Source organism: Muricauda sp. SCSIO 65647, assembly GCF_021534965.1.
Taxonomy (GTDB): domain Bacteria; phylum Bacteroidota; class Bacteroidia; order Flavobacteriales; family Flavobacteriaceae; genus Flagellimonas_A.
On the sequence record NZ_CP091037.1, the window covers coordinates 2599490 to 3522235 of the forward strand.

Below are 922746 nucleotides of genomic sequence, written 5' to 3' on the forward strand. Positions count from 1 at the left end.
TATACTCAACGGATGCAATTATAAAAACATCAACATCGAGTCAAAAGGCCAAATCTATCGAAATACGGTAAAAGCAATTTTCAAATGGCTGCAGGAAGAATCAAAGAAGTACAAGGCAGATTTTTTGGCCCATACAGGAGAAAAAATTATGCAATATGTGGGCAATCGTCCAAAATTCATTGCCTCGAGTGTCGCCCGTTTGACCGAGCAAAAGTTTTACTTCTTCAAACGCTCACCAGAAGCTTTTGAAGAAATATTGCAACGTCTAAAACCCGTTGATGGCATTTTTATTCTGTTGGGCACCGGAGCACCCGAATATGAGAAACTTTTTCGTGAACTGAGTTACAAACATCAAAACTTCATTTTTACCAACGGGCAGTCAGAAAGTCTGATTGATTCTATGTATTTGGAATCTGATCTGTACTTCATGCCCAGTCTTTTTGAGCCTTGTGGCATTAGTCAGATGTTGGCCATGAGAAATGGTACACCCTGTTTAGTACATCATACGGGAGGTCTCAAAGATACGGTAGAGCACATGAAAACAGGTTTCAGTTTCGATGGTAAAACCTTCGACGAAAAAATCACCGATATGTTGGCTGCCTTTGATTTGGCATTGGATGTTTATCAAAACGACCCGACAACTTGGAAAAAAATAAAAGCCAATGCCAAGAGAAAACGTTTCACTTGGAAAAAATCGGTCGACCGATATTATGAAAACCTTTATCAACTGTGAAATTGCAGTATTGGGAACGCCATCTTAAATAATACTTAAAGCACGGTTGAAAATTGTTAAAGCCCTTGCTTTTTCGTAATTTTAGAGTTCGAAAAAATTAACCATTTAAGTCATAAAATGTCAGATAAAGCGATACTCGAATACAATGGGAACAGGTACGAATTTCCCGTGGAAAAAGGCACTGAAAACGAATTGGGGGTCAATGTCAAAACCCTTAGGGGTTTAAGCGGTTTGGTGACCCTTGACCCGGGCTATAAGAACACCGGATCTTGTGAAAGTGCCATTACCTTTTTGGATGGGGAAAAGGGAATTCTGAGGTATAGGGGCTATTCGATCGAAGAGCTTGCTGAAAAAGCTGATTTTCTAGAAGTGGCTTATCTGTTGATTTTTGGGGAGCTTCCCAATAAAGAACAGCTCGAAAAATTCGATGAGGATATTAAGGCCGAATCACATGTCGATGAGGAAATGAAAAAAATCTTGGATGGTTTTCCCAAGTCTGCACATCCTATGGGGGTGTTGTCTTCGTTGACCAGTGCTTTGGTGGCGTTCAATCCATCTTCTGTCGATGTTTCCTCTGAAGAGGCAATGTATAATTCCATCGTTCGCATTTTGGCCAAATTCCCTGTACTGGTCGCATGGACGATGCGCAAGAAAATGGGTCTTCCGTTAGATTATGGCGATGACTCATTGGGTTATGTAGAGAACATTCACAAAATGATGTTCAAAAAGCCCAACAAAGAATACAAAAAGAATAAAATTGTCATCGATGCGCTGGATAAGTTATTGATCTTACATGCCGATCATGAGCAAAACTGCTCTACATCCACTGTACGTATTGTCGGTTCTTCCCATGCTGGGCTTTTTGCATCACTATCTGCGGGCATTTCGGCACTTTGGGGCCCATTGCACGGTGGGGCCAATCAGGCGGTTCTAGAGATGTTGGAAGCTATCAAAGAAGACGGTGGCGATACCAAAAAATATATGGCCAAGGCAAAAGATAAAGACGACCCTTTCAGGTTGATGGGCTTTGGTCACCGTGTTTACAAGAATTTCGATCCTCGTGCGAGAATCATTAAAAAATCGGCTGATGAGGTATTGGGAGATTTGGGCATCGAAGATCCTATACTTGAAATTGCCAAAGGACTTGAAAGAGAAGCGTTGGAAGACGAATATTTCGTTCAACGAAAACTGTATCCCAATGTAGATTTCTATTCAGGAATCATCTATCGGGCCATGGGTATTCCGGTGGACATGTTTACCGTCATGTTCGCACTTGGTCGTCTGCCCGGTTGGATTGCCCAATGGCGCGAAATGCGATTGAGAAAAGAACCTATTGGTAGGCCGAGACAGATTTATATCGGGGAAAACCATAGGCCTTTTGTTTCCCTTAAGAAACGATGAGATAATACTCTAGAATCAACAAGCCCGTTTTCAATGACTGAAAGCGGGCTCTGTTTTTGTAATCGTACTATATTCTATATTTGCCGAAACAATCTGTCACCTATGTTAAAGTTGAATGTCAAGGATGAAACCTCACCGCTAAAAGCGGTGGTCTTGGGTACGGCCGAAAGCAGTGGTCCCGTACCCAAACCAAAAGATGCCTATGACCCAAAATCATTGCAGCATATTTTGGCCGGCACCTATCCGAAAGAAGAAGATATGGTCAGAGAGATGGATGCTTTTGCCCAAGTCTTCGAGAAACATGGCGTGCAGGTTTTTCGCCCCGAAGTACTGAAAGACTGCAACCAAATATTCTCTAGGGATATTGCTTTTGTCATTGAAGATAAACTGATAAAGGCCAATATACTTCCACATAGGGAGGAAGAATTTGAGGCCATTCTACATGTGCTTGAATACATACATCCCGATAATATTTTGTATCCGCCTGAAGAAGTGCATATTGAAGGAGGTGATGTAATGCCTTGGAACGATCATATCTTTATCGGCACCTATACAGGTCACGATTATCCTGATTATATCACTGCAAGAACCAATTGGGAGGGAGTTGAGTATATCAAACAAATGTTTCCGGCCAAAACGGTGAAGTCTTTTGAGCTTCGAAAATCAATCGAGCATCCAAAAGAAAACGCACTGCACTTAGATTGTTGCTTTCAACCTATTGGAAAAGGCAAGGCCATAATACATAAAAATGGTTTTCTGGTAGAAGATGAATACCAATGGTTGGTCGATTATTTCGGAAAAGAAAATGTTTTTGAAATTACCGCTGATGAAATGTACCAGATGTTCAGCAATGTGTTCTCCATTTCCACTGAAGTGGTGGTTTCTGAACGTGGTTTTACCCGTCTCAATAATTGGCTCAGGGATCAAGGCTTTACCGTCGAAGAAATACCCTATGCAGAAATTTCTAAGCAAGGTGGTCTTTTGAGATGCAGCACCATGCCTTTGGTGAGGGAATGACCTTGCTACATGAACAAGGCCATTAATATATCCATTTGAAGGTTTTCAGCTTTTTTACGGATGGGTGATTCCATCATAGTGTTGAAATTGGTTGCGATGAATACGATGGCATCTAGTTCTGGAAGGTAGAGCAACACACAGCCGGCCCCAATGCCACCACCTGAATGTCCGAGGGCATAGGTAACATCCAGATCATAGTACTGTATTCCCAAACCATATCTTTTCTCACCTTCTTCATTAAGCACGAACTCTTGCATTAGTTCCAGTGTTTTTGCCTTTAACAGTTTGCCTGAGACCAAGCCTTTCATGAACAATACTGCATCTTTGGTCGAAGCGACCATGCCATCATCACCCTTCATCGATGATACATTTGCCCTTTGCAGTTTTGAAATGTTTGTTGGTATGCCTTCCTGCAAAACATCCCAATAGGCACCAACCAAGTTGAAATTTTTGTCGATGTTGTTTTTTGATAGGACTTTTGTTGAATCAAGCTTTAGTTTTTTGAATATTTCTTTTTGCATAAAAGCTATATGATCCCCAGTGACCTTATCTGCAATCAGCGATAGCAAAGCATAATTGGTGTTGCGGTATGTATATCTGCTCCCCGGTTCAAAGTCTAGTGTTTTTTTGTCAATATAAGATAGCATTTCAGGTACGCCGAGTACGGTCAATGGATCTTGAATGATTCTCGAAACCAGCAAAGCATCGGTAGTGTACTCTGGAAGACCTGAAGTGTGGTTCAGCAACATTCTTACAGTTATTTTGTCAATGCCGTCTTTTGAGTTGAGCCATTGGTAGTTCACATATTTGGTAATGGGGTCATTCAAGTCGAGTTTTCCCTTTTCGTACAACCGAAGAATGGCTACGGCCATATACGTTTTGGCCACACTCTGCAAATAGAACATATGATCATTGGTCAAAGAAATATTTTCTTCGATATTGGCCACACCTTCGGTATGGGACCAAAATCCGGTCTCTTCACTATAAACTGTAAGGGCAAGGCCGGGAATACCCATATCAATGTATTTTTTGAATACGGTCTTTACCGCTTCCCGTTTCTCACCTGGAAATTCATTTTTCTGCGATTGAAGGGTGCTGGCCATAAGTAATGGTAACATCCAAATACATAATTGTTTCATGATCGGGATTTTTGGTAAATATCGGTTGCATGCCCAATTTTTGAAGGCTTCATCAAGATTCAAAATGATGAAGTGTAGTATTTTTTTGGTTGAATTGTAGCAACTTACGGTTCAGACTTGCTGGACTGTCTTGGCAAACCATTTTTTGAAATCAGGAGCTATGGTACGGCTGACAGTAGATTTTTCCAATTTGCTCCCTATATCGAATTCAACTTCCAATTTTCCGTTGACCTCTTTACGATAACCTTTGATATTCTCTCTTCGAACGATGTATTTTCTATTCAAACGAAAAAATGATTCCTTAGGAAGATGCGGAAGAATTCTGTTCAATGAGCCATCAATAACAAAGTTTTTGCCATTCTTGGTCTGTAAATAAGTGGTTTTATCTTCTACGTAAAAAGTTGAAATATCTTCAAAGGCAATATTTTTTGTGGTATTGCCCAACAGTACTTCAAAACCTGTAGAACGCAGCTTCAACTCTTTTTCACGCAATTTCTGGGCTGTTTTCCATTCATTATGAAAATAAAACCCAATATAGATACCGTTGATCACCAATATCCAGATAAAGAAGATAAACAGATTGTAGGTATAAAATTTAGTTGGCAACGGACCGTCACCAAATAGCCCGTTTATTACTTCTGTTTCTATAATAATGAATCCCTGGGCGACTATATTGGTCACCACTACCTGCCATAGAATTCGTTTGACCAAGGCTTTTTCATAGGGTATTCTTTTGTCCATATATATGATGACCAGACGGATCAAATACCAGGCCACGAACCCGGTAAGGGTGTCGATCGTATAGGTGGTGTAGGTATACCAATCCCATCGAATGGTGGCATAGGTAAGGTGGTAGTTGATGGTATTGATAATGGGGATCAATATCAAAAACAATACAAAATCATTGTATTTGCCAAGATATTTATTGGGCATTATGGCGATTTACCGTTAAAGATACCCCTCTTAATTTTTTGTTACAAAATGACCGGCTTATTACCTACATTTGGACATATTTTTTTGAATTGGAATGCAGATAACCGATAGTATCTTGATGATCAGACCCGTTGGGTTTCGAATGAACGAGCAAACGGCCGTGAACAATTATTTCATGGGGAACATGGATGTTCAAGACCAGACCATAAACACGCGTGCCCAAAAAGAGTTCGATGATTTTGTAGCGGTGCTGAGGGAAAAGGGTGTAAATGTAATAGTCATTGATGATAGAAAGGAAGTCGATACGCCCGATTCGATATTCCCGAACAATTGGGTGTCTTTTCATTCGAATGGAACAGTGGCGATCTATCCCATGTTTGCCAAGAACCGAAGAAAAGAACGTAGAGATGATATCTTCGACATTCTTGAAGAGCAGGGTTTTCGAATCGATACTGTAATGGATTATACTTCTGCTGAAGAAGATGGTGTTTTTTTAGAGGGCACAGGAAGTATTTTGAAAGACCGGGTGAACCAAAAGGCCTATTGTGCCCTTTCTGAACGGGCCGATGAAAAGCTCTTCATTGAGTTTTGCGAAGATTTTGACTGTTTTCCGGTAATTTTTACCGCCAACCAAACGGTCAATGGTGAACGTTTGCCCATTTACCATACCAATGTAATGATGGCCATGGCCGAGACCTTCGTTGTTATCTGTCTTAGCAGCATCGATGATAAGAATGAGCGAAAAAACGTGGTCGACCATATCAAAAAAGACAACAAGGAAATCATTGAGATCACCGAAAAGCAAATGCACCATTTTGCTGGCAACATGTTACAGGTCATCGGTAGTGATGACCAGCGGTTCATGGTCATGAGTTCTGCTGCTTACAATAGTTTACGGCCTGACCAAATCAACGCCATCAAAAAACATTGTGGTATCATTCACAGCCCTCTTGATACTATTGAAACTTGTGGTGGTGGTTCGGCCAGGTGTATGATGGCCGAGGTGTTTTTGCCAAAGCGCTAATTTGTTTCTTCCTTACTGGTGAATTCTCTTATGGCTTGATTGGGCTCCATGATATTATGCCCTTTCCAGAATTCGGGATCATAGTTGGGCATATATGTTGCTTCCACACTTTTGTCTTCGGTAAATGCCTCGAATTGCAATTGGTCGATCAAGGTGTTTTCAAAAACGACAAACTCCCATTTGTTGATGTTCTGCATTCGAAAATCTACATTTAACCGCAATTCGTTCTGCTTTCTGCGACCCTTGACATTTTTGTTCTTTTCAATGACATCAAGTGGTCGATCTAATCGAAACCAGCGGCCAAAGCTGAAATCTGCAAATTTAAGGTCATACCTGCCGTTCGACAGTTTGGCAAAGCGCATGGTGCCCTTATAGAGGGTCTCACGGTAAAAAATGCCCAACAACCTAAAGTTTCGCAGATTTTTTAGGTTTTCAAAGTCGATGCGCATCACTGCAAAATCATCGATATTCACATAAAGCCGGCCTTTAAAATCAGCACCGCCTTTGGGCTTGAAGTCGATGACATACACCCCGGCATCATCGATATCGGTATAACCCATCAGTTCAAATTCGTACTTTCGGGTTTTTTCTATCAAATCGAGTTTACTGTCTTCTTGGTGGTATACCTCTTGCAACAGCTCGTCTAGAATCCATTTTTGGCCGTCGACCAAGCCTGAAATAGTGTCGCGTTGTATTTCTTTTTCGACCACTTCGGCTTCCTCTGATTCGGTTTCCTCCAAAATTTCCTCTACCTGTACCTTTTGGCTGAAAATTCCAGATTTGATTTTTAAATATGAATCTGGTTTTACATTTTTCTTGAACATGGTTTCCATGCGCTTGCCTAAATCTTCAAAAGAGTTGACATCCTTTTTATCATACAATTCGGCGGCTTTCAGCACATTTACCTTAACATCTTTGTTTGTTTTGTAAAAATCGCCCAAGGCCTCTTTATAATGGTACGAATTTCTGGGAATGGCCAACGCGATACTATCGATAAGTTCTTTGTTCAACTCTTCAATGGTCGATTTCTCAAAACCGAAATCTACTTTTTGAATGTTTGCAAATTCTGACTGTCGTAAGAAATACCGCTGTTTTAGGGGCTGATTATTGATGTTTTCAGGAAGTCGCTCCTTCATCTTTTCGATGATTTCGTCAACCTCGAACTGTTTGTCGAATACATAGACCCCACTGAGCTTGATGGCCTTTGGTCTGACCTTAATGATACTGTCTTGAAGTTGGTCAAATGCAAAGCCCATTTTTTCATATCCCATTGATGAAATATAAACGGAGTCCAACGTTTCTGCGGATTCTTCGATGGCAAAACTGAAAAGCCCCTCATCATTGGTTACCACACCTTTGTTCTCACCATACTGTACAGTGGCATAGGGGATGGGCTTTCCTGTTTTTCCATCCACCACTTTTGAAGAAATAATTTGCCCTGAAGCAATACTGCCTATCAGCAAAAAGACTATCGTAGCGAGTTTGAAGTAAGGTGTATACATGCTGGGATTGTATTTAAAAGACGTTTTTCGAAGCTGAACGGTTGCCTGTTTGCCCATGTTTGACGAACGAACAAATCTTTTGTTTCAAAATTTGGACCAAAATTCAATGTTTGGCAATATTTCTGATCATACCACCAAAAATGAAATAGTGAAAAGGCAATATGCTGTACCAGTACAGACGACCTTTCAACCCCCGTGGCCTAAAGGTGGCCACTTGATGTAGTACATTGTCATCATCAATTCGAAATTCTAACCACGCCTCGCCGGGCAACCGCATCTCCGCAAACAGCAAAAGCCGTCTTTTCTTTTTGTCGGCCAGTAAAACCCTCCAAAAGTCAAGTGCATCACCTGGATAAATTCTATCGGGATGGGTACGCCCCCTTCGCAAGCCCACGCCACCGTTCAGCTTATCTAGAAACCCACGAATTTTCCAAAGCCAATTGCCATAATACCATCCGTTTTCACCTCCTATTTTCCAAATGTTCGCAATGGCCCTTTCTGAATCTTCAACCTTCATTTTTTGCTCATCTTTCAACACGCCATATTTTGGTACCTGAATGTATTTTTCAAGGTCATTTTTGATTTGGCCACTTGCAATGCTGTCTTTCCAACTGCTGACCACTAGATTTTGCTCGATTTTTCTGAAGGCCATTGAAATGGCCTCTTGGTAGGTGTGGGTTTTGATATGTAATAACTGTTGAAGTATATCGTCTTTGGCGACCACTTCCATTTTCATACTATCGACTAAGTTCACGGCCAACTTATAAGAGGTAGAGGTCACGAAGTACAACCAGTAAGAAGATAGCTTCGGGGTCATAACGGGTACGGTAACGATCCAGTTTTTGAAGCCACGTACCTTGGCGTATTGCTTCAGCATGTCTTTGTAGGTCAATACATTTGGGCCGCCAATATCGAAAGATTGGTCAAAGGTCTTTTCATTGCCGAGAACACCGGTCAAAAAATTGATGACATCCCTAATGGCAATGGGTTGTGTCTTGGTCAACACCCATTTGGGGGTTATCATCAGGGGAAGCTTTTCACAGAGATCACGAATAATCTCAAACGATGAACTGCCCGATCCCACAATGATACCTGCCCGCAACACGGTGAGGTGAAACGCACCTTGATATAGTATTTCTTCTACGTTTTTTCTTGAAGAAAGGTGCTTCGAAAGCTTTTCATTGTTTACAATTCCGCTCAAATAGATAACCTGTCTTACGTTGGTCTCTTTGAGCAGCGTATTGAATCTTTTTGCTGCTTGGGCTTCCTTCTCATCGAAATCACCGATTGAAGAGGTCATTGAATGAATGAGGTAATAGGCGGCGTCGATGTCTTTGGGAACGGTATTTTCCTTTATATCTTCCAAAAAGTCGATTTCAATGACCTGTATTCTTTTACGGGTTTCCCCATCGATTGAAAATCGTTTTTCGTCACGAACCGCGCAGACTACGTCGTGCCCCTGTTGTAACAATTGGGGCAATAGGCGCATGCCGATATAACCGTTGGCACCTGTCAGTAGAATTTTCATAGATCTTCAATGGAAGTGGGGGCGTTGTCGGCCTTGTGGCCCAACAACTTTTTAAAGAATTTCTGAATGGCCTTTGTATCTGACCGCACCTTGATAAAGTGATTGTCTTTGTAGATGGAATATATGGCAAAATCGCCCTTGTAAAGGCTCAATTTGTAGTAGGGAATGACCAGGGCGTATGATTCCAACAATGATCGAAAGCCGACTATAATGCCTTTGGGGCGCATCTCGATATTGCAACAATCCCGGTTGTTGTCCAATATCAAAAGATTGCGTATTTCTATACTGGCCCCTGTTATTTCGAGTTTTGGTGAACCGATGCCCCCCATTTTTATGCGCTCTTTCAAGGTAAAGGGCTTGCCGACGGCATCATCGATTTTTTGGGTGATTTTTTTATCGGAATATGAAACATTCAGAAGCATGAAATAAAGGTAGTGAAATCACCAAAGCTCTTTCTTAATCCTATCATAAAAGGGTAAAAAAACGTAGTTTTGCTGGCTGAATAAGACATTGATGGATATCCAAAAGGTTTTAGAGGCGAAAGTCAAAGAAGCGGTAAAAGAGCTCTATGGGGCAGCATTACCATCGGTAGAGTTTCAACCTACCCGTAAAGATTTCGAGGGCGATATTACAATAGTGGTTTTCCCCATGCTTCGTGCCATCAAGGGAAACCCTGTGGAGATAGGAACCAATATTGGCAATTATCTTCAAGAAAATGTCGCTGAGGTATCAAAGTTCAACGTGGTCAAAGGTTTTTTGAACCTGGTCATCAGTGATGCCCATTACCTTGAGTTCTTCAATACCATTCAGAATGTGACCGACTTTGGCCATGCCGATCCCGATTCGAAAGATGCCTTGATAGTAGAGTATTCATCACCGAACACGAATAAACCCCTGCACTTGGGCCATATTCGCAATATTCTGTTGGGGTATTCTGTTTCAGAGATTTCTAAAGCTGCTGGCCATAAGGTTTACAAAACGCAGATCATTAACGATAGGGGCATCCATATCTGCAAGAGCATGTTGGCCTGGCAAAAGTTTGGCGATGGTGAAACTCCTGAATCATCTGGATTAAAAGGAGACCATTTGGTCGGGAAATATTATGTGGCCTATGACAAAATCTATAAAGAAGAGGTAGCCGTTTTGATTTCGGAAGGCAAAGACAAGGGAGTAGCCGAAAAGGAAGCCCCTATTTTGCTTGAAGCCCAAGAAATGCTCAGAAAATGGGAAGCGGGCGATGAAGAAACCGTGGCGCTTTGGGAAACAATGAACGGTTGGGTCTACCAAGGCTTTAATGAAACCTATCGAAACCTCGGGGTTGATTTCGATAAGCTATACTACGAGAGCGATACCTACCTTTTGGGCCGCGAGGTGGTCAACGACGGACTCGAAAAAGGGGTTTTCTTCAAAAAAGATGATGGTAGTGTATGGATCGATCTCACCGATGAGGGCCTTGACGAAAAGATCGTGCTTCGCGCAGATGGTACGGCCGTGTATATGACCCAAGATATCGGTACGGCCATTCAACGGGTCAAGGATTTTAATGATATCAACGGTATGGTCTATACCGTGGGCAATGAGCAAGATTACCATTTCAAGGTACTCTTCATCATTTTGAAGAAACTCGGTTATTCATGGGCCGAAAAGCTACACCATTTGAGCTATGGCATGGTCGATTTGCCCTCTGGAAAGATGAAAAGCCGTGAGGGTACGGTGGTCGATGCCGATGATCTTATTGACAATATGGAACAGACCGCCGAAGAAATCTCTGAAGAATTGGGCAAATTGGAGGGCTATTCAGAAGATGAAAAGAGAGGGCTATACCATACCATAGGGCTAGGGGCCTTGAAATACTATATTCTGAAGGTGGATCCCAAAAAGCGGATACTTTTCAACCCAGAAGAATCGGTTGATTTTCAGGGCAATACTGGGCCATTCATTCAATATACCTATGCACGGATCCAATCGATATTACGAAAGGCAGAAAATATCGGCATCTCGACCGTGCTCGACATGACAATAACGCTTCACGAAAAAGAAAAAGAGCTTCTCAAACTTGTGCAACTCTTCCCTGAAAAAATTCAGGAAGCGGCCGATAATTACAGTCCTGCGCTGATTGCCAACTATACCTATGATTTGGTCAAGGAGTTCAATTCGTTCTACCAACAGGTTTCCATCCTTGGAGAAACAGACGAGGAGAAAAGAAACTTTAGGGTTCTACTTTCCAAAAAAGTGGGAGAGGTCATTCAATCGGCTTTCAAATTATTGGGGATCGAGGTACCCGAACGAATGTAGGTTTGTCTATTTATGTAGTTGACATATTCGCTTTTGTATGCATCTTATTCATTATTGGTTATTCGTTATATATCATATACTACGCAATTGGCTTATATGAACTGAACCCCTTTGCAAAGCAGCAAAAGTTGACCCATCGAGATATCGGTTTTCTACAGCAAAATATCCCTCAGATACAAAAACTGTCCCAGTCTGAAAAAGAGAAACTTTTTGTTCGCACAGCTTGGTTCAAGTCAAAAAAGCCATTCGTTTACAAAGGTCAAGTAAGTAGCAAAAACGAAGTTGAGCTTTTAATAAGTGCCTCGGGCATGCTCTTGACGCTGGGTATGAAGAGCTATAAATTCATAAGGGCGGTTCATAGGGTCATTGTATATCCTTCCGATTATTATTCGATACTGAACAAAAAACACCATGTTGGTGAATATAACGTAGGCCTGAAGACTTTGGTCTTTTCTGAAAAAGGCCTAAGAGACGGTTTTGAAGACGATAGGGACAACATCAATTTGGCGATACATGAATTTGCCCATGCGCTCTGTATTGAAACCTCAGGAAAGAATAGTTGGGAAGCAAGAAGATTTCAATTTGGCCTAAAGAAAGTAAAAGAGCTCTTCGAAAATCAATCTTTTCAAGAGCAATATGATGAGTCAGGTTATTTTAGGGGATACGGCCTCACAAGTCTGATAGAGTTTTTTGCTGTTGCCGCTGAGAACTTTTTGGAAACTCCTGAACAATTTGAAAATTTATATCCAGAGCTATATGACCTTTTGAAAAAAATGTTGAATTATTCCTATACCTAACAAGGCCATCGATTTTTTCTAAAAATGTAGCATTTTACCATACGGTCAAGGCAAATGCCACTGGTAAATGATACAGATCATTTATATTGTACTGGCCATTTTGAAACAACCATGCAAGCCCAAGAAACGAAGCTCAAAAAATTCGGAACTTTTGGCGGCGTTTTTACGCCGACCCTGCTGACCATTCTTGGGGTGATCATGTATTTGCGGATGGGCTGGGTCGTTGGCAATGCCGGATTGTTGGGTGCTTGGTTCATCATTATCATTTCTTTTTTGATTACGTTGTGCACGGCCCTTTCGATGTCGGCGATCACCACGAACATACGAATAGGGGCAGGGGGTGCTTACGCCATTATTTCACAGGCTTTGGGCCTTGAGGTAGGCGGTAGTCTCGGAATACCCCGCTATATCTCACAAGGGCTGGCAGTCACCATGTATATATTTGGTTTTCGTGAGGGTTGGTTGGGCATTTTTCCGGGCCACGACCCATTTTTGGTAGATTTGATTGCTTTTGCGCTACTGTTCGCCATTGCCTATATCAGTGCCGATTTGGCTATCAAGACACAGTATATCATCATGGCGATAATTGTATTATCGCTGATTTCCATCGTTATGGCAGCTTATCATGGCTCTATGGTACTTCCAGCGGAAGATGCCCTCAGATGGGGCACTTTTAAGGGATCTGTTGAGAACAATTTTAGTGGTAGCAGTTTCTGGATAGTGTTCGCCGTTTTTTTTCCGGCCGCAACGGGTATCATGGCAGGGGCCAATATGTCAGGTGAGCTTAGAAACCCAAAAAAGAGCATTCCACAGGGAACCTTATGGGCCATTGGGGTAAGTTTTGTGATTTATATGTTGTTGGCTTACTGGTTGGCTCGTTCAGCTTCGGAGGAAGAATTGGTCTCCAATTACAACATAATTATTGAAAAATCGTATTTCGGTCCACTGGTGATCGCGGGTATTCTTGGAGCGACCTTTTCTTCTGCTCTGGCCTCAATAGTAGGGTCTTCGCGCATTCTCTTTGCCATGGGTGAACACAAGGTCTTGCCCTATTCCAAATTTCTTGCCGGAAAAAGTGCCAACGGGCAGCCCAGAAATGCCATGGTGGTTACCGGTATCATGATTTTTGCGACTATGTTGCTTCGTGAACTCAATGCAGTAGCCCCTTTGGTGACCTTGTTTTTCTTGATTACCTATGCCATGATCAATATTGTGGTCATCATTGAGCAACGATTGGGACTAATAAGCTATCGCCCCATTTTCAAAGTGAACAAATGGATTCCGTGGATCGGGCTATTATCATCGGTAATGGCCATGTTCATCATCAACCCAACGGTTAGTCTGGTTTCCATTGTCATTGTTTTCGTGGTGTACTGGTTCTTGTCTCGACAAAATCTGGAAACCCCTTTTGAAGATGTACGATCAGGGTTGTTCGTCTCGTTTGCCGAGTGGGCCGCCAAACACACTTGGGGCATGAAAAGCATGCAGCAAAGGGCATGGAAGCCCAATCTCATGGTGCCTGTTCGTGATATCAACGGCGCAAAGGGCAATTTTCAATTTCTACGTAATATAGCCGCACCAAAAGGGTCGATCAAGTTGTTGGGCATCGAGCCCTTTACCGAGAATGATGCCTTTGTGAATGAGCTTTCCACACTCTCAGAATCTTTTCGCCTAAAAGGGGTGTTCTCATCATGGACAGTGATACACAGTGATGATTTTGCCAAAGGGGTCAATTATGGCAATCAAGCCCTGCGGGGCGCTTTTTTTAGACCGAATATCGTTTTCTTGAATTTGCAGCAGCATGATGACTATGAAATTGAGATTCGGCCTGTGATCAAAGAGTGCATCCGTTTAGAAATAGGAGTGCTTCTGTTTTCGGCACACCCGACCGCTTTGTTGGGGCAGCGCAACTTGATCAATGTTTGGGTGAGTGATCGAAGGGGCAACTGGGAGCTTGGTTGGGATATCGGTAGTCTTGATTTATCCACTTTGATCGCCTATAAACTCAAGAAGAACTGGGATGCACGTATTCGCATCATCACGGTCATCTCTGATCCCAATGAGGAGGAAAATGCCAATACGTTCCTTAAATCTTTGATCAGCCTTGCCAGATTACCAGAGACGCTTATAGAAGTGTATGTGGGTAATTTTAGGGACATTGTGCAGAATGCGCCACGAGCCGATTTGAACATCTTTGGGATGGATGAGAATTTTAAAATTGAGTTCGTTCAAGAAATGACCACCAAGACCAAGAGCTCCTGTCTTTTTGTGAAAGATTCTGGCCATGAAAGTATTCTGGCCTGATAAATCATAGAATTCCCTAGAAAAGAGCTAAAAACGCACCCTAAAACTAACATTGGGGGTAAGACCCAATGAAACGTTGTTTACCTGTTCAACTTCGCCTTCGTCAGAAATTCGATAATAGCGGTTCAATACGTTTTCCCTATTGGTCAGGTTCAACAGCGATATGCCGGCATTGGCCTTGATTCTTCTACTGATATCAAAGTGGTAAGTGCCTGAGGCATCCAATCTGAAATATTCTGGCAAACGGCTGCTGTTGGGCAATTGGTAATTGATTTCATTGGGAAAGGCCGTTGCGTTTAATGGATCATCTTCATCAGGTGCTGTGTAGGGCTTGCCCGTTCGGTAGTTGAGCCCCAGCCCCAGCTTTAAATTGTTGATGTCATAGGTGGTGGCGACCGTCACTGTATGGCGTACATCGAGATTGTTCGGAAATGAGCTTGGGTCAATGTCTTCAAAAGTGTAGTCGTTCTTGTTGTAGGTATAGCTTAGCCATGTACTGTAGTTTTCCCCTTTTTTGTTGACAAGAAATTCAAGTCCTTTCACTTCATAGCTGCCAATTTCCCCATCAAACTGGTTTTCGTTTTGAAAGCCTTGGGTCAAGGTGCTGATGCCATCTACCTGTTTATAAAAAGCTTCAAGGCCCACATAAATGGAATTTTTGGCGTAGTTCAACCCTATAGAGCCCTGTTTGCTTTTGGTGATGGGCAATTGATCTTCATCGGAAAGGATCCAGCGTCGCTTTTCAACTCCTAAAAAATTCTGTTCCAAGTCAATGACTTGATTCGTGTACTGACTTTTGAACTCACCCAAAACCTCAGCTCTCAAATAATTGGCCACTCTAACATTTAGGTTCAAACGGGGCTCGAACAGCAATTCTTCGAATGATTCACCAAATTGGGCCAAATTTATGATGTAGTTTGCCCGCAAACCCGCTGAGGCGATGAACTTGTCTTCGGGAGAGCGGTACAAGACTTCGGTGTAAGGTGCGTGAAGCCTCACCACCCCTTTGATGTTACTGTCAAATGGCGGCAAGGTGACATCGGTAAAGTTTCTAATGCCGGTCTCGATGAACTGATATCCATTTCGCCACTTCAATGTCTCAGCCAGCCTATACTCCGTATCAAATTTTATGGAGCTTTCAATAATTCGGTTTCTTTGCTCAAGTTGTTGTCGCGGCTCGGGAGAAACGCCCAAAGCTTCCAGTTGGTATTGTGTGTAATAGGCGTTGAGGTTCGATGACAGTCTGTCCGTCCATCTACTTTGTAATTGCAGTCCGGCAGAGATATTGGTCTGATCTAAAAAGCTCTGGGAAGTAACATTTGTCTCACGATCGGTCTCTTTGAACAATAAATCATTGTCGATACCGATAAAGCTTAGTCGTAATTTATGGTCATCATTGATGTCGTAGAGAAATTTTCCCGAAACATCCCAGAAAAAAAAGGTAATATCCCTATCGAATTCCCTATCAACCGATTGATTTTGCTGATTGATGACCTCACTATCTTGAAAGGCCCGATCGGTAAAGATGCTATAGGTCGGAGTGTTCAAAAAATCGGTGGTAGAGCGACGGGCCGAGAGCTGAAAGGCCATTCGGTCGTTTAAAGGAAATTGCCCATACACATCACCGCTGATAAGGTTGAAGCCCGCCCCACCGAAAAACTGCCCATCGATCTCATTTTTGGTCCACATACTGATGACACTGCTGACACCATCGCCATATCGTGCTGGGGTACCATTCTTGTAAACCGTCACTTGGTCTGTCAAGTAGGGATTGAAAGCCGAGATCAACCCAAAAAAATGCCCTGACTGGTACATTTTGATACCATTCCATAGTATCAGATTTTGATCATTGGTGCCACCGCGTACATTGATGTCTGACACGGTCTCGTCAATACTTTTGATGCCCGGTAGCGCTTGAATGGTCTGTAGCACATCAGGCTCTATCAGGCCTGGAAGAATGCCCAATTCACCTGTATTCAGGGTAATACTGGCATCTTCTTCTTTAACGATTCCCGAGGTGAGGAATTCGTAGACAATGACCTCTTCAAGCCTTTCATAGTTCTGTGCAAGTAGAATTTCATGGCAATCACCACTTGCTACAAGATTTTCTACGGGCATGTATTTTGTGATATATCCTAGAAAACGAACTTTAAGAGTGGCATTTCTTGGTACTTGGTCAATTCGAAAACGGCCATTTATGTCTGTGACCAGTGCTATGTCACTGTCCATTACTTCAACAGTTGCCCCCGGAACGGTATTTTCGGCAAAATTGTCGAGTACCTTTCCACAAACACTGACCAGCGTGTTTTTGACCAATGAATAATAGCGCTCGTTTATTTTCCGGATTTTTATTTGGGTCTGGGTTTCCAATGCTTCCAGAACAAGATCTAGCGATAGGTCAGCGGGAATAGCGACTTCAACTCCTTCCAAATCCTCGTCAACATATGAAAATTTAATATCATGTTGCTTTTCAAGCTCGATGAGATATGATTTCAGGGACGTTCTTGAAGTCTCTTGGGCATGGATAGTGGCGTGGGGAAAGACAAAAAGCAGTCCCACCCAAACTGCAATAAAGTGATTACGGAGCATTCTCAGCATAGAAAAGCACGTTATCTTTCCCTAATTTATAACTAATCTGGGAAGGAACACTTATACTTTCTAACGCCAAATTGATGTCTGTGTTGCTAAACGTACCTGTAAATAATTGATCGGTATCAACATTTTCGGCCATCACCTCAATATCGAACTGTCTTTCAAGCTCGGCCAATACATATTTCAACGGAATACTTTCGAAGCTGCTCTCGTTGTTCACCCAAGAAGGATGGGCATTACTTATACCATCAGTATTTCGAACGTTACCGTTGATGGCCACAAAAGAGGTGCCTGCGGGTAGTTTTTTCTCTGTACCTTGATAAGAAACGCTCACTAGGCCCTCATAACAGGTCACTTCAAAGAAACCATTACGGTTCTCGACATTGAACTGGGTGCCAAGCACGGTTACGGTACCATTATCTGTTGAAACGGTGAACGTTTTGCCCTTGGCCACCTTGAAAAAAGCTTCGCCCTCAAGTTTTACGTTTCGTTTTTCGTTCCATTTCTTTTCACTGAACGAGACCTTTGAACCGGCGTTCAAAATGATTTCAGAACTATCGGGGAGCGTTATCTCGGTACGTTCTGCCAATTCGGTGCTGAACGATTCATTCAAAGAATTCACATAAAAATAAGAGCCTGCCAAAAGTACGGCCACCACGGCCGCTACACGCAAGAACTGTTTGAACGGGCGCAAGGTAATGACCTTAGGGGCTTCTTGCGAAGTTCTTTCCCTTAAGGTATTCCAAGCTTGGTCAACGTCGAACCCAGGGGCCTGCATCTTATCAGATGCCTCTAGAATTCTCTGGTAAGAAGCATACTCGGCAGACTTTTTGAAAGCTGCCAACTCTTCTTCAGAGAGTTCGTTGTTGAGCCATTTTGCCAAATAATTCTCTTGCATGATTTCTATGCTTTACGAGGGTATAACAACTTACTTTAGAAAAACCCTACCTATAAAGTTTAAAAGTTTCAAGTTTACGGTTTATTTATAGATAAATATATTTCAACCTCAGAATTTTCCCCTTGGTCTGATTTATCGCCATAAACTTCAAAATCGTTACGGTACTTTCTGTTCAACTCGGCATCTTTTTTCCAAATTTCTTTCCAAGTGTCCACAATGGCATCGGGCATTTTTCCTTTAGAAATGAATTTTTGATACGTACACCCGATTATTTCCCTGCCGATCATTCCTTCAGGTATTTTCTCCAAAGATTGAACTTTATGCCCAATTAATGCGGTATATTTTCCTGTGTAATCCGACTCATAATCCATAAAAATCGAATAGATGGCCTCCGATTCTTTATTTGGAATTTTTTTGGAAATCCCTTCCGAATAAAATCTTCCCCATAGCTTGCCCATATCGGCCACTGATTTTTCACCTTCGTTGGTTGATTGAATGGCTATGCCCACTACATAAAAGGAATCAATATGCGTTTCCATTGTGTTTTTAGATTTACAACCAAGAATGGTCAATGCAACCATCAGCATATAGAGTTTGTACTTCACTTTTTCCCAATTTCCATCAGTTCGTCTTTAGTCTTTAGTCGTTAGCCATTAACCAAATAACCATTTCAAATACCGTCTATCTGTTCACGAAGCGCTTTTAGGGCCAAATGCATCCGCTTTTCGATGGCCTTGACACTCACACCTTCCATTTCAGCTATCTCGGCATATTTTTTTCCATCTATTCTGTTCAACAAAAAAGTGGTCCGTTGGTTTTCGGGGAGGCTGTTCAGGGCGTCATCAAGTTTTTTTTTGAATTGCTTTTCCTCCAATACATATTCTGGCGACTCGTTCGATATTGATTTTGAATGCTGGTCGGCATATTTCAACCGAACCTTTTCTGCTTTGATGACATTCAAATATAGGTTGTTGGCAACCGTGTATAAGTATGATTTTGCCTTTTCAGGGGTCACCTTGGCACAATTTTCCCACAATTTCACGAAAGCCTCCTGTACGGCATCATGTGCCTTTTCTTCATTGCCGAACTTATAATATATGTAATTGAATACCGTTTTTGAATTGGCTTTGAACACAGAGCTAAAGACGTGCTCTTCACAAACATTGTCCATGTGTGGCGGCTGGGTTAACAGTTTCCCAAAGATATTTTAAAAAAAATTAAAAATTGGGTAGGGTAATTTACAAGATGGTTGTTTTAGGGTTGTACTAACAATGAAAAAGTCCAAATCGTTATGAAAAAGTTAATTAATAACTTATTGTATGTAAGCCTTTTTATCGTGGCATTGAGTTTTACTTCATGTCAAGAAGAATTTGAAGAAGTAGGCGGGGATCAGCAAGAGACCCTGATGGCAGACTCTAACACTGCCGATTTGATTGTGAAGACATCGTCAAATGACGGTTCTTTTGACAACATTGTCGATGGGGCCAGTTGTATTGCGGTGAAGTTTCCATATACCGTTGATGTTGGCGGTATTCAGATTACCATCGACTCTAGGGAAGACCTTCATTTGATCGAAGAGATTTTCGATGAGTTCGATGATGATGAAGATATTTTAGAGTTTCTCTTTCCGATTACCATTACCCTTGGTGATTTTACCGAGATCGTTATTGAAAACGAAGAACAGTTGTCAGAGTTGGCCGAAGAGTGCCTTGAAGGAGGTGACGATGATGATATCGAGTGTATCGATTTCGTTTATCCGATTACCCTGTATACTTTCGATATCAATGAACAGCAGACCGGTAGCGTTGTTATTGAGAGTGACAAAGATTTGAGAAGGTTCTTTGATGGTCTTGATGATGATGACCTTATCGGTATCGATTTCCCCATTACCTTGAAGAAGTACGATGGCACCGAAGTAGTGGTAGAAAACAATGCCGAATTGGCGCGTGCCCTTGAAGCGGCCGAAGATGAGTGTGATGAAGATGATGATGACGATTACAATGACGATGATTTCGACGAAGAGCGTTTTGATTTCTGCTTGACAGAATGCCCATGGCAAGTACGTGAGGTCGTTCGCGATGAAGTTAACCAAACAGAGCAGTACCTTGAGTATTTGATGATATTCGAAGAAGAAGGAATGGTCACGGTAAAAGATCGAGAAGGCAATGTCTTGAACGGTGAATGGAGCGTTAGGTTTACCGACCATGGTCCGCTTTTGACCCTTGCTTTTGACGTCTTGGTCGACTTTAACCTAGAGTGGTTGGTATATGAGGTTGGTGAGCATACCATCAAGTTATACGCAGAAGGCGGTAACAAGATTATCATGAAGCAACTTTGTGAAGATGACGATGACGATGATGGCGATGATGATGATGATGACCCCAATACATTGAGAGAAATCTTGAAAGAATGTGAGTGGATCATAAAAAAGGTCAAAAACCAAGGTGAGGAAATCGACAGATTACTTGGTTACGAATTTAAGTTCATGGCTGAAGGAGTAGTTACTTTGAGTAACGGAATCACCACTTCTGAAGGTTCATGGGAGATAGGGTTCAATTCTGAACAAGTACTTTCATTGCTGATCACCTTTGGTGATGAGCCTGCAGTGAACTTCGAATGGCCATTGCGTCATCTTGATGACGATAGATTGAAGTTTGAAGTCGAAGAAGTTGACTACGAACTGGTATTGCAACGTGTATGTGATGACAATGCGGGAGATGGCGATGTATCTGAAATCAGGAATATCATGTTAGGCGGTCTTTGGAATGTAGCTCTTTTGGATGATGAAGGTGTTGATGAAACGGATGACTATGCCGGAATGGACTTTGGTTTCTCAACGTTCCATCAAGTAGAGGTCTCTATAGACGATGATCCAATTACGGCCGGTGTTTGGAGGGTTTTGCGAAATGCTGATGGCAATTTGAAGTTCTACTTGAACCTTGGCGATGACGAAACCTTTGAAGATCTGACTGAAGCCTGGTATATCACCGAAGTTTCTTCAGATAGAATTGAATTGGTATATGAAGATGAGGAAATAAACAGCAAAACGTTGGTTTTCGAGAAAAAGCCATAACAATATTTGCCCCTTATTTTTCTGAAAAGGACAGTTTGCCCCAAAACTGTCCTTTTCTTTTTGTTCATGCTTTGTTGAGAATCTCTTTTTCAAAGCCTTTGCGCTTATTTCTAAAGCAGCAATCCACCAGTATTTCTTAAATTTGTGCTCCTTAAAAATGCTGGAAACCTATGTTTGATAATTTAAGTGAAAAACTCGATAAGGCGTTACATGTACTGAAAGGGCGTGGTCAAATCACTGAAATAAACGTGGCCGAGACCATGAAAGAGATACGGCGTGCTTTGCTCGATGCCGATGTCAACTTCAAGATAGCCAAAGAGTTTACCAATAGGGTCAAAGAAAAAGCACTGGGCCAAAATGTGCTGACCACCCTTCAACCTGGCCAACTGATGGTCAAAATCGTCAAAGACGAATTGACAGCGTTGATGGGCGGTGAGGCTGAAGACATTGACCTTTCGGGCAATCCATCAGTCGTTTTGATGTCGGGTCTCCAAGGTTCGGGTAAGACCACTTTTTCTGGAAAACTGGCGAATTATCTAAACAAGAAAAAAAATAAAAAACCATTGCTGGTGGCCTGTGACGTCTATCGTCCAGCGGCTATTGATCAATTGCACATTGTCGGTGATCAGGTAGGTATCGAGGTATATTCTGATAGGGGCAACAGTGATCCGGTGGCCATAGCCAAGGCAGGTATCAAACATGCTAGGGAGAACGGCAAGAATGTGGTCATCATAGATACTGCGGGCCGATTGGCGGTAGATGAACAGATGATGACCGAGATTGCCAATATTCACAAGGCCGTAGACCCTGAAGAGACCTTGTTCGTGGTCGATGCCATGACCGGCCAAGATGCTGTGAACACCGCCAAAGCCTTCAATGACGTTTTGAATTTTGACGGGGTCATTTTGACAAAATTGGATGGCGATACCCGTGGGGGTGCGGCCATATCGATCAAATCAGTGGTTGACAAGCCCATAAAGTTCATAGGTACAGGTGAAAAGATGGAAGCCATAGATGTCTTTCATCCCTCCCGTATGGCCGACCGTATCTTGGGAATGGGCGATGTGGTTTCCTTGGTTGAACGTGCCCAAGAACAGTTTGATGAAGAACAAGCCCGAAAAATTCAAAAGAAGATTGCCAAAAACCGTTTCGGATTTGATGACTTTCTCAGTCAGATACAACAAATCAAGAAAATGGGCAATATGAAAGATTTGATGGGCATGATTCCCGGTATGGGCAAGGCCATGAAAGGTATCGATATCGATGACGATGCCTTCAAGCATATCGAGGCCATGATACATTCTATGACGCCCGATGAGCGTGCCAATCCATCTAAACTGAATTCAAGCCGTAAAAAGCGTATCGCAGTTGGTAGCGGCCGCTCGATACAAGAGGTCAATCAGTTGCTGAAGCAGTTCAACCAAATGAGCAAAATGATGAAGATGATGCAGGGCGGTGGCGGCAAAAAAATGATGCAAATGATGCAAAATATGCGTTAGTATATTTTAGTTCAAGGTTCAAGGTTCAAGGTTCAAGGTTCAAGGTTCAAGGTTTGATAAATTCCCAAATAGGACAATATGGCAAGGGTTGAAATGTTTGAAGACCTTGAAATTTGGCAACGGGCAAGAGAGATTTGCAATGATGTTTACGATTTGATAGAGAATACCCCATTGGGCCGAAATTATGCCCTGAGAGATCAAATGGATAAATCTTCAGGCTCGGTAATGGATAATATAGCTGAAGGCTTTGAGCGTAATGGCAATAGGGAATTCATTCAATTTTTAAGTATTTCAAAAGCATCTTGTGGTGAACTTCGTTCGCAATTGTACAGAACTTTCGATAGAGGGCATATTGATAAGGAAACATTTGATGTTTTAAAGAAAAAAATAATGGTCAATAGTAAAAAGATCGGTGCATTCATGAACTACTTGTCAAAATCTGAATTTAGGGGTTTCAAATACAAAAATAAGTGAGGTGAACCTTTAACATTAAACTTTAGAATCTTATGAACATTCTTGACGGAAAAAAAATATCCAATCAAATCAAAGATGAGATTGCCATAGAGGTCACTGAAATGAAAGAACGGGGTGAAAAGACCCCTCATTTGGCGGCTGTTTTGGTGGGCAATGATGGTGCCAGCCTTACTTATGTGGGCAGTAAGGTACGTTCGTGCAAGAAAATTGGTTTCGAATCGACATTGGTTCATCTTCCAGAAGAAACTACAGAAGAAGAGTTATTGCAACAGGTCAAAAGCTTGAATGAAAACCCTGATATTGATGGATATATCGTACAATTGCCCTTGCCCAGACATATCGATGAGCAAAAGGTGCTGATGGCCGTAGACCCTGACAAAGATGTAGATGGGTTCCATCCCACCAACTTCGGCAAAATGGCATTGGATATGGAGTCTTTTATTCCTGCCACCCCATTCGGAATTATGGAGCTACTTCAACGATATGACATAGATACCGAGGGAAAGCATACCGTTGTGATCGGGCGCAGCCATATCGTCGGACGGCCCATCAGTATTTTGATGAGCCAAAAAGGAAAGGCGGCCAATGCTACGGTGACCATTACGCATAGCCGAACCAAAAATTTAAAAGAGCTGACACTTCAAGCAGATATCATTGTATCGGCTTTAGGCGTTCCGAACTTTCTAAAAGCCGATATGGTCAAAGAAGGCGTTGTCGTCATTGATGTGGGGATCACCCGTGTGCCTGACGATTCGCGAGAAAGAGGCTATTATATCACCGGTGATGTCGATTTTGAAAACGTGGGCAAAAAAGCTTCCTATATTACACCCGTACCGGGTGGAGTTGGTCCCATGACCATCGCAATGCTATTGAAGAATACACTTTTGGCGCGTAAGCGGCACCGAGCGTAAAGCACTTTCACAACAATTACCGACCTTTAGTATCTTTAAGTACATAAAGTATTGGATACAAAAGGTTTAATGAGAATATTGTTGACTTTTCTCCTGTTTTCGGTAGGCGAGCTTTCGGGGCAGCTGTACGAGACGGCCCGTTATGCCGATGACAATGGACTTCCTTCACGTATTGTCAGGGATGTTGCCCAAGATAGCCATGGCTTCATATGGGTGGCGGGCAATAATGGGCTTTTTAAGTTTGATGGTAAAAAGTTCAAACCATTCAAGGCTGCACTGAAAGATACCATTGGCCTAAGGGACAACAAAATAAATACGGTCATTACGGCTTCAGACGACAAGATATGGCTCGGAACGCCCATGGGCCTGCATGTACTTGAAGATGAAACCGTGAAGTACATAAAGCTTTTAGAGAATCCGACAGAGTCACAAGAATACGTTCTTAGTGTTTTTGAAGATGTGCAGAACAGACTGTGGGTAGGCACCTACGGAGGCCTTTTTTTGTTGGAAAAAGATGGCGGGCCCATTCACTTTCTATCAGAAGGAGGCAACAGTGAGGTTGCCCAAGAGACAATTTGGGGCATATCGCAAGACCACGAGGGCAGCATTTGGGTAGCTACCAATGAAGGCCCATACATAATGAAACAAGGCCAGCAGTACGATTTCAGACCCATGGCAATTGAAAGTGAAGAAGACCTTGACCTAAACGACGCAAGCCTTTTTCAGTACAGGCACTACAATGATTCAATCGTGCTCATCGCCTCATCCATAGGGCTGCTAAAGGGCGTTCATAAAAGAGATCGCTTGATGGTCAGTAGGTTCAATGGTCAAGAAGGGGCGGTACCGAATTACCATATTCAAGATCTCGAGATCGATGATGAAGGCAACTTATGGTTGGCCACTTGGAAGAACGGCCTCAAAAAATACGGGTGGATGACAGGTAGATTGATCGAAAAAAAGATAATCACCAAAAATGGGTTTTTAGCAATGTCTGGAGACGTGAAAGCCGTATTCAAAGACCATCAAGGTAATGTGTGGGCAGCCAACACCAATGGCCTGTACAAATTCAGCAAGAGTCAAGATAGGTTATTGACATTTCCACCGAGACACCAAGAAAACTGTCTTCCCAATTTTTATGGTATTTATGCGATTCTTGAAGATAACAGATCAAACCTATGGGTGACCACTTCAACGGCTCTGTATAGGTTCAAAAAAGAGGACCTGCTACAGGGCGCATGCCCAGAGAACTATCTGTACTTTGAAGATGCAAACATGCAACTTTCTCGAGACTTGTTCATCGATACCGAGAATAGATTATGGATAGGTGCCGATGGCGGACTTTTTGTTACTCAATTGGACGATGACCAAAATCCGGGTGAATTCATTAGATATAGTATAGCAGATGGGCTTCCACACAATTGGTCTTTTGAGGTCGAACAGATTGACAAAAACAGCTTTTGGATCGGCAACTATCACGGATTGTTGAAGTTGACCCTGCCCAATGGTAACTTAAAACAACCCAGCATAGAAGTGTTCGCCCATGATAAGGAAAGACCTGAAAGTCTGGTAAACTCGCAGGCCATGAGCATTGAAAGAGACGCCAATGGAGCTTTTTGGATTGGCACCTTCAGTGGGGTCAGTAGGCTTATTGATGATTTTGATCAAGGTGTTTTTAAAGGGTATACCAGTGTTTATGCCAACTTTAAAGGCTTGAGTAACAACTCGATAAAAAAAATCTTCAATGACAGCTCAAACAATCTTTGGGTTGCCACCCAAAGAGGGCTCAACCTCTACTTGCCCGAAGAAGATCGGTTTCTCCAATTTGGTCATGCTGAAGGACTGCCATCAGAGTACGTTTTGGGCATACAAGAAGATTCAAAAGGCCATTTATGGATTTGCACCACCAATGGGGTTCTCAAAACACAATTTGATAGTGCCTCAATGCGCTTTGTTGAAAAAGAATATTTCACGGCGCAAGATGGATTGGTCGATAATATTCCATACCGCAATTCAATTTTAATCGATGATAATGATAACGTGTTTATCGGTAGCCGTGATGGGATCAGTATTTTTTCCCACAGGGCAAATAGTGGCATAAATACCTCAAATTTTCAACTTGCCCTTACCGACCTTGAGAGCATCGGTAAAAAAGAAGAGGGTTTCAATTCGGTATATGATAGACTGGTGGATGGCAAAATAGGGCTTTCCTATCGCGAAAATTCGATAAAGATCAATTATGCGGCCCTTGATTTTTTGAATCCATCGTTCAATAGGTACCGCCATAAATTTTTGCCTTCAAATGAGACTTGGATTGAAACGGGAAACGACTCTGAGCTTACCTATTACAACCTTCCTTCAGGTGACTATGAACTGATTTTAGATGGGGCAAACGGCCTCGGTCAGTGGTCTGGCAATCCCATTCGGTTGCATGTGACCGTTAACCCCCCATTTTGGAAAACGAATTGGGCACTATTTGGTTATGTTCTTCTTCTTACTATGGCTATTGCTGTGGTATATCGCATCAGAATTAGAAAAAAGGAACGCGATTGGGAACAAAAAATAACTATGGAAGCAGCCATAATCAATGAACGGGAGCAATTGCGAAAAGAGAATGCGGCAGATTTTCACGACGAACTGGGTTCCATGCTCACCAAAATATCAATGTTCTTGACCATGGCCGAGCGAAATTTGGAGGGGAATGAAGATCCACGGCCTTTTTTTCAAAAGATAAGGGCCAATACTAAAGGACTTTCTACAGGATTTAGGGATTTACTTTGGGTCATAGATCCGCAAAAAGACAGTTTGGCCGATACTTTTTTAAGGCTTAAGTCATTTGGTGAAGAGCTGTTTGAGCAGAGTGATATCGATTTTACGACCAGTGAATTCCAAGAGGTTTTTACCGAACGCATGTTGAATCCTAAAACCAAAAAACAGGTTGTAATGATTTTTAAAGAGGCCATGAACAATTGTCTTAAATATGCCCAGGCCAAAAAAGCAACCTTGAATTTAAGCGCAAATGGCAGATTCTCGAAAATGGAATTTAGCGATAATGGATCGGGTTTTGATGCCAACAAAAAATCGAAGGGCAGGGGATTAAAAAATATGTCGAACAGGGCCGAAAGCATAGGGGCCAGGTTATCGATTGTTTCTTCAACCAAGGGCACGACCATAGCTCTGGACAGAATACCCCATATGGGTGATGAATTTTCTGATAAGTAAACGTAACTTGTGACGTAATGTCTATACAAGATATTCATATTGCCATAGTTGAAGACGATAATGAGATTCGTCAGACCCTGAACCTTATTATCGATGGATCTTCAGGTTTTACTTGTAAATATGCATTCCCAGATGGAGAATCGGCTTTGGCTTCCATAGGAAACCTTCCTGTTGACATTGTTTTAATGGATATTGACCTTCCTGGCAGGTCGGGAATCGAAGTGACACGCCAGCTCAAGATTGAAAATCCTGAATTGGATATTATTATGCTTACCGTACAATCTGATGACGATTCCATCTTTGAGTCCCTTTGCGCAGGGGCCTCAGGCTATTTGTTGAAAGATACCAGCCCCGCAGAACTGTTGGTTCATATTCGAGAAGTGTTTGAAGGTGGTGCTCCCATGAGTAGCACTATTGCCAGACGTATCATCAATTCGTTTCGGGTGATTGAGAATCCGCTTTCTGAGCGCGAGACCGAAATATTGCGCATGTTGTCTAAAGGGTTGAACTACAAAGAAATTGCTGAAAAAGCATTTTTGAGTCCGCATACCGTAAAAAGCCACATCAAGAATATTTACTCAAAATTGCATGTGGGCAATAGGGCAGAAGCCATATACAAGGCCATTAAGCAGAAACTTATCTAAGCCACTTACCATTAAATACCCCATATGGGTGATTGACGCAAATAGCTCAAAAAGAGACATTTGATAAGTTAATCATAAAATCATCCAAAAATGGGAACACTAAAGACAATCGGTTTTGCGCTCTTGACCATCTTCTGTATGGGCATTGTGCAGGTTCAAGGGCAAAATACACTGTTCAAAAAAGTAAAGAACAAGGTAGAGGACAAGGTAGAGGAAGTGGTAAGTGAAGAGGCTGGCGACGAGGGTGCCGTAAAGACTTCAAACAAAAAGCAAATGAAAGAGTATGTGGTCGACCAAGGTTTCATCAATAGGGCCGATTTACTGTTTCATGATGATTTCAATGGGGAAAGGGCAACAGAATTTCCTTCAAAGTGGACACATATCAAAGGTTCTATTCAGAACAACAGTTTTTCTGAAGCCGGCCAACGCGATGAGGTCATCGAATGGATTTCCAATTATGCGACCATTAAGCCCACAATCGAAGGGGATGATTATTTGGGCGATTCATTCAAAATTGAGATTCAAGTGCATTTTAACCTAGAAGGCGGAAACCAATTCTACAACCTCAATCTTAGGAACTCCAAAGACATATATAAGCACCATGATATTAGAATTGCGAATTCTTTGATTGGCAATGGCAACGATAACCTATCACGCATGCCGGGTCAGCCACCTCGGGGCTGGCACACCATTCAGGTATCATTTAACAAGGGTAATCTAAAGGCTTTCTTTGATGGGGTTCAGTTGGTCAACAACCCAGACATTGGCAAGTATGAATTTACCCATATAGAAATTTATGCGTCTTCGCCAGGTTCATCACGTGTAGGCCAAACAAAATCAATGATCAACCATTTTTCAATAGCCAAAGCGGGCTTGCCCCTTTATGAGCGCCTGGTAACCAAGGGAAGGATTGTCGTTCAGGATATTTACTTTGATAACGATCAGTATGTGATCAAAAAGGAATCCTATCCAGCATTGGAGAAAATCGTGAACATGCTCAAAGAACACGTAGATACTGAAGTGACCATTGAAGGCCATACTGATTCCAACGGTACAGAGGAAGCCAACCAATTGCTTTCAGAGAACAGGGCCATGGCCGTAAAGAAGTACCTGGTGTCCAAAGGTATTAAAAGCTCACGAATGTCAACCGTGGGTTATGGCGAAGAACGGCCTATAGATCGATCTAACAATGAAAAGGCATGGGCCACCAACAGAAGGGTAGAATTTGTAATGCGATGAGCATTTCTAAACTGATACGTTGATTATGAAAAGAGTAGCAGTAGTTATGGTATTGATGCTATACACCGGCTTGACATCGACCCCACTTTTTGGCCAGACCTATCAATATCCGTCCCAAGAAAGGGTGCAGGAGTTGTTGGACGAAATCGAAGATTGTAAACAAAAGTTGAAGAACACCCAAGCAGAGATCAAGAATATGGAAGCTAATCCGTCTGATTATACCCTGGCCGATTACAAGGAAGCTGAAATGCTGGTGGAAAGAATCAAAACCTGCCTTGCCGCGAGAAGGGCCGAACTGGACAGCATTCGAAAGGAATATCCCGGTTGGTTCAATTCACCCAATGCGGTGTTGCCCTATGATCGTCATAACCGAATAACCCCCAGAAGTCTAGAGGAAAGGTTAAAAGACTTGGAAAGGAAAATAAGCCAGGTTCTAAATCGATTCGAAGGTCTGCCAAAACCAAAAGGCCGATAAATAGTTGTATCTTAACGTTTTAAAACCAAAGCAATGAAAAATACGATACTACTGGCCCTTTGCTCCATTTTTCTGTTGGGTATTTCATGTAAAAAGAAATCCAAATCAGGGGAAGTGGTCGAGGACGATTCGGAAATTGTAATTTCAAGCAGTAAAGATGATGAATCTACAGATACTGCCGATTTTGAAAGAGCCAAAGACTGTGATGACTTTATCGACCAGTATGAAGAGTGGTCTGAAGAGTATATCGCCTTTTTATCAAAGTATAAAGATGACCCAATGAAAGCGGTTACCTCTCCCGAATACTCACAGATGATGCAAAAGGCTTCTTCTTGGTCACAACAATGGTTGACACTCTCGGTATCTTGTGCAAAGCATACAAAGTATGAGGAAAGAGTAAAAGAGATATCAGATAATATGGAAAAAAAGATGGAGGAACTGGGTTTTAAATAACCTGGTTTTCAAGTTGCCAAAATAATAAAGCCTTGGTGAAAGCCGAGGCTTTAGTTTTTTTGATCATTATAGCCAGTATCGGTCTCATTGACTGTGGCCTCGTCATCGGTAGGCGTGATGAGATCGATGTCATTGTCACCTTCATCATTGGTGCAACCGGTCACGGCCAGTGAGCCAAAAAAAACAGCGATCAACAGAAATATGGTTTTCATGGATGCGCAATAAGTAGGTTATCTAAAATAAACGCGAAATCATAGGGGTTTCGTATGTTTTTGGGCCAATTTTGGCCGTCAGGTTCTTCAAAATCAGTATCTTTTTTGAAGAAAAAGCCAATCATGAAATTTTCTCTCTTCTCTGTTCTTGTTTTTTCCGCTTTTTTTTGGGGCTGTACAACAGAAAAAAAATCTGATGCTACCATTGAAGTGTCTTTTTCAAAAGAAGTGGCCAATGAAGCAAAAGATGGGCGTTTGTTGCTAATGTTCTCGAACAATGATGAAAAAGAGCCGCGCTTTCAAATCAATGCTGGCCTTAATGGACAAATCATTTTTGGTATTGACGTTGAAAACATGCAACCTGAAGAGGCAAAAGTATTTGATGCTGAGGTATTTGGTTTTCCTTATGCCAGCATGGCTGAAATTCCATCCGGTGAATATCAAGTGCAGGCACTGTTGCACGTGTATGAATCTTTCGATCTTTCGACCGGACATACCGTAAAATTGCCGATGGACAATGGTGAAGGCCAACAATGGAACCGTTCACCGGGAAACCTTTATAGCGAACCCTTTAAGGTGACCATCACTGAAAACGGATTGAAAGACGTTCAGGTAATCATGGATCAAAAGATACCGCCTATCGAAGAGCCCGAAGATACCGAATGGATCAAACACATAAAGATCAAATCTGAAAAGTTGTCTGAGTTTTGGGGCAGGGATATGTATTTGGGTGCCCACGTACTACTGCCAAAAGGATTTGATGAGCACCCCGAAGCCAGATATCCATTGATGATCTTTCACGGGCATTTTCCTGATGATTTCGGCGGTTTTCGTACCGTACCACCTGATCCCGGTCTTGAACCCGATTATTCAGAACGCTTTGGTGTCAAGGGGTACAACATCATGCAACAGCAAGAGGCCCATGATTTTTATAAACGATGGAATGAACCCGATTTCCCTAGGTTCTTGATTATAGAAATACAACACCCAACTCCCTATTATGACGACTCATATGCAGTGAATTCGGCCAGTCAAGGGCCTTATGGTGATGCAATAACCTATGAGTTGATTCCACATATAGAAAAGCAATTCAGGGGTATTGGCGAAGGCTGGGCCCGCTTTCTTTACGGGGGCTCAACAGGTGGTTGGGAAGCATTGGCCGTACAGGTCAAATATCCAGATGAGTACAACGGCTGTTTTGCCGCTTGCCCAGACCCCATTGATTTTAGGGCGTATTGCCTGACCAATATCTATGACGATAAGAACGCATACTATTACGAGGGCGCCCACAAGAAATTTGAAGTGCCCGGGCATCGCGATTATTTGGGCCATGTAGATATTTCTGTCAAAGACTATAATCATTTAGAATTGGTTTTGGGCACCAAGTCACGTTCAGGCCAACAATGGGATATTTGGGAAGCTACCTATTCACCCCAAGGTGATGATGGTTACCCCGTTCGTTTATGGGACAAAATGTCGGGAGACATCGATCATGGTGTTGCCGAATATTGGAAAGAGAACTATGATTTGCGCTACATTCTTGAACGCGATTGGGACAAGTTGGGGAAGAAATTGAGGGGAAAAATACATATCTATTGCGGTGATATGGATAACTATTACCTCAATAATGCCGTATATCTCATGGAAGACTTTCTAGAGCAGACCACAGACCCTTATTATGAAGGTGAGGTGCTTTATGGCGATAGGGCCGAACACTGTTGGAACGGCGACCTAGAACTGCCCAATCATATCAGTCGTTTGCGCTATAACAGCATGTACGTGCCCAAAATAATGAAACGAATAGCCGAGAGTGCCCCCCAAGGGGCCGATTTGACCAGTTGGCGATATCAATAAAAGATGGCAGGGCGCACTACCAATAAAATTGCATGGTTTGTTTTCACCTTTTTGGCGATAGGGGTCGGTCTGTACCCTTTGGGATATATTTTCGGGGGGAAGGAAATGGGCCTTCTATTAAGTAAATCAAAAGAACTTTTATCAGATGACCTTTGGAACATCGGTTTTTACGGCCATATCATTTTTGGGGGTATTGCGCTGCTCACAGGGTGGTCACAGTTCAGCAAAAAGCTACGTACAAAACATCTTTACCTTCACCGTAATTTGGGGAAGATATACGTTGCTGCAGTGCTGATCAGTGGGGTCTGTGCCGTTTATATCGGCTTTTATGCCACGGGCGGATGGGTCACTTCTTTGGGTTTTATACTTCTCGGACTTGTATGGCTCTACACCACGATAGCTGCTTACCGGGCGATTAAGAAAAAAGATTTGCAGCTGCACCAAGGCATGATGATATACAGCTATGCGGCCTGTTTTGCGGCGGTGACCCTTAGGTTGTGGCTGCCTTTGTTGACCTTTGCCTTCGGTGAGTTTTTGATTGCCTATAAAATCGTGGCATGGCTTTGTTGGGTGCCCAACCTGATTTTTGCCCATCTTTGGGTGAGACGAAAAGGGTTGATCTTGGGTTGAGCATTATTTTGCAAACAGCTGGTCCATATCCTTAAAGGCCTTGAATTCAAGGGCATTTCCGGCAGGATCAAGGAAGAACATGGTGGCCTGTTCACCTACTTCACCCTTATAACGTACATAGGGTTCGATGATAAACTCGACTCCTTTTTCCTGTAACTTCTTTGAAAAAGATCCAAAGACCTCCCATGGCAATACCACACCATAATGGGGTACGGGCACATCTTTGCCATCTACGGGATTGGTGTGCAACTTCTCTTCAGTCGCTATCGAAATTGGCTTGTAGTGAATGACCACTTGATGGCCGAACAGGTTGAAATCGACCCAATGGTCGCTGCTACGGCCTTCGTCACAACCTAAGACTTCACGGTAAAAGATACGACATTCATCTAAATTGTGCACGGGAATGGCCACATGAAAGGGTGTTATGCCCATAGTGCTGAAATTTGACATTTAAAAATAAACGATTGAAGTACTTGTTTGCAATTATTCTTCCAAAAATGCCACAATCTGTTCATTTACCTGAGTTTGGTGCATAGAGTGCCCCAATCCCTCGGTCAAGACCAATTTGCTTCCTTTCCAGTGCTCATGAACACGTACCGATTCGGTATAGGGAACCTGCATATCTGATTTATCATGAAAAAGAAGTCCTTTTTTGGTATTGTTCGTGACAAAACGTGCACTTGAGAACTCGTTGAAGTGGTATCCAAACCAATCTTTAAGTCTTTTGTCCATGGCTTTCCAAACCCTTTTGTTGAATTTCAGAATTTCTTGGTAATGGTGCATAAACCGTTCAAATTCACAAGGGGAACCAACGGTAACTATTTTTTCAACAGAAGATTCTGGATTGACAAAGTGATCGTACAAAATGGTCATGCCACCAATAGAATGTGCCACCACTGATTTAGGTTGGTACTTTTTCAAAAAATGCCGCAATGTATGGGCGTACAGAGGAACATGCAACATTTTTCCAGTAGAGTTCCCATGGGCAGGGGCATCGAATGCCAAAATATCAAAATCATGCTCTTGTAGCTTTTTTATGAGGTTGCGCCAACGATGGGTATTGCTCTCCCAGCCATGCAACAAAAGAACGGTGTCTTTGCCGCCAGGCCATCGATAGGCCTGTATTTGCTGTTCTATGACTTCTTCGACCGATAATTTTGCAGCATCCAAAAAGTCTTCTTGCTCGGGCCTGACACGCCCCTTTCGTATCGTGCAAAAAATATCAAATGCAATTTGAGCGGCTTTCTGCTTATCAAAGAGCACGACAAGATTGAGCCATTGGCCATAGAAAAGTGGAATTATTCGGGTCAGTAGTTTTTTCATTTAGGTTACTTTTTGTAACTTACTCTATAAAGGAAACTAAAAATAAACATTCTTTCGCTAAGTAAAAAGAAGTCACTTTATCAAAACCAAGTGGTACTATGGAAACTGTTACTGAAAATCAAGAGATTACAATGGCCAAAAAATTGGAAAAAATGTTCGGCCATTTAGACTATAAAAATCCACCAGAACTTTGCCCTGTACGTGACGTGATGTCGGTGGCCTCCGATCAGTGGAGCATTTTGATCTTACTTTGGTTGGGGTACTTTCCGATATTGCGCTTCAACAAGTTAAAAAAGTATGTGTACGGCATCTCGAACAAGGTGCTGAGCCAGCGACTGAAAGTACTCGAAGCCGATGGCTATATCAGCAGGGAAGCCTATGCCGAAGTACCCATACGTGTTGAGTACAGCTTGACCGAATTTGGTAAAAACTATGTGGAACGCCTATTGAACCTAACGGAATGGATGCAAGAAAATAGTCCTAAGGTATTGGCCAATCGTGAAAAATATGGATTGGTTTAGTCTTTGATACGGTTCCAAATATCTAGGTACATTTTCCAATTATCATTCTCCTTTTTCCAGACAACCACATATTTTCCCTTCCATTCGACAATTGAACCATCTTCTTGTTTGGTCTTGCCTTCGTAATGGCCATAGTCATGTGCGTAATTGCCAAAAAATTGAATATGTTCAGAAGTTATCTTGTGGTGAATCGTTTCTAGTGAGTTTTCATTGGGGGTCCAGTATTTTTTTAAATTTTCACCACTCAAGATTTCAAGATTGTTCGGAAATATTTTTGCATCGCTGGTATAGGTATTGACCATGCCCGTTACATCTTTGGCCATGAACGCTTTTGAGAATTCATTCGATGCAGAGATTATTGCTTCTTTGTCTTGAATATTTCCGCTTTTAATCTTACCGTTTGTACAATCTATTTTCCAAGTGGGGTAAACAATGGTCTCATCGATATTCACCCATTCACCGGCCCATTTGAAACCGTTATCATCTATCTCGCTGAACGTAATACGATAATAACCATCCATACCATTGGGCGCTTTTTGTTCTCTGTACAGTAATATGTCTCCATTCTCTTGCTTGGTACCTTCCCATGCCGGAAGTACTGTAGATAAGCCTTTGTTACTGTAATAATGAACATACCAGCGAGTGCTATCGGGTATGAACTGACGAATACTGCCCGAATATCCACCATCAGGCTTTAGTGTTTCATCTTGAACGGCATGACCGTTCATAATGTATTTGAAACGCCACAACATACTGGTCGTTTCAGCCCAAGTTCCATCTTGGTTTCGCATTTGTGATTTACAATTGCATTCACCAATCAATGGAGCAAAGTCCAATAACTCTTTCGGGGCTTTAGGATTCGGCAATCCATAGGGATGTTCTGCCGAGGGTTCGTATTCATATTGTGCGGTCAAAAAGAGAGGTAAGAGAAAAAGAAAACCAAAGTAGCGTGTTTTCATTTGGTTGATTTTGACTTAAATTATCGAAAACTACTCAGCCTAAACTACCTCTTGTGAATAAATTAACACGAAAGCCCCTCTTTGGTATTCTGGGTATTTAAAAAAGGGCAAGAGTATAGATACTGGCCATTAAGTGACCTATGGTATCACTCCCACCCCATCATCAAATATTTGATTTTGGCCTCATCAGGAATTTGAACCGCTTCTATGTTCGAAGTCGAATATCGCAGGGCTGATGGCAGCTCTTCTTTATCAATGGTAAAATATAGGTCACTTTCTTTTGGAAAGATGACCACACTTTTCAAAGTGGTCACAATCTTTCTAATTTTATATCGGGTTTGAATATCCTTAAAAGTACTTCGTAGCCCGATACCGCTTTCGGTCAAATATCGACTATCAAAAACCTGGATGTTTTCTACCTTGGGGACGCTGTCTTGCGAAGGTTTCAAAGTGAGCAAGTGCTTTCCGCCTTTCTCAAAAACCTTTATTTTCTTGGGTATGCCATCAGATTTCAACCGAAATGTGTCCTTCACAATGGAGTCTTGGGCAAAAATGTTTTCCACATCATCAAAAATCGTGGTTTTTTGCAAGGGTCCTATACTGGTTTCGGTAATCAGAAAAGTGGTGTCTTTTTCAATACAGGCACTTAAAAACATCAAGTTCAAAACTACGACTGCCAAAAAACATTTTTTCATTCTCAATAAAGATTTTAGGGTCCAGAACCTAACGAATCACCTTTTTCAAAACACCCAAAACTCCACGTATAAAAGTGGCACTGGTCAGCACCTTGACCACTGGGTTCATACGGGTACTTCGCCGTCTGGTTGACGTGGTTCGACGAGCAGTGGTTTTTCTTGCCTTTTCTTTTTCGGCCTCTTCTTGGGCCTTCTCGATTTTTTCATTTAAGATTTCATAGGCACTTTCCCTGTCAATGGTATCATTATACTTTTTGATGAGCTTTGATTTGCCAATGGCTTCTTTCAGCTCTGCATTGGTGAGCACATCCATACGGCTCATGGGGGCACGTAGCATGGTAGCTGCAAGGGGGGTAGGGCGACCTTTTTCATCTAAAGCGGAAATCAGCGCCTCACCAATGCCCAATGAGGTCAAAATCTCTTCGGTTTTGTAGAACTCGGAGTCAGGATAGTTCTGCGCCGTAAGCTTAATGGCCTTTCGATCTTTGGCGGTAAAGGCGCGAAGCGCATGTTGCACTTTCAGGCCCAGTTGTGCCAGCACATCATCGGGCACATCGGTAGGGTTTTGTGTTACGAAGAACAGGCCAATACCTTTTGAACGGATCAGTTTGACGATGCTCTCGATTTGGTCGAGCAAGGCCTTTGAGGCATTTTCAAAAATCAAGTGGGCCTCATCGATGAACAATACCAATTCAGGACGGTCACTATCTCCCTGCTCTGGAAAGGTAGAATAGATTTCCGCCAAAAGGCTTAGCATAAAGGTCGAGAATAATTTGGGCTTGTCTTGTATGTCGGTCAATCGTATGATGTTGATATAGCCCCTACCATTTTCATCGATTCTGGTGAGATCATCTACTTCAAAAGACTTTTCACCAAAAAAGAGGTCTGCACCTTGTTGCTCCAACTCGATGATTTTTCTGAGTATAGTGCCCGTCGAACTCGTGGAAATTCGACCATAGTCTTTTTGAAACTCCTTTTTGCCCTCGCCCGTGGCGTATTGCAGTACTTTTTTGAAATCCTTTAGATCCAATAAGGGCAGTTTGTTGTCATCACAGTATTTGAAGACCACTGCCACAATACCTTCTTGGGTGACGGTAAGATCCAAAATCCTGGACAGCAGAACAGGGCCAAATTCAGAAACGGTGGCGCGTAACCGAACACCGTCTTGTTCTGAAAGTGATAGAATTTCAACAGGGAAACCCTTAGGCTCGAAAGGCAGCCCAATTGCCTCATGGCGTTCATCTATTTTCGGGTGTCCCGGACTTGGTTGGGCGATGCCGCTCAAATCACCTTTTAAATCCATCAACAGTATGGGAATTCCCTTTTCAGAAAGGTTTTCAGAGATTACCTGAAGAGTCTTTGTTTTTCCCGTACCCGTGGCCCCGGCAATGAGTCCGTGGCGGTTCAATGTTTTCAGGGGTACTTTGATAAAGGCGCTATTCACCGTATCACCATCGACCATGCCCGCTCCCATGGTAATGTAATCGCCTTTCATGGTATATCCCTTTTCAATGTGTGAAAAGAATTTCTCTTTGTTGCCCATAGTGGTGAGTTTGCGATAAAAATAGGGAAATTCATAGTTAGAAATGCGAATTTGGAATTTAACTTGAACCACCGATCGGAATTCGTGAAAATTTGTGAAATTAGTATCAAACCAAAAAAGTTGACAAAATGAAAGTTATGGGTCTACAAACGATACTGGTCGTTTTTATGGTAGTTGCAATACAGCAAAATATCTTTTCACAAAAGCGCACGGAAATCATTTTTCACAAGTCTCCCGATCCAGAGCGTCAAAAGGCTCCGTTCAGTGAAGCGGTACAGGCCGGGAACCTTTTCTTTTTGGCAGGTCAGATCGGTATGGACCGAGCTGTGGGAAAACTGGCTGAAGGAGGGATTCAAGGCGAGACCGAACAGGCCATCAAGAACATTCAAGGCGTTTTGGCCCGACATGGCCTCACCTTGGACAATGTGGTAAAGTGTACCGTAATTTTAAGTGATATCAACGATTTTAGGGCCTTTAACGAGATATATGTAAAATACTTCACCAAAAAACCTGCCCGTACGACCTATGCCGCGGCCGGGCTGGCCGTTGGGGCCAAGATTGAAATTGATGTGACCGCTGTTAAGTAGAGGCGGGTTTATCCGTTTTGGCACCGGCAATCAGTAACCAAAGGCATGTGCCAATTTCACCAATACTTGCAGGTATGGTAATGTAGCTTGAAATGGCATAATCATAATAGTTCTCTATCATTATCCTTCCCAAAAAATCCAGATAGTAACCAATGCTACCCACCATTAAGAAAACACCTAACAGTTTGGGCAAAATACCGGACTTGTAGACCAAATATCCAAAAGGGAATAGCCATAGGGCCCAAAAATTTTGCCCGATAAGATTGCCATAGTTGAACTGGGTCAAATAAAACATTACCTGTTCTTGTAATTGACCGGTAGGTATATGGTCATTTGAGATGGAACTGAGAATGGCAAACTTGTTCATTAAGTTGGAAAATAGAATTGGAACACTTGGCACGGCAAGGGCCACCATGGTTACGGCAACCGGTTTGTTTACGAAATGAAGTAGTTTGTACAAGACCAGGGGCAACAACAAAAAAGCGGTGAAGCTTATGCTCTCTGCAACTATTCCGAGCCTGAACAAGAAATTTGAACTTTTGATATTTGATAAGGTGGTGGCTGAATCGTTGAAAATAATCAGTTGGGAAGGAACATACAGCAAACTGAAAATTCCGAATACAACGACAAGAAGGTAAAGCAGGCCTGCAAGTCTCGCTGTCTTTTTATTGGCGGTCATTTTTTTTGTTTTTATGTTTGACGAACTTGAATGATGATTGTTACAAACATCAACAAGAACCGAAGTATCTTTGCAGCATGGCGATTCAGCAAATCATGGATTTGGTCGATAAAGGCCTTATGCTTCCTTTGATGGAAGAATTTTATACCATTCAGGGAGAAGGTTTCCATAAGGGTACCGCTGCCTATTTTATTCGAATTGGAGGTTGTGATGTGGGCTGTCATTGGTGCGATGTGAAAGAAAGTTGGAATGCCGAAACCCATCCGCCCACGGCGATAGGGAGCATCGTCGAAAATGCCACAAAATATTCAGATACCATTGTTGTAACGGGAGGCGAGCCCCTGACCTGGGACATGGGGCCATTGACGGCATCGTTGAAAGAAAAAGACCTTAAAATTCATATTGAAACCTCTGGTGCCTATCCGTTGACCGGGGTTTGGGACTGGATCTGCCTTTCCCCCAAAAAAAACAAACTTCCGATGGGCAACATTCATCAAAAGGCTGATGAACTAAAAGTGATCGTGTACAACAAACATGACTTCATATTTGCCGAAGAACAGGCAGAAAAGGTAGGCAAAGACTGTATTTTGTACCTACAGCCTGAATGGAGCGTACGTGAAAAAGTCACTCCCCTTATCGTCGATTATGTCATGCAACACCCCAAATGGAAGGTGTCATTGCAGACACATAAGTACTTGAATATTCCCTAGAAAAACTATCTGCCCCCGTTGTTCTGAAGATCTAACACGCATTCAGCATCCAAATCGGGAACCACTGCCGACTTGTTCACCTCTTGGATCAATAAGTTCAATACGGTATTGCCCGATAGCGAACAGGCTGATTTTAGTTCTTCAGTAGATTTAGCTATGGGAGACATTATTTTTGAAGCGCTGAATTGTAGCTCAGCCCGCATTAAACAGCCTTCAACATTACAGTGGTTTTCAGATTCTGGGTCTTCGTGATCGTTTACGGGAATGGTTCCTAGGTTAACGAGTCCGAATAGATGTCCGAATTCGTGGTTGAGTGTGGCCGTTTCTACATCAGTAACACTAATCAATAAACTTCTGCTGGCAAGCTCACGTATGGTTTGCTCATAAATGACCATCGACGTATTGAAATATACCGCGCCCAGAGTGACAAGACTTGCATCTTCATCATCGCCATCAGCGGGGGCATCGGCAAAATAGATGTAGACGGCCAAGGTTGAACCATCATTGTAGGCGGTTCGGTTTTCGTCTTCTAGATTGGCTATCTCTTGTAGGGTCAAGGTTTCTTCATTTGGTGATGGCAATTCATTGTAAATGATTTCAATATCTTCTTTGAAAGTATGCTGCCTGAGATAATCTTGAAAATTGTCGATGGTTTGTTGTGTGGGCCTAAAACCTGTGACATAGGCGATTTGAATCTGCAACTTGTCAAAGTTGGTGTTTGAGAGAATATCATTGGCAGAGGCACCTGTGGTCAATAGATTGGCAGATTTATCAACCCCGCCTTGACCGTCATCATCGGTGCCTGAACCAGGGCCGTCACCGTTGTCATTGGAACAGGAAAGCGAAAAAATGAACAGAATGCCCAAAAGGGGATAAAAGAACTTTTTCATAACAATTGTTTTCTTCTTCTTAAACGTTAGATGAGGCTATTCTATTATGGTTTAATGGTCAACCTTGCCAAATAGTCGTAGTGTTCGCCCTGGCTTACAAGTTCACAGCTAAAATCATTGGTCTCCGCTATATTGCGTAAGGTATTGTAATCGATGTACAGCCAATCGAATGGGTCGCTTCTTTTGCCCTTATATTCTAGGGTGAATTGTACCTCCCCGTAGTAGTTCAACTCTCCGGGTATCCAGCGACCACCATCTTCGTCTTGATCATACATATATATGATGTCGCTAGAATCCATTAGTATTTGCCCCCCTGGCTTCAATAATTTTTTGAAATGATCCAAATAAAAAGTCAATTTCTCTAACCGGCCTACAATTCCGATACCGTTCATCAATAGCAATAGCGTATCAAAAGTTGTTCCAGAATAGGTCAAAATATCACCATAGATCACTTTGGTCAGACCTCGAAGCCCGCAAGTATCAACGGCACCTTTTGATGAGTCAATGCATGTTACCTCATGGCCTTGCCCTTGAAGATAAAGACTGTGCGAACCTGCTCCACAACCAATATCCAGAATTTTTCCTTGGCAAAGGTGAAGTGCTTTTTGCTCAAGTTTCGGCATTTCAGAATAGTTTCTGAAGAGGTAGGGCAAGGGCATCACGTCTTCCTCATCCAATGAGGAAAAGGTTTTGATGTCTTCGGTATATGCTCCCTTTTGAAAATCGAGCAGGGCCCGACCCAAAATATCGTCCATTTCAAAAATATTGTACCACAAAAGTGAAACTTATTTTCTTATGAAGGGCTAACGCTATTTTATATAATTTTGATTTATGCAGTTGACGTTGGATGATTTACCGAACAAGGCCCATAAAAGACAAACAGAAAACAAAAAATTCTTTGCCAGACTCAAGAAGCGGCCTCCAAAGAACTTAGATTATATAATGCAAGAATTGCATGAAGAAGAGTTTGCAAAAACCGATTGTCTGACCTGTGCCAACTGCTGCAAGACTACAGGGCCATTATTTACCCAGGCCGATATTGAGCGGATCGCCAAACATTTTAAAATGAAATCCTCAACATTTATAGAAACCTATTTAAGGATTGATGAAGACAGCGATTATGTGCTGAAAGCGGTGCCCTGTACTTTTTTGGGTGCCGACAATTACTGCTCGATCTATGAAGTGCGGCCAAAGGCCTGTCGTGAATATCCGCATACCAACCGAAAGAAGTTTCAGCAAATCACTGATTTGACGCTCAAGAACGTGGCCATATGCCCAGCGGCCTTTAATATTGTGGAGGCAATGAAAAGAAAAATCGTTTGAGCAGTACAGTTGGCGGTGACATAGAATCTTGAGACAACGAAAAAGAGAACTTAAAGCCTGGACATGGGATGTGAGGCGTGAGACTTTTCTACATTGGCTGACCATGGTCACCGAACATCCAAGACCCAACATCCGACAATGATTTTTGAACTTGTTCTTGATTCTTGAATTTGTATTTTTAAAAGATGGAACAGCTAATGAACTATTTCGAGACCATTCCCCCGTTGCACCGAACACTCATTTTGGTGGGAGGCATTACCTTTTTCTGGATTTTGGAAGGCATTGTGCCGTTGTTCAGTGTCAAATACAAAAAGTGGCGTCATGCCGTGCCCAATTTCTTTTTTACCCTGACGACCATTTTGGTGAATTTTCCACTGGCGTTTTTGTTGCTAAAGACTTCTGACTGGGCGGTTCAAAACGATTTTGGCATTATCAATTGGCTGCCCGAAATGCCACTTTGGTTATATGTGGTCTTAGGCGTTATGTTGTTGGATCTGATCGGCGCCTATGCTGCCCACTGGGTCGAGCATAAGGTGAAACCGTTTTGGATGATCCACCTTGTACACCATACCGATCATAATGTTGATACCACCACGGCCAACAGGCACCATCCGCTTGAAAGTTTAATCCGTTATTTTTTCACCCTGCTAGGTGTCTTTCTTGTGGGGGCCCCAATAGGCATCATCATGTTGTATCAAAGTCTGTCTGTCGTGTTGTCACAGTTCAATCATGCAAACATTCGGTTGCCCAGAAAAGTAGATGATGCCTTGAGCTGGGTGATTGTCTCACCCGATATGCACAAAGTGCACCATCATTATGTTTTACCCTATACCGATTCAAACTATGGAAATATTTTCTCGATTTGGGACAGACTTTTTGGTACTTATATGAAGCTTGACCCAGAGAAAATTGTATATGGGGTCGATACCTTTCCTGATGAAAAAGAGAATGGCAGTATTTTGGGCTTGTTAAAACAGCCGTTTCATAAATACCGAAAGCCTACGACCGGTCAATCATAGATTATATATTTCCCTTGATCTCGTTAAACGGCGGCTCTAAATTTGCTTGTGAAGTAATCGGGAATTTTTTTGGGTATTTCTAAAGATTTTGCAACTTGATAAAAGTGGAAAAAGCGGCCTAAAAAGGTGAATCAACAAGAATATTGAAAAGAACTATAGTAGAATCCGATATAGAATAGCCCCAATCATCTAGGCAAAGTTGCTAAAAAATAGACGTTTCTAAGAAATATTCTTGGAGGAATAAATTATTTTATCGTAATATTGCAATTAAATAATAAATATGGGACTGGCCAAAACCGAAATATTCACAGACAGGCAAAATCAGATTGCCATTTTTGCCAAGGCCTTTGGTCATCCGGCCCGTGTAGCCATTCTTCAACACCTGTTCAAGATCGAGTCTTGTTTCTGTGGTGATTTGGTAAATGAGATCGGACTTGCCCAGCCCACAATCTCGCAACATTTAAAAGAATTGAAATATTTGGGCCTTATCAAGGGAACTGTAGAGGGAACGAGTGTCTGTTATTGTATCGATCGAGAGAATTGGGCCGCCATGAAGGGGGTGATGGGAGATTTTCTTGATCAAGACCTACCCGAAAACGAAGAATGTTGCTAAAAAATTTGGAACGATTAATTGTTTTATTGCGATAAAAAAATTGAACAAAATCTTTTCTGATGAAAACAAACAAATCCTTAATCATTTTGACGCTGCTGGTTTTCATTCATCACGGCGTGAGAGCACAAAAGCTTGGAAACGAAATCGTAAAATCAGTGGCCAAAATCGAAGATACCTATCTGTTCATTCAAAAAGACAGGGCGATAGTATTAGATCAATTGGCTTCCAAAATTTTCAAATACAAGAAGGTAAATGAAACCGTGAACGTGGTTTTTATAGACAAAGAGAATAAAGAAAAAAGCCAACTTGCCGCCATTTGGCTCAAGACCGGGCTACTTTATTATGGACTGAACGGATATAGTGTCATTTCGGCGGGGTTTGAAACCCCAAATGGGCCGCTTCCAGAACTTGCCCTGCTCGAGCAATATGGTTTTAGGGTTACCGATACAAGCGGAGATAGACGCTCTTCCTATGATATAAATTATGGTTCCAAAAATTGGTCCGTACAGTACAAAACCATTGAATCTATCGACTTAAGTGAAGATGATACCCTCAATGTATTTGTTGAACAAGGAATTGCTTCTGAGCAAGGCTTGACCCAAACAACAATCCCATTATTTTCGCCTGAGCTGATTGCAAGGGAAATGCTTTACGTTGCATCAAGAATCAACTATTTGACCGAACACCAGCAATAAAAACCATTGAGATGAAAGTATCTGGGCTTTCTAATCTCGATGCTAATTCACGGTCATTATTTTTCTAAGGGAAACAGACTTTCCTTCTGGGGTAAACCCTTCTAAGCAGATCTCAAAATCACCACTGATATCTGACGTATAGAAATCGACAAGGGTCAAGTCTTCTTTGATTTCGAGATTGGGTTCCCAGAGCAGCTGGTACCTAAAATCAAATATTCTATCGGTTTCGAGCTTGTTATCCGATTCATATGTTTGCTTGAAATATTCTTTCTTGGGTTGTGGGTTGAACATATCGACCGTAATACGGTGATTTCCGCTAGAAAGTTCGGCATAGTTGCCGTCAAAGGTCTCAACTTCGAGTACTCCTTGAAAGATTTTTGGCCCGACTACATATTTATCCCTTAAAAAAGCAATGCTTCTTACCTCTCTTGCATTATAGGCAATAACACTGCTTTGGTCTTGTACCAGTATTCCATCGACGATTAGTAGTGGTAAAGAAGAAAAATCTTGATGAATATCATGGTCATGGGGTTTGACGTAAAATGCATATTCATTCTTTTCAAGTCTTCTCGACCATACCAAATCGATTACTTCTACCAAGGTTTCCCTTACTGTGGAAAATCGGGTATACTCGTCTAAAACATATTTTTTCATCTTATCCCTGTAAAAGGGCACTGTTGTTGGCGCAGGTCTTAAAGAATCGGATTTTATCGTGAAATAACCATTCTCGATTTGATTGTGCACGCTTCTGTCGATGATCATGGCCTTCATCCCAGGCGCTATTTGAAAATCATAAAATGTTATATCTGGGTAATCTAAAGCCAATTGGTCATGTAATACGATTTCGTACTCCTTTCTTTGCTCACCTAATACCTGTACCACCATTTCGGTGCCGTTGTGCTCTTTTTCGAGGTTTGTACGAAAGCTGCCATCAGCCTTGGTGTTGACAACCTTCAACTGATGCCCCCCTTTTTCTGGAATGGAAATGGCCACGGAAACATTAGCTGTGGGGTTTTGCGGATTCTGGGTGACAATCTTTCCTGAGACAATCTCTCCCCTGAGTTCGGGAAGATATTCAGGTGCCATACCTTGAAGGCTTTGTTGTGTGGCATTCCTCCAATTTTGGACAAAAGTCGATCTGACCGTGGGCCTTTGTGACTTTTTTACCGTATCAACCTTTCTTACAGAGAGCGAGTAAGTGCCTTGGGCAAGAAGCTTGTTCACGTCACGCAATGTCAAAGACACTTTAGACCGATTGTCATAGCTGTTCTTATCGGCCACCATAGTCATGTTTTGATCGTTTATCTCTTGTTGGGCACCCTTGACGGCACTTGTGACAATACCTATATTCAACCCGGTGTGCTCCCCATCTTTAGGAAGGAGATTTTCTTGATTGCCTTGATAGGGATTGATAATGGTCACATCACCTTGAAAAAAAATATCGTACCCGGCGTTTTTCATCCACTGTGTATAGCCCACAAGTTTGTAATTGCCCGATGGAACCTCTGGAGGAATAAAGTAATCGCCCTGACCTGAACCATTGTTCAAAAAGATCTTATGCTTAAATATCGATTTCTTGTCTTCACCTATCAATTCAACATATGCTATCTTGCTAATTGTACTGAGCCTACCTGTTGAACTATCAAGGGTATAAACCTTGTAGTACAGATAATCGCCAACAAAAAGCAAGGTGCTGTTGTAGTGCACAAAAATCTTTTCTTGCGGTATATCTGAATAGGTAATGTTTTGATGACTGTACCTTTCTGGCGATTGGGCGCAGACACCCATCAAACCTATAAAAGTAACGAGCAAAAAATGTAATACCTGCCTTTTCATCATTGTTTTGGTCATTCTATCCAAAAATCAGGAGCCACGTTTGTACCTAATACTGTACAATCGCCGCAAATTCTAGGAACAACTTTGTAATCGCCTTGAGAAGCGTCTTCTGGTTCGTGATGGGCCCAAAACTCAACAATTTCAAATTTCACCAAGTTCAATAATTCAATGGGAATAGGGGTGGTTATCTGACAGTCAAAAGGCCACGCCGGAATCAAATCTTCGGGGAAGAATTCGTCATGGTCAAAAAAGATTCTTCTCGAATCTACGGGAGAGACGTCAAAAAAACCAATAACCTTCTCCCTCGGATTGTTTGAGGCACTGATGTTTCCATTAAAAAAACCAGGTTGGTTTTCAGAAAAGATGCTTTCCAGCCCGGAAAACTCATTCAAGGTTTCATAAAATGTATGTGCTTCCCTTGAGATGACATACTGTTTGACCAAAATGCTGTATCTGTGGCTAATGATATAATCGTCCCGAGCCAAAAAGCGAACCACAAAACGGCTTAATCTATCTTCGATGAATCCACTGGTGTTCGCTAAAATTATATTCACAGAATTTACAGTATTGAAACATACCTGCTCTTCCTGCATTTTTGGAACAAGTCTAAAGAAGAGAGGGACTTCTTGCTGAATGGTCAATTCTTGAGGGTTCCAAAATGGGGCCACGATTTTATAGGTCTCTTCATAATCAAAGCGGTAATATTGTGATTCTCCCTCTGGATCAAAAGTATCTACCAAAATGGCTACTCCTTCCACTTCCTGATCATTGGTTTCCACAGAAGCGTATAAATCGTCAATGGGCGTGTTTTTTGACAGTACCACCGGGGTAGATTCATAAACACCGCCCTCTCTGGTGGTTATTGACAGTTGATAGCTTACATTGGGTTGGGCGGCAAACATGACTTCAGAAACATACTGTCCGGGATTGTTCTCCACAAAAACGTATTCATTTTGCATATCATCCAGCACCCTTACCGTAGCCCCCACTTCACCTCCGGCCTCTTCCTCTTCAAACCGAAAAGTACGGCTTAGGTTTATTTGTTGGTATTTTAATTCATTGGTTATGAGGGCATCTATGACCAATACACTCTCAAAATCTTCGGTGGCGGCCTCAAATGGTTCAACACAGCTCTGTGAGAAAAGTGTGAGCATGAATATTGAAATAATGTAGTGTCTATATCGGGCTATTGGTAAGGCCAAAGTGTCTTAAAATTTAAAATTATAGGTAATTGTGGGTATCGGAATTGTGAAAATAGAACTCTTGTACGCTTGTATATCACCATTTTCGGTAACAAAGAATACAGAGTAGGGGTTATTTCTGCCCAATACATTGTATACCGAAATGTTCCAAAAACTATGAGCCAATTTTTTAAGCTTATGGTTTCCTTCCACATTGAAACTCAAATCGAGACGGTAGTAATCCGGAATCCTGAATTTGTTTCGATCACTGTAAAAGGCATATTCTGCACCTCTAAAGGTATAATTACCGAGAGGATAGGTCACCGGTCTCCCTGTTTGATAGGCAAAATTGGCCGAGAGACTGAAGCGTTTCGTAAACTTATAATTGGCCACTAGGCTAAAATCATGTGGCCGATCAAAATTTGCGGGATAATAGTCTCCATTGTTCACTGTTTCTTCGGCGAATTCACTGTCTAATCTAATGAAGGCCCTTGAGTACGTATACCCGAGCCAACCATTGAGTTTGCCTCGATTTTTTCTCAGCAAGAATTCAACCCCATAGGCTTTGCCTTCACCCTGCAAGACCTCTGTTTCTATGTTCTCGTTCAATATGAGATCTGCGCCAACCTTAAAATCAAGCGTGTTCTTCAATCTTTTGTAGTATCCTTCCAAGCTTAGTTCAAATGCGTCTCCTGAAAAATTCTTATACAACCCCAGTGCATATTGTCGGGCCCTTTGGGGCCGTATGTTCAAATCTGAAAGTTTCCACGTATCTATGGGAGAAACCGTTGTATTGTTCGAGAGTGTGTGAATATACTGGTAAGTGGTGTTATAACCGGCTTTTATGGAAAAATCATCTGTCAAAAAGTACCTGCCAGAAAGCCTGAACTCAGCGCCAGAATAGGTTTCGATAATTTCGTTGTTTCCGTACTGCAGCGTATCTATTGCCGTGCCCTCTTCCCTAGGTACCCCCTGTGCATAAACGCGTTGCTCCGACTCTCCGAGAGCGGCATAAAAAGAGTATCTAAAACCTAAGTCCAACAGCAATCGTTTGTTTACTTCATAAGTGTCAGAAATAAACACTGCCGATTCGAGTGCCTTCTCTTTCGGAATGCTCATTGCCTGTACGATAGACCCGCTTCCTTGTGGCTCAATATCACCCGGATTTACCTGATAAAGCTTGGTCGATATACCGTAATCGAAGCTATGGGCATCATTGTACAGATACCGCATCTTAAATTTCAACAGGGTTTCATTGATCTTGTAACCAAATCTGAAATCTGTATCCGTCTCCCCATCAAAGTCGATGTTAAAGCCATACCCACTATTGGTCAGCAAAAAATCACCGGTATTCTTCTGATTGAACTTATGGGTCCATCTCAAAGAAAACAACCGATTGTTATAGTTGTACAGAGAATCTGAGGTAATGCTAAAGGCATCCCTACTGTAGTAGGCTGATGCCCTCACGTCGTTTTTCTCATCGATCTTATGGTTGTATTTGACGATGAAATCATAAAAAGATGCTTGACTGTTGCGTAACGACTCTTCATCCAACGATCTCAAGATCCAATCAGAATACGTGCCCCTGCCCCCAATCAAAACAGCAGACTTTTCTTTGACCACTGGAATTTCAAGGGCAATATTGTTGGTCACGGGCCCTATGGAGGCTTCTCCGGCAAACTCTTGTGTATTGGCATCTTTATTGACAATTTCAAAAACTGAAGACAATCTTCCGCCATATTCTGGAGGGATACTCCCTTTATATATTTTTAGGTCATCTGCCGTAAAAGGGTTCATTGCCTGAAAAATTCCAAAAAAATGGGTAGGGTTATAGATTACCGCACCATCCATAAGTACCAAATTCTGGTCTGCGCTACCGCCCCTGACATTAAAACCTGTTGCCCCTTCGCCCGCGGTACTGATGCCTGGTAAGGTGGTGGCCACCTTGAAGATATTTCGTTCACCCAATACAACAGGAACATTTTTTGTCTCTTCAGATGAGATTTCAGTGGCCCCCATTGTGGCTTCCTCCACATTTTTGGCAAAATCAGCACTCACAACTACCTCATCTAAACGTTCTATGCTTTCATTAAGTTGAAAGTCAAGTGTTCCGTTACTGTAGATTATTACGTTTTTCTGCATGGATTGGGTGCCCAGAGAACGGGTTTCAATAGTATTGAGCCCTGGTGGCAGTTCAATTTCATAAAATCCCTCGTTGTTCGTTACCGTTCCAATTTTTCCCTTGTTGACCACAATGGAAAGATTTGGCACAGGTTCTCCTGACAATTTGATATAGGCATGACCACTAAGCTTGAAATGCGCCCTTGGTGCACTATGCTCTTTCCCGATCCTTACAATTTCGACCTCGCTCTTTTCTGAAACGTCATCTTTTGAAATAAGTATTGGGTTGTTTACTGCAACTTTTTCCTTTTTCGCAGTTTCAACAGGTTGTTCTAGATTTCCGAAGAAACCATCTGGCAACTCATCATAGATGATTGTATTTCTGTTGAGGGCGATCTTATTACCTTCTAAGATATAGAAGTTGATGACCGTTTCATTAAAAATGCTTTGAAGCAACTCTGTTATGCCGACCTTTTCAAATGCACCCGAAACTGTTTTATCGGTCAGCCAATCTGAGACATAATAAAACCTGTATGCGGTTTTCTCTTCTATTTCATGAATGGCCTCTTCGAGCGGTGTATTTTCAAAAGAAATGGTTATCAATGTAGAATCATTCTGGGCAATGGCCAAATTGAATATGGGTAGGGCTATTATGAAGAAATAATATTTCACGGCCTATTGGGTTTCTGACAATAACAATTCTATTCTTTTGGCAAGTGAGATCAAATACCCGCGTATCTCTGTTCTGGGAGATCTTTTCTTTGAATAAGTCTGGATCTGCTTTTGAAGCTTTGGAAAGATACGTATGAAATCTTTTCTCTTGCGTATGGTGAAATATTCATTATTGTAAAAGAGGTAGTATTGGTTTCTACTTTTGAACTCATAGTAAACCGAATTTTTCCCTTCTCGTTTAAACCTCTTTTTCTGATGTCTTTCCAACAGCATGAGGTCTGATTTTTCAAAAAGAACTTCATAAAAACCAGAAATATCATAGGTTTTTGCCGTGCCGTCGGCAATGTTCACGAACCTATGCCCATCAATGGTAAATTTTTCCACCTTTTTTTTTATGGGCTGCAAGAGTACTTTTCTAAGGCCATTTTTCAGATGTAGCACCACCAAATCTTCATCTAGGTCATATTTCATCTCCAAATTCGGGTAATATTGACCATCATACACCATATCTCCCAACAAAAAATCTGTTGATTCAAAAAACTTGTGATACTTATTTATCACTTTGTATTTTTCTACATACCCAATACCATTGTACAAGGCAGTGTTCTCGATATCAACTAGATCATCGAACCATTGGTAATATTTTTCCCCATGGTTATCTGCTTGGGCCAAAACGAAAAAAGGGGCCAGGATAAAAAGGAAAAACATAGGTATTTGAGTCTTGCCCTTATAGAACAAAACCTGTGGACATTCCATAACAATGGGCCGAACACAAGGGATAAACAAAGCCATACTCTCAAATATAATAATTAAGTAAACACCACGGCGTTAAATAAGACCAACAACTGTTTACAAGACAAGTATGGCCATATCGAACCCACGAACCAGTTGTTCAAATGGTGATTGAAGCGGGTAAAATAGCTACCTTTTTAGAACAAAGAAATCAAGTACCTTTATTTTTATTTTAGAAATAGAATTGGATATGAAAAACAGAACGTTGCTACTATACTCCTCGGTAGATGGTCAAACACTAAAAATCTGTAATAGGCTTATGGATCATCTGGAACAAAAAAACCTGGTAGATTTATTGGCAATTGATGATTTTCATGGAGATATTTCCCTTTATGAAAAGGTTATAATTGGATCGAGTATAAGGTATGGGGTCCATAACAAAAAAATGATCGACTTCATCAACACAAAAAAAGCACAGCTCGATTCTTTAAAAACAGCATTCTTTTCTGTGAATCTAGTGGCCAGAAAACCTGAAAAAAACACCCCCGATACAAACCCCTATGTCATTAAGTTTTTTAAGACCATAGATTGGAAACCCGATCTAGTTACGGTATTTGCGGGAAAATTAGACTATAAAAAATACCCCTTTTTTGATAGAATCATGATTCAATTGATTATGTTGATGACCAAAGGACCGACAAATACCAATGCAGAAATTGAATATACAGATTGGAAAAAAGTGAGTGAATTTGGCAAACAACTGAACATGCTTTAACGATGAATATGTAGTTTATCGATATCAAAATGGCATGAATAAGCATTCTTATAATTACAAATTTCGGGTCGTCTTGAGCCTGACCTGATTGAACTTCATTCTTCATTTTATACAGGGAAACCAGTATTTGAATACACTCAAATGGTACCGGTTCCCTAAGCGCTGTCCATGACAATTATCATTATAATTCAAGGCACTTTTGGCTAGCTTGGGGCTTAGTTCATGCACATATGAAAAAAGTATTTGATGCGATTCTAAAACCTTTGTCTCCCTTTTTTAACACAAAGGCCGCTGCGGTTTATCTATTGGTATTCGCTGCATCTATAGGTGTGGCCACGTTCATTGAAAACGATTATGGAACAAGTGCGGCCCAAAAAATGGTCTACCAAGCTTGGTGGTTTGAGCTTCTTCTCTTGCTTTTTGGCATAACCGTAATCGCAAACATTCGAAAGTTTAGAATGATACAGCAGAAAAAATGGGCATTGCTTATCATACATATTGGCATAATCGTGATTCTGATCGGTGCAGCCTTGACCCGTTATATGGGGTACGAAGGAATGATGCACATTAGGGAAAACGACTCTTCCAGCAGTTTTTTATCATCCAACAATTATTTAAAGTTTCATGTAAAGAAAGCCGGCAAGGATTTTTATTTTGATGACCCTGTGCTATTTGCTTCCTTGGGGAACAACCGTTGGGAGCAATCCTATCTGCTTGATGAAGATCTTATAAAGGCAAAGGTAACACGGTTTGTACCCAACCCAAGACGGGTGTTGGGCGAAGCAGATGATGGGAAACCTACATTGCAAGTGGTGACCAGTGGCCCCAATGGGCGCGAAGATCACTTCATCGCGCAAGACAAGACCGAACGTATTGGAAACATGTTGTTCAACTTTGGGGACAGCCTATTGGCAAGGGCCATAAACATTCGTTACCACCAAGATGCCCTTATGATCAAGCCCATTATGGCCCTGACCCAGACCAATATGACCACCCATCAACGAGATACACTGTTGCCAAACCGCTTTAGCCCCTTATTGCTAAATGTATTGTACTCTGATGGGTTCAATACCTTTGTTTTTTCCGATTTCAAGAAAAAGGGGCAATTACAGATAGAGTCTGAAGATTCAAAGGTCAAAAATGAGAGCATTGTTGCTTTGGCACTCGATATCGCCGTAAACGATGAGATCAAAAAAACCTATATATATGGCAAAAAGGGTAATCCCGGAGGCTCAAAAACATTAGCGTTCAACGACATGGTACTATCAGTTTCTTATGGGGCCAAAGAAATGGCCGTACCCTTTTCCATACGGTTGAATGACTTTATTATGGACAAATACCCCGGTACCAACAGTGCCTCCTCATATGCCAGCGAGGTAACTTTGATAGATACCGAAAACGATGTTGCCCTAGATTACAGAATCTATATGAACAACATTCTCAACTATGGCGGCCACCGGTTCTTTCAGTCTTCTTTTGATACCGATGAAAAAGGCACCTATTTAAGTGTGAACAGTGATTTTTGGGGCACGCTAATATCCTATATAGGCTATGCGTTGTTGACCTTGGGCATGGTAATGGCCCTTTTCAGTAAAAAGACACGATTTCACCAAGTTTCCCAAAAAATCAAAAAGATAAGGGCAAATAGATCTGCCCTTGCCCTTTTGGCCCTTTTGGTCAGTTTCATCGGCAATACACAACCAACGGAAAATACAGAATATGCAGCACATGCGGTGCAAGTGTCCCATGCCGAACAATTCAGCAGATTGATAGTACAAGATTTCAAGGGAAGAATGAAACCGGTCCATACCTTGTCAAGGGAAGTCTTTAGAAAAGTGGCCCGCAAAGAAAGCATGTTCGGATTGACGGCCGATCAATTACTGTTGAGTCTATTCGCAGACAAGGAAACCTGGCAGAAAGCTCCTTTGGTCAAGTTGGGCAAACACGAAGACTTGAGGGAGAAGTTAAAACTTCAAAATGAACACGCTGCGTATGCTGACTTTTTTGATGGAAATGGGAAGTATATTTTACTTGATGAAGTTCGAGAGGCCTATGCCCTGGAACCTGCAGATAGGGGAGTTTATGAAAAGGAACTGCTGAAAGTTGATGAACGGGTGAATGTGCTTAGAATGGCTTTCTCAGGACGTTTGCTGAAGCTGGTTCCCGTGCCGAATGACCCCAATAATATATGGGTTTCCATTACTGCCCATGTCCACGGTCCTGATGATGTGCACGGTTCCTCTGATAGCATAACAGATATGTTTGACGCTTATGGAAATACCCTTAAGGAAGCCATGGCTACCGGTAACTATATAAATGCCGATCTTGTTCTCGACAAACTTTACGCCTATCAACAAGAACATGGCGGTGAGATCATTCCTTCAAAATCAAAGGTCAAGGCGGAAATAGCGCTCAACGAGTCCAAAGTGTTTACCCGTCTGGCCGTATTTTATATTTTGCTCGGCATTTTGCTTTTGGGTTTGCTGTTCGTTTCGGTCTTTAAGCCAAGTCTGAATCTGAAAGGGATATACAAACTACTGTTATTACTTATTTTGCTTGGCTTTTTGTCGCATACCATAGGGCTTGTACTACGCTGGTATGTTTCTGAAAGAGCTCCTTGGAGCAATGGGTATGAATCCATGATCTACATTGCTTGGACCGCTACCTTGGCCGGACTTATTTTTACCCGAAAGTCTTTGGGCGGCCTTGCGGCCACCACTGTATTGGCGGCAATCATCCTTTTTGTGGCCACTTTGAGCTTTTTGGACCCCGAAATAACCCCTTTGGTGCCGGTACTAAAGTCATATTGGCTTACCATTCATGTGTCTTTGGTGGCGGGCAGTTATGGGTTTTTGATGCTCGGTGCCATTATTGGGCTCATCAACCTGGCCTTGATGACATTTATGCGGGAATCAAATGCGGACAGGGTGAAAAGAATTGTCAAGGAAATGTCTTATGTCAGTGAACTCACTTTGATTGGAGGGTTGTTCATGCTTAGCGTGGGCACTTATCTCGGAGGTATCTGGGCCAATGAATCTTGGGGAAGATATTGGGGCTGGGACGCTAAGGAAACTTGGGCCTTGGTTACCATTCTGATTTATGCCTTTATATTGCATATGAGATTGATTCCCAAGTTCAGGGGGCTCTTTGCTTACAATTTGGCCAGTATTTTTGGTCTGGCCTCGGTTATCATGACCTATTATGGTGTGAACTACTATTTGTCTGGTTTACATTCTTATGCCTCGGGAGACCCGGTCCCAATTCCCAATTGGGTCTATATCGTTGTCTTTTCCATTTTCGTTATCAGTAGCTTGGCATTTTTCAAGAATAGAAAGGATCCAATAAAGTATTGAAAATACTAGGTGCGGTTTTTAAATGTGATCATGATTTTTGACCTGCCTACAACTCTTATACACAGTAAGGTTGCCGCTTTTTCAATTTCGAAAATGTATGCTCTCTTTTTAGGGTAGGCACTTACTCTACCAAAGTTCCATTTTCAAGAATAAGCTCATAGCTATATCCCGCACCAAAGTCTTTGTTGAGTGTCACGACGGCACGAACAGTGATTTTCGAACCCTCGGTTACCAATGCGTTTGAGGTGACGACCAAATCATAGTCATCTTTGCTTCCATCACGTAGGTGTAGCCAATTACGGCCCATTATGCCGGGATTTATCTTTACACAGGTGCCGCTAATCTCTACCGAATGCCCCTCGTACTTCTTGGGGTCTTTTAACAATTCGGCTATTGTGGTGTGGCCTTTGAATTCAATTGTTTTTTCGGTATGGGTCTGAATATCTTCTTTTGTCACTTCGCCTTTTTCCATGACCGGATTACTCTTGGGTTCAGCCTTGGCCAAGGTACTATGATCCTTTTCAGACACTAGGTTTGTGACCAGGTAGATTTTTTTGAATATCCTATCGTGTTCTCTGCTTTCAAAATCGGTTTTTAACAATCCGCCCCTATAAAAATAGGTTTCTCCTTTTTTCGCATCCATTTTTCGAGTAGCGATCCAAAATTCTTCTTGGCCTTCTTTGACCCTAAGGTATACATATCTTGTTGCGTGAAGCACCTCTTGTACAATGACTGAATGTAATTTACCATGGGGCGATGCATTTTCATCCATGCCCAGCTGAGTCGATGAATTTGGTGAATCTTTGGTGTTAACGACAGGCTCAATAACTTTTGGACCGTTATGGCAAGCAGACATAATGAGCATGGCCCAGATAATCAATGGTATGTATTTAAATTTTGAAATCATTGTTTTTCTTTTGCTTGAAAGTCTTGATGTTGATTGCAAACCTTGTCTTACGTACCGGCTTAGGGATTTTTCATAGAAAAGAAACCTGTTCGGCTATAACGGTATCCATTTCCTTTACGGAAATCGATGGGTTTGTTCGCCTTTTTACCTTTCGTATGATTCGATCTGTGACCATTTTGACCATCTGGGAATCATATTCTCCAGAATCAGTTTCAAAATAGTGCATTACCTTTTGGTTTACTAGAATCTTATATTCGGCCAAAAATGCTCTTAACGGTGCCTTTTGAAGCCATTCTATATACACTGAAAGCTCTTCGGCAATTATCTCATGTACCTTACCGATGGCAGCCATTCTTTTTCCCTTGGTATTCTCTAGATCCATGGAAATGGTATCCAAATCATAAAGTAAAACGCTTTCATTGCGCGATAGGTCTTTGTTGATGTTGCATGGCACCGCCAAATCTATCAAGAGCATGGGATCTGTTCTGACAATAGGTATATTTTTCACAAGGTCAGCGCAATTGCTGGCCGCACCTACGATAACATCAAAACCGTGAAAATCGTTTCTCAACACTTTGTCCCAGTCATATACTTTGGCATGATGTTTTGTTGCCAAGGCAATTGCCTTTTCTTTGGTACGATTACTAACGTATATGTTTTTGAAGTTGAATTTAGAGTTATACTTGAACAGCTGCATAACAATATCTCCCGCTCCTATGAACAATACCTTCTTTTCTTTTGAGGTTTTGGCGTAGGTATGGTCAATCACTTTCAGGGCCTTATATGCAATTGAGGTCGTGCCGTCTCTAAAAAGGGTTTCGTTACTGATACGCTTATGGCTCTTGAACACTGTTTGCATGGCACGTTCCAACAAAGACCCTTGTAGTTTGAGTTCCATCGAAAAATGATATGCCTTTTTTATTTGATGTACGATCTCTACATCTCCGATAACCGAGGAGGCAAGACCGGATGAAACTTCCAATAGGTGCAGTACCGTTTTTTCTGTTGTATTGCCGCACTTGAACAAGTGTGAAGTCTCCATACCGCTGTTTGGAAACTTTGTATTGATCAAGAGATTGCGTATTGCCACAGCTGGTGTGGTGACTGATTCAAAGTATATTTCAGTTCGGTTACAAGTGACCAAAAGCAATAACCCTGAAATGTCAGGAAAGGTTTCACGGATGTGGGCCACCAAGTCTTTCTTTTCCTCTTTCGGAATATGGAACACCTCCCGTTGTGCGACCGAAGCCGTTTTGTGTGAAATGCTGATATAGCGAAGCGACTTTTCCATAAATGAATACTATTGATCTTTAAACTCAAATGCTATTGATTCTCTTGAACCCCTATTCCATCTTTTCCCTAAAACATTTCGGCACAAAGGGGCAAGGCCATTTACTATTCTTTCATTGTTCTCATATAGTTGACCACCAACCACATATCTTCTTCATCAGGAATTTTCTTTTCATAATTCGGCATATCGTCCCTTCCTATATAGCTCTTATAGAAAATGGCTCCATCGCTTTGTGCATGAAATTCTTCTGAAGAAAAATCCCCCAGATCACCTTCTACTTCATCGGCCTTGGGTCCGTCTCCATAACCTTCCTTGCCATGGCAAGACTTGCAATGTTTGTTGTACAAAGATTTTCCAATGCTCAAATCGACGGTGGGGTCGGTAGGGTTTTTCATTTTTTCATACTTTTCGGGCACTACCCATTCTTCTTGAAACTCATTGGTAAAGGAGTGAAGAGCGAACGATATAATTGCGATAATGATCAAATTCTTGACTGTTTTCATATTTTGACTATTTATTATTCACTTGTTGATATTCAAAAACAATGCCTGTTTATATATTTTTTGAAAATCCAATTTATTGATTCTCTGTTTTTAACTCTAATGCTGTCCCTTCTTTTTTGATCTTATATAAGTTTATGCAGGTATAGACGAAATTTGCCCAGATTCCCAGCAACAATATGGTCAATACCACATACATCCAGATTGGGGCCGCCTCTGACCATAATGTGTTTTTTTCTTCACTGGGCAACTCGTTGAAAACACCCCAATTTTCTGTTTTCTTTTGAACGACATCCCCATAATCGTCGTGATCCTCAATAATGGTGTACACTGTTACATCGCCATTTGCATCTCCGGGCAGGTCTGTGGGCATTTCAAATTCATATTCCCCACTTTCGATGACCCCTTCATCAATGGTCATCTTAGATAACATACCTTCTACCGAAATGATGACATCAGTCTCTTCCAAAGGTATTTGAACCCCCAGACTATCAAGGGTATGGGCTTTTATCGAAACGGTCTTTATACTATCTTTTTCAATTAAATTTAAATTCAGGTGTACATCTTTTATGCTGATTTCCCTCTCTTTACCGCCCAACTCGTCCGTGCCTTCAAAAACTGCCCTGAAATTGATTTTTCCTTCCGAATCCAATAAATAAGACTGGTTTTCAGGAAGTGCAATTTGGGCAATGCCATCTTTGGAGGTATTTGATGAACCCAATTGTACCGTTTCATCTTCCAAAAAATTGAAGAACTCTATTTTGGCACCGTACACGGGAACCCTATCTTTTCGGTCTTTTTTGTTTGCTGCGATGAAACGCACTTCAAGAATTCGGGAATTATCATGTTGTTTAATCGTTTTAAGATTAAACCTTATTCTATAATCGCTTATGTCATGTTCTTGGGCCTTGGCATTGGGGGCAATGAACAGGCCCATTAATACTATAAGCAATGTATATTTAAAAAAACCGGTTCTCATCTTCGCTAAGGTTGGGTTACACTATCGGTGATTCTTTTTTCTTCCCTTTCATAATCTATAATACCTGACATGGGAATGATGGGAACAAGCCTCATGATCAAGATGAAAAATAGGACAAAAGCCGCAATTCCTGCAAAACTCAATGCCCACTCAATCCATGTGGCCGAGTAATGTATAAATTCAGGACGGGTATCTTGTATGGGCAAATAGGGTGTTTCCAAAGTGGGCACAACTATTAAATATCTATTCAACCATAGCCCCAAAACGGCGATCACAGCGGCAAAAGTTATTGATTTTATCGTTCTGAATTTTTTGAAGAACAAGATGACCATGGGTACCAGTACCCCGATATAATTGGCAAAAATAAATTCCCAGAAATATTGGTTGAACAACGTATTCAATAAATTGGCATCATGCGTCTTATGGCTAAACCACCTAGAGAAATATTCGCTAAACGTAAAATACCCGAACAGCAATGAAATAACCAACAAAATTATTCCCGCACCGATAAAATGCACTTTACGTATATAGTGTTCCAATTTAAAGTATTTACGAATCAGATACATCGCAATGATGATAACACCAATGCCCGAATAGAGACCGGCAATAATGAAATATGGGGCAAAAATTGTACTGTTCCACCCAGGTTGTAAGGTCAAACTGAATATCCAAGCCAAAACGGTATAGGCCACAATGGCCAACGCAATGATCATGGCAGACATGATTCGGGTTATTTTTTGTAACCTTTTGCGCTGGGTAGGGGTATCGCGGTATCCGATGGCGAGAAACGTATAGAGCTTTTTCCTCCATTTGGGTACATTTTCACTGTTATCACGGAGGATGGCAAAATCTGGAATAAATGTTAGGTACAAATAAATAAAACACCCGATGAGGTCAGTGATTATGGCTATGATATCCCAAGTAATTGGGGATTGTATACGGGGATAGAGGAACAAATAATGTAACCTGTCCAATCTGCCGATACAAAGCAAGATAAATATAGGACCGATAATCAGTGACACTACGGTAATGATTTCGACTATTCTTGATACCGAGTTTTTCCAAGGCGTTTTAAAGAAATGTAAAATGCCCGAAATGAACGCTCCCGAATAGCTTAAGCAGACAAAGAAGATAAAATTGATGATGTAAATGCCCCAAACTACATTGTCTCTCATTCCCGTGACCTCATGTCCTTTGAGTACTTGAATGATAAAAGCTACCAGCCCCCATACAATAAACCAAACTAAGATACCGATCCATATCTTAGACCATTTGGTGGTTTTCAAAACCATGGGCAAAAACTCTTTGGCCAATTCCTTTTTTCTAATATTTGCATCTATCATAGAGTGCCGTTTACTTTAAATTTTACCTTGTTCTTTCAGGTCTTTGACAAAAGGAACATCTTTATATCTTTCAATGATCTCTTCGTCAACATCAAAGCCTCGTTCTAACGGAAATTGCCTATTGACCGCAGGCAAGTAATACACATTGGGTTTTGTGCCCAAATGTTCTAAATGTCTATATCCTCCCCTATCGTTTATCAATTCTGAAAATCGTACGGTTTCTTCCCCATTGGTGACCATGTCTTCATTTTTGTCACCAAAATAAATGGCCCCCATTGGGCAAGACGATGCACAATGCGGCAGTTTGCCCTGTCTGAGCATATCTGGACAAAAATCACACTTCATCACTGTGCCCTCGGTTCCGGGAACGCTCGTTTCGGGAGAATACGGCTGGCTGGTATCATCGAACTTGGGCTTATGGCTCCAAGTAAACTGGCGAGCGGAATAGGGGCAACTGGTGATACAAAACTTACAACCTATGCACCGATCATTGTCTATCAAAACAATGCCGTCATCCCGTTTGAATGTGGCTCCGGTCGGGCAGACCGTCACACATGGAGGTTCGTCACAATGATAGCAGGGCTTTGGAAACCAATAGGGCGACGCTTCTTCATGGTCTTGAATAAGCTGAATTTTCATGAACTCTTCATGATAGTCAAGATTATGGGCCTTTTGACAGCTTTCGACACAGTTTCTGGCATTTTTACATTTGGCCAGGTCGATTACCATGACAAATTTTCGGTCTGGAATTCCATTTCTTGATTCGGCCGGGGTGATATGTGCCTCGGGGTATTTGTTTATGCTTTCTGCATCTACCTCTACCATTTTACCATCAGGGGTAAGTACCCTGATCTTTTCATTCGATGCCTTTAGTTCTTCCTCTGATGCCAAATTGGCCAGTAAAGTGGCGCCTGCGACAGTGGTTGCACCAGACATTAGCCCCAGCTTTAAGAATTTACGTCTGTTGGTGCCCTCTTTTTTAGTGTTTTCTTTTTCCATATTTGACTTTAATTCTGCAAACCACTATTTAGAAAATAAACCTATTGAATTTGTCTCTCCTAGTTATAAAATAGGTCTAGAAGTTGTAATTCCTTGTGATATTGAATCCGAACAGAATTTGACCCCTGAAAAAATCGTTTGTGTTTTTTATATAGTTCTGTTGTGGCACAATACCGTTCATATTGGTTATAAACAATTGAAAAGCATGGGCAGATGTGGCAAACTCGAATCCCAAACTGATTCCAGGCTCAGGGTCAATAGCCAATCGTTCACCATTTAAATGGTGCGTAAAGGGTTGACTGTAATCCCATAGTATGGAGGTTTGATCGCTTATTTTGTATCGCCCGCCGAAAGCTATACCGATCACATCGTTCCGCATCCTGTCTTCAACAAGGTTGAAATGTGAAATACTTGGTGCCAATTGCATGGAAAGCTTAGGACTGAACCTGCGGGCAATGATCAATTGGTTAAAGTAAGAGTACCGATATTGATCTAAACTGAAATTCTCTTTTTTTCTTGCATCAATGGTGAAATTGCCATAATAGGATACGCTCACCGGAATTCTGCCAGATCGGGTTTGATTTATAATGCCCACCTTCCAGTTAAAGTCTTGCAGACGATCAAATTTAGTGGTTCCGAATCCAAGGGTCAATCTTTCGTGTATGGCATATGCGACGCCAATACGAATGTTCGAAGGTCCCCAAAACCCCAACATATCGTTGTTGCCCCCATCGATGAGTCCAAATCTGTGAGACATCTGAACCTCTAAAGTATTCTTCGAAAAGAGTACATTGTTGGGGTTGTCAATGATAAATGAACTTTCAAACGCAGGGCGTTCAGGTTTATCAATAACGGAATCCTTTGCTTTTTCTTGGGAAAAGATATAAAAGGGAAAGAGCAACAGTGCAAAGTATATTCTTATAGTGTTTTTCATATTTAACGTCTTAATATTTAGTTATTCTCGGCACCCCGATCTATCCAACCCTTTATTAGGGCAATCTCGTCTGTAGTCAACGAAAAACCAGCTTCTACAGGGTGTTCGTTACCAGGTAAATTTTTGAAAAACTCACTATTCTCGCCATCTCCGAGAATTACATATTCGGGTACAATCGCATTGTATGCATTTCCTTCGGTCAAATCTGGATTGGCAATTCTACCATCATGGCAAGTCGTACAATCCCTACCATCAATTGAGAAAAGCGGTAAGATGTCATCCCCAAAAGAAATAGGCTGATCTATCGGTATATCTGGAATCTCTTCTTCTACTATTTGGTCATAGTAACAAGAAAGAAATAGTAAACATAAACTGCTTACCAAGATTATCTGTAATCGTTTTTTCATGTTGTTTGTGGTATTAAATCATTGCTCCTTCCAATTGCTAAGGAATATTTGCCATTCTCATCGCATTGCATATCAACGGTCTTCAAGTGCCAAATACTTATCTCCATGCTAGGTCATATCATAGCCAATCTGCCTGAGCCGATTAGTTTTTAAAGAAAGCATCCTTTGGTAATCAGTCCTGTAATGCTTCGATAGAATTAGTGAGCAGTGCCCTAGAATATCCAGGATTGTGGGTCCCGCTACTCTGATCTTCCAACAAGGTCATGTAGTTCCAGGCAGCTTGAGCCTCTGCTGTTGTAAATATGCCTTCATTGGATCTGTTGGGCCCTGGATCATCAACTATGAGTCCTACTACAGGTACTCCGGTACCCACTGGATTGCCTTCTGTATCATAGACAGGGTTGCCCTCTGCATCAACGGCATATTCTTCTCCTACCACCTCAGACAACAACTGTTTTAAGGTTGCCATGTCTTCGGTAAATCCTGCCAATTCAGAAGGTACGCCATTGGCATGGCAAGTCACACATGAGGTTTCTGTCACATTCCAGGAATGGAGACCTTCATTGATATCTGTAGATTCACCCATATGGCAACTTACACAAGATGCCCCTGTTCTATGTGCGGCAGAACCTACACCGGGATACCCTACCGAACCGGCTATATTGGCTCCCATGATTCCTTCCAATACGGTAGATTGTGGCCCGTGGTGCGGTCCGAAACGTGTGGTAGCCACCACATATTTGCCGGTTCCATCCTCAGCTGGAATCACATAACTGTTTCTTGGTTGGTGACAAATGGTACAGTTGTTACTGGTACCACCAAAATCTACGACCGTGGTTCCATCGATTTCCAGTGTCACGGGATCGATGCTCCTTAGGGCAAAGTCCGTTCCATCGTTCTCAAAATCAAATGTGTCGTGACTGTCGTGACAGGTGGCACAGGTAATCGGTGAAGAATCTGATAGGCTGGCTGGATCGACTTCTCCAAAGGCCAAGAAATCTAAATGTCCTAGCGTAGAATGGCATGAAGCACAGTCTTCCCTGGTGCCCGCAAAACTAAAGACAAAGCCGGCCCCATGAGATGATACTGCAAAAGAACCTTCAACAATGTCACGGGTTGTGTTGGAGTGACAGCTGACACAAGAAGCGGTTCCATCTTGACCATCCATTCCATCAACCCCGTCGATTCCATCAATTCCATCGGCCCCCGGTGGTCCAGGAACTGGATCACTGGTACAATGAACGAATAGTAGGCTTGATACAAGCACTATCAGAAAGCGGATTAATGTTAAATGTTTCATGAATTGATAGTTTTACTATTAAAAAAAGGTGTTTTAGTATTAATTCTGAAATAAACGCAGAATATGATGCATGTAAAACTATCTGTTAAGTACATTCTAAAAAATGATAAACGTCATAAAAACCCCATGATTATTAATATTTAATCAATATAAATAAGATATATAGAGAATATTTCAAAAAAAAGACCTATATGTCTTAAAAAATTGCAGAACCTTTATTTTGAAAAAATGAAACCATTCGGGTGTTTGAAAATGTGAAGAGAGGTCAAGATTTTCTATAAAAGACCTACCCTTACGGTATATTTCAGAACATGGCCTCTATAAAACCTTTGAAAATTAAATTTCAAGAAATATGAAAGAAGGGATGGGCCAGTTGCTGAATCTTTTCCGATTAAAAAATGTCTAACACTCCAAAGGTGGCAAAAATGAACCTTTTTCAAAGCCAACCATGCTATCTTGCGGTTTTAATGAATGTCTTAGGGATAGATGAGATACTTATCCCTAGTCCTCTTAAAACGATTCAAATCCGTTTGCCAGGTCGCTTTGATTTCCTGTTCCGAAAGTCTAGCCTCGATTTGTTGCTGTAGGGCTGAAGTGCCTGCATGTTTAGAGAAACCATTGGTGTTGAATACGTTCGACTCATCCAAAGCGTTTTGATAAGCATCGATGATCCACCTTATCGACACTTCGTTCATCTTAGGGTATTGCGATAAATCCCTTCCATAACAGGTTTTACCTTCCTCTTTGGGGTGTTTCGATCCAAAATTGGGTTTTGGTACATAACTGAAACCATATGCCGTACTATCTAAAAAGGAAGCCCCATACCGTTGAAACTGAAACTCGGTGCCACGGCCCGCATTGATATTGGTGCCTTCGAAAAGGCCAAGGCTAGGGTATAGGTTGATAGCTACATCATTGGGCAGGTTGGGGGAGGGTCTGATGGGTAGGCTATATTCTGTTTCATGGGTCCAGTTTTCAAGTGGGATCACGGTCAAATCTGCTTTTAAACCATTTGCCAACCACCCTTCACCATTGACCATTTGGGCATATTCGCCAATGGTCATGCCATAGACCAAAGGAATTTCGTTCATGCCCAAGAAGCCGGTATATTCAGCCTCCATGGTCGGCCCATCGACATAGTGGCCATTTGGGTTTGGCCTGTCTAGAACGACAATTGGAATGTCTTTTTCGGCGCAGGCCTCCATCGCCAGTTGCAATGTGGCAATATAGGTGTAGAAACGTACGCCCACATCTTGAATGTCGAAAAGTACGATATCTAAACCATCCAACTGTTCTTGCGAGGGTTTTCGGTTTTTTCCGTACAGTGACGTAATGGGCAGTCCTGTCTGGGTGTCGATACCATCTTTGACCGCTTCGCCCGCATCGGCCCGCCCACGAAAACCATGTTCAGGAGCGAATACTTTTTTAATGGTAACATTCAAAGAAAGCAATGAATCTACCAAATGTGTATGCCCGTCTTCCCTAAAAACAACACTTGTCTGGTTGGCAACCACACCGATATTTTTGTCTTTGAGAATAGACAGATAAACCGCCGTTCTGTTGGCGGCCACCATAACTTCTTGAGTGATATCGTTGGCAGTGGCTTGGTTTTGGGTACTGGTTTTACTTTTGCTTTGGCCGCATGCGGCAAACATGAAAACCAACAAGAAAACTGTACTTTTGAAAATGGACAAACTGGTCATTAGTTGAATTTAGAACTTTTTATTACGAAGCGCCTCATCAAAGGGGCATCGCATAAAATTAGCATTTCGGCGCCGATAATTAAAATCGCCATTGCCGCCATTGCCATAGGTATCGTGATGATGCTGATCGCCATTGTTACAAGTTCGGGCCTACAGCGAAAGATTCGGGAAAAGGTGGCCGCTTTCAATGGGCATATCCAGATTTCGAACTATGATAACAACAATTCTGAGGTATCTACGGTGCCCGTTTCGATTGAACAAGATTTCTATCCAGAATTCAGGGATGTTGAAGGTGTCGCCCATGTACAGGCCGTGGCCACCAAACCAGGCATTATTCGAATGGAAGATACGTTTGAAGGTATGATCGCTAAAGGCGTTGGCAATGATTATGATTGGTCGTATTTTGAAGAGTATCTCATCGATGGGCGACTGCCAAATTATGCGGGAGACCTTAATGATGAGGTATTCATGTCGAGGTTGATGACCAACCGTTTGCGGCTCAAGGTCGGAGATTCTTTTCCAGCCATTTTTTTAAGGGATGGCGACCCTTCTAAAATGCCCAATAATCGACGGTTCGAAGTGGTAGGTATTTATGACAGTGGATTTGAGGAGTTTGACGGGCAGTATGTCTTTGTAGATATCCGCCATATTCAACGTATGAACAAGTGGGAGGCCAGCGAAGTGGGCAATTTTGAGGTTTTTTTAGATGATTTTGATGACATCGACCAAAAAAGTGCTGAAATATATGGGAAGACACTTTCCAATCTTGACACCCAGAATATCAAGAGCAAATACTATAAGATTTTTGAATGGATAGGCCTTTTTGACTTCAATGTTGCCCTTATTATCGGCATCATGATTGTTGTGGGAGGCATCAATATGGTCACGGCTTTACTGGTGTTGATCTTAGAACGTACCCAGATGATAGGCATTTTAAAGGCAATCGGCTCACAAAACTGGAGCATCCGTAAAATTTTTCTATACAATGCGGCCTATCTGATCGGCATCGGACTTTTTTGGGGAAATCTTATCGGCTTGGGCATTATTCTGCTGCAACAGAAATTCCGTTTTCTTAAGTTTCCGAATCCGGAGGAATATTATATTGATTACATTCCCGTACATATCAGCGTCACGACCGTTTTGTTGCTCAACTTGGGTGTCATGCTCTTATGTTTGTTGATGTTGTTGTTGCCTTCATATGCCATCACCAAGATCACTCCTGTAAGGGCCATTAAATTTGAGTGATCTTTTTGATGCTTGGCCAGAGGTATTTCGATATTGGTTTTTTGAATATCGGGCACTGAACGGTAAACCTTTTCCATCAAAAAATTCAAGAATTCAACCATCCAAAATCCTACCTTTGCAGCGATTATGGAATATGCAGAAAACATTCTTGAGACCATAGGTAACACGCCGTTGGTCAAACTCAATACGTTGACGGAAGAATTACCTTGTTTGGTACTCGCGAAATATGAAACCTTTAACCCAGGCAATTCGGTCAAAGACCGCATGGCCCTACAGATGATTGAGGATGCGGAAGCCGATGGTAGGCTGAAACCCGGTGGTACCATCATTGAGGGCACTTCGGGCAATACAGGCATGGGGCTGGCTTTGGCGGCCATAGTGAAAGGGTACCGCCTTATCTGCGTCATCAACGACAAGCAATCAAAAGAAAAAATGGATGTGCTCAGGGCGGTCGGCAGTGAAGTGCATGTGTGCCCCGCCGATGTGGCCCCCGATGACCCGCGCAGCTATTATTCTACAGCAAAACGATTGTCAGAAGAAATTCCGAATTCATGGTATGTGAACCAATATGATAACCCCAGCAATACCAAGGCCCATTATTTGACCACAGGCCCCGAAATTTGGCGACAAACCGATGGCAAGGTCACCCATTTTGTAGTTGGGGTAGGTACTGGTGGCACTATTTCAGGTGTTGGAAAATATTTGAAAGAGCAAAACCCCAATATCAAGATATGGGGAGTGGACACCTATGGATCGGTTTTTAAGAAATACCATGAGACGGGCATTTTTGACGAGAATGAAATCTATCCATATGTTACCGAAGGAATTGGTGAGGACATCCTTCCTGAAAATGTCAATTTTGACCTTATAGACGGTTTCACCAAGGTGACCGATAAAGATGCCGCGATCTATACACAACGTCTGGCCAAAGAAGAAGGCATGTTCTTGGGCAATTCTGCAGGGGCTGCCATTAAGGGGGTGTTACAACTAAAAGAACATTTCACCAAAGACGATGTTGTCGTTGTACTTTTTCACGATCATGGCAGCCGTTATGTGGCCAAGGTCTTCAATGATGACTGGATGCGGGAGAAAGGATACATCGAATAGTTTTCGGTATCTTCATGGGCAATCTTAAACCACCGAATATGAGACGTAGCTATTTCACCATGCTTATGGTTTTTATATTGGGATTACCATCTCTCTCTGCCCAAAAACTCTCGAGGGCAGAAAAAAGGATCATCGCTTCTGTCGAAAAAAACAATGCCGGGGCCATTTCTTTTTTAGAAAAGGTGGTGAATATCAATAGCGGTACTTTAAATGCTGCGGGTGTCAAAGAAGTGGGTGCGGTTTTCGGAGAAGCTTTCGAGAATATAGGTTTTGAAACACGATGGATAGATATGCCCGCTGAAATGAACAGGGCAGGCCATCTGTTTGCCGAGACCAGGGGAAGCAAAGGAAAAAGACTATTGCTCATTGGCCATCTTGATACGGTATTTGAAGAAGATAGTCCGTTTCAAAAATTTGAGCGCGTCAATGACAGTATAGCCAAAGCTCCTGGCGGCAATGATATGAAAGGTGGCAATGTCATCGTTCTCTATGCATTGAAAGCCCTTCATGAAAATGGCCTCTTAAAGAATGCCCAAATCATAGTTGCCTTTACCGGAGATGAGGAGAGCACGGGAAAACCACTGAAAATCAGCCGTAAAGATTTGATTGAGGCGGCCAAGCAGAGTGATATTGCCTTGGGCTTTGAGACTTCTACGGGTTTCAACTATGCCACGGTGGCGAGACGGGGTGCTTCAGGCTGGTCGTTGGAAGTTGAGGGCAAGCGTGCCCATTCTTCTGGGGTTTTCAGTGAACGGGTTGGTGCAGGTGCTATTTTTGAAATGTCGAGAATTTTGCATCGATTCTACACCGAAGTGAAGGGCGAAGAGTTGCTTACTTTCAATCCCGGAATTTTGATGGGAGGAACTTTTATAGATTTCGACACAAAAACCAGCAAGGGAGATGTCTTTGGTAAAGGAAACGTGGTCGCACAAAAAGCGATTGCAAGGGGCGGACTACGCTTTATTTCCGAGGAACAAAAAGAGAGGGCTCGAAATAAAATGCGTGAGATTGTGGCTGAAAGCCTACCCAATACCTCGGCCGTTATATCTTTTACAGACAGTTATCCCGCTATGGAGCCTACCGAAGGCAATAAAAGGTTGATGGCACAATTGAACGAGGTCAGTCTCGATTTGGGGCAAGGAGAAGTTTTGCCCTATGACCCCGGTAAAAGAGGTGCCGCCGATGTTTCGTTCGTAGCTGAATATGTCGATTGTCTAGATGGATTGGGCACTATGGGTACCGGGGCACACACCCCAGAAGAAACGGTCAATCTCAGTACTATTGAAGATTTGACAAAGAGAATCGCTATTTTGATTTACAGATTGATCGATCAGTAAGATGGTAGAGTTAAAATTGGGTAAGCAAACAGCCGGTATTGATGCCGGTGAATTGGTAAGTTACCAAGTCGATGGCCATGAATTCATCCACCAAAAGGGGAGTCCCGGTTGGCGAAACGCCGACACCGAAATGTTTCCGATCATTGGCCCGACGAACGAAGCAGGTTTTGTGGTGCAAGTACCGCGTGGCAACTCCATATTGGACCAACACGGCCATTTGCGGGAGATGGACTATGAACTGGTTTCACAATCTGAAACAATCGCATCGTATAGAAAGGAATATGAAGCGGGTACGCCCGTGAAAAATTCCAAATATCCTGAGAAATCAAACCGGCAATGGCTGATGTGGCCGTACAGCTTTGTGTTTGAGAAGACCTTTTCGATCAACGAAAATGGACTTGAGATCGTTTTTACTGTTGAAGGTGAAAGGGATATGCCCTTTATGTTGGGCTACCATCCTGCTTTTAAGATACACGCACAGAATCCAATTATTATGGCCGATGACAGAGAAATCACGTTGAATGAGGTATTGGCCGTTGGAAGTAGGGCACTTCAAGTGGTCGATTGCGAGTCGGTGGTACTAAAAGATGAAAAAGAACTTTTCATCACCACGGAAGGCTTTGGGCATTTCATGTGTTGGACAGAGGTGAAAAACATGGTCTGCATCGAACCCATTACCTTCTACCCCTATGCGGTCGAGCAACGAAAACTGCACGAAGGCTTTGAACATTTGATGGAACCCACACAATTTAAGGTTGTTTTGTCTGTTCGGCCTTAACTGAATTTTTGCTGCAATTCTTTCACAACGGCCTCAGTTTTTGCATCTTTTTGTTTTTGTTCCAATATCAAAGGCGGGGCCATACGTTCGGTACAGTCTAAAATAGGGCAACGTTCACAGGTTACCCCGACATTATAGGTAACGATGGAGGGGTCGTTTAAAAAACGGACCTTTCTTCGTAATTGTTCGTTGATGAGCAAACCGATCCCAACACTTCGGTACCTATTCTTTTTAAAGGGGTCTTTGGTGGCCGAAGCAAAGATCAAATACGAAAGTTGATCATTGGGGTAGTGTGAAATCTGCACTTCCATATGATGCTCGGCCCCTGTTTTTTCAATTTCCTGCAAGACTCGTATAGAGGCCCAGCGGCGACAATATTTTTCATCGGTCTCGTTTCCGTGCGGTGAATGTTGGTGGGTAAGGTGCAATTCTTTGGTGATATCGAAACGTTGGGTTCCTTTTTTATGCGAAAAACGGAGAAAAAACAGATTTTCCATCTGATAGTCGGTAGGCAGAATGTTTGTCAATCGCTGATAGAGCGATTCAGGAGAGGCATTGAACCGTTTCGTCATTTTTGCCAAAAAGGTCTTATCGAATTTTGGTTTCTCTAAAAAACGGTCAAGGTATTGCCCCAAAAGCTTTCTTGGAATGATAAGTGCCCCGGCAAAATAAGATGCGGAAAGGTTGTTGAACACTTGGTCGAAGTTTTCGAATTTGATCCAAGTAAACGTATATAGGCGTTCGGTGATGTTTAGATAGTTATATGCGATCTCTTTGGCATAGATAAAGGCCCGCTGCGCCTCATCAACATAATCGGCAATAAGTAGCGTCTTCGTTTTTGGTACAAAGATGGAACGTAGATTGTCAAGTTCATTATGCTTGATAAGATCTTCGTTGTTAATGGTGTAACCGTACTCTTCGATCAGTATTTCCTCCAATTCTTGCGAGGAGACCGATTTCTCTAAGTTGATTTGATAGGCTTCGGCAAACTTCAGTACCTCGGCTTCCCATTCTGGAAAAAAATTCTGGTTCGCCTCTTGGTATGACCTCAGGGCCGCCAAGTAAAAACTCTCTTTTCCGAAATCATAATGCTTGGCGATCTCTATGATCGTGCTGATGAAGGCATTTACTTTGGTGGGGGCATTGGCCACAATGTCAATAAGGTCGCTTTCCTTGATGCCGAAAAGGTGAAGGGGCAGTTCCTTTAAGATTTTGGACCGCAACAATTCCCCGACGGGTGCCAGATTTTTATCCAACTTCAATGAAACCAGATTGTCGTAGGGCACTTCCAGTTTTTCGGCAAGAAGGGCGATTTTGTCTGTTTTCGGATATTTTTTGCCTTTCTCGATCTCGTTCAGATACGACTTTGAAAGTCCGGTAAGCTTCGAAAGCCCAAAAAGCGAAAGGTTCTTCTTGCCGCGAACCTGCTTGAGTTTCAGTCCAAATATAAGCTTGATGTATTCTTCTTCCATTTTTCGCAATCAAAGATAGCATATTTTGCGAATAGCATAAAAATAGCGTATTTTACATTTTTAGCGAACGTTCGCTTGTTTTTTTGAAAAGTTTAATTTATCCTTGTACCCATAAAATCAATATGTCATGGAAAATACGTTGCTCACACCCACCAATCTTCAGTTTTCAAAAGAAGTGACCGATTACTATCCAGAATTGCTCATTGAGGGGGCACTTGAGTTTGTTATAGAACTGCACCGGAAATTCAATAGGGAACGCCTACTATTGTTGGAAAGGCGCCTGAGGCAACAGGTCCAGTTCGATAGGGGCATTATGCCCAAATTCCCTATTGAGACCGAAGAGACCCGAAAGGCTGAATGGCGCATAAGATATATTCCTGAAGATCTTCTTGACCGCAGGGTCGAGATTACGGGTCCCGTCGAACGTAAAATGGTAATCAATGCGCTGAACTCGGGTGCCAAGACGTTCATGGCCGATTTTGAGGACAGCAATGCCCCGACTTGGCATAATTGTCTTCAGGGACAGCAAAATCTTATCGATGCGAATAGGCGTACCATTTCACACTATGATGCCAAAAAAGATAAATCATATCAACTCAATGATGAAGTGGCCGTTCTTTTGGTAAGGCCTCGTGGACTTCATTTGAACGAGCGCCATGTTTTGATCAATGGGGAGGAAATCTCAGGGAGCCTTTTTGATTTTGCACTCTATGTATTTCATAACACCAGAACATTGATGAGCCGTGGTTCGGCACCCTATTTCTATTTACCCAAATTGGAGCATTATCTCGAGGCCAGATGGTGGGATGAGGTCTTCACTTTTGCAGAAGAATACTTGAGTGTTCCCATAGGCACTTTTAAGGCAACGGTTTTGATCGAGACCATTACGGCAAGTTTTCAATTGGATGAAATCATTTACGAATTGAAGAACCACATTGTAGGGCTGAACTGTGGTCGATGGGATTATATCTTTTCTTATATCAAAAAATTCAGGAACCATCCCGAATTCATTTTGCCCGATCGCGATCAGGTCACTATGACCGTACCGTTTATGGATGCCTACTCCCGATTGGTGATTCAGCGATGTCATAAACGGGGCATTCATGCCATGGGGGGCATGGCGGCCCAGATTCCGATTAAAAACAATCCGGTTGCCAACAAGGTTGCCCTCGAGAAAGTGCGTTTAGATAAAGAAAGGGAGGTCAAAAACGGTCATGACGGTACCTGGGTGGCCCACCCGGGATTGGTTTCGATCGCTAGGGAAGAGTTTGATAAATATATGCCCAAGGCCAACCAAATCGATACCGTGTTGCGTGATGACGACCATATTTCCGAATCGGATTTGATCGCTATCCCAGAGGGAACGATTACAGAAACCGGCATTCGAAAAAACATCAACGTTGGCATTCTTTATCTAGAGGCCTGGTTACGGGGCAATGGTTGTGTAGCGCTCTACAATTTGATGGAAGATGCGGCAACCGCAGAGATTTCCAGAACCCAACTGTGGCAATGGAGAAAATTCAATGCCCAATTGGAGGATGGCCGAAAATTTACCGATGAGCTCTATACCCGAATCTTTGAGGAAGAAATGGAGAAAATCACACATTTGGTAGGCGAGGCCAACATGGGCAATACCCAGTTCAAAAAAGCCTTTGGGCTTTTTGACAGGCTTGTCAAGACCCGGGAGTTCGAAGAGTTTCTTACCCTTAAAGCCTATCGCGAAATCGATTGAACAGTATCATCAACAACTAAAAAAATCCCAAGAATGCGCGAACATTACATGGGATTCATATCAAATTCGAAATTTAAAATTATGGAAAAAAAGGAAAAGATTCAAGCATTGCTTACCGATTGGATGGTAAACCCCAGATGGAAAGGTGTTGAAAGGCCCTATACTGCTGAGGAAGTGATCAAACTTCGGGGCTCGTATGAGATAGACTATTCAATCGCCAAGATAGGAGCTGAAAAACTTTGGGGAAAACTCAACTCCCAAGATTTTGTGGCCGGTTTAGGAGCTTTGACGGGCAATCAGGCCATTCAAGAAGTCGAGGCCGGTCTAGAGGCGATCTACCTCAGTGGATGGCAAGTGGCCGCCGATGCCAATTTGGCGGGCGAGATGTATCCTGACCAATCGCTGTACCCGGCCAACAGTGTTCCGATGGTAGTGAAACGCATAAACAATGCGCTCTTACGTGCCGATCAAATTCAGGTCGTGAACGGCGTCGAACGCAAAAAAGATTATTTGGCGCCCATTGTGGCCGATGCAGAGGCCGGTTTTGGCGGTAATCTTAATGCCTTTGAATTGATGAAGTCCATGATCGAAAGTGGCGCAGCCGGGGTCCACTTTGAAGACCAGCTCAGTTCTGCAAAGAAATGCGGACATTTGGGCGGCAAGGTATTGGTTCCTACCCAAGAAGCGGTCAATAAATTGATAGCAGCCCGACTAGCGGCAGATGTCATGGGCGTGCCAACGCTGATCATTGCCCGTACCGATGCCGATGCAGCCAATCTTTTGACCAGCGATATCGACGAAAGAGACCATAAGTTTATAACAGGTGAACGTTCCCCAGAAGGATTCTTCTATGTGAAAAATGGATTGGAGCAGGGTATTGACCGGGGTTTGAGCTATGCACCTTTTGCTGACTTGATATGGTTGGAAACCTCTACTCCCGATTTGGAACAGGCCCGAAAGTTCGCTGACGGAATCCATGCCCAATATCCTGACAAAATGTTGGCATACAACTGTTCGCCTTCTTTTAACTGGGCGGCCAAACTTAGCAAAAAGCAAATGGAGACCTTTAGGGAAGAATTGGCGGCCATGGGCTACAAATTCCAGTTCATTACCCTTGCCGGATTTCATGCGCTCAATACCAGCATGTTTGAATTGAGCAAGGCCTACAAAGAACGGGGCATGGCCGGATATTCAGAACTACAGGAAAGGGAATTTGCACTGCAGAAGCATGGCTTTAGGGCGGTAAAGCACCAAGGTTTCGTCGGAACAGGATATTTTGATACGGTGCAGAACATTGTTACCTCTGGTACCGCGAGTACCGTGGCTATGAAAGGAAGTACAGAGACTGCCCAATTCTGATGCATCTTGATTTTAGTTGGTTGAAAATGTCCCTGATTTCAGGGACATTTTTTTAGGTGGATAAAAATGTTAATGAAATCACAATATTTTCTTAAATCCTATCGTTATTATTGTTAAATTAGTAGGGATAATATCACAAATTACACTGCGTATTGAAAGAGTTTGTTAAGCGGATAGGGGCCATGAACTGTCTCATGCTCTTGGTGGTGGTGTCGATTATTATCACCGCTGAAGTACTTTTCCTGACAGGGAAAAAGATGGATGCACTATTTGTGGCGTTCTGGGCACCGACCATATTGGGTTTTATGAATTACCTCAAGTACCGTAAGTGATGGATTTTATTTTGTTATACTCCATTGTGGTGACCGTAATTTTTATGGTCTGGCTGTTCTTTGTAATTAGAATGTACCGAAAGATGAAAGACTAATAGAACGCTATTTTTCAATTAGCTTCCGTACATTTTGATTAGCATTGAATGGGCATGGGGCTGTTGGGCAGTACTTGCACGTTTGAAAGTCCTTTCCGAATCAAATATCCAGAAATGATACTCTCGGTTTCCAAGGTATTTTTTTGTTTGACGATATGGGCCTCGAGGTCTTCGATAGAATTGATGGCCGCTTCTTTTTCGATGAAGGCATAGCCTAGGTAGATGCCCTCTTTTACGGCAATGAGCACGTCTTCTTGTGATGTGCGCCCCTTTTCCTTGATAAAATACGAAGCCTTGTTTTGAAGGGCGGTTTCTATGGCCCGGTTCACTTTTTGGTTATAGGTTTCAATGGTTTCCGCTTTAGTACAAGAATCACTGCAATCTGTACAAAGACCATTGCCGGTTTGTAAATGACAGTACTTGGGGCAGAGTGAGAATGCCTCGCACAATTGTTTTAGAAAGGTGCGACAATCGGTTTGGTTGTAGTATACCTGAATGGGGTCATGAACATTTTTAAGGGTATTATAGGCGAGGTGAAGCAGGCCATTTCTATCTTCATAGCTGAAGATGGCGTACGATTTTGCGAACCGCTTTTGTGCGCTATTGTACAGAGGAAAATGTTTTTTTATGGCTGCAGATTCCATTAGCAAGGCCAACAGTTCATTGCCCGAAAGCTCATGGTCTATTGAGGCAATCTCTCGGCACATGCGTATCTCTTTGGTGCTTTTATCGTAAAAATGGCCCAATACCCTTTTTTTAATATTGATGGCCTTGCCCACATAGATAATGGTTCCCGACTTGTTCTTGAAATAGTAGACGCCCGGTAGTTGGGGCAGGTCGTTGACCATTTCTTTTGATAGCAAGGGAGGAAGCGTGGCTTCTTGACTTCTGGCATTCAAAAAAGCTATGATATGTTGGTCGGCAGACGGTCTTTGCAAAAGCAACTTGAACAGGGTCACAGTGGCCTTGGCATCACCATGGGCCCTATGCCTATCCACAATAGGGATGTTCATGGAAGAGCAGATCTTGCCCAAGCTGTACGAATGGAGCCCTGGCACCAATTTTCTTGAAAGGCGAACGGTGCACAGTTTTTTTCGTGTAAAATCAACACCGATCTGTCGAAACTCTTCTTTGATGACCCCATAGTCAAAGTTGACCGCATGGGCCACAAAAATACAGTCTTTGGTCATTTCGAGGATTTTATCGGCAATATCCTTGAAAAGGGGCGCATTGCGTACCATATCGTCGTCAATACCTGTCAAACCGGTAATGAAATAGGGTATTTCACACTCAGGGTTCACAAGAGAGGTAAATTCACCGACCACTCTTGTACCGTCGAATTTAAAAATGGCGATTTCGGTGATTTTGTTGCCCTTGATACCATTGCCGGTGGTCTCTATGTCGATGATGGTGTAAAGCACGATGCAAGTTACTCAAAAAACCAAGCCCCCCGCTTCTGCGCGACCGTTGTCTCCCCCAAGACTCGGGCCAACGCTCCACGGAGGGCGGGGAATTTTAAATAGATTCATGGCGTGTTTAGAATATCCATAATTGATAGGGGCAGTTTTTTTCGGTATCGTTGGTTCATTTTTAAAAGAAAAGAGAGCTCTGACTCGGTCAGTTCAAATTGTTTTTTGATGTGTTGTATCCTCCTCTCCCCAAGAGTGGCCAATTCGTTCAGTGTTTGAAACTCTTTTGTTTTCATATCGTTTTTGAAAACCCGATACCATACGCTGTATCGGGTTTGACCTACTAACTAACTCAAATGATGAAGTGGGGTGCTGACCAAAAGATCATGGTCGAATTTAGGTTACGATCTAGATAGGGGGCAATACCCATCAATGGGTATTTTGTTGTATGAAAACCTTAGTTTTTTTAAGGTTTGCGCATAATGTTCTTTGAGGTAAATTATTTAAATTTCAGGGCCTCATTTTTATACTTCGAGTACTTCTTCCTTATGTTTTGGTAAAAATCCCTACGAATGGGGATTACAAAAACTATATTCGAAACTTAACTTGCACCAGTAACCAAAAAAATAGTAATCATGAAATCAATTTACCCATTAGCGGCATGTATGATGTTGATTTTTTCTAGTTGTCAATTTTCTCAGTCAGACGATGCCAAGAACCAATCAACATCTGAAGCATCGGTCGTTTCGAAAAACTCAAATATTGACAAAGAAATTCTGTCCTCAAGTTTTGTTATCAACGAAAAAAAGAGATGGCAATTAATTTCTTCTTCACAGAATTATTCTTGTAACTATGCGATCTATGCGAAATTCTATGTCGAGGAGAGTCAGACAGAAGGAGAAGTGACCGTTACGGGAGCAGATTTTATGCTCTTGAACTATAAAAACATCATTTATCTTGGCTTGGATGATGCATTCTTTGAAGAGAAAGATGATGGATTGTTCGTTACGTTGCATGTGAAAGCTTTTGGCAAGTATCATGGCTACCCCAATGATGAGTTTGGTGTGGCAGCCAATGACCCTGATTCATATATAATGAAAAAAAGAGGTTTGAGCTATACAGTGAACGATGAGGAATCATTAAGAGCAAGGAGAATATTATTGCCCATGCACCACATCTCGAAGAAAGAGTACGACAAGCTACCCGAAGATCATAGATATGAAGGTGAGTATCTAGATTCAAAAGACCCGAGTGGGCTTAAAGTGATTTATGCCAAAAGCAATGACAGAAAGGTTTTTGACAGTGAATTTTTCTATAAAGATGGGGTATATGTGCAAGTCAAGCAAGACTATGATGCCCTTGAAGATAGAAAAATACAAATGATGTCACCAGATACCCGGTGTAGGGATGCACTTTTTGAAATAGTAGTTAGAAACTAATGACGTTGAGGCCTCTAATTCTTCTCTTTCTCTATTTTTTTTTAGGAACTTCTTTTTTCTCAGACGAAAGAGTTCTTCGAGAATACTTTGACGAAATTAAGTTGTTGGAGTTTGAAAATGCCAAAAGGAACATTCAGAAATTACCTGATTCTCGGATCAAGGAAAAAATGGTTCTACTATGTGATGTTCTGGTTGACAAAAATGAAGTTATTATCGATTCAACCAAAATCATTGGTAAAAGTAAGGAGATTGAGAAGGCATTGGGCCATTTGATCATAGGGTATTCAAGAATATATGGGAATGAACAGAATGGATTGGCGGCCTTTAAAAATTTCGTTGAGGTTTTAGAGATCGGTGATAGGTTAGAAAAAAAATATATCAGTAAAGCTGCTTTGATTGCCTTGCTTGAGCTGTTCAAGAAAGAAGTTTTTATTGGATCTGCACAATATCAGTACTATTTAGATAGGTTGAAATTACTTTCCAATGATTTACCAGATGAGGTAATATATGCCCTTTACGAGACTATTTTCATGTCAAAGGGCAAGCAAGATTTAAAAGAAAGTCAAGGGTATTCAGAGAGTTTCTTGAAGCTTGATAAGATCGTTCAAAGACTGCCTTCAAATAACAAGTTGCTGGTGAAGTATTATTATGAGAAAGCAATTTATGGAAAGATCAATAAGGATTATGGTTCAGCTTTGTCGAATTTCAGAAAAGTCCACTCCCTGGCCAATAATGTTGACCAATTTGAAGCTCTTAACTGTGTTGTGAACTGGCAGATATCAGATACCTACTTACTTATTCGAAAACTGGATAGTGCCCTATTTTATATCAAAAAATCAGAAAATTGCGCCAAAAGCGTGAAAGATAATTTCTACGATTTGAGATTGAAGTCAGAGATTATGGCAGCCTATGAAGACTTTGAAGAGGCATATACAAGCTTAAGGGCCAGTTTAGATTTGGAATATTCATTGGAATACAAAAACAATACTTTGGAATCTTCGATCGAGACGGTAAAAAATAAAACCGAAAAACTACAATTAGACAATATAACCTTGGAAAACCAGAAAAACAGAATGTGGTACGCACTGGGCTTTTTAGGTGTTATTTTGGTATTGGGAAGCGGTATCGCCATCCTTCTTCAAAAAAACACCACAAAAAAACGTTTGCTGGCTGAACAAGAGGCTCTGCTTAGGCAACAAAAAGTAGAAAACCTACTGAAAGAGCAAGAGCTGGTCAGTATCGATGCCATGATCGCCGGGCAAGAGAAAGAACGTCAAAAAGTAGCGGGTGAATTACATGATGATCTGGGCAGTTTAATGGCCACCATCAAATTGCATTTCGATAATGCCAAGGTGGGCAAGAAAGACCCGGCACTACAAAATGCACAAAAATTATTGGAAGAAGCCTATATAAAAATCCGTGGCATGGCCCATAGCAAAAACTCGGGGGTGATGAGTGACCAGGGTCTGTTGACCGCTATCAAAAAAATGGCCCAAACCATTACAGAGACCAATGCCCTAGAGGTTAAGGTTGAAGACTTTGGCATGGGAGAGCGATTAGAGAACACTTTAGAACTCTCTATTTTTAGAATGGTACAAGAATTGGTGGCCAATGCCATTAAGCATGCCGATGCGACCAAGGTCAACATACAATTGACCCAACATGAAGATACCCTCAACATAATTGTCGAAGATAACGGCAAGGGCTTTGACCGTTCAAAATTAGATACGAACCATTCTGGCATGGGCCTTACCAATACTGAAAAACGAGTGGAACATTTAGGGGGTGGCTTTACCATAGACAGTATAGTAGGCAAAGGCACCTCAATTTTAATCGATATCCCCATATGATTACCGTTGCCATAGCCGAAGACCACCAAGCGCTGATCGATGGTATTAGATCATATGTAAAATATGAAGATGATATCAAGGTTATCGGCCACGCCAACAATGGGGAAGAACTGCTCAAACTGGTGCGGCTCAAACAGCCCAAGGTGGTGCTTTGTGACATTCGTATGCCCAAACTCGATGGTATTGAGGCCACCAAAACCATTCTCAAAGAATTGCCCCATACCAAAGTAGTGGCATTTACCATGTTCGACCAAGATGAGGCCGTAAGGCAAATGCTGGCTGCCGGAGCCCAAGGATATATCCTTAAAAACAGTAGTTTGGAAGTGGTATTGGAAGCAATACGCGCAGTCGCTTCGGGCAAAACCTATTACGATAAAAGCATAAACCAGCCCCAAACTGAAAAGAATAGTTCAAGAAGCATATTATCTGCCCGTGAGCATGAAATTCTTCAATTGATAGCCAAAGGCCGCACCAGCCACCAAATTGCCGACGAACTTTTTATCGGCAAAAGCACTGTGGACACCCACCGGAAGAATATGATACGAAAATTGGGTCTCAGTGGGGCAGGGGAGCTATTGCGTTATGCTGTTGAGAAGAAGTATGATTTTGATTAAAATACCAATTAATGGGTATATTCAGCCATCGGAATTTATGTTATTTTTAAGAAAAAGGTAACGGATGAAAAAAAAGCTCCTATTTCTCTCGGTTTTAATGGTCATAGCAAGTTGTAGTAAAGATGAATCAAATGGCAATGCAGACAATATTCCCATAGACGCCAATGAAAGGCCTCTGGTTTTGGCCCAATCTTTTGAAATCGATGAGAATTCAAGAAATGGAACATCATTGGGGTTCGTTGATGCAGAAGACCCTGATGGAGATGATATTACTTATAGCTTAGAAAGGTCTGGCAATGTATCTTCAATGGGCATAAATATCAATAGAACCTCGGGCGAATTAAGAGTGATAGATTCTGAAATACTTGATTATGAAACTGCCCAATCGATTTCGTTGCAGGTTTTGGTGGGCGATGGCGTTGCCCAATCTTCTGCAACCATTACAATAGTTGTTTTAGACGTTGAAGATGGTCCTTTGACCAATTATCAAAAAGGTTTTTTGGACGAATATCATTACCTGACATTCAAATTGGCCCCTGATGCTTTTGGAGGTACATTGAGCGAAAAGTGGAGCGAAAATATCAAACTCTTTCTCGATGGAGATTTTCCTCAGGGATTTGACCAAACCGTACAACAATATCTAAATGAGTTCAATACATTTTTCGACGATGGATTTCAAATAGAACTGGTAGCAACTATTGAAGAATCAAATGTTCATTTGATTTTTGGTCCTGCATCCTTGGTGTCTCCCGTTTGGCCTGATATGTACAGCCTCATAAGCGGTAATAATTTTGGGGGCTATGCATTGTACGACACCAATGGCGAATACCATATTTTTAGTGGTAGAATATGGATGGGGTCTGAAAGCGAAGCCCTTTTCAAGCATGAGCTTGGCCATATAATTGGGTTAGGGCATACCAGTCAACGTTTTTGTGGTATCATTCCCGAAAGAAGTGTCATGTGTTCTGGGGCAGCAGCACAGTTCAACCCATTTGATCGCGAAATAATAAAAACGCTTTATCGGCCCGAAATTGAAGTTGGCAAAAACATTACGGAATTGCGTCCCATAATCACTGATTTGATCCTTAATGGTGATATCGTACTGTGATGCCGCTAGTTTCGATAGAGAAAAAAAGTGTTTGGGGTCTTCATAAGAATAAAGTCTGGTAGACCTTTTTAGCACGATATTGCGCAAGCAATGGGCGAGAAGTGCGGAGCTGGAGGGATTTTCTAATTTTTCGTAGTTGTTCTTCTGAAATTCTTTTAAAATTGCTTTTATTTTGAGGAGCAATGAGTTCGCTTCTGATTCTGTAAGCATAACAGGTGGTAAACTAAAACCAGAAATCAAAAAATAACCTTTCCCATTTTCCGAACCAATAGGCACTCTTGCATTTTGAAGAGTTTTAATGTCTCTGTAAACTGTTCTAAGGCTTATTTCAAATCTATTTGCAATTTCTTTAGCAGCAATTATTTTTTTGACTGCGATTGAACTAATATAGATGTCAATCGTGTCAGTCTATCCATTTTTAGTTGATTATTTTGGGCATGTGCCTTATGGTTTTGGCTATGATTTGTGGTGGCACTGGCAGTCGACGGATTTCCTGTCGTGGCAAATCTAGCCGTTGATGGTTTCTTAGTTTCAAATTAACGAATTGTAGCCATAAATTAGGGCCCTTGTTAGCAATTGATTAATGTATAGCCAACTGTCCTGATTTCCATACACTTCCGTCAAAATATTTGTCCTAATGGTGAAATAGCAATTCCTACCATCATACAAGGAATTAATTTCTTTTTTCCAACCCGATTTTTTCTACCTATAAACTGAAACAAAACCCTTTCCATTAAGTCAATTTGCCAAGCATGAGCATTATATAAAAAGAAAACGCTGCTACCAAGGAAATCAACGTCAATATTTGAATCGTCACTTTGTTCCACAAAGCTAGAAAAGCAATATTATGTAGGCTTCATTGCACAATAACGTAGGTTTTTGATCCACGTTCTGACTCTTTTATCGACCACCTTCACATCGAGAAGTGTAGCACCACAGTCTGCAATAATCTGCTCCACTATATGGGGTGAAATTGTATGCACCTGGATTGGTGGACGGCCACGGACAATTTTCCAAAATGGTTTTAACCTTTCCATTTTGAAGTTGTACATCTTTTCTGCAAATGATCCTGGTTTGGGGCTGGAGCCTTTTGGCGTGCGTACCTGAAATAGTGCTGTACCGCCGGGCTTAAGTATGCGGAAAAACTCTTTGATGTATTCCACCTGATAGCGTGGTGCCATATGCTGCAACACAATGTTTGTGTATACAAAATCAAAAGTGTTGCTATTTAAACATTCTAGGTTAGGTTCAGTGTTGGTAATGTAAGTGCATTTTTTATCGAATTTATTGTACCCAAGGGCGCCAGTTATCATGGTGTTGGAAATATCCACTCCAGTAACTTGATCAAAGTGATGACAAAGACCTTGGGTCAATCTTCCTACACCACAGCCGAAATCCAATGCAGTGCCATAGCGGATTTCAACATCAAGGTTTTCCAGATAGGCAAACACAGCGTTGATTTCATTTCGCCCTGTCTCAAAAAATTCTTCTGGATCCCATTTATTTCCACGTTTTTTATCATCTGTGAGAATCGCCCAAAGGGGATCGTCTGCTCCGACTTTCTCATAAGCCTTTTGAACATTTTTGAGTGACATAGGTATTGTTTTGATTAATATTCTTATGGATTAAATCATCTTTAAGTTTATCAACTTGTTGCCAACGCCGTGCTATGTGAAGTTGGGCGAACTTTACGGAAATATAAGAAAACCGTTACCGATGTGGCGGTAATTGTGCTTTATATGTTGGTATTGAACCGGTACATTGGTCATCGATAAGGCCATGTACCGGCCGTGAATCGCGGTTTCGTTATAATGGGGTAAATGGAGCTGTACCAATTTACCCCCTACATATATGGAATAGGTGTTATGGATTGTTCCTAAAGACCTTTCGATAGAAGCTATAGGACAGTGCCAATAGCACCAATGCGATGATAGGGCCAAAGAACTGATCGTCCTTGAGATGGATGTGGGCTTCCAATGCCAATACGAAATCAAAGAACAGTCCGGCATAGGCCCACTCTTTGAGAGTGGGCCATTTATTTCCTAAAATTGCGACTACTGCAAGCAGCTTTGCAATGGCTAGGGGCACCACGATTCGTTCATTGTACCCAAAGGCCACAAAATAATTCTGGAATTGCTCGATATCCATAAAATAGCGTGTGGCGGAGGTTACCATCAATAATGAAAGCAATCCCGTAAAGATCCAATACAGTGTTTTGGTCCTCTTTTTCATTGGTATATCCTTTAAATTAAGTATTCAATGTGTCTTGTAGTTTTCTTGGCGCAATCAATCGATATGGGTCACAAGTTCTTTTAAAGGCAACCTGACCTTTTTTTGGTTGGCCAGAAAATCTTTTTCGGCATCCCTGTACCCAAGTGCCAGCAATAGCACACTTTTTAATCCTTTCTCCCGAAGGTTCAGCAGCCTGTCCAGTTTTTCCGGATTAAACCCTTCCATTGGAGTGGCATCTACTTCGGCATTGGCCGCGGCGATCATCCCCGTTCCCAATGCAATGTAGGCCTGTTGGGAGGACCAAATAAAGTTTTCATGGTCCGTTCTGGCCAAAATATGCTGTTCAAGGGAGCTTTTGTAGGAATCCAAAGTGGTTTCGGGCAGTCCCCTTTCCTTTGCCATGAACGCAATGAATTCTGTAATCTGTTCTTTGGTAATTGTTTCAAAGGCAGCAAATGCAATGAGGTGTGAAGCCTCGGTAATCTGGGCGTTGAAGGAATCTCGTGCCAGTTGCCACCTCACCTGTTCATTGTTGATTACAAAGAGGCGATAGGGCTGTAGGCCTGCCGAGGTAGCGGTAAGGCTTATGGCCTTAAGTATTTGATCTATCTTTTTTTTGGGTACTTTTTGTTCATCGTATTTTTTAACGGCGTACCTCCAATTTAGTGTGTCGATTAAATCCATATTCAAAATTGTTTGTGTAAGTAGGTGAATTTTTGTCAAATTTAAATACTTTTGACACATGGTTACTAAAAGTAACAGTAACGTAGAGGTAACAAGGTGACAGAACATGAAGAGCGATAAACAAAAAATACAGGCCTGTAAACATAAGATTCGAGCCATATCAGATACGATGTACGTACTGGGCGGAAAATGGAAGATGCACATATTGGTGGCCCTTTATTTTGGGACTAAACGTTATTCCGATTTGTTGGAGGATGTTGAGGGGATTTCCGGGAAGATGTTGAGCCGGGAACTCAAGGAAATGGAAACCAATCTGCTCGTAAAACGGACGGTTATGGACACTAGGCCAGTTACCGTTACCTATGAATTGACTGAGTACTGTGAAAAATTGGTCCCCGTCATCAGTAACCTTGCAGATTGGGGAACCGCCCACCGGGCGGAAATCCGGAAAAGGTCCAATACATAATTTGACTCTATTAAGTCTTGATTATTAAGGTTTCCCTTTTAGATAAAACAATTGAGAGAAAGAATGACTCATTTTCGGTATTGCTTTTTATCCAAATAAGGATACAACAGAAAAGAATCAATTTTATAATTAACATATAATCAATAAATTACAAGGAAATCGGTGAGTATTTTTTACTATATCAAATGCTCACCGAATAAGCATCTTGGGGTATGCTATTTTTACCATTCAATGAAAGGGAATAAAACAAAAAAACCTGTAAATCAGTAATTTACAGGTTTAATGATTTGAAATGGTGCCACTTCAGTGGAGCCGGAGGGATTCGAACCCTCGTCCAAACAAGCAATTGCTAGGCTTTCTACATGCTTAGTCTTGGTTCAATTTTCGACATACGACCGACCCAAAACCGCCTATCGTATGCTTAGCTTCTTTAGTTTAGGATCGTTACCGAAGCGCAAACGACCCGGTGTTGACTTTTATGGTGCCCTAAAACGAACCGCCGTCAACAAGGGCTGTTCAAGGACATTTAGCTTTCCTGCCTGGCAGGACTAGGCTTAGACTTACTATAATTCAGTCGATTAAGCAGCTAAAGCGTAGTTAGACTCGCCATTTAAAAGGTTGGGATATTGTATTTACGAGCATCATTCCCATAGCTCGACATGCTTACATAGCCATTGGTCTCGCTGTCAAAACCGGTCGGCCCCATATTTTCAAAGAACAATTTTTAAAGGAACGCAAAGTTAGACAAAAGTTTGCGTACCCTTGGCAATCCCCTTATTTTAGGCAAGAATTATACCAGACTTGATGAAATGAGCATAAACAGATTTTATCATTGTGACACCCTTGGATATGATTAAATTTTTTGTGCGAATTACTGAATGTGAAGAAATTTTTATTTGCTTCATCTTCAATCAAATAAAAATTTTGAATAGATGAAATTCGGAATCATTCGAGAATGCAAGAACCCACCTGACAAAAGGGTGGTCTTGCCTCCAGCACTTTGCCAAACTGTCATTGAAAAATACCCAAAAGCGCAAATAATTGTAAAGCCCTCTTCCGTAAGGGCTTTTGCAGATCAGGAATACCGAGACATAGGTGTCGAAGTGGCCAATAAAATGGCAGAATGTGATGTGCTCTTAGGGGTCAAGGAAGTGCCCATTAAAGACCTGATTCCAAATAAAAAGTACTTTTTCTTTTCACATACGATCAAGAAACAGCCCTATAACCGAGACCTACTGCGGGCCATACTTGAGAAGAACATTGAGCTATATGATCATGAGGTGATCACAAGCCTCAAGGGCATTCGACTGGTCGCTTTTGGCCGCTATGCAGGAATTGTAGGTGCTTATAACGGGGTGCGGGCTTATGGGCTCAAATCTGGCCGCTTTGAATTGCCAAAGGCAGAGACCTTGAAAGATCAACAGGCTTTGATTGCTGAACTTCAAAAGATTAAATTGCCCAATATCAAGGTATTGCTCACCGGTAAGGGTAGGGTCGGTAGCGGTGCAAAAGAAATGCTCGATGGCATGAACCTAAAAAAGGTAACGGTCGATGAGTTTTTGCACCAGACCTTTGATGAACCGGTCTATTGCCAAATCGATGCTTCTGAATACAACAAACGAAAAGATGGGGTTCGGGGCAACAAAGCTGATTTTTTTGCCAATCCAGAAGAATACCGTTCTGATTTCTTCAGGTTTGCCAAAGTGACCGATCTATATATCGCGGGCCATTTCTATGGAGATGGCGCCCCATATCTATACACTAGGGAAGATGTAAAGCATCTTGAGTTCAATATCAAAGTTGTTGCAGATATCAGTTGTGATATTGACGGGCCAGTGGCAACCACCATTAGGGCTTCAACCATAGCAAAACCTATCTATGGGTACCATCCACAAAAAGAAAAAGAAGTTGATTATTTGAAGCCAGAAGCGATTGCGGTGATGGCGGTCGATAATCTGCCCGCTGAATTGCCACGGGATGCCAGCAATGGTTTTGGAGAGGCCTTTTCAAAACATGTGATCCCCGCTTTTTTTAATGGAGACAAGGATGGCATCCTCAAGCGGTCCCAAATGACCAAAAATGGCAAGCTCACCAAAAATTACAAGTACCTTCAAGATTATGTTGATGGCAAGGAGTGAGCCCCTGACTATTCAATCGGTATCTTCCAATCTACGACCTGTTGTTTTTTTGGGGCAGAATAGGCCTTCAGGGCCTTTAACTTCAAATCGATATGTTTCCGTTTTTCAAGCGTTTTGATTTGTAGGGTAATCGTCTCACCACTTTCGATTTCAAAAACAGGTGAATGGTTGTAGAATGAAAAGTCCATGGCATTTTCAAAAATCAATTTGTTGCTTGAGCTATTTTTCAGCTTCACTTCAAGAACTGAGGTGTTTCCGATATACCCAACTTTCATTATTTCGACACTTGCTTTGATCAGCGGATTCAAAAATTCCTCTTTTCCTACCAGGAGATTGTCGTAGGTGGCCACGGTTCTGCCTGCAAAAAGGGCTTCCTTGAGGCTTTCAACGCTTCTTTCTTTGGCAAAGACCAAAGTAACGGGGCGGGCATGGCCTTTTTCATGATAGTCCCAGTCGATAAGTCCGTGAATATCGCTGGTGGCCATAATGGTCAAATTGTGTTCCAGGGCCAAGGCGAGGGCCTCTTCAGAATAATCGACCATGTTGATGACCTCGATACCATGAAGTTCTCCATTTTTCATTCTTTCCTTTTGAAAATCGCTTAAAATCGGATTGCCTGTTTCTGATTGGGGATACCATGCCGGATGGTTCCAAAACACAAAGGCCCCTTGTTCTCTAGCAGCTGAAAAGGCATCTTCGGGCTTGTCGTGCAAGAGTTCATTGGCATCTGTTATAAAAACGGCATTGCTATGCCCAACAGGCGCCGAACGGGTAATCTCAGAACCGTTTATAATCATCAGATCATGCTCTTTTGCCTCTTGAAGGGCCAATTCGTACGAACGGTTCCTGTCAGGATGCGGAATATCCACTTTATGGGGTTGGTATTCTAAATGTTCGGTCAGCGAAATGACATCAAGGCTATCTCGAAGGGCTTCCATAACGCGAATGGTCGGCCAGACATATCCATCAGAAAAAACAGTGTGCTGGTGCAAGTCGGCCTTTAAGGTTTTGTACCCCGGTATATCTGGAAAAAATATGGCCCCAGAGCCAGTATGTGAATGATTCTGGGCACTTAGCGAAAAACAAAGCAACAAAGCCAAAATAAGCGTGGTGTCTTTCATCTGAAATAGATTTTATCAAATGTAAGGATTTGAAGGGCTTATCGCAGTACGGAACTGATTCTTTGAAGTTATCAAATGATTAATTGAACGGGTTTTCCGATTTTTGATCCATGAACCCAGCAGAAGACTACATACTTTCACAAGACGAGCCCTTTAAAAGTATTTTGTTGCAGCTTCAGGTGGTCATCGAAGGGCTGTTTCCTGAAATAGAGTTGAAATATAAATACAGAATACCCTTCTATTATTTCAAAAAGACACCTTTCTGCTACCTCAATGTGCCCAGGGGCAAAAAATATGTCGATGTCGGTTTTTGGGCCTCTGCACATTTGACGAAGCATCTAGGGCATATGGTCACTGAAAAACGTAAGGTGTTGCGGTCATTGCGCTATCGTTCACCTGAAGAAATCGATGAAAAAATCTTGACCGAGATATTGCATGATGCCTATGCTGTAAAAGAAAAGGGGTTTTGGAAGAACTAACTCATTTCGTTCACCACTTTACGTAACGCTACCAAGTCAGTCAACAATTTTTCCAGCAAGCTCAAATCGAGCATATTGGCCCCATCGCTTTTGGCGTTGGCCGGGTCAAAGTGGGTTTCCATAAAAATACCATCCACACCGGTGGCGATACCTGCCCGGGCCATGGTGCCGATAAGTGCCGGGCGACCGCCTGTTACCCCTGAGGCTTGGTTGGGCTGTTGCAATGAATGGGTCACATCGAGTACGACCGGTGCATATTGTTGCATAGTGGGAATTCCGCGAAAATCAACGATCATGTCTTGATACCCGAACATTGACCCTCGCTCGGTGATCATGGCCTGTTCATTGCCAGTTTCAATCACTTTTTTTACGGCATGCTTCATGCTTTCAGGGCTCATGAACTGCCCTTTTTTGAGGTTGACCACTTTGTTCGTTTCGGCGGCTGCGACGACCAAGTCGGTCTGTCGTACCAAAAAGGCGGGTATCTGAAGCACATCGACATATTCGGCCGCCATTTTTGCATCTTCTGGCACATGAATATCGGTGACAGTGGGCACCTTAAAGGTTTCCGATACTTTTCTTAAGATTTTCAGTGCCTTTTCATCGCCAATTCCTGTAAATGAATCCACACGGCTTCGGTTCGCTTTTTTAAAACTTCCTTTGAACACATAGGGAATTCTCAGCTTATCAGTCACCTCGACAATATGCTCGGCGATACGTAGGGCCATTTCTTCGCCCTCAATGGCACAGGGGCCAGAGAGCAAAAAGAAATTGTTGCCATTAGAATGTTTGAGTTGGGGAATATGGGATAAATCCATAAAACATATTTTTACAAAGGTATCTTTTTGGCTTGAAAATTGATGATATCCACAAAATCTTGAAATTTTGACAATGAGAACTGCCCTGACCGTTTTTTCACTACTTTTTCTAAATGCCCTAATGGCCCAAAACCAAAAAAAAATAGAAGACCAGTTTTTGCTGAATGTAGCTTGGCCAGGGGTGTCTTATGAATTTGGTATTGCTACGAATACATCCATAAGACTCGATGCGGCTACTTCATTGGGCGTGATTTCTTTCGATAACAGTGGTTTTGACCTTTACCCCAGATTTGATGCCCAATTGCGCAGGTATTACAATTTTGACAGAAGGGCGAAGAAAGGAAAGCTGGTCAAGGGCAATTCAGGAAATTTTTATGGGATCAACATGTACTATACCTCTGATATTTCTTTGCTCGGTAAGGACTTCGAGCCTGATCTAGCGAATATCATTGTATTCGGCCCAGCTTCTTTTGAAACTTTCTATATCGGGTTGACGTATGGCTTGCAGCGCACCTATACCTCGGGCTTCAATTGGGGACTGCAGTTTGGTATTGGCGCAATTTCAGTGGATTACACCGATACGGGAAGTGCAGTGACGGTGACCGATCAATTTTCGGTTTATCCGAATCTTAGGGTGACCATCGGATGGGTTTTGGGCAAAAAAGACTGACCTATTTATGGTGGTCGTGTCGTCTGTGGATTTTATTGCCTTACCTTTGCATCCTCAAATTTAGGCATGCAAACAATAAAGAATATCGCCATCATAGCCCATGTTGACCATGGCAAGACCACCTTGGTCGATAAGATCATGTACCATTGCCGTCTGTTTCGTGAGAACGAGAACAAGGGTGATCTGATTCTCGACAACAATGACCTTGAACGTGAACGGGGTATCACCATCGTGTCAAAAAACGTATCGGTGGTATACAAAGACACCAAGATCAATATCATCGATACCCCGGGCCACGCCGATTTTGGGGGCGAGGTAGAACGGGTGCTGAACATGGCCGATGGCGTGCTGCTATTGGTCGATGCCTTTGAAGGCCCAATGCCACAGACGCGTTTTGTATTGCAAAAGGCCATTGATTTGGGCCTGAAGCCCTGCGTCGTCATCAATAAGGTAGATAAAGAAAACTGTACCCCTGAAGAAGTGCACGAAAAGGTTTTTGACCTGATGTTCGAATTGGGAGCAGAAGAATGGCAACTTGATTTTCCGGTGGTGTACGGCTCGGCCAAGAACAATTGGATGGGCGAAGATTGGAAAACACCTACCGACTCAATAGCGCCATTGTTGGATATGGTCATAGAGCACATTCCTGAATTCAAGCCAGAAACGGGCAGCACACAAATGCTGATCACTTCCCTTGATTTTTCTTCGTATACGGGGCGTATCGCCATTGGGCGCCTGCAACGGGGAACGTTGAGCGAAGGCCAGAATGTTTCTTTGGTCAAAAGAAATGGGGACATTGTAAAATCTAAAATCAAAGAGCTCTTTGTTTTTGAGGGATTGGGGCGAAAAAAGGTCGAAACCGTTGCCGTAGGTGATATTTGTGCCATAGTGGGTATGGAAGCCTTTGAAATCGGTGATACGGTGGCCGATTTTGAAAATCCCGAAAAATTACGGACGATCGCCATTGACGAACCGACCATGAGTATGCTCTTCACTATCAATGACAGTCCGTTTTTCGGCAAAGATGGCAAGTTTGTTACCTCACGCCATCTAAAAGAACGTTTAGAGCGGGAGCTGGAGAAAAACTTGGCCCTTAGGGTCGAGGAAACCGATAGCGCCGATAAGTTCATGGTATATGGGCGGGGCGTGCTGCATCTCTCGGTATTGATCGAGACCATGCGCCGCGAGGGCTATGAATTACAGATAGGACAACCACAGGTCATCATCAAAGAAATCGACGGGGTAAAATGTGAGCCGTTCGAACAAATGACCATTGATTTACCAGAAGGGGTTTCCGGCAAGGCGGTGGAGATGGTCTCTATCAGAAAAGGAGAAATGGTGAGTATGGAAGCCAAGGGTTCACGAATGCTCTGTGAGTTCATCATTCCGTCAAGGGGTATTATTGGTTTGCGGAACCAATTGTTGACGGCAACTGCTGGCGAGGCCATCATGGCCCATCGATTTTTGGAATACCAACCCATGAAGGGTGAGATTTCGCAGCGGATCAATGGTTCGTTGGTCTCTATGGAAAATGGTACGGCGATACCCTATTCCATAGACAAATTGCAAGAACGTGGCAAATTCTTTATCGATCCCGGTGAGGAAATTTATGAGGGACAAGTAATCGGTGAGAACTCACGTCAAGATGATATGGTGGTCAACGTCACCAAGACAAAAAAACTGACCAATGTTCGGGCCGCTGGCTCAGATGATAAGTCGCGAATCGTACCGGCCATCAAATTTTCATTGGAAGAAGCCTTGGAATATATTCAAAAAGATGAGTTGGTCGAAGTGACTCCCAATCATATTAGGCTGCGAAAAATACAGTTAAAAGAGGTCGATAGAAAACGTAGCAAAGCGGTTTAGACTTCTTGATGGTGGTGTTCCCGTAAACAAGAAACGGCAGCACCGATGATGCCTGCATGGTTCATGAGTTCGGCTTTGACTACATGGGTCTCTACATCGATCAAATGGCTGTACTGATTCCATTTCTTTGAAATTCCCCCGCCGATAATAATCAGATCGGGAGAAACCAAAAGCTCGACGAAGGTCAAAAATTTGTTAAAGCGCTTGCCCCACCTTTCATACGATAGGCCCTCGCGTTCCATTGCAGAACTTGCTGCCCAATCTTCAATCTTTCTATATTTTTTATAGGGGATTTGCCCCAATTCGAAATTCGGGATCAATTTTCCGTTGTAGAAGGCCCCACTGCCCAGACCGGTACCTACGGTGATCATGATGACAAAACCATCTTTTCCTCTTCCCACACCATAGTTCATCGATGCATAGCCCGCGGCATCGGCATCGTTCACAACGGTAAAGGGTTGTCCGGTAGCTTGGCTGAACAGTTCATCAACATTGACCCCTACCCAGCTCTTGTGAAGATTTCCCTTTGAAATACAGACTCCGTTTTTGACGATGGTAGGGAAACCACAACCCACGGGCCCCTTGTAGTCAAAGTGTTCGACAAGTTGTGCCACCACCTCGGCCATGGCCTTGGGTTTTCGTGATTCGGGAGTGGGTATTCTATGTCTTTCGGTAAGAAGTTCACCAGTATCACTGTTTACCAAGGCACCCTTGATTCCTGAGCCACCGATATCGATTCCTAAAAGTTCCATAATGGGGTAAATTATTTATGGTGGCAAAGAAACAAAAAGTTTAACGGATTAAGAAGAAATGAAGGCATGCCATATTGTGGATTTTCTTCAGAATATGATTATTTCTTCTAAAAATTTGATCGTATTGAACAATTGTTTTCTAGGGGCGCGCCAGCTAAAGTATGTTGATATTTGCTTTTCGATACTCTTCAAGATTCTCACATTTGGGATCCAGTTCTGTTACCAAGGTATCGATGGTGTTGATGTCACAGATTTTGTAGCGGTTTGAAGTGTTCAATTTTTCTGATATGGTAAGGGAGACCGTTTTTTTGGAAGCCCGTATCATCGCTTTTTTCATTTGGGCGATTTCCCAATCCACCTCGGTGATACCTTTTTGAATATCGATATAGCCTGTACCCAAAAAGCAAATATCGGCCTTGATTTCTGACAAGATATTTATTGAACTGCCACCGGTGGCCAATTGCGATCTTCTTGAAAGCTTGCCACCGATAAGATATACCTCATAGCGCTCAGAAGTGTTGTTGATCAATTCAATGGCCATGGGCAAACTCGGGGTGAAGAAAGTCAGGTCAAGCTTTTTGGGAAGCAGTTTTACCAATTCAATGTTGGTCGATCCGCCACTTATCAATATAACATCTCCTTTTTTCAATAATGATATGCCCTTTTGGGCTATCGTCGATTTGCTGCCCAGTTCATAGATTTCCCTTGATCGGTCAGAATACACATTGAATCCGTTTGAAATGGCACCCCCATGTACCTTTCTGAGCTTTTTTAAAGAATCGAGCTCTTTGACATCTCTTCGTACCGTATCAACAGAGACATTGAGCATACTCGACAAATCGGTCAATAGCACCCTATTGTGTATATGTACTTCATTGAGAATGATATGATGCCTTTTCTTTTTATCCATGAAAACAAATATAAAAATCTTTTTTGCCATTAAAAACGGCAAAAAGATACTTTTCTGATATCTAATAATGTTAATTTATCCATTTTGCAATAAATTATTGCATTAAAACATTGCAAAAATTGAATTATTATGCTAGGTTTGTTTGCAAAGCTCACTAAAAGAACACGATTATGAAAAAAGCACAGTACCGGCTGCTGTTTCTGTTTATGATTTTATTTGCGCATATATCTTTTGCGCAATCGGTCACGATTTCAGGAACGGTCAGCGACAGTGAAGGCCAGCCATTACCAGGGGCAAGTGTCTTCATCAAGGGCACTTCCATTGGAGGTGTGACCGATTTTGATGGGAATTTCAGTTTTGTGGCAGATGATACGGCCAGCAAAACGCTCGTCATCAGTTATATTGGCTTTAAGAGCCAAGAGATAGCGCTTACCGGGCAAGACCAACAGTTGAATGTAACATTGGCCGAAGATTCCAACAATTTGGATGAGGTAATTGTTGTGGGATCCTCGTTGACCCAAGAGCGCAAGAAATTGGGCAACGCCATTACGACCGTCAAGGCGGTTGAATTGACCAAAGTGGCCCCTCCAAACGTTATTACCTCCTTACAGGGTAAAGTACCCGGCGCACAGATAACACAAAACTCAGGTGATCCTGCCGGGGGATTTTCCATTCGCCTGAGGGGGGTGAGTACCATACAAGGGTCTTCTGAGCCCCTTTACGTAGTTGATGGGGTCGTGGTCAGTAACCTTACGACCAATGTGACCAATCTAAATGTTCCTGCCGGGGATGCCAGTCCGGGGCAAAACAGAATGGTCGACATCAACCCGAACGACATCGATAACATAAACTTGCTCAATGGCGCGGCAGCGGCAGCCATTTACGGTTCGCGGGCGTCAAACGGAGTGGTGATCATTACCACCAAAAAAGGAAGGTATACCGAAGATGGTCCTGAAATGTTTTTTAAGAGTACCTTCAACGTAAATACCGTTCGAAAAAAACTGGATCTTAACTTGAGGGGTGAAGAATTTGAGACCATCGCCAACAGCCCACTTACGGGAAGGCTATGGCCCATCTTTGGTTTTAACCCCGATACGGGCGACCTGACCCCCTTTAGGTTCCTCTCTTCAAACAAGTTCAATACGACCAGGTACGATTATCAAGATGATATCTTTCAAACAGGTTTAGGCACCGACAACTATTTCTCAATTAGCGATGGCAATGAAAAAATGAATTACCATGCTTCCATTGGCTATTTGGCCAACGAGGGAATTATTAGGAACACCAATTACCAACGCCTGTCTGCACGTGTTAATTTTTCTCACAAGATAGCCGACTGGATCTCTTATGACCTTGGCCTTTACTTTGCCAATAGCAATTCAGACGAGAAACCTGACGGCAATGTATTTTGGAGCCCGATAAATTCGGTGAACATTACCAATAATGTTTTTGACCTATCGCAAAGAGATTCCAATGGAAACCTGTTGGCAGTTGAGCAAACCAGGGTAAATCCGTTGAGCATTATTGAAACCTTTGACATCACGCAAAAGGTGAACCACTTCATTCCGAGTCTTCACGTGAGGATCAACCCAATCGAAAACCTTACTATCGATCAGATTTTGGGTGTTGACACCTATAACCAAGAAGGCAATATTTTTATCCCGATATATCCCTACGAAAATGTGAATCCGGCCTATTTCAATTTAGGATATAGGGGAGAGGCCGAAGCCAAGGTGTTCAATTGGAATTATGATATCAATGTTACCTATGACTGGGACATATCTTCAAAACTGAATTCACAGACCACGGCCGGATACAACTTTCAGGCCAGTGAGCTGGAGTTTGACGGAACCCAAGGAAGGGATTTGGACGCTTCTGGCGACCCTACCGTACCTTTGCAAACACAGCCTATTGATTCAAACCTTGATATTTTTGGTGTCTTTTTGCAAGAGACGTTATCATACGATGACAAACTATTCCTAACCTTGGCGGGAAGGATAGATGGTGCGACCAACTTCGATGTTGATAACCGAACAAACTTCTATCCTAAAATATCCGGCTCCTACCTGATATCCAATGAGCCCTTTTGGTCTGAAAACAGCTTTATAAACTCAGCGAGATTAAGGGCCTCATATGGTGAGGCGGGTAACCTGACTGCAATCGGACCGTATGCGAGATTTGGAAGTTATACGTCCATCGACTTTTTGAGCGATATCACCTTACAGCAGAACAACCGCTTGGGCAACGAAGATTTGGTTCCCGAACGCACCAAAGAATTTGAGATAGGTGCGGATCTGAGCTTTTTTGATAATCGGGCAGGATTACTGTTCTCATATTATAGCCAAAACATTGAAGACCTGATTGTCAGTAGGGTGTTGGCGCCATCAATTGGTGGTGCATCGCGTATCGAAAATGTAGGTACCATGGAAAACAAGGGTATAGAGATTTTCGCAAGGGTGACCCCAATAAAAACACAGGATTTGACCTGGAACGTAACGGCCAATTTCAGTAGAAACCGAAACGAGGTCATAGAGACCATCGGAGGCGATATTACTATTGCCAACGTCGCTGGGGCACCGCCGGTAGTGCAAGAAGGACAGCCATTGGGGGTATTCTTCGGAACGTATTTTGCACGGGACGATAGTGGAGATTTGATCTTGACCGATTCTTCAACCGAAGGGGTTCCTGCAGGTGTTCCCCAGGTAGAACGGGGTGATTTGGCTACAGGCCAGCCACAACGTGATGCAAACGGCCAACCTACGGGTGATGTACTGCGAAGGGTGATAGGCGATCCAAATCCTGATTACATTTTAGGGTTTGGCACAGATCTTACCTATAAGAACTTCTCGTTTTCAATGCTTTGGGAGTCAGTACAGGGTGTTGACATTTTCGATGCAGATAAGCGAACCCGACAAGGGGTCGGTCTAGGTAGGCTCGCCGAGCAAGAGCTTACGGGAGAGCTTCCCAGGGGTTATATTGCAAGTATTTACCCCATTGAGGAATTCAGGATGGAAGACGGTTCATTTGTCAAACTCAGGGAACTGGCCTTTACGTACGAGTTTCCATCCTTATTCAATGATAGGTTAAAAAATACAAGGGTTTCCTTGATCGGAAGGAACTTGATTTCATTCGATGATTTCTTCAGCTATGATCCCGAGACCAATGCCGGAGGTCAGTCGAACCTGCTCAGGGCAGTGAATTTTGGTAATGTTCCCATTCCTGCCACTTTTGCCCTATCTGTAAGTACTAACTTTTAAAAAAAGAGCCATGAAAAATATTAAGAATATCATCATACTTGGCATATTGGTCATGTTCGCTTCATCATGTGATAAAGAGTACTTAGATCCGAATTCGACCTTAGAGCCCGATGTAGTCAATAGCACCGATAACTTGGTGGCTTTGATCAATGGTGTACAACAAAGATGGAGTACCGATAGGGCGGGCATCATTTACACCAGCACCCATTTAACCGGATTGAACACAGGTGAACTGAGATTGCTAAACCCAGGTAACCTGGGTGAGAACGAGGTATTGTTGGGAGGTGACGATATCAACGGGGGCAACGAGATCTTGAACAATATCTGGACCAATGCCATGCTCTGTAGAAAAGAGGCCACCACGGTGATCACATCTGCAGATATCGCTACTGACGATGCCACAACCGCCAATTCACTCAAGGCCTATGGATTGTTCTATAGGGCATTGGTGCATGGAACATTGATCCAGTTTTTTGAGAGTATCCCGCTTGAAATCATTGAGGATGCATCGTTTCAAGACCGTTCTACGGTATTGCAAAGTGTAATTACCGATTTGACGGAGGCCAGGGGATATGTGCAAGCCGGACTTTCTTCAGAAATTACCTCTGGGGTGTTCAGCTCTGTGGATATCGGTAACTCAATCGATGCCATGCTGGCTCGGTTCCATTTAATGGCGGGCAATTATACCGAGGCCATTTCGGCCGCCGATGCGGTTGATCTTTCTGTACAATCGACCTGGGAATACGATGCTTCTATTCCCAATCCGTTGGCATTTTGGTTCGGTTCCCAGAACGTAACGCAGGCAAGGGATGCCAATTTTGCCCTGCCAGCAGGTTTGGTACCTGATCCCAGTGATGAAAGAGTGCCTTTTTATGTAACGCTGCCCGACCCGGTCAACGATCCGGCCAACTATCAGCTTATTGGTTTTTGGCCAGATAACTTGATTGAAATTCCCGTATATCTGCCCGGTGAGATGTTGCTGATAAAAGCTGAGGCGTACGCAAGAAGCAATGATCTGACCAATGCTGTGACAGAATTGGATGCCGTATTGACCAAGACAGCGGCCCAAGACGCTTTTGGGGTGGGTGCAAACCTACCCGCATACGCCGGTGCTGTCGAACAGCAGGCCGTGCTCGATGAGATATACAGAAACAGAAGAATAGAGCTCTATTTGACGAGTTTAGGACTTGAAGATAGTAGAAGGTTCGGCAGGCCGGGTCCGTCAGACGCGAATCCTGAGCGAAACAGAAATTTTTATCCTTATCCCAATGCCGAAAGGGATAATAATGACAATACTCCTGCGAACCCATCCCTATAAGGAAAAAGTTCTGTAGGAAATACAGAAATAGTTTGAGTTAATTTGTTGTGCCCAGGGCAAGATATTTTTGGCTTGGGCATATTTTTTCTTAATTGGAAAATATGAAGAACAGAGTAAAGTCAGGGCTCGATGTCCTGTATGGAGACAAGGGCCTGCAAGACTCTTTTAAAGGCAATGTGGCCCTTTTGTGCCACAATGCCTCTGTTGATGGCGAGCTTGTTCATGCAACCTATAGGTTTGAAGACATTTTTGGTGAGCGGTTTGTAAAGATCTTTGGTCCACAGCACGGGTTTTCCACTGATGCCCAAGATAACATGATAGAGACCGACCATACGGTTCACCCGTATTTCAACGTTCCCGTCTATTCACTGTATTCAGAGACCCGGGTGCCCACTGATGAGATGCTTGAAGGTATTGACCACTTGTTTGTCGATATGCAAGATGTGGGTTGTCGTATGTACACTTATATCTACACCTTGACGCTATTGTTGGAAAAATGTGCCTCGAAAGATATTGAGGTCATTGTGCTCGATAGGCCCAATCCACTTAATGGAATTGATTTAGAGGGAAATCTGCTCGATATGAACTTTGCCTCTTTCATAGGGCTTCATCCCATACCGGTAAGGCATGGCATGACCATTGGTGAGGTGGCCGAAATGCACCAGAAATATTGGGTGAGCGAAAAAGCCAATATGAGGGTCATAAAAATGCAGGGATGGAGTCGCGAAATGTACTATGAAGATACAGGTTTACCTTGGTTACTGCCCTCGCCAAACATTCCTAGGATCGATAGTACCTTTACGTTTCCGGCCACTGTAGTGTTCGAAGGTACCGAATTGAGTGAAGGTAGGGGTACGACCCAGTCATTGGAAATTGTAGGAGACCCGAAAATAGAACCTTATTCCTACTATAAAAAGCACCTTTCAAAAGCCATGCGGGATACCGGTCTAAAAGGTTTTGCGTTACGGCCCATAACGTTTCTTCCTACCTTTCAAAAGCATGCCGATAGACCGTGCGGTGGATTTCAGGTTCATGTCATTGATAGAAAAACGTTCACCCCATGGAAGGTAGGGCAAGTACTCATGCGTGAACTGTACCGTCATTTGGGCGATGAATTTCAATGGAAAGAACCACCCTATGAATATGATTATGAAAACATGCCCATCGATATCATCAACGGTTCAGATCGGTTGAGGCATTGGGTTGAAAAGGATGGATCTCTCGAGGCCCTGAAGGAAATGGAACAGTACGAATCGTATATCGATGATTTCGACAGCATAAAACTGTATTGATATAGTAATCCAAGACTTTAGTTGTGAGTCCGTTATTGGTATTCTCGGTCATTATTTTCTATTTCGCCCTTTTGATGGTGATTTCATATTTCACCTCCCGTAATAGAAGTGATGAATCATTCTTTACGGGCGATAGGGAGTCACCTTGGTTTTTGGTGGCTTTTGGTATGATAGGAGCCGGACTTTCTGGGGTTACCTTTGTCTCGGTGCCCGGTATGGTGGGCAATAACTATCTCTATTTTTACCAATTTATTCTTGGTAACGTAGTAGGCTACCTTTTTATCACGTTTGTGCTCATACCTTTATATTACAAGTTGCGATTGGTGTCTATATATGGATATCTCAAAGAACGGTATGGCAAAAGATCGTACAAGACGGGATCGCTTTTTTTCTTGGTGTCGCAATCTTTTGGTGCCGCATTGCGCTTATTGCTGGCGGCCAAAATATTGCAATTTGCATTCTTTGATGCGATGAATGTTCCGTTTTTTGTCACTGTAATCATTATTTTACTACTGGTATGGCTCTATACCAATAAATCTGGGATCAAGACCATCGTTTGGACAGACACTATGCAGACCATCTTCTTGATTTTAGGAGCCATATTGACCATTACGGCCATTATGCAGTCGTTTGGTTTTACCGTTGGCGATGCAGTTCGGGAAGTGACCCAACATCGATATTTTGAGGTGTTCAACTGGGAGGGCAAATCGAGCAACAATTTTTACAAACAGTTCATAGCAGGTATTTTAATAGCCATTGCCATGATGGGTCTCGATCAGAACATGATGCAAAAAACCCTCACCTGTAAAAATCGATGGGATGCCCAAAAGAATACCCTTACCTATAGCCTAATATTGGCATTGACACAGTTTTTGTTTCTTGGGCTGGGGGTATTGCTCTATATCTATGCCGAAAACCATAACATCGTATTGCCCCGTGGTGCCGAGGGCCAATTGCTTGATACCGATACACTGTTTCCAGATCTTGCACTGAACCATTTGGGATTATTGGCAGGAATCAGTTTTTTGCTGGGTATCATAGCTGCATCATTTTCAAGTGTTGATTCTGCCCTGACGGCCCTGACCACATCGTTTACCTATGACTTTCTAGAGATTTCAAAGAAAAGTGGCGAAGAGCGAAAGAAAATAAAGAACAGGGTGTTGTTTGGCTTCTCATGCGTGGTTTTCATCATTATTATGTTGTTTTCAAGCAGTAGGGGCGATGTTATCTCGCTTATCTTCAATGTTGCCGGTTATACCTATGGACCACTCTTGGGACTCTATCTTTTTGGAATGTTCACCAAAATCGAGATTAAAGATAGATGGGTGCCCCTGATCTGTATAATGGCTCCTTCGCTTACCTATTTTATAGGGCTTTACCTAAAAAAAGAATTTGATTTTGACTTTGGGTTTGTCAGCATTGCCGTGAACGGTCTCTTGACGTTCTTGGGCTTATTACTCCTAAAAAGAAAAAAATGAAAAATAGTATTCTAGCGACCGAACAACCCTCTAAATACGATAATCTGGAAAGAATGGGTACCCGAGAACTGCTTGTGGGCATCAATCAAGAAGACCAAGCGGTACCGCTCATTGTTGAAAAGGCCATACCCATAATACAAAGGTTTGTTGATAGTACCGTTTCAAGAATGGAAAAGGGAGGGCGTTTGTTCTACATTGGAGCAGGTACCAGTGGTAGGCTGGGTGTTCTAGATGCCTCTGAATGCCCACCCACGTATGGTGTTTCCGATGATTGGGTAATCGGTCTGATTGCAGGTGGTGACATAGCGTTGAGAAAAGCAGTTGAAAATGCCGAGGATGATGCAGAACAGGCCTGGAAAGATTTGAAACAATACAATATCAACGCTATGGACACCTTGTTGGGCATAGCGGCTTCTGGCACCACCCCCTATGTCATCGGCGGATTGAAAAACGCAAGAAAAAATGGTATTGTCACAGGTTGTATTGTATGCAATGACGATTCTCCCCTTGCCGAGCAGGCAGATTTCCCCATTGAATTGGTAGTCGGTCCCGAGTTCGTGACAGGCAGCACTCGAATGAAAGCTGGTACTGCCCAAAAATTGGTACTGAACATGATTTCGACCACTGTTATGATAAAATTGGGTCGCGTAAAAGGCAATAAAATGGTCGATATGCAATTGTCGAATACCAAGCTCACAAAAAGAGGGGTCAAAATGTTGGTGGAAGAGCTTATGATCGACGAGCAACGCGCCAAACGGCTACTGGCGAAACACAAAAGTGTAAGAAAGATTATTGAGCTCTATCGAAAAGAATGACCCCCTTGGGGGGGTAAAATGCGGTGCTAGACCGCTTTTTGGATGACTTCGAACATTTTGCTACCGTCACATTTTATGGTCTTGTGCGGATATTTCAAAATAAGTGCATAGTCATGGGTGGCCATCATAATGGTACGCCCACTTTCGTTGATTTCCTGTAAGACCTTCATAACCTCGACACTGGTCTGTGGATCCAGGTTTCCCGTAGGTTCGTCGGCCAAAATGAGCTCGGGATCATTTAAGAGCGATCTCGCGATGGCGATACGCTGTTGTTCGCCACCTGAAAGTTCATGTGGAAATTTAAAGCCCTTTGTTTTCATGCCCACTTTATCGAGCACCTCTTCAATTTTTGAGTCCATTTTGACCACATCTTTCCATCCAGTGGCCTTGAGCACAAACTTAAGGTTGTTGTGCACATTACGGTCTGGCAACAGTTTGAAGTCTTGAAACACAATGCCCAATTTTCGACGCAAAAAGGGAATATCCTTTTCTTTGAGGGTCTTCAAATCATACCCTACGATATGCCCATCTCCCTGTTTAAGTGGCAAATCACCATATAAAGTTTTCATAAAGCTACTTTTTCCACTACCGGTTTTGCCGATGACATAGACAAATTCACCTTTTTTTACCTCTAGGGTGATGTTGTTCAGAATCAGGTTTTGATTCTGAAAAACAGCGACATCCTGCAATTTTAAAATGGTTTCGGGCATTTTTTTCTTTTAGGGGGTCTAAAGGTACTAAGTTCTGTTTTTTTATGGATTTTTGTTTGAACAAATCTATCCGATGTTGCCATGAAATATACTTTGGCGCGGATTTTGACGTTATGATTACATCAATCGAGAACAGCGTAGAACACTATGAATCGAAAAGTCATCCCCTTATTGACGCTTTTTTTCAGCGTTATTTTTTTGTGCCGATCCCAAGAGACACAGGTTTATTCCCATCCCAATAAAACGTACCAAGACGCTTTGGCGCTGTACAACAACCAACAGTACCAAGCGGCCCAAGTGCTATTTGAAAAGGTCAAAGCCTCTACCGATGATGGTGAAACAGAGGCCAATAGTGCTTATTACGCCGCCAACGCTGCCATTCGCCTGAACCAAAGAAGGGCTGACAAGCTGATGGAAGATTTTGTCGAGCGTTACCCGACCTCGACCAAAAGAAATTCTGCTTTTATGGATGTTGCCGAATATTATTTTGAGACGGGCAAATATCCCTATGCCTTGAAATGGTACAAAAAAGTAGACCAAACCGCCATGTCAAAAAAAGACAAAGAGCGTTTCGATTTCAACAATGGCTACGCTTACTATGCTTCGAACAATCCGAAAGAAGCGGAACGGTACTTGAGCAGGGTGGCCAATTCACCAAAATATGGCTCACAGGCCAAATACTATATGGGCTACATTGCCTATGAACAAGATGATTATGATGAGGCCAGTGCCCGATTCGACCAGATTACAGACCCAGAGTTGCGCAATGAAAAGCTGAGCTATTATCAGGCAGATCTCAATTTTAAATTGGGCAATTTTGAAGAGGCCATTGCGATGGCCGAAAAGCAACTGCCAAAATCGGACAGAAGGGAAATTTCAGAACTCCATAAGATTATCGGTGAGAGTTACTTCAATTTGGCGCAGTACGATAAGGCAATTCCCCATCTCAAACAGTATAAGGGAAAACGTGGGCGCTGGAGCAATACCGATTTTTACCTGTTGGGCTATAGCCATTACAAGCGGGGCGATTATGAAAGCGCCATTGGGCAGTTCAACAAAATTATTGGCGGGTCGAATGCCGTGGCCCAGAATGCCTACTATCATTTGGCGGAATGCTACATGAAACTCGATAAAAAGCCGGAAGCCCTGAACGCCTTCAGGAATGCCTCACAAATGAATTTCAACGCTGAAATCGAAAAGGATGCGCTTTTGAACTATGCCCGCCTCAGCTACGAAATCGGCAATGCCTATGAACCTGTGCCGCAGGTGATGATGGCCTATTTGGAAAAGTACCCTAGAGACGAACACCAAGAAGAGATTCAAGAGTTGCTTGTCGATTCATACATTACCTCCAAAAATTTTGAGGGGGCCATACAACTACTTGAAGAGAATGAATCGTACGCCAGTAAGGAAACCTATCAAAAAGTAGCATTTTACCGAGGTGTTGAACTGTTCATTGATGGTGATCATGAGCAGGCCTTAGAGCGTTTTTCGAAATCACTGAAAAAGGCGGCAAACCCCACTTTTGAGGCTCGCGCACAGTACTGGAAAGCAGAATCGGCCTATCGCCTGAACCGATTTGATGAAGCGCTTGATGGTTTTGAGAAGTTCAAAAGAAATAGTGCGGCCAGAAATACGGAAGACTACAATAATTTGGATTATAACCTTGGCTATTGTCACTTCAAATTGAAGAATTACAAAAATGCCATTGCCTACTTCAAGAATGCCGCAGAAACAGCTGCCATTGATCAAGAGCGAATAGCCGACAGCTATGTGCGCCTGGGTGACAGCCATTTTGTGACCAGTAATTATGGTCAGGCCATCTCGGCTTATGGCAAGGCTGCCAAAATGAACGGACCAGAGCGCGACTATGCAGCTTTTCAAAAGGCCCTGAGCCAAGGCTTCTTGGGCAAGAATTCAGTCAAAATCGATGAATTCAATTCGTTTTTGGAACGTTATCCAAAATCTTCCTTACGGGATGATGCCCTTTTCGAATTGGCCAACACCTATATTAAGGGTGACAATGAAACCATGGGGCTACAGACCTATGACCGGTTGATTTCCCAATTCAGTAGAAGCAAATTTGCCCCAAGGGCCATGTTACGGCAGGGGCTGGTACACTACAACGCAAATAGGGGTGAGGAAGCACTTCAAAAATTGAAGCAAGTGGTAAGGCAATATCCTGAAACACAAGAAGCCAAACAGGCCGTGGCAACCGCAAAACTGGTGTATGTCGATTTGGGTAGGGTCAGTGAATATGCTGCATGGGCCAAAAACCTTGACTTCGTTGAGGTGACCGATGCCGAGTTGGACAATGCCAGTTTTGAATCAGCTGATCGAAAATATCTTGAAGGCAACACAGAGGCAGCCATTAGGGGGTATGAAGAGTACTTGAAACAGTTCCCGAACGGCATCCAATCCCTGAAGGCCAATTTCAATTTGGCGCAGCTCTATTTTTCAAAAAACCAAAAAGACAAGGCACTTGAAAAGTTCATCAGGGTCGCCGATAGTGATAGTGGCGAATATACTGAGCAAGCATTGACCAGGGTGTCTGAAATTTTTGTGGGCCGAAAAGACTACCAAAGTGCCCTGCCATATCTCGAGCAGTTAGATAGAACGGCCGAAATTGACCAAAACAGAACCTTTGCGCAATCAAACCTGATGAAAGGCTATTATGGGCAAAAAGATTACGAAAAGACCATCGCCTATGCTGAAAAGGTATTGTCGGCTTCCAATATTGACAACCGCATTAAAAGTGATGCCCAAATCATGATCGCGCGTTCGGCCATAGAGACCGGTAACGAGCAATTGGCCGAAGCCGCTTTCTCAGAGGTAAAAAAAATAGCCGCCGGCGAAACCGCAGCGGAAGCATGGTACTATGATGCCTATTTCAAGAACAAGAACCAAGATTTTGAGGCCTCTAACATCTCGGTGCAAAAATTGGCCAAAGACTACTCAGGTTACAAAGAGTGGGGTGGCAAAGGACTCATTATCATGGCCAAAAACTATTATGAGTTGGGCGATGCTTTTCAGGCGACCTACATTTTGGAGAGCGTAATCGAGAATTTCGTCGAATTCGATGATATTATAGCAGAGGCAAGGGGCGAATTGTCCATTATCAAATCACGTGAGACCGAAAGAAATTCATCGATCGATACCAATAACAAATAAGCAATACATGCGAAAGCACATCATATCAATATCATTTATCTTTTTGAGCCTATTGGGGTGGGTTCAGGCCCAAGACACCAATGATATAGGCACCGAAACGGTAACCGTTGTAAAACCATATTCCCCCACCGTTTCGGATGCCTTTAAAATCAAATCGAGCCCGACAATCGGTGATTCTATTGTCTTACAGAAAAAACCGATTACCTATAGTATTTTTTCAGTTCCGGTCGCTTCGACCTTTACGCCTGCCAAGGCCAAGGCATCAAAAGTCAAGAAGACGCCGCCTCCGACCCTGTATAATTCATATGCTTCGATAGGGTTGGGCAATTATAACAACGCGCTGGTCGATTTTTATACCAGTAGAGAGTTCAATCGGGGCGAAAACCTGCTTGATTTTGGTTTGAGCCATTTTTCTTCAAGAGGCGATATAGAAAGCACCCCTTTAGATGCTGATTTTTACAATACTAAATTAGATGCCTCATACACCAAGAAAGATCGTGACCTTGATTGGGGGGCGAGCCTTGGGCTTCACCATCAATTGTACAATTGGTACGGAATTGAAAATGGGGAGTTTGATGAAACTACCGTCGCTTCGATCGATGAACGACAAAATTATTTCAATGCTGAGGCCAAAGCACATCTGAATTTGGAGGATTCCTTTTTCAAGAGTGGAAACATTTTGCTCAGACGTTTTTGGGATGCAGTGGAATCAGGTGAGAACCGCATAGTGGTCGAACCGACGATTGAACTTCCGATTACCGAAGAACTGGTAACCATAAATGCCAAACTCGATTATGTGGGTGGAAGTTTTTCAAATGCCGATCTCAATAACACTGTAAATACCACAGGCATAGATTACGGTCACTTTCAGGTGGGCGTGAACCCCAGCCTATTGGTGTTGCGTGATGACCTGACCCTGAATTTGGGCGCGAACCTGGTCTATGGAACCGATATTGAGAACAGCCAAGGTAATTTTTACATTTATCCGGCAGTGACAGCTTCCTATCGTCTGGTCGATGAGACAGTGATTGCCTATGGCGGAATCGAAGGCGAACTGCACCAAAACTCCTATCACGATTTAGTGGATGAAAATCCGTTTGTTTCCCCTACATTGACCATTCAGCCTACAGACCGTCAATATCAGGGTTATTTGGGATTGAAAGGACAGCTCTTTTCAAATGTAGGGTACAATGTCAAAGGTTCTTACACCGCTGAAAATAGAAAACCATTGTTTTTGTTGAATCCCGAAAACCAATTTAGGAATGATGAAAAAGGCTATTTCTATGGAAATTCTTTTCAAGTGTTCTATGACGATGTCAAAACCCTTGGCATTTTTGGCGAACTGAACATTGATGTGAACCGAAACTTCACACTGGGTATAAACGCAGAAGTGTATGATTATGACACAGAGACCGATAACCCTGCTTGGAACCTGCCCAATTTAAAAGGTTCCCTCTTTATGGATTATCAGATTACCGACCAATGGTTTCTGGGTGCGAACTTGTTCTTTGTGGGTGAACGCGAAGATTTGGTGGCACAGGCAGTCGAGAATGTTGCACCCTCAGAATTTCCTTCGGCCATCGTGACGTTGGATTCGTTTTTTGATGCCAATGCCCATTTGGGCTACCGCTTTAATGAACAGCTTTCGATTTTTGCCAAGGCTTCAAACATTGCCAACAACAACTACCAACGTTGGGCAAATTTTAGGGTACAAGGCTTTCAGGTGTTGGCTGGGGCTTCTTATAAATTCGATTTTTAGAAAAAGGCCGAACAACACCTTTTTTGGTCACTTCATCGTAAAAGACGGGCATTTTTTCACGAACTTGCCCCATAGCTCTATTTTTAAGGTTGCAACAACCTAATAACCAATACAATGGATCTTTTACCCGATATTCTTGCACACGGCGAGCCCATCACTACTTTGACAGACATTGATCCAAAAACCTTTAAAAAAGAATTTTTTAATAAAAAAAAGCCGGTGCTTCTCAAGGGATTTGCCAAAAAATGGCCAGCCTTTCACAAGTGGAATTTCGATTTTTTTGCAAATCTTCAAATTGAAGATCAAATCGATATGGAAGTAGGCAATGTGCTCAACAAAGATACGGTGCTTACCGAGCGAAAAATCAAGGATTTTTTGGAGGACGTAAGGGACAATAAAGACAAAGGGACCGATGATAAAACATACTTGACAGCCTATCAGATTTTTGAGGAGTTTCCAGAGTTGCTCAATGATGTTGATTTTTCATATTTGACCGACAACACCGTTGATGATGTGCCCGCTGTTTGGATCGGCCCTAAAGGAACGATTACAGGGTTGCATTCAGATGACCACAATAATATGCTGGCCCAAATCGTAGGGCGAAAGATAATGATCGTGGCATCGCCTAAATTCAAGCAAAATTTTTATCCAAGCCCAAAATTTGATTATGGAGCTGTTTTGAGCAGAGTAGATCTCAACAATTTTGATGAGGAAAAGTTTCCCGCATTCAGGGAGATAGAGTTTTTCATAGTTGAGCTAGAGCCTGGTGATGTACTCTATAACCCTAAGGGGTGGTGGCACTATGTCAAGTCGTTGGAACCTTCTATCAGTACCAATACCTTTGCATACACAAGAGGTGATATGGTTTTTTTGCGGCCTGTCGAGTGGTTGAAAATAACATTGCACCATCGTGGTCTTTATAAAGCCAACAACTGCACCTGTCACGCTGTTGTCAATGGTGTACGGGTGGCAAAGTGACCGATTTTAGGTAACGTAAGGTCAGTGGCCCATTTCTTATGAGACAGCCTACCTTAAATAGCGCTCTTTTTTTTGTGGTCGGGTTCAGTTTTGCACAGAACCTGGTCAAGAACCCCAGTTTTGAAGATTTTGTTGAATGCCCAAATGCCTTGGGCACATTCAATGAGCATGTTCACCATTGGGGCACACCGACAGCAGGTACTACCGACTACTTCAACAGTTGTAGTAAGGTTATGGGAGCACCTGAAAATTTCAATGGCATACAGCATCCTAAGTTTGGCAACGCTTATGCAGGGCTCTATTTTTTTGCGCCGGCTGACTATCGCGAATATGTGCAAGTAGAGCTATCTAGACCTCTCAGAAAAGACAAGACCTATCATTTGAAATTTCATATCAGTTTGGCCGAGGGCTCTGATTTTGCGGTTAAGGATTTTGGGGTGCTGTTCTCTTACCTTCCCATTGACATTGCAACAAAGAAAAACCTATCAAAGGGACGGCTTTACAAAATGAAGAACAACAAAATGCATTCCTTTGAAATCAATCACCCCGAATTTCACCAAAACAAGACCGATTGGCTTGAGGTCAATGCGCAATTTATTGCCAAAGGTTTTGAACGTTATTTGATTTTAGGCAATCTTCGTGAAAATGCCGCGACCCGTAGGATCAAAACCAAGCGGCGTGAAACAAAAAAAGGCGCCTACTATTATATTGACATGGTTGCCATTTCATCAAGCGAGAATGAAATGGAACGACAAGCTTTTGATATTGATTCAACGTACGCCTTTAAAAACGTACATTTTGAATTTGATAGTTTTCAATTGAACGCAAAGGCAAAAACGGAACTTGACCAAATTTTTGGTTATTTGAACAAAAACCCAGATTTCGAGATCGAAATACGCGCCCATACCGATAGTAGGGGGGGTACAGCATACAATAAAAGACTTTCAGAGAGCAGGGCCAAATCAATAGTCTCTTATTTGTTAGATCTTGGCCTATCAAAGACCCGGGTGTTTTCAAAAGGATTTGGCAGTAGCAAGCCAATTGCCGATAATGCGACCGAAGAAGGCCGTCAAAAGAACCGCAGGGCCGAGTTTGAGTTCAAAAAAGAGCATGATTGATCAGCACCATTTCTTTTTAATGGTTCGCAACAAAAAATTGCTTCTGGGCAATAAATCCGGTAAAAATTTGTTGTTCTGAATAATAACTGACTACAAAAAGCACTTTTAGAACACGAGTGTTTAGTGTCGCATCTAAACATGATGGTTCGGGAAATTCAGATTTTTTCGGTCATTTTATTTTTTATCCAGGTTTTTTGTGCCCATGCACAAAATTTGGTCATCAACGGTGGATTTGAACAGTATATTTCTTGCCCACAAGAGATGAGCAATCTTTCCAAAGATGTTAAGAGCATCACCGCCCCAACCAAAGGTACGACTGACTATTTTAACAAATGTGGCTCATTGGAGATGGGCGTACCCAAGAACTTTAAAGGTGAGCAAAAAGCATTTGAAGGTGATGCCTATGCGGGCCTTCATTTCTATGCACCGAACGAATATCGAGAATATCTACAGTTTGAATTCAAAGAGCCCCTAAAGAAAGGAAAACTGTACCGAGTTTCAATAAGGGTAAGCTTGGCGGAAGAATCTGTGGTGGCCATGCAAGAAATGTCGGCATTGTTTGTATCCGGTTCTTTTAAAGCCGAGATCAACCAGAATTTATCACCCCGAAGAATGGAAAGATTCAATGTAGAAAAATATTCCTATGTCAAACTCGAGACAAAAGATGTGTTGTTTGACAGTGAAAACTGGGCAGAAGTGACCAGTGAGTTTGTTGCCAAAGGCTACGAAAAGTATATGGTCATAGGTAATTTCAAGAACAACAAAACCTCTCGAAAAATTAGGCTCGAGGTAGAAGAGAACAAACCGGTAGAGATGTCATATTACTTCATAGATGAGGTTTCGGTCACCTATCTAAGGGATGCGCAGTATGAACTTGACAAACCATTTGTATTGAACCAACTACTATTCGAATTTGATGAATTTAATTTGACCGAAGAGGGAAAAAGAGATATCAGAAAAATTTACAGCCACTTGAGGAAGCATCCTAAACTTAAACTGACCATCAATGGGCATACTGATGATTTGGGCACTGATCCCTACAACAAGTATCTTTCTTCGCGAAGGGCTTGGACGGTAGCAAAATACCTACATGAACTGGGTCTCGACAAGAAACGCATTTCTTGGGAGGGTCACGGTGAAAACATGCCCGCTATCAAAGATATTACAGAGAAGGGCAGAGAGAAGAACAGAAGGGTCGAGTTTGTGATGACCGAATTTGAAGATGATCATTAATTGAATTTTAATTTTTCATTTTGCGACATATTCATACTTTCGTGGTATTGAAAAAAGTAACCAAACAAATTATCTTGAAAATCTTTGGGCAAACTCAAATCCATTTTGTTGATCGATGACGATGAAGTCACGAACTATGTGAATTCCATCCTTTTTAAAAAAGCAGATTGCTGTGAAAAACTCGAGATTTGTCAAGACGGACAAGCAGCACTGAATTTCCTCAATAATTGTATAGCACAGAGAACCCATTTTCCAGAAATCATTTTATTGGATATCAACATGCCCAAAATGTCGGGTTGGGAGTTTATAGATGAATATATTAAAATCGAAAAAGCCTATAGACAAAATACCGCCGTGGTTATGTTGACCACATCGTTAAACGTAAAAGATGAGGTGTTTTTACAACATTACGAAGAAGTAAGGGCATTTTGCCATAAACCCTTATCTGTCGGGCAGATCAATGGTTTGGTAAGGGCCTACTCGTGATACATTTTATTTCTTGACGACTTTTCTTCGGCAAACCGTTCAAAAGCCTATTTTTATTGGAAATTAGTGTTGCTATGCGAATTCTTGTTTCCCTTTCCCTTGTTTTCTTAATGCTATCGTGCAGTACCCGCGAACCTGTTGAACTTATAGTTCACAATGCCAATGTCTATACGGTCGACAGCGTTTTTTCAAAAGCCACGGCTTTTGCCGTGAACGATGGTACATTTGTGGCGGTTGGGTCAAATGATGCCATTGTAAAAAAATATACTTCGAAAAATATGTTGGATGCCAATGGCAAGACCATTGTACCTGGTTTGATCGATGCACATTGTCACTTTTATGGCCTTGGCCTTAACCAACAGGTGGTTGATTTGGTAGGCACCAAAAGCTTTGATGAGGTCGTACAAAGGGTACTTGATTTTCGCAATGAAAACCCTGACGCAGAAGTCATCAGTGGTCGTGGATGGGATCAAAACGATTGGGAGGTCAAGGAATTCCCCACCAGTCTACAGCTCGACAAATTATTTGCAAATACCCCTGTAGTGCTCGAAAGAGTCGATGGCCACGCCTATTTGGTCAACCAAAAGGCTCTTGATATGGCCGGTATCACCAACGAAACCAAAGTTGAGGGAGGTGAAATCGTAAGGGAAAGCAGTGGCCACGCAACGGGTGTTTTGATTGACGCCCCAATGGCTTTGGTCGATGCCGTACTGCCAAAACCCGATGTGAATACCAGTGCCAGGGCATTAAAGGATGCAGAGCGTATCTGCTTTGATTATGGCTTGACCACCGTTAACGATGCGGGGCTGGGCCGTTCCACAATTGAATTGATCGATAGTTTGCAAAAAATGGGTGAATTGAAAATGCGTGTCTATGCCATGGTGAGCAACTCAGAAGAAAACCTCGATCACTTCTTGAACAAGGGTATAGTCAAGACCGATAAACTCAATGTTCGGTCTGTAAAAGTGTACGGTGATGGGGCATTGGGTTCTCGTGGCGCGGCATTGCGTGCACCGTATAGCGATAAGCCTGGTCATTTTGGGGCCATGGTCACGCCAGTAGAAAAAATTGGGGAGCTTGCAGAACGTATTGCTGCTTCTCAATACCAAATGAATACGCACGCCATAGGCGATTCTGCCAATATTGTCATTTTGAAAGCCTATCGGAACGCTTTGCAGGGAAAGGATGACCGTCGCTGGAAGATTGAACATGCACAAGTCATTTCAATTGAAGACTTTGATTATTTTGAGGGAGGAATCATTCCCTCTGTGCAACCCACACATGCGACCAGTGACATGTACTGGGCCGAAGATCGATTGGGGCCTGAAAGGGTAAAAGGGGCCTATGCCTTCAAGACCTTATTGGACAAAGCGGGAACAGTTGCCCTAGGCACTGATTTTCCGGTGGAGCGGGTGAGTCCATTCTTGACCTTTTATGCCGCAGTGGCGAGAAAAGATTTGGAGCATTATCCCGAAGGTGGATTTCAGATGAAAGACGCCTTATCACGTGAAGAAACCCTGAAGGGCATGACCATTTGGGCCGCATATTCCAATTTTGAGGAACATGAAAAAGGAAGCATTGAAGCGGGCAAGTTTGCAGATTTCGTGATTTTGAGCGATGATATCATGATCGTACCCGAAGGGGAGATTCCGAACCTAAAGGCCGAACAGGTTTTTTTGGGCGGGGAAAAGGTCAAATAAAAAACCGAGGTGTAAGCCTCGGTCCATAGTATTGTTTGATGTGATCTTTTAGAATGCCATAGGAACACTTACCCTGGTTGTGCCCCAACCCATATGTAGGTTTCCGTCATCGTCAAAGGCGATTGAAAAAGCTTCGAGGTTTTCAGAACCACTACTTGCCTTAGCAGAGATACGGGCGACATCGGCATCGCTGTTATATGAATAAGCACCCCATTGGTTCAGGTTTTTATTCAAAATGACGGTCCATTCACCCTCACCGGGTATTGTGAAAAGCGAATACGTTCCGGCTTTTATCTCTTGCCCACCAATTTTTGCGTCTTTGTAAAAAGTGATTTCAGGTGCTTCATTGGCGCCGGTCCTCCAGACCTTGCCCTCTGGAGCCAATTCTGAAAGGCTACGGCCCTTTAACTGGGGCCTGCTGTAAATGATACGAACGTTCTTGTCAGCTACCCTGTAACTTGCAGGATAGGCGGCAATATCAGCAGGGCTTTTATCTAGACCGCTGAATTCTTGGGCATTGATTTCATTACTGCAGACCAGTGCGACGGTCAGCGCAAAAAACAAATAAATCTTTTTCATGATATATGTTTTGGTTAAAAGTCAAAACTAGAATCTATTCTTTTTTAAGTTTTATAAAAAGTAGTTAAAATTTTCACTTTCGATTTGATGTCTTTGAGAGTAAGAACAGAGCTATTTCTTTCAATAAGTATAATATTTTATATTTTTAATTATAAAATGTAATAATTTAATCATTATATATTTTTAATTTATAATTATAGATTCATCTTTGTACAAATATTGTTATAAAGATTAAAATATGTGCGGAATTGTTTGTGCATTTGACCTTAAGCAAGGTACCGAGGTGCTACGGCCACAATTATTGGAAATGTCAAAAAAAGTTAGGCATCGAGGCCCTGACTGGAGTGGCATTTATGCCAACGAGAAGGCCATTTTGGCCCATGAACGTTTGGCCATAGTAGACCCGGCATCGGGCAAGCAACCTTTGGTGAGTCCTGATGAAAAGTTGATTTTGGCGGCCAATGGCGAAATATATAACCATAGAGAGCTGAGAAAGCAATTCGAGGGCAAATATGATTTCAAAACCATGTCAGATTGCGAGGTCATTTTGGCATTGTACCAAGAAAAGGGTCCTGATTTCATCGACGAAATGAACGGCATCTTCGGTTTTGCCATTTACGATACAGAAAAGGACGAGTATTTTATTGCCCGTGACCATAAGGGCATTATTCCCCTGTATATCGGTTGGGACCGCAACGGAACCTTTTATGTAGCTTCAGAATTAAAAGCGCTTGAAGGTGTTTGTTCGAAGATTGAGCTTTTCCCTCCCGGTCACTACCTGCACAGTACCGACGGAGAGTTCAAGCGATGGTACCAAAGAGATTGGATGGAGTATGAGGCGGTAAAAGAGAATGAGACCAGTATTAAAGAGGTGCGAGATGCCCTTGAAGCGGCCGTGCACCGACAATTGATGTCTGATGTGCCCTACGGTGTGCTGCTTTCGGGCGGATTGGATTCTTCGGTTACTTCCGCAATAGCAAAAAAATATTCCCAAAAAAGAATTGAATCAGATGATACCAAAGATGCGTGGTGGCCCCAGTTGCACTCTTTTTCGGTAGGTTTGGAAGGTTCACCTGATCTGGCCGCCGCGCAATTGGTTGCTGACCATATAGGAACGGTTCATCACGAGATCAAGTTCACCATACAAGAAGGCCTTGATGCCATCAGGGATGTTATCTACAATTTAGAAACGTATGACATCACCACGATAAGGGCCTCTACCCCGATGTATTTGATGGCCCGTGTGATTAAGTCAATGGGTATCAAGATGGTGCTTTCGGGTGAAGGCGCTGATGAGTTGTTTGGTGGGTATCTATACTTTCATAAGGCCCCGAGTCCAAAAGATTTTCACGAAGAGACGGTTCGAAAGCTGGGCAAATTGCACATGTATGATTGCTTAAGGGCCAACAAATCCCTTGCAGCATGGGGTATTGAGGGCCGGGTACCGTTTTTGGATAAAGAATTTATCGATGTTGCCATGCGTATCAACCCCAAAGACAAAATGATCAATGGAGAACGTATGGAAAAATGGGTGGTTCGCAAGGCTTTTGAATCATATCTGCCAGAAAGTGTGGCTTGGAGACAAAAAGAACAGTTTTCTGATGGAGTGGGGTACAGTTGGATCGACACCTTGAAAGAATTGGTCGAAAGTGAAATTTCTGATGAACAAATGAAGAATGCCCATTTCAAGTTTCCGATACAGACCCCGGCCACTAAAGAAGAATATTATTATCGATCTATATTCGAAGATCATTTTCCATCAGATGCTGCTGCGCTAAGTGTACCTCAAGAACCATCGGTGGCCTGTAGTACCAAAATAGCATTAGAGTGGGATGAGGCCTTCAAGAACATGAATGACCCATCAGGTAGGGCGGTTGCCAAAGTGCACGAAGACGCCTATGTAAAATAAAGCTTGTTTTCATTTTTAGGGAATAGGCCTGTATTTTTTAATTCATTTGAATTAGTCCGTGACCCCGCCATTTTAGGCGGGGTTTTCGTTTTACAATGTATGTTTTCGCCTGTATAATTTTCCACACTGTTTTGTTGATAACTTAGAGGTATCAAAGTGCCACAAACCCCTAATTTCACTGGGTATTCCTTATATTTGTAGGATTTTTAAATTTGAGAACGAACAAGCGAGATTTATGAGCGAAGAAGTCAAAGAAAAACAATATTCTGCCGATAGTATTCAGGCACTCGAGGGTATGGAACACGTGCGTATGCGTCCCTCGATGTACATTGGCGATATCAGTACCCGGGGCTTGCACCATTTGGTTTATGAAGTGGTCGATAATTCGATTGATGAGGCTTTGGCCGGGCATTGTGATACTATCTCGGTCATCATAAATGAAGACAACTCAATTACTGTTGAAGATAACGGTAGGGGCATCCCAGTCGGTCTGCACAAAAAAGAGGGGGTTTCCGCCCTTGAGGTGGTCATGACCAAGATCGGGGCCGGAGGTAAGTTTGATAAAGACTCCTACAAAGTTTCGGGTGGCTTGCACGGTGTGGGGGTTTCGGTAGTGAATGCACTTTCTGAAAAACTGAAGGCTACGGTCCATCGCGAGGGCAAGGTTTGGGAGCAAGAATATGAAAGGGGCAAGACGTTGTATCCTGTAAAAAGCGTTGGTAACAGCAAAGAAACAGGTACGATCATCACCTTTCATCCAGATAATCAAATTTTCACCCAGACTACAGAATACAGTTATGACACCCTGGCCAACAGAATGCGTGAATTGGCCTATTTGAACAAAGGGGTGACCATTACACTGAGCGATCGGCGAAATAAAGATGAAAAAGGTGAGTTTTTGGGCGAGAAGTTCTATTCTGAGGAAGGTCTAAAAGAATTCATCAAATTTTTAGATGGTAACCGTGAGTCTTTGATACAAAATGTCATAGCCATGGAAGGGGAAAAAAATGGCATTCCCGTTGAGGTGGCCATGGTCTACAACACCGGTTTTACCGAGAACCTCCACTCGTACGTGAACAATATCAACACCCATGAGGGGGGTACGCACCTTTCTGGATTTAGAAGAGGTCTGACCACCACTTTGAAGAAGTACGCCGATAATTCGGGCATGCTTGACAAACTGAAGTTCGAGGTTTCTGGTGATGATTTCCGTGAGGGATTAACGGCAATCGTATCGGTCAAAGTGGCCGAGCCACAATTTGAGGGTCAAACAAAGACGAAATTGGGCAATAGAGAGGTTTCTAGTGCGGTTAGCCAAGCGGTTTCTGAGATGTTGACCAATTATTTGGAAGAACACCCCGATGATGCCAAAAGTGTGGTGCAAAAGGTGATTTTGGCGGCTCAGGCAAGACATGCGGCACAAAAGGCCCGTGAAATGGTACAGCGCAAGAACCCCATGACAGGTGGTGGACTCCCAGGGAAGCTTTCTGACTGTTCAGACCAAGACCCCGAAAACTGCGAATTGTTTTTGGTTGAGGGTGATTCGGCAGGAGGTACCGCCAAACAGGGCCGTGACCGGAATTTTCAGGCCATTTTACCCCTGCGTGGTAAAATTTTGAACGTAGAAAAGGCCATGCAGCACAAGGTCTTTGAAAATGAGGAAATCAGAAATATTTATACCGCTTTGGGGGTGACCATAGGAACAGAAGAAGATAGCAAGGCCTTGAACCTCGAGAAATTGCGCTATTACAAGGTAATCATCATGTGCGATGCCGATGTTGATGGTAGCCATATCGAGACCTTGATACTTACCTTCTTTTTCCGCTATATGCGTGAACTGATCGAAGCTGGTCATGTGTACATTGCCACACCGCCTTTGTACCTTGTCAAAAAGGGAACCAAAAAGCGTTATGCATGGAATGATAAGGAACGTGACGAAATTATCGAATCAATGGGTGGTGGTGCGAGCATTCAACGTTATAAAGGTCTTGGTGAAATGAACGCCGAACAGTTGTGGGATACCACTATGAACCCTGAATTCAGGACTTTGCGCCAAGTCAGTATTGAAAATGCGACCGAATCAGACCGCATTTTCTCAATGTTGATGGGTGATGAAGTGCCACCAAGGCGAGAGTTTATCGAGAAAAATGCCGTTTATGCGAACATTGATGCATAAATAACGATAGTTTCACAACAAAAACCCTGACTGAACCGTCAGGGTTTTTTAGTTTTAAGAAAAATTTTACAAAATGAAGCGAATTATATGGTTGGCTGCTTTATTGTTGGCCACTTTTGGAAGAGGCCAAGATTTAAACGACCTCTTCATTTCTGGTCTTGACGATGCAGAACGTTTTGCGAACGATTATTTGAGGCCTGTTCAGGAGGCCGGAATCTACAGTGTCTCAAATGGATGGTACAATACCGCAGATGCAAAGCCCCTTGGTGGCTTCGAAATATCAATAATCGGTAATCTGACGGGCTTCAAGAACAAAGATGACAAAAAGGCTTTTGTTTTAGACCCAAGTGATTATGACAATTTAGATTTTGTGGATAACCCCGGTACACCTAGACAAGTTTCCACCGCATTGGGTGACATTGAAGATGTTAGAGTCTTTGTTGAAGATGAAAACGGACTTTTGAGGGAAGAATTTGAATTGCCCTCCGGTTTGGCCTCTGAAGACTTCAACTTCGTTCCCTCTGGCTATATTCAGGCGAGTGTGGGCTTGATAAAGGGTCTTGAGGTAAAGGCACGTTTTCTGCCAAAGATAAAATTCGATGATGATGCCGAGATCGGCCTTTTTGGCGCCGGTATTCAATATGAATTCACCAAATTGTTGCCTGCTGATAAATTATTGCCAGTGGCCATATCGGCAGTCATTGGCTATACTGGCATGAATGGCGAATACGATTTTACCGATTCTAACGTAATTGATGGTAGCAATCAGCGCATCGATGCCTCTTTCAATACATGGAATTTTAGTGCCGTAATCTCCACAAGAAAGATTCCGGTCATTAATTTTTATGGCGGAATCGGCTACATTACAGGGAAATCAGATATAGACCTGCTGGGTGAGTATGTGGTATCATCAGGCCCGTTTCAGAACACTTATATAGACCCCTTTACGGTATCAAACGATGCCAGTGGGGTTGCGGCCACCCTGGGCACCAAGATAAAATTGGGCTTTTTCAGAATCAATGTCGATTATAATATAGCAGAATTCAGTACGTTGACAGCCGGTATCCATTTCGGGTTTCGTTAAAAACGTTGAATAACCGACCAAAACAAGAGGCCCCGGCAATACTGCCGGGGCCTCTTCATTCTCGTATAGCGTCTGACCATATTTTTTATTCTCGAGTGGCGAACAAGCTTCCATCTTGCTGGGCAAGTGTTTGTGGCTGTTCTGTCTTTTTCAGGGTTACGTGGGCATCGGGCATATCGGTGCCACGGTATTCAATGGTATAAATGCCATCACTGACACTCCAACCAAAATCGGTATAAAATTCCAATTTGTCGTCAGTGTAGCTATGGTACCTTCCTAAGAAAGCATCGTTGAAAATCCACTCTTGACGTTCTGAAGTGATATTTTGGCCTTTATTATCTTCGGTAAACACTGCCTTTGACCAAATGCCAAGTATTGGGTCATTGTTCTCGGGTACGCGGGTACAGTTACTTATCGCGATGATTACCGCCAAGGCCAGTAATGAAAAGAGCCTTTTCATAGACGTAGGTAAGTTTAGATTTGGGATTGTTATAACGATTTGACAGCTGTGATTATTGTAAAAAATCGTCATACGGTACACCAAAGGAAAATCTTTCGATGAACGACACTTTTCTTTAACAAACAGTAGAGGTTTCTCAGTAGGTGGAATAATGTCAAAATCCTATTATTTATCTGATTAAAGTCATGAAACCAGAGGTAGATTTTCGCTATTTTTGCGCTTTAAAATAAAATTCCAAAAACACAAATATGAAAATCACTGTAGTGGGCGCCGGAGCAGTAGGAGCAAGCTGTGCCGAGTATATCGCCATCAAGAATTTTGCGTCTGAAGTCGTATTGCTTGATATCAAGGAAGGCTATGCTGAGGGCAAGGCCATGGATTTGATGCAAACGGCCTCTTTGAACGGTTTTGATACCAAGATTACCGGAAGCACCAACGATTATTCAAAAACTGCCGACAGTGATATCGCTGTCATTACTTCAGGTATTCCCAGAAAACCTGGAATGACCCGTGAAGAATTGATCGGTATCAATGCCGGAATTGTAAAAACCGTATCATCAAGTCTATTGGAGCACTCGCCAAACGCGATTATCATAGTGGTCAGCAATCCCATGGACACCATGACCTATTTGGTACATAAGACTACCGATTTGCCAAAGCATCGTATAATCGGTATGGGTGGTGCCCTAGATAGTGCTCGTTTCAAGTATCGTTTGGCAGAGGTGTTGGAAGCACCCATTTCTGATGTAGACGGTATGGTTATCGGGGGGCACAGTGATACAGGTATGGTACCTTTGATTGGCCATGCGACCCGAAACAGTGTCAAGGTCTCTGAATTTTTGACCGATGAACAGATGGATCATGTTGTGCAGGAAACCAAGGTTGGTGGTGCCACTTTGACCAAATTGCTGGGTACCAGTGCATGGTATGCTCCAGGTGCTGCTGTCTCCAGTCTGGCACATGCCATTGCCTGTGACCAGAAGAAAATGTTTCCATGCTCTACCCTTTTGGAAGGGGAGTATGGCCTAGATGACATTTGTATCGGTGTTCCGGTTATTTTAGGAAAAAATGGTATCGAACAAATTGTTGAAATAGATCTTTCAGAAGCTGAAAAGACCAAAATGAAAGAAAGCGCCGAAGGGGTCAAAAAGACCAATGGCCTTCTTGATGTCTAGGTTTTAGCAGTATACAACGAATTGTCATTTTGAACCAATAGGCAAGCGCATTTAGGTAGAAATAAAAGTTTCACCACGAGGCATTGCCAATCATTTTTGGTTTGAAATGACAATTTTTTTATTGTGTACACTGGGCACAATTCACTTGATTTCTATTGGCAAATCCTATTTGAAATGATATATTTGCACGCTATTTAAGAAAACTTCTAAAAATTTAATAATCAATGCAAAATAAAGGACTCATTAGGCTTTTTGCGCTCCTTTTTGGTTTGGTGAGCATTTATCAACTGTCGTTCACTTTTATCACGGGCAAGGTTGAGAAAGATGCTGAGGTCTATGCAGCGAGCCAAATTGCTGAGACTGAAGATGACTATGTGGCGAAGCGCGAGGCTCTTGAGGCATCATATCTTGATTCGATCGGCGGCAATCCCATTTTGGGTTACACCACCTACAATGATGCCAAGAAGAAGGAACTGAACAAAGGCCTTGACTTGAAAGGAGGTATCAACGTTACCTTGCAGATATCTGTAAAGGATATTTTGAAAGGATTGGCCAATAATACCAAGAACCCAATTTTCAATAAGGCCTTGGCCGATGCCGATGAGGCCTCTAGAAACAGTGACGAGACGTATCTTGAGCTCTTTTTTGACGCCTTCGACAACATAAAGGGCGATACCAAATTGGCATCTCCAGATATTTTTGCCAATAAGGGGTTGAGTGATGAGATCAATTTTCAGATGACCGATGATGAGGTAAAGCCTATCATCAGAAGAAAGATTGACGAGTCTATCGTTTCTGCGTTTGAGGTATTGCGAGAGCGTATTGACGGTTTCGGGGTTACCCAACCCAATATTCAGCGAGAGGGCAACTCTGGCCGTATTTTGGTCGAATTGCCAGGGGCCCGTGACATTGCACGTGCCCAAGAGCTGCTGTCGAGTACGGCACAATTAGAGTTTTGGGAAACCTATCAACAGAGCAATACTAGCATTGGCCAGTTTTTTGTAGATGCAAATACACGCCTTCGTGATATTTTAGAACCTGTTGAACAAGAGCGGGATACCTTGACCAAACCCGAATCTGAAATTGATTCATTGCTTTCTGATGTCGCCCAAGATTCATTGGATTTTACCGCAGAGACCAACCCGTTGCTGGGTAAATTGATTCCTGCAAGTCCTGGCAGTCATGCCATTGCCAGGGTGGCCATTTCTGATACGGCCGAAGTAGGTTCGTACTTGAGAATGCCTGAAATTCGTAGATTACTGCCTGCCGATGTTCAGTTCACCAAGTTTGCTTGGGAGCGTCCGCCAAAAGACGTTGAAACCGCCGAACTGTTTGCCTTGAAATCAAGTCGTGACAACGTGCCCCGCATTAGTGGAGATGTGGTTTCTGATGCACAGGCCACTTTTGATCAGTTCAACAAGCCTGCGGTGAGCATGACGATGAACACCCGTGGTGCCAAAGAATGGGAGCGCCTTACGGGAGATGCGTACAACAATCAAACCGGTATTGCCATTGTGCTCGATAACAAGGTATATACGGCCCCTGGGGTCTCTTCAGGACCCATTCCCGGTGGCCGCTCTGAGATTACCGGTGTATTCACCGTCAATGAGACCAAAGATATCGCAAACGTATTGCGTGCGGGTAAATTACCGGCTTCGGCAGAGATCATTCAGTCTGAAGTAGTGGGCCCATCATTGGGTCAAGAGGCCATTGATAGTGGCTTTATGTCGTTTATCATCGCCATGGCATTTGTATTGCTGTGGATGATTTTCTATTACGGTAAGGCCGGAATCTTTGCCGACATCGCCTTGATCTTGAATATACTCTTGATCTTTGGTGTCTTGACCAGTCTTGGTGCTGTTTTGACCTTACCGGGTATCGCGGGTATCGTTTTGACCATTGGTATGTCTGTAGACGCGAACGTGCTCATTTTTGAACGTATCAGGGAAGAATTGGCACGTGGCAAGGGCAAAGCCCAAGCAGTTGCCGATGGGTTTAGCAATGCACTTTCTTCAATTTTGGATGCCAATATCACCACGGGTCTTACGGCCATTATCCTTTTTGTATTCGGTTCTGGCCCAATCAAAGGCTTTGCTACCACTCTTTTGATCGGTATCGTAACCTCTTTGTTCACCGCTATTTTCATTACGAGATTATTGGTTGATTGGTATATTTCGAAAAAAGGCAGGAGCCTTGATTTTTCTACGGGCATGACCAAAAACCTGTTCAAGAATATGAAAATCAATTTCTTGGGCAAACGTAGAATAGCCTATGTCATCTCTGTCATTTTGGTAGGGGTAGGCGTCTTTTCCTTGTTCACCAAAGGGCTACAGCAAGGTGTTGATTTTGTTGGGGGTCGTTCGTATCAAATTCGTTTTGAGAGAGAGGTAAATCCCTCAGAAATAGCTTCTGAGCTGAACACGGTATTTGGTAGTGGCACCAATGTGAAGACATTTGGGGAGGCCAATCAGATAAAGGTCACCACACCCTACAAAGTAGATGTTGAGGGTATAGAGGTCGATAATGAGATTCAGAACAAACTCTACACCTCACTTCAAAAATATTTGCCCGATGGTACCTCTTTTGAAGATTTCACCGTTGGAGCTTCAGAAAAATCCATTGGTATTTTACAGTCGGTAAAAGTAGGTCCGACCATTGCAGATGACATCAAAAAGAATGCCGTTTGGGCCATCATTGGTTCTTTGGCCGTGGTCTTCCTGTACATTTTGCTGCGTTTTAGAAAGTGGCAATTCTCATTGGGTGCCGTGGTAGCGGTATTTCATGATGTCATGATCGTTTTGGGTATTTTCTCACTACTGGGAACGGTCATGCCATTCAACATGGAAATTGACCAGGCCTTCATCGCGGCAATTTTGACGGTAATCGGTTATTCACTCAACGATACTGTGGTGGTTTTTGACCGTATTCGTGAGGTAGTGGGTCTTAAGGGCTGGAAGAATGGCGAGCATGTCAATCAAGCCCTGAACAGTACCCTAAGCCGTACATTGAATACCTCATTGACGACGTTGATCGTACTCTTGTCCATTTTTATCTTTGGAGGTGAGAGCCTACGCGGATTCATGTTTGCCATGATAGTGGGTGTGCTTATCGGTACCTACTCATCGGTATTCATTGCGACGCCCATTATGTTTGATTCATTGAAGAAGAAAATCGTAATGGATAAAGAATAAAACCTTTATCAACCAAAATGAAAAGCCGCTTTTTGAGCGGCTTTTTTATGCTTTACCAAGAATTTTGTAAGAAAGTCAAAATTTTGATGGGTGTTCCCTACTAGATCAATTTCTGTTTTGCTTTTGAGAAAACCTCCAACCAAGAAACCAATTGACTGAAGAGGGTAAAGTTTTGAATGACACGCAATTGGCCGTTAAACCCCCATTTATCACGTTCTTTGGTATTGTGCAGCATATAGCTTAGGGTTGCCATAAGTTTACCGATATCGGTAGGGTCATCATTGATTTTTCCCGTTTTGCCATCTTGTACTTGAAACCTTAGGCCAGCAGCACCCGAAACCAAAATGGGTCTTCTTTTCCACATGGCTTCTGTTGCTGTCAATCCAAAGCCCTCTTGAATGGAGTTTTGCACCACTATACTCGAGCAAAGCTGTACGGCATTCACGATCAAGGCATTTTCTTTTGGATTGTCAAGAGGTAAGAGTAGAATTGCAATATCATTTTGCAGTTCTTCATCTATTTCTTGATAGGCTCTTGTAAGTTCATCCAATACGGCCTTTCCTTCTGGATCATCAGAAACAAAAGCAGGATCGGGTCCGCCCATGACCAATAGTGCCATTTCAGTACGTTTGTATTCAAGACTGTTAGGGTCACCCTTTTCACGATTGTCGATTTTCATTTTGATGAATGCCTGCATCAGTTCTTTAAATCCTTTTAGACGATCCCATCGAGAAATCTCGGTGATGATGGGGCGATAGATGAAATCTAATTTGTTATGCTGGTTTACACTACCAAAGCTACCGTCTGGCATTACCCTACGGACCTGATGCTTATAGGGGTGGTACAGAATTCTGATATCTTCATCAATGATGCCCGACTGGTGAAGAATGCCGATGCACTTGTGCAGGTTCAGGGTTCTATTCTTGTGGCTCAACGGATCTATGGCGGGAGGAATAATGCTCGTCTTCTTTTTCAAATTACGCGGAACATACTCGGGCAAACTGAAGATGAAATGATCGTAATAATCTAGATACGGAGCCAAAAAAGTCCATACCGAATCAGTTGTTTCAGTCTCATCATCAAGTCCTATATGACAACGCCAAATCAAGGAAACATCTTTTTCTTCCCTTATCATTTCGGCCAATGGCATTGGTTGTGGGTCATGAATGACAACAATATCCCCATCATTGATTAAGTCTATGGCCATGGGCAGGTTTTCACGATTCACTTTCTCGAAAACCTCGCGGTCTGCATCAGTGAACGCTCCGTTGCCACTGCCGTGAATGGCATTATGGATGCGTTTGGTCAAATTAAAGAAATCGTTGTCACTGGCTTCGATTACGAGCCATTCGATTGAGATGCCCAATTCTCTCAAAATTCGCATTTGGCTGGGCAGCATTTCCGCCACACCACCACCGATTGCAGTAGAATTGATCATCCATATGGTGCAGTCACCGAGATTACCAATGGGCTTTTTTACATTTTCAAGGAAATCTAGAACAGATGAGTACAATGAGCCATAAGCCTTATAATCGTCGATTTTGGCTCCTGGCTTTACTTGGATTTTTTGCATGGTGGAATAATTAATCGGGAAGTTTTCTTCAATATATGAAAACTAATGAACATCTCTAAAAAATCGCATCTATTGATCTATGATAATCAATTTTCCTTTGGAACCGGTATTCGTCATGGTCAGTTCAAGCACCTTTTCAGGATGTAGCCCGGGCTCGGTTCTATGTGAAACAAATAGAATGGCCGAATCACTTTCAGAAGCAATTTTATCGACCAAAGAAACAAAGAGGTTTGCATTGGCATCGTCTAGGCCCGCTGTGGGTTCGTCCAATATCAATAGCAGAGGATGTTTTATCATGGCCCTAGCTGTCATGACCAAACGTTTTTCACCTGTGCCCAAGTCATGAAAATAGGTTTGGCCCTTTGTCTCGAGATGTAATAGCGAAAGCCATTGTCGAGCCAGTCTTTTCTCCGCATCACTGGGCCTCACGTAAAGCCCCACAGAATCGTGCAAGCCTGAAATCAACATATTTTCTAAGGTATGATAACCCCTGAAACGATCGATCATGGCGGGTGTGAAGTAACCGATATGTTTTTTAAGGTCCCAAACGCTTTCACCGGTCCCCTTTTTATGGTCAAAAACGGTCAGGTCTTGCCCATATCCCTTATGGCTGTCACCGGTAATCATGGTGAGCAAAGTGGTCTTGCCACTTCCATTGGGGCCGATAAGCTGCCAGAACTCTCCTTTTTCTATGGTCCAGTTGATGTGCCGTAAGACCTGTTTTTCACCAAAGCTGACTGATACATCATTAAATTTGACAAGGGTTTCCAAGGCTGCGTCTACCTTATGCAAGGGTCTGGGAATTGTTGCTGAAAAATGATGTCGATTTTGACTGTTTTCTTTTCGAAATCGTTCTGCATTGGCATAATGCAGTAATTCATTGCCTTGTAGTCGCGCGAAATGGGTGGTAATGGGTAAAATATCGACAAGCCTACTAACGATTTGAATCAATGAAATAGATGTTGAAACTTCTTCTAGTTTTGCTTTCAACTCTTTTTGAGTGGCCTTATCTAGATTGTCAAACGGATTCACCAGAACCAAAAAATCAGGGGTTTGTTTCAACAAGTACCGTAAGAGCGCTTTTTTCTGTTCGCCACTGCTCATGGTCTTCAATGCCTGCTCCGTTTCGGCGGTCAAGACCTTAAGATCATGCCGCTCTTCTTCATCCATGAAACGGTGGATTTCTGAACGTGAGAAAAGAGCACTTTTTTTTCCAATGAAATGTTCCAGGCCACAGATGGGTCTTCCGGCAATAAGGTCTTTGACCATTGGCCCAACTGCAGATTGGTTGTTGACAAGAATGGCGTAGTGCTGCACGTAACTATTGGGTTTGCCCAAAAATACGGATTTAGCCTTCTTTTTTTCGCACTCGAAAAATATGTACCGGATTGTCTTTGTAAACAGTGGTATTGTCTATTGACATACCATTTTTTTGGGCCACTTTTTGTGAGGGAATATTATCGATATGGATGATCGATATCAGCGAATCGGTAAAATTCTTTTCAAAAGCATATTGTTTGCACTTTTTGGCCGCCTCAAAGGCATAGCCATTTTTCCAATGGTTGGGAAGCACTGAATAACCGATTTCGAGTTCGTTATTGCCATCAACCTTTTGCACCAACAACCCACATATCCCGACCAGTTCTTGGGTTTCTTTGAGTATGAGGGCATTCATACCGCCCAAATCGTTGTCGTATCGTTCAAAAATGCGGTCGAATTGCTGTCGGCAGGCAGTTATGGGATCTTCAGGAAGCCCTTCCCAATATTTTGTGGCAAGCGGATTTTCATAAAAGGGAAGCCAGACCTCAAAATCATCGGAAGTGATCTTTCGAAACAGCAAACGCTCCGTTTCCTGATTTTCGAGTAGATAACGGGCCATTACTATTTGGTATATGAAATACTGTCACCTACTTGCAGTTGCCATTTATCTGAAAGTCCGGCATTGATCTCAAGTACATATTTGACCGGAACACCTGAAGAAAGCCCTCTTTCATCAAGGGGTTGCGCATTCTTTTGAATGGAAGCAACGGTCAGGTGCTCATCGATAAACAAAATGTCTAGCGGAAACTGCGTGTTCTTCATATAAAATGAGTGCATGGCCACGTTCGGAAATATAAACAGCATTGCCTGTCTTTCTTCCATTGATTCACGGTACATCAGCCCTGTTTGGGTCTCGTAATCGGTATCTGCGATTTCAATATCCAAATGAACCAAAAGGGAATCACTTTCTGACCTGAAAACCTGTAGTTCGCCTTCTTTGCTAAAAGCTATGGTTTCAGTCTTGATTTCGGTCTTTGCTTTTTCCTTGCAAGAAGAAAAAACGATAAAGGCCAAAAAGATATAGTAAATCCTTTTCATGATCGTCAACCACTAATTTTTCGTTGCCGTTGGTCTGAACATCAAGTACAATCCTATCAAAACAAAAGGAATGCTCAACCACTGGCCGGTACTAAAAGTGCCCCAGGTATCTTCAAACCCACCTTGGCTCTTTTTGAAAAATTCAAGAATAAAGCGAATAGGTCCCCACATTATGGCCAACCAAAAGCCGAAAAGAAAGCCCTCTTTCTTTTTGAGGTCTGTTTTCCAATACATCCAGAAATACATGATCAAAAACACGATCAGGTAGCCAAAAGCTTCATAGAGCTGTACGGGATGACGGTACGGAATAGACTCAAGTATTGAGGCGAAATCTGGATTGTTTTCAATGGCCTTGTATGCCGCACTGGCCGTTTTTTCTTTGGTTAAACCTATCGCCTTATATGCCGGCATATCATCTGAATCACGGATAAACCGTGTAGCAAATGCGAACGACCCTTCAACTATCTTGCCATTGATCTCAGAGTTGAAAAAATTGCCCAAGCGAACAAAGGCCCCACCAATGGCACAGGTAATGGTTACTCTATCAAGCAGCCAGAGCAGGCTAAGATCTTTGTATTTTCTAGAAAGCAGGTAAAGACCGATAATGCCGCCAATGGCCGCACCATGACTGGCCAGGCCCGTAAAACCTGTGAACTCATAACCATTTATCAGTCCGACTAAAGAACCTTCGGCACTTTCTCGAATGGGTAACAAAATCTCTAGAAGATGGTCTTTGTAATAATCCCAATCGTAGAAAAACACATGGCCCAACCTGGCACCCAACATGATGGATACCACTGCATAGATAAAGAGAGAATCCAGTTTCTGCATGGACTTGTTCTCATGTTTAAAGATACGTTTCATGATGAACCAGCCTACCACAAAGGCCAAAATCCATAGCAGATTGTAGTATTTGATTTGTATGAACCCTATTTTGAACAGGATGTCGTCAGGATTCCAATTAAAACCTAAAAAATACATGTAGTCAATTTTGAAGCGAAGATAGTCAAATAGATGTAAGACATGTGATTTCAGATATAAGACTTAAGCTGTTCGATTTTATGGGTTGAATGTTGTATTTCTAGCTTATGCGGTTTCCGGTTTGGGATATGAATTACACGAAATGGCGCGAAGATACTCGAATTGAGATTTGCCGCTTGTCTCGAACTATCGGTATTGTGTTCGATCATGGTACGGGATCGTAACCACTACCACCCCATGGGTGGCAACTGAAAATACGTTTTATGGATAGCCACCCCCCTTTGAAGAGCCCATGTTTTTGTAACGCTTCCACCGTATAGGCAGAGCAGGTGGGCTCGTAACGGCAAGTTGCGGGCAGATAGGGCGAGATGCCGTTTTGGTAGAGTCGTACCAAAAAAATGAATGGGGCAATGAGAATTTTTTTCACCTACTCAACTATTGATGACAGTAAAGGTCGTGCCTTCTTTTCCATCCTTGAGCTGAATGCCCAAAGCAGCGAGTTGATCCCTGATTTGATCAGAAGTGGCAAAGTCTTTATTGGCCCTGGCTTCATTGCGCATATCGATGAGCAATTGTACCACATCGCCGAGCACTTCAGAATTTCCTTTTGCTTCTTTTTGGTTTTCAAGGCCCAATACACTATTGACAAAACCGTTCATTGTTTCGATGAGAACCTTTTTATCATTCTGGGCAATGGTTTCCTTTCCGTCTTTGATAAGGTTGATCTGTTTGACGGCCTCAAAAAGATAGGCGATGAGTACAGGGGTATTGAAGTCATCGTTCATGGCTTCATAACATTGCTGTTTCCATGAAGCAACGTCAAAGGTCGAGGTTTTTCCCGTGGGCAATCCATCTAAAACGGCCATGGCCTCCATCAAACGGTTATAGCCTTTTTCAGACGCTTGCAAGGCTTCGTCACTTAAATCCAAGATACTGGTATAGTGAGCCTGCATCATAAAAAAGCGCACCACGGCCGGGGCGTATGGTTTGCTTAAAATAGTGTTCTCTCCACTGAAAATCTCATTGGGATAGATATTGTTTCCTGTTGATTTTGACATCTTTTTCCCATTCAGGGTCAACATATTGGCATGTAGCCAATAGTTAACAGGAGTGACCCCATAACGTGCTTCGGCCTGTGCAATTTCACATTCGTGGTGTGGAAATTTCAGGTCCATACCCCCCCCATGTATATCAAAATTTTCACCTAGGTACTTGGTACTCATGGCCGTACATTCTAGATGCCAACCAGGAAAGCCATCGCCCCAAGGCGAGGGCCACCGCATGATATGTTGTGGTTCGGCTTTTTTCCAAAGTGCAAAATCTTGCGGATTTTTCTTTTCGTCTTGTGCGGTCAACTCACGGGTATTGGCGATCATGTCTTCCAATTTTCGGCCGCTGAGTTTACCATATTCGTTTGACTCATTGAACTTCAACACATCGAAATACACCGATCCGTTGATTTCATAGGCGTAGTCCTTTTCAAGTATGTCTTTAATGATTTCTATTTGTTCAATGATGTGTCCGGTTGCCGTGGGCTCAATGCTTGGTGGCAACAAGTTGAACTTTTGCAGTGTCTCATGAAAATCGACCGTATAGCGTTGCACCACTTCCATGGGTTCGATTTGCTCTAATTTGGCCCTCTTGGCGATTTTGTCCTCTCCCTCATCCGCATCGTTCTCTAAATGACCGGCATCGGTGATATTTCGCACATACCTGACTTTGTAGCCAAGATGTTTTAAATAGCGAAAAATCATATCAAATGAGATGAACGTGCGGCAATTGCCCAAATGCACATTACTATAAACAGTGGGGCCGCAGACATACATGCCCACATAACCTTCTTTTAACGGTTTGAAAACCTCTTTTGTGCCTGAAAGTGAATTGGTGACTTTTAAGACTTGACTCTTAAATAGTTGCATTAAAATTCGGTATCTAGATTGATATAATCCAAAAATTCTCTTCTGACGGCCTCTTCTTTGAATTTGCCACCATACTCTGCCGTTACGGTACTGCTATCGACATCACGAATGCCGCGCGAGTTCACACATAAATGTTTGGCATCGATGACGCAGGCCACATCTTCAGTGCCCAGTACGTTTTGCAACTCTTTGACAATCTGTATGTTCATGCGTTCTTGTACTTGAGGCCTTTTGGCGAAATAATCAACGATACGGTTCATCTTTGACAGTCCGACCACTGTACCGTTTGAAATGTAGGCAATATGGGCCCTGCCGACGATGGGCAATAAATGGTGTTCACAGGTTGAATAAACGGTAATGTTCTTTTCAACCAACATCTCGCCGTATTTGTATTTGTTCTTGAAAGTTGATGATTTTGGTCTTCTTTTTGGATGTAGCCCTGCAAAAATTTCCTTTACGTACATTTTGGCAACCCTGCCCGGTGTTCCGTTCAAACTATCATCATCGAGATCTAAACCCAGGGTCAACATAATTTCACGCACATTCTTTTCGATTCGCTCGATTTTTTCATCGTCATCGAGTACGAAGGCATCTTTTCGCATGGGGGTTTCCTCTGACGATCCCAAGTGGTCATCGCCAATATGGTCAAATTGTTCTTCCAAAGTTTCGTGTACTTTCATATTGCTGGCACAAAGGAAGCAAAGATAGACATTAATGGGCTAATGACATCGAATTTCAGAGGTTTGACAACATAAATTATTGTTAAGCATATAAAGGCCATAAATTTATAATCTCCGAATTAACAGCTACTTATGGCTAGGTTTGTTTTGCTTTTCATCATTTTGCTGATGGGCTTTGTAGGTCATGCCCAGATTTCTGCAGATTGTGGTGATGCAGTACCCATTTGCAACAACACCCCAGTGAACGGAGGTACCGACGGTTACGGTAATGATGATTTTGATGGCCGAACGACAAGTGGCTGTCTCGAGGCCACCCAAACAGGGGCCATTGAATCGAATTCGGCTTGGTACCGCTTTCGTACGGGTGCTTCTGGCCAACTTGGATTCAATATTGGCCACGATAGTACGGAAGACTGGGATTTTGCCCTTTACCGTGCTTCTGATTGCAATGATCTTGGTGAGCCCATTCGCTGTAATTTTTTTGATAACAGTGACCAAAAAAATTATACTGGAGTAGGGGTTGACCCCTCTGGTGATAGCGGTTCAGTGCTTTATGAAGATTGGTTGAACGTGAATCCCGGTGAAGATTATTACTTGCTCATCAATAATTTTAGCAATTCAAACTCAGGCTTTTCCATTCAGTTCTCAGGAGAGATTTTTGTAACCAACCCTTACGACGCACTTGATTGCTCAATCGTGAGCAATCTTTTGGGGCCGCCGATCGCCGCCTGTCAAGGTGATCCCGTTATTCTTGATGCCACCACTTCTGGCGCTTTGAATTACAGGTGGTATAGTGATACAGGTACTGGATTTCAACTTATTTCTGGTGAAACCAACGCAACGTTGAACGCTACAGCTGATGCCATTTATCGTGTTGAGGTGGCCACTTCAAGCGGTACTTTGGTGAGCGATGTACAGGTAGCCTATTCTGAAATTCCGATTACCGGCCCCGTAACCGATGAAACGATTTGCCACTCTGAGGAAATGGTCTTTGATTTAGAAGCCAAAGACACAGAGGCCTTGGGCGTGCAAGACCCCAATAGCTTTCAGGTAAGCTACCATGCTTCACAGTCAGATGCTTTGAACGGTATAAATGCATTGACAAAACAGTACTCAAAGCTACCGGGTAGCGAGACGATTTATGTGCGAACGTATGCTATTGAGAACCCAAACTGTTCTGATGTATCGCAATCATTTGAGCTGAATGCTTTGGAAACGCCCAATTTGACCTTTGACGATGAAGTGCCAATATGTGAGAACAATCCATTGGTGACCATTGGCGAGATGATGCCCAATCCACTGTATGATTATGAATGGAGTACAGGTGAGACCACATCGTCCATACAGGTAAGCGCAGCTGACTCATATAGTGTAACCGTGACGAATTCTGCAAATGGGGTAGATTGTTCAAGTACCAGAACCGTAAATGTCAATATTTCTGAGACCCCGCAAATTTCAAGTATAGAGATTGATGATTTAAGGGCCAATAATACAGTTGAGATTGTTTTGGATAATATAAATGCCGATTATTTTGAGTTTCAATTGAATGATGACCCGTTTCAAGACAGCAATATATTTACCAGTGTGCTGCCCGGTACCCATACATTGACCGTTCGCGATCGATTTGGGTGTGGAGAACTGAGTGAAAATATTGTGGTAGTGGGTTTTTCGAACCATTTTTCACCCAATGGCGATGGTCTCAACGAAAACTGGCAAATTGAAGGGCTTTCAAGCCTGAACAGTCCTATTGTGACCATTTATGATAGATATGGCAAATTGCTCAAACAACTTGATGTCAACAATTTTGAATGGGACGGTCAATACAATGGCGCCCCATTGCCCGCGACCGATTATTGGTTCAAGTTGTCATACATCGATGATTCGGGCAATCGAACCTACGCCAAATACATTCAAACACACTTTTCATTGCGCAGATAGTCTGCACTTCATCGATTTACTGCCGTTTTTTTCGATGAAAACATACTAAATGGGGCATTTGGTCAGTTATACTAGCTATAAGCAAGGTAGAAAAAATAGCCCCATACCACCATGCGAACACTATTTATCACGTTATGCAGTCTTTTTTTGTGGATTTTTCAAGTGCAATCCCAGACGGCAAATTCGGCTGATTGTCGTAGCGCCATTCCGGTTTGTGCCGATGGAATGCCCATTATGCCTTCTGTTGATGGGGGAGGAGACATTGATGATTTCGATCCCGATGTCATAAGACAATCGGGATGTTTGGAAAAAGGAAGCATCAGTTCGGCAAATATCGAGAACAATACCTCATGGTACGTTTTTCGTGCTGGTACCGATGGGCAAATAGGTTTTGATATTGAGGCCCTAACGGATACGGCTGAGTGGGATTTTGCCCTCTATGGCCCTTTTGACCAGACCAGTGGTCAAAACTTTTGTGGTAGTATCAGTGACGGCTCTGCCCAGCCCATTCGCTGTAATTATGAGGTGAACACCACTTCGTTTACGGGTGTTGGGGTGAACCCCGAAAATGGGCAGGTGGGCGCCCCTTTTGTGAGGGGCAGCCAGAATACCTATGACGAATGGCTCAACGTGATCGCTGGTGAGATTTATTACTTGCTCATCAACAATTTCAACACGAATTTTGACGGCAATCCCGAACCCTTTTCTTTGACCTTTACAGGAAGTTCTGTAGATGCCGATCAAGACACCGCTTTAGATTGTACTCTTCGGGACGAATTTTTAGGATTGGATATCATTGCTTGTGAGGGCGATCCAGATATTGTATTGAGTGCCTTGAACACAGAATTTGGCTCTGATCTTGCCCAAGTCGATTGGTCGGTCGATTCAGACGGTGATGGAATACTAGAGCCATTGCCCGGTGCAGGTACTGGACCCTTCGGTGCAGAATTGGTGGTCACAAGTCCGAATTCAGGATTATATGCGGTGACCATTACCAATAGTTTTGGCCAGTCTATTTCTGACCAAATACAGATTACTTTTTATGGAGTTCCCCAACTCGACCCCGTTAACGGTATCATGGTCATTGATGATTTGGTCAACAGCAATCAGACAGACCCATACAATGTCGAATTTCAGGTTTCAGGTGATGGAGACTATGAATACTCACTGAATGGCGGAGATTTTCAAGATGACCCCGTGTTCAGGGATGTGCCTCCTGGATTGAATTCGATCGTCATCAATGATAAGAACGGCTGCGGTACAACAGAACCTATCGAATTTTTGGTTGTCGGATATCCAAAATTCTTTACACCCAATGGCGATGGCATTCATGATAATTGGCAAGTGCTTGGCATTGACCAATTGACAGATCCCAGTATATTCATATTTGATCGTTTCGGGAAGCTATTAAAAGAGTTGGACGCTACAACTTTAGGGTGGGACGGTACCTTTAACGGCCGCCCGATGCCGTCATCTGATTATTGGTTCAGATTAGATTACGACCGTGATGATCAGGGTGTTTTGGTTGCCCGTTCTGTACGAAGGCATTTCTCATTGGTAAGATAAAAAAAGGACGGTTTTAAGACCGTCCCTCGTATTTCTTACGATTTTCTTTTTTAGAATTTCATCGTGAACGAAAGTGTTACATTGGTATTGATTCGGTTGACCAATGCGGCATTGTCAAGTCCGGCATCAAAAAACTGCTCACTTGTTTCGCGTTCGGTACGGCTCAGGGCAACATCTAACCGACTGCCCCCAAAATCATAACCGATACCGCCAGAATAACCATTTAAATCAGCTCCTTGGTCATCTTCGAACGGACTGCTTTCATACCGATAGCCACCCCTCAAGCTGACCCTTTCGATTCGGTATTCGCCTCCAATTCGATATGAATTGACTACCCCCAACTGACTTGCGATAAATTCGTTCTCGTTTGAAAAGTTGGGGTCAGAGGTAGGCCTTAGCTCAGCTTCAGACATATCTTGATAGCTATAATCAAAACTCAACAGCCCATCTTTTCCAAAAACAATAGCAGCACTTCCTGTTAGTTTAGAAGGGGTTTTGATACGGTATTCAGGAAACAGGTTGACCAAATTAAAATCGATGAACTGTAAATCAGGATTTGCCACAGGTGAATCTGTTCGAATACTCTGTGAAACATCATCAGTGAGGCGATACCATGTAGGTGATTGGTAGCTACCGCCCACTCTAATGTTATCGTTCAAACGCGCAATGGCACCCAAGCTGAACGAAAATCCATCGCCCTCAGTTCTCAATAAATTGTCAAATGAAGTGGACTGTATCTCAGAATCAGCATCGTAACCGGTTTCATCGAATTGGGTCAATTGTTCATATAAAACGGCATGAAAGTTCAGGGAAGCCCCGATGTATAGATTTTCTTGGTACTGGCCCGCAAAATTTACCGTAAACTTGCTGTTGTAGCCCGTAGTACGCTGAAAATAGCTTTGCTCAAGATTGCTATACTCCGCCAAAGGAAAATAGGCGGTATTGGCGTCATCATCCGTTTCGGGCTCTATCAGGCCCGATTGAAAGCCTAGAAACGCTTGTTGGGCCCCAAAACCCAGACTCGAACCGATGTCTAAATAAGCATCTTCAATAAATTCTCCTTGCTGTACCCTAAGTGGGCCTAAGGTTTGCCCTTGGGCAAAACTCAAGAAATAATTGTCAATGCCCTGCAAAGTGCTTCCTGAGGCAAAGAATTCATTATCGAAATTTTGTACAAGATCATAGTTGAATGCCAATGATAGTTTTTTCCATGGGCTATCAGACGATTTGAAGACAAAAGCTCCACCTGCTTGATTAAGTTCCAATGAATTGATGTCGGTGGTACGGGTTCGGTTTCCGAAAAAAGCTTCATTGTCACGATTGTAATTAGATCCCGAGATCGTGAACTGACTGTAATTGAACACTGCCGATCCTGCTGGGTTCACGTTCAATGAAGACAAATCACCTCCTAAGGCCCCGAAAGCTCCGCCCATTGCCTGAAATCTTGCTGTACCCTGTGTATTTTCTGTGCTGTAACGCAATACATCATTGATGTTTTGGGCACTTATAGCGGTGCATGACAATACCATGATGAAAGCAAAAACTGTTCTCATTTTTTGAAGATTTAGTTTCTATAATGTTAATGGATTAGCGGTTTCTTCTTCCGCCGCTACGACCAGATGAGCTTCTACCTGCTGAAGAACGGCTACCGCCCGAACTTCTATAACTACCTGAACTACGGGAGCTTCTACCCGAACTGCCCCGGTATCCGCTACTGCTTCTGCCTCCCGATGAGCGTCCAAAGCTACCAGAGCTTCTCGAACTTCTACTTGAACTTCTATATCCGCTGCTTCTGGGTGCCGAACGACCTGAAGATTGATAGCTTCTGGTGCTTCTTCCCGATGATCGGTATGTTGAACTTCTATTTGAAGAAGAACTTCGATAGTTGCCGCTTCTTGCCGTAGAACTTCCATATCGCTGGTTACTGCGCGTGATACCACTATATCTTGGTACTGAGCGAGTACTTCTACTGGTACGATAGTTTCTGTTTCGTGCTATGGCGTCAGCACTTACTGTTCGTCGTGCTGTTGTTCTACCATTATATGTTCTGGCACTTCGTGCAGTTCCCACCGTTCTGTTTGAACGCCCTCGTGAGGCATATTGTGAGTTGGATACTGCTCGGTTACTTCTCAAATTTGATCTTCCACGAAGTGAATTGGAGGCAACCCTGTTGTTGAGGTACCCTCTTCTACTTCGATTGAAGGCAAAATTGTTGTTATAATAGCCGCCCCAGCCCCAAGGTCGGTTCCAGCCCCAACCCCAGTTGTTCCAGCCCCAGCCAAAGCCTGCGTTCCAGCCCCAGTTGTTCCAGCCCCAGCCCCAGCCAAAGCCTGCGTTCCAGCCCCAAGGTCGGTTCCAGCCCCAACCCCAGTTGTTCCAGCCCCAGCCCCAACCAAAGCCTGCGTTCCATAGCCAAGGGTCGTTCCAGCCCAGACCCCAGCCCCAATTGTCATAGACATTTATGGTAAGGTTTGTTGGATTGTCGCCCCATCCAGGATTGCCGACATAATTGTTATTATCGGCAAAATAATCGGTTTGCTCACCAATTTGAAGGCTATCGTTTTCAACGCCACTATAATAGCTATCGACATCAGTGAAGATTTCACTGTCCAATATCTGGCCATATAGGTCTGCTTTTTGCCCAAAGTATTCACCGTATTGATTGCTTTCTTGATCCTCTAACGCTACGGCCTCAGCAGATTTTTTCTCTACGCGTACCACGCGACGGCTATCGGCATAGATACCATCATCTTCATAGTACGAAGCCTGCTGGTATGAACCACAAGACACTAGAAATATGGCAGCCATTGTCATAGTGGCTGCAAGTTGAAATCTTTGGCGGGGTAAAGTAAGGCTCATCCTATCAAATTTTATTGTTGAACATACTAAAAATAGTTAGTTTTACCGTTCTATTTTCGTTAATAATGTCACAAGTTTTGTGCCAAAGTACACTAGATGGGTAAAAATTTGACGAGTCGTGCCGAGGATTATTCCAAATGGTACAATGAACTTGTAATCAAAGCAGATTTAGCAGAGAATTCTGGAGTCAGGGGCTGTATGGTCATTAAACCTTATGGATTTGCCATTTGGGAGAAAATGCAGGCCGGTCTTGATAAAATGTTCAAAGATACCGGACATGAGAATGCCTATTTTCCACTCTTTATCCCGAAATCATACTTGAGCAAAGAGGCCAGTCATGTTGAAGGTTTTGCAAAAGAATGCGCAGTGGTCACCCATTACAGGCTCAAGAATGCCGACGATGGTAGCGGAATCATTGTCGATGATGAAGCCAAATTGGAAGAGGAACTTATTGTACGGCCCACTTCAGAGACCATTATTTGGGATACCTATCGCCGCTGGATTCAATCATACCGAGATTTACCTTTGTTGATCAACCAATGGGCCAATGTGGTGCGTTGGGAGATGCGTACCCGACTTTTTCTCCGTACCGCCGAATTTTTATGGCAAGAAGGCCATACGGCCCATGCCACAGAAAAGGAAGCCCTGGAAGAAGCCGAGAAGATATTGCATGTCTATGCCGATTTTGCTGAAAACCATATGGCCATGCCGGTCATCAAAGGCACGAAAACAGAGAGCGAACGTTTTGCCGGTGCTGAAGAAACCTATTGTATCGAGGCATTGATGCAAGATGGCAAGGCTTTACAGGCGGGCACCTCCCACTTTTTGGGTCAAAACTTTGCCAAGGCCTTTGATGTCAAATTCGCCACGAAAGAAGGCAAGCAAGATTATGTTTGGGCCACCTCTTGGGGCGTCTCAACACGTTTAATGGGCGCATTGATCATGACCCACAGTGATGACAATGGTTTGGTATTGCCCCCTAAACTCGCTCCCATTCAAGTGGTCATTGTACCCATTTACAAGGGCATGGAACAGCTGGATGCCATCTCTAAAAAAGTAGAACCTTTGGTAAGGGAACTACGGGCAAAGGGAATTACGGTAAAATATGATGATCGTGATACCCATAAACCGGGATTCAAATTCAACGAGTATGAACTGAAGGGTGTGCCCGTTCGATTGGCCGTAGGCCAACGCGACCTTGAAAGCGGTACGTTTGAAGTCGCCAGAAGAGACACCTTGCAAAAAGAGTCTGTTGCAGCCGAAAACATAGTGGCACATATCGAACAGCTGTTGAAAGATATTCAACAGCATATATATGATAAGGCCTTGCAGCACCAAAAGAACCATATAAGCGAGGTTGATACCTATGAGGAGTTCAAGACCGTTTTGGAAGAAAAAGGAGGTTTCATCTCAGCCCACTGGGACGGTACCACGGAGACCGAAGAAAAAATAAAGGATGAAACCAAGGCAACGATAAGATGTATTCCATTGAATGTTGGTGAAGATGAAGGTAAATGTATGGTTACCGGACAGCCATCACCCTACCGTGTGCTATTTGCCAAGGCCTATTAAAAAAGTGGTGATAGCCTGTTGCAATACTTAAAAATAGTTGTATTTTTGCACCCGCCTGAAAGGTAAATGGTTCCATTTTCTTTTGGGTTTGTTCTTTGAAGTAACATGGCCCGTTCGTCTAGGGGTTAGGACGCCAGGTTTTCATCCTGGTAACAGGGGTTCGATTCCCCTACGGGCTACTAAAAAATGCAGAATTGAGAATGTAGAATGATGAATTTTTAAATTCATACTTCATGTTTCCGACTGCTGGATTTAAACAATGGCCCGTTCGTCTAGGGGTTAGGACGCCAGGTTTTCATCCTGGTAACAGGGGTTCGATTCCCCTACGGGCTACAATTTATAGTACAGAATGCAGTTAAGGGTTTTTGAGTGTTGCTCATGGCTCATAACGTATTAACTTTTAATTAGAAAAATGGCAAATCATAAGTCAGCATTAAAGAGAATCAGAAGAAACGAGGCCGTACGTCTTCGCAATAGGTATCAGCACAAAACCGTGCGAAATGCCATCAAAAAATTGCGCAATGAAGAGAACAAAAAAGAAGCCCAGAAAATGCTTCCAACCGTTGTCGGGATGATAGATAAGCTGGCAAAGCGAAATATTATCCATTCCAACAAAGCATCCAATTTAAAGAGCAAGCTGATGAAAAAGGTGGCAGCGATGTAATTTGTTCACTAAAAAATATAAAAGCCCCACACTTATGGGGCTTTTTTTGTTACCGGAAGGCTTTTCTTTTACTTATGATCAGTCCGATACTGAAAAGGGTGTACATTAATGAGACGAGCACCCATATTACTTTCCTAAAGTGGTATTTGTTCCACATTTCAAAATCTTGATATCCTACGAAGAACAAAATGGGGGCAAAAATATGGAATATTAAAAGCCCCAAACTGACCCAAAACATGAGATTCTCTTTCAATGTTGAAGGTTTTCCCTCATTCATCTTTTCCTTATAGTAAAGCACAATGCAAAAGACCAATGAGTAAGATCCAACAAAGTCTGCATAATAAAGACTGGAATGCAGCGGATTCTCAAAGAACAGATTGATAAGGTAGGCAAGGGCCGTTATGGTAACGACAATTGCCATATATTTTTTATGCTTGGCATTGCGCAGAAGGGTGAAGTAGACCCAATAAAAAAAACATAGCATGATGATTTGGTAAATATTGTAGATGACAATATTGTGCCATGAATATTTTTGTTCGGAAAAAAAGCTGAACTCTTCATAATTCATGATGAAATAGCCCAATAGCTCAGTGAAAATCACATAGGCTATATATATGGGAAAGAACTTCAGGGGTGTGTCAAAATACTTTTTATAGGTTATGACAGAAATCAACCAAGTGATTATGTAAAAAGAGAAAAAGAAGTTGTCAATAAAGATTTCTTTCACGTTGCTGACCTTACCTAAATGCTCTTCTTCGACTTATTACAAAACCGATACAGAAAAAGCCGTACATGACGATAATCAATAACCTCAGAACAGTTCTTAGACGATATTGCTGCCAAATTTCAAATTTTAAAAAGCCGATCAGGTAGAGGATCGGGAACAGAAAGAAAAAAACCACCAGCCCTATGGATATCCAAGTCATAAGGTTGTATTTATCCCGATTCCATTTCCAGTTGGGCAGATTATAGAGATAAATGATGATACAGGAAATCAAAAACCACGAGGCAATTGATATGGCATAAAAAAGGCTAGTGGTCAGGGGATTGTAAAAGAATGAGTTTATAATGAAAGTCAAGAGGGCAATATAGGCCAACCAACGAATCCACCGTTTAAATTTTTTGTCGGCAACCAAGTTCCAATAGACAAAGAAGAAATACCCAAAGAATATCACATAATAAATATTGTAAATGATATCGTTGGCGAACTGCTCTTCCGAAAAGAATGCGAATGTTTCCTTATATCGGATAAAATACCCCAACAATTCGTTGAAGAAGGTATACGCAATGATTATCGGAAAATATCTGAGCGCAGTATCAAAGTACTTCTTGTAGGTGCCAATGGAGAGTATAAAAGATACTCCGTAAATGGCCAAAAAGTAATTTTCCTTAAAAAAATCAACCCATTCTTGAGACATTTTACTAATAATCTCCTGTAGGAGGAGGACCACCGTGTCCACTATTTAAATTAAAACTTTGACCTCCTTGGAACATGATCGGCGATGCCGAAAAACTCGGAGCGAAACCTGCATATGATTTTGTGGTCGGTTCAGAAGCATCGCCCATACCCTGAGCTTTTGCTCCAACCGCATTTTTGATAAGCTCGACTTTGCCATCAGGCCCGATGAAAAAACCATAGTTCTGTCCATCTTCATGCAAAGTCGGCACCAAAAAAACAGTGTTCTGCTTTGGGTGTACCACTTTTTTGCCATCAAACAGTTCCTTGTCGGGGTAATTGGCGAAATAAATGCGGAGCTTGGTCACTTTTTCAACCCCTGCCTTTTCGGCTTCTTGGTCAACAAAGGCGATATACTGTTTAATGGTTGCGTAATCGAAATCTACAAATCGGGCCACTTCGAAATCTGGACTCTGACGGGTTCTGTGCTCATACTCTTTGATGATGCCGGCCCGGTTTTCGGTATAATTGTCGTAAATAGACTTGGCGCTATCTATCGAAATGATTCCGTCAGGGGCCTCAACTTCTTGGGTCTTGGGTTCTTCTTCCCTAGGCTTTTCGTCATTGTTTTCCCTCTCTTTGTCCTTGCAAGAAATGGCTGATAGCAACAAAACGGCAAAAAGCCCGATAAGTAGTTGTTTGGAGTGTTTCATGGTTGTTGATTTTTAGATTTTAGTTAAAAGAAACCTCCTTAAAGATATGGTTTTTATGCCTATATGATGAAGAAGAAACCCCAACTAGAGTATAGTTGGGGTTCAAAATTGTATAGATTGTTATGTTTTATTCATTCATGGTCAATAGAAACTCTTCGTTGTTTTTGGTCTGTTTGATACGTTGTTCCATAAACTCCATTGCCTCAACAGGGTTCATGTCAGCCAAATATTTTCTCATGATCCACATACGCTGAATGGTATTTTCGTCGAGTAACAGGTCGTCACGTCTTGTAGATGAAGAAATCAGGTCGATGGCGGGGAAAATTCTACGGTTACTGATACGACGGTCGAGTTGCAGTTCCATATTGCCCGTACCCTTGAATTCTTCAAAGATAACCTCATCCATTTTTGAGCCGGTCTCGGTCAACGCTGTGGCAATGATCGACAATGAACCGCCATTTTCAATATTTCTCGCCGCACCAAAGAAACGCTTTGGTTTGTGCAAAGCGTTTGCATCCACACCACCACTCAATACTTTACCAGATGCAGGCTGAACCGTATTGTAAGCTCTTGCCAAACGTGTGATGGAGTCTAATAGAATGACCACATCATGGCCGCATTCGACCAATCTTTTTGCCTTTTCGATCACAATATTCGCCACACGCACATGCTCGGTCGCCTCTTTGTCAAAAGTAGAGGCTACCACTTCACCACGTACATTTCGCTGCATATCGGTCACCTCTTCTGGGCGTTCATCGATCAACAGAATAATTTGATATACCTCGGGGTGGTTTGCCGCAATAGCGTTCGCAATATCTTTCAACAACATCGTCTTTCCCGTTTTGGGCTGCGATACAATCATGCCCCGTTGTCCTTTTCCAATAGGTGAGAAAAGGTCCATAATACGGGTCGAAATCGTACTTTGTCTTTCGGCTATATTGAATTTTTCCCTTGGGAAAAGTGGTGTCAAATGCTCGAAAGAGACCCTGTCACGAACAACTTGGGGATCCAACCCATTGATTTTGTTCACTTTAATCAGTGGAAAGTACTTTTCACCTTCTTTTGGTGGCCGAACATTTCCTAGAACCGTATCACCGGTCTTAAGGCCAAATAGTCGAATTTGGGATTGTGAGACATAAATATCATCGGGCGATGAAAGGTAGTTGTAGTCAGAGGATCTCAAAAAACCATAACCATCTTGCATGATGTCAAGTACACCCTCACTTTGAATGATGCTATCAAATTCAAATTCGGGCTCTTTATATCGGTTTTTTAGATCTTTATCAAAATTGCTGTTCTTTTTGTCTTGGCCATTGCGATGGTGTGTGTGACCGCTTTTTCTGCTTTGGTTCTTTTGATGGCCATTTTGTCGATGGTCTTTTTTATGTCTTTGAACCTTTTGATCACCCTCGTTGGTAGCATCGTCCTTTTCTGTCTTTTCAGCTTTTTTTGGGCTCTGCTCAGCAGTTCTCTGCTGGCGCTTTCGTGGCTCTCTTTTCTCTTCTGCCACTACTGATTCTTTTACCGCTTTTGGGTTGGAGGCCTGAACATCTAAAATTTGATAGACGAGATCAAGCTTTTTCATGGTCTTGAACTTGGGTACGTTCAATTCTTTGGCAATTTCCTGCAGTTCAGGAAGCTTTTTTGCCTTTAGATCGGAAATCTCAAACATTAATCAATGAATATATTAGACTTTATTTCGTAATTGAATTATGAAGTAGTTGTTATTTGGGTATTACGGTGGGAAAGTATTCCCTGGGTAAGTATACAAGTCAATAACGGTACAATAATACGAATTATTTTTGAACAATACATGTTTTTGAGCAAATGCACCTATGCACACTGCTTTGATCACCTTCTTTTACCTGATGATTTTGCACCAACATTATGGACAAAAATTTTTAAATGGATAAAAAGACATTTATTTTTGCGGTCTGTAATTTGATTGAACAATGATTCAAAGAGTTCAGACGTTATACATGTTGATGGTGGCCCTTTTAGGCGGGGTCGCTTCTTTTTTTCTGAGCCTTTGGGTCGATGCCGACGGCAAGACCATATTTGTACGCGACGATATTTTTATGGGTATGGCCTTTTATGCTTCGGCATTATTGGCGGTTTTGGCAATTTTCATGTACAAAAAAAGACAAAATCAATTTGTGGTGAACAGATTGAACATCATATTGAACCTTTTTTTACTAGGATTTTTCGTTTACCGATCACTAAACTTATCCGGAGAAAACACCATTTCTGAGAAGGGTATTGGGATGCTGATTCCTGTATTTTCTATCGTTTTTCTGGTCTTGGCGAACAGGGCCATCAAAAAGGATGAAGATCTTGTAAAATCTGTCGATCGATTGCGTTGAACCTAACATCTTAGTAGTATTAGTGCGAAAATCCCGATGGTAACCATCGGGATTTTTTTGTGTTATGGCCTAAAGTTTGCCCACTCTTAGAATTTGGAAGAGGATCGGTGTGGTCGAAGTGGACAATAAGATTTTTTGATTTTTTCTTATAGAAGAATAAGTATTCGCATATTATCTTTTTCCGAGCTCGATAACTTCAAGATCCGTTATACTTTCGCCATCGATCACAAACCGTAACATGGTGCGTATTTTGTGAAAACCTTGCCTGCCACAAGCACCCGGATTCATGTGTAACAGTCCCAATTTTTTGTCGTTCATCACTTTTAATATATGTGAATGCCCAGATATAAATAACCTTGGTGGGTTCTTTCTGATATCTTCCCTGACCCTCATGTTGTAATTTCCTGGATACCCCCCAATGTGTGTGATCCATACCGCTACCTTTTCACAGAAAAACCGGTTGTGCTCAGGAAATTCTTTCTGGATGACATGATTGTCGATGTTACCAAAAACACCGCGCACTGGTTTCAATTGTTTTAACTTGTCGGTAACCGACAAATCGCCGATATCACCTGCATGCCATATTTCATCGGCCTGTTTCGCATACTTCAGAATGGCCTCATCGATGTGACCATGCGTATCAGAGAGCAGCAAAATCTTTGTCATAACGCTAAAAATATGCTAAAAAAAAGGGTTTCTGTCATGCTTGCTCGGGTTTGAAGTATCTTTAAGCCGCTAAAAATAAACGTTTCGTTTGAGATATTTCATCCGTTTCGCCTACTTCGGAAAAGCCTATCATGGCTGGCAAAACCAACCCAATGCCATAACCGTTCAGCAAGTGCTTGAACGGGCACTTTGTACCTTGTCGCGGCAAGAGATTTCGGTTATTGGGGCTGGGCGTACCGATACGGGGGTACATGCCAAAGAGATGTTTGCCCATTTTGATGTGAACACAACACTGAAAGCGGAAGAATTGGTGCAGCGTCTGAACAGTTTCTTGCCAGACGATATTGCTGTTGGTGAAATTTTTCAAGTGACCGAAGAGGCCCATGCCCGTTTCGATGCAAAAGAACGAACCTACGAGTATTGGATAGTCCAGAAAAAAAATCCCTTCTATAAAGATACGGCCCATTTTGTTTGGTCTCCATTGAACCTCGATGACATGAACAAAGCGGCATCTATTATGATGGAGTATGATGATTTCGAGTGTTTTTCAAAATCGAACACCGATGTGAAAACCTTCATATGCCAGATAAAGCAGGCCTTTTGGGAAAAAAGGGAAGAAAAACCCGTATTTACCATTACGGCCGATAGATTTTTGCGAAACATGGTACGTGCCATTGTGGGTACTTTGCTGGAAGTAGGCATGGGTAGAATGGAACCTGAGGGCATAAGGCCCATAATTGAAAGCAGAGACCGTGGAAAAGCAGGTGTATCGGTGCCAGCAAAAGGTTTATATTTGACCAAGATAACATACCCAGAAACCATTTACTTATGAGTGTGGAAGCTGAATTGGGCAAAGCCTTTGATTTTAGACTCTTCAAAAGGGTGTTTCAGCATACCAAACCCTACCGGTTGACATTTGTCGGAGTGGCGTTGGTGGCTATTTTGTTGTCTGCTTTTGCCGTGTTGACCCCCATCATTGTTGGAGATATTGTTGATACCGCCATCACTGACAAAGATTTGGAACGGTTGCAGTTTTTGATCATGGCCATGCTGGGTGTACTGGTAGGTGAAGTGGTTTGCCAATTGCTGTTCAATTATTATGCAAATTGGTTGGGTGAATCGGTCATAAAAGATATTCGTATCAGGCTCTTTGCACATATGACGAAATTCAAGATGGGGTATTTCGACACCTCATCGATCGGAGTTTTGGTCACACGGGCGGTGGCTGATATGCAGCGTATCGGTGAGATTTTCAGCCAAGGTTTTTTTGTGATCGTGGCCGATTTATTGAAGATGTTCGTGGTCGCGGCCATTATGTTGATCATGAACTGGAAACTTGCCCTTATCGTTTTTGGGGTATTGCCCGTTATCTTGTACGCTACCCGTCTTTTTCAACAGGCCATGAAAGTAGCCTTTATAGAGGTGCGCGCCCAAGTGGCCAATCTTAACTCATTCGTCCAAGAGCGTTTGGCAGGTATGAAAATCGTGCATTTGTTCAACCGTGAAAAGATTGAAAAGGAAAAATTCAGGGCGATAAATGAAAAACACCAAAACGCATGGCTGAAAACGGTTTGGTACAATTCGATATTCTTTCCAGTGGCTGAGATTGTCTCTTCCATTACGGTCGGACTCATTGTTTGGTTCGGAGGATTGCAAAATGTATCAAATGTCTCGGCAGAAGAATATGGCACCATCTTTTCGTTCATTTTGCTTTCAAGCATGCTTTTCAGACCACTTCGGCAGATCGCAGATAAGTTTAATACCCTTCAAATGGGTATGGTGGCCGCCAATCGTGTCTTTAAGATTTTGGATACCCAGAGTCATATCGCCGATACCGGCAGTTATGAAATTGAAAAGGTACTTGGCAATATTACCTTTTCTGAGGTGCGTTTTGGATATGTGGAGAATGAAGAAGTACTGCATGGGGTTTCCTTTGAGGCAAAAGCTGGGGAGACCGTGGCCATTGTTGGTGCCACTGGTGCCGGCAAATCGACCATTATCAACCTGCTCAACCGTTTTTATGAAATAAACGCCGGTGCCATATTGGTCGATGGAGTCGATCTACGTGAATATTCATTGAAAGCGTTGCGCTCTAATATTGCTGTGGTGTTACAAGATGTATTTCTTTTTGCCGATACCATTGCCAACAATATTTCGCTTAGGGACGATTCAATAAGTTTGGCCCAGATCGAAGATGCCGCTAAGCAAATTGGGGTGCATGAATTTGTTTCGAGCCTTCCGGGTGGATATGAATACAATGTCAAGGAAAGGGGCACGATGCTTTCAAGTGGCCAACGACAGTTGATAGCCTTTTTGAGGGCCTATGTCAGTAATCCGAGTATTTTGGTACTCGATGAGGCCACTTCCTCAGTTGATACGTATTCAGAACAACTGATACAACAGGCCACTGACAGAATTACCCAAGGCCGCACCAGTATCATCATTGCCCATAGACTGGCGACCATCAAAAGGGCCGATAAGATCTTGGTGATGGATGCTGGCAAGATCGTCGAAATGGGTACCCACAAAGAACTGCTCAAAAGAGGGGGCTATTACCGCGACCTGTACGAAGCCCAGTTTATGGTCGAAGAGGTGGCTTAGTACTATTTTGGCGCAAAATCTTTGATATCGATCTTTCCTGTCAAGATAGCAAGAATACCTATCAAGACACCAACGGTAAGCATTACGATCAATACCATGAATAAATACCCTATTGCCCTTAAAACAATGCTTCCAATACCAATTTGGTGAATCTTTTTAAACACAAAAAACTGATAAGCAACGGAGATAAGTAAAAAGAGCCAATTAAATAGGTCGTATCTAATATCGAAAAGCCCGAAAAGAGGTAAGCAAGCCAATACTTGAACAAATGAGACTTGGGCCGTTATATACGCGTTGGCCACCAAATGTTCGGTATAGTTTAATTTTTTCAGGTCCAGAAATAATATCCATGTCAAGAGTGCATATATGGGCATGATTAAATAGGACAAAAGTCCCTGATAATCAAATATAAAGTCCATATTTGGAGTCTTCGAGTCTGAGAAACTGTTTTGCGTAAGGTTTATATGATATACATTGCGCAAAATGAAAAACAGAATCCCTGAAAGCGTAATGGCAATTGCAAAATAACTAACCGGATTCATATATTTTTTACGGGCTCCGGCAATAAAGCTGTTTATCACCACCTCTGGTCGTGAGAAAAGATGTTTGAATGTTTTGAAAAGTGTATTGTCTAGATTAAAGACCTGGAAGCTTAAATCTTGCCATATATTGCGCAGCGTAAGACGATTGCGGATGATTTTTCCACCACAGGTCGGGCAAAAACTAAAGTCTGTTCTAAGTGAACTCTCACAAGTTTTACACTTCATCAGGCCAAATCTCTTTTGATTTTCTCGGTCAAATCATCCAAACCTTTATATAATACAAACTCACCGTTTTTGATATAAGAGATCAGTCCGGTCTCTTCGCTGACCACTAGGCAAATAGCATCCGTTTTTTCGGTGATGCCGACAGCTGCCCGATGTCGTAGGCCAAAACGAAGTGGAATGTTGCGCTCATTGGAAACGGGCAAAATCACACGGGTGGCCGTTATATAGTTGTCTTGTACAATGGCCGCCCCATCATGCAGTGGACTATTCTTGAAAAAGATACTTTCAATGATGGGTTGGGTAACCTCGATGCTCATTTTGTCACCGCTAGATTTGACAAAATCAAGACTATTGCTGCGCTCAATGACAATAATGGCACCGGTTTTGCTCATGCCCATGTTCTTACAGGCACCTATAATGGCATCGACATTGGTCTCTAAGGATAGCGCATCTTGCTTTAAGAACTTGAAGTGCCTCATAAAGCCTCTTTTTCTGGCAAAATTGGTAGACCCGATCAATAGCAAAAACTTTCTGATCTCTTGCTGAAATACGATGATCAGTGCAATTAGACCGATATTCATAAAACCGCCAACCATGCTGCTGATCATTTTCATTTGCAATAGTTCGGTCAATTTCCAAAGGGCCCAAACGATCACTATACCAATAAAAATGTTGATGGCTACCGTACCTTTGACCAGTTTGTAGATATAATAGAGGAGAACGGCGACAAGAAAGATGTCAATGACATCGGTAATTTTGAATTCTAGAAAATTAAGAAAGTCCAACCGCGGATGTGTTTTTGTAAAATTAACAAAAATGGGTTTAAGGCAACATACTGTTTTGAGCCTTGATCTCTTTTATGATTTTAATACATTCGACCGCTTCTTTCACATCGTGCACCCGTAGTATCTGCGCCCCTTTTAAAAGTGCTGTGGTATGCACAGAAGTGGAACCGTTAAGAGCCTCTCGGGGTTGCGTTTCCAAAAGCTTATAGACCATTGACTTTCTGCTTACCCCTATCAATATAGGGGCTTTTAAATGGTGCAACAACTCTATTTGTGAAAGCAACCGGTAGTTTTGTTGCAAGGTTTTTGAAAAACCGAATCCCGGATCGATAATGACATCGTTGATCTTTTTTGATCGGGCCAGGGCAATCTTTTGAGAAAAATAATGGATTACCTCTTTGACCAAGTTGTCGTACTGGGTATTGTTGAGCATGTTCTGCGGATTACCCCTCATATGCATCAAAATCATGGGCACTTGGTACTTTGCAACCGTATCGAACATCTTGTCATCAAGACTTCCGGCTGAAATATCGTTGATGATGGCCGCCCCGGCTTCCAAGCATTCAGCGGCTACTTTACTTCGAAAGGTGTCGATTGATACCAGTGATTCGGGAAACTCCCGAAGAATTCCTTCGACCGTTGAGACAATCCTTTTTAATTCTTCCCTTTCGGAAACATGCGAAGCATTGGGCCTTGAGCTATAAGCGCCCGCATCGATGAAAGTAGCCCCATCAGACAACATTTTTTCGACTTGTGAGAGAATAGCTTTGTTGGTGGTAAATTTTCCTACGTCATAAAAAGAATCAGGGGTAAGATTGAGAATTCCCATTGCCCTTGGTCGGGAAAGGTCTATAAGTTGGCCTTTACAGTTTATGGTCATCTCGGTAACTTCTTTTACGGGTTTGTTTATCTTTGGCGAGGGTTTTTGAGCCCTTTTGTCAACGAAAATTACACAAATTAAGGTGATATGATGTCGGTTACCTCAGAACAGTACGATAAAGTGATGGGCCAATGCCGTGATCTCTTCAAAAAAAAGGGTCAAGACTATGGTTCGGCATGGCGCATATTACGGTTGCCTTCGTTGACCGATCAGATTTTTATCAAGGCACAGCGCATCAGAAGCCTCCAAGAAAACGAGATTCGCAAGATTGATGAAGATGAGCGTTCAGAATTTATCGGCATTGTCAACTATTCTCTGATGGCATTGATACAATTAGAGAAAGGTGTTGTTGACCAACCCGATCTGAATACTGCTGAAACCTTGAAGCTATATGATAAAATGGCCGCAACGACCAAAAAATTGATGGAGGCCAAGAACCATGACTACGGTGAGGCTTGGCGTGAGCTGCGCATCAGTTCACTGACCGATTTGATTTTGCAAAAGTTACTGAGGATCAAGCAAATCGAGGACAATGAGGGTGAAACATTGGTGAGTGAGGGCATCGATGCGAATTATCAAGACATCATAAACTATGCGATTTTTGCCCTGATTCACCTAATGGAAGCCGAATCATGAGATACTTGGTCATTTTTTCCAGAATCTTTGTGGGCATACTGTTCATCATCAGTGGTCTCATAAAATTGAACGACCCTCTGGGTTTTTCATTCAAGCTCGAAGAATATTTTAGCCAAGGTGTTCTCAACCTACCTTTTCTTGAGCCTTATGCTTTGGCGATTTCAATATTTGTGGTCATTCTCGAGGTGCTATTGGGAGTGATGCTTTTGATAGGGTATAAGCCAAAACTTACGGTATATAACCTGTTGGCCATGATCGTGTTTTTTACCTTTCTGACCTTCTATTCGGCTTATTTCAACAAAGTGACCGATTGTGGTTGCTTTGGTGATGCCATAAAACTGACACCTTGGGAATCATTTGGCAAAGATGTTCTCTTACTGATTTTTATAGTCATTTTGGTCATTGGCGATAAGTATATAAAATCGTTTTTGCCACGAAAGGCCAATATGCTATTGATCGCTTTTTCACTGTTGGCCTGCACCTTGTTTTGTTACTACGTATTGAACCATCTTCCGGCGGTTGATTTCAGGCCCTATAAAATAGGTGCGAACATTCAAGAGGGAATGACCATACCAGAAGATGCTCCAAAGCCTATTTACGAATATGCGTGGAGGTTCAAGGTAGATGGGGTAGAAAAAACCGTGGTGACCAATGGTGATTATCCTTCAGTGGAGGGAGAATTTATAGGAGTGGAAACAACAGAAATTCAAGAAGGCTACGAACCACCGATTCACGATTTCACCATTGAGAAAGGAGGTGTCGATTACGCACCTGAATTGCTGGAAGAAGAAAAGTTGGTGATGGTCATTGCCTACAACCTTGCGAAGAGCGAGCTTGAAGCCTTTCAAGAGGTCAAAATAATGACCGACAAAGCTATTGAAAAGGGATACACGGTAATCGGTATGTCTGCCTCAAACGATGATTTGAAAGCACAGGTCATCAAGGGCTATGATTTGAATTTTGAATTCCACTTTACCGATGAAACGGCCTTGAAGACCATTGTAAGGTCAAATCCTGGGATATTGGTGTTGGGCAAGGGCACCATTTTGCAGAAAGTACATGTTAACGATATCGAAGAACTCAAATTATAAAAAAACACTTATGAGAAGTAAAATAGTCGCCGGCAACTGGAAAATGAACAAGACCCTAAAGGAAACGGAAGCCCTCTTGGCCGAACTATCGGCAAAACGCCCCGATACTGAAGCCGAAATTATTGTGGCCCCAACTTTTGTGAACTTGGCCACAGCCGTGAGTAATTTAGCGTCTTCGGTCATTCAGGTGGCCGCCCAAAACATGCATTTTGCGGAAAATGGTGCCTTCACGGGTGAAATAGCTGCTGATATGTTGCTTGACATCGGCATCGACACGGTAATCTTGGGCCATTCTGAAAGGCGCTCCCTTTTTGGAGAAACCGATGATTTTCTTGCCAAAAAGGTAGATACCGCTATGGCAAAGAACATGAGGATAATCTTTTGTTTTGGCGAAGAGTTGCAAGAACGGCAAGCAGGCAGACATTTTGCCGTGGTCGAGGGCCAGTTGAAGAACGCGCTTTTTCATCTCGATGCCAATGCTTGGCAAAAAATCGTTTTGGCCTACGAGCCGGTTTGGGCGATAGGTACCGGTGAGACCGCAACCCCAGAGCAGGCACAAGAAATGCACGCTTTCATAAGAAAGACCATTGATGAAAAATATGGAGCTTCGGTGGCACAAAATGTCACTGTTCTCTATGGTGGCAGTGTAAAGCCGAGCAACGCCGAGGAGATTTTTTCAAAGCCCGATGTTGATGGCGGACTTATCGGCGGAGCGTCGCTCAAAGCAGATGATTTTATCGAGATCATCAAGGCCATTTAGTTTTTAGATGTAGCTAGTAAGCAGTTGCCATGTCCTTCCAAACGGAAAAAGGCCAAACGTATTTAGAACTTGATTTTGTGGTCGACCCGCTACAGCCTGCCACAGATATACTGGTCGCAGAGCTTTCAGGGATAGGTTTTGAGAGTTTTGTAGAAACGGATCAAGGCCTTTTGGCCTATATACCTAGAGGTGATTTTGAGGCGTCGCGCTTTTCGAGTCTTTATATATTTTCCAATCCTGAATTTGAAATCACCTGGTCAAAAAGGGAAATTGCCCAAAAAAACTGGAATGCCGAATGGGAAAAGGACTTTCACCCCATTTCCATAAACGATACGTGCCATGTACGGGCCCCTTTTCATAAGTCTAAGAATGTACCGTACGAAATCATCATCGAACCCAAAATGAGTTTTGGCACGGGTCACCATGAAACCACCTACATGATGTTGGCGTTTTTGCTGGAACTTGACCTAGAGAACAAAACAGTTTTGGATATGGGCTGTGGTACAGGTGTTTTGGCCATCATGGCCGAAAAAAGAGGGGCCAAGGCCATTGATGCCATCGACATTGATATTTGGAGCTATACCAATACCCAAGAGAACATTCAAAGAAACAATTGTAAGCGAATCAATGCTTTTGAAGGTGATGCTGCCCTTCTGAAAGACCGAAAGTACGACGTGATATTGGCGAATATCAATCGTAATGTTTTATTGGAAGACATTTCGATATATGCAGCGTGCTTAGATTCGGAAGGAATCTTGGTAATGAGTGGATTTTACAACACAGATATGCCGATGATTACAAAAAAGTGCTGTGAATATGCGTTAAACTTCAAAAAAAATCTGGAAAGAAATAATTGGGTTGCGGCAAAATATGTATTTTAGAAATGATAATACATATCTGATGGGCACCAAAGAGAAAATATCAGAAGATATATTATTGGATGAAGAAACGGTCAAGCAAAATGAAATCGTGCTCTTCAATGACGATGTCAATACTTTTGACCATGTTATCAGTACCCTGATAGATGTTTGTGACCATACCCCAGAGCAAGCCGAACAATGTTCGCTTATTGTACATTACAATGGCAAATGCACGGTCAAAACGGGAGCGTATGACGATCTAAAGCCACGTTGCACCAAATTATTACAGGCAGGTCTGAGCGCTGAAATCGTTTAACCTGGGAAAACTGTACCAACCCCTCCCTTTTTTAGGTCTTTTGGGCCATATGTAATAGCCGATGAGGCTATTTTTCACAAAACCCTTCAATTGTTTTGCCAAGGTTTATCAAATTCTTCAATAAACTTAAAAAAATCCTTTTTCTTTTTTATGGTGTCATAATCAATAGGTGATTTCGATTAAATTAGCCAAGAGCTAACTCCCCCGATTTGAAATGAGTGAATTTTTTAAGGCTGAACTGAAGGATAGGTTTTTAGAGTACGCTGCTGATCGTGATGACTACTTTGAGGTACAGTTGCTGTACGATGAGTTCTTACGGCCCAATTATAGCCTTGAATATGTTCATGGGCTCGTTACTGAAATCATTGACTATGATGCTGACTTGTTGGATGTCATGAGCGGCAATGGCGCCAAGATATTTATGCTCGCCTCAACTCCGAGTACAGCAGATTTTATGGAGGAGGGCGGTTTTACCGATCTTTATATCAGGGAGGAGGAAAAGTGGGATACTTTCTTTGAACATCTATCCAACAACCGAAGACTGACCAATAAAGAGAAGGCGGTAATGACAGATTCAAAAAAGGCCTCTTATAAGAAAGAGAGAAGGTTGCTCTTTCTTTTGATTTTTGCGGTAGCTTTCAGTTTTTTGTTTGCGTTGTCCAGCATTCTCAAGAATTCTTTTTTTGAAGATGACTATATCACCAAAGAAGAGTTTGAGAAAAGGCTAAAAGACTTGGAAGAGAACCAAAGTAGGGGAGAGAACCTGACATTGTCAGAAGAAAAACTTGACAGTGCAGACACTGCTTTCAAAAAAGACAGTGTTCCTATGGTCGAATGACCAGACTATGGTTTCTTGTAAGCTAGGTGTTTTGGCAATTCTAACCATTTGATTTTAAGTGGTTTAAAATTCTTTTTCCATAAACTTTGATTCTTGAATGGCATTAGCGATATAATGCTAAAAACCATTCGGGAATATCATTCATTTAATTTCAGCGCATTAAGATTTTGAACATTTCATAATTTTTGGTCTTGCGTTCTGTAAACCCATATTTTTCATAAAATTCTCTTGTTTCACTTGTCGCTACTAAGCCAATATAGGCGTGTCGTGAGGCTATTGTTTCAAAATAGGCTTCAATTTGGCCCATAATCAGTCTGCTCACACTTTTGTTGTTGTAGTTTGGGTGAACTATAATATCCTGTATAGTAAAATAGATGGCCCCATCACCCACAACCCTTCCCATTCCTATCACATTGGGGCCATCTAAAACCACAACACTATACACTTCTTTTCCGAAAGCGGCTTTTGTAAATTGATTTTCAAGGGTATACCAATTGTATTGACTTCTTAAAGATTGGTACTCTTTCTGGGTAGGAGGGCGTTTTTCAATTCGCAACTTTGCACCTTGTTCAATTGTCATTTCCATACCTGATGATTTTTATTCTTATTTTTTTGATATTTCTTTTCTTAATGACCAGGGGGATCTCTAAATCTGCCCCCCGGTCATTGCTCAACCCAACACAAATTCACCATTCTGGCACAGCATAATGTGTAGTGTTGAAGAATAGTTTCATTTTTTAAAAGCTATATCTGAATCTTAGGAATATGCTGTTTCCTAAATTTTTAAATTCATTCTCTTGTTTTCCATAGAAAATTTGACCCGTAACATCGAAGTCCCAGTTTTGGGAAATGTTATAGGCAAATTGCGGTGTCAGGAAGACTGAGTTCAGATCAACGGCATAGATGGAAGCCAATGATCCTGTAATTGCCGGCGTAAAAGTCTTTGAAAACTGACCAAACAAAGACCACTTGTTCGGCATTAAGTTTTTGGCATCTATGGTTGCATTGGCCATCAGTGAACCACCAAAAAAATCATTATCGCCCGTTCCATTGCTATTATAAAGTGTGGATATATTGACGGACATATCGTTAACGAAGTAGTAATCGAATGAAATGGATCCTACAAAAGAATTATTCCCTTCAGAGCGGTCATTCGGTATAAAATAACTCAGCTCGCCCTTGAAGCCCATATCCTTGATAACACCTTCCCAACCCATTCCCAACGTAAAATCATTCAAAAACTTGGCCGCTATGAGTTGAAAGTCGTATTGATGTTTATTGAAATTATACTTCAGGGCCAACGTATTATTTTTCCATGTGTCAGCATAACTGATCGCAAATTCCAGACTGGAATTTCCTGAAGTAAAATACTTCGCCCTTAGGGCATCGGCTCCCGGACGTTCTTCATAATCAAAGTCTAAAAAATTGTAGGCATTGAAAAGATCGTTGGGGTTCCAAACCAAGTTTTTTCCCCAATTTATGCGCTGACGACCTACGACCAATTGCCATTTTCCTTTATGATAGTCCACATACAAGCGGTCTATGGTCGAAAGCATTAAGATTGCCGGCTCATTGAACAATAGGGCATCAAGATCTATATCTTGATTGGGGCTCTTTACAGTTGAGGCAAAGTCGGGCATTGACCTGACCGAGGTGCCCCAGAACAATCTATTGCGCAATTCGAGTGCCAATGTTATATTATCATTGGCGTATACTTTGAAATTCGTTCGGTTATGGATCAGGTTATCGTTGGCGATACTATCCAACGAAGTGAAACTTGACGTATTCAAAAATTTAACGTACCCAGATAGGGCCAAATGGTCTGAAGCCCAACTTTGTTTTTCTTGTGCCACCAACCCAACCAGCGATGCAAAAATCAAAACATAAGATAGTATGTGCCTTTTAGGTATCAATTTGATTGTAAAATATCTTCTATGATTTTTCCGTCTTCCAATGTTACCACTCGACGGGCTCGGTCAATGACCCTTTGGTCATGTGTGGAAAAAATGAAGGTGATCCCCTCTCTTTCATTAAGTTGTTCCATGATATCCAAAAGGGCAGATGTGGATTTTGAATCTAAATTGGCCGTTGGTTCATCGGCCAGGACAAATTTGGGCCGGGATGCCAATGCCCTCGCTACGGCAATACGCTGTTGTTGGCCTCCGCTCATTTCATTGGGGCGCTTTTGTGCCTGGTTTTCCAAGCCAACCGATCTAAGCAATTCTTCGACCCGTTCATCGATTGTTTCTTGTGGTTCATGCTGCAAAAGCATAATGAAACCTATATTCTCTTTGGCGTTGAGCACAGGAATCAAATTGTAAGCCTGAAACACAAAGCCAATATTCTGTAATCTGAAATTGATCCGTTCATTTTCTTCCAATGCCATAATGTCGACTTCATCGACAAATACATTTCCCGAGTCGGGCTTGTCTAGACCACCGATAATATTGAGCAAGGTACTTTTGCCCGATCCAGAGGGGCCAACAATAGCTGTGAACTCACCTTTGCCCACAGTCAATGACAGACTGTTTAATGCGCGCACCTCATTTCCCTTGCCCTCGTTATAGACCTTTTTCAGATTTTCTGTTTTAATAACATCCATTTTGTTTCTCTTTAAGTGATAATTCAGGTTCAAACCTTTATTAAATGGCCTTCACAGCTTCGGCTGGGTTCAATCTCAAAGCCCTTCTTGCCGGCACCACTGCCGCGATAAGGGCCACGACCAGCGTCATCAACGTAATATTCAAATACAGTACGGATGGTAGCTTTGTATATAATCTTGATCCCATTCCGAAGCTCTCCAGCCCTTTGCCAACGGCAGAAAGATCAATGCCGTTGATTCCAAAATATTCAATTGCCCAAATTGATAATAGCATTCCAATGGGGGCCGCTATCAGGGCCAAGAAAAAAGTTTCTAGAATGATCATGGCGAATACCTTTCTTCTATCCATGCCAACTGACAATAACATGCCTAGTTCGCGCTTGCGTTCCAAAACCGCCATGAGCATGGTGTTGACAATCCCAAAAGTCAGTGCCAGTAAAATGATGCCCATAAAGATGTAGATGAAATTGCTCATGGTCTTTTGTGCATAACCCAATTCTGGTGAGATTTCATCCCAGCTTTCCACTTTGTTGTCTGTACCGATGCTATTTTTAACGGGCACCGTTTGCTTTATATCATCGCACAGAATAGCAATCTCATGATAGTTGCCTGTCAAGCCGATCCCGGGGGCCAAATCAGTATACTTTACAAAGACATTTCTCTCGTCAAATGAACTGTTTACGGTTTTGAAGATTCCTTCGACCCTGAAACTGGTCGATATTGTATTATTGCTGGCATCTAGAAAGTTGAGTACGACCTTCGAGTTGATCTTTGCCCCTAATTTATCGGCCAGTTTCTGACCGATAACAATCGGATTTCTCTTTAGTTTGTACAAATAGGATCCTTCTACCAGTTTTTGGGAAATGTCGGTGACATTTCTTTCTTCTTTGGGAAATATACCCATGATCTTGACGCCGTAGTTGCCATGGGCCGTAGATGCCATACCCTGCAGTACCAGACGTTTAGAGTACGCCTTTACGTGCCTCATGGTATCTATTTCGTTCAAAATGGATCTGCTGTCGACAATGGTATCCTTTTTATCAAAATTTTCAAGAAAACCCGGATTGTGCACTTGAATGTGCGACAGATAAGAGTCAATCGAACTTTTTAAGCGCTGTTCGTTCAATCCTGCTGCCATGGCCATGATGAACAGCCCCGACCATATGCCCAAAACTATGGAAGCTATAACGATACTGCTACGGAGCTTGTTTCTCCAAACGTTCCTCCATGCTATGCGTAGTAATGTTTTCATTGTTGTACTGTTTTAGCCCCTCATCGCTTCCAGGGGTCTGAGTTTTTTGATGATTGCGATAGGGTAAAGGGAAACGAGCAGGGCGATGGAAAAAATAAGTGATGTGTGTACCAACGGAAGATCAGGCTGTATGTAAAAGGGGATTTCGGCACTGAAACCAAAGGTTTCCATCATTTCAGCTTCTGTACCGGGTAGTACCAAGGGATCATAGTGTTTCCACAACATGATGGGATAGGCCAGAAGCACGCCTGCCAGTACCCCCAGCAGTGATAAAATAATGGTTTCCATAAACACCATGAGCATCAACTTCCCCTTTTTCATACCTATTGAGACCAACACACCGAATTCATATTTTCGCTCTTGGGTCATCATGAGCACGGTACCAAAGATTCCGAAGATGAGAATCATATAAAGAATGGCCACCATCAACAATCCACCAATACTGTCGGCCAGAATGGTTTGTTGCAGTTCGGGCATCATTTCTTGCCAGTTCATGATTTCGTAGCTGTCGTCCAACTTACTTGAAATAGCTGCTTGCAATGACTTCAGGCGGGCATTGTTCTCTTTGTCTATTACCAGGCTTGTGGCTATTCCGTTAGCACTGAATAGATTTTGGGCATCATTCAAAGACATTAATGCCGTAGTCTTGTTCAGTGTCGGATTTTTAAAATCCAAAATCCCTGAAACTTGAAATTTATCGGCTGCCAACATACCGTGGTACCCCTGTCCCATAAACACCACGGTGTCTCTGACACCTGCTTTAAAATAAGACGCCACTCCTTTTCCTATGATGATGTCTTTTGGTTTTTTGGGAAGTGTGCCCTGTACCAGCTTAGACCCGATATCCTGTAGCTTTTGCTCTTTTTCAAAGTCTAATCCGTTTAGCGCTATTACCTTGGTGAGGTCTCCCACCGATAGTAACCCATAGTTTTCCAAGCGTGGCAACAATGCCTCAACACCTTTGGTGTTTGACACTTTATGCATCAAACTATCGGTCATGACCACCGCCTTATCTATGGAACGTTTGTCCCAATACCCATTTTCGTGTATCTGAATATATCCTGTATACGAACCCACTACATTGTCTATCATGCTTTTATAAGTCCCTAATTGCACAGATCGCATCATTAGGGAGAGGAATACTGCAATCAAGATGGAAGCGGCCGTAATGACACTTCTTTTTTTGTTTCGCCAAATATTTCGCCAGGCAATTTTTAGAATCACTATTCTGCCATTTAAGTATTAGTGGATACGCTTCATGTAATTGGTGGTAAAGTATTCGTCTGGAATATCCATATCAAACTTCCACTGGTTGTAAGTAATCACCGTAGATTGCCCTGGTTTGTCGACGGGCGTGACTGTCAGTTTTGAGGGGAGTAGCTTCCCGTCAAATGTCTTGACCTTTGATCCGACCATCTGATTCACCAAAAACATATCTTCATCATAGTAGTCTATCTGCATTTGCATGTACTCCTTTTTGTCGATCCATATGATAATTTTTCCCCAAACGACAGCGGCATTGGGTTTTGGAGCCAGTTCAATTTTCCAGCAGGGGTAACCCTCTTTCTCTTCTTCATCAATGATTTTCTTGGTGTAATCGGTTACCAAAGAAGATTGTTTGATCAGATCATCATTGGTCAGGTCGGTTCCCATCCAATTTTGTAACATCATGGAGGGTGGAAACTTAACCGTTCTCTCAATGGTAAGAAGGTAATTCCAAACCTCTTTTTCCCGCATTAGAAAAACTGTCCCCTTTTCTTTTGCAGGACTTGTTATAACCGAGACGGAATGGTCTGAACCCCTGGTCCACCCTTTCATTTTCATTTCTTTTGACCATTTTGGCCGAATGATATCGATGGTCAATTCTGTATAAGAAGACGTTCCCCGTAATTTGTCATCGGATTTTTTGACAATTTCATCAGCGGTTTGACCGAATGAATAAGACGCTGCCAAAAAAAGTATAGTCAATATCTTCAGTTTCATTTCTCTCATTTTTTTGGGTTCATATAACCGTTTATGATATTTTCTTTGATTTTGTCCAAAGGATAGCTTTCACCAAAAACCATGTATTGAATACCTATGCCATCGATTAAGGCTCCAAGTTTGAAAGCTTCGTTTTCGGGGTCATGATGGCCCATGCCCGTAAAGAGTTCTTGTAGTTGCAAGGTCAGATCTTTGTACACTGTAGAAATTGTTTGATGCACCGATGGTATGGACCCCACGTGTATGGCCAAAGAAACGATAAGACTCCACAACTCTTTCTTTTCTTCAAACACCTTGAAGAAGCCCTCAATCATCTCCCTGATGATTTCCTTGGGGTCTAGCTCCCTTAATTGGTCTTCGGATAAGTTGAGCTCGGTAGCCTCTTTCAAAGCGAAGTCAATGGCCGCATTCAGCAGTTGTTCTTTATTTTCGAAATAGCTGTAAAGAAGACCTTTTGACATCTTTACCTCTTTCGCGATATCATTGATCGAGGTATTGAAATACCCTCTTGTCGCAAATAAATGCAGTGCTTCAGAAACAATTTGTTCCCGCTTTGCTTTTCTGTGAGCAGCTAATTGCTCGTTTGTTCTAGGACTCATTTTTTAAAATTGAACGATTGGTCAAAATTAAAAAATATTTGTTTGACAAAATGGTTTTGTGAATTATTTAACAAAAAACAAGAAGACTGACCGGTGCCATATTTTGGGTAAAGCGAAGAATGAAAACAGGTTTTAGGGGAGGATATCTTAAAGCCAGTAGCAATAATCTATGTGAAAATTGGTCAGATCATCGATTTCGGCCATCAGTGGTATGGAAGGCCGATAGGGGATGGTGCCGGTCACTTCACTCTATTTTTACCACTTATTGGTTTTACTTTCGATATGATACACCGTATTAAGCAGGTTCAATGTGGTCTATCAACATGTTATCGATCGATATACTTTATTGTTTTTGTAATGGATTCCATCGCATCGGCCCCAATCCAGAACAGGTGTCCCCATTCATTCTGAAGAATTTCAAGTTTTGAGTTTTCAATCATTTTATGAGCGTGTCTGGCATGGGACAAATGGACAGAATTGTCGTTTTCGCTATGGATAACCAGTGTGGGGCATTTGACTTTTGCGAGTACATTATCGGTAAGGTCTTGATCAATATCATTTAAAAAACCCTGTCCAGAATTGTAGTGTTTTAAGGCAGAAACCAATTCTTGAATGTCATCCCTTTTTAATTTTCCCATAGGATGTATGGAAAACTGGACGAAAAAACTCTTGGCCATCGCTTTGGGAAATATCCTTGAAAAGAACCGAATCATTCCCCAGGTCAATTTTTCAATTTTGGGATTGAATATGAAGCGAGCTGTTTTATATATTCTTTCATTTTGATCAAGCCATTTTTTTGAAACTGCAGAAGCCAGAATTAATTTATGTACTTTGTTGGGATATTGGGCAGCCAACTCGATTGCCGTAGGCCCGCCTGCTGAAATACCGTAGACAATTGTCTGTTCGACCGACAAAAAATCCAACAATTCTGCAATCAAAGCCGCTGATTTGCGTGGCGTTTGATTACCCCTCAAGGGAGTCTTTCCGTAACCGGGACGGGAGGGGGTGATCAATCGAAACTTTTTTAAATCAAAACCTTTGTGACAAAGGGTCTCATGGCAGTTAGAATGTCCTCCGTGTACAAATACCACCGGAATACCAGAACCTATTGAACGGTACTCAATATCCCCAAGCTTTGTGCTTGTTACTTTACTCTTCACTTTCGTTTTAGCCATAGGTGAACGATATGTACCGGTGATTTAAGATTATCTTTCTTCCACAGAAAAGAATAAAAACTTCGCAAATCATTTGTTTCGAGAGGTTTTATAATGGTTTGAAATGTTCTGTCAGATACCTGACTGTATTCAAGCGTTTAAAAAATGACCTCCTTAAGATTTCATTCTTTCAGATAATATAGTGGTTTTAGGTGGTTCACAAATACCTCAAAAACCAGTTGACCGATTTGCTGATGGTCAATTTGATGACAAATGGTGCCATTTGACTTTCTAAAGTAAAGATATCAACGGTCTTGAAAACACCTTACTTCCTATTTGGTGTCGAGAGGCGGGGGCTCTACGCTCACCCATTAAGAACCTCAAATTTTTGGGCACAACACAATATATTTCACCCGCCTTACATATGAATGATATCAACTATCATTTTTTGATTTCTAAAGAGTCATAAACATAAAATTAATACAGGTTGCGATTTTTTGGCTTACCGAGAATTACGTTTATTGTTCCAGATATTTTTCTTGATTTTCTTTAAATTCACATGTTAAATGAGTTGGTTATGGGTGAAACTTCTATTACCAGTTTTTTTGAATTCGAATCGGCAAAAGAACCTTTACTAAAAGAAGAAATCCTTAAAGTCGGGAATGTTAAATCGTTCAAGAAAGGTGAATTATTGATTAGAGAGGGCCAATATTTAAAGGTCTTGCCAATTGTTTTAAAGGGTTCAATTCGCGTTTTTCAAACCCACGAAGACCGTGAGATATTGCTGTACTATGTGCAACCCCAAGAAACCTGCATTATGTCTTTGGCGGCTTGCCTATTTAACAATGAGAGCCCTTCTTATGCAATTACGGAGGAAGAGACCGATGTGCTTTTTATCCCATCAAGCTATATCCCCATTTGGCAGAGAAAATATATGTCTTGGAACAAGTTTGTTCTAAAATCTTACCGAAACAGATATGATGAATTGTTGGATTCATTCAATGATGTAGTGTTCAAAAAGATTGATGAACGTGTTATTTCCTATTTTCATGAATATGCTTCAAACCATAATACCAATAAGATTCCCCTTTCCCATCAAGCACTGGCTCATGAGCTCGGTACTACCAGAGTCGTAATATCCAGAATTCTAAAGAATTTCGAGACTCAGGGAAAAGTGGTTTTACATAGAGGTTTTGTCGAATTAAAAAAATAGGGGTATTGTATCTTTTGATACCGTTTTCAAGTATCTACTAGAGCGACATTTGTTGTATTAATTTTAAAATTTTAATACAATGAAATCAAAACTCTTTAAATCAGCATTGACATTTTTTTGCCTAAGTCTATTTTTTTCAGACTTGTCCTTTGGCCAATCGTCCCATCAAAAAAATTCAAACAAAGTTCTATTAATCACTTCAGCACAGGTAGATCTGTTGTCTGAAGAAGGAAAAGCATGGGGGTATACAAAAGATTCAGAAACGAGAAACAAGGTGCGGAAAAACCTCAAAAAAATCATTAAGGAAGCGCGAAAGCAAAATATTCCTATTATCCATTCCCCAGTTGGCTTTGACTACGAATTAATGAAGGGATATAAACCATTAAATGCCATTCAAGGAGTTATCGTTGAGAATAAATTATTGGAAATGAATTCTCCAGGGACCGAGTTTATTGCTGAGGCCTTTCCTTTAGAAAATGAAATTGTACTTCCATATAGACAAGGTTTCACGTCTTTTTGGGCAAATTCCATCCAAGAGCACTTAGAAAGATTTGAAGTTGATACGATTTACATTGCTGGAATGTTAGCTGAAGGTTGCGTGGAATCACATGCCAGAGATGCCGCTGAGAATGGTTATTCCACTATTGTCATTTCAGACGCTATTGGTTCAACCAGCCTTGAACTCTTAGAAGCTTCAGAGAAAACCCTTGCTTTGCATACCAAAGCAATGATTAGCACCAAAGAGTTCGTAAAAAACTAGAACATAATGTTTTATTGAGGCTGCCCAAAAAAAGGGCAGCCTCTTTTTTATCATGTTTAGGAACAAACAATTATGACATGAGTACAATTGACTTTCAATTCAAAGCTATGAGACCCATTCTTTTAAATCGAGTGATGCATGAAAAAGATTGAATTCTCTTCAAATCTTCATTTCATGCTACTTTTCAAAAAATATTTTACACTATTGAATATACTTAGCTGTGCTTAATACTTATTCAAGTCTTTTAAATTTTTAAATCGCTTGACCATTTTTCCAAAATTTTTGTCCTTTTTCCGTTTTTCAGCAACAGTCGATTCAAAATGTTCTTTTTCTCTATTCATTTTTAAATAATTTTCATAGAACGATTTATCTATTTCTCCGCTTTCAACAGCTGCTACAACAGCACAGTCAATTTCTATTGTATGGGTACAATCTTTGAATTTACAATTTTTGGATAGCCCAACTATTTCTTCAAATGTCTTTTCCAATCCTTCAACCGAATCTGCAATACCTACTTCTCTTAGTCCCGGATTGTCAATTACAATTCCACCATTTTCAAGAACTATTAATTCTCGATGGCTTGTAACGTGCCGTCCTTTATTTGTACTTGTGCTAATCGTATTTGTTTTCATGGGTTGTTTACCTGAAAGGTTGTTTAAAAGGCTTGATTTTCCTACTCCTGACGAACCCAACAAACAGTAAGTTTTTCCCTTTACCATGTGGTCTTTCACACTCTCAATCCCTTTTTTGGACTCATTGCTTATCGCAATTATCGGTACTTGCTTTATCCTTTCTTGAACTTTGTACATCAAATTTGTTAATTCGGCATCGTCTATCAAGTCAATTTTATTGAGAATGATAATCGGTTTAACATTGGATGTATTGCAAATTGTCAGATACCTTTCTATTCGATTGATATTAAAGTCCCTGTCAACTGCTTGTACAATAAAAGCAAAGTCAATATTTGCCGCTATGATCTGTTTTTCCCCTTGTTTGCCGACTGCTTGTCTTTCAATGATGGTCTTTCTAGGCAAAATGGAATGTATGAGCACTTTGTCATCATCATATTCAGAAATTGCAACCCAATCCCCTACAGCAGGAAAATCTTCACGGGTACTTGCTGTATATCTTAAGTTTCCTGTAATTTCTGCATCGAATTCTCCTTTTTCTGTTTTAACATCATATCTTTCCTTATGCTCTGAAGTAATTCTTCCAATTTCAAAGCCTTCTAGATTATGTTGAATCCTTAATTTTTCTATTCTGTCGTTATATCCGAAATGTTCTAATTTCATATTCTGGGTATTTAAAAATATTATATATGCTTATGGTATTCATAAATGAACTTGAATACAAAAGCGTTCACAATTGATGTGTTTATTTGTAAAATGTAAATAAGTAGAAATGCTTCAGGGTTTTACCTGAAGTAAAGGATGGTGATAGTCAAAAAAGATTGACTATCTATTTTACAATATCCGAATATGATATTACGGATGTAATGGACATAAAGTTTTATTAGGGGACAAAATTAAAAAAATTCCTTTATAAAGTTCAAACACAAAACCACGTTCCGAAGAATGTGGTTTCCTGCTTTAAGTGACCTCCGCAGGGGGCCGACTGGTCGTCAAAGGTCTGGTAGACCTTTGATAAGGAGGAGCCAGACGGTGCGTTGGCAATCCTGTGACGATTGATGATCCACAGGATTACCTGCGGTGTTCCTTTAAAGTCCCCCTTTGCAAATAGAAAGTCCATGGCCTTGCCATGAATTCTCCCTTTATTCCAAACCTTTGAAACTACGTTTCAGGTTTTTCATGAATGAAAAAATCCATCACTCTAAAGTGTTGGACTTTCTGCTTGTAGTGACCTTCGCAGGATTGTTTCACATCCTTAGCGCTACGCGCTGAAAATAAAAAATCCAGACTTATAAATTCAAGCAAGCTTGATTTAACGCCTGGAAATTTTATTTATTCGTGACCTCCGCAGGATTCAAACCTGCAACCTCTTGAGCCGTAATCAAGTGCTCTATTCAGTTGAGCTAGGAGGCCTTTGCAATAAGGGCTGCAAATATATTTCTTTTTAAATTTACTACAAAACAGATACAAACGGAATCAATGGATTTTGAACCTTTCATTCGTACCATCAACAATTTTCCCAAGCCCGGTGTTTCTTACAAAGACATCACCCCACTTCTCAATGATGCCAATGCGTTCAAGGCCGCGTCATCGGCCCTTTACACATTGGTCAATGGCGCCAGTATTGACAAGGTTGTGGGCGTGGGCAGTAGGGGCTTTATTTTTGCGCCTCTCTTGGCAGATAAACTCAATGCAGGTTTTATACCCGTGCGTAAAAAGGGCAAACTGCCTTTCGGTACGTTGGCGGAATCTTATGATTTGGAGTATGGGACCGATGAGCTTGAAATTCACACCGATGCCATAGGTAGGGGTGAAAGAATCTTGGTACATGATGATGTCTTGGCAACGGGCGGAACCGCAAGGGCGGTCTGCAACCTGGTCGAGAAGCTGGGCGGTGAAGTGGTTCAGTGCAATTTTTTGATACGATTGGACTTTTTGAATGGAGGGGAAAAACTCAACGGCTACACCATTTCATCACTGTTACGCTATTAGTCCAAAGCCCTTATGGTCACGTAATACCGCCATCCGATAAGGGCCAATTGCCATTTAGAGGCCTTAGCAAGATTCAATCCCCTTTTGGTGAATGACGGGAGCAAGACCTTATTGGTTTTGGCCAAGAATTTGAAAAACTGCTTTTTCATCCATTGGTTTTTTCAAAGGTACTCTAAATCAAATAAGGGAAAAGAAATTGTGCCGCCGAACCACTATTGATGATTCTGACGTTTTGAACGGTTCGGCACTATTGAATGAACAGCGCAATGATTTGCACCAAAAGTGTGATTAAGAATTTAATCAGGGTTATCATTTTTGATAAGTTGAAAGGTTGAACAATTAATCGAGAACCGGTTACTTTTTTCAATATATAATGACATTTGTCATATTTCCAAGCAAAGTGAAATAAATTAATGAAATTGAATACGAATATGTAAGTAAATAAACGAGATGTATTACAATTTTAATGTGACTCTCTTGGGTGAAGTTTCGAGATAAAAGAGAAAAAGATTATTTGTGTTCTGAAATGATAGAATTGTAGGGCCTTTTTTGGGCAAAAAAGATTTTGCAAGGGGCTTTTTGTTCGAAAAAACCGCTTTTTTGCCCATTTCGTTTCGCGATTGCAGAAAAAAACCGCCCACACATTTGTGGGCGGCCCTATAAAAAAGAGTCTTTTTTAGGATTATTTTTTGTTTTTGGTGGTGATTTCGACCACACCATTTTTGGCTTTTTTGCCATACTTTTCAATGGCCTTGTCACCTTTGAGAACAGTGATCGATTCGATGTTGTCGGGCGTTAGCGCTTTTACTTCTTTTTTGGTCGCTTTTTTGCCATCGATGTAGTATAATGGAGCATCTTTACCTTCGGTTTCGATGAAGATGGATCCATCATTGCCCACGCTCTCGATTACGGTATCTTCCTCATCTGAATCTCTTATGATCCTAATCTCCTCACCGTCTTTACTCTTGTGTTTTTTTACTTTTACCCTTTTATTGTGGTCGGTATCTGACTGCACGTGTATGTTGACGTCATTGTCATCGTCATGCCCGTCTACATCTACAGTGACATGAAGGTCGATTTCTTGCGTTTCATCCTCTGTCATTTCCCCTCCGTTGATGATCACTTTTTTGACACCATTTTTATTCTCTATGATGATGTCTTCATGTTCGCCTTCATCACTGGATTTGCTCCAGACCATCGTTTTGTTGCCACTCTTATGAATGCTTACCTCTTTGTGCATGCCACTTCCGAAAGAAACCAAATTGGCCTCATCATCATAAAGAACGCTGATGGGTTTGATCGCCCCCTCTGAATTCGATTGGTAAGAACTGCTGAATTTTTCACCTTTACTGCTCTGGCCACTGATTTGCATCGATATGTCGATGATTTCCTTGTCGTCGTTACGCACGGTGGTATAGCTAAAATCGACCCCATCTTTTGCTAGATTTTTTTTGATTTTTTCAAGCTCTTCATTGGTCGTGTTCTTATCGATGATCAGCTCAATTGATTTATTCATATTAGATGTAGCCATTGCCTCGCCATTTGTGACGGGTACCGCCACCTCTTTGGTGTTGAAGCTGACCATGAACAGCACTAGGGCCGGTAATACCAAAAACATTTTTAACATACGCTGTTTTTTTGATTGATTTTTGTTCATCATAACTATTCGTTTTTTGATAAATGAATTAAAAAATGGATTTGAAACGGCAAGCTTATGACCGCCCACCGCTTGTTGTAGGAGTAAATACTGGTAGAATTTTTTGTCTTTGACCAAATCTCTTGTCTGTGCGTCGGCCAAATACTCTAAGTTTTGCTTGACGGCCTTTTTGTAATACCATATGGCCGGGTTGTACCATTGTAAAATGAGCGCTATTTCTGACAATAGAATGTCAAGGGAATGCAGCCCTCTTGCATGTGCTTTTTCATGTACAATGATGGCCTGTAATTCGTTTGGCCTGAATTGTTTCGGATAATAAAAAATATGGTGAAAGAACGAAAAAGGTGAGATTTCTTTGAGCGTTTTCACATGAACGATAGGTTCTTCGATCACTATCTGGCTTTGTTGTTTGATTTTTTTGATGGCCAGTAATTGGTTGATCAATCGAAAGGTAAAAAACGATACGCCCAGTACATAGACCGTGACCAAAAGGTAGAACCATTCAAATGCGCTTGCGGTCTGATCGGTTTCTGATATGACTGAAAATGTGCCATAGTTGATGGTCATTGGCTCAAGCATAACAGTCTTTGTGATGGTCACAAAGGGCAGTATTGAAGAGATGACCAATCCGATGATTAAAAAAAGACGGTTTTCGGCGAAAAAGGTTTCCTTTTTGAGAAAAAGCTGATAAACCACCAGAAACAGTAAAACCAAACAAGATGATTTTAATAAATATTCAAAAAAAACTTCCATGGCCGTTATTTTTTATTTTCGATGAGCTTGATGATTTCTTTGAGCTCATCCACAGAGATTTTTTCTTCTTTTGCAAAGAAAGAGACCAAGCTCTTATATGAATTGTCGTAAAAATTGGCAATCGTGGAATTGACAAACTTTTTGCGGTATTCTTCTTTGCTGATCAGCGGATGGTAACGGTGCGTGTTGCCAAATGCCTCGTGCGATACATACCCTTTTTCCTCTAAATTTCTGACTATGGTAGATAGGGTATTATAATGTGGCTTGTTGTTCTCAAATTCGGCCAAAATATCTTTGACAAAGGCTTTCTTGAGCCTCCAGATGATAATCATCACCTCTTCTTCTTTGTTCGTGAGTTTTTGCATGGGCAGAATTTTGTCCAAACCTACCACGATAAATTTAGTTATACAACTATTTTTATAGTTATTTAACTGTTTTTTTAGTTTTTTTGTTTTCGTCAATGTGGATGATGATACTTCAAATCTTCCCATATATTTGCCGAAACTTCGATTTTTGGAAAACTTGTTCTATATCATTCTCGGACTTGCCCTGTTGATCTTTGGGGGCAATTGGTTATTGAAATCGGCCGTAGCTCTTTCGTTGCGGTTGGCAATTCCGAAAATCGTGATCGGTATGACGATTGTGTCATTTGCGACTTCGGCACCAGAGTTGATCGTGAGCATCAAGGCCGCTTTAGATGGTTTTCCCGACCTATCGTTGGGCAATGTAGTGGGATCCAATATTGCCAACCTTGGTTTGGTCTTGGCGATTACGGTGCTATTGGGCAATATCGATGTACGCAAGAGTTTCTATACTACCGATTGGCCTGTGTTGATGTTCGCCTCTCTGCTCTTTGTGGGCTTCATTTACTTCGATGGCCTTTTGCAAAGGTATGAAGGGGTCATTATGGTGACGCTCCTGTTTTTATTCTTGGTCTACCTGTTGCGATATCAAAAGCCCGCCGTGGTCGACGAAGTGCCCGAAGACGATGTGTTACTGCCCTTGTACAAGGTTGTATTGTATCTGGGCATTGGTGGCACCGCCCTTTGGGGGGGATCGGAACTTTTGATCAGTGGTGCAGTGGGCATGGCGACTACATTGGGGGTCAGTGAGCGGATCATCGGTATTACAGTGGTCTCTGTAGGTACCAGTATTCCAGAATTGGCAGCATCTATTATCGCCATATTGAAAAAAGAAAAGGCCATTTCTGTCGGTAATTTGATAGGGTCGAACATATTCAACCTTTTGGCGGTTTTGGGCATTACCTCAATTATCACCCCGATTCGTGTCATTGATCAAGGGCTGCTGACCAACGATATCTTTTGGATGTTGGGTATCTCGTTTTTGATACTGCCCTTGGTGTTTTTTCCGAAGGGACTTCGTTTGGGATGGCGAGATGGTATAATTCTTGTGGCGGTTTATGCAGTCTTCGTGTACTTCACGGTGGCCTGATCAACTAGCCGATTACATGAAAAACAAGCTGATATTTTTATTTTCAATTCTCTTAGCTGCACCTTTGTTCGCCCAAAGCGATTTTCTACAGGGCAAGTTGATCGATGCCCAAACGATTGAACCCGTCGCTTTTGCCACGGTAAGGGTCAAGGGGCGGGCCATAGGCGTTATATCGAATTTGGATGGAAGTTTCAGAATTCCCCAAAAGTTCAAAAAATATGGCGATACCCTCGAAATATCTTCAATGGGGTACGAAAAACGGCAAATTCTCATATCGACCCTGCCTGCTGATAAAGTACAAAGAATATACCTACAGCCTGGTGTATTTGAGCTTCAGGAAGCAGTAGTGCGGGCAAAACGAAAGAGACGCCTTTCGGCCCGTGCCATTGTAAGACGGGCTATAGAGAACATACCCAAAAATTATCCCACCTCTCCTTTTTCAATTGTTGGATACTATCGTGACTATCAGTTGAAGAAAGGGGAATATATCAATTTGAACGAAGCGATTTTAGAGGTTTATGATTCAGGATTTGATCAAGTAGACAGTGCCACGAGCAAGGTCAGAATATATGAGTATGAACCGAACTTTGATTTTGAACGGGACACCCTGGCCGATAACCCATACAACTATATAAGCCGTGAAAAAATAATAGACGACGCCTATCTTTTTGATTACCACGGAAATGAATTTTCGATTTTAAGGGTTCATGATGCCATTCGAAATTACAACTTGGGTTCGTATTCATTCATTTACCAATTCGACCGGGATTTACTGCCCAACCACTCATTCTCAAAAGAGGGGACCAGCTATTCTGATAAAACCCCATTGCACAAGATTAATTTTCAAAAGAAACTGGCAGACCACCAAGCCTTTGGCACTTTGTATATCTCTCATGGCGATTTCGCAATTCACAAATTGGAGTATTCGGTCTACAGTTTGAAAAATAGAAAATCACGGAAAGTTTCGAATAAACATGACAGTTCTGGTCAACTTCTCTTCGAGGTGTTGACAGAGTACCAAAAAAACTCTGACAAAATGTATCCCCATTACATTTCGTTCCACAATAAATTTCAACTGCTTAAACCCAATGAGTTTAGGGTGGTTGACGTCTTTTGGAACCTCTATAAAAAGCGTTTCGAGATACTCTTTAATAGAGAACCCCTAGGAAAGGATGCTACAAAAAAGGACAATTATTCAATAATATATGAAGGTTATAAGGTAAAGTTCAAAACCGTCGTCAGTTATGGGGATCAGGTCTGGTTATATCCTAAAGTAAGTACACAAGAAGATAAAGAGGCCATGGCCCAAATTGAACAATTGGCAGATAGTGATGAACTCAAGATCGGGGTGTTATCCATTAACATTCAAAATATTAGGGATAAAGCTGGTAATTTGATAAATGCAAGGCGATATGAAGACGTGGATCAATATCGAGAGTTTTTTGTGCAGCAGATAAAACCGGTAGTTTCGTTACCGGCCAATAGCCTATTAATGGATAAACGAAAACCGATTTTTAAAAATCAACCCATTCATCGGCCAGAAAATTTTGATGATTATTGGATGAACACCCCTTTAAAGAATATTCAATAAGAACAAAAAAACCGCCCTTTTATAGAAAAAGGCGGTCTTTGTATCCAACAATTAATTAAGCCTATACCAAAGCCTCTACATCGGCTGACTTCACAGTCTGAATAATTCTGGCTGCCACTTTGTAAGGATCTGCATTTGAGGCGGGTCTTCTGTCTTCCAACCAGCCTTTCCATCCTCTTTCAACAGTTAGAATGGGGATTCTTATGGAAGCGCCCCTGTCTGAGACACCGTAACTGAATTCGTGTATTGACTGTGTCTCGTGCAGACCGGTCAAACGTTGATCGTTGAATTCACCGTAAACGGCAATGTGCTCGTCGGTAACGGGCCTAAAAGCTTCACAAATTTTTTCATAGACCTCTTTTGAACCACAGGTTCTTAAGGTACCGTTAGAGAAGTTGGCGTGCATACCACTACCGTTCCAATCTCCCTTAATGGGTTTTGGGTGGTATTCTATGTAATATCCATAATCTTCGGTCAATCTGTCTAAAAGATAACGGGCCACCCAAATTTGATCACCGGCATTTTTGGCGCCCTTGGCAAAAATCTGGAATTCCCATTGGCCACAGGCCACTTCTTGGTTGATGCCCTCGAAGTTCAATCCGGCTTCTATACATAGATCGGCGTGGCGATCGACCAGTTCCCGTCCATGGGTATTTCTTCCACCTACAGAGCAGTAGTACAATCCTTGTGGGCCAGGATATCCTCCAACCGGGAAGCCCAACGGCAATTGTGTATGGGTATCCATTATGAAATATTCCTGCTCGAATCCAAACCAAAAGTCATCATTCTCATCATCGATGGTAGCACGTGAATTGGATTCGTGGGCCGTTCCATCGGCATTCAATACCTCGGCCATGACCAAATAGCCATTCTTACGGGCTGGGTCAGGAAAAATGGCAACAGGTTTCAATAAACAGTCAGACGATCCGCCCTCTGCTTGTTGGGTAGAACTTCCATCAAAGGCCCAAAGCGGACAATCCTCCAACTTTCCGCTAAAATCGGTTTCGATCTTGGTCTTGCTTCGCATATTGGCGGTAGGCACATAACCATCAAGCCAAATGTACTCTAGTTTTGATTTGCTCATAATTCGGATATTTTCGTTCTCAAATTTTAAGTTGGACAAAAATATACTTTTCAAATAAACAAACCCCATTCTTCAGGGTTAAAAACATAATTTTTTCGATATAATTATCACACCCCCCGAAAAATTAGGGGTAAAATGAACAGAAAATAATATTTATACGTTATATTATTAATTTGTTAATGTTTAGTTTTGCCCCAAAATTGTATTGACCATGTCAAAAATCAGATTTGATGCCCTGGCTGAAAGCCATAAGAGAACCGCCATTACGATAGAGGAAAAAGGAAAGCGTTCAGAGCTTTTTGCAAAGAACGTTTTCAATGACGAAAAGATGTTACAGTTTCTAAGTGGCGAGGCATATATTAAGGTCAAGGATGCCATTTTTTCTGGTAAAAAGATAGACCGAAAAATAGCCGATCAAGTGGCTGAAGGCATGAAGGCATGGGCCCTTTCTTTGGGTGCCACCCATTACACCCATTGGTTTCAGCCCCTGACCGGGGCAACGGCCGAGAAACACGATGCTTTTTTCGATCTTTTGCCCGATGGTCGTGCCATGGAAAAGTTTGGCGGTAGCCAATTGGTGCAGCAAGAGCCCGATGCCTCAAGTTTTCCGAGCGGGGGAATAAGAAATACTTTTGAGGCAAGGGGCTACACGGCGTGGGACCCTACTTCGCCTGCCTTTGTCTATAAGACCACCCTTTGTATACCTACCATTTTTGTGGCCTACACCGGTGAGGCACTTGATAACAAGGCCCCGCTGCTAAGAGCTTTGCATGCCATAGATGATGCGGCCACCGACGTGGCGCAGTTTTTTGATAAAAACGTGCGTAAGGTGCACGCTACGCTAGGATGGGAGCAAGAATACTTTCTCATCGATAAGTCCTTGGCCAAATCAAGGCCCGATATTTTGATGACCGGTCGTACCTTGGTGGGCAATGCAGCTGCCAAAGACCAGCAGCTAGATGACCATTACTTTGGGGTAATTGCCAGTCGTGTGCTAAGTTTTATGAGCGATCTTGAAAAGCAGTGCACACAATTGGGCATACCTGTGAAGACCCGACATAATGAAGTGGCACCCAACCAGTTTGAACTGGCACCCGTGTTTGAAGAAGCCAATCTTTCCATTGACCATAACTTACTGTTGATGGATGTCATGGAAGAGATTGCCGATAAGCATGGCTTTGTGGTGCTCTTTCATGAAAAACCCTTTGCGGGCATCAATGGCTCCGGCAAACATAATAACTGGTCATTGGCAACTGATACGGGAGTCAACTTGTTGAGCCCGGGCACCACCCCGATGAAGAACCTGCAGTTTTTGACGTTTTTTGTGAATACCATCAAAGCGGTCGATACCTATGAGGAACTATTGCGGTCTTCGATAGCTTCTGCAGGCAATGACCATCGCTTAGGGGCCAATGAGGCCCCACCGGCAATACTTTCCATCTTTGTGGGGAAACAGCTGACCGATGTGCTTGACGAATTGGAAGGTGTCTCAAAGGGAAAGCTCTCCCCTGAGGAAAAAACAGAATTGAAATTGAACGTTGTGGGCAAGATTCCTGAAATACTGCTCGACAACACCGACCGAAACCGCACTTCGCCCTTCGCCTTTACCGGAAACAAGTTTGAGATGAGGGGAGTCGGATCTCAGATGAACTGTGCCAAGCCCATGACCGTTTTGAACACCATCGTGGCGAAACAATTGACCGAATTTAAAAAAGAGGTCGATACATTGATAGACAAAAAAAACCTGAAAAAAGATGAAGCTGTTTTCAACGTGCTTCGTGAATACATCAAAACCTCGAAACGCATTCGTTTTGACGGGGACGGTTATAGTGAAGATTGGCAAAAAGAGGCTGAAAAAAGAAAGCTGAGCAATAATAAGAATACCCCAGAGGCCCTCAAAATATTAACATCCAAAGAAGTGATAAAACTTTTTGGCGACATGGGGGTCATGAGTGCGATAGAACTGAATGCCCATCGCGAAGTTGAATTGGGGGCCTATGTCTTCCATATTCAAATTGAAGGTAGAATACTGGGTGAGATGGTCAACAATTACGTACTGCCCACAGTAGTGAAATATCAGAATGTACTGTTGCAGAATGTTCAGGGCTTCAAAGAAGTCTATGGAGCTTCGCATAAAAAGTTTACGGAACACCAATTAAGTATTTTGGAAAAAATGGCAGCGCATTTGGCCGAGGTCAAAAAACAGACCGATGAAATGATCGAGGCCCGAAAACGCGCCAATGGCATGACCGATATCGCAAAAAAAGCCGAGGCATATTGCAATGAGGTCAAGCCTTTCTTTGAATCGATCCGTTACCACGTAGATAGACTCGAACGTTTGGTGGCGGATGAATATTGGCCTTTTACCAAATACCGAGAGCTACTTTTTGTGAAATAGCAAAATCCCCCTAAGTTTTCATGGAGATGCATGATAGGGTCTAAGCAAAAGCAGGAATCCATATTTTTGATTCATGGAGTTGACACTTTCTGACATTGAAGACGCCAACAGGCGTATAGGCCCTTACATCAATCATACCCCGATTCTTTCTTCTTCATTGCTGAACATGTGGTTGGGGCATGACATTTTTTTCAAGTGTGAGAATTTTCAAAAAGTTGGGGCTTTTAAGGCAAGGGGCGGGGTCAACGCTGTTTCTTGGTCATTAGAGAACGGTGAACGCCCAAAACGATTGGTGGCCAACAGTTCGGGCAACCATGCACAGGCCGTCGCCTATGCGGCAAAGCAGTTTGACATTCCCGCAACCATCTTTATGCCGAAATACTCATCAAAAGTGAAGATTCAAGCAACCGAAGGGTATGGGGCAAATGTAGTTTTAAGCGAAACCCGTGATATCACTGATGAACTGGTTCGCGAAGCGGCTATGGAAGAAGGGGTATTTTGGGTGCCTCCCTATAACCATGGGCAAGTCATATGTGGTCAGGGCACTTCAGCTTATGAAGCCTTTTGTGAAGTAAAAGACATCGATGCGGTCTTTGCCCCTTGTGGTGGTGGTGGACTACTTTCGGGCACCTATATTGCCGCTAAAGGGTTATCACCAAAAACCAAGGTAATAGGGGTCGAGCCCTTCAATGCGAACGACGCCGCCGAATCGTTGCGAAAAGGGAGCATTCAGCGATTGTCTGGTGTGCCCAATACCTTGGCCGATGGGGCCATGACCATGGCCGTAGGTGACATTACCTTTGAATATTTAAAAAAATTGGACGATTTCTACGAAATCGAAGAAGAGCATATCGTGTATTGGACACAATGGCTCACCCATCTGTTGAAGTGTCGAATTGAGCCCACCAGTGCCATGACCATGGAGGCCGTTTGCCGTTGGTTAAAGAGCCAAAAAACGAAACAACGGGTATTGGTCATAATTTCAGGTGGAAACATTGATCAGGTGACCACTTCAAGAATTTGGGAAAGGGATCGTTTGCAAAGGCCACCAAAAATCTAGTTTTTAGAGTTCCTTGATCTTCATATTTCTGAACCAAACATCAAAATACCAGTTTTGTAACGCTAGTTGCCCTTGTGTGGCCTTGCCAAAATCAGGATTATCGGCAAAATTGCTATTCGCAACTTTTTGCGTCCATTCAGCAGCTTTCAAGTCTTCTTGGGCCGTCAATTTGCCATTGAGATAAAATTCAATTCTTCCATCTTTTTGAATGATTTTGGAGGTATTCCATTGGCCATTGGGTTTGGCCTCGACTTCATTTTTCTGAACGGATATTCCCCATAGGCAACCGGGTCTTTTTTTCGGGTTGTTCGTGTCCATATGGGCAGGTTCCAATAGTTGATATTCAGGTCCGGTTAGATAGGTCGCTGAAAATTCTGGAGCTTCTTGTACATTGATAAATACACCCCCATTGCCCCTAAGGGCCATTTGCCACTCAAAAACGAGTTCGTAGTTTTCAAATGCCTTGTCGGTGACCAGATCGCCGAACACTTTGGTTTCATCGGTGGCATTGCAGTAAAGCATTCCGTCTGTCACCTCCCAAGCTGAAAAAGCGGTAGAATCGGGTTTATTGTATAGGTGCCAACCATTCAATGACTTGCCGTCGAACAACAAGGCCCAGCCCTGTTCTTTTTCCACATTCAATAGTTGGTTGTGAACCTTATTCTCAATGGCCTTTTTTTTGGTATGCCAATTAGGTATATCCTTTTCAGTTTTTCCCTTACAGCCTATGATTAAGAGGAAAAAAAGGTATAAAACGGTCAATTTGTATTTCATCGTTATTTCTATGAAGATTCAAAGTAAACATTTTTTCGTTGTAAATAAGCTCTGACCAAGAAGCACTAACGATCAACCATTTCACTATTTTTGCGCAAACCGTTCCAAATGTCATCAGATACCAGTAAACGATATGCCCAGCGTGGGGTCTCTGCCTCAAAGGAAGATGTGCACAATGCTATTAAAGACATTGACAAAGGGCTGTTTCCCAAAGCGTTTTGCAAGATAGTGCCTGATTATCTGACGGGCAGCACGGCACATTGTTTGGTGATGCACGCTGATGGAGCGGGCACCAAATCATCATTGGCTTATATGTACTGGAAAGAAACAGGTGATTTGGGTGTATGGAAGGGTATTGCCCAAGATGCACTGATCATGAACATCGATGATTTGATTTGTGTGGGTGCCACCGATGACATCATGTTATCTTCGACCATTGGGCGCAACAAAAATTTGATTCCGGGAGAGGTTATCTCTGCTATTATCAAGGGTACCGAAGAGCTGATTACAGATTTAGGGAAACACGGTATCACGATTCACTCCACAGGGGGTGAAACAGCCGATGTAGGCGATCTTGTGCGTACCATTATCGTTGATTCTACAGTAACTGCACGAATGAAGCGTAGCGATGTTATCGACAATGTGAACATTCAAGCGGGCGATGTGATCGTGGGCTTGGCTTCCTTCGGAAAAGCTATCTACGAATCGGAGTATAATGGCGGTATGGGCAGCAACGGACTTACCTCGGCCCGGCACGATGTGTTCTCGAAATATTTGGCAGAAAAATATCCTGAGAGTTATGACCCTTCCGTTCCTGAGGCGTTGGTGTATTCAGGGCAGATGAAATTGACCGATGCGGTGCCAGATTCCTTGTTAGATGCTGGTAAACTAGTGCTTTCGCCCACTCGAACCTATGCGCCGGTAGTGAAGAAAGTCCTTGAAAAGTATTCGTCAAGGGAAATACACGGTATGGTACATTGTAGTGGCGGGGCACAGACAAAAATTTTGCATTTCATCGAGAATCTTCATGTTGTGAAAGACAACCTCTTTCCGATTCCCCCCTTATTCAAATTGATCCAAGAACAGTCAGGTACTGATTGGAAAGAGATGTATCAGGTCTTCAATTGTGGCCATCGATTGGAACTGTATGTCGATAGGGCAATAGCCGAAGATTTGATCGAAATCTCAAAAGGTTTTGATATCGACGCCCGTGTTATAGGTAGGGTTGAAGAATCGAACACCAAAAAATTGACCATTCAGAGCGAATACGGTACTTTTATGTATTGACCATACGATTGCCCTAAATCGTACGTTCTAAATAATAAACCCTGAATGCTATGGAACGGAAACAATTTTTGCGCAGTATAGGTGCTGGTGCCGCTTTTGCCCTTACTTTTCCTTGTTTGAACGGTTGTTCATCAGATGGTGAAGATCTTGAAACCTTCCCCGAACCCACAGGTATTGATTTTACCATTGACCTTACCTCTTCAGAGGCCGCGCCCTTGGCAAATAATGGTGGGTACATTGCGGTCAAATCAGATCCACAATTGACCTATCTCGACATCGTGGTGGCCCGAAATCTTGAAGGGGACCTGGTCGCGGCAAGTAAGATTTGCAGCCACCAGCAAACTGAAGAGGTGCGTTTTATCACCGAAGATGGCGGAATATTCAACTGTACCACGCATGGATCGCGTTTTGCCCAAGATGGTACACCTCTGAACAGTATCACCAATAACCCCTTAAAGGTTTTCAATACCGAACTCAACGGTGAAATCTTACGAGTTTTTGAATAAATTGAACAGTGCCCTTAAGCTATGAGAAAGAAGTTGCCCATACTGTTCCTTATAGCTTCAGTTTCCCTTTGTGCACAGGATTGGAGCCCTACTTTTTCTGAAGCGGTGATGGTGGCAAAAGAAAAAGACAAGCCCATTATCTTAGTGTTTTCGGGTTCTGATTGGTGTGCTCCATGCATTAAATTGGATAAGAATATTTGGGGCTCACAAGAATTCAAAAACTATGCCGCTGCACACTATGTATTGTACAAAGCTGATTTTCCTAGGAAAAAAAGAAACCGATTGAATGAAATGCAAGCGACCCAAAACCGACAGCTGGCAGAGAAGTACAATCCGGACGGATTCTTTCCTTTGGTGGTCGTACTCAATAAAAACGAAGAGGTGCTGGGCGTAACGGCGTACAAAAAGGTAACGCCGATAGAATATGTGGCCCATTTAAACAGCTTTTTGAAATGAGAAAGGCCTTGATACTGTTTTCGAGCTTTGCCGTTCTTATGGCCTTTGGCCAAGAAAAGCGGTTTGTAAGCGTTAAAAAGGCCATGAAATTGATGGGTACGGCCTTTGAGATAACGGTTGTGGCCCCGTCAGAGGAAATAGGGTATATCAATATCGATGAAGCGGTCTCTGAGATTACCCGTATCGAAGAAATGATTTCTTCTTGGAACATCGATTCAGAAACTTCCCAAATCAATAAGAATGCAGGTGTCAATCCGGTAAAAGTAAGCCAAGAACTTTTTTCACTGATAGAGCGCGCTAATAAGATTTCTGAAATTACCGATGGGGCTTTTGATATCACCTATGCCTCAATGGACAAACTTTGGAGGTTTGATGGCAGTATGCAAAGACCGCCCACCGATCAGCAGATTCGAGAATCGGTAAGCAAGGTTGGATATAAAAGAATCGTAATGGATGTTGAGGCCCAAACGGTCTTTTTGCCCGAAGTGGGCATGAAAATAGGTTTTGGGGCAATTGGCAAAGGCTATGCCGCCGATAGAGCGAAAGAATTTCTGATATCAAAAGGTGTAAAGGGGGGGCTCATAAATGCTTCTGGTGACCTTACGACCTGGGGTACCAAGGCAACAGGTGAAAAATGGATGATCGGCATTGCCAACCCATTGAGCAAAGATAAGGTCTTCAGTTGGCTTCCGGTCATTGAATCTTCGGTGGCCACTTCGGGCAATTATGAAAAATATGTGGTCTTCAAGGGCCAAAAATACTCACATATCATTGACCCTAGAACCGGGTATCCGACCAAGGGTATCAACAGTGTCACGATCTTTGCGAAATATGCAGAACTTTGCGATGCAATGGCCACAGCAGTGTTCGTAATGGGAAAGGATAGCGGTATTCACATGATCAATCAAATCGATGGGGTAGAGGTGGTGGTCATCGATTCAGAAAACAAAATCCATAAAAGCTCTGGAATTTTGTTCAACAATAATCAGTAACTTTAAACATGCGCGGATTTATTTTGATAGTGGTCGTTGTACTTTTTCTAAGCTCTTGCGTGGCGGTCAAAGAATATGATAAGGTCTATCTGAACGATATGGAAATGCAGTTGGGCGCCAAATTTTCTGAACGTTTCGAAACCAACTTCCAGGTATATCGCGAAGCTGCTGCCGGTGCGAACGGCGGCAAGACAGGTGGGGGATGCGGATGTAACTGAATGAATCCCATTTTTGATCATTGAGAACAATAACGGCTATACTTGTTTTTTTTGTGTTCCTGACAGGAAACTCACAACAAACCGGTTCCTCTTACAAGAAAAGGGTACTTGAAACCAGTGAAATTGATTTGCTTTTCAGTTATTATGACCAAGATGGCCAAAATGCTGCGGTTACTGGTGGCGAGGGTACCGAAGAATTGACCGATGCCACATCAGCAATTGTGTTACGGTTGCCCATGAATGAAGATGATATATTGACAGTCGATATCGGTCTGTCTGCTTACACTTCGGCTTCATCGAGCAACGTGAATCCGTTAGATGGCAATAATTTGAATGTAAGCCCATTTGATGCCTCATCGGGCGAGTCGAGAAAAGATCAATTGGTACATATCAACCCCAGTTATCAGCACAGCTCTGACGATCGAAACACCATCTGGAGTGCGAATGCCTATTTTTCAAATGAATATGATTATAATTCTGTGGGATTCGGGGGGAGTTATACCCGGCTTTTCAACGAAAAGAATACCGAAATCTCAATAGGTGCACAGGTTTATTTAGATAATTGGAACCCTCAATACCCCATAGAGCTTCGCGAAGGATTTTTTGATGACCGCATCACGGGAAACGGGGTGTACAACCCAAATTTTCAAGAGTTTGACAACACCAATAGAAACTCTTATGCACTTTCACTTTCATTTTCGCAAATTTTGGGTAAACGGTGGCAAGGGTCTTTATTTGTTGATTTGGTGCGCCAAAATGGGCTTTTGAGTACTCCGTTTCAACGCGTCTATTTTTCGAATATCGAAGACTTTTTTATCGATGACTTTCAGTTGGCCGATGATGTCGAGCGATTGCCAGACAGTAGGTTCAAGATTCCTTTTGGGGGGCGTTTGAACGTATTTATTAGCGATGCCCTGATTTTGAGAACCTACTACCGCTTTTATTGGGATGATTGGGGCATTGTTTCGCATACCGCTAATTTAGAAGTTCCGGTAAAACTGAATGACAAGTTTACACTCTATCCGCTATATCGCTATTATACACAAACAGCTGCGGATTATTTCTATCAAAAAGAGGCCGCACTTTCGACTTTTGAATTTTATACTTCCGATCATGACCTTTCAGCCTACGATGCCCATCAATATGGCCTAGGGTTTCGGTACACCGATATCTTCACAAAGGCCACTATTTTGAGTTTTGGTTTGAAGACGATCGATCTGCGCTTTAACCAGTATGATCGTAGCGATGGCCTTAATGCTTTCATTATCTCATTGGGAACAACTTTTATCAGTAACTGATTTTAGACGTTCGAGCGATTATTGAAGGTTGCGTGCTGCGATTAGATACCCCTCATTTTGTAAGTCTTTTTCTGAGGTCACCATTTTTGAGCAGCCATTTTTGAGAAAGTACATCAGATCACTTACTTCTAAAATGTCGCGATAAAAATGGTCGGTGATGATGATTGCCGAGCTATTCTTTTTTTCATGGATGAGATGTTTGAACTTTTCGACGTAAAGAGGTGCTATAAAAGAAAACGGCTCATCCAATAAAATGATTCCTTTTCTTGAATTTAGTATCAGATAAGTTTCAACCACCCTCAGTTCGCCAGATGAAAGCTCATGTGCTTTTTTGTCGCAATATTTCTTGAATGATTTGAATTTATCGATAAAGTCATCAAACGATATCTTATACCATTTGAAAGCTTTTTGGAGCGTTAAGTTCATAGGAAGTAATTGATGCTGAGGTAGATAGGTAATGTCATTTTTTAGGAATAAGGGTATTTTCAAAAAATCTCCATCAATGCGAAGGCTTTTATGTTTTGGGATTAGACTGCCAAAAATAATGCGCATGAGACATGTTTTTCCACTACCATTTTTGCCCAGAATGCCCGTTACTTTTCCTTTTTCGGCCTTTACGTAGATTCCGTAAAGAATCTGCCTTTCACCAAAACTCAATTCAACGCTGTCTATCTCAAGTATCAAAATGCACTGAGTATTTGAAACAATATTATGGTGATCAAGGTATCGGTAATGAAAGAGTATGCGAAAAGTGAAGTTCTGCTAAGACCAAAATTTCTATAAAAGGTGAGTTTTTGGTCAAGACGTGTTTGGAAATAAGTAAAAAATACCAAGAGGATAAGCACCAACTTCATCATTATAATCACCGGCAATGCGATTTTGCCCCAAAACAGAAAAACGGTCAGCAGTAACCCTATCCAAAAAAATCTTTTATAAAAGTGAAAAACGAGTTGACATTTTCTCAAATATTGGGCTAGAAGCATCGAAATCGGCCAATTTTACTAAATGTACAAATTTATAGTAAATTCGCAGTTTGAGGAGTAAGAATCATGCTTGATAAACTAAACATCATAAAACAACGTTTCGATGAGGTTTCTGACCTGATCATTCAGCCTTATATCATTACCGACCAAAAGCGCTACATCAAGCTCAACAAAGAATATAAAGATTTAAAGGTCTTGGTCGATAAGCGTGAAAAATATATCGAGTTGACCAATAATATTTCCGAAGCTGAAGAAATCATAGCTGATGGTAGTGATGCCGAAATGGTCGAAATGGCCAAACTACAGCTTGAAGAGGCCAAGGAAGCCTTGCCAAATCTTGAAGAGGAAATCAAGTTTCTTTTGATTCCGAAAGACCCAGAAGACGAAAAAGATGTAGTGATGGAGATCCGCGCCGGTACCGGTGGTGATGAGGCCAGTATTTTTGCGGGCGACTTATACCGAATGTATGCCAAATACTGTGAGTCAAGAGGTTGGAGGACGAATATCATCGATTTGAGCGAGGGTACCAGCGGAGGGTACAAAGAGATACAGTTCGAGGTCACGGGTGACGATGTGTATGGCACCCTGAAGTTTGAAGCAGGTGTGCACCGTGTGCAACGTGTGCCACAGACCGAGACCCAAGGTAGGGTGCATACCAGTGCTGCCACAGTGATGGTGCTGCCCGAGGCCGAAGATTTTGATGTGCAGATCGACCCTAAAGATGTACGTATCGATTATTTCTGTTCTTCGGGCCCAGGTGGGCAATCGGTGAACACCACATATTCCGCGGTAAGATTGACCCATATCCCTACCGGGTTGGTGGCACAATGCCAAGACGAAAAATCACAGCATAAGAACAAAGACAAGGCTTTTAGAGTGTTGCGATCTCGCCTGTATGACCTCGAGTTGGCCAAAAGACAAGAAGAAGATGCCGCCAAGAGAAACTCTCAGGTAAGCAGTGGCGATCGATCGGCCAAGATACGTACATATAATTATCCCCAAGGGCGGGTAACCGATCACCGAATAGGGCTTACACTGTACGATTTACAGAATATCATAAACGGTGATCTGCAGAAGATTATCGATGAGTTGATGTTGGTCGAGAATACCGAAAAATTGAAAGAGGCTTCAGAAATATTGTAATTCATTTATCAGTTCTAGGTCAGTCAAGAACCGTATCTTACTATGAAAATTGAACAGTTAGTCGCCCAAATCAAAAAAAAGCAATCCTTCTTATGCGTTGGGTTGGATACAGATCTAGAAAAGATTCCACCCCATTTGCTAAACGACGAAGACCCCCTTTTTTCATTCAACAAGGAAATAATCGATGCTACAAATGAGTTTTGTGTGGCCTACAAACCCAATATGGCATTTTATGAAGCTTATGGACTTTCGGGATGGAAGTCACTGTCAAAGACCATAAGCTACCTCAATGAAAATTATCCTGAAGTTTTTACGATAGCCGATGCCAAAAGAGGAGACATAGGCAATACCGCTACACGCTATGCCAAGGCCTTTTTTGATGAAATGAATTTCGATGCCGTTACGGTGGCCCCATATATGGGAAAAGATTCCATTGAACCTTTTTTGGCCTTTGAGAACAAGCACACTATACTTTTGGCCCTTACCTCGAATGAAGGGGCGTTTGACTTTCAGACCAAAAATATTGACGGAAAAGAATTATATAAAGAAGTATTGGAAAGGTCGAAAACCTACACCAACTCCCAAAATCTGATGTATGTCGTTGGGGCCACAAAAGCTGAATATTTGAAGGAAATTAGGCGATTGGTTCCCAACAGTTTTTTATTGGTACCCGGAGTGGGTGCACAAGGAGGAAGTTTAACGGATGTATGCCGCTACGGACTGAATCAAGATGTTGGATTACTGATCAATTCCTCAAGGGGAATCATCTATGCTTCTCAGAAAGACGATTTCGCCCAAAGGGCAGCAGAAAAAGCTGAAGAGTTACAAAAGGAAATGGAGAAAGTGCTGAGTAGATCGTTTGCTTAAACCAAGCTTTCCAATACTTTTTTCAGGTCTTTTGCTTTTCTTTCGAAAAATTCCGCTAATCTTGAATCCATGGCACCTGCCGCCTTTTCAAGAAAATTTTGATACCTGTATTCGAGAATGGCCACAGCATGGGTACCACTTGTAATGGGTGTGACCGAACCGACCTTGCAATATTGACTGTTCATAATCATAAGATTTGTTCTAACAAAGATACGCAGAAAACAGCCTTTTGGATTTCGTCAAAAGTGGTATACGCCTAAAAATCAGGCAATTTGTCCAATTTTAACGTAAAATTGACAGATTGCCCAACAAATGAGACCATTAAGACCTGGGTTTTAACTTACATTTAGCAGTATGACAGTTTTGACGAAATCAACCTTAAATTCAGAACAATGGAGAGAACGATTTTTTTTCTAATGCTCTTGACAGTTGTAGGTGCATTTTCTCAAACGGCTGACTGTAATTGCTGCTCAGAAGCGCAACAAGCATTTGATTTTTGGGTAGGCGAGTGGATTGTCACCAATGCAGATGGCACTCCTGCTGGAAAAAATAGTATTGTCAAAGAAGAAAATGGATGTGTGCTTAGAGAAAACTGGACAAGTGAAAAAAGCGGGTTTACCGGCACGAGCCTTAATTTTTACAATGCCCCTGAAAAACAGTGGGAACAATTATGGATCGATAATACGGGCAACCATCTAAAACTTATAGGCAACCGTGTTGATAATCGAATGGTAATGACCTCGGTGGAATTGAAGAGGCCCGATGGCCAAAAATATCGAAATCGGATTACCTGGACCTTAAACAAAGATGGGTCTGTACGTCAATTATGGGAAGTTTTGAAGGGTGATGAGGTAACAAGTGTAGCTTTTGATGGCTTATATAAAAAAGTATTGGAGTAAAAAACGACCTTGTGTTTGGTGCTAATTAATCACTATCAAAGAATGAGACGATAAGAAAGTGATTTTCAAACGTGCAAGGTCGTTTTCAGATATCGGTCTTTCATTTTTAATTACTGACTTTTAAACATCATTTTAGTAAAAACCTGTAAACCTTTACCTTTTTGAAAAGCTACATGTTTGCAGCATTTCTTTGATATTCAGTGGGGGTCAGATGGGTATTCTTCTTGAAGGCCTTGTTGAACGTGACCTTGTTATTATAGCCGACCTCATACGCGATGTCAATGATATTGAGCTTTGGGCCATTTTCTTCTTTAAGTATCTTTTTGGCCTCGTCTATCCTGTAGGTATTGACCAATTCATGAAAACTGACATTAAAGTGCTCATTGATGACCTGAGAAGCGTTGTGCCGGGTGGTGTTCAGTTTTTGGGCGACCATTCCCAAACTGATATCATTCTCTCTGTAAATTTTATCGTTCTCAAACAATTTTAGAAGGTTTTCCTTTAGTTCTAGCGAAAGACTGGGGGTGAGTCCCGATTTTTCGTACTTAGGAAAAATTTTGTTGATATAGGTGTACGAACCGGTGAAAACTTGGGGCTGAATATTTGCCGAATAGCCCACATACAGTACCATAAGGGCCATGGCTGCGATAGATAGGTTGTAAAACATACCAGAACTGTAGCCATTCATGATCAATATGCCATAAGTTGTGTAGGTAGCGACGTAAAGAATATGGATGAAATAGATATTTCTCTGCCAAGTTTGACTGGTGCTGTCCATAAGTTTTTTTGATTTGCTCTTGAGGTACACACTTCTAATGAAGTACCCATAAACCACTAAAGAGATGATTTTTAGGATCACGATAAGCATTAGTTTGTTTGACTGATGGGCGGTCAGGCCATTTTTCAGCCGGGTGAGCATCAGTTCTATTTTTTCATCCGTTGACATGATATAAAGATTTGCCATCATGTATGCCAAAAGAATCAAAGTGGGCAAAAGGTGCAATAGGTCAATGGGCTTGAATGAATATTTAAAGGCAATTTTCTTGAAATAGAAATATAGCAGTGGGCCATACAAAAAAGAAGCCCAAGTAGACATTAAAAGTGCATGTGGAAATTCAAATTGATAGCGGGCCTGAATTATTGAAATGTTCAATATGAAAAGTGAGTGTATGAAAATAAAGCTCGAAATCAAAAGTCCGGCAATATGGTTGATGCGTCTATTGAGCAATATGATCGCAATTACATAAAAGCCTATCATGGCCACTACAAAGTAACCTATTGACCAAATATTTATTTCAGGTACAATTGCTTCATAGATGTGTTTGAATTTTGTTGAACCCCTTATAGGGTCAAACCCTTCATGGAAAAGAAAATTTGGGTCATATTCCAATAGTAGATAGTCATTCAAATGCGATGCCGATTCTTCAGGATGTTCTAGGGCGGCCTCACTGAGGGCAAGTTTTTTAAGAATATGTGTTTTTTCCGCTTTCGGATTGGACAAGTTTTTTTCGTATAGCGGAATGGCCTTTTTGTATCTATGGATGTTGTAGTAGTAATCGGCCCAATCCAAAGAGTCTTGCATCGACTCTGATACAATTTCCAAATTATAAGAAGGAACGTCTTTGTGGATCGACGAATAACTCCACTTGAACAATAGGAAAAATAGGATAATAATAAATACCCTCAATCTCATGATTTGATTGATGAATTAGCACCTTTTGAAATTAACAAATTGTTAGGACGAAAACGTTAAAAAAAGCTTAATAAAGTAATCCCCGATAATAATTTACCTTTCGAAACATGCTCTCAATGGCCTGAAAACAAGAGTTTGAACAGACTTTCACCTCGAATCTGACGTAAGGGGATAAAAAAACCGGCGTGATAACGCCGGTTCTAAAACTAACTAACTCAAAAAAATGCTAACTCAGATAACTTGGTACAAAATTCAGTTTAAATGAGAACGACAAGGTTAAACTAACTTTAGGTATTCGTTATGTTTGCACTTGTACATTAGAAGAACGAGGTTTGAATTTTATTATTGTCTCGTTTTCAAAAAATTAGGATTTCTTTTGCGAATCTTATTCTTTTATTAAGAAAGTAAAATGACACTATGAAAAAATGACCGTTTTATTGTTGTAGACCATTGTCTTTCTATGTACATGGAGCAGTACGGCACGGGATAAGACAATTTTTTCAAGGTCTCGGCCCCTTGCCACTAGGTCATCAATGCTATGCGAATGGGTTACCGTTGACACATCTTGCGCTATAATGGGGCCCGCATCAAGCTCTTCGGTTACATAATGGCTGGTCGCACCGATAATCTTTACGCCCCGTTTAAAAGCGGCATGATAGGGTTTGGCTCCTGCAAAGGCCGGTAAAAAAGAATGGTGAATGTTTATGATTTTGTTGGGGAGTGCGGTGATGACTTTTGGTGAGATTATCTGCATATAGCGGGCCAATACCACAAAGTCAACATTATGTTGCTGAAGTAACCTGAGTTGCTCATTATCGGCTTTTGCACGGTCTTCTTTGTTGACCTGAACATGATAAAAAGGGATGTCGAATTGTTTGGCAATAAACCATAAATCTTTATGATTGCTCAAGATAAAAGGTATTTCAACCAATAATTCGCCCGATTGGTAACGGCTCAATATATCATATAGGCAATGTTTGTATTTCGACACAAAAACAGCCATTTTTGGCTTGATATGCTCTTGGTGAATGTACCATTGCATTTGGTATTTATTGGCCAAAAGATTTTCAAAAGACGACTTTAGGGCAAGTTCATCGATAGTTTTTTCAAACTCACATTCTAAACGCATGAAGAACACTTTTGCCTCTTTGTCAACGTGCTGATCAAGATAGATGATATTGCCCCCCTGTTGGTGCAAAAAATTGGTCACCGCACTGATGATTCCCACTTGGTCGGGACAATGTATGAGAAAAGTAAGCTTCAATGTTGTGGTTTGAACCTCCAAAATTAGCGTATTCTAAATCAGGGGCTATATTCTGGATTAATTTTTATAAAATTACAACTACAAACCATTTTTCATTGCATTTTTCGTAAATTGCAGGGGTCGAATTCGCACTTTTTTGAAGATGGAGCAAACTGGGCCCTACCAACCCCAAAACAAAATCAGAGTTGTGACGGCCGCCTCGCTTTTTGATGGCCATGATGCGGCTATCAATATTATGAGGCGCATCATTCAGACAGCTGGTGTCGAAGTCATACATCTTGGCCATGACCGCAGCGTCTCAGAGGTTGTGGAATGTGCTGTTCAAGAAGATGCCAATGCCATAGCCATGACCTCATACCAAGGGGGTCATAACGAGTATTTCAAATATATGTTCGACCTATTGCAAGAAAGAGGTGCCAAGCATATCAAAATCTTTGGTGGCGGGGGCGGTGTGATCTTGCCTGAAGAGATCAAACATTTGATGGATTATGGCATCACTCGAATCTATTCACCTGATGATGGTCGTGAAATGGGCTTACAGGGCATGATCAATGATTTGGTCGAAAAGTCAGATTTCGAAGTTCCCGGGCTGTATGTTCCCAAAGGAAAAAACCTAAAGAAACTGTTTGCCGAAAAAGATGTCAAGACCATTGCCCGTCTGATTTCCTTGGCTGAAAATAGGCGCAGTGAATTTGAAAAGCACTTCTCATCTTTTGAAAAGGCCAATACGAACGTACCTGTCTTGGGTATCACCGGAACTGGCGGAGCGGGCAAGTCAAGTTTGGTCGATGAACTGGTGCGGCGCTTTCTAATGGATTTCCCCGATAAACATATAGGCATTATTTCGGTCGATCCCTCAAAACGAAAAACAGGTGGGGCACTCCTTGGAGACCGCATCCGGATGAACTCAATCAATAACCCCAGGGTGTATATGCGTTCATTGGCTACCCGTCAATCGAACCTCGCACTTTCAAAACATGTGAGTGAGGCGATACAGGTATTGAAAGCCGCGGCCTTTGATCTGGTTATTCTAGAAACTTCGGGCATCGGTCAATCCGATACCGAAATTTTAGAGCATAGCGATATGTCATTATACGTGATGACACCCGAGTTTGGGGCGGCGACCCAGCTTGAAAAAATCGACATGCTCGACTTTGCAGATTTAGTGGCCATCAACAAATTTGATAAAAGGGGGGCACAAGATGCCTTGCGTGATGTAAAAAAGCAATACCAACGCAACAATGGTCTATGGGATGTTGATTTAGATAACCTCCCCATTTTCGGTACCATAGCCTCACAGTTCAACGACCCGGGCATGAACCGCTTGTACGTAAACGTAATAGAAACGCTGAACAGAAAGACATCCGTGGTTTTTGATTCAGACTTTAAAATAGACAACGAGCCAGAGAAAATATTTGTCATACCTCCTGCAAGAGTGCGATATCTGTCTGAGATATCAGAAAACAATAGGGGCTATGATGAAACAGCAACCCAACAATCAAAGCTCGCCCAAAGGCTTTTCGGTATTTTCAAGACCATCATCTCGATTTTAGGTGTGGACGCTTCCCAAGAAAAACAATTTTTGGACAAATCTGGGTTGAATGAAAAGCGTATTCTTTCGAAAGGAAAATCGGATGAAGTTAAGACATTGCTGGCTATGCTGGTCAAGGAATTTGATAGGGTGAAAATGGATTTTGACCCTCGAAATTGGGAAATGCTGCTGAATTGGGAAGAAAAGGTCGATGCGTATAAAAACCCTGTTTATTCTTTTGAAGTTCGCGGTAAAGAAATCAACATCGACACCCATACCGAATCGCTGTCGCACCTACAGATACCAAAAGTGGCTTTGCCGAAATATGGGGCCTGGGGCGATTTGTTGCTTTGGATGTTGCAAGAGAACGTACCTGGAGCTTTTCCTTATACCTCAGGAATCTATCCGTTCAAGAGAACAAATGAAGACCCAACCCGAATGTTTGCCGGCGAGGGTGGCCCAGAGCGTACCAACAGACGGTTTCATTATGTAAGTCTCGATATGCCCGCCAAGCGCCTATCGACTGCGTTCGACTCTGTAACGCTATATGGTCATGACCCTGACCTACGACCTGATATCTATGGCAAAATTGGAAATGCAGGCGTTTCCATTTGCTGTCTCGACGATGCGAAAAAATTGTATTCGGGCTTTGATTTGAGCGACCCCATGACTTCGGTAAGTATGACCATAAATGGTCCGGCACCCATGTTGCTCGGTTTTTTCATGAACGCTGCCATTGATCAGAATTGTGAAAAGTATATCACAAAAGAGGGGCTTGAAAAAGAGGTCAAGAAAAAAATAGAAGCCATATATAACAACAAAAAGGCAAAACGATCCAGTTACCAGGGCAATCTTCCCGAGGGCAATGATGGATTGGGATTAATGCTTTTGGGGGTTACTGGTGACCAAGTGCTTCCGAAAGAAGTTTATGAAAAAATAAAAAGTGAAACTTTGGCACAGGTCAGGGGTACCGTACAGGCAGATATTTTAAAAGAAGACCAAGCACAGAACACTTGTATTTTCTCTACGGAGTTCGCCTTACGTTTGATGGGTGATGTACAAGAGTATTTCATCTCCAACAAGGTCAGAAATTTTTACTCGGTATCCATTTCGGGTTATCACATCGCCGAGGCTGGGGCCAACCCGATCTCGCAATTGGCCTTTACGCTATCAAATGGCTTTACCTATGTCGAGTACTATTTGAGCCGTGGGATGGACATTGACGAATTTGGACCCAACCTTTCCTTTTTCTTTTCGAACGGAATCGATCCCGAATATGCTGTAATCGGGCGCGTGGCAAGAAGAATTTGGTCTAAGGCCATGAAGGAAAAATATGGTGCTGGGCCTAGGGCACAGATGCTGAAGTATCACATTCAGACCTCAGGCAGAAGCCTACATGCCCAAGAAATCGATTTCAACGATATAAGAACTACGTTGCAAGCTCTTTATGCCATCTATGACAACTGCAATTCGCTGCATACAAATGCTTATGACGAGGCCATTACAACACCTACAGAAGAATCGGTACGACGGGCTATGGCCATTCAATTGATCATCAACAAAGAACTGGGCTTGGCGAAGAACGAAAATCCGATGCAGGGCTCGTTCATCATTGAAGAATTGACCGATTTGGTCGAAGAGGCAGTTTTAATGGAGTTTGACCGAATCACTGAACGCGGTGGGGTGCTTGGCGCTATGGAAACCATGTACCAACGTTCAAAGATACAAGAAGAGAGTTTGCACTACGAAACCTTGAAGCATTCAGGAAAATATCCGATTATTGGGGTAAATACCTTTCTTAGTTCAAAAGGCTCCCCGACCATTTTACCGGCAGAAGTGATAAGGGCCACCGAAGATGAGAAGCAGCAACAGATCGATACGCTTAAGGGCCTTCATGACATTCATGCAGAAAAATCAGCGATACTGCTCAAAGAGCTGCAACAAGTAGCGGTCGCCAATGAGAATTTGTTTGAAAAGCTTATGGAAGTGACCAAATACTGTTCCCTGGGTCAAATTACCCATGCCCTGTTTGAAGTTGGAGGACAGTATAGAAGAAATATGTAAGTAGAGAGCATCCCAAACAACGCAGAACCACAGTCAAAGGGTCTCACCTATGGTACATTGCATTCTAGATATACTGAGATTAAAAGGTGTTTTTAAGGAAGGGACTAATATTCGTCATTGCGCAACGAAAGGCGCCATTTTTTGAATGACTTTCTGAAGCTCTTGATTTCTTTGCGCAAAAGATTCAAATATTCCTTTTCTTTTATACCATCTTTTTCAAGACCATTGCAATAGGCAAGTATGTTCCGCGTCATAATATTGATGAACGTAACACTTTTCATACGAACGGCATAAGACTTGCTTTGTGCCGCATGTTCTATTTCTTTGGTGATGAGCGAGGTATCCGTCAATAAAGAATCGTAGAGATTATCCCTAAAACTATTCGATTGCCGAAGCGTGAATATATCTTTGTTGTACGAAAAATAAGAAGCCACGGCATTGCTCAAATCACGTAGATCAAGTGATTTTCTATAAACGGGCAACGAATGTAAAGAGTTGCTTTTCATTCTTTTAGAGCAATTTTTAATCATAATAAAATTACATCAGAATCAAGAAAGTCAACTTTTAAAATGAAAGTAAAAGTATTTATATACCTTTGATTTTAATTTTTTTAAAGAAAGTACTTTGGATTTAAAGGTAGATAAATTGAATATTCACATCCTGAAACAACTCAGGAAAAATGCCAGGGAATCTTTTGCCAAAATCGGACGAAAAGTTGGGCTTACCCCTCCCGCTGTGGCAGAACGAATCAAAAAAATGGAAGATTTGGGTGTCATCACGGGATATCATACAAAACTATCGTATGGTCATTTGGGGTACCAATTGAAGGCCATTATCATGCTCAGGGCGTTCATGGGCAAACTGAAACCTTTTTTAGATAAAGTAAAGTCTTATGATGAGGTCATTAATTGCTATCGTATTACCGGTAATGAAAACATTGTCATGGAAGTAGTGCTGAGCGATCAAGCGCACTTAGAAAGATTCATCGACGAACTTATCGTCTATGGTGAGTGTAGAACACATATTGTACTATCGAACGTGGTTTCGAACGATCCCTTGAACAACATGTAGTTACGAACAATTTTTTGGCCAACTTTAAAAAGTCAAGACGAGTTCATTATCTTTATTGTACCACAAAACAGGTTTGGCCAGATTTTTGTGTTTATACCGCTATGAAGAAGAATTACAGTATAGCTTTTGTCTTTCTATTATTTTTTCAATTACTCATATCACAAGAACTAGTATTAAAAAAAGGTGTCGTACTTGACTCTCTATCGGTTGGTGAAGAGTCTGCCGAAACCTATTCACTTTACTTGCCTTCCAACTTTGTAACGACCAAAAAATGGCCGATCTTATTCGTTTTTGATATGAATGGTAAAGCAAAACAGGCGCTTTCAATGTTCAAGAACGCGGCAGAGCAAGAGGGCTATATTCTAGCATCGCCCAACCATATCAATGATACGATATCGCTTTCTGAAAATATGTTGCGAACCGGTAGAACCATTGAAAGCACTGTGCGAATATTGCCCGTCAACACTAGTAGAATTTATGTGGCGGGCTTTTCAAATGGAGGTCGTTTTGCAAATATTACCCCTTTCTTTCTCAAAAACATAAATGGCATTATTTCTTGTGGGGCCTCGGTAATGAACCCAGAGATGCTCAGTTCGAAAAATCGGTTCCATTTCATCGGGGTAGTCGGCAAGAAAGATTTCAATTATACAGAACTCCTGAAACTACAGAAGATTTTGCACCGACTTAAGTTTCAGAATCAACTCATTGTTTTTGATGGCGGCCAAGAATGGCCCAATAACGACCTATTGCATACCGCCCTAATGCGGTTCAATTTATCAGATATGGCCAAAGGGGCTATCCCTAAAGATTCCGTATACGTTCAAAAAGCATATGATGAAGATTTACGGCGGTTTTCCGTATTGCGTGGCCAGCTGAAATTGTTGATAGCCGAAAAAGTCTTGGATGAAATGCTTTCCGTGTACCGATTGCACCAAAATACCGATTCCCTGAAAGAGTTGAAGAAAAACCTTCGAAAAGAAAGATTATATAGAGCACTAAAGCGTAACGAGAATGCGGCTCTTTTCAAAGAATCGCTGCTAAAGGAAGATTACTTGTACTACCTTGATGAAGACGTGCTCACCTATAATTACAATAACCTTGGATGGTGGAACTATCAAATGTCAGAGCTTGACAAATTCATTCAAGGCGGCAATACCGCTGAAAAAGCCATGGGGCATCGTCTTTTTGGCTTTGTCAATGCGTTGATTGAAGATAATATTGATTTGGTAAGGTCAGAAAAACAGGTAGATGAAGAAGCCTTGTTGTTTCTAAATATGCTCAAGACCATAACCGAGCCCACTGATTTTGACCATTATCTTAAAGTGATTTCACTGGCTGCAAAAAATGAAGATTTCGGCACTGCTATTTTTTATTTGGAAGAGGCTTTAAAAAAGGGGTTTAAAGACAAAGAAAAATTATACGCAGTCGAACATACGGCACTGTTACGTATTACGCCCGAGTTCAACAAAGTAGTGGAAAAGTACTTGAAAGATGCACGTTACGAGGTCATTGAAGAATGAGACTGGGCACTTCCTCCAAGTTCCAATCGATGACCAGGCCGTTGGCCAATGATCGGGCAATTTCTTTTCCATATAACCTTTCACAAAGATAGAGGGCCGCTTCAAAACTTTTGGCACCTCCGGCCGAGGTGATATATTTGCCATCATGAACAAAGAGCACACTGTCTTTAACGTGCAACTGCGGAAACATTTGTTTGTATTTTTCGATATCGCTGGGAAAGGTGGTCGAAACTACATTGTCTAACAGTCCGGCCTTTGCCAGTACAAATGCGCCGTCACAATGCGAAGTCATATATAAGGCTTCTTTGTCGACTCTTTTGACAAAGTTCAGCATAACGGTATCGTTCAAATCGCTATCGAGATGGTGTTCGGCACTGGGTACTACCAAAATGTCAATTTTAGGGATGGAATCTTGGGTATAGTCAAAATCGGGAAGTACCCGAACGCCCTCAAAAGTGGTAATGGCATCTAGGGTATTTGCCACGGTAAAAGTGTTCATCACCTTAATGTTTTTGCGGTATTGGGTATGCTGAAAAATATCAAAAGGTGCCGTGAACTCAGTGTTGTAGGTGCCGTTCATGATCAAAAAGGCAACATTGTAGCCATTTGAATTCAACGCTGGCACTACAGACGCTGATGCTGGCTTGGTTTCGGCCTTCTCTTTACAACTTGAAAAAAGTATGATAAGAAAGCATAGGATCGGGTAGGGCCTCATGTTCTAAATATTATGATTTACGGAGGAAAAATACGTAGGTTGTATTTTTGTGGAAAAGTACGGAAATATGCGCTACATCTTCTTCGCCCTTATTTTTTTTCTTTTGGCATGCAGGCAAGAGAAGCGATACCATGACCAAAAAAATAATGTCGCACCGCCCACCTCAAAAGAAGTTGCTGAAATCATTGCCTTTCAGAAAGGTTTGAATGCCGAATTCAAAAACCCTGAAACATCGCCATTGCCCGATCGGCACCGAAAAGATTTCGAAGGATTGGATTTCTTTGCCCCCGATACCTCTTATGTAATAAAGGCTCGTTTTGAACGTACACCAGATGCCATCCCTTTTTTCATGCCCACAACCACAGAAAGAAAAACGAAAGAAGTGGTCTATGGTATCGCCCATTTTGAATTGAATGGCAAGAAACACCGATTGGAAATCTATCAGTCACTCGATTTGCTGCATGATATAAGATACAGAGGTAATCTGTTCTTGCCCTTTTTAGATGAGACCAATGGCAATGAAACCTATGGTGGAGGGCGATATATCAACCTAAGGATTCCCAAGGGAGACACTTTGGTCATTGATTTCAACAAAGCCTACAACCCCTATTGCGTCTACGACAAAAAATACTCCTGCCCTCTAGTGCCGAGGCAAAATTATTTGAGAACTAATGTGAGAGCAGGAGTGAAAGATTTTAAAAAAGAATGAAAGAACCCCGCATCCAACAACGGTGCGGGGTTCGTTGACAACTATAGAATTTGAATAGGTTCTAAAATGAATAGACGGCCGCTAACACGAAAGAGGCTAGATTGTCAGTTGGATCTAAATCGCCATCCAAGAATACTTCTTCTGAAATACTATCCAAACGAAGCTCTGGCTTGATGACCAGATCACCGATGGTAGCACTTCCGGTAAGGGTAAAGGCCAACGACTCGACATCTGCGCCATAAACAGGTCCGCCATCTTCAAGTTCTTTGAAGTACTCGGCTCTCAAGCCAATCGAAAAGTTTTCAGAAGCGGCTAATTGTGGATAGAGCGCAGCACCATAAAAACCAGCACCATCTGTGTCTTGATAGGTGGCATTTATGCCTAAGTAGAATTTCTCCGTGAGATCGAATCCACCGGTATAGTCAATTTGAAACAATGCTTCGGCATCGGTATCGACCAATTCGGTTCCGTCGAACTGCTCACCAAAATCTTGTTTTCCGTAAAGAATGTTCAAGAATTGGCCAGAATAGCCCAATTGGGCACCGAAAGATAAGTTTCCAAAAGGGTTGATGTCAGTAAAATCGGTCGGATTCAATACCGCCAACATGGCGCTCCAATCATTGCCAAGGTCAAAATCAGCCTTCAGTCCAGCATGTGAAAATGGGCCATACGAAAACATATAGGAAGTGCTATAGTTGAAATTGGCGGCGGGAGAGATGACCTCATACCCCAAAAAGGTGTTGAAATTACCAAAGGTCAGGGTAGTGCTTTCACTGACATTCCAATAGACATATAACTGATTGACAATGTTTGCAGAGCCTATTGGCGAACCAAAAACGGCTTCTTCTCCCCTTGGACCAAAAACCAGGTCAGCCACAAAACCTACTTTTTCACCTTCATAATTAGCGATCAGATTGACCATGCCCAGTGCAAAACCGGGCCTGTTGGCAAATGAGGTTCCCGGGGCCTGAGGGCCTGCGATTATATCTCCGGTCTCGTCTGGTACAAACTTGTTCAAAGCGTTGAAATTTGCTCTGTAATAGGCGTCAACGGTTCCACTGAAAGTAAACTTCTTTTTTTCCTCTTCTTCTTGGGCGATGCCCGTGAATGATACCAAAGACAGTATCAATAAGAGAAAAATTTTCACGTATTTTGTATTGATAATCGTTTTCATAATCATAATGTTTAATCCCCTTCTATTAGGGTGTTAGATGTAGTAATTGATTGAGTTAACTGAAAAGGGTTATTTAACGGAGCGTTTGGCAGAACGCTCCGTTTCTCCTTATTCTTTTTAATGTTGGTTCATCCTAAAGTCTGCATAGGCATCCATGCCATGCTCGTGAATGTCGAGCCCTTCAAGTTCTTCTTGTTCAGAGACCCTAAGCCCCATGGTTTTCTTGATGGCGAAGAGTATGATGAATCCGAAGAAGGAGCAAAACGCTGCTGCCGCTCCGATACCGGCCAACTGCACCAAGAATTGGTCAAGACCGGCCTTATCGCCAAAAATACCCACTGCCAAGGTGCCCCAAATACCACAGATCAAGTGAACGGTGACAGCACCTACGGGATCGTCAAGTTTCAATCTATCAATTAAGGCTATACCGAGCACAACAATAATGCCCGCGAGAATGCCTATGATGACTGCCTCGTTGGGCGACATTAGGTCCGCTCCGGCTGTAATGCCCACAAGACCACCTAGAATTCCGTTCAAGAACATGGTCAGGTCATAGTTTTTGTAAAGTATGGTCGATGTTACAAATGCAGAAACCCCACCTGCTGCTGCTGCCAATGAAGTAGTCACCAAGACCAGTGAAGTACCTGCGGGATCGGCTGATAGCACAGATCCACCATTAAACCCGAACCAGCCTAGCCAAAGAATCAATACTCCCGCTGCTGCCAGGGGTAGGTTGTGACCAGGAATAGCCTTGGCCTTGCCATCTTCACCAAATTTACCGATACGCGCGCCCAATAGATAAATGGCTATCAGGGCCCCCCAACCACCAACGGAGTGCACCAAGGTAGAGCCGGCAAAATCATAGAACCCCTCTGCTTCACCGTAAGCAAGTGATGACAAGAAGCCGCCGCCCCATTGCCATGAACCTACGATAGGGTAAACCAGGCCTACATATAAGATGGTGAAAAGCATAAAGCCACCCAATTTGACCCGTTCCGCTACGGCACCCGATACAATGGTAGCCGCTGTGGCCGCGAACATTCCCTGAAAAAGAAAATCTGTCCAATACGTGTAGCCGCCACCGGCATAGTCTGGTGTCAACCCGTTTTCCGGAATGGGTAGTCCGAATCCGGCAAATTTCAAGAATCCAGAGTCTCCGTCCTCAAAACCTGGATACATAAGATTGAATCCTCCAATGTAGTAGAGCAATAACCCTACACATATAATGAAGACATTTTTGAATAGAATGTTGACGGTATTCTTTTGTCTGGTGAGTCCGATTTCCAAAAAGGAGAATCCGAGGTGCATAAAGAACACAAGCCCCGTACAGACCATCATCCAAACATTGTTAGCTGTAAATAATCCTGCTTCCATAATAATTTCTCTTAGTTAGTTATACTTTTTTTAGTTGATTGCGGCGCTTCCACTTTCTTTGGTTCTGATTCGATACACCTCGGTGACTTCTGACACGAAAATTTTACCGTCACCTACATTGCCAGTTGATGCTGAACTGAAAAGGGTTTCAAGGGTTTTTTCCAAAAAATCATCAGATACCACGATAACCAGATACCTTCTCTGGATATCAGACGTACTGTATGAGATTCCCCGATAGACATGCCCCTGTTTTTCGTTACCCACTCCGGTAACATCCCAATAACTAAAAAAGTTCACCTCGATTTGATGTAGTGCTTTTTTCACTTCATCAAACTTTGATTTTCTAATGATTGCCTCGACTTTTTTCATAATTAAAGTATTAGTAAGTGCCAAATGTATTTTATAAAAGTATTACCCCTAAAAAAAATAGGGTATGTTTTTGAATTTTTATCATTATTGAAATATTACCCCTATTTTTTTAAGGGGTATAAAATATGATATTGTAAATATTATTGTATGCGGAATGCAGAATAGCGGCGGTCGTTACCTTTTGACCAGACAATTTGTGGCTGGGGAAAATTTTTTGTGGGATAATGGCCTAGGCAAATTGACCGATGTGAATGTGCGTTCGGCTAAAGATGGTTCCTTGTTAGCCAAAGGCCAAAGCCGACAGCCAGTATTCCGAAGAGAATACTACAGGCTGCATAGACAAATAAAGAGAGAAAATCACCACCTTTCAACAAGGTATGCTTCTCAAGGGCAAATGCAGAAAAAGTGGTAAAGCCACCACAAAAGCCAGTGGCGAGCAAGAGCATTTGGTTCTGTGAAAGAAAATTTTCTTTTGCCGAAAGACCCAATACAATACCAATGATCAAACAACCAACAATGTTTACAGAGAACGTGCCCCAGTAAAAAGAATCGTGCAAGGGATTTAGAAATTTTGAAATCAAATATCTAAGGGCACTGCCAATACCACCACCCAAAAAAACAAGTAGCAATTGTTTCACACACTAAAGGTATGAACTAAACCGCTTTTTTGTATTCTGATTCGGAATATTCGCGGGGGAGAATTTTTGCAATCGAAGTACCCGAAACTTTACGCAGTGGTTTTTTAAGCATGTCTTTTGCGCCGTTGACACTAAAAATCAAAAGCAAGGCATTGATGGCCAATAAAATAAAAAGTATGCCAAAAAAAGTCATCATGGTTTGATCGTTCACTACAAAAGTACGTCTTTTCTTATATAATGGGAACGAAACGGAAATATTGTTGTGTAATGGCCAATTTTTGTTGTGTAGGCAGGATTTACGTTAATTCTTTAGCAAATATTTAACCGCAAGCAAAAAAAGTATGAAAATGATGAAGTATGTGATGATCCATCGAGCGCCTTTGTAATTTTTTTTATGCAATTTTCTATCTTTTCGATAGGCCCTTATGATAATCAGTACAAAAACGATGAAAAAAAGTACGGCAAAGATTAGTTGCCCGGTGCTGAACATATTTTCTATTTTTATGCAAATCTAACGCAAACGACATATATAATGAAGAGCAAGATCAAAGCCGTTGAGCTATTTCATAATTCTTTCGGACTTGGTGTTTCTGAGGCGCCTCGGGCCAATTTAGGGGAAAGTAAAAATTTGTTGCGCTACAAACTTATGCGCGAAGAAAATGAAGAATATTTAGAGGCGGCCAATAATGGTGATTTGATCGAGGTGGCCGATGCATTGGGCGATATGCTCTACATTCTCTGTGGAACCATTCTTGAGCATGGCATGCAGCATAAGATAGAAGAGGTTTTTGAAGAAATACAAAAAAGTAATATGAGCAAGTTGGGCAGTGATGGCAAACCAATTTACAGAGAAGATGGCAAGGTACTCAAGGGTCCCAACTATTTCAAGCCAGATATCAAAACTATCATAGAGAAATAAAAAAGTGGCGATGCGCCGCTTCTATGTTTGATCAAACAACACGAAATCGCCAACCAAACTTATCTTCTCCGCGATTATATTGTATGTCGGTAATCCTTTTTTTGAGTATTGTGGCATAACTTTTCCCCAGCTCCGGCAAATCATAATCGACTTCTTTATAACCAAAGCTCGAGATCGGTGAAACCACCGCGGCCGTGCCCGCACCGAACATTTCTTTTAAGGAACCATCTTTGGCCGCTTCGATAACTTCGGCCACTGCTATTTTTCTGACCTCTGTCTCAATTCCCATATCAGCGGCAATGTCCAAGATGCTTTTGCGTGTGATGCCATCTAGAATACGATCATTGGTAGGGGCGGTAATGAGGGTATCATTGATGCGTATGAATATGTTCATGGCACCTGCCTCTTCAATATATTCATGGGTATTGTCATCTGTCCAGATGATCTGGTTGTATCCTTTTTCTACTGCAAGTTGGGTCGGATAGAACTGTGCGGCGTAATTTCCTCCAGCTTTTGCAAAACCAACCCCACCGTTCGCGGCACGGGAATACCGCTCTTCTATGAGTACACTTACCTTACCTGAAAAGTATGGGCCCGATGGGGCCAGGGCAATCATGAATCTGAATTCATCGGCAGGGGAAGCGTGAAAACCCTTTCCTGAGGCAAACATAAAAGGGCGCACATAGAGTGAGCTCCCCTCTTTACGTGGCACCCAATCACGGTCGATCTGCAAAAGGGTCACAAGGCCTTCCATGAAAATTTCTTTGGGCAGTTCGGGCATGGCCAATCTTTTGGCGGAAATGTTGAGCCTTCTCTGGTTTTCCTCTGGCCTAAAGAGCCAAACGCCACCCTCGTCATCTTTATAGGCCTTCATTCCTTCAAAAATAGACTGTCCGTAATGGAATATTTTGGCAGATGGGTCCAATTCCATCGATTGATAAGGTGTTATTTTGGGCGCCCCCCATTGACCATTTTTATAATCGCATACCAACATATGATCGGCAAATACACTGCCGAACGCCAAATTATTGAAATCAACCGAATCTATTCTTGAACGCTTTGTGCGTTCAACTGCAATTTTGTTCATTTTTACTTCCATCCCAAATGTCAATTGAAGAAATAAAATTAGCCAATTCTGTCTTTTGTTTGATGATTTCTTAATTTTAAATCCTAAAAATGTTAATACAATATTGATTTTTTAACGAAATGAAATTATTTAACACATTATTTGTTGTTTCTTTAAGTCTGTGCGCCATACACATTTCATATGCGCAAGACAAAAACAAAACGCATTCGCTTTTTGGAAACGCTTTTCAACAATCAGAAAATGGCAAGGGCACTGCTGTATTTGAAAGTTTAAAGGTCAATGACACTTTGAAAACACAGTTTTCTGGGCGAATAGTCGAAGTTTGCCAGGCAAAAGGCTGCTGGATGAAGGTTGATTTGCAAGATGGCAACCAAGTCTTTGTAAGGTTCAAGGATTATGGATTCTTTGTGCCCACCGATGCTGCCGGTAAAAACGTAATGGCCAACGGGAAAGCTTTTTTGGAAGAAATGTCAGTTGATGAACAACGACATTATGCTGAAGATGCCGGTGCTTCTGAAGACGAGTTGGTAAAAATCACTTCACCTAAACGCACCTATCGCTTTGAAGCCGATGGGGTGTTGATAGAGAATTGAGTTGAAAAGAAAGATTGTTCAAACTGGTGACGGTTCAAAGACCATTCAAATAACAGAATGGAACGAGCGGTACCATTCAATACACGGTGCGGTTCAAGAGGCATACCATGTCTTTATCAAACACGGATTTGAGCATGTGGCGAAGCAAAGGGTAGAAATTCTTGAGATGGGCTTTGGTACGGGGCTCAATGCCCTGATCACCTTTTTAGAAGCTCAGAAAAACGATAGGGAAGTAAACTATTGTGGGGTAGAGGCCTTTCCAATTACCATGAAAGAAAGTATTGAACTCAACTACTGTGATGTACTCGATGCTTCCAAATTTGAAAAAGTGTTTGAGCAGATGCATCTTTCCCCATGGGGAACAAAAACAGCCGTTACCCCCAACTTCACCCTCGAAAAAAGAAAACAAGACTTTTTTGATGTCGATGACCGTGAAACTTTTGACTTGGTCTATTTCGATGCTTTTGGTGCCCGTGTGCAGCCCGAGCTTTGGACGGAGAGACTCTTTGAAAAAATGTTTCAGGCCCTCAGAACACAAGGTGTTTTGGTGACCTATTCGGCCAAGGGCAGTGTTAGGCGCGCCATGCAAAACGTGGGTTTCTTAGTTGAACGACTGCCCGGCCCACCGGGGAAGCGTGAAATGCTTCGGGCAACAAAGCCCTGAACATATGGGCAATGCTGTTAAAGGTTCGCAAAGAACCCACCGTTCTCAAATGCTATCCAGTACCTTTGCAAAAAATTTAAAATGAAAGTTTTGGTTACTGGCGCGACCGGATTGATAGGCACGGCAATAGTCGATAGATTGATCAAGAAAGGGCACGTCGTACATTATCTGACCACCAGCAAGAGAAAAATTGAGAGCCGTGATGGTTATAAAGGATTTTATTGGAATCCTTCGCGCTCAGAAATAGATGCCAATGCTTTACAAGATGTGTCTGTCATTATCAACCTGGCCGGATCCACTATCAGCCAACGATGGACATCAAAAAACAAGAAAAAGATTTTGAACAGCAGGTTGCAAAGCCTTGAAACACTTGAAAACGCCCTAACAAAGTCGAAAAATGACAGTGTGAAAATGTTGATAACGGCTTCTGCGATCGGAATCTACCCCAATTCAGAAACCGAATTATATGGCGAGGCCGTTGAAAGTGTCGATGAAAGTTTTTTGGGCGAGGTGACCAAAAAATGGGAGGCAAAGGCCAACAACTTAGAACAGTTGGGCTTGAAAGTGGCCAAAATACGAATCGGGTTGGTGCTCTCTACCGATGGCGGTGCCCTGCCTTCACTGTCAAGGCCTATCAAATATTACGTTGGCGCCCCGTTGGGCTCTGGCGAACAATGGCAATCTTGGATCCATATCGATGACCTTGCAAGAGTGTTCATGTATGTGATGGAGAATGAACTCACGGGTGTATATAACGGGGTAGCGCCCAACCCGGTGACCAACGCAAAACTAACAAAAGAAGTAGCAAACATATTGGGTAGGCCACTATGGCTTCCCAATGTGCCAAAATGGGCATTACAACTGATCTTGGGCGAAATGTCATACCTGCTGTTCGCCAGTCAACGGGTCAGTTCAAAGAAAATAGAGAAAAAGGGTTTTTCTTTCGAACACCCCAATCTAGCGGAAGCATTGCGGCATCTCTTTGACCCATCCCCATCAAATTAAGGCCAAGTTTCCCATTATTTCGCTCTCCGGCCTTTTAATATTGCCTACTTGACGTTTTTTTGATAAAAAACGATGACATTTTGACATTTTTGAACAATTGGCAATACTTTTGCCGCTTCTAATTGACTTATAAAAAGTAGTGCCACCTATGAGCAAAAAGAACAAGGTTCAAGAAATGGAAGAAAATAAGAATCAGCAAAACATAGAAGATACAGTGGTCGAGAACAAGACCATTACGGAAGAAGGAGACCCAAGCGAAGAATTAGTGCAAGAAGAAATCTCGTTAGAACAACAGTTGCATGATGATCTGGCAAAAGAGAAAGATAAATTTCTTCGTTTGTTCGCCGAGTTCGAAAATTTCAAGAAACGCACCTCAAAAGAGCGCATGGAGCTTTTCAAAACAGCAGGTCAAGAAATTATGTTGGCCTTGCTTCCCGTATTGGATGATTTTGACAGGGCACTCAAGGAAATCTCTAAATCTGAGGACAAAGAACTCTTTAAAGGGGTTGACCTCATCAATAACAAACTTCGTGAAACCCTTAAGTCAAAAGGATTGGAAGAATTCAAAGTGAAAGAGGGCGATACCTTTGATGCTGAGGTGCACGATGCGATTACCCAAATACCCGCTCCCAATAAAAAAATGAAGGGCAAAATTATCGATGTGATCGAAAAGGGCTTCAAGTTGGGCGATCGAATCATCCGTCATCCGAAGGTGGTGGTAGGCAATTAAGATAACCATGAAACAAGACTATTACGAAATACTCGGGGTTTCAAAGAACGCTTCTGCCGCAGAGATAAAAAAGGCTTATCGCAAGAAGGCCTTAGAGTTTCATCCTGACAAAAACCCTGGTGATGCCAAGGCTGAGGAAATGTTCAAAAAATCCGCTGAGGCCTATGAGGTGCTCAGTAATCCAGATAAGCGTGCCAAGTACGACCAATTTGGGCATGCCGCATTTGAAGGAGGTGGTTTCGGTGGCGGCGGAATGAACATGGAAGATATCTTCAGCCAGTTCGGGGATATTTTCGGAAGTGCATTCGGTGGTGGTTTTGGCGGTTTTGGCGGTTTCGGTGGCCAACGACGTGTCAAAGGAAGCAATCTTCGCATAAGGGTAAAACTCACTTTGGATGAAGTGGCCAATGGTGTGGAAAAAAAGGTCAAGGTACGACGCAAAGTACAGGCCGAAGGGGTTACCTATAAGACATGCCCCACCTGTAATGGAAGTGGGCAGGTCACAAAAATCACCAATACCATCTTGGGAAGGATGCAGACCGCTACCACCTGTAACACTTGTGGAGGGGCGGGCCAAATCATTGACAAAAGGCCCAGTGATGCCGATATGCAGGGGCTGAAGGCGGTTGAAGAGACCGTTTCAATAAAGATACCTGCCGGTGTAGAAGACGGTATGCAACTAAAGGTTTCGGGCAAAGGCAATGAGGCACCGGGCAACGGTGTGCCAGGAGACCTTTTGGTGGCCATTGAGACAGTTGAGCACAAAACCTTGAAGCGAGAGGGTGACAATCTTCATTACGATCTCTATATCAGTATATCAGATGCCGTTTTAGGCACATCAAAAGAGATTGATACCGTAGGGGGCAAGGTGCGAATCAAATTAGAGCCAGGCATTCAATCGGGAAAAATATTGCGGTTGAGAAACAAGGGTATTTCAAGCCTGAACAGTTATGGAAGCGGTGATTTGCTCGTGCATGTCAATGTTTGGACACCAAAAGAATTGACCCGTGAACAACGTGAATTTTTTGAGCGCATGCAGAATGATGGCAATTTCGAGCCCAAACCTGAAAAATCTGACAAGTCTTTCTTTGAAAAAGTAAAAGATATGTTCTCATAATGTTTAAGAGTTTAGTTTAAATAAAAAACGTATATTTGATTTTATATTGGGCAACCAATATTTAATTTTCTTTTTCATAGCAATTTTTTTCCCATCCTTGAATCTTTTTAAGGGTGGGTTTTTGTTTTTTGGATATCCTTTGAACAATACGTGACAACAATGGCCCAAGACGGCTATCTTTGAAAAAATAACTTTTTGATGGATCACATACTGGTTGCTGATTCGGTAACGAAAAACTATGGCGGTCATAGGGCCTTGAGCCAAATTTCATTGAAAATTCCAGAGAATTCCATTTATGGTCTTTTGGGTCCGAATGGCGCGGGCAAGACCTCATTGATACGTATAATCAACCAAATTACCCACCCCGACAGCGGAACGGTCTTTTTTAATGGAGAAAAACTGGCGCCCCATCATATTGCCATGATAGGATACCTGCCTGAAGAACGCGGGCTCTATAAAAGTATGAAAGTAGGTGAGCAGGCCCTCTATTTGGCACAGTTAAAGGGGTTGCCCAAGACAGAAGCAAAGAAAAGATTGAAATATTGGTTCGATCGGCTTGAAATAGGTGACTGGTGGAATCGAAAAATTCAAGAACTTTCAAAGGGAATGGCCCAAAAGGTGCAATTTATCGTAACCGTGTTGCATGAACCCAAACTATTGATATTTGACGAACCGTTCAGTGGATTCGATCCCATTAATGCCAATGCCATAAAAGATGAGATCTTGCGATTAAGGCAGCAGGGAGCCTCAATTATTTTCTCTACCCATCGTATGGAATCTGTTGAAGAACTCTGCGAATACATTGCTTTGATTCACCAATCTGAGAAAATATTGGATGGTAAGCTTGCCGATATAAAAAATGCCCACAAAAAGAACATCTTTCAAGTTTCTTTGAAAACTGCCGAGAGCTACCGAGAAAAACTGGCCGACCTAAACGGTAAATTTGAACTCACGAAAGATGAATATAATCCGTTGGAAGGGCAGCTGAACATCACTGTACAGTTGCCTACTGATGACACATCGATACTGTTGGGTGAGCTATCGACATGGGGTAATATTGTTCACTTTGAAGAGACCATTCCTACAGCCAACGATATTTTTATTCAAACCGTAAAAGCAAAAGACCAATGGGCAAGTTAAGGCTGATCGTCAAGCGCGAATATTTGGCCAAGGTCAGAAATAGATCATTTATCATTATGACCTTTTTGAGTCCCATATTATTGGTGGCCATGGTACTTTTGATTGTCTATTTGACCAGAATAAATGATAGCGAAAAGCGGGTAATCTCGGTTTTGAACGAAAGTGAACATTTTTCAGAAAGCTTTCCTATCACCGAAAGCTCTTCATATGTGCAATTTGAGCACATAGATTTTGAAACCGCCAAAGACTCTACTATTTCTTTGGGATATTATGGATTGCTCTATATTCCGGCTGGTAAGCATATCGAGGCATCTGCAGATCAAGCATACCTGTACACCAAGGATAATCCTTCCACTTATGTATTGGATGAAATCGAAAACATTATCCAAAGCGAGCTCAGAAAAGAACGGCTTCAAGGCTTGGGTTTCACTTCAGAGCAATTCAAACAGGTAGAGGCAGATTTCAATCTGGGCACTTCTACTTTCGATGGCAAGCAAAACCTAAAGGGAATCAATGAAATCAAGGCTTTCATAGGGGGTGGTTTTGGTTATTTGATCATGATGTTCATCATTATTTATGGTGGATTTGTCATGCGCAGCGTAATCGAAGAAAAGACCAGCCGTATCATAGAGGTCATTATATCATCGGTAAAACCGTTTCAACTGATGTTGGGCAAGATCATCGGAACATCATTGGCCGGGGTCACCCAATTCGCCATTTGGATATTTTCTGCTTCGCTGTTACTGGTCATAGCTGCCCTAATTTTCGATATCGATCTTTCTACGCTCAATGCTGCACCCAATATGGCCCCAAGCGGTATGCCAGATGTTGAAACGTTTTCATCGGGCACCGAAAGCGAGATGCAGCGGTATGCACAAGAACTTTTCAATTTGCCATGGCTGACCATATTGCTCTCATTTGTGCTATATTTCATATTGGGGTATTTGATCTATAGTTCGATATATGCCGCCATTGGGGCTGCGGTCGACAATGAAACCGATACGCAACAGTTTATTTTTCCTATTATTTTGCCATTGATGCTGGCCATTTATGTTGGTTTTTTCTCGGTATTCAGTAATCCACATGGGCCAATTGCGGTCGGTTTTTCAATATTTCCACTGACCTCGCCCATAGTGATGCTGATGCGATTGCCCAGCGGTATCGGAGAGACCGGAGTACCCATTTGGCAGTTGGTTTCTTCCATTGTTTTGTTAATCGTTACTTTTATGGGCATCGTATGGTTGGCGGCCAAGATCTATCGTGTCGGCATTCTTATGTACGGTAAAAAGCCGACCTATCGAGAACTGTTCAAATGGCTCAAATATTAAGCATGGTACAAAATCAAGGTGACGGTTTGGAAAAGGTCATCAAAAAAGACATTTGGGGCTCGATAGAAGAATTTCTTTCATGGGGATTTCACTACGGCGAAGGGGAAAAATCCATCCATATCACTATTGGGCTCTTGCTACTGCTCATCACGGCTTTTTTTGCGACCAGTTTTGTGCTGAAATTGATACGCAAAATTTTTACCAGAAAAATGGAAGTAGACGATAAACTGAAGTTCATCAGTGTCTTCAAGTTTATCAAATATGTGGTCTATGTAGCCGTTATTTTGATCACCATGAGCGCGGCGGGTATAAACATTACCATACTGATTACCGCTTCGGCTGCACTTTTTGTGGGCTTGGGCCTCGCCCTGCAAGAATTGTTTCAAGATATCATTGCGGGGCTGCTGATTATCATTGACAAATCGTTGCGCGTCGGCGATATTGTTGATGTAAATGGTAAAGTGGGTAAGGTCTTTGAAATAAAACTGCGTACCACTAGGGCGATCACACGAGATGATAAGATCATTGTTATTCCCAACCACAAGTTCATAAGCGATATTATCTACAATTACACCCAAAACCACAAAATGACCCGTGAAAGGGTAGATGTGGGGGTAGCCTATGGCAGTGATGTGCAATTGGTGACCAAATTGCTCGAAGAAGTGGCCCATGAACAAAAAGGTGTTTTGAAAACCCCAAAACCGTTTGTGCTCTTTGAAGATTTTGGCGATTCGGCCCTTTTGTTCTCCATACACTTTTTTGTAACGGACAGCTTTGGAGACCCCAAGATCAAAAGTGCTATGCGCTATGGTATCGATGCAAAGTTTAGGCAAAACAACATTACCATTCCTTTCCCTCAAAGAGACGTGCATTTTTATCAGCATATGCCCATAGATATCACTTCAGCAGCAAAGAAAACATGATGCAAAAACGCTTGGTATTAGTGTTGTTTTGCTGTACTTTGATCTGTACGCTAGGGTGGACACAGAGCACTGATTTATTGCGAATCGATTATTTACGAATACCAGAGAACAGTTCGGGTATCGGTACATCGCGGTATAAAATAGTATTGAATGCCCCCATTAAATTGGCCAATGACAATTATTTTGTAATTGGGGGTGAGTACAATCGGTTTGATGTAGATTTTTCACGCCCCCAACCTTTCGATGTAGAGCAATTGACAAGGCTTCATGTTGTCGACATGAACTTGGGATATATCACCAAGTGGAATGAGAACTGGCGGCTGATTGCCATTGCCACCCCACGTTTGGCCTCCAATTTCACCAATGGGGTATTGAAGGATGATTTTTTCATCAATGCCACGGCGACTTTGTGGAAAGAACGTATGGATGCTGACATACCCTTTCGACTCGTTTTGGGGCTCTCTTTCAATAGCACTACCGGGCTTCCCTTTCCTTTGCCCTTGATTAGCTATTACCGAAGATTTCATCCAAACTGGTCCTATACTCTGGGCATTCCACGTTCTAACTTTAAATATCACATCTCAGATCGCCATACGTTGCAAATGGCATTATTATTGGATGGCTATTTCATAAACATACAAGATGACATTTTACTGCCAGATGGCCGTATCGGTTCTAGAATATCACTTTCTACCATTGTAGGTGCTGTGGGCTATCAGTTCAACCTGTCCAAAATAATGTCGTTTTATACGCTGTTGGGCGGATCGATCGAACAAGAGGGCAAGTTGCGCGATGATAAAAGAGTCGATGTTTTCTTGTTGAATAGAGAGGCGAATCTCTATCTTAGAGGGGGATTCAAAATATCATTATTTTAAATAGAATATATGTCAAAAATACTGGTAATCGAAGATGAATCGGCCATACGAAGGGTATTGGTGAAGATACTGTCTGAAGAGAGTGAGTCATATGAAGTACAGGAGGCCGAAGATGGCCTCAAAGGAATCGAAATCATCAAAAAAGAAGATTTCGATTTGGTACTATGCGATATCAAGATGCCCAAAATGGATGGTGTTGAGGTATTGGAAGCCTCTCGAAAGATAAAACCAGAGATACCCTTTATCATGATTTCGGGCCATGGGGATCTCGATACTGCCGTAAATACCATGCGATTAGGGGCCTTTGACTATATTTCAAAACCACCTGATCTGAATCGTCTGCTGACCACGGTACGCAATGCCCTAGACCGTAAAGAGTTGGTGGTAGAGAACAAAATATTGAAGAAGAAGGTCAGCAAGAACTATGAAATGGTAGGTGAGAGCAAAGCCATCACAGCGATAAAAGATATAATTGAAAAAGTGGCACCCACCGATGCCCGGGTACTGATTACCGGCTCGAACGGAACCGGTAAAGAATTGGTAGCCCATTGGATACATGAGAAAAGCCCGCGGTCATCGGCCCCGTTCATAGAAGTGAACTGTGCGGCCATTCCCTCTGAATTGATCGAGAGCGAGCTGTTCGGGCATGTAAAAGGTGCTTTTACCTCAGCCGTAAAAGACAGGGCAGGCAAATTCGAAGCTGCAAACAAGGGAACCATTTTTTTGGATGAAATTGGCGACATGAGCCTTTCTGCACAGGCAAAGGTGTTGAGGGCACTGCAAGAGAACAAAATCTCTAGGGTGGGCTCTGATAAAGATATCAAGGTTGACGTCAGGGTAGTTGCGGCCACCAATAAAGATCTGAAGAAGGAAATCGAAGAGGGCCGTTTTCGTGAAGACCTCTATCACCGTTTGGCCGTTATCTTGATTCAGGTACCTGCCTTGAATGAACGTCGTGATGACATTTCGTTGCTTATTGAACATTTCACCGAAAAAATTGCCCAAGAGCATGGTACGGCCCCCAAGAATTTTTCAAAAGGTGCCGTTGAATTGTTAAAGGGATATGATTGGACAGGAAATATTCGCGAGCTTCGAAACGTAGTTGAACGGCTGATTATTCTAGGAGGTAAAGAAGTGAACGAAGAAGATGTGAAATTGTTTGCCAGCAAATAATTCCGTTTCCATTTTCTTGGATATACCTTTCTCCAGAAGAGCGGTTGAAACTACAAGGGTAGCTTCGATAAGGGGTTAAAACTATGGAAGCTTTTTATCGACAGACCTCTAACTTCGTTAGGGCCTTTTCGGTTATTTCGAACACACGGTTATGGTAGTACTGCTTTTTCTCGGTAAGATCGGGGTTTGCCAACTTTCCGATGGTCTCGTTTTGCATTTGTAATATAAATGGACGGGCCCGTTCACAATCGACGGTCTCCACAATTTTGTTCATGGAGTCTTCAAATTTTGAAAGGCTTTCTTCGATGCGTACCATGGCCTCTGATTTGGGCACTTCTTCGAACATCATGTCATCGACAAAGTTTATTTCATGGGTGTTCAAGCTCAGATACCTATCTCCATATTTGCTGGTGCCACGTTCGCCGAATGTTCTTAAGGCGTTGATACCACTAAGGGTGTTCTGCATGGCGATTTGTAAAAAGACCTTCGTATCTTCTATATTGGAAGCCTTTGTCGCTTCTTTCAGATTTTCTGACGCAAGGGTAATATTGATGATCGCCTCTTCACAACCGCATTCTGAAAAATTCTCCTTTGAATTGAAGATGCCATTTAATGCCCTGTAGGCATAATATTTTGACATTTTCAGGTCAGGTGCCTGTATGGCCTCTTCTGTTCGTTCTTTGACAAACTGTATGTTTGAATTGGCAAATTCACAAGCATTTGTAAAACGGAAAGATACCATGAGCCAAAAGCTCATTAGGGCAGCCACGATAAGTAGTATCCGTTTCTGTTTCATAACGCAAGATTTGGGACAATGCGCATTAATACATCATAAAATTACCATCAAAGTCATGGGCACGGCAAAAAAATCGCCCAAAAACCATATTACGCTTTAAGTTGCATCGAGGTGTCAAAAAAACCGATGAAATGCAGCCTTTGCTGCAAAAAACGATTCAGTTGAAAATGTTTATATTTCCAGAATGGATAAAATCGACATCACACCGTATCGCGTGACAGCCCCTATTACGCTATCGCAAGTGGCTACCCATGAAGATTTTGGCTTATCTGATGATGATTTGAAAAGAGGACTCAAATCTATCAGAAGAGAATTGGCCGAATTTCAAGATACCCTGTATGCCCATGGCAAATACGGCGTTTTGGTCTGCCTTCAAGGTATGGATACCGCCGGTAAAGACAGCCTTGTTCGCGAGGTATTCAAAGATTTAAATGCCCGTGGGGTCGTGGTACACAGTTTTAAGGTACCCACACCTCGTGAGTTGAGGCACGATTATATTTGGCGACACTATATCGCCCTGCCCGAACGTGGCAAGTTTAGTGTCTTCAACCGAACCCACTATGAAAATGTATTGGTGACCAAGGTTCATCCACAATATATCTTGGGTGAGAACATTCCCGGCATCGAAGAACTTTCCGATATTGATGAGGCTTTTTGGGAAAAACGCTACCGGCAGATCAATGATTTTGAACGACATATTGCTGAAAACGGAACCATTATCTTTAAATTTTTCCTAAATCTGTCCAAAGAAGAGCAACGACAGCGATTGCTGAGACGATTGAGATTGAAGCGCAAGAATTGGAAGTTCTCCCCATCAGACCTAAAAGAGCGTGAGATGTGGGATGCGTACCACTCTTGTTATGAGATGGCGATAAATAAAACGTCAAAGCCCTATGCCCCTTGGTTTGTAATTCCGGCTGACAACAAAAAAGCTGCTAGGGTAACGGTAGCCTCCATTATACTGCAAGAGTTAAAAAAATACAAAGATGTTGAAGAGCCTGAGCTCGATGAAGAAATAAAGGCTAATTTAGAAGCCTATAGGCAACAGCTTGAAAAAGAAAGTGAATGAAGAAGACATCTTTGTTACTGTTTTTGTTTGTATTGTGCATTGGGTTTGCCCAGACAGAAGACGAAAAACAGTTTAAGACCATATATGATATGGCCCTTACCGAAGGCAAGGCCTATCATTGGTTGAACCATCTTTCAAATCAAATCGGTGGTCGGCTTTCAGGCTCCGTACAGGCCCAACAAGCGGTCGAATACACTAAAAGCCAATTAGATTCTTTGGGCCTTGACCGTGTTTGGTTGCAACCGGTAATGGTGCCTAAATGGGTTCGGGGGGCACCTGAATTTGCCTATATAGAGACAAAACCCGGCCTGACCACCAATGTACCCATATGTGCTTTGGGCGGTTCTGTGGCCACCCCTGGTATTGGCCTTAAAGCTGAGGTGATCGAGGTGCAGGGCATTGAAGACCTGGCCAAACTTGGGCGAGAAAAAATCGATGGTAAGATAGTATTCTATAACCGCCCGATGGATCCCACCCTTATCAGTACTTTTCAGTCGTATTCTGGCTGTGTGGACCAACGTTATTCAGGTGCTGCCGAAGCAGCAAAATATGGCGCTACCGGGGTTATTGTACGCTCGATGAGCTTACGATTGGACGATTACCCCCACACAGGGGCGATGAGCTATGGTGATACACCCATCGAACAGCGCATACCAGCGGCGGCAATCAGTACCAATGGGGCAGAGTTATTGAGCACAACATTGAAATTGAACCCAAATATCAAGTTCTTCTTCAGACAGAATTGTAGGCAATACCCTGATGTCGAGTCTTACAACGTAATCGGTGAAATTCGCGGCAGCGAACACCCTGAAGAGATTATGATTGTCGGTGGGCATCTAGACTCTTGGGACTTGGGTGACGGGTCACATGACGATGGGGCCGGATGCGTACAGAGTATGGAAGTATTGCACCTTTTCAAAAAAATAGGGTACAAGCCCAAGCGCACGTTGCGCGTAGTGCTTTTCATGAACGAGGAGAATGGCCTTCGAGGTGGAAATAAATACGCTGAGGTGGCCGAACTCAAAAATGAAAAACATGTATTTGCGCTCGAAAGCGATGCAGGGGGCTTTACCCCTCGTGGTTTTTCCTTTGATTGTGATGATGCCAATTTTGAACAAATTTTGGGATGGACAGCACTTTTTGAGCCTTATCTCATTCACATGTTTGTTCGTGGGGGCAGTGGTGCAGATATCAGCCCCTTAAAAGACCAAAGACTCGTATTGTCTGGCCTACGGCCTGATTCGCAGCGTTATTTTGACCACCACCATGCCGAAAACGATACGTTTGAACATGTCAACAAACGCGAACTTGAGTTGGGTGCCGCTACCATGGCAAGCTTGGTGTATCTGATCGACAAATATGGTACAGTACGCCCATCAAAGGTAAAAGGGTGAGTTTTTGGTTATGATCACGTCCGTTAAATCGACAGGGTATTCTATAAATCTTTCACTATCGTTTCTTCAAGCGGAAGGTAACGTGAATCAATAGATGTATTGGCCAAAACTTGGATGATTTAATTTAGTTGGAAGCTTTTTGCATCAGACCAGTGTACACCTTTTTCATCGTTTCTGTTTTACCTTCATCTTCAGCTACGGCGTAAGTTGTGAACATCATCACTCCGGTTGATTTGCCAGCCAGCCCACCTTTTAGAACAATTTCAAATTCTTCACTTGTCACGATACCTGGATTGTTATATGCCTGTACTATGGGCCATATTTTTGGATAGGAACCCTTTTCGGTATTCAGTCGTTTGCCGAACCATAGAATATTTTCCTCTACCCAATCGGGCGCCCTGCCCATCCGCTCGTGATATACCATTGGGGAAAATACATCGATGGTTTCTGTCAATAGATCATAATCGAGCCCCAGTATGCGATATCTAGCATTATTGAACTCTTGATCGTTCCATGGGCAATGATACAGCCCCAATAATGCCTCTGGTTTGATTTCCTTGATGATTCTCTTCACTTCATAGGTCCAATCATAAATCACCTTGCACCGCCAATCGCGCCATATCGTATCATGGTTGTCCAATATCCATGACGCCTTTTCTGGGGTAGTTCCGTCCGGTATTTCAACACCTGAATCTTTTGAAAATGCGTTGAGACAATGATCACAGAAACAGGTTTCGGGCAAGATGGGCTCTGGTTCTTCAAACTGTGCATGCCAATGCACATAGTCCATCCAAACACCATCCAGGTCGTAGGTCAAAAGCAAATCCCGCAGCTGGTCAAAACGGTACTGACGAAAACCGGGTTCTGTAGGGCATACCCCCATAAACCAAGAGGCGGCCTCTACCTTTTCGCCTTTTTCATCAATTGCCCAGGCCTCGGGGTGTGTCTCTACGTAGTTTTTACCGTTCAAGGTGGCGAATTCGGCAAATAGCTTCAAGCCCTCGGATCTGGTCCTGTTGACCATATCATGGTCGATCGATCCACTATGTACAAAAATGGCGTTGACCCCGAGATCGCGGAGATTCAATTCTTTGTCCCAGAAAGGTTTGGGATCTCCATAAATACCTCTGATTTCAGTGGTTTCAACAGATTTTTGCCCACATGACATGAATAATACCGGGCATAAAGCGGTATAAAGCAAGATATATTGAAAGAAGAATTTTGTGCTTGGGTTCATACTAATTATTGTTTCACGGATAAAGGTTTTGACAATTCTGAGTAGGTTCTGTTACGTCCAAATCCACTATAATTATAATCACTTTTTTGCAGGTAATCATTGGTTTGCAAGCAAACTTTTTCTCGATATTATTTCTCCGTGCAGTACAATCGAATCAATATCATTGTATGCTTGAATATCTTCTAATGGGTTTGAGTCCAAAATCAATAGATTGGCAATTTTTCCACTTACAATACTACCATATAAGTAATCTAAATCAAGTGCTTTGGCATTATTGTAAGTCGCCGCTTTAAATATCACTTCTAAGCTGACACCGGCCTCTGCCCAATGATTCATCTCTAGAAAACCACTGTAACCCGGGGGGGAGGTATATATGTTCATGACCCCAAAATCAGTGCCGAACAATAGGTTGGCATCATTGTCGGCCAAATAACGTGTGACCTTATCGATCCTGGTTTTTAAAACCGTATAAATTGAATCTCGCATTGCCGAATCAGAAACGAATTGCGACCTAACTTTCTCGAAGAACTCGGGATTTGTTTTTTTGAGATAATTGGGGCGGTTCAACATTCTCTTTAGAAACCAGTTTCCCTCATCTGTCTTTAACCAATCAATGTAGGGTCTTGGGAGTACATTGACCAAGCTGGTATCTGTTAAGAAGTTTCCGCTTAGCACATCGATTTCAGAGGTAATGGCCCGGTAGGTGGGCTGGTAACCAATTTTGGCTTCTACTATTTCATCTAGCAATTTCTTATGGTCGACAGAAAAATCGGTTTGTGTGATCTTAAGGGGATCTGATGACCAATTCCACATACCGTGGGCAATAATATCCATACCGGCTTTGAGGGCGGCTTGCTGCCCTTCCATGGAAGGAGCATGGATAATGCTGACTATACCAAAAGCTCTTGCTTCACCGGCAATATCACTCAAAATACCAGTACTGGGTTTTTGCCAGGTCTCTTTTAAACCTGATGAAGCATCTTCGTACAAAGCTTTGATACAGATGCCATTCTGGTCTTCAATTATGTTTTTTACTATTGAGGATACGCTGTGGGGTTTTAAATCAATGGAATCGGGAATATGAACATGCTCATTGTAGTGGTCATGGACAAAGGGTAATTTTAACCTTACTTCTTGTGGATATTCTTCCATTTCCATAGTAAAATCGTTCATGACCGAAATCATCTCTCCACACGTATAAATGTCAGGCCTTATCTTTTCTTTTAGGATTTTATCAATTCTCTGAGGGGCATAATTGTTCAGGTCAACAAGAGTTGTGTAACCATGAAAAAGAAAACTTCTGGGCAACTGTTCAAAATAACCTTCCACAAGGTCGGGGTACTTTTTTTGCTGTCTGAAATTCATGCCGGCAACATTGGCCAAATGTACATGACTATCGATCAAACCCGGTATGACATACTTGTTATTACCATTGATTGTAGTGCACTCCCCGTTCACCTTGGGCTTTTCTTCCCCTACATATACAATATCACCTGAATCAATTACAATGTTTCCCCTAAATTCTTTTAAGTTCCCAGAATTATCATAGGTAACAATGGTAGCACCATTTATTTGAATTCCATTTTTTACAGAAATATCCACTCTATTGGAATTGCAACTATATAAGATGGTAAGGATAGAAAGGACAATAAGATTTTTTTTCATGATTCTTTTTTTGATTGATACTGGTTACCGGTAACCAAGATGAATAAGCGATTGTCTAAAAATGGTGAAAATCAGTTGAAAAATCAATCTTTCCAATAGAAAAGAACTATATAAATAGTTGTGGGTGAATACAAATGTTGCATTTCTCTTTTTGGATGATCACAGCTATGCATAACTTTTTTGGCCAAAGTCAAATCGTTACCTTTGCACCCTTAAAAATCAATAAGAATGCAAGAAGGAATCTACGCAAAATTCAATACGACAAAAGGAGAGATTTTGGTCAAACTCACCCATAACAAGACCCCGGGCACGGTCGGAAACTTTGTGGCCTTGGCAGAAGGCAACATGAAAAATTCGGCCAAACCAGAAGGCCAGCCTTATTATGATGGCTTGAAATTTCATCGGGTTATCAATGACTTCATGATTCAGGGTGGGTGTCCGCAAGGCACAGGTACAGGAAGCCCTGGGTATCAATTCGATGATGAATTTCATGATGATCTGAAACACGATGCCCCAGGTGTGCTATCAATGGCCAATGCTGGCCCAGGAACCAATGGCAGTCAATTTTTTATCACCCATGTGGCCACCCCATGGTTAGATAACAAGCACACGGTCTTCGGCCACGTTGAGCATGGCCAAGAGGTGGTCGATGCCATTGCACAGAACGACACCATTGAAAGCCTTGAAATCGTTAGGGTAGGAGACGAGGCAAAAAACTGGAGTGCCGTAGATGCCTTCAAAAACTTTGAAGCCGAAAAAGAAGAACGATTGGCCAAAGAACGTGATAGGGCTGAAGCCGAACTTGAAAAACTGGCTGCCGGTTTTGAAAAGACGGAAAGCGGACTTCGCTATAAGAAAATTCAAGAAGGGTCAGGTGCCAAGGCTGAAAAGGGAAAAATGGTTTCGGTACATTATGAAGGTATGCTTGACAATGGCCAAGTATTTGATTCTTCTTATCAAAGAAAACAACCGATTGATTTTCAATTGGGCATTGGGCAAGTGATTCCCGGTTGGGACGAAGGTATCTCCCTGCTAAAAGTGGGTGATAAGGCCCGTTTTGTGATACCTTCCCATTTGGCCTATGGTAGCCGTGGGGCAGGTGGGGTGATCCCACCAAATGCAACCCTTGTTTTTGATGTGGAGCTAATGAACGTCAAATAGACCATTTCAATAGCCATTTACGATACAGAATGAAAAAAGCCCCATCATAAAGTTGGGGCTTTTGCTTTATAAAAAAGATATATTGTTGCCGTTATACTACTTGTACGTTCACTGCGTTCAATCCTTTTTTACCTTGTTGTAGTTCGAATTCTACAACATCACCTTCGCGAATTTCATCGATTAAACCTGAAACGTGTACAAAGTGATCTGTTTCTGAACCTTCTTCTGTGATAAAGCCGTAGCCTTTTGAATCGTTGAAGAATTTGACTGTTCCTCTATTCATAATAAGATTTAAAAATTAAATATGGGCCAAAGATAGAATTAATTAATTTATTGCCGATTTTTTTCAAGTTATCTTGATGGAGAAGGTCGTTCCCAAAAAAAGTCTGGCAATCGAAGTATTGAAAACTATTTTGCCCGGTTCACGCTAACCACCAATAATAAAAGGTTGAGCAAGAGCAAGAAGGCCAAGATGCTAAAAAAGGTGTCCATGGGGTAAAGAATCAGCTATGTTTCTATAGGTTATAACACATGAACGATTAAAAACCCTACTTCGTATAAAGCACTTTAACGCCATAGACCATTGTTCCCGTTTCAGGTGAAATGTGAATGAACATCGGGCTTAACGTAAATCTTACTTTTTATGACCGCTGTTCACGCTTACCAATAACAGCAAACCGTTTATGGCCAATAAAAGCGAAAGAATACCAAAAAAAGTGGTCATGGTTGTGATTATTTATTGTTGGGGTGTTGAGGTTGTTTGATTTTTAGACGCAAAAAATGAAGAGAGTTGCGTATGTTTTTGACAAAAAAAACCTCCCTGAAAAGGGAGGCTTTAAATTTTTTGACAAGCGTTGTTTACACTTGTGATTGTGCCAGTGGATCTGGGGTAAACCTTAGATACGGTTTGATTTCCTCTACTCCTTCATCAAACAGTTTCATTGCCTCATCTGTTGGTATCGACGGACTAACGACCACATCTTGTCCATTTTCCCAATTTGCTGGGGTGGCTACTTTGTGGTAAGCAGTCAACTGTAACGAATCGATGACCCGTAGCAGTTCATAAAAGTTACGACCAGTAGAGGCCGGATAGGTCAAAGTGAGCTTTACGGTTTTGTCGGGAGCGATGATAAAAACCGAACGAACCGTTAGATTGTCGTTGGCATTGGGGTGAATCATGTCATAGAGTGTGGAGACCTTTTTGTCCTCATCGGCAACAATTGGAAAGTTAACCAATGTGTTCTGCGTTTCGTTGATATCTTTGATCCACTCATGGTGCGAATCCAAAGGATCTACACTCAAGGCCATCATTTTCACGTTGCGTTTATCAAATTCATCCTTGAACTTGGCCGCTGTACCCAGTTCTGTGGTACAGACCGGGGTGAAGTCGGCCGGATGCGAGAAAAGAATACCCCAGCCATCACCTAGGTAGTCATAAAAATTAAGGGTTCCTTGAGAAGTTTCCGCTGTAAAGTCAGGGGCGATATCGCCCAATCGTATTGTTGCCATAGTGTTCTTTTTTAGATTGTCCTGTAAAATTAGTGGATTATGAATGCCTGTGATTTTATGGGAGGTTAAAAATGTATTAAAGTTTCTATTCGAGCACTAATTTCTGTCATTGCCCTAAGCGATCTTTAGTACTTTTATAAGATGGAAGAAATTGCTTTAGAACAGCTCCGCTACCCTATCGGGAAGTATGAAATTCCCAATCCTATCACTGATCACCATATTGAGGAATGGATTCAGGTTTTGGAACATTTGCCCAATCGTTTGGCCGATATGGTCTCATCACTTTCTGACTCGCAATTGGAGACCCCCTACCGCCCTGGGGGATGGACGGTCAGACAGCTCGTTCACCACATAGCCGATAGCCACCACCATAGCTATATTCGCTTCAAATGGGCGTTGACAGAGGAGAATCCGACCATCAAACCTTATTTTGAAAAGGAGTGGTCGAAGCTTTTCGATGCGAAAACTGCCCCAATTCAGTTATCTCTCGATCATCTAAAGGCGGTGCATGCCAAATTGGTCTATCTGCTAAAAGGACTATCTAAGGAGCAATTGCAACGAAAATTTACCCATCCCGAGGGCAACGAGCAAACCACACTTGAAGAAAACATCGGTCGCTATGCATGGCATGGCAATCATCATTTGGCACATATCGAAAATCTGCTCGATAGAGAGGGCTGGTAAGCTATACTTCTCGCGATAATATCCACATGGGTCTTTCAGCGTCTTTGGCGTTCGGAAGCCATAGTTCGGTTTCCTTGACAATCGTGAAACCATGGTTTAAGTAAAAGTCCAGAGCTTTGCCTTTTTTCATGGTATACAGCCAGATGACCTTTTTCATGGCATCTTTGGCAAATTCTTGAACAAAATCAATAGACTTCTTACCGATACCCTTGCCCGAATGGGCCTTCAAAAGATATATTTTGTTCAGCAACACATTTTTTGGTGACAGAAAGTTGCCCTTTTCTTCATCAAGTGTAAGATGCAAAATACCGACAGGGGCTGTTTTTGTATTGATCATGAAAAGCTTTTGATTTGGGTCTTGAAGAGTATTTTCGATTACCTCACGGTCTAGGTTTTCTTCAAAGAAAGGGGTAGGATCCTCATTTTTCCATAGGTGTAGATAGTGCTCTATATAAGAACATTTACCTACGGCGATGTATGTTTCAATGGTCTTTTTGGTAACAGGTTCAAAGGTGATATCCATTTTTAAGGCTTTTCACCTCCTTCTGGGCCATAGAAGAATACCCATGTCGAAAAATCATCGGTAAAGTTCTCAAAGCGGTGCTCGACCCCAGCAGGGACGAACAAAAAATCACCGGCACTGAAGGTCATTCGCTCACCACCGTTGAGAAATTCACCGGTACCCTCAATCACGACATAGATTTCATCACGTGCATGGGGCAGTTGCAAATCGACTTTTTCAGGTTTATAGATTTCAACCTGAAGTGAACCGTGCGAGAATAAATCTAAAAACGGGGAATCGTGTCGGGCCAGTTTTTTAAGTGCTTCTTTTGGATTTAATTTCATGTTTTGATCATTTTGGCATTTTTTGGAAAACCATGATCGAGAAATTGAGATTTCTTGTTTTGACTTCGGCCATGCATATTCCAATAACTCGAAATGGGCATAAAGATCATTGCCGATTATCGGCCCATTTGATGTTGCATCCAATACTGGGCTTTTGATCTTCGTCAATAGGCTTGCCATCAAGCAGTGCATCCATGGCATTGCGTAGGTCATTTCCAGTGACGGGAAGGCCGTTTCCTGGGCGGGAATCATCCAATTGTCCGCGATAGACCAATTTCAAATTTCCATCGAACAGAAAGAAATCAGGTGTGCAGGCCGCATCGTAGGCTTTGGCGACTTCTTGTGTCTCATCGTAAAGATACGGAAAGGTATAGTCTTCTTGCTCGGCCACTTCTTTCATTAAATGGGGCGCATCGTCTGGGTAGTTTACAACATCATTACTTGAAATCGCGATAAAACCAATACCCTTTTTTTGGTATTCCCTTCCCAATCTGGCAAGCTCACTGTTCACATGCTTCACAAAAGGGCAGTGATTGCAGATGAACATCACAAGCGTACCGTTGTCGCCTTTCAGTACTTGAAGGTTCAAGGTTTTATCGGTAGTGGTGTCAACCAAACTGAATTCTGGTGCCAAAGTACCCAGGGGAAGCATATTACTAGGTGTGCGTGCCATTTTTATTGCTGATATTTAATTACTTTTCTACAAAGTTACGTACTATGACCGAGACAATTCAATGGCCTGATTTTGCCAAGGTCGATATGCGGGTGGGCACCATTATTGAAGTGAATGACTTTGAAAAGGCCCATAAACCTGCCTATCGGATAAAAATCGATTTTGGCTCTGAGATGGGCATTAAAAAATCATCTGCTCAAATCACCCAGCGGTATCAAAAAGAAGATTTGCTGGGCAGACAGGTAGTTGCAGTTGTGAACTTTCCTAAAAAGCAAATAGCTGATTTTATGAGCGAATGCCTTATATTGGGTGCCGTTGAGGGTGATGACGTGGTGCTTTTGCACCCTGGTTTCAATGTCCCAAACGGACTCAAAATTTCCTAATTGGAAGAGCTGATAGATAACGTTCATATCAATTTTGATAGCAAATCGCTCTGGGTGCTCAATGTTGCCCTTGCATTTGTTATGTTCGGAGTTGCTTTAGACATTTCACTTAATGATTTCAAGCAACTGCTTCGACACCCGAAATTGGTGTTGGCAGGGGTCTTCAGTCAGTTTCTTTTGCTACCGGCAGTGACTTTTATATTGGTTGTGACGGCCCATCCCATACCCAGTATGGCCCTGGGCATGTTCATGGTGGCTGCATGCCCCGGTGGCAACATTTCTAATTTTATCACCCACCTGGCCAAGGGAAATGCTGCACTTTCGGTCACTTTAACGGCCATTGCGACTTTATTGGCCATTGTCATGACCCCTTTTAACCTACAATTCTGGGGCTCGTTGTACGAACCTACCGAGCATATTTTGCGTGAAGTGGCGATATCGCCCTTTGAAATGGTCAAACTGGTAGCGTTATTATTGGGGGTGCCCCTGGTATTGGGTATGCTGGTGAACCATGTTTGGCCAAATGTCGCAAAACGTTTGGCAAAAGGGTTCAAATTGGGCTCGTTGATTTTTTTTGTATTGCTTATTTTTTTGGCACTTTACAACAACCTCGATATTTTTTTTGAGTATGTGCTCTATGTATTTTGGTTGGTGGCCATGCACAATTTAGTGGCTTTTCTTACGGGTTTCTCATTGGCAAAGGCCTTGGGGTTTTCAAAGGAAAATGTTCGAAGTATCACTATCGAAACGGGCATTCAGAACTCGGGTCTTGGCCTACTTCTGATTTTTACTTTTTTTGATGGTTTGGGCGGAATGGCCCTTTTGACCGCTTTTTGGGGCATTTGGCATTTGGTCTCTGGACTTTTATTGGGCAGTTATTGGGGTTATCGCCCTTTGAAGAAAGAGAAAACAGTGTGAGACGGCTCGGCTATTATTTTTTTAAGTATTGGGTCTCAGTGGGCCTGTTCTTTTACTATAAAAAAATCAGGATAGAGGGCCTAGGGAATATACCGAAAGACAAGCCCGTGCTCTTTGTTTCGAACCACCAAAATGCTTTGATGGATGTTTTGCTTATCGCTACGCATTGTAGTAGGAGACCGTGGTTCTTGACCCGTGCCGATGTGTTCAAGAACTATTTGTTTCGTCATTTGTTTCGATTTTTACAGATGCTGCCCATCTATCGAATGCGAGATGGCAGAAGCTCACTATCAAAGAATGAAGCCATTTTCGATACCTGCGGAATCTTATTGGTTTCTGGTGAAGCATTATTACTATTTCCAGAGGCCAACCATAGCCTTAAGAGGCAAGTGCGGCCTTTGAGCAAGGGGTTCACCCGAATCATAGATAAGGCCCTAGAAAGGCAAAACGATCTAGATGTTCATTTGGTGCCCATTGGGCAGAATTACCAATATCCCATTAGGTGGGGAGATAGCGCGGCAGTTTATTATGGTCGACCGATCAGGGTACAAGAATTTATGGCCTCAAAAGAGTATAAGACCATACTGAAGCAAGAAATTTTTGATCGATTGATACAGCTGACGTCACACATTGCAGATAATAGAGATTATGAAGGTTCGATCAAAAAACTGAAAGCACTTGACATTGATTTTACGCACCCAGAAAAGGTAAATGCCAAATTGAAGACTCTCTCCGCTCTACCACCAGACAGCGGAGAGAAAAACAATTTCTTGCAGACTTTAGGTAGATTTTTGTTCTACATGGCCAATTTGCCCTTGGTTTTTTTGTGGCGGGTCTTGATCAAGCCCACAGTACCAGAGCCAGAGTTCATCTCTACGTTTCGATTTGGTTTTGCCATGTTGGCGTATCCTATATTTTATCTGCTTTCTTTCTTGATTCTAAAAAACCTTTATGAATGGAAAACGGCATGCCTTTTGGTTATGGTGCATGCCGCTTTTAATCTTTTTTTGACCAAAGTGTTGGGGGTCACATCATCTGTCCGAAGAAAATAGCGTTCATCAATAATTTATTGGTACCGTACCAAAAGGCCCTAAAATTGGTATTGTCGGTAAACAATATCACTCTACCCTTCCCCAACCTTTTTATTTTGAAGGGCACGCTATTTTTGATCAATTCTGCATTCTCTTCCGATATATAACCACTTTGCAATGGATTATTGGTGTATTGAATGGGATTGTCATAACTGTTCTTTGCCGGTTTCAAATAAATATTGGTGTTTCTGAAGAGTGAAATTCTGTCGCTGGCATAACCATATCCTACGGGATGTGAACGGTCGAGCTTTGCTTCAAAAATAGCGCCGCCGGTCACTTGGGCCCCCAGATAATCTTGCTTCTGATCATAGGAAATGTCTTTGGCAACCAAGGTATCCTCTTTCATTTCAAGTTTCATGAATTCATTTTTCTTAAACCAATTTGCCACGTTTCGATAGCCGATGACCGTACCCCCAGATTTGACCCAGGCCTTTATTTTTTCAGCGCCTTCCTTATTTAAAATTTGACTGTTCCAGCCACTTGGAATGATCAAATCTGTATACTTGCCCAAATCGACATTTTTGAAATATCGGGTATCGATTTTGGTGATTTTCATATCATAGCGGGTATCGAACAAGTGCCAGATCTCACCAGCATCGTAAGACCTTACCCCATCGCCCACCAAAATGCCCACTTTTTGTTTTTTTATGGGGTCAAAATCATTGCTTCCAAGGTCAATGCCTTTGGTAAGCCCAGTATTCACCGCGGTAATTTGAATTTGTGCTTTTTGGGCCACTTGTTCCAAAAACTGGTGCAAAGCCTGTGAATCCAATACTTGATTTTGAACGGGGACCATTATGGTGCCATAATCGTACTTTTTTCCTTCCAAGGTAAAAGGTGATTTGGCTACTTTGGCACGCAATCCTTTTTGTACGATTTCGTTTAGGGCCTTTGGCGTATAGTAACCATGCCATTCGAAAAGATAGGCGTAGTTGCTTTCACCTGAAATACTCCCTATTATCGGTTTAAAATCGGTGATTTCTTCACCGGCATTGACCAATGAGGTCACCTCGGTATAATCGAGATTGAAGGACAATGGAAATGTCCACGCCGAAACATCGTAGAAAAGGCTATCGATAAAGGTGGTGCGCTTTTCGAACATGGCTTTTAGCAACCGTGGATTTTTCTGTTCGGTGGGTACTACGTAGGCATGCCCCTTTTTATATTGCTTTCCTTTTATGGTCACATCATCGGCCAGTTCATGAAAATCGATTTTGTGACGGTTCAGTATTTCCGCTAGGTGCCAAGCACGGACCGCATCTTTTCCATCGCCAAAAACATAGCCCTTGGTCTTGCTTCTAACCCCCTCATTTTTAACATCTGCATAATATTTGCGTTGGTAGTCGAGTATTTTAGAACGCATGTTTTCGGCTGCTTCTATAGTTGACAATGCAGTGGTAAACTGGTTGCGGATGGTGAACGGAAAGGTAAGGATCCCGTTTTCGCTTTCTTGTATATGGCCACGCGAACTACTTTGCTCAAAAAGGATGCCGATACTCCCGTTCACATCAGGAAACGTAGAGCCTTTTCCGTAGTAATAGTCGTCAAAATTTTCTTCTGAATAGTAGAGCGACCCGATTCTGTCAAGTGCCTTAGCATGATATGAACCTATTTCGGCGGTCAGCTCTTGGTTGATTTTGGGTGTCAATGGATGTACCCTCGAGGGTTCGCCAGGCTGGAAGAAAAAAGTAGAGTTGGTGCCCATTTCATGGTGGTCGGTCAGAATATTGGGCAGCCATTTGTGGAAGGTCTCGATTCTTGCCCGGCTCTCAGGTAGCTGTACGGGCAGCCAATCACGGTTCATGTCAAACCAGTAATGGTTGGTACGCCCACCAGGCCATATCTCATGGTACTCTCTTTCATTGGGATCAGGATTTAGGTTTTGACTGCGGTGAACGTTGGCCCAATAGGCAAACCGCTGTAAACCGTCTGGGTTAAGACATGGATCCAGTAAGATGATCATATCATTTAATTTTTCCGCCATTTCAGGTCCTTGTGCAGCCGCCAAATGATAGGCATATGCCAAGGTAGCATTGGATCCACTGGCTTCATTGCCATGAATAGAGAATCCTTGATAGACCACGATCGGCATTTCATTGGTATTGAGCGAATTGCTGCCGCTTTCCGTCAAGGCGATATGGTCTTGTCGAATTTTTTCAAGGTTTTGGTGATTTTGTGGTGAGGTCACGGTGAGCAATAAGAGGGGCCTGCCTTCATAGGTTTTTCCTCGATTTTCAATGGTGATGCGGTCACTTTTCTCGGCAAGTATGTTCATGTACATCACCAATTTATCATGGGTTACATGCCACTCGCCGACCTCATGGCCGATTATCTCTTTTGGCGTTGGTATATCTGGGTCGTACGAAACATTGTCGGGCAGATAGTAATCAAGGGAAACATCATTTTGTGCAAAGGCAAAAAAACTTGTGAAAACAAGGAGGTGCAGTACTTTTTTCTTCATAAGTGCTTCATTGAATTAGTCCGCATTAAAAATAAAAAACGGCCTGTGAAAACAGACCGTTTTTAGCTTTTTATTTGATTTCAGATGTCGTCAAAGTCCACATCGGTGAAATTTTCGGTCGGAGAGCCATTTTCACCGGCCTTATCATCTTCATCTTCTTTTTTGAAATCTTTTTTATGACGTTCAGATATGACCTCAGTGCCTTTTTCGTCAATGATATAATCCATCATTTCCGACATATTTTCCCTAAATGCGCTGAAGTCTTCTTTATAGAGATAAATCTTATGTTTTTTGTAGTGGAAAGAACCGTCGTCATGGGTGAATTTTTTGCTTTCGGTAATTGTCAGATAATAATCTCCCGCTTTAGTGCTGCGTACATCAAAGAAGTAGGTTCTTCTGCCTGCCCTGAGTACTTTGGAATAGATCTCTTCCTGATCCATCAAATCTTTCTCGTTCATATGGTTTAGTGTTCTGAATGTTAAATTATTCTACCAAAAATGTAAAAAAAAACCTAACCTAGCAACTTTTGACTACTCTTTCTCAGTGAGTTGCTCGAGGTAAAGCTCTTTGTAATAGCCATCTACCATATTCAGTTGCTCGTGAGTGCCTTCTTGTATTATTTTACCATTTTCAAGAATGATAATTTTATCTGCGCTCTTTGCCGAAGAAACCCTATGACTGACAATCAAGGTGGTTTTGTGCTGGGATGCTTCTTTTAAATTGTTGAGTATTTCTTCTTCTGTTTCGGTGTCAACCGCTGAAAGACAATCATCGAACAAAAAAATCTTAGGGTCTTTTATAAGGGCCCTTGCGATCGATACCCTTTGTTTTTGGCCACCGCTAAGGGTAATACCACGCTCTCCCAAAATGGTATCATATTTTTTGGCAAAGCCTAAAATATTACCATGTACGGCGGCCTGATCGGCGACCTTTTCGATTTCTTCTTGTGTGGCGTCCTCTTTTCCAAAACGAATATTATTGGCAATGGTATCTGAAAACAAGAAAGCATCTTGGGGCACTGCACCTATTGAATTTCTGAGTGAATCGAGATTCAAGGTTTTGATGGGGCGATCGTCAATCAAAATTTCACCTGATTCTACGTCATATAAACGGGCGATCAAATCGAGAATGGTCGATTTGCCAGAGCCTGTTTTACCGAGAATGGCCACTGTCTGACCTCTTTCGACAACAAAAGAAACATCTTTCAATGCCGTGATATTGGTGTCTTCATAGGTAAAAGTGACATTCTTGAATTCAATTTTGCCATGAACAGGGGTCGATTCGATCACTTCATTTTTGATGGAGGGCTTTTCGTTCAAGAACTCATTGATTCTTTTTTGCGATGCCTCGGCACGCTGTACAATAGAAGTGAGCCATCCTACCACTGCAACGGGCCAAGTCAACATATTGACATATAGAATAAATTCGGCAATGATACCTATCGATTCAATTTGGCCATCGATATACTGTTTTCCCCCTATATAGATAACAAAGATGTTACTGATGCCGATGAGCAATATCATCAGAGGAAAAAACCAGGCATTCACCTTGGCCAGATCCATACTGGTGTCTTTTCCCTCCACGGCCAATGACCGCAGTTCTTCATTTACCTTTGGCTCTAAATTATATGCTTTGATGACCGAAATGCCCGAAAAGGACTCTTGTGTAAAAGTCGAAAGGGACGATAGAAACTCTTGTACTTTGGTACTTCTTTTGTGTATGACACGACTTATCCAGTAAATCAGTATTGAAAGAATAGGCAAGGGTGTCAGTGTATAAAAGGCAATGGTCGGGGCTTTGATGAACATCAGCGGTATCAAACAAGCGAAGAGCGTGAGCGTTTGAATGCCGTACATGATGGCAGGGCCTGCATACATTCGTACTTGGCCGACATCTTCACTGATGCGATTCATTAAATCACCAATACGGTTGCGCTTGTAGAAATTAAGGTTCAAGAACTGATAATGGTCAAAAACCTCGTTTTTCAAGTCATATTCGATATATCGTGAAACATTGATGATCGTCTGTCGCATCAAAAAGGTGAAAAGTCCTGAGAGTAGCGCCGCCCCTACAATGATCAGAATATATTGCAACAATACTTCTTTGGTCTCAGGCCTTGAAACAGTGCCTGCTATAAAATCTTCAACGGCCTGTATCGATTTGTTAACATAAGAGGGCATGACCAATGAAAATATACGGGCGATAATGGTGATGATGATGCCTATCAACAGTTTGAACCAGTATTTTTTGAAGTACTTGTTTATATAGCGAAGCTCTTTCATGAAAATATCTTGGTCTGTTGTCAGTTTGTCAATAATGGGCAATTCGACAAAGATATGTGATCGACCACAAAACAAATGTTATAAAACTGATAACAAAATAGCAATGGGCAGTCTGAAAGGAAATAAGGTGTACTTTTGCGCCGTTATTTGATTATCGCTAGAAAAGTTCTTTACAAATGCTCACAAGAAGGCATATTAGGGTTAAGGTGATGCAGTGCATTTATGCCTTAATTCAATCGCATGATGAATCATTGGACAAGCAGAAGAAATTTCTAAGATATAGCATTGACAGTATGTTCGTGCTCTATCTTTTGATGTTGGACCTTTTTGTTGAACTGCACAAAATGGCGAAAAAGCATGTTCAGCATGCCCCCAAAAAATACTTGGTCTCAGAAGAAGACAATTATCCGAATCGCGAAAAATTCATCAATAACCAGCTGCTTTTACAAATTACTGAAAATCAATTGCTTAAAAGAGAACTTGTCAAGAGAAAACTACAGGTTTGGCACCTTAACGGTGAATATGTCAAGATTATCTACAAAAATGTCGTTTCGAGTGATTTATACAAAGAATACATGGCTTCGACCGATGGCAGCTATGAAAAAGACAAAGAATTTATCATTTCACTCTTCAAAGAAATCATTGCGCCCAATGATAAGATCTATGAGTTCTTTGAAGATGATAGGCTTACTTGGGTCGACGACTTTCCTATTGTGAACACCTTTTTGGTCAAGCGATTGGGCAAGACCAAGCCGACCGCCAATGAACGCTTCTTTTTACCAAGACTATTGAAAGATGAAGCCGATATGGAATTTGCCGATGAATTGTTGACCAAAACTCTGTTGAACGATGCGGAATGGGAAAAAGAGATTGAGGCGAAAACCCCAAATTGGGACAATGACCGTATTGCAGAAATCGACAGTATTTTATTGAAAATGGCAATTTGTGAGCTGTTGAATTTCTCTTCGATCCCTGAAAAGGTGACCTTAAATGAGTATTTAGAGATTGCCAAAGAGTATTCGACTCCGAAGAGCAGTATTTTCATCAACGGGGTGTTAGACAAGCTGGTCAAAGAGTACAGAGCGACGGGAAAACTCCAAAAAATGGGCCGTGGACTCCTATAATAATAGAATTGGTTATTTTTGTTCAAATTAAAAAACGATACTGTACTATGAAAGCGATGAACATCTTGGGCCTTGCGGCCTTTTTTCTGATTTCATTTTCTTGCAAAGACAAGGCCACCAGCAAAATCAATAATGACAACGTTGAGGTTGCGGCCAATAGAGATGAAGTTCAAAAGAAGCTTCCTGTAATAAGCTTTGAAAAAAATGAGCATGATTTTGGCACTATTGTGCAGGGTACGCCCCAAGAGACCATTTTCAAATTTACCAATACGGGCGATGCCCCCTTGGTGATTACCGATGCCCGCAGTACCTGTGGCTGTACCGTCCCAGAATATCCAAAGAATACCCCCATCGCTCCTGGAGAAAGCGGTGAGCTATTGGTGAAATTCAACGGTTCTGGCAATGGGGCGGTGACCAAGACGGTTACCTTGACAGCCAATACCGAGAAAGGTTCTGAATCACTTCGAATCAAGGCGCATGTAAACCCTAAGAATGGTGAGCAATTGGCCGTTCCGATGAAAAAAGGATAAATTGAATGGAAGGACTTGGACAATTTCTACCGTTAATCTTGATTTTTGCCGTGGCCTATTTCTTCATGATACGGCCGCAGATCAAAAGGCAAAAAGATGAGAAGAAATTTACGGAAGCCTTGAAAAAGGGAGATAGAATCATTACCAAAAGTGGTCTATATGGCAAAGTGGTCGATTTAAATGACAAAGATAATTCCTGCGTCATTGAGACCATGGCCGGGCGCTTGAAGTTTGATCGTTCGGCCATTTCGATGGAAATGAGTAAAAAGTTAGCTGCTCCTGCAAAAAAATAGATGGTAAAATAACATAGTAAAAAGCGCCTTTCAAAGGCGCTTTTTTTATCGATATTTATCATTCAGGCCCAAGCCTTTTTCGATCATGGGCAAAATCTTTTGTAGACGTCTTGCCTTGGTGGCTTCTTGCTTGGCCTCAGTAATATATTCACAGAATTCTTTTTGTTTGTAGGCCGATAGCCCTGTAAAGGCCTTTTTTAAATCAGCATTCTCGTCCAAAGCCGTTTCAAGTGGTACGGGTATTTTGGTTTTTTTCTTCGATCTACTTTTTGAGGGGCTTACTATTTTTCCTTTTTTTTGGTTCAAAATGGCTTCATTCATATAGGCCAGCACTCCTTTTTTATCAATGTTTTCCATAGATGTGAAATTCCAATGGCGCATGGCTTTGGTCTTGCCCTCTTGAGCATTTCTCAGTACTTTTTTCGAGTCGTTCAAAAGGGCCCCATTGAAGAACCAAACCCCAAAAAAACCTTTGAATCGACAGATCCCAAAGACATTTTTATCATTGATGGTGTATACTGGCAGGCTCCATTTGTAGGTTTCTTTAACTTCGGTTTCTAGGGCCAGTTCACGTAAAAGGTTTATTCCCTCTTTGAAAGGATGCTCTTTTTCATAGTACGCCTCTATTTTTTCAGATTTTTCCATTTTTCTTTCTATCCTTTGAACCGTTCTGCCGTAAGTTCGCAAATTTTGACGATTACTTCAACCGTTTTCTTCATGCTCTCTAAAGGAACATATTCGTACTTTCCATGAAAATTATGGCCACCGGCGAAAATATTGGGGCATGGCAGGCCCATAAAACTGAGCTGTGAACCATCGGTGCCGCCCCGTATCGGCTTTATGATGGGCTCAATACCTACTTGCAACATGGCTTCCTTGGCCAGCTCAACAATATGGAACACAGGCTCTATTTTCTCTTTCATGTTTTGGTATTGGTCGGTAATTTCTACAGATACGGTATTTTCATGCTTCATGTTGATCTTATTCCGTATGTCTTTGAGCAGTAGTTTTCTGGCTTCGAACTGCTCTAGGTCATGGTCCCTTATTATGAGTTCAAGTGTCGCCTTTTCAATGTGACCGGTTATGTCGTGGACATGAAAAAACCCTTCTCGATCAGTAGTCCGCTCTGGCACTTCGTTTTTTGGGAGTAGGCTCAAAAACTCATTTGCCAACAAGATGGCATTGACCATTTTATCTTTTGCATAGCCTGGATGCACACTTTTGCCCGAAAAGGTTATGGTGGCCTTGGCTGCGTTGAAGTTTTCATACTCAAGCTCACCTATTTGGCTTCCATCGATGGTATAGGCCCATTCGGCCCCAAACTTTTTCACATCAAAATGGTGGGCGCCCCTGCCGATTTCCTCATCGGGGGTGAAGGCAATACGAATTTTACCGTGCTTGATTTCTGGGTGTTGTACCAGATATTCCATAGCGGTTATGATTTCTGCGACACCCGCCTTATTATCGGCGCCTAGCAGGGTAGTACCATCAGTGGTGATAAGGGTTTGACCCTCGTATTGCAATAAGTCTTCAAAATAATCAGGTGATAGCACCACGTTTTTTTTCTTGTTGAGAACGATATCGCCCCCATCATAGTTTTCGATGAGTTGTGGCTTCACGTTTTTTCCAGAAAAGTCGGGTGAGGTGTCAAAATGGGAGATAAAACCAATAGTGGGTGCCTTTTTTTCTGTATTGGAGGGTAGCGTGGCCATGATATAGGCGCGCTCGTCAATCGATACTTCCTGCATACCGATCTGGTGCAGCTCCAGCACCAGTTTTTTGGCCAAATTCCACTGTTTTTCAGTGCTGGGCGTGGTCTCTGATTTTGGGTCACTCTGGGTATCAATGGCTACAAAATCCAAAAATCTGGGCAATAATTTATCCATGGAGATGTATTTGGTCAAAAATAGGATTTATTCAAACGGATATTTTATAAAAATCAACTTCAAACCCTTACCTTAAGTTTTTAATTGCAGACGGCATGATGAAAAAAGTAACGCTTGCCCCATTTTTTGTATTGACACTTTCCCTGGCGGCACAACAAGATTGCTTTTTGGGTGTTGGAAGTAACAGTGATGACAAAATCATTGAGGTTTTTAAGTTGACCGAAACCCAAATCGAGAAAATGAAAAATTGGGGTGCCGAGCTCCAATATCGCAACAGCCTATTAGAGGATCAGGCAAAACGGCTACTTGGCAGACATGCCCAGAGCTCTCCTGAAGATTTGACCAAAATGTCTTATGAGTACAAACATTTGATGGATAGCATGCAGCAAAACATGCGAATGATCGATCAGCGCATGCTTTCCCTATTTGACGACAGACAGTATAAACTGTACATGAAACTTTGTGAAGAAGTGATCCGCACCCCGATTTTTGTCAATCGACAGGTTAACGAAAATTAGGCATTATGCTACTTATTGGTTGGCAGAGTTTATATTTTTGTTGAAAATCTTTCTGAATGTATAAATTCTTGGTGCGTCCCCTTCTTTTTTTACTGGATGCCGAATCTGCCCACCATTTTTCCTTCTTTACCATTCGGATGTTATCAAAACTTGGTTTTTCCGGTGTTTTCAGAAGAATCTATTGTGTTGACGACCCAAGGCTTCAAAGACAGGTGTTTGGTCTGCAGTTCAAGAATCCGGTAGGGTTGGCCGCAGGTTTTGATAAAGATGCCAGGCTCTATAACGAACTGTCAGATTTTGGTTTTGGCTTTGTTGAAATCGGCACGCTGACCCCAAAGCCGCAGCCTGGCAATCCGAAGAAAAGATTATTTCGGCTTAAAGAAGATAAGGCCATCATCAACCGCATGGGGTTCAATAATGCCGGGGTGTTTGATTCAGTCGAGCGTTTAAAAAAGAAGCATCGGGTGTTGATTGGGGGCAATATTGGCAAGAACAAGGTAACCCCGAACAAAAAGGCAACAAAAGATTACCTTATCTGCTTTGATGCATTGTTCGAGCACGTCGATTATTTTGTGGTCAACGTCAGCTCTCCGAATACCCCCGGTCTACGTGAATTGCAAGAAAAAGAACCTTTGATGCAGTTGCTGAACCAAATGAAGCGTGAGAACGAGAAATATGCGGCGAAATTTGGAACGCTTGAAAAACCTATTCTATTAAAAATAGCTCCAGATCTTTCTGATGAACAATTGATGGATATCATTTACATCATAAAGGCGACCAAAATAGACGGTGTGATCGCCACCAATACGACCATCGACCGTAAAGGGTTGAAATCGCATTTGACCTTGGTAGAGGAAAAAGGTGGGCTGAGTGGCAGGCCATTGGCCAAAAGAAGTACCGAGGTCATTCGTTTTTTGGCAGAAAAGAGCAATAATGCTTTTCCCATTATCGGGGTTGGAGGGATACATTCTGCAGAAGATGCCCTTGAAAAACTTGACGCAGGTGCCGATCTGGTGCAGCTTTACACAGGGTTTGTCTATGAAGGGCCAAGTTTGGTGAAGAAGATCAATAAGGCTATTTTAGACCGGTCATAGCCTTTCTACCTTGAATTACGAGATACTTGCAGCATTTGTAACGGCCTCGGCCGTTTTGGCCATTTCACCTGGTCCCGATAATATCTTTGTGCTGACACAAAGTGTTTCTTATGGAAAAAAGTATGGCCTTGCCACCGTTGCGGGGCTGGTCAGTGGCTGTATCGTACATACCACCTTATTGGCCTTTGGAGTTTCTGCACTTATCAACAAAAGCGATACATTATTTTGGATTATCAAACTCTTTGGTGCGGCCTACCTTCTTTTTTTGGCCTACAAGGTTTTTAGGTCTGAGGGTGAGATTGAGATTTCGAACAACGCTGTTTCCAAAAAAGGGTTGAAGGATCTTTTTGTAAAAGGATTTACGATGAATGTCCTCAATCCGAAAGTGACGATCTTCTTTTTGGCCTTTTTTCCAGGTTTTTTGTTCAGTGATACCTTAAATACTGTTTGGCAGTTCTATATATTGGGGTTGCTTTTTATGGTGGTCACTTTTATCGTTTTTGGAGCCATTGCCATACTGGCAGGCAATATATCAACGTATACCAAGAAAAATCCGAGCACAGTGGTTTTTTTCAAATGGTTGCAAATTGTGGTATTTGTAGGTATTGCCCTGTACCTCTTACTATCTGATAAATAGTGGTAATTTTGAGGCATCCCATGTCAAATGTGAAACTCATAGAATGTCCACGTGATGCCATGCAAGGCATCAAGACCTTTATTCCCACTGAAGAAAAGGCACGGTATATTCAGTCACTCCTGGGTTGTGGTTTTGACACTATCGACTTTGGTAGTTTTGTATCGCCCAGGGCCATTCCGCAAATGGCCGATACTGCTGAAGTATTGCAACGGCTCGATCTTTCAAAGACCAAGAGCAGGTTGTTGGCCATTGTGGCCAATGTGCGGGGCGCAAACGATGCGGTTATGCACAAACCGATTGATTATTTGGGCTATCCCTTTTCGATATCCGAGAACTTTCAAATGCGTAATACGCATAAGACCATAGCCCAATCGGTAGATACCTTAAAAGAGATTTTAGAGATTGCCAATAGGGCCGATAAAGAAGTGGTCACTTATATCTCGATGGGCTTTGGCAACCCATATGGTGATCCGTGGGATGTTGAGATAGTGGGGGAGTGGACAGAGAAACTGGCAGCTATGGGCGTAAAGATACTTTCGTTGTCTGATACCATAGGGAGCTCGACCCCTCAGGTCATCGATTATTTGTTCTCAAATTTGATTCCCAGATATCCCAATATAGAGTTCGGCGCGCATTTGCATACCACGCCCACCAAATGGCACGAGAAGGTCGATGCGGCTTATAAAGCGGGCTGTCGGCGATTTGATGGGGCCGTACAGGGTTTTGGGGGCTGTCCCATGGCCAAAGATGAACTTACGGGCAACATGCCCACTGAAAAGATACTCTCGTATTTTACGGCTGCGAAGGTAGAGACAAATGCAAATTGGATGGCCTTTGAAGCAGCTTATAATAAAGCAACGGAACTATTCAGTGTTTATCACTAAAAAACCCCTGATACAATAGGGCAATCTATTTATTCTAAAAATCAGTATCGCAGTTCCAATCCTGCATAAATCCCGAAAGGATGACCGGGTCGAAGTCCGGCTGGGACCCTTGCCACGGCATAGGTTTCATCGAATAAGTTGATAACATTTGCAGTGATGGCGATATTCTTGCCCAGTCTATATTTTCCAGCCAAGTCAAAGATGAAATTTGAGTCTACCCGTTCATCGGCAGGGATATTTCCCGAACCAGCTTGTGTTCTGAATTCCCCGTTGTATCGGGCACTTAAATTGATTTCATATTTCGAGTGCTCAAGAGAAATTGTAGTGTTGAACTGATGTTTCGCTATATAGGGCAGTTCATCACCGGCATTTACTTCGCCCCAAATGTCGTTTTCGCTACCAAAACTGTTCAAGAATTCAGTATCGGTAAATGTATAACCGAAAGTTACTGGAAGAATGAAGTTTTCTGCATTGGGCAGCAGATTATAGTTTAACAGCACCTCAATTCCCTGAACCTTGACTTCGCCCGCATTGAATTGATCCAAAGAACCAGTACCGCCCGTGGCGGCCAGGTCGCTGCCCAAAAGGTTGCTATAATCATTATAGAAGCCCACTACTTCTCCTGTAAACCCAGCATATGAAAAACGGCTTCCCAATTCGTAATTGACGCTTTGCTCTGGATCTTCATCAGGCTGGTTGCTAGGTGGTGAAAATCCTTTATGAACCCCACCAAAAACTGAAATATTGTCAAAGTTATAATTGAAACCCATACCCGGAATGAAAACATCCACCTTATTTTCCCTCTCAGAAAGGTCGATACCCGTACGGTCAACATCGTTTGTGCCATAATTTTTACGCATAAGGGTCATGTTTTCATAGCGGAGGCCAGGCGTAAGGGTCAAATCGTTGTATTTGATCTTATATTGGGCATAGGCGGCAAAGGCGCGTGCATTGCTGATGCGGTTTGCATTTGTGCCAGGAATACCGGCATTTACCAAAACCATGGTGCCATTGTTCATCGAATAATCATCAATCCATTGAAAACGGTCTTCTTCGTCATAGTGGTAGCGAAACCCTATCTCGATGTCGTGAAATGTTTTTTCACCTGTCCAATGGTAATCGAGTTTGGTCTGCACTCCGGCGGCGTAATATTCCCTGTTGTTGGCACGGGCGTTCAAAAAGTCATCTCCATCACTGTTGACCGCACCGCGAACCAGGTCATAGTACCCATCAAAGGCCACGGGGTCACCCAAAACATTTGAAATACCCTCGCGTTGACCATTTACCGTAATAAAATCAACCTTATACCAGTTTCTCTCGAATTTGTTGTAGTATCCTGTGGTCGTAATCCTGAAATAATCGGAAAACTTCAGGGTGTGCGTACCCATAAACTGCAAATGCTCGTTGTTCATTTGATCGCGTTGTGAACCGGCGTAACGTGCAAACGGGTCGATATCAAAATCTTCTTGGGTCAGCCCTAAATAGGTTTCATTGGAGGTTTCATCTGAATACTGAAACTTTACTTCAAATGCTTGTCCGATTTCAGCTTCCGGATTGGTATTGACCCGAAACTTGGCCATCAAATCATTTTTGTCAAAACCGGTATTGTCAAAACCTTCCAACTCTTTAAATCCGTTAGAGTTGTAGTTCAAATATTCAATGGCATACCCAAAGTTCTTTTTGCTGTCACCTAACAGTGCATGTACCCTGCCGCTTTGAAAACTGCCATAGCTAGAGTTCAATACGGCACTAAAAGTGTCTGGAACCTCTGTGGAAAGCATGTTAATGGCTCCACCCGTGGTATACGGTCCATACTGTATTTGGCTGCTTCCCTTTAAGATTTCAACTGCCTGCATACGTGCAATTGTAGGAAAGTAATAGGCCGAAGGCGCACTATAGGGTGCTGGTGCGATCAATACGCCATCTTCCATAAGGGTGATTTTGGCACTTCGCTCAGGTGAGGTGCCCCTCAAGCTGATATTGGGGCGAAGACCGAATCCGTCTTCTTCATAGACATTTACACCTGGGACACTTCTCAAGGTGCGGTTCACATCGGTATAATTGAATTTCTTTATTTCTTGGGGAGAAATATAATAAGAAGATCCGGTACGGTTTCTGGCCTCGAACTTACTGCCAAAGATTTTCTTGGCTGAAATCACCACCTCGTTCAACCTAATCGAATCTAGCTGTTGTGGTGTTTGTTGTGAAAGTACTGATATTGAAAGAAGCGAAAAGAAAAGAATAAATCTGCCGTTCATCTTATTTAGACTGTTTAAAAATAAAGTGCAAACCTAATTCATAAAATTGAGTTAAAAAAGTTTATTTAGAACTAATAAAAATTACTTGGTGCTACCCTTTCAGTATCAATATATTATGGGGTGTTAAATTTGAAAATTTTTTGGAGGATGAAATTATTGACGTAGCGTTATATTGCATGATAGTGAAAAGTCATAAAACAACCCTTTGGGCAAGGCAATGGCCCATATATGCCTAGGATGGATTAATTGTGGTATATTTGCACGCAATTAATCTGTAATTGCAATGGAAGCCCATCTTCAAAAAATTGTCGGCGAAGGTCTCACTTATGATGATGTTCTTCTTGTGCCGGCCTATTCACAGATCCTTCCCAGAGAGGTCAATATCCAAACAAAGTTTACACGAAACATCACCATCAATGTGCCCATAGCCTCTGCCGCGATGGATACCGTCACCGAATCAAAGATGGCCATAGCCATGGCCCGCGAGGGTGGCATTGGCGTACTGCACAAAAACATGACCGTTGAGCAGCAGGCGATGAAGGTGCGCAGGGTGAAGCGAGCTGAAAGCGGTATGATATTGGATCCAGTGACGCTTCCGTTAAATGCTGTGGTTCGTGATGCCAAAGCCAGTATGAGAGAGCATAGCATTGGCGGCATTCCCATTGTTGCTAAAGACAGAAAACTGCTGGGCATAGTCACCAACCGTGATCTTCGTTTTGAAAAGAATGATGATAGGCCCATCACCGAGGTCATGACCTCAGAAAATCTGGTGACCGCTGTTAGGGGTACCACTTTGACAGAAGCGGAAGATATTCTTCAAGAGAACAAAATCGAAAAACTTCCCGTCGTTGATGATGACTATAATTTAGTCGGACTCATCACTTTTCGAGATATCACCAAACTGACCCAGAAACCCATTGCCAATAAAGACCAGTACGGTCGCCTTCGGGTGGCGGCGGCCATTGGGGTCACCCCAGATGCCGTCAACAGGGCAGGTGCTTTGGTCAAGGCCGGTGTCGATGCCATTGTCATCGATACCGCACACGGACATACCAAAGGAGTGGTCGATACCCTGAAACAAATAAAGGATGCCTTTCCAGAATTGGACGTGGTCGTGGGCAATATCGCCACGGGTGAAGCGGCCAAATATTTGGTTGAGGCAGGGGCCGATGCGGTAAAGGTCGGTATCGGTCCAGGTTCGATCTGTACCACTCGGGTGGTGGCCGGTGTCGGTTTCCCACAATTTTCGGCAGTACTTGAGGTGGCCGCGGCCATAAAGGGAAGTGGTGTTCCCGTAATTGCCGATGGAGGTATCCGTTATACGGGCGATATCCCTAAAGCCATTGCCGCAGGTGCCGATAGTGTTATGTTGGGCTCATTGTTGGCCGGAACAAAAGAATCTCCTGGCGAGACCATCATCTATGAGGGCCGTAAGTTCAAAAGCTATCGTGGCATGGGTTCGGTAGAGGCCATGAAAGAGGGCAGTAAAGATCGCTATTTTCAAGATGTCGAAGACGATATCAAAAAATTGGTGCCCGAGGGTATTGTGGGCCGTGTGCCCTACAAGGGCGAGTTGTATGAAAGTATGCACCAATTTATAGGCGGTCTAAGGGCCGGTATGGGCTATTGCGGCGCCAAAGACATAACTACCTTAAAAGAAACGGGCAAGTTTGTCAAAATCACTTTTAGCGGTATTGGCGAGAGCCACCCACATAATGTGACGATAACCAAAGAGAGCCCAAATTATAGTCGTTAGCCATTTATGGCCACGCAACTTATTTCAAAGATTTCATCTTCAATCAAAACATTGTTTGCATGGGAAAGTCAGTACTGGTACTTGTACTTTTCTTGTTACTACTGGGCTGCGATGAAGATGATAGCCTTAACCGACCCACCGATTTGATCGGTACTTGGTTATTGATCGAACAATATGCCGATCCCGGCGATGGCAGTGGCGATTTTAATCCGGTCAATAGTGACAAAATCATCATATTTTCTGCCGAGGGCACCTATATGGCCAATGGTTCACTATGTTTCATGGGGACTGATAGCGATAGCGATGTAAGTGGCACTTATGAAATAAATGACAGTGATTTATCTGATTATTCATCAGAAAATTTTTTGGTTCCAGAAGACTGTAACTTTGATGATTTGAAAGTATATATCCATTTAGAGGAAAATAGACTTATCCTTTCCTATTTGTGTATTGAGGGCTGTGCCCAGAAATATCGAAAAATTTAGGTAGTTCTACTTACCTATGCCTGAATAGGTCTTCCAATCTTGGGTCTTGTAAATATCTTCACCGAAGTACCGGGCAATCTGTAGAAATGGCTGCACTTTTTGGTAACCGGGCACTGGGGAGAGCATATTGAGGTCCTCATCCAAAAAAACAACGGTCGGATAGCTTAAACGGCCTTGCAACAAGGCAGCCGCCAATTCGTGATAACCTCTTTTGCCTGAGGGTACATATTTAAAAGTTTTACCTTGATATTCTATAGGCTCTTTGCCTTCAGCATCCATTTTGACCATATGGAAGTTTTGTTGCATGTAAGCGGCCACTTCCGGATGCTGAAAAGTATCTTTATCCATTTTCTTGCACCACCCACACCAATCGGTGTAGACATCTATGAACACCTTTTTGGAGTTTCCCTCATTTTTGGTAAGGGCCACGGCTTCTTCCCAAGTAAGCCAATCGATTTCTTGGGCACTGAGCGTTGTGGCAAAAAGTAGGGTCAAAACAAAAGCAATCGTCCGCATCATCATTTATTTGAGGGTTTAGTCTTATGACCGTATCAAAACTAACGAAAATTGTGCCAAAAAAGTATTCAAGTCAAGAGTTGCGAAAAGGCGATCAAAAGGGCGATCAGCAAACACAAAGGGCTATAGTAGCGGGAGTCCATTCTGGCAAACAGGGTGTCCCTGATCGATTTGAAAAACCCTACATACTTGAAATCACCCACAGCACGTATCAAAAAAAGAAAACCCAAGGCAATCTCAGCGTAGACCAATCCATCATATTTTAGATAATTAAGGGTTTTGTTCAAAAATAATAGTGCGGCCATTATTAAAAATAAGCCCACAAAAAAAGTCAAGTTTTTACTTGGGACGGTTGTTTCTTTGTCGGTAACCTTTTTTGGTATAACGGCTTCTGGATTTTTTATTCCATAGAAAGCCCAATAGATGTGTACGGCCCCCAATAAAATGAAAATGATGGATACTATCAGGGCAAAGGGAATCATATCATTTCGTGGATACTTTCTCCTTCTTTGACTCAAACAAGCCTTTCACATCGATTTGTCTATGCAGAATATCATCAAAGTTTTCCCGCTCACGAATCAAATGGGCCTTGCCTTGATACCAAAGTACCTCGGCTGGGCGATAGCGCGAATTATAGTTACTGGCCATGGTGAAGCAATAGGCACCTGCATTTTTGAAACAAAGAATATCGCCCTCAGAAATTTCATTGATTCGGCGATTGCTGCCAAAAGTATCGGTTTCGCAGATGTAACCGACCACAGAATAGTATCGCTCACGGCCGCTTGTATTTGAGATGTTGACAATTTCATGGGAAGCTCCATACAACATGGGTCGTATCAGGTGATTGAAACCAGAATCAACACTGGCAAAAACGGTCGAGGTGGTCTGTTTGACGACATTTACCTTGGCCAGAAAATAACCTGCTTCACTGACCAAAAACTTGCCCGGCTCAAAGGCCAAGGTGAGTTCTTTGCCATACTCTTTACAGAATTCATTGAAACGCTGGGTCAGTTTTTTGCCCAATTCTTCCACATTTGTCTGAATATCCCCCTCTCTGTAAGGCACTTTGAAACCACTGCCAAAATCAATAAACTCAAGATTTTGAAAGTTTTTGGCCGTTTCAAATAAGATTTCCGAAGCGTAAAGAAAAACATCGATATCCAAAATATCGCTTCCCGTGTGCATATGAATGCCGTTGATGTTCATGTTGGTCAACGCTACGATACGCAGTAAATGGGGAATTTGATGGATGCTGATGCCGAATTTAGAGTCGATATGGCCAACAGAGATGTTCGAATTGCCTCCGGCCATCACATGTGGATTTATACGAATGCAAACCGGAATATCGGGATGCTTGCTCCCGAATTGTTCCAGTATCGATAAGTTGTCGATATTGATTTGTACACCTAGGGCCGCAGCCTCTTCAATCTCCTCCAACGAAACACCATTGGGGGTGTAGATGATGGATTCAGGTTTGAATCCGGCCATAAGCCCGAGTTTTACTTCTTGGATGGAAACCGTATCGAGTCCGCTTCCCAAACTGTTCATGAGCCTTAAAACGGAAATATTGGAGAGTGCTTTCGCCGCATAGTTCAGGCGAAGATTTCCAACATCCTTAAAAGCATTTGTCAAACGGTTATACTGCGAGACGATTTTTGCTGAATCGTACACATATAGCGGTGCATCAAATTCATGGGCAACCTTCAATAAATCGGTAGATTTCATATCAACATCCTTTTAGACAAAACTAATCTTTGTTGTGATAGTGGACAAAAAAAACGACCACGAAACAAACAAACACAACAAATTGTTATAAAAATAACATCTTAATCAAAATAAGTAAAAGTTGCCTTTTAAGAGTCTGCTGTTTATTTTTAGAAAAATTCTATAATGAAATTACCCCTGTTTCCCTTACAATCGGTTTTCTTTCCCGGTGAGACCGTTCCGCTGCATATTTTTGAAGAGCGTTATAAACAGCTCATCCGTGACTGTAGGGATGAGGCCATCACTTTCGGCATACCGGTATACGTTGACAATTCGATAGCCTATGGCACCGAAGTGCAACTGGTTGAGGTGGTGACCACCTATGATGGTGGTGAAATGGATGTGGTCTGTGTGGCCAGACAAGTTTTTAAGGTGTTGGCCTTTGAACATGAGATGGAAGGTAAATTATATGCGGGTGGTGAGGTAGAGTTTTTAGAATCGGTGAATGATGCCTCTGAAGAAGAACGTGCCGAGGTGATGGAGAAACTCGAAGAGTTATATGACCTAATGGGGGTTGAATTCCCAAAGACATCATCGAAAAAGTTCAATAGTTTTGCTTTTGCCCATAAGATGGGCCTGTCTTTTGAACAAGAATATGAACTTTTGCAACTGCCCCGTGAATCAGAACGTTTGGGTTATATCAAAGACCATCTTGATACCACTATTAAGATACTTGATCAAATAAATCGTACCAAGGCCTTGATCGATATGAACGGACATTTTAAAAATTTTGATCCTTTGGATTTTAAGGATTTAGAAGCTTAAAAGGGCTTTTGTGATTTCTATGTTTCGTTTACACAAGATCCACTTTCAAATCACCATTATAAATTATTAATTCTATACTTGGTTTCCTATTTTTGTGCCGGAAACAAATAAAGTACCGATATGAACCTTCATGAATATCAAGGAAAAGAGATTTTGGCCAGCTTTGGCGTTCGCGTGCAACGCGGTATTGTCGCACACAATGCCAAAGAAGCTGTTGATGCCGCCAAGCAATTGACGCAAGAAACCGGTACGGGCTGGCATGTGATCAAGGCACAGGTACACGCTGGTGGCCGTGGTAAGGGCGGTGGTGTCAAGTTGGCCAAAAACCTCAAAGAGGTAGAAGAGCTTGCCGGGAGTATCATCGGTATGAATTTAGTGACCCCACAGACTCCGCCCGAAGGCAAAAAAGTACACCAGGTTTTGGTGGCTGAAGATGTGTATTATCCGGGCCCGGGTGAGACAAGTGAATTTTATATGTCGGTCTTGTTGAACCGCTCAAGAGGGCGCAACATGATCATGTATTCTACCGAGGGGGGCATGGACATCGAGGAGGTCGCCGATAAGACCCCACATCTGATTTTCACCGAAGAAATCAATCCCGCTACTGGATTGTTGCCCTTCCAGGCCCGTAAGATAGCCTTCAACCTTGGGCTCTCAGGTACGGCCTTCAAAGAGATGGTCAAATTTGTTTCCGCACTGTATAAAGCATATGAACAGAGTGATGCCAATCTTTTTGAGATAAACCCGGTCTTGAAGACTTCTGACGATAAGATCATGGCCGTCGATGCCAAAGTGTCGATTGATGACAATGCGCTTTTCAGAAGAAAGCAATATGCAGAGATGCGCGACTTGCGTGAAGAGAATGCCATTGAGGTCGAAGCACGTGCTGTGGGTCTCAATTACGTAGATCTTGATGGTAATGTTGGCTGTATGGTCAATGGGGCCGGATTGGCCATGGCCACTATGGATTTGATCAAAATGGCCGGAGGCGAACCCGCCAACTTTTTAGATGTAGGTGGCACGGCTGATGCCAAAAGGGTAGAGGAAGCTTTTAGGATCATTTTGAAAGATGCCAATGTGAAGGCCATTCTTATCAATATCTTTGGGGGCATTGTTCGCTGTGACCGTGTGGCCCAAGGTGTGGTAGATGCCTATAAGAATATGGGCGACGCCATTCAGGTACCCATCATCGTTCGTCTGCAAGGCACCAATGCCGAACTGGCAAAAGAGATAATCGACAACTCAGGCCTAGCGGTACATTCGGCAGTTCAATTCAAGGAAGCTGCCGACAAGGTAAAAGAGGTGCTGGCGTAAATTTGCGCTAAAATCGAAAATTTCCAAAGAGGCTTATTGCCTCTTTTTTTATGTTTGATTTTAATGGGGCTGGTTTTTGAAATTTTCAGTGGTTGATCGTAACAGCGTTGAACGAACATAGTGATGTAACGGCTAGATACGTACAAGGGTGTTAAAATTCGATTTTAGTGTAACATTTTTACTTTCAGGGCGTCTTTTCAGTATATTCATCAATGCATCATCAATCTTAAGGCGAAATCATCATGAGCAAAATCAGTCTAGTTTTGGCGAGGGCCATGCTGCTTCTCTCAGGAAATGTTTTGGCTTCTGATAGCGATGTCAATGAACCAAAGAACCATCTATCCAGATTTTAAAAATATTTGAAGACAGTCAATGCCCAAAATGTGAAGAGGGCAAAATGTACACGGTTGTAGTGCGAATTGCCGCATAAAGACAGTGATTATTTGAATTAGTTGAGAAAATCCCGGGTCAATCCCGGGATTTTTTGTACACTAAACCTATGCACTTGACAGTTATTAATTAGATAAACCGAACAACGCCATGAGTACCTATGAAGAAAAATTGAGCATATTGTCAGAAATGATCGCTTTTGCCAGAGTAGATAACAAGCTTAAGCCATCTGAGTATAGTTTTCTGTTGCAGGTCGCTTCACGGTTGGGTGTTGAGAAAAATGTTCTTGAAGATCTGTTGAAGCGAAAAGCGAAAAAAAAGATATTAAAAAGCCAAGCCGCTAGAATTGTACAATTTCACCGATTGTTGCTGATGATGAACATCGACCAAGAACAGCATGAAGATGAAATTCGAAGACTTCATGAAATCGGCCTGTCCATGGGGCTGCCACCTTCTGCTGTGGCACAGGTGTTAGAGGTCATGCATCAATATCCTGATAAAATCATACCTCCAGAAGTATTGCTACGTATCTTCACGGCCCATTACAATTAATGACATAATGTCATAACAAAATCTTAAAAAACTGCCATAAGGGCAGTATATGTGTAATGGTATATCTTTTGTCTTATTCATGGTGAGCAAAACAAATGTTTAAAAACTAAAGTTTATAGTCATGAGTATAATCAGAAGAAACAACCTATTATTTCCATCATTGATGAACGAGTTCTTCAAACCTGATTGGTTTGGGGGCATGGAAAATTTTGAGAAGAATGTTCCTGCCGTGAACATCAAGGAGAACGAAAAAGATTTTGAGCTGGAATTTGCGATTCCGGGCATGAAGAGAGATGATTTCAACGTCGAGGTCGATGACAACATTTTGACCGTTTCATCTGAGGTCAAGAACGAGAAAGAAACCAAAGATAAAAACTATACCCGTAGGGAGTTTTCATATTCTTCTTTCAAACGTTCGTTTACGTTGCCAGAGACTGTTGATGAAGATAATATCAATGCATCATATGTGGACGGAATCTTGAGATTGGCACTTCCTAAAAAAGAGGAAGCTTTGCCAAAGCCAAAGCGTATGATCGAGATTGGATAAGACAGAACATTACGCCAACTAGTAGGTGTTTCATGATGGTTGGTTTGATTAGTTGGTTAGTTGATGAAAGTGCCGCCCAAAAGGGGCGGCACTTTCTTTTTCAGAACTGCTCCTGTAACATTTTGATTTCATCTCGAAGTTTGGCGGCTTCCATAAAGTTTAATTCCTTGGCTGCCTTTTCCATGGCCTTTCGTTTATCACGAATGAGTTTTTCACGCTGTTCTTTGGTGAGGTATTCCAAATCGGGTTCGGCGGCACGCAGTTCTTCTTTTTCAAAGTGGTAGGTCGATACAGAGTTCTTTGCCAAGGCATTGTCCAAGCTTTTTTTCAATGCTTTTGGCACAATGTTATGTTCGGTATTGTATGCTGTTTGTTTTTCACGGCGGTAATTGGTCTCATCAATGGTCTTTTGCATGCTATCGGTAACAGTGTCAGCATACATAATGGCCTTGCCATTCAGGTTTCGGGCGGCACGGCCCACTGTCTGTATCAATGAGCGGTTACTGCGTAGAAAGCCCTCTTTGTCGGCATCTAAAATGGCAACCAATGAGACTTCGGGCAAATCAAGTCCCTCGCGCAATAGATTGACCCCAATAAGTACATCGAATAGCCCTTTGCGCAAATCTTGCATAATCTCAACGCGTTCCAAAGTATCCACATCGCTGTGTATGTAACGGCACCGTACATCGATTCGGGCCAAATATTTGGTCAGCTCTTCAGCCATTCGTTTGGTGAGGGTCGTTACCAAGACCCTTTCATCCAACTCGACCCGCTTTTGTATTTCTTCGACCAAGTCATCGATTTGATTCAAACTGGGCTTAACCTCGATTTCGGGATCCAACAGACCCGTGGGCCTGATTACCTGTTCGACATAAACTCCTTGGCTCAGTTGCAGTTCATAATCGGCAGGGGTGGCACTGACATAGATGACCTGATTTTGCAAGGCTTCAAATTCTTCAAACTTCAAGGGTCGGTTGTCCAAGGCAGCAGGTAAACGAAAACCATATTCCACTAAATTTTCTTTGCGGGAACGGTCGCCGCCATACATGGCATGTACTTGCGGAACCGTAACGTGGCTCTCATCGATGACCATTAGATAATCTTTTGGAAAATAGTCCAACAAGCAAAAAGGTCGTGTGCCAGGTTCACGCCCATCTAGATACCTTGAGTAGTTTTCGATACCAGAGCAGTAGCCGAGTTCACGAATCATCTCTAAATCAAAATTGGTGCGTTCTTCTAACCGTTTGGCTTCCAAGGGTCTCCCAATTTCCTTGAAATAGTCGACCTGCTTCACCAAATCATCCTGTATCTGGTGGATGGCGTTTTGGAGTATGTCTGGGGAGGTCACGAACATATTGGCCGGATAGATATTCAGGTACTCATAGACTTCGATGACATTGTTGTTGAAAGGGTCGAGCGCCTCGATCTCTTCAATTTCATCCCCAAAGAAATGTATACGAAAGGCATGGTCTGCATATCCTGGAAACACATCTACCACGTCACCTTTCACCCTAAAATTTCCATTCCTAAAATCCGCGGTGGTACGTGAATACAGGCTTTGCACCAACTGATGCAAAAACTTGGTTCTTGAAATGACCTGATCTTTATGTATGGAGATGACATTTTTCTGAAACTCCATCGGGTTACCGATTCCGTACAGACAAGAGACAGAGGCGACGACCAAGACATCCCTTCGTCCTGATAGCAGCGATGAGGTCGTACTCAACCGCATTTTCTCAATATCCTCATTGATCGAAAGGTCTTTTTCTATGTATGTGCCACTTGTGGGTATATAGGCTTCGGGTTGGTAGTAATCGTAGTACGAAACAAAATACTCAATGGCGTTCTCTGGAAAGAATTGCTTGAACTCAGAATACAATTGTGCTGCCAGGGTCTTGTTGTGGGCCAGAACCAATGTTGGCCGTTGCACTTGCTCAATAACATTGGCCACCGTAAATGTCTTGCCAGAACCCGTTACGCCCAAAAGTGTCTGGTGCTCTTCGCTTGCTTCAATGCCCTCGACCAATTGCTTAATCGCATCTGGTTGGTCACCGGTAGGCTTGAAATCTGAAATTACCTTAAACTTCATTGTTTAAAGTTACAATCTGTATACGCAAGGAAAAAGAAATTGTCTAGCGTTTTAAAGAAAAATGTCCTTTGACTTCTCTATTACTCTCATCAATGGCCTGGAACCAGTAATCTGATGAGGGTAAGTCCCTGCCGTTCAAAGTGCCATCCCACCCTTGCGAACTTTGGTCTATTTCTGCCAAGAAAACCCCAAAACGATCAAAAATACGGATACTGGTCAATACAATATTCTGGCCTTCTGGTTGCACAAACTGCCAAAAGTCGTTGATGCCGTCACCGTTTGGTGAAAAGAATTTGGGGAAACCCTCGACCGTCAAATCTTGTTCAAAGCTTTCTTCTGTGATACCACAACCATTTTTGTCCCTAACGTAAACGGTATGATTGCCCCATGGGATATTATTGAACACATTGCTGTCTTGGTAGGGGCCGTCGATATTGTCTATGGCATATTCATAATCACCATTTCCAGAAGCGATTACCTCTACCCTTAGGCCAAGAGCTGAATCGCTTATGTCAAGACGGTCTATGGTAGCAGCTTCTGAAGAGACCACTTCAAAATCGACCAGGGTCGCACATTCAATAACATCGCCAGGTTGTGTGACAAAATCATAGACCTCGAGCTGAAATTGACCTGCTTCGCTTACCGTAAGGTCCCTATCTTCTGATAACAATGATGAATTGCCCAATTGATCAATACCGAACCAGCGATAGCCATCTGCAATGATGGGGGCCGTAAGCACCAAGGGTTCTTCATTTTCACAAAAGGAAAATACTGAAGGAAATTCAAATTCAGGGTGCAAATCGACAAATTCACCAGTAGCTACATCAAGATAGGGGCCGCATCCCAAAAGGGTCGAGAAAGTTTCTTGCCCACAGCCGATCGCTGCACCACTCTCATTAAAAGGGGTTATGGTAATAAAAAAAAGGGTGTTCGGGGTAAAATTGATGACGAAGGTCGCATTTGATATGAAAGTGGCATTATCAAGAATATCGGCCCCGTTGGGGGTTGTGCCAATGGTCACGTAATAGCCCGTGGCATTAGGTACTGGTACCCATTCGATAAAAGGAGTCAAGGGTACGTTGATCGCACCGTTCAACGGATTTACAAGATTGGTACAATCAGGCAAAGGGGCCACCTCTCTTGTGGTGAAGCTTATTTCATCGCAATTGTTGGCTGGTCCATTCTCGTTATAGGGAATAACCCTGACATAAAATGTGGTTTCGGGCGTAAATTCGAAAGGTGGATTAAAGCTCAGTACGTTGCCCACATCGCCATCAAATAAGTCATTTAGGCCAGGTGCAGTGCCGATAGTGATTCGGTAGCCCGTAGCGGTTGGCGCATAACTCCATCTAATATTGGTAAATACACTTACGCCGGTATCACCGTCTTCAATATTTGTTATAGGTGTACAATCGGGTGCGGTAGTAACATCTTCCGTCCTAAAGCTTTCTGTTGCACACACAATATTTGATTGATTGAAAAAGAAGAGCGTAATGGTCACATAAATTTGGGAATTTTCCGGAAGCCCCAATGGAGGTTGAAAAGTGGCATTGCTGCCCACCCCCTGTTCATTGACTATATCCCTGCCGCCAGGGGTCGTACCAATAGATATGAAGTAAGAGGGTACCCCCTCTATGGCATTCCACGACAGGGTCACATCGACCGGTACATCAATATCGCCATCCCTTGGGCTTATCAGATTTGGACAAGCTTGGCCCGATGCTTCAAAGAATATCAAAAGCGATATTGAAAAAAACAGCAATTTTTTTAACATACGACATCCTCAGACATCGTAAGATACTATAAATCACGCTTTTTCAAAAGGGCGTAAGACAAATAGATGAAAATAACCGTCCAAGCGATAACGATCAAGAATTCGTGCCAATGGACATAATAGTTCAGTTCTATAGATTCTCCGACCTGATCGGCTACCGTCTGTACAGCTTCTAAACGGGTAAAGGGCTCTTTGATCAAATTGAACATGGATTGAAGCGGAAAAAAGCCCATGACGGTTTCGGTGGTCGGTCCGTCAAACACTTTCCAGCGAAGAAGGCCCCTAATAATGCCCTCAGATATCTGCCAAAGAATCAAAAACCCCAATGCGAATGCAGAGCGCTTGATCAGAATGCCCAGAAATAGACAAAAGGAGAAAAAACCGACCAGTTTGACAAAGAACGCGAGCAAAAATTCCAAATCAGAAAAAATTATGGAAAGCTCATTGTAATCAGAATAGATTATGCCCAATATCATGGAAACCACAAAGACGAACAATGTAGAAATTGCCGCAAATGAAAGTACCGTCAAAAATTTAGACCAAATGAACTCTTTCTTTGACAGCCCGTCAATCAGGTTTTGTTTGATGGTTTTATTGCTGTACTCATTGGCCATCATCGAAACAATGACTATGGCCAAAAACAGTTTGAAAAAGGCCGTGACAAACGTATTGAAATGCCAGATATAGGGAAAATTAAAAATGCCGATTTCAGCCAGATGGAACTTTACTGGGCCAATATCAAATTTTATTGCTGCAATTAGGGCAATGGAGGTCAAAATGATGAAGTAGGAAATAATCAAGACCTTACTGATCCTATTGTTCCAAAGCTTGATAAATTCTATTTGTAAGAGTCGTACCATGGCCTAGTTGTTTTTTGTCAAGGTGAGGAACTGTTCTTCCAGGCTTTCCCGACGTTTCACCAAATGAGAAAGTACGATGCCCTTTTCGTACAACATCTTGTTCAATTCTTCAGCGTTCATTTCTTCCTTTAAATATGCGGTCAGCGTACCGTTTTCTGCTAAAATCTTGCCGAAACTGGCATGGCTTTCCAGTAAGTTTTGCAATTCTTGCATAGCCGTTGTTCTCAATTCAAAGAACCCATGGCTGGCCAGCATGCTGTCCACAGGGCCTGAATATAATTTTTCCCCTTTTCTAAGAATGACCACATGGGTGCATACCTTTTCGACTTCGTCCAATAGGTGTGAAGCCAAAAGGATCGTCGTGCCCTGCGTGGCAATTTTTTTGATGATTTCCCTTATTTGGTGTATGCCCGCCGGGTCCAGTCCGTTGGTGGGCTCATCCAAAATCAATATTTCCGGGTCGTTCAAGAGGGCCGAAGCGATGGCCAGACGTTGCTTCATACCCAAAGAATAGGTCTTGAACTTGCTGTCACGCCTTTCCCACAAACCGACCAACTCTAGTTTTTCCTGAATCTTATTCTTAGAGACTTCTTTGATCTTGCAGACCAGTTCCAAATTTTTGATTGCCGACATGTACGGATAAAAATTTGGACGTTCGATGATGGCACCCACCTTTTTGAGCGCTTCATGGGTAGAGATGTTGCCATCGAACCAACCGAATTCGCCGCTGGTGCGATTGACGACATTCAAAATGATGCCGAGCGTGGTCGATTTGCCGCTACCGTTAGGGCCCAAGATGCCATATACGTTACCCTTTTCAATCGAAAAGGAAAGGTCTTTTACGGCTGTCAAATAGCCAAATTTCTTGGTCAGGTTCTTTACAGTTAAGATGGTTTCCAAAATTGGAGCTCTTTTTCAGGTTGTTTTATAGTAACTTGACGAAAAATATCAAAATTTGTTACAAAAGAAGCAAGAATGTCTGGTGAGAAATTGATGTCAAAGAAAAAACCGGCCTTTCCGGTCAAAAAAAGGCTGGACAATTATCTGGACCGTTATAGCCGAAAAATTGAGATACCTATTTTTTATGAAGATTTACTTCGGTTTTCTGGCTCAGTGGTGGTCTACGATAATGATGGGGAAGATACACTTTGGATTCGGGTCTATTATTCTGATTTTGAAAGGGAGGAAATCGATCTTAGTTTGAAGAGGGTATATTCTATTCTCCATTCTGATGGAAGCGAAAAGATTTTAGAGTATCTCAACGTTGATGCGGTCGACTACTGCACATTTGGCAACTCAAAACCCTTTCGCATTAAGGTGCGCAACATCCTCAATGACAACTACACCTATTTTTATGTCAAAAAAACGGATGCCTCAAGAATCTATGGCCTCGAGCTTGAGCATATACTTTCGCCCTATAACCTGAACTTTTTGGTTTATAAAGACACCCTTATCGAAGAGCATATTGCTGGTATACCCGGTGATGTCTTCATCAAAGATTTTTTGCCATCGTGTACAGAGATGGAGAAATCACAGTTGGCCAAAGAGTTTGTGAAGTTCAATGAGCGTTGCATGATTCGGCTATTGGGCGATATGCGTTCATACAATTACGTAATCATGCCCGTGCATGACTTTGACCATGTTGTGTACCGCATTCGTGCCATTGATTTTGACCAGCAATGTTTCGAAGGAAACCTGAAGGTGTACCGCCCCCAGTTTTTTAAGGAAAACTTTCAAATGGTCGAACTCGTACGAACCAAGCTGCAAATACATTCTGTAGATCAGTATAAAATTGAGGAAAGGTCCATTATAGCCAAACGAATCTTAAGTTCTGAAAAACGCGTCAGAAGATTGGTAAATGCCGCGAAAACCGATAAGATATCGCTGCCCGAACATATAAAGACCCTAAGATTACAGATCTATGACCTCACCCATGACATGCATTTTAAAAAATGTGAGACTATGGGACAAATTTTAGATCTCGCCCTTGATTTCGTGAGACGAAACTATGAGAATGTCAGCATGCGACAGATTATTGATAAGAAGTTTTGATTTGTTGGGCGCTGGACGCTAGACGCTAGACGCTAGACGCTAGATGTTAGACGTTAGGTGTTTGCTCAGGGATGTTCTTAAATGTTGTCTTGTCAATGAATATGTGCTTGATTTTTTGTCAATGTAATCTAACATGACAATGGTGTTGGCCGCTATTTTGTTTTTTTGGGAAAGTCTAAATGCTCTATCCCTTTTCAATACTTCACAGACCAATTCCACAAGTTTTTCAATATGTGACAGATGTAGTTCTTTTAGTTTTTCTTCAAATGTTTCTTGGTCAAGTATATAGAGGTCATTGAGAGAGAAATTCAATTCTTCTTTCAGTTCCTTTTCCAACTGATCGTATTCAGGTCTGAAGTTTTCATCATTTAAACCTGCCACCCTTCTCAGTAAGGTTTTAAGAAAAAGGGTCATTCTCTCTATTTCTCGTTGTAGATAGTCCTTTTCTTGTTGCATTTTCTTTTTTGGTCTACATCTGAGGTTTTCTAACTCTTTTGCTCTTTGTTGAAATATACCAGATAATAGTACATCTGCCGTTCTTCGTCCCAGCCCTTTTCGACAAATTTTTCTGCAGATTCAGGGTTGATGAAATCCATTTTAATTTGGATGTTGGTGTCGAGGTTGATAACATTCTTTATTTTCTTGCGGGTATCTGAGACCGCTTTGTTGGCGATATCAAAACTAGAAACGTCTTCAATGCTGTATTTGGGACCTTTTTCGACCTTATAGTGCTTAAATTCGGGTATCAGTTCGGGGTTGTCCATCACCTCATTCAAGAAATGGGTTTCTTCAAAATTGTCATTTTTGGCAAAATGGTTTACGGCCCGGTTCATAAAGAGCACTTCTTGTTGTTTGTCTTCGGCGGGCAAGACCACATCTTTTGCAAAATTTTGACAGAACTTCAAATAGTTCTTGGTGTAGAAATTCTCATCTGCAAGGGGGATCAATCCCAAGAAATCTTCCAACCAATATTTGGTATCGTAGCGGTTGCTATCTACTGAAAGCACTTTGAAACCTTCTTCTTTTTTGGTATTGAAGATAAGACAGCCTTTATCCAGTTTATTTATATTGATACCCTGTTTGATAAGGATTTCGAGGTTATCATCCTGTTCTTCAAATTGCAAAAAATCGTGTTTCAATTCGCTTTTGAAAATTCCAACGGCATCGACTTTCCCATTATCCATGACAAGGTTTGAAAAGTACACGACATACACCTCACCACTTTTGATATGTGGATGGTCAGATTCAGCGTAAAGCTGTTTCGCAATTTTTCTTGAGACCCCATGTATTTTGGTAGGCGTCGAGAATATTTCAACTGCCGCGGCATACATCTCATTGAACGTTAAATCGGCTTCATGAAAGAAACGATAGTAATTCTCTTCTTTTTCACGAAAGGGCTTAAAAAAATATTCTTTTAAAAGGCCGGTCACTTCATCGTTCAGAGTGTACGGCTCTTTCGATAAGAACAGTGCTTCATTTTTATGCTTATTGCCTACACGGTGCAATGATAGGCTCTCGATTTGGGCAGAAAATAGGTTGAGCATTGTTTTGTTAAAGGTTAAAGGTTAAAGGTTAAAGGTTAAAGGTTAAAGGTTAAAGGTTAAGGGTTAATGGTTAATGGTTAATAGTTAAAGGATATTGGTTAAAGGTTGAATTGGCTTTGGAATATTAATTCCAATTTTCATCAAAGTCAAAATCGTCGTAATTATCGAGTGTTTCATCAATATCGAAATCTGAATCTGACTTGAACTCTTTTTCTGGAGGGGCGTCTGGCAATTCGCCAAAACTGAAAAGTAGATTGGGATAAGCTTGTCCATCTATTTTATCGACTATGTCGGCCAATTCAACAAAGAACGTCCACATGCTCAGATAGTCGTAAACGTAGATCAACTTGGGTGATGCTTCTGTCAGAACGTCTTCTAAAAGTGTTTCGCTCATCAAACGGGCACCATTGCCCGATTCACCCATGTCGAATAAAGCGATTTCCTCATTTTGGTTCCACTCATCATCACAGGTATAAAAAGAGGCCATTTCATTTCCCATAAATCCGAAAGACTGTGTGATGGTGTTATGAAATTCTTCCAACGAGCTGGATTGTTCGACTTCAATATCCCTGAACACGTCTTCGTCGGCATCCAATATAATTCTGATTTTATAGATCATTCAAATGTTTTTTGATCATTTGCAAAGGTACAATTCCAATAACCTTTGACAACCCACCTACTTGGTATACCTATGCAAGGTAAAGGTCATCGCTGCCAATAGAAAAAAAGCGAATACCTGGTGTACTACACCCAGCCAAACGGGTACCGCATAGAGCAACGTGAGTACACCCGATATAAATTGCACCAATACCAATATCAAAAGGGCATTTATCCCCTTCTTCTGATAAATGGTCACTTCAAATTTACGGGCTTTGTAAGCAATGAAAATAATCAGGCCGACAACTATATAGGCCAAATAACGATGGATGAACTGTACGCCACTTTTTCCTTCGATGAAGTTCTTCAAAAACGGCGTTTGCTCAATATACACCGTTTCGTGTATCAATTTTCCTTCGCTCATCATGGGCCAATGGTTGTGAATGAAGCCCGCATCAAGCCCAGCCACAAAAGCACCCCATATTATTTGCAGCAGCAGTACGGCCAAAACAAACCTGACAAGGTTTCTTAAACCGATATTTGCTTTTTTTCTGTTTGGGAACATTAAATCAAGCGCTACCCAAAGTGTATAGGCGAAAGTGATGAAAGCAGTGGTCAGGTGGGCCGCCAACCGATAGTGGCTTACATCAGGCCGGTCAATGAGCCCACTTTTGACCATATACCAGCCCAAAAACCCTTGAAAAGCTCCCAGAACAAGCAAAATCAATGCTTTTTTTGTGGTAGACTTTGACAATTGCCTTCGTGCCAAAAAATAAACGAAAGGCACTAAGAACACGATACCTATGAACCTGCCGATAACCCTGTGCAGCCATTCCCAGAAATAGATGTCCTTGAAATCAGCCAATGTGAAATGCTGATTGAGCTTTTGATACTCTGGATACTGTTTATAAAGCTCAAAGGCCTCTTGCCACTCAACCTCGTTCATTGGAGGTATTGTACCACTGATCAATCTATAATTCGAAATTGAGAGTCCTGAATGGGTCAAACGTGTGATGCCGCCTACAACTACCATGATGAATATCAATAGACAGCCTATCAACAACCAGGTGATCACTGCTTTGTTGTCTTTTTTTTGGTCTTTATTCACTATTATTTGGGTTTAATCCGATTTCTTTTCCTTTTTTAAGCATGTATTGATGGGCCGCAGTATACTCGTTTGGTATTTCACCTTCAAGAATAGCCTCTTTGATGGCCTCTTTGATGACACCTATTTCTTTCGATGGTTTTAGGTCAAAGGTCTTCATGATCTCTTCACCGCTAATGGGAGGTTGAAAATTTCTTACGCGGTCACGTTCTTCGACCTCAGTGATTTTCTGACGGACTTTTTTGAAATTGTTGAGATACTTTTTTTGCTTTTTTGGATTCTTTGTGGTGATATCGGCCTCGCAAAGGGTCATTAGATCGTCAACATGATCGCCCGCATCGAAGACCAAACGCCTCACCGCCGAATCGGTGACATGGTCTTCGGCCAAAATAACGGGCCTTGAGCTCATCAGCACCATCTTTTGTACAAATTTCATTTTGTCATTGAGCGGAAGCCGTAATCTCTTGAACAATTTATACACCATTTTTGAGCCGACAAATTCGTGGGCATGAAAGGTCCATCCAATTTTTTTATCGAACCGCTTTGTAGGTGCCTTGCCGATATCGTGAAGCAATGCAGCCCAGCGCAACCAAAGATTATCAGTGGTCTGTGCAATATTGTCAACCACCTCTAGCGTATGCCAAAAATTGTCTTTGTGTCTTTGGCCTTCGACTTCTTCGATACCCTGTAAGGCAATCAGCTCTGGCAAAATAAGCGGTAAAAGTCCTGTTTGATGTAAAAGGGTAAAGCCAATTGAGGGCTTATCGGTCATCAAAATTTTGTTCAGTTCGTCAATCGTGCGCTCTTTTGATACAATTTTTAAACGGTCATTGCTCTGGGCGATGGCCTGCAGTGATTTTAACTCGATGGTGAAATTAAGTTGCGAGGCGAACCTGATGGCCCGCATCATTCGCAATGGGTCATCTGAATAGGTAATATCTGGATTGAGCGGAGTGCGAATAAGTTTTCGGTTCAAGTCGCCCAAACCATCGAATGGGTCAAGTAAATCGCCAAAAGTTGTACTATTGAGCGATAGGGCCAGTGCGTTGATGGTAAAATCACGACGTTTTTGATCATCTTCAAGTGTACCGTCTTCAACAATGGGTTTTCTACTGTCGTGGTGGTAGCTTTCTTTTCGGGCACCAACAAACTCGAGTTCAAGGTCTCGGTGTTTGATCATTGCCGTGCCAAAGTTCTTGAAAATGGAAACTTTGGGTTTTCCTTTTAACCGGGAGGCAACCTTTTTGGCAAGCGCTATCCCACTTCCTACAACGACGATGTCAATGTCTTTCGGACTTTTTTTCTCGAGGAAGTAATCCCTCACAAATCCCCCGATGACATAACAGTCCAATGATGCTTCATCGGCAATTGCCCCTATGGTCTTGAAGATGTTATGTTGTAATGCGTGCTTGTGGTTCATGTGAGCGCCGCCATCGATGGGCATCATTTATTCCATCTGCAAATTTACGGCATAGTACACTGCTTTAAAAATAGCTTGCAGACCGGTTTTGAAATTATTTTGAAAGAGGTGTGCGCCTATGCTTCGGTTATAAATTTTTGCCCTTTGGGCACCTTTGGCAGTTCTATGTAGCTTCCTAGTATCTGGTTGTACTTTTGGGGGATAAACTCTTTACGGCCATCAGTGGGGTAAAATGTCATTTCGCCAAAATATATAGTGCCTTCAATGTTATAGAAATCAACCCGTACGAAAGGAAAGTTATCGGCCAGCTTTGCGGCCAGATCCACCATAAGTTCAAAATTCTTCGGTTTCTCCAAACTTCCCTCGAAAAACTTGTTTTGTTGTGTTGTAAAAGGAAGTTTTTGCCAATCAAGGTCATAGTAGCATCTCAAATCTTGAATGCCCCTTTCCATATCGATTTGTACAAATTTGGGTTTTCCCGAAAAACAAAAGAACTTATAATCATTTACGGTTGGCTTACCTATCTCTTCCAAAAACTTTTCTACAATTATTCTTGGTTTGACGTTCTTGTATGCCCATTCCAGTCCGCCGCGATAGTACTGGTTTTTGCCCATCCACTTTCTTAAAAGGTACTTCGCCCGTGTTTTATTTAGCTGCTCTTTATCTTTTACAATAATATTGAAATGAAACCCATGAGTGGCCTTCATCACAAATTTTTTGGGGAGTGCTTCGAAGTCGACTTGGTTTGTTTTTTCATATACGGCAATCAGCTCGTTCAGATATTGTTTTCCAATTTTTTCCTCCACATAAGATCTTACCTCATATTTGTCTACCAATTGGGTAAGAATCGACGGTTTATAGAAAACCTTTAACCAATGTATTTTCTGGTTGAACTCAATCGGATTCTGTAAATCGAGTTTTTTGCCCGAATAATATTCGTAGTAGATTTTAACGTAGTTTTTGGGCGGAAGAAATTTCATTTTCTTGAGTAGGCCCAACCAAATTTTTCTCAACTTAAAGGCAATTTTTAGAAAAACAAAGATATACATTAGACTTTCATATTTTTGGCACAGCAATTTGCGATCATGGAAAAACCGAAAATCTCGATTATTATCAGTACTTACAATGCTGAAGAGTGGCTCGAAAAAGTATTGTGGGGCTTCAATTGCCAAATTTTCAAAGGTTTTGAGGTAGTGGTAGCAGACGATGGCTCCAGGCCATCGACCAGAGAACTCATCGATCGCTTGGGTGAAGAGGTCTTTTATGATATCAAGCATATCTGGCAAGAAGATGATGGTTTTCAAAAATCAAGAATCTTGAACAAGGCCATCTCAGCTTGTAGTGCTGATTACATTATCATGACCGATGGTGACTGTATTCCCCGAGAAGATTTTGTTGAGGTACATTATATCAATAAAGAGGAGGGCTATTTCATTTCGGGGGGGTACTATATGCTGCCCATGAATATCTCTAAGATGATTACCAGAAAAGATATCGAAAAGCAGAATTGTTTTAATATCCATTGGTTGAAAGAAAAAGGTATTCCCAAGACCTTTAAGAACAATAAGTTGCGAGCACGGGGGTTCATTTCAAAGTTGTTGAACACTTTTACCCCTACCAACGCGAGTTGGAACGGTCATAATTCTTCTGGTTGGAAAAAAGACATTCTTAACGTAAATGGTTTTGACGAACGCATGCAATATGGGGGCCAAGACCGTGAATTGGGTGAACGCCTCTTTAATTTCGGTATCAAGTCAAAGCAGTTGCGCTATAGTGCCGTTTGTGTTCACCTTGATCATAAAAGGGGATATAAAACTCCAGAATCGATGGCCAAAAATCATGCGATAAGAAAAGAGACCAGAAAGAAAAAACATGTATGGACGCACTATGGCATTACCAAGTAGTAAGCCAGCTCATTCTTTTTTTCGAGTCTTTTTAATTCTCTGAAACGCTCTAAAACGCCCAAGGCATTGAGGTAGCAAATAATGATACCTTTTTTACCGTCTAAAATGCCCAACCGTAAAAAATAGTGATTGAAGAACTTCCAGCCCGTTTTAACGATCATTGAAAGATAATTGAAGTGCTTTTCCCTGTAAAAGGCTTCTTTTGCCTTCAGCCTTCCATAATGCAACATCTTCGACTTATAGTCTTCGTAGTTTTTATAACAGTAATGGGTAAGCTTTTCATTCAAAATACAAGAAGACCCATCGACTTCCAATGTTTCATGAACCAATTTTTTGTCGGTGAATCGTACCTTACTTTTTCTAAACAGCCGGTGGTTCTTATCGGTCTGCCAACCACTGAAGCGTAGTTTTTCATTTTTGAACATAAAGATGCGATAGAACCAATACGCTTCGCAGGCATCTGGATTATTGATGGTCTCGAGTATTTCATCACGTAGTGAAGGCGAAACTATCTCATCGGCATCAAGAAACAATACCCAGTCATTGCTCGCCTGCTTTAGGGTGAATGATTTTTGGGCCGTGAAATTCTCAAACGCATTTTGTATTACCTTGACCTTTGGGTGATTGATCAAATATTCGTAGGTGCCATCATTGCTATAAGAATCAACGATCAAAATTTCGTCTGCAAATGAAACAGATTCAATGCATTTTTCTATGTAGCCCAGCTCATTGTAGGTAATAATAAGAGCCGAAAGTTTTTGCTTTGGGGCGCTCAAATCAGTCTATTTTTTGGTTTATCGTGTTTGGTCTTGCAAAATTATAACAAAAAATATAGCAGAAAATTGTTTTGCTGATATATTTTCTTACACAGTTTTGCAAGAATCCATTAATTAGATTCATGTCATGGCAAAAGGTTGTTTTGATTTACAGGTTTTGTTTGAAAAAGTTTGATGTGCCCATCAAACCGCTACATCGTGCTCTCGCAGGGCATCGTTCAACGAAGTTTTTTTGTTGGTGCTCTCTTTTCGTTTACCGATGATAAGGGCGCAGGGCACCTGATACTCACCTGCCGAAAACTTTTTGGTGTAACTACCTGGTATAACAACTGAACGCTCGGGAACCCTACTTTTCAACTCCACAGGTTTGTCTCCCGTTACATCGATGATCTTGGTCGAGGCGGTCAGTACTACATTGGCACCCAATACCGCTTCTTTCTCTACACGAACGCCCTCTACAACGATGCAACGCGAACCGATAAAAGCATTGTCTTCAATGATGACAGGGGCTGCCTGTAACGGTTCCAATACACCACCAATACCTACACCGCCACTTAAATGTACGTTTTTGCCGATTTGGGCACAACTGCCAACAGTGGCCCAAGTATCGACCATGGTACCTTCATCAACATAGGCGCCGATATTCACGTAGCTGGGCATCAAAATAGTGCCTGGTGAGATATAGGCTCCGTGACGTGCTACGGCATGGGGTACCACACGTATCCCTTTTTGTTGATACCCTTTTTTGAGCGGAATCTTATCATGGTATTCAAAGATGCCCGCTTCGAGCACTTCCATTTTTTGAATGGGAAAATACAGCACTACGGCTTTTTTGACCCATTCGTTGATCTGCCAGCCGATATCGGTCGGTTCGGCACAGCGCAGGGCACCCTCATCAATCAGGTCGATCACTTCCCGTATTGCCCTTTGGGTGTCATGCTCCTTAAGCAGTTCACGGTTGTCCCAAGCGTTTTCAATCTGTGCCCTCAGTGCTGTCATGATGTAAGAATTTCGTCAAAAATAAGGGTTCGTCCACAATAATCCGCCGAAATTTAAATGAGTAACATTTTTAGGGTTATTTTTGCCAAAAATGTATTTTTTTGGCACGGATAATGGCTTTAGACTATGGCAAAGTGCGGACGGGAATTGCAGTCACCGATGAGTTGCAACTGATCGCCTCAGGTCTGACCACGGTCACTACCGATAAGTTGTTCGATTTCATTGAAAGCTATCTTCATAAAGAGGAAGTTGAACGTATCATTGTCGGGGAACCCAAACAGATGAGCGGTCAGGTTTCAGCATCAGAAACCTTGATTGAAAAATTTTTGAAACAATTCAAGACCCGTTTTCCCAAAATGCCCATTGAACGCCAAGATGAACGTTTCACCTCAAAGATGGCGGTGCAGAGCATGTTGGAAGCAGGAGTAAAGAAAAGGAAGCGCCAAAATAAGGCCTTGGTCGATGAAATCAGCGCGACCTTGATTTTACAGGCCTATCTAGAAAGAAATTGAGCTTATGATTTTACCCATTATCGCCTATGGAGACCCTGTGTTGCGCAAAAAAGCGACAGCTATCACCGATGGGTATCCAAAGTTGACCGAACTCATAGAGAACATGTGGGATACCATGTACAACGCCAGTGGTGTCGGTCTGGCCGCACCACAGATTGGCAAGCCCATTCGCTTGTTCATGGTCGATGCCACACCCTTTGCCGATGATGAAGATTTGAGTGAAGAAGAGCAAAAACAGCTCGATGGTTTCAAAAGGGTCTTTATCAATGCCCAGATACAAGAGGAGACCGGAAAAGAATGGTCTTTTAATGAAGGATGCCTCAGCATACCTGACATTCGTGAAGATGTAAATCGAAAAGATACCATCACCATCACCTATCAAGATGAGGATTTCAATACCCATACCGAAACCTATGATGGATTGGCGGCAAGAATCATACAGCACGAGTACGACCACATCGAGGGCATTCTCTTCACCGATAAACTATCATCGCTCAAAAAACGATTGCTCAAGAGCCGGTTAGACAAAATTTCGAAGGGCAAAATCCAAATCGATTACAAAATGCGCTTTCCAAATCTTAAAAAAGGGCGTTAAAAAATTTGATGGGAGCTATAAAAACCTAATTTTTACACGATAAAACCTGAAAAGAATGACATTGGATAAAATATTATCGATCGGTGGCAAACCTGGTCTCTATAAACTACTGACGCAGACCCGTAGTGGTTTTGTAGGTGAGTCTTTGTTGGATGGCAAAAGGGTTTCGGTAGGTTTGCGAAACAATGTCAGCGTACTTTCAGAAATCGCTATATACACCTTAGAGGAAGAAGTACCGCTGAGGGAAGTATTTCAAAAAATCAAGGACAAGGAAAAAGGAGGTAAAACCGCAATCAGTCACAAAGACGAGAAAATCAAGCTTGAAGAATATTTCTTCGAAGTATTGCCCGATTACGACGAAGACCGTGTTTATGCCAGTGACATCAAAAAGGTGATTCAATGGTACAACATTCTACACGATAACAGTATCACCGATTTTTCAGAACCAGAAGAGGAAACCACCAAAACTGCAGATAAGAAAGACCAAGAGCCTTCTAAGTAGGTTGTTGTTATTTCTCAATAACTCTGAAATTCGCTAGGTTTTTTCGTATAAACCCAATTCAATATTATCTTGGATTAAGAGATTTCCTTTTGATCAATTCACTATTTTGAAATTAGAGTGACCAATACAAATTCAATTTCTGAAAAGGTCAAATAGAATGGGCGACCATGCAAGTACACTAATCCCTTTCAATTTCTTTGTAGGTATGTTTGCTCTCTTTCCAATCTATCAATTTTGAGGGGTAATAGTTTACGTTCATACGGTCGAGGTAGGGAGTCTGTTCGGCCAAACGTTCTTTATAACTCTCCCAATCGTGTTGTTCTTCGGGTGTCCAGGCCAGTTCGGCATATCCGATCGCCCGAGGAAAAGCAAGATACTCCAATTCGGCACTATTGCTAATGGTCTCTGACCAAAGGGGAGCTTCCAGGCCTAAAATACTTTCTTTGGGCAACCCTTCTACATGTGTGGTCGGACTCCAAATATAGGCACTGTCAACGGGTATATAGGCTGCCCAGTGCAGGCCGTATTTTGACAGCGAATCGTATTGCATGTCGAGGTAGGTCTTGGTGGCGGGCGAGAGAATGATTTTCGAACCGTTTTCAGCCGCTTTCAAGGCGTTATGGGGTTCGTTCCATAATTGGGCCACTGTTGAAGGGTCTATTTTGGCTTGGGCGATCTCGTTCCATCCCACCATGCGCTTGCCATGCTTTTTCACGATTTTCTCCACTTTTTCCACAAAGTGTATGTAATCGTTCTTTTTGGTGACATGGCTCTCGTCGCCCCCAATATGAAAATAGGGGCTGGGTGACATGGCCGCTATCTCTCGTACCACATCATCGATAAAGGCATACACGGTATCTTTTCTGGCATCAAAGGTACTGAAACCGACTTGGGTGCCCGTGTAAGCGCTCGGTTTCTTACCATTACCGTTTAAAATGGGATAGCTGAAAGAGGCGGCGTTGGTATGGCCTGGCATATCTATCTCTGGAATGATCTCTATATGGCGCTCGGCCGCATAATCTACCAATTCTTTGAACTCTTCTTGGGTGTAGAAACCACCAGGGCCTCCGCCCACTTCTGTTTGCCCACCCACTTCGGTGAGCTTGGGCCATGATTTGATTTCGATACGCCAGCCTTGATCGTCAGATAGATGCATATGAAAGGCATTGTATTTGTAATAGGCGAGCAGATCGATGAATTTTTTGACCTCCGCCACGGTAAAGAAATGGCGTGCCACATCGAGCATGGCCCCGCGATATTCGAAAATGGGCTCATCAATAATTTTTCCGGAAGGAATCAACCACATGGGCTGCTCAGCTAAAGTGTCGTTGCCGGTCTGGGGAATCAATTGCCTCAACGTCTGAATACCCCGAAAGGCACCTGCCGCGGTCTTGGCATTCAACAGAATGGAGTCGTTCTTGATATACAGTTGATAGGCTTCAGGGTTATCGGTGCCCAAGGTATCGGTCTGATTGATAAAAATGATACGTTCGATGGCTTCGCTTTCGTTGCCATTTACGTACAGATCGAGGTCTATATGATTTTTGATTTTTTGTGCCAGAAAAACACCTACCTCTTCGAAACCGTTTGAAGTTTGCGAGGTATATATAGCCGTATTGACATCTAAACCAAAAGCTGAGTTGGTGGGAATGACCTTTACTGGTCTTGGGATAAGGGCGGCTTCCGTCAAATCGGTTTTCGGATAATTTATCTCCTTTTTCCGTTCGGCGCAAGCCATTAGAAATAGAACAATTGTAAAGACCAAAAGGCCTTTGGCGGCAACTGATTTGAACATGTGGTAATTTTTTATAGGTGATTTGGTCAAATTTACTAAAGACATGGGTGTGATTTCGATATTATTTTTTCAAATGGTGATGATTTCTTTCAAATGATGAACTAATCCATATGGATCTGCAAGGCTTCTTGCCAAATGTCATAGCCTTCTTTGTTCATGTGCAGGCCATCTTCAACGAAAAGACTTTTGTTTACCTTGCGACCCTTTAGCATCGGATCCCATATATTGACAAAGGCCACAGCACTGTCAGTGGCGGCGAGCTGTTTTAGTTGCTCATTCAACTTATGGCATTTTCTTCTCAGTTTCCAGCGGGCAATACTCGGTTTTACCGAGATGATGACGATTTTGGCATTGTGATTCTTTCCCTTGATTTTTTCAATGATGTTCACAAAATTCGAAATAATCTCTTTGGGCTTTCGTCTATAGAACAGGTCATTGTCACCTTCATAAATGAATACTTTGCTCGGATGGTAGTTCAGTACCAATTTGTCTAAATACCCTAAAAGATCGTATGATAGAGACCCGCCAAAACCAGTGTTCAATATTTGGTGTTCGGGGAAACGCTCCTGTAGATCATCCCACAGGCGTATGCTAGAACTTCCTGTAAAAACAAGGGTAGCAATTTTTGGGTTCCAAGTGGTGTCAATCCGCCGCTGTATGGCTACCACTTCCTTTGAAAAATCACGAAACTCTTGGGCGTTTCCAAAAAATAGCCCCAAAAAGAACAGGTAAACCAACTTTTTCATAAATAAAATGCTATTGCTTGGGCTCGGTAATGCCTTGGGCCACTGACCATTCATAAAAACGCTCGATCCACTGGTCAGAGGGTAAATTTTGCTTTTTCATACCGAAACCATGTCCACCTTTGGCATACATATGCAGGGCAACGGGTTTGTTGGCCTTGAGCATTGAATTGTAAAGCTCAACAGAGCCCTTGGCCAGACCAAGGGGGTCATCGGTAGCGCAGATAATTACCATCGGCGGAACATCGCTTTTTGGTGTTTGTACCGCCATGACATCGGTCCAGGCATATACAGGTACCAAGAAGTTGGGTTTGCTCTTTTCGTTATAGTTGTAGGCTACCCCCATGGTGACGGCTCCGCCCGCTGAAAAGCCCATAAACCCTATTTTATTGGGGTTCACGCCATAAGTAGCGGCATTTTCACGCACGTGTGCAATGGCATTCAACCCATCTTGAATTGATATGGGGATGACCTTGGCCACCTCTTCACCAATCTTTTTGGGATCGCTCATCGACAATTGGCTTATCTCACCCACGCCATCTTCACCTGTGGGCACCAAGCGGTATTTCAACACAAATGCAGTAATACCCTTTTCGTTCAGCCATTTGGCGACATCATTGCCCTCACTGTTTATGCTAAGGGCATATAGACCACCCCCTGGGGCCACAATTACGGCCGTGCCATTATTGGTTGCTTCTGAAGGGCGAAAAACCTGTATGGTCGGTACCGAAACATTGGTCACCACCTGGGTCTGCCATATGGTGGAGAAGTATTCTTTTTCGTCGTTTTCCCAAACGATGTCTTCGGTATTTCCATTAGGTAGCTCAATTATTTCTTGCGAAAAGGAAGATAATGCCAAAAACAGACCTATAACAACAGCTAAATACTTCATCACACTTTTTTTATTGATCCACCACAAAACTTCCCGATAGTCCTTCTTGCGAATTGGTACCGACCATCACGTTGAAAGAGCCAGGTTCCACTACCCATTCATACTGTTGATTGTAAAAGCCCAGTTCTTTATCGGTCAAGTTAAACGATACTGTTTTTGAGGTACCTGCTTCGAGCATTATTTTTTCAAAGCCTTTCAATTCCTTTACAGGGCGCACGATACTGGCATAGGGGTCTTGCAAATACAATTGCACTACTTCTTCACCGGCCCTATTTCCCGTATTGGTGACCGATACGGAGACCTTCACATTTTTTGGATCGGTCGCATCGACCTGTAAATCGCTGTATTGAAAGCTTGTGTAGCTTAATCCATGGCCAAAGGGATAAAGCGGACTGTTTTCTTCGTCGGCATAATGTGACCAGAACACATTACCTTCTTTATTCACCGGCCTACCTGTACTGTAGTGGTTATAGTAGATCGGTACTTGCCCCACACTACGTGGAAAGGTCATGGGCAGTTTGCCACTTGGGTTGTAATCACCGAACAGTACTTGGGCGATCGCGTTTCCTGTTTGGCTGCCCAATTGCCATGTTTCTAAGATTGCCGGTATGTTTTCTGCTTCCCAAGTAATAGTCAGCGGTCTTCCGTTCATCAACACCAAAACAATGTTTTTGTTCACCTCATAAACCGCTTTCAATAGCTTTTTTTGAACAACCGGTATGTCAATGGTGGTGCGACTACGCGATTCACCACTCATGAATCCATGTTCACCCAATACCATGATTACTACTTCGGCACTTTTTGCCGCCTCAACGGCTTCTTGAATACCTGAGGTATCGGTCTCATTGACTTTAACATGTTGTAAGAAGCTAGCACTATAAAATGCGGTTGGTCCCTGCACAAAAGTATATTCTTTTGTGTAGGCATCCATCCCCTCTAAAAACGAAACCGCAGAATCATCGTCTGAGGCCAAACGCCAGCTGCCCAGTGGGCTGTTCTTGTCATCGGCAAGATCGCCGATCACGACAATGCCTTTTTGGTCTTTATCGAGTGGCAGCACATTGCCATCGTTTTTTAAGAGTACAATGCTCTTTTTTGCCATCTCTAAGACCCCGGCTTGGTGATCAGGGTGGTATATGCGTTCTTTTTCACGGTCGATATCAGAATATCGGTAAGGGTCCTCAAAAAGGCCCAATTCAAATTTTACCCTTAGAATACGACGTACCGCATCGTCAATTTTGGATTCATCGACTTTTCCTTCTTTGACCAAGCCTGTGAGGTTCTTGAGGTAAGAACCTGAAGCCATATCCATATCAGATCCCGCATTTGCGGCCAATTCAGCGGCATGGGTCGAATCTTTGGCATGACCATGGGCGATCATTTCGGCAACCGACCCCCAGTCAGATACCACAAAACCGTCAAAATTCCATTTTCCCTTTAAAATTTCGCGTTGTAGCATGGCATCTCCCGTAGCAGGTACACCATTTAAGATGTTGAAAGCATTCATAAAGGTTTTTACACCGGCACCCGTGGCTGCTTTAAATGGAGGCAATACCATGTTGTAAAGTGTATAGGTGCCCACATCAACCGTATTGTAGTCCCTTCCGGCCTCTGCAAAACCGTAGGCGGCAAAATGTTTGGCACAGGCCGCAATGGTATTGGGGGCAGATAGGTCCTCACCTTGAAACCCCTTGACCCTTGCAATGGCGATTTTTGAGCCTAGGTAGGTGTCTTCGCCAGCACCTTCCATAACACGGCCCCAACGGGCATCACGTGAAATATCGACCATGGGGGCAAAGGTCCAATGTACACCTTCGGCCGCAGCTTCATCAGCGGCTATCTTCGCTGAATTTTCGATGGCCTGTAAATCCCAACTAGCGGCTTCAGCAAGCGGAATGGGGGCCAAGGTTTTTTGACCGTGTACCACATCGAGGCCAAAAAGCAGAGGTATGCCCAATCGGGTTTCGTTGACCACTATTTCCTGTAATTTTTTGGTCTGTTCGGCGCCCCTTACATTGAGCATGGCACCTACCCAACCTTTTTTCAGGTGTTCGTATTTTTCAACGGCATTGCCTCCTTTCGGGGCAGGACCAGTAGCATCGTAAAAGCCACTATACAGGTTCATTTGACCCACTTTTTCTTCCAACGTCATTAAATTCAATAGCGAATCAATTTGTTTTTCAAAATTTTGTTGGCCCATAAGCGTTGCGTTAAACATAAAAAACGAGATACAAAAAAGCACTGGGAATGAGTTCAGAAAGCGCATGATATTATTTTTGTGATGAAGGTAACAAGATACAAACTGATTGGTTTTTCAAGAAAGAACTTTTCATCATTTTTCTGACCGTTGATAAATAGGGATTTCTTTTTCGTGAATCGACCATAGGTATTGTCAGTGAGTTTGTAGCTTTGAACTTCAATGTTTGAGCATGAGCAACAGAAAAAAACAACTGAAAGCCTTTGACCGTTTGTTGACCATTATGGATGATCTGCGGGAGAAATGCCCATGGGACAAAAAACAGACCATGCAATCGCTTCGCCACCTCACCATTGAGGAAACCTATGAACTTGGTGATGCCATTCTTGACAACGATATGCAAGAAATCAAGAAAGAACTGGGTGATTTGTTGCTGCACATTGTCTTCTATGCAAAAATTGGTTCAGAGACCCAAGATTTTGATATGGCCGATGTTGCCAATGATATTTGTGAGAAGCTCATTAACAGGCACCCGCACATTTATGGAGACATTGAGGTCGAAAATGAAGAGCAGGTCAAGCAAAATTGGGAGAACATCAAGCTAAAAGAAGGCAAAAAAAGTGTGTTGGAAGGGGTGCCGAACAGTCTGCCCGCTTTGGTGAAAGCCAATCGCATTCAAGAAAAAGTGGCAGGTGTAGGGTTCGATTGGGAGCAGCCAGAACAGGTTTTTGAAAAATTGAAGGAAGAATTGGGCGAATTGCAAGAAGAGGTGAAAACGGGCGATACCAAGAATATTGAAAATGAGTTTGGCGATGTACTTTTTTCAATGGTCAACTACGCACGGTTCTTGAATGTAAATCCAGAAAATGCACTGGAGCGCACCAATAAGAAATTCATCAACCGTTTTCAATTTCTAGAAAGCAGGGCCAAGGAAAAGGGCAAGACCCTGAAAGAGATGACCCTTGCCGAAATGGATGTTTTTTGGGAAGAGGCCAAGAATATCGATTTGACCAACTCACAACATTTTAAAATATGAAAACTGCTTGCCATTTTGCACCTGTGCTATATATTTTTTTGGCCACCATACTACTTTTAGGGTGCCAACAAAAAACCCCCGAAGCTGTCTTGGAAAAACCCAACATCCTCTTCATTCTCTCAGATGACCACACCTCGCAGGCCTGGGGTATCTATGGCGGGGTTTTGGAACGTTATGTGCAAAATGGGAACATCAAAAGACTGGCCCGTGAAGGGGCGGTCTTGAACAATGCCTTTTGCACCAATTCGATATGTAGCCCCAGCAGGGCAAGCATCCTCACGGGGCAGTACAGCCACCTGAATCAGGTCTATACGTTGCGCGAGCCGTTGCCAGTGGGGCATCCGAACATAGCCAAGACCTTTTCTGAAAATGGCTACCATACGGCATTGATAGGTAAATGGCACCTCTATCGACAGCCCGAAGGGTTTGATTATTTCAATGTATTGCCCAACCAAGGTGTATATTGGAACCCCGTATTAAAGACCAAAGAGGGATGGAAAGATGGTACCGATGGCAGTGGAGGAAGGGTCTATGAAGGCTTTTCGACCGATGTGATCACAGATTTGACCGTTGAACATCTGAAACAGCGCGATACCACAAAACCCTTTTTGATGTTCTGCCATTTCAAGGCCACCCATGAACCTTTTGATTATCCTGAAAGGTTTGCTTCCTTGTACAAGGATGTGGAGATTCCAGAACCTGAATCACTACTCGATTTTGGTCCGGAGACCACAGGCCGCACCTTTGGGGGACAAATTTTGGAACGTTTGGGAATGCGCTGGGACGAGGCCACGAAAAACCCCGACAAATTCTGGACGGGCTACCCTGGGCTCCCTTATCCGTTGGATGGATTGGACAGTGTTCAAAAACGGAAGAAAATCTACCAAAAACTGGTAAAAGACTTCATGCGGTCAGGGGCTGCCATCGATGACAACATAGGCAAGCTGCTCGATTATTTAGAGGAAGAAGGCTTGGCCGAGAACACCATCGTTATCTACACCGCCGACCAAGGTTACTTTTTGGGCGAGCATGGCTTTTTTGACAAACGCTTGATCTATGAAGAATCAATGCGAATGCCATTTGTTGTCCGGTATCCAAAAAAAATAAAGGGTGGCCAGCGTATCGATGATATCATATTGAACATCGATTTTCCTGCACTGCTTTCCGATTACGCAGGTATTGAAAAACCCAAATATATGCAAGGTGAGAGTTTTCGAGAGGTGCTTGAGGGCAATACCCCTGAAAATTGGCGAAAGCAAATGTATTATCGCTATTGGCTGCACCACCCCCATAGACCGGCACATTTCGGCATTCGCGACAATCGTTACAAGTTGGCATTTTTCTACGGCCAAGGCTTGGGCATGAACGGCGCTTCTGAAGAAACGACCACACCACAGTGGGAGTTCTACGATTTACAGAAAGACCCCAACGAATTGCACAATGCCTATGGTGAGGCCGAATATGCAGATATCATTGCCGATATGAAGAAAGCCCTTTTGGAAGAACGGAAAAGATATGGTGATCTAGATGCTTCCCGTCCTGAAATGACCTCCATCTTAGAGGGATTATTCGAATAGATTGAAAATGTGCAAAAACATTCATCAAAAAGAAAGCGGCAACTGAGGTGAACATTTTATCTTTGTGGGCTTTCAAATTCCGTAGTCGTGTTTCAGCAGTACACCAAAGAGTTCGGTTATAACCTAAAACTTGCCTATCCCGTAATTTTGGGGATGTTGGGGCATACGTTTGTAGCCTTTGCAGACAATATCATGGTGGGGCAATTGGGTACGGCCGAACTGGCGGCGGTATCATTGGGCAATAGTTTTATTTTTATTGCCATGTCATTGGGCATTGGTTTTTCAACCGCCATTACGCCATTGGTTGCCGAAGCCGATGGGGCCGGGAACAAGCAAAATGGCAAAAGCGCCCTTAAGCACGGACTTGTACTTTGTACCATACTCGGTATTTCATTGTTTCTCATTATTTTGATGAGCATACCATTGATGAACCATATGGACCAACCCCCTGAGGTGGTCGAATTGGCTATTCCCTATCTGCAATTGGTGGCCTTTTCATTGGTTCCCCTGATTATGTTTCAAGCGTTCAAGCAGTTTTCTGAAGGGCTCTCCCAAACCAAATATCCTATGTATGCCACTATTTTGGCCAATGTGGTAAACATTGTATTGAACTATCTATTGATTTTTGGTTCTTTCGGCTTTCCGAAGTTGGGTATCGTGGGCGCCGCCATCGGAACGCTTGCCTCACGTTTCATTATGCTGGGGTTTATCTGGATGCTACTGAAGCGAAAGAAAAAATTCAGTTTTTATGTCACGGGCTTCAACTTTGCCAAGATTGAAAAACGGGTCATGAAAAAAATTGTGGAATTGGGCTTTCCTTCTGCACTGCAGATGTTTTTTGAGGTGGCCATTTTTACCGCGGCCATTTGGTTGAGCGGGGTGTTGGGCAAGAATCCACAGGCGGCCAACCAGATCGCCCTTAACCTGAGCAGTATGACCTTTATGGTGGGCATGGGTCTCAGTGTTGCGGCCATGGTGCGGGTAGGCAACCAAAAAGGACTTCAGAACTTTCATGAGCTGCGGAGAATCGCTCGATCGGTGTTCTTTTTGACCTTCTTGGTGGAGATCATTTTTGCCGCTCTTTTTCTATTGGGGAGACATTGGTTTCCGACCATATATCTAGACTTGGACGATGTAACCAATATGGCAGACAATACCGAAGTTGTTGCTTTGGCGGCCCAATTATTGTTGGTGGCGGCCTTTTTTCAGATTTCAGATGGCATTCAAGTAGTGGTACTTGGGGCACTTCGCGGTCTGCAAGACGTGAAGATTCCGACTTTGATCACTTTTTTTGCCTATTGGGTTATCGGTTTTCCCATAAGCTACTACCTTGGTCTGCACACCGATTTAAAGAGCATCGGCATTTGGATAGGCCTGCTCGCCGGCCTCACGGCATCTGCCGTATTGTTGTATCTTCGATTTGATTTTTTGACGAAAAGATTAATTCTAAAAGCATAGAAATATGGAATTGCCAAAATTCTTGCTAGGTGACAATACCGACTATCCCGATGCCATATTTGTGGTGCATACCGACTATCCACGGTTCATCATCAATCTTGAAAACGATGAGGTTGAATGGCTCGAAGAATTCTCTAAGGAAGATGAGCAAGAATTGGAGGCCGAGGCCGAAAACCTCATTGAGGCCGCTACAGCCTTTTACGATAGGGAAGTATCACGCTACGAAGAATAGGCCATGTTAGAGCATTTGGTTCAACTCGATCAAGAAGTCTTTCTTTTTTTGAATGGTCTGGGCACCGAAACCTGGGACGGTTTTTGGATGTTCATGACCAATAGCAAGAGTGCGATTCCACTTTATTTGGTACTTCTCGTATTGGCCTACCGCACTTTCAGACTCAAAAAAACCGTTCTCATCTTGATTGCCGTAGCTCTTCTGATCACCTGTACCGATCAGCTTTCGAATTTTTTCAAGTACGGGGTGCAACGGCTACGACCATGCCATGATCCTGAAATCAGTGAAATCATGCGTTTGGTGAAATCGTACTGTGGGGGCAAGTTCGCTTATTTCTCTGCCCATGCGGCCAATTCATTTGCCGTGGCCTCATTTTTTGCTTTTTTATTTCGAAGAAGGATTAAATATTTAGGGATATTATTGATGATCTGGGCTGGTTTGGTAGCTTACAGCAGAATTTATATCGGGGTTCATTACCCGTTGGATGTGCTAACGGGAATGTTCGTAGGTGTACTCTTCGGCTGGGTGTTCAGCAAGTTGTCTATATTTGCCTTTCACAAAATCGGGGTATGATTTCTTCGGCCAGGTATTGGTTTTTGATCGTATTGATCGTTCTGGTCTATATCGTCGGAATGTTCGCGACACTCTTCGAAAACGACTCGGCCCAATTTGCTGTCATGGCCATGCGAATGGTGCAAGAGAATGATTTTATCAATCTTTTCAAAGGCCCAGAAGAATATCTCGATAAGCCCCATATGCATTATTGGTTGGCGGCACTTTCGTTCAAACTTTTTGGTATTCATGACTGGGCCTATCGCATTCCCGCAATTTTGGCAACGCTTTTAGGGGCCTATAGTTGCTACGGACTTGCAAAGCTCTTTTACAACAAAGATGTGGGCAAGTTTGCCGCATTGATATTTATGACCGCCCAGACCATTGTATTGTCAAACATCGATGTACGTACCGATGCCGTCTTGACCGGATTTACCATTTTCGCCATTTGGCAGCTGGTGGCCTATGTGGAAAAAAATAAACTACAGCACATCGTTCTGGGGGCCTTTGGTGCGGGCATGGCCTTTTCGACCAAAGGCCAGATTGCTCTTTTGGTTATCGGGATCTGTTTGCTCTGCCATCTTGCCTATACCAAAAAATGGAAGGTTTTGCTGAGCTACAAGGTATTTTTGGCTCTTTTGGTATTCATCTTGACCATTACGCCCATGCTCTATGCCTATTACCAACAATTTGATTTACATCCTGAAAAAGTCATTAGGGGCAAAGACAATCGCAGCGGTATTTTCTTTATTTTTTGGGAGCAGAGCTTTGAGCGCTTGAGCGGTGAAGGGGTAGGCAAGAACAGCAATGACTATTTCTTCTTTTTTCACACCTTTTTATGGGTCTTTCTGCCTTGGACAGTCTTGGGCCTAGTCGCCTATTGGAAACAGGCAAAGGCCATTTTTAAGAACACATTTCAATTCAGTGCCAATCATCAATTTTTGATAGTTGGGGGTATTGCGCTTATCTTTTTTATCATCAGCTTTGCCCAGTTTAAACTGCCCCACTATCTCAATGTGGTCATTCCTCTTTTTTCGGTATTGACCGCTCCATACATCCATAGCCTCCATGATCATGAAAAGCGAAAAGAAACCAAGATTATGTTGGGGGTGCAATATTTCATTTTGAGTCTGGTTTTCATCGTGTCACTACTACTTTGCTTTCATGTGTTCAAACTTGAAAGACCTTTGGATTACATCATATTGGTAACGGTTCTGCTGGGCATTGTGTATTTCTGCTTGAAGCGGGAAGACTACTATCTGAGGATCGTTACCCTTTCGGTATATGCCTCATTATTGCTGAACGGTGTATTGAACATGCACTTCTATCCCCAATTATTGAAATACCAGGCAGGATCTACCATGGCACAAAAAGTAAAAGAATTTGATGTTCCTGTGGACAATATCTACAAAATCTCAGAACGCCACACTTGGGCCTTGGATTTCTATAACAAAAACCCCGTGAACATCACAACAATGGGCGGGTTGGTCCAAAAAAAGGACGTCTGGGTCTATGCCAATGAAAAAGAATTGCAAAGTCTTCGGGAAGCAAATTTTGATTGGGACAAACAAATTGCCGTTGATGATTTTAGAATAACGCGTTTGCAATTGAAGTTTTTAGAACCAAACACGAGGTTGAAGACACTTAAAAAAATGTACTTGGTACATATTCATTGAGTAGTTGTGGTTTCCAATTGTGGCTTTCGCAAATGATATATCATTCCGAGTAAAGAAACAAAGGCGGTAATCAAGAAAAAGACCATGCTGATAGCTATCGATGTACCGGCCTCCAATGCCAACCATTTGGCACCATAGAGAAAGGTGACCTCACGGCTTCCGATGCCCCCAATGGTCAAGGGCAATACCGATACTATCGATGAAATCAAGAAAATGAACAGGTAGGCAATGGTATTTCCTTCGATCGATAAAGCGTTTAAAATGAACAAAACGGCCACCAACTGAGCTGCCTGCAATATAGCGGAATAGGCAAACGAACCCCAAAAGACGTTGAGTACGTAGGGAAACATTTTTTTGTTCAGCCACCAAAATACCGCGATACCAATGGGAATGGCCAAGGCGAACAGCCAATACAATCCTTTAAAAACAGTGGCTTTTAAAAACAAGGCCAACAAACAGGCATAGATGAAGATCAACAGCATACCGCTTAAACGGTCGAGCAACAGTACCGATACCACCTTTTTCGTGCCCGGGCGAAACTTTTTTTGAATGAGATACCCCTTGTAGGCATCACCGCCAATGCCCCCTGGCAGAAAGAGGTTGTAGAACATGCCCAACAAGTAGAGCTTTAGATTGCTCTTTTGGGTCAGCGGGGCGTTGATTTCATGGAAATAGAGGTTCAGGCGAAAAGCGTTCAATACTTTTGACAGCGCAAAGAAAAACAAGGCCCAAAAAAGGTATAAGGGTTTTGATCGTTTGATGACCACTAATACCTCTCTGAAATCAATTTTGGTAAAGATGAAGTAGATCAGTGCCGCACTGATGATTATTTTTAGCGCAGTCAGAAGTTTTTTACGCTGCTTTTCCGTCACCAATACTGATTTTTTTGATTCGGTAAGGTCTTTTTTGCTGTGATTCGTAATAGGTTCTGATGAGTAGTTCCATCACAATGCCAATGGTGAACAATTGTATGCCACCCAAAATGAACATCATGCCAAAGATGAGCATTGGGCGATTGCCGATATCTTCACCAAAACCAAATTTCATCACCAATAAATAGATGTTCATCAAAATGCCCAGTAAGATGAGCAAGACCCCAAAAATTCCAAACAGGTGAATGGGTCTTTGAAAATATTTTCTGATGAACAGCAAAAGCATCATATCGGCCACGACCTTGAAGACCCGTTCAAGGCCATATTTTGAAACACCTGCATGTCGCGCATGGTGCTTGACGTTGACCTGTTTGATCTGAGCCCCCTCTAAATGGGCGAGCAACGTAATGAAACGGTGCATTTCACCATAGAGGTTCAGCCCCTTGGCAATATCTTTGGTAAACACTTTCAGTGCACAACCATTGTCTTTGATGTCTAATTTGGTGACCCTGCGCACCAAGAAATTCGCAATTTTTGAAGGTATTTTCTTGATGAGGGAGTCTTTGCGTTTTTGGCGAATGCCCGTAATCAGGTCATATTCGCCGTCTGCGGCATAAGCCAACATCTGTGGGATATCTGACGGGTCATTTTGCAGGTCGCCATCCATGGTAATGATATAATCTCCCGTGGCGTAGTCAATTCCTGCGGCCAGCGCAAGACTCTGGCCATAATTTTTTTTGAGTTCGATGAGGTGTACCCGTTTGTCGTTCATTTTTTTTACCACGCTCCGCGTATCATCCGTTGAGAAATCATCGACATACACGATCTGGTAGTTGTACCCTTGCAGACTTTCATGTATTTTTTCGGTAAGTAGCACCACATTGTCCTGCTCATTGTACAACGGAACTACTATCGATAAAAAAGAGTCGGTGATTATTTTCATAGGTCATCTTCGCGGTAAATTTACCCTTTTTATTTGACTGCCTTTTCATATTCAAAAAACAGCTTGCGTATGGCATGTGAGGGGGCCATTTCACCATTTTCGACCAAAACAAGGTATTTTTTCAATAGCCTTTTAGAGCTTTTGTTACTATAAAAACTTCTTTTCAGGCGTTCATTGACACCTTGTAAGAACCAATTTTTGTTTTGTTCACTTCTTTTTTTTGCAAACGAGTCGTTCTCTTTGGTCAATTTAACAAAATCCCCGATCAGCTGCCATATGTCATCAATGCCTATTTTGTTAAGGGCAGAGCAGGTGAGTACCTTGGGGGTCCATCCATTCTTTTTGGGAGGATAAAGATGCAGGGCCCTGGTGAACTCGGCTTTTGCCCATTTGGCCTGTTTCTCATTTTCGGCATCGGCCTTGTTGATGACAATGGCATCTGCCATTTCGATGATGCCCCTTTTGATGCCCTGTAATTCATCACCACTGCCCGCCAATTTCAACAGCAGGAAAAAATCGACCATGGCATGAACGGCCGTTTCGCTTTGTCCGACCCCCACGGTTTCAACTAGAATGATATCGTAACCTGCAGCCTCGCAAAGTACCATGGCCTCTTTTGTTTTTTGTGCCACGCCACCGAGGGAATCCCCAGCGGGAGAGGGCCGTATAAAGGCATTTTCATCCCTGGCCAAGCTTTGCATACGGGTTTTATCACCCAAAATGCTGCCCTTGCTCAAAGAACTGGATGGATCGACCGCTAAAACGGCCACTTTTTTTCCTTGATCGGTCAACATTTTGCCAAAAACTTCGATGAAAGTGCTTTTACCGACCCCGGGAACGCCCGTAATACCGATACGCACACTTTTGGACTTGACCGCCAGACATTTTTCCAGAATTTTCTCCGCCTTTTCAAGATGTTCATCTACAGAGCTCTCAACCAAGGTAATGGCCCGTGCCAAGGCCGTTTTGTCTCCTTTGGTGATGCCTTCTACCAAATTTTCCGCTGAAAGTGGTTTTTCGCGAAGGCGCTTGATTTTTGAAATGTTCTCTTCAGATGCTATTTGTTGTTCCTTTTTCAAAGAAGTGGTATTTGAGTGACACGAAGGTAACAAGTTTGTAAGAAGTCATATGTCGTTTTCGAACACAAATTGAGATTCGTTTGAGTAAGTTTTGCCCGGTTCGAGTATCGAGGATGGAAAGTGCGGGTAGTTTGGTGCATCAGGATAATTTTGTGTCTCAAAACAAATACCGGCAAACGGCACTGGGGTAAAGACCACTACCGCGGGCTGATTGGTCTTGACTTTCATCGAGATGCCCGATTTTGCCGATTTTAGAATAGCTGCATATTCAGCTTTGTGATCGATTGCAAAAGGTGTGTCTAAAAAAGGGGTTGCAATCGGTCGTTGACCGCGAAAATCATAAGGGGTATTGTCAACAGGCATAATTTCACCCGTGGGCAGCAGATTTTCATGGGTTTTTAGGTAGTACGGGCAATTGAGCTGTAATTCATGCTGGCCGATGGTCGGGGCATCATCCAATCTAAAATAGGAATGATTGGTCAGGTTGACCACGGTTTTTTTATCGGTAATGGCCGTGTAGCCAATATTCAATTTGTTTTGTGTCAATTGGTACGTGACAGAGACCTCAAGATTGCCAGGATAGCCTTCCTCTAAATGTTTGCTCCGGTAAGTGAGTTTTACAAAAGGGTTTTCGTTCTCATTTACCTCGGTAATGGTCCAATATTTTTTATGGAACCCTTCCTTGCCGCCGTGTAGATGAACTCCATCATCGTTGTGCAAAGAATAGGAAGTGCCATCCAATTCAAATTTTCCTTTAGAAATTCTTCCGGCAAATCTTCCTACGGAAGCACCTAGGCAGTACTCATCAGTTAGATAATCGGCCGCATTTTCAAAACCGATCACTACATTACGCTTTTTACCGCTGTTATCCATGACCCATAGTTCTTGTACCAGGGCACCGTAATCGAGCACTTTTAGGGTAATCGCATCATTTTTTAGGGTAACTTGTTTCAAAGAGTACTGTTAAAAGGAACCTAAAAATAAACTTTTTTGCAACGTCGGTTTTTTTTTGCCGTCATTAAAGTGCGATACAACAAAACCAAACCCGAAAACTGACCATGTTACAGGTTGAACTTGTAGAACGATGTAAGGCAAACGATCGTAAGGCCCAGATGGTGCTATATCGAAAATATGCAGAGGGAATGTTCTGTGTGGCCATGCGTTTTCTACGAAATGAACATGATGCCGAAGATGTGCTGCAAGAAGCGTTCATCAAGGCATTTCAGCGTATCGAGCAATATAAGGGTGAAGTTTCGTTCGGAGCGTGGCTCAAACGTATCGTGGTCAATGGAAGCATTGATTTTTTAAAGGCGAAGAAAATCAGAACGATTGAGCTTGACGAAAGTTATATGAGGTTGGCGGAAGAGAAAGAAGATTGGAAGGTCAGCGAAGCAATATCGCTTGAAGAGGCGAGATCGGCCATTGACCAATTGCCCGAAAAGTATAAATATGTGGTGCAGTTGTTTTTGGTGGAAGGTTATGACCACGCCGAGATTTCAGAAATATTGAAAATTACCGAGACCACTTCAAGAACACGATTGCTGCGAGGCAAAGCATTTGTAAAGGAAATGCTCAAAAACAAAAGTTATGGCACAGGATCTTAGAGAATTGTTTGAAAAAGAGCGAAAAAAGCAATCTTTCAAAATGAAGGAAGGCCATGAAGACCGTTTTTTGGCAAAACTGGAAGAAACCATTCCCCAAACCAAAAAATATAATCACTTTTCTTGGTTACGAATTGCGGCGTCTGTTGTCATACTGGTAGGTATTGGGGCTTTCTTATTTCTCAGAAACGATGTTTCAGACCCCAACACGAAGGCCACAGTGGTCGAACAATCTTCCGATAACAAAACCGAGCGTGCCATTTCGTTGGGAGACCTGTCTCCCGATCTACAAAAGGTCGAAGCCTATTATGTCGCCAATATCAATATGGAACTGGCCAATTTGGAAGTATCTGATGACAATAAGGCCCTGGTCGATGGTTTTATGGAACAATTGGCCGAGCTCGATGCTGAATACAAGAAGTTGAACCAAGAGTTGAATGAAGTTGGGCCGAACGACCAGACCATTACCGCGCTGATAAAAAACTTGCAACTGCGGTTGCAATTGTTGCAAAAGTTAAAAACAAAGTTGAATCAATTAAAATCATCAAAAAATGAACAGGAATCGAATCATATCATTTAAATTATTGGCGGCCACCCTCTTGGCCACCATTGGCCTAACGGCCCAAAAACAATCAAAGACCTACAAAGAGACGTTCAATGTGGGTGACGATACTGTGTTGGAAATCAACACTACCCATACCGATATCGAGTTTGAAACATGGGATAAGAACCAGGTTGAGATTACGGCAGTAGTTGAATTGGAGGGAGCCTCAGACGAGGAAGCTGACAAGTATTTTGACCGCCCTCCCATTGAGATCAAGGGTAATAGTAGAGAAATTGAAATTAGTACCCATGGCAGAAATTCATGGGTTACCTCATTTTCAACAGAAGACTTCAATTTTGTTGTTCCCGATGTCGAACCACTTTTTTTAGACCTTCAGATACCAGAATTGCTCGAGTTGCCCGAATTGGCTGTGATTCCAGAGATGCCGCCCATACCGCCCATGCCCCCTATGCCGTTCAGTGACTTTGATTATGAGCAATACAGGAAAGATGGTGATAAATATCTCAAAAAATGGAAAAAGGAGTTTGACAAAAACTTTGATGAAGAATACCGAGCACGTTTTGAAGAATGGGGCGAAGAAATGAAGCATCGTTCTGAAGAGATGAAGCAACAACTTCAAGAGCGGAAAGAAGAGCGTGAAAGAGCTCTGCAAGAAATGAAAGTGGCCAGGGAAGAGCAACGTCAGGTACTGAAAGAACAACGCGCGGCCATGCAAGAGCAAAGGCAGGCCCTTCGTGAAAAAATACGGGAAGAACGGCGCACTTTCACCATTTCGGGAGATGGTGAAGAACCCAATATATTTTACTTCTCTTCTGATGGGGAGCACAAAAAATACAAGGTCAAAAAGACGATCAAGGTAAAAATGCCAAAATCGGTCAAGCTGAAGATGAACGTACGGCATGGCGAAGTGAAACTGGCCTCTACCACTAAAAATATCAACGCAAGCTTGCAGTATGCAAGCTTGCTTGCCTCGACTATTGATGGCGACCAGACCTACATCAAGGCATCGTATACCCCTGTGATGGTCGAAAAATGGCGATTTGGCGACCTGAAGACCGATTATGCAGAACTTGTTAGTCTTAAAGAGGTCGATAACCTTGAGTTGGTCTCCACTTCTTCGAGCATCACCATCGACAAGGTGAACGGTAAAGCGTATATTACCAACAACTTGGGCGATTTGGTCATAAAGTCCATTGCGAACGGTTTTTCAGATGTGAACGTGACGGTCAAAAACGGCGAATTTAGCTGTAACCTGCCCAAAACTGCGGTTTCATTGCATTTAGACGGTACCCTATCAAGTATCAGCTATCCTTCTGAACTGAAAATGAATCGCACCGAAACCTCCAATATGGTGATTCATGAGGGCTATCTGTTGAAACCCAATTCGGACAAAACCATTACCGTAAACTCAAAATACAGCGAAGTGGTCTTAAAAGACTAGAAAGTATAGCACAAGTGCCCCAAGTCAGGCTGCATACTACTTTCCCAAAAAACCTACTAATGTGTTTCTTCCTTTAAAAAAGACCCGAAATTCTTCTTGAAACGATTCAACCTTGGAATCGAAACCGCCCGAATATAGGAGTTATTCGGATTTTTTCGCTCGTAGTCTTGATGATACTCCTCCGCTTTCCAGAATCTATCGAATTTTGTCACTTCGGTGACAATGGGTCGGTCATAGGCATTTTCTTGTCGCAATAGGGCAATATAGTCTTCAATGATTTTCTTTTCCTTCCCATTTTTATAAAAAGCGATGGATCGGTACTGTGTTCCACGGTCTGGTCCTTGCCTATTCAGCGAGGTAGGGTCGTGTGAACCGAAAAATACCTGCACCAATTGCTGAAACGAAATCATTTTCGGATCGTAATAGACTTCAACGGCCTCGGCATGTGTGGTTCTACCATAGGCCACTTCTTCATAAGTGGGATTAGCTTCTGTGCCCCCTGAATACCCTGAAACTACTTCTTTGACACCCTTTACACTCTCAAAAATGGCCTCAACGCACCAAAAACAACCACTGGCAAAGTAAGCGGTCTGATATTCTTGTAATTGCTCTTGTGAAAGTTGTACTTTCTGAACCTTTTGGTTTACGGCCGTTTCTGATTGGGTTTCAGATTTTTTGGGTTGGCAACTGAAAGACATCAAAAGGGTAAAAACCAATAGAATGCTTCGTATCATGGCTAAAGTTTTGTCATTAGTGGTAATGGCAGGTCAATGATTACAGCCAGTTTCGTTAAAAACTGTTAATCCCTATATCAATATAGAATCTCCTATATCGAGCAATAGTAGTTCTTTGCCCTTTGAGGCAAAGTAGGCTTTCGCCTTTACTTTATCAATTTCGATAGGGGGGAAGGTGTCGTAATGGCAGCCCATGACCTTATCACATTTCACAAAATCAGAAGCTAGGGCCGCATCTTCGTAGCCCATCGTGAAATTGTCACCGACAGGAAATATGGCCAGATCGAGCTGATGGCCCATCTCAGGAATCAGCTTCATGTCCATGGTCACTGCGGTATCACCGGCGATGTATATACATTTGCTTCCGGCAGTAACAATAAACCCACCCGGATTGCCTCCATACGCGCCATCGGGGAGTACACTTGAATGTACGGCATTCACATATTTGACCGTTCCAAAGTCAAAAGAAACCTTGCCCCCATGATTTAGTGGATGACCACTCAGGCCCTTTTGACCAAACCACTCAATGATTTCGTAATTCGAGACCAAAGTGGTATCGGGATTGTTCTTTGCGATGGCTTCGACGTCAAGTACATGGTCTTGGTGCCCATGGGTAATCAAAATATAATCAGCCTTCAATGAGTCTATGTTCACATCTTTCGCCAGTTCATTGGCACTGATGAAGGGGTCGACGATCAAGTGTATGCCATCTATTTCAATATGAAAGGACGCATGTCCTAAATATTTGATTTTCATTGTGTTGTATTTTGAGGATTCGACAATCGTATTCTTGGCCCTTAAATTAAGAAGTGATTTGAACTTTTTCAAATTTGTCAAAAACCATTTACTGGTAAGTAGGCGGCCCAGCTAGCTGCCCACTGTGGCGATATTATGGTAAAGGCACAATCCCAGAGGGTCTTTATACGGGCACAAAACCTTATCTCTGGTCTAAATTACATAGGCCCAAGAAGGTTCTACACCATTTTCAATTTATGTAACTTTTATCGCTTTCATTGATTTGTGACCAATACCTGAAGTAGTCTATTTCAAATGTGCCCCCGTTGTCTTCATCAGAGGGCAGCCCCCACCATGTGGGGAAGGCTTCACTGTCGAAATTGATGGTTTCAGGGCTGTGCCAGAAGTCATTTTTGCGTTTTCTTATTTCTTTGCCGTTCAAGTACCAGACAATTTCTTCCCTTGTCCATTTTAATCCGGCTACAATGGTGGTATCGGCCAGTTTATATGTTGTTTTGTGGGCTACATGGTCACTGATTTTTAATTTTTCCGGTTTAACAATATAATGGGTAGTGGCAAAATAGGTGTGTTCATAACTGCTGTCGGTATCATTGCGACCACATATTTCAAAGATGTCTATTTCTTCTTGTTTGACCGAATCTGGAGTGTACAGCCAGAATGCACTGGAGAGGGCAGAGTTCATGGGTTTACATTTGATTTCAAAGTAACCATAAAGTACCTTACGCTTGCTTTGCACTGCGGCCGAAGTGAAGGTATGGTAGCCTTCAGGGGCATTGGGCACATTTTCCCGTTTTCCTGTCAATACCAGCCAACCGTCTTTTAGGGCTACATTTGATGGCCTAAAAAGTGAGGGTGCACGGCCTATCCAAGTGGGGTTGGTATCGTACCATTTGATGGTATCAAATTGAGAACCATTGAACTCATCACTTATCGTTGGTTCATATTTCCAGTTCTTGGTATCTGCCAGGGGAGCAGGTTTAAGCCCTATCAATTTCTCTGTACTTTTGCAGGCCACTAAAAACATGAGCATTATGGTTACAAAGACCATGGGTTTGATTGCCTTCTTCATTTAGAGGGTGTTTTAAGAATTAAATTGAAAAAAGAGTAAGGCAGTTTAAATGATAGCGAAATATTTCTGTTCTTTTTGTTTTCAACCATAAAAACGCGAAGACGCTCAAAAGTATCTCGGTGACCTTACCTACCTCGAAGGCAAGTTATAAAAAATGCCCCACCGATACGATATAATTTGAATTGGTAGCACAATTGCCCACTATGAATATTTCAACAGGCCTTAAAAAACGTAGATATGCCTATATTTTTACCATAACAATCCTATCTTTCAGAAAACATTGTTTACGCAGAACAGATGCCATCGAATGATTCACTTTTTCATGATATTTCCCACGCGGAAGCACCTATTTTGCCTTTAGATTGGGCCATTCCCTTTAAAGCGTATTGTTCATTGGACCTGTCCATAGAAAACAAGGAATTGAACGGTATTGTTATTTCTGACCCGTTAGCTTGTCAACGCTATATCGATTCTGTCTTAGAAAAGAATGGGGCACAGGTAGCGTATGGCGGATATCTCGAAAAACGTGCTCTGTATGCTGATTCAGATAGATTTTCGGAAGGTGGCGCGCGAAATATCCATTTAGGTGTTGATTTTTGGTGCAAAGCGGGTACCAATGTCATTGCCCCGTTGAATGCTACCGTTCATAGTTTCAAAAACAATTCAGACAAGGGAAACTACGGCCCTACGATAATACTGGAGCACAAATCGCCCGTTGGTGCGATGTTTTACACCCTTTATGGACATCTTTCAGTGCAATCCCTTGATGGGCTTTATCGAGGCAAGCCCGTAAAGAGAGGTGATGTCTTGGCCGGTTTGGGCACGCCCGATATCAATGTCAATTACGCCCCACACCTTCATTTTCAGCTGATTGTAGACTTACAAGGATATAATGGGGATTACCCCGGGGTTTGTAGTCAAGAACACGTGGAATTTTATCGGAATAACTGTCCGGATCCCAATTTGTTGTTGGGGTTTCCTGAATAATACATCGATAAACAGCGCGCTATTCCGATATCCTGTAAATAGGCCATAAAACACTCATCGATAGTTTTTTACACTTCATCGCTTTCTGGGTTTTTAATCGATAAATTTCGCACTCAGGCGAGTTAAATCCGCGTCAGGCTGGGGCTGAGAGTACATTTACAATGTAAAAAGAACCCAGAATCATGAAAACAGTCTTGACCATCATCGCAGTACTTTTCTTCGGAGTTTTTACGTATGCACAAGAAGCCAAAGAAGTTAAGGTTGATAGTGTGGCCTCAACTGTGGCTATCGAGAAAGTCGAGACCAAGAAGACTTTCAAAAAACGTCACGAAACCGCTCGACTGTACATGTTCAAAAACTCTAGGGTTAAAAAAGAGCTTTCTTTCAGAACCAAAAGAAACCGTGCCAAATTGGCTTAAATCTTACACTATGGTAATTTTGATGCTTTCGATCTTTTTGATGAGTACTCTCTTTGTGACAACATTTGTTTTTGTCGGATATCGCCTAGCCCAGAAAACCATAGACCAATAATCTGGTCATTTCTTATTGTGATCATCGCTTTTCAAAGCGATATTGCCCTTACAGGTTTCGTTTAAATGCACTTTTGGCCGATGAAGCGAAAAAAGGCCTTGTGCCGTTTATCGAGCATTTTTTTCACTTCATCCATAATTGCGACAGATATCGAAAAATAAGGGTTTTTCAGCGATTCATTCCGTAGTGATAATGCGCCCTCGCGTTTTTATAATAAAGACAAAACAAAACGTCATGAAAGCAATTATCACCATCATCGCAGTAGTTTTCTTCGGAACTTTCGCCTTTGCCCAAGATGCCAAGACCGAGATCAAGGTTGATGCTATTGAAATGGGTGTTGTGCTTACTGATGATGTTTCAGAGAACACTTTTAAAGTTGAAATCAACAACGGTAAAGAAACTGCTCGTCTTTACAAGTTTAAGAACTCTCGAGTAAAGAAAGCTTTGGTTTTTGCCACTAAAAGAAACCGTTCCAAATTGGCTTAATTCTTTTTCGATATGTTGCTCACTCTTTTTTGCCTGGTTGTTTTATTTGGTAGCCCGTTTTTTGTTTTTGCCGTGTTACCTGTTTCTTTACGTCTTGCAGAAGCCCCTTTGCGTCGTAAACGATACCGTCTTTGATGGTGTATTTCACTCCGCCAACGCGCACCACTTCATTGTTGTCGGTCAACTTGATGGCACCGGTACCGTACAAAACCTTTAGATTTTTCAACGGATTTTCTTCCACAACTACGAAATCGGCCAATTTACCCACGGCTATTGTACCTATTTTATTGGCGACGCCCAAGGCTTCGGCCCCATTTAGGGTAGCGGACCTTATGACCTCTAAGGGATGAAAGCCCGCTTCTCGCAACAATTCCATTTCCCTGATGTACGCAAAACCGTAAAGTTGAAAGATGAATCCAGAATCTGATCCCGTGGTCACACGGCCACCACGGTTTTTGTATTCGTTCACAAAGGTCATCCACAGTTTATAGTTTTCTCGCCAAGCAACTTCTTGTTCGGTTCCCCAATCGTGCCAGTACGAACCATGGCTTATTTTACTGGGTTGATAGAACTCCCATAATGACGGCAAGGTATATTCTTCGTGCCATTCTGCCCTACGGGCCCTATGCAGGTCACGACTGGCTTCGTAGATGTTGAGGGTCGGGTCTAGCGTAAAATCGAGGGCAATGAGTTCATTCATGACCTTGTTCCAATGTTCTGAATAGGGTTTTGCAGCCTGTTTCCACAGTTTTCCCGCTTCCTCAAAGCGATGCTGTTCGTTTTGGTAATTGTAATCCAATGGATAATCCTGAACGGTCCTATCCTCGAAAAGTGCTTCCGGTAGGCCATACCAGTGTTCCATTGAGGTGAGTCCGGCCCGTGCAGAGTGCAGCACGTTCCACCGTGCAACATCTAACTGGGCATGGTGGCAGGCAGAACGGAGCCCCAGTTTTTTGTTCTCATCAAGTGCAGCGGCCATAATCTCTGGCGGTGCTCCGAAGAACTTGATTCCATCAGCACCCCTCTCTGCATTGGCACGCACCCATTTTCTAGCCTGCTCTGGTGTACTGATAGGGATATCGTTCAGCGGATTAAAATCTTTTGTATTTTGGCCGAAACCTGTGTAAGCAAAGATTCGTGGGGCGATTATCTCATTCTTTTTGCTTTTTCGTTTAAGATCTAATGTCCAATCGATACCTCTACCACTAGGTTCTCGAACAGTGGTGATACCATGGCCCATCCAGAGTTTAAAGACATAATCGTAGTCCGCACCCTGGGCCACACCCCCGATATGGCCATGCATATCGACAAAGCCCGGTAGTAGATACATACCAGAACAATCCAATTCTTTGCCGCCTTCTTTTAATCGCGGCCTTTTAGATGGGTCAATTGCCACCCCTGGATAGCCAACTACCTGCACTTTTACAATTTTGTTGTTCTCGACCACCACATCGACCGGACCCCGAGGTGGCGCCCCGTTACCGTTGATGAGTGTTACACCACGAATGATCAATTGATCAAATGGCCCTTCGCTTAGCTGTTCTTGCGCGAGCCCGACAGAAGCTAATGATACCACTGAAATGAAAAGAAGAAAGTTCTTTAATCGCATGGTTTTCATGTTTGGTCATATACCTGTTCCAAGACAAGAAAAGGCATTTTTACATTTTGTATTTATTCTGGAACCCTGATTTTGTCACCTAAAAAGAGTGCATTCAAGAATAACCGATTGGTACCGTACCATGAACCCCTAAAATTGGGGTTGTCGGCAAATAGTACGACCCTGCCTTGTCCCACCTTGCTCACAAGCAATGATGCTGCTGGTTTTAGAAAAGTTTCCATGTTTTTTTTGGTGACAAAACCATCGATATGGGGGTCACTTGCATATTTGGCTACCGTTGCATATTCATTTCTGCTGGGAGCCAGCCACACTGAATTGTTTTTGTACACCGGTATGGATTTATCGCGATAGCCAAAGGCCAAGGGATGGGTCATGTCTAGATCTACTTTCAGGATGACACCTCCAACTTCCTCTTTACCAAGGTTTTCAGGGGCATCTACATAAGGTTTTCGTTCTACGGCCTTGGTAGAGTCTTTTTCCTCTTCAATCAATTTCTCTTTGACCAGCTTTTTCTCAACGATCCATTTCGAGGCCCTGCCGATGGTGATCAGGGTATTGCCCTTGCTGACCCAGTCCTTGATTTTTTTCAGTTGGTCTTCGTTAAAAGAATACCGGCCCGATACCATGACCAAAGTGTTATATTTTTTTAGATCGACACGATTGAAGTAGCGCATCGGTATTTTGGTGATGGGCATATGTACCCGGGTATCGAGCAAATGCCAGACTTCGCCCGCCTCATATGAGCTTACCCCGTCACCGATGAGCATGGCGGCTTTTGGTTTGGTTATGGGCCTAACGTAACGGCTGCCCAGATCGATCCCTTTTGCATTATAACCTGTGTCAACGGTATAAATAGGTACTTTAAACTTCTTTTGGGCCTCTTTGACCACTGAAAAAACCTCATCTTCTGTCTTTTTCTGAAGACTTACCGGAATTACTAGGGCCCCGTAATTGAATTTTTTATTTCCTTCTGAAGTCTTTGCCGTGAAAGGCTTGAACGAAGAAGAAACCACTAAGCCTTTCGATTGCAAATGCTGCAAGGTGGCTACTGCGCTATAGTCATCATAATCAATTACATAGGCATAATCACTCTTTTTGGCCGGTGTGATGTCTATCAAACTTTTGAGGTCTGTGATTTTATCACCTAGGTTTAGATTGGTCACTGGCCGATATTTCATATTGTAGAAGTTCGCTACGGACCAAGCGGAAGCATCGTAGTACACACTGTCACGGTATTTGTCATACGTTTCAAAAAAGGTCTGCACCATGCGGTACTGGGGTTGGTTGGTGGGCACTACATAGTCTTCGCCCGAATGATATACATCTACTTTGTGCAACAACAACTTGTCAATGAACGCCTTTACCCGGTTTTGGTCGTATGTATCCTTAAAGGCATAACCTTTAATTCTGCTTTTGGCAGCATTGCCCAGGGCACTTTTAAAAAAGTCTTGTTGGTATTTCCGCATTGTTTCCTTGTTTTCGACCGCTGCTTTGACCGTGGCCATACTGGTGACATATTGGTTTCTGATGGTAAAGGGAAAGGTGATTTCGCCAAAAGCAGTTTTTTGCTTGTGGCCACGTGAGCTGGCCTGCTCGAAGAGCAGAGCGAGTGCACCCTGTAAATCTGGATAAGAAGATCCATAACCAGGATAGGTGCCGTCAAAAACCTCTTTGCTGAAGTAAAAAGAACCGATACTATCCAATGCTTTTGCGAAATAATCTCCAAAAAGATTGTTCAAGTCAATGTAATTCTCTCTGGGCATGATTGGGTTCAACGAGGCGTTATCTTTCATCGGTTCGAAGAAATAGCTGCTTTGGGTGCCCATTTCATGAAAATCGGTCACCACATTCGGATACCATTCATGATACCAGGTCAGTTTACCACGACTTTCAGGATGGATGCCCAAAAGCCAATCGCGATTAAGGTCAAACCAGTAGTGATTGGTACGTCCACGAGGCCAGTATTCATTATGCTCGGCATCCTGTGAATCGGCCACCAAAGGATTGCCTTGGTACATATTGGCCCACTGGGTATGGCGGTCACGACCATCAGGGTTAATGGTCGGGTCGATAAAAACGACCGCATCCCGCAAATAGTTCAGCACCTCGGGGTGGTTCGAAGCTATTAAGGTATAGGCCATGAGCATGGCCGCCTCTGAACTTGATGGCTCATTGCCATGCACATTGTAGCCCAAATTGATGAAAATCGGCACTTCGCCATAATTGGAGACATTTTGGCCCGGATCGGTAAAAGCAAGGTGTTTCTGCTTGATGGAAGCAAGATTTGTCAGATTGTCAGGGTCGCTGACGTTCAATATGACCAATTTTCGCCCCTCATGTGTTTTACCATAGTGCACAATATTGGCACGATCTGAGACTTCTGCCAATTTTGTCAGATAGGCGACTATCAGGTCGTGCCGTGTGTGGTGTTCACCAATTTCATAGCCCAAGAAATCTTCTGGCGATGGAACGTTGGGATTGAAAGGTTGGTATTTTTTGAAATAATAATCTTGTGCAGGTAGTTGGGCAGTGATGAACATCACCGCTAAAAGGAATTTTTTAATCATTTCTTCGGAAGGTTTGTCATAACCTTCTAAAGATAAAAAACAAATTACTCAAGTGAATTGAAGTCTTCAACAATTTCTTCAAAAATTAGGCGGTAATAGGTTCCCTTTTTTTCTGTTTCGCGGGTTACCGAGCCTCTTAATTGACGAGCCAGGTTGTGTATAAGCTTGAGGCCCAGTGATGGTGTGGTTTTTGGTCCCACATTTTTGGGAAATCCTTTGCCATTGTCACCCAAGAACATTTCGTAACGGCCCCCATCAAGTGCTTTGAGCAAAATAGTCAGTTCTCCAGGGTTGTCTCCGACTATGCCATATTTCAAGGCGTTGGTAACGGTTTCGTTAATGACAAGACCCAAGGGAATGACCGTATCGATGCTCAATTTGTAGTCAGGAATGTCAACGTTGAGTGTGATGTTGTTCGTATTGCCCTTGATCGACCTAATTAAATATTCGCAAAGTTCTTGTACATAGGGACGAAGCTCTATTTTGGAAAGGTAATCGTCTCTTTTATATAGCATCTCATGCACCATCGCCATCGAAACGACACGGTTTTGACTGTTCTTGATAATACTGCTTATTTTTTTGTCTTCAACAGCTCTTGACTGCAAGCTGAGCAAACTAGAAACGGTCTGAAGGTTATTTTTTACCCTATGGTGGACTTCTTTGAGCAAGGTTTCCTTTTCTTGGATGCGCTCTTCAATTTCCTGTTTTGACCTATAGAGTTTATGATGGGCCCGAAGTAGGTTTTTGCCGAATACACCCCCTAAGAGGTAAACGGCGAGAATAATGCTCAAAAAGGCAAACCAATCTTTTGATTCTAACGGAACCGTATCAACAGCTATGTTGAAATCGCTCAGATCGTGAAGAAATATAAGGCCGACCATGATGAGGTTGATGGCAAGGTAGATTTTTCCGTAAACGCGAGTGGTGACATACCCTGCAAAAACCACAATTCCCAATACATAGATAAACGGACTCTGTATGCCGCCGCTGAAAAGGGTGATCAATATGGCCGATACCATTGCCAAAATAGAGGTCACGTTGTAGGTTATGGTCAAATTGCCATGGCTTTTCAAAAACAACGTGTTGAGTAGGTTCAAAACGGCAAAACACAAAAAGGTGTAAGGTAAGACCCCTTGAATGTTCAAAAGAAATGAACAGATAAGGCCAAAAAGCAACGCAAACAAAGAGGCGAAATAGTTGACCTTCAATACCAATTGGGTCTTATCTTCTAATCGGTATTTGTCTTTGGTCGGAATCTTCATGTATTTTTGGTCATTTCATGGCAGCTTTTGACACGGTTTTATCCGTGGGCGATTTTCCGCCAGTTTGGTGGGGGGGAATTCGATGTAAATCTAAATATGTTTTGCTACAAAATCAAAAAACGGTGGCCAAAATGACCACCGTCGCTGTATTGAAACCACTTTTGCTTCATTCATCGACCAGTACCCATTCGCCTTTATCTATCAGATGCTCAGCTTGTTTGAACTTCAATGTCTTGCTTTCGCCCGACATGACGTTCTTGATGGTAACCCGCTCATTTCTACCGATTTTTGGTTTTTCCCTTACAATGGTCTCCGTAACCTGCGGACGGCTGCGTTGGGTTTGCCCAGCAGCCCTGTTCTGTGCAGCCAGTTCATCACTATTCGGAATTTCTTCCTTGGTGGTCTTCAGTTTTTCTTTGGGTCTTCTGACCGATCGTGCCTCTTGAATTTGGTTGGGGTCGCCTGTGGGCAACTCTCCCTTGAACAAGAACGAAATGACTTCTTTGTTCACTTTGTCGATCATGGCCTTGAAAAGTTCAAAGGCCTCGAACTTATATATTAAAAGTGGGTCTTTTTGCTCATGAACGGCCAATTGTACAGACTGTTTCAACTCATCCATCTTACGGAGATGCGTTTTCCATGAATCATCGATGATGGCCAAGGAGATGTTCTTTTCAAAATCGTTGATCAGTTGTTTACCGTCACTGGTATAGGCTTCTTCGAGATTGGTGACCACATTGAGTGTTTTGATGCCATCTGTGAAGGGTACTACAATACGCTCAAATTTGTTCGATTGGTCTTCATATACCCTTTTGATGACTTGAAAGGCCACTTCGGCACTTCGCTGCATCTTGTCTCGATAGTAGTCATAGGCATTTTTATAAATGGCATTGGCGATTTCTTGAAAGCTGAGCTTTTTGAACTCTTCTTCTGAGACAGGAGAGGTAATGGAGAAGTATTTGATGAGCTCGAACTCAAAATTCTTGTAATCATCGGCCAATTTGTTCGTCTCTGAGATGACTTCACAGGTGTCATAGACCATATTGGCGATATCAACTTTTAGACGTTCTCCCTGTAGGGCATGTCGTCTTCTCTTGTACACCACCTCACGTTGGGCATTCATGACATCGTCATATTCCAACAGTCGCTTTCGAATACCGAAATTATTTTCCTCTACTTTTTTCTGGGCCCTTTCTATAGATTTTGTCATCATCGAGTGCTGAATGACCTCTCCATCTTCCAAGCCCATACGGTCCATTAATTTGGCCACCCTGTCAGAACCGAAAAGACGCATCAGGTTATCTTCCAAAGAAACATAGAATTGCGAACTACCGGGGTCGCCTTGACGGCCCGAACGTCCTCTCAACTGACGATCTACCCTTCGTGAATCGTGTCGCTCGGTACCAACGATCGCCAGTCCGCCAGCTTTTTTGACCTCATCGGTCAATTTGATATCCGTACCCCGGCCTGCCATGTTGGTGGCAATGGTCACCACCCCGGCGTTACCTGCTTCGGCCACAATATCGGCCTCTTTTTTATGCAGCTTGGCGTTCAAAACGTTGTGTGGAATTTTGCGCACGCTCAACAATTTTGACAATAATTCAGAGATTTCGACCGAAGTGGTTCCGATCAAAATAGGTCTTCCCGCTTTTGAAAGTTGTTCGACCTCTTCGATAATGGCGTTGTACTTCTCGCGCTTTGTTTTGTAGATCAAATCGTTTCGATCATCTCGGGCAATAGGGCGGTTGGTAGGTATCTCAACGACATCCAACTCGTATATTTCCCAGAACTCACCGGCTTCAGTGACCGCAGTACCTGTCATACCCGCCAGCTTTTTGTACATTCTAAAATAGTTCTGTAATGTGATGGTGGCGAAGGTTTGGGTCATGGCTTCGATCTTCACATTTTCTTTTGCCTCAATCGCTTGGTGCAGCCCATCAGAATAGCGACGACCATCCATGATACGGCCCGTCTGCTCGTCAACGATCAATACTTTATTTTCCATCACCACATATTCCACATCTTTTTCGAACAGTGTGTAGGCCTTCAATAGCTGCGTCATTGTGTGGATGCGCTCACTTTTTATGGCAAAATCTTTGAACAGGTCTTCTTTGAGTTCTGCTTCTTTTTCAATATCAAGGTCTTGGTTCTCAATTTTGGCGATTTCACTTCCGATATCAGGCATGACAAAGAAATCCTTGTCTTGTTCCCCAGAGATATATTCTACCCCTTTATCGGTCAGCTCGATTTGGTTGTTCTTTTCATCGATGACAAAGAGCAGCTCTTCATCGACTTTGGGCATTTCGCGGTTGTTGTCTTGCATATAGAAGTTTTCGGTCTTCTGCAAGAGTTGTTTGACGCCTTCTTCGCTCAAAAACTTAATGAGTGCTTTGTTCTTTGGAAGTCCACGGTGCACCCTCAACAACAGAAAGCCCCCTTCTTTACCATCGCCTTCTGTGATTTTCTTTTTGGCCTCGGCGAGCACCCCGGTCAAATACTGCCGCTGTTTTTGCACAATGTCGGCCACTTTTGGCTTTAGTTCGTTGAACTCGTGACGGTCACCTTCTGGCACAGGGCCTGAAATGATCAATGGTGTTCGCGCATCATCGATCAATACCGAGTCGACCTCATCGACAATGGCATAGTGATGGGGCCGTTGCACCAGATCGTTGGGGGTATGGGCCATGTTGTCACGCAAATAGTCAAAACCAAATTCATTATTGGTACCATACGTAATGTCGGCATTGTAGGCGGCCCTTCGCCCTTGTGAATTGGGCTGGTGTTTGTCGATGCAATCGACCGAAAGCCCGTGAAACTCAAAAATAGGAGCCATCCATGTGCTGTCACGTTTGGCGAGGTAATCGTTTACCGTCACCAAATGGGCACCCTTGCCCGGTAGGGCATTCAAGTATAGGGGCAGTGTAGCGACCAAGGTCTTACCTTCACCGGTTTGCATTTCAGCAATTTTGCCTTGATGAAGGGCAATACCGCCGATGAGCTGTACATCGTAATGAACCATGTCCCAGGTAACTTCTTTACCGGCAGCATCCCAAGAGTTTGACCAAACGGCCTTGTCACCATCAAGCGTTACATAGTCTTTGGTGCCCGAGAGCATACGGTCGAATTCGCTGGCTTTTACCGTTATTGTCTCATTATTGGCAAAACGTTTTGTAGTTTCCTTTATTACGGCAAAGGCCTCAGGCAAGATTTCATTGAGTGTCTTTTCTGAAATTTTGTAGGCCTCTTCATCCAGGGCGTCTATTTCAGCGTAGATTTCCTCGTTGCGGTCAATATCGGTTGAGGCCTCGACTTCTGCTTTGAGCTTTGCGATCTGCTCATCGATACTTTTACATTTTTCTTGGATCAAGGCTTTAAAGGTCATTGTCTTTTGCCTTAATTCATCATGCGTGAGTGCCTCAAGCTGTTTCTCAAAAGACTTTATTTCTTCGACCAAAGGTTGCAGGGCCTTTACATCTTTCTTCGATTTATCGCCAACAAAAGCCTTAAGTACGGAATTCAGTAAACTCATGGATTAGATTTTCATATGGTGCGCAAAAGCCATTCCATAGTGAATAATTGTTGAGAATGGCCCATAAAACTGTCAAAATTACATAAAAAAAAGCCTCATAAGAGACTTTTTGATCGTTGTAAAAGTATTATGTTTTAGTACTCATCCTCATTCCAGAGGTAGTCTTCTTCGGTAGGATAATCAGGCCAAATCTCTTCAATCGACTCGTAGATTTCACCACCTTCCTCTTCCATCGATTGAAGATTCTCTACGACTTCAAGTGGGGCACCGGTTCGTATTGCATAATCTATGAGCTCGTCTTTGGTCGCTGGCCAAGGTGCATCGCTTAAATATGATGCCAATTCTAACGTCCAATACATAGTAACGGTTTGGTTTTAAAATTTTTGCAAAAATAATTTTTAAAGGCAAACGGCCAAGTTATTTCTGCTTTATTTGACGTTTTTTTCAAATTATCAAATTGATAACGCAGAAAAAATGGATTTATTAGTCCAATTTCTCAGGAATCCATTTGACTTCATCTGCTTGCAACTGTGCCGACAACTTTCGTGCCAACACAAAAAGAAAGTCAGATAAGCGGTTGATGTACATGAGCAATTTATCAGAAACCGGTTCATTTTCATGAAGCAGGGAAATGACCCGTTCGGCCCTACGACAAACCGTTCTTGCAATATGACAGTATGACACGGTAGCATGCCCCCCAGGCAAGATAAAGTGCGTCATTTCAGGAAGCGACTCGTTCATCATATCGATTTCTTGCTCTAAGTACTCGATATCAGTACTATCGATGCGCGGTATTTTTAATCGTTTGTTTTTTTTGGGCTCGGTGGCCAAAATGGCCCCAATCGTGAAAAGTTTGTCCTGTATGGTCACCAACACCTCTTTTGAGCGTTCATCGATCTCTTGGTCACGAACAAGCCCCAACCATGAATTCAACTCATCGATATTGCCGTAGCTTTCGATTCTGATATGGTGCTTTGAGACCCTTGTGCCCCCAAACAGACTGGTAGTGGCCTTATCTCCTGTTTTGGTATAGATTTTCATTGTGTCCAATGTTTTATGGGCGACCCCATTTCAAAACTCAGTCTTTTTTGTTGTGTCTTCGCTTTCCTTCCATAAACCTTCGGGATCTTCTACGTTTTCTTCCCCTTTTATTCATGACAAAAATCGCGAAATATATGACTGCCAGAACTATAAGAACGATGTAAATGGTATCCATGGTCATAGTCTTTGCTCGATAATCGAAATTTTGACCTGACTGCTGTCAGGCAAGTTGCTTCGATGCCCGCATCGAAATAAATAAGGTTGTTTACCGTAAACGCCCCGTGCCACCTACCGATAGTTATCGGGATTGCTCCAAGGCGCAGCTTACTTAAAAATAGGGGTAAATGTGATAATCTCGAAATAATAAGGGCAATTATCGTTTTTTTTCCCATTGTAACAAAAACCAATAACGAACGCCCAAAGCCAGCATAAGGGGTATAATTACCGGTGAGAACAGCTGAATACTGAATATCCAGACCAATATAAGCAATGCCAATGCACATAAAGCAAACCAAAGATATTTGGTGAACCAGTCGGGTACTCTCTTTGAGAATAAAAGAATAAATCCGACAATCAGATTCAAGGGCATGGCCCACAGCACATTTAAATTGTTGCCGGTACCAGAATGATTGGTAAAAAACCATAAGAATAAGATGAAGAACCCAATGGCACCAGATATGATGAAAAGGGTAATGTCGATCCAAGGGTTTTTGTGGTCATGGCGGTAATCGAGATAGGTGATGGCAGCGACAAACATAAATAGCAATCCGAACCAGAATAGGGGTGAGGTCAAAAAAAAGCTTCGCTTACCATGCTCATCGTAATCAAGTATAACACGCTCTCGCAGTACCAGTGGCTTTCCATCCTTCAAGGTGTTTTGCAATTGGTACATTGCGTAGTAGGGTAAGAACATATGTTCATTGGCAGTGGCTTCTCTATCGACTACCGCACCATAGGCAAGGTTGATTCCGAAGGCCGACCATGTGTTCCAATGCAAGTGCTGCATGATAAGTTCCCTAAAAGTGTACCGCTTATCAAGATGGGTATCTTCAAAGACGATCTTTTCCCCAAAAAGATTCTTCAGTATCGTTGCTACCCTATTCGAACAGTTATCAAATAGCGGGTCATAAAGATAGTCTCGATTCTGAGGGCGATAATTGTTCTCAAGAAAACGTAGAAACTGGTTCTTTTCGGCCCGTGATAGATTGAGGATCTGTTCTTTGATCCATCGCTTATCGGTCTCGTACTCCACCAAGAAATTCGCAAAACGTGTTCTACTTAAAGAGTAGACCATATGGCCTTTGGCAAAATTCAGATAGAAATTGGGACGATTGAAGTCAAAGGTGCCGTAGTTATACACTACGTCAAGGCCTAAAACCGAATCTTGTACCCTGAATGCAGTGTGGCCAAAAGTAGCGTACAACTCATCACCAGAACCACAGGTCAATACACTGATCTGGGCATCTTCAGAAAGTCTGGGTATCTGTGCAATGTTGATTGCCGAAAAAAGCAGACAAACCAGCAAAGAAAGGTTTCTTACCATAACGAAGCCAAATATCTGAATAAATACAATATGCGGTACGGCCATGGGCCACATAGTTCATTTTTTAATTTATTTTTACGAAAAACCGATCCGAGAATGAAACAGCATATACCCAACTTTATCACCCTTCTCAATGTTTTTTCAGGATGTATAGCTACACTTTTTGCCGTATTGAACCAATTAGAGTTCGCTGCACTATTTGTGTTTTTGGGCATTTTCTTTGATTTTTTGGATGGATCTGTGGCCAGAATGCTCAAGGTAAAAAGTGAGCTGGGTGTTCAACTGGACTCATTGGCCGATATGATCACGAGCGGATTGGTACCCGGTATTGTCATGTTTCAACTGCTGACAATGGCTCAAAAGGGTGGGTGGAACCTCGATTTTTTTGGTGTGCACACCGAAATAGGTTTGCTGCCCCTATTTGGATTTTTGATTACACTGGCCTCGGCTTATCGATTGGCAAATTTTAATATTGATGAAGACCAAGCGACCTCTTTTCTGGGCTTGCCCACACCGGCAAATGCAATGCTGGTTTTATCATTTCCCTTGATATTGATTTATCAGAACAATGATGTGTTGAACAGTATCATTTTGAATGAATGGTTTTTAATCGGAGTGACACTGTTGAGCAGTTTTCTACTGAATTCAAAAATCAAACTCTTTGCCTTAAAATTCGAAAATTTCAGTTTTAAGGATAATGCGGTAAAATATCTTTTTTTGATAGGAAGCCTTGTTATGCTATTGACCATGAAGTTTTTGGCCATTCCTTTGATTATCGTGTTCTATATTTTGGCTTCTTTGGCGGCCAAAAGGGCGTGAGGTCATACATCAAGCTTCTTCTTTCGAAGCTCAAAGTTTTGCCCCAGATATACTTTTCTGACCATTTCGTCAACGGCCAAATCTTCGGGAACCCCTGCTTTTAAGATACCGCCTTCGAACATAAGATATGAACGTTCGGTGATGGCCAATGTCTCTTGTACGTTGTGGTCGGTGATCAAGATGCCGATGTTTTTGTTCTTCAGCTGGGCAACGATACGCTGAATATCTTCAACTGCCACCGGGTCAACTCCCGCAAAAGGTTCATCGAGCAAAATGAATTTTGGATCGGTGGCCAGGGCCCGGGCAATTTCAGTACGCCGCCGCTCACCTCCTGAGAGTAAATCACCTCTATTTTTACGAATATGCCCCAGACCGAATTCATCGATGAGCGACTCCATCTTCATGTGCTGCTCTTTTTTGCTCAGTTGGGTAGTTTGCAATACGCTCATGATATTGTCTTCAATACTGAGCTTTCTGAAAACAGATGCTTCTTGTGCCAAGTACCCTATACCATGTTGCGCCCTTTTATACATGGGGAAATCGGTGATTTCCATATCGTCGAGGTATATCCGTCCGCCATTGGGTTTTATCAACCCGACTATCATGTAGAATGAAGTGGTCTTACCAGCACCGTTGGGGCCCAAAAGCCCCACGATTTCTCCTTGGTTCACTTCCAAAGAAATGCCCTTTACCACCTTACGGCCGCGATAGGCTTTCATGATATTTTTTGCAAGTAGTTTCATCAGCGTCTGCCAAAACTACACATATTGTCGAAGTACAGCTTTGGGTTTTTGAATTTTTTAGGCTTTCTGTTCTCGCAATTCTTCCCAATATTCATAGGCCCTCCGCAAATGCGGAATGGTGATGGTGCCTCCGATGAGGGTCGCAATGCTCAAGGTTTCCATGATTTCATCGGTGTTGGCACCTTGTTTTCTACAACTTTCAAGATGATATTTTACGCAATCATCGCACCGAAGTACGGCCGAGGCTACCAAACCCAATAGTTCTTTGGTCTTGGCATCTAGGGCACCGGGCAAAAAAGCATTGGTATCCAAATTAAAAATCCGCTTGATGACTTTATTGTCATCCGCCAATAATTTTTCGTTCATTCTTGAACGGTATGCATTGAACTCTTCTACACTATTGGGCATTTTTTTGTTCTTTTTTGGCCTCTCGTTTGATTACGAGTTTTGAAATGTAAATACTGATTTGATATAGAACAAGCACTGGAACCGCGACCACGATCTGACTTGCGACATCAGGCGGGGTAATGATGGCCGAAAGTACCAAGACCAGCACTAGAGCTATCTTTCTATATTTTTTCAGGATTTCTGGGGTAACCAAGCCAACTTTTGTGAGGAAATAAATCACGATGGGCAATTCAAACATGATACCACAGGCAATTACCGCTGCCCTTACGGTACCTATATAAGAGGCCAAATCTATTTCATTGGTAACCTCTTTACTTACTTGGTATGTTCCCAAAAAATTTATCGATAGGGGGGCCACTACATAATACCCAAAAAGCACTCCGAGAAAGAAAAGAAGTGAGGCCGTAAGAATAAAGCCGCGGGAATATTTTCGTTCTTTCTCATATAACCCAGGACTAATGAACCGCCATAATTCCCAAAGTATGTAGGGAAAACCAATGATGACCCCTGCCCAGATGGAAGTCCAAATATGGGCTGAGAACTGCCCAGCCATTAGACGGCTTTGAATGGTAAAGGGTAATTTATCTCCACAAAACTCAGATTCAATATTGAAAAAAGTGGCAATGTTACAGAAGAATCGATAGGTTGGGAAATCTAGGTTTTTGGGGCCGAATAGTACGGTGTCAAAAATGAACCCCCGCATTACAAAAGCAACACAACCCACAATGACAACAGCTAATGTAGAACGTATCAAGTGCCACCTCAGTTCTTCCAAATGGTCTAGAAATGACATCTCATTGGGATCTTTTTCTACCTTGGCCATTATAGAATTCCTTCGTTGATAAGGTTATGAATGTGTACAACTCCCACATATCGATCACCATCCATTACCAAAAGCTGAGAAATCTCTTTTTCCTGCATACTTTCCAAAGCTTTGATGGCCAGTACATTGGGGGCTACTGTTTTTGGGTTTGAGGTCATGATATCGTTGGCGGTAAGCGTACTGATATTGTCATATTTGTTGAGCATTCTTCGAATGTCACCATCGGTAACGATGCCCACCACTTTATCATTTTGGGTAACCGCGGTGACCCCGAGCATTTTTTCAGAAATCTCGACAATGACCTCTTTCACCTTAGAGTCGATATCGACCTTTGGTTTTAGGTTGTTGCCCACAATATCGGCAACCCTTAGGTAGAGGCGTTTTCCCAAAGAACCCCCTGGGTGGTATTTTGCAAAATCGTCACTGCTGAAGCCCCTAAGTTCCAAGAGACTGATGGCCAGTGCATCGCCCATGACCAATTGTGCCGTTGTACTGGTGGTCGGTGCCAGGTTGTTCGGGCATGCTTCCTTTTCAACATAAGTGTTCAGGGCAAAATCAGCCTGTTTTGCCAAATAAGAATCCATATTGCCGGTAATGGCCACCAATTTGTTGCCCCCTCTTTTCAATAAGGGAATCAACATTTTTATTTCTTCGGTATTGCCACTTTTGGAAATGCAGATGACCACATCATTTTTTTGTACCGTGCCCAAGTCACCATGAATGGCATCTGCAGCGTGCATGAATATGGCGGGAGTGCCCGTAGAGTTGAAAGTGGCCACAATCTTTGAAGCAATGAGCGCACTTTTGCCCACACCCGATATCACTACCCTGCCCTTTGATTGTAAGATGCTTTCAATAGCTCCTGCAAATTGTTCATTCAATAGGTTTACCAAGTTTTTTATGGCCCCTCCCTCGGTTTCTATGGTTCGCTTTGCGATGGATAAAATGGATTGTGTGTCGTTCAAGGTATTTCTTGGGTTTTCTGATGGTTTTCCTGAAAGAATGTCTTATATTTAGTTTACAAAATTAAGTAAACAATCTGTTATAAAATTCAAAAGAACGCTTCTTTGGCATTGAATTTGAAATATTCTCTTACCATAGTAATAAGGCTAACAGAGCATTGACCTACTGTTATTATCAAACTAAATGTATGGCGCTGACAAAGAATGATTTACAGACTGCCCTGAAAAAATACTTTGGTTTTTCCCAGTTTAAAGGATTACAGGAAGGTGTCATAAGCAATGTGCTAAAAGGCGATAACACATTTGTTATCATGCCGACCGGTGGCGGAAAATCACTTTGTTACCAGCTGCCGGCACTCCTGAAAGATGGTACGGCCATTGTGGTCTCACCATTGATTGCCCTAATGAAAAATCAGGTTGATGCGATTCGAGGTATTTCAGCTGAGTATGGTATTGCCCACGTACTGAATTCATCACTGACCAAATCAGAGGTGAAACAGGTGATGAGCGACATCTCTATCGGTACTACAAAACTGTTGTATGTTGCTCCCGAGTCACTTACCAAAGAAGAATATGTCGATTTTCTACAATCGGTACAATTATCATTTGTAGCCGTTGACGAAGCCCATTGTATTTCGGAATGGGGTCATGATTTTAGACCTGAGTACCGCAATCTGAGAAGCATCATCAATCGTCTGGGAGACAACATACCCATTGTGGCGTTAACAGCTACGGCGACCCCAAAGGTACAAGAAGATATCTTGAAGAATTTGGGTATGGGCGATGCACAAGTTTTCAAGGCTTCGTTCAATCGACCGAACCTGTTTTATGAGGTAAGGCCCAAAACAAAGAATGTTGATGCCGATATCATACGGTTTGTAAAGAAAAATGCAGGAAAATCCGGTATTATTTATTGTCTGAGCCGAAAACGTGTTGAAGAACTGGCACAGGTGTTACAGGTCAACGGCATTAGCGCAGTGCCGTATCATGCTGGTTTCGATGCCAAGACCCGCTCGAAGTATCAAGACATGTTTTTGATGGAAGAGGTAGATGTGGTGGTCGCCACCATTGCATTTGGTATGGGTATCGATAAACCCGACGTTAGGTTTGTGATTCATCATGATATTCCAAAAAGTATTGAAAGCTATTATCAAGAGACAGGACGTGCAGGTCGAGATGGCGGCGAGGGGCATTGCTTGGCCTTTTATTCATATAAAGATGTCGAAAAGCTTGAAAAGTTCATGTCGGGCAAGCCAGTGGCAGAACAAGAGATAGGGCATGCCCTATTGCAAGAAATCGTGGCCTATGCTGAAACCTCCATTTCGCGACGAAAATTCATATTGCACTACTTCGGAGAAGAGTTTGATGAGGTGAACGGTGCCGGTGCCGATATGGATGATAATACCCGAAATCCCAAACCTAAGGAAGAGGCCAAAGGCGAGGTGGTCAAACTTTTAAAAGCGGTACAGGGCACCCACGAGAAATTCAAGACCAAAGAAATTGTGAAAACCTTGGTCGGTCAGGTCAATGCCCTCATTTCTTCGCATAAGGCAGATGAAAAAGATTTTTTCGGAATCGGTTCAGATAAAGATGAACACTACTGGAAAGCCCTGATAAGACAAGTATTGGTCGCTGGTTTGCTACGAAAAGATATTGAACAATATGGCATACTTCATGTTACAGACATGGGCAAGGCGTTTTTAGAGAATCCCCAATCGTTTATGATGACCAAAGACCATGTCTATGACCATGATGATGATAATGGCATCATTACGGCCAGTAAATCGGCAGGTGGGGTTGCCGATGAGAAATTATTGGCGGTCTTGAAAGATTTGCGAAAAAGGGAAGCAAAAAAGTTGGAAGTGCCACCTTTTGTGGTATTTCAAGACCCTTCTTTGGATGACATGGCCTTGAAATATCCCATAAGTATTGAAGAACTACAGAATATACATGGGGTGGGTGAGGGCAAGGCCAAGAAGTATGGCCGCCCGTTCGTTGAGCTTATCGCCAAATATGTGGACGAGAATGATGTGATGCGACCTGATGATTTGGTGGTCAAGAGTACAGGGGCCAATTCAGGACTCAAACTGTACATCATTCAGAATGTGGATAGAAAACTGCCCTTAGATGACATTGCCGCGGCCAAGGGTCTTGAAATTCCCGAACTGATCAAAGAGATGGAACAAATTGTGTTCAGCGGTACCAAACTGAACATTAATTATTGGATCGATGAGGTTTTGGACGAAGACCAGCAAGAAGAGATACACGATTATTTTTTAGAGGCCGAGACCGATAGTATTGATGAGGCCATGCAAGAATTCGATGGCGATTACGAAGATGAAGAACTTCGGCTGTACCGTTTGAAGTTCATCAGTGAAGTGGCCAATTAAGGAGCCAGATAGTTGAAAGGCGGCCTATCAATATTTCTGAGGATCGTAAACAATATAAAAACACCCAAGATGATCAAGGGGGCCTTCCTATTTTGTAGGAAGGTCTTTTTTTCTGGATACCACACTTTTACGACCCAGTGAAAAACAATCAGCAAAAGAGAGGGTATCAGCAAGAAGTTGTGTGAGAATGCATCGGCTATTCTGAGATGAAAAAGGTCATGAAGCGCTCGTTGACTTCCACAACCGGTACAATAAATCCCCAATCCCATGTGAACGGGACATTTTGGAAAAAAAGGATCATATTTCTCTGGGCTCAGTACATAATAGACCAGTACCACCAATAGAAGTACTACGAATGCGAAGATATATATATGTTTATTGGACATTTTCACCACCAGCAAATATGGCACCAAAAAACAAGCCCAAAAAGGCCAGCCCCAAGATTATTTCAAGAATGATGTAGAGCATAAAAAAGGCCAAGGGCAAAATGATACCGGCCAATCCCCAAAGTTTTGCGCTCTTTGAGGCTCTTTCGGCTTCTTCATAGGCACCTCTGTAATAGGCATCACTTACTTTGGTCGCATAAATGATGCTTACTATGCCTGTTGGCGGGCAACAAAGAATTGTTGATATGATGGCCAATGCCAGATAATCATTGGGCTTTGGGCGATGGTTATCTCTCTGTTGCATCTTGTGACGTTAAACGCAATACGACCGTTGGTATTGCTTTTAGGAGATTTGGGTCTTGTCAATGAAATAGGAGCATTGTCGCAAGAAACAATGCTCCCAAAAAATAGAAAAAGACTTTTAAAAAGAACTACTGCCCAGCCCTCCCAAAAAGGCCAAACCGAATATGGCTATGTATATTATCCAAAAGACCACGCCGATCAAAGGGCCGGCAATGGCCCAATTCTTAGCTTTTCTAGATGAGTCAAGTGCTTTGTCGTATTCACCCCTTTCATAGGCCTCATTCACTTTTGAGGCGTAGATGATACTGGGTATGCCCGTTACGATACAGCACAGAACAGTGCTCAAAATGGCCCATACCAAATAATTATCTGGTTTTGGTGGTTTGTTGGTGTTGTTTTCCATGAGAAAAAAATTTGTCGGTTATTGCTCTACTCTCCGTATTGTTCCATGATTTGTTTCACCTGTTCCATGTATGCATCGATACCTCCCATTTTCTGGATGGAATAGATAGTCCAGATTAGAGTGATCGCACCAACAACCAATCCGATTATGGCAATGATTTTAGCCGTTTTGAGCTGACTGTAATTGGAATATAGCTCTGGATTGGAAGCATACGTTCTTTCATCCTTTCTCAAGAGAAAAAAAGCGATGCCTGACATTAAAATTCCGCCAATGCCCGAGCTTACGCAACAGCATACAAAAGAGACAATTCCCAAGATAAGACCTGTTGTGACGTTTGGTAATTTTTGTTGTTCCATGGTATGATTTATGATAAAAGTTTGATGATATAACTGACCAATATGGTTGCCACACTTGTTATGCCCAAGGCAATAATGATTTGATTGGCATATTTGATGGAAAATAACTTATTGGCAATCAAAAAAATAGACAATGTCAAAAGAAAATAGATGGCAGGGTACATTTGAAATGCGCCTGAAAAGTCACCTTCCAATAATAAAAAGAACGAACGTTGTAGACCACAGCCCGGACAGTCAAAACCAAGAATCTGTTTGCTCATACAGGGCAGCATCAAATCTTTGCCGGGCAATAAAAGAGCAGTACAGAACGTACACATGGACTTTAGTGGTTTATGGGGATTAAAATACTATTATTTTTGGTACTGTTTAAATAAAAGGATACAAAAATTGGCAGATTTTAGGGTTGGCGACAGTGTTGAACTACTTGATGAACCGCTACGGGCCACGGTAATCGATATTAAAGGATCTATGATAACGGTTGAGATGGAAGATGGCTTTATGATGGAATTTGAGGCTACCCAATTGGTGAAGGTCGATGATTCTATTTCAGTGACCAATTTTGAGATAGCCCAAGTGAAATCACAAAAAGACGCAGCAAAAAAGAAAAGACCTCCCCAAAAAAAGCGAAAAGAACGTAATATTCCCAAGCTTGAGGTCGATTTGCATATTGAAAAATTAGTGCCTTCCACTAAAGGGCTCGACACCTTTGACATTTTAGACTTGCAACTACAGACCGCCAAAAGACAGTTAGAGTTTGCCATCGGAAAACGAATACAAAAAGTGGTGTTTATTCATGGGGTCGGTGAAGGGGTGCTCAAAGAAGAACTCAGTTATCTTTTTAAAAAGTATGGCAACCTAAGGTTCTATGATGCCGATTATCAAAAATATGGTCTCGGGGCCACTGAGGTCTACATTTTTCAGAACCCTTAGTTGATCGGGGTGGCTATTTCACCAAATTCGTTGATAGTCAAATCGGTAATTCGTTCTCCTTGGTCATTGACCAAAGTGATTTCACTTAGCGTTATGGTATGGTTGTATGCCGTACTGTCAGCGTTTACAGTGGTTTCAATGGTGACCAATCCATCTCCAGCCTCTACTTCTTCTGTAACGGTAGGTGTCACAGGTGGTATGTCATCACAGAAATAACCGCTTGATACATTGTCTGAAAAAACGCGGTATACCAGTTTTGATTGATTGGGTATGGAACTCTCAGTCGTTACTGTGCTACCGTCTAGAACACCATTTTTCAAAACATTTGACTGTAAGGTAAGAATGAGGGCTTCGGCATCATTTATTTTAAAGAGAAGTTGGGTGTCTTCGGTCAAATTGTCACAATTACTAACAGCAACATCATCAAAATCTATGGTTTCGATTTGCAGGTCACCATCACTGCATGAAACCAATAGTACAACGAGCAAGGTAAAGGCAAATTTTTTCATGGCTCCAAATTTAAGGCAATTCGAATTGACCTACTTCGATAGAGGTATTCATTTTTGAAGAAATTAACTTTATTTCGGTTACATTTGCCATGCTCTAAAACGTTTGGGTTGACATGGAAAAAGTCTATCTTGATAGTGCGGCCACTACTCGTGTCAGGGATGAAGTAATTCAAAAAATGCAAGAAGCCCTGGTGAATTGCTATGGAAACCCTTCGTCTACGCATAGTTTTGGCCGATCGGCAAAGACAGCCATTGAAAAGGCTAGAAAGACCATTGCCAAGTACCTTAACGCGCAGCCATCAGAAATCATCTTTACTTCGGGCGGTACAGAGGCCGACAATATGATTTTACGTTGTGCTGTACGCGATTTGGGGGTGACGACCATTATTACTTCAAAGATTGAGCACCACGCCGTATTGCATACCGCTGAAGAACTTGAAAAAGAATATGGTACGAAGCAGGTTTTTGTGGATTTGGATACTGATGGTAACCCAGATATCGAACATTTGGCCACTCTTCTTGGGCAAGATGATTCGAAGAAATTGGTCAGCTTGATGCATGTCAACAATGAAATCGGTAATTTGATCGATATTGATCGAGTCGCACAAATCTGCAAAGAAAGCGGTGCTTTGCTACATTCTGATACGGTACAGTCTATTGGTCATTATGAGTGGGATCTCGAAAAGACTCCCATTGATTTTTTGACCGCGGCTGCGCATAAGTTTCATGGACCCAAAGGTGTTGGTTTTGCTTTCATCAGAAGAAATTCTGGCTTGAAACCTTTAATTGTTGGCGGTGCCCAAGAACGAGGGTATCGAGCAGGCACAGAGCCATACCATAACATAGTCGGTTTAGAAGGGGCATTTGTCGCTGCCTATGACCATCTCGGTGAAGAACAGGCCTATGTGTTGGGTTTGAAAAAACACTTCATTGAGAAGATAAAGGCCGAGATACCGGGTATCGAGTTCAACGGGCTCTCTGGCAACTTAGAAAAAAGCACCTATACCTTGACCAATGTACGCCTGCCGTTCGATAGGCAGAAATCGTTGATGCTACTCTTTCATCTCGATTTAAAGGGTATTGCCTGTTCAAAAGGCAGTGCCTGTCAATCTGGAAGTAACGCGGGCTCGCATGTACTTACTGAAATTTTGAACAAAGAAGAACTGGAGAAACCGTCACTACGATTTTCTTTTTCCAAGTATAACACCAAAGAAGAGTTGGATTATGTTGTCAGGGTGTTGAAAGAGTTTGCCGAAAGCTAGCGATCTTTTTTTCTTTTCCGCTTTTTTTCCCGGTCGTACGGAAAGTTTCTAGAAGCCTGTTTCATCATTCTGTCAATAAGTTCGTTGGTATTCTTGCCCGTCTTTTTGGTGATTTCCTTTTCATATTTCCAAAGAAGCTTTTCTGTCTGAGCATCACTGATTTTGATGCCTATTCGCCCGTAGTTGGCATTTCCATTAAAATAATCCAACAGGCTGAAATTGGTGGGCACACCTTCAGAAAGCAATATATTTAGGTTCAGACTGCCACTGATGATGCCATCTACATTCAGTATTTCGCTCAGTTCTTTGATTGTGTAGACGTCAAGATTTTCATAAGTAATGCCCTCTTTGGCTAAAATCGCATTGGTGTCGTCGGTGTTTTGAAAATCGACGTTGAATTTTTTTCTTTTCTTTCGGATTGAAAAATAAGTTTCGAGGGCATTTTGTACCGCATAGCCCTCTTGCTGCGCCAGCTGTTTAAGCTCTTGGCCATCTACCCGCTCTTTCAAATCGAGATTTGTGACAAAAGGAAGTATCGCCAAAAGTTCATGGTCTTGGCTAAGTTCCTCAAATCTCGGACTTTCATAAATGTCTTTCTGTGCCCAGGCGACATGTATCGCCAAAAACAGAAAAAAAAGAATCTTTTTCATTGATTTCATCAAAATCGTGCACTGACCGTTAAGTTCAAAATTCGTGCCGTTAAAAAGTTGGGAACAGCGAACTGCCGTTGACTATCAATATCGCGTACCCATGTATTGGTGATGGAATTTTGGTTGTTGAACAAGTTGAAAATCTCAAAACCGGCACTAAGCGCTTTCAGTTTACGCTCTCCAATTTTGGAAAGCCCCTTGTTCTTGTCGGCAAAAATATAGGAAATTCCCAAATCGACCCTTTTATAATCCCTCAATCTGCTTTGAAATTCATAGGGGTCGGCATAGTTGGGCGAGCCACCGGGCACCCCAGTTTGGTAAACAAGGTTCATGTAGAGTTTCAGGTCAGGAACCGTGGGCACGTAATCTTGAAAAAGGAGCGCAAATTTAAGACGTTGATCTGTGGGCCTAGAAATGTAACCACGATCTTCAATGTTTTCCTCGGTTTTCAAATACCCCACACTTATCCACGATTCGGCACCTGGCACAAAAGTACCGTTGAGCCTGAAATCGATACCATAGGCATAGGCCTCGGCATTATTGGCCGCTGCATACCGTAGGCGCACATCTTCGAGTGTGAACGGATTTACATCGGTCAATGATTTATAATACACTTCGCTATGTAGGTTGAAGGGTCTTCCCCATAATTTGAAACTGTACTCATTGCCCAATACAAAATGCCATGATTTTTGTGCTTTTACCTCTGGATTGATGTTTCCATTTCTATCACGAAGCTCACGGTAAAAGGGCGGTTGCTGATAATTGCCAATGGCCATTCTGAATAGCATATCATTCTGCCAATCAGGCTTTATGGCGAATTGTGCCCTCGGACTCACGAAAAATTGATTGTTGCTCTCGAACCCCTCACCTCTCAAAGTCCAAAATTGGCCTCTCACGCCCAAATTGAAATAAATATCATGACGGCCCCATTTGCCGTGCTGGCCGTACTGCAGAAAACTAGAGATACGATCGGTCTGTGCAAAATTGACGGCCTGTGCACTTTCAAAGGGTACAATATCTGCCGTAAAGGGCACTTCGGGCTGGTTGTTGGTAAAATCGGGCCGGGGCGGCCTGATGAAAAACCCTGCCGAATCGATGAATTCGGCTTCACGTAGTTGATCCCTGATGTCTTCGTGGGTGTATTTGAGCCCCCATTGCACCAGTTTTTCGCCTTTTTTGAATTTCCCTCGATGCGATATGTTAAAAATAAGGGCATCCAACTGGTTTCTTGCCCTATTGATTTGACGACCCAGCCCCCTTGAATTGATGGGCTCTCCTAAATCCTCACTTCCTAGGTCATTGTCAACCTCTGCGAGTTCGTATGATGCGATGATATCTGAAAACTCTTCTTCTATGGTATGGTATACAGAGGTTATCAGTTTCAAATTGACTTTTTCATTTAGCTTAAAATCTGCTTTCAATGCCCCTAAGGCAGTAGTGAAACGATTATCTTCCTGTCCCTCATAAAAAACGACCAATGCCCTAGGCTCGTTGATGGTGCCAAAATTGGTCTGTCTGGTCAACGGACGGTTTTGGTAATCGTTCAGTGATAGGGTTCCCAAGAAATTTAGCTCAAGCTTATTCGAGATGCCATAAGAAAAATAGGTTTGGGCATCAAGGAAAATCGGTCTCACATTGGTTTGGGTCTGTTGACTGTTTATGAAAAGGGCATTCGAACGATAGCGCACCCCAGTGATATTGCTGAGGGTCTTATCTTTAGATAGGGTTTCAAGGGTAATGCCCGCACCGAGCAGGCTTGCATCTGCCTGTAGCGAAAATGAGGTGGGGATTTTATAGGTAATATCGAGAACAGATGATAGTTTGTCACCATATTTTGCCTGAAAACCACCGGCAGAAAAGTCAATATCCTTAGCCATTGAACTGTTGATGAAGCTAAGGCCTTCTTGTTGGGCCGAACGAATCAAAAAAGGTCGGTATACCTCTATTTCATTGACATAGACCAAGTTTTCTTCAAAACTGCCACCCCTCACATTGTACTGGGTGCTCAGTTCATTGTTGAAAGATACCCCTGGTAAAAGCTTCAGCACATTTTCAACACCCTCATTGGCCCCGGGAATGTTTCTGACCACCTCAGGTGAAAGGGTTTCAATGCCCTCAAGCTCTTTTCTTCCCGTGGGCGATATCTCGACCCCATCGATTTGTATTACGTCGACTTTCATCACCGGATTGAACTCAAAAGTCTCATTAGTGTTCAATATCAGGTCTTCGAGCACAATGTTCTCGTGTCCGACATGAGAGAAAGTAATGGTGTTCTCTACGTCAGCGACCACTTGTAAAAGGTAAAAACCGTTTGGGTTTGTGGTAGTGCCCGATGTAGCCGATGAAATGTTCACATCAGAAAGGGGCACATTGTTTTCATCCAATACGATACCGGTAATTGTTGCATTTTGTGAATGGGTGAACCATGTGCCAACAAAAAGAAAAAATATGAATACTGATTTTTTACGACACACGTGCTATTTTCTGAAGAAAGTACGCTCAAAGGTACTTGAATTGCCTACATTATCGGTAACGATGACTTTAAGCTCACATTGTGTCTCTTCGGCTATTTTGTCATCGAAGTTATAGGTGAGTGTCTTGGTTTTGGGTTCGTACTCCATCAAGATCCACTCATCGTTCAAGTAAGCGTCATAGGTATTGATACCGCTAAGATCATCGGTGATTTGAACGCTGAGGTAACGATAATTGTTCAACCATTGGCGGTCTTTGAAATTTCTGGCCTTTATGGTAGGGGCAATGGTGTCTTTGGCCAATGTATAGCGACCCAAGTTGCGTGTTCTGGTGGTAAACGTATTGTTGCGTTTGTACGTTCTCGCATAATTTGGCTTTGATTTTTCATCTAACCGGGCGATGAACAATTGTTTCCTTTCTGCTTCAGAATGCTTTGAAACATCAAAAGTAACAGTGAAGTTACGATGGGCCGCTACGGTATTGTCGTGTATGTTGACCGTGTCTTTTCCCTTTTTTAGGTCCATGTAAAAATCCTCGTAAAAAGTATTTGCGGGAAAATATACTTTGGCGACCCCCAGATCAAAGTTGTTGGGCTTTTGGGCGATGACATAATGTTTGGTCTGTTGTTGGTCTTTTTTGATTTTTGCAATTTCCTTTTTACCCTCGACGGGAATGATCACTTTTATTTCATTGCCCTCAATATCGGCTATGTTCAGCTCAACTTGATATGACAGTCCCTCTTTGACATCGATTTTGCCATCATTATAAACATCTTTGTAGATGCTCAAAAAATTTGAGGGTTCTTTAAAACATTTTTGTACGCGCTGTCGATACTTGCCAAAATGGGCATAATCGATGAGCGTATTGATATACCGTGTTTCACCGAATGAAAACGTCTCGAAATCATAAGAGGAAATGGTACGGCCATTGACTTTCTGCTCCATCGAAAAAATACCGTTCTTGTTTGCGGCCAGATCTTGACGATCAAAAGCATTGAAGCCAAAACCAATGGTACCAGAGGCGGTTACTTTGTCAGCCAAAAAAGAGCCGTCTGGTTGTTTGTTGAAATTCAACTGCATTTTTTTTTCACTTTGGTTGACCAATGCCCCTTCAGATAAAGGATAGGCAAAAAGCCCTATTAAAGTTGGGTTGGTCGCATCGCGTACCGAATAGCCATATAAAAGTGGATTGGTGGGTTTTTCAGAGATGCTACTCCTGATCTCAAAATGCAAGTGGGGTCCTGAAGAGCTCCCCGTGTTTCCAGTAAAGGCAATGACGTTGCCTTTTTCGACTTTCAGCTCCCCATATTCAGGAAATAATTCTATTTCATATGATTTTTTTCGGTATTGTTCTTTTTTTACATAGGCTTCGATTTCTGGCGAGAATTTCTGCAAATGGGCATAAACCGAGGTAAAACCGTTCGGATGTGCCACATACAAGGCCTTTCCGTAGCCCCAGTGTGACACTTTTATTCGTGTAACAGTACCCTCACCAATGGCATAGACCCGTAACCCTTGGCGTAGTTGGGTTTTAATGTCAATGCCTGCATGAAAATGATTTGAGCGCAGCTCACCGAAGGTGCCCGCAAGTATCAAGGGAATACCCATTGGGGACTGAAAAGAATCTTTGGGGTATTTGTATTGTGCCACAAGAGGTAAAGTGTTCAAGGTCAATACAAAAAGAAAAAGCAATCGCATCATATGGGGGCAATTTCCGTACGAAAGTAATCAATGCAGGTGATTTTGAAAAAAGTATGGCGGGCCGATGCTGGTTTTCAATGGCATAAAGGCAATATGCAAGAAAAATATTGTCAGGTTGGCGTAGGTTCGTTAACTTTGTTTGAAACGCATTGAAGTTTGCATATGAGCGAACTTGTAGAGATAGTCGATTCTTTAGAGAACAAAGTAAGCAGGTTGCTGCACAAAATGGAAGTGCTCAATAAGGCAAATACAAAGCTAAAGAATCAGATGGCCGAACTTGAACAGCAACGTGAAGTTGCCACTGCGGCCATCAATGAATGGAAAGAGCGGTATGAATCGCTCAAAATGGCAAGCTCAATGCTGGGTGGTAATACAAATAAAACCGAGGCAAAACTCAAAATAAACACACTGATTCGCGAACTGGACCAATGTATCGCCCATTTAGCGGAATAGTGTCGAAACATGAAAATGGAGGAAAAGCTCAAGATCAAGCTTTCGATTGCCGACAGGGTATATCCATTGACGATAGACCCACGGCAAGAAGAAGGGCTTAGAAAGGCCGCTAAAAACATCGAAAGTCTAGTAAAGAAATTTGAGCAGAACTATGCAGTGCGGGATAAGCAAGATGTTTTGGCCATGTGCGCATTGCAGTTTGCCTCAAAAATAGAGCAGGGTGGCATAGACCGCTCTGAGAATACCAAAGCGGCCCTAGAGCGCTTAAAGGCGCTTGATGAATTGGTGACGTTGCGGTCAGATGCTGTTTCTGAATAAGTTCTTTAAAATATATATTGTTACTGCCCACATTGGTAAATATTTTTTGACAAACTCAACAGAATTATAATTAAAAAGGGTGAGTTTAGATTGTAAAAGCGGGCCCTACTCGTATAGGGATACTTGAGCAATCTGTTAGCCCTAAACCTGTCATTAGGAGTTTGCACAGAACTTCTTCCAATGTGGGCTTTTTTTATAATCAAACGTAAACCAAAATGGACAACTATATCATCATTGCAATAGTGGCAGTGATCGGATTGGCAATAGGGTTTGCCATTGCCAAAGCCCTTGAAAAGGGTAAGGCGACCAAGACCATGACCAATGCCAAAAGGGAAGCTGCCAACATTGTTAAGGAAGCCAAAAAGGAAGGTGAGAACATTAAGAAAGACAAAATATTCCAAGCACGTGAAAAATTCTTGGAACTCAAAGCTGAGCATGAGAAAGTAATCATTAACAAGAACAAGAAAATTGCTGATGCCGAAAAGCGCAGTCGTGATAAAGAATCACAGATCAGCGGCGAATTGGGCAAAAAAAAGCGGTTGAACGAGCAGCTTGAAAAGCAGATCGAAGAGGTAGAGCACAAAAGCGAAATTCTCGAAAGAAAGCAATCTGAGCTCGAAAAACTGCACAAAAGCCAGGTACAACAGTTAGAAGTCATATCTGGGCTTTCGGCCGAGGATGCAAAAGCCCAATTGCTCGAGTCCCTAAAAGAGACTGCCAAGACCGATGCAATGGCTTATCTTCAAAATACGTTGGAAGAAGCCAAACTGGCCGCTCAACAAGAAGCCAAGAAAATAGTCATCAACACCATTCAGCGAATAGGTACCGAAGAAGCGGTTGAAAACTGTGTTTCCGTATTCAATCTTGAATCAGATGATGTCAAAGGTCGGATCATCGGTCGTGAAGGACGTAATATCAGGGCCATAGAAGCAGCCACAGGTGTTGAAATAATTGTTGATGATACCCCAGAGGCCATTATTTTGTCGTGTTTTGATTCAGTGCGAAGAGAAGTGGCTCGGTTGTCATTGCACCGTTTGGTAACCGATGGTCGAATACATCCAGCTCGAATTGAGGAAATTGTCAAAAAGACCGAAAAGCAGATCAATGAGGAAATTGTTGAAATAGGTAAGCGTACCGTCATAGATTTAGGAATTCATGGCCTGCACCCAGAACTGATAAAGGCAGTTGGTCGAATGAAATATCGCTCATCGTACGGGCAGAACCTGCTTCAACATTCACGTGAGGTGGCCAAACTCTGTGGAGTGATGGCGGCCGAACTTGGTCTCAATGCCAAACTTGCCAAACGCGCCGGACTATTACATGACATCGGTAAGGTACCGGTAGCTGAGGTAGAGACCGAAACGCCACACGCCATTCTTGGTATGAAGTGGGCGCAGAAATATGGAGAGAAAAAAGAGGTCTGTAACGCCATCGGTGCCCACCACGATGAAGTTGAAATGACCACCCTGATCTCACCCATTGTACAGGTTTGCGATGCCATTAGTGGTGCGCGCCCTGGTGCCCGTCGACAAGTACTTGACTCGTACATTCAACGATTGAAAGACCTTGAAGACATTGCTTTGGGCTTCAATGGGGTTGATAAGGCCTATGCCATTCAAGCCGGACGCGAACTTAGGGTCATTGTCGAAAGTGAAAAAGTCAGTGATGATAAGGCGGCAGAGCTATCGTTTGAGATTTCACAGAAAATACAGACCGATATGACCTACCCCGGGCAGGTCAAGGTCACCGTGATTCGTGAGACCCGTTCGGTGAATGTCGCGAAGTAACCGCTTGCGAATTGTGATCGATCGCAATTGTGATGACTTTTTAAAAAAGGAAAGAGGGTAGTGTGGCGACGTTTCAAAAACCTCAAGTACATCGACTTTTGTTACCTTTACCGTTAGATGAAAAAAACCATTGCCCTAATAGCGTTTTTGGTCGCCACCAACCTAAGTGCCCAAATAGATCGTGACAAGGCCCTCCATTTTTTGGGTGGTAACCTGTTTGGTCTTGCAGGTGCGGGCATTGCCAAACAGGCTTCTGATGGCAACCGTTATTGGACGTTTGCCGGAGCGGTGGGAGGCAGCTTGGCCATCGGTTTGGCCAAAGAAGCGGTCGATGCAGGGCAACGCGAAAATGGGTGGGACAATGAAGACCTTCTGGCCACCGTTCTAGGGGGCATGACCGTAGGGTTCACCATCGACATCTTTACTGATAGAAAACGCCAACAGAAACGAAAGGCTTTGACGGTCAATTTTTCAGAAGCTACTTTTCAATATGAAGCCCAAATCTCTTCTGCTTTGGACGGTTTTGATGATTTGCCCCCATTGACCCAGTTGGGGTTGTCTGAGATGGCAAAAGCTGGTTTACAATAAGCCTCTTGCCTTAATTTCCAAATACTTGTTTATGGTATTGATGGTCAAGTTTTCAGGTTTGGTCAAGAGGGTCTGGATGCCATGTTTTTGTAATTCGTTGACTATCAATTTCTTTTCATAGACAAATTTTTCTGCGATGGTCTGCTCGAAAATTTGGCGTACGTTCTCAGCCTTTTTCTCGGCAAACGAAGTAAGCTCGGTATTCTCAAAAAAGATGACGACCAGTAAGTGCTGCTTGGCAATGGCTTGAAGATATCCCATTTGGCGGTGCAAGGCATCCAAGGTCTCAAAATTTGTATATAACAACAATAGGCTCCGTTGGCCGATATTTCTTTTGATATCAACATACAGCCTACCAAAATCGCTTTCCACAAAATTGGTCTGTAGATTGTACAGGGTCTCTAGAATCAGATTCATCTGTGAACTGCGCCGTTCGGCCACCACCCGATTTTCAACCTTGTTGCTGAAAGCGAACATACCGGCCTTATCATGTTTTTTGATGGCAATGTTGCTGATGACCAAAGTAGCATTGATGGCGTAGTCGAGCAGGTTGAGGCCCTCGAACGGCATTTTCATCACTCGCCCCTTATCGATGACCGAATAGATGGGCTGCGATTTCTCATCTTGATATTGGTTCACCATCAATTGGTTTTTTTTCGCTGTGGCTTTCCAGTTGATATTACGAATATCATCGCCGGGAATATATTCCTTGATCTGTTCAAACTCCATGGTATGGCCAATACGCCTTATTTTTTTGAGCCCGTATTGAAAAAGACGATTGGTAAAAGCCATCAAATCATACTTTCTAAGTTGCAGGAAGGATGGATATACGGGCACTTCATGGGCATTGTCGAAGGTATATTTTCTAGCAATAAGCCCTATTGGTGAAGAAGCAAAGACATTTAGGTTTCCGAAAGAATAAACCCCTCTTTCAGTGGGCCGCAGTGTATAGGCATATGATTTGCTTTCGGCAGAAACCAAATGACTTTGCAGGCCGAAATCCCTTTTTTGGAATTGAAAGGGAATCTCATCAATGATTTTTACCCCAATGGGAAATAAATATTCATTTGAAAGCTCAATTTCAATTTGGTTTTCGTCTCCGTTCGATAACTTGTCGGGCACCAATCGCTTGCCCACCAACTGTCCTTTTGAGCCATACAGCAACAACAAATCAATGATAAGCAGCAATACAAAAAGGTAAAAGAGAATCTTAAAGGCGCCAAAAACATCTTTTACCATAAAAGATGCCAAAAAACCCAAAACAATGGTGATGAGAACAATGAAGAATCGTTGTCGTAGATAGGTATGTTTAAAAATACGCCTCAATGAAAAAGATATTATCGTGGTACTTCGATGCCTTCAACGATTTGCTGCACCACTTTTTCGGTGGTGATACCCTCCATTTCACGTTCAGGGGTCAAAATGATACGATGGCCCAAAATTGGGTAGGCTACTTTTTTGATATCGTCAGGTGTGACAAAATCACGACCATTTATTGCCGCCATGGCCTTTGAGGCATCCATCAAAGCGATGGAGGCCCTTGGTGAGGCCCCTAGGTATAGATTGGCATTGGTACGGGTATTATTGACAATACTGGCGATGTACTTCATCAGATTGTCTTCAACGATGACCTCTTTAATGGTCTCTTGGTATTCGGCAATTTGTTTTGCGGTCAATACAGACTTTATCAATTCTTCAGGATTTCTGTTTTTTTGTTCGTGCTTTGATTCAAGAATTTGTATTTCTTCTTCTAGGGAGGGGTATTCCACATTGATTTTGAATAGAAAACGGTCAAGCTGTGCTTCGGGCAGGCGATAAGTGCCTTCTTGCTCGACCGGGTTTTGTGTGGCAAACACCAAAAATGGGGGTTCCATATCAAATTCGAGTCCGTCAATGGTAATCTGGCGTTCGGCCATCGCTTCAAAAAGAGCGGCCTGTGTCTTGGCCGGTGCGCGGTTGATTTCATCGATTAGAATAATGTTTGAGAACAGGGGGCCTTTCTTGAACTCAAATTCGATCGTCTTGACATTGAAAATCGATGTGCCCAAAATATCACTGGGCATCAAATCTGGTGTGAACTGTATTCTGCTGAAGCCTACGTTAAGGGTTTTGGCCAATAATTTGGCGGTGATGGTCTTCGCAACGCCAGGTACACCCTCTATAAGTGAATGCCCGTCGGCCAATATTGAAATGATCAACAGCTCGATCATGTTCTGTTGCCCTATGATCACCTTACCGATCTGACCTTTAATTTGGGCCACGGCCTCTTGCAGTTTGCCAAGGTCAATTCTGGGATTGAATTTCAACGATTCCTCTTGTGGGTTTTGTTCTTCCATAATTAATTTTTGAATGCGCTTATTTTTTTGTTGAGCTCGATGCTCTCAACTTCGCTATGCGTGGTTTTATTTTTTAGGTATTGGATATATTCCATCAAGTTTTTGGCCTCTTCAAGACTTTTGCCCGACTTGGCCGCTAACTCATGTACCAACTTTTCTATTTGATGATTGGTGTCGAGGTAATAGTGGCTTCTCAAGTATTCGAAAAAATAGTTGATCTTTTTGTTGATGAGATCTGTAAAATCTTTGTTTTGATGGTAGAGGGCACCTACTGTCTGTGCAAATTCGACAGATGAATTTTTTAATGGCTCGACTACCGGAATGATACGCTGCTCGCGTTTGGCCCTGAAGATGACGAAGAGCAATATACCGATCATGGTTAGGTAATAGGCCCATTTCAAGGCGGCTTGGTTGAGTACGAAGCGCATGGGCGAATCGATAATGACCCTTCCTGATTTTTTATAATCGTCCCAGTATAACGTATGGTCGCCCAAATATGAAAAAGCATTGACCGCATAATCTTGATTACCCCTTAGCATGTAATAATTTGAGAACGCCTCGGGAACCGTGCTTACATAAAAGTTTCCCTTTCCAAAGCTGGTTTTGATGAAGTTCGGAAAACGACGCCGCTCATCTGGTTTTTCGGCCAATGGGTCTTTCCAAGTATAAGTTATATGCCCCAAGATCATGGTGTTCGCAGTGTCAACACTGGTAAACCGCCATTTGTAGATGCCCTTGGCATATTCAAACTTCTTTCCTTTGAGCAGTGCATTGGTAAAATCGAAGGCTATGGTGTCTTCTTTGATAGTATAATCAGTGGCTGTGTAGATGTTCAAAGAATCGGCGAGCACACCATTCAATTGATTGGTGGCGATGAACACATCATTGCCCTTATCGACATAGTTCAACAGCTGATGACTTTCTTGCTGGTCAAAATAAATAAAATCATTTATGAACAGATAATTTGACCGTTCAGTGGTATCACGCCTGACCATGACATCATAGACGCTTTCTTGTACGGTTTTGATTTCACCGTTGTTGAAAAGCCGATTGAGTTCATTATATAGCACATAGCCGCCAAAAGGTATTTTGTCAGAAGCTGTATATGATGGTTGCCAATTGATGGGTTTGGGCCGAACAATTTCGGTAATGACAATGATGACCACGACCATGCAGAAAATACCCAATATGACTTTTGACCGCTTGTCCATCAATCCCTCAAATTATTTGATAAGATAGCAAACAGTGCATCGGCCGTGTGATATTTTTGCCCATCGATTTCTTGTTCACCATACCAGATATAATCATAGATATACGATACTTCCTTAAACCTTGCCTTGATTTCGGGTTTCTCGATTTCTCTTTGATAATCGCTATTGGTCTTTTCGAAATGCCAATCGATCAATCCTTTCTCTGAAAGACGTTTTAAGATTTTCAAATATTGATATCGAATGGCCATACGATATTCTTTTTTTTCAAGGGCTTCATTCAAAAGCGCATCAAGATCTATATTCTCGATATGTTGCTCAGAAAGGTCAATGTCAATAATGGGTTTTGCCTTTTTTATAAAAATGGAATTGAATTTTTCGTTTACGAGAACCCTTATCAATAAAAATATGACCAACAGCCCCATAAGACCGTAAATAATATATTCCATTATTTTAAAGGTTTGCGGTGAGATCTCAATACCAAAGGTGTTCCGTAAAATACGGCCCAACCAGTTCAAGAATCTGCCCAGAAGGTTTTGGGCCTTTCCGGTAGTGATCTCATAATCGAATTCTTCCCCCTGATAGCGTTGGTCAAGGTCATCTGGGAGTTTCCGCTCCACCAATTCTGAGTTGGTGTCTATGGGAATGGAGTCTTGTTTCGTTTGGGAAAATCCAACCGAAAAAAAGCAGAGCAGTATGATATAGGGCAGTAAATTTTTCACTCAGGGGTACTTCCTATTTGTTCAATTTTGCTACGGGCGTTCTGGTTATATGTTTTTTCATGCAGCGCATAATAGAGAATACCGTTCACAAATTGGGTCAGGCACTGGCCATATACCGAAATGACCAGAAAAAGACAGGTTCCCAAGGTATATACCACAGTCGCCACTATTGAAGAAGCGTAATCGACATTGTTCTCGACCACATGAAAAGTATAGATGCCCACCAACACACCCGGTACTACCATGGTCAACATGATCAAAATGCCCAACAGCAATCCCATTACAAAGTTAACACCAATGGCTTTCCAGAAATTGTCAACGACCAAGCGCCAGCCCTCGCTCAAGGCTTCACCGACACCACGATTCTCTTCTAGCATGCTGAAAAAAGAGACCCCGAGCCAAGAAACCATGAAATACTGGATGATATACTGGGCAAAAAGCCCCAACAGAGGAATAAACGCCAAAACGATGGCTACAACCATGAACACAAGAAAAACAAGGATCAACAACAGTACGAAAACAACGATACTGCCAAGGCGGTTCTTGGTATGCTCCCAAACAATTTTCTTCTCAAAACTTTGGCCCTTGTTCTCTTCATAGCAAATCATATAGCTGGTGGCCAAACCGTAATTCAATACCCCGACCATCAAAAAAATGACGAAGAAAATGATTCCGCCAGCAATCATATAGATGACGTACTTTTCATCGAGCCCCACGGTATTATTGAAACCTGCGTTATTTTCATATGCGATCATGCCTATGAATCCTGAGACAAGCAGGTAGCTCGCAATCAACAACCCGACCAAAAAAACACCATTATAGCTGATAAAAACATTGGTGAACTTTTTGATGTTCTGCTTGAAGAAATCAAAATAGGTGGTGATGATATCGCCAAAATCACGGTTAACTCTAAGCTCTATGTATTTTTTCTGCATCTATTTTATTTAATAGTATAGGGTATAGCACATAATAAAATATTATCAAGGTCAACGAAGCCCAAATAATGGTAAAAGCAAGCCAATTGGGCATGTCGGAGTATCGGGTGATGAACCCCTCTATAAACCCTGCTATAATGAAAAAGGGAATGGTGCTGACGACCACTTTAAGCCCATCTTTGGCACCTTTCATGAATGATACCCGTCTTGAAAAGGTCTTGGGAAAAAGAATGCCATTGCCCATGATAAGGCCCGCACAACCTGCTATGATAATGACCGAGATCTCAATGGTTCCATGAAGCCAGATCTGTTTGTTGGCTTCTAAGAATACACCCTTGGTATAGAAGAAAGTGATAAAGGCCCCGAGCATCACCCCATTGCTGAACAAGATGTAGGCTGTTCCGATACTTGTAATGACGCCAAAGGCAAATGCGAGAAATGCCACCCGTATATTGTTGATGGTAATGCCCAAAAAAGTACCGATTTCACTGCCACTTTTGTAAATGGCCGTTGGGTCTCCATTAGCGATGTTGTTCAAGGTTTCGTTCACATAGGCATCACCCAATATCAACCGTACAAAAGTAGAATCGTTCAATGCCGAGATGGCGCCGATGGCGGTGGCCACCGCAAAAATCAAAAAAGAGACCCCCAAGGTGCCATGGTATTGTTTGAAAAACCGGGGAAATTCATATCCCCAGAAATCAATGATTCGATTGCGGTTCTCTTTCTTGTTCTTGTAGATTTTTTGATGTGCCTGCGAAGCAAGGGCGTTCAAATACAATAAAGTCTTGCTTTCAGCGTAATAGGTCTGTGCATAGGCCAAGTCATTGGTGAGTTGAATATACCCATCGGCCAGTTCGTCGGGATCGGTTTTGGAGCCGAGGTTGATGGCCTTTTCAAAAGCTATCCATTTTTCCTTATTTTGCTTGACAAAGGCAGCTTCGCGCATAAAATCGTTTCCTTAAAGTTAAATGTAGTGCTTAATGGGCAACCTTCAAATCAATACAACGCAAAATGTCAATCTAGATTATAAAATCGTCAGCATAGGTGAACGTATAATCTCTTTTTTGGTCGATGCTTTCATTCTATATCTCTATGCCATTTTGGTAAACGTTATCGGTGATGCCATAGGTTATGTTTATGAGGATAGATGGACACAGCGCGGTTTGGTCGGACTGATATTTCTTCCCGCCATGTTCTACAGCCTTATGATGCACAGCATTTTCAATGGCCAGACCGTAGGAAAGATGTTGTTGAAAATGCGGGTGGTTCGCCTTGATGGAACCCCGGTGCATTGGAGCAATTATTTGGTCAGGTGGATGCTTCGTTTGGTCGATATCTGGCTCTTTTTCGGTTCAGTGGGCTTGCTTACCATATTGTTTACCGAAAGGCGACAGCGTTTAGGTGATGCCGCCGCAGGTACCGTGGTGATTTCAACAAAGAACAAGGTGAAGGTCTCACACACCATTTTGGAGGAAGTGGAAGACCAGTATGAACCAATATTTACCAATGTAACGCTATTGACCGATAAAGATGTACGCCTTATCAAGGAGACCTATCGCATCGCAAAAAAGAGCAATGACTTTAAGACTTTGAAGGCATTGAGAATAAAGGTTGACAGCATACTGATGACCAATTCAAACCTGTATGACAAAGACTACCTTGATACCGTTTTGAAAGATTACAACCACTATACCCAAAAAATGTAAATGGCATTCTACCAGGTTATTGATATTTTGGGCACCATTGCCTTTGCTATTTCAGGTGTTTTGGTCGCCATGGAAAAACGACTTGACCTTTTTGGTGTGGTCATCGTAGCTTTCGTGACCGCCATAGGGGGCGGTACACTACGTGATTTCTTGATCGGCAACGCACCGGTTGTCTGGATGCGCGATTTGACCTATGTAATCACCATTATGACAACTGTGGTATTGGCCATCATCTTTGCAAATCAGTTGAAATACCTGAGAAAGTCACTTTTCTTGTTTGACACCATTGGTATTGGACTGTATACCATGGTCGGAATCGAAAAGGGGCTCCAGGCCGAATTATTGCCCATTATCTGTATTGCATTGGGGACCATCACGGCCAGTTTTGGAGGGGTGATCAGAGATATTCTATGTAACGAGATTCCTGTGATTTTTAGAAAGGAGATCTATGCGACGGCCTGTATTTTAGGAGGTGCATTTTACTTTTTCTTGCTGCTTTTTCCCATTCCGGAGGCCTATGCCTATTCAGCGGGCATCATTGTCGTGATCGGCATCCGGTTATTGGCCGTAAGGTTTGGTATCAGACTTCCGAATATTTATAGGGATAAAAAACTATAAGATTTCCGCTTTTAAGATATACACGTTTTGCAAGGGCCAGTCTCCATCGCCCACGGGTACGTTATTGATGGCATCGACTATATCCATCCCCTGAATTACCCTACCAAAAGGTGTGTAAGAACCGTCTAAATGATAAGAGCCAGGTTTGGTCACCACAATAAAAAACTCGTAGGGCGAGGCCAATTTATGTGGATTATCCCGTTCGCTACTGGGCATTGAAATCACGCCCCTATGATGCTTATGGCCTTTCTTACCGTCTGGAGGCAACAAGTAGCGACCAATTTCTCGACGCTTGTTCGCCGTCGGCTTGTCATCTGAGTTTCCTCCCTGAATAATAAAATCTTTTACGATACGGTGAAATTGGGTGTTGTCAAAATACCCCTTTCGCGTTAAGTAGATGAAATTGGCCTTATGGTAAGGCACATTGTCGAAGAGTTGCACCGTAAAACTGCCCATGGTGGTGGTTAGTTTGACCTTGTCTTGTGTCAAGGTATCGGCATAATTGAAAAAGAAGTCGATGGCATTCTCTTCGGTCAGCACAAATCTTTCCTCTTCGGTTTTGCTATCTTCCGTGACATTTTCTACCGGTTTGACGGTATCTTTTTCTACGATCGTTTGTTGTTGTGGCGAAGTGTTCCCTTTAGGATTTTCTTTACAGGAAACCAAAAAAATTAGTGCTATACTTGTAAAAAGCGCGATTCTGTTCAACATGAATTTTGATGATTTTTATCAGCAGGCAGTAAAAATAAAAAATATGCCACTTCCGGGGCCTGATTCACACTATAAAATGGCCCCTGAGGTTAGAAGGAAGTTGTTGAGATCAAACGGGTTCAAGAATCGAAACCCGAAAAAAGCGGGTGTTGTTGCCCTGTTTTACCCTGATCGACTACGAATTACCCACTTACTTTTGATTTTACGCAATGCCTACCCAGGTGTCCACTCAAATCAAATAGGATTTCCAGGGGGAAAAATGGAGAAACATGATGAAAACCTGTTGCAGACCGCCCTTCGGGAAACCCATGAAGAGGTAGGCCTACCTCCTGAACGCGTAGAGATCATTAGAGAATTGAGCGAATTATATATTCCGCCCAGCAACTTCATGGTTACCCCATTTTTGGGTCTTAGCAAAGAGCCCCAAACATTCATTCGAGATGAAAGTGAGGTCGAAGCCTTGGTAGAAGTGGCATTGGATGATTATCTGAACGATGCCAATTTAATTCAACAAAATTTGAGCACTTCGTATGCCCAAAATATCGACGTACCTGCCTTTAAGTTAAATGGTTATGTGGTTTGGGGGGCCACAGCCATGATGCTGAGCGAGATTCGGGAACTCTTGCTGAAAGTGCTTTAGGTGCGATTTTGTAAATTAGCCCTCTTAACAGTATTGCATGGCCTTGTTTAAAAGAAACCCCTTCGGACACATCCTTTTCTTCAAGAAATGGTTGATTCGTATTATGGGGCTGATGACCCATCAGCGATACAAGCAATTCAACAAACTACAGATCGAAGGTTCTGAGATCATTCGAGGCCTGCCCGGCACAAACGTACTTTTTGTAAGTAATCATCAAACTTATTTTGCCGATGTAGTGGCCATGTTTCATGTGTTCAATGCCAGTTTGTCGGGTCGTGAAGACACGCTCAAGAACATAGGTTATCTCTGGAAACCCAAATTGAACATCTACTATGTTGCGGCCAAAGAAACCATGAAGCAAAGTATATTGGCCAAGGTTTTGGCCTATGCCGGCTCGATCAGCATTGAGCGAACATGGCGTGCCGATGGCAAAGATGTGAACCGTCAAGTAAAGATGAGCGATATTACCAATATCGGTACCGCACTGCAAGATGGTTGGGTCATTACTTTTCCGCAGGGTACGACCACCCCATGGAAACCGCTTCGAAAAGGAACCGCCCACATCATAAAACGGTATAAACCCATAGTGGTTCCTGTGGTTATCGACGGTTTTCGACGTTCTTTTGATAAAAAGGGGCTCTATATAAAAAAGAAAGGTATTCTACAGTCAATGCAGATTAAAGAGCCACTTGAGATTGATTACGATAATGAGTCAATAGAAGAAATCATCGAAAAATTGGAATATGCCATTGAACAGCATCCATCATTTCTACATGTGATTCCAGAAGAAGAGTTGGCCGCTTATGAAGCTGACCACCAAAAGCGGCGCTATAGCCATCGCGGTTAGACCTCTAATTTTTTGAGTTCCCTATAATTTTCATTGAGACGCTTTAAAAGGATTCCATAGAGAATTCGATAAAAGAGCCACAAAAGAAAAGCGAAAAAACCAATGGCGACCAATAAGGCGAAACTCACCATTATCCAAAGCAAGATACTGTTATCAGCTTCAGCAATCATGGTCTTCAATTCGACCCTGGGGTCATAATTTACATATTCGATAAAGACGACCACCATCATCACGGCAAACACCCCGAGATTGAACCATACATACTGCATGACGGTCTTTCTTGTAGAAATGATACGCTTCATTAGGGTTCTTGCAGATTCTGTCACGGTGATTTTTTGAAAGTTCTTATAGAACTTAAAAATAAAATATATCAGGGCCGCATATCTGATAATTTCAAGCCCAAGTTCTATGTTTTGATACACCTTGGCGCCATCAGAAGCCAGTTCACCCCCTTGAACGGGAACAAAGAACAAGGCGATCCAGAAAATGAATTCGACAATACTGATGTAAAAAATCCATTTCACGATTGAAGATGACTTGCTTCGAAGCATTTTATAGATTTCATCGTAGGTTAACTTTGGAAGATGACCTTCCTTTTTTTGCCAGTCTTTCTTAAGAAGTTCCAGTTCATCCATCATAGTCTCACGGATTTAATATGGTTCTCAGTTTGTTTTTGATTCGGTTCATCTTCACACGTGCGTTCACTTCTGTGATACCCAAGGTTTCAGAGATTTCAGTATAATCTTTATCCTCCAGATACAGAAAAACAATGGCCTTGTCAATGTCGCCCAATTGCTTGATGGCGTCGTACATGAGTTTCAATTGCCGTTCTTCGGTATCATCGTATTCATTGGCCTTTATTTTAAAGATGACCGAATCGTAATCTTGTGTCAGTACACGTCGTTTTGATTTTCTATAAAGCGTAATGGCCGTGTTCAAGGCCACACGATACATCCAAGTACTGAATTTTGAGTCGCCCCGAAATTTTGGATAGGCCTTCCATAATTGAATGGTGATTTCTTGAAAAAGGTCATTATGAGAATCCCTATCATTGGTGTACAGACTACAGACCTTGTGAACAATATTTTGATTGCTCTCAAGTTCGGTCACAAAGCGATGTTCCAGTTCTTTGGTCACTGATCGGGTTGGTAGTTGTTTTGTCTATTAGTAGTAAAGATCTGGTTTTTGTTACAACAAAGTATTCTTCGATGGTTCAGGCTGACGGTCTATCGACATGCAACGGTTTATGAATGAAATCAGTGCCCCTGTGCCCATCTAATTCATGTTTTGTTTTTTGATGACATCATGCACAGAAAATAGGCCGATGTCAGTCAAGGTCAATGTTTGGCTATTGCCCATTGCGCTTTAAATATACCTAAAACGACGGTGTGCTTTGGTGCCGATGAAAGCGAATGTGTACATTTGCACTTTAATTTTCTCTATGAACATTCCGCAGTCAAGCTATCCTAGAATTGTCATCATCGGTGGTGGTTTTGGCGGTATTTCTTTGGCCAAAAAACTGGCTGGGCAAGAGGTTCAAGTAGTGTTGATGGACAAGCACAACTACCATACCTTTCAACCCTTGTTGTACCAAGTATCGACGGGTGGTCTTGAACCTGATTCCATCGCCTATCCGATTCGTAAGGTACTTCAGGGCTATGATAATTTTTTCTTTAGATTGGCAGAAGTAGATGAAATCAACACCGAAAAACGTTTGGTGATGACCAATATCGGTGAATTGAAGTATGATTATCTGGTCATTGCAATAGGCTCAGAGACCAATTTTTTTGGTAACAAGGCTTTGCAGCAGAACAGTATGGCAATGAAGACCATTCCACAGTCATTGAACCTTCGTAGCCTGATCCTGCAAAATTTTGAGCAAGCGCTACTGACCGACGATTACCATGAGCGAGAGGCCCTGATGAATTTTGTGATTGTCGGTGGGGGTCCCACAGGTGTTGAATTGGCCGGTGCATTGGCTGAAATCAAAAAGGGAATCTTACCAAAAGATTATCCCGATCTTGATACCCGAAGGGCACAGATAAACCTTGTACAGGGAGGCGATAGAATCTTACCTGCCATGAGTGAGATCGCTTCAAAAAAGGCAGAGGATTTTCTTGAAAAACTGGGCGTTCATGTTTGGAAAGATATTCGGGTCATGGGATACGATGGCAAATTGGTCACTACAGATACCGAAACGAGTTTTGAAACCGCCACGTTGATTTGGGCCGCGGGCGTACAAGCAGTTTCCCTAAAAGGGTTGGATGCAGAAGAATTTGTGACTCGGGGCAACCGTTTGAAAGTCAATAGGTTTAACCAAGTTGAAGGATTTGACTCTATTTTTGCTATCGGCGATGTGGCCTATATGGAGACAGAAGCCTTTCCTATGGGGCATCCGATGATGGCACAACCCGCCATTCAGCAAGGTGAACTACTTGGGCGCAATTTGGTTCGTCTGATGCAGAACAAACCCATGAAGCCCTTTGTATATCGTGATAAGGGCAATATGGCCACCATTGGGCGCAACAAGGCAGTGTGTGATCTACCAAGATTTAAATTTCAGGGTGTATTTGCGTGGTTCGTTTGGATGTTCGTGCATCTTTACTTTTTGATCGGTTTCCGAAATAGAGTAGTGGTCTTCATTAATTGGGTGTACAACTATGTGCGTTTTGATCGTGAGGCACGACTGATCATACGCCCCTATAAAAAGCAGCTCAGAACCTGAGGTTTTTGAACTTTGAGATTCCTCCCAAAACAATCAGCAACTGTGCCAAGGCATAGGTGAACATGATTATTACCGATGCCAACCCAAAAGGCTCATAGAACTTGTTTAGGGCCAATAGCGAGTCAGAGACCATAAAAAATAAAGCGCCGAAAAGAAATAACCGATAACTGGCCGTATTGGTATGTGATTTTCTTAAGAAGCCTACCAATACCAGCAACAGTAACACGGTCATGTAAACGATGATATAGGGTAACAGGTCACCCACATTGGGCAAGATGAAATATAAAATCGCGAGGGCATATATGGCCAAAAGACTTGCAATAAAGAATGTTCTTTTGATTTGAAACAAGGCCCTTTTCCAAAAACACGAAAGATACATAAGATGGGCCAGCAAAAAAGACAGCAATCCCCCTATAAAATAAAAGGGTGAATATGTGTCGAACAAAAGCAACATATCGCCAAAGAGGGAAAACAACAGTCCCAAACCCAAAAATGTTCTTGTTTTGGGTACCATTTCTTTTTGAAAGAACAAAAAGACCAACAGTGATAGCGTAATGGAAGGTTTCGAAAAATAGCGGACAGGTTCCATTGATTCGTTAGCGCATGCCCAAAGCTCAACAAGTAGAATGCCCAAAAAGAATATCAAAAAATATCGTGTTCTCATGGTAGCGGTATCAACTCCATAAAACCCTGAGGCTTTGCGATTTTGTTTGTTAAATATATTCTTTCTGATGGGGTGAATACCTTTTCGGTAAAATTTTTTTCTGTTAAAGCCAAGTGAATAACCTGAAAAAATTGGGCTTTTGTTGTTATCTTCAGGTTCAAATGGAGGTTGTGAGATTACTTTTTATAGTGTTGGTGTTTGGGTTGCCGAAATTGACCGCCCAGATCACTGAACCGAAACCGGCCACCGTGACCATTGAAAGCTTTGGCTATCCTGATTTTGGAAAGGGATATGATTTCGGTGATTTTTCGGTTCGGTATTCCTTGACCAATGATGTTGAGGCGATAGTAAAGGCCATGCACCAAAAAACGCCACTTTTTGAGGTCTTTCAAGTTCAACTATTGATGGGGAAACGTTTGACGGAAGACCTTTCTGTTGTGGGTGGGTTATTGACGGAATGGAATTTTTCTCCTGACCAAAACAGTCCGTACGTCCTTGATCTTGCAGGGCATCCGGCAAGGCATGAAGCCCTTTTGGGGTTAGAATATAAGGCGGCCCCGAACATTATGATCAATGCCAATTATAGCTATCTGCTGAACAGGCCAGCGTTTGCTCCAATCGGTTTTAAGAACACAGAAGCAAAAGGAAGGTTTTCGTTGGGCTCTAGATTTAAACTTTAAGGCTTCTTTTATTTGCGTGGGTGGTATTCGTTCACCACTTTGGCCAAGTGGCTTCTATCTACATGCATATACACCTCAGTGGTCGTAATGCTCTCATGGCCCAACATCTGTTGAATTGCCCTTAAGTCAGCGCCGTGCTCTAAAAGATGGGTCGCAAAAGAATGGCGAAAGGTATGTGGGCTGATTTTTTTCTTCAACCCGATTTTCTCGGCCAGTCGTTTGATGATGATAAAAATCATAGCTCGGGTAAGTTGCCTGCCCCTACGGTTCAAAAAAAGAATATTTTCATGGCCCACATGGGGTTTTTGGTGTATTCTGACCTCTTTGCGATAGATGTCGATGTATTTTTTGGTGGTATTGCCGATAGGTACAAAGCGTTGCTTGTCGCCTTTGCCGGTCACTTTGATAAAATCTTCCTCAAAATAAAGGTCTGATAGTTGCAATCCGATCAATTCAGAGACACGAAGTCCACAGCCATAGAGCGTTTCAAGTATGGCACGGTTGCGTTCTCCTTCAGGCTTTGATAAGTCGATGGCAGCAATGAGCCGATCTATTTCTTCGGTGGAAAGGGTATCGGGTAACTTTCGGCCAATTTTTGGTGATTCGATCAGATCCATAGGGTTGTCAGAGCGATAGTTCTCAAACATCAGATAATTAAAAAAACCGCGTAAGCCAGAAACAATTCGGGCCTGTGACCGTGCATTGACCTGATTTGGAAGCTCATAAACAAAGCGTTGAAGGGTTTCTTTTTGAATTTCGATAGGGTTTTCGACAACAGTATTTTCTTCAAGAAAGGCAATGAGTTTTTGAATATCCAAGGCATAATTGCTGATGGAGTTCACAGAAAGTCCACGTTCAATTTTGAGATACTGTCGGTAATCGTCAAGGGCTTGCTGCCATTTCATGTTCTAAAGATACGACAACCAAAGATGGGTTTATCAAGGTCTTTTCACCACTTAGGGCGGCAATGAAGGCAACTTATCTTCAAATATTCCACGGTTTTTTACGTTCATATCTTGATTTACCAAATAACGACCAAACATATGAGAAAAGTAATTACCATTGTTTTTGTTTGCCTGTCAGCTGTTTTTGCGGCACAGGCCCAAGTAGATAGAGATAGCTTTAGGGCTGGTTTTCATGCCGCTTTGCCCATTGGTGATGCCGGTGATGTTTCCAGTTTTGGACTAGGCCTTGATCTGGCCTATCATGTTGGTATAAACAGATTGATTGACCTAGGTGTGGCCACAGGGTTTACCAATGCCTTTGGAAAAACCGAAACCGTCACAGAGGGTCCTATAACCATTGAGGCCGAATTTGACAATGTGCAGTTTCTGCCTTTGGCGGCACTTGCTCGATTGTACCCAACGAAAGGTTTTAACTTTGGGGCCGATGTGGGCTATGCGGTGGGTATCAACTCAGGCAATGAAGGGGGGCTTTACTACCGACCGACGGTTGCAGTGACGGTATCGGGAACGACTGAACTTGCCCTTTCTTATACAGGTGTCGAACTTGATGGCGGTAGTTGGAATACCGTTACCGCTGGTGTTCTTTTCCTTTTTTGAAAAATCATTTTTTGATGATAAAAAGGCCTTTTAAATTGAAATGGATGAGGGCTTGGCTTCCATTTTTTATAGTGGGTGTTTTTTAGTTCAATGGTTAAGTTTTGTACCTTTGACGGCAACCATTAAAAATCTTAAACATGAAAAAAGCATTTCTTACAGGTTTATTGATCTTCACCATGATTTTCACCACTGTTGGCCAAGAGGGTTTTGCGGCAAAGGCAGGATTCAACAATGTTTCGATAAGCGTTGACACCGATGGCTTTTTCGATGCCAGCGATAGTGAATTGGGCTTTTTTATCGGGGGTGGATACAATTTTGAAGCCAGTGATGAATTTGATATAGAGCCTTCTCTATTGTTCAGTTTTGTTGATGACTTGACATCATTGTACATTCCTATTATGGCAAAGTATAAAATATCTGAGCAGTTCAATATTCAAGCAGGTCCCCAGATCAATTACTTATTGGAAGACCTTCCTGATGGCGAATTCGGTCTGGATCTGGCCTTCGGGGGAGGATTTCAGATCGATAGCAATTGGTTCGTCGAGGCGCGCTATGGTATCCAAATTTCACGAGGAGGTGATTTTGGCGATGTTGTAGATATCAACACACTTACTATAGGTGGCGGATATAGGTTTAACTGATTCTCTACTATCCATAAAAATCATGAAAAGGGAGCGTACGCTCCCTTTTCTGTTTTTGCGATTTTATATTGAACCAACTCACCTGTACATCATTTTTTCCATTTTTTGCAACAAACATTGCAAATGAGTGGCAAGTACCATTACATTTGATGCCAATTAAAAAAGCATAAAACGTATAGTATGAAAAAAGTGATTTTGGTAGTGTTGGGTTTATTTGGCACGGCTGTCATGGTAAATGCCCAAAACGGTAATTCAGGTCAAACTTCAGAAGGTTCATGGTTTCTTGAAGTGAATACCGGTTCTTTCTCAACTGGGAATACCTCATTTTCATTGACCTCGAGTGATGGTAACACATCTTGGTCGGCAGGTATTGACGGGGGTTATTTTGTGACCGAAAACTTAGCCGTTAAAGCGGGCATTGGCTACAACGATCCAGGAGATTTTTCAGATGGTATCTTGGTTTACAAAGTAGGGGGCAAGTATTACTTGAACGGTCAAATTCCATTGGGTATGGATTTTACCGGTCTTTCTTTTGATGGTAATGGGGCCAATTGGATAGGCTTTCAAGGAGGCTATGCCGTTTTCTTAGGTGATATGGTAGCCCTTGAACCTGGTCTTCGCTACAACCTGACTTTAGATGAGGCCGATGCAGATAGCATTTTTCAAGCCTTCGTAGGATTTACAATTTTTTTATGATCGTTTAAAGATAACCGATAAAAAGACGGGGCATGCCCCCGTTTTTTTATGCGTTGAAATTATTGGTACATTTAACACCATGAAAATTATCATCATCAACGGACCCAATCTGAACCTTCTGGGCAAACGTGAACCTGAAGTATATGGTGACACCACCTTTGATGACTATTTCTCGAAACTTCAGTTTAAGTTTAAAGAGGTTCAACTTGAGTATTTTCAATCAAATGTTGAGGGCGAGTTGATCGGCAAGTTGCAAGAAGTAGGTTTTTCATATGATGGTATTGTGTTGAACGCAGCTGCATATACCCATACCTCGGTAGGTATCGGCGATGCGGTCAAGGCTATTGAAGCGCCTGTGGTCGAGGTACATATCTCCAATACCTTTTCACGCGAAGATTTTCGTCATATTTCCTATATTTCGCCAGCTGCCAAGGGCGTAATTCTGGGCTTTGGCCTTCAAAGTTATGATCTGGCCATACAGAGTTTTTTAGAGTAAACCAAGCAGGTATTTCATCGAATAGAGGTCGATCAGACCATCTGTAGGGGCAGTTTTTCCGTATTTTTATGAAAATCCCCTGCTATGAAACCTTATTTTGCCCACTTTGCTATATTGATTTTTTTACTGTTTTCTTGTGATGATTCGAATGGTGACAATACGATGACCGATGATGCCCAAGATGATGGCAACGGTGACATAAGTCTCTCATTTATCAGTGCTTTTTCTAATTTAAGTTTTCAGCGCCCCGTTGATTTTCAAATTGCAAATGATGGTAGTGGCCGTGTGTTTGTTGTCGAACAGGCAGGGACGATCAAGGTGTTTCAAAATGATCCAATGGTCACCGAGGCCGGTACCTTTTTGGATATCAGCAACGAAATAAATACAGATGCCAATGAGCAAGGGCTGTTAGGACTTGCTTTTCATCCTGATTTTGCATCAAATGGCTATTTTTATGTGAACTATACACCATCGGAAACCTTATCGGTGACTTCGCGTTTTCAGGTCTCGTTCGCTGATCAAAATAGTGCCGACCCCAATTCAGAATTGGTGTTGTTGGAAACTCAGCAACCCTTCACCAACCATAATGGCGGACAGCTTGCCTTTGGGCCAGATGGTTATCTTTATATAGCCTCTGGTGATGGCGGTTCTGGAGGAGACCCCCAGAACAATGCCCAAACCCGATCAAATCTGTTAGGGGCCATTCTGCGGATTGATGTGGACAACACTTCTGGAGGATTGGATTACGCAATTCCTACGGATAACCCATTTGTGGGTGAGAATGGCATACGTGGAGAAATCTTTGCCTATGGCCTTCGAAACCCTTGGCGGATGAGTTTTGACAGCCAAACCGGAAGCCTATGGACAGGCGATGTTGGGCAAGGAGATCGCGAAGAAATAAACCTCATCGAATCAGGCGGAAACTACGGATGGAAACTTTTTGAAGGTACTTTCTGCTTTTCTGGTGATTGTGATGACACAGGTTTGATACCGCCGGTTTTTGAGTATGGTCACGATGCTGGCGACAGATCGGTTACCGGAGGTTTTGTTTATCGGGGCAATGCCATACCCTCATTACAGGGCAAATACGTCTATGCCGATTTCATCAGTGGCCGTATATGGTCACTTTCCCTAGATGGAAATGACAATGAACTGTTGTTCAATACCGGATTGAACATAGCTTCCTTCGGGGTTGACGCCCAAAATGAACTGTATTTCTGTGCTTTTGATGGTGCCATTTACACCTTTCAAGAAGATTGATCCAGACCTTTGAGGTACTTCTTATACGCATAGAATGTTCCGAATGGTAAGAGCGAGGCGACCAGAAGCACAAACGCTTTTCTGAACCCCCATTTTCGTTCACGCACAAAAACCATGCAGACAACAACATAGGCGATAAAGAGAAAGCCATGTACATAGCCAACAACCTTGTTGGGTTCGGTGATGTCGGCCCAATACTTAAGTGGCATGGTCAGGGCAAATAACAGCAAGTATGAAACTCCTTCAAGAATGGCAGTTGCCCTAAAAAGCTTTAACAAAATCTCGTGGGTTTATAGGTGAATGACTTCGTCATAGGCATCTGCCACGGCTTCCATGACCGCTTCGCTCATGGTAGGGTGGGGGTGAACAGCTTTCAGCACTTCATGGCCCGTAGTTTCCAATTTACGGGCTACCACTGCTTCTGCGATCATATCGGTGACCCCGGCCCCGATCATATGACAACCTAACCATTCACCATATTTGGCATCGAAGATGACCTTTACAAAACCATCAGAGTTGCCCGCCGCCTTGGCTTTTCCGCTTGCAGAAAACGGAAACTTGCCCACTTTGATATCGTAATTCTGTTCTTTCGCTTGTTTTTCTGTCATGCCCACCGAGGCCACTTCGGGCATACAATAGGTACAGCCGGGAATGTTACCATAATCTAAGGGTTCAACGTGCATGCCAGCGATTTTTTCGACACAAAGAATACCTTCGGCTGAAGCAACATGTGCAAGCGCTTGGCCAGGGGTAACATCTCCAATGGCATAATACCCCGGAATATTGGTCTGATAGTAATCATTCACCAATATCTTATCACGGTCAACGGCAATGCCAACGTCTTCCAATCCTATATTTTCGATGTTCGTTTTGATTCCAACGGCAGAAAGAACGACATCGGCTTCCAATACTTTCTCACCTTTTGGGGTTTTGACAGTGGCTTTTACGCCATCGCCCGAAGTATCAACTTTGGTCACCTCTGATGAGGTCATGATTTTGATGCCCGATTTCTTGAAGCTGCGCTCCAATTGTTTTGAAATATCCTCATCCTCTACCGGAACGATGTTCGGAAGAAACTCTACCACGGTTACTTCGGTGCCCATGGTGTGGTAGAAATAGGCAAATTCAACGCCGATGGCCCCACTACCTACCACGATCATTTTTTTGGGTTGATTTTCCAAGGTCATGGCCTCACGGTAACCGATTACCTTTTTTCCATCTTGCGGAAGGCTGGGCAATTCACGGCTTCTTGCGCCTGTGGCAATGATGATATGATCGGCAGAATATTCGGCAGGTTCGCCATGCTCGCCCTTGACCACGACTTTTTTGCCCGGAAGTAACTTGCCAAAGCCGTTCAACACCTCGATTTTGTTCTTTTTCATTAAAAACTGAACACCTTTGCTCATGCCATCGGCAACATTTCGACTACGTTTGACCACTGCATCAAAATCATGCTCGACTTTTTTGGCACTCAGACCATAATCTTCGGCATGTTTCAAATATTCAAAAACCTGTGCCGATTTGAGCAATGCCTTTGTAGGTATACAGCCCCAGTTCAGACATACGCCCCCAAGACTTTCTTTCTCAACAATGGCTGTCTTAAGGCCCAATTGCGAAGCACGTATGGCGGTAACATAACCTCCGGGACCACTTCCCAAAACAATGACATCAAATTTACTCATGGTGTTCGATTTAAGTTGCTACAATGGAAACCTGCCCTTTGTCAGGCAGGTGCAAAAGTACGGAATTCAGATGCCAAATACCAAGTGCGAAACGCGAAGTATGTATGAATTTAGAATGATGAATGCAGAATTATGAACTATAAAAACCTTGAACCCTGAACCTCGAATTTGAAAACTTAGGAAGATGTTTTTCCGAAAAGATTTTTGTTGAAGGCTTCTGATTGACCCTTTGGTATGGATAATGAGGTCCACGCGCTACCTTTTATCATTTTACCCAGCATAACAATTTGTCCGACATGGCTTGCATAGTGTGCCAACTGGCGATTGAAAGCTTGAACGATCGAGTGCTTTTTGCCCCGTATTTTGATGTTCGCATCAAAATTTGATTCGTTGACGGCCTCAATTGCTTGAAAAAGGCATTGCCAGCCTTTCTCCCAAACAAGCATCAGTTCTTCTTTGGTATTGGGAGGGTCTTCAAATTCTGTATCTCGATGGCGCCAAGGTTTTTCGCCATCTTCGGTCAAGAAGTTCGTCCATCGGCTGAGCATGTTGCCTGCCAAATGTTTTGCAATAATCGCTATACTATTGTCATTTTCGCTGGGTCGCCAGTGCAACTCTTGTGGCGAAAGTTGTTTGAATGTCTTCTCGCCCATTGTTTTATAGCGCTCGAACTCAAATCTTACATTTTCAAGATAGTGGCGTGAAAGGCTCATGTGTTCTCTTTTGGGTCAAATTCAATGCTCACTGAATTGATACAGTAACGTTGCCCTGTTGTCTGCTGTGGGCCGTCATCAAAAACATGCCCTAAGTGGCTACCACAGTTGGCGCAGACGGTTTCAGTACGGATCATGCCATGTGAAGTATCTCGAATGTACTCGATTGCCCCCTCGATTGCTTGGTCAAAAGAAGGCCAGCCACAACCACTTTCAAATTTGTGTTCGCTTTCAAAAAGTTTGGCATTACAGGCTTTGCAATGATAATCACCATTCTCAAAATGTAGATTATATTCGCCGGTATGGGGGTATTCGGTCCCTTTTTGCCGCAACACCCTATATTCTTCTGGTGAGAGCTCTTTTCTCCATTCAGCTTCCGTCTTGTTGACGGCATATTTGTTTTTCATTTTCAGGTCAGTATTGTTTTAGGCATTGCCATATTGATTAGTCACTATCCGGTACAAAATCCAAGGCAGCTCCATTGATACAGTGTCGTTTGCCCGTGGGTGCCGGGCCATCATCAAATACGTGTCCTAGATGACCGCCGCAGGTAGCGCAGTGCTCTTCGGTACGGGCATAACCAATTTTATAATCCACATCGTAGGCGACATTGCCTTCAATTTCCTTATAAAAACTGGGCCATCCGGTGCCAGAATCGAATTTGGTTTCGCTTTTGAACAGGGGAGTGCTGCATCCTGCACATACATAGGTGCCTTTTTCTTTGTTATCCAATAAATCACTGGTGAAAGGGTTTTCCGTGGCTGCCCTACGAAGTATATAATACTCCATATCGGTCAGTTCGGTACGCCACTCGGCATCGGTCTTGTTAATGGCAAATGTTTTATTTTCGGCATCGGTCTCTTTTTCTTCTTGGGAAGTTCCCTTGCATCCCGAGAAAACAAGAAGAGCGACTAAAGCAATCTTTTTCAGCATTTCAATATATTTTTCCGTTTAGACGAGAAGAACACAAAATACTTTCGCACCTACCATCATAAAAATCGGTAAAAAAGAAACCCGAAACCAAAGTTGTTTCGGGTTTCTTTTAAGTGATTTGAATACCTAATCCAACTCTATTTGTTGAATCTCATTCGACGAGATTTCCATTCTTCCCATAACCGACTCAAGATTTGAAAGGTCTAACGAAGGGTCAGAAGCAAACTCGGCCGGTACGACCGCGATTCTGAACACCTGATTATCGGTATCGCCCGGTAGCAGGGTAGTAAGGTCAAAATCGGCCTCTAAGAAAATGTTCACGTCCAAAAAGGTATGATCGTAATTGTATTGCAGCAAACCTTGGTCCAATATTCGGGTTTGGGGCAACAAACGCCAAATATCGACTAGTTCGCCATTACTATCTTCGGTCTGGTCAAAAAGCAGATACACCAAAACCACATCTGCTTCAAAGACTTCTACATTTTGGGGAAACTCATATAATATGCTGTAATTGTTTTCGGCCGAAAAAGTACCTTGAATTTCGAGTACTTGGCCAAGAATATTGACACCATCTTGACCGTCAATGCCATCGCGCCCGTCAAAGCCTGGAGGGCCTTGCGGACCTTCACACGAGATTACCAATAAGGCCAAGATGATACCGAAAATAGTTTTTATCGAACTCATAACTTTTGATTTTGATTTGACATGGTTTTACTATAATTTATATTGATAAATCAAAAAGCGTTCCAAAAAAAATATGGGTGTTGAATTATGATCGGTATGTAGGTTTGTGCTATATTCATATTTTTAGGAAAACCATCCAAAATCTATGGAAAGAAAACAAGAAAGGGTAGTTATCGAAAATGTTTCGCCCCAATTGCAATGTGGCGAATTTTTTATCAAAAGGGTCGTCGGTGAATCCGTGACCGTATATGCCGATATCGTACCCGATGGGCACGATGTGGTACAGGCCGAAATTCTGTTTAAGCATGAAAAGGATAAAAAATGGTCAACGGTTCGCATGCAGCACCAAGGACAAGATGTGTATTTCGAGACCTTTACCGTCGACAAACAGGGGCTATATGACTATTGCGTTCGCGGATGGATCGATTACGCCTTGAACTGGCAACACGGTGTCGACGCCAAATTAAAAGATGGGCAACATATCAAGAGTGAATTACTGGATGGCGTTCAATACCTAAAATTTCTTAAGGGGAACGTTACGGCAAAACAAAAAGAGATCATAATGGGCTGGCTATCGCTTTTTGAAGATGAAAGTCGCTATGAAGAAGCTATCTCGGTGGCCAATTCTGAAGAGCTGCATCATCTTTTTTCGCAATATCCCCAACGTATTTTGGCCAATGAGAGCAAAAAGCTTCAAGTGTATGTAGACAGGAAAAAAGCAAACTTCAGTACCTGGTATGAGTTTTTTCCACGTTCATCTTCCTCCGAACCCAATAAACATGGCACCTTTAAAGATTGTGAGCGATTGTTGCCACGTATTGCCAAAATGGGGTTTGACACACTTTATTTTCCGCCGATCCATCCGATCGGTGAGAAAAATCGAAAAGGCAAGAACAATACCGTAAATGCCCATGAGGGTGATTCTGGGGTGCCTTGGGCAATCGGTTCACGGCATGGGGGGCACAAATCGGTACATCCTGAGTTGGGTACCGAGAAAGATTTTGTCGATTTGGTGAAGAAAGCCAAAAAAATGAATATTGAAGTCGCCTTGGATATTGCTTTTCAGGCGGCTCCTGACCATCCATACATCCAAGAACACCCTGAATGGTTCAGAAAGCGCCCCGATGGCACGATACAATATGCTGAAAATCCCCCGAAGAAATATCAAGATATCGTCAATTTTTATTACGAAACGACTGCTTATAAGGCTTTGTGGGATGAATTGTTAGATATCGTACAGTATTGGGTCGATAGAGGAGTATCTATATTTCGGGTCGATAACCCACATACCAAACCGTACTATTTTTGGCACTGGCTCATTGCCCAGATCAAGAAGAACCATCCAGATGTATTGTTTTTGGCAGAGGCTTTTTCGAGGCCAAAAGTGATGCAGCAATTGGCCAAACAAGGCTTTTCACAGTCTTATACCTATTTCACCTGGCGGGTCAGTAAACATGAATTGATCGAGTATGTGGTCGAACTTACCCAAACGGAAATGAAAGAATATTATCGCTCCAATTTTTGGCCAAACACACCTGATATCAATCCCTACCATTTACAGGGGGCCAATGAGGCCATGCATCTAATACGTTATGCACTGGCGGCCACATTGAGCGGCAATATCGGTATTTATGGGCCTGTTTTCGAGTATATGGTCACTGAGCCATTGCCCAACAAAGAAGAATATAAAGATTGCGAAAAATATGAAGTACGCCATTGGGATTGGTCTATCGAGAATAAGGTCACCCATCTTATCTCTCGTATCAATCAAATTCGCAAAGACCACGAATCATTACAGCAGACCAATAATATTCGTTTTTGTCACATCGAAAATGATTATCTTATAGCTTTCTATAAGTGGAACGATGCCAAAACCGATGAGACCCTTATGGTCATCAATCTCGATTCCCACAATACGCAACAGGGTCATCTACAGCTCCCGTTGCACGAACTGGGCATCAATATCGGTCAGGGCGTTCAACTGAAAGATATGATTACGTCTAATGAGTACACATGGTATGATGAATGGAATTTTGTTGAACTGCATACAGACGTTCCATTTCATATTTTCCAAATAAACAGATAGTTATATGGCAAAAAAAGAGAAGGACACTTTATTGCAACCTCCCTATGAATTTGATGTGGTATGGGAAGAACTTATCGAGAACGATGGGTTCATCAAGGTCTTTCTTTCAGATGTATTGGAAAAATATGTGGTACAGCAACGATGGTACGGTGGCAAATCGAGCAAGCTGAAGTACATCGAACTACAAGAGTATTTTAAGATCCAACAGAACGAGGAAGTCTATTACGGACTATTGCTACAGGTAAATTTTGAGGAAGCCTTTTACCAACACTACTTCTTGCCCATTGCCTTTGTTTCAGATGAAAGCTTTGCCGAGAAAGACCGTATTCTGCCCATCTGCATGAAAGGCCAGAACGGTTTCATTATCGATGCATTGAATCTTGAGGCATTCAGAAAATTAGTATTTGAACGGATCATGAGGGCCGATCCGATCGATACCACTAAGGTACAGTACCACAAAAGCTCACATTTCACCGATACCGAGTATAGATCGTCACGTTTTATGGGACTGGAGCAGAGCAACACTTCCATAATCATCAACGACAATTCGGTCATCAAGTTTTTCAGAAGAATTTATGCCGATAAGAACCCCGATTACGAGATGAGCCGCTTTCTATCTGAGGTCAAAGGTTTTCAAAACACACCAGCCTATCTGGGCAGTATAAATGTGGTCGATTCAGATGGCGCCAACATCACGATCGCACTGATGCAAAAATTGGTTGCTAACGAAGGCGATGCCTGGGCCTATTTCAAACAGCAGCTCAAAATGGTCTTCCACAATCTGGAATATAAACGCATAAACATTGCCAGACTGCCCCAAGTGGCAATGTTCGCCCGTTTGGGTATCAAAGATGTACCTCCTGAGATTATTGACTGGGCCGGCCTTCATGTGTTTTTGATGCTGCAACGGTTGGCGCAGCGAACCGCCGAGATGCATATAGCTTTGGGGTCAGAATTTGGCGATACGGCCTTTCATCCCAACCATTTCAACGGTGACTATGAAGTGTGGCTTAAAAACAGGTTGCTCTACCAATTTCAAAACCGCTTGAACGTTGTCGAGAACAATATTCATCGACTTGATGGACTTTCTTTAGAACTGGCAAAAGAGTTTTTAGAGAGAAAGAATGATATCAGAAAGCGTTTTGTAAATTTTGATTGGACGAAATTCAAGGGAGAACGTATTCGCATTCATGGAGATTATCACCTCGGCCAGGTATTGGTAAAAGATGATGACTTCTATCTTTTGGATTTTGAAGGAGAGCCCGAGAGCACGATTCGCGATCGTAAGGTGAAACAGCCCCCATTGAAAGATGTGGCCGGCATGTTCAGGTCGTTTCACTATGCCATCTATTCTACCATTTTCAATGATGGTGACGATTTTCCGTATTCCCAAGAAGACTTGTTCAAGGCAGGCGAAATTTTGTATCGCTATTTCATCGCAGTGTTCTATGATAGCTATTTGAACCTGATTCAAGAAAACAACCTGAACATCGGTTACTCACAAGAGCGAACCTTTATCTTAAAATACTGTATGCTCGAAAAAGCGGTCTATGAACTGGGCTATGAAATGAATTCACGACCATTGTGGGCGGTAATTCCACTTGAGGGCATAATGGGTATAATCAATGAAACCAACTAACAAAAACAATATATATGGCCAACGTAAAACCACATAGTCTTTTTACTGAATTCGATATTGATCTGTTCAAAGGGGGCAAACACTATCGACTATTCGAAAAACTGGGCTCGCACCTTATTGAGGTCGATGGTGAAAAGGGTACTTATTTTGCGGTATGGGCACCAACGGCCAAATCGGTCTCAGTGGTGGGAGATTTCAACTATTGGATCGAGGGTGACCATCAATTGTATGTACGATGGGATGAAAGCGGCATTTGGGAAGGATTTATACCCGGTGTGGGCAAGGGCTCGAAATACAAATACAAGATACATTCGCACAACAACGATATCAAGACAGAAAAGGCCGACCCTTTTGCACGCTATTGTGAACAACCGCCCAAAACGGCTTCCATCGTTTGGGATGATGATTACAAATGGAAGGATAAGGATTGGATGGGGTATCGAAAAGATAAAAATGGATTGGACAAACCCTTCTCGGTCTATGAAGTGCACTTGGGCTCATGGAAGCGCAAGGCTGACAATGAGTTTCTCTCCTATAAAGAATTGGCAAAAGAATTGGTCGATTATGTAAAGGAAATGGGCTTCACCCATGTTGAGTTCATGCCCGTTATGGAATACCCATTTGATCCTTCATGGGGTTATCAATTGACCGGATATTATGCGCCGACATCGCGGTTTGGAGAACCTGAGCATTTTAAGTTGCTGGTCGACAAACTGCACCAAAATGACATTGGGGTCATTCTAGACTGGGTGCCCTCACATTTTCCTGAAGATGCCCATGGGCTTGGTTTTTTTGATGGGTCGCATCTGTACGAGCATCCTGATAGAAGAAGGGGCTATCACCCTGATTGGAAGAGTCTGATTTTCAACTACGGAAGAAACGAGGTACGGGCCTTTTTGATCAGCAATGCCATTTTTTGGTTGGATCGATACCATGTTGACGGGCTGAGGGTCGATGCCGTGGCGTCTATGCTATATTTGGATTATTCGCGTGAAGATGGTGAATGGGAGCCCAATATGTACGGCAATAACGAAAACCTTGAGGCCATGTCATTTTTGAGGGAACTCAACGAGGAAGTGTACAAGCGCTTTGAGGGAATTCAAACCATAGCTGAAGAATCAACAGCTTTCTCAGGTGTTTCAAAACCCGTACATTATGGGGGACTCGGCTTTGGCATGAAATGGATGATGGGCTGGATGCATGATACGCTCGAGTACTTCAAAAAAGAACCAATTTACCGTAGGCACCACCAGAACGATATCACGTTTAGTCTGACCTATGCCTTTACCGAAAACTTCATGCTTCCTTTCTCGCATGATGAAGTGGTGTATGGCAAACAATCGTTGATATACCGCATGCCCGGCGATGAATGGCAGCGTTTCGCCAACCTCCGCCTATTGTTTGGCTATATGTTCACGCATCCTGGTGCCAACCTAATTTTTATGGGTGGTGAATTCGGTCAAACCTCTGAGTGGAATTTTCAGCAGAGCCTTGATTGGCATTTGACCCAATACGATTTCCATTCGGGTATTCAAGAGTTGATGAAAGATTTGAACGCCTTGTACAAAAAGTACCCGGCCCTGCATGAAAAACAGTTCAGCGCCGATGGGTTTCAGTGGATAGATTACGGTGATGGCGGGAATTCGGTCTTGACCTATATCAGAAAAGGCCATGACCCGAAGAACGATCTTATTATCGCTTGTAATTTCACTCCGGTGCCGCGCGAAGATTATAGGGTCGGCACTCCCAAATCAACTCAATTAAAACTTGTTTTCAATAGTGATGACAAAAAGTATGGAGGCAGTGGTATGGGCAAAAAGACGCTTAAGCCTTCTGATACGGCATGGCATGGTCACAAGAAATCTGTTCAAATGACCTTGCCACCTTTGGGGGTATTGGTGTATAAATGATTCTACTACAACGATATAGTGCACAATTTGTGAAAAATATCATTTTTAGTTCTCACGGTAATGTACTTCTTTTGTGGGTCTAATTAGCCAAAAATGATCACCACCACTGAAATTGAAAGGAAAGGCAATCAGTTTCCGAATGAGATTGTTGACTTCAAACAAGAGAACGAGAAGCTTTACTTCACGACCAAAAATGGGGTCATTTTAGAGATTACGGTACTTCGTGATAGCGCCATACGGTTCAGATATGCCACAGAGCACGTGTTCGAACCTGATTTCTCATATGCCATCAGTAATGATGTGAGCATAGGCTACAATGTTTTGGAGGTTGAGGATGAAAAACAGGAATATATCATCACCACTTCAAAAGTCAAGATATATATCGACAAAGGCAATTTAAAGACCCAGATCACCGATTTGGAAGGCTTGGTCATCGCTGAAGACGAGACAGGTTTTCATTGGGAAGAAAACTTTGACTACGGTGGCAACATCGTTAAGATGAGCAAAGTGACCCAATCTTCAGAAAGTTTTTATGGTCTTGGTGACAAGGCATCGCATACCAATCTCAAAGGAAAAAGGGTCAACAACTGGGTAACTGATTCATATGCCTATGGTAAAGATCAAGAACCTTTGTACAAAGCCATACCTTTCTACGTTGGCCTTCACAACGATGTGGCCTATGGTGTCTTTTTCGACAATTCATTCAGCACCTATTTTGATTTTGCCCATGAGCGCAGAAATGTGACCAGTTTTTGGGCAGATGGGGGTGAGATGAACTATTATTTCTTCTACGGCCCTGAAATATCAAAGGTTGTTGGGGCCTATACCGATTTGACCGGCGTGCCAGAACTGCCACCTTTATGGGCATTGGGTTTTCATCAGTCAAAATGGAGCTACTATCCAGAGAAAAAGGTCAAACAGATCACTTCTACCTTTAGAAAGCTAAAGATTCCTTGTGATGCGATTTATTTGGATATCGATTATATGGATGGGTTTCGTTGCTTCACTTGGGATAACCGCCGCTTTCCCAATCCAAAGAAATTGGTCGACGATCTCGAAGAAATAGGGTTCAAGACAGTAACGATGATCGATCCCGGCCTAAAGATCGACCGAGATTATTGGGTCTATCAAGAGGCGATGGAGAACGATTATTTCTGCAAACGGGCCGATGGCCCCCATTTCAAGGGCAAGGTCTGGCCCGGCGAGTGTAAATTCCCTGATTTTACAAAGCCCGAAGTTCGTGAATGGTGGGCAGGTCTATATAAAGAAATGATTGCTGACATTGGGGTGCACGGGGTCTGGAACGATATGAACGAACCTGCCATAATGGATGTGCCCACTAAAACAGCAAATCTAGATGTACGCCATGATTACGATGGGCATCGTTGTAGCCATCGAAAAGCACATAATGTATATGGCATGCAAATGGCCAGGGCGACATTCAAAGGGCTGAAGAAGTTTACTTTTCCGAAGCGCCCATTTGTACTCACACGTGCCGCATACTCGGGCACCCAGCGCTATTGTGCTACCTGGACAGGCGATAATGTCGCAACTTGGGAACACCTTTGGATCGCCAATGTGCAGGCCCAGCGTATGTGTATGAGCGGCTACTCATTTGTGGGCTCTGATATAGGTGGTTTTGCCGAACAACCGAACGGAGAACTTTTTGTTAGGTGGATCCAACTTGGGGTCTTTCACCCTTTTTGTCGTGTGCACTCTAGTGGTGATCATGGTGATCAAGAACCATGGTCGTTCGGTGATGAGATAACCGATATCGTCAGAAAGTTCATCGAATTGCGCTATGAGCTCTTGCCGTACCTCTATACCATGTTCTACAGGTATGTGAACGAAGGACTTCCGATGCTGAAATCGTTGGTGTTCTACGATCAAGAAGATACCCAGACCCATTTCAGGACAGATGAATTTCTATTTGGCGAACAATTACTGGTGTGCCCGATCCAAGAACCCAACGCCCAAGGTAGACGAATGTACATTCCCAAGGGAAAATGGTATAATTATTGGACTGAAGAGATAGTTGAAGGCGGGGTAGAGAAGTGGGTGGCCGCCGGAATAGATAAGATTCCGATGTTTATCAAAGAGGGCGCCATCATTCCGAAGTATCCTGTACAACAGTATGTTGGCGAGAAAGAATTGACGGAATTGAAGCTCGATGTGTACTATAAAGAGGGCGCAGAGAATTCAATCGTGTACGAAGACCAACAAGAAGGTTATGATTATAAAAAGGGTAGGTACAGCTTAAGAAAGTTTAGGCTCAAGGGCAAGCCGAAAGAACTGATCATTCAACAGTTCAAAGATGGCAGTTTTATAACGTCGTATGAGACGTTCAAATTACATTTTCACGGGCTTCCCTTTAAAATTAAGACAATCGAGCTCGACAACGAAAACGTAGATTTAAAATCGGTGAAGTTGAATGGGGGCAATAGTATTGAAATCAGTAAAAATTTTACAGAACTGCATCTTACAGGAGCTTGATTTTTTTGTACTTTTCCCATTATAAACACTGACATTATGAGAAGATTAATTTTGGCGTTGACACTGTTTTTGGCAGTTGTTGCATGTAAGACCAACCCGTTTACAGGCAAAAAAACATTGAATTTTTATCCGAACAGCCAAATTTTCCCCATGGCTTTTGCACAATATGACCAGTTTTTGACCGAGAACAATGTTGTAGAGGGCACTACTGAGGCAAAAATGATCACCAATGTAGGGCAGCGTATCGCAACAGCTGCTGAGCGATGGTTGGATGCCAATGGTTATCCAGGTTATTTGAAAGACTATAAATGGGAATATAACTTGGTAAAAGATGAGACCATCAATGCATGGTGCATGCCCGGTGGAAAGATTGTTTTTTATACGGGTATTTTGCCCATATGCCAAGATGAGACCGGTGTGGCCGTGGTCATGGGGCATGAGGTTGCACACGCCCTTGCCGACCATGGGGCACAACGAATGAGTGCGGGCATGTTACAGCAGCTTGGTGCCGTAGCGGGCAATGTGGCCATCAAAGACCCACAAAAGCGCAATACGTTCAATCAAGCCTATGGCATTGGATCGACCGTAGGTGTAATGCTACCCTTTAGCCGAAGCCATGAAACAGAGGCCGACCGTATCGGTATTCAGATTATGGCCATTGCAGGGTACAATCCTGATGAGGCGGCTGAACTATGGAAACGTATGAAAGCGAATGCAAGCCAGGCACCGCCAGAGTTTTTGAGTACACACCCATCAAGCGATACCAGAATCCAGAATTTGACCGCTTGGGCACCTTTGGCCAAGCAAGAAGCGGCCAAGTTTGGCGTAACAAGCTTCAAATGAGATAAAACACAGATCATTTGAATAAAAGTCGTCTATATCTGACGGCTTTTTATATTTTTAAGACATGGTGAAAGTGCTTGCGATGAAAGGCAACAAAAAATTGTTGAATGCTTGGGCATTCTACGATTGGGCCAACTCGGTTTACAGTTTGGTAATTGCCTCTGCCATATTTCCCATTTTTTATGGTGCCCTGTTCAGGATGGCCGAAATCGAAAAAGTATCGGTTTTTGGGGGCGAGATAGCCCGTGCACCCCTAATCAGCTATGTGACCTCAGCGGCCTTCGTGTTCATCGCCTTGGTCACACCCTTGATATCGGGCATTGCCGATTATTTGGGCAATAAAAAGATATTCTTGAAATTCTTTTGTTATCTGGGCGCAATCTCATGTATCGGACTGTATTGGTTTTCGTTGGAGAACATTTATTTTGGACTCATCTGCTATTTCTTCGGATTGGTGGGCTTCTGGGTCAGTTTTGCCATCAATAACTCTTATTTGCCCGATATTGCCTTTCCCGAACAACAAGACGGTATCAGTGCCAAAGGATTTTCAATGGGATATATCGGAAGTGTCATTCTGTTGTTGTTCAATTTGGCCATGGTCATGAGACCCGAGGTTTTTGGTATAAGTGATAGTGGGGGCGAAGCAGCCGAAATCAAGGCCATGAAATATTCATTTGTTTCGGTAGGTATCTGGTGGATGTTGTTCAGCCAGTACACATTTCATCACTTGCCCAAGGGGTATAAAAGAGAGGGTGAACGAAAAAATATTATCCTAAACGGTTTTTTGGAGTTACAGAGCGTCTGGAGGCAGTTGGGAGAGGAAACCCGGCTGAAACGCTATTTGGGGGCCTTTTTTGTATATAGTATGGCGGTTCAGACCATTATGCTGATCGCTACCTATTTTGGGGAAGAGGAAATCAACTGGGGAACAGACAGCGAACGCACTACAGGGTTGATCATCAGTATCTTGGTGATACAGCTAGTGGCCATTTTTGGGGCTACGGCAACGGCCAGGGCTTCAAAGGCCTTTGGAAACATCAAGACCTTGATCGTTATCAATATATTTTGGTTGTTACTGTGCATCTATGCCTACTTTTTACAAACCCCCATGGATTTTTACATCGCCGCTGGATTGGTGGGGATAGTGATGGGAGGTATTCAGGCCTTATCGCGTTCGACCTATTCGAAGTTTTTGCCAGCTACCACTGATACCACTTCCTTTTTTAGTTTTTACGATGTATCTGAAAAGATAGGCATCGTTATCGGTACCTTTCTATACGGCTTTGTGGCTCAATTCACGGGCAGTATGAGAAATGCGGCCATCTTTTTGGGTGTTTTCTTTTTGATAGGTGCTTTTTTGTTGACAAGGGTCAATAAAAAAAGCCCTGCTGAATAGTGCAGGGCTTCTTCCTTTTTTGATTGATGGTTGTTTTTCTTCTAGTAGCTGTTCACGTCACCTGAACCAGAGGTCTTACTGTCGACTTTTTTAGGGTTGCCTTTATAGCTTATGTCGCCCGAACCCGATACACGGGCTTTTAATGTCTGGTTGGCCGTGACCTTCACATCGGCAGAACCTGATACCTGAACAGTCACAAATTCGGCATTAAGGTCATAGGCCTTAACATCTCCCGAACCCGATACTTGAACATTAAGATCCCTGGCCTGTCCTTCAAGTACGATATCTCCTGAACCTGAAAGTTGGGCCGAAACCTCTTCAGCTTCAATAGCGAGTTCTATATCACCAGAACCAGAGATATTGGTACTGAAATTATCAGACTTCAATGTGGTTTTTCCTATGACGTCTCCTGATCCAGAAAGCGAAACCGCATTGATTTCCTCTACGGGTATGGTGATCAAGATTCCTTCTTTCCAAAGAGAAGGCCTTAAGTTCACGCCTTTTTCAGTTTTTACGACAAGTTTGCCGTCTTTGACTTCGGTCTTGATATATTCTAAAAGGTTCTCTTCACCTTTGAGGGTTAGATCACCTTCGTTGCCGTCGACCAGTTCAACATCGAACCAGCCGGCAACGGCCACCCGGTCATAATCCCCGACTGAGCGTTCAATGGTCACGACATTTCCGTTGCCTTTGACTCTTTTTCCCCATTGGGCAGTGGCGACAAAGGTGAACAATAGTAAACTAAGTGTTAGTGCTCTTTTCATGTTTTCTCGTTTTTTGATGGTTAATTTTTATAGAATGTGATGCCTCCGTAATCACTGGAAATAAACACGGTATTGCCTGAATTTTCCTTTCCGTGGTATCCCTTATAGTAGCGTTCATTTGATTTTTCCTTACTGATATTGAATTCAAAATCATCTTTGCCACTTACCCCAGCATATTCGGTCATGATCTCAAAGCTGAAATGATAGCTTGAGTCGTACCCGATTTTGATGCCAGTATAGTCAGTTTTGATATTGATATCGCCCGCATCGGCGGCCATTTTGCTGATTTTTACCGAGCCATAATCGGCCGTAATGTTTACGTGGCCATGTACCTCGCCCAACTTGATGCCGATATAATCACCATTGCCCTGTACATTTTTGACACTGCCAACCTCCATGGATCCGTAATCTGAAGAGTAATCGAGATTGTCCATTTCATTGATGGCGGCATTGGTATAATCGGCCTTTATGGTTAGGTCACCGGCTTTTTCAATGGTGAACCCAGAATAGTCAGCAATGATTTCGGCGCTGTTCACATATTCAAATGTAGAACGTGAGGTATAATCGAAACGCAACTCATTGTTTCTGCCCCGCAACTCACCAATTTCCATTTTTCCGTAATCGCAGTTGATTTTTGCATGACCATCTACGCGGTCTAAATAAATATTGCCGTAGTCATTATTCAAATGTACACTGTTCTTGACGGGCAATTTTATGGAGTAGTTGACTTGAACGCTGACATTGTTCCTTTTGCCCCAATTCCAACCCCATTTTCTGGTTCTATCACCAAAGCGTGTAATGGCAGAAACCAGACTACTGGTATTCTCAAAATCGACGTCTATTTGATCAAGACGCTGCTTTACCCTATCTTCATTGTTACCATTGGTTTTGATATGTACCTCGATCATTACCTTGTTTTGGTCCCATGAGGTGATGTTGAGGTTTCCGTAACTGTTCTTCACCTTGAAAAGTGCATCGGCATTCACGTTGAATTCTCTCTTTATGGTCTTTTCTTTGGTATATCGCCCCTTCCATCCACCGCCACCATCAGGGGTGTTGGCCGGTACTGCCAAAGGCAGTATAAAAAGCATTAGGCTCAAATATTTAAATAGTATAGTTCGCATCATCGTATGGATTTAAATTTTTAACTTCTTCAATATTGGTCAGTACTTCTTTCAATAAATCGATTCGCGTTTGAAAATTGATGATCATTGCATTCAATATGATTTTGCTATTGCCGCCATTGACCAAATCTTGTTCCAACTGCTTATAATCGGTTTCTAGCCTGTCTAATTGCGCAAGGGTGTCATCTACCATTTTCGCTGTTTCTGGCGACTTGGCATCTTTAAGCTCTTGTACCTGTTCTTCAATTAGGCTGGCAAAATAGAATTGTGTCTCAGAAACTTCTGGGGCAATTTTGACCACTTGCTCTTCCAACGTGGGTTTTTGTACAAATACCTGAATGGCCAACACGGCTATCAGAGCAATCGAAGCGGCTATTGAGAGCGGTTTCCACCATTGAACTGATCTGGTTTCTTTTTTCTCGAGGGTGACCAAGCCTTTTGATCGGTTCAGTTTTTCGAGAAAACGTTCTTGATGGCCTGCTTTAGGTTCTTCAAAGTCAAACTGACCCTGTAGTCTATCGAACAATTCTTGTAATCCATCCTTCTTCATATCAATTCGTATTTGATAACATTTTTTTTCTCAAACTTTCTTTGGCTCTTGAAATAGTGGTTCTGCAATTGGCATAACTGATATTCATGATATCGCTTATCTCTTCATAATCATATCCTTCGATGAGGTGAAGGGTCAAAGAAACTCTGTAATTGTCTTTTAAACTTTTCATGGTCTCCATCACTTTTTGAGCCTTCAGTTCTGTATAACCATCGTGGTTCAAAGCAACTTCATCATTATCCTCGACCCTATATAGTACCTCGTCAAGATCAACAGCTTTTAATTTCTGTTGTTTTCTGTAATGGTAGATACTGTTGTTCACCACAATTCGTTTTAACCAAGCCCCGAAGGTCACATCTCCCTTGAACGTATGCAGCTTCGTAAACGCGTTCAAAAACGATTCTTGCATAACGTCTTCTGCTTCGGCAGTATGTTTTACAATGCGCAGTGCCGTATTGTACAAGGCCTTGTAATAGCGGTTGTAAATCGCTAACTGGGCACTTTGCTTACCTTCTAGACATCCCTTTAGAAGGGCATCAGTATGTTCATTCTGGCGGCTCAAAAAGTTGAATGGTTTGTCTTATAGATTATACAATTTTCCATTTGTTACAGTTTTCAAGGGAAATTTTGGTTTTGATGGCATGAGAATTGCTCCATGTACTGTAAAATAAGAGATTTTTGCCGCGTTATCCCATGATTAATGGTGATTGAAGGAGTTCTTTGAGGGAAACCGGCTAATAAAAGTTCTGTTAATTGGTGACAGAATGACCGAAATTTGGCATATGGCAGAATTGAAATTTACAAACCTTGACAATTTGTCTTTTCAGGGTATTGACGAAAATGCAGAACTGATTCCGTTGTTGACACCGGAAGATGAAGAGGAAATGAACAATGAGGCATTACCTGAGGTATTGCCCATATTGCCCCTGCGCAATACGGTTCTTTTTCCGGGTGTTGTCATTCCGATAACCGCGGGAAGAGACAAATCAATAAACTTGATCAAAGAGGCGAACAAAGGCAATAAGACCATTGGGGTGGTATCACAAAAAGATGAGCAAACCGAAAATCCTGACATCAAAGATATCAACACCTTGGGCACTGTTGCCCGTATTCTTCGGGTTTTGCAAATGCCAGATGGCAATACCACGGTAATCATTCAAGGAAAGAAGCGTTTTGAAATCGCTGAAGTGCTTACCGAAACCCCATATATGACGGCTACGATTCGTGAGGCCAATGAGGTGAGGCCCAATCAGAGCAGCAAAGAGTTTACTGCGATTATCGATTCCATCAAAGAATTGGCCTATAAAATCATAAAAGACAACCCCAACATACCCAGTGAGGCCACATTTGCCATTAGAAACATTCAGAGCAACTCTTTTCTCATCAATTTCGTATCGTCAAACCTTAACTTGACGGTACATGAAAAACAAAAACTTCTTGAAATCGAAGATTTGCAAGAAAGGGCTTTGGCCACCCTCAAGTATATGAATGTTGAGCTGCAGAAGCTTGAGCTGAAAAAAGATATTCAATCGAAGGTGCGCCATGATATGGACCAACAGCAACGCGAGTACTTTTTGCACCAGCAAATGAAAACCATTCAAGAAGAGTTGGGGGGCATTTCATATGAGGAAGAAGTCGATGAGATGGGCAAAAAGGCCAAGAACAAGAAGTGGGGCAAGAAAGTAAAAGCCCATTTTGAGAAAGAATTGGCCAAGATGCAACGCATGAATCCGCAGGTGGCCGAGTACTCCATCCAAAGAAATTATCTGGACCTCTTTTTGGAATTGCCATGGAACGAATACTCAAAAGATAAGTTCGACCTGAAAAGGGCACAGAGAATATTAGATCGTGATCATTACGGCCTGGAAGATGTCAAGAGAAGAATCATCGAATATTTGGCCGTCTTGAAATTGCGCAATGATATGAAATCGCCCATACTTTGTCTGTATGGCCCACCTGGCGTGGGCAAGACTTCGCTGGGCAAATCAGTTGCCGAGGCATTGGGCAGGGAATATGTGCGCATGTCGTTGGGGGGGCTGCGTGATGAGGCAGAAATAAGGGGTCATCGAAAGACCTATATTGGGGCGATGCCCGGGCGTATCATACAGAGCATAAAAAAGGCTGGAACCTCAAATCCGGTGTTTATTTTAGATGAAATCGACAAGCTTGCCTCCAGTCATCAAGGCGACCCTTCTTCAGCAATGTTGGAAGTGCTGGACCCTGAACAGAACAATGATTTTCATGATAATTTCCTGGAAATTGGCTATGACCTTTCCAAAGTGATGTTCATTGCCACGGCCAATAATCTTTCGACCATTCAGCCAGCACTTCGCGACCGAATGGAAATCATCAATGTTACCGGATATACCATTGAAGAAAAGGTAGAGATAGCCAAGAGACATTTGTTGCCCAAACAGCTTAAAGAACACGGTCTCTCCACTAAAGACCTGAAAATCGGCAAACCACAGTTAGAAAAGATCGTAGAGGGCTATACCCGTGAATCTGGTGTGCGAACACTTGAAAAACAGATTGCCAAAATGGTACGCTATGCGGCCAAAAATATTGCCACTGAAGAGCAATACAATGTCAAGGTCAGCAGTGCAGATGTTGAAACGGTCTTAGGGCCACCGAGATTGGAGCGCGACAAATATGAGAACAATGAAGTGGCGGGGGTAGTGACCGGACTTGCGTGGACAAGCGTTGGGGGCGATATTCTGTTCATTGAGTCCATCCTGTCAAAAGGAAAAGGTAACCTGAACATTACCGGAAACCTGGGCAAGGTGATGAAAGAATCGGCTACCATCGCCATGGAATATATCAAATCAAACGCCGAGGTCTTTGAAATAGACCCAAACGTTTTTGATAAGTATAATGTGCACATCCATGTTCCTGAAGGGGCTACACCAAAAGATGGCCCGAGTGCAGGTATTACGATGTTGACCTCGTTGGTGTCGCTCTTTACTCAACGCAAGGTAAAAAAGAGCATTGCGATGACCGGAGAGATTACGTTGCGGGGCAAGGTGCTTCCTGTGGGTGGTATCAAAGAGAAGATTCTTGCGGCCAAAAGAGCCCGAATCAAAGAAATCATCCTATGCGAAGACAATAAAAAAGATATCGATGAAATCAAGCCGCAGTATTTAAAAGGACTGAAGTTTCACTATGTGAGCGATATGAGCGAAGTAATCGAGTTGGCCTTGACGCATCAAAAGGTAAAGAATGCAAAAAAACTCTGAAACCCATTTATCTTTAATTTCTGGCTATTTTTGATCATGCAAAAGATTATCATTGCCATAGATGGGTATTCTTCCACAGGTAAAAGCACTGTTGCCAAACGCCTTGCCAAGGCTTTGGGTTATATCTATGTCGATACAGGGGCCATGTACCGTGCCGTTACCTACCACGCTCTCAAAAATGGGTTCATTGGCACTGATAGTGGAAAGTTGAGAGACTTGATCGAAGACCTACCAAAGATTGAACTGAAATTCATGCCAAACAACGAAACCGGTCAATCAGATATGTATTTGAACGGTGAAAATGTCGAAAAGGCCATACGAACCCTTGGAGTGTCAAAATATGTCAGCAAAGTGGCGACTGTTGATGCTGTACGCCGTAAGTTGGTGGATATGCAAAAGAAGATGGGGTCTGAAAAGGGTATTGTGATGGATGGGCGTGACATAGGCACGGTGGTGTTTCCCAAGGCCGAATTCAAGATTTTCATGACGGCCTCGCCAGAAAAACGGGCACAAAGGCGTTATAAGGAATTATTGGATAGGGGAGAGCAGGTGACCTTTGAAGAAGTGCTCAAGAACGTACGTGAGCGAGACCATATTGATTCGACCCGTGAAATCTCACCGCTCCAAAAAGCTGAAGACGCCATAGTATTCGATAACAGTGATATGGGTTTGCAAGAGCAGTTTGAACGTATTCATGATTTTGCACTTCGTGTAATTGGCAAGCAGCAAAACAAAAAAGACGCCAAATAGGCGTCTTTTCATTTTTTTATTTTCTTTTTCAAAGATTTGGAATGACCAACTCTTGTCCTGGATGAATCAAATCTGGGTTGTTCAAAATAGTTCTATTGGCCTCAAAAATTGCATTGTACTTCATGGCATCACCATAATAGTGCTTGGCGATCTTGCTAAGTGACTCACCACTTTCAACAGTATGGCGGTGATAGACGGAAGTATCGCCTACGCCAATATTCGCTTTGATGTCTGAGGGGCTTTCACCACCTATTTCCTTTATTTTGTCCCAAAGAACATTCTTTTCATACTGGGTAGAAGCCTCTCCTTTGATTTTGAGAACGCCATCTTCTTCGCGAACATCACCATCTTTGATTCCCAATTTTTCGCCCAAATCCAGTACGGGTTGATATTTTGCTTTTACACTCATAATACGCTTTATATTTAATGGTTACTATTATGAAACAAGATAGCCATAAAAGTCACATTGAAGCTTAAATTTTCATCAATTTTTGAAATTCGGTCTCTTCATTGAAATAATGATTTGTAATACAAGTAATTAATTGTATTTTTGCACTCCTTTTTGGCGAAAGCAAGAGAAAAGAGGAAATATATCGTAGTAATTGATAATCGCTTCCACACCATCGCCTGAATCTTGTAAAGCTGTGGAATACAAATCAAATCAGCACATGGCTGAAGAGAAAAAAACTGCTGAGGTGGCAGAGACCACCGAGGCAAAACAAAACGCTGACCAGACAACTTCAACGGTCACTGAAAAACCAGATCAGACAAAAGAAGAAACTCCCAAACAAGATCCTAAGGAATACTTGGAAAATTTCGATTGGGACAAGTATGAAGATGGTATCGAAAGGGTCGATGACAAAAAACTAAAGGAGTTCGAGAAGCTTGTCGAAGAAAATTTTGTTGATACGGCCGATGAGGAGGTAGTCGAAGGCACTGTGGTGCACATGACCGATCGAGAGGCCATTATTGATATCAATGCCAAGTCAGAAGGTGTCATCTCGTTGAATGAGTTCCGCTACAACCCCGATTTGAAGGTCGGTGACAAGGTAGAGGTGCTTATCGATATACGGGAAGATAAGACCGGCCAATTGGTGCTTTCGCACAGAAAGGCCAGAACCATTAAAGCCTGGGACAGAATAAACGATGCCCACGACAAAGAAGAAATTGTACAAGGGTATGTGAAATGCCGTACCAAGGGAGGTATGATCGTTGATGTTTTTGGTATAGAGGCATTCTTGCCCGGTTCACAGATCGATGTAAAGCCGATTCGCGATTATGACCAATATGTTGGCAAGAACATGGAATTCAAAGTGGTCAAGATCAACCACGAGTTCAAGAATGTGGTCGTTTCGCACAAAGCATTGATCGAGGCCGACATAGAAGAACAGAAGAAGGAAATTATCAGCCAATTAGAGAAAGGCCAGGTTCTCGAAGGAGTTGTGAAAAACATCACTTCGTACGGAGTCTTTATCGATTTGGGCGGTGTTGATGGATTGATCCATATTACCGACCTTTCTTGGAGTAGGATCAACCACCCGAATGAGGTTGTTGAATTGGATGAGAAACTTAATGTGGTCATTCTTGACTTTGATGACAACAAATCAAGAATACAGTTAGGTCTCAAGCAACTCGAGAAACATCCATGGGATGCCCTAGGTGATGAAATCAAGGTCGGTGACAAGGTGAAGGGTAAAGTCGTGGTCATTGCCGATTACGGTGCATTCATCGAGGTGGCCGAAGGTGTTGAGGGCTTGATCCACGTTTCTGAAATGTCATGGTCAACCCATTTGAGATCGGCCCAAGACTTTGTGAAAGTAAGTGATGAGGTCGAGGCCGTGGTTTTGACACTTGATAGGGAAGATCGAAAAATGTCTTTGGGCATGAAGCAATTGACCCCAGACCCATGGACTGATATTACATCAAAATACCCGGTCGGTTCACGACACAAGGGCATCATTCGAAACTTTACCAATTTTGGGGTATTTGTCGAGCTTGAAGAAGGTATCGATGGGCTTATCTATATCTCAGACCTTTCTTGGACCAAGAAAATAAAGCATCCTTCAGAGTTTGTGAACGTGGGGGAAAACATTGAGGTCGAGGTACTGGAACTTGATGTGGAAGGAAGAAAATTGAGCCTTGGCCACAAGCAGACCACAGAAAACCCATGGGACAAGTATGCCGAAGAGTTCGCTGAAGGCACGGTACACAAAGCAAAAATTACCGAGATTGTCGACAAAGGTGCGACCATCGACTTCAACGATGACATTACGGCATTCGTACCACAGCGCCATATGGAAAAAGAAGATGGCAAAAAACTGGGCAAAGGCGAAGAGGTAGAATTCAAAATCATCGAATTCAATAAAGACTTCAAGCGTGTTGTCGCCAGTCATACCGCCATTTTTAGGGAGCAAGAAGAGCGTAATATCAAAGCAGCCAAAAAGAAAATGGCCGCTTCGCAAGAAGATGCACCCACCATTGGCGATGCCAATGCCCAATTGCAGAAGTTAAAAGAGAAGATGGAGGCCGAAAACAAAAAATAGGCGGTCCATTGTGAGATACGTAAAGCCCCGGCCCATGGTCGGGGCTTTTTTGTACCCAACGATTTTAAAGAAATGTGTACTTTTGTCAAACAAACGAGCCAGTGCATAGCCCATGAGTCAGAGAGTGCTGCTTTCCTCTAAAGAAATCCACATAATTCTTCACCGTCTGGCTTGCCAATTATTGGAAAACCATCTCGATTTCAGTAATACCGTACTTATCGGCATACAACCACGTGGTGTGTTTTTGGCCGAACGGTTGGCCAAAATTTTGAAGGAGGAGTACGGTGTTGAAAGTATTAAGCTTGGTTCGTTGGATATCACTTTTTATAGGGATGATTTCAGAAGGGGCGACAAAATTCTGGAAGCCAATAAGACCAAGATCGATTTTTTGGTCGAGAACAAAAAGGTGGTCTTCATCGATGATGTGCTTTACACTGGTCGTAGTATCAGGGCCGCACTGACCGCCATTCAATCGTTTGGAAGGCCACAAGAGATAGAATTGTTGACATTGATAGATCGACGGTTCAGTAGACATTTGCCCATACAGCCCAATTATCGGGGTAGGCAGGTCGATGCCATCAATAACGAAAAAGTAAAGGTCATGTGGAAGGAAAACGATGGTAAAGATGTGATTTATCTAGTAAACAAGTAATGAAATGAGCGAGTTGAGCGTCAACCACTTACTGGGGATAAAATATCTGAACGGAAAAGATATCGACCTCATTTTTGAGACCGCTGATCACTTTAAAGAGGTCATCAACCGTTCGATAAAGAAAGTTCCCACGCTTCGTGACATTACCATTGCCAATATTTTTTTCGAGAGCAGTACCCGAACCAAACTTTCATTCGAGTTGGCCGAAAAACGTCTATCGGCAGATGTCATCAATTTCTCGGCTTCGCAATCATCGGTAAAAAAAGGGGAAACCTTGATCGATACCGTAAACAACATTCTTTCCATGAAAGTCGATATGGTGGTCATGCGGCATCCGAATCCGGGGGCAGGTATCTTTTTATCCAAACATGTCAAGGCCTCTATTGTCAATGCCGGTGACGGTGCACACGAACACCCGACGCAGGCATTGTTGGACTCGTATTCCATTCGTGAAAAACTGGGCAGTGTAGCTGGCAAGAACATAGTTATTGTCGGAGATATATTGCATTCACGTGTGGCCCTATCGAACATTTTTGCCCTTAAACTTCAAGGTGCAAATGTTAAGGTGTGTGGCCCAAAAACATTGATTCCAAGGCATATAGAGTCGTTGGGTGTAGAAGTGGAAACCGATCTTCTCAAAGCACTTGAGTGGTGCGATGTAGCCAATATGTTGCGTATACAGAACGAACGCATGGAGGTCAGCTACTTTCCATCAACCAGGGAATACACACAACAATTCGGAGTGAACAAAGCGATTTTAGATCGATTGAACAAACAAATTGTGATCATGCACCCTGGCCCAATCAATAGGGGTGTTGAAATCACAAGTGATGTGGCAGATTCGAACCAATCCATTATTTTAGAACAAGTAGAAAATGGGGTGGCAATTCGTATGGCGGTGATTTATTTGTTGGCCTCTAAAATTAAATGACATGATCTTTGACAAAGATGGCACCACGACTATCGTCTTTCAAGAGAAGATTTCGCTCAAAAAATTCATGGATAACCTCAATAAGGCCTATCCAAGCTTAAAACATGATAATATAATTGTAAACCTTTTTTCTTTTTCAAAACTTACGGCCAATGATATTCTTGAGTTTCTGGAGCTATCGAACAACCATAAGAAGATGAACAAATCATTTGTTTTGGTCACCGGCAAGGTTTCTTATGATGAGGTGCCCGATGAGATCAGTGTGGTACCGACCGTTCAAGAGGCCAAAGATCTTATTGAAATGGAAGAAATTGAGCGTGATTTAGATCTATGAGATTGCACATTCTCGGTTGTTATTCCGCTACTCCCAGAACACTTACCAACCCGACTTCACAGGTACTTGAAATTCGTAACCGTCTCTTTTTGATCGATTGTGGAGAAGGTACCCAAGTACAGCTTAGAAAGAACAAAATCAAGTTTTCCCGTATCGACCATATATTTATCTCACATCTTCATGGAGATCATTTTTTTGGACTTCCAGGGCTGATTTCGACCTATCGCCTTCTAGGTAGAGAGAAAGAACTCCACATCTATGGCCCAAAGGGTATTAAGGAAGCCATCACATTGCTCATGAAGTTAGGGGATTCATGGACCAATTATCCCCTTCATTTTCATGAACTGTCGTCAAAAGACGCTGAATTGATCTTTGAAGATGAAGTTGTTACCGTAGAAACAATTCCGTTAAAACATCGAATCTATGCCAACGGTTTTTTGTTTCGTGAGAAACCCGCACCACGTAAGTTGAATATTGAGGCGGTGCGAGAGCACAAGATTGACAAAAGCCAATTCAACTTGATTAAATCGGGAAGGGACGCCCTTACCATTACCGGAGAAAAAATCGCCAATGAGCTATTGACCTTAGACCCTGAACCACCCAAAAGCTTTGCTTTTTGCAGTGATACCGTTTATGATGAATCTTTGGTCCGCTATATTGAGAACGTCGATTATTTGTACCACGAATCCACTTTTTTGGAATCTGAAGAGCACCTATGCCAAAAAACCAAGCATTCCACGGCCGGCCAAGCAGCAAAAATTGCCAAATTGGCCAAGGTCGACACCTTGATATTGGGTCATTATTCAACCCGCTATAAATCACTTGATCTATTCAAGAAAGAGGCAGAGCGGTTCTTTGATAAGGTCGAACTCGCCGATGATGGCAAAGTATTCGATTTTTCATGATGTATTGGGCAATAAATACCCCACATTCCTTTATCTTCTGCCCTCTTTTACTGAAATTTGTTTGAAACTGATACGGCTATGCAAAAAGATCTGAGCGGTTATCGAAAAGCATACGGAAAAAGTGAATTGGTAGAGACCAATGTACCTGACAATCCCCTGCAATTGTTCCAAACGTGGTTTTATGAGGTTGAGGCCGCTGAAACCGTAGACGAACCCAATGCCATGACGATTTCTACCATTGGGTTTGATGGTTTTCCAAAAGGCCGTGTGGTCTTGATGAAAAAATTCACCTATGAGGGCTTTATTTTTTATACGAATTACAACAGTGAGAAGGGTAGGGCGATAGCGAAAAATCCGGCGGTGTGCCTTTCCTTTTTTTGGCCCAATCTTGAACGTCAGGTCGTTATCAAGGGCTATGCCGAGAAAATTGCCGAAAACCTTTCCGATGGTTATTTTGAAAGCCGCCCACGTGGCAGTCAATTAGGGGCAGTGGTCTCGAACCAGAGCGAGGTGATCGTTTCCCGTGAGGTCTTGGAAAAGGAAATGGCGCAACTTGAACAGAAGTTCGAAGGCAAGGAAATCGAGCGGCCAAAATATTGGGGCGGTTATTTGGTTCGCCCGATATCCATGGAATTCTGGCAGGGTAGGCCCAATAGATTGCACGACAGAATTCGATATGCCCTGCAAGAAGACTATGATTGGAAGATTGAACGCTTGGCGCCATAAATTTTGATCATCAAAGATCACATGCCTATGCGGTGCACAGTTGAAGCATGACCATTGAAAAGCAATAAAAAAGAACACATGAAACGAGTGATATTGGTAAGGCATGGTAAATCGTCGTGGAAATATGATGTAGCAGATAGGGATAGGCCATTGCAAGAACGTGGAATCAACGATGCACATCTGGTTTCCAAAAAGTTTGAAAATGAAAAGTTAAAAATTGACTTTGCCTTTTCGAGCCCTGCAAACAGGGCTTTGCACACGGCCATGATTTTTTTGAGAAACTTGAAATACAATTTGAAGCACTTTCGAGTAGATGAAAACCTTTATGATTTTTCAGGCTCTGGAGTGCAGTCGCATATACAATCCCTTGATGACAACATCAGCACGGTAATGGTCTTTGGCCATAATTATGCCTTTACAAACTTGGCCAATACTTGGGGCGATCAATATATTGAGAACGTGACCACCTCAGGTTTGGTACAGGTTAGATTCGATGAGGGGAACTGGAAATCAATTGCCAAAGGAAAAACGGAGCAAGTGATTTTTCCAAGGCATTTAAAATAGTGGTTATTGTTGGTTTGAACAGCGAACATGGGGCACCGCGCATACAGTATCATTGAACTTGAAACCTGAAACAACAAAAGCACAGAAGCAAAACAATAGCATGGCAAAACCAAAAAACGAGTACGTAAACAGAGAGATCAGTTGGCTGCACTTCAACGAAAGGGTACTTCAAGAAAGTGCCGATGAAAATGTGCCGTTGATCGAAAGATTAAGGTTTTTGGGAATTTTCAGCAATAATCTTGACGAATTCTTCAAAGTGCGCTACGCAACTGTCAAACGTATCGTTGATGCGGGTAAAAAGGGGAAAAGTGTACTTGGGGGCGAGAGAGCTAAGGATCTTTTGGAAGAGATCACCAAAATTGTGATAGCCCAACAGTCAAAAAGCATCAAGATTTTGAAGCAAGTTGAAAAAGAGCTTGAAAATCAAAATATCTTCATTGTTGACGAGAAAGGGGTAACCGAGGATCAGGCAGCCTTCATCAAAGACTACTTTCAGAAAGAGGTGGGACCCGAGTTGATGATCATTATTCTCAATGATGTGACCCAGTTTCCGGTATTAAAGGACACGGCGGCTTATTTGGCCGTGAAAATGGTTTTACAAAGCGAGACCGGGGGCCTTTTGAAAAAACGAAACGAGCTGCAATATGCGCTTATTGAGATTCCGAAAGGAATCGATCGTTTTGTGGTGCTTCCCAAGAAAGATGGCAAAGATTATATCATCATTCTTGATGACCTGATAAGGTTTTGTCTTGACAACATCTTTACGATGTTCGACCATGGGTCGATATCGGCCCATATGATCAAGATTACCCGTGATGCAGAACTCGATATTGACAATGACCTGAGCAAGAGCTTTATTGAAAAGATATCTTCAAGTGTCCGGCACCGAAAGATCAGCGACCCTGTTAGGTTTGTATATGATAAGAGCATAGAAAGGGACACGCTGCGTTATCTCAAAGAGAAAATGGGAATTCAAGAGAATGATAGTGTAATACCCGGGGGGAGGTACCATAACAGAAGAGATTACATGGGCTTTCCGAGTTTGGGACGAACCGATCTTTTATATGAAAAAATAAAAGCACTACCGGTAAAGGGACTGAGTTTTGAAGGAAGCCTCTTTGAAAGTATTGCCAAGAAAGATTATTTGCAATATGCGCCTTATCATACGTTTTTTTACGTCGTAAAATTCTTAAAAGAAGCTGCTCTTGACCCAAAAGTGCGCACGATCAAAATAACGGTGTATCGTCTGGCAAATGACTCACAGGTCGCTGCTGCATTGATCAATGCGGCCAAGAATGGCAAGCAGGTTACCGTACAGATTGAATTACAGGCCCGTTTCGATGAACAGGCCAATATTGAATATGCGAACCAGTTGCAAGAAGAGGGTGTCAATCTGATTTTTGGCATACCTGGCCTGAAAGTGCATAGCAAGACCTGTCTTATCGAGCGCGAAGAAGGTTCGGGCATCAAAAGGTACGGTTTCATCAGTACAGGAAATTTCAACGAGGCAACTGCCCGTATTTATACCGATTACACGCTGTTTACCGCAAACGATGCCATTTTAAAAGAGCTGAACAAAGTGTTCGGTTTCTTTGAGACCTCTTATAAAATAAATAAATACAAACACTTGATCGTTTCGCCCCACTATACAATAAATGTCTTCAACAAACTCATAGACAATGAGATTGCCAATGCACTAGTGGGCAAAGAAGCGTATATCAAGATCAAGATGAACAGCTTTACCTCTTATGAGATGGTCGATAAATTGTATGAGGCCAGTAGGGCCGGAGTGAAGATCCAATTGATCATCAGGGGCATTTGTTGCTTGATACCTGGTGTAGAAGGCATGAGTGAGAATATTGAGGCCATCAGTGTGGTCGATAAGTTTCTAGAGCACCCAAGACTGTTCATTTTTGCCAATGACGGAAATCCCAAAGTTTATATTTCTTCCGCAGATTGGATGACCCGCAATCTCGTTTATCGTGTAGAGGTAGGCTGCCCGATTTATGATGAGGACATCAAGCAAGAACTTATAGACACCTTTGAAATCAGCTGGAGCGATAATGTAAAGGCCAGGGTCTTCTCAAAAGATCAAGACAATGCATATCGAAATGGCGATGGCCCCAAAGTACGGTCTCAATTCGCCCTCTATGATTATTATGTGAAAAAATTGGATTCTTAAATTGACAACACGTGGTCGTTCGTAAACTTGCTGCCATTGATATCGGGTCGAATGCTATTCGATTATTGATTCATAACGTAATCGAAGAAAAGGGAAAAAAGGCCCAGTTTAAAAAAAACGCACTCATTAGGGTGCCCATACGCTTGGGGGAGGACTCTTTTACCATTGGTGAGATTTCCGATAAAAATAGTAACAGACTCATCAAGGCGATGCAAGCGTTCAAGTTGTTAATGGAAGTACATGGGGTAGAAAAGTACATGGCCTGTGCCACCTCGGCCATACGGGAAGCCAACAATGGCCAAGAAGTGGTCGCAAAGGTACTGGCTGAGTCTGATGTCGAAATCGAAGTTATCGACGGTAAAAAAGAAGCATCCATCATTGCTTCGACCGATTTAAAGAACCTGATGCAAGGCGATGCCACCTATTTGTATGTCGATGTGGGGGGAGGTAGTACTGAGTTCACGTTGTTTTCAAGAGGAAAAGTATTGGTCTCGAAATCATTTAAGATCGGAACGGTGCGTTTGCTCAACAACTTGGTCAATGATACCATTTGGATGCAGATCAAAGAATGGGTCATCACCCATACCAGAGAACATCAAAAAGTGGAAATCATCGGTTCAGGGGGCAATATCAACAAATTGCATAAAATGTCAGGCCGAAAACAGGGGCAGCCCTTGTCATATATTTGGCTCAATGCCCAATATCATTTTTTGGAGAGTATGGATTACGATGACCGTGTCTCTGAACTCGGGCTGAATACCGATAGGGCCGATGTCATTGTACCAGCGACACGAATATTTTTATCGGCTGCCAAATGGAGCGGTGCCAAGAAAATACATGTGCCGCAGATAGGTCTTTCTGATGGGATCATCAAAACATTGTACTATCGTGAAAGCTGACACGGCACTAGCCGTGCATGGTTTCCTTTTTTCCAAGGTTTTTCATCAATTCGGCCTCATAATCGAGTAGATCTTGCCATTTTCGGTCAACTTCTTCACGGTCGCCATATTTGCGGGCAAACGTCAAGAACATGGTGTAATGATTGGCCTCACTGACCATTAGTTTTCGGTAAAACTCTGACAGTTCTTCATCTTTGATGTTTTCTGACAACAACCTGAACCGTTCACAACTTCTGGCCTCGATGAGCGCCGCGTACAACAATTTATGTACCAAATGGGTCTCTCTGCTACCTCCCTTGGGGAAGAATTTCATGAGTTCGATGACGTATTCGTCTTTTCGTTCACGGCCCAGCGTCCATCCGCGTTTTAAAATTTTGTCATGAACCAGTTTAAAATGCCCCATTTCTTCACGCGCCAAAGCCGTCATCTCTTTTACCAATTCTGATTTTTCAGGAAAACCTATGATTAAAGAAATGGCCGTACTGGCCGCCTTTTGTTCGCAGTAAGCATGGTCAGTGAGTATTTCTTCGATATTCTTTTCAACAATATTGACCCATCTGGGATCGGTTGGGAGCTTGAGTCCGAGCATGGTATATTTTTAAAAAATGAATTTCACAAAGATATCAATATTGCGTAGTGTTTATAATAAAAACAACCTATGATGGTTATCTTTGTTAAATACTCCAAACAAAACTTTATCACAATTTTTATGCACCACACCGCATCTGGTAGATCGCTCTCTGAACTGGTCGAACAACACCTTCCAGCAGAGACAAAAAACTGGTTTTCACAAAAAATACGACAGGTGGCCAGTGAAAAATCAGCTCGTCAACTTTACTTGGCCTATAGCCTATGCCATACAAAATTTAAGGATGTGCCATTTGATGCCTCAAAATGCAACGATAGTGTCTTGGCAGCATTTTTGATCCAACGGGAGGCAAATCTGGTAGAAGTAGGGCGTCTGGCGTTATTGGTCAATGCGCTTGAGGCAGATGCCGACTTTTTTGTAGATAAAATTGTTCACTTGATACAGATGTCAGATAGCAAAGAATTGGAAACCATTCTAAAATATCTGGTCTTGCTTCCTGAAGCCGAAAAGTTTTGTTGGGCAGCGGTCGATGCCCTGCGAACCAATATCTCGACGGTATTTGATGCCATTTCTCTAAATAATCCCTACCCATCACTTTATTTTAATGACCAGCAATGGAACCAGATGTACTTAAAGGCAGTTTTTATTGGTAGTGACCTGAGCAGAATAAAAGGCGTCGATGAACGGGCTAACGAAGATTTGGCAAGGATCATTTCTGACTATGCCCATGAGCGCTGGGCGGCCTCACGAGATGTTGACCCTTTAATATGGCGGCCAACCCCAAACTACTTGCAAGGTGTTTTGCTCGAGGATATGAAAAGACTTTTGGGCAGTAGTGATATTGCTGAGAACAGAGCAGGCGCATTATGCTGTTATTACAGCCAACTGCAAGATGCAAAGAAGTTGTTGGCCGATCATCAAGATTTGGTAAAGAAAATCGAAAGCGGCGACCTGACTTGGTCAACTATCAATTCTTAGGCTTTTTTCAAATTTCGACGATATCCTATTTGTTCAATGAATTGATCCATGCCGCAATCTTTAGGGCTTCTTCTTTGGGCACTTGTGGCATAGGCGCCATGGGCGTGGCATATTCTGGCCAGTTCTTTGGTTGCGGATTGTAGATAAGCTCCACGATTTTTTCATTGCTATACCCCCTTTCGGCAATGGCCATAAAAGATGGTCCGACCATACGCTTGTCTTTGACATGGCAGGCTATACAGGTATTGTTCGTCAACAGTGGTTGAACTTGGGCATCGGTCAATACCGCAGTTTTTTTGGTAGCCGCTTTTTTCTTCCTGGAAACAACCTTTTTGCCCTTGCTGGTCTTTTTTGTACGTTTTGTGGAGAGCACTGAAAGTGGAAGTTTTTCCCCATCGGGGATGTTGTTCATCGTGTAGAAAAATGTAGGGTGCAACACGGGATGCCCCCCAACTTTTGATTTGATCCCTTGAAGCGTCACTTCATGCACATTGTAGCGGTTGTGTTTTTCAGTGACCAAACGAACTTTTAGGCCATCATCACTTACTTTTACGCCTTTGATGATGATATCTTCGATATTGGTTTGTGGACTTCCATATACTGGATGGTACTTGTACAAATAGGTTTTGACGGAATACGAATCGAGATTTTCCGCAGTCGATTTGTCCACAGGTTTGGTGAACTCGATTTCAAAGCCATCGGGCATGGCCTTTGCGGTCTTCATTTCGAAAGGCATTCTGCCTGTCCATGTCAAAAATTCCAATCCTGAATTGGTCGTGCCTGCCGATCCCCAACCACGATTGGTCTCGCCTGCGAAGAGATTGCCATTACTATCAAAATCCATTCGCATGACCCCAGATTGAAATCCAGACCTGAAATCAAATGCAACACCTTGGTACTCGCCTTTTACCTTTTCGAGAACGACCCTCATGATTTTGCTTTGCCCTTGGTCTCCGATAAACAGTTGGCCGGCAAATGGACCGAATTTACCGTTGGTGTCATCAACAAGTAGCTGTGAATTTGAAATACCCATGATACCATGTGGCAAAATAACCGCTGGCAATTGCAATTCAGAAAAATCTGCCTTTACCTCATACAAGAAATCGGGGTCTTTTTCGTCGATGATGTTCTCGGGCTTCACGTATCGTCCATTTTTTTTGACCTGACGTATATCAATGCGTTCGTAGAACTCGGCTTCTGTAAGTTTGACAGGTGAATTGGGTTCTTGTGTCCATCGTAATCCCGCAGGATGCCCAGTAAAGACACCTTTGGGCAGATGCCAAATACCTCCTGAACCGACCCAATCGCCTTGGTTATCTGCATAGAAAAGTTCTCCGTCGATCAGTCCATATCCAGCTGGTGAGCGCATACCTGTTGCCCAAGGCTCCATTTGCCCATCTTCGGTAATTTTCATTGTCCATCCCCGCCATGGTACTCGACTTTCACCGCGCCACCATTCATCACTGCCAAAAGCCACATTTGTGGTCACGAAAAATGTATTGTCAGGTGCCAAAACGGGCCCAAAAGAATATTCATGGTAATGTGTCGAAAGGGGCCAAGCATAAATGGTACGGTATTCGTCGGCAATGCCGTCCCCGTTTGTATCGGTCAATTTGGTGAGTTCTCCACGCTGGGTCGTGTACAATGACCCATTTTTATGGGCAAGGCCCAAGGGCTCATGAAGGCCACTTGCAAATTTTTTGAATATGGCCCGGTTGCCATTGGCCATAGTGGGGTTTTCGATAATCCACACATCGCCCCTACGAGTGGCAACGGCAAGACTTCCATTGGGCAATGATTGTACCCCACCTCCCTCTAAATGCACTCCCTCAGGTGTAGGGAGTGTTGTCAATGTGTAGTAATCCTGTTCTTTAGGTAGATTCTGACCGTTTGAGGCATGCCATACGAACATGGCCGACAATACGGCGAGCGGTGTGATGACAACTTTTTTCGATAGGAAAGGAATATTCATTACCATGTGATTTTGTATTTGATCGTATTGCCGTTGACGGGCAACAACAATTCGGTTTGGTCATTGATTTTTCTTGTAATGGGTGTGTGCCCACTTTCAATGCTCAGATAGTACTGATGGTCGTTCAGTACATATACCTTTTCTTTTAATTGCTCAACTTTGCCAGTGGCAATCTTATAGTACCAGTTTTGTTCGTTTCCTTCGGAAAAGGAAATTTCATTTATAAGGGAACTGTCATCGTCTGTAGGAATGATTTTGTTCTCGACCTCAACATTTTTGTAGCTGTACCGGAACGATGGTAGTCCTGTGCTTGGGTCGATGACATAGCCCAATGGTTGGTAATCACCGGTGCCATCCATCGGAAATTCTTGCTGCAAATTGTCCAATTCACCCAGCGGATGTCCCAAGAATGTCCACTGTACGTCACCACGGGGTTGAAATGACCCATTGCCCCGATTATGCCACATGGGCGTGGCATCGACAAAATCACCCCGCCAGGCCCCTATCAAATTACCGGCCTTCAGATCATAGACATAGTTGATGCCCCCTGGAATGCCCACCCCCAAAGTATGTGACAATTTTTTATCATTTCCGTTAAAGCTTACAAAACCTCGCAGCAATCTTGGCCGGTTGCCAACATCAACATAAATTGGTGAAACGTAACCTACTGATGGTGGGTACGAATCCAAGGCATGCAGTTTTTTCGGATTTGAGTCTGTCGTACGGATTGAAAACCCCAGTCTTGGTGGTAACCACCCCGCTGCTTTTATATTTTTTAGTTCGAGTTGATGCGTCCCTTTCTTCAAGAAAATGTCTCCCACCTGTTGCCCACGGTCATAACTCGAGTTGGCCCGAACAACACTCTTGTTGTTGACCAACAAGTCAAAACCACCGGTAAAGCCTATCGTGAATATATATTTTGCATCTTTTGGTACATTGAGTTCTCCTTTGAAAACCAATCCGTACTGGTCTTCTTCACCGGTTAAGTTCACATCTATGTTCTGGGTTTGCCCAGTTTGTGCGGGTTCGGCAGAGGAGATGTCTTCCAAATCTTTGAACTCACCCTTATAACTGGTGAACGATAGCTCGTTCAAAGAGACATCTAAATCAGAGAGCAATATATATTTGATGTTGCGAAAGGCCACGGGCCCATGATCACCCTGAATCATCAATGGCCCTGCAGGCGTTTCTTCTTTTGAAATAGGACCTCCCGTAGGTCTAGGGATCTCAACATTATTGTGGATCAACACATCATTGAGATATACACTGACCAAACGTGCATTTTTGATTTTTTTTCCTGAAGCATCAAATTTTGGTGCCTGAAAGTGGATGTTGAGTTTTTGCCATAGCCCTGGTGCTTTTGCGGCATTGGCAAGTGGTGCCACGCCCATGAACACTTTTTCAGGTTCTTTTTCCCAATTACGGTAAAGTCCGCCTATATCGCCATATTTTGGCTGTCTTGTTCCCCAACTGTCCATTATTTGTATCTCATAACGGCCTTGTAGGTAAATTCCAGAATTGGAACCTTTTGGAACCATGACCTCCATTTCAAGTTTAATGTCACCATGTTCCCATTTGGTGAGCAGGTGCTTTTCTTGGCCCGGCTTATAATCGTTGTACAAAATTCCTGTTCCAGGCCTCGTTTTGATCGGGCCAACATCGATGACGCCTTTTTTTCGCCTTCTGCGCTGTTCTTTTTTTGAAAGTGGCTGTGCCTGTGCCTTGGCATATTGCAATGCATTGATATTGGGGTCAACTGAGATATCACCAATGATTTGCCAATTTAAAAAGGGTCCTTGAAAATCATCAAGAACGGTCAGATCGATATTATTTTGGGCTGTGCAAATGAAGCTAAATGCTAAAAAAAGTAGAAAAGTGAAAAATGGCTTCATACAAGAATGTTTGAATTAGTAGATGAAGGTAAAGGCCTAAAAGTAAAAATACAAACCAGTTCCTTTAATAAAATTTGCTGGATGACGTATCGGGGCACATGAACGTATTCTAAATTCGCGAAAAGTACTTATGGCAAGGGTGTTTTGGTACCATTCATATGTTTGGGCATCTTTTATGTCATCGTGCCTTCTTTTTTTGTTTCACCCCATGTTTTTTAAGTTGTCATTGCCTAGCTTTGTTGAAAACAAAAAAAATTGAACAATAGCAGAATATGGAAGAAAAATTGATGTTCATTGATCCACACGTACACATGACATCGCGAACTACCGATGATTATGAGGCAATGGCCGAGGCAGGTGTCGTGGCTGTGATCGAGCCTTCGTTTTGGTTAGGCCAACCCCGCACCCAAGTGGGGTCTTTTCAAGATTATTTTAGTAGTTTGATAGGTTGGGAGCCTTTTCGTGCCAGCCAATTCGGCATCAAGCATTACTGTACCATCGGGCTCAATTCAAAAGAGGCCAATAATGAAGCATTGGCAGAACAGGTGATGGAGTTGTTGCCCCTGTACCTTCATAAAGAAAATGTGTTGGCCGTGGGCGAGATCGGGTACGACGACCAAACCCCCGCAGAGGACAACTATTTTAGACAGCAATTAGAACTGGCCAAAGAATTTGATATGCTGGTTCAGGTACACACGCCCCATAGGGATAAAAAGGCGGGCACCATTCGTAGTATGGAGGTATGTTTAGAACACGGTTTTGACCCAAATAAGGTGATCATTGACCATAATAATGAAGAAACCGTTCAAGAGGTGCTTGACAGAGGCTTCATTGCAGCTTTTACCATTTACCCGAAAACCAAAATGGGCAATGAGCGTATGGTCGAGGTGGTAAGACGTTTTGGTAGCCATAATATCATTGTTGACAGCTCTGCAGATTGGGGTGTAAGTGACCCACTTGCCGTACCCAAGACCGCATCTTTAATGCTAAGGAACGGAATCGCCAAAGAAGATGTGATCAAGACTTGCTACCAAAATGCCCTCGATGTATTTTCGCAATCTGGCAAGATAGATGAAAGCCATTGGTTGGATGCTCCGGGGATCGACCAAAGTGAACTCTTCAACGACAATAGCGTGCTAAGGGGCCAAGAGCCTAGAATCGACAACGGGAAAATTGTTTGATGCGTAAGCTTAAGGCTTATTTACAGCTCTGTAGACCGGCAAATTTACCGACAGCTGCGGCCGACATTATGGCCGGGTTTGCATTGGCCGGATTCTGGGTCGCGAACCAAGAAAATGAGCATGGTTTTGAGGGGGTGTTGATGCCGATGTTTACATTGGTAACGGCCTCCATTCTTCTATATGCTGGCGGGGTGGTGCTGAATGATTTTTTTGATAGGGACATTGATAGGGTAGAGCGCCCCGAGCGCCCTATACCCAAAGGTGTTGTGCGAGCGGGTAATGTTCTGGCTTTTGGTTTGGTACTGCTACTGACGGGCGTACTATTGTCTTTTTTGTGGCATTCAACGAGTGGTTTCGTTTCTTTGGCATTGGCGTTTTCTATCGTGGCCTACGATGCCTTTTCAAAGAAAAGCAAAGTGTTGGGACCTTTGAATATGGGATTGTGCAGGGCATTGAATTTGCTCTTGGGAATATCTGTTTTTGGATATTTCACACATTTAGAATACCTGATCATACCCTTGATTTTCATTGCTGCGGTTACCCTTATCAGTCGTGGTGAAGTGCATGGCAATAACCAAAAATCCATTCTTTTGGCCGGAATTTTATATGTTTTGGTCATTTTTTGCGTTATTTTCTTTCAAGAGTCAAGGTATATGGTCAGTTTGCCATTTATCGTATTGTTTGCTTTGATGGTTTTTCTGCCACTGTTGAAAGCATATCGGGTCAATACGGCCGATAACATAAAAAAAGCGGTAAAAGCAGGTGTGCTGTCCATTATTTTACTCGATGCCGCCATTGTGGCGGGCCATTCTAACGTAGTAATTGCTCTTATGACTTTATTATTGTTGCCATTGTCGGTTTTGTTGTCAAAAGCGTTCGCAGTTACTTAATTTTGCAGAGTATGAAATCGGTTTCGACCATATCACAATCTTTTTCAGTGCAGTACAGCTATCGACTGTATTTTACCGACCACCTTTTTTCTCCAAAAAATACATTGTTTCAAGAGCTTATAAACACACGCACCGATGGCGAAAAGACCAAATTGCTGTTTGTTGTAGATGGGCAGGTAGCCGCAAAGCACCCATCATTGGTTCATGATATTGGTAATTATTGCCAGTGTTTTGACCATTTAGATTGTCTTGAAGTACTATTGGTGCCAGGCGGTGAACAAAGCAAGAATGAACACGAGAACCCAAAGAAGGTGTTAAGGGCCATCAATGAAAAAGGCATTTGCCGACATTCGTACGTGGTGGCCATAGGTGGTGGTGCCGTTATCGATATGGTAGGCTATGCCGCAGCAACTGCCCACAGAGGGGTTAGGCTTATTCGGGTACCAACGACCGTGCTTGCACAGAATGATGCCGCTGTAGGGGTCAAAAACGGAATCAATGAATTCGGAAAGAAGAATTTTTTGGGCACCTTTGCCATTCCAGATGCGATAGTCAACGACTTCACCTTTTTGTCCACTTTAGACCAACGCGATTGGATTTCAGGAATCGCCGAGGCCATAAAAGTGGCCTTGATAAAAGATGCTTCTTTTTTTGATTTCTTGGAAACCAATGCTGTAGCACTTGCCCAAAGGCAAAAAGACCCTATGCAACACTTGATTCATCGATGTGCTGAAATTCATATGCAACATATCGCTACAGGTGGTGACCCGTTCGAAAGCGGTTCTTCAAGACCTTTGGATTTTGGTCATTGGGCCGCGCACAAACTCGAGCAGATGAGTGACTATACATTGCGCCATGGCGAAGCGGTCGCGATGGGCATTGCGCTCGATGTTACCTATGCCAATTTGATTGGTCTGGCAGATGATAATGCTTTGGCACGGGTGTTGAAAGTGTTGGGCGATATTGGCTTTGAACTTCAGATTCCCTTGAAAAGCAAAACGGAAGTCGATGAGTTGTTAAAGGGAATTGAAGAATTCAGGGAACATTTAGGAGGGCAGCTTACCATTACCCTGATCTCTGGAATTGGAAAAAAAGTTGATGTACACCAAATCGATTTGAAGAAAATGCACGAAGCCATTGCTTTGCGAAGCGTGGGCATAGAAGAGCTATCTTACCGATATGATGGTTAGTGGGCATTATCATCTTACCTATTGCACGAATATCCATCCTGGGGAAAACTGGAAGGTAACATTTGAAAACCTAAAAAAATACGTTCCCATTATCAAGCGGGCGTTTTCCGCAAACAACGATTTTGGTCTGGGCCTTAGACTATCGAACCAAGCCAGCATTGAACTGGCCAAGGATGGAAATTTGGAAAAGTTCAAGGAATGGTTGCATGAAAATGGCGTCTATATTTTTACGATGAACGGGTTTCCCTACGGAAATTTTCACCACCAAAGGGTAAAGGACCAAGTACATGCCCCCGATTGGACGACCGATGAACGGTACGACTATACCAGTAGGTTGTTTGACCAATTGACGATACTATTGCCAAAAGGCATGTCTGGCGGCATCTCTACTTCTCCGGTCAGCTACAAACATTGGTTTTCATCAAAAGATGCCATACAAGATGCTTTTGAAAAAGGGGCAAGGAATATGCTCGAGATTGCTCAAAAATTATATCAAATAGAGCAAGAAAAAGGCATTTACCTGCATCTTGATATTGAGCCCGAACCTGACGGACTGCTTGAAAACACTGAAGATGTGTTGATGTTCTTCAACGACTATCTGCTTCCTATTGGGGCAAAATATTTCAAGAAACGAATGGGGCTGAATGCTGTAGAATCCGAAGCATTGATAAAACGTCATTTGACCCTGTGCTACGATGTATGCCACTTTTCGTTGGCCTATGAAGAACCTGGAGACACTTTTGAAAAATTAAGGGAACAGGGCGTACGTATTGGCAAAGTCCAGATAAGTGCGGCATTGAAATTGCTTTTTGATGAAGCGGCCAAAGAAGATATCTGGAACGCTCTGTCAAGATTTGACGAGCCCGTATACCTGCACCAAGTGACCGAAAGAACCGGCGAAAGCGTGAAGACCTATTCAGACCTGCCAGAAGTTTTGGGCAAAAAAAATGATTTTTTAGAACTTCGCGCCCATTTTCATGTCCCGATTTTTTTGGAGCAATTTGCTCCTTTATATTCTACTCAAGACCATATTATCAAAGTTTTGGATTACCTGAAAAAAGATGCTGTTTGTGACCATTTAGAGGTAGAGACCTATACTTGGGAGGTGCTTCCAGAACAGTTGAAAGAAGAACTGCCAACATCGATTGTTCGTGAATTGAATTGGGTAAAACAGAGACTGGGCCGATGAAAACCGTGGTAATCAATGTAGTGGGCCTGACAAAGCGACTGATTGGCGAGCATACACCTTTTATCTCCTCCTTTCTTACGTCAGGCAAGCATTCGGTAATCGAACCTTCCTTTCCGGCGGTGACCTGCACGGCACAATCGAATTATGTGACGGGCAAAAGGCCCAATGAACACGGTATCGTGGGCAATGGGTGGTATTTTAAGGATGAGAACGAAGTGAAGTTTTGGAGACAGTCGAACAAATTGGTACAGGCACCAAAACTATGGGAGAAGATGAAGGCTACCGACCCTAATTTTACCTGCGCCAATCTTTTTTGGTGGTACAATATGTACTCATCGGCCGACTACAGTGTGACGCCCAGACCCAATTATTTGGCAGATGGTCGTAAGATACCTGATGTGTACTCGTATCCGGCAAAGCTTCGCGATGAATTGCAGGCCGAATTGGGCACATTTCCACTTTTCAATTTTTGGGGCCCAAAGACATCAATAAAATCAAGTCAGTGGATTGCAGATGCCGCTATGATCACAGACAAAAAGTACGATCCGACACTTACACTCATCTATCTGCCACACCTTGATTACAACCTGCAGCGATATGGTCACGACTATGATAAAATTTCAAAAGATCTACAGGAAATAGACACGGTGATCGAACAGTTGGCCGGGTATTATTTAGAACAGGGGTGCAACATCGTACTGCTATCAGAATATGGCATAACCGATGTAAACAACCCCATACATTTGAACAGGGCATTGCGCGAAAGCGGATATTTGGTTGTACGGGAAGAACGAGGACTTGAACTGCTCGACGCCGGTGCCAGCAGGGCTTTTGCAGTGGCCGATCACCAAGTGGCCCATATATATTTGAATGATGCCACCATCAAGCAAGAAGTTGTTGAGATTTTACGGCGGCAAAAAGGTGTTGAAAAGGTATTATACGGCGATACCATTTCAGATGCAGGCCTGGAGCATGAACGAACCGGTGATCTAGTTGTCGTGGCAGATGCTGATTCTTGGTTTACCTACTATTTTTGGGAAGATGACCGAAAGGCACCTGATTTTGCCCGAATGGTCGATATTCATAAAAAACCGGGATATGACCCTGTTGAGATGTTCGTAGATCCTAGCGATAGACTTGTCATGGGCAAGGTGCTGCTGAAGTTGCTCAAGAAAAAACTGGGCTTTAGAACAGTCATGGATATTATTCCGCTGAAAGCTGAATTGGTGAAGGGCTCGCATGGGCGAACGCCCGAAAGTGATCTCGATTTTCCTGTTCTGATTTCGAACAATAGCGATCTTTCATTGCCTAAACAGTTACAATCAACCGATGTTTTTACTATTTTGGAAACACATTTAAAAACAACCATACCATGAAAAATTTCTTTAAAATTTTGGCGCTGGTCTTTACCGGACTGTTCATTTGGGCAGCCGCTGTACAACACAACGACCCCGATTCGTTGCATTGGTACCTCCTTTACGGAATGGCGGCTTTGGCCTCTTTATTGTTTATTTTGGGAAACCTCAGATTTCTATGGGCAGTTTTTCTTTTCGGATTTTATATCGGATTTGCCATTTACTATTGGCCTGAAAAATTCGAGGGTGTGACCATAGGCGAAGGTGATATCGTGAACATAGAACGAGGAAGGGAAGCATTGGGTTTGGGCATCACTGCACTTATCATGCTCATTTATGCCGTGCGCATTCGTGTTGCCAAGAGTTCATAGATCCAGATCGAACTCTTTTCGCAATAGCTCGATCGTGGGGTTTTTCTCTTTCAACTTTTGATATTTCTCTTCGGGGGTAAAAGCATATTTCTGTATGGCCTCTTCGTTTACGGCAATCTGTAGTTGAATGGAGTGGTTGTTCAATTTTTCCTTGAGATAGTCTAAAAGAGGTTTTTGCTCACGTTCCACTTCCTTTTTCATCGTGTGGTTGGGCAATTCGATTTTGATGATATGACCGTTCAACAATTTGGGTATATCGGTCTGTAGGCTACTGGCCAAGATTCTTCTACCCTTTTTGATGAGTTTTTTGGTAAAGTCGGCCCAATGTTGCTGCATATCGGCTTCTGTAAAAGGATCCTTTGGCAGGTCGTTTTTATCGACAATGGTTGTCTCTTTAGTGTTTTGATGCTCTTTTTTTGCCTTAATGCTCGATAGTGAAAGGCCTGATACCCTTTTTTGGGGATTTTCCAATGTGATTTTTGGTGGTTCGGGCATTTCTTCTGAAGCAGGCACAACAGGGGGCTCTATTTTTTCCCCAGAAATGATTTCTTCAGATTTCTTTACTGCCGACACTTCATGTACAGGGAGCGAGGTCGACTCGGCGATTTCCCTTTTTTCAGTTGGAGGTGGCGGGGCATATGTCGAGGTCTCGCCATTTTTTTGACCCTTGAAGTACGAGGCAGGTATTATCGCATCATCCTTTTTTTTTTCGCCCTCAAAGGTAAGCGACGCCAATTGCATCAACATTAGTTCGACCAATAATCGCTGGTTTCTACTGGTCTTGTACTTTAGGTCACAGTCATTGGCAATCTCTAAAGCCCGCAGCAGAAAAGCTTTTGATGTTTCTTTTGCTTGGTCTAAATATTCTTTTTTGACGGCCTCACCAACTTCCAACAACTCAATTGTGGCTTCGTTTTTACATACCATCAAATCCCTGAAATGGGTGGCCAGGCCAGTAACAAAATGGTGCCCGTCGAATCCAAGGGCAATGACCTTATTGAAAAGCACCAAAAGACTTGGGATATCATTTTTTAAGATGAGTTCAACAGTCTTGAAATAGGTTTCGAAATCAAGCACGTTGAGATTTTCTGAAACTGCTTTTCGGGTCAACCGTTTGCCTGAAAAACTGACGACCCTATCAAAGATAGAAAGTGCATCACGCATCGCTCCGTCGGCTTTTTGGGCTATGATATGAAGTGCATCCTCATCAGCTTCAACCCCTTGTTCTTTGGCAATGTACTGCAAGTATTTGGCGGTGTCTTTGACCGTTATCCTTTTAAAATCAAATATCTGGCAGCGCGAAAGAATAGTAGGTATGATTTTATGCTTTTCCGTTGTTGCGAGAATGAAAATGGCATGTTTTGGGGGCTCTTCCAAAGTTTTCAGAAACGCATTGAACGCAGACTGCGAAAGCATATGCACCTCGTCGATGATATAGACCTTATACTTGCCGACCTGTGGCGGAATTCTCACTTGGTCAATTAGGTTGCGTATATCATCAACAGAGTTGTTCGAAGCGGCATCGAGTTCAAAAATATTGAAAGCAAAATCTTCATTTTCACCTTCCGTGCCATCTTGGTTGATTTTTTTGGCCAAAATACGCGCACAAGTGGTCTTGCCTACCCCTCTTGGTCCACAGAAAAGTAGGGCTTGTGCCAGATGGTCATGCTCAATGGCATTTTCAAGGGTATTGGTTATGGCTTCTTGCCCCACCACATCCTTGAATGATTGAGGTCTATATTTACGTGCCGATACTACAAAAGGTTCCAAAATGGCATGATTATAGCTAAACACAAATATAGGAATAGGAGTGGTGATTCAATATATTGGATTGTTTGTAGCATTAATTTTTATCAACAATTAAGCTACCTTTGCAATTGCAGGCCACCTTATCGCTTCAACCTTTTTGGTTGGGGAGGAAAGTCCGGACACCAAAGTGCAACATAACGGGTAACGCCCGTCTCCCGATAGCTATCGGGAAGGACCAGTGCAACAGAAAGTATGTACAGTTAGGCTGTAGTGAAATCAGGTAAACTCTATGTGGTGAAACGTCATGTAAACCAGTGTTCCGATAGTTATCGGAAAAGGGTGGCACGCTCGAGCTGGAGGGTAGGCGGATAGAGATTTTGGGCGACCAAGATTTTAGATAAATGATAAGGAATTCTGAATCCCGGTAGCTATCGGGGCAGAACACACAGAATCCGGCTTATGGCCTGCTTTTTACCATTCGAAAAAACTAAAGGTACTTCCCCCATATTTTCTACCCTCTTGAAAATGGTATAATTTGGACAAATCGGTTTGTGAGGCATGCTCGATGATCAGAAGTCCATCTTCATTCAGTAGCTTTTCAGCAAAAACCAATTCGACTATTTTTTGAAAATCGTCTGGCATGAAGCTGTAGGGCGGGTCGGAAAAGATGATGTCAAACTTCAAATCGTTTCCCTTCAAAAATTTATAAACATCTGCCTTGACCGTTTTGATACCAAGTTCAAGTTCTTTCGAAATCTTTGCAATATAGCTCACACAAGCTGAATGGCTATCAACGGCCGTTACATCTCTACAACCTCTTGAAGCAAACTCATAGCTTATGTTTCCTGTACCCGCGAATAGATCTAATACCTTCAGTTCGTCAAAAAAAAACGTGTTGTTGAGAATGTTGAATAGCCCTTCTTTCGCCATATCAGTGGTTGGGCGTACCGGCAACTTTTTGGGGGCGACAAGTCGTTTGCCCCTATATTTTCCTGAAATGATCCGCATTTAAAGGGAACTTAAAAGTGTGAGATCAATTGAATCTTCTTGAAGATGATCAAAAAAATAAGAGGAGTTCGCAAGGGTAAAGACCGAGATATTTTTGATATACCCGTAACAGAGCGTATAAACCGAATCGTTTTCTTCAATTCTTCCGAACAGCTTTAGATGGTGCTTTTCAACATCGAGCCCCAATTGCTCGAACACAAAGAGCACATAGTACAAGAAGTCTTCTTTGGTTTGATAATCGAAGAAGTTGTACAACAAAAGACTTTTTTGGCGAACCACGATTATTTCGAGCGTTCGCTCGGTCACGTGAACATAACAAATGGGTTCAGAACCCGTATTTTGCTGCTCTAGCAGTGTCTGTATCAAAACAGTGCCTGAATGCTTAAACTCAAATTCGCCGTATTGTTCAAAAATATAATTATTTACATTGGTGTACGGCACATATACATTGACCATATCATGATTTTTTATTTCGTCGAAAACGATATGGTCACTGGGCAATATTTTGGTATTGAACTTTAGGTAATTGGGTAGCTCGTCGGCATTAAAGAACACTTTGGGCACAATACTGAACAAGTTGTTTTGGTGCACAACCGTAACATTTGAGATCTGGTGCCGCGCAACATTCTTTTGGGCAAAAAGATTTTTTAATTCCTTTAGTAAAAGGTAAGGTGTAGATTCTGTCTTGAATACGAGTTGATCAGAATCAACTATTTTGTTTCCAATGGTATCGATAATACAAAAAGAAAGTCCATTCAAGCCAACCTGAATGGACAATTTCTTAAAAGGAGTATCAGTTATAGTGTTGTCTATATTATTGGTTTTCACCTTTTCTATCATAAATAGCGGGCCAATTACCACTGGTACTGACCTCAGTGAGCGAGCCTACCTTGATTTCGGTACCATTCACTTCTTCAACACTTATATGGGCATTTTCGCGCTCTAAAAGATCTTGAGGCTGGTCATGTAGCACCACATCTTTTTTGATTTTTGCCTCAAACACCGCAGCTCTGTAACCGCTCTTATCGATGATGTCGGCTTTTAATTCAAATTTCTCATTGTTTTGGCCAAAGGGCACGTTCATCATGGTCTTGTACCGATCACTGTTTTTGAACAATGAATCGCGAACCCCGACAAAGCCCAAAGTGTCGATGATGACCGTATCTTTTTGCAACTCAATTTGATATATCTTGTCATAGCGCATAAAAGAAGAGTCACGTTGTTGGGTGATCGTAAAGTTGGCCGTATCAACAAATTGAACGAGACCATTGAAATCATTTGCATATTTTCCTTTGACCGTCTTATGGGCCTCTTGCGCATTACGAATATCCTTAAGCTTGGCAATAACGGCCGCATAACGCTCTTGTTTCACCTTTTCAAACTGAATTGGGGCCGTGATGGAGTTGTAAATGAGATAACCCATAAAAATACTCAAAATGCCAAACAATAGAATCAAAAAAGGCTTTGCTTTCAGCGGCAAGAATTTATCAATGATATATACCAACAAGAAAGTTACAAGGCATATACCGACTACAATTAGTATCAATTTCAACATAGTGGATAGTCTTTCTGAGTTAATTTAGTGGTTATTCACAAATCTACAATTTTTTTTTAATCACGAAACTTTTTCATCAAAAAACAGGTCTATCTTTAGGGCATCATGAACGACTTGACAACTACGGATTTTTACGGTCTTCTGCTTGAGAAATTTTCTTATGAGCCTACCCAAAAACAGAAGGCCGCATTAAAGAAACTTTCCGAATTCGCCCTATCAAAAAAAAAGGATGAACTCTTCGTTTTAAAAGGTTTTGCCGGTACGGGCAAAACCACTTTAATGGCCTGTTTGGTCAATATGTTATGGAAGGCCAGATTGAAATACGTTTTAATGGCCCCCACAGGTAGGGCGGCCAAGGTCATGAGCGGTTATTCAAGCGCTACGGCAAATACCATCCATAAGAAGATCTACTTTCCAAAGAAGAATACATCAGGGGCGATCAAATTTGTTTTGGCTCCCAACAAACACCGAAATACATTGTTTATTGTCGATGAGGCTTCAATGATTTCTGATGTGGGAGCTGATTCAAAACTATTCGATAACGGGTTGTTAGATGACCTTATGCATTATGTCTATTCAGGTCATCAATGTAAGCTTATCTTGATCGGTGACATGGCACAATTACCCCCTGTTGGCGCTGATCTGAGTCCGGCATTGAACGGCGACCAGCTTTCCCTGGGCTACGATAAAGAAGTAGAGATGCTCGAGCTTGATGAAGTAGTTCGACAGGCCAGTGATTCTGGTATCTTAATGAATGCAACGGGCATTCGAGAACAAATTCAAAGTGGTTTTTTTGAAGGATTTAGATTTCAATTGCATCCTTTTGAAGACATCATCAGACTTGTTGATGGCCATGAAATACAGGAAGCCATAGATTCTTCCTATTCGCAGAACGGAAAAGAAGAAACCGCCATTATCGTTCGGTCAAACAAAAGGGCCAACCTGTACAACCAAAACATTCGTGAACGTATACTGTTTCTTGAAAATGAGATTTCGGTAGGCGACTATATGATGGTTGTAAAAAACAACTATTTCTGGCTTAGGCCCAATTCAGAGGCTGGTTTCATCGCCAATGGCGATATCATTGAAGTACTCGAGATATTTGCCATTAAACAGTTATACGGCTTTTCATTTGCAGAGGTAAAGGCCAGAATGGTCGATTATCCGAACCAAAGGCCATTTGAAACAGTCTTGCTATTAGATACCATAAGTGCCGAATCACCCTCATTGCCTTACGAAGAGAGCAATCGATTATATCAAGAGGTCGCTCAAGATTATGCCCATGAAAAATCGAAGTACAAGCGTTTTTTGGGTGTCAAGAACAACCGTTACTTCAATGCGCTCCAAGTCAAATTTTCATATGCCATTACCTGTCATAAATCACAAGGTGGTCAATGGAACACCGTTTTTGTTGAACAACCATACGTCATAAATGGTGTAGACAAAGAATATTTGAGGTGGCTGTACACTGCCGTGACCAGGGCCAAGAGAAAACTATATCTTATCGGCTTTTCCAATAATTTTTTTCTTGAGGGCGAATGATCTATTTTCGTGAAAAGGCTAGTTAATGACACAAGAGACGATCATCAGTATTTTTTTGGGGATAGGACTGGCCGCCTCGACGGGGTTTCGAGTCTTTTTGCCCCTTTTTGTGCTGAGTCTCGCTGCCCATTTCGGTTTATGGGAGCTTAACGATAATTGGGCATGGATAGGAAGCCTTGCCGCCGTCATCACTCTTGGAGTGGCCACTTTGGTTGAGATATTCGCCTATTTCATTCCTTGGGTCGATAACCTTCTTGATAGCGTCGCCATACCCCTTGCCGCTATTGCCGGCACGGCCGTGATGGTATCGACAGTCGCCAATTTAGATCCTGTGATTACCTGGTCACTGGCCATTATCGCCGGTGGCGGAACCGCAACGGCCATTAAGGGGGCCAACGCAGCAGGAAGGCTTACTTCGACGGCTACTACGGGCGGAGTGGCCAATCCATTGGTTTCAACGGTTGAAACAGGTACTGCCGCTGTGGTCTCGACCGCTTCAATATTTGCCCCAATAGTCGCCACTTTTTTGGTGATCATCATCTTGGCGTTCATCTTTAGTATCTATAGAAAACTACGGCCAAGAAAGAACAGAAAAACATAATTCGTGCCTCAGTGAAGATAATTTCAATGATACCTGCCCGTTATCAGGCATCGAGGTTTCCGGCTAAATTGATGCAAGACCTTGAAGGCAAACCGGTTATTCTACGTACCTATGAGGCTACAAAAAAGACAGGACTCTTTGATGAGGTGTACGTGGTGACCGATAGCGATATCATTTTCGAGTTGGTGGTCAACAATGGTGGCAAGGCCATCATGAGCAAGCACGAGCATGAGAGTGGTAGCGATCGAATAGCAGAGGCCGTTGAAGAATTGGATGTCGATATTGTGGTCAACGTACAAGGTGATGAACCGTTTATCGAAAAAGAAAGTCTTGCCAAGGTGTTGGCCGTTTTTAAAGAAGATGTCAATGAAGAAATCGATTTGGCTTCTTTGATGACACCAATTGTTGATTGGGATGAAATTTCAAATCCGAATACGGTAAAGGTCATTGTCGATGGCCGTAACTTTGCCCTGTATTTTTCGAGATCACCGATCCCCTATCCGAGAGATAAAGGTGCAAATCCAAAATATTATAAGCACAAGGGCATTTATGCCTTTCGCAAGAGGGCTTTGCTTGACTTTCAGCGCTTGCCCATGTTGCCGTTGGAAGCCAGTGAGAAAATCGAGGCCATCAGATTTTTAGAGCATGGCAAAAAAATCAAAATGGTCGAAACCGAAGTCACGGGCATAGAAATCGATACACCTGAAGATCTAGAAAGAGCCAGAAAAGTATGGAGGTAGACTATTCGAACATAAAAGTGATCGGGTTTGATGCCGATGATACCCTATGGGTAAACGAAACCTATTTTCGCGAGGCCGAAGAACGTTTTGCCGAATTGCTCGAAAACTATGAGACAAAGAACAAAATCGACCAAGAATTGTTCAAAATAGAGATGAAGAACCTCGAACTGTATGGGTATGGTATCAAAGGCTTTGTGCTTTCAATGGTCGAGTGTGCACTTGACTTGTCAAATACCAAGATTTCGCAAGAAACCATATCAAAAATCTTGCATCTAGGTAAGGAGATGATAGCAAAACCGGTCGAATTGTTGGATGGTGTAGAGGAGGTGCTGCAAAAATTGGCCGACAAATACCGATTGATCGTTTTGACCAAGGGCGACCTTTTGGATCAAGAACGCAAGCTGAAACGATCTGGCCTTTCAAAATATTTTCATCATGTAGAGGTGCTCAGCGACAAAAAAGAAGAGAATTATAGCAATCTGTTAGAACACTTGAACATAGCACATGAAGAGTTTTTGATGATCGGCAACTCGTTGAAGTCAGATGTTTTGCCGATATTGAACATTGGGGCAAAGGCCGTACATGTTCCTTTTCACACCACTTGGGCGCATGAATTGGTGTCAGAAGAAGAAATAGTGAACGACCATCTAAAATTGAATAGAATAACAGATATTCTGAAATATTTGAAATTATGATGGAAGAATTGAACAAATCGGGCCACGAACCCCTGACGAAAAAAATACAAACGGGGTACCGCAACTTTCCGATGGTGCCAAGGGTCGTTTTTGGTAGGGGAAGTTTTAGCCAACTAGCCGATATTTTGTTGCCTAAACGTAGAAATTCAGATGCCCCGATTATTTTTCTGGTAGATGATTTTTTCGAAGGAAAAGAGTTGCAAGAGCGTATTCCCTGGTTGTTCAACGACCAGATTATTTTCATATCTGCAGACGAAGAGCCGAAGACCGAACAAGTCGATGCACTTGTCTCAAAAATAAGGGAAGAGTTTGATGAGCTTCCCTCTGGTATTGTGGGCATTGGTGGCGGTACCTTACTTGACTTGGCCAAGGCCGTAGCCATTATGCTGACCAATAAAGGCGTTGCAGAGCAATACCAAGGCTGGGACTTGGTCGAAAAACCGGCCATATACCATGTCGGTGTGCCGACCATAAGCGGTACGGGCGCAGAAGTATCCCGTACAACAGTTCTTTTGAGCCCTGACAAGAAGTTGGGCATCAATTCAGATTATACCACATTTGACCAAGTGGTACTTGACCCTGAACTAACGACCACAGTGCCAAAAGACCAATGGTTCTATACGGGTATGGATTGTTTTATACATTGTATCGAATCCCTTAACGGCACCTATTTGAACACCTTTAGCCAAAGTTATGGTGAAGCGGCGCTCAACCTTTGCAAAGAGGTTTTTCTTAACGGTCTTCATGAAGAAGAGGCCCAAGACAAATTGATGATGGCGTCTTGGCATGGGGGCATGAGCATCGCCTATTCGCAGGTGGGCATTGCCCACGCCATGAGCTATGGGCTTTCTTACGCTTTGGGCATCAAACACGGTATTGGCAACTGTTTGGTGTTTCAACATCTTTCTGAGTTTTATCATGATGGGGTAGTGCTCTTTGAACAAATGCTCGAGAAGCAACAGCTTGTGTTGCCCGAGGGTGTTTGTGCCCATCTATCATCTGCCGAATTTGACGCCATGATTTCAGTGGCCCTGCGTATGGAACCCCTTTGGGAAAATGCTTTGGGAAGGGATTGGAAAAAAATGATCACCCCAGAAAAACTCAAATCGATCTACAAAAAGATTTAGGGCTGGGAAGTCTTCCCAAAAAGTACGTCTATGCATAGAATAGCCAAATTTCTCTATTACAGAATAATGGGCTGGAAACTAGTTGGACATTTTCCTGAGATGGAGAAATGTGTGGTCATCGTGGTACCGCACACCCATTGGCATGATTTTTTTCTAGGTCTTGTCGTACGAAAGGTAGTGAATAGAGAAATACATTACATCGGTAAAAAAAGTCTGTTCAAACCCCCTTTTGGATGGTTTTTTCGATGGACGGGCGGTACCCCTGTTGACCGTTCGAAGAACAACAATCTCGTCGATACGGTCGTTCATATTTTTAAGGAACGAAAAGTGTTCAGATTGGCATTGGCCCCAGAGGGCACACGAAAAAAGGTAACGCGTTTGAAAACAGGTTTTTACTATATCGCCAAAGGTGCTGAAGTGCCGATTGTAATGGTCGCCTTTGATTTTGGCAAGAAACAGGTCAAAATTTCAAGACCGTTTCATACGACAGACAATATAGAAAGCGATTTTACAACCATTCACGAATTCTTCAAAGGTGTAAAGGGCAAGGTTCCTGAACTCAGTTTCTAGGTCTTTTTCAGAATCTTTGACTTCGGTTTTTCTTTTTTCTTACTGTTGCCGGGAAACACCAAATTCGTGCTTGAAAATGAATCCCCAAAGGTAAGGGCAGCAGCATATACCTGTTGAATCGCGTCTATGACCTGATATTCAGACAACTCACGTAGCGGATGGGCATACACCGACCAGATAATCTCATCGCTCAAGGCATATTTGACATCGAGTGCAGAGTGAAAATTGGCCACTAGGGCGTTCAGTAAATCTTCTTCTGTCAATTTTTCACGTTCGATAATGGGCGCGATGATGCGCATGCGATTGGCATTTTCATCATGGATACAGATCAAAAGGCTGTTGTTGAACATGAATTGAATGGAATTGTTCTGCACAGAAACGGTATCGACCTCCTGTTCTATGATTGATAACAACCTCTCTACCGTCATTTCTTGGGCAACTGTCATAGTAACATAGAGAAGTGACGCAACAAAGAAAAAGCTGATTTTCATGACAGGAAGTTTTGAATTATGTCGGTGTTGGCATGGGTAAATTACGGCGAAATGACCAATGTTCGACAAATCGTGAATAAAAACGATATGGACATACCATAACCTCTGTACCGGTCAAGATGTTCTTTTCTGATATACGTTTTTTCCAAATATTCCGTCATTGCCCCTAAATAACTATTGATTTGACCTGTTTGATCTGAAATGAACCGGGTACTCCGAATTCCATTCTCTTTACCACCATATCGGTCGCCCACTTTCCGATTTTCATGGTGCACTGATCAATGACCCCGACCTTATCGATCAGAAACCCTTTTTCATGTCCTTAGAATTCTATTTCAATAATTTCCAATGCCATGTTTTACTTGCCTATTATTGTTTAGTGGGTGTTATTTTCAACCAAGTTCAACCAGTCGTAATTTTTTACATGAAATACCTGTAGCCCTGTTTCTTTTGCGTGATTAATATTTTCAAGCGAATCATCAACAAATAGTGTTTTAATAGGAACAATGCCACTATCACTTATTACAAATTGGAAAGTTTTTATATCAGGTTTTCTCATACCAATTTCATGTGAATAGTACGCTTTTTCAAACAGTTCATTAAAATGGAAGCCATATTGTTTTTTGAACTGCGATAAAAACTTACGTTGATGTATGCAATTGGTATTGCTTAGCAGGAAAATACGATACTTGTTCTTTAACCTCATTAAAAAATCGATTCGTTCTTTGGGCATGCCCAATATCATGGCATTCCATGCTTTGCCAATTGCACTTGGTAAAATATCTTGATCGGACATTTTCGTTAGCTCTGATAGAAATTCGGTTTTTGAAATTTTTCCAATTTCAAGATCATAAAAAACTCGATTCGTATAATGATGGCCTGTTTCGTTTATGATATTGGTAATACCCAAGCACCGAAAACCCTCAATGGTCTTACCGACATCCAAATCCATAATGACCCCTCCCAAATCGAAAATGATATTTTTTATATCACCTTTCATACCAACTTCTCTTTTTTTTATGTTTTCTTCCAAGTAAACAATGCAAATACCACAGAGAGCACGGCCGCACCGATCCAAAAGATGGTTATCGATGAAAAATCATATAGGGTCTCCCCATTTACCACTGATTTATTTCCCTCTATGAGAAAACCGCTGGCAATATCCTGTATCCCAGCTGCGGCGTAGCTCATAATGCCCACCATACCGAGTGCGGCCCCTGATGCTTTTTTAGAGGCTATATCGACCGCCATAAGGCCGCCTAGATAACAGATAAGGGCCCCGATGGCCAGACCAAAGATGACCATGCTCAGGGCATCGATCCACCAGAGACCTTTTGGCCCCAGTAGAAAGAGCGATAGGCCCAGAACATTCATCAACCCGTACAAAAGTGCGGGCATGTTTCGATGCCCCTTGAAGAACTTGTCAGAGATAAATCCAGAGGATGCCGTGCCCAATATGCCGCAAACGGCACTAATGGCCACCAATGAATTGGCCTCGGTAAGGGTGTATCCCTTAGCCGCTTCAAAATAATAAGGCCCCCAACTGTTGACTGCATAGCGTGAGATGTACATAAAACCGCTTGAAAGGGCCAACAACCAGATATAGGGGTTTTTCAAGGCAAGTTTCTGTTCGCCCCAGGTAGTGGTCTTTTTGGTGACCGTCTCAGGGTTTACCGGAGAAAGTCCCTTACTTTCGGGACTGTCATGAAAGAACATGAAAATGAGCACTGCGCCAAAGATTCCGATCAATGCCGCTGAACGAAACCCCCATTGCCAACCAAAATAGGAGGCAACGACCGCCGTGAGGATATAGGTGAGTGCCTCACCAATGTTATGGCTGGTGCTCCAAAAACCATAGAAGCTTCCCCGCTCCTTGTCCGTATACCAACGGGAGAGGGAGACGACACTTGACGGTGCCCCCATGGACTGCACCCAACCGTTCACGCCCCAACAGATGGCAAAAAAGAGAAATACCCCTGTAAAACCCATCGCCAAATTCGCCAAAGCCGAAACCAATAGCCCAAATGACATAAACCGCCGTATGTTGCTATGGTCGGCCAAAAAGCCATTGGTGAACTTGCCCACGGCATAGCTGAAGAACAATGCCGAACCCACTATGCCCAATTGCGATTCGGTCAATACCCCACTGTCAACAATAGGCTTTTTGACCACGTTCAAGCTCAAGCGGCATACATAGTACAGCCCGTAGCCTATGGTGGCCGATAAGAATACCTGCCATTTGAGCCGTCTGTACTTCGTCTGTTGCTCTAGCTTTGTGCCTGCGGGAGAGACTGGAGGCGATTTTTTAAAATAACCTAGCATAAAATTTACAATCTTTTACAATAGTTTTAAAAGGGGAAAGAAAAGCGCAGACTTGCTGCGCTTTTCGCTTCAATTAACTCAAAAAAACTAACTAACTCTACTTATTATTGGTCAATGAAGAATCAAAGCGTTCAATTTCTTAACCCCTTAGATTTCAGATATTTCAACAATTCTTCGGGCCGATCGGTCATAATTCCGTCCGCTCCCTGTTCTATAAGCCAGCCCCAAGCCTTTTCCGGACCTTCCAGGAGAGCGACTTCATCGGTTCGGCCCGCACAAAGGTCATCCCATAGGGCAATGGCCAAAAAGCCATCTCCATCTTTTTTCAAATCTTGAATTATGGCAAATGTTTCTGCTCTTTCAGAATCGAAAAGTGTCTCATAATAAAAGGGGTCAATTGTATTTTCGTATGTTTCTCGGTAGGCCCTGACTTCTTTGTTTCCTGGCCATAATTTTGGCATATAGATTATGCTGTCCATCAAGGTTCCGTATTTTTCCTTCATGACCTCAAAATCATCATTGCCCTTAAAAATGGCGTGATCTGTGGTCCCCGTTTTTTTTAGCACTTCGTAAGCTTCTCTTACCCATCGACTTTCTGTCTTATCCAAATTCACCATCACCTTACCCTTGACCAAGTTCATTACTTCCTCTAAAGTTGGCACTTGCTGTCTTGAATGTCTTACCCCACAAGCATTCTTCAATCTTAGCTTTTTGATTTCTTCAAGAGTAAGATCACTGACCCGGCCTTTGCCATTTGTGGTTCGATCTACCGTTTCATCGTGCATGGCCACTAAATAACCATCTTTGGTAAGCCTAAAATCCAACTCGATTACATCTACCCCCAAATCAATACAACGCTGTATCGCTTGAAGACTATTTTCAGGCGCATATCGCCAATCGCCACGATGTGATACTACCACGATGTGGTTCTTGGACGGGTTTTTAAGATGTTGCAAAATTTTAGCCGACCTAGTTGCATCTTGCGGATAAGTACTGCACACTATGCCCAGTAAGAACAGTAGAAGTGTTGGGTATTTATTGAATGTCCTCATTTTTTAAATCAATTATGTAAGTTTCTGCTTCGGAGATACTCTAAAAGGAGTTTCGGACGATCGGTCTGGATGATATCAATATCGTTTTCAACAAACCAGTCATATACAGATGGATTTATAGCTGCTCTCTCATCGTCGTGACCACCATTGTGATGTGGCCAAAGTGCATTGACCCAAACAGATGAACCCTTGGCCCTGATGTCGTCAAAATATTCCACTATCTGAAGCGTATCTTGCGGAACCGTAAACTCAAAGGCTACAGGTTTCAAATACTCCAAATATTCATCTACGATAGCCTGTGAATCTGGGTTTTTTGCCCTTACAATCGGCATGAAATAAACTTTATCAAGATATTCCCCAAATTCATCCTTGACCTGTTGATAAGGTATTGCCCCCTTGATTATTACCTGTTTTTCGGTTCCGGTGTCTTGAACCACTTCATAGCATTTGGCAAAGATGTTGTAGCTCTTATCCAAGTTGACCAAGATTTTCCCTTTGCACAATCTGAGGGCTTCTTCCAAGGTTGGGATTTTGTGTGGTGTTTCGTGCCCGATGCCATCACGTAGCTGCAGCGTTTGCAGATAATCCCAAGTCAGCTCCGTTACTTTTCCAGTGCCCGTTGTTGTTCTATCTATGGTCTCATCATGCATCAATATCAGTTGGCCATCTTTGGTTTGGCGCACATCGATCTCGACCATGTCTACACCCATTTTGATGCAATTTTCAATGGCCTGTAATGAATTTTCTGGAGCGTTTCGCCAGTCACCTCTATGGGCAACCACCATGATTTCCTGGTTTCTGGAGTTCTGAAGATTGTCAATAAGACTTTCAATGGATGTACCTTTTTGAGCATCGGTTGGGGTTGTTGCCGATTCTTTTGAAACAGGAATCGTTTTGACTTCCTGCTTGCATGAAACAAAACAGAACAGCATAAGCACCAACACTGTAAAAAACCTTGAATTCATATCTAGATTATCATGTAAAGGGAAGGCACCATGGCCTTCCCTTTTTATTTATATTAATATCCTGGATTTTGTTCTATAAAGTCTGGATCGGTATCGATTTGGCTCTGCGGAATTGGCAAGACCAAATTATTGTCATTAATGGTTACGCCAGCATTGTTACTTGCGAAAAAGGCGTTCATCACCTCTATTGCCGTACCATAGCGCTTTAGATCGAGCCATCTTTTTCCCTCACCGACCAATTCAAATCTGCGTTCCTGTCTTATTGCAGATCTTACGTCAGCTTGTGATGTTGCAGTTGTGCCAGCCAGACCTGCTCTCGAACGGATACGGTTCAATTGTATGATGGCCTCTGGAGTCTGTCCATTCTCATTCAGTGCCTCTGCGTATTTCAATATGACATCGGCAAAACGTATAATGATGTGGTCGGTGCCCCCGTCATCGGCCCCAGTGGCCGAAACTTCATATTTGGTCAAGAAATAAAAAGGATTGGCATCTGGGTCAATGGCCACATAATCGTCAAGACGTGTGTCACCGGCCTCAAACAAGTCAATAAATGCCTGTGTGGGTAAATTATGGCCTTTGGCATTTGCCGTTGTCCCAGAAGGTCTAAATTGTGACCCTGCTGAACTTCCTTCATCACTTCCATCGGCATCAAAGCCACTTGCATACTGAACTTCAAAGAGGATTTCTGCATTGCCCTCATTGGCCTCCCCGAATATTTCCGAAGTACTGGGCATTAATTCAAACTGTCCTGAATTTACTACAGCCTCTAGATTGGTCAGTGCTCCTGAAAAATTACCCAATGTCAATTGTACATCTGCCAACAGGGCCTGGGCGGTCCCAGAAGCAGGCCTTCCGGGGAGTTTTGCGGCAGGAAGATCTTGGACCGCATCGGTTAAATCTGCAGTTATTTGGGCATATACCTCGGTTGAAGGTGTCCTGCCCAGTCCGAAGAAATCGAAAGGGCTCTCCGTCTCTTCGACTACCAAGGGAACATCACCATACAAACGTACCAGATTGAAGTACAACAAGGCCCTTACAAACTTCATCTCACCAATTCTATTGGTCTTTGTGGAAGCATCTTCAAATTCAATATCATTTATTCGATTCAGCACTACGTTGGTTCTTTGAATGCCCCTGTAAGACTCTCTCCAGATATCGCCGACCAAATCATTTGCCGGATTGGTGGAGAAATCGTCCAATTGTCCAAATCGGCCTCCATCGTTGGCCGCGATCTCCTCAAAAGTATCCTCAGCGGGTATTTCGCCTACACCGATGAGGTCAAGACCATATAGCCCATTGTTTTGCAATTGGGCATAGACACCTATAATGGCACTTTCTATCTCCTGCTCGTTTGAAAAGAAATTGTCGGCTGACTTTTCTGAGATGGGTACGATATCGAGTTCGTCATCACACGAAAAGAACCCGAGCAAGACTATCATGATCAGAAATATGTTCTTTGTATAATTCATTTTATCTTGTTTTATCTTATTAAAATTTTACGTTCAGTCCAAGGGCAATGAAACGTGTTACAGGGCTAGTTGACGTAATCCACCCTCTAGTAAGTGTTTGTCTCTCGTTGGTACGTGTATCTAGTCCGTCAGGATTATAACCTCGGTAATTCGTAATATTGAAGATGTTATTCCCAGTAAGGTAGATTCGCAAGGCTTGCACCCCTAAATGGTCAGTGACTCCATTCTGGAAATTATATCCCAACTGAAGGCTTCTTAACCTAAAATAGTCGGCATCTAGAACTGACAGACTTGATGCCCTGGTAATTCTTCCGGCTGAAGAAAAGCTCGAAAAGTCGGGTCTTCTAAAGAAACCATCAGGGTTTCTATCGTTGAAGTAGTTGTCCACATAATATTGTGAGGGCACAAAAAAACCTTCTCCACTTTCTGCATCATATACCATGTTGTCTGCTGCCTTACGTCCCTCAATGCCTTGAAACTGAGCATTTAAATCAAAACCTTTGTAGTTCATGGAAAAACCAAAACCATAGGTGAAATCAGGATTATAATCCCCAAGTCTTACCCTGTCATCAGGTGTAATCTGACCGTCACCGTCAGCATCTCGAACCACATAATCACCCACTTCGGTTCCTGCAAGAGGGGTAACGGTCTCTGAATCAATTTGTTCTTGCGTTCTATACACTCCAATAATATCGTAGGTATAAAACTGGGCTATATTGCCTCCAACCTCAGTCAAAAAGGGCATCCCCCCATTCGTCTGGATGATTTGTTCCTGACCCTCCCCGAGTGCCAAAACTTCATTTTCATTTGTGGTTATATTGGCATTGAATCCAAAGCGGAAATCACCCAATTCAAAATTGTTTGCGCTTATTTCAAGCTCGAAACCCCGGTTTTCCAACTCTCCGATATTCTGTAAAGATTCTGAAAACCCCGATTGTTGTGGCACAGGAACGTCCAGTAAAAGGTCTTTGGTCTTAGAATTGTAGTATTCAGCCGTAAACAGAATCCTATTTTCCAAAAAGCCCAAATCGATTCCGAGGTTCAATGCTGTGTTCGTTTCCCATGAAAGGTCAGGATTGGGTGACGTTCTTGTGAATGAGCCGGATTCCAATTGTCCATCAATGGTATAATTTTCAGGTGCTACAAGTGCAATGGAAGCAAAGTCACGAATTTGGTTGTTACCCGTTTGTCCCCAACTGGCCCGCAGTTTTGTAAAGCTCAAAAAACCGTCTTTAGGAAAGAAACTCTCGTTACTGAGCGTCCATCCGACAGAAGCCGATGCAAAATCCCCGTATTTTGTATTGGCTCCGAACCGTGATGATCCATCTCTTCGGTAAGAAGCAGATATAGAATATCGGCCATCGAAATCGTACTGCAATCGACTGAAATACGAAACTAGAGCCCATTTGCTTCTTATTATCTGGGCAGCCGGATTGGTCGCCCCTGAAATGTTCCGCAAGTTGTCATCAGCGAAATTAACGCTCTCTAACCTGGTTCTAAAGAAATTTTCCTCTTGAAAGCTAAATCCTAAAAGCGCATCAAAGTTGTGTTTCCCGAACATGTTGTTGAAGGTCAATAGGTTTTCGGTGATATAGTTTTCTCTTCTATCGTTGTTTTCAAAGGCTTGGGTCAAGCTATTGGCGACCGGTGTCCTATAGTTTCCAATACTTGAAGGGGCAAAAAATTCTGAGAAAGTACTGTTGTAATCACCGCCGAAAGAAGTCTTGAACTTTAAGCCGTTCCAAATGTCCACTTCTATATAGGTGCTCCCGAAAACCCTGAACCGACGTTCAAAAAAATCGGTCAGCTCTGCCTTGGCAATAATGTTTTCGGAAATTGGTCCATCCCAATTATCATTATTGTCGTCGATCTGATTGGCAATGGCAAAAGAACCATCTGAGTTGAAGATGGGATAATAAGGATGCATTAAGACAACAGAGTAGGCCGGATCTGGTTGATCAAGGGGATCGGTATCATGGGCTGACCATCCACGCTCGCCAGTCGGATTTGAATTCACTAGAGATATATTGGATGTCACCCCAAATCTGATGCGGTCGCTGATTTGAGTATTCACTTGGATGTTTGAAGTGTACCTCTTGTAATCTGATGAAATGATAATGTTATCTTGGTCTAAATAACCAAATGAAATGGAATAATCGGTTTTTTCAGTTCCACCCCTAAGATTGAGATAGTGGTTCTGTTGTGCAGCTGTTCGAAATACGGCATCCGTCCAATCTGTATTGGTCAGGCCGGGTTGACCATCTAGGTAACCTTGCAAAAACGGCTGTATCCTACTTCGCTTACCGCCCCCATTTGCATCTCTAGTGGCATTATCATCATTTATACTTCTGTTTGGGCCTCCAGAAATATAGCCAAAGTTTCGTGCATCAAAATCAAACTGGGCAGTTGCATAAGCATCTGCCAATTGAAATTTATCTACCCGGTCTTGAAAACCATAATAGGTATCATAAGTGACCTCCATTTTTCCCTGTCTTCCTTTTTTGGTCGTAATCAATATTACCCCGTTCGAAGCCCTAGAACCATAAATAGAGGCAGATGCGGCATCTTTAAGAATATTGACAGATTCAATGTCTTGGGTGCTAATAGAACTAAAGGAAGAACCTTCAGTAAGTGGATTACCGTCTACAACGATTAAGGGATTCGTGCCTGCGGTCAGTGTGCTCAGACCCCGTATTTGAATTACCGAATTCTCTCCGGGGTTCTTTCCATTTCCCACAACCTGAACACCGGCTATATTACCAGACAGGGCCTGTTCAAAGTTGGCTGAGGAAAAGTTATTGAGTTTTTCGGTTTCTACTTTGGAAACCGCCCCATTGAATTTCTCTTTGGTCGTAGTTCCATAACCTATAATTACTACTTCTTCAAGCCGGCTCGTATCGGGTTGTAATTGCACATCTAACCGGGTCTGTCCATTCAATGTCACTTCTTGTGTTGTATATCCTAAATATGAGAATTCAAGAATTGCTTCGGCACCTGATAGTTCGATCGAATAATTGCCATCGAAATCGGTGCTTACCCCGTTTGTGGTTCCCACTTCCACAACGCTTGCCCCCGGTAATGGCCGACCATTTTCGTCAACCACGGTACCGGTTACCGTCAACTGAAGGGCTGGTGTGCTATTGATGACCGGATCGTCATTTTTTTTTGGGGAGGATTTTCGCGCTACAAGATGGATCAATCTATCTGTCTCGTCTGGGTTATCTATTTCCTCTATTGCAAATGCTGTTTTGGTGTTGCCAAAAACTTGTTTTAGAACAGTTGCAATGGACCTCTTTTTCACCTTTACGGTGACCAAACGATCTACATCTACATCCCTGGTCCTGTAAACAAACCTGAAATCTGTGCTGTTCTCTATTTCGTCAATCAGTTGTTTGACAGAAACATTCTCTAAATCAAGTGTTACGCTGTTACCCTGTGAATATGAGTTGGCCTGCATGGTAAAAATGGCCATGAACAGAAGCAGCGTACTGATTTTCATCTTTAAGTCATATTTGAATAAGAATGATGAGCTTCTAGTTCTCCAAAGAAGATTTTTCATACTTTTATAGTGTTTTTACGTGATTAATAAAGTTTCTTTATGATCACATCTTTAAATCGGGAAATGTTCCAGCATTTTCCGATTTTTTTATGGTGATCTTTTGTTGTTAGTTTTTAAGTTTTATTTCATTGACTTTTGGTTTTTGGTTGTTATTTAATAGTTATTGTTCTATCGTTAATTTCATACTCTATTCCATGATAGATACTTAAATTTTTAAAGACCCTTTCAATGCTTACTTTGTTAAAGCTTGCACTAAACCTCTCATCGGATATTTTTTTATTCTCATTGATGATGGTTACATCATAGTGCCGTTCAAGTTTTTTGACCATGTTACCAAACGGCATGTCTCTAAAGACCAATTCCCCTTCCATCCATGAGGTATAGATATCGGTAATTACCTTAGAGGTGGAAATCTCATGATCTTCCTTGGAAAAGCTCCCCATATCACCAGGCACCAAAGTGATACCTTCAGTACCCACATCATTTGCATTCGCTGCATAAAGGCCTACAGAACCCTCAACAAGGACGACTTCAGAGACGGTGTCTTCCGGATAGGCGTGCACATTGAATTGTGTACCCAATACTTTTATGTTCAGTTCATTTGCATTGACCACAAATGGATGTAGTGAATCTTTGGCCACCTCTAAAAATGCCTCTCCTGTTATGAAGGTCTGCCGTTCCATTCCTTCCAGAAACTGAGTTGGGTATTTAATGGATGATCCTGAATTCAAATGAACCTTGGTACCGTCTGATAGCAAAATCTCAAATCTTTTGCCATAGGGTACGGTCAAAGTATTATAAACCAATTCCGTTTTAATACTTGACTTATCATAAATCAATACGTTCTTGTCTTGTCTTCCTAATTTGCCCCCCTTAGAATTCAATATGTCGGCGGTCTCGCCCTCTTCAATAATCTTGATGGTCCCGTCTTCAAGCTCAAGTGTTATGGCATTCTGGGGTATTTCATTCGTTTTTTGATCAGTTGTCAAATAAAACAAACTCATCAACCCCACTGCCCCTATAAATATGGCGGCAACTGAAACTGCCCTCCAATTTATTTTCTTCTTCGGTTTGGGTCCAGTACGATTCTCTATGACCTTCCACATAGACTCGCGCATCTGGGCCTTTCCCTGTTCATTATATATGGGAGGTTCACTCGTCTTACCCAGCTCTTCCTGAAATTTTTGAAGTAATTCCTCTTCTTCCTTGGTAAGGGAACCATTGATGGATTTCTCCATTAATCTTCTGAATTCTTTTTCCTGCATAAACTATTGCACTATATAAATGGGAACCATAACGGAACCGATGTTCACCTAAAAAATAGCATTTTAACATTTTTTTAACAAAATAGGATTTAGGAAATCCGTGAATTTTCAGGTCTAACCGAGTTCAGTTCACACAACTAGACCAAGAAGAACAAAAAAATGGAAAGGGTATGCCGAAGTGATTTTAAAGCTAGGGATATGTTATTTTGGACTGACCGTTTCGATATACCCAAATAATCAGCTATTTCATCATTGCTATATTGCTCGATTCGGCTTAATTCAAAAATTTGTCTACATTTTGGGGGAAGGTTCTCCAATGACCTTTTGATACGATTTTGGGTCTCATCCAAATCAAATTGTTGCAAAATTTCTGGCTGGGAAGGTGGCCGCAGATTTTCAATGATTTCTATTTGGGTTTCATCAAATTTTTTATCCCGATAATATTTAAAACAGCCATTTCGTACCGCTCTGAACAGGTATGCCTCTAAATTCGAAATTTGAATATCTGAACCAAGATGCCACAGATTGATCCATACTTCTTGTACAATGTCTTTGGAAACATTTTTATCCCTTACAATAGCATGGGCTTTGGAGAGCATCGGTTCCCAATAGAGCTCGAATAATCTTCGAAAAGCTCTCTTGTTACCATTTCTTACCTCCGCTATAAGAAGCTTGTTTGTTTGGCTATTGTCTTTGGGCATTGGCCAGACCTTTGATAATAATAAATGTATTCAAATATTGCCAAATATGAAAAATTGATAGGATAAGTTGACGTACTTAACAAAATATTGATGTAAATTTTAAAGAGTATTCCATTACGCCAAAAGTGATTCGATTTCAGTTAAATTGACAGCAGAGCTGAAAGTCATAGTTAGATATTACCCAAAGGAAAAAAGGCCAGCCGAGTTTTTGTTTTTAGCCAACTATGATGGAAGTAATGAAAAGTTCATAGCGTATAATTCCCATTGAAGAAGAGTACATAAACTTTTTAAAAGTCATAGCTAGAGATGCGTGAATTGAATCAAATCTGACACCTGCTCTATACGTCATTCTTGGGCCACAATTGCCAAATATCTAGGTGTTCGGCTACCGGTGATTGGTGAAAGCCACCATTCGTTAAAAACTACAGGGATTTACCTAAAGGACTTTGATGATTCAGTATTAGATGAGGTTAATGATTTAGTCACCCCTTAAGATGTTTTCCCATATACTTTTCGATAATAAAAATAAATCAGGGCAATAAGAAGTATTTGAATCACAGTGGCAAAAATTGAACCCTCGAAACCAAAATCCCCTCCATTTACAAGGTTCGCTTCAATTACCTTAAATTCAATAAGCGAATAAGAATTTTGCCCGCTCACATTATATCCAAACAGAGATTGAAAAAAATTCCAGCTAAAATGAAGTGATATCGGCAACCACAGATTTTTATTGAAAAGATATGATAGTCCAAGCAGCAGTCCGGCTAAAAAAAGATTTAATAACCCTATTAGATTAATATTCGGATTAAAACCATGCATCAAAGCAAACAAGATTGCCGAAACAATTAGTCCAATATATGGGCCAAATGACCATGTCAAGTTGCGAAGAACATAACCTCTAAACAAAGTCTCTTCAGTAATTGCGATAATCAAAAACAAAACTATGGATTGGAGAATTTTCGAACTTGAAAAGTCTATTTGAGTTATTTGTAACTGTTCAAATTCTATACTTATCAAGAGACCAGAAGCGAGGGCAAAAAACCCTAATAAAAGGCCAACAAAAATTGAAGAATATATGTTCTGATTTCGAAACCCCACATCGATAAATGGCCTTCTGTCCACATATTTCATGAAAATGAATAGCACCAAAAAAGTTCCGATAGCGCCCAAAAAGGCCAACACAATAGACTGTAATAAAGAAGGGGCTTTCAGCATATTGTTTTCAACCCCCAATAGGAAAATTCCCAAGTATTGGAAGCTACCCACAAAAAGAAGATAGGGAAGTACGAATAAAATGAGGTGTTTCCAGCCTTTACTGCTTAGTTTCCCTTCCATTTAATAGCAAAGTAAGTTTTAAAATATCGTAAAAAGCTTAAACCCCTTTGTAACTATTTTTAGTAAATAAAAATTCTAACATCTGGGACACTGAAATTCGAATATACTTACTGGAATCTAGAGTTGATTTAAAAGAATTACATAATCATTAATTAATAAAATCTCAAATCTAAAATCAATAAGTAAGTAAAAATCGTCCAGAATATTTTTTCTGGACGATTTTTCTATACTCTGATAGAGAAGGACGAGTTTTATTTAATGCCATTGTTTAATCCATCCTTAAAACCGCCTACAAAATCATTGGCTTCTGCCATAACTATTCGATAAAGATCATATAACCAACCTCCACCATTTAGTTCTACGGCCTCTTTACTGCTTAATTCAATCATATTATTTTCCATGACTAAAATTTTATTTCTGTGCAAAATAGACTATCATATCCGTGTGTGCGGTTATCGCTCCATTAGGTCCTCCGTACCTTACTGCAGCTCCTAAAACCCAACCAATTCCTCTACCTAACCAAGAACCTCCTTCAAGAGATTTTTGGGCTGGATCATTCAATTCTTCAAGTCCAAAATTTTCCATTTAATTTGTTTTAATATTTAACATTGTTCTTTTAACCAAAACCAAGAATTCTCTTGCGCGCTGTTTTGATTTCATGGTAAAGATGTTCAACTACACTCTCATTTTTTGAGAGTTAAGAAATAAAAATGTTAAAATTTCAAAAGCTCATTAATATTTATAAATCCAAAGCCTCCGGATAGGTTTGAAGGCTTCCCCCTTATTTTACTGGTGATTAAGGAAGGATTAACTTTGTTCTTCCTTGGCGCCCGGGGTTGCAAATAAAAAACCACAGAGCAGTGCTCTGTATTTTCACATTTTACCTCGCTTATGAAGGCGGTGGCCTTCAACGCTCCATAAAATGTAAAACCACGCCTTCCGCGTGGTTTTTTGAGTGTTGTGATCGCGGCAGGATTGAGCGAGGTCATCACTGCAACGCTCCGCGTTGAGAACCAACAAAAAGAAACCGTAACCTGCGCAAAACAAAAAAGCAAGCTATTGGTTTCGCTTGCTTTGGTTTCAACCTTTTTGTTGGTTCATTCGTGATCGCGACAGGATTCGAACCTGTGACCGTCTGCTTAGAAGGCAGATGCTCTATCCAGCTGAGCTACGCGACCATAGATATTTAAAAATAAAACAAAAAACCGGACACTTTGTCCGGTTGTTTTTGTCGGGGTGGCAGGATTCGAACCTGCGACCTCCTGCTCCCAAAGCAGGCGCGATAACCGGGCTACGCTACACCCCGTACTGAGCGTTATAAAATGCCTTGTCGACATTTTGGCAAAAGGGCCAGCTGGTCTGTGGGCCTTTCTTAGCTCACTCTGGCGGAGAGACCGGGACTCGAACCCGGGCAGCACTTACGCGCTGACAGATTAGCAATCTGCTCCGTTACCACTCCGGCACCTCTCCAATATTTAAACGAACTCCGCTAAAAAGCGGATGCAAAAATACTTTTTCAATTGTAAGGAAGCAATTATTTTTTTAATTATTTGGCTATAATCTTGATAAAGAACTCAAAGTGCCTCTTTTGCCCTCTGGGGTTATGGTCTTGACATCTAAAAGCACACTTTTGAGATTTTTGGGAACAATGAACTCTAGGGAAGCCTCTCCATTTTCATCTGTTCTTAAAGTGGGGTTCCAATATAAAGTTGAAAGGCTTTTGGTCTTTGATGATTTTCTTTTTTTTGAAGCAAAGTAATCTTCCACGTCAATAGGGGGTTGAAACCCTTCAAAAGTGATCTGTGCTTCATTTCTATTTACAGACTCCGTTGAATAGGCACCTTGGTTGGTGTAGATCATAATCACCCCGCCCGAGCCCCGGGTTCCGTATATGGCGGCGTTGGCCCCAAAAAGCAGTTCAATGCGCTCTACATCAGAAAATGGAACCATGTCCATCACTTCCCTTAACTTGCTCGGCTGCGTGCCTGATGATGCAGAATTATCAATGTCATTTCCAAATGATATAAAATCACTTGCAGATGATGTGGCCGCCCCTAATGGGGGAGCGTAATACGAATCTTGACTTAGGGGAAAACCATCTACTACCCATAACACGGGCCCAGCGCCTGCCATAGCTGGTAGTACCAAAGAGGGGTTTAAATCTCCCAGTCCGGAAACATATACCCCCGGAATGCCCAAGAACAGTTCGGGCAAGGTTTTTGGTCGTTCAGGATTTTGGTAGACCACCCTGCTTGGTTCAATGCCGTACACCGATGCCGAAACTTTGCCCAACTTTCTTTGCCCGATCAAGGTAACGGCTTCCAAAGCAATCAAATTGGAAGGCTTGTCTTCAAAATCAAAGTCTGACAATCGTTTTTGGGGTATCATCTGTCCGCTTTGCTGAACTTGTTCACGGGCCTCAACGACCGCTCCTTTGTCCATTTGTAGCTTGGGTAACTCATATCGATAGGGAATTACCTTTACCAATTGTTCTTTGACGTTTTTACCCTCTCTTCTAAATGTCATGGTCACCTCGCCTTCAAATTGAAGCCCTGTTAGAGTAAACAGGCCTTTTGAATTGGTGTCAACTTCCCTTACTTCAATATCTTTCTTGTCTTTGATAAAAATTTGGATCTTGTCGTTGGCCAACAGGCTATTGTTCAAATCATAGGCCTGACCATAGAATTCCAAACCATTTTGAAAAGAATAGCTGATTTGATCGGGTAACTCGTTTTCGGGGGCCATTGATGTTGTTTCAGGAAAGCGTTGGGCCAAAACCTTGAGATCTTTCAAAAAACTAATACCTCGTTCATCGCTTGCCTGTGCCATCGCATCAGCGATGTTGTCAACATTTTTAATGCTTACCATGACCTCAGAAGAAACAGGATTGCCTTCAACATCGATCAACCGTAATTTATAACGAACCTTTCGCTTGCCTTCTTCTATGGGCCGGGATTCTTCGACAAAGCTAAACCTAAGATTTTTTTCACCGATATAAAAGGGTCTTTCCGCCCATATTTGGTCATATGCATCGACCAAGGTTAGATGTAACAAACCTTCGGGGAGACCTTCTTTTTTGATATCTACCTCGACAAAGTCTTTGTTATTATCAAACTTGATTTCAGATGTTATATACTCCTTGTCTTTATTGGTGCCCTTAAGGTAATATGTTCCATCCTGTAAACCTTCTGTGATACCGACCCTGACCTGTATTTTTTCATCATTAATGTTACTGGCATGAAGTACTGCTCCCTCTTCTAGGGATGGTGCCAACCTGATTTTTTCTCCTTCACGTCTTTCAAAATAATAGGTTTCACCTTCGCCCGGCACAAATGTAAAAGTTGCCAAACCACTGCCATAATCCATCACCTGGGCCACCAACATGCCTTTTTCATCAATAATGGCTCCGTTAATGGCACCTCCGTCACTGTCTGATATAACGACTCTATTTTCAAGGCCGGTCACGAAGTGACCACCTTCTGCGACGATGCTTATCGATCGGTTCTTATAATCTTCCCCTTTTTTTGATTTTGAGACCAAGATTTCTTTTACAGGAAGGCTTTCTTCCCCATAGTTCAACATCCAACGGGTGTAGGCCCTTAGGTAATATTTGCCGTCATCGATTTTTTTGGGGAGCTCGATGATGCCATCCGTAGAACCCTTTTCAATTCTATGGTATTGGTCAATGACCAGATTGCCTTTGGTATCTAAAAGCTCTACACGAAGCACGGTGCTTGCACTTATGCGCAATTGTTTGGGTCCTGTAAGCACATAAGCTTTAAAAAAAAGGGTTTCTTTAGGTTTGTATACTTCTGAATCTGTATGTAAAAGAACCTGTTCACGCCATATGGCGAGCGAATCTTTCTGTGTATTCTGGTAGAACGGTTTAGCTTGGTGAAAAGAACGTGATAATTCAGCTTGGGGACCATGGGCTTGAGATTGTGCAAGAAGAAAAAAGCCAAAAACGAAGCAAGCTGTGAGCAGGAACCTTTTTTTCATAGTTTTACTATTAGTTATAGAAGGAATACTTTTAAGCCTAACTAAAGTTAGCATATTAAACCAGAAAAACCTCCTTGTTTTTCAATTCTTTAACGATCTACTCTGGATATTCTACCCTTAAATGGTAAATATTGGTGAGCTTTTTCTTCAAGACCTTTTTGACCGCTTCAATTTCTTTGAAAGTGATATTGGCGTTTAAGAATTGATTGGCCGCAATTTGGCCTTGCACAATTTTCTCAACAAAATTGTCGATGATGGGATACGTAGGTTCTTTGAGACTTTTTGAAGCTGCTTCAACTGCATCTGACATCATTAATATTGCTGTTTCTTTTGAGAATGGAATGGGGCCGGGATATTTAAAATCAGAATCCTTGGCAGTTTCATCCATTTCTTGCTGCTTTTTATAAAAATAATAGACCAAGGTAGTGCCGTGATGGGTTCTGATAAAATCAATGACCCTATCGGGAATCTTGTTTTTCCGAGCTATTTCTATACCTTCAATCACATGGTCGATTATGATTTTTGCACTTTCTTTAGGCGGCATGTCGTCATGCGGATTTGCATTTGTCGTCTGATTTTCGGTAAAAAAAGTAGGCCGGTTCATTTTGCCAATATCATGGTATAACGCGCCCACCCTGACCAACATGGCATTGGCCCGTATTTCATTGGCGGCGGCTTCGGCAAGATTGGCCACTTGTAGTGAGTGGTGAAAGGTGCCCGGAGCTTTGTTTGCCAATTCTTTCAGAAGTTTTGAATTGGTATCTGAGAGCTCCAATAACGAAACATCTGAAACCAACTTGAAGATTTTTTCATACAGGTATATAAGTGGCATGGCAAATAGGGTGATCATGCCGTTTAACAGAAAGATTCCGAAGGTTATCCATTCAATTCCACTGATATTTCCCTCATGAATGATGTGAAAGGCAAAATATCCCACAATATAAATCAGCGTGATTTGACCGACCGATACAAAAAGATTGGCTCTTTTATATAGTTCCGAAACGGTAAGTATGGTGACAATGCCCGCTATTATTTGCAAAAAGATGTATTCAAAGCTGTTGGGCACCACAAAACCCAATATCAGAATGGTGAGCACATGAACGAAAAGCCCCAATCTTGCATCGAAGAAGTTTTTGAGAATCAACGGCAGAATACAGAGCGGTACCACATAAACATAGGCCTCATTGGTCTTGACCACCAAAGTGGTCACGAAGACCATCAAGATGACATTGAAAAAAATAAAGGTCACCTTGTTATCGTTGGCATATATTTCTGGTCGATATTTCTTCAAGAACAAAAAGAGCATCATCAATACCAAGGCGACCAATACCGCATAGCCGAACATGATATAATAAAAATTGTCGCCTTTCCAGAGCTCTGACTCAAACTCTTCTTTTAAGGAAGTGAGCATTTTTAAATTTTGAGACTCGACCACTTCACCTTTGGCTATGATCAAGGTGCCTTGCGAGACCTCACCCCTGGTAATGGATATCTGTGAAAGTTCTTCTTGCAATGCTTTTTGTGTGAGCTCTTCATTGAGCAGCACATTGGGTCTAAGAACCCCGGTAAGGGCTTGGTACAATATGCCAGATCCCACACCAAGATTTTGGTCATTGATCTCGGCTTGAATGAACGTTTCGGCTTTTTGCACATCTCTAATAAATATGCTGCCCAAAGTCTGGGCTTGGTTGTCTTTGACCAAAGCCACCGTACCGCTAGTGGGAAGTGAAGGAAAAATCCCATTTTCATACACTTGGTCAAGCAGTTCACTGCCGATTGCAAAAAAACGGTTGTATTGGCTATTGGTCAGACTACCTTGATCTTTCGTGTTTCTGAGACCCTTCTCAAAATCTGATAAGACATCTTGAAAGATTTGATCGTCAAAAGAATAATATACCACCTCACTGTCGCGTATGGCTTGCCGTTCTTCCGCTATTTCTTCATCTGTTTTCTTGATGGTAAAGTCGATCGGAGCGTATAGGTTTTCGTATTGCCATGGTTTTCCTTTTTGAAATTCATATTTGAATTTTCCCCCTCTGGGAAAAAAGAAAACGATAAGGGCAGCCGATACGACATAAAGAAAATACTTGTAAATAACCGATTGGTTCTTGTAAAAGCCATCTAAAGTCTTTCCCATCTTTTAGCAGTGTGCTTCAAAAATAGAAAAATATAGGATAGGGTTTTCAAAAGATAAGAATGTCAATCGCCTGACATTAAATTTGTATTTTCGCAGCAGTCAAAACTAGGTTATGAAAGATGTTGTCATCGTATCTGCCGTAAGAACCCCGATTGGAAGTTTTATGGGCGCGCTCTCTAGTGTTCCTGCCCCTAAATTGGGTGCAATTGCCATTAAAGGCGCTCTTGAAAAAGCGGGAATAAAGCCTGAGACGGTAGATGAAGTATTAATGGGCAATGTGGTACAGGCCGGTACGGGCCAAGCCCCGGCACGCCAGGCGGCCCTATATGCCGGAATTCCTGATACAGTACCTTGTACCACGGTCAATAAGGTTTGTGCCTCAGGCATGAAAGCGGTGATGCAAGCTGCCCAATCCATTGCATTGGGCGATACCGATATTGTTGTGGCCGGAGGTATGGAGAGTATGAGCCTAATACCCCACTATGTGCATATGCGGAACGGCCAAAAATTTGGCCCCGCCACTTTGGTCGATGGAATGCAGAGAGACGGTTTGGTCGATGTCTACGATCAACATGCGATGGGTGTATGTGCCGATGCCTGTGCGGTTGAACATAATTTCTCTAGGGAAGAGCAAGATGCTTTTGCGATTCAATCGTATGAGAGGTCTGCAAAGGCTTGGAATGAAGGTAAGTTTGCAGATGAGATCATTCCTGTTGAGGTCCCGCAGCGTAGGGGAGAACCCATTGTCGTTTCGGAGGATGAGGAATACAAGAACGTGAAGATGGATAAGATTCCGAACTTACGCCCAGCTTTTTCAAAAGAAGGCACAGTCACGGCAGCGAATGCTTCTACCATCAATGATGGTGCTGCAGCATTGGTACTCATGAGTGCCGAAAAGGCTGCAGAGCTTTCCATAAAGCCGATGGCCAAGATTGTCAGTTATGCCGATGCGGCCCAAGAACCCAAATGGTTTACCACAGCGCCAGCGAAGGCATTGCCAAAAGCGCTGGCAAAGGCTGACCTAAAGATCGGAGACATAGATTATTTTGAGTTCAATGAGGCTTTTTCGGTAGTGGGTCTCGCCAATATCAAACTTCTTGGGCTAACCGATGAAAATGTCAATGTAAACGGTGGGGCCGTTTCTTTAGGCCACCCACTGGGTTGTTCAGGTGCTCGAATATTGGTCACGTTGTTGAACGTTCTTGAGCAGAAAAATGCCAAAAAAGGTGCAGCGGCGATATGCAATGGTGGAGGTGGCGCTTCTGCAATGGTTATTGAACGATAAATGCAGCGCCAGCTTTCATGAAGTACGGTATCTGTCCTTTAAGTATTGTTCCCGTTAGGGCCGATAAAGAATACATGGCCGAAATGACCTCGCAATTGCTTTATGGGGAAGGCTTTAAAGTTTTGGAACAGCAAAAAAAGTGGTCGAAGATCCGTAACGCCTATGACCACCATGAAGGATGGGTCGAAAACGGGCAATACCGTGAAATTACTGAAGATGAATATAAAGGATTGACCTCTGGGGCGGAAGAACTGTCGCAAGACCTTATAGCGCATATAGCTCTTTCCAATCAAAGCTTGATGCCCATTTTGTTCGGTTCGATTACCAGTGGAAGCCAATTGTTGAAGCACCACTTTGAGGGCAATGCGGTGCAGGGTGCCAAGAAAAAGAAAAACTTGGTCGAAACCGCCTTGCTCTATTTGAATGCGCCGTTTCTCAGTGGTGGCAAGACCCCCTTTGGGGTCGATGCTTCCGGATTTTCACAAATGGTGTACAGAATTAATGGATATCAATTGAAAAGGGATGTTGAAGAACAATCTAGAGAAGGCCAAGCCCTTAGTTTCATTGAGGAGAGTGAGCCGGGCGACCTCGCTTTTTTTGATGATAAGGAAGCCAGGATCGATCATGTCGGGATCATTTTGCCCGACAATTACATCATTCATGTCAACGGTAGGGTGAGAATCGATAGATTGGACCATACAGGCATTTTCAACACCGAAATCAATAGATATACCCATCAACTTAGGGTGATCAAGAAAATAGCATAATAAAAAGGGCCTTGATTTTTGGTCAAGACCCCTTTTTTAAAATAATTAGAGAAAATACTATTCGCCCAACAACTTCTTGACTCTCATGAAGTTTTCAGTGTCGCCCAAGGCGCCATAAATATTCTTTAACTGGGTAAGAATGCTTTCGTTATCGGGATTTGCCTTAAGGGCCTCTTCCAAAACCGTTGCACCTTCTTGGAACAAATCGTCCTTTTTCTGCTTCAATTCTTCATATCGTTCGGTATCGGCCCTTGAAGTACCCAAACTGTTCATCTCATCGATAAGGGCATTGCCTTCGTTTACATAAGTGGTTGAAAGGTTCAACAATGCATTCACATAACTAGGATCGACTGCGAGTGCTTTTTTATAGGCATCACGGGCTTCCTCAATATTTCCTTGCTCCATATTGATGACGCCAATATTATAAAGAAGATCAGGATTGTCAGGAGCCATTGCAGATGCTTCGGCCATCAACTCCTTAAACTTGTCTTTGTCGCCCATGGTGTAATAGAGGTTTGCTTTGTTCAAGACAAGGTTCACGTCATCAGGATTACTTTTGATAGCATCTTCATAAGCCGCCAAGGCTTCTTCATTTTTGCCCTGCTGTTGATAGATCAAGGCAATGTTCTTGACGATTTCCGCTTTTTTTGAAGGAGTCTTTTCTTCCTTGAAATCTTTGTACGCATTCGACTTTTTGTAAAGGTCGTATTCTTGTGCGGCCATCTCAACAGTCTCGCCACTTGCAATCTCGGTTGCAGAATATTTTGTTTCTGAACCGTCATAGTTCAGCTCTTTTAGTTCATTGTAGTAGGCCAACGCCTCGTCATAGTGTGCGCCATTTACCGCACTACTGGCCGCATAATAAAGATAGATGGTGTCAGTAGGGCTAAGCTTAAAGCTCATATAGAGTTTTTCGGCACCTTCTTTGAATTTCTTATTGTTATTGTCAGCAACTGCCGCATTGACCAGATCAGAGGTCATCTGCGAAAGCTTTTGCTTGGCCTCATTTGAATATTTGGCTTTACCGCTTTCTTCTTCTACAGAAATAGTTTTCTGATAAGCTTCAATGGCGGGTTCGAAGGCACCTGTGTCTCCTTTTTGCGCCAAATCGGCATATACATTTCCTTTGACAAAGTAGTAGTGTGCCTGCAATTTGGCATCGGCCCCGTCAACGGTTGAGGCGGCTCCTTCCAAAGCTGCCTTGGCCGTAGCGGCATCACCATTTTTCATGGCTTTTTCAGCAGCTTTTATTTCATCTTTCTGTGCAAAGCCCACTGTAGTTGCCAATACAGTGAGTGCTATTAAAATTCGAGTTTTCATCAGTAATGCAATTTAGTATTTAGTTTGTTTATTTTTCAGTTTCGTCTTTACCTTCATCAAGAGCCATGCCATCTTCGCCTTTTACCTCTATATTGCGCAGTTCGGTATCATCAACCGCATCTTCATCTTTCATCACTTTGGCCACCGCCGCGATAGAATCACTGTCTTTCAGATTTATCAATTTGACCCCTTGGGTCGCACGCCCCATTACCCTAAGATCTTCAACACTCATTCGAATGGCAATGCCCGATTTGTTGATGATCATGAGGTCATCGGAATCACTGACATTTTTTATGGCCACCAAATTACCGGTTTTTTCGGTAATCGATATGGTCTTTACCCCTTTGCCACCTCTATTGGTAATGCGATAATCATCGATGGTCGATCGCTTACCATATCCATTTTCAGATACAACAAGGATGTCATCTTCAAAATTATGCACTGAGATCATGCCTATGACCTCATCATTTTCATGGGCTAGGGAGATACCCCTAACACCCGCCGCGTTACGACCCATGGGCCGTGTTTTGCTTTCCTCAAAGCGAATCGCCTTGCCCGATTTAAGGCCTAAGAGAATTTGGCTGGTACCGGTTGTCAATTTGGCCTCTAACAGTTCATCATCTTCACGAATCGAAATAGCGATGATACCATTTTGTCGTGGACGCGAATACTGCTCTAAAGATGTTTTTTTGACCGTACCTTTTTTGGTGGCCATAATGACGTAATGCGAGTTCACATAATCTTCGTCTTTTAGGTCACGGGTACAGATAAAGGCTTTGACCTTATCGTCTTGGTCAATGTTGATCAGGTTTTGAATGGCCCTTCCCTTTGAAGTTCTACTTCCTTCGGGAATTTCAAAGACGCGCATCCAGAAGCATTTTCCCTTTTGGGTGAAAAAGAGCATATATTGATGATTGGTGCCCACAAAAAGATGCTCTAAGAAATCCTCATTTCGAGTAGAGGAAGCCTTTTGACCGACTCCACCGCGGTTCTGTGTCTTATATTCTGAAAGGGGAGTACGTTTTATGTATCCGGCGTGCGAGATGGTAATGACCACTTGCTCATCGGGAATCATGTCCTCAATGCTGAGATCGCCCCCTGCAAAATTGATTTCAGACCTACGGTCGTCACCATATTTTTCCTTTACCTGAAGAAGTTCTTCTTTGATGATATTCATTCGGCGTTCTTTCTTGGCCAGAATATCCTTGAGGTCTTCTATGGTCTTTAAAAGCTCGTCATATTCTTCGCGAAGCTTATCTTGCTCAAGTCCCGTTAATTGGCGCAATCGCATCTCAACGATGGCCTTGGCCTGAACTTCGGTCAGTTTGAAGCGTTTGATAAGGTTGCTTCTGGCCTCTTCAACATTTGAGGAAGCCTTAATGATCTCGATTACCTCGTCAATATTATCAGAAGCGATGATGAGACCCTGCAAAATATGGGCCCGGTCTTCAGCTTTTTTGAGTTCAAACTGGGTTCTTCTCACAACCACTTCGTGACGATGCTCCACAAAATGGTGTATGATATCCTTTAAGTTCAACAACTGAGGCCTACCCTTCACCAATGCAATATTGTTGACACTGAATGAAGACTGGAGTGCCGTATATTTGTACAGCATGTTGAGCACTATGTTGGGTATTGCGTCACGTTTCAACACGTAGACAATGCGCATACCTTTTCGATCAGACTCATCACGAATGGTCGAAATACCCTCAATTTTCTTATCGTTGACAAGGTCTGCCGTCTTTTTGATCATTTCGGCCTTGTTTACCTGATAAGGTATTTCGGTTACGATGATACATTCTCTTCCTTGAACCTCTTCAAAGGTCGCCTTGGCCCTCATGACCACTCTGCCACGACCGGTATGAAATGCCTCTTTGACACCATCGTAGCCATATATGATTCCCCCAGTAGGGAAATCAGGGGCCTTGATATGCTGAATCAACTCATCGATTTCGATAGTATTGTCGTCGATATAGGCAATGGTGCCATCGACCACTTCAGAAAGGTTATGTGGTGGCATGTTGGTGGCCATGCCCACGGCAATGCCCGAAGCACCGTTTACCAAAAGATTCGGGATTTTGGTGGGAAGCACTGTCGGTTCTTCCAACGAATCATCAAAATTCAACTGGTGATCGACCGTGTCTTTGTCGATATCGGCCAACATCTCATCAGCGATTTTTCGCATCCGGGCCTCGGTGTATCGCATGGCCGCCGGACTATCACCATCGATGGATCCAAAATTGCCCTGGCCATCGATGAGCATGTAGCGTAGGCTCCATTCCTGTGCCATACGAACCATAGTATCATAAACGGAAGTGTCGCCGTGGGGGTGGTACTTACCCAGTACCTCACCTACGATACGCGCCGACTTTTTATGGGAACTGGTTGAACGAACACCCAATTCGTGCATCCCGTAAAGTACCCTTCGATGAACTGGTTTTAGACCATCCCTGACATCTGGCAGGGCACGTGACACAATGACCGACATCGAATAATCGATGTAGGCAGATTTCATCTCATCCTCTATATTGATAGGTATCAATTTTTCTCCTTCAGCCATACTAAAATCCTAATGATTTTTGAGGTTAAAACATCGGGGCAATATACGCAAATTCACCACTTTGACAGAATTCGAAAAACACTTTATTCAAAATTTTATCAACATCAAATGTTATTGATTTTTAGAGTCGTCCACTCGTTAAAAAAACACAAAAAAGCACTTTTTTTCGTCATTTCGACAGAGTTTATCGAATAAGGGTATGGTATTTGACCTAAGTATGGTTACTTTTATTAATTTTAATTGCTGAAAAGAAAATTTATGGATGATAATTTTTCACCAAGGGTAAAAGATGTCATTGCCTATAGCAAAGAAGAGGCATTGAGGCTTGGCCATGATTTTATTGGCACCGAGCATTTGATGTTGGGTCTGTTGCGTGACGGTAATGGCAAGGCCATCAATATTCTTGATGCCCTTGATGTGGACTTGGACCACCTGAGAAGAAAAGTAGAAATATTGAGTCCGGCAAATCCCGGTGCCGGAACCACGCAAAAAGATAAAAAGAACCTGCATTTGACGAGACAGGCCGAGAGAGCGTTGAAAACGACCTTTTTAGAGGCCAAGCTTTTTCAGAGTTCTTCGATTAATACGGCACATTTATTACTATGTATTCTTCGTAACGAAAATGACCCCACTACAAAGTTGTTGCACAAACTAAAGGTCGACTATGACAATGTGAAAGAACAGTTCAAGTCGATGATCACCAGTGAGGATGACTATGTAGATTCACCCAAGTCAGAATCTTTTCCCAGTGATCCTGAAGATTCTGGAGATGCAAGAGATGCAGGTTTTGGCACGGGGAGCTCACAAAAAGGAAGCAAAAAATCGAAAACGCCCGTACTTGACAATTTTGGACGTGATTTGACCAAACTGGCCGAAGAGAACAAATTAGACCCCGTAGTAGGCCGTGAAAAGGAAATCGAGCGGGTTTCGCAGATTTTGAGCAGAAGAAAAAAGAACAATCCGTTGTTGATCGGTGAGCCTGGTGTGGGCAAAAGTGCCATTGCCGAAGGTCTGGCACTGCGAATCATCAACAAAAAGGTATCACGAATACTTTATAATAAGCGGGTGGTCACATTGGATCTCGCCTCTTTAGTGGCAGGAACAAAGTACCGTGGCCAGTTCGAAGAGCGTATGAAAGCGGTCATGAACGAACTGGAAAAGAACGATGACATCATCTTGTTCATAGACGAGATACATACGATTGTCGGTGCAGGGGGTGCCACGGGCAGCCTTGACGCCTCCAATATGTTCAAACCTGCTTTGGCAAGGGGAGAAATTCAGTGTATCGGTGCCACCACACTCGATGAGTACCGGCAGTATATTGAGAAAGATGGGGCATTGGAACGTCGTTTTCAAAAGGTCATGGTCGAACCTACCACCGTTGAGGAGACCATTGAGATTTTGATGAACATTAAGAGCAAGTATGAAGACCATCATAATGTCAATTATACCGATGATGCGGTCATCGCCTGTGTTAAGTTGACCAATCGCTATATGACCGATAGATTTTTGCCAGATAAGGCAATCGACGCCCTTGACGAGGCCGGTTCACGGGTACATATTGTCAATATGGACGTGCCCAAACAAATTCTTGAACTCGAGCAAAAACTTGAAGAGGTTCGTGAATTGAAGAATAGCGTGGTCAAGAAGCAGAAATATGAAGAGGCCGCCAAACTGCGCGATGATGAGAAACGGCTTGAGAAAGATCTGGCACTTGCGCAAGAACGTTGGGAAGAAGAGAGTAAACTTCATCGTGAGACCGTATCTGAAGAAAATGTCGCCGATGTGGTCTCGATGATGAGCGGTGTGCCCGTCAACAGGATCGCACAGACCGAAAGCAATAAACTGGCCGAGTTGCCAAACCTGATCAAAGGGCATGTCATTGGCCAAGATGAGGCCGTGATAAAAGTGGCAAGGGCCATACAGCGCAATAGGGCAGGACTCAAAGATCCGAACAAACCTATTGGCTCTTTTATTTTCTTGGGTCAGACGGGGGTCGGAAAAACCCAATTGGCCAAAATTTTGGCGCAAGAACTGTTCGATTCAGAAGATGCCCTGATCCGTATCGATATGAGCGAGTATATGGAGAAGTTCGCTATCTCTAGATTAGTAGGTGCGCCTCCTGGCTATGTGGGTTATGAAGAAGGCGGTCAATTGACCGAAAAGGTTCGCAGAAAACCCTATTCCGTAATATTGCTCGATGAAGTCGAGAAAGCACACCCCGATGTGTTCAATATGCTCTTACAGGTTTTTGACGACGGTTATTTGACCGACAGCCTTGGCCGTAAGATCGATTTTAGAAACACCATCATCATCATGACCTCGAATATAGGGGCGAGACAGTTGAAAGACTTTGGGCAGGGTGTGGGCTTTGGTACCGCTGCCAAAAAGGCGCAGGCCGATAGCCATCAAAAGAGTGTTATTGAAAATGCGTTGAAAAAGGCATTTGCACCAGAATTCTTGAACAGAATAGATGATGTGATCGTCTTCAATCCCCTTGAAAAGGAAGATATCCACAAAATCATCGATATTGAGCTCGAGAAACTATACAAGCGTATCAAAGATATCGGTTATGACCTTGATCTGACCGACAAGGCCAAAGATTATATTGCCGAGAAAGGCTTTGACAAGCAATATGGGGCAAGGCCATTGAAGCGTGCCATTCAAAAATATATTGAAGATTCTTTAGCGGAAGAGATTGTAAACTCAAACCTTGAAGAAGGCGATAGCATTTTCATGGATCTTGACGAAAAGAAAGATGAGTTGACCATAAAAATCAAAAAGGCAAAAAAGTCCTCGAAAACCGAATAAGGGATTTTTCCAAAGCACAGTAATATAAGCCCCATTTTTATGGGGCTTTTTTGTTTTCTTTTCAATGCTATTTGTAAGAATTGTTTGAGCTGGCAACACTTTTATGACACCATATACGATTTTTTGACTGTTAATCTAAATTATTTTCCTTTACATCTATACCCCTTTACATTCGCAGAGACACTATAGAAGATGGAAATGAAGATTGGGTCTAACAAAAAGGCCATAATAGTAAAGGAATATCAGCTTGATATCGGTACTGTTCAGGTCTACGACAATTATATGGTCTCGAGTTTTGATGAAGGGGCCACTTTGACTTTAGAAAGGGCATATCAAATAATAGGGATTTCAGAAATTCACTTCAGAAACCGACCCTTTGGGTATATCAGCCTTAGAAAAAATTCATACGCCATAGATCCGATTATCTATACTTACCTCAGGGGGCTTGACAATTTGAAGGCTTTTGCCATCGTTTCCAAAAAGGAAATCGATATGCACAACTTCAAAATAGAGAAGCTTTTCTATAAGAAGAACATGGAGTTCTTCATCGAATATGAAAATGCAGTGGTCTGGGTCAAAAAAAGGCTCAAGGCCAAAAAGGGCAAAAGCAAGCTTTAAGACTTTGCCGAAGTTTTCTTTTTGGCATTTTCCATGTCACTATTGAACAATGCCACGAAAGCATCACCGATAGTATCGATTATACCTAAGGCGGTGACTGCTTCATATCCCTTTTTTGAAGCTGTCAGATCACCCGCCAAACCATGCAAAAAAACACCAAAAATGGCAGCATGTGGTGCCGGGTATCCTTGCGCCAATAACCCTGTAAGCATTCCCGCAAGTACATCACCGCTTCCTGCGGTGGCCATACCTGGATTTCCGGTGGAGTTGATATACCCTTTCCCGTCATAGATCACAACGGTATGGGCACCTTTGACCACCATGACACAGTCATGTGCTTTTGAGAATGTCCGTGCTTTTTTCAGCTTATCAAAATCATCTTTCCAATCACCCAACAGACGTCTTAATTCGCCTTCATGAGGGGTTAAGATGGTCTTCGGAGGAAGCTTTTTCAACAAATCTGGATGCTTCGCCAAGATATTGAGTCCATCGGCATCTATGACGAGAGGTTTCTTGTTGTTGCCGAAAAATTTCGCAATGGCACTTACGGTGTTGCTTTTTGTGCCAAGTCCCATTCCCAGACCAATGACCGAAGGTTCAAAGGGAATGATTATATGGTTGATAAAGTCATCTTCACCGTCGGTTACGACCATTGCTTCGGGCACTGCCGTTTGCAGTATTTTGTAACCACATTCGGGTATATAAGTAGTTACCAATCCGCTGCCAATGGCAAGGGCGGCTTTCGCAGCAAGCACAACAGCTCCTATTTTGCCATAGCTACCACCAAGAACGACCGAATGCCCATAGGTGCCTTTATGGGCAAACTTTTCACGGGGTATGTAAAGGGGCATTATTTCAGCTCTTGTAATGAAGTCATAATCGGTTTCGGTTTCCAAAAGGTATTGGCCGTCCATTCCGATATCGATGATTTCCCATTGATTGATGAAAATTCCGGTCTGTGGAAGAAAAAATGACAATTTGGGCGCTTGTATGGTCAACACAAAATTGGCCCGTACAACAGCATCAAAATCATCAGGAACCCTATCTGGAAAAAGTCCGGAGGGTACATCGACCGAGAGCGTAAAAGCTCGCGAAGCATTTAAATGCTTGATCAAGTTGGCGACCCAATCGGTAGGAGGTCTGTTCAGTCCAATACCAAAAATAGCATCGATGATAATATCGTTTTCATCTATTTCTGGCAATACGCTTTTTTCGTTCAGAAATTCAGGCCATAATTTACGGTCTTTTAACCGCTCAAGATTGATCAAAAAGTCTTTTGAGCGTTTTTCACTGTAATTGACCACATGCACCACAGCGTCATAACCGTGCTCATGAAGATGCCGGGCCAGTGCAATGCCATCGCCACCGTTGTTGCCGATGCCGCAGAAGATATGAATTTTGACCGAGGCGCCTTGTAATCGTTCATGTAACCATTCGAATAGCCCAATGGCCGCCCGCTCCATAAGCACATCACTTGTTATCTGCTGATTCTTGATTGTCAACCCATCAGCTTTATAGATCTGTTCTGCGCTAAAAATTTTCATTCGTTAAATTTAGAGGTATATCGGTGCCTAATTCGTAAAAATGCTTTTTGTTGTTTGACAAGGTGGTCAAAAATACTACATTTGAAGCTTCAACATAACCATGCAAGCCGAGTTCATACATACATTTCGTCATTCAGACCAATTGATTTCTACCACTACAGCAGGTTTCACTACCACCCCTTTGGGGTAGCGCTAGTATATTATTCCGTCCAAAAACCTGTTTTTACTATTTCCATTTTAAGAATTGAATCATGAGAGTATTGAAATTTGGGGGCACTTCGGTTGCCAACGCAGAGAACATAAAACGCGTAAAATCAATTGTTGCCAATACCGCGACAGATAAAGTGTTGGTAGTGGTTTCGGCTTTTGGCGGCATTACCGATTTATTGATTGAGACTTTAGAACTTGCTTCAAAGAACGATTCAAAGTATAAAGAGTTGTTCTCAACACTTGAAAAGAAACATTTCGAAACGGTCAAAAAACTGTTCCCACCCAAAGAACAGAGCGCCATTTTGGGCAAGGTCAAGACCGATTTGAATGCATTGGAGTCTATGGTGGAAGGGGCCGCTATGATTGGGGAAATTACACCTAGCCTGTCTGACAAGGTTGTTTCACATGGCGAACTGCTATCATCGTTCATTATTGCCGAATATTTTAAGAGGGAAGGGTTAGATGCTGTTTTCAAAGATAGTCGAGAACTTATCGTGACCGATGAAACAAACGGTAGGGCAGCGGTATTTTTCGATGAGACCCAGAAAAACTGCAAGGATTTTCTTGATGGGATGGAACAACGGGTAGTCATGCTACCGGGATTTATAGCCGCATCAAAATCTGGAAAGACGACCACCTTGGGCCGGGGCGGTTCTGACTATACGGCGGCAATTCTTGCCGGGGCAATAGAGGCCGAAGCATTGGAAATATGGACCGATGTCAGTGGTATGTTCACCGCGAACCCCAAATTGGTCAAGCAGGCAAAGTGCATCGAGCATATTTCTTTTGAAGAGGCCATGGAACTCTCGCACTTTGGGGCCAAGGTACTCTATGCCCCGACCATACAGCCCGTATTGGGCAAGGGCATTCCGATTCATATCAAGAATACGTTTGCTCCTGAAGATGCGGGTACCTTGATATCGAAAAACCAAAACAATGGGGGAAAAACGGTCAAAGGCATCAGTCATGTCGAGAACATCACACTGCTTTCGCTTGAGGGCCCCGGTATGGTGGGTATTCCGGGTATTTCAAAACGATTCTTTGAAACCTTGTTTCTTGAAAACATAAGCGTGGTGTTGATCACCCAAGCCTCATCAGAACATTCGATATGCGTGGGTATTGCCGATAACGATGCTGAAAGGGCCGCCAAGGCCGTCGACGATGCCTTTGAGCTCGAAATCAATACCAAACGCATCAAACCTGTAATTGTTGAAAGCGATTTGGCCATTATCGCCTTGGTGGGTGACAATATGAAAAACCATCAAGGTCTCAGCGGCAAGATGTTCAGTGCGCTTGGCAAGAACAATGTGAACATAAGGGCAATAGCCCAAGGCGCTTCAGAACGGAATGTTTCTGCGGTCATTGCCAAAGAAGATGTCAAAAAAGCCCTCAATACACTTCATGAAGAATTTTTTGAGGAACAGGTCAAACAACTTAATCTTTTTGTCATCGGAGTCGGTAACGTTGGTTCTCGATTGTTGGCGCAATTGCAAAAACAGGGGAAGTACTTAAAAAAAGAGTTGCGCTTAAATGTACGGGTCATCGGTCTGTCAAATTCGCGTACCATGGTTTTTAATGAGGATGGGGTGGACCTAAAAAATTGGCAACAATCCATATCTGAGGGACAAAAAGCAGATCGAGACCTTTTTCTCGAGACGATTAAGAAGCTCAATTATCGAAACAGTATTTTGGTCGACAATACGGCAAGTGAAGAAGTCGCCAATAGTTATGGTAGCTATCTAAAAGAAAGCATTTCAATAGTGACCTGTAATAAGATAGCCTGCTCTTCAGGGTATGGTCACTATGGTGAATTGAAACGGTTATCAAAAGAATTCAATGCACCGTTCTTATTTGAGACCAATGTAGGCGCGGGCTTACCCATTATAGATACACTGAAACATTTAATCGCCTCGGGCGATAGGGTGAATAAAATCCAAGCGGTGCTCTCGGGCAGTCTAAACTTCGTGTTCAACAATTTCAATAATGCCATCACTTTTCACGATGTGGTCAAGCAAGCCCAAGAAAGTGGGTATACAGAACCCGACCCGAAAATCGATTTGAGTGGCATCGATGTGATGCGAAAAATTTTGATCTTGGCCAGGGAAAGTGGATATCAACTTGAAATTGATGATATCGAAAACGAATCGTTCTTGCCCCAAGAAAGTTTGAAGACAGCATCGAATGATGATTTTTTTGCATCCTTGATAAAATATGAAGCACATTTTCAAAAGATTTTCGAGGAGGCGGCTTCAAAAAAGTGCAGATTGAAATATGTAGCGCAGTTTGAAAATGGTAAGGCAAAGGTTGGATTGCAGCACGTTCCGGAGGGGCATGATTTCTACAATCTGGAAGGAAGCGATAACATTGTTTTGTTTTATACTGACAGATATATCGAGCAGCCCTTGATTATCAAAGGAGCAGGGGCAGGGGCCGATGTGACCGCTTCGGGCATTTTTGCCGATATTGTCAGAATAGGAAACTTTTAGGAATGGAAGAAATCAAAATATTCTGTCCGGCCACCATAGCCAACATCTCTTGCGGGTTTGATGTACTTGGCCTCGCCTTAGATGGGGTGGGCGATGAGATGGTGGTGCGAAAGGTAGCACAAGAAGGTGTGAAAATCACGAAGATCATTGGGCAAGAGCTCCCCCTTGAAGCAGAAAAGAATGTGGCCGGTGCGGCCATAATCGCCCTGCTTGAAGACTTCGATACCGAATTTGGTTTTCAAATCGAAATAGACAAGAAAATCAAACCGGGCAGCGGTATCGGTAGTAGTGCAGCCAGTGCGGCAGGGGCTGTTTGGGCTGTCAATGAACTGCTGGGTAGGCCTTTCACAAAACAAGAACTGATCGCATTTGCGATGCAGGGTGAAAAAGTGGCGAGTGGCGTGGCCCATGCCGATAATGTGGCTCCGGCGATTTATGGCGGATTTACATTGGTCAGAAGTTATGATCCTTTGGATGTAGTGCCGCTCCCCACACCCAAAGAATTGTTTGCAACAGTAATCCATCCTCAGATAGAAATCAAAACAGCCGATTCCCGAAAGGTGATAAAGACCAATATTTCCTTGGAAAAAGGAATCAAGCAATGGGGAAACCTAGGGGGTTTGGTGGCAGGGCTCTTTACTGAAGATTATGGGTTGATCGGGCGTTCGCTTGAAGACCATATCATAGAACCCATCAGGTCGATTTTGATTCCGGGGTTTGATGAAATCAAAGAAGCAACAATCATAGCAGGTGCGCTGGGCTGTGGCATATCAGGTTCAGGGCCATCGATTTTTGCGTTGAGCAGGGGAATCGAGACTGCCGAAAAGGTGGCAAGGGCCATGAAAGAGACGTATTTGAAATTAGATGTTGATTTCGACGTACATGTGTCGAAGATCAATTCAGAGGGAATCAAGCGCATCAAAGCACACACATGAGATATTTAAGCCTGAACGACAAAAACCATATGGCTGGTTTCAAAGAAGCCGTCGTAAGGGGTATTGCACCTGATAAAGGACTGTATTTTCCAGAACGCATAGAACCACTACCATCTTCTTTTTTTGATCAAATTGAGAACCGTTCAAAAGACGAGATTGCTTTTCAGGCGATTCAACAATTTGTAGGCGAAGACATTTCAAACAATGCCCTTCAAAACATTATTGCCGCTACTCTTGATTTTGAATTTCCTTTGGTCACCATTGAAGAAGGCATTGCCACTTTAGAACTTTTTCATGGTCCGACCATGGCGTTCAAAGATGTCGGTGCCCGGTTTATGGCAAACTGCCTTGGGCATTTTTCAGAAACCTCAGATGAAGAAGTTACGGTCTTGGTGGCCACATCTGGCGACACGGGTGGTGCCGTGGCCAATGGCTTTTTAGGTGTTGAAGGGGCGAAAGTAGTGATTCTATACCCCAGCGGCAAGGTCAGTGACATTCAAGAACGCCAATTGACCACCTTGGGCCAGAATATAACCGCCATGGAAGTTTCGGGCACTTTTGACGATTGCCAGCGCATGGTCAAAGATGCTTTTTTAGATGTGGATATTACCAAGAAAAGAAAACTGACTTCGGCCAATAGCATCAATGTGGCCCGTTGGTTACCCCAAATGTTCTATTATCTATTCGCGTATCGCGATTCAAAAAAACGGGAAATGGACATTGTGTTTTCGGTGCCGAGCGGAAATTTTGGCAATATCTGTGCAGGTATGGTGGCACATCGATTGGGCATGCCCGTGAAACACTTTGTGGCGGCGACCAATGTCAATGATGTGGTACCCAACTATATGAAGAGTGCCGAATATAGCCCTAAACCCTCCATTGCCACCATCTCAAACGCCATGGATGTTGGTGACCCCAGTAATTTTATACGGATCCAAAACTTATTTGAAAACAGTTTTGAAAAGCTGCAACGATATCTTTCTTCCTTTTCCTTTACGGATGAAGAGACGAAGGCCGCGATGTTCGATGTGTATGGCAAAACAGGCTATATGATGGACCCCCATGGGGCCGTTGGTTATTTGGGATTAAAAAAATACATGGAAAACAATCCAGGTATCTCCGGTATCTTTTTGGAAACCGCCCACCCCATCAAATTTTTAGATGTGGTCAAAGAAACACTAGATGTTTCCCTTGATATTCCACCACAGATCCAAAGGGTCATTGACAAAGAGAAAATCGCGATTCCTATCAAAAAATATGCTGAACTCAAGAGTTTCTTAATGGATTAAAACATTTTGATCAGTTTGTCAAAAAACTTCTAAAACGTAGCGGTTCTCCTCGTGGTTACGACATTATTTCAATACATTTGCGCAGCCAAAAGAAGCATATGAAAACGACCGCATTGACAGGTACACATAAGGCACTTGGGGCCAAAATGGTTGAATTTGCAGGGTATGAGATGCCCGTATCTTACGAGGGGGTAAATGCTGAGCATACAACTGTTCGCGAGGCTGTGGGCGTGTTTGATGTCTCACATATGGGCGAGTTTTTGATCGAGGGCCCAAATGCATTGAACCTGCTCCAAAAGGTGACCTCCAACGATGCCTCAAAGCTCACGGTGGGCAAGGCGCAATACAGCTGCCTGCCCAATGAGACAGGTGGTATCGTTGACGATTTAATCGTGTACAGGGTAAAGGAGGAAACCTATCTGCTGGTGGTCAATGCATCGAACATCAAAAAAGACTGGGAACACATTTCAAAATACAATGGGGCCATCGGTGCGGACATGCGCAATATATCTGACGATTATTCCCTATTGGCCATTCAAGGCCCGAAAGCGGTTGAGGCCATGCAATCATTGTCATCCATAGATTTGTCAAGTATCAAATTCTACAATTTTGTAGTGGGAGACTTTGCCGGCATTGATCATGTCATCATTTCTGCTACGGGCTATACCGGCTCAGGGGGCTTTGAGATTTACTGTAAGAACAACGAGGTCAAACAAGTATGGGACAAGGTCATTGAGGCCGGAGCAGATTTCGGTATCAAGCCCATCGGTTTGGCGGCCCGTGATACCTTGAGACTTGAAATGGGCTATTGTCTCTATGGAAACGATATTGATGACACTACCTCTCCATTTGAGGCAGGTTTGGGCTGGATTACCAAGTTTACCAAAGATTTTGTCAACGCTGAGACCTTGGCAAAGCAAAAAGAAGCAGGCGTTGACCGAAAGCTGATCGGATTCGAAATGAACGAAAAGGCCATTCCCAGACATGGTTACGATATTATCGACGCCGAAGGCAACCCCATAGGTACAGTAACTTCGGGCACCATGTCGCCATCACTTGAAAAAGGTATCGGTCTGGGCTATGTTTCGACAGCCCATATCAAAGAAGGAGGGCAGATCTATGTTGCCATTAGAAAAAAATCGGTCGCTGCCACCATTGTCAAACCCCCGTTTTATAAAGGTTAGTGCCAAATGCCTGAAAAGAAGAAACGATTAGAGCGGGAGAAAGGCAAAAAAGTACTGATTTTGGGAGGAAGTGGCTTTGTAGGCCATGCACTCTACAAAGAGCTGTGCAATTATTTTGATACCTACGGCACGTATTTTTCCAATAAAACCTTCAAAGACAATCAGCAGTTTTTCAAATATGATATGGCCGAAGATGACATATTTCGTATTCTTCAGCAAGTAAGACCCAAATACATTATTTCGGCCCTTAGGGGCGATTTTGCCGCCCAGGTACAAGCGCATCAACATTTGGTCGAGTATATGGCCAACCAACGCTGTAAATTATACTTTCTTTCTTCGGCCAATGTATTCGATGGATATAGCAAGTTTCCCTCTTACGAACATGACAAAACGCTGTCAGAGAGTATTTATGGCAAGCTTAAGATAAAAATTGAGAACATGTTGCTGCGGTTGCCCGAGCATAAGATCGGGATTTTTAGGGTGCCTATGGTATTTGGCAACACCTCACCCCGAGTCAAACAAATAAAAGCAGCTGTAGAAAATAATGAGCCCGTTGAAGTATTTCCGAACTTGATACTGAACGTGACCAATGATGACCGATTGGTGCAACAGATACATTATTTGATCAATCGGGACAAAAGCGGCATTTTTCATTTGGGCAGTAATGATTTGATTCACCATGAAGAATTCGTGAAAGAGATCATCAAGCGCATGGGGAATTTTCACCCGATTCTCAAAAGGGTGTTCACCACCAATGAAGATCGCTACTTGGCCGTACTTCCCAAAGACAACAAGCTGCCCAAAAGCCTACGTATCAGTTGCCAAGAAATCATCGACCACCATCTCATGATCGAATGAATTTGTATTTTTAGGGCACCATGGAAAAATTAAGCGAACAGCAGGTAGATGAGCAATTGGCCAATCTCGGTGGGTGGAGCCAAAAAGATGGTGCCATTACCAAAACATACCGATTCACCGATTTTAAGGAAGCCTTTTCAGTAATGACCCGTATCGCATTTGAATGTGAGGCGATGAATCATCACCCCGACTGGGAGAATGTGTACAACACTTTGACCATTCGTCTGAACACCCATGATGTGGGAGGTATTACTAGAAAAGATATTGAACTGGCCAAAACCATAGAATCGCTCATATCTGGCAATAACTGATTTCAGCACAACTTGTTTTCAATACATTCACTAACATTTTATAGGCAACTCTAAAAATGGGAAGAGCATTTGAGTTCAGAAAAGCACGAAAATTAAAACGATGGGCTGCTATGTCAAAGGCCTTTACCCGAATCGGAAAAGACATCGTTATGGCGGTAAAAGAAGGGGGCCCCGACCCTGATGCCAATGCCAAACTGCGTGCGGTCATACAGAATGCCAAGGCCGTCAACATGCCTAAAGACAATATAGAAAGGGCCATCAAACGCGCCTCTGATAAAAGTCAGGGTGATTACAAAGAAGTGCTGTTCGAAGGATATGGTCCACATGGCATTGCCATTCTGATTGAAACGGCGACGGACAACAACACCAGAACCGTGGCCAACATACGCAGTTATTTCAATAAGTGTGGAGGGAGCTTGGGTACTTCAGGTTCGGTAGAGTTCATGTTTGACCATACGTGCAATTTCAGGATAAATGGTGAAGGGGTCGACCCTGAAGAATTGGAACTTGACATGATTGATTTTGGGGCGGAAGAGGTTTTTCTCGATGATGACGGTATCTTGATCTATGCCCCTTTCGAATGTTTTGGGGCCATTCAAAAAGAATTAGAATCGCGGGGAATGGAGATTTTGTCCTCAGGCTTTGAACGTATCCCACAGGTCACCAAAGAGCTTATTTCCGAACAGGTAGAAGACATTGAAAAGCTTCTTGAAAAGATAGAGGAAGATGATGATGTACAGAACGTCTATCATACGATGAAAGAATAAGAACCTGCATGACGACAAAAAAAGCGGCCCGATCGGGCCGCTTTTTTAATATTGCCGTGCTCTTGTCAGTGTTTGACCACCATCTGTTTCTGGAAGTAGTGGCCCTTTTCGTTCTGTGTTCTTACGAAGTACACGCCCGGGGGCATGTCGCTCACGTCGAGCCCATATTCGGCCCCCTGTGTGTTGGGATCCATGGCATAGGTCTTGACCAATCGCCCCTGCATATCGAAGACCATGATCTTCTGAATTTCGACCGGGGCCTCGAAGCTAGCCGTCACTTGTACATTGGCCGGGTTCGGGTGCAGGCTCAACACGTTCGGTCTGGGAGCTGCCGGTGGTACGACGATGTTGAAGCTGACCGTCAGGCCGGTGCCCGTGGTGCCGCCCAGATTGTCGGCGCTGTAGGGGGTCGCGGTCACGGTGAAGGCGCCCGTGCCAAAGGCTTGGTCAAAATAGTCGCCGCCGCTGTCGCCGAAGAGTGCATAGGGAGCGACGTTCTCAGTTCGGGTATTGGTTAGGCCGCCCGTGATCTGCATCAGTACGCTCTCCACATCCCCCGTTGCCTCTGCCCTGATGTTCAGACTGGGGGGCAGGCTGAAGAAGACCGCCCCATTTGCGATCGGGCCGATGTCAACGTCATTCTCGGCATCGACCAGCACAAAGCCTGTGACCGACAGCACACTGGTATCGGTGACCGTGATGGGCTGTGTGGCGCTGCTCTCACAATTTGTTGTCGGATTGATATATGAATATGTGATATCGTAGGTGCCTGCGCCAACAGTACTTGGGTCGAACATACCACCGCTCACGCCAGGTCCGCTATAATTGCCTCCCGTCGGCGAACCGCCCGTCAAGGTGAGGGCCGGGTCGGTATCAAGCACATCGGCAAAGGGTGCCAGGGTGACCGAGGGCGCATTCGGATCTTCGAGGGTGACCGTTAAGGTCTCGGTACAGCCGTTCGTGTCGGTGACCGTAATGGTGTAATTGCCTGCGGAAAGACCTGAGAAGGTGCCCGTTGACTGAACCACGCTCCCTTCCAGCAACTCATAGCTTATCGGTGGGGCGCCGCCCACTTCGGCCATGGAAATGCTGCCATCACTGCCCCCGCAGGTGGTTGGATCTGACTGGTTCGCCACGAAGGCATCGAAACTTGCACAGATCGGGTTATCGACAAATTCAAAGCTTATGACCAAGGGTGTGCCCATTTCACCTGTGAGGCTATTGCCACTATATGGTGTTGCCGTAATCTCGAACATACCCAATGGGAATACTATGCCGAAATAATCTCCCCCACTGTCACCGAACAAGGCATAGGGTGCGACGTTTTCCGTTCTCGTGCCGATTTGGTCACCAGTGAGCTCTAACAGCACGCTCTCGGTGTCAGCGGTGGCCACGGCCTGTATGTTCAGGTTCATGGTCAAAAAGCCGCTCACATCGATCACGTCACCGTCAATCAAGGGCCGTAGCACAACATCGTTGTCGGCATCGATCAGGTTGAACGAGATGATGGAGAGCACACTGGTGTCGATGACCGTGATGAACTGTGCGGCCATGCCGGTACATCCATTGCCATCGGTATAGGAATAGGTGATCTCATAGGTTCCCGCTCCCACAGCGCTTGGGTCGAACATGCCGCCGCTCACGCCGGGACCGCCATAATCGCCCCCCGCCGGTGAACCGCCCGTTAAGGTAAAGGCGGGGTCGGTGTCGAGCGCATCGGCAAAAGGTGCCAAGGTGACTGTGGGTGCAGCAGGATCTTCAAGGGTGACCGTCAAGGTTTCGGTACAGCCATTGGCATCGGTTACGGTCACGGTATAGGTCCCGGCCATAAGGTTGGTCGCAATATTGGAGTCAAGCCCTCCGTCATGGGCCCATGCAAAGGTTACGGGAGCTGCTGAATCGGAGACACCGATTTCAATGCTACCATCAGCCGCCCCACAGGTGGTAGGGTCTGACTGGTTCGCCACAAAGGTGTCAAAACTTGTACAGGCAGGATTCCCATCGACAAACTCAAAGCCTATCGTCAGCCCCGTGCCCATGGTGCCGCCCAGATTGTCGGCCGAGTAGGGGGTGGCCGTCAGGTCGTAGGGCCCAAGCGGGAATACGTTCGGTGAATAGTCACCCGAGATGTCACCGAAGAGTGCATAGGGATCGATGTTCTCGGTCATGGTCTTGTTCTGCGGCCCTGTGAGCTCTAACAACACGCTCTCGGTGTCAGCGGTGGCCACGGCTTGTATATTCAGGTTCATGGTCAATAAGCCGCCCACATCGATCACGTCACCGTCCATCAAGGTCCGCAGTACCACATCGTTGTCGGCATCGATCAGGTTGAAACCCGTCACTGTCAATGCAGCACAGTTTAAACCTGCATCGTTGATGGTCCACCCATAGGTATCGATGATTTGTTGGCGGGCATCAGCGGCCAAACAGTACTGGTTCTGTGGCGCATCTAACTGTACCCCATTTTGCAACAATGGCAATTGGCTCCAACCAATTAGGGTTTTGTCGTAGTTTTCGTTTGAAAGACCTGAACCGTCGAAAATCCAAGTCATATTTTCCACTTTTCCAACATTCCAAGCTTCAAGGTTATTATTAAATGAAATTGCATTGTTAAACAACAAGCGCATGTCGGTTACATTTTCTACGTTCCATTGGCCAATATCTTGATTAAATTCAGTGGCATTTGCAAACATGCTACTTATATTGGTAACATTTTCAATATCCCAATTTGAAATATCTTGATTGAAGGCGGACGCTGCTATAAACATGGTAGCCATACTGGTGACTTCACTAACAATCCAATCTCCGATGTCTTGGTTAAACGAAGTGGCGTTAGCAAACATTTGTGCCATATTGCCAACATTGCTGACATCCCAATTACCGATTGGCTGATTAAAGTTGGAAGCCCTACTGAACATAGCACCCATGTCTGTAACACTTGATACATCCCAAGTGTTAATATTTTGGTTAAAAGCTGTGGCCTCTGAAAACATTCCAAGCATGTTCTGCACTTTTGAAGTATTCCAACTACTTATATCTTGGTTAAACGAAGTAGCGCTAGAGAACACTTGTGCCATATTATCAACGTTGCCGACATCCCAACTACCGATTGGCTGATCAAAGTTGGAGGCAAGGCTGAACATAGCGCTCATGTCTGTAACACTTGATACATCCCAGGTGCCAATATTTTGATTAAATGACTGAGCGCCGCTGAAGAATCTTGTCATATTTATCGCTTTACCTACATCCCAAGCGCTGATATCTTGGTTAAAAGAGCTTGCTTGAAAAAAGACTCCCGAGAAATCGGTCACATTGCTAACATTCCATGTGTTAAAAGAAGCATTTCCCAATAAGGATCGGCAACTATTGAACATATAATCAAGGCTCGTGACACTTTCCATATTTGGTGCGTCTGATGCGACCACGTCAAGGTTTTGACAACCGCTAAAAGCTCTTGACATAGAGGTCCATTGAATATCTCCCCATTGATTAATGAACAGTATTTTTTCCTTATCGCCTGCATTATTGAAAATGATTCTAGGAAAATCACCCGAAATCGAAACCGTATATGTTCCGGGATTGATATAGGTATGGGTGGCATCACCTGTTTCATCGGTGGGTTGCGATGCATCTCCCCAATCCACTGTATAGTTATAGCCAGCACCGAGCGTGGGTATGGTTATAGTTTCATTGGCGGTGGTGGTCTGCCAAGTGGTGATAAACGGGCGTTGAACGGGTGTGCCCAACAACGAGACATCATTGCCATCGCCACCGACATACGAAATAATGCCTGAAAAAGCACCAAACGAGATAGCCGCACCCTCTGCGAGCCCTACAAAAGTACCCGCTACGGCATCAGTGCCGTCATTCTCGATCAAGATAATCTCATCGGTCGGGGCGTTGGCGTAACCCCCGATAAGGTTCAAGGTTGGTGTGTTCAAGGTTACCGTACCGGTAACGACAATCTGGTCGTGCTCGGTTCCCGGGGTAGGGCCATTGACCTCGGCATCGAAGATACCGCCACTCTCTAAAGTAAAGTCACCTACAATCAAAATGCCAGGACTCACCCCAGGGGCTACGGTCGAGGTGCCATCGATATTGACCGTTCCCGTAATTGAACCAATGCCAATCAGGGTAGAGCCGTTGGTGAAGTTTGCCGAATCAGTGACCACTGTGGTCAAGTCGTTGGTGTCAAAGATACCATTGCTCACGTTCAGCGTATTCAATTCGAGGTCGCCGCTGCCAATAACTTGGGCATCTAAATTGTTTAAGGTCAGTCCATTGTTGGCCCCCAATAGTTGCAAGGGGGTCAAGAGGCTGATGGTATTGGCACCGCCCGCCCCGTCGATGGTGAGGCCATTGGTTATGCTGGCAAGGGGTATCTCGACAGTGTTCGCATCGATTTGTACCACCCCTGTGCCGCTGATGGCGATGAAGTTCACCGTATTGCTGATTCGAAGGTTGCCATCGTTGATGCTCAATGCAAATGCATCGTCAGAGTCACCGCCGTTGGTGTCCATAATATCCAATGAGCCATCGGCATTCAACATGATCTCGGTTTCGGCGACGCCCACGGTAATCAATTGGTCGCAAGAATCAGATATGTTGCCCGCCTCGTCAGTGGCTGTCCAGCTGATGGTGGTGTCGCCGAGGGGGTAGGGGTCTGTCAAGGGCAGTGTGTCTGAACGGTTACCCTCAAAGGTAAAGGTGCTCGATACGTTATCGGTGGCCGTGGGGTCGACCAGCGTAACGGTGGCCGAAATGCCCGATGCAATGACCTCTACGATATCGTCGGGGCAGGTGATGATTGGGGCTTCTGAATCAAGATTGCCCGCATATTCGTAAATGACCACCTTGCCTTCGTCCAATACGTCTCCACTAGTATTGGGATTTCCCAATACTACAATATTCCCTGCTTTGTTGATGGCACAGTCTTGACCTGCTTCGGCATAAATGGGCTGCCCCAATAATTGCCATTGTGCCCCATTGAATTGAAAAATTCTAGCTGGTTGATAAAAATCGCCGATTAAAATGATATCGCCAGCACCATTCATATCTACCTGATAGCCCGGTTGATCTATTTCGTTTACTGCAAAAATGGTTTGCCCCAATTGCACCCAATTGCCATTATCGAATTGAAATACCTTGGCATAATCTCCTGCATTGGCACCGACAACAAGACGGTCACCAATATCATTTAAGTGCACACTTACTCCGAAAAAGTCGTCATCGGCATCTTCATTGCTTACTATGGTATTGCCCAAAAGCTCCCAATCGCCGTTGATCAATTCAAAAACCTGTACATATCCATCTTCTCTTGGCCTTCCAAAACCAGAGGTTTCTACTTGGTAGGCTCCAACTGCCAATCGTGTACCATTAGTATTTAGAGAGACATCTCGACCAAAGGTATCGCCGTCTCCCGTGCCAGAAAGTGTAGACCCCAATTGTGCCCATTGACCATTCTTAAATTCGAATACAGCGGTTTGCCCTTGTCTGTTCGTACCACCACCTGCATATCCGATAGCCAATCGATCGCCACTGGCATCAAAATCGACCTTTTGTATAAAAGTATCACCAACTGCGGCAATTTCAGCACCCAGTTGTGCCCAATTGTTATTGATTAGCTCAAAGACCTTTACATTACCATTGAGTTGACTTACTGCCAATCGGTTGCCCACATCGTTCAAGTCGGTACCACTGAAACCACGGCCTAATGCGCCACCGGGCACAGTGCCTCCCAGTGGGCTCCAAGTAGTGCCATTTCTTTCCAATATGGTAACTTCGCCTAAATTTCCTAAACCGTTTATGTTCGGGTTCACATAAGCCACCCTATCACCGGTAGCATTTATGCTTACACCCGCCCCCAATTGATCACCTGGACTACCCACAATGTTCGGGCCTATATCAAACCAACAGTCTCCGCTTCCGGTTACCGTAATCACTTGCTCACAAGATTCCGAAATATTTCCGGCTTCGTCCTCGGCGGTCCATAGAATGGTGGTCGCACCCACAAAGAAGGGGTCAGTCAATGGCAGCTCATCGTTACGTATACCTTCAAAAGTAAAGTTGGTAGAGGCATTATCTGTTGCCATAGGATTCACAATCGGCACTACTGCCGAACAAGACATTCCGGCATCTTGCACGATATCATCTGGGCAGTTAATCACGGGTACTTCAGCATCAATTGAGGCATCTATACAAAATTGGAAGGACTGTTCAGCAATAAATCTTCCTCCCCTAAAGATTTCAATACCGTTTTTAGAGACCACAAACGAGCCATTGCCCGCAGTGCAACAAATACCGTCTCCAAAAGTATCGAACATGGTAAAGGTATAGGTACCATTAGCGAGACCCGTAAATGTGTCATTTATCGTGGTATTGGATTCAGTGGCTGTGTAGGTCGCTGAATCGACAATGGTTCCATTTTGATCTTTAAGTTCCCAAGAGGTTTCTGCTGCAAATTGATCGAAAATAATCTCTAAATCCACGTCACCAGAAGTACAGGGGGTATCACCAAGGTTTGTGGTAAAATGCCAAGGAAAACCGTCACCAACACCTTGTGTTCCTTCCCATGCATTACCGGCCAGGTCTTCAATTAGCCCCGGCGGAATACTGATGCTCAGCAATTTGTTTGCAGGTAGGTCTTCTGGGGGGTTTATTGTCAGTGTAGAGACACTACCGTCATCGGTCAATGAAAAATCGCCATTGGCCAAGGTAAGCTCTTGAACGGTTCCGAAGCCAAATTCAAATGATAGATCAAAAATAAAAATAGATTCAGGAGTACTTGAAAATTGGACCAGTTCATTGAATACCGCTGTAAAAGTCTGATCAACAGGTACAAGGTTTGCACCGTTAAGTGGGTTTAAAGTCGCTTGTGTAAGTACAACATCTTGCCCGTCGGTTATCGTCCAATTAAAATTATCGATTAAGTTTTGACGTGCCGTTTGACCAGCTCCAGAAGACTGACTGTTGCCTGCGCCAAAAATAATATTGCTCGGAATCTGAGTTTCTCCAGAAGCAGTATCCAAAGTTGACCACCCATTTAAAAGTATGTCATAATTCGCTGTTGACAAACCATCGAACATCTGTTGGGCAGTAACTAAACTTGAAATATCCCAGTTGCCAAGGGGTTGGTCAAAACTTGTTGCCAAGGCGAACATACTGTCCATATCCGCAACGGCACTTACGTCCCAGTTGTCAAGGGGTTGGTCAAAATTTGTGGCCCTGAAGAACATAAACCTCATATCGGTCACTGAACCTACGTTCCAATTACCAATAGGCTGATTAAAATTCGTTGTTCTACCAAACATACCCCCCATATTTGTTATGCTGCTAACGTCCCAATTTCCAAAAGAGCTATTGCCCATCAAATTTGAGCATCCCCTGAACATGTTAAATGCTTGGGTAACCCCAGATAAATCTGGAACATCAGTGGCCATAATATCTAAATTGGAACAACCTTCAAAGGCCGCGCCAAAAGATTGCCAAGCAATAGTTCCCCATTGCTTAACCAATAATAACTTTTCTGAATCGGACACTGGTGGATTTACAAAATTGGCGAACCTTATTGCTGGAAAATTTCCTGTGATCGAAACATCATAGGTTCCTGCTGATGCATAGGTGTGGGTAATACTTCCAGCAACGGAAGCATCGCTAGAACCATCTCCCCAGTCAACGGTATAATTATAGGTGAATGTCGGATCGATGGGTATGGTGATCTGGTTACTGGCCGACACCCCTGGATTGTCGGTTTTCCATGTGGTCACAAAAGCCCCGGGAACAAGTACTTGAAGACCTATTAAACTAACGTCATTGCCATCTCCGCCGGTATAGCTTATAGTACCATTAAAACCCCCAAAGGCTACTGACGCGCCTTCGGCGAGTCCAGTAAAAGTGCCCGTTACGGCATCGGTGCCGTCGTTATCGATTAAGATGATCTCATCGGTCGGGGCATTGGCATAGCCTCCAATTAAGTTAAGAGTTGGCGAGTTTAGGGTTACGGTGCCAGTAACGACAATCTGGTCGTGTTCGGTACCGGGCGTGGGGCCGTTAACTTCGGCATCAAAGGTGCTGCCATTTTCGAGTATCAAATCGCCCGTGTTCATGATACCCGGGCTGGTGCCGGGTGCCACCGTTGAAGTGCCATCAATATTGACCGTGCCTATAATTGACCCTATGCCTACTAAGGTTGAACCGTTTGTGAAATTGGCAGTTTCTGTGATGAGGGTCGTAAGATTATTGGTGTCAAAGATGCCGTTATTGACATTCAGTTCATTTAACTGAAAATCGTCGCTACCTGTCAATTGTACGTCTATGTTGCTTAGGGTCAATCCATTATCTGGCCCCAACAATTGCAATGAGGTATCGAGCATCAGGGTGTTGGCCCCGCCGCCACCGTCTAGCGTAAGACCGTTGGTGATATTGGCCAGTGGTATCTGAACGGTATTCGCATCGACTTGTACCACACCATCGCCTGAAATAGATATGGATGAGGTACTGCCCAGTACAAGATTGCCCCCGCTCACTGAAATAGTGAAGCCATCGTCGCTATCACCACCGTTGGTGTCGTTGATGGTGAGCATACCGTCCGGTTCCAGAACCGCTTCGGTCTCTGGGCAGTTCTTGCCGCCATCGGTGATGGTCCACCCAAAGTTGTCGATAAGGTCTTGCCGTGCCGATTCACCAACACAATATTGGCTATTGCCCGCCCCAAGGGTAATATTGTTGGGTATCTGTACCTCGCCATTGGCGGTATCTAAAGTACTCCAGCCCAAAAGAAGGGCATCGTAATTTTCAAACGAGAGACCAGCATTTTGAAACATATCGGAAGCTGAGGCGATATCTGGTCCGTCTGGATTTCCAAAAGGGTCCAATTGGAATTCGGGAGTCAAGTTACCGATATCCCAAGCATCTAGATTTTGATCAAAAGAGGTGGCATTCTGGAACATTCTGGACATGTTCTGAACCAGGCTTACATTCCAGTCGCCCAAAGGTTGGTTAAAATTTGTTGCCCCACTAAACATGTTTTGCATTCTGGTGACTTGAGAAACATCCCAATTGTTCAATGGTTGGTTGAAAGACCCTGCGCCTGAAAATACCAATTCCATATTTCCAACTTGGTCCACATCCCAAGAATCGACGTTCTGATCAAAAGACGTGGCCCCTTGAAACATACTTCGCATAGATCTTAAAGCAGATGTTGTCCAACTGCCAATAGGCTGATCGAAAGCTTCTGCCCTTGCAAACATTTCGTCCATACTTGTAACATTCGCTACATTCCAGTTAGAAATGTCTTGGTTAAAAAGTACTGCGTCGCTAAACATTCGATACGTAGAAGTAATAGTACTGACATCCCAATTATTGAACGCAGGGGTGCCTACCAATGATCGGCATAATTGAAACATGGCTCCAAGGTTTGTCACTTGAGAAAGATCGGGAGTATCGGTGGCAGTAACATCTAATAATTCACACCCAATAAAAGATCTTTCAAACGAAACCCATTCAATATTCCCCCATTGTTCTATAGTCCTGATATTAAATCGATTAGGGTTAAAAGTTGTCGTGTTGACATGAAACTTGGGAAATGTTCCGACAATAGAAACTGTGTATCTGCCCTGTGTTGCATATGAATGATTGGCATTACCTGTTAGACCAGTTTCAACCGTTCCATCACCCCAATCAATACTATAGTCATAGGTTAGATTATTGTCTGTTGGTATAAAAATGGCCAAAGTTGGCGGTACCTCCCAAGTGGTGATAAAGGCATTGGAGAAATCAACTGTACTGCAATTTGTATCTAATCCTGAATCGTTGATTGTCCATCCGAAATTGTCAATTATGGTCTGTCGTGCTGCCGCCCCATCACAATACGTGCTATTGGCCATATCGAAGACCACATTGGACTGTAGAACGGGAATTGCGGCCCAACCGATCAAGGTAGCATCGTAATTGGCGGTGGATAGACCAGCGTCTAAAAACATCTCAACCATACTAGTGACGGAAGTAACGTTCCAATTCGCCAGACTTTGATCAAAAAATTCATCATCTTTGAACATTTCGGCCATATTGGTCACGTTGCTCACTTGCCAATCACCAATATCTCGATTGAAGTTTGAAGCTAAGAACATATTGCCCATATCGGTCACTGAACTGACATCCCAATTGTTGATGTCTTGATTGAACATGGTGGTCGATACAAACAACCCGTTCATATTGACCACATTTGAGACATCCCAACTTGAAAATGAGGTATTGCCTTGTAAGTTTCTGCAACTGAAAAGCATATTTGACATATCTGTGACATTCGATAGGTCTGGTATATCCGTGGCCACCACGTCGAGATTTGTGCAGCCCATAAAAGCATTTTGCATGGAAGTCCAGCCAATGTCTCCCCACTGCGCTACCGTCACTATTTTATCCTTGTCCCCGGCATTGTTGAAGTAAATTCTCGGAAAAGTGCCACTGATTGAAATGGTATGTGTTCCGGGGTTGGCGTAGGTATGTGCGGCATCGCCCGTTTGGTTGGTTTCCACGGTGCCATCGCCCCAGTCTATGGTGTAGTCATAGGTCTCTCCCGAAAAAGTAGGGATCGTAATACTTTCATTGGCCGTGGTGGTCTGCCAAGTAGTGATAAAGGGATCTTGCCCAAAGGCCTTAAAGCAAAAAATGGTTGTGAGAAAGAAAACAAAGAATAGTAAAACTCTTTTCATAAGGGTCAGTTTGTTGGTTTAACATTTAAAAATTGAGCAAAGGAGAGGCGTTCTCTTTTCGTAACAACATTAACCGATGAAAAGAAATATACCCCCAATACTACAAGGAACAATAACAGAGGCCGAAAGTCAGGTGATGTGGGGCAACTTTGACACTAAACATAGGGGGAGAAATTCTAGAAGACAATACCCACTAATGGGTATTTTAGAACTTTCTATGCGGCTAGTGCTAGAAATATGGCCTTAATATATTGAATTGCCACCCAATACAGACCAGCCTTTTTTAACACTTTCGACAAAAAGTCAAAAAAAAACGTTTAAATGGGCCAAAGATTTGGGTTTTTTGTACAAATGGGCTTGTTGCCCGTGCGAATAGTTTTCTCAAAGCCTTATTTTTATCCAATGGAATATTTCAAGATATTTCTAAAGAATAGTGCTGTTCTTTTGAACATTGTTTTGCTATCAGGTTGCGCTACCCATGGGCAACTAATTGAGGATTCTCTTCAAACCTCCGTCACTGAGAACCTGCGGTATTACCTCTATTTTCCTAAAGACTACGAAGCAGAAACCGAAAAGGAATTCGGACTGCTGCTCTTTCTGCATGGGGGAGGGGAGTCGGGTGCTGATCTCGAAGAGATCAAAAAGAACGGTCCGCCCAAGCTATTGGTCGAGGGCAAACAGTTTCCCTTTTTGGTGCTGGCACCACAAAACCCACATGAAAAAAGATTTTGGAACATTCATGCGGTCAACCAATTGCTCGATTCTGTGGTGGCGGAATATCGTGTGGACAAAAAAAGGATTTATCTAACCGGACTCAGCCGTGGGGGCAGTGCCGTTTGGGACATGGCCGTACAATATCCTGAAAAATTTGCGGCCCTGGCCGTGGTCTGTGGCATGGCACCAATGCCCTATGCCCATTGGCTTGACAAAGACATGCCGATTTGGGTATTTCATGGTGATCAAGACCCTGTGATTCCGGTATCAGAGTCAGACCATATGGTCAAAAAACTTGAAGAAATGGGTCATGATGTACAGTATACCCGCTATGAGGGGGTAGGCCATAACTCATGGGCCAAAGCCTACACTACCGAGGCGCTCTACGAATGGTTGAACCAACAAACAAGAGATGATTGATTTAAGAATGGGGGCAGTATTTCTTCTATGTGCCCTGATAATCGGTTGCAAACAGCAGAAACAGACAGAGATAGAGACAACTGTAAAAGACACGGTTTCCATAAAAATGATGGATACGACAGTATCAAAACCAACACCTTCTTTGCAATCTTTTGAAGGACTGGCCGATACCACCTTTGTACGGCTGGCCGATTTCAGCAATGATTTTGCCTATGATATGCGCTATGCTACCGAAAACAACTTTTTAAAGGCCAAAGTGTATGATTGTGCCGAGTGCTATGTCCGTGTCAAAACGGCAAAAGCACTTATCACTGTGAACAGGAAGTTTTTGGAAGAAGGCTATAAAATTAAGTTTTTTGACTGTTACCGCCCCAATTCTGTACAGTACAAGATGTGGGAGTTGGTGCCTAACCCGCAGTATGTGGCGAACCCGGTGAAAGGTTCTATCCACAACAAAGGTGGAGCGGTCGATATCACTTTGGTCGATATTGATGGAAACGAGCTTGATATGGGTACCGATTTTGATTTTTTTGGACATAAGGCCCATCACGATTATACCGACTTGCCCGAAGAAGTATTGGCCAATCGCAAATTGTTAAAGGAGACAATGGAAAAGCACGGGTTTTGGTCCATTAGAACCGAATGGTGGCACTATAACCTATCTGCCGGCTCAAATGACAAAGTGGCCAATTTTAAATGGGATTGCCCCCTGCCTTAAACTTGCACGCCCTAGTGGATTCCGCGCTGGGGCGGGGAATACGGAAGGGATTGTATTTTTAGCCAGGCCATCGCCTGCGGTACTGCTTTTTCCACCCTTTCCGACCACCGACGCTTCGCTCGGCGCCCACCTTTCCCTGTCTAGAGAAAGGAGCTTTTCGGGTTTTCTTTCAGACATTTGATCACAATCAATTTGCCCTCTAAATCAGTGGTGAAGAAGAGATAGGTGTCACCGCCTTCCCTGATGTTGTGTTTTTTGCGGATGGTGGCTACACTTTCAGGAAAATTACGAACCGTAATATTCGCTTTGCCCAAGCCTAATTGGCGAATAGACTTTTTTCCATAGGGAATGACCGATTCTACCGCGAAACGCCTTCCGGGGAAATCGATCAAAACATCTGAAGTGTAAAGATGTGAGTGTTCATGTAGCTTTTTAAGATTGAAACGAATCCCGACATTTTTGAACGCTCCTGCCTTTAAAATAGCCGCATTCGGCTCGTATAGATAGTTGTTCGGTAGCGCAAAATCGATCGTGGCGCTTTTTTCTTCCGAAGGCAAAAAAGAAAAATGCCCTATAGCATGGCCAACGAGGTTCACAGTCGTGATTCTCGGTTCGTCGGTCTGGCCTTTCCTTAGTATCCAAAGCAATTCCTTAACCTCGTTTTTTACCGCCACCACATGAACTTCTGCAACAAATGACAGTTCTTTGATACCCTGTGAAATATCGAGTAGAGGTGAAGTCTTTAGCATCACATTTTCGGTCTTCCCAAAAATTGTTTCGAGATGTCCCACAACATCGGGTACACAATCTTTCAAAATAAACACACGGCCATTTTTGTCATCTCTTCGGGATGGATCTGCAAAGACCCACTCGACCTTGTCTTCAAGTCCTTTTAAAAATTCAATTCCATCTTGATTGTGGAAAGAAATATTTTCCACCCCCAAAACCTCAAAATTATGTGCAACGATTTCTGCAAGTTCCGTGTTGATTTCGCAATGTGTGATCGAGGTCACCTGCTTTGCAAAAAAGTAACTATCAACACCAAAGCCTCCCGTGATATCGACCAGTGTTTTTGCACCAATCAAACCCGCTTTGTAGGCAGCTGTGGCTTCTGATGATGTTTGCTCAAGATGTAGTTTTTTCGGGTAATATATCCCTGCTGTTTTGAACCAAGTGGGCAGCTTGTCTTTACTCTTTTTCTTGCCTTCAAGTTGCTGTGCCAACTCTTTTTGGGAAATACCATCAAAAAGAGGTTTTTTTAGCAAAACTGACACGATGTCAGTATTCCATTTTTTTTCTATAAAATGTTGTACACCAGTTTTTAAAATGCTTTTATTCAAACTGATACTATAAATTTTTGGTAAACTTTTTCACGAAGCTGTTTTCGGCCAAAAACTCTTTTAAGATGACCTTTATGGCCGTATATCCGGGTACGGCGACGATCATTCCGACGATACCAAAAAGCAGTCCGGCGATGATAATGACCAAAAAGATTTCCAACGGATGTGAACGTACGCTGTTCGAAAAAATGAAGGGCTGTGAAAAGAAATTATCGACCAACTGTCCGATGACCAGACCGATCAGCACATAGCCCGCTTTTGGCAAGATGACCGAGCTGAAATCCATCCCCAGATTACTGGTCATGGTGAGGGTGATCATAATGACGCCCCCTATAATGGGACCGATATACGGAATGATGTTGAAAAGGGCACACAAAAAGGCAATGACAATGGCATTTTCAATACCGACGATCAATAAAGTGATGGTGTAGATGACAAAAAGAATGAACAACTGCAACAGAATTCCAGCAAAATAGCGGGAAAGCAGTCCGTTTATTTTATCGATTGACTTGACTAAGTTGCTCTCGCGATTGTCGGGCACAAATGTCAGTAGCCCGTTCTGCATCAATTTACTGTCTTTTAAAAAGAAGAAAGAGATGAAGAGAACTGAAAAAAGGCCAATGCTCAAGGTGCTGAGCACGTTTACGAACGAATTCAAAAAATCGGGGATAAATTTCAAATCGAGGCCCTCGAGTATGTTTTTTCCCAAGTCAGAATCTTCGATCATTTCATTGACGTTGGCGGCATCGGCACCGAAATAGTCCATGATTTGAAGGTATAGCGTGTTCACATCGGCCTTTAGGGCCTCAATGTCCAACAACGAAAGATTTCTGCCCTGTTCATTGATAAGGGGCACAAATAGGGCAAAGATGCCCACGAAGATTCCCAAGATAAAAAGCATGGTAGCTATGACCGCCAAGGTGTTCGGAAATTTGAGCTTGCGCCTCAGAAAAATCACGATAGGTCGGCCCAAAAGGGCCACCACTGCCGCAATGGCCAGATAGGCCAGTACCGACCTGATCTTATAGAAGAACAAGAGGGCCAGATAAACCGCCGCCAGAAGGGCCACAGCTTTTAAAATTCCGTTCGCGATGGTGTTCGAGGTTGGCTTGTCGTTCATGATGAAAAAGCATATTCGATGATATTGGCGCCCATTTGTAGGGCCTTGGTACGAACCTCTTCAGGGTCGTTGTGAACGGAAGGGTCTTCCCAACCGTCCCCTAGATCACTTTCGAATGTAAACAAAAGCAACAGGCGGCCTTCATGAAAAATGCCCAGCGCTTGGGGACGCTTACCGTCATGTTCGTGTATCTTGGGCAATCCGTCCGGAAATTGAAAAGTCTGATCAAAAATAGGATGGTCCAAACCCAGTTCTTCCAATTCCTTATCTGGGAAAACCTTTTTGATCTCCCTTCTAAAATAGGGTTCCATGCCGTAATTGTCATCAACGTGCAAGAACCCTCCAGAAAGTAGGTAGGTGCGCAAGTTTTCAGCTTCTTCGTTCGAGAAAAAGACATTGCCGTGGCCTGTCATGTGCAAAAACGGAAATTGAAAGATATTGACGCTCCCGACCTCGACCGGTTCTATTTTTGGGTCAATGTCTGTGTCGATGTTTGTATTGCAAAACATAACCAGGTTGGGTAGCGCCGTGGGATTGGAGTACCAATCGCCTCCTCCACCATACTTTAGTACCCCGATCTGTTGTGAGAAGCAGGTTGCCGTCACAAAAAAGGTTAAAAAACCAAACCAATGGGTAAGTTTTTGCATCGAAGTTCGATTAAGAGCATAAATGTACAGTATTCATGTCTAAAAAAATCATAATTCTGGCTGTTGCGGCCGTGGCGTTCACCATAACAACTTCTTACTCCGAAGAAAAAATCAAGAGTGCAGGCGAGAAAAACGTTGAAAACCATGGGGTGGTCGTTCTCGAACTTTTTACCTCACAAGGTTGCTCGAGCTGCCCACCGGCCGATGCACTATTGCAAAGGGTTAAAAAACAATACCCGAAAGAGGTTTTTGCCCTATCGTACCATGTTGACTATTGGAACTATATCGGTTGGGAAGACCCTTTCAGCAAATCGGCCTATACCAAAAAGCAGACGGCCTACAATCGAAAGTTTCGAAATCGAAGCAATTATACACCCCAATTGGTCATCAATGGCAGAGAACATTTTGTGGGCTCAAATGCCCAAAAAATGAACAATAAGATCACTCAGTATAAAAAACTGAAAACTACCGATCGAGTAGATTTGGAAGCGGTTGAGAAAGTTGGGGGCAAAGTGCATTTTGATTTTTCTGTGGAGGGCGGTGTGCATGCTCAACAACTTAGGGCAGTTTTGGTACTGAACGAGCGTACCACCCAAGTCAATCGAGGCGAGAACAGGCACAGAAAACTTACAAACGCAAACATCGTGGTAGCTGAAAAATATCTTCCGATAGATTCAAGTTCAGGATATATTGATATTCCAGCTACAGTGTTCAAAAACGAGCCTTGTACGTTGATGCTACTACTTGAAAATGAGGCCATGGATATTGTTGCTGCGGCCAAAAAACCTTTATAAGCGCTAGGGTTTAGGCGTTTACCATGGCTACGGTGGTGCAGGCCACGATGGCCGCGGTTTCGGTTCTCAAGCGGTTACGACCCAATGATATGGGCACATAGCCATTTTTTTGTGCCAAATTGATTTCCGCACTTGAAAAATCACCTTCGGGACCGATGAGAATGGTGACATCTTTGTCGGCCGACACTCTACGTTTTAACTCCATTTTTTCTCCTTCGGCACAATGGGCGATAAATTTGAGACCGTTCTGGTTTTGTGCCATAAAGGTCTTGAAGTCTGTCAAGGGATTCAGTTTTGGCAGATAGGTCTGCAACGATTGTTTCATGGCCGATTGCAATACTTTCTGCAATCGTTCGGGCTTGATAATCTTTCGCTCAGAGTGCTCGCATAGCACGGGTGTGATCTCGTTCACCCCGATTTCGGTGGCTTTTTCCAAAAACCATTCGTACCGGTCGTTCATTTTGGTGGGGGCGACTACCATATGCAAGGTATGTAGGCGTTGAACGGTCTTTTCTTCGAAAACTAGCTGCGCCCTGCATTTTTTTTGGTCGGCCTGCACGATTTTGGCCTCAAAAAGATAGCCCTTGCCATTGGTAATCTTGACAATGTCGCCCTCCCTTTTGCGCAAAACCTTGATGATGTGCCTGCTCTCCTCGGGTGAGAAATCGAATTGCTTTGAACTGTTGTCGAGACTTGGATCGTAGAAAAGTTGCATGCTTCAATCGTTCAATTTGCCCTTTGCATGTTCAAGCCCAAGTTCGATCCAATAGTGCAGTGCTTCCTCATTTTTGAAACCCTCTGGGGATACGTATACAAATTCTTTCAAGGGACGTTTGGTGAAATCCATGGGGCGTACGTGCTCTTTTTTGAGCTCTTCATCCATCTTATCATTTACAATGCGCACCATCAGATCATCTTTGACGATGCCCACTGTCATTTTTCCCTTGTAGAGATAGGCAATACCACCGAACATTTTCTTTTCTTCAAATTTTTCGGGGAAGCTTTTTAAGGCTGCGCTGATACGAATTGCCAGTTCTTCGCTGTATGCCATAGCTGTTGTTTTTTGTAACCTAAGGCCTTACTGTATCGTATACCGTGCTTTGGCGGCAATGTCCTGGTCACTGAAATCTCCCTCAAGGTATTTTAAATATCCGACAATGCCAATCATGGCGGCATTATCGGTACAGTATTCAAATTTTGGAACATGGGTCTTCCATCCCAGGGTGCGCTCGGCACCTATAAGCCGTTCACGTATGCCCGAATTGGCGGCGACCCCTCCACCGATGGCAACTTCTTTGATGCCCGTTTGTGCTGAGGCGGCCATGAGCTTTTCCATCAAGATCTCTAAAATGGTATATTGTATGGAAGCGCAGATATCATGAAGATTTTTCTTTACAAAATCGGGATGCTTTCGTGTTTCTCGTTGTATGAAATAAAGGATACTCGTCTTTAAGCCACTGAAACTGAAATTAAGTCCGTCGACCTTTGGTTTTGGAAATTCAAACGCCTTTGCATTGCCTTGCTGGGCATGCTTGTCGATCAAGGGCCCTCCAGGATAGGGCAACCCCAATAGTTTGGCACTTTTATCAAAGGCTTCACCGACAGCATCATCAAGGGTTTCGCCTAAAATTTCCATGTCGAAATAATTCTTCACCAATACAATTTGCGTATGGCCACCACTAATGGTCATTGCCAAAAAAGGAAAGTTCGGCTTTTCACGATCGACATCATCTATAAAATGGGCCAGAATATGTGCCTGCATATGATTGACCCCGATTAAGGGAACGTCAAGACCCAGCGCCAAAGATTTAGCAAAAGAAGTACCTACCAAAAGCGACCCCATAAGGCCTGGTCCACGGGTGAAAGCTATGGCCGAAAGCCGTTTTTTGTCGATATTTGCCTTGGCTAGTGCTTGATGCACTACGGGAACAATATGTTGTTGGTGTGCCCTCGATGCCAATTCAGGTACCACCCCACCATACTGCTCATGTATTTCTTGTGCGGCTACCACATTGCTGAGCACTTTGTTATTGCACAAAACAGCGGCTGAAGTGTCATCACAAGACGATTCAATGGCCAGAATATATTTTTTTTCAACGGTCATCTGTATTTGGAACAGAAATTGATCGTACAAAGATAAAACAATGCGCTATCAAAAAGCTGCGTAAAATACTTGTCAGAACAGTGCTGGTCATTCTGCTAATCGCAGTATTGGGATCATTGATATTATCACTACCGATAGTACAGACCAGACTGGCAAAGAATATTACCGATAGGATCAACACCGATTTCGGTACAAATATCAACATTGATAGGGTACAGCTTTCGCTACTTTCATTAAATGCCGGTCTTAAGGGCATCTATGTTGAAGACTATAATAAAGACACGCTTATTTACATTGAAAAACTCTCGACCTCGATATTGAATTTACGCAATATGGCCAACAATAAAATGGAGTTTGGCGATGTTGACATCAATGGTCTTTATCTCAACCTTAAGACCTATGAAGGAAAAGGTTTTACAAACCTTGATGTTTTTGTTGATAAATTAGATGATGGTAAACCCCGCGCCCCCGGCACTCCGCCTTTTTATCTTTCTTCATCTGAAGTGAACATAGCCGATAGCAGGTTTAAGTTGAGCGATGAGAATACTGAACCGGTAGAACAATTGCACTTCAAGCGACTACAGGTGCTGGCCCGTGATTTTCAGATCTTGGGGCCAGATGTTGCCACCGGTATTGAGAAGCTATCATTTTTGAGCAAACGCGATATTGCAGTAGATCATCTTGAGACCGAATTCAAATATACCAAACAACAGATGCGGTTTGATTCGCTATTGATCAAAACCCCAGAATCTTCTCTTCAGGGCGACTTGGTGTTCAATTACAATCGCGAAGACTTTAAAGATTTTCTCGATAAGGTCAGCATTGAGGGTAATTTCACGGAATCGGCAGTGGCATTCAAAGAGATCAATAAATATTTCGATGAGTTTGGCAGCGATAAAACGGCCACTTTTTCTACTCGATTTTCAGGGTTTTTAAATGATTTGAACGTAGAGGGATTGATTCTACAATCAGATAATACGGGCATTCGTGGTGATTTCAAATTTCGTAACATGTTCAATAAACAGGCACCTTTTGTGATGGATGCCACTATGGAAGATGTTACGTCGAGCTATTATGAATTGCGTAGCCTTTTGCCCAATATCATAGGAAAGAGCATTCCCTCGTCTTTTCAAAAGTTCGGACAGTTCACCGTAAGGGGTGAAGCAGAGATCAGCGAAACCTCGGTCGATGCGCAGATCAACCTGCACACGGCCATAGGAAGCACCTACACCAATCTACAAATGACCAATATCAACAATATTGATAATGCTTCATATCTAGGGTTTATATCACTAATGGATTTTGATTTGGGTGAATTCATCGATGATCCAAATTTTGGCAAGACCACCCTTGATGTCAATGTTGAGGGCAAGGGCTTTATTGCCGAATATCTAAATACAGAGGCCATCGGTGAAATCTATTCCCTTGAATTTAACGGTTATGAGTACAATAACATAAATGTTTCGGGGGTACTGAAAGATCAATTGTTTGATGGGTCTTTGCTGGTCAACGATGATAATTTCAGATTCGATTTCAAAGGTCTGGCAGACTTCAGTGAAGAGCGTACCGGATTCAATTTCATTGCAGATGTAGATTATTTGGATCTTAGGGCCTTGAACTTCATTGATGATAGCATCTCTATTTTCAAGGGAAATGTCAATATGGACATTACCGGGAACGACCTTGATAATGTCAGCGGGGATATCCGTTTTTCAAATACTACCTATCAAAATAAGAATGACACCTACTTTTTTGAGGATTTTGCAGTGTCTTCGACCTTTGAGGGAGATTCCATTAGAAATATCCAGATCATTTCACCCGATATCATTACAGGGTATGTAAAGGGAAATTTCAAAGTGCGCGAAATGGATAAGTTATTGCAGAATTCCATAGGCAGTATTTATACCAACTATAGGCCACATGAAGTTTCGAGTGGGCAAAAAGTTTCATTCAACTTGAAGATTTACAACAAGATCGTCGATGTATTTTTCCCTGAGGTGAAATTTGGCCCTGACACGTACATCAGGGGAAATATAATTGCAGATGAGGGTGATTTCAAACTGACTTTCAAATCACCCAATATCGAAGCCTTTCAGAATGAGCTCAAAGATATTGAGCTTAAGATCGATAACAAAAACCCTCTTTTCAATACCTTTCTCTCGGTTGATGAAATGTCAACGGTCTATTACGATGTCAAAGATTTCAATTTGATCAATACCACCTTGAAAGACACCCTTTTCTTTAGAACTGAATTTAAGGGAGGTAGCGAATATAATGATAGCTATAGACTAAATTTTTACCATACGTTCAATGAAAAAAATAAGTCTGTGGTCGGTCTAAAACGTTCTGAGGTGAGCTTCAAAGACAACACCTGGGTGTTGAACAAAGAGAGCAATGACAAGAACAAGGTGATCTTCAACAAAACCTTTGATAGCATCAGAATAGAAGAGGTGGTCATGAACAATGACAATAGGGAGCAGATTCGGTTAAGGGGCGAGCTGGCCGATTCGACGTATAAAGACCTAGAGCTGCAATTCAAGATCGTGTCGTTGCGCAAGATATCCCCGGCGATCGATAGCCTTCGGCTTGACGGCGAGGTAAACGGATCTTTGAATATTCTGCAAAAAGATAGCAAGTACCTTCCGACGACGAACATGTCTATCGGTAATTTCAGTGTCAACGATATCCCCTTGGGTGATTTGGAGATAGGCATTTTTGGAAACAATGACCTTACCGAATTTGGGGTCAACACATGGTTGTCTGACAAAGGCAAAGAGAAGTTGAGTTTAAATGGTAACGTTTTCAACAAGAACAAAAAGGTCTTACTTGACCTGAACGCCACATTCAATAATTTTGACCTACTGCCCTTTAGTCCATTGGGTGAAGATGTGATTTCGAATATCAGGGGACTCGTCAACGGCAGTGCTGCGATTACGGGCGATGCTTCGAATCCTAAAATTGATGGCGAGCTTACTTTAAACGATGCAGGGCTTGGCATACCGTACTTGAATGTCGATTATGATTTTTCACCACTCTCAAAGGTTAGGTTGTTCGACCAAACCTTTTATTTTGAAAATATCGGCTTGACCGATGTGGTCGAGGGCACGAAAGCAAGTTTAGACGGTACTATAAGCCATGAAGGGTTCGATGATTGGCAATTGGACTTGGATTTGGATACCAACAATGGTCGCTTTTTGGTGCTGAACACCGATTTCGATGAAGAGGCACTTTACTATGGCACAGGTTTTATAAGCGGTACGGGGAGTATTTATGGTCCGACCAATGCCCTTAACATTACGATGGACGCGACCACGGCAAGCGGCACCTCACTAAAAATACCTTTGAGTGATGTGACCAGTGTCGGCGATTATTCCTTCATTAATTTTATCGACAAGAATGCAGAAAAGACCATTGAGGCCGAAAGGGTACTTGACGAATACCAGGGCTTGGAAATGGCCTTTGATTTGGTGGTCACTCCAGATGCCGAGGTCGAGATTGTTGTCGATCGCAGTACGGGCAGCTCATTGAGGGGTACGGGCGAAGGTATTCTCTTGATCGAGATCAATACCAACGGCAAGTTCAATATGTATGGCGATTTTGTTGTCGTTACGGGAGAATACAATTTCAAATATGGAGGGGTGATCGATAAAACGTTCAATGTTAGGCCTGGTGGCACCATTTTGTGGGAGCGTGACCCTTTGGCGGCGCTGTTAGATATGGAAGCGGTATATGCCCTCAGTGCCAACCCAGGGCCATTGTTGGACAATACGGGTTACAGGGGCCGTATTCCCACAGAGGTAGTGGTACGATTGAGAGGAGAGCTTGAAAGCCCTAGTATTGACTTTGATATTGAATTTCCTGGTACCAGTTCGGTAGTGCTTTCACAATTGGAATACCGTCTGCAAGACCCCACTGTCGAGGAGCGCAATGCCTTTTTCCTATTGGCCCAGGGTACTTTCGTAAACGAACAGACAGGGCTCAATCAACAGGCGGTAACAGGTAACCTTATTCAAACTGCTTCCGGACTGCTCAATCAGATTCTTGGGGGTAACAATGACAAGTTTAATTTTGGACTTTCCTATGAACAGGGGCTATTGGACACAGAAACTGATTTTCGGGCAGAAGATAGGATCGGTGTGACGGTTTCTACCCAGATTTCCGATCGTATTCTTGTAAATGGTAGGGTCGGGGTACCGGTAGGGGGCGTTTCAGAGACTGTTGTGGCCGGCGATGTGGAAGTGCAGGTAATATTGAACGAAGAGGGAACGTTGAGCGCCAAGATTTTTAACCGTGAAAACCAAGTCCAACAATTTTTCGCGGAACGACAAGGCTATACCCAGGGCGTAGGTCTATCGTATCAGGTCGATTTCAATAGTTTTAGGGACCTTCTTCGAAAAGTCTTTCAAAAAAAAGAGAAAGCCAAAGAAGGTCAACCACCCGAAAGCATTCCTTCAAATGTTATGGGAAAGGATAGCTTGATTCGTTTTTACACAAAGACCAATTCTCCGAAATAGGGTATGAAATCCATAAATTTCCCTATCCACAAAAAAAGGGAATAAAACGAAAACGTTTGAGTTTTTACCTGATTGTAAATAAGGGCCAGATGGTATAAGTTCTTTGCAATAAGTTTGCTAGCTTTGCTATCGCAAAAATTTCAATGGCTTCAGAAATCAAGAAAATAGCGGTATTCACCTCAGGAGGCGATTCTCCGGGAATGAACGCGGCAATTCGTTCAGTGGTACGTACATGTGCCTATATGAAACTCGAGTGCATAGCGATTTACAGGGGGTACCAGGGCATGATAGATGGTGATTTCAAGGAAATGGACGCCCGTAGTGTCAACAACATCATCAATAAAGGGGGCACAGTATTGAAATCTGCCCGGTGTGAAGAGTTCAGGACAAAAGAAGGAAGACAGAAAGCCTATGAGCAACTCAAAAAGAACAATATCGATGCTTTTGTGGTGATCGGGGGCAATGGTAGTTTCTCAGGGGCCCAATTGTTCAATAAAGAGTTTGGTTTTCCGGTAATTGGCATTCCTGGTACCATTGACAATGATATACTGGGTACCTCATATACCATTGGTTTTGATACGGCCATCAATACGGTGGTAGAGGCCATCGACAAGATTCGCGATACCGCTAGCTCGCACAACCGATTGTTCTTCATCGAGGTGATGGGTCGCGATGTGGGCCATATCGCCCTGAATTCAGGTGTCGGGGCGGGCGCTGAAGAGATATTGATTCCTGAGCAGAACTTGGGGCTCGAGCGATTGGTCGATTCTTTGAAGAGAAGTAAAAAATCTGGGAAATCATCGAGTATTGTAATAGTTGCCGAAGGTGATAAGATCGGTAAGAATGTCTTTGAATTGAAAGAGTATGTCGAAGAACATTTGCCCATTTATGATGTGCGGGTCTCTGTTTTGGGCCATATGCAACGTGGTGGCGGCCCTACTTGTTTTGATAGGGTATTGGCGAGTAGAATGGGGGTAAGGGCCGTAGAGGCACTTTTAGAGGGTAAAACGAACTATATGGTAGGTATTCGTGATACGAAACTGGTACTTGTTCCGATTGAAGAGGCCATAAGTGCACACACCGCCATCGATGAAGAACTCATTAGAGTTTCCGATATTATGACAACATAGCGTATAATCATAAAAAACAACAAAATGTCAACATTGAAAATAGGAATTAACGGATTTGGTAGAATAGGTAGATTGGTATTCAGGTCAACGGTAAAACGCGATAACGTTGATGTTGTTGCCATAAACGATTTGTTGGATGTCGAGCACTTGGCCTATTTATTGAAGTACGATTCGGTACACGGAAGATTTGATGGTACCGTAGAGGTCAGGGACGGTAATTTGGTGGTAAACGGAAAGACTGTCCGTATCACGGCAGAAAGGGATCCCAAAAACTTGAAGTGGGATGAAGTAGGTGCCGATATCGTGGCCGAGTGTACCGGAATTTTCACCACTTTGGAAACTGCGCAGTATCATATCGATGGCGGCGCCAAGAAAGTCGTCATTTCCGCACCTTCAAAAGACGCCCCCATGTTTGTTATGGGTGTCAACCATGATCAGATAAAGGCTGACGACAACATAGTTTCGAACGCCTCTTGTACCACCAACTGTTTGGCACCGCTTGCCAAAGTGCTGGATGATGAATTTGGTATTGAAGAAGGGCTGATGACAACCGTACATGCCACAACGGCTACTCAATTAACCGTTGATGGCCCCTCGAGAAAAGATTATAGGGGAGGTAGAAGTGCCATGATCAATATCATTCCTGCGTCTACAGGTGCTGCCAAGGCGGTTACAAAAGTTATTCCGGCATTGGAAGGAAAACTTACCGGTATGGCATTCAGGGTACCAACAGCAGATGTTTCTGTGGTTGATTTGACCGTGCGACTTGAAAAAGAAACATCTTACGACGAAATTAAAAAAGCGTTCAAAAAAGCCTCAGAAGGAAGTTTGAAAGGTATTTTGGGTTACACTGAAGAAGCCGTGGTCTCACAAGACTTTGTCGGTGATGCACGCACCAGTATTTTTGATGCTGGGGCAGGTATCGAATTGAACTCAAAGTTCTTCAAGGTCGTGTCATGGTACGATAACGAGGCGGGTTATTCGCACAAATTGGTTGATTTGGCCGAGCATGTGGCCAACCTCTAGCCTACGGTTGTATCTACCTAACCAAGCATAGCATAGTACATGATATTGATTGTCGACAGTGGGGCGACCAAATCAGATTGGATCGCCCTTGATGAAAAAGGCGAAAAGCTTTTCAATACCCAAACGCTGGGCTTGAGCCCTGAAGTATTGACCAAAGAGGTCATCGAAGATCGGCTGGCCAATAATTTTGAGCTCTCTAAGAACAGGGAAGAGGTCGCCCAATTGTTTTTCTATGGTGCCGGCTGCGGTACCGATCGTATGAAACGTTTTTTAAAAGGCATTTTCAACGATTTTTTTCCCAAGGCAAAGATCGAGGTGAACGAAGATACCTTTGCGGCCATTTATTCGACCACGACAATAGGTAGCCCTGGTATCGTCTGTATTTTGGGCACTGGATCGAATTGCAGCTATTATGATGGCCACCAACTGTTTCAAAAAGTGACCTCATTGGGTTATATTTTGATGGACGATGGTAGTGGTAATTTCTTTGGAAGAAAACTTTTGAGGGATTACTATTACCACAAAATGCCCCAAGACCTCGGAATCAAGTTTGCCAAAGAGTTCGACCTCGATGCCGATGTTATCAAAGAGAACCTATACAAGCAACCAAATCCGAACACGTATCTTGCGAAGTTTGCACGTTTCATTGTTGAGAACAAAGAGCATCCCTATTGCAAAGGGGTAATTCACAAGGGGTTTCAGCAATTTGTGAACAACCATATCATGCAATTTGAACTGGCGACGAAAGTGCCCATTCATTTTGTGGGAAGTATCGCTTATTATCTGCAAGAAGAGTTGAAAACTGTCATTAAGAACAATGATTTGATACAAGGGGCGATTCGCCAAAGACCGATCGATGGTCTGGTCGAGTTTCACAAAAGCACTATTTAATCGCTATCATTGAAATTTCGACATTGACGAATTTGGGCAGATTGGCCACCTCTACTGTCTCTCTCGCAGGGGCAGAGTCAACATTGAAATAAGAACCATACACCTCGTTGATCGCTGCAAATTGGTGCATGTCTTTCAAAAATATTGAGGTCTTTACCGCATTCTCAAAGGTCATTCCGGCTTCCGTCAGAATGGCCTTTATGTTTTCCATGCACTGTTGGGCTTCCATTTTGATGTTGCCCGTTACCAATTCACCGGTTTTTGGGTCAACGGGTATCTGACCCGAGATGTACAATGTTCCGTTTGATAAAACCGCTTGGTTATAGGGCCCTATGGGTGCAGGGGCGTTTGAAGTATTGATTATTTTTTTCACGATGCTTATTTATTGTCAATAGTTTAGTTCATTTACCCTGACCAGCAGCAATTGTTATCGCCTTCCCAGTCTACGCTGGCTGCGTTGCTCCCATTTCACATCTTGTAGTATTGAACTGCTGATACCGATAAAAAAGTCCCATCGTTCATTTGTACCAAAGGGTACCCAATTGAAACGCAGATCAAAGCTACCCAGATTTCGTTGAAACCTGAATTGGGTCAGTGTGAAGCCCTTGTTCTTAAAGTCGTATCCTGACGAAAAGCCTAGACTCCATTTGGGGGTCAACTCAATATTGCCCGAGAACATTAGCGAATTATTGGTGATTTCACTTTGGCGATTACTGTTGTTATAGGTCGTGGCATAGGCCAAACGAAGGTCCCAGGGCAGTTTTGTGTTGTAAATGGGCACCTCTTCGTCATCATCATCATTTTTTCGCTTATCTGCAATTTGGCTGGCCGCTGTATCAAAACCCTGACCAAATAGATCGTCAACTCTACCCCCACTGGTAGCTCGGTAGTACTCATCGCCATCTGGTTCTTCCTCTGTATCCTTTTTATCTTTTTTCTTGAAGGTTTCACTATTCAATGAATACCCTATGTTCAAACTCGCCCGTGTCAAACGAAACAATCCTCCGCCGCTATTGATGTTCAGAGTATTGATTCGACGCCCATTGTTGTCAATGGCGTACGGATCAAGGTTTCCCGTAAAGTTGATGGACATCTTATTGTCGAGTATCGTGGTGCCCCCATTAAAACTAACAGGGGACAGTTTGAGCGAATCTGCCTCAAAATTATAGGAAGTCGCAAAGTTGAGGTTGCTCAACAAGGATATCTTTTTTGGTTCTGTCGCCGTTGAGTCTTTATCCCTGACTTTGGCTTCCAAAGTGTTTTGCAGTGAAAAGCTAACAGAATTCGATTTGTTGAGACTGGGCGCCCCGTTTAAAGTACCTTCAAAACGACTGTACAATACCTCTTCACCATCGAGATCGGTATAAGAATCATAGAATTGTTCGAATGAAGGCGTATAGCCCCAGCCTATCGAGGGCCGCATGACATGGCGAATGGCCTGTATTTTTTTATCCTCCCCAAAATTGAAGGTACCGTAAAGCGTGGTTCCGATGTTGGCACTGAAACCGTAGCGATTATAGCGATCGAAACCACTGATGGTGTCCAATACCACTTCACGGTTGCTATCTGGATCGTCGGGATCAAGACCACGTTCAAAAGTTTCCAAAGTCCATACATCCTCATAATTGGCACCAACGGTCACGCTGAAATATTTGGCCACTTTGAAGTTGGTGCTTAGCGGTATGGTATGGCGGGCACCTACACGGGCGTCATCGAACATTCTAGAAGTGAAAAAGAGCGAATCGGTGGTCGTAATACGGTTCTCGGCCCTAAGATTGTACTGCAGGTTGAGGTTTTGGATGATTCCTTTTTTGAGGCCATCCCTTTTGGCAAAAGGAAAAATACGTTCCATACTGGCCTGTAGGGTCGGGAGTGTCAAATTAATGGCCTCGGTGTTGGTGTTTTGGTTATGTGTAGCGGTCAGGCTCAGATTGACCGATGGATAGGCCGGAAAGGTCTTAGAATATGAAATCGAAGACGACAAGTTGTTATTTTGGGTATTGGCCAGGTTAACCTGGTTGGCCGATTGCCTGAAATAGTTGCTACTGCCCAAATTGACCGAAGCCGAAAACCGGGAATTCGGATTTGCCTTTGGGTCTTGCGAATGGGTGATCTGTAAGTTGTAGATCGTAGTTCTGCTAAAATCTGAAAACCCTTTTTGGCTGGTGACCAAATTCTCAAACCTAAAATTGATATTGCCCCTAAACTGATAGCGTTTTGTATAAATGGACTGTGTTCTGAAACCATAACTTCCATTAGTGAAAAAATCACCCAGAATGCTAAAATCAACATAGTCGCTGATCGGAAAATAATATCCCCCGTTTTGTATGAAATAACCTTGTTGCGGGTTATTTCCAAACGTAGGGAATATAAGTCCTGCGGTCCTTCCAGTGGTCAACGGAAAATAGGCAAAAGGCAACGCAATGGGTGTGGGCACATCAACTATGTACATATTGCTGAACCCAGCGATGATTTTCTTGCCGGGCACAAACTTTGCTTTTCTGACCCTAATGTAATAATCTGGGTCGATGGTATCTTTCGAGGTCGTCAGTTTGCCATCTTTCAAGAAATAGACCGAGTCATTCTCTTTCTTGGTCACTTCTGCCAACACTTTCATGGCATCTGAACCAAACGAACCCAAACCTGCTTGTTGTTCGGTACGCGAATTGAAGATCAAGGCTTTCTGGGTATCAAAGTTGAATCGAATCGAATCAGGAATCACCTCATTGTCGCCCTGTTTGAAATAGGGGAGTTGTGAGTAGGTGCTGTCAGCAGGGTTGAAAATACGACCGGCATAGACCTCGTTCTTGACATAATCCAACACAATGATGCCCGCTTTTAGCTCGGTATCTTGATAATAGATTTCTGCCTCATCATAGAGATAGATTTTCTGCTCCGTTTGGCTAATTCGCACATAATCTTTGGCCTTATACTTTATTTTGTCCAGCAACAGGGCTTTTTTCTTGGGAACGGTATCGGTTTCTGTAGAATCAAGCGGAATGGAATCATTCAAAAAGTTTGGCGGGATCAAAGGGGCTTTAATCGAATCTTTTACCGCTTTGATGGGCAACGGAACAATAGGGTCTTCTTGTGCTGAAGCCACCACACCCATGAACAACAGAAATAGGAGTGGAAAAAAATGTTTGTTTGCTTGCAACGCGATAAATCCTATTTTTGTGATAGCTTGGCTTGGTTTTTGAAGTCCAAACTTACACATATTTTTCATTCTGTTACTTGGACTTCACTTTATTTTAACCTGCCATAACCTTTACAAATCAAGGGCACTTATGACTAAAAACAAGTTGGTTTTTCTGATTTTCCCGGCAACCGCGATTCTTCTCCTTTCCTTTAATAAAAATGATGTCGATGCCGCATTGAATGATGAGTTTGTAGTCGTTTTGGATGCCGGCCATGGTGGCCATGACCCGGGAAATCTGGGTAACGGCTATCTTGAAAAAAATATAGCTCTTAACATAGTTCTAAAAGTTGGTGAACAACTTGAGAAGAATCCGAATGTAAAAGTGATCTATACACGAAAAGACGATTCGTTTGTCGATTTGTACATACGTGGAAAGATAGCCAACGATGCCAATGCGGATCTTTTTGTTTCGATACATTGTGATTCACATAATTCAGATGCACATGGGGCAGGAACATTTGTAATGGGCCTGCACGCCAACAAACAGAATTTTGAGGTGGCCAAAAAGGAAAACTCCGTTATCTATCTCGAAGACAATTATGAGGAAAAGTATGCCCAATACAATATCAACTCGCCCGAATCGGTCATCGGCCTGACCATCATGCAAGAAGAGTTCTTGGACCAAAGCATTCAATTGGCAAAGTTTTTACAAGATAATTTTACGACCAAATTGAGCCGCAAAGACCGAAAGGTCAAACAAGCTGGCTTCATAGTATTGCACCAGACTTTCATGCCCAGCGTGTTGATCGAGGCCGGATTTTTGACCAACAAAAATGAAGGGGCCTATTTGAATTCTAAAAAAGGGCAACAAGAAATGGCCAGAGCCATTGCCGATGCCATACTGACCTATAAGGAAAACATTGACCCCAATATCGAAAAGCTTCAGCCACCAGTCCAAGAGCCGACTGTGGTAGTGGCCGAGAAGACACCTATAACAAAGGTCGAAGAGCCTGAAAAAAAGCAAGAAACCATCAATGTTGAGTCGCCGACAAGTTCGTCAGAAGAGAAAAAGGAGGAAATTGTGGCAGCGGTCAAAAAGAAAGACCCTGTAGAAAAAGAACCCAAAGAAGTGGCCTCTGCAAATATTGTCTTTAAGGTGCAATTGATGGCTAGCTCTAAGGTCATTCCCCTAGATGGTGATTATTTCAACGGCCTCAATACCTTGACAAAAGAACCGTACAAAAACCTCTACCGATATATGTACGGTGAGACCAATTCGTATCTGAAGGCTAAACTGTTGAAGTCAAATGCCGATGCCAAAGGGTACACCACATCATATATTGTGGCCTATAGAGATGGTGCCAGAATACCTATAAGCGAGGCCCTGAAATACGTTCCGGAACAATAGCCGCTTTGAGAAAAATATTCCTAATTTTGTTAGAAACGGAAAAACACAGAGTTTGAAGCTCTCTAGAGAAGTTAAAACGGCCATCATAGTCTTAATCGGAATATTCTTGTTCATATTGGGCTATAGTTATCTTAAATCAAATTCTCTTTTTGATAAATCGAAGACATTTTATGCTGTTTACGATCACGTAGGTGGGCTACAGACAGGCACCCAAGTCTCTGTCAACGGATTAAATGTGGGCAACGTGGTCGATATCAAGTTTAAAGATAAATCGGGCCAATTATTGGTTACTTTCTCAGTGGGCAAAGACTTTGAGTTTTCGAAAAACAGTAAGGCAGAACTATATGACACTGGGATAATCGGGGGCAAAGGAATTCAAATAATTCCAGTTTTTGATGGCGCCCCCCCTGCCCAATCAGGTGATACACTGAAGACCGGTATCAGACCCGGTATTACAGAATTGGTACAAGAAAAATTGACCCCATTACAGATGAAGGTAGAAGGGGCTTTTTCACATGCCGATTCATTATTGATGAACGTGAACACGATGCTTGACGACCCAACAAAGAGAGACCTTCAGCAAAGCATATCAGGGTTGAACCAATTGATCAAAAGTCTTCAGGGAAGCGCTAATAAACTGAATCAATTGTTGGGCAATAATCAGCAGCAGTTAGATAGCTCAATAAAGAATTTCAACACCATGACGGCCAATTTCTCAAAATTATCAGAAGACTTGGCCAACGCTGGTCTTGATAAAACCTTGACCAATCTTCAAACCTCATTGAACAACTTGAACGCAGTGCTGTCAAAAGTTGAAAAAGGAGAGGGGTCATTGGGCAAACTGGTCACCGATGATGAACTGTACAAAAATCTCTCTGAGGCTTCCAGGGAACTCGATTTATTGCTACAAGATTTTAGGTTGAATCCAAAGCGGTACGTGAACGTTTCCGTTTTCGGCAAAAAACAGAAAGAATATACTTTGCCCGAAGATGACCCCGCTGAAAAACCTGACAATAACTAGATGGAGATATTGCCAAACATTCTTTTTGCCGTGGCCTTGGTCGTAGGGATCGGGTTTTTTGCCAGAAACATTAAAAAACTCATTAGAAACATCAAGTTGGGTAGAAAGGTTGAGGTTGATGACAACCCTGCCAAGCGGTTTAAAAATATGGCCATGATCGCCCTTGGACAATCGAAAATGGTGGTCCGGCCCATTGCAGGCCTCATGCACATCATAGTCTATGTAGGTTTCATCATTATCAATATCGAAGTGCTTGAAATCATCATTGATGGGCTTTTTGGCACCCACAGGATTTTTGCTTCATTGGGAGCATTCTATGATTTTTTGATTGCCTCATTTGAGATTTTGGCCCTTTTGGTGATTGTAGCCGTTGTGATTTTTTGGATACGGCGCAACGTCATACGTTTACGGCGATTCATCAAACCAGAGATGAAGGGCTGGCCCAAGACCGATGCCAATTGGATTCTGTACATCGAGTTCATACTCATGGCACTTTTTTTGACCATGAATGCCACTGATGCCAAGTTGCAGCAATTGGGGGCTTTGCATTACCAAGAGGCAGGTACGTTTCCGATAAGCCAATTCTTGTTGCCTTTGTTCGATACGATGAGCATACAGACCTTGATCTTTATTGAGAGAACGGCTTGGTGGTTGCACATTTTGGGCATTTTGTTCTTTTTGAATTATTTGTACTATTCAAAACACCTTCACATTCTTCTTGCTTTTCCGAATACGTATTATGGAAAATTAAGGCCCCAAGGTCAATTTGAAAACCTTGATTCGGTCACCAAAGAGGTGAAACTGATGTTGGACCCCAATGCGGATCCTTTCGCGGCACCTGCAGACGATGCCCCTCCACCAGAAAAATTCGGTGCTTCAGATGTCATGGATTTGACCCGGGTACAGCTATTGAACGCCTACACCTGTACCGAATGTGGCCGTTGTACTTCTGAATGCCCGGCCAATCAAACAGGAAAGAAGCTTTCTCCACGGAAAATAATGATGGATACACGCGACCGACTCGAAGAAGTGGGCCAGAATATCAATAGCAACAAGGGCGAGTTCAAAGCCGATGGAAAACAATTGCTCGATGATTACATCACCCGTGAAGAGCTTTGGGCCTGCACCACGTGCAATGCCTGTGTAGAGGCCTGTCCGGTCAGTATAGATCCCTTATCGATAATCATGTCGATGCGACAGTATTTGGTCATGGAACAATCGGCGGCCCCGACCGAACTGAACAATATGATGGGCAATGTGGAGAACAATGGGGCACCATGGCCCTTTAACCAGATGGACCGCCTAAATTGGACGCAAGAATCTTAAACGCAAAACCAAAGAGCAAATGAACGTACCGACCATGGCCTCGCTTTTCGCTGAAAACAAACAACCTGAAGTATTGTTTTGGGTAGGTTGTGCGGGTAGTTTCGATGATCGAGCAAAAAAAATCACCAAGGCCTTTGTCAAAATTTTGAACAAAGCAGGGGTAAGCTTTGCGGTATTGGGCACTGAAGAAGGTTGTACTGGCGATCCAGCCAAAAGGGCGGGCAACGAATTTCTTTTTCAGATGCAGGCGGTGACCAATATTGAGGTGCTGAACGGATACGGAGTAAAAAAAATCGTAACGGCTTGCCCACATTGCTTCAACACCATCAAAAACGAATATCCTGAACTTGGGGGCAATTACGAGGTGGTGCACCATACCCAGTTTTTAAAGCAATTGCTTGATGAAGGAAAGATTTCTTTGGAAGGAGGCACCTATAAAGGAAAACGCATCACGTATCACGACCCCTGTTATCTGGGTAGGGCCAACAATGTTTTTGAGGCTCCAAGAGAGCTGATCCAAAAGTTGGATGCCGAACTGGTTGAAATGAAAAATTGCCGTAAACGCGGACTTTGTTGTGGGGCAGGGGGCGCCCAAATGTTCAAAGAGCCCGAAAAAGGGGATAAAGACGTCAATATCGAACGAACTGAACAAGCTTTGGAAACACAGCCCGAGATTATAGCCGCTGCCTGTCCTTTTTGTAACACAATGATGACCGATGGGGTGAAGAACAAAGAAAAAGAGGCCTCGATAGCGGTTTTGGATGTGGCCGAACTGATTGCAAACGCTGAAGATTTATAGAAATGTTAGTAGATTTTCAAAAACTTCCGAGCCATTCAAGAATTTGGATCTATCAGGCCAACCGTAGTTTTTCAGATACCGAGCTTGAAGAATTAAAAGCTGAACTGAGCGGGTTTTTACAACAATGGACGGCCCATGGCAGTGAACTGCAGGCGGGGTATGAGATTCCATATAAGCGATTCATCGTTATTGGATTAGATCAGTCACAGGCCAGTGCCTCGGGCTGCTCGATCGATGCTTCAGTACATTTTATTCAGCAACTGGAAAAAAAATATGGGGTCGATTTGCTCGACAAGATGAACGTTTCGTACAAACAGGGCGAGTTTGTGGCACATAAATCCCTAAAAGATTTTAAAAAGATGGCCAAAGAACGGGCAGTTTCAAAAAATACCGTGGTTTTCAACAACTTGGTGGCCACAAAACAAGAGTATCTTGAGAATTGGGAAGTGCCCGCAGCAGAGAGCTGGCATGCCCGTTTTATGTGATTTTAACGATTCTTTAGTGCCGATTGCCCTGATTTTCTTGGTTATCTTCCATGAAATGCAATATTTTTAAGCGCGATAAGTCGATGTCATAGACCATTTATTTATGCGTAAAAACTACTTCTTCCCCTTTTTCTTGTTGCTTTTTATGTTGGTCAATGGTCAGAAACACCCCCTGATGACCCAAGACTCCATTCTTCAGCAGCAATGGGTCGATGGGCACTATGAAACCATGACCCTAGAAGAAAAAATAGGGCAGTTGTTCATGGTCAGCGTGGCCTCCAATGCCAACAGGTCAGCGACCGAACGCATCAAAAAGTTGATCGATCGGCACCACATCGGGGGAGTGATTTTTTTGCGTGGTAGCCCTACAAGACAGGCAAAGTTGACCAACGAATATCAGTCGATGTCAAAAATTCCGCTTTTGATCGGGCAAGATGCCGAATGGGGTCTGGCCATGCGGTTAGATTCTACCTACGCTTTTCCGTGGAATATGACCTTGGGAGCCATTCAAGACAGCACGATTGTTGAAGAAGTGGCATACCAAATGGGAAAACATGCCAAAAGACTCGGGGTACACATCAATTTCGCCCCTGTACTGGACGTCAATATCAATCCGAGAAACCCAATTATCGGTAATCGTTCGTTCGGTGAAAATCCTGAAAACGTTTCTGTAAAGGGAGCAACTTTCATAAGGGGATTTGAAAGGGCGGGCATTCTATCTTGTGGAAAGCATTTTCCCGGTCACGGCGACACGGCTACCGATTCACATCATGACTTACCATTGATCGATTTTTCGAGGCAACGACTAGATAGTGTCGAATTACATCCATATAAAGAACTGATCAAAGATGGCCTTAGCAGTGTGATGGTGGCCCATCTGAACGTTCCTGCACTTGAGAATGTTCCCGAAAGACCATCCTCTTTGTCAAAATCCATTATCACGACATTGTTGAAGAACAAAATGGGCTTCGAAGGCTTGGTTTTTACAGATGCTCTTAATATGAAAGCGGTGACCAAGACCACTGACCCTGGTGATGTAGAGCTATCTGCTTTTCTAGCGGGCAACGATATGCTCTTGATGCCGCAAGAGGTTGATAGTGCCGTGAAAAAGCTGTTGGAAGCCTATAATTATGGAATTATAACCGAAAACAGATTGGCCAGATCGGTCAAGAAGATTTTGATGGCAAAATATAAAGTGGCCCTTTCGGGCAAGCAGCGTGTAGATACAGACAGACTCTATGAAGATTTGAACAATCTTGAGAGCGATATGGTTTATGAAAAGGCCATTGAAAATGCTTTGACCGTGGTAAAAAACAATTTCTCGTTGCTTCCTATCAAAAAATTGAGCAACAAGAAAATTGCCTATGTGAAATTGGGCGACGTAGATGGTGATACTTTTTATGGAACTTTAAAGAAATATGCCGATGTCACCCCAATCGAGGTAAAAGATTTCGGTGAGTACAAGAAAAAGTTGTCTGAGTTCAACTTGGTGATCGTCGGTTATCACAAGAGCAATGATACCCCATGGCGAAACCATAAGTTTTCAAAAGATGAGCTCTTTTGGTTACGTCAGATTGCCCAAATGCGTTCAAACAATATGGTTCTGGTATCTTTTGCCAATCCGTATGCCTTGTCTGATATTGTTGATTTCACAGGAATGGATGCCATTTTAGTGGCGTATCAAAACAGTGTCTTGGCCCAAAGGAAGGCCGCTGAGGTCATCTTTGGCGCCCTGTCGGCAAAAGGAAAACTTCCTGTTTCCATCAATAGTGAATTTCCTGTCAATTCGGGGGTCGAGGTCAAAAGCATAGCACGATTGGGGTATAGCATTCCAGAAAGGGTAGGTCTTAGTTCAAAAAAGTTGTCGATGGTCGACACATTGGTACGGCATGGACTTGATTCTTTGATGTATCCAGGGGCACAGGTTTTGGTCGCCAGAAGGGGAAAGATCATATATAACAAAAGTTTTGGGCATCCTACCTATACATCCAAAGAAAAGATCACTGAAGACCATATCTATGACCTGGCCTCGTTGACCAAGATTTTATCGACCCTGCCGGTCATCATGAAAATGGAGGAAGAAGGAAAAATTCGCCTAAATGATACTTTTCAAGAATTGGTTCCTGAATATGCCGAATCTGAATTGAAAGATGTCACCGTGCTCAAATCGCTCTCACATTACGGACGATTGCCGGCCTGGATTGCCTTTTATGTAGATACGCTGAACAAAGACAGGAAACCTTCAAGTGAGTTTTATAGAAACCATCCTGAGGAAGGGTATTCGATAAAAGTGAGCGAGGGGCTGTATTTATCCAATGCCTATCAAGATTCCATCTATAACCGTATTGGTAGGCAAGAATTGAAATCGAACCGCTATCGCTACAGCGATGTGGCCTACTATGTGTTCAAAAAGTACATTGAAAACACTTATGAAAAGTCTTTGGATAGATTGGCTACTGATTTTTTGTACAGGTCGATAGGGGCAACCAATACAGGGTTCAATGTGGCGGATAAGTTTGATAAATCACGTATTGTACCTTCTGAAGAGGATAATTATTTCAGGTACCAAACCATTCATGGTTATGTACATGATATGGGGGCTGCCATGCAGGGCGGGGTAGGGGGCCACGCAGGGTTGTTCAGCAATGCCAATGACGTGGCCAAAATCATGCAAATGTACCTACAGGGCGGATATTATGGAGGTGAGCGATATCTCGATGAACGAACCATAAAAAAGTTCAATACCTGTTATTTCTGCCATAAAGATGTCAGGCGCGGTGTAGGTTTTGATAAGCCCCAATTGGAAGATAAAGGCCCTACCTGCGGCTGCGTATCACATGAAAGTTTTGGCCATAGCGGGTTTACGGGTACCTATACTTGGGCCGACCCTGAAGCTGAAATTGTCTATGTCTTTTTATCAAATCGTACCTACCCCAGTGCCCACAACAATTTATTGGTAAGATCTGCGCTGCGTACCCGAATACAGCAAGCGATTTATGATTCCATTATAAATTAGGTTCACGATAATGCCCTAGATTTGCCTATATGAAGATAGCTATTGTTTGTTACCCAACGTTTGGAGGAAGTGGTGTGGTAGCCACTGAATTGGGGATTGCTCTGGCAGAAAGGGGCCATGAAATACACTTTGTAACTTATAAACAACCCGTTCGATTGGAATTGTTGGGCAACAACATCCATTTTCATGAGGTTCATGTGCCCGAATACCCATTGTTTCACTATCAACCTTATGAACTGGCCTTATCGAGCAAATTAGTCGATACCATCAGGTTTTATGGTATTGAATTGCTGCATGTACATTATGCCATTCCGCATGCTTATGCGGGCTATATGGCAAAGAAAATGTTACTTGAGAACGATATTTACATACCCATGATCACCACATTACATGGTACGGATATCACTTTAGTGGGGCGTCATCCATTTTACAAACCAGCGGTCACGTTCAGTATAAATAAATCGGATATCGTTACTTCGGTCTCTGAAAATTTGAGGCTAAAAACCCTTAAAATCTTTGAACTTGAAAAGGAAATAGAGGTGATTCCGAATTTCATCGATTTAAAGAAATACAGTTCAGAATTCACCGACTGCCAAAGAACCCTAATGGCCAATGACGATGAGCGGATCATCACCCATATCAGCAATTTTAGAAAGGTGAAGCGCATACCTGACATCATACGGGTTTTTGACAAGGTTCAGAAAGAGATGCCGGCAAAATTGATCATGGTGGGCGAGGGACCCGAAAAAGAATACGCCGAGCAGCTTTGTGCTGAACTTGATATTAAAGAAAAGGTCATTTTCTTGGGCAACAGTACTGAGATTGATCGCATACTTTGTTTCTCAGACCTCTTTTTATTGCCGTCTGAGTCAGAAAGCTTCGGATTGGCCGCTTTAGAGGCCATGGCCAACAAAACGGCTGTGATTTCAAGCAATACCGGTGGTATACCTGAAGTCAACAAACACGGAATCACCGGTTTTTTGAGTAATGTGGGTGATATTGATGAGATGGCCGCCAACGCGATTTATATCTTAAAAGACGACAATGTTCTAGAAGAGTTCAAAAAGAATGCCTTTGAAATTGCCTCCACCTTTGATATCCATCATATTTTACCACTCTATGAAGACCTGTATGAAAGGGCATATAGATCGCGTTTTAAAAATTCATATTGATGGTTAGGCTGGGTTTCTTGATTTTGATATTGGGTATGCTGTCGTGCAAGAGTCAAAAAGGCCGCCAAAGCATTGATGATTCTGATGACGGGTTGACCCTGCTTGTACAAGACGGATATAGCGGTATTGAAGCCTTTGAAAGCATGGTGATTCGTGACCAAAAAACATTGAACGGTTTTTTTGCCAAAATCAACCGAACAAGAAAACCGGGCATTCCCGTTCCCCAGATTGATTTTTCTAAAGAAATGGTCGTAGTGATCTGCGCTGGTGAACAAGAGGGTACTGAAATGCCCAGACTTTCAAAAGTAGATGAGAATGCCGAAGAAATAGTATTGGCGGTTGACAACTTGAACCCTGTGAAAGATGTTGGTACTTCGTTGATTTCCAGTCCTTTTTGTGTGTATAAAATACCCGTAACCGATAGAAAAATCACTTTTCAAAAGTGATTTCTTCCCTTTTTCCATCAGAGTGTTCACCTTTTGTCGAAAAATGCGGCCGTTTAAGGTACTTAATTTAGCATTTTTGCCTTTTCGCCTACCTTTGTGGTTCTAACCCCAAATTAGAAATCATGAGGAGCGTAACCCGATTACTTTCCGTAGTTTTTTTCGTTTTTTGCCTTAATCTGTCCTCGCAAGAGGGTATACAGTTGACCAAAAGGGATAGTATGGTGGTCAGTTCTTGGATATTCGGACTGGGCGTCAATATCGTTGATGATGCAGGTAGTGAGTTTGAAAACTTGCTAAGTGCAGGTGATAATTGGAATATGGTGCCCTTCCCATCGAGGATAAGCATCGGACGTTATTTCAAAAATGGTCTTGGACTGGAGGCCATTGGTACCTATAACCAATACAAAGAGGGAAAAATTATTGACAACGTGGTCAATACCGAAGATATCGACTACTTCGCAATTGATTTCAGGGTGAGCTATGATTTGAACAATATTTTGGGCGAGACCGGTTTTTTTGATCCGTATGTAGGCATTGGAGCGGGCTATACCGACGCCAATAATGAGGGCAGGGGTACTTATAACGCAACTGTCGGTTTTAGAACTTGGTTTTCAGATCGGTGGGGCCTTGATTTTAACTCTACCGGTAAATGGGCAATGAAACTAGAACCGGGGGTATCAAACCATATTCAACACGCAGCAGGCGTTGTTTATCGTTTTGATGTGGAAAAAGATCTGACACCCCGAGGTAAGGAAAAACTGGCCCAACTGCAAGAGCTTGAGAAAGAACAACAAAGAGTGCAAGATTCCATTGCAGCTGCAAAGAGAGCAGAAGAGGAGGCCAAAAGGTTGGCTGATGAGTTGGAAAGACAGAAAGAAGCTGAGCGATTGGCCGCTGAAGAGCGTAATAAGCAACAAGCTGAAGATGCCAGACGAAAATCATTGCAAGAGAAGGTTGAAGGCTTGGGCAAAGTATATTTCACCTTAAATTCTTCTTACCTCGGTGAAGATGATAAAGAACTGCTCGATAAGTTGGTTATTATTTTGCAAGAAAATCCTGGCCTTAAGATTAAGGTGGCCGCACATACCGATGCCAGGGGCGCTGATAAGTACAATCAATGGCTTTCAGAACGCAGAATGGAGCGTACGGTGGCCTATATTCTTTCAAAAGGTATTTCTACAGACAAAATACTGAAGGAAGCATTGGGCGAGACACAATTGACCAATGAGTGCGATGACGGAGTACCCTGTAGTGAAGAAAAACATCGCCAAAACCGTAGATCTGCGTTTACGATTGTCGAGTTTTAGGCATACTTTATGAAATAGGATAAAAAAGGGCACTGTCAAGGGCCCTTTTTACTATTTTTCAAACTCCAAATGTTGGGCCGCTGATTTTCCTTTAAAAATAAAGTTTTTGCTATCTTTTTGTGATTGTAGTACGCTTACATCATCGATGTTCTCCACTTTTGAATACAAAAAATCGTAAAGATACTTCTTTAAAAAGCGGGCTTCTGATTTTAAATTTTTCAACTCATCGTATTCCTTGATTGAAATGGAAGTATCTACAGCTGCAATGTTCACCACATTCAGGTCGGTACCATTTTGTGCTGCTTTCTTTTTCACGATACGATCTTTTACCCTATAGATCAGCTCATTAACATTTTTTGATTTTAGATATTCCTTTAGTTTTACGCGATTGATTTCAATAGAGGCGAACAATTTGGCGAGAGGCCTGTTTTCTGGATAAATGATGTGATGTTGATATTGATAGATAGTATTGCTCCACCTTCTCTTATAGTCCATACCACCTACTCCCATTTCGTAAACACAATGGCCATTCTCGATACACCATTGCAGTTGTTTGTAGATTTCTATATGCCCAAGTCCGAATTTGGCATAATCGATGTCATAGGATGAGATGGCGCTGAATAGGATTTTGTCAAAATGGTAATTGAGTGATATTTGTATCGGATGTTCGCCGTCATAGATTACAAATAAAGAAGCATCTTTATCCAATATCTTTTGATAGGTTTCTTTAACCAAATCTTGCCATCGATGAAATTCTTTGTGGGTCTCTTGTCGTTGCCCAAATCTGTGAACGATCATTTGGCGCAGTGAATCCATTACAAAATAGTAGATGTCTTCATCAATTTCTCCATAGAACAATTCATATCTGATAGGAAAGCAATGTTCCAATCTTTTTACGTAGCGTCTGATGATACTACGGTATTTCGATTTGAACTGTCCTTCTAGATATTCATCAATTGATGCAGTACCATCAAGATGAATAGCATATCCCCAGTTTACTTGTTTTATGATATTTCTTTTGAGAATTGAAGGAAGAACCATTTGCGGTTTCATATACTCTGGAACCAAACGAAGAGAGTAATAGCAATCTATCTTCTTCTTGGGAGCATCTGTGCTGTTGTTCTGTAGCTCATTGCCAAAGTAACGTACGCCTTTAAAAATGGGGAGAACTTCCCCATTTTCCATAATTGAGCTAAAAAAATCCGATGCTATTTTAGAAGGTAATCTCACTTTAAATTGATATGTTCAGAACTTTTATTTATTATTTTTCAACGGGCATACAATAATTTTCAAGACTCAAGTACCGTAAGTTTTTGAGTGGTCTCTTTGCCTACAAAATAGTAATCAAATTCATTTTTGTTTGAACGGTAAACCGAAACGTTTTCACTGACTTCAAAATTGAGAAAGAGAAAGTCATAGAATTGTTCTTTTAAAAAATCGTATTCACGGTCATCAACATTTATTTCTGTCAAACTTTGAGATGATGAAACTTTTTTGCTTTTTTCAATTTTGAACTTTGTATTATGCGCATCTATATTTTCGAATAATGACTCTTTTTTGTTTCTAACATACTTTTGGTGCAATTTGTTGATTTTCAATTTTTTAAATACTGGAAGCAAGACGTAGGTCAGCTTGAGTTTTAATAGAGTCAGATGGGCTTTGAAAGAGATTATCAAGTTGTCTGAATTGTAAAGCAATTGTTTCTTAAAAATATAAGTTCCCGTTCTGAACCTTTCTTTGTAATAAAAATCTCCCTTTGACATATCAACGAGCCTTAGTTTATTTTCGAAAGCCCATTGAATCACCCTTATCAACGAAATGAATCCTAACTTGAATTTTGAATAATCGATATCATAGGCAATAACATCAATATCGAGAATGTGTTTATAGATTGAATTCACATAAATGGCAATAGGTTTTTTACCATGGTAGATAACAAAAATACACGCCCTTTTTTGTACTATCAGTTGGTAAAGACTGTCATGACGTTCTTGCCAGAATTCCAATTCTTCCCAATAGGTTTTTTTTTGTTGGTGCCTTCTTAGAAGCATTTCATGGCAAGAATCAAAGATTTTTTCATATTCATTTTTGTCTATTAGCCCAAAATACATTTTGTAAGTTGGCTTGATGCAGAGTTTAAGCCGATTTTCACATCTGCGAAGTGTAGCTCTTCTTTTTGCGCTGACCACTTTGGCCATATAATCTTCTAGGTTCTTGAACTTTGCGAGGTTGATTAACGATCCTTCATAAGTCTTGACTTCTTTCTTCCTTAATTTGGCAATATCAATCCTCAGAGAGGTGTTGAGGTAACCTGGCACATCATCAATTTGAAATACAGCTTTTGGGCTGAAAGATGTGATATTCTCCTTGGTTTGAAAAAGTTCTTGGTCGGTTTCAGCATCGTAAATGCGATCGTAAAAAAAGGGCAGCCTATTTTTTTCCAATAAATCAGCACCAAAGTGAAGTCTTTTTTCTATATCATTGTTCAATGTTTCCATAACCCATGTCTACAATGGCAAGGTCAGACTTGACAGGCCATTATTCGGCTAAAACTATTTTTTGTTTAGAATTGTTTCCTTTTAAATAATATTCATTGTCATTGACTGTTTTTGCGAACACTTGAATATCTTCGAATTTTGCATGGGCTCTGTAGATGAGATCATTGATAGGCTTTACCAGCCATGAATTTTCGGGTTCTTTAGGGTCAATGACGACAAGGGAACGCCAATCAGGCTCTTCAAACTCATTTATCGTTGTAAACTCTTTGTGCAATTCTACATGAAGGTCTTTTCTAAAATGTATGTAATACAGGCGAAAATACTTTCCCCAAAGATATTGGACCTTTAGCTTTTTGAGAAAATCAATCGTTTTATAGATCAATTGGCCATAGGCTTTTTTTATGCGTGCAGAAATATGATGTCTAAGAATTGTGGCATCATATATCAAGTGTTTATGAAAAACATATTTTTCATCTACCCATTTTCTTTTGTAGAAGTAGTCGCCCCTGCCTAGATCGAGTATTTCAAAGCCTCGATCAAAACACCATTCCACATGCTTGTAGAGATCTATGGTGCCAAGGCTAAAAACTTCATAATCTATGTCGTAGCTACCTATGCTTGTGCCCAAAACATTACCATTTATTACACTTGTCGATATATCAATAGGTTTGTCGCCATGATAGATGACGAATATACCAGCTTGCCTCTTTTTTATCATGGGCAATAGTAAATCTCTATACTCCTCAAGTAACGGCAGGTCAATATTCTCTTCTTTTTTCTGCGCAAATCGCCGCATCATAAATGCCTTGAGATAATCGAATAGTCTATTGAATTCTTTTTCATCTATATCACCATAATAAATTTTGAAAGTCGGTTCTATACAGGTATCGAGTCTTTTTAAGTATCTTCTTATTTTCGATCGACTCGTTTTTCCGAAGTGGTTTTTTAAATAGTCATCTATATCGTCATACTTTGCCAAATTTGCCAAAAAACCATCGTTGACCTTCCAACTTTTTCTAGTAAAGCCCTTAAACTGGGGATGTAGCTCAAACTTTAGGTAATCTGGAACTTCTGTAAAAGAATATAGCCCTTTAAAGTCTTGGGGATTGAACAACTTTTTTCTTTCAAAAAGCACTTTACCGGTCACCAACTCACTTACACGCCAGAATATTTCTGGAACCTCGCCCTTCTCAAAGAAAGATTGTGAAAGGCTAATAGGTTTGTTGTTCTCTTCTTTGTCTGCCATAAGCTTTAGTATATTTTACCGGTGTTAGCTTTGAACATGAATTGTAGTTTGTCATATCTGAAAACGCCCCCTAAGATTCCCAGATCTCTCAGAAACTGTTTCAAACTGAGTTTTGACCACTGCGCAAGCATCAAGATCAATGAAGCAAGGTTTTTTTTATTGTAATGTAAGTGATGGTAGAAATCATAGCTTTGGTTACACCATTTGTTCTTGAAATTTGTTTTGCCCATTGATAGATCGAGTATTCTGACATTGTTCTCAAAGCACCATTGCAAATGCTTCAACATACTGATGTCGCCTAAACCGTAATCTGAATAATCGGTGTCAAAGCCTTCCAATTCGCTGAAAATTACCTTTTTTAAATGAAAATTCAAGGTGATGCAAATGGGTTTTTGAGAATCATAAATGACAAAAAGACTAGCAAGCCCCTGATTGATTTTTTCAAAGGAAAGCTGATTGTAGTAATCCCAACGCTCAAGATATTTGTTGTGGATTTTCTTTTCATCAAAACGCTTTTTCAATAGGTCGTGGAATTTTTTCATCAACTTAGCGTGCAGTTGCCTGTCAATGGCACCGTGATGTACATTGAAGGAAATAGAATGATTTTGTTCTAAATTTCGGACTTTCTTTCTTAGACGTTTTCTACTTCTTTTGCTGAGCTGATGGGCCAAATATTCATCTGCAGAAGCAAATGCGCAAAGATTGATGAGAAAACCTTTATACTGCCTTATCGATTTGGTGGCAAACTTCTTGGGAAGGAATATAGGAGCCGTCAAAATGTATGCAGGAATATCGAAAACTTCGAAAAGGCTAGACTTTTGATCCTTCTCATGGTAATGGGGTACTTGATAAGAACATTGGGTCAGTTCATTATCAACTGAATTATCATAAAAAGGATGCAGTTTTTGCTCATTGAACAAATCAAATACCAAGCGTGCCTTGGTGGGGGCCATTGTCAAAGAAGAGTCAATATTTTTGGGTGCTTGTATCAACCTAATATTTTATGGGTCAGTACAATTCGTTGCTGACCAGGTATTTTTCGTTGCTCTTGCCCTTTATCTTAAAAACCCCGCCTGTATCTGCCTGAAAAATAGAGACATCATTCAGCTTTTCAACGGTCAGGTACAAAAAATCAAAAACCCCTTTTTTTACTTCGCCCTTAACCAGTTTTAGTGGGATGGGGGTCCAAACGGGGTTCATGTCACCCCCCAAGCTATCGCTGAGCATAAAGGGATTTGTACGGTCTGGGTGATTCGATATTTTAAAACTTCTTAAAAAGTACGTGGTCTTGTGTACATACCAATTCACGTTCTTTTTTCTTAGATATGCCTTGAACCGTAAAAACATTGCCCTTGTATGTGCCAACCCAGTTGAGAATGGTGATTTGGGATTGTAGAGCAAATGATATTCGAACTGATATTTTTGCGTACACCACCTTCTTTTATAGTCAAAGTACCCTTTTGAAAAATCAAGCTTTTTATAACCTTTTTCCATGCTCCACTCAATCAATTTCATAATACTGCACGACCCTAGATGAAATTTTGAATAGTCGACATCAAAAACGGTAATGGCATCGATGACAGTGTCATCATCAAAATAAAGAAGAGTGATAGCTATGGGGCATTCTTTTTCAAGAACCACGAACAAGGCCGCCTTCTTCTCATGTATAAGGGGCAAGGTCACCTCGTGGTAAAAGTCCCACTCATGACTTTCGAGATTGTTGTTGTAGACTTTTTTTTCTGCAAAACGCTTTTCAAGCAGTACCCTGAACTGTTGAAATAGTGCATCATAAGCCTCTTTTTGTATTGACCCAAAAAAAACCTTATAAGAGATGTCAAAAGAGGCTTCAAGTCTTTTTTTGTACTTGTTCAGTTTGTACCTGCTACTTTTCTTGAAGTTGATGCGCATATAATCATCAAAATCATCAAAAGCGGCCAAATCTATCAAAAAGCCAGGATATTGTTCAACTTTCAAGACTTTAAGGCCAGGGGGGTATTCTGCTGAACCGGTCTTTATGATCGACGGTATATCCATTATCAAAAGGGCTTTATGGCCAAGGTTGGTAAAGTTGTCCTTTTCGATTGTATAGGTCAAGCCTTTGGTAAGGTTTTTTCCGATGTTCGTATAAAGGGGCAGAACAGTGGTTCGAATAAATCCGATGCCTGATATTCCATTGAAAGAAACGGTTTCTTTGTCTTGGTTGAAGTGTTGGTTCCAGACATGTGCGAAAGTGTTGGAAGTAAAGGGATTTTTACTCATGGATTTGGTTTCGTCACTCATGCAGGGAACATCTATAACATGGAAAAAACTTTTGACAGCTTTTCTTACTGTAACCACATTCAGGATGCCTTATTTCGACCAATTGATCATATATGCGTTGGTCTACGATATATTTCCAAACCTTGAAGGTCTTGAAATCTTTTGAAAAGCCAGACTTGAACCTAAAAAGATTATCTTGGTTATTGCCTACACCTCCACCTAAATTAAAATACTTAAAATTATCATTATTGGCCATAATGCGCATATCGTCGATCAAGACCTTGATCGGATTTAGCTTTAAATATTTTTTTCTTGCACCAGACAAGTGATATTGTACGATGTCATTTACTATTGTGAAGATTGCCCCACCAGCTAATTCGTGGTTAGTTCTATCATAAGCAAGAAGGAATTTTGTTTTGAAATCGGTGCTTTTCCATAAATTGAGGAAATAACTTCCTGGAAAGAAATAACGATCTTTAGCATTGACCCGAAGCATATTTTCATAATAAATGGAGACCAACTTTTTGATTTCTTCCTCACTTTCAGCCTCTTTAATGAAATATTCCTTTCTGCATTTATTGATATAGGTTCTTAATCGGGGATTATATGCCCTGAGTTGATTTTCAGGGTCTTCTGTCAAGTCAATATTAATCAAGTTTCCCAAATTTTCAATGACCCCAGAGTTTTTTAAAATCACTTCTTGGTTTCGTATAAACGGATTCAATCGTGAAAATACAGAAGCCACAGCTTTTTGCATGAAAAACTGTTTTAGTTCACTAGCGAATTCATTAATGTCAAAATGGGGTGTTGTTGTTTTTGAGATTGGCCCACAATAACCATATGCCGAGGTTGCATCATTGTGTGCGGTATCTCTTATTGCCTTAATGATCAAAGGTATCGCAATCAAACAATCTTGGTTCTCATAAGTGACGAGTATAGGTTTTTCGCCATTTTTTTTTGAAATTTGATGGTATTCGTAAGTATGGTAAATATCATAGGTGTCGACCCTTTGTAGAATAGCGTTCCAGTCTTTTTTATTTTCAATAGCAGAAATCATCTGAAGTTGTAGACGGTTGGGTAAAAGTTAATTTGGTCAGTTTGAAGAAATTACTCTACAAAGATAACAGGTAAGGTTTTCTTCATGTTAATTTAACAGATTAATGGTGAAAAACTTCGACAACGGCAAATGTCATCTTAATTTTGTCGTTGATAAAATTAATAGGGGCGATCAAGTATATTCGGCAGTAATTTTTTTATAGTTGATCTTGCCATTGTTGGTAAGCGGTATGGATTCTAAATATTTGACTTTAACTGATGCATGGTGAATTTTAAACCTCTCAAATAATTTTTTCTTAATATCCTCATCTAAAAGATCATCTTCACAGTGCGAAACCAAAATAAACTGATCTTTCACCCCGATACAAGCAACAAGTCCAATATTAAAAGTGGTTTTTAGAAAGCGTTCTAGTTCATCGAGATTTACCCTATTGCCAAAGATTTTTACAAATCTTTTTAATCTTCCCTTGATGAAATAAAAACCATCTTCATCTTGATAGGCCAAATCTCCCGTTCGTAAAGGCTCGATTTTTTCCCAGGTCTTTAGGTCTTCTCTTTTGATACTGTATCCGCCAAAAACATTGGGTCCCGAATAAAGTAACTCCCCAGTTTCAGGATCAAGGCTGAGTTCCCCATTTTTTATAGGTCTGCCAATTGAAGTGATTTTTTTTTCCAACACTTCAGCGGGCACATATGAAATTCTGGCCGAAGCTTCTGTTTGACCGTACATTACATAAAATGCTATATTGTTTTCAATACAATAGTCATTGAAGTTCTTTTTAATATTCTGGCTAAGATTGCCCCCTGCTTGGGAAATATATCGTAATGATGGATATTTTTTCTTTAAAAAACCAATTCTATAAAGCATTTCATAGATAAATGGTACACCGGCCATAGAGGTAAAGCCATGACTGTCCATTTGAATCCAAAAGTCTTTCTGCAGAATGTCAGAAACACCACTAACCACTGTTCCGCCTGCCAAGGCATTGGTATGCAGTATTGAAAGCCCATATGAATAGAAAAGGGAAAGGTTTAAAGGAACCACATCTGTCTTCACTATTGGTAAATAGGCACAGATTGACTTTGCGTTTTCAAGAAGATTTTTTTCAGAGAGTTTTACGAACTTGGGCGACCCCGTTGTACCTGATGTTGACAAAAGTACCTTACAGTTTGCGTGTACCTTGGTTTCTTTCCCGGTATCTATAAAAAGGGCTATTTCTGACCACTCATTGGCCAGTTTTTTTTGTTGATAGCTTTTTATATGGTTTCTGGAAGCATCAAAAATGATGGTCGGTTGGTATTCAGACTCCAAATTTTCTTTCAGAATGGGTTCGAGTGCATCGCTCAGTAATACAGTTGCATGTTGGGTACCGAGAAAACTGAGGTAGGTTGCTGTTGATATGCTATCGCCATTCAGATATAGGAATGCCAATTTCTTGCTCATTTTCCCGATTTCTTCCAAGGGAAAAAGCATTTCTTGTAAGGTTCGTTTTTTGCCTGAAGCGGCATCCAAAAAGACCAAATGATCATTTTTGAACATATGTTCAAGTAGTCCCATCCACTAATTTTGTTTCTCGAAAGAAAGATTGTATTTCTCTAATACTTCTTTGACCCTTACGAAACTATTCATCTCTAAAACATCATCTGCATCAATCTCGATTTGAAATGTGCTTTCCAGTTCGTTGATCAAGAACATATGGGTAATAGAGTCCCATTGGGGTATTCCCTGATATTTCAGTTCATTGTTCACCTGATTTTTGTCAATGTCCAAAGCATTGGCAAAGGCATTTGTAAGTAGTTCTATGTTTTTGTCGTTCATTTTTGGTTTTATTAGACTCACAGCATTCTTCTGGCTGGATTACCAAAATATGTGCCAGATTCCACAATATTTTTGATTACCACGGCCCCTACGCCCAGATGCGTATCATTTACGACTGTCAGACGGGGTGAAACGGTGGCTTTAGTGCCCATGAAGATGTTGTCGCCAATATTGGTTCCGCCGCCAATATCAACATGCGGCATGATTGAACAATTTTTTCCTATGACCGAATCGTGGCCAACTATGGTATCGAGATTTACAAGACCAAACTCCCCAATGGTAACATTTGAACCTATTTTGGCACCAGGACATATAATCGTGCCTTCACCCAGTGTTACATTTTTGCCTATCAGGGTGCCTACAGCCACTAAGGTGAAAAACTTCACCTTTCCTCTAAGGGTTTCGACAATCTTTATCTTCGCATCGATATCGGCAATGGCAACAAGCGCAAAATCGTCTTTTTTGAACCCAAAGTCATCAATGTTGCCAAGTACTTCATAATCTGACCCTTTGCCGTCAAGGGCATTGGGATTGTCATCAATATAGCCTTTCAATTCCCAATCTTTTTTTTGGGAAGGGAGGAGTTCAAGATAGCTTTCAAGCTGTCTCCCAAAACCTCCTGCACCTATAATAAAAAGACGGTTTTTCATTCAGATTTGCGTTTAATTTAATTGCTCTCTTAGGATTTTTAAAAAGAACAAGTTAGTCATTTAACCGATTAATTTTGTAGCTGGCCTATATAAGCCCCTGAAAAAATGCATAAAGGGGTACATCAATTTTTCCTTATTGAAAATTTTTGTCAGTATTCGATAGCCCAGACCATTGAAATCTTTACCTACAAAGTTATTCAATGGATAAGCATTGATCTTTTTGAAACCCTCCAATTTTTCTGGAATGTACTGTATGGGCAACCTAGATTTCATTAACCTAACAAGCAAAAAGAAAACAAATGATTGTTGTCGTGTTTTTATACGGCTCTTACATTTTTTGCTCACAGAATCGTTTTCGGGGATTTGTTTCAAGATACCGTCAAAGACAAACGTAGCATTCTCGATATCTGATATCAATTTGTGATAATGTTCGGGTTCTTTGCTTGTCATGGCCGAATTAGGAGTGATCATGTACCGGTACACATCAAGAGGCAATCGGGCCATTCTCTGTGCCTTCATAAACAGTTGGGGGGTCAGAATCGAATCTTCCATCCATCTTCCTTCGATAAATGACAATCCTGTATTCTCAATGAACTTCCGGTCAATAAGGTACCACCATACCGTGTTCCGGTAATTGTTGTTCGCAATGTATTCGGTGCCCGTGATTACCGGTGCGCCATCAATATTGAGTTCTTCGATATTGGTATTGGTCTCGAACCAATCTGTTCTTTTGGTTTTGGTAAAAATAAATGCGGCAATGTCCAATTCCTTTTCCTCGGCGAAATGTAATAATGTACCATAGACATTTCTAGCTATATAATCGTCAGGGTCAACAAAATGGATATATTTTCCCTTGGCCATTTTTAGACCTGAGTTGCGTGCCGCCCCCGCACCTCCATTTTCTTTGTCGCAGATGACGATATTGTCGTACTTTCTTTGATATTCTTTTGCGATTTGCAGCGTGTTGTCTTTTGATTCATCATTCACGATGATGATTTCATAGTCTCTTTTGGGAATGTCCTGCTCGAGAAGACTGTTTAAACACCTTGGAAGGTATTTTTCCATGTTGTAGGTTGGCAAAATAATGCTTAATCTCATGTCAATGATTTGATTTTATCATACGCTTCCTGTAAATCTTTCCATGGTGACCTCGGCAGTGGCAGAAATACCTTCTGATTTGATAACCTTGAGAAAGGTCAACCATAGTATCTTGAGGTCCAATAAAAAGGAAATATTATCCACATACCAAACATCGAGTTCAAATTTGCGCTCCCATGAAATGGCATTTCTGCCATTGACCTGTGCCCATCCGGTAATTCCAGGACGTACTTCGTGGCGCCTACCTTGTTCTTTGCTGTACAAGGGCAGGTATTCGACCAAAAGTGGCCGAGGACCCATCAAGCTCATGTCACCCTTGATCACATTGAGCAATTGCGGAATTTCGTCCAAAGAAGTCTTGCGTACCACGCTTCCCACTTTGGTGATTCTGTCTTTGTTTGGCAGTAGGTTTCCTTCAGTATCTTTTTTGTCGTTCATGGTCTTGAACTTGATGATGTTGAAAGTCTTTCCATTCTTGCCAGGTCGTTGTTGAAGGAAAAAAGGTCTACCATCATTGACAACAAATAATAACACCATGACAATCAGGAAAATGGGGAGCAGAATCGCAAACCCTATCAAAGCTACTATAAAATCCAAGGTACGCTTTAGAAAATTTCGGTACATGGGTCGTGTTTCGATTAGGCCCGGTAAAATAACGACATATTTTACTCATCATTTCAATTAATGGACAAATCGCTGAAAAAATTGTTCAAAAGGTACAAAAGCACCTATTTGCAATATTTTAATTAGTTCTTCTTGATAATCTTTCCGGCTTCTTCTTTGATGATATTATAGGCGTCTGAGGTCAAAAGGGTTTTTTTGAAATAGTTGTAGCCATTCATGCCCATTTCTTCACAACGACCTCTATTATTGTAGAGGTAGAGAAATTTTTCCTTTAGCTGTTTGTAATTGCCTGCCTCGCCCCAGACCCCAGAATCGTTCTCTTCCAAAATGCTGCCAAAATCGGTATTGGTATCAATCGAGGCAAAAATGGGCTTTTTCGCATTATAATAGGCCAGTGCCTTTGATGGAATATTGGGAATGGTGAAATCTTCGCTTAATGAGATCAAGCCCACATCGGCTATCTGTAAAACTTCGAAATATTCTGCTGCATCCAGTTTTTCGGTTACGAACCTAATGTTTTCAAGCTTTTCTTTTTCGATGATTTCTTTAAGCTGTTCATTTCTAGTGCCATGGCCAATAATCATAAAGAAAATGTCTTTGTACTCTTTAAATTCTTTGGCAAGATGGGCAATATTCTCCACTTTTTGGGGCAAGCCGATATTGCCACCGTAGATGGCCACAAATTTGCCTTGGGTACCATACTTCTTTTTCAGTGCTGCTATTTCTTCAGATTTCAATAAGGGTCTGAGCGGGCCCCAATTGGGTAACAAATGGAATTTTTCACCATTCATTTCAGGATTATGCTTCAAGACATAATCAATATTGCCTTGTGACATACAACCGATGGAATTGAAGACCTGATAGGTCTTTTTCTCTTGCTTTCTGAAATAATTATAGACAAGGCTGCCTTCTCGCATCAGTCCTAGATCTATGGCATTCTGCGGAAAGATGTCGCGCATGACCAGGTACAGTGTGGATCCATATTTCTTCTTGAACCAATGGGCAAGTGAAGTGAGGGTAATTGGGGGCGTGGGCATGATGACCAGATCAAAATTCAGGTCGATTTTATGTTTTTTCAGGGCCCTTTTGTACTGCCAGGGCAATAGTAGGTTCGCCAGTCCTTTGATAATCTTGCCAGAATCAAAAAGTTCAAGGGTCTTTACCCTTATGACTGGTACGCCATTTTCAAGCTCAAGCCCGACATCGTCATCATAATAGGCTGGAGCAATAAGGGTAATGTCATCGCCCCGTTCATGAAATTCGATGATGAGTTCAGAATAAAGATTTTGCGAATAATGCAAATAAGGTACTGCCAAACCTAGAAATAGTACTCTCATATGTTTATTTTAGTGTTTTGACCAAACCACCCGATTCACATAATCAACATACGAAATGATGATACGTACCACTTTTTCGCTCACATTGGGCATGGTATAGTCACTTACTTCCCTGAAGTTTCTATCAGGATTTCTTTTTTGCACTTCCAAAGCTTCCAGTGCCTGTAAGATTCTTTCGGGGCTTAGGCCGACCATCATCACAGAGGCTTCTTCCATCGCTTCAGGTCTTTCATGCGCCTCCCTAATATTTAATGCTCTAAAGTTGAGAATTGAAGATTCTTCAGAAATGGTACCGCTGTCAGAAAGAACGGCAAATGAATGGTACTGCAGCGCATTGTAGTCAGAAAACCCCAACGGTTTTAAAAACTGGATATTCTTGTGCGCCTTTACCTTTTTGGCCTCTAGCATGTTTCGTGTTCGCGGATGTGTAGATACGATTACTGGAAAATCGTACTTTTCAGCAATCTGGTTCAGCGATTCTATGAGCCCTTCAAAATTCTTCGGATTGTTGATGTTTTCTTCGCGATGGGAAGAAACCACAAAATATTTCTGTTTTTCCAGGCCCAAGTCTTTCAATACGGTAGAGGCCTCAATTTTAGACTTGAACTGCCCCAACACTTCGTACATAGGGCTTCCCGTTTTGATTACCCTGTCGGGCGGAAGCCCTTCCCTCAGCAAATACTCGCGGGCAATGTCGCTATAGGTAAGGTTAATATCTGCCACGTGATCGACAATCTTTCTATTGGTCTCTTCAGGTACTCTTTGGTCAAAACAACGGTTGCCGGCCTCCATGTGAAAAACGGGAATCTTGCGCTTTTTAGCCGGAATGGCACAAAGACAAGAATTGGTATCGCCCAAGACCAAAAAGGCATTGGGCTGTATCTCTTCTAAAAGGGGATCGATCTTGATCAAGATTTGCCCTACAGTTTCAGAGGCGTTTTTGCCCGCAGCGTTCAAGAAATGGTCGGGGCGCCGAATGCCCATGTCCTCAAAGAATATTTCATTGAGTTCATAGTCATAGTTTTGGCCCGTGTGCACCAGTGTGTGGTCGATGGCCTTGTTGGCATCCAAAGCCTTTAATACGCAGGCAAGGCGAATGATCTCAGGTCGGGTGCCCACTACGGTAAGTACTTTTAATTTTTTCAAGATTTAGTCTTTTGGTTAATGAATTTCAACATCTTCAAAATAGGTGTCCGCATCTTCAGGATTGTATGGTTCGTTGATCCAGAACAGGGTAATCAACTCGTCATCACCAATATTCGTGATGTTATGGGTATGCCAAATGGGCATATCGACATAGGCAGGTTCTTTACCGCTCAGTTCATAGTTGATTACTTCTTCAGTACCTATTCTACGCAACTGTATTCTTGCCTTACCTTTGATAACCGCAAACCGCTCCGCTTTTCGGGTATGAAAATGGTTGCCACGGGTGATACCCGGCACGGTGGTCGAAAAAGAAAATTGTCCACTGGTCTGGGTACGGGCAATCTCCACAAAGCTTCCTCTTGGGTCGGTATGCTTGGTATATTTTACAGGATAATGGTTTTGGGGCACATAACATCTAAAGGTATTGAACAATGCCTTCTCAAAGGCATTTTCCAAATTGGGAAATATACCGGTATCCATATACTCCCTTCGATATTTTTTTAACAACGCCAAAAGTTCAGAGACCTTGATATGGTGATTGGGCTGTATGGTGATTTCAATACTGTTTTTACCAAGCTTTTGGCCCAATATCCTTTCAAAAATAGCATCGATGAAAACGGCAACCAGTTCATTGATATAGATAAGGCCTACCTCACCATCATTGATAATGGTCGCTTCTTCATCATGGGCCACTTTATGGCAAAATGTGGCCACTACCGAATTATAATTAGGTCTTCCAAAAGGACCAAATACATTGGGAATGGTCAATGATGTGAATTTTCCACCAGTTTTATGCGACCACTCCATAAATTTTGATTTCCCCTCTTTTTTTGACTTTCCATATAGATTGTCACGCAGTTCTTGTGAGGAAGACGAAAACACGATATGTGGTGTCACCTCTTTTGCATTGCAGGCATTGATCAATTTTGTCACTAGGTCGACATTGGTCTGGTAGATGACATTTGGATTTTCGTGACGGTTCATCGCCGCTAGGTGCACTATGGTATCGCATGAAGCCACAAAGGTTTCCAATTGGTCGGGTTCTTCAAAGTAAGACCTTTCGAAATTCACTAACTCGACCTCGTCATCCAATGAGAGGGTAGTGTAGAGGTGGTAGCCAACGAAGCCCGCTTGTCCGGTAATGCCTATTTTATGTTTTTTCACGTGTTTATGTGTTAATCATTGCCATTCGGCTTCCCACATGTTCAACGGGAACCTATGGTCATCATCTTTTGATGCTTCCAGGCTAAAATCAGAGAACACCTGAAGCCTTGAACCTTCTTCAATGGCTTTTATACCAGTGGCATACCCGTTCGAAATGGCCAATACATTGGGCTCATCGGATTTCAATATTAATTTGTGGGGAATCAATGCAGATGAGGGACCATCAAAATTATCAACTTTGACCAGATTGATGACAAATGATCCTGCCAAGCAATGAAACCATTTTTTTTCATATCGGTGTGCTTGCCAAGCCCTTATGATTTTAGTGTTTACCGGTGCAATTTCGTAAAATCGCACAACTTGGCCCATGTTGAAGTCATTAAAAAAACGTAAAGCGCCCCTGTCATCGGTAAATTCGTTTCCTTTGATAAGGTCTATCATGGGTCGTTATAGATTTTCCTTGATAAAATCAAGTTTCAAAAGCGTTTGCTTCAGCTCTTCGTCGGTCAATTGCTTGGTGTTATGTGAGTGATAGTCCTCAATTTTGCTGATATCGGTCTCACCCTCTGAATAATATCGGCTATAGTTCAAATCACGGTTATCTGCAGGTATTCGGTAGAAATCGCCCATATCCTCTGCCTTTTGCATTTCTTCTCGGGTACAAAGTGTCTCGTACAGTTTTTCACCATGCCTTGTGCCGATGACTTTGATGTCACTCTTGGCATTGAAAATATCCCTGATGGCTTCAGCAAGATCGCCAATGGTACTGGCGGGTGCCTTGTTGACAAAAAGATCGCCCTGATGGCCATTCTGAAAGGCAAATATGACAAGGTCAACCGCATCTTCGAGCGACATTAAAAAGCGTGTCATATTCGGGTCGGTAACCGTTAAAGGTTGATTTTCTTGAATCTGTTTCACAAATAGCGGTATGACCGATCCCCTAGAAGCCATCACATTTCCGTACCGTGTGAGGCAGACCGTGGTTTTGTCTTCGTCTACATTTCGAGAGGCGGCTATGGCCACTTTTTCCATCAAGGCCTTGCTAATGCCCATGGCATTGATAGGGTAGGCCGCCTTGTCGGTACTGAGGCAGATAATTTTACCTACACCATTTTCTACAGCGGCATCAATGGTATTCTGGGTGCCAAAAACGTTTGTTCTGGCGGCCTCAATTGGGAAAAACTCACACGAAGGAACCTGTTTTAGGGCAGCTGCATGAAAGACATAATCAACACCGCGCATCGCTCTTGAAATACTATTGTAATCTCGTACATCGCCAATATAAAACTTGACTTTCTTGTTTTTGAGGCGATTACGCATATCGTCTTGCTTTTTTTCATCACGACTGAAAATGCGAATCTCTTTGATATCGGTCTCCAAAAAGCGGTTGAGCACGGCATTGCCAAATGAACCGGTGCCACCTGTTATAAGTAGTGTTTTACCTTCAAACATGGTTATTGGTTTCTAATTGCAAAAGTAACTTCAATATTGTTCGGTTGAATTTTTTTTGGTGCTTTTGTATCGCTTCTTCGGTGAAACGCACAGTCTTTGACGTAATTTTGGTCAATCTTAAAAAAATGGACAAGGACCTTTATTTTTTTCGTTTAAAGAGTTGTATGATCCTAAGTTTCATTTCTATATATTCTTCAAATTTGACAATCTCGTTAAAAACGAAGAAAACGATCAATCCGGTCAAAAGCTGAACTATACCTTGCTTATAAAGATGGTTTTCAGTTGTTTCGGGGACCAAGAGTCCGACGCCGTACATGCTGCCAAAAATAAGCAATGCCATGAAAAAGTAGGGGCAAATATCTTTTAATTGGGCCTTTACCGTGTATCCAATGAGTTTTTTACTGTATGAACTGTTGATAAAATATTCGGTTATCGAAAAAACGATCAGGCCATAGAGCATGACCTCGATACTGAAAAAGGCAGTGATAAAGACCAGTGGAATCAAAATTATTTTTTTGATGATTTCGAGCCGCAAGTATTTGTCAGAAACCCCTTTGACCACCAATAGATCGAGGTTCAATAAATGCAGAGGGTATAACATACCTGGCACACACAACAGTTGCAGATAGAACACAGAGACCCGCCACTTTTCACCGATCAACAGAATGACCACGGGCTCGGCCATGGCGGCCAACATAACCAATGCCGTAAAATTGATAAAGACACTGAATTTCAAGAATTTTGAAAATACCGAACGCAATCTTTCTTCATCACTTTGCAAGGTTGACAAAATGGGGAAGCTGATGTTTGTTATGGTCCCCGTGATATAGCCTGACAAGGGTACTTGAAACTGTTGGGCCTTAGTGTAGAAGCCCAAGGTTCTCGTAGAGAAAAAATACCCGATCAAAAAATAGTAGATGTTGCCATACAAGGCGGTAATCAGCTCAGCGAACAACAATTTGTAGCCAAAATTGAGAAGCTCAAGAAAATTCTTTTTTACGAATTTGAACGAAGGTCTCCATTTGTGAACGAACCAGACCATCAGCGTTTCGGTGAGGGGTTCACTGACCACAAAGGCTACCAGGCTCCAAATACCGAAACCTGCAAAGGCCAGGGCTAGGGCAACGGCACCACTGATGACGGTCGAAAGCACGTTGATGATAGAGGCTGTCTTGAAATCTAGGTGTTTGTCCATCATGGTCAATTGAATGGTCGAAAAAGAGTGAATGATGAGTATTGACCCAGTGACATACATCAATTTTGACAAATTGGGCTGGTCGTAGGCCAGGGCAATCGGCTCGGCCAAAATCACCAATAATAGATAGAGTAGGGCACTAAAGATAAAATTGGAAACAAACACCGAATTGTAGTCATCGTCGGTGGCATTCTCTTTCTGTATGAGGGCACTGCCCAGCCCTCCATCGGCGATAGTATCTGAAATGGACACAATGGCCATGACAATGGCAATGGCACCGAAATCTTCAGGGGTCAATAACCGGGCCAAGATGACATAGACCAAAAATACGGTGCCTTGACTGAAGATATTCTCGAACAGTGACCAACTGAACCCTTTTATGGCTTGTGATTTTAGGGACATTACACCAGAATGGGATTAGATAGAATCACTATTGGAAAAAGATAGGTTGACATTGACCGATCAAGTTACACGATCATCAATTGAAGGCCAAAAATAGCAATGATTCGATTTAACCACTACTTTTATCGAACAAATGTGCTTTATTCTTGTAGAAAGGTATTTTTGTTGCCATATTATCTTTTGCAACTCAGAAGTATTTCACTAGCAACTGAAGAAATGTTCAAAAAAAGCTATAAGTTATCAATTGTGGCGGTCTTAATCATCGTGGTTTTTGTGTTTGCGGTGGGATTCATGCTGGGTGCCAATATTAATAACCTGAGACCGTATTTGGTCACTTTGTTGCTTCATAATGATGATTGGCACAATGAAATTGTAGAAATAAGTATTCCTTCGTCATATGATGGTAATAAGCAAAAAGTGATGGCGTACCACGCCAAAGGTAAAAATAGGCCTCTAATAGTGAGTCTTCATACTTGGGGTGGTGATTATGTTGAATATGACCCTATTTCGGAATATGCAATCAAGAATGACTATTACTACATTCACCCCAATTTTCGTGGGCCTAATAGTAACGAAATATCTTGTTGCAGTGATATGGTCATTGCAGACATAGACGATGCCATCGCCCATATGATTCAAAATGGGGCCTCAGAAAATGCTATATATATAATTGGACTAAGCGGTGGGGGTTACACACTTTTTTGTACTTATTTGAAATCAGAATACAATGCGAAACATTATGCCGCATGGGCGGCAATAGCCGATTTAGAACAATGGGCCCAAGAAACGAGAATCAGGGGATTGTCTTATTATGATGATATCATGGCCTGTACATCGGAAGGAAAGGATTTCAATAGCCGTTCACCTATACAATGGCCTATACCGAATGTCATTGAACAAAAGGGCCTTTTGTCCATTTATGCAGGAATTTATGACGGAATCGACGGAAGCGTTCCCATAACTCATTCCATAAATTTTTACAACAAAATAATCGAGGCAACTGTAAGAGACACAGCGCCTAACAAGGTATCTGTGAACGAAAAACTGAAACTGTTGGAATTTAGGCAACCTTTGGGCCATTATGGTAAAATCGATGACAGAGCTATCTACTTACAAAAAGAGACGCCTTCTGTTAAGCTTATCATTTTTGACGGAGGTCATGAAATGGTACTTCCTTTTGCTTTTGAAGACTTGATGAGAGGGGGAAAATGATTCGTTTATCTGTTTTTGTGGTTTTTTGACAAAAAAATTCCTTTTGGCTAGAGTTTGGTATTTAATTTTGACGAAGAATTGTTTTGTCGATTTGTATCATATCTGCTAACGATTAGACCTTTGCATATAGAGTAGTCGAAAGGTTTGTAAACCTTTTGATTTTATCAAGACAACAAAAAAAGATTATTACCGTTTTCCCGCTACCGTGACCATAGAAAATAGTACACCAACCAAAACCAGTAAATCTATTCCAAGACTCTATCAGATAGATTTGGTACGTTTTTTTGCCGCGCTTTACGTACTATTGTTTCATTATGGGTTTAGGGCACATGTTGCAGAGATAGAAGGCCCATACTTCGATGATGCCACTGGTTTTTTTCAATATGGTTATTTGGGTGTAGATCTCTTTTTCATAGTAAGTGGATTTGTGATTTTGATGTCAGCCCAAAAATCAAATGTGGTCGATTTTGCAATTTCAAGAGTTAGTCGGTTATACCCAGCTTATTGGGTTTGCGTATTGTTGACGGTTTTTGTCATCATTGCATACGGAAATGAATTGTTTGCCATTACCTGGCCTCAGGTCATGGCCAATATGACAATGTTGAATGGTTTCATGCGTATACCCCATGTCGATGGGGTATACTGGTCATTGCTGGTCGAACTTAAATTTTATTTTTTGATGGGGTCGCTTTTGTTTATTCGAAAGATGAAGTACGTAGAGTTATTGGCCTTGGGGTTGTTATCAATTTCAGTACTTCAATTGGCTTGGCCCTATGCCAATGCACCTAGGGTTGTACAGCTTCTTTATGCTCTTACCTTCCCAGATTGGAACTCATACTTTGTTGCGGGCATGTTCATGTTCATCATTTGGCAAAATCGCAAGATTTCGTGGCACATGGTTTTCATACCTGTTTGCTTAGGCTTATCATTAATCTATTCATTGGGTCGCGGTGTGGTCCTAAGTGAACATTATGATACTGAATTTTTACAATGGCCAATTGTCGTTATGGTGACCCTGAGCTACCTGGTAATGTTATTGATAGCCCTTAATAAGCTGGAATTTATCAATAAAAGGTCATTTTTGAAGCTTGGGGTATTGACCTATCCACTTTATTTGATACACCAAAATATTGGGTATATCGCCATGGACATGTTTGGAGGAATCATCAACAAATGGATTTTGTTGGCTATTCTTACCATTATTATGTCACTATTGGCTTATGTTATCAGCAAGTACATTGAGAAACCATTCGGGCTCTACCTCCGCAATACCCTTAAGAGCCACAAGTTATTAAATCGATTGAAAGCTAAAATTGCCTAAGTGAGTCTTTTTCTATTATTAATTATGAAAGCAAAATGGAATATATGGCACTTGGCACTTATCTGTACAAATCTTTTCTGCTTTTGATTAATTTAGCCGGGTTGCCTCCATAGATGCCATAAGGTTCAAGATTTTTTGTAACTACACTGCCCGCTGCAATAATGACACCCTTGCCAATTTTCTTTCCAGGCAGAATGATTACTCTACCGCCAATCCAAACATCATCATCAATGATGGTCTGTAAAGGAGGAGTATGGCCCTGCACCCTCATAGGGCGGTCTAGGTCAGAAAAATTATGGTTTGAAGCATATATGATGCAATCTGGTGCCATCATTACATCATTTCCAATTATGGTATTTGGGGGTAGAAGGGAATTTACCCCGATACCCGAATTGTTGCCAATTTCTATATTTTGTCCAAACCCAAAACGGGCTTTTTGTTCTATATTGACATTTTTACCCATTTTCTTGAAAAGAAAACGACATAAAAAAGCGCGAAAAACTCTGCAGTATTTGCCTATATAGGGACTGCTTGACCTTGGCAGATGCATGGCCAAAAAGCGATAGAGTATAAAGGCCACTATTCTCATAATTGTTCTATCAAGATATAATCGTGTTGATACCTAAGCACATTTAGGTTTTAAACACTCCGGCAAAATCAAGAACCACCTTTGAATTAGTGGGTTGAAGCGCCTTAAATTCATTATGTGCTACCAAAAAAACCACAATATCCGCATTCTTATAAGCTTCCTTGTAATCTGAAAGCTTAAAGACATTATGTTCATTGATATTAGGTTCTACAATATAATACTCTTCGTTATTGGCGTTTTGTAGCACTTTTTGGGCAATATATTTTGCGGGTGATTCCCGTAGATCGTCAATATTGGGTTTAAAGGCCAGCCCCATCAATGCTATTCTAGCTTTTCTTCCGTGTTCCAATTCAAATTTCAGTTTGGCGGTCTGTACTTTTTCGGCACACCAAAATGATTTATAATTGTTGATTTCCCTGGCCGTACCGATGATTTTTGACTCCATCGGATAGTCGGATACAATAAAGTATGGGTCTACGGCAATACAATGGCCCCCAACACCACTACCGGGTTGCAAAATGTTTACTCTAGGATGTTTGTTTGCGAGCTCAATCAGTTCCCATACATTGATGTTGGCCTTGTCGCAGATAAGGGAGAGTTCGTTGGCAAAAGCTATCTGTACGTCCCTAGAAGAGTTCTCCACCAATTTGCACATCTCTGCAGTACGAGCATTAGTTTTGTGCAAGGTACCCTTTACATACTTGGAATAAAAACTGACAGCTTTTTCGGTTGATTTGTCATCAATACCGCCTATCACCCTATCGTTGTGCACCAATTCGTACATCACATTGCCCGGTAATACCCGTTCTGGACAATAGGCCATATATAATTTGTCTTTCAGTTCTGGTCTTTCCCCATAAATTAGATTCATCATTTTTTCTGTTGTGCCAATAGGGGAGGTTGATTCAATTATATACAGGTCACCTTCTTTCAGCAAGGGTATGATGGCTTTGGTTGCAGCTTCTACAAAAGAAATATCAGGCTCGTTTTTGTCTTTGAAGGGTGTGGGTACAACAATGAGATAGCTATCGCCTTTGACGGGTTTGGTATCAGCGGTCAAATTGCCCTTATTGACGGCTTCGGCTACAATATTTTCCAATTCAGGTTCGACAATATGAATCTCTCCCCGATTGATTGTCTCAACCACTTTTGGATTGATGTCAACACCGTGAACCAGAGTGCCTTTTTGGGCAATCAGGGCAGCAGTGGGTAGGCCAATATAACCCAGGCCCATCATGATTACTTTATTTTCCATTATTTTTTTGGTTTTCCATAAATTCTATAATGCGCTGACATGCTTTACCATCTCCATAAGGATTGTGTAACTTGCTCATGGTCTCGTAACGTTTGCTATCGGTGAGCAGCGTCTTGGTTTCAGCGACGATTTTGTTTTTGTCCGTTCCCACCAAAATAACAGTGCCTGCATCGACCGCTTCTGGTCGTTCGGTGGTTTCGCGCATTACCAGCACCGGTTTGCCCAGACTAGGGGCTTCTTCCTGAACTCCGCCGCTATCAGTAATGACCATGTACGATTGGTTCATCAGCCATACAAATTCGGGATAGGCCAAGGGATCGATCAGTTTGATATTGGGCAGATTACCCAAGAGATCATAGACCGGTTTCTGTACTTTAGGATTCAAATGCACCGGATATACAATTTCAACATCTACAAAGGTCTCTGCTATTTCTTTCAGTGCTTGACAGATATTAATAAAGCCCTGCCCATGGTTTTCACGTCGATGACCTGTTACCAAAATCGTTCTTTTATCTTCGTTGATTTGCCCTTTTAGTTTGTTCAGCGCTTCACTTTGAAGCTGTTCTACACGATCAACACTCTCGAGAAGGGCATCAATGACCGTATTGCCCGTGATGGTAACGACTGCTGCCTTAATACCCTCATTGATCAGGTTGTCATACGAGGTTTGGGTAGGAGCAAAATGAAAGTCTGCCACATGGCCTGTAACGGTTCTGTTGATTTCTTCAGGAAAGGGTGCATATTTGTTAAAAGTTCGCAGCCCTGCCTCTACATGGCATACCTTGGCACCCGAATAAAAGCCAGCAATGCTGGCCGCCATAGTGGTAGTGGTATCACCATGAACATAAACGAAATCTGGCTGGTAGTCTTCGAGCACTTCCTTTAGCGAGGTAATGATTAGCGCCGTAAGGTTATAGAGATTCTGACCGGGCCGCATAAGGTCGAGATCATAATAAGGTACGATATCAAAAAAGTCAAGCACTTGGTCAAGCATCTGTCGATGTTGCGCCGTAACACAAACTTTTGTTTCAAATTGTGAGTTTTTTTGAAAAGCCTTGACCAAAGGGGCCATCTTGATGGCTTCAGGTCGGGTTCCGAAAATAATTAGGTTTTTTTGTGCCAAGAGCGTGAGAAATTAAATTCAATAGCCTATTTCATGGTGCAATATTAGAAATTGTAGAGTGAACTTCGAAAGGAAATAAGATGTTATACCTATTTAATCGTCTTGAGGAGGATTTCTGGTATTCGCCAAAAATCAATAAGAGTTGCCCAAAACGTATTCAATAGCTTCCGACATACCTCTTACCATGTGCTTTGGCCTTCTGTACTGATGGTAATGCTCTTTTGCCCTATTGCCCATTTCAATATACTTGGCCTTATTATGGACGGTTTCTAGAATTATTTCTTTCAATTGATCGTGGTTTTCATATAGAATTCCCGAGGCATCATTTTCGATATTAAAAATTTCACCCCCCGTAATGGCAGATTCGCTTGTTATAAAAGGCACACCATATCCCATGCTTTTTAGTACAGACAAACCAGCTTGTCCGGGGGAAATACAGGCCAAAGCTTGACTAAAATAATGTGAGAGTTTTTTTTCATCAAAAATTTTTCCTCTTAGAAAAATCTTATTTGCAAGACCGTTTTCTTTTACCCAACCAAGAATGTTATCATATTCATCACCATCACCAATAATATCTAACTGGGGTATTTTTGAGTTCTCTTTATAGGCCGTTAGGTAGTTTTCAAGCAGAACATATATTTTCTTTTGTTGGTACAAAGTGCCTATGAACAATAGATTTTTTCTTTCCAAATTTTGAATTGGTAATACTTCAACCGTATTGTTGGCCACAAATAGTTTTTCTCTTTCAAAACCTTCATCTAAATAGCGCTTTATGGGGTCGGATGAATAAAAGAGCACGGCATCTGATTTTCTCATGAAGTAAAACCTGACTTTATCCCAGATCGTTTTTTCTCCATAGTTGGTTTTATAGGAAGCCCTTACCCCAATGCCCCAAAAAATCACCTTGAAGTTTCTCTTTCTTTTAGAAGGTAATCTCATGACGCTTAACCAACTAATATTTCCCAACCCTATTACCACATCAAAGTTTTGGCAAAATTCAAATAACGATTTTTTGTGTATGTAGAACCGTGATATTTTATGAAAAGGGAGCCTTTCAACTTTAAAATCGGTTTTAGAATTGAAAGTTTTGCCCAAAGAATAGGCAACGGTAACATCATAATCATTGTTGAGAAGATTGAAGACAGGTATTCTGTAGGGTGATATTATGGTTTGAATTATTAGAATTTTCTTCATATGGAGTAGAGGCTTACTAGTGTTTGGACAAAGCTCGAACATTATTTATCACCAGCAAACTTTCAATGTCCATTTTAAAGTCTTTGAAACCAAATGTTCGGTTTTCTGTCAAGATTAAACTATTAGTAGTGTCAACTGATCAATAATTGATTATAAAGATTGAAATACTCTAGATATTTTTTCTCTTTATCATATAATGATTCTGCCCTTTTTCTACATGCATCGGTGAAATGTTCTTTGCCCAACTCTTTTATCTTTCTGATTTGCAATGCTAGGCTATTGATATCACCTTTTGAAACCACAAAGCCGGTATGCTCATCAATCGCTTCTGGACTACCTCCGGTGTCATATGTGATTATGGGTGTTCCACAAGCCAGAGCTTCAATGTTGGTGGTCGGGAAGTTGTCTTGGTATGTCGGATTTATGAACACATCGGCCAACGAGTACAACTTAGCCAAATCATCAAGGCTTTCTGTTTTTTCTATTCCAATGATATTTTTCGGTAGGCCTTTTGCCTTATCCTTGTCGAGACCGACCATTATTATTTTTTCATCTTCCCCCACTTTTTTGCTGAGTTTTAGCATGTCTGCATATCCCTTTCTTGGGCTCCATGGGTTGGCGACGCCCAATATTACGAATTCGTTGTTTGGTTTGTATTTGTTTTTGAAGTTACCTGATGGTTTGACAGTAAATTTCTTTAAGTCAATACCATTGTGCATAACCTTAGTAGGCAGGTCGCTCAAAAATGAATCCGCCAAAAGAGACTTCAGCCAATACGAAACCGGGGTCAAGGTGAGATTTTCTAAAGAATTGAAAAGCTTCTTTTTTAGATAGTAGTTTTCTTTGGACCTGTCAAAGACAAAACTGGCTGGATAATTGTTTTTTTGCGGACAATCAGAGCATTCAGTTTTCCATTTTTGGCAATTGACCAAATCAAAATACGCGCAATGGCCTGTGAATGACCAGCAATCATGTAAGGTCCAAACTATTGGAATGGGTTTTGTTGCCAAATATTCGAAAAGGGCCTTAACATTTAGATAGTACCCATGTAAATTATGTAAATGAATTATATCAGGTTGTAGTTCCTCAATTTTTCTTATGAACGATTTAGTGGCTAAATCTGCTGAAAAGCCGTGATTGTCAAATATTCTAGTATTTATAACATGAAAATAGTTGTTCAGTTTGTTTCCGATTTTGATTGTAATCGACTCACTTCTGTTGCCATGTCTACCATGCGCAATATGGCTGTGCCACCCATGATTGATAGCTACCTTGCCAATATCTTCAGCTATTCTACCAGTTGAACCAGTATTTACAACCGAATTAATTTGTAAGAGGGTTCTTTTGGTCATTCTAAAAGAGGTTTTTACATTAAGGCTTTATCAAAATGAGATTTGAAATACTTAAAAGGGATTTAGGAAGATTACTGGAAGTCTTTTATTATACCCATCCATCTATTCATAATATGTTCCATTTTAAAATCTTGTATTACTTTCGTATTGGCTTTTGAAAAAGAAATTCGCTTTTTCTTGTCCAAGATTAATTCTTCTATTTTTTTTGCCATGAGGGTAGTATTAAAAGGGGAAATCAAAAAACCATTTTCATTGTTGTTAATGATTTCATTAGGTCCTGTGGGGACATCAAAGCTCACAAGCGGTAACTTTTTGGCCATTCCTTCTAGCAGACTCATTGGAAACCCCTCAAATGATGAGGTCATGACCAAGATGGAATGTTCGGTATAAAGATCATACAAATTGTTGACGTTGCCCTCTAAAATGACCTTATTCTCTAGGCCATATTCTTCAATTTTTGCTTCAATGGCATTTTGCATTTCGCCTTTGCCGTAAATATGCCATGTATATCCTATGTTCTTTTCAAACACTTTGGCAGCGATTTCTAAAAGGTGAGAGTGAAAATTTTTGGATTTTGCCAACCTACCCACACTTACTATTTTAAAGGTATCGGGCTGATATTCCTTATTTGTTTCCAACAACCTGTCGTCAACAGGGTTATAAATTTGCACCACCTTTTTCGCCCATGTTTTCTTTTGATAGTTTTTTTCATCTGTTTTTGTAAGAGGTACCACAACATCGGCGAATAAGGAGGTAAACTGCTCGTTAAAAAATTTGTATTTATTGTCAACACCATAAAAACTGGTGTGCGACCAATAGATAAGATTTGTTTTTGTGCCAAAAGTTGCCAAGACCGCAAGTGGTCCAAAAATGTGCCCGCAGCAAATCAGAATATCGACTTTTTCTTTTTTAAGCAGCTTTCTGAGCTTTGGTACGGCCTTGAAAATACCCGTTGTCATTGATTCTTGTTCTGGAAGTAAATCAAAGAATGAAATTTTATCGTTCCACTCGTAAACCACATCTTCTATGTTCTGTTGTAGGTATCCAATGATTGATAAGTTCTCAAAACCTTTTTTTATAAACTGATTTGCAATAATCGAAGTCACACGGGCTATCCCTCCATTTCCAGAAGCTATCCCTAATAAAAATGCCAGTCTTGGTTGCCTGTCGATTTTCGAGTTCATATGGTCTTTTAACAATCTTTTTTTATTTTAATTCTAGTAGCCTTATTGGGCACCTAATTTTAGATATTGTTTTAGTATTTGAACGAACATAGTTTTCACCTCTTTGTATTCACTGGTCTTAAACAATTCATTTAATATCAAAGTACTTACTATGCCTACCCCTATTTGTAAAACTAGAAGCTCAAACATTGACAAGTTCTCAATAAAAGAAAGAGGAAATACGACTGCAAAATTCATCAACCCGATACCTATAAACGGAGCCACCTGCCTTATTTGACCCAATAAATTCAAATCTATAAGTTTAGTTGTATAAAAGCTGTTAAGATATAGTTCAAAAAATGCAAAAACAATCAGGCCGTAAAGCATGACTTCAATACTGAACAGTACCGTCACAAATACCAAAGGCAGGAGAATCAGTTTTTTTATTACTTCCAATTTTAGATAACGATCCGAATACCCCTTGACCATCAACAAATTTAGATTCAAGGTCTGCAAGGGATACAGTGTTCCGGAAACACATAATAATTGAAGATAAAAAATTGAGGTTTCCCATTTTTCGCCAATCAACAACAAGACCAATGGCTTGGCCATTGCAGCTAACATTAGTAAAAGTGTAAAGTTCAAAAAAGCCGCAAATCTTATGAACTTTATGAAAACACTTCTAAGTCGCGGTTTGTCATTTTGTATTTCAGACATCACAGGCAAACTTATTCTGCCCACGCCCAGCGCAATGTTTGACGAGATTGGGGTCTGAAATTGTTGGGCCCGTGTGAAATAACCCAGTGATTGAGTTGAAAAATATTTACCAATAAGCAAATAGTAGATATTGTTATAAACAGTGTTCAGCAAATCAGCGAACAGTAGCTTATAGCCAAAGTTAAAAAGTTCATTGAAGCTTTTTTTCGAAAATTTCAAAGAAGGTTTCCAGTTACTTTTAATCCAATAGAGCAAAACATTAATCATAGGTCTCAATACGGCATAAAGGACCAAACTCCATATACCGTATCCGGCAAAGGCAAATGCAATTGCTGTGATTCCGCTAGTGGTAATCGCAATTATAGATATGATTCCCTGCGTTTTGAAATCCATTTTTTTGATAAGAAGGGTGTTTTGAATGATGGTCAGCGAGTTAAGAATGAGCACTACTCCGACACAGCGAAACAGTAGTTTTAGACTAGGTTCGCCATAAAAATCGGCTATGAAACCAGAAAAAAGAAAAAGTATGGAATATAATACCATACCCATAACCACATTACAAATGAAAACGGTGCTGTAATCAACCTGACTGACATCAATTTTTCTAATAAGTGCTTTTTTTAATCCTCCATCTATCAAAAAAGCAGAAATGCTCAAAAAGGCGGTGATTATACCGATAAGACCAAAATCCCTGGGATCAAGTAAACGAGCTAAAATAATCCCTACTAAAAACACGGCTCCTTGTCCGAAGACACCTTCAAACATTGACCAACTGAAACCATAAATGGCCTTTTTTTTAAGGGACATTCAGTATTGATTTTTGATTTGCCGAATGTTTTTTCTCTAATCGTTGTTGTATGCCAATCATTAAAAAGAAAAACATCATGGCAGAACTGGCCTTGTAGAATACAAAAACATTATTATAAAACAGAAAGATAAAGAAGAACAAGAAGTTCAACTTTATAAACTGATTTTTAGAGAATCTCCTCAATAATGATGTAGCTTTAAACAAGGGTAGTACAAAAACCAATATGACCACTCCCCCGATAAAAAAGCCATGTTCGGCCAAGGCCTCTACATAGGTATTGTGGGTAAACAAACCTGTTTTAGAATAACGAGGAAACTGCCCGAGCCCTAAACCTAGAAAGGGATGGTCCATAAAAGCTTCCAGACCTAATTCAACCAATGCACCCCTCGCGTCCCTATCTGTTGCCTCGACCCTTCCCCTGATACTCGATTGACTATAAACCCCAATGAATTGAATGGCCAAGAATATGGTAATAATTCCTAGACTCAAAAACCGTAAAACCTTGATATAACTTTTTTGATGAGCCGAGTTTACCACCCAATACCAAAAGATAACATTGATGATTAGAATAAAAAGCAGCCCTGAACGTGATTGGGTGACGAAAGACATGGCCAACATCAGCGGAGGCAATAAAAGTAATCCCAAATAGGTGAACCTATTTTTATAGAGCAGATGCAAACGAAACAATGAAAAATTGGCAAATAAACTGATGTATGAATAATAATTGGCATTGTTTAAAAAATCACCTCTTGAGACAGTGGGGTTTATGAATCCTATTAGGCTAAAGTTGCCAACACGATATTCAAAGAAAATCAAAAGCACAATGCTGGTGATAAATCCAAAATGAAAAAAGCGCTCAAACCTGTCATCTTGGTTAAAGCTTAAGGCAATGAAAGCGCACATAAATGAGGCAATCATTTTTGGGAAGTCATTGGTAAAACTTGTTGCACTATAATTGGGGTAAAAAAACGACAGTAGTGATAAACCTATAAAAAGAGAATATAGGCCTATTTCCGTATTGATTTTTCGAAGATTTTGACGGTACTGTATCAGAGCGATCAAAAAAAGTGCCGGGGTTAACCCATATAGCGCAACATTTTGCAATCCTGTATAAGTGCCCGAAAAAAAGGTGACTACAGTAATGTAAATGAATAAACCCAATAGCCAATCTGATGGGTTTTTACGGTGTTGTCTCCTATTTCTGTTCACTTGTTTGGTCACTTAAATTGCTGAATGGATATAAAGTTAAGTGTATTACCCTCGATTTTTCAAACCTAATGGAGGAAGGTCCAGAAAAAACGACGACCAACTTTAAAATTTACATTTAAAGGCCAAATGTAGCATAAAAAAAATTCCGCCATTTTGATGGCGGAACCTTAACAAGTGTCTTCGGTCTTAAAAGATTGGTTATATCATTTTTTTATTGCTCATAGGCTCCTATACTCCAGCCATTACCAGTTGGTCTTGGATTACCATCATGGTCTTTATCAGAACTCTGTAAATATGACCTAGCATCTCTACCCATATCGGCCAAAGGACTACCGGATGGTATTGTTAAATCATTGTTGAGCTGCGGATTCAATGAAGTAACATTTGTTCCTGATGGGAGAGCGAAGTCTACATTATAAAAATTGACATGGTCAAATACAGCATTCAGGGCAAAACCTTCATTTTCCCTACTACCAGTAAGTGAACCCGTAACATTACTAATAGAGCAATTTATAAGATAAATGGCTTCCATAGGTCGGTCAATTTGAAAAACATGTGCGGCACCATCAAAAGTTCCTCCAATAATGTAGTTGGTTCCTGCTGCACCATTGTCATATTGAAATCCAAAATCGACAAATGCATTATTAAAGGCACCTACATTTCTAATAATAGGATTTATGAAATAGTTATCCGTTCCTGGTCCGGTAGCACGAGTACCACCACATTCTGTATCGCCACCTCTAAAATTAATGCCGCCACTATTCAGCATTTTGATATTGTAAAGCAGATTACGATCTGAGCCTGTTGTAACTGACACCTCAGATTCAAAAGCGCTACCACTTCCTTGTAGTGTGACATCTCTGATAATATTGTCATCACTATCACTATAAATTCTCATTCTCATATTTTCGATATACCCTCCCTCAATAAGGTTATTGGTGGAACCACACTTGATGTCGAAACCTCTACTAGGATGAGAAAGACCAGATACTCGATAGCTTTCAAAATTTCTAACAGTGATATTATGTGATCTATAAATCAATTGATGATAATCAGTGGGATTACCATCCTTAGTTGCATAAACTCTATTATTCTCCATCAAAGAATCGTCAGAGCCGATATACTCGATACCCACGTGACCAGCATCAAAGACAATGCAGTTCTTTATTACTGCATTAGTGGCATTGACAAGCCTTATTCCGTTGCCATTAAGATTACCATTAGGTTCTGGAAGAGTAGTCGGATCCATCCAATCGACGTTTGTAGGATCCCAATTGCCGGTTTCATTACTTACACAGTTAATGAATTGAACACCTGTAGTTGGCTCATCTGAATCAAAGCTATACTGTTGATACTGAGCCATAAAGTTTTCAACGTGAATGTAGCTATGGTCTACATTAAATGCTCTGTCGTCATTATCAGGGTCATTGTCACTTCCCCGATTTGTTTGTATCAGGGGCATTACATCACTGGGCAACACACCACCATCTGCATCAAAATCCTCTTTGGTATAGGTAGAGAAGACCGTTGATATAATATCATTGGGTGAGTTACGATATCCGATGATGCGAATAGGCTTTGAAGCTGTACCACTGCGTCTTGAAAAGAGATTCACATCACCATAATTACCGGCCTTTACCCAAACGATATCACCAGGTTGTGCATAATCGATTGCTTTTTGAATACTGCTAAATGCGGCACCTTCACTGAGGCCATCATTTGAATTATTACCATCAACCCGAACATAATAATTTGTGTCACCAGTTCTGTCTGTAGTATCGTTGTTATTATCATTATTATTGTCATCATTATTTGACTCATCTCCTGACCCTGAACCTTCATCATTATTATTTGAGTCATTGGAATCACTTGAATCGCTTGAATCTTCAGAACTTTCGTCTCCGGTATCATCAGTATTGTCTTCAGCATTTTGGTCACCATTTCCTGGGGTGCCCAAATAGGTCAATGTCAATTTTGGTACAACATCATTTACATTTTCTCTTGAGGCTACGGCTACGTCGTTGCCATCACGCTGCACCAAAACCATGTTTAACTCTTCTGCGGTGATATCATCGGCATTGAGTTCTATTTCAAAAGCTCCTTCACCACTCTCAACAATTACTGATCCCAGTAATAGGGTTTCTTGGGGAGCGTTTGCTGAAGTTAAGTTGTCTTCAGTCCACTCGGTATCATTTCCTTCATGGGCCTCAAAAGTACCATGACCAGCATCTTGCGAAACAGTTAGTGAAAGCTTTGCTTCTTGTAGGGGGCCATTGACCTCACTCAAATCAAAGGTGAGGTAACTTTTACGACGACCATTCTCTATTCGTATGATATCGACATCATAACCTTGGCCGTCTTGAACATAGGCGTCTTGTGTTGGCACAAAGGTCTTGGTCAAAAGTGTTAGACCATCGTTCTCATTTTCAGAAGCATTGTCAATATTGTTCTCAATGTCTTCAGCGACCGCTTCTTTAAAAAGATCGGAATCCTTGCTGCACGAAATGTTTAAAAATAAAAGAAAAACAAAAAGAATCAAGCCAATGAATTTGGTGGGGATAAAATTCATAAGTTAAGTAAATTAAGTTATAAGTGCCATTTGGGAATGTAAAATTAGACTATAAATTTTTACCATCGATAAAAAGCCTAATTTTTTCGATGAAATGCACTACCTCCAACTATTCCCAAAAAAATTTTTCATACATCAGGGGTAATACGTGATGAACCGTACATTTGGATCGTTGAAATACTGTTTTTAACATTGGCTTAAGAGTATCTTCGACGAATGGTCATTTTTTTTAACAACTTCTGCATTTTCAAAAAATATTTTCTTTTGAACATTGTCTTTTTGCTAGTTGGCGTTGTACGAATGAGCACACTTCGGCAGGTCTATTTTTCTAGACTTTCCTTGACTATTTTTGCGATTTCTTCATGCCACTGATCAAGAGGTGCACAAAAGGCAGTTTTATCATCAATAAACTTCTGGTCGTATCCCTCAATACCATATGGTGTGGTTATGAATCTGATATTGTTTTCTAGGTAGGTCTTGATTTTTATTTTAACTCCACCACCAATGATATCCGGATTGATATAAAGACCATTTTTAAGATAGGGCCATCCATTTCCATCGTAAAATCCGTGTCCCCATATTTTATTTTTTTTATCATGGTAACCATTTGATCCATAACCGAATAGGTGGAAATGTAAATTGGGGTAAACCGCTCGAAGTTGTGGCCAAATATGTGATATAAACTGGTCAAGTGACTTTTTTTTATGGGACTCAACACCACCAAAATAGACCAGCCGGGTGATGGGCCATAAGCTTTCTTTGGGCGTTTCTTTTTTATCTACTCCAACACCCCATAATATACTATTGGTACGCCCAGTTTCTGCCACATAAAAAGATTCGTCTTCCGTGCTCAAGAAAATAGGAGTGGTATTGGCGTCTGCGAAAATTTCCTTTTCAAGTCGGGTAAATATTTTTAGTTGCTTTGAGAACTTGTGATCGAGAGATATGTTCAGCTCTTGCCTTCTAATAGCAATGCGATAAAAGCAGTTATGAAACCTGACCTGTAAATGTGCTTTGGGGTATTTCTCCCTTACAGCCCTATAGAAAATGGTATCCCCACAGAAAATGTTGCTATAGCTCTTTGCCAACTCAAGCCTGTCGAGCATCTTTTTTGTAACCTCGGTACCTGGTCTATTTTGAAGAATCATCCTGAACCGATGTGACATCGACACTCTTTTTCTATCTATGAAAAAATGGTTCCCGATAAGGTCGTTGGCGGTTTCATAGCTGTACCAAACAAAGTGATCGATTTCTGAAGCGGGCACGCGTTTATAATCTTCGCTTACCACTATACCATAACCATTGAGCTTTGAAATTTCATGTGGAAACAGGTACAGGTTCATAACGGGAACAAATTACATTCTCTATTTCAAAAACGAGTGGGCGAAGGGCCAAAAAGAACAGGTAAGTCATTGGATCTGATAAGAACATCACTCTGTTAGTTCTTCGAACAGCCGAACCCAACTATCGGATATTTTATCTATCGATAGCTCATTGACGAACTTCTTATTGGCTTCTGAAAGCTCTCGTCTTTTCTCATTGTTTTTTAAGAGAGACACGATTTTTTCAGCCATTTTGTCACAATCGAAAGCGGGTATCAAATAGCCATTTTCATCATTTCTGATTATTTCATTTGGCCCTGTGGGTACATCAAAGCTAAGTAGTGGCAGGTTACTTGCCATCGCTTCGAGCAATACCATCGGAAATCCCTCAAACGAAGAGGTCATTACGAATAGGCTATATTGGGCGTATAAGCTATAGATATCATTTGAATGGCCCTTCAGAACCACTTTTCCATCGAGTTTTTTTTCTGAGATTTTCTCGCGGATATATTCCTTAAAATCACCTGATCCATAGATGTGCCATTCATGGTCTGGGCATTCGTCAAAGATTTTTTGAGCCACATCAAGAGTAAGTGAATGAAAGTTCTTTGATTCATCAAGTCTTCCGACACTGAGTATTTTTTTTGAGTTGATACTGTAACCATTGTCGAGCTTTAAAATGACCCTATCAAGGGGATTATAGATTTGTACCACCTTTTTCGCTTTTGTCTTCTTGAGGTATGTACGCCTATCGGCCTTTGTAAGGGTGACTACGGCATTGGCGAAATAACTTGCCAATTGTTCATTGAGATTTTTAAAGGGTACTCTATACCCCCTAAAGCTTGAGTGCGACCAATAAACCAATTTGGTTTTTTTATATTGAGATGAAAGTACCCCCAATAAACCCATGTTGAAACCACAGACCACAAGAATGTCTAGGGCATGAGTATCGATTTTGTGCCTAAGGCCCTTAAGGGCTTGCGACAATCCACGAGCCATGCTTTTAGGTCTGTCCAACAGGTCATGCACCAAGAGTTGCTCATTCCAATGAAACCCACCATCCATCTTGCTGGGATGAAAGCTGAACAAATGAATCTCATATTGCCCTTTTTGCACCAAAGCATCGCTTACAATTGACGTCACCCGGGGAATACCCCCTGTTTCATCAACCTTGCCGAGCAAAAAACCGATTGTTAACTTTTTCGACATAGTTATTGAATGCAAGCATGATTGAACCAATAAACAGCCTTGTCAAACTTGAACTGACCGGAATAATGGGCAGAGGCATGTTTACAGAATCATTTTCAATTAAAATAGTGCCGATACCAATCGACAAAGTTTTTCACACCTACCTCGATGGGGGTGTTCGGTCTGTACTGATAATCCTCGACCAAATCATCGACGTTGGCCCAAGTGTTTTCAATGTCACCAGGTTGTAGTGGCAGCATTTCCATCTTGGCTTTTTTGCCCAGTTGCTTTTCTATCTCCTTGATAAAATCGATTAGGTTAATCGATTGGGTATTGCCAATGTTATAGATTTTGTAAAGCTGATTGGTTTCTTTGCGTTCGGTGACATCTTGTGTCAGTACTTGTACCACTCCTTCCGCAATATCTTTGACATACGTGAAATCTCTTTTCATGTGGCCATGGTTAAACACCTTAAGGGGTTTGTCATTGGCAATGGCATCAGTGAAGAGAAACATGGCCATATCTGGTCTTCCCCATGGACCATAGACAGTGAAAAAACGGAGTCCAGTAGTGGATAATCCATATAGATGACTATAGGTGTGGGCCATGAGTTCGTTGCTCTTTTTGCTGGCGGCATATATACTTATGGGGTGATCGACATTGTCGTGCACCGAAAACGGAATCTTGTCGTTCAAACCATACACGCTTGAGCTACTGGCATAGACCAAGTGTTTTATCTTATGGTTTTTACAACATTCCAAAATATTTAAAAAACCAACAATATTGCTATCTATATAGGCCCTTGGATTTTCCAAACTGTAACGGACCCCCACTTGGGCGGCCAAGTTGCAGACCACATCAAAGTTCTCTTCCCCAAAAATTTTTGATAGAGAGTTGCTATCATCAAGAGATGATCTGACAAATGTAAAATGTTCACCGTGAGCAGTGCTTTGCACTTTTTTCGAAAACATCTGGGCTTCTTTCTCAGGAATGCCCAATTGGCTCAATCGATCGAGCTTCAATTGTGGATCGTAGTAATCGTTGATGTTGTCAAGACCGACAACCACATACCCTTTGGCCAACAAGAGCTTGCATAAGTGAAGACCAATAAAACCTGCTGCTCCAGTGACCAATATTTTCATTTGCAGCTATATTTCATAAAGTCGAAAATTCCTAAAAATGAGTCGTAAGCTTTTATGATTGTCCAATTTTATAAAAATGAAAGCCCATTTCGGTCATTTCATCTTTGTCCAATAAACGCCTACCATCAAAAACAAAAGCTGGCTTGAGCATGTTGGAATGTACTTTTTTCCAATCGTAGTCCTTGAATTCATCCCATTCTGTCAATATTGCAATGGCATGGGCGTCTTTTGTAGCCTCGATTGGGTTTTTGGCTACTTTTAAAAGCCGTCTGTTCTCTTCGGGGCCACGGGTCTCAAGATAATCTAAATCGGCGTATATGTTTTCTTCAGATACTTTTGGGTCGTACACCACGACATTTGCCTCTTCATCAAGTAGCGCATCGGCCACATATATGGCAGCTGATTCACGGGTATCATTGGTGTCTTTTTTAAAGGCCCAACCATAAAAAACTATTTTCTTACCAGATACGGTATTATAAAGTGTGGTGACAATATTGTCGGCAAATCTGCGCTTCTGGTAATCGTTCATAATGATTACTTGCTCCCAATAATCCGCAACCTCTTGTAGACCAAAGCTTTTGGCAATATAGACAAGGTTCAGAATATCTTTTTGAAAGCAAGAACCACCAAATCCGACAGAAGAGTTCAAAAACCTCGATCCGATTCTGCTGTCAAAACCAATGGCCCGCGAAACCTCGGCCACATTGGCATCAGTCTTTTCACAAAGGGCAGAAATGGAGTTGATCGAAGATACCCGTTGTGCCAAAAAGGCGTTGGCCACTAGTTTTGACAATTCTGATGACCAAACATTGGTTTGAAGAATACGTTCTTTGGGCAACCAATGCTCATAGACCCAACTCAACGTATCTTTTGCTTCCTTTCCTGAAGGAGTTTCATCTCCACCGATAAGTACCCTATCGGCATTAAGTAAATCTTCGATAGCCGTACCTTCTGCCAAAAACTCAGGGTTTGATAAAATTTCAAACCTGACCCCTTTTCCCGTATTGTCTAGAATACTTTTCAAAGCTTCAGCAGTGCGTACGGGAAGTGTTGATTTTTCAACCACTATTTTATCTTCTTGGGCCACTTTGGCAATATTGCGCGCGCAGAGTTCTATGTTTTTAAGATCAGCGGCTTGCCCTTTGCCCTTGCCATATGTTTTTGTGGGTGTATTTACAGAAATAAAAATCATTTCGGCTTCGTCGATACCCTTGTCAACATCAGAAGAAAAGAAAAGATTTTTGCCCCTTGTTTCTGCCACGATTTCTTTTAGGCCAGGTTCATAGATGGGAAGATTGTCTAGGTTCTCATCATTCCACTGAGCAATTCTTTTCGCATTTAAATCTACCACAGTAACCTGTATCTCTGGACATTTATAGGCTATCACAGACATGGTCGGTCCGCCGACATAACCTGCGCCAATGCAACAAATCTTGCTTATTTTCTTCATCATATTGGTTTTGAGAGTGCAAAGATTAAAAAAATATAAGTGGCGGGCACAAGCTTACTGAACAAAATATACAGTCTTACAAACAAATGGTACAAGAAATGTATGCGCACAGAAATTCTTTTCTATCTCCGTTCATTTAATCGATATTTTTAAGGGTTTAACGATTATTGGGTATGCAAGCCGCGTTGATGGTTATTTTTGACCATGATATTTACTAAAGAACCCAAATTTTGATGACCAAGACCCGTATATGGTTATCCTCTCCACATATGGGAGGCACTGAAGAACGCTATGTCAAAGAAGCTTTTGACACCAATTGGGTGGCGCCTCTAGGCCCAAATGTTACTTCGTTTGAAAAATCACTCGAAGACTACATTGACGGTAATCTTCACGTAGCGGCCCTTAGTTCTGGTACAGCTGCCATTCATTTGGCCCTTGAGATTTTAGGAGTTTCCCATGGTGATGAAGTCATCTGCCAGAGCATGACATTCTCGGCATCTGCCAACCCGATTACCTATTTGGGCGCAACCCCAGTTTTTGTCGACAGCGAAAAAGTAACATGGAACATTTCACCAGAACTTCTCGAAAAGGCTATATTGAACAGGATTTCAGCGGGAAAAAAGCCTAAAGCCATTGTTGCGGTACATCTGTATGGAATGCCTTATCAAATTGAGGAAGTGGCTGAAATTTCATGTAAGTACGATATTCCCGTAATAGAGGACAGTGCAGAAGCACTGGGCAGTACCTACTATGGTAAAAAATGTGGGCAATTCGGCAATATCGGTATTCTATCCTTCAACGGAAACAAAATCATCACCACTTCGGGTGGCGGGGCATTACTTGCAAAAGACCCTGTCATAAAACAACGCGCAATTTTTCTGGCTACGCAGGCACGAGATGATGCCCCGCACTATCAGCACTCTTCAATTGGCTATAATTATCGCATGAGTAACGTGTTGGCCGGTATTGGTCGTGGTCAAATGGAAGTCATAGATGATCGCGTTGCAGCAAGAAGGGCAAATTACAACTATTATAAAGCTCATTTAGGAAATTTGAAAGGAATCACATTTTTAGATGAACCTGCCAGATTTCATAGTAATCGCTGGTTGACCTGCATCTTAACCGATGCTTTTGAGACCAGGGAAAAGTTACGCATGGCACTTGCAGAAGAAGATATTGAATCTAGACCATTATGGAAACCGATGCACATGCAACCGGTTTTTGAAAAATGTCCGAACTTTGTCGATGGAACGGCTGAAGATTTGTTTGTTAGGGGATTGTGCCTGCCCAGTGGATCAAATTTACTGGAAGAAGATTTGGAAAGAACGGTTTTCACACTAACCAAAGCGCTACAGCAATGATAAAAAACTACTTGTTGAGACATGCCAACCGTTATGCCTCAAAGTGGCTGGTACTGTTAATCGACGTTCTCATTATTGGACTGGCTTTTGTGATGTCTTATATCATCAGGTTTAATATGACCTTAGACTTTGATGTAGAGAAACTTTTGGTACAACTGCCCACAATCATGGTCATTTCGACCTTGGCTTTTTTGGTTACGGGATCTCACAAAGGATTTGTAAGACATACTGGTATAAAAGACGTTTACAACTTGTTCAACGCCATCTGTCTTTCAAGTATCTTGACCATATTCTTGGTGATTTTCAACAGACAACTAGATGTAATCGAAGGGTTTACAATTCCTCTTTCCATTATCATCATTCATAGCTTGATCAGTTTTATTGCCCTTACCGCTGCTAGGTATGCTTTTAAGACACTGTACGAGAGCATGACCAGAAAAATAAAAACGATTAAAAATGTGTTGATTTATGGTGCTGGCGAGTCGGGTATTATTACCTATAACGCTTTGATAAGCCATACGGCCAGCAATGTAAAGGTGATGGGGTATATCGATGATGATAAAAAGAAAGTCGGTAAGACCATCAATGGTATAAAAGTATATGGAAGAGATATCTTAAGCGAATACTTTTTGGCGAGTAATAATATCAGTGAGATTATCGTCGCTATTCATATTATTGATAATCATAGGCTACGATCAATGGTCGAAGGTCTGGTCGACTTTTCTGTGGAAGTCAAGATAGTACCGCCTGTGCAAGATTGGATCAATGGAGAGTTCAAGGTTTCCCAAATCAAAAATGTTCAAATCGAAGATCTTTTGAATCGAATGCCCATTAACATCAAAAAATCAAAGGTTGCCAATGAGTTGAAGGGGAAAAGTATCATGGTTACCGGCGGAGCGGGATCAATTGGTAGTGAGATAGTTCGCCAAATTGCCAATTATGAATATAAATCATTGATTATTATTGATCAAGCGGAATCTCCACTGTATGATCTGCAACAAGAATTGAAGCAAAACGGTCACCATAATTTTATACCGATAGTGGCAGATATCAGGGACAAAAATCGAATGAACATTTACTTTGAAGAACACAAACCTGATATTCTTTTTCATGCTGCGGCCTACAAGCATGTACCTTTGATGGAGTATAATGCCTATGAGGCTATCAAGATAAACATTGGAGGCACCAAGATAATTGCCGACCTTTCATTGACGCATAATGTGGGCAAGTTTGTTTTTGTGTCAACCGATAAAGCGGTAAACCCTACCAATGTCATGGGTGCTACCAAACGTATTGCAGAGATGTATATCGGCTGTATGCACCTAGAGGGCAAGACCAAGTTTATTACCACACGTTTTGGCAATGTATTGGGGTCTAATGGGTCAGTTATTCCTCTTTTTAAGAAGCAGATAGAAAAGGGAGGACCCTTGACCGTTACCCATAAGGATATCACCCGGTATTTTATGACCATACCAGAAGCCTCACAATTGGTATTGGAGGCAGGCGCCATGGGGCAGGGAGGTGAAATTTTCATCTTCGATATGGGTGAATCAGTCAAAATATTCGATTTGGCAAAGAATATGATCAAGCTTTCAGGTCTTCGATACCCAGAAGACATCGACATAAAGATTACTGGGTTAAGGCCAGGCGAAAAGCTATACGAAGAGCTTTTGGCCAATGGCGAGAATACACTACCAACCTACCATAAAAAAATTATGATCAGCAAAGCCCGTGATCTTGATTATGGTTTGGTCAGGTCAAAAATTGACGAGCTTTGTGTCTCTAATATTTTCTTCAATGAAGATACGGTCAAGATTATGAAGGAAATAGTACCAGAATATGTTTCCAATAACTCCAATCTTAGTAAGTTTGACAAACAAACCAAAGATTCCAAAGAAGAGGGAAAAGAAAAAATATTACAATCTTGACCTTTATCCAGCCAATCACATAACACTATCTATAATGAAAACAAATTCTTTATTTTCAAGATTCTCAATGTTATTGATAATCTTGTTATTGGGCTCGTGCGCTTCAAAAAAGGACATTGTCTACTTTCAAAATGCCGGTAATTTTGAGACCTTGGTCGATAGAAACAGTTTTACACCAAAGTTCAAGGTAGACGATGTAGTGAGCATACATGTTTCTACATTGAACGAAGAGGCCAGTGCGCCCTTTAACTTATTTCGCGGATCAAGAACATCAGGTACGGGAATCACTCCCCAAAGTGTCGACTATTTGGTCGATCAGGCAGGAGAAATAGATTTTCCTGTCATGGGAAAAATAAAGATTGCCGGATTGTCACCTGAAGAGGTCAGGGTTTTATTGAGAGATCGTCTTTCAGAGTATTTGAAAGATCCCATCATCAACATTCGGTTGCAGAATTTCACCGTGACCATATTGGGCGAGGTAAATAGACCTGGCACATACCCGGTAAATGGTGAACGGATTACCATTTTAGAGGCACTTGGTTTAGCAGGTGACCTGACCATCAAGGGTCAGCGTGAGAATGTAATGGTCATTCGCGATTTTGATGGTACGAAGGTCTATAATAGAATCGATTTGAGAAGTAAAGAAGCCATGGATTCACCGGTCTATTATCTCACCCAAAACGATGTGGTCTATGTCGAGCCCAATGAATCAGCTGTCACTTCCTCTCAATTGGATAACCGGGCCAGTATTTGGGTATCGATAGGGTCGGTATTGATAACATCGGCCGTAATCATTTTGACTAGAAACTAAGAGATTTTTTGATTTCGAAATTATTTAATGCCTGATGGGAGAAAACATTGATTTAAAGGATTTAATAAGATCCTACACCAAACATTGGAAATGGTTTGCACTTTCCGTTTTTGTCGCCCTGAGTTTGGCATATCTTTTCTTGAAATATACGACACCGCTGTATTTGGCCGAAGCCAAAATTAAGATTATTGAGGATGAAAGCGCCAGTGGCGGTATAGATCTTTTTAAAGAGCTCGATATTTTCTCTGGATCACAAAATCAGGTCGAAGATGAAATTGAAATCATCAATTCTCGATCAAACATGATTGAAGTGGTCAAAAAACTCGGCCTGAACACACAGGTAATAGCATTGGGCAATATCAGGGATAGTGAGATCTATGTGAATCCACCTGTCAACATTAATTTCATAATGGCCGATTCATTGTTGAACAAAGCTGAATTTGCTTTTTATCTTACGCCCATATCGACCACCACCTTTCAATACAAAGAAGACGAGGGTGAGCCTTCAAAAGCCTATGCCTTCGGCAAAAATGTTCGCACGCCCTTTGGTGATATTGTGTTGACACCAAACCTTGAGAATTTTGAGCGTTTTATCGACAGAGACCTTATGGTTATCGTTTCACCGGTAGGCAATATGGCGCAGTATTATGTAAATCAAATAAATATTGGAGCCGCTGAAGAATACTCAAATATCGTTTTTATTTCTCTTCAAGATCCAATCAAAGAAAAGGCAAGAAACATTCTCGATGAATTGATAAACACTTACAATGCCAATGCGATTAAGGATAAAAAGGAAATAGCTGACCGAACGGCAGACTTTATCAACGAACGAATTGCAGACATTTCTTCAAACCTTACCTCGGTTGATCAGACGGCCGAAGATTTTAAGACCCAAAGTGGGGTGACCGATATTGCCTCAGAGGCGAACATCAACCTGAATGTGGGTGCTGCAAACCGACAAGAACTTGCCAGCGCCCAGACACAGTTGCAAATTGCGGCTTCTATGAAAGATATTGTTGACCAACAAGAAGGGTATGAGGTTTTGCCTTCAAATTTGGGTTTGTCCGATCCAACAATCGCAAATGCTACCGAACAATATAACCAATTGGTTCAACAAAGAAACCGCATGTTGGAAAGCTCAAATGAAAAAAACCCGGTTATTCAAAATCTTGATCAGCAATTGAATGGCTTAAAACGCACTATGCAGGCCAGTTTGAACAGCACTGTCAACAATTTAGGGCTACAGGTTAATACCTTGAGCGGTCAGCAGGCCATTATACAATCAAAAATATATTCTGCACCAGGTAAAGAACGGGCCCTTAGAGATATAACACGACAACAACAAACTACTGAATCACTTTATCTCTATTTGTTGCAGAAAAGGGAAGAGGCGCAAATAGCGGTAGCTTCTACTTCACCCAAGTGCAAAATTATTGATATGGCCCACAACCCTACAGAATTTCCGGTATCGCCTAGAAAGTCATTTGTATATCTAGCATCTTTCATTCTAGGACTTTTGCTGCCTTTTTCTATCATCTACGTCAACAATTTGATAGATAACAAGATTCACAATATGCACGGTCTTGAAAAATTGGTAAAAGGCGTGCCTATTTTGGGCGAGATTCCCAAATTGAGCAAAAAGGAACAAAAACTCATTGTGAAAGATGACCGTTCAATACTGGCTGAGGCACTCCGTATTCTGAGAACCAACCTTGATTATCTCATTAAAACGAGGCAGTCAAAGGGCGGGGGCAAAAATAATGTCGTCTTTATTACCTCAAGTGTTTCTGGCGAAGGAAAAACGTTTATTTCGTCAAACATGGCCATGATTTTGGCAAGTACGCATAAGAAAGTATTGTTGATTGGGGGCGATATCAGGAATCCCAAAATCTATTCTTTTTTTACCGGCGGGCAGGTAGATAAATTATCAGGTCCAAAAAGAGGTAAGGATGTAGGGCTTACTGAATATATCTTAGATCGTGACTTGACGATGCGTGATATCACCAACACCATGTTGGTCTATGAGAATGATATCGATGTCATCTACTCTGGTAGAATACCACCGAACCCTGCCGAACTGCTATTGAGTGAGCGCATGAAATCGCTCATACTGCAAGCATCTGAAAAATATGATTATGTACTTGTTGATACAGCTCCTTTGATGGTGGTGACCGACACCCTTCTAATTAGCACTTACGCAGACCATTTGATTTATGTCACACGTGCAGATGTGACCGAGAGTAGGGCGGTTGAATACCCTATCAAACTTCAAGAAGAGGGAAAAATCAAAGGGCTATGTTTTGTGGTCAATGATGTGAAGACATCAGAGTTGGGCTATGGTGGTAAATATGGCTATGGCTATGGGCGAACTACAAAAAAGTGGTGGAAACTTTAACCACTGGCCCACTAGTAAATCTATCTATTCTTTTTCTTTTTGTCCGTGGCTGTAAAGGAGATTCACAGAACTGTGATTTCTAGCCATAATAATCCGATGGGTTGCAAATAAAATTGTAGGTAAACTCTTGTTTTTTAGGTAAATGACTTCCCCCTTTGAAAAGCCTTAGTCGTTTATCGATAATCTTTCTTAGTTGAACGAATAATAGAGTTGCCTTTCTTTATTTTTTTTGCTAAGGGGTATCTTTGAGACTGGAAAGATTCCCCCATCTTTACTCCAAAAAAAAATTGCTAACAAGCCCTGATTATGAAAAAAAACTACCCCAATTTGCCAAAGTATTTTATCGTATGTTTTGTTATCTCCATTTTGGGTTTTTTCCAAATGGAAATGAGCGCTCAGAGCTTTAACTCGTCTAACCTCACAGGTGAAAGTCTGGTAAACCCAACTTCGTTGGCATTTGGTCCGGATGACAAGTTATACGTGGCTCAACAAGACGGTACCATTCACCAATATACCGTATCAAGAGATGCCGCCCCTCCAGGAAGCGGGACGTATTCTGTAACCGGTAATTTAGTGATCAATGATATCAAGTTAAAGGTCAAGAATCACAACGACAGCGGTGTATTGGATAACATTGACCCAGCCGTCAATCAAAAAAGACAGGTGACAGGTCTAGTAGTTGCCGGTACAACATCCAATCCTATAATATATGTAAGCTCTTCTGACCCGCGTATTGGCGGAGCCAGTAGTAGCAATCCGACGGGTGAATTGGACCGTAATTTGGATACCAATTCAGGAGTGCTCTCGAGGCTAACTTGGAATGGAAGTGGGTGGAATCATGTCGATTTGGTACGAGGCCTGCCTCGATGTGAAGAGAACCATGCCACCAATGGTATGGATATCTTCACTAAAGACGGCAGTACTTATCTACTTTTACAACAAGGAGGCAATACCAACAAAGGGGCACCAAGTAATAATTTTGGGGGCATAGGGGAAACCTATCTAGCTGGGGCCATCTTGATAGTCAACCTGACCCAATTGGAAGGTATGACGGTATACACAGACCCCAGAACAGGATCTGACTATGTGTATGATTTGCCTACACTGAATGACCCAACGAGAACCGATATTGACAATACTGATCCTGAATTTCCCTATCCTTCAGGGCATCCCATGTACAATGCAACCATTGATTTAGGTGATCCCTTTGGCGGAAACAATACCCGCAATCAGGCAATTCCTGAACCGGGGGGGCCAGTACAAATTTTTTCAACAGGCTGGCGAAACGGATATGATGTGGTGGTGACGGAGACCAATTTGGTTTATTCTGTTGACAATGGAGGTAACTCTACCTGGGGTGGATTGCCAGTGATTCGTTTGAATGATGGAACATTCAAGGGAGATGAGTCAACTACCACTTATGACCCAGGAGCGGGTGATTACGTCACCAATGAATTCAATGAATCTGGTAGTGCCACAGTCTGGGATGGCCTGCATTATATTGGAACTATAAATGACCCTAACGGCACCTATTATGCGGGTCATCCGGTACCTATTAGAGCTTTTCCCGGTCAAGCTGAAGTGATAAGTTACACCTACAATGGTTCTTCATGGGTCGAAGCATCCAGACATGATTTTTCTGCTTTGCTCAGCGGGGTATCAGGATATTTCAACAGTTCGTTTACCATGGCGAATTTTCCTGATGACCCAGATCAAGGTGAGTTCTTGAGTGCCGATCAAAACAGTGGGAAAGTGAACATCTTTGATGTGGTGACTTCTTCTACTAATGGTATCTGCGAATATACCGCCGGAAATTTCAACGATGCTATGAAGGGTGATTTGTTGACCGCATCTTTCAATGGAAATATCAACAGATATGAATTGAACGCTTCTGGTACTGGTATTTTGGCTAAAGACAATGGTTTTCTTTCAGGTTTTGGATCTGTTCCACTTGATGTAATTGCGCAAGGCGATCTCGATGTTTTTCCAGGTACCATTTGGGCGGCCACCTACGGCTCGGGCAATATCACGGTTTTTGAGCCTGACGATTTTGGTTCATGCCCGCAACCTGGTGAACAGGGGTACGATCCTTTGGCCGATTCTGATGGAGATGGCTATACCAATGGCGATGAGGTAGATAATGGCACTAACCATTGTTCTGGGGGTAGCAAACCAGAGGACAATGATGGTGATTTTGTGTCAAATCTGAATGATGCTGACGATGATAATGATGGTATTGCAGACGTCAACGATCCCTTTCAATGGGATGCTGATAACGGCACCACTACCAATTTGCCTATCGAATACCCATTTTGGAACAATGATCCAGGTACTGGCTTTGCCGGATTGGGTTTTACAGGATGGATGACCAATGGTAGTACTGATTATCTAGATCAATATGACTTCGATAACCTGTCTTTTGGTGGAGCTGGAGGTAAGGCAACCATAGATTTTGTCTCTGAAGGAAATGCTTTGGGCACTTCGAATAATCAAGACAATGGATTTCAATTCGGAGTCAATGTGGATAGCAACTCCAATCCATTTACAGTATATGCTGTGATTGAAACACCGTTTGGAGGCAATGATCCAGTGGATACGGAGTCTTACGGAATTCAAATCGGTTTGGGAGATCAAGACAACTACTTTAAGCTGGCCATATCAACCGGTACTTCAACAAGCGATAACGAATATGGTTTTGATACGGTTCTCGAAAATGGAGGTACCGTGACCAGTAATAGTTATGATGCAGCTGGGTTTTCTGCTGCAAACAATATTCATTTATATATAAGTGTAAATCCATCTGCCAACACGGCACAGCCCTTTTATTCGTTTGATGGTGGTTCAACTGTGCTTCCATTAGGTAGTACGATTAGCCTACCCACCAGTTTTTTGAATGCTGGCGACAACCAAGGTCTGGCCGTCGGTATTATTTCAACTTCGGTGGGCAGTGGTCCAGAATATACTGCTACTTGGGACTATATAAATGTCACTGAAGATTCCAATGGAGAACTTGCCCTGACCCCTGACCCAGTTGATTTTGGCACATTACCCGTTACTTCCGGCCCAGTAGAATTGAATACTTTTGCCCAGAATATAGGTGGTCCTTCAAGTGGCACTATTTCAATTACTGATGTCTCTTTCACTGGAACAGATTCGAATTTGTTCACAAATGGGTCAAGTTTACCATTAACCGTCGGACCTGGAACGAGTATCGCCGTACCCATCACCTTTGCTCCTGATGGCAACGCTGGTGCCAAATCGGCGAATGTGGTCATTACCCACTCGGGTACCAATAGTCCCCTTACAGTACCGATAACTACCAATCTTAGTGACAACACGTCCATCAGTAGGGTCAATGCTGGGGGTGCCCAAGTGTCCTCCACTGACGGCGGGGTTGATTGGGAAGACAACAGCGCAGGTGGCGCAACAAGTGGAGCTACCTATTCGGTCAACACGGGGAATGTGTTCAGTACGGGGGGCGCTTTTCAATATAATAACAGAGATGCTTCCATTCCAGCCTACATAGATCAAACGACTTTTGATGCAATTTTTGCACAAGAACGCAATGATGAAGCCACAGGTTCAGAAATGGAGTTTACTTTTCCTGTTACCAATGGTAATTATATTGTCAACTTGTTTTTGGGGAACAGTTTTTCTGGAACCAGTCAAATAGGACAGCGGGTTTTCGACATTGAAATTGAAGGCACCATCGTTAGAAATAATTTAGACCTAATAGAAGAATTTGGCCATCAAGTAGCTGGCATGTTATCGTTTTCAGCGCCAATTACTGATGGAGTGCTCAATCTACGATTCTTGCACGAAGTAGAGAATCCCTTGGTAAATGCCATAGAGATTCTTGATGCAGCCGGTCAGTTACCCTTTGATATCGTACCCATTGCCGATCAAGCAAATTATGCCGGTCAACAAGCAAACTTGACCGCTGTTGCTTTTGGTGGTGATGAGGGGCAACCCATCATATATAGTATTTCTGGGCAACCTGATGGGGTAAATATCAATACATCTTCAGGGCTTATATCAGGTACCATTACAGAGAATGCCTTAATTGGCGGACCCAATAATGATGGTATTCACCAAGTTACGGTAACTGCCAGTCGTGCAGGGTCATCGAATGTACAGACCCAGTTCACCTGGACGATTACCAGTATGACCACCTTCCGAATCAATGCGGGTGGTGTGCAGGTAAATGCCACAGATAGCGAGTCGGACTGGTTGGAAAATGCCACTGGAGGTATTTATAACGGGCCCGGATATTCAGTTAACACAGGAGGTATATTCAATTCTAATTTAGATTACGCGAATAGACATAGCTCCATCCCTTCCTATATCGACCAAGCTACCTTTGATGCATTGTTTGCCCAAGAAAGGTTTGACACAAATGGCGGATCTGACATGGATTTCGCCATCCCCATGCTCAATGGAAATTATGCGGTCAACCTGTATATGGGTAACGCTTTTAGCGGTACCAGCCAGCCTGGTGAAAGGGTATATGACATTCTGTTGGAAGGAGGTGTGGTACGACAAAACTTTGACTTGATTGTCGAGTTCGGGCACCAATCGGGCGGTATGCTTTCGTTTCCGGTATCGGTGACCGATGGAGTACTGAACATTGGATTTAGCAATACCGTGCAAAGTGCATTGGTCAACGCTATAGAGATAATTGCCGATAATTCACAATTCCCACCGATAATAATAGATCCCATTGCTGACCAAAACCATCAAGTGGGTGAGAACCCTGATTTGACCATAACGGCCTCGGGTGGCGATCCGCAGGGCAATTTCGAATTCAGTCTATCAGGCCAGCCTGCCGGTATTGATATTGAACCCACAAACGGTTTGGTTTTTGGAACCATTCAATCTTCGGCGGTCTCTGGTGGCCCAAATGGAGATGGGGTTCACAATGTTACCGTTTTGGTCAATAAGCCAGGCTCGGCACCTGCAACGGCAAATTTCACTTGGACGATAGGTCAAGATTGGGTAGAGAAAAATGAGGATGAAAATTACACGGCCCGCCATGAGTGTTCTTTTGTGCAAGCAGGGGATAAATTCTATTTGATGGGTGGTCGTGAAAACGCCACCGCTATCGACGTGTACGATTATACCACAGACAGTTGGGTCGAATTGGCGAACTCTACACCGGTGGTTAACTCCACGCAGTTAGAGTTCAACCATTTTCAAGCTACGGAATATGAGGGCTTGATATGGGTCATAGGGGCATTTAAGACCAATGTGTTCCCCAATGAGGTCCCGGCAGATTATATATGGGCCTTTGACCCGACCACCAATGAATGGATTCAGGGTCCAGAGATTCCGTCTGGAAGAAAAAGAGGTTCAACAGGTCTTGTGATTTATAATGACAAATTCTATATCGTAGGTGGAAATACGGATGGCCATGACGGAGGCTATGTGGCTTGGTTCGATGAATATGACCCAAGAACTGGTATATGGACTCCATTGGCAGACGCTCCTCGGGCAAGAGATCATTTCCATGCTGCTGTAATTGGAGATAAAATGTACGCTGTGGGCGGACGATTATCTGGTGGTCCCGGAGGCGTATTCGCCCCGACTATTGCAGAAGTAGATGTGTATGACTTTACAAATGGTACATGGAGTACTTTGCCAACAGGACAGAATCTTCCTTCAGAAAGGGCAGCACCTGCCGTGGTCAACTTTGAAGATAAATTGGTTGTAATCGGTGGTGAAGGTAACGGCCAGGCCTATGATACCACTGAACAATATAACCCTGCAACTCAATCGTGGAGTACCTTGGCCGATATGAACCATGCTAGACATGGTACCCAGGCCATCGTATCAGGTAATGGAATATATATTTTGGGGGGGTCACCTAATTTGGGTGGTGGTAACCAGAAGAATATGGAATATTTAGGGGCAGACAATGCTACAGGTGTTCCAAGTATATCTAGTACACTTTCGGCCCCTTCCATTGTGGACATTCCCGATGGCGGTAGCCGTGACATTTTGATTTCTACAGAAGACGGTAACGTAGGTATTATGGTGACCTCTATGGAAATTACCGGAGCTGATGCGGCTGACTTTAGCATTACATCGGGAGAACTGAGCCCTGGTCTCATCGGAACTTCTGAAACCCACACGGTCACAGTGGCCCTGAGTGGAACAGGGGCAGGTAGAAATGCTGTGTTGGCCATCAACTATGGCACTTCTTCGACTACAATTGATTTGACAAACAATAACATACCGCCCGTCGTTGAAAATCCGGGCACACAAAACAATGTGGAAGGTGAAAGCGTGTCATTGCAGATTGTGGCCACCGATGCCAGCACCAATCTCGATTATAGTGCCACGGGATTACCACCTGATTTGTCCATTGATCCCAACACAGGACTCATTACAGGTACCATAGCACAAGCCCAATCAGGTGATGGCGTCTTTCAAGAAGAGAATGGTTTGATAATTATTGAAACAGAGTCGGGAACATTGGATCCTACGTGGAGCTTGACCACTCTTGACAACGAAACAGGCATTATTGGAGGATCCAACTATTTTAGTGGTACAACTGCAGGAAATGGAGGTACCATTCCGTACCAAATCAATATCACGACCCCAGGGGTGTATCGTTTTGATTGGAAAAGCTTTTATAGTGGGTCAAACTCAACTGAAGAAAATGATAGTTGGTTACGGTTTCCAAATAATAACGATGTTTGGTTCTTTGGCTTTAGGGGGAATCCTGTGAGTGAGGCCAATTTAATTGATAAAATTCAAAATGATTTTACCAATGTGGTCTTCCCAGGAGGAACCTCTAGATATTTTTCGAATCCGGGAACCGAAAGCGATCCATCAGACGATACGGCACCGGTAGGTCAGACCGGAAATGGTTATTTCAAAATCTTTTTGTCAGGAGCACAATCAGAAGTTTATGAATGGGAATCATTTACCAGTGACAATGGTACGGCGCACGAGATTTATGTGTGGTTTGTGAACCCAGGCACCTATACGATGGAGATTTCAGAACGCTCTTCAGGCCATGCCATTCATAAAGTTGCACTTTACTTAGTGGATGGGCCAAATTATACAGATGCCCAATTGGATGCCTTCCCAGAGTCCAATACAGGTGGAGGGTCTCAAGGAGCAGCAGCTAATAGCCCCTATACAGTTGATGTGACAGTGACCGATGACGGTAACCCTCAAGAATCGACCACTGAGCAATTCATTTGGAATATTGGACCAGCTGGCACCACACCTCCAACAGCGTTGGCAGAAGCTACTCCATTGACCGGTGTGGCTCCCTTACAGGTAACCTTTACGGGAAGCAATTCGACTGACGATTCTAGCATAGTGAGTTATTTCTGGGATTTTAAGAACGGCAATACTTCGACTGAGGCCGACCCCCCAGTCGAGACCTTTGACTCACCCGGCATTTATGAGGTAGAGCTGACCGTGACCGATGATGATGGACTGACCGATACCGATACGGTGACCATTCAAGTTGACGGTGCGAACAATCCACCTACTGCGGTGGCAGAGGCCAGCCCTGAGTCAGGCGCTGCACCTTTACAAGTGACCTTTACGGGGAGCAATTCCACAGACGATATTGGAGTAGTCAGCTATGCTTGGGATTTCAAGGATGGGGGCTCATCGACCGAGGCCGATCCAATTTATACCTTTGATTCAGGTGGTACTTACGAGGTCGAACTGACCGTGACTGATGGTGGTGGACTGACCGATACCGATACGGTGACCATTACAGTGAACGAGTCCCCTGTGGCGTTGGCAGAAGCCACTCCTCTAGAAGGTGATGCACCCTTGCAGGTGACCTTTACAGGAAGCAACTCAACAGATAGTGATGGTACTATAGAAAGCTATGCTTGGGACTTTGGCGATGGTGGCACCTCTACCGAAGCCGACCCCGTATATACCTTCAACACTGCTGGCACCTACGATGTAGAGCTGACCGTGACCGACGATGGCGGACTGACCGATACCGATACGGTTACCATTACGGTCAATGAACCCAACCAGCAACCTACAGCGTTGGCGGAAGCCACTCCTCTAGAAGGTGATGCACCCTTGCAGGTGACCTTTACAGGGAGCAACTCAACAGATAGTGATGGTACTGTAGAAAGCTATGCTTGGGACTTTGGCGATGGTGGCACCTCTACCGAAGCTGATCCTGTGTATACATTCAATACAGTGGGTACCTATGATGTAGAGCTGACGGTGACCGATGATGGCGGGCTGACCAATACCGATTCGGTGACCATTACGGTCAACGAGCCCAACCAACAACCTACAGCGTTGGCGGAAGCCACTCCTCTAGAAGGTGATGCACCCTTGCAGGTGACCTTTACAGGGAGCAACTCAACAGATAGTGATGGCACCATAGAAAGCTATGCTTGGGACTTTGGCGATGGTGGCACCTCTACCGAAGCTGATCCTGTATATACCTTCAATACTGCGGGCACCTATAATGTAGAGCTGACCGTGACTGACGATGGCGGACTTACCGATACCGATACGGTGACTATTGTAGTCTCTGACCCTGCCAATGAACCACCGGTTGCAGTGGCAACGGCAAACCCAACTGAAGGTGATGCACCGTTGCCGGTTATATTTGATGGAAGCGGGTCAACAGATGACGTGGGCATAGTGAGCTATTTCTGGGATTTCAAGGATGGTACAACATCAAACGAAATCAATCCTGTGACTACTTTTGATATCGCAGGCACTTATGAGGTAGAACTGACCGTGACCGATGGTGGCGGACTTATGAATACCACCACGATAACCATAACGGTAAATGAACCTGCTGGTAATGAAGTTCCCGAGGCTGTGGCTTCAGCTACGCCTGATTCCGGCAATGCCCCATTGGAGGTGATGTTTACTGGCAGCAATTCCACAGACGATGTGGGCATTGTAAGCTATGCGTGGGATTTTGGAGATGGCGGCACTTCTGCCGAAGCCGACCCCGTATATACCTTCAACACTGCGGGCACTTATGAAGTTGAGCTGACCGTAACCGATGGTGGCGGACTTACCGATACCGATACGGTGACCATTCAGGTAACCGAACCAGGGGGCAACCAAGCTCCTGAGGCGGTGGTATCGGCCACACCGCTTTCTGGACAAGCACCATTGGAAGTGTCATTCATAGGAAGTAGTTCTACTGATGACGTGGCGGTTGTAAGCTACCTATGGGATTTTGGAGATGGAGAAACTTCTACGGAACCAGACCCGACCCATACATTTGAATTTGCAGGTAGTTTTGAGGTAGTTTTGACGGTCGAAGATGCTGAGGGATTGACCGATACAGCCACAGTTACGATAGAAGTGGAGGAAAATAACCCTAGTGGAATTACTGATTTTGAAGCCATCATTGCGCCTAATCCAGCAGATGAAACTGCTTATTTAAGCATATTGAATATGCCAGAAGGCAGAACGGCTACCATGATTTACTTACATGATTCGACAGGTAGATTATTGGGTGCTTTCGAACCACAGGAAGTATTTAGGGATAATAGATATGAAATTCCTGTTTATCTGTTAAGGGATGAACTGTATTACATCAAAATAGAACTGAACAATGGCGATCCAATTGTTGTACCTTTATTAGTGAAAAATCAATAAGCCATAAAAGGAATATTCTTACGGTAATTATAAAAAGGGGAAGCTTTTTGGCTTCCCCTTTTCTTATACCATAATCTTAACAAATCATTGCTTTGTCATTTGTCGAGATAATGGCCCAATTAGTCGAATATGACATCTCCGTAATATTTCTAATCTTAAAAAAAGATACATTTATATGGTCCCCCATTACTTGTTGATTTCCTAACGCCAACCGAGACACTATGAAAGGTTTTTACAACATTCACTTTAGAGTGATTATTTTCTTAGCTGCAATTTTTTCAGCTGCTTCATTATATGGACAAAGCTTTAATTCAACAGGGCTTTCAGGAGAGAGTCTGGATAATCCGACATCACTTGCCTTTGGTCCTGATGAAAAGCTCTATGTGGCCCAGCAAGATGGAACTATTCATCAATATACCGTAACTAGGGATGGTGCTCCAGCGGGTAGTGGGTCATATTCCGTCACCAACACCGTCGTCATCAATGATATCAAGTCGAGCGTTCTAAACCACAATGATATTGGTGAATTGGACAACAGTGGTAGTGCGGTCAATGGAAAACGTCAGGTTACGGGCATTTTGGCAGCGGGCACGGCCACCAACCCTATTTTATATGTGACCTCTTCAGATCCACGCATAGGCGGCGCCAGTAGCAGCAATCCCACTGGTGAACTTGATAGAAACCTTGACACCAATTCTGGAATACTGTCAAGATTGACTTGGAACGGTAGCGGTTGGGACCATGTCGATTTGGTCCGCGGCTTGCCTCGTTGTGAAGAGAACCATGCTTCCAATGGTTTGGATATCTTCACAAAAAGCGGCAGCACCTATTTGCTTTTGCAACAAGGGGGCAACACTAACAAAGGAGCGCCCAGCAATAATTTTGGAGGCATTGCGGAAACCTATTTGGCAGGGGCTATATTGATAATCAACTTGACCCAATTAGAGGGCATGACAGTCTATACAGACCCCAGAACAGGTTCTGACTATATTTATGACCTGCCCACATTGAATGATCCGACAAGAAGCGACATCACCAATACCCATTCTGAGTTTCCGTATCCTTCAGGGCACCCTATGTACAATGCAACCATTGATATTGGCGATCCTTTTGGGGGAAACAATACCCGAAATCAGGCAATTCCTGAGCCAGGGGGGCCAGTACAGATTTTTTCTTCTGGTTGGCGAAATGGTTATGATGTGGTTATAACCGAGGGCGGATTAGTGTATTCGGTCGATAATGGCGGCAACTCAACGTGGGGTGGAGTACCGCTCATCTATTTGAGCAATGGTACCTTAAAGGGTCATCATTATACCACCACTTATAATCCTGGAGCAGGTGATTATGTGACCAATGATTTTCATGAGAACGGTAGCAGCACGGTTTGGGACGCCCTTCACTATATTGGCTCGATAAATGATGCAAATGGCACTTATTATGCTGGGCATCCAGTACCTATAAGGGCATTTCCCTCTGAGGCAGATGTGATTAGTTACAATTACAATGGCTCTAGTTGGGTAGAAGTGTCAAGACATGATTTCTCTACCTTGCTCAGTGGTGTGTCAGGCTACTTCAACAGTTCATTCAGTATGGCCAATTTTCCTGATGATTCAAGGCAGGGTGAATTTTTAAGCGCAGATCAAAGCAGTAGTAAGGTGAATATCTTTGATGTTGTGACTTCTTCCACAAATGGTATCTGCGAATATACCGCTAGCAATTTCAGCGATGCCATGAAGGGAGATTTGTTAACAGCATCTTTCAATGGTAAGATTAATAGGTATGAATTGAACTCATCGGGCACCATTCTGTTGGCAAAAGACAACAATTTCTTTTCAGGCTTCGGATCGGTTCCTCTAGACATAATTGCACAGGGTGATTCAGATATCTTTCCGGGTACTGTATGGGTGGCTACCTATGGATCTGACAATATCACGGTTTTTGAGCCCACTGACTTTGTAAACTGTCCACAGCCTGGCGAAGGTGGCTACGACCCATTGGCAGATTCTGATGGTGACGGTTTTACCAACGGTGATGAGGTTGACAATGGTACCAATCACTGTTCTGGGGGTAGCAAACCTGAGGATAACGATGGTGATTTTGTGTCTGATTTAAATGATACCGATGATGATAATGATGGTATTTTAGATGTCGACGATGCCTTTCAGTGGGATGCTGATAATGGTACTACGACCAATTTACCTGTTGATCATCCATTTTGGAACAATGATCCCGGAACTGGTTTTGCCGGACTGGGTTTCACAGGCTGGATGACCAATGGTACCACCGACTATCTTGACCAATATGATTTTGACAATCTTTCTTTTGGAGGTGCTGGTGGTAAGGCCACAATAGATTTTACCGGTAATGGCAATGCTCTGGGATCTTCCAATGACCAAGAAAATGGTTTCCAATTCGGTGTGAATGTAGATAGCAATTCAAATCCTTTCACAATACATTCTAAAATAGAGACCCCTTTTGGCGGAAACCTACCTGTAGGCACCCAATCTTATGGGATTCAGATAGGAACGGGAGACCAAGATAATTACCTCAAAATTGCTGCCAGCACGGGCACCTCAACAAATGATAATGAACATGGGTTCGAAGTGGTATTGGAGATAGGAGGATCAGAGACGAGCACCTCTTTTGATGCCCCTGGGTTTTCAGCAGCCAATGCGATTGATTTGTACATAAGCGTAGATCCATTGACAAATACTGCACAACCCTTTTATTCATTTGACTCTGGCACAACAATAAACACTTTGGGAGGCCCATTGGCTCTGCCAACAAGTTTTCTAGATTCAAATGACAATAAGGGACTTGCCGTGGGTATCATATCCACTTCGGGGGCATCGGGTCCTGATTATACCGCTACATGGGACTTTCTCAATGTCACTGAGGGTACGGTTGGCGGCCCATCCTGTTCTTGGAACGACCTGACCGATTCTGGTTTGGCACGTTTCGAGACCCGTAGAGAACATGTAGACGATAAGATATACATCATGGGAGGTTGGGTGAGTGGATTGATTGCATCGAATGCAGTTGAAATTTATGACATGACCAATGATGCTTGGAGCTTTGGAACAAATATGCCCACGAACTTGACCCACATGGGCAGTGCAGTGGTTGGTAATGAAATATGGCTTATTGGTGGTTTTGTTGGTGACCATCCAGGGGTGGCCACCGATGCAGTACATATCTATAATAGCATAACGGATAGCTGGAGCACGGGGCCTAGTCTACCTATGCCCATAGGCTCTGGAGCTGCTTCTTATAATAATGGAAAAATTCACTTTTTTGGCGGATTGCTTCCCGATAGACAGACCGATGTGGGCAATCATTATGTGCTCGATTTGAACAATATTGGTGCGGGCTGGGCCAATGCTGCCCCAATGCCCAATCCTAGAAATCATCATGGGGCGGCAAGTGTCAATGGAATCGTGTATGCCATTGGTGGGCAATTTGGCCATGACTCAAGTCCTCAGTACCAAAATTTGGTGCACGCTTATGACCCGAATACCGATACGTGGACGAGTCGTGCAAGCATGAATCAGAACCGCTCACATATTGAGCCTAGCACCACGGTACATGATGGAAAAATAATAATTGTTGGAGGCAGGGGAGGTCCTACGACCTTTTTTGATGAGGTATCACAGTATGACCCCGCAACCAACACTTGGACAGAGCTCTGTGCACTACCAGAAAAAAATGTTGCGCCTGTTGCCCACTCGTTCGGGGATCGATTGATAGTTTCGAGCGGAAGCGTCAACAGCACCAATAACCTGATCAAAGCAACCCGTTGGCTACAATTGGAATCGGTCAATGCAAACCTCACTTGGACCGATAAAAATGATAATGAGAATTATGTAGGCCGACACGAGTGCGGTTTTATACAGGCTGGTGAGAAATTTTATTTGATTGGCGGTAGAGAATCTGACTTGGTTCAGTACTACGATTATACGAATGATGTATGGAACACCGTCACGGATCCGGCGCCTGAGTTGTTAAACCATTTTCAAGGTATCGAGTATAAAGGTTTGATATGGGTCATTGGAGCTCTTAAAGGAGATAACTTCCCCAATGACACACCAGCAGACTACATATGGATGTTTGACCCAGCAAACGAAGAATGGATACAAGGCCCGGAAATACCAGCGGGCAGAAAAAGAGGCTCTTCCGGTCTAGCTCTTTATAATGACAAATTCTATGTAATAGGCGGAAGCACTAATGGCCATGATGGGGGCTATGTAGCTTGGGCCGATGAGTACGATCCCATTACTGGAAACTGGACAATACTACCAGATGCACCGCATGCACGTGATCATTTTTCAGTTTCCGTGATAGGGAATAAGCTGTATGCCATTGGTGGTAGGTTGTCGGGTGGTCCCGGAGGTTTTTTTTCACCTTACGTGGCAGAAGTTGATGTTTTCAATTTAACCACCCAAACTTGGCAAACATTGCCGGTAAGCTCGAATATCCCTACCCCAAGAGCTAGTGCCATCAACGCAGTATTTAATGAAAATTTGTTGCTGATAGGGGGTTCGGTTCAAAACGAATTGGTTTATGGAACCGTTACCACTGGTGCGTTGCAAATCACAGAAGAGTTCGATCCCGATACTCAAACGTGGACCAGACTTGCAGACACCAATTATCAGCGACGAGCTACTCAGGCTATCGTTAGTGGTGACGGAATATTTATAACGGCCGGTTCTGATCAATTGGGAGGTGCCCAACAGAAAAATATGGAATTTTATGGGCAAGACAATCCTTCAGGAACGGCAATAATGGCCAGTCAATTCTCGGCGCCTTCTTCAATAAATGTTGAATTGGGTTCAAATGCCAACGAATCACTGGTCGTTTCGCAGGGCAACACGGGCATTTTTGTTAAATCAATGGAAATTTCAGGTACTAATGCTTCAGAGTTCAGTCTTGTGACCGGTGGGTTGACCAATAACCTATTGTTACCCAACAGCACTCACAATTTCGGTATCGGATTTGACGGGACCACTAGTGGGGCTTCAGCTATTCTAACTATTGAATATGGGGGTAATTCCCAACAACAAATACAGCTGTTTGGTCCATTGGACGTCAATACAGACTGGGTTGATAAGAATGAAAGTGAGAACTATACAGCGAGGCACGAATGTTCCTTTGTGCAATCTGGTGATAAGTTTTATTTGATGGGTGGGCGAGAGAATGCCACTACCATTGATGTGTATGACTATGGCACCAATACATGGAGTCAATTGTTGAATTCTGCACCCGAAGAATTCAACCATTTTCAGGCAGTGGAGTATCAGGGTTTGATTTGGGTCATTGGGGCTTTTCGAACCAATGTATTTCCGAATGAAATCCCGGCAGATTATGTCTGGGCCTTTGACCCTTCCACCAATGAATGGATACAGGGTCCGGAGATTCCATCGGGCAGAAAAAGGGGTTCTGCAGGTTTGGCCTTGCACAACGGTAAGTTTTATATAGTGGGTGGCAATACCGATGGCCATGATGGGGGGTATGTTGCATGGTTAGATGAATATGACCCAGCGACAGGTATTTGGACCCAGTTGACAGATGCCCCAAGGGCTAGAGACCATTTTCATACTGTGGTAATCAATGGAAAACTTTATGTTGCTGGAGGTAGGTTGTCAGGTGGCCCGGGCGGGGTATTTGCACCGACCATAGCTGAGGTCGATGTCTATGATTTAGCTAGTGGTACTTGGAGCACCCTGCCTAGTGCCCAAAATATTCCCACAGAAAGAGGGGCGCCGAGTGCGGTCAACTATAACGACAGGCTCATAGTCATTGGAGGCGAAGAGTCTACGGCCGGGGCCTTGACCGTGACAGAAGAATACGATCCAATCGGGCAAAGCTGGAGGTCGTTGTCCGATATGAACCATGCTCGTCATGGAACACAGGCCATTGTCTCAGGTGGTGGAATCTTCATATTGGCCGGCTCACCCAACTTAGGGGGGGGCAGTCAAAAAAACATGGAATATTTGGGGACCGATAATCCACAAGGGACAGCTCTTGTGACCAGTACCTTGGTTGCTCCGACGAACGCAGACATCATTGAAAATTCCTCGGCCAACATAGCCTTGGACGTTTCGGGTGGTAATACGGGAATCATAGTGACTTCGATGGATATATCGGGTCCTGATGCCAGTGATTTTTCTATTGTTTCAGGAGCGTTGACCAATGGCCTTTTGGCCTCTGGATCGACACACGATGTAACTATAGCCCTTAGCGGCAGCGGCGCCAACAGAAGCGCGGTACTCAACATAAATTATGGGGCTTCCTCTTCGTTGATGGTTAACCTGTCGTCTGTGCTTCCGCCGAGCGATGGGGTAATCAGTTTCACGATGATGGATGCAGACACTGATGGCGAAATCTTCACCTTGGCTGACGGGCAGGTGATAAATGTATCACAGCTTCCTGCCAGTGGCAATGTCAATATACGGGCGAACACTGTACCATCTGTTGTTGGCAGCGTCTTTTTTCAACTGTCGGGCACGACTTCGAACACACGCAACGAAAATGGTGCTCCGTATGCGCTTTTTGGTGATAGTGGAGGTGATTATTTTCCAAGTAATCTTCCCGAAGGAAACTATAGTTTGACGGCCACGGCCTATAATGGTCCAAATCAATCGGGAGGCATGCTGGGCCAGCCACTTACTATAAACTTCTCGATTAGCCAGTCAGGAGGTGGAAATCTGCCACCTACAGCGATTGCATCAGCGAATCCAGAATCAGGTAATGCTCCCTTATCTGTTGATTTTGTCGGTAGTGGATCTACCGACGATGTAGGTGTTACCTCCTACTTCTGGGACTTTAAGGATGGAAATACTTCTACAGATGCAGATCCGACCCATGAATTTGCTTCTAATGGAACATATATTGTGGAATTCACCGTAACAGATGATGAGGGGCTTACCGATACCACAACGTTACCAATATCTGTTTTCACACCTGGCCAGGGCACGGAGCTTTGGCTCGAGGCGGAGTGCGCTACGGTGGGCGCCAATTGGAGCACCGTCGGCGATGTTTCGGCCTCTAACGGGGAGTACCTGTTGCCACCTTCGGGCAACAACTGGAATGCCCCGTCCTCCAATTCGGATGACTGGGTCACCTTCACCTTTAACGCCTCCCAGGGCACGTACAGCGTATACGGACTGGTGAGTGCTCCCTCGGGCAGTAACGACAGTTTCTGGGTTCGGGCCAACGGCGGTACCTGGGTGAAGTGGAACTCCATTCCGGGAAGCGCTGCATTTTCGTGGCACCAGGTATGGGACAACGACAACGGAGACGCCATCGTCACCTTCGACTTGTTGAACGGGACAAACACGATCGACATCGCCAACCGTGAACAAGGTACAGGTCTTGACAAGCTTTACGTGACCGATACGGCCAACGTGCCCAACGGTTTTGGCGGCACCGACCCGAACTGTACGGTGACCCCCCAGCCCCCGGTCGCCAATGCGGGCCCCGACCAGACCGTGGTACTGCCCACGAGCAGTGTTATGCTGAACGGATCGGGCAGCGATCCCGATGGCGGTGCGATTATCGCCTATCAATGGACCCAAGAGAGCGGCCCCGGCACGGCCACCTTGAGCGGCGATACGACCCCCGACCTTACGGCCAGCGATTTGGTTGAGGGCAGCTATGTGTTCCGCCTGACGGTGACCGACGACGAGAACGACACGGGCTTCGACGAGGCCACGGTGGTGGTCAACGCACCTGGCCAGGGCACGGAGCTTTGGCTCGAGGCGGAGTGCGCTACGGTGGGCGCCAATTGGAGCACCGTCGGCGATGTTTCGGCCTCTAACGGGGAGTACCTGTTGCCGCCTTCGGGCAACAGCTACAGTGTGCCTTCTTCCGATACCGACAATTGGGTCACCTTCACCTTTAACGCCTCCCAGGGCACGTACAGCGTATACGGACTGGTGAGCGCTCCCTCGGGCAGTAACGACAGTTTCTGGGTTCGGGCCAACGGCGGTACCTGGGTGAAGTGGAACTCCATTCCGGGAAGCGCTGCATTTTCGTGGCACCAGGTATGGGACAACGACAACGGCGACGCCATCGTCACCTTCGACTTGTTGAACGGGACAAACACGATCGACATCGCCAACCGTGAACAAGGTACAGGTCTTGACAAGCTTTACGTGACCGATACGGCCAACGTGCCCAACGGTTTTGGCGGCACCGACCCGAACTGTACGGTGACCCCCCAGCCCCCGGTCGCCAATGCGGGCCCCGACCAGACCGTGGTACTGCCCACGAGCAGTGTTGTGCTGAACGGATCGGGCAGCGATCCCGATGGCGGTGCGATTATCGCCTATCAATGGACCCAAGAGAGCGGCCCCGGCACGGCCACCTTGAGCGGCGATACGACCCCCGACCTTACGGCCAGCGGGCTGGTCGAGGGCAGCTATGTGTTCCGCCTGACGGTGACCGACGACGAGAACGACACGGGCTTCGACGAGGCCACGGTGGTGGTCAACGCACCTGGCCAGGGCACGGAGCTTTGGCTCGAGGCGGAGTGCGCTACGGTGGGCGCCAATTGGAGCACCGTCGGCGATGTTTCGGCCTCTAACGGGGAGTACCTGTTGCCTCCTTCGGGCAACAACTGGAATGCCCCGTCCTCCAATTCAGATGACTGGGTCACCTTCACCTTTAACGCCTCCCAGGGCACGTACAGCGTATACGGACTGGTGAGTGCTCCCTCGGGCAGTAACGACAGTTTCTGGGTTCGGGCCAACGGCGGTACCTGGGTGAAGTGGAACTCCATTCCGGGAAGCGCTGCATTTTCGTGGCACCAGGTATGGGACAACGACAACGGAGACGCCATCGTCACCTTCGACTTGTTGAACGGGACAAACACGATCGACATCGCCAACCGTGAACAAGGTACAGGTCTTGACAAGCTTTACGTGACCGATACGGCCAACGTGCCCAACGGTTTTGGCGGCACCGACCCGAACTGTACGGTGACCCCCCAGCCCCCGGTCGCCAATGCGGGCCCCGACCAGACCGTGGTACTGCCCACGAGCAGTGTTATGCTGAACGGATCGGGCAGCGATCCCGATGGCGGTGCGATTATCGCCTATCAATGGACCCAAGAGAGCGGCCCCGGCACGGCCACCTTGAGCGGCGATACGACCCCCGACCTTACGGCCAGCGATTTGGTTGAGGGCAGCTATGTGTTCCGCCTGACGGTGACCGACGACGAGAACGACACGGGCTTCGACGAGGCCACGGTGGTGGTCAACGCGGCGGGGAGTAATCAGCCACCGAATGTGACCAATCCTGGAGACCAGAATGATAATGAAGGAGATGCAATATCATTGCAGATCAATGCTTCTGATGAAAGTACAAACTTGACATATACCGCAAACAATCTGCCACCAAATTTGTCCATTAATAGTAGTACAGGATTGATTTCTGGTACTTTGGCCCAAAGCCAGCCTTCGGGGGCCTTTTTGGAGGAGAATGGTTTGGTAATCATTGAGGCTGAATCAGGCGCATTAGAACCTAATTGGAGTTTGACAAATCTTGATGATGAAACGGGTATCATTGCCGGTTCGAATCATTTCAACGATCAAAATGGAGGTACCATTCAATATGAGATTACTGTTAGTACACCAGGAGTTTACAGATTTATTTGGAACAGCTTTTACAGCGGTGTTTCAGCATCTGATGAAAACGATAATTGGTTGCGGTTTCCCAATAATGATGATGTATGGTTTTTAGGATATAATAATGGTTCCTTTACTGAAAGCGCTATAATTGCAGCTGCACAAAGTGGGGCTTCCAATGTCGTTTTCCCTAAAGGTAGTTCAAGAGAAGGCCAAGGGGGTACATTGAATGGTTCGGGGGGCAATGGCTATTTTAAGGTGTATAAATCAAGCGGTGGCTCTGAAGAATATACGTGGCAGTCATTTACAGGTGATGGCCAAAGTTATGCCATCTTTGTGTGGTTTGTGAATTCAGGCACTTATACCATGGAGATTTCTGAACGTTCGGCAGGTCATGCCATTGATAGGGTGGCCTTGTATAGAGTTACTAATAGCTATACAGATGCCCAATTGGATGCTGCGCCAGAATCGCCTTCTACTGGAGGCTCACAAGGGGCCGCAGCCAATAGTCCATACGATGTTCAAGTAACCGTGACCGATGATGGAAATCCACAAGAATCTTCAAGCACACAGTTTGAGTGGGTAGTTGGGACTGGAGGCGGAAACCCTTCAACCGAAACTGTGGAAAGCTTTACATTGATGAATGCTGATACGGATACCAATTTATTTGAAATTACCGACGGCATGCTGATACAAGAGTCCACAATTCAAGGATTGGGGCTCAATATTAGGGCTAATACCAATCCAAGTGTTGTCGGTAGCGTCTCTTTGTCACTTACAGGCCCTGTAAGCAATAGTAGAACAGAAAACGGGGCTCCGTATGCACTTTTTGGAGATAGTGGAGGGGATTACTTACCGGTGACACTTCCAGCAGGAAATTATACCTTATCGGCCACTCCTTATCCAAATCCATCTTTGGGAGGTACCCCTGGGCAGGCCTTGACCGTTCAGTTCACGATTGTTGCTGGAGGCAGTGCAAGATTGCCAGACCCCGGTGACTTAGGCGAAGATGAAGGTTTTGAGGTGTTGTTGTCACCAAATCCGACTTCAAATGAGGTTCAAGTGGTTTCGAACCCTATGGCACAAATCGAAAAAGTATACATATTTGATATTTCAGGTCGTTTGGTAAGGTCGGTAGACATAGACTCCCAAAATAGTATTGATGGCCAGTTTAGGTTCGATGTATTGGGAATCGAGGATGGAATTTATATTGTGCAAATGTGGTCAGCAAAGACACAAAAGGTGTCAGAGCATAAATTGGTCATTCGAAAATAGTGAAATCGGTTTAAAAGAAATTATCTATAGTATTTGCGATTACGGGCTGGATTTTTTTCAAGATCCTGTGAGATATTGTACTATCTTTTAAAAACTTCAATTGATCTTTATGGTGCACATCTGACCCCAAGAAATCAATCATACCTTTATCTAAAAGTTTTATGGCCATATTTTTCACATTACCGCCATAATATCCCGCTAATGACAAAAGGTTGACTTGAAAGAAAATGCTTTCTCTTTTGAAGGCTTCATATTTCTGGAAGTTTCCATACAAAAAAGCATAGCGTTCAGGATGCGCCAATATAGGGTAATAACCAGCCGAGGTTATTTTTTTGACGGCCCTGTGAAAATTAATGGGCGCTTGAAGAAATGACATTTCTATCAATAGATGATAATTACGTAGGGGCAGTACTTGTTTTTTCTTCAGAATTTCCTCAAAATTATCATCGATCATATGTTCTGCAGCGAAATCGATCGAAACATCGGTGATTCCTTTTTCAGCCATTTCCTTTTTTAGCGTTATGAACGAATCTTTGATGGTCTCTAGAGTATTCTCGTAATAGTTGTGCATGATATGGGGGGTGCACACAAAATCAGTGATGCCGAATTCACCAAAACCTTTGATCAAGGCAAGGGAGTCATCAGTAGTTTTTGCCCCATCATCGATACCAGGAAGAATATGGTTATGGATATCTACAAAACCTTCCAAATAATCAACCAAAAAGTGTTTTTTCTGGAAAAAACTGAACATCGATTATATAGTTTTGGCAAAAGTAGGGTTTCTGGTAATAATGTATAATGAAAACTACTTTCCCGATACATTATTTTAAAATGCCCATAAATAAGGAGTAAGGGCGTTTGAGATGGAAAATAGATGAAAACCTTTGTTTTCCATAAATCCATTCTTGAAGTATACTATCGCGTTCTTTGATCTACTATGATCTTTATGGTCACCAACCCATCGTATACACTCTTTTTATTTTGAACAGAACGATGGCAACTATCCTGTGGTGATTTATTTTTCCTAATTCCATCCAATATCAAAAAATACCTGTTTCGGAGGGGTACAAATTGGTGCTCGCTTTATTGAATTCATAAAGTGTACACCGCTAGGCCATCAAATCTTCTGATTATTGATTTTTCTCAAAAGGTGACCAAATTTTAATGCGGGATCAAGGTTCCATAAAACGTTGGTTTCATTGGTTTTCAACAATGAAATACTGAAATTAATACCCTGCTTTTGTTTATACGCAACAAGACTTACGACAACTTTTCGAGTTCTACCGTAAAGTGCCGCATAATAGGGGCTTCCCATTTAATGTAATAGCCTTTTTTGGCCTCATTACGGGTTTCGTACACTTTCTTGATTGCCACGGCTACATACTCCATATGCGCTTGGGTGTAGGTTCTTCTAGGAATGGCCAAACGGACCAGTTCCAATTTTGGATAGCGGTCTTCTCTGGTTGCGGGATCTCTGTCGGCCAAAATCGTACCGATTTCCACACCCCTGATTCCGGCAACGGTATAAAGTTCAATGGCCAATGCCTGTGCACGATATTCCCCTTTGGGAATGGTGGGCACAAACTTGTCAGCATCCAAATAAATGGCATGTCCTCCAAAAGGTTGTTGCACGGGTACACCAAACTCGACTAGACGTTGGCCCAAATAATGTACTTGGTTTATTCTACTTTCGAGATAATCGAGGGTGACCGCTTCGTTTAACCCCTGGGCCAATGCGCCCATATCACGACCCGACATTCCTCCATAGGTTACGAAGCCCTCGTACATGATATTGTAAGTAATACATTCTCTGTAAATCTCAAGACTTTTCAAGGCAATAAACCCACCCATGTTTACAATACCGTCCTTTTTTGCGCTCATGGTCATTCCGTCACCATAAGAAAACATCTCCCTTACAATTTCGATAATGGATTTATGTTCGTATCCTTTTTCCCTCAATTTTATAAAATATGCGTTTTCGGCAAACCTGGCCGAATCGAAGTACAGTGGAATTTGATATTGTTTGCAAACCGCATGTACATCCCTAATATTTTGCATTGAAACGGGTTGCCCTCCAGAGGAATTACAAGTAACCGTGATCAGGACAAATGGAATTTTTTTCTTGGTATTGGATCGGATTGTATGTTCCAATTTTTGAATGTCCAGATTTCCCTTAAACGGATGATAGACCGATGTGTCAAACGCTTCATCAATTGTGCAGTCGACGGCCGTGGCCTTTCTGAATTCGATATGCCCCTTTGTAGTGTCAAAATGTGAATTGCCCGGTATCAGGTCGCCTTCCTTTACCAAGGCAGAAAATAGTACGTTTTCAGCGGCACGTCCTTGATGGGTGGGGATAAAATATTCAAATCCGGTAAGTTGTTTAACGGTACTTGCCAGTTTTATAAAAGAACTGGATCCCGCATAACTTTCATCACCCAGCATAATCTCGGCCCATTGTTTATCTGACATAGCCCCTGTTCCTGAGTCGGTCAATAAATCAATCATGACCTGATCGCTTGATAGCTTGAACAGATTATAGCCAGCCTCTTCTATCCATGCCTTTCGTTGTTCTACGGTAGATCTATTGATAGATTCTACCATTTTTGTTTTATAAGGCTCTATATAAGGTAATTCCATACCAAAGTCTTTAAAATGTTATTGAAATCGTTTTGAACTGTTCTTTCTGAAAAATGAAGAAGCCCTTATAAGACTAAGCAACCGTAGACCTATCTAAGATGATTTGAGCCTTAAACACAAATGAGGACTTAGTGCACGCTCTTAAGAATAGGGATAGGAATCCCTATTCTTTACATTTTGGAATGGATTGCAAAATGAATATGGTCTAAATTTCATCTATGAAAAATAGTTGTCTAATTTAGAGTGTCAAAGGTATAAAACCGGCCTTGGAGACTACATAAAGAATTGCTATAAAATTTTAATCTTCAACAGTTTGTATTCTTTTTATGTTGTCATTATAAATTCTGTCAATCAATAACATTCTCGGGTCAATGGCTGCTTTTACCGGCAAAGAATCCAATTCAAATTTAAGGCTTGTCTCATTTTTGTTTATTCTGATTCTTTCTTCATGATATAATTGTTCTTCGGCCTCGTCTAAGAAAAAACCTATATCAATCCAATCGTCCATAGGGACTTTGGTCTCATTCCCGATGCTGTCGGCTTTAATTTTGTAAGATTCAATGTCTACGGACACTCGATATTTGTTTTTGCCCTTTTTTTCATAGGTGGCATTTTTTAGACGATTGTCATATAATGTTATCTCTTTAAACCAATCATCGACCAAATATTTTAGGGAATCTGGGATTTGAGGTTCTAAATATTCTAGAAAATCCAAGGAAGTAGGGTAAGGTGGTTTTTTGTAGCTATATTCATTTAAGAAATTACGCAGTGCCAGATTCACTTTGTCCTCACCAATGTAATCCTGAAGGGCATAGAGCACAATGCTTCCCTTACCATAATGTACATATTGTTGGTTCTCTACTTTGTACAAGGGGAGTTCTTTCTTTTTTTCACCGCTTCGACCTCTTAGATAACGGTCGTGATTGTACTTGATGAACTCTCGCATTTGCATTGGGCTTTTAGATGTATTCCTCATGGTCATCAAAGATGAATATTCGGCAAAGCTCTCGCTCAAAAATGTGCCTCCTTGCATATTGGCGCCCACTAACTGATGCGCCCACCATTGATGTGATATTTCGTGTGCTATGACCGCATCTATGATGTTGTTTTTTGTTTTGTCTTCTAAATCAACTACAAACCCGAAAGATTCTGCATAGGGCATGGTGCCAGGATAGGCCTGTGCAAAGGTGCTATAGCGCGGAAATTCAATAATGCGACATTGCCTATGTTGATATGGACCATAGTTTTTGGTATAATAATCCAAGGCGTTCTCTATGGCATTCAACATCATTTCAATATTCTGATTGTGTTTCTTGTCATGATACACCTCGATATCGATTCCATTCCATTTACGTGTGGCCTTTTCATATCTTCCTGAAACAAAAGAGTAGAAGTGTTGCGATGGATAATCTAACTTATAGTGAAAGTAGCTTCTGCCGTTTTCATTCCATTTCCTTATCAGAGATCCAGGTGCTATCGCCGTTTGATCACTGGCAGTGGAGATAACGCTTTCTATAGGGATAAAATCGGAACGCCCTTCACTTAGATAATTCATCATGTGATGTTTGGTGGAATCCTTTGCCAATTGCGGCATTACTTTCTTTACGGGCAAACCATGTTTTTTGCGTTTATTGGGGTCGCTTAATTCCATATTGGGGCTGTAGCCAATAGATGGTGAAAAATTAAAATTGTTAAAGAACGTGCCGTTTTTTATAACTTTTGCGTCGATACCAGCCAAGTTATTTCTAAACCCTTGGGTAACAAAGCTGCCAGCAATCTCTATTGCAATGGTTTCACCAGGATTAACCGGGGTATTTAATTTATAGATTAAGTACCCATAGGTTTCGTCTTCCAATACCAATTCGGCATCCGGAATTTTGAATTCGGTATGCCAATCTTCATTGGTAATGAAATGTAACGAATCAATGGTAACCTTTGTTTCATTGGTAAGCTCCCATAGTGTTTTGGTTTTCACATCCCTTTGATTTGGGAAGATATCGATAAAGTATTTGGCCTTAGTTAGCTTAAGGTGATCCGTATTTTCGTATTTCTTATATTTTTTCTCAAAGGTGACAAGTTGTAGGTCGGATTCATCTTGGGTATCGTACGGATTTAGAATCTGGGTATTGTAATACACGAACCCCGCAATAAGTATCCAAACCAAGAGCGCCGCACCCGCAAAAACGCCATATGGCCTTGAAATTTGTTTTCTGATCACCTTTATTCGCTCCAATAAGGTTTTACCAGTACCCCTATTCCATAGTATTCCTGCCAAAATAAGACAAAGCAGGGCGAACATTATCCAATACAGGTTGAACCACATAGCCCCTAAAAGTCCAGGACCAAAAGAATTCATATCAGAATACAAAAGTGCCGGAGCCCCCCCAACGGCCAACATATTGCTTTCGATGTCAAAAATGGTCAGGGCCAATTCCCAAATAAAAATGACCAATAAGGACACAAAGTATCCCATATATCTATTGTTCAATACCACTTGTACGAGAACCAAAATACCGCTCCAGGTAAGATATTGAGGGAGTTTTGTGTACAAGAAATCCAAGAAATACACATTCAATTCTATTCGTGTATACCCTTGAAACAATTGGTACATAACACCATATACAACAAAAATCGCATGTAGCACAGTTAAGGTAGCCACTAAGGATAGAGTCTTTGCCAAAAGTGAAATAAACGAGGCATGGGGCGTAGCGTCTATGACTTCATTGATCTTATGGGAACGGTCTCGCCAAATGATTTCACCGCTGAAGAAAACCAATATGATCATCATAAACAAAGAAGCATTGTTATCTATGGAATCCAATAACTTATACGTCAGCGGATATGATTGAAGCCCATAATAATCGTAGCCTCCGTATAGACCAACAATGAGCATAATGGCGCTGAAGATGAACAGTATTCTTAGTGTGGTGCTCTTAATTATACTGAGAAAGCTAATCTTGAAGAAACTCTTGAACTGCCTCCAACCGATGTGGCCGGCATATGCTTGACTCGTTTTTGGTTTGACAATGGCAGCCAAGTCCTTCTGCTGCTTTCCGGCCTTCTCAATTTTCACCTTTTTGTTCTTCTCTTTAAACGAAAAGCCTACAAACGATATTGCTAAAATGAGAATGCCCATGGCAATCCAAAAAACTCTATTGACCAAAAGCAATCCTGAAAATCCTGGATTTAAAGTGTTCTTTTCTGCAGCAGTATAATATTTTGCGGAAAGGCCATATGTTCGTGTCCCAAAAATGTCAGTAAGTGCGCCTATAATCTCATTGTCAATATCCGACATCAGCCTCCCCGAAATAACATACGCCATAATTATGATCAGTGTGCCTACGAATGAAATAATCGAGCTTTTCCACTTATTGGCCAAAGCATAAATGATGGCCCCGGCAATGAACATATTCGGTAGAATGAACAAAAAATAATTGTTTATAAAGGTATTTAAATGAAATGCCCCAAAACGTTCTGGAGGAATCCAACCTACAATCGGAGATATAAAGGCACCCATAATGAAGCCTATGAATACACCCAATAAGGGAATGGTGGCCAGTATCAATGCCCCAAAAAAGCGTCCAAAAAAGTATCCCGGTTTACTAATGGGAGTTGAAAAAAGAATTTCGTTGAATTCATTGTTATGGTCGCGTAGGGCGGCATTGTTAAAAAATGCAGTGGCCACCAATAATCCAAAAATTGTCATTACAGTGGTATATATGGTGATGACATGCGGAGCGTTTCTCAAAACATTGCCCACCGAGCCACCAATGGTGATGCTATCACTAGATACGCCCCCAAAAGCAAGTAGGGCAAATAACCCAAAAAAGATATATACCAAAGGCTGTTTTAGCACATATTTTATTTCTGAAAGAAAGAACGTTTTAAGCATAATTGATTGGGATTGGATTTTATACAAGGGTGTTGGCCGTATTTATTCTTGAAAAGAAGACATCTTCAAGATTTGGCGCTACTTCTTCAAAACCGTTTTCTGGATGACTCTCGCTAAAAACATGAATCAAGGGTTGACCACCGACCATTTTGTTTGAGATGATCGAATATTCATGTTCGTATTCCTTCAATTTTTCTCGAGAAACGATTTTTTGGTACACCTTGCCTTGCAATTCGTCGATTGCCTTTTGTGGGGCACCTTGAAACACAATTTCCCCAACATTCATAATTGCCATTTTTGTGCATAGTTCTCGCACGTCATCAACAATGTGTGTTGAAAGGATTACAATTACTTCTCGTCCTACATCAGCCAATAGATTGTAAAAACGATTTCGCTCCCCTGGATCCAAACCGGCTGTTGGCTCGTCCACAATAATGAGTTTGGGGTCGCCTATCAATGCCTGCGCAATTCCAACACGTTGTTTCATTCCTCCAGAAAACCGTTTTACACTCTTATTTCTCTTATCGTATAAATTGACTTTGTTGAGCAGGTATTTTACCAGTTCTTTCCGTTCAGAAGATTTTGTAATTCCCTTCAATATGGCCATATGATCCAGTAATTGCTCTGCGGTTATTCTAGGGTAAACACCAAACTCTTGGGGTAGGTAGCCCAGTACTTTTCGCAATTCTTCGGGTTCATTAAAGATGTCAATATTGTCTAAGGCGGCACTCCCAGTATCGGCGTCTTGTAGCGTGGCCAATGTGCGCATCAACGATGATTTTCCTGCTCCGTTCGGCCCCAATAGGCCAAACATTCCATTTTGCAGTTCCAAATTGATATTGTTCAATGCCTTTACGCCATTGGGGTATGTTTTCGACAGATCTGTTATTTTCAATGTACTCATGAAATCTATTTTTTATAGCTCTCTTAGCTGTTATAATTTTCGGTAAAATCTTCTTTTCAAATGCTTTTGTTGAAGTGGTCTGGCATTAGATTAAAGTGTTGTTGTTGGCTACAGCAACCCTTTTCTATGATCTAATGCCGACCAATAGCTAATTCAAATACTTCAATTTTAAAAAATGGGTTTTTGGGTGTCGGGATTCTTTGATGGCGTCAATAGCCTGGATTTTGTTTTACAAGACCGTTGGAAACCTCGACACTTACCCGTGGTATGGGCCAGATATATTTGTTGGGGTCTGATGCCACGGATTTTTGATCGACCACCTTGAATGCACCGGTTTCATCAAGGTTTTCATATCGAATCATATCAAAAAATTCTTCCCCACCCTCAACGGCCAATTCAATAATCTTTTCAATCCGTACAAGCTCCAATAATTGTTCTTTGGTCACCAAAGGAGGATAAGGAATTGCAAGCCCCCTTAGCCGAATAGTGTTCAAAGACCCGAGTGCTTCTATGATATTTCCCCCTGTTTTACGAGCCTCTGCTTCTGCGTGAATCAAATACACTTCTGCCAATCGCAAATGAAATTGGGTGTCGACCTGATCTCCAAAATTTAGAAATTTTCCGATCTTGTCACCAAAAGCCCCCAAGGGCAGGCGCATATAATTTGTTCGGGCTATGGGCACGGCCAGATTATCATGCGGGAATGGAAATCCGCCAATAACGGTAGCGTTCTCTGCGATCTCAAAAAATGATGGTGATGCCGAAAAGGCAAAGGTGTACTGAACCCCAGTAAGGATGGCCTGGTCGGGGGTTCTTGAAAAAGGAGCGTACAACACTTCTTTGGAGTTAAAATCCTCGACAAATATATTTTGATAGATCTGTTCGAGTTCAAAAATATCGGAGGTGTTATCGATGACTTCTTTGGCCAAATCTGCCGCAGCATCAAAATCACCCATATACAGCAAGACTTTTGCTTTCATTCCCTTTGCCAGAGAGGTACCCACATAGTAAGGATCGGTAGTAGGGGCGACGTTGGCAATGGCATCATCCAAATCGCTTAAAATAAGGTCGTACGATTGCCCTACGGTACTTCGAGGCTCAGCTACGGATTCCAATGATGGCGTTGTTTTTAACACGATGCCATATTCTGAATCCAAATCGTAAAACTGGCCATATCTTCTTAATAGGTAAAAATTGAACAAGGCTCTAAAGAACTTGGCTTCAGCAATGATTTCCATTCGGCGGTTTCCAGTAAATCCGTCGCTATCCGATAATTGGGATACCCTATCTATGACCCAATTACATCGATTGATCACATCATAAGAGATGGTATAGAACTGAGCAACCGTTCCATTGTCTACGGAGGGGTTGTTCACATCAAATTCATCGGGTCCAAAAAGACTGGAAACTGTAATTCCCATTCTTACATTGGCCACAGCCACAGAACTTAATGTAGGTGACCACATCACAGCGTAAATTCCTGTCAATGCGCTTTCTGCAGAATTGGCATCTTTTATGGCATTTTCTGCATCCAAAACAAATTCGGGCTCAAAAGAGTCCAGGTCATTGGCAACTTCACAGGAGAAGGCACAACATAGCATCAAAAGTATCGATATGTGATTATATATATTTTTCATGGGTTATGATTCAAAAATTTAGAATTATGCCGAAAGATGTTGTCCTAGCGAGAGGATATAGGTCATTGTCCTGATTATTGTTGAACGAATCAACACCGGTTGCGGAAGTGGATTCTGGATCTAAGCCCGGATAACTGGTTATCGTAAATACATTGTTCATAGCCATAAACACCCTAACACTTTTTAGATGGGCCTTTTCTATAACAGAAGTAGGTAGGTTATAGGCCAATTGCCAGTTTTTAAAACGTATGAACGATGCATCATAATAAAGGCGGTCCGAATCCCTGAAATTACCCCCTGGATCTTGACTTCCCAATGCCGGGTACTGGGCATCCCTATTGTTTGCTGACCATGTCTGATCAAAAACATCGGCAAATGTATTGGTGTTCACATTGGGCAAAATGTAGAACTGTGCCGCGTTCCATCGTTTATAGTTACCAAAGGAAAATTGAAAAAGAAACGAAAATTCAAAGCTCTTAAAACTCATTCTATTGTTCCATCCACCAAAGACATCAGGTTGTACATTGCCTATTATTTCGGTGTCATCAGCATTTATGACATTATCACCATTGATATCCTTAAACTTATAGTCACCGACCCCAGTGGTGGTATTCTGATAAAAACCGGTTGGGGATGCCGCATTCAGGGCATCCAATTCGGCCTGGTTCTGTATAAACCCTTCAACCTTATGTGCCCGTATACTGCCCAACGCTTCTCCTTCGATGACCCTTGAATTTGGACCATTGATGGTGGGCGTGCCCTCGTTTAGCTTTTCAACCACATTCTTGTATCCTGAGATATTGAAATTGGTATTCCACTTAAAATCCCTATTATCGAAAAGGCGTCCACCAATTTCAACTTCCCATCCTTTGTTGCTTACTTCTCCTACATTGGCATATTGACGTGAAAAACCGAGTTCAGGCGATATGGGAGCGAACAATAGTAAATCTTTTGTGTACTTGGTATAGTAGCCTAGCGTTCCATACAAACGATCGTTGAACAGGCCAAAATCGAGTCCGATATCGAACTGATCTGTGGTTTCCCATTTAATATTGGGATTGGGTACATTGGTAGGTTTTAGACCATTGTCATCAACGTAATTTGTCGTTGGGTCTGAAACGAAGAAAGGTTGATACAAGAACCCTGGAAGATTATCAAGACCAGTTCTTCCTGCACTAATACGTAGCTTGAGTTGATTGATCAACTGGGAATCCTTCAGGAAATTTTCGTTATGAATTTTCCAGGCCAAGGCGCCGGAGGGGAAAAAACCGCGTTGGTTGTTGGGCCCAAATTTAGATGACCCATCGGATCGTGCGGTCAGGGTCAACAAATATTTATCGGCAAAACTATAGTTCAATCTGCCAAAGAGAGAATTAAGACCATAATCGTCTTTGGTTTCGTTACCAGAACTAAAGGTACCACTGCCAATATTGGTAAGATCATTGTCTGTAAATCCCACAAAGCGGGAATTAAAGGTTTCATTGATGATTCTGTTCCAAGAGATTCCGCCCAATACATTCAACGTATGATTTTCACCTAATTTGGCATCATACGTCAAAGTGTTCTCAAAGGTGGTCGTCCTGTTGGAAAAACGACTCAGATCTTTGACTCCACCATTCAAAAAGAGTCCCTCGGTATTAAAGGTCTGTTTAAAGCTTTCGGTATTGTTCGAGAGATCGCTTATACTCAACGAGCTTTTGGCATGCAGGCCTTTGGCCAGTTTTAGATCAATGTAACCGTTTGCCAATAGGTTTCTTGAAAAAGCGGTAATGTCGGCCTGGTTATCGGCTACTGGATTGCCAATGGGAAACCCACCGCCCGTAACGCCACTGACGAAGTTTCCTGTTTCGTCACGTATCGGGATGTCAGGTCTAAATCCAATAACGTCGAACAACTGTATGCCTGCAAGGTCGTTCTCGCTATAATTGTAAGATAGTGTGGCTCCTATTTTAATGGTTCTGTTGAGCAAATCGTTGTCAATGGTACCACGAATACCGTATCGATCAAGGCCCGACCTTTTGATGATGCCATCTTGCCTTAGCAGCGAACCGGAAAGTGCATAATTCGAGGTTGTCGTTCCACCCGAAACCCCTACATTCAGGTTATGCATACCTGCATTGGTATTCAAGATTTCATCGAACCAATCTGTATCGGCTTCCCCTATGGTTATACCGGTATTTGGGTCGATGGCCCTAACATATTGGGCATAGCCTTCAGTATCCAGAACCTCATAGGTATTGACCGGCGTTTGTAGGGCGTAATTATAATCTACGTTCAATTTAGCGTCTTGATTCTTCCGCCCTCGTTTAGTGGTAACGATTACCACACCGTTGGCGGCCCTTGCCCCGTAAATCGCTGCCGAAGAGGCATCCTTGAGGATATCTACACTTTCAATATCACGCGGGGGGATGGCCAGTAGGGGGTTTTCCCGTTCTACGCTCAGCGATCCGGCATCCCTTGGTGTAATAACTATGGGAACCCCATCAATGACATACAGTGGTTGGTTGTCTCCGTTGATGGAACTCAACCCTCTGATATTAATTGTTGCGCCAGCACCGGGAGCACCGGAATTCTGGGTGACAAAAACCCCAGAAAGCCTACCGGACAACATTTCGTCTACAGTAGGTGCACTCACGGCATTGGCAACCAGCTCGCTCCCCTTTATGTTTGATATGCTTCCAGTGAGGTCTTTCTTTTTAACCGCTCCATAACCAACTATGACCACCTCGTTTAATTTACTCAATGATTCCTTTAGTGTAATGGTGTACGTGGTCTGTTCGGTGCTTATTCTTTCTACATGGTTTTCATAACCGATGGCAGTGGCTATTAAGTAGTGGTTCAATTCTGCCTCTATTTCAAAACTACCATCAAAATCTGTAGCAGTGCCTCTTATTAAAAAGTCCTTGGAAGGCGCAGCATTTTTTGTTGGAGGGTATTTACTGATGATAACTGTTATTCCTGGCAAGGGTTGACCGTCTTTATCAATAATCTTCCCTTGAATTTTAAATGTCTGTTGAGCGGGTTCGGATAATACTTGTTTCGATTTTCTTTTTACCACTATGGTATTATTGGAGGTGAAACGAAACTCGAATTCACCTTTCGAAAGGCTTTTTTGCAGTAAATCATCAGCCTCAATGATACCCTTCTTTAAGTGAACTTTCGGATAATTTTCAAAAGCATCAACCTGATAGATAAAAGTATAATCGGTCTGCTCCATGATAAGATCAAAGACTTCATCAACGGTAAACTCTTTATCTGTATCTATTCTGATTTTGGCATTTTGAGATAGAACATGTTTTGGAACAATACTGAAAACCGCAGTACAACACAGAAAAATCAAGGTTTTCATAAAGATGGTTGGCAGTTTCTTTCCAAAATTGAAAAGAACAGGGTTTGACTTAATTTCCATAAATTTGGACGTTATTGGTTGGGTTATACATTTTAATTGATCAATAGCACTAAAAGGGAATGAAGCTTTATACTTTGCAGAGTCTGAACTTTGTTCCCTTTACCTTTGCATTATTTTATTAGAATTTTCTTGTCTTGTATCTCATAGTCTGTTATGAAATTTGTGGTTTTTATTAGCGATAGTATTTCTTCAATGTTTTGATTTTTCCGTAACACTCCCTTGAAAGCAATCTTCTCCAGTTCTTTGTTCACGAAAACCACCTCTACATCATACCATCTAGACAACACTTTCATAATTTCTTTCAATGATTTATTCTTGAAATTAAAAAGCCCTCTTTTCCATGCTATTTCAGAATGAACATCGACCTCGGCGATTTGTATGTCGCGAGTTTCAACATTCAGAACAGACTGTTTTCCAGGATGTAAGATTTCTTTCTTAATAGTATTGTCAACGGTCACTTTTCCCTCTATCAGCGTAGTGTAGATATAATTTTCGTCTTCATAGGCCTTAATGTTGAATTCCGTACCCAAAACCTCGATTTCTTGCATGCCCGTATGTACCTTGAACACAGAGCCTTCGTGTTTGGAACTCGGTGAAACATCAAAGTAAGCCTCTCCATAGAGCAGTTCAACATTTCGAGCTTGCCCATCAACAAAGCCGGTGGGGTACTTTAATCTTGATTCTGAATTGAGCCAAACTTGGGTGCCGTCCGATAGCTGAACAAAAAACTGCCCGCCCCTGGGCACGGTCAAAAAGTTGTACTCCATTTCTGAAACCGACTTTTCCCGTTCCTGTTTGGTGTACATCAATTTTTCATTTTCCACAGTTACATTTGAATCGGAATATGCAGCACCTTTTTTCAACTCAATATTCGAACCGTCCGCTAAAGTCAATATGGCTTTATCCGTGCCAATTTCAATGGTATTGGTTATCGTACTGGGGGCGTCAATAGGGTCGTTATTATTGGTGGTAAGGAAAAAAGAAATGGAAATCAATGCCAAGATTGACGCTGCAATGGCATATTTGAAAATAGCAGGAATTTTTTTGGTTTTCCGGTTATCGATTTCCTCCTTAATTTCTAGTAGTGGCCGTCTGTGATCAAATTTGGTTTTTGAATTTATTAAGTGGTTAATTTCGATAAACTCGTTAAAATAAGTGGCATTGTCTTCATTTTGAAGCCATTCCTTCAAAATATTGGCTTCCTTTTCAGAAATGCTGTTCTCAATAAGTTTGACTATTAGTCCGTCTATTTTGCTATTATCCACCTCGGGTAATTTTCCTCTATGACGCAAAAACTTTGAAAACCCCCTGAAATAATTTAGTTTTTTATAAAATTTTAACAAAATTTGCGTTAAGTGAAGCATTGGTCATTTTGATAAAGAAGCATAGGGAAAAGGATTTGAATATGGTATTGAAGGCCTTAAAAAAAGGGGATCAAAGGGTCTTTGAAACCATATATTGCGATTATTATGAAAGACTGTGTGTGTACTTGCTCAGTTACACTTCTGATAAGGAAAAAATCGAGGATATTGTTCAGGATACATTTATGACCTTATGGTCAAAAAGAAATACGATTCATATTACTTCATCGATCAAGAGTTATTTGTACAGGACGGTTCACAATAAATTGATGGATACCTTTAGGAGTTCTAAAAAGCATGACGAAATGTTGTCTTCCTATCTTCACACAGCACTGGTGCGCGCCATAAACCTTGATCAAGGAGAACAGAATAGACGCCTAAAGAAATTGGACGAATGCATTGAACAACTGCCCACTAGATGTAAAACTGTTTTTATAGCGAAAAAGATAACCGGAAAAAAATATACCCAGATTGCCTCTGATCTAAAAATCTCCGAAAAAACAATCGAAGGGCATATTTCAAGAGCTTATAAGCTAATTAGAAGTTGTATGAGCGTTAACAAAGAGGCGGTTGTACGATAGAACTTCTCCTCTGCCCAAGCGTTCCATTCTTGGTCTCTTCAGTAGTTTCGTTCATAGGCCTTTTTCAAGACACTTTTGACAATAACTTAGGCTCAAGTTTTTTCAGGTTTGTCCGATATCCAATTCAGGGATCACATTGGCAATTTCTTTCATTTTCCTTGCTGTAAGTATAACAAGTTCGCAATATTATTCTTTAAGAATGTACTGGTTTAGTTTTCTGTTTAACCCAAACAGAAGAAACAAAAGCATATCAGTTTTATCTCCTACTTTTTTGCGCAAAATTGAAAAAGCCCTTGTGATGTGACCTTCTACGGTTTTTATGGAAATCTTTAAGTATTCAGATATTTCAATATTGGTGAGGCCTTCCTGTCTGCTCAGTACAAAAACTTGTTTACATTTTGGAGGCAGGGCCTTAATTTCTTCTTTTACTATGCTCACTAGTTGTTCTATGGTTTCAGAATCCTTCTCTTCATTCGCCAATTGAAGGGCTTCTATGTACTTTTTTTCCAAAGCTAAAAGAGATTGGTTCTTTCTGTATTGGTCAATGAATTCATTGTACACAGAACTGGAAAGAAAACTTCTGATATTAAAATCATCAGGTAATCCTTTTCGCTTTCTCCAAAGCCCCAAAAAAACATTTTGTACAATATCCTGTGCCTGATGACTGTCATTGACCAAACTGTTTGCAAAAGTGCAAAGTCTTTGATGATGGGTATCTACCAAATATGTGTAAGCAGTCTCGTCCCCATTTTTAAGTCGTTCAATCAAAAAAATGTTATTGGAAAAAGTCTCTGCCATTTTTATTGAATTGAGAATATAGAATGCAATAATATGTCAATAATAAAAAAATAATATTAAAAATCGGGGGAATCATAAATCAGCTTCGTCCTGTTTATAAATAAGAAACCTAAATAATTGCCGAAAAAAATTGGAAAATCTGATGATTGAATACATGGAAAAATAACTCAATCTGAATGAAATGGAAGACGCACGGTAATAATAGGACAGGGTGTGGAATGGGGTACCTGTAGATGTATTGAAGCAGCATGGCATTTCGTATGATGGGGAATGGTTGGCCAAGAGCATTGACCAAAGCATGCTTAGTACTATTGCCGAATGGGCTGATGAAAAGAACCAGCTTACAGGACATATTTGAACAAATCATTGGACAATTAGGTTTAAACCAAAAAACAGCTAAACACAATTTGTAGTGTATATTATTGAAAATTATTACGTCGCTGTCTTTCTATGTGTAATTACTATGCTTTGTTGGGGGTCTTGGGCGAACACTCAGAAACTTTTAAGTCAAAAATGGCCCTTTCAACTTTTTTACTGGGATTATTCTTTCGGAATTCTAATCATTACACTACTGTTGGCATTTACAATGGGTTCCATTGGCGATGAGGGAAGAAGCTTTTTGATTGATCTTGGGCAAGCTGAAACAAAATACCTAGGTTATGCACTACTGGGCGGTATCATCTTCAACTTTGCCAATTTATTGCTTGTCATAGCTATTGACTTGACCGGTATGGCGGTTGCATTTCCAGTAGGTATCGGTATTGCTTTGGTTTTAGGGGTAATCACAAATTTTATGTACAGCCCTGAAGGGAATCCGTTCATCTTATTTACCGGCGTATTATTCGTCGTGGGGGCTATAATTTTAGATGCATACGCATATAAAAAAACTCTTAAGGAACAGGGAAAGACCACTAGAAAGGGAATTCTAATCTCCCTTCTTGCAGGTATTGCCATGGGCTTTTTTTACAAATATGTAGCTCAATCGATGTCTTTTGATTTTGTGACTCCTGAAATTGGAAAATTAACGCCATATACCGCTTTGGTCATTTTTTCAATAGGTATTTTGATTTCCAATTTTCTATTCAATACCATAAATATGTACAAGCCTATTACTGGTACACCGGTTAGTTATAGGGATTATTTGACCAAAGGGAATTTAAAACTGCATTTTATTGGTGTTTTGGGTGGTATCATTTGGGGTTTGGGAATGTCTTTCAGTATAATCGCTTCCGAACAAGCGGGACCGGCCATAGCTTATGGCCTAGGTCAGGGGGCGACAATGGTAGCTGCCCTTTGGGGAGTTTTTATTTGGAAGGAACTTGAAGACCTGCCCAAATCCAAGAGTTGGTTGATTACGGCTATGTTTATTTGCTTTATTGTAGGTCTAGGTTTAATAATATATGCTAAAGTAGCCTAATATGAAATTAGTTGTAGTAGGAAGCTCAAATATGGACTTGGTGATTTCCGTGCCAAAGATTCCTGAAATTGGTGAAACCGTTTTGGGTGGAAAATCAAGTATGGTGTTTGGAGGCAAGGGAGCCAATCAAGCGGTGGCATCAATCCGTTCTGGAGGTGATGTGTCGTACATAGCCAAAGTGGGCGACGATCTTTTCGGTGAGAATATGAAAACCTACTTTAAAAATGAGGGTTTTCGAACGGAACTTATTTTGACCGATGCTAGCGAACCTACAGGAATTGCCCAAATTTTTGTATCCGAAAAAGGTGAAAATTCAATTGCCGTGGCCTCTGGTGCCAACATGAAGCTTATGCCAAAGGATATAGAACCGTTTACGCATCTTATTAAGAATTCAAAAGTGGTTCTACTGCAATTGGAAACTCCTCTGGAAACCGTCGGATATATCGCGAGTATTGCCTTTCAAAACAATGTAAAACTCATATTGAATCCAGCGCCAGCGCGAAGATTGAATAAAGACCTGTTAAAAAGGGTTTGGCTCATTACACCGAATGAGACGGAAGCAAGTATATTGACCGGGATAAAGGTGGAAGATTTAATATCGGCAGAAAAAGCAGCCAAAGATCTCTTGAAGAAGGGTGTTTCGAACGTAATCGTCACTTTAGGAGAAAATGGCAGTCTTCTGTGCAACAAAAAAAGCATTTGTCATTTCCCCGCTTTTAAGACCAAATCCGTAGATACGACGGCGGCAGGAGATGTATTCAATGGTACATTGGCCGTAGGCATAACCAACGACAAATCGCTACCAGAGTCAATAAGTTTTGCAACTGCGGCCGCAGCACTTTCAGTTACTAAAGAAGGTGCACAACCTTCAATTCCCACAAACGCTGAAATAGACAATTTTCTAAAAGAACGTGAATATTCAAAATAACGAACCTAAAGTAATACCCTAACAATATGAGAACATCAATGAGCTTTTTCCTTATTTCATATGTTTTAATCTCATGTGGTGCTGTTAGCAGTAGGGCCGGGGTTGAACACCAAACTCAAAAGCTGGCAGTTATTTTTGATACCGATGCCAACAATGAGCTTGATGACCAACATGCCTTGGCCTATCTTTTTTCCAATCAGGAGTATTTCGACATCAAAGCCATTACGGTGAATGCGACACGTAATGGTGGGGCCATTGACGGTCATTATGATGAAGCGGAACGCATCATGAAACTTTTCAATGTAGAACAAAAAATACCCTTGATAAAAGGGGCCAACAAATCCTTTTCTGAAATAAAGGACGACTTGAAAAAAGGATCCTTTGATGGATACAAGGCTGTAGATTTTATTATTTCCGAGGCGAAAAAACATACACGGGAGAAATTGGTGGTCTTAGCCGTTGGTAAGTTGACCAACGTTGCTTTGGCTTTAAAGAAAGACCCCTCAATAGTAAATAATATCCGTTTGGTATGGCTTGGTGCAAACTATCCAGATTCAGGAGAATACAATCTGGACAATGATATTGAGTCAATGAACTATGTCCTGAATACTGATATACCGTTCGAGATGGTCACCGTTAGATACGGAAAACCTTCCGGCACAGATGCGGTTCGTGTTACCCAAGAAGAAATAAACACCAAAATGCCGGGACTTGGGCCAAAGGCAAAGACTCCCATTGTAGGTAGGCATGGGGATAGATTTGACAATTTTGGGGATTATTCCGTAAACCTGTTCACCCATATTGATTATCACAGTGACCCGCCTACCAGATCACTTTTTGATATGGCTGCGGTTGCCATTGTCAAGAATCCTGAATGGGCACGCGCTACCGAGATTCCATGTCCGGTCATGGTTGATAAAGTATGGATTGAACGACCGGAAAATTCCAGAAAGATTATAATCTGGGAGGATTTTGACAAAGAAAACATCATTAAGGATTTTTACAACGGGCTAAATAAATTCAATTGATAAAAACACTTTTGGGAGCGTGAAAAGAAGCTTCTCGTTAGGCCGGAGATTGACTTTAAACCTATTCCGCCTCGAAACCGACAAAAACGAAAAATCTTCCTTTCTAACCTCTACACTAAAGTCTTGAAAATTTATTGCAAATAAATACAATGGAAACAATCAAAATATTGAAATGATGAACATGATGAAGAAAATGTCTAACTACTATTTTGCCCCGGTAATTTTTTTGTTGGCTCTAGCATGTAATACACCTCCTTCTTTTGAATGGGACTTTAAATCGTTTTATAAACCAAAAGAGAATCCTATTGTTCGAGCAGATTCCTCCTTTACCTTTACTTGTCCCGTAAAAAAGGAGGTTGTACAGTGGCAAAAAGCGGATGTATTCAATCCGGCTGCCATAGTAAAGGACGATAAAGTATACTTGCTTCTACGATGCGAAGACAATCCTAAAGCCCATCTTGGAGGCCGTACTTCCAGAATTGGTTTGGCCTACAGTGATGATGGAATACATTTCACAAAACATCCAACGCCGGTCCTTTATCCTGATGGTGGTGAATTTATGCAGTATGATTATCCAGGGGGTTGCGAAGACCCGAGGATAGTTGAGACGGACGATGGTTTGTATGTAATGACCTATACTTCATGGAATCATAAAATTGCAAGATTAAGTGTTGCATTTTCCAGAGACCTGATAAACTGGGAAAAAAAAGGACTCGCGTTTGCAAAAGCTTATGGTGGGAAATTTATAGATCATTGGTCAAAATCAGGCTCCATTGTCACAAAAATGGAAGGAGGCAAGCAAACTATTGCAAAAATAAATGGAAAATACTGGATGTACTGGGGTGAACATTTTGTCAATCTTGCATGGTCCGATAACCTGATTGACTGGACACCGCTATTGAATGAAGCCGAAGAACTCAAGGTAATTCTCGGTGCCAGGAAAAATAAATTTGACAGCGCACTGGCAGAATGCGGACCGCCCGCATTGGTAAATGATGAAGGTATCGTACTATTCTACAATGGTAAAAACTCTGATGATAACACACTTCGCGACAAAAATTTACCCGCAGGGACCTATTCGCTTGGAAAGGCAGTTTTTGATGTGAATACACCTGAAAAACTACTTTTTCGTTCTGATACCTGTTTGCTAAAACCAACATTGCCCCATGAAATTACGGGTCAATACAAATCGGGGACGGTATTCGCTGAAGGCCTCGTCCATTTTGGGTCGAAATGGTTTTTATATTATGGAACCGCAGATTCATTTGTTGGTGTGGCAATTTCTGAATGAGTTCAATAAGCCAACTAACTATCTACATCCATTGGATGTTTACTAAATCGAATTAAATACTGAGATAATGCAATTAAAAACAAAACATATTATGAGAGACAGGTTCGCAAATCCATATACCATACACGAAATCATGAAGGGCTTTAAAGTACTGATGTTCATTCTCTGTTCCACTGGTGTTTTTGCACAAGAGGATGTTTATCATGGAACAAAAGAAACCATCCCCAAAATTCCGCCCAAAGATGAAAAAATACGGACCGTCATCGTAAGTGATGCCAAAAATGAGATTGACGATGTTTGGGCCATTGCACTAGCCATTCTCTCTCCCGAAAAATTTCAAATAGAGGGTTTTGTAGGAAGCAATTATGATCATGTTTTTGGCGTTGGCTCAAAAAGCATTAGTGGATCGGTAAGTGTTATCGAGACCATTTTGGACAAAGCAGGCCTAAAGGGGAAATATCCCGTTTATAGGGGCTCACATCCCATGCAGTATCAGTTTGAGCCAAGCCATTCAGAGGGGGTGGATTTTATCATTGAAAAGGCAATGGAGGGTTCTGGGGAAAATCCTCTATGGGTCATTGGCCTGGGCTCTGCCACTGATTTGGCATCAGCCTACCTCAAAGAACCAAAAATTGCAGATCGGGTTATCTTTTTTTGGCATGGTCGTACAGAAAATACATGGCCTTATCGTGCGCACAATTACAATGTGAAAGGAGATATGCATGCGGCACGTATCTTGTTTCATTCCCCCGTTCCATTGGTGCTATTTGATACGGGAACGAATTTATCGGCAGGGACCATGGAAGAATCAAAAGAGCATGTCGAACCCTTTGGAGAGCTTGGTAAATACCTTTATGAGTATCGTTTCAAAAGTGAATATTGGCAAGGCACCAAAAAAGGGTTTTTTGACCTTGGGGACATAGCGGTTTTGGTCGATCCTGAATTGGGCAAATGGGAAGAGACCATTTGCCCTACCGTAACCACATATATGGATTATAATTTCTATAAAACAAATGGCAAATTTCTGCGCTGCAGAAAGGTACAACGTGACGGAACTTTTCAAATGTTGTACAGCAAGTTAAGGGAACATCAGGCAGCAAGGGAATAATCGAATCGAATTGGAAATCAGTCGGGTATTTGATATTTAAACAGTACGGGAGAAGTCATTGAATTTTCCAGTTTGACCGGAACTGATATGATTGAAATTCCACTTTTAGCGGTTCAAAACTACCGGCAATTTGGTATTTTAATTGAGAACCCTTAAGTCACTCCTATGAAGAATTTACTGCTACCTGTTTTACTTGTCCTATTTGCCCAAGCGTTGCCCATAAATGCCCAAATGAGGATACTGAATTTTCAGGGCGACAACGGTTATGAGCATGATTCAAAAGATGAGGCAAATTTCCTGATCGAGTCCCTTGGCACCAAAAATGGTTGGGAGGTGGTTTCTACCCATGATCGCAGCGATTTAAATGCAAAGATGCTTTCTACTATGGATGTTGTCGTCTTCAATAATAATTGTGGTACTGAAGGGGCCATTTTCTCACGATCGCAACAAAGGGCACTACAAAATTTTATAAGACAGGGAGGAGGCTTTGTCGGAGTACATTGCGCTGGCGCAATTTGGAATGAGGAGGTCGAATTTCAAAAATGGTATGAACAACTTATCGGCACGCGTCTGGTAGGACATCCAGAGGTTCAAAAGGCTACTTTGACCATCGAAAATAAAGACCATATCGGTACAAAGCACCTTCCTAATAAATGGCAGGTAAAGGATGAGTGGCACTACTTCTCAAGTAACCCAAGGGGAAGCGTCAATGTTCTGATATCCTTGGAAGAGGATTCCTATCACGCAGAAGCCAACTTAAAAATGGGAGGAGACCATCCCTTTACTTGGTATCAATACTTTGACGGTGGACGTTCATTTTTTACCTCCTTGGGGCATACGGAGGAAATTTATTCAGACAGTAATTTTCAAAAGCTTATCGAAGGGGGAATCGTATGGGCATCTGGAAACGACTCCAAGGAAAATTTTAGTGCCCATGGGCTAATTTTGGACTTGGATGCCGACTCATTGGTGATTACGAACAAAAAACAAGAAGTATTACGGTGGACCAATAAAATATCCACCTTTCCCGCAAAACATTTTGAGCCCAATGATTATGGTGTAAGACTAACAAAACCAGGCTCTGGAAGGCCTAGGATCAAGAAAAACGTCCCTCAGATAAATAATCACAATGTCGTTGTTTTCAGGGAAGATGAATTAATCAATAAAAAAGAAGATGCCTTCGATTACCTGATCAAAGGAAGTGGATATACATGGTTTGCGGTACTAAGGCCCTACAATACCCAAAACAGCAATATAAAGACCGAGTTTGGACAAGGCCGATTAAAGGATGTCAATTCTTTCTTGGGCAATTTAAAAAATGGGGGCAATTATGAAGGTATATGGGGAAGCTTGGAAGATAATCTTACGATTTGGTGTGGTTCAAGAAACGGGATCTCTTTTGGTCGTTTTGACAACAACAACCCCAAAGTTCGTGGCATTAGGCTAAATCCCGATAGCTATTATATTGTCGCTGCGAGGATGGGCGCCGGAGTGGATACCGTAGACATCGAGCTATTTGTCAATGAAGCAGAAGCCATTGCCCAAAAGCCAATTCCAATAAATAGCTATTCCAATTCTTCCAAATTGGCCATTGGAACGGAACGGGATGCCACCAATCATCCCGGTGCTGAATCCTTTGATGGTGAAATTGCCCGTTTGTTGATTTATGAGAGACCCTTAAATGATGCAGAATTAAGAAGGACCATAAGCTATTTGTCGGCTACTTATGATATCAAAGAATAAGTGCTTGAACGGCCCAATTCATTGATAGGTTTTTCCTTTATGATGTGCCCCTTTTTATTGGTCTAGTATGAGAATCAACCCTTGGAGAGATTAAAGGTGACCAACCTTTATTTGAAGATTAATTCTAAAAACAAAAAAATGAGAAAACACTTCATTTTTTGTTAAAAAAAGAAATTTGACCCCAGTATTATGCAATTATTAAAAAAATATTACATAAACAAAGAGGGAATCGTAAATCGGCTTCGTCTTAAGTATATACTAGATTCAGAAAATGTCTACTCAGAAATTTCAAAAACTGATTGTGAAATACCTCACGAGACAGGCCAGAGCAAAAGAAATGGCACGCTTGCTCGAATGGTTGAACAATCCCCAAAACCATTTGTTGTTCAATGAATTTGTAAAGGTTCAATTTGCTATAGATTATGCTATGAAAAAGTACGATGTAGAAAAAACCAAAAAAGAACTATTAAAGGAAATCAAGAGGGACAAGAATATATTTCACAGGCGACCTACAAGGTCATTTTTGAAATATGCGGCCATTGCCTTGATTTTTCTTGGCTTGGGATACTTCTTTAGAAACGATTTGTTTCATGAAGAGGACCATGAACTTCTTGTGCCTGAGGAGCAGTCCATTACATTGGAACTGGAAAATGGTAGTATCCAAATTATTAACCCCTCAGATACAAAAGAAGTCCGTGATCCCAACGGTAACTTAATAGGAAACCAGAACAGGAATACGATTGTTTATGACACAAATTCTGAAATTGATGAACTGGCATACAATACCTTGAAAGTACCTTATGCCAAAAGGTTTGACCTGCAACTGTCTGATGGCACGATAGTCAGTCTCAATGCAGGGTCATCATTAAGATATCCGGTAAAGTTTTTAAGAAACGGTAATAGGCAGGTGTTTTTGACAGGAGAGGCCTATTTTGAGGTAGAAGAAGATGCAGAGCGCCCCTTTATCGTAAATGCTTCCACTCTTAATGTGGAGGTGCTGGGCACGGAATTTAATATAACCGCATACCCTGAAGATAATGCTTCTGATGTCGTACTTGTTGAAGGATCGGTCGCGATGCATTCGGGTACGGTCAATTCCGATAACCCGATCGAGTTAGTTCCAGGAGATAAAGGTTCAATGGATAAAATATCGGCAAATATCATGGTAGAAAAGGTAAATACCAATATCTATACCTCATGGAGAGATGGGGAATTGGTCTTTCGTAAAATGCCTTTGGACAACATTTTGAAAAAACTTGAACGGCATTATAATCTCACCATAGTCAATCAAAACACGGCTTTGGGTAAAGAGGTATTCAACGCAAGTTTTAAAAATCAACCGATAGAAAAAGTACTGGGCTATCTCAATACCCTTTATGGCATTGAGTATCAGATAAAAGAAAACATAATTATAATAAACTAAACGATTTGCCTATGATTAAAAGGAACTATTGAGCAAAACCGGGAAATGTTGGCGCATTTCCCGGAATATAAAGCGATTAATTAGACTAAAATAACCACTTTCTAAGTATATAAAAATATGAAAAAACAACGGAACACGGGGTCGTGGTGTCCACCACTGCCAAAATTCGACCTAAAAATGAAATTGACCGCTCTGTTAGTATTAACTGCTTTATTCGGACTACAGGCCAATAACAGCTATTCACAGAAAACCAAAATCTCGTTGGATGTTAAAAATATGTCGGTTGCCTCAGTTATCGATGAAATTGAAAGCACCACAGATTATCGATTTGTTTATATCACCAAATACGTTGATATAGACCGCAAAGTATCCCTAAAAGTAAGACGTGAACGAATCAAAAAAGTACTGGGCATTTTATTTGACATGACAGATACGGACTATACAGTAGAGGATACCCAAATCCTTCTTACATATAAGGACAAAAGCGAAGAAATTACGACAGAAAAAAAAGAGACAACTATCTTAGGGGCACAACAAGCCGAGATTTCTGGAAAAGTGACGGACAAAGATGGCGTTCCACTACCAGGAGCCAGTATAGTTGAAAAGGGCACCTCTAATGGTACACAAACTGATTTTGATGGAAACTTTTCGTTGGAATTGGTTGGGGAAGACCCTGTTCTAGTTATTTCCTATATAGGTTTTGCCGCAAAGGAGGTTCAAGTGAACGGACAAAACACCATTAACGTTACTTTGCTTGCAGATACCGCTAATTTAGACGAAGTAGTGGTCATAGGATATGGTACCGTCAAAAAGAGCGATCTAACTGGAGCTGTTGCTTCGGTTTCCCAAAAAGAGATTCAAGATGTACCCGTAGCATCCATAGATCAGTCAATACAAGGTAGGGCCGCGGGGGTGACCGTTACGCAGACATCCGGTGCTCCAGGAGCGGGAATAAGTATCCGAATCAGGGGTGGAAACTCGATAAGCGGTGGCAATGAACCATTGTACGTCATAGACGGTATTCCTGTTTACAGTAACAACAACCTATTTCAACCAGGTGATGGATCGTTCAATGTAGGTGAAGGGCAAAATGCATTGGCCACACTCAATCCAGGTGATATCGAGTCCATTGAAATCCTAAAAGATGCCTCTGCAACGGCAATTTATGGATCTAGGGGATCCAATGGTGTGGTCATCATCACCACAAAAAAAGGCGAAGCAGGTAAACCGAAATTTAGCTTCAATACCTATACTGGTTTTCAAGAAGTGTCCAGAACATTGGATTTGTTGGTGGGCTCAGAACATTTGGCATTTAAAAATGAGCAATTGGTAAATCTTGGAATACCTGTTAGATATGGTGTGCCAGATGGAAGATTTCCAATGCCGTTGGATGAATATGGAGCTACCGATTGGCAAGATGAAATTTTTAGAACGGCAGTAATAACCAACCATCAACTTTCGGTTTCTGGAGGAAGCGAGAATTCAAAATATTTCATCAGCGGAAGTTACTTTGACCAAGAGGGTACAATCATCAATTCTGGGTTCAAAAGATATAGTCTCAGAATAAATATGGATAATAAGCTCTCAGATAGAATGACGCTTACCAACAGCCTGTCTTTAAGTAGAAGCCAAAATAACCCTACGATAGATGCAGGAGGAGAGGGAGTGCTCACAAATGCCTTGCGTTTTACACCTGCTCTACCTGTTTTTGACGAAGACGGCAATTATTCGATTAATGTTGGTCCAGGATCTGGACTTTCACAAATGGTCAATCCGGTGCAACTGGCCAGGGAAACCATCAATGAGATTGAAACCGACCGGGTTTTGGCCAATTTTGCTTTGGACTATGAATTGGTGAATAACCTAAAACTAAGAGTAAGTGTTGGAGGTGATATTGTGAGTAGCCAGCGCCGACTCTTCTTCCCGAACAATTTTGAATATGCAACTTTAGCGGTCAATGAAAACGGGTCTGCTGTCTCATCCTTTACGCGTTCCACAAATCTGTTGAACGAAAATACCCTTAGCTACAAGTATGAGATCAACCCTGATAATGTATTTGATTTTCTTGCCGGTATAACGTTCCAGTCGCAAGAAATAGAGATTTCTACCGCACAGACCAATGATTTTGTCACCAATGTGAACGGACCCGACAATCTTTCCGTTGGTGCCTCGCCCCAACCCACAATTACCCAAAGGGAAAAATGGGGTTTAAATTCATATTTGGCACGTGTCAACTATAACCATAAAAACAAGTATTTGCTAACATTGAGCGGAAGGCTTGACGGTTCATCCCGCTTTGGCGAAAACAATAAATATGGTTTCTTTCCATCTGCTGCTTTCGCTTGGAGAGTTTCAGAAGAAAGTTTCTTCGGCGAAAGCGAAACCTTTAGCAGTTTAAAGTTCAGGGCAAGCTACGGTATTACGGGTAACCAAGAAATAGGACTTTATCAGTCATTGGCGCGACTAGGAACGTTGCGCACGGTATTTGATAATGGTGCGAACACCCCTATAGGGGTTTTCCCCCAAAATGTTGCCAATCCCGACTTAAGATGGGAAAAAACGGCACAATTCAATGTAGGGCTGGATATGAGTTTTTTCAAAAATAGAGTTCAGCTTTCAGCCGATTATTATAATAAGAAGACCGAAGATTTATTAGTAGCAATCGAACTTCCGGCAACATCTGGAGCAAGCAGTGCCCTAAGCAATATTGGAAGTCTTAGGAACGAAGGTCTGGAGTTTACTTTGAATACTAGGATATTGGATGGTGAATTTAGTTGGCAAGCCAGTGGCAACCTTGCCTGGAATCGAAACGAAGTTTTGGATATTGGAGTTAACGATGATATCATTTTGAGTGCCGACGGCATAGGTAGTAGCAATATAATTACCAGAGGGGAATCTGTAGCTTCTTTCTATGGATTGGTTTGGGATGGCGTTTGGCAAGACCAAGCTGAGATAGATGCATCGGGTATAGCCCCCAATGCAAACCCAGGTGATTGGAAATTCAAGGATGTAAATGGTGACGGGGTCTTCAATGAAGCTGATGACCGTACAATAATAGGTGATGGTTTACCTGATTTGGTATATGGATTCACTAATGACTTTAGTTGGAAAGGGTTGGATCTATCCATTTTCTTTCAAGGAGTTTCCGGAAACGAAATTCTTAATCTGAACCGCAGAAGTTTGGAAGACGGACAACCAAACTTCAATATGTTGACAACTGTCAGAAATCGCTGGACCGTTGATAATCCAAGTAACACCAACGTTCGAATGGCCGCACGGCATCCTAACACGGCAAGTACCTTCTTGATCGAAGACGGTTCTTTCCTAAGGTTGCGAAATGTCACGCTGGGGTATAACATTCCCATGAAATCAGAAAGATTGAAATCTTTTATAAGTAGTGCTAGAATATATGTCACTGGTCAAAACCTATGGACGATAACCGATTATAGGGGTTTTGATCCAGAGGTTAATTCAGAAGGTCAAGACAACGTATTGTCTGGCATCGACTACGGAACGTATCCGAAAGCCGTATCATACATTCTAGGTATTGATGTTAGTTTTTAACTTAAATAGTAAAATCATGAAAAATATACTTATTCCAATAGTCGCGATTACCCTAATGGTCTCATGTGAAAGTAATCTAGAGGAAGAACCTTTTTCGTTTATTACAAATGATAATTTTTTCAATACCGAAGAAGATGCCATATCGGGGGTCAACGCAGTCTATCAAAACTTAAGGGAAGGTGGTTTTTACGGAAGTACGTACGTCACGTTGTCAGAAGTTGGGGCAGATATTATAGAATATCGAAGTGATGGTGATGCAGAATTCATAGGTTTTGACAAAAATCAATTTGGTTCGGCATTCGGACCTCTGAACAATTTTTGGACCCAGGCTTACAGTACTATTAATCGTGCGAATACAGTAATCGTAAATACAACCTTGGATAGTGAGATAGGAGATAGGGTGGTGGCAGAAGCGACATTCCTAAGGGCACTTACGTATTTTAATCTGGTTCGGGCCTTTGGTGATGTTCCGCTGGTTCTGATACCTCCAGAAGGGATAGACAATCTGGCCATCCCAAGAGTGGAATCTTCTCAAGTTTATGATCAAATAATCACCGATTTGAATCAAATAATTGGTGATGGAGACCTTCCCGAAACATATGGAAATTCTTCTGACATAGGTCGGGCAACATTGGGTGCGGCCCAAGCCTTACTGGCCGAAATTCATCTTACCTTGGGTAATTATTCAGAAGCAAGAGATCTTGCGCAGCAGATAATATCATCGGGCACCTATCAACTCTTTGATACCTATAATGATGTTTTTGACCTTGCCAATGAAAATGGTATAGAGCATATATTTTCCATTCAGTACAGCTGTGTAGAGCCGCAGTTTGGTAGTGGTTATGCACAGTCATTTGCCGTGGATTTTCTATATCCTGGATTCGGTGGATTAATGGTGAACGAAGCTTTTGTAGCATCCTTTGATGCCAACGATGTTCGTTCCGAGCTTATCTATACCGAAAAGATAACGGAATCGGGCGAGATACTGGAGGTGAAACAACTGCCAAGACACGACAAGTTTTTTGACCCCTCACCCTGTGGCAATAGTAGGGCGAAAAACAACTGGATTGTATACAGGTTTGCTGATATTTTATTGTTTTTCGCGGAGGCAGAGAATGAACTGTCCGGACCTAGCGGTGCCGCGTATGATGCAGTGAACCAAATCAGGGAACGGGCAGGAATAGCACCCTTGGAAGCTGGTCTGTCAAAAGAAGCTTTTCAAGAAGCTGTTTTTCAAGAGCGTGCTTGGGAGCTTTATTCAGAAGGGCATCGAAGATGGGATTTGCTTAGAACGGGCCGTTATATACAACAAATGGAAAGTGTTGGCATTCCAACAGAGAGTAGATATGTATTGTTTCCGATTCCTTTGGCAGAGTTGGATGCCAATAAAGAGTTGACCCAAAACGACGGATATTGAGGTTCGGAGAGATTGTGTTCCCTTCAAGATCACGCCCATTTAGGGTTTCGTGTGCATTGGGCCAATGTAACCTTTTTAACGAATTATTTACTTGCTAAAACGTTTCATCTATGCAAAAACGGATAATTTTTTGTTCACTCCTGTCATGTATCCTTTTATCATGTTTATCCCAAGAAAAGGAGTCTTTTGATGTAGTGGTCTATGGAGGTACCCCTGGAGGGGTTATCTCCGCGGTGGCGGCATCAAGGAACGGTGCTAAAGTATTGCTCATAGAACAAACAAACCATGTTGGTGGGCTAAGTACGAGCGGTATCAATACGGCGGAATCTGAACATATGATCAACAAGGCGATTACGGGAATCGCATTGGAATTTTATGTTAGGATGGGAGAGAAATTTCCAGATGGATATTTTGAGACCTTTTTTAATGGAAGAACACTGAATTTTAAGAAGGGCGACCCTGCGTTCTTTTTTGAATCCCACGTTGCGGAAGAGATGTATAATGAGATGCTCGAAGAAGCAGGGGTCAACGTGACCTTTGGCAAATATGTCGACTCCGTTAGTAAAAAGGCAGGAACGATCGATCAAATTATTCTTACCGACGGTACAACTGTTAATGGGGAAATATTCATAGATGCGTCTTATGAAGGTGATTTAATGGCACGTTCCGGTGTCACTTACACCTACGGACGAGAAGGCCGAAGTAAGTACAATGAATCTTACGCAGGAATCCGTTTTATGGATGATACGATTAGTGCGCGCACCGTTGATCACAGCGGTAAAATACTACCATATTTCTCAAAAGATTCTGGCTTAAAGGCAGGTGAAGGCGATGACAGGGTAATGAACTATAATTTTCGCTTATCAACTACAAAGGTTGACAGCAACAAAGTTGAGATTCAAAGACCCGTTGATTACAATCCATCTCAGTTCAGCCTATTGCGGGACTTTCTAAAAAGCTACCCTGAGACTAAGCTCAATAAACTGATTGGCATCTATGATAGAGGTAGTGGCAAGTTTGAGTTCAATAATAAACAAGACGCCATAATATCCTTGGGTCTTTTTGGAGGTAATCGGGAGTATCCGGATGCAGACTATGACAAACGCCAGGAAATATACGATAACCATAAGTCCTATACGCTTGGGTTTCTATATTTCCTCGGTCATGATGGTTCGGTACCGGAGAATTTACGGCAAGAGATGCGTTCTTTTGGGTTTAGCAAGGATGAATTTGTTGACAACGATCATTTTCCGTACTACTTGTATATCAGGGAAGCGCGGAGGATGGTAGGTGATTTTGTTTTAACCCAACACGATATTCTGGATGATAGAAGCAAAGAAGATGCTGTAATGTTGGGTTCCCATTGGATCGACTCACACCATGTGCAAAGGGTACAGGTTTCCGATTCTACTTTTACCAATGAGGGAAGAATTTGGCATAAGGTGACCGAGCCTTATGAAATTCCCTATGGGGTGTTGCTTCCTAAAAAAGACGAAGTCACCAATCTTTTGGTACCTGTTTGTAGCTCGTTGTCCCATGTGGCATTCTGCTCATATCGGCTTGAATCTACGTGGATGCAGATGGGCCATGTGGCAGGTACTGCGGCGGCCCTTTCCTTAAAGAAAAAGACGACCCCCGCCGAATTGGAAATTGATATACTCAGAGAACAACTAGCGAAAGAAGGGGTAATCTATAAAATTGGGAATCTCGGAGACTATGATGATTACGACAACGAATAGAGAATAGCGTTTCAATGATTTCATTTCTTATTTCCATAGGCATCTTGGTCATAGGCTACTTCACTTATGGCAAATTCATGGAAAGGGTTTTCGGTGTTGACAAAAATCGAGATACTCCCGCCATACGGCTTCATGATGATGTTGATTTCGTACCCCTACCTACATGGCGTATTTTTCTGATACAGTTTCTCAACATAGCAGGTTTAGGACCAATTTTTGGAGCTATTGCAGGAGCCATGTTCGGGCCTTCGGCCTTTTTGTGGATAGTGCTGGGAAGCATTTTTGCGGGGGCGGTACATGATTATTTTTCTGGAATGCTGTCTCTTCGAAACGACGGTCTAAGTATAAGTGAGGTTGTGGGCATTTACCTGGGCCCAAAGGTAAAGACCATGATGCGGTTCTTTACTGTAACACTTCTGATTTTTGTAGGTACGGTCTTTTTGGTCGGCCCGGCGAAAATAATTGATGGTATGATGGGCAACCTCTGGGGAGTATGGGCATGGGTAGGCATAATTTTGGTGTATTATGTTTTATCTACGTTACTGCCAATCGATAAACTTATTGGCAAACTCTATCCAATTTTCGGAATCGCTATGTTATTGATGGCCGTGGGTCTTCTTGTTCCGTTGTTCTTTGGAGACTATCAAATTCCTGAGCTCGTCCCGGCAAACATTGGTAATATGACTACCAATACAGAAGAAACCCCTTTGTTCCCAATTTTGTTCGTCACCATTGCCTGTGGGGCCATATCAGGTTTTCATGCCACACAATCCCCTCTAATGGCGCGTTGCATTAAAAATGAAAAATCTGGAAGAAGAATTTTTTATGGCTCCATGATAACCGAAGGTATAGTCGCACTTATATGGGCGGCCGCGGCCATGACATTTTTTGGTGATGTTACCGAGTTGAACAATGCAATGAATGCCAATAATAATAATGCAGCATGGGCCGCCAACGAGATATCACTGAACATGTTGGGTGGTGCCGGGGGTATTTTGGCCTTGTTGGGTATTGTTGCGGCTCCGATTACTTCCGGTGATACTGCATTTCGATCTGCTCGGCTCATTCTATCGGATGTTTTTAAATCGGATCAAAATAAATTACGAAACAGGTTATATGTTGCATTGCCTCTATTCGCAATTGCCTTCGTGCTCACCCAAATCGACTTCGGAGTTATTTGGAGGTACTTTGCATGGAGCAATCAAACTTTAGCGACGGTGGTATTATGGGCCATTACAGCCTATTTAATATTCGAAAATAAACTGTACTGGGTAACCCTTGTACCGGCCTTGTTCATGACCATGGTTTGTAGCACCTATATTTTGATTGCCAAAGAGGGCTTTCAGCTAGAAAACAACACAGCCTATTTAGTCGGGGCTGTAATAACTATTATTATAGCCACCCTCTTTTGGGGATATGTTACAAAAAGAAGGAATTTTAGTATGGTAAGTTAAAAATAGATTCAGTGATTGGTATCTACAAGTATAGAACTGTTTGAGTTAGTTTAGTTGAGTTTTTTTCGAGATTAGGGACGAAAAATCTTCGTCCCTTTTCTATTTGACAATACTACTGATGATTTACAATTATAAAATTGTTGTGATTTCGAAGGAAGAACCTTTCGAAACTGTTCGGAAAAACTGGGTAATCAATAACAGGAATGATTTTGGGAACTAACGTCAAATTGACCAACATAAAGGAAACTTTAAGAACATTGATTTATTTCTAGAACAAAGTAGCTAACCTTAATTAGTACGTTAAGATTTGAAAAACAACATCACTGTCCTTGCCGTAATTGCCGCACTTGGCGGATTTCTATTTGGATATGATACAGCTATAATATCAGGTACTATTGGTTTTGTCAAAGTACAATTTGACTTGAATACGGTGACCGAAGGTTGGTATGTAAGTTCAGCCCTTCTAGGTACTATTTTGGGAGTGGCTTTTGCAGGAGTATTAAGTGATAAATATGGTCGAAAAAATATCTTGATTGCTTCAGGAGCTTTCTTTGCGATATCTGCTATCGGCTGTGCCATATCGGGTACTTTTGACCAATTGGTAATGTATCGAATGTTGGGTGGGATCGGAGTGGGTATCGCTTCAATGTTATCTCCTCTTTATATTTCAGAAATCGCCCCAGCCAAGAATCGTGGCATTTTAGTGGCACTTTATCAACTAGCGATCACTTTGGGCATTTTAGTGGCTTATTTTGCCAACGCCTATTTTCTTTCGGTATCTACATCGGTTGATTTTAGCCAAAGCTCTAAGATGGTTCAAAAGATTTATGTAACTGAATTGTGGAGAGTCATGTTAGGAAGTGAAGCTGTGCCGGCCTTGATCTTTTTGTTTTTGTTGTTCATTTTACCAAGAAGCCCGCGCTGGTTGATAATGAAAGGGAAAACGAAAAAGGCAAAAACAATATTGCTTCGGTTCATGGATGATGATGGGGCGAACTTAGAAATCCATAACGTAAAGCAAGTACTTTCTGAAAAATCAATAAGTATCAAAAAACTCTTTTCAGGGCCATTTAAACAAGCTGTTCTCATTGGTGTATTGTTGGCGGTTTTGAGTCAATTAAGCGGAATAAATGCCATCATATACTATGGGCCAAAGATTTTGGAAGAAGGAGGTTTACTGATAGGGGAGGCACTTGGGGGACAAGTAATTATTGGTGTCATAAACGTACTTTTCACTTTCGTAGCACTATGGAAAATTGATAATCTAGGTAGAAGGCCCCTATTGAAATTTGGTGTACTGGGTATAATGATTTCATTGATTACCGTTGGTCTTTTATTCTATTTTGAGGTAGGGAACACTACTGTTTTAATGATTTTCATCCTAATCTTTATCGCATGCTTTGCTTTTTCATTTGGTCCCGTACTCTGGGTGCTACTCTCTGAAATCTATCCCTTGAAGATGAGGGGTTCTGCAATGTCAATAGGCACAATGGCTGTTTGGATCGGAACTGCTTTTGTAGGGCAAATGACCCCTTGGTTTTTAGAAAACCTCAAAGCACATGGTACGTTCTGGTTCTTTGCGGCGTGTATGGTTCCAGCCTTGTATTTGATAGTTTACGTATTGCCCGAAACTAAAGGTAAGACCTTGGAAGAAATCGAGAACTATTGGCTATCCAAAAAGAATAAGGTAAAATAATATGTTCAGTATGAATCCTTTAGAAAAAAAAATAATAGTGAATTTAAGACAGAAAGCACACATTTTGATGCCTAAGGTATTCGTGTTTTTTCTGGGCATTACATCGAATAATTGTTTTGCATGGGTAGACTTTATGTTGCACCGGGTTGGGGATTTGACCAAAGCAGAGGGTTCCATAAAAATCGTCATTGCACATTGAGAGCGGGGAAAATCAATAATGCTATTGTCAATCATTGAAAACCATGAAACACGGTTTACTTGTTTAAAACGTAACTGAAATGATTAATTAAAATGAATAGTTTATTACATATATTAAAACGAAATTATGTCTCAATTTTCACTTTGGCAATTGGGATACTTAGTATTTCTTGTAAGGAAGAGGTTCAAGAAACAACTTCAAAAAGACTAATCGACTATGTTGACCCATTTATAGGTACTGGAGGTCATGGCCATACGTTTCCTGGAGCCACCGCACCTTTTGGCATGGTACAACCTAGCCCTGATAATGGCACAGAGGGATGGGATTGGTGTTCAGGATACCATATTTCTGATTCCATTATATCAGGTTTTGGTCAACTTCATCTAAGCGGTACTGGAATTGGTGATTTGACGGATATTCTGCTCATGCCGACCAACTCAGAATTGGATGTTGCCTTATTTGGAATGGAGAGGGACAGCTTGCCATATACTTCCCTTTTTTCACATGTGAGCGAAGTTGCATCACCTGGGTACTACAAAGTCGATTTGAAAAAACCTGCCGTTATGGTAGAATTGACCTCAAATGACTATATAGCCTTTCATAGATATACCTTTAAAAAAAGTGAGTTGCCATCTTTCATAGTCGATTTGGGATATGCAGTGAACTGGGATTCCACGACAGATAGTGGATTGGTTTTAGAAAATGAAAATCTTCTGGTAGGCTATCGCCATAGTACAGGTTGGGCTAAGAACCAAAAGGTGTTCTTTGCAGTCGAAACAACCGCGCCAATCACAAATGCCACATTTGTAACGGATAGGAAGGTATTGAGAGATGTCTCAAAAGCCAAAGGTATAAAGACTGGCGGGCAGTTTTTCTTTGATAGGGATACGGTCAGTACTGTTGAACTGAAAGTAGCTGTCTCTTCAGTAAATATTGCCAATGCCAAGGAAAATCTCTTGCTATTTGGAACATCCAACACATTTGATGATGTGCAGAAAGCAACAGCCAAACGATGGGATGCGACACTGTCCAAAATATGGGTTGAAACCCCCATAGATTCTCTTAAGACCATTTTTTATACAGCTTTATATCATTCACAAATCGCCCCAACTTTATTCAGTGATGTAAACGGTGAATTCAGACTTCAGAATGATAGTGTTGCCAAGGCCAAAGGTTGGGAAGTATATTCAACACTTTCCCTATGGGATACTTTTAGAGCTGAAAACCCATTGCTAAATATCCTACAGCCTGAAAGGGTAAATGACATTATAAAATCTATGCTTATGTATTATGACGAACAAGGTAGGCTACCTGTATGGACATTATATGGCAATGAAACCGATACAATGACAGGTAATCACGGGGTTTCGGTTATTGTTGAGGCATTTTTGAAGGGAGCACGGGGATATGATGTCGAAAAGGCATATGAAGCGGTCAAGAATACCATGATGGGTGATATTCGTGGACTAAAGTTCTATAAAGAATATGGTTACCTACCATATACAAAATTGGATGAATCCGTTACCATAAGCCTTGAATTTGCATACAACGATTGGTGCGTAGCGCAAATGGCCAAAGCTTTGGGGAAAAATGATGACTATGATTATTTTATAAATAGATCGGAGGCCTACAAGTACCTATTTGACGCTGAAACGGGTTTTATGCGAGGCAAATCGGAAGACGGCAAAAGTTGGAACGAACCTTTTGACCCCAAATATTCCAATCACCAAGAACATACCGATTATACAGAGGGGAACGCTTGGCAGCATAGCTGGTTTGTACCACATGACGTACAAGGCTTTGTGGAGCTTCATGGAGGAAGAGATAGCTTCACAAAAAAACTGGAACAACTTTTTACGGAAAGTTCAGAAATTTCAGGGGATAATGTTTCTGCTGATATTTCGGGGTTGATAGGACAATATGCCCATGGCAATGAACCCAGCCACCATATTGCCTATATGTTCAATAAGGCAGGATTGCCATGGAAGACGCAATATTGGGTCAGAGAGATTTTGGAAAGCCAATATAGTACCGGATTTGACGGCCTTAGTGGTAATGAAGACTGTGGGCAAATGTCAGCATGGTATGTTTTTAGTGCATTGGGTTTTTACCCAATGAACCCCGCTTCCGGGCAGTACGAAATAGGAAGCCCTATTTTTTCAAAAGCAACAATAGTATTGCCAAATTCTCGAACTTTTAAAATAAGTGCAAAAGAGACATCGTCAACAAATAGATATGTTCAGTCCCTTAAATTGAATGGTAAAATGTCAAATCGCACTTACATCACCCATGAAGAGCTGATGGAGGGCGGAACGTTGGAATTTGAAATGGGTCCATATCCCAATAGGGAGTGGGGAAAATAACTACACATTTCTTCAACAAAAATCACGCACAAAAAAAATCTTTAGTTGAAGCTAAATTATCCTACGAATATCTTTCACAACAAATCGTAAAACGACGTGGTCGCCAATTTCAGCCCCCTAACAAATACAAAACAGAAATTACTATAAACATGTTAATTCAATGAAAATGAAAAAACTCAAAACTATAATCCATGTTGTTGCGATTGTATTTTTATCATGTAATTCGAATCCACCGGAAAAAAACGTGCCTCCCAATGTTATCATTATAATGACCGATGACCAAGGTTATGGTGAGTTTTCATTTAATGGAAACCCGATAACAAATACTCCCAATATAGATAGGTTGGCTAAAGAAGGAATTCAATTTACAGATTTCCATGTGGCTCCCATGTGTACTCCCACAAGAGGACAACTGTTGACCGGAATGGATGCCTTTAGAAATGGCGCCATCAATGTTAGTAGCGGAAGGACTTTACTGCGTCCTGAATTAAAAACAATGGCCAATATATTCCAGGATAACAATTACGCCACCGGTCTTTTCGGAAAATGGCACTTAGGCGACAATTATCCTTTTAGGCCGGAAGACCGTGGTTTTGAAAAAGCCATATGGTTCCCATCTTCCCATATTAACAGTTTGCCCGATTATTGGGATAACGACTATTTTGATGACACGTATATTCACAAAGGGCAAAAGGAATCGTTTAAAGGATATTGTACCGATGTGTTTTTTGATGAAAGTATAAAATGGATGAAGGCCAGGGCCAATTCAGAAAAACCCTTCTTCACCTACATAGCACTCAATGCTGCACACTGGCCCCATTTCGTTCCCAACCGCTATCGGGATCCTATCCGAAAAGCAATGGAAAAGAAACCTGAATTATTTGAAAATCTTGACGAAAAAAAACGAAGAGAGTTGGTTAGTTTTTTAGCTATGGGTGCCAATATTGATGAGAATATGGGTAAGCTTTTAGACTTTTTGGATGAATCGGGTCTTGATGAAAATACTATAGTCGTTTTTCTTACCGACAACGGAAGCACATTCGGGAAAGACTATTTTAACGCTGGTATGAAAGGAGGGAAAACGACTCTCTGGGAAGGTGGACATCGTGTTCCCCTCTTAATGAAAACACCCGAACGCTCGTCGAACCGACCGGAAAAAATTGACGAATTATGTCATGTTCAGGATTTACTACCAACATTGGCGTCAATGTCGGGTATTACTGATATTCCCCAAAAGTTAGATGGCGTGGACCTTTCCCCATTGCTTACAGGTGAAAAAGAAAAGCTAGACGATAGAATGCTAGTAATAAACTATAGTCGAATGCCTATGTTCGAGGTAAACTATACAACTAAAAACCCGGCCATTCCCATGAAAAATGGTGCAGGGGTGTTATGGAAAAACTGGCGATTGCTCGAAAATAGAGAGTTATATGATATTTCAACTGATCCGTATCAAGATGATGATGTAGCAGCAGAAAATCCTGAAGTCGTAGCAAAAATGAGGGCGCATCTCGATAATTGGTGGGATGAAGTAAAAGATGAAGTATATGAACCTCAACGTGTTGTTATCGGAAGTGAACATGAAAACCCTATGCTGATTTCCGCATGCGAGTGGCTCGATGTCTTTGTAGACCAACAAATACAAACCCGTTACGGACCCAAAAAAAATGGAATTTGGCATTTATTCGTTGCTAAAGCTGGAGAATATGAGTTTGAACTACGTCGTTGGCCAAGAGAATCTGGGTTTCGTCTTAGACAAGGAATTCCTGAGAAAAAGGTAACGGACGGCACCTTTATAGAAGGTACCAGCTTTCCAATATTTTCAGCACGAATGAAAGCTGGAAATGAAGAAAAATCCATTAAAACCTCAGGGGGTGATGTTGCCGTCAATTTCACCTTTGAACTGGAAAAAGGAAATATTGAAATTCAAAGTTGGTTTAATGATGAAAATGGAGAATCAATTTTAGGTGCCTATTACATGTATGTAACCAGGAAGTAGTTAGGGTATTGGAACAGGTGAGACAAGAAAGATAATCCCCAAACATACTCGTGAAATGTACTTCCATCCCATTTTTTCCAATAAACCGCCCAATGGAGCATGAGCAGGGATATAGAAATGATACCAAAAAAACCAATCACATTGGCAATTTCTTTCATTTTCCGATGCAGAAATTCGAGAATATATTGCCCAAAAGATCATCGGTGGTGACTTCTCCCGTGATTTCTCCCAAATGAAAGAGCGCTTGGCGAATATCGATGGCCAAAAGGTCGCTGCTCAATTCGTTGGAAATACCCTCTTTGACTTTTTGAATCTCTTCCAGGGCCTTCAAAAGTGCATTATAATGCCTATTATTGGTTACTATGGTGTCGTTGCCACTCAATGAACCTATGTTTACAAATTCGAGCAATGTGTTTTTGAAAGCTTCAAGACCTTCACCTTTTTGAGCGGAGAGTAGCAGTATTTTTGCATCCTTTATGCCTTCAAGGATGGCCACAAGTGCAGATTTTTCTTTTTCTGATAGTTCGTCAACCTTATTGGCGGCCACGACCAAGGCTTTGTCTGGATGTTTTTTTTGAATAGCGGCTATTTCACTCAATGAATGGGGTCCCTTTACATTTTTGGCATCCAAAAGGTAAACGACCACTTTGGCCTGTTCGATTTTTTCGAGTGTACGCCTGATACCGATTTCTTCTACAACATCTACGGTTTTTCTGATACCTGCCGTATCGATGAACCTGAAATTGATTCCACCAATCGATAGTTGGTCTTCAATGGTGTCTCGGGTAGTGCCCGGTATATCGCTTACAATGGCCCTTTCTTCATTCAAAAGGGCGTTCAATAGGGTAGATTTGCCCACATTGGGTTCACCCACAATGGCCACGGGAATGCCATTTTTGATGACATTGCCCAAAGCGAAAGAATCGATCAAGTTTTTGAGTACTTCTGAAATCTCGACCAAGAGATGCTCAAACTTCTCCCTATCGGCGAACTCTACATCCTCGCCAGAAAAATCGAGCTCGAGTTCAATAAGGGAGGCAAAGTTCAAAAGTTCTTCACGCAATCTGTTGATGTCATTGCTAAATCCGCCACGCATTTGTTGCACGGCAATTTGATGTGCGGCTTCACTATCGCTGGCTATCAAATCGGCAACCGCTTCTGCTTGGCTCAGGTCCATTTTACCGTTCAAGAAAGCTCGGAGGGTAAATTCGCCCGCAGTCGCCGTTCGGCAACCGTTTCTCAAAAAAAGTTGTACGATTTGCTGCTGAATGTACGGTGACCCGTGGCATGACACTTCAATGACATCTTCGCCCGTATAAGAATTCGGTGATTTGAAGATAGAAACCAGTACCTTGTCCAAGACCTTGTCACCATCAACAATATGGCCAAGGTGAATGGTATGCGTTTTCTGTTGTGCCAAATCCTTTCCTGAAACCGATTGAAACAATGATGCGGCGATGGCCATGGTATCAGGGCCTGAGATACGGATCAGGGCCACGGCACCGATGCCCGATGGGCTGGCCAAGGCAATAATGTTGTCAGTGTATGGCATACCGACAAAAATACAAAGAAGACATTTGCTGTAACATTTTATGAAAGATTGCTACCAATAAGTGAATCATCAATCAAAATATCATGGAAATAGTTAATCAAAGCGTTTTACGAAAAGACAACACATTGCTGTCGGTCACACACCTGACCCAATTGTTGCATTACATAACCGGTTTTGGCGGTTTCATCGTACCGCTGATCATTTGGTTGACCTCACGAAAAAATGTAGAGGGCATGGATGAGCATGGCAAGGCCATTATCAATTTACAATTGAGCTTGTTGCTCTATATCATTTTGAGCATACCCGCCATTTTATTATTTGGATTGGGCATTTTGACCTTGATCGGGGTCGGAATTGTAGGATTTGTACTGCCCATCATAAATGCAGTCAAGGCAGCCAATGGAGAGCCACCATCTTATGTGTTGACCATACGGTTTTTCTAAAGTGTTGGGCAATGACCGACTTTCTTTTAGACCAAGGATCAGTTGTTCAACATGACCGGCATCACCAGCATAGTGATGTGCTCGCCCTCATCGAGGCCATCGGCGGGCGTCAATATGCCTGCGCGATTGGGAAGGCTCATCTCTAAGCTAACCTCATCAGAAGAAAGGTTGTTCAACATCTCTACCAAAAAGCGGGAGTTAAACCCAATCTGCATGTCATCACCTTGGTAAGAGCACGATAGCCGCTCTTCTGCCTTGTTGCTGTAATCGATATCTTCTGCCGAGATATTGAGTTCTGCCCCAGCAATCTTCAAACGAATTTGATGCGTGGTCTTGTTTGAAAAGATGGATACCCGTTTTACAGAACTCAAAAACTGCCCTCTTGAAATGGATAATTTATTCGGATTCTCTTTCGGAATGACCGCTTCGTAATTTGGATACTTGCCATCTATCAAGCGACAGATAAGCTCAGTATTGTCAAATGTGAACTTGGCATTGCTTTCATTGTAATCTATCGTAACATCTGACTCTGAGCCTGCCAGAATTCCCTTCAAAAGGTTCAAGGGTTTCTTGGGCATGATGAATTCGGCCACCTCAGAGGCACTGACATCGGTTCGTTGGTATTTAACCAATTTGTGGGCATCTGTTGATACGAAAGTCAGATTTTCAGGTGAAAACTGAAAGAATACCCCGCTCATCACAGGCCGTAGGTCATCATTGCCTGCTGCAAAAATGGTCTTATCAATGGCCGTTGCCAAGATATCGCCCAAGATGGTCGTAGAACTCGGATTTGACAATTCAATAGCCTTGGGAAACTCGGCACCATCTGCATAGGCCAGCGCGTATTTCCCGTGGTTGGAACTGATCTCTACCGTATTATTATCCTCGACCACAAAGGTCAAGGGTTGCTCAGGGAAGGTTTTCAACGTTTCCAGCAGTAACCGGGCAGGTACTGCAATGACGCCTTCAGAATCTGACTCCACTTCAAGAACCGAGCTCATGGTGGTCTCAAGGTCAGAGGCCGAAACGCTCAGTTTTTTCTTTTTCAGGTCAAATAGAAAGTTATCCAGAATGGGCAAGGTGTTACTGGTGTTGATAACCCCTCCCAATACCTGCAATTGCTTCAATAAATAGGTGCTCGATACAATGAATTTCATCAAACAGATTTTTGTTGGGTCTCACTTTTCAAAATTGTCGTTTCGCGAAACCGATAAAAACAAAGATATTTTAAAACTACTTTTGAACGAAACTAATTTATTAACACTTATCCTGCATATTTGCGCTTTCTAAAATAGTTGAACAAGAATCCAAAAACAAGGATCAAAACCAACGGAAGCCCAATGGCAATCAACCGCCATTTGTTCTTTTGCGCCATAATTTTCTGTGGGTCGAGCAGCGGAATCGAAACTTCTTTGTTCCGAATGTTTATAAGTCCGGCATCATCCAATAGGTAGTTTATGCAATTTAGCAGAAACTCTTTGTTGCCGTAGGTATTGCTCGTCCATTTGTCATAACCTAGCTCCAAAGGTCGCCCATTTCTCAATTGGTTCTTGATGATATCACCATCGGCGATGACCAACATTTTATTGTCACCACCTTTTTCTGAGGCCCCCTTGATATTAACAGGCTTGATTCTATTGGTAAAGGCTGAATTGAAACCACCTTCGATCAAAACGGCCAATGCAAAATTGCCTTTGCCCTCATAATCGCTGGCGTCAGGTGCTTGGTCGATGCTATTGAGACTGATCTGTTGGGGTACGCCCATGGCGCGCGAAAGGGGAGAAGATCGCAACAAAATGGTCTTCTGGTAAGCGTTTGGCAAGGTGTCGATGCTATTGGCAAACTGTAATCGAAGTGCCTCGATGTTTTTATTGATGGGATGATCATCCTTTGAAAAAATCATGGGATGGTACAGCCATGGCAACGGATTGTATTGTGAGGCATTGCCGTCGCCGGTGGCCAACACAATGGGGGTATTGTACATATCGTTCACCAATTCTGCATTTACCCTCACACCATATCGAAAAAAGAAATCGTCAAGGTTCAATTCACGTTGTAGGGCCACATTACTGCCCTCATCATTGAAAAGACTGTCCAATTCTATGGTCACTTTGTCAACCAACCATATCGATTTGCCACCATTGACCACAAACTGATCCATCACATATTTTTCTTCATCGGTGAAAGGTTCTGTCGGTTTGGCCACCAGTGCCAGATCAAATTCTTTCAATTGGTCAAAAACCTGTTGGGGGTTGCCGGCAATCGAATCGAGGGTAATGGCCCCTATATCGTAATATTCACGTATGGTCGATAAAAAATCAGCTATATAGATATCATCGAGTTCGCCATTGCCCTTGATGACCACCACTTTCTTTCTTTCTTCGATGCCCAGTTTGGTGAAGGCATCGGCAAAGGCATATTCTAATTGCTGTACCGAATTGTTGATGCGCTCTTCGGCAGTGCTGCCCAATTTGTTCTTGAGCAAGGGCACCTTTACCGTTTGGTCGTTATGGTTCACCATGGCCCATGGAAAAACCAACTCTTGTGAAACCTTGCCTTCTTCCTCAATGGTGACCGATGCTGGTGTAAGGCCGATCTGTAGTAAGTCTTGTATCGTCTGTTCCCTACGCGTAACATCTGCCAACGGATCCACTAAATTGTACTTGATGTTTGGGTTTTCGGCGGCAAATTGCTCTAAAAGCAATACCGTTTCGGTTCTTAACCGAGTAAACTCTGGTGGAATGCTCCCATCCAACAAAACATCGACAAGTAAGGGCGATTCAAATTTTTGGGAGGCTGTGACAGCGGGTTCAGACAATGTATAACGCTTGTCTTCAGTCAGGTCAAATCGCTTGTATAAATAAGAGCCCACAAAATTGATGGCCAGCAAAAAAATAATTCCCTTTAAAATGCCCATCCCCAGTTTTTTTGCATTAAGAGAGTATTTTATCACTTGTTGTGTCAGATAAAGAAAGAAGAGCGTCAGGGCTAAAAAATAGAAAACATCCCGTGTATCGATGATGCCCCTTGCGATGCGTTCGAAATGGGCTTTGGCCCCCATAGACTTCAGGGTTTCTTGAAAACTTCCATCTGTCGTCAAAGTGGCCAGCGCCTCAAATCCGTAGAAAACAAAGAAACTCAATGCGATGCCGGTTATAAAGGCGACAATCTGGTTGTCAGATAGCGAAGAGGCAAACAGTCCGATGGCGGTATAGGCAGCCATTAAAAACAACAAGCCAAAATACGAGCCGATAACAATACCCAAATCATAGTTTGCAACGGTGGTGCCCAGGGCTGAAATGGCAAAGACATAAATTAAGGTAGGAATAATGGCAACAAGGCAGACCGTGAACGCCCCCCAAAACTTGCCCAATACCACTTTTGTCGTTGAAATGGGTTTGATGAGCAACAGCTCTAGGGTACCGAGCTTTTTTTCTTCTGAAAACCCCTTCATGGTAATGGCGGGAATCAAAAAGAGAAAGACCCATGGACCCAATAAGAAGAAATTGCCCAAATCTGCAAAACCGTAATCAAAAATATTAAAGGGCCCTTTGAACACCCAAAGAAATAGTCCGCTCAGCAACAAAAAAAGACCGATGACCAAGTATCCGATGGGGGAAGCAAAAAAAGATGAAATCTCTCTTTTGAAAATGGCCAGCATACAGATCAATTAACGGTTGTTATTTGGGTCATACTATAGGCTTCTGGTTTGGCATCGAACAATGGTTTGGTCTTAGACCATACCGTTTTGAAGAATTCAGAATTTCGATAATGCTGTAAAGCTGTATCATCGACCCAATGCGAATGGGTGAAAAAGATGTTCGGGTCTTTGGTATCGCGGTACAGTGCCAAAAATTGACATCCCTCGAAATTTCTGATATATTGTTTGGTCTCTTCAAATATGCGTTCAAAACTAGCGATATTTTCGCTCTTTATGGTAAGCTTGACTATTCGTATGAGCATCATAGAAAATTTATGGTTATGACATCGCGATAGCCCAGGCCCAGTAGGGTCGAAGCACCTCCAACGGTCTTGAGGTCACTTTTAAATATCGCCAATTCGATATAGCCCGATGTGTTGAACAGTGCCAATGCATCACCAGGACCTTTTCGCTGGTTTTTTTCAAGAGTATAATTGATGATGCCATTATAGCTGTATTGAATGGTGGTGAGCTTGTTGGTGCGGGCGATGATCTCAAATTTTCTACCATTGCGATAGGCTTCGAACAATGACTTTTTAATATTGGTGACCACATTGCCATAGCCATCAATATATATGATATTACCTACAATGGTTTTGCCCTCGTTGGTGATCCGCGGCTCGAAATCCTTTAATCTCTTGAGATTTTCAAAAGGTTTGCTCACCACTTCCAGTTTGCCGCCACGGGCCAAATGACAGGCAACGGGAACAAACACGCCCAATGAGGGAAAAGCATTTTTTTCAACGTTCGGCAAGCTGATCTCAACCACTTTCTCGGGTTCGGTCTCTGCTGCTATGAGCGACATGACCCCATTGTTGGCACTTATAAAATAGTGTCCGTCGATCATGACCACCAGATGTTCGTTTTCTGGTGATATCTCTGAATCGAGCCCGACAATATGAATGCTTCCCTTCGGAAAATGATTGTATGAATTTTTCAACACATAAGCACATTCTTGAATATTAAAAGGCGAAATATCATGTGAAATATCAACGATATCCACAACATCGAGCGACTTTAAAATAGTTCCTTTGAGGGCTGCGACAAAATGGTTCTTATAGCCGAAATCGGTGGTCAAAGTTATGATTGGCATGCCGTGGTGTTGATATGTTTTTGCCCGTTGAGAATGATTTTTTGGTTAAGTTTGTGGGGTAAAATTACACAAAAGGGAAGAAGTATTTGCGATTCTCCCCACGAATCCTTAAACAACTATATTTCTTTGAACGAACTTGTCATAGAACTCACCGAAATCAGCCCAAGGGAATTTTTTGGGCATCGCAATGAGAACATAGAACTCCTGAAAAAATACTTTCCGAAACTTAAAATTGTCGCCCGCGGCAACAAAATAAAAGTGTATGGAGATGAAGAAATGCTTGAGGAGTTCGACCGCCGCTTTGATATGCTGACCGAACGTTTCGCTAAGTACAACAAGCTTGATGAAAACATGATAGAACGTGTGTTGACAAGCTCTAGCGAAGAAGAGTACGAGGGCTCGTCGACAAGTGGTGATGTTTTGGTGCATGGTGTCAGTGGTCGATTGATCAAGGCACAGACGGTGAACCAGCGAAAAATGGTCGATGCCTGTATGAAGAACGATATGGTTTTTGCCATTGGCCCAGCGGGTACGGGAAAAACCTACACTGGTGTGGCGCTTGCGGTAAAGGCATTGAAAGAAAAGCAGGTCAGAAGGATAATCTTGACCCGCCCTGCAGTCGAAGCGGGTGAGAATTTAGGATTTCTTCCAGGTGATCTAAAAGAAAAACTAGATCCCTATATGCAGCCCCTGTACGATGCGCTTCGCGATATGATCCCCCATGAAAAGTTGATGAAATTTATAGAGGACGGCACCGTACAGATCGCACCTTTGGCCTTTATGCGGGGCCGTACGCTCGATAATGCCTTTGTGATTTTGGATGAGGCCCAAAACACTACCCATGCCCAAATGAAAATGTTCTTGACACGAATGGGCAAGAACGCCAAATTTTTGCTTACGGGTGACCCTGGCCAGATTGATTTGCCACGACGGGTCATCTCAGGGCTCAAAGAGGCCCTTCTCATTCTGAAGAATGTCAAGGGCATTGAGATCATACATCTTGATGATAAGGATGTCATTCGACATGGTCTTGTCAAAAAGGTGATTTCTGCCTATAAGACTATTGAACACCAAAATTAGGGGGTATGTCAAACACCTTGATGAACACCAATTTTGTTTTTCCGGGGCAACAATCAGTCTACAAGGGAAAGGTGCGGGAAGTGTATCGTCTAAAGAACGATATTTTGGTCATGATCGCCACAGATCGTCTTTCGGCTTTTGATGTGGTGATGCTCAGGGGCATTCCCTATAAGGGGCAGATTTTGAACCAGATCGCTACCAAAATGATGCGAGCCACAGAAGACTTGGTTCCCAATTGGCTGATTGCCTCCCCTGACCCAAATGTGGCCGTGGGCAGAGCTTGTGAACCTTTCAAGGTTGAAATGGTCATACGAGGTTATCTTTCCGGTCATGCCGCACGTGAATATAGAGCGGGCAAACGTGACCTGTGCGGAATGCCGATGCCTGATGGCATGAAAGAAAATGATAAGTTTCCCGAACCCATCATAACACCGGCGACCAAGGCAGAAAAGGGAGACCATGATGAGGATATTTCTAGGGAAGAAATCATTTTGCGCGGCATCGTCTCAGAAGAAGATTATCTGGTTTTAGAAGACTATACACGGAAGCTGTTTCAGCGAGGTACTGAAATAGCGGCAAAGCGTGGTTTGATTCTTGTCGATACCAAGTATGAGTTCGGTAAGACAGCGGCAGGTGAAATTGTATTGATCGATGAGATCCATACTCCAGATTCTTCCCGTTACTTCTACGCCGAGGGATATGAAGAACGGCAAGAGAGCGGAGAGCACCAAAAGCAACTTTCAAAAGAATTCGTGCGCCAATGGTTGATTTCCAATAATTTTCAAGGATTGAAAGGCCAGACGGTTCCCGAAATGAGCGATGATTATATCGATTCGGTCTCTGAACGATATATCGAGCTCTATGAAAGCATCACGGGTGAAACCTTTGAAAAAGCCGATATTTCAAACATTCACGAACGTATTGGCAACAACGTGGCCGAATATCTTAATAGGCTTGCCTAGTAATTAGAACACATTTTTTAAAGCTTTCCAAATACTTCATTGATCGTCTATCTGTTGAACGTCATATTCAATATCATTAGACAATATTGATATATTGTGCTAAATTAATATATTTATGCTAAATAAATATAGTTACATATGGAATCCTGTCCGAATTGCTCGTCGACCAAGTTTACAAAATCAGGAATCATAAAAAATCGACAAAGGTACAAGTGCAAGTCATGTGGCTATTACTTCACTGTTGGAAAATTGGGAAAACAAATTGATGATTACTATGTCAACAAGGCGTTGCAGCTATATTTAGAGGGATTGACATATCGTGAAATAGAGCGAATTTTAGGCGTGTCACATGTTTCGGTAATGAATTGGGTGCGTAAGTACAACATTAAGAGGCCCTATAATTCGAAATACCACCCAACCTATAAGATCCTTAACCGTGATGAGCTACAGAAATATTTTCAAGACGCAGATAACATAACTGGTGCTGGGGTTTTGGTGACCGAACTGGGTGATAAGTTCATGTTAATCAAATGGGAACGTTTCAGAGAATAACTATACTTAATTTACAATAAACTATATTAACTTTTATTTGACATTATTTTTTTTAGATGTTCGCGGTGCATGCAACAAAACCGATAACATCTTAAAAAATGAAAAGAACATTTCTTGTGCCGGTACTTTTGTTGCTGGTCACTACATTGACATTTTCACAGGGAAACACCGAATATACGGGTGGTTATAAAGTAAAATTTAACGAAGATGGCTCAAAGTATCTACGAATAATTGCTTGGGGCCAGTTTTGGGCACAATACAACGATAACGTTTCTGACGAAGAAAGCCAACTGAACCTAAGTGTAAGAAGGGCTCGGCTTTTGACATTTACCCAATTGAACAAAAAGTTTATGATCTTGACCCATTTCGGACTCAACTCATTGAATGGTGAAAATCAAAGTCCGACAGGTACAGGCCCAAATTCACAATTGTTTTTTCATGGTTTTTGGGGAGAATGGTCATATGCAAAAGATCACCAAATGGGGGCGGGCTTACACTATTGGAACGGCATCTCCAGGCTGAATAGTCAGAGTACGCTCAATTTCATGACTTTAGACAACAACAGACAATCATGGGCGGTTTTGGGCCTATCAGATCAATTTGCCAGGCATATTGGCATTTATATCAAGGGCAAGTTTGGCAAGTTCTTCTACAATTTGTCATTAGATGAAGCCGTTGCCGATAATCTACAGGAAAATGTCGATCCCGTACTAAATGGGCCAGCAGTTTATGCCGGTAGACGACTCTTGGGATCGAGGGATGCGGGAAAATTGGTACAAGGTTATTTCTCGTACAATTTCTTGGATCAAGAATCAAACTTTTTACCTTACAAGGTGGGTACCTATTTGGGCAGTAAGACGATATTCAATATCGGTGCGGGATTTTTGGCACATCCAAACGGTTCGGTCATTGCCGATGCAGGAGGAGATCTGCAAGGTGAGGATGTAAACATTTTTGCGGTCGATGCCTTCTATGACGCCCCCTTGGGCCAAGATGGTTCTGCCATTACCGCTTATGCCGTGTATCAGAACAATGATTATGGCGAAGATTTTAATTTCGGACCGTATGCTACGGGAAATATGCTGTACGGCCATGTGGGGTATTTGGTGCCCGGACCAAAAGACAAAACCCGTTTTCAGCCCTACCTGTCTTACAACACAAGAACGATAGATGCCATAGATGACAATGCCACCAGATTTGGGATCGGGGCCAATATTTTCATGACGGGCCACCATTCTAAGCTGAGTTTTGAATATTCCAACTCAAAAGTTGGAGATGGCGATAGTACCGGGGTTTTGACCCTTCAAGCAATGATTTACTTATAAACCAACAAATTATGACAGAAAAACAACAAAAGGCCACGGCCTATTGGAAAGAGAACCTTAAATACTTGGTCATCTTATTGACAATTTGGTTTTTGGTCTCTTATGGTGCCGGCATCATTTTTAAGGATGCTTTGAACAACATTCGCATTGGCGGATTCAAACTCGGATTTTGGTTTGCCCAACAGGGATCCATATACGTATTCGTAGTCTTGATATTCGTTTATGTACGCTTGATGAACAAACTGGATAAAAAATACGGGTACGACGAAGATTAACTAACCGACAAAACTAAAAATCATGGATGTACAACTTTGGACATATATTTTGGTGGGTATCACTTTTGCCATTTACATAGGCATTGCCATTTGGTCAAAAGCGGCCTCTACCAAAGAATTCTACGTCGCCGGCGGTGGTGTTTCGCCATTGGCCAATGGTATGGCGACCGCTGCAGACTGGATGTCAGCGGCCTCATTTATCTCAATGGCGGGTATCATTTCCTTCGCTGGCTACGATGGTGCCGTCTACCTGATGGGTTGGACAGGGGGTTATGTGCTTCTGGCATTGCTTCTGGCGCCCTATCTTCGAAAATTCGGAAAGTTCACCGTACCTGATTTCATTGGGGAAAGATACTATTCAAAGACCGCTAGGGTAGTTGCGGTGGTTTGCGCCTTGATAGTCTCATTCACTTATGTGGCGGGCCAAATGCGGGGCGTGGGCATTGTCTTTTCAAGATTTCTCGAGGTAGATATCAACACCGGCGTGGTCATCGGTATGGTAATCGTTTTGTTCTATGCCGTATTGGGCGGCATGAAGGGCATTACCTATACCCAAGTGGCGCAGTATTGCGTATTGATCTTTGCCTTCATGGTACCGGCGATTTTCATTTCGATTCAGATGACGGGAAATCCGGTTCCACAACTTGGGTTCGGTGGAACTTTGGCCGATGGCACCTATCTTCTTGATAAACTCGACGGACTGTCAACTGAACTCGGTTTTGCTGAATACACGAACGGGTCTAAAAGTTTGATAGATGTATTTGCCATAACATTTGCCTTAATGGTGGGCACAGCGGGTCTTCCCCATGTCATTGTTCGCTTTTTTACGGTGAAACGAGTGCGCGATGCCAGAAAATCAGCAGGTTTGGCCCTCTTGTTCATCGCTATTTTGTACACCACGGCACCTGCCGTTGCCGTATTCGCCAGAACCAATATGATAGAGACGGTCAGTGATCAAGAATATGCAGCTATGCCCCAATGGTTCAAAAACTGGGAAGATACCGGCCTTTTAAAATTTGATGACAAAAATTCCGATGGAAAAATTCAGTATGTCGCAGATGCGACCATCAATGAATTGACCGTTGACCGCGACATCATGGTATTGGCAAATCCTGAAATTGCAAATTTGCCCGCTTGGGTAATTGCCTTGGTGGCCGCAGGTGGTTTGGCAGCGGCCCTATCGACTGCCGCCGGACTTTTACTGGTGATTTCATCTTCAGTTTCACACGATTTGATCAAGAACGTGTTCAATCCCGATCTTTCAGAAAAAGGAGAGCTTTGGGCCGCACGTATTTCAGCCGTTGGCGCTGTAATCATCGCGGGGTACTTCGGTATCAACCCTCCAGGCTTTGTCGCGGCCGTGGTGGCACTGGCCTTCGGTTTGGCAGCGGCATCTTTCTTCCCGGCCATTATCTTGGGTATCTTCTACAAAAAGATGAACAGCAAGGGCGCCATTGCCGGTATGATAGTCGGTATATCGCTGATGTTGTTCTACATGCTCAAGTTCAAGTTCGGCATTTTTGATGGTGGAAAAGAGGCAGTCGCAGGATTGAAAGATGGCTGGTGGTTCGGTATTTCGCCCGAAGGTTTTGGAACCATAGCCATGGTGGTCAACTTCGCAGTGGCCCTTATAGTGAATAAATTCACTGAAGAACCACCGGAAGATGTACAAGATATCGTTGAGAACATCAGAATTCCCAGTGGAGCTGGTGAAGCCACTTCACATTGATTATATTTAGTTGGTTATATAAAGCGGTGTGGTATGTGTATGCCGCACCGTTTTTGTAATTTTAAGTGAACGACCCAACCCATGAAAATGAAAAAAAGGCATCAACAAAAATTGGTGGTGATGGCATTGGTACTTTTCTTTCTTTGGAATGTGCCATTCGTCTCCCTTTTCGATTCTGATTTCCAAGTTTTTGGTTTTCCGGTCTTTTATGTTTTCATTTTTTTGAGTTGGTCGATCGCCATTATCGCTTCATACATCATTCTCAGAAAATTCTATGAGTAATTATGTACTGATACTGATTATCATTGCCTATTTGGCATTTCTCTTTTTCTTGGCCTATTGGTCTGAAAAAAAGAGCCAAAGCCGATGGGTCGACAACCCTTATGTTTATGTGTTGTCTTTGGCGGTTTATTGCACGGCCTGGACCTATTATGGCAGTGTTGGCATTGCATCAAAATCAGGAATAAGCTTTTTGGCCATTTACTTGGGTCCGGTAATCGCTTTACCTCTTTGGATCGTTTTGATGCGTAAAATCATCCGCATATCAAAACAGCACAAAATTTCAAGTATTGCAGACTTCGTTTCGTTGCGTTATGGAAATAACAGATTCTTGGGGGCTTTGGTCACATTGACCTGCCTTTTGGCCATAATCCCATATATTTCCCTGCAGCTAAAAGCGGTCTCTGAAACCTTTGCCCTGGTTTCTAAGGAAGATAGCTATGTCGCAACAGGGGTATTCGATGATTCCACTTTCTATATCGCTCTGTTGATCGCGGTCTTTGTCGCTTTTTTCGGAACACGTTCTACAGATGCGTCCCAGGGCAAAAGGGGCATCATTGCCACAGTGGCCCTAGAGTCTATCATAAAACTTGTTTTTTTTCTTGTCATCGGAGTTTTTGTGGTGTACTTTCTGTTTGATGGAACTACAGATCTATATCAAAAGGCATCGCAAACGGCAAATTTTGAACAATTGACCTCGTTCGGTAATTTAGAAAATGGGTTTAATTGGATGTTCACCATTTTACTCTCTTTTTTCGCCATTTTCTTATTGCCAAGACAATTTCATGTGGCCGTGGTCGAAAATCAAGATGTGAACCATCTAAAAAAAGCCATTTGGATGTTTCCACTGTATTTGCTGCTTTTCAATGTTTTCGTAATTTTTGTTGCTTGGGCGGGAAACCTAAGTTTTTCAGAGTCGGTCAATCACGATTATTACTCCTTGCTTTTACCACTTAAAGAAGGTAATATATTGCTCTCGTTATTGGTTTTTATAGGCGGGTTTTCGGCGGTGATTTCCATGATCGTGGTTTCTACGCTCGCCCTTTCGACCATGGTGAGCAATAACATCATCATTCCCTATGGTTTTATAAAGAAATTGGTTGAGGGCAACCCAGAGGCCAATGCGAAAAGCATCAAGAATATCAGAAGAATCGCCATTTTTCTGTTGATAATCGTATCGTATTTCTTTTACGTTCAGTTTTCGACCCAGCTTTCGCTGTATTCAATTGGGTTGATCTCATTTGTCATTATAGCGCAATTGGCACCATCGTTCTTTTTGGGACTTTTTTGGCGCAGGGGTACGGCAAGGGCGGCCCATGTGGGCATGTTGATCGGAATAGCCGTGGTTGCCTATACCCTTCTGCTTCCCATTATCGTCAACGTGGTTTCCCCAGGTTCAGATCTGATTGAAAATGGCTTGTTCGGCTACGCTTGGCTAAAGCCCTCCCAGCTGTTCGGAATCGACTATTTGACCCCTGAGAGCAATGCTTTTTTATGGAGCATGAGCTTTAACACCTCTGCTTTTGTAGGGCTGTCTTTATTGGCAAAGGGCAACTATAGGGAGCGAAATTACGCTGAGATGTTCGTACATCATGAAAACTATGAGAACCTTCAAGAAGATGCCTTTGTATGGAAAGGGGAGGCCTATGTGGCAGATATCAAAAGATTGTTGACCCGCTTTCTGGGAGAAGACCGCACACAACGCGCCCTTTCAGTTTTCAATAAGCGTTATAACATTTCAGAACAAGAAGAAAAAGCAGATTCTAGATTGATAAACTTTTCTGAAAAACTGCTTACCGGATCTATAGGAAGCGCATCTGCCAAAATTCTGTTGTCATCGGTCTCAAAAGAGACACCTATCGGTTTGATGGAAGTGCTCAATATTTTGGAAGAGAACAAAGAGACCAAGGCGAACAATAGATTGTTGATGGAAAAATCTGAAGAACTGTCCCGTATGGCTACCCAATTGCAATCGGCCAATGAAGAATTGCGCGTTCACGATAGGCTCAAAGATGAGTTTTTGGATACTGTCGCACATGAACTCAAAACGCCCATCACATCCATAAAGGCGGCGTCAGAAGTTCTTGAAGATGAAAACATGCCTTCTGAACTAAGGCAACAGTTCTTGCAAAATATAAGCAAAGATACCGACCGATTGGCTAAATTGATCCATAATATTTTGGATTTGGAAAAGCTGTCCTCCAACAGAACAGAACTCGATCTACAGTCTCGAAAAATTAACGACACCATACGTAAGGCGATCAATGGCATTGAACAGATTGCCGTTAAAAAAGGGGTAGCGGTACACTTTGAGGCAGCTGAGTATTTAGAAGGGCTTTATGACGAAGACCGCATTCTTCAAGTACTCACCAACCTTTTGTCCAATTCCTTGAAATTTACTGAAAAGGAAAAAGGCATTATCAAGATACTATTGGAAGAAAAAGAGCAAGAAATAACCATTTGTGTTGAGGATAACGGGCGCGGTATAGCTTCTGAAGACCATAAGTATATTTTTGAAAAATTTTTTCAATCGAGAAACCAAAACATAAAAAAGCCACAGGGCAGTGGTTTTGGCCTGGCCATTTGCAAAAAAATTGTAGAAGGCCACAGGGGTCGCATATGGGCAGACCAAAAGTTTGATGGAGGTGCTAGATTGATGTTTACAATACCCAAGGCAAGATGAGCAAAAAGATTTTGATCGTAGATGACGAACCCAACATTGTGATGTCTTTGGAATATGCTTTCAAAAAGAAAGATTTTGAGGTCTTTATCGCAAGAGACGGTACGGAAGCATTGGATATCGCGGGCGAAGAACTTCCAAATGTCATTCTTTTGGATATCATGATGCCCAAAATGGACGGCTATGAAACCTTAAAGAAGCTAAGAAAAAACAAAGACTTAAAAGAGGCCAAAGTCATCTTTATTTCGGCCAAAAACAAACTGGATGACATTGAAAAAGGATTTGAACTAGGCGCCGACAGTTATATTACCAAACCATTTTCCATAAAAAAGGTGGTAACCGATGTCGAAAAAATGATTGTTTAATACAGACTGAATATCAAATAAATGAACAAAAACCACTATCATGAGTAATTATCACATAAAACATCTCGAAGAGTATTATCAAGTGTATCGCAAGTCGGTAAGAAACCCGGAAAGCTTTTGGGAAGAAGTGGCCGAAGAGCATTTTGTCTGGCGTAAAAGATGGGACAAGGTACTGGAGTGGGATTTTACCAAGCCTGAGATCAAATGGTTTCAAGGAGCAAAATTGAACATTACCGAGAACTGCCTAGACCGTCATCTGCACATACGTGGCGATAAGACAGCCATACTCTTTGAGCCCAATGATCCGAAAGAAGAGGCACGCCATATCACGTATAGGCAGTTGCATAGGCAGGTTTGTAAAATGGCCAATGTGCTCAAAGACAAAGGGGTGAAGAAAGGTGATAGGGTTTGTATTTACCTTCCCATGATTCCAGAATTGGCGGTTTCTGTATTGGCCTGTGCCCGCATTGGTGCCATACACTCTGTAGTGTTTGCCGGATTTTCATCCACAGCACTGGCCACCCGAATCAACGATTGTGATGCCACCATGGTAATTACCTCTGATGGCTCTTTCCGTGGCAACAAGACCATAGATTTAAAGGGCATAGTTGATGAGGCCTTAGACCAGTGCAAGGGCGTCAAGACAGTACTTGTCGTGAAGCGAACAGGCGATAAAATCGACTTGAAAGATGGGCGTGACCATTGGCTTCAACCTTTGTTGGACAAAGCCTATGCCGATTACACGGCCGAGATTATGGAGGCTGAAGACCCATTGTTCATTCTCTATACATCGGGTTCTACTGGAAAGCCTAAGGGCATGATGCATAGCACGGCAGGATATATGGTCTATACGGCCTATACCTTTAAAAACGTATTTCAGTACCGTGAAGATGACGTGTATTGGTGTACGGCCGATATAGGTTGGATTACGGGGCATTCGTACATTGTGTATGGCCCGTTGGCCAATGGGGCCACTACGGTCATGTTCGAGGGGGTTCCCTCTTTTCCTGATTTTGGGCGATTTTGGGAAATTGTGGAAAAACACAAAATCAACCAATTCTACACCGCTCCGACAGCAATTCGCGCACTGGCCAAAGAGAATCTTGATTTCGTCAACAACTATGACCTTTCGAGCTTAAAGGTCTTGGGTACGGTAGGTGAGCCCATCAATGAAGAGGCATGGCACTGGTACAACGACCATGTCGGCGATAAGAAAAGTCCGATTGTAGATACTTGGTGGCAGACCGAGACAGGAGGAATCCTTATTTCGCCCATTCCATTTTCTACACCGACCAAACCGACCTATGCGACCTTGCCCATGCCAGGGGTACAACCCGCGTTGATGGATGATAATGGCGATGAGATTTCAGGAAACCCGGCTGAGGGGAGACTGTGCATCAAATTTCCATGGCCCTCGATTGCCCGTACCATTTGGGGTGACCACAAGCGGTATAAGGATACTTATTTCTCTGCGTTCGCAAATAATTATTTTACCGGTGATGGCGCCCTTCGAGATGAGGTGGGCTATTACAGAATTACCGGTAGGGTCGATGATGTCATTATCGTTTCGGGCCATAATTTGGGTACGGCACCAATCGAAGATGCCATTAACGAACATCCTGCCGTGGCAGAATCTGCCATTGTCGGTTTTCCCCACGATATTAAGGGTAATGCGCTCTATGGATATGTAATACTCAAAGAAACAGGAGAAACGCGTGACAGGGATAATTTGAGAAAAGAGATCAATCAACAGATTTCTGACAAAATAGGGCCCATTGCCAAGCTGAACAAAATTCAATTCGTACCCGGGCTTCCCAAAACACGTAGTGGAAAGATCATGCGAAGGATATTGAGAAAAATTGCTTCCAAAGATACCGGTAATCTAGGTGACACCTCGACTTTGTTAAACCCAGAAGTAGTAGATCAGATTATGGAAGAGGCGCTTTAGAAGCTGTTCCATAACCACCCAAACCTGTCTTTTTTCAGCAGTTGCTTTAGAGAGACAGGTTTTAATTTTTCCATGATATGAAGGAAGGCGATTGCAGTGATATAGGCATCTCCCAGAGCAGTGTGCCGATCTGTTTTGGGTATATTGAATGTATTGGCAAGTTCATCTAAACTGTAATGGCCTTCTTTTTTCCGTTTGCTTTTAGCAAGACTTTTGTTGTACAGTACCGAAGTATCCAATTCTGGATTCTTCAACCTTGGAAGACCGTTACGTTTTAATGCTTCGTTGAGCATTCTTACATCAAAAGCGACATGATGTGCCACCAAAACCGATCTTTCCAATAATTTTAATGTGGTTTTTAAGGCTTCCAGTTCACCTATCTGCTCGATTTTGGTCTTTTTTAGAATGCCATGTATTTGAACTGTTTTTGAATCGAAGGTTTCTTGTTGCAAAAACAGCTCGAAAGAAGTTTTTGGGCTGATCGTTCCATTGCTGATTTTCAGCGCGCCAATACTCAGAATCCTATCTTTTTTGAAGTCAAATCCGGTGGTTTCCGTATCCAAGACAACAAAATCAACTTCTTCTATCTCGTCTGGCAGTGCCCTTTCGAAGGTGTCGGCATAGGTCTTCCAAAACTTGGGATAGGTATTTTTCTGTTTGGCCATATATTAGAGGGTGTTCACATTAATCCAAAAACTACCTTTTTTGCCCTTCTTCCATTTTTCTTCATTGATTTTCTTAAGCGTGGCCGGGCTTTGTTTTGCTAAAACCGTTTCAAATGGCAAAAAAATAACTAAAAAATGCATGGTTCTCGTCTAATATTGACACTCCGTAGATCAACGAACCCTTGATACCATAAACCTGATGTTCAATAGCTCTTGAATTTCCTTTATGGTCTTGAAAGTCCGTTTAAGTTTCATTTTTTCTTCCTTGCTCAGTTTTTCCAATGAAATGTAGCGGCCAGAATCATTGTGCAGCAAACCTTGTTTCGTTCGAAATTTTAACAATGCCTTGCTGGCATAGCTGCAGGCCATATAAATGTCTTTGTTGCTTAGCTCTACCTCTGCGAGCTTCTCATAACGTTCCCAGGTATTACTGATATCAGGAATGTTGTGTGATAGAATCAAGACCCTGGCCGCATCGACCAAGGGCATCAGGGCTCTTTTTTTCAGATCAAAAAAATCTTTGTGTTCACCATCTTGCTCAATCAAGAACTGTCTAAAAAAACCTGAGGGGGAAGGGTTCATTAAAGCACTACTTGCCAAATGGCTTAAAAAAATAGGGTATTTCTCGACGGTATCAAAGATGAAATGTGAGAGTTCTGAAACCAACTTCTTGTCGCCATAGGCTCTATTGTAGTCAAAGAATATTGAAGAGAGAAGAACCTCTTCGGGTCCTGGTCTTACTATCCATTTTGAAGTCATGTCTTTAAACCCAGAAAGACTGTTGCACCATTTGGGATTTGAGGCCATCATATCGGCAGGGCAATAATCGTAGCCAATGGTATTGAGGCCAAGGGTGATTTTTTTGGCCAAATCCAAAAAATAGGCCCTTGTACTTTCAAACTTGCTTTTTGGCACATCTTCAAAAAGCAGGGCATTGTCTTGGTCGGTATGCAGTAACTGTTCGCTTCTTCCCTGACTTCCCATGGCCAGCCAGGCAAATTTGACAGGAGGCTCTTTTTCCATCTGTGCCAATGAAAGCTCGATGACCTGTTTGATACAGGCGTCATTGAGCTCTGAAATAATCTTGGAAACCAGTGCCATGGGAATATTTTGATCTAGATAGCCCCTTAACAAGTTGACCACCCCTTTTCTCAAGGGCTTTATTTCTTCACAAGAGCGGGCACGTTTAATGGCCTTTACCAGAACCGCTGGATTGTTTCCCAAAGAAAGCATGATGTCATGTTTCGAAAGAATGCCGACGGCCTTTGCGTTTACCGTACCGTCTTCGGTAAGTACCAAATGGCTGATGTTGTTTTTCATCATGGCCATTTGGGCCTGGGTAATCGTTAAATTGGGCGGGTAGGTGATAACAGGTGAAGACATTAGGCTCTTTGCCTTCGCATCGATGGAAAAATCACCTGTTGCTATTTTGTTCCGCAGATCTTTATCGGTCAAAATACCGATGGGCAAATCTTCTTTTTCAATAAGCATGGCCCCGATGCCTTTCTTGGTCATCTTTTGGGCAATGGTCTTTATCGTGGTATCTTCGGTAGCTGAGGTAATCTCACCTGAAAACTCTACGGGCTGTAGATCAAGCAATCGTGAGCCGGTATTGTTCGGATTAAACTGTGCGGTATCTCCCAAAAGCTGCCCTTTATGGTTTTTGTCATAGGGATTTCGGGTGTTTGATGCGAAACTTTCCACCAAAAAATTCATTACCCTTTCATTCTTCTTTATGTACGGCTTAAAGATTTCAATAGGAATGGCGTACAAAATACTCTCTTCCTCAGTTTTTGCCTGCAGTCTATAATTATCTTGGGCTATGAGTGGACGCAATCCGAAAATATCTCCTTCGTCACAAATATCGATGACCACTTTTTCAGCTGTACTCCACAAGGCCACGGCGCCTTTGTGTACCACATAAAAACTATCAAGAGCTTTATCATCAACATTGAAGACAACTGTATTTTTGGCTTTGTACATGACCGTTACCTCAACGGCCAACTCGTGAAGCTGATTTTTGTCAAATACGTTGAATGGAGGAAAATCTTTTAGAAAATCGGCGATTCTTTCTGAAATTACATTGCCCATAACGCAAAGGTACGTCTAATTGAAAAAGGATGTTACCCGTATACAAGGTATAGAAAAGGGTAACATCAAAAAACATTAGTTCAAGACAATCTCATCGATAAAGATAAAACTGTCACCACCAGGATTTTGATGCCAATCAGGATTCTTCAGTTGGTTTCTGACCTGAACCCGTACACTTTTTAAGGTTGTCTTAGGAAAATCAATGTTGAAAAGGTTTAACTGAATGTCAGTAGATGGGGGATTGGGCGGTAGTTCAATAGTTCTGAGGTGTTGGTAGTTTTTGCCGTCAGAAGAGCCCCAGACTTTGTAGCCTACCGGCGAAAATATCCAGTTATCAGCGGCAGAAAGGTGCCCCACGGCTATACTGGAAACTTCGGTGGCCTTTTCAAGCTCGACCGTGGCCAATAAATGAGATCTTTCGTACCCTACCCAATTGCCATCTACAAAATTGGTAGAGCCTCTTTTTTTGTCGATCAATGTTTTGGCACCTGCCGCAATATATTTTTGGTGTGGGGGCGAGGCAAACGAAGCCTTGGTAATCTTGGCGCCACTTTTCAGAAAGATGGCCTTACTGGGTTCACTGGGCTTCCATCCCTCTTTGGCGGTATAGGCGATCAAAGTAGCTGATTCTTTTAGATAAAACGGCTTTTGATATTCAAATTCAATGGAGTCGTTCTGTCTGCCCATTATACGGTACCGAGTCTTTGAATCTTCGAATACATTGCTTATGGTGATCAAAAGTGAATCGTTGAAAATTTCACCATCGGTCAAAATAACCGGCGGAACCAACTCACTTGAAGCAAAAAGGCTGTCGATGTCTTTGCCATATAGGGTAATGCGGTCTGTATCAAGTATCGCCAGATCCGAACTTGATAGGGTAGGGTCTAGGTACAGATCTTTCAAGGACCGAATTTCACTGATTTTTTGTAATGCTTCTGCTGAAATGGACGTTCCGAAAAGATTCAGCGATTCGAGATACTCCAGTTTTTTTAAATGGGCCAAACCCTCGGCTGTAACCTTGGTCTGCCGCAACTGTAATTTCGTCAAGTTTTTGAACTTTTTTAAGAAGGGGGCCAGTGTATCGTTGAAGTTAGAGTGGGCAAGGTTCAGTTCGACAATGTGTTCATCAACCTTGCGCAAAAGTTCAAATTCTTTTTCTGAAAGGTCTTTTCTTCTTGAGAGATTTGCAATCAATAAGGGACTTTCGGCAGCCAAGGGTTGTACATCAATGTTTTGTAGTCGCAACGCTGCCAAGTTTTCTAGTGAAGGCATGTCAAGCTCTTTGGCAATCAAGGCACGAGTTGAACGGTCTACTTCTAAGGAAGCAAGTGCGGCCGAGGTTTTATCATCGGCTTCCAGATTTTCGACAATGCAGTCAAAACAATTGTCATTGTCGACCCACCATTGCAATAACAACTTTTCTTCGTCGGTCAATTGCAATTTTCCCTTTGGGGGCATGTGCTCTTCGTTTTCTAATGGCAATGTGATGCGATGCACCAATAGGGTGTTATTTGCATCAGAAAGGGTATCGAAAAGGCCTCCAGTATCACCGCCGGCAAGTATTTCTTCCTTTGAAGTGAGCATGAGCCCCCCTTTCACCTTGTTCGTGTTGTGGCAACCCACACATTTCGCTTCAAAGATAGGCTGCACGATTTGGGCATATACCCTGGCTTTATCAACATCTTCAATCTCAATGACTGCTCCGCTTCTATCTTTGAACAAAAAATCTTCACCATGTGTGATGTTGCCCCCATAATGGGCGGTGATGAAGAGCAAGGCCACGGTCACCAACAATAGTGGAAAATAGGTTTTTTTGGCCCACTCTTTCTTGCTCCATTTGACGAAGAACAAGGCCGTACAGGTTACCGTGAAGGCCACGGCCATCCATTTGTGATCGTTCAACAGTTCAGGATCATAGCCCCCCGTATCGCCCAGCAACCAGCCTGAGATCAGTGAAAGAATGGAAAACAAAGCGCCCGTGCCCAAAACGAACAGCAACGCATCTCGACTTACGGTAGAGGGTTTCCGAAAATGAAGCAGCTCCATCAAAAAGGCCATAATGATGATACCGATTGGGAGGTGCACCAGTAAGGGGTGTAAATTGCCTATCTGCATAAATCAGGGTTCTATCAGTATTTCATCGACAAAAAGCCAAGGCGGTGTGCCTTTTCCTTCATGCCAACCAGGAATTGACTCCAATGCAAAAATATTGATTATCAAGTTTTTATAATTACCTTTTTCAACTTCAACTTCTATAAATGTAGAATTTGGTTTTTCTCGTTCCAATGGGTAGGGGAGTTCGATACTGCCAATACTGGTCTGACGTGCTTCAACCAGTACTGAGCTGGGCAGAAAAATCCATGAATTATGGTCGGCCAAAACACCTACCAAGACCTTTGACACCGGGGTAGGTTTAGAAAATTGAAGGGAAACAGATACTTTTTTGTCTTGAAAGCCCAACCATTCATCACCCTTTCGAAAGTTGACCGTGCCCTTTGTACTATTGACAAGGGTTGCCGACCCCTTTCCTGGATAATTGATATGTGGTTCTGGAGCAACCACTACATCAGTACTTGAGAGGTCGGTACTTATTTTGGTCAGAATGATTTCTTGAACATCACTGGGGCGGTACAATTCATGTTCTGCCCAAAACTGTATTTTGGTCGTTTTGTCAACGACAATGGGTTTTTCATAGGCTGTCTTTGCCTCAGTGTCTGTCCCCAGAACTTTGTAATAGATGTCGGCTCTATCTTCTTTCAATGCCAAGCTGATCAGGGCTTCTTTTTGGAATATCAAGGAATCGACTTCCACTCTCGGACTGGATAGTTGAATGTCTTTTGTTGAGGTGAACGCTACTTTTTTTTCTTTACAGGAAGAAAGTGCCACCAATAAAAGAATTGACACTGTCAGAACGAAAGATTTTCTTTCCCACCTATTTGACCTCAGAAAACGGTTCACCATCTTTTCCATAGAGATTTACACCCTGTACAGTTTTACGGGATAGGTTTTACCCGAGTTCCATTGTGCAACATATATATTCTCGTCATCATCGATACAGACATCATGTGGATGGTGAAATACTTTCAAAGTCTGGTACACAGGCTGTAGTTCACCACTAACATAATTCGGAGTACAGCCACCCGGAGCCGATACCAGCTCGTTTTTTTCATTCAAAATGGAGATGAAGCCAGTGCCTGCGGCCCCATCACCTGACCAAATAGTGGCCAAATAGACCTGTTTACCATGAATGACCGGCCGACAGATGTAGGCGCCGGGCAAATCGATAGTATCCATGTACTTTCCATCAAGGGAGAAGCGTTTCAGCTTGTTCTGCTGTCGTGCCGTAATAAGAAGTGAAATATTGTCAGAATTCCTATCATCAATACAGATACCGTGGGCATTGTTGAACAAATGGTCTTCATCACCTTTGCCACCAAAAACGTTTAACAGCTTTCCTTTGGCATCGTAATGTAGAATGTACTGTTCACCGTAACCATCGGCCACATATACATCACCATTGGCCGCTATGGCCGTTTCTGTGGGGATGTATTGTTCTTTAGCCTGATATTTTCCTGATTCTTTTGAAAATGGAAATAGCTGTACCACTTTGCCGTCGATGGTCGTTTTTATGACCTCGTGTCTAGCGTTGTCTGAAATGTACAGAAATTCTTCACCGTTTTCATTGTGCAGGGTGAGCCCGTGCGCCCCCGGATATTCGGTTCCCCAGGCATCGAGCAATTTTCCACTTTTATCATAGATGAGAATATTGTTCTTCGTATGGTTGGTCAACAGAAGAATTCTTCCTTTTGAGTCGATGACCATTTCATGGCAATCATTTACGGGGTAGTAATTGCTGTTCAGGGCCCCCCAATTCAGGTCAATTTTATAACGATAGTCACCGTGGCCAATGATGGCATCCTCCAATTCCCATACCCTTTTTGCGGAAACTGGAACAGTTGCAAATGCCATGCCCGCAAGAGCGGAAGTCTTGATGAAATTTCTGCGTTGCATTAGGCCAAAATTGATTTTACGATGTGACCTTCAACATCGGTGAGCCTAAACCGTCGGCCTTGATACTTATAGGTGAGCCTTTCGTGATCGATACCCATCAGATGCAGCAAAGTGGCCTGAAAATCATGTACATGTACGGGGTCTTTGACGATGTTGTACCCGAAATCATCGGTTTCGCCATATACGAACCCTGGTTTCACACCACCGCCGGCCATCCATATAGTGAAGCACCTTGGGTGGTGGTCTCGACCGTAATTGGTATCGGTGAGTATACCTTGTGAGTAGTTGGTACGCCCGAATTCACCTCCCCAAATGACCAAGGTATCTTCAAGCAATCCACGTTGTTTCAAATCGGCCACAAGTGCTGCCGAGGCTTGATCGACATCTTTGGCCTGCTTTTCGATGGCCAAGGGCAAGTTGGCATGTTGGTCCCAACCCATATGGTAGAGCTGTATAAACCGCACATCTTGCTCTGCAAGTCTTCTTGCCAACAGGCAGTTGGCCGCGTAGGTGCCGGGTATTTTGGCATCGGCACCGTACATTTTGTAAATGTAATCTGGTTCATTGGCGGTATCGATGACTTCCGGTACCGAGGTCTGCATACGATAGGCCATTTCATATTGGGCAATGCGGCCCTGTATTTCTGGGTCACCAAACTCATTGTAGTGCTGTTCGTTCAACTGGGCCAGCATGTCGAGCATCTCCCGTTTGCTATTTTTCGAAATGCCTTCGGGATCGTTCAAATAGAGCACGGGATCTTTGGCCGCCCTGAACTGTACCCCTTGGTGCATCGAATGAAGAAATCCGTTGCCCCACAAACGCGTATAAAGGGGTTGCCCGTTGGGCCTGCCACTACCACGTGACAGTAGCACAGTGAATGCTGGCAGATTTTCATTTTCGCTACCAAGGCCATAGCTCAACCAAGACCCAATGCTGGGCCTGCCCGGTTGCTGTGATCCCGTCTGAAAAAAAGTTACTGCTGGATCGTGGTTGATGGCCTCGGTGAACATCGATTTGATGATACAGAGCTCATCGACCATTTTGGCCGTGTAGGGTAGGAGGTCACTTACCCAAGTACCGTTTTTACCGTATTGCTTGAAGCCGAAAAGGGAGCCGACCAACGGAAAACTATCTTGCCCAGAGGTCATACCCGTGAGGCGTTGCCCCTTACGTACTGATTCTGGAAGATCTTCGCCCCGTCTTTTGTTCAATAATGGCTTGTAATCGAAAAGTTCCAATTGTGAGGGGCCACCGCTTTGAAACAGATAAATAACACGTTTTATTTTAGCGGGGTGGTGTAGGGCATCAAGAATTCCTTTTGCACCCAAAGGCATATCTGTTTTTGAAAACAGCCCCGTTTCTTCGTCTTTCGAAAAAAAATTGCAGCCCATTAAAGACGCAAGGGCCATACCCCCGATACCAAAGGCCGATTTTTTGAAAAACGTTCGTCTGTTATAGTGCAACAGGTTTTCTTCAAGTATCTTTTTCTCGCTCATCCTCTTGTGATCGTTTCATCCAAATTAAGAATTGCATGTGCGGTCAGGGCCAAGCCTGCCCATTTTTTTCTTGAACCGATGTCGTCTTTTGAAAATTCGCCTATGGCCAAGTATTCGTCGATATTGATTTCACCTTCTTCGATTTTTGACATCGAATTGGCATAAAACGCTTTAAGGGTCTTCATTTCCTCATCATTGGGAAGCCTTGAGGTCGCCTTTCTGAACAATAGCAAAATTTGTTCATCCACACCATTTTTTTCTTTGCTGGTCTGGTACGCCATTGCACGTGCAGTCTCTATCAATTGAGGATCGTTGAGCAATACCAACGCTTGAAGGGGCGTATTGGTCTCTTCACGTTTTACTGAACACAGGTCACGCGAAGAGGCATCAAAGGTCATCATACTGGGTGGGGGCACTGTGCGTTTCCAAAAGGTATAAAGGCTTTTTCGGTACAGGTTTTTGCCCTCGCTCAATACGTACCTGGCCGTACTGCCTCCACCTCCGCCAGTTGTTTCTTCCCAAATGCCTTCTGGTTGGTAGGGCTTGACGCTGGGGCCACCTATGGTTTTGTTTAGAAGTCCGCTGATTTTCAATGCTTGGTCCCGTATGGTTTCAGCGGGTAGTCGCAATCTCGGTGCCCTTGCCAACCAATTGTTTTCTGGATCTTTTTCGAGCAGTTGATCGGTTGCTTTTGTACTTTGCCGATAGGTGCTCGACATGGCGATATATTTGATAAGCTTTTTGAGATCCCAACCTTCTTCCATGAATTTGACCGCCAAAAAATCGAGCAGCTCAGGATGGGTGGGCAATGAGCCCTGGTTGCCAAAATCATAAGAACTTTCGACCAATCCCTTGCCGAACATCTTTTGCCAAACACGGTTGACGACAACCCTTGCGGTCAAGGGATTGTCTTGATGAAAAAGCCATTTTGCCAGCCCCAATCGATTTTTCGGATACTCTTCAGGGAACGGTAGAATACGTTCTGGTGTAGCGGGCGATACCTGCTCTGTGGGTTGGTCATAGACCCCTCGATCCAAAATAAAGGTGGGTCGCGGTTCTTTCATCTCTTTCATGACCATTACGGGAACTTCTTCTTTGTCATATTCGCCCATGTTCACAAAGTCAAGCACCCCTTGGGCCTCTTCTTTGGTGACCATAACATAAGGCGCGGGAATTTCATCGGCACTCGATAGCAACCCTTTTTCATCAATATTGTTGAAAAAGCCGAATAACTGAAAATGTTCTTTTTGACTGACGGGGTCATACTTATGATCGTGACAGCGGGCACACTCCATCGTCATGCCCAGAAAGGCGGTACCAAAGGTGTTGGTGCGGTCTTCGACATATTCAATACGATATTCTTCAGGAATCACGCCACCTTCTGCGGTAATCTTGTGGTTGCGGTTAAAACCTGTGGCCAGAATGGTCTCTTTGGTCGCATTGGGCAGTAAATCGCCTGCTAATTGCACGGTCACAAATTCATCATATGGCATATTTTCATAAAAAGCTTTGATGACCCAGTCACGCCACGGCCACATGGTACGTTCAAAATCGTCTTGATACCCATGGGTATCGGCATAGCGGGCGACATCCATCCAGCTTGCTGCCATGCTTTCTGCATAATCAATTGAATTCAAGAACGAGTCTATGAGCATTTCATAGGTACTTTCTGAATCATTGGCAATAAAGGTGTCAATCTGCTCCAAATCTGGGGGAAGGCCGGTGATATCAAAAGATATACGTCGAATCAACCGTTCGTTGGAAGCTTTCGGGGAGGGTTCATAGCCCTTGTCGTTAAGTTTTTTTAAGATGAAGGCATCGATTTCATTTGCGCACCATTCATCTTCGATCGTACTGGGAATTCTTGGTTTTGACGGCTTAACAAAAGCCCAGTGCTCTTTATATTCTGCCCCCTGTGCGACCCATTTTTTCAATAGTTCTTTTTCGTGGTCGGAGAGCATTAGGTTTGACTCTGGGGGTGGCATTACCATCCCTTGATCTTCTGAAAAAATACGCTTTACGAGCTCACTTTTCTCAACATCGCCAGGTACAATGGCGTATCGATCACCCTTTTCGCCCAAGGCCTTATAGGCCCTTTCAGCAGCGTGCAGCGAGAGGTCGGCCTCAATGGCATTCTCATCGGGACCGTGACATTTGAAGCAACGATCTGATAAGATAGGCTTGATGTGCAGGGAAAAATCAACGGTATCGGGCAACTTTCCGATTTGTTCAGCAGTTGAAACGGATTGGTATTGCTGCCGTTCTTCTTGTTTGCAGCTTGCCAAAAGAAGCGTCAAACATATAGAAAATGAGGCTACCCCCCTAAATCCTTTGAAAAAAGCGGTTTCTTTTATGGTTAAATACTTTTCAAAAGACATGTTTGAAAACATATTGTTTTAAAATAGGGTATCAAAACAGCTATTTCAAGTAATTTCGACCAGTAACGTTCACTTTAAGCCCAAAAAGGCGTTTCTTTCCGCTGTTGTACAATGGCTTAGAGGTCGTTTTACCTTTAGATGGAAAACAAAATGTCGCTAATTTCCTAAAATAGTGAAACCTTGTAGCTTGTCGTTGTTGTTGGCAATGAGTAGGCTGTTTTTACCACCAACATTGATCTCAATGATTTTTTTGGCATCCTTTCGGGCAAAAAGTCCACTCTCGTATGATGTCACGGTCGAAAAACTTCCCCTGCCATCTCCCAGTAGTAAAATGCCCGTACCCGCATCGTTTCTTGGAGTCTCTATTTCTGAAACGAACAAATTTCCTATGGCCAATACATCAAGGTATCCATCCCCATTAAAATCGTTGACCAGCATATCATTGATATTCGACAGCTGTGCCCTGTTTGGAAGGGCATGTATTTTGAACTTACCACCACCTAGGTTTTCAATATAGGAAGACGCAAACGTGTCCGCTTTGTAATTAAGGGCATTTTCAAGATTTTTACCGCCATAAACTTGCTCTAGCTCCAAGGCAGCGAACACATCATATTTTTTGAACTTTTCTTTTAGCATGGGCACCTGTTCAGATGAACATGAAAACCCTCTGAGGGGGTAGTGTTTATCTTGATTGTAATACCCCAGTACGATGTCGTAGTTGCCATTACCGTCAAAATCGTTATAGTAGATATCGAACGGTTCTTCTTTCGATGTTTTGTATTTATAATTCAGGCCAAGGTTGCCCGCGATGTAATCGACGTCCCCATCATTGTCAAAATCACCTTTTTCAATGCTGAACCACCAACCTGATGATTCTGAAAGTCGGGTTTGCAAATCCTTTACCAATTGCCCGTTTTCATTTTTGAAAAAGGTAATGGGCATCCATTCGCCGACCAGTATCAGATCTTCATCCCCATCACCGTCATAATCGCTCCATACGGCATCGGTGACCATTCCTATGTTCTCTAATTCACTCGCTAAATTCTTTGTGGCATTGACCAACTGCCCATTGTCATTTTGTAAGAGCATGCTACTAGCGGGCAAGGGGTATTGATGGGGCCAATGTCTACCACCTATAAAAAGGTCTAGATCACCATCGCTGTCGTAATCAGAGGCTTTTACGATTGAGCCGCTGTCCCTGCCAATATTGGGTATGGCCGCTTTTGTGAAGCTGCCCTTGCCATCATTGATGTAGAGACGATCTACATAATGATAATCATTTACCGGATATTCATTGCCGCCACTTACCACAAAAAGATCTTGGTGACCATCACCATTGATGTCGGCAAATAATGCATCGATATCTTCATAGCCTCTTTCACCATGCCAAAAGTCTTCATTGTGATTGGTAAAGTTTCCATCGGGTTCTTGGATGAAAAGTGAAGCGCTATAGCTCGATGCCCCACCTATAAAAATGTCTTCTAGCCCATCGGCATTGACATCACCTTTGGCCAAAGCTGGGCCAAATTGAGATAATTTATGGGGAAGCAGCACCTGTTTGGCATAATCATCAAACTCGTTTTCTTGATGTTCAAAGGAAAGGATCGGACTTTCCATATTTTCCTTAAAATATTTCGGTATATCTGAATCGACTGCAATTTCAGTATCTCTATCAGCATCTTCCATTTTTAATTGCAACACTTGGTTCGCTTTCACGTCTTTCAGAATGCTTTTGTCCATATTTGGCCAAACGACCACAATACTGTCGACTTCAGATGCGTTTCCCAATCCGAAGTGGGCCATTGGCTCACTTGTAGAGTAAATGCCCCTGACATTGGTCATTTCACTTACTTGTTTGCCGCCATCATTGTATAACGTGATTCGAGAGCCAAATACGGGTTTCTCGTCAATTGCCGAGAGTGCTATTCTCAAATAATTGGCATTCGGCCTTGATTCGGCATTGTTGCGATATATAAAGGCCTCTCTATTGATATTGTTCACGATCAGATCTAAATCCCCGTCATTATCGAGATCGGCATAAGCTGCCCCATTTGAGAATGACTCATGATCTAGGCCCCAATCTTCAACCATTTTCTTGAATTCTAAATCGCCAAGGTTCTTGTACGCATAATTTTTCAGGGGTTGAGTGGGAATAAGAGAAACCGCACGGTCAAGGTCAATGATGTCAAAAATACTCTCAAACTGGCCCCCGCTCGGATTGTTTTTCACCCAATCAAAACGCGATTTATTGATATATTCGGCCACTTTTTTATCCGCATCTGTATTTCTGATATCACGAAGTAGGCCATTGGTTATAAAGGCATCTTTTTGTCCATCGTTGTCAAAATCGGCAAATAGGTTCGCCCAACTCCAATCCGTGGCCGCCATACCTGTCAGTTGTGCCACATCACTAAAGGAAGTATTGCCATTGTTCAGGTGCAGTGTGTTGTACATGTACTGGTAGTGACCGCCGTCATCGACTACTTTCCAGAAAACTTTAGGATTCATACCGCTCATGTTCGATTTCAATCGAAAATTATCTTCGGCCACCATGTCAAGCACAAAAACATCTAAAAGCCCATCATTGTTGATATCTGCGACATCTACACCCATGCTGTAATACGAAATATGGTTCAATGCCTCTTTCATCATCTCTTTAAATGTTCCATCTTGGTTGTTGATGAAAAGAAAATCGGGGGCTTGAAAATCATTGGCGATATAAAGGTCGGTCCACCCATCATTGTTCAGGTCGCTTGCTGATACGGCATTCGGAAAACCGGTCAATTTGACACCGGCAGCTTCGGTAACCTCAGTGAAATTTCGTTTGCCTGAATTTTTGAACAATTTGATGTGATATTCAGGTTTTAGCAAATCGCTTCCTGACAGTTCTGAGAGACTTCCCGGATTGGGGGGTTGGGTCAATAGAAGTAGATCAAGATATCCATCCTTGTCATAATCAAGAAACGTAGAATGCCTGGTTCTTCCATTATCTGCAATACCATATTCGCCGGCCAATTCTTTAAAGGTGCCATCGCCATTATTGATGTACAAAAGGTTGGTGCGCCATTCGGGTTTTTTGTCGTGCAACTCTCTACTGACATAAATATCTTCATGGCCATCGTTGTTTACATCGGCAACGGTAACGCCTGTTGACCAACCCCCATCGTCTATAATTCCTGAAGCTTTGGTAACGTCTTCAAATTTCAGATTTCCTTTATTGAGGTAGAGTTTGTCGGGCACTAGATTTCCGGCGAAGAACAAATCTTGTAATCCATCATTGTTGAAGTCGCCCACACCCACGCCAGCACCTCCATAGAAATTGGCATACAACAGAATATTCTGCTCTTTGGTGTCTTCTATGGTGTTTTTGAACTTTACGCCGGTATGGGACGGCTTAAGTAGGGTGAACAGTTTGTTTTTGGGATTCCTTACATTTTGTGAATGGCCTCCCATGAAAACAAAGAGCAAGATAAAGGTAAAAAGACTTGAACATTTCATGATTTACCAAGTTACTAAAACAAAGAGAAAAAATAAAGGAGAGTTTCCTCTCCTTTATCCAACTTAAAACTAACTCAACTAATTTAATCAAGATTAGCGCTCAACTAACAGATTAATTTACATCCCACCACACGCGTGTGGTCAATTCATCAGAACCTTGTCTGGCAATGGCTTCAGCATAGTTGGTAGGATTGTTTGTTTGCTCACTTTCTGAGTAAGACATTCTACGGGGTATTGTACCATTGGTAACATTACCAGGGAAATTTATCGGTACCAAAACAGGGAAACCTGTTCTTCTCCAATTCGAAAAAGACTCGTACTCATTCAAAAAGGTCGCTGCCCAGTATTGGGTATTGATTTGTTCAAGGGCATTACCCGCATCGTAAGGATTGTTTGCCAGATAGGTATCTATGTCCGCAGATGCAATAACGCCTGCATCACCATAAAGCGACAACATTTCCATGGCTGCCCTTACCCCATTGTTATAGTGGGTTTCCGCATCGCCTGCAAGACCCCATCGCACATTGGCCTCGGCCAACATAAACTCAACCTCGGCATAGGTTTGGAAAAACATCGGTGCATCTTCACCAGTAATGATACTTCGGTTGGGCTCTGCATAATTATCCATGTTTTCTTCTCCGGTCATATCCAAAAGCATTTGGGCGTTAAGACCGTTCGGGAAACCTATCAGGTCAGCTGGGGCGGTACTGCCATCACTTCTTCTGGCCCCCAATATGGGTAATCTTGGATCATTGCCGGCCTGCATGAAATCTACAAAAGTCTTGCTCAACCTTGGATTTCCATCAACGGTGAAAACCTCACCATTGCCATTTCGGTTGATACCCTCTGGGCCACCGGTATGGGGCACATAGAAGATATCTGCATTTGATTCCATAACGCCACCATTTATGGCCGTTGTCACCCACTGCTGCGAACCTGCTGGGTCAACCTTGATCAGGCGAAACCCTAACCTCATCATCAATGAATAGGCCAATCTTTTCCATTTGGCCTGATCGCCCTGATAGATAATGTCTGCATCACCGAACTGAGAAGTACCAGACCCTAATGCGGCGGCAGCTTCGCTCAACTCGTTGAGCATGTCTGCGTATATCTCGCTTTGTGGGTCATACCTTGGAGTCAAAATACCTTCAATGACCGCTTTACCAGCTTCGCTATAAGGCACGTCTCCATAAAGGTCGGTCAACCTAGAAAATGCAAAAACACGTAGAATTCGGGTAATTGCCTTCATTTCATCAGGAGCTCCTTCTTCATCTAACTGCGCCAACATATCTTCTACTTGCTTGACAACCCCACCATAATATCTGTCCATCAAAGATGAGGCGTATCCCCTGTTCCAGGTGTACTTGTCCCCATCCCAATAGCCTGCCGTAGTGGCGATGTGTTGCATCATTGTAGATTGGTATATCAAGTTTGCCCTCCAGTTATCATAACGTTCACTTGATGCCAGTAACTGGGCAGCGGTCAATTTGGTCGAAACATCTACTTGTGTCGGTTTTGTTGGGTCAACGTTCAATTCCTCAAAACCTTCATCGCAAGCTCCAAGAAGGAGCGCAAACAATAAAATATAAATCGCTTTTTTCATAATTTTTTTTTTAGAACTTAATGTTACAACTAATTCCATAGTTTCTGGCCGAAGGTAGGCCGAAATATTCCAATCCTTGCGAATTGCTGACATTGTAAGCACTTTCAGGATCAACATTGTCAATGCTTCTCTTAAGATAGAAAAGATTTTGACCAATCAAGCTTATTGTAACACTATTTAAGAAAGTCTTATCCAAAAGCTTGCTTGGCAATGTATACCCCAAACTTAATTGTCTAAAGGAAATATAGTCAGAATCTTCGACAAATTCTTCGGCAATGTCGTTTACCCTGCCCCAATATGTTTGCAAGTTTTCTGGTGTAACCGTTGTCGTGAACGAGGTTCCAGAACCTGAATCGGGATCAAAGGTAGATCCATCTACTCCACTTACTGTAAGCCCGCCTTCACGACCTGCCAATGTGTTTTTATGAAGACCTGTTCCGTAAGCGACACTGTTTGTACCTGAGAACAGCTGACCTCCAAATTTCGCATCGATCAAAAAGTACAGATTGAAGTTTTTGTATTGGAACGTGTTTGTGAGACCAACCTGCCACGGCGGTACACCTTCACCCAATATTTTACGTTCTCCCTGTCGGGCAATCGGCACGCCATCACCATCTATATCATAAACGATGTTGCCATTGTTGTCACGTACGTAAGACGTACCAAAAATGACACCATAGGGTTGGCCCACGATATGTTGGATTCTTACATTTCTTGTTCTGGGCTCATCTAAACCAATATCTGCGTTATCGGCATTTGTGGCAGTAACCTTACCTTCATTGAATGCGGCATTGATGCTGGCCGACCATGAAAAATTAGCAGTTCGAATTGGGGTGCCCGACAAGAGTACTTCAACACCTTGGTTTTCAATCTTACCAAGATTTGCCGTAGCAGAACCAAAACCAGAACCTACCGAGGTGGTCACATTCACAATATCATTGGTTGTTTCATTGGAATAATAGGCGAGATCAAGTGACAATCTATTACCAAAGAATCTGGCATCGACACCTATTTCTATCTCACTTTTGTTCCATGGTACCAAATTGGTGTTAGGAACTGTTCCTCCAGAGATTCTTCCAAGTGGTTGTCCTAAATGGCCTTGTCCAAAAATTTCATAGTTGAGTGCCAATTGATAGGCATCTTGAGCACCGCCAGCGGTCTCGCTATAACCACCTCGCAGTTTAAGGAAATCTACAAAGGTTGGCATCTCGAACACATCTGATAGAATCACACTTCCTGTTATTGAGGAGTAGAAGTCGTCATTCGGAGTCTGCTTGCCAGGGAAGGATAGTGTAGAAAACCAGTCATTCCTGCCTGTAAAAGTCAAATAAGCGAAATCATTGTACGAAAGTTCAATGGAACCATAGAGTGAACCGATTTCCCTTTTGTTGTAATTTCTACTTCTATTTTGCTGGGCTAAATTGGCGATATCTTCCAAGCCAGGTACAATGAAATCCCGGCCTCCCAGATTCAACTCTTCAAATTCTATGCTGTTCTTGTTTGCACCGACAAAGGCAGATATTGCGAATTTTTCGGTGATATCTTTATCAGCACCCAGAATCAAATCAGAGTCAACCTGTGTATATCTTCTTTCTTGCTCATTCATTTGGCCCAATGGTATAAATGCCGTACCCCATGGCTCAACACGGGTTTCTTTTCTTGTGTAGTGGTCGGTACCTATTCTACCTCTCACATACAACCAATCTAAAATATCGTATTGTACTGAGGCCGAGGCAATGATCCTATTTCTAGTATCTTCGTTTCTGAAATTGAAAGCGGCCCAATATGGGTTTTGGGAGAACACATTATTGGAATAACCTCTTTCTGTTCCATCCGCATTGGCCCCAGGCTCAAAATCTCGAACATCTACATTGGGAGGAAGCAATCCGACCGTAAAGTTGGCATTACCCGGTGCATCGGAAAGTCTTACCCTATTGTTGGCATTTTCCACAATGTATTGGGCATTGATCTGAGCCGTAAGCTTACTTGCCAAAACCGTACCTGCATTCAAAGAAAACGTTTTTCTGTTCAAGCTTGAGTTGGGCATGATGTCTTCATTGGAAAGATCTGATGCCGAAAACCTAAAATTAGAGTTCTCAGATCCATGCGACAAAGCCACGGTGTTGATAAAAGTAGTACCCGTTCTGTAGAAATGCTTCAAATTGTCACCTACATAAGAATAGGGTCTTTCAACGCCATCCCATTGTACGACTTGAGAACCGTCTAACCTTGGCCCCCAAGAATTTAGCCCCAAATCAAAGGCCTCAGCTTCGTTCGCAGGAATTCTGCCCATGGTACCTTGGCCGTATTCGGTCTGAAAATCCCTAAGTGATGAATTCACTACATCAAATTGCACAGAAGTGCTGTATTCTATACCAAAGCCTTCTTGCTTGCTTCCGCTTTTTGTAGTGATTAGAATTACACCATTACCACCCCTAGAACCGTATAGAGCGGTCGCGGCACCACCTTTCAGTACCGATACGGACTCAATATTGTCAGGGGTCAAACTTGAAATACCGTCACCACCATCGTTACCTCCCCAAATACTTGCTGAACCGTTGTTGTCGTTACCGATAGGAATACCATCTACCACGTAAAGCGGTTGGTTGTTTCCTGTCAACGTACTGTTACCACGAATGATAACCCTACTGGAACCACCGGCACCGGTCGAGTTCTGGGTAATGTTCACACCGGCAATCTTACCTTGAAGCGAATTGATTGCATTTGGCGTCTTTACCGTGGCAATTTCTTCACCACCTACCTCAGAAATAGAGTAACCCAGGGCCTTGGTTTCTTTTTTGATACCCAAAGCGGTTACGACCACTTCATCAAGCAACTCTGTGTCAGGTTGCAGCGTAACATTGATAGTCTGTTGAGACCCCACTGCCACTTCTGTAGAGGTAAAACCCAGCGAAGAAAACTCTAGAACCGCTGAAGAGCCCGAAACGGTTATTGTGTAATTACCATCGAAATCTGTAGAAGTACCATTTGTAGTACCCTTTTCGATAACATTGGCCCCCGGTAATGGAGCGCCACTTTCCCCATCTGTAACAGTACCACTGACCGTCACATTCTGCGCCAATATACTACCTGTAAACAGCACACTGACCAACAATAAAAAAAATCGAAGTTTTTTGTACATAATCTGTAGTTATTTATTAGTTAGTTTCTCGAGAGTATAAGATAAAAAAAATCCTAAAACTTTCTTAATGGCCCAAGGTTTATATATAGGTATGTAAAGCAAAAAAAATTCGACCAGCAACAAGGCTGAAAAGCTAAAGAACAGAATACACAAACTTAATCAAATGGTTTTCTGATCACATTTTGAACCACCAGCTACAACGATTGAGATAAGACCTCGAGCATTTTTAAGGGGATTTTTACCAAAGTAAAAGCTATTGAATTCTGTGTGTTTCTTTGGTAAAAAAAACCCTCGAAAATTCGAGGGTTTTCAGTAGCGAGAGGGAGACTTGAACTCCCGACCTCAGGGTTATGAATCCTGCGCTCTAACCACCTGAGCTACCTCGCCATGACGCTAAAGCGGGTGCAAATATAATCGTTAATTTCGCCCAATCAAAAAACGATATTATTTTATTATTTGCTTTTTATTTTTTTATATTACCGAAACATATATATTGCCGAAAGAAAAAGATAGTGAATGGGCGACAAGACAAAATTTGAAATAGAGTTTGTGATTCAGTCATCACCTCAATTGTTATATCAATATATTTCTACTCCTTCCGGGCTTTCAGAGTGGTTTGCCGATAATGTGAATTCACGCGGTGAAATCTTCAATTTCATTTGGGATGGGGCCGAAGAGAGCGCCAAATTGTTAAAACGAAAGAGTGATGAATTTGTCAGGTTTGCTTGGGAAGAAAATGAAGACGACAGCTATTTCGAAATGCGCATTATTGTTGATGAAATCACCAAAGATGTATCGTTGTTCATCATCGATTTTGCTGAAGAAGACGAACTTGAAGAGGCAAAAATGCTATGGGAGAACCAAATTTCAAGCCTTAAACAAGTATTGGGCTCTACCTAGAAACCATAATTCCCTAAAGTGTATCTTTGGTCCCGTAACAATCGGGACTTTTTTATGGTCAATTTCAACGGTAGGCTACTTTCAGAAAACGACACTTTTTTTAACCACGGAAACAGGGCCTTCAAGTATGGAGACGCACTTTTCGAAACCTTGAAAGTGGTAAATGGCAAGATTTTCTTTTTTGAAGACCATTATTTTCGATTGATGGCCTCTATGCGCATTCTTCGAATGGAAATTCCCATGGAACTTACCATGGAGTTTTTAGGGGAGGAAATCAAAAAGACCCTCGAGGCCAATGGGCTCTTAGATGCCGCAGCCCGAATACGATTGACCGTTTTTAGAAGACAAGGTGGTTTTTATGTTCCTGAAACCAATGATGTCTCTTGGGTAATGGACGTTTCGCCAGTGGCCAATCTCTTTTATCAACTCGATGAGGCAACGTATCGCATTGAGTTGTTCAAAGATTACTTTGTCAATGCCGATATGCTCTCGAACCTAAAGACGACCAATAAGATAATTCATGTGGTTGCCGGCATATTCACTCAAGAAAACGAATACCAAAACTGTTTGCTGCTGAATCAAAAGAAACAGGTTGTAGAGGCCATCAATGGCAATGTTTTTTTGGTTTTTGGCGATGAGGTCATTACACCGCCCCTTGAAGATGGGTGCCTGAACGGAATCATAAGAAGGAAGCTCATTGAAAATTTAGGGCACTCACAAGAATTTAAAATTACGGAAAGATCTATCTCGCCGTTTGAACTGCAAAAGGCTGATGAGGTCTTCATCACCAATGTCATCTCCGGAATCATTCCTGTGACCCACTATAGAAAAAAGAGCTATGGGATTGATTTTACAAAGAAAATGATAGGACGTTTAAACGCCTTGGCAAGACTTACCTAGTTCAAGATGGGATTTTCTGGGGCATTTGACCATATCAGATAATCACCACCAAGTTCAAGCATCTTTTCCTTCCAGAAAGCAGAGGTCGGTTTTTGAATGATGTCACTTTCGTATTTGTTGTTGACCACCACCCAAGACTTTGATGAAAGCTCATGGTCTAATTGCAAAGAGGCCCATCCAGAATATCCCAAAAAGAAACGAATCTCGTTTTCAGTGATCATTTTGTTGTTGATGAGCTCGATGATTCGCTCAAAATCACCTCCCCAATAAATTCCATCGGAAATCTCAATGCTCTCATCGACCAAATGGGGTACTTTGTGAATGAAATAAAGGTTGTCTTGTTCTACCGGGCCCCCATTGAAGACCTTAAAAGGTACCGTTATTTCCGATACCAACTCGGTTATATCGTACTCTAAAGGTTTGTTCAAGATAAACCCGACCGACCCTTCTTCGTTGTGTTCGGCCAAGAGTACAACAGATCTGTTGAATGATACGTCACCCGTAAGTGAGGGCTCTGCTATCAACAATTTTCCCTTTTTTGGTTCTGAATCAACCATATTTCAAGTGTTGAGGCATTTAAATGTAAGATATTATACTATAAATGCAAAACAGTCCAAAACAAAAAAGCACTTCTCTTAGAAGTGCTTTTCAATGTATTTCGTTTACGGTGGATTAATTTACCGAGTTGCTCAATTCAGCACCTGCTTTAAATTTCACAACGTTCTTGGCAGCAATTCTGATCGTTTGCCCAGTTTGGGGGTTTCTACCTTCTCTGGCGTTTCTTCTAGAAACAGACCAAGACCCAAAACCTACCAAAGAAACTCTATTTCCTTTTTTAAGTGACCCTTCTACGTTTCCTAAGAAAGACTCCAATGCTTTCTTGGCAGCTGCCTTAGTGATGCCAGCGTCTGCAGCCATTGCATCGATTAACTCTGTTTTGTTCATAATGGAATCAAATTAATTGTTGTTAAAATATTTTAATGCTGAACAAATTTATAGGGATTTGGTGTCGAAGCAAGTAAAACCAAGGGAAATTGGCTTTTTTGTTAATAACTTGAAACGTTTGTTGATAACAACCGTGATATTTTAACATTTTTCGTAAGGCTAGAACTGGTGGGGCTTTAGCGAACATAGGCGTTTTTTGATACCTCATTGCCGTTCAAAAAATCGGATATATCCATTTTTCGTTTTCCAGGCGCTTGTATCTGTAACAGTCTTATAAAACCATTATCGACGGCTACCTTCATCGTTTTTTGGTCAACTATTATTTTGCCTGTAGGCAGGTCGTGATGTACCCTTTCTCTCACGCATCCATATATCTTTATGACCATCATCTCTTTGTCATTGTGTAAAGTGGTCCAAGCAGTGGGGTAGGGAGAAAGGCCGCGGATATGGTTGTAAATGACATCGATAGGGTTTGACCAATCAATTTCACAGGTTTCCCTAAATATTTTGGGGGCTTGTTTCAATTCAGGGGCCTCTCTCTGTTTGGTTGTCACGAGTGTTCCTTTTTTTATTTGGTTGACGGTCTTGAGTACCAAATCTGCACCTACTACAGCCAATTTATCATGCAGTTCGCCAGCTGTCTCCTTTTCAGTGATTTCAATTCGGTCTTGGAGAATAATCTCGCCCGTATCTATTTTCTCGTCAATAAAGAAAGTGGTGACCCCAGTTTCGGTTTCACCATTGATAATGGCCCAGTTGATAGGTGCGGCCCCCCTATATTCGGGCAATAGCGAGGCGTGCAAATTGAAAGTGCCATATTTGGGAACCTCCCATACTGCCTTGGGAAGCATTCTGAAGGCCACGATTATTTGAAGGTTGCCATTCAAGTTTTTCAACGCTTTCAAAAAATGCTCGTCTTTTAGATTTTTAGGTTGCAAAACGGGCAACTTTTTTTCTTGGGCATATTTTTTTACAGCTGATTCATGCAGTTTTTGACCACGGCCCGAGGGTTTATCGGGTGAGGTGATCACACCGACCACGTTGTGTTCGGTCCTCAAAAGATGATCAAGACTGATTACGGCAAATTCTGGGGTTCCCATGAAAACAATGCGTAGCTCTCTTTGCTTATCGGTTTGGGCCATATTGGTTTTTTTCATTCACGGTTATTTTTTCTTCATCCAAAAGCTCTTGAATTACCCCTATTATAAGACTTTCATCATAAGGTAAGCTATTTATCAATTCTTTTGAGGTCATGTGGTGTTGCTCGAGAAGTTTAAAGACATCGGTTTTTATCTTTTTGAGTTCAGAAAGCGGCCGTTTTCGTTTATTGAGGCACACATCACATCGACCACAAGGCGACTCTATTTTTTCCCCGAAATACTGCAATAAAAATCGACTTCTACATATAGAGGTGTTGTCGATGTAGGCCAGCATGTCTTCAAACTTTCCCTTTTTGACGTTATTGAAATGCGTGACCTTATGACCAAAGGTATTGATGGTCTTATCATCTTCACGAGGAAGTAGAAAAGTCAATTCAATGTCACTCTTTGAGGATTTGTATTCGAGAATGCCATCTTTCTGCAAACGTTCAAACAGGATGTGTATTTCTTTCTCTGGTCTAGCTGTTTTTTTTGCTATCGACAAAGTGTTTATTGGTGTCTCATAGTCAAAAATACCCCCGTAGGTACGGAGTACCGTTTTAATCAAACCCTCAAAGGCCCTATTGTTTTCAATATATTTAAAGAGTTCTTGCTTTTTGGCCACAAATTGAACCGTGGTCTTTTGACCAAAGGCATTTGATAATGAAATGACCGAGTGCTGATCTAAAATTTTCATGGCATTGTATGTCAGCAACGGATTCAACCGATACTGATGGCAGAAGTCATTGAAAAAGAACGAAAAAGTCTGACCTGCGCCTTCACTATAGGGGATTTGAAAATAGGCGTTCAGTTTTTTGTAGCACAATCGTATATATTCCACATCGGGTTGGGTGGCAACGAACTGTTTTTTCGCCTGTAACCTATCTTGTTCATTGGTCAAAAGAATTGCTTTTGCAAATAACCCATCCCGGCCTGCCCTGCCCACTTCTTGAAAATAGCTTTCAAGGCTATCGGGAATGTGGTAGTGAACCACTTTTCGTACATCGGCCTTGTCAACCCCCATGCCGAAGGCACTGGTAGCCGTCATTATGTCTATGTCATTATTGAGCCACGCCTTAAGTTTTTGTTCTTTTTCATAGCTGGCCAGTCCGCCATGAAAAAAATCAGCATTGACTCCCTTGTTTTTTAATTGAGAGGCAATTTCTACCGTTGCCCTTCTGGTGCCGGCATAAACTATGCTGCAGCCACTTTCTTTGCTTATCAGTTGTTGAAGTTGGTATAATTTGTCCTCTGTGTTTTTGACATGAAAAACAATGTTCTTTCTCAACAAAGAATCTTTGAATACCAATGGGTCTTCAAGTTCAAGTTCTGTTATGATATCTTTTGAGACTTCTTTGGTGGTGGTCGCCGTAAGGGCGATCATCGGGGCCTCTGGGGCCAATTTTTTTAAAATGTTGCACTTTAGGTAGGCTGGCCTGAAGTCATGGCCCCATTGAGAGACGCAATGTGCTTCATCGATGGCCACCATATTGATTTGTATTTGCTGTATGCGTTCTTGTACCAAAGACTGTTGCAGTCTTTCGGGCGAGAGGTACAGAAATTTATAGCCGCCAAACTGACAATTGTCAAGAAGGTCTATAAGTTCATCGGCACCAATGCGGCCGGTCAAGGCCATGGCCTTGATGCCCATTTTTTTCAATCGCTGTACTTGATCTTGAATAAGTGAGACTAAGGGAGAGATCACAATACAAAGGCCGTCTTTGGCCAATGCCGGAATTTGATAGCACAATGATTTGCCCCCACCAGTGGGCATCAGTGCCAGTACATCATGGTTTTTGAGCAAGGCATTGATGATTTTTTCTTGTGAGCCCTTGAAGCTTTTGAAGCCCCAATGGTGTTGCAATATGTCGGTGGGATTTCGCTGCACTAGTTTATTTTCAGGGCTTTAGTGACAAAGTATAACCGATTGGCGACCGAGGTTTTTGGCACAATGATAGGGTCATAACCAAATCGTCTATAGGTGTCGAAAAGATGTTTGTGAATGTCTTCAGCTTCCTTATAGCTCTCTAACCTTTCGTTATCAGAGGTATAAATTTCTTTCCATGGGGGCAGTATTAAGATGGCATCATACTTTTTCTTTTCGCAGGCTTTTTCGAATTCTACGGGGTATTCTTGATTGAAAAAATCCATATAGGCCAATACATCCGGAATACCCCTATCAAAGAAACAAACTTTGGTGGGTAACCGGGTTGATGCCTCGAAATGTTCTATCCTTCCATGCAACAGATCCTTATTGAATTTAAGTGGATCTTTCACAAAAACCAATGGGTTTGATACCTGTTCTTTTGAATCTTTGTCATTTCGGGCAGCGGCGGTCATCGAGCGTATGACCTCGTGGAAACAATGAAAGCCTTTTTTTTCCAATCCCTTGATAACGGAGGTCTTGCCCGTACCCGGAGCCCCAGTGACTACAATTTTCCTTTTCCCCACATCGTTTGTTTGCCACAAAGTAATGAAATCGGGATAAGCCAAAAAAATGCCCTATATAGAATATATTTGCACAAAATTAATTTATGGAAAAGGACAAATCAGAAGAGTTCTATGAAAGACTGAAAGTGCAGTTGCAAGAAAATACGGATTGGCCCTCAGATTATCTCTATAAGTTCATCGTGCCCACCGACGAAGCCAAGATCGATAGCATCAACAAAATCTTTGATAATACAGGAGCCGTAATCGAGTCTAAAAAGTCAAAAAAGGGCAATTATACCAGCATATCGGTAATGGTACACCTGAGCGGACCCGACGCGGTTATCGAAAAATATCTAAAAGTTTCTTCGATCGAAGGGGTTATTTCGCTTTGACATCCCATGACTGTCATAATTTTATTATTTTGCAGCCGTTAAGCTTCTAGCAGAAAATTTAAAATCTCTCCAGTTTGAATTTAGTAGAAAACCTAGAGTACAATACCGAAAGACCGAAACTTATTATACCCGAGTACGGGCGCCATTTTCAGAAAATGGTCGATCATTGTGTCTCTATCGAAGATAAGGAAGAGCGCAACAGGGTGGCCAAGGCCATTATTAGTGTGATGGGCAATTTGCAGCCCCATTTAAGGGATGTGCCCGATTTTCAACATAAACTATGGGACCAATTGTTCATCATGGCCGATTTTAGGTTGGATGTCGATTCTCCCTTTCCCATACCATCAAAAGAGGTATTGCAGCAGCGACCTGACCCGCTTGAATACCCACAGAACCATCCGAAGTATCGTTTTTATGGCAATAACATAAAAAGAATGATCGATGTGGCCGTGGGCTGGGAAAAAGGCGATATGCGTGATGGCCTTGAGTATGCCATTGCAAACCACATGAAAAAGTGTTACCTGAATTGGAACAAAGATAGTGTTGAAGATTCAGTCATCTTTGAGCATCTTAAAGAGTTGAGCAATGGCGAGATCGATCTGGCACCAGATGGTGAAAACTTAACGGAAAGCAATCAGTTTCTCAAGAACCGCTCACAGAAATCAAATAGGGGCAATACCAAAAAAGGACAACGCAACAGCCGTAAAAAAAGGCATTAACCGCTTCACTTCATGGGAACTTTTAAAATTGAGGGTGGCCACCAGCTTCATGGAGAGATAATTCCACAAGGAGCCAAAAACGAGGCCCTTCAAATACTTTGCGCCGTTCTATTGACCCCAGAAGAAGTTGTGGTGAACAATATACCCGATATCATCGATGTCAACAAGTTGATCGATCTTCTCAAGAACCTGGGTGTTAAGGTCCAGCACAAGGGCAAGGGTACTTACAGCTTTAAAGCCGATGAGGTCGACCTTGATTATCTACAGACAGAAAAGTTCAAACAAGACGGCCGTGGCCTGCGTGGATCTATTATGCTGGTAGGCCCATTGTTGGCCAGATTTGGAAAAGGATACATACCAAAACCCGGTGGTGATAAAATAGGGAGAAGGCGATTGGATACCCATTTTGAGGGTTTTATCAAGCTCGGCGCACAATTTCGCTATAACCGGGAAGAATATTTCTATGGCGTAGAGGCCGAGAAATTGAAAGGCACCTATATGCTGTTAGATGAGGCCTCGGTAACGGGCACTGCAAATATTGTCATGGCAGCGGTGCTTGCCGAGGGTACCACCACCATCTACAATGCTGCATGTGAACCCTATCTACAACAGCTCTGTAAAATGCTGGTACGCATGGGCGCCAAGATTTCAGGTATTGGATCCAATCTCTTGACCATTGAAGGGGTAGGGCAACTTGCCGGAACCGAGCACACCATGCTCCCCGATATGATAGAAATTGGCAGTTGGATTGGTCTTGCTGCAATGACCCGAAGTGAGTTGACCATCAAAAATGTCAGTTGGGATGATTTGGGCCTGATACCCGATGCCTTTCGAAAATTGGGAATTCAGGTTGAGAAAAAAGGGGATGATATTTTTATACCCAAGCATAACGATGGTTATGCAATCCATAATTACATCGATGGATCAATATTGACCATTGCTGACGCACCATGGCCAGGCCTAACGCCTGACTTGTTGAGCATCATGTTGGTAGTGGCGACCCAAGCGAGGGGCGAGGTGATCATTCACCAAAAAATGTTTGAAAGCCGTCTTTTCTTTGTGGATAAGTTGTTGGATATGGGGGCCAAGATCATTCTTTGCGATCCGCACCGCGCTACGGTTATCGGACACGATTTCAGGTCTACCCTAAAGGCCACCACCATGGTTTCGCCCGACATTCGTGCCGGCGTATCACTTTTGATCGCTGCGCTTTCTGCAAAGGGCACATCGATTATCCACAATATCGAACAGATTGATCGGGGTTATGAAAACATCGAAGAGCGACTTCAAAAAATCGGGGCCAAAATCGAAAGGGTTTAAGATTTTTCAATAGTATGTCCATCAGGATATTTCGCAAATCGCCCTTTGTCCCTCTCGTGGACATTATCGGGGTAGGGCCAAGGCCAACCGCCGAATTGGGTCACCCGATACTCATCCATGGCCTGCTGTATCTCTTCTTCTGTATTCATGACAAAAGGCCCGTATTTGGCAATAGGTTCCTCTATCGGTTTGCCCTGTAGCAAAAGAAAATGTGCTTTTTCACTTCCGATTCGTATTTGGGTTTCTTGGGTGGCGTCTAAAGCGATTCCGAAATTCGGATTGATTTTTTTGTCTCCGATGAAAATTTCCGACCCTTCATAAAAATAAAGTGTTCTTGTGACTTCGGTATCGGCCTTTGGCAATGTATAGGTTACATTGGTATTGACATGAATATTCCAAACAGCGACTTCGTTTTCGGGTTTTACGGCCCATGAATTCGGAGCAGGGTCGTTTGCCTTTGTTCCCCTATAGTTTCCAGCAATGACTTTTATGGTGGCATTTTCCTCTTTTATGATAGGAATATCTTCATGCCAAAGCATTTTGAAGTGTGGCGCTGTAAATTTGTCCCTCTTGGGAAGGTTCAACCAGATTTGAAATAGTTCTAGCGGATTCTCCTTATCGGTGTTCAACAGAGGAAACATTTCAGAATGCTGCACACCACGTCCTGCGGTCATCCACTGTACATCACCTTCACCAAATCGACCAGCTGCCCCAAGTGAATCAGAATGGTCACAAAAACCCTTGTTCACGATCGTAATGGTTTCAAAACCACGATGTGGGTGATAGGGAAATCCAGGTACCGTATGTCCGTGGTACATACGCCAGCCATCCTTTATGGTAAAGTCATTGCCCAAATTTCTACCCTCAAGTAGTTCGGGATCGGGCCCCATGTTCTCATTGCCCTTTGGATAATGGTCGAGATGATACACACAGAATAAAAATGGATCTTGGGTCTGCCACGGAAAACCTAGGGGAAATGTCTGTAAAATAGATTTTTTCATTGCAATAGGGACTCTATCTTTTTTTGAATTTCATCAGCTTCGGCATAAATACGATCGCTGTCGGATCTGTTGATTTTTGATAGCTCAAAAGCTTCTTTCATCAACTTTTTGTACTTCTCCTGTAATTTTTCAACTTCTGATTTCTTCTTGAACAATTTGAACATAGCAACTTTTTTTGTTTGGATTAATTATTACCGATCGGTGGCGGGCCATCGATCATGGGCTCGTATTTTTCGTCACCTTTACGCACTTTGAATTCTTCTTTTACTTTTTCGATCAATTTTGGATTTTCAAAGAGATCGACCATGGTCATTGCCATGGCCTTTGCCGCATGAACCATACCTTTGTGACCTATGCTCATGCCTCCACAGGCCACTACGGCCCATGAGTGCCACGGTGTACCTTTTGGGGCCACGGTAACCCTTAAATTGATGTTCGGTACGTTCCAGCTTACATCGCCCACGTCTGTTGAGCCTCCCCCAGGATTTTCTTCGGTTTCTTTCAACTGATGAATTTTGCTGTCCATACCTATCTCTGGTTTTCCAGTGGCTTTTTGGATTGCCTTGCCAAAAGTGGTTTCCTCTTCGGTATAGGTAATGGGGCCAAGCAATTCTAAATTCTTTTGCATGATTTCACCGCCCGTACGGTTCACCAAGGTCTCATAAATACCTGAGACCAATGAAATCTTATAATCGACATTGGCCATGATAGCCGCACCTTCGGCCATTTTTTTGACATGTTCGTAGGTAGGCAACATCACTTTTCGCTTTGGGTCACGAACGCGCACCCAAATCTTCGCATAATCCGGAACGACATTTACGACTTGTCCGCCATCTTGAATGTGGTAATGTAGGCGTGAAGTAGGTTTGATATGTTCACGATAGTAATTGATGCCCGTGGTATAAAGTTCTAAGGCATCAGAGGCACTGCGGCCATTCCAAGGGTCTGAGGAAGCATGCGCGGCCTGGCCATAGAATTCGACGATGAAATCGATTAAAGACAAACTACTTTGCACATCGGCCTCTATTTCGGCGCCAGGGTGCCAACTGATGTTGACATCGACATCGTTCCATAGCCCGGCCTCGACCATCCAGACCTTGGCAAAATATTTCTCTTCGGCCGGAGTACCCAAAAATTTGACCGTTCCTTTGATTTTACCTTCGGCTATAAGCTCTTTAATGGCAATGGCGGCCCCAAGACTGGCGGCCCCGAACAAGTTATGGCCGCAACCGTGGCCTGCGGCACCCGCTTTCAGCGGTTCTTTGGCGGGCTGTGCCTTTTGCGAAATGCCCGGCAAAGCATCAAACTCTCCCAAAATGCTGATTACGGGCTTTCCCGAACCGTATGTCGCTGTGAAGGCTGTGGGCATATCTGCAACCCCACGAGTAACAGCTAGGCCATTTTCTTCTGCGTAATCTGCCAAAACCTTTGAAGACTTGGACTCATTGAAAGCAGTCTCTGCCAATGCCCAGATTGAATCACTGATCTTGATAAGGTTTTCTTTGTGTTTTTCTACTGATGCGATGACGACTTGTTTGTTTTTACCAAGTTTTTGCGCCCCAATATTGGATGATATGCTGAACAAGAATAAAAGAAGGAATATTTTTTTCATCTATATAGGTTTTAATAGCTTCTAATGTACCAAAAAATGAATTATCCCAATGCTTCTTTAAAAGCCTTCAGACAACGCTCTCGTGCCATCTTATGGTCTACCATTTTTTCGGGATAAGAATCGGCGCCATATTCAGGAATCCATTCTTTGATATACGTTCTTTCTTTGTCAAATTTGTCGACTTGGGTCATCGGATTGAAGATACGGAAGTAAGGGGCCGCATCAACACCACTGCCCGCCGCCCATTGCCAATTGCCCACATTGCTGGCCATTTCATAATCGAGCAGTTTTTGGGCAAAATAGGCTTCGCCCCAGCGCCAATCAACAAGTAAATGCTTGCATAAGAAACTGGCTACCAGCATTCTTACCCGGTTGTGCATGTAACCGGTTTCGTTGAGTTGTCGCATACCGGCATCGACCAGGGCAAAACCGGTCTCGCCTTTTTTCCATCTTTCAAACTCATTTTCGTCGTTGCGCCATTCGATGCGGTCGTATTTTGGTTTAAAGGCATTGCCCACCGTGTTCGGGTAATGCCATAGTATTTGCATGAAGAACTCACGCCAAATCAACTCGTTCCAAAAAACTTCGGCTTTTTCCATAATGGCTTTTTCAACCATTCTTCTTATGGATACAGTGCCAAACCTGAGGTGTGGACCTAATCGGGAAGTACCTTTTTCTTTAGCGGGATAGTCACGGGTATCTTCATATTTTTTTATCAGTTGGGAAGACACATCATGTTTGGGAACCGTGATAGCTGAATTTTTGAATCCGATATCGCTCAACGAAAGGTTGGGCAAACGGTTGTTTTTCACAAAATTTCCCATAAAAGGAACAACTTCATGGTCGGTTAAGTGCATTGTTCGATCAAAAATCTCCTTCCATTTGTTTTTATAAGGCGTATAAACGGTATACGGATGACCATCATTTTTGACCACTTCGTCTTTTTCAAAAATAACATGGTCTTTGTATGTTCTGAACGCAACACCCTTTTTTTCAAGCAATTTTTTTATCGTATCGTCGCGTCGCTTTGCATAGGGTTCGTAGTCGTGGTTGGTGAATACGGTTTGAACATTGTGCCCTGCGATCAGTTTAGAAAAAAGATCCCCAGGTTCTCCGTGATACATCGCTAAACTACTATTGGCCTTTTCTTGCAATGTACGGCGCATATTTTGCAAAGTCTCGAATATGAACGTCACACGGGCGTCATTCTTCGGTAGGTTTTCCAATATTTCCGTGTCAAAAATGAAAATGGGCATGACCGGGTGCCTATCGGTCAATGCACGGTGCAGCCCTACATTGTCGTGAAGCCGCAGATCGCGTCGAAACCAGAAAATATTGATTTTGTCAGCCATCAATCAACGTTCAAAGTAGAAATGCCGCCATCGACCCCTAGAACTTGTCCTGTGATCCAAGTGCCTTTATCGCTCAATAAAAATAGAGCCATTTGGGCAATATCTTCAGGTCGCCCCACTCTTTTTAATGGATGCCTTTGGGCCATCAAACCTTGCTTCTTTTCATTGCTCAGCAATCTTTTGGCCAATGGTGTATCAACAAGCGAGGGCGCAATGCAATTTACCCGAACTTTTGGGGCATACTCGGCAGCCAATGATCTGGCAAACCCCTCAATGGCGCCTTTTGCCGCTGAAACACTGGTATGAAAGGGCATTCCCGTTTCAACGGCCACTGTACTAAAAAAGACCATACTTGACTTTTCGGCCATTTTGGACATTATCGCAGACACTATTTTTACCAAGGAAAAGAAATTGACTTCCATATCTTCCTTAAAAGTATCCAGCGATAACATTTTGAACGGTTTCAAATTGATAGTGCCAGGGCAATAGGCAAATCCGTGAATTTCGTCCGGTAATCGGGAAACGTCGAGTTCATCGTTGGTGGCATCAAATGTGATGTGGGTGATACCTGACCCATTTAGTTCCCCATGGGTTCGAGAGGCTACAAAAACAGAATGGTCTTTGGCAAGTTCTTTTGCCATGGCCAGGCCAATGCCATGTGAACCTCCTATCAATAAAATATTTTTTGACATGTTCAATTCAGTTCAAATTCGTTCTCAAAATGGGGCAGGGTGCCAAACAGCTCGGTCAACTTTTCTTTACGGTACTCAAAAATCTGCTTTAGCTGTTTTTTGACCAACCATGGCTGTGCCCACTGACCAATGATTCCGAACGGAATCTTGTAATCGATGAGATCTTCCATTTCAACACCACCTTCGATTTCCTTTATGAAATGTTTATGGTGCCAAAGCGCATAAGGTCCGAACCGCTGTTCATCGACAAAATATTCTCCCTCTTTCACATGGGTGATCTCAGTGACCCACTTGGTAGAAAAACCTGGAAACGGCTTTACCACATACTGTATGATTTGGCCTTGGTACATGGGTCTATCCGCTCCCGACAGAATATGAAATCCCATATGGTCTGGAGTGATTACTTTAAGGTTTTTTGGATCAGAAAGAAATTGCCAAGCCTCTGTTTTAGATATTGGCAGTGCTTGCTTGGCCCACAGGCGATATAATTTCATAAAAGTGTTTTGACAAAGATAAAAAGCATTTTGTTTAAACTTTAATTAAAAAAGTTAAACAAATTATAAACGACATTGAACCTTCGTTTTCCATTTACCGTGATTCTTGAAGATTCGTCCAATTCTTGTCAAAGTTTGCTGTACCTGTTTGTATCTTTCAGCTGATTTTGGAAGATGAAAGGGCTCATATATATTTTTCTGTTTTTCTTGGGTGGATGGCTCTATGCGCAAAGTGATGTGCAATCAGTGGGGCAATTGCCACAAACCATTTCTGAAACTTCGGGATTGATTTTTTATAACGGAAAATTAATTACCCACAACGATTCGGGCAATACGCCACAGTTGTTCGAAATCGATACCGTTTCATTGGCGATTACCCGAACGGTAACCATAGAAAGCACCATCAATGTTGACTGGGAAGACCTTGCCCAAGACGATGACTATATTTACATAGGGGATTTTGGAAACAATACCGGCGACCGTCAAGATCTGGCCATACTCAGGGTCGCCAAAGCAGCATACGATATCGCTGATACTGTCAGCGCAGAGCGAATTGATTTTTTCTATGAAGATCAAGAAGACTTCACGACCGCCCAAAACAGTGATTGGGATGCCGAGGCCCTGTTTGTGTTGAACGATGACCTGATTATTCTCACCAAACAATGGCAAAGCCAGGGTACGGTTGCATACCGTCTTCCAAAGCTGCCAGGCGCGTTTTTGGCAGAGCGACTAGATACTTATCAAGTGAACGGTCTGGTAACCGGGGCTACTTACGATTCTGCCTCCAATGTATTGTATTTGGTAGGCTATAACCAATTTTTATTGCCTTTTTTTGAAGTCATTGAGGGGGTGACCGACAATGCTATCTTTTCTGGGGAAAAGACACAGACAATGCTAGATATCGGTTTTGCCCAAATAGAGGCCATTGAGCAAGTGGGGGCTACTTTTTATGCCACTTCTGAGGAGTTCAACAATTCCAGCCCACCGGTCAGTTCAGCTTCCCGTTTGTTTCGTTTTTCATTGGATGAAGATGATTTGCCACCAGAAGAAGAGGAAGAGGAGGAGGAAAATCCTTCCGATGGGGGACAACTAAATAATGACCAACTGGTTCTTTATAAACGACTTGACTCAGAACTATTGAACTATCGATTGAACACGTCCCGTGCCATATTTGGCATGGGTATTTTCGATACTAGCGGTAGACAAGTACAATTCGTGCCCCTTGAAGAATTACAGAGCGATTCCATTGATCTTTCCACTCTGGGCCCATCGGTTTACTACTTCACTTTTTTTTTAAAGGGAAAAACGGTTTCGAAACCATATTTCAAGTTTTGAAAATGCTTATTTAGGCTTATTTTAACAAACTTGGCCTGCCTTTATCTTTAGTTTTGTCAGACTAACGATAAAACACTTTCAAAATGAAAAGATTAGCCTTGTTTGCGTTCGTGGGTCTACTCTCAGTAACGCTTTCAGCCCAAATGCAGACCCCCCAGCCAAGTCCGTCCAGTAAGTTAAAACAGACTGTTGGATTGACCGACGTGGTGGTCAAGTATTCACGACCTTCCATGAAAGGAAGAACTATTTTCGGAAACCTTGTTCCCTATGATAAATTGTGGAGAACCGGTGCCAATAAAAATACAACGGTATCGTTCAGCGATGATGTCACCATCGGTGGCAAAGAACTCAAAGCGGGTAACTATGCTATTTTTACCAAACCAGGTGAAACCGTTTGGGAAGTAATTTTTTATTCAGATGCCGAGAATTGGGGTACTCCTAGAAAATGGGACGATGCAAAAGTGGCCGTTACCACCAAGGTTGAGGTAATGCAAATGCCAATGCCCATCGAGACCTTCACGATCACTATTGATGATCTGCACAATAATGGAGCTACTTTAGGGATGCTTTGGGAAAACCAATACGTAGGCGTGAAGTTTGAAGTACCCACTGATAAAAAGGCGACCAAAAGCATAGAAGCTGCAATGTCAGGGCCTTCGGCCAACGACTACTATGCTGCCGCAGCGTATTATATGGACGAGGGAAAAGATCTGGCAAAGGCCAAAGAATGGATTGATAAGGCGGTATCAATGAACGACAAGGCCTTTTGGATGATGCGCAAACAATCGTTGATCTATGCCAAAATGGGCGATAAGCAAGGGGCCATTGCAGCGGCAAAGAAATCATTGGCAGTCGCGGAAGAAGCAGGTAATGCTGACTATGTCAAATTGAACAAAGATTCCCTGAAAGAGTGGGGCGCCCTATAAAGGAAAAGAATATTTATTTCTTGAAAACCCTGACCATATTGCGGTCGGGGTTTTTTATGCTTCAAAGGCAGGGTTCCGCAGCCATCGGTCAAAAGTTTCAAGGATAATCGCAATGAGAATGACCAATGCACAACCAAATGCGTTGAGCCATAGATAAGACATCCAGTCTTGGCTCCACCCGATAATGACGATTATTTGCGTTATGATGGCCGCAATGAAAACGGCATTGCCTTTGACAAACTTAAAAAAGAAAGCAAGAAGAAAAATACCCAGTACGTTGCCGTAGAAAATAGAACCAATAATGTTGACCAATTGTATTAGATTATCAAAAAGATTGGCCACACAAGCTATGACAATCGCAATGACACCCCATAACAAGGTAAAGGCCTTGGTCGCCCTTACATATTGGCTTTGGTTCAACTGGGTCTTTTTGTTGCGTTTATACAGATCAATGGCCGTTATGGTCCCCAGGGCGTTTAATTCTGATGCTGTTGAAGACATGGCCGCCGAAAGGATCACGGCCAATAGAAGACCGACCAGACCTATGGGCAAATTGTTCAATATGAAGTGGATGAACACATAATCTTTGTCATTGGTCTCGACCGTACTGTCTGCTTGGGCAATCAACGTTCTGGCTGCATCACGGTTACTGCTTTCCTTTTTGTTCAAGTCGACCATTTTGATCCGTGCCTCTTCGATGGCATTGTAGTCTTTGACGCCCCATGCCTTTGAGAATTCATTTTGGGCCATTCTCTTTTCGGTTTCCAGCTCTTTATGCCCTTGCTCAAGTTGCCGGTAATCTTCGGCATAAGTAGATGACAAAACGGCTTCGCTGGCCGCAGGATTGAAATTGAGCGGTGAACTATTGTACTGATAGAAAACAAATACCATTACGCCCACCAAAAGAATGAAGAACTGCATGGGTATTTTTAAAATGCCATTGAAGATCAAACCCAATTGACTTTCACGTACTGATTTACCCGAAAGATAACGCTGTACCTGACTTTGATCGGTGCCAAAATAGGCAAGGGCCAGAAAGAAACCACCCGTAATGCCACTCCAGAACGTGTATCGATTCTGGGTATCAAAATCGAAGTTCAGAATATTCAATTTTTCATTGGCCCCCGCAATTTTCAATACCTCCCCAAAGGTGATGTCAATGGGTAGCGACCCCAATATGAAGAAAAAGGCGAAAAACATGCCCACCATGATAATGAACATCTGTTGTTTGTGGGTCACGCTCACTGCCTTGGTGCCACCAGAAACGGTATAGATGATGACAATAATACCAATGATGATGTTTAGCGTTCTCAGGTCCCAGCCCAAAACGGCCGATAAGATAATTGACGGCGCAAAAATCGTGATACCCGCAGCAAGCCCGCGCTGTATCAAAAAAAGAATAGCGGTAAGGGTTCTTGTCTTGAGGTCGAACCGTTTTTCAAGCAGTTCGTAGGCCGTAAATACTTTAAGCTTGTGATAAATCGGTACAAAGATGGCGCAAATGACGATCATGGCCAATGGAAGCCCAAAATAGAATTGCACAAAGCCCATACCATCGTGAAATGCCTGACCCGGGGTCGAGAGAAAAGTAATGGCACTGGCTTGGGTGGCCATCACCGAGAGCCCTATGGTCCACCAACGGGCCTTGTTGCCCCCACGTACGTAGTCGTCAACACTTTTGCTGCCCCTGGTTTTCCAGACACCGTAGCCGGCTATGAACAAAAGTGTTCCGCTAAGAACTACCCAGTCAAGTATCACCATAGGTCAAATATTTCCCCGCATTAAAAAATGGAAAATGATGATATACATTGTATTGAGCAACAGTACTAATGTATATTCCCATTTCCAAACAAACTTTGTGAGTAGTTTATCCTTTGATTTCATCGGTCGATTGAACATTTTCCTTTCCTATCGAAAGCATGTTGGCAAACAATTTGAACGCCCCGGGCACTCCTGCCGGCAGTTCCCTAAAAAAACTAAGCCCAGTGTAGATATAATACCCTTTTCCATAGGGAGCTACCAAAAGGCTCCCTTTCTTGGCATCTTCACCCTCGTCTGCCATCGATAGTATGGGGGTGAACTCATCGCCCCATTCATTCGGGAAGTAAAGGCCCCTTTCTTGTACCCATCCGTCAAAATCACGCTCGGTAATCTGATTGGGGAAGTTGACAAGGGCATGACTTTTGGCGAGTATTTCTACAGGTGCGTTCTCATTGGTGACCCGATCCCTAGAAATTTTCAAGGGGTAGGGAGCAATGTTCTCAAACTGTGTTCGCCAACGATTGGCAGTATTGTACTGTACGATGAGGTTACCACCGTTCTTTACGTAGTCTAATATATGGGGTTGCTTGAATTTTAATTTCTCTATCACATTGTAGGCCCTGATGCCGACCACGATACCATCATATTTATAGAGAACGCCTTCGTCGATGTCATCGACATTTAGGGTGTGCACCTGATAACCGATTTGTTTCAGGCTTTCGGGAACCTTATCGCCAGCGCCCACAATATAACCGATATGCTCGCCTGTTTTTATGATGTTGAGGCGTACTACTTTTGCCTTTGCAGGTAAAAGCACATATTGTTTGGGTATATGGTAATAGGCTATCTCATTCAACTCTTTGTCAAAAACAGTACCCTCAGCCATTATCTTTGGGCTGATGGTACCTTCACTGTCTTGACTAGGTGGAGTAATCAAAAAATCAATGGTTTTTGTCTCTCCCTTTTGAGATAGGGCAAAGGTTGCCCTAGATGGCGAAATCGACCAACCTACGGGGTGTTCTATGGATACCGTGCCCGAAACATTTTCTTTTTCTGCACGAACTATTACAGAGACTGTTTTTGGATCTGCTTTTGGAAAAATGAGCACATCTTCCGCAAAGGAAGCCGTTACTTTCGGAAGTACCACAAACGGCTCATACAGTTCGCCCTTATCAGGTTTTGAGTATCTATGTACGACGGGCTTTTCAAATTCGATTGCTTTATCGTCAAAATTCAGCACAAAAGTGGCCTTGAAGGCTGGTGGCGTTTCGGGTTGGCCGATCAAATCGGTATCTGAAACCTTGTACATGCCCATGCTTCCATTTTCCCGTAACCAATACGGACTCGTATAGTTCTTTTTTTCGGGAACCTGAAAGTTCAACTTCAAGTCTTTCTTCATGTTTTCTTCGAGCACCATATCAGGAGAAAGTTGGGCGTACGTATCTGAAATCGTTATGGATTCAAGTTTCACGTTCATGGCACTACGGTTTAAGACCTCGATGTTGACTTCAACAGAATCGCCCTGAAATGTGGTCGCCGATGTGGCACTGGCCTCTAAATAGAGACCCAAACAGGCCAAGATGATATCTTTCAAATGCCCGGTCTTCAATTTTCGCCAATGATCGTCCTTCACGTTTTGCAATAGTTCAAAGGCTTCCAGTAGCTTGGGTACATGAACGCTTGGGTTTTGAAAATTAAAGGTTCTCTCGATTTCATTTAAAATGGCGCCAACTACCGCACCGCCTTCGATCCTTGACCATGAGGTGTCGATTCCATCAAAAAGATCGGTCTTATCTTTGGGCAGTGAACCCTTGATGAGTTCGACATACTCGTCTTGAGATCCCCTTGTCGACATTCTGCCGAAACCCTGACAAAGGTGTTGACTACTGGCCAGAGAAGCGATTTCATTGTTTGAAACCCCAAGTTCAGGATAATAAACCCCTACATCCAATTTCAACATTTTCGATTTATCGGCCTTTTCAAAATTTTCTTGACTACCGTAAAACCACCATGAGGTATTGAAAAAGATACGCTCGGGCCGCCATGTGTCTAGATGTTCAAGTTGCTCGTCGTAAGCATTGGGGTCGCCCGCGAGCTCAAAGGCTTCTAGACCAAGCATGGCTGATGCGGTATGGTGACCGTGCGTTCTACCGGGTGTTCTATGGTCAAAGCGGTTAATGATGACATCGGGCTTCAATTCGCGTATTGCCCTCACCATATCGCCCAGAACGACTTCTTTGTCCCATATTCTAAAGGTTTCATCAGGACGCTTTGAATAGCCGAAATCGTTGGCCCTGGTAAATCGTTGTTCTCCGCCATCTACTTTTCTGGCCGCTAGTAACTCTTGTGTTCGAAGCACTCCCAAAAGTTCTCGCAATTCCGGACCAATAAGGTTTTGCCCACCGTCGCCCCTGGTGATCGATAAATAGGCGGTTCTGGCATTTACATGATTTGATAAATACGAAATGAGCCGTGTGTTTTCATCATCGGGGTGTGCCGCTACATACAATGCGGTACCCAAAAAATTCAATTTCTGAAGCTCATGGAATATTTCAGAGGAAATTAGCTTTTCAGGTTTTTGGGCATTTGATGATAGAGAGAAAGAGGCTATGATGAAACATACTGCCCAAAACTTCTGCATAGTCTATTGTTTAAGGGTATCGGCCAAATATAGAAATATTAACAACCAAGGGCCTGTTATTTAGAACTTCTTTAACAGCTCAAAACAGCTGTTCAAGATCATCTTCGGTGGCCACCTGTTTTTGAATCAATACGACCCCTTTTTGTAGTAAGAGGTTGTTGGGGTAGGTCAATAGTTCACCGTTGTCTTTGATGAGATTCATATGAAAGGCCTTAATGTCCAAAATGATGGCCTCTTCAGGAAATTCTTTGTCTTGAATGCGAATGCGGTCCCCTATCTTGAAGGGAAAGTAAAAGAATAGAATGATGCCCGAAGTGATATTGCTCAAAATTGACCATGTAGCAAAAAGGGCTACCCCGATAACCGCAAATATTGAGGATAGCATTAGCCCAATTTCTTGAACATTGATACCCCAAACCAACACTAGAACAATGAGTAAGACCATAAACAAACCGAAAGTGACATACTTGACGACCAATCGGGTACGTACACGGTTGATCTCACTGATCCGGCCTACTCTTTTTATGGTCTTGACCGATAGAAATCGTAAGATCGCAAAGGCCAGCAAACAAATCAGGGTGGCCAGCAATTCACTTTGATGGTTAAAGAAAAATTCTCTCATGGTCGGTTACAGTCCAAGTGTATCACGAAGTACGGTATATTTATTTGAATTTTGCCGCCAATAGGGCGTTTTTAGTAGTTTGATCTTTGTTGCCTTGGTAGTCAACAGCGTTGCATTTTTTCCAAATCCACTTTTGAACTCTTCTGACCAATTTTCTATCGTATGCGGAAAATCATTGGCGAACGTAATCGAAAGTGTCCTATCCAATTCAGGATAGTGGAGGGTATAGGTTGAAGTCTCACCATCCTTATCAAGATTGGCCGTAGCCCCATAGCCCTTTACCTCTTTATGCCCCAATCGGATATATTCTAAAGAAGGGACCACATCTAGATCGCCAACTGGCAAATCATCGGGATTGATCCTGATCTTGTTCCAAAGTTCGTTTTCAAGTATTTCTTTTTGCAGTGAAAAGCTTTGATCGGCCTCGCTTTCAAAATAACTGTGCGAAGTAACCTCGAACTGATCACGGTTGTTGATTTGGGCGTAGACCTGACCACACCATTCTTGTGCGCTGAAACTGGTCTTCAGTGCATGTTGGTTGTCATGAACGGGGTAAAAGGTGCTGCTCATTATCGAATAGGGGTAGATGCCCGTCAGATATTTTTTGGTCGCATTGAGTTTTAGCACCGGTACATTGTCTTGATTGCTTCGGTCTGCTTTTACCTGTATCTCCGGTAAAAAGGGCTCGGTCACAAAAATGAGCACTGCCGTGCCCTCACGCATTTCACCGTAACGGGCCTGCTCTAATTGATAACTAGTGATTTCGGCCTCCCCGGCGTACCAATAGTCTTTGAATATTTTGGATACAGGTCTTTTGGCAACTTTTTTCTGCGATGTTTCTATAGCTTCTGTATTCACTGCCAAATCTTGTGTGTCTTTGACCGTGTTTTCCTTACAAGATTTAAACCAAACCGTTACGGTAGCCAACAGTATGATGAAAAGCTCAATACGAATCCATTTTTTCATAATTGGGATTTTTCTTAAAAGTAATGATTACCACTTAGCAAACCATATGCATTAACGTTTCGTAAACCAAATGTGTGGGCAACCCGACCACATTGGTATAGGCCCCCTTGATCTCTTCAATCCCTATAAGGCCGATCCACTCTTGAATGCCATAGGCCCCTGCTTTGTCATAAGGCTCGCATTTTTCGATATAGAAGGCTATTTCGTCTTCTGTAAGGGCCTTGAATTTTACATGTGTGGTATGATTGACGGTTTTCTGCTTGGCATTGGTGGTGAAGCAGACCGAGGTGATTACCTCATGCCAGTCATCTGAAAGGGTTTTTAGCATTTTAAAGGCTTCTTTGGTATCTTTTGCTTTTTCAAGTGAATTTTCTTGATGCCAGACCACGGTATCTGAGGTGATCAAGATGTCATTGTCATCAAGCTCACCTAAAAAGGCCTTTGCCTTTAGTTGGGCCAAGTAATCTGAAATCTCACTGGCCTTTAATTCTTCTGGGTAGTGTTCGTCAATGGGCTTGGGACGAACTTCAAAATCCAAACCAAACTCCTCAAAAAACTTTTTGCGACGCGGCGAGCCCGATGCTAGTATAATCGTGTGGTTTTGAAGCCTTTTGGCAAGTGGATTCTCAATCATTGGCAGCACTGAAATTAGCATTCCAATTGCCGTGAACCTTCATGACCTGTTCGATGATGTCACGTACACAGCCCTCTCCTCCGTTCTTGTGCGAAACGTAGTCGCTTATAGCCTTGACCTCTGCCGCAGCGTTTTGTGGACAAGTAGCCAAGGCCACCCTTTTCATGGCAGGAATGTCAGGTAGGTCATCGCCCATATAAAGAGCGGTCTTTGGTTCAATATTGTAACTATCCAGATACTCTTCCAATGGCTCTTCCTTATGATGGGCCCCCAAATAAATATCGGTAATACCAAGCCCTTTGAGCCTGTCTCGAACCCCTTTGTTGGTTCCTCCTGTGATGATACAAACATTGTACCCCTTCAGAAGAGCAGCTTTCATGGCAAAGCCATCTTTAACGTTCATTGTTCTCAGCAGCTCGCCATCATTGGTGATCAAGACCGAACCATCGGTCAAAACACCATCCACATCAAAGATAAATGTGGTGATATCTTTCAAATACTCCTTATAGTTTTTCTTCATGTGCCTGTCGAATTGATTCGCTCAAAAGTTGGTATATTTTTTTGTGCAACGGATGCTTCAATTCATCGAGATGGCGTTGCATGGTTTCTATATCGTTCCGCCTTGCGGGTCCGGTCTGTGCTGTTTGTGGATCCAAAAATCGGATTTTATTCGCAGTTTCACCAATCAAGGGCTTCAATAAATCAAACGATACATCATGGTCGCGACAAATTGTTGCTGCAATGGTGAACAGGTGATTGGGAAAATTATTGACGAATACAGCCGATAAATGCAATTGCCTTCGCTGTTTTGAAGAAATTTGATAAACGGAATCTGACAAGGTATCTGCTAGCTTCTCGAGTCTGGCAAGTGCAGTTCGGGTATTGGCCTCTACACAGATCGGAATCACGCTGAAATCAACAGGCCTTTCTTTTGAGAAAGTTTGTAGAGGATAAAAAACACCATATGATAGATGATCGTTTAAGGCGTCGATCGAAACGCTCCCGGCAGTATGGGCCACAATACCTTTTTTATTTCTTAACTGTTGTGCAACTTCAAAAATGGCAGTGTCACTGACCGCCAAAAGATAGAAATCGGCCTGCTTGACCTTTTTCAGGTCGGTTTCAATGATGGCTTCATCTTCAAAGGTGGACAGGACATTTTTGTCTCGCCCCACCACTTGAACCACCGAAACCTTATCAGTGGTCTGAAAAGCTTTGAAAAGATGAAAGGCCACATTGCCTGTGCCGATGATGACTACTTTGAGCATGCCCAAAAATACGAACTTGTACCAAACAGGTTTCACACGACGGTCGAGAATTGGATGCCCTGGTGCCTGTATCGAAATGAATAAGGTGGTTGCCCACAAAAACGCGATGGGTTCGCATTGGGGCAGTTTACTGGAAATTAACAATTTTGTTCAACTTTTTCTTTTCAAAGGCTACCCCATAAATTGCCAAAACACCGTACTTTTGCAAGCCAAAGAACAGGTGCATATGCTCGAATTGTTGAAGAAGTCGTTGTTCTCGACCCGATTGATGGCCGTACTTTTTCTTGTCTTTGCACTGGCCATGGCTTTCGGAACCTTTATTGAAAGCTGGTACAGTACTGAAACTGCCCGTATTTATATCTATAATGCCACTTGGTTCGAAGCCATCATGGTGTTCTTTGTCATTAACTTCATCGGTAATATTTTTCGGTATCGATTGCTTCGTTGGGAAAAATGGCCAGTACTCGTCTTGCACTTATCATGGATACTCATCATTATCGGTGCCTTTGTTACCCGCTATATCAGTTTTGAGGGGGTGATGCCCATTCGTGAGGGCAATTCAGAAAAGGTGTTTTATTCAGATAAGACTTTCTTGACTGCCTTTGTCGATGGGGAAATAGATGGGGAGACCAAACGAAAAATCTTGGAAGATGATATATTGGTCACAGCAGAAGGCAAACGAACCAGTTTGCCCTGGAAAGCCGATTTCAACGGTCAACCCTTTACCATTTCGTTCGTCGGTTTCATTGAAGGAGCAAAAGAGGGATTGATTCTCGATGAGAATGGTCAAGAGTACCTAAAAATAGTCGAGGCTGGTGATGGGCAGCGGCACGAACACTATTTGAAAAATGGCCAAGTTGCCAGCATACACAACATATTGTTCGCCTTGAACAAAAAGACCGATGGCGCTATCAATATTTTTACCTCTGACAGCCTGTATACCGTTCAATCGCCCTTTGCTGGCAATTTTATGAGAATGGCCGATCAGCTACAGGGCGAGGTGATTGTTGATAGCCTTCAAACTTTGCAGCTACGGTCGCTTTATAATTTAGGCGGCATGCAGTTTGTGATTCCCGAACCAGTGGTCAAGGGGTCTTATGGGGTGGTCGAGGTGCCAGAAGATGAAGTGAACGACAACACACAAGATGCCCTTGTGGTGGCGATTTCAAGCAATGGGCAAACAGTTGAAAAGAGATTGTTGGGCGGTAAGGGGCCTGCCAATTTTTCTGGGAAGTTTACCGCTGGTGGGCTCGATTTTTCGCTTCGTTATGGTTCAAAAGAACATCAGTTGCCTTTTGGTATCAGGCTCAACGATTTTATTGCCGAGAAATATCCGGGTACCGAAAAAGGGTATGCTTCTTTCATGAGCAAGATCACTGTTGAAGATGAACGACCCTTTGACTATGATATTTACATGAACCATGTGTTGGACCACAAGGGATATCGCTTTTTTCAATCTAGTTTTCACCCCGACGAAAAGGGCACCGTACTTTCGGTAAATCATGACATATGGGGCACATGGATTACCTATATCGGCTATTTTCTGCTCTATCTAGGCCTTATGGGCATTATGTTCTTTGGCAAAACGCGATTTAAATACCTGACCGATAAATTAGATGAACTGAAAGCCAAGCGCGTGGCCCTGACCATGGCACTCTTCTTTATATCCTTTGGTGCGATAGCACAAGAAGGGCATTCGCACAACACCATGCCGACCCAGCAACAGGTCGATTCAATCATAAAGGCCACTATCGTCTCAGAAGATCATGCGGCCAAGTTCGGTGAGCTAGTGGTGCAAGATGATGGGGGGCGCATGAAACCGATCAACACCTTTGCCTCTGAGCTGTTGCGAAAGCTGCGTTTTAAAGACACTTACGAAGACTTGAATGCCGACCAGGTACTATTGTCGATGATGATGAACCCCGCGGTCTGGTACAATACCGAATTTATCGCTCTCGATAAAAAGGGCCAAAACGATAGCATTCGTAAAGTCATCGGTATTGCCAAAGGAAAAAAATATGTCAAGGTTACCGATTTCTTTGATTCACAGGGACGCAATAAGATGGCTCCCCATCTTCAAGAGGCCTACGCCACCAATACACCCAACAAATTTCAACAAGATTTTAAAGACCTTGATCTTCGTCTTGGCTTATTGAACCGAGCGTTGAGTGGTGAGATACTAAAGATATTTCCGCTATTGAACGACGAGAACAATAAATGGATCTCTGCCATAGAATATCGTTCCGGACAATACCAGGTTTCCGATTCGCTTTATGCCAATTTCATTAAAAATGCGATTCCATTTTACCTATCGACATTACAAAATGCCATTAAAACGGGTGACTATTCAGAACCTGACAGGTTGCTGGAAGCCTTTCACCAAAACCAAAAAAACCATGGTTCCGAAGTACTGCCTTCAGAAAGAAAGGTAAAGACCGAAATTTTGTACAATAAGCTTGATATCTTCAATCGGTTGTACAAATACTATGCGTTGGTCGGTGTTCTATTGTTCTTTGTATTGATTTTCAGAATTTTCAAAGACCGTGAAATCTGGAAGGCCGGTACTTATTTCTTCAAAGGATTGGTCTATCTGTTCTTCGTATGGCATACCGCTGGCCTGATTCTACGGTGGTACATATCTGGCCATGCCCCTTGGAGCGATGCCTATGAAAGCATTCTTTATGTTTCGTGGGCCACAATGGGCATGGGGCTGTTGTTGGGTAGAAAAAATGACATGACCTTGGCCGCCAGTGCATTTGTGACCGCACTATTACTTTGGATAGCCCATCAGAATTGGGTGGATCCGGCAATCGCCAATTTGGTGCCCGTACTGGATAGTTATTGGCTGATGATACATGTAGCGGTCATTGTGGGCAGCTATGGGCCATTGGCCGTTGGTATGATCTTGGGTGTGGTTTCATTGCTATTGGTCACCATGACCACCCAAAAGAACAAAAAGCGCATGGATCATAACCTTAATGAGTTGGCCATCATCAACGAACTGGCCCTTACGGTAGGGTTGGTAATGCTGACCATCGGTAATTTTTTGGGGGGTCAGTGGGCAAACGAAAGTTGGGGGCGCTACTGGGGTTGGGATCCCAAAGAAACATGGGCGCTCATCTCTATTATGGTATACGCTTTTGTGCTGCACATGCGTTTGGTGCCCGGTCTTAGGGGGCGTTGGACGTTCAGTTTTGCAAGTATCCTTGCTTTTTCAAGCATCATGATGACCTATTTCGGTGTCAATTTCTATCTAGTGGGGCTGCATAGTTACGCCAGCGGCGACCAAGTGATCACCCCTTCATTTGTCTGGTATACCTTATTTGGTGTTTTGCTTTTGGGCGGAATCAGCTTGTGGCGTTATAGGTTGCACTACAGCAAATAAATCATTTTTCTTTTTTCGGGATCAAAAAAATCATGCATCTTTGCGCCATCATGAAGTTATAAGAATTATGTACGCTATGGATGTCTTTGGCCTGAGGCCAAAAAATTAAGTTCTGTCCACCCGTAGGGCGACGACATCCTTTTTTCCCTTTTTCAACATAATTCTTTTTTACAATGACAACTTCCAATAAAATTTCTTTAAAACAATTTCTCAGCTATTTCTGGATTGCTGTAACCGGTAAGGAAACCGAATTTACCACAGGTAGTATCCGTAGGGCCATATTTATGCTCAGCATTCCCATGATTCTTGAGATGATGATGGAATCGATATTCGCCATCGTCGATATTGCCTATGTCTCACAGGTCAGTGTGAATGCCGTGGCGACCATAGGGTTGACCGAATCGGTTATCACCTTGGTTTACGCGGTCGCCATTGGCTTGAGTATGGCCGCAACGGCAGTAGTGGCCCGTAGGGTTGGTGAGAAAGACATTAAAGGCGCCCGTGAGGCTGCTGTTCAAGCTATTGCCCTGGGCATTTTGGTATCAATTCTTGTGGGTATCATCGGATTTCTGTACGCCAAAGAGATTTTGGCCCTTATGGGTGCCGAACCCGATTTGATCGCTGAGGGCTACGGCTATACCAAATGGCTTATCGGGGGCAATGCCACCATTATGCTGTTATTTTTGATCAATGCGATTTTTAGGGGCGCGGGCAATGCTTCCATTGCCATGTGGACCTTGGTTCTCTCGAATGGACTGAACATTGTTCTAGACCCTTTTTTCATTTTTGGGTGGGGTCCTTTTCCTGAATATGGGGTCATGGGAGCAGCAGTCGCAACCAATATTGGCCGGGGTTCGGCGGTGCTTTTTCAATTGGGTATCCTATTCTTTGGATGGGGCAAGATCAAGCTCATGGCACAAGACCTTGTGTTGAACATCAAGGTTATGGTCAACTTGATCAAAGTATCTTTGGGGGGCATCGCACAATTCTTGATCGGTACCTCTAGCTGGGTCTTTTTGATGCGCATCATGTCAGAGTTCGGAAGTGAAGTATTGGCGGGCTATACCATTGCCATTCGAGTGATTATGTTCACCCTTATGCCTTCTTGGGGCATGAGCAACGCCGCAGCGACCTTAGTAGGGCAAAACCTTGGGGCAAAGCAGCCTGATCGTGCCGAAAAATCTGTTTGGAAAACAGGTAAGTACAACGCTTATTTTATGGGCTTTGTTTCTCTGCTGTACCTGATTTTTGCCAAACAGATCATCAACCTGTTCAACGATACGCCCAACGTGGTCGAAAATGGTGCACTGTGTTTGCAGATCATAGCGGCGGGCTATATTTTCTATGCCTACGGCATGGTCGTGACCCAAGCATTCAATGGTTCTGGCGATACACAGACACCGACAAAGATCAACTTCATATCGTTTTGGTTGTTTCAATTGCCCGTGGCCTATCTGTTGGCAATTGTTTTGGGGTTGGGCTCAAAAGGGGTGTTTATCGCTATTACCACTGCTGAGGTCTTGTTGGCGGTACTGGCCATGATCTGGTTCAAAAAGGGCAATTGGAAGAAGGTACAGGTCTAGAAAGCTATTTACCGTAGGGTCATTGGAGAAAGTTTTCTTAAATGAATTCCATAACTTTAGTGATTCAAAATTTCTGTCGCAATGAATCAAGACCGTAGAGGAATCAACACCATTTGCACCCATGCGGGAGAGCTCGAGGACAAAGAGTACAAAGGATCGGTTTCCCCCTTGTATATGGGCTCTTCATATGCTTTTGAAGAAGTGGATATAAAGCGGTACCCGAGATACTTCAATACCCCCAATCAAGAAGCGTTATGCGAAAAGATAGCGGCCCTTGAACACGCTGGGTCCGCTTTGATTTTCGGTAGCGGTATGGCCGCGATCAGTACAGCCTTGATGGCCTTTTTGCAGGCAGGGGATCATATTGTCTTGCAGCAGACACTTTACGGTGGCACCTACAATTTTGTGGTCACACAATTAGAAAAATATGGAATTTCCTATTCCTTTACCGAAGGTTGGCAGGCAGAGGATTTTGAAAGGGAGCTAAGGCCCAATACCAAGGTCATATATATCGAGACACCCTCAAATCCTTTGTTGACGATAACCGATATGACCGCTGTGGCAAAGCTGGCCCAAAAGCATGATCTTGTTTCGATGATTGACAACACGTTTGCCAGTCCGGTGAACCAGAATCCCATAGATTTTGGCATAGATGTGGTCATTCACAGTGCCACGAAATATATGGGAGGGCACTCTGATATCTGTGCAGGTACCGTGGCGTGTTCTACAGCATATCGAGACCAAATCTGGCAGACGGCGATTTGTTTTGGTGGTAGTTTGAGCGATTACACGGTTTGGCTGCTCGAGCGCAGTATCAAAACAATGGGTGTTCGGGTCAAGGCCCAAAATGAAAATGCCCAGAAGCTTGCCGAGTTTTTGGTAGAAAAAGATGAAGTTGATGAAGTGTATTACCCAGGGCTTCCGACACATCCAAGCCATGCACTTGCCAAAGCGCAGATGAATGGTTTTGGGGGCATGTTGTCTTTTGAATTGAAAGAAGGATTGGATGCTTCCGAATTTATGAAATGCCTGCGGTTGATAAAGCCTTCGATGAGTTTGGCGGGGGTCGAAAGTACAATGCTTTTGCCGGTTAAAACATCGCACGCATTGATGAGTGCCGAAGACCGGGCCAAGCAAGGTATCAAAGATGGGCTCATCCGTTTTTCCGTAGGAATTGAAGAGACCGAAGATTTGATCATTGATATTGAACAGGCCTTAAAGCAGGTGAAATCCAAAACAGTATTGACTTAAATGGAATTAGACATTTTAGTATTTGGCTCCCATCCCGATGATGCAGAACTGGGGGCAGGGGCAACCATTGCAAAAGAAGTGGCGCAGGGCAAAAAGGTAGGTATCATCGATTTGACTAGAGGTGAGCTGGGTACGCGCGGTACAGCAGAAGTAAGGGATAGGGAGGCAGAAGAGGCGTCAAAAATCTTGGGACTCGCCGTGCGCGAAAACCTTTGTTTCGCGGATGGTTTTTTTGTCAACGACAGGCCGCATCAATTGCAAGTGGTCAAGATGATTCGTAAATATCGCCCAAAAATAGTGCTCTGCAATGCGGTTGAGGATCGCCATATCGATCATGCGAGGGGAAGCAAATTGGTCAGCGATGCCTGTTTTTTGAGCGGTCTTGTCAAAATCGACACCAAATTGGAAGATGATGATGAAGAATGGCAAGAGCCCTGGAGACCAAAAGTTGTCTACCACTACATTCAATGGAAAAATTTGGAACCTGATTTTGTCGTGGACGTGTCAGATTATATCGAGGTAAAGAAGAAGGCCATCATGGCCTACGGTTCACAGTTTTATGATCCAAAAAGCAAAGAGCCCGAGACTCCCATTAGCAGCAAAAATTTTATAGACAGCGTTATCTACAGGGCGAGGGATTTAGGGAGATTGATAGGTGTTGGCTATGCCGAGGGTTTTACCGTAGAGCGGAATATCGGAGTACGATATTTGGATGATTTGATTTAGCTGGCCTTTTTGTATTTCTTGTTGGCTTTGGGTACCGTGAAGTAGAAACAAGATCCTTTTTTGACAAAGCTTTCAACCCATATTTCCCCTTTATTTTTGTGCACCATTTCTTTGCAAAGCGAAAGGCCAAGACCAGTACCTTTTTCGTTGTTTGTACCATAGGTGGTAAAATTCGAGTTTTCAGAAAAAATCATGCTCTGTGTGTTGGGATCCATGCCGATACCTGTGTCGCGTACCGTGATTTCCCAATTTTCCTTTTTTTCAACCGCTTTGATATTGATAAGTCCGTTTTCAGGGGTAAATTTTAGAGCATTGCTGATAAGGTTGCGCACGACGATGTCGATTTGGTTTTTGTCGGCCCATGCATAGGCATTATCAGGTAGTTCATTGATTAGGCGTATCGATTTTTTAATGGCGATTTTAGAGAGTAGATTGATATTTTCCTCTACGATGGAATTCAGCGAAATTCGTTTGGGTTTGGTAACGGCCCCGTTCATTTGGGTTTGGCCCCAAGAAAGTAAATTGTTGAGCGTAAACGAGATACTATCCACATCTGATTTCAACTTGGGCATCTGGCCAACAAATTCGTCTTTGGTTAGATCTCCTCCTGAAAAAAGGTCAAGAAGGCTTTGCAGGGCTCCTATAGGACCTCTTAGGTCGTGACCAATAATTGAGAACAGTTTGTCTTTTGTGGTATTGATTTCCTTTAGCTCTATTTCATTTTCCTCCAAAGATTTTGTTTTGTTTTGAAGTTCTTTGTAAAGCTTTTTCTGCATTTTTTGGTTGCGGTATACCAAAAATGTGATGGCCAATAAAATGAAAAAGATGACAAATGCCAATATGGTATAGTTTCGTTGTTTGGCAAGACTGCGATTGTTTTCATCAATAAGTTCTTGTTTCTGTTTTTCATAGCCAAGTTTAACCTTGAGCATCGCCAAACTTTTCTCGGTATCCCTTCGTGATAAGACTTTTGAAAGCCGCTGATAAATTTCGTGATATTTTAAGGCGGTGTCGAAATCAGACCTTTTTTTCCCAATTTCATAAAGCGTTTTTGAGCAATCTTTCTGTCCTTCGAGCGATTTTATTTTTTTTGATACGTCAAACCCTTGCAACGCATAGATTTCGGCAATACTATCGTTCTCTTGCCCTAAATGTGCCTGTGACATGCCATTTAACAGGTCAATTTTTGCTCGGTCATCATCAAGGTCTTCATGCAAAAGTTGACTATGGTCATACCAATAAAGAGCCCATTTATATCTTTTTTGTTTAAGGTAAATTTTTCCCTTTACCTCATATGCATAGGCCAACCAATCCAGTATTTCATATCGCTCAAAAATGCTTATGCTTTGATTGATGTTGAACATTGCATAGTCAAATTTTTCAATGTCGGCATACAAAGAGGCAACATTGCTCATGGTCTCGGCAGAAGGAATCGGTTTGCCTACGCTTTCATTGATATCTTTTACTTTTTCATAAAAATCCAAGGCACTATCGTAGTCGTTTTGGGCGGCATATAGATTTGCAATATTCTCGTTAAGAATCGATAGCATTGGCAAGTCATTCTCTTTTTCGGCCAATTCAATGGTCAAAAGATAGATGTTCAGGGCTTTTGCATTGTCGCCCAAATAGGCATGTTCACCAGCTAGGCTGTTGCGTGCCTTGATGATAAGCTTATTGTTTTTTGTTGAACTTGCCTCATTCAATGCGCTGGTAAAATAGCGAATGGCTTTTTCTGAATTTCCTTGGTCTGAAAAGAAAGCGCCCAATTCTAAAAGCGCCATACATTTTCCTTTTGAATAGTTTGCCCGTTCACTTAGGTTCAATGCGTTTTTTGAAAGCAAAAGCAGGCTATCTGAATTGTAATAGCGATATTTTAGGGCCAAACTGTTCAACAAGTCGATGTAGATGGTATCTTTTTGGTGAGATTCCCTTGCCTTTTCAAGCGACTTAATTTTATGTAGAAGACTGTCCCTGGTACTTTTTTGGGCTGATACAGGAGCAAACGATAAAGCGATCCACAGTAAGAACAGTAAAACTGCTCTACATGGGCTAGGTTGAGGGTTTATGGTTTTATAGTTTAGGCCCATTTGCCGTATTGAACATAAGTAAATATAAAATTAAGAGTGTGATGGATGATAGACCAATTATTGTTGTGAACAAGGGTTTTTTGTGTGTTTGGTCTATGAAACAGTGCAGTTTATCGATAAACATCAGAAAAATACTACAAAAAATGAACATTTTCCCTAAATGCTGTTCAAAGCTTTGATGGGCAAAGAATGTAGGTTTTCAATATCGGTTGCCACAAACCACTTTGTTGTTGTATGGTGCCCATATGGTGAATGGAGTTTGGGAAAATTTATGTGCCCATATTTGGAATGATAGTCGAAAAAAAATTACATTTGCATCCGCTTAAACGGTGGTTGTAGCTCAGCTGGTTAGAGCGCTGGATTGTGGTTCCAGAGGTCGCCGGTTCGAACCCGGTCTTCCACCCTAAATGAGAAAAGCCCCTTGTATCAGGGGCTTTTATTTACTTCGCTACTTTGTCGACTTTGATTTTGCTCTCACGATTGGCTATTTCCCAAGCTGTATGAAACACTAATCGGGTACGTTTTTCGAGCAGATCGTATTCAATCTTGTCAGGAGTATCGCCTGGGCGGTGATAATCTTCGTGCGTACCGTTGAAATAAAAGATGATGGGAATGTTGTTCTTGGCAAAATTATAATGGTCACTACGGTAATAAAATCGATTGGGGTCATTTTCGTCGTTGTAGGTATAATCAAACTCGAGATTTGTATATTTTCGGTTGATGGCTTCTGACAATTCGTGTAGTTCGGTACTCAGCTTGTCTGAACCTATCAAGTAGATATAATTGCTATTGCCTTCCCGTTTAGGGTCGATTCTGCCAATCATATCGATGTTCAAGTTTGCAACTGTTTGTGATAATGGAAATATGGGCTCATAATCGGTATAGTACATTGAGCCAAGCAATCCTTTTTCCTCGCCGGTGACATGCAATAGTACAATGGATCTTTTGGGTGTATGGCCATTTTTTTCAGCTTCTTTGAAGGCCTCTGCTATTTCAAGCAAAGCCACAGTGCCCGAACCATCGTCATCGGCACCATTGTTTATCTGCCCATCGGCGGTAACACCGATATGGTCTAAGTGCGATGAAATGACCACATATTCATCGGGCTTCTCTGAGCCTTTGATATAGGCAACCACATTTTCTGAATCTACCTGTTGATTGGCACTCTTGATATTTAAACCAACTTGTGCCGAAATGACCTTTGGCTTATCATCGGTCTTTATGTTTTTGTGGAGTGCCATAGTCGCGGTCTCGTTCAATAGCAGAAAGAAAAAACTTGAATTGTCGCCCTTAAGCTGCATACGGCCACTTCCATTTGTCTTCATAAATGAAAAATACCCACCATACCTCGCAAAATTCTTTTCATCAAAATAAAGAAATCCCTTTGCCCCTTTTTTTTGGGCGATTTCCATCTTTTTTCCCAATGATTCAGACATGTTGCTCCAGATCGATTTTTCTTCGCTTCCCGAGATGATGTAAGTGCCATCATTGCGCATGGGTTCACCTGACTTCGCCAAGACCAATTTTTCTGACACGTCTAAACCATTGTAATCTGAATAGTCCCCATCTTCAATACCGTAACCCACATAAACCACTTCACCAAAAGAATCATCTGCAGCAGAGAAGGTCAGTATTTCTTCACCCAATTGAAAGGTCGTGTTATTGATGGTCATATCACCTTCAGGTACTTGGCTCAACTCGAGTGGGACCTTTTGAAAATAATCGCCATCTGATTTGGCTGCGGGTATGCCCAAGCTCACATATTTGCCTTTTAGATATTCGACTGCCTTCTTTTGACCTTGTTTACCTGTTTCTCGCCCCTCAAACTCATCTGAGGCATAGATAAACAGCATTTCTTTTAATTCTTCACTGGTAATGGTCTCAGCATATCGGGTCGGTTCGACTATTTGCCCTTGCTCGACCGCCTTTTCCGATATGGTTTTTTGTGACGTGTTGCAGGCCAGTACCAAGGCTGTTGCCAATAAGGCTATTCTTCTCATGGATTCAATTTTGAAGTTCTTCAAAAATAGTCAAACAAGAAGAAACAAACCCATACACTCAAACTGTTCTTACTTTTAAGACTTCATGCCCAAATCGTGCCTACATGAAGAATAGGTTGAGCTTTTTTTGGTATGTGCCAAAAATATCCGATTTATATCTTTTTCTATAATAAAATGGATAATATAGTGCATTATATTGCTAAAATTCATCAATTTTCCTTGTGGCCTATCCATTACTTTTACTTCCAAAATAGATAATATGATGCAGTTTGAATGGAAAGGCGTTATGCCTGCTGTGACTACAAAATTTACCAAAGACGATGGCCTTGATATTGAAATGTTTTCGACCAACATCAAGGCACAATTGAATGCTGGCGTAAGCGCAATAATATTGGGCGGAACTTTAGGAGAGGCGAGTACGCTCACCGACGATGAAAAGAAAGCCTTGGTTGTGCATACCGTAAGTTTGGTAGGTAACCAAGTGCCCGTTGTTTTGAACATTGCGGAGCAATCGACGAAAGATGCCGTTTCAGCTGCAGAAAATGCACAACGGTACGGTGTCAGTGGTTTGATGATGTTACCGCCCATGCGCTACAAAGCGACGGATCATGAAACGGTCACATATTTCAAGACAGTGGCGCAAAGCACTGATTTGCCCATTATGATCTATAACAACCCCGTGGACTATAAAATTGAGGTTACCCTTGATATGTTTGATGAATTGTTGAAACATGACAACATACAAGCCGTAAAAGAATCCACAAGAGATCTGACCAATGTGACACGCATCAAAAATGCCTTTGGTGACCGATTGAAGATTCTTTGCGGGGTCGATACCATTGCCCTTGAAAGCATTCTGATGGGTGCCGAGGGTTGGGTGGCCGGTTTGGTATGTGCGTTTCCTAGAGAAACGGTCGCCATTTATAAACTGGCCATGGCCGGTCGAATTGAAGAAGCAAGGCAAATCTTTAGATGGTTCTTACCTTTGTTGGAGTTGGATATCAATCCACAACTGGTTCAGAACATCAAATTGGCCGAAGTGGCCGCAGGTTTGGGAACTGAAAACGTTCGTGCCCCACGACTACCTTTGCAAGGTGCGGAACGCAAACGTGTCTTGAAGATCATTGAAGAGGGTGTACGGTCACGCCCACAATTGCCTCATTATAAAAATATTTAAATGATTACGGGAAAAAACCACATTGGTAACCGTCTTTCCGCACTAGGGAGCAAAACATACAAAACGTTCAATCCGCAATCGAACATCGAAAATGGACATGTTTTTTCAGAAGCGTCAAAAGATGAAATCGACGAAGCGGTCAATTTGGCCGCTGAAGCCTTTAAAGCGTTCAGAACCATTTCTGGAGTAAAAAAAGCTGTCTTTTTGAGGGCCATTGCCGATGAAATTCTCAATTTGGGAGATGCACTTCTTGATACCTATTGTTCTGAAACCGGACTTCCGAAAGGTCGTGCAGAGGGTGAACGTGGCCGAACGGTCTTTCAGCTGCGCACTTTTGCCGATTTGGTCGAGAAGGGTAGTTGGGTCGAGGCCTCGATTGACACAGCTATTCCTGAAAGAACACCGGTGCCAAAACCAGATTTACGAAAGATGTCCATACCCATTGGCCCAATTGTAGTATTCGGGGCCAGCAATTTTCCACTTGCCTATTCAACGGCAGGAGGCGATACGGCGGCGGCTTTGGCAGCGGGTTGCCCCGTGATTGTAAAATCGCACCCTATGCATGCCGGAACAGGTGAATTGGTCGCTTCGGCCGTTGTCAGGGCAGGCCAAGATACCGATATGCCCAATGGCGTGTTTTCAAACCTCAACAGTTCAGGCATTGAGGTGGGTCAACATTTGGTGCAGCACCCTAAGGTGAAAGGGGTTGGTTTTACAGGTAGCATTCGAGGTGGTCGCGCCCTCTATGATCTGGCTGCCAAACGCCAAGAACCCATACCCGTTTTTGCCGAGATGGGCAGTATCAATCCCGTAGTACTGTTACCAGAAGCCCTAAAAAAAAATATCGATGGGTGGGCCGAGACCTACGCAAAGTCCATTACGTTGGGCACGGGGCAGTTTTGTACCAACCCGGGGTTGTTGTTGGGAATCAAGAGTGATGCTTTGGATGAATTCATTAAAAAGCTGGCCGATGGAATCGTACACATAGAACCCGGTTGTATGCTGCATCCAAACATATTCGGTGCCTATGAAAAAAATAAGTCAAGAGCATTGGCACAATCTGAATTGAGTTTGGTGGCTGATTTCGAAAATCATGTCACAACGAATTATGCACGACAGGCACTGGCCAAGGTCGATGGGGCAGATTTTCTCGAAAACCTGTCTTTACATCAAGAAGTGTTCGGTCCATTTTCGATAGTGGTACAATGTGAGGATGTCAAAGAGTTGGAATTGGTCATCTCAAAGCTTGAAGGCCAGCTGACCGGTACTCTCATTGTAGATAATAAGGAAATGATTGAGTATCAATCAATAATCGAAGCGCTAAAGAATAGGGTAGGCCGTATTATTTTCAACGGGGTGCCCACGGGCGTTGAGGTGTGTCCTTCGATGACACATGGCGGGCCCTATCCTGCATCTACAGATAGTCGTTTTACAGCGGTGGGCATCCATTCCATCAAACGATGGGTACGGCCTTTCAGTTTTCAAGACTGGCCAAACGATTTGCTTCCTGAAGAGCTAAAAAATGAAAATCCGTTGAAAATCAAAAGATTGGTAAATGGAGAGTGGACCAACAATAAAATCTGATTCTTGATGTCCCATATTTTTAAATGTATTGATGCCCACACATGTGGTAATCCGGTACGGGTCATCAAAGAGGGTGCCCCAGAGTTGAAAGGAGCCAGTATGAGCGAAAAACGCCAACATTTTCTAAAAGAATTTGACTGGATCCGCAAGGGGCTCATGTTCGAGCCACGTGGTCATGATATGATGAGCGGTAGTATGTTGTACCCCCCGCATGATCCCAAAAATGATTTTGCCATTTTGTTTATCGAAACCTCTGGCTGTCTACCGATGTGTGGGCATGGCACCATAGGAACCATAACAGTGGCTATTGAAAAAAAATTGATCGATCCCAAGGTTCAAGGCCAAATCAAGATGGAAGCGCCAGCTGGGTTGGTTGAAATCAACTACCACCAGAATGACAGTGGCAAGGTCGAATGGGTAGAACTGACCAATGTAAAAAGCTATTTGGCAGCTACAGACTTGACCGTTGATTGTCCAGAGCTGGGCGAACTGATTTTTGATGTTGCCTATGGCGGAAATTTTTATGCCATTGTAGATTCGCAAGAAAACTATTCTGGCCTGCAAAATTTTTCAATGGATAACATTGTTCGACTTTCGCGGGTATTGAGAAAACGTATCAATGAAAAATATCCTGATAAATTCATTCATCCAGATAACGAGACCATTCGTGATGTGAGCCATATGCTATGGACCGGTAAACCATTGGATGCAAATTCTTCTGGAAGGAACGCTGTATTCTACGGTGACAAGGCGATTGACCGTAGTCCATGCGGTACGGGCACCTCGGCACGTATGGCACAGCTATATTTCAAAGGAAAACTCAGAATAGGGGAAGAATACATTCATGAAAGTTACATCGGTTCAACTTTTGTGGGTACTGTGGCTGAAGAAACCCGTATAGGCGAAATAAAGGCCATTGTACCAAAAATAAGGGGATGGGCAAAGATTTATGGTGAAAATACGATTACCATTGACCCCGATGATGATCCTTATGCGTACGGTTTTCAAGTAATTTGACATGAAAAAAGAAGTGATTGTTATTGGTGGTGGAATAATAGGTCTTTGCACGGCCTATTTTCTTAACAAAGAAGGGCATAAGGTCACGGTCATAGATAAATCTGACATCTCTTTCGGCGCTTCATTTGTGAATGCGGGTTATCTGACCCCCAGCCATATAGTTCCCTTGGCAGCACCGGGCATGATTTTGAAGGGGTTGAAATATATGTTCAATTCGTCTAGTCCTTTTTATGTGAAACCGCGGTTTGATCGTGACTTTCTCAAATGGGCCTGGTACTTCAAAAAATCAGCTACCAAGGCCAAGGTACAGAAGGCCATGCCTATTATAAAAGACATCAATTTGTTGAGCCGTGAATTGTTCGAGACCATGGCGGCATCAAATGAGTTGGGTGATTTTCATTTAGAAAGAAAGGGACTTCTCATGGTCTACCAAACCGAAAAGGAAGGTGCCTATGAACAACGAGTGGCTGAAAGGGCAAAGGCAATGGGATTGCCGGTGAATCATCTGAATTCTTCAGAATTCAAAGACATTGAACCATATGTGGACATCAATGCAATGGGCGCTTTTCATTATCTGTGCGATAGGCATACCACACCACCACAATTCATGAACCGGTTATTGGAGTACTTATCGAAACAAGGCATAGCGATCCGAAAATCTGAAGAAGTGATCGATTTGGAAGTATCCGATAAAAAAGTGAACAAGGTAATCACGAACACCGGCGTGTATATGGCAGACGACATTGTTTTTGCTGCAGGCTCGTGGTCATCGGTGCTTTCGCAAAAGTTGGGCATTAAATTACCATTGCAGGCGGGAAAAGGGTATCGTATCGATGTTCAAAACCCCACGGGCATCACCATGCCGGCAATTTTAATGGAACCCAAAATAGCGGTGACCCCTATGCAGGGCTTTACCCGTTTTACAAGTACCATGGAGTTTTCGGGCATCAACCAGACCATTCGAAAAGAACGGGTACAGGCCATTGCCAAAGGGGCCGCCCGATATTATGAAGGCTTGCAAATTCCAAAAACCGCAATTGATGGGGCCAAAAGTGGGCTTCGCCCTGTTTCACCCGATGGGTTGCCCTATATCGGTCGAAGTACAAAATACAAGAATTTGATTTTTGCCACAGGGCACGCGATGATGGGTTGGAGTTTGGGCCCCGCTACGGCCAAGCTGGTCACTGAATTGGTATCTAACAGGAAAACTACAATGGATATCATGGCTTTTCATCCCGAGCGAAAATTTTAAAGGGTTTACCACATTGTTATTTTCGATATTTGGCATCAAAATTGCGCTTCAAGTTCTGTAAATAGTGGTAATTTTGTATCATGCTAAAAAATTGTTTCACAGTCCTTTTAGGTTTTTTCTCCACCATGGTGATGGCCCAGGCCCCCCGACTCTTTACGGTCGAGGATTTTGATTTGAGGGGAAGCGTCAAAACCTCTCAAGTCGTGACCAATTATGGCAAGGAAATTTTTGAATTTGATGAGGATGGGATTTTGGTGAAGACCACCACCCACTATAACGAACAAGATCAAGACGTTACCCACTATATTATAGAGGATGGTTTTTTAAGTGAAAAACGGATGGAAAGCTTTAAAGATAACGAGCTTGACAGAAGCACTTCAATGGCCAATTTTTATGAAATCGACACAACAGCCAACAAAGTAATCACCGAAAAAATCATTTCGTACGATAAAAATTTTGTCGAAAGCCAAGAATACCGTTTTGATGAAGAAAATCGTTTACAGACCATTATGACCTCGCACCTCGATGCTGTGGATGAGACTACAATAACCCATGAGGATTATAAGAATGAACACACAGAATCACATTTTTTGAACGGAGTGCTCGAAAAGGCGATACGGACTTCAGAGAATGAAAAGGGTAAAACAATTTTGACCAAAGAGCTTGTCGACGGAAGTCCTGATAAGGCGATTGAACGAAAATATGATGTTCAAGGAAAACTGTTGTCTGAAGAATTTTTTAGATATAACGAAACCGAAAAGCAGTTCAAGCCTTACGAAAAACACATTTTTGAGTATGATGATTCAGGTATATTGAAAAAAGAACTGATTATTCGCGGAACGGCCCGATCGACAAAAGAATACATCTTTCAGTTTGATGATAACGAGCTTAAGAACTGGGTCAAAAAAATCGTGTTGCCCGACAATGAATACACCACCCGAAAGATTGAATATTACCCTTCAATAGAAGAGGCGAACAAACCACAATAATTATTTCGGCCCTTTCGTTCGTCAGGTAATATACATGATAACAGGTGTTTCTCTTGAAACCATGTTTAAACAAAAAAAAGGGGGCTTTTGCCCCCTTTTCAGTGTTCTTTTTACCTTAAGAAAACCGTATCAACTTCAATCCGGTATGCCTTCGGTGATTTTTCCAGCTCTCGTGACGGGTAAATAACCTATCGATGATAGCACTGCTCTTATTCATTTTTCTCTTTGTATCTTTCATTTTACTTCTTTTTAAATTGGTCGTGATGGATGCAATGAGCATCCCTGTTTACACGTTGAATTTGACGTAAAAGAGCCCAAAACATTACATTGTTAAGAGAAGTTTAACCTTTCTGCAAGGTCCATACTTGTGAGATGGTGCTATTCTGGTAAGCTTCCTTAAAAAAAGCTTATTGTGAAGAGACCATTAAGAAGTTCAACTTAATGATGGCTCAGGTCAAAATCGTGTTGCCAAACAATGATCATACCACCTAAAAATTGACTATAATCCTTCATGGAAGGCAGCAGACCACAATAGTTGCTTTCAACCCTTCCATTCGTCAGGTAATAGGCCATAACAGCAGGTGTTTCTCTTGAAACCGTCCAATAAGTAAACGTTTTTGCGCAAAACCCCCTCTAGGCTGGCCCCCAATTTTTCAACGGCCTTTCGAGAGCGCAGGTTGCGCTCATCGATCCTGAACTCTACTTTTTCAAACCCCATTTGTTGAAAGGCATGGTCGATCATCAATTTTTTCATGGCCTGATTTAAGCCGGTGCCTTGAAATTCCTTGCCGATCCAAGTAGAGCCGATCTCGATTACTTTATTTTTCCAATCGATGTTCATGTAGCGAGTGCTTCCGGCATGGGCACTGTGCAACTTATCATAGACCAAAAAGGGAATGGCGGCGCTCTTTGTCCTTAAAACGTCGGCCGCTTTTACATAGTCATAAAGTTTTTCAGGCGTTTCTATTGCAGATGGTGAGTACTGTATCAATTTCTTTTGTGAGGCCACGGGAATAAGTAGCCCATAGTTTTCTAGATCCAAGGGCACTAACTTGGCACGTTCGTTTTCTAAGGTGAAATGTAAGTCCATTCAATACAATTTTTCGAGAAGGCCAGACCGTATTTCGTGACCCCCTTCATAAGTGATGACTTCGGCTGAGTCATCAAACAATGTTATGATTTTTTGTCGTTCAAGTTTTAACCGTTCTTCAGTAAGGTAGTGGTCGTTGTCGCCATAGACGACCTTTACCTTTTTCGGGGCAAAATATATTCCGCTCAATTGATCCCTGGTTATTTCATTGGGTATTCCGCCAGCATATAAAATAAGACGGTGACAGTCGATTTGGTTTCTGACGAGCCAGCGCATCGCAATGGATACCCCTTGTGAAAATCCGAAAATGATGAGTTTGAGATTATTTGGTATTGCTTCGTTGGCATAGACCGCATTGGCATAGTTCAAGACATTTTCTATCTCAGACTTGGTATTTTCTTTGGTCAACCAACTCGCTCCCACGTATTTGAACTGATCATTCAAGTAATATTTTGAAGGGGCTTGTGGTGCAATGATATAGTGTTCATCAGCATTCAACTTTTGAAACGATTTTAAAAAGTAACGGCTCAAAAATCCCATACCGTGAAAGGCCATCCAAACATATTTGGTTTTTTTGGTCAGGGAATTCAAAGTGGTATATGAATTACGGGCTTCATAGGCCACCATTTTTTCCTTTGTGTCCATAGTCAAAAAAGTAAGCTGATTTATTGCAAATGCTTTGGTAATTTTACAAAAAATACAGGATGGAAGACTATAAGGCGAAGATTTTGAAGGTATGCAATGAGTTCAGCAAAAATACCCTAATGGAAACCCTTGATATCGAATATGTTGATGTTGGGGAGAATTTTTTGGTTGCTAAAATGCCGGTGAACAGAAGGGTGCACCAACCTGACGGTGTGTTGCATGGTGGGGCGACCGTGGCACTTGCTGAAAGTGTGGGCAGCGCGGCCTCTTACATTTTTTTGGACGCACAGAAGTTTTTTGTGCGTGGTATTGAGATTGCCGCCAATCATGTAAGAAGTATACAAGAAGGTTTTGTATATGCCAGGGCCTCTATCATACACAAGGGAAAGACCACTCAATTGTGGGAAATCAAAGTGACCGACGAAGAAGGCCAATTGGTGTCTAACTGCAAATTGACGACCATTGCTTTACCAAAAAAGTAGTTTTTCATATCTGCTCAAGAAAGCAGCACAACAGTATGGGAGCGGATTGCCATTTGTGCTCTATCGAAAACCAAGGGATAAGCAGATAAGGGCAATTTTTCAGAAAGATGCTGCATTGAACATTGTCGATGATTTTCAGGAATCTGGATTCGTCTTTGCCCCTTTTGATACCAAAAAGCCAACTGTTCTACTGAAACCGGACACACTGTTTTCTGCAATTTTTTCTTCAAACAACTATGCTGGAGAGAATATTCACAATATGGCAAATGAAGATACATCGGCAAAAAAGAAATATCTCGAAGCGGTCAACAATGGTATTGCCGAAATCAAAAAAGGGGCACTTCAAAAAGTGGTCTTTTCGCGACAATTGGAAGTATCTACCCGACAATTGCCATTTTCAATTTTTGAAAGGGCATTGCAAAAGTACCCCTCAGCTTTTTGCTATCTGTTCTATCATGCCAAAGTAGGGATGTGGTTGGGGGCCACCCCAGAGCGGTTGCTCGTTGTTGAAGATGATACCGTGAAAACGGTATCGTTGGCCGGTACATCGGCAGCGCCTGAACCTGTTTGGAGTGATAAAGAGCGTGAAGAACAGCAAATGGTGACCGATTTTATCTTTTCAGCCCTAAATGATATTACCGTTTCATTGACCCGTTCAAGTGTCGAGAATGTTAGGGCGGGCAAGCTCTGGCATTTAAAGACCGATATAATGGGGCACTTGCAAGAAGAGACACCTCTCAAAGAAATTGTTTTGGCATTGCATCCCACACCGGCGGTTTGTGGACTGCCGCGCGATAAGGCCAAACAGGTCATTGAAGGTACCGAACACCATGACAGGGAATACTATACTGGCTATCTTGGCGAGTTGAACATTATAAAGAACAAGACCGCAGACCTGTACGTGAACCTGCGATGTATGCAGTTGAAGCCCGATCGGGCAACACTCTATGTCGGCGGTGGGGTGACCGGCGCTTCAGATCCGGAATCTGAGTGGCAAGAGACCCAGGGCAAAAGCCAAACCATGTTAGGGTTACTTTAGGCATATCAGTTGAGAATTGGCTAATTTTGCATCCAATGAACTATTCTGATATTCCCGCGGCACAAACCATTGTTGCTTATTGCCAGGTTTATGGCATCAAAAATATTGTGATTTCGCCAGGTTCTCGAAATGCGCCACTTACCTTGGGGTTTACCAAAAACACTTTTTTTAATTGTTATAGCATTGTTGATGAACGTTGTGCCGCATTTTTTGCTTTGGGCATGTCGACCCAACTTCAACAACCAACGGCAATTGTCTGTACTTCGGGCAGTGCGGTGTTGAATTATTATCCAGCTGTCGCAGAGGCGTTTTATAGCCATGTTCCGCTTGTGGTGATTTCTGCGGATAGGCCCCGCTATAAAATCGACATTGGTGACGGACAGACGATTCGTCAAGAAAATATATTGGAAAAACATATAGGCTATTCGGCAAATTTAAAGCAAGATGTCTGCCATGCCACTGAGGCTATAAATCGATTGGCTCCCGATCTACGCGCAGACACGCAAGAAGCAGTGCAGCAATTCAACTCAGAGGAAATCGGAAAAGCCCTGACGGTTGCCATTTCCCAAAAACTTCCGGTTCATATCAATGCTCCTTTCGAGGAACCACTTTATGGAACCCAGAAAGGCATGTCCATAGCAACTCCTGAAGTGGATTTTTTTCCGAAGAAAAATGAAGCTTACTTTTCTGAGCTGCTTTCCCTTTGGAACAATACTAAAAGAAAAATGGTATTGGTGGGAGTGAATCGACCAGATGCCATCGAACAAAAGTATATCAATAGGTTAGGGGAAGATGAATCTGTGGTCGTGTTGACCGAAACAACTTCAAACCTGTACCATGAAAATTTTTTCCCGAGCATCGATAGTATTATCGCACCTATCGAGATGCAGCAAAACCGAGAAGAACTATTTGAACGATTACGCCCAGAACTGCTTTTGACCTTTGGCGGTATGATCGTCTCCAAAAAAATCAAGGCATTTTTACGCCGGCACCGACCAAAATATCATTATCATATTGGGCGCGAACAGCACAATGATACTTTTTTTTCATTGACCCAGCGCCTAGAGATGGCTCCCCAAGATTTCTTTGAAGTATTTTTTAAAGACGCAAGACCTTCGAAAAGTAGCTTCAGAAACAGTTGGTCAAGATTCAAGACCCAGTACCATCAAAAACGGCCCGAATATCTGAAGCAGGCCCCATTCTGTGATTTTACGGCTTTTTCAGCTATTGTTGAAAGCATTCCCGAACAATATCAAGTACATTTTGCCAATAGCTCGGCAATTCGGTATTCGCAGTTGTTCGACATTCATCAATCCGTTAAAATGTATTGCAATCGGGGTACCAGCGGTATAGAGGGCTCTACATCTACGGCAGTGGGAGCTGCTGTCCATAATGGCCCCCCGACCCTTTTGGTGACGGGTGACCTGGGTTTTTTCTATGATGGCAATGCACTTTGGAATGATTATATCAGGTCTGATTTTCGCATTATTGTCGTAAACAATTCAGGGGGCGGTATCTTTAGAATTTTGCCGGGCGCTGAAAACACAAAAGAGTTTGCCACTTACTTCGAAACAAGACATTCACTTACCGCCCAACAACTCTGTGATTTATACGGATTTGAATATACGGAGTCGAATGGTCTGGATGAACTGTCCAAAGCGCTGATAGCGTTTTATAAAGAATCTAAAAAACCCAAATTATTGGAAGTTTTTACACCCGCTGAATTGAATGACAAAATTTTGCTTGCATATTTTGATTTTCTATCTTCGAAGCAATTATAAAATCATAAAAAACACTAACTATTATGAGCAGTAGAAGAGATGAATTAATCGCTAAGTACGCCGAAGATATTCAAGGCAAGTTTGGTGAAGATCCAGACATGGATCTGTTGGCCAAAGTGGCCATTGGATTGGGACCGGCAATCTACAATCTGGATGCTTCAAAGGTATCGGGGTCTGATGAAAAAGAATTGGAAACGGTCAAGAACAATTATTTGATCAAAAAATTAGGGCTTTCAGATGGGCCTGGCCTAATGGATGCCGTTACAAGTGTCATAGACCGTTACGGCCAATCAGAAAAGAACAAGCACCGTGCGGTGATTTACTATATGTTGTGCAAACATTTTGGCAAAGAGTCAGTGTACAGCTAAAAGGCAGTCTAAGATTTCAAAAGCCCTTTGTTCTGCAAAGGGCTTTTTTATAGATAAGGTATGATCGAGGTAGGCAATTATAACAAGTTGGAAATTTTAAGAAGCACCAGTGTAGGTCTTTTCTTGGGGGATGGTGAGGGTACAGAAGTGTTGTTGCCGACCAAGTATATGCCCGAAACGTTCTCTATTGGTGATGAAACCATGATTTTTTGCTATCTCGACCATAGCGAACGACCTGTTGCGACTACCCTCACGCCAAAGATTATCAGAAATACATTTGGTTATTTGAAAGCGGAAGATGTCAATGAATATGGTGCTTTTTTGGATTGGGGATTGGAAAAACAATTGATGGTCCCTTTTAGGGAGCAGGCATTACGTATGCAAAAAGGGAAAAGTTACATTGTCTATTGCTATTTGGACGAGGAGACCTTTCGACTGGTTGCCTCTAGTAGATTGAACAAGTTTTTGAACAATACGGATGCAGACTACAATATCAATGATGAAGTGGATCTATTGGTCAGCAGAAAGACAGAACTGGGTTGGGAAGTCATTGTTGACAACAAGCACAGTGGTCTTGTATTTTTCAGTGATGTCTTCAAGAGCATTATGGTCGGTGATCGAATGAAAGGTTACATCAAGAAAATACGAAACGATAAGAAAATCGATGTAGCGCTTCAGCCAATAGGACATAGGCAGCTTGATGCCAATGCCACACGGGTTTATCAAAAATTGTTACAGGCCGAGGGCTTTTTGCCGTTCAATGATAGTTCATCACCAGAAGAAATAAGGAAGCATCTTGAAATGAGCAAAAAGTCATTCAAAAAAGCTATTGGGGTGCTTTACCGTGAAAGGAAAATATCGATTACCGAGCAAGGCATAAGAAGTACACAATCAAATAATTGAAAATAGTGTTTGTCGACCAAACATGAATTTAGTAGACTTATATTTTTTTGTATTGACAAAAATTTTACATTTGTAAAGCTTTCAATTTCAATGAATTGATAAGCGATGATTTCGCAATAAAATCAAATACTCTAGTTATGCCGTTTATTGAAGAGAATGATTTACTTGATTTGCATAAAGATGTGGAGAAAGCCCAAATCATTAATGAAAGGCTTTTAGATCAAATAAAATACAAAAGCAAAGATCTCAAAAGAATAAAAATACAGAGAAATGTGCTTTTGGGTGTGACGGCCCTGTTTCTTGTGGGCACCTTGGCCATTACTTCATTCACCGCGGGCCTTAGTAGTTCCAATAAGTTAGATACCCAAAATAATCTGTTGGTCTCAATCGATAGTCTTGATGCAATCAAAACAAGAATAGACAATCTAAAACAGCAAAACGAAGAGTTGAGCTTGGTCAACGAGTTCTATTTGGCCAAAAAGTTTTTGGAAAAAGAAAAGATATATTCTGTTCAGATAAAATCTTTTGTTGACAACAATGTAACATTGGCATCAGAGGCATTGACCAATACCCTTTTTGTGAAGACCAATCCTTTCTATGCGTACTCTCTCGGTAATTTTGAAACCTTGGATGAAGCACGAAAATTTAGGCAGCAACTGGTGAACATGGGTTTTGAAGACGCATTTGTAGCTTCCTATAAAGATGGTCAGCGAGTAAAAATTGAAGATCCCTACTAATTGAAAAAAATTAAGACCTGGTTGTATGCCGCCAGGGTAAGAACACTTCCTCTTTCCATTTCCGGCATTTTGGTAGGTACGGCTTTAGCCATTGCCGAAGGCCATTTTGACCTTTCCATTTTTGTTCTGGCGCTTTTTACGACCATATCACTTCAGATCACATCGAATTTCGCAAACGATTATGGTGATGGGGTAAAGGGTACTGACGATACCCGTATTGGCCCTAAAAGGGCTTTGCAAAGTGGTATGCTATCGAAATCAGAATTGAAAACAGGTATCGGTGTAATGGTAGTTGTAAGTTTGGTGCTGTCAATTCTTCTCATCTTTAAAGCCTTTGCTCTACAGGCATGGGTATATACGGTGGTTTTTTTGCTTTTGGGGGTTCTCAGTATTTGGGCAGCATTGAAATATACCATGGGGGCATCACCATATGGCTATCACGGTCTCGGTGATGTTTTTGTCTTTGCTTTTTTCGGATTGTTGGCTGTGGTCGGCAGCAAGTTTTTGTTCACAAAGTATATTACCGGAGATGTATTTTTACCGGCCATTACCATTGGCCTCTTAAGTGTGGGAGTATTGAATTTGAACAATATGCGAGACATTGAATCTGATAGGTTGCATGGCAAACATACCATAGCGGCCAGATTGGGTTATGAAAAGGCCAAGGTGTACCACTACCTTATCTTGGGGCTGGCCTTTGTGTCTATGCTGGCCTACTCAATCATAAACTATAATGGACTATTAAGTGCGATATATCTCTTGGCATTTGTACCTATTTTACTTCATATTATCAAAGTGACAAAGACCCAAAATCCGCTACGGTTAGATTCAGAATTGAAGAAACTCGCGTTGAGTACTTTCTTACTGGCCTTACTGTTTTTAATGGCTATTAATTATTTTTTGTAATTTTGAAAGACAACCATTAAAAACCTTTATTGATTTGGAACACCCCATAAAAATACTTATCGTTGAGGACAATGTTATCATCGCCGATGACATGCAGTCCATGTTGGAAGAGATTGGCTATGAGGTAGTTGACAACGTAATAGTCTATGAACAAGCGGTTGAAGTCCTAAAAAATCAGCATGTTGATTTAGTGTTGATCGATATTATTTTAGCCTCAGATAAGACGGGCATCGACCTAGGGAAACATATTCGGGAAGTTTACAATATTCCTTTCATCTTTGTGACTTCAAATTCTGACCGTGCCACTGTTGAGAATGCCAAAACGGTCAAACCTGATGGTTATTTGGTCAAGCCCTTTGAGCAACAAGACCTTTATACCTCTATTGAGATAGCGCTTTCAAATTTCAATTATTCCAAGAAATCTTCTTCTGCTACCATGTCAGCAGAAAAAGATGACGGCGTGGTATCCAACTCTGTGCTCAAAGACTCGATCTTTGTCAAAAAGCAACATTTATACTATAGAATTCAGTTTGGCGATATACAGTTCATCAAGGCAGACAACGTCTATTTAGAGGTGAACACAGTTGATAAAAAGTTTTTGGTGCGGTCTCCTTTAAAAGACTATTTGGAAAAATTGCCTAGAAACAAATTCTACAGGGCCCATAAGTCATACATCGTCAACGTTGATCATATAGATGCCATCAATTCCAAAGACATAATGATCAACAATACGTTGATTCCTATATCCAAGGAGTTTAAAGAATTCATCATTTCGTCCATGAATTCTTGATGAAAAGCTCTAGATTCTTTTCTTTTCAATAAACAATACTATCCTCTTTAGATATTGAAAAGGCCAAGTTTGCAACAACAATTGTGAACTTCACAACATTATTTTCTGTATTTGAACTTACCTTGATACTTTGGTCGTGTAAATCTTAGTAAAAGTAATTTTTTCATTTTCATATAGTGTTCTCGTAAAAGGGTCTTATCAAATAGGGTAAGGCCCTTTGTCTTTCCATCCTTTTGAAACAGTTTCCATGAAGAGCAAAAAAAACCGATAAAATGCGGTTTGGCATACAATTATTCTATTTTCACAACAGAAAATGACACTTTCACAACAAAGTTGAAATCCACAATGGTAATGCCATTATTTTTGAACCGAACCCGAATCCTGATCTTACCAAATCTAATATAAGAGAAGGTCGTGCATTTTTGTATGGCCTTATTTCATAGTGCCAATCAATTCATGATTTTTTGTGAATACCAAGGGTAATTTGGTTTATAACCACATGTTTTGACGGTTTACAACAAAAATTTACCCCTGATATTAGATCATCGTAATTTTGAAGAAAATGGCAACTGACCGAACAATTAGCTCCATGGTGCCACAAAACGGGCATAGTCTATAATGAGAATACATTACTGCATATTGGCCTTTTTGCTATTGTCTTTTCTCTTTTTCGGCAATGTGGCTTTTGCCCAGGTTGAAGATACGGGCAATGATAGGTTGCAAGAGTTTCAACAATTCGCTACACCCAAAGAGAAATTTGATTTCTTTTTTGCGAGTCCTTATCGCTATACTGAAAGTTCAGCTTATGATTGGTTAGAGACCACAAATGTTTACCTGAACAGTGCCCAAAAAACCAATGACACACTTGCTGTTAGGCTGTATAAAGTGATACAAAGCCAACTCTACAACGACCTTGGCGATTACGACAAAAGTGTGGCGACAATCAAAGATCTCCACGACGAGATGGAAAGCCTGGATGTTGAAACAAGAAGAATGGCGTTGAACATTTTGGATGATAACTATGGCAAACTGCAGCTATACGATAAGCAGATTGAAATACGCAAGCAGAAAAGGGAGGCGGGTTTTACAGAGAACATTACCTTTTACGATATCTATGCGAACATTGGCCTTAACCGTGAGGCAATGAATAGATATATTATGGAGGTCAAGCCTACCATTGCAGACAATGAATCTTTCAAATTGGCAAAGTTCTACAACCAGGTGGGTGATTTTCTTCGAAAAGACAACTCTGCTCGTACGGCAATAAACGAATATAAAAAAGCCATGGGCTATTTAGAGGTATTTATAAATGATACCGCCCAACAAAAAACCGAACAAGAGTTGATCGAAAGCGACCTATTGAAGGCCGAAATAGAGGGCAATATCGGCAAATGCCATGTGATGTTGAAAGAGTTCAACGAAGGGGTGCCGCTACTTGAAAGCAGTATTACCGAACTAAAAGATTTTATAGAAAGTGACAAAAAGGAAGAACTGGTCAAAAATAGCCTATACCTTGCCGAGGCCTACCTGAACCTAGAAGAATATTCAAAGGCCAAAGCACATCTTGATATAGATCTAGAAGACACCTCGATCGATTATGAGATGAAGAAAAACAGGTTACTGGCCACATATAATGATCGAACCGAAAATTTTGCCAATGCCACTAGATACTATAAAAGAAACCAGCGGCTAAGGGATTCACTGCAAGAAAATGAATCTTCGATATTGAAGCAACAACTGGTCGCAATAGTGGCCAATGAAGAAATCGAAAACTCACAACGAATGATCGAAGAGCAGAAATCTGCCAATGAACAGATTCGCAGTGAGATACAAGCAAAAGATGAGCGCATCAATTTAGTTTTCATTTCTCTGGTCTTCACTCTTTTGGGTTTTGCCGGTCTGGTCTATGCCTACCTAAAAAGTATCAAGAACCAACGATTGATCGCACAACAGAAACATATCATCGAGAACTCTTTGATAGAGAAAGATTCACTGTTGAAAGAAATACACCATAGGGTCAAGAACAACCTTCAAATGGTATCGAGCTTATTGAGCCTACAGACCAAGAATACTCGCAGCAAGGCCGCTATCGAAGCATTGGAAGAAGGCAAGAGCAGGGTAAAGGCCATGGCATTGATCCACCAAAAATTGTATCAGAACGATGATCTTTCGGTCATTGAGATGCAGGGCTATATCGAAAGTCTTATCAACAGTGTACAGTCGGTCTATAAAAAAGGAGGTCACAATATCAGCATTACCATTGATGCAGAGGGCACTGAATTGGATATCGATCGTGCTATTCCGTTCGGACTGATTCTCAATGAGCTGGTCTCAAATTCATTCAAGTATGCTTTTCCTGAGAGTGATGAGAATGGCAAGATTTACATACATCTACGAAAAAATGGAGAGCAGGGGTATTTTGAATACACCGACAACGGGGTTGGCTTACCAGATGACACAGACGAGCGGGCGAATTCGTCGATGGGCATTCGATTGATGAACCGATTGGTCAACCAGTTGCAGTCAAAACTCAATATTGACAAGACCAACGAGGGCGTTCGTTTTTGGTTCAATTTCAACTAGATCGCTTCTCTAGGCCTTTCAGTCAAGGCACTTCCAATTCTTAGTGGTTATTCTAACGGGTACTTTTGGTGACCGCCCACATCGGTATTGTTCGGCGACATAAAATATACTTAAATTTGAGTGCAATATGAGGGCCAGTTATCGAAAGCATGTACTTAAATTCAAAAGACCGAGCGGTACCTCACGTGGCATCTTAAATGAAAAGGAAACATGGTTTTTGATAGTTTATGCCAATGGTAAACATGGAATAGGGGAGTGTGGAATTCTACGTGGCCTCAGTTTCGATGATGTGCCCGATTACGAAGAAAAACTAGAATGGACATGCAAGAACATCCATTTAGGCAAGGAAGCGTTATTTGCTGAATTGAAAGGGTATCCCTCGATACGGTTTGGATTGGAGCAAGCTTTACTTTCCTTGAAATCTCCCAATCCGTTTGAACTTTTTCCTTCAGATTTCACCAGAAAAGAAGTACCGATACCCATTAATGGCCTCATTTGGATGGGTGATAAAGACTTTATGCTCGAACAAATCAAGAACAAACTAGATGAGGGGTTTGATTGCCTTAAGATGAAGATAGGGGCCATTGATTTTGACACAGAATTGGAAATACTGGCCACCATCCGCAGCAATTTTTCAAAGAATGATGTCGAATTGCGTGTTGATGCAAACGGCGCGTTTACATCGCAAGAAGCGGGTCATAAACTGAACCTTTTGGCGAAATATGAACTGCATTCCATTGAGCAGCCCATAAAACCTGGCAACTTTGGCGCTATGCAACAACTTTGCCGTCATTCACCGGTGCCCATTGCCCTTGATGAAGAATTGATCGGTATTGAAGGAGAAACCAAGAAAGTAGAACTGTTACAGAACATCAACCCCCAATATATCATACTCAAGCCAAGTTTGATCGGGGGGTTCAAAAGCAGCCTGGAATGGATCGGCAACGCCGAAAAGCTCAAGATCGGATGGTGGGTCACCAGTGCCCTAGAGAGCAACATAGGGCTGAATGCCATTTCGCAATGGACCTACACATTGGGCAACAAAATGCCTCAGGGACTTGGTACGGGAGGTCTCTACACCAATAATTTTGAAAGTCCGCTACAAGTGAAAAAGGGCCATCTTTTTTACAGAAAAGGCCTATCTTGGCAACCAGAGTTAATTCAGAAACTATGTACATAGAACAAGGGTATAAAGGGAATATCGGTCTCTGGAAATATTTCGTGATACCATTGGCCTTTTTTGGATTGATGACGCTCAATTATCTACTTATAGAATTGCTGAACCTTGATGTTGAAGCTGTAATACAGTCTGAAATTAAAAGAAAGGGATCGAACAGGTTTTTATTCGAATCACTTCTGCCCTTGGCAATTGGTTTGTTTATAGTGTGGGGATGGACATATCTCGTGCACAGGCAATCTATTTCGTCATTGACCACGGCCCGCAGGAAAGTTGATTGGAAACGTATATTTTTTGCCTTTTTTCTTTGGGGCGGTCTAACGGTGGTATTGACAAGTATCGACATTTACCTTTCCCCCGATGATTATGTGTTCAATTTTGATGCCCCAAAGTTTTTGGTACTGGCCATTATTGCCGTATTGTTGGTTCCGCTCCAGACCAGCTTTGAAGAATATCTCTTCAGGGGGCATATGATGCAGGGGTTGGGCATTCTGGCCAAAAATAAATGGGTGCCCTTGCTAGTGACCTCTGTATTGTTCGGGCTCATGCATATTGCAAATCCTGAGGTTGAAAAATTGGGCTACGGTATTATGGTCTATTATATCGGAACCGGTTTTTTTCTGGCAATCATGACCCTGATGGATGATGGCCTTGAGCTGGCCTTAGGTTTTCATGCTGCAAACAATCTGATTACCGCCCTTTTGGTTACTGCAGATTGGACCGCCTTTCAAACGAACTCGATCTACAAAGATGTATCAGAACCGGCCCTTGGCTGGGATGCCCTGATACCTGTCTTTGTGATATTTCCCTTGATACTGTTGATATTTGCCAAAAAGTATCATTGGAAGAATTGGAAAGAAAAACTATTTGGCAAGGTTTTGACCAAAGAAGAATTTACAACTTTGCAGCATGAAGATGTACACATGGCGTGATGTCCATCCCGATTTCAAATTGAATGGCACGACCTATTCACATGAAGATTTACGTGAGGTAGGCTATAGTCTTGTAAAAGAAGGGGTTGAATTTGAACAGACCATCGGTGATTTTCTTTTGGATTGGCTTTCTGAAAAGCCGACCATGGAGGTTTTTACCTCAGGGTCGACCGGTGAGCCAAAACACATTCATTTGAAGAAAGAACACATGGTAAACTCCGCTTTGGCCACAGGCAGTTTTTTTGGTTTGGAACCCGAACAGACGGCCCTCCACTGTCTACCATCACGTTTCATAGCGGGTAAAATGATGTTGGTGAGATCAATAGTGCTCGGTTTGCACATGGATTATCTCGAACCCACTTCAAGGCCGTTGCAGTTCAGTGACAAGAGATATGATTTTTGTGCAATGGTGCCGTTACAGGTCTCACGTTCTATCGAACGGTTGCACCAAATAGATAAACTGATTGTCGGTGGTGCCCCTGTGACCGGCAAGTTGAAAGAACTTTTGCAAGATCAGCCTACAAAGGTCTACGAAACGTATGGCATGACCGAGACCGTGACCCATATTGCGGTAAAAGAGATTAACGGCCAAAATAACGCTGATTTCTTTGTGACCCTGCCAGATGTAGCTGTTTTGAAAGATGAAAGGGATTGTTTGGTCATCAATGCCCCAAAGGTCGCTGATGAACCGGTGGTGACCAATGATTTGGTAAGTATCTCATCGGAGAACGAGTTTGAATGGTTGGGTCGCCATGATAACATCATCAATTCGGGTGGAGTAAAGTTGATACCCGAACAGATAGAGGCTAAGCTGGCAGAATTATTTGATACCCGTTTTTTTGTGGCGGGCTTACCAGATGACAAACTCGGAGAACGTCTCATTTTGGTGATGGAAGGTGAAGGAGATGTAGATCAAATCAAAAAGCGTATGAAAGCGTCAAAAGAATTGGATAAATATGAACAACCAAAGGAAATCTATTTTCTAATGGCATTCTTGGAAACGGATACCCAAAAAATCCTCAGAAAAGAGAACTTAGAACGGCTTTCATTATGAACACCGCCCATTTAGTTTTTTAAATTGTCATCATTGCATTATGCGAATTATATTACTTCTTTTATTTTTTTCCAGCTTACTTTCAGGTTATTCACAACAAGTCTTGCCCGAATCACAGAGGGCCAAGGTAATCGATGAAATCCTCAATGTGCGTTTTAATGATCTGTTACCAGGACTAATGGACCAAACAGAAATCGATATGTGGATTTTGATTTCAAGGGAATACAACGAAGACCCGGTTTTGAGAACCATGCTTCCGGCTACTTGGCTGAACGCAAGAAGAAGAACCATTTTACTGTTCTATAGAAATAAGGAAAAGAACACCATCGATAAACTGGCAGTTGCCCGGTACAATGTGGGTGAGAACATTGAATCGGCTTGGGACAAGCAAAAAGAACCGAACCAATGGAAACGTCTTGTGCAATTAATCGAAGAACGAAATCCAAAGAAAATAGGGCTGAACTTCTCGAAAGATCATAACATTGCCGATGGCCTTGATAAGACCGACTATGAAGAGTTTATGAAAAACCTTCCAAAAAAACTCCATTCACGGGTCACTTCAGCAGAACAATTGGCAGTACGGTGGATCGAAACCCGTACCGAACGTGAAATGGTCATTTACAATCAATTGGTCGATATTACCCATGATATTATCGCCGAGGCCTTTTCAGAGAAGGTGATCACCCCCGGTGTTACCACCACAACAGAAGTAGAGTGGTGGATGCGCCAAAAGGTCACCGACCTTGGACTGAGAACATGGTTTCACCCTACGGTCGATGTGCAGCGTACCAGTGAAAAATTGGTCGGTCATCTTTACTCTTTTTCGGGAAGGCCCGATAATATGGTCATCTTACCGGGCGATCTACTGCACTGTGATTTCGGAATTACCTATTTGAGACTCAATACAGATTGCCAAGAATTGGCCTACGTATTAAAGCCGAATGAGGTTGAAGCTCCGGTTTTTTTGCGCGAAGCGATGAAAAAAGGAAATCAGGTACAAGACTTCTTGACCGATAACATGATTGCCGGAAAAACGGGCAATGAAATTCTGGCCAAATCGTTGGCCGATGCAAAAGCAGCGGGGCTTCGCCCTGCGATCTATACCCATCCGCTGGGGTCATATGGCCATTCAGCAGGTACCACTATCGGTATGTGGGACGCCCAAGGCGGGGTGATGAAAGATGATGGGGAGAATTATCCTTTGAATCCCAATACGGTTTATGCCATTGAACTAAATACCACGGTCAATATTCCTGAATGGAAGAGGGACATCCGTATCATGCTGGAAGAAGCAGGTTTTTTTGGAGAAGATGGCTTTCGATACGTCAATGGCAGGCAAACCGAGTTGTTGCTCATACCTAGACATAAGGGGTATTTAGAGAGATAGCTTGGTATAATTTTTGTTACCTTGTCTTGATCAAGAATCATGAAACTCACCTTTTTAGTACATATCTGGGCCATTTTTCTATTGGTAATTCCAAAGTTTGGTTTTTCGACTGAAAACTTCAATGTCGTCTCAGGATATATCACCAACTCTGGTAAACCGCTGCCCAAAGCCAGTGTGATTATCAAAAACAGTTCTACAGGGGTGGTATCAGATGAGAATGGCTTCTATACCATTGAAGTAGATCCACGGCAAGTTCTGATATTCAGCTACGTGGGGATGCGGTCAGTTGAAATCGTTGTGGAAGATATAACCTCTGTCTTGAATGTTGAGATGTTTCCAAAAGTCGAAGAATTGGATGAAGTGGTTCTTGTGAAGAAAAAATGGAAGACACAAAAAGATTTAAAAATTGAATATCCACTGAACAAAAATCTGATAAATACATCAATAGGCATATTGGATAAAGAAAGGGCCGGGTTCTCAATGCAAATTATAGATGGCGATGACTTGAATCTGGCTTCCTCAAATTTAGTTCAGGCATTGGCCGGTAAGTTTGGTGGTAGAATTGATTGGTCCGATCCAAATGATCCTGCAATAATAATTAGGGGAAGAAAAGCGGGATGGGAGGTAGACGGAACGCCAACACTTAGGGCGCCAATGTTCATAAATGTTGCACAAATTGATAGAATAGCGATTATTTCAGGTCTGGCTGCCTATGCAAAATTTGGGGGACCTTCTACCGAAGGAGGCGGATTGATCATTATCAACACCAAAGGCACGAATGCAACATATGAACCCAATACGACTGAGCCATATGATTATGCAAGACTTAGAGATAATGAATTTGACGAAAGTACATTGACCAAGTATGTTAGGGCAGCACCTTCATTGATGATTAAAGAATTGATCGAATCTGAAAACGAAGAAGAGGCACTGGCAACACTTGACAAGAATTGGGCATTTTACTCAAAGTCGGCATATAATTTGCTTGATATTTCAACCTATTTCAGGGAAGTTTTAAAAAATGAAGAAAAGGCAGATACTATCTTGGCAAAGATTGAACAGTTGTTTCACGATAATCCAGTTGCCCTTAAAGCCCTGGCTTATAGGTACGAAGAAATAGGCCAAATTGAAAAAGCGAAAGCAACCTATATGTTGATTCTTAAGCTTAGACCTAGATATGCGCAATCATATCGTGATCTAGCGAATATTTATACAAAAAACATTGATGTCAAAAATGCCTATGAGATTTATCTCAGGTATATTATTTCTAGAAGAATGGATACATTGTCCAATCCTTTAGAAGGCATTGATTCAATTATCAGAACAGAGGTGGTGAATTTGAAGGATCGGCCGATCAATACATGGAGGCAAGTCAAAACATTTGAACCAGCTCATACCAAATCTAATTATTGGCCCCTTAGAATAGTGGTGGAATGGAATAATAGCGAAGCGGATTTTGATCTACAGTTTGTACACCCCGAAAACCAATATTTTATTTGGAATCATACCCTTAGGGAAAACGCGGACAGAATTTATAGCGAAAAGCAGAAGGGCTATTCAAGCGAGCAGTTTTTTATGGATGAAAATTCGAAGGGTATTTGGAAAATAAACTTGCACTACTATGGTAACAAGGGCTTTGACCCTACCTATTTCAAGATTACGGCCTACCATGATTATGGCACAAAATTTCAAACAGAGGAAATCAAAATTTTCAAGGCGGTAGAGAAAAATGTAAGGCTTACCATGTGGTCGGTCGAAAACGTCTCTCGGTATAGTCCTGTCAGGTAATTTTATATCTGTAAAACGATATTGGATCATTTTTATGGAAGTGTAATAGATGATCCAACAAATTCTCCCTATTACAGAATTAAGAAATTTTTGGGAAACTAAAATTGTCAATAAACGCTCCTTTGACTAATTTAAGGTGCTTAAGGTCAAGCAATCAGTCAATTATCTAAAAAAAACGTTTATTGCTATGAAAAATAATTGCACACTATTCACACTTCTCTGCTGCTGTTCACTGGTCTTTTCCCAACAACATTCGATTACCGGCACGGTTATGGACGAAGGGGCTCCATTGTCTGATGTCGACATTAAAATAGCAAATCAGGGAATGGTCTCACAATCTGACAATCACGGTAGATATCAGGTTGATGCTTCTGAGGGTGATCTGCTAGTTTATAGCAAACAAGGTATGGAGCCTATTGAAATAAGGGTAGAAGACGTGACCAGAACGTTGAATGTAGAAATGTTTCCCAAAGTCAAAAAGCTAAAAAACGTTACGGTCGCCAAAAAAAAGTGGCACTCCCAGAAAGAACTTGAAAAAGATTACCATAATAATCCAAACATTGTCAAGACCGCATTTGGGTACTTAGACAGAACGAAGGCTACCTATGCCGTGCGCATGATCAACACCAATAACATTTTACCAGGAGAATATGACCTGTCCAACGCCTTAAGGGGAAGATTGGCCGGTGTAAGGGTCAATGGAAGCTTTAGTGGAATAAGCAGTTTTGGAAGAGGGGCACGAAGTGTTTTTACAAGAAGTGGTACGCCTGCCATATATGATATTGATGGCCAGATTTTTACAGAATTCCCAAATTTTCTTGATGTACAGAGCATCGAACGTATAGCCGTGATTTCATCTCTTTTTGGAACAATGCGATATGGCTCATTTGGGCGTGGTGGTGTAGTAGTGATCAATACAAAAGCAGGTGTGCGTCCTCCGACCGACAAAAATGGATTTGTTATCGATAGGGCCAGATTACGAAATAATATATACGAAGGTGATGCGCTCACCCAAGAAAATATGGCAAAAAATGAGCCAGAGTACCTTAAGGCGCTTACGCGCTCAAACTCGTTTGAAGAGGCTAAATCTACATTTGAATCGAACTTTGATAGATATTCGTTTTCACCGTATTTCATTTTGGATTCTTATCGATATTTCTATGATAGATGGGGGAAGGAAGAATTTGCAGATAGCATAATTGAGGATGCATATGCTTCGCTAGATAACCATCCTGTTCATCTTAAATCATTGGCCTATATATACGAGGCGCAAGGAAGGTTTGATAAGGCATACGATACCTATCGAGATGTATTCATTCTTAGACCGCAATACGCACAATCTTATTTAGATTTGGCAAACAGCAACCGCAGTATCAAAAATGTGAAACGCGCCGCAGTCTTGTACGTTCGGTATTTTCATCTTTTGAACCGGGGTTTGATCCAAAGTGACAGCAGCACCTTCTCGGGCATGATCAAAAGGGATTTTGGAAATCTTTTGGCTGTTGAAAATATCGATAAGATCAGCAAATCGATAAAGAAAAAAGATTTTGCCCAAGATGAAAACTTGGAAAATACACGCTTGGTATTTGAATGGAGCAATAGCGAGGCAGAATTTGAGCTGCAATTTGTGAATTCTGACAATAGACATTACACATGGAAACATAATTTAAGGGAAAATCCACTTGTCATTGAGAAAGAAAAAGAGCATGGTTACTCGTCTACAGAATATTTTATTGATGATCTATCTGAAGGGCCATGGCAGGTAAATGTGAATTATCTCGGTAACAAGAGCTTGACGCCGACCTACTTAAAGGCTACCGTTTATTACGATTATGGTACCAAAGCACAGAGAAAAGAGATAAAAGTCTTTAAACTCGGTTTGAAGAATGTCAACCAAGAACTGTTTAGCCTACAAAAAGGCAATTTAATTGCCGCTAGATAGTAAGTCAAAGGCCATTCAAAAAATAGCTGATAATCAATACGGTATAAAGCCTGCAGAATAATTCAAACCTGCAATACCCCCATATTGGATTGTCTTTCAATAAGTACATTTAGCAAAAATGGGTTCATGTACAAAAAAATTGGTTTGATAAATACCAAAAAGAATCACCATGCCAAAAACCGGTTTAGTTGTTTCACTTATTTTATCGTTGTTTTTATACTTTGAATCTTTTGCCCAAACAGAGATCAGGGGTTTTCTGATGGATTCAAAAACCTTTAAGCCCATTGAATATGCCAACATTGGAATCATTGGCACTGACATTGGTACAGTCAGTGATACCGATGGGTCGTTCAATCTATTTTTTAATGATTATGTCCGTGATACAGATAGATTCATTATTTCTGCCATCGGTTACGAAATACAGGATATTTCGATTAGCCAACTGAAAAATCACCTCAAAAAAAATACATTTTTTTACCTGTCACCTGAACCAATAAACTTAGCCGAAGTTGTACTTGTAGGAAATTTTACTGCCAAAAGCTACAAAAGTCGAAACGTAGGCCATTTGATATCTGACAATAAATTTATAGGTTATTGGAAAGATGATAGCTCATTGGGTGGTGAACTGGCTACCAAGATTAAGGTGAAAAAGGGTAAGAGAAGACTTGACAAACTTTTTTTTAGAGTGTTGGAAAATGCCTCAGACAGTTTGCTGGTTCGAGTAAATTTCTATTCAGCTGACACTAAATTTCCCCAAAAAAAACTGAATGCCAAGAATATCAAATATTTGATTCGTGGTGAACAAGAAGACATAACTATCGACCTTGCCCCGTATAGTGTATACGTGCTCGATGATTTCATAGTTAGTTTAGAGTTATTGAAGGTTTATGGAAATCATGTGGGATTTGCTGTTTCGGCTGCAGATGGATATGGTGTTTCTTATACCCGGTTGGCCAGTCAGTCAAATTGGAAAGAACATATTGGATCTACGATTGGGTTTTTTCTAAAAACTTCCTATTTGAAGAAAGATATTGATGAATCAAAAAAAGATTTTGAAACCAAGGAAAGTGATTTGGAGACAGAATTATTGAGTCAACCAACAGCTGAACTCCAAAAGGAAAGAATAGTTTCTGGAATAGTTTACCATGATGGCCAACCATTATCAAAGGCCTCGATTGAAACCTTGGGTAACGATAGCTCTGAGATTGTAAGAACTGATGATTTCGGAAGATACACTTTAGAAGTAGTGCCGAGAGAAGTATTGGCTTTTAGTTATCCAGGAATGCAGACCGTTGAAGTAATCGTTGAAGATGTCACTTCAATTTTGAACATTGATCTTTTTAATAGAATTGAAAAGTTGGATGAGGTGATCGTTACCGACCGCAGAATAAAGAAAACACAGGAAGAACTGAAGTTTGAATACTTTGAGAACAAAAACCTCATTAACACGCCTAGGGGTATAATAGATAAAACAAAATCAGGGTTTTTCATCCAAATAATTAATAATGAAGACTTCAATGCAGGGGCAATAGATTTTATAGGGGCAATACAAGGTAAGTTTGCAGGCAGGGTGGTAAGGCCTTTTAATAACCCTATGGATGCCAAGGTCTATTTTAATAGAGCGAGGTCTTCTCTTAATTTAATTGAATATTTATCTGGCAGTTTTGGCGTTAGTTCGTATTCTGGTGCCATTTTTGACGTCGACGGAAATGTGACCGGTATGGCCCCGATATCGATACCTATTGAGAATATTGAACGAATAGCCCTTATCCCTGGAGTTCACGCAACAAACATATATGGTTCAATAGCTGAAATGGGGGTTGTTATAATAAATACCAAGGGTGCCAATATGGTTCATACTCCCAATTCTAAGGAACCATATGACCACATGAGGTCTCAGAACAACAAGTTTGATGAGGGTTCATTAACAAAGCATGTTCGGTCAGGACCATCGTTAATGATTAAAGAACTTTACAAATCTAAAGATGAGGTAACAGCCCTTGCCACACTTGACAAAAATTGGACATTTTATTCGAGATCGGCACACAACCTATTTGATACCTCTGCTTATTTTAGAGAAGTTCTCGAAAACGATGAAAAAGCAGATGAAATCCTATCAAAAATCGGACACCTATTTAAGAATGACCCGGTTGCCCTTAAGGCACTTGCTTACAAGTATGAGGAATTGAACAAAATTGAAGAAGCAATCGAGACCTACATATCGATTCTTAAATTAAGGCCAAGATATTCGCAATCTTATCGAGATTTGGCGAATATCTACACGAAGAACAATGATACAAGGAACGCTTATGAGATATATCTTAGGTATATTGTTTCTAGAAGAACTGATACCCTTCCCTCCCCTTTAAAAGGAATTGATTCCATTATTAGAACCGAGCTAGTTAATCTAAAACAAAGGCCGATGAACAAATGGAAACGAAGCAAGGTATATGAATTAACCGACTTCGAGCCTGATTATTGGCCCGTGAGGATTTTAGTTGAATGGAATAATAGCGAGGCAGAGTTTGATTTACAGTTTGTTAACCCCTCAAACCATTATACCATTTGGAACCATACCTTTAAAAACAGTCCAGAGAAGATCAAAGATGAAAAACGTAAGGGATATTCAAGCGAACAATTTTTTATAGATGAGAATGCAAAGGGGTTATGGAAAGTAAATCTAAACTATTTTGGCAATAAAGGATTCACCCCTACATATTTCAAGATTACGATTTTTCATCATTATGGCACAAAATATCAAACAGAGGAAATCAGATTTTATAAAATCGATGAGAATAATATAAACATCAACTTATTTTCAGTCATGAACAACCCGAAAAAGGAATTGGTCAAATAGGCTATACCTGCAACACCCCCATATTGAATTTTTTCTCGATCGGGGCATGGTTGGCCGCTTCGATACCCATTGAAATCCATTTTCGCGTTTCGAGCGGATCGATGATGGCATCGGTCCACAGTCTGGCAGCGGCATAGTAGGGCGATATCTGGTTGTCGTAACGCTCTTTGATCTTTTTGAAGAGATCGGTTTCTTTTTCCTCGGTGATTTTCCCGCCCTTTTTCTCAAGCGCGGCCTTTTCGATTTGCAACAGTACCTTGGCGGCAGAATTACCGCTCATAACGGCCAGTTCGGCACTGGGCCAAGCCACAATGAACCTTGGGTCATAAGCCTTGCCGCACATGGCATAGTTTCCGGCACCGTAACTGTTGCCTATGACAACGGTAAACTTAGGCACTACTGAATTGCTCACCGCATTGACCATTTTTGCCCCGTCTTTGATGATACCGCCATGCTCGCTTTTACTGCCGACCATAAAACCGGTTACATCTTGTAAAAAGACCAGCGGAATCTTCTTTTGATTACAATTGGCGATAAAACGGGTGGCCTTGTCAGCAGAATCTGAATAGATGACTCCGCCAAACTGCATTTCGCCCTTGGTGGTCTTGACCACTTTTCGTTGGTTGGCAATGATGCCCACCGCCCAGCCATCAATACGGGCATAACCGGTCAAGAGCGTTTTGCCATAACCTTCTTTATATTGTTTGAAAGCAGAATCATCTACGAGACGCTTAATGATTTCAAGCATATCGTATTGGTCTGAGCGTGAGATGGGCAATAGTCCATGGATGTCTTTGGGATTTTCTTTCGGAAGTCGCGCCCCATCACGATTGAAACCGGCGTTATCGGCATTTCCCATTTTACCCACTATATTTTTTATGGTATCAAGGGCATCTTTATCATCTTTGGCCTTGTAATCGGTCACTCCGCTAATTTCACTGTGCGTAGTGGCACCGCCCAACGTTTCGTTGTCGATGGTTTCACCGATGGCCGCCTTTACGAGATAGCTTCCAGCCAAAAAGATGCTTCCGGTTTTTTCAACGATCAATGCCTCATCGCTCATAATGGGCAAATAGGCCCCACCGGCCACACAGCTGCCCATGACAGCCGCTATTTGGGTGATGCCCATACTGCTCATCACGGCATTGTTCCTAAAAATTCGACCAAAGTGTTCTTTATCGGGAAAAATCTCATCTTGCATGGGTAAATAGACCCCGGCACTATCGACCAAATAGATGATGGGCAGCCGGTTTTCAATGGCAATTTCCTGTGCACGCAAGTTCTTTTTTCCAGTAATTGGGAACCATGCCCCGGCCTTGACCGTGGCATCGTTGGCAACGATAACGCATGGGCGCTTTTGCACGTATCCGATTTTGACCACTACGCCTCCTGATGGGCACCCACCATGTTCTTCGTACATACCCTCACCGGCAAAGGCGCCGATCTCAATGCACTTTTTGTCGTCATCCACTAAATAATCGATGCGCTCACGTGCCGTCATTTTGCCCTTGGCATGGTGTTTTTCGATTCTATCTTTGCCACCACCCAATTTGACAGTGGCCAATTTCTTTCTCAATTCAGAGAGCCGTAATTTGTTATGGTCTTCGTTTTTGTTAAAAGTAAGGTCCATTTACCATTGTTTCAGCAGTGTCTAAAGATACTACGACAAAGTCGAACCCACATAGCAAGTTTCATTCAATTTTTTTACGATATTTGACTTTCTACATAATTTTGCGATATGGCAATGAACAAGAATACGGTACTCGCTTGGGCCACATTTATAATGATATTTGTTGGAGTGGGAATGATAGCCCTCGGGGCATTCAAATATGACGAAGTGGCCGGCTATGGTTTTGGAGCCGTCGGCATTGGCTTTTTTGCAATCGCTTGGGTGTTCAACGCCCTTAAGGGACGTGTTTGATAGATTGCCCCATACTAGGCACATAAACTTCTAACAGATAAACATTTCTTATGTCTGACGATAAAAAGGTCATTTTTTCAATGGCAGGGGTCACCAAGACCTTTAAAACGGCCAATACCCCGGTATTGAAGAATATATATCTCAGTTTTTTCTATGGTGCCAAAATCGGCATTTTAGGGTTGAACGGATCCGGTAAATCGACCTTGCTCAAGATTATTGCCGGGGTCGATAAAAACCATCAGGGCGATGTGGTGTTTTCTCCTGGATACTCAGTTGGCCTACTGGAACAAGAACCCCAATTAGACGACAATAAGACCGTATTGGAAGTCGTCAAAGAAGGTGTTGCCGAAACCGTAGCGGTTTTAGATGAGTACAACAAAATCAACGATATGTTCGCGTTGCCCGAGGTCTATGAAGATGCGGATAAGATGCAGAAACTGATGGATAAACAAGCGGTGTTGCAAGACAAGATCGATGCCTCAAACGCATGGGAGCTGGACACCAAGCTTGAAATCGCCATGGATGCACTGCGAACCCCTGAGCCCGACAAAAAGATAGAAGTACTATCAGGTGGTGAGCGTAGACGGGTCGCCCTATGCCGATTATTGCTAAGAGAACCCGATGTGCTGTTGCTCGATGAGCCCACCAACCATTTAGATGCTGAGTCGGTGCATTGGCTCGAGCACCATTTGGCACAGTACAAGGGCACCGTGATCGCCGTGACCCATGACCGTTATTTCTTGGACAATGTGGCGGGATGGATATTGGAGTTGGATAGGGGAGAGGGCATTCCTTGGAAAGGGAATTATTCAAGCTGGCTCGACCAAAAGGCCAAGCGACTCGCACAAGAGGGCAAACAGGCCTCAAAACGACAAAAAACATTGGAGCGTGAGTTGGAGTGGGTACGTCAAGGAGCCAAAGGGCGACAGGCCAAACAAAAGGCACGTCTCAAAAATTATGACAGATTGCTCAGCCAAGACCAAAAACAGATGGAAGAAAAGTTGGAAATCTATATTCCCAACGGGCCTCGGTTGGGTACCAATGTCATCGAGGCCAAAGGGGTCAGCAAGGCATATGGCGATAGGCTGTTGTATGAAGATTTGAACTTCAATCTACCGCAAGCCGGTATTGTGGGCATTATTGGTCCGAATGGGGCAGGTAAGACCACTATCTTCAGAATGATCATGGGCGAGGAAAAATCCGATAAGGGAGAGTTCATCGTCGGCGATACCGCAAAATTGGCGTATGTAGATCAAAGCCATTCCAATATCGACCCTGAAAAGACGATTTGGGAAAATTTCAGTGATAGCCAAGAACTTATCATGATGGGCGGCAAACAAGTGAACTCAAGGGCTTATTTGAGTCGTTTCAATTTTTCAGGTAGTGAGCAGAACAAAAAGGTGAGCGTTCTTTCGGGGGGTGAACGAAATCGCTTGCATTTGGCCATGACCTTAAAAGAAGAAGGTAATGTGTTGCTACTTGATGAGCCCACCAATGATTTAGATGTCAATACATTACGGGCATTGGAAGAAGGTCTCGAGAACTTTGCGGGCTGTGCCGTTATCATCTCGCACGATCGTTGGTTCTTAGACAGGATATGCACCCATATACTGGCCTTTGAAGGCGATTCTCAGGTCTATTTCTTCGAGGGGTCGTTCTCTGACTATGAAGAGAACAAAAAGAAACGTTTGGGAGCCGATATCATGCCGAAACGAATCAAGTACAAGAAGTTGGTACGTTGACCAATAGTTGTTAAAAAGACAAAAGCCAGTGATTTTCACATCACTGGCTTTTTTATAAAATGCCCAAGATCATCATTGCTTCAAAGGCGCCTTGATGGTTTCCTGTATTTGGTCTTCAATTTTTTGCTTATCGCCGACCACTATCAAGGTCATGTTTTCGGGACGCACATATTTTTGGGTCATCTCTTGTACCTTTTCAGGAGTGACCGCAAACATGTTCTGAACCTTGTTCTTCAAAAATGACTCATCGAGATCGTGAATTTCAAGAAATACCATTTGCCCGATGATGCCATTCGGAGTGGAGTTCTGCAGTACATAAATGCCCGATTCATAATTCAAGATGCCATCCAATTCTTCTTGTGAAGGGGGCTCACTCTGCAGTTTTTCGATTTCTTTCTTGATCTCCATCAACGAGGCACCCGTATGTTCAGTGGTCACATCGGCCGCTTCGTACCAAACCCCTGTTTTGTATTTGGTATCCAATACGCTGTATGGCGAATAGGTATAGCCTTTGTCTTCACGAATGTTGCTGGTAATCCGCGAAGCGAAAGATCCGCCCAAAATAGAGTTGGTAACATCCAGTGCCAGGTAATCTGAATGCGAGGGGTCAGGGGCAGGCAATCCGTAATAAATGGTCGATTGGGGGGCGCCAGGTCTATCGATGATCATGACTTCATTGGAAGTAACGGGTTCTGCCACCGGATACGAAAGTTCATTGCCTGCCCGCCAATCAGATAAATGGCCCTCAACGGCTTGGCGAACCGCTTCTTGGTCAAAATTGCCGGCCACATATACCGTGGTGCGTTTTGCCCCAAGGTTCTCATCATAAAAACGCTTGATATTGTCGACACTGTAAGAGTCGATTTGTTCTTCGGTCGGATATACCCTTCCGTAAGGGTGGTCAGGATATAATGCGGCATAAAAATCCCGATAGGCCTGATTCTGCGGAGTAGAAAGGTCGACTGAAAGATTTCGCTTGAAATCATTCTTCAACCGTTCCATTTCACTTTCGGGCCACTTCGGATTTTTTAGCACATCGGCCATCAGGGCAATGGCATCGGGTGCAAACTCGTATAGTACCGAACTGCTCAGTGAAGTAGTGTGCAGTCCGACCCCGATATTCAGGTTGCCACCCATACCGGCCATTTCATCGGCGATTTGTTTTGAGGTTTTTGACATACTGCCCTCTTCCATAAGATCGACCATCATATCGGCCAACCAGACCTCGTTCTCCTTTTCGTTGATGTTCCCTGTTTTGATGTTAAACTGGATCGTCGCCTTGGGTATGGAACCGTAGGGAACCATGACCAGGGTCAAACCATTATCAAATGTTACCACTTGCTTTTCAGGAAGGGTGAAGTTTTTGGGTTCTCCTCCCTTGGGAGGCATTTCTTTTTCTTGGGCCTTGACCAAGGTCAAGCAGAAAAGGCAAGCTACTAAGTATGCGATATATTTTTTCATGTCATTTCGTTTTTTCATTTTCGGCCAACAACGGATTAACGGTCAGAATACTACGATTGGTCTTTCGCAAGTACTCATCGATTGTTCTTGAAACAACATCAGGGGTTACTTTTTTGAACTCTTCCTCAATATTGTTGATACGCGCAGGGTCATTGTCGAACAGTGCAAAGCAGCAGAGCAGATCGGCTCGGCCCAGTCCGAAGAAACCGCCAATGTCATCATACAGCTGTGACCGTATTTTGACAATGGCCTTGTCGATCATTTCTTGATCAACACTTTGTTTCAAGGCTGTCATGGTCTCATCGACCGACTCTAAAATCTCTTCTTTGGAAGTTTCATTATCATAGGTGAAGTCATACATCCAGAGCATGGGGCCTTTGTAGTTGAACATATTGCCCAAATAGTTGATGCCTCCGTTCACATCTGAGGTAAACCCTTTTTCTTTTTCAAGCTTTTGTACCAATAGTCCGTTGTCGCCCTGTATCAAAATTTGATCGAGCAGTCCCATGGCATAGTATTCGGGCGTGTTGCGCTCAGGCATTTGATAGGCAATGGCTATGGCCGGTTTGTTGGCCAATGGATCGTTTTTGACCGAATCTTTTTCCATTTCTTGACGTGGCTCAGAAATGTCGGGCTGTGAAGGCAATTCAGCGGCAGGAATGTTGCCAAAATACTTTTCTATCCAAGCTTTTGTTTCTTCCATTTCAAAATCGCCAACAACAGACAAAGCTGCATTGTTGGGGGCATAATAGGTATCAAAGAATTGGGCTACGTCTTCTAGGTTGGCAGCATCCAAATCTTCTAGATCTCCATAAAAATTATGGGCGTTGTACCAGTTCGTGTTGGCGAATTGCGGCATGTCTAACCAAGGAAAACCACCATATGGCTGGTTGAGTACGTTAACCTTGACCTCATTTTTGACCACACCTTGCTGGTTGGTCAAATTTTCTTGGGTAATATCCAAACCTCGCATACGGTCCGCTTCTGCCCAGAGCATGGTTTCCAATTTGTGGGAGGGCACTATCTCAAAATAATTGGTAAAGTCGAAACGGGTAGAACCGTTGAGTACACCTCCATTTTGTTGTACCAGTTTGATGAATTCCATTTTGCCCAAATTTTTTGACCCTTGAAACATCATGTGTTCGAAAAGGTGGGCAAATCCAGTTCGGTCTTTGGGTTCGATACGAAAACCGATATTGTAGTATACGGCGACAATGGCCGTCGGTGAGGTCTTGTCTTGTGAAAGAATGACCTTCAGCCCGTTGTCGAGTTTGTAGTACTCAACCGGAACCTTGAATTCAGAGACGATCTTTTCGTCTTCTGTCTTTTCTTTGCAACCGATGGCCAATAGGGCCACTGCCAAAAAGAAAAACTTAAACGACTGTTTCATTTTTGCTTGTATTGAGTTTTTGTTAGAAAATAGATAGAATCTTATATAAGACTCTTTTTTAACGGGAATGTTACACATCAATACCCACTGTTCGGGTACCAATCCAATTGAACGACATCAATAGCAGGATTGCCATCGTTTACCAGTCGTTTGAATTTGTTGACATCGCTGACATCTGGCCGGCCACGGTAGTGGTACGGGTACACTTGCTTAGGCTTGAACTCCAATACGGCATCGGCAGCGCTTTCGACGGGCATGGTATAGGGAAGGTTCATACAGACCAGGGCAATGTCAATATCTTTGAGTCCCCGCATTTCAGGAATGTCTTCTGTATCACCGGAAATATAGATTCTTTTGCCGTTCTTATTGAGAACATAGCCGTTGCCTCGTCCCTTTTGGTGAAACTTCAAAGCTTCTTCCCTTAGATTGTACATGGGAATGGCTTCTACTTTTATTCCATAACGTTCTTTTTCATCGCCGTTGTCGAGCACATCGATCTGAGGCGTAAACGTTTCGGGCATTTTTTCAGCTACCGCTTGCGGCACCATAATTTTGGCTTTATGCGTATCAAGTTCTTGTAGCGTTTCTAGGTCGAAATGATCACCATGTATATCGGTAATCAATATAAGGTCTGGCTTTTGAAAGCCCTCAAAGGCTTCTTTGCCGCCTGTGGGATCAATATAAATGGTGATGTCGTTCCACTTCAAAACGGCCGTGGCATGTTCTATGGGGACAATTTTGATCTCTTCGGAAGATTCACTTACGGAAGACTCTTGTGCAAATACACCGAATAATGACAAAAAAACAAGTGCAAGATTTAAGGTAAGGTATCTTTTCGTTTTCATGGGTATCATTGAATCCTTTAAAAATAGCACTTAGAAGGCATTACTTCCATTTTTTTAACAATTATTGGGTGTGGGATAATCCAAAATGAAATCCCATACGTAAATAAATCGAGCACAATGAAAAACGCTTGGTGCTCAGGGAAGAAATTAATTAAATCAAAAATCATGACAGAAACAAAAAACAACAATGGTCTGAAGGTAATCGCTGGTTTGCTCGGAGTTATTCTTTTGGGTACAATTATTTACACGGTGAGCCTTTACCAAGATAAGAAGAAGACGACCCAACAACTAACTGAAGAAAAAGAGTTGGTCGTTGAAGATCTGAACAGCCTTAAGTCTGAATACGACAAGGCCATTCTTGAAAGCAATGCTACCAACGAAGAATTGGTTGCAGCACGTGACAACATAGCGAAGTATATCGATTCAGTAAAAACTATGAAAGCCGATATATCATCACTTTCACGCTACAGAAGACAAGTAAGTATCTTGAAGGAGGAAAGGGAAAAACTGTTGAAGCAAGTTGACTCTTTGACACAATCGAATACTTTGTTGGCCATGGAAAGGGACAGCACTTACACAGAGCTTGAAAAGCAAACCGTATTCAATGACTCATTGGTGGTACAGAACACCCAATTGGCCGATGCCGTTGAAAGAGGCTCAGCTTTGAACCTTTCTACATTTAGTGTTGATGCCGTTAAAGAAAGAAGCAGCGGTAAATTGGTTTCTACCTCTAGAGCTAAAGCCACTGACAAATTCAAAGTTTGCTTCACGGTTGCTGACAATGTAATTGCTGAAGCTGGTGATAGGGAATTCTTCATCGAGGTGTTGGATCCACAAGGCAATGTTTTGGGCGAGAGCTTTACCAAATCAGACGAAGAAGGTGCTTCCATTACATATAGCAAAGGCACGAACTTCTACTATGAAAACAATAGCTTAGATGTATGTGATTACATCAACAAGCCTTCTGGTGATTTCCAAAAAGGCAACTATATGGTGAATGTTTATGACGATAAATTGAAGTTGTTGGGTACTTCTAAATTCACTTTGAAATAGTAAGCGATAATAAACACTATCCACACTTAATCAAAAAAAGGGCGGCCAATTTGGCCGCCCTTTTCTTTTGTTTCGAAAATGGTTTTATTTTAATGAACCTACCATATCTTCAGGTTTGACCCATTCATCATATTCCGTTTCTGTCACATGGCCGAGTCTAACCGCCTCTTCCCTTAGTGTTGTACCATTCTTATGGGCTTCATTGGCAATCTCGGCAGCTTTGTAATACCCTATTTTGGTATTCAATGCCGTTACCAGCATCAATGAATTGTTCAATAGTTTTTTGATGGTCTCATAATTGGGCTCAATACCCACTGCACAATTTTCATCAAAACTGACACAGGCATCGCCCAATAGTTGGGCTGATTGAAGAATGTTGGCGGCCATAATTGGCTTGAAAACATTGAGCTCATAGTGGCCTTGGGTGCCTCCAACGGTAATGGCCACATCGTTGCCCGCCACTTGCGCACAGACCATGGTCAATGCCTCGCATTGGGTCGGATTCACTTTGCCCGGCATAATCGAACTGCCGGGTTCATTTGCCGGTATGATGATTTCACCAATGCCCGATCTTGGTCCTGAGGCCATCATACGGATATCATTGGCAATTTTGTTCAAAGAAACCGCTAGCTGCTTCAGTGCACCATGGCTCTCAACTATGGCGTCATGGGCGGCCAAGGCCTCAAATTTATTGGGGGCGGTCTTAAATGGAAGTCCGGTAAACTCGGCAATGTATTTGGCGACAACTACGTCATAGTCTTTGGGAGTGTTCAGTCCTGTGCCCACAGCCGTACCGCCCAATGCCAATTCGCTGAGATGGTCCAAAGTGTTTTTCAAGGCCTTGAGGCCATGGTCGAGCTGTGAGACATAGCCAGAAAATTCTTGACCAAGGGTGAGGGGAGTGGCATCCATTAAATGGGTGCGTCCAATTTTTACCACATCTTTAAATGCTTTTGATTTTTTATCAAGAGTATCTCTAAGTTGCTTCACTCCTGGAATGGTCACCTCGACAATTTTTTTGTAGGCAGCGATATGCATTCCTGTGGGGAAAGTGTCGTTCGAAGATTGTGACTTGTTCACATCATCATTTGGCTTTATCGCCTTTTCGCCTTCCCCTATTTTTTTGCCCGTCAGTTCATGGGCGCGATTGGCGATGACCTCGTTCACGTTCATATTGCTCTGCGTTCCCGAACCGGTCTGCCATATTACCAGTGGAAACTGTTCATCGTGCTTGCCTTCGAGTATTTCATCACAGACTTGCGAGATCAAGTCCCTTTTTTCTTTTGAAAGTACCCCTAGTTCATGATTGGCATACGCGGCAGCCTTTTTCAAATAGGCAAACCCACATACTATTTCTAGGGGCATAGAGGCTGCCGGGCCGATTTTAAAATTATTTCTTGAGCGCTCTGTCTGTGCACCCCAATACTTGTCGGCAGGTACTTTGACCTCGCCCATGGTGTCTTTTTCTATTCTAAAATCCATAGTGTTATTCTTTCTACGACAAAGGTAACCCTTACTGTTTTTTCTTTTTCTGATTTTTGTTGGGTTTTATATTTTTTTGAAAGGATTTGCAATTTTTACCTTTTTCAAGGTATCTTTGTACTATAAAATGGATTTCAATGGTAGAGTTTGATCAATATTTGGGGTGGTTGGCATTTTTGACCATCTTTACGATAGGTTTCTGGTTGATGATATTTTTGATCGGTTTTGTCGTGCCCTATTGGTTGACCGGAAATTTCATGGAAATGATGAAAGAAAAACGCGAGGAAAGAAAAACCAGACGTTTAGAAGAATAAAAAAAGAAGCCGAACGGCTTCTTTTTTGTTTATGGGGCTCCGAACTCTTCACCCTCATCATATTCACGTTGTCTGTCGGTATTTCTTTTCTTCTTTTGGTTGAACCTGTAGGTAAAAGCTAAATTATAACTTCTTACACGCCATTGAAATTCACTATCATTCTCAAAGAACGGGGTCACGGTTTCACTGACCCGTCTGCGACTGTTGAACACATCGCTGACAGTAAGGGCAAGCGACGCCTTATCGTTAAACAAATCTTTGCTAAAGGCCAGGTCTAAGGAGAAAATTCCCTGATTTCGGGTCTGGGCATTTTCAGTGGGCCCTCTATAAAATATCCTTGTTTGCCAATCAATTTTTTTGGGCAGCGTAATCTTGTTGTTGAGCCGTACAAACCAACTAAGGTTTTCGGCATCAAAATTTTGATCGTTGAAATCTCCTCTCGTGATGAGATTGAATAAATTAAAGTTGGCATTGAGATTCCATTTTTGGGTTGGGCGATAGTTAGTGGTGATCTCAAACCCGTAGCGGTCATTACGTGCCAAGTTTACCGGTGTTCTTCTCAAAATGCTTACCTGTTCACCGTCAAAGAAAGTATCTTCGCCAGTATCTTCGGTAATAAAGGTGATGACATCAGTAGCCCTTTGAAAATAGATGGAACCATTCAGGGTAAGCTTTTCGAAACGTTTCAAATAGCCCAAATCGACCTGGTTTGAAAACGAAGGCGTTAGATTGGGATTGCCTTGAAATAGGTTGGTCGGACTCGAACGTGAGGGAAAAGGGTTCAAAAAGCGGGACCTAGGCCTTCGAATTCTTCGGTTGTACCCAAACTGAAAACTTTCTTTCTCACTGATTTCGTAGTTTAGGTTGAGGGTAGGAAAAAACCCGTCAAAATTATTACGGTTAAAATCATTTGTTTCCAATTGATTGATAATCAATCGAGTGGCCTCATATCGTAATCCAGCCAAAAAAGAGAACTTTTTGATTTTTGTTCCATATTGGGTATATATTGCATTGATACTTTCTTTATAGTCCAATACGTTGCTCGGGTTGGTTATTCCCAATTCATCAATCGTCGGACTAATAAAGATGACGCCATAATCTGTTTCGAGTGTATTGAAATCTCCCCGGTAACCCAGTTCAAACTGCCCTGATTTTCCAACGGGTAATACGTAATCGGTCTGTAAAAAGAGTCGCCGCTGATCTTCGGCGGTTCGTACACTTTCGCTGTCAAAACCATTCTGTACGATCAATGATTCTTCTACCTCATCACTGGTTTCGTATTGAAAGGCAAAGGTCAATTTGTGTTCAGTGTCTCCATTGAACTGCTTATCAAAATTGAAGGCGTATTGAAAGGTTTGGTCTTTCTCGGTTTCTGGGTCAAAACGGAAACCTGAACTGCTGTTTCCATCTGCATCTTCTTGAAAGAACTCATTGGTCGTTTCACTGCTGTTATCAGAATCTCGAACAAAGATCGATTGGGTTATCGAAGCGGTTTCGTTCACATACCATTCTACCCCAAAGTTGGCATTCAGCCCTTTTCGAATTCTGTCGAACTCACGTTCTTCACGAAGTGAATTCGTGAAATCGCCCAGGGCATCAAAGAAATCGGTGTCGTTCAACGAATTGCCAGGGCGCTCGCGATAGTTGTAACCTGTGTTGGTGAAAATATTGATGTCACCTGATCGATAATTGAGATTTCCGTTGATACCTGCAGTGTAAGGGTAACCGACATTGGTGGTCAATGCCCCGTTGAGACCTTGTAGCTTGCTTCTTCTCAAAATGATATTGATGATACCGCCAGAGCCTTCAGCATCATAGCGGGCTGAGGGCGAGGTAATTACTTCGACTTTTTCGATTGATTCGGCAGGAAGTTGCCTTAGGGCCTCTGTACTGTTCAGTCCCGTAAGCGCTGAAGGTTTGCCATTGATGAGTATCCTGACATCATCATTTCCCCGTAGCTGTACATTTCCTTCTACATCAACAGAAACAGAAGGAACATTGTCAAGAACATCGCTTACCGTACCTCCACGTACAGTGAGGTCTTTACCGACATTGTAGATTTTTTTGTCCAGTCGAAGTTCAACGGTGGTCCGTTCGGCAATCACCTCTACTTCATCAAGTTGTGAAATATCCACTAGAAGGGCAATTTGTCCTAAATCGATGTTTGATCGAAGGGGTTGCCGCTCTTTTCGAAATGTTGTATAGGTAAGATATTCAACGATGATATTAAAAACCCCAGGTAAAGTCTCTACTTCAAACTTTCCGCTGGCATCGGTAATGCCACCGGTAACAGATTCTGCGTTTCGAACCCGTTGAAGAATAACTGTGGCATACTCTAAGGGTTGCCCGGTTTCTTGGTCGATGACTGTTCCTGTGACTTTTATTGGTCTTGAATTGTTGGGTCTTTGTGCAACCGAATAAGTGGTGGTCAAAACCAACAGTACAAAGAACAGTTTCTGCATATCAATCCTTGTTTTTCTTTTTCTTCTCTTTCTTCTCTTTTCTTTTTTTCTTCTTCAATTGGTTCTTTTGTAAGTCTAGGTAAGCTTGGTATTTTTCTTCAGGAAGCCCAGCTTTTATCTCAGCGTTTTGCTGCTCTTGTATTTTTTCGAATTCTTCCCTCATTTTTTTGGGCTCAAGCTTAAGAATATGCAACTCCATACGTTTTTGCACATATTTGGTCAGTGTGGTGCGCACCACGGCCTCTTCAAAAGGGTCTAGCTCAAGGGCCTCGATTATTTTCGGCATGCGCTCATCAACATATTCTTCTGCGGTCATGGGTTCAGGCTCCTTTTGGGGGGTTTGTGCTCGCGGTACCACAGATCCGCCTCTGCGGCCACCCATTTGTCTGTTAAACTGGGCCTCTAAACCTTGGGCAAAAAGTAGCAGTACTAAGGGGACCAAAATTCTTATGGTTTTTTTCATGTCAGTCAGTGTTAAGATTTTAAAAGTATTCGATGGTTTAAGCGTATTCCGTTAATTGTTTGTTAAAAGCAAAATGGACATTGCTGAATGAACAGCTGGGTTTCCATGTTGAACCAATTGGTCGAACACCAAATATCGTGCCTAAACCCTTCAATCTTCTCTTTGTCCCATCATCATCAGATAGGCTTTTAAGAACGGATTGATGTCACCGTCCATAACAGCATCAACATTGCCCGTTTCCTCAGTGGTTCGAACATCTTTGACCAGTTTGTACGGATGCATCACATAATTTCGAATCTGTGAACCCCATTCAATTTTCATTTTTGAGGATTCAATTTCGGCGCGGGCTTCCTGTTTTTTGCGCAGCTCGATTTCGTAAAGCTGCGATTTTAGCATTTTCATGGCTGTGGCCCGGTTGTCATGTTGCGAACGTGAATCAGAGCATGAAATCTGTATGCCCGTTGGTTTGTGTACCAACTGTACCTTAGTCTCGACCTTATTGACGTTTTGTCCTCCGGCACCACTTGAACGGGCGGTGGTTATTTCTACGTCTGATGGGTTGATCTCTATTTCAATTGAGTCGTCGACCAATGGATACACATAGACGGAAGCAAAAGAAGTATGACGTTTCGCATTACTGTCAAAAGGAGAGATTCGCACCAAACGGTGCACCCCGTTTTCCCCTTTCAGCCAGCCAAAGGCATAGTCGCCATCGATTTCCAAGGTTACGGTCTTGATGCCGGCCACATCACCCTCTTGGTAGTTGAGCTCTTTCACCTTATAACCATTCTTGTCGGCCCACATGATGTACATACGCATCAGCATGGCCGCCCAATCACAGCTTTCGGTGCCACCGGCACCCGCTGTTATCTGCAAGATGGCCGTCAGGTCATCACCCTCATCAGAAAGCATATTTTTGAACTCTAGATTTTCTAGTGCATCAAAGGCCCTATCATATTGTTTTTGAACTTCTTCTTCTGAGACTTCACCCTCTTTTTGAAATTCGAACAATACCTCTAGGTCATCGACAAGGGTTTTGGCTTGGTTGAAATCTTCGACCCATTTTTTCTTTGATTTCAACAATTTCATAAGGGCCTGGGCACTGATGGGGTCGTCCCAAAACCCAGGTACCATCGTTTTTTCTTCCTCGTTTTCTATTTCGATGAGCTTGGCATCGATGTCAAAGATACCTCCTTAGCGCACCAAGGCGCTCAATAAGATCTTTCTGTTGATCTGTGGTTACCATATGTAGATTTTGGGCAAAAATAAGGTTTAGCCCTCTTTGAACAATCCATTTTGCATATTTTTAGAGTTCAAATGTGACACTTATGAAAAACCCGCTTTTCCCAATTTTTGCCTTCTGTTTTCTCCCACAGTTATTTTTGGCCCAAGCCTTCGATAAGGCCAAGGATTTTCAAAAATTGAACGGTTATTTTGATTTCTATTATGACGACAAGAATGACAAGGTATATCTTCAGATAGATGATTTGGATACGGATTTTCTTTATGTATATTCATTGAGTAGCGGCATTGGCAGCAATGATATTGGGCTCGATCGTGGACAATTGGGCAATGAACAACTGGTTCATTTCAAAAAGGCAGGGCAAAAGATTTTGTTGATTCAGCCCAACATGACATTTCGGGCACTGACAGATAACAGACTTGAGCGTAAATCGGTCGAACAGGCCTTTGCCAAATCGGTTTTGGGCGCATTTGACATTTTTGAAGAATCTAAGGGAAGCTACCTTATCGATATCTCCGATTTTCTGATGCGTGATGCCCATGGTGTGGCAAGACGCCTAAAACAGACTGACCAAGGAAATTATAGTTTGGACAAAAAACGAAGTGCATGGAATTTTGAGCGCACCAAGGCATTTCCCAAAAATGTGGAGTTCGATGTTTTTCTGACTTTTAGAGGAGAGCCCAAAGGAGGTTATATTCGTTCGGTCACACCTGACCCTACTTCAATAACGGTCGCGCAGCACCATTCGTTTATCGAACTGCCCGATGATGGGTTTGAAATGCGGGAATTTGACCCGCGCTGTGGCACATATCCCTTTACCTATTATGACTATGCCACTCCGGTACAGGAGCCCATATTGAAGCGATTTGTGCCACGTCATCGACTCGAAAAAAAGAATCCCAACGCTGATATCAGTGAGGCATTGGAACCTATCATATATTATTTGGACAATGGTACCCCTGAGCCCGTTCGTTCTGCCCTTTTAGAGGGTGGTCGCTGGTGGAACCAAGCTTTTGAGGCCATAGGCTATCAAGATGCCTTTCAGGTAAAGATATTGCCAGACAATGCCGATCCAATGGATGTTCGCTATAATGTCATTCAGTGGGTACATCGTTCTACTCGGGGGTGGAGCTATGGTAGTAGTGTACGGGATCCCCGTACGGGCGAGATCATCAAGGGACACGTCAGTTTGGGCAGTCTTCGCATTCGTCAAGACTTCATGATTGCCCAGGCATTGGTGAACAAGCCCTTTGCCGAGCGTGACGACAATTACAAGCCGATGCTTGAATTGGCGTTGGCACGCATTCGTCAACTTTCGGCACATGAGATCGGCCATACCTTGGGCTTTGCCCATAACTTTGCGGCCAGTACCAATGATCGTGCCTCGGTAATGGATTATCCCCATCCCCAATTTCGTCTTAAAGATGGAGAAATCGATTTTTCAGATGCTTATGATACAGGAATAGGAAAATGGGACAAAGTGACCGTAGCCTATGCGTATTCAGATTTCCCGAAAGGAACAGATGAGAAAGAGGCATTGAATAAGATTTTGGCAGAGGCACAGACCGATGGACTCCGATATATCTCCGATCAAGATGCACGGCCGATAGGAGGGGCGCATGCATTGGCCCATTTATGGGACAATGGCCGACTTGCCAATGAAGAATTGGAAGAAATTTTGAAGATCAGGGAAATCGCCATCAAAAATTTCTCTGTCGACAACATCAGAAAGGGCGAACCCCTTTCGGTACTGGAAGATGTTTTTGTGCCACTCTACTTTTTGCACCGCTATCAAACCGAAGCAGCAGTCAAGTTGGTGGGTGGATTGGACTATAACTATGCAGTAAAGGGTGATGGGCAGTTAACGGTCAAAACCGTAGAGCGAGAAACCCAAGAAGAGGCGCTGCAGTCGCTGCTAAAGACCCTTAGGCCAGAAGTTTTGGCAATACCCGAAGGTAAACTGTCCCTTTTCCCACCGAGAAGTATAGGATTTGGCCGAACAAGAGAGTCTTTCAAGGGAAAAACTGGGGTGGCTTTTGACCCATTGAGTGCTGCAGAAACGGCAGTGCACCAAACCCTGATGTTATTGTTACATCCACAGCGGGCAAACAGGCTGGTGCAACAAAAGGCGTTGGATAAAGATCAATTGGGGCTTCGTGAAGTCATTTCAAACTTATTCGACAATGCCATGAACATAAAAGTCGAAGAAGGATATTTGGGCGAGATCCAGAAACTGGTGAATTGGCAGGTCTTGCAAGAACTGATGCACCTGGCAAGTGCCAAAGAAAGTTACCCACAGGTGACAGAAGTAATCGTATCGGAAATGGCTGCCATTAAAAAAAATTTAGAAGCAGCAAAAGATAATCCGCACGCTGCCCTTTTACTGATGGAAGTGGAAAAGTTCAATGGCAACCCTAAAGGTTACGAGAAAAAGATAAAAGCACCTAAGATTCCCGATGGTTCACCAATTGGAATGGATTGTTTTCACTGATTTTGAAAAATGAATCGCCCATAAACCCTACAATCGAATGATCTGAATGGAAATTAACTTGATTAGCGATACCGTTACCCGCCCTACCGAAGGCATGCTAAAGGCCATGATGAACGCCAAGGTGGGCGATGATGTCTTCAAAAATGACCCCACGGTCAACGCATTGGAAGAAAAAGTAGCAGCCCTATTCGATATGGAAGCGTCGCTCTTTTTCCCCAGTGGAACGATGGCCAATCAAACGGCCATAAAACTGCATACCAACCCTGGTGACCAGTTGATCTGTGATAAATATGCCCATGTCTATAACTATGAAGGTGGCGGGGTGAGCTTCAATAGTGGGGTCTCGTGCAAGTTGGTCAATGGTCATAGGGGCATGATGACCGTTGAACAAGTAGAGGTGGCCATCAATCCGCCAGACTTTTACCATAGCCCATTGACCTCACTGGTCTGCATTGAAAACACCACTAACAAGGGAGGAGGGGCCTGTTGGGATTTTGATGAACTACAAAAGATAAAAGCCGTTTGTGAAAAACACCAACTTCGATATCATTTGGATGGTGCTCGTTTATGGAACGCATTGGTTGCCAAGCAAGAATCCACAAAACAGTACGGAGAGCTGTTCGATACCATAAGTGTATGTTTGAGCAAGGGGCTCGGGTGCCCCGTTGGTTCCGTTTTGATAGGAAATAAAGAGCTGATTGACAAAGCCCTTAGAATTCGAAAGATACTGGGTGGCGGTATGCGGCAATCAGGGTATTTGGCGGCGGCAGGTATTTACGCCATTGACAACCACATAGAACGATTGGCCGAAGACCACCAAAGGGCCAAAGAAATAGGAGAAGTTCTCGAAAGTATGGCTTTTATCAAAAAAGTAGAGTCTATTGAGACGAACATCATCATCTTCGAGCTTGATGAAGCGAAATGTAAAGAAGCTTCCTTTTTGAAAAAACTAGCTGAAAACCATATCTCCATAATTGGTATGGGGCAAGGCAAGTTGCGTATGGTCACCCATTTAGATTACACTGACGAAATGCACGGGCATTTCTTGAAGGTACTTCAAGGCTTTTAGAGGGCAGCTATAATATTTTTCAGGTTTTTGATGCCGTTTTCCATACCGGGTTCTGAATTATACGGCAGGCTCTGCCCTATAACGATACTATCTTTTAGCCGTAGTTTGAACAAAAATTTTCCATTATGGTTGGTATGTCGCTCAAATAGTAGGTGGTTGCCTTTAGACCGATTGATTGCAGAGACCGTATGTTGAAGTTTTTCCTTTTTGGGAAATTCGATGCTATTGAGCAAGATACCCCCAGAAGGTGATTTTACCTGAAAACGGTAAACATTATCGTTTTCTTTAAACACTTCGATCATTTATCAAAGACTTTTCCTAAAGATAAGAAAATCTTGAACGATGGTTATTTGAAAAAAGAGTCAATTCCTGGAATATTGGGCATGCCTTCCTTAGCGACTGCGGCCAATTCGGTCTCATTGACCTTTGTGGCCTTTTCGATGGCCTTGTTCAAGGTCAATACCAGATAGTCTTCAAGTTGTTCTTTGTCTTCTAAAAGCGAATCATCGATTTCGATTGACTTCAGTTCTCTATTGGCGGTAAGGGTGACTTTTAAGAGCGCGTCAGGTGATTGCTCATCTACCATGACCGAGTTCAACCGTTCTTTGGTGGCCTCTACTTTGGCTTGGGTTTCCTTAAGTTTTCCCATCATGCCCATTAAATCTCCGAACATTGTGTGAATTATTGGTGATCGATGATTCAAAATTACTATTTTGCCTTCAAATTGTTCTATATGAAAGTGTTTCTTTATCGTACTCCCATTTTTATTTTCTGCCTTATTTTTGTCGCCGCTTGCCAAGATTCCAACACACGACAAATGGATACAACACCACCAAAAGCCTCTAAAAAACCCAAGAGACTCGAAACGCACGGCCATCTTCGTATCGATGACTACTATTGGTTGAACGAGCGTGAAAACCCAGAAGTTGTCGATTACTTAGAGGCAGAGAACGCCTATTATGAGACGATGACCGCGCATACCAAAGACTTTCAAAAAGAGCTTTATGGGGAAATGAAAGGCAGAATAAAGGAAGACGATACTTCGGTGCCGTACAAATTGAACGGCTATTGGTATCTCACGCGATACGAGACGGGTAAAGAATACCCAATATATGCTCGAAAGAAAGAAAGTTTGGAGGCCGAAGAAGAAATCATATTCAATTGTAATGAAATGGCAGAAGGCCATGAATTCTTTAATTTGAGGGGTATTTCGGTGAGTCCTGATAACAAATTGGCCGCTTTTGGGCTCGATACAGTGTCAAGGCGGCAATACCATATCCAAATAAAAAACCTGGAGACAGGAGAAATCTATCCCGATAAAATCGATAACACAACGGGCAGTTCAACATGGGCTTCTGACAACAAAACACTGTTCTACACCAAGAAAGACCCGGTAACACTGCGTTCTGATAGAATTTATAGGCACAAATTGGGTACATCGGCAGAAGAAGATGAGTTGGTCTATCATGAAGAAGATGAGACCTTCTCCACATTTGTTTACAAAACCAAGTCACGTAAATATATCGTAATCGGTTCTGTCAGCACACTGACATCTGAATACCGCATTTTGCCTGTTGATGACCCCAATGGCGAATTCAAGGTCTTTTCAGCACGGGAAAGGGGCATTGAATATAGTATTTCACACTACAACGGCAGTTTTTATGTATTGACCAATAAAGACGGCGCCACCAACTTCAAATTGATGAAGGTGGATGAGCTGGACACTTCTAAGGAAAATTGGCAGGAATTTATTCCCCATCGTGAGAATGTTTTATTGGAAGACATCGAAATCTTCAAAAACCATTACGTACTGTCAGAACGTGAAAATGGGCTGAACAAGATGAAAATCATCAGGTGGGATGGTTCAGAAGACTATTATCTGCCCATTGATAGCGAAACCTATGTCATGGGGCCAACCACCAACTTGGATTTTGATACTGACAAACTCCGCTATTTCTACAACGCCATGACCTCACCCTATGCCATTGTCGAATTCGATATGGGCACAAAAGAAAAAACCATTTTAAAAGAGCAAGAAGTATTGGGCGGTAAGTTCGACAAGGAAAATTATCGTTCTGAACGTATTTGGGCCACGGCTCGTGATGGGGTAAAAGTACCCGTTTCGTTGGTGTACCATAAAGACACGCCATTGAATGGAACAAGTCCGTTGTTACAGTATGGCTATGGTTCGTATGGCAATACCGTCGACCCATATTTTTCTTCGGTACGATTGAGCTTGTTGGACCGCGGGTTCATTTACGCCATTGCCCATGTACGGGGCGGTGAATATCTCGGTAGACCATGGTATGAAGATGGCAAGTTGTTGACCAAGATGAATACCTTTACCGATTTTGTCGATGTATCAGAGCACCTTATTGCCGAAAACTATACCGGCCCAGAGCACTTATATGCCATGGGCGGTTCTGCAGGTGGGCTGCTGATGGGCGCGGTGATCAATTTAGCCCCTGAACTTTACAATGGGGTTATTGCGGCAGTACCTTTTGTCGATATCGTAACCACTATGTTGGATGATTCTATTCCGCTGACCACCGGTGAATTCGATGAATGGGGCGATCCGAAAGAGAAAGAATACTACGATTATATGCTTTCGTACTCGCCCTATGATCAAGCAGAGGCGAAAGACTATCCGAATATGTATGTTTCCACCGGTTTGCACGATTCGCAGGTACAATATTGGGAACCTGCCAAATGGGTGGCCAAATTAAGGGATTTGAAGACGGATGACAACCTACTGTTTCTAGATACGAATATGGATGCCGGGCATGGCGGGGCCTCCGGTAGGTTCGAAGCGCTGAAGGAAACAGCCAAGGAGTACGCATTTCTGTTGGATTTGGAGGGAAAAATCCCAAAAAAATAAATTTTGCTATTTTTGCCTCGGAATAATTGATGTGCCAACATCGTTATCCTTACCTAACAAACGATATGGAAAACAATATCAAGGCCTACAATAGTATTCTTGACCTTGTAGGTAATACCCCCCTGATAAAACTCAATAAAATTGCAGATTCCCTCACTGGAAACTTCTACGCCAAGGTAGAGGCTTTCAATCCGGGCCATTCCTCAAAAGACCGTATTGCGGTCTATATTATTGAAGAAGCTGAACGAAAGGGTATTCTCAAGCCGGGCAGTACCGTTATTGAAACTACCTCTGGTAACACGGGCTTCAGCTTGGCAATGGCCTGTATCGTCAAGGGTTATGACTGTATTTTGGCCGTTAGCTCAAAATCATCGAAAGATAAGATTGATATGTTACGCTCGATGGGTGCGACAGTTTATGTGTGCCCTGCCCATGTCAGTGCTGATGATCCACGTTCTTATTATCAGGTGGCCAAACGATTGCACGAAGAAACCAAAGATTCCATTTATATCAACCAATACTTCAATGAGCTCAACATTGAGGCGCACTATAAGACCACGGGGCCTGAAATTTGGGAACAGACCAATGGTCAAATCACCCACTTGGTGGCCTGTAGTGGAACAGGGGGTACAATTTCGGGCATCTCCCGTTTTTTGAAAGAGCAGAACCCTGATGTAAAGGTATTGGGTGTTGATGCCTATGGCTCAGTGCTTCAGAAATATCACGAAACAGGTGAATTTGACCATAACGAGATTTATCCGTATAGAATCGAAGGTTTGGGCAAAAACCTGATTCCTTTGGCCACTGATTTCAACAGCATTGATCGCTACATTAAGGTTACCGATGCCGATAGTGCACATATGACGCGAAAATTGGCCCATACCGAGGGGCTTTTCTTAGGCTATACCAGTGGGGCGGCCATGCAGGCACTTGTACAGTTGAATACCGAAGGCGAGTTTGCAAAAGAAAGTATCGTTGTGGTGGTATTTCCTGACCATGGTTCGCGTTACATGAGCAAGGTGTACAGCAATGAGTGGATGGAAAACCAAGGTTTCTTGGATAGCAAGAATGAAAAAAAGGCACAGAAAATACAATTTATAAAATAACTGACTCAAATCTCTATATGTTGAGGCAACAGTGAAAGCTGTTGCCTTTTTTATGAACAGGGGTTGTTGGGTAATATGCTGGATTTGGTTTGCAGATGCAGGCCAAAATTACCTACTTTTGCAGTTAAATCAATTTTTGGTAGATGAAGGATTTATTTGATAGAATCATTGAAAATAAAGGTCCGTTGGGCAAATGGGCCTCTCAGGCAGAGGGGTATTTCGTGTTTCCAAAGTTGGAAGGACCCATATCAAATAGAATGAAATTTCAAGGCAAGGAGGTCATTACATGGAGTATCAATGACTACTTGGGCCTTGCCAATCTACCTGAAATTAAAAAAGTAGACTCAGAAGCGGCCTTAGAACACGGCGCCGCTTATCCGATGGGTGCCCGTATGATGAGCGGCCATACCGATTACCATGAGCAGTTGGAGCGTGAATTGGCAAAATTCGTCAAAAAAGAGGCTTCCTATCTTTTGAATTTTGGTTATCAGGGTTTTATGTCGGTTATAGACTCGCTGGTGACCAAAGCGGATATCATCGTATATGATGTGGATGCACATGCATGCATCATTGATGGGGTGCGACTGCATATGGGCAAGCGCTTTACTTTTAAACACAATGATGCCGAAAGTTTGGAAAAAAACCTGGAAAGGGCCACAAAATTGGCAGAACAGACCGGTGGCGGTATTTTGGTGATTTCTGAAGGTGTTTTTGGTATGCGCGGTGAGCAGGGTATCTTGAAAGAAATCGTGGCCCTAAAGAAAAAGTACAAGTTTCGGTTATTGGTCGATGATGCCCATGGCTTTGGCACTTTGGGCAAAACGGGAGCCGGTGCTGGTGAAGAGCAGGGCGTTCAAGACGATATAGATGTGTACTTGGCCACTTTTGCCAAATCTATGGCCGGTATTGGGGCTTTTGTTGCCGCAGATAAGGAAATCATCGACTATCTAAAATATAATATGCGTTCGCAAATGTTCGCAAAGTCACTTCCGATGGTTTTTGTAAAGGGCGCCTTGAAACGTTTGGAAATGCTTCGGACCAAGCCAGGGCTCAAAGCAAAATTGTGGGAAAATGTGAATGCGCTCCAGAACGGGCTCAAAGAACGTGGATTCGATATTGGTACTACCTCTAGCTGTGTGACCCCAGTTTATCTAAGCGGAAGTATTCCTGAGGCGATGGCCTTGGTAAAAGATCTTCGAGAAAATTACGGAATATTCTGTTCTATAGTGGTTTACCCTGTTATACCTAGAGGAATGATCCTACTCCGTTTGATACCTACTGCCACCCACACCATGGATGACATCAATGAAACTTTGGATGCTTTTTCAGCCATTCGGGAACGTTTGCACAATGGTACCTACAAGAGGCTTTCAGCTGCGGTGGCCGCTGCGATGGGTGAGTAAAAAGTCTTGTCTTCCCATTCACTTTTGCTCAAAGACTGTTTGCAAATTTTAAGGTTTGTAGCAAGTCTTCTTTTTCGTTGAGCTTTAACTTGTTCTGTTTTACATATGACTTAAGGGCTTCTCTATGGCCGTCATCAAAAAGCTGTATGATTTTTTTATTTGACGAATCAAGTTGTGTGGGCAGACCATCTTTTTTGGCAATTAAATATCCGGTCTTTTCGACAAACTTGTTTTTAGAGGCTGTATGAAATGATGTTTTTGCTTTTTCACCGATTTTAAAAACCTTGGTTTTCCGTTCAAATAGACTGTAATTGCTTCCCTCGTATAGCAAGAAAATATTCCCTTTTTTTGTTTCGCTTTTGCTGTCGATGAAATCTGAAAAGATTATTACTTGGTTCCCCATAACACATGAAATGCCATATCTTTTCAGTACGGCCTGACGCTGGTCCACTTCAGGAAGCGATATTTCGACTTCATCGTTATATGCGTTGTAACGCAATAAAACGGATTTCCCGATTTCCTCATTTTCATAACGTATTTTGCCTTTTTTGAATTCTTCATCGAAATAAGGTGACCCCTCAATATCTGAAAGACTTATTTTATCGTTATTGAGCTTCTTATCCATATTCTGGTAAAGAGTGGCCAATCGTAGGTTGTTCTCGGCAAGACCCATCAACTTTTGACCGTTTGAGAACCCTTGCTGAGCTCTATCTTGTTGCCCAAAAGCCGTGAAAACAAAAATGATCGATATCGAAGTAAAAAAATGTCTGGAAATCCTCATGGAAAGAAATTAAATAGTTGTAAACCTTGAAATTATCACTTGGCAAATTGAAGAGAGCATACAAATGCCAATACACATCAGTAATACTACCTACAAGTTACAAGAATATCTAAACAAACAAAAGTTTTGGGCCAACAAACCCGACTGTACCAAGAAGGTTCACCTATCTAAAAATATTGTTTCAACAATACCAAAACTGAATTCCGATATGAACTTCCAAAGAGGTTGAGATGTACCAACAGATAATATAGCTGATAAACATCGTTACATTGCCGTTGGTTTTGATGTGGAGGAATGACTTCGTGATAGGCCTCGTAAAAAGAAGTCCCAAACCCACCGAACAAACGACTCATGGCCAAATCGACGGCAGAATGCCCTGCATAGACAGCCGGATCGATTAAGTAGGGAGTGCCATTCGATGCAATAAGGTAATTGCCGCCCCATAGATCACCGTGGAGCAGGGAGGGGGTCACTTTACCAAAGAGATTTTGGCACACATCGAGCATCTTTGCGGTCGAAGGAATTTGCTGTTTTGACAGCAAATTTTGCTGCCACCCCATTTTTATTTGAGGTAACAGTCGTTCGCGTACATAAAATGTGGCCCAATCGACATGCTGCTGATTGCATTGCGGCAGACTGCCAATAAAATTATCATGATCGTTTCCAAAGAAGGGAGGCATGGTAGTTCGGTGCAATTCGGCCAGTTTGCTCCCTAATCTTTCAAAGTCTTTTTCTGATGGGCGCTTGCTTTCAACAAACTCCATTACCAAATAAGAAACCCCTTCAAATTGCCCTGTTGTATGGGTTTTGGGTATGGCAATGGTATTTGTGGCCGCCAGTTGCCGCAGCCCTTTAGCCTCGGCTTCATACATGGGAAACGCATTTGGGTCGTTTGAACTTTTCACGAAATACAGGCCATGGGCCGTTTCGACTTTGTGGGCAGTCGAAATATCACCCCCTGAAACGGGGCATATTTTTTTAATGGGTTCGTTTAAAAGGGATTCGAGGTGTTCAAGCAAAGGTTTCAAGGTGAAATATGGATATCATAGTTCTTTTCGGTACGTCCACCGTTTTTTGTGGGTCACGGGATTGAAGTGCTTCCAAAGTTGGCGTATGGCTATATTTTCTTCCAATTCTGGGGTGCGAATACAGTTGACGATCCCTTTTTTCGTAAAAGTATGGTAGTATTCATTAAAAATAACGGCGGTGACCCCTTTGCTTTGGTATTCAGGATGTATTCCTATCAAATAAAAGATAACGTCTTTGCTCTGTTTCTTGGCCCTTAACAGGTGAAAAACCCCAAAAGGAAAAAGTTTTCCGTTCGCTTTTTGCAAGGCCTTTGAAAAAGAGGGCATCACTATGGCAAAGGCTACCAATTCATCGTTCTCATCCACCACAAACTTAATGTATTCGGGATTGATAAAACTTATATACCTCTTTTTGAAATAGGCTTTCTGTACCTCCGTAATTTTTACAAAAGATGAGAGTTTTGCATAAGTGGCATTGAAGAGATCGAACATCTTGTCGACCCAGGGCATAATCTCTTCACTTTTTTTAAAGTTCATGGGCCGCAGGCCATATCGTAATTTGACCAGCTCATTGGCCTTGGTGAAGAGCTTTGGATCGGCAGCGGAAAAAAGAAATTTATTCTCAAGATATCCTTTCTCTTTTACCATGCCAAACTGCTCATAATGCGATTGGTAGTAGGGGTGGTTGTACCAAGTGATCATAGTACCTAGATGGTCAAAACCGTCAATCAACACGCCCACTTTGTCGAGATTTGAGAAACCGACGGGGCCTTCCATATAGGCAAGCCCATTTGCTTTCCCGATTTCAGTGACCTTGTTCAACAATGTCTTTGAGACCTCCTTGTCGTCAACAAAGTCAAACCAACCGAAGCGCATTTTTTTAAGTCCTTGCTCCTTGACTTCGAGCCAATTGATGATGGCGGCGACGCGCCCCACAATTTTTCCATCCCTGTAGGCCAAGAAAAACCAAGCTTCCGCGCTTTTGAATGCTGGATTTTTATCCTTATCAAATGAGCCCAGCTCGTCATTGATAATGGGTGGCACCCAATATTGATTGCCCTTGTAAAGTGAAAAAGGAAATTTTACAAATTGCTTGAGTTCGGGTTTGGTAGTGGCTTCTTTTATAGTGATCATGCTGCTGCTTTACTAAACACAATATTATGAATATTCGCCGCAGCATAAAAGCAGGGGTGCTAAAACTTAGAAGTCGATCTTGTCCTTTTTCTTTCTTTTGCCCTTTTTTCGTTTTTTCATGGCCTTACGGCTAATTTTATCACCGGTATTTTGTTGATCAATGGGTTTCAGCTCGTCTTTGTGAAAGTCCCAACGGTATGAGAAACCGGTTGAAATAAAAATCCGTGAGGGCGTATTTTTAACACTGGCCCCCAGGTTAATATCGGCCTGAAAATTTTCATTGAACAAATGGGCCACCCCTGTACGTAAAAGTAAATCGGCATAACGATCGCTGTCAACACCTTGGTGTTCTATAAAAGCACTCCATTTTGGGTTTCGAAAGGCATGCGAAATGGAAACAAGGTAACTCAGTTCGGGATCGTCTGAAGAAATGCGGTCATAGGCAACGTTTGTGATCAAAACCATTCTTGGGGTCAATCGACTCTGGGTCGCCACCATTCCACGATAGGTGATGGTCGGAATATCTGGATAGAAGGGGTTATCACCCAAATTAAAAGTGGCACCCCCATAAACGGAAACCGAGGGAATCAAATTTTTTAGTTGAAATAAATTGTTCGCCCGCCAACTATAAAGGTTGGGCTTGTTTCTGTCAGGATCTTTATACCGGTCGTAGATCAAATATTTGAGACCGAGTCGATTTCGTGAAAAATCGGTTCGGGTTTCGTCAAAGCCAAAATTGTTGAAGGTGATGTTCTGGTTGATGAAGGTGCCCTCGTATTTGATTTCCAATTGCTCGACCAACAATCCGTAGCGAAGTGCAAAGTCTGCTCCCAAAATATTGGAATCTGTATTCAGGTCGGTATGGTCTTGTTGCTCGTACAATATGCCAAATTCGGTCTGAACTACATTTTTGCCAACGGCATATGCGCTGACCGCCAGCCCTGGCCGATTCGAGTTGATGACATCGGTGTACTGGGCAATACCGAAAAGCGGGAGTAAAAACGAGAAAAAGAAGACGTTTTTGAAAGATGAAAGGTTCATGTAAGCTGTTTTAATACTTTTTTATGAAACTTTGCGGTCGAAAAACTGACCAACAGTGTAATTTTGAACCTATAGTTGACAAGTATGGTTTTACTGAAAACGATATTAATACTCATATTAGTATACTACGGACTCAAATTGCTTTGGCGACTGTTTGCCCCAAGACTGTTCGGTTATGCGGTTAAAAAGGCTGAAGAACGTTTCGGGCAAGAGTTTGGCAATTTTCAAGATTTTTCCGAATCCCCGAAAAGAGAGGGAGAGACCACTATCTCTAAAAGGCCGTTCCGCAAAGCGAACCCATCAAAAAAGGTTGGGGAATACATAGATTTTGAAGAAATTGACTAATATTGAGGCACTCAATGTTTGTTCATGAAGCTTTCCGCAAAGGCAATCTTTACCCATCTTATCGTTATTGCGCTGTTCTTACTGGCCTCGGTGGTTTATTTTTACCCCGTGCTACAGGGCAAGGCCATCTATCAGTCTGATATTGCCCAGTACAAGGGCATGGCCAAAGAACGGGACGATTTCAAAGAAAACACAGGCATCGAATCGTATTGGACGAACAGTGCCTTTGGGGGCATGCCCACGTATCAATTAGGGGCGAACTACCCGCATGATTATGTAAAGAAACTCGATAGGCTCATACGCTTTTTGCCCAGGCCTGCCGACTACTTGTTTTTGTATTTATTGGGTTTCTATGTGCTCATGCTCTGTATGAAGGTGAAGTGGCGTTGGGCCGTTTTGGGGGCATTGGCCTTTGGTTTTTCGACCTATCTCATCATTATTTTGGGGGCAGGCCACAATGCCAAGGCGCATGCATTGGGGTATATTCCCTTTTTGTTGGGCGGCATCATTTTGACCTTTCGAAGAAAGTATGTTCTGGGCTTCTTGCTCACCGCATTGGCCATGGCCTTGGAAGTGAGCGCGAACCACTATCAGATGACCTATTACTTCATGTTGCTGGTCTTGGTCTTGGGACTGGTCTATCTTATTTATGCCATTAGGGAAAAGGAGCTGAAACACTTTTTTATTTCTGTGGGGATTTTGGTCGGTGCCGTTATTTTGGGCATTGCCACCAATGCCACGGGACTCATGGCCACCAAAGAATACGCCGATTGGAGCACCCGTGGAAAGTCAGCCCTCACCATTAGCCCCGATGGAAGCTCAAAGGAGGTGAAGGACGGATTGGATTATGAATACATCACACAATATAGCACCGGGATCGCCGAATCGATGAATATTTTTATCCCTCGCTTTTTTGGAGGCGCTACGATAGAGGCTTTAGGCGAAAAATCCAAGACTTATGATTTTTGGGTTAATCAAGGGGTGCCCAGAAGGCAAGCTTTAGCATTTGCCAATGAACTGCCCCTATATTGGGGGGAGAAGATCATCGAGGCAGGGCCAGCTTATGTGGGAGCTGTTATAATTTTTCTTTTTATACTGGGATTGTTCTTGGTAAAGGGCAAGCACAGATGGTGGTTGCTTGCCGGGTTCATTTTTTCTCTAGTGCTCTCGTGGGGGAAATACTTTCCCGGATTATCGAGGTTTATGATTGACCATTTTCCACTGTACAATAAGTTTAGGGCCGTGTCATCGATACAGGTAGTGTTAGAACTGTGCGTTCCGGTGCTTGGAGTTTTGGCAATAAAAAGAATCACTTCCAAAAAAGTGGATTCTAAAACTAAGTTGAAAGCCATTAAGTATAGTGTTGTCACCGTAATTGCAATAGTCATCGGAGTATTTATAATGAAGGGATTTTTCGATTTTGACAGTTTTCGCGATGAAATTTATCGGCGAAACTATGGTGATGCTCTGGTTTCCACAATCAAAGGTGATCGTGAGGCGGTCTATATCAATGATACCATTCGCAGCTTGGTTTTTGTGCTGTTAACAGCACTCGCCCTTTGGTTTTTTGTCAAAGACAAAATCAACAAAAATATCTTGGCCATTGCGTTGGGGGCGTTGCTGCTCATTGATTTGGTAGGGGTGAACCTTCGCTATGTCAACGAAGATGATTTTGTACGTCAACGAGTGGTAAAATCACCTTTTCAGCCTTCAGAATTAGATCAGGCCCTTATGCAAGACCCTGGAGTCTTCAGGGTATTTGATCCGAGCGAAGGGTTGAATGGCGCCCGCACCTCTTATTTTCACCGATCATTGGGGGGGTACCATGCTGCCAAGCCCCGCGCGATGCAAGACCTGTTCGAGTTCCATCTTTATCAAAACAACCTACAGGTCTTGAACATGTTGAACGTGAAATACATCATTCAGCAAGATGAAGAGGGCAGAAGTTTCCCTGCGGTGAACGATCAGGCCAACGGTAATGCTTGGTTTATTGAGAACATTAAAGTTGTAAAGTCTGCAGATGAGGCAATACAAGCTTTGGGTGCTATAGACACCAAGACAACTGCCGTGGTGAATACCCAAAAATATCCACGGCTTGTCAAGACGAACTATCAAGTCGATTCATTGGCCCATGCTCAATTGAACGATTATCGACCAAATTACTTGAAATACAGTACCCATAATGCCAATGACGGCTTTGTTGTATTCTCAGAAATGCATTATCCCCATGGATGGAATGCCTATTTGGATGGAAATCTTGTCGAGCACTATCGCGTCAATTATGCCTTACGCGGACTGAAAGTACCGGCAGGGGAGCATGAGATCGAGTTCAAGTTTGAACCTGAGGTAGTGGAGATGGGCAGCCAAATAGCCTTGGGAAGCAATATTGCGCTCGGGGTATTGCTGCTGGGCGGACTGGTCTATCTCTTCTGGCCCAAAGGCCGAAAAACGGAAGACTGATGCAAAAGGTTCTCATCATCACGTATTATTGGCCTCCTGCCGGTGGGCCAGGGGTACAACGATGGTTGAAATTTGTCAAATACCTGCCCGAGTTTGGTTTTGAGCCATGGGTGTACATACCCCAGAATCCGCATTACCCCTTAGAGGATGAATCGTTGCTGAAAGAGGTTCCAGAGCGGGTCAAGATCTTGAAGCGACCCATCACAGAGCCCTATCGTTGGGCTTCGGTATTCTCTAAAAAGCAGACCAAAACAATCAGTTCGGGCATCATTCAAGAAGAAAAAAGACAATCCCTTCTCGAAAAAATGCTACTCTGGGTCAGGGGCAACCTGTTTATACCCGATGCCCGAAAGAATTGGGTGAAGCCGTCGGTTCGATATCTGTCCCAAATTCTTTCAAAAGAAAACATCACAACGGTCATTACCTCAGGCCCACCACATAGCTTGCACTTAATAGGAATGGGACTAAAAAAGCGGCATCCCGATTTGCAATGGATCACCGATTTTCGAGATCCATGGACCTCCATAGGCTACCATAAAAAACTACGGTTGACGGCATCCTCCCAGCGAAAACACAAACGGCTTGAAAGCGATGTGCTCAATGGTGCCGATAAAATTGTGGTGACCAGCAATACGACCAAGGAAGAATTTGAACAACTGACCCAAAAACCCATCAAAGTCATTACCAACGGATATGAAAGTGGTGATGTTGCTATGGGGTTGGACCAAAAATTCACGGTTTCGCACATCGGCTCGTTGTTGACCGACCGAAATCCTGAGCTGCTATGGCAGGTACTGTCAACATTGGTCAAAGAGCATGCAGACTTTGCCGAGCATTTGAAAATTCAGTTGGGGGGTACGGTCAGCGAACAGGTATTGCAATCCGTTCGCCAGTATGGTCTTGAAGCTCATATCGAAATACTGGGCTATGTACCGCACGGCCAAGTGCAAAAATTGCAACAGGCCGCGCAAGTATTGTTGTTGCTCGAAATCGATTCAGTGGAAACACGGGGCATCATTCCCGGTAAGTTGTTCGAATACTTGAAGGCAAAGCGTCCGATTTTGGCGATGGGCCCAGAACAATGGGAGGGAGGCCAAATCGTCGAGATGACCAAATCGGGGAGGTACGTCACGTCTAATGGCGCCCAATCATTAAAAGAAGTACTTTTGAAATGGTTCAGGGCCTATCAAGAGGGTAGTTTGACCATCAATCCTACCGGGATAGAGCACTATCACCGTAGGGCACTGACCGAGCAATTGGCCAACTTTATTATATGGGAGTCGTCTTAAGACAGTCACTGGCAAACACGATCATTACCTACATCGGCTTTGGGGTAGGGGCGGTGAACATCCTCTTTTTGTATACCAAGATTCTGCCTGCCGAATATTTCGGACTGGTGACCTTTATCTTGGCGACAGCGGCCATTTTGATGCCATTGATGGCTTTTGGGGTACATAACACCATGGTCAAGTATTTTAATGCGCACCGCTACGCTGAAAAAGACGGTTTTTTGAGCCTGATGTTGCTTTCGCCATTGCTCACTATTGTGCCCTTGGCATTGCTGACCTTTGTTTTTTATGATGCCATTGCAGCTATTTTGGGCCAAGAAAACCCCATTGTCAAAGCGTATATCTGGTATGTTTTCTTGGTAGGATTGGCCCTTGCCTATTTTGAGGTGTTCTATGCATGGAGCAAAGTACACCTGAAATCTGTTTTCGGCAATTTCATGAAAGAGGTTTTTGTTCGTTTGGGGGTTTCGGCACTCTTGGGCTTCTATTATTTCGGGTGGATTGACCTCGATGTCTTTCTAAAGGCGCTGGTAGGCCTTTATTTGCTGCGTACCGTTATCATGAAAATTTATGCCTATTTGCTCTACTTTCCCAAACTGAGTTTTCATTTTCCGAAGGAGACCAAAGAAATACTCACCTATAGCATTTTGATTATTCTGGGCGGTTCGGCAGCACTTATACTCTTGGAAATCGACAAGGTGATGATCAACCAGTTCATCGCCATTGAAAATGTGGCCTATTATAGCGTGGCGGTTTTCATCGCTACGGTCATCATTGTGCCTTCGAGGGCCATGCACCAAATCACCTATCCCCTTACCGCTGAGCTGTTGGATGCCAAAGACCATCAAGAACTTAAAAAGCTGTACCAAAAAACTTCTTTGACATTGTTCATCGCTTCAGGGCTGCTGTTTTTATTGATCATCTTGAACCTTAATGATCTGTACTTGCTCATACCCGAAGAATACCGTGGCGGATTCCAAATTGTTTTTTTGATCGGATTGGCAAGAGTGCTCGATTCCCTTTTAGGAAACAATAATGCTATTCTTTATAATTCAAAATACTACAAAACAGTACTGGTTTTTGGGGTGGGTCTTGCCCTTTTGACTATTTTACTGAATGTATTGCTGATACCCAAAATGGGCATCTTCGGGGCTGCATTGGCCAGTTTTATCGCTATTTCCATTTTCAACATGCTCAAAGTTTGGTATGTAGGTTCGAAGTTTCATATGCTTCCATTTACCAATGGCACGTTCAAAATATTGCTGACTCTATTGTTATTGGGCTTTTTGTTCAGCTACCTACAGTTTCCATTTCATCCTATCATCAACATCCTCTTGAAATCAATATTGATATCGTTAATGTACATGGGTATTCTCTATCGGTTCGATATTTCTGAAGATATCACCGGCATTCTCAAAAAGTGGTTGAAAAGAAACCGATAATGGCGTTCTTTAGGGCATGTGAGTGGGGCGTCGAAGTTCATAGGAGGAAGAGTCGGACACAAGTTAAAAGATCCTTCGACTGCGCTCAGGGTCAATTCAACCATCAAATTTTGAAATCAAAATTTGGGTTTCATTGAAAAACCCCGTAGGGACGTATCCGCTACGGGGTCAAACAACTAACCAACCTAAAAACTATCTTCTCTGAACCCTTGCACTTCTACCTCTAGAGGTACCGGCCGAACTTCTTCTCGATGTAGAAGAGCTTCGCTCGACCGTTCTTCGCTGTGGCGTGCTCTTTCGCTGCACTGTTTTTGTACTTCGGTTCACGGTTCTTTTCTGTGTTGTGCTTCGCTGCACATTTCTAGACCTGTCATTACTGGCGACCGTTCTTCTTGAACTTCTGGCCTCCGGTTTCTTGTACGTTCTCTTGGTCGTACGTTCAACCGTGCGCGTACGTGGTGTGGTGGTCACCTCTCGCTTGGTCACTGTTCGGCCATTGGGCCTCTTTGTGACACTGCGCTGGGTTACCGTGTTCGAACGGTTCGACCTTTTGGCCACATCACTTCTTCGTGCATCACTTCTTCGTGCATCACTTCTTCTTGCTTCATTTCTACGTACATCGCTTCTTCGTGCGTCATTTCGCCTTACGGTCGTACTTCTGTTCGAGGCCACACGATCGCCACGATCGTTTCTGACATTTCTGTTCGACCGGGAAACCGACCTATTGTTGGCAACGGTTCTGTTACTTCGTCCGGCATTGGCACGCCTTGCACGATTATCTTCACGAACCGCTACACGTCTATCATTTCTATAGATGTTGGCCCGACGGTTTCTATTGAATCGGTATTCTCGACCGATATTGGCATAGGCCCTTCTTATATTGTTTCGGTAAGGTCTGTGCCATGTGTACCGAACGGGGTTATACCATCTTCTATAGGGCGTTGTCCAAACGTTACAGAATCCGACTGTGGGTCTTATGAACCACCTGTGCCATGGTCTGAACACGTATCCACGGTTATAGATATTGATGAAACCTGTGGTATGGCTAAATACACCGCGATTCCAGAAAACGTTCAATCCGCCCAAGCGTCTAACAAATCCATTCCTGTACCAGATATCCACTCCACCGATCTGTGACACGCGTCCGTAAAAATCATAAAACACGGGTACGTTCTCTACTTGGATCACAGCTCCATAGTCATCGTACTGAACAAACGGGTTGTAGTTGAATCCTGAATTGAAGGTAACACCGACATTTCCGATTCGTGCCCCAACCCCGATATTCACTCGATTGTCTATGAAGAAATCAAATTCACCATCGGAATATACCGAGAAGGTAATTCCGTCTTCGACAAAGATGAAAGAATTGCCATATCCGCGTACATAGTTGGGAACCAACCGCTCTTCACTAACGTTCGCTGCCTTGGCACCAAAAGCCGTCAAGAACAGCACTGCTAAAAAGGGTACAAACTTTTTCATACTACTAAGATTTAAGGTTCCGAATGCAACTATTTACATCCCGATTAGTGTATAGCAATCAGCGTGCCAAAGTTGATTTCAAGTAATTAAGTGATTGATTGTTAAGTGATTAAAAAATACGTTTGGGTTCAAGCCTCTTCAATCGTTTCGAATCGACCATTGGAAGTATGGGAAATCTCTTGAGATTTCTCGTCGGCTCGTCCCGTCCCGTCTCGTCCCGTCCCGATAGCTATCGGGAGCTATCGGGAGTTATCAAGACTCCATCGGAATGACAAAAAGGACCGGATTGTTATTTCGAATTTCTCTGTTGACGGCTTATCGAGGTAAAGAATATGTGGGCTGGGTTTCCTGATTAACCTATTTTCTGACTCAAATACTTCGCCGTATGTGATCCCTTGTTCTGTACCACCTCTTCAGGGGTACCCTCTACCACCAATTGCCCACCGTTTTCACCACCCCCAGGGCCGAGGTCAATGATATAATCGGCACATTTGATCAATTCGATGTTGTGCTCGATAACGATGATGGAGTGGCCTTTGGCCAACAAAGCATTGAACGAGGCCAACAATTTGTTGATGTCATGAAAGTGTAGCCCTGTAGTGGGTTCATCGAAGATAAAGAGCGCCTTTTCCTTTGTATTGCCCTTTACCAAAAAGGAGGCGAGCTTGATGCGTTGCGCCTCACCGCCCGATAGGGTTGAGGAGCTTTGCCCCAAGGTCACATAGCCCAGGCCCACGTCTTGCAAAGGTTTCAGCTTGGTCACGATCTTGGGCTGTTGGTAGCGTTCAAAATGGGCAATGGCATCGTCGATGGTCATTTCCAATACATCGTGGATGTTCTTGCCCTCGAACTGTACTTCTAGAATGTCTTTTTTAAAGCGTTTGCCGTGGCAGACATCGCACTCTAAGTGCACATCGGCCATAAACTGCATCTCTACCGTGATAACGCCCTCGCCCTTACATTTGTCACAACGGCCCCCATCTACATTGAACGAGAAGTGCTTCGCCTGATAGTTTCTGATCTTGCTCAGTTTTTGTGCGGCGAACAGGGCACGAATGTCGTCATAGGCCTTGATATAGGTCACGGGATTGCTGCGAGACGATCGCCCGATGGGGTTTTGGTCGACAAACTCGACGTTTTTGATATCGCCGTACTTGCCCTTAAGTTTTGTGAATTGCCCTGCCTTTTCGCCATAACCGCCCGCTTCTTTCAATATGGCGGGGTAGAGGATCTTCTTGACCAAGGTACTCTTGCCACTGCCCGAAACGCCCGTGACCACCGTGAGCATGTTCAACGGAAAGGTAACATTGATGTTTTTCAAGTTGTTCTCGCGTGCCCCGATGACCTGAATGTGGTTCTTTGAGTTGCGCCGTTCGGCGGGCACTTCGATTTCTTTATTGCCGTTTAGGTACGAGGCGGTGAGCGAATTTGATTTCAAAATTTCATCCAAAGGGCCCGTGGCTACGATCTCACCGCCCAACGTACCGGCTTCGGGACCGATATCGATGACCTCGTCGGCCGCTTTCATGATGTCTTCATCGTGCTCGACCACAATGACCGTGTTGCCCAAATCACGCAGTGATTTCAATACTTCGATAAGGTTTTCGGTGTCTTTGGGATGCAGGCCGATACTGGGCTCGTCGAGAATGTACATTGAACCGACCAAGCTGCTGCCCAGTGAGGTGGCCAGATTGATGCGCTGGCTCTCGCCACCCGAAAGCGTGTTCGATTTGCGGTTCAGGGTGAGGTAACTGAGACCGACCTTGTTGAGAAAGTCCAAGCGCGTGGTGATTTCCTTCAACAGCCGTTTGGCAATCGTTTGGTCGTGCCGTGAAAGCTGTAAGTCTTCAAAGAACGGCACCAATTTTTTGATGGGCAGCTCGACAAGGTCGACGATAGACTTGCCATTGATCTTGACATAGGTGGCTTCCTTTCGTAGTCGTTTGCCCTTGCAGACGCTGCATTTGGTCTTTCCGCGGTAGCGAGAGAGCATTACACGGTTCTGGATCTTATAGCTTTTTTCCTCCAACATGGAAAAGAAGCCGTGCAGCCCTGTAAAATGTTCGTTGCCGTCCCACACCAACTGTTTTTGCTCTTCGGTAAGCTCATACCAGGGCTTGTGGATGGGAAAATCGAATTTGTAGGCGGCATTCACCAACTGGTCGCGGTACCATGACATGCTCTCGCCCCGCCATGGAAACACCGCATTTTCATAGATCGATAGTGCCGTATTCTGAACCACGAGGTCTTCATCTATACCAATAACATCACCATAGCCCTCACATCTGGGGCAGGCGCCGTAGGGATTGTTGAAACTGAACAGGTGCACATTGGGTTCGAGAAACTTCATGCCATCCAATTCGAACCGATTGCTGAAAAACTGTTGCTCGCCCGTTTGCAATTTCTCGACCAGGCAACGGCCCTTGCCCTCAAAAAAGGCGTTGTCAACCGCATTGCCCAAACGGTTTCTGAAATCTTCATCGTCTTTGACGACAATTCTGTCGACCACCAAATCAAATTCTCGGCCCACGTCTTTTGGCACTTGGTCGATACGCATCACCTCGCCCTTGTATTTGATGCGGGCATACCCCTGTTTTGAGAACAATTGCAGTGATTTCAAGGCATCACGGTCTTCGGGTATGCTGATAGGTGCCAATAGCAACAGTTTGGTGCCTTCTTCAAAAGAAATGACATGCCCGACCACGTCAGAGACCCTATGTTTTTTGACTTCCTTGCCAGAAATGGGTGAAATGGTCTTGCCCACACGCGCAAAGAGCAGTTTTAGGTAATCATAGATTTCTGTGGTCGTGCCCACCGTAGAACGCGGATTGGTACTGTTGACCTTCTGTTCAATGGCAATGGCGGGGGCTATGCCTTTTATATAATCGACCTTGGGCTTGTCCAATTTCCCCAAAAACTGCCGTGCATACGACGAAAGGCTTTCTACATAACGCCTTTGGCCCTCTGCATATAAGGTATCGAACGCCAAACTTGATTTACCAGAACCCGATAGACCGGTGATGACCACCAGCTTGTTTCGGGGTATGACCACGTTGATGTTCTTGAGATTGTGCAGTTTGGCACCCTTTATGATAATATTTTTCTTGGGATCAATATCTTGTAACGAAATCATGTGTCGAAATTATGAAAAGGGCACAAATAAATGGTCGTTACTTGCAGTTAATCACGAGATTATTAACTTTGACATATAAAATACCGCATATCACAACATAAGTTTCCATTCAAGCACCCTAAGTATCTATATTTGAGGTGTAATTAAAAATCTGATAGGCCTATACAGTAATAATTACTTTTTAATTGAACTAATAACTCTTTGATCTTCTTGCTAAGGAGGTCCCTGATTTAACCAAAAAAGTAATTTGTATGGAACTACAGATTGATGACTCGGTATTGGTCAAGAACTACATAGATGGCGACGAAAAAGCACTTGAGGTACTTATCAACCGCCACAACCAACGAATTTCAAGCTTTATTTATTCAAAAGTACTGGATAGGGATATCACCGAAGATATCTTTCAAGATACCTTTATCAAGGTCATCAAGACCCTGAAAAAAGGCTCTTACAGTGAAGAGGGCAAGTTTTTGCCTTGGGTGATGCGCATTGCCCACAATTTGATTATCGACCACTTTAGAAAAAACAAGAGAATGCCGAAATTTGAGGGCAGCGAAGACTTCAATATCTTCTCGGTCATCAAAGATGAGAAGCTGAATGCGGAAAAACAATTGATCAAAAACCAGATCGATAGCGATCTTACTCTGCTGATAGAAGAATTGCCCGAAGACCAAAAGGAGGTTTTGATCATGAGAATCTATAAGGATATGAGCTTCAAGGAAATCTCTGAAAACACTGGGGTAAGTATCAATACTGCCTTGGGCAGAATGCGATATGCATTGATCAACCTGAGAAAGATAGTCAATAAACACAATATCGTTTTAACGAATTAATCTGCACTAGGTCGAAGCAAACAATATTTCATATTCGATGGCGTTATGGATATATAACTATAATGCACGAATATGGAAGAAATTTACTCTGAAGAACAACAGATATGCAAGATCATAAAGGCGAGACCAGAAACGGTCAAGTTTTTGTTAGGATTTTCAAGATCATTTCAAGTTACTAAATATCAGGATATTACGTTTGAAAATCATTTGAATTAATCAAACTGTAGCAAATCAGAAAGCCGCTTTTTAGCGGCTTTTTTTATGTTTTAGATAGTCGGAAACCACACTTTTTCGGCCGATGGTACTGGTGATGACATCTTTATCGAGGTTCCAGCCGCGTGCGGGCGAATATTCACGTCCGTACCAAATAATTTGAAGATGTAATTTGTTCCATTTTTCTTTTGGAAAGAGTCTTTTGGCATCTTTTTCGGTCTGCACCACATTTTTTCCGTTTGACAATCCCCAGCGGTACATCAAACGGTGAATGTGCGTATCGACCGGAAAGGCGGGTATGCCAAATGCCTGTGAAACCACCACACTAGCCGTTTTATGGCCCACGCCCGGCAATTCTTCGAGCAAATCGAGGTCTTTAGGTACTTGACCTTTGTATTTTTCGATCAAAATTTCAGAAAGTCTGTGAATCGCTTTGGCCTTGGTGGGCGAAAGACCGACGGGTTTTATGATTTCACGGATTTCTTCTACCGAAAGCCTGACCATCGAATACGGATTGTCGGCCCTATCAAAAAGTAGTGGAGTAATTTGGTTCACTTTAACATCAGTACTTTGGGCCGAGAGCAGTACTGCAATCAACAACGTATAGGGGTCTTTGTGTTGCAGCGGAATAGGAATGGTCGGATAGATATCTTCCAAAGTGTTGATTACGTAAGAAGCTTTTTCTGATTTGTTCATATTTTGTTTAATTTTGATAAAAAATAATTAAACAACAAAACATATTTTGATGAATACACTCAAAGTGGGTGCCAAAGTACCTGATTTTTCTGCAAAAGACCAAGACGGCAATACCATTAACCTTTCTGACTATAAAGGAAAAAAATTGGTGGTTTTCTTCTATCCTCGGGCCAACACCCCCACCTGTACCACTGAGGCCTGTAACATACGTGACCATTATGCCGAGCTACAAGCGGCAGGTTACGAGATTTTGGGGGTCAGTGAAGATTCGCAGAAAAAGCAATCCAACTTCAAGAACAAATTTAATTTTCCATATCCTTTGTTGGCTGACGAGGATCATGCGGTCATCGATGCTTTTGGTGTTTGGGGGCCAAAAAAATTCATGGGCAGAGAGTTCGATGGTATACATCGTTTTACTTTTGTTGTCGATGAAAATGGGGTGGTAGCGCGCGTCATCGACAAGGTTAAGGCCAAAGAGCACGCTTCGCAGATTTTAGATAGCTAATTCAGCAACTATTTATTGATATGAGTAGGCGAATCAGGGCAAATTGTCTGGTACCGTTGCTTGCCTCGTTTTGAAAAAGAAGATTGTAGGTAAATCGTTACCCTACTTCTTGTTTCTTGGGTACTTTACGGGTAAAGAGGTTTTTTTCCTTTATTACCTCGGCAATGCCCTCGGGCAGCATTTTTTCCCAGCCTTCTTCGTCGTTGGTGATTTTCTTGAGTACATCCCTTGAGAAGATGTGCATGATATCAGGGTCGTAATCAATGATGTCCATGACCTTGCCGTTATACTTGAAGAACTTGTAAAGCTCTTTCATTCTTGGATGGACCCTGAGATTGTTGCTCGTCATGATTTGACCTGTTTCTGGATCTTTCATGGGGTAGAGGTACACTTTCAGGTCTTTGAAGAACAATTTGCCAAATGCCTCTAATATGCCGCCGCTCAAATGGCGGTAGTATTTTTCATCAAAGACATCGATGAGGTTGTTGACCCCCATGGTCAGACCAATTCGATTTTTGGTGTAATTGTTGAAATACTCGACGAGTTTGTAATATTCTTGAAATTTTGAAATCATCACATAATGGCCCAGCGAGCAAAGCAGTTCAGCACGGTCCATAAAATCGCGTTCGTCAATTTCGCCAGAGACCTTTAGGTTAGACAATGTGATTTCAAATACGACAATGGTGTTTTCGTACTCAACGGTCTGTTCACGTATGAAAATGTCATATGACTTTTTGAACATGTCCATATTTACCTTGGTCACCGGTCTAAAGCTGCCCCGAAGTGCCAGAATGTTCTTTTTGTACAACACGGCGGCGGGTAATAGGTTATGGCCATCAGGCCCGAACATCACCGCATCGGTCATATCATTTCTGATCAATTGGAGGCTCATCAAACGGTTATCGACGCCCTTGAAGTTTGGTCCTGTAAAATTGACCATATCGATTTCAATGGTATCCTTATCGATATGGTCATACAGGTATTTCATCAATTTTTTGGGCGTGTCGTACTTGAAGAAAGCCCCATAGATCAGGTTGACCCCCAAGATGCCCAGTGTTTCTTGTTGCAGCCGGGCCTCATTCTGTTTGAAACGTATGTGCAAGACGATTTCGTCGTACTCTTTTTGTTTGGGGTCGAGTTGAAATCGAAGTCCGATCCAACCATGGCCCTTATAGCGTTTTGAAAAATCGATGGTGGCCACCGTATTCGCATAACTGAAAAAGAGCCTATTCGGATTGTCAGAGCGGTCAATACGTTCTTCCATCAGGTTCATTTCGTGCTCTAGCATTCTTTTGAGCCTGCTCTGGGTAACATAGCGGCTATCTTTTTCCGTGCCATATATCGAATCGCTAAAAGCCTTGTCATAGGCGCTCATCGCTTTGGCAATGGTGCCCGAAGCACCACCGGCCCTAAAAAAATGCCTTGCCGTTTCTTGGCCGGCACCGATTTCGGCAAAGGTTCCGTATATATCGGGATTAAGGTTTATTCTCAGGGTTTTCGCCTTTATTGAGGGAATGTTCTCAAATTCACTTTCCCTATTAAGAAGAGGAGCCATATGAAGTCTTTTACGTTGACAAAGTTAAGAAGTTAGCCAACTTTTTTAAATAAATAAGTTATAATTTTGAGTTTTATGGATGACCTGTTAAAAGTTACATTTTTGGGTACCGGAACCTCTCAGGGCATCCCCGTTATTGGTAGTGAACATCCTGTCTGTCTGAGCGATAACCCAAAAGACAAACGGCTAAGGGTCTCGGTATTGCTGCAATTCAATGGCCACAATTATGTCATCGATTGTGGACCCGATTTTCGACAGCAGCTATTGACCAACCCCATAGATCGATTGGATGGGCTGCTCTTTACCCACGAACATGCCGATCATACCGCTGGTATTGACGACATCAGGCCCTTTTTTTTTCGGCAGGGCGATATTCCCATTTATGGCTCGGAAGATACAATGGAAGCTATAAAAAAGCGGTTCTATTACATTTTTGCAGATGGCGAACGTTACCCAGGGGCACCGGCCGTACAAGTGAACCATGTAACGAAAGAAATGCCCTTCACCCTTGGTGGCACCGAAGTAATGCCCATTGAAGTTTGGCACAACCGATTGCCCGTTCTGGGGTACCGCATCAAAGATTTTGCCTACCTCACTGATGTGAAGCGGGTAGAGGACGCCGAAATGAAAAAACTGATGGGCCTAAAAGTATTGGTGGTCAACGCCTTGCGGGTCAAGGCCCATCACTCACATTTCAATTTGGATGAAGCCTTGGCATTTGCAAAACAGGTTCGCGCCGAACGTACTTATTTTACCCATATCAGCCACCTATTGGGCTTTCATGAAGAGGTACAGGCCAAACTGCCCAAAGATGTATTTTTGGCCTATGATAATTTGACACTCACCGTATAGTATGAAAAGTAAAATCTATCTCTATCTGTTTCTATTTACCGCTTTGATTTGCCTTTATCTGGTGGTCAGCGGCAATAAAATGCAAAAGCAATTGGGCGAAAAGAACGAAAAGCTCAAAGCACAGGTCGAACAGTTGCAAGACTCTGTACAGCAGGCTCAAATGCGATTGATGGACATGCAGTATTTTTCTTTGGAGAACAATGATGATGCGCTGGCCTACTATGATCATTTGAATTTAGATAATCCCACTCGTTATATCGAGGATAAATTATTGGAGACCAATGAGCGCAAGGGAAACAATCCGTTGGTGCCTTATGAGGGTATGGAAGGCGATTTCAAGATCAACAAGATCAAAGTGCTGAACCACCGATGGCTACTTGCTGATTTCTCTGATGGAAAATATTGGGGAGACCTGATAATTCGCTATGAACTAAAAGATGACCTTGGCGTTGACTTTGAACTGGTCGATCATTTGCTCTATACCAGAAGTAACTAAAGTTGCTCTACAAGCCACTTTTTAAACGAATAAAAATTCTGGGGTGAGACCCCGTGACCTACTGGAAACTCTTCGTACATATACGCGATGCCCAGATTATCGAGAAATTCAGGGCTTCGTTGTGCCCATTCGAGTGGAATCACCTGATCTACCTGTCCGTGTGAGGTATAGATTTGTAGGTCTGAAAAGTCTTTTTCACCATAACCCTCTTTTAAGATTGCCTCGTTGATATATCCGCTCAGGGCAATGACATTCTTTATTTTCTCAGGATAGGAAAGGGCTATCGAAAAGCTCAAGACGGTACCTTGGCTAAAGCCCAACAATGTGATGTCATTTGGGTCAACAGGGTAAGCTTCACAGGCTTCATTGATGAAATTGACGACCTTTTCCCTCGATTCGATAGCCTGCCCGTCATCGCTCCATTTGCCATATTTGGCATCAAAATTGATCGCATACCAGGCATACCCAAAAAACTCCAAATTGTAAGGTGCCCGAATGGAAATGATGAATAGTTCTTCAGGCAGTTCGTTCGCAAATGAAAAAAGGTCTTCCTCGTTGCTGCCATAACCATGCAACATGAAGAGTACTGGTGCCTTTTCAACATTTTTCGCAGGTCGAACAAGGTGGGTCAACGATAGTGAGGCAGGGGACATCTTGAATTATGAATTTAGAATTATGAATTAAGAATTATGAATTGCATGACTTGGAATCAATCGAATATTTTATCTAATTGTTTAACGCCTAACGCCTAACGCCTAACGCCTAACGCCTAACGCCTAACGCCTACCGTCCACCGTCTACAGCCTACCGTCTACAGCCTACCGTCTAAACCTTTAAGGAATAAAAGTAAACCAATTTTGAAAATGTTTGCCCAACAAAGGCAATGTTGTTTCTTTATTGCCCAAGGCGGCCGTCAAACCAAACACCAATGCCGTGATATAAACTACGTACAAAATTAACCAAGAATAACCTGAGAACGAATAGGTCAACACAATGGCCAGCGCATGAAAAATAAGGTGTATGCCAAAGGCCTGTCGGGCATGAAACCGGGCAAAGGCATGTTTGGGTTCAGCGTTCATGCTGATGGCGATCAGGGCACCCACCAAGGTAATGTAGCTGATAATCGCGGTAGATTTTCCAGCAGGTTTCAATTCAAGACCATTTTGCCATTGTTGATACTGCCATAGACCAAACCTTTGATCTTCTTGTTCAAAAAGATACTGTTTTTTGAAGTGGAACCAATGTGTCCGGTACTGAACACATATTCTTCATCAGGGTCAAAAAGTGTAAGATTGGCGGGTTCTCCCTCTTTTAGTTTGGGTGTTTTGACGTGGAACCTTTCCCGACCTTTTGTAAGTAGTTTAACGGTTTCTTCAGTGTCAAGTAAGGCATTAAGACCGCCGAATGCACTTTCAAGTCCGATGGTACCGAAATCGGCATTATCAAATTCTACCCGTTTTTCTTCAATGTCAATAGGGGTGTGGTCGCTGGTCACAAAATCTATCGTACCGTTCTTCAGGCCTTTCAATAGGGCCTGGGCATCTTGCTTTTGCCGAATAGGGGGCTTTGTTTTGAAATTGGTATCAAAGGTTTCCAGTTCCTTATCCGTAAAAAACAAATTGTGGATGGGTACACTGCAAGTGACATCGAGTCCTTTCTTTTTGGCCTCTGCGATGAGTTTTATTGAACCAATGCTCGATACGGTCGGAATATGTAATTTTCCTCCTGTGTATTCCAGCAAAAACAAATCCCGAGCAATTTGGAGTTCTTCCGCCAATGCCGGAACGCCTTTCAAACCCAGTCGTGTCGATACCTCGCCCTCATGTACATTGCCATGGGCGGCGATTGATGTGTCTTGGGGAAAAGAACAGACCAAACCTCCAAAATTTTGGGCATACAACAATGCTATCTTCATTAGATTGGCATCAGCGATAGACTTTTTGTAATCATAGAAACCCACGGCTCCGGCATTGTGCATATCGTACAGTTCAGCCAAATGTTCACCCTTTCCAGCTTGGGTCAGATTTCCTAGCGGATAGAGGTTGGTGACCTTTCCATTGCCCCTTTCCTTTAAAAACACGATGTCAGAGCTGGTGTCTGGTGTCGGCGATGTGTTGGTGTTCAGCAGAATGTCGGTAAAACCACTTTTTGCAGCCACTTCTAGACCGTTCGTAATCGTCTCGCGTTCTTCAAAACCTGGTTCACCGAAAGCAACACTGCTATCGAACCAACCAACTGATAGATGTAAATTGTGGCGTTCGATAATTTGTGTATTTCTTCCAACAGATATCTTGGCAGCTATTTTTTCAATGGTCCCCTTTTTTACCAGAACATCACGTTTCTTAAGATGCAATGAAGTGTTGCCGGGGTCAATTAAGGTTGCAGACTTGATTAGAATGCTCATGGGATAAGTTTTTGTATGAACACTTCCATAAGGGCGAAAAACAGTGCTAAAATAACAAACCATTTCCAATACGAAGTGATATTATTTTGGGCGTTCAAAGTTTCAAAGGCTTCTTCAAGATTGTCAGTTTTCACCACAGCTGGGGTTTCAGGCAGTTCTTGGTACCTCAAAAGACTTTCTGATCTGGGGTAATTAAAACTTATCATGCCCACATTTTCTTTCCCGTTACGAATGGTATAGGTACCTGCTCTGGTCAGGTTGCCATCAAAGTATAAAGTGGTCTTGTTGGCAAATGAGCGTTGTCTCGGAATGAATTCCTCATCGTCTCGTACCAGTTTTAAGATATTGTCAGATATGGTGCTCACGGGCATATCGATTTGTGATGTTTGGCCCAAGGTTTCATATAGGCTGGGTTCTTTTAAACTGGCAACGGCCATATTGTAAAATATCGGTACGATCAAGGGAGAGCTTTTAAAATTGGTGTTGTCGGCCTGTAAGGGTGTGGTAAAAACGTAGGCACCATCGGTTCCGACCAAAAAGGAATCGTTGCCATCATAACGCAGTATCGATGTGGCCAAACCCTTTGTTCGATAATATCCCATGACCTTCGGATATTGAAAATTGGATACTTCCCTTTCAAAAACGTTTGCTAGTATCGGGTGCTGAAAACTGATGCTTGATATATTTTTTTCGATTGGGACCCATGCTGTGAAACGCATGCTGCCGATACCTAAAAGCAATGGGCCATAACTGTCCATGTCAGCCTCTTTTGGGGGTATTATGACCAAGCTGCCCCCATTGCCCTTAAAACTTTTGAGCACTTGTGAAAGACTTTGGGGAATATCGGTAAGGGCATCCAAAACGATGATATTTTGGCGTTCGATCAAACTGTAGTCCAACTGTTGCAGCGTTGAGATCGTCAAGTTGAACTCATCATCGGTATAGATACGTCTCAGATATTCGGTATCGGTGTTCGAAATGACCAGCACATCGATTTTTTTACGTTTACCAATAGTGAAATAAAAGGTGTTGTCGTATGATAGGTTGGTATCGTTGATCTCAATGCGACCATTGAGGTCTTCACCGGTGGGAATCGAAAATACCACTTCAGAGACAGGATTTTCACCAAATTCGACCGCTGTTTTTGCAATCAGGGTATCGTTGTCAAAAAGGGCTATGGGCAAATTGGCATCGTGTTTTCCCGATAAAAATACGGTGAGATCGGTCTGTGAAAGGCGGTTGTTTTCAGCCACCCTTATCGAATCGATGGAAACGTTCGAAATGCTTTCAGGACGCATATTGACCATGAACTGCCGATGATTTGAAATACTGTCGGAAAACGCCCCTAGGTTATGCTGAAAATCTGAGATGAGCACCAAGTTTTTGCTGTTGCCCCCGTTGTTTGAAAATAGGGTGTTCGCCTTTAACAAAATATCGCTGAACCGAAGCTGTTCAGTGGTTACGTCGATAGATAACAATTCATTTTTATGGTCACCCGTTGAGATATTGGAATAGGTATCGCTATTGGTGAAAAGGCTGAACTGGGTTTTTGCATCAATATTTTTCAGCAGGTCTTGTATGGCCCTTTCCAAGAGGGATGAACCGTTGCTTTGGGCCTGCATGCTGAATGAATTGTCTAAATAAACTATCGTTTCTTTAGGGGACAAAGCCGTTTTTTTGGCAGAAAAAGGTTTTGCAAAGGCAATGACCAGTGCTGCCAATAAACCTAGACGGGCAAGCAGTAACAACCACTTTTTAAGAACGCTGCTCTTTCGTGATTCCGATACCACTTTCTGCAACATGGCCACATTGGTAAAAGGTGTTTTTTTGAACCGGCGTAATTGAAAAAGGTGGACAATGATAGGAATCAGAAGAAGAAGTAGGGCCCAAAGTAGTGCTGGATGTTCGAACTGCATTCCCAATACGATTGGCCAAATATACTAATTTGGCATTAGCGGTTTGCAGGCTTTATGAGTTTATTAAGGGAAAGGTTGACATACTTCCCTTTTTGACCACGGTAATAGTGGCTAACAAAAGAAAAAGTAATCTTTCATCGGTTGTTGTTTCAATTTGTCGAAGTACGTCCGAATTTCTTGCTGCGCTATTTCATTGGCCACGGTAACGATGCTCTGTGGTTTTTTTAGGTCTGTAAGCACTGAAAAGTGTGACAGCTCCTTTCCATATATTTTTTTGTTGATTTTCTTCGGATTGTCACAGAGCCAAGTGAACCCGACCTCTTTTTCCAACAACTTTTTTGCAATGGTTTTTCCTTTGAATCCGGCGCCCCATATGACCAAAGAACAAGTTGGGTCATGGTTCAACTTTAGAAAATAGTGCAGTTTGATATCTAAAAAATAGTTTTGGGCATAGTGTTCATGGGTACGCGAGGTACGGGTATCATAGTCACGCCAAAGGTGCAATACTTCTGAACAGGGAATGATTTTCAACCCCTGTTCATAAAACCGAAAGGTCAGGTCATAGTCTTCGGGGTAACGGTCGGGTCGAAAGGCGCCCGAGGCCTCAAAATTGTCGCGATGCACCATCCAGCAAGGGGAGGGGATCACACACTCTTTATAGATTTCAGAAAAGTTTGTGCCCTGGGCGGTCAATTCGTTCAACCATTTGGCATAACGGTCATAGCCATCACTGATGCCCCGATCTGAAAAATACCTGACCTGCCCCACGGCCACATGGCCCTTTCCACGGTTGTGAAGCGATTCAACCATCATTTGCAATCGATTGGGTACCATGATATCGTCAGAGTCCATACGCGTGATGAATTGCCCTGAACTATGTTGATAAGCGGTACGCAGTGCGGGAATTATGCCATTCCCCTTGTTTTTAAATACCTTGATCCTGTCATCCTTCGAGGCATACGAGGCAACCAATTCATAACTGGCATCAGATGAATGGTCGTCAACGGCCAACACTTCCCAATCACTGTGTGTTTGTGCCAAAATACTGTCTAAACATTCCCGTAAGAAGGGGACCGTATTTTTAAAGGGAATCAAGACACTGACCATGGTTCAGCTCAAAAGGGAATATGAAATGAGCAATTTTTCGTTGTGTTTCCAATGAATCCAACCTTTACCGACCTTTTTGAAATCGTCGTTCCAGAGCTCGACCTGCATCCAATCATCTTTGATCAATATAGGGCGCAGAAAAGAGTAGGGCATCTTGATCTCACTTGCCTGTTCAAAAGGCCGTGCCCTGACTTTTTCTTCGGAATCGGGGGGAAATTCGACCGAATGCACCTTTAGCAAAAACTCGGGCCACAGCATGACCTTGCCATCATACTTATTCACAAAAGCCGTCTGTCGGGTCTGTGTGTTCACGACCACTTCTGCAAATTCCCTCCCTAAAGAAACCATTTGAAAATATAATAGGTCATAATCAAGTTTCATATGCTCGGGCACCAGCCAAGGGGGTGCTTGGGCAATGTCAAAGCCACCGTGCTCCAACGGTTTGAAAACTATACTATCGGTGGGTGAATGTTCCATCACCGACTTTTCGAGGTTTATATTTCCGTAGAAGTACAATACGGGCCTTTGATGCAAATTGGGAGTGAAAAAGCCCAGCCCTGGATCTTTTTTTATGGGCCGCGAAGAGATTTTTGGCACTTTGGCCAGGGCCAATATTTTTTCAGTGTCAACAGGTGCAGTGGGCTTCATTGGCTTTTCTTTCTGCTCAATGGGTTGGGCTTGCTTACGTTTTTGGTATTGGATCCTGAAATACAGAAAACAGGCCACCAGCAACACGCTTAGCACAACGTTGGCCCAGACAATGGCTTTGTGTTTGGCATAATAGGTGATGAAGAAAGAAGCTATGAACGCAATGCCGGCAAATAAAACGCCGTAGCCCAACACAATGGCACCAGCTGCCAACATTTGCCCCTTACCGGCGTCAATCCATTTTGCGAAGAGCAATCCGACCAAAAAAAAGGCCAAGAGCATCAGCAAATTGAAAAGGAGATTGGCCGGTTTGAACAATTTTTTCATCGGTCTGTTTTTAAGGTCTCTTGAATGGCCTTTTCGACCAATTTTTCCATAATGGCGTATCCTTTTTTGGTAGGATGTACTTCATCGCCCGCCAGTTCTTTGGGCAGCCCGTTGCGGTCATCGGCCATGGCCGAGAAATAATCTAAGTACACCACCCCCTTTTCTTGGGCCATTTTCTTCAGCATGCCGTTCAGTTTAGGAATCTTGATATTGGGCTGCAATCCAGGTCGCCACGGATAATCGTAGGCCGGAAGCACAGAAGAGACAATAGGTTTGATACCATTGGCCAATGCCAGTTCGACCATTGAGCATATATTGCCATAGATCTGATCTAAGGTCATCGGCCCCGTATTGCCCGCAATATCGTTGGTGCCTGCCAATAGTACCACAACCTTCGGCCGTAGGTCGATGACATCTTGTCGAAAGCGCAATAGCATCTGTGGGGTCGTTTGCCCACTGATGCCCCGGTTGACGTAGGGCTTTCCTTCGAAAAAATCAGGATTGGCCACAGACCAGCCCTCTGTAATCGAATTGCCCATAAAGACAATTCGGTTTTCATCTTCACCCATTGCTTTCAAGGTGGCGTTCGCTTCTTTATACTTTTCAAGATTGGGCCAGTCTTGTGCCGTGGAGTTCATCATTGGAAAAAATAACAAGATTAACGGGAGTTTTGTCAATAGCGATCGAGTTTTCATATGTTCTTGTATTAGCTACATAGTTAAAAGTAGGTTTAAATAGAGATGAAAACAATTTTCTTTTTTCAAAGCTTTAATTTGAATCCTTTTTTTTCAAACCAACCTGTAAGCCATACCACAGCTAGGGCAAATAAAAAGGAAACCAATAGCCCCAACATGCCGTCATTCAAAAAATTGGGCAAACGTATGTTGCTGATCTGTCTGATCGGATAAACAAAGTAGGGTATAAGATAGCAAGTAAGTGTTGCGGTACCGGCGGCACGTATGGGCAGCGCCCAACGGGTTATCTTTTTTATGTCGGCAATGTAATACAGAAGTGCAAAGGTGAAAAAGCCGATGGCCGAACAGATGGCCAGCCAAGAAGGGGTGGCCCCCAATTTTGAAATGCCCCATTCGGGCCGTGTCATGAAGCCAAAAAGCAGGTTCAAGAGACCAAAAAATGCTAAGGCCAAAAGACCCCAACTGACTTTCTTTTTGGCAAGATGTGAAAAGAGTACCGTGGCCATTACCCCGGCGGCCGTGAAAGCGGGAATGGTACCCGAAAACAGCACGGAAAAATAATGCCATACCGATGGTAACCACAAGGGAGTATCAGAAGAAGCGATAACCGATAAGATATTGAATAACAACCAGATCACAACGACCCATACCCATCTTCCTTTTGTGACCAAAAACAATAGGGCATTGGCCAGATAGGCCCAACCAATCAATCCCAGTATGCCCCACCATGACGTTTGCATCCGTTGTTCACCCTGTGGTCCGCCTTTATACACCAAGGCCAATATCAGCAGTATCAAAACACCCACGGCTTGAAGGGGGCGGTGCCATTTTGGCGGTAACGGACTTCTTTTCCAATCCATCCAAATTAAACATACCCCTAGGGCCATGAAGAAGCACCATCCATATTTTCCAAGCGGTATAGACGGGTCGTGCGCCATTTCGTAGTTGACCATGAACACGCCTATTAGCAGCAAAGAAAAGGAGCGAACCAAGATGTGCCATGCGATGGCCGTTTTTGAATGCCCTTTTTTCAAACGGCTGTTGATGGCATGGGGGATGCTCAAACCAACAATAAAGAGAAACAGCGGAAAAATAATATCCGAAAATCCCAAATAATCTTCACCTGTCTTTGCATGCTCTAGCCACTTGGGCACATTTGTCAGGGTCCAAAAATCATTGACCCAAATCATAAGAAGCATGGTCAGTGCCCTTAGAATATCAATGGATGCTATGCGCATGTTTTTATATTGGTCAGATTGGTTAAAGATGTATTAGCTATTGGGTATTAACGTTTTCCCTTTCTTTTATGGCCGATGTCATGGCCCTGAAGGTCAATACAGGGCTATGGCCCCTTTCATTCAATTTATGGGAGGGATCTTTATATGCCTTCATAAACTGTTCGGCAGAAGACCAGTAGGTGTGCATGACCCCTAAGAACCGATCGGCCATTTTTTTGGTGGAATTCGCCTTGAGATCAGCTATCATTTGAACTTGGTCACTGGCCACTTTGGGCAGTCGCCAAGGGCAGGCGATCACATCAAAACCTTTTGTGGCAAAATAGGCGGGCGTGGGATCTGCCCTTTCATAATGCCAATCGGTGATGACCACATCTTTCGGAATCATATCGATGGCTCGCGCGGTGTTGTTCATACTGGCTTCCCACATACCTATACCTGTTTCTGCGCCATCTATGAGGCGGTCACCCCAAATCCATAAACGAGTATCCGTTTCAGCCAAATGATCGCGAATTTTGCGTACTTCGTCAGCAAAGAGCCTTGCCGGATCAAGCCCTCTGCATCGGGGGCAATCTTCATGGGCAAGGTAAAACACTTCATCCATGCCCGCATGAAAGGTCTTTGCCTCGAATACCGCTACGATCTCATCGACCAAATCAAAGACAACTTCGTGCACTTCTGGATGTAGCGGACAATAACTTTTGCAATACAGCCCATCGTCATTGGGCCATTCATATTTTTCTGGGAGTTTGATATTTGGGGTCTCATCGAATTCGGGATATACTTCCAACAGTTTAGAAGCCTTTGAATGCCAGCTTTGGTGCCCCAATAGGTTTACCTGCGGAATGATTTCAATGCCGACTTCCCTGCACGCATTCACCAATTTCTTGACTTGCTCTTTGCGCAACGGATTTTCACCTATAAGCTCGGGCCGCGATTCATATTCATACCGGTAATCGATACGCAACACCAAAGTATTGATGCCATTAGGGGCCAATTCATTCTTCGCAAAATCGATAAAACCATCGAGCGACTGTGGTTGTGGAGCGGCTATACAGAGACCCTTGACCTGAAAAGGTTCTTGGCCTTGCAAACCGATCGACAGAAAGAAAAAGCACAATAGTGAAATAAGGTTGGATGGAATGGAATTGTTCATGGTTGTCATTGTTTTTTTGGAGGTGTAATCATAATATGTGCGCGATGCGTACCGGGATCCATCAGCCATGCATGGCCCGGTGGGGTGGGGGTGGTGGGCAGCCCCGTACTTTCACCGGTGGCATAGGGAATATAGAACACATACCGTACATAGGGGTTCTCGATTTCTTTTGTCTCGGCATTCACATCTCCCGTGAATACACAAAGTGTTGCCTTGTCGGGCATTTTAAGTTCACCGGCCTTAACCTCGGCTTCCCTGATGTCAAAGATTTCCTTGAATTCTTTGCCCTGCGCTTTCAGTTCACGGCCACGGGCCATAAAAGGCTCTAGATCCTTATGGTATGCGGCGGTCGAGAATTTATCTTTTTTGGGGTCGCCAGCGAGGGCGATGTAGTCATTGGTTCCTTCCCTAAGGGTGGTAAAATCTCCGTTCGAATCATAGCCGTACACTTTTGCCCCATCTTTGTAATCATCGGGCACGGCCATCAGGGCTGTTTTGATTTGCCATTCTTTGGGGGGGATTTCTTGGGAAATCCCCAATTGAACGACCTGAAGAATCAGGAATACTGCGAGAAATTGTTTTTTCATGACGTTTATTGTTTTTAGTATTTGGCACTTTCGCCGATGGCCGTGGTACGCTTTATGAAATCGCGTAGGTCGTCATTGGCCTTTTTCAAATCTTCACGGCGTAAATACATCATGTGGCCTGAACGGTACCCTTTGAAGTCAAAACGGTCTTTCATACGCCCACTTGGATCTACTTGCCACATGGTATATTTGGCGTTGAAATAAGTGGTGGCACCATCATAATAGCCCGACTGTACCAGCACATGCAAATAGGGGTTCTGGGCCATGGCCTGACGGAGGTCGTCACGGGTATTGTCATCTTCATTGTTCCAGGGGCGCACAGGGCCGAACATATTGTATTTGATATCGGTTTTGAATTTCAGTTCTTCTTGCAAATAATAATTGATGGCAGGGGTGAAACTGTGTAACCATGAGGTCAGTTCTGCTGAATAATCGGGGCCTTCACCAAACAATTGCCGATCGATGCCCAAATAACGACTGTCTAATCGGCCAACATTATAACCTCCTTCTTGCTTAAGAAGGTTCTTCCAGAAGAATCGGGTGGGCACGTCGAGGTTGTGGTCAAGAATGTCTTTTTTGTCAAGTCCGGAATAATAGGCCATTTTCGCGGCTACGTTATCCCTTTCGCCAGCTGCGATAAAACCTCCTTTTGCAATGGCGGGAATCAAGGTATTGATCGTATAGTCCTCCACTTCGGGAAGCACTTCCAACAAGTCTTTGCCCTGTAGCGCATCGGGCAATGCCTTATGGTGCCAGGCCGCAGCCGTGTAGTAAGGCAGGTTCAATGCGCTTGAAACGGGCCCACCGACACGTATTACCTTGTAATCGGCCGGACTCACCATGATCACTCCGTTGAGGTACATCCATTGCTGGTTTTGCAAGGCCAATGAAAGGCCCATGACACGGGTGCCGCCGTAGCTTTCGCCAATAATATATTTGGGTGAGCGCCAGCGGTTGTTGCGGGTGACAAAAGTGTTCATCCATTCGGCCAGATATTTGACATCTGCATTGATACCGAAGAACTTGTCTCTATCGACATCGTCTCCCGTTTCGGGAATCGTTCTCGAATAGCCCGTATTGGCAGGATTGATATAGACAATGTCGGTAACATCCAATACCGAATAGGGATTCTCTTTTACGCCATACGGCTGCACGGGGTAGCCTTCATCATCGATTTTCAAGATTCTGGGCCCAGTGTAGGCCAAGTGCATCCATACAGAGCCAGAACCCGGGCCTCCATTGAACGAGAAAAGTATAGGGCGTGCGGCACGGTTTTTTACATTATTGCGGGTATAATAAGTATAATGCAATGAGGCAATGGGCTTTCCCATTTCATCCCAGACCGGCTGGGTACCTGTTGTAGCGGTATAACTTAAAGGTGTACCGTTGATAGCGACATTATGTTGGGTGGTCACCGTTGTATCCAAGGGCAATTTTCGCTCTTGTGAATGAACAAAAAGAAGGCCGGGTATAAGAAAAAAGAGGAGTAGGTTTTTTTTCATTTCCAATTTAGATAGGTTCTGCCCTAAAAATAGGGATTTTGTTTAAGAAATTTTAAAGTGTGTACCACCATTGATAATCTTTGTTACCTTTAAAAGGCAACATCAATCTATCATGAAAAAAGTCTCGAGAAGAACCTTCAACACTACCTTGGCAAAGGGCATCGGAGCCACAGCCTTGGCAACTCATTTGCCTTTGGCTTGCGGCATGGGGCAGAACAATCAGAAAAAGCGTCTGGGCATCGCCTTGGTGGGGCTGGGCAGTTATAGCACTTACCAACTGGCACCTGCGCTTCAAGACACACAACATTGTCATCTGGCGGGCATAGTAACGGGCACCCCCGCTAAGGAAACAAGGTGGGCCAATAGATACAACATACCAAAAGGTAACATATATAATTATGACAATTTTGATACCATCGCCGATAATACGGATATCGATGTGGTGTATGTGGTACTGCCCAATTTTATGCACGCAGAATTTTCGATTCGTGCGGCCCAAGCCGGCAAGCATGTTATTTGCGAAAAACCGATGGCGATGAACGTGGCCGAATGTGATGCCATCATCGAAGCCTGTAAAGAAGCCGGGGTCAAACTGGGCATGGGCTATCGGTTGCATTCTGAACCCTATACCCAAGAGGTGAAGCGATTTGTGCGCGAAAAGACCTTCGGTGATGTCTTGTATGTCTCCGCAGATGCTGCCTATCGCTCTCGGGGCTATCCAGACCAGTGGCGGTTGAAGAAAGAACTGTCGGGTGGCGGTGCCTTGATGAACATGGGGGTGTACTCGATACAGAGCGCCATTTATGCGACGGGTGAAAATCCGATAGCTGTATCCGCTCAAGAGTTCAGCACCGCACCCGAGTATTTCAAGGACACCGATGAGACCATTACCGCACAATTCGAGTTTGCCAGTGGTGCCGTGGCCAACATCATGACCTCGCACAATCTCAATGCCAACAACCTGTTTGCCACCTGTACCAATGGTTGGTTCGAGTTGCGCCCTGCCAATAACTACGGCCCCCTTGCAGGTAAAAGTTCACGTGGCGACATCACTTTTCAGCATGAGAGCCAGCAGAAATTGCAGATGGATGATTTTGCCAAGCATATTCTGTATGGAGACCCAAACTTGGCTCCTGGTGAGATGGGCCGACGCGATATGGTCATTGTCGAGGCCGTTTACAAATCGATTGCCGAAGGTGGAAAGAAAGAGGCCTTGAATTTTAGCTCTGATTATGGCTTCGGTAGGTAAGTTAAAACTTTTCAAAAACGCCCAAGCCAAAAAGGGCAAAGTCATACTTCACAGGATCTTTCGGGTCTAGCTTACGCAGGTTTTCATCGAGTTCTTTTAATGCCTTGGCATCATTTTGCTTTCGTTTCAACAGTTTGAGTTTTCGGGCCACATTGCCCGAATGCACGTCTAGTGGGCAGGAAAGTTGACCGGGTTTCATGTCCTTCCACAGTCCGAAATCGACCCCTTTGGTGTCTGGGCGTACCATCCAGCGCAAAAACATATTGATGCGCTTGGCTGCGGAACCCTTCTCTGGGTCTGACACGTGTTTTGTGGTTCGTCGTGCATGGGGTAGACTGAAGAAAAGTTCTTTGAATCTACTAATGGCCGGTTGTAAACCCGTATCGGACCGATAACGGGAAAAAACGGTTTCCAGTCCCCCATGATGTTGATATATATTTTGCAGGGCCTTTACAAAATAGCTTAGGTCTTCACCATTGAAAGTTCTGTGCACAAAGGGTTTTAGACGGGCTAGGTCATCTTCGGTGTGATCGAGAATGAAATCAAAAGGGGCATTGTCCATCAATTGCATCATCTGTAGTGAATTGTTGATAATGCTCTTGCGATTGCCCCAAGCGATGGTAGCGGTCAAAAAGGCACTGATCTCAATATCTTCTTTCTTCGAAAAACGATGGGGTACCTGCAGTGGGTCACTTTCCAAAAATCGGGGGTGCTCATACTGTTCGGCCTTGGCATCCAAAAAATCTTTCAGTTCAGACTTCGTCATGGATCAAGAAACGATCAAACCATCGACCATGGTGAGTTTGCGGTCTGCCATATCGGCCAACTCTTGGTTATGGGTAACGATGACAAAGGTTTGACCGAATTCTTCCCTGAGCCTAAAGAACAATTTGTGCAGGTTGTCGGCGCTTTCAGAATCGAGGTTTCCGCTGGGTTCGTCGGCAAAAACGACCGAAGGACTATTGATCAATGAACGGGCCACGGCCACGCGCTGCTGCTCACCTCCTGAAAGCTCATTGGGCTTGTGGTCACATCGGTCTGAAAGGCCAAGAAAGTCCAACAATTCTTTGGCGCGTTGTTCGGCCTGTGCCCTTGGGGTCTTTTTTATAAAAGCGGGGATGCACACATTTTCATGCGCGGTGAACTCGGGCAATAGTTGGTGAAACTGAAAGATGAAGCCAACGTGGTCGTTTCGAAAACGGGCCATACCCTTATCATTTAGCTTGAGCACATCGACATCATTGATATGGAGTAGCGATTCTTTTTTGTTGGTAGGAGTGTCTAAAGTACCCAAAATTTGTAGTAGGGTAGTCTTGCCCGCACCTGAAGGCCCCACAATGGAAACAATCTCACTCTTTTGAATGGCTATATTGACACCTTTCAGCACTTCTAGCGTACCAAAACTTTTTTTGATGTTCGATGCTTTGATCATAGGCCTTACATTCAATGCGTGAAAGTAATCAATCCACCGCATTGCAAAAAATCAGTCAGAGAATTAGTTTTGCAGTATCTTTCCGACTGTAAACTTTAACGAATAATTAGGGCCGTTGGGTGCCCTGTTTGTTAAATTTGTTCAATTTTTATAATAAATGGATAAACAAAATAATTCCAATTTGGAAACGGCCATTCTAGCCGGCGGATGTTTTTGGTGTACCGAAGCTGTCTTTCAACGGCTTAAAGGAGTACATGAAATAGTATCTGGGTACACTGGCGGAACCATTAAAAATCCAGCCTATCGGGAAATCTGTACTGGTAGAACCGGTCATGCAGAAGCCATAAAAATTACTTTTGATCCAAAAGAGATCTCGTACCAAGAACTGCTCGAGGTATTCTTTGCCACCCATGACCCGACTACACTGAACCGTCAGGGCAATGATGTCGGTACGCAATACAGAAGCGAAATTTTCTATACTACCCCCGCACAAAAAGATCAGGCACAAAGCTTTATTTCGCTATTGGAAAAAGAGAAGGTTTTCACCGCTCCCATTGTGACGGTGGTTTCTGGGGAAAAACCCTTTTACAAGGCCGAAGAAGACCATCAAAATTATTACAATGAACACGGCAGCCAGCCGTATTGCCAGTTCATCATCGATCCAAAGATCAAGAAATTGACATCAAAATTTGCCGATAAACTTAATACTGTCACCAAATAATATGGCTCCATACCAGAATTTAGAAGAGTATAACATCAATATCACCAATGAGGTGAAAGAACGCTTTTCAAAAATCATTGATGAAATTGGGGAAGATGTCACTCGCGATGGACTTGTAAAGACGCCTGAAAGGGCTGCCAAGGCCATGCTCTTTTTGACACAGGGCTATAAACAAGATGCCACAGCCATTCTCAAGAGCGCCATGTTCAAAGAATCGTACAACGAGATGGTCATTGTAAAAGACATCGAGGTCTATTCGCTTTGTGAACACCATATGTTGCCCTTTTTTGGCAAGGCACACATCGCTTACATACCCAATGGACATATCGTTGGGCTCAGCAAACTGCCCCGCATTGTAGATGTTTTTGCACGAAGGTTGCAAGTACAGGAGCGATTGACCGAGCAGATATTGGAATGTATCAACGATACCTTAAAACCACAGGGGGTGGCCGTCGTCATAGAGGCGGCACATATGTGCATGATGATGCGTGGCGTGCAGAAACAAAACTCGGTAACCACCACTTCGGGCTTTAGAGGGGCTTTCAAGAAAGAAGAGACCCGAAATGAATTCTTGAAGCTGATCAGTTCCGATCTTTCATAGAAATTTTTTTGGTTCACCGCTATTTCCTATTTTTCGATCATGGCTGATAAAAAAGACAACAAATACCAAAAATTGTTGTTGGGACTTTTGCTTGATGGCATCGGCATGCTATCATACATGATTCCGGGAATCGGAGATTTCTCCGACGTGATTTGGGCACCTATTGCCGGATGGTTGATGACCCGATTGTACAAGGGAAAAGTGGGGCAGGCCGCGGGTATCATCACCTTTGTCGAGGAATTGGTTCCGGGATTGGATGTCATTCCCACTTTTACGCTTACATGGATTTATACGTATTTACTTTCCGGTAGATTGAATAAATAAGGTAAGGGGTTTTACGGTTTTTATTGATTAAATATAGAAATAGGTCTATGTCTACTCAATATTGCCGGTATGGCCAATGATTTCAAAAAATTCTTTACGGTACAGAACATCCTCAAAAAGCCCACCGTATTCCATAGTTGTCGTAAAACTTTTTTTGTCCTTGATGCCTCGGGAAGAGACGCAAAGGTGTTTGGCACGAATCACCACAATTACGTCATCGGTGCCAAGTGTCTGCTGAAGCTCCTTCATAATTTGAAGACAAAGCCGCTCTTGAACTTGTGGCCGATGGGCATAATAATCGACCAGGCGATTGATTTTTGATAATCCCACAACTTTGTCTTTGGGGATATAGCCTACATGCGCTTTTCCAATTATAGGTAAAAAAGTGATGCTCGCAAGAGGAGTCGATCGTGATATCTTGCTCTACCAAAATGCGTTGATAGCCATAAATGTTTGGGAAAGTGGAGATCTTTGGTTTATTCTGAGGATCTAGTCCATAGAACAATTCTTTGACATACATTTTGGCAAACCGATAGGGTGTGCCCGATAGGCTTTCATCGGTAAGGTCTAAACCCAATTCCTCCATTATTTTGGAAAAATGAAACCTGATACGCTTTATTTTTTCTTCATCGGTGCGATGAAATGCATCTGATCGCATCGGGGTTTCAACAGATGTGGCCACATGGTGGTCTCCCATGGCCTCTATTTGCGATTTATCCATAACCGAATGTTTGTTATTGAAGATCGGCACAACAATCCCCATCTTTGCAATGACAATAGCGGTGATTGTACAAGTGAAGCAAGACCAGACCCATTGAGGGTAGATAAATAGCTTCTTCGGCCAGATGCCATAGTGCCCATTTCTCGTTTACGACAATCAGTGCCAACATGCCCCATAAACACCAAAAGGCATATCGAACCCATTTTTTTGAGGTGTTTTTGGCCGACCAGTATACTGCAAAAAAAGAGAGCAATAAAAAGACAATGTCGAGAAAACCCCACCAAGAAGGATGGTTCTCTACATGAAGCCCAATATTGGCATGTGCCACAAATAGAAAAGGGGTGGCCAAGCAGTGCACCAAACAAAGGCCACTGGCAAAGACGCCGACCCAATCTGATTTATTGATTACTTTTGTTAGGGCCATGAACCAAGGTTTAAAGTTGCTTTTTAACGTAACAAAATATAGTCACAACTGACCGTTCAAAATTTTTGCCAAAGGTACTGCATTTTTTCAAATGCAACTGAGTTGCATTTGTATTTCTTTTTATTTTTGTAAAAACATTCAGATGGTCAACACATCGAATCTTGCATACGCCTATGAAAATGGACAAGAGCTGGCGTTCCCCGATATTGAACTCACTCCTGGTGAACACTTGCTGGTGATAGGGCCATCAGGTGTGGGCAAGACCACCCTTTTGTATCTTATGGCGGGTCTCTTGCCTCCGTTGCGAGGTGCGGTGTCCATTGCCGGAACGGAGCTCAATTCCCTGAGCCGTTACGAAATGGATATATTTCGGGGAGAGCATATCGGTCTCGTCTTCCAACAATATCATTTTATCAGATCGCTGAACGTTTCCGATAATCTTCGCCTACGGCAGAGTTTCCCCAAAAACTCGAATGACAAGCAAAGAAGACATGGACTTACCGAAAGGTTGGGTCTTACAGAACATATTCATAAGAAAGTCACGGCATTGAGCCAAGGGCAGCAGCAGCGACTGTCTATTGCACTGGGGCTGATTCACAGACCCAAGATCGTGTTTGCCGATGAGCCTACTTCCAATTTAGACGATGCAAACTGTGTAAAGGTCATTGACCTGCTCAAGGAAGAGGCCGAAATCTGCAAGAGCAGCCTGTTGATCATTACACATGACCAGCGGGTAATGTCCCATTTTCAAAATCAAGTCGTGCTATGAAACTGGGTTATCTCGCGTTTAGAAATATGGTGTCAAAACCGCTCAACTTGTTATTGAGCCTGTTGTTGTTGTCGTTGAGTGTATCATTGGTCACCTTTGTGTTGCAACTGAGCCAACAGCTGGGCGGGCAGTTGAACAAGAACATCGCCCCCGTTGATATGGTCGTGGGCGCCAAGGGAAGTCCCTTACAACTCGTGTTGTCTTCCGTACTGCATATAGATGTGCCCACAGGTAATATTAAGTTGAAGGAAACCAGCATGCTGCAAAAGCATCCTTTCGTACAAACGGCCATTCCTGTTTCCTATGGAGACAACTACAAAGGTTTTCGGATTTTGGGCACAGAAATCGGGTATCTCGACCATTACAATGCCCAGTTATCGGAAGGAGAGCTGTATGAAGAGTCTTTTGAAGTGGTTGCCGGAAGCAATGTTGCCCTGCGATTGGGTCTAAAAGTTGGGGACAACTTCATAAGCTCCCACGGCTTGGCCGCTTCAGATAGTGAAGCACATGATGAACATCCTTATACCGTGAAGGGAATTTTGAAGCCTACGGGAACAGTAGTGGATCAGTTATTGATAACCAATCTTGAAAGTATCTGGGAAGCCCATGATCATGGGGAAGAAGATCATCATGAAGAAGACCATGATCACGAGGAAGGGGATGACCACAATGAAGAAGGCCATCATCACGAGGAAGGACACGACCATCATGAAGAGGATGACCACCATGAAGAAGACCATCATCACGAGGAAGGCGACCATCACGAAGGGGATGACCACCATGAAGAAGGCCATCATCACGAGGAAGGAGACGACCATCATGAAGAAGAAGCGGAAACCTCTGAAGAACACGATGGGGAAAAAGAAATTACCTCATTACTGGTCAAGTTCAAGAGTCCTTTGGGTATGGTTCAACTTCCTAGATTCATCAATGAGAACACCTCCATGCAAGCGGCTTTGCCAGGTTTTGAGGTACAACGATTGATGGGGCTGTTAGGTTCGGGAGCACAGACCATAAATGGCATTGCATTGGCTATTCTACTGGTTTCTGGATTGAGCATATTTATCAGTCTTTTAAAGACCATACGGGAAAGAAGACAGGAGCTTGCGCTATTGAGAACCTATGGCCTTCGCACTGGACAACTTCTTCGATTGGCACTTTTGGAAGGAATATTTTTGGCACTTATCGGATTTGTATTGGGATGGCTTTTTGGTCGATTGGGAATATGGGGCGTTTCCCAATACATGCAAACTTCATACGGATATACTTTGCAAATAACTGGCCCTGAAATAGTTGAACTTTATCTATTAGGCCTTATATTGGTTCTGGCAACAATAGCCACTTTGTTGGCATCTCGCTCGATTTTCAAATTAAATGTGGCAAAAACATTATCAGATGCGTAACCTGTTATTTTTTCTCTTGTTTGTACTTTTATATGGGCAAAGTCTTTCTGCCCAAGAACAATTGACGTGGCAAGATTTTGCGGATGTAATTTTTGAACCGGTTTACAACAAAAAGTACGATGTTCATTTTTTGATGCCAAAATTCGGTGAGCATATACAGTCTTACAGAGGGAAACAGGTCAGTATCAAGGGTTTTTTTCTGGATATTTCAGGAAGTGGTGAAGTGTTATTGGTATCCCAAAACCCAATGGCCTCCTGTTTTTTCTGTGGGGCTGCAGGACCTGAAACCATTATCGAGGTCAGCTTTATGGAGAAACCACCCTTTAAGACCGATCAAATTGTCGAGGTCATGGGAATACTTGAATTGAACGCCGACAATGTCGATCATTGCAATTATATCTTAAAAGGGGCCACAGGCCGATTATTGAATTGAAGAAATGAGATTTTTTCTTTTGATAGCATTGTTCTGGATGGGAACAGCGGCCCGTGGGCAGACTGTTCTGCGATGGTCTGATCTAACAGAAGGAATCTCTTGGCAACAGCCTTCATCCAAGGCTGTTTTTCCAGGTTTCCAAAAAGCGACCTTTTCACCCAAAATGAAAGCGTTGCATGGAAAACAAGTCATCATTACCGGGTACATATTGGTCTTGGGCGGTGAACAATCTGTATATATCCTCTCTAAAAACCCCATGGCTTCCTGCTTTTTTTGCGGTAATGGTGGGCCCGAGACCATGATGGATCTCCGGTTCGGGCAAAAGCCATCTTTTGTGATGGATGAACTGCTCTCGGTAGAGGGAACATTTTACCTGAACGGGAATAATCCAAATGCCTGTTATTATAGAATTGAAAATGCAGATGCCTTACGTTTAAAATAGTGCCGTAATCATGAAAAAAGAAGACTACGAACAACTTTTGGAAGAAAAAGGATTGAAAAAAACCAAGGTCCGTATGGCCCTGGCCCGCCACTTTGTCAACATGGAACATGCCCAATCATATAATGACCTGCAAGCGGCATTGGTCAAAGAAGTCGAGAAGTCTACCCTGTACAGAAACTTGACGAGCTTTGAGCAGGCAGGTATTATCCATCGTATAAACGACCATTCTGGAATAGCCAAATATGCATTCGGTGAGGCCCCAACACAAGGCAACGAACATGCCCATTTTGTGTGTGAGTGCTGTGAAACGGTGTATTGCATGGAAGGGTTGGCACCCCTTCAAATAAATATTCCAAAAGGGTTTAGAACAAATAAGGTGCAGACCATAATTAGGGGTATTTGCGCTGACTGTTGAAAAATTGCCCAATCAATATCAATATATCATGAAAAAAAACATCCTTTTATCCTTTTCGTTAACGGTGAACCTCATTGTTGCCCAGAATATAGACATCCCGAAGAGCTATAGCAATATCAAGGAAGACGAAAACGGACTTTATCTTCAAGAGGGCGACCAACGCCACTATGCGGTTAAAAGCAATGCCCGTTACAGCCTTGAACAGTTGTTCGGAAACCCACGAGGGACAAATGAAGGCGTGGAACTGGATTTTGGGGATTTTGAGGGGACCATTACCTATGGACTCATACCTTATGGGAAGGCCCCACACCCATTACCCGTTTTTAGGTTTGTGAAAACGCTGGAATCGGGCAAAGTAGAGATCAACATCAAAAGAGACTTCAGGTACCCTTATGATTTTGTAGATTGGCAAAAGAACCAGATGCTCTCTATAGGATACCGTCTGATGGATGAAACGGGCATGTTGGTTTATGATGGCGAGGTATCCCTTAAGGGGAGTGGTCCCTTTGCCATTGCACCTTCCATTTATGAGGGACCTTTTGTGAATATGCTTACAGATACCGGCGCCACCCTTTGGTTCAACACTACCTTGCCAGTGGCCGTTAGCCTGCAGATCAATGGGGAAACAATTGAAAGCCCTTTGGGAACACACCATGAGATATCGGTTACTAACCTGACCCCTGGAACAAAGTATGCGTATTCGGTCAGCTATGATGGTTTTACGCAGCAATACCACTTGACTACCGCCCCAAGACCGGGAAGCAAGACACCCTTCGTTTTCGCATACACCAGTGATAGTCGACATGCCACTGGAGGCGGTGAACGGAAGATTTATGGGGCCAATGCTTACATCATGAAAAAAATTGCCGCAGTCGCATATGCCAACAATGCGGCATTTATGCAATTTAGCGGTGATCTTATCAATGGTTACCTGGTAACAAATGCCGAGACCCAATTGCAATATACCAACTGGAAAAAAGCAGTGGAACCCTTTTGGCATTATATGCCCTTTCAAGTGGGTATGGGAAATCATGAAGCTTTGGGCTATATCTTTAAAGATAGCACCGGAAGAACAAGAGGGTTTGTCGACAAATTTCCGTTCAGTACCGAATCGGCCGAGATGGCCTTTGCAGAAGCCTTTGTAAATCCGGTATCGACCCTGAAAAGCGAGGATGGAAGTGCCTATGACCCATCTTCTGCGACCATTGACTTTCCATCGTATGCAGAAAATGTATTTCATTATCGATACGATAATGTGGCGGTCGTGGTATTGAACAGTGACTATTGGTATGCGCCAAGCCTCTCAAGAAATACGGCCACGTCTGGCGGGCTGCATGGCTATATCATGGACAATCAATTGAAATGGCTTGAAAAGACCATCACTTCTTTGGAAGCAGATGAGACCATTGATCATATATTCGTGACCCAACATACCCCTGCATTTCCCAATGGGGGTCACAGCAAAGACGACATGTGGTACAGCGGCAACAATGAAAAACGCTCTTTCGTAGCGGGTAAACCACTTGAAAAAGGTATTATACAGCGACGCGACCAGTATCTCGATATTCTTATCAATAAAAGTGAGAAGGTATTGGCCATATTGACCGGAGATGAGCACAATTACAATCGCTTGAAGTTGACCAAAGAAGTCACCATTTATCCCGAGGATTATCCCCATGAAAAATTGAACGTCTCAAGACCCATCTATCAAATCAACAATGGTGCCGCAGGTGCACCATATTATGCGCAAGAGGTATTGCCCTGGAGTGAACATACCAAGGCCTTTAGTGTTGAGAATGCGGTCTGTCTCTTTTATGTGGATGGGCCAACCGTAAAAATGAAGGTGATCAATCCTGATACGTTGAACGTTATCGATGAAATAGTATTGAGGTGATTTAAAAAGAGCACACCCAAAATAGTATCCTTTTAATCAATTGCATACGCCCTGTTTACGGGCCATTCATCTTGATATACCGTCAGCCACTTTTTAGATTCAAGTTCTTTATCTGTGGCCAAACAAGCATTTAGATCAACATTAAAAACGACCTAAAAAAATCAAGGGCACGGGCACCGCACCGCTATTTGCTCAATACCCAGCGGCCTGCCCATCTTTACGGCTCTCAGAGGCACCGTGGTAGACCTTATTTTCATCATCCCACAAAATCGCCTGATACCCGCCATAGATGCCTCGGGCCGTTCCAATCTTATGGCCCTTATCCATCAATCCACGTAGGGTAGAGTAGGGGATACCTGATTCGGTTCGAATCAGTCCTGTATTTTCAGTGATTTTGCCCATGGGACTGGCTCCACCGGTATGGTCCCAACGTGGGGCATCACCAGCTTCCTGTAGGTTCATACCAAAATCGACTAGGTTCATCACAATTTGGGTGTGACCCATGGGCTGGAAGTCGCCCCCCATCACCCCAAAACTGACATAGGGCTTACCCTCTTTGGTAATAAAAGCTGGAATAATGGTGTGAAAGGGCCGCTTGCCAGGTTCGAAGGTATTGGCCTGCCCTCGTTTGAGACTGAACAGTTCACCTCTGTCTTGAAGCATAAAACCTAATTTTGGAGGCGCCATACCGGAGCCCATACCCCTATAATTGCTCTGTATCAATGATATCATAGTTCCTTCGCTGTCAGCTACGGTCATATAAATGGTCTCTCCGGCCGAGATTTCGCCCGCAGCGTATTTTCCTGCCCGGGCACCGATCTGCTTTCTTCGGTTTTCCGCATAATCATCTGAAAGCAATTGTTCGACCGGCACGTTGAAAAAGTCCATATCGGCATAGTATTTCGCACGGTCTTCAAAGGCCAGTTTTTTGGCTTCGGTAAAGAGGTGCAAGTGTTCCGCGCTGCCAAATGCTATATTGGAGAAGTCATAGCCTTCCAATATTTGCAACATTTGAAGCGCAGCTATTCCCTGACCGTTGGGAGGAAGCTCCCAAACATCGTATCCCCTATAATTGATGGATACTGGTTCTACCCATTCCGATTTATGGTCAGCGAGGTCTTTGGCAGAGAGAAAACCACCTTGTTCTTTGATGAATTTTCCTATGGTTTTGGCAATATCACCTCTATAAAAGGCATCGCGTCCGCCTTCAGCGATTTTTCGATAGGTATTTGCCAAATAAGGATTTTTGTAAATCTCTCCTTCATTGGGCAGTTTGCCACCATTTTGTGATTTGTAGGTATCCTCGATATTTGGGAAACCCTTTGATTCAAAAAAAGGAACGGTTCGCTGCATATACCAAGCGATCAGTTCTGTAAGCGGAAAGCCCTTTTCAGCATAATCGATGGCAGGGCCCAGAATTTCTGTCATAGGTCTTGACCCGAATTTATTATGGAGTTCGAACCATCCGTCGACCGCACCCGGTACGCTCACGGGCAATGAACCGTGCGAAGGGATTTTTTCCATACCTTCTTTTTCAAAATACTCCAAGGTAAGTTTTTGGGGCGAACGACCACTGGCATTTAGCCCATAGAGCTTTTTGGTCTTTCCGTCCCAGACAATGGCAAAAAGATCGCCTCCGATACCACATCCTGTAGGTTCCATAAGTCCTAGTGCGGCATTTGCCGCAATGGCTGCATCGATTGCATTACCACCGTTTTTAAGCATATCCAATCCAATTTGGGTGGCTAGGGGATGGCTTGTGGCCACCATTCCATTTTGGCCCAATACGACAGAACGGGTCGCAAAGGGTTCACCGGTAACTCGGTCTTGGGCCGATGAAAATTGAATGAAAAGAATTAGGGAGAGAACGTAACGAAAGGCGTTTTTCATAGTTGTTTTTATTTTTTTCTAAAGTACAAAAAATGAAACTGGAACTAGGTCGATCTGCCATACCAAAAAAAAATAAGAAGACCTTTCCCCAAGTGACGCCAAGTGGCATACCAAGGCTTAGGATGCTTAAGGAAAGTTTTTTTAAAAAAGTTCTTCTATGTGGTTTCATGGATGGTTTTGTCTACTGCTAAAACTGTTTCAAAAAAGTAATCTTGCTGATAAACTGGGTACTGCGCTGTACGGGGTCAAAGATGTCTGTCTGGGTATCGTTAAAGACCAGATAAATAAATGACAGGGGCATATATTCCCAACTAAAGCGCACGTTCCATCGACCTTGCTCATTAAAGCTGTTGTATTGGTAAAATGTCGATAACTGTAACCTGGGGTTCAATGCCAACCTAAGGTTCGCGGTGTACAGATTGGTTTCCAGATCTTCCTCTAGAATTCCAACACCATTGATATCATTGTACTCGTAGTTCAAGGAGAGGGTCGCATGTGGAATGGGTGCGAAGCGAGCGGCAGCGTTGATCGTGGTTCGTGTTCCATTGTAAAAATCCCCGAAATCGACGCCGACATCTCCCGACCATTTTTTCGAAAGGTCGGTATTGTATTGAACCAAATATCTTGTATAGAAGTATCTATCTTGTTCAATTTCAAGCCCTAACGGTGAAAAATCAAAATTGATGTTCTGCCATGTAGGGGTAGTGGAGACTTCTAAAAAACTATTGTCTCTGAACCAGGTGAAGACTGGAAAAATGTATAGGCTGGCCTGTTGAAAACGACTGGGGTCGGTCGCATCATGGTTATAGTTGACAAACATTCCGGGATCCCACCTTCTGATCCAGTCAATTTTTTTTGGCCTCCAAATATAGTACCCCCCTGGATTGTGCCTTATGACATCACTTTGGCGCACAAAACCCATTCTTGGGTTGTAGTTGGCATCAGTGTATTCAGTGACCCACCCATAATAATATTTGTTGGAATCGTTGCCGACAAATATTCTACCCGCAAAACCCGTTTTGCCGGTAAGTTCATCAATTGACGTTGATAGCAAATACTGGATATCCCATTGACTGGTCGGTCGAATTTGGCCATCTAAGGTAACCGTGGTGTTGTTATTGCTCTCCAGGCCCAATTCACTATAGCTGTCATCAAGCCGATGGGTGACCATCAAGCCAATATTGTTCTCACGACCATAGTTTTTCAAGTATCGAAAGACCCCAAAGTTGGCACCGGCCGAATTATCGGTTTCGCGCTGGCGTACGAAAAGGCCGGCCAAAGCACTTTTTTCTGTTCGCTGTGTGAATCTGGCCCCAACATCAATCGGTGCCGGTATGGCATTAAACTCACCCTGAAGGCCGATTCTTCTGCTAAAGAAAGGACGTATCGATTGCTGTAGGCCACCTGCCCAAATGCCCGAGTTTTCCAAAAAAAACTGTCTTCTCTCTGGAAAGAAGATGTTGAACCGCTCTAAGTTGTTCACTGCGAGGTCTACATCGGCCTGCGCAAAATCGGTATTCAACGTTAAATCCAAAACCGTTTTTGGATTTAGGGCCCACTTCGCATCAACACCTACCTTGGGATCGTTCAACTTGTCGACCAGTTGATCACCTTCTATATTTTCGTCGTACTGGTAGAGCGCATAGGGTTCGACCCTAATGTTGGTCGAGGGTGGCGGAGCTTCAATGTCCGTCAATTTTGCCGCATAGGTCATTCGGTATGGGGTGAACGACTGGGGTATGGCCGGAAATGTGGATACCTCGATATCCCTTCTGGCATAGCGAACCAAAGTAAACCCGAGTTCAATGGTATTTCCTGATTCGGGAAGGTTGTACCGCAAGCTTTTGAAGGGAATGGCCATTTCTATCGTATAGCCTTCTTCTGTTCGCTGGGTTCTGACACGCCACAGGGTATTCCACCCCGTATCAAAATTGTTGCCATTAAAATTTTGAAAGTCACGCTGGTTACCGTAGGGAGTGGTCTGGAAACCCTGCGCGTACTGTTTTAGGTTTTGGGGATCAAGGGCGATACCGAAAATATCGTTCTCACCCCAACTGAAGTCCCTTCGTAAATCTTGGATACGAATGCCTTTTATACCTACGGAGTCTTTGCAGAACGCCCCGATATAAAGATTTTTGTCGTCATAAAGAAAACGGACCTCTGTCTTATATTTCACATTTCCACCCTGTCTGGGTTCTCTTCTAAAAAAGTCATCTGTTATTGAAGCCTTTATCCAATCTTCTTCGTCAAGTCTTCCGTCCAACCTTATTTGATTCAAGGCCTTTTCGACACTGATTTCCTTGGCATTGTCAGGTGGTGGAAAGTTGTCCGTTCCCGCTTCTTCTTGTGCACCGATATTGAAACAAAAGAAAAAAAACACTATGGATATGGCGGGGTATTTATATTTCATGAATGCCGTTTTTTGATTTTACTTTTTGCCAATCCGTTTGTATTTGACTTCAAGGATGGTCACAAAACCTTTACCGTCACCATAATCTTGTTTTTCTACCAAATCAAAGGAATCAGATGAGTTAATCTGAAAATAGGTGTATTCTTCAATAATGCCGATGGTCATTCCAGCGCCGTTGGCACCAAGAAGGCAATAGATGTTGCTTTCTTTAACATTGAGGTTCAAATGGTCAAGGGCCATCTGCCCACCATACTTTTTGGTAAGGTTATTGGTTATTATCATGATGAATGAAGTTTGAATTATATGATGAAATGATCACTTTACGATAAATACTGTAAAGTATTTATTTTCAATACTTAAGAGTTTATTCTTAAACGACGCAGCTATTAAAATAAGAGAGAGGGAGGACCCCTGAGAAGATAGAGGGCCTTAGCTATTGGAAGAATGAGTGGTTCGCCAACATTTATTACAGTGATGGCAGCGACAAAGGCGATCAGAAGGGTAGGGCAAACCCATAAAAATAGGGTTTGGCCCAACAATTTTGCGCACAGTTCGCAGCTAATGTTTTTTTCGTGGATTTGGGAGTTGTAGGCAGTTGCTTCAATATGGGCATCTGACATATGGGAAGTGAAGACATGTACGGTATAATAAGACAACTGAAACAAAAGCAAAGTCGCCAATAGTATTCCAAACCATTTATTTGTCTTCTCGCAGCCCACTTTTTAAATTGGAGGCGAAAAACCTTCGCCCCCAATTGATAATATATTAACCTTTTTATTGTACGTCAAAGCTGAACGTAGCGGTTATATCGGTCTCACCACCAGCCCCGGCCAAAGTTCCATCATTGGGCTTGGTCGGCTCGTGCCTTAGGGTTACCGTTAGTGTTGCGGCCCCCGCTGTACTAGTCACCAAATCAAAGCTCAGCCCTACAGGATTACCATCATCATCTTCATCGGTAGCCGTTGCGCTGTCAACTGCACCACTGACTTCAAAAATGAATTGATGTTCGTCATCTTCTTCTTCAACTTCTTCGGTAACGTCTTCAGCAGGATCCTCCGTTTCGTTTAACAATTCTATGGAGCCATTGTAGGTCGTGTTTCCTGCCAAATTAGGGGCAGTAATAACAGGCGGATTAGGACCATCGCCATCTTCGTCCCTGGTCTGAAAGACCACGCTATCGCCTCCCCCAACGGGATCTAAGGTGATGGTCATGGTCGTGATAACCTCTTCTTCGTTTACTTCTTCTGGCGTGTCATCGTCATCTGAACACGATGTGAAAAGCACCCCGGTCAAGGCTAACATGGATAAAAATTTGATTGTTTTCATAACAAAAAATAAAGGATTAAGATTAATAATTGAGTTTTAATTGTAAAATGATGTTTCTGCCCAAATCATCTGCGAAAAAACGCTGGCGATTTAGGTATTCCCTGTAATTAGTGTTCAATAAATTATTTACAGTAAGCGATGTTGTCAATAGTTGTTTCCCTAGGTTAAAAACCAGTTTTGAATTGAAATTCAAGATATGATAGGCATCTGGGGGCGTATTGATCTCCAAAAGGATATCTTGTTGTTGCTCTGGGGAAAAGACCATGATATTCGGGGGAACCTCATTTTGCCTGAACACATATTGACTCTGAAGCGAAAGCTCCAATCCCTTCCACTCTGGTTTTGAAAAAAGCAGTTTGTTCGAAAAATTGGCTGCAGGTATATTGATCAGCGCCAAATCATTGTCGACATCATTGCCCTTGACCAAAGAAAAAACATGTTCAGTGCGCCAATGGGTCGACCAATCGGAGTATGCGAATAGGTCCATTCCTAAAATCCTGGCATCTGTTTGTCGGTAACCCCAAACGGGGAAGGCCCCTCTAATGGTCAATTCAACCCCTGTGGGTTCAAGAAGGATAAAATCATTGATAAAGTTGGCATAGGGCTCAAAGGTGAATCCCCATTTTCTAAAACTCCTATCATAAGAAAGCATCACTTTGTGTGAAGTTTCACTGTCTATTCTAATGTCTCCCAGTTCTATGCGCGCGGCAGAATGATGCAGCCCATCACTAAATAGTTCTGACGGATTAGGTGCCCTTTGAGAAAGCGCATAATTGAATTTTACCTTATGGTCATTGGATGCCATATACTGAAAACCAACAGTGGCCGAAATATTGTTGTAATCAAAGACGGGGTTGGTCAGTAATTGTGTACCGCGGTCATCGATGACCAAATCTGGGAAATCTTGATCATAACCGCGCTCTTCCCACCGGGTGGTTTGATAGAACTTGAGGGCGTCAATACGGGTAAAATCGTAACGGACACCTGCATCCAAAGTCCAATTTTCCCGCAACTTGAATTCTCCGATCAGAAAGCTTCCAAAGTCATATTTTTCATAATCGGGAATCAATCGTCTTACACCTGTATCTGGGTTGGCAAAATTATCTTGGTATCTTCCCATTAGTCCGAAATGGAGTTGAATGAATTCTTTTGAATCCCACTTGAAATCTGTACTTAAGGTATGGGTCATAAGTTCTAGATCCAATGAGGCCCGGTCACCTCTGTCTCCACGTCTCACATCGAATTCAAGTCTTCGATTATTCTGAAAATCATATTGAAGGCTCCATTTGCCCAAACCCTCAAATCGTCTGTAGCCATCTAGTTTCACCAAATGATGCCTTACTTTCTGTCTTGGATTGTTTAAGTCATAGGTGAAATCCTCAATGGTCTCAGGTTGTCCACTATTGATACTTCTGACCAAGTCGTCAACATTGCCGATATGAGATGCCCGTAAAATGGCAATTTCCGCTTCATAGTAAGAATATTTTCCGGCAAAACCCCATTCAAACAAGCGTTTCCCAAATTGAGCTGATGCACCAATTTCCTGTATTCCGGTATTCGAAAGAATATAATCTGGAGCTTCTTGGTCTCCCAATCGCTTAAAAGATCCCTGACCTTTGATAAAAAATCCGCCATCGTAAACCTTGGTCATTTCTGAGGCTATGCTTCCTCCCCGTCCATTGCTTACCCCGTTCAATAAGGTCTTTCCAAACAGCGTATCCTTTGGGGGAAATCGTTGTTGTTCCAAAATAATTGTTCCCCCTATGGCATCTCCACCGTATTGCAATGCCGAAGCTCCTTTGACCACAGAAATCGTTCCTGCCGAATTGATGTCAACATTGGGTGCGTGCTCATCGCCCCATTCCATATCTTGCATACGTACCCCATCGTTCAAAATCAAAACTCGACTGCCGTTCAGACCATGTATGGCAGGTTTCACTATGTTGGCCCCAGTGTTCAGTGTCGAGATTCCGCCCAGTTCCCTTAGTGCATCGCCCAAGCTTGCAGCACTAAACTGCTCTAATGCCTTGGTGTTGAGCGATACTTCTTGTGCAGAATTGGTTTTGTCATAGACTGCATCTCCAACCACTTTTACTTCCTCTAGTTCTTCTAGGTGATGCTCCAATTTGATATCCAAGGTTTTATCACCTTCTATTTGCAGTGGAATGAACTGAGTGGTACATTCAGGATGCGATACTTCCAATTCATAGCTGCCCTCACAAAGTCCTTTGATGACATAGTTGCCGTTATTATCTGATAATACGGAGATATTTTTTCCGGTAACAGTTATTGAGGCTCCCGTCAAGGGGGTCTTGTCATGGTAGTCTATGACCATACCGGTCAAGGTACGGTCACAAGATTGTGCGATGACAAAATATGGAATACCAATGCAGAGCATTGTGAAAAGCAACAATTTCATTAAATACACTAAGGTTTATTCCTTTTTTAAAGGAGTATAGATCAAATGTGGAGTGGAAATGTTCAAATAACCGGCGGTGGCCTAGAAAGAAGGTTTGAACGGCAGGTATTGTTAACGGTAGTGTCGGTTCTAACGTAAAATCTTGGCTCTTTTTTCTCAACGGATTGTTGAAAATCAACAGCTACAGCGAAAACGGGGGTATATTCGATCTGTTGGTTCGCGATGGCCAGGTCACAGTAGGCACAATTTTCGACCTCGTCGTCAGCGTCTTGGTGGGAATAGACATGAAACGCAGATACTTTGATCGACATCAAAGCCAAGAAGATAAAAATCGGCGCTATTCTTTTGAATTCCACCATATGTGGCAAAACTAACCCTTTTGAAAAGAACCAGTATGTTAAGGGAATCATAATTTTAGGGGAACAAAAAGCCGAGCCCCATATGTTTCAACATTTTCTTTTCAAAATTCCAGAAGAACTTGAACTGGCCAAAAAGCCATCCGAAGAAAACCAACAGTACTTGATAAATGGGGAAGATCAAAAGAATTCGAACGGGCCAATAGATCCAACCGCTGATGGCGTCTTTTTGAAGTCCGAGTAAATCAGTGAGTGGCCCGGCGAGCTTTGCAGAAGCACTTCCGGTGATGGCAAAGACGATAAAAATGGCTATCATTTCCCAACGGTACGAGACTTTCCATTTATTTTCCAACTTTTTGAAACACCAAAGAAAAAATCGCAGCATGATGAAATACCCCAAAGCGGCGACCACTAATGTGAATATCCACTCGAAAAGAGTATTGTTAAGTTCAAAAAGATGCAACAATCTTCGTGCAATGGAATAAGCTGTGACAGCAACCAAAGCAGCACCTAGGAACGGAAATAGCAATTGCCAATTTTTGACAATATCCCACCGTTGTTTTATTTTCTCCATCCGATTTAAATCGATGGCAAATATACCCTTTAAATTCTGGGAAGCCAAGGCCCCAAGCGAAGTCCATACTTTCGTTGAAAGTATATGAAATAGTTGTACAATTTATAATTTACCTCGTAGCCATAATCGATTTGCGGGTCGTAATTGATCTGTTGTTCATATAGAAGCGGATCAAATCTCTGGGGCTGAAGTACCCTCCAGTTCCATTCGATAACATACAACTGATTTCGATTTTCTAAGAATTGCTGGGAATAATAGCCTTCAGGGCGAGCTATGCTAAGCAACCAATTATAAAAGCCGGGGTCGATGATAATGATTTGGTAGTTTGACTCTTCATCTGAAATCTCAACCGGTTTCTCTTCGGTCGAGTCAAAGACTTCTTTCTCTTTTTCTGAAATCTCTACGCTATCCCCATTTTTTTCGGCAACCCTGTTGACCTGCTTTTTGGCGGTACAGCTACTGAGACTCAAAAACACGGCCATTAACAAGACTTGGGTACTCAATACGATCTTTTTCATTTTCTTTTTATTTTTTGTGCACAAAATGTATGCCATATAAGATAGCAAAAGCCATTCATTTTGGTGAATGGCTCTGTTAATTTAGGTTATTATTGGTGGATAGCTATTTTCCGAAAAGCCCACCCAGCAAACCACCAATGCCGCTTCGTTTTTGTTTTCCTCCACTCAAGACCATTCCGGCCAAATCATCTAAAACGCTGCCATCACCATCAGAATCCAAGAACGTTTCTATCAATGATTGTTGCTTGTTGGCACTGCTGCCACCGCCTAAAAGTCCACCGAGCAATCCGTTGAGTGCCTGTGGGTCGTTAATGTTCTGTTGTCGGGTCTGTTTTCCCAGAAACCCTAAAAGTATTGGGGCGGCAATTTTCAAAATTTGGGCTACCGATCCCGAATCAATACCGGTTCTGCTGCTCAAGGCATTTTCAACCTGAGGTTGCTTGGCGCCCAAAATGTGCCCCAATATACCTGCACCATCATCAACGACCTCTCTATCAACACCTCCGCCAAAGAGTCCGCCCAAGTTATCTAAAATACTGCCATCATGTTTGTTGTTCAATGCGTTGTACAACCCTTGTGCACCACTTTGTGTTGACGTGTTGCGTTTCATTGCCCCCATGAGAACCGGTAAGGCCATGCTCAGTACCTGTGCCGTTTTGTTTTCTGACTGGCCCGTTTGCTGTGCCGTGCCACTAATTAGCTGTTTGCCCATCGGGCTGTTGATCAAGTCTAGTAATCCTGACATTTTCGTAGTGTTTAGAATGAAGCGACAATGTACAAAAAGTACACATGTCAAATGGGATACAATCTAAAAAAGTACTATTTCAAAAGTTCGATGATCTGAGAGGCCAGTTCAAGGCCAATTCTGTCTTGAGCTTCATTGGTGGCCGCTCCGATATGGGGGGTAAGCGAGACTTTCGGATGCATCAATAATTGCACTTCGGGCCGCGGTTCAGACTCAAAAACATCGAGTCCGGCAAAAGATACCTTTCCTTTTTCCAATGCCTCGACCAAGGCAATTTCATCGACAACGCCGCCGCGCGCCGCATTGATTATGGCGGCCCCTTCTTTAATGATATTGAATTCTTTTTTACCCAATACATAGTCTTTTTGGGCCGGCACATGTACCGTTACAAAATCAGCATTTTTTAGCACAGTTTCCTTGGTTTCGCTCTTGAGGTCAAAACCTACGGACCGTTCATCATAAAATGACAATTTTATGGTAGCTTCTGGCACATACATATCGTGGTACATGACCTTCATGCCGACCCCTAGGGCAATTTTTGCCGTTGCTTGGCCGATACGACCGAAGCCAATGACCCCTAGGGTTTTTCCGCGAAGCTCAACGCCACCACCATAGCTTTTTTTCAGTTCCTTGAATCTGGAATCGCCTTCCAAGGGCATGTTGCGATTGGAGTCGTGCAGAAAGCGTACCCCGCCAAACAAATGTGCGAAAACCAACTCTGCCACCGATTCTGAAGAAGCAGCTGGGGTATTGATGACATGAATTCCTTTTGATTTGGCATAATCGACATCAATATTGTCCATGCCCACTCCGCCACGGCCAACCAGTTTGAGGCTAGGGCAGGCATCTATCAAGTCTTTGCGCACTTTGGTCGCACTGCGCACCAATAGTGCCGCCACACTGTTTTCATTGATATAGTTTTCAAGCTGTTCTTGGGCCACCTTGGTGGTCAATACTTCGAAACCATTTTTTTCAAGGGCACTTTTGCCTGCATTTGAAATGCCATCATTGGCCAATATTTTCATCTGTGTAAAATTTTGTGATAGATTGGTATTAAAGCCATTCCAAAACCTGTTGCTCTAGGAACCGCTTTGCTCCCGCCTGTCTGGTAGGCAGGTTCGATAAATTTATTTTGATTGGGCTCTGTAAGGTATGCTCAAAAAAGTCTATACCCATGTCATTTTTTTCTTTATTGATTGAGATGATCACTTATCATCCCTTTTTTTCAAGATCGCTCATAATATCGACCAAGGTGCCCACACTTTCCAAAGTCATGGCATTGTACATAGAGGCACGGTAGCCCCCAACGGATCGGTGCCCGTTGATACCGCTTATGCCCGCTTCCTTGCACAGTGTATCAAAGGTTTCTTTTAGTGTTTCATCGGTGATATTGAAGGTAGCGTTCATGTTCGAACGGTCTTCTTTGGCCGCAAAGCCTGCAAAAACGGGATTCAAATCAATCTCTGAATAAATGAGGTTTGCCTTTTTTTCGTTGATTTCTTCGATGGCCGGTATTCCGCCCAAATCTTTGAGCCATTGCATGGTAAGCATCGACACATATACCGCAAAAACCGCAGGTGTGTTGAACATGCTATCTTTGGCAATATGAATGTTATAGTCGAGCATCGAAGGAACCTTGCGGCCTACTTTACCCAGAATATCCTCTTTGACCACTACAAGGGTCGTACCTGCCGGGCCCATATTTTTCTGTGCACCCGCGTAGATGAGGTCGAATTGTGAGAAATCAAGTTCGCGTGAGAAGATGTCAGAACTCATATCGCAGACCAATGGCGCATCGGTTTTTGGAAATTCTTTTATCTGTGTGCCAAAAATGGTATTGTTCGAGGTAAGGTGCAGGTAATCTAAGCCTGATGGTATTTTGTAGCCCTTTGGAATGTAATTGAAATTCTGGTCTTGTGAAGAGGCCACCTCGACCACATCACCGAGAAGCTTGGCCTCTTTAATGGCTTTTAGGCTCCAAGTACCTGTATTTACATAACCTGCTTTCTTTTCGAGCAGATTGTAGGCCGTCATTAAAAACTGGGTGCTCGCACCCCCTTGTAAGAATAGGGCAGAATAGCCTTTTCCCTCCAATCCCAAGAGCTCCAAAGCCAATGAACGGGCCTTTTCCATGATGGCCACGAATTCTTTGCTTCGATGCGATATTTCAATCAGTGAAAGACCGATACCATCTAACTCTATGACTGCCTCGGCTGCCTTTTGCATGACTTCTTTGGGCAAAATACAGGGACCTGCGCTAAAATTGTGTTTTTTCATCCTAAAAAATTAAGCGATAAAGGTCTGAATTTTTACTGGAAAGAAAAACGAATAGTGGGGGTAAAACAAGACAATTTCATTTAGCTACTTGGTTACATGCCAAATAAAGCGGGTAATCGGGTTTTCAGGTTCAAGATTGCGGGGTTTGAAAGTAGTCTGTAGTCTGTAGTCTGTAGTCGGTAGTGGCTCGTCTGTTCAAGGTTCAATGTTGTATTTCCTATTCAATCAAAGTTCAAATGCCTTTTACCGCTTTCCGCTTACTGCTTTCCGCTTACTGCTTTCCGCTTATCGCTCACTGCATACTGCTCACCGCTCACTGCATACTGCCTACCATCTACCCACTATCGTCCACCGTCAAGGTTCTTCACTCCAAGCCCTAGTTTCAATAGAAAATCAACAGTATCGATTCCGTCCGCATAATCATCAAGTTTTGGTTTCTGGGTCTGGCCAAAATTGATTTCATTTTCAAGGTTCATCTGAGATACCACACACTGTAAATCATCATTCTTTTCATTGAGTTTTTGCCCAAGGGCTTTTACCGTACCGTACTCCTCATAAAAAAGTGTCGCAATGGGGGAGTGAAGGCCTTGGTCTTTTTTTAAAATGATGAATCCGTTGTCAAAAATCTGAAACTCGCTCATCAGGTAAACGGCCTTGTTATAGTCATAGTTATTGGCGTATTTGTGATGGTTTATCACGGATTTGTATTTGAACATGGCATTGAAAAACGTATCAAGATCGTAACCTTTGGGCACAAATAGCTTTGAGACGTTTCGACAACCGAGTCCGAAATATCGAAAAATGTCCTCACCCAAGGCTTCTAGGTCTTCTTTGGTTTCGTTGCCCGAGAGTACTGCGACGGAAGTTCTATTTTTTCTGATGATATGTGGATGGTCCTTAAAGTAATACTCAAAATAACGTGCGGTATTGTTGCTTCCCGTGGCGATTACGGCATCAAAGTCTTCGATTTTACTAGCTGCGAACAGAATGCGATTTTTTAAAAGGGGCTCTTCTTTCATTAGAAATGCTGATAGTGCCGGTAAAAGATTTTTATCGTTCGATGACAGTTTACAAAGCACTTTGTTGCCAGTGATCAACACCGATAGAAAATCGTGAAAACCGACAAGGGGAATATTGCCGGCCATAACAATGGAAATGGTCTTTGAAGACCTGCCTTGTGGAATGTCATACGTTTCAAGCCAATTTTCAAGGTTCTTGGTCGTCAAGGCCTCTGCCCATTGCCGTAACGCAAATAAGATATTATCTCGTGTGAACCAGCCGTTTTGTCGTTCGGCTTTTGCCACGGCATCATTCAACAGTTCAAAGCCAGTGTTGTTCGAATTGCCATTTTCACAAAAATCACCTAGATAAGTGCCCAGTTTAACAAAAGCGTTCAATATTGTGTTCCGTTCGGTCATTAAATTTGTAATACAGTTGCGCAGGGGTTATTTTTGTGTAAAAATAAGCATGCCGTTGAGAAACCGGCGCTAAGAAAAAGAAAATCATGGCAATCATTATTACTGACGAGTGTATCAATTGTGGGGCGTGTGAGCCCGAGTGCCCCAATACGGCTATTTATGAAGGTGCCGATGAGTGGCGTTATGCAGACGGCACTTCACTAAAAGGTGATGTGGTATTGCCCGATGGCAAGGCCGTAAATGCTGAAGAGGTACAAGAACCCATAAGTGATGAAATCTATTATATCGCTCCCGATAAATGTACAGAGTGCATGGGCTTTCACGAAGAGCCCCAATGCGCTGCCGTTTGCCCGGTTGACTGTTGTGTGCCTGATGAAGACCGTGTCGAGACCGAGGAAGAACTCTTGGGCAAGCAACGTTTCATGCACCCAGATGAATGAATATTGTTTATAATTGGAGTAAATTGGCCGGGTCTTCTTGACTCGGTTTTTTTATGGAAAAGAAAAAAGAATATAGCGGTTTTTGGAAACAGGCGGGATGCATACTATCCGTAATAGCCATATTGGCCTTTCTTACCATTTTGGCGCTGTTCATCTATTTTGCGATCAAGCGGGTTTAGAAACGGTCGCGATGGCCCATTTTCTAAAACTTCAACTTATATTTGCGGCCATTAAATTTTAAGAATGAAAGCTGGAATCGTAGGATTGCCAAATGTCGGAAAATCGACACTTTTCAATTGTCTCTCAAATGCCAAGGCACAAAGTGCCAACTTTCCGTTTTGTACCATTGAGCCGAATATTGGAGTGGTCAACGTACCTGACCTACGTTTAGAAAAATTGGAAGAATTGGTGAATCCGCAAAGAGTGGTGCCGGCTACTGTCGAAATTGTCGATATCGCTGGTTTGGTAAAAGGGGCCAGCAAGGGTGAGGGCCTGGGAAACCAGTTTTTGGGCAATATTCGGGAGACCGATGCCATTCTTCATGTGCTGCGCTGCTTTGACAATGACAATGTGGTGCATGTCGACGGTTCTGTAGATCCTATTCGCGATAAAGAGACCATCGATATCGAACTTCAATTGCGCGATCTCGAGAGCGTTGAAAAAAAATTGGATAAGGTAAACCGTGCGGCCAAGACCGGTAACAAAGAAGCCCAGAAAGAGGCAGCGGTGCTCAATGAACTGAAATCGGGCTTGGAATCTGGAATTTCAGTGCGTGCCATTCAAGTTGCTGATGACGATCGCACCGAATTTGTAAAGCCCTTGCAACTGATCACCGACAAACCTGTCATGTACGTCTGCAATGTCGATGAGGCCGCGGCGGTCGATGGCAATGCCTATGTTGAAAAAGTAAAGAAAGCCGTGGTCGATGAAGATGCAGAAGTCATTTTCTTGGCCGTGGGCACCGAAGCGGATATTACCGAGTTGGATACCTACGAAGAACGCCAGCTCTTCTTGGAAGATTTGGGATTGTCAGAACCCGGTTCAGCAAAACTTATTCGCGGGGCCTATAAATTGTTGAATTTAGAGACGTATTTCACGGCCGGTGAAAAAGAGGTACGTGCCTGGACCATCAAAATAGGATCGACCGCCCCCCAAGCAGCGGGCGTGATCCATACCGATTTTGAGAAGGGCTTTATTCGCGCCGAGGTCATTTCGTACGACGATTATGTGCAATATGGCAGTGAGGCCAAAGTCAAAGAGGCCGGCAAGATGCGGGTCGAGGGCAAAGACTACGTGGTCAAAGACGGTGACGTGATGCACTTTAGGTTCAATGTTTGATTGCCGATCGACCTACGTTTCATATAGCTAGAGTTATTAAAAAGCGCTGTTGATTACTTTCTTGGTACTACATTTTGATATTTGGCCCTAAATTTTATATTAGCTAGGATAAACCCTGAATAAATGGCGCAGGCCCAATATACCGAAGAGAACATACGCTCACTTGACTGGAAAGAGCACATTCGCATGCGTCCCGGTATGTACATCGGTAAATTGGGCGATGGTTCTTCTGCTGATGACGGTATCTACATCTTATTAAAAGAGGTCATCGATAATTGTATCGATGAGTTTGTGATGGGTGCGGGCAAGACCATAGAGATTTCCATTCGTGACAATACCGTTAACGTACGCGACTATGGGCGGGGCATTCCCCTGGGGAAGGTGGTCGATGTGGTCTCAAAGATGAACACTGGGGGCAAGTATGATACCCGGGCCTTTAAGAAGTCAGTGGGTTTGAACGGTGTGGGTACCAAAGCGGTGAATGCGCTTTCCACGTACTTCAAGGTAGAATCGACCCGGGATGGAAAGTCGAAAACGGCCGAGTTTCAAACAGGCGAGCTGGTCAATGAAGAGCTGCTTGAAGAAACCTCACGAAGAAAGGGTACCAAGGTCAGTTTTGTGCCCGACGAATCCATTTTCAAAAAATATAAATACCGTAACGAGTATGTCGAGCGCATGCTCAGAAACTACGTGTACCTCAATCCAGGGTTGACCATTGTATTCAACGGTGAGAAATTCCACTCAGAAAACGGACTTAAAGACCTGCTCGAAGACAATACCAATGCCGATGACATGTTGTACCCCGTTATTCATCTCAGGGGAGACGATATCGAAGTGGCCATGACCCATAGCAAGACACAGTACAGTGAAGAGTACCATTCGTTCGTCAACGGTCAGAATACCACCCAAGGTGGAACGCACCAAGCGGCTTTCAGGGAGGCCGTGGTAAAGACCATTCGCGATTTCTACGGAAAGAACTACGATGCGTCTGACATTCGAAAATCGATCATTTCGGCGATTTCCATCAAGGTGATGGAACCTGTCTTTGAAAGCCAGACCAAGACCAAATTGGGGTCTACCGAAATGGGAGGCGGACTGCCCACCGTGCGCACCTATATCAATGATTTCATCGGAAGGCAACTCGATAACTACCTGCACAAAAATTCCGAAACGGCCGAAACGTTGCAGCGCAAGATCATGCAGGCCGAAAAAGAACGAAAAGAACTTTCGGGCATTCGCAAATTGGCGCGTGAGCGTGCCAAGAAAGCCAGTTTGCACAATAAAAAACTACGGGATTGTCGCGTACACCTTGGCGACATGAAGAGCGACAGGCGGCTAGAGTCCACCCTGTTCATCACCGAGGGTGATTCGGCTTCCGGTTCCATCACCAAATCACGTGATGTCAATACCCAAGCGGTGTTCAGTCTTCGTGGAAAGCCCTTGAATTCTTACGGAATGTCAAAAAAGGTAGTGTATGAAAACGAAGAGTTCAATCTTTTGCAGGCCGCGTTGAACATCGAAGAATCGATGGAAAACCTCAGGTACAACAATATTGTGATCGCCACCGATGCCGATGTTGACGGTATGCACATCCGCTTATTGTTGATCACGTTTTTTCTTCAGTTCTTTCCTGAGTTGATAAAAGAAAACCACCTGTATATCTTACAGACCCCCTTGTTCAGGGTGCGCAATAAAAAAGAAACCATCTACTGCTATAGTGACGAAGAAAAACGGAAGGCCATCGAAAAACTTTCGGGAAAACCTGAAATAACCCGATTTAAGGGATTGGGCGAGATATCACCTGACGAGTTCAAACATTTTATAGGTGATGACATCAGACTAGAACCCGTGATGCTCGACAAGAGCATGAGCATCGATAGCCTACTGAAGTTTTATATGGGCAAAAATACCCCAGACCGTCAAGAATTCATTATAGAAAATCTTAAAGTAGAACTTGATTTGGTCGAAGAAAACCAATTGTAAAACAGTTAGTTGATATTTCTGAATGGAAGAAAATGGTGAATTGAACGGCGAGCCACAGGGATTTCAAGACGAAAGCCAAGAGACCTTGACGAAGGTTACGGGCATGTACAAAGATTGGTTTTTGGATTATGCCTCTTATGTCATTCTCGAGCGGGCCGTGCCCGCCATTGAAGACGGCTTCAAACCGGTACAGCGTCGTATCATGCATGCCCTGAAAGAATTGGATGACGGTCGTTACAACAAAGTTGCCAATGTCGTCGGGCATACCATGCAATACCACCCCCATGGCGATGCCAGTATCGCCGATGCGATGGTGCAATTGGGCCAAAAAGACCTGCTGATCGATACCCAGGGCAACTGGGGCAATATCTTGACCGGTGATAGTGCAGCTGCATCACGGTATATCGAGGCCAGATTGTCAAAGTTTGCCCTAGAGGTGGTTTACAGTCCGAAAATCACCGAATGGCAGCTTTCGTATGATGGCAGAAAGAAAGAACCCGTCAACCTTCCGGTGAAATTCCCTTTGTTGTTGGCACAGGGTGCCGAGGGCATTGCAGTTGGACTTTCCACTAAAATTCTCCCCCACAATTTCAATGAGCTCATCGATGCTTCCATCAAACATCTGAAGGGGCAGCGTTTCAAACTGTTTCCTGATTTTCCTACGGCCGGTATCATCGACGTCACCAATTACAACGACGGTGTGCGGGGGGGCAAGGTCAGGGTGCGTGCCAAAATTTCGCAAAAAGACAAAAACACCTTGGTAATAACCGAGATACCTTATGGCACCAACACTTCTTCTTTGATCGACTCCATCCTAAAAGCAAACGATAAGGGAAAGATCAAAATAAAACGTATCGAAGACAATACTGCTGCCGAGGTCGAAATATTGGTCCACCTGCCAAGTGGCATTTCGCCCGACAAAACGATCGATGCACTTTATGCTTTTACCGCTTGCGAAACATCGATTTCTCCCTTGGCCTGTGTCATAGAAGACAACAAGCCCATCTTTTTGGGAATTAAGGAAATGTTGGAACGTTCTACCGATCATACGGTCGAGCTGCTTAAAAGAGAGCTCGAAATACAACTTTCAGAACTTGAAGAACAATGGCACTTTGCTTCATTGGAACGCATTTTCATCGAAAACAGAATTTACCGCGATATCGAGGAGGAAGAAACCTGGGAGGGCGTGATCCAAGCCATTGACAAGGGCCTTAAGCCCCATATCAAAATGTTGAAAAGGGCAGTGACCGAAGAAGATATAGTCAAGTTGACCGAGATTCGTATCAAACGTATTTCGAAGTTTGATCTAGATAAGGCCCAACAGCACATCGAGAGCCTTGATGAAAAGATTGCAAAGACAAAGCACCATCTTCAACATTTGACCGACTATGCCATTGATTACTTCAAAGAACTGAAGAAAAAGTACGGTGCCGGGCGTGGGCGAAAATCTGAAATCAGGATTTTTGACGATATAGAGGCTACCAAAGTGGTCATACGCAATACAAAACTGTATGTAAACCGTGAAGAGGGCTTTGTGGGCACTTCGATGCGCCGTGATGAATACGTGACCGATTGCAGTGACATCGACGACATCATCGTTTTCACCAAAAAAGGAGAAATGATGGTCACCAAGGTCGATTCCAAAACTTTTGTGGGCAAGAATATCGTTCATGTGGCCGTTTTCAAGAAAAAGGATAAGCGCACCACCTATAACATGATCTATAAGGATGGTAGGGGTGGCCCCAGTTATATCAAGCGGTTCAATGTCACCGGTGTGACCCGAGACAAGCTTTATGACCTCACCAATGGCAAGGCAAGCTCTGACGTCTTGTATTTCACTGCCAACCCTAACGGGGAAGCTGAAGTGGTCACGGTGAACCTTCGCCAAACAGGAAGCATCAAAAAGTTGAAATGGGATCTCGATTTTGCCGATGTGCTTATCAAGGGACGTAACTCGAAGGGTAATTTGGTGACCAAATATGCCGTTAAGCGTATTGAGTTGAAAGAAAAGGGACTCTCGACGTTGAAGCCCAGAAAACTTTGGTTTGATGAAACGGTGCAGCGTTTGAACGTTGATGAAAGGGGAGAGCTATTGGGCGAGTTCACCAGTGCTGACCGTTTGTTGTTGATCAATCAAAAGGGAGTTGCTAAAACGGTGATTCCAGAGCTTACGCTGCGTTTTGATGACGATTTGGTGGTATTGGAAAAATGGGATTCCAAGAAACCCCTTACCGCCATTTATTGGGAAGGGGAAAAAGAGCTCTTTTACGTCAAACGTTTTATGATTGAAAATCCCGATAAGGAGGAAACCATCATCACAGACCATTCTAAATCATATCTTGAAAAAGTATTTATTGACTACCGACCACGGGCTGAGGTCGTGTTCGTGAAAAAGCGTGGCGAAGAACGGAAAGACAACTGGGAAATTGATTTGGAATCGTTCATAGCGGTCAAGGGCATCACCGCAATGGGCAACCAGCTGACCAAAGAAAAAGTGCTCGAAATCAATGAGATGGAACCTTTGCCCTATACGCCACCAGCGCCTAAAAAGGCCGAAGAAATTGAAGTGGTCGATGAAGAAAACATTTCACATGCCACCTCAAGTGAAGACGATATCAAAAGTCAAAAGGGAGATAACGAGCAAACAACATTGTTTTAATCCTTTATTCTCTGTATTTTCAGCAAATACACAGATTAATCTGCTAATTTTTTTTTATGGAATTCACCAACCCACTGGTGTACGGTGTTCCCGTTTTTATCGCTTTTATTTTACTTGAGTTAACCTACAGCAAGACCCATGGTGATGACCATATTTATGAGTGGAAAGACCTGGCAGCTAGTGGCTTCATGGGAATTGGATCTGCACTTTTAGGTCCGCTTTTCAAAGTAATCTTTGCTATTGTTCTTTTTGAGCTGGTTTACGAAACGTTCAATCCTATGGTCGATGGTACACGAACCAATCTTTTAGGTTACGAATCTTTTGGATATGCTTGGTACGTGTGGCTGTTGTGCCAGTTGGCCGATGATTTCACATACTACTGGTTTCATCGCGCAAACCATAAGGTGCGTATCTTGTGGGCCGCCCATATTGTTCATCACTCTTCCGACAATTATAATTTGGGTACTGCAGTGCGCAATGGTTGGTTTACCATTCTTTACAAACCCTTATTTTATATGTGGTTGCCCGCTATCGGTTTTCCGCCTGAAATGGTGGTGGTGTGCTTGGGCATTGAGGCACTATGGCAATTTCAACTGCATTCTGTTTACATACCGAAGCTCGGTGTTTTGGAAAAGATCTTTAACACGCACACCATGCACCAAGTACACCATGCACAGAATGTGGAATATCTGGACAAGAACCATGGCGGATTCTTGAATGTTTTTGATAAACTATTTGGCACTTGGAAGGAACTTGACGATGAAATAGATGTGGAGTATGGGGTCATTCATTCGCCCGGTTCCTATAACCCATTGGTTATTCTAACCCATGAGTTCAAGGATATTTGGAGAGACGTCAAAAAGACAAAAACACTATCGCATAAATTGATGTATGTTTTTGGTCCACCAGGGTGGAGCCATGACAAAAGCACGTTGACCGTCAAGCAACAACAAGACTTGTTTGAAAAACAAAAGCGGGAAAATTTCAAATCGACTGCGTAACCCCTTTATCGATTAGGTAAACCGGACAATATCCATAGCCCTTAAGAAATATCGGTTTTTTCTTCAACGAACTCTTGCTTCTTCCGTAGTTTCATGTTCAAAAACTCGACCAGCAAAGAAAAGGCAATGGCAAAGTAGAGATACCCTTTTGGTATCGCGCCTATTTCTTGGTCAAAGATTTTCGCATGGCTAAGGTGCGCGGCTTCGGCTATCAACATGAATCCGATAAGGATTAAAAAAGCAAGTGCCAATAGCTGCATCGATGGATGCTTGTTGATGAATTTTCGAATACCATTTGCGAAAACCATCATGATGATGATTGAAATAACCACTGCGATGATCATTAGCACCAAGGCGTCTTGAGGTTTGTTGCCAATACCGTTGGTCATGCCAACGGCCGTTAAGATTGAATCGATTGAAAAGATAAAATCGATAATGATGATTTGAACGATGGCTTTTGAAAGTGTATTGATTTTCTTCGCTTTGATTTGATCTTCATCGTGTTCGGGCAGTTCTACTTTTTCATGTATCTCAGAAGTGCTTTTGTAGATGAGGAACAGTCCGCCCAAGAATAGAATCACGGCTTGACCGCTCAAGCCGACATACAGCCATGAGGTCTTCACATAATAGAACGGATTGCTTAAACCGATTAAGAATGACACCGCGAACAACAATATGATACGTTGTGCCATGGCCAATAAGAGCCCTATGTTCGTTGCCTTTCGTTGTTGTTTTGGAGGAAGTTTATTGGCGGCAATCGATATGAACACAATATTGTCAATGCCCAGAACGATTTCAAGAAATGTCAACGTGATCAGCGCTACCCAAGCGTCAGGACTGGCTAGGATTTCAAACATGGTCAGTGTGTTTTTATGGCTTCGCCTTTAAATTTTCGTTTATCGCCAATAGCGTTGTATTCAAAGGTATAAGAACTATCTGAAGTAGTCAAGATTTTAATATGGATGGATTTCTCTTCCAATTGGTTTTTAGGATTCAACTTTTTCAGCACATACTCACAATCATTGATCCATCGAACAGAGGAGGTGTCTTTCTTTTCCTCAAACGCTTCAATCTCAATATGTTCCAATCGGGTGAAAATGGTCGTTTTCTCTAGCCCATCGATTGTAGTGGTAAAAGTGAAAGTACCGATTTTAAATGCTTCGCAATTTCGCTCGGGTGCGGGTTGGCAGCAAACCAACAGTAGAATAATCGACAAAGACAGAAATCTGTACATAGCTGCAAATTAAATACAATAAAAGGTTCTGGATAATGTTGTGCCCTTATTTTTTTGGCTCAAATGACTCGAAAGTGCCATCGTTGTAAAAAACAACAATTTTTGTGGGCCTTTTTTCGGTGTCTGCAAGGGTAATTTTGTTGGAGGGGGTAGATGTTGATGTTTTAGGATTAGCGTTCTCTTTAGGAGTTGGGTCGGGGAAACCGCCTTTTCCATTCAATAGCCAATAGAGATTTACCTCAGGAAAAGTTTTGATGACTTTCATGACAAAGTCCAAGCTAGGGCGGTTCCTTCCATTCAATAAATGGGAGACGCTCGAACGCTGTACCCCAATCTTATCTGCAAATGTGGAAGGAGATAGTTCGTAATGCCCGATTATGGTTTTGAGCCGTGCCACAAAGCTATCATTCACAATGGTAAATTTTTATAATGCGAAATTAATCAAATCTGTAAAAACAAAAACATCACAATAAGTGAATATGAACAATATTTATTAAACTATATGTTCATATATTAAAATATAAATGTATGATTAAAAATATGTTACGATAAAGTGATATTTGTTTGCCAAAAACCCGTTTACACTTGTAACATATCCTGATCTAAGATGGCTTTTTTCATGAATATTTGGTTGACAACTGTAAATTTCATGGTTCTGGGAATCTACTTTTTGTTGTATTTCCACTACATGAAACGTTTATGGAACGACAACACAAAAAAATAACTTCAACGATCAGCCATTTAGCGCTATATTTGTGATTTACTTGTATTATTTTTAAAAAAATACTGTTTCTGTTAAGTTTAATTTCTTAATTTACTATTTTCGTTGAAAATTTTATGGTATGGGCAAAGTGAAACTAGATGAAATAGATCATCAGATTCTGGACATGTTGATAGACAACACCAGAACACCATTTACAGACATTGCAAAAAAGCTTTTGATTTCTGCTGGAACTGTGCATGTTCGGGTCAAAAAAATGGAAGAGGCCGGTATAATCAAAGGATCGTCTCTGACCTTAGATTATGTGAAACTCGGTTATGCTTTCATTGCATACGTGGGTATTTTTTTGGAAAAGACCCATCAAACCAAGTTTGTGCTTGAGCGGCTTACCCAAATACCTTATGTTACGGTTGCCCATATTACCACCGGAAAATTCAATATTTTCTGCAAAATTAGGGCAAGGGATACCACCCATGCCAAAAACATCATCTTCAAAATAGATGATATTGATGGTATCAGCCGTACTGAAACCATGATTTCGTTAGAAGAAAGTATCAACGACAAGAAACGATTGATGCATACCATTTTCAACGAGATTTGATTGAATGGTATATCCTTCCGATTTAGCTAAAAGCGAGTATCATTCCTTTTATGGGCCCTATATAAAGGCTTTGGGCCAGGTTGATTTAATGAAGGAATTGGTGAACGGGAAACAGGAGTTTGCCGATACCCTTCAAAGCATCGCTCTGGAAAAACTCTCTTATAGGTATGAAGAAAACAAGTGGTCGGTTGCTGAAGTGTTAATGCATATCGTTGATGCTGAGCGGGTTTTTCAATACAGGGCTTTACGGTTTGCAAGAAATGATGGTACACCCTTGCCAGGTTTTGATCAAGATGCCTATGTACCCGAGTCGAAGTCTGCGGATAGGGAAAGGGATGCAATCTTTGACGAATACGAAACGGTCAGAAATGCCTCGATTTCGCTGTTCAGATCTTTTGATGCCCAAATACTGGAGCGAGTAGGTGTGGCCAGTGGTTATGAGATGAGTGTTCGCGCTTTGGGCTTTGTCATCTGCGGCCACCAGAAACATCATCTAAAAATACTCAAAGAGCGCTATCTGTAATGGGCTCAGGTGATATTATCTGAATCGGTTTCGGGGTCAGTGTCAAGAGATTCGTTTTCAAAGTCTTGATTCGATGACGTTTCAACTTCTGCAATGGTTTCTTCAACAGCACTATTTTCGAGCTCCCTTTCAATGGTTTCCTCAAAGTTTGAAATGAAGTTTGCAAGACTTTGGCTGATTTTCACCAAATAAATGGTATCATCGGTTTTGACCTCTACCGCTTCAACAATTTCTCCGTTGGGTTTCTTTAAAACGATGAGGTCTTCATCTCCATAGCCATGTGGATAAAGGTCGATGAGCAATGCAGCGACATCGCGGGGCAACTTCTTGTAATCGATAAGCACACGTTTCATAGTAGGCAGTGTTTTTGGTTATGACACCTAATCTATGAATTTTTAATGCCCAAAGGCTCAAAGAGTTGTCAAATGAAAAAAAAAGTATGTGTAGTCAGGCTTCCTTGTAGTAAGTGAATGCCTGGGCAAACAAATTGTCGGGCACTTTGATATCGGTAACGGCCTTTCCGATGGTTTTCAGTAGCACGTAATTGATATTGCCATGGGTGTTTTTTTTGTCGTGCCGCAATAAGGCGTTGATCGTATCAATGTCGTCTTTATCGAAATCAACCTTTTTAAAATATTTGGCAAATGTTTCTTTGATTTCTTTTAGTTCAAGCTTCGACAGACCGGTCAATTGATGGGAAAAATAAGCCTCGATGACCATGCCCACCGCTATTGCCTCGCCGTGCAACAAGGTTTCCTTATCAGGATTTTCCAAAAAATAAGATTCAATGGCATGGCCGGCAGTGTGGCCAAAATTCAATATTTTCCTCAGTCCACGTTCATCAGGGTCTTCTTGCACTACATGGCTTTTTAATAGGGCAGAACGTTCGATCAAATCTTTGGTTTGAAATGAATTACAGTTTTTGAGCACTTTCCAGTAATCACCGTCTTTGATCAGGCCATGCTTCAACATCTCAGCAAAACCACTATTGACCTGCCTTTTGTCCAAAGTGTTAAGAAAGTCTGTGAACACCAATATCATCTCAGGTTGTTTGATAACACCGATTTGATTTTTGAGTGCTCCGAGATCCACGCCCGTTTTGCCGCCGATCGATGCATCGACCATGGCCAAAAGGGTCGTGGGAATATTGATGAAGTCAATGCCCCTTTTAAAGGTCGAAGCCACAAATCCGCCCAAATCGGTGACCACACCTCCACCTAGATTGATAAGAAGACTTTTTCTGTCACCTCCAGCGTTGGAAAGGTCATCCCAAAGTCGGGCGCATGTATTGATGTTTTTGTTTTCTTCGCCGGCATTGATCACAAAAATGCCATCTGGGGAAACTTCAGAAAAAAAAGAGGTGAATACCGGCAGGCAATATTTTTTGGTATTCGTATCGACCAAAATGAACACTTTTGAATAATTCATTTTGCCCAAATGAAGTTTTAGGGCAGCTTGGGCGAGTTCATTATAATAAATATCATTATCGTTCATCGGGCACGGTCACATCATTCTTTCCACGACACTAAATAAAGACTATTTTTGATGATTTTCACAACGAAGTACATCTTATATTTGATCAGTTGCTAAATTCATAATAATGAGGCCCAATTTTGACGATACTTCAATAGCCTTTGACCTTAAAAGCGATTCTGAACTCGAACGCGCCTATTTTCTTTTCAAATTGATCGCAAACGAACCTTTGGTACGCATTGGTACGGCTGTCACCAATTTTGCGGTGAAGGCCCATTTACCCGTAGAGGGATTGATACGTGCCACCGTCTTTGATCATTTTTGCGGGGGGGTCAACGAAGAAGACTGTTTGCCCACTATTGACAAAATGTTTGAGAAAGGAGTTTGTTCGATCCTCGATTATTCGGTCGAGGGAAAAGAGCATGAAGAGCAATTTGATCTTGCACTTGAAAAAACATTGGAAGTCCTCAATTTTGTCAAAGAGAAGGATGCCATTCCGTTTGCAGTGTTCAAGCCCACGGGCATGGGCAGGTTCAAAATTTATGAAAAGGTCAGCAACGGCATGAATTTGAATACTGACGAGCAAGAAGAGTGGGACAGAATTGTGCAGCGGTACGATCAAATATGCAAAAAGGCCCATGACATGGACGTGGCTTTGTTGATCGACGCCGAAGAAAGCTGGATGCAAGATGCTGCCGATGACATTTGCCTGCAGATGATGCGAAAGTACAACCAAAACCGGGCCGTTGTTTTCAATACGGCCCAAACGTATCGCTGGGATCGTCTTGACTACCTTAAAAAGTTGAAGGAGATTGCCAAAAAAGAAGATTTCAAGATCGGCATCAAAGTGGTACGTGGTGCCTATATGGAAAAAGAGAACGACCGTGCCGAAGAAAAAAATTATAAAAGTCCCATTTGTGCATCAAAACAGGCCACTGACGAAAATTTTGATGCAGCGGTTACTTTTATGATCGACAACCTTGATGTTTTTTCACTTTTTGCGGGCACCCACAACGAGTTGAGCACCTACAAGCTCATCGACCTGATGCAAGAACATGGCGTGACCATTGAAGATAAGAGAATTTGGTTTGGCCAATTATACGGCATGAGCGATCACATCACCTATAATTTGGCGGCAAGCGGTTACAATGTAACCAAATATTTGCCTTATGGCCCTGTTCGTGACGTGATGCCCTATTTGATCAGAAGGGCAGAAGAAAATACATCTGTGGCCGGGCAGACGACCAGAGAACTAGCGCTGTTGAAAAAAGAGAAGGAAAGAAGAAAGATATAGTGTTATTCTTTTTTCAGCCCTTGTGCCATGGCCGTTTCTTCGCAACTTTCCACCACAAGGGTATATGGAGTGTCGTTGACCTCTTTGGCTATATAGTAGATTTTGCACGGACTTGATCGGGTATCGCTTCGTTTAAAATCAATGTCCCCATCCTTTAGAAAAGATTGAAGGGCAACTGAATCCAATTCATTGGCCAAAAGCTGTGATTCGACTTCTTCAGAAAGGGTAAAGGTCTTTGAGCGCAAATCTTTGAGCACACGGCAATTCGGCAAATAACAAAAATCTAGACCGGTTTCCTGTGTTTTTTTCTTTAGAAAGAAAACGAGAAATACCATACCGATGGAAAGTCCTACGAGATACCATCCCAAACGTTTCAAGAATGCCATAAGAAGCCTAGAAGATTAAAAAATTGATGTCGCTAAAATTGAGTCCGAACCAATCACCCACAGATTTATTGGTCAAAATACCGTGGTACATGTACAGTCCGTTTCTCAAACCCTTATCAAACCGTAGTGAATTCTCAAGGCCGCCATCCTCACCGAGCTTCAGTAGGTAAGGGGTAAAAATATTACTGATTGAAATAGATGATGTTCTTGGGTAGCGAGCGGGTATGTTGGGCACCCCGTAGTGCAGCACACCGAATTTTTCAATGACAGGTTTGTTGTGCGTAGTGATTTCAGAGGTTTCAAAGCAACCGCCCATGTCGATACTGACATCGATGATGACCGCTCCCTTTTTCATGTTCTCGACCATGCTGCTCGACACGATTGTGGGCGAACGGTCTTTACCACGTACCGCACCGATGGCCACATCACAACGCTTTAGGGCCTTCAATAGGTTTTTGGGCTGTATGGTAGAAGTATAGACCGTCTGTTTAAGGCTTGTCTGTATGTTGCGCAATTTGGTGATGGAGTTATCAAAAATTTTGACATTGCCCCCGAGCCCCAGGGCAGAGCGTGCCGCAAACTCCCCAACGGTGCCCGCTCCTAAAATGACCACTTCCACGGGCGGTACCCCACTGATATTGCCGAACATGAGTCCGTTGCCCTTATTGGTCGCCGCCATCAATTCTGCAGCGATCAGAATGGAAGAGATGCCCGCAATCTCACTGAGCGAACGAACAGCTGGGTATTTGCCGTCATCATCGCGAATATACTCGAATGCAATGGCGGTGATGCGCTTCTTGGCCATGGCCTCAAAATATTCTTTTGACTGTGTCTTTATCTGCAGGGCAGAGATTACGGTCGTCTGTGGGTTCAACAGTTCCACTTCATGCAGGGTAGGGGGCTCAACCTTTAAAATCAACGGGCATGAAAATACTTTTTTGGTATCGCGAACGATTTCTGCCCCGGCATTGGTATACTCTACGTCACTGTAATTGGCCCCATCACCGGCACCTGATTCGATCATGACCCGATGCCCATGGGCGGTAATGGCATTGATCGCATCAGGGGTCAGGCAGATACGTTTTTCTTGATACAGGTTTTCTTTGGGAATGCCGATAAAAAGCTCTCCCTTTTGCTTCATGACCTCTAGGGTTTCTTCTTGCGGCAACAATTGTTGTTTGCTGAATGGCGAGGAAGGTTGGTCCATAGGCTATGTTGTAAAGAAGAAAAGACGTTCTTCCATTGCGTATGGAACGAAGTTACGATTTTTTTAGAGCACCTCTCTATGCCCTTCAAATCGATCAGACTCGTTAGAAGCAGTGGCTGATTTCTTTGAAAGGTTTTCTCTGCGTCTCTCGAGTTTTTCAAGTTCTTTGCGTACAGCTTCTTTTTCTTTGAGAAGCTTCAGTTCAGTGTCCATCGCTTTAAGATCGATACCATGAACATGCTTATCGACCAGTTTGACCCTAATGAAGTAAACTATTGGTACGACTACCATAGTGACGGCAATCACATACATAATTTCGTTCTCATCGATTTTGTTGGATTCGTAGGTCAATACCCTGAGCAGCTGAAAGCTGTACATGGCTATGGGAATCAAAATGGCGTGGTACCACCAATGCTTGCAGGTTACAAACCAAAGAACCAAAAGTAAGAGTGGGACAATTTTGGTGAAATAGTAATAAATGGAATCAGAAACATCAAGAAATCCATTGGCACCAATGGTAATGCCCAAAAACTTCCACTCTTCAATGCCTGCGGGAATATATTTATATCCGTAGAAAAAAAGGGGAGTCACCGTAATTAGAAAAGCCAAAAAACCTTCTATCAGAAGCTTCTTTTTGATTCTATTCTTGTCTTTCATCAATTTGATAACTGCAAAAACGAATGTTTATTGCAAAAAAAAGCCTCCTAAATACTTAGGAGGCAATTTTTAGAAGCCAACAAAGAGTTTATAATTTCTTCATTGTCTTTTTGTCGATGCTCGGTGCATCTTGAGCAGTATCACTAATAGTTGTAGTAGATACTGCAGCCATTGCTAAAAAAGCAACAGCCAATAGACCAAAAAATACTTTTCTAGTGTTCATCGTACATTTTTTTTGGTTACTAATTAGAATGAATTCATCCAGAAACAAATGTAGGAATTTTTTTATTCAAACAAAGCAGTTTATCGATAAATTTTGCATTTCATCCAAAAAAACAACCCTTTCACCGATTCTGGGGGAATACTGTGAATATAACAAAAATCTGGGTCAACAAAAGTTTAAGGGGTCTAAAACTCGATACCACGGGTAATTTCATCGATAAAATGTACGAATATTCGTGTACGTTCGTCAGGAAGTATAGGCTCAATTTTCTCTGGCCATTCGATAAATACCCAGGTACCTGATGCGAGGTAATCTTCAAAACCGATATCGAGCACTTCTTCCATATCATTGATTCGGTAAAAATCAAAATGATAGGCCAATACATCTCCCGAGCTATTGTGATATTCGTTGACCAGTCCGAAAGTTGGGCTGTTGGCGTTGTCAACACCTCCCAGGGTCTTGACCATGGCTTTGATCAACGTGGTCTTGCCTATGCCCATGGGGCCGTAAAGGCAGACAATTTTATGTAAGGGCTCGGCGACTATTTTATCTGCAACGTGATGAATTTCACCAAGCTTATAGATTATCTTCCTCATATTTTGTAGGCTTGGCAGATGAAACTATCAAAATAATTTGGGGCAGAGCTATTCACGGCAATCGTAGTATTCATTTTTGGGCATATTCAAATCATTTTTCATAAAGATACTGTCTTCTATGCACTTTGCCAGATCGGCAACATTTCAGTAAAAGTTTGAAAATAATTTCTGTATATGGAAATTATTCTATATTCGCATTTCAATTGAATGCCGATGTCGCATATTTTTCCAAAAGAAATTGTTGAGTTCACTTCGCAGGCATACATCCCAAAAAATAAGGTCAAAAGCAGGGCCATCTATACCATCATTTTGACTTTCTTCATCTTGGCACTTTTTTCACTGCCTTTTTTGACTGTTAAAATATTTTCCTCGGCACGGGGCGCCATAAGACCCGATACGGAACGAACGACCATTGTAAGCATCAATTCTGGCAAGGTGCTTTTTTCAAAGTTGGTCAATAATAGATACGTTCAAAGAGGTGAAGTGCTTCTTAGGCTTGAAAACCACGCGCTCGATGACAAGATTGCATTGACCGAATATGAGACACAAAATCTTTCTGCCCAAATAAATGACCTCTACCATTTGATCAACGATAAAGGTATTCTTGTTTCACGAATAACATCGGGTAAATACCAAAAAGAGTGGCTATGGTATCAAGAAGAGTTAAATGAACATTTGGCGCGGATCAAAAAATTAAAAGTTGACCACCAAAGAAACAGCATATTGTTACAAAAGGGAGTCATCGCCAAGGCCGAATATGACAATGTCAAATTAGATTATGATTTAGCCCTGAATTCACTGAACCAGTTAAAGAAAAGGCAACTGAACACTTGGCAGGCCACCTTGACAGAATTGGAGAACAGCCTGAGTACTACAAAGAGCAAAAAATCCCAGCTCCAAAAAACCAAAAAAGAATATACGATTGCCGCGCCCATGAGCGGCACTTTGGTCAATGTCTTGGGTATTCAACAAGGGAGTGTGGTATCATCGGGTGTTGCATTGGGTGAGATTTCACCAGACTCCCATTTATTGGCAGACTGCTATGTAAGCCCGGTTGACATAGGGCTCATCAAAAAAGAAAAACCTGTCAATTTTCAGCTCGATGCCTACAACTATAACCAATGGGGGCTGGCCACAGGGCAAATCATCGAAATATCTGAAGATGTTGAACTTATCGATGACCAACCCGTATTCAGGGTCAGGTGCAAAATCAATGAAAAATATCTTGAGTTACGAAATGGGGCGAAAGGCAAGATTAAAAAAGGTATGACCTTCAACGCCCGTTTTGAGTTGACCGAACGCACGCTTTATCAGTTATTGTACGATGAAGTAGACGATTGGGTGAACCCGTCAAGAAAAGAATTGCAGCAAACAGATTTGTCTTTATGATATGGTTGTTAAAAAGAGGGGAACAATTTCGCCAATCGCATAGAATGAAGATACTGGACCAAAAACCGAAGAGTGCACTTTTGTGTTTTTTCAAATCAAAAGCATATGGCAAGGACTACGATTAAACAACATGATATTACCGATTGTGGGGCAGCTTGCCTAGCATCCATTGCTACGCATTTTGATTTTCAGATACCCATTTCGAGAATACGGCAATACGCGGGTACCGATAAAAAGGGAACAAATGTGTACGGTCTCATCAAAGCTGCCGAGAAAATGGGATTTGAGGCAAAAGGGGTCAGAGGTGATTTTGAAAGTCTGTTCAAAATTCCCAAACCGGCTATAGCCCATGTAATTGTCAAAGAGCGCCTACACCATTATGTAGTCATTTATAAAGTGACCAAGAACCATATCGTGGTCATGGATCCTGGAACGGGAAAAATGGAAAAACGTTCGCATGAAGCCTTCAAAAGAGAATGGACAGGAGTGTTGGTGCTTATGTTGCCCCAAGAAGATTTTAAAACGGGCAATGAAAAAATTTCAGTTTTCAAACGCTTTTGGTTTTTGTTGCGGCCCCATGCGGGTGTGTTGTTGCAAGCCTTTATTGGGGCAATTGTCTATACCCTGTTGGGTTTTTCGACCTCGATCTATATTCAAAAAATTACTGATCATGTTTTGGTCGATGGCAATGGCAATCTGTTAAACCTCTTGAGCATCATTATGGTGGTCCTTTTGCTGATACAGTTGATAATAGGTGCTTTCAAAGATGTTTTTCTTATCAGAACAGGACAACAAATCGATGCGCGGTTGATATTGGGCTATTACAAGCACCTATTGAAATTGCCGCAACAATTCTTCGATACAATGCGCGTAGGTGAAATCATCTCAAGAATCAATGATGCGGTCAAGATTCGCAATTTCATCAACGGGGTATCGTTGAACCTGACCGTCAATGTGTTGGTCATCATCTTTTCTTTTGCGATCATGTTTACCTATTATTGGAAGTTGGCCCTTATCATGTGTGCCATCATTCCCCTTTATTTGATTATCTATTGGATTACCGACCGCTTGAACAAAAAGGTTGAGCGCAGGGTCATGGAGAAGGCTGCTGACCTTGAAAGTCAATTGGTCGAATCGTTGAATGCGGTGGGCACCATAAAAAGGTTTGGATTGGAAGACTTTGCCAATGCAAAGACCGAGACAAGGTTCATAAGGCTTTTGAAGACGGGGTACAAATCGGCTTTGAACCATGTGTTTTCAGGTACTGGTTCAAACACTATCGCCCAACTCTTTACCATTATCTTGCTCTGGTCGGGATCTGGTTTTGTTATAGACAGACAGATTACCCCGGGCGAATTATTGTCGTTTTATGCCATCATTGGCTATTTCACCGGGCCATTGACCAGTTTGGTGGGTGCCAACAAAGAAATACAGAATGCCCTTATAGCCTCTGACCGTCTTTTTGAGATTATGGACCTTGAGCGGGAAGAAACCGATCAAAAGGTACAACTGACCAGAAAAAAAATAGGCGATATCAGATTTGAAAAGGTACATTTCAGTTATGGTACAAGGGTCGAGGTGTTCAAAGACTTTGACCTGACCTTAGAGAAAGGGAAGATTACGGCCCTGGTGGGCGAAAGTGGCTCGGGCAAATCAACGCTGATTTCACTTTTACAAAATATCTATCCGATCAGTTCAGGAAAGATAACCATAGGGGATTATGACCTTAGGTACCTTAACAATGAAAGCTTAAGAAACAAGGTGGCAGTGGTGCCGCAAAAAATAGATTTGTTCGCAGGCAACGTTATTGAAAACATCGCTGTTGGCGAATTTGAGCCCGATATGGAGCGCATTCTCAAGATCTGCACTGATATCGGAATTCTAGAGTTCATCGATAGCTTGCCCAATGGCTTTAACACCTATCTGGGTGAGAACGGAGCCACCCTTTCAGGGGGGCAGCGGCAGCGCATCGCCATTGCCCGGGCCTTGTACAAGAGGCCTGAAGTGTTGGTGATGGACGAGGCCACCTCGTCGTTGGACAGTGGCGCCGAGAACTTTGTACAAAAAGCCATCGAACAGTTGCGTGAACAGGGCAAGACCATTGTGTTGATCGCCCATCGGTTGAGCACTGTTGTCAATGCTGATAGAATCATAGTGTTGGAAGAAGGTCAAGTTCTGGAAGAAGGACCACATTGCCAGCTCTACGATAAGAAGGGAACCTATTATAAATTATGGCAGCGGCAATTACCGTCTTTTTTGCCAATACATAAACCTGTCAATCAATAAAATCAACAGAATATGGCAAAACTTACCCAACAAATAGCAATTCTAGAACGTATTGACCAATTGATACGCTTAAAGTCCACAGGAAAGCCAAAACAGTTAGCAGAGCGTTTGGGAGTATCAGAGGCTACAGTATTTAGAATGATAGAGATCATGAAAGAAATGAATGCCCCAATATGTTATGATTTGACACGGCAAAGCTATATATATACGAAGATGACCAGTTTTAAATGTGGGTTTTATGTTGAGGAACTGGATTCAATGACCGAAAGAAACCTTTCAGGTGGATGTGGTTTTGTCAATATGAAACAATTGCTGAATTTTTAACATTTTCTTTTTTCCACTCTTAAAAAATGAGAGTGGTATGTTTCATCTTTACGGCGTAACCAAAACAGCGCGCAATAGGAATTTCTGGTTTTGATTATAAAAAGTAATGTTTAATTAAATAATAGAAAATGGAAGATTTAGAGAATTACGGAGTTCAAGAAATTGGAACTAAAACCCAAGAATCGATTAATGGCGGCTTTTTTGGGCTTTTGCCGTTAATGTTTTATGCTGGAGTAGCAGTAGGTTATTTAGTAAACAAAAAATATTAGGGTGGTGGAAAAAATAAAAATTGAAAACTTAGGATTAAAACCACTTTGCAATCATGAGATGAAACAAACAGGTGGGGGCTTTGGATGGATTGTAATAGCTTCAATTGCAGCTTTTGCCATTGGGTATCAAATTGGAAAAGATTTAGCCGAAAGGTAGTTAGCATGGAGTAAGTGATAATGAAAAACGAGGTAGATAAAAAATTTAACCTAATCGGATTGATTGCTCTAATTTTAATTCTCATATTCTTCATGGGGTATATGATTGGTAAAGACATGGTGGGTGTTTAGAGTGACATTATAAGCCGATTTAGAAGGAACTTGAAAAGAACTATAATGCTTTCAAGTTCACTCGCTGAAGCTAAGTTTAGCTACGATTTAGGAAAGGACTTTTTCCACATAATGAAGTAATATTATGCGATGAAAACTAAAAAAGAGACTGTCCTACCATAAGGGCAGTCTCTTAATGTTTTGCCATAATTCCATAATTATCTAATAAACTTATGAAATGAAATCCAAGGCCCACACTGTATTGATCATTCTTATCATTTCGCTTAGTTGCTTTGGATTGTTTTACAAACCATATGTTATTTCAAACAAAGTTGATGATTTTGGAATATCTGAATTTGGGTCAAGTTTATTCGGAATTAGCATATTTGCCATAATATCATATATAGGCTTATTGCGACTTACCAAGTACCGTATTCTTGATACGTTGATTTTTGGTGTGTTTTTTTTTGTCATGGACTCTTTAGGCCTAATTTGGGATAGAACAGCTAGTCTTAATGTTCTTGGCCCTCTCCTTGGAACATTTTTAGCAATGATAATTTTATTGTTGATAGACAAAAAATTATTTATCAAAGAACTGGCCAAATTTGGAGGTAATTAAATGTTAGCACAATTAGATTTTTGGTAGAAGTTGTTTGACGAAAGTTCAAACAACTTCTATTACTTTTTTAACAGTCACTTATTCAGGGAGATGTCGGTTTGTTTTTTGTCACGGTTCTTTTTTTTATTTGGTTCACTGTTCCTTTACCAATCGGGTTTTTCCCAATTGACCTTTTCCGGAAAGGTGGTTGATGAGATGGGTGACCCATTGCCCTTTTCGCACTTGGTGTTTGAGGGGGTCAATATAGGAACAATCTCAAACGAAGATGGGTTGTTTAAATTGGTATGTAGTTCTGAAACCGCAGAAAGACGACTGGTCATATCCTTAATGGGCTACCATACAAAGAAGATATATTTGTCCAAAGGGTTTACTGAAATCATACTTGCTGAAAATGTCACACAACTGGCTGGGGTGACCCTTACCCCAAAAGATTACGGAAAAGAGCTTATTGAAAGGGCCATTAATGCCATTCCCGATAATTATCCCATGGCCCAAGAACGGCATAGGGGGTTTTTAAGAGAAACAACCGAGTGGGATGATAACTTGGGCAGTCCCATATACATAGCTGAGGCCGTAATAGAATCTATCAAAAAATCATATCAACAGCGGGAGCGTTCCGGTGAGGTAAAGCTTATTGAATTCCGTAAATATGAGAGTGGCTTGTTAGATTCCTTAAAAACAAGAATCCATGCAGGTTCCCATCATGCACACAGATTTGATGTGGTGCATCGTAGAGAAGGGGCTTTGGGTAGGCCAAGCCAATATGCCTATAAAATCATTGATACCCTAAGGCAAGGGGATAAGAGCGTTTACAACGTTTTTTTTGAAAAGAAGGGAAAACTCTCGGGCAATGTCTTTATCCAAGATTCCTCATATGCCATTGTAAAGGCCAATTATAAGTACCGTTCTTTTTTTGATATTCCCGATCAACGAAGGCAGTTTTTAAACTTTGAGGTCAGCTATGAACAAGGAAGTGATGGATTGTGGCGGTATAAATATTCCCATTACGAAACAGGATTTAGAAGACAGAATAAACAACTTCTCCTAACAAGTACCTATGTGACCAGTTCCACCGATAGGAATAATGCCAAGATACCCTATTTGGAAAGGATGCAGTTCAATGATATTTTACTGGAGGACCAAAAAGAATACAAAGCTGATTTTTGGCGCGATTATAACATTATTCTACCTGATGAAAAATTTGAGGCTCTTTTTGCAAAAGCACAAAACAGCAACAATCTAGAGGAGGGAAATGAAGCAGTAGAAGAAGCAGAAGAAAAGGTGCCCAAACTTTACAAGATACTTCGGCGCATCTCACATGAAATAAGCTTTTTCCATACATTGATCCGCAGCAATCCTTACACTTTGAATTACAATACTTCCACATTTGGTTTGGAACGAGCGAATAATGGGGAAAATAGAAGTGGGTGGGGCATACGGTCATCATTGTTGTATGAAGTTGGGCCAAACCTTCATGTCGGATATGTTGTCGAAGGAAAGATTTTCAAAACAGGGGTAACCTCGCACGATTTGGTTATCACAAAGGCCATTAACCTAAACCCAAAAGGCAGGCCAATAATTATTTCTCCAGAACTACGATTGGGACATCAGCAAATGGATTGGTATGTTGATACATTGAATACTTCAGGTGATTTTACGGTCAAGGGTACATCTTTTGATAGTGATAGGGTGGCAATTTTTCTTTCTGAGAGGGTATTCAGGGCAGTACTGGGCATTCAACTTGCGATTGAGAAAAGCAATACACTTCACTTTTTCCTGAATACGGGATTTAATTTCCCCTTTAGTGGAAAAATGGGTGTTCTGCTCAAGGAGAAAGACGGTTTTTTTCTTTTTAGAAAAAAAGCGTTTTTAGAGAACAATAATGAAAACCTTGTGATTAGGCCCAATACTTCATCAGTTTTGGAAAACACATGTATACTGAGCGCAGGGTTACGATTCAGTCTTTGAAGCCTCTAGGTTTAATTAGGCAGGGGAGTTTAATGATTTTTCAATGAACGTGTTTGTTTTGCTTTTTAGTCAATTTCTTTAGTTTTCTTTTTAGGGCATCATGATAGGTTTTTTTTGTCAGGAGATAGATAGGGTTCTAAATGTTAAGTCTTATCCGATATTCATAGCATATTTTTACGGTCTTGCCCTACTTTTTTTTATCCTTCCTTTAATGGGGGTTGAAGAGGTATTTGATTATAATCCAATTCAAAAAAACCCGATTTCTGAAATTAACAATAAATGGGTGTTTTTTATCTTGATTGCGCTAATAGCACCTGTTTTAGAGACGCTAATATTTCAAATTTTCCTAATAAGGGGATGCTTTGTTTTTCTTTATCTTCTTTTTGGAAAACGATTAAGCGAGGTGAAAACATTGTGGGTTTCCATTATCTTTTCGGCAATTGTATTTGGTCTATTTCACTTCTTTGATTTAACATATATAATAATTATGGTATTCCTTGGGCTTTTCTGGGGGATAGTGTATTATTATTCTGAAAAAAGAAGTTTTTCCTCCTTTATCACGATATCAATCCTACACTCTTTATATAACATTACAATAGTTGCAATCGAGGAGTTTAAAAGTGTTTTTAATTTCTTATGAAAAAAAAAGAATATTGGTACTAACTGTTTTTTTTCTGCTTGTTGTATATCTTGGGATACAAGCAGGAATATGGTTGAGTGCAATGGAGTTCTAGTAGTTTGAACCAATATATTTATTGTGTTCTTCTGATTTATTTAAAGAATCATATTACTATTAACTACAATGTGCTTGTAAAAGGTTTCTATCATATAATCAAATAGAATAAAAATGGCAGAAGACAAAAAAAATGTAATAAACTTGGTTTTATGGGGAATATTCATAGCTATTGTTATTGCCTTTGCTGCATTTGAATTTGGAAGGGATTTTTATGCAATTATGTCTTCCTAGTACCCATTGTTTTTGTAAGGTTAAAACTTAGGGAAAATATAAATTCCCTAGGTTTTACTTTTTATATAGGCTGATGCCATTATATGGGCTTTTTTTAAGAAGGCAAAAGTGAGACACCAATTTCAAAACATCTTATTTAGCCTCTAAAACAACAAAAGGCACAATCATTTCTTCTAGAGACACCCCGCCGTGTTGGTAGGTATTGCGATAATAGCCGACGTAATGGTTATAATTGTTCGGGTAGGCAAAAAACAGGTCGTTCTTGGCAAAAATGAACGAACTACTCAAATTGATGTTCGGTAAATGTACTTTGTGCGGATTTTTGGCCGCCAATACATCTTTTTCTTCATACGTAAGGCTTCGGCCTGTTTTATAACGCAGGTTCAAACTGGTCTCACGGTCGCCGATCACCTTTGAAGGGTGTTTCACGTTGATGGTGCCATGATCGGTGGTGATGATCAATTTCATGCCGAGCAATTGGGCTTGCTGTATGATCTCAAGCAAAGGGGAGTTTTTGAACCAGCTAAGGGTCAGTGAACGGTAGGCCTTGTCATTTGACGCCAGTTCTTTGATAACCTCCATCTCGGTCTTGGCATGTGAGAGCATATCGACAAAATTGTAGACGATGACCGTTAGGTCATTGTCTTTCTGTGATTTGAAATTTTGCGCCAACTGCTTGCCTTGTTTCAAACTGCTGATTTTATGGTATTCCCATTTGAGGTCCATGCCCAATCGTTTCAGCTGTGCTCCCAAAAACTTATCTTCAAAAAGATTTTTGCCCCCCTCATCGGTATCGTTCTTCCACCAGTCGGGGTGCCGCTTTTCCATAGCTAAAGGGGCAAGCCCCGAGAAAATGGCATTACGGGCATATTGTGTGGCCGTTGGCAGTATACTGCAATAGGGTACTTCTTTTTTCTTACGATAAAAATTGGTCAGCACATCTTCGAAGGCAAGCCATTGATCATACCGTAAATTGTCAATGACCACCATTAGGGTAGGGGCGTCTGTAAGCTCTGGTCTGACCAATTTTTTGAACAGCGTATGTGACATAACGGGAGCATCGTCATCATCAAACCAATCACCATAGTTTTTATCTACAAACTTTCCGAACTGGTTATTGGCCTCTACTTTCTGCGATTCCAATATTTCGAACATGCTTGAATCTTCGATATCCTCAAGCCGAAGTTCCCAATAGATCAATTTTTTGTAAAGTTCTGTCCACTCTTCCCAAGAATTGACCATAGAAAGGTCCATGGCAATTTTTCGAAACTCTTGTTGGTAATTGGCAGTGGTACGTTCAGAGACCAGACGTGAATTGTCAAGGCTTTTCTTTAAAGAGAGCAGTATTTGATTCGGATTGACGGGTTTGATAAGGTAATCGGCTATTTGTGAGCCTATGGCCTCATCCATGATGTATTCTTCCTCGCTCTTGGTGATCATTACAATGGGCAGTGAAGCGTCGTATTGTTTGATCTCGTTCAAGGTTTCCAATCCTGAGATACCGGGCATGTTCTCATCTAAAAAGACAATATCAAAAGACTTATCGCGTATCTCGACCAAAGCCTCCTGGCCACTTTGGCAAGTCACCACTTGATAGTTCTTGTCTTCCAAAAAAAGTATATGTGGCTTCAAAAGGTCTATTTCGTCATCTACCCAGAGAATGGAAATGTTGTTCATATAGTGTTTATCTTTGTGTGTTAAACTAGTGTTCACTTTGGCGAAAAGCAACAAGCTCAACATCTTTAACGATCCAATTTACGGTTTTATTGGAACTCAGAATGAACTAATTTTAGAGCTGGTCGACCATCGGTATTTTCAGCGATTGCGGCGCATATCACAAATGGGCATGTCATATTTGGTGTTTCCTGGGGCACACCATACCCGATTTCACCATGCCTTGGGCAGTATGCACTTGATGACCCAGGCCATTCAGCTGTTGCGGTTAAAGAATGTTCTTATTTCAGGGGAAGAGGAAAATGGATTGCTCTGCGCGATATTATTACATGATATCGGCCATGGCCCCTTTTCACACGCTTTGGAAGATTCGTTGGTAAGCGGTATCGGTCATGAACAATTGTCGATACGTTTTATGGAACGATTGAACCAAGTTTTTGACGGTCGTTTGCATCTGGCCCTGCAGATTTTCAAGGGCACCTACCCTAGAAAATTCATGAACCAATTGGTCTCAAGCCAGTTAGATATGGATCGTTTAGATTATCTCAAGCGCGACAGCTTTTATACCGGGGTCACCGAAGGCAACATCAACTCTGAGCGATTGATTACCATGCTCAATGTGGTCAACGATGAATTGGTGATCGAAGAGAAAGGGATATATGCCGTTGAAAAATTTCTGATGGCCCGTAGGTTCATGTACTGGCAGGTGTACCTGCACAAGACCAGTTTGATGGCCGAGTTGCTTTTGGTCAAGATTTTAAAGAGGGCCAGGTTTTTGGTCAGTAGGGGCAAAAACCTCGAGGGCAGCGAAGCTTTAAAGTTCTTTTTAAACCATTCAATAACAAACAATGCATTTGATGATGACATTCTAGATGGTTTTGCCAATCTTGATGATATCGACGTACTATCGGCCATAAAGCGCTGGCAGGGCTCAGATGATCTTGTGCTGGCCAGGCTTTGTAAAATGCTGTTGGAACGAAGGCTCCTGAAAATAAAATTGAGAAACAAGCCAATAAACCCACAACGACTTGGCGAAAAATTGGCATGGGTAAAAAAAGAATACCAGTTGGGCGATGAAGAGGCACAATATTTTGTGTTTTCAGGTCTGGTGAAAAACCAGGTATATGACAATGAATACCAAAAAATCAACATCCTTGGAAAAAATGGAAAGCTGAACGACCTTGAAAAGGTTTCCGACCATTTTGGCAGGGGCACTTTTCCAAAGATTACGACCAAATACTATGCCTGCTATCCCAAAGCAAGCGTTTGACAAATTTTCTTACTTTTGCAGCGATGAAATTTACGGCCACCCAAATTGCTGGAATACTAGAGGGAGAGGTTGAGGGAAATCCTCAAACGGCCGTCCACAAATTGTCAAAAATAGAAGAGGGAGAAAAGGGGTCGTTGACATTTTTGGCCAATCCGAAATACACTCCCTATATATACTCGACCAAGGCGTCAATTACCATTGTCAACAAAGATTTCGTGCCCGAACAGGCAATCTCGACCACTTTGATAAAGGTCGAAGATGCCTATAAATCGTTCTCAAAATTATTGGAATACTACAATCAAGTCAAGAACAACAAGATTGGTATTGAGAGTCCATCGTATATTTCTGAGAGCGCGATGTACGGTGAAGGGTTCTATTTTGGGGCTTTTTCATATTTGGGCGATAATGTGAAAATTGGCGACAATGTCAAGGTTTACCCCAATGTATATATAGGTGACAATGTTACCATTGGTAATGATGTCTTGATTTATGCAGGGGCCAAGATCTATTCTGAATCCATAATCGGTAATGATTGCGTCATACATAGTGGTGCCATTATCGGGGCTGATGGTTTTGGTTTTACACCAAATGAAAAAGGTGAGTACAGCAAGGTTCCCCAAACGGGCAATGTGATTTTAGAAGACAATGTAGATGTTGGCGCGGGTACGACCATTGATAGGGCCACCCTTGGGTCGACCATTTTGCGAAAGGGCGTGAAGTTAGACAATCAAATTCAGATCGCCCATAATGTCGAGATTGGTGAACATACCGCCATTGCCGCACAGACCGGGGTCGCGGGATCTACCAAAATCGGCAAGCATTGCTTGATCGGTGGCCAAGTGGGTATTGTTGGGCACATTATCATTGGAGATCGGGTGAAGATACAGGCCCAATCCGGTATTGGACGCAATGTAAAGGACGATGAGGTATTGCAAGGGTCGCCAGCACTCAATTATGGAGACTATAATAAATCATACGTACACTTCAAAAACTTGCCCAAGATTGTAAATCAAATTGCTGACTTAGAAAAAAGGAGTGACAGTGATACAGACGAGCAGTAAGCAAAAAACGATTAAAAAGTCGGTTTCCTTAAAGGGGGTCGGCCTCCATACTGGAGAAAATGTAACCATGACCTTTAACCCTGCAGGGGCCGACCACGGTTATGCCTTTAAGCGGATAGACCTTGAGGGTGAACCCATCATCGAAGCCGATGCCAACTATGTGGTCAACACCCAAAGGGGAACCAACCTTGAGAAAAACGGGGTGAAGATACAGACATCAGAGCATGTTTTGGCCGCTTTGATGGGAATGGACATTGACAATGTCTTGATTGAATTGGATGCGCCAGAACCCCCGATCATGGACGGTTCTTCCAAATTTTTTGTCGAGGCGTTGGAAGAAGCAGGTGTTGAAGAACAAAAGGCCGACCGCGAAGAATATGTGGTCAATGATGTTATTTCATATAAGGATGAAGCCACGGGAAGTGAGATTACGGTAATTCCGGCTGAAGAGTACCAAGTGACCACTATGGTCGATTTTGGAACCAAAGTACTCGGCACCCAGAACGCTACCTTAGAGCACCTTTCAGATTTTAAGGACGAAATCGCCGATGCGCGTACCTTTAGCTTTCTGCACGAACTCGAAATGCTGTTAGAGCACGGGTTGATAAAGGGTGGTGATCTGAACAACGCCATAGTTTACGTTGACAAGGAGATTTCTGGGGCCACCATGAAAAAATTGGAAAAGGCATTCAACAAAAAGAAGCTTTCGGTAAAGCCCAACGGCATACTTGACAATTTGACGCTCCACCAACCGAATGAAGCGGCAAGGCACAAACTACTCGATGTAGTGGGCGACCTTGCACTGGTGGGCACCAGGATCAGGGGAAAAGTCATTGCCAACAAGCCAGGGCATTACGTTAATACCCAGTTTGCCAAAAAACTGCACAAGATCATAAAAATGGAACGCCGAAATTACGTTCCGAAGGTCGATCTACATGCCACCCCTGTAAAAGACGTGAACCAAATAATGGAAATGCTACCCCATCGGCCACCATTTCTGTTGATCGATAAAATACTCGAGCTTTCAGACAAGCATGTCATTGGGGTAAAAAATGTGACCATGAACGAACCTTTTTTTGTCGGCCACTTTCCTGGGGCGCCCGTTATGCCTGGGGTGCTGCAAATTGAGGCCATGGCGCAGACCGGCGGAATTTTGGTGTTGAGCACGGTACCCGACCCTGAAAACTACCTTACTTATCTTTTGAAGATCGATAACGTTCGATATAAGCAGCAAGTTGTGCCGGGCGACACGTTGATATTCAAGCTCGATTTGATTTCACCGATTCGTAGGGGCATTTGCGAAATGCAGGGCCAAGCTTATGCAAACGGAAAATTGGTTTCAGAAGCGCTCATTATGGCACAGATCACTAAAGTAAAAGGAAACTGATATGAACCAACCCCTTGCTTACGTACATCCAGGAGCCAAGATTGCCAAAAATGTGGTCATTGAACCCTTTACGACCATCCATAATAATGTGGTGATAGGAGAGGGAACCTGGATAGGCTCAAACGTGACCATTATGGAAGGTGCCCGAATAGGCAAGAACTGTAATATTTTTCCCGGTGCGATAATTTCTGCGATTCCGCAAGACCTGAAATATAAAGGGGAGGACACTACGGTGCACATTGGCGATAACACCACTATACGGGAATGTGCGACCATAAACAAGGGCACCGAAGATCGAATGAAGACGGTCATCGGTAAAAACTGCCTGATAATGGCCTATTGCCACGTAGCGCATGATTGCTTTATCGGTGACAACTGTATTTTTTCCAACAACTCGACCTTGGCAGGCCATGTGACCATTGGTGATAATGTAGTGCTGGCCGGCATGGTGGCCGTGCACCAATTTGTATCGATAGGCCAGCACGCCTTTGTGACCGGGGGATCTTTGGTGAGAAAAGATGTGCCACCTTTCGTAAAAGCCGCTCGAGAGCCCCTTTCGTATGTGGGGATCAATTCAATTGGGCTGCGAAGAAGGGGATTCGAGGCCGATAAAATACGTGAGATACAGAACATCTATAGAATTCTATACCAAAAACATTACAACAATTCTCAAGCTGCAGAAATCATAGAGGCAGAAATGGAAGCTACCCCTGAAAGGGATGAAATCTTACAGTTTATCAGAGATTCACAGCGCGGCATCATGAAAGGATATTTCAGCACAAATTAAATAGAATGGCAAACACATCAGATATTCGAAAGGGATTGTGCATCAAGTACAACAATGACATATATAAAATAGTCGAATTCTTGCACGTAAAACCAGGTAAGGGTCCAGCATTTGTGCGTACCAAGCTAAAAAGTGTGACAACGGGCAAGGTCATCGACAACACCTTCTCAGCGGGCCATAAGATTGAAGATGTCAGGGTTGAAACACGCTCGTACCAGTTTTTGTATGCCGAGGGGGAGACCTACCACTTCATGAACACAGATGACTACAATCAAATCGCTTTGCAAAAAAACAATTTGGATAGCCCTGAGCTTATAAAAGAAGGCGAGGTGGTCACCATTATTTTCAACGCAGAAGACAACATGCCCTTGTCGGTCGAGATGCCTGCCAGCGTGGTGCTCGAGGTTACCCATACCGAGCCGGGCGTAAAGGGCAACACGGCAACGAACGCCACTAAACCTGCGACCGTTGAGACCGGTGCACGTATCAATGTTCCCCTGTTCATCAATGAAGGGGATAGAATAAAGATCGATACCTCGAACGGTTCTTATCAAGAGAGGGCCAAAGAGTAGTCAATGAAATTTCCTCGAACATATCAATTAAGGGAAATTGCCAAAATCATCAATGCCCAATATGTCGGTGCTGATGATTTTCCGGTTTTGGGCATGAACGAGATCCATGTGGTCGAAGCAGGCGATATTGTGTTTGTAGACCATCCGAAGTACTATGAGAAGGCCTTACAGTCAAAGGCAACGGTCGTATTGATCAATAAAGAAGTGGAATGCCCTGATGGAAAAGCATTGCTCATTTCTGAAGATCCTTTTCGTGATTTCAACAAACTCACCCTTCATTTCAACCCATTTGAGCGTGCCAGTACCAGCATTTCCGATACCGCCCGAATAGGGGAGGGTACTGTTATACAGCCCAACGTATTCATTGGAAACAATGTAAGAATCGGGAAAAATTGTTTGATCCACCCGAACGTGACCATTTACGATGATTGTGTGATCGGTAGCAATGTCACCATCCATTCAGGAACAGTGTTGGGTGCTGATGCCTTTTACTATAAGAATCGTCCTGAGGGGTATGATAAATTGGTTTCTGGAGGCAATGTCGTCATTGAAGATAATGTTGATATTGGCGCAGGATGTACCATTGATCGTGGTGTTACGGGAAGCACTACTATCAAGGAAGGTTCAAAATTGGACAATCAGATTCAAGTGGGCCACGATACCGTTATTGGTAAGAAATGCCTAATCGCCTCGCAAGTGGGCATAGCGGGCTGCGTAGTGGTAGAAGACGAGGTCACCTTTTGGGGTCAGGTTGGTGTCACCAGCGGGGCTACCATAGGCAAGGGTGCCGTGGTGCTCGCGCAGACGGGTATTTCCAAATCATTGAAAGGCGGCAAAACCTATTTTGGAAGTCCTGCGGAAGAGTCCCGTGAAAAACTCAAGCAAATGGCCGGCGTTCGACAGATACCCTACATACTTGAGAAGTTAAAAAAGATTGGGGATTGATGCTGGCGTTTCAGCTTCAACCCATATTTTTGCAAGCAAATTCAAAGTAAGCGATGAGTGTTTTAGTCAATAAAGATTCCAAGATCATTGTTCAGGGTTTTACAGGAAGCGAAGGCACGTTTCATGCCGAACAAATGATTGAGTATGGTACCAATGTCGTAGGAGGGGTGACTCCTGGAAAAGGCGGCCAAGAGCATTTGGGCAAACCTGTGTTCAATACGGTCGAAGAAGCCGTCGAAAAGGTCGGAGCCGATACCAGCATCATTTTTGTGCCGCCTGCTTTTGCTGCCGATGCCATTATGGAAGCGGCCAATGCCGGCATTAAGGTGGTCATCACGATTACTGAGGGCATTCCGGTTGCCGATATGGTTAAAGCCTATGACTACATCAAGAATCTAGACTGTGTTTTGATAGGTCCCAATTGCCCGGGGGTGATAACACCTGAAGAGGCCAAAGTAGGAATAATGCCCGGATTCGTTTTCAAAAAGGGCAATGTGGGAATCGTCTCCAAATCTGGAACGTTGACCTACGAAGCCTCAGACCAAGTGGTAAGACAAGGTTTGGGTATTTCGACTGCCATAGGCATTGGTGGTGACCCCATAATTGGCACAACGACCAAAAACGCAGTTGAAATGCTCATCAATGACCCTGAGACCGAGTGTGTGGTCATGATCGGAGAGATAGGGGGGCAGCTTGAGGCCGAGGCCGCAAGGTGGTACAAAGAAAATGGCAGCAACAAGCCCATTGTGGGTTTCATTGCAGGCGAGACCGCTCCAGCTGGCAGAACCATGGGGCATGCGGGGGCCATCGTAGGAGGTAGCGATGACACTGCACAGGCAAAAAAGAAAATAATGCGCGAATGTGGTATCCATGTGGTCGACTCACCTGCTGATATCGGCCTTAAGGTAAAAGAGGTAATGGCCTGATCATACCGTTAAAACTATTATAAATCCCGAAAGCCTTCGGGATTTTTTAATGCCTTTCTGTGCTACAAGACTTATATTTGAAGAACCACCAAAACAAAACAAATGAAATTACTCGAAGGAAAAAATACCATTATAACAGGTGCCAGTCGTGGAATCGGAAGTGGCATTGCCAAAGTCTTCGCCGAACAGGGTGCCAATGTAGCCTTTACCTATTCATCAAGTGAGGGCCCCGCACTCGAACTGCAAAAAGAACTGCAAGGGTTGGGTGTCAAGGCCAAGGCCTATAAAAGTAATGCGGCCAGTTTTGAAGAATCTGAAAAATTGGTGGCCCAGGTGCTGGAAGATTTTGGTAGTATAGATGTGTTGGTTAACAATGCGGGCATTACCAAAGACAATCTGCTCATGCGCATGGGCGAAGAAGATTTTGATTCGGTCATCGAGGTCAATCTGAAGTCGGTGTTCAATATGACGAAGGCCGTGCAGCGCACCATGTTGAAACAGCGCAAGGGCTCCATCATCAATATGAGCAGTGTGGTGGGTGTAAAGGGCAATGCGGGCCAAGCGAACTATGCGGCCTCCAAGGCCGGAATGATAGGCTTTACCAAATCAATTGCCTTAGAACTGGGTTCGCGTAACATTCGTTGTAATGCCATTGCACCGGGGTTCATCGAAACCGAAATGACCGAAAAATTAGACGAGAAAACGGTGCAGGGCTGGCGTGATGCCATTCCGCTCAAGCGTGGTGGCAGCCCAGAAGATGTCGCCAATGCCTGTCTGTACTTGGCCTCTGATATGTCGGCATATGTCACGGGACAAGTGCTCAATGTTGATGGGGGCATGCTCACATAACCAGTTGGGCCTACAACAGGTCAAAATATGCAGACACAGACCATTTTGTTGATTATTCTTGCCGGGTTCGCCTCTTTGGTTGTGGCATATTGGCAGTATTTACGAAAGGCGAAACGGTCTAATTTGAAAGTAACCCTATTTTTCTTGCGGTTCTTGAGCTTTTTTGTGGCTGCTCTGCTATTGATCAATCCGAAGTTTACCAGACACGAAAATTTTGTCGAGAAGCCCAATTTGGTAATGGCCATAGACAACTCTGAATCAATATCACGATTGGGTGGGGTAGAGGCTTTTCATGAAATTTCAGATAAGATTCAAGGCACAGGTGAACTCGCTGATCGCTTTAATATCTTCCGTTATGGTTTTGACAATACGGTTTCGGTGGGCGACAGTATCGATTTCGGGGGAAAGTACACCAATGTCCACAATGCGCTGCAGCGCATTGAGAAGATACATGATCGACAAAATACGGCCTTGGTGCTGTTGACCGATGGCAATCAGAATCTTGGTTTTGATTATGAATTTCAGAAGTATGGCGATGGGTTGACCATATTTCCTTTGGTATTGGGCGATACCACTCGTTATGAAGATTTTTGGGTAGAGCGGATCAATTTGAATCGTTACGCTTTTTTGAACAATAAGTTTCCAGTTGAGGTGACCGTTATTTATGAAGGTGACGGGCCACGATCCACAGAAATGCAGGTATTCATGGACGGACAACTGGTTCAGAGCGTGCAATTATCTTTTGATTCCGACACGAACAGCACGACCATAGACATGTCTTTACAGGCAGGTACCGTGGGCAATAAAACAATCACGGCATCGATAGGCCGACTGCCCAATGAGCGTAACACGGCCAATAACAGTAAACAGGCTGTAATCGAAGTCATTGACGAAAAGACAAATGTGGCCTTGGTTTCTGATAAATTGCACCCAGACATGGGCGTATTGAAGAAGGCCATTGAATCGAACGCGCAACGACAGGTTGCTTTCAAGAATCCGAATATCGATTTGGAAACGCTTGATGATTTTGATGTATTGATTCTCTACCAACCCAATAGGTCGTTTCAAAAAATCTATGACTATATCAAAAACAGGGGTATAGGGGTATTCACCATTGCCGGCACCAAAACGGACTGGAATTTTCTCAATAGCGTGCAATCAGCCTATACCAAAGAAAGTTTCCGCCAGGCAGAGGACGTTTTCCCCGTAAAAAACGAAACTTTTGGTCTTTTTGATTTGGGCGGATTATCGGTAGAGGGGTTCCCTCCCCTTAAAATAGATCTGGGCGAGATTATGATGAACCAGAACCATGAACCTCTCTTTTTCCAAAGAATAAGGGGCGTTGATATGGAAGCTCCCCTTATGACGGTATTGAACGACCCAAAAGAGATAGTGCTGTTCGGGGAGGATATCTGGAAATGGCGTATCGAGACCTATCGCCAAAATGGTTCATTTGAGGCCTTTGATGCCCTCTTGGGAAGATTGTTGCTCAATATCACTGCCAATGCGGCGAAAAGAAGATTAACGGTCAATTACAATTCTATTTACGATGGAAAAATGGGTGTTGTCATTGGGGCATCCTATTTTGACAAGGCTTTTGTTTTCGACGCGAACGCTTCTTTGGGCATTACCGTTAAGAATACCGAAACCGGGCAATCACGAACCATACCCATGCTTTTAAAGGGTAACCGTTACGATGTGGATTTAGGAGATTTACCGGCAGGGGAGTATGACTTTACCGTTACGGTCGGCGGTGAGAACACTTCACGATCGGGAAGTTTCAAAATACTCGATTTTGACCTTGAGGGCCAGTTTCTATCAGCTAATGATGATAAACTCCAAAGATTGGCCGAAAAATCAAACGGTAGATTATTTTATCCCGACCAAAATGGGGATTTAGTGCAACAACTTTTGACCGATGAACGCTTTGTGCCCATTCAAAAAGGCCGTCAAAATGTTGTATCTTTAATAGATTTTCGCATTTTGTTGGGGCTGTTGGCACTTACACTTGCCGCGGAATGGTTCATTAGAAAATATAACGGATTACTTTAAAACGAGAATAAAATGGATAGATTACCAAAAATTGCCTTACCGACGGTTTTTGTCATTATTTTACTGGTTATTTTAATTTCCAAATCAGCGGTGAACATCGGTGCCGGTGAGGCGGGAGTGCTTTGGAAACGCTTCGGAGGGGGTGTGGTGACCGATAGGCCACCGCTTGAGGAAGGCTTTCACCTTGTTGCCCCATGGAACAAAGTATATATTTACGAAGTACGTAGGCAAGAAATCTTTGAAAAGATGAAAGTACTCTCTTCAAACGGATTGGATATTCAATTAGATGCTTCGGCCTGGTACAAACCTGACTTCACCGATCTGGGCAAACTGCACAAAGAAATCGGTGAGAATTATCTAGACCGGATCATTCTGCCGACGATTCGATCTGCGGCAAGAAGCGTTGTGGGTCGCTACACACCAGAGCAACTCTATTCGAGCAAGCGCGATGCCATTCAGCAAGAGATTTTTGAAGAGACCCAAAAAATAGTGGGAGAGCAATATATCGTGTTGGACGAAGTACTGGTCAGGGATGTCACACTGCCCCCGACCATAAAGGAAGCCATTGAACGAAAATTAAAGCAAGAGCAAGAATCATTGGAGTATGAGTTTAGATTGGAGAAGGCCGAAAAAGAAGCCGAAAGACAGCGTATCGAGGCTCAGGGCAAGGCCGATGCCAATAGAATTTTGAGCGCTTCCCTGACCGATAAGATATTGCAAGACAAGGGAATAGAGGCAACATTGAAATTGTCACAATCACCGAATGCCAAAGTGGTGGTGGTGGGTTCAGGTGATGACGGACTCCCCCTGATTTTGGGAAATAACTAATTTTAGTTTTTTTGTAAAAAAATAAATTCTATTTTTGACCTGAAATGAGAAATAACAACACACATCACCATATCGGTACTTGCGCTCAGGCGAGGTGACGATGTTTTGTGTGTATCGAAATAGCAGACCCGTTTGAGCAATCGAACGGGTTTTTTTATTTCCGCCATGGCGGGATTTCAAAAAATAAAGAACAATGGCCAAAATCAGAATAGCGATTCAAAAGTCGGGAAGGTTAAATGAAGATTCCTTGAAAATATTGAAGGAGTGCGGTATTTCCATTAACAACGGCAAAGACCAATTGAAGGCTACGGCACGCAACTTTCCGTTAGAAGTCTTTTACCTTAGAAACAGCGATATTCCACAGTATTTACAAGATGGGGTGGTCGATATTGCCATCATCGGCGAAAACCTGTTGTATGAAAAAGGGGGCAATATTCGAATAGTTGAGAAATTGGGCTTCTCAAAGTGCCGGGTATCACTGGCGGTACCGAAATCTGTAAAATACTCATCGGTCAAAGATTTTCAGGGCAAGCAGGTGGCCACTTCCTATCCCAATACGGTAAAGAAGTACTTTGATTCCCAGGGCGTCGAGGCCGAACTGCATGTCATCAATGGTTCTGTAGAGATTGCCCCGAATATAGGTTTGGCAGACGCCATCTGTGATATTGTCTCAAGTGGTAGCACTTTGTTCAAGAACAATCTAAAAGAAGTGGAAGTGCTCTTGACCAGCGAGGCGGTCTTGGCCGTATCACCCAAGATCACTGATGAACGGGCGGCCATTCTTGACAGACTGGTATTCAGACTACAATCGGTCTTGCAGGCCAGACAGAACCGTTACGTGCTGATGAATGTGCCAAATGCCAAACTAGATGAGGTGATCACCGTCTTGCCCGGTATGCGCAGCCCAACGGTACTGCCTTTGGCCGAAGAAGGGTGGAGTTCGGTACATACGGTCATCAACAAAGATAAATTTTGGGAGGTCATTGACGAACTGAAATTGGCCGGTGCGGAAGGTATTTTGGTATGTCCGATTGAAAAAATGGTATTGTGATGCAACGAATTGAGAACCCTAATAGAGACATTTGGCCTGGACTTTTAAAAAGGCCCGCGGTATCGTATGACGATATTGAGGATTTGGTCCTTGACATTTTTAAGGAAGTCAAGACCATGGGCGACAATGCCGTCAAAAAATATGCAAAACAATTTGACGGGGCTGATTGTGAAGACTTTAAGGTGGCCGAATCAGAAATCATGGCGGCCAAGGCAGAAGTGCCTGAAGCGCTGAAACAAGCCATTGCCGTGGCCAAAACCAATATCGAGAAATTCCACAATGCCCAAAAAACAGAAAGATTGACCGTTGACACAATGCCAGGGGTTCGCTGTTGGCAAGAAAAGCGGCCCATTGAAAAGGTAGGTCTTTATATACCCGGTGGTACGGCACCGCTGTTCTCAACGATTTTGATGCTGGCCATTCCCGCAAAAATAGCAGGTTGCAAAGAAATTGTGCTTTGCACGCCCCCCGATAAAAAGGGCAACGTGCATCCGGCCATTCTATATACCGCCCAGCTTTGCGGAATCAAAACATTGTTCAAGATAGGGGGCATACAGGCTGTTGCGGCCATGTCATTGGGCACCGAGAGCATTCCGAAAGTCTTTAAGATCTTTGGTCCTGGCAACCAGTACGTGACCGTAGCCAAACAAGTGGCAATGCGGTTCGGTACCGCAATCGATATGCCCGCGGGGCCAAGTGAGCTGTTGGTCTTGGCCGACGATACGGCAAATGCCGGTTTTGTGGCCTCCGATTTATTGAGCCAGGCCGAGCATGGCCCTGATAGCCAAGTGGTACTCGTTTCGCTTTCCAAAGCGTTTATCGACGAGGTCGAAAAAGAAATCAAAAGACAGTTGGTAAAACTTCCTCGAAAAGAAATGGCAGAAAAGGCAATGGGCAACAGTCGATTGATCTTTATGGAAGATGCGCAACAAGCGTTGGACCTTATCAATGAGTATGGTCCTGAACATTTGATAATTTGTACGGCCAATGAGGCTTTCTTTGTCGACAATGTTTCCAATGCCGGTTCGGTCTTCATCGGAAATTACACCCCCGAAAGCGCTGGTGATTATGCTTCGGGCACCAATCACACCCTGCCCACCAATGGCTATGCGAAGCAATACAGCGGGGTCAACCTAGATAGTTTTATGAAAAGTATGACCTTTCAGAAAATTTCAAAAGAGGGCATGAAACAATTGGGGCCTTCCATCGAGATCATGGCCGGGGCAGAGGAGCTGGAGGCGCATAAAAATGCGGTCACGCTTAGGTTGAATGAATTAAAAGGGCAATAGTTTTGAACCTGCCTGCGACAAAGCAGACGCAGTCGAGAAATCTTAATATGATGAAGTTTACATTAGATGGTTTGGTAAGGGAAAATGTCAAGTCTTTGAAACCCTACTCCTCGGCAAGGGATGAATACCTTGCAGACGGTTCGCAAATGGTTTTTTTAGATGCCAACGAGAATCCGTTCGAGAATGGAATGAATCGTTACCCCGACCCACACCAGCGAAGCGTAAAGAATATTTTGGCAGACCTGAAAGGGATACCGGAGTCACAAATTTTGGTGGGCAATGGCAGTGACGAGGTCCTGGACCTGCTCTTCAGGGCTTTTTGCGAACCCAAAGTAGATAATGTGATCATTCTACCGCCCACTTATGGCATGTACAAAGTGCTGGGGGGCATCAATGAAATAAGGGTAAAAGAAGTGTTGTTGACCAACGATTTTCAACCAAATACCGATCAGGTTCTCGATACCGTCGATGGTAGAACGAAACTAATTTTTCTCTGTTCACCCAATAACCCCACTGCGAACAGCTTTGAGACAGCACATATCGAGCAGGTTTTGAAGGGTTTCAATGGTTTGCTGGTCATCGATGAGGCGTATATCGATTTCTCTAAAAAGGAGAGTTGGATTTCTAAATTGGGCACATATCCGAACCTGATCGTCACACAAACATTGTCAAAGGCTTATGGTATGGCGGGTATTCGAATGGGAGTATGCTACGCATCAGAGGCGATCATCGCTATTTTGAAAAAAATCAAGCCACCGTATAACGTCAATGAGCTGACACAGCAACAGGCAAAAAAAGGCCTTTTAGACCAGAAAGGTCTGGAGAAACAAGTGAATGCGATACTCGGGCAACGCGAAGTGGTGCGCCAAACTTTGTACAAGATTGGTTTTGTGAGAGAGGTTTTTCCATCAGATGCAAATTTTTTGTTGACCAGGGTCGATGATGCCGACAGAAGGTACACAGAACTGTTACAAAAGGGAATTGTGGCAAGAAACCGAAGTACACAGCCTTTATGTGAGAATACATTGCGCTTCACCATTGGCACTGCCGAAGAGAACAAACATTTGATTAACGCCCTAAACGAATTGGACAATGAGTAAGAAAGTATTGTTTATTGACAGGGACGGCACTTTGATAAGGGAGCCGGAAGATGAGCAAATCGATTCATTCGAAAAGTTGGAGTTCTATCCCAATGTGTTCTCCTTTTTGGGAAAGATTGCCAGAGAGCTCGATTTTGAATTGGTCATGGTCACCAACCAAGATGGATTGGGCACAGATGCCTTTCCTGAAGAAACGTTCTGGCCCGTGCAACATTTCATCGTTAAATCGTTTGAAAATGAGGGAATTGTATTTGATGAAATCTGTATTGACAAAACGTTTCCAGATGAGGGTGCCGATACCCGTAAGCCAGGTACCGGGTTGTTGAAAAAATATTTTTCCGAAGCATATGACCTTAAAAACTCCTATGTGATCGGCGACAGGATGACCGATATAGAATTGGCCAAAAACTTGGGCGCCAAAGGCATTTTCATTCAGAACAAAACCAATCTCGGACTATCAGAATTGGGTGTTGATGAAAAAGAACTCCAACAATACATTGCCCTTGAAACCAGTGATTGGCAAGACATTTACAGCTTGCTAAAACAAGTAAACCGAAAGGCAAGGGTCGTTAGAAAGACCAACGAGACCGAGGTTCAAATTGAATTGAATCTAGATGGCGGAGGCAAAAGCGACATCAACACGGGACTGGCTTTCTTTGACCATATGCTGGATCAGCTGGCGCGCCATGGGCAAATGGACCTAACAATCAAAACAGATGGGGATCTAGAGGTTGATGAGCACCACACCATTGAAGATACCGCCATCACATTGGGAGAAGCCATTGCAAAAGCCTTGGGCAATAAACTTGGTATTGAACGCTATGGTTTTGCCCTGCCGATGGATGATTGTCTGGCCCAAGTGGCAATCGATTTTGGTGGTAGAAACTGGTTAGAGTGGCATGCCGAATTTAAAAGGGAAAAAATTGGTGATATGCCGACCGAGATGTTCTTGCATTTTTTCAAATCTTTTACCGATGGTGCCAAGGCCAATCTGAACATCAAGGCTGAGGGCATTAACGAACACCACAAAATAGAGGCGATATTCAAAGCATTTGCAAAGGCGATTAAAATGGCTGTTAAGCGTGACCCTGAAAAAATGGTATTGCCCAGTACAAAGGGAATGATATAAGTCGGAAGTAGGAGGTACGAAATTAGAAGAACGAGGTACGAGGTGAGAAGTACGAGGTAAGAAGTACGAGGTACGAAGTAAGAAGTGCGAAGTACGAAATAAAAAGTATTGAAGAAGTGCAAGATTTAAAGTTAAGAACCAAGAGGTTTGCCATTGATTGTTGGCAGTTATGTGCAAAAATTCCCAAATCGAGAGAACATGATTCATGGGTAAGACAACTAATACGATGTTCAGGTTCTGTTGGTGCCAACTACAGAGCTTCACAAAGAGGAAAATCGACGGCAGACTTTATCTACAAGTTAAAAATTGTGGAAGAGGAAGTAGACGAATCAGTGTATTGGCTAGAACTTTTTTTGGAAATAATGGATACTAACCACGATGAAATCAATCGTTTAAGGAAAGAAGGTGACGAACTTTTGGCAATTACAGTTGCGTCTATAAAAACGGCAAGAAAAAACAAAAATTAATTCTAGTGATACTATTTTTTCACTTAACCTCGTATTTCGTACCTCAAACTTCATACTTCTTATGAATTTAGTAATTATCGATTACGGCGCAGGCAACATCCAAAGCATCCAATTCGCTTTTCAACGGTTGGGTGTCCAGGCCATGTTGACCAATGACAGCGAAGAGATCATAAACGCCGACAAGGTCATTTTTCCCGGGGTGGGCGAGGCCAGTAGTGCCATGCAAAAGCTGCGACAGCGTAAACTCGATGCGTTGATTCCACAATTGAAGCAGCCGGTTTTGGGTATTTGTCTCGGCATGCAGTTGATGTGTAATTCATCAGAGGAAGGCCATACGGAAGGATTGGGCATTTTCGATACCGAAGTGATAAAGTTCAACAATGGTCTGAAGGTGCCCCAAATCGGTTGGAACCAAATAGGCTCACTGAAAACCAACTTGTTCAAAGGGTTGAAAGAAAATGGTTATATCTATCTGGTGCACAGCTATTATGCCCCCATCAGTAAAGAAACGGTGGCGGTTTCAAACTATGGATTTGAATATAGTGCGGCACTTGCCAAAGACAATTTTTATGGCGTACAATTTCACCCTGAAAAGTCGGGTAGCTACGGAGCGAAGATTTTAAAAAATTTCCTTGCACTTTAGATTATGGAAGACTTTTATATTTCAACGGAAAAAGAAAGATTGAACATTGCAAAAATTCATCGAGAAATAAAGGATTCCTATTGGGGAGACTATCGCACGTTCGAAATGACCACGGCTACCATAGACCATTCCATATGCTTTGGAGTGTATACCCATCAAGGTGAACAAATAGGGTTCGCAAGACTTTTGACCGATAGGGTCGTTTTTGCATACCTCATGGATGTGATGATTTTTGACCCGTATAAGGGCATGGGAATAGGAAAAAAATTGATGCAACACATTATGTGTCATCCCATGGTAGATGGGGTGCTCACAGTAGCTCTTAAGACTAAGGATGCCCATGGCTTATATGAAGATTTCGGATTTAAGAGTATTGGCGATTCACCGGTATGGATGGCAATAGATAACGCTAAACTTGATTAATGAGAATTATTCCGGCAATAGATATCATCGAAGGTAAATGTGTACGGCTCTCAAAAGGAGACTATGCTACCAAGAAGGTGTACAACGAGAATCCCTTGGAAGTGGCCAAGCAATTTGAGGCACACGGTATCGAGTACCTCCATTTGGTCGATTTGGATGGGGCCAAGTCAAAACATGTCGTGAACCACAAGATCTTGGAACAAATTGCTTCAAAGACTGGCTTGAAGGTCGATTTTGGGGGTGGACTGAAAAGTGACGAGGATGTAAAAATTGCCTTTGAGAGCGGGGCACGACAAATTACGGGAGGCAGTATTGCCGTAAAGAACAAACCCGTTTTTCTGCGGTGGTTGGAAACATTTGGACCCGATAAGATAATTTTGGGCGCTGATGCCAAAGATGGAAAGATTGCCGTTTCGGGTTGGCAAGAAGATTCAGAAGAAGATTTGGTCCCTTTTATCCGATCATATAAGAAGAAAGGGATCAACTATGTGATTTGTACCGATATTTCAAAAGACGGAATGCTACAGGGCCCCGCATTTGATTTATATGCCGAGATCATCACCGCGACCACCGACCATCGAACCGAGATTGGTCCGAGTGGGGTAGAAGATTTCGAGGAAATCGGCATAAGCCTAATTGCCAGTGGCGGTATTTCTACCATTGAAGAATTGCCAAGGTTGAAGAAGATCGGATGTGAAGGGGTTATCATCGGAAAGGCGATCTATGAAGGGAATATTGACTTAAAACAACTGAAAGATTTTGTTTGATATGTTGGCGAAAAGAATAATACCCTGTCTTGATATTAAAGATGGCCGTACGGTCAAAGGGGTGAACTTTGTGAATCTGCGCGATGCGGGCGACCCTGTTGAACTGGGCCGATTCTATGCAGAACAGGGAGCTGATGAATTGGTCTTTTTAGATATTTCGGCCACGGAGGAAAAACGGCGCACCTTGGCCGAATTGGTCTATCACGTGGCCGAAAAGGTTGATATTCCCTTTACCGTGGGCGGGGGCATCTCATCGGTCGAAGATGTCGGAATGCTCTTAAAAAATGGAGCCGACAAGGTGTCCATCAACTCTTCAGCGGTAAAGAATCCTGATTTGATCAATGAGTTGGTGGCCAAATTTGGCTCGCAATGTATCGTGGTAGCCATTGATGCCAAAGAGGTTGACGGGCAATGGAAAGTACATTTGGTAGGGGGCAAGGTGCCCACCGACATTGACCTGTTCGAATGGGCAAAAGAAGTTGAAAAAAGGGGTGCGGGTGAGATACTGTTCACCTCGATGAACCATGACGGTACCAAAAATGGTTTTGCCAATGTAGCCTTGGCGAAACTTTCTGGGTTGGTCAATATACCGATCATCGCTTCAGGCGGAGCGGGCAACGTGCAGCATTTTGCCGATACGTTTATCGAAGGGAAAGCAGATGCGGCATTGGCCGCCAGTGTTTTTCATTTTAAGGAAATAGCGATTAACGATTTAAAGAACGAACTAAAGAAGAAAGGAATTCCGGTTCGATTATCATAAATGTCATTTCAAGCCTGCCTGACGGCAAGGCAGGGGCGGTTGAGAAATCTAGACTTTTCGATTCCGTTCAGGGTGACCCAAGATTTCAAAAATGAATGTAGATTTTACCAAAAATCCAGATGGGCTCATACCGGCAATCATTCAAGATGCCAAAACAAAGAATGTGTTGATGCTCGGTTTTATGAACGATGAAGCCCTCCAAAAAACAAAGGACACAAAGAAGGTCACTTTTTTTAGCCGCAGCAAACAACGTTTGTGGACCAAAGGGGAAGAGAGCGGCAATTTTTTAAAATTGGTCGATATAAAGGTAGACTGTGACAAAGACACACTTCTTGTGGCGGTCAATCCTGTGGGCCCTACCTGCCATACCGGTACCGATACCTGTTGGGGGGAAGAGAATACCCAAGCTTTTGGTTTTTTGAGCCATTTGGAAGACATTATCACTTCCCGAAAAAAGAACCAAGAAGATGAAAAAAGTTATGTGGCTTCCCTGTTTCGAAAGGGGATAAACAAAATCGCTCAAAAGGTTGGGGAGGAAGCTGTAGAAATGGTCATCGAGGCCAAAGATGACAATGACGACCTTTTCTTAAATGAAAGTGCCGACTTGTTGTTCCATCTTTTGATTTTACTTCAAGCGAAAGGTTTTGAATTGAACGATGTGGTTAAGGTATTGGAATCAAGACATGAATAGGCAATGTTCAAACAGTACTTTCCATGCCCATAGACAAACCACGGTGTCACTTCGAGTGTTTTCAATTGAGTGGTAACGAAATTGAAAATGTATCGAGAAGCTTGGTGCTCACATGGGTTCTCGATACGTCCTCCTTCGTCGGACACTCGAACTGACATCCATATCATTTCAAAAGAATGAAAATCTTCCATGTTTATATCCTAGAATGTTCTGACGGTACTTTCTACACCGGAATTACTTCAGACCTAACCAAGCGATTACAGTCCCATAAAGCGGGTAAGTATCGTGACAGTTATACCTATTCCAGAAGACCTGTCAAACTTGTATTTTCCTGTGATTTTACTGAAGCAGCTCAAGCCATAGCAACGGAAAAACAAATCAAGAAATGGTCTAAGGCTAAGAAAGCAGCACTTATTTCAGGCAATTTTGACCAGTTGCCAAACCTTGCTAAAAAGAAGTTCAAAACCAACAAGTAATAAATGGTGTCACTTCGAGTGTTTTCAATTGAGTGGCAACGAAATTGAGAATGTATCGAGAAGCTTGGTGCCGACAGGTGTTCTCGATACATCCTCCTTGGTCGGACACTCGAACTGATATTGGTGCAATGTTCTGACGGCACTTTCCATGCCCATAGACAAACCACGGTGTCACGTCGAGTGTTTTCAATTGAGTGGTAACGAAATTGAGAATGTATCGAGAAGCTTGGTGCCGACAGGGGTTCTCGATACATCCTCCTTCGTCAGACACTCGAACTGACGTTATTGACTAATCCCGCTTTTGAATCTTGGAATCCCCACTCAATCGTTGACGGATTATTTCCGCATCGCCGCGATAGTTCAAAACACTATCACCAGAGGCATCAATATCAATGGTCTGGGACACTGAAAGATAGGCTTCGCTATCGCCGGTGAGTTTTAGAACCAGGTCTTCAACGTACATATCGTAGTCTTTCAATTCACTATCTCCGCTTAAATCGGCATCGAGCCTGGTGGTCGTTCCGAAAATATCGACTTCTGAATCGCCTTTGAGGTCAACAAAAAGGGTATTGGTTTCCATTTCTCCGGTAAAGCGACTGTCCCCTGTGACATCTATCGAAACATTATCGGTTATCAACACATTTTCCAATTCGACATGGGAGTCACCAGAAACCCGGTAGTCAGCAATATTTCGAGTGGTGATGTACGCTTTCATCGTGGCATTACCGCGAACGTTCACATTGTTTTCGAGTCGAATTCTCAAGGTGTTCCCGTCTTTTGAAACGACAATCTTGTCATGTAGGTTGGTATTGGCCTCGATCTCAATGCGTTCTTCAGTATCTGAAAAGCGCACAAAGGCATCAAAATCACCGGAGACCTGAAGTCTTGAATAATCGGTAAGGGAATACTCCCGAATCGAAACTTCGTCTGAAACCCTTATGGTTTCTGTGTCACAGGAAGACACAAGTAGTGCTGTGGCCAAAAGGCCAAAAATTACATTTGATTTCATTTTGATTGATGTTTAAAAGTTATTTATCGGTGAATCGGAATCCAATTAAAGTGTATGGGCATCCAATTTTCTTGTTCGTCCTTGGTAAAAACGGTCTCGTTTTTTGAATAGACTTTGACCGTTGGTATGGGCTCTGGTCTGTTTTTACTTCGCTTTTCCATCAGTCCAGTTGCTTTTTATATCGGTTTCTGCCCATATTGAAAATCCCCAACTTTATTCCGATTTCAGTGCTAAAACCATTGATACGGTCGATCGGACTGTCAACCAGTTCTATTTCACTGGAGAAACGGTATTTTACCCCAGCTTCTATCTGTACAAATCGCGAAATATTGAAAAGGGCGCTTACCCCGGGCTCCAAAACAAAAACGGCATCCAAGTCGTCGTCGTCAAAGTCAAAATCCTCTTCATTATCAATGGTATCACGGTCAACATAACCCACTGCGCCGCCACCTATAAATAGTGGAAACGAAAGGCTAACGGCCGATCTCCCAAAAAGAATGGGTTCTAAATGAAATCCGGCGTAGCCAGCAAACAAATCGTCATTTTCGCCGCTACGCGGATTAAAAATATTCTGTCTTGAATACAGCCCTTTGGCCAAAAACCCGACTTCAAACTGTCGGTTGGCCACATAGGCCACTTTAAAGCTACCGATGTAGGTGTCTTCACCTTCAATTTCACCATAGCCCAGACCAATGCCCAGGTATACGCCGTGTACCACATTTCTACGATCGTTGAAAGTGATGTAGTTGCCATCATCATCTTGTGCTTTGAGCACTAGGGCAGAAAGAAAAAGGAACAGTAGGAAGATTGATTTTTGATGGTTCATCGTACTTGTTTATTTGATTGATTTCTTCTAAAGACAATTAAATTCATAAAAGGTTGCACCTTTACAAAAAATTATTCCCGAAGGGTGACGATTCCCTTGATTCCATTAATACTGATTGTGCCCTCTTTGCTCTCACCATACGTAGCTTGGATTTTTCTTAGCTTTTTTCCCTTATCGAGCATATCAGATTTCACATTTTCAAAAGACTTCGGTAAGCGCACCACGCCCTGTTCCAAGGTGGCATCAAAGCGATGCGAAAAATCGGTGACGGTCAAGTTGATGTCCGACGATTCCTGCTCAATGACTATCTCGGTTTCAGGCCCAATGATCTGTGCTACCCTAAAATCAGCGATTTTCATGGTCAGATCCACATCTTGGGTCAGGCGTTCTAAGTTTAGGGTACTGAATTTTAGGCTCCCATAGATCGTGCCTACTTCGGTTACCACAATGTCATCTTTATTGGAGTAGATTTCCAAGGCGTTTACCGTACCCATTTTCATTTCCATACCATCACTGTTCAATCGTAGGCTCTTGGAATTTTCCATGTCCAATTCCCCATTTTTCAAGTTTAGACTGGCATAGTCCAGATCTCTGGCGCGCACTTTTCCAAATTTTAAGATGATGTCGGCCTTGTTCAAGTCTTCACCTAACCAAAGGTCGCCGTGTTCGATCAAGGTGTTCAATTCACCGCTCCAATCTTCAATGAGCACATCGCCAAAGCGATTGGTCACTTTAAGCCCTGCTTTGTTGGGCATGAACACCTCATAATCTATTTGCACCCGGCTACGGTCAAAGTCAATGGGATTGGTGCGATTGAAGAAATCGGCGAACCAGCCCGTATTTTTATTGGAAATTTCAGAGGTAATGGAAACATAGCCACTACTTGACTTGATTATGGGATCGATACGCCCCAACAAATCTCTGGCGTTATCCCGCTTGCGGTGGTTTACCCTGATATCGATTTTGACGGAAACCCTATCCTGCTCCCATCCGGTCACGGAAATATTTCCATATTTATTTTCCAGTTCAAGTTCACCCGCATTCGTGAGCGGAAAACTTCGTTCCACGGTTTTCGATACCCTTTCCTGGGCGGTACTTACGTGCACCGATAATGACACCAAGGCCATCCACAGGAGTATTTTATAAGGTGTAGCCATAATCTTCATCTGGTTTTTTAGTATCGTTCAGCTGTTGCAATAAATTCTCAATGAGCTCAATTCGCTTCTTGTAATTGGCCACTATGGCCTCTAGCACGCGCTCATTGTCAAGGTTGTTCCGCATTTCTTCGCGAAGGGTCTCATATTCAGCATCTAGTTCGTCCATGAAGGACAAAAACTCGGCTTTATCCATCTCAGAAAGATTGGGACTGTTCCGTACCAATTGCACTTGGTACGAAACCAGGTTTTTGTAGTGCATATCGATTTCCAACAGTTCTTTGGAGACGTATTGGGTATCGGTGGTTCCGCCCCTGTAAACAGACAAGCCGATAAAACTGGCAATGCCCAACAACAGCACTATACTGGCAGCGATACGAAGCATGGGCCGTTTCCAAAGCGGAATCACTTTGGGTTCTGACTGTTCAAGTGCTGCAGAGATATTGGCCCAAAGTTTGGCACGATCTGCTTTGTGCTCATCGAACTGGGCGGTGTTTTCCCTAATATGCTTTTCAAAATTGTCCATTACAATTCGCTTATGATTTTCAATAATTTCTTTTTTGACCGGTGGTACTGCGATTTTGACGTATTGCTCGAGATTCCCAAAATCTCTCCGATTTCCACATGGTCATAGCCTTCGATCAAATACAGATTGATGATCTGCTGATAGCCCTCTGGCAGTTTTGCAATGCCTAACTTCACCTTCTGTACATCAACGGCATCCGCTTCCACTGGTTCCTCATCGGCCAGATAAAACTCGTGTGCTTCCATGGGCACAACGGGCACCCGTTTGGCCTTGAGGTGGTTGATGCTCTTGTTGATGACGATCCGTTTGAGCCATCCCCCAAAACTGCTTTCATACTTAAAGGTGTGCAGCTTTTTAAAGGCATCTACAAAACTGTCTTGCACAATGTCTTCGGCATCTTCTTTGTTCCCCAAAAACCGCATCCCTACGTTGAACATGGCATCTACGTACAGGCTATACAGCTCGTATTGCGAACTGGCATTGCCCATCTTGCATTGCTCGACCAGGTTTTGATGTGTAAAGCGAATGTCGGTTTCCAACGATTAAAGGTTGATGTGCTGTAGTTAAAGACAATCACAAAAGTAAAGGGTTGCACTTAGGGAGGAAAAAGTTGGAAGTTCAAAGTTAAAAGTTCGGAATACGAATTTAAAATTTGACTGTTAATTATATGGAATGGACATAATGGGTCAAAGGAAGGAGTGGTCGAGAGATTTTTAGATATCGTACATTTGTAATAAACGATTCACAATGCGCATACGTACCGAAATTTCGAGCAAGTACATCAATGAAACGGATCAAGAGGTGGCCAAAATCGCCAATGCCCTGGCACATCCCGTACGCGTGGCCTTGGTACGTTACTTGTCTGAAAAGAACAATGGGCGAGGGGTTGACAATGTTACCTGCAACAAGGATCTGGTGAACATGTTCGAGTATTCACAATCGACCATATCACAGCATGTCAAAATTTTAAAGGAAGCGGGACTCTTTCTTACCGAACAGCATGATAAGTTCGTCCATTACGAATTGAACTATCAACTGTTAGAGAAATTTGCGGTCACAGTAGGTGCGTTAAAAGGGTGACCTTTCCAAAGATGTCAATTCGAGTGATTTTGAGTGATTGCTGAGCTTGTCGAAGCGGAGCGAAAGATCGTATCGAGAATGTGTTCTGAGCCAAAATCCTTGTTTTCGATACACCCCGACCTGTGGTCGGGGCACTCAAACTGACGGATTTTGACATGACATGTCTGTCCATTGTGAATTAAACCAACAGCTAAAATGTCAATTCGAGTGATTTTGAGTGATTGCTGAGCTTGTCGAAGCGGAGCGAAAAATCGTATCGAGAATGTGTTCTGGTCCAAAATCCTTGTTTTCGATACACCCCGACCTGTGGTCGGGACACTCAAACTGACGGATTTTAGCGTGAAGGGTATTGAGCTATGGGATCGATACACACAAACGAGCAAGTTTTAAAAAGATTTGTTTTTCTAAACGGATTTACTAAATTCGTATATCGTTAATAGGCGATATATAAATTTATAAAATCCACCTCCCATGAAAAAAGTGCTGCTTCTTCTGCTTCTAGTACCTAGTGTTCGACCCTATGCGCAATCGCTCCATCCGTTAGAGCCCGCCAAGAATCATTATGCAAAATTGCAACAATTGGATGCCCGACCCAATGCGGAGCGCGCTGATATGGACCGAATTTCCTTTACGCCCAATCAGTACCGCTCGTCAGCGCTGTCGTACCTCTTGATGGCCCCAGCTTATTTGAACCAAAATCAGGTAGAAGCACTAAAAAATGCCATGGCCTTTCCGGCCAACAGTTCAGATCAGACCAAAGCCGAACTGGAATTCCTTCTGGAATGGCAAAACAAGCGTACTCCCGCCCAAGTGGAACGTAGCTCACAAGTGTTGGCACCCATCGGCTATTGGCCGCATGTTGACGTGAAAAAAGACCATGAGCGTTACGATAAGAATGTAAAAGACCTCATGTTCGAGGGTAGGGAAGTGCTGGGCGAACACTGCACGGCGGCCAACTACCCGGCCACCTTTAAACTGTTGCAAGGTGTGACCAAAGACATGCGCATCATGGAGTTTACCGTAAAATACCATCTGCTGCGTGCCCGACCCTATGTATTGGAACCCAAACTACAACCCTTGGCCATCATGGGGTCGCCTTCGTTTGCCAGTGGGCATACCCTTTGGGCGTATATCCAAGCTTTTGTATGGAGCGAGTTGGTGCCTGAAAAACGACCACAATTTTTGGCCCTGGCCTATGAGATAGGGGAGTCCCGTGAAATTATGGGCATTCATTACCCCAGTGATGAAGAAGCGGCCCAGGTATTGGCGCATGACATGCTGACTGCTATGTGGACCAACCCCAAGTTTCAGGAAGATTTAAGGGCGGCAAAGGGGGAGTGGGAATAGAACGTCCTTATAAATACAACCAAACCAATTTTCAATAAACAACCTCTAATTCTTCCTTCATGCAACCCTTCCTTTTTTGATTTGTCTCTGGTGGTGTAAAATGTATAACAACCATCAAAAATCAGAAAATGAACAAACGTGTAGTTTTAAGTCCAGCAATCCCGCAAATACCTTGGTTGCTCGGACTTTATTTTTGCGGCTGCCTGTTGGCCTATGGTCAGACCAGCCACACCATTAGCGGTACCATTACCGACAAAAGCAATGGGGAGACCCTCTTTGGGGCTTCCGTATTCCTCACCGGCACCACTATCGGTGGGGTCACCAACGAATATGGGTTTTATTCCATCACCGCCCCAGAGGGGGAATACGTGCTCAATATCTCGTACATGGGCTATACCGATGTGAACCTCAAGATTCAATTGAACGAGGACATCAAGCGAGATGTGGAGATTTCCGAATTTTCCACCGAACTCGATGAAGTGGTGGTCACCGCCGAAGAACCTGAACGGGCCCTATTGCGCAAACCCGAGATGAGCGTGGTAAAGATGAACGTGGGCACCATCAAACAGACCCCCGTCGTCTTGGGCGAAGTGGACGTGCTAAAGAGCCTACAGCTCTTGCCCGGGGTCACCAACAACGGTGAGGGTACGGGCGGCTTTCACGTACGTGGGGGCGCGCAGGACCAAAACCTGGTCTTGCTCGATGAGGCCATTATCTACAACACCTCGCATATGTTCGGGTTCTTTTCGGTCTTTAATGCCGATGCCATCAAAGATGTAAAACTTTACAAAGGGGGCATTCCCGCACGCTTCGGCGGTCGGGTCTCCTCGGTATTGGACATCCGCCAAAAAGACGGCAACAGCAAGAACTTTGCGATGACCGGCGGCATTGGGCTGATATCCAGTCGATTGACGGCCGAGGGTCCCGTTTTTGGGGATAAGGGCTCCTTTTTGATTGCCGGGCGCCGCTCATATGTCGATTTGATCTTGGCCGCAGCAGGGGAAGACAACCGGGTCTCCTTTTACGATTTGAACCTCAAGACGAATTACAGCATCAACCGGAACAACAAACTTTTTTTGAGCGGTTATTTTGGTCGTGATGCCTTTGACTTTGCAGGTATTTTTGAGAACAGCTACGGCAACGGTTCGGGCAACCTGCGCTGGAACCATATTTTTAACGACCGACTGTTCTCTAACCTATCGGCTATCGTGAGTCGGTATGACTATGATCTGAACTTTGACCAAGATGATTTTGAATGGGTATCGTCCATCACCAACTACAACCTGAAATACGATTTAAAATATTATCTGAACGACAAGTTTTCGTTAGATTTTGGACTTAACGGCATCTATTACGATTTTGATCCGGGACAGGTGCAGCCCACTTCGGAAAGCTCTCCCGTGAATCCCTTGCAACTAGACCAAAAGCGGGCCTTGGAAGGCGGGGCCTATATCAATGCCGAGCACAAGTTGACCGATAAATTGACGGCCCAATACGGTCTGCGGTACAGTGCTTTTTCACGCTTGGGCGGACAACCCATTACGGAATATGCCAACGGACAGCCCGTGGTCTATAATGCCACCTTGGGCATTTACGAAAGGGGAGAGGCCATTGGCGAGACCGATTTCGCCCGAAGCGAGTCCATCAAAACCTACGGCAACCTTGAGCCTCGAATATCCGTGGCCTACCTCTTGAACGAGGATGCCTCCATAAAAGTGGGGTTTTCGCGGGCCGCACAGTACATTCATTTGTTGAGCAATACCTCTTCGGTCACGCCCTTGGACGTGTGGACCCCCAGTGGGCCCTTTATCGAGCCACAGTTGTCGAATCAGTACGCTTTGGGCTACTTCCGCAATTTCTTGAACAAGGAATACTCCTTGGAGGTGGAGGCTTATTATAAAACGGTAGACAATCGTATCGACTATATCGATGGGTCTGAACTTATTGGCCAGAATACCATTGAGACCGAAATTTTGAACGGCGAGATGCGGGCCTATGGATTGGAACTCTTGCTTCGCAAAAATGAGGGCGACCTGACGGGTTGGATCGCCTATACGCTTTCCAAATCAGAACAGCGCACTCTAGGGGGCAGCGCCGGTGGCCCGGGCATCAATGAGGGAGATTGGTATAATACCTTCTTTGACCGCACCCACGACCTCTCCGTTTCGGGAAATTATCGTTTGAACGACCAATGGAGCTTTGGCGCCAACATGATCTTTCAGACTGGTAGGCCCGTGACCTATCCAAACGGTCAGTATTTATACGAAGACTTGTCCATCGCCAGCTATGCGCCTAGAAATTCAGACCGCTTGCCCGCGTATCACCGTGTAGATGTTGCCATGACCTATAAACCCAGAAAATACCAAAACAAACGCTTTAAAGGCGAGTGGGTGTTGAGTGTGTACAACCTGTACCATCGAAAGAACGCCGCTGCCATTTCTTTTGGGCAAAATCTCGAAACCGGGGCAAACGAAGCCACCCGTACGGCCATTTTTGGCATTGTACCCTCATTGACCTACAACTTTAAATTTTAAACAGATGAAATCAATCAGAAAATATACTAACCTAGTGACCAAAAATTTGTTTGGTCTAGTGTCGGCCATCCGCAGAAATATCGATAAGCGAATTACAAAGTTTCAAAAATTCGCTTTTCGATACAATTCCGAGTCATCGGAATCACTCGAAGTTACGAATTTTTGCCCCCGTTTGGCAATGGTATTTTTACTACTAGTGACACTGGCTTCCTGTACTGACGTGGTGGATGTGGAAGTGCAAGACGGTCCGGAACGTTTGGTGGTGGAAGCCTCTTTGGATTGGGAAAAGGGAACCACGGGCAATGTACAGACCATCCGATTACGGAAATCCACCCCATTTTTTGATACCAATAGCATTACCGATGTCATGGGCGCTTCGGTGGTGGTCACCAACGATACCAGTGGGGCGCAATTTGTTTTTGCCGACCAGAACAATGGGGAGTATCGAACCAATAGCTTTCAACCGGTTTTGGGACAATCATATTCCCTGCGAATTGAGTACAACGGTGAGGTATTTACCGCACAGGAAACCATGATGCCGGTAACGGAGATCACCGATGTGTTTCAAGCTCGCGAAGAAGGTTTTGATTCCGAAATTCTGGAGGTACACGTGGTGTTCACCGATCCCGAAACCGAGGGAGACCACTACCTTTTCAAATTTCAACGCCAGGGCGATTTACTACCCGATCTCGAAGTGGCCGAAGATGAATTTGTGAACGGTAATGAAATTGATTGGTGGTATGAAATCGAAGATGAAGATGATGTTGACCCATTTGAACCCGGCGATGTGGTCGACATTGAAATGTACGGTATCTCGAGAGCGTATTACGATTACATCAAGATTCTGGCCGACCAATTGGGAGGTGTGGGCATCTTTGAAACTACGCCCGTTGCGGTACGCGGCAATTGTATCAATGAGACCAATTCCGACAACTATGCCTTTGGGTATTTTAGGTTGACCGAAGTGGATAAGACCAGCTACACTTTTGTGGAAGAGCAGTAAAGTGTTAAGTACGAGGTAGGAAGTATGAGGTTGGAAGTATGAGGTTGGAAGTACGTGGTACGAGTTTAGAGGTACGAGGTAGGAAGTATGAAGTTGGAAGTATGAGGTTGGAAGTACGAGGTTGGAAGTACGAGGTTGGAAGTACGAGGTACGAGTTTAGAGGTACGAGGTAGGAAGTATGAAGTTGGAAGTGCGAGGTTGGAAGTGCAAGGTATGAGGAGGAATCCCATCAAAATAGATTTCTCGTCGCTCTCCCAATAGGTATCGAGATCGCACACTCGAAATGACAGTCTTTTAAAATCAAGCTTTGGTTGGTTTGATGTGTGAAAGTGTCGGGTTGCTAGCGCCCGGCACTTTTTTGGTCAAAAACTGAAAGTTACAGGTCAAACGGAAGTTATGGAGCACTATCAGTTCGAGTGTCCTTCGAAGTAGGATGTCATGAGAATTTTTATTACCACCACACCACAAATAGCTTTTCAATTCCCCCAGAAGGGTTCCTTGCCCAAACCATTGGGGCATTTTCCCTGACCATTCGCAAGTTGACCTCTAGTAAGGTTTCATAATGATTTTGCCAAACAACCTCATGGTGTGGCGTGATTACCCATTCCAATTTTTTTGGAATGTAATACTGTGCATTACGAAAATCTGTTGAATCAAAATCGTCAAAGCGTATCCATTTTCCGGAAATGCAGTTGGTGTTCAATGGCCTAATATATGCGGTATCTTCAAGATAAGGAACAAAAAGTTGGGCTTTAAAACAGCATTGTTGTTCAATCTCCAATGAATCGATATTTATGGATGTCCAATACGATGACAAGCTATCATGAAAAAGAAGCGGCAGTTGTCTTTCTTTCAATTTATCAAGCTTGGTATAGAACATATCACGTTTGTTGGGGCCCATTAAACGATAGATGGGCTCTGAAATATCAGGATTGATGATATAGAACTTATAGGCCAACTCTACGTGGATGAACTTTTGTGAGGCCCTATTCTTTAATATGAAATCAAGCTCACCGACCCTTGTTTTGCCTTCTTCGACAAGCAAATTATTGAAAACAACCTCGTATTCTTTTGAAGAGGAAATCAAATGGCCGAAGACATGCTCCATTTGATGTCCCAGCCTAAGATTTTCAGGTAGCTCAAAGTTTGTACGGGACCCCATGTCCAACTTTGGAAATTCAAATTGCCTAAGGCCAAATTGTTGGTTGGTCCAAAGGGGTGGCGTATGGTAAAAACCTTTCAACAACTGTCCATTCATTGCACAAGCTTAAACGAAAGCGTTAAGTTTTCTTAAAAAGAAAAACGGGCAAATTATTATGTCTTATTTTTATATAATGGCTATGAATTTAAGAAAAGGCTTTCGATTTACTTCTTACGAGGCTCCGGATCAAACACCTTTTGAAAAACTTTTCGAGATATTTCAAGAACTCATCACGCATACGTCGGGTGATTTCGATGAGGCTATTGATTGGTTGCGCGAACTTGACAAAGAGTATGAGTTGACCGATGATGATTACACTATCGATGACTTTATTGAAGACCTGAAAAGAAAAGGGTACATCCGTGAAGAGTTTGATCCCGATAGCTATCAAGAGTCGGGGGGCGAAACGGGTGATGGTGAAGAAGGCGAAGATGGTCAAGGCAGGGGAAAAATTTCAATCACCGCAAAATTGGAGCGCATGTTGCGGCAGCGCGCCCTTGATCAGATTTTTGGAAAACTCAAGCGTAGCGGTTCCGGCAACCATAGAACCGGAAAATCAGGAAGGGGAGACGAGCATACCGGTGATTTCAGGGAATATCGTTTTGGCGATACCCTAGAGAACATTTCGATGACCGAAAGCCTTAAAAATGCCCAGATCAATCATGGTATAGGCTCTTTTACACTTAACGAAAATGATTTGGTGGTCGAAGATACCCACCACAAGGCCCAGATGAGCACGGTATTGATGATCGATATCAGTCATAGTATGATCTTATACGGTGAAGACCGTATCACACCCGCCAAAAAAGTGGCCATGGCCCTTGCCGAATTGATTACGACCCGATACCCCAAAGACACGCTCGACATTCTGGTTTTCGGCAACGACGCATGGCCGATACCCATCAAAGACTTGCCGTATCTCAGGGTAGGACCCTACCATACGAATACCGTTGCGGGATTGCAACTGGCGATGGACATGCTTCGCCGCAAACGAAATACCAACAAGCAGATTTTTATGATCACCGATGGTAAACCGAGCTGTCTTCGGCTTCCTAATGGGGACTATTACAAAAATAGTGTGGGGCTTGATGATTATATAGTGGAAAAGTGTTATGCCATGGCACAACAGGCCAGAAAACTCCATATTCCCATCACCACCTTTATGATTGCGCAAGACCCTTATTTGATGCAGTTTGTACGTGAGTTTACCCAAGCGAACAAGGGAAAGGCATTTTATACCGGTCTAAAGGGATTGGGCGAGATGATCTTTGAAGATTACGAAAACAATAGAAGAAAACGAATAAAGGGATGATGTCAGTGAAAAGAATATTCGTCTCTACGCCATACTTTTGGCATATAAAAGACAGGCCAAAGTGAAGAAATCCAACCTTTTATGGACAATCGAGACAGTTGATGCCCTATGCCCGATATGTAGCTAAATACAGATAAAAATTGAAAAAGAAAGACACCTTTAATATGAACGCTAAAAAAATTGCAACCTTGGGAGACCTCAAAAAAATGGGGTACGAGAGCAAAAGCATAAAAGACGAACTTCGTGATAACTTGACCTGTAAGATCAAAAAAAAGGAACAGGTCTTTGAGGGAGTATGGGGATATGAAAACTCTGTCATTCCCGAGTTGGAAAGGGCCATTCTCTCTCGGCACAACATCAATCTTTTGGGTCTTAGGGGCCAGGCAAAAACAAGACTTGCACGTCTGATGGTCAAGTTACTTGATGAATATATTCCAGTTGTGGCAGGTTCTGAAATCAATGACGATCCCTTTAACCCCTTATCACGATATGCGAAAAGTTTGATAGAAGAAAAAGGAGACGATACACCGATCACGTGGTTGCACCGCGATGACCGTTTTTATGAAAAACTGGCCACCCCAGATGTGACCGTAGCCGATTTGATCGGTGATGTGGATCCCATCAAAGCGGCCAATCTAAAATTATCGTATGCAGATGATAGGGTCATTCACTTCGGAATGATTCCCAGGGCAAACCGTTGCATCTTTGTCATCAATGAACTGCCCGATCTTCAGGCGCGCATTCAAGTTTCCCTATTCAACATTCTACAAGAGGGCGATATTCAGATAAGGGGCTTTAAGCTAAGGCTCCCTCTCGATATGCAATTTATCTTTACCGCAAATCCGGAAGACTATACCAATAGGGGAAGTATCGTTACCCCGTTGAAAGACCGCATCGGTTCCCAAATTTTGACGCATTACCCAGAATCCATAGAAATTGCCAAAAAGATCACTATACAAGAGGCGAGGGCTGGGGAGATGCAGCATGAAATGGTATATGTGCCCGATTTGGCCTTTGAACTGTTGGAACAAATCGGTTTCGAGGCCCGGAAAAGCGAATATGTAGACGTAAAAAGCGGGGTCAGTGCACGAATGAGCATTACGGGTTATGAGAACCTATTGAGCACGGCCGAGCGCAGGGCTTTGTTGACAGGTGAAAAGAAAACCATGTTAAGGCTCAGCGACTTCATGGGTATGGTTCCATCTATCACGGGAAAGATAGAGCTCGTCTATGAAGGTGAACAAGAAGGGGCCGCTTTTGTGGCAGAGACCCTGATCGACGAGTCGGTAAAAACCCTCTTCCCCATGTATTTTTCAAGAATTGATAAATTGGAGCGAAAAGATGTTGAATCACCCTATGACGAACTGGTGGGCTGGTTTTTTGAAGAAGCTTCTTTCGAACTGCTCGATGAAGATACAGATGAGGTCTATCATGATAAATTGGATTCGATTGCACCCTTGAACGCACTCATCAAAAAATTCCAACCTGATTTTTCAAAACAAGACAGTTATTTTTTAAAGGAATTGTTGCTTTGGGGATTGGTGGCCCACAAGAAATTGAGTAAACACCGGTTTGAAAAGGGCTATCAACTTAAAGATCTCTACAGCAGCTATATCAAGGATTTATAGGAAAGAACCCCTATCGATTCCATGAGTTGATATCTTCATTGAGATAATCGATTCGATAGCTGCCTATTATCAATCTTCTGATAAGGAATATACCGATTGTCGTAGCAAGCAATAGAAAGTGCACTACCAAGAGGAAGATGCCCAATGGGAGAAAATATGGGGAGATCAAATGCTCGCTATACTCGCCTAGGCTCAACAAAGTGGAACAAGTTTCGATAACCTTATAAAAGTACAATAGGGCCAATGCATAGAGTACATATTCGAGGTTTCGCATGATCGTATCGGGATATTCAGACTCTGTGATTTTGAACCATACCACATAGAGAAAGACGAAGTGCGCCAAAGATATCAAGGCGAACAGATAACCATCCAATCTTAGAAAATAAAACTTGTTGGTGTACAGGCCATAAAAATTAAAAACAACGGTCAGCAGTAAGCATATTGCCGAGATAATTATTAAGGGTCTCCAATACGTTTTTAAAAAAGTGGACATTTCTATAAATGGTAAAATCTGGGTTCAATGCCTAAACGGAATCTGTAATGACATATTTTTGTAGAAAAGGCCATAATTCAATATTTGTTGTAAAAAGGCGTTTTGGCGATGTCATTTTCTTCTCATTGGGTACCATTTCATGAATGTGGCACTTCGCCAGAGCCATTCGAGCGGTCCGTATCGAAACCTCTTTAACCACCATTTGCTGAACCATACCTGAAGGGTAATCACCAGTATCGCCAATAAGAAGACGTAGCTGTTTCGAACTTGTGCCAGATACCCCAATCCCCAACCATAAAAAATGGCCGTGCCCACTATGGTCTGTGCCACATAGTTTGTAAGGGCCATTCTGCCATAGGGGGCAAATTGCTGCAAGAACATATGGGGCTTTCGCTTTTTGTACAGAATGATGAAGACGGCAATGATGATGATGGTCATGGCGACATTGGCAAGGTCAAAAAGGGTAAGCCCGATCATGGCCAACCAATTATCGAACTGGGAATCAGGTCCTAGAGCGGCAAAAACCCCGATCATGCCGCCCACGGCCAAAACAAACATGATGAGGCCCGTAATCCACGATTTTTTGATAAGTGCTGACCGCTCCCGAAAGTTTTTGAACAGCCCTATCCTCCCTACCAGAAGGCCCATCAAGAAAAATGCAAAAGTCAAATACCCCCTTGAAAATATTCCGAATTGCGCTTCCATTTTGACCATGTGCCCTTCAATGGCATTTGACTGAAACACTGCTGGCAAAGAACCATTTTTTAGAAGTTCAAAATATTGCGCGGCTTTCTCACTGTCGGGCATAAAAGGCTCATTGAGAAAAAGAGGGTCTCCGTTCGTAAAAGAAAAAACGATATATCTGCCCAGCCCCAAAAATAACAGTGCCATGACGGCAATGACCCATTTTGACCTGATTTGATAAAACGGGATCAAAAGTACGCCACATAGGGCATAAATGGTCAATATATCACCACGGTAGAAAAGACTGTGTACATATCCGATGACCAGTAGAAGTATCAACCGCCAAAGAAAACGAGCGCTGAATGAGTTTCCTTTTTGGTCTGCATTGTCCATTTGTATGAAGAAGCTCAAACCGAATAAAAAAGAGAACAATGCAAAAAACTTTCCCCGAAAGAAAATGTTCACAAATGCGTTGGCAATTTGGTCTATGAGTCCAGGGTTCATACTTTCAACGGCCTCATTGGGAATTGGAGCGCCCGCAAAGTGTTCCAACATATGTGCAAATACGATTCCTGCCAAAGAAAAGCCCCTAAGGGCATCGATGATAGTGATACGTGGCGATTTAGGGGCAATGGTACCGGTTTCCATTCTTGGTCGTTTTCTGATTGGTTATTTAATTAGACAACCAAAAAAATCAATTGTTACACCGTATATGAGGAATTTGTCAAATTCCCTTACCCTATCATAGGTGAATGGTAATCCATGTTTTTTCGTATTTTGTCAAAAAGCGTTTAGATGCTTGATTGGCCATATATAGTTCTGATCGTAGTTGCTGTGTATATTCTGCTCAGCGTGGCACTTTATTTTCTTCAGGATTATTTTCTGTTCAAGCCAGAAAAGCTACCAAAAGAGTTCCAATTCCATTATGAGAACCAAGAGACCGAAGAATATAATATCGAGACCCGTGATGGGGCCACTATCAATGGGTTACGGTTCAAAGCGCAAAACCCCAAAGGTGTGGTCTTTTATCTTAAGGGAAACTCAAAGAGCATCAAAGGTTGGGGCAAGTTTGCGGTAGATTTTACCCGTCACGGGTATGATGTCATCATGGTCGATTATCGAGGCTTTGGCAAAAGCACGGGTCGCCGTACTCAAAAAGCCGTAAAACGGGATATGCAGGTAATCTATAACAAGCTCAAGGAAAAAGTATCTGAAAAGTACATCATTCTGTATGGTCGCTCACTGGGTTCGGGCTTCGCGACAAAGCTGGCCTCGATGAACAACCCCCGTATGCTGATCTTGGATGCCCCCTATTATAGTCTGAGCAAAGTGGCCAAAAAGTTCATTCCCTTCATGCCCTTGTCCCTACTTATCAAGTTTCCCATGCCCACACATAAATGGCTCAGATATGTTCAGTGCCCCATTCATATCATTCATGGTACCGATGACAGATTGATACCCTACAAAACCAGCGTAAAACTCTCAAAGATAAAATCTGAACAGACAACATTGCACACGGTGATCGGTGGCGGACATAAAGATTTGAACACCTTTGAATCGTATCATAAAATGTTAGGTGACATTATCAATTCGAAACCGAGAAGGGTCAGTTTAAAAGGTACGAGCATCGATGTAGGCGAAACCGCAAAAAAGGCAAATGTCAAAACTTAAAAAGATTGTACTTGGGCTACTCGCCTTTTTTATACTTTTAATGGCCATGTTGACCTACTTTCAAGAGAAACTCATCTTTTTGCCCACGAAACTTCCTCAGGATTTCAACTATGCTTTCGAAGAGGATTTTGAGGAATTTTTTCTCACGAACACAGATGGTGCCAGATTGAACGCATTGCACTTCAAGGCAAAAAACCCTAGGGGATTGATTCTTTACTTTCATGGAAATGCCGGAGATCTATCGCGTTGGGGAGAAATCGCTTCTTACTTTGTCAGCAAACAGTATGATATCATTGTCATGGACTACCGTACGTATGGTAAAAGTACGGGAAAGCTAAGTGAACGCGCACTTTACGGTGATGCACAGCTTTTTTACGACTATGCCAAAAAAAGCCATGACGAAAAAGATATCATTTTGTACGGCCGTTCATTGGGCAGTGCCATGGCAACTTATCTCTGTTCGCAAAACCAGCCCAAGAAACTGATTTTGGAAACCCCCTTTTATAGTTTGGCGGAAGTGGCCAAAGAACGCTTTCCCTTTTTGCCGGTTCAGTCGTTGATGCGCTATGGGTTTCCGTCATATCGATATATGAAAGATGCGAAATGCCCCGTTTTTATTTTTCACGGAACAGATGATGGGGTAGTGCCTTATGAATCTGGCAAAAGACTGTTCGAATACGTTCCGACAGAAACCAAGTACTTCTTTACCATTGAAGGGGGCGGCCACAATAATTTGATCGAGTTTGACGCATACCATGAAGGTATTGATTTCGTATTATTGACCGAAAAGTTCTGAAGAAAGGTAGCGATCACCACGGTCGCACACAATTGATACGATGGTACCCTCTTTGAGTTGTGCGGCCAATCGAAGAGCGATAGTGGCGGCACCACCACTGCTCATACCTGCAAAGATACCCTCTTCTTCAGCCAGTCTTTTGGTCATTTCAATGGCCTCGTCTTCGTTCACGTAGTGAATGTCATCGACCTTATCGGCATTGAAAATGCTCGGTATATATTCGGGTGACCATTTTCGAATACCGGGAATTTTTGAACCTTCCCTTGGTTGCACTCCGACGATTTGTACGGCCGTATTCTTTTCCTTTAGAAAAGTAGAAGTGCCGGTAATGGTACCGGTAGTGCCCATACTGCTGACAAAATGGGAGATCTTGCCATCGGTATCCGTCCAGATTTCAGGTCCGGTAGTATGGTAATGCGCTTTCCAATTGTCAGGGTTTCCAAATTGGTCAAGCATTTGATAACCTTGATTTTTGACCTTTTCTTCTACATAATCCCTTGAACCCTCGATACCTATATCGGCCGCTGTCAACGTAACCTTTGCGCCATAGGCCCGCATAGTCTGTACCCGTTCTTTGGTCGAGTTTTCGGGCATTACCAATTCGATATCCAACCCATAGATACCGGCGATCATGGCCAATGCAATTCCGGTATTGCCACTGGTAGCCTCGATAAGCTTGGTCTTTTGATCAAAATCACCCCTTTCGAGTCCACGTTTGATCATATTGTAAGCGGGACGGTCTTTGACACTCCCACCAGGATTTTGCCCTTCCAACTTAAAGAAAACCTTTACGTTTTTGTTACGGTTCAGCACTTTTGATTCCACCAAAGGCGTGTTGCCGATGAGGTCCAATATAGATTTAGGCATTTGAGGCGGTTTTGATTTTTATTTCAGGGTTATGAAAGACCGTTGAATTGGGCGGTACCGATTTTGTCAACCACGCATTGCCCCCGATGACCGAATTTTCGCCAATTACCGTATCTCCACCCAAAATGGAAGCGTTCGCATAAATGGTCACATTTGATTCAATAGTGGGGTGGCGTTTGGTCTTTTGCAAGTTTTTCGAGACATAGAGTGCGCCCAGGGTAACGCCCTGATATATTTTCACATTGTCTTTGATGACCGCCGTTTCACCAATAACAACACCCGTGGCATGGTCGATGAAGAACGACTTGCCGATTTGCGCACCTGGGTTAATATCGACACCGGTCTGTCGATGCGCATATTCGGTCATCAACCGCGGCACCAAAGGAAAACCCTCTTGGTACAATATATGGGCCAAACGATAGATGGCGATGGCGTAGAAACCGGGGTAGGCCATGTAGACTTCCTCAATCGATAGTGTGGCCGGGTCACCATTGACAATGGCCTCGGCATCCATATTCAGTTTTTCAAGGGTTTCGGGAAGTTGTTGCACATAGCGCTCCCAAATCTTGCTACAGGGCTTTTCGACTTCCCAACAGGCCAAGGTTACCAGTTCGTCGAACATGGTCTCTAAAAGGGGCAGATTTTCTTCTACAGGGGTTTTGATATCGAAAAGCGTGTAGAACAATTTGTCGGTAAACGCTTCCGTTTTTCTTTTTAACCTATAGTCTAAATAGGGTTGCTTTTTGTGCCGCTTCAATTCTGAAATGATTGCTTGCTTGTTCATCGCCGCGAATGTTTGTTTAAAAGTAGCCATATTGGCCACAGTTTCTAAGCAAAATGCTAACTTTAGCTAAAATATAACACATTAGTCGCGCAACGTGGAAAACCAAACGATACAGAAAGAAACTTTTGATTTTTTGAAAGAGCTGGGGCAGAACAATAATCGCGACTGGTTTACGGAACACAAGGATATTTTCAAATCACATGAGAAAAACGTCAAGGCTTTTTATGAATTGCTAAAGGAGCGTATGGGCCAGCATGACGATATTGAAAAGCTCAAGATGTTCAGAATTTATAGGGATGTCCGTTTTTCTTCTGACAAGACACCTTATAAGGCCCATTTTGCGGGTTCATTTTCAAGACTGGGCGCCCATCTACGAGGAGGATATTACCTTCAGTTGAAGCCAGGGGAAACTTTTATTGCAACCGGATTTTGGCAACCCAACAAAGAAGATCTGTTCAGAATCAGAAAAGAACTTGAGATGGATGCGGCACCTTTCAGGAAGGTGATAAACGCAAGCCCCTTCAAGAAAATATGGGGAAGTCTCGAGGGCGAAGAGGTGAAAACGGCCCCAAAAGGTTTTGATAAGGAGCATCCCGATATCGACTTGATCAAAAAGAAACAGTTCATCTTTGTCAAAAACTTTTCTGACAAAGAGGTATTTGCCCCAACATTTTTGGATGAAGTCAATGACTCTTTTCTGGCCATCAGGCCCTATTTCGACCTTATGAGCGAAATTTTGACCACTAATCTCAATGGCGAATCGCTATTGCGCTAGCACTTCTACCTGCAATAGCTGTACCTGATCTTTCAAACGCTCGATGACCATATTCATCATACGCTTGTTCAAGGCCGATGAATTTTTGATGTATTCTAGGTATTCTTCACAGGTGAATTGACCGATGACCATTCCTTTTAGGGAGTTTCTGAATTTGATGTCCCGTTGAATCGAATTCTCTATATAATGAAACCGCTCTTCCCCAGAAAGCTCATAAAAACGGCCCTTATGCTTGTTTATGTAATTCTTGAAAACTTCGACGAAAAGGTTGTTCTGAAACTTGATGATGGGTCTTAAGGTCTCGTTTTGAAAGCGCTCTTCATCACCAATGGTGGTGCGTAGCACTGCGGATTGAACCTCAGGACGGATGCCCTTGAGATTTTTGGTCCGTGGATCCATGATGTAAGGTTTGAATAAAATTACATATTCATCATTTCATGGGTTGGATGGCCATGATTACTTTTCAACGGGGTTATAAACAAAAAAAGTCGCCCAAAACGAGCGACTTTTCAGTAGTTGAGTTAGTGTTTATTTGCTACCTAAAAACTCTTCAAAGCTCTTCAATTCAATGGATTGTTTTTTCAGGTACTTTGATTTCAATTTTGAAAAATCATCTTTGGCTTTTGAAAAGCGTTCAGAAACCACTTTGAGGTTTTGCATATCATCAGGTGTCGGCGCATCATAGCTGGCGGCCACTTTGCTATAAAGATCGGCCATCTTTTCACGTAATTGTGGTTCGGCCGCACCCACGTAATTGTCGCCAGTGGTGATGACCAAAGTTTCTTTCAACGCATTGAGTTTTGAAACCGTTTTTTTGTCACCGCTCTCTTCGGCACTGGCCACAAGTGCATCCAATTCGTACACAAGAAAAGCAAGGTCTTGGGTCATGTCATAAAGCTTCATTGTAGTGACGTTCTTCAATTCCCTTTCTTGATCGTTCAGCCCTGTATTTTCATCGTAAACCAACTCGAAGGTATGCTCAAAAGTTTCTTTTCCTTTGGTCATGACGGCCGTATACGTGCCTGCAGCGACATTGGGTGCCGTGAAGCCACCGAAAGTAAAGGTCTTTCCCGTGGCAATTTTGGGCTGTTTCAATTTATGGTTCCATTCCACAACATTGATGCCCTTTGACTTGCTAGGGGGGATGGTCGCAACCACTCTGCCCTCTGCATTCTTGATCTCCATGGCCATTTTGCCAAAAGTGTGCCTTTTCTTGAGGAAATAGATCAAACGAACGTTCTTCGAGCGATTGGGCCCCACGAATTGCGTCTCATTGCCAAAATTGCCAGAAAAAGTGGTGGTTTCATCGATGACCGTTGAAGGGGTCTCAAAGAAATGTACCGTTTTGTTCAATACGTCATCATTGATTTCCCGTAAGGGGGAGATATCATCGATGATAATGACACCTCGACCATGGGTGCCCATCACGAGGTCACCGGTCTTTTTTTGCAGATCGATGAAGTGAATGGCCACGGCAGGCATATTATTGGTGAACTTTTTCCAGTTTTTACCACCATCTAAAGTAATGTAGAGTCCGAATTCGGTGCCCAAGAACAACAGGTAAGGATTCACATAATCTTCTTGAATGTTGCGCGCAAAGCCCACCACATCATCAGAAATGATATTTGTCCACGTTTTTCCGAAATCAGTGGTCTTATAGGCATAGGGTTTTTTATCGTTCTGTGTATGCCCATCGAACACGGCATAGGCGGTACCCCTGTCGAAAGAACTGGCCTCGATATGATAGCACCATGTGTTTTTTGGCAGGCCTGAGATGTTTTCAATGGTGTTTGTCCATGTTTTGCCACCATCTTGGGTCACCTGTACATTGCCGTCATCTGTGCCCACCCAAATCACATTTTCGTCTAAGGTCGATTCGGCTATCGTAAAGATGGTGGTATGGTTTTCGGCACCTGAATTATCTTTTGAGAGGCCGCCCGAATCTTCTTGATTCTGTTTGGCTGGATCGTTTGTGGTCAAATCTGGTGAGATGATTTCCCAGGTGTCGCCCATATCTTCCGATTTGTGCAAATACTGGCTTCCCATATAGAACCTATCAGGTTGGTGAATGCTGACGGCCATGGGGGTATTCCAATTAAAACGCAATTTCTGGTCATCAGAAGTGGGCAAGGGTTGAATGGTCTTTACCAAATCTTTGTCAACATCGACCCGCCAAACGTTCTCGGCACCCTGCATTTCAGAATAAATGATGTTTTTGGTAGGATGTTTCAATACCCTGAACCCATCTCCGAAGCCTACAGAATTCCAATCTCTTGCCTCAACACCTCCGGGAGAGGAAGAAGGCCCCCACCAAGAACCATTGTCTTGCAGCCCCCCATAGACATTGTAGGGCTCTGCATCATCAACACTTATATGATAGAACTGTGAGAGCGGCAGGTTTTCAACAATTTCCATGGTAGTGCCTCCGTCCCAAGTGCGGTAAACACCACCATCTGTACCCACGTACATGATATCGGAATCATCAATGCTGAACGCAAAATCGTGAATGTCTGCGTGCATATTGCCCAAGTTCTTAAAGGTTTTGCCACCATCACGTGAAATGGAGCCCAACAGACCTCCCTTGACCACAACATCTTCATTTTTTGGGTCAACCACAATTCTCGAGAAATAGAACGGCCGCACCGTGATGCCGAAATCGTTGTTCAACTGTTTCCAAGACGCTCCTGCATCATCACTACGATAGAGTCCCTTGCGCTCGTCTTTTTCTGCTTCAATGACCGTGTAGAGCACTTTCGGATTGGTCTTTGCCACGGCAATGGCCAAACGTCCCAAATTACCCTCTGGGAAACCGTTATGGATTTTATTCCATGTTTTCCCACCGTCTTCGGACTTGTAAAGTGCACTGTTTTCGCCCCCTGATTCAAAAGACCATGCGGTACGCCTAAACTCCCACATCGAAGCATATAGCACATTGGGGTCACCCGGGTCCATGGCCAGATCGGCACAGCCCGTTTTAGGGTTTATGTAGAGTAATTTTTCCCAGGTTTGACCCCCATCGGTCGATTTGAATACACCGCGTTCTTCACTATCGCCCCACAAGGCACCAAGTACCCCTACATAGATTTCTTGTGAGTTTTGGGGATTTACGATGATGTTAGCGATACGTTCTGAATTTTCAAACCCGATTTTTTTCCAGTTCGAACCGCCATCTACCGACTTATAGAGCCCATCACCTACAGAAACACTGTTTCGTGTCCATGTTTCGCCCGTGCCCACATAAATGGTGTTGTCAGGATCGTTCGGGTCTAGTTCAACGGCCCCAATCGATTGGCAATAGTCATCAAATATCGGATTGAAGGTAGTGCCGGCATCTTTTGATTTCCAAACACCGCCACCTGCGGTTCCCGCATAGATGACACGGCTGTTGGTCGGGTGTGCCTCCATATCGTTGATCCGACCACTCATAAGTGCCGGGCCAATATGGCGGGCCTTGAGGTCACCGAATAGTTCTTTTCCCTTGATATCTGCCAAGGTCTGCTGTGCCTGTAGCGATAGCCCCCCGATGAACAGTGTCACCAGGATACTAAAAATCTTTCCTTTCATTATAGGGTTGAGTTGCGTGAATGTTACTTTTTCTCTTCTGCAATTTCTTCGGGAAAGGCAAATTCAGCGTCATCTACCGTTGGGTTGAGTTCAACATTGTCCATTGTCATGCTGAACATCAAGTTTCCGTCTACATATTGTGAAGTCGAGAAAGGAAAGTATAGCCCTTCTACCTCTTGGTAATCGCTCATGATGGTTTTGGCGGTTTTGCCCTTTGCAGGGCCCTCCCTAACAACTGATTCTACTGCAATGGGCACGTAGTTTTCGGTATCAAAGTAATAGAACGAAACATCGTCTTCTTGAACACCATCAACGGTAATGGGCTCTTTTACCAATTTGATCTTAAAGGTTTCGGCACCATCCATGGTTTCGTTGCCCAAGAGCTCAACGGTATAGCCCTTTTCTTTGTAGTCAACAAAAGAATCGGGAAAATCATTGGTGTTCAATTTAAAATTGGCTGTTTGCTCAGCATCGCTTTTCTCGGCTTTCATGGTCATGAAATTGGTGTTCCATAATATCTCACCATCAAAAACACCTTGCTTGATTTTCTTACCTTGAAAGGTGAAAGAGAACATTTGCCTGCCATCTTTAAGCTGCAAGACCGTAAAGGGAAACTCGAACCCTTGCTGACTGGCATTTCCCTCAAGCTTCATGCCCTCGAGCTGTTTGAAGTTTTCAAGACCACCAATATTTTCAAAATATGTACTGATGATTTCATCTGCAGTTTGCGCTTGCGCCGGAGCTGCCAATGCTAACGCAACTACAAAAGTTAAGATTTTGATCGTTTTCATTTTCAGAGATTTAGATTTGAATTAACTTGTTAGTATCAACTATACGAAATATGTTACAAGGTATTTATTAATAATCACTTTTGTCTCAAATTGTGCCCCTTTTTGCGGATATTTTTTCAGTATATTTATTGGATAAAACGCTGCCATGAAATTTGGAAAAGTAGAGCGCCCAGAGCTGGTCGATTTCACTTTACCGCTCGATAATCCGATGACCGATGTGGTTTTGTCAAGAACGGCCAATACCGAACCGTTGAGCACTTATGTAGGCTGTGCAAAATGGAACCGACAAGACCTGAAGAATTTCTATCCAAGGGGAACAAAAGATGAATTGACCTATTACTCGAGCCAATTCAATAGTATCGAGCTTAATGCTACGTTTTACAGAATTTTTCCTGCCGAACAATATGAAAAATGGTATGACAAGACGCCATCGAATTTCAAGTTCTTTCCAAAGATTACCAATGAGATAAGCCATCTGCGAAGGTTGAACGAAAGGGTCTATGAAACGGTTGACCGTTATTTGGAAGTCACTTCATTATTGAAGGAAAAGTTGGGCACTATTTTTCTTCAAATGCACAACAATTTTTCACCAAAAGATTTTGATAGGGTGGTTCGCTTTGTAGACTACTGGCCCAAAGAATTTTCACTTGCCATAGAGTTTAGGCACACCGATTGGTTCAATGATGAAAAAGCGGCCCAAGAGCTTTATCATCTGCTTGAAGAAAACAATATGGCCAATGTGCTTGTCGATACTGCGGGCCGTAGAGACCTGTTGCATATGCGATTGACCAATGATGAGGCATTTGTTCGTTATGTAGGTGCCAACCACGAATCAGATTATGAACGGCTTGATGATTGGGTAGATCGACTTGTTCAATGGAAAGGGCAGGGGCTTCGTAACATTCATTTCTTTGTACACCAGAACCTTGAACTTGAGTCTCCGTTGCTCTCAGCGTATTTTATCGACAACTGTAACAAAATGTTGGGGTCAGACTTACAGATACCCAAAACCCTGGGCGGTGAAAAATCGACGCTTTTCAGTAACTAGCACCGACTTCTACAAACGTATTTTTTTCGTGAAATCGTGGGGCCAGTGGAGCGGCCATACAACAGGTAGAACCCAAGTAAAAAATTGACAGTTCTTGCAGCTTCTCTACGGTACTGCCAACTTTGATGTTCTTGCCCAGTTCAATGGTGCCTACCGCCGGACCACCTACTATCGAAAGATACCATACCCTGCCCATTTCATCGGTGATGTCAATGTTATAGCGTTCATTTCTGAATGCGGGCAGTGATGGATTTTGCTTATAGATCCAAGGTCTTAGTACCACTAAGTCACCGGGCACATGTTGAATACGGCTTATGGTGCCCGAAATAGGTGAATGTATGCGATGATAGTTTTTGTTGTGCAAGAATACATTGGTGAAGACATGCTCTTTGGGAATGAGGTCTTTTTCAACTCCGAATATTACGTCTATTCGCCGTGTATCACTTTTGACTTTTGACTCTTGTAGGCCATCTACATGTCCCATATCGCAGAGCAGTCCCTCGCAGGGCCATACCCACGGACTAGGATTATCGGGCATCACCTTGAACTCACGCGTGAAAAAATCTTGAAAATTATCATAGGCCTCTTTGCCCATGGGCGGTTTGAACTTGTCTAAGTATGTCTTATCAGAATAGTTCAACCACAGATACGGACTGATAATGTATTTCGAAAATCTCTTTTGATAGAGCGTCGTGTATGCGGTAGAAATTTTTCGCTGTAAATGACTGGGTAATGCACCCCAAACATCCACAGATAAAAATCTGTAGAATCTTGCCCTCCAAGAGGGTACTTTAAAAACGGTAAAGGTCGGATCTGAATAATAATTGTTTATAGCTTCCACTTTGGTTAGACAGTTCGTTTTTGTTAATTGACGTTCTCAATTTATTTTTTTATCGAATTAGTGCCCAATCAATTAAGAAAACTTTATTTAAAGCTTAACAAACTTTATAAATAGTGAAATATGTCGTGTTAGGTACTCAGGTTTTTTAATCGGATATGATTTGCCCTTACCTTTGCACCAAAATTGTCAGCAATGAGATTTCACTCCCGAAAATGGGTAAAGCCTGAAGACTTAAATGCCAATGGAACACTTTTTGGCGGCCGGGTACTGTCATGGATCGATGAGCAAGCCGTCATCTATGCCATAATACAGCTTGAAAATAAACGGGTTGTCACCAAATACATGTCAGAGATCAATTTCATGAGCTCTGCCGTTGAGGGCGATATCATCGAACTGGGGATCGAGGTGGTCAAATTCGGAAAATCTTCTTTAAACTTAAACTGTGAGGTACGTAACAAGATGACCTTAGAGACCATTTTGACCGTTGATAACATTATTTTGGTGAATTTGGATGAGAAAGGAAAACCGTCACCCCATGGCAAAACAAAGGTAGAGTACGTCGAAGATCGATTGGCCGGTCAAGAAAACTAGATAGGTTAGCCTGGGTTGGTCTGAATTTCTTTGGCCACTGTTTGTACCTCGTCAAGCACGCGCAAAAGGTTGCCGCCCCATAACTTCGAAATAGCTTCCCTGTTGTAGCCCCTTTTCACCAATTCTATAGTAACATTTTGGGTTTCAGAGGCATCTGACCAGCCTTCGATGCCCCCACCACCATCAAAGTCAGAGCTGATACCCACGTGGTCAATGCCGATCAAATCGACCATATAGTCAATGTGGTCGACAAAGTCTGAAACATCTACGGCTGCAGGGGCATTCGGATTTTTAGCGGCCAAATCTTTTGAAATAGTTACCACCTTGCGGTAATTATCGATAAAGGCCTCTCTCTGGGCCGCGGTCAATTGACTGAATTGTGAACGTTCAAACCATTCGATGTTCAATGAATCGGCAACTTTTTTATAGATCTCTTTCATGTACGCTGAACGTGCTTCATGTTTCTCGGCGTTCAAGTAAGCACCTAAAGCCACGGTCTGTACCACGCCACCATTTTCTTTCATGAGCAATAATTGCTCGTCATCAAGATTTCTACTATGGTCGCAAAGTGCCCTTGCCGAAGAATGTGATGCAATGATCGGGGCTTTTGAAAGGGCGACCATTTGTTTCATCGCTTCTTTTGAAGGATGCGAAACATCAATCATTATTCCTAGTCTATTCAACTCATTTACAGCACTTTCACCCAATTCACTTAAACCATTATGTAACCATTCGCCATTTTCCTCACCCGTATTCGAGTCGCAAAATTGGCTGTGCCCATTATGGGAAAGTGATACATAGCGCGCCCCCATCTCATGGTATTTCTCGAAGTTTGAAAGGTCTTCCCCAGCGGGGTAAGCGTTTTCAACGCCTATCATGGCTACCAACTTGCCCTTGGCATTGATATTATTGACATCTTCTGGGTTCAGGGCCAATTCTATTTGTTCGGGCGCATATTCTTCACAAAGCCTGTGAATGGCTGCGAACTTGGCCATCGCGTTGGCCTCGGCCCTGGCATAGCCCTCGGTGTTTAGCGAATCTTGCCCTGTATAGACGATAAGCCAGACAACATCCAATTCGCCTTCCTTCATTTTGGGCAGGTCGAGCTGGGTTTTCAGTCTTTGGGTGTAGTTGATACTATCGGTAAAGTTTTTCACATTGATGTCGACATGGGTATCAATGGTAATGACTCTTTGATGTATCTCTTTTGCCTTTTTCACCAAATCATCTTCTTGTTTTTTTGGTTTTTCGGCACATGAGGCCAAAAGAAAAAAGGCAATTAAAAAATAGTGAACTCGCAACTTGAAAAATTTTACACCTACAAATAAAGCGAATTGACAACAAAATTGCGAAACCACATAACAAATAATTGTCTGGACTAAGTTAAATGAAGAGTTTTAATGCTGTAATTACCAGTTTTTTAACGCAAGGCCCTTTTACCATTCTTTGATGAAGTATTGAGTGCCGGGCGTTTGAATGCAAGACGAAGATTTTAATGATGAGGCTACTCAACCATTTGGACAGACTAGGGACCGAACTCGAACATTTCTCTTACGAAGAGTTAAAGATTTCAGAAGCGATACAACTTAAACAGCACTACATGGTGCTGCAAGAAAGACTTCACCAAAACATTTTTGGTCTGGCCGAAACTGACTTGGCAGTCGAGCAACTGCCTAAAGAGACAGCTTTCGAATCGACTTTGTTGAAGTCAAAAGTTTCTTTGGATGAACTTCAACAATTGATTGCACAATTAAGGGAATCAGACCTGGACCCGACGCAGCGTATGCTCGTAAAAAGAATACAATTGGTCTCCAATAACATTGGAGATGTGCTCAATACCACTAAAACTCAAAAATAACGGTTCACAAAATAGCATAGTTATGGAAACAAAGATCACCCCCGCAGAAATCGAATCACATTTTAAAGACCTTGAGAAAAGTTATGACTTGCAGGGATTGTTACAAGAATGCATGGGACAAACCGCGTTGTTGGAAGAATTGATTCGGTTGTTCAAACAAAATGTACTCGAATTTGTTGGCAATGTCAAAGTGCATTTGACCAATGATGATATGAAAGCACTTGGTTTTGCTTGCCATAAGATGAAATCTGGATTGAAAATGATGAAGGCCAATGGTCTGTTACAGATTGTGGAGCAATTACACCTCGCGAGTAAAACAGAGAAAGACGAAAAGCATATGAACTTCTTGTACAATCTTTTCATTGAAGAATATACCGTTCTCGAAAAACAGATGGATAGTGAGTACAAGCGAATGCAAAAAGAAGAAATATAGATTGGATTTTGAGAGATAGAAAAATTTTATTGGCCGAAGACGATGAAATGCTTGCCTCTTTACTGCAGTTTTGGTTAGAGAAAGAAGGATATGAAGTGGGTATTGTATCAAACGGATTGGAGGTCAAGCAATCACTTGAAAAGGCATTGCCCGATATCATGATCAGCGATATTATGATGCCCTATTTTTCGGGCATTGAGTTGGTCGGTCATATCAGGAATGATCTGAAAGCCAATATGCCTATCATTCTTATATCATCGGCCTCAAATGATGAGAATATTCTCAACGCCTTTGAATTGGGCGCCAACGATTTTCTTTCAAAACCCATAAGCCCTTCCGAGCTATTGGTAAGGGTCTCACGGGCATTGAAGGCAGTGAATACCAGTTGATAAATTAAATACCAAACCAAACAAACCAAACTACTAAACTACCACTCATCAACCTCCCCCATATACATACCGATCTACTTTGGGATCTCACCATTTTGTTCACGGTGCTGGGTGTCCTATACTTCTTTTTTATCTTCTTTTTCAAAAGAAAGATTTCACTCAACGTTCAAAAACTTTCCACAAAGAAAAAAGAACTGGCCCCGATTATCAGCAATTTTCTCTTTCATGACGATAAGGGACCTGTTGAAGAACAAAAAAGTTACATACAGCTGAAAATCGAGATTAGGGATGCCTTGAAAAATCACGCCTTTAGAAAAATACTTTCAGAGATTTTGTTGGACTTGGAGAAAGATGTATCAGGAGAGACCAGAAAAAAATTGCACAGGTTGTATGATGAACTGGGGCTTCACCTCGATGCCTATCGAAAATTGAAAAGTTGGCGTTGGGAGATCGTTTCACAGGGTATTCTCGAGCTCACCCAAATGCAAAGGGTGGATGCCTATCCGTTTATCACCAAATTTCTGAATGACCGTAGAAGTGTCATACGAAAGCAAGCGGAGATTTCCACAGTTTCATTGAAACCAGAGGGCATCAGTCATTTTTTGGATACCACCCGATATGGCATATCAGAATGGCAACAGTTGAAAATAATGGAAGAATTGAGGGGGATGGAGAATTTTCGTCCGCCCCGATTCGCTACCTGGTTGATTTCCAGAAATCGCGATGTAGTGTTGTTTTCTCTTAGGTTGATGCGCCACTACAACCAAAATAATGCCGAAAAATCGATCATTGAACTGATCAAGCACAAAGACGATTATATAAAGTCTGAAGCTATTTGCTGTATCAAGGAGTTTTGTATGCTAAAGGCCCTTAAACCATTGAAAGCAGTATTTCGAAGTTGTAGTGAAATGGTCAAAATTGAGATTTTGGATGCCATCGCCACACTGGGCAGTGAAAGTGAAATTGAGTTTCTGCTCAAGGCAGAAAAGCATGAACCGTCTTTTATGGTGCGTACCAAGGCCTTGACCGCCATCAATGATCTAGTGCCCGATACCATTATTCCCACCAAAGATATTATGTCAAAATTCAAGAAAGACACCAAAGACCGATTGGATAAAAAACTTAAAGCTTTTGTGAAAAATGCCAAAGATGAAAACGGTACTGTCGAAGATTCTGGGGAGGCGGGAGTTGAAAATATCAATGACGACGAGCTTTCAGTAGATATCGAAGTCTTTGAGATCGATCCTGATACCATCTCGATCAAAGAAGAGGAGCGAGAAGATGATGGTGAAAGAATAATGACGTTTGACCATGACAAGACTGATTTCGAAATAGGCCCGATCGAACAAGGCCTTGATGACGCTATCAATACGCAGCTGGGTTTGGTCAATGCAGAAGCCGAAGAAGAGCAAAAGCCACAGGGTGAAAATGATCTTAAGGAAGAATACCAAAGAATGTCGCCCCCAGAACGAGAAATGCTCATCGATACTTTAGAGGTTTCCAACTCGGATCGAGATATTCCCGTATTGGAAGATTTGATAGAGCAGGAGGAAAGCTCAGAGTCAGGTTTCCGTATATTCAAAATGCTGAAAAACCTCAAGAGCCCATCCAAAGAAATACCACCCGTCGAAGAAGAACCATTTTACGATTCAAAAGAGCTGTTGGTCGGGGCAAACGACAGTATTTTCTATCCGTTGTTTGAATATGCAACCGATCAGGTTTCAAAAATGGCCCTATTGAAAGAAATGGCTTCAGTGGGCGATGAACGCGATTTGGCCATGCTTGAAGAATTGTCTCAAGATGAGGATCCAAAATTGGCCAAGCAGGCCAAAGATGCCAAAGAAAAGCTACTTAAGAAATTGACCTCAGAAGAATCTTTAATTGAAGAAGACCCTGAAAAATCAACGGTCAGACCTGTAACCACCGAAAAAGAACCATTGCATTCTGAAGAATTGGAAGAGGCGATCATGGCTACCGGAGTTGAAAAATCTGGGGAAGACGAAGATGGGTTGATGCCCATGGAGTTGTGTTTTCTGCATGATGAATTTGGTATCGACCCTTCAAGAGAAGAAGATGACGAGCTTAATTTCGAGTTGGCCGATGAATTTTTCTTGCATCAAGACGGTACTTTTTCTGATTAAAACGAGATAAGAAAGAATGGATAGCGGACTGTTCAATATCATTCTTGAGTACATCAACATTGTCTTTTTGATGTTTACCACGGTATTGTTCGTGGCGTTCAGTTTTATGGGCTACCTGTCTACTCGAAATTCCATTCACTATAAAAACAAAAACAGCTTTGGTGACCTGTCAAAGGTAATGGCATCTCCTTTGGCCCCTGGCATTACGATCATCGCGCCCGCCTATAATGAAGAACTGACCATTGTGGAGAGTGTTCGCTCGCTCTTATCGCTCAAATATGTGAACTACGAGGTAATGGTGGTCAATGATGGCAGCAAAGACAACACGTTGCCAAAAATGATCGAAGCCTATGGACTTGAAAGGGTTGAGCGACCCATTGACCCCAATTTGAAAGCCAAGCCGATCAGGGGTATCTATAAATCAAAGCATCGCACGTTCTCAAAACTGACCGTAATAGACAAAGAAAACGGAGGCAAGTCAGATGCGCTCAATATTGGGATGCATCTTTCAGAAAACCGATATGTGGGCTGTATTGATGTAGACTGCCTATTGATGCCCGATGCCTTGTTGCATGTAGTGAAAAACTTCTTTCAGCGCACAAAAAAAAGGGTTATAGCGGTCGGTGGTGTCATTCGGGTGGCCAATTCGTGTAAGATTTCTGGGGGCACTTTAGAAGAAATACGCCTGCCAAAGAGTTGGCTGGCACGGTTTCAGTTGCTTGAGTACACCCGTTCGTTTCTTTTGGGAAGAATGGCATGGGGGCGAATCGACAGCCTTTTGATCATTTCAGGGGCCTTTGGCTTTTTTGATCGTGAAATCGCCTTGGCCGCCGGCGGCTACGATACCGGCACCGTCGGTGAAGATATGGAGATTGTCTTCAAGATGCGCCGCTATATGCACGAACGAAGAGAACCCTATACGATAGAATATATTCCCGATCCGTTATGCTGGACCGAAGTGCCCGAAGATGCAAACATATTGATAAACCAGCGTGACCGTTGGGCCCGTGGCAATCTAGAAACGCTATACAAGCACAAAGACATGTTCTTCAACTCAAAATTTGGTAGGCTGGGGCTGATTAGCTATCCCTACTGGTTTTTCTATGAGTGGTCGGCACCGTTATTAGAGTTTTTTGGCTTTTTCTCCGTCGTAATTTTTTGGTATCTGGGCATCTTGAACTGGGATTTTTTCTTTGCACTGACGGCTACCATATACATGTTTTCGATCATGTTCTCGTTCTATGCCATTCTTTGGGATGTCTATACCTATAACGAGTACAGAAAAACGAAAGACATTCTGATTCTTATGTTTTGCGCGATGATCGAACCGTTCACATTTCATCCACTGGTCGTTTGGGCCTCAGTAAGGGGCAACATGACAAAACTGTTCAGAAGAAAAACGGGCTGGGGTGTACAAGTACGCAAAGGTTTGGTAAGGGCCACTTAAATGTTTTGATATGAATACAAGTAAACTCGATAGATATACCTTAAAGCAGTACACAAGACTGACCATTGCATTCTTTCTGTGCCTGTTGCTGTTATCGGTTTGTCAATATACCATTCTTTATTTCAAAGGGGTGGTAGAGGCTATATTCAGCACCAGTTTTTTCATTGCTGTCGCGCACCAATTGGGTTTCGCCTCTGTTATGGCCGTGATACTGCTATTCCCCTTTAATTTTTGGGAAAACCTAAGACCTAGGTACGGGTTCAACCTCGTTTTTGTACTGCTTGCCCTTTTATTGATCATTGAGGCCATGCTCATTGCCTATTATTGTACGGCCCTTGTCCCGTTGGGGTCTGATTTATTGGGCTATAGCTTTGCCGATATCAAAGAGACGGTATCAAACTCGGGAGGCATTTCCTTTTTGCCCATTTTGGGGCTGGTGGCCATTATTGCGGCATTCTTTGGGCTGTACAAACTGACTTCGAGGTATTACCACCATATCGGTAGAATGTATCCGTTTACCATCATTCTTTTCAGTCTGTTCATCTCTACGCTTTTTTTGGATGGAAAGCCCATCAATCAAAGTAAGACCCAATACTTGGCATTGAACCTTTACCGTTCAACAACAGAAGACACCTCGTACGAAGCCGATGTGGAATATCCCTTGATCAAGTCGCAACATACCGAAAACGTATTGGGTGGGTATTTTGAACTGAAGGAAGAAAAACCCAACATCGTTATGATCATCGTGGAAGGATTGGGTCGCGATTTTGTCGGCGAAGGAGCTGAATTTGGAGGTTTCACGCCCTTCTTGGATTCCCTCAGCCAGCAATCGCTCTATTGGGAAAACTGTTTGAGCACCACTGGTCGTACGTTTGGGGTGTTGCCCGCGATTACGGGTTCGTTGCCCTTTGGGAAGAGTGGTTTTATGGAGCTTGAAAAATATCCGAACAAGCTGACCTTGTTCAGCATCTTGAAGAACAATGGTTATCACACCTCGTTCTATCAAGGCACCAATAGCGCCTTTGATGGGGTAGATCGTTTTCTTCTTAGCGAAAATGTTGACTTTGTTCTCGATAAGTCCGGTTTTGGGGTCGATTACCAAATACAGTCTGAAGATGCCAATGGGTCGTCATGGGGGTACCCTGACAGGGAATTGTTCAGAAAGAGCATGACCTTACCCCGCGATAGCGATAAACCCAGAATGGAGGTCTATATGACCATTAGCAACCATGAGCCCTTCATACCCCCGAACCAAGACCATTATGAAAAGAAAGTGAAAGAGTTACTGCCTGGTAGCGGCCATGACTCAAAAACGAAAAGAGTCATTAAAAAGAACAGCAATATTTTTGCCACACTGCTATATACAGATGATGCGTTAAAGTTCGTAATCGAAGAGTATAAAAAGCTGCCCAATTATGGGAACACCATTTTTGTCATCACGGGCGACCATAGGTTGATACCCATACCCCAACGAAACACGATAAGCAGGTTTCATGTGCCCTTGATAGTGTACAGCCCAATGCTGAAAGAGACCAGAAAGATGAGTTCGGTTTCTTCCCACTTTGATGTGGCGCCCACCCTGTTGGCCCTGCTAGAAAGCCAATACGAAATGAAAATGCCCAAAAAAGTGGCTTGGATGGGCGGTGCCCTTGATACGTATGAAGAGTTCAGAAGCACCAAAGATATACCGTTGATGCGAAATAAAAATGAATTGAAAGAATATGTGAGTGGAGAAAAAGTCTACTCAGATGGTTCGGTATATGAAATTGATGAAGACATGAATTTCAACAGTGCATTGGGAGGTTCTAAAATTGAACAAAAGCTGAATGCGTTCAAATCGATGAACGCCTATGTGACCACCAATGATAGGATCATACCCGATAGTCTTGCCATTTTTACCATCAAAAAAGAAAAATTCACCGACAGTGAGATTGTGTGGATTAACAGCCTTTACAACGGATTCAACTCTGATACCTACTACATGATCGCCAGAGACTTGGCATTTGATGATGAGTATGACAAATCATTGTTGTTATGCCGTTACATTCTTTCAGAGCGTCCGAGCCATATTGACACCAAGGTACTTACGGGCCGGGTGAATGCATGGAGGGGAAATCGGGAAAAAGCAATAGAAATATTGAGAGAATGCATCGATCAGAATCCCAATTACATCGATTCATACGCAGCACTGTTCGACGTCTATTTTTGGGATGCACGGCACAAAGAAGCCTTACAACTCGTAGAACAGGTACAGCGCAATAGCTCAAGTGTCGATGAGATTGCCGATAAGATCGCAAGGGCAAAAAGAGAAGCTAGAAAAGCAGGGGTATCATTGGCAAAGACACGTAAAAAACCAGAAAAACAAGATGTGGTGGCATCTCTAGACCAATAATGGGGAAAGAAAAAACATATATACCATTGTTGTTAATTCTCCTTGGCTATTTGGCATGGGGCCAAGACTTCGCCTATACCGATATGGGCGAGACCTCTTACACAGATGCACATCATTTGGCCTATGAAGGTGACCATGGATCTGCCAAAAAAATACTTCTTAATGTACTTGCCAAAAGTCCTGATAACGTACAAGCACGATCGTTGTTGGCGAGTACCTATAGTTGGGCCGGGCAATATGAAAAAGCCAGGACCGAATTCAACAAAGCGACCTCAAAAGAGCGAAATGACCGCGATATCTGGATTGCCGCCATCAAGAACGAACTCTACGCCAAAGAAGGTGCCACAGCCTTGGGGTTGGCCAACAAGGCCCTGTCTTACCTTAAAAGCGATGATGAAATAGAACGGCTGGCCCTCATGGCCAGGGCGCATATCGAGAACCGCGACTATCCTGAAAAAGGCTGGTACAACCAAGAGTCGACAGTAGTGTCCATCAAGTCGAAAAAAGCAAAAAAGGCTGTCCAAAAAAAGGAAACTTCTGACAAAAAGGCGTTGCGCAATAGAATATCGGTCAACAATGCGCTTACTGTATTCAGCGAACAATTTGAGCCACAGCTCTTATCGAGCGTTTTTTATCGACGGCAGACCTCGGTGGGTAGCATCATGCCCAGAATCAATTATAGCAACCGCTTGGGCAGACAGGGGGTGCAGTACGATATCGATTTCTGGCCCAAGTTCTCAAAACGCTTCTATGCGTATCTGAACTATGGATATTCCAATTCTGATCTATTTCCCAAACATAAGGTGGGTGGCGATCTTTATGTCAACTTACCCTGGGCCCTCGAATTCTCGGCAGGCGGGCGCTATATCGTGACCAATAGTAGTGACATCAAGGCCATTACCAATTCTTTGGGCCATTACCGGGGCAATTACTATTTCTCGTTACGTTCGTTCATCACACCAAGACCGGACGGACTGACCCGTGTTTCGGGCAATCTTTTGGTGCGCAAATATTTAAAGGACGCCCAAAACTTCATGGGCATCAATGTGGGCATGGGTGTCTCGCCCGAACTGCGGCAAATAGTCGCTGATGATCGATTATTGGCCGAAACACTGTTTTTTATAGAGTCGCAACGTCTGAATCTCGAATATCAGTTCACGGGAAAGGATAATCCGAATATCTATCGGGCCAGATTGGGGGTTCGCAGGCAAGAACTGGCCTCTGACTCCGGTAATTTCTTTTGGGGAGTGACCGCGGGCATTGTCTACGAGGTCAACTTCTGATATTTTTTCACCGCTATTTTAAAGACTTGTCCTCAGGTATGTCAAATACCCAATTATCGGCATACATACCGTACACCAGTCCGAGTTCGTTGTCATACACATACCGTTCATCCTTTCCAGGGTCAAAATTTACGTTATATACATAGACCTTGATGCCGGCATCCCGCAATTGCAGCATCAATTTTTTTTGCTGTTGGATGATTCTTCGTGATACCGCTGCATACTCAACATTGTTAATGGCCAAATAGTTCAGTTTATCACCTTTCAATTTTAGCAATGGGGTCTGTGAGATCATGGGCTTGATACCATTTCTCGAGGCTTCTTCAATGGCCATTTCGCTGAAAAGTTCCATAATCAATCGGTCTTTGTCGATAAATTTTTCAGCAAAGGCCATGGGGTCGCTAAGCTTGTCGGTCACCAATATCGCATCGGGATGTGCCTTGAACCAGTCATTGATGCCCTGCATATCTAAAGTGGTATAATCACCATAAATAGTGTGTTTCTTGAATTCTTCAAGGGTAGGGGGCAATGTGCCCGAATAATCGGTAAATCGTGACCACATGTTCCAATCATGGGCGGCCACCATTTTGCCGTCTGTTGTTTTGATGATATCCAATTCAAAAAGACGGAACCCTTTGGCATAGTTCTGGTCAAGGGCCTCTTTGCAATTGGTGTACGCGTGACCATCTATCGCACCACCGGCATGGGCAATGTACCTATCGGCACTGGGTTCGAATTCATAGGTTTCCTTCGGAAAATAGATATGTTCGTCATTTATATCATTGGGAACAGGTATGGACAATGTCACTTTGATATCATCGAGCAGCTCGTACACTTCCCCTTTCAGGTTGTGCATGACATAGGCCTGTCGGCCTTTCAGGGAAGCCAGTTTTGAAAACTCCATTTCAGTGAGCTCTTTCGATTGCTTAAACGCACCTTTGGTGGCCGAATCATGTGCGAGAATGGCAAATAGGGCTCCATTTTTTTTCATGGTGCGCATTGTTTCCAATGCTGCGGTCAGTTCTTCATCGCTTCCGTAGGTATCATAGGTGCGGAATTCAAATGTTGTAGGTGTGCTGAAGTGAAGTAGGGTCAGACCACGCTGTACGGTCTCTTTTTGTCCGGCAACAATGAAATGACTCCTTTGCTTGGCATTGAAGCTGTAGCTGTTGAGTTCTACAGAAGATGGTTGTTGTGCAAGGGCGATCTGTACCGTGCTTTGCAATAGCAAAACTGACAGCAATAGCTTAGCCATGATATTGATAGAGTAGGAGGTCATCGTTTTCAGTGTTGTTGCTTGGTGCGGTAGCATTTCGAAGGATGGTGCCATTCGCCAATAACTACCAAAAACACAACGATTTTGGGGGTTGCTTATTGCTGAAACGGCAATGGTTTTCCCTTTTAATCGAGAAAAATTTCTTTTGGCCGATAATGTAAAGCGGTGGCAAACCACACAAAATTTTAACAAAAAGGGCATTTTTGCCCATTTTAAGACGTTTTACAACAAAAAACATAAAATTCACCACATTTTATTGTGCTCCCACAAGCTTTGCTCTAAGTTTAGCGTTATAGGAATGGCAAAGACCGAATTTTAAATTGACCTACTATGTTGTACGATACCTACGGTGAAGAGTATCTTGCTTTTCTACAAGAACTTAACGAGATTTTGAGTATTAACGAACTGGCTGAATTAGATTACCTATAGCCGACCCAAGTTTTACATGAATCCCTTTGACTATGAGCAATCAAGACAATAATAACGCTGCATATCAGATTTTCATACAAGATTTGAACGAAATCTTGACTGTTTATAACATTGCCCAATTGAACTGCTCTTAGGGCACTGTCTCTGCTTACAAGTACTAGAAGACTAGCCCAAGTACGTCTTTAAGATTTTGCTTTTTGAGTTATGGCGCAGTTTGCGTATGGCCTTTTCACGTATTTGCCGTACCCGTTCCCGTGTCAGATCAAAAGTGCTTCCGATTTCTTCGAGTGTCATCGATTGCTGATCTCCGATGCCATAATACAATCGTACCACATCGGCCTCTCTTGGCGATAGGGTATCGAGCGCACGGTTGATTTCGGTATTCAACGACTGGTGCATCAAATCCCTATCGGGCCTGGGCGATTCACTGGCCCGCATTACATCATAGAGGTTTGAGGTTTCGCCTTCTTTTAAGGGTGCATCCATCGAAACATGCCTTCCCGAGTTTTTGATGGACTGTTTGACCTCCATGACCGTCATATCAAGCTCTTTGGCTATTTCTTCTGCAGATGGCGGCCGTTCATGGGCCTGCTCCAAATACGAAAACGTCTTTTTGATTTTGTTTATGGAACCGATTTTGTTCAACGGAAGCCGTACCACACGTGATTGCTCTGCCAATGCCTGAAGAATGGACTGTCTGATCCACCATACGGCGTACGAGATGAACTTGAAACCACGGGTCTCGTCAAAACGCTTTGCGGCCTTGACCAGCCCGACATTGCCCTCATTGATCAGATCGGGGAGTTTCAATCCCTGGTTTTGGTATTGCTTGGCAACAGAAACCACAAAACGAAGGTTGGCATTGGTCAGCTTTTCAAGTGCCTTCTGATCACCAGCCTTGATCCGCCGGGCCAATTCGACCTCTTCGTCGGCAGTGATCAAGTCTATTTTGCTGATGTCCTGTAGGTATTTGTCAAGTGATTTGGATTCGCGGTTGGTAACCTGCTTGATAATCTTAAGTTGCCTCATTCTTTTCTTTGGTATTCTCTATTATGTACAAGAGCTCATTATACAGTTTTAACATCGAATTTCCAAATGACATTTGTTATTGTTATCAAAAACTTTTCAGTTTACTGTGGTCGGTGGCATAGATGCATTGGTGATAAGTTGTTGATAGTATTTTGACCAAGCATAACGGTATATTTTTCCCGAGGGACAAAAACCGTTAATTTTGCAAGGTTTGATGCTAATGAACTGAAATTGCCCCTGATTTGGAGTTTGAAAAAGAAATTTCTAGAAAAACCCTTTATGATTATCAGCTAGAGGACCTGAACAGAATCTTTACCTCTTTGGCTGAACTGCCTGAAGGTGCCAACCTGTTGTACCAATTGCCCACGGGCGGCGGAAAAACGGTCGTGTTTTCTGAAATCACCAGACGGTATATCGAGCAGACCCAAAAAAAAGTGGTCATCTTGACCCACCGTATCGAGTTGAGCCGTCAGACTTCGAATATGTTGACCGGTTTCGGGGTGGCCAATAAGATCATCAACAGCGAGGTCAAAGAATTGGAAGACCAAGATGAGTACAGTTGTTTTGTCGCGATGGTCGAAACGCTCAATAACCGTCTGCAAGAAGAGAAAATAAGCATCAAGAACATCGGATTGGTCATCATCGACGAGGCCCATTACAATTCGTTCAGAAAGCTGTTCAAGTATTTTGAGGAAGCCAATATTTTAGGTGTCACGGCGACCCCCTTGAGTTCGAACATCAAATTGCCCATGAAAGACCACTACCAGAAACTGATCGTGGGGCGGTCGATAAAATGGTTGATCGAGAACGAGTTTTTGGCCAAGGCCGAGCTGCATACCTATGACGTGACCTTGCGCTCCCTGAAACTGGGTATTCACGGCGATTACACGGTCAAGTCATCCGATGAGTTCTATGGCGCCCAGAACATGCTGGGCAAGCTGTTGACAGCGTACGAAGAAATAGCCAAAGGCACCAAGACACTCATCTTCAACAACGGTATCAATACTTCCCTATATGTCTATCAGACCTTCAAAAAAGCTGGGTATAATATTCGGCATTTGGATAATAGGAACAATGCAACGGAGCGGAAAGAGATTTTAGACTGGTTTGCCAACACACCCGATGCCATTGTGACCTCTGTGAGCATTCTGACCACGGGCTTTGACGAACCGACGGTCGAGACCATAATGCTCAATAGGGCGACCCGTTCGCTGACCCTTTATTTTCAAATGATTGGTCGCGGTTCGCGTATCATTCCCGGTAAGAACCGGTTCAACGTGGTCGATTTGGGGAACAACATCGCCCGTTTCGGCCCTTGGGAAGATCCTGTCGATTGGCAAGAAATCTTTCATTTTCCCGATTTTTATTTGGAGAGCATCAAAAACGACGAAGACATTGAGCGAGAGTTCGTCTATGAAATGCCTGCTGAACTTCGATCGAAGTTCAATAAATCGGAAAATATCGATTTTGATGTCAAGGCAGAATATAAAAAGGTCTTCGCACAAGGACTCAAATCTAAATTGGTGCTCGAAAGAAGCATCGAACAGCACGCCAGAATCTGTGTCGAGAACAGCGAAGATGTCTTCGATGCCCGATTATTGGCCAAAGAGCTCAAAGAAGAAATTGCCTACCGCGTGCGCCAGTATTCGTACTGTATCATGAACAATACCAAAAACTATAAAGAGTGGCTCGAAGAAGATTATGAACGTAAATTGCGCTCGAACATTTCTAAGAAGTTTGCCGAGATGATGTGAACGCTGGGTGAAGGGTTAAAGGTGAAGGGTTAAGGGCAAAATTTAGAATTCAGAATTCAGAATTGAGAATTCAAATTCCAAATTCCAACCATTCAACATCGAGCATCGAACATCAAGCATCAAACATCAAACATCAAACATCGAGCATCAAACATCGAGCATCAAACATCGAGCATCGAACATCGAGCATCAAACATCGAGCAACAAACATCGAGCATCAAACATCGAACATCAAACATCGAGCATCAACCCTTAGCAAATAACAAATTCCAAAACCCAAAATCCAAAACCCAAAATCCAACAATCGAACAATCCAACATCAAACATCAAGCATCAAACCCTTAGCAAATAACAAATTCCAAAACCCAAAACTCAAATTCCAACAATCCAACCATCAACTACTAACTACTAACTAAAGACTACTAACTAACTAACAACCCTTGCCTCCAGAACCCAAAAAAAAGCTCCTTATCATCGGCCACAACTGGCCTGAACCCTCAACCACGGCTGCAGGGCAGCGGATGCTACAATTGTTGACAGCCTTTACGGAAAAGGGGTTTCAAATTTTCTTCGGAAGTACGGCCACCAAAACGGAATACGCTTGTGATCTATCCCTTTTCGATGTTACCGAAGTAGCTATCAGGCTGAACGATTCTGGTTTTGATCTATTGGTCAAACAACTACGGCCCGATTTGGTCATTTTCGACCGGTTCATGGTAGAAGAACAGTTTGGTTGGCGGGTTGCTGAAAATGTACCCAATGCCCTTCGGATACTGAACACCGAAGATTTACATTCCCTACGCCATTACCGCGAAACCGCGATTAAAAAACAAGAACCTTTTGATACGGGCCATTGGTTGGCCTCTGATATGGCCAAACGTGAGATGGCCAGTATTTTTCGTTCAGACCTGACCTTGGTGGTCAGCGATGTGGAGCGACAATTGTTGGTAGATAGGGTAGGAGTGCCCCAGACCCATATACTGCACCTACCGTTTATGCTGCCGCCATTGATTGAAAACGAAATCAATGGTTGGACCCCTTTTGGGGCACGAAGAGGTTTTGTCTGTTTTGGCAATGGCAGGCATGCCCCGAATGTAGATGCCATCGTTCAGTTGAAGACAACGCTCTGGCCCGATATACGGAAGCAATTGCCCCAAGCCACCTTGTCGGTTTATGGGGCCTATTTGCCACAGCACGTTCAACAGTTTCATAATGAAACCGAAGGTTTTCTGGTCAAGGGATGGGTCGATGATTTAGATGCCGTACTTCAAAAAGCCCGAATCAACTTGGCACCTCTCCGTTTTGGGGCGGGCATCAAGGGCAAGTTCATCAATGCGATGCAAAATGGGCTCCCCAGTGTCACCACGCCCATCGGGGCCGAGGGCATGCACGATCAACTGCCTTGGGCCGGGCATATCGCCAAAGACGACGGGGACTTCATAAAAGTAGCGGTGCAGCTTTACAACGACAAACCGCAATGGCAGCTGGCCCAACAAAACGGCGTCGCCATCATCAACAAGCTGTACCCTACGAAAAACCTAAAAGCAGCTCTTTTTGATAAAATCGCGGCCTTGACCCAAGACCTTGCCGAACATCGCGCCCAAAATTTTATCGGGCAGTTATTGCAGCACCAATCACTGGCCGCCACAAAGTTTATGGGTAAATGGATCGAGGAAAAAAACAAAGGGCGCTAACCGACAACAGCATCCGCTTTTCTCAGTGCTTCAATGGTTTCGACGCCCAATTGCACCATGTTGTTCTGTAGGTCGTCCATGAGGATGCTGGCCACATGGTCGCCCCCATATTTGCCTAAAGCGGCCACACCCCAAACAAAAGGCCTGCCCACCAAGACAAAATCGGCACCCAGATAAAGGGCACGCATCACGTCCAACCCTGTGCGGACACCACTGTCGAAAAGTATGGGCACCTTACCGTTGACCTCTTTGGCTATCGCTGGCAATGTGTCTAGGGCGGTCAGGGCACCGTTGAACTGCCGTGCCCCGTGGTTGGAGACATAAATGCCGTCCATGCCGCTGTCGATGGCCTTTGCCGCATCTTGAGGGTGTAAAATGCCTTTCAAGACCACGGGGCCGTCCCAGGCTTCTTTTAATTCTTTGCAGTAGTCCCAATCTAAGGTGCCGCCCAAACGGTTGCCCACAAACCCGCTCACGAACTTCATATCGTTGTTGTTGGTATAGTGTTCTACGGCGCGCAAGCGGGGCAATCCGCGCAAAAGGGTTTGGTAGCTCCAAGTGGGGTGGGTGATGCCCTGCCAAAGCATTCGTGGCGTTATCTTCGGGGGCATGGTCAGCCCCGCCCGTTTACTGCGCTCACGCCTGCTTGCCATGGGCACATCGGCGGTGACCACCAAAGTGTGGAAACCCGCTTCTTTGGCCCGCTGCAAAAGCGAGTTGCGTACGTCTTTATCTTTTGGGGGATATAATTGAAACCAGCCCATATCGCCCACATGCCTGCCGACCGTTTCGGGGGTTTCGGTGGCCACGGTACTCAGGCAAAAGGGGATCTGTAACCGATAGGCCGTGGCGGCCAAATAGTGTTCGACCCTGGGCCAAAGCAATCCGGTCAACCCGATGGGGGCCATACCGATGGGGGCATTGTATGTTTTACCAAAAAGGGTGGTTTGGGTAGTAGCCTCAAGTACCCCCTTGCAAAATCGGGGCAAAAAACGAATGTGCTGAAAGGCGGTTCGGTTATGGTGCAACAGGCTTTCATCGCCCGTACCGGCATCTAGATACTCCCATGCCACATGGGGCACCCTTTTCTTGGCTTTTTGGGCCAGGTCTTCGATGCGGGGGTAGCGATTCGCAAACCGTTGCAATTGTGTTTTGTTGGCCATGGGTTGAAAATACAAGAAAATGGCGACAACTGCCCAAGAAAGGCTTGGGGTAGGTAAATTAAAGGGAACGTTTTGTTATTGGCTTAACCTATACCCGTGACCAACTTTTGTAGGGCATGACCGGTATGTATTGTTGGGGTAGTTGTTTATTCCTTCTTATGTGCAATGCCCAGAAAGAACGTATTCCAGCTATTTGTTTTTGAGTTGTACATCAAAAACTCTTCCCTTATGGTACCATCATCTTGTTTGGCCCAAATTCCACGCACGGGATAACTCTTATTATCCTTATATACAAAAATAGTCCCTTCCAATACCATGGCGCCCTGTTCATCAATGCCACCTGAATAGTCGAGTTGACCCAAAGAACTGACATAAATCTGTCGCCAAAGACCCGTATTTCGATCCACAAAGGTCATACCATGGCCGGGTATTCCACCCATTGTGGTCCACTCTTCCGTGATCAAGCATCCCTCTGCCTCTTTTGCATAGACCTGTTCCCCAAGCTTTTTACCGTCAGGGCTAAAGAGTTCCCAATTGCCCAATACAAAATCGAATTCCTTACTGGTACTATCTTCACATGGTGATTGTGCCACGGAGGCCTGAAATGCCAAAACCGAAATCAGTAGTATAAATCCAAAAAGATTATTATGTTTCATATAGGTCTGTTTTTTACTGGAACACGATTTAAGAGTGTTTTTGTTACAGGGTATTGAAAATTAACATGCTGCTTTTTATGTTTTATAGGCCGTGGGATGAAAATACAAGAAATTTGTAATAACCGTGCAAAAACAATAGGGGAAGGCAAACCAGAGGGGGTAGTTTAGTTACCGGTATCGGCTATGATTTGGGCGGCATTGGAAATAGCTAGATTTTCTGACGCATCCGCTGAGCTTGTCAAAGGGTAGGCGAGAACGGTACCATTACTTATGGCCTCCGTTACCATCTGTTTTTATTTTTTTAAAGTTTAAATTATCAAAATTGAAATCCCCGGAAGCTATTTCCATTCTAAAACCTTCTATATTTCCTTTTTTATCCAATTCGAAAACGATCTCTCCTACGGGCAAAAATTCATCCTTAAGTTTGATTTTAAACGTTGTTTTGTCCACGGGATAAAGAATACCTGAAAAAAGTTCTTCACTTGGAAGAAGTTTGAGTATTCCTCTCCCATTTATGGAACGGATTGATGCTTTTCCATAAACGTTATCTTCGTATAAACCTGTGTATTGGGAAAAATTGCTTGGGAGATTAACGCTCAGGTCAGTATTTTTTGGGTTGTCCCATGAATACCCAAAGTATGAAAAGTATTTTCTGTTTTCTGACCAATCCGTTAATTCTGGTTTAATGATATAGGTGGAAATCATATTTATGAGCCCTTCATTTATCGAGGATATTTTATTGGTGAGAACCACAATACCTAAACGGCTTTCTGGGTAAAGGGCGACCATGGATTTGTACCCCGGCATACCACCGCCATGAAATATGACCTTTTGTTTGTTTTCATAACCGATATACCACCCAAATCCATAACCTTCAGACCCTCTGTCACCTATGATTATTTTAGGGCTGGTGATAGTTTCAAACGTTTCTTTCGAAATTATTTTTTTTTCAAAAATCCCTCCCTCATTAAGGTACATTTGAAGCCATATCAACATGTCATCAATTGTAGAATTGATGGCACCTGCCGGGGCAGCATTGTCAACACTTCTTGGTTGAATGGGTTTGTTTGCAATATGCGGAAGTGCGTGATCGGCACTTTTGGTCAATTCTGATATTGTAGTTGAACTATTTTTCATACCTAAAGGGTCAAAAATTTTAGTTCTTAAGAACTCACTCCAAGCTAGTCCACTTACTTTTTCAATGATTTTTCCTGCAACAACATACATTACATTGTTATAGTTAAAGTCCAACCTAAAAGCCCCCTCAATGGGATAGTATTGAATTTTATCAATTACTTCATCACTTGAATAGTTAGTGCCATACCAAAGTAAATCTCCATCGAATAATCTAAGACCAGACCTATGACTTAACAGATCACTAATCGTTAGTTCTTTGGTTATCCATGGGTCAGAAAGTTTAAAAGCAGGTAAATATTCGATTACCTTGTCATTCCATTTTAATTTTCCCTCGTCTACAAGTATTCCCAAACATGTGGCTGTAAAAGCCTTGGTGCATGACATAATCGGGAACACTGTTTGGGTATTGATGGGTGAACCTTTTTCTGTACTTGTCACACCAAATCCTTTTTTAAAAATTATCGAGTCGTTGTGCACAACACCAATAGCCATACCTGGCATGTTGTATTCTGTCATCAACTTAGAAATATAGTTGTCAAGTGAATCGGTATCTATTGATTGACCCCACAACAAAAAGGGAATTAAGAACAGAATTGACAAGAAAAATTTCATTGTGCTTTTCTAATGGAGGGTTTCGTATGGTTATGGTCTTGTTTTACTATTTCAACTGTGCTCAGCACAGGTTCCGTTATTGCGTTGAATTACAAAATTCGGTGATTTTTTGTAAACCTTCATTTTCATAATCTGTAAGGCGTCAACGAATTATCAACAGCTGTCATTTCGAAATGAGTCCACTTAAGGGTGGACGATTGAGAAATCTAGATTTCTCAGTCGCAAGCTCTTTCGAAATGACTGTCGTATTGATATTTCTCTCCTCAACACCGCTTAAGTTTCAAAATAGTAGTGGAAAATAGCATTCTCACTATCTTTGGGCATACCAGATATACACACCGAAATGAAAACACCACAGTGGCAGACCGCCATCGAATTTGAAGACATCACCTATAAAAAATGTGACGGGGTGGCCCGTATCGCCTTTAACCGCCCCGAGGTGCGCAATGCCTTTCGGCCCAAAACCACCAGCGAACTCTACAGGGCCTTTTATGATGCCCAAGAAGATACCTCGATCGGGGTGGTGCTGCTCTCGGGCGAAGGGCCCTCGCGCAAAGATGGCAAATGGGCCTTCTGCAGTGGGGGCGACCAAAAGGCACGGGGCCACCAGGGCTATGTGGGCGACGATGGCTACCATCGCCTCAATATTTTGGAGGTGCAACGACTCATTCGTTTTATACCCAAGGTGGTCATCGCCGTGGTGCCTGGTTGGGCCGTAGGGGGTGGCCATAGCCTACACGTGGTCTGTGATATGACCCTGGCCAGTAAAGAACATGCCGTTTTTAAACAGACCGATGCCGATGTGACCAGTTTTGATGGGGGGTATGGCTCTGCCTATCTCGCCAAGATGGTCGGACAAAAAAAAGCCCGCGAAATCTTCTTTTTGGGCCGAAGCTATACCGCACAGGCGGCCTATGAAATGGGCATGGTGAATGCCGTGGTGCCCCATGAAGAGCTGGAGGAGACCGCCTATGAATGGGCGCAGGAGGTCTTGGCAAAATCGCCTACCTCGATTAAAATGCTAAAGTTTGCCATGAACCTCACCGATGATGGTATGGTGGGGCAACAGGTGTTTGCCGGCGAGGCCACCCGATTGGCCTATATGACCGATGAGGCCAAAGAAGGCCGTAACGCCTTTCTCGAAAAGCGAAAACCCGATTTCGGCAAGAACAAATGGATCCCATAGAGCAACCTTCAAAGAATGATGCCGATAGCCATTCTTCTTCTGGTCGGAGCCGTACAGGCGGGCTTTTTGGCCTTTGTACTGGCCTTTAACAAAAACAAGGACCTGGCCAGCAAGTGGCTTATCGCTTGGCTGCTGTTCATCACCATACATTTGCTTTTCGTCCATTTCGGATTCAGCGGGGTCTACAAAGAGTACCCGCTGCTGCTAATTTTTGGGTCGGCCCTGATGCTGCTTCAAGGACCCTTTCTTTTTCTTTATACCGCTATTTTGACCAACCGGATCAAAAGCCTAAATGTCTGGCAGCTTCTACATGCCGTACCCTATTTGTTTTATACCTGCTATATCGCCGTGGTGCTCATGGAGGTCGATGCCCCCAATAGGTATGAACATATTTCAGGCATTATTGACGATCCCCAAAATCTAATGATGTTATCACTGGGGCTGTTGAACCACTTGCACATCATGGTTTATTTGGTGCTCAGCATACTGCTGCTAAAAAAACACTCCAAAAGTCTGACCGATACATTTTCTTATTTGGAGGACATTAACCTAAAATGGTTGAAAAATCTGTTGATAGGGATCACCGTCGTCGCCGTTGTCATTCTGTTTGGGCTGTTGACAAGCGATCTTTTTCCTTTTATCTCGCATTATGCAAAAGCTACTTTGATCTATTCGGCCTTAGCCATTTTACCCTTTTACATGTCATTTTATGCGATTCGACAAAAACTGATTTTTCCATTGCATGCCGATTTGTTGAATGTAAAGTACGAAGCCTCACGATTGACCAAAAAAGAGTCGGCAAAAATCGCCGAACAATTGGTCCACCATATGCAATCGAACAAACCGTATCTAAATCCGAAGCTAAGCATAAAAGACCTGTCCGATGACCTGGGTCTGCACCCGAAAGATCTGTCGCGGGTCATCAATGAAAATTTTGAAAAGAACTTTTTCAACTTTATAAACGAATATCGGGTCGATGAATTCATAAGCAAGATAAAAGACCCCAAGCACGATCGTTTCACATTGATCGCCATCGCCTATGACTGTGGATTCAACACAAAGTCTTCTTTCAACAGTATTTTCAAGAAGACCAAGGGAATGACCCCTTCTGCATTCAAGGCACGTTTGACATAGCATTCTTAAAGTTGGACCCATTGGTGTGGTACAACGTCCTGAACTTTGACCCCTGGGCCTGAGATTTGAAATACCTTCACCCTGACAAAACAAAATCTCATGAAACCACTTGTTATTTTCTCAATGGCATTGCTGATCAATAGCTTACCACTCTTGGCACAAAAAGGTACTTCACCACAACTGGAAGTCAGATTTCAACCCGATTCGATCGTTTACGTGTATGAAACTATCGGTCCTGAAATGTCAAAATCACTGTACACCGCCATCGTACAGAACATGGCAATCATCAATCGGTCAGAACTGCCGATCCGTATCGAAAAGATTTCGATAAGGGCGATGAGGGGCGATGAAACCCTACAGCTCAAAAACGTCCATCTCGATAGGGTTCGAAAAAGTGCTTCCAAATTCAGAATGCTTCAAGAGCAGGGTTATTTGGAGTTGTATGATTTTCAGTTTCAAACTTCGCAATATTTAAAAGGATTCTCTTTGGCCGCAAGTGATTCGCTAGGTGCCAAACAGGCCGTCATTCTCAGCCATGAGACCTTTTTGTTTGAGCAATTGCCCGATCATATCCAGGTCACGGTCTTGGGCAAAACCGCTGATGGTGAGCAGGTAACGGCCTCAAAACCCCTAAGAATTGTCAACCATTACAGCCAAAACAACTATATATTGCCAGTCAAGGGCATTTGGACAATTGCCGCCGGGCCTTCTTTGATCGGACACCACCGATGGGGGAGCATACAAGAGTTTGCCTTTGATTTCATCAAAATTGGTGCCCACCAGAAAACCTTCAAAGATGAGGGAACGCGCCTAGAGGACTATTATGCCTATGGAGAACCGGTTTTTGCCGTAGAAGATGGAGTGGTCGTCTCTGCACTGGATGGTATTTCTGAATCTTCTGACAATTTGAAAAAACCTGATGAAACCCAAGAAGAATACCTAAAAAGAATGATTCCCCATCAAAACGAATTGATTTCTAAGGGATTTCAATATGTTTTTGGCAACCACGTCATTATTCGCCACCCCAATAATGAATATTCCAGTTACTTCCATTTAAAGAAAGGAAGTGTAAAGGTGAACGTCGGTGATATGGTCAAAAAAGGTCTCAACATCGGAGAACTAGGGCATAGCGGAAACAGTACCGAACCCCATTTGCATTTTCATCTTTCAGATGGCCTTGATATCATGTATTCCCGTAGTATACCCGTTGAGTTTGGAAACGTCTCGCTGTTTCCTGCCGATAATGGCAACGTTCGCCACATACATTCTGGACAAATAGTAAGTACGACGGAGTAGAGGGATGTAAGGTGAAAGGGATAATGCGCCAGTGCACGGGGTTCCACTTTAGAGACAAGGTGACATAAACTAAAAAGAGCCCTGTCTTTTTGAGATCAGGACCCTTTTACGAGAACACTATATGAAAATGAAAAAATTTACTTTTCTGAATTAATTACATGATAAATGTACGCCCATATCGCCGCTGGGTGAAATTATTGTTGTGAAGTGGCAAAAAACTGTGGTTTGCGCCTTAAAACTTGTTATTTGGGTTGTAAAAACCTGATTTAAAGAATGTTTTGACCGCACAGTGTTTGAAATATTATCGGCCTACTTATCAGTTTCGATCGAAAAAGAAAAAAGATTTCCCTGTTCATTTCTTTTGCTTCGCGAGCCCTTCGACTACGCTCAGGGCCCGCATTCTGAACCCGTATGACATTTTCAACGAATTGCCTTTACCAAAGCGCCCAAAAACCCATTGATATCAAAATCTGGGTCCTCGGCGAGCCCTGTGCGAACCACCACCAACTCTTTTGAAGGAATGATGAACACATATTGCCCCTGATAGCCATTGCACGAATACAGGTCTTTGGGCACATCGGGATAGACACCGCCCGCGTTCAGCCAAAAGTGTGCCCCATAGCGCCCATCTGAATGTTGGGTAGGGGTGCTGACGTACTCCGCCCATTGGGGAGAAAAGAGCTGTTCACCGTTCCACTCGCCCTTGTTCAGGTAGAGTTGCCCAAAGCGGGCCCAGTCTCTCGTGCTGGCCCATGCATACGAAGAACCTACATAATTGCCCGCCAAGTCGGCTTCGATGAGCATAGAGTGCATACCGATCTTATCGATAAGCGATTGATAGGGAAAATCGAGATACTCTTGGTACGACCTGAACTGCATACGCAGAATACCCGACAATAGATTTGAGGTACCTGAGGAATAATTCCAGATTTCCGTGGGTTTGGCGACGGCCTCCTTATTTTTTTGGGCCTCGGTCATATCGCTGTCCAAAAACAACATTTGGGTCACATCGGAAATCTCGGTATAGACCTCTTCCCATGCCAATCCACTTTGCATCCGCAGCAAATGGTCAAGGGTGATGTCTTTGCGCCCGTCGTCTTTCCACTCGGGTATGGGCGCTGGCCAATCCATGTCAACTCTTTTCTGGTGCTCTAAAATACCGAAGAACGTGGCCAGTACGCTTTTGGTCATCGACCAGCCCAAAACCGGGGTATCTTTGGTAAAACCTTCCACATAATGCTCATGTAGCAGATGGCCCTTGTACAGTACCAAGAGCGTTCGTGTTTTCTGTACCGCATTGTTGGTAAAGGGCAATGCGACCGCTTTCTGCAATTGCTCATAGTCGATTTCGGCGAACACCGTGTCGATCGCCGGTAAATGTCCGAACGGGTAGGGGTGCCCAAGGGTCGAAAAATTGCGTTTGGGTTGCAGATACGGCTCCCCTTCGGCATAATCGCCATTGACCAGCACACAGCCCAGCCCCTGACGGTCTATGGCCTTGCGTTCCATAAGTCCGTACACCGTGGCCGAGGCACTCGTCTCTTCGTTGTCGACCTCCGTTTCGGCCAATTCGATTAACGGAAATTGCAAGTCGCTCTCAATTATGGCATTGGGCTGTCTTTCGGCGATATATACCTGTGAGGCCATATACTTTGAGGCATAGCCCGAAATCATGTTCAGCTTCGGATAATTGAGGTATACCACCAGGGCGATGACCACCAAAAGCAATAACAGAATGCGTTTGAACCACTTCATATTTTGGAATTTAGTTTTGTAACTTTCTTGGCGAATATAAACATTTGAGGCATGTCGAACATCGGAATGATCATTGAAGAGCGAAGCCGCGACATCGGTGATTTTTTAGTGGGGCGATTGATTCCCTTTCGTAAAAAGCGTATGATCGGCCCGTTTATTTTTATCGACCATATGGGCCCCACGCAATTGGGTCCGAATACATATATGGATGTTGACCAACACCCCCATATCGGACTTTCAACATTGACCTACATGCTTGAAGGCGAAATCATGCATGAAGATAGCTTGGGTACCCAACAGCTCATCAAACCGGGCTCGGTGAATTGGATGACGGCCGGAAAGGGCGTTTCACACTCAGAACGAACCCCCGAACACCTACGAAACGGCCAGACCTTCACCGCCCATGGTTATCAGATATGGGTCGCACTGCCCAAACATTTAGAGGATATGGCACCTGAATTTTACCATATCGCCGCGGCCGATCTGCCCAAATGGCGTGAGAGCAGTGCCGAATTCACCTTGGTGGCGGGTAGGGGGTATGGGCAAAGCTCACCGGTACCCGTGCACTCACCCTTGTTCATGGTCGAGGTAAAGAATACGGAAGCCTTTGAACTCAACGTCAATGGCGATCTAAAGGGCGAAATTGGCATCTGTATCGTCGAAGGGGCCATTACGGCCTGTGGCGAAACGGTCGAAAAGGGCCATATTTTGGTCTCAAAGGTCGAAGATACCTGTGATATTCTATTACGGCCCCATTCACATCTGTTGCTGTTCGGTGGGGAGCCTTTTGAGGAGGAACGCCATATTTTCTGGAATTTTGTCTCCTCGAGCAAGGAAAAAATCGAAAAGGCCAAGACCGATTGGCAGCGCAAAACGTTTCCCATGATGGAAAATGACAAGACCTATGTACCGCTTCCATGAAAGTGAACGACCTGCTTTTGAAACTTTTGATGACAGTTCTTGTTCCCCTAGGGGCATCAACGGGGTTTTCCTGTCAACGGGAGGTTCCCCTCAAAAGGGTGGAAACACACCATTGGTATGGACTCGAGGTCATTGCCTCGGCCTATAATTCGGTGTCATGGCAGACCGATAGTCTGGCAAATTTGGCGGCATGGGGCGACACGCTCAAACCAGATATGAAGGTAATAGCCGTTTCGCGCGACCTTTTGAAGTATGGGCTTACCCATAACACCATGGTGAAAATCGATACGTTTCCCGATACCTTCTATGTGAAGGACAAAATGCATCGGAAATGGCGGAAACGAATCGATATCTACATGGGCACCGATGTCAAAAAGGCCCGTGAATGGGGAAAAAAGAAGTTGATGATATGCTATGCCGTTCCGAAGTCCGATTCCGTAATACATAATAATGATGAATAAAAGAATAGTGATAGTGTTGTTATGGTGCGCATCGTGCAGCACCCCAGGGGTCGTCATCGACCGACCCATCGAGTTTGACGAACAGCGTATCGAACTCACCCAAGAATATTTGAAACAACGCTATAATCTAGAGCAAGATTCCCCCGAAATAGTGCCCAAAATGATCGTGCTGCACTGGACGGCCATCCCCACTCTCGAAAAATCTTTTGCCGCTTTTGAGAAATCGACACTCCCCAATTGGCGCCCCGATATCAAAAGCGTCAGTGGCCTGAACGTGTCTGCCCATTTCTTGGTCGATCAAGACGGTACCATTTATCGCTTGATGCCCGAGACCACTATGGCCCGACATGTCATCGGACTGAACCACTGCGCCATCGGAATAGAAAATGTAGGGGGCACCAAAGAGACGCCCCTTACCAGAAAACAATTGCGCGCCAATGTTTGGTTGGTCGATTATTTGGCTGAAAAGTATGCTATCGAATATGTGATCGGCCATCATGAATACACCCGGTTTGAAGACCATCCTTTATGGTTGGAGGTTGATTCGACCTACCGTACCAAAAAGACCGATCCCGGTAAGAAATTCATGAAAAGGGTTCGTAAAGCCACCAAAAAGCATAATTTTAAACCCGTTCCGAAAAAGTAATGACATGACCTTATCAAAATGCATATGGGCCGCTTTTGCACTTGTTTTTACCTGCAATGCCCAAAATGACCTGACTTCACAGCTTTACGAAACCTATGAAAATTATAAAGAGCCATCGTTGAACAAGCGACGCATCAAGTATGATCAGATACAGCCCTTGATCGACAGGGCTCGCAACGATTCAAAATACGTGGTAAACAAGGTTGGGGAATCGATCGAAGGTCGCGACCTGACCTTGATCAGCATTGGCGAGGGAGACACCAATATTTTTCTTTGGTCGCAGATGCACGGCGATGAGCCCACAGCGACCTTGGCCACTTTCGATATCTTCAATTTTTTGGACTCTGATGATTTCAAGGAAGAGAAGCAGGTCATCCTTTCGAACTTAAAACTGCATTTTCTGCCCATGGTGAACCCTGATGGGGCCCAGGTCTACCAACGGCGTAATGCCTTGGGCATCGATATCAACCGTGATGCCCTGCGATTGCAATCACCTGAAGGGCAAACCTTGAAGAAAGTGCGTGACAGTCTCGATGCCGCCTTCGGTTTTAATTTACATGACCAGAGTCGTTATTACAATGCTGAACGCACGCCGAAGCCCGCGACCATTTCATATCTGGCAACGGCCTACAATTATGAAAAAGATATCAATGAGGTAAGGGTCAATGCCATGAAGGTCATCGTGTTCATGAACGACATCATTCAAAAATATGCGCCTGGCCAAGTGGGCCGCTATAGCGATGATTTTGAGCCGCGTGCCTTTGGTGACAATATTGCCAAATGGGGCACCAGCTTGATTTTGATTGAATCGGGCGGGTATGCGAATGATAGGGAAAAGCAAGAGATTCGAAAACTGAACTATGTTTCCATTCTTTCGGCGCTATACACCATTGCCACGGAAAGTTACAAGCAAATACCCATTGAAGAATATGAGAAAATTCCAAGGAATGACCGAAACCTGTTTGATCTGAAGATTGAAAACGCCACCTACGAACTGATCGGCAAAGACTATATCATCGATCTGGGCATTAATCGACAGGAAATCGACTTGGAGGGCCATAATGATTTTTACTATAGAAGTATCATCGCCGATCAAGGGGACCTTTCAACCTATTATGGCTATGAGACCTTTGATGCCACCGGATACAAAATTGTGCCGCCCCATATCGCAGATCAATCTTTTGAAAGTCCGACAAAAAAGGAAAAGTTGAATATCAAGGATGAGCTTTTAAACGGCACTGCCTATGTTAGGGTAGACAATTTGGTGGATAAAACCCCATTAACTGAACTTCCCTTGCATATGGTCGAAAAAACCTATCGTTTTCCTAAGGAGTTCAGAATATCTCCAGGCATGAATCCCACCTTCTTTTTGGAGAAAGAAGGTAAGATTACCCACGCAGTGATCAACGGTTTTGTGTTAGATCTCAATAAGCCTCTTGACAAACAGGGGTTTGGCAATGCACTGATTTACCGTTAGCGTACTTTTTTTCAATATCCGTACTGTACATTTTGGGGTATGGTGGCGAACAATAGCACCAACATGATCATCAAGGTGCACACAATCGAGGTAAAAAGGGAGAGTACCAAGCCTTTTGACCAATTTGAATAGGGGCCGATGGCACTGTTTTGAATAATTTCCTTAATAACATCCATAACCTGAGTTTTTTAGCATTAAACTTGTTCTGTCTTTAGGATGTCGGTAGTTGTGGTCTTTGGTAATGAAACAACTTTTGGGCCAAAAACCCTACCCGAGTGTCGTTCAGCGAATTTTTATGGTAAGATACCCTATCAAATGTTTAAATTCACGACAAAATCGAAAAGCAAGAAACGATGAAAATAAAAACAGCTATAAGTACCCTAGCGGTATCGCTCTGCGTGATGGCGATGGGATGGACCCAGGAATATCAGGGAGAATCCCTTTTCAACGGTGAGAATTTAGATGGATGGGAGCAACACGGCGATGAGAAATGGTACGTTGAAGACGGACTGCTCATCTGTGAAAGCGGTCCGAAGGCAGATTACGGATATCTGTCCACCAAAGAGTTCTATGATAATTTTGAGCTGACTTTGGAATTCATGCAGGAAGCCGATGGCAACAGTGGGGTCTTCTTTAAATCCACTTTTGAGGGCACCAAGGTCACCGGTTGGCAGGTTGAGGTGGCACCCCCGGGGAAACATAGTGGGGGCATCTACGAATCGTACGGTAGGGGATGGTTGATCAAGCCGAATCCCGAAAAAGAATCTGCCCTAAAGATGGGCGAATGGAACAAGATGACCATATCAGTAATGGGCCCTACGGTGACGACATGGTTGAACGGCGTTCAGATGGTAGAATTCACCGATGATAAAATCGGAGCGGGCAAGGGCGCTATTGCCCTACAGATCCATGATGGTGGGGGTATCAAAGTGAAATGGCGCAACATCAAGATCAAGACGGTTCAGTAACCGACCAGACTGTCCATATTGGTCACAAAAGAAGCCCATGTCAACAAACATGGGCTTTCTTATACAATCGTGAGCGCTATGCTATTCTTCAGAATATATTGGGGTGATCACAAATGATCTAAATTCAATGGCCCCATGATCCCCTTGTATCATAAAAGGTCCAGCTTCACCTTCTTTGCTATCTAGTGCGCCTCCTGTGATGCCGGGTATGGTTTGGTCGTTTATGACCACCTTTCCATTGGCGATAACGGTCACTCGACGCCCGATCAACGTGATTTCATAATTCTGCCATTCACCGGCATCCCTTGCTGCATTTTCATTGGGTTCTAGAAAGCCGTAGATTCCCCCAAAATAAATATCCATGGGCTCAAGGCCTTTGTTGTCCGCTATCTGAACCTCATAACGGCCGCGTAAATAGATGCCACTGTTACTTCCCTCGGGGTATCTGAACTCGGTCTCCAATTTGAAATCCGTAAATTTTTGATCACTGATAAGATTGGCCCCTTTTTTGGTACTTTTCAAGATACCCTCTTCGACCACCCAATTGATGTTCTCACCATCGGTATGCCAGTTGGTCAAATCTTTTTTATCGAAGAGCTCAATGGGTTCGGACCATATCGGCCGGTAGTTGTATGGAAGATCAGGTGCCGGTGTTCCTGTGAAGGGGTAGGTGTTGCCATCTACATAGGTCAGGGTGCCACTGATGGTTTCATCTGCCAAAACACCTTCGATTGCCAGATCGCTCCCCTCTGGCTCCCATTGTCTGGGAACGGAAAAACTGAATTTGTCACCATTGATTTTGACTTCAGACACAGGTCGGGCACTGCCAGTGAGTGCCAAAAAACGTCCGACCAACGTCGCATGCCCTGAATGCCTTACCTCTAACCAAGAAGGGACGGTCTTGCCCTCAAATTCTATTTCAAGATCCCAACGGCCTTCTAGAGGATGCTGTTTTTGGGCAATTGTGGTACTAAAGGCTAAAAAAAGGAAACAACCGGTGACTACCGTGGAAAGTTTTTTGCGATACTTCATTTTTAATAGGTTCAAGTGAGGCGCCAAGATAATGAATTATGACAAAGAATTTGGTCATTGGCTTTCCGGTAATGCTTCAAATTCCATCCTCTTGCTTTCCATCCATGAAGCCATCGCTTCTGGAGATTTCATAAGTACTTGCATCTCTTCCATCGCTTTTAAATGTGCTGCATCAGCCTTCTGAAACATCTCCATACCGTGCTTCTTGCTCAATTCGGCAATTTCTTCAAAAGTCTCGGCATGAAATGCCATATCACAGGCACCGCCGAGCTGTTTACAGGTCATCGTTTTCAAAATGAAACTTTTTTGGAAGTAAAATATACTAAGAATTATTCACATCCGCCCGTGAATCCATCGGCATTGAACTCGGTCTGTACCGCACCTTGCAGACTGCCATCGGTCAATTGAATGACCAGATTGTTATCACCGCTGCCATCGCGTTTCGGTGTGCAATATTCAAAAAGATAGAAACTGTTGGCCTGCTCAGATACCCTTTGTGATATTTGGTTGAACGTAGCTTCCAATTCTTCTTTGTTATTGGCAAACACACTGGCGGTCTTGCCGATATCTGTCAGAATTTGTGTATCGATTTCCGAACCAAGACCAATGGTGAAAAATGAAACGTTGCCGTTGGCCCCATTCACTGCGCTAAGGGCGCGCTCTTCGGTAAAGCGTGAAGCTTGATCGGTACCATCTGTAAAAATCACTACCGATGCCGCACCGATGATCGCGTTTTGGCTGTTTTCCCGAATCAGATCTTCAGCGATATCGGTTGCTTTAATGACGGCCCCATATAAATCGGTTGATGGATCCGTACTGATATCTTCGGTAATGCCTTCAATGGCCGCTGTCAATTCAGTGGCAGATGGGGTCAGCTCATTGAGCAAATGCAGTTCGTCTTCACCATCGAACCAATAAATGGCCATCTTGAAAGATTCGGTTTCTGGTGAGGGCATTACATTGTTGATGAAGCTGGTCGAAGCTGCCTTGAGCTCCTCCAAACTACTTTCCAAGACCGAGTTGCTCAAATCCAACACCAACAGCGTATTGTTGCTGAATATTTGTGAGTTGGGCGAGATCCGGGCCAAAGACTCAGAAGATGAGATGGTATTGAAACAATCATCGTTTCGGCCTTGTTCATAAATGGTGAATTGATCGGCGGTCAACCCTGAAATCGGATTGCCCTGTTTGTCAGATACCTTGAACAGAATGGACACCTTGCTGGGTAGGGTGGTAAATTGTTCTTGTATGGATAGGAGCAGATCATTTTCGCCAAAGCCCAGACAATCATCGGGTTCCTTGCCTTTGCCGAGTTCACTGTCGTTGAAATCAAAGCTTACATCATCATCGGCATTTCCACAGGAAACAAGAAATAGAATGGTCAAAGCGTAGGGGAATACTTTTGAAAAGACTTTCATTTTCATTTTGTTTAGGGTTCAGCCTTTCAACGCAAAAACCGGGCCGATAGTATAGCCATGCAGAACTTTGTTGGATCCTTGACTTTAAATATGGTTTTTTGAAGAACTTGGGATCGTGTTGTTTAGGGTACTTTATCTTGAAGAAACGCTGGTGATCTAAAGCTTTGTTAAATCACTCGTTGTGCTGTTAAAAAAAAAGAATCCGAAATTTTTTTTGGTACCTTCAACAGGTAATCCAATTCGTAATCAATCTTAAAACTATGCCAACGTATCAAATCAAGGTCAACAGCGAACTAATGACTGTTGACGTAGCTGCTGATACCCCAGTGCTCTGGGTATTGCGCGATCATTTAGACTTGGTGGGGACCAAATATGGCTGTGGGGTCGGTCTATGTGGGTCTTGTACCATACATGTCGACGGTGCGGCCATGCGAAGCTGCTCCTTGACCATGGAACAACTTGAGGGAAAATCAGTGACCACTATTGAAGGACTTTCTGAAGATGGAAGCCATCCGGTACAAATTGCTTGGAAAGAGGTCGATGTGCCGCAATGCGGCTATTGTCAAGCGGGCCAGATCATGACCGCTTCCGCTTTTCTCGAAGACAATCCGAATCCCACGGAAGATGAAATCAAGAGTGCCATGAATGGCAATATCTGTCGTTGCGCTGCTTACAATAGAATCTACAGGGCCGTCGAAAAGGCTGCTGAAAACATGGGCTAACCTCTAAAGAAAAGACAATGGCAACAAATCAAAATATGACAGTTAGCAGAAGGGCCTTCATGAGAACAACAGGTCTTGCAGGAGGCGGTATGCTCATAGGCTTTAACCTTTTTCAGGCCTGTAAGCCAAAGGCGGCACCACCGGTCGACCTTTCGCAATTGAACTACAACGACTTCAATGCCTTCATAGAAATTGCAGACAATGGGGCGGTAACGATATATTCACCAAATCCTGAAATAGGGCAGGGGGTCAAGACCTCTATGCCGATGATCATTGCAGAAGAGTTGGATGTGGCATGGAAGGATGTATATGTGAAACAAGGGGTGTTGGACACTGAGAACTATACCCGTCAAGTGGCTGGCGGCAGTCAGTCTATCCGTTTCGGGTGGGATGCGTTGCGGCAAACCGGTGCCACGGCCAAGCAGATGTTGGTGAATGCAGCCGCTGCACGCTGGGGCGTAGATGCATCAGAATGTACCGTAAGCGAAGGGGTCATTACCAATGCAGCAGGTGAGACCTTGGGCTATGGAGATGTGGTCAACGATGCCGCCAATTTGGAAGTTCCTGAAGAGGTAGTGCTCAAGAAACCTAGTGAGTACAAGATCATCGGAAAAGATGCCCGCAACGTAGACATCGATAAAATCATTACGGGACAACCGCTCTTCGGATTGGATTATAAGGTAGATGGAATGGTCTATGCTGCAGTGGCAAGGCCACCGGCCTTTGGGCAAACACTGGCGTCTTATGACGATACAGAAGCCCGACAAATGCCGGGGGTCATAGATATTGTGACGATTGGCGAAAAAGCCCGCGGGCTATTGGAAAAAGACGAAAGAACGGGCAATATTTTGTCTGGAAGTGATAAGGTGGCGGTCATTGCCGAGACCACATGGCAGGCCATGAAAGCCAAAGAAGCACTCAAGACCGTTTGGGAAGATGTCGATAACTTGGAAAGTACTGCCGATCATGATAAAATCTTGACCGATTTGTTAGACGGCAACACGTTCGAGACCATGCGGTCTGATGGCAATGTCAAAAAGGCCTTTGCAGCGGCCGACCAAGTATTGGAACGTACTTATGAATCGCCGTTTCTTCCCCATAATTGTATGGAGCCCATGAACTTTTTTGCGCATGTGACCGATGAGAAGGTACACTTGGCAGGCCCCATACAGACCCCTGAATGGAAAGCGGGACTGGTCTCGACGATGCTCGATCGCGATCCGAAAGACATTCATTTAGAGATGACCCGAATGGGCGGGGGCTTTGGGCGGAGGCTTTTCGGTGATTTTGTACTCGAAGCCGCCGAACTGTCCGACAAGATCAGAAAGCCTGTAAAAGTGGTGTATTCGCGTGAAGATGATATGAACGATGGCATTTATCGTATGGCCATCAAATATCGTATCAAGGCAGGGGTCAAAGATGGTAAGGTAACGGCCTATCATTTAAAAGAAGCTGCCATTAATTCGAATATGTACGGTCTTATTCCGAACTTCTTTCCAGCAGGGGCCATAGAAAATTATCAAATTGACGCCGCGAATCACAAGAGCCCTATCACAACAGGGGCATGGCGTGCACCTTATACCAATTTCTTGGCCTACGCCGAGCAGAGCTTTTTCGATGAACTTGCCGAAATGATGGAAGTTGACCGTGTACAGCTTCGATTAGACCTTTTGAAAAAGGTAGATGCGGCGGCCGATGAGCGTATTCAGTATTCTCCTGAAAGAATGATCAAGGTGGTAGAGACCGCGGTCGAAAAATCAGGTTGGGGCCTGCAGCCAAAAGGCGTGTACCAAGGCTTTGTAAACTACTACTGCCATAATAGCCATGTTGCCGAGGTGGCCGATGTGGTCATCGAAAACGGTGAGCCTGTGGTGAAAAAGGTGACCTGTGTGGTCGATTGTGGTATTGTGGTCAACCCACTTGGTGCCAAAAACCAAGCCGAAGGCGGTGTCATCGATGGTATCGGACATGCCATGTACGGTGATTTTGGTTTTGAAAACGGAAAGCCTTTGGCCAGTAATTTTGATCGGTATCGATTGATTCGAATGCAAGAGGTTCCCGAGGTCGAGGTGCATTTCATCAAAAACGACCTTTCACCAACGGGATTGGGCGAACCGACGCTTCCACCAGCTGGGGGCGCCATTGCCAATGCTTTCAAGGCGGCCACGGGCAATCGCTTGTACAAGCAGCCTTTTACCAAGACACCTGAATTGTTGAAACCACAAAAACAGGAAATCATAGGATAGATATGACCGTATTGCTATTTGGGGTTACCAAAGACATCATTGGTAGCCCCACCTTATCTATACCGACAGCAAGTATCACAGGTAAAAAAGTACCTAAAACAGTGGGTGAGTTACGTATGTATTTGGGAAAGCTTTATCCAAGATTGAACAAGCTGTCGTCGTTGGCGATCGCCGTCAACAATTCATACGCCAAAGACGAAAAGGAAATCAACTCATACGATGAAATTGCCTTGATCCCACCGGTAAGTGGAGGATGAAACCATGGATTATCTGCAGCACACCACATATTTAGATCACGGGTCAGCGAGTATCCAAAACCTGATTCAAGAATTTAAGAAAGATACGCTCACCAATCTGGAAAAGGCGATTGGCATATATCTGAAAATCAGGGATGGTTGGCGGTACAATCCTTACAACATCAGCCTCGACGAAAAAAAATATGTGGCCAGTGCCATCGCACAAAAAGAGGAAGGGCATTGTGTCGATAAAGCCATTTTGTTGACCGCTTGTCTCAGAGGTCTGGGCATACCCGCCAGAATACGATTGGCAAAGGTCACCAACCATATCGCGGTAGATCGTTTGATGGAACGGTTCGGGTCGAATGTGCTGACCCCGCATGGAATGGTCGATGTTCACTTGAACGGAAAGTGGATCAAGGCCACACCCGCCTTCAACAAAGAGTTGTGCGAGAAATGCAACGTTACACCTTTGGAATTTGATGGAGAGAACGACTCCGTTTTTCAAGAATTCAATTCAGAAGGCGCTATTTTTATGGAGTATATGGAAGACTATGGACATTTTGAGGATGTACCCTTGGCGTTCATGATCCAGAACTTAAAGGATAATTACCCAGACGTGTTCATCGATGAAAACGGAGTGGTCGAATATCGATTTTGATAAACAATATAAATGTTGGTAGACAATCATAATAGAACCATTAACTATTTACGGCTGGCCGTAACAGATCGTTGCAATTTACGCTGCAATTACTGCATGCCTTCAGAAGGCATCGATTTTGCAAAAAATGATAAGTTATTGACCATTGATGAACTGTGTCAGGTCGCTGAAATATTGGTGGACCAGGGAATCGACAAAATCAGGATCACGGGTGGGGAACCTTTTGTGCGCAAAGACCTGATGGTGCTGTTGCAACATCTGACCACCTTGAAAGAATTGAAAGATATCTCGGTCACCACCAATGCCACATTGATCGGGCCGCATATCGATCAGCTGAAACAATTGGGCATTAAAAACATCAACGTAAGTCTTGATGCCATTAACCGAGAAACTTTTGAGCGTATAACAAGGCGCAATCAGTATGATACCGTGCATAACAATTTGATCCGTTTGATTTCTGAAGGGTTCAACGTGCGCATCAATTTTATTGTGTTGGATGGGCAGAACGAACAAGATATCTTGTCCATATTGGAGTTGATGAAACATTATCCGGTTTCCGTGCGGTTTTTGGAGGAAATGCCCTTTAACGGGGGTAGCAAGACCTTCCAGAAAATCAAATGGGACTATAAGGCCATTCTAGCGCACATTGCCGATGCCTATCCAAACCATAGGAAGCTGGAATCACCTGCCACCTCTACCTCCATCAACTATCAAATCGAGGGGCACAGGAGCACCTTCGGGTTGATTCCCTCGTTTAGCCGTACATTTTGTGGTAGCTGCAATCGGTTGCGCATTACGGCCACAGGCGATGTCATTACCTGCCTGTACGGAAAGCCCAAAGCGAACCTTAGGGACATTATCAGGGGTGAAAATGCGAGGGAAAATAGTAAAGCAAAAATTTTGGAAGCGGTCGGAAGCCGTGCCAAAACAGGATTTGATGCACAAAAAGAAAATAAAAAGGTATTTGACAGTTCGATGACCTCGATCGGGGGATAATCGAAAGCAAACGTATCCAATATGCCGAGGTAATTGGGTCATATCAAAAAACGGATCATGAAAAAAACAGTTCTCTTCTTGACTTTTTTACTGTGTTGGCAACTTAATGCACAAAACACCCTTACCAGTGAAAATTGGAAGACTGACCTGCGCTTTCTTCAGAAAACCGTTCATGAAGAGTACCCCTTTCTCTTCAAAAAGATTACTGCCGAAGACTTTGATGCCGCGGTAGAAAAGTTTCATGATGCCATTCCCAATATGCAAGATCATGAGATATTGGTGGGCTTTGCAAAAATTATCGCCCTGTTCAAGTACGGCCATACAAGGGTTGGTTTCAGGGATGGTCCGGTGCCCTATCACCAATTACCCATATACACGCGAGAGTTCCCCGAGGGGACCTATATCACAGGGACACACGAAGATTATGGGACGCTTGTGGGTGCCAAGATCTTGGCCGTTGAAAACAAGCCCATGGCCGATGTCTTGAAGGCCATTTACCCAGTGGTGCCCGCTGAAAACGACCAATTCTTCAAGGCATATGGTGGTCTCTATCTAGTGATACCCGAAGTATTGCATGCCCAGGGCATCACAGAGACGCTTCAGCAAGAAATCGATTTCAGCCTTGAAAAGGATGGCAAAACATTCAGTGCAACCATTCTAGCAAAGGAAGCAGGTGATATTCCGATGGCCTATGGCGAGGTGAAGCCAGGAACGAATTGGGTGAGCGTACGTGATCTTGAGAGCAATCCCCTGTATCTCAAAGACCTCGATAAGATATACTACTATGAGTATCTGCCCCAAGAAAAAGCGCTCTACGTAAGGCACAGCCAGATTCAAGATGACCCTTCAGAAGATATACCCACTTTTTATAAGCGGGTGTTCGATTTTGTCGAGAACAATGAGGTCGAAAAACTGATCATCGATGTGCGGTTGAACGGGGGCGGCAACAATTATAAGAACAAGCCCATTATTACCGGGACCATTGAGCAACAAAAAATCAACCAAAAAGGCAAGTTGTTTGTCATCATTGGCCGACGTACCTTTTCTGCTTGTCAGAACTTGGTCAATGAATTCAGTAATTACACCAATGCCATTTTTGTGGGCGAGCCCACCGCTGAAAACATCAACTTTTATGGTGACAATAGACGTGTAGACCTACCCAACAGTAAACTGCCGATGTATTTGTCATTCGCTTGGTGGCAAGACAAGCCCCAATGGGAGAATGGCCCCTATACGGCCCCACATTTGGCGGTCGAGATGGGGTTTGACGATTACCGTTCAAACCGTGACCCGGTACTTGAGAAAGCACTGGGCTTCAACAGTGCCGATTTCATCATAGACCCCATGGCTTATTTGAGAGGCCTGTTCATGGAGAACAAATTGGATTTGCTGAGAACTGAGGCAATGCGTCTTGTGAAGGACCCGCAGTACAGATTTGTGAAATTCGAAGATGAATTCAACAAGGCAGGTTACAACCTATTGGACTCAAAACAAATAGAGGGGGCCATCTTTGTGCTTCAGGCGAATACTGAATTGTTTCCCGAATCGGCCAATACATGGGACTCTTTGGCAGAGGCCTACTGGAAAGCTGGTGATGCCATCAAGGCTCGGGAGTATTACCAGAAGGCCATTGACCTTGATCCCCAAGGTCCCATAGGTGACAATGCGCGAAACATGTTAAAAAAGATGGACAAAAAATAACGGGTTCGACCAACTGTAAAATATATGTCAAATAATAGCACATCACCATTGTACGGTCTGATTCTCTCAGGAGGTAAAAGTACCCGAATGGGCGAAGACAAAGGCTTATTGGATTATCACGGTATTCCTCAACGAGAATATCTCTATGGGTTATTGGAAAACTTGGGATTGCCTTGCTACCTAAGTATTCGGCTTGATCAAAAAAACAATATCCCCAATAATTTCAAGGTCATTGTTGATAATGACCGTTATCGCGGGCCCTTTAATGGTATGCTGACCGCACATGCTACATATCCCAGAGCGGCTTGGCTGGTATTGGCCTGTGATTTGCCCTTGTTGAACAAGGTGGCGCTCAAGAATCTCGTTTTGAAACGAAACACGAACAAAACGGCCACGGCCTATGCCACCAACGCGAGCAGTCTGCCAGAGCCCTTGGTGGCGATTTGGGAACCGACTGGTCTGCAAAAGGCAAAAGAATACTTGAAGACGGCAGAAAGTAGTTGTCCGAGAAAATATCTTATCAATTCAGATACCGAACTTGTATTTCCCGAGCGCGATGAAGTACTGTATAACGCCAATTCGCTATCAGAGTATCAATTTGCCAAATCAAAGTTGAGGTAATGGCCAACGATCGCTACATAAGACACCAGCAATTGAAGGACTTTGGTTCTGAGGGTCAAGCAAAACTTACGCAAGCCAGCGTATTGGTGGTGGGCCTTGGTGGATTGGGACTGCCGGTCGTGCAATACTTGAATGCGATGGGCGTCGGCACATTGGGTTTGGTCGAACAAGATTTGGTTGAAAAACATAACCTACAGCGGCAGGTACTCTATTCTGAAAACGATGTGGGAAAACCAAAACTCGAAGTGGCGCTTGATAAACTGGCAGGCCAAAATACGACCACCGACCTAGTGCCTTTTGATACTTTTTTGACCAAACATAATGCGCTGCAAATCATTGAAGGGTTTGATGTGGTGGTCGATGCCACCGACAATTTTGCCACTCGATATTTGATAAACGATGTCTGTGTGATGCTTCACAAACCTTTTGTATATGGTGCTTTGCATGGTTTTGAGGGGCAGGTCAGTGTCTTCAACCATAAAGAAGGGCCAACCTATCGTTGCCTTTTTCCTAAAATGCCAAGGGCCGATGAAGTGCCGAACTGCGATGAAAACGGAGTGCTGGGGGTGCTGCCGGGCATCATAGGTACTTTGCAAGCGCTAGAGACCGTAAAGGTCATTACGGGCATAGGTGAGGTACTAGCAGGCAAATTGTTGGTATACGAAGGTCTTACGCAAACGGTGCAAAAAATACGTTTTGCGGTAAATCCCGAGAACAAAAAAATCAACGAACTGCAAGCATCCTACGGCATTGCGTACTGTGAAAGCACATTGTCTTTGAGTGCCAAAGAATTTGCCGAACGGCTGAAAACCAAAAAATTGCAGGTAATCGATGTTCGAAACCCCGATGAGTACAACGATTATCATCTCGATGGGGCAAAGAACATTCCCCTGCATGAACTGCCCACAAGAATTCATGAAATAAATTTTGGTGCAACAGTGTATCTTATCTGTCAATCAGGAAAACGAAGTGCTGCGGCCCTTGAAATAGTGCGAAAAGAAAAACCAAAAGCATCAATTTTGCATATCTTGGGCGGAATGGACAAAACCGCACCTCTATGTCTTTAGCCACCGGAGAATTTGTGGGCCTTATGGCCATCTTTTTTATAATTGCGCTTCTCTATTCAAGTGTGGGTTTTGGAGGTGGGTCAAGCTATTTGGCCATTTTGGCCTTGGTGCTGACCAGCTTTTTTGTGATTCGCAGTACCGCGCTGCTATGCAATCTAGCGGTGGTCTCGGGTAGCTGTTACTTGTATTTTCAAAGAGGGCACTTACAGTTAAAAAAATTTCTTCCCTTTGTCGTGACCAGTGTTCCCATGGCGTTCTTGGGGGCATCTTTTAGACTTAAAGAGAACGTCTTTTTTATCATTTTGGGCATTAGCCTTATCGCTTCTGCCATTGCCTTGGCCATGCAGACGATACAGTTGAAAACTGATTTTGAACCAAAGCGGTACCCATCCTATCTCCTGTATTTGTTGGGAGGTGGCATCGGACTGCTTTCAGGTCTGGTAGGTATAGGGGGTGGTATTTTTTTGGCGCCTGTGTTGAACTATCTTAAGTGGGACAGGCCCTTGGTCATTGCCGCGCTGGCCAGTTTTTTTATTTTGGTAAATTCCGTTTCTGGATTGACCGGATTGGCCCTTGCGGGCACTTTCGAATGGTTTTGGCCCGAGATAGGCATACTGTTGGCCGTGGTCATTATTGGAGGGCAGATAGGTGTGCGGTTGAGCCTGGGCCAGTTTTCGGCTAAGACAATCCGTCTGATTACCGCACTTTTGGTTTTTGTGGTCGGTGTAAGGGTATTGTTGGATAATGGATGGCAATTGAATGTATTCAGATGATTTCATATGAAGAGGCATATCGATCGGTATTGGGCGCCGCAGGGGATTTTGGTAGCGAACAAGTTTCTTTGAATGCTGCCCATGGCCTGATATTGGCAGAAGATATTAGGGCAGACCGTGATTTTCCACCTTTTGACAGGGCGACCAAAGATGGTATTGCCATTGCCCATGAAGCCTATGAAAACGGGGTGCGTTCATTCGAAATTGAAGGTATTGCCGCTGCTGGAAGTCCAAGGCAAATTTTACAAGGTCGCAAAAACTGCATAGAAGTGATGACCGGAGCCATGCTACCTGAAAATACCGATACGGTAGTGATGTACGAGCATATCAATATTGATAAGGGTACCGCATTTTTGGAGAGGGCCGTTTCGAGCGGGCAGAACATCCATAAAAAGGGAAGTGACGAGCCCAAGAACGCATTGGTACTCAAAAAGGGCACTAAGATCGAGGCAGCTGAAATCGGTGTTTTGGCTTCTGTGGGCAAAGCGCAGGTGTTGGTAAAAAAACTTCCTAAAATAACCGTGGTTTCAACAGGGAACGAACTGGTCAATGTTGATGAAAAACCGCTTCCGCATCAAATCAGAAAATCGAACGGCTATTCCTTAGATGCTGTATTAAGAGTTGAAGGTATAAAGTGTAATTTATTGCATATCAATGATTTTGAAGAAGAGATTAAAAAAGAATTGGCTGCCGCTTTGAGAGAAAACAATGTATTGTTGTTGAGCGGGGGCGTTTCAAAGGGAAAATACGATTACCTGCCAAAAATCTTGCAAGAATTAGGTGTTGACAAGGAATTTCATAGGGTCGCCCAACGCCCAGGAAAACCATTTTGGTTTGGTGCCAAGGCAGATGGTAGGGCCACGGTTTTTGCTTTTCCGGGAAACCCTGCCTCGACCTTCGCCAGTTATCATGTTTATTTTTTGCCATGGCTTCGAAGATCCTTGGGTCTTCCGCTTACTGAGCATAGTGTGGTACTTGGTGAAGCTTTTGAGAATGCCACCGGGCTGACACGTTTTATCCGGGCCGAGGCACATTTGAAAGGTGGTCGATTAAAGGCTACCTTGGTCATGGGCAATGGTTCTGGTGATTTGACCAGCTTGGCCCTATCGAACGGTTTTGTACGTTTCAACCCTGAGACAAACTATAACGAAGGTGATCTAGTGCCTTTTTATCCCACAAAAAGAATACTACAATGACGCATGAACTGAAGAGCATAGTGCACGCCCATGAAGCAGCGAAAAAAAAGGGAATAAAGACCGTATTGGTCACTGTGGTCGCTTTAAAGGGATCTTCATATCGGCGCCCCGGCGTTCGTATGTTATTGCTTGAGAATGGTAAAATGGTCGGGGCCGTAAGCGGGGGCTGTGTAGAAAAAGAGGTGCTTCGACAGGCCGAAAGCGTTTTTGCCACGGGTACGCCAAAAGTAATGACCTACGACGGCCGTTATCGCTTGGGCTGTGAGGGCATTCTGTATATTTTATTGGAACCCTTTTCACCAAGTGCAACTTTTTTGGATGTTTTTTGGAAGACCATCCGTTCTCGAAAACCATTCAAGATCATAAGTGCCTTTCAGAAACAGCATGTTGAGCGAGAGGTGTTCGGTTCTCTTTTTCATTTTGACGATAAAGCGGTCGGGGTTCGAAATGGTTTTGAGAAGTTACCAGAGGGTACCGAGTTTTTTGAACAGGCCATGCAGCCCTGTTTCAAGATAGCCATCATTGGGGCCGAACACGATGCGGTACAACTTTGCTCGTATGCGGCCATGACAGGATGGGAAGTCACCATAGTGGTCGACCCGAGAGAAGAGAAAACCATTTCAGATTTTAAGGGTGCTACTGAATTTATACAAGCAGAGGGCGGGTCATTGCTATTGAATGTAGACCATGAAACGGCGATTGTGCTGATGACCCACAGTTTTGCAAAAGACCTACACTATCTAATGGCCTTGAAAGATGCCGATCCAGCCTATTTCGGATTGTTGGGCCCTGCCGATAGGCGCGAAAAATTATTTGATGCGCTACTTGAACGGCACCCCGATATATCGGACGAGTTTCTGGAAGGTATGCATGGCCCCGCAGGTCTTGACATTGGGGCAGAGACCCCCCAAGAAATAGCCATATCTGTACTTTCAGAGATATTGACGGTCATCAATCAAAAAAAACCCATACGCTTAAAAGAAAAAGAAGGGAAAATCCATACTTGAAGAATATGGGCGACAAAAAAATTATGATATTGCTGTTGGCAGCAGGCGCTTCTTCACGCATGGGTGTGCCCAAACAATTGCTCCCCTGGAAACACGGTACCTTGTTGAACCACGCCGTGGCGCAGGCAAAAAAAGTGTCGAATAGGGTAGTGGTCGTACTGGGGGCGCATGCTAAGGAAATCAAAAAGACACTCCCTGAAACTGTTGAGACCATCATCAATGAGAACTGGGAAAAGGGCCTGGGGTGTTCCATTGCTCATGGCGTGCGATATGTGGTCGACAACTTTGATGTTGACGGACTCTTGATCATGCTGGCCGATCAACCCCTGTTGGGCCATGGGCATCTTATCGAATTGACCACCACCTTTAAAAGAGAAAACAAAACAACGGCCACCCAATATGATAAAGGGCTGGGGGTGCCTGCGGTTTTCCACAACTCGTTGTTTGACCAATTATTGGAATTGAATGCCGATTTCGGGGCAAAAAGAATACTTGAAAAAAATGCTGAACAACTTGAAGTAGTGGCCCCAAAAGGAAAGGCCGTAGATATCGATACCCTTGAAACGTACCATAAATTGTATCACGAACATGGCCAGAAAACATAGACACCCATGATGAGATTTACGAAAGAAGTATGCATAACCCTTTTGTTCTGTGCTTTTTCCGCCATGGCACAAGAAATGGGTTTCGAAGAGTATAATCCGACATCCACTTTAGTGGTGCCCGAACACCCAACGTTGAAAGCAAAATATACTTTTATAGATATACACAGCCACCAATTTCGCATGGCAGAACAGAATCTATCTGAGCTCATTGCGGCCATGGATTCATTGAACATGGGTGTTATGGTAAATCTTAGCGGGGGATCTGGAGAGGAGTTAAAGGCCAAACTACAAAATGTCAATGACCATTACCCGAATCGGTTTGTCATTTTTGCCAATGTGGATTTCAGTAGGGTCGGAAATCCCAATTGGGGCAAAGAGGCTGCCGCACAATTGGAAGCAGATGTCAGAGCGGGGGCAAAGGGATTGAAGATCTATAAAAGCCTTGGACTTCGAAATAGAGATATCAATGGAAACCGAGTTGCCGTTGATGACCCGCGACTTGATCCCATATGGGCAAAGTGTGGTGAATTGGGTATTCCAGTATTGATTCATTCAGCAGACCCAAAATCGTTTTGGAACCCGATGGACAATACCAATGAGCGTTGGCTTGAATTGAAGACGCGACCGCGAAGAAAGCGCTCTGATACCAATCCCGCTCCTTGGCAGCAGATTATTGATGAGCAGCATCGCATGTTCAAAAAACATCCGAATACCAAATTCATCAATGCGCATATGGGCTGGTATGCCAATGATCTGCAAAAGTTGGGAGAGTTGCTTGATGAAATGCCCAATATGTATGTGGGCATTGCGGCCGTTATTGCCGAGTTGGGGCGGCAACCAAGGCAGGCAAAGGCTTTTTTCATCAAATATCAAGAGCGTATTCTTTTTGGCAAGGATGCCTGGAACCCCAGCGAGTTTCCCACCTACTTCAGGGTTTTGGAAACTTCGGATGAATACTTCCCCTATTACAAAAAATACCATGCCTTTTGGGCCATGTATGGGCTAGACCTGCCAGATGACGTGCTCAAGAAAGTGTATTATAAGAATGCGTTGAAACTCATTCCGACCCTTGATAAATCATTGTTCAAAGAATAGCTAAGAACGCTCTTTGCCTAAAGACTTGGTTTTTGGAGTGGTGTGGTCATTATATTCTTGAAAGATTCCACATGAAATCTGTTGTCTCACCAATGATTTTTTCGGCTTTTTCGCCAAGGCTTCGATCTGTTTGTTCAAAAATTGCATACCCATGAAACGCAATAACAGCGTTATTGTTGCAAGATATCGTCAAAAAACCATTGAAGCTTGAAGATCAATCAGCTTAGGTATTTTTTTCAACCGTTGACAGCCGTTTTTCCAAATATTGCAAAACGATCATCCAGTTCATTTTTAAGATCAAAGCGGCTGTCGGAATATTGTCTTCTTCAATGGCCTGAACAATGGCCTCCATTTGGTTGTCAACGTTTTCGTAAACCGAAGCATCCCTGATAAAGGCCTGTTCATAAAATAAGATTCGGTGTTTCAGCTTCCTTAAAAGTTGGATCAAGATACGATTGTTGCAGTGCCCAATGAGCAAATCATGAAACCTATAGCGTGCCTGTAGCCTTGCATTATGGGTGTGCGACTGTTGCAACCTTAAAAGGCTTTTTTTTAGATCGCGAATGGCCTTTTCAGTGAAATGCGAGTCCTCAATGGCCATCACCTCAAGCTGTGATACCGTGGCATAAAGGTCTTTGGCCTCTTTCAATTGCAGTTCGGCCACCACAAAACCACGGTTGGGCACGGCTTTTATTATCTGGGATTCCTCAAGTTGGCTGAGGGCTTCCCTGATGGGGGTGACGCTGATGCCCAATTTACGTGAAAGGGCGGCCAAATTGATGGTCTTTCCAACAGAAAGAGCACCTTTTTGCATTTCCATCAAGATGAAATCCTTGACTTTATCGCGCAGTATGGTGGTTTGAAGCATTTCCGAATCGTATACGATTTTAACGTCTAAGGTATGGATTTATTACAGTATCTTAGGACATTAATAAACCTTACTATCGTGAGATTACAAGTTTTTTCCTTATTCCTGTTTTTGTTCTTGTTGTCTGGTTGCAGGCAAGCCGTAGAAATCAAAAAAATTGACAGTCTTTATGAATCGCAACTGTTCAAAGATGTGCAATTGGCAGCGGTCTATGAAGACTCTAAAACATTTGTTGATTTAGTGCCCAAGGGATCCATTGCCGAATTGGAAATCAAATATCTTGAGGCCAAAAAACAGGCTGATTTTGATCTGGAAGTTTTTGTGAAGGAAAATTTTGAAGATCGTTCCATGAAATCTTTGGAAATCAGAACCGATACGACCAAGACCATGTATGAACATATTGAAAATATGTGGGATAAACTCGCCCGGGGCCCCGATACGCTGATTCCCTATTCAAGCCGTATACCGTTGCCACACCGTTACGTGGTGCCCGGCGGCCGTTTTCAGGAAATCTATTATTGGGACAGCTATTTCACGATAGAGGGGCTATTGGCGGCCAATAAGAAACAGTTGGCAAAGAGCATGGTCGACAATTTTGCTTTTTTATTGGACTCTATCGGTTTTATACCGAATGGTACCCGTGATTACTTCCTGACCCGTTCGCAACCGCCATTTTTTGGCGTTATGGTCAGCACATTGGCCCAAGAAGACAAGAATATGCTGGTGCATTACCTACCCGAAATGGCCAAAGAATATAAATTTTTTATGGCGCATGACAGCATTGAGGGCCCTTATGGTGCCGATCAGCATGTGGTGCTAATGACCGGGGGCGGTTTGCTCAATCGGTATTGGGACAAAGGCAATACGGCCCGCCCAGAGGCCTATAAAGAAGATCTTCACCTCGCTTCAGAAAAAAATACTCAAGCAGAAAAAGAGCGGCTCTATAGAGATTTACGTTCCGCTGCCGAAAGTGGTTGGGATTTCAGCTCAAGATGGTACCTCGAAGAAGATTTTGCCAGTACGGGCACCACCTCCATTGTTCCCGTAGACCTAAATTGTTTGCTCTATCATCTCGAAACGCAATTGGCCGCTGCCAGTCGTTTAAAGGGAGATGAAGAAATCGCAGACCATTTCGCAAAGCTTGCCGGTCAACGAAAAAACCTTATCAGAAAACAGCTGTGGAACGAGGAAAAGGGCTTTTTCATGGATTTCAATTTTGAGACTAAGGCACATACACCCCATTTGACATTGGCAGGGGCCTTTCCCTTGTTTTTTGGCATAGCGGACCAAGAGCAAGCTGAAAAGGTCAAAAATATGCTGATGGAAACATTTTTAAAGGATGGTGGACTGGTCTCTACCCTAAACCATTCTGGCCAGCAGTGGGACGCCCCCAATGGTTGGGCGCCCTTGCAGTGGATGGCCGTAAAAGGTCTTTTGGCCTACGGATACGAAGAGGAAGCGCGTGAGATCATGGAACGATGGCTGGCTTTGAATGAAAAGGTATTCAAGAACACGGGCAAGATGATGGAAAAGTACAATGTTGAAGACTTGAGCCTTCTGTCAGGCGGTGGCGAATATGAGACCCAAGATGGTTTCGGATGGACCAATGGTGTGGCCTTGGGCTTCAAGAGAATTTTGGATGAAATGGAGCAGAACTGATGCTAAATGTCCAAGTCGCTACTGTTCATACCTGATATTTCAGGCTACACACAATTCATACAGACCACTGAGGTCGAGCATAGCCAGCATGTTATTGCAGAATTGCTCGAGGTATTGATAGCTGCCAATACCGAAGAATTGAAATTGGCCGAGGTTGAGGGCGATGCCTTATTTTTTTATAAGGAGAACCAAATCCCTTCCCAAGAAAAGTTATTGGCCCAGATAGAATCGATGTATGCCGCATTTTATAGCCACTTGCAGAAGTTCGAAAAGAATAGGGTCTGCCCGTGCAATGCCTGTGCGACCGCACCCAATTTGAAATTGAAGATAATTGCCCATTCGGGTAGGTTACAGCATATAGAAGTTCAAGGAAATCGAAAACCGTTTGGGCAAGAGGTCATTGAGGTGCATCGACTTTTGAAGAATTCTGTTCAACATGATAACTATGTGTTGATCAGTCGCCCATTGGCGCTTGAAATTCAATTATCCTATACCTATAGCAGCAAGGTGTTTCGCTTTCGGCAAGGCACTGACACCTATGATGGCAAACAGATTGAATATCTCTATGCGCTGATCGATACCGAGAGCTTGAATTTACAAGAGGTTGAAGAGTCTTTTTCGGTTTCATTTGATGCCCCTCCGCAACTGACGGCAACAAAGACTTTTACTATAGCGGCCGCACAACTATATGAATATATCTCGAATTATTCATATCGCCACCATTGGGTGAAAGGGGTCGATTCGTTTGAGTATAACCCCAATGAGGTTACCAGATTGGGCACCGAACACCTTTGCGTGATCAACGGAGCCCAACTTGATTTTGTGACGGTCACCAAACCGGCCCAACACAACCAATTGGTGTACGGAGAGTTCACCAAAAGTCTTCGCCCCGTAGATGAACTATATCAGTTTTATATCGTGGAGCCCATTGATGGAGAAAGCTGTGAGGTAACTGCTGAAACCTATTGGAAGGTCAAGTCACCGATCAAAAAGATTTTAATGGCCATTGCGGTAAAAAAGATCTTTCGTTCCAGACTTGAAAAATCATTGAGGTTACTGGAAGAATTTTTGGTTACAGAGGTCAAAGAACGATCGGATAATGATACAAGTGGCTAGAAATTTTTTGAAGCCTGACTAATCATTCGATTTGACCATTATCTTTCCATATAGCTCCAGACAAAGTTAGGGTGGTGCCCATCCCTTCTGACCATTTTCACCCATAGCAGAGTCATATGTTCTAAATGTAATGATTGGTCTAAAGCTCCCGTATCTTTATACATATAACCTGTTTCTTCAATCAAAGGTTTAAGTTGTTCCTTTGCATTTTGGTCATCGCCCGCGACCAACATCACGGGTTTGTTAGGGTAGTTGGGAAAGGAAGCATCCTGTAAATTTTCATATCCATAAATGGTAAAGGCCTTTACCACTTTGGCCGAGGGCGCCCACGCCTGTATTTTTTCCGACCCGGAGATTTCACTGTTAAGCCCATGTGAAATGCCCTGACCAACCGGATTGGTACAGTCCACCAAAGTTTTTCCCTCAAAATCAATTTCGTTTAGCACCATTTCGACAGCCCCGAACGGAACGGCCAAAAAAACGATTTCTGCCCAGGCAACGGCATCTTGTATCGACTTTGCGGTCATATTTTCATTTTTTTTCAACGCTGATGCGACACTTTTAGAATTTGGGTCGTTGGTGGCAATGGTAATTTCATGGCCTTTTTGTTGTAATGTATGGGCAATGGCAAAGCCCACATTTCCGATTCCGATAAATGCTAGTTTCATCTTGTTGATTTGCTGAGTTGTTCAATTACCATTCTTGCTGCGGCTGTACCTGAATTTTGTTGCTGTCCGGTGATAAGGTTTCCATCGGCAATGGCATACGATGAAAAAGGTGCCGCTACTTTGAAAGTAGTGTTTTTAAGTTTTATGGCCTCGTCTTCAATTCGATAAGGCTGTATCTTCTGACCCACGGCCTGATCGGCAAAGTCTTCTTCAGCATTGGCAAAACCTGTCCATGTTTTATCTGTTACCAACAACTCTCCATTCATTTTTCTAGCTTCTAAAAGTAGGGTAGTGGAGTGGCATACAGCGGCACTGGGCTTCTGGGCTTCAAAAAATGAGACAAATAGTTTTTCCAAATCGGTATTGCCTTTAAACGTATACATGGGTCCTTGACCACCCACCAAAAAAATGGCATCGAATCGATCGGGGTCAATATCGGTCAGCTTTGAAGTGTTTTCGAGTAGTTGATCAAACCAATTTAACTGCATAAAGCCTAGCGAAATCACATCATGGGCCGAATAGCCACTTTCATCGGTCGGATCTGAGAATGCATCCATGACCACTTTTCCCCCTTCGGTCGAGGCCAATTCCACTTCATAACCAGCTTCTTGAAAAACATGAAGGGGGTGTGTCAGTTCTGAGGCCCAAAAGCCAATGGGCCATCCTGTTTGTTTAGAAATGGCCGGACTGCTGAGCACCATAAGTATTCTGCCCTTATGGTCTGCCCCATGAAAGTGTACGTAACTGTTTTCTTCTCTTGGTAAATCCATTTGTTTGTTTTTGACCAAATTTCTTTTAAACCGCTATCTTTATGAAGATACTTACCAAAAAGTATGGTACTTACTTTTTTGAAAGTAATTTGAAAATCAATGAATTATGCCAGAGTTTTTGTACAATAACAAGTTGTATTACAATCCGGTGGAGTTTGCAATGGACCGTATTGGGGGCACTTGGAAGATTCCAATCCTGTGGCGATTGCAAAACAGGGTGATGCGGTACGGTGAGCTGAAAAAAGACATTCCGCATATCACTGATAAGATGCTGACCTCGCAATTAAGGGAATTGGAAAAAGAGGGTTTTGTGCATAGGGAAGTGTATGCCGTAGTACCTCCAAAAGTGGAATATTCGATAACGGCAAAAGGCAAACGAACCATTCCTGTTATTGAGACCATTAGAAACTATGGACTCTCACTGATGACAGAGGAAAACATAATCGAATAGTCAATGCCGGCCGGTTATTCAAAGACACCGCTCTTCAAAAAACTGGGTATCAAATCTGGTTTTACCATCCATCTTAAAAACCAGCCCGAACATTACTGGAAACTTTTCGAGTTAGTGCCATCCGATATTGAGGTAGTGAAAAAGCCCAAACCTGGTTCCATAGATTTTGTGCATCTGTTCTGCACCTCACAAAGCGAATTGAAAAAACGGGCAGGGACCTGCAAAGAGTTGCTCAAAAAAACCGGTATGCTATGGGTAAGCTGGCCAAAGGGTAGTTCTGAAATACCTTCTGATATAAAGCGTGATCACATTCGTGACCATTTGTTGGCCATTGGGTTGGTCGATACCAAGGTGGCGGCCATTGATGGTGATTGGAGCGGACTAAAATTCATGTATCGCCTTAAGGACAGATAGCCCGTATTTTAACAATAATCTTCTTAGAAAAAGAGTTGTTTTTGGTTATCTTCAACCACTTTTTTAATTAAAAACCTATCGATTATGAGACTACGTTTGAAAGGCTTGCTCGCCTTTTTCACCTTATGTACAATTGCAACTGGTATTTCACAGGAAAACGAAAAAAAGGAAGCCGACATCCATGCAGGACTAAAGTTCCGAAATCTGGGGCCAGCACTGACCTCGGGCCGTATTGCCGATATTGCCATCCATCCTGAAAATGAGAATGTTTGGTATGTGGCCGTAGGGTCGGGCGGAGTATGGAAAACGGTCAATGCGGGCACGACCTTCAAACCTATTTTTGATAAGGAAAAGAGTTATTCAATAGGTTGCGTGACCATCGATCCCAATAATCCTTCCACGGTTTGGGTGGGCACCGGTGAAAACGTGGGTGGCCGCCATGTTGGTTTTGGCGACGGCATCTACGTCAGCCATGATGAAGGAAAGACCTGGAAGAACAAGGGGTTAAAAGCTTCAGAGCATATTTCGAAAATTATTATTGATCCTGAGAATTCGAACAAAATATATGTGGCCGTACAGGGTCCGTTATGGAGCAAGGGCGGTGAGCGCGGTCTTTATCTTTCAGAGGATGGTGGAAACACATGGACCAAAACACTTGGTGGCAATGAGTGGACGGGCGTTACCGACATGGAAATGGATCCGAACGATTCCAATGTACTTTATGCGGCCACTTGGGACAGGCACCGGACAGTGGCAGCGTACATGGGTGGTGGTCCTGGCACGGGAATTCATAAAAGTACCGACGGGGGCCAAACATGGACTGAATTGAAACAGGGCATTCCAAAGTCAAACTTGGGAAAAATCGGTTTGGCCATCTCACCCTTCGATAGCGATGTCATCTATGCGGCGATTGAATTGGATAGGAAAAAAGGCGGACTGTTCATTTCTCGAAATGGGGGTGCTTCATGGTCTAAACAATCCGATGCCGTTTCTGGGGGTACGGGCCCACATTATTATCAAGAATTGTATGCCTCGCCGCACCAAGAGGGCCGTTTGTATCTGATGAGCAACTACGTGCAGGTATCCGTTGACCATGGCAAGACCTTCAATTTCATGAACGAAAAAAAGAAGCACGTCGATAGCCATGCGATGGCCTTCAAAAAAGACGATCCCTATTATGTACTGTTCGGTACAGATGGTGGTTTATACGAATCGTATGACCTGACCAAAACTTGGCGTTATTTCGATAATTTACCCATCACCCAGTATTACAAGGTTGCCGTCGATGACTCAGAACCCTTCTATAATATTTATGGGGGCACGCAAGATAACGGTTCACATGGCGGGCCATCGAGAACCACAAGTTCGGCCGGTATTCTCAACCATGATTGGTGGATCACCCTTGGGGCCGATGGGCACCAATCGGCAATCGAACCGGGTAATCCTGATATCACCTATGGCGAGTTTCAACAGGGTTGGTTGTGGCGTATCGACCAAACTACGGGTGAAACGGTATTTATACAACCGCAACCCGCTGAAGGTGATCCCCATGAGCGTTTCAACTGGGACGCACCCATTTTGGTGAGTCCGCACAAGCCCACACGTCTCTATTTTGCTTCCTATCGGGTGTGGAAGTCAGAGAATAGGGGAGATTCGTGGACGGCCATTTCCAATGATTTGACCCGTAATGAAGAACGGTTGACACTCCCCATTATGGGCAAACAGCAAAGCTGGGACAACCCCTGGGATGTCGATGCCATGAGCAACTACAATACGATTACCTCTTTGGCCGAGTCGCCCAAGCAAGAGGGGTTGATCTATGCGGGCACAGATGATGGTATTCTTCAAGTAACCGAAGACGGAGGGGCCAATTGGCGCAAGATTGCGCTGGGTAGCATTAAGGGCGTGTCTGATCGAGCTTTTGTCAACGATGTACGGGCCGATCTTTATGATGCCAACACGGTTTATTTGGTACTCGACAACCACAAAGAGGGTGATTTCAAGCCCTATCTGCTCAAGAGTACCGACAAAGGTCGTACTTGGAGCTTCATGAACGGCAACTTACCCAAGCGCCTATTGACTTGGCGTATTGTTCAAGACCATGAAGACAAAGACCTATTGTTCACCGCCACGGAATTCGGGATATATTTCACTAAGGACGGAGGTAAAAACTGGCAACAATTAAAGGGTGGTCTACCCACTATTTCTTTCAGGGACATTACTATTCAACGAAGGGAAAATGATTTGGTGGCCGCTTCTTTCGGAAGGGGATTTTATGTGCTGGACGATATTTCACCCATTCGTGATTTTGACCCTGCAAAAAAGAATGAAGTACAGTTTTTCAATACCCGACCCGCCTATTGGTATGTGCCCAAAGACGGGGTTTATGGGCAAGGAAACAATGAATATGTGGCCGAAAATCCGCCCTTTGGTGCGGTGTTCACCTACTACCTTCCCAAGAAATATGAGTCTATGAAAGATCAACGGGTCAAAAAAGAAAAAGAGCTGACCAAGCAAAAAGCCAATATCCCTTTTCCTGGTTGGGAAGCCCTGGCGGAAGAAAAACAGCAAGAAAAACCTGGACTGTTCTTAATGATAAAAGATGCAGATGGCAATTTGGTCAATACGGTCAAAGCTACTGCCAAAAAAGGGTTCAACCGTGTTGCATGGGACCTTGCCCATGCCAGTAGAAGTGGGGTGTCACTCAAAGCGCCAAAGCCAAGCGATGATGACAACTTTTTTGGTTCGCCCTACATGGCAACACCCGGCACCTATTCGGTGGCCCTTTATGAAAATATCGATGGTACCCTAAAACAATTGGCAGGCCCCATGAATTTTGAGGTCAAAAAGCTTCGTGATGGAGCGCTACCTGCCAAACCCACATCAGAAATCGATGCCTTTAGGGAAGATTTTCAAGCATACCAACAAGACTTGAAGGCCATCAACACCCATCTTGAAAATGGATTGAAAAAGGTAGATGCCATGAAGCGTGCCTTTAAACAAGCGAAACGTCCTTCAGATCAACTGTATTCAAAAATTCACGATGCTAAAGAAAAATTGCTTGGCATGAAAGCGGTGATGCAGGGCAATACTGCCAAAAATGAGATAGGTGAGCGAAATCCCCCAAGTCCGGGTGACGGTGCCTTTGTGGGCTTTGTGGCCTTGAACAACACCTATGGCCCTACCGAAAACCATAAAAAGGCATTCGCAAGAGCACAAAAACAAATGAATGGTGTCAAATCGAATTTACGCAACATGGTTGATACGACCTTGCCTGCTATTGAAGCTGAATTGAAGGCTTCGGGTGCTCCGTGGATCGAAGGGCAGAGGTTCTAGAAAACCCTTAAACAATGCAAAAAAATGGTCGTTTGGGAAAAGATGAAATGGTTTATTGGAATACTATTTACAATGCTTTTGGGGCATAACGGTCTTTCCCAAACCGACTATACCGCCATGCGTCAGACCATGGTCGAAAGTCAACTGAAGGCACGGGGCATTTTTGACAAGAACACGCTTAAGGCAATGTCTAAGGTGCCCCGTCATCTTTTTGTGCCAGAAAACCAACAAATACATGCGTATAGTGATGGCCCGCTGCCAATAGGTATGAAGCAGACCATTTCCCAACCCTATATGGTGGCTTTTATGACCCAGGCCATTAAACCTTGGAAGAACAAAAAAGTACTTGAAATCGGTACGGGTTCGGGCTATCAAGCGGCTATTTTGGCAGAAATAGTCGATTCTGTCTATACCATTGAGATTATTCCAGAGTTGGGTAAAAGGGCAGAAAAATTGCTACAATCGATGCAATACGAAAATGTAAAGGTCAGGGTGGGGGACGGTTACGATGGCTGGCCCGAACAAGCCCCTTTCGATGCCATCATCGTCACGGCAGGGGCCGAGCAGATTCCCGAGCCATTGGTCGAACAATTGAAAGATGGTGGCCGAATGGTGATTCCTGTAGGTCCCCATCACGGGGTACGCGATTTAATATTGCTGACCAAGAAGAACGACAAAATCAAAAAAAAGAGTTTGATGGCCGTTCGGTTCGTGCCCTTCACAAGAAACGATTGAAGTTTTTGATCTATGAAATCGCTTCGGTCTTCAATGAGGTGGGCAGCTCGTAGATTTCCAGTCCGAAATAAGGTACTGCCGCCAAAATATGATCAAAGATATCGGCCATGATGTACTCATAGTTCTGCCAGCGTTTGTCGCTACTGAACGCATAGACCTCTAGGGGGATGCCCTGCGGGGTCGGTTCTAATTGGCGTGTCATTAGGGTCATGTCTTTGTTGACGGCCGAATGCTTTTCAAGATAGGTTTCGATATACTTTCTAAAAACCCCCAGATTGGTGAGGTTTCTTCCGTTTATGAGCGATGATTTATCGACTTCTTTTAAGGTATTATGAGCCTTTATTTTCTCTTGCCGGTCTGTTAGGTAGGGTCTGACCAATTCAATCTTCTTAAGCGAATCAACTTCTTGGTCCGTCAAAAATTTGATGCTCTGTTGCTTCAAGATTACTGCTCTCTTCATGCGCCTTCCGCCAGAAGACTGCATACCTCTCCAGTTCTTGAAACTATCTGAAATCAGCGCATAGGTGGGTATGGTGGTAATGGTCTTATCAAAGTTCTGCACCTTGACCGTGGCAAGGGTGATTTCGATCACATCACCATCGGCACCGTATTTTTCGAAGGTAATCCAGTCACCGATACGTACCATATCGTTGATGCTGACCTGAATGCTGGCCACGAACCCCAAAATAGTATCCCTGAAAATCAAAAGAATAACCGCCGAGGCGGCACCAAGACCAGTGAAAAATTTCCAAAAACTGATATCGGTAATGATCGCGATAATGGTCATAATGCCCGCGATCCAAGCAAAAATCATGAAGACCTGAATGTAACTGGCAATGGGTTTATCTTTAAATTTTGGTAGTGTTTTCAGATAATCTTTGAGCGTATGCAGAAAACTTCTAATGATTCTGAGGATGACGACTACCCAGAGTATGTAGAGTATTTTCATCGCAATGTTTTCAGCGTACGAAAAGTCATAAAACACGAACGGTGTAAGCTCAAAGGCCAGCAAAAGGGGTATAACATGCGCAAGATGCCTTGGCAGGCGGTTTGCGACCATCATGTCGTCAAAATTGGTCTTTGTACTTCTTGCCACACGGGCCGATAGGGATCGAATACTTTTCCAGGCCACATAATCGATCAACAAAACGAGAGCGATCATGAGAATGAACAAAAGCGTTGTGTTCAGATAAGCGGAATTGACTTCTGAAACACCTTTTTCTACTAGATATTCGTATATAAAATGAAACCACCTGTTCTTTTCCATACCCTTAATATTCGAGTGCAAAATTAATGAATGGGCAGAACTTGAACCTTGATTTATGCCAGATTATTCTTTATTCAATTCCTCCAAGAGCATATCATAATCCTTTATCCAAGTGTACAGGTACCCTCCCAAGTTTATGATCGGATTTTGCAGTGAGTCCAATGGTTTTTCCCTTGCCTGTAATGCATTCGACAAGTATTCTTTTATTTTGGGTTTTTCCGAAAGTCTAATGCTTTTGAATATATAATGGTTTCTATTGAGTTTGTCGATGATCGAATCACATGTTGGGCATGTTTCTGTCACATAAATGGTAATGTGCTTTTTGGGCTGTATCATCTTTGGTGGAATTTCAATCGGGGTATATTCCTTTTTCAGGGCACGTCGAGATAAACTGTCATTGACATCAAGTGTATAGTTGTACTGGGGCTTTTTGTTTCGAAGCAGGATAATGGTCTTCAAATGTACCTTCGAGGCCGATGGTATCCTTATCCAGCGAGGTTTGGCCGCACTTTGTCTGAAATTGGTCCCTTTCACTTTAAAAAGCACGTCAAAATCACGGTGATCTTCATTATAGGCGTAAAAGGCCATACGATTGCCCTTGGCTTCTTCAACCACCTTGACCCTTGGTGACTCCTGCCCGAAAAATGATGTGGTAACCAAAAGGAAGAATAAAAATTTGTGCATTTCTATGTGAATTAGCTTTTTTCAAGATAAGAAATTATAGCTTCCCACAAATTGGCAGGCTGGTTTATTAGCTGTAATATTGATATCGTCAAATAAGAGGAGTGTATGGGCAAACATCCGAATCCCACATTGGTGGTTCTATGCTTTTTCTCAATTTATGTTATTTGGGGATCTACCTATTTATGGAATAAGATAGCAGTGACCGAACTACCACCTTTTATGTTGGCAGGTATGCGTTTTGTCGTGGCCGGCCTTCTCATTTTTTTGATAGTGGCCTTGATGCGCAAAAACGTCGGTGTGACCCTTAGGCAACTACTGAACACCTTCATTGCAGGGTTTCTTTTTCTAAGTATTGGCAACGGTTTCGCCGTTTGGGCCCTGCAGTATATAGATAGCAGTTTTGAAGCTTTGATAATTTCGGCCCAGCCCTTGGTGATATTGTTGATGATGTGGTTACTGCAAGGCAGAAAGATACAATTGATGTCAATGGTGGGCGTGGTGTTGGGCTTTTTGGGTATTTACCTGTTGGTGAGCCAAAAAGCGCTGGTGCAACATGAAAACTTTTTCTTGGGTGTCTTTTTGGTTTTTTTGGCGTTACTGGCTTGGGGCTACGGTAGTCTTTTTGTGGGTAGGGCTGATCTGCCCAAGAATTTTTTTGTCAATACGGGCTATCAGATGTTGTTCGGTGGCCTCACCATGTTATTGATAAGCTTCATCATCAAAGAAGAATGGTCAGGTCCGTGGCAATGGAGCACCAAAGTACAGGGAGTCATGGTGCTCCTGATTGTTTTCGGCAGTATTATAGCGTTTACCTCTTTCAATTACCTGCTCAAACATGTTTCGCCCGAAAAGGTGGCCACCAGCACCTATGTGAATCCTATTGTCGCCATGTTCTTGGGTTGGTATTTCTTGAATGAACAGATTACCCTGCAGTCGATCATCGCGGCCATTGTACTGTTTATGGGAGTGTATTTTATCAATTCAAAGAAAAAATGGCAATTGTTCTCTCGCTTTAAGAAAGTACAGTAGCTTTTAAGGTTACCATTGAGCGTTTTGTTCTTATCCCGACCAAAAAGGACAAAAGTAATTGTATTGTGATTAACAAATCACCTATTTGCTTGAACATTTCGCGGTTATCGTACGCTTTTTTTGTACATTTCAAGATAGATACTACTTAGGATGCTCAGAGTTTTTTTATCCATAGTATGCATTGTTTCTGGGTTGGTTTCTTACTGGTTGTTTAGACCTGAAATTTATGCTTTTGAATTGTTGAATATTTCGAGTTCAGCAATTTTTGAAGATGTCAATCCATTGACCTTTTGGATAAAAAACCATTTGGCGGACACTTTATGGTGTATGGCTGCGTACTTGATGGCAATTGAGTTGAAGGTTCAGCGATACCCGAATTTTTACAGTATGCTCTTATGGGTGCTTCCGGTGACCAGTGAAATGCTTCAGGGTATGGGAATGGTCGGTGGAACGTTCGATTGGATAGATCTTTTTATTTATATCTTTTTAGCATTTATTTTTTTACTAACAACCCAACCTATGAAAAAAGTACAATTACACCTTATCGGCATCACAGTGGTTGCCATTGGAATTTTGGGTGTGATAGGCAGCAAGGCCCCCAAGCCCATTCCTATTGAATACACACAGGCAACCTTCGCACTGCAACCCAAGCAAGATGAAATTTTCACCAAACCTTTATTGGCAAAAACACTGAACAGTGCAGAAAACATATCTGTGGTATTGCGGGTTCCGGCCTCTGAGGAAGATAAGATCACCGAGGCCCAAAAACTCATCAACAACACCATTTACAGTACCATTGAAAAAGAATTTGCCAAAGCCAACTATATTGTTCGTGATAGGGCCATGTTCGCCAAAGTATTGGAAGATGACAATGTTTCCGCTGATTATGCCAAGATACACAACAGTACCAAAACAGACCTTATTCTTGAACTGGTCAGTTATGGTGACATTAAGCACAATACCAACAAGTTCACAGATAAAAACGGTATCGAGCAAACGGCAAACGTAAACTTTGCATTTACGGGCACCTCTGCTGAGTTCAAACTGATAAGCGTTAAAGACAATGACCTAGTGGGCTCTTATACCTTTTATTATACACCCTGTACTCTTGGTTGTACATATAGGATCAATGCGACAAGGGCCTCCAATAAACTATATGCTATCGATACCGATAGAGATGCCCCGTACGAATACGTGGCCCCAGACGTATTGGAGAATTTCTTCAAAGAATGTTCAGTGAGACTTATAAAAGAATTGGAGGCAATTAAATAGCCTTATAGTTCAAATGAAAGGCCCCTATTTTTTTACACTATTGGTTTTTGGAGCGTAATCAAAAGGGTGTAGCTCTTTTCAATGGTGAAAATCTAAAGGGTGGCGTTGTAATGTCTCCTTAGGGTATTTTTTACCAGATGCACATAATCCATTTGTAGTGCAAAACCATATGCTGGTGGGTTTGGGTGGACCCAATGCCCCCCTAATGGAATTTTTCCATAATCAACAGAAGTTCGGGTAGAAAACACCGATGCAGGGTACTTTTGTTGCATTGTGTTCACAGACCATTTTTTGACTTTTGTACACTTCACTACGCTGATTGTCCAATTCACGACATTGCTTTTTTTGATGACCCAAATACTGAGCATATTTGCTTCATCATCAATCAAAAAACGAACAATCAATCAATCATCAACCTGCCTGCTAATCAATTTTTAGCGGGCAGTTTTTAAAAATGAACTGACATGAATCTATTGACAAAATTTCTTGCCTCACTGATCCTCAAAATTTTACTGTTGTTTTTTCTTCTTGCCCCGAGTACTACTGAAGCACAACGAAGAAGTACATCTGTCAACGTAAGTGACAATGGCAAGACCACCATCTCTATCAAAAATGGCTTTGGCAACAACTTCCATATCGAATATAAAGGAGACATCACTTTGTCTGATGACGATACCGATGTAATAGGTATTTCCCGTGGGGGCTATATGGAAATCAAGAAATCTGCCTTTGGTAGTAGACGAAGAATATTTATAGAATCAGATGGTTCGGGAAATCTTATCAAGAAATATTATGTCGGAGGTTCGCAACGAAGTTTTGATGCCGAAGGGCGCAAATGGTTATCGGAAATTCTTCTCGAAGTAGTAAGGAGCACGACTTTGGGGGCCGAAAAAAGAGTTGACCGCATGTATGGAAAGGGAGGGTCGTATGCAGTATTGAAAGAGGTTGACAAGATTGAAAGTAACCATGTAAAGGCCAGATACATAAAACTGTTACTTGAAAAAAAACCTAAGAGCACTGATTTGATTTCAATATTGAATGCTGTGGGCGAAATCGACTCTGACCACCATAAGGCAGATATCTTGAAGCGATATAGCAGCACCTTTTTGACAACCGAAAAAGCTACTAGCGCTTATATCACAACGACGGGTAATATAGACTCCGATCACCACAAAGCAGATGTGCTGAAGAAGTCTATTCGTGATGGCAATATTACCGATACCCAAATGAAAGCCCTTTTTGTTATTGCCGAAGACATCAATTCAGATCATCATAAGGCCAGTGTACTTTTAGAGGCCATGCGCAATCGTCAACTTACCCCCAACAACGTTAAGCTGCTGGTCAATACTTCAAAAGATATTGATTCAGACCATCACAAGGCAACGGTATTACGTGAAGCCTTAAAAACCGAAAAACTATCGCAAAGTGCTTACCATACTTTGTTGAATTCGGTTGAAAATATGAGTTCAGACCACCATATCGCCTCGATTTTTGCCGATATGGCCAAAAATGAGCTCGATGATGAAGCTTTGGGGCATTTGTTGAAACTTGTCGAGGAAAACATGGACTCAGACAGCCATCGGGCCAATGTGCTCAAAAAAGTGGTGTACCACCAAAAACTGAAATCCAGTTCTTTGAACGAATTTCTTGAGGCATTGACAGGGATCAACTCTGACCATCACAAGGCAGAAGTTTTTAAGAACCTTGCCAAGCAGAAATTTACAGAAGAACAGTTGATCACGATTTTACGGGCAACCCATTCTATCAACTCTGACTATCACAAAGCAGAATCGTTGCTCCGGTTTTCATCGGTTGTCAATGAGAGCTCAAGTACCGTTAAAGATGCATATCGGTCTGCCTGTATGGACATAGACTCTGATTCTCATTTGGGCAGGGCGATTAAGGCAGTGAATTAACCAACCATTTTTTTAAAGCACCGAAATACTCAATTATTAATGAGTATTTTGGTGTTATGGAATGGCCAGATTTATACCGACCAAACATGTGGAAACATCTTGCAATTGCCACCGTAGGATTTCTTCTTGGCATTTCACTTCATGGTTTTTTGAGTTTCAATACCGACGAAATACTCTTAGAGCACTACTTGAGCGGCGTTTTGGGTATTTTGATCGGTTATGCCATTTTCTATAGCAATTCATTTTTAAACCGCCTCTGGCCTTGGCGAAAACACCCTGGCCTTCGTCTTTTTGTCGGATTGATCTTTGATTTGCTCCTTTCTTTTTTTCTGGTCTTTCTTTCTATTTGGCTCTATATGGCTATCATGAAATCACCGATGGGAACATTCGATTTTCAAAAACTATTGATCAAGATCGGCATTCTGCTCTTCTGCGTTTCATTGGTTTACAACATTTTCTATTTCGCTTTTTACTCCTATAACCATTATGCCGCCGGACAACTGATGGAGTTGAAATTGGAACGCAGACAGGCAGAGCTGCAGTTGACAACCTTGAAATCGCAATTGAGCCCCCATTTTCTTTTCAATAGCATTAATTCGCTCTCATCATTATTTCAAAAAGACGTTGTCAAGGCCGAGTTGTTCATAAGGGCTTTGGCCAAGTCTTATGATTACGTATTGAAAAACCATCGTGCAAGCTTGGTGACGGTAGGTGATGAGCTTCAATTTGTTGAAGCCTATGCCCAACTTATGAAAACACGCTTTGCAGAGGGGTTTGAACTGCAGGTCGACTTATCAGAAAGTGTTCGTAAAAGCAAGATTCCCCCTTTGACCCTGCAAATTTTGGTAGAGAATGCGCTCAAGCACAATGTTATGGACAGTAATCATTCGTTGTCTGTAAAAATCGATGCGGATAAAAATCACATTCAGGTGAAGAACAACAAGACCAGGCCCAAACAACAGCTTCGGTCTACCAAGATAGGATTAAAGAACATTGCATCTCGATATCGACTATTGAACCAAAATGGAATCGAGGTTTTTGATAAAGAACATTTTACGGTCAAACTGCCGATTCTGATATGAGAAGGTTATTTATACACCACCCTCTATTTCGCTTGCTGAGTCCTCTTTTTAGCGGCACCTTGGTCTATCTATTGATTTTATTGATCCACAATAACATTGAACAGCTCAGGGAAACCTTTTTGGGGCAAGAACTGTATGTCTGTATCGGTCTTGCATATTTGATACAAGAGCTGGTCAGGCTATCACTCTTGCTTTTCAAAAAGATGAATGCGGTCAAATCATTCTTGCTGAGGGCGGCCATTCAAATTTTGGTTTCGGTGGGGGCAACCATATTCTTGGTTTCGACAGCGATGTTTCTTTATTTCAAGCTTGTACTGCTGTACACCCCTAATCTTATGGAACTTTACGTTTTCAACGCCCTCTTTTCGTGTATAGCCCTGGTATATGTGGTACTTTACTTCGGTCATTATTTTCTCTATCGCATCAATACCGAAAAACTTAAAAAAGAAGTCGATGCCAAAAATCAGATCGAGGAAGACTTCATAAGGTTCAAAAAGGGAATTAATCCTGACTTGCTTTTCGAGAGCCTGGAAGCGATGCTTGTGTTGATGAAGAAAGAACCCAATAGGGCCGAGCAGCTTTCAGATCACTTTTCCGCGGTATATCGATATATTTTGTCAAGAGGCAATATAGAATTGGTGCCTTTCACCGAAGAACTCAAGATTTTGGATGAATTGGTGGCCCTTCTCAACCACTTGCCCCATCGAAAAATAGTCTTGAAGAAAACGGTTTCATCTGAAAATTGGGTGGTGCCGGCGAGTTTTTTGACCTTGACCGAACACATTGTCAGAAGCAATATCCCCTCTGAAAATGGGCGACTTGAACTGGCCATAGCCGAAGATGAAAATGATATTCTATTGAAATATCGACCAGAAGAGCGTTTACAGATGACCCTTTCCGAAGAACATTTTGCCGATATTGAGAGAAGCTATTCATTTTATACCGATTCAAAAGTAAGGCTTCATCATGTCGACCAAATAAAAACCATTGCACTGCCAAAACTGAACTACCATGAAAGTAGCCATCATTGAAGACGAGCCCCTGGCTGCAGAAAAACTTCAGCGTTATCTTCAAAAGTTCAATGAAGAGATAGAGGTTCTCTGTACACTTGACTCATTGAAGTCAGCTATTCCATGGGTAGCAAAGAACAAAAATGAAGTCGATTTGTTTTTTATGGATGTACAGCTCAGCGATGGGTTGAGCTTTGAGATCTTTTCCCATGAAGAAATCGACAAACCGGTGATTTTCACGACAGCTTTTGATGAATTTGCTGTCGATGCCTTTAAGGTGAACAGTATTGATTATCTCTTGAAACCTATCACTTTCACAGACCTTTCAAAGGCTTTGAAAAAGCTAAAAAGGCTGCAACAACAATTTTCCAGACCGCAAGAGGTCGCCGCCACGATAGAAAAACTATCAAACAAGTCGTACAAAGACCGTTTTTTGGTCAGTATCGGGAATCATATCCGCTCTATACCCGTAAATGATATCATTGCCTTTCAAGCAGAGGGTAGAGATGTCTCGTTGTTCACTTCTGAAGGAAAAGAATATCTCATCGAATACAAGCTTGAGGCCCTAAAAGAGTTGTTGGATCCAAAACATTTTTTTCGCGTAAACAGAAGTTTCATCGTCGCCCTAAATGCCATTAATGATGTGACCGTGTACTCGAATCGTAGACTGAAACTCATTTTAAAACACAGAATGGACGGGGAAATCGTTGTCAGCCGTGAAAAGGTGGGCGACTTTAAAAAGTGGTTTGCCGGTGGCTAATTGTTTTAGAAATTAATACCTTAAACCAAAATACACATCATGAGAATGACAGCGATTTTGGCCGTGTTTGTTTTATTGGCCTCTTGCCAACCAGAAGTTCAATACGATATAGTGCTCAAAAACGGAATCATTTATGACGGTAATGGAGGTAGTCCCTTTTCCGCTGACATAGGCATCAATGGCGATACTATTGCCACGATTGCCGAAACCGGTGCACTTTCAGGTACCGAGGTGGTCGACGTAAACGGATTGGCCGTTGCACCTGGCTTCATCAACATGCTCAGTTGGGCAAATGTTTCTCTTCTGGAAGATGGCCGCTCTCAAAGCGATATTCGACAGGGCGTAACCTTAGAAGTAATGGGCGAGGGTCGATCGATGGGGCCATTGAGCGCCGATATGAAACAAGAAATGTTGAATAACCAGGGCGATATAAAGTTTGATGTTCCATGGATGACCTTGGGCGAATACCTGCAATATCTAGAGGACAAAGGCGTATCGACCAATGTGACCTCGTTCGTTGGCAACGGCACTTTGCGCAGGCACGTTATCGGTTATGAAAATCGCCCTGCCACTGCTGAAGAACTCGAAAAGATGAAGCAATTGACCGCCCAGGCGATGGAAGAAGGGGCTGTGGGCATCAGTAGTTCACTCTTATATGCCCCGAGTATGTATGCCAGTACCGAAGAATTGATCGAACTGGCAAAGGTGTCCGGCGAACATAATGGAATGTATATTTCACACATTCGCAATGAAGGTGACCAATTGCTTGAAAGCCTTGATGAATTGATTCATATTGGCAAAGAAGCCGATGTCAGGGCCGAGGTGTACCATTTAAAAGCTTCTGCAAAGCACAATTGGAACAAACTCGATGTGGCCATTGAAAAGATTGATTCTGCCCGTAACGCCGGGCTTGATATTACCGCTGACATCTATACCTACAATGCCAGTTCTACAGGCTTGCACGTACAATTGCCCGATTGGGCCAGGGAAGGGGGCATTGCCGCTATGTTGGAACGGCTGGCCGACCCTGCCAATCGAAAAAAAGCCATTGGGGAACTGGAATTTAGAAATGCTCCGGAAACCATTCTGTTGGTGGGATTTAGAACAGGGAAATTGAGGAAATATATCGGCAAATACCTTCCTGAAGTAGCACAAGAATTGGGTAAGTCAGTAGAGGAAACCTTGGTCGATTTGATCGTTGAGGACGGCAGTCGCATTCAAGTGGTTTATTTTTCCATGTCAGAAGACAATATCAAGAAAAAGCTCGCCCAGCCTTGGGTCAGTATTTGTTCAGATGCCGGTTCGTATACCAATGAAGGGGTATTTGTCAAGCAGAGCACACATCCGCGGGCATATGGATCCTTCATTAGGGTACTTGGTAAGTTCGCCCGTGATGAAGGCGTGATTTCTTTAGAGGAAGGCATTCGCCGAATGACCTCCCTTCCCGCAGAAAATTTGAAATTGATAGATCGCGGTAGGTTGGCGGAAGGCTATTTTGCCGATATTGTGGTTTTTGACCCCAAGAAAGTGAACGATAAGGCTACTTTCACCGATCCCCATCAATATGCAGAGGGCGTTGTACACGTATTTGTCAATGGTGGCCACGTGCTGAAAGATGGCGAACATACCGGGGCAACTCCCGGAAGGTTTGTTAAAGGTCCGGGTTATATTGAAAAGAAAAATGATAAACCGTAACTTCAATACAAAAACAAATACGCCCCAAAAATGCATGCTTTCAAGTTTTTGTGCAGCAAGATGTTGTTTGCTGTAGCCCCATTTTTTTTAACAACACCCGCAATCGCCCAAAATGGGTTTCATGGAACCTTCATTGAACAAAATGGGGCGGCAACATTGAAACTGAAGCCCATGGATTCGGAAATTCACGGACTCTTGATTTTAGCTGATGGCATGTATGCCGTAAAAGCCAAAAGTGACCAAAACATACTGGACGGGGTGGTTTTTACCGATACCGGAAATTTCAATTTTTCTGGCAAATCTTTTGAGGGCGGAATAAGCATTCAAGCACAAAACCTGAACTATATCTATTACAAGACTTCAAACGAACATGAGCTGGATTTGGTAGACCTGACCCCATATTTTAAAGAAGGTGCCCAACAAACCGAAGAACAGACTGCCGGCAACAAGAAAGAATACTCGAACAAGCAGCAACAACTTCACGACTACATAGCAGGGGGGCAATTGGCCATCTATCAACGTACCTCTTATCTGAATGATTCTAGGGCAAGCTCATTGACCTTCTATAATTTTTGCCATGATGGCAGATTCAGTTATAACCATGATGGCGGATTCAGTGTTGAAAGTGATTATGGCAATGCCCATGGGGCCTCAAAGGTAAAAAACCATGGTACTTGGACGATTGACATGGTTCAAGGAAAACCCGTAATTACCCTATTGTTCACCGATGGTCATAAAGTGGTGAATCCGATTGACGAAGCAGCACTCTACAAAGGAAAGTATAGGGTAGGCAACACAGAATACGCCTTTGCTCGCAACAAAGTTCAATGTCGGTGATCTTTATGTACAACAGCGATCGACCACTTTGCCCCGCCGTATTTTAGTGAAAAAAAATCTTTGCCAGTTTATAGTAGGTAATCGAGGTCATCAGTGACTTCAGTTTATGGGGATTGATCTATAATAATGATGGTTTCCAAACGTTATTGAACCATAAACCCCAAAAACAAAAAAAGTGAAAAAATTCCATGACTTTTTCAAAAAAGCAATGATATTTACCGCTATGGCTGCCATGGTCGTTGCCTGTAGCGATGATGCCGAAGATGTCCCCACCGATGTGTCGATTACAGAGGCAGAACTTAAAACCGTATTGGAAACAGATCAAGCGGCCGGTGCTGCTGACAATGTACTGGCAGAATTGTTCCAAGATAATGGCAATTCCAACAAAGGTACCGCTAAGAATGACGAGTGTTACAGTGCTGAATATACCGAGAATGGTTTTACCGCCACTTTTAACAATTGTGTGTTGAACGGTACCGATAATGTCAATGGAACCTTGACGGTAGCTTATATGGCAAGTGGAGAATCGGCAGGTTTCACGGCTACTTATACTGATTTTTATGTAGGAAACATCAAGGTCAACGGCACCAGAACCTTTGAAATCAATGGCAATGGCGAGGAAAGTGAATTGTCATTCGAAATAACCAGTAATATTACATTGGAAATGGAGGATGAAAGCATCATTTCTGAGAGTGGAACGAAAACAATGACCTTCACTTTTGGTGAAAATTTTGAAGATTTTGGCTTCACCTTGGCAGGAGAATGGACGGTTCAAGCCGATGGAAATACCTACATGGTCGAAACCGTGACTCCATTGGAAATTAGTTTTTCATGCGAATATTTAAGCAAAGGCAGCATGACCTTGGGCAAAAATGGCTTAGCGGTAACTGTCGATTTTGGCGATGGTACTTGTGATGACAAGGCAACCGTTATCTATCCCGACGGAACAGAAGAAGAGTTCACGCTGTAGTTTTATTGCGCTGTGCAAAACAAAAATGCCCCGTTTCGGGGCATTTTTTTATGCGTTTCACACCGGTGAATCATTGATTTAATTGGTCACTGATTGCAGCACAGTAACCTTTTTTACCGCTATCAGGTCAAAATGGCCTAAATCTATGTTCAAGACATCGTTTTGTGAAGATCCCTGTTGGGCCCGTAAATAGTATTCATCGCCTGACGAGGGATTATGATCGATATATGATATGGTATTGCTACTAGAACGATGTGATGTGGCATGCCGCTGATAGCCTGAGGCGCTACGAGCGACCACAGTGCCATTTTTCAACAACTCAAGTACGGGATTGATACGGGCATAAGTGCCGCTTTGAGGTTGGTCCATATAGGCCATGGCATCAATTTCAACATAGTCTGCGGTATCGTTGAAGGTAGCTCTATTTGAATTTATACTCCAACCTGTGTCCGTTCGCAAAGTCGTCAAGGTCAAAATGGTATTGGGTTGGTTTGAATCTCCTGAGACGCTTGCCTTTGCCATAAAAGACTGGTCAACATCTATAGTTGTTGAGCTGATGGTCGTCATGATATCAGTCTCGGTACCCGTCTCATCGGTATAGGTATAAGAGCCATTGCCGTTATCTTCCAAGGTGCTGGTAGCTTCAAGCGATACCCACGTGCTATTGCTGAAAACATAGATTTGCCCAGTATCAGTGGCATATGCAATGGCCCCTTCCTGGGCATTGGTAATGGCCGTTATATTCGCTAAATCGTCTGAGGGAATACCCATCACGGAATTTGCGTCTATTTGTGAATGGGCCATCATGCATACAAAAAGGAATAGGGTTAAAGAACAAATTGACTTTTTCATTTTATGTAGGGATTACTTGTAAACTTCTATATCAATCAATTCTGAGAGCGCATTTCCATCAACCAATTGTCCAGTAGGGAACCAATTGTTTAACGTATTCAAAGATAGGAGAATTTTGACGGAAAAGGCTTACGGTGCCAATTCACAAGTGATGTTATGCCCAAGCATGTGCCACTTTTTCAAGATGCAAGAATAACATTTCATCAGTGGAAGTGCTTGGCGAACCCACTTATGGCCATACGAAAATATGACCGCGCCCGTTCGGAAGAATTCTTATGTAAAATCATCAAAAAAAGTTAAACTCTTTGTGTTCGTCATGGCTGTTATGTACCTTAAGGAAAAGTAAATAAGGCGTATGAAAACACTTCATGTTTTGATGTCATCACTGTTTTTGGTGCTGATGGCAAGCTGTGCGACCACATCAAAGGTTTCAACGGAAGAAATGCAACAACTTGAGGATTTGGCGCAAAGCAGGGCTTTTAGATTCGAGGCAGAATGGGCGATGCCTTTGGTCACAAACAGTTTAAGCCAAATCAATAGTGCACTGTTGTTGCCGCCGGGAAGCACTGTCAATCAAATCAATCTTAACGGCAATAACAATTACATCAAGATTCAAGGTGATAGTGCCTCGGTCTATTTGCCCTATTTTGGTGAACGACAAATGGGTGGAAGCTATGCACCAAGAAACACGGGCATTCACTTTGAAGGAATCGTTGATGAGATGGAAATGGTCAAAAACGAGAAAAAAAATAGTTATGAGATCAGTTTTGACATGGAAGCCGAAGAAAGCGCCGAAGTGTATCAGGTTTATATATTGGTCTTCCCAAACTTGAGCGCGAACGTGAATATCAATAGCAACCAGCGCTTTCCGATCAGGTATAAGGGCAAGGTTTCAAAGTTTATGGAAGAAGAACTGTGATCTTTCACCGATAGCTTTGAGAAGTTGATGCAAGTCCTATATTCCATCTCTTCTATTTGCGGGAAATCCAATTCGACCATAGTGAACAGCATAAGGCCAAAAGGGCCAATGCTATGGTTAGGGAATTTATTAGGCCATTTTCAGGTAACCAGCCCGTGACTTTTTGTACAAGAAAGGCAATGTAACTCGATGGCAGATCGCGTTCACCCAATTTTTCAAGAATTTCATAGTGCCAGTCGGTCAAAAAACAATAACCCCAACCAAACCAGATGCCCAATAAAAACCATGACCCAAATGTGATCGACAAAGTGATCAGGTTCAGCCTGCGTGTCTTTGGGTGAAGCCACCCGAAAAGGTTGAACAGAATAAGTGCTGTGTGGAAAATGTAAAAAAAATAGTTGGCAAGGTGCAAGAACAAGTCTTTCATGTAGAATTGAAATCTCTTTTAAAAGTAAACAACAATCTATTAATGCGGTATATGCAAAAAGACCAAAAAATAAATGAAGTAATGTACAGTTACCATTCAAAGCTCATGGCCCAACGATGTTTAGATTTTTTCTTTTCCGATTTTCCCCTGCACTCTTCTTGAATCATTGTATTTTAGCCAGCAAACAACTACAATGAAGCGACCCTACTTTAGTATTGGCGTTATCTGTCTTACCCTAGCGGTTATTTCTATTTCATGTAAACAAAAAGTAAAGACCGAATCAGCGCCCCAGAAAGAAGAGACCCAAAAAACTATATCCAGTTTACCGATAGACCGACTTAATCTTCCCGAAGGCTTTAGAATTGAAATCTTTGCTGAAGGCATAGATGATGCACGGTCGATGGCATTGGGAGATAAAGGTACCCTTTTCGTGGGCACAAGAAGGGCCAACAAGCTCTATGCCTTGCAAGATACCGATGGCGACTACAGGGTTGACAAAACCATCGTGCTTGATACCGCCATGCAAATGCCCAATGGTGTCGCTTTTCGAAACGGATCCCTATACGTGGCTGAAGTGAACAGACTTTTAAAATATGATGACATAGAATCACAATTGGACAGCTTACCGGAACCCGAGGTTATTTACGATGATTACCCCACAGAATATCACCACGGTTGGAAATATATAGCCTTTGGCCCCGATGATAAATTATATGTACCGGTGGGTGCCCCTTGCAACATCTGTGACAGCACGGTTTCAGATAAACGATATGCGGCCATTACCCGAATGAATGCCGATGGCAGCAATCGTGAAATCTATGCCCATGGCGTTAGAAACACAGTAGGGTTCACTTGGCATCCTGAGACCCACGAGCTTTGGTTTACAGACAATGGCCGCGATATGATGGGTGATGATATACCCCCTTGCGAATTGAACCGTGCCAGTGAGATGGGGCAACATTTTGGTTATCCTTTTTGCCACGGTGATTCTATCAAAGACCCAGAATTTGGTGACCAAAGGCCCTGTTCAGAATTTGAACCACCCGCTCAGAATCTCGGTGCCCATGTGGCGCCCCTCGCAGTCAAGTTTTATAGAGGAGATATGTTTCCTGAGGAGTACAAAAAATATGCGTTCATTGCAGAACATGGTTCATGGAACCGTTCCAAAAAGGTAGGCTATAGAATTGCCTTGGTGGCGTTGCAAGGCAATGAGGCCGTATCGTACTCCACTTTTATCGATGGTTGGCTCGATGACGAAACACAAGAACAATTTGGCCGCCCCGTGGATATGCTATTTTTGAAAGATGGGTCCATGTTGATTTCAGATGATTATGGAGATGCCATTTATCGGGTCAGTTATGCGAACATGGCAGAGGGCAATGCCCAATAACTAAAATCCCATCAAAATATCAATACTGTGAAAATATATAGCAAGGTTGCCTTGATCATCAGTGTATTCTTGGCCATTGTGATCATCACCACTCTATCGTTCGGCCATACCCAAACAACAGGTCTTTGGGTAATATTGTTTTTTCTCAGTCTTGCGTTGGGTTTTCAAGGAGTCAAAAAATTAAGGGGCTTTTCGTTCACGATTTTGATATTTGCGGCAGTGGCAGCCTCACTGTTCTATCCAAACCTCTTTCTTCAAATAAGGGGCTTTAGTCTGAAAAAGTTGATTGTTCCCTTGTTGATCATCATCATGTTTGGTATGGGTACGGCAATGAGTCTCAAAGATTTTGTCGGGGTGGTGAAAATGCCCAAAGGGGTGCTCATCGGTATCATATGCCAGTTTACCATCATGCCCTTTATTGGCCTCGGATTGGCCTACCTTACCGGGTTGCCACCTGAAATTGCCGCAGGAATCATTTTGGTCGGATGTTCGCCCAGTGGCTTGGCCTCTAATGTGATGGCCTATATTTCCGGTGCCAATTTGGCCCTGTCATTGACGCTAACGGCCGTGGCCACATTATTGGCCCCCATTATGACCCCCTTTTTGATGAAACTATTGGCAGACCAGTTGGTACCCATAGATTTTTTGGGAATGCTTTGGAGCATCTTGAAGATTGTGATATTGCCGATCATTGCAGGGCTAATTTTCAACAGGTATGCCCATGGCCGTTTTTCTTGGTTAGACAAGGCCATGCCCAAAATCTCGATGGCTGGCATTGCCATTATCATCACCATCATTACCGCTGCGGGGCGAGATTCATTATTGCAAATCGGGTTGATGCTCATTGTGGCAGTGGTACTGCACAATACTGCTGGATATTTTCTGGGCTATTGGGGCAGCAGATTGACCGGGTTGGATGAAAAATCTGCCCGAACCGTGGCCTTTGAGGTGGGCATGCAAAATGCTGGGTTGGCATCTGGCATCGCTTTAGAAATGGGTAAGTTAGCGACCATGGGATTGGCCTCCGCGGTTTTCGGACCTTGGATGAACATATCGGGGTCGTCGTTGGCCACTTGGTGGAGGGACAAAAAGTAATCCCTAAGATCATCCAGTGAAATAATGTGGAACTTTTGGGTACTTTAAAAACACCAACTTAAAAGTATCACGGATTTTTTTTCCGTTAGAACGTCCAATTATCTCCAAAATCCGTAAAAGGTATAGACAAAATTTAGTTTTTTTGCCGCATGTTTCGAACTGTAACATCATATCTACTTGTCAAGCAGCTTTTTGTGTTATGTACGCTCATATCCTCCACAGCGGTTTTACGTGGGCAGAACCTGAACTATGAAGGCCCTTACAAGGCGGGCATTTACAAGGGAGATGCCAGCTTTGAATATAATTTGGTCGATGGTGATACCCTCTTGAACGGCAAGTTCACCATGCAACGATCAGATTTGGATTCCCTTTTGGAAGGGGCCGATTACGCCTTTTTCTTTGATGGGGCTTTTGAGAAGGGTTACCCTGAAGGGTTTTGGCGTTTTGAACTGGGCAAATACCGATCTGATGGCGAGACTAGGATAGTCGATGGGCAATATCGCGTAAACGTGAACGGTGTCAAGCGTGAAGCCTATGGGATCATAAGAAAGGGGAGACCTGATGGTCAATGGATTTTTATGGTCAACCAGATAAAAAACTCCGCTTTGGACAAAACCCGGTTCCGAAGTGTATTTTCTTTTGAGGATGGGGTGCCCCAAAAGAGTTTTCGCATAGAAAATGACAGCAGTACCTTGGTCGGTCGGTTCTTGCGAAACGGATTCGCCCATGATGTATGGACCCTCTATTCAAAAATGGATGCGAATACTTCAGAAAATTGGCATTTTATTGAGGGTCGCTTGGCAAAAATAGAGATGGAGACCGATGGTCAGGTCGAGACCATTGCGATTTACGATGGGGGGTCAGACCAGTCCAAGGCCGTCACTTTAGACGCACGCTTTATTGCGCTGGTACAACTACGGCTAAAACGAGAGAATAGTAATGGTTTTGTTGGAGGAATGTCTCGGTTGCTCAACGAGAATACAGAGAATTATCAACAAATAGATACTATTCTTTCCGAACTGGGCAAGTCATCTTTTGTGCCACAACTTAAAGTAACGGCACCATACTTTCCCCTAGACTCTTTGGAAACAGCCCGATTGGATTCCATAGTGAACTGGTTCAAAAAATCAGAGGCGATCACTCGGTCATTGCTGAACGATCCGCAGTTGAACATTTTGAAACGTTCTGACGATGAAGTTGACTTTAAGTATGAGGTGGTCAAGACGATTTCTGAAGAGTTTCTGATGCCATTGAAACAATTGGTTGAATATCGCAGGCAAGGTGTTCTTGAGTTTGCAGCCCGCGATGAATTGCTGGCGGGGTTGTGGCCTGTAGGAAAACCTTCGGCGACCATTGAGGTTGAAATAAATACGACTGGTGAAAAACGAACCTACACGGGGCCAGAAGGCACAGATCTTGATTTCGATGATTACAAGGGGTTGGAATCTGTTCATAAGCTTGCCCAGTACGCTTATCTGAGTCTAGAGTCCATAGCGAGCACACTTAAAGATAAATTGGCCAATGAAAAGCGGCAACAAACCTTTATCGCTTTGGAAAAGCAGATGATCGCCCAGGCCGATTCATTGGGCAAACAAGTTGATTCAGTACAGGATAAGATTGCCAAACCGTCATCAGAAGCATTGGTCGCCATTAAAAAACGTGCTGAAGATGAATTGGCCAACTATTCACAAATAGAAGCAACAGATGCCAAATTGGTTTTCGCACAAAATTTAATCAGTTGTCTAACGGCTTTGAACGACCTGGCGAAATCAATAACGGCCCTGCCCATGCGCAATGAGACCATTCAAGAGGTCTATTCAGATGCGGTTTGGAATCCTTTTACGGCGACCATAATGAACGAAGATGTAAAAAAGCGCATTACCGCTGCTTATCGAGACATACTGGTCCCAGATTTTTTGAATCGGGTACAAACAGCGGTAAGCTGTGATAATGCAAGAGAATTACATCTCCTTTTTGAAAATTCATATCAGCGCATATTGGAACTACGTAACGAGGAAACCTCAAAATTAGAACGTAAACTCAAGAGAGAAAAAAATCCCGAGATCATCATACAACTGTTCAATATACCATCTACAACCGAAGAACATTAGAACATGGGGCATCGCTTTAGCACGTTTTTTTTGGTATTGACTGTTTTAGGTTTGGGCCTTACCTCAATGGCTCAAGAGGGGGAAGTACTTCCAGAAGAATCGGAATTCAAGGATCCAAAGACCAGAATATGGTACAATACGTATGGTATCATACGAATTTCAAATCGACTCTATTGGGATGCACAGACCCATTTTCGTTTCGAAGAGACCGAGAACACACCATTTATAGGACAGATAGGGCAGGTTTATAACCGTCATGCCATAGGCTACATTTATTCAAAATACATCAATTTCAGCCTCGGTGGCGTGTTGCGGGTCAACTTTAATACCAACGAAGATTCAGACGATCGAAATGTTGTGCCCGAATGGCGAATCTGGCATCAATACCAGTTTGCGCAACCTGTTTATAGCGCCATGATTTACCATCGCCTTCGTATTGAACACCGATGGAGCCAAGGGTTTGAAGAAAATAGTGAATATATTTTCAGAAACCGTTGGCGTTATATGTTTCGTGTCAAGGTGCCCTTGAACAGCAACAAGTTGGAACCTGGCACGCTCTATGTCTCACCAGAAGCGGAACTGATCATGCAGAGTGGTAAGGCCGTAGTGGGCAGCGTCATGGAAGACCTTCGTATAACCACTACTTTGGGGTATATTATAAACCCAAGGCTGAAAGTGGCCGGGGGCCTCATGTATTCTCAAGGCCAGACTTTGGAAAATGCCGGGGTATTCAAACAAAATTGGACCATGCGCTTTCATGTCTATTTCTCGCCTGATATTCGAAAGGTAAAAAATAAGCTACCTGCGATCCATTTTACCGATTGATACGTATATCAGACAGAGTTACGCGATTTCAATCATGAAGAAACCACATCTGACCAAGGCTACCTTTCTATTTTTGGCATTTTTCCTAGGGATGGCCAGCTTCTATTTTTTTAAGTCCGAAAACCTAAAAAAAGAACTACGGGAAGCTCAAGCACACCAACAAGAACTGGAAAGTTACATCGAAGCACGGCAAGCGCTGCTGCACATTGACTCGATGTTGGTAGATGGCGACGATTACCCCGGGGCACTCAAGGCATATCGCGCGCAATTGAACGATAAAAGCACGAGTAAAGAACTGCGACTGCGCATTTCACTGACCGAAAAATTGACGAGACTGACCGCAACAAAGCCCCATCAAGATTACGCAAAACTTGAACGGCTAAAAGAGCTTGACTCATTACAGGCACTGGCAACGATCAGGCCCAAAGAACTGCAACAATATGACTCATTGAGTTTTGCTCTTGAAAAGACCAAGGTACAGCTGGTGCGCATGAAACGACAGTTGAAGCAGAAATCTTTTGGCGAGTATTTGACCTTTACCAATGCCAAGGGCAGCCAAATGCATTATGTGGGCCAAGTAAAGAATGGTAAGGCCAATGGTTACGGTGTGGCCCTTTTTAATACCGGCAGTCGTTATGAAGGCCAATGGAAAGACAACCAACGTCATGGAAATGGAACTTTTTATTGGAAAGACGGTGAACGCTATGAAGGCGAGTACCAAAACGACAAAAGAAATGGCCAAGGCACCTATTTTTGGGCCAATGGCGAAAGGTTTGTCGGCCTTTGGAAGGGAGACGAACGTACCGGCGAAGGTATTTTCTATGGAAAAGAGGGTGATGTGGTGGCCAGCGGTGTTTGGGAAGACGACGAATTGGTCCAGGCCGATAAGCTATAACCGTTAAAACCGCACATATAATATCACGGGCCACAAGTTTCTTTTTGATGTGACCGGCCTTTTTGGGCAGACACTCCATACCCATAGAACAAGGGTTTCATTTCTCCCCATATTCAATTCGATACGGTTACCTCACGGTTTCTAGTTAGCGCTTTCCCTATCTTATACCGCACTGTTATACACCTTAGGGAAATATTTTTTTGCAAGGATTACATTTTAGGTTAAATTGTAAGATGGTAAAAAGTCATGTTTTAAGAAGATATGGACTGCTACTTTTACGCCTTTACCAAAGAAAATTCGATTAACAAAAAACCATTGGACGTATGAAAGTGTATGATGACAAACATATAAAGAACATAGTATTTGTGGGCGCCCACAACAGCGGCAAGACCACTTTGGCCGAGACCATGCTCTTTGAGGCCGGTCTAATCAATAGACGTGGTAGTGTCGAAAATGGAAATACGGTATCTGACTATCACGAAATTGAACATCAAAGGGGCACCTCGGTTTTTGCTACGCCACTGCACACCGAATGGCGCAATTACAAAATAAATATCATAGATACCCCGGGCCTCGATGACTTTATCGGTGAGATACTTTCTTCCATTCGGGTGGCCGATACCATTGTTACGGTCATTAATGCACGTCATGGGGTCGAGATAGGCACCGAGATTATTTGGAGCCATATCGACAACTATAACAAACCTACCTTGTTTGTGGTGAATCAGATAGACCATATGAATGCCGATTTTGAACATAGCTTCAACAGCATTAAAGCTTTGGTGGGCAATAACGCCGTCAAGATTCAATACCCCTTAAAGGTTGATGGTGCGCAATGTATCATCGATGTGCTGAAAATGAAGATGTACAAGTTTTCTCCACAGGGCGGAAAGCCAGAAAAATTCCCTATTCCCGACGATCAAAAAGAACTGGCAGACCATTTGCACAATGAATTGGTGGAAAAAGCGGCCGAAAATGATGAAGAACTGATGGAATTGTTTTTTGAAAAAGGTACCCTATCAGAAGACGAAATGCGGCAAGGTATCAAGGCAGGTATGCTCAACCATGAACTTTTTCCCGTTTTCTGTGTATCGGCATTGAACGATATGGGCAGTGGAAGGCTTATGGGCTTCATCGATAACGTGGCCCCGGCGGCGGCAGATTTGAAGCCTGAACAGAGCGTTGAAGACAAGACCATTGTGCGCACCAACGAGGCCCCAACGGTCTTGTTTGTCTTTAAAACGGTACACTTGCCCAATGTGGGCCAGATCACTTTTTTTAAGGTGAAATCGGGTGTGATCAAAGCCAATGATAAATTGGTCAATTCAAGAACCGGTGAGACCGAGACCTTGAACCAATTGTTCATCATGGACGGTAAAAAAAGAGAGTCGGTCTCTAAACTGGTCGTGGGTGATATCGGGGCAACCCTAAAATTGAAATATACCGAGACCAACGATACCCTACATGCAGAAAACAACAAGGTAACGATCAAACCTATTGCTTACCCAGAACCGAGAACAAAAAAATCGATATCGGCGGTAAATAAGAATGAAGACGAGAAGTTGAGCGATGCCCTAAAAAAGATACATAGCCAAGACCCTACGGTGGTCGTTTCTTATTCCAAAGAATTGAAACAACAAATCTTGGGCTGCCAAGGCGAGCTACATTTGGCGACCATCAGCTGGACATTGGAAAATATATACGGCATAAAAGCAGCGTTCATACAACCAAAAATCGCTTACAGGGAAACCATAAAGCGCACTTCAACGGCCAATTACCGCCATAAGAAACAATCAGGTGGCGCAGGCCAGTTCGCACAGGTGCACATGAAGATCGAGCCATGGTACGAGGGCATGGCCGAACCCGAGGGATTCAACATTCGTGGCAAAGAGGAGGTAGAGCTCGCATGGGGCGGAAAACTGATTTTTTACAATTGCATCGTCGGTGGGGTGATCGATCTTCGTTATTTGCCCTCTATAAAAAAAGGGATTCTTGAGGTGATGGAGTCAGGACCCCTTACGGGCTCTTACATCAGGGATGTTAGGGTCATGGTCTACGACGGCAAGATGCATTCAGTAGACTCGAACGATATCGCTTTCAAGATTGCAGGGGCACATGCTTTCAAAGCAGCATTTTTAAACGCCAAACCCAAATTACTTGAACCGATTCGAGAGTTGACCGTAAAGGTGCCCGAAGAAATGATCGGCAATGTGATGACCGATCTACAATCAAGACGTTCCGTTATTTTGGGTATCGACAGCAGTGACCACTATCAGATTTTGAAGTGCGCAACACCCGAAGCAGAGTTGTACGGTTATTCTACCGACTTGCGCTCATTGACACAAGGTAAGGCCACTTTTAATTCGGTGTTTTCCTCTTTTGAAGCGGTTCCTGATAGTATTCAGCAAAATTTGGTGCAGCAAAAAGAATAGCAAATAGGGGGTTGGTTGGTTTTCTATAGTATGCTGAAGGCATAGAAGATGATTTTTGTCATATTAAATGTACCGGGTCATCAATATATTCTGAACGCAAAAACTTGACAGATGAAAGCCAACAAAACGATTTATTACCGTTCAATTATGATCAATACCCTGGCTCTTTTCATTCTAGGGCTTACCAGTGTAGGTGCACAGATAAAGAATGAAATTGAATCAGCATTTCAGAAACCCGAAACCGAAGATCAGATTTTGACCTATTGGGATGTCAAAGCCTTTCGGCCCCAGGCAAAGCTTATCGATATCAAGGCCATTGACAAAGAAGGCAACATGCACGATGTCAAGGCCATTCAAGACTCTGATGATACCAGTGTTCTGAACGTGAAGGCCATTGTGAACGGTGAACAATTGCCCATTAAACTGATAGTAAAGAAAGATGATCGCTTTTATCCTGTAAAGGCCATTGACAACGACGGTTATCTTATAGCCATTAAGGCCGTGACCGAAGAGGGGGAAATACTTGATGTCAAGGGAGTGAGCAAATCTGGCAATGTCGTTCACTTACGGGCGATTACCAAAAACCTGCTGTTCTATAACATCATTGCTATATCGCCAGAAGGTAAGGTCAATGATGTAAAAGGTATAAAAATGCTCAATACTACCGTAGAAACCGTAATAAATGGGGTACAGGTGTACGCACATGTCAAATCGCTGGCGCAACAATAAAAATCCCTTTTGTCAAATATGGGGTATGATTTTTATGGAATTTTGACCAATTGGCTAAACGGAGTTCAATGAAAAAAATACTCATTTTGCAAATGCGGCCCGAAGATGAGGCGGCAGACAGTGAGTTCGAGGCGATATTGCGCGTGGGTAGATTGACCCAAGATGAAGTACACCGCATTCGGTTAGAACAAGGTATTCCCACTATTGATATCAATGATTATTCGGCTATCATTGCCGGTGGAAGCCCCTTTGATGTAAGTGCCGTAGAAGAAAACAAGGGCCAAGCCCAAAAAGACATCGAAGCTTTCTATATTCGACTGTTCGATCAAGTAGTTCCGGCAGATTTTCCATTCTTGGGCGCTTGCTCGGGCAATGGACTTTTGGGCAACTATTGTGGGGCCGTGATATCAAAAAAGTATAATGAGCCCATCGGCAGTGTTGAGGTCACGGTGACCAAAGAAGGAATGAAAGATCCACTTCTGAAGGGCTTACCAAGAACATTTTCTGCGTTGGTGGGCCATAAAGAGGCCTGTGATGATGTGCCGCCCGGTACGGTGCTTTTGGTTTTATCACAACCTTGTCCCGTTCAAATGTTCAGGGTCAAGAAGAACATTTATGCCGTGCAATTTCACCCCGAGGCAGATGCCGACGAATTTGTTCTTCGTATAAAGACCTATAAAAACCACGGTTATTTCGCACCCGAAGAAGCCGATGGCTTGATCAAGGCCGTTCGACAAGCCCAGGCCCCGGTACCCAAAGAAATACTCTGGCGTTTTGTGCAACGCTATAAATAGCTAGCGGTAGCCTAACTTGTGCTGCTTCTTGCCAAAGTGTTTTATCAATTCAGGCTTCTATACTCACTAGGGCTCATTCCTGTTTTGGCCTTAAAGATTTTGGAAAAATGCTGTGAATATTCATAACCCAGGCCATAGGCTATTTCGCTTACCGATTCCGTTGAGCGCAACAAACGGTTTTTGGCCTTGTTCATCAGAAAATCATCGATATGGGCCTTGGCACTTTTACCTGTTTCCTTTTTCAAGAGATCGCTCAAATATTTAGGCGACATATGTAGTTCTTCCCCGCAAAAATCAACCGAGGGAATGCCACCGTTCAATTGGTTTTCGTTGGCGTAATACTCTTTCAGCAAATGCTCAAATTTTGTAAGAACATCTTTGTTGAGGTTGGTTCGGGTATAAAATTGGCGGTCGTAGTACCGCGTACAGTAATCCAACAACAATTCAATATTGGCATTGATCAATTTCTGACTGTGGCGATCGATGTTCTGTTGGTATTCTTTTTCTATTTTGGCCACCAGTCCATTGAGCGTCTGTTTTTCCTCGTCAGAAAGGTGCAGGGCCTCCGTGATGTCGTAAGAGAAAAACGAATAGTTGTCAATGGTGCTGCCCAATTCAGATTTTCTGATTAGATCGGGATGGAACAGCAGGGCCCAACCGGGATCTTCAGCGGTAGATTTATGCCCATCATAGCTGAGCACCTGCCCTGGTTTAATGAATACCATTGAACCCTCTTGAAAATCGTAAGAACTACGACCATACCCCATACTGCCCTCGGTTTCGTTCTTTTGGGTGATACAGTACATGCCAAACGAGCAACGTACGTGATGATATTCTGGCCTGATGTCGGTATCTTTAAATCGAATGACCGAGACCAACGGATGCTTGGGCTTGGTCAGTCCGAAGACATCATGCATATCTGAAATGCTCTCTATATGCACTATTTCTTGCATCCGTTTAGATTTGATAGGAGTAAACATACTATTTTTTTAAATCGTATGCTAGAGTATAAATGGTTGACCGGTAAGCTTTTCCGATAATTGCCAAAGTCTTGTCGCCACATCTTCCCTTTTCGAATAGTCACTTCGCTTGGCGACGCCCACTTTTCCTTTGAACTCGTTAAAACCCTGTGGTCCAAAATATTCACCTCCCTGAACGTCTGTACTCAAGGCAGCGAACAGGGAAGGCTTGGCCGCTGAAGCATTGGAATTTAAAATGAACGGCGACAAAATCTTGAACGTATAGTACTTCACTTTTGACATTTCATCAAAAAGTCCTGAGTCTGAACCCCCTGGATGTACGGCAAGTGCGACCATCTTTTTGCCCGACTGTTTTAGCTGTCGGTTCAGTGCATCGGCAAACATCAAATTGGCCAATTTCGATTGCCCATAGACCGCTTCGGCATCATCAATGTTTTCGCCATTCAGATCGTCAAAGTGAATCTTTGCGGTTTTATGGGCGATGCTGCTCAAGGCCACAATGCGCGAGGCCGCATCATCGGGCATCAGGTCGATCAACAGATTGGTCAACAAAAAGTGGCCCAGGTGATTGGTGGCAAATTGCAATTCTATACCGGCCCCGTTCTTTTTGCCAGAGTATATCAGCACTCCGGCATTGTTGATGAGCACGTTCAATTTAGAGTAGTTGTTTTTGAAGTTTTTGGCGAAGGCCCTTACGCTGTTCAAATCACTCAAGTCTAATTGCAAGATGTCTAGATCTGCATCGGGTGATTTTTGCAAAATAGCTGATTTGGCTTTTTCAGCTTTTGCCATATTGCGGCATGCCATCACGACTTTGAACCCGTATTTTGCCATTGCCAAAGTAGTCTCAAAACCAATGCCGTTGTTGGCGCCGGTAACGATGGCAATTCTGCCCTGTTGTGTTGGAATGTTTTTTAGCTTGAAATCCATGATGCTTTTTTTTGACCTATTATTGATTGAATCTTTGTTCTACCTCTGCCTTTAATTTTCGATTGAATGCCGTGTAGCCCTCGGCATACATTTTAGACAGGTTACCGCCCATCAACCAGGTAATTCCCTTCATGATTTCATCGGACTGGACAAACCTGGTTTTTCCATCGCTGGTCGGTTCAACCCTAAAATGATGGTTGTCCCTAATGCCGCCCGGACCTTTTTCGGCCCAGAAAAATTCCTTTCCGTCCGTTACCGAAATAGTGTGCTCAATGGTAGTGCGTTTTTCTTTTTTAGGATTGGTTTGAAATATCGCCGTGATTTTTTCACCATCCTTGATTTCCCCTTGTATGTCCACCAAGAAAGCGGCCCATTTTTTATAGGAGGCGGTGTCGGTAAGAACCGACCAAACCTGTTCTGGGGTTGCATCGATGATAATATCGGTGTAAATGGTGCGGTACGAAGCACTCAGCCTTTCCACCTTTACGGTTTCGTTTTTGGAAGTTTCCATACGGTGTATTGTTTATGATTCGATAACTACTGCAAATTTCCTCCCTTACCAACAGATTACCGTATAGATTTCTCGCAAGCTTGTATATATTTTCCAGTTATGCGGCGGCAAGGGTAGGGTATGGAAATACTGGGCTAGCAGTATGATAGGATAGCTTTGTTCTCCAAAATCTCAGTGTCTGCACCATTCATGCCAACACGAAACATGGCCGTGGCCAATTCGGTGGACTTAATGCTGCTACTGCTTCCCCCTAAACGAATTAGTGGATAAAGGAACCGCATCATACGGTACATCACATTGGGCTCTTTGCGTGGGGTTACGGGATATATGTATCCTGGGCGAAATGCGTGAAATTTCAAGCCCAGTTCAGAAATCCGGTTTTCTGCCATGCCTTTATACCGGGCAAAGGAGGTACGGCTCTTTTCGGTGCGGTCGGCCCCGGCACCACTGAGCAAACATAATCTGGCATTTGGGTTGCCTACTTTTACGGCTTCTGCAAAGGCGACGGCATAATTAACAGTAATCTCCTTGAATTTGGCATCGGGTACCTGTCCGGTATAGACCCCGATGCAAAAGAAGGCGGTATCCACTTGTTTGAATATATCGGCATGCGCCGAATAATCCCCAAAGTCATCGATGATGACCTCTTTTAATTTGTGGTGTTCGTCACCCGTTTTTTTGCGCACCAATGAAGTCACTTGGGCTATTTCAGAGGAGGCCAAGCAGCACTCCACAATCAAGTTGCCTATCATGCCTGATGCTCCCGCTATAATCACTTTTTTCATAAGCTACTGAAAATGTTTAAATCGCGATTTGGACAGCGATGAGAACATAAGAAATGCCGAATGCACGACATAAGACACTATTTCTACAAGATAGGAAGAAAAACTCCATTGTTCAGACATAAAGTCAAATGTCTCGATGGTGCACAAAACGGCTAGATTTGAAAACAGTAGCACCATGACAAAAGGGGTCCATTTCCATTTTGCCAGATAACCCATTAGAAAAGCACTGCCCGCCAAGGTGATCAGCAGCCAATGTACAAACTGGACTCCGCTCGGATAGGCATCGTTCTGTAATTTTAAAAAAGGCTCGATCCCCGTGAAATACTCGAAGAATCCCGCCACGCCCCAAATCAACATTCCTATTGACATTAAGAGCAAAAGAAACATGTAAATTTTTGATAACAGTCGCATATGATTTTTTCTTTCTGCTAAAGTATTGCGCTACCAAAAAATCACTGTATATATTTTGCTGAAGCTTGTATATGTTTTGCTGTTTGTGCCTTGGTGCGGTTTGCCGTTTCGTTTCAAAATCCAAAACCTTACCACCAAACGCGATTTGGTTTTGGCAGTTCATCGATTACAATGGGTTCTCCGATCTGTGGGGTGACCAAGGGTATTTGTAGCTCTTTGGCTTTTTTGGATACCCGTTCTATGGGGTCTGTCCATGAATGCAGGGCCAATTTAAACGCCCCCCAATGTATGGCCATTAGGGCTTTGGCCTGTACATCGACCCCCGCTTGGGCCGTTTCTTCGGGAAACATGTGAATGTCGGGCCACATTTTGTTGTATTGGCCACATTCCATCATGGCAAAATCAAAAGGGCCATATTGTTCCCCAATCTGTTTGAAATGGGGCCCATAACCGCCATCGCCACTGAAGTAAATCGAGGTGCCGTCAGATTTGATCACCCAAGAACTCCATAAGGTGCTTTGGCCGTTGGTAAACTTCCTGCCCGAAAAATGCTGTGCTGGGGTGCAGGCCAATTGTATGTCTTCGAACATGGTCTCTTCCCACCAGTCCATTTCAGTGATTCTGTCACTGCCCACCCCCCAAGCTTCCAAATGCACACCGACACCCAGTGGTACATAATAGGCTTCGACTTTGTCTTTTAGTTTTTTTATGGACCCATAGTCCAAATGGTCATAATGATCATGTGAAATGACCACGGCATCTATCTTTGGCAGTTTTTCAATTTCAATGGGCAATTCTTTGGTAAAGCGGTTGGCGCCAAACCACGGGTGTGGGGCCGGTACTTTGCCAAACATGGGGTCGATGAGAATGTTCTTTCCATTCATCTGCAAGAGAAAGGCAGAATGCCCAAACCAAACAAGCTGAGTGCCACCCCGATGGCCGGCAAGGGCAATGGAATCTATTTTTTGCACCTCCAATTCCTTTTCGGGCCTGCCGTTTTCAACCTTTTGAAAGAAGAACTTTCGGGCAATGGAAAGCATTTCAGAAAAACTGGCATCTTCGGGAATATCCTCTTTGGTATTGACAAAAGCGCCATCTTTGAATTGTTTTGATGATAGGTACAACGCTTTTCGTTCTTTGGAAACGTCACCCCCGAAAGAGGGATAAAAATTTACAAAGGCCAAATAAATGATTACCAACGAGGCAATGAGTATGACTATGGACAGTAGCATTCGTATGAGTATTTTTTTGATTGTTTTCAAGGCGTCAGAATTCTAAAAGAATATATGGTTTTTAATTTTCTTATTTTGATTTGAGAACAAATTTACGGAGCGATTGGTTCAGATCGATGTAGGCCTGTTGCACCCAGTCGACATTCCAAAAGGGTACTATGATTCCCCTAAAATCTTCATGTAGGGTCACCTTGGTATGGTTTCCAAAAGGCTCCAAGATGTAGCGGTGATCAAAGGTGAATACGCCCAGAACGCCCCCTTTTTGGTTCAACAGTTCAAGAGGTACCGATTGTATTACCTCAAACTCAAATTCAATGGTTTCACCCTTGGGGTTGATCAAATGATAGGGCAAGCTGTTTCCCTGTTCAATTTCACCCGCTACGGGGAATAGCACATGGTTCCATTCTTTGTAGCCCTCCTCATCCATCAGAACGTCCCATATTTGTTGCGGACTTGCCTCGATGACCAGCTCGGTATGCACCGATTTTTGCCCGATCAAGTATAAAAACAGCAGTATGCCGATTACGGCCAGTGCTGCCATTGTCCATTTCGATGTTAAACCTGTCATTATTTCGCCATAGTTATGAATGGTAGTACAAAAATAGCCCACTTCGGTTGGGGTGCCGTATACATTTTGCCAAAGCTCGTATACATTTTACAGGCCTACGGTCTCTGACAATTTGTTTTGTGTTAATTTTAAAAACGGCGTCACAATGACCAAAATGCCGTAATTTTATTTGAGAGGTCAACGGGGTCTCGGCCATTAAATCGCTATTCCATGAAACAACTACGTTTACCCATCTTTACTTCTAAAATAAAGTATTACAATCTGAGGATCATACCTCCAGACCCTATTTTTGATGAAGTCACAGCGCTCAAAAAACAATTTGAATCCTCATACGGCAAGCAACCTCTTTCTGGATCGAAACCCCATATTTCCATTGTAAGTTTCAAAATGAATTCAAAGCACCAAGATTTTCTTATAGAGGTCTTTGAACGGTTATCGCAAAAGGAGGCATTCGAATTGACCTTGGACGGATTCGGTGTTTTCGAGAAGTCAAATACGTTGTACCTGAAGGTCTCAAAAAGCAGCGCTATCGAGGCCATACATAGAGAGATCGAATTCTTGCAAGACAACTATCTTAAGGGAAAGCTGAAATCATTCACTATTGTGGATGATCCGCATATGACCATTTCGAAAACTACCGGAAAGAAAATGCTCTATGATAGTTTACAGTATTTTCAAGAAAACGATTTTTCAAAACAAATCGAAATAAACCAGCTGACCCTTGTTTCAAGATCAAAATATAAGACTTGGGACTGGCAGCATGCCATACGACTCTCTTGAACGGTCAAAACACTTTGTATTGTAAGGGGATAGGCTCCTGATTTTTATCATGGTCAGAGTCAGTATTCTATCATAGATTTGAGACAATATGCAAAAAATGAAAACAGCGAAATACCTCTCAAGCGCTTTAAAAAGTTACGGGTTTTTACTTCTTTTGACGTTGACCTTTCCGGTCACAAATGTACAGTCACAAAGCCGTGCAAAAGAAAATGTGATCTATTGGCATATCAAGGCCGTTCTCCCTGAAGCCAAATTATTGGACGTCAAGGCTATTGATAGTGATGGCAACCATCATGATGTAAAGGCCATACAAGACTCCCATGACATCAGTCTTTTAGGTGTCAAGGCTTTGGTGCACGGGCAAACCATACCCGTAAAAATGGTCGTAAAGAAAAACGACAAGTACTATCCCGTCAAAGCCATTGATGATGATGGTAACATACTTGATGTCAAGGCGATCGGTGAAGACGGTGAATTGCTCGATGTCAAAGGAGTAAGCAGAATGGGCAGTATTATAGAGATTAGGGCCATAGACAAGGAAGAACGGCAGCACAATGTGATTTCCATTTCTCCGCAAGAAGGGGTGAACCATGTCAAAGGGCTAAAAATGTTCAATGAAGAAGTGGAAGCTGTCATTCATGGCATAAAAATAGTTGCCCATGTAAAATCACTTAGACAGTATTGATGATTTTGTGGTTGCCCCATTTTTGTATTCCCCGAAATCGGTTGATTTTCTTTTTTCACTAGGTGTCCGTCTCCCAAAGCTTTTATCGAAGGGTGGGGGTGGGGTGCCTTTTACACTACAAAATACTCAACAACTTTTTGTACTTTTAAAGAACACGCTAAGATTTCAGAAAATGGACACTATCACTGTAAGGGCATACGGGACCGAGGCTGCCGATGCCGATTTGAAGCAATTGAACATCCCTAGAAGAGAGGCGACCGAAAAAGATATCGAGATCGACATTTTGTATTGCGGTGTTTGCCATTCCGATCTGCATTTTGCACGCAATGATTGGGGCATGACGCAATATCCTGTCGTGCCAGGCCATGAAATAGTGGGTAAAGTGACCCGAATAGGTGACGGTGTGACCAAACACAGGGTGGGCGATATCGTGGCAGTGGGTTGTTTGGTAGACTCGTGCAGAACGTGTGATAATTGTAAGAACGATTTAGAACAATATTGTCCCGAATGGGTAGGTACCTACGGGGGGTATGATAAGCATTTAGATACGGATACCCATGGGGGGTATTCCGAAAAAATCGTAGTTGACGAAGCGTTTGTCTTGAGCGTTCCCAAAAACTTGGATTTGGCAGGGATTGCTCCCGTATTGTGTGCCGGAATCACCACATGGTCTCCCTTGCGCCATTGGAATGTGGGCAAAGATTCTAAGGTGGCCGTTGTCGGTTTGGGCGGTCTGGGGCATATGGCGATCAAACTGGCCCATGCATTGGGCGCACATGTTACCCTGTTTTCGCGCTCGACCAATAAAATAGATGATGCCAAGGCATTGGGTGCCCATGAGATCATTATCTCGACCGATGAGGATCAAATGGTAAAAGCCGCGGGACGTTTTGATGTGATTATTGACACGGTTCCCTATGAACACGACCTGAATCCCTATGTCGGAACATTGAACACCAATGGCACCCTAGTGGTCGTTGGGTATTTGGGCCCCCTGGATCCCATGTTGGTAACGGTTCCTATGATCATGGGCCGCAAAAGCGTTGCTGGGTCTCTGATCGGTGGTATTGCCGAAACACAAGAGTTGTTGGATTTTTGCGGCGAGCACAATATCACCTCCGATATTGAGGTCATCGATATACAAGATATCAATGCGGCTTATGAACGCATGCTCAAAAGTGATGTGAAGTATCGATTTGTGATCGATATGAAATCATTGAAGAACTAGACCCTGTTCAACAGCACTTTCATTTGCGGGTATGGTACCAAAACCCATTAGGTACTTAAACGCCCTAGTATGTCAGATTTTAGAAATGGTAAGGCCACGATTCACGATTAAGAGGGTGGTGTTCCTTAATGCTGGGCAATCAATGGCCTGATTCAAGGATGGGTTCGCACTAAATACATAAAACATTTATATGCATTGTATAGATAATATTAATATTGTTTAATATATATTCTCATTTACTTTGCAGCAAAATAAAAATATGAAAGATATCACGGTTGCAAAGGGAGATGGCATCGGCCCTGAAATTATGGATGCCACCCTCAAAATATTGTTTGCCGCAGGTGCAAAAATACGAACCGAAGAAATTGAAATTGGTGAGAACGTTTATAAACGTGGACACACGGCAGGCATAGAGCCAGGGGCATGGCAGTCGCTCAAGCGCACACGGGTTTTTCTAAAGGCCCCGATTACCACTCCCCAGGGCGGTGGTTTCAAAAGCTTGAACGTTACCATCAGAAAATCGCTTGGCCTTTACGCCAACGTGCGCCCATGTATCTCTTACCACCCTTTTGTAAGCACCAAGCATCCCGTGATGGATGTGGTCATTATTCGAGAGAATGAAGAAGATCTATATGCCGGTATCGAGCACCGACAAACACAAGAGGTTACACAGTGTTTGAAGCTGATCACCAAACCGGGAACCGAAAAGATCATTCGGTTTGCCTTCGAATATGCCAAGACTTACGGCAGAAAAAAAGTGACCTGTTTCACCAAGGATAACATAATGAAATTGACCGACGGACTCTTTCATAACACCTTTGATGAAATCGCCAAAGAATATCCAGAAATAGAATCAGAACATTGGATCGTCGATATCGGGGCCGCCAAACTTGCCGATACTCCAGAGAATTTTGATGTAGTGGTGATGCCCAACCTTTATGGGGACATCTTGTCTGATGTGGCCGCCCAGATCACGGGTTCTGTCGGACTCGGGGGGTCTGCCAATGTGGGTAGTGGCTATGCCATGTTCGAGGCCATTCATGGCTCCGCGCCCAGAAGAGCGGGCCAAGATCTGGCAAATCCATCGGGATTGTTGCTCGGGGCCATTCAAATGATGGTCTATATCGGGCAGCCTGAGGTGGCCGAAAGGGTACACAACGCTTGGTTGAAGACTTTAGAAGATGGTATTCATACCTACGATCTATATGACGAGGCCAGCAGTAAACAAAAAGTGGGCACACAAGGCTTTGCAGACGCCGTTATCGAAAGACTGGGCCAAACGCCAACTACGTTGCCCGTGGTTTCGTACGCAACGGCAAGTCAGCCCGCATTGTTCGAGTACGCTCCTGAAAAGCCCTCAAAAAAGGAGTTGGTGGGGGTCGATATCTTTCTTGACTGGGACCAAGAGGGCAGAAATGCCGAGAAACTCGGTGATCGACTTTCAGAACACACCGCAGGGCATCTTTCATTGCAGCTGATCACCAATCGGGGCGTGAAGGTATATCCTGGTGGCATGGAGGAGACCTTCTGTACCGATCACTGGAGGTGTCGATATTCATCCAAGAAAATGGACCAAAGTGCGGCCTACAGCGATGTGGTCGCATTGTCAGCATCCCTAAACGAAGCAGGGTTTGATATCATCAAGACAGAGAATTTATATCGCTTTGACGGAGAGCTAGGGTTTTCCCTTGGTCAAGGGCAATAATAACAGTACACCATATAGCGGATGGCCTCTTTAGGGAGGCCATTTTTTTAGGCATAATCAGGCAAAAATTGGTTCTCTACGTTCAAGATCCGTAAGCACAACTTCTGGCAGAGTACGGCAAGCAGGTTGAAAATAGACAGCTGCATCAGTCCTTTTCCTTCCAACATCTCATCTTCACATTTGATTCCGATCCTAACCTGATTTCCTTTTTCAAGCTGTACCGCAACAGCACAATAGACGCCTACTGTGTCTTCGATCACTTTTATGATGGCCGTTTCGTCCAATGGCCGGTTTCCCGCACCCCAAATGACCGTTGATGCCAACTTGGGGCATCTTGAAGTCTTTTTCGCAGACATCGATACGGTTTTCTGGTGCTCCATGGTCTGTACCATTTGTTTTACCGTGAAATTACTGGAATTCAATCATATATTACCATTTATACTTTATATGTAAAACATAAGGGAATGTTATGATTTTCCCATAACGTACCACATTGTGCCTGTCTTGAGTTTTGTATTGAAAGGCACTATTACGCTTGTTCCAACGTTATGAAATGAACAAACACCTAACCTTATGTCTTTTCGTATCAAGTCTCTTGGTCCATGCGTTATTTCTTTTCTTTTTTTGGTTACGCTTCTTTCTTGTGAAGAAGAGGGGACAGCCGAACAAAATCTTCAAAAAATCGCGCTAAAAATAGAGACCTCAAATGGTAGTTCGGGTGTTGCAGACCTTGTCGTGACCAATCAAAATGGTAGCGCTGTTTACACTAATTCCATTCCTGTTGACACCGTCGAAGAAATTGAACTGGACATAAAAGTAGATGCAACCTATGTACTCGAGGTTGACGACTCCACTTTTGGCCGTATTAAAATGTACGCAACAGGCGAAGCACTCCAAACCCATACTTTAGAAAGTCCATTTATTCTTCAATTTGGGCATTATAAAAATCAACAGGTGGCAACCTTTCAGGTACGGTCAGATAACCAACCCCCTTCCCAACTCAGATTTATTGATTTGGCGCTGTTACAATCAAATGAAGCTTCCCTGTATCACATTGATTGGGGTGATGGTAGCGAGTATGTAGCGCAATCTCCCAACGAAATTCGATCACAAAGCGATAGAATTGAACATCGCTATTCAGCTTCAGGGAATTACACCATCACGATCAGTACTACAAGTTTGGAAGAAGTAGAAGGAATAGAACTTCAAGTAACGGGTAACGGCATAGGCGACCATATTCAAACGCTGCAATTGGAAGACCTTCCAAACTTGAATTACCTCAACCTAGGCGATAATGACCTCACCAATATAGATTCGATCATAGCAAACTACCCAAATCTGAACCATTTAAGTATTCGATTTGGTAATCTGACCGCTATTGATTTATCGCAAAATTCTTTGCTAGAGATCTTGATTGTCTCCGATAACTTTGATACTGAGATCAAAGGGTTATCAACCTTGACCCATTTGAAATTTCTTGGACTAACGGGTATAGTTGAAGATCTAAACCTATCAATCTTTACTGAATTAAGCCATTTATCCTTAAAAGGGCACAAAACGAGCACTCTTGATGTTACTCAAAACACTAAATTGACGAGCTTGCTCTTGCAATTGAATGATTTGGAAGAAATACATCTTGATTCAAATGTAAATCTTGAAACGCTTTACATCACCAATAATAAACTTACCCAACTTGATTTGAGTAACAATCCTGAAATCAAGACCTTAAATTTATATGCCAATTACATTGAAGAATTAGATCTTGGCCAACAAGATAAGTTAGAATACCTTAACCTGTCTTCAGTACATCTAAAACAGGTTACGGCTCCAGAAAGTCTTGATAACATTACTTTTATTGATCTATCCGATTCCCGATTTTTAGATGAAGCGGCATTACTCGATGCGGTTTTCAAAGGGCAGGAAAATAACCTCAAAAAAGACGGACAAATTATTTTTAACGAATTGGCCGTTATATTGGATCGACAAATTGAATTGTTACAAGAAATGGTCGATGACCATAACTGGAACATCAATATCCCGTAAAAAAAGGTAATGTATGGCCTGAAGATTGTCCTGAGCATGACTAGGGATATTTTGTTTTGATATCGAAACGGTACACTTCAATCCAAATAACGAGCTCTCCTTTGAATTTTTCTTCTTAAAAGGCCCAACAAGCAATCTTTCGTGATCTTAGCTTTGGCCACTGGCCAAACCTTAAATACAAAATGTAAGAAAATAGAACACTGTTTTACTGGAAGCAGCAAGGCTGTGTGAGTAAAAGCGTATAAATGGCAGAAAAACCCCAGAAAGTCTAAGGTTTTTATGTAGTGGGTTTATACAATCAATGTCTATATTGAAGTACCCCAATCCATTAGCTTACTTCCTTTTGTTTTATCTATTGAAAAAATACCCGTTTATGGGTATTGCTTGCTTAAATTACTGTTGTCAAATTTGGATACGATTAACTTTTTGATAAATGAATAAACAAGTCATTCTTGCCCTTCTGTTATTATGCAGTATTTGCTTTGGACAAAAACAGAAAAGAATTGTAATAAATCTTGATGTTGATGCTCGTGAGTTCAAGTCTGAGGATTTATCAAAAATTCCGTTTGATCAGCACTTTTTCATTTATGGGAAAACCAAAAATGAAAAAATAAAAACAGTTGAAGTAAGATACAAGTTGATTAATTACAAACCTGGAAAACACTACTTCTTTGTACCAAATGAAGACGAACAAGAAGTCATAGATAGTTTAAAAGCAGTTTATAAAAAGAGAAAGGCTGAGAATAAAGATAAGGATGATAAAAAGGAAATTAATGAGAATTATGATTTATACATAAAGGTAGATTCAGCAATTGTCCATAATGGAAGCTTTAAAATTTTTGCACCAAAACTACATCCAAACGAATATTATTCTTTTGAATTTATTTTTAAAGAGAATATAAATCTTCCAGAAGCTGAGAACAAAAAGCTAAGACTTTCATTGCTGACTACTATAGACGGTGCTGTAAGTTATAAGAACACTAATTTTAAAGAATCTGATATCATAAGACTACGTGAAAACATTAGCCAACAGATAGAACAGGCTACAGGTAATGTTCCTCTTTATGATAAAGATGACAAGGTAATAACTGACCTTAGTAAATTATTGATAAAGGATAAATCTTTAAAGAAATCATTTGATGATCTGGCCAACTACAATAAAAAAATAGTAGAAGCACAGAAAAAATTATTTTTTGTCGATTGGAAAGATAATCAATGGTCCAAATTTGAAATAGCATATAAAATCATCAATGAATTAAGCACCAACAAAGAAAGTGCAGTCAATGCGATAGAGTCAATCTTGGCAAGTACATTTCTGTCCGAAGAATTAGATAAACCGGTAAACTCCGTTTTAGACCCTGAAATTACTTTAAAAGGTATGCTTGAGTTTATCTTAAATGATTATTCAAGAAGTGAATATGGTTTTCAAAGAACTAAAACTTCTTTTCCTACAATGTATTTAGATGATGTCCGGGACAAAAGTCAAAGCTATATTCTAGAAATTTTGACCGGAAATGCTAAGATTAAGGGCAATATCATTGAGCAAACTGCTAAATATGATCAACAAAGTGCACAATTACTGCTAGCTACTTTTATTCGCATACAAAACTTAAAGAAAGAAAACGGAGATTCTTTTGTTCCTGCAAAAAAATTCGAAACATTGAACAGTTATTTCCTAAAATGGTTAGAACAGGTAAGAATTATTGAAAGTTTTCAGGCTGATATTGACGCCGAAAAGGAAGTCAATGTGAATATTTTAAAAGATGTTTATACTTCCTTTTCATTTACGGCCGATACCGACACATTTGTAACTATTGACACAAAAGAAACACCCTATGTAGGAATTGACTTTGGCATATTGGTCGCCCCGGAAATAAGCTCCACATTTCTGTTTGAAGGCCTTAATTTTCATATACGTCCCGTAAATAGAAATGCTAAATTCTCTGATTTACAAGGTCTTGACATGTGGTTGAAGAGAACCAGCATATTCTTTGGAGTTGCCCAAAGGGTGGGCAGTTATGATGACAATTACAAAAATCTAATTGGAGTGGGCTCGCCATTTGTTGGACTGGGCTTTCGCATAAATCGAATGATTAGACTGAATGGTGGATTCTTATTTTACAAAACGGAAGAGACACACCCACTGAGTAATGCCACCAATGTCGAGTCCACATATTTTTTGTCGGCCTCTATTGACATTGAATTGAAAGAGGCGCTGAAAATACTAGGAGGCTTTTTATAGTATAGAGGTATAAAACAACTATGATAACCAAAGACTAAATAGATGAAGAAAAAATATACAATCATACTTGGCCTGATTGCTTTAATAATTGTTGCCGCACTTGTTTATTTTAATCTTAAGGGTGCAAAATATGTGACCCTGACCCAAGCATTTACAAATTATAATCAAATAGAATTTGTTAAAATCGATGTGAGTCCATATAAAAGCAAAAGCAAACTTCAAAAATTGCAGTTGGAGGCGCTGCAAGAATTACCGCCTAAATCATCTATAAAGCTGAAAATTGAAAGTCCTAATGGAGTATATTTTGCGAATAAGACCAAAGAAACCGTCAAGGTTTTAGAGACCGAAATCGCTGCGGATGATTCCCTTCCAGTTATTGAATACGAGTTGATTTCAACATGGGAATTGGATAATTTGATAATGACCCATATTAATATTGAGGTATACTTTGGTACGGACGATGAACCTGTAAATTACAACTATGCTACGAATTTTCTATCTACAGTTATTACTCAATAATGGTAAAATAGGTTATTCTTTCCTTTTATTCAGTTTTTTGCTGGCCATATACGCATGCAATGGAATAGATGAGGAAACTATTCTTACCGAGGATGTTATTACTTTGAAGATTTTAAATAATTCAGGTAATGACATTGAAGAGAGCATAGGTAATGGTAGCGACCTAATCAAATTGCAGGCAGAAATTTTTAGAGAGGCAGATAAGGAATTTAGAGAAGTTACTTTTAGGGCCTCAGATGGTAATTTTGAAGGAGTATCAGAAAATTCGGCAACTGTTTTAGCTGATAATATTGGATTTGCGGAGACGATGTTGAGATTGCCACTAGATTCTGGAGAACTATTTCTTTCCGCAGAGGTCAAGGGAAAAGATGGGATAACATATGTCTCAGAAAAAACAATAAATCTGACTTCAATCGATGCGGTCATAGACCTAGATTTCAAATCAATTGATGGACAAAATTTATCTGATGTTCCAAAAGCTGATGGAAGTACTACAATTTTGATTGAAGGAACTGTCTTGGTAGATGTAGAAAACTTGAATTCCCTAACCTTTACTTCAACCAAAGGTAGATTTCAACAAACTGGTAATGGGTTGATATCTCAAAATAGGGGAGAAGACAGTAGTTTGTCTGCAGTTTATGTTGTGCCCCAAGAGGTTGGTCCTACTTTTTTTACTGTAAAGACCGGAGAATCATCGGAATATTCAAAAGATTCTGTTCTGGTTTTTGAAAGGGCTTTTGCAGATGAAATTTTCTTAGAGCCGACAACATTGAATATGAACGCTACATCTTCGAATCTAATTTCTGCTTTTCTAACGAGAAATTCAGGTAAAGTAAGCAAAGAAACGGAAGTAGACTTTGAAGCTTTCCAGACCGTAGGTGGTCTTGAGGTTAAGGTAGGTCGGTTTACTGGTCTTTCCGTCGCCAATACAGATTTAGATGGCAAAGCTACGGCCACTTTTTATGCTGATACAGGAGATATTGACTTCCTTATTCCAGTTACTATTAGAGTTTCAACTCAAACCGACTCTGGCGGCAATAGCATTACAGATGAGATAGATATTAACGTGACTGAATAGACTTTAAAAACAATGTAGACAGAGGAAAACAATATTCTTCAGACATTTTATTTCAAATGGCTCTTGTAAAATCAAATTTTGTGTTGCATCACTAAAAAATTGTAAAACTGCTGTGACATAATATTGAAGTGTTAGTCGTCGTCCCATAATGTACAGCCTTATGCCTGCCCTGAGCTGCCACACCGAGCCTGTCGAAGTGCTGTCGAAGGGGAGCAGTGGAGGCAAAAGTGCATGAGATGGTGTGCTTGAGAAGTTCTAATGTTTTCCAGTACTTTTTTTAATACTTCAAATAGATTTATGAAAAAGCACGAATATGGTAGATGCTCCTGAATGCTTATTTCATTGTTTCTAAAGGACTTGTGGATAAAGTATTCAATAGTGTATTAACCAATTCTTCAGGTTTGTACGGTTTCGGAATATACGCATCCATACCGGCCTCGTAACATCTGTCTATTTGCTCTTTCAACAAGCTTGCGGTCATTGCGATTATTGCAATTGGTTTTTCGGTAGTATTGTTACCCTCAAGACGCCTTATTTCTTTTGTAGCTTGGTAGCCATTCAATACAGGCATCTGTACATCCATTAATATCAAGTCAAAGTTTTTCTCCTGAAACTTTTCCATCGCTTGTTGGCCGTTGTCAACAATAGTTAGATCCACTTTTGGTATATACCATTCCAGGTCGTCTTTCACAACCATGACATTGAACGCATTATCTTCGGCTATCAAGATTGAAATTCCGGCTAGCGTTGCCGCTTTTGATTTGAGTTGTTCTTCGGTGAATACCGTTGTTCTATATTTGCCCTTTTCAGCTATACGCAGCGGCAGCTCGAAGAAAAATCGACTTCCCATACCTATTTGGCTATCGACATCGATTTTTCCATTCTGCAATTCGATAAGCTGCTTCGAAATGGCCAGTCCAAGGCCGGTTCCTCCTTGTTTGCCTTTAGCGATAGTATCACCCTGTTTGAATGATTCAAAAATTAGAATCGTTTCTTCGGGAGCGATTCCTTGGCCGGAATCTTTCACCTCTATCGTATAGTGATTGTCATCACGGAATACATTTATTTCAACACTGCCTTGATCTGTGAATTTTAGGGCATTGCCCACAAGATTCACCAATATCTGATGCAACCTATTGGGGTCTCCCATAATATATTTGGGGAAGTCTTTTGGGATATTGGAGCATAGTACAAGCCCTTTTTCAACGGCCTTATACTGAAATAAGCTAGTGATTTGTTGAATGACCCCGACAACATTCATCGGTTCATGAACAATATCGAGATTTCCAGATTCAATTTTTGACAAATCGAGAACATCATTAAGCAACACCAGCAGATTGTCTGAACTTGTCTTTATGGCGTCTAAATAAGCGGTCTGGGATGCAGGATGCTTTTGTCTTCGCAGGGCATTGGTCATACCAGAAATGGCATGCATGGGGGTGCGTATTTCATGGCTCATGTTGGCCAAGAACTGTTCTTTATAACGTTCTGATTGCTCTGCCCGTTGTTTTTCCCGTGCGATGATGATATTTTGTTTTCGAATGATTTTGAGGCGATTGAAAATGTAGAACAACCCTAACGCAAAAAGTAGGGCCCCAACAGCCAGCACCCATAAAAGCTTTCGTTGATTGGCCAATTTTTGATTGCTCAGGGCAGCCTGCAATGCCGCTTTTTCTTGCTCCCGTTCTTTATCTATAATTCCTATCTTAAAGGCAGTTTGGTTAGATAATAAGTTCGTATTTATCCTTTGAAATTCAGCTAGATGATATAAAGCTTTTTCAAATGCACCGGTTCGCTGATAGGTATTTCCCAAAGCTTTGTGGGCAAACCATGGCGCTACAAATTCTAGATTGGGAAGTAAAAGTGCCCTTTCGCCATAAAAAATAACGGAATCATTTTTGCTAATCGCGTTGTAATTCGCAGCCTGTATTGCATGCGCTTGTGGGTTGATTGGATCAATGTCAATACTCTTGTTGAGCAGTGAAATAGCGGTGCTATAATCTTTAAGATAGTGAAAGGCCAAACCAGCTTCTATGTATATAGACACAGATATGGACTCTGGGAGGGTAGCATCTGATAGCAGTTCTTTTTCTATTTGCTGATAAAAGGCCTCTGTTCTTTGTTTATCGCCCATTCTGCCGTAGAGTTCCAATAGTCTCCCACTAATGGTATAATAATCTTCCTTGTATTTTTCTTTGTGCTTTTTAGCCAATTCATGACCCTTTTTCAAATAGGCCTCACTTTCTTCATATTTTTCTTGATAGTTGAGCAAAAAACCGATGGTGTGATAAAAAGCTAAGGTTTCAGGTGTCTCCTTAAATTTTGGATATTCGTTTAACCTTGCCTCCAATTCCAATAGATCTAAATAGCTCAATTCAACACTTCCTAAGATGAAAAGCTTATGTTGGGCTATTTCCAATCTTGCTTTAAGTTCCTCTGCCACATCATTTGTGGCGATGGCCCTTGTGAGTTGACTTTGAAATTTGGTGAATTGAACTGTGTTATGTTTGGCGATCAGTTTGTCAAAATTCTTCCGATAATGACCAACTTTTTTTAAACTGTCCAGCCGAACGTATGCTTGAATCAAAATCACATGGGAATTCAATTTGACACCCGTATCATAAGCTCTTGAAAGATGTACACTTCTTTTACTATGTTGCAAGGCCGCTACAGGTTGGTCCATTTTTAAATATAGAAGAGAGAGATTATTGACAAGTTGATTTAAGCGACGTTTTCTAAGGTTTTTTGAAATGGCTTTTTTGGCATATATAATGGACTTTTCATTATTCCCTTGTATTCTGTATTGAAATGCAATTGCCGAATATAATCTCGGTAGGGCATTGTATGCCTTATTTTGTTTTATTTCATCTTCTAGCTTTAAGAACTGCTCTATTATTTCTTTGGCTGAATATCCTTTCAGATTACTATCGCGAAATATTTTTGCACGGTAGTACACATACCAATTCTTATCTTCCTTTGCCAATTTTTCGGCTTTTTCAAAATGGGCGACCGCTTTTTTGATCATACCCATGTCTTGAATGCCTTCAATAACATTCTTAGCGAACCGTTGGTTGATGATATGTGTGCCAAGCATGTCATAAAAACCCGCTCTAATTTTTAGAGTTACAGTATTATTGGGGTACTGTTCAATCAGTGCCTCCAAAAGGGCAACTTCTTTATATTCATCATAACGTAGAAGGTTGCCAAAGTCAAAAACCTTAGCGTCCAAGATTTTATAAAGCCCCAACATTTCTGTATCAACATCCTTTTGTTTACGGGCCGTGCCCACTTGTTGTTGCCATTTGTCAATGGAATCCAGTTTTGCTTGTGCTTCGGTATATATGGCAACAGAATCAAGCCAGGCTTCCTGGCCAAAAGAAATAAGACTGCTACAAAAGAGTAGTGCTACGATTGCTTTATTGATCATGGTGGGTTGATTTGTACCATTCCTTAAAGGCATCTTTCTTTCGTCTTGACACGGGAACAGTGGTTTGATTGGAAAGGCTCACGCTAAGTGCTTTTGGTTCGGAAACAATATGCAGTTTGTTTACCAAATGTGATTTATGGCATCTAAAAAAGTCTTTGTCTGCCAAAAGTTCTTCTAAAGTGCTCAAGGTTTTTGAAACCAGTTCACTTCTATTTTGCGTCAGATGGATGCGGCTATAATTACGGTCACCTTCTACACTGATAATGTTTTTTAGGGGCAAGTACAGTTCTCCCTCCTGGGTACGCAGCACAAGGGTCTGGTCTGCACTATTTTTAGACTTTAGATTGGCAAGGGCTCTCTGTATCGTATTGTTGGCCGAATCTTGTCGCTGACTTTCCTTAAAGCGGCGTACCGCATTTTTCAATTCGCCAAGGTCAAAAGGCTTTAAGAGGTAGTCCAGTGCATTGAACCTGATGGCCTTTATGGCATAATGTTTATACGAGGTGATAAAAATGACCTTAAAATCAATTTTCGGCAGTTGTGACAACATTTCAAAGCCTGTCATATCGGTCATCTCCACATCGAGAAAAACAAGATTGGGCTTTAGTTCGGCGATCTTAGCGATTCCTTCTTGGCCATTGTTGCCCACACCCATCACTTCAATTTCATGAAAGTGTTGTTGCAGTTTATCTTGGAGCAATTCTTGTATGAATGGATCGTCATCGATGATTATGCAGGAGATTGGATTGGTCATTCACCAAGTTATTTAGTGTAGGTCGTAATTAATTGGGAAACTTCAGCGAGGGCTTTTTCTAAGATAGCCATAATTTGAACTACATGGTCGTTCAAGTCCTTTATTGGAATTGTTTCATATTCCAATTCCAATTGTTGTACAAGGGGAACAATACTCGAAATGCCGAAAAACTGAATTTGCGGACCCATCTGATGTACTATTTGTCGAATCTTAAGTCGGTTTTGATTGTCAATGGCTCTTTGTAGTTCTATCATGCGTTCGGGTATTAACTGATTGAACTGATCAAGGTATTTCAATATTCGTTCATCATCTCCTCTAGAGATGGATAATACATTACTTAAATCAACATATTTTGTTTTCTGTTTCACTGTAATTCAAGCTTTGAACTAAAGATAGGTCATTATGCTTCAGTATGTTAAAAAAGTAATCCTACGGTCTATCCAATGGGGTCTTGCCGTTAGATCAACCGTTTGATAAGTAGGGAGGCAATAGGGTAAAAGAAGCTGTTCTCGCCAATAAACTTCCTTTATTATTGAACCAAGAACGAACAATTAACATAGAAATCATGAATGCTAGTACACACCAATTGAAGCGCATTGCAAATAAGGGGGCCATTCTCATTACCTGTATTTTCCAGATCACCTTAAGTTGCACTAAACCTGAAGAAGAAGTTGACTTTCTTCTTGATGATCCAAGTCCGCACCTCTATTCCCAATTAATCGATGCCGACTCAAATGAGCGTCATAGCATTTATTCGGACAGTATTTTGCCTAAAAAAAGTGCTCTGAGTCAAAAAAATAATTTGCCGATGCCATGGTTCAAGAATTCCACAAAATGGGCTACTACCGATAGTACTCATGCTACGGATTATGATTTTATTGACCCGGACTATTATCGGTCTCGAAAAATGCAGCATCTTTTAGCCCCTCTTGAGCCTTATCTAAAAAGCCTTAATTCTGGGCTGGCATAAATTGACCATATAAAGTAGCATAGTTGCACAGAAATTCTATTATAACATTATCTGAGTAAAACAAAACACACCCTGAAATTCAGGTCCATCTAAAGATTACCTTTGCAGGAAAGTTGAATTGAAAATTATAATCAAACGTTTTTCCTTTTTTGAAGCCTGACTATCTTGTAGTACGCGGTTCGAATTTTTATATATCAATTTAAGATGAAAATGAACACAAAAAAATTGCTGTTGCCGATTCTGAGCACTGTTGTTTTAATCAGTGGGCAATCAAATGCACAACAAGTCTTTACCCCCGCCGACCCTGAGTATTACGCTATGGACAGAGAGGACATATCGTTTGACGATGAACAGGTTCTTTTGTTCAATCACAGAGGGTTTATATCTCCTCGACAGTACAGTGTGACCCAGTTCACCAACGTATGGTTTTTACCTTTTGGAGCGCCCCGTTATGAATTCAACCTGAACTTTTTCGACAAAGGAACGGGACGTCTTATAGAAGATGATGTGCCCACCAAATGGAAGTCGTGGATAGATGATGGCGAGAGCTACGATCCGCTGGGTTCAAATTTCCGTCCGAATTCTCCATCAATAATGGTGACACAAGATGAAAGATGGCAGCCCAACCAGTATACAAGAACGGCCACCTTTCATAAAGAATATAATGAAAAATGGGTTAGTTTTTCTGCAAAGAGTTGGACCAATGTGTCTTACTATGACGATGAAGTTTTTATAAAACTTACGCTCGCCAATCGAAATTCCAAAAATTTGGAAATGACCATTATTCCAAATCAGGTTGCTGAGATCTTAGAGCGTTATACCAAGAAGGGGGCAGCGGAAGGTTCTAATAAGGCAAAGGCAATAGACACATTTACATTGGGAAGTGATATGGTTCACGTACGTGTATCCTCCTCCATCGAAAAAACAAGTGATGAAGGATTCGAAATCAATATAGGTGCGGGTGCTTCGGAAACCTATTACTTCGCTGTGAAGTTTTACAATCCTGAGGATACTCCTCCGGCAATTACCCAGACCGACATCCAGGAGAGAATGCAAAATGCGGATGAAAAGACACGGAGTATGCTGTCTTGGGCCTATGAAAGACTCCCAAAGTTCTCAAGCAGCAATAAGCAAATGGAAGCATACTATTATCGTTGTATGCTGTCTGTTTTGATGAGTCGTTATGAGAACCCAAGTTACATTTCAGAAGTCTTTTGGGCCGTGGGTACATGGCCCTATACGATAAGCTGGGACACTTCATATGCTTCAGACATCATAGGAATGTTGGATGCAGAGAGCCTTAAGGGCGCCATTTTAACAAATTTTGAGCAAGTACAACTGAAAAAAACCTATGTCGGCTGGAACGGGGCACATTGGGAGATTTTGTATATACAAGAACCTTTTGCACTTCAGATTATGATCGAGGCTTACCTCAGGCATACGGGAGATCATTCCCTTTTTGATGAGAAAGTGGCAGGCGCAACTGTTTGGGAGTGGATGCAGCGCTGGGTAGATGAACTACAGGATAATTACACAAATGAGCTGGGGCTTATAGACGTGGGGTACAACACAGAAAAGATCATCGAAATTCGTACAGATGGTTATAATCATGCCGTTCCCATCACCAATACCTTGACCATAGATTTGTTGTATACCATGTCTGATTGGGCCACCAGACGAGATGAAAAAAAATTGGGCCAGACCTATTACAAAGACGCAGAGAAGCTTAAAGGATTGGTAAATAAATACCTGTGGAATGAAGCATTGGGATGGTTTGACAATTATTATCCAGATGGTACCAAGGGCACGATTTGGACCTATCACTTGTTCGATCTGTTGGGAGCGGATTTTCTTTCATATCATCAAGCTTATAAATTGGTAAGCCACCTGCAAGAAGGTGAGTTTTTGGGTAAATATGGTGTCTATTCCATTGCACGTAGAGATACGGTTCATTGGGATCTGATAGATTCAGACTGGGGTGGTGGAGGCCAGTTTACCGGTATGCCCGGTCGTATTTCA

General features: G+C 42.8%; 802 protein-coding genes, 8 tRNA genes, 3 other RNA genes and 4 pseudogenes (2 of these 817 only partly in view). 429 read left to right on the top strand and 388 right to left on the bottom strand.

All coding sequences use genetic code 11. The annotated features are described in order from the left end of the window. The 3 genes from L0P89_RS11555 to L0P89_RS11565 form a co-directional block, all read left to right on the top strand. A protein-coding gene (locus tag L0P89_RS11555) for a glycogen synthase (protein WP_235265251.1) crosses the window boundary here: on the top strand, positions 1 to 733 show its end. It extends 803 nt beyond the left edge of the window; the window shows 733 of its 1536 coding nt (coding positions 804-1536); its start codon lies beyond the left edge, outside the window; its stop codon occupies positions 731 to 733. Positions 734 to 850: 117 nt separating this feature from the next. Further along, positions 851 to 2134, top strand: coding sequence for a citrate synthase (locus tag L0P89_RS11560; protein ID WP_235265252.1), 1284 nt, complete (start codon positions 851 to 853; stop codon positions 2132 to 2134). Positions 2135 to 2236: 102 nt separating this feature from the next. Then, on the top strand, positions 2237 to 3151 hold the full coding sequence (locus L0P89_RS11565) for a dimethylarginine dimethylaminohydrolase family protein (protein ID WP_235265253.1): 915 nt from the start codon (positions 2237 to 2239) through the stop codon (positions 3149 to 3151). Between the two features lie 5 nt (positions 3152 to 3156). Here the strand turns inward: L0P89_RS11565 and L0P89_RS11570 are convergent, their stop codons facing one another. Together L0P89_RS11570 and L0P89_RS11575 are read right to left on the bottom strand one after the other, a co-directional pair. Beyond that, the gene (locus L0P89_RS11570) at positions 3157 to 4290 is read right to left on the bottom strand and encodes a serine hydrolase domain-containing protein (RefSeq protein WP_235265254.1); all 1134 of its coding nucleotides are present in this window, start codon (positions 4288 to 4290) and stop codon (positions 3157 to 3159) included. Positions 4291 to 4401: 111 nt separating this feature from the next. Beyond that, positions 4402 to 5223 carry a LytTR family DNA-binding domain-containing protein gene (locus L0P89_RS11575; RefSeq protein ID WP_235265255.1) on the bottom strand — a complete coding sequence of 274 codons (822 nt, stop codon included), beginning with the start codon at positions 5221 to 5223 and terminating at the stop codon, positions 4402 to 4404. Between the two features lie 94 nt (positions 5224 to 5317). On the opposite strand from L0P89_RS11575, the gene ctlX reads away from it, so the two are divergent. Further along, positions 5318 to 6247: a citrulline utilization hydrolase CtlX gene (ctlX, locus tag L0P89_RS11580; protein ID WP_235265256.1), complete on the top strand. Its 930-nt coding sequence runs from the start codon at positions 5318 to 5320 to the stop codon at positions 6245 to 6247. Here ctlX and L0P89_RS11585 read toward each other — a convergent pair. Genes L0P89_RS11585 through L0P89_RS11595 form a run of 3 tightly spaced genes read right to left on the bottom strand, consistent with a single transcriptional unit; the run spans position 6244 to position 9699 of the window. Beyond that, positions 6244 to 7806 carry a carboxypeptidase-like regulatory domain-containing protein gene (locus L0P89_RS11585; RefSeq protein ID WP_235265257.1) on the bottom strand — a complete coding sequence of 521 codons (1563 nt, stop codon included), beginning with the start codon at positions 7804 to 7806 and terminating at the stop codon, positions 6244 to 6246. The two genes, ctlX and L0P89_RS11585, sit on opposite strands and share 4 nt — an antisense overlap. A gap of 46 nt (positions 7807 to 7852) precedes the next feature. After that, complete coding sequence (locus L0P89_RS11590; RefSeq protein ID WP_235265258.1) at positions 7853 to 9277, bottom strand: SDR family oxidoreductase; 1425 nt, start codon at positions 9275 to 9277, stop codon at positions 7853 to 7855. After that, positions 9274 to 9699: a hypothetical protein gene (locus tag L0P89_RS11595; protein WP_235265259.1), complete on the bottom strand. Its 426-nt coding sequence runs from the start codon at positions 9697 to 9699 to the stop codon at positions 9274 to 9276. The genes L0P89_RS11590 and L0P89_RS11595 overlap by 4 nt, the downstream gene beginning before the upstream one ends. 91 nt (positions 9700 to 9790) lie before the next feature. On the opposite strand from L0P89_RS11595, the gene argS reads away from it, so the two are divergent. From argS to L0P89_RS11610, 3 genes are all read left to right on the top strand, one after another. Continuing rightward, positions 9791 to 11572, top strand: a complete 1782-nt coding sequence (argS, locus tag L0P89_RS11600) for an arginine--tRNA ligase (protein ID WP_235265260.1) — start codon at positions 9791 to 9793, stop codon at positions 11570 to 11572. A gap of 128 nt (positions 11573 to 11700) precedes the next feature. Then, positions 11701 to 12369 carry a zinc-dependent peptidase gene (locus L0P89_RS11605; RefSeq protein WP_235265261.1) on the top strand — a complete coding sequence of 223 codons (669 nt, stop codon included), beginning with the start codon at positions 11701 to 11703 and terminating at the stop codon, positions 12367 to 12369. A gap of 111 nt (positions 12370 to 12480) precedes the next feature. Then, positions 12481 to 14673 carry an amino acid permease gene (locus tag L0P89_RS11610; RefSeq protein ID WP_235265262.1) on the top strand — a complete coding sequence of 731 codons (2193 nt, stop codon included), beginning with the start codon at positions 12481 to 12483 and terminating at the stop codon, positions 14671 to 14673. Between the two features lie 27 nt (positions 14674 to 14700). Here L0P89_RS11610 and L0P89_RS11615 read toward each other — a convergent pair whose 3' ends face one another. The 4 genes from L0P89_RS11615 to L0P89_RS11630 all read right to left on the bottom strand — a co-directional run bounded on the left by L0P89_RS11615 (position 14701) and on the right by L0P89_RS11630 (position 19334). Next, the gene (locus L0P89_RS11615; protein WP_235265263.1) at positions 14701 to 17271 is read right to left on the bottom strand and encodes a carboxypeptidase-like regulatory domain-containing protein; all 2571 of its coding nucleotides are present in this window, start codon (positions 17269 to 17271) and stop codon (positions 14701 to 14703) included. Further along, entirely contained in the window at positions 17252 to 18163 is a 912-nt protein-coding gene (locus L0P89_RS11620; protein WP_235265264.1) for a FecR family protein, read from the bottom strand. Before L0P89_RS11620 ends, L0P89_RS11615 begins: the two co-directional genes overlap by 20 nt. A gap of 74 nt (positions 18164 to 18237) precedes the next feature. Continuing rightward, on the bottom strand, positions 18238 to 18702 hold the full coding sequence (locus L0P89_RS11625) for a GyrI-like domain-containing protein (RefSeq protein WP_235265265.1): 465 nt from the start codon (positions 18700 to 18702) through the stop codon (positions 18238 to 18240). 131 nt (positions 18703 to 18833) lie between these two features. Next, positions 18834 to 19334: an RNA polymerase sigma factor gene (locus L0P89_RS11630; RefSeq protein WP_235265266.1), complete on the bottom strand. Its 501-nt coding sequence runs from the start codon at positions 19332 to 19334 to the stop codon at positions 18834 to 18836. A gap of 120 nt (positions 19335 to 19454) precedes the next feature. Here L0P89_RS11630 and L0P89_RS11635 point away from each other — a divergent pair, with 120 nt between their 5' ends. The 9 genes from L0P89_RS11635 to L0P89_RS11675 all read left to right on the top strand — a co-directional run bounded on the left by L0P89_RS11635 (position 19455) and on the right by L0P89_RS11675 (position 30150). Beyond that, a complete protein-coding gene (locus L0P89_RS11635) occupies positions 19455 to 21236 on the top strand; it encodes a hypothetical protein (RefSeq protein ID WP_235265267.1) in 1782 nt (593 codons plus the stop codon). Positions 21237 to 21406: 170 nt separating this feature from the next. Then, a complete protein-coding gene (gene ffh / locus L0P89_RS11640) occupies positions 21407 to 22735 on the top strand; it encodes a signal recognition particle protein (RefSeq protein ID WP_235265268.1) in 1329 nt (442 codons plus the stop codon). Between the two features lie 78 nt (positions 22736 to 22813). Next, positions 22814 to 23209, top strand: a complete 396-nt coding sequence (locus L0P89_RS11645; protein ID WP_235265269.1) for a four helix bundle protein — start codon at positions 22814 to 22816, stop codon at positions 23207 to 23209. A 32-nt stretch (positions 23210 to 23241) separates the two neighbouring features. After that, complete coding sequence (gene folD / locus L0P89_RS11650) at positions 23242 to 24120, top strand: bifunctional methylenetetrahydrofolate dehydrogenase/methenyltetrahydrofolate cyclohydrolase FolD (protein WP_235265270.1); 879 nt, start codon at positions 23242 to 23244, stop codon at positions 24118 to 24120. 69 nt (positions 24121 to 24189) lie between these two features. Continuing rightward, the gene (locus tag L0P89_RS11655; protein ID WP_235265271.1) at positions 24190 to 27339 is read left to right on the top strand and encodes a sensor histidine kinase; all 3150 of its coding nucleotides are present in this window, start codon (positions 24190 to 24192) and stop codon (positions 27337 to 27339) included. Positions 27340 to 27356: 17 nt separating this feature from the next. Continuing rightward, positions 27357 to 27983: a response regulator transcription factor gene (locus L0P89_RS11660; protein WP_235265272.1), complete on the top strand. Its 627-nt coding sequence runs from the start codon at positions 27357 to 27359 to the stop codon at positions 27981 to 27983. 90 nt (positions 27984 to 28073) lie between these two features. Then, on the top strand, positions 28074 to 29222 hold the full coding sequence (locus L0P89_RS11665; RefSeq protein WP_235265273.1) for an OmpA family protein: 1149 nt from the start codon (positions 28074 to 28076) through the stop codon (positions 29220 to 29222). Between the two features lie 25 nt (positions 29223 to 29247). After that, on the top strand, positions 29248 to 29697 hold the full coding sequence (locus tag L0P89_RS11670; protein WP_235265274.1) for a hypothetical protein: 450 nt from the start codon (positions 29248 to 29250) through the stop codon (positions 29695 to 29697). A 33-nt stretch (positions 29698 to 29730) separates the two neighbouring features. Further along, entirely contained in the window at positions 29731 to 30150 is a 420-nt protein-coding gene (locus L0P89_RS11675) for a DUF6591 domain-containing protein (protein WP_235265275.1), read from the top strand. 50 nt (positions 30151 to 30200) lie between these two features. On the opposite strand, the gene L0P89_RS11680 is transcribed toward L0P89_RS11675, so the two are convergent. Further along, positions 30201 to 30362: a hypothetical protein gene (locus tag L0P89_RS11680; protein ID WP_235265276.1), complete on the bottom strand. Its 162-nt coding sequence runs from the start codon at positions 30360 to 30362 to the stop codon at positions 30201 to 30203. A 123-nt stretch (positions 30363 to 30485) separates the two neighbouring features. Between L0P89_RS11680 and L0P89_RS11685 the strand changes: the two genes are divergently transcribed. Beyond that, complete coding sequence (locus L0P89_RS11685; protein ID WP_235265277.1) at positions 30486 to 32216, top strand: alpha/beta hydrolase-fold protein; 1731 nt, start codon at positions 30486 to 30488, stop codon at positions 32214 to 32216. A gap of 3 nt (positions 32217 to 32219) precedes the next feature. Beyond that, entirely contained in the window at positions 32220 to 32846 is a 627-nt protein-coding gene (locus tag L0P89_RS11690; RefSeq protein ID WP_235265278.1) for a DUF2306 domain-containing protein, read from the top strand. Between the two features lie 3 nt (positions 32847 to 32849). Here L0P89_RS11690 and L0P89_RS11695 read toward each other — a convergent pair whose 3' ends face one another. Both L0P89_RS11695 and L0P89_RS11700 read right to left on the bottom strand, forming a co-directional pair. Further along, complete coding sequence (locus L0P89_RS11695; RefSeq protein WP_235265279.1) at positions 32850 to 33278, bottom strand: VOC family protein; 429 nt, start codon at positions 33276 to 33278, stop codon at positions 32850 to 32852. A gap of 51 nt (positions 33279 to 33329) precedes the next feature. Further along, positions 33330 to 34169, bottom strand: a complete 840-nt coding sequence (locus L0P89_RS11700) for an alpha/beta fold hydrolase (protein ID WP_235265280.1) — start codon at positions 34167 to 34169, stop codon at positions 33330 to 33332. A gap of 98 nt (positions 34170 to 34267) precedes the next feature. Here L0P89_RS11700 and L0P89_RS11705 point away from each other — a divergent pair, with 98 nt between their 5' ends. Beyond that, positions 34268 to 34690, top strand: a complete 423-nt coding sequence (locus L0P89_RS11705; protein ID WP_235265281.1) for a winged helix-turn-helix transcriptional regulator — start codon at positions 34268 to 34270, stop codon at positions 34688 to 34690. Here the strand turns inward: L0P89_RS11705 and L0P89_RS11710 are convergent. The 3 genes from L0P89_RS11710 to L0P89_RS11720 all read right to left on the bottom strand — a co-directional run bounded on the left by L0P89_RS11710 (position 34687) and on the right by L0P89_RS11720 (position 37887). Further along, on the bottom strand, positions 34687 to 35649 hold the full coding sequence (locus tag L0P89_RS11710) for a DUF4440 domain-containing protein (RefSeq protein ID WP_235265282.1): 963 nt from the start codon (positions 35647 to 35649) through the stop codon (positions 34687 to 34689). The two genes, L0P89_RS11705 and L0P89_RS11710, sit on opposite strands and share 4 nt — an antisense overlap. A gap of 146 nt (positions 35650 to 35795) precedes the next feature. Next, entirely contained in the window at positions 35796 to 36344 is a 549-nt protein-coding gene (locus L0P89_RS11715; protein ID WP_235265283.1) for a hypothetical protein, read from the bottom strand. A 28-nt stretch (positions 36345 to 36372) separates the two neighbouring features. Next, positions 36373 to 37887 (bottom strand): helicase HerA-like domain-containing protein, encoded by a 1515-nt coding sequence (locus L0P89_RS11720; protein ID WP_235265284.1) that lies wholly within the window; start codon positions 37885 to 37887, stop codon positions 36373 to 36375. Positions 37888 to 38015: 128 nt separating this feature from the next. Between L0P89_RS11720 and L0P89_RS11725 the strand changes: the two genes are divergently transcribed. After that, complete coding sequence (locus L0P89_RS11725; protein ID WP_313790928.1) at positions 38016 to 38474, top strand: Rid family detoxifying hydrolase; 459 nt, start codon at positions 38016 to 38018, stop codon at positions 38472 to 38474. Here L0P89_RS11725 and L0P89_RS11730 read toward each other — a convergent pair. Continuing rightward, entirely contained in the window at positions 38467 to 39153 is a 687-nt protein-coding gene (locus tag L0P89_RS11730; protein ID WP_235265285.1) for a DUF4386 domain-containing protein, read from the bottom strand. The genes L0P89_RS11725 and L0P89_RS11730 overlap by 8 nt on opposite strands. A 95-nt stretch (positions 39154 to 39248) precedes the next feature. Between L0P89_RS11730 and L0P89_RS11735 the strand changes: the two genes are divergently transcribed. Further along, a complete protein-coding gene (locus tag L0P89_RS11735; protein ID WP_409557548.1) occupies positions 39249 to 39863 on the top strand; it encodes a 7-carboxy-7-deazaguanine synthase QueE in 615 nt (204 codons plus the stop codon). Between the two features lie 5 nt (positions 39864 to 39868). On the opposite strand, the gene L0P89_RS11740 is transcribed toward L0P89_RS11735, so the two are convergent. Together L0P89_RS11740 and L0P89_RS11745 are read right to left on the bottom strand one after the other, a co-directional pair. Continuing rightward, on the bottom strand, positions 39869 to 40753 hold the full coding sequence (locus tag L0P89_RS11740) for a hypothetical protein (protein WP_235265287.1): 885 nt from the start codon (positions 40751 to 40753) through the stop codon (positions 39869 to 39871). Between the two features lie 44 nt (positions 40754 to 40797). After that, positions 40798 to 41508, bottom strand: coding sequence for a bifunctional 2-polyprenyl-6-hydroxyphenol methylase/3-demethylubiquinol 3-O-methyltransferase UbiG (locus tag L0P89_RS11745; protein ID WP_235265288.1), 711 nt, complete (start codon positions 41506 to 41508; stop codon positions 40798 to 40800). 76 nt (positions 41509 to 41584) lie between these two features. On the opposite strand from L0P89_RS11745, the gene L0P89_RS11750 reads away from it, so the two are divergent. The 4 genes from L0P89_RS11750 to L0P89_RS11765 all read left to right on the top strand — a co-directional run bounded on the left by L0P89_RS11750 (position 41585) and on the right by L0P89_RS11765 (position 44403). Further along, the gene (locus L0P89_RS11750; protein WP_235265289.1) at positions 41585 to 42076 is read left to right on the top strand and encodes a YkgJ family cysteine cluster protein; all 492 of its coding nucleotides are present in this window, start codon (positions 41585 to 41587) and stop codon (positions 42074 to 42076) included. Between the two features lie 185 nt (positions 42077 to 42261). After that, entirely contained in the window at positions 42262 to 43095 is an 834-nt protein-coding gene (locus L0P89_RS11755; protein ID WP_235265290.1) for a sterol desaturase family protein, read from the top strand. A 280-nt stretch (positions 43096 to 43375) separates the two neighbouring features. Further along, positions 43376 to 43708: an ArsR/SmtB family transcription factor gene (locus L0P89_RS11760; RefSeq protein WP_235265291.1), complete on the top strand. Its 333-nt coding sequence runs from the start codon at positions 43376 to 43378 to the stop codon at positions 43706 to 43708. Between the two features lie 59 nt (positions 43709 to 43767). Next, complete coding sequence (locus L0P89_RS11765; RefSeq protein ID WP_235265292.1) at positions 43768 to 44403, top strand: hypothetical protein; 636 nt, start codon at positions 43768 to 43770, stop codon at positions 44401 to 44403. Positions 44404 to 44445: 42 nt separating this feature from the next. Here L0P89_RS11765 and L0P89_RS11770 read toward each other — a convergent pair whose 3' ends face one another. Genes L0P89_RS11770 through L0P89_RS11785 form a run of 4 tightly spaced genes read right to left on the bottom strand, consistent with a single transcriptional unit; the run spans position 44446 to position 50921 of the window. Continuing rightward, a complete protein-coding gene (locus L0P89_RS11770; RefSeq protein ID WP_235265293.1) occupies positions 44446 to 46242 on the bottom strand; it encodes a hypothetical protein in 1797 nt (598 codons plus the stop codon). A gap of 8 nt (positions 46243 to 46250) precedes the next feature. Further along, entirely contained in the window at positions 46251 to 47393 is a 1143-nt protein-coding gene (locus tag L0P89_RS11775; RefSeq protein ID WP_235265294.1) for a DUF4249 domain-containing protein, read from the bottom strand. A gap of 54 nt (positions 47394 to 47447) precedes the next feature. Next, entirely contained in the window at positions 47448 to 50213 is a 2766-nt protein-coding gene (locus tag L0P89_RS11780; protein WP_235265295.1) for a carboxypeptidase-like regulatory domain-containing protein, read from the bottom strand. A 3-nt stretch (positions 50214 to 50216) separates the two neighbouring features. Next, positions 50217 to 50921, bottom strand: a complete 705-nt coding sequence (locus tag L0P89_RS11785; protein ID WP_235265296.1) for a hypothetical protein — start codon at positions 50919 to 50921, stop codon at positions 50217 to 50219. 274 nt (positions 50922 to 51195) lie between these two features. Between L0P89_RS11785 and hemG the strand changes: the two genes are divergently transcribed. Beyond that, on the top strand, positions 51196 to 51720 hold the full coding sequence (gene hemG / locus L0P89_RS11790) for a menaquinone-dependent protoporphyrinogen IX dehydrogenase (protein WP_235265297.1): 525 nt from the start codon (positions 51196 to 51198) through the stop codon (positions 51718 to 51720). 230 nt (positions 51721 to 51950) lie between these two features. Further along, on the top strand, positions 51951 to 55073 hold the full coding sequence (gene ccsA, locus L0P89_RS11795; RefSeq protein WP_235265298.1) for a cytochrome c biogenesis protein: 3123 nt from the start codon (positions 51951 to 51953) through the stop codon (positions 55071 to 55073). A 121-nt stretch (positions 55074 to 55194) separates the two neighbouring features. On the opposite strand, the gene L0P89_RS11800 is transcribed toward ccsA (L0P89_RS11795), so the two are convergent. The 10 genes from L0P89_RS11800 to L0P89_RS11845 all read right to left on the bottom strand — a co-directional run bounded on the left by L0P89_RS11800 (position 55195) and on the right by L0P89_RS11845 (position 65436). Further along, positions 55195 to 55980 (bottom strand): hypothetical protein, encoded by a 786-nt coding sequence (locus L0P89_RS11800; protein ID WP_235265299.1) that lies wholly within the window; start codon positions 55978 to 55980, stop codon positions 55195 to 55197. A gap of 70 nt (positions 55981 to 56050) precedes the next feature. Next, positions 56051 to 57271: a hypothetical protein gene (locus L0P89_RS11805; RefSeq protein WP_235265300.1), complete on the bottom strand. Its 1221-nt coding sequence runs from the start codon at positions 57269 to 57271 to the stop codon at positions 56051 to 56053. Between the two features lie 104 nt (positions 57272 to 57375). Next, the gene (locus L0P89_RS11810) at positions 57376 to 57774 is read right to left on the bottom strand and encodes a c-type cytochrome (protein ID WP_235265301.1); all 399 of its coding nucleotides are present in this window, start codon (positions 57772 to 57774) and stop codon (positions 57376 to 57378) included. A gap of 73 nt (positions 57775 to 57847) precedes the next feature. Beyond that, complete coding sequence (locus tag L0P89_RS11815) at positions 57848 to 58750, bottom strand: hypothetical protein (RefSeq protein ID WP_235265302.1); 903 nt, start codon at positions 58748 to 58750, stop codon at positions 57848 to 57850. Positions 58751 to 58755: 5 nt separating this feature from the next. Beyond that, positions 58756 to 60093: an NrfD/PsrC family molybdoenzyme membrane anchor subunit gene (gene nrfD, locus L0P89_RS11820; RefSeq protein ID WP_235265303.1), complete on the bottom strand. Its 1338-nt coding sequence runs from the start codon at positions 60091 to 60093 to the stop codon at positions 58756 to 58758. A 15-nt stretch (positions 60094 to 60108) separates the two neighbouring features. Next, positions 60109 to 61092 (bottom strand): 4Fe-4S dicluster domain-containing protein, encoded by a 984-nt coding sequence (locus L0P89_RS11825; RefSeq protein WP_235265304.1) that lies wholly within the window; start codon positions 61090 to 61092, stop codon positions 60109 to 60111. A 76-nt stretch (positions 61093 to 61168) separates the two neighbouring features. Then, on the bottom strand, positions 61169 to 62026 hold the full coding sequence (locus L0P89_RS11830) for a DUF5777 family beta-barrel protein (protein WP_235265305.1): 858 nt from the start codon (positions 62024 to 62026) through the stop codon (positions 61169 to 61171). Between the two features lie 17 nt (positions 62027 to 62043). Further along, on the bottom strand, positions 62044 to 62433 hold the full coding sequence (locus L0P89_RS11835) for a hypothetical protein (protein WP_235265306.1): 390 nt from the start codon (positions 62431 to 62433) through the stop codon (positions 62044 to 62046). Between the two features lie 172 nt (positions 62434 to 62605). Beyond that, positions 62606 to 63733, bottom strand: coding sequence for a hypothetical protein (locus L0P89_RS11840; RefSeq protein ID WP_235265307.1), 1128 nt, complete (start codon positions 63731 to 63733; stop codon positions 62606 to 62608). Between the two features lie 476 nt (positions 63734 to 64209). Beyond that, positions 64210 to 65436, bottom strand: a complete 1227-nt coding sequence (locus tag L0P89_RS11845) for an exo-beta-N-acetylmuramidase NamZ domain-containing protein (protein WP_235265308.1) — start codon at positions 65434 to 65436, stop codon at positions 64210 to 64212. 3 nt (positions 65437 to 65439) lie between these two features. On the opposite strand from L0P89_RS11845, the gene L0P89_RS11850 reads away from it, so the two are divergent. The 4 genes from L0P89_RS11850 to L0P89_RS11865 all read left to right on the top strand — a co-directional run bounded on the left by L0P89_RS11850 (position 65440) and on the right by L0P89_RS11865 (position 69903). Beyond that, entirely contained in the window at positions 65440 to 66681 is a 1242-nt protein-coding gene (locus tag L0P89_RS11850) for an ABC transporter permease (RefSeq protein ID WP_235265309.1), read from the top strand. A gap of 126 nt (positions 66682 to 66807) precedes the next feature. Continuing rightward, complete coding sequence (locus tag L0P89_RS11855; protein ID WP_235265310.1) at positions 66808 to 67788, top strand: PLP-dependent cysteine synthase family protein; 981 nt, start codon at positions 66808 to 66810, stop codon at positions 67786 to 67788. A 38-nt stretch (positions 67789 to 67826) separates the two neighbouring features. Further along, entirely contained in the window at positions 67827 to 69125 is a 1299-nt protein-coding gene (locus tag L0P89_RS11860; RefSeq protein ID WP_235265311.1) for a M20/M25/M40 family metallo-hydrolase, read from the top strand. Position 69126: 1 nt separating this feature from the next. Further along, a complete protein-coding gene (locus tag L0P89_RS11865; RefSeq protein WP_235265312.1) occupies positions 69127 to 69903 on the top strand; it encodes an aldose 1-epimerase in 777 nt (258 codons plus the stop codon). Here L0P89_RS11865 and L0P89_RS11870 read toward each other — a convergent pair. After that, positions 69900 to 71375, bottom strand: a complete 1476-nt coding sequence (locus tag L0P89_RS11870; RefSeq protein WP_235265313.1) for a helix-turn-helix domain-containing protein — start codon at positions 71373 to 71375, stop codon at positions 69900 to 69902. The two genes, L0P89_RS11865 and L0P89_RS11870, sit on opposite strands and share 4 nt — an antisense overlap. Before the next feature lie 127 nt (positions 71376 to 71502). On the opposite strand from L0P89_RS11870, the gene aceB reads away from it, so the two are divergent. The 3 genes from aceB to L0P89_RS11885 all read left to right on the top strand — a co-directional run bounded on the left by aceB (position 71503) and on the right by L0P89_RS11885 (position 74798). Beyond that, positions 71503 to 73107 (top strand): malate synthase A, encoded by a 1605-nt coding sequence (gene aceB / locus L0P89_RS11875; RefSeq protein WP_235265314.1) that lies wholly within the window; start codon positions 71503 to 71505, stop codon positions 73105 to 73107. Positions 73108 to 73188: 81 nt separating this feature from the next. Continuing rightward, positions 73189 to 74466 carry an isocitrate lyase gene (gene aceA, locus L0P89_RS11880; protein ID WP_409557549.1) on the top strand — a complete coding sequence of 426 codons (1278 nt, stop codon included), beginning with the start codon at positions 73189 to 73191 and terminating at the stop codon, positions 74464 to 74466. A 152-nt stretch (positions 74467 to 74618) separates the two neighbouring features. After that, a complete protein-coding gene (locus L0P89_RS11885; RefSeq protein ID WP_235265315.1) occupies positions 74619 to 74798 on the top strand; it encodes a hypothetical protein in 180 nt (59 codons plus the stop codon). Between the two features lie 133 nt (positions 74799 to 74931). On the opposite strand, the gene L0P89_RS11890 is transcribed toward L0P89_RS11885, so the two are convergent. Both L0P89_RS11890 and L0P89_RS11895 read right to left on the bottom strand, forming a co-directional pair. Continuing rightward, a complete protein-coding gene (locus tag L0P89_RS11890) occupies positions 74932 to 76314 on the bottom strand; it encodes an exonuclease domain-containing protein (protein WP_235265316.1) in 1383 nt (460 codons plus the stop codon). A 104-nt stretch (positions 76315 to 76418) separates the two neighbouring features. Continuing rightward, positions 76419 to 76598: a hypothetical protein gene (locus L0P89_RS11895; protein WP_235265317.1), complete on the bottom strand. Its 180-nt coding sequence runs from the start codon at positions 76596 to 76598 to the stop codon at positions 76419 to 76421. A gap of 339 nt (positions 76599 to 76937) precedes the next feature. On the opposite strand from L0P89_RS11895, the gene L0P89_RS11900 reads away from it, so the two are divergent. The 4 genes from L0P89_RS11900 to L0P89_RS11915 all read left to right on the top strand — a co-directional run bounded on the left by L0P89_RS11900 (position 76938) and on the right by L0P89_RS11915 (position 81313). Next, positions 76938 to 77741 (top strand): hypothetical protein, encoded by an 804-nt coding sequence (locus tag L0P89_RS11900; RefSeq protein ID WP_235265318.1) that lies wholly within the window; start codon positions 76938 to 76940, stop codon positions 77739 to 77741. A 167-nt stretch (positions 77742 to 77908) separates the two neighbouring features. Continuing rightward, a complete protein-coding gene (locus L0P89_RS11905; protein WP_235265319.1) occupies positions 77909 to 79591 on the top strand; it encodes a sensor histidine kinase in 1683 nt (560 codons plus the stop codon). Continuing rightward, positions 79588 to 80205: a response regulator gene (locus tag L0P89_RS11910; protein WP_235265320.1), complete on the top strand. Its 618-nt coding sequence runs from the start codon at positions 79588 to 79590 to the stop codon at positions 80203 to 80205. Before L0P89_RS11905 ends, L0P89_RS11910 begins: the two co-directional genes overlap by 4 nt. Before the next feature lie 64 nt (positions 80206 to 80269). Further along, the gene (locus tag L0P89_RS11915; RefSeq protein WP_235265321.1) at positions 80270 to 81313 is read left to right on the top strand and encodes a cadherin domain-containing protein; all 1044 of its coding nucleotides are present in this window, start codon (positions 80270 to 80272) and stop codon (positions 81311 to 81313) included. A gap of 297 nt (positions 81314 to 81610) precedes the next feature. Here the strand turns inward: L0P89_RS11915 and L0P89_RS17000 are convergent. The 4 genes and pseudogenes from L0P89_RS17000 to L0P89_RS11935 form a co-directional block, all read right to left on the bottom strand. Next, a pseudogene (locus L0P89_RS17000) lies at positions 81611 to 81712 on the bottom strand (hypothetical protein); the annotation flags it as partial. 446 nt (positions 81713 to 82158) lie between these two features. Next, positions 82159 to 82908: a class I SAM-dependent methyltransferase gene (locus L0P89_RS11925; protein WP_235265322.1), complete on the bottom strand. Its 750-nt coding sequence runs from the start codon at positions 82906 to 82908 to the stop codon at positions 82159 to 82161. A gap of 268 nt (positions 82909 to 83176) precedes the next feature. Then, positions 83177 to 83545 carry a DoxX family protein gene (locus tag L0P89_RS11930; protein WP_235265323.1) on the bottom strand — a complete coding sequence of 123 codons (369 nt, stop codon included), beginning with the start codon at positions 83543 to 83545 and terminating at the stop codon, positions 83177 to 83179. Positions 83546 to 83599: 54 nt separating this feature from the next. After that, positions 83600 to 84229: an NAD(P)H-dependent oxidoreductase gene (locus L0P89_RS11935; protein ID WP_235265324.1), complete on the bottom strand. Its 630-nt coding sequence runs from the start codon at positions 84227 to 84229 to the stop codon at positions 83600 to 83602. A gap of 106 nt (positions 84230 to 84335) precedes the next feature. On the opposite strand from L0P89_RS11935, the gene L0P89_RS11940 reads away from it, so the two are divergent. Continuing rightward, entirely contained in the window at positions 84336 to 84695 is a 360-nt protein-coding gene (locus L0P89_RS11940; protein WP_235265325.1) for a winged helix-turn-helix transcriptional regulator, read from the top strand. A 304-nt stretch (positions 84696 to 84999) separates the two neighbouring features. Here the strand turns inward: L0P89_RS11940 and ssrA are convergent. Continuing rightward, positions 85000 to 85399: a transfer-messenger RNA gene (gene ssrA, locus L0P89_RS11945) on the bottom strand. Between the two features lie 228 nt (positions 85400 to 85627). On the opposite strand from ssrA, the gene L0P89_RS11950 reads away from it, so the two are divergent. Further along, complete coding sequence (locus L0P89_RS11950) at positions 85628 to 86833, top strand: NAD(P)-dependent oxidoreductase (protein ID WP_235265326.1); 1206 nt, start codon at positions 85628 to 85630, stop codon at positions 86831 to 86833. 8 nt (positions 86834 to 86841) lie between these two features. Here the strand turns inward: L0P89_RS11950 and L0P89_RS11955 are convergent, their stop codons facing one another. After that, the gene (locus tag L0P89_RS11955) at positions 86842 to 87954 is read right to left on the bottom strand and encodes an Sb-PDE family phosphodiesterase (protein ID WP_235265327.1); all 1113 of its coding nucleotides are present in this window, start codon (positions 87952 to 87954) and stop codon (positions 86842 to 86844) included. A gap of 110 nt (positions 87955 to 88064) precedes the next feature. Between L0P89_RS11955 and L0P89_RS11960 the strand changes: the two genes are divergently transcribed. Continuing rightward, positions 88065 to 88433 carry a DUF1801 domain-containing protein gene (locus tag L0P89_RS11960; protein ID WP_235265328.1) on the top strand — a complete coding sequence of 123 codons (369 nt, stop codon included), beginning with the start codon at positions 88065 to 88067 and terminating at the stop codon, positions 88431 to 88433. Here L0P89_RS11960 and kdsA read toward each other — a convergent pair. After that, positions 88430 to 89251, bottom strand: a complete 822-nt coding sequence (gene kdsA / locus L0P89_RS11965) for a 3-deoxy-8-phosphooctulonate synthase (RefSeq protein ID WP_235265329.1) — start codon at positions 89249 to 89251, stop codon at positions 88430 to 88432. The genes L0P89_RS11960 and kdsA overlap by 4 nt on opposite strands. Before the next feature lie 73 nt (positions 89252 to 89324). Here kdsA and L0P89_RS11970 point away from each other — a divergent pair, with 73 nt between their 5' ends. Continuing rightward, positions 89325 to 89921, top strand: coding sequence for a hypothetical protein (locus L0P89_RS11970; RefSeq protein ID WP_235265330.1), 597 nt, complete (start codon positions 89325 to 89327; stop codon positions 89919 to 89921). 66 nt (positions 89922 to 89987) lie between these two features. After that, positions 89988 to 91787, top strand: coding sequence for a translational GTPase TypA (gene typA / locus L0P89_RS11975; RefSeq protein ID WP_235265331.1), 1800 nt, complete (start codon positions 89988 to 89990; stop codon positions 91785 to 91787). On the opposite strand, the gene ppgK is transcribed toward typA, so the two are convergent. Next, positions 91784 to 92539 carry a polyphosphate--glucose phosphotransferase gene (ppgK, locus tag L0P89_RS11980; RefSeq protein WP_235265332.1) on the bottom strand — a complete coding sequence of 252 codons (756 nt, stop codon included), beginning with the start codon at positions 92537 to 92539 and terminating at the stop codon, positions 91784 to 91786. The genes typA and ppgK overlap by 4 nt on opposite strands. Before the next feature lie 154 nt (positions 92540 to 92693). Then, a complete protein-coding gene (locus L0P89_RS11985) occupies positions 92694 to 93449 on the bottom strand; it encodes a DeoR/GlpR family DNA-binding transcription regulator (protein WP_235265333.1) in 756 nt (251 codons plus the stop codon). A gap of 170 nt (positions 93450 to 93619) precedes the next feature. Between L0P89_RS11985 and L0P89_RS11990 the strand changes: the two genes are divergently transcribed. The 5 genes from L0P89_RS11990 to murQ all read left to right on the top strand — a co-directional run bounded on the left by L0P89_RS11990 (position 93620) and on the right by murQ (position 101609). Continuing rightward, positions 93620 to 96706, top strand: a complete 3087-nt coding sequence (locus tag L0P89_RS11990) for a SusC/RagA family TonB-linked outer membrane protein (protein ID WP_235265334.1) — start codon at positions 93620 to 93622, stop codon at positions 96704 to 96706. A gap of 10 nt (positions 96707 to 96716) precedes the next feature. After that, positions 96717 to 98024, top strand: a complete 1308-nt coding sequence (locus tag L0P89_RS11995) for a RagB/SusD family nutrient uptake outer membrane protein (protein WP_235265335.1) — start codon at positions 96717 to 96719, stop codon at positions 98022 to 98024. A gap of 101 nt (positions 98025 to 98125) precedes the next feature. Next, positions 98126 to 99316, top strand: coding sequence for an exo-beta-N-acetylmuramidase NamZ domain-containing protein (locus L0P89_RS12000; protein WP_235265336.1), 1191 nt, complete (start codon positions 98126 to 98128; stop codon positions 99314 to 99316). A gap of 23 nt (positions 99317 to 99339) precedes the next feature. After that, entirely contained in the window at positions 99340 to 100794 is a 1455-nt protein-coding gene (locus tag L0P89_RS12005; RefSeq protein WP_235265337.1) for a sodium:solute symporter, read from the top strand. Then, on the top strand, positions 100791 to 101609 hold the full coding sequence (gene murQ / locus L0P89_RS12010) for an N-acetylmuramic acid 6-phosphate etherase (protein ID WP_235265338.1): 819 nt from the start codon (positions 100791 to 100793) through the stop codon (positions 101607 to 101609). The genes L0P89_RS12005 and murQ overlap by 4 nt, the downstream gene beginning before the upstream one ends. Positions 101610 to 101635: 26 nt before the next feature. Here murQ and L0P89_RS12015 read toward each other — a convergent pair whose 3' ends face one another. After that, the gene (locus tag L0P89_RS12015) at positions 101636 to 102319 is read right to left on the bottom strand and encodes a cell division ATP-binding protein FtsE (RefSeq protein WP_235265339.1); all 684 of its coding nucleotides are present in this window, start codon (positions 102317 to 102319) and stop codon (positions 101636 to 101638) included. A 147-nt stretch (positions 102320 to 102466) separates the two neighbouring features. Here L0P89_RS12015 and L0P89_RS12020 point away from each other — a divergent pair, with 147 nt between their 5' ends. From L0P89_RS12020 to L0P89_RS12050, 7 genes are all read left to right on the top strand, one after another. Next, positions 102467 to 105490 (top strand): tetratricopeptide repeat protein, encoded by a 3024-nt coding sequence (locus tag L0P89_RS12020; RefSeq protein WP_235265340.1) that lies wholly within the window; start codon positions 102467 to 102469, stop codon positions 105488 to 105490. A 7-nt stretch (positions 105491 to 105497) separates the two neighbouring features. Further along, complete coding sequence (locus L0P89_RS12025; protein ID WP_235265341.1) at positions 105498 to 107249, top strand: TonB-dependent receptor; 1752 nt, start codon at positions 105498 to 105500, stop codon at positions 107247 to 107249. Positions 107250 to 107363: 114 nt separating this feature from the next. Continuing rightward, positions 107364 to 108227 (top strand): cupin-like domain-containing protein, encoded by an 864-nt coding sequence (locus L0P89_RS12030; RefSeq protein ID WP_235265342.1) that lies wholly within the window; start codon positions 107364 to 107366, stop codon positions 108225 to 108227. 38 nt (positions 108228 to 108265) lie between these two features. Next, a complete protein-coding gene (locus L0P89_RS12035) occupies positions 108266 to 109345 on the top strand; it encodes an OmpA family protein (RefSeq protein WP_235265343.1) in 1080 nt (359 codons plus the stop codon). A gap of 138 nt (positions 109346 to 109483) precedes the next feature. Beyond that, positions 109484 to 110578, top strand: coding sequence for an OmpA family protein (locus L0P89_RS12040; RefSeq protein WP_235265344.1), 1095 nt, complete (start codon positions 109484 to 109486; stop codon positions 110576 to 110578). An 84-nt stretch (positions 110579 to 110662) separates the two neighbouring features. Next, complete coding sequence (locus L0P89_RS12045; protein ID WP_235265345.1) at positions 110663 to 111064, top strand: response regulator; 402 nt, start codon at positions 110663 to 110665, stop codon at positions 111062 to 111064. A gap of 74 nt (positions 111065 to 111138) precedes the next feature. Further along, on the top strand, positions 111139 to 112764 hold the full coding sequence (locus L0P89_RS12050) for an amidohydrolase (protein WP_235265346.1): 1626 nt from the start codon (positions 111139 to 111141) through the stop codon (positions 112762 to 112764). A gap of 48 nt (positions 112765 to 112812) precedes the next feature. On the opposite strand, the gene L0P89_RS12055 is transcribed toward L0P89_RS12050, so the two are convergent. Further along, positions 112813 to 113343: a DUF2911 domain-containing protein gene (locus L0P89_RS12055; protein WP_235265347.1), complete on the bottom strand. Its 531-nt coding sequence runs from the start codon at positions 113341 to 113343 to the stop codon at positions 112813 to 112815. Positions 113344 to 113581: 238 nt separating this feature from the next. Here L0P89_RS12055 and asnB point away from each other — a divergent pair, with 238 nt between their 5' ends. The 3 genes from asnB to L0P89_RS12070 all read left to right on the top strand — a co-directional run bounded on the left by asnB (position 113582) and on the right by L0P89_RS12070 (position 118512). Further along, a complete protein-coding gene (gene asnB, locus L0P89_RS12060; protein WP_235265348.1) occupies positions 113582 to 115252 on the top strand; it encodes an asparagine synthase B in 1671 nt (556 codons plus the stop codon). A gap of 235 nt (positions 115253 to 115487) precedes the next feature. Continuing rightward, positions 115488 to 117428, top strand: coding sequence for a DNA topoisomerase (ATP-hydrolyzing) subunit B (gene gyrB, locus L0P89_RS12065; protein WP_235265349.1), 1941 nt, complete (start codon positions 115488 to 115490; stop codon positions 117426 to 117428). 73 nt (positions 117429 to 117501) lie between these two features. Then, positions 117502 to 118512, top strand: a complete 1011-nt coding sequence (locus tag L0P89_RS12070; RefSeq protein WP_235265350.1) for a DUF6588 family protein — start codon at positions 117502 to 117504, stop codon at positions 118510 to 118512. A gap of 85 nt (positions 118513 to 118597) precedes the next feature. Here the strand turns inward: L0P89_RS12070 and L0P89_RS12075 are convergent, their stop codons facing one another. After that, positions 118598 to 118972, bottom strand: coding sequence for a hypothetical protein (locus L0P89_RS12075; RefSeq protein ID WP_235265351.1), 375 nt, complete (start codon positions 118970 to 118972; stop codon positions 118598 to 118600). Between the two features lie 248 nt (positions 118973 to 119220). Here L0P89_RS12075 and L0P89_RS12080 point away from each other — a divergent pair, with 248 nt between their 5' ends. Together L0P89_RS12080 and secDF are read left to right on the top strand one after the other, a co-directional pair. Next, the gene (locus tag L0P89_RS12080) at positions 119221 to 120147 is read left to right on the top strand and encodes a malate dehydrogenase (protein ID WP_235265352.1); all 927 of its coding nucleotides are present in this window, start codon (positions 119221 to 119223) and stop codon (positions 120145 to 120147) included. A 224-nt stretch (positions 120148 to 120371) separates the two neighbouring features. After that, positions 120372 to 123338 (top strand): protein translocase subunit SecDF, encoded by a 2967-nt coding sequence (gene secDF / locus L0P89_RS12085; protein WP_235265353.1) that lies wholly within the window; start codon positions 120372 to 120374, stop codon positions 123336 to 123338. A gap of 100 nt (positions 123339 to 123438) precedes the next feature. On the opposite strand, the gene L0P89_RS12090 is transcribed toward secDF, so the two are convergent. The 8 genes from L0P89_RS12090 to folE (L0P89_RS12125) all read right to left on the bottom strand — a co-directional run bounded on the left by L0P89_RS12090 (position 123439) and on the right by folE (L0P89_RS12125) (position 130849). After that, positions 123439 to 124911, bottom strand: coding sequence for a glycosyltransferase (locus L0P89_RS12090; protein ID WP_235265354.1), 1473 nt, complete (start codon positions 124909 to 124911; stop codon positions 123439 to 123441). 69 nt (positions 124912 to 124980) lie between these two features. Then, positions 124981 to 126249, bottom strand: a complete 1269-nt coding sequence (locus L0P89_RS12095; RefSeq protein ID WP_235265355.1) for an ATP-binding cassette domain-containing protein — start codon at positions 126247 to 126249, stop codon at positions 124981 to 124983. Positions 126250 to 126259: 10 nt separating this feature from the next. After that, positions 126260 to 126790, bottom strand: coding sequence for a GNAT family N-acetyltransferase (locus L0P89_RS12100; RefSeq protein ID WP_235265356.1), 531 nt, complete (start codon positions 126788 to 126790; stop codon positions 126260 to 126262). Positions 126791 to 126792: 2 nt separating this feature from the next. Continuing rightward, positions 126793 to 127269, bottom strand: coding sequence for a DUF192 domain-containing protein (locus tag L0P89_RS12105; protein ID WP_235265357.1), 477 nt, complete (start codon positions 127267 to 127269; stop codon positions 126793 to 126795). A 12-nt stretch (positions 127270 to 127281) separates the two neighbouring features. Next, a complete protein-coding gene (lgt, locus tag L0P89_RS12110; protein ID WP_235265358.1) occupies positions 127282 to 128250 on the bottom strand; it encodes a prolipoprotein diacylglyceryl transferase in 969 nt (322 codons plus the stop codon). Between the two features lie 205 nt (positions 128251 to 128455). Then, positions 128456 to 128677 (bottom strand): membrane protein insertion efficiency factor YidD, encoded by a 222-nt coding sequence (gene yidD, locus L0P89_RS12115; RefSeq protein ID WP_235265359.1) that lies wholly within the window; start codon positions 128675 to 128677, stop codon positions 128456 to 128458. Positions 128678 to 128681: 4 nt separating this feature from the next. After that, positions 128682 to 130169 (bottom strand): cysteine--tRNA ligase, encoded by a 1488-nt coding sequence (cysS, locus tag L0P89_RS12120; RefSeq protein WP_235265360.1) that lies wholly within the window; start codon positions 130167 to 130169, stop codon positions 128682 to 128684. Then, complete coding sequence (folE, locus tag L0P89_RS12125) at positions 130169 to 130849, bottom strand: GTP cyclohydrolase I FolE (protein WP_235265361.1); 681 nt, start codon at positions 130847 to 130849, stop codon at positions 130169 to 130171. Before folE (L0P89_RS12125) ends, cysS begins: the two co-directional genes overlap by 1 nt. A gap of 132 nt (positions 130850 to 130981) precedes the next feature. Between folE (L0P89_RS12125) and L0P89_RS12130 the strand changes: the two genes are divergently transcribed. Further along, positions 130982 to 132787, top strand: a complete 1806-nt coding sequence (locus tag L0P89_RS12130) for a T9SS type B sorting domain-containing protein (protein WP_235265362.1) — start codon at positions 130982 to 130984, stop codon at positions 132785 to 132787. Positions 132788 to 132898: 111 nt separating this feature from the next. Continuing rightward, positions 132899 to 134353 (top strand): T9SS type B sorting domain-containing protein, encoded by a 1455-nt coding sequence (locus L0P89_RS12135; protein WP_235265363.1) that lies wholly within the window; start codon positions 132899 to 132901, stop codon positions 134351 to 134353. Between the two features lie 50 nt (positions 134354 to 134403). Here the strand turns inward: L0P89_RS12135 and L0P89_RS12140 are convergent, their stop codons facing one another. Further along, on the bottom strand, positions 134404 to 135906 hold the full coding sequence (locus L0P89_RS12140) for an OmpP1/FadL family transporter (RefSeq protein ID WP_235265364.1): 1503 nt from the start codon (positions 135904 to 135906) through the stop codon (positions 134404 to 134406). Between the two features lie 34 nt (positions 135907 to 135940). Continuing rightward, positions 135941 to 137212 carry a hypothetical protein gene (locus tag L0P89_RS12145; RefSeq protein ID WP_235265365.1) on the bottom strand — a complete coding sequence of 424 codons (1272 nt, stop codon included), beginning with the start codon at positions 137210 to 137212 and terminating at the stop codon, positions 135941 to 135943. Between the two features lie 96 nt (positions 137213 to 137308). Here L0P89_RS12145 and proS point away from each other — a divergent pair, with 96 nt between their 5' ends. The 4 genes from proS (at position 137309) to rpsT (ending at position 139448) form a co-directional block, all read left to right on the top strand. Next, positions 137309 to 138784, top strand: a complete 1476-nt coding sequence (gene proS, locus L0P89_RS12150) for a proline--tRNA ligase (protein ID WP_235265366.1) — start codon at positions 137309 to 137311, stop codon at positions 138782 to 138784. A 107-nt stretch (positions 138785 to 138891) separates the two neighbouring features. Beyond that, positions 138892 to 138963, top strand: a tRNA-Glu gene (locus L0P89_RS12155). Between the two features lie 82 nt (positions 138964 to 139045). Further along, positions 139046 to 139117 (top strand) — tRNA-Glu (locus L0P89_RS12160). Between the two features lie 79 nt (positions 139118 to 139196). Beyond that, positions 139197 to 139448 carry a 30S ribosomal protein S20 gene (gene rpsT / locus L0P89_RS12165; RefSeq protein WP_235265367.1) on the top strand — a complete coding sequence of 84 codons (252 nt, stop codon included), beginning with the start codon at positions 139197 to 139199 and terminating at the stop codon, positions 139446 to 139448. A gap of 49 nt (positions 139449 to 139497) precedes the next feature. Here rpsT and L0P89_RS12170 read toward each other — a convergent pair whose 3' ends face one another. The 4 genes from L0P89_RS12170 to rho form a co-directional block, all read right to left on the bottom strand. Next, positions 139498 to 140121 carry a hypothetical protein gene (locus tag L0P89_RS12170; protein ID WP_235265368.1) on the bottom strand — a complete coding sequence of 208 codons (624 nt, stop codon included), beginning with the start codon at positions 140119 to 140121 and terminating at the stop codon, positions 139498 to 139500. 64 nt (positions 140122 to 140185) lie between these two features. Continuing rightward, positions 140186 to 140866 carry a hypothetical protein gene (locus L0P89_RS12175; RefSeq protein WP_235265369.1) on the bottom strand — a complete coding sequence of 227 codons (681 nt, stop codon included), beginning with the start codon at positions 140864 to 140866 and terminating at the stop codon, positions 140186 to 140188. Positions 140867 to 140870: 4 nt separating this feature from the next. After that, complete coding sequence (locus tag L0P89_RS12180; RefSeq protein ID WP_235265370.1) at positions 140871 to 141557, bottom strand: hypothetical protein; 687 nt, start codon at positions 141555 to 141557, stop codon at positions 140871 to 140873. A gap of 127 nt (positions 141558 to 141684) precedes the next feature. Then, positions 141685 to 143229 (bottom strand): transcription termination factor Rho, encoded by a 1545-nt coding sequence (gene rho / locus L0P89_RS12185; RefSeq protein ID WP_235265371.1) that lies wholly within the window; start codon positions 143227 to 143229, stop codon positions 141685 to 141687. Between the two features lie 280 nt (positions 143230 to 143509). On the opposite strand from rho, the gene L0P89_RS12190 reads away from it, so the two are divergent. Next, positions 143510 to 143920: a DUF4293 domain-containing protein gene (locus L0P89_RS12190; RefSeq protein ID WP_235265372.1), complete on the top strand. Its 411-nt coding sequence runs from the start codon at positions 143510 to 143512 to the stop codon at positions 143918 to 143920. A gap of 171 nt (positions 143921 to 144091) precedes the next feature. Here the strand turns inward: L0P89_RS12190 and L0P89_RS12195 are convergent, their stop codons facing one another. Continuing rightward, the gene (locus L0P89_RS12195; RefSeq protein WP_235265373.1) at positions 144092 to 144586 is read right to left on the bottom strand and encodes a metallophosphoesterase family protein; all 495 of its coding nucleotides are present in this window, start codon (positions 144584 to 144586) and stop codon (positions 144092 to 144094) included. Between the two features lie 88 nt (positions 144587 to 144674). Between L0P89_RS12195 and truA the strand changes: the two genes are divergently transcribed. Together truA and L0P89_RS12205 are read left to right on the top strand one after the other, a co-directional pair. Further along, positions 144675 to 145418: a tRNA pseudouridine(38-40) synthase TruA gene (truA, locus tag L0P89_RS12200; RefSeq protein WP_235265374.1), complete on the top strand. Its 744-nt coding sequence runs from the start codon at positions 144675 to 144677 to the stop codon at positions 145416 to 145418. Next, positions 145415 to 147187 carry an ABC transporter ATP-binding protein gene (locus tag L0P89_RS12205; protein WP_235265375.1) on the top strand — a complete coding sequence of 591 codons (1773 nt, stop codon included), beginning with the start codon at positions 145415 to 145417 and terminating at the stop codon, positions 147185 to 147187. The genes truA and L0P89_RS12205 overlap by 4 nt, the downstream gene beginning before the upstream one ends. Positions 147188 to 147189: 2 nt before the next feature. On the opposite strand, the gene L0P89_RS12210 is transcribed toward L0P89_RS12205, so the two are convergent. Genes L0P89_RS12210 through folP form a run of 3 tightly spaced genes read right to left on the bottom strand, consistent with a single transcriptional unit; the run spans position 147190 to position 149619 of the window. Further along, the gene (locus tag L0P89_RS12210; protein WP_235265376.1) at positions 147190 to 147954 is read right to left on the bottom strand and encodes a DUF3667 domain-containing protein; all 765 of its coding nucleotides are present in this window, start codon (positions 147952 to 147954) and stop codon (positions 147190 to 147192) included. Further along, a complete protein-coding gene (locus tag L0P89_RS12215) occupies positions 147954 to 148739 on the bottom strand; it encodes a diadenylate cyclase (protein ID WP_235265377.1) in 786 nt (261 codons plus the stop codon). Before L0P89_RS12215 ends, L0P89_RS12210 begins: the two co-directional genes overlap by 1 nt. A 37-nt stretch (positions 148740 to 148776) precedes the next feature. Further along, on the bottom strand, positions 148777 to 149619 hold the full coding sequence (gene folP, locus L0P89_RS12220; RefSeq protein ID WP_235265378.1) for a dihydropteroate synthase: 843 nt from the start codon (positions 149617 to 149619) through the stop codon (positions 148777 to 148779). 90 nt (positions 149620 to 149709) lie between these two features. Here folP and L0P89_RS12225 point away from each other — a divergent pair, with 90 nt between their 5' ends. The 6 genes from L0P89_RS12225 (at position 149710) to L0P89_RS12250 (ending at position 154120) form a co-directional block, all read left to right on the top strand. Further along, positions 149710 to 150255, top strand: a complete 546-nt coding sequence (locus L0P89_RS12225; protein WP_235268033.1) for a DUF1599 domain-containing protein — start codon at positions 149710 to 149712, stop codon at positions 150253 to 150255. After that, positions 150252 to 151346 (top strand): BT_3928 family protein, encoded by a 1095-nt coding sequence (locus tag L0P89_RS12230; protein ID WP_235265379.1) that lies wholly within the window; start codon positions 150252 to 150254, stop codon positions 151344 to 151346. Before L0P89_RS12225 ends, L0P89_RS12230 begins: the two co-directional genes overlap by 4 nt. Before the next feature lie 10 nt (positions 151347 to 151356). Further along, on the top strand, positions 151357 to 152106 hold the full coding sequence (gene tpiA, locus L0P89_RS12235) for a triose-phosphate isomerase (RefSeq protein ID WP_235265380.1): 750 nt from the start codon (positions 151357 to 151359) through the stop codon (positions 152104 to 152106). Between the two features lie 29 nt (positions 152107 to 152135). Continuing rightward, positions 152136 to 152987 carry a 50S ribosomal protein L11 methyltransferase gene (prmA, locus tag L0P89_RS12240; RefSeq protein WP_235265381.1) on the top strand — a complete coding sequence of 284 codons (852 nt, stop codon included), beginning with the start codon at positions 152136 to 152138 and terminating at the stop codon, positions 152985 to 152987. 19 nt (positions 152988 to 153006) lie between these two features. Then, entirely contained in the window at positions 153007 to 153282 is a 276-nt protein-coding gene (locus L0P89_RS12245; RefSeq protein ID WP_235268034.1) for an ATP-dependent Clp protease adaptor ClpS, read from the top strand. Positions 153283 to 153496: 214 nt separating this feature from the next. Then, the gene (locus L0P89_RS12250; RefSeq protein WP_235265382.1) at positions 153497 to 154120 is read left to right on the top strand and encodes a hypothetical protein; all 624 of its coding nucleotides are present in this window, start codon (positions 153497 to 153499) and stop codon (positions 154118 to 154120) included. A gap of 151 nt (positions 154121 to 154271) precedes the next feature. Here the strand turns inward: L0P89_RS12250 and L0P89_RS12255 are convergent, their stop codons facing one another. From L0P89_RS12255 to L0P89_RS12290, 8 genes are all read right to left on the bottom strand, one after another. Continuing rightward, complete coding sequence (locus L0P89_RS12255; RefSeq protein ID WP_235265383.1) at positions 154272 to 154706, bottom strand: GNAT family N-acetyltransferase; 435 nt, start codon at positions 154704 to 154706, stop codon at positions 154272 to 154274. Between the two features lie 151 nt (positions 154707 to 154857). After that, a complete protein-coding gene (locus L0P89_RS12260) occupies positions 154858 to 155886 on the bottom strand; it encodes a hypothetical protein (protein WP_235265384.1) in 1029 nt (342 codons plus the stop codon). A gap of 143 nt (positions 155887 to 156029) precedes the next feature. Beyond that, positions 156030 to 156722: an ABC transporter ATP-binding protein gene (locus tag L0P89_RS12265; protein WP_235265385.1), complete on the bottom strand. Its 693-nt coding sequence runs from the start codon at positions 156720 to 156722 to the stop codon at positions 156030 to 156032. Between the two features lie 40 nt (positions 156723 to 156762). After that, positions 156763 to 157974 carry an ABC transporter permease gene (locus L0P89_RS12270; RefSeq protein ID WP_235265386.1) on the bottom strand — a complete coding sequence of 404 codons (1212 nt, stop codon included), beginning with the start codon at positions 157972 to 157974 and terminating at the stop codon, positions 156763 to 156765. 12 nt (positions 157975 to 157986) lie between these two features. Then, on the bottom strand, positions 157987 to 159198 hold the full coding sequence (locus L0P89_RS12275; protein ID WP_262911451.1) for an ABC transporter permease: 1212 nt from the start codon (positions 159196 to 159198) through the stop codon (positions 157987 to 157989). An 18-nt stretch (positions 159199 to 159216) separates the two neighbouring features. Beyond that, positions 159217 to 159957, bottom strand: a complete 741-nt coding sequence (locus L0P89_RS12280) for an outer membrane lipoprotein-sorting protein (RefSeq protein ID WP_235265387.1) — start codon at positions 159955 to 159957, stop codon at positions 159217 to 159219. A gap of 5 nt (positions 159958 to 159962) precedes the next feature. Continuing rightward, positions 159963 to 160556 (bottom strand): TetR/AcrR family transcriptional regulator, encoded by a 594-nt coding sequence (locus tag L0P89_RS12285; protein ID WP_235265388.1) that lies wholly within the window; start codon positions 160554 to 160556, stop codon positions 159963 to 159965. 326 nt (positions 160557 to 160882) lie between these two features. Then, positions 160883 to 161716: an alpha/beta fold hydrolase gene (locus L0P89_RS12290; protein WP_235265389.1), complete on the bottom strand. Its 834-nt coding sequence runs from the start codon at positions 161714 to 161716 to the stop codon at positions 160883 to 160885. 571 nt (positions 161717 to 162287) lie between these two features. Between L0P89_RS12290 and L0P89_RS12295 the strand changes: the two genes are divergently transcribed. After that, positions 162288 to 162923 carry a Crp/Fnr family transcriptional regulator gene (locus L0P89_RS12295; RefSeq protein ID WP_235265390.1) on the top strand — a complete coding sequence of 212 codons (636 nt, stop codon included), beginning with the start codon at positions 162288 to 162290 and terminating at the stop codon, positions 162921 to 162923. A 79-nt stretch (positions 162924 to 163002) separates the two neighbouring features. After that, positions 163003 to 163683 carry a cysteine hydrolase family protein gene (locus L0P89_RS12300; protein ID WP_235265391.1) on the top strand — a complete coding sequence of 227 codons (681 nt, stop codon included), beginning with the start codon at positions 163003 to 163005 and terminating at the stop codon, positions 163681 to 163683. A gap of 224 nt (positions 163684 to 163907) precedes the next feature. Here the strand turns inward: L0P89_RS12300 and rsgA are convergent, their stop codons facing one another. Both rsgA and L0P89_RS12310 read right to left on the bottom strand, forming a co-directional pair. Beyond that, positions 163908 to 164975, bottom strand: coding sequence for a ribosome small subunit-dependent GTPase A (gene rsgA / locus L0P89_RS12305; protein ID WP_235265392.1), 1068 nt, complete (start codon positions 164973 to 164975; stop codon positions 163908 to 163910). Positions 164976 to 165651: 676 nt separating this feature from the next. Next, positions 165652 to 165725, bottom strand: a tRNA-Arg gene (locus tag L0P89_RS12310). 66 nt (positions 165726 to 165791) lie between these two features. Here L0P89_RS12310 and L0P89_RS12315 point away from each other — a divergent pair. Beyond that, on the top strand, positions 165792 to 166304 hold the full coding sequence (locus L0P89_RS12315; RefSeq protein ID WP_235265393.1) for an adenine phosphoribosyltransferase: 513 nt from the start codon (positions 165792 to 165794) through the stop codon (positions 166302 to 166304). Here the strand turns inward: L0P89_RS12315 and L0P89_RS12320 are convergent. From L0P89_RS12320 to L0P89_RS12330, 3 genes are all read right to left on the bottom strand, one after another. Beyond that, complete coding sequence (locus L0P89_RS12320) at positions 166301 to 166453, bottom strand: SsrA-binding protein (protein ID WP_235265394.1); 153 nt, start codon at positions 166451 to 166453, stop codon at positions 166301 to 166303. The two genes, L0P89_RS12315 and L0P89_RS12320, sit on opposite strands and share 4 nt — an antisense overlap. A gap of 533 nt (positions 166454 to 166986) precedes the next feature. Beyond that, positions 166987 to 168714: a M56 family metallopeptidase gene (locus tag L0P89_RS12325; RefSeq protein ID WP_235265395.1), complete on the bottom strand. Its 1728-nt coding sequence runs from the start codon at positions 168712 to 168714 to the stop codon at positions 166987 to 166989. Positions 168715 to 168719: 5 nt separating this feature from the next. Then, positions 168720 to 169079: a BlaI/MecI/CopY family transcriptional regulator gene (locus tag L0P89_RS12330; RefSeq protein ID WP_235265396.1), complete on the bottom strand. Its 360-nt coding sequence runs from the start codon at positions 169077 to 169079 to the stop codon at positions 168720 to 168722. Positions 169080 to 169227: 148 nt separating this feature from the next. On the opposite strand from L0P89_RS12330, the gene L0P89_RS12335 reads away from it, so the two are divergent. Both L0P89_RS12335 and L0P89_RS12340 read left to right on the top strand, forming a co-directional pair. Continuing rightward, complete coding sequence (locus L0P89_RS12335) at positions 169228 to 170166, top strand: calcium/sodium antiporter (RefSeq protein ID WP_235265397.1); 939 nt, start codon at positions 169228 to 169230, stop codon at positions 170164 to 170166. A gap of 16 nt (positions 170167 to 170182) precedes the next feature. Continuing rightward, entirely contained in the window at positions 170183 to 171757 is a 1575-nt protein-coding gene (locus L0P89_RS12340; protein ID WP_235265398.1) for a carboxypeptidase-like regulatory domain-containing protein, read from the top strand. Positions 171758 to 171818: 61 nt separating this feature from the next. On the opposite strand, the gene L0P89_RS12345 is transcribed toward L0P89_RS12340, so the two are convergent. Beyond that, entirely contained in the window at positions 171819 to 172841 is a 1023-nt protein-coding gene (locus tag L0P89_RS12345; RefSeq protein ID WP_235265399.1) for a glutamine synthetase beta-grasp domain-containing protein, read from the bottom strand. Positions 172842 to 173052: 211 nt separating this feature from the next. On the opposite strand from L0P89_RS12345, the gene L0P89_RS12350 reads away from it, so the two are divergent. Further along, positions 173053 to 175239, top strand: coding sequence for a glutamine synthetase III (locus tag L0P89_RS12350; RefSeq protein WP_235265400.1), 2187 nt, complete (start codon positions 173053 to 173055; stop codon positions 175237 to 175239). A 73-nt stretch (positions 175240 to 175312) separates the two neighbouring features. Next, positions 175313 to 176299 carry a serine/threonine dehydratase gene (locus tag L0P89_RS12355; RefSeq protein WP_235265401.1) on the top strand — a complete coding sequence of 329 codons (987 nt, stop codon included), beginning with the start codon at positions 175313 to 175315 and terminating at the stop codon, positions 176297 to 176299. A gap of 3 nt (positions 176300 to 176302) precedes the next feature. Here L0P89_RS12355 and L0P89_RS12360 read toward each other — a convergent pair whose 3' ends face one another. Further along, on the bottom strand, positions 176303 to 177073 hold the full coding sequence (locus L0P89_RS12360; RefSeq protein ID WP_235265402.1) for a DUF1080 domain-containing protein: 771 nt from the start codon (positions 177071 to 177073) through the stop codon (positions 176303 to 176305). Between the two features lie 108 nt (positions 177074 to 177181). Between L0P89_RS12360 and L0P89_RS12365 the strand changes: the two genes are divergently transcribed. The 6 genes from L0P89_RS12365 to L0P89_RS12390 are packed head-to-tail and all read left to right on the top strand — an operon-like array spanning position 177182 to position 181830. Continuing rightward, the gene (locus L0P89_RS12365) at positions 177182 to 178360 is read left to right on the top strand and encodes an AIR synthase related protein (protein ID WP_235265403.1); all 1179 of its coding nucleotides are present in this window, start codon (positions 177182 to 177184) and stop codon (positions 178358 to 178360) included. A gap of 50 nt (positions 178361 to 178410) precedes the next feature. Next, positions 178411 to 178866, top strand: a complete 456-nt coding sequence (locus L0P89_RS12370) for a ubiquinol-cytochrome c reductase iron-sulfur subunit (protein ID WP_235265404.1) — start codon at positions 178411 to 178413, stop codon at positions 178864 to 178866. Between the two features lie 21 nt (positions 178867 to 178887). Continuing rightward, positions 178888 to 179322 carry a thioredoxin family protein gene (locus L0P89_RS12375; protein WP_235265405.1) on the top strand — a complete coding sequence of 145 codons (435 nt, stop codon included), beginning with the start codon at positions 178888 to 178890 and terminating at the stop codon, positions 179320 to 179322. Then, entirely contained in the window at positions 179319 to 180314 is a 996-nt protein-coding gene (locus L0P89_RS12380) for an FAD:protein FMN transferase (RefSeq protein ID WP_235265406.1), read from the top strand. The genes L0P89_RS12375 and L0P89_RS12380 overlap by 4 nt, the downstream gene beginning before the upstream one ends. Positions 180315 to 180322: 8 nt before the next feature. Then, the gene (locus L0P89_RS12385) at positions 180323 to 180532 is read left to right on the top strand and encodes a DUF4266 domain-containing protein (protein WP_235265407.1); all 210 of its coding nucleotides are present in this window, start codon (positions 180323 to 180325) and stop codon (positions 180530 to 180532) included. A gap of 20 nt (positions 180533 to 180552) precedes the next feature. Beyond that, entirely contained in the window at positions 180553 to 181830 is a 1278-nt protein-coding gene (locus L0P89_RS12390) for a DUF3570 domain-containing protein (RefSeq protein ID WP_235265408.1), read from the top strand. 18 nt (positions 181831 to 181848) lie between these two features. Here the strand turns inward: L0P89_RS12390 and L0P89_RS12395 are convergent, their stop codons facing one another. Continuing rightward, positions 181849 to 182514 (bottom strand): ATP-binding cassette domain-containing protein, encoded by a 666-nt coding sequence (locus L0P89_RS12395; protein WP_235265409.1) that lies wholly within the window; start codon positions 182512 to 182514, stop codon positions 181849 to 181851. A gap of 365 nt (positions 182515 to 182879) precedes the next feature. On the opposite strand from L0P89_RS12395, the gene prfA reads away from it, so the two are divergent. Further along, positions 182880 to 183956 carry a peptide chain release factor 1 gene (gene prfA / locus L0P89_RS12400; protein ID WP_235265410.1) on the top strand — a complete coding sequence of 359 codons (1077 nt, stop codon included), beginning with the start codon at positions 182880 to 182882 and terminating at the stop codon, positions 183954 to 183956. 42 nt (positions 183957 to 183998) lie between these two features. Further along, a complete protein-coding gene (gene pyrF, locus L0P89_RS12405; protein WP_235265411.1) occupies positions 183999 to 184823 on the top strand; it encodes an orotidine-5'-phosphate decarboxylase in 825 nt (274 codons plus the stop codon). Here the strand turns inward: pyrF and L0P89_RS12410 are convergent. Further along, positions 184820 to 185008: a hypothetical protein gene (locus L0P89_RS12410; RefSeq protein ID WP_235265412.1), complete on the bottom strand. Its 189-nt coding sequence runs from the start codon at positions 185006 to 185008 to the stop codon at positions 184820 to 184822. The genes pyrF and L0P89_RS12410 overlap by 4 nt on opposite strands. A 207-nt stretch (positions 185009 to 185215) precedes the next feature. On the opposite strand from L0P89_RS12410, the gene L0P89_RS12415 reads away from it, so the two are divergent. After that, complete coding sequence (locus L0P89_RS12415; RefSeq protein ID WP_235265413.1) at positions 185216 to 185722, top strand: hypothetical protein; 507 nt, start codon at positions 185216 to 185218, stop codon at positions 185720 to 185722. 169 nt (positions 185723 to 185891) lie between these two features. Here L0P89_RS12415 and L0P89_RS12420 read toward each other — a convergent pair whose 3' ends face one another. Both L0P89_RS12420 and purU read right to left on the bottom strand, forming a co-directional pair. Beyond that, entirely contained in the window at positions 185892 to 187415 is a 1524-nt protein-coding gene (locus tag L0P89_RS12420) for a helix-turn-helix domain-containing protein (protein WP_235265414.1), read from the bottom strand. Positions 187416 to 187830: 415 nt separating this feature from the next. Then, complete coding sequence (purU, locus tag L0P89_RS12425) at positions 187831 to 188679, bottom strand: formyltetrahydrofolate deformylase (protein ID WP_235265415.1); 849 nt, start codon at positions 188677 to 188679, stop codon at positions 187831 to 187833. 142 nt (positions 188680 to 188821) lie between these two features. Here purU and L0P89_RS12430 point away from each other — a divergent pair, with 142 nt between their 5' ends. Then, on the top strand, positions 188822 to 192274 hold the full coding sequence (locus L0P89_RS12430) for a methylmalonyl-CoA mutase family protein (protein ID WP_235265416.1): 3453 nt from the start codon (positions 188822 to 188824) through the stop codon (positions 192272 to 192274). Positions 192275 to 192378: 104 nt separating this feature from the next. Here L0P89_RS12430 and L0P89_RS12435 read toward each other — a convergent pair whose 3' ends face one another. Beyond that, positions 192379 to 192780 carry a hypothetical protein gene (locus L0P89_RS12435; protein WP_235265417.1) on the bottom strand — a complete coding sequence of 134 codons (402 nt, stop codon included), beginning with the start codon at positions 192778 to 192780 and terminating at the stop codon, positions 192379 to 192381. A gap of 118 nt (positions 192781 to 192898) precedes the next feature. On the opposite strand from L0P89_RS12435, the gene L0P89_RS12440 reads away from it, so the two are divergent. Continuing rightward, entirely contained in the window at positions 192899 to 193345 is a 447-nt protein-coding gene (locus L0P89_RS12440; RefSeq protein ID WP_235265418.1) for an Lrp/AsnC family transcriptional regulator, read from the top strand. A 326-nt stretch (positions 193346 to 193671) separates the two neighbouring features. Beyond that, positions 193672 to 194865: an alpha/beta hydrolase gene (locus tag L0P89_RS12445; protein ID WP_235265419.1), complete on the top strand. Its 1194-nt coding sequence runs from the start codon at positions 193672 to 193674 to the stop codon at positions 194863 to 194865. On the opposite strand, the gene L0P89_RS12450 is transcribed toward L0P89_RS12445, so the two are convergent. Beyond that, positions 194852 to 195580, bottom strand: a complete 729-nt coding sequence (locus tag L0P89_RS12450; RefSeq protein ID WP_235265420.1) for a DJ-1/PfpI family protein — start codon at positions 195578 to 195580, stop codon at positions 194852 to 194854. The genes L0P89_RS12445 and L0P89_RS12450 overlap by 14 nt on opposite strands. Positions 195581 to 195647: 67 nt before the next feature. On the opposite strand from L0P89_RS12450, the gene L0P89_RS12455 reads away from it, so the two are divergent. After that, positions 195648 to 196289 carry a DUF1684 domain-containing protein gene (locus tag L0P89_RS12455; protein ID WP_235265421.1) on the top strand — a complete coding sequence of 214 codons (642 nt, stop codon included), beginning with the start codon at positions 195648 to 195650 and terminating at the stop codon, positions 196287 to 196289. Positions 196290 to 196350: 61 nt separating this feature from the next. Here L0P89_RS12455 and L0P89_RS12460 read toward each other — a convergent pair whose 3' ends face one another. The 5 genes from L0P89_RS12460 to L0P89_RS12480 form a co-directional block, all read right to left on the bottom strand. Beyond that, entirely contained in the window at positions 196351 to 197463 is a 1113-nt protein-coding gene (locus L0P89_RS12460) for an outer membrane beta-barrel protein (protein WP_235265422.1), read from the bottom strand. Positions 197464 to 197580: 117 nt separating this feature from the next. Continuing rightward, complete coding sequence (locus L0P89_RS12465) at positions 197581 to 198837, bottom strand: ammonium transporter (protein WP_235265423.1); 1257 nt, start codon at positions 198835 to 198837, stop codon at positions 197581 to 197583. A gap of 30 nt (positions 198838 to 198867) precedes the next feature. Further along, entirely contained in the window at positions 198868 to 199206 is a 339-nt protein-coding gene (locus L0P89_RS12470) for a P-II family nitrogen regulator (protein WP_235265424.1), read from the bottom strand. 263 nt (positions 199207 to 199469) lie between these two features. After that, positions 199470 to 199844, bottom strand: a complete 375-nt coding sequence (gene crcB, locus L0P89_RS12475; RefSeq protein ID WP_235265425.1) for a fluoride efflux transporter CrcB — start codon at positions 199842 to 199844, stop codon at positions 199470 to 199472. A 16-nt stretch (positions 199845 to 199860) separates the two neighbouring features. Beyond that, on the bottom strand, positions 199861 to 200040 hold the full coding sequence (locus L0P89_RS12480) for a hypothetical protein (RefSeq protein WP_235265426.1): 180 nt from the start codon (positions 200038 to 200040) through the stop codon (positions 199861 to 199863). 336 nt (positions 200041 to 200376) lie between these two features. Between L0P89_RS12480 and L0P89_RS12490 the strand changes: the two genes are divergently transcribed. Further along, positions 200377 to 200763, top strand: coding sequence for a nucleoside triphosphate pyrophosphohydrolase family protein (locus L0P89_RS12490; protein ID WP_235265428.1), 387 nt, complete (start codon positions 200377 to 200379; stop codon positions 200761 to 200763). 31 nt (positions 200764 to 200794) lie between these two features. On the opposite strand, the gene L0P89_RS12495 is transcribed toward L0P89_RS12490, so the two are convergent. Then, a complete protein-coding gene (locus tag L0P89_RS12495) occupies positions 200795 to 201850 on the bottom strand; it encodes a branched-chain amino acid aminotransferase (RefSeq protein ID WP_409557550.1) in 1056 nt (351 codons plus the stop codon). A gap of 119 nt (positions 201851 to 201969) precedes the next feature. Between L0P89_RS12495 and L0P89_RS12500 the strand changes: the two genes are divergently transcribed. From L0P89_RS12500 to L0P89_RS12545, 10 genes are all read left to right on the top strand, one after another. Beyond that, positions 201970 to 202443 (top strand): DUF4920 domain-containing protein, encoded by a 474-nt coding sequence (locus L0P89_RS12500; RefSeq protein WP_235265430.1) that lies wholly within the window; start codon positions 201970 to 201972, stop codon positions 202441 to 202443. Position 202444: 1 nt separating this feature from the next. After that, positions 202445 to 203107, top strand: a complete 663-nt coding sequence (gene mnmD / locus L0P89_RS12505; protein ID WP_235265431.1) for a tRNA (5-methylaminomethyl-2-thiouridine)(34)-methyltransferase MnmD — start codon at positions 202445 to 202447, stop codon at positions 203105 to 203107. An 81-nt stretch (positions 203108 to 203188) separates the two neighbouring features. Then, on the top strand, positions 203189 to 204112 hold the full coding sequence (locus tag L0P89_RS12510; RefSeq protein ID WP_235265432.1) for a TIGR01777 family oxidoreductase: 924 nt from the start codon (positions 203189 to 203191) through the stop codon (positions 204110 to 204112). A gap of 148 nt (positions 204113 to 204260) precedes the next feature. Further along, complete coding sequence (locus tag L0P89_RS12515; RefSeq protein ID WP_235265433.1) at positions 204261 to 204842, top strand: nucleotide exchange factor GrpE; 582 nt, start codon at positions 204261 to 204263, stop codon at positions 204840 to 204842. Positions 204843 to 204849: 7 nt separating this feature from the next. Then, a complete protein-coding gene (gene dnaJ, locus L0P89_RS12520; RefSeq protein ID WP_235265434.1) occupies positions 204850 to 205959 on the top strand; it encodes a molecular chaperone DnaJ in 1110 nt (369 codons plus the stop codon). Between the two features lie 198 nt (positions 205960 to 206157). Beyond that, the gene (locus L0P89_RS12525; protein WP_235265435.1) at positions 206158 to 207099 is read left to right on the top strand and encodes an ABC transporter ATP-binding protein; all 942 of its coding nucleotides are present in this window, start codon (positions 206158 to 206160) and stop codon (positions 207097 to 207099) included. After that, positions 207087 to 208427 (top strand): ABC transporter permease, encoded by a 1341-nt coding sequence (locus L0P89_RS12530; RefSeq protein WP_235265436.1) that lies wholly within the window; start codon positions 207087 to 207089, stop codon positions 208425 to 208427. The genes L0P89_RS12525 and L0P89_RS12530 overlap by 13 nt, the downstream gene beginning before the upstream one ends. Before the next feature lie 2 nt (positions 208428 to 208429). Continuing rightward, positions 208430 to 209350, top strand: coding sequence for a mechanosensitive ion channel family protein (locus L0P89_RS12535; protein WP_235265437.1), 921 nt, complete (start codon positions 208430 to 208432; stop codon positions 209348 to 209350). Continuing rightward, on the top strand, positions 209347 to 210225 hold the full coding sequence (locus L0P89_RS12540; protein ID WP_235265438.1) for a DUF6268 family outer membrane beta-barrel protein: 879 nt from the start codon (positions 209347 to 209349) through the stop codon (positions 210223 to 210225). Before L0P89_RS12535 ends, L0P89_RS12540 begins: the two co-directional genes overlap by 4 nt. A 9-nt stretch (positions 210226 to 210234) precedes the next feature. Further along, positions 210235 to 211398, top strand: a complete 1164-nt coding sequence (locus tag L0P89_RS12545) for a sigma-54-dependent transcriptional regulator (protein WP_235265439.1) — start codon at positions 210235 to 210237, stop codon at positions 211396 to 211398. Positions 211399 to 211492: 94 nt separating this feature from the next. Here L0P89_RS12545 and L0P89_RS12550 read toward each other — a convergent pair whose 3' ends face one another. Next, positions 211493 to 212194 (bottom strand): hypothetical protein, encoded by a 702-nt coding sequence (locus L0P89_RS12550; protein ID WP_235265440.1) that lies wholly within the window; start codon positions 212192 to 212194, stop codon positions 211493 to 211495. 184 nt (positions 212195 to 212378) lie between these two features. Here L0P89_RS12550 and L0P89_RS12555 point away from each other — a divergent pair, with 184 nt between their 5' ends. Next, positions 212379 to 213263 carry a PPK2 family polyphosphate kinase gene (locus tag L0P89_RS12555; RefSeq protein WP_235265441.1) on the top strand — a complete coding sequence of 295 codons (885 nt, stop codon included), beginning with the start codon at positions 212379 to 212381 and terminating at the stop codon, positions 213261 to 213263. Beyond that, complete coding sequence (locus L0P89_RS12560) at positions 213260 to 214657, top strand: M28 family peptidase (protein WP_235265442.1); 1398 nt, start codon at positions 213260 to 213262, stop codon at positions 214655 to 214657. The genes L0P89_RS12555 and L0P89_RS12560 overlap by 4 nt, the downstream gene beginning before the upstream one ends. A 124-nt stretch (positions 214658 to 214781) precedes the next feature. On the opposite strand, the gene L0P89_RS12565 is transcribed toward L0P89_RS12560, so the two are convergent. Together L0P89_RS12565 and L0P89_RS12570 are read right to left on the bottom strand one after the other, a co-directional pair. After that, a complete protein-coding gene (locus L0P89_RS12565; protein ID WP_235265443.1) occupies positions 214782 to 215894 on the bottom strand; it encodes a family 10 glycosylhydrolase in 1113 nt (370 codons plus the stop codon). Positions 215895 to 215990: 96 nt separating this feature from the next. After that, entirely contained in the window at positions 215991 to 217559 is a 1569-nt protein-coding gene (locus L0P89_RS12570; RefSeq protein WP_235265444.1) for an amidohydrolase family protein, read from the bottom strand. A 228-nt stretch (positions 217560 to 217787) separates the two neighbouring features. Here L0P89_RS12570 and L0P89_RS12575 point away from each other — a divergent pair, with 228 nt between their 5' ends. Continuing rightward, positions 217788 to 218720: a peptidylprolyl isomerase gene (locus L0P89_RS12575; RefSeq protein WP_235265445.1), complete on the top strand. Its 933-nt coding sequence runs from the start codon at positions 217788 to 217790 to the stop codon at positions 218718 to 218720. A gap of 91 nt (positions 218721 to 218811) precedes the next feature. Here the strand turns inward: L0P89_RS12575 and L0P89_RS12580 are convergent, their stop codons facing one another. Further along, positions 218812 to 219003 (bottom strand): cold-shock protein, encoded by a 192-nt coding sequence (locus L0P89_RS12580; protein WP_235265446.1) that lies wholly within the window; start codon positions 219001 to 219003, stop codon positions 218812 to 218814. A 575-nt stretch (positions 219004 to 219578) separates the two neighbouring features. Continuing rightward, positions 219579 to 220229 carry a peroxiredoxin gene (locus tag L0P89_RS12585; RefSeq protein WP_235265447.1) on the bottom strand — a complete coding sequence of 217 codons (651 nt, stop codon included), beginning with the start codon at positions 220227 to 220229 and terminating at the stop codon, positions 219579 to 219581. A 141-nt stretch (positions 220230 to 220370) separates the two neighbouring features. On the opposite strand from L0P89_RS12585, the gene L0P89_RS12590 reads away from it, so the two are divergent. After that, positions 220371 to 220913, top strand: coding sequence for a YfiT family bacillithiol transferase (locus tag L0P89_RS12590; protein ID WP_235265448.1), 543 nt, complete (start codon positions 220371 to 220373; stop codon positions 220911 to 220913). Between the two features lies 1 nt (position 220914). On the opposite strand, the gene L0P89_RS12595 is transcribed toward L0P89_RS12590, so the two are convergent. From L0P89_RS12595 to L0P89_RS12605, 3 genes are all read right to left on the bottom strand, one after another. Continuing rightward, a complete protein-coding gene (locus L0P89_RS12595) occupies positions 220915 to 221436 on the bottom strand; it encodes a GNAT family N-acetyltransferase (protein ID WP_235265449.1) in 522 nt (173 codons plus the stop codon). Between the two features lie 2 nt (positions 221437 to 221438). Continuing rightward, the gene (locus tag L0P89_RS12600; protein WP_235265450.1) at positions 221439 to 221759 is read right to left on the bottom strand and encodes a cupin domain-containing protein; all 321 of its coding nucleotides are present in this window, start codon (positions 221757 to 221759) and stop codon (positions 221439 to 221441) included. A 106-nt stretch (positions 221760 to 221865) separates the two neighbouring features. Then, positions 221866 to 222432, bottom strand: a complete 567-nt coding sequence (locus tag L0P89_RS12605; protein WP_235265451.1) for a thioredoxin family protein — start codon at positions 222430 to 222432, stop codon at positions 221866 to 221868. Positions 222433 to 222476: 44 nt separating this feature from the next. Between L0P89_RS12605 and L0P89_RS12610 the strand changes: the two genes are divergently transcribed. From L0P89_RS12610 to L0P89_RS12620, 3 genes are read left to right on the top strand one after another with little or no spacing between them, the layout of a single operon-like run. Beyond that, positions 222477 to 222815, top strand: coding sequence for a tRNA-binding protein (locus L0P89_RS12610; protein ID WP_235265452.1), 339 nt, complete (start codon positions 222477 to 222479; stop codon positions 222813 to 222815). Beyond that, entirely contained in the window at positions 222816 to 223733 is a 918-nt protein-coding gene (locus tag L0P89_RS12615) for a bile acid:sodium symporter family protein (RefSeq protein ID WP_235265453.1), read from the top strand. Then, positions 223730 to 224785: a lysophospholipid acyltransferase family protein gene (locus tag L0P89_RS12620; RefSeq protein ID WP_235265454.1), complete on the top strand. Its 1056-nt coding sequence runs from the start codon at positions 223730 to 223732 to the stop codon at positions 224783 to 224785. The genes L0P89_RS12615 and L0P89_RS12620 overlap by 4 nt, the downstream gene beginning before the upstream one ends. Here L0P89_RS12620 and L0P89_RS12625 read toward each other — a convergent pair. The 3 genes from L0P89_RS12625 to L0P89_RS12635 all read right to left on the bottom strand — a co-directional run bounded on the left by L0P89_RS12625 (position 224760) and on the right by L0P89_RS12635 (position 229567). Beyond that, positions 224760 to 227285, bottom strand: coding sequence for a M14 family zinc carboxypeptidase (locus L0P89_RS12625; protein WP_235265455.1), 2526 nt, complete (start codon positions 227283 to 227285; stop codon positions 224760 to 224762). The two genes, L0P89_RS12620 and L0P89_RS12625, sit on opposite strands and share 26 nt — an antisense overlap. An 80-nt stretch (positions 227286 to 227365) precedes the next feature. Continuing rightward, on the bottom strand, positions 227366 to 227743 hold the full coding sequence (locus L0P89_RS12630; protein ID WP_235265456.1) for a PUR family DNA/RNA-binding protein: 378 nt from the start codon (positions 227741 to 227743) through the stop codon (positions 227366 to 227368). Positions 227744 to 227815: 72 nt separating this feature from the next. Beyond that, on the bottom strand, positions 227816 to 229567 hold the full coding sequence (locus L0P89_RS12635) for an ABC transporter ATP-binding protein (RefSeq protein WP_235268036.1): 1752 nt from the start codon (positions 229565 to 229567) through the stop codon (positions 227816 to 227818). A 176-nt stretch (positions 229568 to 229743) separates the two neighbouring features. Between L0P89_RS12635 and nusB the strand changes: the two genes are divergently transcribed. The 3 genes from nusB to yajC are packed head-to-tail and all read left to right on the top strand — an operon-like array spanning position 229744 to position 231514. After that, positions 229744 to 230691: a transcription antitermination factor NusB gene (nusB, locus tag L0P89_RS12640; RefSeq protein ID WP_235265457.1), complete on the top strand. Its 948-nt coding sequence runs from the start codon at positions 229744 to 229746 to the stop codon at positions 230689 to 230691. Between the two features lie 47 nt (positions 230692 to 230738). Continuing rightward, positions 230739 to 231221, top strand: coding sequence for a DUF1573 domain-containing protein (locus tag L0P89_RS12645; RefSeq protein WP_235265458.1), 483 nt, complete (start codon positions 230739 to 230741; stop codon positions 231219 to 231221). 5 nt (positions 231222 to 231226) lie between these two features. Then, complete coding sequence (yajC, locus tag L0P89_RS12650) at positions 231227 to 231514, top strand: preprotein translocase subunit YajC (protein ID WP_235265459.1); 288 nt, start codon at positions 231227 to 231229, stop codon at positions 231512 to 231514. 45 nt (positions 231515 to 231559) lie between these two features. Here yajC and L0P89_RS12655 read toward each other — a convergent pair whose 3' ends face one another. Together L0P89_RS12655 and pepT are read right to left on the bottom strand one after the other, a co-directional pair. After that, positions 231560 to 232159 carry a YdeI/OmpD-associated family protein gene (locus tag L0P89_RS12655; protein WP_235265460.1) on the bottom strand — a complete coding sequence of 200 codons (600 nt, stop codon included), beginning with the start codon at positions 232157 to 232159 and terminating at the stop codon, positions 231560 to 231562. Positions 232160 to 232167: 8 nt separating this feature from the next. Then, positions 232168 to 233400, bottom strand: a complete 1233-nt coding sequence (gene pepT / locus L0P89_RS12660) for a peptidase T (protein ID WP_235265461.1) — start codon at positions 233398 to 233400, stop codon at positions 232168 to 232170. 95 nt (positions 233401 to 233495) lie between these two features. Here pepT and L0P89_RS12665 point away from each other — a divergent pair, with 95 nt between their 5' ends. From L0P89_RS12665 to L0P89_RS12680, 4 genes are read left to right on the top strand one after another with little or no spacing between them, the layout of a single operon-like run. Further along, positions 233496 to 233918: a hypothetical protein gene (locus L0P89_RS12665; protein WP_235265462.1), complete on the top strand. Its 423-nt coding sequence runs from the start codon at positions 233496 to 233498 to the stop codon at positions 233916 to 233918. 56 nt (positions 233919 to 233974) lie between these two features. Beyond that, the gene (locus tag L0P89_RS12670; protein ID WP_235265463.1) at positions 233975 to 235012 is read left to right on the top strand and encodes a quinone-dependent dihydroorotate dehydrogenase; all 1038 of its coding nucleotides are present in this window, start codon (positions 233975 to 233977) and stop codon (positions 235010 to 235012) included. 10 nt (positions 235013 to 235022) lie between these two features. Beyond that, positions 235023 to 235649 carry a LysE family translocator gene (locus tag L0P89_RS12675; RefSeq protein ID WP_235265464.1) on the top strand — a complete coding sequence of 209 codons (627 nt, stop codon included), beginning with the start codon at positions 235023 to 235025 and terminating at the stop codon, positions 235647 to 235649. A gap of 20 nt (positions 235650 to 235669) precedes the next feature. After that, the gene (locus L0P89_RS12680) at positions 235670 to 236533 is read left to right on the top strand and encodes a hydroxymethylglutaryl-CoA lyase (protein ID WP_235265465.1); all 864 of its coding nucleotides are present in this window, start codon (positions 235670 to 235672) and stop codon (positions 236531 to 236533) included. 41 nt (positions 236534 to 236574) lie between these two features. On the opposite strand, the gene L0P89_RS12685 is transcribed toward L0P89_RS12680, so the two are convergent. Beyond that, positions 236575 to 238791, bottom strand: coding sequence for a TonB-dependent receptor family protein (locus L0P89_RS12685; RefSeq protein WP_235265466.1), 2217 nt, complete (start codon positions 238789 to 238791; stop codon positions 236575 to 236577). Between the two features lie 283 nt (positions 238792 to 239074). On the opposite strand from L0P89_RS12685, the gene guaB reads away from it, so the two are divergent. Beyond that, positions 239075 to 240547, top strand: coding sequence for an IMP dehydrogenase (gene guaB / locus L0P89_RS12690; protein WP_235265467.1), 1473 nt, complete (start codon positions 239075 to 239077; stop codon positions 240545 to 240547). A 59-nt stretch (positions 240548 to 240606) separates the two neighbouring features. Beyond that, positions 240607 to 241032 (top strand): hypothetical protein, encoded by a 426-nt coding sequence (locus L0P89_RS12695; protein ID WP_235265468.1) that lies wholly within the window; start codon positions 240607 to 240609, stop codon positions 241030 to 241032. Between the two features lie 6 nt (positions 241033 to 241038). Here L0P89_RS12695 and L0P89_RS12700 read toward each other — a convergent pair whose 3' ends face one another. From L0P89_RS12700 to lysA, 3 genes are all read right to left on the bottom strand, one after another. Beyond that, entirely contained in the window at positions 241039 to 241548 is a 510-nt protein-coding gene (locus tag L0P89_RS12700) for a thioredoxin family protein (protein WP_235268037.1), read from the bottom strand. A 68-nt stretch (positions 241549 to 241616) separates the two neighbouring features. Continuing rightward, a complete protein-coding gene (locus L0P89_RS12705) occupies positions 241617 to 242030 on the bottom strand; it encodes a DUF3995 domain-containing protein (RefSeq protein WP_235265469.1) in 414 nt (137 codons plus the stop codon). A gap of 1 nt (position 242031) precedes the next feature. Further along, positions 242032 to 243273, bottom strand: coding sequence for a diaminopimelate decarboxylase (lysA, locus tag L0P89_RS12710; RefSeq protein WP_235265470.1), 1242 nt, complete (start codon positions 243271 to 243273; stop codon positions 242032 to 242034). A gap of 165 nt (positions 243274 to 243438) precedes the next feature. Between lysA and L0P89_RS12715 the strand changes: the two genes are divergently transcribed. The 4 genes from L0P89_RS12715 to L0P89_RS12730 all read left to right on the top strand — a co-directional run bounded on the left by L0P89_RS12715 (position 243439) and on the right by L0P89_RS12730 (position 246880). Continuing rightward, a complete protein-coding gene (locus L0P89_RS12715) occupies positions 243439 to 244077 on the top strand; it encodes an LON peptidase substrate-binding domain-containing protein (RefSeq protein ID WP_235265471.1) in 639 nt (212 codons plus the stop codon). Positions 244078 to 244197: 120 nt separating this feature from the next. After that, a complete protein-coding gene (sucC, locus tag L0P89_RS12720) occupies positions 244198 to 245391 on the top strand; it encodes an ADP-forming succinate--CoA ligase subunit beta (RefSeq protein ID WP_235265472.1) in 1194 nt (397 codons plus the stop codon). 540 nt (positions 245392 to 245931) lie between these two features. Further along, a complete protein-coding gene (locus L0P89_RS12725; protein ID WP_235265473.1) occupies positions 245932 to 246333 on the top strand; it encodes a TerB family tellurite resistance protein in 402 nt (133 codons plus the stop codon). Between the two features lie 121 nt (positions 246334 to 246454). Next, on the top strand, positions 246455 to 246880 hold the full coding sequence (locus L0P89_RS12730) for an Hsp20/alpha crystallin family protein (RefSeq protein ID WP_235265474.1): 426 nt from the start codon (positions 246455 to 246457) through the stop codon (positions 246878 to 246880). A 100-nt stretch (positions 246881 to 246980) separates the two neighbouring features. On the opposite strand, the gene uvrB is transcribed toward L0P89_RS12730, so the two are convergent. From uvrB to L0P89_RS12750, 4 genes are read right to left on the bottom strand one after another with little or no spacing between them, the layout of a single operon-like run. Then, positions 246981 to 248969, bottom strand: a complete 1989-nt coding sequence (uvrB, locus tag L0P89_RS12735; RefSeq protein WP_235265475.1) for an excinuclease ABC subunit UvrB — start codon at positions 248967 to 248969, stop codon at positions 246981 to 246983. Between the two features lie 43 nt (positions 248970 to 249012). Further along, on the bottom strand, positions 249013 to 250743 hold the full coding sequence (locus tag L0P89_RS12740; RefSeq protein ID WP_235265476.1) for a T9SS type B sorting domain-containing protein: 1731 nt from the start codon (positions 250741 to 250743) through the stop codon (positions 249013 to 249015). Positions 250744 to 250769: 26 nt separating this feature from the next. After that, positions 250770 to 251603 (bottom strand): ABC transporter permease, encoded by an 834-nt coding sequence (locus tag L0P89_RS12745; protein WP_235265477.1) that lies wholly within the window; start codon positions 251601 to 251603, stop codon positions 250770 to 250772. Between the two features lie 3 nt (positions 251604 to 251606). Next, the gene (locus L0P89_RS12750; RefSeq protein WP_235265478.1) at positions 251607 to 252503 is read right to left on the bottom strand and encodes an ABC transporter ATP-binding protein; all 897 of its coding nucleotides are present in this window, start codon (positions 252501 to 252503) and stop codon (positions 251607 to 251609) included. A gap of 75 nt (positions 252504 to 252578) precedes the next feature. Between L0P89_RS12750 and L0P89_RS12755 the strand changes: the two genes are divergently transcribed. Beyond that, on the top strand, positions 252579 to 253655 hold the full coding sequence (locus tag L0P89_RS12755; protein ID WP_235265479.1) for a hypothetical protein: 1077 nt from the start codon (positions 252579 to 252581) through the stop codon (positions 253653 to 253655). Between the two features lie 39 nt (positions 253656 to 253694). On the opposite strand, the gene L0P89_RS12760 is transcribed toward L0P89_RS12755, so the two are convergent. The 6 genes from L0P89_RS12760 to L0P89_RS12785 all read right to left on the bottom strand — a co-directional run bounded on the left by L0P89_RS12760 (position 253695) and on the right by L0P89_RS12785 (position 259334). Then, the gene (locus L0P89_RS12760) at positions 253695 to 254111 is read right to left on the bottom strand and encodes a hypothetical protein (RefSeq protein WP_235265481.1); all 417 of its coding nucleotides are present in this window, start codon (positions 254109 to 254111) and stop codon (positions 253695 to 253697) included. Positions 254112 to 254140: 29 nt separating this feature from the next. Continuing rightward, positions 254141 to 255199, bottom strand: a complete 1059-nt coding sequence (locus L0P89_RS12765; RefSeq protein WP_235265483.1) for a nucleoid-associated protein — start codon at positions 255197 to 255199, stop codon at positions 254141 to 254143. Between the two features lie 124 nt (positions 255200 to 255323). Next, on the bottom strand, positions 255324 to 255818 hold the full coding sequence (locus L0P89_RS12770; protein WP_235265484.1) for a plasmid pRiA4b ORF-3 family protein: 495 nt from the start codon (positions 255816 to 255818) through the stop codon (positions 255324 to 255326). A gap of 57 nt (positions 255819 to 255875) precedes the next feature. Next, positions 255876 to 256904, bottom strand: coding sequence for a COX15/CtaA family protein (locus L0P89_RS12775; protein WP_262911452.1), 1029 nt, complete (start codon positions 256902 to 256904; stop codon positions 255876 to 255878). Beyond that, entirely contained in the window at positions 256897 to 258348 is a 1452-nt protein-coding gene (locus L0P89_RS12780; RefSeq protein ID WP_409557551.1) for a CCA tRNA nucleotidyltransferase, read from the bottom strand. The genes L0P89_RS12775 and L0P89_RS12780 overlap by 8 nt, the downstream gene beginning before the upstream one ends. Before the next feature lie 89 nt (positions 258349 to 258437). Continuing rightward, positions 258438 to 259334 carry an ATP-grasp fold amidoligase family protein gene (locus tag L0P89_RS12785; protein ID WP_235265486.1) on the bottom strand — a complete coding sequence of 299 codons (897 nt, stop codon included), beginning with the start codon at positions 259332 to 259334 and terminating at the stop codon, positions 258438 to 258440. A gap of 72 nt (positions 259335 to 259406) precedes the next feature. Here L0P89_RS12785 and L0P89_RS12790 point away from each other — a divergent pair, with 72 nt between their 5' ends. Beyond that, positions 259407 to 260225: a glycosyltransferase family 2 protein gene (locus L0P89_RS12790; protein WP_235265488.1), complete on the top strand. Its 819-nt coding sequence runs from the start codon at positions 259407 to 259409 to the stop codon at positions 260223 to 260225. Here L0P89_RS12790 and L0P89_RS12795 read toward each other — a convergent pair. Together L0P89_RS12795 and L0P89_RS12800 are read right to left on the bottom strand one after the other, a co-directional pair. Then, the gene (locus tag L0P89_RS12795; protein ID WP_235265490.1) at positions 260207 to 261001 is read right to left on the bottom strand and encodes a glycosyltransferase family 2 protein; all 795 of its coding nucleotides are present in this window, start codon (positions 260999 to 261001) and stop codon (positions 260207 to 260209) included. The genes L0P89_RS12790 and L0P89_RS12795 overlap by 19 nt on opposite strands. Before the next feature lie 183 nt (positions 261002 to 261184). Continuing rightward, positions 261185 to 262000, bottom strand: a complete 816-nt coding sequence (locus tag L0P89_RS12800) for a 2,3,4,5-tetrahydropyridine-2,6-dicarboxylate N-succinyltransferase (protein WP_235265492.1) — start codon at positions 261998 to 262000, stop codon at positions 261185 to 261187. A 101-nt stretch (positions 262001 to 262101) separates the two neighbouring features. On the opposite strand from L0P89_RS12800, the gene ruvX reads away from it, so the two are divergent. The 3 genes from ruvX to L0P89_RS12815 are packed head-to-tail and all read left to right on the top strand — an operon-like array spanning position 262102 to position 263609. Continuing rightward, positions 262102 to 262512 (top strand): Holliday junction resolvase RuvX, encoded by a 411-nt coding sequence (ruvX, locus tag L0P89_RS12805; RefSeq protein WP_235265493.1) that lies wholly within the window; start codon positions 262102 to 262104, stop codon positions 262510 to 262512. Positions 262513 to 262516: 4 nt separating this feature from the next. Beyond that, positions 262517 to 263107 (top strand): peptide deformylase, encoded by a 591-nt coding sequence (gene def / locus L0P89_RS12810; RefSeq protein ID WP_235265495.1) that lies wholly within the window; start codon positions 262517 to 262519, stop codon positions 263105 to 263107. 55 nt (positions 263108 to 263162) lie between these two features. Next, positions 263163 to 263609: a DUF5606 domain-containing protein gene (locus tag L0P89_RS12815; RefSeq protein WP_235265496.1), complete on the top strand. Its 447-nt coding sequence runs from the start codon at positions 263163 to 263165 to the stop codon at positions 263607 to 263609. 178 nt (positions 263610 to 263787) lie between these two features. On the opposite strand, the gene L0P89_RS12820 is transcribed toward L0P89_RS12815, so the two are convergent. The 4 genes from L0P89_RS12820 to bglX all read right to left on the bottom strand — a co-directional run bounded on the left by L0P89_RS12820 (position 263788) and on the right by bglX (position 269239). Beyond that, the gene (locus L0P89_RS12820) at positions 263788 to 265404 is read right to left on the bottom strand and encodes a family 20 glycosylhydrolase (RefSeq protein ID WP_235265498.1); all 1617 of its coding nucleotides are present in this window, start codon (positions 265402 to 265404) and stop codon (positions 263788 to 263790) included. A 101-nt stretch (positions 265405 to 265505) separates the two neighbouring features. Next, a complete protein-coding gene (locus L0P89_RS12825; RefSeq protein ID WP_235265503.1) occupies positions 265506 to 266150 on the bottom strand; it encodes a GDSL-type esterase/lipase family protein in 645 nt (214 codons plus the stop codon). 10 nt (positions 266151 to 266160) lie between these two features. Beyond that, complete coding sequence (locus tag L0P89_RS12830; RefSeq protein WP_235265505.1) at positions 266161 to 267039, bottom strand: alpha/beta hydrolase; 879 nt, start codon at positions 267037 to 267039, stop codon at positions 266161 to 266163. Positions 267040 to 267049: 10 nt separating this feature from the next. Beyond that, positions 267050 to 269239 (bottom strand): beta-glucosidase BglX, encoded by a 2190-nt coding sequence (gene bglX, locus L0P89_RS12835; RefSeq protein ID WP_235265506.1) that lies wholly within the window; start codon positions 269237 to 269239, stop codon positions 267050 to 267052. 229 nt (positions 269240 to 269468) lie between these two features. Here bglX and mazG point away from each other — a divergent pair, with 229 nt between their 5' ends. From mazG to L0P89_RS12865, 6 genes are all read left to right on the top strand, one after another. Next, the gene (gene mazG / locus L0P89_RS12840) at positions 269469 to 270272 is read left to right on the top strand and encodes a nucleoside triphosphate pyrophosphohydrolase (RefSeq protein WP_235265508.1); all 804 of its coding nucleotides are present in this window, start codon (positions 269469 to 269471) and stop codon (positions 270270 to 270272) included. Continuing rightward, entirely contained in the window at positions 270269 to 271849 is a 1581-nt protein-coding gene (locus L0P89_RS12845; RefSeq protein WP_235265509.1) for a sulfatase, read from the top strand. The genes mazG and L0P89_RS12845 overlap by 4 nt, the downstream gene beginning before the upstream one ends. 87 nt (positions 271850 to 271936) lie before the next feature. Beyond that, positions 271937 to 273307 carry an MATE family efflux transporter gene (locus tag L0P89_RS12850; RefSeq protein ID WP_235265511.1) on the top strand — a complete coding sequence of 457 codons (1371 nt, stop codon included), beginning with the start codon at positions 271937 to 271939 and terminating at the stop codon, positions 273305 to 273307. 4 nt (positions 273308 to 273311) lie between these two features. Beyond that, entirely contained in the window at positions 273312 to 273539 is a 228-nt protein-coding gene (locus L0P89_RS12855) for a hypothetical protein (protein ID WP_235265513.1), read from the top strand. A 3-nt stretch (positions 273540 to 273542) separates the two neighbouring features. Beyond that, positions 273543 to 274112, top strand: a complete 570-nt coding sequence (locus tag L0P89_RS12860) for a phosphatase PAP2 family protein (RefSeq protein ID WP_235265515.1) — start codon at positions 273543 to 273545, stop codon at positions 274110 to 274112. Next, a complete protein-coding gene (locus L0P89_RS12865) occupies positions 274109 to 275767 on the top strand; it encodes a glycosyltransferase family 39 protein (protein ID WP_235265517.1) in 1659 nt (552 codons plus the stop codon). Before L0P89_RS12860 ends, L0P89_RS12865 begins: the two co-directional genes overlap by 4 nt. Here the strand turns inward: L0P89_RS12865 and L0P89_RS12870 are convergent. The 4 genes from L0P89_RS12870 to L0P89_RS12885 are packed head-to-tail and all read right to left on the bottom strand — an operon-like array spanning position 275761 to position 279615. Then, on the bottom strand, positions 275761 to 276639 hold the full coding sequence (locus tag L0P89_RS12870) for a lysylphosphatidylglycerol synthase transmembrane domain-containing protein (RefSeq protein ID WP_235268040.1): 879 nt from the start codon (positions 276637 to 276639) through the stop codon (positions 275761 to 275763). The genes L0P89_RS12865 and L0P89_RS12870 overlap by 7 nt on opposite strands. Then, positions 276620 to 277582, bottom strand: a complete 963-nt coding sequence (locus tag L0P89_RS12875) for a glycosyltransferase family 2 protein (RefSeq protein WP_235265519.1) — start codon at positions 277580 to 277582, stop codon at positions 276620 to 276622. The genes L0P89_RS12870 and L0P89_RS12875 overlap by 20 nt, the downstream gene beginning before the upstream one ends. 29 nt (positions 277583 to 277611) lie before the next feature. Next, positions 277612 to 278661: a methylmalonyl Co-A mutase-associated GTPase MeaB gene (gene meaB / locus L0P89_RS12880; protein WP_235265521.1), complete on the bottom strand. Its 1050-nt coding sequence runs from the start codon at positions 278659 to 278661 to the stop codon at positions 277612 to 277614. Between the two features lie 45 nt (positions 278662 to 278706). Next, on the bottom strand, positions 278707 to 279615 hold the full coding sequence (locus tag L0P89_RS12885; protein WP_235265523.1) for an aldose epimerase family protein: 909 nt from the start codon (positions 279613 to 279615) through the stop codon (positions 278707 to 278709). A 104-nt stretch (positions 279616 to 279719) separates the two neighbouring features. On the opposite strand from L0P89_RS12885, the gene L0P89_RS12890 reads away from it, so the two are divergent. The 3 genes from L0P89_RS12890 to L0P89_RS12900 are packed head-to-tail and all read left to right on the top strand — an operon-like array spanning position 279720 to position 282268. Next, positions 279720 to 280265, top strand: coding sequence for an RNA polymerase sigma factor (locus L0P89_RS12890; protein ID WP_235265524.1), 546 nt, complete (start codon positions 279720 to 279722; stop codon positions 280263 to 280265). After that, complete coding sequence (locus tag L0P89_RS12895) at positions 280249 to 280842, top strand: hypothetical protein (protein ID WP_235265526.1); 594 nt, start codon at positions 280249 to 280251, stop codon at positions 280840 to 280842. The genes L0P89_RS12890 and L0P89_RS12895 overlap by 17 nt, the downstream gene beginning before the upstream one ends. Beyond that, positions 280814 to 282268: a trichohyalin-plectin-homology domain domain-containing protein gene (locus tag L0P89_RS12900; protein WP_235265527.1), complete on the top strand. Its 1455-nt coding sequence runs from the start codon at positions 280814 to 280816 to the stop codon at positions 282266 to 282268. The genes L0P89_RS12895 and L0P89_RS12900 overlap by 29 nt, the downstream gene beginning before the upstream one ends. A gap of 56 nt (positions 282269 to 282324) precedes the next feature. Here L0P89_RS12900 and msrA (L0P89_RS12905) read toward each other — a convergent pair whose 3' ends face one another. From msrA (L0P89_RS12905) to L0P89_RS12915, 3 genes are all read right to left on the bottom strand, one after another. Continuing rightward, positions 282325 to 283002: a peptide-methionine (S)-S-oxide reductase MsrA gene (gene msrA / locus L0P89_RS12905; protein ID WP_235265528.1), complete on the bottom strand. Its 678-nt coding sequence runs from the start codon at positions 283000 to 283002 to the stop codon at positions 282325 to 282327. 72 nt (positions 283003 to 283074) lie between these two features. After that, positions 283075 to 283758: a metal-dependent hydrolase gene (locus L0P89_RS12910; RefSeq protein ID WP_235265530.1), complete on the bottom strand. Its 684-nt coding sequence runs from the start codon at positions 283756 to 283758 to the stop codon at positions 283075 to 283077. 229 nt (positions 283759 to 283987) lie between these two features. Then, positions 283988 to 284827 (bottom strand): family 16 glycosylhydrolase, encoded by an 840-nt coding sequence (locus L0P89_RS12915; protein WP_235265531.1) that lies wholly within the window; start codon positions 284825 to 284827, stop codon positions 283988 to 283990. Positions 284828 to 285124: 297 nt separating this feature from the next. Between L0P89_RS12915 and L0P89_RS12920 the strand changes: the two genes are divergently transcribed. The 3 genes from L0P89_RS12920 to L0P89_RS12930 all read left to right on the top strand — a co-directional run bounded on the left by L0P89_RS12920 (position 285125) and on the right by L0P89_RS12930 (position 286831). Then, a complete protein-coding gene (locus L0P89_RS12920; RefSeq protein ID WP_235265533.1) occupies positions 285125 to 285814 on the top strand; it encodes a peptidoglycan DD-metalloendopeptidase family protein in 690 nt (229 codons plus the stop codon). 182 nt (positions 285815 to 285996) lie between these two features. After that, a complete protein-coding gene (locus tag L0P89_RS12925) occupies positions 285997 to 286233 on the top strand; it encodes a hypothetical protein (RefSeq protein ID WP_235265535.1) in 237 nt (78 codons plus the stop codon). 346 nt (positions 286234 to 286579) lie between these two features. After that, on the top strand, positions 286580 to 286831 hold the full coding sequence (locus L0P89_RS12930) for a hypothetical protein (protein ID WP_235265537.1): 252 nt from the start codon (positions 286580 to 286582) through the stop codon (positions 286829 to 286831). 19 nt (positions 286832 to 286850) lie between these two features. Here the strand turns inward: L0P89_RS12930 and L0P89_RS12935 are convergent, their stop codons facing one another. From L0P89_RS12935 to L0P89_RS12965, 7 genes are all read right to left on the bottom strand, one after another. Then, positions 286851 to 288449: an amidohydrolase family protein gene (locus L0P89_RS12935; RefSeq protein ID WP_235265539.1), complete on the bottom strand. Its 1599-nt coding sequence runs from the start codon at positions 288447 to 288449 to the stop codon at positions 286851 to 286853. A 53-nt stretch (positions 288450 to 288502) separates the two neighbouring features. Beyond that, positions 288503 to 291016, bottom strand: coding sequence for a M14 family zinc carboxypeptidase (locus L0P89_RS12940; RefSeq protein ID WP_235265540.1), 2514 nt, complete (start codon positions 291014 to 291016; stop codon positions 288503 to 288505). Positions 291017 to 291060: 44 nt separating this feature from the next. Continuing rightward, positions 291061 to 292278: a sensor histidine kinase gene (locus L0P89_RS12945; RefSeq protein WP_235265541.1), complete on the bottom strand. Its 1218-nt coding sequence runs from the start codon at positions 292276 to 292278 to the stop codon at positions 291061 to 291063. 166 nt (positions 292279 to 292444) lie between these two features. Beyond that, complete coding sequence (gene secA, locus L0P89_RS12950; RefSeq protein ID WP_235265542.1) at positions 292445 to 295807, bottom strand: preprotein translocase subunit SecA; 3363 nt, start codon at positions 295805 to 295807, stop codon at positions 292445 to 292447. A 134-nt stretch (positions 295808 to 295941) separates the two neighbouring features. After that, on the bottom strand, positions 295942 to 296166 hold the full coding sequence (locus tag L0P89_RS12955) for a DUF2795 domain-containing protein (protein ID WP_013551418.1): 225 nt from the start codon (positions 296164 to 296166) through the stop codon (positions 295942 to 295944). Between the two features lie 124 nt (positions 296167 to 296290). Then, a complete protein-coding gene (locus L0P89_RS12960; RefSeq protein WP_235265543.1) occupies positions 296291 to 296848 on the bottom strand; it encodes a cob(I)yrinic acid a,c-diamide adenosyltransferase in 558 nt (185 codons plus the stop codon). A gap of 373 nt (positions 296849 to 297221) precedes the next feature. Beyond that, entirely contained in the window at positions 297222 to 298391 is a 1170-nt protein-coding gene (locus L0P89_RS12965) for a DUF4105 domain-containing protein (RefSeq protein WP_235265544.1), read from the bottom strand. Between the two features lie 96 nt (positions 298392 to 298487). Here L0P89_RS12965 and L0P89_RS12970 point away from each other — a divergent pair, with 96 nt between their 5' ends. Next, on the top strand, positions 298488 to 299210 hold the full coding sequence (locus L0P89_RS12970) for a CDP-alcohol phosphatidyltransferase family protein (RefSeq protein WP_235265545.1): 723 nt from the start codon (positions 298488 to 298490) through the stop codon (positions 299208 to 299210). 2 nt (positions 299211 to 299212) lie between these two features. Here the strand turns inward: L0P89_RS12970 and lptB are convergent, their stop codons facing one another. From lptB to L0P89_RS12990, 4 genes are read right to left on the bottom strand one after another with little or no spacing between them, the layout of a single operon-like run. Beyond that, positions 299213 to 299953 carry an LPS export ABC transporter ATP-binding protein gene (gene lptB, locus L0P89_RS12975; RefSeq protein WP_235265546.1) on the bottom strand — a complete coding sequence of 247 codons (741 nt, stop codon included), beginning with the start codon at positions 299951 to 299953 and terminating at the stop codon, positions 299213 to 299215. A 57-nt stretch (positions 299954 to 300010) separates the two neighbouring features. Then, positions 300011 to 300361 (bottom strand): carboxymuconolactone decarboxylase family protein, encoded by a 351-nt coding sequence (locus L0P89_RS12980; RefSeq protein ID WP_235265547.1) that lies wholly within the window; start codon positions 300359 to 300361, stop codon positions 300011 to 300013. Next, positions 300351 to 301184: a twin-arginine translocase subunit TatC gene (gene tatC, locus L0P89_RS12985; RefSeq protein WP_235265548.1), complete on the bottom strand. Its 834-nt coding sequence runs from the start codon at positions 301182 to 301184 to the stop codon at positions 300351 to 300353. Before tatC ends, L0P89_RS12980 begins: the two co-directional genes overlap by 11 nt. Further along, entirely contained in the window at positions 301184 to 302149 is a 966-nt protein-coding gene (locus L0P89_RS12990; RefSeq protein WP_235265549.1) for an SIS domain-containing protein, read from the bottom strand. Before L0P89_RS12990 ends, tatC begins: the two co-directional genes overlap by 1 nt. Positions 302150 to 302334: 185 nt before the next feature. Here L0P89_RS12990 and recQ point away from each other — a divergent pair, with 185 nt between their 5' ends. Next, positions 302335 to 304536, top strand: coding sequence for a DNA helicase RecQ (recQ, locus tag L0P89_RS12995; protein WP_235265550.1), 2202 nt, complete (start codon positions 302335 to 302337; stop codon positions 304534 to 304536). Here recQ and L0P89_RS17055 read toward each other — a convergent pair. From L0P89_RS17055 to L0P89_RS13015, 5 genes are all read right to left on the bottom strand, one after another. Then, positions 304533 to 304922, bottom strand: coding sequence for a DUF2752 domain-containing protein (locus L0P89_RS17055; protein WP_409557552.1), 390 nt, complete (start codon positions 304920 to 304922; stop codon positions 304533 to 304535). The two genes, recQ and L0P89_RS17055, sit on opposite strands and share 4 nt — an antisense overlap. Then, positions 304912 to 305226, bottom strand: coding sequence for a CD225/dispanin family protein (locus L0P89_RS13000; RefSeq protein ID WP_235265551.1), 315 nt, complete (start codon positions 305224 to 305226; stop codon positions 304912 to 304914). Before L0P89_RS13000 ends, L0P89_RS17055 begins: the two co-directional genes overlap by 11 nt. Positions 305227 to 305343: 117 nt before the next feature. Further along, positions 305344 to 305628, bottom strand: coding sequence for a CD225/dispanin family protein (locus tag L0P89_RS13005; protein WP_235265552.1), 285 nt, complete (start codon positions 305626 to 305628; stop codon positions 305344 to 305346). Positions 305629 to 305654: 26 nt separating this feature from the next. Next, complete coding sequence (locus L0P89_RS13010; RefSeq protein WP_235265553.1) at positions 305655 to 305984, bottom strand: CCC motif membrane protein; 330 nt, start codon at positions 305982 to 305984, stop codon at positions 305655 to 305657. An 8-nt stretch (positions 305985 to 305992) separates the two neighbouring features. Continuing rightward, positions 305993 to 306301: a DUF2752 domain-containing protein gene (locus tag L0P89_RS13015; RefSeq protein ID WP_235265554.1), complete on the bottom strand. Its 309-nt coding sequence runs from the start codon at positions 306299 to 306301 to the stop codon at positions 305993 to 305995. Between the two features lie 70 nt (positions 306302 to 306371). Between L0P89_RS13015 and L0P89_RS13020 the strand changes: the two genes are divergently transcribed. After that, the gene (locus L0P89_RS13020) at positions 306372 to 306914 is read left to right on the top strand and encodes a Smr/MutS family protein (protein ID WP_235265555.1); all 543 of its coding nucleotides are present in this window, start codon (positions 306372 to 306374) and stop codon (positions 306912 to 306914) included. Here L0P89_RS13020 and L0P89_RS13025 read toward each other — a convergent pair. Next, a complete protein-coding gene (locus L0P89_RS13025; RefSeq protein ID WP_235265556.1) occupies positions 306911 to 307423 on the bottom strand; it encodes a hypothetical protein in 513 nt (170 codons plus the stop codon). The genes L0P89_RS13020 and L0P89_RS13025 overlap by 4 nt on opposite strands. 113 nt (positions 307424 to 307536) lie before the next feature. Between L0P89_RS13025 and L0P89_RS13030 the strand changes: the two genes are divergently transcribed. After that, positions 307537 to 308685 carry a cysteine desulfurase family protein gene (locus L0P89_RS13030; RefSeq protein ID WP_235265557.1) on the top strand — a complete coding sequence of 383 codons (1149 nt, stop codon included), beginning with the start codon at positions 307537 to 307539 and terminating at the stop codon, positions 308683 to 308685. Here the strand turns inward: L0P89_RS13030 and L0P89_RS13035 are convergent. The 3 genes from L0P89_RS13035 to L0P89_RS13045 are packed head-to-tail and all read right to left on the bottom strand — an operon-like array spanning position 308682 to position 313507. Beyond that, on the bottom strand, positions 308682 to 309335 hold the full coding sequence (locus tag L0P89_RS13035; RefSeq protein ID WP_235265558.1) for a hypothetical protein: 654 nt from the start codon (positions 309333 to 309335) through the stop codon (positions 308682 to 308684). The two genes, L0P89_RS13030 and L0P89_RS13035, sit on opposite strands and share 4 nt — an antisense overlap. 8 nt (positions 309336 to 309343) lie before the next feature. Continuing rightward, positions 309344 to 311809 carry a TonB-dependent receptor plug domain-containing protein gene (locus L0P89_RS13040; protein WP_235265559.1) on the bottom strand — a complete coding sequence of 822 codons (2466 nt, stop codon included), beginning with the start codon at positions 311807 to 311809 and terminating at the stop codon, positions 309344 to 309346. A gap of 3 nt (positions 311810 to 311812) precedes the next feature. Beyond that, positions 311813 to 313507: a M23 family metallopeptidase gene (locus L0P89_RS13045; RefSeq protein WP_235265560.1), complete on the bottom strand. Its 1695-nt coding sequence runs from the start codon at positions 313505 to 313507 to the stop codon at positions 311813 to 311815. A 162-nt stretch (positions 313508 to 313669) separates the two neighbouring features. On the opposite strand from L0P89_RS13045, the gene L0P89_RS13050 reads away from it, so the two are divergent. The 5 genes from L0P89_RS13050 to L0P89_RS13070 all read left to right on the top strand — a co-directional run bounded on the left by L0P89_RS13050 (position 313670) and on the right by L0P89_RS13070 (position 316653). After that, positions 313670 to 313960: a hypothetical protein gene (locus L0P89_RS13050; RefSeq protein ID WP_235265561.1), complete on the top strand. Its 291-nt coding sequence runs from the start codon at positions 313670 to 313672 to the stop codon at positions 313958 to 313960. Positions 313961 to 313975: 15 nt separating this feature from the next. Beyond that, positions 313976 to 314278: a cell division protein ZapA gene (locus tag L0P89_RS13055; protein ID WP_235268041.1), complete on the top strand. Its 303-nt coding sequence runs from the start codon at positions 313976 to 313978 to the stop codon at positions 314276 to 314278. A gap of 53 nt (positions 314279 to 314331) precedes the next feature. Continuing rightward, a non-coding RNA gene (ssrS, locus tag L0P89_RS13060) (6S RNA) lies at positions 314332 to 314441 on the top strand. 52 nt (positions 314442 to 314493) lie between these two features. Then, positions 314494 to 316065, top strand: coding sequence for a ribonuclease Y (gene rny / locus L0P89_RS13065; RefSeq protein ID WP_235265562.1), 1572 nt, complete (start codon positions 314494 to 314496; stop codon positions 316063 to 316065). A gap of 117 nt (positions 316066 to 316182) precedes the next feature. After that, positions 316183 to 316653, top strand: coding sequence for a hypothetical protein (locus L0P89_RS13070; protein WP_235265563.1), 471 nt, complete (start codon positions 316183 to 316185; stop codon positions 316651 to 316653). Here L0P89_RS13070 and L0P89_RS13075 read toward each other — a convergent pair. From L0P89_RS13075 to L0P89_RS13100, 6 genes are read right to left on the bottom strand one after another with little or no spacing between them, the layout of a single operon-like run. Next, positions 316645 to 317979 (bottom strand): DUF58 domain-containing protein, encoded by a 1335-nt coding sequence (locus L0P89_RS13075; RefSeq protein WP_235265564.1) that lies wholly within the window; start codon positions 317977 to 317979, stop codon positions 316645 to 316647. The genes L0P89_RS13070 and L0P89_RS13075 overlap by 9 nt on opposite strands. 11 nt (positions 317980 to 317990) lie before the next feature. After that, on the bottom strand, positions 317991 to 318989 hold the full coding sequence (locus L0P89_RS13080; RefSeq protein ID WP_235265565.1) for a MoxR family ATPase: 999 nt from the start codon (positions 318987 to 318989) through the stop codon (positions 317991 to 317993). A gap of 2 nt (positions 318990 to 318991) precedes the next feature. After that, positions 318992 to 320200, bottom strand: a complete 1209-nt coding sequence (locus L0P89_RS13085) for a DUF4350 domain-containing protein (RefSeq protein WP_235265566.1) — start codon at positions 320198 to 320200, stop codon at positions 318992 to 318994. Beyond that, positions 320200 to 320919 carry a DUF4129 domain-containing protein gene (locus L0P89_RS13090; protein WP_235265567.1) on the bottom strand — a complete coding sequence of 240 codons (720 nt, stop codon included), beginning with the start codon at positions 320917 to 320919 and terminating at the stop codon, positions 320200 to 320202. Before L0P89_RS13090 ends, L0P89_RS13085 begins: the two co-directional genes overlap by 1 nt. Further along, the gene (locus L0P89_RS13095; protein ID WP_235265568.1) at positions 320916 to 321854 is read right to left on the bottom strand and encodes a hypothetical protein; all 939 of its coding nucleotides are present in this window, start codon (positions 321852 to 321854) and stop codon (positions 320916 to 320918) included. Before L0P89_RS13095 ends, L0P89_RS13090 begins: the two co-directional genes overlap by 4 nt. Further along, a complete protein-coding gene (locus L0P89_RS13100) occupies positions 321829 to 322803 on the bottom strand; it encodes a stage II sporulation protein M (protein ID WP_235265569.1) in 975 nt (324 codons plus the stop codon). Before L0P89_RS13100 ends, L0P89_RS13095 begins: the two co-directional genes overlap by 26 nt. A 34-nt stretch (positions 322804 to 322837) precedes the next feature. Here L0P89_RS13100 and L0P89_RS13105 point away from each other — a divergent pair, with 34 nt between their 5' ends. Both L0P89_RS13105 and L0P89_RS13110 read left to right on the top strand, forming a co-directional pair. Continuing rightward, on the top strand, positions 322838 to 323563 hold the full coding sequence (locus L0P89_RS13105; protein ID WP_235265570.1) for an RDD family protein: 726 nt from the start codon (positions 322838 to 322840) through the stop codon (positions 323561 to 323563). Further along, the gene (locus tag L0P89_RS13110; protein WP_235265571.1) at positions 323564 to 324181 is read left to right on the top strand and encodes a trimeric intracellular cation channel family protein; all 618 of its coding nucleotides are present in this window, start codon (positions 323564 to 323566) and stop codon (positions 324179 to 324181) included. Here the strand turns inward: L0P89_RS13110 and L0P89_RS13115 are convergent. Further along, on the bottom strand, positions 324176 to 324892 hold the full coding sequence (locus L0P89_RS13115) for a peptidylprolyl isomerase (protein WP_235265572.1): 717 nt from the start codon (positions 324890 to 324892) through the stop codon (positions 324176 to 324178). The two genes, L0P89_RS13110 and L0P89_RS13115, sit on opposite strands and share 6 nt — an antisense overlap. On the opposite strand from L0P89_RS13115, the gene L0P89_RS13120 reads away from it, so the two are divergent. Both L0P89_RS13120 and L0P89_RS13125 read left to right on the top strand, forming a co-directional pair. After that, a complete protein-coding gene (locus L0P89_RS13120) occupies positions 324891 to 325532 on the top strand; it encodes a CoA pyrophosphatase (protein WP_235265573.1) in 642 nt (213 codons plus the stop codon). The two genes, L0P89_RS13115 and L0P89_RS13120, sit on opposite strands and share 2 nt — an antisense overlap. 37 nt (positions 325533 to 325569) lie before the next feature. After that, on the top strand, positions 325570 to 326379 hold the full coding sequence (locus L0P89_RS13125) for a 1-acyl-sn-glycerol-3-phosphate acyltransferase (protein ID WP_235265574.1): 810 nt from the start codon (positions 325570 to 325572) through the stop codon (positions 326377 to 326379). Here L0P89_RS13125 and L0P89_RS13130 read toward each other — a convergent pair. Next, positions 326376 to 327017 carry a hypothetical protein gene (locus L0P89_RS13130; protein WP_235265575.1) on the bottom strand — a complete coding sequence of 214 codons (642 nt, stop codon included), beginning with the start codon at positions 327015 to 327017 and terminating at the stop codon, positions 326376 to 326378. The two genes, L0P89_RS13125 and L0P89_RS13130, sit on opposite strands and share 4 nt — an antisense overlap. A gap of 4 nt (positions 327018 to 327021) precedes the next feature. Continuing rightward, positions 327022 to 327516: an RNA polymerase sigma factor gene (locus L0P89_RS13135; RefSeq protein WP_235265576.1), complete on the bottom strand. Its 495-nt coding sequence runs from the start codon at positions 327514 to 327516 to the stop codon at positions 327022 to 327024. A 304-nt stretch (positions 327517 to 327820) separates the two neighbouring features. On the opposite strand from L0P89_RS13135, the gene L0P89_RS13140 reads away from it, so the two are divergent. Continuing rightward, the gene (locus L0P89_RS13140; protein ID WP_235265577.1) at positions 327821 to 329104 is read left to right on the top strand and encodes an NAD(P)/FAD-dependent oxidoreductase; all 1284 of its coding nucleotides are present in this window, start codon (positions 327821 to 327823) and stop codon (positions 329102 to 329104) included. On the opposite strand, the gene L0P89_RS13145 is transcribed toward L0P89_RS13140, so the two are convergent. Further along, complete coding sequence (locus L0P89_RS13145; protein ID WP_235265578.1) at positions 329094 to 329768, bottom strand: lysoplasmalogenase; 675 nt, start codon at positions 329766 to 329768, stop codon at positions 329094 to 329096. The two genes, L0P89_RS13140 and L0P89_RS13145, sit on opposite strands and share 11 nt — an antisense overlap. Positions 329769 to 329938: 170 nt before the next feature. On the opposite strand from L0P89_RS13145, the gene L0P89_RS13150 reads away from it, so the two are divergent. Beyond that, on the top strand, positions 329939 to 330448 hold the full coding sequence (locus tag L0P89_RS13150) for a hypothetical protein (protein ID WP_235265579.1): 510 nt from the start codon (positions 329939 to 329941) through the stop codon (positions 330446 to 330448). An 8-nt stretch (positions 330449 to 330456) separates the two neighbouring features. Here the strand turns inward: L0P89_RS13150 and xerD are convergent, their stop codons facing one another. After that, positions 330457 to 331353, bottom strand: a complete 897-nt coding sequence (xerD, locus tag L0P89_RS13155) for a site-specific tyrosine recombinase XerD (protein ID WP_235265580.1) — start codon at positions 331351 to 331353, stop codon at positions 330457 to 330459. 138 nt (positions 331354 to 331491) lie between these two features. Here xerD and L0P89_RS13160 point away from each other — a divergent pair, with 138 nt between their 5' ends. From L0P89_RS13160 to L0P89_RS13180, 5 genes are all read left to right on the top strand, one after another. After that, positions 331492 to 332010 carry a hypothetical protein gene (locus L0P89_RS13160; protein WP_235265581.1) on the top strand — a complete coding sequence of 173 codons (519 nt, stop codon included), beginning with the start codon at positions 331492 to 331494 and terminating at the stop codon, positions 332008 to 332010. 137 nt (positions 332011 to 332147) lie between these two features. Beyond that, a complete protein-coding gene (locus L0P89_RS13165; RefSeq protein WP_235265582.1) occupies positions 332148 to 332651 on the top strand; it encodes an outer membrane beta-barrel protein in 504 nt (167 codons plus the stop codon). A 180-nt stretch (positions 332652 to 332831) separates the two neighbouring features. After that, on the top strand, positions 332832 to 333347 hold the full coding sequence (locus tag L0P89_RS13170; RefSeq protein ID WP_235265583.1) for a hypothetical protein: 516 nt from the start codon (positions 332832 to 332834) through the stop codon (positions 333345 to 333347). A gap of 79 nt (positions 333348 to 333426) precedes the next feature. Next, positions 333427 to 333843: a type II 3-dehydroquinate dehydratase gene (aroQ, locus tag L0P89_RS13175; protein ID WP_235265584.1), complete on the top strand. Its 417-nt coding sequence runs from the start codon at positions 333427 to 333429 to the stop codon at positions 333841 to 333843. 84 nt (positions 333844 to 333927) lie between these two features. After that, positions 333928 to 335103, top strand: coding sequence for a PQQ-dependent sugar dehydrogenase (locus L0P89_RS13180; protein ID WP_235265585.1), 1176 nt, complete (start codon positions 333928 to 333930; stop codon positions 335101 to 335103). Here L0P89_RS13180 and L0P89_RS13185 read toward each other — a convergent pair. From L0P89_RS13185 to L0P89_RS13210, 6 genes are all read right to left on the bottom strand, one after another. Further along, a complete protein-coding gene (locus L0P89_RS13185) occupies positions 335091 to 335381 on the bottom strand; it encodes a DUF3817 domain-containing protein (RefSeq protein WP_235265586.1) in 291 nt (96 codons plus the stop codon). The two genes, L0P89_RS13180 and L0P89_RS13185, sit on opposite strands and share 13 nt — an antisense overlap. Before the next feature lie 12 nt (positions 335382 to 335393). Beyond that, positions 335394 to 336785, bottom strand: coding sequence for a dihydrolipoyl dehydrogenase (lpdA, locus tag L0P89_RS13190; RefSeq protein WP_235265587.1), 1392 nt, complete (start codon positions 336783 to 336785; stop codon positions 335394 to 335396). A 176-nt stretch (positions 336786 to 336961) separates the two neighbouring features. Beyond that, the gene (locus L0P89_RS13195) at positions 336962 to 337498 is read right to left on the bottom strand and encodes a DUF1572 family protein (protein WP_235265588.1); all 537 of its coding nucleotides are present in this window, start codon (positions 337496 to 337498) and stop codon (positions 336962 to 336964) included. Next, the gene (msrB, locus tag L0P89_RS13200) at positions 337495 to 337905 is read right to left on the bottom strand and encodes a peptide-methionine (R)-S-oxide reductase MsrB (RefSeq protein ID WP_235265589.1); all 411 of its coding nucleotides are present in this window, start codon (positions 337903 to 337905) and stop codon (positions 337495 to 337497) included. The genes L0P89_RS13195 and msrB (L0P89_RS13200) overlap by 4 nt, the downstream gene beginning before the upstream one ends. Before the next feature lie 37 nt (positions 337906 to 337942). After that, on the bottom strand, positions 337943 to 338431 hold the full coding sequence (gene msrB / locus L0P89_RS13205) for a peptide-methionine (R)-S-oxide reductase MsrB (protein WP_235265590.1): 489 nt from the start codon (positions 338429 to 338431) through the stop codon (positions 337943 to 337945). Between the two features lie 126 nt (positions 338432 to 338557). Beyond that, positions 338558 to 339115, bottom strand: coding sequence for a collagen-like protein (locus tag L0P89_RS13210; RefSeq protein ID WP_235265591.1), 558 nt, complete (start codon positions 339113 to 339115; stop codon positions 338558 to 338560). 145 nt (positions 339116 to 339260) lie between these two features. Between L0P89_RS13210 and L0P89_RS13215 the strand changes: the two genes are divergently transcribed. From L0P89_RS13215 to L0P89_RS13240, 6 genes are all read left to right on the top strand, one after another. Then, positions 339261 to 341201, top strand: coding sequence for an alpha-1,4-glucan--maltose-1-phosphate maltosyltransferase (locus L0P89_RS13215; protein WP_235265592.1), 1941 nt, complete (start codon positions 339261 to 339263; stop codon positions 341199 to 341201). Between the two features lie 4 nt (positions 341202 to 341205). Further along, on the top strand, positions 341206 to 342840 hold the full coding sequence (locus L0P89_RS13220; protein ID WP_235265593.1) for a trehalose synthase: 1635 nt from the start codon (positions 341206 to 341208) through the stop codon (positions 342838 to 342840). Between the two features lie 14 nt (positions 342841 to 342854). Continuing rightward, positions 342855 to 344750 (top strand): 1,4-alpha-glucan branching protein GlgB, encoded by a 1896-nt coding sequence (gene glgB, locus L0P89_RS13225; RefSeq protein WP_235265594.1) that lies wholly within the window; start codon positions 342855 to 342857, stop codon positions 344748 to 344750. Positions 344751 to 344843: 93 nt separating this feature from the next. Beyond that, the gene (locus L0P89_RS13230; protein ID WP_235265595.1) at positions 344844 to 347243 is read left to right on the top strand and encodes a glycoside hydrolase family 31 protein; all 2400 of its coding nucleotides are present in this window, start codon (positions 344844 to 344846) and stop codon (positions 347241 to 347243) included. A gap of 36 nt (positions 347244 to 347279) precedes the next feature. Next, positions 347280 to 348086, top strand: a complete 807-nt coding sequence (locus tag L0P89_RS13235; RefSeq protein ID WP_235265596.1) for a M48 family metallopeptidase — start codon at positions 347280 to 347282, stop codon at positions 348084 to 348086. Positions 348087 to 348150: 64 nt separating this feature from the next. Further along, entirely contained in the window at positions 348151 to 349482 is a 1332-nt protein-coding gene (locus L0P89_RS13240) for an MFS transporter (protein ID WP_235265597.1), read from the top strand. Positions 349483 to 349523: 41 nt separating this feature from the next. On the opposite strand, the gene L0P89_RS13245 is transcribed toward L0P89_RS13240, so the two are convergent. From L0P89_RS13245 to L0P89_RS13260, 4 genes are read right to left on the bottom strand one after another with little or no spacing between them, the layout of a single operon-like run. Continuing rightward, positions 349524 to 350246 carry a head GIN domain-containing protein gene (locus L0P89_RS13245; RefSeq protein WP_235265598.1) on the bottom strand — a complete coding sequence of 241 codons (723 nt, stop codon included), beginning with the start codon at positions 350244 to 350246 and terminating at the stop codon, positions 349524 to 349526. A 20-nt stretch (positions 350247 to 350266) separates the two neighbouring features. After that, positions 350267 to 351370: a hypothetical protein gene (locus L0P89_RS13250; protein ID WP_235268042.1), complete on the bottom strand. Its 1104-nt coding sequence runs from the start codon at positions 351368 to 351370 to the stop codon at positions 350267 to 350269. Next, on the bottom strand, positions 351351 to 351920 hold the full coding sequence (locus L0P89_RS13255) for a hypothetical protein (RefSeq protein ID WP_235265599.1): 570 nt from the start codon (positions 351918 to 351920) through the stop codon (positions 351351 to 351353). Before L0P89_RS13255 ends, L0P89_RS13250 begins: the two co-directional genes overlap by 20 nt. Position 351921: 1 nt before the next feature. Further along, the gene (locus L0P89_RS13260) at positions 351922 to 352482 is read right to left on the bottom strand and encodes an RNA polymerase sigma factor (protein WP_235265600.1); all 561 of its coding nucleotides are present in this window, start codon (positions 352480 to 352482) and stop codon (positions 351922 to 351924) included. A gap of 220 nt (positions 352483 to 352702) precedes the next feature. Here L0P89_RS13260 and lon point away from each other — a divergent pair, with 220 nt between their 5' ends. Then, positions 352703 to 355153: an endopeptidase La gene (gene lon, locus L0P89_RS13265; RefSeq protein WP_235265601.1), complete on the top strand. Its 2451-nt coding sequence runs from the start codon at positions 352703 to 352705 to the stop codon at positions 355151 to 355153. Positions 355154 to 355189: 36 nt separating this feature from the next. Then, entirely contained in the window at positions 355190 to 355903 is a 714-nt protein-coding gene (cmk, locus tag L0P89_RS13270; RefSeq protein ID WP_235265602.1) for a (d)CMP kinase, read from the top strand. A 28-nt stretch (positions 355904 to 355931) separates the two neighbouring features. On the opposite strand, the gene L0P89_RS13275 is transcribed toward cmk, so the two are convergent. Further along, a complete protein-coding gene (locus L0P89_RS13275) occupies positions 355932 to 356312 on the bottom strand; it encodes a LysM peptidoglycan-binding domain-containing protein (RefSeq protein WP_235265603.1) in 381 nt (126 codons plus the stop codon). Between the two features lie 259 nt (positions 356313 to 356571). On the opposite strand from L0P89_RS13275, the gene rpsA reads away from it, so the two are divergent. The 9 genes from rpsA (at position 356572) to L0P89_RS13320 (ending at position 365639) form a co-directional block, all read left to right on the top strand. Beyond that, a complete protein-coding gene (gene rpsA / locus L0P89_RS13280) occupies positions 356572 to 358446 on the top strand; it encodes a 30S ribosomal protein S1 (RefSeq protein ID WP_235265604.1) in 1875 nt (624 codons plus the stop codon). A 112-nt stretch (positions 358447 to 358558) separates the two neighbouring features. Further along, positions 358559 to 359098, top strand: a complete 540-nt coding sequence (gene pyrR, locus L0P89_RS13285; protein WP_235265605.1) for a bifunctional pyr operon transcriptional regulator/uracil phosphoribosyltransferase PyrR — start codon at positions 358559 to 358561, stop codon at positions 359096 to 359098. A 4-nt stretch (positions 359099 to 359102) separates the two neighbouring features. After that, positions 359103 to 360029 (top strand): aspartate carbamoyltransferase catalytic subunit, encoded by a 927-nt coding sequence (locus L0P89_RS13290; RefSeq protein WP_235265606.1) that lies wholly within the window; start codon positions 359103 to 359105, stop codon positions 360027 to 360029. Position 360030: 1 nt separating this feature from the next. Further along, complete coding sequence (locus L0P89_RS13295; protein ID WP_235265607.1) at positions 360031 to 360363, top strand: ribonuclease Z; 333 nt, start codon at positions 360031 to 360033, stop codon at positions 360361 to 360363. Then, entirely contained in the window at positions 360360 to 361268 is a 909-nt protein-coding gene (locus L0P89_RS13300) for a ribonuclease Z (protein WP_235265608.1), read from the top strand. Before L0P89_RS13295 ends, L0P89_RS13300 begins: the two co-directional genes overlap by 4 nt. A gap of 78 nt (positions 361269 to 361346) precedes the next feature. Continuing rightward, positions 361347 to 361994 (top strand): pyridoxamine 5'-phosphate oxidase, encoded by a 648-nt coding sequence (gene pdxH, locus L0P89_RS13305; protein WP_235265609.1) that lies wholly within the window; start codon positions 361347 to 361349, stop codon positions 361992 to 361994. 78 nt (positions 361995 to 362072) lie between these two features. Further along, a complete protein-coding gene (locus tag L0P89_RS13310) occupies positions 362073 to 362558 on the top strand; it encodes a histidine phosphatase family protein (protein WP_235265610.1) in 486 nt (161 codons plus the stop codon). A 100-nt stretch (positions 362559 to 362658) separates the two neighbouring features. Continuing rightward, complete coding sequence (gene ppk1 / locus L0P89_RS13315) at positions 362659 to 364740, top strand: polyphosphate kinase 1 (RefSeq protein WP_235265611.1); 2082 nt, start codon at positions 362659 to 362661, stop codon at positions 364738 to 364740. A gap of 11 nt (positions 364741 to 364751) precedes the next feature. Then, positions 364752 to 365639: a Ppx/GppA phosphatase family protein gene (locus L0P89_RS13320; RefSeq protein WP_235265612.1), complete on the top strand. Its 888-nt coding sequence runs from the start codon at positions 364752 to 364754 to the stop codon at positions 365637 to 365639. A gap of 7 nt (positions 365640 to 365646) precedes the next feature. Here L0P89_RS13320 and L0P89_RS13325 read toward each other — a convergent pair whose 3' ends face one another. Further along, a complete protein-coding gene (locus L0P89_RS13325; protein ID WP_235265613.1) occupies positions 365647 to 366228 on the bottom strand; it encodes a tRNA-(ms[2]io[6]A)-hydroxylase in 582 nt (193 codons plus the stop codon). Between the two features lie 120 nt (positions 366229 to 366348). Here L0P89_RS13325 and L0P89_RS13330 point away from each other — a divergent pair, with 120 nt between their 5' ends. Further along, positions 366349 to 367206, top strand: a complete 858-nt coding sequence (locus L0P89_RS13330; protein ID WP_235265614.1) for an EboA domain-containing protein — start codon at positions 366349 to 366351, stop codon at positions 367204 to 367206. 25 nt (positions 367207 to 367231) lie between these two features. On the opposite strand, the gene L0P89_RS13335 is transcribed toward L0P89_RS13330, so the two are convergent. Further along, positions 367232 to 369178: an auracyanin family protein gene (locus L0P89_RS13335; RefSeq protein ID WP_235265615.1), complete on the bottom strand. Its 1947-nt coding sequence runs from the start codon at positions 369176 to 369178 to the stop codon at positions 367232 to 367234. Beyond that, on the bottom strand, positions 369178 to 371070 hold the full coding sequence (locus tag L0P89_RS13340; RefSeq protein ID WP_235265616.1) for a DUF1080 domain-containing protein: 1893 nt from the start codon (positions 371068 to 371070) through the stop codon (positions 369178 to 369180). The genes L0P89_RS13335 and L0P89_RS13340 overlap by 1 nt, the downstream gene beginning before the upstream one ends. Positions 371071 to 371342: 272 nt before the next feature. Here L0P89_RS13340 and L0P89_RS13345 point away from each other — a divergent pair, with 272 nt between their 5' ends. From L0P89_RS13345 to L0P89_RS13370, 6 genes are read left to right on the top strand one after another with little or no spacing between them, the layout of a single operon-like run. Beyond that, positions 371343 to 372251 carry a TatD family hydrolase gene (locus tag L0P89_RS13345; RefSeq protein ID WP_235265617.1) on the top strand — a complete coding sequence of 303 codons (909 nt, stop codon included), beginning with the start codon at positions 371343 to 371345 and terminating at the stop codon, positions 372249 to 372251. Next, the gene (eboC, locus tag L0P89_RS13350) at positions 372251 to 373141 is read left to right on the top strand and encodes a UbiA-like protein EboC (RefSeq protein WP_235265618.1); all 891 of its coding nucleotides are present in this window, start codon (positions 372251 to 372253) and stop codon (positions 373139 to 373141) included. Before L0P89_RS13345 ends, eboC begins: the two co-directional genes overlap by 1 nt. Positions 373142 to 373152: 11 nt before the next feature. Beyond that, the gene (locus tag L0P89_RS13355) at positions 373153 to 374331 is read left to right on the top strand and encodes a 3-dehydroquinate synthase (protein WP_235265619.1); all 1179 of its coding nucleotides are present in this window, start codon (positions 373153 to 373155) and stop codon (positions 374329 to 374331) included. Next, positions 374321 to 375520 (top strand): metabolite traffic protein EboE, encoded by a 1200-nt coding sequence (gene eboE, locus L0P89_RS13360; RefSeq protein ID WP_235265620.1) that lies wholly within the window; start codon positions 374321 to 374323, stop codon positions 375518 to 375520. The genes L0P89_RS13355 and eboE overlap by 11 nt, the downstream gene beginning before the upstream one ends. Further along, positions 375517 to 376896: an alkaline phosphatase family protein gene (locus L0P89_RS13365; RefSeq protein ID WP_235265621.1), complete on the top strand. Its 1380-nt coding sequence runs from the start codon at positions 375517 to 375519 to the stop codon at positions 376894 to 376896. The genes eboE and L0P89_RS13365 overlap by 4 nt, the downstream gene beginning before the upstream one ends. Next, positions 376893 to 377246, top strand: a complete 354-nt coding sequence (locus L0P89_RS13370) for a transmembrane 220 family protein (RefSeq protein WP_235265622.1) — start codon at positions 376893 to 376895, stop codon at positions 377244 to 377246. The genes L0P89_RS13365 and L0P89_RS13370 overlap by 4 nt, the downstream gene beginning before the upstream one ends. On the opposite strand, the gene L0P89_RS13375 is transcribed toward L0P89_RS13370, so the two are convergent. Then, entirely contained in the window at positions 377241 to 379016 is a 1776-nt protein-coding gene (locus tag L0P89_RS13375) for a DNA polymerase III subunit gamma/tau (protein WP_235265623.1), read from the bottom strand. The two genes, L0P89_RS13370 and L0P89_RS13375, sit on opposite strands and share 6 nt — an antisense overlap. A 106-nt stretch (positions 379017 to 379122) precedes the next feature. Between L0P89_RS13375 and rnpB the strand changes: the two genes are divergently transcribed. After that, positions 379123 to 379470, top strand: an RNA gene (rnpB, locus tag L0P89_RS13380) — RNase P RNA component class A. Here rnpB and L0P89_RS13385 read toward each other — a convergent pair. The 3 genes from L0P89_RS13385 to L0P89_RS13395 are packed head-to-tail and all read right to left on the bottom strand — an operon-like array spanning position 379467 to position 381558. Continuing rightward, on the bottom strand, positions 379467 to 380003 hold the full coding sequence (locus L0P89_RS13385) for an RsmD family RNA methyltransferase (RefSeq protein ID WP_235265624.1): 537 nt from the start codon (positions 380001 to 380003) through the stop codon (positions 379467 to 379469). The two genes, rnpB and L0P89_RS13385, sit on opposite strands and share 4 nt — an antisense overlap. Continuing rightward, on the bottom strand, positions 380004 to 380843 hold the full coding sequence (locus L0P89_RS13390; RefSeq protein WP_235265625.1) for a DUF3822 family protein: 840 nt from the start codon (positions 380841 to 380843) through the stop codon (positions 380004 to 380006). After that, the gene (locus L0P89_RS13395; RefSeq protein WP_235265626.1) at positions 380818 to 381558 is read right to left on the bottom strand and encodes a hypothetical protein; all 741 of its coding nucleotides are present in this window, start codon (positions 381556 to 381558) and stop codon (positions 380818 to 380820) included. Before L0P89_RS13395 ends, L0P89_RS13390 begins: the two co-directional genes overlap by 26 nt. A gap of 105 nt (positions 381559 to 381663) precedes the next feature. Here L0P89_RS13395 and L0P89_RS13400 point away from each other — a divergent pair, with 105 nt between their 5' ends. From L0P89_RS13400 to L0P89_RS13425, 6 genes are read left to right on the top strand one after another with little or no spacing between them, the layout of a single operon-like run. Continuing rightward, positions 381664 to 383100 (top strand): ATP-dependent RecD-like DNA helicase, encoded by a 1437-nt coding sequence (locus L0P89_RS13400; RefSeq protein ID WP_235265627.1) that lies wholly within the window; start codon positions 381664 to 381666, stop codon positions 383098 to 383100. A 25-nt stretch (positions 383101 to 383125) separates the two neighbouring features. Beyond that, positions 383126 to 383701, top strand: coding sequence for a DUF4126 domain-containing protein (locus tag L0P89_RS13405; protein WP_235265628.1), 576 nt, complete (start codon positions 383126 to 383128; stop codon positions 383699 to 383701). Positions 383702 to 383727: 26 nt separating this feature from the next. Then, positions 383728 to 384441 (top strand): 3-deoxy-manno-octulosonate cytidylyltransferase, encoded by a 714-nt coding sequence (gene kdsB, locus L0P89_RS13410; RefSeq protein WP_235268043.1) that lies wholly within the window; start codon positions 383728 to 383730, stop codon positions 384439 to 384441. Further along, a complete protein-coding gene (locus L0P89_RS13415; RefSeq protein ID WP_235265629.1) occupies positions 384432 to 385136 on the top strand; it encodes an HAD family hydrolase in 705 nt (234 codons plus the stop codon). Before kdsB ends, L0P89_RS13415 begins: the two co-directional genes overlap by 10 nt. Continuing rightward, positions 385136 to 386263 carry an iron-containing alcohol dehydrogenase family protein gene (locus L0P89_RS13420; RefSeq protein WP_235268044.1) on the top strand — a complete coding sequence of 376 codons (1128 nt, stop codon included), beginning with the start codon at positions 385136 to 385138 and terminating at the stop codon, positions 386261 to 386263. The genes L0P89_RS13415 and L0P89_RS13420 overlap by 1 nt, the downstream gene beginning before the upstream one ends. Positions 386264 to 386293: 30 nt before the next feature. Further along, a complete protein-coding gene (locus L0P89_RS13425) occupies positions 386294 to 386833 on the top strand; it encodes a 1-acyl-sn-glycerol-3-phosphate acyltransferase (protein WP_235265630.1) in 540 nt (179 codons plus the stop codon). On the opposite strand, the gene L0P89_RS13430 is transcribed toward L0P89_RS13425, so the two are convergent. From L0P89_RS13430 to L0P89_RS13515, 17 genes are all read right to left on the bottom strand, one after another. Then, positions 386830 to 387324 carry a hypothetical protein gene (locus L0P89_RS13430; RefSeq protein WP_235265631.1) on the bottom strand — a complete coding sequence of 165 codons (495 nt, stop codon included), beginning with the start codon at positions 387322 to 387324 and terminating at the stop codon, positions 386830 to 386832. The genes L0P89_RS13425 and L0P89_RS13430 overlap by 4 nt on opposite strands. A gap of 376 nt (positions 387325 to 387700) precedes the next feature. Then, entirely contained in the window at positions 387701 to 388357 is a 657-nt protein-coding gene (locus L0P89_RS13435; RefSeq protein ID WP_235265632.1) for an HAD family hydrolase, read from the bottom strand. Beyond that, positions 388342 to 389646 carry an MFS transporter gene (locus tag L0P89_RS13440; RefSeq protein WP_235265633.1) on the bottom strand — a complete coding sequence of 435 codons (1305 nt, stop codon included), beginning with the start codon at positions 389644 to 389646 and terminating at the stop codon, positions 388342 to 388344. The genes L0P89_RS13435 and L0P89_RS13440 overlap by 16 nt, the downstream gene beginning before the upstream one ends. 131 nt (positions 389647 to 389777) lie before the next feature. Beyond that, positions 389778 to 390566, bottom strand: coding sequence for a glycerophosphodiester phosphodiesterase family protein (locus tag L0P89_RS13445; RefSeq protein ID WP_235265634.1), 789 nt, complete (start codon positions 390564 to 390566; stop codon positions 389778 to 389780). 140 nt (positions 390567 to 390706) lie between these two features. Next, positions 390707 to 391663 (bottom strand): glycerophosphodiester phosphodiesterase family protein, encoded by a 957-nt coding sequence (locus tag L0P89_RS13450; protein ID WP_235265635.1) that lies wholly within the window; start codon positions 391661 to 391663, stop codon positions 390707 to 390709. Between the two features lie 53 nt (positions 391664 to 391716). After that, on the bottom strand, positions 391717 to 393135 hold the full coding sequence (locus tag L0P89_RS13455) for a RagB/SusD family nutrient uptake outer membrane protein (protein ID WP_235265636.1): 1419 nt from the start codon (positions 393133 to 393135) through the stop codon (positions 391717 to 391719). Between the two features lie 19 nt (positions 393136 to 393154). Next, the gene (locus L0P89_RS13460) at positions 393155 to 396634 is read right to left on the bottom strand and encodes a TonB-dependent receptor (RefSeq protein ID WP_235265637.1); all 3480 of its coding nucleotides are present in this window, start codon (positions 396632 to 396634) and stop codon (positions 393155 to 393157) included. A gap of 209 nt (positions 396635 to 396843) precedes the next feature. Continuing rightward, positions 396844 to 397959 (bottom strand): FecR family protein, encoded by a 1116-nt coding sequence (locus L0P89_RS13465; protein WP_235265638.1) that lies wholly within the window; start codon positions 397957 to 397959, stop codon positions 396844 to 396846. A 137-nt stretch (positions 397960 to 398096) separates the two neighbouring features. Continuing rightward, positions 398097 to 398660 (bottom strand): RNA polymerase sigma-70 factor, encoded by a 564-nt coding sequence (locus L0P89_RS13470; protein ID WP_235265639.1) that lies wholly within the window; start codon positions 398658 to 398660, stop codon positions 398097 to 398099. Positions 398661 to 399149: 489 nt separating this feature from the next. Further along, the gene (locus L0P89_RS13480) at positions 399150 to 399995 is read right to left on the bottom strand and encodes a CPBP family intramembrane glutamic endopeptidase (RefSeq protein WP_235265640.1); all 846 of its coding nucleotides are present in this window, start codon (positions 399993 to 399995) and stop codon (positions 399150 to 399152) included. 251 nt (positions 399996 to 400246) lie between these two features. After that, complete coding sequence (locus L0P89_RS13485; protein WP_235265641.1) at positions 400247 to 400396, bottom strand: hypothetical protein; 150 nt, start codon at positions 400394 to 400396, stop codon at positions 400247 to 400249. Between the two features lie 10 nt (positions 400397 to 400406). Further along, on the bottom strand, positions 400407 to 400580 hold the full coding sequence (locus L0P89_RS13490; RefSeq protein ID WP_235265642.1) for a hypothetical protein: 174 nt from the start codon (positions 400578 to 400580) through the stop codon (positions 400407 to 400409). Positions 400581 to 401099: 519 nt separating this feature from the next. Beyond that, positions 401100 to 401173, bottom strand: a tRNA-Arg gene (locus L0P89_RS13495). A 53-nt stretch (positions 401174 to 401226) separates the two neighbouring features. Beyond that, positions 401227 to 401301: transfer RNA gene (locus L0P89_RS13500), tRNA-Pro, on the bottom strand. Positions 401302 to 401378: 77 nt separating this feature from the next. Then, positions 401379 to 401465 (bottom strand) — tRNA-Ser (locus tag L0P89_RS13505). An 84-nt stretch (positions 401466 to 401549) separates the two neighbouring features. Further along, on the bottom strand, positions 401550 to 403994 hold the full coding sequence (locus L0P89_RS13510; protein WP_235265643.1) for a Plug domain-containing protein: 2445 nt from the start codon (positions 403992 to 403994) through the stop codon (positions 401550 to 401552). A gap of 97 nt (positions 403995 to 404091) precedes the next feature. Further along, positions 404092 to 406131 carry an HD family phosphohydrolase gene (locus L0P89_RS13515; protein WP_235265644.1) on the bottom strand — a complete coding sequence of 680 codons (2040 nt, stop codon included), beginning with the start codon at positions 406129 to 406131 and terminating at the stop codon, positions 404092 to 404094. Positions 406132 to 406243: 112 nt separating this feature from the next. Here L0P89_RS13515 and L0P89_RS13520 point away from each other — a divergent pair, with 112 nt between their 5' ends. Continuing rightward, positions 406244 to 407416 (top strand): acetyl-CoA C-acyltransferase, encoded by a 1173-nt coding sequence (locus tag L0P89_RS13520; RefSeq protein ID WP_235265645.1) that lies wholly within the window; start codon positions 406244 to 406246, stop codon positions 407414 to 407416. A 17-nt stretch (positions 407417 to 407433) separates the two neighbouring features. After that, on the top strand, positions 407434 to 408183 hold the full coding sequence (locus tag L0P89_RS13525) for an NlpC/P60 family protein (protein ID WP_235265646.1): 750 nt from the start codon (positions 407434 to 407436) through the stop codon (positions 408181 to 408183). Between the two features lie 57 nt (positions 408184 to 408240). On the opposite strand, the gene L0P89_RS13530 is transcribed toward L0P89_RS13525, so the two are convergent. Together L0P89_RS13530 and gyrA are read right to left on the bottom strand one after the other, a co-directional pair. Next, the gene (locus L0P89_RS13530; RefSeq protein WP_235265647.1) at positions 408241 to 409503 is read right to left on the bottom strand and encodes a tetratricopeptide repeat protein; all 1263 of its coding nucleotides are present in this window, start codon (positions 409501 to 409503) and stop codon (positions 408241 to 408243) included. Between the two features lie 28 nt (positions 409504 to 409531). After that, a complete protein-coding gene (gene gyrA / locus L0P89_RS13535; RefSeq protein ID WP_235265648.1) occupies positions 409532 to 412063 on the bottom strand; it encodes a DNA gyrase subunit A in 2532 nt (843 codons plus the stop codon). 258 nt (positions 412064 to 412321) lie between these two features. On the opposite strand from gyrA, the gene L0P89_RS13540 reads away from it, so the two are divergent. Together L0P89_RS13540 and L0P89_RS13545 are read left to right on the top strand one after the other, a co-directional pair. Then, positions 412322 to 414874 carry an ATP-dependent Clp protease ATP-binding subunit gene (locus tag L0P89_RS13540; protein WP_235265649.1) on the top strand — a complete coding sequence of 851 codons (2553 nt, stop codon included), beginning with the start codon at positions 412322 to 412324 and terminating at the stop codon, positions 414872 to 414874. Positions 414875 to 415072: 198 nt separating this feature from the next. Beyond that, a complete protein-coding gene (locus L0P89_RS13545; RefSeq protein WP_235268045.1) occupies positions 415073 to 415492 on the top strand; it encodes an STAS/SEC14 domain-containing protein in 420 nt (139 codons plus the stop codon). Here L0P89_RS13545 and L0P89_RS13550 read toward each other — a convergent pair. Beyond that, complete coding sequence (locus L0P89_RS13550; protein ID WP_235265650.1) at positions 415489 to 417036, bottom strand: NAD(P)H-hydrate dehydratase; 1548 nt, start codon at positions 417034 to 417036, stop codon at positions 415489 to 415491. The two genes, L0P89_RS13545 and L0P89_RS13550, sit on opposite strands and share 4 nt — an antisense overlap. Positions 417037 to 417287: 251 nt before the next feature. On the opposite strand from L0P89_RS13550, the gene thrA reads away from it, so the two are divergent. The 7 genes from thrA to L0P89_RS13585 all read left to right on the top strand — a co-directional run bounded on the left by thrA (position 417288) and on the right by L0P89_RS13585 (position 425076). Next, a complete protein-coding gene (gene thrA, locus L0P89_RS13555; protein ID WP_235265651.1) occupies positions 417288 to 419732 on the top strand; it encodes a bifunctional aspartate kinase/homoserine dehydrogenase I in 2445 nt (814 codons plus the stop codon). A 2-nt stretch (positions 419733 to 419734) separates the two neighbouring features. Then, positions 419735 to 420667 (top strand): homoserine kinase, encoded by a 933-nt coding sequence (locus L0P89_RS13560; RefSeq protein WP_235265652.1) that lies wholly within the window; start codon positions 419735 to 419737, stop codon positions 420665 to 420667. Continuing rightward, complete coding sequence (gene thrC, locus L0P89_RS13565; protein WP_235265653.1) at positions 420664 to 421956, top strand: threonine synthase; 1293 nt, start codon at positions 420664 to 420666, stop codon at positions 421954 to 421956. The genes L0P89_RS13560 and thrC overlap by 4 nt, the downstream gene beginning before the upstream one ends. Before the next feature lie 98 nt (positions 421957 to 422054). Next, the gene (gene gcvT / locus L0P89_RS13570; RefSeq protein ID WP_235265654.1) at positions 422055 to 423140 is read left to right on the top strand and encodes a glycine cleavage system aminomethyltransferase GcvT; all 1086 of its coding nucleotides are present in this window, start codon (positions 422055 to 422057) and stop codon (positions 423138 to 423140) included. A gap of 6 nt (positions 423141 to 423146) precedes the next feature. Further along, entirely contained in the window at positions 423147 to 423998 is an 852-nt protein-coding gene (locus L0P89_RS13575) for a sugar nucleotide-binding protein (protein ID WP_235265655.1), read from the top strand. A 20-nt stretch (positions 423999 to 424018) separates the two neighbouring features. Next, positions 424019 to 424309, top strand: a complete 291-nt coding sequence (locus L0P89_RS13580) for a 4a-hydroxytetrahydrobiopterin dehydratase (protein WP_235265656.1) — start codon at positions 424019 to 424021, stop codon at positions 424307 to 424309. A gap of 56 nt (positions 424310 to 424365) precedes the next feature. Next, positions 424366 to 425076 (top strand): YebC/PmpR family DNA-binding transcriptional regulator, encoded by a 711-nt coding sequence (locus L0P89_RS13585; protein ID WP_235265657.1) that lies wholly within the window; start codon positions 424366 to 424368, stop codon positions 425074 to 425076. A gap of 65 nt (positions 425077 to 425141) precedes the next feature. Here the strand turns inward: L0P89_RS13585 and L0P89_RS13590 are convergent, their stop codons facing one another. Beyond that, positions 425142 to 435785, bottom strand: coding sequence for a BspA family leucine-rich repeat surface protein (locus L0P89_RS13590; RefSeq protein WP_235265658.1), 10644 nt, complete (start codon positions 435783 to 435785; stop codon positions 425142 to 425144). A 321-nt stretch (positions 435786 to 436106) separates the two neighbouring features. Between L0P89_RS13590 and L0P89_RS13595 the strand changes: the two genes are divergently transcribed. Continuing rightward, entirely contained in the window at positions 436107 to 436919 is an 813-nt protein-coding gene (locus tag L0P89_RS13595) for a prolyl oligopeptidase family serine peptidase (protein WP_235265659.1), read from the top strand. After that, entirely contained in the window at positions 436912 to 437637 is a 726-nt protein-coding gene (locus L0P89_RS13600) for a M15 family metallopeptidase (protein ID WP_235265660.1), read from the top strand. The genes L0P89_RS13595 and L0P89_RS13600 overlap by 8 nt, the downstream gene beginning before the upstream one ends. A gap of 140 nt (positions 437638 to 437777) precedes the next feature. Here L0P89_RS13600 and L0P89_RS13605 read toward each other — a convergent pair whose 3' ends face one another. The 3 genes from L0P89_RS13605 to L0P89_RS13615 form a co-directional block, all read right to left on the bottom strand. After that, on the bottom strand, positions 437778 to 438911 hold the full coding sequence (locus L0P89_RS13605; RefSeq protein WP_313790930.1) for a THUMP-like domain-containing protein: 1134 nt from the start codon (positions 438909 to 438911) through the stop codon (positions 437778 to 437780). A 73-nt stretch (positions 438912 to 438984) separates the two neighbouring features. Continuing rightward, positions 438985 to 440097 (bottom strand): AI-2E family transporter, encoded by a 1113-nt coding sequence (locus L0P89_RS13610; protein ID WP_235265662.1) that lies wholly within the window; start codon positions 440095 to 440097, stop codon positions 438985 to 438987. After that, positions 440094 to 440744 carry a DUF4159 domain-containing protein gene (locus L0P89_RS13615; protein ID WP_235265663.1) on the bottom strand — a complete coding sequence of 217 codons (651 nt, stop codon included), beginning with the start codon at positions 440742 to 440744 and terminating at the stop codon, positions 440094 to 440096. The genes L0P89_RS13610 and L0P89_RS13615 overlap by 4 nt, the downstream gene beginning before the upstream one ends. Before the next feature lie 35 nt (positions 440745 to 440779). On the opposite strand from L0P89_RS13615, the gene L0P89_RS13620 reads away from it, so the two are divergent. Then, positions 440780 to 441538 carry a thioredoxin family protein gene (locus tag L0P89_RS13620; protein WP_235265664.1) on the top strand — a complete coding sequence of 253 codons (759 nt, stop codon included), beginning with the start codon at positions 440780 to 440782 and terminating at the stop codon, positions 441536 to 441538. A 10-nt stretch (positions 441539 to 441548) separates the two neighbouring features. Here the strand turns inward: L0P89_RS13620 and L0P89_RS13625 are convergent, their stop codons facing one another. The 3 genes from L0P89_RS13625 to tsaD are packed head-to-tail and all read right to left on the bottom strand — an operon-like array spanning position 441549 to position 443642. Continuing rightward, positions 441549 to 442253, bottom strand: a complete 705-nt coding sequence (locus tag L0P89_RS13625) for a 16S rRNA (uracil(1498)-N(3))-methyltransferase (protein ID WP_235265665.1) — start codon at positions 442251 to 442253, stop codon at positions 441549 to 441551. Between the two features lie 3 nt (positions 442254 to 442256). Beyond that, on the bottom strand, positions 442257 to 442589 hold the full coding sequence (locus L0P89_RS13630) for a TfoX/Sxy family protein (RefSeq protein WP_235265666.1): 333 nt from the start codon (positions 442587 to 442589) through the stop codon (positions 442257 to 442259). A gap of 27 nt (positions 442590 to 442616) precedes the next feature. Further along, positions 442617 to 443642 (bottom strand): tRNA (adenosine(37)-N6)-threonylcarbamoyltransferase complex transferase subunit TsaD, encoded by a 1026-nt coding sequence (tsaD, locus tag L0P89_RS13635; RefSeq protein WP_235265667.1) that lies wholly within the window; start codon positions 443640 to 443642, stop codon positions 442617 to 442619. A gap of 80 nt (positions 443643 to 443722) precedes the next feature. On the opposite strand from tsaD, the gene L0P89_RS13640 reads away from it, so the two are divergent. The 4 genes from L0P89_RS13640 to L0P89_RS13655 all read left to right on the top strand — a co-directional run bounded on the left by L0P89_RS13640 (position 443723) and on the right by L0P89_RS13655 (position 451203). Beyond that, complete coding sequence (locus tag L0P89_RS13640) at positions 443723 to 448156, top strand: translocation/assembly module TamB domain-containing protein (protein ID WP_235265668.1); 4434 nt, start codon at positions 443723 to 443725, stop codon at positions 448154 to 448156. Between the two features lie 143 nt (positions 448157 to 448299). Next, positions 448300 to 449286, top strand: coding sequence for a 6-phosphofructokinase (pfkA, locus tag L0P89_RS13645; protein ID WP_235265669.1), 987 nt, complete (start codon positions 448300 to 448302; stop codon positions 449284 to 449286). A gap of 24 nt (positions 449287 to 449310) precedes the next feature. Further along, positions 449311 to 450312 carry a type I glyceraldehyde-3-phosphate dehydrogenase gene (gap, locus tag L0P89_RS13650; protein ID WP_235265670.1) on the top strand — a complete coding sequence of 334 codons (1002 nt, stop codon included), beginning with the start codon at positions 449311 to 449313 and terminating at the stop codon, positions 450310 to 450312. Between the two features lie 39 nt (positions 450313 to 450351). Beyond that, positions 450352 to 451203, top strand: a complete 852-nt coding sequence (locus L0P89_RS13655) for an N-acetylglucosamine kinase (RefSeq protein ID WP_235265671.1) — start codon at positions 450352 to 450354, stop codon at positions 451201 to 451203. Here the strand turns inward: L0P89_RS13655 and L0P89_RS13660 are convergent. Next, positions 451196 to 451576 (bottom strand): RidA family protein, encoded by a 381-nt coding sequence (locus L0P89_RS13660; protein WP_235265672.1) that lies wholly within the window; start codon positions 451574 to 451576, stop codon positions 451196 to 451198. The two genes, L0P89_RS13655 and L0P89_RS13660, sit on opposite strands and share 8 nt — an antisense overlap. A 54-nt stretch (positions 451577 to 451630) precedes the next feature. Next, complete coding sequence (locus tag L0P89_RS13665) at positions 451631 to 454420, bottom strand: putative LPS assembly protein LptD (protein ID WP_235265673.1); 2790 nt, start codon at positions 454418 to 454420, stop codon at positions 451631 to 451633. 70 nt (positions 454421 to 454490) lie between these two features. Between L0P89_RS13665 and L0P89_RS13670 the strand changes: the two genes are divergently transcribed. From L0P89_RS13670 to L0P89_RS13710, 9 genes are all read left to right on the top strand, one after another. Continuing rightward, positions 454491 to 455750: an N-acetylmuramoyl-L-alanine amidase gene (locus L0P89_RS13670; RefSeq protein WP_235265674.1), complete on the top strand. Its 1260-nt coding sequence runs from the start codon at positions 454491 to 454493 to the stop codon at positions 455748 to 455750. A 52-nt stretch (positions 455751 to 455802) separates the two neighbouring features. Next, positions 455803 to 456771, top strand: coding sequence for an MlaD family protein (locus tag L0P89_RS13675; RefSeq protein WP_235265675.1), 969 nt, complete (start codon positions 455803 to 455805; stop codon positions 456769 to 456771). Then, positions 456772 to 458097, top strand: a complete 1326-nt coding sequence (locus L0P89_RS13680) for a (Fe-S)-binding protein (protein ID WP_235265676.1) — start codon at positions 456772 to 456774, stop codon at positions 458095 to 458097. A 19-nt stretch (positions 458098 to 458116) separates the two neighbouring features. Further along, positions 458117 to 458896, top strand: a complete 780-nt coding sequence (locus tag L0P89_RS13685) for a (Fe-S)-binding protein (protein WP_235265677.1) — start codon at positions 458117 to 458119, stop codon at positions 458894 to 458896. 2 nt (positions 458897 to 458898) lie between these two features. Further along, the gene (locus L0P89_RS13690) at positions 458899 to 459381 is read left to right on the top strand and encodes an ABC transporter ATPase (protein ID WP_235265678.1); all 483 of its coding nucleotides are present in this window, start codon (positions 458899 to 458901) and stop codon (positions 459379 to 459381) included. A 103-nt stretch (positions 459382 to 459484) separates the two neighbouring features. Further along, a complete protein-coding gene (locus L0P89_RS13695; RefSeq protein WP_235265679.1) occupies positions 459485 to 462397 on the top strand; it encodes a glycoside hydrolase family 3 N-terminal domain-containing protein in 2913 nt (970 codons plus the stop codon). Positions 462398 to 462426: 29 nt separating this feature from the next. After that, the gene (gene bshA / locus L0P89_RS13700; protein WP_235265680.1) at positions 462427 to 463569 is read left to right on the top strand and encodes an N-acetyl-alpha-D-glucosaminyl L-malate synthase BshA; all 1143 of its coding nucleotides are present in this window, start codon (positions 462427 to 462429) and stop codon (positions 463567 to 463569) included. Continuing rightward, positions 463569 to 464015 (top strand): hypothetical protein, encoded by a 447-nt coding sequence (locus L0P89_RS13705; RefSeq protein ID WP_235265681.1) that lies wholly within the window; start codon positions 463569 to 463571, stop codon positions 464013 to 464015. The genes bshA and L0P89_RS13705 overlap by 1 nt, the downstream gene beginning before the upstream one ends. A 122-nt stretch (positions 464016 to 464137) precedes the next feature. After that, positions 464138 to 465322 carry an OmpA family protein gene (locus L0P89_RS13710; protein ID WP_235265682.1) on the top strand — a complete coding sequence of 395 codons (1185 nt, stop codon included), beginning with the start codon at positions 464138 to 464140 and terminating at the stop codon, positions 465320 to 465322. 51 nt (positions 465323 to 465373) lie between these two features. Here L0P89_RS13710 and L0P89_RS13715 read toward each other — a convergent pair whose 3' ends face one another. The 17 genes from L0P89_RS13715 to L0P89_RS13795 form a co-directional block, all read right to left on the bottom strand. Further along, complete coding sequence (locus L0P89_RS13715; RefSeq protein WP_235265683.1) at positions 465374 to 466507, bottom strand: GNAT family N-acetyltransferase; 1134 nt, start codon at positions 466505 to 466507, stop codon at positions 465374 to 465376. A gap of 104 nt (positions 466508 to 466611) precedes the next feature. Beyond that, positions 466612 to 467820 carry a GNAT family N-acetyltransferase gene (locus tag L0P89_RS13720; RefSeq protein ID WP_235265684.1) on the bottom strand — a complete coding sequence of 403 codons (1209 nt, stop codon included), beginning with the start codon at positions 467818 to 467820 and terminating at the stop codon, positions 466612 to 466614. A gap of 40 nt (positions 467821 to 467860) precedes the next feature. Beyond that, positions 467861 to 469066 carry a GNAT family N-acetyltransferase gene (locus tag L0P89_RS13725; protein WP_235265685.1) on the bottom strand — a complete coding sequence of 402 codons (1206 nt, stop codon included), beginning with the start codon at positions 469064 to 469066 and terminating at the stop codon, positions 467861 to 467863. Positions 469067 to 469071: 5 nt separating this feature from the next. Further along, entirely contained in the window at positions 469072 to 470058 is a 987-nt protein-coding gene (locus L0P89_RS13730) for a GNAT family N-acetyltransferase (protein WP_235265686.1), read from the bottom strand. A 16-nt stretch (positions 470059 to 470074) separates the two neighbouring features. Beyond that, positions 470075 to 471325: a GNAT family N-acetyltransferase gene (locus tag L0P89_RS13735; RefSeq protein ID WP_235265687.1), complete on the bottom strand. Its 1251-nt coding sequence runs from the start codon at positions 471323 to 471325 to the stop codon at positions 470075 to 470077. A 13-nt stretch (positions 471326 to 471338) separates the two neighbouring features. Then, positions 471339 to 472382 (bottom strand): GNAT family N-acetyltransferase, encoded by a 1044-nt coding sequence (locus L0P89_RS13740; protein WP_235265688.1) that lies wholly within the window; start codon positions 472380 to 472382, stop codon positions 471339 to 471341. Between the two features lie 171 nt (positions 472383 to 472553). Then, positions 472554 to 473939 carry an AMP-binding protein gene (locus L0P89_RS13745; RefSeq protein ID WP_235265689.1) on the bottom strand — a complete coding sequence of 462 codons (1386 nt, stop codon included), beginning with the start codon at positions 473937 to 473939 and terminating at the stop codon, positions 472554 to 472556. Between the two features lie 3 nt (positions 473940 to 473942). After that, entirely contained in the window at positions 473943 to 474200 is a 258-nt protein-coding gene (locus L0P89_RS13750) for an acyl carrier protein (RefSeq protein ID WP_235265690.1), read from the bottom strand. A 17-nt stretch (positions 474201 to 474217) separates the two neighbouring features. Next, positions 474218 to 474850: a NeuD/PglB/VioB family sugar acetyltransferase gene (locus L0P89_RS13755; RefSeq protein ID WP_235265691.1), complete on the bottom strand. Its 633-nt coding sequence runs from the start codon at positions 474848 to 474850 to the stop codon at positions 474218 to 474220. A gap of 60 nt (positions 474851 to 474910) precedes the next feature. Further along, entirely contained in the window at positions 474911 to 475948 is a 1038-nt protein-coding gene (locus L0P89_RS13760; protein WP_235265692.1) for a glycosyltransferase, read from the bottom strand. An 18-nt stretch (positions 475949 to 475966) separates the two neighbouring features. Then, a complete protein-coding gene (locus L0P89_RS13765) occupies positions 475967 to 476572 on the bottom strand; it encodes a sugar transferase (protein WP_235265693.1) in 606 nt (201 codons plus the stop codon). Between the two features lie 122 nt (positions 476573 to 476694). Further along, the gene (locus L0P89_RS13770) at positions 476695 to 477909 is read right to left on the bottom strand and encodes a glycosyltransferase family 4 protein (RefSeq protein ID WP_235265694.1); all 1215 of its coding nucleotides are present in this window, start codon (positions 477907 to 477909) and stop codon (positions 476695 to 476697) included. Positions 477910 to 477918: 9 nt separating this feature from the next. Next, complete coding sequence (wecB, locus tag L0P89_RS13775) at positions 477919 to 479055, bottom strand: non-hydrolyzing UDP-N-acetylglucosamine 2-epimerase (protein ID WP_235265695.1); 1137 nt, start codon at positions 479053 to 479055, stop codon at positions 477919 to 477921. Positions 479056 to 479070: 15 nt separating this feature from the next. Next, complete coding sequence (locus tag L0P89_RS13780) at positions 479071 to 480219, bottom strand: NAD-dependent epimerase/dehydratase family protein (RefSeq protein WP_235265696.1); 1149 nt, start codon at positions 480217 to 480219, stop codon at positions 479071 to 479073. 15 nt (positions 480220 to 480234) lie between these two features. Next, positions 480235 to 480660, bottom strand: a complete 426-nt coding sequence (locus L0P89_RS13785) for a sugar epimerase (RefSeq protein WP_235265697.1) — start codon at positions 480658 to 480660, stop codon at positions 480235 to 480237. A 6-nt stretch (positions 480661 to 480666) separates the two neighbouring features. Further along, complete coding sequence (locus L0P89_RS13790) at positions 480667 to 481671, bottom strand: polysaccharide biosynthesis protein (protein WP_235265698.1); 1005 nt, start codon at positions 481669 to 481671, stop codon at positions 480667 to 480669. Between the two features lie 139 nt (positions 481672 to 481810). Beyond that, complete coding sequence (locus tag L0P89_RS13795) at positions 481811 to 483268, bottom strand: lipopolysaccharide biosynthesis protein (protein ID WP_235265699.1); 1458 nt, start codon at positions 483266 to 483268, stop codon at positions 481811 to 481813. A gap of 216 nt (positions 483269 to 483484) precedes the next feature. On the opposite strand from L0P89_RS13795, the gene L0P89_RS13800 reads away from it, so the two are divergent. Continuing rightward, entirely contained in the window at positions 483485 to 484480 is a 996-nt protein-coding gene (locus L0P89_RS13800) for an alpha/beta hydrolase family protein (RefSeq protein WP_235265700.1), read from the top strand. 271 nt (positions 484481 to 484751) lie between these two features. Continuing rightward, on the top strand, positions 484752 to 485801 hold the full coding sequence (locus L0P89_RS13805; protein ID WP_235265701.1) for an acyltransferase family protein: 1050 nt from the start codon (positions 484752 to 484754) through the stop codon (positions 485799 to 485801). Between the two features lie 76 nt (positions 485802 to 485877). Here L0P89_RS13805 and L0P89_RS17060 read toward each other — a convergent pair. The 13 genes and pseudogenes from L0P89_RS17060 to L0P89_RS13870 all read right to left on the bottom strand — a co-directional run. Then, positions 485878 to 486033, bottom strand: a pseudogene (locus tag L0P89_RS17060) (acyltransferase); the annotation flags it as partial. Positions 486034 to 486433: 400 nt separating this feature from the next. Next, entirely contained in the window at positions 486434 to 487645 is a 1212-nt protein-coding gene (gene wecC / locus L0P89_RS13815) for a UDP-N-acetyl-D-mannosamine dehydrogenase (protein ID WP_235265703.1), read from the bottom strand. Next, positions 487635 to 488768, bottom strand: coding sequence for a non-hydrolyzing UDP-N-acetylglucosamine 2-epimerase (gene wecB, locus L0P89_RS13820; RefSeq protein ID WP_262911453.1), 1134 nt, complete (start codon positions 488766 to 488768; stop codon positions 487635 to 487637). The genes wecC and wecB (L0P89_RS13820) overlap by 11 nt, the downstream gene beginning before the upstream one ends. A gap of 132 nt (positions 488769 to 488900) precedes the next feature. Beyond that, positions 488901 to 489707 carry a glycosyltransferase gene (locus L0P89_RS13825; RefSeq protein ID WP_235265704.1) on the bottom strand — a complete coding sequence of 269 codons (807 nt, stop codon included), beginning with the start codon at positions 489705 to 489707 and terminating at the stop codon, positions 488901 to 488903. A 386-nt stretch (positions 489708 to 490093) separates the two neighbouring features. Then, positions 490094 to 491314: a glycosyltransferase gene (locus L0P89_RS13830; protein ID WP_235265705.1), complete on the bottom strand. Its 1221-nt coding sequence runs from the start codon at positions 491312 to 491314 to the stop codon at positions 490094 to 490096. A 71-nt stretch (positions 491315 to 491385) separates the two neighbouring features. Continuing rightward, positions 491386 to 492498 carry a glycosyltransferase gene (locus L0P89_RS13835; RefSeq protein WP_235265706.1) on the bottom strand — a complete coding sequence of 371 codons (1113 nt, stop codon included), beginning with the start codon at positions 492496 to 492498 and terminating at the stop codon, positions 491386 to 491388. Between the two features lie 42 nt (positions 492499 to 492540). Then, positions 492541 to 494001: a lipopolysaccharide biosynthesis protein gene (locus tag L0P89_RS13840; RefSeq protein ID WP_235265707.1), complete on the bottom strand. Its 1461-nt coding sequence runs from the start codon at positions 493999 to 494001 to the stop codon at positions 492541 to 492543. Beyond that, positions 493991 to 494920 carry an O-antigen ligase gene (locus tag L0P89_RS13845; protein WP_235265708.1) on the bottom strand — a complete coding sequence of 310 codons (930 nt, stop codon included), beginning with the start codon at positions 494918 to 494920 and terminating at the stop codon, positions 493991 to 493993. The genes L0P89_RS13840 and L0P89_RS13845 overlap by 11 nt, the downstream gene beginning before the upstream one ends. Positions 494921 to 495422: 502 nt before the next feature. Then, positions 495423 to 497780 carry a hypothetical protein gene (locus L0P89_RS13850; RefSeq protein ID WP_235265709.1) on the bottom strand — a complete coding sequence of 786 codons (2358 nt, stop codon included), beginning with the start codon at positions 497778 to 497780 and terminating at the stop codon, positions 495423 to 495425. A 320-nt stretch (positions 497781 to 498100) separates the two neighbouring features. After that, a complete protein-coding gene (locus tag L0P89_RS13855) occupies positions 498101 to 499123 on the bottom strand; it encodes a hypothetical protein (RefSeq protein ID WP_235265710.1) in 1023 nt (340 codons plus the stop codon). An 87-nt stretch (positions 499124 to 499210) separates the two neighbouring features. Then, entirely contained in the window at positions 499211 to 500311 is a 1101-nt protein-coding gene (locus tag L0P89_RS13860; protein ID WP_235265711.1) for a glycosyltransferase family 4 protein, read from the bottom strand. Positions 500312 to 500406: 95 nt separating this feature from the next. Further along, positions 500407 to 501432: an NAD-dependent epimerase/dehydratase family protein gene (locus L0P89_RS13865; RefSeq protein ID WP_235265712.1), complete on the bottom strand. Its 1026-nt coding sequence runs from the start codon at positions 501430 to 501432 to the stop codon at positions 500407 to 500409. A gap of 52 nt (positions 501433 to 501484) precedes the next feature. Further along, positions 501485 to 502882 carry a nucleotide sugar dehydrogenase gene (locus L0P89_RS13870; RefSeq protein ID WP_235268047.1) on the bottom strand — a complete coding sequence of 466 codons (1398 nt, stop codon included), beginning with the start codon at positions 502880 to 502882 and terminating at the stop codon, positions 501485 to 501487. A gap of 233 nt (positions 502883 to 503115) precedes the next feature. Between L0P89_RS13870 and L0P89_RS13875 the strand changes: the two genes are divergently transcribed. The 6 genes from L0P89_RS13875 (at position 503116) to L0P89_RS13910 (ending at position 529899) form a co-directional block, all read left to right on the top strand. Beyond that, positions 503116 to 504243, top strand: a complete 1128-nt coding sequence (locus L0P89_RS13875) for a DegT/DnrJ/EryC1/StrS family aminotransferase (RefSeq protein ID WP_235265713.1) — start codon at positions 503116 to 503118, stop codon at positions 504241 to 504243. Then, a complete protein-coding gene (locus tag L0P89_RS13880) occupies positions 504240 to 506171 on the top strand; it encodes a polysaccharide biosynthesis protein (RefSeq protein ID WP_235265714.1) in 1932 nt (643 codons plus the stop codon). The genes L0P89_RS13875 and L0P89_RS13880 overlap by 4 nt, the downstream gene beginning before the upstream one ends. A gap of 34 nt (positions 506172 to 506205) precedes the next feature. Continuing rightward, positions 506206 to 506982, top strand: coding sequence for a polysaccharide biosynthesis/export family protein (locus tag L0P89_RS13885; RefSeq protein ID WP_235265715.1), 777 nt, complete (start codon positions 506206 to 506208; stop codon positions 506980 to 506982). A gap of 34 nt (positions 506983 to 507016) precedes the next feature. Then, positions 507017 to 509377 (top strand): GumC family protein, encoded by a 2361-nt coding sequence (locus L0P89_RS13890; RefSeq protein ID WP_235265716.1) that lies wholly within the window; start codon positions 507017 to 507019, stop codon positions 509375 to 509377. 306 nt (positions 509378 to 509683) lie between these two features. Continuing rightward, positions 509684 to 518998 carry a PKD domain-containing protein gene (locus L0P89_RS17005; RefSeq protein ID WP_313790931.1) on the top strand — a complete coding sequence of 3105 codons (9315 nt, stop codon included), beginning with the start codon at positions 509684 to 509686 and terminating at the stop codon, positions 518996 to 518998. A 221-nt stretch (positions 518999 to 519219) separates the two neighbouring features. Next, entirely contained in the window at positions 519220 to 529899 is a 10680-nt protein-coding gene (locus L0P89_RS13910) for a PKD domain-containing protein (RefSeq protein WP_235265717.1), read from the top strand. A gap of 10 nt (positions 529900 to 529909) precedes the next feature. Here the strand turns inward: L0P89_RS13910 and L0P89_RS13915 are convergent, their stop codons facing one another. The 7 genes from L0P89_RS13915 to L0P89_RS13945 form a co-directional block, all read right to left on the bottom strand. Continuing rightward, on the bottom strand, positions 529910 to 530650 hold the full coding sequence (locus tag L0P89_RS13915; RefSeq protein WP_235265718.1) for a tyrosine-protein phosphatase: 741 nt from the start codon (positions 530648 to 530650) through the stop codon (positions 529910 to 529912). 509 nt (positions 530651 to 531159) lie between these two features. Continuing rightward, a complete protein-coding gene (locus L0P89_RS13920) occupies positions 531160 to 532539 on the bottom strand; it encodes a tryptophanase (protein WP_235265719.1) in 1380 nt (459 codons plus the stop codon). A 298-nt stretch (positions 532540 to 532837) separates the two neighbouring features. After that, positions 532838 to 536431: an ABC transporter permease/M1 family aminopeptidase gene (locus L0P89_RS13925; RefSeq protein WP_235265720.1), complete on the bottom strand. Its 3594-nt coding sequence runs from the start codon at positions 536429 to 536431 to the stop codon at positions 532838 to 532840. A 19-nt stretch (positions 536432 to 536450) separates the two neighbouring features. Further along, complete coding sequence (locus L0P89_RS13930; RefSeq protein WP_235265721.1) at positions 536451 to 537335, bottom strand: ABC transporter ATP-binding protein; 885 nt, start codon at positions 537333 to 537335, stop codon at positions 536451 to 536453. A 209-nt stretch (positions 537336 to 537544) separates the two neighbouring features. Further along, positions 537545 to 538972: a RagB/SusD family nutrient uptake outer membrane protein gene (locus L0P89_RS13935; protein WP_235265722.1), complete on the bottom strand. Its 1428-nt coding sequence runs from the start codon at positions 538970 to 538972 to the stop codon at positions 537545 to 537547. Positions 538973 to 538982: 10 nt separating this feature from the next. Beyond that, positions 538983 to 542321: a TonB-dependent receptor gene (locus L0P89_RS13940; protein ID WP_235265723.1), complete on the bottom strand. Its 3339-nt coding sequence runs from the start codon at positions 542319 to 542321 to the stop codon at positions 538983 to 538985. A 170-nt stretch (positions 542322 to 542491) separates the two neighbouring features. Beyond that, the gene (locus L0P89_RS13945) at positions 542492 to 543646 is read right to left on the bottom strand and encodes a FecR family protein (protein ID WP_235265724.1); all 1155 of its coding nucleotides are present in this window, start codon (positions 543644 to 543646) and stop codon (positions 542492 to 542494) included. A 107-nt stretch (positions 543647 to 543753) separates the two neighbouring features. Between L0P89_RS13945 and L0P89_RS13950 the strand changes: the two genes are divergently transcribed. After that, a complete protein-coding gene (locus L0P89_RS13950) occupies positions 543754 to 544323 on the top strand; it encodes an RNA polymerase sigma factor (protein ID WP_235265725.1) in 570 nt (189 codons plus the stop codon). 186 nt (positions 544324 to 544509) lie between these two features. Here the strand turns inward: L0P89_RS13950 and L0P89_RS13955 are convergent, their stop codons facing one another. Further along, a complete protein-coding gene (locus tag L0P89_RS13955) occupies positions 544510 to 545121 on the bottom strand; it encodes an RNA polymerase sigma factor (protein ID WP_235265726.1) in 612 nt (203 codons plus the stop codon). Between the two features lie 412 nt (positions 545122 to 545533). On the opposite strand from L0P89_RS13955, the gene L0P89_RS13960 reads away from it, so the two are divergent. The 14 genes from L0P89_RS13960 (at position 545534) to L0P89_RS14025 (ending at position 568490) form a co-directional block, all read left to right on the top strand. Next, positions 545534 to 546538 carry a GRP family sugar transporter gene (locus tag L0P89_RS13960; protein ID WP_235265727.1) on the top strand — a complete coding sequence of 335 codons (1005 nt, stop codon included), beginning with the start codon at positions 545534 to 545536 and terminating at the stop codon, positions 546536 to 546538. Position 546539: 1 nt separating this feature from the next. Further along, positions 546540 to 547466, top strand: a complete 927-nt coding sequence (rbsK, locus tag L0P89_RS13965; RefSeq protein ID WP_235265728.1) for a ribokinase — start codon at positions 546540 to 546542, stop codon at positions 547464 to 547466. A gap of 26 nt (positions 547467 to 547492) precedes the next feature. Continuing rightward, positions 547493 to 548494, top strand: coding sequence for a nucleoside hydrolase (locus L0P89_RS13970; RefSeq protein WP_235265729.1), 1002 nt, complete (start codon positions 547493 to 547495; stop codon positions 548492 to 548494). Positions 548495 to 548675: 181 nt separating this feature from the next. Further along, positions 548676 to 549785, top strand: a complete 1110-nt coding sequence (locus tag L0P89_RS13975) for a glycoside hydrolase family 130 protein (RefSeq protein WP_235265730.1) — start codon at positions 548676 to 548678, stop codon at positions 549783 to 549785. Positions 549786 to 549876: 91 nt separating this feature from the next. Continuing rightward, entirely contained in the window at positions 549877 to 550893 is a 1017-nt protein-coding gene (locus tag L0P89_RS13980) for a nucleoside hydrolase (protein ID WP_235265731.1), read from the top strand. A gap of 165 nt (positions 550894 to 551058) precedes the next feature. Beyond that, positions 551059 to 552636, top strand: a complete 1578-nt coding sequence (locus tag L0P89_RS13985) for a ThuA domain-containing protein (RefSeq protein ID WP_235265732.1) — start codon at positions 551059 to 551061, stop codon at positions 552634 to 552636. A gap of 301 nt (positions 552637 to 552937) precedes the next feature. Then, positions 552938 to 554059: a FecR family protein gene (locus tag L0P89_RS13990; protein ID WP_235265733.1), complete on the top strand. Its 1122-nt coding sequence runs from the start codon at positions 552938 to 552940 to the stop codon at positions 554057 to 554059. A 117-nt stretch (positions 554060 to 554176) separates the two neighbouring features. Further along, positions 554177 to 557623 (top strand): TonB-dependent receptor, encoded by a 3447-nt coding sequence (locus L0P89_RS13995; protein ID WP_235265734.1) that lies wholly within the window; start codon positions 554177 to 554179, stop codon positions 557621 to 557623. Positions 557624 to 557639: 16 nt separating this feature from the next. Continuing rightward, on the top strand, positions 557640 to 559040 hold the full coding sequence (locus L0P89_RS14000) for a RagB/SusD family nutrient uptake outer membrane protein (RefSeq protein ID WP_235265735.1): 1401 nt from the start codon (positions 557640 to 557642) through the stop codon (positions 559038 to 559040). Positions 559041 to 559150: 110 nt separating this feature from the next. Continuing rightward, positions 559151 to 560779: an FAD-dependent oxidoreductase gene (locus tag L0P89_RS14005; RefSeq protein WP_235265736.1), complete on the top strand. Its 1629-nt coding sequence runs from the start codon at positions 559151 to 559153 to the stop codon at positions 560777 to 560779. A 14-nt stretch (positions 560780 to 560793) separates the two neighbouring features. Beyond that, positions 560794 to 562233 (top strand): carbon starvation protein A, encoded by a 1440-nt coding sequence (locus tag L0P89_RS14010; protein WP_235265737.1) that lies wholly within the window; start codon positions 560794 to 560796, stop codon positions 562231 to 562233. Positions 562234 to 562540: 307 nt separating this feature from the next. Continuing rightward, positions 562541 to 563929: a sugar porter family MFS transporter gene (locus L0P89_RS14015; protein ID WP_235265738.1), complete on the top strand. Its 1389-nt coding sequence runs from the start codon at positions 562541 to 562543 to the stop codon at positions 563927 to 563929. A 291-nt stretch (positions 563930 to 564220) separates the two neighbouring features. Next, positions 564221 to 566491: a GH92 family glycosyl hydrolase gene (locus L0P89_RS14020; protein ID WP_235265739.1), complete on the top strand. Its 2271-nt coding sequence runs from the start codon at positions 564221 to 564223 to the stop codon at positions 566489 to 566491. A 166-nt stretch (positions 566492 to 566657) separates the two neighbouring features. Beyond that, complete coding sequence (locus L0P89_RS14025) at positions 566658 to 568490, top strand: arylsulfatase (protein WP_235265740.1); 1833 nt, start codon at positions 566658 to 566660, stop codon at positions 568488 to 568490. 154 nt (positions 568491 to 568644) lie between these two features. Here the strand turns inward: L0P89_RS14025 and mnmE are convergent, their stop codons facing one another. Then, a complete protein-coding gene (gene mnmE / locus L0P89_RS14030; protein ID WP_235265741.1) occupies positions 568645 to 570042 on the bottom strand; it encodes a tRNA uridine-5-carboxymethylaminomethyl(34) synthesis GTPase MnmE in 1398 nt (465 codons plus the stop codon). Positions 570043 to 570125: 83 nt separating this feature from the next. Between mnmE and L0P89_RS14035 the strand changes: the two genes are divergently transcribed. Continuing rightward, on the top strand, positions 570126 to 570485 hold the full coding sequence (locus L0P89_RS14035) for a DUF4870 domain-containing protein (protein ID WP_235265742.1): 360 nt from the start codon (positions 570126 to 570128) through the stop codon (positions 570483 to 570485). Positions 570486 to 570523: 38 nt separating this feature from the next. Here L0P89_RS14035 and dnaN read toward each other — a convergent pair whose 3' ends face one another. From dnaN to L0P89_RS14055, 4 genes are all read right to left on the bottom strand, one after another. Next, positions 570524 to 571642: a DNA polymerase III subunit beta gene (gene dnaN, locus L0P89_RS14040; protein WP_235265743.1), complete on the bottom strand. Its 1119-nt coding sequence runs from the start codon at positions 571640 to 571642 to the stop codon at positions 570524 to 570526. Between the two features lie 107 nt (positions 571643 to 571749). After that, positions 571750 to 574146 carry a gliding motility-associated ABC transporter substrate-binding protein GldG gene (gene gldG, locus L0P89_RS14045; protein ID WP_235265744.1) on the bottom strand — a complete coding sequence of 799 codons (2397 nt, stop codon included), beginning with the start codon at positions 574144 to 574146 and terminating at the stop codon, positions 571750 to 571752. A gap of 5 nt (positions 574147 to 574151) precedes the next feature. Further along, entirely contained in the window at positions 574152 to 574451 is a 300-nt protein-coding gene (locus L0P89_RS14050; protein ID WP_313790932.1) for a putative quinol monooxygenase, read from the bottom strand. Continuing rightward, the gene (locus L0P89_RS14055; RefSeq protein ID WP_235265745.1) at positions 574448 to 575278 is read right to left on the bottom strand and encodes an S-adenosyl-l-methionine hydroxide adenosyltransferase family protein; all 831 of its coding nucleotides are present in this window, start codon (positions 575276 to 575278) and stop codon (positions 574448 to 574450) included. Before L0P89_RS14055 ends, L0P89_RS14050 begins: the two co-directional genes overlap by 4 nt. Before the next feature lie 126 nt (positions 575279 to 575404). Between L0P89_RS14055 and L0P89_RS14060 the strand changes: the two genes are divergently transcribed. The 10 genes from L0P89_RS14060 (at position 575405) to acs (ending at position 586473) form a co-directional block, all read left to right on the top strand. Beyond that, positions 575405 to 576358, top strand: a complete 954-nt coding sequence (locus L0P89_RS14060) for a PhoH family protein (protein WP_235265746.1) — start codon at positions 575405 to 575407, stop codon at positions 576356 to 576358. A gap of 5 nt (positions 576359 to 576363) precedes the next feature. Beyond that, positions 576364 to 577320 carry a phosphoribosylaminoimidazolesuccinocarboxamide synthase gene (locus tag L0P89_RS14065; RefSeq protein WP_235265747.1) on the top strand — a complete coding sequence of 319 codons (957 nt, stop codon included), beginning with the start codon at positions 576364 to 576366 and terminating at the stop codon, positions 577318 to 577320. A 249-nt stretch (positions 577321 to 577569) separates the two neighbouring features. Further along, positions 577570 to 577872, top strand: a complete 303-nt coding sequence (locus tag L0P89_RS14070; RefSeq protein ID WP_235265748.1) for a helix-turn-helix domain-containing protein — start codon at positions 577570 to 577572, stop codon at positions 577870 to 577872. A 98-nt stretch (positions 577873 to 577970) separates the two neighbouring features. Then, positions 577971 to 579197, top strand: a complete 1227-nt coding sequence (locus L0P89_RS14075; protein WP_235265749.1) for a hypothetical protein — start codon at positions 577971 to 577973, stop codon at positions 579195 to 579197. Between the two features lie 11 nt (positions 579198 to 579208). Beyond that, positions 579209 to 579472: a DUF4212 domain-containing protein gene (locus L0P89_RS14080; protein WP_235265750.1), complete on the top strand. Its 264-nt coding sequence runs from the start codon at positions 579209 to 579211 to the stop codon at positions 579470 to 579472. A 22-nt stretch (positions 579473 to 579494) separates the two neighbouring features. Continuing rightward, entirely contained in the window at positions 579495 to 581201 is a 1707-nt protein-coding gene (locus L0P89_RS14085) for a sodium:solute symporter family protein (protein WP_235265751.1), read from the top strand. Positions 581202 to 581288: 87 nt separating this feature from the next. Further along, a complete protein-coding gene (locus L0P89_RS14090) occupies positions 581289 to 581483 on the top strand; it encodes a hypothetical protein (RefSeq protein WP_235265752.1) in 195 nt (64 codons plus the stop codon). Beyond that, the gene (locus L0P89_RS14095; RefSeq protein ID WP_235265753.1) at positions 581476 to 584163 is read left to right on the top strand and encodes a sensor histidine kinase; all 2688 of its coding nucleotides are present in this window, start codon (positions 581476 to 581478) and stop codon (positions 584161 to 584163) included. Before L0P89_RS14090 ends, L0P89_RS14095 begins: the two co-directional genes overlap by 8 nt. Beyond that, positions 584160 to 584525 (top strand): response regulator transcription factor, encoded by a 366-nt coding sequence (locus L0P89_RS14100; protein ID WP_235265754.1) that lies wholly within the window; start codon positions 584160 to 584162, stop codon positions 584523 to 584525. The genes L0P89_RS14095 and L0P89_RS14100 overlap by 4 nt, the downstream gene beginning before the upstream one ends. A 40-nt stretch (positions 584526 to 584565) precedes the next feature. Further along, positions 584566 to 586473 carry an acetate--CoA ligase gene (acs, locus tag L0P89_RS14105; RefSeq protein ID WP_235265755.1) on the top strand — a complete coding sequence of 636 codons (1908 nt, stop codon included), beginning with the start codon at positions 584566 to 584568 and terminating at the stop codon, positions 586471 to 586473. Here acs and L0P89_RS14110 read toward each other — a convergent pair. From L0P89_RS14110 to L0P89_RS14160, 11 genes are all read right to left on the bottom strand, one after another. Continuing rightward, positions 586470 to 587138: a PolC-type DNA polymerase III gene (locus tag L0P89_RS14110; protein ID WP_235265756.1), complete on the bottom strand. Its 669-nt coding sequence runs from the start codon at positions 587136 to 587138 to the stop codon at positions 586470 to 586472. The genes acs and L0P89_RS14110 overlap by 4 nt on opposite strands. 171 nt (positions 587139 to 587309) lie before the next feature. After that, complete coding sequence (locus L0P89_RS14115; protein ID WP_235265757.1) at positions 587310 to 589229, bottom strand: DUF294 nucleotidyltransferase-like domain-containing protein; 1920 nt, start codon at positions 589227 to 589229, stop codon at positions 587310 to 587312. 75 nt (positions 589230 to 589304) lie between these two features. After that, the gene (locus L0P89_RS14120; protein WP_235265758.1) at positions 589305 to 591344 is read right to left on the bottom strand and encodes a c-type cytochrome domain-containing protein; all 2040 of its coding nucleotides are present in this window, start codon (positions 591342 to 591344) and stop codon (positions 589305 to 589307) included. A gap of 3 nt (positions 591345 to 591347) precedes the next feature. Then, complete coding sequence (locus tag L0P89_RS14125) at positions 591348 to 592133, bottom strand: chitobiase/beta-hexosaminidase C-terminal domain-containing protein (protein ID WP_235265759.1); 786 nt, start codon at positions 592131 to 592133, stop codon at positions 591348 to 591350. Between the two features lie 72 nt (positions 592134 to 592205). Further along, complete coding sequence (locus L0P89_RS14130) at positions 592206 to 593240, bottom strand: 6-bladed beta-propeller (RefSeq protein WP_235265760.1); 1035 nt, start codon at positions 593238 to 593240, stop codon at positions 592206 to 592208. Then, complete coding sequence (locus L0P89_RS14135; protein ID WP_235265761.1) at positions 593240 to 594736, bottom strand: DUF1501 domain-containing protein; 1497 nt, start codon at positions 594734 to 594736, stop codon at positions 593240 to 593242. Before L0P89_RS14135 ends, L0P89_RS14130 begins: the two co-directional genes overlap by 1 nt. Beyond that, positions 594733 to 597114: a PSD1 and planctomycete cytochrome C domain-containing protein gene (locus L0P89_RS14140; protein ID WP_235265762.1), complete on the bottom strand. Its 2382-nt coding sequence runs from the start codon at positions 597112 to 597114 to the stop codon at positions 594733 to 594735. Before L0P89_RS14140 ends, L0P89_RS14135 begins: the two co-directional genes overlap by 4 nt. 156 nt (positions 597115 to 597270) lie before the next feature. Continuing rightward, positions 597271 to 600612 (bottom strand): VCBS repeat-containing protein, encoded by a 3342-nt coding sequence (locus tag L0P89_RS14145; protein WP_235265763.1) that lies wholly within the window; start codon positions 600610 to 600612, stop codon positions 597271 to 597273. Between the two features lie 112 nt (positions 600613 to 600724). Next, positions 600725 to 602215 (bottom strand): SusD/RagB family nutrient-binding outer membrane lipoprotein, encoded by a 1491-nt coding sequence (locus L0P89_RS14150; protein WP_235265764.1) that lies wholly within the window; start codon positions 602213 to 602215, stop codon positions 600725 to 600727. Positions 602216 to 602225: 10 nt separating this feature from the next. Then, positions 602226 to 605357 (bottom strand): SusC/RagA family TonB-linked outer membrane protein, encoded by a 3132-nt coding sequence (locus L0P89_RS14155; protein WP_235265765.1) that lies wholly within the window; start codon positions 605355 to 605357, stop codon positions 602226 to 602228. A gap of 313 nt (positions 605358 to 605670) precedes the next feature. After that, a tRNA-Met gene (locus L0P89_RS14160) sits at positions 605671 to 605744 on the bottom strand. Positions 605745 to 605873: 129 nt separating this feature from the next. Between L0P89_RS14160 and L0P89_RS14165 the strand changes: the two genes are divergently transcribed. Together L0P89_RS14165 and L0P89_RS14170 are read left to right on the top strand one after the other, a co-directional pair. Beyond that, entirely contained in the window at positions 605874 to 606257 is a 384-nt protein-coding gene (locus tag L0P89_RS14165) for an START-like domain-containing protein (RefSeq protein WP_235265766.1), read from the top strand. A gap of 54 nt (positions 606258 to 606311) precedes the next feature. Further along, positions 606312 to 607157: an aminotransferase class IV gene (locus tag L0P89_RS14170; RefSeq protein WP_235265767.1), complete on the top strand. Its 846-nt coding sequence runs from the start codon at positions 606312 to 606314 to the stop codon at positions 607155 to 607157. On the opposite strand, the gene L0P89_RS14175 is transcribed toward L0P89_RS14170, so the two are convergent. The 5 genes from L0P89_RS14175 to L0P89_RS14195 all read right to left on the bottom strand — a co-directional run bounded on the left by L0P89_RS14175 (position 607154) and on the right by L0P89_RS14195 (position 611692). Further along, on the bottom strand, positions 607154 to 607714 hold the full coding sequence (locus tag L0P89_RS14175; protein WP_235265768.1) for a YqgE/AlgH family protein: 561 nt from the start codon (positions 607712 to 607714) through the stop codon (positions 607154 to 607156). The two genes, L0P89_RS14170 and L0P89_RS14175, sit on opposite strands and share 4 nt — an antisense overlap. 115 nt (positions 607715 to 607829) lie before the next feature. Further along, positions 607830 to 608102, bottom strand: coding sequence for an HU family DNA-binding protein (locus L0P89_RS14180; RefSeq protein WP_235265769.1), 273 nt, complete (start codon positions 608100 to 608102; stop codon positions 607830 to 607832). A gap of 176 nt (positions 608103 to 608278) precedes the next feature. Further along, on the bottom strand, positions 608279 to 609259 hold the full coding sequence (gene fmt, locus L0P89_RS14185; RefSeq protein ID WP_235265770.1) for a methionyl-tRNA formyltransferase: 981 nt from the start codon (positions 609257 to 609259) through the stop codon (positions 608279 to 608281). Further along, positions 609228 to 611129 (bottom strand): ATP-dependent DNA helicase RecQ, encoded by a 1902-nt coding sequence (locus L0P89_RS14190; RefSeq protein ID WP_235265771.1) that lies wholly within the window; start codon positions 611127 to 611129, stop codon positions 609228 to 609230. Before L0P89_RS14190 ends, fmt begins: the two co-directional genes overlap by 32 nt. After that, positions 611129 to 611692, bottom strand: a complete 564-nt coding sequence (locus tag L0P89_RS14195; protein WP_235265772.1) for an AAA family ATPase — start codon at positions 611690 to 611692, stop codon at positions 611129 to 611131. The genes L0P89_RS14190 and L0P89_RS14195 overlap by 1 nt, the downstream gene beginning before the upstream one ends. An 83-nt stretch (positions 611693 to 611775) precedes the next feature. On the opposite strand from L0P89_RS14195, the gene L0P89_RS14200 reads away from it, so the two are divergent. The 3 genes from L0P89_RS14200 (at position 611776) to murA (ending at position 614102) form a co-directional block, all read left to right on the top strand. Continuing rightward, positions 611776 to 612063 (top strand): DUF493 family protein, encoded by a 288-nt coding sequence (locus L0P89_RS14200; protein ID WP_235265773.1) that lies wholly within the window; start codon positions 611776 to 611778, stop codon positions 612061 to 612063. 74 nt (positions 612064 to 612137) lie between these two features. Then, positions 612138 to 612782, top strand: coding sequence for a DUF4290 domain-containing protein (locus tag L0P89_RS14205; protein ID WP_235265774.1), 645 nt, complete (start codon positions 612138 to 612140; stop codon positions 612780 to 612782). 12 nt (positions 612783 to 612794) lie between these two features. Then, on the top strand, positions 612795 to 614102 hold the full coding sequence (gene murA / locus L0P89_RS14210; RefSeq protein ID WP_235265775.1) for a UDP-N-acetylglucosamine 1-carboxyvinyltransferase: 1308 nt from the start codon (positions 612795 to 612797) through the stop codon (positions 614100 to 614102). On the opposite strand, the gene L0P89_RS14215 is transcribed toward murA, so the two are convergent. Genes L0P89_RS14215 through L0P89_RS14240 form a run of 6 tightly spaced genes read right to left on the bottom strand, consistent with a single transcriptional unit; the run spans position 614099 to position 619253 of the window. Then, positions 614099 to 615103, bottom strand: a complete 1005-nt coding sequence (locus tag L0P89_RS14215) for a pirin family protein (RefSeq protein WP_235265776.1) — start codon at positions 615101 to 615103, stop codon at positions 614099 to 614101. The genes murA and L0P89_RS14215 overlap by 4 nt on opposite strands. Continuing rightward, entirely contained in the window at positions 615100 to 615267 is a 168-nt protein-coding gene (locus L0P89_RS14220; protein ID WP_235265777.1) for a Lacal_2735 family protein, read from the bottom strand. The genes L0P89_RS14215 and L0P89_RS14220 overlap by 4 nt, the downstream gene beginning before the upstream one ends. A gap of 20 nt (positions 615268 to 615287) precedes the next feature. Further along, positions 615288 to 616715, bottom strand: coding sequence for an amidohydrolase (locus L0P89_RS14225; RefSeq protein WP_235265778.1), 1428 nt, complete (start codon positions 616713 to 616715; stop codon positions 615288 to 615290). A 41-nt stretch (positions 616716 to 616756) separates the two neighbouring features. Then, positions 616757 to 618067, bottom strand: a complete 1311-nt coding sequence (locus L0P89_RS14230) for a deoxyribodipyrimidine photo-lyase (RefSeq protein ID WP_235265779.1) — start codon at positions 618065 to 618067, stop codon at positions 616757 to 616759. Continuing rightward, on the bottom strand, positions 618067 to 618759 hold the full coding sequence (locus tag L0P89_RS14235) for an SDR family NAD(P)-dependent oxidoreductase (protein WP_235265780.1): 693 nt from the start codon (positions 618757 to 618759) through the stop codon (positions 618067 to 618069). Before L0P89_RS14235 ends, L0P89_RS14230 begins: the two co-directional genes overlap by 1 nt. Before the next feature lie 2 nt (positions 618760 to 618761). Next, positions 618762 to 619253 (bottom strand): SRPBCC family protein, encoded by a 492-nt coding sequence (locus L0P89_RS14240; RefSeq protein ID WP_235265781.1) that lies wholly within the window; start codon positions 619251 to 619253, stop codon positions 618762 to 618764. 174 nt (positions 619254 to 619427) lie between these two features. Here L0P89_RS14240 and L0P89_RS14245 point away from each other — a divergent pair, with 174 nt between their 5' ends. Beyond that, positions 619428 to 620588, top strand: coding sequence for a T9SS C-terminal target domain-containing protein (locus tag L0P89_RS14245; RefSeq protein ID WP_235265782.1), 1161 nt, complete (start codon positions 619428 to 619430; stop codon positions 620586 to 620588). 83 nt (positions 620589 to 620671) lie between these two features. Beyond that, entirely contained in the window at positions 620672 to 621514 is an 843-nt protein-coding gene (locus L0P89_RS14250; protein WP_235265783.1) for a DUF2911 domain-containing protein, read from the top strand. Positions 621515 to 621568: 54 nt separating this feature from the next. On the opposite strand, the gene L0P89_RS14255 is transcribed toward L0P89_RS14250, so the two are convergent. The 7 genes from L0P89_RS14255 to L0P89_RS14285 all read right to left on the bottom strand — a co-directional run bounded on the left by L0P89_RS14255 (position 621569) and on the right by L0P89_RS14285 (position 629442). After that, complete coding sequence (locus L0P89_RS14255) at positions 621569 to 623275, bottom strand: sodium:solute symporter (protein WP_235265784.1); 1707 nt, start codon at positions 623273 to 623275, stop codon at positions 621569 to 621571. Between the two features lie 106 nt (positions 623276 to 623381). Beyond that, complete coding sequence (locus L0P89_RS14260; RefSeq protein ID WP_235265785.1) at positions 623382 to 625916, bottom strand: PIG-L family deacetylase; 2535 nt, start codon at positions 625914 to 625916, stop codon at positions 623382 to 623384. Positions 625917 to 625995: 79 nt separating this feature from the next. Next, positions 625996 to 626538: a mechanosensitive ion channel domain-containing protein gene (locus L0P89_RS14265; RefSeq protein WP_235265786.1), complete on the bottom strand. Its 543-nt coding sequence runs from the start codon at positions 626536 to 626538 to the stop codon at positions 625996 to 625998. A gap of 6 nt (positions 626539 to 626544) precedes the next feature. Then, positions 626545 to 627504, bottom strand: coding sequence for a septum formation inhibitor Maf (locus L0P89_RS14270; RefSeq protein WP_235265787.1), 960 nt, complete (start codon positions 627502 to 627504; stop codon positions 626545 to 626547). Positions 627505 to 627538: 34 nt separating this feature from the next. After that, positions 627539 to 628138 (bottom strand): Maf family nucleotide pyrophosphatase, encoded by a 600-nt coding sequence (locus L0P89_RS14275; protein WP_235265788.1) that lies wholly within the window; start codon positions 628136 to 628138, stop codon positions 627539 to 627541. After that, a complete protein-coding gene (locus L0P89_RS14280) occupies positions 628131 to 628658 on the bottom strand; it encodes a KdsC family phosphatase (protein ID WP_235265789.1) in 528 nt (175 codons plus the stop codon). Before L0P89_RS14280 ends, L0P89_RS14275 begins: the two co-directional genes overlap by 8 nt. Then, positions 628642 to 629442, bottom strand: a complete 801-nt coding sequence (locus tag L0P89_RS14285) for a Rossmann-like and DUF2520 domain-containing protein (RefSeq protein WP_235265790.1) — start codon at positions 629440 to 629442, stop codon at positions 628642 to 628644. Before L0P89_RS14285 ends, L0P89_RS14280 begins: the two co-directional genes overlap by 17 nt. 190 nt (positions 629443 to 629632) lie before the next feature. Between L0P89_RS14285 and ccsA (L0P89_RS14290) the strand changes: the two genes are divergently transcribed. From ccsA (L0P89_RS14290) to bshB1, 4 genes are all read left to right on the top strand, one after another. Beyond that, complete coding sequence (gene ccsA, locus L0P89_RS14290; protein ID WP_235268050.1) at positions 629633 to 632791, top strand: cytochrome c biogenesis protein CcsA; 3159 nt, start codon at positions 629633 to 629635, stop codon at positions 632789 to 632791. Positions 632792 to 632964: 173 nt separating this feature from the next. After that, positions 632965 to 634374, top strand: coding sequence for an MATE family efflux transporter (locus tag L0P89_RS14295; RefSeq protein ID WP_235265791.1), 1410 nt, complete (start codon positions 632965 to 632967; stop codon positions 634372 to 634374). 81 nt (positions 634375 to 634455) lie between these two features. Further along, positions 634456 to 635625 (top strand): PLP-dependent aspartate aminotransferase family protein, encoded by a 1170-nt coding sequence (locus L0P89_RS14300; protein ID WP_235265792.1) that lies wholly within the window; start codon positions 634456 to 634458, stop codon positions 635623 to 635625. Beyond that, entirely contained in the window at positions 635626 to 636351 is a 726-nt protein-coding gene (bshB1, locus tag L0P89_RS14305; protein ID WP_235265793.1) for a bacillithiol biosynthesis deacetylase BshB1, read from the top strand. On the opposite strand, the gene L0P89_RS14310 is transcribed toward bshB1, so the two are convergent. Next, positions 636348 to 638438, bottom strand: coding sequence for a tetratricopeptide repeat-containing sensor histidine kinase (locus L0P89_RS14310; RefSeq protein WP_235265794.1), 2091 nt, complete (start codon positions 638436 to 638438; stop codon positions 636348 to 636350). The two genes, bshB1 and L0P89_RS14310, sit on opposite strands and share 4 nt — an antisense overlap. Positions 638439 to 638766: 328 nt before the next feature. Between L0P89_RS14310 and L0P89_RS14315 the strand changes: the two genes are divergently transcribed. Beyond that, positions 638767 to 638842, top strand: a tRNA-His gene (locus L0P89_RS14315). A 36-nt stretch (positions 638843 to 638878) separates the two neighbouring features. Here the strand turns inward: L0P89_RS14315 and L0P89_RS14320 are convergent. Continuing rightward, positions 638879 to 640438, bottom strand: coding sequence for a M28 family peptidase (locus L0P89_RS14320; RefSeq protein WP_235265795.1), 1560 nt, complete (start codon positions 640436 to 640438; stop codon positions 638879 to 638881). Positions 640439 to 640700: 262 nt separating this feature from the next. On the opposite strand from L0P89_RS14320, the gene L0P89_RS14325 reads away from it, so the two are divergent. From L0P89_RS14325 to L0P89_RS14345, 5 genes are all read left to right on the top strand, one after another. After that, positions 640701 to 641615, top strand: a complete 915-nt coding sequence (locus L0P89_RS14325) for a dihydrodipicolinate synthase family protein (protein WP_235268051.1) — start codon at positions 640701 to 640703, stop codon at positions 641613 to 641615. Then, on the top strand, positions 641616 to 643199 hold the full coding sequence (locus tag L0P89_RS14330) for an aldehyde dehydrogenase (NADP(+)) (RefSeq protein ID WP_235265796.1): 1584 nt from the start codon (positions 641616 to 641618) through the stop codon (positions 643197 to 643199). Between the two features lie 6 nt (positions 643200 to 643205). Further along, the gene (locus tag L0P89_RS14335) at positions 643206 to 644216 is read left to right on the top strand and encodes a 4-hydroxyproline epimerase (protein ID WP_235265797.1); all 1011 of its coding nucleotides are present in this window, start codon (positions 643206 to 643208) and stop codon (positions 644214 to 644216) included. A 1-nt stretch (position 644217) separates the two neighbouring features. Then, positions 644218 to 645468 (top strand): NAD(P)/FAD-dependent oxidoreductase, encoded by a 1251-nt coding sequence (locus L0P89_RS14340; protein WP_235265798.1) that lies wholly within the window; start codon positions 644218 to 644220, stop codon positions 645466 to 645468. A 131-nt stretch (positions 645469 to 645599) separates the two neighbouring features. Then, positions 645600 to 646457: a hypothetical protein gene (locus L0P89_RS14345; RefSeq protein WP_235265799.1), complete on the top strand. Its 858-nt coding sequence runs from the start codon at positions 645600 to 645602 to the stop codon at positions 646455 to 646457. A 115-nt stretch (positions 646458 to 646572) separates the two neighbouring features. Here the strand turns inward: L0P89_RS14345 and L0P89_RS16975 are convergent, their stop codons facing one another. From L0P89_RS16975 to L0P89_RS14355, 3 genes are all read right to left on the bottom strand, one after another. Continuing rightward, a complete protein-coding gene (locus L0P89_RS16975; RefSeq protein ID WP_262911454.1) occupies positions 646573 to 646695 on the bottom strand; it encodes a hypothetical protein in 123 nt (40 codons plus the stop codon). 303 nt (positions 646696 to 646998) lie between these two features. Beyond that, entirely contained in the window at positions 646999 to 647547 is a 549-nt protein-coding gene (locus tag L0P89_RS14350; RefSeq protein WP_235265800.1) for a GNAT family N-acetyltransferase, read from the bottom strand. Beyond that, positions 647548 to 648192 carry an alpha/beta hydrolase gene (locus L0P89_RS14355; protein ID WP_235265801.1) on the bottom strand — a complete coding sequence of 215 codons (645 nt, stop codon included), beginning with the start codon at positions 648190 to 648192 and terminating at the stop codon, positions 647548 to 647550. 59 nt (positions 648193 to 648251) lie between these two features. Between L0P89_RS14355 and L0P89_RS14360 the strand changes: the two genes are divergently transcribed. The 15 genes from L0P89_RS14360 (at position 648252) to L0P89_RS14430 (ending at position 666061) form a co-directional block, all read left to right on the top strand. After that, complete coding sequence (locus L0P89_RS14360; RefSeq protein ID WP_235265802.1) at positions 648252 to 648674, top strand: PaaI family thioesterase; 423 nt, start codon at positions 648252 to 648254, stop codon at positions 648672 to 648674. Then, complete coding sequence (locus L0P89_RS14365; RefSeq protein WP_235265803.1) at positions 648655 to 649713, top strand: chorismate-binding protein; 1059 nt, start codon at positions 648655 to 648657, stop codon at positions 649711 to 649713. The genes L0P89_RS14360 and L0P89_RS14365 overlap by 20 nt, the downstream gene beginning before the upstream one ends. A 35-nt stretch (positions 649714 to 649748) precedes the next feature. After that, complete coding sequence (menD, locus tag L0P89_RS14370) at positions 649749 to 651494, top strand: 2-succinyl-5-enolpyruvyl-6-hydroxy-3-cyclohexene-1-carboxylic-acid synthase (RefSeq protein ID WP_235265804.1); 1746 nt, start codon at positions 649749 to 649751, stop codon at positions 651492 to 651494. Positions 651495 to 651517: 23 nt separating this feature from the next. Then, positions 651518 to 651862: a DUF2853 family protein gene (locus L0P89_RS14375; protein ID WP_235265805.1), complete on the top strand. Its 345-nt coding sequence runs from the start codon at positions 651518 to 651520 to the stop codon at positions 651860 to 651862. Between the two features lie 60 nt (positions 651863 to 651922). After that, entirely contained in the window at positions 651923 to 652765 is an 843-nt protein-coding gene (locus L0P89_RS14380; RefSeq protein WP_235265806.1) for a S1 RNA-binding domain-containing protein, read from the top strand. Positions 652766 to 652902: 137 nt separating this feature from the next. Beyond that, positions 652903 to 653502: an SPOR domain-containing protein gene (locus tag L0P89_RS14385; RefSeq protein WP_235265807.1), complete on the top strand. Its 600-nt coding sequence runs from the start codon at positions 652903 to 652905 to the stop codon at positions 653500 to 653502. Then, a complete protein-coding gene (gene menA / locus L0P89_RS14390; RefSeq protein WP_235265808.1) occupies positions 653503 to 654408 on the top strand; it encodes a 1,4-dihydroxy-2-naphthoate octaprenyltransferase in 906 nt (301 codons plus the stop codon). It begins immediately after the preceding gene. 34 nt (positions 654409 to 654442) lie between these two features. After that, on the top strand, positions 654443 to 655198 hold the full coding sequence (locus L0P89_RS14395) for a LytTR family DNA-binding domain-containing protein (RefSeq protein ID WP_235265809.1): 756 nt from the start codon (positions 654443 to 654445) through the stop codon (positions 655196 to 655198). Between the two features lie 618 nt (positions 655199 to 655816). Beyond that, positions 655817 to 657781, top strand: a complete 1965-nt coding sequence (locus L0P89_RS14400) for a sensor histidine kinase (RefSeq protein WP_235265810.1) — start codon at positions 655817 to 655819, stop codon at positions 657779 to 657781. A 127-nt stretch (positions 657782 to 657908) separates the two neighbouring features. Further along, positions 657909 to 658961: an o-succinylbenzoate synthase gene (locus L0P89_RS14405; RefSeq protein ID WP_235265811.1), complete on the top strand. Its 1053-nt coding sequence runs from the start codon at positions 657909 to 657911 to the stop codon at positions 658959 to 658961. Next, positions 658952 to 659890 carry a CPBP family intramembrane glutamic endopeptidase gene (locus tag L0P89_RS14410; RefSeq protein ID WP_235265813.1) on the top strand — a complete coding sequence of 313 codons (939 nt, stop codon included), beginning with the start codon at positions 658952 to 658954 and terminating at the stop codon, positions 659888 to 659890. Before L0P89_RS14405 ends, L0P89_RS14410 begins: the two co-directional genes overlap by 10 nt. After that, positions 659868 to 660944: an AMP-binding protein gene (locus L0P89_RS14415; protein ID WP_235265814.1), complete on the top strand. Its 1077-nt coding sequence runs from the start codon at positions 659868 to 659870 to the stop codon at positions 660942 to 660944. Before L0P89_RS14410 ends, L0P89_RS14415 begins: the two co-directional genes overlap by 23 nt. A 40-nt stretch (positions 660945 to 660984) precedes the next feature. Further along, on the top strand, positions 660985 to 662331 hold the full coding sequence (locus tag L0P89_RS14420; RefSeq protein WP_235265815.1) for a M24 family metallopeptidase: 1347 nt from the start codon (positions 660985 to 660987) through the stop codon (positions 662329 to 662331). 39 nt (positions 662332 to 662370) lie between these two features. After that, a complete protein-coding gene (locus tag L0P89_RS14425) occupies positions 662371 to 664119 on the top strand; it encodes a carboxypeptidase-like regulatory domain-containing protein (protein ID WP_235265816.1) in 1749 nt (582 codons plus the stop codon). Between the two features lie 187 nt (positions 664120 to 664306). After that, a complete protein-coding gene (locus tag L0P89_RS14430) occupies positions 664307 to 666061 on the top strand; it encodes a DUF2135 domain-containing protein (protein WP_235265817.1) in 1755 nt (584 codons plus the stop codon). A 96-nt stretch (positions 666062 to 666157) separates the two neighbouring features. On the opposite strand, the gene L0P89_RS14435 is transcribed toward L0P89_RS14430, so the two are convergent. Next, positions 666158 to 666415 carry a hypothetical protein gene (locus tag L0P89_RS14435; RefSeq protein ID WP_235265818.1) on the bottom strand — a complete coding sequence of 86 codons (258 nt, stop codon included), beginning with the start codon at positions 666413 to 666415 and terminating at the stop codon, positions 666158 to 666160. On the opposite strand from L0P89_RS14435, the pseudogene L0P89_RS17065 reads away from it, so the two are divergent. Together L0P89_RS17065 and L0P89_RS14440 are read left to right on the top strand one after the other, a co-directional pair. After that, positions 666321 to 666515, top strand: a pseudogene (locus L0P89_RS17065) (carboxypeptidase-like regulatory domain-containing protein); the annotation flags it as partial. The gene L0P89_RS14435 and the pseudogene L0P89_RS17065 sit on opposite strands and share 95 nt — an antisense overlap. 111 nt (positions 666516 to 666626) lie before the next feature. Beyond that, complete coding sequence (locus L0P89_RS14440; RefSeq protein WP_235265819.1) at positions 666627 to 668918, top strand: hypothetical protein; 2292 nt, start codon at positions 666627 to 666629, stop codon at positions 668916 to 668918. A 1-nt stretch (position 668919) separates the two neighbouring features. On the opposite strand, the gene L0P89_RS14445 is transcribed toward L0P89_RS14440, so the two are convergent. Then, positions 668920 to 670548 (bottom strand): acyl-CoA carboxylase subunit beta, encoded by a 1629-nt coding sequence (locus L0P89_RS14445; protein ID WP_235265820.1) that lies wholly within the window; start codon positions 670546 to 670548, stop codon positions 668920 to 668922. A 114-nt stretch (positions 670549 to 670662) separates the two neighbouring features. Between L0P89_RS14445 and L0P89_RS14450 the strand changes: the two genes are divergently transcribed. Together L0P89_RS14450 and ettA are read left to right on the top strand one after the other, a co-directional pair. After that, positions 670663 to 670839, top strand: a complete 177-nt coding sequence (locus L0P89_RS14450; RefSeq protein WP_235268052.1) for a CAL67264 family membrane protein — start codon at positions 670663 to 670665, stop codon at positions 670837 to 670839. Between the two features lie 50 nt (positions 670840 to 670889). Beyond that, the gene (gene ettA, locus L0P89_RS14455; protein WP_235265821.1) at positions 670890 to 672581 is read left to right on the top strand and encodes an energy-dependent translational throttle protein EttA; all 1692 of its coding nucleotides are present in this window, start codon (positions 670890 to 670892) and stop codon (positions 672579 to 672581) included. Between the two features lie 72 nt (positions 672582 to 672653). Here ettA and L0P89_RS14460 read toward each other — a convergent pair whose 3' ends face one another. From L0P89_RS14460 to L0P89_RS14470, 3 genes are all read right to left on the bottom strand, one after another. Further along, complete coding sequence (locus L0P89_RS14460; protein ID WP_235265822.1) at positions 672654 to 674042, bottom strand: M16 family metallopeptidase; 1389 nt, start codon at positions 674040 to 674042, stop codon at positions 672654 to 672656. A gap of 1 nt (position 674043) precedes the next feature. Then, positions 674044 to 675432, bottom strand: a complete 1389-nt coding sequence (locus L0P89_RS14465; protein ID WP_235265823.1) for a M16 family metallopeptidase — start codon at positions 675430 to 675432, stop codon at positions 674044 to 674046. 77 nt (positions 675433 to 675509) lie between these two features. Next, positions 675510 to 676277 carry an MBL fold metallo-hydrolase gene (locus L0P89_RS14470; protein WP_235265824.1) on the bottom strand — a complete coding sequence of 256 codons (768 nt, stop codon included), beginning with the start codon at positions 676275 to 676277 and terminating at the stop codon, positions 675510 to 675512. Between the two features lie 165 nt (positions 676278 to 676442). Between L0P89_RS14470 and L0P89_RS14475 the strand changes: the two genes are divergently transcribed. Beyond that, positions 676443 to 677330: a hypothetical protein gene (locus L0P89_RS14475; RefSeq protein ID WP_235265825.1), complete on the top strand. Its 888-nt coding sequence runs from the start codon at positions 676443 to 676445 to the stop codon at positions 677328 to 677330. A gap of 84 nt (positions 677331 to 677414) precedes the next feature. Here the strand turns inward: L0P89_RS14475 and fumC are convergent, their stop codons facing one another. Beyond that, positions 677415 to 678812, bottom strand: a complete 1398-nt coding sequence (gene fumC / locus L0P89_RS14480) for a class II fumarate hydratase (RefSeq protein ID WP_235265826.1) — start codon at positions 678810 to 678812, stop codon at positions 677415 to 677417. 137 nt (positions 678813 to 678949) lie between these two features. Here fumC and L0P89_RS14485 point away from each other — a divergent pair, with 137 nt between their 5' ends. Further along, positions 678950 to 679126: a hypothetical protein gene (locus L0P89_RS14485; RefSeq protein ID WP_235265827.1), complete on the top strand. Its 177-nt coding sequence runs from the start codon at positions 678950 to 678952 to the stop codon at positions 679124 to 679126. 29 nt (positions 679127 to 679155) lie between these two features. Here the strand turns inward: L0P89_RS14485 and L0P89_RS14490 are convergent, their stop codons facing one another. The 3 genes from L0P89_RS14490 to prfB form a co-directional block, all read right to left on the bottom strand. Next, positions 679156 to 681588: a TonB-dependent receptor domain-containing protein gene (locus L0P89_RS14490; RefSeq protein WP_235265828.1), complete on the bottom strand. Its 2433-nt coding sequence runs from the start codon at positions 681586 to 681588 to the stop codon at positions 679156 to 679158. A gap of 1 nt (position 681589) precedes the next feature. Further along, a complete protein-coding gene (locus tag L0P89_RS14495) occupies positions 681590 to 682051 on the bottom strand; it encodes a hypothetical protein (protein WP_235265829.1) in 462 nt (153 codons plus the stop codon). A 150-nt stretch (positions 682052 to 682201) separates the two neighbouring features. Beyond that, positions 682202 to 683297 (bottom strand): peptide chain release factor 2 gene (gene prfB, locus L0P89_RS14500; protein ID WP_235265830.1). Its coding sequence is split into 2 segments (ribosomal slippage): positions 682202 to 683233 and positions 683235 to 683297, totalling 1095 coding nucleotides; the frame shifts between segments, so codons are not numbered across the junction. 82 nt (positions 683298 to 683379) lie between these two features. On the opposite strand from prfB, the gene L0P89_RS14505 reads away from it, so the two are divergent. After that, positions 683380 to 685785: a zinc-dependent metalloprotease gene (locus L0P89_RS14505; RefSeq protein WP_235265831.1), complete on the top strand. Its 2406-nt coding sequence runs from the start codon at positions 683380 to 683382 to the stop codon at positions 685783 to 685785. Between the two features lie 46 nt (positions 685786 to 685831). Beyond that, positions 685832 to 686854 (top strand): threonine aldolase family protein, encoded by a 1023-nt coding sequence (locus L0P89_RS14510; protein WP_235265832.1) that lies wholly within the window; start codon positions 685832 to 685834, stop codon positions 686852 to 686854. Here the strand turns inward: L0P89_RS14510 and L0P89_RS14515 are convergent. Next, positions 686851 to 687156 carry a YegP family protein gene (locus L0P89_RS14515; protein ID WP_235265833.1) on the bottom strand — a complete coding sequence of 102 codons (306 nt, stop codon included), beginning with the start codon at positions 687154 to 687156 and terminating at the stop codon, positions 686851 to 686853. The two genes, L0P89_RS14510 and L0P89_RS14515, sit on opposite strands and share 4 nt — an antisense overlap. A gap of 44 nt (positions 687157 to 687200) precedes the next feature. Then, positions 687201 to 687527 carry a YbaB/EbfC family nucleoid-associated protein gene (locus L0P89_RS14520; protein WP_235265834.1) on the bottom strand — a complete coding sequence of 109 codons (327 nt, stop codon included), beginning with the start codon at positions 687525 to 687527 and terminating at the stop codon, positions 687201 to 687203. Between the two features lie 144 nt (positions 687528 to 687671). On the opposite strand from L0P89_RS14520, the gene L0P89_RS14525 reads away from it, so the two are divergent. The 3 genes from L0P89_RS14525 to L0P89_RS14535 all read left to right on the top strand — a co-directional run bounded on the left by L0P89_RS14525 (position 687672) and on the right by L0P89_RS14535 (position 692241). Further along, positions 687672 to 689732 carry a S9 family peptidase gene (locus tag L0P89_RS14525; protein ID WP_235265835.1) on the top strand — a complete coding sequence of 687 codons (2061 nt, stop codon included), beginning with the start codon at positions 687672 to 687674 and terminating at the stop codon, positions 689730 to 689732. A 65-nt stretch (positions 689733 to 689797) separates the two neighbouring features. Then, positions 689798 to 690838 (top strand): PLP-dependent cysteine synthase family protein, encoded by a 1041-nt coding sequence (locus L0P89_RS14530; protein WP_235265836.1) that lies wholly within the window; start codon positions 689798 to 689800, stop codon positions 690836 to 690838. A gap of 143 nt (positions 690839 to 690981) precedes the next feature. Beyond that, on the top strand, positions 690982 to 692241 hold the full coding sequence (locus L0P89_RS14535) for an aminotransferase class I/II-fold pyridoxal phosphate-dependent enzyme (protein WP_235265837.1): 1260 nt from the start codon (positions 690982 to 690984) through the stop codon (positions 692239 to 692241). A gap of 28 nt (positions 692242 to 692269) precedes the next feature. Here L0P89_RS14535 and L0P89_RS14540 read toward each other — a convergent pair whose 3' ends face one another. From L0P89_RS14540 to L0P89_RS14555, 4 genes are all read right to left on the bottom strand, one after another. Continuing rightward, on the bottom strand, positions 692270 to 693022 hold the full coding sequence (locus L0P89_RS14540) for a hypothetical protein (RefSeq protein WP_235265838.1): 753 nt from the start codon (positions 693020 to 693022) through the stop codon (positions 692270 to 692272). A 167-nt stretch (positions 693023 to 693189) separates the two neighbouring features. After that, the gene (locus L0P89_RS14545; protein WP_235265839.1) at positions 693190 to 694050 is read right to left on the bottom strand and encodes a fructosamine kinase family protein; all 861 of its coding nucleotides are present in this window, start codon (positions 694048 to 694050) and stop codon (positions 693190 to 693192) included. Positions 694051 to 694065: 15 nt separating this feature from the next. Further along, positions 694066 to 695184 (bottom strand): GTP cyclohydrolase, encoded by a 1119-nt coding sequence (locus L0P89_RS14550; protein ID WP_235265840.1) that lies wholly within the window; start codon positions 695182 to 695184, stop codon positions 694066 to 694068. Between the two features lie 66 nt (positions 695185 to 695250). After that, the gene (locus tag L0P89_RS14555; protein ID WP_235265841.1) at positions 695251 to 696225 is read right to left on the bottom strand and encodes a transporter; all 975 of its coding nucleotides are present in this window, start codon (positions 696223 to 696225) and stop codon (positions 695251 to 695253) included. 84 nt (positions 696226 to 696309) lie between these two features. On the opposite strand from L0P89_RS14555, the gene L0P89_RS14560 reads away from it, so the two are divergent. The 4 genes from L0P89_RS14560 to L0P89_RS14575 are packed head-to-tail and all read left to right on the top strand — an operon-like array spanning position 696310 to position 701761. Next, positions 696310 to 696570, top strand: a complete 261-nt coding sequence (locus L0P89_RS14560) for a DUF4834 family protein (RefSeq protein WP_235265842.1) — start codon at positions 696310 to 696312, stop codon at positions 696568 to 696570. A gap of 24 nt (positions 696571 to 696594) precedes the next feature. Continuing rightward, positions 696595 to 699030: a YfhO family protein gene (locus L0P89_RS14565; protein ID WP_235265843.1), complete on the top strand. Its 2436-nt coding sequence runs from the start codon at positions 696595 to 696597 to the stop codon at positions 699028 to 699030. Continuing rightward, the gene (locus L0P89_RS14570; RefSeq protein ID WP_235265844.1) at positions 699030 to 700319 is read left to right on the top strand and encodes a glycosyltransferase family 4 protein; all 1290 of its coding nucleotides are present in this window, start codon (positions 699030 to 699032) and stop codon (positions 700317 to 700319) included. Before L0P89_RS14565 ends, L0P89_RS14570 begins: the two co-directional genes overlap by 1 nt. Next, the gene (locus L0P89_RS14575) at positions 700304 to 701761 is read left to right on the top strand and encodes a lipopolysaccharide biosynthesis protein (protein WP_235265845.1); all 1458 of its coding nucleotides are present in this window, start codon (positions 700304 to 700306) and stop codon (positions 701759 to 701761) included. Before L0P89_RS14570 ends, L0P89_RS14575 begins: the two co-directional genes overlap by 16 nt. Before the next feature lie 192 nt (positions 701762 to 701953). Here the strand turns inward: L0P89_RS14575 and L0P89_RS14580 are convergent, their stop codons facing one another. Continuing rightward, a complete protein-coding gene (locus tag L0P89_RS14580; protein ID WP_235265846.1) occupies positions 701954 to 703240 on the bottom strand; it encodes a hypothetical protein in 1287 nt (428 codons plus the stop codon). A 352-nt stretch (positions 703241 to 703592) separates the two neighbouring features. Beyond that, a complete protein-coding gene (uvrA, locus tag L0P89_RS14585) occupies positions 703593 to 706373 on the bottom strand; it encodes an excinuclease ABC subunit UvrA (RefSeq protein WP_235265847.1) in 2781 nt (926 codons plus the stop codon). A 251-nt stretch (positions 706374 to 706624) separates the two neighbouring features. On the opposite strand from uvrA, the gene L0P89_RS14590 reads away from it, so the two are divergent. Further along, the gene (locus L0P89_RS14590; RefSeq protein ID WP_235265848.1) at positions 706625 to 707206 is read left to right on the top strand and encodes an RNA polymerase sigma factor; all 582 of its coding nucleotides are present in this window, start codon (positions 706625 to 706627) and stop codon (positions 707204 to 707206) included. 246 nt (positions 707207 to 707452) lie between these two features. Here the strand turns inward: L0P89_RS14590 and nth are convergent, their stop codons facing one another. Beyond that, positions 707453 to 708115 carry an endonuclease III gene (gene nth, locus L0P89_RS14595; protein ID WP_235265849.1) on the bottom strand — a complete coding sequence of 221 codons (663 nt, stop codon included), beginning with the start codon at positions 708113 to 708115 and terminating at the stop codon, positions 707453 to 707455. Between the two features lie 49 nt (positions 708116 to 708164). Between nth and bcp the strand changes: the two genes are divergently transcribed. Next, positions 708165 to 708620: a thioredoxin-dependent thiol peroxidase gene (gene bcp, locus L0P89_RS14600; RefSeq protein ID WP_235265850.1), complete on the top strand. Its 456-nt coding sequence runs from the start codon at positions 708165 to 708167 to the stop codon at positions 708618 to 708620. 97 nt (positions 708621 to 708717) lie between these two features. On the opposite strand, the gene L0P89_RS14605 is transcribed toward bcp, so the two are convergent. Beyond that, a complete protein-coding gene (locus tag L0P89_RS14605; RefSeq protein ID WP_235265851.1) occupies positions 708718 to 710175 on the bottom strand; it encodes a TonB-dependent receptor in 1458 nt (485 codons plus the stop codon). Between the two features lie 75 nt (positions 710176 to 710250). Between L0P89_RS14605 and L0P89_RS14610 the strand changes: the two genes are divergently transcribed. Further along, on the top strand, positions 710251 to 711027 hold the full coding sequence (locus tag L0P89_RS14610; protein ID WP_235265852.1) for an MBL fold metallo-hydrolase: 777 nt from the start codon (positions 710251 to 710253) through the stop codon (positions 711025 to 711027). A gap of 1 nt (position 711028) precedes the next feature. After that, complete coding sequence (locus tag L0P89_RS14615) at positions 711029 to 711523, top strand: hydrolase (RefSeq protein ID WP_235265853.1); 495 nt, start codon at positions 711029 to 711031, stop codon at positions 711521 to 711523. Here the strand turns inward: L0P89_RS14615 and L0P89_RS14620 are convergent. The 11 genes from L0P89_RS14620 to L0P89_RS14670 all read right to left on the bottom strand — a co-directional run bounded on the left by L0P89_RS14620 (position 711520) and on the right by L0P89_RS14670 (position 723100). Further along, entirely contained in the window at positions 711520 to 712176 is a 657-nt protein-coding gene (locus tag L0P89_RS14620) for an alpha/beta hydrolase (protein WP_235265854.1), read from the bottom strand. The two genes, L0P89_RS14615 and L0P89_RS14620, sit on opposite strands and share 4 nt — an antisense overlap. A 180-nt stretch (positions 712177 to 712356) precedes the next feature. Continuing rightward, positions 712357 to 712674, bottom strand: coding sequence for a hypothetical protein (locus tag L0P89_RS14625; RefSeq protein ID WP_235265855.1), 318 nt, complete (start codon positions 712672 to 712674; stop codon positions 712357 to 712359). After that, a complete protein-coding gene (locus L0P89_RS14630; RefSeq protein WP_235265856.1) occupies positions 712671 to 713927 on the bottom strand; it encodes a dihydroorotase in 1257 nt (418 codons plus the stop codon). The genes L0P89_RS14625 and L0P89_RS14630 overlap by 4 nt, the downstream gene beginning before the upstream one ends. Then, positions 713924 to 715843, bottom strand: a complete 1920-nt coding sequence (locus tag L0P89_RS14635) for a BatA domain-containing protein (RefSeq protein ID WP_235265857.1) — start codon at positions 715841 to 715843, stop codon at positions 713924 to 713926. Before L0P89_RS14635 ends, L0P89_RS14630 begins: the two co-directional genes overlap by 4 nt. Positions 715844 to 715954: 111 nt before the next feature. Beyond that, on the bottom strand, positions 715955 to 716950 hold the full coding sequence (locus L0P89_RS14640; protein WP_235265858.1) for a glycosyltransferase family 2 protein: 996 nt from the start codon (positions 716948 to 716950) through the stop codon (positions 715955 to 715957). A gap of 3 nt (positions 716951 to 716953) precedes the next feature. After that, positions 716954 to 717925: a DUF6077 domain-containing protein gene (locus L0P89_RS14645; protein ID WP_235265859.1), complete on the bottom strand. Its 972-nt coding sequence runs from the start codon at positions 717923 to 717925 to the stop codon at positions 716954 to 716956. Further along, entirely contained in the window at positions 717922 to 718620 is a 699-nt protein-coding gene (locus tag L0P89_RS14650; RefSeq protein WP_409557553.1) for an SGNH/GDSL hydrolase family protein, read from the bottom strand. Before L0P89_RS14650 ends, L0P89_RS14645 begins: the two co-directional genes overlap by 4 nt. A 65-nt stretch (positions 718621 to 718685) precedes the next feature. Beyond that, positions 718686 to 719858 (bottom strand): DUF5009 domain-containing protein, encoded by a 1173-nt coding sequence (locus L0P89_RS14655; RefSeq protein ID WP_235265860.1) that lies wholly within the window; start codon positions 719856 to 719858, stop codon positions 718686 to 718688. Between the two features lie 37 nt (positions 719859 to 719895). Next, entirely contained in the window at positions 719896 to 721011 is a 1116-nt protein-coding gene (locus L0P89_RS14660) for a family 20 glycosylhydrolase (protein WP_235265861.1), read from the bottom strand. Between the two features lie 5 nt (positions 721012 to 721016). Further along, on the bottom strand, positions 721017 to 721598 hold the full coding sequence (locus L0P89_RS14665) for a hypothetical protein (RefSeq protein ID WP_235265862.1): 582 nt from the start codon (positions 721596 to 721598) through the stop codon (positions 721017 to 721019). 14 nt (positions 721599 to 721612) lie between these two features. Next, complete coding sequence (locus L0P89_RS14670) at positions 721613 to 723100, bottom strand: S10 family peptidase (RefSeq protein WP_235265863.1); 1488 nt, start codon at positions 723098 to 723100, stop codon at positions 721613 to 721615. A 112-nt stretch (positions 723101 to 723212) separates the two neighbouring features. Here L0P89_RS14670 and L0P89_RS14675 point away from each other — a divergent pair, with 112 nt between their 5' ends. Continuing rightward, the gene (locus tag L0P89_RS14675) at positions 723213 to 724349 is read left to right on the top strand and encodes a Gfo/Idh/MocA family protein (protein WP_235265864.1); all 1137 of its coding nucleotides are present in this window, start codon (positions 723213 to 723215) and stop codon (positions 724347 to 724349) included. A gap of 1 nt (position 724350) precedes the next feature. Here the strand turns inward: L0P89_RS14675 and L0P89_RS14680 are convergent, their stop codons facing one another. Together L0P89_RS14680 and L0P89_RS14685 are read right to left on the bottom strand one after the other, a co-directional pair. After that, a complete protein-coding gene (locus L0P89_RS14680) occupies positions 724351 to 725115 on the bottom strand; it encodes a TIGR02757 family protein (RefSeq protein WP_235265865.1) in 765 nt (254 codons plus the stop codon). Positions 725116 to 725118: 3 nt separating this feature from the next. Next, positions 725119 to 725781, bottom strand: coding sequence for an ABC transporter ATP-binding protein (locus L0P89_RS14685; RefSeq protein WP_235265866.1), 663 nt, complete (start codon positions 725779 to 725781; stop codon positions 725119 to 725121). Positions 725782 to 725938: 157 nt separating this feature from the next. On the opposite strand from L0P89_RS14685, the gene msrA (L0P89_RS14690) reads away from it, so the two are divergent. Genes msrA (L0P89_RS14690) through L0P89_RS14700 form a run of 3 tightly spaced genes read left to right on the top strand, consistent with a single transcriptional unit; the run spans position 725939 to position 727427 of the window. Next, positions 725939 to 726502 (top strand): peptide-methionine (S)-S-oxide reductase MsrA, encoded by a 564-nt coding sequence (gene msrA / locus L0P89_RS14690; protein WP_235265867.1) that lies wholly within the window; start codon positions 725939 to 725941, stop codon positions 726500 to 726502. Position 726503: 1 nt separating this feature from the next. After that, positions 726504 to 727103 carry a GTP cyclohydrolase I FolE gene (gene folE / locus L0P89_RS14695; RefSeq protein WP_235265868.1) on the top strand — a complete coding sequence of 200 codons (600 nt, stop codon included), beginning with the start codon at positions 726504 to 726506 and terminating at the stop codon, positions 727101 to 727103. Positions 727104 to 727142: 39 nt separating this feature from the next. Beyond that, positions 727143 to 727427 carry a hypothetical protein gene (locus L0P89_RS14700; protein ID WP_235265869.1) on the top strand — a complete coding sequence of 95 codons (285 nt, stop codon included), beginning with the start codon at positions 727143 to 727145 and terminating at the stop codon, positions 727425 to 727427. Between the two features lie 51 nt (positions 727428 to 727478). On the opposite strand, the pseudogene folE (L0P89_RS14710) reads toward L0P89_RS14700, so the two are convergent. Then, positions 727479 to 728148: pseudogene (folE, locus tag L0P89_RS14710) on the bottom strand (GTP cyclohydrolase I FolE). A 13-nt stretch (positions 728149 to 728161) separates the two neighbouring features. After that, the gene (locus tag L0P89_RS14715; RefSeq protein ID WP_235265872.1) at positions 728162 to 728572 is read right to left on the bottom strand and encodes a MerC domain-containing protein; all 411 of its coding nucleotides are present in this window, start codon (positions 728570 to 728572) and stop codon (positions 728162 to 728164) included. A 142-nt stretch (positions 728573 to 728714) separates the two neighbouring features. Between L0P89_RS14715 and L0P89_RS14720 the strand changes: the two genes are divergently transcribed. From L0P89_RS14720 to L0P89_RS14745, 6 genes are read left to right on the top strand one after another with little or no spacing between them, the layout of a single operon-like run. Further along, positions 728715 to 729341, top strand: a complete 627-nt coding sequence (locus L0P89_RS14720) for an ABC transporter ATP-binding protein (protein ID WP_235265873.1) — start codon at positions 728715 to 728717, stop codon at positions 729339 to 729341. Continuing rightward, positions 729338 to 730744 (top strand): ABC transporter permease, encoded by a 1407-nt coding sequence (locus L0P89_RS14725; protein ID WP_235265874.1) that lies wholly within the window; start codon positions 729338 to 729340, stop codon positions 730742 to 730744. Before L0P89_RS14720 ends, L0P89_RS14725 begins: the two co-directional genes overlap by 4 nt. Then, positions 730737 to 731177, top strand: a complete 441-nt coding sequence (locus L0P89_RS14730) for a hypothetical protein (protein ID WP_235265875.1) — start codon at positions 730737 to 730739, stop codon at positions 731175 to 731177. The genes L0P89_RS14725 and L0P89_RS14730 overlap by 8 nt, the downstream gene beginning before the upstream one ends. A 4-nt stretch (positions 731178 to 731181) precedes the next feature. Beyond that, complete coding sequence (locus tag L0P89_RS14735) at positions 731182 to 731619, top strand: hypothetical protein (protein ID WP_235265876.1); 438 nt, start codon at positions 731182 to 731184, stop codon at positions 731617 to 731619. A gap of 10 nt (positions 731620 to 731629) precedes the next feature. After that, positions 731630 to 732034 (top strand): Fur family transcriptional regulator, encoded by a 405-nt coding sequence (locus tag L0P89_RS14740; protein WP_235265877.1) that lies wholly within the window; start codon positions 731630 to 731632, stop codon positions 732032 to 732034. Positions 732035 to 732062: 28 nt separating this feature from the next. Further along, a complete protein-coding gene (locus tag L0P89_RS14745) occupies positions 732063 to 733928 on the top strand; it encodes a fibronectin type III domain-containing protein (protein ID WP_235265878.1) in 1866 nt (621 codons plus the stop codon). 192 nt (positions 733929 to 734120) lie between these two features. Here the strand turns inward: L0P89_RS14745 and ggt are convergent, their stop codons facing one another. From ggt to L0P89_RS14805, 12 genes are all read right to left on the bottom strand, one after another. Then, on the bottom strand, positions 734121 to 735818 hold the full coding sequence (gene ggt, locus L0P89_RS14750; protein WP_235265879.1) for a gamma-glutamyltransferase: 1698 nt from the start codon (positions 735816 to 735818) through the stop codon (positions 734121 to 734123). 187 nt (positions 735819 to 736005) lie between these two features. Next, the gene (locus tag L0P89_RS14755; RefSeq protein WP_235265880.1) at positions 736006 to 738228 is read right to left on the bottom strand and encodes a DUF5916 domain-containing protein; all 2223 of its coding nucleotides are present in this window, start codon (positions 738226 to 738228) and stop codon (positions 736006 to 736008) included. A gap of 18 nt (positions 738229 to 738246) precedes the next feature. After that, positions 738247 to 738510, bottom strand: coding sequence for a hypothetical protein (locus L0P89_RS14760; RefSeq protein WP_235265881.1), 264 nt, complete (start codon positions 738508 to 738510; stop codon positions 738247 to 738249). 492 nt (positions 738511 to 739002) lie between these two features. Then, positions 739003 to 739530, bottom strand: a complete 528-nt coding sequence (locus L0P89_RS14765; RefSeq protein WP_313790933.1) for a type 1 periplasmic binding fold superfamily protein — start codon at positions 739528 to 739530, stop codon at positions 739003 to 739005. Positions 739531 to 739576: 46 nt separating this feature from the next. Further along, positions 739577 to 741973, bottom strand: coding sequence for a TonB-dependent receptor domain-containing protein (locus tag L0P89_RS14770; protein ID WP_235265883.1), 2397 nt, complete (start codon positions 741971 to 741973; stop codon positions 739577 to 739579). Between the two features lie 62 nt (positions 741974 to 742035). Then, positions 742036 to 742284, bottom strand: a complete 249-nt coding sequence (locus tag L0P89_RS14775) for a hypothetical protein (RefSeq protein WP_235265884.1) — start codon at positions 742282 to 742284, stop codon at positions 742036 to 742038. 103 nt (positions 742285 to 742387) lie between these two features. Further along, positions 742388 to 742903, bottom strand: a complete 516-nt coding sequence (locus tag L0P89_RS14780; protein WP_235265885.1) for a DUF6787 family protein — start codon at positions 742901 to 742903, stop codon at positions 742388 to 742390. A 29-nt stretch (positions 742904 to 742932) separates the two neighbouring features. Continuing rightward, on the bottom strand, positions 742933 to 743421 hold the full coding sequence (locus tag L0P89_RS14785) for a DUF6146 family protein (RefSeq protein WP_235265886.1): 489 nt from the start codon (positions 743419 to 743421) through the stop codon (positions 742933 to 742935). Positions 743422 to 743524: 103 nt separating this feature from the next. Next, on the bottom strand, positions 743525 to 744166 hold the full coding sequence (locus tag L0P89_RS14790) for a DUF937 domain-containing protein (RefSeq protein ID WP_235265887.1): 642 nt from the start codon (positions 744164 to 744166) through the stop codon (positions 743525 to 743527). A gap of 74 nt (positions 744167 to 744240) precedes the next feature. Then, positions 744241 to 745191: a D-2-hydroxyacid dehydrogenase gene (locus tag L0P89_RS14795; protein WP_235265888.1), complete on the bottom strand. Its 951-nt coding sequence runs from the start codon at positions 745189 to 745191 to the stop codon at positions 744241 to 744243. A 187-nt stretch (positions 745192 to 745378) separates the two neighbouring features. After that, positions 745379 to 746443 (bottom strand): 3-phosphoserine/phosphohydroxythreonine transaminase, encoded by a 1065-nt coding sequence (gene serC, locus L0P89_RS14800; protein WP_235265889.1) that lies wholly within the window; start codon positions 746441 to 746443, stop codon positions 745379 to 745381. Between the two features lie 341 nt (positions 746444 to 746784). Further along, positions 746785 to 747861, bottom strand: a complete 1077-nt coding sequence (locus L0P89_RS14805) for an acyl-CoA reductase (protein WP_235265890.1) — start codon at positions 747859 to 747861, stop codon at positions 746785 to 746787. 86 nt (positions 747862 to 747947) lie between these two features. Here L0P89_RS14805 and L0P89_RS14810 point away from each other — a divergent pair, with 86 nt between their 5' ends. The 6 genes from L0P89_RS14810 to L0P89_RS14830 all read left to right on the top strand — a co-directional run bounded on the left by L0P89_RS14810 (position 747948) and on the right by L0P89_RS14830 (position 755282). Continuing rightward, positions 747948 to 748301 (top strand): 4Fe-4S dicluster domain-containing protein, encoded by a 354-nt coding sequence (locus tag L0P89_RS14810; RefSeq protein ID WP_235265891.1) that lies wholly within the window; start codon positions 747948 to 747950, stop codon positions 748299 to 748301. A 53-nt stretch (positions 748302 to 748354) separates the two neighbouring features. Then, the gene (locus tag L0P89_RS16980; protein ID WP_262911455.1) at positions 748355 to 748480 is read left to right on the top strand and encodes a hypothetical protein; all 126 of its coding nucleotides are present in this window, start codon (positions 748355 to 748357) and stop codon (positions 748478 to 748480) included. Positions 748481 to 748544: 64 nt separating this feature from the next. Next, positions 748545 to 749639: a redox-regulated ATPase YchF gene (gene ychF / locus L0P89_RS14815; protein WP_235265892.1), complete on the top strand. Its 1095-nt coding sequence runs from the start codon at positions 748545 to 748547 to the stop codon at positions 749637 to 749639. Positions 749640 to 749762: 123 nt separating this feature from the next. Further along, on the top strand, positions 749763 to 751622 hold the full coding sequence (locus L0P89_RS14820; protein ID WP_235265893.1) for a DNA topoisomerase IV subunit B: 1860 nt from the start codon (positions 749763 to 749765) through the stop codon (positions 751620 to 751622). Between the two features lie 22 nt (positions 751623 to 751644). Beyond that, a complete protein-coding gene (locus tag L0P89_RS14825) occupies positions 751645 to 754281 on the top strand; it encodes a DNA gyrase/topoisomerase IV subunit A (RefSeq protein ID WP_235265894.1) in 2637 nt (878 codons plus the stop codon). Between the two features lie 56 nt (positions 754282 to 754337). After that, positions 754338 to 755282, top strand: a complete 945-nt coding sequence (locus tag L0P89_RS14830; protein WP_235265895.1) for a sterol desaturase family protein — start codon at positions 754338 to 754340, stop codon at positions 755280 to 755282. Positions 755283 to 755323: 41 nt separating this feature from the next. Here the strand turns inward: L0P89_RS14830 and L0P89_RS14835 are convergent, their stop codons facing one another. The 3 genes from L0P89_RS14835 to L0P89_RS14845 are packed head-to-tail and all read right to left on the bottom strand — an operon-like array spanning position 755324 to position 756928. After that, on the bottom strand, positions 755324 to 756139 hold the full coding sequence (locus L0P89_RS14835; RefSeq protein WP_235265896.1) for a TerC family protein: 816 nt from the start codon (positions 756137 to 756139) through the stop codon (positions 755324 to 755326). Positions 756140 to 756141: 2 nt separating this feature from the next. After that, entirely contained in the window at positions 756142 to 756516 is a 375-nt protein-coding gene (locus L0P89_RS14840) for a DNA topoisomerase IV (protein ID WP_235265897.1), read from the bottom strand. Positions 756517 to 756562: 46 nt separating this feature from the next. Continuing rightward, a complete protein-coding gene (locus L0P89_RS14845) occupies positions 756563 to 756928 on the bottom strand; it encodes a helix-turn-helix transcriptional regulator (protein ID WP_313790934.1) in 366 nt (121 codons plus the stop codon). 430 nt (positions 756929 to 757358) lie between these two features. On the opposite strand from L0P89_RS14845, the gene L0P89_RS14850 reads away from it, so the two are divergent. Together L0P89_RS14850 and L0P89_RS14855 are read left to right on the top strand one after the other, a co-directional pair. Further along, positions 757359 to 757838: an Lrp/AsnC family transcriptional regulator gene (locus tag L0P89_RS14850; protein WP_235265898.1), complete on the top strand. Its 480-nt coding sequence runs from the start codon at positions 757359 to 757361 to the stop codon at positions 757836 to 757838. Positions 757839 to 757842: 4 nt separating this feature from the next. Continuing rightward, positions 757843 to 758361, top strand: a complete 519-nt coding sequence (locus tag L0P89_RS14855; protein ID WP_235265899.1) for a DinB family protein — start codon at positions 757843 to 757845, stop codon at positions 758359 to 758361. 5 nt (positions 758362 to 758366) lie between these two features. Here L0P89_RS14855 and L0P89_RS14860 read toward each other — a convergent pair whose 3' ends face one another. Together L0P89_RS14860 and aroB are read right to left on the bottom strand one after the other, a co-directional pair. After that, complete coding sequence (locus tag L0P89_RS14860; protein ID WP_235265900.1) at positions 758367 to 758714, bottom strand: hypothetical protein; 348 nt, start codon at positions 758712 to 758714, stop codon at positions 758367 to 758369. Positions 758715 to 758808: 94 nt separating this feature from the next. Continuing rightward, positions 758809 to 759855, bottom strand: coding sequence for a 3-dehydroquinate synthase (gene aroB, locus L0P89_RS14865; RefSeq protein WP_235265901.1), 1047 nt, complete (start codon positions 759853 to 759855; stop codon positions 758809 to 758811). Positions 759856 to 759961: 106 nt separating this feature from the next. Here aroB and L0P89_RS14870 point away from each other — a divergent pair, with 106 nt between their 5' ends. Then, positions 759962 to 761128 (top strand): proline dehydrogenase family protein, encoded by a 1167-nt coding sequence (locus L0P89_RS14870; protein ID WP_235265902.1) that lies wholly within the window; start codon positions 759962 to 759964, stop codon positions 761126 to 761128. A gap of 2 nt (positions 761129 to 761130) precedes the next feature. Here the strand turns inward: L0P89_RS14870 and L0P89_RS14875 are convergent, their stop codons facing one another. The 5 genes from L0P89_RS14875 to tsaE form a co-directional block, all read right to left on the bottom strand. Beyond that, positions 761131 to 761514: a DUF4258 domain-containing protein gene (locus L0P89_RS14875; RefSeq protein WP_235265903.1), complete on the bottom strand. Its 384-nt coding sequence runs from the start codon at positions 761512 to 761514 to the stop codon at positions 761131 to 761133. Between the two features lie 7 nt (positions 761515 to 761521). Then, the gene (locus tag L0P89_RS14880) at positions 761522 to 762721 is read right to left on the bottom strand and encodes an alanine dehydrogenase (RefSeq protein WP_235265904.1); all 1200 of its coding nucleotides are present in this window, start codon (positions 762719 to 762721) and stop codon (positions 761522 to 761524) included. Between the two features lie 63 nt (positions 762722 to 762784). Beyond that, positions 762785 to 763378 (bottom strand): hypothetical protein, encoded by a 594-nt coding sequence (locus L0P89_RS14885; RefSeq protein WP_235265905.1) that lies wholly within the window; start codon positions 763376 to 763378, stop codon positions 762785 to 762787. Between the two features lie 88 nt (positions 763379 to 763466). Then, the gene (locus tag L0P89_RS16985; RefSeq protein WP_262911456.1) at positions 763467 to 763601 is read right to left on the bottom strand and encodes a hypothetical protein; all 135 of its coding nucleotides are present in this window, start codon (positions 763599 to 763601) and stop codon (positions 763467 to 763469) included. A 185-nt stretch (positions 763602 to 763786) separates the two neighbouring features. After that, complete coding sequence (gene tsaE, locus L0P89_RS14890; protein ID WP_235265906.1) at positions 763787 to 764197, bottom strand: tRNA (adenosine(37)-N6)-threonylcarbamoyltransferase complex ATPase subunit type 1 TsaE; 411 nt, start codon at positions 764195 to 764197, stop codon at positions 763787 to 763789. A gap of 213 nt (positions 764198 to 764410) precedes the next feature. Here tsaE and L0P89_RS14895 point away from each other — a divergent pair, with 213 nt between their 5' ends. The 8 genes from L0P89_RS14895 to L0P89_RS17070 all read left to right on the top strand — a co-directional run bounded on the left by L0P89_RS14895 (position 764411) and on the right by L0P89_RS17070 (position 771959). Next, a complete protein-coding gene (locus L0P89_RS14895) occupies positions 764411 to 765586 on the top strand; it encodes an HlyD family secretion protein (RefSeq protein ID WP_235265907.1) in 1176 nt (391 codons plus the stop codon). A 105-nt stretch (positions 765587 to 765691) separates the two neighbouring features. Beyond that, the gene (locus L0P89_RS14900; RefSeq protein WP_235265908.1) at positions 765692 to 767872 is read left to right on the top strand and encodes a peptidase domain-containing ABC transporter; all 2181 of its coding nucleotides are present in this window, start codon (positions 765692 to 765694) and stop codon (positions 767870 to 767872) included. Positions 767873 to 767884: 12 nt separating this feature from the next. Then, on the top strand, positions 767885 to 768196 hold the full coding sequence (locus tag L0P89_RS14905) for an HTH domain-containing protein (RefSeq protein WP_235265909.1): 312 nt from the start codon (positions 767885 to 767887) through the stop codon (positions 768194 to 768196). 128 nt (positions 768197 to 768324) lie between these two features. Further along, positions 768325 to 768465, top strand: a complete 141-nt coding sequence (locus L0P89_RS14910) for a hypothetical protein (RefSeq protein ID WP_235265910.1) — start codon at positions 768325 to 768327, stop codon at positions 768463 to 768465. Positions 768466 to 768469: 4 nt separating this feature from the next. After that, positions 768470 to 768622: a hypothetical protein gene (locus L0P89_RS14915; protein WP_235265911.1), complete on the top strand. Its 153-nt coding sequence runs from the start codon at positions 768470 to 768472 to the stop codon at positions 768620 to 768622. 348 nt (positions 768623 to 768970) lie between these two features. After that, the gene (locus tag L0P89_RS14920) at positions 768971 to 769351 is read left to right on the top strand and encodes a hypothetical protein (RefSeq protein WP_235265912.1); all 381 of its coding nucleotides are present in this window, start codon (positions 768971 to 768973) and stop codon (positions 769349 to 769351) included. 165 nt (positions 769352 to 769516) lie between these two features. Then, positions 769517 to 771319 carry a carboxypeptidase-like regulatory domain-containing protein gene (locus tag L0P89_RS14925; protein WP_235265913.1) on the top strand — a complete coding sequence of 601 codons (1803 nt, stop codon included), beginning with the start codon at positions 769517 to 769519 and terminating at the stop codon, positions 771317 to 771319. A gap of 211 nt (positions 771320 to 771530) precedes the next feature. Further along, positions 771531 to 771959, top strand: coding sequence for a CPBP family intramembrane glutamic endopeptidase (locus tag L0P89_RS17070; RefSeq protein ID WP_409557576.1), 429 nt, complete (start codon positions 771531 to 771533; stop codon positions 771957 to 771959). Positions 771960 to 772418: 459 nt separating this feature from the next. Here the strand turns inward: L0P89_RS17070 and L0P89_RS14930 are convergent, their stop codons facing one another. Then, positions 772419 to 773963 carry a PglZ domain-containing protein gene (locus tag L0P89_RS14930; RefSeq protein WP_235265914.1) on the bottom strand — a complete coding sequence of 515 codons (1545 nt, stop codon included), beginning with the start codon at positions 773961 to 773963 and terminating at the stop codon, positions 772419 to 772421. Positions 773964 to 774000: 37 nt separating this feature from the next. Between L0P89_RS14930 and L0P89_RS14935 the strand changes: the two genes are divergently transcribed. The 21 genes from L0P89_RS14935 to L0P89_RS15035 all read left to right on the top strand — a co-directional run bounded on the left by L0P89_RS14935 (position 774001) and on the right by L0P89_RS15035 (position 793433). Next, on the top strand, positions 774001 to 775230 hold the full coding sequence (locus L0P89_RS14935) for an HD domain-containing protein (protein WP_235265915.1): 1230 nt from the start codon (positions 774001 to 774003) through the stop codon (positions 775228 to 775230). Positions 775231 to 775253: 23 nt separating this feature from the next. After that, positions 775254 to 776291, top strand: coding sequence for a UDP-3-O-(3-hydroxymyristoyl)glucosamine N-acyltransferase (gene lpxD, locus L0P89_RS14940; RefSeq protein ID WP_235268055.1), 1038 nt, complete (start codon positions 775254 to 775256; stop codon positions 776289 to 776291). Beyond that, the gene (locus tag L0P89_RS14945; RefSeq protein ID WP_235265916.1) at positions 776266 to 777678 is read left to right on the top strand and encodes a bifunctional UDP-3-O-[3-hydroxymyristoyl] N-acetylglucosamine deacetylase/3-hydroxyacyl-ACP dehydratase; all 1413 of its coding nucleotides are present in this window, start codon (positions 776266 to 776268) and stop codon (positions 777676 to 777678) included. Before lpxD ends, L0P89_RS14945 begins: the two co-directional genes overlap by 26 nt. Position 777679: 1 nt before the next feature. Then, positions 777680 to 778465, top strand: a complete 786-nt coding sequence (lpxA, locus tag L0P89_RS14950) for an acyl-ACP--UDP-N-acetylglucosamine O-acyltransferase (protein ID WP_235265917.1) — start codon at positions 777680 to 777682, stop codon at positions 778463 to 778465. A gap of 5 nt (positions 778466 to 778470) precedes the next feature. After that, a complete protein-coding gene (gene efp / locus L0P89_RS14955) occupies positions 778471 to 779037 on the top strand; it encodes an elongation factor P (RefSeq protein WP_235265918.1) in 567 nt (188 codons plus the stop codon). Positions 779038 to 779040: 3 nt separating this feature from the next. After that, entirely contained in the window at positions 779041 to 779982 is a 942-nt protein-coding gene (locus tag L0P89_RS14960; protein ID WP_235265919.1) for a UDP-3-O-(3-hydroxymyristoyl)glucosamine N-acyltransferase, read from the top strand. Positions 779983 to 780035: 53 nt separating this feature from the next. Continuing rightward, the gene (sucD, locus tag L0P89_RS14965) at positions 780036 to 780908 is read left to right on the top strand and encodes a succinate--CoA ligase subunit alpha (protein WP_235265920.1); all 873 of its coding nucleotides are present in this window, start codon (positions 780036 to 780038) and stop codon (positions 780906 to 780908) included. Between the two features lie 102 nt (positions 780909 to 781010). Further along, a complete protein-coding gene (gene fabG, locus L0P89_RS14970; RefSeq protein ID WP_235265921.1) occupies positions 781011 to 781757 on the top strand; it encodes a 3-oxoacyl-[acyl-carrier-protein] reductase in 747 nt (248 codons plus the stop codon). A 27-nt stretch (positions 781758 to 781784) separates the two neighbouring features. Further along, on the top strand, positions 781785 to 783809 hold the full coding sequence (locus L0P89_RS14975; RefSeq protein WP_235265922.1) for a VWA domain-containing protein: 2025 nt from the start codon (positions 781785 to 781787) through the stop codon (positions 783807 to 783809). Between the two features lie 12 nt (positions 783810 to 783821). Continuing rightward, positions 783822 to 784637 (top strand): prohibitin family protein, encoded by an 816-nt coding sequence (locus L0P89_RS14980; RefSeq protein WP_235265923.1) that lies wholly within the window; start codon positions 783822 to 783824, stop codon positions 784635 to 784637. A gap of 193 nt (positions 784638 to 784830) precedes the next feature. Further along, positions 784831 to 785688, top strand: a complete 858-nt coding sequence (gene hisG / locus L0P89_RS14985; protein ID WP_235265924.1) for an ATP phosphoribosyltransferase — start codon at positions 784831 to 784833, stop codon at positions 785686 to 785688. Next, on the top strand, positions 785688 to 786977 hold the full coding sequence (gene hisD / locus L0P89_RS14990) for a histidinol dehydrogenase (RefSeq protein ID WP_235265925.1): 1290 nt from the start codon (positions 785688 to 785690) through the stop codon (positions 786975 to 786977). The genes hisG and hisD overlap by 1 nt, the downstream gene beginning before the upstream one ends. A 47-nt stretch (positions 786978 to 787024) precedes the next feature. Then, positions 787025 to 788077 carry a histidinol-phosphate transaminase gene (gene hisC, locus L0P89_RS14995; RefSeq protein WP_235265926.1) on the top strand — a complete coding sequence of 351 codons (1053 nt, stop codon included), beginning with the start codon at positions 787025 to 787027 and terminating at the stop codon, positions 788075 to 788077. Beyond that, positions 788070 to 789206, top strand: a complete 1137-nt coding sequence (gene hisB, locus L0P89_RS15000) for a bifunctional histidinol-phosphatase/imidazoleglycerol-phosphate dehydratase HisB (protein ID WP_235265927.1) — start codon at positions 788070 to 788072, stop codon at positions 789204 to 789206. Before hisC ends, hisB begins: the two co-directional genes overlap by 8 nt. A gap of 116 nt (positions 789207 to 789322) precedes the next feature. Beyond that, positions 789323 to 789673, top strand: coding sequence for a four helix bundle protein (locus tag L0P89_RS15005; protein WP_235265928.1), 351 nt, complete (start codon positions 789323 to 789325; stop codon positions 789671 to 789673). A 61-nt stretch (positions 789674 to 789734) separates the two neighbouring features. Next, entirely contained in the window at positions 789735 to 790316 is a 582-nt protein-coding gene (gene hisH / locus L0P89_RS15010; protein ID WP_235265929.1) for an imidazole glycerol phosphate synthase subunit HisH, read from the top strand. 3 nt (positions 790317 to 790319) lie between these two features. Further along, on the top strand, positions 790320 to 790739 hold the full coding sequence (locus tag L0P89_RS15015; protein WP_235265930.1) for a GNAT family N-acetyltransferase: 420 nt from the start codon (positions 790320 to 790322) through the stop codon (positions 790737 to 790739). Continuing rightward, positions 790739 to 791506 (top strand): HisA/HisF-related TIM barrel protein, encoded by a 768-nt coding sequence (locus L0P89_RS15020; protein WP_235265931.1) that lies wholly within the window; start codon positions 790739 to 790741, stop codon positions 791504 to 791506. Before L0P89_RS15015 ends, L0P89_RS15020 begins: the two co-directional genes overlap by 1 nt. 1 nt (position 791507) lies before the next feature. Then, the gene (gene hisF, locus L0P89_RS15025) at positions 791508 to 792266 is read left to right on the top strand and encodes an imidazole glycerol phosphate synthase subunit HisF (RefSeq protein ID WP_235265932.1); all 759 of its coding nucleotides are present in this window, start codon (positions 791508 to 791510) and stop codon (positions 792264 to 792266) included. A gap of 91 nt (positions 792267 to 792357) precedes the next feature. Further along, positions 792358 to 792957, top strand: coding sequence for a bifunctional phosphoribosyl-AMP cyclohydrolase/phosphoribosyl-ATP diphosphatase HisIE (hisIE, locus tag L0P89_RS15030; protein ID WP_235265933.1), 600 nt, complete (start codon positions 792358 to 792360; stop codon positions 792955 to 792957). 176 nt (positions 792958 to 793133) lie between these two features. Beyond that, on the top strand, positions 793134 to 793433 hold the full coding sequence (locus tag L0P89_RS15035) for a GIY-YIG nuclease family protein (protein ID WP_235265934.1): 300 nt from the start codon (positions 793134 to 793136) through the stop codon (positions 793431 to 793433). 289 nt (positions 793434 to 793722) lie between these two features. On the opposite strand, the gene L0P89_RS15040 is transcribed toward L0P89_RS15035, so the two are convergent. The 6 genes from L0P89_RS15040 to L0P89_RS15065 all read right to left on the bottom strand — a co-directional run bounded on the left by L0P89_RS15040 (position 793723) and on the right by L0P89_RS15065 (position 797487). Beyond that, positions 793723 to 794442, bottom strand: a complete 720-nt coding sequence (locus L0P89_RS15040; protein ID WP_235265935.1) for a head GIN domain-containing protein — start codon at positions 794440 to 794442, stop codon at positions 793723 to 793725. A gap of 23 nt (positions 794443 to 794465) precedes the next feature. Continuing rightward, positions 794466 to 794603, bottom strand: a complete 138-nt coding sequence (locus tag L0P89_RS15045) for a hypothetical protein (RefSeq protein WP_235265936.1) — start codon at positions 794601 to 794603, stop codon at positions 794466 to 794468. Beyond that, on the bottom strand, positions 794603 to 795268 hold the full coding sequence (locus L0P89_RS15050) for a hypothetical protein (protein WP_235265937.1): 666 nt from the start codon (positions 795266 to 795268) through the stop codon (positions 794603 to 794605). Before L0P89_RS15050 ends, L0P89_RS15045 begins: the two co-directional genes overlap by 1 nt. A 71-nt stretch (positions 795269 to 795339) precedes the next feature. Continuing rightward, on the bottom strand, positions 795340 to 796425 hold the full coding sequence (locus L0P89_RS15055; protein WP_235265938.1) for a hypothetical protein: 1086 nt from the start codon (positions 796423 to 796425) through the stop codon (positions 795340 to 795342). Continuing rightward, a complete protein-coding gene (locus L0P89_RS15060; protein ID WP_235265939.1) occupies positions 796409 to 796948 on the bottom strand; it encodes a hypothetical protein in 540 nt (179 codons plus the stop codon). The genes L0P89_RS15055 and L0P89_RS15060 overlap by 17 nt, the downstream gene beginning before the upstream one ends. Beyond that, on the bottom strand, positions 796948 to 797487 hold the full coding sequence (locus tag L0P89_RS15065; RefSeq protein WP_235265940.1) for an RNA polymerase sigma factor: 540 nt from the start codon (positions 797485 to 797487) through the stop codon (positions 796948 to 796950). Before L0P89_RS15065 ends, L0P89_RS15060 begins: the two co-directional genes overlap by 1 nt. A gap of 208 nt (positions 797488 to 797695) precedes the next feature. On the opposite strand from L0P89_RS15065, the gene L0P89_RS15070 reads away from it, so the two are divergent. From L0P89_RS15070 to L0P89_RS15085, 4 genes are all read left to right on the top strand, one after another. After that, a complete protein-coding gene (locus L0P89_RS15070; protein WP_235265941.1) occupies positions 797696 to 798028 on the top strand; it encodes an ArsR/SmtB family transcription factor in 333 nt (110 codons plus the stop codon). A 471-nt stretch (positions 798029 to 798499) separates the two neighbouring features. Then, on the top strand, positions 798500 to 799375 hold the full coding sequence (locus L0P89_RS15075) for a phosphatase PAP2 family protein (protein WP_235265942.1): 876 nt from the start codon (positions 798500 to 798502) through the stop codon (positions 799373 to 799375). Between the two features lie 128 nt (positions 799376 to 799503). Next, positions 799504 to 801909: a TonB-dependent receptor gene (locus L0P89_RS15080; protein WP_235265943.1), complete on the top strand. Its 2406-nt coding sequence runs from the start codon at positions 799504 to 799506 to the stop codon at positions 801907 to 801909. 178 nt (positions 801910 to 802087) lie between these two features. Next, complete coding sequence (locus L0P89_RS15085; protein ID WP_235265944.1) at positions 802088 to 802912, top strand: DUF4249 family protein; 825 nt, start codon at positions 802088 to 802090, stop codon at positions 802910 to 802912. A 451-nt stretch (positions 802913 to 803363) separates the two neighbouring features. Here L0P89_RS15085 and L0P89_RS15090 read toward each other — a convergent pair whose 3' ends face one another. Further along, positions 803364 to 804170, bottom strand: coding sequence for a DUF1853 family protein (locus L0P89_RS15090; protein ID WP_235265945.1), 807 nt, complete (start codon positions 804168 to 804170; stop codon positions 803364 to 803366). A gap of 76 nt (positions 804171 to 804246) precedes the next feature. On the opposite strand from L0P89_RS15090, the gene L0P89_RS15095 reads away from it, so the two are divergent. Beyond that, positions 804247 to 805425, top strand: coding sequence for a vWA domain-containing protein (locus tag L0P89_RS15095; RefSeq protein ID WP_235265946.1), 1179 nt, complete (start codon positions 804247 to 804249; stop codon positions 805423 to 805425). A 164-nt stretch (positions 805426 to 805589) separates the two neighbouring features. After that, positions 805590 to 807053, top strand: coding sequence for an AAA family ATPase (locus L0P89_RS15100; RefSeq protein ID WP_235268056.1), 1464 nt, complete (start codon positions 805590 to 805592; stop codon positions 807051 to 807053). Between the two features lie 10 nt (positions 807054 to 807063). On the opposite strand, the gene L0P89_RS15105 is transcribed toward L0P89_RS15100, so the two are convergent. Together L0P89_RS15105 and L0P89_RS15110 are read right to left on the bottom strand one after the other, a co-directional pair. Beyond that, the gene (locus L0P89_RS15105; protein ID WP_235265947.1) at positions 807064 to 807546 is read right to left on the bottom strand and encodes a hypothetical protein; all 483 of its coding nucleotides are present in this window, start codon (positions 807544 to 807546) and stop codon (positions 807064 to 807066) included. Between the two features lie 111 nt (positions 807547 to 807657). Beyond that, positions 807658 to 808878, bottom strand: coding sequence for a DUF418 domain-containing protein (locus tag L0P89_RS15110; RefSeq protein ID WP_235265948.1), 1221 nt, complete (start codon positions 808876 to 808878; stop codon positions 807658 to 807660). A gap of 147 nt (positions 808879 to 809025) precedes the next feature. Here L0P89_RS15110 and L0P89_RS15115 point away from each other — a divergent pair, with 147 nt between their 5' ends. Continuing rightward, positions 809026 to 809901, top strand: a complete 876-nt coding sequence (locus L0P89_RS15115) for an alpha/beta hydrolase (RefSeq protein ID WP_235265949.1) — start codon at positions 809026 to 809028, stop codon at positions 809899 to 809901. After that, complete coding sequence (locus L0P89_RS15120; RefSeq protein WP_235265950.1) at positions 809888 to 810697, top strand: alpha/beta hydrolase; 810 nt, start codon at positions 809888 to 809890, stop codon at positions 810695 to 810697. The genes L0P89_RS15115 and L0P89_RS15120 overlap by 14 nt, the downstream gene beginning before the upstream one ends. Here L0P89_RS15120 and cysM read toward each other — a convergent pair. Continuing rightward, complete coding sequence (gene cysM / locus L0P89_RS15125; protein WP_235265951.1) at positions 810677 to 811564, bottom strand: cysteine synthase CysM; 888 nt, start codon at positions 811562 to 811564, stop codon at positions 810677 to 810679. The genes L0P89_RS15120 and cysM overlap by 21 nt on opposite strands. After that, a complete protein-coding gene (gene epsC / locus L0P89_RS15130) occupies positions 811557 to 812348 on the bottom strand; it encodes a serine O-acetyltransferase EpsC (RefSeq protein ID WP_235265952.1) in 792 nt (263 codons plus the stop codon). The genes cysM and epsC overlap by 8 nt, the downstream gene beginning before the upstream one ends. A 94-nt stretch (positions 812349 to 812442) precedes the next feature. Here epsC and L0P89_RS15135 point away from each other — a divergent pair, with 94 nt between their 5' ends. Next, positions 812443 to 813123: a DUF2461 domain-containing protein gene (locus L0P89_RS15135; RefSeq protein ID WP_235265953.1), complete on the top strand. Its 681-nt coding sequence runs from the start codon at positions 812443 to 812445 to the stop codon at positions 813121 to 813123. Here L0P89_RS15135 and L0P89_RS15140 read toward each other — a convergent pair. The 3 genes from L0P89_RS15140 to L0P89_RS15150 all read right to left on the bottom strand — a co-directional run bounded on the left by L0P89_RS15140 (position 813112) and on the right by L0P89_RS15150 (position 817478). Next, on the bottom strand, positions 813112 to 813522 hold the full coding sequence (locus L0P89_RS15140; protein ID WP_235265954.1) for a glyoxalase: 411 nt from the start codon (positions 813520 to 813522) through the stop codon (positions 813112 to 813114). The genes L0P89_RS15135 and L0P89_RS15140 overlap by 12 nt on opposite strands. A gap of 129 nt (positions 813523 to 813651) precedes the next feature. Further along, positions 813652 to 816687, bottom strand: a complete 3036-nt coding sequence (locus L0P89_RS15145) for a WD40/YVTN/BNR-like repeat-containing protein (protein ID WP_235265955.1) — start codon at positions 816685 to 816687, stop codon at positions 813652 to 813654. A gap of 23 nt (positions 816688 to 816710) precedes the next feature. Next, a complete protein-coding gene (locus L0P89_RS15150; RefSeq protein ID WP_235265956.1) occupies positions 816711 to 817478 on the bottom strand; it encodes an outer membrane lipoprotein-sorting protein in 768 nt (255 codons plus the stop codon). A 145-nt stretch (positions 817479 to 817623) separates the two neighbouring features. On the opposite strand from L0P89_RS15150, the gene L0P89_RS15155 reads away from it, so the two are divergent. Further along, entirely contained in the window at positions 817624 to 818526 is a 903-nt protein-coding gene (locus L0P89_RS15155) for a DUF72 domain-containing protein (protein ID WP_235265957.1), read from the top strand. Here L0P89_RS15155 and L0P89_RS15160 read toward each other — a convergent pair. Further along, entirely contained in the window at positions 818516 to 819367 is an 852-nt protein-coding gene (locus tag L0P89_RS15160) for a phosphatidylserine decarboxylase (protein ID WP_235265958.1), read from the bottom strand. The genes L0P89_RS15155 and L0P89_RS15160 overlap by 11 nt on opposite strands. 192 nt (positions 819368 to 819559) lie before the next feature. Here L0P89_RS15160 and L0P89_RS15165 point away from each other — a divergent pair, with 192 nt between their 5' ends. Beyond that, positions 819560 to 819958 carry an acyl-CoA thioesterase gene (locus tag L0P89_RS15165; protein WP_235265959.1) on the top strand — a complete coding sequence of 133 codons (399 nt, stop codon included), beginning with the start codon at positions 819560 to 819562 and terminating at the stop codon, positions 819956 to 819958. Positions 819959 to 819963: 5 nt separating this feature from the next. On the opposite strand, the gene L0P89_RS15170 is transcribed toward L0P89_RS15165, so the two are convergent. Next, on the bottom strand, positions 819964 to 821259 hold the full coding sequence (locus L0P89_RS15170) for a dipeptidase (protein WP_235265960.1): 1296 nt from the start codon (positions 821257 to 821259) through the stop codon (positions 819964 to 819966). A 194-nt stretch (positions 821260 to 821453) separates the two neighbouring features. Between L0P89_RS15170 and L0P89_RS15175 the strand changes: the two genes are divergently transcribed. From L0P89_RS15175 to L0P89_RS15205, 7 genes are all read left to right on the top strand, one after another. Continuing rightward, positions 821454 to 821816 carry a hypothetical protein gene (locus L0P89_RS15175; RefSeq protein WP_235265961.1) on the top strand — a complete coding sequence of 121 codons (363 nt, stop codon included), beginning with the start codon at positions 821454 to 821456 and terminating at the stop codon, positions 821814 to 821816. Between the two features lie 22 nt (positions 821817 to 821838). Continuing rightward, a complete protein-coding gene (locus L0P89_RS15180) occupies positions 821839 to 822249 on the top strand; it encodes an Hpt domain-containing protein (protein ID WP_235265962.1) in 411 nt (136 codons plus the stop codon). A gap of 8 nt (positions 822250 to 822257) precedes the next feature. Continuing rightward, positions 822258 to 822638 (top strand): response regulator transcription factor, encoded by a 381-nt coding sequence (locus tag L0P89_RS15185; protein ID WP_235265963.1) that lies wholly within the window; start codon positions 822258 to 822260, stop codon positions 822636 to 822638. 104 nt (positions 822639 to 822742) lie between these two features. After that, positions 822743 to 824779 carry a HEAT repeat domain-containing protein gene (locus L0P89_RS15190; protein ID WP_235265964.1) on the top strand — a complete coding sequence of 679 codons (2037 nt, stop codon included), beginning with the start codon at positions 822743 to 822745 and terminating at the stop codon, positions 824777 to 824779. 16 nt (positions 824780 to 824795) lie between these two features. Beyond that, positions 824796 to 826226, top strand: coding sequence for a glycosyltransferase family 2 protein (locus L0P89_RS15195; RefSeq protein WP_235265965.1), 1431 nt, complete (start codon positions 824796 to 824798; stop codon positions 826224 to 826226). Positions 826227 to 826236: 10 nt separating this feature from the next. Continuing rightward, positions 826237 to 828618 carry a sulfatase-like hydrolase/transferase gene (locus tag L0P89_RS15200; RefSeq protein WP_235265966.1) on the top strand — a complete coding sequence of 794 codons (2382 nt, stop codon included), beginning with the start codon at positions 826237 to 826239 and terminating at the stop codon, positions 828616 to 828618. Further along, positions 828618 to 829901 carry a YaiO family outer membrane beta-barrel protein gene (locus L0P89_RS15205; protein WP_235265967.1) on the top strand — a complete coding sequence of 428 codons (1284 nt, stop codon included), beginning with the start codon at positions 828618 to 828620 and terminating at the stop codon, positions 829899 to 829901. Before L0P89_RS15200 ends, L0P89_RS15205 begins: the two co-directional genes overlap by 1 nt. 13 nt (positions 829902 to 829914) lie before the next feature. Here L0P89_RS15205 and L0P89_RS15210 read toward each other — a convergent pair whose 3' ends face one another. After that, positions 829915 to 831180, bottom strand: coding sequence for a hypothetical protein (locus L0P89_RS15210; protein WP_235265968.1), 1266 nt, complete (start codon positions 831178 to 831180; stop codon positions 829915 to 829917). A gap of 591 nt (positions 831181 to 831771) precedes the next feature. Next, entirely contained in the window at positions 831772 to 832635 is an 864-nt protein-coding gene (locus L0P89_RS15215) for an RNA polymerase sigma factor RpoD/SigA (RefSeq protein WP_235265969.1), read from the bottom strand. A 242-nt stretch (positions 832636 to 832877) separates the two neighbouring features. Here L0P89_RS15215 and L0P89_RS15220 point away from each other — a divergent pair, with 242 nt between their 5' ends. Both L0P89_RS15220 and L0P89_RS15225 read left to right on the top strand, forming a co-directional pair. Next, positions 832878 to 834389, top strand: coding sequence for a DEAD/DEAH box helicase (locus L0P89_RS15220; RefSeq protein WP_235265970.1), 1512 nt, complete (start codon positions 832878 to 832880; stop codon positions 834387 to 834389). A 440-nt stretch (positions 834390 to 834829) separates the two neighbouring features. Further along, entirely contained in the window at positions 834830 to 836083 is a 1254-nt protein-coding gene (locus tag L0P89_RS15225; RefSeq protein WP_235265971.1) for a glycosyltransferase, read from the top strand. On the opposite strand, the gene L0P89_RS15230 is transcribed toward L0P89_RS15225, so the two are convergent. The 3 genes from L0P89_RS15230 to L0P89_RS15240 all read right to left on the bottom strand — a co-directional run bounded on the left by L0P89_RS15230 (position 836080) and on the right by L0P89_RS15240 (position 839651). Next, on the bottom strand, positions 836080 to 837246 hold the full coding sequence (locus L0P89_RS15230) for an alpha-hydroxy acid oxidase (RefSeq protein WP_235265972.1): 1167 nt from the start codon (positions 837244 to 837246) through the stop codon (positions 836080 to 836082). The two genes, L0P89_RS15225 and L0P89_RS15230, sit on opposite strands and share 4 nt — an antisense overlap. Positions 837247 to 837392: 146 nt before the next feature. Further along, positions 837393 to 837902 (bottom strand): hypothetical protein, encoded by a 510-nt coding sequence (locus L0P89_RS15235; protein WP_235265973.1) that lies wholly within the window; start codon positions 837900 to 837902, stop codon positions 837393 to 837395. Between the two features lie 264 nt (positions 837903 to 838166). Next, positions 838167 to 839651 (bottom strand): serine hydrolase, encoded by a 1485-nt coding sequence (locus tag L0P89_RS15240; protein ID WP_262911457.1) that lies wholly within the window; start codon positions 839649 to 839651, stop codon positions 838167 to 838169. A gap of 343 nt (positions 839652 to 839994) precedes the next feature. On the opposite strand from L0P89_RS15240, the gene L0P89_RS15245 reads away from it, so the two are divergent. The 3 genes from L0P89_RS15245 to L0P89_RS15255 all read left to right on the top strand — a co-directional run bounded on the left by L0P89_RS15245 (position 839995) and on the right by L0P89_RS15255 (position 843267). Next, entirely contained in the window at positions 839995 to 840837 is an 843-nt protein-coding gene (locus tag L0P89_RS15245) for a 1,4-dihydroxy-2-naphthoyl-CoA synthase (RefSeq protein ID WP_235265975.1), read from the top strand. Positions 840838 to 840852: 15 nt separating this feature from the next. Next, on the top strand, positions 840853 to 841971 hold the full coding sequence (locus L0P89_RS15250) for an AraC family transcriptional regulator (RefSeq protein WP_235265976.1): 1119 nt from the start codon (positions 840853 to 840855) through the stop codon (positions 841969 to 841971). Between the two features lie 99 nt (positions 841972 to 842070). Then, on the top strand, positions 842071 to 843267 hold the full coding sequence (locus L0P89_RS15255) for a M23 family metallopeptidase (protein ID WP_235265977.1): 1197 nt from the start codon (positions 842071 to 842073) through the stop codon (positions 843265 to 843267). A 420-nt stretch (positions 843268 to 843687) separates the two neighbouring features. Here the strand turns inward: L0P89_RS15255 and L0P89_RS15260 are convergent, their stop codons facing one another. Beyond that, positions 843688 to 845022, bottom strand: a complete 1335-nt coding sequence (locus tag L0P89_RS15260) for a serine hydrolase domain-containing protein (protein ID WP_235265978.1) — start codon at positions 845020 to 845022, stop codon at positions 843688 to 843690. Positions 845023 to 845073: 51 nt separating this feature from the next. Here L0P89_RS15260 and L0P89_RS15265 point away from each other — a divergent pair, with 51 nt between their 5' ends. The 4 genes from L0P89_RS15265 to L0P89_RS15280 are packed head-to-tail and all read left to right on the top strand — an operon-like array spanning position 845074 to position 848527. Next, complete coding sequence (locus L0P89_RS15265) at positions 845074 to 845943, top strand: pirin family protein (protein WP_235265979.1); 870 nt, start codon at positions 845074 to 845076, stop codon at positions 845941 to 845943. Between the two features lie 29 nt (positions 845944 to 845972). After that, on the top strand, positions 845973 to 846404 hold the full coding sequence (locus L0P89_RS15270; RefSeq protein WP_235265980.1) for a 3D domain-containing protein: 432 nt from the start codon (positions 845973 to 845975) through the stop codon (positions 846402 to 846404). Beyond that, positions 846394 to 847050 (top strand): peptidoglycan recognition family protein, encoded by a 657-nt coding sequence (locus L0P89_RS15275; RefSeq protein ID WP_409557554.1) that lies wholly within the window; start codon positions 846394 to 846396, stop codon positions 847048 to 847050. The genes L0P89_RS15270 and L0P89_RS15275 overlap by 11 nt, the downstream gene beginning before the upstream one ends. Positions 847051 to 847054: 4 nt before the next feature. Further along, positions 847055 to 848527 carry a M14 family zinc carboxypeptidase gene (locus tag L0P89_RS15280; protein WP_235265981.1) on the top strand — a complete coding sequence of 491 codons (1473 nt, stop codon included), beginning with the start codon at positions 847055 to 847057 and terminating at the stop codon, positions 848525 to 848527. An 11-nt stretch (positions 848528 to 848538) separates the two neighbouring features. On the opposite strand, the gene L0P89_RS15285 is transcribed toward L0P89_RS15280, so the two are convergent. Then, on the bottom strand, positions 848539 to 848703 hold the full coding sequence (locus tag L0P89_RS15285) for a hypothetical protein (protein WP_235265982.1): 165 nt from the start codon (positions 848701 to 848703) through the stop codon (positions 848539 to 848541). 177 nt (positions 848704 to 848880) lie between these two features. Here L0P89_RS15285 and L0P89_RS15290 point away from each other — a divergent pair, with 177 nt between their 5' ends. After that, positions 848881 to 849495, top strand: a complete 615-nt coding sequence (locus L0P89_RS15290; RefSeq protein ID WP_235265983.1) for a DUF1080 domain-containing protein — start codon at positions 848881 to 848883, stop codon at positions 849493 to 849495. 81 nt (positions 849496 to 849576) lie between these two features. On the opposite strand, the gene L0P89_RS15295 is transcribed toward L0P89_RS15290, so the two are convergent. The 3 genes from L0P89_RS15295 to L0P89_RS15305 are packed head-to-tail and all read right to left on the bottom strand — an operon-like array spanning position 849577 to position 851945. Continuing rightward, positions 849577 to 850527 carry a DUF1080 domain-containing protein gene (locus L0P89_RS15295; protein ID WP_235265984.1) on the bottom strand — a complete coding sequence of 317 codons (951 nt, stop codon included), beginning with the start codon at positions 850525 to 850527 and terminating at the stop codon, positions 849577 to 849579. A gap of 54 nt (positions 850528 to 850581) precedes the next feature. Beyond that, the gene (locus L0P89_RS15300; protein WP_235268058.1) at positions 850582 to 850812 is read right to left on the bottom strand and encodes a DUF1059 domain-containing protein; all 231 of its coding nucleotides are present in this window, start codon (positions 850810 to 850812) and stop codon (positions 850582 to 850584) included. A 44-nt stretch (positions 850813 to 850856) separates the two neighbouring features. After that, entirely contained in the window at positions 850857 to 851945 is a 1089-nt protein-coding gene (locus L0P89_RS15305) for a vWA domain-containing protein (protein ID WP_235268059.1), read from the bottom strand. A gap of 260 nt (positions 851946 to 852205) precedes the next feature. Between L0P89_RS15305 and L0P89_RS15310 the strand changes: the two genes are divergently transcribed. The 13 genes from L0P89_RS15310 to L0P89_RS15370 are packed head-to-tail and all read left to right on the top strand — an operon-like array spanning position 852206 to position 864871. After that, entirely contained in the window at positions 852206 to 852667 is a 462-nt protein-coding gene (locus L0P89_RS15310) for a (2Fe-2S)-binding protein (RefSeq protein WP_235265985.1), read from the top strand. A gap of 17 nt (positions 852668 to 852684) precedes the next feature. Beyond that, positions 852685 to 854913: a molybdopterin cofactor-binding domain-containing protein gene (locus L0P89_RS15315; RefSeq protein ID WP_409557555.1), complete on the top strand. Its 2229-nt coding sequence runs from the start codon at positions 852685 to 852687 to the stop codon at positions 854911 to 854913. A 2-nt stretch (positions 854914 to 854915) separates the two neighbouring features. Further along, a complete protein-coding gene (locus L0P89_RS15320) occupies positions 854916 to 855170 on the top strand; it encodes a MoaD/ThiS family protein (RefSeq protein ID WP_235265987.1) in 255 nt (84 codons plus the stop codon). A 4-nt stretch (positions 855171 to 855174) separates the two neighbouring features. Continuing rightward, entirely contained in the window at positions 855175 to 855810 is a 636-nt protein-coding gene (locus tag L0P89_RS15325) for a transglutaminase-like domain-containing protein (protein ID WP_235265988.1), read from the top strand. A 12-nt stretch (positions 855811 to 855822) separates the two neighbouring features. Beyond that, entirely contained in the window at positions 855823 to 856806 is a 984-nt protein-coding gene (moaA, locus tag L0P89_RS15330; protein WP_235265989.1) for a GTP 3',8-cyclase MoaA, read from the top strand. A gap of 57 nt (positions 856807 to 856863) precedes the next feature. Next, on the top strand, positions 856864 to 858507 hold the full coding sequence (locus L0P89_RS15335; protein WP_235265990.1) for a tetratricopeptide repeat protein: 1644 nt from the start codon (positions 856864 to 856866) through the stop codon (positions 858505 to 858507). A gap of 24 nt (positions 858508 to 858531) precedes the next feature. After that, positions 858532 to 859128, top strand: coding sequence for a molybdenum cofactor guanylyltransferase (locus L0P89_RS15340; RefSeq protein ID WP_235265991.1), 597 nt, complete (start codon positions 858532 to 858534; stop codon positions 859126 to 859128). Continuing rightward, a complete protein-coding gene (locus L0P89_RS15345) occupies positions 859128 to 860195 on the top strand; it encodes a HesA/MoeB/ThiF family protein (protein ID WP_235265992.1) in 1068 nt (355 codons plus the stop codon). The genes L0P89_RS15340 and L0P89_RS15345 overlap by 1 nt, the downstream gene beginning before the upstream one ends. Further along, the gene (locus L0P89_RS15350) at positions 860186 to 860968 is read left to right on the top strand and encodes a sulfite exporter TauE/SafE family protein (RefSeq protein WP_235265993.1); all 783 of its coding nucleotides are present in this window, start codon (positions 860186 to 860188) and stop codon (positions 860966 to 860968) included. The genes L0P89_RS15345 and L0P89_RS15350 overlap by 10 nt, the downstream gene beginning before the upstream one ends. Next, positions 860965 to 862164 carry a molybdopterin molybdotransferase MoeA gene (locus tag L0P89_RS15355; RefSeq protein ID WP_235265994.1) on the top strand — a complete coding sequence of 400 codons (1200 nt, stop codon included), beginning with the start codon at positions 860965 to 860967 and terminating at the stop codon, positions 862162 to 862164. Before L0P89_RS15350 ends, L0P89_RS15355 begins: the two co-directional genes overlap by 4 nt. Further along, positions 862161 to 863171: an XdhC family protein gene (locus L0P89_RS15360; protein WP_235265995.1), complete on the top strand. Its 1011-nt coding sequence runs from the start codon at positions 862161 to 862163 to the stop codon at positions 863169 to 863171. Before L0P89_RS15355 ends, L0P89_RS15360 begins: the two co-directional genes overlap by 4 nt. Before the next feature lie 5 nt (positions 863172 to 863176). Continuing rightward, entirely contained in the window at positions 863177 to 863776 is a 600-nt protein-coding gene (locus tag L0P89_RS15365; protein WP_235265996.1) for an NTP transferase domain-containing protein, read from the top strand. Between the two features lie 6 nt (positions 863777 to 863782). Beyond that, positions 863783 to 864871 (top strand): amidohydrolase family protein, encoded by a 1089-nt coding sequence (locus L0P89_RS15370; protein WP_235265997.1) that lies wholly within the window; start codon positions 863783 to 863785, stop codon positions 864869 to 864871. Positions 864872 to 865094: 223 nt separating this feature from the next. On the opposite strand, the gene L0P89_RS15375 is transcribed toward L0P89_RS15370, so the two are convergent. Beyond that, positions 865095 to 865739, bottom strand: coding sequence for a GntR family transcriptional regulator (locus L0P89_RS15375; RefSeq protein ID WP_235265998.1), 645 nt, complete (start codon positions 865737 to 865739; stop codon positions 865095 to 865097). A 78-nt stretch (positions 865740 to 865817) separates the two neighbouring features. Here L0P89_RS15375 and treF point away from each other — a divergent pair, with 78 nt between their 5' ends. Both treF and L0P89_RS15385 read left to right on the top strand, forming a co-directional pair. Then, entirely contained in the window at positions 865818 to 867398 is a 1581-nt protein-coding gene (gene treF, locus L0P89_RS15380; RefSeq protein ID WP_235265999.1) for an alpha,alpha-trehalase TreF, read from the top strand. Positions 867399 to 867404: 6 nt separating this feature from the next. Beyond that, on the top strand, positions 867405 to 868514 hold the full coding sequence (locus L0P89_RS15385) for a DUF2652 domain-containing protein (protein ID WP_235266000.1): 1110 nt from the start codon (positions 867405 to 867407) through the stop codon (positions 868512 to 868514). A 38-nt stretch (positions 868515 to 868552) separates the two neighbouring features. Here the strand turns inward: L0P89_RS15385 and L0P89_RS15390 are convergent, their stop codons facing one another. Together L0P89_RS15390 and L0P89_RS15395 are read right to left on the bottom strand one after the other, a co-directional pair. Beyond that, positions 868553 to 869182 (bottom strand): NADPH-dependent F420 reductase, encoded by a 630-nt coding sequence (locus tag L0P89_RS15390; protein ID WP_235266001.1) that lies wholly within the window; start codon positions 869180 to 869182, stop codon positions 868553 to 868555. Next, on the bottom strand, positions 869179 to 869952 hold the full coding sequence (locus L0P89_RS15395) for a type 1 glutamine amidotransferase domain-containing protein (protein ID WP_235266002.1): 774 nt from the start codon (positions 869950 to 869952) through the stop codon (positions 869179 to 869181). The genes L0P89_RS15390 and L0P89_RS15395 overlap by 4 nt, the downstream gene beginning before the upstream one ends. 106 nt (positions 869953 to 870058) lie before the next feature. Here L0P89_RS15395 and L0P89_RS15400 point away from each other — a divergent pair, with 106 nt between their 5' ends. The 4 genes from L0P89_RS15400 (at position 870059) to L0P89_RS15415 (ending at position 874888) form a co-directional block, all read left to right on the top strand. Further along, positions 870059 to 870403, top strand: coding sequence for a winged helix-turn-helix transcriptional regulator (locus L0P89_RS15400; RefSeq protein WP_235266003.1), 345 nt, complete (start codon positions 870059 to 870061; stop codon positions 870401 to 870403). A 3-nt stretch (positions 870404 to 870406) separates the two neighbouring features. Further along, entirely contained in the window at positions 870407 to 870817 is a 411-nt protein-coding gene (locus L0P89_RS15405; protein ID WP_235266004.1) for a DUF3052 domain-containing protein, read from the top strand. Between the two features lie 84 nt (positions 870818 to 870901). Further along, positions 870902 to 874153, top strand: a complete 3252-nt coding sequence (locus L0P89_RS15410) for a VPS10 domain-containing protein (protein ID WP_235266005.1) — start codon at positions 870902 to 870904, stop codon at positions 874151 to 874153. A 42-nt stretch (positions 874154 to 874195) separates the two neighbouring features. Continuing rightward, on the top strand, positions 874196 to 874888 hold the full coding sequence (locus L0P89_RS15415) for a protein-L-isoaspartate(D-aspartate) O-methyltransferase (RefSeq protein WP_235266006.1): 693 nt from the start codon (positions 874196 to 874198) through the stop codon (positions 874886 to 874888). Between the two features lie 10 nt (positions 874889 to 874898). On the opposite strand, the gene L0P89_RS15420 is transcribed toward L0P89_RS15415, so the two are convergent. Beyond that, positions 874899 to 876155 (bottom strand): mechanosensitive ion channel family protein, encoded by a 1257-nt coding sequence (locus L0P89_RS15420; protein ID WP_235266007.1) that lies wholly within the window; start codon positions 876153 to 876155, stop codon positions 874899 to 874901. A gap of 63 nt (positions 876156 to 876218) precedes the next feature. Continuing rightward, positions 876219 to 876839: a glutaredoxin domain-containing protein gene (locus L0P89_RS15425; RefSeq protein ID WP_235266008.1), complete on the bottom strand. Its 621-nt coding sequence runs from the start codon at positions 876837 to 876839 to the stop codon at positions 876219 to 876221. Between the two features lie 105 nt (positions 876840 to 876944). Between L0P89_RS15425 and L0P89_RS15430 the strand changes: the two genes are divergently transcribed. From L0P89_RS15430 to L0P89_RS15470, 9 genes are all read left to right on the top strand, one after another. Beyond that, positions 876945 to 877868 carry an EamA family transporter gene (locus L0P89_RS15430; protein ID WP_235266009.1) on the top strand — a complete coding sequence of 308 codons (924 nt, stop codon included), beginning with the start codon at positions 876945 to 876947 and terminating at the stop codon, positions 877866 to 877868. Between the two features lie 519 nt (positions 877869 to 878387). Then, positions 878388 to 879140 carry a hypothetical protein gene (locus tag L0P89_RS15435; RefSeq protein ID WP_235266010.1) on the top strand — a complete coding sequence of 251 codons (753 nt, stop codon included), beginning with the start codon at positions 878388 to 878390 and terminating at the stop codon, positions 879138 to 879140. Between the two features lie 464 nt (positions 879141 to 879604). Then, positions 879605 to 881056: a hypothetical protein gene (locus L0P89_RS15440; protein ID WP_235266011.1), complete on the top strand. Its 1452-nt coding sequence runs from the start codon at positions 879605 to 879607 to the stop codon at positions 881054 to 881056. A gap of 86 nt (positions 881057 to 881142) precedes the next feature. Further along, positions 881143 to 882138: a sensor histidine kinase gene (locus L0P89_RS15445; RefSeq protein ID WP_235266012.1), complete on the top strand. Its 996-nt coding sequence runs from the start codon at positions 881143 to 881145 to the stop codon at positions 882136 to 882138. Continuing rightward, positions 882135 to 883169 (top strand): histidine kinase, encoded by a 1035-nt coding sequence (locus L0P89_RS15450; protein ID WP_235266013.1) that lies wholly within the window; start codon positions 882135 to 882137, stop codon positions 883167 to 883169. Before L0P89_RS15445 ends, L0P89_RS15450 begins: the two co-directional genes overlap by 4 nt. Next, positions 883150 to 883908, top strand: a complete 759-nt coding sequence (locus tag L0P89_RS15455) for a LytR/AlgR family response regulator transcription factor (protein ID WP_235266014.1) — start codon at positions 883150 to 883152, stop codon at positions 883906 to 883908. The genes L0P89_RS15450 and L0P89_RS15455 overlap by 20 nt, the downstream gene beginning before the upstream one ends. Positions 883909 to 883947: 39 nt before the next feature. After that, positions 883948 to 885603, top strand: coding sequence for an N-acyl-D-amino-acid deacylase family protein (locus L0P89_RS15460; RefSeq protein ID WP_235266015.1), 1656 nt, complete (start codon positions 883948 to 883950; stop codon positions 885601 to 885603). A 171-nt stretch (positions 885604 to 885774) separates the two neighbouring features. Then, entirely contained in the window at positions 885775 to 886440 is a 666-nt protein-coding gene (locus tag L0P89_RS15465) for a hypothetical protein (protein WP_235266016.1), read from the top strand. Positions 886441 to 886615: 175 nt separating this feature from the next. Continuing rightward, the gene (locus tag L0P89_RS15470) at positions 886616 to 887410 is read left to right on the top strand and encodes a hypothetical protein (protein WP_235266017.1); all 795 of its coding nucleotides are present in this window, start codon (positions 886616 to 886618) and stop codon (positions 887408 to 887410) included. 78 nt (positions 887411 to 887488) lie between these two features. Here the strand turns inward: L0P89_RS15470 and L0P89_RS15475 are convergent, their stop codons facing one another. Further along, a complete protein-coding gene (locus L0P89_RS15475; protein WP_235266018.1) occupies positions 887489 to 888262 on the bottom strand; it encodes a hypothetical protein in 774 nt (257 codons plus the stop codon). A 355-nt stretch (positions 888263 to 888617) separates the two neighbouring features. On the opposite strand from L0P89_RS15475, the gene L0P89_RS15480 reads away from it, so the two are divergent. After that, the gene (locus L0P89_RS15480; protein WP_235266019.1) at positions 888618 to 889181 is read left to right on the top strand and encodes a DUF4251 domain-containing protein; all 564 of its coding nucleotides are present in this window, start codon (positions 888618 to 888620) and stop codon (positions 889179 to 889181) included. Between the two features lie 52 nt (positions 889182 to 889233). Here L0P89_RS15480 and L0P89_RS15485 read toward each other — a convergent pair whose 3' ends face one another. Beyond that, the gene (locus L0P89_RS15485) at positions 889234 to 889608 is read right to left on the bottom strand and encodes a DUF2784 family protein (RefSeq protein WP_235266020.1); all 375 of its coding nucleotides are present in this window, start codon (positions 889606 to 889608) and stop codon (positions 889234 to 889236) included. Between the two features lie 193 nt (positions 889609 to 889801). On the opposite strand from L0P89_RS15485, the gene L0P89_RS15490 reads away from it, so the two are divergent. From L0P89_RS15490 to L0P89_RS15525, 8 genes are all read left to right on the top strand, one after another. After that, the gene (locus L0P89_RS15490; RefSeq protein WP_235266021.1) at positions 889802 to 890998 is read left to right on the top strand and encodes a sorbosone dehydrogenase family protein; all 1197 of its coding nucleotides are present in this window, start codon (positions 889802 to 889804) and stop codon (positions 890996 to 890998) included. A 27-nt stretch (positions 890999 to 891025) separates the two neighbouring features. Next, on the top strand, positions 891026 to 892093 hold the full coding sequence (locus L0P89_RS15495; protein WP_235266022.1) for a bile acid:sodium symporter family protein: 1068 nt from the start codon (positions 891026 to 891028) through the stop codon (positions 892091 to 892093). 149 nt (positions 892094 to 892242) lie between these two features. Continuing rightward, positions 892243 to 894204 (top strand): hypothetical protein, encoded by a 1962-nt coding sequence (locus L0P89_RS15500; RefSeq protein WP_235266023.1) that lies wholly within the window; start codon positions 892243 to 892245, stop codon positions 894202 to 894204. Between the two features lie 3 nt (positions 894205 to 894207). Continuing rightward, the gene (locus tag L0P89_RS15505; RefSeq protein ID WP_235266024.1) at positions 894208 to 895029 is read left to right on the top strand and encodes a DUF2490 domain-containing protein; all 822 of its coding nucleotides are present in this window, start codon (positions 894208 to 894210) and stop codon (positions 895027 to 895029) included. Between the two features lie 34 nt (positions 895030 to 895063). Further along, a complete protein-coding gene (locus L0P89_RS15510) occupies positions 895064 to 895924 on the top strand; it encodes an MORN repeat-containing protein (RefSeq protein WP_235266025.1) in 861 nt (286 codons plus the stop codon). 323 nt (positions 895925 to 896247) lie between these two features. Next, a complete protein-coding gene (locus L0P89_RS15515; RefSeq protein WP_235266026.1) occupies positions 896248 to 898356 on the top strand; it encodes a translation factor GTPase family protein in 2109 nt (702 codons plus the stop codon). Positions 898357 to 898467: 111 nt separating this feature from the next. Beyond that, positions 898468 to 899085, top strand: a complete 618-nt coding sequence (locus L0P89_RS15520) for a hypothetical protein (RefSeq protein ID WP_235266027.1) — start codon at positions 898468 to 898470, stop codon at positions 899083 to 899085. 68 nt (positions 899086 to 899153) lie between these two features. Further along, positions 899154 to 899879 carry a glutamine amidotransferase gene (locus tag L0P89_RS15525; RefSeq protein ID WP_235266028.1) on the top strand — a complete coding sequence of 242 codons (726 nt, stop codon included), beginning with the start codon at positions 899154 to 899156 and terminating at the stop codon, positions 899877 to 899879. A gap of 44 nt (positions 899880 to 899923) precedes the next feature. Here the strand turns inward: L0P89_RS15525 and L0P89_RS15530 are convergent, their stop codons facing one another. The 7 genes from L0P89_RS15530 to L0P89_RS15560 form a co-directional block, all read right to left on the bottom strand. Continuing rightward, positions 899924 to 900832, bottom strand: coding sequence for a helix-turn-helix domain-containing protein (locus L0P89_RS15530; RefSeq protein ID WP_235266029.1), 909 nt, complete (start codon positions 900830 to 900832; stop codon positions 899924 to 899926). 48 nt (positions 900833 to 900880) lie between these two features. Continuing rightward, positions 900881 to 901789 carry an oxidoreductase gene (locus L0P89_RS15535; protein ID WP_235266030.1) on the bottom strand — a complete coding sequence of 303 codons (909 nt, stop codon included), beginning with the start codon at positions 901787 to 901789 and terminating at the stop codon, positions 900881 to 900883. 19 nt (positions 901790 to 901808) lie between these two features. Then, positions 901809 to 902300, bottom strand: coding sequence for an SRPBCC domain-containing protein (locus L0P89_RS15540; RefSeq protein WP_235266031.1), 492 nt, complete (start codon positions 902298 to 902300; stop codon positions 901809 to 901811). Between the two features lie 134 nt (positions 902301 to 902434). Further along, a complete protein-coding gene (locus tag L0P89_RS15545; RefSeq protein WP_235266032.1) occupies positions 902435 to 903085 on the bottom strand; it encodes an NAD(P)H-binding protein in 651 nt (216 codons plus the stop codon). A 3-nt stretch (positions 903086 to 903088) separates the two neighbouring features. Next, positions 903089 to 903472, bottom strand: a complete 384-nt coding sequence (locus L0P89_RS15550) for a hypothetical protein (protein WP_235266033.1) — start codon at positions 903470 to 903472, stop codon at positions 903089 to 903091. A 152-nt stretch (positions 903473 to 903624) separates the two neighbouring features. After that, positions 903625 to 904728, bottom strand: coding sequence for an MBL fold metallo-hydrolase (locus L0P89_RS15555; RefSeq protein ID WP_235266034.1), 1104 nt, complete (start codon positions 904726 to 904728; stop codon positions 903625 to 903627). 70 nt (positions 904729 to 904798) lie between these two features. After that, positions 904799 to 905296, bottom strand: coding sequence for an SRPBCC family protein (locus L0P89_RS15560; RefSeq protein ID WP_235266035.1), 498 nt, complete (start codon positions 905294 to 905296; stop codon positions 904799 to 904801). A 210-nt stretch (positions 905297 to 905506) separates the two neighbouring features. Between L0P89_RS15560 and L0P89_RS15565 the strand changes: the two genes are divergently transcribed. From L0P89_RS15565 to L0P89_RS15580, 4 genes are all read left to right on the top strand, one after another. Beyond that, positions 905507 to 906076, top strand: a complete 570-nt coding sequence (locus L0P89_RS15565) for a 2'-5' RNA ligase family protein (RefSeq protein WP_235266036.1) — start codon at positions 905507 to 905509, stop codon at positions 906074 to 906076. Positions 906077 to 906173: 97 nt separating this feature from the next. After that, positions 906174 to 906761, top strand: coding sequence for a hypothetical protein (locus tag L0P89_RS15570; protein ID WP_235266037.1), 588 nt, complete (start codon positions 906174 to 906176; stop codon positions 906759 to 906761). Between the two features lie 172 nt (positions 906762 to 906933). Beyond that, positions 906934 to 907989: an NAD(P)-dependent alcohol dehydrogenase gene (locus L0P89_RS15575; protein ID WP_235266038.1), complete on the top strand. Its 1056-nt coding sequence runs from the start codon at positions 906934 to 906936 to the stop codon at positions 907987 to 907989. 259 nt (positions 907990 to 908248) lie between these two features. Continuing rightward, positions 908249 to 909694, top strand: a complete 1446-nt coding sequence (locus L0P89_RS15580) for an NADP-dependent isocitrate dehydrogenase (protein ID WP_235266039.1) — start codon at positions 908249 to 908251, stop codon at positions 909692 to 909694. Between the two features lie 47 nt (positions 909695 to 909741). Here L0P89_RS15580 and L0P89_RS15585 read toward each other — a convergent pair whose 3' ends face one another. After that, entirely contained in the window at positions 909742 to 910074 is a 333-nt protein-coding gene (locus L0P89_RS15585) for a hypothetical protein (protein WP_235266040.1), read from the bottom strand. Between the two features lie 193 nt (positions 910075 to 910267). Between L0P89_RS15585 and L0P89_RS15590 the strand changes: the two genes are divergently transcribed. The 4 genes from L0P89_RS15590 to L0P89_RS15605 all read left to right on the top strand — a co-directional run bounded on the left by L0P89_RS15590 (position 910268) and on the right by L0P89_RS15605 (position 915576). Next, positions 910268 to 911737 (top strand): leucine-rich repeat domain-containing protein, encoded by a 1470-nt coding sequence (locus L0P89_RS15590; protein WP_235266041.1) that lies wholly within the window; start codon positions 910268 to 910270, stop codon positions 911735 to 911737. 433 nt (positions 911738 to 912170) lie between these two features. After that, on the top strand, positions 912171 to 913979 hold the full coding sequence (locus L0P89_RS15595) for a hypothetical protein (RefSeq protein WP_235266042.1): 1809 nt from the start codon (positions 912171 to 912173) through the stop codon (positions 913977 to 913979). 42 nt (positions 913980 to 914021) lie between these two features. Further along, positions 914022 to 914498, top strand: coding sequence for a hypothetical protein (locus tag L0P89_RS15600; RefSeq protein WP_235266043.1), 477 nt, complete (start codon positions 914022 to 914024; stop codon positions 914496 to 914498). Then, entirely contained in the window at positions 914461 to 915576 is a 1116-nt protein-coding gene (locus L0P89_RS15605) for a hypothetical protein (protein WP_235266044.1), read from the top strand. Before L0P89_RS15600 ends, L0P89_RS15605 begins: the two co-directional genes overlap by 38 nt. 334 nt (positions 915577 to 915910) lie before the next feature. Here the strand turns inward: L0P89_RS15605 and L0P89_RS15610 are convergent, their stop codons facing one another. The 3 genes from L0P89_RS15610 to L0P89_RS15620 are packed head-to-tail and all read right to left on the bottom strand — an operon-like array spanning position 915911 to position 920125. Then, positions 915911 to 919003, bottom strand: coding sequence for an ATP-binding protein (locus L0P89_RS15610; protein ID WP_235266045.1), 3093 nt, complete (start codon positions 919001 to 919003; stop codon positions 915911 to 915913). After that, positions 918993 to 919757, bottom strand: coding sequence for a LytTR family DNA-binding domain-containing protein (locus L0P89_RS15615; protein ID WP_235266046.1), 765 nt, complete (start codon positions 919755 to 919757; stop codon positions 918993 to 918995). The genes L0P89_RS15610 and L0P89_RS15615 overlap by 11 nt, the downstream gene beginning before the upstream one ends. Positions 919758 to 919765: 8 nt before the next feature. Beyond that, positions 919766 to 920125, bottom strand: a complete 360-nt coding sequence (locus L0P89_RS15620) for a hypothetical protein (protein WP_235266047.1) — start codon at positions 920123 to 920125, stop codon at positions 919766 to 919768. A 197-nt stretch (positions 920126 to 920322) separates the two neighbouring features. On the opposite strand from L0P89_RS15620, the gene L0P89_RS15625 reads away from it, so the two are divergent. Together L0P89_RS15625 and L0P89_RS15630 are read left to right on the top strand one after the other, a co-directional pair. Then, the gene (locus L0P89_RS15625; RefSeq protein WP_235266048.1) at positions 920323 to 920727 is read left to right on the top strand and encodes a hypothetical protein; all 405 of its coding nucleotides are present in this window, start codon (positions 920323 to 920325) and stop codon (positions 920725 to 920727) included. A gap of 210 nt (positions 920728 to 920937) precedes the next feature. Next, positions 920938 to 922746 carry the 5' portion of a hypothetical protein gene (locus L0P89_RS15630; RefSeq protein ID WP_235266049.1) on the top strand. The gene runs 384 nt beyond the window's last position, so the window shows 1809 of its 2193 coding nt (coding positions 1-1809); its start codon is at positions 920938 to 920940; its stop codon lies beyond the right edge, outside the window.

Coding starts and splice junctions, on each gene's coding strand:
- L0P89_RS11560 (WP_235265252.1), top strand. CDS start 851: ATGTCAGATAAAGCGATACTCGAATACAATGGGAACAGGTACGAATTT.
- L0P89_RS11565 (WP_235265253.1), top strand. CDS start 2,237: ATGTTAAAGTTGAATGTCAAGGATGAAACCTCACCGCTAAAAGCGGTG.
- L0P89_RS11570 (WP_235265254.1), bottom strand. CDS start 4,290: ATGAAACAATTATGTATTTGGATGTTACCATTACTTATGGCCAGCACC.
- L0P89_RS11575 (WP_235265255.1), bottom strand. CDS start 5,223: ATGCCCAATAAATATCTTGGCAAATACAATGATTTTGTATTGTTTTTG.
- ctlX (WP_235265256.1), top strand. CDS start 5,318: ATGCAGATAACCGATAGTATCTTGATGATCAGACCCGTTGGGTTTCGA.
- L0P89_RS11585 (WP_235265257.1), bottom strand. CDS start 7,806: ATGGGCAAACAGGCAACCGTTCAGCTTCGAAAAACGTCTTTTAAATAC.
- L0P89_RS11590 (WP_235265258.1), bottom strand. CDS start 9,277: ATGAAAATTCTACTGACAGGTGCCAACGGTTATATCGGCATGCGCCTA.
- L0P89_RS11595 (WP_235265259.1), bottom strand. CDS start 9,699: ATGCTTCTGAATGTTTCATATTCCGATAAAAAAATCACCCAAAAAATC.
- argS (WP_235265260.1), top strand. CDS start 9,791: ATGGATATCCAAAAGGTTTTAGAGGCGAAAGTCAAAGAAGCGGTAAAA.
- L0P89_RS11610 (WP_235265262.1), top strand. CDS start 12,481: ATGCAAGCCCAAGAAACGAAGCTCAAAAAATTCGGAACTTTTGGCGGC.
- L0P89_RS11615 (WP_235265263.1), bottom strand. CDS start 17,271: ATGCTGAGAATGCTCCGTAATCACTTTATTGCAGTTTGGGTGGGACTG.
- L0P89_RS11620 (WP_235265264.1), bottom strand. CDS start 18,163: ATGCAAGAGAATTATTTGGCAAAATGGCTCAACAACGAACTCTCTGAA.
- L0P89_RS11625 (WP_235265265.1), bottom strand. CDS start 18,702: ATGGAAACGCATATTGATTCCTTTTATGTAGTGGGCATAGCCATTCAA.
- L0P89_RS11630 (WP_235265266.1), bottom strand. CDS start 19,334: ATGGACAATGTTTGTGAAGAGCACGTCTTTAGCTCTGTGTTCAAAGCC.
- L0P89_RS11635 (WP_235265267.1), top strand. CDS start 19,455: ATGAAAAAGTTAATTAATAACTTATTGTATGTAAGCCTTTTTATCGTG.
- ffh (WP_235265268.1), top strand. CDS start 21,407: ATGTTTGATAATTTAAGTGAAAAACTCGATAAGGCGTTACATGTACTG.
- L0P89_RS11645 (WP_235265269.1), top strand. CDS start 22,814: ATGGCAAGGGTTGAAATGTTTGAAGACCTTGAAATTTGGCAACGGGCA.
- folD (WP_235265270.1), top strand. CDS start 23,242: ATGAACATTCTTGACGGAAAAAAAATATCCAATCAAATCAAAGATGAG.
- L0P89_RS11655 (WP_235265271.1), top strand. CDS start 24,190: ATGAGAATATTGTTGACTTTTCTCCTGTTTTCGGTAGGCGAGCTTTCG.
- L0P89_RS11660 (WP_235265272.1), top strand. CDS start 27,357: ATGTCTATACAAGATATTCATATTGCCATAGTTGAAGACGATAATGAG.
- L0P89_RS11665 (WP_235265273.1), top strand. CDS start 28,074: ATGGGAACACTAAAGACAATCGGTTTTGCGCTCTTGACCATCTTCTGT.
- L0P89_RS11670 (WP_235265274.1), top strand. CDS start 29,248: ATGAAAAGAGTAGCAGTAGTTATGGTATTGATGCTATACACCGGCTTG.
- L0P89_RS11675 (WP_235265275.1), top strand. CDS start 29,731: ATGAAAAATACGATACTACTGGCCCTTTGCTCCATTTTTCTGTTGGGT.
- L0P89_RS11680 (WP_235265276.1), bottom strand. CDS start 30,362: ATGAAAACCATATTTCTGTTGATCGCTGTTTTTTTTGGCTCACTGGCC.
- L0P89_RS11685 (WP_235265277.1), top strand. CDS start 30,486: ATGAAATTTTCTCTCTTCTCTGTTCTTGTTTTTTCCGCTTTTTTTTGG.
- L0P89_RS11690 (WP_235265278.1), top strand. CDS start 32,220: ATGGCAGGGCGCACTACCAATAAAATTGCATGGTTTGTTTTCACCTTT.
- L0P89_RS11695 (WP_235265279.1), bottom strand. CDS start 33,278: ATGGGCATAACACCCTTTCATGTGGCCATTCCCGTGCACAATTTAGAT.
- L0P89_RS11700 (WP_235265280.1), bottom strand. CDS start 34,169: ATGAAAAAACTACTGACCCGAATAATTCCACTTTTCTATGGCCAATGG.
- L0P89_RS11705 (WP_235265281.1), top strand. CDS start 34,268: ATGGAAACTGTTACTGAAAATCAAGAGATTACAATGGCCAAAAAATTG.
- L0P89_RS11710 (WP_235265282.1), bottom strand. CDS start 35,649: ATGAAAACACGCTACTTTGGTTTTCTTTTTCTCTTACCTCTCTTTTTG.
- L0P89_RS11715 (WP_235265283.1), bottom strand. CDS start 36,344: ATGAAAAAATGTTTTTTGGCAGTCGTAGTTTTGAACTTGATGTTTTTA.
- L0P89_RS11720 (WP_235265284.1), bottom strand. CDS start 37,887: ATGGGCAACAAAGAGAAATTCTTTTCACACATTGAAAAGGGATATACC.
- L0P89_RS11725 (WP_313790928.1), top strand. CDS start 38,016: ATGAAAGTTATGGGTCTACAAACGATACTGGTCGTTTTTATGGTAGTT.
- L0P89_RS11730 (WP_235265285.1), bottom strand. CDS start 39,153: ATGACCGCCAATAAAAAGACAGCGAGACTTGCAGGCCTGCTTTACCTT.
- L0P89_RS11735 (WP_409557548.1), top strand. CDS start 39,249: ATGGATTTGGTCGATAAAGGCCTTATGCTTCCTTTGATGGAAGAATTT.
- L0P89_RS11740 (WP_235265287.1), bottom strand. CDS start 40,753: ATGAAAAAGTTCTTTTATCCCCTTTTGGGCATTCTGTTCATTTTTTCG.
- L0P89_RS11745 (WP_235265288.1), bottom strand. CDS start 41,508: ATGGACGATATTTTGGGTCGGGCCCTGCTCGATTTTCAAAAGGGAGCA.
- L0P89_RS11750 (WP_235265289.1), top strand. CDS start 41,585: ATGCAGTTGACGTTGGATGATTTACCGAACAAGGCCCATAAAAGACAA.
- L0P89_RS11755 (WP_235265290.1), top strand. CDS start 42,262: ATGGAACAGCTAATGAACTATTTCGAGACCATTCCCCCGTTGCACCGA.
- L0P89_RS11760 (WP_235265291.1), top strand. CDS start 43,376: ATGGGACTGGCCAAAACCGAAATATTCACAGACAGGCAAAATCAGATT.
- L0P89_RS11765 (WP_235265292.1), top strand. CDS start 43,768: ATGAAAACAAACAAATCCTTAATCATTTTGACGCTGCTGGTTTTCATT.
- L0P89_RS11770 (WP_235265293.1), bottom strand. CDS start 46,242: ATGATGAAAAGGCAGGTATTACATTTTTTGCTCGTTACTTTTATAGGT.
- L0P89_RS11775 (WP_235265294.1), bottom strand. CDS start 47,393: ATGCTCACACTTTTCTCACAGAGCTGTGTTGAACCATTTGAGGCCGCC.
- L0P89_RS11785 (WP_235265296.1), bottom strand. CDS start 50,921: ATGTTTTTCCTTTTTATCCTGGCCCCTTTTTTCGTTTTGGCCCAAGCA.
- hemG (WP_235265297.1), top strand. CDS start 51,196: ATGAAAAACAGAACGTTGCTACTATACTCCTCGGTAGATGGTCAAACA.
- ccsA (WP_235265298.1), top strand. CDS start 51,951: ATGAAAAAAGTATTTGATGCGATTCTAAAACCTTTGTCTCCCTTTTTT.
- L0P89_RS11800 (WP_235265299.1), bottom strand. CDS start 55,980: ATGATTTCAAAATTTAAATACATACCATTGATTATCTGGGCCATGCTC.
- L0P89_RS11805 (WP_235265300.1), bottom strand. CDS start 57,271: ATGGAAAAGTCGCTTCGCTATATCAGCATTTCACACAAAACGGCTTCG.
- L0P89_RS11810 (WP_235265301.1), bottom strand. CDS start 57,774: ATGAAAACAGTCAAGAATTTGATCATTATCGCAATTATATCGTTCGCT.
- L0P89_RS11815 (WP_235265302.1), bottom strand. CDS start 58,750: ATGAGAACCGGTTTTTTTAAATATACATTGCTTATAGTATTAATGGGC.
- nrfD (WP_235265303.1), bottom strand. CDS start 60,093: ATGATAGATGCAAATATTAGAAAAAAGGAATTGGCCAAAGAGTTTTTG.
- L0P89_RS11825 (WP_235265304.1), bottom strand. CDS start 61,092: ATGGAAAAAGAAAACACTAAAAAAGAGGGCACCAACAGACGTAAATTC.
- L0P89_RS11830 (WP_235265305.1), bottom strand. CDS start 62,026: ATGAAAAACACTATAAGAATATACTTTGCACTGTTGCTCTTTCCCTTT.
- L0P89_RS11835 (WP_235265306.1), bottom strand. CDS start 62,433: ATGAAAAAACGATTACAGATAATCTTGGTAAGCAGTTTATGTTTACTA.
- L0P89_RS11840 (WP_235265307.1), bottom strand. CDS start 63,733: ATGAAACATTTAACATTAATCCGCTTTCTGATAGTGCTTGTATCAAGC.
- L0P89_RS11845 (WP_235265308.1), bottom strand. CDS start 65,436: ATGACCAGTTTGTCCATTTTCAAAAGTACAGTTTTCTTGTTGGTTTTC.
- L0P89_RS11855 (WP_235265310.1), top strand. CDS start 66,808: ATGGAATATGCAGAAAACATTCTTGAGACCATAGGTAACACGCCGTTG.
- L0P89_RS11860 (WP_235265311.1), top strand. CDS start 67,827: ATGAGACGTAGCTATTTCACCATGCTTATGGTTTTTATATTGGGATTA.
- L0P89_RS11865 (WP_235265312.1), top strand. CDS start 69,127: ATGGTAGAGTTAAAATTGGGTAAGCAAACAGCCGGTATTGATGCCGGT.
- L0P89_RS11870 (WP_235265313.1), bottom strand. CDS start 71,375: ATGGAAGAAGAATACATCAAGCTTATATTTGGACTGAAACTCAAGCAG.
- aceB (WP_235265314.1), top strand. CDS start 71,503: ATGGAAAATACGTTGCTCACACCCACCAATCTTCAGTTTTCAAAAGAA.
- aceA (WP_409557549.1), top strand. CDS start 73,189: ATGGAAAAAAAGGAAAAGATTCAAGCATTGCTTACCGATTGGATGGTA.
- L0P89_RS11895 (WP_235265317.1), bottom strand. CDS start 76,598: ATGAAAACAAAAGAGTTTCAAACACTGAACGAATTGGCCACTCTTGGG.
- L0P89_RS11900 (WP_235265318.1), top strand. CDS start 76,938: ATGAAATCAATTTACCCATTAGCGGCATGTATGATGTTGATTTTTTCT.
- L0P89_RS11905 (WP_235265319.1), top strand. CDS start 77,909: ATGGTTCTACTATGTGATGTTCTGGTTGACAAAAATGAAGTTATTATC.
- L0P89_RS11910 (WP_235265320.1), top strand. CDS start 79,588: ATGATTACCGTTGCCATAGCCGAAGACCACCAAGCGCTGATCGATGGT.
- L0P89_RS11915 (WP_235265321.1), top strand. CDS start 80,270: ATGAAAAAAAAGCTCCTATTTCTCTCGGTTTTAATGGTCATAGCAAGT.
- L0P89_RS11925 (WP_235265322.1), bottom strand. CDS start 82,908: ATGTCACTCAAAAATGTTCAAAAGGCTTATGAGAAAGTCGGAGCAGAC.
- L0P89_RS11930 (WP_235265323.1), bottom strand. CDS start 83,545: ATGAAAAAGAGGACCAAAACACTGTATTGGATCTTTACGGGATTGCTT.
- L0P89_RS11935 (WP_235265324.1), bottom strand. CDS start 84,229: ATGGATTTAATCGACACACTAAATTGGAGGTACGCCGTTAAAAAATAC.
- L0P89_RS11940 (WP_235265325.1), top strand. CDS start 84,336: ATGAAGAGCGATAAACAAAAAATACAGGCCTGTAAACATAAGATTCGA.
- L0P89_RS11950 (WP_235265326.1), top strand. CDS start 85,628: ATGAAATTCGGAATCATTCGAGAATGCAAGAACCCACCTGACAAAAGG.
- L0P89_RS11955 (WP_235265327.1), bottom strand. CDS start 87,954: ATGAAAGACACCACGCTTATTTTGGCTTTGTTGCTTTGTTTTTCGCTA.
- L0P89_RS11960 (WP_235265328.1), top strand. CDS start 88,065: ATGAACCCAGCAGAAGACTACATACTTTCACAAGACGAGCCCTTTAAA.
- kdsA (WP_235265329.1), bottom strand. CDS start 89,251: ATGGATTTATCCCATATTCCCCAACTCAAACATTCTAATGGCAACAAT.
- L0P89_RS11970 (WP_235265330.1), top strand. CDS start 89,325: ATGAGAACTGCCCTGACCGTTTTTTCACTACTTTTTCTAAATGCCCTA.
- typA (WP_235265331.1), top strand. CDS start 89,988: ATGCAAACAATAAAGAATATCGCCATCATAGCCCATGTTGACCATGGC.
- ppgK (WP_235265332.1), bottom strand. CDS start 92,539: ATGGAACTTTTAGGAATCGATATCGGTGGCTCAGGAATCAAGGGTGCC.
- L0P89_RS11985 (WP_235265333.1), bottom strand. CDS start 93,449: ATGGATAAAAAGAAAAGGCATCATATCATTCTCAATGAAGTACATATA.
- L0P89_RS11990 (WP_235265334.1), top strand. CDS start 93,620: ATGAAAAAAGCACAGTACCGGCTGCTGTTTCTGTTTATGATTTTATTT.
- L0P89_RS11995 (WP_235265335.1), top strand. CDS start 96,717: ATGAAAAATATTAAGAATATCATCATACTTGGCATATTGGTCATGTTC.
- L0P89_RS12000 (WP_235265336.1), top strand. CDS start 98,126: ATGAAGAACAGAGTAAAGTCAGGGCTCGATGTCCTGTATGGAGACAAG.
- murQ (WP_235265338.1), top strand. CDS start 100,791: ATGAAAAATAGTATTCTAGCGACCGAACAACCCTCTAAATACGATAAT.
- L0P89_RS12015 (WP_235265339.1), bottom strand. CDS start 102,319: ATGCCCGAAACCATTTTAAAATTGCAGGATGTCGCTGTTTTTCAGAAT.
- L0P89_RS12020 (WP_235265340.1), top strand. CDS start 102,467: ATGAATCGAAAAGTCATCCCCTTATTGACGCTTTTTTTCAGCGTTATT.
- L0P89_RS12025 (WP_235265341.1), top strand. CDS start 105,498: ATGCGAAAGCACATCATATCAATATCATTTATCTTTTTGAGCCTATTG.
- L0P89_RS12030 (WP_235265342.1), top strand. CDS start 107,364: ATGGATCTTTTACCCGATATTCTTGCACACGGCGAGCCCATCACTACT.
- L0P89_RS12035 (WP_235265343.1), top strand. CDS start 108,266: ATGAGACAGCCTACCTTAAATAGCGCTCTTTTTTTTGTGGTCGGGTTC.
- L0P89_RS12040 (WP_235265344.1), top strand. CDS start 109,484: ATGATGGTTCGGGAAATTCAGATTTTTTCGGTCATTTTATTTTTTATC.
- L0P89_RS12050 (WP_235265346.1), top strand. CDS start 111,139: ATGCGAATTCTTGTTTCCCTTTCCCTTGTTTTCTTAATGCTATCGTGC.
- L0P89_RS12055 (WP_235265347.1), bottom strand. CDS start 113,343: ATGAAAAAGATTTATTTGTTTTTTGCGCTGACCGTCGCACTGGTCTGC.
- asnB (WP_235265348.1), top strand. CDS start 113,582: ATGTGCGGAATTGTTTGTGCATTTGACCTTAAGCAAGGTACCGAGGTG.
- gyrB (WP_235265349.1), top strand. CDS start 115,488: ATGAGCGAAGAAGTCAAAGAAAAACAATATTCTGCCGATAGTATTCAG.
- L0P89_RS12070 (WP_235265350.1), top strand. CDS start 117,502: ATGAAGCGAATTATATGGTTGGCTGCTTTATTGTTGGCCACTTTTGGA.
- L0P89_RS12075 (WP_235265351.1), bottom strand. CDS start 118,972: ATGAAAAGGCTCTTTTCATTACTGGCCTTGGCGGTAATCATCGCGATA.
- L0P89_RS12080 (WP_235265352.1), top strand. CDS start 119,221: ATGAAAATCACTGTAGTGGGCGCCGGAGCAGTAGGAGCAAGCTGTGCC.
- secDF (WP_235265353.1), top strand. CDS start 120,372: ATGCAAAATAAAGGACTCATTAGGCTTTTTGCGCTCCTTTTTGGTTTG.
- L0P89_RS12090 (WP_235265354.1), bottom strand. CDS start 124,911: ATGCAAAAAATCCAAGTAAAGCCAGGAGCCAAAATCGACGATTATAAG.
- L0P89_RS12100 (WP_235265356.1), bottom strand. CDS start 126,790: ATGGCCCGTTATCTACTCGAAAATCAGGAAACGGAGCGTTTGCTGTTT.
- L0P89_RS12105 (WP_235265357.1), bottom strand. CDS start 127,269: ATGAAAAGGATTTACTATATCTTTTTGGCCTTTATCGTTTTTTCTTCT.
- lgt (WP_235265358.1), bottom strand. CDS start 128,250: ATGTATTTTTTAGGTTTTAATTGGAATCCTGACGACATCCTGTTCAAA.
- cysS (WP_235265360.1), bottom strand. CDS start 130,169: ATGCAACTATTTAAGAGTCAAGTCTTAAAAGTCACCAATTCACTTTCA.
- folE (WP_235265361.1), bottom strand. CDS start 130,849: ATGAAAGTACACGAAACTTTGGAAGAACAATTTGACCATATTGGCGAT.
- L0P89_RS12130 (WP_235265362.1), top strand. CDS start 130,982: ATGGCTAGGTTTGTTTTGCTTTTCATCATTTTGCTGATGGGCTTTGTA.
- L0P89_RS12135 (WP_235265363.1), top strand. CDS start 132,899: ATGCGAACACTATTTATCACGTTATGCAGTCTTTTTTTGTGGATTTTT.
- L0P89_RS12140 (WP_235265364.1), bottom strand. CDS start 135,906: ATGAGAACAGTTTTTGCTTTCATCATGGTATTGTCATGCACCGCTATA.
- L0P89_RS12145 (WP_235265365.1), bottom strand. CDS start 137,212: ATGAGCCTTACTTTACCCCGCCAAAGATTTCAACTTGCAGCCACTATG.
- proS (WP_235265366.1), top strand. CDS start 137,309: ATGGGTAAAAATTTGACGAGTCGTGCCGAGGATTATTCCAAATGGTAC.
- rpsT (WP_235265367.1), top strand. CDS start 139,197: ATGGCAAATCATAAGTCAGCATTAAAGAGAATCAGAAGAAACGAGGCC.
- L0P89_RS12175 (WP_235265369.1), bottom strand. CDS start 140,866: ATGTCTCAAGAATGGGTTGATTTTTTTAAGGAAAATTACTTTTTGGCC.
- L0P89_RS12180 (WP_235265370.1), bottom strand. CDS start 141,557: ATGAAACACTCCAAACAACTACTTATCGGGCTTTTTGCCGTTTTGTTG.
- rho (WP_235265371.1), bottom strand. CDS start 143,229: ATGTTTGAGATTTCCGATCTAAAGGCAAAAAAGCTTCCTGAACTGCAG.
- L0P89_RS12190 (WP_235265372.1), top strand. CDS start 143,510: ATGATTCAAAGAGTTCAGACGTTATACATGTTGATGGTGGCCCTTTTA.
- L0P89_RS12195 (WP_235265373.1), bottom strand. CDS start 144,586: ATGACAAAGATTTTGCTGCTCTCTGATACGCATGGTCACATCGATGAG.
- L0P89_RS12205 (WP_235265375.1), top strand. CDS start 145,415: ATGAGTGTGGAAGCTGAATTGGGCAAAGCCTTTGATTTTAGACTCTTC.
- L0P89_RS12210 (WP_235265376.1), bottom strand. CDS start 147,954: ATGAAGTGTAAAACTTGTGAGAGTTCACTTAGAACAGACTTTAGTTTT.
- folP (WP_235265378.1), bottom strand. CDS start 149,619: ATGACCATAAACTGTAAAGGCCAACTTATAGACCTTTCCCGACCAAGG.
- L0P89_RS12225 (WP_235268033.1), top strand. CDS start 149,710: ATGTCGGTTACCTCAGAACAGTACGATAAAGTGATGGGCCAATGCCGT.
- L0P89_RS12230 (WP_235265379.1), top strand. CDS start 150,252: ATGAGATACTTGGTCATTTTTTCCAGAATCTTTGTGGGCATACTGTTC.
- tpiA (WP_235265380.1), top strand. CDS start 151,357: ATGAGAAGTAAAATAGTCGCCGGCAACTGGAAAATGAACAAGACCCTA.
- prmA (WP_235265381.1), top strand. CDS start 152,136: ATGTCCTTCCAAACGGAAAAAGGCCAAACGTATTTAGAACTTGATTTT.
- L0P89_RS12245 (WP_235268034.1), top strand. CDS start 153,007: ATGGGCACCAAAGAGAAAATATCAGAAGATATATTATTGGATGAAGAA.
- L0P89_RS12250 (WP_235265382.1), top strand. CDS start 153,497: ATGAGTGAATTTTTTAAGGCTGAACTGAAGGATAGGTTTTTAGAGTAC.
- L0P89_RS12255 (WP_235265383.1), bottom strand. CDS start 154,706: ATGGAAATGACAATTGAACAAGGTGCAAAGTTGCGAATTGAAAAACGC.
- L0P89_RS12265 (WP_235265385.1), bottom strand. CDS start 156,722: ATGGATGTTATTAAAACAGAAAATCTGAAAAAGGTCTATAACGAGGGC.
- L0P89_RS12270 (WP_235265386.1), bottom strand. CDS start 157,974: ATGAAAACATTACTACGCATAGCATGGAGGAACGTTTGGAGAAACAAG.
- L0P89_RS12280 (WP_235265387.1), bottom strand. CDS start 159,957: ATGAAACTGAAGATATTGACTATACTTTTTTTGGCAGCGTCTTATTCA.
- L0P89_RS12285 (WP_235265388.1), bottom strand. CDS start 160,556: ATGAGTCCTAGAACAAACGAGCAATTAGCTGCTCACAGAAAAGCAAAG.
- L0P89_RS12295 (WP_235265390.1), top strand. CDS start 162,288: ATGGGTGAAACTTCTATTACCAGTTTTTTTGAATTCGAATCGGCAAAA.
- L0P89_RS12300 (WP_235265391.1), top strand. CDS start 163,003: ATGAAATCAAAACTCTTTAAATCAGCATTGACATTTTTTTGCCTAAGT.
- rsgA (WP_235265392.1), bottom strand. CDS start 164,975: ATGAAATTAGAACATTTCGGATATAACGACAGAATAGAAAAATTAAGG.
- L0P89_RS12315 (WP_235265393.1), top strand. CDS start 165,792: ATGGATTTTGAACCTTTCATTCGTACCATCAACAATTTTCCCAAGCCC.
- L0P89_RS12320 (WP_235265394.1), bottom strand. CDS start 166,453: ATGAAAAAGCAGTTTTTCAAATTCTTGGCCAAAACCAATAAGGTCTTG.
- L0P89_RS12325 (WP_235265395.1), bottom strand. CDS start 168,714: ATGGAAGTTTTTTTTGAATATTTATTAAAATCATCTTGTTTGGTTTTA.
- L0P89_RS12330 (WP_235265396.1), bottom strand. CDS start 169,079: ATGCAAAAACTCACGAACAAAGAAGAAGAGGTGATGATTATCATCTGG.
- L0P89_RS12340 (WP_235265398.1), top strand. CDS start 170,183: ATGAAAAACAAGCTGATATTTTTATTTTCAATTCTCTTAGCTGCACCT.
- L0P89_RS12345 (WP_235265399.1), bottom strand. CDS start 172,841: ATGAGCAAATCAAAACTAGAGTACATTTGGCTTGATGGTTATGTGCCT.
- L0P89_RS12350 (WP_235265400.1), top strand. CDS start 173,053: ATGTCAAAAATCAGATTTGATGCCCTGGCTGAAAGCCATAAGAGAACC.
- L0P89_RS12355 (WP_235265401.1), top strand. CDS start 175,313: ATGGAGTTGACACTTTCTGACATTGAAGACGCCAACAGGCGTATAGGC.
- L0P89_RS12360 (WP_235265402.1), bottom strand. CDS start 177,073: ATGAAATACAAATTGACCGTTTTATACCTTTTTTTCCTCTTAATCATA.
- L0P89_RS12365 (WP_235265403.1), top strand. CDS start 177,182: ATGTCATCAGATACCAGTAAACGATATGCCCAGCGTGGGGTCTCTGCC.
- L0P89_RS12370 (WP_235265404.1), top strand. CDS start 178,411: ATGGAACGGAAACAATTTTTGCGCAGTATAGGTGCTGGTGCCGCTTTT.
- L0P89_RS12375 (WP_235265405.1), top strand. CDS start 178,888: ATGAGAAAGAAGTTGCCCATACTGTTCCTTATAGCTTCAGTTTCCCTT.
- L0P89_RS12380 (WP_235265406.1), top strand. CDS start 179,319: ATGAGAAAGGCCTTGATACTGTTTTCGAGCTTTGCCGTTCTTATGGCC.
- L0P89_RS12385 (WP_235265407.1), top strand. CDS start 180,323: ATGCGCGGATTTATTTTGATAGTGGTCGTTGTACTTTTTCTAAGCTCT.
- prfA (WP_235265410.1), top strand. CDS start 182,880: ATGCTTGATAAACTAAACATCATAAAACAACGTTTCGATGAGGTTTCT.
- pyrF (WP_235265411.1), top strand. CDS start 183,999: ATGAAAATTGAACAGTTAGTCGCCCAAATCAAAAAAAAGCAATCCTTC.
- L0P89_RS12410 (WP_235265412.1), bottom strand. CDS start 185,008: ATGAACAGTCAATATTGCAAGGTCGGTTCGGTCACACCCATTACAAGT.
- L0P89_RS12415 (WP_235265413.1), top strand. CDS start 185,216: ATGGAGAGAACGATTTTTTTTCTAATGCTCTTGACAGTTGTAGGTGCA.
- L0P89_RS12420 (WP_235265414.1), bottom strand. CDS start 187,415: ATGAGATTGAGGGTATTTATTATTATCCTATTTTTCCTATTGTTCAAG.
- L0P89_RS12430 (WP_235265416.1), top strand. CDS start 188,822: ATGGAGCAAACTGGGCCCTACCAACCCCAAAACAAAATCAGAGTTGTG.
- L0P89_RS12435 (WP_235265417.1), bottom strand. CDS start 192,780: ATGAAAAGCAACTCTTTACATTCGTTGCCCGTTTATAGAAAATCACTT.
- L0P89_RS12445 (WP_235265419.1), top strand. CDS start 193,672: ATGTTCAAGAACGCGGCAGAGCAAGAGGGCTATATTCTAGCATCGCCC.
- L0P89_RS12450 (WP_235265420.1), bottom strand. CDS start 195,580: ATGAGGCCCTACCCGATCCTATGCTTTCTTATCATACTTTTTTCAAGT.
- L0P89_RS12455 (WP_235265421.1), top strand. CDS start 195,648: ATGCGCTACATCTTCTTCGCCCTTATTTTTTTTCTTTTGGCATGCAGG.
- L0P89_RS12460 (WP_235265422.1), bottom strand. CDS start 197,463: ATGAAAACGATTATCAATACAAAATACGTGAAAATTTTTCTCTTATTG.
- L0P89_RS12465 (WP_235265423.1), bottom strand. CDS start 198,837: ATGGAAGCAGGATTATTTACAGCTAACAATGTTTGGATGATGGTCTGT.
- L0P89_RS12470 (WP_235265424.1), bottom strand. CDS start 199,206: ATGAAAAAAGTCGAGGCAATCATTAGAAAATCAAAGTTTGATGAAGTG.
- L0P89_RS12480 (WP_235265426.1), bottom strand. CDS start 200,040: ATGATGACTTTTTTTGGCATACTTTTTATTTTATTGGCCATCAATGCC.
- L0P89_RS12490 (WP_235265428.1), top strand. CDS start 200,377: ATGAAGAGCAAGATCAAAGCCGTTGAGCTATTTCATAATTCTTTCGGA.
- L0P89_RS12495 (WP_409557550.1), bottom strand. CDS start 201,850: ATGAACAAAATTGCAGTTGAACGCACAAAGCGTTCAAGAATAGATTCG.
- L0P89_RS12500 (WP_235265430.1), top strand. CDS start 201,970: ATGAAATTATTTAACACATTATTTGTTGTTTCTTTAAGTCTGTGCGCC.
- L0P89_RS12510 (WP_235265432.1), top strand. CDS start 203,189: ATGAAAGTTTTGGTTACTGGCGCGACCGGATTGATAGGCACGGCAATA.
- L0P89_RS12515 (WP_235265433.1), top strand. CDS start 204,261: ATGAGCAAAAAGAACAAGGTTCAAGAAATGGAAGAAAATAAGAATCAG.
- dnaJ (WP_235265434.1), top strand. CDS start 204,850: ATGAAACAAGACTATTACGAAATACTCGGGGTTTCAAAGAACGCTTCT.
- L0P89_RS12525 (WP_235265435.1), top strand. CDS start 206,158: ATGGATCACATACTGGTTGCTGATTCGGTAACGAAAAACTATGGCGGT.
- L0P89_RS12530 (WP_235265436.1), top strand. CDS start 207,087: ATGGGCAAGTTAAGGCTGATCGTCAAGCGCGAATATTTGGCCAAGGTC.
- L0P89_RS12535 (WP_235265437.1), top strand. CDS start 208,430: ATGGTACAAAATCAAGGTGACGGTTTGGAAAAGGTCATCAAAAAAGAC.
- L0P89_RS12540 (WP_235265438.1), top strand. CDS start 209,347: ATGATGCAAAAACGCTTGGTATTAGTGTTGTTTTGCTGTACTTTGATC.
- L0P89_RS12545 (WP_235265439.1), top strand. CDS start 210,235: ATGTCAAAAATACTGGTAATCGAAGATGAATCGGCCATACGAAGGGTA.
- L0P89_RS12550 (WP_235265440.1), bottom strand. CDS start 212,194: ATGAAACAGAAACGGATACTACTTATCGTGGCTGCCCTAATGAGCTTT.
- L0P89_RS12555 (WP_235265441.1), top strand. CDS start 212,379: ATGGATAAAATCGACATCACACCGTATCGCGTGACAGCCCCTATTACG.
- L0P89_RS12560 (WP_235265442.1), top strand. CDS start 213,260: ATGAAGAAGACATCTTTGTTACTGTTTTTGTTTGTATTGTGCATTGGG.
- L0P89_RS12565 (WP_235265443.1), bottom strand. CDS start 215,894: ATGAACCCAAGCACAAAATTCTTCTTTCAATATATCTTGCTTTATACC.
- L0P89_RS12570 (WP_235265444.1), bottom strand. CDS start 217,559: ATGAAAAAAAATCTTATTGTCCTTTCTATCCTTACCATCTTATATAGT.
- L0P89_RS12575 (WP_235265445.1), top strand. CDS start 217,788: ATGCAAGAAGGAATCTACGCAAAATTCAATACGACAAAAGGAGAGATT.
- L0P89_RS12580 (WP_235265446.1), bottom strand. CDS start 219,003: ATGAATAGAGGAACAGTCAAATTCTTCAACGATTCAAAAGGCTACGGC.
- L0P89_RS12585 (WP_235265447.1), bottom strand. CDS start 220,229: ATGGCAACAATACGATTGGGCGATATCGCCCCTGACTTTACAGCGGAA.
- L0P89_RS12590 (WP_235265448.1), top strand. CDS start 220,371: ATGGAAGAAATTGCTTTAGAACAGCTCCGCTACCCTATCGGGAAGTAT.
- L0P89_RS12595 (WP_235265449.1), bottom strand. CDS start 221,436: ATGGATATCACCTTTGAACCTGTTACCAAAAAGACCATTGAAACATAC.
- L0P89_RS12600 (WP_235265450.1), bottom strand. CDS start 221,759: ATGAAATTAAATCCAAAAGAAGCACTTAAAAAACTGGCCCGACACGAT.
- L0P89_RS12605 (WP_235265451.1), bottom strand. CDS start 222,432: ATGGCACGCACACCTAGTAATATGCTTCCCCTGGGTACTTTGGCACCA.
- L0P89_RS12610 (WP_235265452.1), top strand. CDS start 222,477: ATGACCGAGACAATTCAATGGCCTGATTTTGCCAAGGTCGATATGCGG.
- L0P89_RS12625 (WP_235265455.1), bottom strand. CDS start 227,285: ATGAAGAAAAAAGTACTGCACCTCCTTGTTTTCACAAGTTTTTTTGCC.
- L0P89_RS12630 (WP_235265456.1), bottom strand. CDS start 227,743: ATGAACGAGAAAGATTTGATGGATCAGGAAGAGATCTATTCCAAAGTA.
- L0P89_RS12635 (WP_235268036.1), bottom strand. CDS start 229,567: ATGAAAGAGCTTCGCTATATAAACAAGTACTTCAAAAAATACTGGTTC.
- nusB (WP_235265457.1), top strand. CDS start 229,744: ATGCTCACAAGAAGGCATATTAGGGTTAAGGTGATGCAGTGCATTTAT.
- L0P89_RS12645 (WP_235265458.1), top strand. CDS start 230,739: ATGAAAGCGATGAACATCTTGGGCCTTGCGGCCTTTTTTCTGATTTCA.
- yajC (WP_235265459.1), top strand. CDS start 231,227: ATGGAAGGACTTGGACAATTTCTACCGTTAATCTTGATTTTTGCCGTG.
- L0P89_RS12655 (WP_235265460.1), bottom strand. CDS start 232,159: ATGGAAAAATCTGAAAAAATAGAGGCGTACTATGAAAAAGAGCATCCT.
- pepT (WP_235265461.1), bottom strand. CDS start 233,400: ATGGATAAATTATTGCCCAGATTTTTGGATTTTGTAGCCATTGATACC.
- L0P89_RS12665 (WP_235265462.1), top strand. CDS start 233,496: ATGATGAAAAAAGTAACGCTTGCCCCATTTTTTGTATTGACACTTTCC.
- L0P89_RS12670 (WP_235265463.1), top strand. CDS start 233,975: ATGTATAAATTCTTGGTGCGTCCCCTTCTTTTTTTACTGGATGCCGAA.
- L0P89_RS12680 (WP_235265465.1), top strand. CDS start 235,670: ATGTCAAATGTGAAACTCATAGAATGTCCACGTGATGCCATGCAAGGC.
- L0P89_RS12685 (WP_235265466.1), bottom strand. CDS start 238,791: ATGAACGGCAGATTTATTCTTTTCTTTTCGCTTCTTTCAATATCAGTA.
- guaB (WP_235265467.1), top strand. CDS start 239,075: ATGGAAGCCCATCTTCAAAAAATTGTCGGCGAAGGTCTCACTTATGAT.
- L0P89_RS12695 (WP_235265468.1), top strand. CDS start 240,607: ATGGGAAAGTCAGTACTGGTACTTGTACTTTTCTTGTTACTACTGGGC.
- L0P89_RS12700 (WP_235268037.1), bottom strand. CDS start 241,548: ATGCGGACGATTGCTTTTGTTTTGACCCTACTTTTTGCCACAACGCTC.
- L0P89_RS12705 (WP_235265469.1), bottom strand. CDS start 242,030: ATGATTCCCTTTGCCCTGATAGTATCCATCATTTTCATTTTATTGGGG.
- lysA (WP_235265470.1), bottom strand. CDS start 243,273: ATGAAATCTACCGATTTATTGAAGGTTGCCCATGAATTTGATGCACCG.
- L0P89_RS12715 (WP_235265471.1), top strand. CDS start 243,439: ATGAAATTACCCCTGTTTCCCTTACAATCGGTTTTCTTTCCCGGTGAG.
- sucC (WP_235265472.1), top strand. CDS start 244,198: ATGAACCTTCATGAATATCAAGGAAAAGAGATTTTGGCCAGCTTTGGC.
- L0P89_RS12725 (WP_235265473.1), top strand. CDS start 245,932: ATGAGTACCTATGAAGAAAAATTGAGCATATTGTCAGAAATGATCGCT.
- L0P89_RS12730 (WP_235265474.1), top strand. CDS start 246,455: ATGAGTATAATCAGAAGAAACAACCTATTATTTCCATCATTGATGAAC.
- uvrB (WP_235265475.1), bottom strand. CDS start 248,969: ATGAAGTTTAAGGTAATTTCAGATTTCAAGCCTACCGGTGACCAACCA.
- L0P89_RS12740 (WP_235265476.1), bottom strand. CDS start 250,743: ATGTTAAAAAAATTGCTGTTTTTTTCAATATCGCTTTTGATATTCTTT.
- L0P89_RS12745 (WP_235265477.1), bottom strand. CDS start 251,603: ATGGTACGACTCTTACAAATAGAATTTATCAAGCTTTGGAACAATAGG.
- L0P89_RS12755 (WP_235265479.1), top strand. CDS start 252,579: ATGTCTGGTGAGAAATTGATGTCAAAGAAAAAACCGGCCTTTCCGGTC.
- L0P89_RS12760 (WP_235265481.1), bottom strand. CDS start 254,111: ATGCAACAAGAAAAGGACTATCTACAACGAGAAATAGAGAGAATGACC.
- L0P89_RS12765 (WP_235265483.1), bottom strand. CDS start 255,199: ATGCTCAACCTATTTTCTGCCCAAATCGAGAGCCTATCATTGCACCGT.
- L0P89_RS12770 (WP_235265484.1), bottom strand. CDS start 255,818: ATGATCTATAAAATCAGAATTATATTGGATGCCGACGAAGACGTGTTC.
- L0P89_RS12780 (WP_409557551.1), bottom strand. CDS start 258,348: ATGATGCCCATCGATGGCGGCGCTCACATGAACCACAAGCACGCATTA.
- L0P89_RS12790 (WP_235265488.1), top strand. CDS start 259,407: ATGGAAAAACCGAAAATCTCGATTATTATCAGTACTTACAATGCTGAA.
- L0P89_RS12800 (WP_235265492.1), bottom strand. CDS start 262,000: ATGACAGCACTGAGGGCACAGATTGAAAACGCTTGGGACAACCGTGAA.
- def (WP_235265495.1), top strand. CDS start 262,517: ATGATTTTACCCATTATCGCCTATGGAGACCCTGTGTTGCGCAAAAAA.
- L0P89_RS12815 (WP_235265496.1), top strand. CDS start 263,163: ATGACATTGGATAAAATATTATCGATCGGTGGCAAACCTGGTCTCTAT.
- L0P89_RS12820 (WP_235265498.1), bottom strand. CDS start 265,404: ATGTTCAAATCAGTTGCCGCCAAAGGCCTTTTGGTCTTTACAATTGTT.
- L0P89_RS12825 (WP_235265503.1), bottom strand. CDS start 266,150: ATGAAAAAGTTGGTTTACCTGTTCTTTTTGGGGCTATTTTTTGGAAAC.
- L0P89_RS12830 (WP_235265505.1), bottom strand. CDS start 267,039: ATGAAGTATTTAGCTGTTGTTATAGGTCTGTTTTTGGCATTATCTTCC.
- bglX (WP_235265506.1), bottom strand. CDS start 269,239: ATGGGCCAACAAAATTTTGAAAAACAAATTGATTCGCTATTGAATTTA.
- mazG (WP_235265508.1), top strand. CDS start 269,469: ATGAGCAACAGAAAAAAACAACTGAAAGCCTTTGACCGTTTGTTGACC.
- L0P89_RS12845 (WP_235265509.1), top strand. CDS start 270,269: ATGAAAACTGCTTGCCATTTTGCACCTGTGCTATATATTTTTTTGGCC.
- L0P89_RS12855 (WP_235265513.1), top strand. CDS start 273,312: ATGGAATTGCCAAAATTCTTGCTAGGTGACAATACCGACTATCCCGAT.
- L0P89_RS12860 (WP_235265515.1), top strand. CDS start 273,543: ATGTTAGAGCATTTGGTTCAACTCGATCAAGAAGTCTTTCTTTTTTTG.
- L0P89_RS12865 (WP_235265517.1), top strand. CDS start 274,109: ATGATTTCTTCGGCCAGGTATTGGTTTTTGATCGTATTGATCGTTCTG.
- L0P89_RS12875 (WP_235265519.1), bottom strand. CDS start 277,582: ATGAAAATAATCACCGACTCTTTTTTATCGATAGTAGTTCCGTTGTAC.
- L0P89_RS12890 (WP_235265524.1), top strand. CDS start 279,720: ATGTTACAGGTTGAACTTGTAGAACGATGTAAGGCAAACGATCGTAAG.
- L0P89_RS12895 (WP_235265526.1), top strand. CDS start 280,249: ATGGCACAGGATCTTAGAGAATTGTTTGAAAAAGAGCGAAAAAAGCAA.
- L0P89_RS12900 (WP_235265527.1), top strand. CDS start 280,814: ATGAACAGGAATCGAATCATATCATTTAAATTATTGGCGGCCACCCTC.
- msrA (WP_235265528.1), bottom strand. CDS start 283,002: ATGATACGAAGCATTCTATTGGTTTTTACCCTTTTGATGTCTTTCAGT.
- L0P89_RS12910 (WP_235265530.1), bottom strand. CDS start 283,758: ATGAAAATCAAATATTTAGGACATGCGTCCTTTCATATTGAAATAGAT.
- L0P89_RS12915 (WP_235265531.1), bottom strand. CDS start 284,827: ATGAAGAAGGCAATCAAACCCATGGTCTTTGTAACCATAATGCTCATG.
- L0P89_RS12920 (WP_235265533.1), top strand. CDS start 285,125: ATGCCATCGAATGATTCACTTTTTCATGATATTTCCCACGCGGAAGCA.
- L0P89_RS12925 (WP_235265535.1), top strand. CDS start 285,997: ATGAAAACAGTCTTGACCATCATCGCAGTACTTTTCTTCGGAGTTTTT.
- L0P89_RS12930 (WP_235265537.1), top strand. CDS start 286,580: ATGAAAGCAATTATCACCATCATCGCAGTAGTTTTCTTCGGAACTTTC.
- L0P89_RS12935 (WP_235265539.1), bottom strand. CDS start 288,449: ATGAAAACCATGCGATTAAAGAACTTTCTTCTTTTCATTTCAGTGGTA.
- L0P89_RS12940 (WP_235265540.1), bottom strand. CDS start 291,016: ATGATTAAAAAATTCCTTTTAGCGGTGATGTTCATCACTGCCCAACTA.
- L0P89_RS12945 (WP_235265541.1), bottom strand. CDS start 292,278: ATGAAGATTCCGACCAAAGACAAATACCGATTAGAAGATAAGACCCAA.
- secA (WP_235265542.1), bottom strand. CDS start 295,807: ATGAGTTTACTGAATTCCGTACTTAAGGCTTTTGTTGGCGATAAATCG.
- L0P89_RS12955 (WP_013551418.1), bottom strand. CDS start 296,166: ATGTATTGGACGTTAGAATTGGCATCATATTTAAGCGATGCACCTTGG.
- L0P89_RS12960 (WP_235265543.1), bottom strand. CDS start 296,848: ATGAAAATCTATACCAAAACAGGAGATAAGGCCACTACCAGTCTGTTT.
- L0P89_RS12965 (WP_235265544.1), bottom strand. CDS start 298,391: ATGGTAAGAAACCTTTCTTTGCTGGTTTGTCTGCTTTTTTCGGCAATC.
- L0P89_RS12970 (WP_235265545.1), top strand. CDS start 298,488: ATGAAACAGCATATACCCAACTTTATCACCCTTCTCAATGTTTTTTCA.
- lptB (WP_235265546.1), bottom strand. CDS start 299,953: ATGAAACTACTTGCAAAAAATATCATGAAAGCCTATCGCGGCCGTAAG.
- L0P89_RS12980 (WP_235265547.1), bottom strand. CDS start 300,361: ATGCCCAATAGTGTAGAAGAGTTCAATGCATACCGTTCAAGAATGAAC.
- tatC (WP_235265548.1), bottom strand. CDS start 301,184: ATGGCCAAGGTAGAAAAAGATCCCAATGAGATGTCATTTCTAGACCAT.
- recQ (WP_235265550.1), top strand. CDS start 302,335: ATGGCGCTGACAAAGAATGATTTACAGACTGCCCTGAAAAAATACTTT.
- L0P89_RS17055 (WP_409557552.1), bottom strand. CDS start 304,922: ATGTCCAATAAACATATATATATCTTCGCATTCGTAGTACTTCTATTG.
- L0P89_RS13000 (WP_235265551.1), bottom strand. CDS start 305,226: ATGCAACAGAGAGATAACCATCGCCCAAAGCCCAATGATTATCTGGCA.
- L0P89_RS13005 (WP_235265552.1), bottom strand. CDS start 305,628: ATGGAAAACAACACCAACAAACCACCAAAACCAGATAATTATTTGGTA.
- L0P89_RS13010 (WP_235265553.1), bottom strand. CDS start 305,984: ATGGAACAACAAAAATTACCAAACGTCACAACAGGTCTTATCTTGGGA.
- L0P89_RS13015 (WP_235265554.1), bottom strand. CDS start 306,301: ATGTGTACGTTCTGTACTGCTCTTTTATTGCCCGGCAAAGATTTGATG.
- L0P89_RS13025 (WP_235265556.1), bottom strand. CDS start 307,423: ATGAAAAAATTTGCCTTTACCTTGCTCGTTGTACTATTGGTTTCATGC.
- L0P89_RS13030 (WP_235265557.1), top strand. CDS start 307,537: ATGGAAAAAGTCTATCTTGATAGTGCGGCCACTACTCGTGTCAGGGAT.
- L0P89_RS13035 (WP_235265558.1), bottom strand. CDS start 309,335: ATGAAAAAGATTCTTTTTTTTCTGTTTTTGGCGATACATGTCGCCTGG.
- L0P89_RS13045 (WP_235265560.1), bottom strand. CDS start 313,507: ATGATGCGATTGCTTTTTCTTTTTGTATTGACCTTGAACACTTTACCT.
- L0P89_RS13050 (WP_235265561.1), top strand. CDS start 313,670: ATGAGCGAACTTGTAGAGATAGTCGATTCTTTAGAGAACAAAGTAAGC.
- L0P89_RS13055 (WP_235268041.1), top strand. CDS start 313,976: ATGGAGGAAAAGCTCAAGATCAAGCTTTCGATTGCCGACAGGGTATAT.
- rny (WP_235265562.1), top strand. CDS start 314,494: ATGGACAACTATATCATCATTGCAATAGTGGCAGTGATCGGATTGGCA.
- L0P89_RS13070 (WP_235265563.1), top strand. CDS start 316,183: ATGAAAAAAACCATTGCCCTAATAGCGTTTTTGGTCGCCACCAACCTA.
- L0P89_RS13080 (WP_235265565.1), bottom strand. CDS start 318,989: ATGGAAGAACAAAACCCACAAGAGGAATCGTTGAAATTCAATCCCAGA.
- L0P89_RS13085 (WP_235265566.1), bottom strand. CDS start 320,200: ATGGACAAGCGGTCAAAAGTCATATTGGGTATTTTCTGCATGGTCGTG.
- L0P89_RS13095 (WP_235265568.1), bottom strand. CDS start 321,854: ATGCAGAAAAAATACATAGAGCTTAGAGTTAACCGTGATTTTGGCGAT.
- L0P89_RS13100 (WP_235265569.1), bottom strand. CDS start 322,803: ATGCGCGAAGCTGCCTTTGTCAAGCAAAATAAGGAAAAATGGATAGCT.
- L0P89_RS13105 (WP_235265570.1), top strand. CDS start 322,838: ATGGGCAACCTTCAAATCAATACAACGCAAAATGTCAATCTAGATTAT.
- L0P89_RS13110 (WP_235265571.1), top strand. CDS start 323,564: ATGGCATTCTACCAGGTTATTGATATTTTGGGCACCATTGCCTTTGCT.
- L0P89_RS13120 (WP_235265573.1), top strand. CDS start 324,891: ATGAATTTTGATGATTTTTATCAGCAGGCAGTAAAAATAAAAAATATG.
- L0P89_RS13115 (WP_235265572.1), bottom strand. CDS start 324,892: ATGTTGAACAGAATCGCGCTTTTTACAAGTATAGCACTAATTTTTTTG.
- L0P89_RS13125 (WP_235265574.1), top strand. CDS start 325,570: ATGGCCTTGTTTAAAAGAAACCCCTTCGGACACATCCTTTTCTTCAAG.
- L0P89_RS13130 (WP_235265575.1), bottom strand. CDS start 327,017: ATGATGGATGAACTGGAACTTCTTAAGAAAGACTGGCAAAAAAAGGAA.
- L0P89_RS13140 (WP_235265577.1), top strand. CDS start 327,821: ATGAACATTCCGCAGTCAAGCTATCCTAGAATTGTCATCATCGGTGGT.
- L0P89_RS13145 (WP_235265578.1), bottom strand. CDS start 329,768: ATGAGAACACGATATTTTTTGATATTCTTTTTGGGCATTCTACTTGTT.
- xerD (WP_235265580.1), bottom strand. CDS start 331,353: ATGAAATGGCAGCAAGCCCTTGACGATTACCGACAGTATCTCAAAATT.
- L0P89_RS13160 (WP_235265581.1), top strand. CDS start 331,492: ATGAGAAAAGTAATTACCATTGTTTTTGTTTGCCTGTCAGCTGTTTTT.
- L0P89_RS13165 (WP_235265582.1), top strand. CDS start 332,148: ATGAAAAAAGCATTTCTTACAGGTTTATTGATCTTCACCATGATTTTC.
- L0P89_RS13170 (WP_235265583.1), top strand. CDS start 332,832: ATGAAAAAAGTGATTTTGGTAGTGTTGGGTTTATTTGGCACGGCTGTC.
- aroQ (WP_235265584.1), top strand. CDS start 333,427: ATGAAAATTATCATCATCAACGGACCCAATCTGAACCTTCTGGGCAAA.
- L0P89_RS13180 (WP_235265585.1), top strand. CDS start 333,928: ATGAAACCTTATTTTGCCCACTTTGCTATATTGATTTTTTTACTGTTT.
- lpdA (WP_235265587.1), bottom strand. CDS start 336,785: ATGAGTAAATTTGATGTCATTGTTTTGGGAAGTGGTCCCGGAGGTTAT.
- L0P89_RS13195 (WP_235265588.1), bottom strand. CDS start 337,498: ATGAGCCTTTCACGCCACTATCTTGAAAATGTAAGATTTGAGTTCGAG.
- msrB (WP_235265589.1), bottom strand. CDS start 337,905: ATGAAAAACAAATATGCCGTCAACAAGACGGAAGCTGAATGGAGAAAA.
- msrB (WP_235265590.1), bottom strand. CDS start 338,431: ATGCTGAAAAAGATTGCTTTAGTCGCTCTTCTTGTTTTCTCGGGATGC.
- L0P89_RS13210 (WP_235265591.1), bottom strand. CDS start 339,115: ATGAGTTCGATAAAAACTATTTTCGGTATCATCTTGGCCTTATTGGTA.
- L0P89_RS13215 (WP_235265592.1), top strand. CDS start 339,261: ATGGAAAGAAAACAAGAAAGGGTAGTTATCGAAAATGTTTCGCCCCAA.
- L0P89_RS13220 (WP_235265593.1), top strand. CDS start 341,206: ATGGCAAAAAAAGAGAAGGACACTTTATTGCAACCTCCCTATGAATTT.
- glgB (WP_235265594.1), top strand. CDS start 342,855: ATGGCCAACGTAAAACCACATAGTCTTTTTACTGAATTCGATATTGAT.
- L0P89_RS13230 (WP_235265595.1), top strand. CDS start 344,844: ATGATCACCACCACTGAAATTGAAAGGAAAGGCAATCAGTTTCCGAAT.
- L0P89_RS13235 (WP_235265596.1), top strand. CDS start 347,280: ATGAGAAGATTAATTTTGGCGTTGACACTGTTTTTGGCAGTTGTTGCA.
- L0P89_RS13240 (WP_235265597.1), top strand. CDS start 348,151: ATGGTGAAAGTGCTTGCGATGAAAGGCAACAAAAAATTGTTGAATGCT.
- L0P89_RS13245 (WP_235265598.1), bottom strand. CDS start 350,246: ATGAAAAGAGCACTAACACTTAGTTTACTATTGTTCACCTTTGTCGCC.
- L0P89_RS13250 (WP_235268042.1), bottom strand. CDS start 351,370: ATGCGAACTATACTATTTAAATATTTGAGCCTAATGCTTTTTATACTG.
- L0P89_RS13255 (WP_235265599.1), bottom strand. CDS start 351,920: ATGAAGAAGGATGGATTACAAGAATTGTTCGATAGACTACAGGGTCAG.
- lon (WP_235265601.1), top strand. CDS start 352,703: ATGGCAGAATTGAAATTTACAAACCTTGACAATTTGTCTTTTCAGGGT.
- cmk (WP_235265602.1), top strand. CDS start 355,190: ATGCAAAAGATTATCATTGCCATAGATGGGTATTCTTCCACAGGTAAA.
- L0P89_RS13275 (WP_235265603.1), bottom strand. CDS start 356,312: ATGAGTGTAAAAGCAAAATATCAACCCGTACTGGATTTGGGCGAAAAA.
- rpsA (WP_235265604.1), top strand. CDS start 356,572: ATGGCTGAAGAGAAAAAAACTGCTGAGGTGGCAGAGACCACCGAGGCA.
- pyrR (WP_235265605.1), top strand. CDS start 358,559: ATGAGTCAGAGAGTGCTGCTTTCCTCTAAAGAAATCCACATAATTCTT.
- L0P89_RS13290 (WP_235265606.1), top strand. CDS start 359,103: ATGAGCGAGTTGAGCGTCAACCACTTACTGGGGATAAAATATCTGAAC.
- L0P89_RS13295 (WP_235265607.1), top strand. CDS start 360,031: ATGATCTTTGACAAAGATGGCACCACGACTATCGTCTTTCAAGAGAAG.
- L0P89_RS13300 (WP_235265608.1), top strand. CDS start 360,360: ATGAGATTGCACATTCTCGGTTGTTATTCCGCTACTCCCAGAACACTT.
- pdxH (WP_235265609.1), top strand. CDS start 361,347: ATGCAAAAAGATCTGAGCGGTTATCGAAAAGCATACGGAAAAAGTGAA.
- L0P89_RS13310 (WP_235265610.1), top strand. CDS start 362,073: ATGAAACGAGTGATATTGGTAAGGCATGGTAAATCGTCGTGGAAATAT.
- ppk1 (WP_235265611.1), top strand. CDS start 362,659: ATGGCAAAACCAAAAAACGAGTACGTAAACAGAGAGATCAGTTGGCTG.
- L0P89_RS13325 (WP_235265613.1), bottom strand. CDS start 366,228: ATGCTCGGACTCAAGCTCCCAACCGATCCCAGATGGGTCAATATTGTT.
- L0P89_RS13330 (WP_235265614.1), top strand. CDS start 366,349: ATGCACCACACCGCATCTGGTAGATCGCTCTCTGAACTGGTCGAACAA.
- L0P89_RS13335 (WP_235265615.1), bottom strand. CDS start 369,178: ATGAATATTCCTTTCCTATCGAAAAAAGTTGTCATCACACCGCTCGCC.
- L0P89_RS13340 (WP_235265616.1), bottom strand. CDS start 371,070: ATGAAGCCATTTTTCACTTTTCTACTTTTTTTAGCATTTAGCTTCATT.
- L0P89_RS13345 (WP_235265617.1), top strand. CDS start 371,343: ATGGAAGAAAAATTGATGTTCATTGATCCACACGTACACATGACATCG.
- eboC (WP_235265618.1), top strand. CDS start 372,251: ATGCGTAAGCTTAAGGCTTATTTACAGCTCTGTAGACCGGCAAATTTA.
- L0P89_RS13355 (WP_235265619.1), top strand. CDS start 373,153: ATGAAATCGGTTTCGACCATATCACAATCTTTTTCAGTGCAGTACAGC.
- eboE (WP_235265620.1), top strand. CDS start 374,321: ATGATGGTTAGTGGGCATTATCATCTTACCTATTGCACGAATATCCAT.
- L0P89_RS13365 (WP_235265621.1), top strand. CDS start 375,517: ATGAAAACCGTGGTAATCAATGTAGTGGGCCTGACAAAGCGACTGATT.
- L0P89_RS13370 (WP_235265622.1), top strand. CDS start 376,893: ATGAAAAATTTCTTTAAAATTTTGGCGCTGGTCTTTACCGGACTGTTC.
- L0P89_RS13385 (WP_235265624.1), bottom strand. CDS start 380,003: ATGCGGATCATTTCAGGAAAATATAGGGGCAAACGACTTGTCGCCCCC.
- L0P89_RS13390 (WP_235265625.1), bottom strand. CDS start 380,843: ATGATAGAAAAGGTGAAAACCAATAATATAGACAACACTATAACTGAT.
- L0P89_RS13395 (WP_235265626.1), bottom strand. CDS start 381,558: ATGTTGAAATTGATACTAATTGTAGTCGGTATATGCCTTGTAACTTTC.
- L0P89_RS13400 (WP_235265627.1), top strand. CDS start 381,664: ATGAACGACTTGACAACTACGGATTTTTACGGTCTTCTGCTTGAGAAA.
- L0P89_RS13405 (WP_235265628.1), top strand. CDS start 383,126: ATGACACAAGAGACGATCATCAGTATTTTTTTGGGGATAGGACTGGCC.
- kdsB (WP_235268043.1), top strand. CDS start 383,728: ATGATACCTGCCCGTTATCAGGCATCGAGGTTTCCGGCTAAATTGATG.
- L0P89_RS13415 (WP_235265629.1), top strand. CDS start 384,432: ATGGAGGTAGACTATTCGAACATAAAAGTGATCGGGTTTGATGCCGAT.
- L0P89_RS13420 (WP_235268044.1), top strand. CDS start 385,136: ATGGAAGAATTGAACAAATCGGGCCACGAACCCCTGACGAAAAAAATA.
- L0P89_RS13425 (WP_235265630.1), top strand. CDS start 386,294: ATGCATAGAATAGCCAAATTTCTCTATTACAGAATAATGGGCTGGAAA.
- L0P89_RS13430 (WP_235265631.1), bottom strand. CDS start 387,324: ATGAAAATCAGCTTTTTCTTTGTTGCGTCACTTCTCTATGTTACTATG.
- L0P89_RS13440 (WP_235265633.1), bottom strand. CDS start 389,646: ATGCTAGGTTATTTTAAAAAATCGCCTCCAGTCTCTCCCGCAGGCACA.
- L0P89_RS13450 (WP_235265635.1), bottom strand. CDS start 391,663: ATGAATTCAAGGTTTTTTACAGTGTTGGTGCTTATGCTGTTCTGTTTT.
- L0P89_RS13455 (WP_235265636.1), bottom strand. CDS start 393,135: ATGAATTATACAAAGAACATATTTCTGATCATGATAGTCTTGCTCGGG.
- L0P89_RS13460 (WP_235265637.1), bottom strand. CDS start 396,634: ATGAAAATCAGTACGCTGCTTCTGTTCATGGCCATTTTTACCATGCAG.
- L0P89_RS13465 (WP_235265638.1), bottom strand. CDS start 397,959: ATGCAGGAAAAAGAATTCAGAAGATTAATGGAGAAATCCATCAATGGT.
- L0P89_RS13470 (WP_235265639.1), bottom strand. CDS start 398,660: ATGCCCAAAGACAATAGCCAAACAAACAAGCTTCTTATAGCGGAGGTA.
- L0P89_RS13480 (WP_235265640.1), bottom strand. CDS start 399,995: ATGGAAGGGAAACTAAGCAGTAAAGGCTGGAAACACCTCATTTTATTC.
- L0P89_RS13485 (WP_235265641.1), bottom strand. CDS start 400,396: ATGGAAAATAATATGATTGAATTAAGCAGTAAAGAGGCCGTAGAACTA.
- L0P89_RS13490 (WP_235265642.1), bottom strand. CDS start 400,580: ATGGAAAATTTTGGACTTGAAGAATTGAATGATCCAGCCCAAAAATCT.
- L0P89_RS13510 (WP_235265643.1), bottom strand. CDS start 403,994: ATGAAAAAAAGGTTCCTGCTCACAGCTTGCTTCGTTTTTGGCTTTTTT.
- L0P89_RS13515 (WP_235265644.1), bottom strand. CDS start 406,131: ATGGGAAAGACTTTAGATGGCTTTTACAAGAACCAATCGGTTATTTAC.
- L0P89_RS13520 (WP_235265645.1), top strand. CDS start 406,244: ATGAAAGATGTTGTCATCGTATCTGCCGTAAGAACCCCGATTGGAAGT.
- L0P89_RS13525 (WP_235265646.1), top strand. CDS start 407,434: ATGAAGTACGGTATCTGTCCTTTAAGTATTGTTCCCGTTAGGGCCGAT.
- L0P89_RS13530 (WP_235265647.1), bottom strand. CDS start 409,503: ATGAAAACTCGAATTTTAATAGCACTCACTGTATTGGCAACTACAGTG.
- gyrA (WP_235265648.1), bottom strand. CDS start 412,063: ATGGCTGAAGGAGAAAAATTGATACCTATCAATATAGAGGATGAGATG.
- L0P89_RS13540 (WP_235265649.1), top strand. CDS start 412,322: ATGGATGATAATTTTTCACCAAGGGTAAAAGATGTCATTGCCTATAGC.
- L0P89_RS13545 (WP_235268045.1), top strand. CDS start 415,073: ATGAAGATTGGGTCTAACAAAAAGGCCATAATAGTAAAGGAATATCAG.
- L0P89_RS13550 (WP_235265650.1), bottom strand. CDS start 417,036: ATGAAAATTTTTAGCGCAGAACAGATCTATAAAGCTGATGGGTTGACA.
- thrA (WP_235265651.1), top strand. CDS start 417,288: ATGAGAGTATTGAAATTTGGGGGCACTTCGGTTGCCAACGCAGAGAAC.
- L0P89_RS13560 (WP_235265652.1), top strand. CDS start 419,735: ATGGAAGAAATCAAAATATTCTGTCCGGCCACCATAGCCAACATCTCT.
- thrC (WP_235265653.1), top strand. CDS start 420,664: ATGAGATATTTAAGCCTGAACGACAAAAACCATATGGCTGGTTTCAAA.
- gcvT (WP_235265654.1), top strand. CDS start 422,055: ATGAAAACGACCGCATTGACAGGTACACATAAGGCACTTGGGGCCAAA.
- L0P89_RS13575 (WP_235265655.1), top strand. CDS start 423,147: ATGCCTGAAAAGAAGAAACGATTAGAGCGGGAGAAAGGCAAAAAAGTA.
- L0P89_RS13580 (WP_235265656.1), top strand. CDS start 424,019: ATGGAAAAATTAAGCGAACAGCAGGTAGATGAGCAATTGGCCAATCTC.
- L0P89_RS13585 (WP_235265657.1), top strand. CDS start 424,366: ATGGGAAGAGCATTTGAGTTCAGAAAAGCACGAAAATTAAAACGATGG.
- L0P89_RS13590 (WP_235265658.1), bottom strand. CDS start 435,785: ATGAAAAGAGTTTTACTATTCTTTGTTTTCTTTCTCACAACCATTTTT.
- L0P89_RS13595 (WP_235265659.1), top strand. CDS start 436,107: ATGGGCCAAAGATTTGGGTTTTTTGTACAAATGGGCTTGTTGCCCGTG.
- L0P89_RS13600 (WP_235265660.1), top strand. CDS start 436,912: ATGATTGATTTAAGAATGGGGGCAGTATTTCTTCTATGTGCCCTGATA.
- L0P89_RS13610 (WP_235265662.1), bottom strand. CDS start 440,097: ATGAACGACAAGCCAACCTCGAACACCATCGCGAACGGAATTTTAAAA.
- L0P89_RS13615 (WP_235265663.1), bottom strand. CDS start 440,744: ATGCAAAAACTTACCCATTGGTTTGGTTTTTTAACCTTTTTTGTGACG.
- L0P89_RS13620 (WP_235265664.1), top strand. CDS start 440,780: ATGTCTAAAAAAATCATAATTCTGGCTGTTGCGGCCGTGGCGTTCACC.
- L0P89_RS13625 (WP_235265665.1), bottom strand. CDS start 442,253: ATGCAACTTTTCTACGATCCAAGTCTCGACAACAGTTCAAAGCAATTC.
- L0P89_RS13630 (WP_235265666.1), bottom strand. CDS start 442,589: ATGGCATACAGCGAAGAACTGGCAATTCGTATCAGCGCAGCCTTAAAA.
- tsaD (WP_235265667.1), bottom strand. CDS start 443,642: ATGACCGTTGAAAAAAAATATATTCTGGCCATTGAATCGTCTTGTGAT.
- pfkA (WP_235265669.1), top strand. CDS start 448,300: ATGGCTTCAGAAATCAAGAAAATAGCGGTATTCACCTCAGGAGGCGAT.
- gap (WP_235265670.1), top strand. CDS start 449,311: ATGTCAACATTGAAAATAGGAATTAACGGATTTGGTAGAATAGGTAGA.
- L0P89_RS13655 (WP_235265671.1), top strand. CDS start 450,352: ATGATATTGATTGTCGACAGTGGGGCGACCAAATCAGATTGGATCGCC.
- L0P89_RS13665 (WP_235265673.1), bottom strand. CDS start 454,420: ATGTGTAAGTTTGGACTTCAAAAACCAAGCCAAGCTATCACAAAAATA.
- L0P89_RS13670 (WP_235265674.1), top strand. CDS start 454,491: ATGACTAAAAACAAGTTGGTTTTTCTGATTTTCCCGGCAACCGCGATT.
- L0P89_RS13680 (WP_235265676.1), top strand. CDS start 456,772: ATGGAGATATTGCCAAACATTCTTTTTGCCGTGGCCTTGGTCGTAGGG.
- L0P89_RS13685 (WP_235265677.1), top strand. CDS start 458,117: ATGAACGTACCGACCATGGCCTCGCTTTTCGCTGAAAACAAACAACCT.
- L0P89_RS13690 (WP_235265678.1), top strand. CDS start 458,899: ATGTTAGTAGATTTTCAAAAACTTCCGAGCCATTCAAGAATTTGGATC.
- L0P89_RS13695 (WP_235265679.1), top strand. CDS start 459,485: ATGCGTAAAAACTACTTCTTCCCCTTTTTCTTGTTGCTTTTTATGTTG.
- bshA (WP_235265680.1), top strand. CDS start 462,427: ATGAAGATAGCTATTGTTTGTTACCCAACGTTTGGAGGAAGTGGTGTG.
- L0P89_RS13705 (WP_235265681.1), top strand. CDS start 463,569: ATGGTTAGGCTGGGTTTCTTGATTTTGATATTGGGTATGCTGTCGTGC.
- L0P89_RS13710 (WP_235265682.1), top strand. CDS start 464,138: ATGAGGAGCGTAACCCGATTACTTTCCGTAGTTTTTTTCGTTTTTTGC.
- L0P89_RS13715 (WP_235265683.1), bottom strand. CDS start 466,507: ATGGAAAATGGGGAAGTTCTCCCCATTTTTAAAGGCGTACGTTACTTT.
- L0P89_RS13720 (WP_235265684.1), bottom strand. CDS start 467,820: ATGGAAACATTGAACAATGATATAGAAAAAAGACTTCACTTTGGTGCT.
- L0P89_RS13725 (WP_235265685.1), bottom strand. CDS start 469,066: ATGGCAGACAAAGAAGAGAACAACAAACCTATTAGCCTTTCACAATCT.
- L0P89_RS13735 (WP_235265687.1), bottom strand. CDS start 471,325: ATGAGTAAAAATCCCTTTACTTCCAACACTTTCGCACATGTCTGGAAC.
- L0P89_RS13740 (WP_235265688.1), bottom strand. CDS start 472,382: ATGATTTCTGCTATTGAAAATAAAAAAGACTGGAACGCTATTCTACAA.
- L0P89_RS13745 (WP_235265689.1), bottom strand. CDS start 473,939: ATGGGACTACTTGAACATATGTTCAAAAATGATCATTTGGTCTTTTTG.
- L0P89_RS13750 (WP_235265690.1), bottom strand. CDS start 474,200: ATGAACGACAAAAACATAGAACTACTTACAAATGCCTTTGCCAATGCT.
- L0P89_RS13755 (WP_235265691.1), bottom strand. CDS start 474,850: ATGAAAAACCGTCTTTTTATTATAGGTGCAGGAGGTTTTGGGAGACAG.
- L0P89_RS13760 (WP_235265692.1), bottom strand. CDS start 475,948: ATGAGATTAAGCATTATTTTGCCAACCTACAACATGGAAAAATACCTT.
- L0P89_RS13765 (WP_235265693.1), bottom strand. CDS start 476,572: ATGTACCGAAATTTTCTAAAGCGTACCTTGGATTTTATAGTAGCTTTG.
- L0P89_RS13770 (WP_235265694.1), bottom strand. CDS start 477,909: ATGAGAGTACTATTTCTAGGTTTGGCAGTACCTTATTTGCATTATTCG.
- L0P89_RS13785 (WP_235265697.1), bottom strand. CDS start 480,660: ATGATAGACCTTATCAAAGGAAACGAATTTACCGATGACAGGGGCGCT.
- L0P89_RS13790 (WP_235265698.1), bottom strand. CDS start 481,671: ATGTTTGAAGGTAAAACACTACTTATAACAGGTGGCACCGGTTCATTT.
- L0P89_RS13795 (WP_235265699.1), bottom strand. CDS start 483,268: ATGTCCCTAAAATCACAAGCCATAAAAGGGTTCAGTTGGTCACTGTTC.
- L0P89_RS13800 (WP_235265700.1), top strand. CDS start 483,485: ATGTTCAAAAAAAGCTATAAGTTATCAATTGTGGCGGTCTTAATCATC.
- wecC (WP_235265703.1), bottom strand. CDS start 487,645: ATGGAAAATAAAGTAATCATGATGGGCCTGGGTTATATTGGCCTACCC.
- L0P89_RS13825 (WP_235265704.1), bottom strand. CDS start 489,707: ATGAGATTACCTTCTAAAAGAAAGAGAAACTTCAAGGTGATTTTTTGG.
- L0P89_RS13830 (WP_235265705.1), bottom strand. CDS start 491,314: ATGACCAAAAGAACCCTCTTACAAATTAATTCGGTTGTAAATACTGGT.
- L0P89_RS13835 (WP_235265706.1), bottom strand. CDS start 492,498: ATGAACTCGAAAATCGACAGGCAACCAAGACTGGCATTTTTATTAGGG.
- L0P89_RS13840 (WP_235265707.1), bottom strand. CDS start 494,001: ATGTCCCTTAAAAAAAAGGCCATTTATGGTTTCAGTTGGTCAATGTTT.
- L0P89_RS13845 (WP_235265708.1), bottom strand. CDS start 494,920: ATGATTGCCTCATTTATGTGCGCTTTCATTGCCTTAAGCTTTAACCAA.
- L0P89_RS13850 (WP_235265709.1), bottom strand. CDS start 497,780: ATGAATTTTATCCCCACCAAATTCATTGGCTTGATTCTTTTTGTTTTT.
- L0P89_RS13855 (WP_235265710.1), bottom strand. CDS start 499,123: ATGAACCTGTACCTGTTTCCACATGAAATTTCAAAGCTCAATGGTTAT.
- L0P89_RS13860 (WP_235265711.1), bottom strand. CDS start 500,311: ATGTCGAAAAAGTTAACAATCGGTTTTTTGCTCGGCAAGGTTGATGAA.
- L0P89_RS13865 (WP_235265712.1), bottom strand. CDS start 501,432: ATGAAAATATTGGTCACTGGAGCAGCAGGTTTTATTGGTCTTCACTTA.
- L0P89_RS13870 (WP_235268047.1), bottom strand. CDS start 502,882: ATGAAGAAAATAAGCAAGATTTGTTGCATTGGCGCAGGTTATGTCGGC.
- L0P89_RS13875 (WP_235265713.1), top strand. CDS start 503,116: ATGACCAAGACCCGTATATGGTTATCCTCTCCACATATGGGAGGCACT.
- L0P89_RS13880 (WP_235265714.1), top strand. CDS start 504,240: ATGATAAAAAACTACTTGTTGAGACATGCCAACCGTTATGCCTCAAAG.
- L0P89_RS13885 (WP_235265715.1), top strand. CDS start 506,206: ATGAAAACAAATTCTTTATTTTCAAGATTCTCAATGTTATTGATAATC.
- L0P89_RS13890 (WP_235265716.1), top strand. CDS start 507,017: ATGGGAGAAAACATTGATTTAAAGGATTTAATAAGATCCTACACCAAA.
- L0P89_RS17005 (WP_313790931.1), top strand. CDS start 509,684: ATGAAAAAAAACTACCCCAATTTGCCAAAGTATTTTATCGTATGTTTT.
- L0P89_RS13910 (WP_235265717.1), top strand. CDS start 519,220: ATGAAAGGTTTTTACAACATTCACTTTAGAGTGATTATTTTCTTAGCT.
- L0P89_RS13915 (WP_235265718.1), bottom strand. CDS start 530,650: ATGTTCAGTTTTTTCCAGAAAAAACACTTTTTGGTTGATTATTTGGAA.
- L0P89_RS13920 (WP_235265719.1), bottom strand. CDS start 532,539: ATGGAATTACCTTATATAGAGCCTTATAAAACAAAAATGGTAGAATCT.
- L0P89_RS13925 (WP_235265720.1), bottom strand. CDS start 536,431: ATGCTTAAAACGTTCTTTCTTTCAGAAATAAAATATGTGCTAAAACAG.
- L0P89_RS13930 (WP_235265721.1), bottom strand. CDS start 537,335: ATGAGTACATTGAAAATAACAGATCTGTCGAAAACATACCCCAATGGC.
- L0P89_RS13935 (WP_235265722.1), bottom strand. CDS start 538,972: ATGAAAAATATATATAATCACATATCGATACTTTTGATGCTATGTTGT.
- L0P89_RS13940 (WP_235265723.1), bottom strand. CDS start 542,321: ATGAAAACCTTGATTTTTCTGTGTTGTACTGCGGTTTTCAGTATTGTT.
- L0P89_RS13955 (WP_235265726.1), bottom strand. CDS start 545,121: ATGGCAGAGACTTTTTCCAATAACATTTTTTTGATTGAACGACTTAAA.
- rbsK (WP_235265728.1), top strand. CDS start 546,540: ATGAAATTAGTTGTAGTAGGAAGCTCAAATATGGACTTGGTGATTTCC.
- L0P89_RS13970 (WP_235265729.1), top strand. CDS start 547,493: ATGAGAACATCAATGAGCTTTTTCCTTATTTCATATGTTTTAATCTCA.
- L0P89_RS13975 (WP_235265730.1), top strand. CDS start 548,676: ATGATGAAGAAAATGTCTAACTACTATTTTGCCCCGGTAATTTTTTTG.
- L0P89_RS13980 (WP_235265731.1), top strand. CDS start 549,877: ATGAGAGACAGGTTCGCAAATCCATATACCATACACGAAATCATGAAG.
- L0P89_RS13985 (WP_235265732.1), top strand. CDS start 551,059: ATGAAGAATTTACTGCTACCTGTTTTACTTGTCCTATTTGCCCAAGCG.
- L0P89_RS13995 (WP_235265734.1), top strand. CDS start 554,177: ATGAAAAAACAACGGAACACGGGGTCGTGGTGTCCACCACTGCCAAAA.
- L0P89_RS14000 (WP_235265735.1), top strand. CDS start 557,640: ATGAAAAATATACTTATTCCAATAGTCGCGATTACCCTAATGGTCTCA.
- L0P89_RS14005 (WP_235265736.1), top strand. CDS start 559,151: ATGCAAAAACGGATAATTTTTTGTTCACTCCTGTCATGTATCCTTTTA.
- L0P89_RS14010 (WP_235265737.1), top strand. CDS start 560,794: ATGATTTCATTTCTTATTTCCATAGGCATCTTGGTCATAGGCTACTTC.
- L0P89_RS14020 (WP_235265739.1), top strand. CDS start 564,221: ATGAATAGTTTATTACATATATTAAAACGAAATTATGTCTCAATTTTC.
- L0P89_RS14025 (WP_235265740.1), top strand. CDS start 566,658: ATGAAAAAACTCAAAACTATAATCCATGTTGTTGCGATTGTATTTTTA.
- mnmE (WP_235265741.1), bottom strand. CDS start 570,042: ATGCCATACACTGACAACATTATTGCCTTGGCCAGCCCATCGGGCATC.
- L0P89_RS14035 (WP_235265742.1), top strand. CDS start 570,126: ATGGAAATAGTTAATCAAAGCGTTTTACGAAAAGACAACACATTGCTG.
- dnaN (WP_235265743.1), bottom strand. CDS start 571,642: ATGAAATTCATTGTATCGAGCACCTATTTATTGAAGCAATTGCAGGTA.
- gldG (WP_235265744.1), bottom strand. CDS start 574,146: ATGCTGGCCATTTTCAAAAGAGAGATTTCATCTTTTTTTGCTTCCCCC.
- L0P89_RS14050 (WP_313790932.1), bottom strand. CDS start 574,451: ATGATGCTCATACGAATAGTCAAGCTTACCATAAAGAGCGAAAATATC.
- L0P89_RS14055 (WP_235265745.1), bottom strand. CDS start 575,278: ATGCCAATCATAACTTTGACCACCGATTTCGGCTATAAGAACCATTTT.
- L0P89_RS14065 (WP_235265747.1), top strand. CDS start 576,364: ATGTCAAACACCTTGATGAACACCAATTTTGTTTTTCCGGGGCAACAA.
- L0P89_RS14075 (WP_235265749.1), top strand. CDS start 577,971: ATGAAAAGAACATTTCTTGTGCCGGTACTTTTGTTGCTGGTCACTACA.
- L0P89_RS14080 (WP_235265750.1), top strand. CDS start 579,209: ATGACAGAAAAACAACAAAAGGCCACGGCCTATTGGAAAGAGAACCTT.
- L0P89_RS14085 (WP_235265751.1), top strand. CDS start 579,495: ATGGATGTACAACTTTGGACATATATTTTGGTGGGTATCACTTTTGCC.
- L0P89_RS14090 (WP_235265752.1), top strand. CDS start 581,289: ATGAAAAAAAGGCATCAACAAAAATTGGTGGTGATGGCATTGGTACTT.
- L0P89_RS14095 (WP_235265753.1), top strand. CDS start 581,476: ATGAGTAATTATGTACTGATACTGATTATCATTGCCTATTTGGCATTT.
- L0P89_RS14100 (WP_235265754.1), top strand. CDS start 584,160: ATGAGCAAAAAGATTTTGATCGTAGATGACGAACCCAACATTGTGATG.
- acs (WP_235265755.1), top strand. CDS start 584,566: ATGAGTAATTATCACATAAAACATCTCGAAGAGTATTATCAAGTGTAT.
- L0P89_RS14110 (WP_235265756.1), bottom strand. CDS start 587,138: ATGGCCAAACAGAAAAATACCTATCCCAAGTTTTGGAAGACCTATGCC.
- L0P89_RS14115 (WP_235265757.1), bottom strand. CDS start 589,229: ATGGGCAATGTAATTTCAGAAAGAATCGCCGATTTTCTAAAAGATTTT.
- L0P89_RS14120 (WP_235265758.1), bottom strand. CDS start 591,344: ATGCAGATAGGCAATTTACACCCCTTACTGGTGCACCTCCCAATCGGT.
- L0P89_RS14130 (WP_235265760.1), bottom strand. CDS start 593,240: ATGCAACGCAGAAATTTCATCAAGACTTCCGCTCTTGCGGGCATGGCA.
- L0P89_RS14135 (WP_235265761.1), bottom strand. CDS start 594,736: ATGAGCGAGAAAAAGATACTTGAAGAAAACCTGTTGCACTATAACAGA.
- L0P89_RS14140 (WP_235265762.1), bottom strand. CDS start 597,114: ATGTCTTTTGAAAAGTATTTAACCATAAAAGAAACCGCTTTTTTCAAA.
- L0P89_RS14145 (WP_235265763.1), bottom strand. CDS start 600,612: ATGAAATGTTCAAGTCTTTTTACCTTTATCTTGCTCTTTGTTTTCATG.
- L0P89_RS14150 (WP_235265764.1), bottom strand. CDS start 602,215: ATGAAAAAAGCGATTTATATTTTATTGTTTGCGCTCCTTCTTGGAGCT.
- L0P89_RS14155 (WP_235265765.1), bottom strand. CDS start 605,357: ATGTACAAAAAACTTCGATTTTTTTTATTGTTGGTCAGTGTGCTGTTT.
- L0P89_RS14165 (WP_235265766.1), top strand. CDS start 605,874: ATGGGCGACAAGACAAAATTTGAAATAGAGTTTGTGATTCAGTCATCA.
- L0P89_RS14170 (WP_235265767.1), top strand. CDS start 606,312: ATGGTCAATTTCAACGGTAGGCTACTTTCAGAAAACGACACTTTTTTT.
- L0P89_RS14175 (WP_235265768.1), bottom strand. CDS start 607,714: ATGGTTGATTCAGAACCAAAAAAGGGAAAATTGTTGATAGCAGAGCCC.
- L0P89_RS14180 (WP_235265769.1), bottom strand. CDS start 608,102: ATGAACAAAACAGAGTTAATCGATGCAATGGCTGCAGACGCTGGCATC.
- fmt (WP_235265770.1), bottom strand. CDS start 609,259: ATGAAAAAAACCAATATGGCCCAAACCGATAAGCAAAGAGAGCTACGC.
- L0P89_RS14200 (WP_235265773.1), top strand. CDS start 611,776: ATGGAAAAGGACAAATCAGAAGAGTTCTATGAAAGACTGAAAGTGCAG.
- murA (WP_235265775.1), top strand. CDS start 612,795: ATGGGAACTTTTAAAATTGAGGGTGGCCACCAGCTTCATGGAGAGATA.
- L0P89_RS14215 (WP_235265776.1), bottom strand. CDS start 615,103: ATGAAAAAATCTATTTTACAGACATTTCCCCTAGGTTTTCCGTGGCAG.
- L0P89_RS14220 (WP_235265777.1), bottom strand. CDS start 615,267: ATGTTCAAATTGTTCAAGAAGAAATCAGAAGTTGAAAAATTACAGGAG.
- L0P89_RS14225 (WP_235265778.1), bottom strand. CDS start 616,715: ATGAAAAAAATATTCCTTCTTTTATTCTTGTTCAGCATATCATCCAAT.
- L0P89_RS14230 (WP_235265779.1), bottom strand. CDS start 618,067: ATGGCTGACAAAATCAATATTTTCTGGTTTCGACGCGATCTGCGGCTT.
- L0P89_RS14235 (WP_235265780.1), bottom strand. CDS start 618,759: ATGTCAAAAAATATTTTATTGATAGGAGGTTCACATGGCATTGGCCTG.
- L0P89_RS14240 (WP_235265781.1), bottom strand. CDS start 619,253: ATGAAATTATATCGCCTGTGGGCCAAGCAAGCACTGCCAATATCTAAA.
- L0P89_RS14245 (WP_235265782.1), top strand. CDS start 619,428: ATGAAAGGGCTCATATATATTTTTCTGTTTTTCTTGGGTGGATGGCTC.
- L0P89_RS14250 (WP_235265783.1), top strand. CDS start 620,672: ATGAAAAGATTAGCCTTGTTTGCGTTCGTGGGTCTACTCTCAGTAACG.
- L0P89_RS14255 (WP_235265784.1), bottom strand. CDS start 623,275: ATGGTGATACTTGACTGGGTAGTTCTTAGCGGAACACTTTTGTTCATA.
- L0P89_RS14260 (WP_235265785.1), bottom strand. CDS start 625,916: ATGCAGAAGTTTTGGGCAGTATGTTTCATCATAGCCTCTTTCTCTCTA.
- L0P89_RS14265 (WP_235265786.1), bottom strand. CDS start 626,538: ATGAGAGAATTTTTCTTTAACCATCAAAGTGAATTGCTGGCCACCCTG.
- L0P89_RS14270 (WP_235265787.1), bottom strand. CDS start 627,504: ATGAAAAAATGGATTCGTATTGAGCTTTTCATCATACTGTTGGCTACC.
- L0P89_RS14275 (WP_235265788.1), bottom strand. CDS start 628,138: ATGATTGAGAATCCACTTGCCAAAAGGCTTCAAAACCACACGATTATA.
- L0P89_RS14280 (WP_235265789.1), bottom strand. CDS start 628,658: ATGAAGAAAAACTATAAGGAGTATTTGAAAGATATCACCACATTTATC.
- ccsA (WP_235268050.1), top strand. CDS start 629,633: ATGCTCGAATTGTTGAAGAAGTCGTTGTTCTCGACCCGATTGATGGCC.
- L0P89_RS14295 (WP_235265791.1), top strand. CDS start 632,965: ATGACAACTTCCAATAAAATTTCTTTAAAACAATTTCTCAGCTATTTC.
- L0P89_RS14300 (WP_235265792.1), top strand. CDS start 634,456: ATGAATCAAGACCGTAGAGGAATCAACACCATTTGCACCCATGCGGGA.
- bshB1 (WP_235265793.1), top strand. CDS start 635,626: ATGGAATTAGACATTTTAGTATTTGGCTCCCATCCCGATGATGCAGAA.
- L0P89_RS14310 (WP_235265794.1), bottom strand. CDS start 638,438: ATGGGCCTAAACTATAAAACCATAAACCCTCAACCTAGCCCATGTAGA.
- L0P89_RS14320 (WP_235265795.1), bottom strand. CDS start 640,438: ATGAGAAGAATAGCCTTATTGGCAACAGCCTTGGTACTGGCCTGCAAC.
- L0P89_RS14325 (WP_235268051.1), top strand. CDS start 640,701: ATGCAGTTTGAATGGAAAGGCGTTATGCCTGCTGTGACTACAAAATTT.
- L0P89_RS14330 (WP_235265796.1), top strand. CDS start 641,616: ATGATTACGGGAAAAAACCACATTGGTAACCGTCTTTCCGCACTAGGG.
- L0P89_RS14335 (WP_235265797.1), top strand. CDS start 643,206: ATGTCCCATATTTTTAAATGTATTGATGCCCACACATGTGGTAATCCG.
- L0P89_RS14340 (WP_235265798.1), top strand. CDS start 644,218: ATGAAAAAAGAAGTGATTGTTATTGGTGGTGGAATAATAGGTCTTTGC.
- L0P89_RS14345 (WP_235265799.1), top strand. CDS start 645,600: ATGGCCCAGGCCCCCCGACTCTTTACGGTCGAGGATTTTGATTTGAGG.
- L0P89_RS16975 (WP_262911454.1), bottom strand. CDS start 646,695: ATGAAAGATACAAAGAGAAAAATGAATAAGAGCAGTGCTATCATCGAT.
- L0P89_RS14350 (WP_235265800.1), bottom strand. CDS start 647,547: ATGGACTTACATTTCACCTTAGAAAACGAACGTGCCAAGTTAGTGCCC.
- L0P89_RS14355 (WP_235265801.1), bottom strand. CDS start 648,192: ATGGACACAAAGGAAAAAATGGTGGCCTATGAAGCCCGTAATTCATAT.
- L0P89_RS14360 (WP_235265802.1), top strand. CDS start 648,252: ATGGAAGACTATAAGGCGAAGATTTTGAAGGTATGCAATGAGTTCAGC.
- menD (WP_235265804.1), top strand. CDS start 649,749: ATGAACTATTCTGATATTCCCGCGGCACAAACCATTGTTGCTTATTGC.
- L0P89_RS14375 (WP_235265805.1), top strand. CDS start 651,518: ATGAGCAGTAGAAGAGATGAATTAATCGCTAAGTACGCCGAAGATATT.
- L0P89_RS14380 (WP_235265806.1), top strand. CDS start 651,923: ATGATCGAGGTAGGCAATTATAACAAGTTGGAAATTTTAAGAAGCACC.
- L0P89_RS14385 (WP_235265807.1), top strand. CDS start 652,903: ATGCCGTTTATTGAAGAGAATGATTTACTTGATTTGCATAAAGATGTG.
- L0P89_RS14400 (WP_235265810.1), top strand. CDS start 655,817: ATGAGAATACATTACTGCATATTGGCCTTTTTGCTATTGTCTTTTCTC.
- L0P89_RS14405 (WP_235265811.1), top strand. CDS start 657,909: ATGAGGGCCAGTTATCGAAAGCATGTACTTAAATTCAAAAGACCGAGC.
- L0P89_RS14410 (WP_235265813.1), top strand. CDS start 658,952: ATGTACATAGAACAAGGGTATAAAGGGAATATCGGTCTCTGGAAATAT.
- L0P89_RS14415 (WP_235265814.1), top strand. CDS start 659,868: ATGAAGATGTACACATGGCGTGATGTCCATCCCGATTTCAAATTGAAT.
- L0P89_RS14420 (WP_235265815.1), top strand. CDS start 660,985: ATGCGAATTATATTACTTCTTTTATTTTTTTCCAGCTTACTTTCAGGT.
- L0P89_RS14425 (WP_235265816.1), top strand. CDS start 662,371: ATGAAACTCACCTTTTTAGTACATATCTGGGCCATTTTTCTATTGGTA.
- L0P89_RS14430 (WP_235265817.1), top strand. CDS start 664,307: ATGAAAAATAATTGCACACTATTCACACTTCTCTGCTGCTGTTCACTG.
- L0P89_RS14445 (WP_235265820.1), bottom strand. CDS start 670,548: ATGGACCTTACTTTTAACAAAAACGAAGACCATAACAAATTACGGCTC.
- L0P89_RS14450 (WP_235268052.1), top strand. CDS start 670,663: ATGAACAAGAATACGGTACTCGCTTGGGCCACATTTATAATGATATTT.
- ettA (WP_235265821.1), top strand. CDS start 670,890: ATGTCTGACGATAAAAAGGTCATTTTTTCAATGGCAGGGGTCACCAAG.
- L0P89_RS14460 (WP_235265822.1), bottom strand. CDS start 674,042: ATGAAAAAATATATCGCATACTTAGTAGCTTGCCTTTTCTGCTTGACC.
- L0P89_RS14465 (WP_235265823.1), bottom strand. CDS start 675,432: ATGAAACAGTCGTTTAAGTTTTTCTTTTTGGCAGTGGCCCTATTGGCC.
- L0P89_RS14470 (WP_235265824.1), bottom strand. CDS start 676,277: ATGAAAACGAAAAGATACCTTACCTTAAATCTTGCACTTGTTTTTTTG.
- L0P89_RS14475 (WP_235265825.1), top strand. CDS start 676,443: ATGACAGAAACAAAAAACAACAATGGTCTGAAGGTAATCGCTGGTTTG.
- fumC (WP_235265826.1), bottom strand. CDS start 678,812: ATGGATTTTAGAATAGAAAAAGACACCATGGGCGAGGTCAAAGTACCT.
- L0P89_RS14485 (WP_235265827.1), top strand. CDS start 678,950: ATGGTAGAGTTTGATCAATATTTGGGGTGGTTGGCATTTTTGACCATC.
- L0P89_RS14490 (WP_235265828.1), bottom strand. CDS start 681,588: ATGCAGAAACTGTTCTTTGTACTGTTGGTTTTGACCACCACTTATTCG.
- L0P89_RS14495 (WP_235265829.1), bottom strand. CDS start 682,051: ATGAAAAAAACCATAAGAATTTTGGTCCCCTTAGTACTGCTACTTTTT.
- L0P89_RS14505 (WP_235265831.1), top strand. CDS start 683,380: ATGAAAAACCCGCTTTTCCCAATTTTTGCCTTCTGTTTTCTCCCACAG.
- L0P89_RS14510 (WP_235265832.1), top strand. CDS start 685,832: ATGGAAATTAACTTGATTAGCGATACCGTTACCCGCCCTACCGAAGGC.
- L0P89_RS14515 (WP_235265833.1), bottom strand. CDS start 687,156: ATGATCGAAGTGTTTAAAGAAAACGATAATGTTTACCGTTTTCAGGTA.
- L0P89_RS14520 (WP_235265834.1), bottom strand. CDS start 687,527: ATGTTCGGAGATTTAATGGGCATGATGGGAAAACTTAAGGAAACCCAA.
- L0P89_RS14525 (WP_235265835.1), top strand. CDS start 687,672: ATGGATACAACACCACCAAAAGCCTCTAAAAAACCCAAGAGACTCGAA.
- L0P89_RS14530 (WP_235265836.1), top strand. CDS start 689,798: ATGGAAAACAATATCAAGGCCTACAATAGTATTCTTGACCTTGTAGGT.
- L0P89_RS14535 (WP_235265837.1), top strand. CDS start 690,982: ATGAAGGATTTATTTGATAGAATCATTGAAAATAAAGGTCCGTTGGGC.
- L0P89_RS14540 (WP_235265838.1), bottom strand. CDS start 693,022: ATGAGGATTTCCAGACATTTTTTTACTTCGATATCGATCATTTTTGTT.
- L0P89_RS14550 (WP_235265840.1), bottom strand. CDS start 695,184: ATGATCACTATAAAAGAAGCCACTACCAAACCCGAACTCAAGCAATTT.
- L0P89_RS14555 (WP_235265841.1), bottom strand. CDS start 696,225: ATGAACCTTTCATCTTTCAAAAACGTCTTCTTTTTCTCGTTTTTACTC.
- L0P89_RS14560 (WP_235265842.1), top strand. CDS start 696,310: ATGGTTTTACTGAAAACGATATTAATACTCATATTAGTATACTACGGA.
- L0P89_RS14565 (WP_235265843.1), top strand. CDS start 696,595: ATGAAGCTTTCCGCAAAGGCAATCTTTACCCATCTTATCGTTATTGCG.
- L0P89_RS14570 (WP_235265844.1), top strand. CDS start 699,030: ATGCAAAAGGTTCTCATCATCACGTATTATTGGCCTCCTGCCGGTGGG.
- L0P89_RS14575 (WP_235265845.1), top strand. CDS start 700,304: ATGGGAGTCGTCTTAAGACAGTCACTGGCAAACACGATCATTACCTAC.
- L0P89_RS14580 (WP_235265846.1), bottom strand. CDS start 703,240: ATGAAAAAGTTTGTACCCTTTTTAGCAGTGCTGTTCTTGACGGCTTTT.
- uvrA (WP_235265847.1), bottom strand. CDS start 706,373: ATGATTTCGTTACAAGATATTGATCCCAAGAAAAATATTATCATAAAG.
- L0P89_RS14590 (WP_235265848.1), top strand. CDS start 706,625: ATGGAACTACAGATTGATGACTCGGTATTGGTCAAGAACTACATAGAT.
- nth (WP_235265849.1), bottom strand. CDS start 708,115: ATGAACAAATCAGAAAAAGCTTCTTACGTAATCAACACTTTGGAAGAT.
- bcp (WP_235265850.1), top strand. CDS start 708,165: ATGAATACACTCAAAGTGGGTGCCAAAGTACCTGATTTTTCTGCAAAA.
- L0P89_RS14605 (WP_235265851.1), bottom strand. CDS start 710,175: ATGGCTCCTCTTCTTAATAGGGAAAGTGAATTTGAGAACATTCCCTCA.
- L0P89_RS14610 (WP_235265852.1), top strand. CDS start 710,251: ATGGATGACCTGTTAAAAGTTACATTTTTGGGTACCGGAACCTCTCAG.
- L0P89_RS14615 (WP_235265853.1), top strand. CDS start 711,029: ATGAAAAGTAAAATCTATCTCTATCTGTTTCTATTTACCGCTTTGATT.
- L0P89_RS14620 (WP_235265854.1), bottom strand. CDS start 712,176: ATGTCCCCTGCCTCACTATCGTTGACCCACCTTGTTCGACCTGCGAAA.
- L0P89_RS14630 (WP_235265856.1), bottom strand. CDS start 713,927: ATGAGCATTCTAATCAAGTCTGCAACCTTAATTGACCCCGGCAACACT.
- L0P89_RS14635 (WP_235265857.1), bottom strand. CDS start 715,843: ATGCAGTTCGAACATCCAGCACTACTTTGGGCCCTACTTCTTCTTCTG.
- L0P89_RS14640 (WP_235265858.1), bottom strand. CDS start 716,950: ATGGTCAGTGTCTTGATTCCCTTTAAAAATACGGTCCCCTTCTTACGG.
- L0P89_RS14645 (WP_235265859.1), bottom strand. CDS start 717,925: ATGAAAAAATTGTTCAAACCGGCCAATCTCCTTTTCAATTTGCTGATG.
- L0P89_RS14650 (WP_409557553.1), bottom strand. CDS start 718,620: ATGAAAACTCGATCGCTATTGACAAAACTCCCGTTAATCTTGTTATTT.
- L0P89_RS14655 (WP_235265860.1), bottom strand. CDS start 719,858: ATGCGCATAGCATCCATTGATATTCTAAGGGCACTGACCATGCTTCTT.
- L0P89_RS14660 (WP_235265861.1), bottom strand. CDS start 721,011: ATGAACAATTCCATTCCATCCAACCTTATTTCACTATTGTGCTTTTTC.
- L0P89_RS14665 (WP_235265862.1), bottom strand. CDS start 721,598: ATGAAAAAACAATTTCTCGCAGTATTCCTGATTCTTCAGGTCGTTCAA.
- L0P89_RS14670 (WP_235265863.1), bottom strand. CDS start 723,100: ATGAAAAAAAACCTACTCCTCTTTTTTCTTATACCCGGCCTTCTTTTT.
- L0P89_RS14675 (WP_235265864.1), top strand. CDS start 723,213: ATGAAAAAAGTCTCGAGAAGAACCTTCAACACTACCTTGGCAAAGGGC.
- L0P89_RS14680 (WP_235265865.1), bottom strand. CDS start 725,115: ATGACGAAGTCTGAACTGAAAGATTTTTTGGATGCCAAGGCCGAACAG.
- L0P89_RS14685 (WP_235265866.1), bottom strand. CDS start 725,781: ATGATCAAAGCATCGAACATCAAAAAAAGTTTTGGTACGCTAGAAGTG.
- msrA (WP_235265867.1), top strand. CDS start 725,939: ATGGATAAACAAAATAATTCCAATTTGGAAACGGCCATTCTAGCCGGC.
- folE (WP_235265868.1), top strand. CDS start 726,504: ATGGCTCCATACCAGAATTTAGAAGAGTATAACATCAATATCACCAAT.
- L0P89_RS14700 (WP_235265869.1), top strand. CDS start 727,143: ATGGCTGATAAAAAAGACAACAAATACCAAAAATTGTTGTTGGGACTT.
- L0P89_RS14715 (WP_235265872.1), bottom strand. CDS start 728,572: ATGGCCCTAACAAAAGTAATCAATAAATCAGATTGGGTCGGCGTCTTT.
- L0P89_RS14720 (WP_235265873.1), top strand. CDS start 728,715: ATGGTCAACACATCGAATCTTGCATACGCCTATGAAAATGGACAAGAG.
- L0P89_RS14725 (WP_235265874.1), top strand. CDS start 729,338: ATGAAACTGGGTTATCTCGCGTTTAGAAATATGGTGTCAAAACCGCTC.
- L0P89_RS14730 (WP_235265875.1), top strand. CDS start 730,737: ATGCGTAACCTGTTATTTTTTCTCTTGTTTGTACTTTTATATGGGCAA.
- L0P89_RS14735 (WP_235265876.1), top strand. CDS start 731,182: ATGAGATTTTTTCTTTTGATAGCATTGTTCTGGATGGGAACAGCGGCC.
- L0P89_RS14740 (WP_235265877.1), top strand. CDS start 731,630: ATGAAAAAAGAAGACTACGAACAACTTTTGGAAGAAAAAGGATTGAAA.
- L0P89_RS14745 (WP_235265878.1), top strand. CDS start 732,063: ATGAAAAAAAACATCCTTTTATCCTTTTCGTTAACGGTGAACCTCATT.
- ggt (WP_235265879.1), bottom strand. CDS start 735,818: ATGAAAAACGCCTTTCGTTACGTTCTCTCCCTAATTCTTTTCATTCAA.
- L0P89_RS14755 (WP_235265880.1), bottom strand. CDS start 738,228: ATGAAATATAAATACCCCGCCATATCCATAGTGTTTTTTTTCTTTTGT.
- L0P89_RS14760 (WP_235265881.1), bottom strand. CDS start 738,510: ATGATAATAACCAATAACCTTACCAAAAAGTATGGTGGGCAGATGGCC.
- L0P89_RS14765 (WP_313790933.1), bottom strand. CDS start 739,530: ATGTTAGCCTTGACCGGGGTGCTTTTCACATCGTGTTCAGATGACGAT.
- L0P89_RS14770 (WP_235265883.1), bottom strand. CDS start 741,973: ATGAAATTGTTGCTTTTCACAATGCTCTGCATTGGTATTCCATATTTT.
- L0P89_RS14775 (WP_235265884.1), bottom strand. CDS start 742,284: ATGTCGATCAAAGTATCTGCGTTTCATGTCTATTCCCACCAAGACGCT.
- L0P89_RS14780 (WP_235265885.1), bottom strand. CDS start 742,903: ATGGAGAAAATAAAACAACGGTGGGATATTGTCAAAAATTGGCAATTG.
- L0P89_RS14785 (WP_235265886.1), bottom strand. CDS start 743,421: ATGAAAAAGATCGTATTGAGTACCCAAGTCTTGTTAATGGCCGTGTTT.
- L0P89_RS14790 (WP_235265887.1), bottom strand. CDS start 744,166: ATGTCAGGATTACTAGACTTGATCAACAGCCCGATGGGCAAACAGCTA.
- L0P89_RS14795 (WP_235265888.1), bottom strand. CDS start 745,191: ATGAAAATATTGGCCAATGATGGCATTTCAAATGCAGGCAAAAGTGCC.
- serC (WP_235265889.1), bottom strand. CDS start 746,443: ATGAAAAAACACAATTTTAGCGCAGGTCCCTGTATTTTGCCCAAAGAA.
- L0P89_RS14805 (WP_235265890.1), bottom strand. CDS start 747,861: ATGACCGAACGGAACACAATATTGAACGCTTTTGTTAAACTGGGCACT.
- L0P89_RS14810 (WP_235265891.1), top strand. CDS start 747,948: ATGGCAATCATTATTACTGACGAGTGTATCAATTGTGGGGCGTGTGAG.
- L0P89_RS16980 (WP_262911455.1), top strand. CDS start 748,355: ATGGAAAAGAAAAAAGAATATAGCGGTTTTTGGAAACAGGCGGGATGC.
- ychF (WP_235265892.1), top strand. CDS start 748,545: ATGAAAGCTGGAATCGTAGGATTGCCAAATGTCGGAAAATCGACACTT.
- L0P89_RS14820 (WP_235265893.1), top strand. CDS start 749,763: ATGGCGCAGGCCCAATATACCGAAGAGAACATACGCTCACTTGACTGG.
- L0P89_RS14825 (WP_235265894.1), top strand. CDS start 751,645: ATGGAAGAAAATGGTGAATTGAACGGCGAGCCACAGGGATTTCAAGAC.
- L0P89_RS14830 (WP_235265895.1), top strand. CDS start 754,338: ATGGAATTCACCAACCCACTGGTGTACGGTGTTCCCGTTTTTATCGCT.
- L0P89_RS14835 (WP_235265896.1), bottom strand. CDS start 756,139: ATGTTTGAAATCCTAGCCAGTCCTGACGCTTGGGTAGCGCTGATCACG.
- L0P89_RS14840 (WP_235265897.1), bottom strand. CDS start 756,516: ATGTACAGATTTCTGTCTTTGTCGATTATTCTACTGTTGGTTTGCTGC.
- L0P89_RS14850 (WP_235265898.1), top strand. CDS start 757,359: ATGGGCAAAGTGAAACTAGATGAAATAGATCATCAGATTCTGGACATG.
- L0P89_RS14855 (WP_235265899.1), top strand. CDS start 757,843: ATGGTATATCCTTCCGATTTAGCTAAAAGCGAGTATCATTCCTTTTAT.
- L0P89_RS14860 (WP_235265900.1), bottom strand. CDS start 758,714: ATGAAACGTGTGCTTATCGATTACAAGAAGTTGCCCCGCGATGTCGCT.
- aroB (WP_235265901.1), bottom strand. CDS start 759,855: ATGAACGATAATGATATTTATTATAATGAACTCGCCCAAGCTGCCCTA.
- L0P89_RS14870 (WP_235265902.1), top strand. CDS start 759,962: ATGAGGCCCAATTTTGACGATACTTCAATAGCCTTTGACCTTAAAAGC.
- L0P89_RS14875 (WP_235265903.1), bottom strand. CDS start 761,514: ATGGCATTCTTGAAACGTTTGGGATGGTATCTCGTAGGACTTTCCATC.
- L0P89_RS14880 (WP_235265904.1), bottom strand. CDS start 762,721: ATGGACCAACCTTCCTCGCCATTCAGCAAACAACAATTGTTGCCGCAA.
- L0P89_RS14885 (WP_235265905.1), bottom strand. CDS start 763,378: ATGAAAGACAAGAATAGAATCAAAAAGAAGCTTCTGATAGAAGGTTTT.
- L0P89_RS16985 (WP_262911456.1), bottom strand. CDS start 763,601: ATGAACACTAGAAAAGTATTTTTTGGTCTATTGGCTGTTGCTTTTTTA.
- tsaE (WP_235265906.1), bottom strand. CDS start 764,197: ATGAGGAAGATAATCTATAAGCTTGGTGAAATTCATCACGTTGCAGAT.
- L0P89_RS14895 (WP_235265907.1), top strand. CDS start 764,411: ATGTCGCATATTTTTCCAAAAGAAATTGTTGAGTTCACTTCGCAGGCA.
- L0P89_RS14900 (WP_235265908.1), top strand. CDS start 765,692: ATGGCAAGGACTACGATTAAACAACATGATATTACCGATTGTGGGGCA.
- L0P89_RS14905 (WP_235265909.1), top strand. CDS start 767,885: ATGGCAAAACTTACCCAACAAATAGCAATTCTAGAACGTATTGACCAA.
- L0P89_RS14910 (WP_235265910.1), top strand. CDS start 768,325: ATGGAAGATTTAGAGAATTACGGAGTTCAAGAAATTGGAACTAAAACC.
- L0P89_RS14920 (WP_235265912.1), top strand. CDS start 768,971: ATGAAATCCAAGGCCCACACTGTATTGATCATTCTTATCATTTCGCTT.
- L0P89_RS17070 (WP_409557576.1), top strand. CDS start 771,531: ATGGGGGTTGAAGAGGTATTTGATTATAATCCAATTCAAAAAAACCCG.
- L0P89_RS14930 (WP_235265914.1), bottom strand. CDS start 773,963: ATGAACAACATTTCCATTCTCTGGGTAGATGACGAAATAGACCTTTTG.
- lpxD (WP_235268055.1), top strand. CDS start 775,254: ATGAAATTTACGGCCACCCAAATTGCTGGAATACTAGAGGGAGAGGTT.
- lpxA (WP_235265917.1), top strand. CDS start 777,680: ATGAACCAACCCCTTGCTTACGTACATCCAGGAGCCAAGATTGCCAAA.
- efp (WP_235265918.1), top strand. CDS start 778,471: ATGGCAAACACATCAGATATTCGAAAGGGATTGTGCATCAAGTACAAC.
- L0P89_RS14960 (WP_235265919.1), top strand. CDS start 779,041: ATGAAATTTCCTCGAACATATCAATTAAGGGAAATTGCCAAAATCATC.
- sucD (WP_235265920.1), top strand. CDS start 780,036: ATGAGTGTTTTAGTCAATAAAGATTCCAAGATCATTGTTCAGGGTTTT.
- fabG (WP_235265921.1), top strand. CDS start 781,011: ATGAAATTACTCGAAGGAAAAAATACCATTATAACAGGTGCCAGTCGT.
- L0P89_RS14975 (WP_235265922.1), top strand. CDS start 781,785: ATGCAGACACAGACCATTTTGTTGATTATTCTTGCCGGGTTCGCCTCT.
- L0P89_RS14980 (WP_235265923.1), top strand. CDS start 783,822: ATGGATAGATTACCAAAAATTGCCTTACCGACGGTTTTTGTCATTATT.
- hisG (WP_235265924.1), top strand. CDS start 784,831: ATGGCCAAAATCAGAATAGCGATTCAAAAGTCGGGAAGGTTAAATGAA.
- hisD (WP_235265925.1), top strand. CDS start 785,688: ATGCAACGAATTGAGAACCCTAATAGAGACATTTGGCCTGGACTTTTA.
- hisC (WP_235265926.1), top strand. CDS start 787,025: ATGATGAAGTTTACATTAGATGGTTTGGTAAGGGAAAATGTCAAGTCT.
- hisB (WP_235265927.1), top strand. CDS start 788,070: ATGAGTAAGAAAGTATTGTTTATTGACAGGGACGGCACTTTGATAAGG.
- hisH (WP_235265929.1), top strand. CDS start 789,735: ATGAATTTAGTAATTATCGATTACGGCGCAGGCAACATCCAAAGCATC.
- L0P89_RS15015 (WP_235265930.1), top strand. CDS start 790,320: ATGGAAGACTTTTATATTTCAACGGAAAAAGAAAGATTGAACATTGCA.
- L0P89_RS15020 (WP_235265931.1), top strand. CDS start 790,739: ATGAGAATTATTCCGGCAATAGATATCATCGAAGGTAAATGTGTACGG.
- hisF (WP_235265932.1), top strand. CDS start 791,508: ATGTTGGCGAAAAGAATAATACCCTGTCTTGATATTAAAGATGGCCGT.
- hisIE (WP_235265933.1), top strand. CDS start 792,358: ATGAATGTAGATTTTACCAAAAATCCAGATGGGCTCATACCGGCAATC.
- L0P89_RS15035 (WP_235265934.1), top strand. CDS start 793,134: ATGAAAATCTTCCATGTTTATATCCTAGAATGTTCTGACGGTACTTTC.
- L0P89_RS15040 (WP_235265935.1), bottom strand. CDS start 794,442: ATGAAATCAAATGTAATTTTTGGCCTTTTGGCCACAGCACTACTTGTG.
- L0P89_RS15045 (WP_235265936.1), bottom strand. CDS start 794,603: ATGGAAAAGCGAAGTAAAAACAGACCAGAGCCCATACCAACGGTCAAA.
- L0P89_RS15050 (WP_235265937.1), bottom strand. CDS start 795,268: ATGAACCATCAAAAATCAATCTTCCTACTGTTCCTTTTTCTTTCTGCC.
- L0P89_RS15055 (WP_235265938.1), bottom strand. CDS start 796,425: ATGGCTACACCTTATAAAATACTCCTGTGGATGGCCTTGGTGTCATTA.
- L0P89_RS15060 (WP_235265939.1), bottom strand. CDS start 796,948: ATGGACAATTTTGAAAAGCATATTAGGGAAAACACCGCCCAGTTCGAT.
- L0P89_RS15070 (WP_235265941.1), top strand. CDS start 797,696: ATGCGCATACGTACCGAAATTTCGAGCAAGTACATCAATGAAACGGAT.
- L0P89_RS15075 (WP_235265942.1), top strand. CDS start 798,500: ATGAAAAAAGTGCTGCTTCTTCTGCTTCTAGTACCTAGTGTTCGACCC.
- L0P89_RS15080 (WP_235265943.1), top strand. CDS start 799,504: ATGAACAAACGTGTAGTTTTAAGTCCAGCAATCCCGCAAATACCTTGG.
- L0P89_RS15085 (WP_235265944.1), top strand. CDS start 802,088: ATGGTATTTTTACTACTAGTGACACTGGCTTCCTGTACTGACGTGGTG.
- L0P89_RS15090 (WP_235265945.1), bottom strand. CDS start 804,170: ATGAATGGACAGTTGTTGAAAGGTTTTTACCATACGCCACCCCTTTGG.
- L0P89_RS15095 (WP_235265946.1), top strand. CDS start 804,247: ATGGCTATGAATTTAAGAAAAGGCTTTCGATTTACTTCTTACGAGGCT.
- L0P89_RS15100 (WP_235268056.1), top strand. CDS start 805,590: ATGAACGCTAAAAAAATTGCAACCTTGGGAGACCTCAAAAAAATGGGG.
- L0P89_RS15105 (WP_235265947.1), bottom strand. CDS start 807,546: ATGTCCACTTTTTTAAAAACGTATTGGAGACCCTTAATAATTATCTCG.
- L0P89_RS15110 (WP_235265948.1), bottom strand. CDS start 808,878: ATGGAAACCGGTACCATTGCCCCTAAATCGCCACGTATCACTATCATC.
- L0P89_RS15115 (WP_235265949.1), top strand. CDS start 809,026: ATGCTTGATTGGCCATATATAGTTCTGATCGTAGTTGCTGTGTATATT.
- L0P89_RS15120 (WP_235265950.1), top strand. CDS start 809,888: ATGTCAAAACTTAAAAAGATTGTACTTGGGCTACTCGCCTTTTTTATA.
- cysM (WP_235265951.1), bottom strand. CDS start 811,564: ATGCCTAAATCTATATTGGACCTCATCGGCAACACGCCTTTGGTGGAA.
- epsC (WP_235265952.1), bottom strand. CDS start 812,348: ATGAACAAGCAAGCAATCATTTCAGAATTGAAGCGGCACAAAAAGCAA.
- L0P89_RS15140 (WP_235265954.1), bottom strand. CDS start 813,522: ATGGATCCACGGACCAAAAATCTCAAGGGCATCCGTCCTGAGGTTCAA.
- L0P89_RS15145 (WP_235265955.1), bottom strand. CDS start 816,687: ATGAAAGGAAAGATTTTTAGTATCCTGGTGACACTGTTCATCGGGGGG.
- L0P89_RS15150 (WP_235265956.1), bottom strand. CDS start 817,478: ATGAAAACGATCAAAATCTTAACTTTTGTAGTTGCGTTAGCATTGGCA.
- L0P89_RS15155 (WP_235265957.1), top strand. CDS start 817,624: ATGAAATTTGGAAAAGTAGAGCGCCCAGAGCTGGTCGATTTCACTTTA.
- L0P89_RS15165 (WP_235265959.1), top strand. CDS start 819,560: ATGAGATTTCACTCCCGAAAATGGGTAAAGCCTGAAGACTTAAATGCC.
- L0P89_RS15175 (WP_235265961.1), top strand. CDS start 821,454: ATGATGAGGCTACTCAACCATTTGGACAGACTAGGGACCGAACTCGAA.
- L0P89_RS15180 (WP_235265962.1), top strand. CDS start 821,839: ATGGAAACAAAGATCACCCCCGCAGAAATCGAATCACATTTTAAAGAC.
- L0P89_RS15195 (WP_235265965.1), top strand. CDS start 824,796: ATGGATAGCGGACTGTTCAATATCATTCTTGAGTACATCAACATTGTC.
- L0P89_RS15200 (WP_235265966.1), top strand. CDS start 826,237: ATGAATACAAGTAAACTCGATAGATATACCTTAAAGCAGTACACAAGA.
- L0P89_RS15205 (WP_235265967.1), top strand. CDS start 828,618: ATGGGGAAAGAAAAAACATATATACCATTGTTGTTAATTCTCCTTGGC.
- L0P89_RS15210 (WP_235265968.1), bottom strand. CDS start 831,180: ATGACCTCCTACTCTATCAATATCATGGCTAAGCTATTGCTGTCAGTT.
- L0P89_RS15215 (WP_235265969.1), bottom strand. CDS start 832,635: ATGAGGCAACTTAAGATTATCAAGCAGGTTACCAACCGCGAATCCAAA.
- L0P89_RS15230 (WP_235265972.1), bottom strand. CDS start 837,246: ATGGCCAACAAAACACAATTGCAACGGTTTGCGAATCGCTACCCCCGC.
- L0P89_RS15235 (WP_235265973.1), bottom strand. CDS start 837,902: ATGAAACATAATAATCTTTTTGGATTTATACTACTGATTTCGGTTTTG.
- L0P89_RS15240 (WP_262911457.1), bottom strand. CDS start 839,651: ATGAAATTTTTCTTGTCAATTCTGTTCTTAATTCCCTTTTTGTTGTGG.
- L0P89_RS15245 (WP_235265975.1), top strand. CDS start 839,995: ATGAAAACACCACAGTGGCAGACCGCCATCGAATTTGAAGACATCACC.
- L0P89_RS15250 (WP_235265976.1), top strand. CDS start 840,853: ATGATGCCGATAGCCATTCTTCTTCTGGTCGGAGCCGTACAGGCGGGC.
- L0P89_RS15255 (WP_235265977.1), top strand. CDS start 842,071: ATGAAACCACTTGTTATTTTCTCAATGGCATTGCTGATCAATAGCTTA.
- L0P89_RS15260 (WP_235265978.1), bottom strand. CDS start 845,022: ATGAAGTGGTTCAAACGCATTCTGTTATTGCTTTTGGTGGTCATCGCC.
- L0P89_RS15265 (WP_235265979.1), top strand. CDS start 845,074: ATGTCGAACATCGGAATGATCATTGAAGAGCGAAGCCGCGACATCGGT.
- L0P89_RS15270 (WP_235265980.1), top strand. CDS start 845,973: ATGACAGTTCTTGTTCCCCTAGGGGCATCAACGGGGTTTTCCTGTCAA.
- L0P89_RS15275 (WP_409557554.1), top strand. CDS start 846,394: ATGATGAATAAAAGAATAGTGATAGTGTTGTTATGGTGCGCATCGTGC.
- L0P89_RS15280 (WP_235265981.1), top strand. CDS start 847,055: ATGACCTTATCAAAATGCATATGGGCCGCTTTTGCACTTGTTTTTACC.
- L0P89_RS15285 (WP_235265982.1), bottom strand. CDS start 848,703: ATGGATGTTATTAAGGAAATTATTCAAAACAGTGCCATCGGCCCCTAT.
- L0P89_RS15290 (WP_235265983.1), top strand. CDS start 848,881: ATGAAAATAAAAACAGCTATAAGTACCCTAGCGGTATCGCTCTGCGTG.
- L0P89_RS15295 (WP_235265984.1), bottom strand. CDS start 850,527: ATGAAGTATCGCAAAAAACTTTCCACGGTAGTCACCGGTTGTTTCCTT.
- L0P89_RS15300 (WP_235268058.1), bottom strand. CDS start 850,812: ATGACCTGTAAACAGCTCGGCGGTGCCTGTGATATGGCATTTCATGCC.
- L0P89_RS15305 (WP_235268059.1), bottom strand. CDS start 851,945: ATGAAAGTCTTTTCAAAAGTATTCCCCTACGCTTTGACCATTCTATTT.
- L0P89_RS15310 (WP_235265985.1), top strand. CDS start 852,206: ATGCCAACGTATCAAATCAAGGTCAACAGCGAACTAATGACTGTTGAC.
- L0P89_RS15315 (WP_409557555.1), top strand. CDS start 852,685: ATGGCAACAAATCAAAATATGACAGTTAGCAGAAGGGCCTTCATGAGA.
- L0P89_RS15320 (WP_235265987.1), top strand. CDS start 854,916: ATGACCGTATTGCTATTTGGGGTTACCAAAGACATCATTGGTAGCCCC.
- L0P89_RS15325 (WP_235265988.1), top strand. CDS start 855,175: ATGGATTATCTGCAGCACACCACATATTTAGATCACGGGTCAGCGAGT.
- moaA (WP_235265989.1), top strand. CDS start 855,823: ATGTTGGTAGACAATCATAATAGAACCATTAACTATTTACGGCTGGCC.
- L0P89_RS15335 (WP_235265990.1), top strand. CDS start 856,864: ATGAAAAAAACAGTTCTCTTCTTGACTTTTTTACTGTGTTGGCAACTT.
- L0P89_RS15340 (WP_235265991.1), top strand. CDS start 858,532: ATGTCAAATAATAGCACATCACCATTGTACGGTCTGATTCTCTCAGGA.
- L0P89_RS15345 (WP_235265992.1), top strand. CDS start 859,128: ATGGCCAACGATCGCTACATAAGACACCAGCAATTGAAGGACTTTGGT.
- L0P89_RS15350 (WP_235265993.1), top strand. CDS start 860,186: ATGTCTTTAGCCACCGGAGAATTTGTGGGCCTTATGGCCATCTTTTTT.
- L0P89_RS15355 (WP_235265994.1), top strand. CDS start 860,965: ATGATTTCATATGAAGAGGCATATCGATCGGTATTGGGCGCCGCAGGG.
- L0P89_RS15360 (WP_235265995.1), top strand. CDS start 862,161: ATGACGCATGAACTGAAGAGCATAGTGCACGCCCATGAAGCAGCGAAA.
- L0P89_RS15365 (WP_235265996.1), top strand. CDS start 863,177: ATGGGCGACAAAAAAATTATGATATTGCTGTTGGCAGCAGGCGCTTCT.
- L0P89_RS15370 (WP_235265997.1), top strand. CDS start 863,783: ATGATGAGATTTACGAAAGAAGTATGCATAACCCTTTTGTTCTGTGCT.
- L0P89_RS15375 (WP_235265998.1), bottom strand. CDS start 865,739: ATGCTTCAAACCACCATACTGCGCGATAAAGTCAAGGATTTCATCTTG.
- L0P89_RS15385 (WP_235266000.1), top strand. CDS start 867,405: ATGTCCAAGTCGCTACTGTTCATACCTGATATTTCAGGCTACACACAA.
- L0P89_RS15390 (WP_235266001.1), bottom strand. CDS start 869,182: ATGAAACTAGCATTTATCGGAATCGGAAATGTGGGCTTTGCCATTGCC.
- L0P89_RS15395 (WP_235266002.1), bottom strand. CDS start 869,952: ATGGATTTACCAAGAGAAGAAAACAGTTACGTACACTTTCATGGGGCA.
- L0P89_RS15400 (WP_235266003.1), top strand. CDS start 870,059: ATGCCAGAGTTTTTGTACAATAACAAGTTGTATTACAATCCGGTGGAG.
- L0P89_RS15405 (WP_235266004.1), top strand. CDS start 870,407: ATGCCGGCCGGTTATTCAAAGACACCGCTCTTCAAAAAACTGGGTATC.
- L0P89_RS15410 (WP_235266005.1), top strand. CDS start 870,902: ATGAGACTACGTTTGAAAGGCTTGCTCGCCTTTTTCACCTTATGTACA.
- L0P89_RS15415 (WP_235266006.1), top strand. CDS start 874,196: ATGAAATGGTTTATTGGAATACTATTTACAATGCTTTTGGGGCATAAC.
- L0P89_RS15420 (WP_235266007.1), bottom strand. CDS start 876,155: ATGGAAAAGAACAGGTGGTTTCATTTTATATACGAATATCTAGTAGAA.
- L0P89_RS15425 (WP_235266008.1), bottom strand. CDS start 876,839: ATGCACAAATTTTTATTCTTCCTTTTGGTTACCACATCATTTTTCGGG.
- L0P89_RS15430 (WP_235266009.1), top strand. CDS start 876,945: ATGGGCAAACATCCGAATCCCACATTGGTGGTTCTATGCTTTTTCTCA.
- L0P89_RS15435 (WP_235266010.1), top strand. CDS start 878,388: ATGAAAAAAGTACAATTACACCTTATCGGCATCACAGTGGTTGCCATT.
- L0P89_RS15440 (WP_235266011.1), top strand. CDS start 879,605: ATGAATCTATTGACAAAATTTCTTGCCTCACTGATCCTCAAAATTTTA.
- L0P89_RS15445 (WP_235266012.1), top strand. CDS start 881,143: ATGTGGAAACATCTTGCAATTGCCACCGTAGGATTTCTTCTTGGCATT.
- L0P89_RS15450 (WP_235266013.1), top strand. CDS start 882,135: ATGAGAAGGTTATTTATACACCACCCTCTATTTCGCTTGCTGAGTCCT.
- L0P89_RS15455 (WP_235266014.1), top strand. CDS start 883,150: ATGAAAGTAGCCATCATTGAAGACGAGCCCCTGGCTGCAGAAAAACTT.
- L0P89_RS15460 (WP_235266015.1), top strand. CDS start 883,948: ATGAGAATGACAGCGATTTTGGCCGTGTTTGTTTTATTGGCCTCTTGC.
- L0P89_RS15465 (WP_235266016.1), top strand. CDS start 885,775: ATGGATTCGGAAATTCACGGACTCTTGATTTTAGCTGATGGCATGTAT.
- L0P89_RS15475 (WP_235266018.1), bottom strand. CDS start 888,262: ATGAAAAAGTCAATTTGTTCTTTAACCCTATTCCTTTTTGTATGCATG.
- L0P89_RS15480 (WP_235266019.1), top strand. CDS start 888,618: ATGAAAACACTTCATGTTTTGATGTCATCACTGTTTTTGGTGCTGATG.
- L0P89_RS15485 (WP_235266020.1), bottom strand. CDS start 889,608: ATGAAAGACTTGTTCTTGCACCTTGCCAACTATTTTTTTTACATTTTC.
- L0P89_RS15490 (WP_235266021.1), top strand. CDS start 889,802: ATGAAGCGACCCTACTTTAGTATTGGCGTTATCTGTCTTACCCTAGCG.
- L0P89_RS15500 (WP_235266023.1), top strand. CDS start 892,243: ATGTTTCGAACTGTAACATCATATCTACTTGTCAAGCAGCTTTTTGTG.
- L0P89_RS15505 (WP_235266024.1), top strand. CDS start 894,208: ATGGGGCATCGCTTTAGCACGTTTTTTTTGGTATTGACTGTTTTAGGT.
- L0P89_RS15510 (WP_235266025.1), top strand. CDS start 895,064: ATGAAGAAACCACATCTGACCAAGGCTACCTTTCTATTTTTGGCATTT.
- L0P89_RS15515 (WP_235266026.1), top strand. CDS start 896,248: ATGAAAGTGTATGATGACAAACATATAAAGAACATAGTATTTGTGGGC.
- L0P89_RS15520 (WP_235266027.1), top strand. CDS start 898,468: ATGAAAGCCAACAAAACGATTTATTACCGTTCAATTATGATCAATACC.
- L0P89_RS15525 (WP_235266028.1), top strand. CDS start 899,154: ATGAAAAAAATACTCATTTTGCAAATGCGGCCCGAAGATGAGGCGGCA.
- L0P89_RS15530 (WP_235266029.1), bottom strand. CDS start 900,832: ATGCAAGAAATAGTGCATATAGAGAGCATTTCAGATATGCATGATGTC.
- L0P89_RS15535 (WP_235266030.1), bottom strand. CDS start 901,789: ATGGATTTCAAGCTAAAAAACATTCCAACACAACAGGGCAGAATTGCC.
- L0P89_RS15540 (WP_235266031.1), bottom strand. CDS start 902,300: ATGGAAACTTCCAAAAACGAAACCGTAAAGGTGGAAAGGCTGAGTGCT.
- L0P89_RS15545 (WP_235266032.1), bottom strand. CDS start 903,085: ATGAAAAAAGTGATTATAGCGGGAGCATCAGGCATGATAGGCAACTTG.
- L0P89_RS15550 (WP_235266033.1), bottom strand. CDS start 903,472: ATGTTTCTTTTGCTCTTAATGTCAATAGGAATGTTGATTTGGGGCGTG.
- L0P89_RS15555 (WP_235266034.1), bottom strand. CDS start 904,728: ATGCTACTGTCCATAGTCATACTCATTGCCTCGTTGGTAATCATTTAT.
- L0P89_RS15560 (WP_235266035.1), bottom strand. CDS start 905,296: ATGACAGGTTTAACATCGAAATGGACAATGGCAGCACTGGCCGTAATC.
- L0P89_RS15565 (WP_235266036.1), top strand. CDS start 905,507: ATGAAACAACTACGTTTACCCATCTTTACTTCTAAAATAAAGTATTAC.
- L0P89_RS15570 (WP_235266037.1), top strand. CDS start 906,174: ATGAAAACAGCGAAATACCTCTCAAGCGCTTTAAAAAGTTACGGGTTT.
- L0P89_RS15575 (WP_235266038.1), top strand. CDS start 906,934: ATGGACACTATCACTGTAAGGGCATACGGGACCGAGGCTGCCGATGCC.
- L0P89_RS15580 (WP_235266039.1), top strand. CDS start 908,249: ATGAAAGATATCACGGTTGCAAAGGGAGATGGCATCGGCCCTGAAATT.
- L0P89_RS15585 (WP_235266040.1), bottom strand. CDS start 910,074: ATGGAGCACCAGAAAACCGTATCGATGTCTGCGAAAAAGACTTCAAGA.
- L0P89_RS15590 (WP_235266041.1), top strand. CDS start 910,268: ATGTCTTTTCGTATCAAGTCTCTTGGTCCATGCGTTATTTCTTTTCTT.
- L0P89_RS15595 (WP_235266042.1), top strand. CDS start 912,171: ATGAATAAACAAGTCATTCTTGCCCTTCTGTTATTATGCAGTATTTGC.
- L0P89_RS15600 (WP_235266043.1), top strand. CDS start 914,022: ATGAAGAAAAAATATACAATCATACTTGGCCTGATTGCTTTAATAATT.
- L0P89_RS15605 (WP_235266044.1), top strand. CDS start 914,461: ATGCTACGAATTTTCTATCTACAGTTATTACTCAATAATGGTAAAATA.
- L0P89_RS15610 (WP_235266045.1), bottom strand. CDS start 919,003: ATGATCAATAAAGCAATCGTAGCACTACTCTTTTGTAGCAGTCTTATT.
- L0P89_RS15615 (WP_235266046.1), bottom strand. CDS start 919,757: ATGACCAATCCAATCTCCTGCATAATCATCGATGACGATCCATTCATA.
- L0P89_RS15625 (WP_235266048.1), top strand. CDS start 920,323: ATGAATGCTAGTACACACCAATTGAAGCGCATTGCAAATAAGGGGGCC.